Genomic DNA, 911079 nt, shown 5'->3' on the forward strand with positions numbered 1-911079 from the left:
TGAAGTCGATGGTTTCCACGGCACGCAGGGCCACGACCCAGGCGTAACGACGGCCATCGCCAACAACGCCTACGGATTTCACCGGCTGGAACACCACGAACGCCTGGCTGACTTTGTGGTACCAGTCGGCCTTGCGCAGTTCTTCGATGAAGATGTGGTCGGCGCGACGCAGCAGGTCGGCGTATTCCTTCTTCACTTCGCCGAGGATGCGCACACCCAGGCCCGGACCCGGGAACGGGTGACGGTAGACCATGTCGTACGGCAGGCCGAGTTCCAGGCCCAGACGACGGACTTCGTCCTTGAACAGTTCGCGCAGCGGTTCTACCAGCTTGAGGTTCATCTCTTCCGGCAGGCCACCCACGTTGTGGTGGGACTTGATCACGTGGGCCTTGCCGCTTTTGGCGCCAGCCGATTCGATCACGTCCGGGTAGATGGTGCCCTGGGCCAGGTACTTGATGTTGTCCAGTTTGTTGGACTGGGCATCGAATACGTCGATGAAGGTGCGGCCGATGATCTTGCGCTTCTTCTCCGGGTCGCTTTCGCCAGCCAGATTGTTCAGGAACTGCTCTTCAGCGTTGGCGCGGATCACTTTGACGCCCATGTTCTCGGCGAACATGGCCATCACTTGCTCGCCTTCGTGCAGGCGCAGCAGGCCGTTGTCGACGAAGACGCAGGTCAGCTGGTCGCCGATGGCCTTGTGCAGCAGCGCGGCAACCACCGAGGAGTCCACACCGCCGGACAGGCCGAGCAGGACGTTATCGGTGCCGACCTGGGCGCGAACCTGGGCGATGGCGTCTTCAGCGATTTTCGACGGGGTCCACAGCGCTTCGCAGCCACAGATGTCGAGGATGAAGCGCGAGAGGATGCGACCGCCCTGCTTGGTGTGGGTCACTTCCGGGTGGAACTGCACGCCGTAGTAGCCGCGAGCATCGTTGAACATGCCGGCGATCGGGCAGCTCGGGGTGCTGGCGAGGATGTGGAAATCCTCCGGCATCTTGGTGACCTTGTCACCGTGGCTCATCCACACGTCGAGGCCGAACAGGCCATCGGCGTCGACGTGGTCTTCGATGCCGTCGAGCAGGCGGCTCTTGCCGACCACATCAACCCGGGCGTAACCGAACTCACGCAACTCGGAACCTTCAACCTTGCCGCCCAACTGCTCGGCCATGGTCTGCATGCCGTAGCAGATACCGAAGACCGGGACGCCCAGGTCGAACACGGCTTGCGGGCAGCGAGGGCTGTTGGCTTCGTGCACGGACTCGGGACCGCCGGCGAGGATCACGCCTTTTGGAGCGAATTCGCGAATGGCATCCTCGTCCATGTCGAACGGATGCAGTTCGCAGTACACGCCGATCTCACGCACGCGGCGGGCAATCAGTTGGGTGTATTGCGAACCGAAGTCGAGGATCAGGATGCGGTGAGCGTGAATATCGAGGGCCATGATTCAGTCTCGTCTAAGTCAATCAGTAACAGTCGTGATTCAGAAACAACTCGGGGCTGAATAAAACAGCCCCGGTTGCTTAACGATTTGCTTGAAGCCTCAACCTACGCGGTAGTTTGGCGCTTCCTTGGTGATCTGCACGTCGTGCACGTGGGATTCGGCCATGCCGGCGCCGGTGATCCGCACGAATTCAGGCTTGGTGCGCATCTCTTCGATGTCGGCACTGCCGGTGTAGCCCATCGAGGAACGCAGGCCGCCCATCAGTTGATGGATGATCGCGCTCAGGGTGCCCTTGTACGGAACACGGCCTTCGATGCCCTCCGGAACCAGCTTCTCGGCACCCGCGGAGGAGTCCTGGAAGTAACGGTCGGAAGAACCTTGCGCCTGAGACATCGCACCCAGCGAACCCATGCCGCGGTAAGCCTTGTAGGAGCGACCCTGGAACAGTTCGATTTCGCCTGGTGCCTCTTCGGTACCGGCAAACATCGAGCCCATCATCACGCAGGAAGCGCCGGCAACGATGGCCTTGGACAGGTCACCGGAGAAGCGGATGCCACCGTCGGCGATCAACGGCACGCCGGTGCCTTCAAGAGCCGATGCCACATTGGCAATGGCGCTGATTTGCGGCACGCCGACACCGGCAACGATACGGGTGGTGCAGATCGAGCCTGGGCCGATGCCGACCTTGACTGCGTCGGCGCCCGCTTCAACCAGGGCCTTGGCCGCAGCGCCGGTGGCAATGTTGCCGCCGATCACTTGCACTTCAGGGAAATTCTCTTTGACCCAGCGCACGCGGTCGATCACACCCTTGGAATGACCGTGGGCGGTGTCGACCACCACCACGTCAACGCCGGCAGCCACCAGGGCCGAGACGCGCTCGCCGGTGTCCTTGCCGGTGCCGACCGCAGCGCCTACACGCAGACGACCTTGGTCGTCCTTGCTGGCCAGCGGGTAAGCCTTGGCTTTTTCGATGTCGTTGACGGTCATCATGCCTTTCAGGACAAATTTTTCGTCGACGATCAGCACGCGCTCGATGCGGTGCTTGTGCAACAACTCACGGACGTCGTTCTTGTCGGCGCCTTCGTTGACCGTGACCAGGCGCTCTTTAGGCGTCATCACTTCACGGACAGTGGCTTCCAGACGGTTCTCGAAACGCACGTCACGGGACGTGACGATGCCGACCAGGTCGCCATCGTGCAGTACCGGAACGCCGGAGATGTTGTGCATGCGGGTCAGTTCGAACAGCTCGCGAACAGTGGCTTCGGCCTCGATGGTGATCGGGTCCTTGACCACACCGGCCTCGTAACGCTTGACCTTGCGCACTTCGGCAGCTTGCTGCTCGATGGTCATGTTCTTGTGGATGATACCGATGCCGCCTTCCTGAGCCATGGCGATTGCCAGACGGGCTTCAGTGACGGTGTCCATGGCGGCGGAGACCAGTGGAATATTCAGCTCGATGCCACGGGTAAGACGGGTCTTTAGACTGACTTCGTTGGGAAGTACCTCGGAATAACCGGGGACTAGAAGAATGTCGTCAAAGGTGAGGGCTTCTTGGCTGATACGCAGCATCGCGGGGGCTCCCGGGCGGGAAATTGGAAGCGCGCCATTATACTCAGACAGCCCCGCCGGCTCAATGTAAAACTATGCCTAATATCGACGGGGTGATGGGTGGGGCAATTGTCGCGCTGCTACGTCTATATCAAGCGCAACGTCGTCCCCTCCCTCACCCCCTCCTCTAGCCCCGTTGCGCAGTTTGTCGGCGCTCGGTCAGCCCGGTATTACAACTCGACCTTCACCCAGCTCACCGGCACGTCCAGCCAATCGGCGAACTCATCGATAAAGTCCTGCTTGAACCCGGCCTCGGCCCAGTTGTTGAAGATAAAGCCCAGGTTGGAAAACCCGCATTCCTGAAGAAACAGGAAACCGTTGATGTCGTCTTCATGGCCGCACAGGGGGCAAGTGAAGTTATCGGTGCGCCCGGGCATCCAGTCCTCCAGGCTCTCGAACAGCGCCTCGCCGACTTCCTGGCGGCACTCGGCGCAACCGGCTTCTTCGAGAAAGCCTTTGGCCGGGGTATAGATGCAACGTGCGGTGATGATCTCCAGGCCGTTGATCGGCTCGCCAAACGGCAGCGCTTCCGGGTGCAGCGCCACCGCCCGCGCACCCGGGGCAATGGCATGGGCCATGCGATTGCCGGTACGGCCGCAGGTGCTCAGGGTCTCTTCGATAATGTTCTTGCGCACCAGCCAGCGCACGATCGCCCGCGCGCGCGGTTCGTGCACCGGCAAGGTGGAGATTTTCGGGACGATGATGCTTTGCGAATTCATGGGGTGAGGCCTGGAACGTCTGAAAGGAAAGAGCTGCGTCGTCAGCATGGGCATCATCAGCGGCGAACCGGTACCCGCATCGAGGCGGGTGGCGGTGGGCCAATGACAAGCCTGCGGGCCGGCAGCTTAATCCCTGGACCCCACAGGTCAAGTGCTCAGGTAGCGACCGATAAGGGCCAGCCCGCTGGCCAGCACCAGCCAGGTCACCAGTCGGACAAAGGCCTCCCGTGAAAGCTTCATGGTGACCCGCCGGCCGATCCACAGCCCCAGGGCCATCGCCGGCAACAGACACAGGGCCAACACCAACAAGGGTAGCTCGGCATAGACCCCGGCGAGCATAAACAGGCTCAAGCGGACCACGGTGCTGCAACTGATCAGCGCACTCTGGGTCGCCCGCGCCGGATCCTTGGGCAGGCGGCTGTTGAGGTAAATGGCGTAGAGGAACCCACCGCTGCCAAACAGCGCACCGAACAAGCCGCCGACGATCCCCATGGGGACCGCCCAACCGGCTGCCAGGCGAGTTGGCCGGGCCTTGATCCACAAGCTGTAAACCGCGTAGGCGCTGATAAACAGCCCCATCATCAACAGCAACAGGTCGGACTTGAGGTTGAGCAGGAAGATCACCCCCAGGGTGCACCCCACCGCCATGCAGGGTAATAAACGCAGCAATTCAGGCTTGGCCACGTCTTTGCGCGACGGCAACAGGTTGCCGAAGGCCGCGACGAAATCCAGCAGCACCAGCAGCGGTACGATCTTCGACAGCGGCATGAACAGAATCAGGATCGGCCCCGCCACCAGCGCCGTACCAAAGCCGGCAACGCCGAACACTATATAAGCCAGGACAATACCGACTCCGATCAACAACCAAGCCGAAGGGCTGAACGACCACTGACTCAACAACTCAAGCGCACTCATCAATTGACCCCTTATCCAGTTGCAGATGACTTTAGCCAGCGGCGAGCCTTGCGACTAATATCGTCCTGGGCACTTACTCATCTCAAAAAGGCATGACTCGTGATTTCGACCCGCCAGTTGCGTTATTTCGTGGAAATCGCCGAGTGCGGCAGCTTCAGCGCGGCGGCCGAGCGCCTGTTCGTGGCCCAGTCGGCGTTGAGCCGGCAGATCAAGGAACTGGAAAGCCACCTGCAAACCCCGCTGTTCGAACGCACCTCGCGCCTGCCCCGGCTGACTGCTGCGGGCGAAGCGTTTTTCCCCCGGGCACGCACGCTACTGACCGAACTGCACAAGGCCAGCGAACACGCGACCCAGGTCGGCCACGGGCAACTGGGCACCCTGCGCCTGAGCCACTCCAGCACCGTGCCCATGAGCGGGCGTCTGCTGGGCGCCATCAGCACCTACCTGGAACACTGCCCCGGGGCCAACATGGACATCGTCAAGCTGTCGTCGGAGGCGCAGCTGGAGGAGCTGGCGCAAGGTCGCCTGGATATCGGCCTGCTGCGTCTGCCCGTACTGCGCCAGCGCGAAGGGGTGCAGATCATCCCGCTGTTCAACGAGCCGCTGTTGCTCGCCGTGCCGCCGCAGCATCCCCTGGCGCTGGATCCTCCGCCCCGGGGCATCGACCTGGCGGATCTCAAGCAGCAAGCCTTTATCTCCATCCCCCACCCGCAACGGGGCGGCCTGAGTTACCTGTCGGCTGAACTCTGCATGCGCCAGGGCTTTTTCCCCAAGGCGGCGCGGGTGGTGTCGCGTAAGACCACCCAGTTGCAGCTGATCCAGGCCGGCTTCGGGATTGCCCTGCTGCCGCAGTCGATGCGCGATATCGCCCCGGCGAACATTCATTTCCTGCCCCTGGCCGACCCGGATTGCCAAAGCACTGTCGCCCTTGCCTGCCGCCAGCAACCGACGCCCCTGGTGGCGCAATTTATCGAGACCTTTCGCAGCGCCCTCTAGCCGCTGGCACAAGCCACTCAGGGTTTTGCCGATTTGCGTTGTTCCCTGGCGAGGCTCGCCTTTAAACTGCGCCCCATGATTAAAGATCCCTTTGCAAGACTCGGCCTGGACCGCGAGGTCCTGACCGTCAGCCAGCTCAACGGCCGCGCGCGGGTGTTGCTCGAAGATGTGTTCAGCAATATCTGGGTCGAGGGCGAAATCTCCAACCTCGCCCGCCCGGCCTCCGGCCACGTCTACTTCACCCTCAAGGACAGTGGCGCCCAGGTACGTTGCGCGCTGTTCCGGCAGAACGCCGCTCGCGTGCGCCAGGCCTTGAAGGATGGCCTGGCGGTCAAGGTACGGGGCAAGGTTTCGCTGTTCGAAGGGCGTGGCGACTATCAGTTGATCCTCGATACCGTGGAGCCGGCCGGTGATGGCGCCCTGCGCCTGGCCTTCGATGCGCTCAAGGAAAAACTCAGCGCCGAAGGCCTGTTCAGTGCCGAGCGCAAACGGCCACTGCCGGCCCATCCGCAGCGCATCGGCATTATCAGTTCGCCCACCGGCGCGGTGATTCGCGACATCATCAGCGTGTTTCGCCGCCGCGCACCGCAGGTTGCCCTGACGCTGATCCCTACCGCCGTGCAAGGCCGAGAAGCCACCGCGCAGATCGTCCGCGCTCTGCAAATGGCCGATGCCCGGGGTTTCGACGCGCTGATCCTGGCCCGCGGCGGCGGCTCGCTGGAAGACCTCTGGTGTTTCAACGAAGAAGCCGTGGCCCGTGCGGTCGATGCCTGCGTGACGCCGATTGTCAGCGCCGTCGGCCATGAAACCGATGTCTCGATCAGCGATTTTGTCGCCGACGTGCGGGCCCCTACTCCGTCAGCCGCCGCCGAATTGCTGGCCCCGGACTCCAGCGACCTGGTACGCCGCGTCGAAAGCCTGCATCGCCGACTAGTGATGCGCATGCGCGACCGTCTGGCCCGGGACCGCCTGCGCCTGGAGGGCATGGCTCGACGCCTGCGCCACCCCGGCGAACGCCTGCGTCAGCAGGCACAACGCCTGGACGACCTGGACATGCGCATGCGCCGGGCCTTCGAACGCAGCCTCAATACCCGCCGCGAACGCCTGATCCGCCTCGAAACCCGCCTCGCCGGCCAGCACCCCGGCCGCCAGTTGGCCATGCTGCGCCAGCGCCTGGAAAGCCTGGCCGAACGCTTGCCAAGGGCGATGCGCGAGGGGCTCAAATCCAGGCGCCTGCAGTTGCAGAGCCAGGTCCAGACCCTGCAGGTGGTCAGCCCCCTGGCCACCCTGGGTCGGGGCTACAGCATTCTGCTGGACGAGCGCGGCCAGGCGATTCGCAGCGCCGAACAGACCCAGCCCGGGCAACGCCTTAAAGCCAAGCTGGGCGAAGGCGAGCTGCATGTTCGCGTCGAAGATAACCACCTGACGCCCGTTACCCTTTCCCTACTGGACTGATCCATGCCGCGCTTTCTGAGCTTCGCGCTACTGCTGTGCCTGACCCTCAACGCCCATGCCGACAGTTACATCACCCGCCTGCTGAACAAGCCGGTGCCTGGCGGTGTGGCCGTGGTCGACCTGGGCAGTGCCGCCCAGGCGCCCAAAGCCACCTACGGAGGCAAACCGGTGCTGGTGGTCAAGGAACAGGACAACTGGCTGGCCATTGTCGGCGTGCCCCTGACCGTCAAACCAGGCACCCAGCAGATCACCGCGGGCGGGCGCAACCTGAGCTTCGTGGTCGGCAGCAAGAAATACCCGGAACAACACATCACTCTGAAGAACCAGCGCCAGGTCAACCCCAATCCGGCCGACCTCAAGCGCATCGACGGTGAACTGGCCGAGCAGATCCGCGCCTACCGCACCTTCAGTCCAAACACCCCGAGCAACCTGCTGCTGGACAAACCGGTCAACGGCCCGCTGTCGAGCAAGTTCGGGGTCCGCCGCTTCTTCAATGGCGAAGAGCGCAATCCTCACGCCGGGTTGGACTTTGCGGTTCCTGCGGGGACGCCGATCAAGACGCCGGCGGGCGGCAAGGTGATTCTGATCGGCAACTACTTCTTCAACGGCAATACGGTGTTCGTCGACCACGGCCAGGGTTTTATCAGTATGTTTTGCCACATGTCGAAAATCGACGTGAAGGTCGGCCAGCAACTGGCCCGTGGCGGCGTGGTGGGCAAGGTCGGTTCGACAGGTCGCGCGACCGGACCGCACATGCACTGGAACGTCAGCCTGAACGATGCCCGGGTCGACCCGGCGATCTTTATCGGCGCCTTCCAACCCTGATCGCCCCGGGGCCGGCTTGCCCAGTTGAATCGCTGGCAGGCTGGCCCGCATAAATTGCGCCACGGGAAACACTCACGCAATTAAAACCATTAATAATGGACAATACCGAAACAAAATCTCGCTATCTTTCGAGTTTCGAGTATTCCTCTCAATTTTTTGCGGTCGCTTGCCATCTTTCACCCCAGTGGTTAGGGTTGGCCTCATGAAAACCTCTCACACCCTCATCCAGCGTCGTCAACATCGAAGCCTCTGCCTCGTCAGCGCACGACTGCCAGGCTGAATCGCGGTGCCTCGTCCCCCCTGCTTCAAAAACCATTGACCCACCGGCAGGCCGCCTCTTTTCGGCCCGGACAATAAGGATTTCCCCATGAGCATGCTCAAAGACCCGTCCTCGAAGTACCGCGCGTTCCCGACCATCAACTTGCCGGATCGCACCTGGCCGTCGAAGACCATCACCAGCGCGCCGATCTGGTGCAGCTCCGACTTGCGTGATGGCAACCAGTCGCTGATCGAGCCGATGGATGCAGTCAAGAAGCTGCGCTTCTGGAAAACCCTGGTCGCCGTGGGCGTGAAAGAAATCGAAGCCTCGTTCCCAGCCGCCTCCCAGACTGACTTCGATTTCGTGCGCACTCTGATCGAAGACGGCCACATCCCGGACGACACCACCATCCAGGTGCTGACCCAAGGCCGTGAAGACTTGATCGAACGCACCTTCGAGTCCTTGCGTGGGGCGAAGAAAGCCATCGTTCACCTGTACAACGCGACCTCCCCTTCTTTCCGCCGCATCGTCTTCAACCAGGACAAGGACGGGATCAAGGCCATTGCGGTCAACGCCGCCAAGCTGTTCGTCAAGTACGCAGCCTTGCAGCCCGAAACCCAATGGCAGTTCGAGTACTCGCCAGAAACCTTCAGCGCCACCGAACTGGAATTCGCCAAGGAAGTCTGCGATGCGGTGATTGAAGTCTGGAACCCGACGCCGACCCACAAGGTGATCCTCAACCTGCCGGCCACCGTCGAATGCGCGACCCCGAACATCTATGCCGACCAGATCGAATGGTTCGGCCGCCATATCAACCGTCGTGACAGCGTGCTGATCAGCCTGCACACCCACAACGACCGTGGCACTGGCGTAGCTGCCACCGAATTGGGCCTGATGGCCGGGGCCGACCGTGTTGAAGGCTGCCTGTTCGGCAACGGCGAACGCACCGGCAACGTCGACCTGGTGACCGTGGCCCTGAACCTCTACACCCAGGGCGTCGACCCTGAGTTGGACTTCTCGGACATCGACGGCGTGCGCAAGGTGGTGGAAGAGTGCAACCAGATTCCGGTACATCCACGTCATCCATACGTCGGCGACCTGGTGCATACCGCGTTCTCCGGTTCGCACCAGGATGCCATCCGCAAAGGCTTCGCCCAGCAGAAGTCGGACGCCCTGTGGGAAGTGCCGTACTTGCCGATCGACCCGGCCGATATCGGCCGCAGCTATGAGGCGGTGATTCGCGTCAACAGCCAGTCGGGCAAGGGCGGTATCGCTTACCTGCTGGAGCAGGAATACGGCATCAACTTGCCACGCCGCATGCAGATCGAGTTCAGCCAGGTGGTACAGCGTGAAACCGACCGCCTCGGCCTGGAGATGACCGCGCAGCAGATCCACGCCCTGCTCCACAGCGAGTATCTGCAAGCCAACACCCCGTATGCGCTGGTCAGCCATCGCCTGCAGGAAGAGAACGGCCACAGCGCCGTTGAAGTCGAAGTGTCGAGCAAGGGCCAGGGCGAGACCAACCTGCACTGGCGCGGCAAAGGCAACGGTGCCCTGGAGGCACTGGTGGCCGGCTTGCCAATCCCGGTGGAGATCATGGACTACAACGAACATGCCATCGGCGCGGGCACCAACGCCAAGGCAGCAGCCTACATCGAGCTGCGGGTCGACGGTGAACGTGCGGTGCATGGCGTGGGTATCGATGAAAACATCACCACTGCCAGCTTCAAGGCTCTGTTCAGCGCCCTGAACCGCTCCCTGAGCCAGCAGGAAGCCAAAGCCGCATAAACCCCGGCCGCAACGCAAAAGGCCCCGAGGTGAACGCCTCGGGGCCTTTTTATTGGGCTTGATGACTCACAGCGAGGGCTCGCCCTCAAGCATGCACATCAACGCTGAACATGGCCTGCAACAGTGCCGCCTGCAAGGTTTGCAGGGTGCTGCTGGTGACTGCGATCTGCGCCTGGATGGTCATCACGCGCTGGGCTTTCTGCTGTTCAGTGGCCTGACTGCGTTGCGCGCTGGCCAGTTCCTGTTGCTGCTGCGCCAACATCTTCTGCGTTTGCTCGATCTGCTTTTTCAGCTCTTCGACCGGGTCACCACCGCCCTTCACCGAATCGATACTGGCGCCGGCAGAGTCGACACGCAGCTCTTTGCTGCCCTCATCCGCCTCGTCCTCGACCGGCGCAAGTACAGTACTGTTGGCGGTGCTCGGATCAGCACCGTTGATCAGGACCTTGGGCGCTGAGACCGGGAAAGGGTTAACCGCTGTGACACCGATACTGGTCATGAATTGAATCTCCCTGGTTGAACCTGCTATCGACCTTCAGCGCCGAATCTTGATAGGCCGCCCATGCAAAAAGCGGCCGTTGCTCTCAGGTGAACACAAAGGTATCGGCGTCCAGGTTGGCCGGGAACCGGGCGCGATAGGCCGCCAGCTCTGCCGCATCCAGGCATACCTGGAATACGCCATCGGCGTCGCCGGCGCTGAGCAGCGTCTCGCCCTGGAAGTCCAGCACCTGGCTGTCACCGGTATAGGCAAAGCCTTTACCGTCGGTGCCCACACGGTTCACAGCAGCCACATAGCACAGGTTTTCAATGGCCCGCGCCGGCAACAGGCGATTCCAGTGCTGGCGCCGCGCACCCGGCCAATTGGCGGTGTACAGCAGCAGGTCGGTGTCGTGGGCATCGCGGCTCCACACCGGGAAGCGCAGGTCGTAGCAAATCAGTGGACGCACTCGCCACCCCTTGAGCTCGAACTGCACCTGACGCTCGCCAGGGGTGTAGTGGTTGTGCTCGCCGGCCATGCGAAACAGGTGGCGCTTGTCGTAGTGCCAGACCTCACCATCGGGCCGCGCCCACAGCAGGCGGTTGCGATGGCTGCCGTCGGCAGCCTGGACAATCACGCTACCGGTGATCACCGCATCGAGTTTCGCGGCCTGGGCGCGCAACCATTTACTGGTGGGGCCATTCTCCGCCTCGGCCAGGGTTTCGGACTCCATGGAAAATCCGGTGGTGAACATCTCGGGCAGGATAATCAGGTCCGCGCCGCGGGCCTGTTCAAGTAACCGCTCGAAGTGCTCGAAGTTGGCCTGGCGATCATGCCAGGCCAGGGTGGTCTGGATCAGTGCCACATTCAGATTGGGTAACGCACTCAAATCACGCATAGCTTCTCTGCCGCTTGACGCAGCGTCTCCTCGCGCTTGGCAAAACACAGGCGTACCAGACGCTGTTCCTGCGGCGGGCTCTGGTAGAACACCGACACCGGAATGGTCGCCACGCCGTGTTCACGGGTCATCCAGATCGCCATCTCGACATCACTCAGGTCCGGACGAATCTGTGAATAGTCCACCAATTGGAAATAAGTACCGGCCACCCGAGTAAAACTGAACCGCGAAGGGGCCAGCAGATCGCAGAACAGATCACGCTTGGCCTGGTAGAACGCTGGCAGCTCTTCGACATGTTCCGGGTGCTCGGCCATGTAGTCGGCCAAAGCGTACTGCAAAGGGGTCACGCCGCAGAAGCTGACATATTGATGCACCTTGCGCAGCTCGGCGCTCAGCGCCGGGGGAGCCACCACATAACCGGTTTTCCAGCCGGTGACGTGGTAAGTCTTGCCGAACGAGCTGACCACGAACGCCCGCTGATACAACTCCTCATGGGCCAGCACGCTGACATGGGGTACACCGTCGAACACCAGGTGCTCGTATACCTCATCACTGACCAGGTAAATGTCGCGATCGCGAATCAGGGTCGCCAACTTATCCAGCTCGGCCCGTGAGATCAGCGCGCCGCTGGGGTTGTGCGGGCTGTTGAGAATGATCATGCGGGTGCGAGGGCTCAGCGCTTCACCGAGCTTCTGCCAATCGATGGCAAAGTCCTTCACGCCCAGTTGCACATGCACGCAACGGCCACCGGCCAGCTCGACCGAAGGTTCGTAGCTGTCGTAGCACGGGTCGAAGACGATTACCTCGTCACCGCGCTGGATCACCGCCTGAATGGCGCAGAAGATCGCCTGGGTCGCGCCAGGCGTGATGGTCACTTCAGTGTCGGGATCAACCTGCACGCCATAGCTGCGGGCGATCTTGGCCGCCACTTGCTGGCGTAGCGCCGGCAGCCCGGTCATGGGCGCGTATTGGTTATGACCGCTGGCGATATGCCGGCCAACGGCGTCGCGCAATGCCTGCGGCCCGTCGAAATCCGGAAAACCCTGAGACAGGTTGAGTGCGCCGGTTTCGGCAGCGAGCTGGGACATTTGGGTGAAGATGGTGGTGCCGACGTTCGGCAACTTACTGGTGATCATGGGGATTCCCTGCTGAACACCCGGCTCTACGGCGGCGCGGGAGAGGCCGAGGATAGCCCAAACGCCGGCCATTAAAAAAGGGTCCATATAGGACCCTTTTTGACAGCAGCTGCGCGCTTCAAGTTTTAAGCGGCACGCTTTGAAACTGGCAGCGTGTCACTCGCCGCTGCTTACTTCTTATCGCGGCGTTTCTTGTCGGCTTTCTTGTGGTGAGTCATCAAACGACGCTTCTTGTTCACCTGACGGTCAGTCAGCGTGTTCTTGTTGCCTTCGTATGGGTTCTCGCCACCCTTGAACTCGATACGGATCGGCGTACCGACCAGCTTCAGGACACGGCGGTAGGTGTTTTCCAGGTAACGCACATACGACTTGGGCACCTTCTCGATCTGGTTACCGTGGATCACGATAATCGGCGGGTTGGCACCACCCAAGTGGGCGTAACGCAGCTTGATCCGGCGGTTGTTGACCATCGGCGGTGCATGCTCGCCTACCGCGTCTTCCAGGATCTGGGTCAGACGGTTGGTCGGCCAGCGGGTCACTGCGGACTTGAACGAGTTCTGGACCGACGCGTAGAGGTTACCCACGCCGGTGCCGTGCAGCGCCGAGATAAAGTGGATATCGGCGAACTCGACGAAGAACAGCCGACGTTGCAGCTCGATCTTCACAAAATCGCGCTCGCTCGGCGTCATGCCGTCCCACTTGTTGATCGCGATCACCAGTGCTCGACCGGCCTCCAGGGCAAAGCCCAGCAGGTTGAGGTCGTGGTCCACCACGCCTTCGCGGGCGTCCATCACAAAGATCACCACGTTGGCGTCTTTGATCGCTTGCAGGGTTTTCACCACCGAGAATTTTTCAACTTCCTCGTGGATCTTGCCGCGCTTGCGCACACCGGCGGTGTCGATCAGCGTGTACTTTTCCTCGTTACGTTCGAACGGGATGTAGATGCTGTCGCGGGTTGTGCCGGGCTGGTCGTAGACGATGACCCGGTCTTCACCGAGCATGCGGTTGACCAGGGTCGACTTGCCGACGTTCGGCCGGCCGATGATGGCGATCTTGATCCCGTCCTTTTCGCTCGGGCCAGGAATGCGCTTGGCTTCCTCGCCTTCGGCAACGATCTCTTCCTCGCCTTCTTCCGGCTCTTCTTCATCTCTCGGGAAATCGCTCAGGGCGATTTCCAGCATCTGGGTGATGCCACGGCCATGAGCACCGGCGATTGGAATCGCGTGGCCCATGCCCAACGGGGCGAATTCGGCGCGGGCCATTTCCGGGTCGATGTTGTCGACCTTGTTGGCGACCACGTAGGAGCGCTTGTTACGCTTGCGCAAGTGCTCGGCGATCATCTGGTCAGCCGCGGTGAAACCGGCTTTGGCGTCTACCAGGAACAGAACGACGTCGGCTTCTTCAATGGCCAGCAGCGACTGCTCGGCCATCTTTTCATCCATGCCATGCTCGTCACCGGAAATACCACCGGTGTCGACCAGAATGTAGGAGCGCCCTTGCCACTTGGCCTCACCGTATTGGCGATCACGGGTCAGACCGGACAAGTCGCCGACGATGGCGTCGCGAGTCCGAGTCAGGCGGTTGAACAAGGTGGACTTGCCGACGTTCGGTCGACCCACCAGGGCGATTACGGGAACCATGCGGCTCTCCACTGCGTTATTTCAGAAAATACAAAAGCCGCTGCGAGGCAGCGGCTGGTGCTCGGGGCAGCACGTTCAAGTGCTACGAGCCTTGCCAAGGCAAGGCCGCCTGGAGACATTGCTGCCCCCAAGCATAGTCAAACCATTACTTGATGGTCAGGGCTTCCAGTTTGCCGCTGTTGCCATACACATAAATCATGTCACCCACCACCAGCGGACGCGCACGCAGGCCGTCGCTGTCGATGCGCTGACGGCCGACGAAACGACCGTCAACCTGGCTCAGCAGATGCAGGTAACCTTCCAGGTCACCGACCGCCACGTAGCTGGAGAACACTTCCGGAGCCGACAGTTGGCGGCGAGCCAGCGAGTCATTGCTCCACAGGGCAGTGGTGGAGCGCTCGTCAACACCTTCAACGGTGCCCGACGACAGGCTCACGTACACGCTGCCAAAACCCTGGGCGACGCCGGCATAGCTGGAAGCATCACGCTGCCAGAGCGGACGACCGCTTTCCAGGTCCAGGGCTGCAACGCGACCCTGGTAGCTGGCGACATACAGGGTGCCACCCGACAGCAGCAAGCCACCGTCGATGTCGACGACCCGATCCAGCTCGGAACGGCCCTGAGGAATAGCCACACGCTGCTCCCACACCGGCACGCCGTTGCGGATATCCAGGGCGACCACTTTACCGGTGGACAGGCCGGCCACTGCCAGGCGGTTGGTCACCACCGGAGCACTGGTACCGCGCAGGGTCAGTACTGCAGGAGTGCTGTCATAGAGCCAGAGTTGGTTGCCGGTGCTGGCGTCGAGGCCAATCACACGGTCGTCCTGGGTTTGCACCACCACCACATCGCCATTGCTGGCAGGTGGGGCGAGGACTTCACTGGTCACGCGAGCGCGCCATTTTTCTTCGCCGCTGGACGCATCCAGGGCAACCACTTCGCCCTTCAGAGTGCCGATCATGACCAGGCCGTAACCTACGCCAACGGCGCCGGAAACAGGCAGTTCAAGGTCTTTCTTCCATTTGACGTCGCCGTTCATGCGATCCAGGGACATCACCACGCCGGTAACGTCCGCGGCATAGATGGTGTCGCCGTCGATGGCCGGAACCAGCATGTTGTAGGTTTCGCCCTGGCCGTCACCGACCGAACGGCTCCACTGCTTCTGCAGGACCACTTCTTCTTTGAAGTCGACCAGCTCAGCCGGTGGCAGTTCTTTTTTGCTGTTGCTGCTGCAACCCGCGGCCAAAATGGCCAGAGCCAGCAATGCTGCATGTTTCCAACGAATCACGTCACGCATCCCCTTTGGCCAGGTCGTCCAGCTTGATTTGTAGGCCACCGACCGCCGCTTCATCAGACAGCGCAGCCTTGGCTTTTTGGTAAGCCGCGTGGGCTTCGTCGATCCGGCCCAGTTGGACCAGCAGGTCGCCCTTGAGCTCTTCACGAGTGGCCAGGAACGACTTGTCAGCATCGCCGTCGAGCAGCTTCAGTGCTTCATCGGCTTTGTTCTGTGCGGCCAGTACCTGCGCCAGGCGCTGGCGTGCAACTTCACCCAGGGTCGGGTTCACAGGCTTGTCTGCAATCGCCTTGAGCTCGCTGGCAGCATCGTCCAGCTTGCCGGTATCGACCGCGACCTTGGCCACGAACAGGCTGCCGTATTGCGCGTAGGCGGTGCCGCCGAACTCGCTGTTGAGCTTGCCGGCCAGGTCCGCAACGCGCGCCGCATCCGGCTTGCCGTCAGGGGTCAGCGTGGTTTCAAGCAATTGCTGATAGAGCATCGAGGCGCCTTGCGACTGGTTGCTCTGATACTTGTGCCAGGCCTGCCAGCCGAACACGATGACCAGCGCCAACAGGCCGCCAGTGACCAGGGGTTTGCCGTTGCGCTGCCACCAGTCTTTGAATTCCGTCAGCTGTTCATCTTCGGTACTCGACACCCCAATACTCCTTAATCGCTAAATTCGGCTGTTTGACAGCTTCAACCCTGCACGACGCAGGTGGCCAGGTGTGCAGCGAGCGCATCCCAGGCAATGCTTTGTTGTTCGCCCTGGCCACGCAGGGGTTTGAAACCTACCACTTGCTGGGCCAGTTCGTCGTCACCGAGGATCAGTGCGTACAGCGCACCGCTCTTGTCGGCCTTCTTGAATTGACTCTTGAAGCTGCCGGCGCCGGCGTTGATCTGCAGGCGCAGGTTTGGCAGTTGATCGCGAACCCGCTCGCTCAAGGCCAGGGCGGCCAGTTCGGCAGCCTCGCCAAAGGCGCAGAGGTAGACATCGACCTGACGGGAAATCTCGTCCGGGATCTGCTCCAGGGTTTCCAGCAGCAGCACCAGACGCTCGATGCCCATGGCAAAACCTACGCCCGGGGTCGGCTTGCCGCCCATCTGTTCCACCAGGCCGTCGTAACGACCACCCGCGCAGACAGTGCCCTGGGCGCCGAGCTTGTCGGTGACCCATTCGAAAACCGTCTTGCTGTAGTAATCCAGGCCACGGACCAACTTGGGGTTGATCACATACGGAATGCCGGCAGCGTCCAGGCGCGCCTTGAGGCCTTCGAAATGCACCCGCGACTCTTCGTCGAGGTAGTCGGCCAGTTTCGGCGCATCCACCAATACCGCCTGAGTCTCGGGATGCTTGGTATCGAGCACCCGCAGCGGGTTGGTTTTCAGGCGGCGCTGGCTGTCTTCATCCAGCAACTCGAGGCGGGCCGAGAGGAACTCCACCAGCGCGTCGCGATAACGAGCACGAGCCTCGGCGGTTCCCAGGCTGTTGAGTTCGAGCTTGACCGCGTCACGAATACCCAGCTCGCCCCACAGGCGCCAGGTCAGCACGATCAGTTCGGCGTCGATGTCCGGACCGTCGAGGTTGAACACTTCGCAACCGATCTGGTGAAACTGGCGATAACGGCCTTTCTGCGGGCGTTCATGGCGGAACATCGGGCCGATGTACCAAAGCTTCTGCACCTGGCCACCGCCGGTAATGCCGTGTTCGAGGACCGCGCGCACGCACGCGGCGGTGCCTTCCGGACGCAGGGTCAGGGAGTCGCCGTTACGGTCTTCGAAGGTGTACATCTCTTTTTCGACAATGTCGGTCACTTCGCCGATGGAGCGCTTGAACAGATCGGTGAACTCGACGATCGGCATGCGGATCTGCTTGTAACCGTAGTTATCCAGCAGGCGCGCCACAGTGCTCTCGAAATAGCGCCACAGGGGCGTCTGCTCGGGCAGGATGTCATTCATGCCACGAATGGCTTGCAGAGACTTGCTCACTAAAAATCCTTAAATTCTGTTGAATCAGCCGCGCGCGATCACCGCAGCGTCAGCTTCGACCTTTTCGGCCGCTTTCTGGCGGATCAGCTTTTCCAGCTCATCCACCAGATTCTCATTCGTCAATTTCTGCGACGGCTTGCCGTCGATGTAAATCAGGTTCGGTGTACCGCCAGTCAGGCCGATATGGGCCTCCTTGGCTTCACCTGGACCGTTGACCACACAGCCGATGACCGCAACATCCAGCGGCACCAACAGGTCTTCAAGGCGCCCTTCCAGCTCGTTCATGGTCTTGACCACATCGAAGTTCTGCCGCGAGCAGCTCGGGCAGGCGATGAAGTTGATACCACGGGAACGCAGATGCAGGGATTTGAGAATGTCGTAGCCGACTTTCACTTCCTCGACCGGGTCAGCCGCCAGCGAGATGCGAATAGTATCGCCAATCCCGTCGGCCAGCAGCATACCGAGGCCCACGGCGGATTTCACCGTGCCTGAGCGCAAACCACCGGCTTCGGTAATGCCCAAGTGCAGCGGCTGGACGATTTCCTTGGCCAGCAGGCGGTAGGCTTCGACAGCCATGAACACATCGGAGGCCTTTACGCTGACCTTGAAATCCTGGAAATTCAGGCGTTCAAGGTGCTCGACGTGACGCAGGGCCGACTCAACCAGGGCTGCCGGGGTCGGTTCGCCGTATTTCTTCTGCAGATCCTTTTCCAGGGAGCCGGCGTTGACGCCGATGCGGATCGGGATCCCGCGGTCACGGGCAGCATCGACCACAGCACGCACACGGTCTTCACGACCGATGTTGCCCGGGTTGATCCGCAGGCAATCGACGCCCAGCTCAGCCACGCGCAGGGCGATCCGGTAGTCGAAGTGAATGTCGGCCACCAGCGGTACCTTGACCAACTGCTTGATGCGACCGAATGCTTCGGCAGCGTCCATGTCCGGGACCGATACCCGCACGATATCCACGCCTGCGGCTTCCAGACGGTTGATCTGGGCCACGGTGGCGGCCACGTCATTGGTATCGCTGTTGGTCATGCTCTGCACCGCGATCGGGGCATCGCCCCCCACAGGCACCGAGCCGACCCAGATTTTGCGGGACTCGCGACGTTTGATTGGAGATTCGCCGTGCATGACTTATTGACCTAACTTCAGGCGAGCGGTCTCGCCACTGGTGAACGGAGCCACATCGACCGCTTGTCCGTTGTAGCTGATTTGCGCGCCACGGGCGTAGCCCAGGCGTACGGCAAATGGCGGCTTGCCCGTCACGTCGGCGGTTTCGCCTTTGCGCTTGAGGCCACTGAGCAGCACCTTGCCATTGCCATCAATAACTTGGGCCCAGCAATCAGCGATGAATTGAATCTGGACCTGACCCGAACCTGCCACCGGGGCTGCTGCGGGTGCCGATACGGCCGGGGCGGCAACCGTTGGGGCAGGCGTTACCGGCGCAGTCGGCGCGGCTGCTGCCGGGGCGCTGACCACCGGAGCGGGCGCGGTATGGGCCGGCGCTGCAACGGTTGGAGCAGAAGCAGCGGGGGCAGCGGGGCTGGCCGGGGCTTCAGCCGGGGTCTGAGCCTGTGGCAGGGCGAGGTTGGTAGCCCCCCTTCAGCCTGACCTTCGACCACGGCCTGGTCTTCCGGCTCGTCGATCGGGTGAATCTGTGTGGTGCCATCGGCGCCTTCGACTTCGACGTGCTCCTGGCCGAACGACGTCAGGTCCTTGCTGCGCAGCGAGGTCTGATCCTGCCACCAGATAAAGCCACCGCCGACCACAGCCACCAGCAGCAACAGGCTGACGATGCGCAAAATGGTATGGGAAACCCGGACCGGTTCTTCAATACGACCCAAGGCATGCACGCTGCTGCCTTGAGAGTCGGAGCCGGTGTAAAGGTCGAACTGCTGGACCAGGTTGGTCTGCTCCATCCCCAGCAACTTGGCGTAGGCACGGATATAACCACGGGAAAAGGTATGTCCCGGCAGCTTGTCGAAAGCACCGGTTTCCAGATTATTCAGCGAGCTCACGGTGAGATTGAGCTTCAGGGCCACTTCTGCCTGCGACCAACCATTGCTTTCGCGGGCCTGACGCAGGGTCTCACCGGGGTTTACGCGAGTCACTGCTAGAACTTCGGGATGCGCCGCTTTCATCATTGCTCCGACAGGTATTGCTGATATTCCGGCGTACCGGGATAGAGTCGTTTTAATTGCAGACCATAACTGGCGGCCTTGTCGCGATCTTCAAACACATCCGCCAGCCGAACGCCGAGCAATAGACTACGTGCATTTTGCTCGCTCAGCAGGCTAAAACGGTCGTAATAGTCGCGTGCGGGGACATAATGCCTGTCTTCGAAGGACAACTCAGCCATTTCCAGCAAGGCGTGCGGTTGTTGACGATTCAGACGCAGGGCTTTTTCCAGTTGCTGCTGGGCCAACTCACGCTGCCCCAATTTCTTTGCGGTTATGCCAAGGTTCTCGAACACGCGAGAACGCTCGGGGTACAGGGTATCAGCAGCAGCCTGTTCAAAGCGCTGATAAGCCTCTTTGTAACGTTTTTCTTCGAAGAGAAAGCTGCCGTAGTTATTGAGGATCCGAGCATCAGCAGGGCGCGAGGCCAAGGCCTTGCGAAAATGCTCGTCGGCCAGCTTCGGCTCCATCTCGGCCTGGAACACCAGCCCCAGGGCGGCATTGGCATCGGCGTCCGACTCATCCAGCTCCAGGGCTTTCTTCAGCGGCACCTTGGCACGTTCGGTCATGCCCTGTTGCAGATACCCCAAACCCAGTTGCACATAGGCCTGACGCGCTTCGTCGCGGCCCTTGCTGGTGTTCAGCGGGTTGAAATCACCCGACAGAACGCAGCCAGCCGAGAGGCTGACAACCAGCAACAGCAGCGCAACGCGAAAGGTCATGGAGAGCCTCTCTCAAGTACGATTCGCGGCGCTTTGCGGCATATCGGCATCAGCGCTCAACTCGCGCACCGCAATATAGCGTTCGCTGCGACGGGTGCGGTCCAGCACCTGCCCGACCAGTTGGCCACAGGCGGCATCGATATCCTCACCACGGGTGGTGCGCACGGTGACGTTGAAACCGGCGTGATGCAGCTGGTCCTGGAAACGACGGATGGCATTGTTGCTCGGCCGCTCGTAACCGGAGTGCGGGAACGGGTTGAACGGGATCAGGTTGATCTTGCACGGAATGTTCTTGAGCAACTCGATCATTTCAACCGCATGCTCGACCTTGTCGTTGATGTCCTTGAGCAAGGTGTACTCGATAGTCAGCACGCGCTTTTCGCCCAGGGACGACATGTAGCGCTGGCAGGACTCGAGCAGCATCTTCAGCGGGTACTTCTTGTTGATCGGCACCAGCTGGTTGCGCAACGCATCGTTGGGAGCGTGCAGGGACAACGCCAGCGAGACGTCGATGTGCTTGGACAGTTCATCGATCATCGGCACCACGCCGGAGGTCGACAGGGTCACTCGGCGCTTGGAGATGCCGTAACCCAGGTCGTCCATCATCAGGTGCATGGCCGCGACGACGTTGTCGAAGTTCAGCAGCGGCTCGCCCATGCCCATCATCACCACGTTGGTGATGGCACGGTCGGCGGTCGCCGGGATGCTGCCGAACGATTTATTGGCAATCCACACCTGACCGATGACTTCGGCGGCGGTGAGGTTGCTGTTGAAACCTTGCTTGCCGGTGGAGCAGAAACTGCAATCCAGGGCACAGCCTGCCTGGGACGAAACGCAAAGAGTGCCGCGTTTGCCCTGGGGAATGTACACGGTCTCGACGCAGCTGCCGGACGCCACGCGCACCACCCATTTACGGGTGCCATCGCTGGAGATGTCCTCGCTGACGACTTCAGGACCGCGAACCTCAGCAATCACCTTGAGCTTGTCGCGCAAGGCTTTGCTGACGTTCGTCATGGCGTCGAAATCATCGACGCCAAGGTGGTGAATCCATTTCATTACCTGACCGGCACGGAAACGCTTCTCCCCGATTGAGTCGAAGAATTTTTCCATTTCCTGTTGAGTCAGACCCAACAGGTTGGTTTTTACAGTCGATGTAGTCATGGATTCACCTTCACTCTTAAGCCAATGCTTAGCGAGTGGTTACTTCAGTAGCAGCGAAAAAGTAAGCGATTTCGCGAGCAGCAGCGGCTTCGGAGTCCGAACCGTGAACGGCGTTGGCGTCGATGGACTCGGCGAAGTCAGCACGGATGGTGCCGGCAGCAGCTTCTTTAGGGTTGGTAGCGCCCATCAGCTCACGGTTCAGAGCGATAGCGTTTTCGCCTTCCAGAACCTGAACAACAACCGGACCGGAAGTCATGAAGGCAACCAGCTCGCCGAAGAAACCACGAGCGCTGTGCTCAGCGTAGAAGCCTTCGGCTTCAGCTTTGGACAGTTGCTTCATTTTCGAAGCTACAACGCGCAGGCCGGCTTCTTCGAAACGGGAAACGATCTTGCCGATGACGTTTTTTGCAACAGCGTCAGGCTTGATGATGGAGAAAGTACGTTGAACAGCCATGGTGTAACTCCAGAAACGGTAATTTGCGAAAAATTAAACCCGCGAATTATACGCGGGTTTATAGGGATTGCCTAACTGCGTACAGCGCGGATTCAGTCCGCTTCTTCAATCCAGGCAGCCTGAATTGCTTCAAGAACTTTCTCGCCACCGCGAGCCGGATCGTCGCTGAACTCCGGCAGTGCCAGAACCCACTTGTGCAGATCGACAAAGTTTACATAGCGCGGATCCACTTCCGGCCGGGATTCGGCCAGTTGAATCGCGATTTCCAGCACATCAACCCACTTCAGACTCATGACTATTCCTTGAATCAGTGCGGCGCTTCGGCGGCATGGTTGAGCGAGTATTTCGGGATTTCGACGGTCAGGTCTTCTTCACCGACGATCGCCTGGCAGGACAGGCGCGACTGAGGCTCAAGCCCCCAGGCCTTGTCCAGCATGTCTTCTTCCAGCTCGTCCGCTTCATTCAGCGAATCGAACCCTTCACGAATCACGCAGTGGCAGGTGGTGCAGGCACAGACACCGCCGCAGGCGCTTTCGATCTCGATATGGTTATCGTGGGCCACTTCGAGAATCGAGGTACCGGGCGCAACCTCTACAACCAGACCTTCCGGGCACAGCACGGCATGTGGCAGAAAAATGATCTGCGGCATCAGTTATTCCTCGATTTCATTCAAGTTGCGCCCCGCCAGCGCGGCTTTCACCGTCGAATCCAGGCGTCGGGCAGCAAAAGCATCGGTCACTTGCGACAGACGCTTGGTCTGCTGCTCGATGGCGTAACCATCGGTACCCTTCATCAGTTCGGCCAGTTCCTGCATCTGCAACTCGATGACCATGCGCTCTTCGGCATCCAGCAGGCGCTCGCCATCAGTCTCCAGGGCGCCTTGCACCGCCTCGATCAGGCGCTGGGCATCGACCTGCTGCTCGCGCAGGACACGGGCGACCTTGTCGTCGCCGGCATATTGGAACGAATCCTTGAGCATCTTGGCGATTTCACCATCGGTCAGGCCGTAGGACGGCTTGACCTGGATGCTGGCTTCAACGCCCGACCCCAGCTCACGGGCCGCCACACTGAGCAGGCCATCGGCATCGACCTGGAAGGTCACGCGGATTTTCGCCGCACCCGCCACCATCGGCGGAATACCGCGCAATTCGAAGCGCGCCAGGGAGCGGCAATCGCTGATCAGCTCGCGCTCACCCTGCAGCACGTGAATCATCATGGCCGACTGGCCATCCTTGTAGGTGGTGAAGTCCTGGGCACGGGCGACGGGGATGGTGGTGTTGCGTGGAATCACCTTCTCCATCAACCCGCCCATGGTTTCCAGCCCCAGGGACAGCGGAATCACGTCCAGCAACAGCAGTTCGCCGCCGTCACGCTTGTTGCCGGCCAAGGTATCGGCCTGGATCGCGGCCCCGATGGCCACCACTTGATCCGGGTCGATTTCGGTCAACGGCTCACGCCCGAACATCTCGCCGACGGCCTGGCGCACGCGTGGCACACGGGTCGAACCGCCGACCATGACCACTGCCTGCACATCATCGAGCTCGACATTGGAATCACGCACCGCACGGCGGCACGCCTTGAGGCTACGCGCAACCATGGGTTCGATCAGAGCGTCGAACTGCTCACGAGTCAGCGCCGCGCGCCATTCGCCATAGACCACGTCCATCGAATCGGCGTGGGTCAGGGCTTCCTTGGCGGCGCAGGCGGTTTGCAGCAAACGACGCTGCGCGCCTGGATCGAGATCGGCCGACAAACCGGCACTGTCGATGATCCAGCCGGCAATCGCGTGATCGAAGTCATCGCCGCCCAGGGCGGTGTCGCCACCGGTGGCCAGCACTTCGAACACACCGCCGGTGAGGCGCAGAATGGAAATATCAAAGGTGCCGCCGCCCAGGTCATAGATCGCCACCACGCCTTCGGCGTGCTGATCCAGGCCATAGGCCACCGCCGCTGCGGTCGGCTCGTTGAGCAAACGCAGCACATTCAGACCCGCCAGTTTGGCCGCGTCCTTGGTCGCCTGACGCTGTGCGTCGTCAAAGTAGGCCGGAACGGTGATCACCGCCCCTACCAACTCGCCACCCAGGGTCGACTCGGCGCGCTGACGCAGCACCTTGAGGATCTCGGCGGAGACTTCGACCGGGCTTTTCGGGCCCTGCACCGTGTCGATGAACGGCATGTGCGACTCGCCATCGACAAAGCGATACGGCAACTGCTCGCCCAATTGCTTGACGTCGGACAGACCACGACCCATCAAGCGCTTGACCGACAGCACGGTATTCAAGGGATCGGCAGACGCTGCCAGCCGGGCAGACTCGCCGACCTCGACACGATCAGCGTGGTAGCGCACGGCGGAAGGCAGGATGACCCGCCCTTCAGCGTCCGCCAGCGGTTCGGAAAGACCACTGCGCAATGCAGCGACCAGCGAATTGGTGGTGCCCAAGTCGATCCCCACAGCCAGACGACGCTGGTGCGGTTGAGGACTTTGGCCGGGTTCGGCGATCTGCAGTAGGGCCATGGTAATCAGGTCTTATCTGTCTATCAGGCGTGCAACATGGGCAGCACTGGGTTAATCGTCGAGGCGCTCTTCTAACTGGCGCACTTCATACGTGAGCTTGTCGAGGAACTGCATGCGCCGCATCAGGCGTTCGGCCTGTTCGCGTTGCGCTGCATCATCCCAACAAGCTGCAAAGCTTTCGTTCAGCTCATCCTGCGCGACTTTCAGACGCCGTTTGAACACCGCGACACCCGCCAGGTCGGCGCTGTCCTGCAGGTCTTCGAGTTCTTCGCGCCACTGCATCTGCTGCAGAAGAAACTCCGGATCATGCACCGTGACCTCCAGCGGCAACTCGCGACCGCCCATGGCGAGCAGGTAGCGCGCACGCTTGGGAGGGCTTTTGAGCGTCTGGTAGGCCTCGTTGAGGCTCGCGGATTGCTCGAGCGCCAGCCGCTGCTCACGCTCGGAAGCGTCAGCAAAACGGTCGGGGTGGACGCCGCGCGCCAACTCACGGTAGCGCGTAGCCAACTGCTCGAGGTCCAGGCGAAAGCTGGGCTGCAGTTCAAATAAAGCGAAATGACAAGGAGTACCCACAAGAAGCCTCAGATGTTGAAGCTTTCGCCGCAGCCACATTCACCGCGTACGTTGGGGTTGTTGAACTTGAAGCCTTCGTTCAACCCTTCCTTGACGAAATCCAGTTCGGTGCCGTCCAGATAGGTCAGGCTTTTCGGGTCGATGATCACTTTCTCGCCGTGACTTTCGAACACCTGATCGTCTTCACCCACCTCGTCGACGAACTCCAGCACGTAGGCAAGGCCGGAACAGCCCGTGGTGCGAACACCCAGACGAATCCCATCACCCTTGCCGCGCCCGTTGAGGGAGCGTCGCACGTGTTGAGCAGCCGCTTCTGTCATGCTGATAGCCATCGTGACTCCTTACTTGTCGCTCAATCTGTGAAAGCTGAATCCGAATGAATCAGATCAGGCCTTTCTTCTGCTTGTAGTCGCGAACAGCGGCCTTGATGGCGTCTTCCGCGAGTACCGAGCAGTGGATTTTCACTGGCGGCAGGGCCAGTTCTTCGGCCAGCTGAGTGTTCTTGATGGTTTCAGCCTCGTCCAGGGTCTTGCCCTTCATCCACTCGGTGGCCAGGGAACTGGAGGCGATGGCCGAACCGCAGCCGTAAGTCTTGAACTTGGCATCTTCGATGATGCCTTGCTCGTTGACCTTGATCTGCAGGCGCATCACGTCGCCGCACGCCGGAGCGCCGACCATGCCAGTGCCGACATCAGGGTCTTCCGCGTTCATCTTGCCGACGTTGCGCGGGTTTTCGTAATGGTCGATGACCTTTTCGCTGTAAGCCATGATTCTTAATCCTCACTCATCAGAGAGTCGCTCTTGGGGTCCTGCAAATCGCCGTAATCGATACGTTCGGCAGAACCCGCTGGCGGCGACTTATATATCAGTGTGCCGCCCACTCGATTTTCGAGATGTCGACGCCGTCTTTGAACATGTCCCACAGCGGCGACAGAGCGCGCAGCTTGGTGACGGCCTCGCAGACTTTCTGCGCGGCGTAATCGATTTCTTCTTCGGTGGTGAAGCGACCGAAGGTGAAGCGGATCGAGCTATGGGCCAGTTCGTCGTTGCGGCCCAGGGCGCGCAGTACGTACGAAGGCTCAAGCGAAGCCGAGGTGCAGGCCGAACCGGAGGATACTGCCAGGTCCTTGAGGGCCATGATCAGCGACTCGCCTTCAACGTAGTTGAAGCTCAGGTTCAGGTTGTGCGGTACACGGGCGGTCATGCTGCCGTTGATGTACAGCTCTTCCAGATGCTCGACCTGCTTGTAGAAGCGATCGCTCAGAGCCTTGATGCGCAGGTTCTCGGCAGCCATGTCTTCCTTGGCCACACGGAACGCTTCGCCCATGCCGACGATCTGGTGGGTCGCCAGGGTGCCGGAGCGCATGCCGCGCTCATGACCGCCACCGTGCATGGTGGCTTCCAGACGCACGCGCGGCTTGCGGCTGACGTACAGCGCGCCAATGCCTTTCGGACCGTAGGTCTTGTGGGCCGAGAACGACATCAGGTCGACTTTCAGCTTCTGCAGGTCGATATCGACCTTGCCAGTGGACTGGGCGCCGTCGACGTGGAACAGAACGCCCTTGGAGCGAGTCAGTTCGCCGATGGCGGCGATGTCGTTGACGGTACCGATCTCGTTGTTCACGTGCATGATCGACACGAGGATGGTGTCGTCGCGCAGTGCGGCTTCGACCATGGCCGGAGTGATCAGGCCATCTTCGCCCGGCTCGATGTAGGTGACTTCAAAGCCTTCACGCTCCAGTTGGCGCATGGTGTCCAGGACAGCCTTGTGCTCGATCTTGGAGGTGATCAGGTGCTTGCCCTTGCTGCCGTAGAAGTGCGCGACACCCTTGATTGCCAGGTTGTCGGATTCGGTGGCACCGGAAGTCCAGACGATCTCACGCGGATCGGCATTCACCAGGTCAGCCACTTGGCGACGGGCGTTTTCGACCGATTCTTCGGCCTTCCAGCCAAACACGTGGGAACGGGACGCCGGGTTACCGAAGTTTCCGTCGACCAGCAGGCATTCACTCATCTTTTGCGCGACACGCGGGTCAACCGGGGTGGTCGCTGAGTAATCAAGGTAAATCGGCAATTTCATGGACTCTCTCCTAAATCAGGCTGGCTGGCGTTCCGCTGGCTCTTTGGCTGTCATTCGACGGCGGACGCTTCGATCTTATCCAGGCGTGGCGCCTTGCCATTACAGCGGCGCTGATCCTGACGCTGGGCTACTTCTTGCACCTCACGGCGAGTCACAAGGTCAGCCAAGCTGATACCGCTCAGAAATTCGTGAATCTGCAGGCTCAGATCACACCACAAGTGGTGAGTCAGGCAGGTGTCGCCGGAATGGCAGTCACCCTGGCCCTGGCATTTGGTGGCATCGACCGATTCGTTCACCGCATCGATCACCTGAGCTACCTGGATTCCCTGCATGTCGCGCGACAGCTGATAGCCGCCACCCGGGCCACGCACACTGGACACCAGGTTGCTGCGGCGCAGCTTGGCGAAGAGCTGTTCGAGATAGGACAGGGAGATGCCTTGGCGCTCAGAGATATCGGCCAGGGACACCGGGCCATGTTGCGCGTGCAACGCCAGGTCGAGCATGGCAGTTACCGCGTATCGGCCTTTAGTAGTGAGTCGCATGGACAATTACCACAGAGTGTTTCGGGATGAGGGCGAGTATGCAATACCCGAGTAATCGAGTCAACTATAAGACCAACTACTTTAGTCGGGTTTACCCGCAAAAGAGCGCGCGAATCATAGCAAAGTCTGCGGCGTAATGGCACATCCCGGCGCTGGCGGCCGACCTGCGGGAGATCAATGCACCATCAAAACGACATCATCCGCCCCGCCCAATCTAGCTCGCCGGCGATCCAGAGGCCGATGATCCGAGGCAGATCGCCATCAACGCACACGCATCGACTTGCGCCAGCAGCCTTAGCCGACCTGACTGTCGCCCTTGTCCTTGACCCCGGCAAAGTCCTCTTCGCGCAGTGCTGGCAGATCCTGGGCGCAATAGTTGCTGCCCAGGTCTTTCAATGCTCCGCACATGCCTTCAAGGCGACCATCGACCGCCTGCAGGTGATCCAACAACTGGCCAATGGCGCGAGCCACCGGGTCCGGCATGTCTTCGCTGACACCGTAGGCATCAAAGCCCAGCTTCTCGGCCATGGCCTTGCGCTTGGCTTCCTGCTCATCATCGGACTTGATAATGATGCGCCCAGGAATCCCCACCACCGTCGCGCCCGCGGGCACGGCCTTGGTCACCACCGCATTGGAACCGACCTTGGCCCCGGCACCAACAGTGAATGGGCCCAGGACCTTGGCGCCTGCCCCTACTACCACACCATCTTCCAGGGTCGGGTGGCGCTTGCCTTTATTCCAGCTGGTGCCACCCAGGGTAACGCCCTGGTACAGGGTCACGTCATCGCCGATCTCGGCGGTTTCACCGATGACGATGCCCATGCCGTGGTCAATAAAGAACCGACGCCCGACCTTGGCCCCCGGGTGAATCTCGATCCCGGTCAACCAGCGGCCGAAGTTCGACACCAGCCGCGCCAGCCACTTCCACCCCATGCCCCACAGCGCGCCCGACAGGCGATGAATCCAGATGGCGTGCATGCCCGGGTAGCAGGTCAGCACCTCAAAGGCATTGCGCGCCGCCGGATCACGGTGAAAAACACTCTGGATATCTTCACGCAAACGCTCAAACATCTTCATTCTTCCGCTTGATGAGCTCGCCACGGGCCGCTTTCTGGGTCTCCGTGAGGATGCCTCGCAAAATATTCATTTCCGCCCGGCTGACCGAGCTGCGACCGTACAACCGACGCAGGCGCGCCATCAAGTGCCGCGGCTTTTCCGGATCGAGGAAGTCGATGGCCACCAGCGTCTGCTGCAGATGCTCGTAGAACCGCTCCAACTCATCCATGGTCGCCAGCTCATCGCTGCGCGGCGACGCCACTTCATCCTTCTCGACCTTGCTCGGCCGGCCTTCGGCCGCCAGCCAGGACATGCGCACCTCATAGGTCAACACCTGCACCGCCGTCGCCAGGTTCAGCGAACTGAACTCAGGGTCCGACGGGATATGCACATGGAAGTGACATCGCTGCAGCTCGTCATTGGTCAGGCCGGAATCTTCACGGCCGAACACCAAGGCGATCTGTGCGCCCTGCCCCGCCTCTTCCACCACCTTCAACCCGGATTCACGGGGGTCGAGCAAGGGCCAGGGAATACGCCGATCACGGGCACTGGTACCAAATACCAGGGTGCAGCCCGCCAGCGCCTCTTCCAGGGTGGCGACGACCTGCGCATTTTCCAGGATGTCCGTGGCGCCAGAGGCACGGGCATCAGCCTCGTGGGACGGGAAAATCCGCGGCTCAACCAGCACCAGCCGCGACAGGCCCATGTTCTTCATGGCACGCGCAGCCCCACCGATATTCCCGGGATGACTGGTATTGACCAGGACGACACGAATGTTCTGCAGCAAGGGAGGCGCTCTCGGACACGGAAAGGGGAGCAAATCTTACAGAACAGCCAGCAGTCACGCCTCAAAAATAACCGAGAGCCCCGGATACACTAAGCGGCGCGCACCTTCTAGCGCCTTGCGCAAACGACCGCTGGTCAAAAAGTGCGCACATTTACTGGGTCAGCGCCCCGCTCAAAATGAGGAAAGCGAATGTCGACCTTCATCTGCAAAAGTTTTCTGCTAGAATGCTCGGCTTTCTTTAACAACCTTAGGTGACACATCCATGCAGCCAATGCTGAATATCGCGCTGCGCGCCGCCCGCAGCGCCAGTGAATTGATTTTCCGCTCCATCGAGCGCCTGGATACCATCAAGGTCGACGAAAAAGACGCCAAAGACTACGTATCCGAAGTTGATCGCGCTGCCGAGCAGAAGATCATCGATGCGTTGCGCAAAGCCTACCCAACCCACGGCATCCTCGGTGAAGAAACCGGCCTGCACGCGGGCAGCGGTGAAGGCGAAGAATACCTGTGGATCATCGACCCACTGGACGGCACCACCAACTTCCTGCGCGGCATTCCTCACTTTGCCGTCAGCATTGCCTGCAAATACCGTGGTCGCCTGGAACACGCCGTTGTTCTGGACCCGGTTCGCCAGGAAGAATTCACCGCCAGCCGCGGTCGTGGCGCCCAACTGAACGGTCGTCGCCTGCGCGTCAGCGGCCGCACCAGCCTGGACGGCGCCCTGCTGGGTACTGGCTTCCCGTTCCGTGACGACCAGATGGACAACCTCGACAACTACCTGGGCATGTTCCGCGCCCTGGTTGGCCAGACCGCCGGCATCCGCCGCGCCGGTGCCGCCAGCCTGGACCTGGCTTACGTGGCCGCCGGCCGTTTCGATGCTTTCTGGGAGTCGGGCCTGTCCGAGTGGGACATGGCTGCGGGCGCCCTGCTGATTCAGGAAGCGGGCGGCCTGGTGAGCGACTTCACCGGCGGTCACGACTTCCTGGAAAAAGGCCACGTGGTTGCCGGCAACACCAAGTGCTTCAAAGCGGTCCTGACCGCCATCCAGCCGCACCTGCCGGCTTCGCTGAAGCGCTAAGCGCCAGCGACAAAAAAGCACCCTACGGGGTGCTTTTTTATGCCAGAAAATACTCAGCCGATAAAAAAGCCGCCCCTGAGGACGGCTTTTTTATCGGCCCGAGCTTACTGCCCCGGCTGTTCCTGATTCTGACTCAGGATCAACTTGCCTTCTTTATTGACCGGAATCTGGTTACCCGGATCACGATCCATACGCACCTGGCCTTGCTTGCCATCCAGTTCGTACTTCACGTCATAACCCACGACCTTGTCGCTGATGTCATTGACGGTGTTACAGCGAGTCTGAGTGGTGGTGTAGGTATCACGCTCCTGCATGCCTTCCTGCACCTTGTTACCGGCATAACCACCACCCACTGCACCCGCCACGGTGGCGATCTTTTTGCCGTTACCGCCGCCGATCATACTGCCCAGCAAACCACCGCCAACCGCACCGGCCACCGTACCAAGGATCTGATGCTCATCCTTGACCGGGCGCTGACGGGTTACCGCGACGTCCTTGCAGACCTCGCGTGGAGTCTTGATCTGTTGTTTAACCGGCTGAACTGCCAGCACTTGCGCATACTCAGGGCCGCTTTTAACCAGGCTGTAGGTGGCAACAGCACCCCCGGCAGTCACACCGACAGCACCCAATACCGCACCAACCAGTAACGACTTGTTCACGTGAACCTCCTGACCATCACAAGCGGGACAAGCCCGCGCTTCTCCCAGCCTTGGAGTAATAAAAAAGGCGCGAGTTCAATACTCGCGCCTTTTTAGGTGACTGCTGGAAGGTGATGACCGTTATGGGCGGTCGTCCACTTCCTTCTCGGTATTGGCAGGAGGAATCAGATCCTCACTGCTCAGGTTCAGCCAGATCAGCACCACGTTGGCGATGTAGATCGACGAGTAGGTACCCGCCAACACACCGACAAACAGTGCGATGGAGAAGCCCCACAGGTTGTCGCCACCGAAAAACAGCAGCGCAGCAATCGCCAGCAAGGTGGAGATCGAGGTCGCCATGGTGCGCAACAGGGTCTGAGTGGTCGAGATGTTGATGTTCTCGATCAGACTGGCCTTGCGCAGCACGCGGAAGTTCTCACGCACCCGGTCGAAAACCACGATGGTGTCGTTGAGCGAGTAACCGATGATCGCCAGTACCGCCGCCAACACCGTGAGGTCGAAGGTGATCTGGAAGAACGACAGGATACCCACGGTCACGATCACGTCGTGGACCAGCGAGACAATGGCACCGACCGCGAACTTCCACTGAAAGCGGAACGCCAGGTAGATCAGGATGCCTCCCAGCGCCATCAGCATGCCGAGGCCGCCCTGGTCGCGCAGCTCTTCACCCACCTGCGGGCCAACGAACTCGACGCGCTTGACCTGTGCCGGGTTGTCACCGCCAACCTTCTGCAAGGCGGCTGCGACCTGATGGCCCAGTTGCGGGTCTTCACCCGGCATCCGCACCAGCAGGTCGGTGGTTGCACCGAAGCTCTGCACGATGGCGTCGTGATAACCCGATTCGCTCAGTTGCGCGCGAACCTTCATCACATCCGCCGGACGCTCGTAGGTCAGCTCGATGAGCGTACCGCCGGTGAAGTCCAGACCGTAGTTCAGGCCCTTATGGAACCAGCTGAACAACGCCAGAACGGTAAGGAGCAATGTGACGCCGAACGCAACGTTGCGCACGCCCATGAAGTTGATAGTACGTAACATGGCAGCCCCTTAAATCCACAACTTCTTGAAGTCACGACCGCCGAAGATCAGGTTGACCATCGCACGGGTCAGCCAGATGGCCGTGAACATCGAGGTAAAGATCCCGAGGGACATGGTCACCGCAAACCCTTTGACCGGGCCGGTGCCCATGGCAAACAGGATGCCACCGACCAGCAATGTGGTCAGGTTGGAGTCGAGAATCGCAGTGAATGCCCGGCCGAAGCCTTCGTTAATAGCCCGCTGCACGGTCATGCCGGCGGCGATCTCTTCACGTATCCGCGAGAAGATCAGCACGTTGGCGTCCACCGCCATACCCATGGTCAACACGATACCGGCGATGCCTGGCAGGGTCAGTGTTGCCCCCAGCAGCGACATCAGGGCCAGCAGCAGTACCATGTTCAGCGCCAGCGCCACGGTGGCGATGATGCCGAAGAAGCGGTAGATGGCGATGATGAACAGCGACACGAACAACATGCCCCACAGCGAGGCATCGATACCCTTCGTGATGTTGTCAGCACCCAGGCTCGGACCGATTGTGCGCTCTTCGGCAAAGTACATCGGCGCCGCCAGACCACCGGCACGCAGCAGCAGCGCCAGCTCGGAAGACTCGCCCTGGCCGTTGAGGCCGGTGATACGGAACTGACTGCCCAGCGGCGACTGGATGGTCGCCAGGCTGATGATCTTCTTCTCTTCCTTGAAGGTCTGGACCGGTACGTCTTTCTCGACGCCATCAACCACTTGCTTGGTGTAAGTGGTGGTCGGCTTCTGCTCGATGAAGATCACCGCCATGCTGCGGCCGACGTTGCTGCGAGTCGAACGACTCATCAGCTCGCCACCGTGACCGTCAAGCTTGATGTTCACCTGTGGACGACCGTGCTCATCGAAGCCCGCCTGGGCGTCGGTCACCTGGTCACCGGTGATGATCAGGCCACGCTCGATCAACGCTGGAGGACGATTGCCTTCACGGAATTCGAACGACTCGGAAGTCGCCTTGGAAGCACCCGGCTCAGCAGCCAGGCGGAACTCGAGGTTGGCGGTCTTGCCCAGGATCCGCTTGGCTTCAGCGGTGTCCTGCACGCCCGGCAGTTCAACCACGATGCGGTTGGCGCCCTGACGCTGTACCAGCGGCTCGGCCACACCCAGCTCGTTGACGCGGTTACGGACCGTGGTCAAGTTCTGCTTGATGGAGTATTCACGGATTTCCGCCAGCTTGGCCGGGGTCATCGCCAGACGCAGTACCGCCTGACCATTGAGGTCGGCCGGAACAATGTCGAAATCGTTGAAGTTCTTGCGGATCAGTGCACGGGCCTGTTCACGGGTCGCGTCGTCGCTGAAGCCCAGTTGAATGGCACCGTTGAGTTGCGGCAGGCTGCGATAGCGCAGGCGCTCTTTGCGCAACAGACTCTTGACGTCGCCTTCGTAGACTTTCAGGCGTGCATCGAGGGCTTTATCCATGTCCACTTCCAGCAGGAAGTGCACACCACCGGACAAGTCCAGACCCAGCTTCATCGGATGCGCGCCGAGGTTGCGCAACCATTGCGGGGTGGTTTGTGCCAGGTTCAGTGCAACGACGTAGTCGTCACCCAGGGCCTTGCGTACGACGTCCTTGGCTGGCAACTGATCTTCTTTATTGATCAGACGCAGCAAGCCGCCCTTGCCATTGGCCGCGATAGTGGCTGCCTTGACGTTGATCCCGGCGTCGGTGAGCGCTTTGCTCGCACGATCCAGATCAGCCTGAGTGACCTGCAACGCGGTGCTCGCACCGCTGACCTGAATGGCCGGATCATCAGGGTATAGATTGGGAGCGGAATAAATAAAACCGATCGCCAGCACCGCCAGGATCAGTACGTATTTCCACAGAGGGTATTTGTTCAGCATCACGCCGCCCGCTTATAACGCGGGGCGCCTTGCGCGCCCCGTCGATTGGTAAAAGATGAATCAGATCGCTTTCAGCGTGCCTTTTGGCAGCGTGGCGGCGATAGCGCCCTTCTGGAACTTCATTTCGATGGTGTCGGACACTTCCAGAACCACGAAGTCGTCGGTCACTTTGGTGATCTTGCCGGCGATGCCGCCGGTGGTCACAACTTCGTCACCTTTTTGCAGGCTGCCCAGCAGGTTCTTCTGCTCTTTGGCGCGCTTGGCCTGTGGACGCCAGATCATCAGATAGAAGATGACCAGGAAGCCGACCAGGAAAATCCACTCAAAGCCGCCGCCCATAGGGCCTGCAGCAGGTGCAGCAGCGTCAGCCATGGCGTTAGAGATAAAAAAGCTCATTTAGCACTCCAGTTGCAAATATTGAATCTTGGGGTCAGAAAACTCAGTCCAAAGGCGGAACAGGGAGCCCGCGTTTGGCGTAGAAGGCATCGACAAAGGCGGCCAATGTACCCTGTTGAATAGCCTCGCGCAAACCAGCCATAAGTACCTGGTAATGCCGCAAATTGTGGATGGTATTCAACATGCTACCCAGCATTTCGCCGCACTTGTCCAGATGATGCAGATAAGCGCGGGAGAAGTTCTGGCAGGTGTAGCAATCGCAGGTCGGATCGAGCGGCGAATCATCATGGCGATGGAACGCGTTACGGATCTTCAGCACGCCAGTATCAATAAACAGATGCCCATTGCGGGCATTGCGGGTTGGCATCACGCAATCGAACATGTCCACACCGCGGCGCACACCCTCTACGAGATCCTCCGGTTTGCCAACGCCCATAAGGTAACGAGGTTTGTCTGCTGGCATCTGGCCCGGCAGGTAGTCCAGCACCTTGATCATCTCGTGCTTGGGCTCGCCCACCGACAGGCCGCCAATGGCCAGGCCGTCGAAGCCGATCTTGTCCAGCCCCTCCAGGGAACGCATGCGCAGGTCCTGGTGCATACCGCCCTGGACGATGCCGAACAGCGCGGCGGTGTTGTCGCCATGGGCGTTCTTGGAGCGCTGGGCCCAGCGCAACGACAGCTCCATGGAGATCCGCGCGACGTCTTCGTCAGCCGGGTACGGGGTGCATTCGTCGAAAATCATCACGATGTCCGAACCCAGGTCGCGCTGCACTTGCATCGACTCTTCCGGGCCCATGAACACCTTGGCGCCGTCCACCGGCGAGGCGAAGGTCACGCCCTCTTCCTTGATCTTGCGCATGGCGCCCAGGCTGAACACCTGGAAACCGCCGGAGTCGGTGAGAATCGGGCCTTTCCACTGCATGAAGTCATGCAGGTCGCCGTGCTTCTTGATCACTTCGGTGCCGGGACGCAGCCACAGGTGGAAGGTGTTGCCCAGAATGATCTCGGCACCGGTGGCGACGATATCCCGTGGCAGCATGCCCTTGACCGTGCCATAGGTACCCACCGGCATGAACGCCGGGGTTTCCACCGTACCGCGGGGGAAGGTCAGGCGACCACGACGAGCCTTGCCATCGGTGGCCAGCAGCTCGAAAGACATACGACTTGTGCGACTCATTCTGTTTCCTCTGGGGCCGAATCCTTGGGAGCGGTTGGCGCAGGGTTACGGGTGATGAACATCGCATCACCGTAGCTGAAAAAGCGGTATCCATGCTCGACGGCGGCCTTATAGGCGGCCATGGCCTCGGGATAACCGGCGAACGCCGAAACCAGCATCAACAGCGTGGACTCGGGCAAATGAAAGTTGGTGACCAGGGCGTCGACCACATGAAACGGCCGGCCCGGGTAGATAAAGATGTCGGTGTCGCCACTGAACGACTTGAGCACGCCATCGCGCGCGGCACTTTCCAGGGAACGCACGCTGGTCGTGCCCACCGCCACCACCCGACCGCCGCGCGCACGGCAGGCCGCGACCGCATCCACCACGTCCTGGCCGACTTCCAGCCATTCGTTATGCATATGGTGGTCTTCGATACGCTCCACGCGCACCGGCTGGAACGTCCCGGCACCGACATGCAGGGTCACGAACGCAGTCTCGACGCCCTTGGCCGCAATCGCTTTCAACAACGGCTGGTCGAAATGCAGCCCGGCAGTCGGCGCCGCCACCGCGCCCAGGCGCTCGGCGTACACCGTCTGATAGCGCTCGCGGTCCGCGCCTTCATCCGGGCGGTCTATATAAGGAGGCAACGGCATATGGCCGACGCGATCGAGCAAGGGCAGCACTTCTTCTGCAAACCCCAGCTCGAACAGAGTGTCATGCCGAGCCAGCATCTGCGCCTGGCCGCCGCCCTCGATGAGGATCGTCGAACCCGGCTTGGGCGACTTGCTGGAACGCACATGGGCCAGCACGCGATGACTGTCGAGCACCCGCTCCACCAGAATTTCCAGCTTGCCGCCGGAAGCTTTCTGGCCAAACAGCCGTGCCGGAATCACCCGGGTATTGTTGAACACCATCAAGTCGCCCGGGCGCAAATGCTCAAGCAAATCAGTGAATTGACGGTGGGCCAGGGCACCCGTAGGCCCATCAAGGGTCAACAGGCGACTACCGCGACGCTCGGCCAGGGGATGGCGGGCGATCAGCGAATCGGGAAGCTCGAAGGTAAAGTCAGCAACGCGCATGATGGGGTTCGTCTAGCAGGGCCGGAAAGTTTAGCGGAAATAGCCAAAATTGACCATGAAAGCTGATTGACCAACGGTAATCACCTCTCTATACTTCGCCGCCATTGAGCCCTGATGGCGGAATTGGTAGACGCGGCGGATTCAAAATCCGTTTTCGAAAGGAGTGGGAGTTCGAGTCTCCCTCGGGGCACCAAATTAAAAAAGACCTTGTTGATCAAGGTCTTTTTTTTCGCCTGCAGAAAAGTGATGATCGCCGCCCGATCACAACGGCAGAGGACCCCGCCCCATGGAATCGACGCTGGAAACCGTTGCGCTGTTTGCCCTCAAGCTGGCCCATGAGACGGATGATGCAAGCCCGGTCTTGCGTGATGACCTGATCATGGCCGCGTATGAGCGGGAAGCCTTTGGCTTGCTGGTGCGCAATGGCGATATCGCGGCCATCCAACTCAAGCTGGGGCAATGCGTGGCTGTGGCGCTTACTGCGTTGGGCGGTGCGCAGAGTGTCATGGGCCGGGAATTGCAAAAGCTGGCGACCGAGGTCGACCAGGCGCAGACCCTGGAGACGCTGCACGCTCCCCTGCTTGCACTCAGGGATTACCTGAAAGACATTCAGTAACGGATTTCCACCACAAGGACTGGACCATGATCGACTTCAATAACAAAGGCTTCTTCAAGCTCAAGCAAAACGATGAATACGCCGAACGCGTGACCTCCCTGTTGCTGGAGGACGAGCAAGTCATCGATTCCTACAAGTCCATGCGCGACGGGGTGGTCTTCACCACCAAGCGGATCATTGCCGTGAACGTGCAAGGGATCACCGGCAGCAAAAAGGACTTTACCTCCCTGCCCTACAAAAACATCGTCGCCTACTCCGTGGAAACCTCGGGCACCTTTGATTTGGATTCGGAGCTGGAAATCTACTTTTCAGCCCTGGGGAAAGTGAAGTTCGAGTTCACCGGCAGGACCTCGATGGTTGAGATTTCCAAGCTTATTTCCAGGCACGTGCTCTGACCTGACCGCGCAGCATCAGCCCTGCGCCCATCAGCAACAGGCAAGCGGCGCCAACGATGTAGGCGCCGTAGATGTCGATGAACAACCGTTGCTGGCTGGCCAAGGCCTGCGCAAGGTTGAGGGTCTGGGACGCCATCAACGTGCCCAGCAAGGAGGCGATGGCCAGGACCGGGGTCAGGGTGGCCGAAACCCGGCCCATGAAACCTTCCGGCACTGCCTCCTGCAACATCGGCCCCTGGACGATGGCGAACACCGAAAAACACAGGCCGCAGCCTGCCATGATCAGCCACGCCAGATAAAACGGCGGGCTGAGGGCGTAGCCCAGATAACCCAGCCCCAGGCAGAACAGCGAGGCGCTGAAAGCCTGGCGGATACTCCATGAGCGCAGCAGCGGTCGCACCAGCAGCGCAGCAATCAGGCCCCCGATGGGGAATGCGGCGAGGATCAGGCCGTATTCCGAGGCGCTCAAGCCCAGGGTCTTGAAGGCGTACAGCGACAACACCACGTTGTTCACCCCCAGGGAAACCCCGTACAGCGCCATGCCGATCAGCAGGGTTCTGATAGCAGAGTGACCCCAGGCAAACCTCAGGCCCGCCGCGACCCCACCCCAGAATGAAGGACGCTCGGTTTGCGCCGCCAACCGCCGACCCAAGTCTCGGGTCAGAACGATGCACAGCGCGGAGCCGGCAAAGGCCAGCACATTGATCAACAGTGCCCAGAGTGGCCCGACCAGCACAAACAACGCCGGCCCCAGGGATGCGCAGATGACGGAGATGCCGGTCAGGGAAAACATCGCCTTGGCCGACGCCTCGACCCGGCGCTCGGCCGGGAGCACCGCTTGCATCACGGCCTGACGCGAGGGGTTGAAGAACTGCGCGGCCACGCTGTTCACAAACAGCAACAGCAGCACTCCACAGAGCACTTGCCCCTGGTCGAGTTGAAACAGCCAATAGGCACTTATAAAGAGTAGGAAGTGGATGACCCTGGCCACGTCCGCCGAGATCATCACGTACAGCGGAACCAGGCGGTCCACCCACGCCCCCGCCAGCGGTGCCACCAGCACCCGGGGAATCGCCGACGCTGCCACGGCCATGCCGACGGCGCTGGGCAGAAAGGCGCTGTCGCGATACAGGTCGGTCACCAGCCAGACGATGACCGTGCTTTCAAACACAAACTCGCCGAACGAAGACAGCGCCTGGCCCAACCACAGCAGGGAAAAGTTTCTGCTGATGAAAAAATCTGCGAAGCGCTGTTTCACAACCAGGACACCTTAGGCTCATCCGTGCATTCAGGTGCAGCCAGCGCGGGCTGATCCATGAAAAGAAGGGCCCGGCGAGTTGCCGGCCCCCTTTGTGCAGCAACACCCTGAGGGGAAAGTTGATCGAAAGCAATGCATTGACGCCAGTGACAGCAGCGGCCGGCCTTCGATCCGACCGCCCCCCCTCTTACATCTTCATCTTGTAAGGCTTGGACTTGGCCACCACCTGGAACTGCCGAGTCTTTTCGTCCCACACCACAACACCGTCGGACTGCACCATGTCGGTCCCGGCGTAGCCCAGGCTCGACATGAAGATCATATTGCTGGTGGGCCGGTACGCCTTGCCGCCGCTGACCTGGGGCAGGTCGCTGCCTTCGCTCGGGAACTGCATGGGTGACTTGTAGATCTTGCCGTCATTGACGTCGACAAAGGCCGTGCTCTGGCAGCCGGTGCCGCAACTGAACGAGGTCACGACAAAATGCCCGGCGAAGTCCGCATGGCGGCCCACCGCCCATTGCACGGCGTCCTTGGACTTGAGGTCCTTGGCGTAGGCCGGGTTCGACTTCCAGTCGACCTTGGCCAGCGGCTTGCTAGCCACGGCGGAGGCGGGATACGCCTCGAACGTGAAGCGCTCATCAGCACCCGCAGTCGCTGCACTGACCATGGCACCCGCCAGCAGCCAACCGCACAGAATCCTTTTCATTGTGTATCCCCGTAGCACGTTGAGAAACGCAGGAGCCGCTTCATTTCAGAAGCCGCGATAATACCAAAATGATATTGATCAACGTCAGCATCGCAAGGCAGGTGCCGCGGGGAATAGCAGGGCGCGGCCTGGGCCGCCAGATAGGATTGGGATCGGCTCAATGGCCGAAGTACAGCTTGACCTGCTCGCCGACCACGTTGAACCCAATGGCGCGAAGCCGTTTGTACAGTGGCCCGGAGGAACTGGTGAAGGTCAGGGGGATCTTGCCCCGAGCATGGACGGCGGTGCACAGATCACCCAGCAGGCGGTCCGCCACGCCACGGGCACGATGCCGCGACTCGACGTAAATAAAGCCCAGTTGCTCATGAAGCTCGTCACTGGTGATCAATGCCGCGCAACCACCCACTTCCCCGTCGACCTCGATCACGAACAGGCAGCCCCGCGCCAGCAGGCGGGTCACGCTGTGATGCGCCTGCTCTCGGCTGCACACCAGGGCCAGCTGCGCATCGCACTCCATCTGGATCTGGTAGTCGATCAGTACTTCAACATCGTTCAAGCGGGCCAGACGGGTTTTCAGAGTGTCGTCCTGCTCGACCCGGCACGGCTTGAGTTGCTTGAGCAGCACTTCGTTGCGCTGGCTGAGAAAGGGCTTCCAGGTCTCCGGCCACGCCCGGGTCAGCGCTTTGGTCGCCGCTTTCGGGCCCAGGGCCATATGCGGGCTCTGGGCCAGGATGCTGACCGTATCGAGCAATTCCGGGGAGACCTCGCCGGCCGGCAGAATCAGCGGCATGGCAAACGGCGGCAAGGCCGGCAGCAATGCAATCGCGCCGACCACCTCGCCGTTACGGCGCTGGACATGCACGTTCAAGCCATCGGGACGATTGCGCAGCACGCCCGAAAAGAACAGCAGGCCATCGCCGTCCGCCGCGGTGCTGATGAAGCCGAGCAGTTCCTGATAACGATGCTCTGCGAGGTACTCGATCATCACGGTGTTAATCACTCTGCATGATTGAATGGGCAACCGGGCCAGCGTGGGTCGCCGGCTCCTGCGGGGCTCGCCCGGGGTGCCGGACGGCAACTTCTCCACAGCCCCATAAATCCCCATCAAGTGGGTGCTGGCTAATAACAAATACGGCGCAGCCCCATAACCACTGCGGCTCGTTAGTCCATTAACGGGCTGGCGAGCCGGGTGGTTAAATCAGTTGGAAAACGCTCTGGGCGGACATTCGATATCCAGGGCCGAACGGGTCTGGTGATCAATTTCAATCCAGAAGGCAATCACGGGTTTGTCATCAATTAGTTGCGGCGCGGCAATACGGTGAACATTGACCCCCATGCGCTTCAACAAACGCTCATTGCCCACGGCCGATACAGCGATCAAACGTTCGGCGCCCAGGCTTAATGCCGTCACCAATACTTTGCGCACCAGGGCGACAGTATTGGCCCAGGCCTGGGTGGCGCTGGTAGTGCCTGTTTTTGAAGGGGTAATGGCGAAACGGGAGAGCTCCCAAGTCCGCGGATGGTTAGGGAGACTGGCGCCTCCCATCAGATGGACAAAGTGTTCCGATAACAAGTAAGGCTTGGTAGTGGGCAATAAGCGCGCACAACCACGAACACTGTTATCGGGATCCAGGACAATAGCGTAAACAGTATCGGGGCGATCAAACTCATCTTGTTCAAAACCTTCAGGGCAACTAAGTGGCCACCCCATTTTCTTCACAAAGATTTCGTAACGATACTCCGCGAGTCCATTCATCACACTTTGATTTATTTCACTACTCATTCCCGCAATCAAACGCAACATAACCCCCTCCAATTGGCCAACCCACCAATTAGAGATACAACCCCCCTATTTTCATAGCTGCCCATTCGGGCAGGTCAGGGCCTCAAATCAAGGACACTGCCGCTCCCAGGCCAGGCACGACAGCCAGCTGATCATCAGGTTGTGGGAGATGTTGCTGCCCATGTCATAGCCATTGGCACAGCGCAGCATCAGGTTGCTGCGCAGCCCTTCGGGCCCGAGCAAGGGACGCCGGCGACCGGCCAGGCGAAACCAGGTCCAGCCGATACTGATGCCGGGGGCGGCGTGGCTTTTCCACTCGCAGTAACCGGCCGCGGTTGCGTTGACCCCCAGACCCTGGAGTTCATCGCGCAGTTCGTCATCCTCCCAGGACATATGATGAACAAAGCGTGTCTCCATGAACTCTTTAACTGAAACTCTGATAAAGCCATCCACCATTAATGTCATAAGTCCCTCTGGCATTGTTTATCGCATGTTTAATAAGAACAATAGAAAACCCTATAAGCATAAAGTACAATTACGCCCTACACCTTATGCCGCGGCATTACAGCATATTGCCGGATCCACGGATGTGTGACAGGAAAAACAACCATGCTTTTGGCTGATTGGCGCGAAGAGTTTCTAGCAGTGTGTACAGAGTCGACATCCGAACTGGCATTGTTTTCCAGCTTGCAAAGTATCGCGGAGGATCTGGGTTTTAAGTCGTGCTCTTATGGTATTCGACTGCCTCTTCCCATCAGCGCCCCTTCGTTCCATTTGCGCTCCTCCTACCCCAAGGCCTGGGAGGAGAGCTACATCAGCAATAACTACTTCTTTCTCGACCCGACGGTGCGCCATGCGCTGAGCACTCACCTGCCCCTGGCCTGGGCGGCGCAGGACAGTGTCCAGGACGGGCCCTTCTGGGAGGAAGCACGGATGCACGGCCTGTCCCACGGCTGGTGCCAAAGCACGTCCGGGCGCTTTGGTGATATTGGCCAACTGTCCATGGTGCGCAGTCACGGCATCATTTCGGCCAAGGAACTGGCCCATCAGGAACATAAGCTGATGTGGCTCACCAGCCTGGTGCATTCGACCATGCGCAACTTCCTGCTGCCGGAGCACTTGCCCGAATCCCAGGCTGGGCTGACTGATCGCGAGAAGGAGGTCTTGCGGTGGACAGCGTCCGGCAAAACCTATTCCGAGATCGGCGACATTTTGACCATCGACGCCCGCACCGTGAAGTTTCACATCGTCAACACCCTGAAAAAGCTCAACGCAGCCAATAAAGCCGAAGCCGCCGTCAAGGCCACCATCCTCGGCATGCTCTGATCGCCCCTTCCCCCAGGCCCACCGGCCAGCTTGCGGCAGAGCGGCACGATCAGCCGATCGTGCCGCTCGAAGCGCTGCGCAGCACATTCCCACACGCCCTCCAGATAAATCCCTCGCCCGTTACAGATTCTTCCCCGGCAAACCTTGATCAGGGTCAAAAACCAGCGCCATCACGCTCCTAAACTGTGACCAAGACATCAGAACTAGAAAATAGGTCCTCCATGAGCGAAGAATCCACCGTACGCCCCTTGCCCGCGCCTTCTGCCAAAGCTGCCAAGCCGGCCACCACCGCCAGCACCAGTACGCCACGCAAACCGGCCACTGCCCGCCCACGCCGGCCGCGCACCACCAAGGCGGCACCAGTCAAAGTCGCCGAAGCCCAGATCAGCGCCATCAGCCAGAAGCCGATTGCCCTGCAAGTCGCCAGTGCGCCCCGTGGCTCCAATGAAGACAGCGTGTCGGCGGCACTGCCCGCCACCTACCCGTACCGCAGCCGGATGCGCCGCGCCGAGTATGAAAAAGCCAAGCACGAGTTGCAGATCGAACTGCTCAAGGTGCAAAGCTGGGTCAAGGAAACCGGGCAGCGGGTGGTCGTGCTGTTCGAAGGCCGTGACGCTGCGGGCAAGGGCGGCACCATCAAGCGCTTTATGGAGCACCTGAACCCACGGGGCGCACGGATCGTGGCCCTGGAAAAACCGTCCGACCAGGAAAAGGGCCAGTGGTACTTCCAGCGTTATATCCAGCACCTGCCCACCGCCGGGGAAATGGTGTTCTTCGACCGCTCCTGGTACAACCGCGCCGGCGTCGAGCGGGTCATGGAGTTCTGCTCGCCCCTGCAGTACCTGGAGTTCATGCGTCAGACCCCGGACTTGGAACGCATGCTGTGCAACAGCGGCATCCTGCTGTTCAAGTACTGGTTCTCGGTCAACCGCGAAGAACAACTGCGGCGCTTTATCTCCCGGCGTGACGACCCGCTCAAGCACTGGAAGCTGTCGCCGATCGACATCAAGTCCCTGGACAAGTGGGATGAATACACCGGCGCCAAGCAGGCGATGTTCTTCCACACCGACACCGCCGATGCGCCGTGGACGGTGATCAAGTCGGACGACAAGAAACGCGCGCGTATCAACTGCATTCGTCACTTCCTGCACTCCCTCGACTACCCGGGCAAAGACCTGCGCGTGGCTCATCATCCCGACCCGCTGCTGGTGGACCGAGCCTCGCGGGTCCTGGAAGAAGACGAGCGCGGCTCGAACAAAACCGCAGGCACCGCCGTCGAACACCTGGCGATGCCGGCCTGAGCCTGATGCGCCACCAACCGGTGGCGCACCGGGGCCTGTGCACCCGCCCTTGACTCTGTCCCTAGGGACAAGCCGCACCCTGCCTTATCTGTTTCAGCTTCCGCCGTGGCGGATAAGGCCAATAAATGAACACCCTCGCAATGGTCACCGGTGCCAACGGGCACCTGGGCAACACCCTGGTCCGGGCCCTGCTCGCCCGGGGACAAACAGTGCGCGCCGGGGTTCGCGACCCGGATCGCAGCCCGGCCCTGGACGGGCTCGACTGCCAGCGGGTATACGCCGAACTGCAAGACCCGGACTCCCTGCGCCAGGCCCTGCAAGGAGTTGATGTGCTGTATCAGGTGGCGGCGGTGTTCAAGCACTGGGCCAAAGACCCACAGGCGGAAATCGTCGAGGTCAACGTGCAAGGCACGCGCAACATCCTGCGTGCTGCCGCCGAGGCCGGGGTCAAGCGGGTGGTCTATGTCAGCTCGGTGGCGGCGGTCGGGCACAACGGCCAGCCCCTGGACGAAGGCACCTGGAACAGCGACCAGCGCAACCCCTATTACCGCTCGAAGATCCTCGCCGAACGCGCTGCCTGGGAATGTGCCCAGGCCCATGACCTGTCGCTGGTCACGGTGCTGCCCTCGGCCATCATTGGCCCCCATGCCACACGGCTCACCGACACCATGGGTTTTCTCGCCGCCGTACTGGTACGCAAACTGGTGCTCGACCCCCACTTCCACTTCAACTTTGTCGATGTGCGCGATGTCGCCGATGGGCTGATCCGCGCCGCAGAGTATGGCCGCCCCGGCGAGCGCTACATCCTGGCCAACCGGCACGCGTCCTCCCTGGCTGAGGTGATCGAGGCCCTCAATAGCCTGAGCCCAGGTTGGCGCCTGCCGCGCCGGGCGCCCAAAGCCTTGCTGCTGCTGATCGCCTGGCTGCAGGAACAGCGTGCCCGGTACAGCCAGCAGCCGGCCGAACTGCTGCGCAGCCAGGTGCAGATGTTTTACGGGGTGCGCCAGGAATACTGCATCGACAAGGCCAGCACCGAGCTGGGCTACCAGCCGCGCTCACCCCACGACGCCCTCAGGCAGGCATTTGCGCATTTACTGGCGCGCTGAAATCGGCCGCTGGCGCGAACTGCTGGTTGATCTGCCGTTGCAGTTCGCTCAGACGCTGCTCCTGAAGTTGCAAGGCGAGGATCTGCGCCTGCAACTCCAGGCGCTTGGCCTCGATGCCCTGGTTGGCCAGCCCCAGGGGAAATGGCGCCTGATGCTGCTTGGCCGCCAGCAACTGGCTCATTTCCCCGAGCTTGAACCCCACGGACTGGGCACTGCGGATCATCCGCACCAGGGTCAGGTGATGGGCCGTGTACAGCCGGTAACTGCCACGGCGCTGCGGGGCCAGCAGGCCCATCTGCTCATACAGGCGTATCGCCTTGGGGGTGCACCCCGCCAACTTCGCCAGCTCACCTATATACATCGCCGCCTCCACATTGCCCGACGCGCAGCTTACGGGCAGTGCCCTGGGCGTGTCTTGCCTGGCGCATTCACACCGGTTCGTTCAGCGCCGGCGCCTTGTGCGGCGGTTTGATCGAGCCGATGTACACCGCCACCACCGTCAGCAAGGCGCCACTGATTTGCAGCGCCGAGCTGGCCTTGCCGAGAAAGGCCACATCGATGAAGTAGGTGATCACCGGCTCCAGCAACAGAATCAAGCCGGCCAGCCCGAGGCTGATGGCGCCGATGGAGCGGTTGACCAGCAACCAGCCGACAAACTGCACCAGCACCCCATAAATGATCAGCATCAGCAGTGTCTGCCGATCAGCGATTACCAGGCTTTCGCCCATGGCCAGGGCATACGCCAGCAGCACCAGGGCTGACCACAGGCTGAGGTTGAGCATCTGCGCAATTTTGTCGCCGCCACCGTCCGGCAAGCCGGTGTTGACCTTGAGGAAATACACGCACACCGCATAGGCCAGGCCCGACAACACGCCGTAGACCACGCCCTGGATACCGACGCTGCTGCCCATTTCCGGCAGCAGCAACATATACAGGCCGACAAACGCCAGGCTGATGGACAGCACAAAGTACAGCGAGGGTTTTTCCTTGAGCAGTGAGAACCCGAGCAGGGTCATGAAGAACACCTGGCAGTTGGTCAGGATCGAACCGATGCCCGGGCCGACGATGTAGATGCTCTGGTGCCAGAGAATCAGGTCCACCGCCAGAAACACCCCGGCCAGCGCCGTGTACAACCGGGCCTTGCGGCTGGGCAGACGCACCGGGACCTTGCGCAGCTTGAGCAACAGGTAAAACAGCACGGACGCGAACAACATCCGATAGAAGCCGGCGCCGCCCGCCCCGATATGGGCGAAGGCCACGGCCAGGGCAGAAAGGCTGAGCATCAAGCCCCCCACCGTCAACTCAAGTACAGCCCTGTTGGTCGACATACGCGACTCCATGAAGGGTTAGGCAAAATGCTTCAGACCCGCAGCCGGCTGGCTGCACGGCGCTCAACGCTCGTCTGCGGCCAGGCGCAGCCATTGCTGCACGGGGGCGCTGGCCAGTACAGCGTCGACATAGTCCTGCAAGGCGTGCGGCACCTCGATGCCATAGCGCCGCAAACGCAAGACTACCGGTGCGTAGAAGGCGTCGACAATACCAAACCCGCCGCACAGGAACGGACCGCCACTCAGGCTGCGCAGTTGTTTCCAAAGGTCAAAGATACGCTGCAGATCGGCCTGGATTTCGGCCGCAAGCACGGGCGGCTGCTCCCCGGTATCGACCCCGAACGACAACTGGGTACGCAGCGCGACAAACCCCGCGTGCATCTCGGCGCAGGCCGCACGGGCCAACGCGCGCAGGGTTTTATCGGCGGGCCACAGCCCGGCGTCGGGGCAGGTTTCGGCCAGGTACTCGGCAATCGACAGGCTGTCGTTGATCGCCAACTCGCCCTGGAACAGCACCGGCACCTTGGCCGACGGCGAATACTCGAGAATCGCCTGGCGCGTATCCGCCTGGTCCAGGCGGACCTTGATCACCTCAAAGGACACACCGGCGCTGACCAGCACCAGCCAGGCACGCAGCGACCAGGAGGACTTGCGGTAATCGCCTATCAACAATTGCGTGGGGTTCATTGGATCTAGCTCGCATTACGGGATGGGTGCTAAATTTATCCGCCGTTTTATCCACCGTATTGCACAAAACTGGACAGGCTCATGGACCACCGCCCCACGCGCAAAGAGCCTGCAACCCCGGCTGGCGACTTCTCCCAGTTCTGGCGCATTGCCGAAGGCGACTGCGAGCTGCTTTCAGCGCGCTACAGCCAGCAGACCTTCGGCCGCCATTCCCACGAGCGCTACGCCATCGGTGTGATCAGCAGCGGCGTGGAAAAACTCTTCTACCGCGGCGCCCATCATCTGGGCGGCGCCGGCAGCGTGGTCACCATCAGCCCCGGCGAGATCCACGACGGCGTGCCCGGCAGTGCCGACGGCTGGATGTACCGCATGCTCTACATCGACCCGGCCTGGCTCAATCGGGTGATCTTCCAGGGACGCTTTGCAGCGGAGCACATCCACCTGTTCCGCGAGGTGATGCGCCAGGATCCGACCTTTGCCCAATGGTTCTTGCAGCAGCACCAGGTCCTGGAACGGGCAAACCCCACCCTTGAGCGCGAGACCATCCTCCTGGATCTGGTGGCACAGCTGTTCCAGCGCTGCGGCGTGGCCGTGAACCTGGTCGATGGCGCCGAGCGCGATGCGGTCCGACGCATCCGGAAAAAACTCGACGCGGATTTCGATAAAAACATCCCCCTCGAGGAACTCGCGCAACTGGTCGACCTCGAACCGCTGTACATGATCCGCGTGTTCAAGAACCAGCTCGGTATTTCGCCCCACAGCTACCAGATCCAGAACCGCGTGGCCCAGGTGCAGAAGCTGCTGCGTAGCGGCGCCAGCCTGGCGCAAGCGTCCCTGAGTTGCGGTTTCTTCGATCAAAGCCATATGGCCCGTGCCTTCAAGAAAGTGGTCGGGGTAACCCCCGGCAGCTTTCGCAACAGCCGCGCCTGAATTGCCCCCAGGGCCAACGCCCCCAGAAAGGACTCCCCATGAGCAGTACCCCGGACTTCAAGCAACTGCCGACCGGCGCCGTCGCCTTCCCCCAACCGAGTGCCGTGTTCGTCGCCGACCAACAGGGCCTGGCCCGCCACCTGCACCCGCTGTTAAGCATCGACGCGAGCATGGTCAACCCCGAGTGGTCCGGCCAGCTGCATCTGCTCAGCCCCCTGGAGCCCTACGAGGGCCTGGTGGGCGAGCTGACCGAGGATTGGGAACTGCACAGCGAGCTGCTGAAAACCAACTGGATCGGCTTCAAGCTGGAAGAAGGCCGCTACCGCCTGTGCGGCGATCCACGCTACTTCTTCCTCGATGAAGGCAACACCCAATTGCACGAAGGGCGACCGGACCTGCAGGAGGAACTGCTGGAACACTACGCCGAACAGCAGGCGGCCTTTGAAGCCAACCGCCAGTTCTATCGCGAACACGGTCACCTGGCCCGCACCGACTGGGGCAGCGACCCGGTGGAATTTATCGATACCCTGGGCGGCGAGCTCGACGGCCGCGCCAACTGGGTGGAAACCGTGGAATTCCCCATGGACGTGGTCGAAGTCGACGATGACAGCGGTGATTCCAGCGTCTGGCCCCTGAGCCCTGCTGGACGCCGCTTCCACCATGTCCTCAGCGTCCCCGGCTGGCATTACCGCAGCGCCGGTGCGGACCGTATCGTCATGTTCTACGAACCCGTCGGCGGCCTGGTCCTGTTCACCTTCGACTGGTCCTGACCTGTCGCCGCTGCCGAACACGCCCCGAGCCTTCGGCAGCGGCTACACCGGTAACGTCACCCGTGCTTCCAGGCCGCCGCCTTCGCGGTTGTGCAGGGTCAACTGGCCGCCGTGCTCGCGCACGATCGCCCGCGCCGACGACAGCCCCAACCCCACGCCGCCGGTGCTTTTATTGCGCGACTGTTCCAGACGAAAGAACGGCTCAAATACCTGCTCCAGGCAATCCGCGGCAATCCCCGGCCCCCGGTCCAGCACGCGGAGGGTCAACTGCTGCGCCCCCTGTTCCAACACAATCTCCGGCTCGCCGCCGTACTTGATCGCGTTGTCCAACAGATTGCTCATCACCCGCCGCAGCCCCAGGGGCCGGCCGCTGTACACCAGGCGTGGCGGACCGCTGAAAGCGATATCAATGGCCTGGTCCCGGTAATCGTCGATCAGGGTTTGCACCAGTTCCGCCAGATCCAGCGGGGTCGCCTGCTCCAGGCGTGCGTCGTCGCGAAAGAACTCCAGGGCCGAATTGATCATGGCCTGCATCTCGTCCACATCACGAAACAGCCGCTGCTGTTGTTCCGGGTCTTCGATAAATTCCCCGCGCAAGCGCATGCGCGTCAGCGGCGTCCGCAAATCATGGGAGATGGCCGCGAGCATCTGCGTGCGGTCTTTGATGAAGTGCTGCAATTGCGCCTGCATGGCATTGAACGCCAGGATCGCCTGGCGAATTTCATGGGGGCCCACCGGTTCGATCGGCGGCGCGCGAAAATCCACGCCAAACCGTCGCGCACCCTGGGCGAACTGTTGCAGCGGCCTGGCCAGGCGGCGGGTGGCCAACAGCGCCACCAGGCCAGCGGACATCAGCACCAACAGCATCACGATCAGGTTGCGCGGCCCCTCCTCCAGCCCCCAACTGCGCGAAGCCGAGGAGAACATCAGCCAGGAGCCATCGCTCAATTGCAGCAGCAACGCATAGCGTCCGCCAGGGCCGGGCCAGTCACTGGGTTGGTAGGCCTCGATTCGCGCCTCCGGCGCCTTGAGCAAACGACGCAGGCCTTCGGAATCCTGGTGGTACTCCGGGTCGTCGACCACTGGCACCTCGATCCCTTGGCGCGTGGCGTACCAGGCCACCGTCACGCCCCCATCGCTGACCGCCTGGGTCAGGTGTGAACGATTGGCCGGCTCCGAGGCGTCCAGCAGATTGACGATGGAGGCAATCCTGTCCACCAGGCCGGACTCGCTCAACGGCGGATACGCCCAGACCCCGGCCAGTTGCACGAACAGCGCGTTGAACGCCAGGGCCGTGAGCATGGCCATGATGATGGTCAGGGCGATCCAGCGCTCCACGGTGTCCCGCAGGCGGTAACCCAACGCCGCCTTGAACCCCTTCACTGGCGGGTCACGCTGGGGGTGAACAGGTAGCCACCGTTGCGCACCGTGCGAATCATCGCCGGGCGCTTGGTGTCGAACTCCAGCTTGCGGCGCAGGCGGCTGACCTGCACATCGATGCTGCGATCAAAGGCGTCGTGGGCGTGCCCGCGCGCCAGGTCCAGCAACTGCTCGCGGCTGAGGATGCGTTGCGGGTGCTCGACAAACACCAGCAGCAGGTCGAACTCGCCAGCCGAGAGCGGGATCATCACCTGATCCGGCGAACGCAGTTCGCGCCGGGTGACGTCCAACTGCCACTCGGCAAACTGGATCAAGGGCCGTGGCACCTCACCGAGCAGCGGTCGGTTCTCGCCGGCACGGCGCAGCACGGCACGTACCCGGGCCAGCAGTTCGCGGGCGTCGAAGGGCTTGCTCAGGTAATCGTCGGCGCCCATCTCCAGGCCCACCACCCGGTCGCTCAATTCCCCCATGGCAGTGAGCATGATCACCGGCGTCGCGTGCAGCAGCCGCAGGCGTTGGCACAGGGTCAGGCCGTTGTCGCCAGGCAGCATCAGGTCGAGGATGATCAGGTCCGGCACCTGCTGCGCCAGCGCCGCCCACAGCGAGGCGCCATCGGTGGCGACCGCCACCTGATAGCCGTGCTGGACAAAAAACTTCTTCAGCAGCGCGAGGACCTCAAGGTCGTCGTCCACGATCAACAGACTGCTCACCAGCGGGCATCACTTCAGGTCGGAAAGAGCCGCTATCTAAAACCATTCGGCCCGCTCCGTCATATATTTCAACCCGGTAACAAACCGTCAGCGGCGCAACAAAGCAGACATCTTTGCGCAAGGTGCGGCTGCCAGGATCGGCGCACTTTCCTGGAGACTGCGCGCTCATGCCCTCACTGACTCACTCCCTGGCTCCGGCCCGTCACGCCGCCCTGCTGTTGACCCTGGCTTACCTCACCGGCTGTAGCAGCCAGCCGCCAGCCGGCAGCGATCCCTGTGTCCAGAGCGCCACCTCGGTGTACGACCCGGCCGAGCCGCTCAACCGTGGCATCTTCGCCTTCAACCGCACGCTGGATAAATACGCCCTGGCCCCCGTTGCCCGTGGCTACCGGCAGTTGCCGGATGTGATGCAACAGGGTGTGCATAACTTTGCCAGCAACTTCGGCGAGCCCAAGGTCCTGATCAACGACCTGCTGCAGGGCAACCCGCAGCGCTCGATCAACACTCTGGGGCGCTTTGCGGTCAACAGCACCGTGGGCGTGCTGGGCCTGATCAACGTCTCCGACCCGATCGGCATCCCGCGACACACTGCCGACTTCGGCCAGACCTTCGGCGTGTGGGGCATCGGCAACGGCCCCATCGTCGAACTGCCGCTGCTGGGCAACGGCAACAGCCGCGACTCGGCGGGCAAAATCCTCAGCTTCTTCGTCGACCCCTTTGGCGATCACAGCGACACCGTGCAAACCCTGGGCACCGTGGCCACGGTCGGCGGCATCGTCGACGAACGCGCCGCCCTGCTGCCGCTGACCGACAGCCTGGAAAAACTGCCCGACTACTACAGCGCCCTGCGCAACGTGGTCGCCGAACACCGCACCGCCTTTATCGAAGAAGGCAAACAGGGGGCCACCGAGCCCGCCCAGCACCGCTGCCCCGGAGCCACTGCCGATGACTTCTGAACGCCCCTGCCTGATGCTCCTGCAACGGGTGGCCAAACACGCCGACGCCACCCTGCATTGTCGTGAAATCAGCCTGCAACTGGCGGCCGATTCGCAACACCTGATCCTCACCCGCTACAACGAACGCTACAGCCCCGAAGGCATGGAATGGGTCGAACGCCGCCACCGCGTCAGCATCACCGACCTGATGCGCTGGGTGATCGAACACGGCCAGGCGCTGGAACTGGAACAGAGCAGCGAACCGCGCCGAGTATCGGCCTAAGACGAATACGCCGCCCGACCTGGGCGGCGCATCAACAAAAAAGGTCAGGGGTGCCTGCGCGCCAGGCGCCCCCGACCTGCCATCACCGCCTCACCTCAATCTCGCCGTTGCCCTTCCCCGTTCAGCGGCCACTCGCGCAAACACACATCGTCGACAATCGCCTTGCCCATCTCACTGAAGTAATGCGCAGCCCAGGCATAACGATCATCGCCCTCCATGGCCGCATCCAAGGCCAGCATCTTGGCCTGGAACAACAACTGCGACACATGCTCCAGCGCCTCGCGCAGCGGTACATCGGGGTTGACCCGAAACAACGGGTATCGAGCCTCGCCGCTGGGGGCGAAGGTGACGCTGCCGAGGGTTTTGAGGGAGGTGGTCATAGGGCACCTCTGAGATTGGCCAAGAAGTGGAAGGTGTTGCGGGGGAGAAACAGAGTCAAAACGTCCATGCAACCAGCTTCTGTATATAGAGCCACCACAGGATTGTGGCGCCTATGCGCCTATTGTTTGCGGGTTCACAGCCCCGGTCGCTGAGTTAACAGCGATAAAATAATGTTAGCAAACAACTAACCCCCTCAACCCCCAGACTAAAACCAATTACTTCATGCGAAATATTTCGCAATACACACAATCTAGAAGTAAATTAAAAAAACCCACATAAACCTTTTAACCTTCACAAAGCTATTTTGAGCGGCGGAAACTTGAATTGAAATGAGCGACATACGCAAGAGGTGCACTATACGAAGAAATGTGTTTTTTCGACGCAGCATTTGTGACTACTTGATTCACACAAGCCGCGACTGTAAAGCACGCCCCGGCATAAGCTAAATCATCACTATTTTGAGAGGCATAAGCCGTAAAACCGGCCCCAATTATCGGAAACAGATCCACAAATGCAACCCTTCTCCAAAACGATCTCATCGCGACTTCAACCTCCTCTATTTGACCTGCCGCCTTAATACAAAAAGTTCTTACTGCATCAACTCTATCTATAGCATTAGGCATCATAGCTATAACCGAACACTCTTTTTCAACCTCACCCCGCAAACTACACAGAAGATGCCCATAGTCATTTTTAAACTTTAGCAAGTCATCCAGACGTATCATTCCGTCAGGCACTGGAAACAGGGAATTTAAAACAACATCTCGAGCTTTATTATGATGAACAACATTGGTTTTTCTCGGGTTTTCTCCGCCAACCCAATCAAACATCCTCATATACCTACCTTGATTAGTTACGGGCGCTGCGTCTATACGTTCAATCGACCCGAGACATGAAACGAGGTACGCCATATAAAAATCAGCCACTTTTCTATCAACTGACAGCCACCCACACCCAGCTAATTCAGCTACATTTTTCTCTACTAAAAACTCTGAAAGCTCTCCAGCTTTTTCGAGATGCATTAGAACTCTAGAATCCAAAGAACTAGAACCATCGAAAGCTCCAAAAACATTAAAATCCTTATATCCACCATAACTTATTAGCTTCTTAAAGCACTCTTCAAAACCAGGTAACTCCCCCAGATAATGAGCAGGAAAAACTTGTTCAACTAACCCTTCCCTAACAAGATTACGCATGAAGCACCCAAGCTTCTCGGGCGCCTCGATATATTCAACAGGAACTATAGATGACAACTTATCCCAATAAAGCAACGTTCTTATAGACCAAGAGTTATTGGGAACAGATATATACGGAAAATACATTGCATTTTTTCTCACACGACCTCCTTGCCTTACAAAAAAACACCCACCCGATAGAACTCAACCCGAAGCGAACTAAAAAATCCTTCTCGCGTCACAGCCGACATTACAACTCCACACACCAAAAACATTACACAATCAAAATAAGATGCCGAAAAACCGAAATACACTAAACTGTATTTTCCTCACCCCCCACACATGCAGTCTGACAGTGTCTAAAAAACTTAAATCAAAGCAACCGGGACAAATATCTTAAAGTCAAAATGACTGCCCGAAAACCAATCAGATCAGACACTAACAAACTTGAGTCACATGCTCAAAATTTTAAATACTAGATCTCACTAAAAGTCGTTACCACCCGCCCCGAGCAATTTCACTTAATTCCCAATTTACTTCCGTCGAACTTCCCGACACACCACCGCACTCACCGCCAAACACCCCGCCGCCACCGAATACACCCACACCGACGGCGCCACCGGCAATAACACGCCGGCCAACAATGGCCCGATCCCGGCGCCGATATCGCGCCACACGGCGTTGGCGGCCAGGGCGCGTACCCGCCCGGGGCCGGGGTGGCGTTCGGCGACGACGGTGACCACCAGCGGCAGTTGCAGGGCGCGCAGGATCAGGACCAGGGCGCCGCCGACGATCAGCCAGTGCCAGCCGAAGCCGATCAGGGCGATGGAGGTGAGCAGGGAGAAGACGATGAGCATGCGGGTGGCGCCCCAGCGTTGTGCGGCGACCCCGCCGAGGGGGCTGAGGAGCATTTCCGAGACGTAGCGCAGGGCCAGGAGTACGCCGGCGACCACCACGGCGTCGCCGGCCATCAGGTGTTCGGCTTGCAGGGAGAGGCCGATGATAAACAGGCCGTCGAGCACCAGGCCTTCGATAAAGGACCAGACGGCAACGCTGTCGGGGCGTTGAAAGCGTCGCGGCGAGCTGGCCAGGGGGTGGGGTTTGGCCGGCAGGCCGAAAGACAGCCACAGGCCGAGCAGCGAGGTGGCGGCCATGACCAGGAAGATCAGGCGCGGGCCGTACTCCACCGTCAGCAGCGCACCCAGGGGCAGGGCCAGCATCGGCCCGGTGGCGATCAGCGCTCGGGAGCGGCCGGTGCGGCGGGCTGCGCCGCTGGGTTCGGCGGTGGCCATGACTTGGGTCGATAGGTTGAGCGCGGCGTAGGACAAGCCCCAGCCCAGGCGCAACACCAATAGCCACCAGAACCCGGACAAACTGGCGTAGCCCAGGGCACAGAGCGCGGCGGTGCCGGCGGCCAGCAGGCAGATCGGGCGGTCGCCGTGGCGCGCATAGAAGCGCATCACGTAGCTGTAGCCAAAGATCCTGATCAAGCGGTTGGCCGCCAACAGCAGCCCGGCTTCGGCCAGGCTGACGCCAAAGGCTTCGTGCTGCATCGGCAGCAGCAGGTACAAAAGGGTGTCGCCGGGCAGGCAGAGGCCGAGGATCGACGCGGCGCGGGCTGAATCTCGATCAGTGCTGCGGGTGCTGCTGGGGATGGCATCGGGCATGGGCTGGGCAACCGGGCAAAGGCGGCCTTCAGGGTGGCGGCAAGCACCCGCGCTGACAAACGCTTTAATTGCGCCCTATATGTGACTAAATTAGACCCATGATTGCCGACCTCCCCCCGTTGAATGCCGTTCGCGCCTTTGCCGCCGCCGCTCGCCACGAGAGCTTCAGCCGCGCGGCCGAGGAGTTGCACGTGAGCCACAGCGCGGTCAGCCGCCATATCAAGTTGCTCGAAGAGCACCTGGGGGTGCTGCTGTTCGAGCGCCGTGTGCGGCAGTCGATACTGACTCCCGCCGGGCAGGCGTTTTATGAGCAGGTCAGCGTGGCCCTGACTCAGATCGCCAGCGCCGCCGCGTCGTTGCGCCAGGGTGCGGCACTGCGCAAGGTGACGCTCAATGTGCGGCCATCCTTTGCCGTGCGCTGGCTGATCCCGCGCTTGCCGAACTTTATGGCGCAACACCCGCAGATCCAGCCCGAAGTGGTGACCAGCACCCAATACCCCGACCCGGCGCGGGAAACCTTTGACCTGGTGATTCGGCGCGGTCGGGCCGGCTGGTCGGCGGCGCTGCAACCGCAGCGGCTGCTGGAGGATGAAATGCTGCTGGTGGCTGCCCCCGCACTGCTGCACAACACCCCGCTGGCCAGCGCCCGCGACCTGGGCCGACACACCCTGCTGACCAGCCGCACCCGTGCCACCGACTGGAGCAAATGGACCGCCCACTGCGGCCTTGCGCCCCTGGGCAGCCCGCCTACCTTGCAGTTCGACCATATGCATTTTGTCCTGCAGGCCTGCGTCGATGGCCTGGGCCTGGCCCTGTGCCCGGCCTCGCTGTTGGGCAAGGACCTGGCCAGCGGCCGCCTGGTGTGCCCGTTGCCGACCTTGCACCAGCCGCTGCCGCGCTATTACTACGCGCTGTCGCCGGAAGCCGGGGCTGACGCCGAGCTGTTTATCCAATGGATGCGCGCGCAGATCGAGCAGGACGCACTGGATAACGTGGCCCAGGTGCCGGTAGCGCCTTGATGCCGCGACCCGGCTGACAGCAATCAGCGACCTGCCCGGCACCACGCACAGCTTGATCTGACAATTCTTCGACATCCTCTACGGTAAGATTCACGCCTGTGTTTGCCCTGTGAGCCCCGATCGTCCATGCCCCTGACTGCACCTGTTACCACCGCCCTGCCCCCTGTGCTGGCCGGCCCGCTGCTGCGGCGCCTGCAACCCACGCGCCTGGTGCTGTGGCTGGTGGGGTCGCGGGCGCTGCCACTGACGCTGCGCTTGCAGGTCGCCGCGGGCGAGCCGGCGCAGGACATCGCCCTGGACGCCCGGCAGTGCCAGGTGATCGCCGTCGGCCAACAGGCGTTCATCCACCTGATCGACGTCACCCTGGAGGCAGCCCTGCCCCAGGACGTCGCCATCGGATACGACCTGCTGCTCGACCACGGCGATGGCTCCAGCTCCGGCATCGCCGACTGGGCGCCGCACCTGCTGTACGGCCAGGCGCGCTGCCCGGAGTTTGTGCTGCACAGCCGCCTCGGGCAGTTGCTCCACGGCTCGTGCCGCAAGCCACACCACCCGGCCAATGACGGTTTGCTCTGCGTCGACCGCCTGCTGGCCGAGCTCCCGGCGCCCGAGCAGCGCCCAGCCCTGCTGATGATGAGTGGCGACCAGGTGTACGCCGACGATGTGGCCGGGCCGATGCTGCGGGCGATCCATGCCCTGATTGCACGCCTCGGGCTGTTCGACGAACACCTGGAAGGCGCAGTGGTGGATGACAGTGCCGCGCTCTACGGCCACCGCGCCAGCTACTACCACCGCGCCGAATTGCTGCCGGCGCTGAAAAGCAACGAGACCCTGCGCGAACGCTTTTTTGGCGGGGTGAAAAAGCCGATTTTCACCAGCAGCAGCGCCGACAACCACCTGGTGACCTTCGCCGAAGTGCTGGCGATGTACCTGCTGGTGTGGTCGCCGCTGCCCTGGACCTTGATCGCCCCGTCACCACCGCAGTTGCTGCCCGCAGAACAGGCCCGCTACCGACGCGAGCAGCAGCATATCGACGGTTTCGTGGCCGGCCTGGGCGGCGTGGCGCGGGTCATGGCGCACCTGCCGTGCCTGATGATTTTCGACGACCACGACATCACCGATGACTGGAACCTCAGCGCGCAATGGGAAGAAACCGCCTACGGCCACCCGTTTTCCAGACGCATCATCGGCAACGCACTGCTGGCCTACATGTTGTGCCAGGGCTGGGGCAACAACCCGGACGCGTTTCCCGCGCTGCTCGAACAGACCCGGGCCCTGAGCAGCACCCCACAGCAAGGGCACCTGAACGCCGCCGCCCAGGACCAATTGATCGATGAGCTGCTGCGCTTCCAGCACTGGCATTACGTGCTGCCGACCACCCCGGCGCTGGTGGTGCTGGACACCCGCACCCGGCGCTGGCGCAGCGAGTTCAACCTCGGCCAACCCTCGGGCCTGCTGGATTGGGAGGCCTTGAGCGAGCTGCAACAAGAGCTGCTGGACCACCCTTCGGCGATCATCGTCTCGCCGGCGCCGATCTTTGGCGTGAAGTTGATCGAGACCGTGCAAAAGGTCTTCAGCTGGTGCGGCTACCCGCTGCTGGTGGATGCGGAAAACTGGATGGCCCATCGCGGCTCGGCCCAGGTGATCCTGAATATCTTCCGCCACTCGCGGACCCCGGGCAGCTACGTGGTGCTGTCGGGGGACGTGCATTATTCATTCGTGTACGAGGTGCTGATCCGTCACCGCAAGAGCGGACCGAGGATCTGGCAGATCACCAGCAGCGGCATCAAGAACGAATTCCCCCCGGCCCTGCTGGAATGGTTCGACCGCCTCAACCGCTGGCTGTATTCGCCGCGCTCGCCACTGAACTGGTTTACCAAGCGCCGACTGATGCGGGTCATCCCGCACATCCCCGAACGTGCCGAAGCCGGTGAGCGGCTGTGGAACTCGGCGGGAATCGGCCAGGTTTTTTTCAATGAACAGGGACAACCGCAGCAGATTTACCAGCACAATGCCGACGGCTCGGCGCCGACGCGGATGGTCGCGCCGGATGAGCCATCCAGCCGCTGAACCGGCCCGGTAAAACGCCTTCGCCCCTGACCCTTGCGAGCCCCGCTGCTGATGAAAATCCTCTTCACCACCCTGGCCCTGCTGTTGCTCGGGGTACTGTTCACCGGCACCTACCAGACCATGGAGGACGGCTACGCCGAAACCCGGTTCTTCATCAAGAAGTCGCCGACCCTGCGTATCCGCTTCGAGAATATTTTTGCCTACGAGGCAGACGACAAGTCCCTGGTCGAACTCGACCACGAGCAACGTCAGCAGGTGATCGATTACTGCCGTTATCGCCTGGGCATCGTCACTCAGTTGCAGAACCAGGAGCAGCTGGAGCGGTGCAAGGCGCGATAAGGCTCAATCACGCCTCGACTCTCCAGTCGCAACGCCGGACATCCGCTGCGGCGCGGATGTCGGAGTGAATCAGCCCGCGCGGTGCACTGGCTTTATCGCAGTCAAAAACTCATTGACCACTTTCAGAACCCACTCTTTGGCCTTTTGAGTATTGGCCAACTGCGCTTTGTCTGCGTCCTCGACAAAGCCTGGGATATGTTCGGGAGCAAGTTTGACGATAAAAGCGGCGGCATCATCGGCGGCAGATTTCTTATTGAACTCGTGCTCCAAACGCGCCATGGAAGCCGCGAATATTGAACTCTTCATCAGTTGCTGACTGCGCTCCGTCAGTTCAGCGATGTTGTTCGACTGATTGATGATCAGGAATATATCGAAGGCATCCCGCAAGCGCTTTCCAAAACCAACCGAGCGTCCCTTGGACGAAAGAAAGCCGGCTTCGGTGGCGAACGGCACCTTCAGAAAGGTTTCCGTTCCATCCATGGCCAGCCCCGATATCACCTGATACCTGGCTTCTTTTTCAGTGAAGATCACATCCGTGCCCGGGGTCGCGATGGACTCATAACGCCCCCACTGCATAATCAGGTCGGCTGAATCATCCGCATATTTCCTGTGCAGAAAATCCACATGAAAAATCATCGGTTCATTGTTGACCACCAGCTTTCTGTACACCTGGAACGCGTTCTTTGGCGCCCGCATATACCCCGAGTCCTTAACCATTGAGTCCAGAGCCCGAATAACATGCTCTTTGCTCAGCGCGGCATTCAGAATGATGTCGACGTCATACGTGCCCGTATGACGAATGGGCTTGGCGTTGAACAGGTAAGGGATCCAGCCGCCAATCACCGCATAGTCGATGGTTTCACGATTGAGCAACCCGGCCACTTCCAACAGCATGGCCTGCGCTGCTTCCTGTTCGCTTGCAAAGCTATACGTCATGTTCACTCCATCCTTATTGAATAGGGGTTGTTGCTGCGGGGGCTGGCACCAGGCGCGGATCTGCTCACTGCATCAAGGCCGGGCATCGGCGCTGCAATAGTCGGCTTTTTCCAGCTTCACTTCGTCCGGCAGGGCATTGCCCTGGCCGTCGATCTTGCGCAGCAGCGCCAGGCATTGCTGCTGGGTGTCATGGATAAACACCAACTGATAATTGACCCCGGCTTCGGGGGTGAAGCGCACCGACTGCGCGCAGCTGTAGATCAAGTCGCTGTTGCTGGGGCGCTCGGTGTTGCTGAACATCAGGGCGAACGGCCGGTTGGCGGGTATTTTCAGCTCGTTGGCGCCGAAGTCGTCGCTGCGCCGCAGGCGGTCGGCCTCGGCGCTCATGGGCATGCCCAGGGAGCGGAAGTTGGGGTTGGGGCGATTGCCGTGGGGACGGACCATCAACCCCGAGTCGGGCTTGCGCCAGTCGATGCAGTCGCTGCTGGGCACGCCGCGAACAATGCCTTTGGCGATGATGCGGATTTGCGCAGTGGGCCCGCTGCCTTCCGGCAAGCGATAGCTGACGGTGGTGGCCTTGAGAGTCGACAGGCGGGTACAGCCACCCAGGCCCAGGCCCAACGCCAGACAGAGCAACAACAGGGATGTGGGTTTCATCGTTCGTCCTTGAGCATGGCGGACGGCTGCCAGGGGGTGGCAGCCATTGAAAAAGATCGGCAATCCTACCTCAGGGCCACAGGCCGCTGAAGAGTTTTTACCAGGGCACCGATTGCCGGCGCCTGCTCTTTCTTTCGCCAAAGGCGCGGACGGCGCTGCCTGTCAGGCAGACGCCGGCACGGGGTGACACGCGGTGAGCGCAATCAGTAACGCGCATCCACCGGCTTTTTATCCTTGGGCCAATCCTTGACCTTGTCCGGGAAGTCGGGACGCGGCTGGTGGGAGAAGTATTCGGCCACGTCCAGCGCTTCCTGGTCGCTCAGGCCGCCCTGGCCCAGGGGGAATTTTTCATGGAAGCCGATGGGCATGTTGCGTTTGACAAAGGCCGCGGCGGTGTTGGTGCGAGCCATGCCGGCGCCGATATTGAACGACTGCTCGCCCCACAGCGGCGGGAAGATCAGGCTGCCGTCGGCGCGTTTCAGGCCTTCACCGTCGGCGCCATGGCACACCGCGCACTGTTTGGCGTAGACCTGCTGGCCGTGCTCCGGGTTGGGGGTCAGCGACGGGTCGATCTTGCCGACACCGCGCCCGGCCACTTTGTCTTCGGGCTTGGTGTTGTTTTTCATCCAGTCGAAGTAGGCCACCATCGCCTGCATGTCCGTGCCCTGCACCGGCAGCGGCTTGCCGTTCATCGAGCGACGGAAGCAACCGTTGATGCGCTCTTCCAGGGTGATGGTCTTGCCGGCCCGCGGCGCATAGCCAGGGAAGAACGCCGAAACTCCGACAAAGGGCGAGCCGTCGGCCACGGTGCCGGCGTTGAGGTGGCAGCTGGTGCAGTTCAGGGAGTTGCCGACGTTGTCCGGCAACAGCGCCTTGGTTTCCAGGTGCAGGCGCATGCCACGCACCACTTGCTCGGCGTTGGGTGCGGCCAGCAGATTGGCCAGGCGCGGGGTTTCGAACAAGGTGCTTTCAACCGTCGGGCTGAGCTGGGCACGCATGGCCTTGACCTGCGCGGGGCTGATGGCCGAGCCGGTGTTGCCCCAACTGCTGCGGACAAAACTGAGGATCTCGGCAATCTCTTCATCCGCCAGCTGGGCAAAGCCCGGCATGGTGTAGACCCGTGGGTGGGCCGCGGTTTGCGCGGTCTGCCAGCCGGTCAGGGTGATGTGCAGCAGCGAGGTCGGGTTGGCCGAGGCGATGCTCGGGTTACCCGCCAGCGCCGGGAACATCTGCGGCACGCCGCCACCGTCCTGGCGATGGCAGTCGGAGCAGAACTGCGCATAACCCAGGCCGCCACGCGAACTGAACAGGTTGCTCGGTGGCGCGGCCGGGGTCAGTGGCTGGGACGGCATCGGCAGGTCGTCTTTGCCAGCCGGCAGGGACTTGAGGTAGGCGGCGATCGCCGTCAGGTCTGCATCGGAAATATGCTGGGTGCTGTGGTTGATCACATCGGCCATGTTGCCGGCCACGGTGGCGAAGCGGTTCTGCCCGGTTTTCAACAGTTGCACCGTGTCTTCCACGGTCCACAGGTTCCGCAGGCTGAGGGCGCGCCACTCTTCCACGGTCTCGCCGGCCAGGTAATGCTCGCCGCCGGACTCGTTGTCGCTCATGGCCTTCTCCTGGAAGGCGATGCCGCGCGGCGTATGGCAGGAGCCGCAGTGGCCCAGGCCCTGGACCAGATAGGCGCCACGGTTGAGCTGGGCGTCTTTTTTCGGGTCAGCTTCGAACTCTTTGTTGTCGACAAACACCAGGTTCCAGAACCACAGGCCCCAGCGCTGGTTGAAGGGGAAGCCCATGTCGGCTTCGAGGTTGGCTTGCGCCACCGGCGCCACGCCGTCCATCAGGTAGGCGAAGAGCGCACGCATGTCCTCTTCGGTCATCTTGGCGTAGGACGGATATGGCATCGCCGGGTACAAATGGCTGCCGTTGGGGGTCACGCCTTCGCGCATGGCGCGGTCGAACTGCTCGAAGCTGTAGCGGCCGATGCCGGTGTCCGGGTCGGGGGTGATATTGCTCGAGTAGATGGTGCCCATGGGGGTTTTCAGTTCCAGGCCACCGGCCATGATCGCCCCGCCCTTGGCGGTGTGGCAGGCGATGCAGTCACCCAGTTGCGCCACATACAGGCCGCGCTCGACCAGGGTTGGTTCAGCAGGGGGGGTGGTCTGGACGGTAGCAGGTGCCGGTATCGGCTCATTGCCTTGGACGGAGTGAACGCAGAGCAACGCCGCGCCAAGAATGGCCAAGCGTGACAGAGAGAAAGCCATCAGGTTATTCCTTTAAGAACTGCCTGGAGTGGTCTCCTCGGCAGTTATCGGCATCTATTTTTATGGGTATCACCGGGCACGTGTCCACACGGACCGGGGCGCACAACCTCACGGAGTTGCGCATAAAAGTGTTTTACAGGCATTTCTCTGATGGCAGTTTGATATGGATCAGCTGCCGTGCACCTGGGGTGAAAAAAGCGCCGTTCGTGGCTCCAGCGCAGCACTTGCATTCCGCAACGGCGGCGCCCGCGTTACCCTGGCGCTCGCCGTCCGATCATCGTCGTGAACAGGGAGCCGTATGCCGACCAGTGCTGAAGCGTTTTGCCAACGGGCCATTGCCTACCTCAAGGTCCAGGCGCCCGCCTCGGACGTGATCGAACTGACGCTGTCTCCCGCCGACAGCCCAATCCTCCAGCCTTTTGCCCAGGACCTGCTGGTGGCGTACCTGGTGGATGAAGGCGAGTCATTTGCCTATGTGCAGCAACGGCACCTGGATCAGGCCGGCATCAGCCCACAGGCACTGCACCTGATCGGCCTGCGCAACCTCGCGGCCCTGGCCGAGGAACGGGCTGACGTCCGGGCCCACGGCGAGCTGTTTGCGGTGCTGCTGGACGGCCATTTTGAGGCCAGCCTGCTCCTGCTGGATGAATTCTGGTCGCAGTGGTACGCCCAACTGCTGCCCAACGGCGCCATCGCCGCCCTGCCGGCGCGGGATGTGCTGGCCTTTACCGACGCCGCCAACACCACCGGCATCGCGCAACTGCATCAACTGTGCGAACGCCTGCAGGGCGACATCAGCCACCCCCTGACCTCGACCCTGTATCGCCGAAACCACTTCACCTGGGAGGCGCTGCATGAAACCGCCGATCTGTGACCTGTGCCACAACGACTTTCGCTGCGAGTACGGTCATCGCGGCACAGGCGGCGGCGCGGTGTCATTCGCCGACTTTCGCGCGTTGCCCGAGGGCGCCGCGGGCCAGGCGCACGGCTTGGAGTGGTTTTGCGACGAACACCTGGCCAGCGCCCAGGCCCTGACCCATCTGCCCCATGCAGTGGCCATGGAGCAATTGCGGGCCGAGCATGGCCCCTTCCCCGAGTACCCGCCGTTGCCCGCCCTGGACCCTGCGCTGTGGGTCATCGATGTCGGGCTCCAGCCAGCGAAAGTGTTCAGCCTGCTGCGCCAGGCGACGCGGCTCAGCCCGCAGGAAGCCAAACAGCGATTGGCCGAAGGCGTGTTCCAGGTGCTGGACGCCTGGCCGGCAGCGCTCGAGGTTTGGCAGCAGGCATTGGTCGAAGCGGGGGCAACGGTCGAGATTCGTTACCCGTCGTCGCGTAATATCCAGCTGTTTTGCCGTTGAGTTGGGCACGCTGAGCCCGCGCGAAATCACCTCAACCTTCAGGAACAGGATGCGCCTTGGACATTGCCCGGTTGTTGAAAAAGCGCCAGTTGAACGTGCAGGAGCAAAACGCCCTCGCCGCCCATGCCCTGACGACGTGCGCCTTGCACTGGCGCCAACAGGGCCTGCCGCCGGCGCTGCGTGAGGCCGGCGCCGCCCGGGGCGTCGACTGGGCGCGCAGCATCCTGCTCCGTCTGGAACTGGACTTCCCCGGCATGCCCGGCCTGTGCGGCGAGCTGATCGACCAGAACGGGCGCTTTATCGAGTTCGAACTGGAAAGCCAGCCGCCGCATGAGCAATTGCTGAGCGTGGAACAGTGGCAAGACATCACCCAGCAGCAGGACTTCGCCCGCCATGCCAAAGGCATCGGCATGGGCCGAGGCGCCATTGCCCGGGAGGTCTGGCGCACGCTGGTTCCAGGTGCCCTGCGCAACCGTTACAAGGCGGCGTTTGTGCTGGCGCTGGGCAGCACAAAATCCCTGGGCGACAGTGGCTGGGAGTTTGCCCCACCGCTGCCCATCGATCCCCGTGTGGCGCAGCACTTGCTGCAGCGCCTGCACTTGCAGGCCAAGGAGAGCTACCTGGGGATTGACGCGTTCGAGGGCGAGGACATGCAAGCCTCGGTGATCCATGACGAGGCTTGGGGCATCGCCGAGATTGCCTTCAAGACCTACAGTGAAGCCGCCCTGGAAGCCGTGACCCACGCCTGGCACAGCGAGCCTACGGGCAGTACCGAACTGTTTGTGCCGTCGCGGGAAGCCGAGGCGGATTGAAACAGGTGGTCAGCGCCTGGCTAGTAGCCGACGCATCAGACCCAGTCTTCCACGCGCAACCCAGGAACCCGTTGGAACTCACGCAGATTATTGGTCACTAGAATCAGCCCCTGGGAGCGCGCATGACCTGCAATCAGTTGATCGTAAGGACCGATAGGCTGACCCAGCCTGGCCAGTTCTGCGCGAAGCTGACCGGTATGAATCGCCGCCTCGTCGTCATAGTCCAGCACATCAAGCCGCGCAGAAAATCCCTCGACCACATTCAGATTTTTCTCAGGGGCCGCTGACTTCTCGGCACCGTAAATCAGTTCCATCAAGGTCACTGAGCTGATGCACAGGCGACCATGCTGCCGGCTGAACGCCTCACGAACCTGCTGCGGTTTGTTTTTGATGGTGAAGATACAAATGTTGGTATCAAGCATGTACTTGAGCATCAGAAGGACTCACGTATCTGTTCGGCAGGCTGATCCCTGTCACTCATGAAATCATCGCTGACGCTATCTTCATCAAACCAACTGTCCCAAGACTCGCCGGCTGGGGTAATAATTCGACTGCGTCCAATGCTGACAATATCCACCCGAGTAACATCCTCCGGCAGAGCTGCCGCCTTGGGCATGCGTATCGCCTGACTGCGGTTACTTTTAAATACCGACCCTTGTTCCATAAACACTCCGAGGGATATATCTAAGGTATATCCAGTGTAGATATCGCAATGTATATGTCAAAGACATATCCCAAAATAAACGACCTCGGACTCTTCACTCCCACGTCGACCCTGGCCAAAAAACCGGGAACTTCCCCCACCGCCAACCACTCACTTTTCTGACCATCGCTGATTGACCACAAGGCCTGTCCCTCATGTTTGAACACCTCGACCTCAACGCCCTCCTCGCCACATACGGTTACTGGGTGGTGTTTATCGGTTGCCTGCTGGAGGGCGAAACGGTGTTGATTCTGGGCGGCATGGCGGCGCACCAGCAGGTGCTGAAACTGTGGCCGGTGATTGCCTGGGCCAGTGTCGGCGGGATGCTGGGGGACCAGATGCTGTTCTGGAGCGGGCGCTACTTCGGCGCGCGCCTGTTGCCCAAGCTCAAGCGGCACCAGGCGGCGATCGAGCGGGTCCAGGGCTTGATCGAGCGCTACCCCTCGACCTCGGTGTTTGCGGTGCGATTCCTGTACGGCATGCGTCTGGTCGGGCCGATGGTGATCGGCGCCAGCCGGCTGTCACCGTGGCGCTTCACCCTGTTGAACATGCTCGGCGCTGCGGTCTGGGCCACGCTGTTCGTCACGGCCGGGTACTGGGCCGGTGAGGCGCTGGAACATTTTCTGGGCAATCTCAAACCCTATCGTTTGCCCATCTTTATCGGGGTGGTGCTGCTGTTTGTCGCCGCGGCGCTGATTCGCCACCGGCGGGCCAAGGCCAAGGCTCGGCAGGCGGCCTGAGCCTGGCACCACGGCGCACCCGACCGCCTGGGCGGACGGGCACGCACCGGACCTCAGCGCACCGGCGGTGCGTACTGAATCCCGCCGTTGTTCCACAGCGCATTGAGCCCGCGCTTGATTTTCAGGCGGCTGCCCTGCCCCACGTTGCGCTCGAAGACTTCGCTGTAGTTACCCACCTGTTTGACGATCTGCACCACCCAGTCGCGGGGCAGTTTCAGGTCCTTGCCGTACTCGCCATCAGCCCCCAGCAAGCGGGCGACGTCCGGGTTCTGGGTGGACGTGGCCTGGGCTTCGACGTTGGCCGAGGTGATGCCCATTTCCTCGGCGTTGAGCATGGCGAACAGGGTCCACTTGACGATGCTGAACCACTCAGCGTCGCCGCGCCGGACCAGGGGGCCGAGGGGTTCCTTGGAGATGATTTCCGGGAGCACGATAAAGTCGTCCGGGGTGGCCATTTTCAGGCGCTGGGCATAGAGCCCGGACTGGTCGGTGGTCAGCACGTCGCAGCGCCCGGCCTCCAGGCCCTTGGCGCTTTCATCGGCGGTGTCGAAAGTGATGGGGGTGAATTTCAGGCCGTTGGCGCGAAAGTAATCGGCCACGTTGAGCTCGGTGGTGGTTCCGGCCTGCAGGCACACGGTGGCGCCATCCAGTTCCTTGGCGCTGGTGACCCCCAACTTGTTGTTGATCAGGAAACCGATGCCGTCGTAGTAGGTCACGCCAGTGAATACCAGGCCCATGCCGGCATCCCGCGAGCTGCTCCAGGTGGTGTTGCGCGAAAGAACGTCGATCTCGCCGGCCTGCAACGCGGTGAAACGCTCCTTGGCCGTGAGCTGGCTGAACTTCACTTTCGAGGCATCGCCAAACACGGCGGCAGCCACGGCGTGGCACACGTCGACGTCGAGACCGACCATCTTGCCCTGGGCATCCGGCACGCCGAACCCCGGCAGGCCGTCACTGACGCCGCACTGGATAAAACCTTTCTTGTGGATGCCGTCGAGGGTCGCCCCCGCCTGGGCGGTGGCCGTGGCGCCGAGCAAGGCGGCAGCGGCGAACAATGCGAGGGTGGATTTAACTGGGTTCATGCAACATCTCCATTTTTCTTCTTGTTCGGCACGTAAGTCCTGAGCCGGGTAGGTTCACCGGCCGCAACGGCGCTGTGGCTCGTCGCGTGCCCGCAAGCGCGCAAGGGTGGTGCGGTGCTCATCCTTCAAACCGGATAAGGCTTGAAATCTTCGAGGCCGGCCAGTATTAGTCGGTTGCCGCCGGTTGAACAAACGATGTTTCGGCAACAGCCCGTTCCGCCCCGGAATGAACTCCCGCCCCCCGCACCAGGACAGCCTGTGATTTCCAAACGCCTGACCCCCTCCATGACAGCCCTGCAATGCTTCGAAGCCGCCGCCCGCCACCTGAGTTTCACCCGCGCCGCCGAGGAGCTGCACCTGACTCAGAGCGCGGTGAGCAAGCAGGTGGCGCAACTCGAGGAGATGCTCTGCCAGAACCTGTTCGAGCGGGTACGCCAGCGTCTGTTCCTGACCCCGGCCGGTTCGCTGTACCTGGCCGAGGTGCACAAGATCCTGACCCAGGTCGACATTTCCAGCCGCTACATCCAGACCTATGGCGGCGAAACCGAAGTGCTGCGGATCGCCACCCAGCCGACCTTCGGCGACCGCTGGCTGGTGCCCAGGCTCAAGCATTTCGCCCTGCGCCACCCACGCATTCACCTGGAGATCCGCAACGAGCTGGAGCCCTTCGATGTGTTGCAGGCCAAGGCCGATATCGCCTTTTTCTACGGCCAGGGATCGTGGCCGGGAGCGACCTGCATCGAACTGTTTCGCGAAGCCGTGGTGCCGGTGTGCGCCCCGGACTTTGTCGCCGAGCACAGTTCGCCATCGGCGCAGCACACCCTGCTGCAATGCACCTCACGCCCCGAGGCCTGGCACCAATGGTTCCTGGCCCAGGGCCTGCATTCGCAGAACAGCTATCACGGGCCGCGCTTCGACACTTTTTACATGTGCATCCGCGCGGCCCAATGCGGTTATGGCGTAGCGCTGATCCCGCGGTACCTGGTGGCCGACGAACTGGCCCAGGGCACCCTGGTGATTCCCTGGGACTACCCCTTGCCCAGCAGCGGCGCGCACTTTGTCGCCCACGCCGAACACACCGCGCAGATCCCCAAGGTCAAGGCCTTCCTCGACTGGATAGTCGAAGACGTGGCGCGGGATGCGGCCACACATTCGGAAATTTCATACTGACCCGGCGACTTTATTTCGTTTGCGGCAAGCACCGGCTGTTGGCTTAGATAGCGCCACGTTCCAGGCAACCAGAGCCCCTCAGCATGAGCAGCGAGACCATCAGCCGTTCGATTTCCATCGTCCATCCGATCCTTCTCAGCCACGGCAAAAATGCCGAGGTCTGGGATGGCGACGGCAAGCGCTACATCGATTTTGTCGGCGGCATTGGCGTGCTCAACCTGGGGCACTGCAACCCGCGGGTAGTGGCGGCGATCCGGGAGCAGGCAGGCAAACTCACCCATTACGCGTTCAACGCCGCCCCCCACGGTCCCTACATCGACTTTATGCAGCGCCTGGCAGACTTTATCCCCGTGGGTTACCCGGTCAGCGGCATGCTCACCAACAGCGGTGCGGAAGCGGCGGAGAACGCCCTGAAAATCGTGCGCGGCGCCACTGGGCGCACGGCGATGATCGCTTTCGACGGCGGCTTCCACGGCCGCACCCTGGCCACCCTCAACCTCAACGGCAAGGTCGCGCCCTACAAGCAGAAGGTTGGGGTGCTGCCGGGCCCGGTGTATCACCTGCCCTTCCCCAGCAAGGACAACGGCGTCAGCTGCGCCGAGGCCCTCAAGGCCATGGAGCGGCTGTTCAGCGTGGAAATCGATGTGGCCGACGTCGCCTGTTTCATCGTCGAGCCGGTCCAGGGCGAAGGCGGCTTCCTGGCCCTGGATGCGGAATTCGCCCGGGCCTTGCGACGCTTCTGCGACCAGCATGGGATTGTGTTGATCGTCGATGAAATCCAGTCCGGATTCGGCCGCACCGGGCAGCGTTTCGCCTTCTCGCGCCTGGGCATCGAGCCGGACCTGATCCTCCTCGGCAAAAGCATTGGTGGTGGCATGCCCCTGGGGGCGGTGGTCGGGCGCCGCGAGCTGCTGGACAACCTGCCCAAGGGCGGCCTGGGCGGCACCTACTCCGGCAACCCACTGGCCTGCGCGGCGGCCCTGGCCACTCTGGACGAGATGAGCGATGAACGCCTGCAACTATGGGGTGAGCGCCAGGAGCAGGCGATTGTCGAGCGCTACCAGCGCTGGCAGGCGCAGAAAATTTCGCCTTACCTGGGACGCCTGACCGGGGTCGGCGCCATGCGCGGTATCGAGTTGGTCACCCCTCAGGGCGCACCGGCGCCCGAGCAACTGAGCGCGCTGCTGGCCAGCGCCCGCGAGGCCGGCCTGCTGTTGATGCCCAGCGGCAAGGCGCGGCACATCATTCGCTTGCTGGCGCCCTTGACCATCGAGCCCGAAGTGCTCGAAGAAGGGTTGGATATCCTTGAGGCCTGCCTCGCCGGCCTGGCGTAGGTCAGAGGCCCTTGAGCAGGCTGCCCCGTGTGACGCGCCGGGGCTTGCGCCTGATCAGCCCCGGCACGCCGCAGATCACAAACAGCAGGCCCAGGCCACCGATCACAACCGGCGTGGCCCACAGGGCCCAGGGGTCATCGATGATCGCGCTATTGGCCGGACGCTCGGGGGAATACAGGACCCGCACCGGCTGGCCGATCTGGTAACCGAAGATAAAACCGCCCTGGGGGCAGGAAATTTTCTCGCCAGCGATGCTGGTGAAGTCGATCTGCGGGTGCGCGCCGCCCGCGTTCAGTTCGCTGACCAGGCCCTGGGCCACTTTCGCCTCGGAGACAAAGTCATAACGGTCGCTGGCGACCTTGCCGGCGATCAACAGCAGGCCGGCGCCGATCAGGGTGATCAACAGGCTGGAGAACATCCCGCCGGAGCGCGAGTGAGGGGCGTAAGCCATAAGCGGTCTCGATACTCATCCGTTGAAGAGGCGGCCACCATAGCAGAACCCTACGGGGTGAAAAACCGCCCGGGCCACCCGCCACAAGCGGGTGCCATGCAGCAATTGGGCTGCGGGCCTGGCCGGAAGTTCCACCGTCTTCAGCCGCCGATAAAGCCGCAGTTCACAGAACAGGCCTCCCCCGCTAAGGTGGGCCGCTGACGTTAGGCAAGGCCGTGGCCAGGAGTAAACACATGCAAATCCACCCGATCCTCCCTGAGGAAATCGAAACCGTACGGCTGTTTCTCGGGGCCAATGGCTGGGGCCACCGCATCGGGTCGCCCTCGCACTTTGCGCAATTGATCGCCCACTCCCAGCACACTGCCGTGGCGTTCAAGGATGGACAGGTGGTCGGTTTTGCCCGTGGCATCAGCGACGGTCTGTCCAATGGTTACCTGTCGATGGTGGTGGTCGCCAGCGAACACCGGGGCCAAGGCATCGGCCGTGGGCTGGTGCAGCAGATCATGGGCGACGACCCGCAGATCACCTGGGTATTGCGCGCCGGCCGTCCCGGTGCCGAAGCGTTCTTCGAAAAACTGGGGTTTGCCCGCTCGAACATCGCCATGGAACGCCCGCGACATCCTGCATAATCCCTGCCCCACCCACCGCCACCGCGCAAGGAAGCCCCATGTCCGACCTCGATAACACCTCCGACACCTGGCCACCTGCCGATTGCCCGGCCTTGGCATGGCCGGCGCTGCTCGATCCGCAGGCGCGCCTGGCCTGGTATCAGGCCGTGATCAAGGCTTACGCCGCCCTGTGGGAGGGCCATGTCTCGGCCCCCACCCTGACACCGGTCGCTGAAGGCGCCATCCAGGCGCTGGAGCAGCAACTGGGCTGCGCCCTGCCCGCGCCCCTGCGTCAGTACCACCTGCAACTGGGGGCGCTGTCCCTGGCCGAAACCCTGTGCAGCGTGCAGCACGGCCCGGTGTGCATCCAGCCGCTGCTGGCGGCCTATCCCGGCATCACCGATATCTATGAAGACAACCTGGACCTGCCGCTGGTCGAGGCCCTGGTCGCGTTTGGGGATTACCTGGGCAACGGCAATATGTTCTGTTTCCACCGCCAGGACGGGGCGGTCTACTACTTTGACCATGACACCGAGCCGGCCCTGACGCGGTTTTTCGATTCAACCCAGGACTACCTCGACGCCCTGATGCTGCGCTGCCTGGCTGAGGTCCATGACGACGATGACACCGGCGAAGCGCTGCTCGGTGCCCGCTATGGCGAGAGCCTGGTGCGCAAGTGGCTCTACTGATCAAGGCTCAATCGGTGGCCTTGTCCACCGCCAGGCCGATCAGCACCAGGGGCAACAGGGCAATCACGAACACCGTGGTCCAGGCGCCGATGTAGGCATCGTCGAACTTGTCGCCCAGGCTGCGTTTCGCCTTGGGCGCCTCGGCGCGTTCCAGCTTGGCGTCCAGGCCATAGGTGTAACTCCCGGCCGGTTCACCGCGCGGGGCCTGGCAGGCATCACTGCTCAGGCTGGCATAGCGATCACCGACATTGCGCGCCCGCCCAGGGACGAAGCAATGATCGAAAGGCTGGTGGCGATACAGAGCGTGCGGTTCATGACTCGTTCCTTGAGTGCGGGTTGACCTGGAGCCGGGCTCGGGGAGAGTAAGGTACACCGGGTGGCAAACGCCATATGATGTGCGCCGTCACTGTTATCAGCCCTGCGAGCCTATGAACCCAATGTCCGAGCTTCCCTGCTACGACGGCAGCTGCCTGTGCGGCGCCGTGCGCTATCGCCTGCACCAGGCGATCAAGGCGGTCAGCCACTGCCACTGTGGCCAGTGCCGCAAATCCCACGGCGCCGCCTTTGCCTCCTACGGCAGCGTGCGGCGCGCGGCCCTTGAATGGCTCGGCGGCCAGGACCAGCTGCGCGCCTATCGCTCATCACCGACGGTGCTTCGCGAATTCTGCGGGGTGTGCGGTTCAAGCCTGTTCTGGTCGAACAGCGCCGGCGACTTCCCGGACTGGGTCTCGGTGGCCCTGGGGACCCTCGACAGCGAGTTAGTAGCAGGGCGCCAGCAGCATATCCACGTCGACTCCAAAGCCTGCTGGCTGGACATCACCGACACCTGGCCGCAAATACCCTAGCGGCCAGCGACGGGTCAGGAACCGCCTTTGACCAGCACTGGCTGCTCCTGGTAGCGCTGCGGGTACAGCTGTTTCAGGTGGGCAACCTTGGGCAGGTCGTTGACCACGATATAGGGGTACGCCGGATGCTCAGTGAGGAAGTCCTGATGGTAGTCCTCGGCTGGGTAGAAGCCTTTGTCGTGCTCCAGCCGGGTGACGATGGGCTTGCCGAACACATGGGCCGCGTCGAGCTGGGCGATATAGGCCTGGGCCACCCGTTGTTGCTCAGGGCTTTGCACAAACAGCGCCGATCGGTACTGCGTGCCGCTGTCCGGGCCCTGGCGGTCGAGTTCGGTGGGGTCGTGAGCCACTGAAAAGTAAATCTGCAACAGGCTGCCGTAGCTGACCTGGGTCGGGTCGAAGGTCACCTGCACCGATTCGGCATGCCCGGTATCACCGTCGCTGACCCGTTCGTACCGGGCGGTATCGGCCGCGCCCCCGGCATAACCCGAAACCGCGCGCTGCACCCCTTTCACATGCTGGAATACCCCCTGCACGCCCCAGAAACAGCCCCCGGCAAAGACTGCGGTTTCGCTGTGGGCCTGGGTGCTTTCATCCAGGGCCGGGGCCGCGATGACCACCGGTTCTTCACTGCGGCCAAAGGAAAAAGCCCAACACTGGCCGACTACCCCGACCATGGCCAGGCCCAGTAACAAGCGTTTGAAAGAGGTGTGCATGGCGCATGACTCCTGACAGAAAGGTACGGCGGCTCAACCGAAAGTGAAGGCGTAGGCCGAGACACCCGGGTCGAGAAATTCAATGCTGAAAGTGCGATCGCCCACCGCACCCGGCTGGCGCAGCAGTTGGTACAAACGCTGTTCGGTGACGCTGCCGCTGCCATCCGGGGCGACGTCGACACCGTGGGCCGCGCCCGGGGCCTGGCCATCGATCGTCACCTTGAAGCGCACCGGCTTGCCGTCGGCGCCCGGGCCGAGCACCAGGTGCAGGTCACGGGCATGGAAGCGATAGACAATCCCCGCCCCGGAGGCCGAAGCCACCGCGCGTTCGGCGCCCACTTGCCACTGGCCGTTCAGGCCCCAGTCGTTCAGGGTCAGGCTGGCGGGGGCCTGGTAGGCCGCCACCGTGTCGGGAGCCAGGCTCGCCTCGGGCACAAAATGCTCGGAGCGTTGATAGCCGACGTAGGTTTCCGGCGAAGCCACCGTGCTCATGTCGGGTGCCTGCTGCACGCCCCGGGCATCGGCCTGGATCAGGCCGCCGCTGACGTTGCCGTTGCCGGCTTCACGCAACAGCTGCTGGATCACCCGTTCCGACTCGGCATAGTCGCCCTCGCCGAAGTGGTGATAGCGGATCCGCCCCTGGGCGTCGGCAAAGTAGTGGGCCGGCCAGTATTCATTGTTGAACGCGCGCCAGATCCGGTAATCGTTGTCGATCGCCACCGGGTAGGTGATGCCGAGGTTTTTCATGGCTTTGGTGACGTTGCCGACATCGCGTTCGAAGGCGAACTCCGGCGCGTGCACGCCAATCACCACCAGCCCCTGGTCGCGGTATTTCTCGGCCCAGGCTTTGACATACGGCAGGGTCCGCAGGCAGTTGATGCAGGAGTAGGTCCAGAAATCCACCAGCACCACTTTGCCCTTCAAGGCTTGCGCATCCAGGGGCGGCGAGTTCAGCCATTGCACCGCACCGTCGAGCGCCGGCAACTGGCCCTCGATGGGCAGCGCGGGATCCTTGGCGGTCGCTTTCATCGCGCCACCGGCGGCCATCATGCTGCCGCCGCCAGCGTCCCTGGGTGGCAGGTTTTGCGCCATCATCGCCCCGCCGCCGTTCGCCGATTTGCCCGCCAGGCGCCCAACCAGTGCCTGCTCCAGGCTGCCGGTGGAGGCCGTGGAGACTTGCGCCAGAATCCCGGTGTCCAGGCCCAGGGCGATGGCCGCAACCCCGACCAGCATCGCGGCGCCCAGGCCGCGGCGCAGCCATTCACCGGCGCCGATCGTGCGCTTCATCGCGGCGTAGACCTTGCCGCCCAGCAACAGGGCCACGGCCAACGAGGTGGCGGCACCGGCCGCATAGGCCAGCAGTAACAGGCTGGTGCCCAGGTTCGCCCCCTGCAGGGCCGCGCCGGTCAGCAGCAAGCCGAGAATCGGCCCCGCACACGGCGCCCAGAGCAGGCCTGTGGCAACACCAATCAGCAACGACGCCCCAGGCCGTGGCCGGGCATCGTTGCCCGCGGCTTGCGACAGCCGGCTGCCGGCTGCCACCAGGGGCCGGGTCAAGCGTTCGGCCAAGTGCGGCAGCAGCAGCGTCAGCCCGAACAGCGCAACGCACAGCAATGCGAGCCAACGCCCGTACTGATTGACGTGCACCACCCAACTCCCGCCCACCGCCGCCAGGGTGGCGACCAGGGCGAATGTCAGGGCCATCCCCACCAGCAGCGGCAGGCCACTGCGCACAAACGGCTGCCCGGTGCGGGCGAAGACAAAGGGCAATACCGGCAGAATGCACGGGCTGACGATAGTCAGCACACCGCCGAGATAAGCGAGAAGTAGCAGCCACATGGCGACGACCTTTTTTCAGTGAGTAGAAGAATGTGTCCCGGGTTCACGCCGCGTGCGGCGCGAAATTCATTGCCACGCCGTTCATGCAGTAACGCAGGCCCGTGGGCCGCGGGCCGTCGTCGAAGACGTGCCCCAGGTGCCCGCCGCAGCGTCGGCAATGCACTTCGTTGCGCTGCATGCCGAAGCTTCGGTCGCTGCGGGTCGCCACGGCCTGCTCCAGGGGCGCCCAGAAGCTCGGCCAGCCGGTGCGGCTGTCGAACTTGGTGCGGGAAGAGAACAGCTCCAGGGCGCAGCCGGCACACCTGAAGGTGCCGTCACGGTGTTCGTCATTCAGCGGGCTGCTGTAGGCGCGCTCGGTGCCCTCCTCGCGCAGCACCTGGTACTGCTCGGCGCTGAGCAGGGTGCGCCATTCGCTGTCGCTGTGGCTGACCTCGAACACCTCATCCGCCCGGGCCTCGCTGATCAGCACCGGGCTGCCGACCAACCGGGGCAGGACCCCAATGGCCAGGGCCGCTGCACCGAGGCTGCCACCTACCCGCAGAAACTGTCGCCGTGAAAACATGAGCCTCTCCCGAAAAATCACCGTGGTTCGCGTTCAACACAGCCTAGGCTTGAGGTGGTCGCCAAATCCTCACGCACAGTTAAACAATTCGTGATAACTCGAGGCGCGCAAACCCCGCACAATAAGCGCCTTACGCAGCGAGGCCCGGAGTACCGATGGAACAGCCCAAACGCGTCCTGGTGGTCGAGGACGACACCCACATCGCCGACCTGATCGTCTTGCACCTGCGTGACGAGCAGTTCGAGGTGGTGCACAGCGCCGACGGCAATCAGGGCCTGCGCCTGCTGGAACAAGGCGGCTGGGATGCGTTGATCCTCGACCTGATGCTGCCCGGGGTCGACGGCCTGGAAATCTGCCGCCGCGCCCGCGCCATGACCCGCTACACCCCGATCATCATCACCAGCGCCCGCGCCAGCGAAATGCACCGCATCCTCGGCCTGGAGCTGGGGGCCGACGACTACCTGGCCAAGCCGTTTTCCATGCTCGAGCTGGTGGCGCGGGTCAAGGCCCTGCTGCGCCGGGTCGATGCCATGGCGCGCAACCTGAAGATGGACGCCGGCAGTCTGGCCCTGGACGGCTTGGCCATCGACCCGCTGACCCGCGACGTGGCGCTCGACGGCCGACGCCTGGACCTGACGCCGCGCGAGTTCGACCTGCTGTACTTTTTCGCGCGCCAGCCGGGCAAGGTGTTCTCGCGCATGGACCTGCTCAACGCAGTGTGGGGCTACAGCCATGATGGCTACGAGCACACGGTCAATACCCATATCAACCGGCTGCGGGCGAAGATCGAAAGCGACCCGGCGCAACCGACGCGCATCCTCACGGTGTGGGGGCGCGGCTATAAATTCGCCGCGAGCCAGGAGCCCGCATGAAACTGACCCTGACCCAGCGCCTGTCCCTGGTCTTCGCCCTGCTGTTGCTGGTGTGCTGCGGCACCTCGGCATGGCTCCAGGTGCGCGCCAACCAGATGCATGAGCTGGAGGTGGTGCAGGGCCTGTCCCGCGACCTGGCCCAGCACATCGCCCGCGACACACAGTTGATGGATGCCAACGGCCTGATGCCCGGTGCCCTGCGCGAGCTGTTCAGCCAGTTGATGCTGGTCAACCCCAGTGTCGAGGTGTACCTGCTCGACCCCACGGGACGGATCGTCGGCAATGCCGCCCCCGAGGGCCGCCTGCGCCGGGAACAGGTGGACCTGGCACCGGTACAGCGCCTGCTGGAGGGCGCGGCGCTGCCGATTCTGGGCGATGACCCGCGCAGCCTCGATGGGCGCAAGGTGTTCAGCGCCGCCCCGCTGAAGGTCAACGGCCAGCCGGCCGGCTACCTGTACGTGGTGCTGCTGAGCGAAGAGCACGACCGCTTCGCCGAACGCGGCGCCACCAGCGCAGCCTTGAACATCGCCTTATGGTCGATCGGCCTGGTGGCCCTGCTGTGCCTGATCGCCGGGCTGGCGGCCTTTGCCCTGATCACCCGACCGTTGCGCAAGCTGACTGACACCGTCAGCCAGTTCGACATCGATGGCGCCCCCAGCGCCCCGGCCACGGACACGCCCCCACCGCTGCCCGCCGAGGGCCGCGATGAAATCGCCGTGCTCGACGCCACCTTCCGCCACATGCAGAGCCGTCTCAGCGAGCAGTGGCGCTCCCTCACCCGCCAGGACCAGGAGCGGCGCGAGCTGGTGGCCAATATTTCCCATGACCTGCGCACGCCCCTGGCGTCGCTGCACGGCTACCTCGAAACCCTGCAACTGAAGGACGCCAGCCTGGCCCCCGAAGAACGCCGGCGCTACCTGGGCATCGCCCTCGACCAGAGCCGCAAGGTCGGTGGCCTGGCGCAGTCGCTGCTGGAGCTGGTGCGACTGGAGCACGGCTTTGTGCAGCCGGTGCTCGAACGCTTCCCCCTGACCGACCTGGTACAGGACATCTTCCAGAAGTTCGAACTCAGCGCCGAGGCGCGCCATGTGCAGCTCAAGGCCAGCTTCGCGCCCAACGTCGGCGCGGTCTGCGCCGACCTCGGCCTGATCGAGCGGGTGCTGACCAACCTCTTCGACAACGCCCTGCGCCATACGCCGGAAGGCGGCGAGATCGAGATCGGCCTGGTGCCCCAGGGGCCGATGGTGGAGGTGACCCTCAGCGACAGCGGCCCGGGCATCGCCGCCGACCTGCGCGAAGGGCTGTTTCTGCGCCCCTTTACCATCGGTGGGGCACGTCGCGATGGCGGCCTGGGCCTGCGCATCGTGCACCGCATCCTGCAATTGCACGGCCTGGAAATCCGCCTGATCGACCTGCCCGGGCGTGGCGCCAGCTTTCGCTTCAGCTTGCCGGTGGACCTCGCCACGGCGCAGCACAAGGCCACGCGGGCGCAAGGCTGAACCCGGCAACCACGAGGGCTTTTCGGCGGGCAAAAAAAAGCCGGCAGTCCCCCCAGCGAGGACTCCCGGCAAAAGCGCCTGACATCAGTCGGCGGTGTTACCCCATCATTGCAAGACTTGAGCGCAGTCCCACATCACGCTGGATTTGCGGCGCAGGTACTCGGCGAAGATTTCCTTCGCGGCTTCCGGGTCGATCTGAATCTGCATGGCGTCGACAAACTCGTTCACTGCCGCCACCGCATGGGCGAAGTGATTGCTCTCGGTGCCGCCGGTGTGCACCGTGACCCAGGCCACGGTGGCACGGGCCCTTTCCGCCGGCACGCCCATGTCGCGAACGAACCACTGCTTGTACAGCGGGTGGATGAATTCCACTTCGCCATGGGTGTAGACCTCATGGATCAGCGTGGTCAGCAGCCCTTGCAGCAGGTCGCGATCGCGCAGGCGGCGGGCGTCGGTCCAGTCCTTGAACGACTGCGCCGACGGCAGGCAGTTTTCCTTGAGCAGCCACTGGTCATCGCCACAGATCGGCGTGGCCATGTTGTAGAACAGGTCCGAGTGCAAGGTGTTGCCCAGGGCGCCCAGGTCCTCGTCGGTGATGCGTTGCAGGCTGCCGCAGGCCCGATAGAGCATTTCGGCGGCTTCGGAGCCCTGTTCCGAGCGCGCCAGCAAGGTGATGCGATTGGCCAGGCCGGAGACGCTGGTGGCCGAGTTGTTGGTCTTCGACCAACTGGCGAAAAAGGTCCTCAGCGCGGCCGGTGACTGATGGCGCGAGGTGAGTTTTTCAAAGGCATTTTCGATATCCACGAGTGCACTTTCTTCACTCCAGAACGCCTCGAACAGGGCATGTTTCAAGACACTGGCTGGCATATCGTTCAAGACCGGTTCAACGATCTTCAACAACTGACTTTGTTGGGTCAGTACGTTACTCATGGTCACCTCACATATTCCTTATTGGATGATGAATCGGGTTGGGGAATGGGCCCGGTCGAGCCACGTCCATTGGCATCGCGAGCGACCGGTGTTGCGGTTGTTCCGGGCTTCCAGCCACTGACCGCGATCATCAGCGACAGCAACTGGAAGCCGATGATCAGCGCCACGCAGCCGGGCCAGCCGAAGCGGCTCCAGATCATGGCCGGGACGACGGCGCCGAAGCTGCCGCCCAGGTAGTAACAGGTCAGGTACAGCCCCACCGCGCCGGCCTTGTTGTGGCGGGCGGTGGCGGTGGTAAAGGAGTTGGCGGCAGCCTGGGCCAGGAAGACCCCGGTGGAGCTCAAGGCCAGGCCGAGCACGATCAGCCACAACGACGGCAGCAGGGTCAGGGCCGAACCGCAGACACCCAGCAGCGCCGCGCCCACCAGCAGCTCAGATTGCGGTCGCGATTTGCTCAGGCGCCCGGCGATCGGGATCACCACCAGGGCCAGCAGGAACACCGCATAGATTGCGCCCAGGGCCGCGGTGCCCAGCTCAAACGGCGCCTGGCTGAGGTAGAGCCCGGCGTAGGTAAAGGTCGCCACTTGCGAAAACAGCACACAAAAGCCCACCCCGTAGGCGGCCAGCAGCGGCTTGCTGTACAGCTCGCGTACCGCCAGCAGGCGACTGGGCGCGACCTTGGTCAGCGGGCGCGGATTGGGCGGCAGCAGCACGCCGATCGCCAAGCCGATCAACAGGCTCGCGGCGGCCAGCAGCTCGAAGGCTTCCCGCCAGCCGGCGTACTCGGTGACGACCCCAGTGACAAAACGCCCGGCAAAGCCGCCGAGCACGGTGCCCGCCACATACAGGCTGGTCACTTCGGTGACGCTGCCGCCACTCCAGCGATCGCCGATGTAGGCCACGCTGGTGGCGAACACCACCGGAATCAGCATGCCTTCGGCAAAGCGCCAGACCAGCAGCTCGGTAAAGCTGCCGGCATAGGCCGCGAGTACGGCAGGCAGGGCCAGGAGCAAGGAGGCGCCGACAATCACCGAGCGCTGCTCGAAACGACCGGTAAAGCGACTGACAAAGGGGGCGGTGATGGCCACGCCGAGGGTGGTGACGGTGATGCTCCAGCCGGCCTCGCGGACACTCACCTGAAAACCCTGGGCAAATTCCTGGAGGATGCTTTGGGTGGCGTACAGGTTGAGGAAGGCCGCACAGCCACACAGAAACAGGGCGATGCGTGCACAATGCAGGCGCGAATTCATGAAACCGCTCGTTTTATGACGAAGGGCCTTTATAGAATGCGCGACAGGTTGCAAACCAATACCGATTTCGGACCGATCAATACCTAAGGATCAGGATGCTCGACCTACGCAGGTTGCGTTACTTTTTGACGGTCGCCGAAGAGCTGCACTTCGGCCGCGCGGCCCTGCGCCTGCACCTCGCCCAACCGCCCCTGACCCGGCAGATTTCCGCCCTGGAGACCGAGCTGGGCTTTCGCCTGTTCGACCGCACCAGCCGCACCGTGACCCTCACCGCCCAGGGCCGTTACTTCCTGCCGTATGCCCGTGCGGTGCTGGAGCAGGTCGACCTGGCCGAAGTCATCGCCCGCAAGCTGAGCGTGGGCTCGGCCGGGCAACTGTCCCTGGGCTACGCCAGTTCGGTCGCCCTGTCGGATATCTTCAGCCAGGCAATCCAGGCCTTCGCCCAGCGCTTTCCCGCGGTGCAACTGACCTTGGTGGAAGGCGCCTCGGGCAGCCAGTGGTCGCAGATTGTCGACGGCCGCATCGATATCGGCCTGAGCCGCCTGACCCCACCCCATGGACAGACCCAGGTGCAGGCCCTGTCCCTGGGCGACGAGCCGCTGGTGGCCGCCCTCAGCAGCGATGACCCGTTGGCCAGCCTGGAGCAGGTGAGCCTGGCGCAACTCAGCGCGCAGCCGTTGATTCTGTTTCCCGCCGACTACGGCTCCGGGCTCAACGAGGCCATCGAGCAGCTATACCAGCGCAATGGCTTGGCGCTGACACCGGGCCCGGCCGGGCGCCAGATCACCTCGATCATCGCCCTGGTGGCGGCCGGCCAGGGCGTGGCCCTGGTGCCCGAATGCACCCGGACCCTGGCCAAGAAAGGCGTGGTCTACCGCCCGCTGACCGACCCCGACGCCACCGCGCAACTGCTGATGCTGACTCGCAAGCAAGGCCGCAGCCAGTTGGTCGAGGCGTTTATGGCGGTCATCGATGAACTCCTGGGCCCATCTACGGGTTTTGGGGCCGACGGGGGTCGATGATGGCCCATTAAATTCGGGATCGGATCCATCATCCTTTGCCCCAAGGGGCCTGTTCAGCCGTGACAACACCGCCCGGGTCCAATAGATTAGGCGACCTGAAAATGCCCGCGGGCTTTTCACGCCTCAAACCTGGTTAAACGAAGTAGTGGATTTTCAATGCCTGACTCCAACACCGAAGAATCCGTGATCGCCTTGTCCAGCAAGGTTGAATACGAAAACGCGATCAATCTTTCCCAGCATGTGGCCCAGGCCAAGACCATCAGCGAGATGGTCCTCGACGCCTTTCACAGCTCGAAAGAGAGTGATCAGATTCGTGAGCTGCGCACCGCGATTCGCCAGGCCCACGACCGTTTTGACGACGACAAGGCCTACGAGCTGATGGGTGAGCTCAAGCAGCTCAAGGACGCCGAGGCCGCCGACGCCAGCGCCCTGGAAGACCTCAGCGCACGCTTCCCGATCAGCCGCATCCTGTCCAGCTATAAGGACGACCCGAGCTTCCAGGAGCTGGTCTACAGCCTGGCCCTCAAGGTGCTGAACCAGACCCACCAGGCCATCAGCAACCCGAGCGGCGGCAAGGGCAAGGCCGCACGGGCCAAGAAAGAAATGGAAGTGTTCGCCATCAGCAAGGACGGCATCAGCGTCACCCTGCCGATGCGCCCGCGCTCCAAGGCCAACGTCGACCGTGAAGCCTTTGAGTTCCTGGGTTTCAGCTTTGTCGGCGAAGGCGATGAAGCCGAGCTGGAAAGCGAGACCTTCCTCGACAAGGACGGCAACGAACAGCCGGCCACCCGTAAAGGCATCGTGACCGCGATCCAGCAGCAGACCGCCTTTGAAGGCTACAGCGCACAGCAGCAGTAACCGCGCCCGCTGCAATAGAAAAGCCCCTTCACGGGGCTTTTTTGTGGGCGATCGATGGGCAGCGCAGAGTCAGAACAGGTAACCGAGAAAAATCCCCGCCCCCGCCCCCGCTTGCACACCGGCATTCATCCCGACCATGACCACCGCGCCCTTGGCCGATTGCAGCAGCTGGCGGTTGACCAGCTGCGCGGCGATCAATGACGTCGCCGGGTTGCTGCTGAGGGCCAGGTACAGGGCCAGCAGCTTGGGGTCGAGGCCGAACAACAGCGCGGTGGCCGAACCGCCGACCACCAGGCCCGCCGCCACTTCGGTGTAGACGCAGGGGCCGGTGATGTCATCGCTGGTCAGGTCGCGGGTCTTCAGCGCATCGCTGACAAAGACCTTGCCGGTGCTGGGGAACGCTTCTGCCGCGCCCGCCGCGGCCACACCCGTGCCCTTGATCTTGATGTTGATCTTGCCGATACGCGGCAGCCGTGCACCGATGCCAACCCCCACGCCCACGCCGCCGTAGCGGAAGCTGACGTCCTGGCCCTGGGGCGAGCGCAAGATGATCGAGCCGCCACTGCCGGCGACCAGGGCCACCGTCAGGCCGCCTCCGCTCGCGGTCGAGTACTGCCACTGGCTTTCATTGACCGGTATCGGGATGGAGATGCTCATGGGTTCAAAGTCCTTTCAGAGAGCGTGCAGGGTCTTGGCCCTTGCGCTTGAAAATGCCCGTCAGGCCGGCACCGAGGAAAATCAGCCCGAGGCCGCCCAGCACCCCAGGCGTGGCCCAGAGCGCCATGCGGTCATCGACCACGGCGCTGTTGGCCGGGCGCTCGGCCAGGTAATGCACCTTGACCGGCTGGCCGGCCTGGTAACCGAAGATAAAGCCGCCCTGCGGGTAGGAAATAGCTTCGCCCTGGGCCGTGCTGAATGCGATTTCGGGGTGCGAGCCGCCGGCGTTCAAACCGCTGACCACGCCGTCGGCGGTCAAGGCGTTGTCGAGGAATTCGAGGCGATTGCTGAGGATGTAGCTGGCGATCACCAGCAACACGATACCGATCAGGCTGATGAGCAAGCTGCGCAGAATGTGCAGCCAATGGGACTGAGGGGGGTGAGCCATGGGCGGCCTCGTTCTTCTTCCGTGAAATAAGGGAGGCCACGTTAACAGCAACGTCACCGAGGAAAAAATCCCTGCCGCGACGCTGTGAGCCACTGCTCAGAAATACGACAGAAGCCGGCCTGGCGCGGGCAACACTGGCGAAGGTGAAGAAACCGCGCGCAGAGCAGGAAAAACTTTGTCTGCAATCGGCGCCGGAAGTTCCGGAGGCGGGGCACAACAGGCGCAACGCTTCTGGGCGCCAAGCCCTCTCCCCCGGTAATCCCCCCGCAGCCTGATCATCTCAAGCCACTGGATCAACACTCACCTGGCGGGGCGCTGCCTAAGTCCATTGGCTCGCCCTCGATCAACCCTTCACTGCAGATTGAGTTTGCCTTTCAGGGCCTCCATGACCGCGGCCTTGTTGCCCAGGTACTCATTCAAGCCCTTTGCGCGAAGGTTGCAGGCATCGCAATCGCCACAGCCACTGCCGAGCACGCCGTTGTAACACGTCAGCGTCTGCTGGCGAATCAGCTCCAGTTGATGGTGGTAGTCGGCCAGGGCCCAGGTCTGCGCCTTGTTCAGCCACATCAGCGGTGTCTCAAGGCGCAGTTTGTAGTCCATGCCCAACTCGAGGGCCTTGTTCAGCGCCTTTACAAACTCATCCCGGCAATCCGGGTAGCCGGAGAAGTCGGTCTCGCAGACCCCGGTAATCACGCATTCGGCCTGGACCTGATAGGCATAAATCGAGGCCAGGGTTAAAAACAGGATATTTCTTCCCGGCACGAAGGTGCTGGGCAAGCTTTCGCCCGAACTGTTCACGGTCGGAACCGGAATATTGTCCCGGGTGAGGCTGCTGATCGCCAATTCGTTGAGCAGCGAAGCGTCCAGCACTTTGTGGACGGTGGCCCCCAGCTGTTTTGACAGTTGCTGCGCGGCGTCGATTTCTGCGCGGTGACGCTGGCCGTAATCAAAGGTAATGCAGTGCACTTCATCGTAGAGCGGCAATGCGTGGATCAAACAGGTGGTTGAGTCCTGCCCGCCACTGAATACAACAACGGCTTTTTTCTTCATCATTCTGCTTCCTGCATAAGTGGAATCACGTCGGTAGTTTAAACGGCGCACTCTATAAAAAGCCCCGTGCTTCTGTCGAAGACGGGGCTTTTTTCCGGGGCTTGCGGATCAGCCCCTGGCGGCGCCGCCGGCCATGCGCCGCAGGATAGCCCTGTCACCTTTGACGCAGTGCAGGATCAGCGCCGCCACATGACCAACGATCAGCAGCAACAGGGTCCAGCCCAACAGGCTGTGGAAGTTGTTGCCCAACTCGGTCATCCACTGGATTTTCGGCCCCTCGAAACCACTCATCACCGGCACGCCAAACGCGGAAAAGGCGCGACCCGAGCCGTACTGGCGCAACAGCCCGAGAAACGGAATGGCGAACATGGCCGCATACAGCAAGCCATGCCCCACAGTCGCGGCGAGGTTGACGCTGGGCGGGCGACGATGACGATTCAACAGGCTCCAGAGCAGCCGCACCAGCAGCAGGCCCATCAGCAGCAGGCCCACTTGCTTGTGGGTCGGCCAGAGAAAGGTGTCCAGGGCCGAATCGGCCAGCAGGTAGTGGGCACCGGTGGTGCAGTAGATCCAGGCAAAGGCCACTGCCATGGCCCAGTGCAGTCCGCGACTGACAGCGCCATAACGCGCGCTCGAGTCGAGCATTTCGATACGGTTTTCCATTACATCCACTCAGGCTTCATCAACAAACGGGCAATTTTACCCAGCCAGGGAGTGGGACAGGTCCGAAAACCATTAAAGGATATGTAACGGGACATCTGCTGCATGAAAAAAGCCCCGCACTTCCTTCGAAGGCGGGGCTTTTTTTACAACGTCTGCAGCTTAGGGCGCGTACGTCAGCAGCAACGCAGCGGGCGCTTTGAAGTCCAGGGACATCATCACGCTCAAGGCGGTAATGGTGAAGATCGAGAACACGAACAGCTTGCGTGCCCAGACCGTGTCATCCACCGCCTTGTAGCCGGTCCAGGCCATGTACAACCAGTACATGCCCATGGCCGCGGCCACCGCCAGGTAACTCATGCCGGCATAACCACTGAATGTCAGCATCAGGGTCGCCACCAGGAACGCCAGGATGTAGAGCAGGATGTGCCGCTTGGCCACCAGGATCCCGCGCTTCACCGGCAACACCGGAATCGATGCCGCCAGGTAATCGTTGAAGCGGAAGATCGCGATGGCGTACGAGTGCGGCATCTGCCACAGGCTGAACATCACCAGCAGGGTCAAGGCGGCCATGTCGAAGCTGTTGCTGACGGCGACGTAACCGATCACCGGCGGCATGGCTCCCGACAGACTGCCGACCAGCGTGCCGTGAACCGAGCGACGCTTGAGGTACAGGCTGTACAAGCCGACATAGATGACAAAACCGATGACGGCAAACAACGCTGCCAGCGGATTGGCCACCTTGTACAACAACACCACGCCCGCCACACCCAGGACAGTCGCATAGACCAGCGCCAGCTTCAGGGAGATCAAGCCCTGGACCAGCGCGCGGTTCTTGGTGCGTTCCATCTTCAGGTCGATGTCACGGTCGATGCAGTTGTTGAACACGCAACCGGACGCTACCACCAGAGAAGTGCCGATCATGGCCGCCAGGAAGATGGCCAGATCGACATGCCCTTTCGAGGCCAGGAAGAACCCGCCTGCCACAGAAAGCACGTTACCGAAAATGATCCCCGGTTTGGTGATTTGGATAAAGTGCTTGAGCGACATCGGGTCTACCTCACTTCGCCATCATGACGGTGTGGATGCTGAACATGATCCACAAGGACAGACCCACCAGCAGCACGATCACCAGTGCGGCGAAGATAAACGCGACAACGTTGTTGCGCTGGGCTTGCGAACGGTCCAGGTGCAGGAAGTACACCAGGTGCACCAGCACCTGGATCACGGCGAACGCCAGGATGATCCACAGGGTCATGGCTTTTGGCAGCGATGGGTACATCACCAGGCCAAACGGAATGACAGTCAGGATCACCGACAGGATGAAGCCGATGGCGTACGACTTGACGCTGCCATGGCTGGCATCGTGGTTGTCATGGGCATTTGCATTAGCCATTACAGAGTCCCCATCAGGTAAACAACGGTGAACACACAGATCCAGACCACGTCCAGGAAGTGCCAGAACAGGCTCAGGCAGCTCAGACGGGTCTTGTTGGTCGCCGTCAGGCCATGCTTGTGGACCTGGTACATCATGATCGCCATCCAGATCAGGCCGCTGGTCACGTGCAGACCGTGGGTGCCGACCAGGGTGAAGAACCCGGACAGGAAGCCGGAACGGCTAGGGCCGTAGCCTTCGGAGATCAGCAGGTGGAACTCGTTGATCTCCATGCCGATGAAGCCCAGGCCGAACAGGAAGGTCATGGCCAACCAGCCCAGGACCTGCTTCTTGTTGCCCCGGAAGAACGCCAGCATGGCGAAGCCGTAGGTGATCGAACTGAACAGCAGCAGAGCGGTTTCGCCCAGTACGTATGGCAGTTCGAAGATGTCGTGGCCCGACGGGCCACCCGCTACGTTGTTTACCAGTACCGCGTACACCGCGAAGATCGACGCAAACAGAATGCAGTCGGTCATCAGGTAGAGCCAGAAACCGAATACGGTCATCTCGCCCGAGTCGTGGTGATGGTCATCGTGCCCATGTTCATCGACATGGGCGTGTCCAGCATTGGTCACTAAGTTCGACATGGTTTAAGCCTGTTCCAACGAGGTTTCAACACGGTTGGCCGGGATCTTCTTCTCGGCTACCAGGCGAGCGTGCTGCTCGGCTTCGATGCGTTCGATCACATCGACCGGCACCATGTAGCCTTGATCATCACGGGCAGCGTGGATCGCGAAATAGATCACGGTGCCGGCCAGGCTTGCGATCGCCAGCCACCAGATGTGCCAGATCATCGCGAAACCGAACACCGTCAACAGCGCCCCCATGACCACACCGGTAGCGGTGTTGTTAGGCATGTGGATCGGCTGGTAGCGGCTTGCCTGCTCGTAGGCGGTACCGTTTTCCTTGGCCTCGGTGAACGGGTCGATTCCGTCAGCCTTGGGCAGTACTGCGAAGTTGTAGAACGGAGGTGGCGACGAGGTCGACCATTCCAGGGTGTGAGCATTCCATGGGTCGCCGGAGACGCACATGTTCTCTTTGCGATCACGGATGCTGACGTAGAGCTGGATCAGCTGGCAGGCGATACCGATCGCGATCATCACCGCACCGACCATGGCGACGTACAGGTACGGCACCCACTCAGGGTTGGTGGTGGCGTTCAGACGACGAGTCATGCCCATGAAGCCCAGTGCATAGAGCGGCATGAAGGCAACGAAGAAGCCCGAGATCCAGAACCAGAATGCTGCCTTGCCCCAACCTTCGTGCAGCTTGAAGCCGAACGCTTTAGGGAAGTAGAAGCTGAAACCGGCGATGTAACCGAATACAGCACCACCGATGATCACGTTGTGGAAGTGAGCGATCACGAACAGGCTGTTATGCAGTACGAAGTCAGCACCCGGGATGGCCAGCAGTACGCCGGTCATGCCGCCGATGGCGAAGGTCACCATGAAGCCCAAGGTCCACAGAACCTGGCTGGTGATGCGCAGACGGCCGTGGTAGATGGTGAACAGCCAGTTGAATAGCTTCACCCCCGTCGGGATCGAAATCAGCATGGTCGCCAGGCCGAAGAAGGCGTTGACGCTGGCCCCCGAACCCATGGTGAAGAAGTGGTGCAGCCAGACCATGAAGCCCAGGATCGAGATCGCGCCGCTGGCGTAGATCATCGAGTGGTGGCCGAACAGGCGCTTGCCGGAGAACGTCGAGATCACTTCCGAGAACACGCCGAATGCCGGCAGGATCAGGATGTAAACCTCAGGGTGGCCCCAGGCCCAGAACAGGTTGACGTACATCATTGGATTGCCACCAAGTTCATTGGTGAAAATGTGGAAATCCATGTAACGGTCAAGGGTCAGCAGTGCCAGGGTAGCGGTCAGAATCGGGAACGAAGCCACGATCAACACGTTGGCCCAGGTGCAGGTCCAGGTGAAGATCGGCATGTCCATCATCTTCATGCCAGGGGTACGCATTTTCAGCACGGTGGCCAGGAAGTTGACCCCGGTTAGCGTCGTACCCAATCCGGATAGCTGTAGCGCCCAGATGTAGTAGTCCACACCCACGCCCGGGCTATACGCCAGGCCCGACAGTGGCGGATAGGCAACCCAACCGGTCTTGGCGAATTCGCCGACGCCCAGGGACAGGTTGATCAGCACAACACCGGAAACCAGCAGCCAGAAGCTCAGGGAGTTGAGGAACGGGTAGGCAACGTCACGGGCGCCGATCTGCAGCGGCACGACAAGGTTCATCAGGCCGGTGAAGAATGGCATCGCCATGAAGATGATCATGATCACACCGTGGGCGGTGAAGATCTGGTCATAGTGCTCAGGTGGCAGGTAGCCAGGCGAACCCTCGGTGGCCATGGCCAGCTGGGTCCGCATCATGATGGCGTCGGCAAAGCCGCGCAGCAGCATGACCATGGCGACGATGATGTACATCACGCCGATTTTCTTGTGGTCGACCGAGGTCAGCCACTCGGTCCACAGGTAGGTCCACTTCTTGAAGTAGGTGATTGCCGCGAAAAGCGCCAGACCACCGAGCGCGATCATGGCAATGGTCACCATGACAATCGGCTCGTGGAACGGTATCGCGTCCAGACTTAATTTACCAAACATCGTTTACTCCTCTGCCCCGGCAGCTGAATGCGAACTCGCGTCCATCCCTTGCGTACTGGCCACTTCCTTCTCTTTCTTCTCGTGCTTGACCGGCGCGCCTGGTTTCATGCCCTCATACTTGTCGATGATGAGCTGGAACAGGTTCGGGGTGTACGAGGAGTAGAGTTCAACAGGGTTGTTCTGGCTCGGCTTGGAAAGGGCTTCGTATTCAGCTTGTTCAAGCTGTTTAGGTGCCTTTTTGACTTCACTTACCCAGGCGTCGAATTCTTCCTGGGAAGTCGCGATCGCTTTGAATTTCATGCCGGTGAAACCAGCACCGCTGTAGTTGGCGGAGATACCGTCCATTTCAGCGTTCTGGTTGGCAATCAGGTGCAACTTGGTCTGCATGCCGGCCATCGCGTAGATCTGGCCACCCAGACCCGGGATGAAGAACGAGTTCATCACGGTGTCGGAAGTCACGCGGAAATTGACCGGGGTGTGTGCCGGGAACACGATCTTGTTGACGGTGGCGATCCCTTGCTCGGGATAGATGAACAGCCACTTCCAATCCATCGCAACCACTTCGATGGTGATCGGCTTGACGTCAGATTCCAGCGGACGATAAGGGTCCAGGGCGTGGGTCGACTTGTAGGTCACATAACCCAGGGCAATGATGATGAGCACCGGAACCAGCCAGACCGCGATTTCGATCTTGGTGGAGTGCGACCACTTCGGCGCGTAGACGGCGTCCTTGTTGGAGGCGCGGTATTTCCAGGCGAAGGCGAAGGTCATGATGATGACCGGCACAACCACCAGCAGCATCAGAATGGTTGCAGTGATGATCAGGTTTCGTTCATCCAGACCAACCTGACCCTTGGGATCGAGCAAGGTCCATTTGCAGCCTCCCAGCATCAACATGCCGAGTAGCGGCAATAAGCCTAGGAATCTGGGGTACCTTTTTTTACTCATCTCACGACCTCTAAAGCAGCTTGCGCAATGCAGTTGGGTTTTGATCGCCAACACTTCACCCTGCCAAGGGTTGGCATTTTTTCTTCAATTGAATAAGGGCCTGCCCATCGCGTTAGACGCTGAACGACAAATCCTGGGCCAGCAGTGAGTTCTTATTCGATTTCGTGGTCAAAGGCCTTGTTACAGACCAATTCCATTTGGTGCGGAAGTTTGGAAGGTGCCGGCACCTGGCGTCGCATGGAGCAATCAAACCGCCCCTCGACCGCACTCGTGTGCTCAGGGATGAGCAGCGCCGGAAATTCAGTGCGGGCGATTGTAGATATGTCAGGAGGCATAAACCATGTCTCATCTCGAAATAATTAATATCGACCGGTGCAACAATCGAAGCCGATTATTGCGAAAGCCCGCAATCATATCGATTTTCATTCTCAACAAAAAGCCTCAAAACAGACTCCCCGCAATCCCCGGGTCCCACCTCGCAGCCCCCCGCTACCCGGCGCTATCCCTTATGGAATGAGGGTCGGACGCAGTGCATCGATAGCAGGCTATGGTTGTCGTCACGGGTCCTGCCAATACGAATTGACAGATATTTCCCGCTCCCGGGACCGCAGTTCATGCTTCCCACCCCAAGGCTGAAACGCTCCTCGCCGCACAAGACTGTGACAACATGTCGCACTTTTGCCGCACCGCGGATTGCCTCAAGTCACAGCCCCTGCATCCTTTGCCAGAACCCATGAAAAAGCCCCGGCCCCCAAGCAGGGACCAGGGCTCTTTTACCGCGTCAGCTACGTGCTTTGCGATTGCGCGTGACACCCAGCGGCACCAGCACCACCGTCAGTACAAAAGCCACCAGCGCCCACTGCGCCAGGGACAGGCCCAATATCGGCGGGTACGGGGTGGAACAGAAACCGTCGACCTGAAAACCCAGGGGAAAGATCGCCGCCAGCGGCAGGCTGTCGACGATCGGCTGCAGCACGTCGATGCCGCAGCTGACCGCAGGGTAGAACTGGGTGTAGACGTGGTGCCCGGCGACCGCGACGCCGGCCAGGGCGCAGATCACCACCAGCACTTCAAACAGGGTGATGCTGCGCCGGGTACGCATGGCCGCGCCAATAAAGGCGAACAAGGCGATCAGCAGCAACGCATAACGCTGCAGGATACATAGCGGGCAAGGCGCCTCGCCCAGTACCACCTGCATGTACAGCGCGCCGCCGATCAGCGCCAGGCAGATAACCCCCAGCAACACCAGAAAGCGTCGTTCACGCCCCAGGCGCAATATGTCGTCACTCATCCCCAATTCCTTTCCTGTGTGTGGCTCGGCGGGCGTCAGCCGGTGTAGCAGCCGGGTCGAACCGAGTCGTATGTGATTGTCCATTGGCCGCAGTCCGGCCGCTGTGGAGCTGACAGGCACCGGTGGCCCGGAAGTCTACACGCTGATCATGACCTTTGAATGCATTGACGCGTTCGCACCAAAACCTGCGCCCCGGGAGCGATCACTCGCGCGCCGGGGTTGTCGCAACGTGTCCACAGGTGCAAAAAACCAGGTTTCAGGCCAGCAGCTTAGCCGTCAGATCGCCCCAGCCAATGGCCGGGGACCAACAACAGCAAGACGGCCCTGAAAGTGATGACGCGCGAGACCCATGATCAGCCTCGGCTAATTGACGCTCAATAGGTTAAGTACGAATTAACCCTTGAACAAAATTCAACGCCCAGAGGCGAGGGGCAGCAGCGCCAATGGTGCTGCCACGGCCTCGCCCCGGAGGTGTCATTCCAGCGCTGCGGCCGGGCCGAAGAACTCGTAGCGGCTCTGTTGCTCAGGCACGCCCAAGGCCTTGAGGTGGCGCTTGATCGCGGCCATGAAACCCTTGGGCCCAAGGAAATAGGCATCCAGGTCGCGTTGCTGCGGCAACCACTGGCCCAACTGCTCCTGGCTCAGCAGCCCCAGTTTGTCCGCCGCCGGGCTGACTCCGTCGTCTTCGGCATAGCAATAGAAGCGCTTGAGCTGCGGATGACGCGCGGCCAACTCATCGACCCACTCGCGAAAGGCATGCACCCCGCCATTGCGCGCGCAGTGGATAAAGTGCACCGGGCGTTCGGTGGCCAGCGCCGCTTCCAGCATCGGCAGGGTCGGGGTGATCCCCACGCCGCCACTGATCAGCACCAGAGGTTTGGCGCTGGCGGCCAGGGTGAATTCACCCGATGGCGGAAACAGCTGGATGCGAGCGCCGACCTGGAACTGGTCATGCAGGTAGTTCGAGGCCCGGCCGCCGGCTTCACGCTTGACGCTGATCCGGTAGTGCCCGGCGTCGGACAGAGCCGACAGCGAGTAGTTGCGACGAATTTCTTCGCCCTCCAGGAACAGCTGCACGCCAATGTATTGCCCCGGCTCGGCAGCCAGAATCGCCCCGCCGTCCGCCGGCTCGAAGTAGAACGAGGTGATTTCCGCGCTCTCCTCCACGCGCCTGGCCAGGATGAAATCCCGCGCCCCGCGCCAGCCACCCGGAGCGGCGGCTTTCTGGTCGTAGATTGCCGCCTCGGCCCCGATCAGGATGTCCGCCAACTGGGTATAGGCCGCGCCCCAGGCAGCGAGCACCTCTGGCGTGGCGATGTCACTGCCGAGCACTTCGTGAATGGCGCGCAACAGGCAGCTGCCGACAATCGGGTAGTGCTCCGGCAGAATCTGCAGCGCCACATGTTTGTTGATGATTTTGGCCACCAGGTCGCCCAACTGATCCAGTTGATCGATGTGGCGGGCATACATCAGCACGCCGTTGGCCAGGGCCCGGGGCTGGTCGCCGCTGGCCTGGTGCGCCTGGTTGAACAAGGCGCGAACTTGCGGGTATTCGGCGAGCATCATCCGGTAAAAGTGAGTGATCAAGGCTTCGCCACCGCTTTCCAGCAGGGGCACGGTGGCTTTGATAAGGGTACGATCTTGCACGCTGAGCATAAGGGCAACTCCTGAGCTTTTTTAATGACTAGCTGGTTACCCTATGCAGATCAGTTTTCATGCCAATAATAAAAGTCTTAAAAATCAATAAATTAAGATAATTATAGTCATATCGACACGCAACGATTTATAGTCATTAAGACCACACGGAGTCACTATGACTGCAAAATCCCTGCTCACTGCCCTGCTGCCCCTGGTGGCCGACCTGTCTCGCGAATTGCCCGAGGGCGAGCGCTACCGGCGCCTGCTCGAAGCCATGCGCGCCCTGCTGCCTTGCGACGCGGCCGCGCTGTTGCGCCTGGACGGCGATTGGCTGGTGCCCCTGGCGGTGGATGGCCTGAGCACCGACACCCTGGGCCGGCGCTTCAAAGTCAGCGAACACCCGCGCTTCGCTGCCCTGCTCAGCAGCCCGGGGCCGACCCGGTTTGCCAGCGACAGCGAGCTGCCGGACCCTTACGACGGCCTGGTCGAAGGCCTAGACGAACACCTGGAAGTGCACGACTGCATGGGCTGCCCGCTGTTTATCGACGAGCGCCCGTGGGGTCTGCTGACCCTGGACGCCCTCGACCCGCAACGCTTCCAGCCGGTCGAACTGGACGCCCTGCAAGCCTTCGCCAGCCTCGCTGCGGCCACGGTGAACGCCGCCGAACGCATCGAACGCCTGGCCCTGCGCCTGGAAGATGAACATCAGCGCGCGGAAGTCTATCGCCAGGCCAGCGGCCAGAACCGCGAGATGATCGGCCAGAGCAAGGCCCACAAGCGCCTGCTGGAAGAAATCAACCTGGTGGGCGGCAGTGACCTGACGGTGCTGATTACCGGCGAAACCGGCGTCGGCAAGGAACTGGTGGCCCAGGCGATCCACGCCGCCTCGCCCCGGGCCGACAAACCGATCATCAGCCTCAATTGCGCCGCCCTGCCCGAAACCCTGGTGGAAAGCGAGCTGTTTGGCCACGTGCGCGGCGCCTTCACCGGCGCCACCCAGGATCGGCGCGGCAAGTTTGAGCTGGCCAATGGCGGCACGTTGTTCCTCGATGAGGTCGGCGAGCTGTCGCTGACGGTCCAGGCCAAGCTGCTGCGGGTGCTGCAGAGCGGACAATTGCAACGCCTGGGCTCGGACCGGGAACATCAGGTAGACGTGCGCCTGATCGCCGCCACCAACCGCGACCTCGCCGAAGAAGTGCGCAGCGGCCGCTACCGCGCCGACTTCTACCATCGCCTGAGCGTGTACCCGTTGCAGGTCCCGGCCTTGCGCGATCGCGGGCGGGATGTATTGCTGCTCAGCGGCTACTTCCTGGAGCAGAACCGCTCGCGCATGGGCCTCGGCAGCTTGCGCCTGACCAGCGCCGCCCAGGCCGCGCTGTTGGCTTACCAATGGCCGGGCAACGTGCGCGAACTGGAGCACCTGATCGGTCGCAGCGCCCTGAAAGCCCTGGGCAGTCGGGGTGAGCGACCGAAGATTCTCAGCCTGGACGCCGTCGACCTCGACCTGCCCGACGTCTCCACCCCATCGGCATCGCCGCTGCCGACAGGCACCCTGGCGGCCGGGCCGGGCGCGACCGGCGACTTGCGCCTGGCGACCGAAAACTACCAGCGCCAGCTGATCACCGAGTGCCTTGAGCGTCACCGGCACAACTGGGCGAGCGCCGCTCGTGAGCTAGGCTTGGACAGGGCCAACCTGGGGCGCATGGCCAAGCGCCTGGGGCTGAAATAACCGGGTCTCGGCTACGGCGGTCGGTAAAGCCGTAATCGGGTTAAAGCCAGCCCTGAACGCGTCGATAACCCGTTACCGATAGCTGTTCGTGGCTCTAACCGCGACACCACCTTTTCTACAGAAGGTTTTTATGTCTTCCAACAAAGCCCGCGCAGACTCACTTTCGCTCCTGCTGTTTACCTTGCGCAGCGGCAAGCTGATGGCAATCAACCTGCTTAAAGTCAGTGAAATCATCCCCTGCCCGCCGCTGACCAAGCTGCCGGAGTCGCACCCCCACGTCAAAGGCATCGCCACCTTGCGCGGCGCTTCGTTGTCGGTGATCGACCTGAGCCGGGCCATCGGCGAGCGGCCGCTAGAAGACCCGGACGGCGGCTGCCTGATCGTCACCGACGTCAGCCGCTCGAAACAGGGCCTGCACGTGCAGGCAGTGAGCAAAATCGTGCACTGCCTGACCACTGATATCCGTCCGCCCCCTTATGGCTCGGGCGGTATCAAGTCCTACATCACCGGGGTGACCCAGGTCGACGGGACCCTGGTCCAGGTGCTGGATATCGAAAAGGTGATCCACGGCATCGCCCCGGCGCAGATCGAAATGGCCCCGACCGAGCTGAGCATGGAAGACGCCGAAGTGCTGGGTAACGCACGAATTCTGGTGGTCGACGATAGCCAGGTGGCCCTGCAGCAATCGGTGCACACCTTGCGCAACCTCGGCCTGCAATGCCACACCGCGCGCAGCGCCAAGGAAGCCATCGACTGCCTGCTGGACCTGCAAGGCACGGCGCAGCAGATCAACCTGATCGTCTCCGACATCGAGATGTCGGAGATGGACGGCTACGCCTTCACCCGCACCCTGCGCGAAACCCCGGACTTCTCCCACCTCTACGTGCTGCTGCACACCTCGCTGGACAGCGCGATGAACAGCGAAAAAGCCCGACTGGCCGGGGCCAATGCGGTATTGACCAAGTTTTCCTCGCCGGAGCTGACCCGCTGCCTGATCGAAGCGGCGAAGACGGTCGCCGCCCAGGGCGCCTGAGCCTTGGCGAGCGGACATTGCCTGTTGTTGCGGCGTGACCTGGGCACGCCGCTGCCCGCCGCGAGCTGGCCGGCCACCATTCACCTCGGCCCGTATCAGGCGTCCCTGGCGGCCGGGGTGTATCAACTGATGCAAGAGGGGTACGCCGACGGCGGCGATCTGCCCGAGCTCGACACCTGGCGCAGGCACTTTGAAACCGATGCCGAATATGACCCGGCGCTGTGCTTCATCGCCCACGACGCCGAAGGCCTGGTCGGCGTGGCCCAGTGCTGGACCAGCGCCTACATCAAGGACCTGGTGGTGCACCCCCGCGCCCGGGGCCAGGGCATTGGCCGTGCCTTGCTGTTGCATGCATTCGAGGTGTTTCGCCAGCGCCGCGAGGGTTTCGTCGACCTCAAGGTGCGCGAAGACAACCTGCCGGCCCGCGAGCTGTATGCCAGCGTCGGCATGACCCTGGTCCGCCGCGAACCGCTGCCCACTGCGCTACCCGCCCTGCCCTAGTCGCTGGCCGGCGCCGGGCAGGGGCCATCACTTGGCCGCGATTTTCATCGGCGCCGCCTCAGGCATACTCCGGGGAACCGCCAACCCAGGGAGCCCCCCGGCATGAAAACCATCACCTTGAGCGCTATCCTCCTGACCGCCCTCGCCGCCCAGGCCCACGCCTCCAGCAGCGAGGCCTGGGCCGCCCTGGACAAGGCCGTGGTCGCCAGCTGCACCCAGGCCAGCGGGCTGAAAAAACCGAAAGCGGTCGGCACTGCCGCGCAATTCGATGACCGGGTGGGCTATGTCGCCTTACTCCTTCAAGGCCAGTACCCGCAACCGCACATGAAGGGCCAAACCGGCACCGAGCTGTGCCTGTACGACAAGCAGCACAAAACTGCCTACGTCACCGAGTGGGACTCGATCCGCCCCGCCCTGCCGCGTAAATGAATGGCGCATAACTTGCTTCATGACTGGCTTTACGGTGTCCACCGCGCCCTTCCTGGCGGGCACCCGGGCCGATCAACCATGGCTTTTTTCGCACAATGAATACATCGTTTTCCTGCGTCGGCTGCGGCAAGTGCTGCACTGACCATCACGTGCCCCTGACCCTCGCCGAAGCCCGCCAATGGGCGGCTGACGGCGGTCAGGTGATTGTTCTGGTGGAGGGGTTTCTCGGCAACGGCCTGGGCCTTCCCGCCCCGCAACGCGAGCATGCGCAACGGCGTTCCTGCGTGGTCCGCAGCGGCACTGCCGAAGCCTATGTGGCCATCACCTTCGCCGCCTACAACGTCGGCCCGTGCCGGAATCTTGACGAAGACCAGCTGTGCCGCATCTACCAGCGCCGGCCGCTGGTGTGCCGTATTTACCCGATGGAGATCAACCCCCATATCCCGCTGCAGCCCCAAGCCAAGGAATGCCCGCCTGAATCCTGGGAACAAGGGCCGGCGCTGATCGTCGGTGGCGAACTGGTGGACCAGGAGCTGATTGAGCTGATCCGCCGCTCACGCCAGGCCGACCGTGACGATATCCGCAGCAAGGAAGCGATTTGCGCGCTGCTGGGAATTCGCACCACCGCGCTCAAGGGCGATGGTTTCACCGCCTACCTGCCGGAAATGGCGGCCCTGGCCCAAGCGATCGACCAGGTCCAGGCCCGGCCCCTGGCGGCGGCCGGCACAGCGTGGCTATTCCATGTCTCGGGCGACGACATCGCCGGCCAGGTGCAGGCCGCCGGGGCGCAGGTGGCGACCGAGGCGCCGCTCAACTACGCGTTTATTTCCCTGCGGGCGGCGTAACTGCCCACCCGGCAGACACCGGCTAGCTGCGCTTGTGCCAGAACTCATGGGCCAGCTGTTGCAGGTCCCCGGCCAGCGCCGCCACATCCCCGGAGTTGATATGGCTCTGCTGGCCGGCGCTGACTGTGGCATCACAGGCATTGCGGATGCCGCTGATATTACGGTTGATGTCTTCGCTGACCGCGCTTTGCTCTTCCACCGCCGCCGCGATCTGCAGGCTCATCTCGGTAATCTGATTGACCCGCTGGCTGATGCCGTCCAGGGCCACGGCGGCGCGCTGGGTCTGTTCGACACTGTTCTGTGCATGCTCGCTGCTCTGCAACATCACCTGCACCGCATCCCGGGCACCGTTTTGCAGGGTGCTGATCATGCGCTGGATTTCATTGGTCGAATCCTGGGTGCGCTGGGCAAGGCCGCGCACCTCATCGGCCACCACGGCAAAACCGCGCCCCTGTTCACCGGCCCGGGCCGCTTCGATGGCCGCATTCAGGGCCAGCAGGTTGGTTTGCTCGGCGATGCTGCGGATCACGTCCAGCACCCCGGATATGTCGCTGCTGTGGTTTTCCAACTGGTGAATCACCTCGGTGGCCCGCACCAGTTCGCTGGCCAGGAGCAGTACCGCGCTGCGGCTTTCGCCCACCAGATGATGGCCGGCACGGGTTTCGCCCTCTGCCTGATCCGCGGCCTGGGACGCCTGCTGGGCATGATTGGCGACCTCGGCGACGCTGGCGGCCATCTGATGGATCGCCGCCGCCACCTGGTCGGTTTCCGCCTGTTGTTCCAGGGTGCTGCTGTGGCTGCTGTGCAAATGCTCCACCAACTCGGCCGCATGCCCGGCCAGCCGCTGGGACGCATCGCCGATCCGCCCGACCACCGCACCGACCTGGGCTTCCAGCATGTGCAGGGCGAACCCGATCTGGCCGAAGGCATCACGGCGACCGGTGTAGATGCCTTGGCTCAAGGGGTTATCGGCAATCTGCCGGGCACGGGCGCTGAGTTGATCCAGGGGTTTGAGCAGCAGGCAGATACCCAGGGCACTCAGGCCGCAGCCCGTCGCCACGGCCAGGCCGTGAGACCATACGGAAGGCGGCATAAGAACGGTCGAGGCAAGGTAGCTGGCGATGGATGCGCCACTGACCAGGGCCCAGAGCTTGAGCTTGACCCCCAGCGCCGGCAGCCGTCGCCACAACGGTGAGCGCGGGCTGCGCAGTTGGGCATAGGCCGCTTCGGCGGCATCGATTTGCCGAACCGTGGGCTTGGTGCGGACCGACTGATATTCAACCGCCTGACCGTCGCGGGTCACCGGGGTGACGTAGGCGCTGACCCAATAGTGATCGCCGTTCTTGCAGCGGTTCTTCACCAGGCCCATCCATGAACGACCGGCCTTGAGGGTTTGCCACATATGGGCGAACGCCGCAGACGGCATGTCCGGGTGACGCATCAGGTTATGGGGCGAGCCCAACAATTCGTCTCGATCGTAGCCGCTGATTTCGATGAAATCAGGGTTGGCGTAAGTGATGGCGCTCGTCAGATCGGTGGTCGACAGGATGTTCACATCAGGGGCGAAGTCCACATTTCGCCCGGTAACTGGAAGGTTGATCTTCATGGGGAGCGCGCTCGGATTGTTGGGATAGAGTCGGCAGGGCTGCTGACTCTAAGCGCACTGATCCCACAAATACTGATCCAGCTCACGTTTGTATCATTTAGCCATCATTGCCGCTAAGAAGCGCAAATATGACCAACTCGGCAGGCATCGCGCGATCAGCGCTTGCCCATCGAGCGACGGGTGCCGGGAGGCGCTGCACCGGGAGTCTTGGTGTGGCCATTGGTAGCGCCGCCCTTGTACCAGGGCTGATTGGCATTTTTGGCCTGGGCAAACTCGGAAGGCTTGAACGGAAACTTGAACGCGGCGATCGCCGGTTTGTCTTCGGTGTCGACGGTGGTTGGCTCGACAACCTGGTCGTCGCTCACAGCGTCGGACACAGGCGGTTGTGTAGGGGAATTCATGGAAGCTCCGGAGAGGTGAAATGGCCGGGGACAGGCCACAGACGGCGGCAGTATACCTGTGCGTCTCAGATCTTTAACCTGACAAGGCACGAATGGTCAGCCATTACTGACAGCGCTGTCAGTTAGCCGTCACCTTGCTGACTGGGTTGGCCGGCTATAAGTGAGGCACTGATACTGGCCCCTCCTCCCGATCCCATTGCCCCGGCGCTCTATCCCATGCGGAAACCCAAAAGAACAGTCGTGATCCTAGGCGTCGTTGTCGTACTGGTTGCCGGTGGGCTGTGGCTGCTGAACAAGCCGGCCGCCCACAAACTGGCGGCCCCCACCGCGATCCCGGTGCGGGTCGTCGAAGTGGTGCAAAAGGACGTGCCGCGTCACACCAGCGGTATCGGCTCGGTGCTGTCGCTGCACAGCGTGGTGATCCGGCCCCAGGTCGACGGCATCCTGACCAGGCTCCTGGTCAAGGAAGGGCAACTGGTCAAGGCCGGCGACCTGCTGGCGACCATCGACGACCGCTCGATCCGCGCCAGCCTCGACCAGGCCCGGGCGCAACTGGCGGAAAACCAGGCGCAGTTGCAGGTGGCCCAGATCAACCTCAAGCGCTACAAATTGCTGACGGTGGATGACGGGATTTCGAAACAGACCTATGACCAGCAGCAAGCCCTGGTCAACCAGCTCAAAGCCACTGCCCAGGGCAATCAGGCCGCCATCGACGCCGCCCAGGTCCAGCTTTCCTACACCCAGATACGCTCCCCGGTCACCGGCCGCGTGGGTATTCGCACCGTGGATGAAGGTAACTTCCTGCGCATGAGCGATACCCAGGGCCTGTTCTCAGTGACCCAAATCGACCCGATTGCCGTGGAGTTTTCGCTGCCACAGCAAATGCTGCCGACCCTGCAGGGCCTGATCAAGGCCCAGGACCCGGCGGCGGTCAAAGTCTTTATCGGCGCCGACAGCACCAGCGGCGACCTGCTGGGCGAAGGCCACCTGACCCTGATCGACAACCAGATCAACGCCAACACCGGCACCCTGCGGGCCAAGGCCGAGTTCGCCAATGACCAGCAGAAGCTCTGGCCCGGGCAACTGGTGACGATCCAGATCCAGACCGCCCTCGACAAAAATGCCCTGACCGTACCGCCCACGGTGGTGCAGCGCGGCCTCGACCAGCACTTCGTGTACCGGGTACAGGGCGACAAGGTGGAAGTGGTGCCGGTGCAGATGCTCTATCAGGACAGTGGCCTGAACATCATCCAGGGCGTGCAGGCCGGGGATGTGCTGGTCAGCGACGGCCAATCCCGGCTCAAGCCGGGCTCCCAGGTGCAGGTGCTCGGCGATCCGCCCCAGGTGGTGCAAGCCGCTGACGCGGAGCTCAAGCCATGAAGGGCCACGGTTCGGTCTCAGCCTGGTGCGTCGACCATCCGGTCGCCACCGTCCTGCTGACCTTCGCCCTGGTGCTGGTGGGCTTGATCGCCTTTCCGCGCCTGCCCATCGCGCCGCTGCCGGAAGCCGAGTTCCCGACCATCCAGGTCTCGGCCACCCTGCCCGGCGCCAGCCCCGACACCATGGCCTCGTCGGTGGCCACGCCCCTGGAAGTGCAGTTCAGCGCCATCCCCGGCATGACCCAGATGACCTCGAGCAGCGCCCTGGGCTCATCCCTGCTGACCTTGCAGTTCACCCTGAATAAAAGTATCGACACCGCGGCCCAGGAAGTTCAGGCGGCGATCAACACCGCCGCCGGCAAACTGCCCAAGGACATGCCGACCCTGCCGACCTGGAAGAAGGTCAACCCCGCCGACAGCCCGGTGCTGATCCTCAGCATCAGTTCGACCCAGATGCCCGGCACCGAACTCAGCGATTACGCGGAAACCCTGCTGGCACGTCAGATCAGCCAGATCGACGGTGTCGGGCAAATCAACATCACCGGGCAGCAACGGCCGGCGATCCGGGTCCAGGCTTCAGCCGACAAGCTGGCAGCCATTGGCCTGACCCTGGCCGATATCCGCCTGGCGATCCAGCAAACCAGCCTCAACCTGGCCAAGGGTGCGCTGTACGGCGAATCGAGCATTTCCACGCTGTCGACCAACGACCAGTTGTTCCACCCTGAGGAGTACAGCCAGCTCATTGTTTCCTACAAGGATGGCGCGCCGGTGCACCTCAAGGATGTGGCGCGGGTGGTCAGTGGCCCCGAGGACGCCTATATCCAGGCCTGGTCCGGCGACCAGCCGGGGGTCAACCTGGTGATTTCGCGCCAGCCGGGGGCCAATATCGTCGAGACCGTGGACCGGATTCAGGCCGCCCTGCCGGGTCTTGAAGCCATGCTTCCGGCGTCGGTCCAGGTCAAGGTGCTGATCGACCGCACCCAGACCATTCGCGCCTCCCTGCACGAAGTGGAGATCACCCTGCTGATCGCGGTGCTGCTGGTGGTCGCGGTGATGGCGCTGTTCCTGCGCCAATGGTCGGCGACCCTGATTGTCTCGGCCGTGCTGGGGGTGTCGCTGATCGCCAGTTTTGCCCTGATGTACCTGCTGGGATTCAGCCTGAACAACCTGACCCTGGTGGCGATCGTGGTGGCCGTGGGCTTTGTGGTGGACGACGCCATCGTGGTGGTGGAGAACATCCACCGCCACCTGGAAGCCGGCGACGGCATGCGCGAAGCGGCGATCAAGGGCGCCGGCGAGATCGGCTTTACCGTGGTTTCCATCAGCTTCTCGCTGGTGGCGGCGTTTATTCCGCTGCTGTTCATGGGGGGCGTGGTCGGGCGCCTGTTCAAGGAATTCGCCCTGACGGCCACCAGCACCATCATGATTTCGGTGGTGGTGTCCCTGACCCTGGCCCCCACTCTCGCGGCCCTGTTCATGCGCGCCCCGGTGCATGAGGCACACGCCAAGCCGGGGTTCGGCGAACGCCTGCTGGCCCTTTATGAACGCGGCCTGCGCCGGGCCCTGGCCCACCAGAAGCTGATGCTGGGGATTTTCGCCCTGACCCTGGCCATGGCCGTGGTCGGCTACATCTTCATTCCCAAGGGCTTCTTCCCGGTGCAGGACACCGGTTTCGTCCTCGGCACCACCGAAGCCGCTGCGGATATCTCCTACCCCGACATGGTGAAAAAACATCAGGCACTGGCCGAGATCGTGGCGGCTGACCCGGCAGTAGCGGCCTTCTCCCATTCGGTCGGGGTCTCAGGCAGCAACCAGACCATCGCCAACGGCCGGTTCTGGATCGCCCTGAAAAAACGCAGCGAGCGCGACGTGTCCGCCAGCGCCTTTATCGACCGGATCCGTCCGCAGCTGATGAAAATCCCCGGGGTCGTGCTCTACCTGCGCGCCGGCCAGGACATCAACCTCAGCTCCGGCCCGAGCCGCGCCCAGTACCAATACGTACTCAAGAGCAACGACGGCCCGACATTGAGCACCTGGACCCAGCGCCTGACGGAAAAACTGCGCAGCAACCCGGCCTTCCGCGATATTTCCAACGACCTGCAGCTGGGCGGCAGCATTACCCATATCAATATCGACCGAGTCGCCGCCGCCCGCTTCGGCCTGACCGCCAGCGATGTCGACGAGGCCCTGTACGATGCCTTCGGCCAACGACAGATCAACGAGTTCCAGACCGAGATCAACCAGTACAACGTGATCCTCGAACTCGACACCCGCCAGCGCGGCAAAGCCGAAAGCCTCAACTACTTCTACCTGCGCTCGCCCCTGAGCGGGGAGATGGTGCCGCTCTCGGCCCTGGCACGCTTCGATGCGCCGACCATCGGCCCGCTGTCGATCGCCCATGACGGCATGTTCCCGGCCGCCAACCTGTCGTTTAACCTGGCCCCTGGCGTGGCCCTGGGCGATGCGGTGATCCTGCTCAACCAGGCCAAGACCGAAATCGGCATGCCGGCAGCCATCAGCGGCAACTTCCAGGGCGCGGCCCAGGCCTTCCAGAGTTCCCTGGCCAGCCAGCCCTGGCTGATCCTGGCGGCGCTGGTGGCGGTGTACATCATTCTCGGGGTGCTCTACGAGAGCTTCGTGCACCCGCTGACCATCATCTCGACCCTGCCCTCTGCCGGCCTGGGGGCGCTGATGATGCTCTGGCTGCTGGGCCAGGACTTTTCGATCATGGCCCTGATCGGACTGGTGCTGCTGATCGGCATCGTCAAGAAAAACGGCATCCTGATGATCGACTTCGCCCTGGACGCCCAACGCCGTGGCGGCCTGCCCCCTGAAGAGGCGATCTACCAGGCCTGTATCACCCGGTTCCGGCCGATCATCATGACGACCCTGGCCGCCCTGCTCGGCGCCCTGCCGCTGATGCTCGGCTACGGCACCGGCGCCGAGCTGCGCCAGCCACTGGGGATTGCCGTGGTCGGCGGGCTGCTGGTGAGCCAGGCGCTGACCCTGTTCACCACTCCGGTCATATACTTGTGGCTCGAGCGGCTCTTCCATCGGCCCAAACCAGCCCCGGTGCTGGCGACCACTACCTGAGGCGGGGTCATGCGCGTTCTGATTATCGAAGATGAAGAAAAAACCGCGGATTACCTGCACCGCGGCCTGACGGAACAGGGTTACACCGTGGACCTGGCACGCGATGGCGTCGAAGGCCTGCACCTGGCCCTGGAAAGCGATTACGCGGTGATCGTGCTCGACGTGATGCTGCCGGGCCTCGACGGCTTCGGCGTATTGCGCGCCCTGCGCGCGCGCAAGCAGACCCCGGTGATCATGCTCACCGCCCGCGAGCGGGTCGAAGACCGGATCAAGGGCCTGCGCGACGGCGCCGACGATTACCTCGGCAAGCCGTTTTCCTTCCTCGAACTGGTGGCCCGCCTGCAGGCGCTGACCCGTCGCAGCGGCGGCCATGAGCCGGTGCAGGTCAGCATCGCCGACCTGTGGATCGACCTGATCAGCCGCAAGGCCAGCCGTGCCGGAACCCGCCTCGACCTGACCGCCAAGGAGTTCTCGTTGCTCAGCGTACTGGCCCGGCGCCAGGGCGAGATCCTGTCGAAAACCGCGATTGCGGAAATGGTCTGGGACATCAATTTCGACAGCGATGCCAACGTGGTCGAAGTCGCGATCAAACGCCTGCGGGCCAAGCTCGACGGGCCTTTCGAGGAGAAACTGCTGCACACCATCCGCGGCATGGGTTACGTGCTGGAGAGCCGCGGTGTCCAGTAACAGCATCGCTCTGCGCCTGAGCGGCATGTTCACCTTGGTGGCGTTACTGGTGTTCGTGCTGATCGGCGGCGCGCTGTACCAGCAGGTGGACAAGGGCTTGGGCCTGTTGCCCGAGGCCGAACTGGATGCGCGCTACAGCGTGCTGGAGTCGGCGCTGACGCGCTATGGCACCCCCGAGCACTGGGCCAAGATCAACGCCAAGCTCAAGCTGCTCAGCGAAGAAGACAAGCGCATTCGATTCTGGGTGGTCAGCGGTGACGCCCACTACGAGTACGGCGACCCGGATGCACAGGTCCGCGAACTGGCCCTGGGGCCCCTGGGCATGCGCGACCTGAACCTGGCCGAGCACCCATACCCGCTGAAAGTGCTGGTCAGCCAGTTACCGGCCAAGGACCAGCGTCCGCCCCTGCGCTTTCTGATCGCCATCGACACCGAGACCTTTTACCAAACCCAGCACCAACTGCTGATGGCCCTGATCAGCCTGGCCATTGTCGGCGTGTTGCTGGCGTCGGCATTGGGTTACTGGGTGGCGCGGATCGGCCTCAAGCCCTTGATCAAACTGTCCCAGGAGGCCCAGCGCCTGGCCCCGCCACGGCTGACCGGACGCTTGCAACTGTCACCACTGCCGCCGGAGTTGAGCCAGTTCGTCAACTCCTTCAACTCGACCCTGGAACGGGTCGAGCAAGCCTATTCAAGGCTTGAGTCGTTCAATGCCGACGTGGCCCACGAACTGCGCTCGCCCCTGACCAACCTGATCGGCCAGACCCAGGTGGCCCTGACCCGGGGACGTTCGGCAGAGCATTATTTCGAGGTCCTGCAATCGAACCTGGAAGAGCTCGAGCGGTTGCGCTCGATCATCAACGACATGCTGTTCCTGGCCAGCGCCGACCAGGGCAGCAAGGCCACCAAACTCACCGCCACCTCCCTGGCCAGCGAAGTGGCGACCACCCTCGACTACCTGGATTTCATCCTCGAAGACGCCCAGGTCAAGGTCGAAGTCAGCGGCGACGCCCTGGTCTCGATCGAAATCGCCCACCTGCGTCGCGCCTTGATCAACCTGCTGAGCAACGCCGTACAGCACACCGCCCCCGGCCAGATGATCCAAGTGCGGATCGAGGTTCAGGAACACCAGGTGGCGATCGCCGTCAGCAACCCCGGCCAGGGCATTGCCAACGAACACCTGCCGCGCCTGTTCGAGCGGTTCTATCGGGTCGACGCCTCGCGCAGCAACAGCGGCGCCAACCATGGCCTGGGGCTGGCCATCGTCAAGGCCATCGCCCTGATGCATGGCGGCGATGTGTTCGTGCGCAGTAACGCGGGCATCAATACCTTTGGCATTTACCTGCCGGTCTAAGCCCCCCGCCCCAGGGGCCGACGCCGCTGCCTTTACAGAAAAACCACAGCCACTGTTGTTTTTTCGGTAACAGTCCTTATCCTGTTCAGCTCTTTTTCCGAGCGCCTCAGCCCTATATTTTTGTCGCACCGAATTTGACTTGCTCTGCAAGAAGGTCTTCAGAAATGTCCAACGTCATGGGTATTGCCAGCGCATTTGTTTTGTCTTCCCTGTTCGTCGCCCCACTGGCGATGGCCGAAGAGTCCCAGGCATTCGCCGCGCGCAACGCGGCACGTGCAGAGGCCTTCCAGGAAGCGCAAGTGGCCCTGGCCGCCCAGCAGAAAAACGCCGAACAAGCCCAGAAAGTAACGGCCGAGCACAGCCAGGCCGACTCGCAGAAAGACAGCTGATCCGCATTACCGACTCGTTTCCCTCGACAATTTCTCCGTTTGTAACCCCGGAGTGAGTTGTCTTAAAGCCGCTGCCTTCAGCGGCTTTTTTTTGCCATCAGAATGCGCCCATGGAGGGCGTATTCCACAGAACAAGCAGCACCGAATCCACAATAAAAAATGACCGTTATCCACCTCAAGGAGCTCCATCCCGATGCAGACACCCTTCATTTTCACCCCGTTATTCATTGCATTGGCTGCAACGATCTGCAGCCAGGCCCAAGCCGCCGAAGCGCCGCCGGCCGAAGGCTTTATCGAGGGCTCAAGCCTCAAGCTCAACGCTCGCAACTACTACATGAACCGCAATCGGCATCAGCAAAACGATGACAACATCGAATGGGGCCAAGGTTTCCTGGGGATTTTCGAATCCGGCTATACCCAGGGCACCGTCGGTTTCGGCATCGATGCCAATGCCATGCTCGGGTTGAAACTCGACGGCGGTGGCGGCACGGACGGCTCGAGCATCCTGCCCATCAGCGATGGCAACGGCAAGGCGCCGGGGTCGTTCTCGACGGCGGGGGCGACCTTGAAAATGCGCGCCTTCGACACCGAACTCAAAGCCGGTGACCTGTTCCTGAATAACCCGGTGATCGCCGGCGGCCAGAGCCGGATGCTGCCGCAGACCTTTCGTGGCGTGAGCCTGAGCAATCACAGTTTCGACGGTTGGCTGATCGAAGGGGGCCAGGCCAGCTTTACCAAGCCTTACAACCAGAGCGGGCACAAACGCATCGGCACGTCCTATGGTTCGCTGCGCGATGGTGATGAATCCTTGCACCTGAACTGGATCGGCACCGCCTGGAGCGGCGTTCCAGGCCTGACCAGCAGCCTCTACGCCTCCGAGCTCAAGGACATCTGGAACCAGTACTACTACGACCTGGACTACACCTACGCGGTGAATGAGCTGGTCAGCCTCAACCCGGGCCTGCACGTCTACCACACCCAGGACACCGGCCAGGCGCTGCTGGGCTCCATCGACAACAACACCTACAGCCTGCACTTCACCGTCGGCGTGGGTAACCACAGCGTTACGGCGGCCTACCAGCGGGTCAACGGCAACACGCCGTTCGACTACATCAGCCAGGGCGACAGCATCTACCTGGACAACTCGCAGCAGTATTCGGACTTCAACGGCCCCAACGAACGTTCGTGGAAGCTCAAGTACGCCTATGACTTTGTCGGCCTGGGCCTGCCGGGCCTGACGTCGGCGGTGTCCTATTCCCGGGGTGAGCTGGACCTGACCAAGGCTGATCCCGAGAGCCGCGGCTATGCCAGCTGGTACAGCGCCGATGGCAAGCACGCCAAACACTGGGAACGCGATATCGACCTCAAGTACGTGGTGCAAAGCGGCTCGGCCAAGGACCTGGCGCTGCGCCTGCAATGGGCGACCAACCGCGGCGGCAATGGGTATGGCGAGCTGGATAACGACACCGATGAGTACCGGGTGATCGTCGACTACCCACTAAATATCTTCTGAACACCTAAAAAACCGGAGGCCAGCGTCATTGCTGGCCTTTTTTTTGCGTGTGGCTGGGCAAACGCCAAGGCAATGACGACTCTCTGTCACTCTGCTAGCGGCCTCCTTCTCCGTCCGCCAGCAGAAGCCAGAAACATGCGTGCACACAGTGCGACTCCTTCACGCCCGCCCCCCAGCCAATCCGAGTGGATGCTGCTGGCCGGCAGTTCCCTGACGGTCATCGCCATCCTGTGCATCGTGACCTACCTGCTGATCCGCGAACACGGCAGCGCCAAGTTGGTCGCGGTGCGCTCGGCCACGAACATCGTGCAATTGATCGATGCCGACGTGGAGCACAACGTCGAGCTCTACGACATCTCCCTGCGTGGCCTGATCGAAGCCACCCGCCTTAAGGACCTGGCCGGGATTCCGGCCGATGTGCGCCACCGGGTATTGTTCGATCGCGCCACCACCATGCCGCACAAGGGCGACATCCTGCTGCTGGACAACAAAGGCGACGTGGTGGCCGACTCAGCCTCGGTCATACCGCGCACAGACAATTTCGCCGACCGCGAATACTTTCAAGCGCATGTCGACAACCCAGACCCGCAGATGATGATCAGCCGCCCGTTCCGCAGCCGCAGTGCCGAACAGGATTGGCGCATCAGTTTCAGCCGTCGCTTGTCGTCCGAGCAGGGGGAGTTTCTCGGGGTAGCCGAGGCGGCCATGCGCCTGGATTACTTCAATGCGCTGTTCAAGACCCTGAGTGTCGGCCGTAATAGCTCGGTGAACCTGATCAGCAGCGACGGTTTTCTGTTGGCTCAGCAACCGCCCCTGGGCGACGACCTGATCGGCCGCGACTTCAGCAATCGACCGAACTTCATGCGCATTCTCAAGGAAGGCAACGGCAGCTTCAGCAGTGTTTCCAGTGTCGACCACAAGGCCCGGCTGTACACCTTCTCCCAGGTCGGCCAGTTGCCGCTGATCGTGATTGTTGCCCTCTCCACCGACGAAGTGTTCGCCGCCTGGCGCCGTACTGCCCTGGTGGTCAGCCTGGCCACCGGTATTTTGTGTATCGGCTTGCTGTGGCTGACCTGGCTGCTGCGCCGCGAACTGCGCCTGCGCCAGCGCGCCGAACGAGAGCTGGAGCAACTGGCCGCCACTGACGGGCTGACCGGGCTGGCCAACCGCCGCGCCATGGACCAGACCCTGGCTCGCGAGTACTCAAGGGCCCAGCGTTCAGGCAACAACCTGTCGCTGCTGATGATTGATGTCGACCACTTCAAGGCCTTCAATGACCGCCACGGCCACCAGTTGGGCGATATCGCCCTGCGTGCGGTGGCCGATGTGATCGGCGGCGGCGTGCGCCGTCCTGCGGATCTGGCGGCACGCTATGGCGGCGAGGAGTTCGCGGTGATCCTGCCGGAAACCACCATGGCCGGCGCCTGCGCCCTGGCCGAGCAGATCCGCGCCGGCATCGAACAGTTGGCGCCGGTGGGCCAGAGCGCCACGCCGCTGACGGTGAGTATCGGGGTCGGCACCTGGTCGGCGGGCCAGGACATCAGCCCGGAAAATCTGCTGCGCAACGCCGACAAAGCCCTGTACCAGGCCAAATCCCATGGCCGTAACCGGGTGGTGGCCGACCTGGCCGCGAGCAGCCCGACGTCTGCGGCTGCCAGACTCTCGATGCCTGACTGACGGCCATAAAAAAAGGCCACCCGAGGGTGGCCTTTAAAAACAAAAGGAAAGAGAGTGTTACTTACACGGCCGCAACCGGACGCATGTAAGAGATCGGTGCAGTGCTGGCATCTTCGAAGGTCACGACTTCCCACGCATCTTTCTGTGCAATGAGTTTGCGCAGAAGCTGGTTGTTCAGTGCATGGCCCGACTTGAAGCCTTTGAACTCACCTATCAGGCTATTGCCCAGCAGGTAGAGGTCACCAATTGCGTCGAGGATCTTGTGCTTCACGAATTCGTCTTCATAGCGAAGGCCGTCTTCGTTCAGTACACCATCCGCGTCGACCACGATGGCGTTTTCCACGCTGCCGCCGAGTGCGAGGTTGTGCTTGCGCAGGTACTCGATATCACTCATGAAACCAAAGGTACGGGCGCGGCTGACTTCTTTTACAAACGAAGTGCTGGAAAAATCCACGCTTGCACTTTGGGTGCGGTCACGGAAAACCGGGTGATCGAAATCGATCTCGAAGCTCACCTTGAAACCGTCGAAAGGAACGAAAGTGGCGCGCTTGTCGCCGTCTTCCACTGTCACTTCGCGCAGGATACGAATGAACTTCTTGGCTGCGTCCTGTTCTTCCAGGCCGGCAGATTGAATCAGGAATACGAAGGGTCCAGCGCTACCATCCATGATTGGGACTTCGGACGCGGAGAGCTCGACGTAGGCGTTATCGATGCCCAGGCCGGCCATGGCCGAGAGCAAGTGCTCCACCGTGTCCACTTTGGTGTCACCGTTGACCAGCGTGGTCGACATAGTGGTTTCACCAACGTTTTCCGCGCGAGCAGGAATCTGCACCACAGGGTCCAGGTCGGCACGACAAAACACAATGCCGGTGTCTACAGGCGCAGGCTTGAGGGTCAGGTATACCTTCTCCCCGGAGTGCAGGCCTACACCTGTGGCACGGATAATATTCTTCAGGGTGCGTTGTTTAATCATGGCTTGGGCCGCTTCAGCGCAAATTGCGAACTGGTATCAACAAAGGCTGGCGATAATAGCAGACCAGACCTTTGCTGAACACCAATCACCCTAATACCCCTGATACATTCCATCAATCGGCCTGGCGACGCAGGAATGCCGGGATGTCCAGATAGTCCAGATCATCTTGCGGATTCAGCTTCGCCGCGGTCGCAGCGCTCGACTGAGCTTGATTGCGCATCACGGTTGGACGATCCAGGTCGCGGTAGTTCACCGACGGCAGCTCCTGACGCGAAGGCGCTGGTTGAGCCTGCGAAGCCATGGAGGTTTGCACGGTGTTGTCGATCACCTTCATCGGCTTCTCGATTTTCGCGCCCAGACCTGTGGCAACCACAGTCACGTGCAGCTCGTCGCGCATGTCCGGATCGATAACAGTACCGACCTTGACCATGGCGTGCTCGGAAGCGAAGGCTTCGATAATGCTACCCACGTCGGAGTACTCACCCAGGGACAGGTCAGGACCGGCGGTGATGTTCACCAGGATGCCGCGTGCACCTTGCAGGTTCACGTCTTCGAGCAACGGGTTGCGGATCGCCGCTTCGGTGGCTTCACGTGCACGGTTCGGACCGCTGGCGCAGCCAGTGCCCATCATCGCCATGCCCATTTCGCTCATCACGGTACGCACGTCGGCAAAGTCGACGTTGATCATGCCCGGACGTTTGATGATGTCGGAGATACCGCGAACGGCACCGGCCAGTACATCGTCAGCCTTGGCAAAAGCCGACAGCAGGCTGGCGTCCTTACCGAGGATGGTCAGCAGCTTCTCGTTGGGGATGGTGATCAGCGAGTCGACACTTTCCGACAGCAGGCGGATGCCTTCATCGGCGATCTGCATGCGCTTGCGACCTTCGAACGGGAACGGACGAGTCACGACAGCGACCGTCAGGATCCCCATTTCCTTGGCCACTTCGGCAATGATCGGCGCAGCACCGGTACCGGTACCGCCGCCCATGCCAGTGGTGATGAACACCATGTTGGTGCCCGCCAGAACCTCGGCAATGCGCTCGCGGTCTTCCAGAGCGGCCTGACGACCAACTTCCGGATTTGCGCCAGCACCCAGGCCCTTGGTCACGCCGGTGCCCAATTGCAGGATGGTCCGCGCGCCGATGCTTTTCAGCGCCTGGGCATCAGTGTTGGCGCAGATGAACTCGACGCCTTCAATGTTGCTCTTGACCATGTGATTGACCGCGTTGCCGCCGCCACCGCCAACACCAATAACCTTGATTACCGGGCTTTGCGGGATGTTGTCTACGAGTTCGAACATTTTCCCTCTCCTTTCATTTCTCTAGTTTTTTCGCCTACTGCCTACTGCTTTGTTGCGTGCCGCTTGAAACGTGTCGCTTGAAACCACTGCTTAGAAATTGCCTTGTACCCAGCTCTTGATGCGATCGAGCAAGGCGGCCTTGGGTTCTTCATTGCTGTAGCTGTCGCGGCTGCCGATGCCGGAGAACGAAATCCCGTCGGACTGTTTCTGCAGCCCGTACAGCAGCAAGCCGACGCCGGTGGAATAGATCGGGTTGCGCACCACGTCGGACAGGCCCTTGACGGTGTGCGGCACACCCAGGCGGACCGGCATGTGGAAAATCTCTTCGGCCAGCTCGACCGCGCCTTCCATCTTCGAGGTACCGCCGGTCAGCACGATGCCGGCCGGGATCAGGTCCTCGTAGCCGCTGCGACGCAGTTCAGCCTGGATCAGGGTGAACAGCTCGTCGTAGCGCGGTTCGACCACTTCGGCCAGGGCCTGACGCGACAACTCGCGCGGCGGACGGTCGCCGACACTTGGAACCTTGATGGTTTCACCGGCACCGGCCAGCTTGGCCAGGGCGCAGGCGTAGCGGATCTTGATTTCTTCGGCGTACTGGGTCGGGGTACGCAGCGCCATGGCGATGTCGTTGGTCACCTGATCGCCGGCAATCGGGATCACTGCGGTATGCCGGATCGCGCCTTCAGTGAAGATCGCGATGTCGGTGGTACCGCCACCGATGTCCACCAGGCACACGCCCAGCTCTTTCTCATCATCGGTCAGCACCGAGTAGGCTGAGGCCAACTGCTCGAGAATGATGTCGTCGATTTCCAGACCGCAGCGACGCACGCACTTTTCGATGTTCTGTGCCGCATTGACCGCGCAGGTCACCACGTGCACCTTGGCTTCCAGGCGAACGCCGGACATGCCCAGGGGCTCACGTACGCCTTCCTGGTTATCGATCACGTAATCCTGCGGCAGGGTGTGCAAAACCCGCTGGTCAGCCGGAATCGCCACGGCCTGGGCCGCATCGAGAACCCGCTCGAGGTCGGCCGAGCTGACTTCACGATCACGAATCGCCACGATGCCGTGGGAGTTCAGGCTGCGAATGTGATTGCCGGCCACACCGACAAACGCCGAGTGAATGCGGCATCCAGCCATCAGTTGCGCTTCTTCGACGGCGCGCTGGATGGACTGCACGGTGGACTCGATATTCACCACCACGCCCTTCTTCAGGCCGCGGGACGGATGGGTACCGATACCGACGATTTCCAGCGTGCCATCGGCCCCGACCTCACCCACCAGCGCCACCACTTTGGAGGTGCCGATATCGAGACCGACGATCATTTTGCCGCTTTGCACATTTGCCATGGTCCTGCCTCTTCTTAATTCTTCGCGACGGCGGGTTGGGCCGTCGTGGGCGCTACAGGTTCCCGCCAGCCGACGGCCAGGCCGTTGGCGTAGCGCAGATCGATGCGCGCAATGTTCGTAATCTGTTCTTTCAGCGTTTTTTCATAAATGGCAATAAAGCGGCGCATCTTCTCCACCAGATGATCGCGGCCCAGCAACAACTCGATACCCGGGCCCGCACTGCCGGCCCCGGTCGTCAGGAACCAGCTGCCGCGCTCACGCAGCTCCAGACGAGCGATCGAGAAGCCCATCGGTCGCAGCATCTGACTCAACACCTGATACTGCTGCATCACTTGCTGCTGGGCCCGCTGCGGGCCGAACAACTGCGGCAAGTGTTCGTAGTTGGCCAATTCACGCGGCGTAAACGCCTGGCCCTGGTTGTTCAACAACGCCTCGTCGCCCCAACGGGCCACGGGCAGTTGCTCCTCCAGGCGGATAACCACCTGGTCCGGCCAGACGCGACGTACCTCGGCATGTGCGATCCATGGCATCTGCTCCAGCTCGGTACGCATGCTGGCCAGGTCAATGGTGAAGAAGCTCGCCGCCACGTAAGGCGCGATCCGCTGCTGCACCGCTTGCTGGCTGATGTAACTCAGGTCACCCTGGACCGCGACCTTGGTGATCGGCCGGTCCGCATAAGGCAACAGGCGCTGCGCGCCTTCGTAAGTGCCAAAACCCAACGCCACCAGCAGCACCGGCCAGAACAGGGCCTTGAGAAAGCCGAAGTTGGCTTTGGGCAGGCGCACCGACATCGGCTCTTTAGCCACCATTCGGCTGGCACCCCGCGGCACCGGCTTGCGGCCGGGTGCGGGTGGCTGATGACGTAGCGATGCGCCTTGCATGGACTTAACCTCGCGCCTCTTCGTGACTGGCAACGCTCGCCGCCAGGATCGCCAATACCAATTGCTGGAAATCCAGGCCGGCCGCCCGAGCCGCCATCGGCACCAGGCTGTGATCGGTCATGCCAGGAGCCGTGTTGACCTCCAGGAACCAGAACTGCCCGTCGGCGTCCTGCATCACATCGGCACGCCCCCAACCGGCGATACCCAGCGCCTCGCAGGCTTTCGCCGTGAGGTCCATGAGCTCTTGTTCCTTGGCGCTATCGAGACCGCATGGGATCCGGTACTGGGTATCGGAAGCCACGTACTTGGCGTCGTAGTCGTAAAAAGTGTGGGGCGTGCCCAGGGCGATAGGAGGCAACACCTGGTCACGCAGCGTCGCGATGGTGAACTCCGGACCTTGAATCCATTGCTCAACCAAGACTTGCGAATCGTAGGTACTGGCCGCTTTCCATGCGTCGATCAACTCTGACGCGGAAGTCACCTTGGCCATACCGATACTGGAACCTTCATGAGCCGGTTTGACGATCAAAGGCAGGCCCAGTTCCGCCACCGCAGAAATACAGTCGGCTTCGCTGCTCAGCACGCTGTGGCGCGGAGTCGGAATACCCAGGCTGTGCCACACCTGCTTGGTGCGCAGTTTGTCCATGGCCAGGGCCGACGCGAGGATGCCGCTGCCGGTGTAAGGAATGCCCAGGCACTCCAGCAGGCCCTGCATGCTGCCGTCTTCACCGCCACGGCCGTGAAGAATGATAAAGGCGCGATCGATCTTCTCGTTCAGCAGGCGCTGCAGGAAGTCATCACCGACGTCGATGCCGAACGCATCGACACCGGCGCTTTGCAGGGCCTGGAGCACGGCATTGCCGGACTTGAGCGAGACTTCGCGCTCGGCGCTCTTGCCACCGAACAGCACGGCGACGCGACCGAAGGCTTGCGGCTCGATGGTCGAGAACAGGTTGGCGTAGGCGGCGGTCATTTCGACTTCCCCTGTACAGCAGCCACAGCACCGGCAAACAGCGGGCTGCTCAATAGTTTCGGCGCGAGGCCGCCGATATCACCGGCGCCCTGGCACAACAGAATGTCGCCGGCACGCAGCAACGGCTTGACCAGCGGCGCCAGGTCGACGCCACGCTCGATGTAGATCGGGTCCAATTGCCCACGCTGACGAATGCTGTGGCACAGCTGACGGCTGTCGGCCCCCGGGATCGGCTCTTCGCCGGCCGGATAGACTTCCATCAGCAGCAGTACGTTGGCGTCCGCCAGGACCTGCACAAAGTCGTCGTACAGATCACGGGTCCGGCTGTAGCGGTGCGGCTGGTAAACCATCACTAGACGACGCTCAGGCCAGCCACCACGCACGGCCTTGATCACGGCGGCCACTTCAGTCGGGTGGTGACCGTAATCGTCCACCAGCATCACGTTGCCGCCTTCTACCGGCAGCTCACCGTAGACCTGGAAGCGACGACCCACGCCCTGGAAGCCCGAAAGGCCCTGGACAATGGCTTCATCGCTGACGCCTTCATCGCTGGCGATGCAGATGGTCGCCAGGGAATTGAGCACGTTGTGATTACCGGGCATGTTCACCGACACATCCAGTGGCGCCCGGTCGGGACGCAGCACGGTGAAGAAGGTCTGCATGCCTTGCTGGCGAACATTGATCGCCCGCACGTCGGCGTCTTCGCTGAAGCCGTAGGTAACGGTCGGACGCTTGACCAACGGCAGGATCTCGCGAACCACCGGATCATCCAGGCAGACCACGGCCAAACCGTAGAACGGCAGGTTGTGCAGGAACTCGACGAAGGTTTTCTTCAGCTTGTTGAAGTCGCCGTCGTACGTTGCCATGTGATCGGCATCGATATTGGTGACCACGGCCACCAGCGGCTGCAGGTGCAGGAAGCTGGCGTCGCTTTCATCGGCCTCGGCGATCAGGTAACGGCTGGTCCCCAGTTGTGCATTGGTGCCTGCTGCATTCAGCCGGCCACCGATGACGAACGTCGGGTCCAGGCCGCCAGCGGCAAACACCGATGCGATCAGGCTGGTGGTGGTGGTCTTGCCATGCGTACCGGCCACGGCGATGCCGTGGCGATAACGCATCAGCTCGGCGAGCATTTCGGCCCGCGGCACCACCGGGATCCGGCGCTCCAGGGCGGTGGCGACTTCCGGGTTGGAGGTGTTCACGGCACTGGACACCACCAGCACATCGGCACTGGCGGCGTTCTCGGCACGGTGACCGATAAAGATCTGCGCACCGAAAGACTCCAGGCGCTCAGTGACCGGCGACGCCTTGAGGTCGGAGCCGGAGACTTGATAGCCCAGGTTCAGCAGCACTTCGGCGATCCCGCACATGCCCACGCCGCCGATACCGACGAAGTGAATACGACGGATGCGGCGCATTTCCGGCTGATGCATGGCTTTCTGGTTCTCAACCATGGGCCACCTCCAGACAGATATCGACCACATTGCGGGTAGCATCGGGTTTGGCCAGGCGACGCGCGGCGTCGGCCATGTTGTTCAGTCGTTCCGGTTGCATCAAGACCTCTGTCAGGCGTGCGGCTAGATCCGCAGCACCAGTCGTTCTTTGCGGCATCAGGAAAGCAGCGCCTTCACGAGCCAAATAATCGGCATTGCGAGTCTGGTGATCGTCGATCGCGTGGGGCAAAGGCACCAGCATCGAGGGCAGACCGGCGGCAGCCAGTTCACTGACAGTCAGCGCACCTGCGCGACAGACCACCAGGTCGGCCCAGCCATAGGCTTGGGCCATGTCTTTGATAAAGGGCTGCACTTGCGCCTCGACGCCAGCGACGCGATAGCGCTCGGCAGTCACTTCATCATGGTTTTTGCCGGCCTGATGAAACACCTCCGGACGCAGCTCGGCCGCGACCAGCGCCAGGGCTTCTGGCAGCAATTTATTCAACGGTTCCGCCCCCAGGCTTCCGCCCAGAATCAGCAACCGCGCCTTGCGTCCGGCCAGGTCCTGGCGCGGGGTATCGAGGAACAGCTCGCGGCGTACCGGATTGCCGGTGGTGCGCCGGCTGTCGGAGGCAGCAAAGGTGTCCGGGAAAGCTTCGCAGACTCGGGCAGCCAACGGCACCAGCAGCCGATTGGCGGTACCGGCGACGGCGTTCTGTTCGTGAACAATTACCGGCACGCCGGACAGTTTCGCCGCGACGCCGCCAGGGCCAGTCACATAACCACCAAAACCCAATACACAGACCGGCTTCAGTTGAGCAATGATTTTGCGGGCTTGGAGCACGGCCTTGATCAGCACGAACGGGGCCTTGAGCAGGGACAACTTGCCCTTGCCTCGCAGACCGGTGACGTTGATCAAGTGCAACGGCAAGCCAGCGCCGGGCACCAGTTCGTTTTCGATGCCACGGGGGGTCCCGAGCCAATGCACGGTGTAGCCACGGGCTTCGAACTCGCGGGCACAGGCCAGGGCCGGGAACACGTGGCCGCCGGTGCCGCCGGCCATGATCAGCACATTAGCGCCCATGGCTTGGCTCCTCGGCGAAGTCGCTCTCGCTGAACTCCATCTCCTCGCTGCCCAGGTGGGTTCGACTCTCCCACTCGATGCGCAGCAGCAAGCCCAGGCAGGCGCAGCAGATCACCAACGAACTGCCACCATAACTGAGGAACGGCAGCGTCAGGCCCTTGGTCGGCAGCAGGCCGACGTTTACCCCGATATTGATCAGGAACTGACCAATCCACAGGAAAGCCAGGCCATACGCCACATAAGCGGCGAAAAATTGCTTGGCCTTCTCCGCCCACAAACCGATGTACATGGCGCGCACGCAAACGAATACAAACAGCCCGACGGTAGCCAGCGAACCAACCACGCCCAGCTCTTCGGCAAGTACCGAGAACACGAAGTCGGTGTGGGCTTCAGGCAGGTAGAACTGCTTCTGCACACTGTTGCCCAGCCCGACACCCAGCCACTCACCACGACCGAAGGCGATCAGCGCCTGGGTCAACTGGTAACCGGAACCAAACTGGTCGGCCCAGGGGTCGGTGAAGGTAATCAGACGGGCCATCCGGTAGGGTTGGGCCTGGACCAGAATGGTCACCGCCGCCACTGCCAGCACCACCATCAAGGTGAAACGGAACAAGCCCACGCCGCCGAGGAAGAGCATGGCCGCGGCCGCCCCCATCATGACCACGGTGGCACCGAAGTCGGGCTCCATCAGCAACAGGCCGGCCATGGGCAGGAGGACGATGAACGGCTTGAAGAAGCCCATCCAGCTTTCGCGCACTTCCTTCTGCCGCCGCACCAGATAACCGGCGAGGTAGATCACCACAAATACCTTGGCGATTTCCGAAGGCTGCACGTTGAAGAAGCTGAAGCCGATCCAGCGCATCGAGCCGTTGACCTCACGGCCGATACCCGGCAACAGCACCATCACCAGCAAACCAAAGGCACCAATCAGCATCAGCCAGCCCAGGCGCTGCCAGGTGGCGATCGGAATCATCATGGTCACGATGCACGCGCCCAGGCCGATCACCAGGTAAATCAGGTGGCGAATCATGTGATACAGCGGATTGCCCGATTGCACCGCGGCTACTTCAGACGAGGCCGAGGTGATCATCACCAGGCCCAGGCCGAGCAAGGCCAGGCAGCCGGCGAGCATCGGGAAGTCGAGGTCGATACCGCGCCCGGTAATGATCGGCGACGGATAAGGCTTGATGATGTTCCCGAGGTTCATGCCAAGCCCTCCACAGCCTGGGCAAACAGCTGCCCACGCTCTTCGTAGTTCTTGAACATGTCGAAACTGGCGCACGCCGGCGACAGCAGCACCGCATCTCCAGGCTCGGCCAATGCGCGGCTGCGCTCGACCGCCTCGAGCAACGACTGCACCCGAACCAACGGCACCGCGTCGCCTATCGCTGCGGCAATCAATTCACTGTCACGGCCCATCAACACCACGGCCCGGCAGTTGGCGGCGACCGGATTGCGCAGGTCCTTGAAGTCGGCACCCTTGCCATCGCCACCGGCAATCAGCACCAGCTTGCCGCTGATGTCCGAGCCCAGGCCTTCGATGGCCGCCAGGGCGGCACCAACGTTGGTGGCTTTGGAATCGTTGTAGTAGGCCACACCGTCCAGGTCTCGTACCCACTGGCAGCGGTGCTCAAGACCGGCAAAGGTCCGCAGGCTGGCGAGCATGGCATCGAAGGGCAGGCCAACCGCGTGCCCGAGGGCCAGGGCTGCCAGGGCATTGGACTGGTTGTGCGCGCCACGGATTTTCAGCTCGCTCACCGGCATCAGGTTCTGCAAGCCGAAGGCCAGGTACTTCTCGCCCTGCTCTTCACGCAGGCCGAACGCCTTGAAATCGGGCACGCCCAGACCGAAGGTCCAGCACGGCAAACCTTCGCCGATCAATGGCCGGGTCAGCGCATCCTGGCGGTTGAACACCACTTGCCGCGCGCCACGGAAGATCCGGTGCTTGGCCAGGTGATAGGCCGGCAGGCCGCTGTAGCGGTCCATGTGGTCTTCGCTGATGTTGAGCACGGTGGCCACTTCGGCGTTGAGCTGGTCGGTGGTTTCCAGCTGGAAGCTGGAGAGTTCCATGACGTACAGCTCGACGTCGTCGCTGAGCAGGTCCAGCGCCGGAGTGCCGAGGTTGCCGCCCACGGCTACGCGTTTGCCCGCAGCAGCAGCCATTTCGCCGACCAGGGTGGTCACGGTGCTCTTGGCATTGGAACCGCTGATGGCGACGATCGGCGCCTTCGCGTTACGCGCGAACAGCTCGATATCACCGGACAGCTTCACACCGCGGGCAGCCGCCGCTTGCAGGGCTGGGGTCGCCAAGGCCAGGCCGGGGCTCACGTAGAGCTCATCGGCGCGGCACAGGAACTCCACATCCAGCTCGCCACAACGCACTTCCACCTGCGGGTAGTCACGGCGCAGCGTGGCCAGCTCCGGTGGATTTTCCCGCGTATCGGCCACGGCAAACGCCACGCCCCGGCTCGCCAGGAAGCGAACCAGGGACATGCCGCTCTTGCCGAGGCCGACAACGATGCGGAAGTGGTCAGAAGCGATCAGAGACACTCGTTCTACCTCAGCTTCAGGGTGGCAAGGCCGATCAACACGAGAATCACGGTGATGATCCAGAAACGGACGATCACGCGCGGCTCGGGCCAGCCCTTGAGTTCAAAGTGGTGGTGAATCGGCGCCATGCGAAATACGCGGCGACCGGTCAGTTTGAAAGAAGCAACCTGGATCACCACCGACAGGGTTTCCATCACGAACACGCCGCCCATGATGAACAGGACGATTTCCTGGCGGACGATCACGGCGATGGTGCCCAGGGCCGCGCCCAGCGCCAGTGCGCCGACGTCGCCCATGAAGACTTGTGCGGGGTAGGTGTTGAACCAGAGGAAGCCCAGGCCCGCACCGATCAACGCACCGCAGAACACAATCAACTCACCGGCGCCCGGCACGTAGGGAATCAGCAGGTATTCGGCGAATTTCACGTTACCCGACAGGTAGCAGAAAATACCCAACGCGCCGCCGACCATGACGGTCGGCATGATTGCCAGGCCATCGAGGCCATCGGTAAGGTTGACCGCGTTGCTCGAACCGACGATCACGAAATAGGTCAGGACCACAAAACCGGCGCCCAGCGGGATGCTGATGTCTTTGAGCATCGGCAGGATCAGCGTGGTTTCCACCGCGCTCGGTGCCGTGACATACAGGAAAATCGCCGCGCCCAGGCCGAACACCGATTGCCAGAAATACTTCCAGCGGCTTGGCAGCCCCTTGGAGTTCTTCTCGATCACCTTGCGGTAGTCGTCGACCCAGCCCACCGCGCCGAACAGCAGGGTCACGATCAGCACCACCCATACATAGCGGTTATGCAGGTCGGCCCACAGCAGGGTGCTGATACCGATGGCCGACAGGATCAGCGCGCCACCCATGGTCGGGGTGCCGGACTTGGACAAATGCGACTGCGGGCCGTCATTGCGCACCGACTGGCCGATCTGCAGGCTTTGCAGGGTCCGGATCATCCATGGCCCCAGGAACAGCGACAACGACAGCGCGGTCAGCACACCCAGGATCCCGCGCAGGGTCAGGTACTGAAAGACCGCGAAGCCTTTGTGGAACTGTTGCAGATACTCAGCCAGCAGCAGCAGCATTAATGTTTCTCCGTACTTGAACCGCACAAAGCCGCGACGATGTTTTCCATCACCGCGCTGCGCGATCCCTTGATCAAAATGGTGGTATTTGGGTCTTGCTCGACGTTCAGTGCCGCAATCAGATCGGCCTGGCTGGCGAAGTGGCGAGCGTGCTCACCGAAGGCGGAGACGGCATGCGCCATCAGCGGCCCGACCGCGTAGAGGGCCGACACTTTGCCGGCAGCGTATGCCCCTACATCGCGGTGCCCCTGCTCCGCCCACTCGCCCAACTCGCCGATGTCTCCGAGCACCAGGACGGTGCGGCCGGAAAAGCCGGCGAGTATATCAACGGCGGCGCACATCGAGGTGGGGTTTGCGTTGTAAGTGTCATCAATGACCCGCATACCGTTTTTCGCCAATTGCGCGACGGTACGGCCCTTGACCGGCTGCACCGCATTCAAGCCGGTGGCGATGCCAAACAGGGAAATATCCAGGGCATGCGCGGCGGCGGCGGCGGCCAGGGCATTGGCCACGTTGTGTGTGCCCAACAGATTCAATTGCACCCGCTCCTGCCCCTTGGGACTGTGCAGGGTAAAGGCCGGGCAACCGCGGGCATCCAGGGCTACATCACTGGCGTGCAGGTCGGCGGCGCTATTGTTCAGGGCGAAGCTCAGCACCTGGTGATTACCGGCGCGGGCCTTCCAGATCGGGAATGCCTTGTCGTCGAGGTTGAGCACGGCGATGCCGGAAGCATCGAGCCCTTGCAGAATCTCGCCCTTGGCTTCAACGATTTTTTCCGGGCCGCCGAATTCACCAACGTGGGCCGTCCCGGCGTTATTGATCACGGCCACCTGAGGCTGGGTCATGGCCACGGTGTAGGCAATCTCGCCAATCCGCGAAGCACCCAGTTCGATCACCGCCGCCGTGTGTTCCGGGGCCAGTTCCAGCAGGGTCAGCGGAGCGCCGAGGTCGTTATTCAAGTTGCCACGGGTCGCCAGCACGGGCCCGCGGGTGCGCAGGATACTGGCCAGCATTTCCTTGACCGTGGTCTTGCCGCTGGAGCCGGTAATGGCCACCACCGGTTTATCGAAGGCCGCACGGTTGAGTGCCCCCAACTGCCCCAGTGCGAGGCGGGTATCGCTGACCAGCAACTGCGGCAAGGTGCTGTCAGGCACCTCGCGCTCGACCAGGGCGCCGACTGCACCTTTGCTCGCAACATCGTTCAGGTAGTCATGGCCGTCGAACCGCGGACCGGTCAGAGCAATAAAGAGCTGCCCCGGCTTGATCGCCCGGCTGTCGATACTGACGCCATCAAAACTGCAATCCGCAGCAACCAGGCGCGCATTGAGTGCGGAGCTCAACTCACTGAGTTTCAGAGCCTTAAGCATGGGCCACCTCCCATGCAGTCAACGCCCTGTCAGCCTCGACCAGATCGGAGAAGTCATGGCGCTCGCCCTTGATTTCCTGATAGTCCTCATGGCCCTTGCCGGCCAGGACCACCACGTCGTCCGCCGAAGCACTGGCGATCAACTTGGCAATGGCCTGTCCACGTCCCGCGATGAAATCGACCTTATCCACCGCACTGAAGCCGGCCCGGATATCGTCGAAGATCAGCGCCGGGTCTTCGGTACGCGGATTGTCGTCGGTCACCAGTACACCATCGGCCAGGCGCTCGACCACTTGCGCCATCAGCGGACGCTTGCCGCGATCGCGATCGCCGCCGCAACCGAACAGGCACAGCAGACGTCCCTTGGCGTGCGGGCGCAGGGCCAGCAGGACTTTTTCCAGGGCATCCGGGGTATGGGCGTAATCGACCACGACCAGCGGCTGGGTGCCGCCACCCAGGCGCTGCATACGTCCGATCGGGCCCTCAAGCTTGGGCAGCACGCGCAGGATTTCGTCCAACGCATAATCCAGGCCGAGCAAGGCACCGACCGCAGCCAGTACGTTGCTCAAGTTGAAGCGCCCAAGCAGGGTGCTGCGCAAATGGTGCTCGCCTTGCGGGGTGACCAGGGTTGCGCGTACGCCGTCGTCGTCGAACTGCGCGTCTCGGCAGTACAGGTACGCCGAGCTGTCTTCAAGGCTGTAGGTGATCAATCGCGAGTCGTGTTTTTCAATCGCCAGTTGCCGACCGAACTCATCGTCAAGGTTGATCACCCGGCAACGCAGGTCGGACCAGCCGAAGAGCTTGGCCTTGGCCTCGCCATACGCCTGCATGGTGCCGTGATAATCCAGATGATCGCGGGACAGGTTGGTCAACACCGCCACGTCAAACGCCAGCGCGGTAACCCGCCCCTGGTCCAGGCCATGGGAAGAAACCTCCATGGCTACCGCCTTGGCACCGGCCTTTTTCAGGTCGGCCAATGTCGCCTGCACGGCAATAGGGTTGGGCGTGGTGTGCATGCCGCTTTGCAGCGCACCATAAAAGCCGCTGCCCAGGGTACCGACAATCCCGCAGTGCTGACCCAGCAGGTCCAGAGCCTGAGCCACCAACTGGGTAACGCTGGTCTTGCCGTTGGTCCCGGTGACCCCAATCAGGTTCAGGTGGCGGCTCGGATCGCCGTAAAAGCGCCCGGCAATATCCGACAACTGCGCCGCCAGGCCCTTGACCGGAATCAGCGGCACATCGGTGATCGGCAACACGGTGGCGCCTTCCACTTCATAGGCCACGGCAGCTGCACCACGCTTTAACGCGTCGGCAATGTGCTCGCGCCCGTCGAATTTCCCGCCCGGCACGGCGAGGAACAGATCCCCGGCACGTACGTTGCGGCTGTCCAGCGACAACTCACGGATCAACAGGTCGCGACCGGCGTGGGCAAAAATCTTGTTCAGGCTAAGAGACATCAGCCGCGCCCTCCTTTGGCAGGTGCTGCATCGGCTTGCTGTGTAGGGGGCAAGTTGTCCGGGGTGATGTTCATCAGGCGCAGGGTGCCGGACATCACTTTGCTGAACACCGGCGCCGAGACCAGACCACCGAAGTAGCCGGCCTTGCTCGGTTCATCAATCACCACCACGATCGCGTAGCGCGGGTCGCTCATCGGACCAAAGCCGGCAAACAGCGAGCGGTAGGAGTTTTCGGCATAGCCCTTGGTGCCAACCGATGTCTTACGTGCCGTACCACTCTTGCCCGCGACGTGATAAGCCGGGACCTGGGCACGGAACACGCCGCGCGGGGCCTCGATCACTTGCTGCAACATGCCTTGCATGGTTTTGGCGACATTTTCCGGAATCACCTGGGTGGTGTCCGGTGCCTTGTCAGTTTTGATCAGGGTCAGCGGTGCGATTCGACCGTTGTTGGCCAGCGCCGAGAACGCGTGAACCAGCTGGATCGCAGTCACCGACAGGCCGTAGCCGTAAGACAGCGTGGCCGTCTCGGCCTTGCGCCACTCGCGGTAGTTCGGCAGGTTGCCGACACGCTCACCCGGGAAGCCGAGGCCGGTGTCCTGGCCGAGACCGATCTTCTGCGCCAGGCGGAAAATGGTTTCGCCGCCGATATCGAAGGCGACCTTACTCATGCCCACGTTACTGGAATTGATCAGAATCCCGGTCAGATCGAGCACCGGGCCTTCAGTCTTGGAAACGTCGCGAATGGTGTATTTGCCCAACTGCAACGTACCGGGGTACACCTCGACGGTATCGCTGGGCTTCCAGCGACCGGTCTCCAGGGCCGCACTCATGGAGATCGCCTTCATGGTCGAGCCGGGCTCGAATACGTCGATCATGGCGCGGTTGCGCATCATCGCCGGCTGCAGGTTGCGACGGTTGTTCGGGTTGTACGTCGGCTGGTTGACCATGGCCAGGATCTCGCCGGTCTTGACGTCCATGATCACCAGGCTGCCAGCCTTGGCGCCGTTCTCGACGATGGCATTGCGCAGTTCGCGGTTGGCCAGGTATTGCAGGCGCAGATCAATCGACAACGCCAAGGGCTTGCCGGCCTTGGCGTTTTTGGTGACCTGGACATCCTTGATCAGCCTGCCACGCCGATCCTTGATGACCTGTCGTTTGCCGGCGACCCCGGCCAGCCATTCGTCATAGGCGAGTTCGACACCTTCACGACCGCGATCGTCGATGTCGGTAAACCCGACCATATGCGCAGTGACTTCACCGGCCGGATAAAACCGGCGGAATTCTTCGATGCCGTAGACCCCCGGCACTTTAAGGTCCAGCACGACTTGGCCCTGCTCAGGCGTCAAGCCACGCACCAGGTAAATGAACTCTTTATTGGCCTGCGCTTCAAGGCGCTCGGACAGGGCTTTTGGATCCTGGCCCAGGGCTGCTGCCAATGCCGGCCACTTGTCCTTGGCCGCCTGCATTTCCTTGGCGTTGGCCCAGAGGGTGGTGACTGGCGTACTGACAGCCAGAGGCTCACCGTTGCGGTCGGTGATCAAACCACGGTGGGCGGGAATCGGAATATGCCGGACGCTGCGCGCATCGCCCTGGCCCTTGAGGAAGTCACGGTCGACCACCTGCAGGTCGACAATGCGCCAGGCGATTGCCGACACCATCACCGCCAGCAGCCCCAGGACCACTCGGAAACGCCATGGGTAGAGCGCGCCCTCGAGTTTCATCATGGCGCCACCATCCGCACTTCAGCAGCACCGGGGATGTGCATCTTCAACTGTTCGGTGGCCAGCACTTCAATGCGGCTATGAGCCGTCCAGGTACTTTGCTCGAGAATCAACCGGCCCCATTCAGCCTGGGCCTTGTCGCGCACGCTCAGTTCACCGTACAGCGAGTTGAGCAACTGACGGTTCCAATGCGCGCTGTAAGAGACAGCGATAGCGGAGACCAGCACCCCGATAAATAGCAGGAGCATGAAAAAGCTCCCGCCCGGGAGCGGTTTGGCGAAGAGCTTGCTCAACGGAGCTTCTCCGCCACGCGCATGACCGCACTGCGGGCACGCGGATTGGCTTTGAGTTCAGCCTCGGAAGCGAATTGCGCCTTGCCATGGACCTTGATCTTGGGCACAAAGGCTTCGAAACGCACCGGCAGGTTACGCGGCAGGTTATCGGTTTCACCCTTCACCAGGCGGCGCATGAACAATTTGACGATACGGTCTTCCAGCGAGTGGAAACTGATCACTACCAGGCGACCGCCCACTTCAAGGGACTCCAGCGCCGCCTCGAGGCCGGCTTCCAGGTCGCCCAATTCGTTATTGACGTGAATACGCAAACCCTGGAAAGCGCGGGTGGCCGGGTTCTTGCCCTTTTCCCACGCCGGGTTGGCGACTTTCAAGACTTCTGCCAGGTCGGCAGTGCGCTCGAATGGCTGGATTTCACGACGTTCGACCACGGCGCGCGCCATACGACCGGAAAAGCGTTCTTCGCCGTATTCCTTGAATACACGGGCGATTTCTTCAACCGGCGCCGTGGCGATGAACTGCGCAGCGCTGACGCCACGAGTCGGGTCCATGCGCATGTCCAACGGGCCATCATTGAGGAAACTGAAGCCGCGCTCAGGGTCGTCCAACTGCGGCGAAGACACGCCAAGATCCAGCAGCACGCCGGTGACCTTGCCTGCCAGGCCGCGCTCGGCGACTTCCGAACCCAGCTCGGCAAAGCTGCGCTGCACAACGACAAAGCGGCCGTCTTCGGCCGCTAGCGCTTGCCCGGTGGCAATCGCTTGGGGATCCTTATCGAACCCGAGGAGCCGACCATCCGGCCCGAGCTTGCTGAGAATCAGCCGGCTATGTCCGCCACGTCCGAACGTGCCGTCCAGATAGCAGCCATCAGGACGTACGGCGAGAGCCTCGACGGCTTCGTCCAGCAGTACGGTGATGTGGTTAAAGCCGCTATCAATAGTCACAGGATCAAATCACGCAGTTCATCAGGCATAGAGCCCGGTTGTTGAATAGCAGCCAGGTCCGCTGCAGAAACAGCATTCCAGGCATCCTCGTCCCACAATTGGAACTTGTTCAGCTGGCCAACCAACATCGCGCGTTTATCCAACTTGGCATACTCACGCAGACGAGGCGGCACCAGGAAACGACCGCTGCCATCGAGCTCAAGGTCGACGGCATTACCAATCAGCAAACGTTGCAAACGACGGTTTTCTTCGCGAAGCGAAGGCAGTGCGCGCAGTTTGGTTTCAATCAGCTCCCACTCGTCGAGTGGGTAAACACATAAACAGGGATCAACGGCGTCGATCGTGACGATTAACTGCCCGGAACTTCGCGATTCAAGCTCGTCACGATACCGGCTCGGCATGGCGAGACGGCCTTTTGCATCGAGACTGATAGCGTTAGCTCCGCGAAACACGTCAGCGTTTCTCCAAATTTTAGCGTTTTACGCCCAAAAAACCCACTTCATGCCACTTTCCGCCACTTGCGCACACTATAGGAATGCGCCCACCACACCGTCAAGGCGCGGAGCGACGGAAAAGCCTTATAGAACGGAGATTTAGGAGACTAAAAGAAGGGGCAACGAGAATTTGGATGAGGTTTTGACCCATTAACTTGAAACAGCTCAATGCGCTGCACTCAGAAGTTAAAGTGATTTGTTAAGAGTAAGATTTTTTCGGTATTACAAAAGCGCTTCTGCCAGTGATTCCAGCAGGGAGGGAAAAAGTGGAGAGTCGATCTGTAAGCCGGGTTCTGTCGAGGACAGTCATTCCTCTACGATGGCCATCACTGGACATCTTTAGCAACCTACCCGGTTCCAGCGCGGGCCACGCCTTGGAACCCTATTTGGTCTTGCTCCGAGTGGGGTTTACCTAGCCACGAACTGTTGCCAGACGTGCGGTGCGCTCTTACCGCACCTTTTCACCCTTACCGGCACCGAAGTGCTTAGGCGGTTATTTTCTGTGGCACTTTCCGTAGGCTCACGCCCCCCAGGCATTACCTGGCACTCCGCCCTATGGAGCCCGGACTTTCCTCCCCCCCCTAATTTTCATAGAGGGCAGCGACTGTCCAATCGACTCTCCGCCGCGCAGGTTAACGGCAGAGAAGCCGAAGAACAAGCGCTAAAAGCCTTTTGCCACTCTGCACCGGTGTTTATTCGCCCTTCTGTTTATCAAGGGCAATTTGGTACAGCACATTCTTGCGCTCGCCGGTGATTTCCGCGGCCAGCGCGGCGGCTCGCTTGAGTGGCATCTCCTTGAGCAGCAGGTCGAGAACTCGCATGGCCTCTGCACTGATAGCCTCGGCACTTTCAGGTACCGTCCAACCCGCCACCAGCACAACGCACTCCCCGCGCTGCTGATTACTGTCAGCCTCGACAAAACCACGCAGCTCGGCCAGCGGCAACCCCTTGAGGGTTTCGAAGGTCTTGGTCAGTTCCCGCGCCAGCAATGCAGGCCGCTCGGCACCGAAGACCAGCTCCATATCCTGCAGGCATTCAAGAATCCGATGGGGCGCTTCATAAAAGATCAGAGTTCTTGGCTCTTCCTTTAACAGCTCCAACCGGGCGCGACGCCCCACGGCCTTGGCCGGCAGAAAACCCTCGAAGATAAACCTGTCGGAGGGAAGCCCGGCCGCGGAGAGCGCAGCAATCAGAGCACAGGCTCCCGGAACTGGCACCACGTTGATCCCCGCTGCTCGCGCCTGGCGTACCAGGTGATACCCCGGGTCGGAGATGAGCGGCGTGCCAGCATCGGAAATGAGCGCCACGTTATCGCCCGCCAGCAAACGGGTGATAAAGCGACTGCCCTCGTCACGCTCATTGTGTTCATGACACGCCGCCAACGGCGTGGAAATACCGAAGTGCTGCAGCAGTCGCAGCGAGTGCCGGGTGTCTTCGGCCGCAATCAGAGCAACCTCGCGCAGCAGCTTCAGCGCCCGGGCACTGATGTCGTCCAGGTTGCCGATGGGCGTCGCCACCACATAAAGCGAGCCAGCAGCGGAATTCAAAGGACCTGGAGCAGTCAAAGCGCACACCTCTTGTTCGGCAAAAGCGCCATTGTAGCGCGTAGATGCCTGTGTAATGCGCCTGACAATCCCGGCATTACCCAGTCCTTTTGCGTCGTTTCTGGAGCACTGCAACATTTGCACGACCTAAATAGCCGGTTTATCGCCAGTAACATCGCGCCCCGGCCAGCGCTTGGGTACAATTCCAGGCTAATTTGATCGAGTATCGGGAACACTTACATGATCGCTTGCTTGCGGCTGTTTACTGCCCTCTGCCTGGCTACCCTTCTGGTGGCTTGCGCCAGCTCGCCCTCGTCCAGCCTTGGCGAACTTCCACGGACTCCGGACGCCAGCATCGAGCAACTGCTCGAACAGGCCGCCAACAGCAAATCACCCGACAAGGCCGCCCTTCTGCGCCTGAGTGCTGCCGACCTGGCCTATCGCCAGGGCAACGCCGGCCGTTCGGCACAGATTCTTCAGCAAGTGCCTATCGAACAACTCAAACCGGGACAGCAGGTCTTTGCCAGCACCCTTGCAGCAGAACTCGCGATGACCCGCAACCAGCCCAAGGCCGCCCTGGCAGCCCTGAGCCACCCAAGCCTGCAACGCCTCGGCGAATTGCCAGTCGATCAGCAGGTTCGCACCGGCACCGTACATGCTCGCGCATTCGAAGCTGACGGCCAAACACTTGCCGCCGCCCGCGAGCGTGTCGTGATTGCGCCCCTGCTCACCGGAGAGGCGGCCAGCAAAAACCATGAAGCCATCTGGGCACTGATCGCCGCCCTGCCAACCGACCAGTTGCAATCCGCCGGCAATGACGACCTCGCCGGGTGGATGAGCCTGGCCCTGGCCGTAAAATCCGCCGGCACCCTGGAGCAACAGCAAGCCGCCATCGATACCTGGCGCGCGCAGAACCCGAAACACCCCGCCGCAATTCAATTGCCGCAACCCCTGATCAAGCTCAAGGAACTGGCCAGCCAACCGCTGTCGAAGATTGCCCTGCTGCTGCCGCTGGATGGCCCCTGGGCCGCCTCTGCCAAGGCGCTGCGCGAAGGCTTCATGGCTGCCCACTACCAGGCTCAACAAGCTGGGCAAAATCCGCCAAGCATCGAGTTCTATGACAGCTCGCGCCAGACCTCGCTGGATGACTTCTACCGCAAAGCCCAGGCGGCAGGCGTGCAGCTGGTGATCGGCCCGCTGGACAAACAGCAAGTCAAGCAACTGGCTGCCCGCCCGCAATTACCCATCACCACCCTGGCCCTGAACTACAACGATGGCGAGCAGGCCCCGGCTCAGATGTTCCAGTTTGGCCTGGCCCCCGAAGATGAAGCACGCGAAGCTTCGCGCCGCGCCCGTGCTGACGGCCTGCATAGCGCCGCCATCATGATTTCGAAAGGCGATCGCGGCGAGCGCATGCTCAAAGCCTTCCGCCAGGACTGGGAAGCCAACGGCGGCACAGTGGTCGGCGTCGAACGCGTCGACAAACCTGTCGCCCTGGCCCAGCAGATCGCTGACCTGTTTCACCTGCGCCAAAGTGAAGGCCGCGCCAAGAGCCTGCAAAATACCGTAGGCACTCAGGTGGCAGCACAGCCGTCGCGGCGCCAGGACATCGAGTTTATCTTCCTCGATGCCACCCCACTGCAGGCCCAACAGATCAAACCTACGCTGAACTTCCAATACGCAGGCGATGTGCCGGTGTATGCCACCTCGCAGGTTTTCAGCGCCAGCGGCGATCAGGATCAGTACAACGACATGAACGGCGTGCTGTTCTGTGAAACTCCGTGGCTGCTGGACGCCAACGATCCGCTGCGCAAACAAGTGACCGCACAATGGCCACAAGCAGGCGGCAGCCTGGGACGCCTGTTCGCCCTGGGCGTAGACGCCTATCGCCTGGCACCTCGCCTGGGTCAACTCAAGGCACTGCCAGACAGCAGAATCGAAGGTTACAGCGGCAGCCTGAGCATGAGCCCCAACCAGCGAGTCGAACGCCAACTTCCCTGGGCACAATTTGTAAAAGGCCAGGTTACCCGCCTGCCCGACACCCCACGCTAATGCTCCAACGATCACGCCAGCAAAGCGGACGAGATGCCGAGAGCTATGCGCTCAGGCATCTCCAGCAACAGGGGCTGCGCCTGCTGGCGCAGAACTGGTTGTGCAAACGCGGCGAGCTTGATCTGGTCATGCTTGACGGCGATACAGTAGTATTCGTCGAAGTCCGCTACAGACAACACACGCAATGGGGTGGCGCACTCGGCAGTATCGATGCGCGCAAGCGGCAAAAACTGATACTCGCCGCGCAGTTCTTTCTGCAGAGCGAGCCTCGCTGGTCCAACCACCCCTGCCGTTTTGATGTGGTCGCCATAGACAGCGCCCCAGGCGCCGAACCCGAATTGAACTGGCTACGCAATGCCTTTGACTGCTGACCCAAGCTCTCGGGCACAGCCCATTTTCACCCAACACTTTTGCTCTTTGCTTTGCGAGCTGCACATTCACGTGCCGGAAAGCCGCGCCACTTAAGGTCACACAGATGGACATGCAATCCCGAATTCGCCAGCTTTTTCAGGCCAGTATCGACACCAAGCAACAGGCGATGGACGTACTTGCACCGCACATCGAGCAAGCCAGCCAAGTGATGGTCAATGCCCTGCTCAACGAAGGCAAAATGCTTTCCTGCGGCAACGGCGGTTCTGCCGGCGATGCACAGCATTTCTCTTCGGAGCTGCTCAACCGTTTCGAACGCGAGCGCCCGAGCCTGCCGGCCATAGCACTGACGACCGACAGCTCGACGATCACCTCGATCGCCAACGACTACAGCTACAACGAAATCTTCTCCAAACAGATCCGCGCCCTGGGCCAGCCCGGTGACGTATTGCTGGCGATTTCCACCAGCGGAAACTCGGCGAACATAATTCAGGCAATCCAGGCCGCACATGATCGCGAAATGATTGTCGTAGCAATGACCGGACGTGACGGCGGCGGCATGGCCTCGCTGCTGCTGCCCGAAGACGTTGAAATCCGCGTCCCGGCCAATGTCACCGCACGTATCCAGGAAGTCCACCTGCTGGCGATCCACTGCCTCTGCGACTTGATCGACAGCCAACTGTTCGGGAGTGAAGAATGACCGTTAATCGCCTTAGCCTACTGGCTTTGACCTTGTGCCTCGGTATCAGCGGGTGCAGCTCGGTAATCACCGCGAGCCGTGACACCCCCATCGAGGACGACCGTGGCACCCGCACCTTCGGCAGCAAGATCGACGACTCGCTGATCAAGACCAAGGTTGAAGTCAACGTCGCCCAAGCCGCCCCAGACCTGAAAAACGGCGCATCGCGCATTGGCGTGACCAGCTTCAACGGCGTGGTGCTGCTGGTTGGGCAGACCCCGCGCGAAGACCTCAAGGCACTGGCCGAACAGGCCGCCAGCAGCGTACAGCGCGTGAAGAAAGTGCATAACGAGCTGCAGGTCATGCAACCCATCACCCTGCTGGCCATCAGCAACGATGCGCTGCTAACCACCAAGATCAAGGCGCAGATGATGACCGACAGCAATGTCCCGGACTCGCGCATCAAGATCATCACCGAGAACGGCATAGTCTACCTGATGGGCCTGCTGACCCAACAGGAAGCCTCGCGCGCCAGCGATGTCGTGCAGGGCGTTTCCGGGGTTCAGAAAGTGGTGAAAGTGTTCGAGTACATCGACTGACGCATAAGCGACAGGCACAAAAAAGGCGATCCATCTGGATCGCCTTTTTTATTACCGCTGTATTACTTCACCACTTTCAAGCTGGGCCGACCGCTGGGGCGCGGCGGCTCGCTGTCTGGTGGCGGCATATCATCGTCCGCTTCGATCTCGTCGTCGCCATCCTCATCCAGAGGCGACTCCAGGTCGAACACCATACCCTGGCCATTCTCCCGAGCGTAAATGCCCAGGATGGCTGCTATAGGCACGTACAGGGTGTGCGGCACGCCACCGAAGCGCCCTTCAAAGCTCACCGCGTCGTTATCCATGTGCAGATGACGTACGGCACTCGGCGAAATGTTCAGGACAATCTGTCCATCACTGGCAAAACCTTGTGGCACCTGCACCGCCGGGTAATCGGAATTGACCAGCATGTGCGGGGTGCAATCGTTATCCACAATCCACTCATAGAGCGCGCGGACCAGATAAGGTCGACTGGAGTTCATAGCGGCTCCTTAAGCCTTAGCGCATATCGCGTTCGACACCAGACAGACTCGCCTGGAAAGCCTCACGCGCAAACTGGCGCTCCATATAATCAAGCAGCGGCTTGGCTGGCCGCGGCAATTCAATACCCAGGATCGGCAGCCTCCAGAGTATTGGTAATAGGCAGCAATCCACCAGGCTTTGTTCCTCACTGAGGAAAAACGGCTTGTCCGCGAACAGCGGAGAAACCCCGGTCAGGCTCTCGCGCAGCTCTTTACGAGCCTGCACGCGAGCCGCTTCCTTGCTGCGTGAATCCAGAATCAGATCCACCAAACCACACCAATCGCGCTGAATGCGATGAATCAGCAGACGACTGTTGGCACGAGCCACCGGATAAACCGGCAGCAAAGGCGGATGCGGGTAACGCTCATCCAAATATTCCATCACGACGGTCGATTCCCACAACGCCAGGTCACGATCGACCAGGGTGGGCAAGCTCCCGTAAGGGTTCACTTCGATCAGCTTCGGCGGCTGACGGCCCGCCTCCACACTGATGATCTCGGCGCTGACACCCTTCTCTGCGAGCACAATGCGTACTCGGTGGGAATAGTGGTCGGCGGGGTCGGAGTAACAGGCCAACCGATTGGTCACGCCCATGGCGATCCTCCTCGCTTGTTGAAATTATCGGGAGCAGAAAAACGAGCGCGCCCAGAGGGCGTCTCCCGTAACCCCTGGATGACCCAGACCGTTACACCTTCAGAGACGCCCTTGGGCGCGCACGATTAACAGCAGTTGCTTACAGCTTTATCAATGAACGTCCTTCCAGTATTCGCGCTTGAGCAAGTAGGCGAATACGAAGAAGAAGGCCAGGTACAACAACACATAAGTGCCGATACGCTGATGCTGCAGTTTTACCGGGTTGGCCGAGTAAGCCAGGAAGGTTACTAGGTTTTTGACCTTCTCGTCGAACTGCTCTTCTGTCAGCGCACCTGTTTTCGGCACGATGGTCAGTTGATCACAGGCTTCGTGAGTCAGCGGGGTCCCGGTCAGCGGGTCATATTGCTTCTTGCCGTCTTCGACAATCTGCACCTGTTTGCAGCCGACGACCTGGCGACCTTGCAGGCCAACCAGCACGTTAGGCATGCCGACGTTCGGGAACACCTTGTTGTTCACACCCCAAGGACGCGCCGGATCTTCGTAGAACGATTTCAGGTAGCCATAGAGCCAGTCGGTACCGCGAACACGAGCCACCAGGGTCAGGTCCGGCGGCGCCGCACCAAACCATGCCTTGGCATCGGAAGGCTGCATGCCGATGCTCATGTGGTCACCGATTTTGGCACCGGTGAACACCAGGTTGCTCAGCATCAGATCATGGGGGATACCCAGGTCATCCGCGACGCGCTCATAGCGTTGGAACTTGGCGCTGTGGCAGCCCATGCAGTAGTTGGCGAACGTACGTGCGCCGTCTTGCATGGCCGCTTTGTCCGAGACGTCGATATCGACTTTTTCCAGCTCAGGACCATGCTCGGCCGCGAAGGACAACATAGGCAAAGCAGCAAGAATCAGTACAGCAAATAGCTTTTTCATCAGCCAGTCACCCTTTCCGGAACCGGTTTGGTCTTCTCGAGCCTGGTGTAGAACGGCATCAGAATGAAGTAGGCGAAGTACAGGAACGTACATACCTGCGACAGCAGCGTACGACCCGGAGTCGGCGCCAGAACACCCAGGACACCCAGGATCACGAACGAGATGCAGAACACCCACAGCCAGATCTTGCTCAGCATGCCCTTGTAGCGCATGGATTTGACCGGACTGCGGTCAAGCCAAGGCAGGACGAAGAGAACAGCGATCGCAGCGCCCATGGCGATGACACCCAGGAGCTTGTCCGGCACCGCACGCAGAATCGCGTAGAACGGCGTGAAGTACCAAACCGGGGCAATGTGCTCAGGGGTCTTGAAGGCGTTAGCCACTTCGAAGTTCGGCTTCTCGAGGAAATAGCCGCCCATTTCCGGGAAGAAGAACACGATGGTGCAGAAGATGAACAGGAACACCACCACGCCGACGATATCTTTCACGGTGTAGTACGGGTGGAAGGCAATGCCGTCCAACGGTACGCCGTTTTCGTCCTTGTGCTTCTTGATATCCACGCCATCCGGGTTGTTCGAGCCGACTTCATGCAACGCCAGCACGTGCAGCACCACCAGGCCGAGAATCACGATCGGCAAGGCCACCACGTGCAACGCGAAGAAGCGGTTCAGGGTAATACCGGAAATCAGGTAGTCACCACGGATCCACTGGGTCAGGTCGTTACCGATGACCGGGATCGCGCCGAACAGCGAGATGATCACCTGGGCGCCCCAGTAGGACATCTGGCCCCAAGGCAGCAGGTAGCCCATGAAGGCCTCTGCCATCAGCGCCAGGTAGATCAGCATGCCGAACAGCCATACCAGCTCCCGTGGCTTCTGGTACGAGCCGTAGAGCAGCCCACGGAACATGTGCAGGTAGACCACGATGAAAAACGCCGAGGCGCCGGTGGAGTGCAGCAGGCGCAGGATCGAGCCGTACTCCACGTCACGCATGATGTATTCAACGGAAGCGAACGCCTCCTCCGCCGAAGGTGTGTAGCTCATGGTCAACCACACACCGGTGACGATCTGGTTGACCAGAACCAACAGTGCGAGGGAGCCAAAGAAGTAGAAGAAGTTGAAGTTCTTCGGAGCGTAATACTTGCTGAGATGGTCTTCCCACATTTTGGTCGCGGGAAAGCGTGCATCAACCCAATCCATGAACTTGCTCATCACGCTTTCTCCGTGTCGACGCCGATGACAATGATGTCGTCCGACTCATAGGAATGCGGGGGAACTGGCAGGTTCAAAGGCGCAGGTTGCGACTTGTAGACGCGGCCAGCCAGATCGTAGTGGGAACCGTGGCATGGGCAGAAATAGCCACCCACCCAGTCCTTGCCCAGATCCGCAGGTGCCACCTCTGGACGGAAGGTTGGCGAACAGCCCAGGTGAGTGCAGATACCGATCAGCAGCAGAATCTCTGGCTTGATCGAACGCACCTCCGGGTCGACGTAGGTTGGCTGTTCCGAATTCTTGGAGTCCGGATCAGACAGCTGACCCTCAATCTTTTTCAGATTTCCCAGGATTTCCTGCGTACGGCGGACAATGAACACCGGCTGACCGCGCCACTCAGCAATCATCTGCTGACCTGGATCGATTTTGCTGACATTCACTTTCACCGGTGCACCTGCGGCTTTCGCCTTGGCACTGGGAAACCATGACCCCACGAACGGGACCGCAGCCCCCACCGCTCCTGCAGCACCCACCACGGATGTGGCTGCTACAAGGAAGCGACGCCGGCCTGTATTCACGCCGTCATTGCTCATTCAGTCCTCTCCCATCAGCTTTGTGGCCTGTTAAATCAGGCATCTACTAAGTAAAAATCTGAACTTATAAAAATTTTGCCGAATGGTAATGAAAAGCCCCTACTCTGACAAGGTAATTACTAGGCGGACCTAGCGCCAAGCCTTGTAGTATAGGGCCTCTACGGATGTGGCAAGTTGTCACACCAAAAATCTGCGCCCATAAAAAACGCCCAGCTCCGCGAGGAGACTGGGCGTTTTTGAACGCGAGAGCGAATTAACGCTTCGAGTACTGCGGACGCTTACGCGCTTTACGCAGACCAACTTTCTTACGTTCAACTTCACGGGCGTCGCGAGTTACGAAGCCAGCTTTGCGCAGTGCACCGCGCAGAGTTTCGTCGTAGTCCATCAGAGCGCGAGTGATGCCGTGGCGGATTGCGCCAGCTTGACCACTTACACCGCCACCGATAACGGTGACGTAGATGTCGAACTTTTCAACGGTCTCGGTCAATTCCAGCGGCTGACGAACTACCATGCGGGCAGTTTCGCGACCGAAGAAGTTGTCCAGGGAGCGGTTGTTGATCGAGATGTTACCAGTGCCCGGACGCAGGAAAACGCGTGCGGTTGCGGTTTTGCGACGGCCAGTGCCGTAATTTTGAGTCGCCGACATAATGAACTATTCCGTTAAAACTTCAGTTCTTGGGGCTGCTGAGCAGTATGAGGGTGAGCAGCGCCCGCATAGACTTTCAGCTTACGGTACATGTCGCGACCCAGCGGGTTCTTAGGCAGCATGCCTTTGACCGCAGTCTCGATCACGCGCTCAGGGGCTTTAGCGATCAGCTTATCGAAGCTGATGGACTTGATGCCGCCCGGGAAACCGGAGTGGGAGTAGTACATTTTATCGGTGGTTTTAGCACCTGTTACACGGATCTGCTCAGCATTGATAACGACGATGTAGTCGCCGGTGTCAACGTGAGGAGTGTACTCAGGCTTGTGCTTGCCACGCAGACGGCTCGCGATCTCGGTGGCCAGACGACCCAGGGTCTGACCAGCAGCGTCGACGACAAACCAGTCGCGCTTTACTGTTTCCGGTTTAGCAGTAAAAGTTTTCATTCTTTATAGCCTCAGGGGCCGCCCTGTAAATTAGACGGCGGATCTTACTGAATAGTGCGTACTTTGACAAGTCAAAGGCAGCCGGATACAGACGCTATCGGGGGCTCGGGTCAGCGCGTCCGTTCAACGGCAAGATTCTTCGGCAGGCGGCGCATCACTTCCACTGCAGAAAGAGGTGCGCAATTATGCAGATTGCGAAAAAAAATTCAACCTGCTTTTATGATTGTTTTCCCCAAAGGAGTACCCGATGGATTATCGACAGCTGGGCCGAACCGATCTGAATGTGAGCGCGATCTGTCTGGGAACCATGACCTGGGGCGAGCAGAACAGCGAAGCCGAGGCCTTTGCCCAGATCGAACGCGCAAAGAGCGCCGGCATCAATTTCATCGACACCGCCGAGATGTACCCAGTACCGCCCAAGGCCGAAACCTACGCCACCACCGAGCGTTATATCGGCAACTGGTTCAAGACCCGTGGCGATCGCGCCGACTGGATCCTGGCCAGCAAGATCGCCGGGCCGGGCAACACCATCGACTACATTCGCGACAAGCAACTCAAGCACAACCGCAAACACATCGTCGAAGCGGTGGACGCCAGCCTCAAGCGCCTGCAGACCGACTGGATCGACCTGTATCAATTGCACTGGCCGGAGCGCAGCACCAACTTTTTCGGCCAGCTCGGCTACAAGCACCAGGCCGATGAAGACTTCACCCCGTTGGAGGAAACCCTCGAAGCCCTGGATGAACAGGTCAAGGCCGGCAAGATCCGCCATATCGGCCTGTCCAACGAAACCCCATGGGGCACCATGAAATTTCTGGCCCTGGCCGAAAGCCGCGGCTGGCCGCGCGCAGTGTCGATCCAGAACCCGTACAACCTGCTCAACCGCAGCTTTGAAGTAGGCCTGGCGGAAATTGCCATTCGCGAACAGTGCGGCCTGTTGGCCTATTCGCCGCTGGCGTTCGGTTTCCTGTCGGGCAAGTACGAGAATGGCGCACGCCCTGCCAAAGGCCGCCTGAGCCTCTACAGCCGCTTCAGTCGCTACTTCAACGCCCAATCGGAAGCTGCTTGCAGCCGCTATGTGGCCCTGGCCCGCGAACACGGCCTGGACCCGGCGCAAATGGCCCTGGCCTTTGTCACGCAGCAGCCATTCGTGACCAGCAACATCATTGGCGCGACCACCCTTGAGCAACTCGACAGCAACATCGCCAGCTTTCAGCTGAAGCTGTCGGACGAGGTCCTGGCCGGGATCGAGGCGATCCACAAGGATCACCCAAACCCCGCCCCTTGAGCCTCACCTGCCTGCGACGGGGAGCGTCCGGCAGCCTGCCGGACCGCGCCACCCCAATCGCGGGCAGGCCACCCCTTAAAGGGAACGGGCGATGATCTCTTTCATGATCTCGTTGGTCCCGGCATAAATCCTCTGCACCCGGGCATCGGCCCAGGCTCGGGCCACCGGGTACTCCCACATGAACCCGTAGCCGCCGTGCAACTGCACGCACTCGTCGAGCACCTTGCACTGCAGGTCGGTCCCCCAGTACTTGGCCATGGCCGCCGTGGGCACATCCAGCTTGCCTTGCAGGTGCAGCTCCAGGCAGCGATCGACGAACACCCGGCCAATCTGAATTTCGGTCGCCATCTCCGCCAGCTTGAAGCGAGTGTTCTGGAAGTCGGCGATGGCCTTGCCGAAAGCCTTGCGTTCGCGGGTGTAGTCCAGGGTCCACTGCAGCGCCGCCTCGGCCGAGGCCAGGCCGCCGATGGCCACCGTCAGGCGCTCCTGGGGCAATTCCTGCATCAGGTAGGCAAACCCCATCCCGGCCTGGCCCAGCAGGTTTTCCTTGGGTACACGAACATCCTGGAAGAACAGCTCCGAGGTGTCCTGGGCTTTCATCCCGACCTTCTCCAGACGCTTGCCCTTGGAGAAACCCGGCGTGCTGGCCTCCACCAGGAACAGGCTGGTGCCCTTGGCGCCAGCCTTGGGATCGGTCTTGGCCACCACAATCACCAGATCGGCGAGAAAGCCGTTGGTGATAAAGGTCTTCGAGCCATTGATGACATATTCATCGCCCTCCAGCACAGCCGTGGTCTTCACCCCCTGCAAGTCGGAACCCGCACCTGGCTCAGTCATGGCAATCGCCGTGACCATCTCGCCCGAGACCAGCTTCGGCAGGTATTTGTGCTTCAGTGCCTCACTGCCGTAATGCAGGATGTAGGGCGCGACAATATCCGAGTGCAGGGAAAAACCGATGCCCGTCAGCCCCAGGCGCCCTACCTCTTCGATAACCACGGCGCTGTACAGAAAGTCGGCATCCAGGCCGCCGTACACCTCGGGAATATGCGAGCACAACATCCCCGCCTCGCCCGCCTTGTTCCACAGCTGGCGATCGATATAGCCCTGCTTTTCCCACTCGCCGTGAAACGGCACGGCTTCCTTTTCCAGGAAGGTGCGCACGCTGTCGCGAAAGAGTTCGTGGTCGGAATTGAACAAGGTTCTGGGGATCATGCAGCCACCTGTGATTATTGTTGATTGGATAAGGCTCAAAGAGCCTAAGCCGCGACCTCACGACAGGACACTGGACACATCCGACAAAAAATAAGACGATCCAGCCGTCTGGTGACCACTTTCCCCTATAAGAACAATTGAATTTATGTCTAACCAAACCTCTACGCCCTTGCGGCGCGTCAGCATCCTGGCTATCGACCGGGTTTTCGCCTCTACCCTCATGCAAGCCAAAGACTTCTTCCACTTGGCCAGCCTGCGCTATGGCAAACAGCTTGGCCAAGGCCTGACCCCGGCGTTCGAGACCCGCCTGGTCAGCCCCGATGGCAAGCCGGTATGCAGTTTCAGCGATGTGATCATGCCGGTGGACGGCGGCCTGGAAGATACCGATGTGATCATCCTCCCGGCCTTCTGGGATGATTTCGAATCCCTGTGCCAACGCTACCCACAAATCCTGCCCTGGCTGCGCCAGCAGCACGCCCGCGGCGCCGTACTCTGCGGCGAAGCCACCGGAGTGTTCTGGCTGGCCGAGGCCGGCCTGCTCGATGGCAAGGAGGCAACCACCTACTGGCGCTTCTTCAATGCCTTCAGCGAACGCTTCCCCAAGGTCCAGCTCAATCAGGACAAGCACCTGACCGACGCCGACAACCTGTACTGCGCCGGCGGCACCACCTCAGCCTGCGACTTGTACATCTACCTGATCGAGCGCTTCTGCGGCGCCAACGTGGCCCAGGCCGTGGCGCGCGACATTCTGTATGAGGTGCAGCGCAACTATGCCCCGGGGCGCATCGGCTTCGGCGGCCAGAAACTGCATCAGGACGTGATCATCCTGCAGATCCAGCACTGGCTCGAGGAACACTTCGCCGACAAATTCCGATTCGAAGATGTGGCACGGGAACACGGCATGAGCATCCGCAACTTCATGCGCCGCTTCCAGACCGCCACCGGCGACAAGCCCCTGCATTACCTGCAACGGCTGCGCATCGAAACCGCCAAGGGCTTGCTCTCTGGCACCCGCAAAAGCATCAAGACCATCAGTTACGAGGTGGGCTACGACGATGCGAGCTTCTTTGCCCGCCTGTTCCGCCAGCACACCGAACTGTCGCCCAACCAGTACCGACAGCAGTTCCAGCAACAAGCCGCATAAATGAAAAAGGGCCTGCAATGTGCAGGCCCTTCTTGTATGCGGCAGCAACCTAGGGTTTGTGCGCCCGCGAGAGGAACTCGTGGGATTGCATCTCCAGCAGCCGGCTAAGGGTGCGCTGGAACTCGAAGTTCAGGCGACCGCCGGTGTACAGGTCCTTGAGCTCGACCTCGGCCGAGATGATCAGCTTGACGTTGCGGTCGTAAAATTCGTCGACCATGTTGATAAAGCGCCGGGCAATATCGTCAGTGGTCACACTCATCTGCTCGACGCCGCTGAGCAGCACCGCGTGGAAAATCTTGCCCAGCTCGATGTAATCGTTCTGGCTACGCGGGCCGTCGCACAACTCGCGGAAATCAAACCAGGCCACGTCATCACAGGTGCGCAAGGCACGGATTTCGCGGTTCTCGATTATCAGCACGTCGTTTTCCACCGCCTGGGTACATTCCGGCGTGAGGGCGCGGAAGCTCTTGCGCAGGCTTTCCTGAGCCACTTCGTCCAGCGGGAAGTGGAACAGCTCGGCTTGTTCGAGGTGCCGCAGGCGATAGTCGACGCCACTGTCGACGTTGACGATCTCGGTGTTCTGCTTGATCAAGGCGATGGCTGGCAGGAAGCGCGCACGCTGCAGGCCGTCCTTGTACAAACCATCGGGCACGATGTTCGAGGTTGCAACCAGGGTCACGCCGTTGCGGAACAGCTCTTCCATCAGGGTGCCGAGGATCATGGCATCGGTGATGTCGGAGACGAAGAATTCATCGAAGCAGATCACCCGCGACTCATCGGAAAAACGCTTGGCGATGATGGTCAGCGGGTTCTTTTCGCCGCCCAGGGTCTTCATCTCTTCGTGCACACGCTTCATGAAACGGTGAAAGTGCGTGCGGGTTTTTTCCTTGAACGGCAAGGCTTCGAAAAAGGTGTCGACCAGATAGGTCTTGCCGCGGCCGACGCCGCCCCAGAAATACAGACCCTTGACAGGCGTCTGATCCTTCTTGCCAAACAGTTTGCCCAACAGCCCCGGCTTGTTTTGCGAAGCCGCGACCAGATCGTCGTACAGGCGCTGCAAATGGCGCACGGCAGTTTCCTGCGCCGCGTCGTGGAAGAAGTCAGGGCGTTTCAGATCAGCTTGATATCGTTCTAGGGGCGTCATAATTCGTTAGCAAGGCAACAAAAACGGGCCGTCACTGTAGCGACGGCCCTGGGGAATGGCAATCAGCCCTTGGTCGGGAAGATTCCGATTAGTCCTGCACGGGGGTCAGAGCAATCCGCAGTTCCGCGATGGCCGCATCACGCGCGCCCACATCGGCAAAAGCCGGGCTGTCGGCAACATGTTCGTCGCCTAGCCACAGGCTGAAGCTCAGCGCATCGCTGCGCACATCCAGTGCCTGGCCCGACTGCAACTGCTTGGTCGCAGCGCCTGCGGCCTTGCCATCGGCAAAGTTGCGCGACAGCAGCAACTGCTCACCGTCCGCCGCCAGCAGGCGGAAGCGGAAGCTACCGTCGTCTTCACGGAAGCTGACGAATCTCGCGGCCTTGGCGGCTTTTTTCTTACCGGTTGCAGCGACTTGTACCTGGTTTACAAAGGAACGCAGGCCGACGGCTTCACGCAACTCGTTCAGGAACGGCGTGGCCACGGCGCGGGCTTTCCTGGCGCCGACTTGCAGGATGTCTTCCAGGTCCGACGGGCGCTCGACCAACTGGTGATAGCGCTCGCGAGCCTCACCCAGCTCGCCGTCCAGCAATTGGAACAGACGGTTCTTGGCTTCACCCCAACCCAGGCCCTGCAGCAGCTCGCCACGGAATTCGTCCGCCTGTGCGGGCGTGGCGAAGGCCTGGAACAACGTGAACAGGTGCGAGTTGTCCGGATCCTTGGCTTCGCCCGGGGCGCGGGAGTCGGTGACGATGCGCGAGATGGCGTCCTTCATGTCCTTGGCGCTGGTGAACAACGGGATGGTGTTGTCATAGCTCTTGGACATCTTGCGACCGTCGAGGCCGGGCAAGGTGGCGACACTTTCTTCAATCAGCGCCTCGGGCATGGTGAAAAATTCTTTGCCCTGTCCGAACAGATGGTTGAAGCGCTGGCCGATGTCGCGGGCCATTTCCACGTGCTGAATCTGATCGCGACCCACCGGCACTTTGTGCGCATTGAACATCAGGATGTCCGCCGCCATCAGCACTGGGTAGCTGTAGAGGCCCATGGTGATACCGGCATCCGGGTCTTCACCGGACTCGACATTCTTGTCCACCGACGCCTTGTAGGCATGCGCACGGTTGAGCAGGCCCTTGGCCGCAACGCAGGTCAGCAGCCAGGTCAGCTCGGGGATTTCCGGGATGTCCGACTGGCGATAAAAGGTCACGCGCTCCACATCCAGGCCACCGGCCAGCCAGGTCGCGGCGATTTCCAGGCGCGAGCGCTGGATGCGCAGCGGGTCATCGCACTTGATCAGGGCGTGGTAGTCGGCCAGGAAGTAGAACGAATCGGCATTGCTGTCGCGGCTGGCAAGGATCGCCGGACGGATGGCACCTGCGTAGTTGCCCAGGTGCGGCGTGCCGGTGGTGGTGATGCCGGTAAGGATGCGCGTACGAGTAGTCATGGGTAATCGCTTATCAGACAGCTATCAATTCGAGAGACGCGGCAGCACCAGATCTTTCAGATCGGTGAGCTTGCCATGAAAAAAGTGTCCGCATTCTGCCACTTTCAGCAGCTCATGGGGGCGCTTGAGCGCGGCGGACCAGTCATAGACGGTTTGCGGGTCGATGACTTCGTCGGTTTCCGGCTGGATAAGGGTCAGTGGGCAGCCTTGGGGCAACTGGTCGGCATCGCTCAGGCGCATAACCGCAGCGGCCACCATGAACAGGTGCTTGAGCTGCTCACCACCGGCTTCCAGGCGGCCGCCGAGGCTGGCCGCGACAAAACCGCCGAAGGAGAAGCCGAGCAGCGTCATCGGCAGCTCGGGGTGCTTGGCCCGCAACCACTGGGCTGCGGCCTGGGCGTCGTCAACTTCACCAGTGCCCATGTCATGGGTGCCTGCGCTTGCACCCACTCCCCGATAGTTGAAACGCAAGGTAATCAACCCGGCATCGCGTGCGGTGCGCTGTAACGTCGACACCACCTTATTGAGCATGGTGCCGCCCTGTACCGGGTTGGGGTGACAGATCAGCGCCACGCCACGGGCATCGGGCACATCCAGATACAGGGCTTCCAGTTGGCCGACAGGGCCATCAATCACTACAGGGGTTTCACGCATTAGCAAGGAAGGAACTCCGTGACCTCGAAGGGGGTCGACTCGTCTAGCAAATTGTCTGTGCCAATCTATTGCGAGTGAATCGCGGTATACAGCGCAGGTTCGAGCCGTTAACGTAAAGCAAAGCCGTTTATAGAGGAAGGACTCGTGGAACACTCGCTCTTAGTTTGGTTGTTGCCGACTCTTGCCCTGGTTGCCGGTGTCGCCATTGGATTTCTGGTCGCTCGCCTGCTGCCGAATGCCGCGCCTAACCGCACGCAACGTCAGCTGGATGATATTCAGGAACGTTTTGACAATTATCAGAACGAAGTGGTCACCCACTTCAACAGCACCGCAACCCTGGTGAAAAAGCTCACTCAGAGCTATCAGGAAGTGCAAGACCATCTCGCCGAGGGTGCCAACCGCCTGGCCCTGGACGAACTGACTCGCCAACGCCTGCTGGCCGCTCTGCACTCCGACTCGGTACAGGCTCCACGGGAGCGCCTGACACCTCCGCGCGACCAGGAACCACCGCGCGACTACGCCCCAAAAACACCCAATGCCCCCGGCATGCTCGATGAGCATTACGGTCTGAGAAAGTAAGACTCGGACACTAAAAAGCCCGCCCGCTCCTCAATGGAACGGGCGGGCTTTTTTATGCCTCGCCGGTACTCAAGCGCGCACTCAGTACTGCTGGTATTGCTGCCCTTGCTGGCCCGGCTGCTGATACTGCTGGCCAGGAATCGCCTTGAGGTTGACCTCGACTCGACGGTTCTGCGCGCGACCGTTGACATCGGCGTTGCTGGCAATCGGGTTGTCGGGGCCGGCACCGCGCGCCGACAGGTTGGCACCGCTGACACCTTGCGAGGTCAGGTAGGTCGCTACGCTCTGTGCACGACGCTGAGACAGATCCATGTTGTGCTGACGGCTGCCGGTGCTGTCGGTGTAGCCGACAATCTCGATCTGATTCTGGTTGAACTCACGCAGCGAGTTGGCCAGGTTGTTCAGCGGCTGATAGAAGCTGGGGGCGATGTTCGCCGAATCGGTGGCGAAGGTAATGTTGCCCGGCATGATCAGCTTGATCTGATCACCCTGGCGCTGCACTTCAACCCCCGTATTGGCCATGCTGGCGCGCAGTTTCTTTTCCTGCTGGTCGGCGTAGTAGCCATAACCGGCGGCGGAAGCCCCCACTACAGCGGCACCAATCAGCGCGCCCTTGCCACGGTTATTGTGATCGATGGCGGCACCGGCCAAGGCGCCGGCCAAGGCACCGAGACCGCCGTATTTCGCAGTCTTGCTCATGCCCGTGGAACCGTCGGCCTGCCCCTGGTTGTCATACGGATTAGGCGAAGCACAGCCAGACAACAAGGCCACAGCGGTAGCGGCAATAATTAAACGACGCGAGGTGAACATGGAAAGCTCCTACTTTTTGCATTCTGTGGTGCAGCGGACGTTGGCAATGGACCTTTGCTGGCGTTGGAACGCGACAAATGGCAAAAATTCCATCAACACCCCTGCAAAACATCAGGCCCGAACAAAGGGATTTTCACGCATCTCATCGCCCAGGCGGGTGTCTGGACCATGCCCGGTCACCACCGTCGCCTCTTCATCGAGGGTGTACAGGCGCTGCTTGATCGAACGCACGATGGTGGCCTGATCGCCGCCCCATAAGTCCGTACGCCCGACCCCACGCTTGAACAGGGTGTCACCGGCAATCAACAGCTTAGCCTCAGAAAACCAAAAGCTCATGGAACCTGGCGTATGCCCCGGCGTGTGCAGCGCAACGCCACAGCCACAGGCCAGCTCCTCATCATCGGCCAGCCAGCGATCCGGCGCCGGCACGGGCGTGTAAGGCACGCCAAACATGCTGCATTGCATCTCCAGGTTGTCCCAGAGGAACTGGTCCTCCTTGTGGAGATGCAGGGTCGCGCCGGTCTTTTCCTTCAACTGCCCCGAGGCCAGGAAATGATCCAGGTGAGCATGGGTATGGATGATGCTCACCACCTTGAGACCCAAGGCATCGAGCCGCGCCAGAATCAGCTCATGATTGCCGCCCGGATCGACGACGATCGCTTTTTCGTGATCGGATCGCCAATGATCGTGCAGTTGCACTGCAACGGGCCGACGGGGAAGGTTTCGCGGATTAGGGTGGGGTGGGCAGGGGTCATAATTGATCCTGAGGGCGGGTTCTGGGCTTATTAATAAAGCGCAGACAATGATAGGGCGTCTCCTGACAGTTTTTCTCGACAGGAGCAGGCCAGAAAAATTCTAACGAGGGCATCACGGCTAACCTAGCGATTCCAAATACCGGAAGCCGCAAGCGAGGTCGACACACCCAAAACAAAGGCGGCCCTCGACACACATCTCCAATAACCAACATCAAGGAATGCCGCCAACCACAACATAATCGATCTGAATGTTCATCTTCAGGGGGCTTTCTAGGAGCTGGAAGCATGGAATCTGATGCTTCGTTAAGTTGTCCCTCATTCAATCACCAGGCTCACCACACTTCTCGACCCAGTGGATAAGAGCCGTACCGGCCAGACGCCGTTAGGGGCATCTCTCATACTCCCAGTAACCTTACCCCGCCCTCCCGCCCTCTGGGCGAAAAGCGCTACAAAATTGGGCCCAAGATGACTACCATGCCGGCCCTGTCACATCAGTTTCCAAGGGCCCAAGCTAGGCATACTAGCTAAAAGCTCACAGCCCAATAAGTGCGGATGACTTCCTCGCAGGTTACAATGCAGAGTCATAGAAATAGCACTGCTCAATCGACCTGTTGGACTCCAAGACGGACGCTTAGCGGTGAGCGGCAGCAAGCATTAAGAATGAAAGTGAACACGCAGATGGCAAAATGGCATCGCGCGCATGGAAATCACTAAGGTTATGGCCACGAATCTAAAAGACAGCGCCGTACCTTGGTATCTGGTGCAGTGCAAGTCACGACAGGACGCACGCGCTGAAGAAAACCTACGGCACCAAGGTTACCAATGCTACCGTCCGCAACACAGTGTCGAACGCGTCTCACAAGGGCGTAGGCAAACCGTCGTGGAGTCGTTGTTTCCGGGCTATTTGTTTATCGCACTCGAGGATGGTGCAAACTGGGCACCGCTGCGCTCGACACGTGGAGTGAGCAGGTTGGTAGCCTTCAACGGTCACCCGCTCGCGGTTGCAGGAAGCCTGATAGATGCGTTGAAACTACGAACATCGCCCATGAAGCCATCGTCGCTGCAAGCTGGAGAAAAAGTTCGAATCCGTGAAGGTTGCTTCGTCGATCTGGAAGCCATATTCGAGAGCAAGGTCGGTGAGGAACGAGTGATCCTGCTGCTCACCCTCCTCAATCAACAGCAACGTATTGAGCTGCCACTGAGCAGCATTAGCAAGATGTAAGCCCTTGGGGATGACATTTAGTTTCACCTAGGGTTATCGCTGCCCTCTCGAATCTGCGGTGTAAGGCGTCGCAGAGGATAAACGAGAATCGCTTTCAGGATAGGGCGGAAAATCCTGGGGCGGTAGCGTGTCTAAATTTTGATACTACACCTCAGAAGCTGTCAGTCTTTAGCGGGCTTGAGTTCTGCAGGATGAAGATGCGCCGATTCATGAGTATCGACATAAGACTCAAGTATCTTTCCAGATAGAGTTTTTCACAGGCCAGTTCTTCAAATTGAGAAAGACGCAAGTCTGGCACTGAGCATAACTCTCGGCGCATCAATCAGCATTCCACTTGGCCTACTGAATAAATACAGAGGCCAAAACGCTATACCTAAGAGCGATAAATAAAGCATGTCCATTGTGACTTTATCCAATCATAAGACTTTTACCGCAGAGCAGGATAAGAGCCTGCTCGATAGTGCAAAGTCTCAAAATATTGTACTGGAGTACAGCTGCCGAACAGGTCGCTGTGGCGTATGCAAGGCCAAGCTTTTAAAGGGTAAAACCGAAAAGCTTCAGGAGGAATTAGCACTCATCGCATCGGAGTCGGAAGCAGGCTATATATTGACCTGTTGTCAAGGTGCATTGACTGATGTCGAACTCGATATCGAAGACTTCGGGCTCTTGGCTGATATTCGTACCAAGACTATACCCTGTCGGCTGGACTCTATCGAGCGAGTTGCCGATGACGTCGTGCATGTAACATTGCGCACGCCACCGAATAGCGCGCTGGTTTATCTGGCTGGACAATACATAGATATAATTGGCAAGAACACTGTACGGCGCAGCTACTCGATAGCCAATACTCCTCGCGAGGACGGAAAGCTCGAGTTATTTATCAGGCAAGTGCCCGACGGAGTCTTAAGCCAGTACTGGTTCGGTGAAGCCAAGGCAAATGATCTCCTACGCCTGGAGGGGCCCTTGGGCACCTTCTGCCTACGTGACTCTTCCGCGTCACATATCGTTTTCCTGGCTACAGGAACAGGTATTGCCCCCGTCAAGGCGATTCTGGAAGCACTGTCTCGAGCACCAGAAAAAGCAGCTGGTAAACATATCCACGTCTACTGGGGGGGACGTACCGTATCGGACTTGTATTGGCATCCCAAAGTCACGGGAGTCGACCTGACGTTTACCCCCGTCCTGTCTCGTGCCGCTAGCCAATGGACCGGCAGAACAGGCTATGTGCATCATGCGCTGATTACCGATGCAATTGATTTAGCAGATACCGTGGTCTATGCCTGCGGCTCCGAGGCAATGATTAAATCGGCCCATGATTCATTAATATCTGCGGGTTTACCCGCAAAAAAATTCTATTCCGACGCCTTTGTAAGCTCGAATTAATCCGGAGAAACCATGAAAGCAGTTATTTTGGCCGGTGGCCTGGGTACTCGTTTAAGTGAAGAAACCAGTGTCCGTCCAAAGCCCATGGTGGAGATTGGTGGTAAACCGATTCTCTGGCACATCATGAAGATGTACTCAGCTCATGGAATAAATGACTTCATCATTTGCTGTGGTTACAAGGGCTATGTGATCAAAGAATACTTTGCCAACTACTTCCTGCATATGTCGGACATCACGTTCAATATGCGTGATAACGCTATGGAAGTACACGACAAGCGCGCCGAACCATGGAATGTAACACTGGTAGATACGGGCGATAACTCAATGACTGGAGGGCGCCTGCGTCGAGTGGCCGACTACGTAAAGCATGAAGAGGCGTTTTGCTTCACTTATGGCGATGGTGTGAGCGATATAGATATTGGCGCATCCATCGAGTTTCACAAAAAGCACGGCAAGGCTGCCACCTTAACTGCAACATTTCCACCTGGCCGTTTTGGGGCATTGGATATTCAGCAAGGTCAAGTTTTAAACTTTAAGGAAAAACCGAAAGGCGATGGAGCCATGATCAATGGTGGCTTTTTTGTTCTGACGCCCAAGGTATTGGACTATCTGGTAGACGACAGTACAACGTGGGAGCAAGAGCCCCTGATGAACCTTGCCGCTGAAGGCGAGTTGATGGCTTACGAGCATCCGGGCTTCTGGCAACCCATGGATACCCTTCGCGACAAACATCTGCTGGAAGAGTTATGGCAGTCGGGTAAAGCACCCTGGAAAAGTTGGGACTGAACATGAAGTCGACTGTTACCCCTGCCTTCTGGCAAGGCAAAAAAGTTTTCCTGACCGGCCATACCGGCTTCAAAGGCAGCTGGCTGGCCCTTTGGCTGCAGACCATGGGTGCACAGGTGCAGGGCTTTGCATTGACACCACCGACAACTCCAGCGCTATTTAATGAGGCTCGAGTCGGCGATGGCATGCATTCGGTGATCGGCGACATCCGCGATTTGCAAGTCATTACCCAAGCTATGACCCGCTTCAACCCTGATGTGCTGATACATATGGCAGCGCAACCGCTGGTTCGTTTGTCCTATCGCGAACCGGTGGAAACCTATGCCACCAATGTCATGGGTACCGTTCACGTCTTGGAAGCAGCGCGGGGCTGCCCAAACCTTCGTGCGATCGTCAATGTCACTACCGACAAGTGCTATGAAAACCGGGAGTGGGAATGGGGATATCGGGAGGACGAACCCATGGGCGGCCACGACCCATACAGCAATAGCAAAGGCTGTGTAGAGTTGGTGACATCTACTTACCGGAGCTCTTTTTTCAACACACCACAAACACCCGCTCTGGCATCTGGACGCGCTGGGAATGTCATTGGCGGCGGAGATTGGGCTGAAGATCGACTGATACCGGATATTCTACGAGCCTTCGAGAAAGGCCAACCGGTTATCGTGCGTAACCCACAAGCCACACGTCCATGGCAGCACGTACTGGAACCACTGAGTGGCTATCTGGTTCTGGCTGAGCGGCTATGGAACCAAGGACATGAGTGCGCCCAAGGGTGGAATTTTGGCCCTAAAGACGAAGATGCCCGGCCGGTCGAGTGGATTCTCAATCATATGGTCGAAACCTGGGGTTCGGGGGCCGACTGGCGGCTTGAGCAAGCCGAACAAGTACATGAAGCCAACTACCTCAAGTTGGATATCTCCAAGGCCCGGGCTCGCTTGCAGTGGAGCCCGACCTGGAATCTGGAAATTACTCTTTCCCGAATCATCAAATGGCATCGAGCCTGGTTGAGCGGCGCTGATATCCAGGCTCATTGCCTGGAAGAAATAAATGCATACATGGCCGCCATGTGTGAAACCAGTCACTAATCAAATTCTACAAGCAGGAACGTTCATGACCCCCGATATGCTCCGCCAGGAAATCAGCAAGCTCGTTGAGCAGTACGCCCAAGTTGCGTTGGCAAGCAAACCTTTTGTGCCCGGTGAAAGTGTAATCCCGCCCTCTGGCAAAGTTATCGGTGCGCGAGAGCTGCAGCTGATGGTTGAAGCGTCCCTGGATGGCTGGCTTACCACAGGCCGGTTCAACGCTGAATTTGAGAAGAAGCTGGCCGAGTTTCTTGGTGTCAAATATCTGCTTTCCGTAAACTCGGGCTCCTCCGCCAATTTGGTTGCCTTCAGCACTTTGACCTCGCCCAAACTGGGAGAGCGAGCGATCAAGAAAGGCGATGAAGTGATTGGGGTGGCGGCAGGTTTTCCAACCACCGTTAACCCCATCGTCCAGTTCGGGGCGATTCCGGTATTTGTCGACGTCGATATGAGCACTCATAATATCAACGCCGATCTGATCGAAGCAGCTATCACGCCTAAAACGAAAGCCATCATGCTCGCCCATACCTTGGGCAACCCTTTCAATTTGGGCAAGGTCAAGGCACTGTGCGAGAAGTACAACCTGTGGCTGGTAGAGGATTGCTGTGACGCGCTGGGTGCTACCTACGACGGAAAACTAGTGGGTACCTTTGGTGATATTGCCACGCTCAGTTTTTACCCGGCCCACCACATCACCATGGGCGAAGGCGGGGCTGTATTTACCAACAACCCTCAGTTGAAAGTGATTGCCGAATCGTTCCGCGACTGGGGACGTGATTGCTATTGTGCGCCAGGTTGTGACAATACCTGCGGTGATCGTTTCGGCCAGCAATATGGCAGCCTACCTCAAGGCTACGACCACAAGTACGTGTACGCCCATCTGGGCTACAACCTGAAAATCACGGATATGCAAGCCGCCTGTGGACTCGCACAACTGGAACGTGCCCAGGACTTCATTGATACTCGCAAGCGCAACTTCAGCTTGCTTAAAGAGCGTCTCGCCAGCCTGTCGGAGTTTCTGGAAATCGCGGAGGCTACGCCGAACAGTGATCCTTCCTGGTTCGGTTTTCCGGTAACACTCAAGGAAAGCAGTGGAGTCAATCGGGTCGATTTGCTCAAGTACCTGGATCAGAACAAGATTGGTACGCGTCTTTTGTTCGCCGGCAACCTGACACGCCAGCCGTATTTCAAGGATATCGAGTACCGCGTGGTCGGTGAACTCACCAACACCGATCGGACCATGAACCAGACTTTTTGGCTTGGCGTACAGCCGGCCCTGGGACAAGAGCATTTTGATTTTGTAGGCGAAAAACTTGAAGAGTTTTTTGGGATTGGCTTCTAAATATGAAAGCGTCCGATGCAGTTGCGAAAGTTCTTGCAGAAAACAACGTCCTATACGGGTTCGAGCTAATTGGAGGAATGATTACTCACCTAGTAGATAGCATTAATGTACTGGGCAAGACAAAGTTAGTCTCAATGCATCATGAACAAGGTGCAGCATTTGCTGCATCCGCTGTTTCGCGGGTTACTAACCACGCAACGCTGGGTATCGCGCTCGGAACTAGTGGACCTGGCGCAACAAACTTAATTACAGGTATTGCTGATTGCTGGCTAGACAGCCATCCATGTATTTTTATAACAGGACAAGTAAATACGCTTGAATTAAAAGGCGATAAGGCGATACGTCAGCAAGGCTTCCAAGAGTTAGACAGTGTAGCCTTGGTGAAAAGCATTACAAAATATGCATATCAAATAAGACATGTAGACGAACTGATTCCTTGCCTACAAAAAGCTATTAATATCGCAAAAGAAGGCCGCCCAGGGCCAGTGCTTCTGGATATCCCAATGGACATCCAGCGTGCGGAAATAAAAGAATCATGTTTGAATCATATACTTATACCTGATATCAGTTCAGAGCTGAAAAATGAACTATTGGATTACACCAACATAACGAGCAAACTCAAAAAATCTCAAGCTCCGCTAATACTTATAGGAGGTGGAGCTGTTAATGAAGGCGAGTTTCCTAAATTTATAAATACCATCCAAAAACTGGGTATTCCTCATGTAGCGAGCTTAAAGGGAGCCGAAAAAACTCCCTCTAGCAAATACTATATGGGAATGCTTGGAGCTTATGGAACACGCGCAGCTAACCGTGCAGTACAAAATTGCGACCTTCTTATCGTCCTCGGAAGCCGGATGGATGTCAGACAAACCGGAGCAAAAGTTGAAGACTTTGCGCGAAACGCCGAAATAATTCAAATTGATATCGACGGAGCCCAACTAAACAATCGAGTTAATAACCATCACTCTTACCACGGCCAGCTCAATTCTTTTTTTTCTTGGTTCAACAAAGAAAATTTCAAGCCTCAAATTGAATGGCAAGAATGGCAGCAACATCTTAACAAATTTCTCATTAGTACTTTTGTCGATGAGTACACCGAATGGAGCATAAGCCCATTTTCCATTTTTTGCTTTCTAAATGAGTTTACGCGACTCCACAAACTGGCCTACGCCGTAGATGTTGGCAATAATCAAATGTGGGCTGCACATACCTTAAGGTTAAGTGAAGGGCAGTCGATGCACCACTCTGGAGGGTTGGGGGCTATGGGTTTTGCAATACCCACAGCTATTGGCATCGCCAACGTAAAAAACGAGCCCGTTATTGTCATAACAGGAGACGGCGGAGCTCAATTAAATATTCAAGAGCTCGACATTATCGCTAGGGATCAGCTGCCAATTCTAACCATAGTTATGAATAATCACTCATTAGGTATGGTCAGAGGGTTTCAAGAAATGTACTTCAATGGCCGAAACTCATCGACATACTGGGACGGCTTCACTTCGAAGTTCAAAAATATCGGCGAGGCATATGGTATCAATTCATTATCTATAAAAAATATAGAAGAATTTTCGTCTGCCATACGATATTTTTTCTCTAGTCGCCTACCAATGGTACTGGAAATACAGATGTCCGACGCTAGAGAGTGCCGTCCTCGCCTAGAGTTTGGAAATGCTATTGATGACCAATCTCCAAAGTATGTGCCAAGTAAGAGGAAATAATATGACAATCCTGGGCGAAAGAGCCAAATATTTAATCTAAACTTCTTAAGATTCACCTCGAGTTAAAATTTAAGAATCAGTCTGATATTATTCAGAACTCACAACACCTCCGAATCAAACATTATCCTTATTAAATTGACACACCATAATTAAATTGACACACCATAAAGCACTTGAGCAGCCATGTTTTATATGTGAGATTTTCTGAAAACCAAAACACTATCAAAACCAAAATAAAGACTAATCCAACATCAATAAAATATTAATTCTGGCGCTATTCATCTGATACGCTGTTCCAACATCACACCTATAGCCATAAAGCAATTATTAAATTTGCAACTATAAATATATGACACCCAGATAGAATCTCTATTTAGGAAAAGGCGAGAAACATAATGAAACAAGCGTCATTTGTAGTAGAGAAACTTTATCAAAACAATAAAATCTTTGACCTAACAAACGACTCATTAAATAGAGACAACTACCTTCACTGCTTCTCCTCTCTAAAAAAAGAGCTTAGCCTTCACGGATATAATCTAGAAACCTCGGATATAAACACACCCGAAAATTCAGACATTGTGATTTATGCAGAGATGCCTGCTAAATTACCCAACAAAAGAAGAGACATATCTTACTTACTGCTTTTCGAAAGCGAGGTAATAAGAGCTGACAACTGGGACTCAAAAAAACATAATCACTTCAATAAAATATTTACATGGAATGACAGCTTCATAGATAACATACGATATTTTAAATTTAATTTTTCACATCTTTTTCCAAATACCATATCAAAAGACCTAACAAAAAAAAACAAACTTTGTACACTTATCGCCGGAAATAAAAAAGTCAATCATCCACTAGAGCTTTATAGCGAACGACTCAATGCAATTTCATGGTTTGAATCAAACAAACCGAATCAATTCGACTTTTACGGAATAGGGTGGGACCGTTACTATTTTTACGGCCCTAAACTTATCCGAGCTCTAAACCGCATTAAACCTTTGTCCCGCTGGCTTGCGCCAAACCATCTCTCATACAGAGGGGTCGTTAGTCAAAAAAAAGAAACTTTAGAAAAATACAAATTTGCAATATGTTATGAAAATGCTCGAGATATTCCTGGGTATATTACTGAAAAAATATTTGACTGCTTCTTCGCGGGATGCATACCGATATACTGGGGTGCAGACAACATCTCTGACCACATACCGGCCAATTGTTTCATCGATAAAAGACTTTACTCTTCCTACGAAGAATTATATGACGTCATCAATAATATGCCCGATGAAATATTCTTAGAATACTTGGAAAATATTGAAAACTTCTTAAATTCAAAAAAATCAAAAAAATTTCACAGCGATTATTTCGGAAAAGTTATATCAGAGATAATTATTAATGATCGGTAGATTGAATAAGGATTTTATTACTCTCACCCTGGGGAGAATAATTCAAGTCGCAATACTGCTAATTAGTATAAAGATATCAACCGCACTGCTAAGCCCCGATGAGGTAGGAAACCTTTATGTAATAGTCACTCTCACAGGATTTTTTACACTATTCTTCATAAATCCAATTGGTCAATATATTAATCGAAAGAGCCATGAGTGGCATCTATCAGGAGTTATTCTAAATAAATTATCTCTGTTTTTGGGGTACGTACTGCTATCGACCTTAATATCACTAAGCTTCATACTACTGCTCCCCCTCTTAGGCATTGCTCGCTCTATAAACCAAACAATGCTCGCTATATTTGTACCCCTGTTTGTTTTATTCAATACAATAAATCAAACTGTAATCCCACTATTTAATATACTAGGAAAGCAGCTTACCTTTACTGTGTTCACCGCACTCTCTTCAATACTAGCATTGCTTTGCTCATACCTTACTATAACAAGCATGAAAATGACGGGTATATTCTGGATCGCTGGACAAGTTTTAGGTATAGGGGTCATGGGGGTTATTGCAAGTATTTTTTTTATAATGCGAATCAGTAATAGATTCAACTACAAAGAGTCTATTCAAGATATTTCAATTAAGAATATCAAGGAAGTGGCTTACTTCTCAACGCCGCTTGCGTTAGGTGTATTTTTTCTTTGGCTACAAGGCCAGTCTTATAGACTTTTGATTGAGCAGTATATCAACATCGAGTTTTTGGGATTCTTCGGCATCGGCATGTCGATAGCCATGTCAATTTCAAGCTCATTCGAAAGCGTAATTATGCAATGGTTGTATCCAGTCTTATACAAAAGTATGACAGATCAAAAAATATTTTCAAAAACGTTTACAGAAACGATTAATACAATTTTACCTATATATTTATTTCTAGCTATTTGCGTAACTTTTTTATCAGCTTATTTAGTTGAAATAATTGTCGGTCCTCAATATAAACAATCCTCGATCTTTCTAATCTTTGGAATATGGGTTGAATTTTTTCGTATGAGCTCTAACCTATTATCTATAGCCGCACACTCAAAAATGAATACTAGAGTGCTTTTTACCCCCTACTTCATAGGAGGTATAGGAGTATTGATTGGCGTATATCTAGCGGCCCATTCTGACCAATATAGAGTTTTAATTCCATTAGTCCTCTTGATCGCGGGAGGTACTTCATCCGCCGTAATGCTACTAAAAATAAAAAAACTCATCCGGTTAAAATTCCGAATCAAAGGCTTTTCAACTCTAATATTATTCAGTCTATTTTTCCCAAGTGCTTTATTTTTTTCAACACACTCGGATAACATGCTTGCTTCTCTCTCGATAGTTTTCATATATGGATTATATTTTTTGAGTGCACTACTTGCATTCCTATTAAGAAAAGATAACAAAGAATTCCTTTTGATTACTCGCATGAAAACAAGCTTATGACAGCCTTACCTTCTGCTCATTGGACGTTATATGTCTAACCCAAAAGTGTGTATATGCATCCCATGCTACAACAACTCTAAAACTATCGCCGACACATTAGTTAGTATTTTCGCGCAAGACTACCCAAATATAGTTATCAAGATATTCGACAACGCGTCAACCGACGATACCGTTTCTATAATTCGATCTTTCACAGAAGCAAAATACCCAGTAGAGCTGCACGTCAGAAAAGAAAACTCTGGAGCAGAAGTAAACTTTAACAGCTGTATAGCCCATTCTGATGGCGAGTTCAGTGCTATCTTTCATGCTGATGACATCTACGCCTCTGATATAATCTCAAAACAAGTAGATTTTTTAAATCGTCACCCGCAATCCAACGCAGTCAGCACTCACGCTCGCTTTATCGATTCGACAGGAAGTATACTTAAAAAACGTAAAATGCTTCCGCGCCCTCTTAATAAACACCTCGAAATGGAGCTTTCAAAAAGCGAACTTATAGAGATACTTTATAAGTACGGAAACATCATCACTTGCCCTAGTGTGCTATTTAGAACTAACACTCTTAAATTCAAGATTGAAAAATTCAGGCACGGCCAGTTTCGATCTTCGTCAGACCTAGATGTTTGGTTTCGTCTTCTAGAGACTGGAAACTTCGGCTTCATCAATAAACCGTTAATTAATTATCGACTATCTAACTCCAGCTTTTCCTACAACCTATCAAAGATAAGAACAGAAGACTCAGATATGTTTCTAGTCTTAGATTACTATCTTAAAGTATATGCCACAGCCGCTCCCGATAAGCATTATCGCAAACTTCTAGGCTACAAGAATTTTTTACTCATGAGAGATCGTGCAGTAACTAATTTCAATAGACTAGTTACAGAAGTTACACCGTACAAAAAAATAAACCTGCATAAAAATATATACCTGGCCCTTGCTTCAACCTTTCACCTAAAGAGTTTTTTTCTATCCGCCACCATTAAACTATTAGTCATAATGCCATTCGGAAGAAATGCAGTGAAGCTTTTGAGACGAGCATAGCTCTTAAGTAAACCTTAAATCAGAAATACAAAATAGGGCACATAAGTTTTTTCGGCGATAGCTTTAAAACAAAACCACAAATACTTCAAAAAAAATCAACACTTGTTATTTACGACTATATGTGCCGGGTAATATATAATGGCTTATGATGCTATAACACCAGTTATACTTTGTGGCGGATCAGGCTCTAGATTATGGCCGTTGTCACGAAAGAGCTTCCCAAAACAGTTTGTACCATTAATCGCGGGAAAGAGCTTACTCCAACTTACATTAGAGCGAGTATCGAATATCACCTCAGAGGAAGCAATACTAGTTGCAGCTGAAGATCATCGTTTTCTGGTGTGTGAAAGCCTAGAGTTAGCAAATGTTTCTGGAAAAATCATATTAGAGCCCACGCAAAAAAACACGGCTGCGGCGATGGCTCTGGCTGCATTATGTAGTGACCGTGATGGCCACGATTTACTTTTATTTTGTCCCGCTGATCATCACATACCAGACGCTCAAGCATTCTCGAGAACGATCTTAAATGGTGTGACAGAGGCAAATTCTGGTGCCATTGTAACTTTTGGTGTTTTACCTAGTTTCCCATCAACTGCATACGGTTACATTCAGCAAGGTAAACTCCGAAAAAGTGGAGCCTGGGATGTTGATAGTTTTATAGAGAAGCCAGATTTTCCTGACGCACAACGATTATTGCTAAATGGCAGTGTACTTTGGAATGCTGGAATTTTTCTATGTAAGACAAGCACATTGATCGCCGCCCTAGAGGCATATGCTCCGAATATTCTCTCAACTTGTAAAGCTGCACTTGAAAAATCTACTACAGATTCTGCGTCTGAAGAGATAACCTTTATTAGGCCAGATGCAGAAATATTTAATGAATGCGAGTCAAAAAGTATTGACTACGCTGTAATGGAAAAGCACAAAAATATTGTCGTCGTACCATTTAATGGCCAATGGAGCGACGTCGGCAGTTGGAACGCACTATCGCAATTAACAGTTCCCGATGAAGACGGAAATAGAGTGCACGGACTAGGTGTTACAGTAGACTCTCAGAACACCTACATTCATGCCTCGCATCGCCCTGTTGTGGCTTTAGGAACACAAGACCTTCTAATCATTGATACTTTAGATGCTGTACTAGTAACGCATAAAGATAATGTCGAACAAGTAAAAGAAATTGTTGCTCAACTTGAGAAAGAAAAATGTACTCAGGCAGTTACTCATCGTAAAGTTTCACGGCCCTGGGGATGGTATGACAGTATTGATTCTGGAGAACGCTTTCAGGTCAAACGAATAGGTGTCAAACCTGGTGCATCATTATCTTTACAAAAACACCATCATCGCGCGGAGCACTGGATTGTTGTAAAAGGAACAGCAGAGGTTACTCGAGGTCACGAAACCTTTATCATGACGGAAAACCAGTCCACCTACATTCCCATAGGGGAAGTCCATCGTCTAAAAAACCCGGGAATTGTTGAGCTAGAGATAATAGAAGTTCAATCGGGGAGCTACTTGGGCGAAAACGATATAGTTAGGTATGAAGATAATTATGGGAGAGCAAATGATTAAAAAGGCGCTAATTACTGGGGTTACAGGACAAGATGGTGCTTATCTTGCAGAGTTACTTTTAAGTAAAGGGTATGAAGTTCACGGAGTTAAACGTCGTAGCTCACTTTTTAATACTGCACGTATAGACCATCTTTTTCATGATGTGCATGAGAACGGGTTACCTTTCTTTTTACATCATGGAGATATGACCGACTCATCTAGCCTAACGCGAATAATTCAAAAAGTTCAGCCGGATGAAATTTATAACCTGGCGGCACAAAGTCACGTCGCCGTATCATTTGAGGAGCCAGAATACACTGCAAACTCCGACGCACTAGGCGCGCTTCGTATTCTCGAGGCAATTCGTATATTAGGGCTAGAGAAAAAAACTCGCTTTTACCAAGCGTCAACCTCCGAGTTGTATGGCCTGGTTCAAGAAACCCCGCAAAAAGAGACAACTCCCTTTTATCCGCGAAGCCCATACGCAGTTGCAAAACTCTATGCCTATTGGATCACTGTGAACTATCGTGAAGCTTATGGTGTATATGCCTGTAACGGTATTCTATTTAACCATGAGAGTCCAATTCGCGGCGAAACATTCGTAACACGTAAAATTACGCGCGCACTTGCACGAATCAGCTTAGGTCTACAGGAGTGTCTTTACTTAGGCAATTTAGACTCCCTTCGCGATTGGGGCCACGCTAAAGACTACGTTGAAATGCAATGGCTAATGCTTCAACAGGAAAAACCAGAAGACTTTGTAATCGCAACGGGCGTTCAATATAGTGTACGAGATTTCGTAAATGCTGCAGCTGCAGAGCTTGGCATACAGATTACGTGGCAAGGCAGTGGTGAAAATGAAAAAGGATTTGACGCTGCTGGTAAGTGTATTGTTGCTGTCGACCCCCGCTACTTTAGACCTACTGAAGTTGAAACTCTCCTCGGCGATGCGACAAAAGCGAAAAATAAGTTGGGATGGACTCCAAAAATCACATTTTCAGAGTTGGTTAGTGAAATGGTCCGAGAAGACTTTAAAAGCGCGAAACGTGATGAGCTTATCAAAAACCATGGTTATACAACCTTTAGCTATAACGAATAGGCAGGCTGGCCCCTCGTATGAGTAACATGCGAATATTATTAACTGGTGGCGGTGGAATGGTCGGGCAAAATATTCTCGAACACACAGGCCTAAAAAAATATGAAGTCCTTGCACCCCGCAGTTGTGAATTAAACTTGCGAGATTTAAACGCTGTTCAAAATTACCTGAACAAGCACCAGCCTGACATGATTATCCACGCTGCAGGTAAAGTAGGTGGAATACAAGCTAATATAAGGGAACCAGTAAGTTTTTTATTGGAAAATCTGGATATAGGCCAAAACCTCATATCAGCAGCTCATCAAGCTGGAATAACTCGACTAATTAACTTAGGCAGTTCATGTATGTATCCGAGAGAAAACTCGGAGCCTTTGCGTGAGGAGCAAATACTTACAGGCGAGCTTGAGCCTACAAATGAAGGCTATGCCCTAGCAAAAATAGTAACGGCTCGCCTCTGTGAATATATAATGCGAGAGAATCAGTCCTACCAGTATAAGACGTTAGTACCATGTAACATTTATGGTCGTTTTGACAAATTTGATCCTCGAAACTCTCATTTACTGCCTGCTATCATTCATAAGCTCCATCAAGCAAAAGTCTCGGGAGAAGAAACCGTCAGTATTTGGGGGGACGGTTTAGCTAGGCGTGAGTTTATGTATGGTGGCGACTTAGCTGATGCAATAGTGCACGCGGTCAATACATTTGAAATGTTACCCGATTGTATGAATATTGGTTTGGGCTATGACTTCTCCATCAATGAATACTATCAAGCAGCTGCAGAGGTATTAGGATACGAAGGGCAGTTTGAACATGATCTTACTAAACCTGTAGGAATGAAGCGAAAAATAGTTGATATTAGTCGCCAGCAACATTGGGGGTGGAACCCTCAGCATAGCCTAAAGCAGGGAATTCAAAAAACATATAGTTATTATTTGGAGCGCGTGCAATGAGTGTCCAGTTTCCGTTAGCAACGGCCTCTTGGGAAAAGGAAGAACTTGACGCGTTGCAGCGCGTGATCTCATCTGGGATCTTTACCATGGGGGAAAATGTTAAGTTATTTGAACGCAGCTTTTCACAGTATGTAGGAAGTAAATATTGCGTGATGGTAAATTCGGGTTCTTCCGCAAACTTACTTATGGTTGCAGCTCTTTTTTACAGTAAGGACCCAACCTTGAAGCTGGAACGGGGTGATGAAATCATTGTCCCAGCAGTGTCATGGAGCACAACATATTATCCACTTTATCAATATGGCCTAAAAATAAAATTTGTCGATATTGATTTGCAAACTTTAAATTACGATTTAGACCAACTTGAGTTAGCCGTTACAGAAAAAACGCGTGCAATAATGGCGGTTAACCTTCTTGGTAACCCAAATGATTTTGGACGAATTAAGAAGATCGTTGGTGACCGTAATATTGTTTTGATTGAAGACAACTGCGAATCCATGGGAGCTACTTATAACGGCAAACAAACAGGTACGTTTGGAGTTATGGGCAGTTTTAGTTCTTTTTTTAGTCATCATATTTCAACAATGGAAGGAGGATTAATTGTCACCGACAACGAAGAGCTTTACCAAATTTTGCTCGCATTACGCGCACATGGTTGGACACGTGATCTACCAAAAAAGAATTTGGTATGTAGTGATAAAAGTGATGATCCATTTGAAGAGTCCTTTCGATTCGTTTTACCAGGCTACAACGTCCGCCCACTGGAAATGGAGGGAGCCCTAGGTATTGAACAAGTTAAACGCCTTCCATTTCTAATCTCTGAAAGAAGAAAGAACGGTGCGCTATTTCAAGAGGCGATGGCTAACCATCCAGACATTATTATCCAGCACGAGATAGGCGAGTCTAGTTGGTTTGGATTCAGTTTAGTCATAAGACCCGAAAGTACTATTTCACGTAATACTCTTGTCGCAAAATTAAAGAAACAAGGTTTTGAATGTCGCCCGATAGTAGCCGGTAATTTCGCAAAGAATGAGGTAGTAAAATACTTTAATTCAGAAATTTTTGGGTCTCTAAAAAATGCAGAACACATAGATAAGTTTGGTCTTTTCGTTGGAAACCATCATTACCCTATTCCAGATGCTTTCCTACGCTTAAAAGAAATATGATAATACACAAAGTCAACTTCCATTAATAATTCAGAACCCAAAGTTCACTAAATAGGCAGTCTGTGCTTAGCACAGACGCCCTCATTCTATCGCGTTAGCCACTAGTGCATTTTACGTTGACTTTAAAGAGGCCGTCTACCCTTGCCATTTTTGAGTGCAATTATGATATCCCTCTGTAAATTAAAACCAATAAAGCCTTCACTTTACGGCGGGCTTCTAACTTTAATATGTACAGCTCTTTTTTTTACAAGCGTGCAAAATTACAATGGAAGCATTTTATTATTTACCGTTTTCTCTTTTGTATATCTGATTCTTTTATTTTCAGGAATTAAAAAAAACACAACGTATGGTTACATGTTTTTCGCAATAGTGATGTGGCTAGGCTTTTGGCTGAAGACAGTAATCCACTTGATTTTAAACTATCCATTTGTCGAACCTATTGGCTTATTTAAAGGATCACCTAGGGAGTGGGATCAAACGCTATTTGTAGCCACTGTAGGAGCTATCGGAATTATAGCTGGACGAGTGTTTTATGGGCTTATGTTCAATAATCCAATCGAGACTAAACTGATAGATACAACGTACTCTGCCCCAGATTGGTACATGCCTAAAAAACATCTACTATGGGCCATACTAATTATTTGCATAATCTCCTTCGCCACTTTAAATATTATATTCTCATTCCAACAAATCGGCTTAGTTCCCAAAACAAAAATATGGCCACTTAATGCGATATTTTCTTGGCTTTTATCCACTGGCTTTGCAATGGCGACAGTTACATTGCTATGGTGGGAGATATTGATTAGCCCAAAAAGCAAAAATGCTTTGTATCTTGTTTTGTTCGAAGCAGCTGTATCTTCCGTATCACTATTGAGTAGAGGGCTTTATATATTTCATTCGGTTCCCTTGCTCACATTTGCTTTTGTAAATCGCAAACGGATCAATAACTTTAATTTAAAATGGATGTTATTTTTAATATTTTCTTTTACTGCAATTTTGTTAGTTTCCTACATACTGGTCAATGCCATTCGAGATTATTACTACTCTGCCGCACCCTTTTCAGACTTAACTGCTCTCCACCTAAATAGCTTCGAATTAGTAAAGCGTTTGAGCATTAAACTTGCGGCATTTTCTGTCGATCGATGGATTGGAATCGAGGGGCTAATGGCTACTGTTGCTCACCCTGAGAAAAGTATCTCTTTATTAATTTCGGCAATTACAGAAAAAGGTGAAATTGGCAAGATTTCTCTTTTCCAGAATATATCTTTATCTCATTATAGATACAGTGATCTAACAAAATTTATCTTTGCCAGCCTTCCAGGCCCAATGTCCTTCTTCTATTTCTCTGGGTTATCCATATTTGTATTTGCTGGAATGACTTTCGTCTCACTTATAGTCCTAGTTAGCGAACGCCTAGTATACAAATTTTTACACAACCCGTTGCTTACCGCGTTTTGGGGGGGCTTTGTAGCCTCCAACTTTTCTCAAATGGGAGTAGATATCCCAAGGTTCTTTTTTAATTTTTTACTCTGTATTCTTGGCATTATATTTCTTTACTTTATACAAAATCATTTAACCGCCATCGCAAACTTTTTAAAAAACCGGTAGTGGTTAAATCATTATATGTCTACCTTGATTAATGAACACACGAGAGCCTCCCTCATAAGCTAGGCAACCATATAAACTTAGCCAATGCATGAATATTTTTCAGTTTCGGGGTGTATGAAAACTATATGAGTGGAAATACGGGACGTAAGATTAGAGTTCTAACTTTTGTAGGATACTACTTACCTGGCTATAAAGCAGGCGGGCCTTTACGCACTCTGGCCAATATGGCTGAACATTTAGACGACTCCATAGAGTTTTGGATTATCACTAGCGATAGAGATCAAGGTGATGTCGAGCGCTATTCGTCAGTGAATATGGATACCTGGCAGAAAGTCGGCAACACTAATGTTTTTTACATGCGACCAGAACACCGTACTGTTTGCAAATTTGCGGATATCATTTCATCTACTCCACATGACGTCATTTACCTTAATAGCTATTTCGACCCTGTATTTACTTTTAAACCCTTACTAGGAAATTACTTTATAAAATCAAGTCGAAAACCTGTAATTTTGGCACCACGAGGTGAATTTTCTAAAGCGGCCCTGAGTATAAAGAAATTCCGAAAAGCTTTTTTTATAAAACTAATGTCTTTCCTTTACAAAGGTTTATATTTTCAGGCCTCTAGCATTTATGAGCAAGAAGACATTTTAAGGGCTTTACCATGGGTTCGAGAGAAAAACTCAATTATCGCAATTGACTTGCCGGCAAAATTAGAACCCATGAAGCATACTAACTCAGACATACCCAAAGACTCTGTCACTTTAAATATAATTTTTCTTTCTCGAATTTCACGAATGAAAAATCTCAATTATGCATTGGAAGTGCTAAAGGATGTAAAAAGCAAAATTTTATTTGATATATATGGACCACAGGAAGATTCAACGTACTGGGAAGAGTGCGAACATATAATTAAATCTCTACCAGGAAATATAAAAGCCTCTTATAAAGGCAACGTTTTTCCAGAGCATGTAAAGTCAACTTTTTCAAGGTATGATTTATTTTTCCTACCTTCTAAAGGGGAAAATTACGGGCATGTCATTGCCGAGTCAATCAGTGTTGGAACTCCAGTTTTACTTAGTGATAATACACCGTGGCGCGACCTCAGAAAGGAAGGAGTAGGATGGGACATTCCTCTAAATTCGCCGTCTACGTTTGTTTCCATAATAGAGGATTATGCTTCCCTTTCTAATAAAGAAAGGGAGATGAATCGCGCAAAGGTCTACGGTAAAGCAGTTCAAATGCTAACAGATGAATCGGCGATAAATTCCAATAGACAACTATTCCTTTCTGTTCTTGACACAGACACTATTTAAACATGCGGATATTAATTTTAAGTCAATATTTTTTTCCAGAAAGCTTTATCATTAATAACATCGTAGCCAAACTAATTGAACAAGGTCATCAGGTCACGGTTGCCACGGGCAAACCAAATTACCCTGACGGACAGATATTCAGAGGGTATACCGCCAATGGAACGCAGCGTGAAACCTATCTGGATACTGTTGAGGTGGTTCGAGTACCTTTATGGCCTCGAGGCCGTGGGGGAGCAAAGAACCTAATTCTCAATTACTTTTCCTTCGCTTTTGCAGGTTTGATGTTATTTCCTTGGCTGCTACGTAAACGCGCATTCGACGCTATTTTAGTATTTGCCCCCTCGCCTATCACTCAAGCAATCCCGGCTGTTTTGCTAAAGTGGTTAAAAGGAGCAAAGCTAGTACTTTGGATTCAAGACCTGTGGCCAGAAAGTTTAGCCGCCACCGGTTTTATCAAAAATAGGTACGTGCTGAAGGCGGTTGGTTGGATGGTCAGAGGAATCTACGGCTGTTGCGACCTGTTACTGGTCCAATCGCGCGGATTCATCAATCCAGTAACCCGCTATGCCGCACGGCAGAAAATTGTATACCACCCCAACTCGTTCGACTCACGTCCATTCCCGGCGGCATCTATTCCAGAGACTCTGAATGAACTATTCGCCAATTACTTCTGTGTAGTATTCGCGGGTAATCTTGGAACGGCACAAAGCCTGGATACGCTGGTGCAAGCCGCAGTTGAGTTGCGTAACGAACCGTCGATACGCTTAATTCTGATTGGGAGCGGTAGCCGACTGGAATGGCTTGAACAACAACGCCTTTTACATCAGTTGGAAAATTTGATCTTACCTGGACGCTTTCCAATGGATGCCATGTCGCCAATATTCGAGCGAGCTTCAGCTCTACTGGTCTCGCTCAATGACGAGGCTATTTTCGCGCAGACAGTCCCCAGTAAGATCCAGGCTTATCTCGCCGCCGGGCGCCCGATCATCGCCAGCATCAATGGGGAAGGCGCACGAGTCGTGCTTGAGGCGGGTGCAGGGCTAACATCGCCGGCCGAGCACGTTGAGTCTCTGGTGGCTAATATCCGTCGATTGAAAGAGATGACGACAACCGAACGTACTGCGATGGGCGAATCAGGGCGTGCATACTTCGAAGAGCATTTCGATATGAGTCGCCAAGTTGCCAATCTGGTGGAGTTACTCGGTCGTGATCCCAAAAAGAAGGCAGTTTGAAATGAAAGTATTGGTTCTGGGTATCACCGGCATGTTGGGTCATGCAGTTTTTAATGTCTTCAATGAAGATAGGCACCATGAGGTCTGGGGAACGTTACGCAGCGCATCGGCGCTGCGTCATTTCCCACAGGTCGCTCAAGCGCGAATGGTTGTAGGTATTGATGTACTTGATCAGGACGCATTGGCTGCAGTGCTGTCAAAAGTACGTCCACAAGTCGTCATCAACTGCGTTGGCCTGATCAAGCAATTGGCAGATGCCAAGGATCCTCTGACGGCCCTTCCGATCAATGCAATGTTGCCGCATCGTCTTGCTCGCCTGTGTGACTTGGTAGGAGCGCGGTTGGTCCAGATCAGCACAGACTGCGTATTTTCTGGCCGTGAGGGTGGGTATCTTGAATCCCAGACATCCGATGCAGAAGATCTTTATGGCAAGTCCAAGTACATCGGCGAACTGCATGATCTGGCCCATGCTATAACCCTGCGCACATCTATCATTGGTCACGAACTGAGTTCCAACCACTCCTTGGTAGACTGGTTTCTATCGCAACAAGGCAGCGTCAAAGGCTTTTCCAGAGCCATCTTTTCGGGCTTGCCAACGGTAGAGCTGGCGCAAGTGATCAAGGATTACGTTCTACCACACCCGCAACTCTGTGGGCTGTATCATGTGGCCGCAGCCCCAATCAACAAGTTGGAGCTGTTGCGACTGGTAGCTCAAGAGTATGGCAAGCAGATCGACATCAAACCCGATGATGCTCTGGTTATCGACCGCTCGCTCAATGGCGATCGTTTTCGCGAGGCTACTGGGTACATCGCAGCGCCATGGCCTGAGCTGATCGCGCGAATGCATGCCACCCATTAAGGGAAGCGACCTCTTATTTGCACTGGGCTTTTGCCGATATTTTTCCTGACCCATTGCTGGGTTGTATACGATTTGGAAGGTTCTATGTTCAACGACAAGGTATTGATGATCACCGGTGGCACCGGCTCATTTGGTCATACGGTGTTGCGGCGCTTTCTCAATTCCGATGTGCGTGAAATCCGTATTTTCTCTCGTGACGAAAAAAAACAGGAAGACATGCGCATCGCCTTGGCGAATGACAAGGTCAAGTTCTACATCGGTGATGTCCGTGACCCCGACAGCCTGAGGCAGGCCATGGTGGGCGTGGATTACATTTTCCATGCGGCCGCTCTCAAGCAAGTTCCTTCTTGCGAGTTCTACCCGATGGAAGCAGTACGTACCAATGTGCATGGCACTGAGAACGTTCTGAATGCGGCGATTGCCTGCGGCGTCAAACGGGTGGTGGTCCTCAGTACCGATAAGGCTGTTTACCCGATCAACGCCATGGGCATCTCAAAAGCCATGGCTGAAAAACTGATGGTCGCCAAGTCTCGCATGATCCCGGAAGGCGGCACGGTGGTTTGCGCCACTCGCTACGGCAACGTCATGGCATCCCGCGGTTCAGTTATCCCCCTGTTCGTCGATCAGCTACGCAAAGGCGAGCCGCTCACGGTGACGGACCCAGAGATGACGCGTTTCCTGATGTCGCTGGAGGACTCGGTCGATCTGGTACTTCATGCCTTCGAGCATGGCCAGCAGGGTGATCTGTTCGTACAGAAAGCACCGGCCTCAACTGTTGGCGAACTGGCTCAGGCGCTCAAGGAACTGTTTGCCAAGACCAGCCCGGTACGTGTAATAGGTACCCGCCATGGCGAGAAGCTCTATGAGTCGCTGGTATCGCGTGAGGAAATGGCCAAGGCCGAAGACATGGGACGCTACTATCGCATCCCCGCCGATAACCGCGACCTGAACTACAAGAAGTACTTCGTCGAAGGTGAGGAGAAGATCTCCGAACTCGACGACTACACATCACACAACACCGAGCGCCTGGACGTTCCGGGTATCAAACAGTTACTGCTTAAACTCGACTACATCAAGGAACAGCTAAATGCTTAAGGTCATGACCCTTGTCGGTACACGCCCAGAGCTGATCAAGATGAGCCGGGTTATTGCCGAGATGGATAAACAGGTCAATCACGTCCTGGTGCATTCCGGGCAGAACTACGACTACGAGCTCAACCAGGTGTTTTTTGACGACCTGGAAATTCGCAAGCCGGATCACTTCCTGGGCGCAGCGGGCGAAACGGCCGCGCAGACCATCGCAGAAGTTATCGCCAAGGCGGATCAAGTCTTCGAGCTGGAAAAGCCCGACGCCCTGCTGCTCTATGGCGATACCAATACTTGCCTTGCGGTAATTGCCGCCAAGCGTCGAAAAATCCCTGTCTTCCACATGGAAGCAGGCAACCGCTGTTTCGATCAGCGCGTTCCGGAAGAGCTCAACCGCAAGGTGCTGGATCACCTGTCCGATATCAACATGGTGTTGACCGAGCACGCCCGGCGCTATCTGATTGCCGAGGGTATCCGCCCGGAAACTATCATCAAGACCGGGTCGCACATGCAGGAGGTCCTGGACTACTACATGCCCAAGATCCTGCAATCCAATGTGCTCGAACGCAGTGGCCTTGAAGAAGGCAAGTTTTTTATTGTCAGTGCCCACCGTGAAGAGAACGTCGATACCCCGGAAAACCTGCGTGACTTGTTGGCGAGCCTGCGAGCGCTGGCCGACGAGTATGGCCACCCACTGATCGTGTCAACCCACCCACGTACCCGCAAACGTCTAGAGGCGCTGGGTGAATCCTTGGATCACCCGCTGATTCGCTTCGTAAAGCCTTTTGGACTGCTCGACTACATCAAGCTTCAAATGTCGGCCTTCTGCGTGTTGTCCGATAGCGGCACCATTACCGAGGAGGCCTCGTTGCTCAACCTGCCGGCCGTTACTTTGCGTAATGCCCATGAGCGCCCAGAAGGGATGGATGAAGGGACGCTGATTATGAGCGGTCTCGACAAAACATCTGTATTGGCAGCAGTTCGGGTGATTACCAGCCAGCATGATCGCGAGCAGCGTGTGATCCCTCTGGTTCCCGACTATCAGGGCGGCCCTGTATCGCAACAGGTGGTGCGAGTCGTGCTTAGCTATACGGACTACATCAACCGTACCGTTTGGCGCAAAGCCTGATAAGCCTCTAACGCTGACTGCCGTCTACTCCAACAGGCGACAGTCAGCGCCTCCTCCGTGCCCTCTCAAAAATCCAACTGCAACGTCCCCCTCCCCTCCAGCGTCAACAGGAGCTGCTTGGCCTCGAGCCCTCCAGCAAAGCCGGTCAGGCTGCCGGAGGCGCCTATCACTCGGTGGCAAGGGGCGACGATCGAGATCGGGTTCCTGCCATTGGCGGCGCCTACAGCGCGAACCGCCTTGGGGCTGCCGACTTGGGTGGCGATTTGGCTGTAACTGCGGGTTTCACCGAAAGGGATGGTCAGCAGGGCTTGCCAGACCTTGCATTGGAAGGGGGTGCCGGCAAAGTCCAGGTCCAGTTCGAACTGCTCACGATTGCCCGCGAAGTATTCGTTGAGTTGACGCTCCGTTTCCAATAACACCGGTTCGTCGCGGATTTCCTGCAACGGACCCAGGCGCACGCGGTTGAGTTTTTCGTTCTCCCACAGGATGGCGCAGAGCTTTGAGGCCCGGGCGATGAGGGTCAACTGGCCGACGGGCGAGCTCATTCTGGTGTAGACATACGACATGGGTGCCTCCTTGATCCATTCGGGCAGATCGGTGGGGGCCGATCTTCGCCTTTGTAACGGTACGCAGCCACTTTAATTACCGGTTCAATCGCAAGAACTACGTTTCTTGCGATTGAATTTCTGACTGACGCCGCGCACTTTCAGGGCGCCGGCAATCAGGCTCCCCCAGCGCTGGCGAGAGGTCGATTGCCGTTTCGGTTGCCGCTTCAGGTAACGAGAGGGCGTAGCAGGGGCAGCAATCAAGGCTTTATCCGAGCAGACCGATTTCCTGGGCCCTGGCCACTGCCTGGGTTCGGCGCTCTACCCCGAGTTTGCTGTTGATATGACTGGCGTGGGTTTTTACCGTGTGCAGGGAGATAAACAGCCGATCGCTGATTTCCTGGTTCGAGCAGCCCTGGGCAATCAATTGCAGGACCGCCAGTTCTCGAGAGCTCAAGGTCTCGGTGTGATGGGTCACAGGCTCGACCGGCTCGCGACTGACTGGCGCCGGTAACCGTTCAAGCAGGGCTTGCTGCAACGGCGACTGCCCCCCATGCAGCAGCTGTTCGCGCATCCATTGCGGATGCTCGCGAACCAGCCATTCAAAGGGTTGCAACGCTCCGCCCACGGCCGACTCCAGGGCCTGGGCAAAAGCCTGGCGGGCTTCAGGCTCACGACCCAGACTAAGTAACAGGCCGATCTTCTGGTTCAACGCCATCACGTTCAATAATTGCCGGCCGGTGTGCCGCCCATGTTCGATCAGGGCATCCAGACGCTTTTCGGCCTGCGCCGGCTGGCCCTGGATGGTGTCCAGCAACGCCTGCTGCAACTCGATATGCAGCGGTAGCTGGGGATGAAACTCCGGCGGTGCAGCGGCCTGCTCGCCGGTATAGGTCTGCCCCAGGCGTGCCAGCCAGGCCTGGGCCAGGTCGGTTCGGCCCTGGGCCAACCAGAGTTCGCACTTCACCAGGGTGATCATCGCCAGGTAATAGATGGGCGGCACATCCCAGATGTGCATCAAGCGTTCGGCCTCGGCCAGTTCCGCAAAAGCCTCGGCGAACCGGCCGTTATGCCCTTCCTGATTAGCGATCACGCAGTGGCCGATCAGTACGCTGATATCACGACAGGCCCGCGCTTCAATCAGACCGCCACGCAAACACGCCATGCCCGTCTGGTGCTCCCCGCGCAGAGTCAGCAAATACCCTTCATACAGCGTCAGGCGGGCACGCACCGCGTACAGCCGTCGTGCCGACAGCCCGAGCAGCCGCTGCTGCCCCTGGCGCACCTCATCCAGCGCGCGCAGCACCTCTCCCCGCGCCTGCAGTACCCGCGCCCGGTCGTAATGGGCCAAGGCCTCGAACAGCGGGTTACCGACCCGCTGTGCCAGCTCCAGGGACTCGCGGTTGAGCCCCCGGGCCCGCCACAAGTCCGCATCGGCAATCGCCAGGTTGGACAGGGTCGACAGGCACATCAAGCGTTGCCCGTAACGTTTGTGCGGCAGGCTTTCCAGAGCTTCGGTGCAATAGGCCAGGGTCAATTCGCGATCACCACGGCCACGGGCGATGATTCCGCTCAGCGCCAACCACTGTGCCAGCATCGACTTCTGAGCGGTGGCAGACGGCGCCGGCAGGAAGCGGCTCAAATTCTCCGCCAGCTCCTGCGCGGCATCCAACTGGCACGCCAGGCCCAGCGCCCAGCTGTAGAGCACGATCAGGCGCGGCGTACTGACCAGCAGGCTGTCCGGCAAGTCCATCTTCCACCGCAGCAACATGCCGACGTTCTGCTCGGCCAGCAGTTGTTCTTCAGAAAGGTTCTGCACCAGGTTCGCCGCCACATCCAGGTGTCCGGCGCGCAAGGCCTGCTCCACAGCCTCATCCAGCAGGCCCTGGGCGTTGAACCAGCGGCAGGCGCGCAAGTGCAGGCTGGCGGCCGGCAGCACCGCGTTGGTCCTGGGGCGGCTGCGCAGTAAGTCGGAAAACAAATGGTGGTAGCGATACCAGTGGCCGTGCTCATCCAGCGGCACCAGGAATACCTGATGCGCCTGCAGGTAACGCAGGATCTCCGCGCTGTCATGGGACTCACGCAGCGCATCACACAACTCGCTGCAGAAACGCTCCTGGGGCGCGGTGTCATACAGAAACGCCTGGACCTCGGCGGGTAGGCAGTCGATGACTTCTTCCAGCAAATAGTCGCGAATCAGCCCTTCCCCACCGTGCAGCCCCTTGGGCAGGGTACTGTCGCTGCCCGCTTCGGACGCTGCCAACAGCCAGAAACGCAACCCGGCGACCCAGCCCTCACTGCGCTGGATTAGGCGCTCCAGCGCCTCACCGCGCAGCGAGCTGCTGTGGCGATCCAGCAGCGCCAGGGATTCATCATGGGTCAGGCGCAGGTCTTGCTCATGCAACTCGAGCAGTTGTCGTGACAGGCGCAAGCGCGCCAGGTGCCAGTCCGGGCGCTGGCGGCTGGTGACCAGCACCAACAGACCATCGGGCAGGTGATTGAGGAAAAACTGCAGGCAACGATCCAGCACTGGGCCCTGGGCCAAGTGGTAATCGTCGAGGACCAACAACAGCGGCGCGCTGAGGGAAAGGTGAGCGGCCAATTCATCGAGCAAGCCGTCGAGCCATTCTTCAAAGGCGAAGGGTTGATGACGCTGACGCATTTTCAGCTGGCCCAGGGACTGGCTGCCCAACTGCGGAAAGTACAGCTGCAAGCCTTCGAGCAGACGCTCGAGGAATCGGCCCGGGTCGTTGTCGCGCCGGCTCAGCCCCAGCCACAAGCTTTGCCAATGCGGTGGCAGGCTCTGACAGAACTCCACCGCCAGCGAGCTTTTACCGAAACCCGCCGGTGCGCTGACCAACAGCAATCGCCCATTCAGGCCCGCACTCAGTCGCTCGCACAAACGCGGCCGCAGAATATGGCCGTCGGGCAAGGGTGGTCGATAAAAGCGCCCCTCCAGCGCGGGAATCATCGCGTCGGCAGGCCCTTGAATGCGGGACAGGTCAGTCATAGCCAACTCTTATTGAAGTGCTGTTGTCGGCATTGCAGATGTCCGCAGACTAGCGGTAAAAGGCCGCCTGTTGAAGATTATTGCTACAAATACATACAAAAAGACTACGAACTGAATGTCGGGATGTATCTGAAATCCATAATGACAACCACTGATTGTTCGAGAGAAATATCTTAAAAAACTGAGAATAACCCTTATTTACTTAGGGGTTCGCCTTCATGCAGAGCGCCGCCCCACGTCTTTTTTGAGCAAAAAAAACGCCCCGAACCAGTCGGGGCGTTTAACGAGGATGCGGCCTCTATTTACAGCAGATTAGCGAACACCGTCCTGACGCAATGCAGCTGGAGTGAAGTCGCTGGTGGTGGCAGTGAAACCGAAGTCATAAGCCTGTTTCTCTTCGTTCTTCATGCCCAGTGCCAGGTAGCGGCCGGACTGCAGGTCGTAGAGGGTTTCCACGGCGTACCACGGCACTTGCTTGTCGTAGTAGTTCTCGGCATGCGCCTCGGCCACACGCCACAGCTGGCCACGACCGTCGTAGTGGTCGATGACTGCGGCCTGCCAGGTGTCTTCGTCGATGTAGAAGTCACGCTTGGCATAGATGTGGCGCTGACCTTCCTTCAGGGTCGCGACCACATGCCAGACCCGGCGCAGCTCGTAACGAGTCAGGTCCTGGTTGATGTGGCCCGCCTTGATGATGTCGGTGTACTTGAGGGTCGGCGAGTCGAGCTTGTAGCTGTCGGAGGCAATGTAGAGCTCTTTCTTGCCTTCGAGCTTCCAGTCGTAGCGATCCGGTGCACCGTTGTACATGTCCAGGTTGTCGGAGGTACGCAGGCCGTCCGCCGCGGTACCCGGGCCGTCATAGGACACTTGCGGTGCGCGGCGTACCCGACGCTGACCAGCGTTGTAAACCCAGGCCGAACGCGGCTCTTTCACTTGGTCGAGGGTTTCGTGCACCAGCAGCACACCACCGGCCAGACGCGCCGGAGCGGTCACTTTCTGCTTGAAGTAGAACAGGATGTTGCCCGGGTTGGCTGGATCGAAGTCCTTCATCTTGTCGCGGAATACGAACTGGTCCTGGAAATACACCAGGCTGAACGAGCCGTTGGCCTGGGGCGTGGCCTGGGTGACCAGACGAGTTACGCTGCCACCACGATAGCGGGTGATGTGGTTCCAGATGACTTCCACGCCACTTTTCGGAATGGGGAACGGTATGGCGGTCTTGAAGTTTTCCAGGCCGTTGCCACCGCTGACCAGGTTGGTCTTGGTGGCGTTTTCCTTGATGGCGGCGAACACATCAGCCGGCACGGTTGCGCCGCGATGGGACGGGTACACCGGCATCTTGAAGGTTTCCGGGTAACGCTTGAACATCGCGTACTGCCCGGGCGCCAGCTTGTCCTTGTACTGCTCGACGTTCTGCGCGGTGATGGTGAATTGCGGCTGTTCGCTGGCATAGGGGTTGGACAGGAAACCTTTGCTGTCCACGGTACCGGCGTTGGTCGGCATCGGCTTCCAGGCCGGAATGGTACCGGCAGCGTTTCCGGCCATCTCCGCGCCCATCGGCGTCAGGGTAGTGCCCAGCTTGGCAGCTTCATCGGCCGAGACCGCGGCCATGACGCTGGTTGCCAGCAAAGACAGTCCAAGCACACCGACGTGCAACAGACTTTTGGTTATTTTCATAATTCGTTCGTCCTGAAAATACAGTGTGCTTAGAAGTTCGCGCCAACGCTGAAAGCGAGGAAGTCCCGGTCATCCACAGTGGTGTAGCGGCCACCGAAGAAGTTGGTGTAAGCCAGGCTCGCGGTGTAGGTGTTCTGGTACTCCGCATCCAGCCCCAGGCTGATCGCCTTGCGGCCTTCTTCGAAGTTGCCGCCAGGGCCTGGCGAGTAACCATCGACGTCATGGGACCAAGCGACGTTGGGCTTGAGGTTGATGCCGGCGAATACATCGGGGTATTCCCAGATGGCCCGACCGCGGTAGCCCCAGGAAGTGGCCGTGGTGAAACCTTCGTTGTTGCAATTGCGTGAGAGGTTGTCTCTCGACGTACCCGCACCAGCGCCCTGAATGGTTCCCGCGTTGAGCGTGGCGCACAAAGGACCTGCGCCAGGCCCATACACAGGGTCACGGCCATAACGCGCTTCATCGCTGCCTTCCAGGCCACCGACATGAGTCACCCCTATTTCACCCACCAGGGTGAGACGGCTGGCCCCCATCACTTGGTCAAAGAAATGGGTGAACGTGGTCTGGAATTGGGTCACTTCTTTGCGGCGATAACCATGCTGATCCTGCCCAGCGACACCTTTAAGCGGTGAGGCTCCAGACAGGCCTGGCAATGGGGTTACGCCCGAATAGAGAATATCGGTGGTGTTGAGTTGGACAGGTGCATTTGGACGGTAGCTGAGTTCGCCACTCCAGGCGGTGCCGGTTGGCAGAGTGGTAGAAAAGCTCAAGCCATACAGACGGATATCTTCCGGGTACTCGATAAAGTACTTAGAGTTGCCGGCAATGGCCAAAGGACGTAACGACGCTGCCGCCCCCGGCAGGAATGTCACTGCATCCGCATAGACTGAAGCGGGCGCCCCTGTCGCGCTGAAGATCGGCGCACGGCTGTGGTAGTTCATGAAGTAAGCGCCAAACTCGGTGTCCAGCGGCTCGAAGTTGTAGTGCATCGCGACCCCGAACTGGCCGCTATCGCGTGCGTCACGATCGGCGGATCGCTTGACCAACACCCCTTCATCATTGATATCGAGTCCAAACCGCGCCAAGCCTGGCAAAGCGCCGGGCTGAGTAGCGAGGAAGGAGCGCTTGCTCAGCAAACGCAGGTTATCGGTACAACCATCAGCAATCACATCCGGCTGGGAAAAGAACGTCCCGCAGTTGTCGGTGACCGTCTGATCCCATTCCAACTGATAGAAAGCTTCAGCCGACAGGTTTTCGGTCAGGGTCTGGGACACGTAGAACATGTTGACCGGGATCAGGCCTTCCTTGATCTCGGCACCAGGGCGGCGGAACGCCGAGACATCGATCGGGTTGATCGAGTTGATGCCACCACCGATAAAGGTACTTTCACCCCAGCTCACCACCTGCTTGCCGAAGCGCACCGAACCTGGCTGATCGGCAATTGAATAGTTGTGATAGACAAATGCATCAAGAATTTGCCCGCCGGAAGACTTGGCGCCTTCCTTGCGGTTGTGGTCACTGATGTTCTTGAAGTCCAGATCGTCATCTTTCAGCTTGAAGTCATACCAGTACTTGCCACGAACGAACACACCCGTGTCGCCGTACTTCAACTCAAGGTCATGGATGCCTTTGAAGATCTTTGAAAAGCTGTCGCCTTTATCAAAGTTCAAATGGCCATCATCCGACGTTTGGGATAAGCCTTTACCGCCGTTGTTAACGCCGATCAGGTCCTTGTTGCGCCCCGCCGTCGACCAACTGGCACCCAGCGAAAGGGACGAATCGAAGCTGCCTTCGATTTCACCAATATTGAAACTGACGCCGAATGCGGGTCCGGCGAGCGTAGAGGCGAGGCTGACGGCCAGAGGCAGTTTTGCCCGGCGCCAGAACTGGTTTACTGATGTCATCGACGCTACTCCATGTGCATTATTGTTATGGCAGTGAGCACTTCTAAAAACGCCCCGAACAAACAGAAGCTCGGCTCCCTAGATCGTTCAAGGTGGCAGCCCGGTATCTCGCGTGCTTGCTCCGTTCTTAAAAATCCGTGGACGGACTATATCCAGCAGGTAGTACTGCTAGATCCCTCTAAAGTGTGATTTGTACCCTCCAACCGCACTAGAACAGTCCTTTGCCATGCCAGTGGACACTGGCGGGGGCAAGGATGGCTGAAAATTCGGATTTCACAAGGCAAGCGCTTGCTTGGGGGCGTCTGGCGCGCCCTTTCGGGCGCCCAGAGGGGGATTAAAGGGTCGAGAGAAAGGTGCTGTTGCTGGCCTGCCATTCGCTGATGTCGATGCGAATACGCTTCTTGTCGAGCTTGCCTACGCTGGTCTTGGGAATTTCAGTAACAAGGGCAATCTGGCTCGGGATCGCCCACTTGCTCAGGTGCCCCAATTCCACGAATGGCTTGAGATGCTCCTTGAGCTCCTTGGCCCCGATCACGTGGCCCTCACGGATCACCAGCAAGGCAAACGGGCGTTCGCCCCATTGCGGATCGGCGATACCCACCACTGCTACTTCACGTACCGCCACGTGCCGGCTGATCAAGTCTTCAAGGTCGAGGGAGGAGATCCATTCGCCCCCAGTCTTGATCACGTCCTTGATCCGGTCGCGAATGTCGATCACGCCCATGCTGTCCAGGGTCGCGACATCGCCGGTATGCAACCAGCCGCCCTCCCAGAGCTCGGCGCCCTTCTGCGGCTCGTTGAAATAGCCTTCGGTCAGCCATGGCGCGCGCAGTACCAGTTCGCCCTGGGACTCGCCATCGGCCGGCAGGAAGTTGCCATCGCCGTCGACAATCGCCGCTTCCACCAAGGGCCCCGGCACCCCGGCCTTGATGCGGTAGGTGGTGCGTTCGTCCTCGCTGCCCGCCATCAACTCATCATTGAGGTGAGCGCAGGCCACCAACGGACCGGTTTCGGACATGCCGTAGGCGGCCGTCAGCTGGATGCCCTTGGCCTTGGCGGCTTCGTACAGGGCGCGATTCAGCGAGCTGCCGCCGATCACGATTTTCCAGCCGTCGAAATCCGTGCCCTGGGCCGCCTTGGCATTGAGCAGCATCTGCAGGATGGTTGGCACGCAATGGGAGAACGTGACCTTTTCCTTGCGCCACAGCTCCACCAGGTACTCGGGGTCATAACGCCCGGGGTAGACCTGTTTCAGCCCGAGCATGGTGGCCACATACGGCAGGCCCCAGGCGTGCACGTGGAACATCGGGGTGATGGGCATGTACACGTCATTGGTGCCCAGCAGCCGCACGCTGTCGATGCAGCCCATGGTGGTCGCGACCCCCATGGTGTGCAGCACCAGCTGGCGGTGGGTGAAGTACACACCCTTGGGGTTACCGGTGGTACCCGTGGTGTAGAAGGTGGTGGCGACCGAGTTTTCGTCGAAGTCTTCGAACTGATACTGCGGGCTGGCCGCGGCCAGCAACTGTTCGTACTCGCCCACCAGGTTCGGCAGCTCGGCGGTTTTCTCCGGGCCATCGGTCAGCAGCAGGGTTTTCTCCACCGTGGTCAGTTGCCCGGCAATGCCCTGGTACAGGCCGACGAACTCGCTGTTGACCAGCACCACGCGGTCCACGGCATGGTTCATGGTGTAGAGAATCTGTTCTGACGAGAGGCGCACGTTGATGGTGTGGATCACGGCGCCGATCATTGGAATGGCGAACATGCATTCCAGGTAGCGATGGCTGTCCCAATCCATCACCGCCACCGTGTCGCCGGCCTTGACCCCGGCCTCCGTCAGCACATTGGCCAGGCGCGCGACCCTCTCGGTAAGGGTCGGGTAGGTGTAGCGCAGTTGGTCGCGGTAGACGATCTCCCGGGTTTTCTCGTAGCGACTGCCGGACATCAGCAGCCGCTTGATCAGCAACGGGTATTGGTAAGCGCCTTCGGCTGGTGGAATCACGCGAGTCTGCAACATAAGAATCCCTTTTCTGACTGCCCGGTCGTAACTGAAGAATGCCCACTCTAGAGTGAGAGTGCAGCAACCAAATCAGCCAAAGGAATGATTTGCAGAGCCAAGCAAATACTAGCGTTACGCCAGTATTTGCGCGGTCAGAAGGGATATTTCGCGATCTGTTCTTTGAATCAGTGCATTTCGGTGAAGGCCAGTTTTACGCCGATGGCGATCAGCACCGCGCCCATGGTCCGGTCAAACCAGTGGCCCATGCGCGCAAAACCGGCGCGCACTCGTTGCTGGCTGAACAGCATGGCCACCAGGCAGAACCAGAACGCCGTCGCCGCCGCCAGGTACACGCCGTAACCGGCCTGGATCGCCAGGGGCGTGTGCGGGTTGATCACCACGGTGAACAAGGACAGGAAGAACAGCGTCGCCTTGGGGTTCAGGCCGTTGGTCACAAAGCCGGAAGTAAAGGCCCCGCGAGCCGTGCGCTCGCCGGCTTCATGGTGCAGGTTTTCCGTGGCCGGGGCAGCCGGCTTGGCGCGCAGGGCCTTGAAGCCGATGTACAACAGGTAAGCCGCCGCCAGCCATTTCAATGCGTTGAACAGCACGATCGACTGCGACACGATCAGGCCGATCCCCAGCAGCGAATAACCCACATGCAGGAAAATCGCGGTGCCCACCCCCAGTGCCGTCCAGGTCCCGGCGCGACGGCCGTGGGTCACGCTCTCGCGGACCACCACGGCAAAGTCCGGGCCTGGGCTGGCTACGGCAAGCAGGTGGATGAGGGCAACGGTCAAGAACTCTGTCAGGTACATGGGGCTCCCGTGTTTCTAATTATTTCATCTGGTAGGCTCGGCAGATTACGCCTTCAGACCTCTAGTGCAAAAGGTACAGTTGATGACTAACCAGCGCCGCGCCGTATTTCTTGACTCCACCTCCCTCGACCTCGGCGACCTTGATCTTGGCGAACTGCGCGACAGCTTCAGCGACCTGCAGCTGTGCTCCAGCAGCGCCCCCAACCAGGTCATAGAACACCTGCAGGGCGCCCAGGTGGCCATCAGCAACAAGGTCCTGCTTGACGCCAAGACCCTCGCCGCCTGCCCTGACCTGAAACTGATCCTGATTGCCGCCACGGGTACCAATAACGTCGACCTCGCCGCGGCCCGGGCCCAGGGCATTACCGTCAGCAACTGCCAGGGTTACGGCACGCCGTCGGTGGCCCAGCACACACTGATGCTGCTGCTCAACCTGGCCACACGCCTGGGCGATTATCAGAAAGCCGTGGGCGAAGGACGCTGGCAACAGGCCAAGCAGTTCTGCCTGCTCGATTACCCGATTGTCGAACTCGAAGGCAAAACCCTGGGCCTGCTCGGGCATGGCGAACTCGGCAGCGCCGTGGCGCGCCTGGCCGAGGCCTTTGGCATGCGCGTGCTGCTGGGCCAACTGCCCGGCCGCCAGCCCCGCGCCGACCGCCTGCCGCTGGATGAGTTGCTGCCGCAAATCGACGCCCTGACCCTGCACTGCCCGCTCAATGAGCACACCCGCCACTTCATCGGCGCCCGCGAGCTGGCCCTGCTCAAGCCCAACGCCTTTGTGGTCAACACCGCACGCGGTGGCCTGATCGACGAGCAGGCCCTGGCCGATGCCCTGCGCAGCGGCCACCTGGGCGGTGCCGCCACCGACGTGCTGAGTGTCGAGCCGCCAGTGTCTGGCAACCCGCTGCTGGCCGCCGACATTCCACGGCTGATCGTCACCCCGCATATCGCCTGGGGCAGCCGCGAGGCGCGCCAGCGCATCGTCGGCCAATTGACGGAAAATGCCCGGGGCTTTTTCAGCGGTACAGCGCTGCGGGTCGTCAGTTGATAGACTGCGCCACTTTTTTTCAAGGAGCAGGTTATGGATCCGCGCAGTGAAGTACTGCTTCGCCAGGCTGAATTGTTTCAAGGTTCGCTGCTGCTGGCGGGCCTGCCCGCCGACGACTTGCTGGGTCGGCTGCCCGATGCCCATGGCTGGTGCTGGCACGCCGGTGACCAGGCGGCGCTCGACGCTCGTTTTGCCGAACGCAGCCATTTCGGGGTGGATGCGCCGCAGCGAGGGTTCGAAAGCGCCGTGCTCTTCCTGCCCAAATCCAAGGACCTGACCGACTACCTGCTCAATGCCCTGGCCTCGCGCCTGGCTGGGCGCGAGCTGTACCTGGTGGGTGAAAAACGCAGCGGTATCGAAGGCGCGGCCAAGCAACTCAACCCCTTCGGCAAACCACGCAAGCTCGACAGCGCGCGGCATTGCCAGCTGTGGCAAGTCACCGTCGCCAATGCCCCCGAAGCGGTAACCCTGGAAAGCCTGGCCCAGGAATACGAATTGCCCCTGGCCGAAGGCCCGCTCAAGGTCATCAGCCTGCCCGGCGTATTCAGCCACGGCCGGCTGGATCGCGGCAGCGCACTGTTGCTGGAACATCTGGACAAACTGCCCAGCGGCCACCTGCTGGACTTCGGCTGTGGCGCCGGCGTCCTGGGGGCGGCGGTCAAGCGCCGCTACCCGCATAACAGCGTGACGCTGCTCGACGTCGATGCCTTCGCTGCCGCAAGCAGTCGTTTGACCCTGGCTGCCAATGGCCTGGAAGCCGAGGTCCTGACCGGCGACGGAATCGACGCCGCGCCCATGGGTTTGAACGCCATCCTGAGCAACCCGCCGTTCCATGTCGGGGTTCACACTGACTATCACGCCACCGAAAACTTGCTGAAAAAAGCAGCCAAACATCTGAAAAACGGCGGCGAACTTCGGCTGGTTGCCAATAGCTTCCTGCGTTACCAACCGCTGATCGAAGAGCATCTGGGGCCATGTTCGATCAAGGCCGAAGGCCAGGGTTTTCGCATTTACCGGGCCAAGCGCGGGTAAGCGGCTTTTGCAAAAGAAGGCTTGCCGAATGGATTTTGCCTAGGCAGAATCCGCTCCGTCCTAGGGGAGTAGTCTCCCACGAGCGCCATGCTCGTCCGGCATGCGTCAACATACTTGGTCAACAGACCATGGCGCATGCGACCCAAGAGTCCGCACAGACGGACCGCAGGGTTTGACAAGACCTATGACACGAACACCTTACCCGGGGCGGGGAGGCTGTACGTGTCATAGCCGTGTCGACCCGCCCCTTAGGAAAAACCTGATGCTGGATTCTCTACTCGTTCCTACCGCAATCGTTGCCTTGGCCGAAATCGGCGACAAGACGCAGCTGCTCGCTCTGATTCTCGCCGCGCGCTTTCGCAAACCCTGGCCGATCATCGCCGGTATCGTCGCCGCAACCCTGGCCAACCATGCGGCCGCCGGTGCGGTGGGTGCCTGGTTCGGCAGCTTCTTCTCCGACGTCACCCTGCACTGGATCCTTGCCGCCAGCTTTGCCGCCACGGCCTTGTGGACCCTGGTTCCCGACAAAATGGACGAAGACGAAGCCAGCACCGCACGCAAGTTCGGGCCGTTCCTGACCACCCTGATTGCGTTCTTCCTCGCGGAAATCGGTGACAAGACCCAGATCGCCACAGTCATGCTCGCGGCGCAGTACCCTGAACTGTGGTTGGTCATCATCGGCACCACCCTGGGCATGCTGATCGCCAACGTACCTGTGGTACTGGCCGGCAACTTCGCGGCAGACAAACTGCCCCTGACCCTGATCCGTCGCCTGGCGGCATCGGCGTTCTTCGTCCTGGCCCTGGTTGCGGTGTACAAGGCCATGCAAAGCAGCGGGTGGGTGTAAGCAAAACGGAGGGAGGCGCCTGGGGCGCCTTCATCGTCGGCGAGCCGGCCGCTGCACAATCATGCAGAGGCCGGTGTTGCCGGGGATGGCGTCACAGGACGTGACGCCAGGCTATCAGGACTTCTTGGCTTGCTGATACAACGGCATGACCTTGGGGATTGCCGCCTGCAACGAGCTGATCCGGCTAGTGGACGCCGGGTGAGTGCTGAGGAATTCCGGCGGCGCGCCTTCCGACGCCTTGCTCATCTTGTTCCACAGGCTGATCGCCGCGTTCGGGTTGTAGCCGGCACGGGCCGCCAACTCCAGGCCGATCAGGTCCGCTTCGTTTTCGTTGTCGCGGCTGTTGGGCAAGGTCATCAGCAGGTTCACGCCGTTATCACTCAGGTCCACAGCGCCTTTGGGGGCACCGGCGAGCAAGGCGATTTGCTTCAACGCCCCCACACCGTAGGCCTTGGACATGGCTTCACGGCCATGCTCGCGCAGGGCGTGGGCGATTTCATGGCCCATCACCGCGGCGATTTCATCGTCGGTCAGTTGCAGCTTGTCGATCAGGCCGGTGTAGAAAATGATCTTGCCGCCAGGACCACAGTTGGCGTTGAGCTCATCGCTCTTGATCAAGTTGACTTCCCACTTCCACGCCGCGCAATCCGGGCGGAAGGTAGGGGCCTGGGCGACCAGGCGGTCGGCAATTCTCTGCACGCGCTTGGCGGTGGCGCTGGTCTTGTCCAGCATGCCCTTGTTGCTCGCATCACCCAGCGTCTGCTGGTAGTCCTGGGCATAGGACTGGTTGACCTCATCGCTCGACAGCATGCTGAACATGTACTGCTTGCGATCGACACCCACGGCGCCGCCACTGGTGGTGTTCACGGCCTGACAACCACCGAGCAGCAGGCTGGTACCCAGTGCACATGCAAGCAATGACTTCTTCGACTTCATCATGAAAACGCTCCCTGAAAACATGGCGCGTATCGTAGGGGGTGACGGGTATCGACGCTAGATGCAAATGGCATCTAAATGCGCTGTTCAAGATACATCCCGACGACCGTAGGAAATAATTCATCAAGCCGCCGCCCCAGGCCCTGCACTGACCTGCCGTATTCATTTGCGACTCGCGCCGATCGGAAACGGTCATTTGCGCAATCAACGCTAATGGCCATTGCAGAGCCTGCCGATACAGCACGGCAGACGCCATTCCTGCGACCGGAGCCCCTATGAAATTCAAGTCGATCCAGTTTTCCGTGGCCGCCCTGGCCGGCGCCATCGTCCTCAGCGTGGTTGCGGCCCTGGTGCTCTACGCACTGTTCGCCGGCGCCCGGACCCAGGACATGGTGCAAGCCCGCACCCAGGCCCAGTTCGAGCAGGTTATCGAGCAGCGCCTGAGCACACTGGCCCAGAACCAGGCCAGCCAGATCCAGCGTGAACTGGAAGCGCCATTGCTGATTGCCAGCGGCCTGGTGCGGGTCAACGCCCTGATGGGAAACCCGGGCAGCCAAGGCACCCCCCAGTTGAGCCTGAGTCGAGAACAGCTGATCGGCCTGATCAAGGAAAACGTCGCACAGAACCCGAAAATTCTCGGCGCCTACGTCGGTTGGGAAAAAAACGCCATCGACCAGAACGACGCCGCCTACGTCGGCTCCCAGGTGGTGGGGATCGACGCCGCCAACGGCCGCTTCCTGCCCTGGTGGTTCCGCAATGAAGACGGCAGCCTGGGCCTGGACAAACTGGCAGACGTCGACGACCAGAAGCTGCTCTCCACCGGCGTGCGCGCCAGCGAGTACTACCTGTGCTCCAAGGAAAGCAAAAAGCCCTGCGTGATCGATCCGGCGCCCTATAAGGTCGGGGACAAGGTCGTGATGCTCGCCTCCTTCATTCAACCGATCATGCTCAATGGCACGTTCCAGGGCATCGTCGGCGCCGACCTCTCGGTGAACTTCATCCAGGACATGCTCCTGGCAGCGAACCACACACTCTATGACGGCGCCGGGGAAATGGCCCTGATCGGCGGCAACGGGCGGCTGGTGGCCTATACCCGGGACTCGGGCAAATTCGGCGAGCCGGTCAGCAGCATCCTGCAAGGCGACAAGCTGGCCAGGCTGAATCACCTCAAGCGCGGTGAAGTGGCCTACAGCGTCGACCAGGCCGGCAACGAAATCGAAGTCTACCTGCCCTTTGGCATTGGCCAGACCGATGCCCAATGGACCCTGATGCTGCACCTGCCCCTGGACGCGGTAATGGCCGACCTGCAAAAACTGCAGAACGATCTGGCTGCGCAACGCCAGGCCGACACGTTCGGCATGGCGATGGTTGGCCTGCTGGTGGCCGGCGTCGGCCTGCTGGTGATCTGGCTGGTCGGTCGCGGAATCGCTCGCCCGCTGAAGCAGATGGTGGCCATGCTCGACGATATCGCCCAGGGCGAAGGCGACCTGACTCGCCGCCTGAGCAGCGATCGGGTCGACGAACTGGGTTCGATCGCCAAGGGCTTCAACACCTTCCTGGCCAAGTTGCAGGCGATGATCACCCAGGTGGTGAGCTCGGTGCAGAGTGTCAGTGACTCCTCGGAGCACACCGCCGATATCGCCATCCGCACCAATCAGGGCGTGCATAAACAGATGGTCGAAATCGACCAGGTGGCCACCGCGGTGCACGAAATGACCGCCACCGCCCAGGACGTGGCGCGCAATGCGACCCAGGCCGCACAAGCCGCGACCCACGCCGACCAGGCCGCCAGCCAGGGCATGCAGATCGTGCGCGAGACCTCGACTTCGATCGGCGCCCTGGCCGTGGAAATCGGCAAGGCGGTCGGCGTGGTACAGACCCTGGCCAAGGACAGCGAAAACATCAATGCGATCCTGATCGCCATTCGCGGCATCGCCGAGCAGACCAACCTGCTGGCCCTCAACGCCGCCATCGAAGCGGCGCGCGCCGGCGAACAAGGGCGGGGGTTTGCGGTGGTGGCTGACGAAGTGCGCAACCTGGCCCAGAAGACCCAGCAGGCCACGGAAGAAATCCAGTCGATGATCCAGCAGTTGCAGCAAGGCACGCGCGACGTGGTGCGGGTCATGGAAGACAGCCAGACCAAGACCGACCAGAGCGTGCAACACGCGGCCAAGGCCGCCGAAGCGCTGGAGACCATCACTCAAGCGGTGTCGGTGATTAACGACATGAACACCCAGATCGCCAGCGCCGCCGAGGAACAGAGCGCCGTGGCCGAGGACATCAACCGCAACGTGATCAATATCGGCCAGGTGGCCAATGAAGTGGCCGGCGGTGCCGACGAATCAAGCGCAGCCAGTGCGGGCCTGACCAAACTGGCCGAACAGCAGCGGCGCCTGATCAACCAGTTCAAGGTTTGACAAGACCCTGCGCCAGCCTCCGCTACTGCGGCTTGCTCGCGCAGGAAAGGCCGGCGCTCCGGGGCGCCAGCCGGTTCAACCCGGCGTCAGGCACTCGGGGGCATTGAGTTTCGGGTCATTCACCAGATTGGCCAGTACCCGTTCGCGCAACGCCGCCGGAGGACTGGCGAGCAAGGCATGCAGGACCGGCACCGGTGTTTGCGGATCCAGCCAGGCAGCCTGGCCCTCGGCATCGAGAATCAGCGGTCGGCGCTGGTTCGACGCGGCCTGGGTCACCACCGCGGTACTCAGCCAGACCTGCTCCTGCACCGGGTAGGCTTCCCAGATCGCGGCAAAAAACAGCGCTGAGCCCTCCCCCGGGGTCAGCCAATACGGGCGCTTGCGCGTACCACCCCGCCATTCATAGAACCCATTGGCCGGCAGCAGGCAGCGCCGCTGACGAAATGCCTCGCGAAACATCGGTTGCTCGGCCAGGGTTTCAGCCCGGGCGTGGGCCGGGGTGCGTGACAGGTCGGTCAACCAGGGCGGGGTCAGGCCCCAGCGAGCCCGCGCCAGGGTGCGCTGCTCAGCTTCGGCGCGCATGATCAGCACCGAGTCGTTGGGCGAAATATTCCACTGCGCCTGCTGATCCGCCGGAAACCCGGGCAAGGCCGCAAACGCGGGGTTCCAGCGAAACAGGGCATAACGTCCACACATGGGGGCAATACAACTCTCGACAAATAGGCGGCCAGCCTAACAGACCAGCACGCCGGCAAAGTTTTCCGGCTCTTCAAAGGGCATCGGCAGGGCCGCATTGTACGCAGCGATCAGCTCCCGTGCGTATTGCGCCTGATCGTTTGGCACCGTCAGCCCAAGCAATCCGAACACCGGTAACTCGCCGGCGCCACCCAGCAGGTCGCGCCCCGCCAGATGCGCCTCGACCCCTTCGCTGGCCAGCATGCTCTGCAGCAACTCGCCCTCCATCAGGTTTTCCGGTTCGTAGATGCGCTGCATACGGCCACCCCATCATTCGTTTTCACTGTGAACATCGAGCATCCATTCCTGACCGTCGGTTTGTAGCCTGAATACAATGGGCCGGCAGCACACCGGGCAGTCTTCGATATAGGTTTGATCGCCGCCGGACAAATCCAGCACGGCCTCGGCTTCTTCGCCGCAATAGGGACAGGAGTAGTGCTCGGTTTCCAGCATCGCGGTCTCCAGAGTGACTTGTGCGTATAATCGCCGGTCTATTCGCAGGGCTATTTTTGTTTGAGCTTACTTTTCAGACCGTGCCCGGCCGTTTTTCGATCCAAACCTTTTCTTACCCTAGCCGTTTCCAACAAGAGAGCATGATGGGCGAATTCGATGCCATCCGACCTTACGACGACAGCGAAGTCCCAGCGGTGCTGGCTCGACTGCTCGGCGACAAGGCGTTTCTAGATATCCTCACCCACTTCCGCTTCCCGCGCTTTGCCGGCGCCTTCGGCTGGCTGCTCAAACCTCTTATAGCTCATCGACTGCGGCGCGAGTTCGCCAGCGTGACTTCGGTAGCCACCCTGCAGGACAAGGTCGAGTACTACGTCGACCACACCATCGAGCGCGCGACCGACGGCGTAACCTATACCGGCGTCGAACAATTCAAGTCCGGCAGCGCCTATCTGTTTATCGCCAACCACCGCGACATCGTGATGGACCCGGCCTTCGTCAACTACGCCGTGTATCACGCCGGCCTGCCGACCCCGCGCATCGCAATTGGCGACAACCTGCTGCAAAAGCCGTTTGTCAGCGACCTGATGCGCCTGAACAAGAGCTTTATCGTGCACCGCTCGATTACCGGGCGTCGGGAAAAAATGGCCGCCTACCAATTGCTGTCGGCCTACATCAACCACTCGATCCGCAATGATTGCGCTTCGATCTGGATCGCCCAGGCCGAAGGCCGCGCCAAGGACGGTGATGATCGCACCGAGTCGGCGATCCTCAAGATGTTCCACATGAGCCGCAAGGATGAGCCGTTCGGCGAAGTCATCCAGTCGCTGAACCTGACCCCGGTCTCGATCAGCTACGAATACGACCCCTGCGACCAGGCCAAGGCCCGTGAACTGTTTATCCGCGCCACCACGGGCACCTACACCAAGGTGCCGGGCGAGGACGATGTGAGCATCGCCAAGGGCATCACCGGCTACAAGGGCCGGGTCCACGTCAACTTCGCCGCGCCTATCAGCGAACTGTTCGAAGACACCAAGCAATTGGCGGTGGAGATGGATCGGCAGATTCTCGGCGGATATCGCCTGTTCCCGGTGCATTACCTGGCGTATGCCCAGTGGAGTGATGCCGACCCGCAGTTGCAGGTGCCCGCGGCCAAGGACGTGTTCCCTGCCCAGGAGCTGGCCAAGGCCGAGGAAGAATGGCAACGGCGCCTGGAAGCCTGCCCCGTGGACCATCGGCCGTACCTGGTGCTGCAATACGCGACCCCGGTACGCAACCAGTACCGGGTCAAGGCCGGGCTGGCGCTGTAACCCAAGCTCGCAAAACCACAACGGCGCCCCAAGGCGCCGTTGTTGTGTCTGTCACCCTCAGTGTTCGCGGGTCAAAACCGTGTGCTGATCCAGGACACCAGCAGTGCCAGGGCCAGGCAGGCAAAACCGAAACGGTAGAAGAAGCGGTTCATGCGCAAGGTGGCCACATCCAGCAACAGCAAGGGCTGATCGATGCTGCGGCTGGCGCTTTGTGCTTCCAGGCTGGCCAATGCGCGCTGTTCACGACGGCGCGTGGCGTGCAGGACCCAGCTGCCCGGGCAGGCAAACAGCAGCGCGAGCAGGTTGAGCAGTTTGGCGGGGTGAGCGTTGAACAACGACCAGATCACATGCAGCGACATCGGGAACCTCGAGTGAATCCGGCCTCAGCGCCGGGCGATGGTCTAGCGGCGCGAATTCTACCCAAAGCGCCGGTAATCGCCTGCTATTTCCGACAAAAAACGAAATTTGCGCCGATTAATTTACCCGGTCATCTGTTCGTCATCTAAACAGGCCAGTCTGTTGCACCTCGATACACCACGGAGAACATCATGCTGCACGCAGAAAACCAGGATCGTCTTTATCTGATCGCCCAGAGTGATGAGCAGCAGACGCTGGTCGGCAGCCTGGCGTTCAACGTGCAGGACCGGCACTGGCTGGTGTATTGCGCCCTGGGTGGGCATCAGCACGCCGACCTTCCGGAAACCGACTTGCTGACCGGGGTCAGCGTGCTGGATTTCTACGTCGAGGCGGCGTGATCTCGGGCCTGGATAAACCTCAGGCATAAAAAAGCCCGGCTTCATCACTGAAGACCGGGCTTTTTTGTGCCGCGCGGGCCTGAGCCAGCGATTGGGCGCAGGTTACTCGCCGAGGATCTGACCCACGGTCGGGTCCTTGAACAGGCGGGTCAGGGCATCGCTCAACACGTCGCTGACCAGCTTGGTGTTGGTTTCCTGGTTCGGCGCCATGCCGAAACGCTGGTCCAGGGAAGCGCCGTAGCGGCCGCTGTAGCGACGGTTGGCATTTTGCACATCAGAGCGGAAGGTCGCGCCGATGGTGGCTTCCGTGACATACAGGCCTTCCTTGGGCGACTGATACTTCAGTTCGGCCAGGGTAACGGTCAACTGCGGCGCGTTGTAGGCATTGCTGGTCGGGGTGAACCCCAGGAGACGCACGGCCGCTTCGGCCTGGGCCTGCAGCTTGGGCAAGATCTGCGCGCCCTGCACAGTGATCGCGCTGGTTTCCGGATACAGACCACCACGGGTGCCCAGGGTTGGCGAAGGCCGACCGTCGACCACCCGCACCACCACCGGCTGGCCATGCCCTACGGGCGCCAGTTGAGTCGTGAGTTTCGGTTCCGGGCTGAGTTGTTGCGGGCTGTGGGCGCAGCCAGCCAGGGTCAAGCTGGTCACAGTGATCAAACCGAACAACAAACGTTGCAACATGCTCATCTCTCCAGAAATCAGGCACAAACAGGGGCGCAGTATAGCGGTGCTCGGCAACGGCTAACCAGCTTCAGAACAGGTTTAGTCAAGGCTCAGACAGGTCCGGTACATGTCGGTTCACGTAATATTTCCGACATAAGCGTCACATCGAGCTGTAACGCTTGACCGGCATCCTAACTCGCAATTACCCAACAGGTATTTCGCCATGCACTTTCTCTGGTCCTTGTTCGCACCGCGCCAGAAACACCGCAGCTTTGCCCTGCTCGATCAACAGGGTCGCTGCCAGGCCTTCAAGCATTGCAGCCTGCCGCCGACCGGCGATGGCTGGGTGGAAATCGACGAAATCCGCCTCAACTGGCTGCATCAGCCCCTGCCTGCCAGCGCCCGTGTCAGCCCGCGCATTGCCCGGCCACGGGGGCAACAGGTACTGGCCACCTGACCAAAAGGCTAATAAAAGTCATTTAACAGGATCATTTCTGCGCGTTTCTTCGTTACAATCTCCCCCCGATTATAAGGACGTCTCCTGATCGGGCCTCGCAGCACCGCTGATGCGCTTGTATTGGCACCCCGCACCGCCCACAGAGAGCCGCCCACACAGATCGAGTGAAGCTGGCGCTTGCTGTTCCTCCTGCAAACCCCACTTTTCGCGAATCTGCCAGAGCTATCCTTGCTCGGACACTGAGTTGTATGCCCGTTGTGCCTGTCATGCATCCATGCTGGCACCAGCGTTCGGGCCCGGTGCCAGGCTGAGGTAGCCCTTTTTTGAGGTTCACGTCTTCAAAAGAGCGTGAAAAAAACGGGTTTTCACAACTTCACAAGAGTGTGGCGAGCAAATGAATAGTTTTGCGTCAGTACAAGCACCATTAGCGTCTACAACACCCCGACTACACAGGACCGAGCCTTCCTCATATAGCTGCGCTTGAAGCCTGTCCGCTACGGATTTGGTTGCACGAACGGACGTCTTGACCATAAGTCGAATTGCCTGGGATACCCGAAGATGCGTTCATACGCAGCTTGAGGCCCGAATGGCAGCGTCCGCAGAAGTTGCAAAAAATTGCGAAGATTCGGACATGGCGATCCTGGCCATGGGTACCTGGGGCAGAACTGAACGCCCCGTCACTCCTGGCAGCTATGCCGTCAATTTGGTGCTGCAGATTTTGGAGACGCGTTAATGGCGCATAACGAAGCAGTAGACGTCGTATTGGTTGGGGCCGGCATCATGAGTGCCACCCTCGCAGTACTGCTCAAAGAACTCGACCCCGCGATCAAGCTGGAAGTCGTCGAGTTGATGGATTCGGGGGCCGCGGAGAGTTCCAACCCGTGGAACAACGCCGGTACCGGCCACGCCGGCCTCTGTGAGCTGAACTACACGCCTCAGGCCGCCGATGGCTCTGTCGACATCAAGAAAGCGGTGCACATCAACACCCAGTTCGAGGTGTCGAAGCAGTTCTGGTCCTACCTGACCAAGAAAGGCACCTTCGGCTCGTCCAAGTCCTTTATCAGCCCGGTGCCGCACCTGAGCTTCGTGCAGGGCGACAAAGGCGTTTCCTTCCTCAAGAAGCGTTTTGAAGTGCTGAGCCAGCACCACGCCTTCGCGGACATGGAATACACCGAAGACAAGGCCAAGATGGCCGAGTGGATGCCGCTGATGATGCCCGGCCGCCCGGCGGACGAAACCATTGCCGCGACCCGCGTGCTGAACGGTACCGACGTCAACTTCGGCGCCCTCACCAATCAGTTGCTCAAGCACCTGACCAGCGCACCCGATGCCCAGGTCAAGTACTGCAAGCGTGTCACCGGTCTCAAGCGCAACGGCGCCGGCTGGACCGTCAGCATCAAGGACGTGAACAACGGCAACAGCCGTGAAGTCGATGCCAAATTCGTCTTCCTCGGCGCAGGTGGCGCGGCACTGCCGTTGCTGCAGGCTTCGGGCATCGAGGAAAGCAAAGGCTTCGGCGGCTTCCCGGTCAGCGGCCAGTGGCTGCGTTGCGACAACCCGGAAGTGGTCAAGCAGCACCAGGCCAAGGTCTACAGCCAGGCTGCCGTGGGTTCGCCACCGATGTCCGTGCCGCACCTGGACACCCGTGTGGTCGATGGCAAGAAGTCCCTGCTGTTCGGGCCTTATGCCGGTTTCACCACCAAGTTCCTCAAGCACGGTTCGTTCCTCGACCTGCCGCTATCGGTTCGCGCCGGCAATATCGGCCCGATGCTGGCCGTGGCCCGCGACAACATGGACCTGACCAAGTACCTGGTCAGCGAAGTCATGCAGTCCATGGAGCAGCGCCTGGAATCCCTGCGCCGCTTCTACCCTGAAGCCAAGGCCGAAGACTGGCGCCTGGAAGTGGCCGGTCAACGGGTGCAGATCATCAAGAAAGATCCGAAGAAAGGCGGCGTCCTGCAGTTCGGTACCGAACTGGTCGCGGCCAAGGACGGTTCTCTGGCCGCTCTGCTGGGGGCTTCCCCGGGCGCTTCGGTGACGGTGTCGATCATGCTCGACCTGATCGAGCGCTGCTTCCCGAGCAAGGCCAGCGGCGAGTGGGCCGAAAAGCTCAAGGAAATCTTCCCGGCGCGGGAAAAGACCCTGGAAACCGACGCTGCGCTGTATCGCAAGATCAACAGCGAAAACAACGTCAGCCTCGAGTTAGTCGAGCAAAGCAACCAGGCCGAAAGCTACGCTTGATGCCTGCTGCATAAAAAACGCCCCGTTCTCGTTGAGAGCGGGGCGTTTTTTTTGGCCTTGGATCAGGGTCGGTAGAAGCCAATGCCTCTACCCTCTCCTTCAGCCGCGAGCTTTTTCGATCAGCTCAATGTAATCGGCGCCATTGCGCTGGTCGGCGATCAGGCTCACGAAGTCCTGGCCGTGCTCGTCCTTGCCGTCCAGGTCGTAACCGGCTTCGAGGAAGAACGTCAGGAAACGTTCGAAATCATCGATGCGCAGGCCGCGGTAGGCCTTGATCAGCTTGTGCAGGGAGGGTGAAGTGGCGTCGACCGGCTCGAAATCGAGGAACAGTTTGATCTGCTCATCGCCGATCTCGTCACCAATCAATTGCTTCTTATCTTTACGCATTGCCGACTCCAGCTCGCAGACATTTCACGGGGCGGGCAGTTTACCCCCAGGCGGCGTCGGGTCTCAACGCGGGCGTGTGGCTCCGGTGTGCAAGTCCGCCCAGATATGGCCGTTGGCATAGCTCAGGAATTGGCAATACACCGTGTCGTTGCGCAACAGATCCATCACCACCCGGTATTGGGCCAGGGGGTAATACAGGGTCAGGGTCTTGCTCTGGGGGTCGTAGATCGGCTTTTTCAGGCTTTTGCTTTCGCCGTCGAAATTCACCAGCACCTGGCTGATGGTCGCGCCCTTGTTCAGCGGCTTGCCCTTGAGGCGCACCAGCAAGGGCGAAGTCACGGGGATCGGCTGCTGATTGGATTGGCGCTGACTGCCGACCACCACCGAATATTCGGTGACCTGCAACAGCTGCTGTTGCTCAGGGACGGAATCGCGCAGGGTCAGGTCATCGGGTGGCAGAAACTGCGCATGCATCGGCGCCGGGGCTGCCGCCAGAGGCAGGCTCAGGGTCAAAAGAAGGGCCGCGCTACTGCGAATCAACAGGCTCATGACAGGCTCCAGGCAAGGGCCGACCACTCTAGCACGCCTTTTCACCCCCACGCTGGAGTCGCTGCCGCAGGCTGCGCTGGCCGCAACTGACGCCGTGAGTCATCAGGAAAACAAGGGGCGCCTGACAGGCCCAGCGCAGCCTCGCCAAGCTCGGCAGCGGCCACAGATGTGGGCGGGAATCAATCGAACTGGGCGCGCATCCAGGCATGGTATTGGGCCACTGCGGGCTCGCCTTCGCGGGGTGCCCAACTGGCCATCTCGCCCTCGCCCACCGGACGGTAGGGACCGGATTTGCATTCGAACATCAGGCTGTCAGCCTCCAGCACCACCAGGCCATGGAACACCCCGGCGGGCAGGTCGACACCGACACACTCACCACCGGCCTGCAGCACGCGCTTGGCCAGGACCTGGCCCGCCTCGTCGAACACCAGCAGCCCCAGACGCCCCTTTAGCACCAGCAGGGTTTCTGCCTTGTCGGCGCTCAGATGACGATGGGGCGCAATGTAGGTCGCCGGTTGCAGGCCGACCGCCATGCGGTGACACGGCTCTTGCATCTGATGGAAGTTATGGTGCTGCCGCCCCCGGGGGCTGGCCGCGGCCTTCTCGGCCAATTCGGCGAACAGCGATTGGTCGAGAAAGCTCGGCTGGTTCATGGCTTACATGCCTTTGACGGCGAAGATGCCTGCGGCGTTGCGCCAGTAGCCTTTGTAATCCATGCCGTAACCGAAGATGTAACGGTCGATGCATGGCAAGCCGACGTAATCGGCCTTGAGGTCCGGGCGTGCCTTGCGGTCGTGGTCCTTGTCGATCAGCACGGCGGTGTGCACAGCGCGGGCGCCGGCATGCTTGCAGAAGTCGATGATGGCGCCCAGGGTGTGACCTTCGTCGAGGATGTCGTCGATGATCAGCACGTCACGGTCGATAAAGGACACTTCCGGCTTGGATTTCCAGAACAGCTCGCCACCGCTGGTTTCATTGCGATAGCGGGTGGCGTGCAGGTAGGAAGCTTCCAGCGGGAACTTCAGGTGAGTCAGCAGCTTGCCGGAGAAAATCAGGCCGCCGTTCATCACGCAGAACACCACAGGATTGCGCTCAGCCAACTCTTCATTGATGCGTGCACCGACCCGGGCGATGGCCGCCTCGACTTCAGCTTCGGTGTACAGGCAGTCGGCCTCTCGCATGATTTGACGGATATGCTCGAGATCAGCGGACATGGCGCTCTCCAAGGGGGTGGCGGTTTCGGAAAAGCGGGCAAAGGTACGCATCCCGCCGGGCCAGATCAAGCCTTTCTGGACTAACGTACTGTATGTCTATAGGACAACACCCTCGGATAGATTAATCTAGGCCGGTTTTTTTGCCCGCCGCCGGAGCCTTTCCCTATGCCCATCCGTGAGATCCGCCATCCGCTGATCCGACACAAACTTGGCCTTATGCGCCGCGCAGACATTAGCACCAAAAACTTTCGCGAGCTTGCTCAGGAAGTCGGTGCCCTGCTGACGTACGAAGCCACCAAAGACCTGCCCCTGGAAACCTACGATATCGAAGGCTGGTGCGGCACTGTCCAGGTCGAAAAAATTGCCGGCAAGAAGATCACCGTGGTGCCGATCCTGCGCGCCGGCATCGGTATGCTCGAAGGCGTGCTGAGCCTGATCCCGGGAGCCAAGGTCAGCGCCGTCGGCGTGGCCCGCAATGAAGAAACCCTGCAGGCCCACACCTACCTGGAAAAGCTGGTTCCGGAGATCAACGAACGCCTGGCCATGATCATCGACCCGATGCTCGCCACCGGCAGCTCGATGGTCGCCACCATCGAACTGCTGAAAAAGGCCGGCTGCCGGGATATCCGCGCCATGGTCCTGGTCGCCGCTCCCGAAGGCATTGCCGCCGTGGAAAAAGCACACCCGGACGTGACCATCTACACCGCCTCGATCGACGAGAAACTCAATGAACACGGCTACATCATCCCTGGCCTGGGTGATGCCGGCGACAAGATCTTCGGTACCAAGCAGAAGGATTCCTGATCATGCAGGATGAGTTCAACGATCCGCTCTGGCGCCAGGTGCTGTCGGGCGCGCAGATGCTCTTCGTGGCCTTTGGCGCGTTGGTGTTGATGCCGCTGATTACCGGTCTCGACCCCAACGTGGCGCTGTTCACGGCGGGTCTCGGGACTCTGTTGTTTCAGGTCGTGACCCGGCGCCAGGTGCCGGTGTTCCTAGCGTCGAGCTTTGCCTTCATCACCCCGATCATTCTCGCCAAGCAGCAGTTCGGCCTGGCCGCGACCATGGGCGGCGTGATGGCCGCGGGCTTCGTCTACACCTTTCTGGGGCTGGCGGTGAAGGTCAAGGGCACCGGTTTCATTGACCGCCTGCTGCCGCCGGTGGTGATCGGGCCGGTGATCATTTCCATCGGCCTGGCCATGGCACCGATCGCCGCCAACATGGCGATGGGCAAGGGTGGCGATGGCGCCGAGCTGATCCACTACCAGACCGCGATGCTGATCTCGATGCCGGCGCTGCTGACCACCCTGATCGTCGCCGTATTCGGCAAAGGGATTTTCCGCCTGGTGCCGATCATCTCCGGGGTGCTGGTGGGTTTTGCCATGTCGTTCTACTTCGGCGTGGTCGACACCGCGAAAATCGCCGCCGCGCCCTGGCTGGCCCTGCCCCACTTCACCGCGCCAGAGTTCAACTGGCAGGCGATCCTGTTTATCGTCCCTGTAGCGCTGGCCCCGGCCATCGAGCACATCGGCGGGGTGATTGCCGTCGGCAGCGTGACCGGTCGCGACTACCTGAAAAAACCCGGCCTGCACCGCACCCTGTTCGGTGACGGCATTGCCACCACCGCCGCCGGCCTGTTTGGCGGCCCGCCCAACACCACCTACGCCGAAGTCACTGGCGCGGTGATGCTGACCAAGAACTACAACCCGAAGATCATGACCTGGGCGGCGATTTTCGCCATCAGCCTGGCGTTTATCGGCAAGTTCGGCGCGTTGCTGCAAAGCATTCCGGTCCCAGTGATGGGCGGGATCCTGTGCCTGCTGTTCGGTTCGATTGCCGCGGTCGGCATGAACACCCTGATCCGCCACAAGATCGACCTGGGGGAAGCGCGCAATCTGGTGATTGTCTCGGTGACCCTGGTGTTCGGGATTGGCGGCGTACTGGTGGGAACCGGCACCGAGCCGGATGACTTCGGACTCAAGGGGATTGCGCTGTGCGCCGTAGTGGCGATTGCGCTGAACCTGATCCTGCCGGGCAATGACAGCTGGAAGCACAAGAAAGGCGATGAACCGCTGATCTGATGGCTGCGGCCATTGACGCGTACTTATAGCGGCTGCTGGCTGTGCTGGGCCTTTTATCCCGGAGTGGATTTGAGGGCCAGCGCAGCTCGGCAGCGGCTACAGGTCGACTTAGAGCGCCAGAGGGGCGCGCTCGCAGAGCGTGTTCAGGGCCTTGGCCCATTGCGGGTTGTCATTGAGGCACGGCACCAGCACCAATTCCTCGCCCCCCGCTTCGCGGAACTGTTCCAGGCCGCGATCGCCGATTTCTTCCAGGGTCTCGATGCAGTCGGCAACGAATGCCGGGCACATCACCAGGATTTTCTTTGCCCCCTGCTTGGCCAACTCATCGAGGCGCGCCTCGGTGTAGGGTTCTATCCATTTGGCGCGCCCCAGGCGCGACTGGAACGACACCGACCAGGTGCCCGGCACCAGGCCCAGGCGCTCGGCGAACAGCTCGGCGGTCCGCAGGCATTGCGCGCGATAACAGGTGGCCAGGACTTGCGGCGAGGCATTCTTGCAGCAGTCGGCATTCTTGAAACAATGCTGGCCGGTGGGGTCGAGCTTGGTCAGGTGACGTTCGGGCAAACCGTGGAAGCTGAGCAGCAGGTGATCGTGTTCCTGCTCCAGGTACGGCTTGGCACTGGTCACCAGAGCGTCGAGGTATTCGGGCTGATCGTAGAACGGCTGCAGTATCGAGAGCTGCACATCCAGCTTCCTGTCGCGGATCACCCGCCGCGCCTCTTCGATCACCGTGGTCACGGTGCTGTCGGCGAACTGTGGATACAGCGGCGCCAGGGTGATCTTTTTCTGCCCCTGGGCCACCAGGCGCACCAAGGTCGACTCAATCGACGGCTCGCCGTAGCGCATGGCCAACTCAACCGGGCCCTGGGTCCATTGCGCCGTCATCGCCTGCTGCAGGCGGCGGCTGAGCACCACCAGCGGCGAGCCGTCTTCCCACCAGATCGAAGCGTAGGCATGGGCCGACTGCTCCGGGCGCTTGATCAGGATCAGCGACACCAGCAAGCGTCGCACCGGCCACGGCAGGTCGATCACGTACGGGTCCATCAGGAATTGATTGAGGTAGCTGCGCACATCCGCCACCGAGGTGGAAGCCGGCGAACCCAGGTTGACCAGGAGCAACGCGTGATCGGTCATGCAACGTCCTATTTCAAAGGCGGCTGGATAAATCGTCCAGGGCCGCAGGCAAATCAGGGAACTGAAAAGTAAATCCGGCCGCCAGCAAACGCTCGGGCGTCGCGCGCTGGCCACCTAGCAACAGCAACGACAACTCGCCCAGCCCCACGCGCAGTGCAAAGGCCGGCAGCGGCACTATCGCGGGCCGGTGCAGGACGCGGCCCAGGCTCTTGGCGAACTCGCGATTACGCACCGGCTGCGGCGCGCACGCATTATAAGGACCCCGGGCATCGCTGCGATGCAGGAGAAAATCAATCAGGGCGATTTGATCCTTGATATGAATCCACGGCATCCATTGCCGACCATTGCCGATAGGCCCGCCCAGCGCCAACTTGAACGGCAGCAGCAGGCGCGACAAAAAGCCGCCCTCGGCCGACAACACCAACCCGGTCCGCACCAGCACCACACGGATGCCCAAGGCTTCGGCGCGTTGCGCGGTTTCTTCCCAGGCGATACACAACTGGCTGGCGAAGTCTTCGCTGACGGGAGGGGAGTCCTCATGCAACTCACGCTCACCGCCATCGCCATACCAACCCACTGCCGAACCCGAAATCAATACACCTGGCTTTTGCTCGCGGGTTTCGAGCCAGGCCAGCAGTGTCTCAGTCAGGCCGATGCGACTGCTCCAGAGCAGCGCCTTGCGTTTATGGGTCCAGTGCCGGTCGCCAATCGGCGCCCCGGCCAGGTTGACCACCGCGTCCAGCGGCTGCTGATCCAGCTCCTGCAACTGCGCGACACCCCGCACCTGGGCGCCACACAGCTGCGCGACTTTTTCCGGCTGGCGACTCCAGACCGTCAGTTGATGGCCCTGGCTTAGCCAGAACTGACACAACTGACGGCCAATCAAACCAGTACCGCCGGTCAGCAATATGTGCATGAGATCCTCCTTGCGTGGCGTTTAAGCCCGATCACTAGTCTATTTTTATAGGCAGGGATCTTTTCAATCGGGCAGGCTGTGTTTTAACAATAGACAACCTGCACATCCGATCACGCCAAAAGCTATACCACAAAACAATATTGTACAGGTTTTAGCGACGGCGTAGTCTGTACAGAACGGTAAACGAGGCCCCTATGACTGTACCCATCGCAATTATCGGTACCGGCATTGCCGGACTCTCAGCTGCCCAGGCGTTGCACGATGCCGGGCACGTCGTTCAACTTTTCGATAAAAGCCGCGGCAGTGGCGGTCGCATGTCGAGCAAACGCAGCGATGCGGGTGCTCTGGACATGGGCGCGCAATACTTCACTGCCCGCGACCGGCGCTTTGTCACCGAGGTCCAGCGCTGGCAGGCCAATGGCTGGGTCGCCGAATGGACCCCGCAACTGTACAACTCCCATGGTGGCCAACTGAGCCCCTCCCCCGACGAGCAGACCCGCTGGGTCGGCACCCCCCGCATGAGCGCCATCACCCGCGCCCTGCTCGGCGACATGGAAGTGCACTTCGCCTGCCGCATTACCGAGGTCTTTCGCGGTGAACAGCATTGGCACCTGCAAGATGCCGAAGGCGTGACCCATGGCCCATTCAGCCATGTGGTCATCGCCACGCCCGCGCCCCAGGCCACCGCTCTGCTCGCCGCCGCACCGAAACTCGCCGGCGCCGCTGCGGGGGTGAAAATGGACCCGACCTGGGCCATCGCCCTGGCGTTCGACACCCCGCTGGAAACCCCGATGCAAGGCTGCTTCGTGCAGGACAGCCCGCTTGACTGGCTGGCCCGCAACCGCAGCAAACCCGGGCGCGACAGCACGCTCGACACCTGGGTCCTGCATGCCACCAGCGCCTGGAGCCGACAGAATATCGACCTGTCCAAAGAGGCCGTCATCGAGCAATTGCACGGCGCCTTCGCCGAGCTGCTGCACAGCGCCATGCCAGCGCCGACCTTCAGCCTCGCCCACCGCTGGCTCTATGCGCGGCCTGCCACCAGCCATGAATGGGGCGCCCTGGCCGATGCCGACCTGGGGCTGTATGTCTGCGGCGACTGGTGCTTGTCCGGTCGTGTCGAAGGCGCCTGGTTGAGCGGCCAGGAGGCAGCGCGCCGGCTGCATGAAAACCTGCAGTGAATCGCCTTAACCCACGCAAGTTGCTGCTGTCGAAATGGACGGCAGCCCTCCCGCAAAACCGCGAGAAACACTTTCTGGTCAGCGAACTGTTCTGCGACGAAGAAGGCACCGTGCTGCAAGTCGAATTGCAGGCGGTCCTCACCCGCCGCTGCCACCGCTTGAACTGGCAGGACCTGCAAAACGACAGCCAGTGGCAGATGGGCTGGAAATAACGCCCTAGGCCCTCACGCAAATACCTATACAGATTATTTGACTTGTACAGCTTTGAATCTATGATAGAGCAAAGTTGTACAGGGTATTAATTCTGTACAGGTATTGGCCGGAGGTGCCTTGATGCCCGATATCACCGTTCTCCAGAGCAAACCGAAAATCGCCATCAGCGCCTGCCTGATGGGCGCCGAGGTGCGCTACAACGGCGGGCACAAGGAATCTCGCCTGTGCAGCCGAGTCCTGAGCGAGTACTTCGACTTCGTTGCGGTATGCCCCGAAGTCGCGATCGGCCTGGGCACCCCCCGCGAGCCAATCCGCCTGGTCGGCGATCCACAGCAGCCGCAAGCCGTCGGCACCGTTGACCGCACGCTCGACGTGACTCAGCCGCTGGCTGATTACGGCACCCGGATGGCGGCCGAACTGGGCGACATCTGCGGCTATATCCTGATGCAGAAATCCCCCTCCTGCGGCATGGAGCGGGTCAAGGTCTATCAGGACAAAGGGCGGCCCGCCGAGCACAGCGGACGCGGCATCTACGCCCAGGCGTTCTGCGCCAAACACCCCAATCTGCCGGTGGAAGAAGACGGCCGCCTCAACGACCCGGTGCTGCGGGAAAACTTCCTGACCCGGGTATTCGCCTACAGCGCCTGGCAAGAGTTACTCAAGCAAGGCCTGACCCGCCGTGGCCTGATGGAATTCCACTCGCGCTACAAATACCTACTGATGGCCCACAGTCCCTTGCACTACAAAAGCCTGGGCCACCTGCTGGGCAGCATGGGCAAGGGCGACCCAGCACTGATCGGCCCGCAGTATTTCAGCGAGCTGATGAGCGCGCTGAAAAAATGCGCCACCCGCGGCACCCACACCAATGTCCTGCAGCACCTGAGCGGCTATTTCAAGCAGACCATCAGTGCCGACGACCGCCAGGAAATGCAGCAACTGATCGGCCAGTACCGCCACGGCATCATCCCCTTGGTGGTGCCGCTGACCCTGCTCAAGCACCACCTGCGCCAGCATCCGGACCCGTACGTGGCGCAGCAGGTCTACCTGCAGCCACACCCGGAAAATCTCAGCCTGCGCAATGCGATCTGAGCCATGAGCGAACCTGCATCCGATGACCCACAAACCGCCACCGACTACGGCCAGGCGCTGGAACAGGGCTGGCTGCCGATCCGGGAAGTGGCGCGCCGCACCGGCGTCAACGCGGTCACCCTGCGCGCCTGGGAACGGCGCTACGGCCTGATCGTGCCGCAGCGCACCCCCAAGGGCCACCGGCTGTTTTCCGAAGAGCATGTGCAACAGATCCTGACCATTCTCACCTGGCTCAATCGCGGTGTTGCCGTGAGTCAGGTCAAGCACCTGCTGGGCTCCACCCCGGCCTTCAGCGTGCCGGCGGCAAACGACTGGCATAGCCTGCGCCAGAGCCTGACCCTGGCCATCAGCCAGTTGGCCGAGCGCAAGGTCGACGACACCTTCAACCAGGCCATGGCCCTGTACCCACCCCGAACCCTGTGCGAACAGCTTTTGATCCCGCTGCTGGCCGAGCTCGAACAACGCTGGCAAGGCCAGTTCGGCGCGCAGATGGAGCGGGTGTTTTTCTACTCCTGGCTGCGCAGCAAGCTGGGCGCGCGGATCTATCACAACAACCGCCAGTTGCAAGGCGCGCCGCTGCTGCTGATCAACCACTCGGACCTGCCGCTGGAGCCGCACCTGTGGCTCAGCGCCTGGCTGATCAGCAGCGCCGACTGCCCGGTGGAAGTCTTCGACTGGCCGCTGCCCGTCGGCGAACTGGCCCTGGCCGCCGAGCACCTGCAGGCCCGGTGCGTGCTGCTGTATTCGAGCAAGTCCATCCACCTCGGGCAGCTACCACGGCTGCTAAGCGGGCTGAACTGCCCGACATTGATTGCCGGACCAACGGTATGCATCCACTGCGCCGAACTGACCGTATGTACCACTGAAATCGCTGATCTGTTCCTGGCCGAAGACCCGATCTCGGCACACCAGGCCCTGACCCAGCGAGGACTTCTCTGATCCAGGAATCACCATGCAACTGATCTGGCTACGCAGTGACCTGCGCCTACATGACAACACCGCCCTCAGCGCCGCTGCCGCACGCGGCCCGACCGTGGCCGTGTACCTGCTGAGCCCGGAACAGTGGCTGGCCCACGATGACGCGCCGTGCAAAGTCGACTTCTGGCTGCGCAACCTGCACCGGCTGAGCGAAGCCCTGGGCGAACGCAACATCCCGCTGCTGATCCGCCACGCCGCCACCTGGGATCAGGCACCCAACGTGTTGTTGAACCTGTGCCAGGAGCTGCAGATCCAGGGCCTGCACTGCAACGACGAATACGGCATTCACGAAAGCCGGCGCGATGCGGCGGTGGCCGAGAAGTTGGAAAACAACGGCATCGGCTTCCACAACTACCTCGATCAATTGCTGTTTCAGCCGGGCAGCGTACTGACCAAGAGCGGCACCTATTTCCAAGTCTTCAGCCAGTTTCGCAAAGTCTGCTACAGCCGTTTGCACGGCAGCTTGCCGGGCCTGGTCAGCGTCCCTCGGGTGCAAGCCCCGATGGCCTTGAAAGCCGACCCGGTGCCGCAGCAGGTCGAAGGTTTCGCCCGTCCCAGCCAAAGCCTGCGCGATCTCTGGCCCGCCGGTGAAGATCAGGCGCGCAAACGCCTGGAGCATTTCGCCGATGCCCAGATCGACTACTACCAGGGCGAGCGGGATTTCCCCGCCAAACCCGGCACCAGCCAGCTGTCGCCTTACCTGGCTGCAGGAGTGGTGTCGCCACGCCAATGCCTGCATGCAGCGCTGCAAGCCAATCAGGGCGAGTTCGAAAGTGGCAGCGTCGGCGCCGTCACCTGGATCAACGAACTGCTGTGGCGCGAATTCTACAAACACATCCTGGTGGGCTACCCACGGGTCTCGCGGCACCGCGCCTTTCGCCCGGAAACCGAAGCCGTGGCCTGGCGCCACGCTCCCGAGGAACTGGCGGCCTGGCAGGAGGCGCGCACCGGCCTGCCGATCATCGACGCCGCCATGCGCCAATTGCTGGAAACCGGCTGGATGCACAATCGCCTGCGGATGGTGGTGGCGATGTTCCTCACCAAAAACCTGTTGCTCGACTGGCGTGAAGGCGAACGCTTTTTCATGCGTCACCTGATCGACGGCGACCTGGCGGCGAACAATGGCGGCTGGCAATGGAGTTCCTCCACTGGGACCGATTCGGCGCCCTACTTCCGTATCTTCAACCCCCTGAGTCAATCGCAGAAGTTCGACAGCGAAGGGCGCTTTATCAAGCATTGGCTGCCGCAACTGGCGGCGCTGAACAAAAAGGACGTGCACAACCCGGCGGCCATGGGTGGCCTGTTCGGCGTGGCCGATTACCCGGCGCCGATCGTCAACCTGTCGCAGTCTCGCGAACGCGCCCTGGCGGCCTTCAAGAGCCTGCCGCCACGGATGGATGTCGGAGCCGGCCATGAGTGAATTCCTGCGCGACTTCGCCCGCGTCTTTGCCAGCCTCGACAAACATAACCTCGAGCGCCTGTACTCGCTGTACAGCCCGGACATCCAGTTCACCGACCCGCTGCACGAGGTGCAGGGGTTGCCGCGCCTGCGTGAATACTTCAGCGAGCTGTACGCCAACGTCAGCCATTTGCAGTTCGTCTTTTCCGGCATGGACCAGGTGGACGACGGCCAGGGTTACCTGCGCTGGACCATGAGCTACACCCACCCTCGACTCAATGCCGGCCAGACCATCCACGTCGATGGCTGCTCCCACCTGCAGTGGCGCAACGGTCGGGTCTATCGCCACCACGACTATTTCGACGCCGGCGCGCTGCTGTATCAGCACCTGCCCATCATCGGCCGGGTGATCGCCTGGCTGAAAAGGAGAATCGGATGAAGGCGGCCATGCCCCGGCGTATCTGGCTGACCGGCGCCAGCAGCGGTATCGGCGCGGCACTCGCTGAAGAACTGTTGCTGGGCGGCGCGCACCTGGCCCTCAGCGCGCGCACCCGTGCCCCGCTCGATGCCCTGGCGCTGCGCTTTCCCGGACAAGTGCTGGTGGTGCCGGGCGACCTCACCGACCCCGAGCAGGTGCGCCAGATCGGCGAACAGATCGCCCTGGCGTGGGGCGCGCTGGACACGGCGATTCTCAATGCGGGCACCTGTGAATACATTGACGTGCAGCAGTTCAAGGCCGAACTGGTCGAGCACGTGATGCGCAGCAACCTGACGGCCAGCTGCCATTGCATCGAAGCCGCCCTGCCCTTGCTGCGCGCCGGCAATCGGCCGCACCTGGTGGGTGTCGCCAGCTCGGTGACCTACCTGCCGCTGCCCCGGGCCGGAGCCTACGGCGCCTCCAAGGCCGCCTTGCGCTACCTGCTGCAATCGCTGCGTATCGACCTCGCGGCCGAGGGCATCGATGTGACCGTGGTCAGCCCAGGCTTTGTCGAAACCCCGCTCACCGCCCGCAACGACTTCCCCATGCCCATGAGCTGGCCGGCCGCCAAGGCGGCACGCCATATCAACCAGCACCTGTCACAGCGGCCTTTGGAGATCGCCTTTCCGGCCGGCTTTATCGCCGGTCTCAAACTGCTGTCCTGGCTGCCGGGGCGCTGGCAACTGGCGATCGGCAAACGTATGGCACGCAACGCCTCGCCGACCGGGAGCGCCTCATGAAAATCGCCATCATCGGCAGCGGCATCTCCGGGCTGACCAGCGCCTACCTGCTCAATCGCCGCCACGACATCACGGTGTTCGAGGCCGGCAGTTGGGTTGGCGGCCATACCCACACGGTGGATGTCAGCGTGGCGGGCGAAACCCACGCGGTGGACACTGGCTTTATCGTGTTCAACGACTGGACCTACCCCAACTTCATTCGCCTGCTGGGGCAGATCGGCGTGCCGTTCAAACCCACCGAGATGAGTTTCTCGGTGTGCGATGCGCAATCGGGTCTGGAGTACAACGGCAATAACCTCAACAGCCTGTTCGCCCAGCGCCGCAACCTGCTGTCGCCGGGGTTCTGGGGCATGCTGCGGGACATTCTGCGCTTCAATAAAGAGGCCCTGCGGGACTTGCAGCAGCAGCGGATCGCGCCCGACACCACCCTCGGCGACTACCTGCGAGACCAGGGCTACGGCGAGCGTTTTATCCAGCACTACATCGTGCCCATGGGCGCGGCGATCTGGTCGATGTCTCTGGTGGAGATGCGCGGCTTTCCGTTGCAGTTCTTTGTGCGCTTCTTCAAGAACCACGGCCTGCTGTCGGTGAGCAATCGCCCGCAGTGGTGCGTGATCGAAGGCGGCTCCAGCCGCTATATCGAACCGCTGAGTGCCACGTTTCGCGAGCGCATTCGCCTGAACTGCCCGGTCAGCCGGGTCGAGCGCGACCTGTCCGGCGTGCTGATCCACAGTGCCGCCGGCAGCGAACGCTTCGACAAAGTGGTGTTCGCCTGCCACAGCGACCAGGCCCTGAGCCTGCTGGCCGCGCCCAGCGATGCCGAGCGGGAGATCCTCGGCGCCCTGCCCTATGCCGACAACGACGTGGTGCTGCACACCGACACCCGGTTGTTGCCGCAACGCAAGCTGGCCTGGGCCAGCTGGAACTATCGCCTGGACGGCAGCAGCGACACCCAGGCGGCTGTCACCTATGACATGAACATCCTCCAGGGCCTGCAAAGCTCGACCACCTTTTGCGTCAGCCTCAACCAGAGCGCCGCCATCGACCCCTCCAAGGTCCTGGCGCGCTACACCTACGCTCACCCGCAATACAGCCTCGACGCAGTGGCCGCCCAGGGTCGCTGGCAAGAGTTGCAAGGCGCGCAACACAGCTTCTACTGCGGTGCCTATTGGGCCAACGGCTTCCATGAAGACGGCGTGGTCAGCGCCCTGCGCGTGGCCCAGGCGTTCGGGGAGCAATTGTGAACAGCGCCCTGTACAGCGGCTGGATCGGCCATCGACGCTTTGCGCCCAAGTGCCACGCGTTTCGCTATCGCATCGGCCTGCTGTACCTGGATCTGGATGAACAAAAGCAGGTGTTCAGCCTCTCGCCCCTGGCTGGCAGCAGCCGTTTTGCGCCGTTTTCCCTGCGCGAAAGCGATTACCTGAAGGCCTTCACCAGCCAGGGCATGCCCCTGATCGATGCTGTGCGCCAGCAGGTGGCGGCCGCCATCGGCCATGTACCCGGCGGCGCGGTGTGCCTGTTGACCCAGGTCCGCAGTTGGGGCCTGGCGTTCAACCCGGTGAGCTTTTTCTACTGTTTCGAAAGCGACGGGCAACTGGCGGCGATTCTCTGTGAAGTCACCAACACCCCGTGGCGCGAGCGCTATCACTACGTGCTGCCGGCCCAGGCTGCGACGACCGCCGAGCACCAGCACTTCGCTGTGGCCAAGGCCTTTCATGTCTCGCCGTTCATGCCCCGGGACCTGGAATACCGCATGAGTTTCAGCCCCCCGGGCGAGCGCCTGGGGGTGCACATGGCCGACTGGCAGGGCGAGTTCAAGCTGTTTGACGCCACCCTCAACCTGCAACGCCAGGCCCTCGACCGCTCCAGTTTGCACGCCTACCTGCGGCGCTTTCCGTGGATGACCGCCAAGACCTGCCTGGCCATCTACTGGCAAGCCCTGCGCCTGCTGCTCAAACGCATTCCCCTTGTTTCCCATCAGGCTGCCGATGGCACCTATAAAACCGCCGCTGTACAACCCAAGGATCGCCGCCATGAAATCCTCTAGCGTATCGGCCAAGGCCAGCCTGTTGAGCACCAATGGCCTGACCGGCAATCTCCTGCGCCGTGGCGTGCTGCGTCAGCTGGCACAGCTCAAGCACGGACAACTGGTGCTGATCGAGGACGGCGAACGCCATGTGTTCGGCAGTGCCGGAGCCAAGCTGCTGGGGGAGATTCATATTCTCGATGCGGCAGTCTGGGGTCTGGTCGCCAGCAACGGTTCGATCGGCGCCGGCGAAGCCTTTATCCACGGCTACTGGAGCACCCCGGACCTGACCGCCGTGGTACGGGTGTTTGTCAGCAACCTGGAGGTACTTGATGGCCTGGAGGGCGGCCTGGCCAAATTGGGCCGGCCGTTGATCCAGGGCCTGCACTGGCTCAACCGCAATACGCGCAAGGGCTCGCAGAAAAACATCGCCGCCCACTACGACCTGGGCAATGAGCTGTTCGAACAGTTTCTCGACCCGACCATGATGTATTCGGCGGCGCAGTTTCGCAGCAGCGAAGACACACTGGAGCAGGCGCAATTGAACAAGCTGGAGCGCATCTGCCAGAAGCTTGCCCTGCAACCGTCCGACCACCTGCTGGAAATCGGCACCGGCTGGGGCAGCATGGCGCTGTACGCCGCGCAGAACTATGGCTGCAAGGTCACCACCACGACCCTGTCCAGGGAGCAGTTCGCCTTTACCCGCCAGCGCATCGACCAACTGGGCCTGCAAGACCAGGTGACCCTGCTGCTGGAGGATTACCGCGACCTCACCGGGCAGTACGACAAGCTGGTGTCGATCGAGATGATCGAAGCCGTCGGCCACCACTTCCTGCCGACCTACTTCAAGCAGTGCGCGCACCTGCTCAAGAGTAACGGCCTGATGCTGCTGCAAGCCATCACCATCCGCGACCAGCGTTATGAGCAGGCGAAAAACAACGTCGACTTCATCCAGCGCTACATCTTCCCCGGCGGCGCCCTGCCCTGCGTGCAGAAGATGCTGGAGATCGTCAGCCGCGACACCGACATGAATCTGCTGCACATGGAGGACTTCGGCCTGCATTACGCGCGCACCCTGCGCCTGTGGCACGAGAACTTCCGCCGCGCCCATGGGCGTCTGGTCGAACTGGGTTACGACCAGTACTTCCTGCGGCTGTGGGAGTTCTACCTGTGCTACTGCGAAGGTGGCTTCCTGGAACGCACCATCGGCACCGCACAGTTGCTGCTGGCCAAGCCTGCGGCGGCCCCCGAGCCGTTGCTGGGACGCTTCAATGCGTAAACGCCTGGCCAATGCGGGGCTGTTCCAGCTGGGCTGGTTCGCCTGCGTGATGGGCGGTGACGGCCCCTGGCTGCTGCTGGGCCTGGGCGTGCTGGTGATTCATTTGCTGTGGATAAACCAGTGGGCCGAAGAAGGTCGGCTGATCTTCAGCGTGATGCTGTTCGGGATCTCGATCGACAGCTTCCTGCATTGGCTGGGGGTGTTTCAGTTCAAGGAAGTCACGTTGCTGATCCCGCTGTGGCTGATGCTGCTCTGGGCCCTGCTGGGCACCACCTTGCGCCATTGCCTGGCCTGGTGCGCCAGGCCCTGGTGGCTGGCGAGCCTGTTGGGCGCGTTCAGCGGGCCCCTGTCGTACTACGCCGGTGGGCGCCTGGCGGGGGTGCAATTTCCGTATGGGTTGTGGCCGACGCTGATTGGCCTGGGGTTGCTCTGGGCCGTGGTCTTTCCCTTGCTGCAACTGATGGCCAGGCATCTGCCCAATGGGCAACTGCGCACATCCGCAGGCTAAGCGTCCGTCAGTGCATTCACACAGCCCGGCCCCACTGCCTTACACTGCGCGCCTATGAACACCATCCCCCACACCCAGATTGCTGAACCTGCGGTCACCTGCTCCACCTGCGCGGCGTGCTGCTGCCAGCTGGAAGTCATGCTGATCACCGACACCGGCGTGCCTGAACGGTTTATCGATACCGATGACTGGGGGGGCGAAGTCATGCTGCGCCTGGATGACGGCTGGTGCGCCGCGCTGGATCGCAACAGCATGATGTGCACCATCTACGAGAAGCGCCCGCTGATCTGCCGGGAGTTCGAGATGGGCGAAGCCGACTGCCTCACCGAACGCCGTGGCATCGCCACGGCGTATCGCTGACCGCAGCCGTTAATACGGCTGCGGCGTGCGGCTTACAACGGCATGGTGTAGTGCAGCGCGTAACTCTCTACGCCGTCGTTGTTGCTGCTGATACCGGCGTTGGAGTAGTGAGTGGCACGAATGCCCACTTCGTGCCCGCCGGCGAAGCGCAGGCCGAAACCAATCCGGTCTTCAAACTGGAAGGCTGACCCCAGTTTGTTGCTCTCGACTTCGGTGTGGTTGAACAGCGCGACCCCGATCCCCGCTTCAACGTACGGTTTGACGTTTTCACCGGAGAACTCATACACCAGCACCGGCGAGAACGACAGGCTGTGGTTGCTCGACTTCTTGTCGCCATCCCAATAGGTGTAGGCCCCACTCCAGTAGCCGGTCAGGCGACCGACATCGCTTTGCAACCAGCTCTCGTCCCAGTCGAACTGCATGCCCAGGCGGTAAGTCTGGGTCGAGTCGCCGGTCTGGCCTACGGCGAATTCGACGCCAGCGGCCTGTGCACTAAAACTTTGCCCCAAGAGTGCGGCCGCAAGCGCGGCCAAACAGAACAGACGCTTCATCACGAACATCCTTTTTAAACGTTTTTGTATGTTGTTGTACGATCGTACAGACAAGCTATAGAAATCCGCGCGGAATCAGAAGTTCAGCGCTATTCCGCTTTTTTTCACGTTTTTTTTACAAATCGAAAGGGTGTACAACGCCGCTACTGTGCCACAACAGCGGAAGAATATGCTTGAAGTGCGGCACATTGCCACTGGTCCAGAACTGCGCTTCGCGCGCCGGGCCCTGAGCACGCAATTGCTGCTCGTCGAGCAGGCGCTCCAATTGCCGGGCCACGGCGGCGCCGGTGTCGATCAGGCTGATGTGGGCGGGCAGCATCGGCTTGAGCAGCGGCTTGAGAAAGGGGTAATGGGTGCAGCCCAGAATGATGGTGTCGCATCCTGCGGCCAGCAGTGGGTCGACATAACTCTGCAACAGCTCACGCAACGCCGGGCTGTGCAGGTCACCGGCCTCGATCAGTTCCACCAGGCCCGGGCAAGGCCGGGTGATGACCTTGATATCGGTGGCAAAACGGTCGAGCAAGGCCGCGAACTTGGCGCTCTTCAAGGTGCCGGTGGTCGCCAGCACCCCGACCACGCCACTGCGGGTCGCGGCGGCAGCGGGCTTGACCGCGGGCTCCATGCCCACGATCGGCCACTGCGGGTAATCGCGGCGCAACTCGGCCACCGCCGCCACCGTCGCGGTGTTGCAGGCCAGCACCAGGGCCTTGGCCCCCTGCTCACGAAAGAAGCGCGCCATCACGCCACAGCGCTGACGGATAAATTCCGGGGTTTTCTCGCCGTAAGGAATGTGCCCACAGTCGGCGAAGTACAACAGTGACTCGCCAGGCAGGCGCTGCTGGATTTCCGCCAGCACCGACAAGCCGCCGATACCGGAGTCGAATACCGCGATGGGCGCTTCACCCATGTGTGGGCCCACAGACACTGCATCCTGGGTCACGCTTGACCCGCAACTCACGAAAACGTGAACCCAGCGCATCGATCAACAGCAGGCGTCCTACCAGGGGCTCACCGAAGCCGGCGAGCAACTTCAACGCTTCGAGCGCTTGCAGGCTGCCGACCATGCCGACCAGGGGCCCGAGCACTCCGGCTTCGCTGCAGGTCAGCTCGGCTTCGCTGCCGTGCCCATATAAACAGTGGTAGCACGGGCTTTCGGCGCGCCGTGGATCGAACACCGACAATTGGCCTTCAAGGCGAATCGCCGCGCCGCTGACCAGGGGTTTGCCGGCCGCGACACAGGCCGCGTTGACCGCCTCCCGGGTGGCGAAGTTGTCGCTGCAATCGAGCACCAGGTCGACGGCGGACACCGCCGCCGCCAGGGAATCCTCGTCCAGCGCAGTGCGGTGCGGCACCAGGTGCACCTGCGGGTTGAGCGCGGTGAGGCGGCGGATCGCCGAGTCCACCTTGCACATGCCGACGCTGTCGGTGTCATGGATGATCTGACGTTGCAGGTTGGTCAGGTCGACGCTGTCGAAGTCGGCCAAATGCAACTCACCGACCCCGGCCGCCGCCAGGTACAAGGCCACCGGCGCTCCGAGGCCGCCGAGGCCGACGATCAGGGCGCGGCTGTGTTTGAGGCGCAATTGGCCGTCGATATCGACATGCTGCAACAGAATCTGTCGGCTATAGCGCAACAGCTCCTGGTCATTCAGCACGGCAGGCGCCCCAGGCTGATGCGTTCATGGCCACCCAGATCGACTCGGCTGTGTACCTCATCAAACCCCTGGCCAAGCAGCAAATCGCGCACGGCCGCCGCCTGATCGTAGCCATGTTCGAGCATCAACCAGCCGCCGGCCTCAAGGTGCTGCGGGGCCTGGGCGATGATCAAGCGTAGGTCATCCAGGCCATCCGGCCCTGCGACCAGCGCACTTTCCGGCTCGAAACGCACGTCGCCGGCCGCCAGGTGTGGGTCGGCCGCTGCGATGTAGGGCGGGTTGCTGATAATCAGGTCAAAGCGTTGCGCGTGCAGGGCGCTGAACCAGTGGCTGCTGAGCACCGTGACGGTGTTCAACTGCAAGCGCTGGCGGTTGCGCTCGGCCAGGGCCACGGCTTCCAGCACTCGGTCGACCGCCGTGACCTTCCACGCCGGGCGCTCGCTGGCCAGGGCCAGGGCAATCGCGCCACTGCCGGTGCCCAGGTCGAGCACCTTGGCCGGTGTGGCGGGCAGCAGTTCCAGGGCGGCTTCCACCAACAGCTCGGTGTCAGGCCGTGGGATCAGAGTGTGCGGCGCGACTTCCAGGTCGAGCTTCCAGAAACCCTGCTGGCCGAGGATATAGGCCACCGGCTCGCCGGAACGACGGCGCTGCAAATAGTCGGCGAAGGTCAACGCGGCCTCGCTGGGCACTATGCGCTCCGGCCAGGTGTGCAGGAAGCTGCGCGGCTTGCCCAGGGCGGCGGCGAGCAGCAACTCGGCATCCAGACGCGCCGTCGGCGAATCAGGCAATTGAGCTGCGCGCAGCAGGCTGGCGATGATGGTCATTTACTCACCCAATGCTGCAAGTTGATCCGCCTGGTACTCGGCCAGCAACGGCTCGATAACCGCGTCGACGCCACCGGCAAGAATGTCGTCGAGGCAATACAGGGTCAGGTTGACACGGTGATCGGTCACCCGGCCCTGGGGGAAGTTGTAGGTACGGATGCGCTCGGAACGATCCCCCGAACCCACCAGCAGCTTGCGCTCGCTGGCAATGGCATTGGCGGCGGCGCTGGTCTGCTGGTCATTGAGCTTGGCCGACAGCCAGGACATGGCCCGCGCCCGGTTCTTGTGCTGCGAGCGCTCTTCCTGACACTCGACCACGATCCCGGAGGGCAAGTGCGTGATGCGGATCGCCGAGTCGGTCTTGTTCACGTGCTGGCCACCGGCACCGGAAGAGCGGTAGGTATCGACCCGCAGATCCGCCGGGTTGATCTCGATCGCTTCCTGCTCGTCTGGCTCCGGCAATACCGCCACGGTGCAGGCCGAGGTGTGGATACGGCCCTGGGACTCGGTGGCCGGCACGCGTTGCACACGGTGCGCGCCGGATTCGAATTTGAGCTTGCCGTAGACGTTGTCGCCCTCGACCCGGGCAATGACTTCTTTATAGCCGCCGTGCTCACCCTCGTTTTCCGAGAGGATCTCCAACCGCCAGCCACGCCGTTCGGCGTAGCGCGAATACATGCGGAACAGGTCGCCGGAGAAAATCGCCGCTTCGTCGCCACCGGTGCCGGCGCGGATCTCCAGGAACACGTTGCGCCCGTCGTTGGGGTCCTTGGGCAGCAGCATGCGTTGCAGGGTGCTTTCCAGCTCCAGCAGTTGCTCCTTGGCTTCGCGGACTTCTTCCACGGCCATTTCGCGCATGTCCGGATCATTGTCCTTGAGCAGCGCCTGGGCACCTTCAAGGTCGGCCTGGACCTTGAGCACCTGCTTATAGGCGCAGACGATCGGCTCGACTTCGGCGTACTCCTTGGAATACGCGCGGAACTTGGTCTGATCGGCAATGACTTCGCCGTCGCCGAGCAAGGCGGTCAATTCCTCGAAACGGTCCTGGAGGATGTCCAGTTTATTGAGCAGTGACGCTTTCATTGCGGTTTTTTATCCGAAGAGCTATCCGACGAGCCCTCACCGAGGGCAAAAAGTTCTTGGGCCATGGCCAACGCATCGAGGCGGCCTTCAGCGGTCAGTTTCTTCAACTGAACGCTGGGCGCATGCAGCAATTTGTTGGTCAGGCCACGGGCCAGTTGCGCCAGCACATCTTCGGCACTGCCGCCGTTGGCCAGCAGGCGCAGGGCCTTTTGCAATTCTTCGTCACGCAGGCGCTCGCTTTGTTGACGATAGGCCTTGAGCACATCCACCGCCGCCAGCTCGCGCAGGCGCACCATGAAGTCCTCGGCGCCGATATTCACCAGCTCCTCCGCTGCCTGGGCCGCGCCTTGACGGCTCTTGAGGTTTTCCGCGACCACTTCGTGAAGATCGTCGACGGTGTACAGGTAAACGTCGTCCAACTCGCCGACTTCCGACTCGATATCCCGAGGGACGGCGATATCCACCATGAAAATCGGCTTGTGCTTGCGCAGCTTCAGCGCACTTTCCACCGCGCCCTTGCCGAGAATCGGCAACTGGCTGGCGGTCGAACTGATGACGATGTCGCTGTGCACCAACTCCTGGGGAATATCCGAGAGCAACACCGCATGGGCGCCGAACTGCTCGGCAAGAATGCTCGCCCGCTCCAGAGTGCGGTTGGCGACCACGATGCGCTTGACTCCCAGGTCATGCAGATGGCGGGCGACCAGGGTAATGGTCTCGCCAGCGCCGATCAGCAGGGCCTGGCTGCGTTGCAGGTCGCTGAAAATCTGTTTGGCCAGGCTGACCGCGGCAAACGCCACGGAAACCGGGTTTTCGCCGATGGCGGTGTCGGTGCGCACTTGCTTGGCAGCGCTGAACGTGGCCTGGAACAGGCGGCCCAACAGCGGGCCGATCGTCCCGGCTTCACGCGCCACGGCGTAGGCCGACTTCATCTGCCCGAGAATCTGCGGTTCGCCCAACACCAGGGAATCGAGCCCGGATGCCACACGCATCATGTGACGAACTGCCGCATCATCTTCGTGCACATAAGCACTGGCGCGCAGGTCATCGACGTTCAAATGATGGTATTGCGCCAGCCAGCGCAGCACGATATCCGCCGAAAGCTGATCCTGTTCTATATAAAGCTCACTGCGATTGCAGGTGGAGAGGATCGCAGCTTCGCGGCTGTCGGTGAGGCGGCAGAGCTGCTGCAAGGCCTCAACCAACTGCTCAGGGGTAAAGGCCACGCGCTCGCGGACGTCTACTGAAGCAGTCTTGTGGTTAATACCGAGTGCAAGGAAGGCCATTCAAGGTCGCTGATGATGTCGAGAAGCCGGCAATTGTCCTACTTCGAAAGATTCAGAACAACCACTGCCGACTATTGTCCTAGTTTTGAGCAAAAACTCGTCGAGCGAAGATCAGGCACGGCGAAAGCAGACGAGGAAGCGGAATTTAGTGGCCTAAATGAGCATTCCGAGCCTGTTTGCGCGTAGCGCCAAGGGCGCCCAGCGTGCCCCATGGTCTCAGCGCAGGCCGTTTTTGCGCATACACTAATAGACGGCCTCTGTTCTGGCGTCCCATTGAGTCTCGGTTATGTTTGACCGAAGGCTTGTGTCATGATGATCCGACCGCAGGTTAGTCGTCCTCTTCCTATATGAATAGATCTTCCGCGTTGCTCCTCGCTTTTGTCTTCCTCAGCGGCTGCCAGGCCTTGGCACCCGTTTCGTCGGACGGTACGCCGCCGGTTGAAGACAATGCCCCCGCCCCTGAAAAGCCCACGGTTTACGCCTCGTTCAGTGAAGACACGGTCTTCAGCCTGTTGAGTGCGGAACTGGCTGGCCAGCGCAATCGTTTTGACATTGCCCTGGACAACTACGTGACCCAGGCCATCAACACTCAGGACCCGGGCATCTCCGAAAGAGCCTTTCGCATTGCCGAATACCTGGGCGCCGACCAGGCAGCACTCGATACCTCGCTGATCTGGGCCAAAAACGCTCCCGACGACCTCGAAGCACAGCGCGCCGCCGCCATACAGTTGGCGCGCAGCGGTCGCTATGACGACTCCATGGTCTATATGGAGAAGGTCCTGCAGGGCAAGGGCGACACCCATTTCGATTTTCTTGCGCTGTCGGCTGCCGATACCGACCAGGACACGCGCAACGGCCTGATGAAGAGTTTCGACCGCTTGCTGCAGAAGCACCCGAACAACGGCCAGCTGATTTTCGGCAAAGCCTTGCTGCTGCAACAGGACGGCGATGGTCAGGGCGCCCTGACCTTGCTCGAGCAGAACCCGCCGGAAGACGGTGAAGTCGCGCCGCTGCTGCTGCGTGCGCGTCTGCTGCAAAGCCTCAACCGTGGCAAGGAAGCGCTGCCGCTGCTGGAAAAAAGCATTCGCCAATACCCGGACGACAAGCGCCTGCGCCTGACCTATGCACGCATGCTGGTCGAACAGGACCGCATGGACGACGCCAAAGTGCAGTTCTCCAGCCTGGTGCAGCAATATCCGGAAGACGACGAGCTGCGTTATTCCCTCGCCCTGGTGTGCCTGGAAGCCAAGGCCTGGCAGGAAGCCAAGGGTTACCTGGAAGACCTGATCGCCCGCGAAAGCCATGTCGACTCTGCGCACCTGAACCTGGGCCGCATCGCCGAAGAGCTCAATGACCCGCAAGGCGCACTGGCCGAGTACGAGCAAGTGGGCCCCGGCAACGATTACCTGCCGGCTCAACTGCGCCAGGCCGATATCCTGATGAACAACGGCCGCACCGATGAGGCCGAGAAACGCCTGGGCGCCGCGCGCGATGCCCAGCCTGACTACGCAATCCAGCTGTACCTGATCGAAGCCGAGACCCTGTCGGCGAACAATCAGGGCGACCGCGCCTGGAAAGTCCTCCAGCAGGCGTTGTTGCAGTACCCCGACGACCTGAACCTGCTGTACACCCGGGCCATGCAGGCGGAAAAACGCAATGATCTGGCGCAGATGGAAAAAGACCTGCGCCTGATCCTCAAGCGCGAGCCGGACAACGCCATGGCACTCAATGCCCTGGGCTACACCCTGTCGGACCGCACCACGCGCTATGCCGAAGCCAAGGATCTGATCGAACGGGCTCATCAATTGAACCCTGAAGACCCCGCCGTACTCGATAGCCTGGGCTGGGTGAACTTCCGCCTGGGTAACCTGGATGAAGCAGAGCGCCTGCTGCGCCAGGCTCTGGAACGCTTCCCCGATCAGGAAGTTGCTGCCCACCTGGGCGAAGTGCTGTGGGCCAATGGCAAGCAGCGCGAAGCCCGGCAGATCTGGAGCAAGTTCCTCAAGGACCAACCCGACAGCCCTCTCCTGCGCAGCACCATCAAGCGCCTGACCGGATCAGAGACTCTTTAAGACTATGTTTTTGCGCCACGTTATTGCTTTCAGTTTTATCGCCTTGCTCGCCGGCTGCTCCAGCTTCGGCTCCCGTGAATCGGTAGAGGGCCATGGCAACCCCGCGCAATGGCGCGAGCACAAACAGCAACTGACCGGCCTCGACGGCTGGCAGATCAACGGCAAGATCGGCATTCGCGCGCCAAAGGACTCAGGCAGCGGCACGTTGTTCTGGCTGCAACGCCAGGATTACTACGACATCCGTCTGTCCGGCCCACTGGGTCGTGGGGCCGCACGCCTGACCGGGCGCCCGGGCAAAGTGTCGCTGGAAGTCGCCAACCAGGGCCGCTATGACGCTGCCACCCCGGAAACCCTGCTTGAAGAACAACTGGGCTGGAAGCTGCCGGTGTCCCACCTGTCATGGTGGGTCCGCGGATTGCCCGCGCCTGACAGCAAAAGTCGCCTGAGCCTTGACGCCGACAGCCGCCTGGCGACCCTTGAGCAGGATGGCTGGCAGGTGGAATACCTGAGCTACGCGCAACAGAACGGCTATTGGCTGCCCGAGCGGATAAAACTGCACGGTAGCGACCTTGATGTCACGCTGGTGATCAAGGAATGGCAACCGCGCAAGCTGGGGCAGTGAGATGACCGCACAGCGACTGACCCTGCCCTCCCCGGCCAAACTCAACCTGATGCTGCACATTCTGGGTCGCCGGGAAGACGGCTACCACGAACTGCAGACCATTTTTCAGTTCCTCGACTACGGCGATGAAATCACTTTCGCCGTGCGCGATGACGGCGTGATCCGCCTGCACACCGAGTTCGCCGATGTGCCCCACGACAGCAACCTGATCGTGAAAGCCGCAAAAAAACTCCAGGAACAATCGGCATGCCCGCTGGGGATCGACATCTGGATCGAAAAGGTCCTGCCGATGGGCGGCGGTATCGGCGGCGGCAGCTCGAATGCGGCGACCACTTTGCTCGGACTGAATCACTTGTGGCAGCTGGGTTGGGATGAAGATCGCCTGGCCAGCCTGGGCCTGACACTGGGCGCCGACGTCCCGGTATTCGTGCGCGGCCATGCGGCTTTTGCCGAAGGCGTCGGCGAAAAACTGACCCCTGTAGAACCCGAAGAACCGTGGTATCTGGTGCTTGTACCGCAAGTCTCTGTAAGTACAGCAGAAATTTTTTCAGATCCGCTGTTGACACGTAACTCCGCGCCCATTAAAGTGCGCCCCGTTCCCAAGGGAAACAGTCGAAATGACTGCTTGCCGGTGGTAGCAATGCGTTATCCAGAAGTACGTAACGCATTGAATTTGCTAGGTAATTTTACCGAAGCAAAACTCACCGGAACTGGAAGTTGTGTGTTTGGGGGCTTCCCAAGCAAAGCTGAAGCTGATAAAGTCTCGGCCCTTCTTACAGAGACCCTTACAGGGTTTGTAGCAAAAGGAAGCAACGTTTCGATGTTGCATCGCAAGCTGCAAAATCTGCTCTAAAGGAACCGGGTGCCAGGCACTCGATGCAACAGATACAGGGGCGTCGCCAAGCGGTAAGGCAGCAGGTTTTGATCCTGCCATGCGTTGGTTCGAATCCAGCCGCCCCTGCCATTTTCCTATACTCATCCAGGTTACCCTCAGCCTTCAGGTACTGCGCGTGTCCAAGATGATGGTCTTTACGGGGAACGCTAACCCCGATCTGGCTCGGCGTGTTGTACGTCAGCTGCATATCCCTCTCGGTGACATATCTGTCGGCAAGTTTTCCGACGGCGAAATTACTGCAGAGATCAATGAAAACGTCCGCGGTAAAGATGTCTTCATTATTCAGCCGACTTGCGCTCCGACCAACGATAACCTGATGGAACTGGTAGTGATGGCTGATGCCTTCCGCCGCTCCTCGGCTACTCGTATCACTGCTGTTATTCCTTACTTTGGTTATGCCCGTCAGGATCGCCGTCCGCGTTCCGCACGTGTGGCTATCAGCGCGAAAGTCGTGGCTGACATGCTTACCGTAGTCGGCATCGATCGTGTTCTCACGGTTGATCTGCATGCTGACCAAATCCAGGGTTTCTTCGATATTCCGGTAGATAACATCTACGGCTCCCCCGTCTTGGTGGATGACATCGAAGATCAGCGCTTCGAAAACCTGATGATCGTGTCCCCGGACATTGGTGGCGTCGTGCGTGCACGGGCTGTTGCCAAATCCCTGGGCGTGGATCTCGGGATCATCGACAAACGCCGTGAGAAAGCCAATCACTCTGAAGTGATGCATATCATCGGTGATGTCGAAGGGCGTACCTGTATTCTGGTCGATGACATGGTCGATACCGCCGGCACTCTGTGCCACGCGGCCAAGGCCTTGAAAGAGCATGGCGCAGCCAAGGTTTTCGCTTATTGCACGCACCCGGTACTGTCGGGTCGGGCGATCGAAAACATCGAAAATTCCATGCTGGACGAACTGGTGGTGACTAACACCATCCCGTTGTCCGCAGCTGCTCAAGCCTGCTCGCGTATCCGTCAACTGGATATCGCGCCGGTAGTTGCCGAGGCGGTTCGCCGCATCAGCAATGAAGAATCGATCAGCGCGATGTTCCGCTAAGGGCCCTGCCCTTCTCGAACATTGTTCTGACGAAAAGCGCCCCGCCCCGGCATTCCTGTCGGGGCGGGGCTTTTTTGCCCATATCGCCTTTAGCGCTGGTCGCAAACGCTGGGGCGAATGTGGTTATTTTGGAGATACAACATGAACGATTTTACTCTGAATGCTGAAGTGCGTTCCGACCTGGGGAAAGGTGCGAGCCGCCGCCTGCGTCGTCTCGCAAGCCTGGTTCCAGCTGTAGTTTACGGTGGCGAAAAAGCCCCTGAATCCATCAGCATGCTGGCTAAAGAAGTTGCCAAACTTCTCGAAAACGAAGCGGCTTACAGCCACATCATCGAGCTGAACGTTGGCGGCACCAAGCAAAACGTAATCATCAAAGCTCTGCAGCGTCACCCGGCCAAAGGCCACGTGATGCACGCTGACTTCGTACGCGTTGTAGCTGGCCAGAAACTGACCGCTATCGTGCCTGTACACTTTGTTGGCGAAGAAGCTCCGATCAAGAAAGGCGGCGAAGTTTCGCACGTTGTTTCTGAAATCGAAGTGACCTGCCTGCCAAAAGACCTGCCTGAATTCATCGAAGTCGATCTGGCTAACGCCGAAATCGGCGCGATCATTCACCTGTCTGACCTCAAAGCCCCTAAAGGCGTTGAGTTTGTTGCTCTGGCACACGGCGATGACAAGGCTGTTGCCAACGTTCACGCTCCACGTGTTGCTCCAGAAGCTGAAGAAGGCGCTGCAGAGTAATTACTCTGCAATGCCGGAGTGACCAGGAAACATCGCGGACTGGAACGTAGCGAGAAAGCGGGCGGTAACGCGGAGTTTACATAATGGTAAATGAGCACTTGTCGTCCACTTTCGCCGCAACACCCGGTTGCTGCGATGTTATCCACCACTCCAAGGAAGGGCCCCTATCGTGACTGCCATCAAACTGATCGTTGGCCTGGGTAATCCAGGCGCTGAATACGAACAGACCCGGCATAACGCAGGGGCCCTTTTTGTTGAGCGCATCGCCGAAAAGCAAGGGGTCAACCTTGTGGCCGATCGCAAATATTTCGGCCTGACCGGGCGTTATTCGCATCAGGGTCAGGATGTTCGCCTGTTGATTCCCACCACCTACATGAACCGCAGCGGCCAGTCCGTGGCGGCACTTGCCGGTTTCTTCCGCATCACGCCTGAAGAAATCCTGGTGGCCCACGACGAACTCGACCTGCCGCCCGGCGTCGCCAAGCTCAAGCAGGGCGGCGGCCATGGCGGTCACAACGGGTTGCGCGACATCATCGCGCAGCTGGGCAATCAGAATACCTTTCACCGCCTGCGGCTTGGCATTGGCCACCCGGGCGTTGCCAGTATGGTTTCAAATTTCGTCCTGGGTCGTGCGCCACGCGCCGAACAGGAAAAACTCGATGCCAGCATCGACTTTGCCCTCGGCGTGCTGCCGGATATCCTCGCCGGTGAATGGAACCGCGCGATGAAAAACCTGCACAGCCAGAAGGCCTGACTCTTATCCAAGGGGAAACACCATGGGATTCAATTGCGGCATCGTCGGCCTACCTAACGTCGGCAAGTCCACCCTGTTCAACGCCCTGACCAAATCCGGGATCGCGGCCGAGAACTTCCCCTTCTGCACCATCGAGCCGAACACCGGTATCGTGCCGATGCCGGACAAGCGCCTGGAAGCCCTGGCAGCCATTGTCAATCCAAAGCGCATCCTGCCGACCACCATGGAATTCGTCGACATCGCAGGCCTGGTGGCCGGCGCCTCGAAAGGTGAAGGCCTGGGCAACAAGTTCCTGGCCAACATCCGTGAAACCGATGCCATCGCCCACGTGGTCCGCTGCTTCGAAGACGAGAACGTGATTCACGTCTCCAACAGCGTCGACCCCAAGCGCGACATCGAAATCATCGACCTGGAACTGATCTTCGCCGACCTCGACAGCTGCGAGAAGCAACTGCAGAAAGTCACCCGCAACGCCAAGGGTGGTGACAAGGACGCCGTGGTCCAGAAGGCCCTGCTGGAACAGCTGATCGCACACTTCACCGAAGGCAAGCCTGCGCGCAGCCTGATGAAGAACATGAGCACCGATGAGAAAGCGGTGATTCGTGGCTTCCACCTGCTGACCACCAAGCCGGTCATGTACATCGCCAACGTCGCTGAAGACGGTTTCGAGAACAACCCGCTGCTCGACGTCGTCCTGGCCATTGCCGAAGAAGAAGGCGCCATGGTGGTGCCGGTCTGCAACAAGATCGAAGCCGAGATCGCCGAGCTCGAAGACGGCGAAGAGAAAGACATGTTCCTCGAAGCCCTGGGCCTGGAAGAACCTGGCCTGAACCGCGTGATCCGCGCCGGCTACGAAATGCTGCACCTGCAGACCTACTTCACCGCCGGTGTCGAAGAAGTCCGCGCCTGGACCGTCAAGGTCGGCGCCACCGCGCCACAAGCCGCTGGCGTGATCCACACCGACTTCGAAAAAGGCTTCATCCGCGCCGAAGTCATCGCCTACAACGACTTCATCCAGTTCAAGGGTGAAGCCGGTGCCAAGGAAGCCGGTAAATGGCGCCTGGAAGGCAAGGAATACGTGGTCAAGGACGGCGACGTGATGCACTTCCGCTTTAACGTCTAAGCACCTGCGGGCTATTGCGGCAAAGCACTTGCCGCAATAGCCCGGTGTTGCACGGCCCGTGTCATGCCATCGCGGCACGCACTGCGGCCTCAGAAGTAAGTTGTAGCCCCCGCAAAAAACGCCCGTCCGGGCACATAGAAATTCGTCGCCCCATCCCGTGGATCTTCATCCAGCAGGTTTTGCACCCCGGCATTCAGGCTCAACCACTTGGTCAGCGCCAGGTTCGCCGTCAGGTCGTAGGTGGTGTACGACTGGGTGAAATCATCACCAATCCCCCGCTGCTTGCCGACATGCTGCGCCGACAGTTCGGTGTTGAGCTGATCATTGACCTGCCAGTTGATGGCGCTGAACAGCGACAGCTTGGGTGAGCTGATCAAGTCTTCACCGGTGGACAGGTTTCGGCTCTCCAGCATGTAGGTGGCGTTGGTGCGCCAGTCCACGGAGTCACCCAATGGCACCCGCGTCGTGCCTTCCCAGCCACGGGTACGCGCCTTGTCGACGTTTTCCAGCATGGTCCACCAGCGTCCCTGGTACTCGCCCAGTGCGGCGTATTCGATCTTGTCGGTGAAGTCGGTGTGGAAGTAGGTCAAGCCGGCTTCCCAGCCACCGTGATCGAAGGACACACCGACTTCCTTGTTGGTGCTGGTCTCCGGCGTCAGGTTCGGGTTGCCGGCCATCCAGCAACTGCCGGAGCCGTACCCCAGGACCACCAGGGAGCCACAGCCACGGCCCCCGGACTCCGTCGCCGCGCCCGCACTGCCCTCTTTCAGGCTGGGCGCGCGAAAGCCCTTGGAGATACCGCCCCGCACGGTCCAGTCGGGGTGCGGGTGATAGACCAGATAGGCCCGTGGGCTGTTGTGGTTACCGTATTCGTCGCTGTGGTCGAAGCGGTTGCCCAAGGTCAGGGACAGGTTGTCGAGCAGGAACAGTTCATCCTCGATAAACGCCGCCGAGTAGTCAGCCTTCAAGCTGGAGCCGTTGACTGGATTGCCCTGGTAGTCAACCGGTACGGTGCCGAGGGTGTTGCTGTTGGTCAGTTCTTCGCGCTTCCATTGACCGCCCAGGGTCAGGCTCTGATTGACCAGCCACTCAAACGGCAGATTGAGGCTGCCTTCAACGATTTTTTCTTCGGAGTTGGCTTTACCCCACTCGATGTCGTTCTTGAATTTGTTCAAGTAGGCATCCAGTTTCGTGCTGCCGAAACTCCAGTCACCGGTGTGGGACAGCACATAACTGTCGCGGATCAGGCGCCCGGCACCGAAGCCTTCGCCGATGGTTTCGCCGTAATCGCCGAAGGTCTTTTTCGATGACCATGAGCGCTCGACACCGTGCACCGCTTCCAGGGACAGGCTCTGCTCGTCGTTGATTTTCCAGTCGAGCAAGGCGTTCACGCTGTGGTCCTTGGAACCCCCGGCACCGTCGCCATACATGTAGTCGCCGGCGGCATCGCGCCGAGGCTCGACCTCGTCGGCAGCGCGGCGAGTCACGTTGGCCCCCAGGCGCAGGCCCAGAGAGTCGGTCAACGGGCCGGCCAGGTTGAGGCTGTTCTGGGTGGTCTGGCCGCGATCCGAATCCTTGGGCACGGTGATGTTGGTGCTGGCCGAGCCGCTCCAGGTCTTGGATACCTTGCGCGTGATGATATTGATCACCCCGCCCATGGCGTCGGAACCGTACAGCGAAGACATCGGCCCACGCACGATCTCGATGCGCTCGATCATGCTCGGCGCGATCCAGTTCAGGTCCTGGCGCGCCAGGTCGCGGCGGTAACTGGTGTCGGCCGAACTGCCGACGCGTTTGCCGTCCACCAGGATCAAGGTGTACTTGTCATCCAGGCCGCGCAGTTTGATCTTCGATTGCTCGCCCACCGGGCCGAAGCCGCCGGTCACGCCGGGGACGCGGCGCAGCAGGGTGTTGAGGTCGTACACCGGTTGGCGCTCGATCTCTTCGCGAGAAATCACACTGACACTGGCAGGGGCGTCCCGGATATCGGTCGCCGCGCCGGTGGCGGTCACAAATGAGGTGTCGAGTTCGGTAACCGCCGGGGAGCTGTTCTCGACAACCTCCTCGGCATGCAGCGTCGGAGCGGCCAGCATGACGCCGGCGGTGAGGAAAAGTGAGTTGAAAAGGCAGGGGGTAGGTCGCATTAAAAACGGTCCTTGTCGATTCAATGCACTGTTACGGTGCACTGAGGAAGGCGCGAGTGTAATGCAAATGAATATCATTTAGAAACAGAAAGAACCTGAAACCTTTCTCGTAGAGCGCTCGGCAACGCTTGCGGCCCGCACTGGCGGGCCGATTGCTGGATAGAGGGGGGAGTTGAGTTACCCGCGATCGATCAGCAACGCAACTGACGGATCGCGGGCAAGCCCGAGGTCGATCAGGCTTTTTTGCTACGCGGCAGGAAGATCGCCAAGATGCCGAACAGCGGCAGATACGCGCACAACCGGTACACATATTCGATGCCGTGCGCGTCTGCCACATAGCCCAGCAGCGCAGCGCCGATGCCACCGAAACCGAACATCAGGCCGAAGAACACCCCGGCGATCATGCCGACGTTGCCCGGCACCAGTTCCTGGGCGTAGACCACGATGGCCGAAAATGCCGAGGCCAGGATAAAGCCGATCACCACGCTGAGGACGCTGGTCCAGAACAGGTCGACGTGGGGCAGGATCAAGGTGAACGGCGCCACCCCGAGGATCGAGAACCAGATCACCGCCTTGCGCCCGATCCTGTCGCCGATCGGCCCGCCGAAGAAGGTCCCCGCCGCTACTGCGCCGAGGAACAGGAACAGATGCAGCTGCGAACTGGCCACCGACAGGTCGAACTTCTCGATCAGGTAGAAGGTGAAATAACTGGTGAAGCTGGACATGTAGAAATACTTGGAGAACACCAGCAGCCCCAGCACCACCAGCGCGCTCAGCACCCGGGCTTTGGACAAGCCGTGGGTAGCCGCCTGGCCTTGCTTGAGTTTGAACAGCCGCAGGTGGTTGGCGTACCAGCGGCTGATGGCATACAGCACCACCAGGGCAAACACCGCAAACAGGCCGAACCAGGCCACATTGCCCTGGCCATAGGGAATGATGATGGCCGCCGCCAGTAATGGGCCGAAGGCGGTGCCGGCATTGCCACCGACCTGGAAGGTCGACTGTGCCAGGCCAAAGCGCCCGCCCGAAGCCAGCCGCGCCACTCGCGATGCTTCCGGGTGAAAGGTCGAAGAGCCAATGCCGATCAGCGCCGACGCCAGCAGAATCAAAGGGAAGCTGCCGACCTGGGACATCATCAGGATGCCGATCAGGGTGCAGATCATGCCCATCGGCAGCAAGTAGGGTTTGGGATGACGGTCGGTGTAGTAACCGACCCAGGGTTGCAGCAACGACGCCGTCAACTGGAAGGCCAAGGTGATCAGGCCAACCTGGGTAAAGGTCAGGCCGTAGCTTTGCTTGAGCATCGGGTAGATCGACGGCAGCACGGCCTGAATCAGGTCGTTGATCAGGTGCGCCAGCGCTACCGCGCCGATGATGCGCATGACCAGGGGACTGCTTTGCGCCGACGCGGGGGCCGAAGTCGCGGCGGACTGAACGTTGCTGATAGCCATGAGAGTTTCCGTACAGCGAATGGATGCACATTTGCAGGTGCGCCAATGTGCCATTTTTAGGTGCAGCAACGCCATCCCCTTAGCTTGCTAAGTACCTATCCTGACCATCTGCCACTGATAGCGTAACGCCATGGTCTGAATCTTGCTCCAGGATTGCTTCCAACCCGCCGCCCTTACAAAGGGGACGGAAAATGGGAAGTATCGCCACAGCGCCGGCCTGATAACGGCTGCACTGGCGAGCTTTTCGAGGCCTTTTACGAGGGCACGGGTCACGGGCCACACCGCCCTGACCGCACGCCAATGGTGCGTAGTGCCCGGGGGAGTTGTCGGGATGCATCTTTTTCTTTCACCAGGCATTCGGCTGCTCGGGCGTTTCGGTTTCGCCCGCAAATTCCAGCTGCTGTTTCTGCTGTTTATCCTGCCGCTGCTGGTCAGCCTGTGGATGATTGGCCAGGACTACCGCGACAAGCTCAGCCTGATCGCCGGCGAGCGCACCGGAGTGCATCAGCTGCTGGCCCTCAACAACCTGGACAACCTGCTGGCCGCGCAACGCGACCGCGCCGCCCGCTGGCGCGCCACCGAAACCAATCGTCAACCGACCCCGGCAACCCTGGCCGCCATGGCCGCCTTTGATGGCGTGCAACCGGCGCTGGACCAGGCCATGGTCGAACTCGGCGCCGCCCTGCAGAGCGCCGGTGCCGCGGGCGACACCCTGGCCCGTTTCCAGGCCTTGCAAGCTGCGCTCAATGGCCTGGACTCCAAGAGTCTGAGCAGCGTTGGCTGGTGGCCGGACGGCTACGATCGCTTCACCGCTGCCTTGAGTGCGCTGCAGGCGCTACGCGAGCAGATCGTCATGGACAATCGCCTGACCCTCGCCCCCTGGCTGGAAACCTACCTGCTGACGCAGATCTCCACCCAGCATGCGCCGGACCTGATCGAACGGGTCGGGCGCCTGGCCAGCGTCGGCCAGGCGTCGGTGGTTTCCGGGCAGTTCACCCTGCAAAGCCGCCTGCAATTGCGCGACCTGCGCAGCCGTATCGGCGATGCCCGCGACCAGTTGGTGAAGACCGCCGGCCTGCTCGAAGCGCGCCTGCCCAGCGAACTGCAGGCCTGGGCCGAGCACTATCACGACAGCCTCAAGCAGCTCGACGCCGGGCTCAAGGTGCTGGACGACGGGGTGTTCGGCGGCAGCATCAACCTCAAGCCGGAAGATTTCGAACGCAGCCTGGACGGCCTGCTGGGCAATCTGGCGAGCCTGCGTCAGGACTCGCTGAATTCCCTGGACCAACGCCTGGAACACTATCAGGGCGCAGCGGTGCGCCAGTTCATTCTGGTGGCGACGGTGCTCGGTGCGCTGCTGCTGGCGGCGCTGTATCTGTTTATCTGCCTACAGGCCTCGATCCGCCGCAGCGCCAGCGGCATCACCCAACTGGCCGAGGCCCTGCGTGACGGCAACCTGTGCCTGCAAGTGCCGGTGCATGGGCGCGACGAACTGGCCGCCATCAGTACCGCGCTGAACGTGGCGGTGGTGCAGTTACGCAGCAGCCTGCAGGGCGTGGACCATGAAACCCTGCAACTGAGCAATGCCGTGCGCAGCCTTAACGATCACTCAAGCGGGGCCCTGGGCGAGGTCGAAGCGCAACAGCAGCAGATCAGCCAGATCGCCACCGCCGCGACCCAGTTGGCCGCCACGTCCCAGGGTGTGGCCATGAGTTGCGAGCAGGCCTCCGGCAGCGCCCAGCACACCCAGCGCATTGCCGCCGACAGCAGTCGTGACAGCCAGCGCACCACCGCGAGCATCCAGCAGCTCAATCAACGGCTCAATGAAACCGCCGCGGCCCTGGGCCGGGTCAGCGAGCAAGGGCAACAGATCCAGCTGGTGGTGGACACCATTCGCGGCGTCGCCGAACAGACCAATCTGCTGGCCCTGAATGCCGCCATCGAAGCCGCCCGGGCCGGGGAGCAGGGCCGTGGGTTTGCGGTGGTCGCCGATGAAGTACGCAGCCTGTCGCAACGCACCCAGTCGTCGACCGCGCAGATTGCCGGCACCGTCGACAGCCTGCGCAGCACCGTCAATGAAGCGGTGAGCCTGATGCAAGCCGCCTGCGGCCAGGCCCAGAGCGATGCGCACGCGGTCACCGGCCTGGGCGAACGACTGGAGGAAATTGCCCAGGCCGTGCAAAGCGTCACCGACACCCTGGCGCACATCGCCACCGCCGTGGAGGAACAGGCCTGCACCGCCGATGAAGTCAGCGGCAATATCCAGCAGGTGGATCAGGCCGCCGTACGCCTGCTGGAAGGCGCCCGCGCCGTCAACCTCGCCGCCGACACCCTGAGCCAGGGCAGCCGCGCGTTGAGTGCCAATACCGGGCGCTTTCAACTGACATAAGCCCGTAGCCGCTGCCGAGCCGCGAGGCTGCGCTGGCCCGATAGGACACCGTGGAATGTCAGGTAAATTACGGCGCTCTGAGGGCCTGAAGCAGCGGCTACGCCTGCGTTATCCGCGCCTCGGGAAAATCCGCCTCCAGCTCGGTTTTCAACCACTGGGTGAACCACGCCACGTCCGCCGACCATTGCCCATTGGGCGTCAGCACGCGGTAGCTCTCCAACTGCACCTGGTCTTCCAGCGCCCGCACCAGGGTCCCGGCCTTGAGCTCTTCGCGCACCAGCACTTCATTGGCCAGGGCGATGCCCTGCCCGCTTTCCGCCACGGACAAGGCATGGTCGTTATTGACGTAGAGCACGTCGGAGCCGATGTGGATGTCCAGGCCATTGGCGGCGAACCACATGTTCCACCACTCACCGTCATCGAAGTGAATCAGGTTGTGCTTGAGCAAATCGGTGGGGCTGCTGATCGGCTCGATGCTGGCCAGGTAACCCGGGGTGCAGATCGGGAACACTCGAGGGCGAATCAGGCTCGCCCGTGATTGGGGGTACTGCCCGTCCAGGCCGTAGGCGATCCCCAGGTCACAGTGCTTGGCATCGACCTCGGTAAAGGTCGAATTAGGCTCGATGGCGAACTTTAATCCCGGTCGCACATGGCGCAACGCTTCCAGCCTCGGAGTCAGCCAGCGCTTGGCGAACCCCGGCACCACCATGATCCGCAGCCAGCGCTCGCGATCCCCTGGCTGCAACTCCTGGCCGGCTTCGATGATCAGTTGCAGCGCCTGGGCAACCTTGCGGTGATAGGTCTCCCCGGCGGCGGTCAGGATCACCCCGCGCGAGGTACGTTCAAACAGCTGCACCCCCAGCCATTCCTCCAGCAGCTTCACATGGCGGCCGATGGCAGGCTGGGTCACGTGCAGGGCTTTGGACGCCTCGACATAGCTGCCAAGGCGCGCTGCCGCATCGAAGGCACGCACCGCATTCATCGGTGGCAAACGCTGTTCAACCATGGCCGGGCACGCCCTCTGCTATTAAATTATTTAACAGCTGCTATGTTAAAATTGAAGTTTCGCCCCCGCAACCCCTCACTGATAATCGGCGCAACAGCAGAATAAAAAAAACACCTAAAGAGCCCGAAAAGCGGCTCGCAAAAGACCTGAAACACATCTCGATCCTGCCCAGAAAAATAAAATCCATGGCCTGACGCCACCGCCCTCTTCCGGGCGTTCGCAGGCGATGGGGGAATCGGAGGTTACGCATGAATGCCGTGCATTCGCTGCAAACGCTGGCTGTGTCTATCCGCTCGGTGCGCAAAGTCTACGGTGATCCGCACAGCGGCCCGGTGGCCTTGAAAAACATCGACCTGGACATTCGCGACAACGAATTCTTCACCCTCCTCGGCCCTTCCGGCTGCGGTAAAACCACCCTCCTGCGGATGATTGCCGGGTTCGAGTTTCCGACCCAGGGCGAGATCCTGCTCTATGGCGAAAACATCGCCGACCGCCCGCCGTTCAAGCGCCCGGTCAACACTGTGTTCCAGCACTACGCCCTATTCCCGCACATGAGCATCGCCGAGAACCTGGCCTTCGGCCTTGAGTCGCAGCCCATGGGCAAGGTCTTGAGCAAGGCGCAGATCGCCGAGCGGGTTCGCGAAATGCTGGCCCTGGTGCAGATGGAACGCTTCGCCGGGCGCCGTCCCAACCAGCTCTCCGGCGGCCAGCAGCAACGAGTGGCCCTGGCCCGGGCGCTGGCGCCGCATCCCAAGGTCCTGCTGCTGGACGAACCCCTGTCGGCACTCGACCTCAAGCTACGCCAGGCCATGCGTGAAGAGCTCAAGGCGATCCAGGCCAAGACCGGCATCACCTTTATCTTCGTCACCCATGATCAGGAAGAAGCCCTGACCATGTCCGACCGCATTGCCGTGCTGTCGGAAGGCGAAGTGCAGCAAGTGGGCCGTCCGCAAGACATCTACGAACAACCGCGCAACCGGTTTGTCGCCGACTTTATTGGCGAAACCAACTTTATCCAGGGCACCGTGACCCGGGTCGAGGCCGGCCTGGCCTGGTTCGCCGGCCCCGCCGGGCATCCGCTGCCGGCCCAGTCCTGCAGCGAGGTCCAGGTCGGCGCCACGGTCGCCCTGTCGGTACGCCCGGAACGCCTGCACCTGGTGCCGGCCGGCAGCCAGGGCACACTGCCGTGCCGCATCGAGGCGCAGATCTACCTCGGCACCGACCTGCAATACCAGGTCAGCCTCAGCGACGGGTCGCGCCTCACCGTGCGCACCCCCAACAGCGTCGACCACAGCCAGCGTTTTGCCGTAGGCAGTGACGCCGGCCTGCACTTCGACCGCGGCAGCGCCAGCGTCCTGCTGGATTGAGCACGAGGGTTCGCCATGCACGCTTCACCGATCACCCACAACCTGGAACGTCGCCGGGCCTTGCACAGTTTTCTCGGGGTCAGCCCGGCGCTGCTCGCCATCGGTCTGTTTCTGCTGGTGCCGATCCTGATCGTCATCGGTTACTCGCTGATGGAGGCCAACCCCTACGGTGGGGTCAACAAGGTCCTGAGCAGCGATGCCTACACTTCGCTGCTGTTCGAGCGGCAACTGGACGACAGCCTGGCCTTCACCGATTCCTACCTGGTCATCGCCCTGCGCTCGATCGGCATTGCCGGGCTGACGACCCTGATCACCCTGCTGATCGGCTTCCCAGTGGCCGTATGGCTGGCCATGCAGCCGGTGCAGCGGCGCGGGCTGCTGATCTTCCTGATCACGGTGCCGTTCTGGGCCAACCTGCTGATCCGCACCTACGCCTGGATCCTGCTGCTGCGTAACACCGGGGTCATCAACAACAGCCTGCTCGGCCTGGGCCTGATCGACCAGCCGCTGCAACTGCTCTACACCGACGGCGCGGTGCTGCTGGGCCTGGTCTACACCTACGCCCCGTTCGTGGTGCTGCCGATCTACGCCACCCTGGAAAAAATGGACACGCGCCTGCTGGAGGCTGCCCAGGACCTGTATGCCGGGCGCTTGCGCACCTTGCGCAAGGTGGTGCTGCCGATTGCCAGGCCGGGAATTATCGCCGGTGCAATCCTGACCTTCGTGCCCTGCCTTGGAGCGATGATTGCTCCGGAGCTGTTGGGCGGCGGTACGCGGATGATGCTTGGCAACCTGATCTTCCGTCAGTTCAGCGACGCCCGTAACTGGCCGTTCGGTGCCGCGTTGTCGCTGGTGCTGATGGCGGCGGTGATGCTGGTCCTGACCCTGTATGCCCTGCGCGCTCAGCGCCAGCGCGTTGCCCGGGAGGGTGCATGATGCTGCGTCTATTCAAGCGAAACGGCCTGGGCGTGCAGGACTTCCCCGGCTTTGGCGGCTTCAGTTTCCTGTTCTACCTGTACCTCTACGCGCCGATCGTGGTGCTGGTGGTGTTCTCCTTCAACGCCAACCAGTCGGCCACGGTATGGAGCGGTTTCAGCCTCGACTGGTACCGCGCCGCCTTCGCCAACCAGGCCTTGCGCCAGGCAGCGGGCAACAGCCTGTTGATCGCCGTCTGCGCCAGCAGCATCGCAACCGCGATTGCCACCCTCGCGGCGCTGGGTACCTCGCGCGGCGCCAGGTTCAAGGGCCTGCAACTGTCCATGGGCGCCATCATGCTGCCGTTGGTGCTGCCGGAAATCGTGGTCGGCGTCGCCACCCTGGCGCTGTTTTCCACCATCGGCCTGTCCCTGGGCTACGGCAACCTGATCATCGCCCATACGGTGTTCTGCATCCCGTTCGCCTACCTGCCGATCCGCGCCCGGCTCAATGACATGGACCTGTCTCTGGAGCAGGCCGCTGCCGACCTCTATGCCGGCCCCTGGCGCACCTTTCGCAAGGTCACCCTGCCGCTGCTGATGCCGGGGATTTTCTCCGGGCTGATGCTGGCCTTCATCGTCTCGCTGGATAACTTCGTGATCTCGATGATGGTCTCCCAGGCCGGCACCACCACCCTGCCGATCTTTATCTTCGGCCTGTTACGCATGGGGGTGACCCCCGACGTCAACGCCGTTTCGACCCTGATCCTCGGCGTCTCGGTGCTGTTCGTCAGCCTCTCTTATCTGCTGGGCAAAAAGAAAACCTGAACCTTCCAAGCACTGTGGGGAAATAGCATGAGCAAGTTGATTACAGGCCTCGGCGCCTCGTTGTTACTGACACTGCCACTGACCATGGTCGGCAGCGTTCAGGCTGCGGAGAAACTCAACGTGGTGAGTTGGAGCGGCTACTTTTCGCCGGAGATCCTCGCCAAGTTTCAGAAACAGAGCGGCATTGAAGTCACGGTCGATTCCTACGATTCCAACGAGACGCTGCTGGCCAAGCTCAAGCAAGGCGGCACCGGCTACGACGTGGCGATTCCCTCGCACCAGTTCGTGCCGATCCTGATCAAGGAGCAGTTGCTGGAGCGCTTCGACCCGATCAAGCAGCCCTACTACGCCAGCGTGGTCGACAACCTGCAACGGCCGACCTGGGACCCGGACGGCGCCTACTCGATGCCGTTTATCTGGGGCACCACCAGCGTGGTGCTCGACAGCACGCGCTACGCGGGCCCAGCCGACAGCTACAAGGTGCTGTATGAGCCGCCGGCCGAGTTGCAGGGGCGGATCAACATGTTCGATTCGGTCAGCGATGTGATCGACATGGCCAGCCTGTACCTGAACATCCCGCTGTGCAGCGAAGACCCTAAGCAGTTGCAACAGGTGCTGGCCCTGCTCAAGGCGCAGAAGCCCTTCGTCAAGACTTACAGCTCCAAGGCCGGCTCCATCCGCGAGAACCTGGCCGCCGGCGAAATCGACATGTCGATGTTCTGGGGCGGCTCGTCGATGCGCGCCCGGGAGATGAAACCGAGCCTTAAGTACCTGTACCCGAAAGAAGGCGTGCTGGCCTGGGTCGACAACATGGTCATCCCCAAGGGCAGCAAGAACCCGGCGAACGCCAGGGCCTTTATCGCCTTCCTCAGCCAGCCTGAGAACGCGGCCATGACCCAGAACTTCCTCAAGCATCAGAGCCCGATCAAGGGCGTCGAACCCTTCCTCGACGCGGGCCTGAAGGATGCCCCCGAGCTGCATATTCCCGAGGGCACCAAGGTGGTGTTCAGCCAGACCTGCGGCGAAGGCGCCATTCGCCTGGCCGACCGCCTGTGGACCAACCTGATGCGTTGACCCCCGACCGCCCCGCTGCGGCGGGGCGCTTTCTTCAAGTCGTCTACAAGGCAGCATCACCATGACTTCAAACCCCATCAGCGAACTGGTCCTGCTGCAGGCCCACGAACTCGCCGAACGCATCCGCCTGCGCCAGGTTTCCTGTCGCGAAGTGATGCAGACCTACCTGGCCCATATCGAGCGCTTCAACCCGTCGGTGAATGCGCTGATCAGCCTCCAGCCATCCCAGGCGCTGCTGGCCCAGGCCGACCTGCGCGACGCAGAGCTGGCGCGCGGCGAATACCACGGCTGGATGCACGGCCTGCCCCACGCGATCAAGGACCTGTCGCTGACCCACGGTATTCGCACCACCCTGGGCTCACCGCTGTATGAAGATTTTGTGCCGCAGCGCGACGGCATCATGGTCGAGCGGATCAAGGCAGCCGGGGCGATCATCATCGGCAAGAGCAACACCCCGGAGTTCGGCCTCGGCTCACAAAGCTACAACCCGCTGTTCGGCGCCACCGGTTGCGCCTACGACCCGAGCAAGACGGCCGGCGGCAGCAGCGGTGGTGCCGCCGCCGCACTGGCCATGCACCTGGTGCCGGTGGCCGACGGCAGCGACATGATGGGCTCGCTGCGCAACCCGGCGGCGTTCAACAATATTTTCGGCTTTCGCCCGTCCCAAGGCCGGGTGCCGTTCGATGACAGCAGCGATCTGTTTTTCGACCAGCTCGGCTATGAAGGCCCCATGGCCCGCAGCGTGCGTGACGCCGCCCTGCTGCTGTCGGTACAGGCCGGCTTTGATGCCCGGGCACCGCTGTCCATCGCCGAATCCGGAGCCGCGTTTGCCGAGCCCCTGGAGCGCGACCTGCGGGGCACGCGCCTGGGCTGGCTGGGTGACTTCAACGGCTACCTGCCGATGGAACCAGGCATCCTCGAACTGTGCCAAGCCACCTTCGCCGACTTCGAGGCCGTGGGCTGCAGCGTCGAGGCGGCCCAGGTCAACTTCGCCCCGGAGCAGCTGTGGGACAGCTGGCGCACCCTGCGCCACTGGCTGGTGGCCGGCTCCCTGGGCGCGGCCTACGCCGATCCGCTGAAACGCGCCCAGCTCAAACCCGAAGCCTGCTGGGAGGTGGAAAACGGCCTCAGCCTCAGCGCCAGTCAGGTGTACGCCGCTTCGGTCAGCCGCAGCCACTGGTACCGCGCCATCAGCCAACTGTTCGAGCGCTTCGACTTTCTGCTGCTGCCCAGCGCCCAGGTGTTCCCGTTCGACAAAACCATCCCCTGGCCACGCAGCATCCAGGGCGTGGCCATGGACACCTATCATCGCTGGATGGAAGTGGTCATCCCCGGCACCCTGAGCGGCTGCCCGGTAGCCAATGTGCAGGCCGGCTTCAATACCGACGGGCTGCCCATGGGCCTGCAAATCATCGGCCGGCACCAGGCCGACTTCGCCGTGCTGCAACTGGCACACGCCTACGAACAGGCCAGCCGCTGGTTCCAGCGCTGCCCTTCGCCACTGCTGAGTCGGGGGTAATTGGATAAACGGTTGATAGCGTAGATAAATTTCTTACAAAAAGGCTTGACGCAATGTCGTTCTCCGCGAATAATGCGCGCCACTTGGCTACATAGCTCAGTTGGTTAGAGCATAGCATTCATAATGCTGGGGTCCGGGGTTCAAGTCCCTGTGTAGCCACCAAGTACTAAAAACGGCTTACCGCAAGGTAGGCCGTTTTTTTATGCCTGGAGAAAAGCCCCTGGCTGCTGAAGACGGTCCTGTTGTTTCCGGACGCCTCTGTCTGCGCCACCGCATGCCGCAGTTCGAACGACGCCTGCCCTTGAAGGCGCCAGTCTCAACTGAGGGTGTGCCCCTCTTGCTTCGGCATGAAAAAACGCGCGAAGAGTTCGGACTGCGACTTGATGTTGAACTTGGCGTAAATATTACGCCGGTGAACCTTTATGGTTTCCGTGGACAGGGAAAGCTTGCCGGCTATCTCCTTGCTGGAGAAGCCACTCAGCAACAACTTGAGTACATCCTTTTCCCGCGCCGTTATTTGCGCACCCAACTGAGCAATGGTGTCCGACCACAGAGGGGGCTCGGTGATGTTTTTTTCCAGGCTGTTTTCAAACGACATGCGCTGATACATCAATGCAATTACCCAGGGCTTGATGATTTCAAGTGTCGCGATTTGCTCCTGGGTGAATCGAACGGTACTGCCAAATGAAACACACAATGTTCTATCCGCATCGAGTTGAACATTGTACTGCGCTTCATCGACGGAAATGTATTGCGCAAAGTACTGATGATAATACTCGGTCTCCAGAAAATGCTCCGGCGCAATATCGAGCATATGAAAGAAGCCACTCTGCGGATCTTCACGATTGGCAATATAAAAGGGGTCCAGCAAATAAAGACCTTTTACATAGCGATGGGTAAAGGCATCCACCTCTTCGGCATCGGCCACTTCAGGCAGGCTAATGACCTGAACTTGCTGATCGCTGAAAATCAATACCACCCAATTATCTATCTTCACATACTCATTCAATACGCGAATAAGCGAGCTCCAGAACTCCGGACGGTCCAGTTGCATGATCAACTTTCCAATCGACCGGTGCCAAACCAGGTCATGAAGGTCGAGTGACATTGTCTACCCCTTTAGGGTTAGGAATTCATGGGTCAGAGGTAAGTATTTGTAGGTATTTACTATTCGACGATGCCGAGTATATTCAGCCCCTAGCTTACGATGGCCATGAGGGCCTATCGAGTTGACAGGGATAGTCATATGAGTAAGTCGCATTTGCGAGCTATTTTTTTAGCCTCGCTTTTCAGTGCCGGAATAAGCACATCCGTCAGTGCGGTAGAGCCCGCCGTACATCTGTACAACTGGTTCGGGTTGCTGGCGCCGGAAACCCCCAAGGAGTTCGAGCGGGAGACCGGCACAAGAATCAATATGGATGCCTTTGACAGCGCCGAGATGATGCAGAGCAAGGTTATGGCGGGGCGCACCGGCTATGACGTGGTCGTGGCCACTTCCAATGTCTTGCCGGGCCTGATCGAGGCGGGCGTGCTTCAACCACTGGATCGCAGCCAACTGAGCAATTTGTCCCATATCGATCCAGATATCCTGGCCCTGCTCGCGGCCAATGATCCCGGTAATCGCTACGCGGTGCCCTACTTGTGGGGCACCACCGGTATTGGTTATGACGAACATAAGGTCAAGGCTGCACTGGGCGACAATGCCCCAGTAAATAGCTGGGACTTGATCTTCAAAGAAGAAAACATCAGCAAACTCAAGTCCTGTGGCGTGGCCATGCTCGACTCTCCCAGCGAGATCATTTCGATTGCCTTGAATTACCTTGGGCTCCCGAGCAACAGCAGAAACCCCGAGGATTATCAGAAAGCCCAGGCGTTGCTATTAAAAATCCGTCCTTACATTCTCTATTTCGACTCTTCGAGAATCGATGCCGACCTGGCGGATGGCAATATCTGCGCAGTCGTGGGCTGGGCCAATGGTGCCCTTGCGGCGCAGGCCATCAATGAGAAGTCCAACACGGGGCGCAAGATTGCCTACAGCCTTCCTCGCGAAGGCGCACTGGTCTGGTCGGAAAACCTGGTGCTGCTCAAAGACGCTCCTCATCCCAAGGAAGGCATGGCGTTTATCAATTACATGCTGCGCCCCAATGTTATTGCCAAGACGTCAAATCACACGCTGTACCCTAATGCCAATAAAGACGCCTCTGAGTTTGTTGAGCAGAAGTTGCGAGACAACCCCTGGATCTATCCAGACAAGAACACTATCGCCACACTTATTCCACTTGAGCCGCTGCCATTGAAGTTGGAGCGAATTCGCACTCGCGTATGGACCAAGGTCAAGAGCGGCACTTGATCTGGCCTGGTTATTACTGATTGCGCCTCTGCTCCCTCACACGGCGTGAGGGACCAGGGGCTATATAAAGAATCAAAAGACTGCGCGGTGCAGCTAGTCATTGGCAGGCCGAGTACCACACTCGGCACAACTAAGTGACTATCCGCCGCTGTCGCGCGGTGGCCGGCGTTTATAGGCAGCACACGTAATCAGGCAGGGAGCAGACGAATGACAACGGCGTTGTCACCGAGGTCCCAGGGAAGGAGAAAATCATGTGCCGAGGCGATTGCCAGCGCAACGTGGAGTCGGACGATTACAAAGCGTACAAGGAGATCGAAGAGCAAATCGGTCACTGCTCGCCCGAACAAGCCTGGGCCATGTATTACGTCTCGGCCGGGCTGGTGCGTGAGCACATCGCGCTGGCGGTGATGGAACACATCACCCGGGGCAACAAGGCGCTGCTGCTTGAATTCCCTGAACTGGCCCAGGCTGAAAAAGAGCGAACACGCGTCGAGCTCACCCGAATCAAAAACGTCTTCAGCGCCAAAGAGTCACCCATGGCTGATGAGAAACGCTTTCTGCAAACGGTCCAATCGCTGCATCGACGCCGTTATCAAGGCTGAGCAAGAGCACGTCGACTGCGACCCTGGCCGCCTCCCCGCAGTCAGCACGATGGCAAATGCCCTGAGTCGCCCCGGCCCCCCTCAGCCTGCGCTCAAGCCTTGCGCTGTCACCGCCCCCTGTTCAAGATCGCTGGCGTTCCTGGGCAGGCACTGCTGCCAGGACGGTTCGACATCAATGGGCGCTCAAGGAGAGTTGGCAATGCTTCAAGTATGGGGACGCCGCAGCGCGTTCAATGTGCAGAAAGTCATGTGGCTGATCGGTGAACTGGGCCTGGCCCATGAACACATTCGCGCCGGCGGCAGCTTCGGGATCAAGGAAACACCGGAATTCCTGGCCATGAACCCCCACGGCCGGGTGCCGCTGATCAAGGACGGCGAGACCGTGGTCTGGGAGTCGCACGCGATCCTCAGGTACCTGGCGGCCACTTACGGCGCAACGGCACTCTGGAGCGACAACCCGGGGCAGCGCTCAGTGGCCGATCGCTGGATGGACTGGGCCCAGTGCAGCCTGCAAACAACCTTTATCAACGGGGTGTTCTGGGGCGGGTTTCGGACCCCGCAGGAGCAGCAGGACAGCGTGGCGCTCAAGGCCAGTGTCCAGCGCTGCGCCGAGCATTTTCAGTTGCTCGACCAGGTGTTGAGTCAGCAACCGTTCCTAGGCGGCAACGAGTTCTCCCTGGCGGATATCCCGGCAGGCACAAACCTGTATCGCTACTTCGAGCTGGAGATCGAACGCCCTGTCATCCCCAACGTCGAGGCCTGGTACGCCCGCCTCCAGGAGCGCCCTGCCTACCGCGAACACGTGATGATTCCCTTCGCCGAGATGCGCGGAAAGCTCGACTTCTAACCCCCATAATCGGCACGACTGGCCCCTGGGGCGCGCTGCGACCAGCGCGCAATAACCAGGGCCATGAGCAGTAACCCCGTGGCCACGGCAAAGCTGACCCGCAGGCCGTGGCTCATGGCATCGGGCGCACTCGTACTCAGCTCGGAGGCAGATGACGCCAACGCAAACACTGCGCCGATGACGGACGCACCGCTGATCAGCCCGAGGTTGCGCGACAGGCTGAGCAAGCCGGACATCGCGCCGCGCTGATCGGCCTGGACGTCCTGCATCACCGCGGTGTTGTTGGCCGCCTGGAACAGTTGATAACCCGGGGTCAGGATCACCAGCCCGGCCACATACCCGACGACGCCGAACAGCGGTGCCAGCACGCTCAGCGCAACCGCCCCGGCGAGCATGCCGAACAACCCCAACACCACGCCCCGGGGCGCCCCTAGCTGGTCGACGACGCGCCCCGCCGGCACCCCGCTCAGTGCTGAAACCACCGGCCCCATTGCCATCACCGCACCGACCACGGCCAGGTCGAGCCCCAGCCCACGGCTGAGATAAAACGGCCCGACCACCAGCGTCGCCATCATCACCGTCGACACCAGGCCATTCATGAGCAGGCTAGCGCCGAGCAATGGCTCGCGAAACAACGCCAGACGAATCAACGGTGACGCCACCCGGCCCTGCCCCCAGAGAAACAGTCCGCCGGCGACCGCCGCCGTCAGCAGCAACGCGGCATTGCGCCAATCGAAACGGCCGTGCCCGAGGGTCGTCGCCAGGGCATAAGCCGCGAGTGCCAGGGCCAGCAGCAAGGTACCGCTGTAGTCAAAACCGACCGGCCCAGCCTCGGCGCGTGGGCGATCGGCCGGCAGGTAACGGTAGGCCAGGGCCAAGGCCAACAGGCCCAGGGGCAGATTGAGCACAAAGATCGCGCGCCATCCCAACCAGGCAATCAGCACGCCGCCCAGGGCCGGGCCCAGAGCTGTGCCGATCGCCGACATGCTCCCCAGCAGGCCCATGGCGCTGCCGGTTTGCGCCTTGGGCACGCTGTCGCCCACAAAGGCCATGGCCAGCGCCATCATGATCGCCGCCCCCAGGCCCTGGATCGCCCGCGCGCCGAGCAACCACCCCAGGTTCGGCGCCAGGGCGCACCCGAGGGAGGCCAGCGTGAACAGGGCAATGCCCGCCAGCAGCAGGCGCCGGCGTCCCATCAGGTCACCAAGGCGGCCGACGCTGATGATCAAGGTGGTGATGGCCAGCAGGTACGCCAGGACGACCCACTGCACCTGCTGGAAAGACGCCTCGAACGCCTGGGCCAGGGCCGGCAGGCCGACATTGGCAATGCTGGTGCCGAGGGAGGACAACAGCATCGACAGTGACAGGCTGGCGAGCACCCCGCGCAGCGCAGGCTCCGGGTGGGCAATGATCGGCTTCACGCTGTGCTCCCTTTTTGAGCGCCGCACAATGCAGCTGGCAACAGGGTATGGCCCGCGCTGACAAGGCGGAAGACGCAGCATTTGCACTTCAAGTGTGCACCAGACGCCATACCTCGATCCCGCCTGTGCTAACGTCGCTGCATGTCAAAACCCGACCTCAACCTGCTGTTTACCCTCGATGCCCTGCTCGCCGAAGGCAATGTCACGCGCGCTGCCCAACGCCTGCACCTGAGCCCGTCGGCCATGAGCCGGGCCCTGGCGCGCCTGCGTGAAACCACCGGCGATCCGCTGCTGGTCCGGGCTGGGCGCGGGCTGGTGGCCACACCGAGGGCCCTGGAATTGCGCGAGCAGGTCAGCCGCCTGCTGCAAGAAGCACAAGCCGTGTTGCGCCCCGTCGAACAGCTGGACCTCAAGCGCCTGGTGCGCAGCTTCACCCTGCGCACCAGTGACGGCTTTGTCGAAACCTTCGGCCCAACCTTGATCGCCCGCATCAGCCAGGAGGCACCCGGGGTGCAACTGCGCTTTGTGCACAAGCCCGACAAGGACAGCACGCCCCTGCGCGACGGCACGGTCGACCTGGAGACCGGCGTGGTGGGTCAAACCACTGCGCCCGAACTGCTGACCCAGGCCTTGTTCCGCGACCGTTTTATTGGCGTTGTGCGCCAGGACCATCCCTTGACCCGGGGGGCGATCACCCCGGCGCTGTATGCGGCTGGGCGGCATATCGGCGTCTCGCGGCGTGGTCAGGACAAAGGGCCGCAACAGATCGAGCACGCCCTGCACACCCTTGGCTTGCAGCGCCAGCAGGTGGCCATCGTCGGCGGCTTTGCCAGTGCCCTGGCGCTGACCCGTGGCGACGACCTGATCGCCACCGTGCCTGAACGGCATACCGCCACCCTGCGCACGGGCCTGCACAGTTTTGCCCTGCCGCTGGTTTTGGCGCCGATCACCGTGTCCATGCTCTGGCACCCACGGCTGGACGCCGACCCGGCCCATCGCTGGCTGCGCGCCTGCCTCCGGGAGATCTGCGCAGAGCCCGCCGCAACCGACATCCCCGCCTGAACAGCCGGCCGCCCACTGCTGTACATTGCCGCCACGGACGACACATCATTTTCCCAGTGAACGGAGTTCAACGCGTGTTTTCGATCTTCCATCCGCGTCATCGCCGGCTTACCACCCTCTCGCTGATAGCCGCCGCTCTCACCCTCAGTGCCTGCAACAACCCGCCTCCCAGCACCGCCCTGCCCGCGGCCCCGGAAATCGCCTCGGGCTACCGCAGCGACCTGCACACCCGGTATGCCGACCAGCACATGGCCGCCGCCGCCAACCCGCTGGCAGCACAAGCCGGGCGCGAGATCTTGCGCCAGGGCGGCTCGGCCATCGACGCGGCAATTGCCATGCAAGCCGTGCTGACCCTGGTGGAACCGCAGTCTTCGGGCATCGGCGGCGGCGCGATGATCGTGCTCTGGGACGGCAAGGCGGTGCGCACCTACGACGGCCGGGAAACCGCACCGGCCGGCGCCAGCGAAAAACTGTTCCTGCAAGCCGACGGTCGCCCCATGCCCTTTCCCAAGGCGCAGATTGGCGGACGTTCGGTGGGCACCCCGGGCGTCTTGCGAGCCCTGGAACTGGCCCATCAACAACACGGCCGTCTGCCCTGGGCCCAATTGTTTGAGCCGGCTATCCGCCTTTCTGAACAGGGCTTCCCGATCTCCCCGCGTCTGCACGGCATGATCGTGGCCGACCCTTATCTGGCGCAGTCGCCGGACATGGCCGGGTACTTCCTCAACAGCGACGGCAGCCCTAAGGCCGTGGGCACTCTGTTGCACAATCCAAGGCTGGCGGCGGTGCTGAAACGCATCGCTCATGAAGGTCCGAATGCCCTGTACCAGGGCCCGATCGCCGAGGAAATCGTGGCCAAGGTCCAGGGCCACGCCAACCCCGGCAGCCTGTCGCTCAACGACCTGCAAGGCTACCGGGCCAAGGAGCGCGCGCCACTGTGCAGCGACTACAAGCGCTGGCAGGTGTGTGGCATGCCGCCGCCGTCGTCCGGTGGCATCGCCGTAGCGCAGATCCTCGGCACCTTGCAGGCGCTGGAGGCACGTGACCCGCGCTACGCCCTGGCGCCGCTCAAACCGGTGAAAACCAGCCTGCCGGCCGGCCTCGAACCGGCGCCGCAAGCGGTGCATCTGATTGCCGAAGCCGAACGCCTGGCCTACGCCGACCGTGGCCTGTACGTGGCGGACAGCGACTTCGTGCCGGTGCCGGTGGCCGGCCTGGTCGCACCCGGTTATCTGGCCCAGCGCGCGGCGCTGATCGGCGAGCGCAGCATGGGCCTGGCCCAGCCAGGCAAGCCGCAGGGGATTGAAGTGGTGTACGCCCCGGACCGTTCGCCGATGCGTATTTCCACCTCGCAAGTGGTGGCGGTGGATGACCAGGGCGGCGCGGTGTCGATGACCACCACCGTGGAAGCCGCCTTCGGTTCGCACCTGATGGTCCAGGGCTTCATGCTCAACAACCAGATGACCGACTTTTCCTTTATCCCCGAAGAAAACGGCCAGCCGGTGGCCAACCGCGTGCAGCCGGGCAAACGTCCGCGCTCGTCCATGGCCCCGACCCTGGTCTTCGATCGCGCCAGCGGTGAACTGCTGGCCACCGTCGGCTCCCCCGGTGGCTCGCAGATCATCGAGTACGTGGCCAAGTCGGTGATTGGCATGCTCGACTGGAACCTCGACCCGCAAGCCGCCATCAACCTGCCCAACTTCGGCAGCCGCAACGGCCCCACCGAACTGGAGCAAGGCCAATTCACACCGGCCCTGAAACAGGCGTTGCAGGCCAGGGGGCACGCAGTGAACGAGATCGACATGACCAGCGGCACCCAGGCCATCGTCCGCGTGCGCGACGCCCAGGGCAAAGCTTCATGGGCCGGCGGAGCCGACCCACGGCGTGAGGGTGAAGCGTTGGGGGATTGAGCCGAAACTGAAAGGGGCCTACTGCGCAGTAGGCCCTTTCATCGCCGAAGCATCACGCACGGCCAGATCGAACACCGCAAGCACCACGGCAATCGATACCCAGGCCGTCGCCCAGCACTTGATGAAGATCCAGGCAAAAGTCAGCGCCGACAGGCCATAGGGCGAGCCCATGACACCGGCGAACATCAGGGTCAGGTACAGTTTTGCGCAGTACAGCAAGGCGAACAGCGTGGCGCCCCAGGAAGCGCAAAACACCAGCGACCCCATTCGCCCCCGCGATTCATTCGACGTCTTGTGCCGACGGACAATAAAAGCCGCCGCCAGGGCTCCAAGCCCGGTGTACAACGCCAGTTCGAACAGGCTGCTGATCCCCACCATCAGAATGGCCAACGCCTCAAGTGCACCAAAGGTGCCCACCAGTTTCATATCCAGACGCATCGTGCGGGCTACTCCATTGCCGTGCGGGAGCGCCGCGCCACCGCGCAAACGCCCCCAAAATACCGGGACCTGTGGGTGTACAGATCACAGCACTCCCATGAATGAGCGGCCAGGGTGAACCTGTGCTCGCGGGTTATCAACCGTTCCAAGGCATTTAAATCAGAGCGGTTTGAAGGGATTGGGGCGTACTGCAAAAAGCGAGTCGGCCACGAATTGTTGGGGGCGAGCATTGATCTCAACGCCGGGCGCACGGGAGGAACGCAAAGCGTTTCATCATCAATAGCGCCGAAACACACCTGGCCCTCAGCGCGCCCCCAAAACCCTGACGCGCAACACCCGCGCATCCAGCAAACCCAACAGGGTCGCCACGGTGATAAAAACCACGCCCATGGCCTCGGCCAATTCCGGCAACAGCGAGCGCTGTATCACCTCGACAAAGGTCCAGGGGAAGTCGGAGAAAGCCAGCACCAGGGTCCGGCACGCCATCACCAGTGCGGCAAACAGGCAGGCCGCCGCCAGGGCGCAGAACAACACCGAGGGCCACAGGGGCTGATCGGCGCAGCGCGGTGCAGAAACCCGCCGAGTGAGGCGCACCGCGCCCAGGGTGGCGATACAGGTGGTGAGTACAAGGCCCGTGCGCTCCAGGCCCCACAGCACATTGCCCAGCACCATCAGCGCGGCCAGCACAAAGAACAGTGCGACAAAGTGTTTATCGCGCCTGGACACCCGTCCCAAGCCGGGAAGCCAGGCGCTGCGGCGACCGCCGATGGACGCCAGCGAACTGCCGTCGCCGGCGAAATGCAGCGGCACCCGGGGTTTGCTTTCAGGCTCGGCCACCGGGGCGCGCATGACCTGCGGATCGAACCAGGCCAGCGCGCCGCCCACCGTCAGCAGGCTGATGCTCCAGCCCTTGATGAAGGTCCAGCCCAGGTCCAACTGCGGTGCCGGGAAGCGCGCGCCACTGCGGGCGTTGACCACCAGGTCCAGGTAGAGCTTGGCGCTGTACAGGGCCGCGAACAGCGTGGCTGCGACCAGGGCGCACCCCACCACACTCGGCCAGACCCCAGGCGCCCGCAGGCGGCGGCTTTTGTGGCGAGCAGTGATCAGCGCCGCCAGCAAGGCCCCAAGGCCACTGAACAAGGCAATATCGAACGGGCTATAGACCGGCAACAGCAGCAACGTCAGGGTTTCAATCAGGAAAAAAACCAGCAGCAGCTGGATATCGTGACGCATCGTACAAGCAACTCCTTTTGCCTGGAGGGGCGGTGCAGCGCCCTTGGGATTAGCCGATATCGCGCAGCGCAAAGGCGAGATGCGCAACAGGGCGCGCATCCTAGCCTTGAGTGGGCGGCGCAGGCAAAAAGAAATATGTCATGAACCACCAGTGTGGCGAGGGAGCTGGGTCGCGCAGCGGCCCCAAAAATGGGACTGCTTCGCACCGGCCCACCGGCGGCCCCATCGGGAGCACGCTCCCTCGCCACAGGGTACTTTTCGCTTGTTCGATCACTGAAGTGTCAGAGCCTTCTCAAACCATTTCCTGCCAAAAACAACATTTCCAACTGCACCGTCACAGAATGTCGCAGCTACGCCGCTGCAGCGCGGCCCTGGGCCATTATTCTCCGTCCGTCGCTGCCCAATCAGCGACCGGGCTTGGCGGCCCGCCCACGAAAGGCGCAACAGCGCCAATAACACGATTGCAGGCGCTTTTTTTGTGCCCGCTTTTCTGTGTCATGGCGGATTGCGCAGGGACCCCTTCGGGGGTGCCGGTTCCTTTCGTGCCGGTCCGCCAACCTTGTGCAATCCGCCACCCTAACCTGCTTGGCGGCAGGCGGTGGAGGTTCCCAACACGAAAGGAGTCGTCACCATGAACCACACCCCAGCTCCGTCCCCTCCCCTCACCACCCTCGGCGATATCGCCTTTGCCGACTGCGGCGAACACCCCCACCCGCTGTTTCGGGTCAATGCCGATGTGCCCGCAGCCGATGCCCTGGCGCATGCCTCGGCGCTGCTACATCTGGCAAAACAGTTCTCTCTGGAAGCCGCCTAGGAACCCCAGGTCGACCGCTATGCTTGGGCAGCACATTACTTGGGAGAGATGGCCAGGGTAGCGATGGATGATGTGCACGCTGCGCTAGCGGCGGCGTCTGAACGGCGCTGACCCAAGACGGGCAGAACCCTCTGCCCGTCCATCGCCTACTCTCCCCATTGACTTGTTTAGGTCCCGGGATGGGACTAGGATCCCGCCATGAGAATTATCGCCATCAGTCATTTGAAGGCCTTCTGGGAGAAGCACCCCGATTCGGAACAAGCCTTCCTGGCCTGGATTGACGAGGCAAAAACCGCCCACTGGTCCACCCCTGCGCAAATCAAGGACCAGTACCGCAGCGCCAGCATTCTCAAAAGCCGCAGGGTCGTGTTCAACATCAAAGGTAATGACTACCGGCTGGTGGTCGCCGTGGCCTACCGCTTCGGCGCCCTCTACATAAAGTTCGTCGGCACCCATGCGCAGTACGACGCCATCGACGCCGACCGCATTGATATGGAGCAAGCATGAATATTCGCCCTATTCACACTGACCCGGACTACCGCGCGGCGCTGAAAAATGTGTCGCCTTTTTTTGATAACGAGCCCACCCCCGGTACCCCTGAAGGCGATTACTTCGACGTGATGGTGACCCTGATCGAGGCCTATGAGGGCAAGCACTTTCCGGTCGACCTGCCGAACCCGATCGAGGCCATCAAGTTCCGCATGGAACAGTCGGGATTGTCGGTGGCCGACCTGGTGCCCGCCATCGGCCGTACCAACCGGGTGTACGAAGTGCTCAATGGCAAGCGCGCGCTGACCCTGCCGATGATCTGGAAACTGCACCAGCTGTTCGGTATCCCCGCGCAAAGCCTGATCAAGCCGGTCAAACCGGTGTAATCCCCCCGCGTTCACATGGCCTGTGCAGCCCCCATCCGCTCACGGTTATGCATCAACTCATCCAGCGCATCGGCATTCTCGTCAGCCCACGAATACAGGGCCCTCAAGGGCTCGACAAAGCGCCAGCCCAGGGGCGTGAGGGCGTACTCCACCCGCGGTGGCATGTCCTGCAATACGGTACGGGCCACTGCGCCATCGCGCTCCAGCTCGCGCAAGGTCTGGGTCAGCATTTTCTGGGAGATGCCCGGCATGCTGCGTTGCAACTGGCTGCTGCGCGAGGCTCCGAAGCTCAGGCAGTACAGGACCATCGAGGTCCACTTGGTCGACAGCAGCGTATGAATGCGCCGTGGTGGGCAGGTTTCTTCGACGATCAGGGGACCGGCTACAGGAACGTAAGTGAGATCGCTCATGGTGACTTCCGCAGGTCTTGGGCACTAAAAAGTGCCTGATTTACAGTCAGGCACCGGCGACCAATAATTCTACCCATCCACGGCGGCGATCACCGCCCCGTCATTGATTCGAGGTTTGACCATGTCCCTGCCCACCACCATGCGCGCCTTGGTGCTGCACGATTACGCCAGCGGCCGCTTCAGCGAAAGCCAGGTGCCGCTGCCCCAGGCCGGTCCCGGCGAAGTCCTGGTGCGGGTAGTCGCCAGCGGGGTCAACCCGATCGACTACAAGATCCGCACCGGCAACGCGCCGTACGCCATGCCGGAACTGCCGGCGATCATCGGCACCGACCTGGCGGGCGTGGTCGAAGCCGTGGGGACCGGCGTCAGCCAATTCGTTGTCGGCGATGAAGTCTATGGCCTCACCGGCGGTGTTCGTGGCCTGCAAGGCTCGTTGGCCGAATACGCCGCAGTGGACGCCCGCTTGCTGGCCCATAAGCCAAGCACCCTCAGCCTGCGAGAAGCGGCGGCCATGCCCCTGGTGTTCCTCACGGCCTGGGAAGGGCTGGTGGACCGGGCCAAGGTCGGCGCCGGGCACAAGGTGCTGGTGCATGGCGGTGCCGGTGGCGTAGGCCATGCAGCGGTGCAGATTGCCCGCTCCCTGGGGGCCGAGGTGTTCGCCACCGTGTCGGCCGGTAAAAAGCACATTGTCGAAGGCTACGGCGCGACCGCCATCGACTACCGCACCCAGGGCGTCGCCGATTACGTGAAGGCCCACACCGCAGGGGCCGGGTTCGATGTGATCTACGACACCGTCGGTGGTGCCAGCCTGGACGACTCGTTTGCCGCCATTGCCCACTACGGCCATATCGCCAGTTGCGCCGCCTTTGGCCAGCATGGGCTGGCAGTGGGTTCGCTGCGCTGCATGACCCTGTCCGGGGTGTTTGTCCTGCTGCCCATGCTCAGCGGCAACGGCCGCGCCCATCACGGTGACATCCTCAAGGCGGCGGCGCAGATGGTCGAACAAGGCCATTTCAAACCGCTGCTGGATGCCCGGCGCTATACCCTGGCCGAGGCCCACGCCGCCCACGATGCCGTCGAGCAAGGCACGGCCGTGGGCAAGGTGGTGATCGATATCGCCTGACAGCTCCCGCCACGACAGGCTGGATCCCGCTATGCTCTGCCTCCTCTTTGTATGGAACAGAGCAACCGGCCATGAGTTTTCCCGCAGCCATCCTGAGCCAACTGCCGGGCATCGAACATGACTTCGCCGCAGTCGATGCCCCGCGACCCGCGTCGTTGTTCTTCTGCGCCCAGGCTCACACCGCCACGGTGATTGAAATCGACGAGAGACAGCCCGCCGGAGTGATCGAGGCCGACGCGGTCTTCACTCGTAGCCGGCGCCCCATTGCGGTGATTACCGCCGACTGCCTGCCGCTCCTGGTCGCCTCCGCCGACGGCGCACTGGTGTCGGCCATTCATGGCGGCTGGCAGGGTTTGCAGCGCGGCATCATCGGCCATACGTTACAGCGCCTTGAGGCAGAGGGCGTTTCACGCCAGCAGTTGAGGATTGCCATCGGCCCCGCGATCAAGCCGTGCTGCTATGAAGTGAGCCCCGGATTTATCGCTACTCTGGAAGCGACCCAGGGGCATCTTTGGCAAGGCACACAACCGCCCTGGTTCGACGCTCAACCCCAGCCGCAACGGGCTCCAGCCATAGCACCGCCGCCACCGACGCAGGCGGGCAGCCTGTGGTTTGACCTCAACCACTACGCCCTCCTGCAACTGCACGCCGAAGGCGTCGCGTCGGAGCAAGTCGCCGTCAGCCCATCGTGCACTTATTGCTCCACCCAAGCCCTGGCCAGCTACCGCCGTCGAAACCATCGCGGGGAAGCCAAGGCCTTTCAGTATTCATGGATCCAGCGAGCCTGATACCCAAGGTTCAACTTCGCACCACCGAACAGAGGGTGATCCGTCGCAATAGCGCCTGGGCTTCGCGCGACGGCTGCGCTAACGTTGCACATTTTCCAGATCACCACAGGGAGTGAACGTGTCCGATAACCTTTATTCACCGCCACAGGCGCCGCTGCTGCACACCCCAGTGCAGGAGCAACAAGCTTTTTACGTGGTGTCGCGGGGCAAGTTCCTGACCCTGTTCGTACTGACGTTTGGCCTGTACCAGTTGTTTTGGGCCTATCAGAACTGGCGCCAGTTCAAACAGGCCACCCAGCAGCCGATGTGGCCCATGGCGCGGGCGTTTTTTGCGATTTTCTGGACCCACGCCCTGTACCGCGAGGCCGATGCCTGGATCAAGCAAAACGGCCGCAGCCACCCTTGGCGGCATGCAGAACTGGCGACCTGGTTTGTATTGCTGGCGATTGCGAGCAAGGTGCTCGATGCCATGGTCAGAAAGAACATCGGCGCGCCGTTGCTCGACATCATCAACCTGGCGCTGATTCCGCTGCAGGCCGTGGTGACCTTCGAAGGCCAGCGCGGGCTGAATGTCGCCGGCGGCGACCCGCAAGGCCAGAGCAACGCACGCTTTACGCCCATCAACTACGTTTTTATCGTGATCGGCGTGGTGCTCTGGCTATTGGTGGCGGTGGGCCTGCTGGTCACCTAGCAGACCCACTGCCAGGCCTTACGCGCTGACGTAGACCCAGGCCTGAATCCCGGACTGCAACGCCACGCTGACGCGTTTGTAGTCCGCCACTTCGTAGCTGTCCGCGGCGGCCAGCTCCTGCGGGGTGATTTGAAACACGGTGCCCGGGATCGGCGCACTGGCCGCGCTGCCCGGACGCAGGATCGGGTGATGGGTCTTGCCGCTGGCAGCCAGCACTTGCGGGTCGGTGATTTCCACCCAGGCCTGGTCATAGCCCAGCATGGCGTCGGCGCTGCCGTTCAACTCGCGGCCGAAGTTGGCGATCTGTACGGCTTTGTCTTGCAGGGTGCCATAGGAAAACAAGTGAACCGTTGTTTCTGTTGCCACGCTCATCGGTACCTCCTGAATAGATAACACTGTGCCTCAAGGGCGTTTTTCCAACCCGGGCGCGGGGCGCTGCTGACCCGCGCCCGTTACCGGATTCAAGCCGGGGCGTAACGCAGGTGGATCAAGGCCACGCGCTCGTCCAGCTTGTTTTTGCGGGCTTCAATGGCGAACGGCATAAAGCCCAGTTTCGGGTACAGCAGCAGTCCGGCGACGTTGCTGTTGAAGCACGACAGAGTGACCTCGGCGGCCTGGTGTCGACTGCGGGCGATCTCGATCATGTGCAGGATCAGCGCTGCACCGACACCGGTTCCGCGGGCCTCGGGGTCGACGATGACGTTGCCGATGGTGCAGGTACCCTGGGCTTCCCAGAGGTAGAAGTTGGCGAAACCCACGACCTGGCCATCGCGCTCGATCACCGTTGAATCACTGCGCTTGGCGATGGACTCGCGCAGTTGCTCGTGGGTCAGCGGCCAATGGGCGGCCGGGAAGAAAAAGAACAGGTCCTGCTCGGTTTGGGCAAAGCTGCAAACCCGTGGAATATCCCGTTCTTCTGCCGCGCGGAAGGTGAAGCTCATGCTCTGTCTCCTGACATCAAGGTCCTGCCATTACGCCAACTCGCTGCCTCAGCGGCTGGCCACCAAATGGGCACCGAACAGCATGTAGCAACTGCCGGCAAAACGTTCCAGCCACTTGCGTGAGCGGCCATACGCCCCGGCCACGCGGCTGCTGGCAAAAAACAGCGCCACGCTGCAATACCAGCAGAACGACAGCGACGCCATGGTCAGCACCGCCAGGGCCAGCAGCTGCGGTGGCAGTGTCGCCGGCATCGAGGTGGCAAAAATAGTGGCGACAAACAGCGCCGACTTGGGGTTGGTCATGTTGCCCAAAAAGCCCAGGCGGTAGGCCGAGAACAGGCTGCGCGTCGGCTCGTGCGGCAGGCCATTGGCGTCGACCGCGACGGCCGGCTTACGGCGAAACTGCTTGAGCCCCAGGTAGATCAGGTAGCAGCCGCCAGCGATCTTGAACGCCAGGTACAGAGCCGGCGCCGCGGTGAACAGCGACTTGATCCCCAAACCGCCCGCCAGGCCCCAGAGCACCGTGCCGCTGGCCACGCCCAGGGCGGCGAACAGGCCGTGGCGCCTGGAGCAACTGGCCGCAAGCTGCGCCGTGGTGAAGAAGTTTGGCCCCGGGGTGATGACCGCAACGGTCCAGAGCAACGCCAGCGACAGCAAGGGAGCCGCGTAGATCAGGTGTGGGAGCTGCATGAGCCAACCGCCATGACAGGAGAAGGGAGAGCACGTTCTACTCCACTCCGGGGCTGTGGATCAACCGGTATGCCGGCTGACAGCGCTTGCGCCTTGGGTTAACGTGCGTTCCTTGCCCCTGCTACCAAGACCGCTCCAATGGCCAAGCCAACGCCCCCGACCGACTGGGTTCACCGCGCTCCCCCTGCCCAGGGGCTGGAGCGCATCGAGGCGTTTTTTTCGGGCCATGGCTACGACCCTCATCGGCATGACACCTACGCCATCGGCCGGACCCTGGCCGGTGTCCAGAGTTTTCAGTATCGCGGCGGCTGGCGGCACAGCCTGCCCGGCGCCACCATGGTCCTGCACCCCGACGAGCTGCATGACGGCGAAGCCGGGACCCAGGAAGGTTTTCAGTACCGGATGCTGTATGTCGAGCCCGCGCTGATCCAGCAGATCCTCGGCGGCCAGCCGCTGCCCTTCATCAAGGACGGCCTGTCCAGCGACCCGCGGCTGGCCGCCGCCACCGACACCTTGCTGCGCAGCATGCACAGCCCCCTCGACCCGCTGGAACAGCAAGACGCGCTGTACGACCTGGCCCAGGCGCTGAATGCGGTGTCCGGCGTGCCGCTGCAACGTCAGCGCTTCGATTACCTGGCGGCGGAACGTGCCCGCGAACTGATCCACGGTGCCCTCGAGCGCAGTGTCACCCTCGACGAGTTGGCCGAGCACAGCGGCCGCGATCGCTGGAGCCTGTCGCGGGACTTTCGCCTGTTGTTCGGCACCAGCCCCTACCGCTACCTGACCATGCGCCGCCTGGACCTGGTGCGCGCCCTGTTGATGCAGGGCCAGTCGCTGGTCAGCGCGGCGCTGATGGCCGGCTTTACCGACCAGAGCCACATGACCCGCCAGTTCAGCAAGACCTACGGCCTGCCCCCGGCCCGCTGGCTGAAAATGCACGGCCGCTGAGCCACGCACAATCGTACAAGAAGCGCAAAAGACCGCTGGCTACTCTGGGCACTCAAGAATCAATTGCCCGGAACCCCGCCATGACCACGACCACCAATCAAATCTCGACCCTGCCCTACCAAAGCCTGAACTTCGCGCAGAAGCACAGCCTGTTCAGCGAACACTGGCAAGCCAAGGTCATCGCCGAAATGAACGACTACCAGTTCAAGCTGGTAAAGCTGCTGGGGGATTTCATCTGGCACGACCACCTCGACACCGACGAGACCTTCATCGTCCTCGAAGGCCAGTTGCGGATCGACTTTCCCGATGGCCAGGTGTTCGTCAACCCGGGGGAGATGTTTGTCGTGCCCAAGGGCCTCAAGCACAAGCCGTTTGCCGAGCACGAAGTGAAACTGCTGCTGATCGAACCCAAGGGCGTGCGCAATACCGGCCATGAAGGCGGCGAACGCACCGCCGCCAATGACGTGTGGATCTAAGCCCCGCGCTCAGTTGCCTTGCGCTGCACCCACGGGCGCAGGCGCTGGCTGCGGACTCAATGCCAGCAGCGCGCCCAACAATGCCAGCAGCGCACTGACCCCGACCGCCAGTTGCAGGCCGTAGGCCAGGCCGCCGTCGACGCTGACGGTATTGGCCAGGGACACCAGCAACGCCAGGCCCAGGGCGCCGCCGATCTGCTGGCTGGTGGAGGCCATGCCCGCCGCCACGCCCTGTTCGCCGGCGGCAATCCCCTGCCCGGCCGAGACCCACATTGCGGTCCAGGTCATGCCCTGGCCGATGCTCAGCACGATCACCCCGGGCAACAGGCTCCAGTAACCAGCCCCCGTGGGCAGCGCCAGGTACACCAGGCCGATGCCCAGGGCGCCAGCCAGTAACCCGCTGACCAACGTACTGCGCAGGCCGAACCGCAGCAGCGAGCGCTCGGCCAGCCAGATGCCGAAGGTGCAGACCAGGGTCGAGGGCAAGAACGCCAGGCCGCTGTTCAATACGCTGTAGCCATAGACCTGCTGGAAGTACAGGGTCAGGAAGTAGTACTGCACGCCAAAACTGCTCATGAACAACGCGGTCTGGACCATGGCCATGCACAGCGAGCGGTGCCTCAGCAGGCGCAACGGCATCAGCGGATCGCGGCCCCGGTGCTCGATCCAGGCGAACAGCCCGAGCAAGGCCAGGGCCAGCCCGAGACAGCCCAGGGTGGCCGGCGCCGTCCAGCCCCACTCCGGCCCCTGGACGATGGCGAACACCAGCAGGGTGCCACCCAGGGTCACGCTCAGCGCGCCGGGCAAATCGAACTGCCGCCCACGGGCGCGTCGCCCATCGGCCGGGATCCAGCGCCGGGCCAGCAAGGCGCAGGCGCCCGCCAGGGGCACGTTGACCAGGAATACCGCTTCCCAGCCCCACCACTGCGTGAGTACACCGCCGAGCAGCGCCCCCAGGGCCAGCCCCGCAGCCGACGCCGCGCTCCACACGGCAAAGGCCCGGTTGCGCGCCGGGCCTTCGGCGTAGTGGCTGTTGATCAGCGCCAGGGTCGCCGGGAACAGCATCGCCCCGCCCACGCCCTGCACTGCCCGCGCCAGCACCAGCAGCAGCGCGCTGCCGCCCAGGCCGCCCGCCAGGGACGCCAGGGCATACAGCACCTGGCCGATGATGTAGAAGCGGCGCTTGCCCAAGAGGTCCGATGCACGCCCACCCAGCAGCAGGAAGCCGCCAAACGCCACGCTGTAGGCACTGACCACCCACTGCAACTGCTGCGCGGAAAACCCCAGCTCCTGGCCAATCTCCGGCAAGGCGATAAATACGATGGTGGCGTCCAGGGCGATGATCAGTTGCGCCGTGGCCAGCAGCAACAGCATCCAGCCCGAAGGCTTGGCCGCAGGAGAAGCGGGCATGGGGGAAATCCTTGTGTGGAAAAAGCGGCGGCCAGTGTCATTGATGCGCGTTAAATGATAAATACGCTGCTCACGCTTTCAGTAATGACTTAAATCATGGATCTCAATGCCGTTCGCCTGCTGGTGCGGGTCGCCGAAACCCGCAGTTTCACCCGTGCCGCCGGCGACCTGGGGCTGACCCAGTCCGGGCTGTCCCGGGCTATTTCGCGCCTTGAGCAGCAACTGGGGGTGCGCCTGTTGCAGCGCAATACCCGCAGCGTAAGCCTGACCCCCGATGGCCAGGTGCTGGTGGAGCGCGCCGCGCCGCTGCTGGCGGAACTGGCCCACACCGAACACCTGCTGCTGGACCGCCGCGACTCGCCCACCGGGCTGCTGAAAATCAGCACCCCATCGCTGTTCGGGCGCAAAGTGGTGATGCCGCTGATCGGCCAACTCACCGCGCGTCACCCCGAGCTGTGCATCGAGGCGGTGATGACCGACCGCCTGGTGGACATCATCGACGAGGGGTTCGATGCGGTATTGCGCACCGGCGAGATCCAGGACCAACGCCTGATCGCCCGCCCGTTGCCGGCCCTGCACTGGGTCACCGTGGCCGCGCCGGACTACCTCGCGCGCCACGGCACCCCGCAGACCCTGGAACAATTGCAGCAGCACAACTGCCTGAGCGTGCGTAACCTGCGCAGCGGGCGGCTGGTGGATTGGCAGTTCATGCAAGGCGGCAAGCTGCGTGAGGTCAGCGTGCCCAGTCGCTTGATCTTCGACATCGGCGATGCCCTGGTGGAAGGCGTGCTGGGCGGCTTCGGCATTGCCCAGGTCATGAGCTTTGCGGTCGACGACGCCTTGGCCGACGGCCGCCTGGTGCCGATCCTCGAAGGGTTTTCCGGGTGCAGCCGCAGCCTGTCGCTGGTCTATCCACCCTCGCGCCAGTGCGCGCCCAAGCTGCAGGCCTTTGCCCGGGCCCTGGGCCTCGCGGCCTGCTGAAACCTCGCTGCACCGTTATTCAACCAAGGAGAGTTCAATGGTCCGCGCCACCCTGATTGCCACCGATGGCCCCTACCTGGAAGCGTGCCTGGAGGTGCAAGGTCAGCGCTTTATCGTCATGGATGAGTTCAGCGTCAGCGCCGAGACCATGCCCCAGGTCGGCGACCGCTTTGACTTCGAGTTCTCGGCCGAGCTGGACGAAAACCAGTCATGGGCGCAGATATTTTCCCCCGAGCACCCGCAGCGCCAGGGCCTGGAGCACCTCGATGGCTGGCGTTACCAGGCCTACGGCCGGATCGTCAGCGTCGCCCCGGTGGTGGTCGACTGCGCGGTGCTGCAGGTCGAAGATGTAGTGCGCTCCAGCGACCCGGCACTGATCGGCGAATACGTGGCGTTCACCATCACCCGGCTGGGCGGCTATCTCGCGTGAATCCCCCTCGACAAGGACCTTGCGTGAACAACTTTCCCACCCGCGAAACCCCGCGCCTGCTGCTGCGCGAACTGACGCCGCAAGACGCGCCAAGGCTGCTGCAAATGTATGGCGACGCCCAGGCGATGCAATGGCTGGGCAGCGACCCGCTTACCGAGTTGGCCCAGGCCCAGGCGCTGATCGAGACCTTCGCCACCTGGCGTCAGCAAGCCACGCCCGGCACCCGCTGGGGCATCGAATGCCGGCAGGACGGTCAGTTGCTCGGCGACTGCGGTTTGTTCAAATGGAGCCGCGAGTACCGCAGCTGCTTTGTGGCCTTCGCCCTGGCCCCCGACGCCAGGGGCCGGGGGGTCATGGGCGAAACCTTGCGGACGGTCCTGGCCTGGGGCTTTGCACAGATGCAGTTGAACCGCGTGCAAGCCCTGGTGCACCCGCAGAACCAGGCGAGCCTGCAACTGCTGGAGCGCCTGGGGTTCGAGCAGGAAGGCCGGTTGCGCGAGGCGGGGTACTGGGCGGGCCGGCATCATGACCTGCTGCAACTGTCGCTGCTGCGCCGCGAGTTCAGGCCCTGATCACGGCCTGGAGCGGGCTCACGGCTTCAGCAACTGACCGTCGAGCGGCGCGCCAATGGTCAGGAAATGGCCACCGGCCACGTGGTGCAAGGTGCGCAGCGCATCATGCCCTTCGAAGTGCCAGCGGCCGTCGCTGAACACCCGCGAGTCAGCCTGGGCGGCAATCACCTCGGCCAGGAACAGGTCGTATTGCTGATGGTTGTGCGGCTCGGGCAACAGCCGGCATTCGAGCCAGGCCACGCACCCTTCCAGCAGCGGCGCCTCGACCTGTTCACCGGCAAAGGTCTGTAGCCCGTAGGCCTGGAATTTATCGCCACCGCCCTGTTGCAGCTCCAGGCCCGAGGTGGAGCCGACGGTCTGCACGATATCGGCCTGGGCCGCGCAGGGCACGTTGAGCACGAAGGTGCCTGCGGCTTCCAGCAGTTGGCGGGTCCAGGTGGACTTGTCGAGCACCACCGCGACTTTCGGCGGCTCGAAATCCAGGGGCATGGCCCAGGCGGCGGCCATGATGTTGCGCTGCCCGTCGTGGGCGGCACTGACCAGTACGGTGGGGCCATGGTTGAGCAGGCGATAGGCCTTGGACAACGGCACCGGACGACGCTGGGATGGGCTCATGCTGGCTCCTTGGGCAAAAGCGCGATTGTAGCGGGATCTGTAATCGGCCTGGGCCAGCCCCCGGGCCCAGGCGATAAAAAACCCGCGTCGGTGCAGGGCCGTACGCGGGTTGGATGGGGCCTGGGCCCGGGCTTAGGTGGAGAGTTGGTTGGCGAACTGCCCGACCGCGCTCACGACTTTTTGCGCGCCGTCCTGAATCTCGACAATCACCGTACCGGCTTCGGCGGCCAGGGCCAGCCCTTGTTCGGCCTGGCTTTGACCTTCGGCCATCAAGGCTACTGCATCGCGGGCCATGTCCTGGTTCTGACGCACCACGGCAACGATTTCTTCGGTGGCCTTGCTGGTGCGCGACGCCAGTTGCCGGACTTCGTCCGCCACCACCGCAAAGCCACGCCCCTGCTCACCGGCCCGCGCCGCTTCGATGGCGGCGTTGAGCGCCAGCAGGTTGGTCTGCTCGGCAATCCCGCTGATGGTCTTGACGATGGTGCCGATCACCAGCGACTGCTCATTCAGTGCCTCGATCCCGTCGCCGGCCTGCTGCATGTGCTTGGCCAGGTCGCGCATCACGTTCACTGCCTCGGTCACCACCGTGGTGCCACGCTGGGCACTATTGTCGGTTTGCAGCGAGGTGCTGTAGGCGATGTTGGCGGCTTCGGCGACGGCTATTTCCTGATTGACCTGATCGGTGATCACGGTGGCGAACTTCACCACCTTGTACAGCTTGTTGTTGGCGTCGAGCACCGGGTTGTAGGAGGCCTCGAGCCACACCACGCGACCATGGCTGTCGATCCGCTTGAAGCGCTCGGCAACGAACTCGCCATTGTTCAAGCGCTTCCAGAACGCCTGGTACGCGGCGCTGTTGTACTCCTCCGGCTCACAGAACATGCGGTGATGCTTGCCCTGGATCTGCGCCAGGGTGTAGCCCATGCCCTTGAGGAAGCGCTCGTTGGCCGTCAGCACGTGGCCATTGAGGTCGAACTCGATCACCGCGGTGGAGCGCACCAGGGCGCCGATCAGGTTTTCGTGCTCGCGCGAGGCTTCGATGGTGCGGGTCAGGTCGCTGCAGTAAATCGCGAAATACTTGATCCGCCCGGCCGAGTCACGAATCGGCTGCGAGATCGAGCGCAGCCAGGCTTCCTGGCCATTGCCGCGCAACAGGCGCACCGCGCCGGCGAAGTGTTCGCCACGGGTCAGCGACACCTTGAAGCGTTTGTGAAACTCATCGCTTCGAACATGCTCCGGCACCAGGTCTTCCAGGGCTCGGCCGAGCAGATCGCCACTCTTGTAAAGCATCTCCTGAGCGAAGTTGTGGTTGACCGAGTGAATCCGTCCATCGGCATCCAGGGTGAGAACCATCATCTCGCTTTCGAGGCTTTCCTTGACTTGCTGCAGGCTCGAGAGTTCTTCGCGAAGAGCCGACAGCTCTTGCTTCAAGCGTTTGTTGAACATGGGATGCACCGATGGACTGAAATAAGTGGCAGTTCTGAGCCTAACCATCGGCGCTGAAAGTTTTTTCTGAAGAGCTATAGAGATTTGTCTGACAAAAATACTTTCAAGCGGCGAACCGGCCACACTCTGGAGCCCGGACAGGCCTCTTGCCTGGCATCAGGCAGAGGTTATAGTCGTGCCCGGCACAATCCACGCTGATCGACGGAGTTGAGTAATGGATGATTCACGCAAGGCGCTTTTCGACCAGGCTGCAGCCCAGGTCGGCCACAGTTTCGCAGGGGAGATGCGGATTGGCGGCAACTATGTCTCCACCGTGCAACATGGCGACGAGGTGTACGTCAGTGGCCAGATTCCGCGCATCGACAACACGGTGATGGTGGTCGGCCGGGTTGGTGCCGAGGTATCCCTGGAGCAGGGACGGCACGCGGCACGGATCTGCACCCTGCGCGCGCTGGCCATTCTCCAGCAAACCGTGGGTGACCTGCAGCGCATCAAGAAGGTATTGCGCATCAACGTCTATGTGCAGAGCGCCGCCGACTTCACCCAACAGAGCGAAGTCGCCGACGCGGCGTCCGACCTGCTGTATTCAGTGTTCGCCGAGGCTGGGGTCCACACCCGCACCTCCCTGGGGGTGTACCAGCTGCCGAAAAATGCATCGGTGGAAGTGGACATGATCGTCGCCCTCGAACCGGCCCCGGCGCCCCACGAAACCACCGAAGATTGAGGCCCGCGCGCGGGGTTAGCTGCCGTTGTTGCGGCACTGGCCCTGCACTTGATATTCGATGGTCCGCAGTTGCCCGGCGGAATCCTCGTAGGTCATGCGCGAGGGCACCAGGCCACAGGACTTGAGCGGCGGGGTCATGCTGACCACCCGGGAAATATCCAGGCTCATGCCATATCGATAGGGCTCGACCTTCGGCACCGACTTGCCCTGCTGTGTGGCGTAGCGCTCCATGGCTTGCTGGTTTGCGTCCATCGCTCGCTGGAACGTGCGCTCACCGCCGCCCTCGGCCCACGCCACGGATGACAGGCCCAATACCCACGCGGCGATCACTGACTGGATTGCTTTCACGATTGTTTCCTCGTCTGGATGACGCTGGCGAGGATATCCAGCCGATCCTGTCAGGGTGATCTCGGCCTCCTTACATTTCTGTCATCCAGCTCCGCCCTCCAGCACCGGCCCCGAAAACAGCGCGGTTCTGCCAAGCGCACGGGCCGTGCTGCCTGCCGTTCTTGCAAAATTGTAATCCGCCCGTCACTCCGGGGTTATCTGCCGTTTGCAACTATCCGCGCTGGCTCCCCGTGCGGCTTTTGGCGCGGCCGCGAGCAGACCAATAAGAACGTCTCTGACGATAAGAAAGTTGATAGCTGCCACCCTTCAGGAGCGAAATTCATGCGTACTCAAACCCGCTTGTCGTTGTCCGTTTTCTGCGCGGCACTGGGGCTTGGCCCGGTGTCGGTCAATGCGGCCGACGACAAGCCCGAAGGCTTTATCGAAGGCAGCAGCCTCAACGTGCTGGCCCGTAACTTCTACTTCAATCGCGATGACCGCAAAGGCCAGTCCAGCCCCACCGGCAATGGTTACTCCGAGGCCTGGGCCCAGGGGCTGATCGGCCGTTTCGAATCCGGCTTTACCCAGGGCACGGTAGGTCTTGGCCTGGATGCATTTGCCATGTACGGCTTCAAGCTCGATTCGGGAGCCGGACGCAGCGGCGGGGGCGGCTCGTTCGGTGTGCTGCCGGTCGACAGCGACAATCGCCCGGCTGACGATTACGCCAAGGTCGGTGGCGCGGCAAAAATGCGCCTGCTGGACACGGTGGTCAGGGTGGGCGACGTGTTCCCGAAAACCCCGGTGGTGCACTACGGAGATTCGCGGCTGCTGCCCGAGAGCTTTCGCGGCGCCACCTTTGAAAACACCAGCCTCGAGGGCCTGACCCTGCAAGGCGGACGACTGCACGCCATGAGCCAGCCCGACAGCAGCGGCATGCGCGATGGCTTCGCGACCTTCTACGCAGGCAAGGTCGATTCGCCGTGGGTCGGCTACTTCGGCGGCGATTACCAGCTCAACCCCAACCTCAGTTTCAGCCTCTACAGCAGCCGCCTGAAAGACGCCTGGGACCAGCACTACTTCGGTACCGCGGCGAACTATCCCCTCACCGAGAACCTGGCGCTGTTCGCCGGCTTCAACTACTACAAGGCGGTCGATGAGGGCAAAAAACGGCTCGGCGAATTCGACAACAACATCTGGAGCGCCAAGGTCGGCGCAACCTATGGCGCCCATACCCTGGCCCTGTCCCACCAGCGCAACAATGGCGATGACGACTTCGACTACCTGCGCCAGTCGGACTCGATTTTCCTCGACAACTCGATCCAGTACAGCGACTTCAACTCGCCCAAGGAACGTTCGTGGATGGTGCGCTACGACCTCGACATGCAGACCTTCGGCATTCCCGGCCTGTCGTTCATGACCCGCTACGGCAAAGGCACCGGCGCCGACTACAGCAACGCCAATTCGGTGTACATGCGTCGCGATGCGGCGGGCGACCCGCTGACCGACCAGCGCCGCTGGGAGCGCGATATCGAAGCCAAGTACGTGGTGCAGGAAGGCAGCCTCAAGGACCTGTCGCTGCGCATCCGCCAGGCGACGATTCGCTCCAGCCGCTTTGAGTCCGACCTCGAGGAATTTCGCCTGATCGTCGAGTACCCGCTGGCGATTCTCTAAGCCTTGCGCCGGGCAGGTTCGGTGCCTGCCCGACGTTAAAACTTCTTCACAGACTCACACCTTTCAGAACTGTAATATCGGCCTCACCTTCTCGTTAGGTTGTGCTCCATATACTCCAGAACAGGTTCAAGCCCGCAGCCTTCCCGCTGCCGGCAGGGCCCTTTACAGGAGTCATAGCATGCAGCCTGCCCAACTGTTTTTGATCGGCCTTCTGGCCACGATCACCACCGCCGCACTGGCCGCTGATGGCAGCGAACGCTCCCAGCTGGCACGGGACAGTTTCCTGCTCGGACAGGAACAGATCCACGGCGACAACAACCAGCAAGTCGCCGCCAGTGGCAGCGAAGACAGACCCGAACCCAGCGCCCCGAAGCCCTCCGCGGCTGACGAAAAAATCTGACGCAGGTTCCCCAGAGCACATTCATCTCTGAAGCGTTTTTGGATGCTCCTTTGGAAAGAGATGAATTTTTAACGCCCCATCAGGGGCGTTTTTTTTTGCCCTCATCTTCCCCGGTTCCTGTAGTCGCTACCGCCAGGCTCGACGACAGGACATATCTGCTTATCGGTTACTTCTGTTAACCGGAGGTCTCGGAACTAGGGTGAAGGTTCATGCACCCGTTCTGGAGGGCAAGGGAGTGTTTTTCCAAACCAAGGGGCATCACCTGCTCAAGGGGCGCCACGCACAAATCGGCCAGGTCTATTCCGTAACGGCCATGACAGAGCAGCGAAACCCCATATTCCGCGACGTCCACCTGGGGCACCTGGTGGTCGACCAACTGCGCAGCCAGGACCAAGTCGGGCCTACACATTCCCTGGCCTGGGTGATCATGCCCGACCCCATTCATGGGTTGTTCGAGTTGCAGGCGCGCTCGCTTGGTGTGGTGATGTGCCAGCTCACATCCAGAAGCAGCTTGAGCCTTAATCCAACACCCCACAGCCACGGCCGCGTCTGGCAAAAGGGTTACCACGAACGCGCCGTACGCCAGGACGAAGACCTTAAAACCATCGTCCGCTACATCACCTTCAACCCCGTGCGTGCGGGGCTGGCACGACGGGTCGGCGAATCCCCCCTATGGGATGCCGCCTGGCTCTAACACCATCGCTGTTAACGCTGCCCCGGATAAGCGCCGTGGAGTGCCAGGTGTAACCACGGCGTTTTTGAGGGCCAGCGTCCGAACGCGGCCCGAGCCTTCGGCAGCGGCTACAGCGGCTGCGGTCATGTGGTTGGCTGTTCTTCCTTGCGGTGCGCCCAGTAGTAGAGGGCGGGCAGAACCAGGAGGGTGAGGATGGTCGAGGAGAGGATGCCGCCAATGACCACGGTGGCCAGGGGGCGCTGGACTTCGGCGCCGGTGCCGGTGGCCAGGGCCATGGGGATGAAACCCAGGGACGCCACCAGCGCGGTCATCAGGACCGGGCGCAGGCGGGTCAGTGCGCCTTCGTTGATCGCCAGCGCCAGGGGCCTTCCCTGCTCACGCAGGTTGCGGATAAACGCAATCATCACCAGGCCGTTGAGCACCGCCACGCCGGACAAGGCAATAAAGCCCACCCCGGCCGAGATTGACAGCGGAATGTCCCGCAACCACAGCGCCATGATCCCGCCCGTAAGGGCAAAGGGAATGCCGGTGAACACCAGCAGGCCGTCCTTGAGGTTGTTGAACATCATGAACAGCAAGCCGAACACCAGCAGCAGCGCCACCGGCACCACCACTTGCAGGCGCTGGGTGGCTTCCTGCAGTTGTTCGAACTGCCCACCCCAACTGGTCCAGTAGCCGGCGGGGACTTTCACTTCTGCGGCAATCCGCAGCGTGGCCTCGTCGACAAAGGAGCCGATATCACGCCCACGCACGTTGGCGCTGACGATCACCAGACGCTTGCCATTTTCGCGGCTGACCTGGTTCGGGCCCAGCACCAGGTCCAGGCTGGCCACCTCCGACAGCGCGACGAAGCCGATCTGCCCGGAATCACTGCCCGCCCGGGCCGGGGTCGGGATCAGCAGCCGCGACAGCCCGTCGATGTCGGTGCGCAAGGCATCCGAGAGGCGCACGACCATGTCGAAGCGCCGATCGCCCTCGTACAGCGTGCCGGCCTGGCGCCCGCCCACGGCCACGGCAATGGTGTCCTGCACGTCGCCGACATTGAGGCCGAAACGCGCAGCCTTGTCACGATCGATATTGATGGTCAGCACCGGCAGGCCGGTGGTCTGCTCGACCTTGACCTCCGAGGCGCCATCGAGCTTCTGCAAGGTCTCGGCGATCTCGGCGGCAGTGCTGTTGAGCACCGCCATGTCATCGCCAAAGACCTTGACCGCGACGTCGCTGCGCACCCCGGAAATCAGCTCGTTGAAACGCAGCTGAATCGGTTGCGACAGCTCATAGGCACTGCCCGGCACAATTGCGCTGGCACGCTGGATATCCGCGATCAGGGTTTCCCGCGACTTGCCCGGGTCCGGCCATTGCGCCTTGGGCTTGAGCATCAGGTAACTGTCGGAGATGTTCGGTGGCATCGGGTCGGAGGCGATTTCCGCCGTGCCGGTACGGGCGAACACCCGCTCGATTTCCGGCACCTGGGCCATCAGGGTCTGCTCCAGGCGCTGCTGCATCTCCACCGATTGCGTGAGGCTGGTGCCCGGTACGCGCAAGGCTTGCTGAGCGAAGTCGCCTTCGCTGAGGCTGGGGATAAACTCACTGCCCATGCGGCTCGCCACCAGCCCGGACCCGACCAGGGTCAGCAAGGCCAGGGCAAACGCCAGGGAGCGGTGGCCCATGACCCAATCGAGCACCGGTGCGTAAGCCCGGCGCGCGCTGCGCATGACCAGGTTTTCTTCTTCCTTGACCTTGCCGGTGACAAACAGGGCAATGGCCGCCGGAACGAAGGTCACCGAGAGAATCATCGCCCCCAGCAGCGCAATCACCACGGTGAAAGCCATGGGGTGGAACATTTTTCCGGCGACCCCGGTCAGGGCGAAAATCGGCAGGTACACCACCATGATGATCAACTGGCCGAAAATCAGCGCCCGCCGCGCCTCCTTGGCCGCGGCGAACACTTCATGCAGGCGTTCGGAGCGGGTGAGCATACGGCCGTGATGGCGCTGGGCATGGGCCAGACGGCGAATGGCGTTCTCGACGATGACCACCGCTCCGTCGACGATAATCCCGAAATCCAGGGCCCCCAGGCTCATCAGGTTGGCACTGACCCGGTTGCTGAACATCCCGGTAAAGGTGAACAGCATCGCCAGCGGGATCACCATCGCGGTAATCAATGCCGCGCGAATATTGCCCAGGAACAGGAACAGAATCACGATCACCAGCAACGCGCCTTCGAAGAGGTTTTTCTTCACCGTGGCGATGGCTTTTTCCACCAGGTTGGTGCGGTCGTACACGGTGACCGCCACCACCCCTGCGGGCAACGAACGATTGATCTCTTCAAGTTTTTTCGCCACGGCCAGGGACACGCTGCGGCTGTTTTCGCCGATCAGCATAAACACCGTGCCCAGCACCACCTCGCGCCCATTCTCGGTGGCGGCACCGGTGCGCAACTCGCGCCCGATCTGGACCTGAGCCACATTGCTCACGCGGATCGGCGTGCCGTCGCTGCTGCTGATCACGATGTTGGCAATGTCGTCGATCGAGGCCAGTTGGCCCGGGGCGCGAATCAGCAACTGTTCGCCGCTGCGCTCGATGTAACCGGCGCCGACGTTGGCGTTATTGCGCTCCAGTGCCGTCACCAGATCGTTCAGGGTCAGGCGGTAGGCGGCCAGGCGCTTGGGGTCGGGGGCGATCTGGTATTCCTTGGCAAAGCCGCCGATGGTGTTGATCTCGGCCACCCCCGGCACGTTGCGCAATTGCGGTTTGATGATCCAGTCCTGGATCACCCGCAGGTCGGTCGGCGTGTACGCTGTCCCGTCGTCCTTGAGCGCGCCCTCCTTGGCCTCCACGGTCCACAGGAAGATTTCCCCAAGCCCGGTGGAGATCGGCCCCATCAGCGCCTCGACGCCCGCCGGCAATTGCTCGCGCGCCACCTGCAGGCGCTCGTTGACCAGTTGCCGAGCGAAGAACAGGTCGGTGCCGTCCTTGAAGATCACCGTCACCTGGGACAACCCCGAGCGCGACAGCGAGCGGGTCTGTTGCAACCCGGGCAGGCCGGCCATGGCGGTCTCGATGGGAAAGGTGATGCGCTGCTCGGTTTCCAGCGGTGAGAACCCGGCCGCCGCCGAGTTGATCTGCACCTGCACGTTGGTGATGTCCGGCACCGCGTCGATCGGCAGTTTCTGATAACTGGCGATGCCCACCCCGGCCATCAGCAGCACCGCCAGCAACACGATGATGCGCTGCTCGATGGCGAATTGAATGATGCGTTCAAACATGTGAAATCACTCTATGAGGGGCCATTCAATGGCTGTGTTCGGCCGAGCCTTTGCCCAGTTCGGACTTGAGGGTGAAGCTGCCGTTGCTGGCCACCTGGGCGCCGGCCGCCAGGCCCTGCTTGATTTCAACCACACCGTCCTGGCTGGCTCCGGTCACGACCGCCTGGGCCATGAAGCCGTGGTCGACCCGCACGAACACCGAGGGTTGCCCTTCCACGGTCTGAATCGCCGCCTGGGGCACCGTGACCGCCGCCTCATAGCTGTCGGTGGCCACCTGCACCGCGACAAACAGGCCCGGGCGCCAAGTGTCCTGAGGGTTGGCGACGCTGACCCGGACCGTGGCGGTACGGCTCTGCTCGCCGAGCAGGCTGCCGACATAGGCCACCTGGCCCTGCACCTGGGTCCCCAATTCACTGGAACTGACGGTCACCGCCTGGCCGACCCGAACCTTGTCCAGGTCCTTGGGAAACACGCCAAACGTGACCCAGACCCGGGACAGGTCGGACAGGGTAAAAGCGGCGCTGGACTCATTGACCACCTCCCCCAGGCTCAGGTGTTTTTCCACCACCACGGCGTCGAACGGCGCGCGCATTTCATAGCGGTTGCCGCCCACCAACTGGGCGCTGCCGCTCAGGGCGTTCATCTTCTGCCGCGCATTGGCCTGGGCAATCTCGGCCTCTTGCAGCGCCTGGCGGGCCAACAGGTAATCCTGCTCGGCGGCAATCTGCTCGACCCACAATTGGCGCTCGCGCTGGAAGGTGGTGCGGGCCAGTTGCACCCGGCGCTCGGCGGCGGCCAGCTCACTGCGCTGATCGGAGATCTGCTGGCTGGCGATCACCGCCAACAGCTCGCCGCGCTTGACCGCCTGGCCCAGGTTGACCTGCACCGACTCCACCACGCCGGCAGCTCGCGGCACCATGTGCGAGGTGCGGTCCTCGTCGAAGCGCACCTCGCCCGGCAGCGCCAGCAAGGTACTGAGGCGGCGCGGCTGGGCCTCGGCCAGCTCGATGCCGGCGGCTTGAATCTGCTGCGCGCTGAGTTCGAGCAGCCCCTCTTCCTCGGCATGCTCTTCAGGCGCGGGTTCGACATTGGCCGCTGGGGCCTGGCCCTCGGCCCGTTGCTGCAACAGCAGCCCGGCCAGGCCCAGCGCTGCGACCAGGCCGAAGGCGATGGCAATGCTTCGTTTGTTGTTCATGGGTGCTCCTGAAAAAACGCTGTGCCGCCGGCGAACAACGCTGCGGCGCCTAAGGTTTGCAGTGATGGAAAACGGCTGGCGGCGCTGCTCCAGGAATTGCGCCAGGGATTGCGCACGCTCAGCGGCAATGGGTTGTCAGCGGCTGCGGTCAAGCAGCGTCAGGTCGCCGTAGATGCGCTCGATGCGCACCCAGGCCTCGGTGGTTTGCGCCAGCGCCATCAGGTATTGGCTGCGGGCCTCGATCAGGGTGCGCTGGGCGTCGAGGACTTCGAGGAAGTTGAACTTGCCCATCTGAAAGCCACGGGTGGCGCTGTCCACGGCGTTTTGCGCGGCGGGCAGAATCACCCGGTTGAACGACTGCACCTCGTTCTCGGCCGTGGCCCACTGGTCCAGGGCTTCGCGGGTTTCACCGCGCAGGCGCAGCTCGGCGGCGTTGCGCAGATCCCGGGCCTGGTCGGCACGGCGCGCGGCCGACAGCACATTGCCCTGGTTGCGGTTGAACAACGGAATCGGCATCGACAGCCCCACCAGGTTGACCCGCTCGCGAGCGCTGGCGTCGTACTGGCTGCCCAGGCTGATATCCAGGTCGGGAATGCGCTGGGACTTTTCCAGGCCCAGGGCCGCTTCCCCCTGCACGATCGCCATCTCGGCCAGGCGCAATTCGACCGTCTGCTCCAGCCGAGCCAGCAACGCGGTGGCGGCCGGCACGCTCGGCAGCAACTGGGATGGGGCCTGAACCGCGCTGAACCCCACAGTGGATGCACCACTGACCGTGGCCAGGCGCCGATAGGCGTTGCCCTGATCCATGTGCGCGCGGTTGGACTCCAGGCGCATCTGCGACAGCTGCACCTGCGCCCGTGCTGCTTCCACCGGCGAAGCCTTGCCCGCGGTCACCCGGCCCTGGGCCACGTTCAGGCCGCGCTCGGCCAGGGCCAGGGAACGTTCGGCCAACTGGCTGCGCTCCTGGGCACGCAAGGCTGCATAAAAAGCCTCGATCACCTCAGCGCGCAGCAGATTGCGCCGCCGTTCCAGCTCCAGGTCCACCGCGTCCTGGCCACGGCTGGCGACTTCGACCCGTGCCCCGCGCTTGCCTCCCAGTTCCAGGGTCTGGCTGAGCTTGATGGCCGTGGTGCGCGAATCGCGGCGAGTGTCTTCGGCATCCAGCGCCAGCACCGGGTTGGGGATAAGTCCGGCCTGTTGTCGAGCGCCCTGGGCAATCTCGACGTCCCAGCGCGCCGCGGCCAGCTCCGGGTTGTTGGCGACGGCGGTCTGCAGGGCCTGGTCCAGGCTCAATGCCTCGGCGGCCCGGGCCTGTTCAAGCGCCACGCTGGCCAATAACAGGGCGCCAGACAGGGCCACCAGGCGCCGCAGGGAAATTCTCATGGTGATGGGCATAACCGATTCAGGCCTGTGCACAAGCAGTGTTGCCGCAACGGTTGAAACAGCAGAGATCGGCCAATCATCCAAGGCATTCGCACCGGCCTGCTGAGTCAACACCGCGCCCCGCTCAATCATTAAAAGGGAGGGTATTGAATGCCGGCCAAATGTAGCGTCGGGTACTTATCAACAGGGTGGCGCAAAGATTACAAATCCGTTAGCCAAGGCTCTGGCTCAAGGTTCTGTATTAGTATCCGGTCCCTCAAACAGCGCCGGATCGACGCCTTCCCTGCGGTGTATTTCGCATCCGGAAATACCTCGGCGGCCGATGCTTGATCCCCCACCAAAACCACAACGACCAGGGGTAGGCCGGCATCACGTGTTCGAGTCGCAACTGCCTTTCAACTCCGAGATCTCACTCCGCATGCGCATCCTGGTTATCGAAGACGAACCCAAAACTGCCGATTACCTGCATCAAGGGCTGTCCGAAAGCGGCTATGTCGTGGACTGCGCCAGCAATGGCGCGGACGGTCTGCACCTGACCCTGCAGCACGCCTATGACCTGGTGATTCTCGACGTCAACCTGCCGCTGCTGGATGGCTGGGGCGTGCTGCAACGCATACGCGAAAGCAGCCCCACGCGGATCATGATGCTCACCGCCTTGGGGCGCCTGGCCGACAAGATCAAAGGCCTGGACCTCGGCGCCGATGATTACCTGGTCAAGCCGTTCGAGTTCCCCGAACTGCTGGCCCGGGTCCGCACCTTGATGCGCCGCAGTGAACAGCCACCGGTCCCGGATGTGTTGCGGGTGGCCGACCTGGAGCTGGACCAGGGCCGGCACCGGGCCTTTCGCGGCAAGCAGCGCATCGACCTGACCACCAAGGAGTTCGCCCTGCTGCACCTGCTGATGCGCCAGAGCGGCGTCGTGCTGTCGCGCACGCAGATCATCTCGTTTGTCTGGGACATGAATTTCGATTGCGACACCAACGTGGTCGAGGTGTCGATCCGCCGCCTGCGGGCGAAGATCGACGACCCGTTCGACAGCAAGCTGATCCACACCCTGCGCGGTGTCGGGTACGTGCTTGAGGAACGTGAGTGAGCGACTGTCGGGCGCCTACTCGGGGCTATGGTCGTGCTGATGAAAGCCGCTCTGCTCGACCTGGATGGTCACGTGGGAAATGGCAAAGCGCTCCTGCACCCACTCCGTGACTTCGGCCAGCACCTGTTGTTCGGTGCGCTGCGAGAGATCCACCACCAGGTGCGCACTGAGCACGTTCTTGCCGCTGGTGAGGGCCCAGATGTGCAGATCATGCACGTCACTGACCCCGTCCACGGCGCGAATGCCCTGCTCCACCTGATCGATATCGATGCCGTCGGGCACGCCCTGCAGCAGCACGTTCATGCTCTCCCTGAGCAGGGTCCAGGTGCGCGGCAAGACCCAGAAACCGATGCCAGCCGCTACCAGTGAGTCGACCCAGCCCCAGCCGGTGTAGAGGATCACCAAGGCCGCGACAATCACCCCGAGGGAGCCGAGCATGTCGCTCCAGACCTCCAGGTACGCCCCTTTGACGTTCAGGCTCTGCTCGCTGGAAGACGCCAGCAGGCGCATCGAAATCAGGTTCACCACCAGCCCCAGTACCGCGATCAGCAGCATGCCGATGGACTGGATCTCGGCCGGCGACCGCAACCGCTGCCAGGCCTCGAACAGGATGTAGAACGCCACCACGAACAGCAGGATGGCGTTGAAGGCCGCCGCCAGAATCTCGAAGCGTGCATAACCGAAGGTGCGCTTGCGGTCGGCAGCGCGCTTGGCAACCTGGATCGCCACCAGGGAAATCGCCAGCGCCAGGGTGTCGGTCAACATGTGCGCGGCATCCGACAGCAGCGCCAGGCTGCCAGTGACAAAAGCCCCAATGACCTCGGCCAGCATGAAGCTGGCGGTCAGCCCCAGGGCCATCCACAACGAGCGCTCGTGCCCTGCGCGTACTGGTCCGTGACTGTGCCCGGCCCCCATGGCGTTACCTCGTATTCCGCGAAATCGACGGCCTGATGATAGTTCGATTCGCGGCGCCTACCTGCCTGTCTGACGCAATCCTCATCCTGGCGTCATCCTGCGGTTATCCGGCTTGCTGCCGGGAGATGGCCGGAATCGTTAGCTGGCTAACAAATGCACCAAAACTGGGCAAAACCCATCGGGCCGGGGCGCGTCCGGTATGCTTCAAATCCACGAAACAAAACGTAACAATTAAACCTGATCCGATAAGGAGCCCTCGCCTTGGATGTATCGACTGCTGCCTGGATGGTCCATGACACCCGCCTGATTCTCTGCTGCCTGCTGGCCATCGCCACCATCATCGTGTTGATCAGCGCGACCAAGCTGCCGCCTTTTCTGTCGATCCTGATCGGCACCTTCATCGCCGGGGTTGGCGCCGGCCTGCCGCCGGAAGAGGTGGCCAAGGCCTTCAGCAAGGGGGCCGGGGCCATTCTGGGCGAAGCCGGGATCATCATTGCCCTGGGCTCGATGCTCGGCGCCCTGATGGCCGAGTCCGGCGCCGCCGACCGGATCGCCTCCACCTTGCTCGGGCTGGGCAAGGGCCGCTCGCTGCCGTGGGTAATGGCCCTGGTGGCGATGGTCATCGGCCTGCCGCTGTTCTTTGAAGTGGGCCTGGTGATGATGGTGCCGATCATCTTCGTCATGGCGCGCCGCTCGGGGCAGCCGCTGTTGAAAATCGCCATCCCGGCCCTCGCCGGCATGACCACCCTGCACGCGCTGATGCCGCCCCACCCCGGCCCGCTGATTGCCGTCAGTGCCTTGCACGCCGACCTGGGCCTGACCATGTTGCTGGGGTTTTGCATCGCCATTCCTGCGGTGATCCTGGCCGGGCCGATCTATGGCAACTGGCTGTCCCGGCGCATGCACGTGGAGGAGCCGGCTGAGCTTGGCGCCCTGTTCAGCGCCCCGCCCAAGGCCCCGCGCCAGCCTAGCTTCGGCGTGTCGCTGCTGATTATCCTGCTGCCGGTGCTGCTGATGCTCGGCAGTACCCTGGCCAAGGTGGCAATGCCCCCTGAAAGCTCGGTTGCCCTGAGCCTGAAGTTTCTCGGTGAGCCCCTGGTGGCCCTGGGCATTGCGGTCATGGCAGCGGTGATCTGCCTGGGCTGGGCCAACGGCATGCCCCGGGAGGAAGTCGGCGGCACCCTGCGCAAAAGCCTGGCGCCGATTGCCGTGCTGCTGCTGACCATCGGCGCCGGCGGCGGCCTCAAGCAGACCCTGCTGGACGCCGGCGTCAGCCAGACCATCAGCAAGGTCGCCGAAGGCGCCCATATGCCGTACCTGCTCCTGGCCTGGCTGATTGCCGTTGCACTGCGCCAGGCCACCGGCTCGGCTACCGTGGCCACCACCACGACCGCCGGGATTCTTGCGCCGATGATGGCTGGCCTGGCCGCCACCCAAAGCTCGCTGGTGGCCCTGGCGATTGGCGCCGGCTCGGTGTTCTTCTGCCACGTTAACGATGCCGGGTTCTGGATGGTGCGCGAGTATTTCGGCCTGCAACTCAAGCAGACGCTGTGGGTCTGGTCGGTGTTGCAGAGCATTGTTTCGCTGGTCGGCCTGATCGGCACCCTGCTGTTCTGGTACGGCTTGCAGTAGCAGAGGCAAACCGCGGCATGCTGTGGCGCGCCAGGCGCCTGCCTGGTGGTGGCAGGCGCTGTAGAATGCCGGCTCTTTTATCCGCGCAAGGGCATGCCATGCTGCACCCGCTCCGGCTTTCACGGCTCTCCATCGCTCTGTTTTCCCTACTGCTCGGCGTGGCATCGGCGGCCCTGGCAGATGACCTCGATTGTTCGCGGATCACCCTCGGCGCTCAGGTCGAGCGCTGTGCGCAGCTCGACAAGGATCGCGCCGATGCAGCCCTCAACACCAGCTATCAGGCGCTGCTCGGGCGCCTGCAACACCAGTATCAGAGCCACCCGCTGCTGGAGCAGGATTACCTCGGCAAACTGAAAAATGCCCAACGGGCCTGGATCAAATACCGGGACACCAGTTGCGTGGTCGAGGCGTTTGAAGTGCAACCGGGAACGCCGGCCCACACCACCCTGATCAATACCTGCGTCAGCCGTCTGAGCCGTGAACGGGCGCGGGACCTGGACCGCTGGTTACCGGAGTGCTGCAGCTGAGGTCGCGACCCGTCCCGGTCATTCGCCCTCGACCCGCAAGGGCCTGCGGCCGCGCCGTCCCCAGGCATACGCACCCAGGCTGGCCAAGGTGACGGCCCATGCGCCGTACAGCATGCTCAACGACGATTCATATTCGCGGCGACTGTCCCGGCAACTGCTGGCCGAGGTACAGCGAGCGCGACACAGGGCCTCACCCTCGCGACTGCAACTGAGCAGGTAGTGGCGCAGATGGCTGACGGTCAGCGTCTGGCCCTTGAACCGCGCCGGGTCCGCGTTCAATTGGCTGATACCGCGCGCAATCGTCAGTGCCAGCACCTCACCGCCTTCAGCTTCCTCAAGCAGGATCCGTCCAGGGCCCACTTCCAGCACCCTAGCGCTGAAGGTCTCGACGCTTGCGCCCTCCAGGTCGTAGTCCGGTGCGCTCTGGGTCCACAGTTCGATACCGGCAAACACCAGGCCCAGCACGAACGACACCAGAGCCATCTGCAACAGCGGCTCCAGCGTGGAAAAGTCTCTCAAGGAACACAGCGTCGATCGAATCAAGACAGCCCCCGAAAAGCCCGTGCAGGCCACGGGTTCCGGGGAGATTAGCGGGTAAATCGCCCAGGGCTGAAGGCAATTTTGCAGCGCTGTGGCAGGTAAAAACAGCAAGTCCTCGGCGAGGGCTCTAGCACGGGCCAGTCTCGAAATACGTCGATTCCGGGATGGCCCGCTTCGCCAGGATCAGCAGCCGGATGGCAGGGCTGAGCGTGTCTCACTGGGCAGGCGCGAACCGAAATACCCGGCGCTGACCACGCCCACCGCGCCCATCACCACGCAATAGATCACACACACCCATGGGCTCCAGGGCATCAGCGCGATCAACAGCAACGGCGTGGTGCTGGCCCAAAGGGCGTAGGCGATGTTGTAGGTAAAGGAGATGCCCGACACGCGGATCCGCGCCGGAAACAGGCTGACCATCACCGATGGCACCGCGCCGACCACGCCGCACCCGAGCCCGGCCACCGCGTAGGCCAGGCCAACCCACTGGCTGCCGCCGATCAGGCTCGCATACAGCAGGCCAATGCCCAGGGGCAGCAGCAGGCTGTAGAGCATCACCGTGCGCCAGGCACCGATGCGGTCGACGATCAGCCCGGCCAGCACGCAGCCGATATTCAGGAACACGATGCCCAGGCTGCTCAGGGCGAAGGTATGGCTGGCGGTCATGCCGAAGGTTTTCTGCATCATGGTCGGCGTGATGACCACAAACACCACCACCGCCGAAGTCAGGACACAGGTCAGGATCAAGGCCGGCAACATCGCCAGGCGATGCTCGCGCAACACGGTGCGCAGCGGCAGCTCGGCGTCGGTTTCGCGGCGTGCCTGCATGGCCATGAACACCGGGGTTTCACTCAGCCAGCGGCGCAACCAGACGCCGATCACCCCGAAGAGCCCGCCCAGGAGGAACGGATAGCGCCAGGCCTGATCGAGAATCTCGGCCGGGGTGAACAGTTGGGCGAGCAGGGTCGCGGTCAGCGCGCCGATCAGGTAACCGAAGGTCAACCCGGCCTGCAAGAAGCCCAGGGCATAACCGCGATGGCCAGGCGGCGCGTGCTCGGCGACAAACACCCAGGCACTGGGCACTTCGCCGCCCACCGCGGCGCCTTGCAGCACCCGCAGCACCAACAACAGCAGCGGCGCGAAATAACCGATCTGTGCGTAGGTCGGCATGATGCCGATCAGCAGGCATGGCAGGGCCATCATCAGGATGCTCAGGCTGAAGACCTTCTTGCGCCCCAGCCGATCGGCGAAGTGCGCCATCAGGATCCCGCCCAGCGGCCGCGCCAGGTAGCCGGTGACAAAGATCCCGAAGCTTTGCAGCAGACGCAGCCACTCAGGCATTTCCGGCGGGAAGAACAGCTGGCTCAGGGTCAGGGCGAAGAACACGAAAATAATGAAATCGTAGATTTCCAGCGCGCCACCCAGGGCCGCGAGGCCCAGGGTTTTATAGTCGGACCGGGAAAACGGCGCCGGTCGCGTCTCTGGAGGCAAAGGCATAGCAGTCACTCTGTAGGGGGGACAGAAACCAAGGCGCCAATGGTCTACGCAAAAACAGCCCGGAACAACCCGAACCCGTAACTGGGTCTATTTTTAGCCAGTTTCTGTGCATTGAATCCCCTTGAGCAGCAGCAATAATCGGCAACTTTCCAAACCGCAGCAGAACAGGAAAGCCGCCATGAGCATCCATACCCGCACCCGCCGCCTGACCGTACCGCAACTGGTGGCGATGAAAGGCCGGCAGAAAATCGTCTCCCTGACCGCCTACACCAGCCACATGGCCCGGTTGATGGACCCGTTCGTCGACTTCGTGCTGATCGGCGACTCCACGGCCATGGTCGGCTACGGTCGCACTTCGACCCTGGACATGAGCCTTGAGGAAATCATCGCCCACAGCCGCGCCGTGGTCGCCAGCACCCGCCTGGCCTGTGTGATCGCCGACATGCCATTTGGCAGTTATCAAGAGTCGCCGCAACAGGCCTACCGCAACTGCGCCCAGGTGCTGGCGCGCACCGGCTGCGACGCGATCAAGCTCGAAGGCGGCAAGGCCCTCGCGCCGACCGTGGAGTTTCTGGTGCAACGGGGCATTCCGGTGATGGCCCACATCGGCCTGATGCCGCAGTACGTCAACGCCATGGGCGGGTTCAAGGCCCAGGGCATGAGTGAAGCCACGGCCCGGGCGATTGAAGAAGACGCCCGTGCCCACCTCGCCGCGGGCGCTTTCAGCCTGCTGCTGGAGGGGGTGGCGGAACCGGTAGCCCGGCGCATCAGCGAGTTCTCGGCCATGCCAACCATCGGCATCGGCGCCTCCCCCGCCTGCGACGGCCAGGTGCTGGTCACCGAGGACCTGCTGGGCCTGGGCGGCGAGCAGGTGCCGCGCTTCGTCAAGCAATACGCCGACGCCGCCGCGCTGATCAGCCAGGCCTGCGAGCGCTTTGCCGCCGAAGTGCGCGATGGGCAGTTTCCCGAAGCGCGGCACTGCTATGGGGTCGAACAGGGTTCCTGATCGATGGCCTGGGCCAGGGCCTGAATGGCGCCGGGGATATCCTGGCGCCAGTCGAGGGTGTAGCTCAGGCGCAGGTGATGCCGCCACAGGCCTTGTTGGCTGAACATTGGCCCGGGGGAAATGACCAGGCCCTGGGCCAACAGGCGCTGGTACACCTGCAACATCTCCACCGGGCGCAGGGCCTCGACCCATAACGTCGCGCCACCGGCCGCCGGCTGTACCCGCAATTGCTGGGCGGCGTGTTCCTGAAGCAGACCCTGCATCTGGCCCATGCGCTCGCGCAACAGCACCCGCAGTTTCAGCAAATGCTGGTCGACCCGCCCGGAGCTGAACAGCCGGGCCAGGGCCTGCTGACGCAGCGGCGACAGGCGAAAGGCACGCTCTAGAAACTGCCGATGCAGGCGCTGGCCATGGCCCCGGGTCAGGACGTAGCTGAACGGAGCCTCGGCGCCGATCTGCTTGTCGCACGTGGCAAACACCAACAGCCGCTCGGGGTTGGCGTAGTCACGAAAGCGCGCAGGGGCCGGGCTGAAACAAAACTCGCCATAGCTGTCGTTCTCGAACAGCCAGATGCCCCGTTCGTCCAGCCAGCGGCACAGCCGCTGTTTGTCGGCCGCCGGCATCAGGCTGCCGTGGGGCACGCTGAAGGTCGATGACAGCACCACCAGGCGCACCGGCTCACGTTGCAGGAGGTCTTGCAGCTGCTGTTGATCGAAACGCCCGGTACGGTCCAGAGGCAGTTCGATGACCCGGATATTGGCGGCGCGCAGTTGGCGCAACATCGCCCAGGAACAGGGCGACTCCACCAGCGCCACGCTGCCCGTCAGCTCCAGGGCATGCAGCGCCAGCTCCAGCAGGCTGCGCAGGTCCGGTCCCAGGTACACCTGTTCGGCCTGCCAATAGTCAGTGGTAGAGCGGGTATAGCGCTCGGCCAGGACGCTGCGCAGTTCGGGTTCGCCAAAGGGCTGGAACGGTGGCGCCTGGGAGCGCGGGTATTGCCGGGTCAGCTCGCGCTCGGTCATCAGTAGCGGATTTTCCAGGGACAGCAATATGGCCGGCGCATCGCTGCACAGCGCCAACATGCCGGGCTGGCGCGCCTGGGCATAGACACTGTCGATCAAGCTCGGCCCATCCACCGGCAGTTGCGACGGCGCCAGCGGCACCCGGAAATAGCCCTGTTTGGGCCGGGACTGGATGCGCCCCTGGTCTTCAAGCAAGGCGTAGGCATGCTTGATGGTCGAGATCGAGACCTTCAATCGCAGCGCCAGGGCCCGCAGCGAGGGCAGGCGCTGCTCGGCCTCGCTGGCATTGTCGATCCACTCAACCAGGTAGCGGTACACCGCCTGATAGGCGAAGGGGGTTTCGCGGCTCACCGGCTCAGGCGTCCCTGGCCATGGCGATGGCGGCCTGGATCGCCGCGCGGGCCTGGGGGCTGTTTTTCCAGCAACTGGAGCCCACCAGCGACGCGGCCTGGGTGACGATCTCCAGGGCATCGGCCGCCGCCAACTGCGCCAGGGAGGTGAAGCCCAATTGTTCCAGGCGCGAAACCACGGTGGCTCCGACACCCTTGACCTTGAGCAGGGCCTGACGTTCTTCAGCGGGAAATGACATGTCCTTCAATCCTTTGCAGTGGTTCCCAATTGCCGCATTCTTGCACAGTTATCGGACGCCTCCTGCCCTGGCGCCCGACCTCCTGATAAACATAAAAACACTTGAGGTATTTCCGTGTCCGCAGACATCGAAGACAGCCGCTCCGCCCGCTTTGCCCTGCGCTGTTCAAGCTGGGCCGAACGCTGGTTCCCCGACTCCTGGGTGTTCGCCGCGCTGGCGGTGATCATCGTCGCCCTCGCCACCCTGGCCATGGGCGCCAAGCCTACCGACGCCGCCATGGCGTTTGGCGACGGGTTCTGGAGCCTGATCCCGTTCACCATGCAGATGGCCTTTGTGGTGATCGGCGGCTATGTGGTCGCCAGTTCGCCACCGGCGGTGAAACTGATCGACAAACTGGCGCGCATCCCGAAAAACGGCCGTTCGGCCGTGGCCTGGGTAGCGCTGATCTCAATGGTCGCCTCCTTGCTCAACTGGGGCCTGTCCCTGGTATTCGGCGGCTTGCTGGTACGAGCCCTGGCCCGGCGCACCGACCTGCGCATGGATTACCGCGCCGCCGGTGCCGCCGCCTACCTGGGGCTGGGTGCCGTCTGGGCCCTGGGGCTGTCGTCGTCGGCCGCGCAGTTGCAGGCCAACCCGGGCAGCCTGCCGCCGTCGATCCTGTCGATCACCGGGGTGATTCCCTTCACCCAGACCATCTTTCTCTGGCAGTCCGGCGTGTTGCTGCTGGCATTGATCGTGGTTTCGCTGGTCATCGCCTACGCCACCGCTCCCGGCCCGAATTCGGCCCGTGATGCCCAGGCTTGCGGCGTCGACCCCAGCTTCAGCATGCCGGCACCGCAACCGCGCACCCGCCCCGGGGAATGGCTGGAATACAGCCCGCTGCTGACCATTGCCCTGGTGGTCCTGGCGGGTGGCTGGCTGTTCCATGAGTTCTCGACCAAACCGGCGATCACCGCGATTTCCGGGCTCAATACCTACAACTTTCTGTTCCTGATGCTCGGCGCCCTGCTGCATTGGCGCCCGCGCAGCTTCCTCGATGCCGTGGCGCGCGCGGTGCCGACCACCACCGGGGTGCTGATCCAGTTCCCGCTGTACGGTTCGATTGCGGCCTTGATGACGGTGGTCAAGGGTGTCGACGGCCAGACGCTGGCCCACCATATCTCGACCTTTTTCGTGCAGATCGCCTCCCACGATACGTACGCGCTGCTGATGGGCGTGTACTCGGCGGTGCTGGGGTTCTTTATTCCCTCGGGCGGTGGCAAGTGGATCATCGAGGCGCCTTATGTGATGCAGGTGGCCAATGACCTGCAATACCACCTGGGCTGGGCGGTGCAGATCTACAACGCCGCCGAAGCGCTGCCGAACCTGATCAACCCCTTCTATATGCTGCCGCTATTGGGCGTGCTCGGGCTCAAGGCCCGGGACCTGATCGGCTTTTCCTTTGTGCAATTGCTGGTGCACGCGCCGTTGGTCCTGGTGCTGCTCTGGGCCTTGGGCACCACCCTGGCCTATACGCCACCGGTATTGCCCTGACCGTTTGGCGAGCGGGCTGCGACGACGGCAGAGGCGCCGTCGCAGCCCGCTCGCCGAACATCCACCCCAGGACGGGCCCCGCTTACCGTCCTGTGCTTGGCTGGGCGACCGCAGCATTTGGCTTACAGTTATTTCGGACTTTTCCCCGCCAACTCCAGCTTCATCCTAGATCCGCCTTGTAGTCTTTCCGTCATATTGGGTTGCTACCGTTCGACCAAAATATTTTGTAACCAATTGACTAAAAGACCTGCAGGGAACTGGCATGAGTGACGCAAAAGACCATGACGACGCGCAACCCGCGGCGCCCGAACAGTTGACTGACACCAGCCGCCGCCGCTTTCTTGGCGGCGTTGCCGTTCTGGGGGTAGGCGCCACCTTGAGCGCCTGCGGCGGGCCCGGTGAACCGGGTAAACCCCAGGAGCACCCACTCTCGCCGGCCGAGCTGGACCAGGCCCTGCGCGAGCAGGTGAAGAACGTGGTGGTGATCTACGCCGAAAACCGCAGCTTCAATAACCTGTTCGCCGACTTCCCCGGGCTGGAGCAGCCGTTGTCCTCCCTGAAGCCGGGCGATTACCAGCAGCGCGACCGCGACGGCAGCCTGCTGCAGACCTTGCCGCCGATCTGGGGCGGCATCCTGCAGGTCGGCCCGCAACACCTCGATGGGGTGACCTACCCGATCGAAACCCAGTTCCAGCAGAACCTGCCCAACGCTCCGTTCGCCCTCAAGGGCCCGAGTGGCGAGGACCTGCCCCTGGGCCTGGTGACCCGCGACCTGTGGCATGTGTTCTATCAGAACCAGATGCAGATCAACGATGGCAAAAATGACGGCTTTGTCGCCTGGGCCGACTCCGGCGCCCTGACCATGGGCCATTACCCGCAAAGCCGCTATTCCCTGCGGCTGTGGGATGTGGCGCGGGAATTCGTGCTGTGTGACAACTTCTTCCAGGGGGCTTTCGGTGGCTCGTTCCTCAACCACCAGTACCTGATCAGCGCCGCCGTGCCCGTCTACCCGGACGCGGCCAATTCGGTGGCCAAGTCACAGATCGCCACCCTGCAAAGCGACAACCCGCAAGACACCCGGCTCAAGCCCCTGGAAAAATCCCCGGCCAGTGCCATGACCGGCCCGCCGCAGTTCGGCCCCAGCGCCCTGACCCCGGATGGCTACGCGGTCAACACCATGGCCCCGCCCTACTGGCCGACCTGGATCCGCGACCCCGAGCGCCCGGACTACGCCAAGGCCGACCTGCCCAGCGTGCTGGTGCCCCAGACCCACGAACACATCGGCGACAAGCTGTCGAAAAAGAACGTCGACTGGGCCTGGTACGGCGGTGCCTGGCAAGCAACCCTGGACCAGTTCAAAGACTCGACCGGCCTGCCGAAGATCCCCAACTTCCAGTACCACCATCAACCCTTCAACTACTTCAAGCGCCAGGGGCCGGAAAACCCCGAAGAGCGCAGCAAGCGCCTGCGCGACGGCGGCCTGGGCGACGAATCGGGGAGCAACAGGTTCCTGGCCGACGCCGAAGCCGGAAAGCTGCCGGCCGTGAGCTTCTACAAGCCCCAGGGCAACCTCAATATGCACGCCGGTTACGCCGACGTGGCCTCCGGCGACCGGCATATCGACCGGGTGCTCAAGGTGCTGCGCGAAAGCCCGCAGTGGTCAAACATGGTGGTGGTGGTCACGGTCGACGAAAACGGCGGCTGGTGGGACCACGTGGCGCCGCCCAAGGGCGACCGTTGGGGCCCGGGAACGCGGATCCCGGCCCTGGTGGTGTCGCCCTTTGCCCGCAAAGGCACGGTGGACCACACCATTTACGACACCGCCTCGATCCTGCGCCTGATCACCCGGGTGTTCCAGTTGGAGCCCCTGGACGGCATCAAGCAACGTGACGCCGCCATGGTCGCGCGCGGGCAAAAGCCCCTGGGCGACTTGAGCAACGCCCTGCAATTCAAGCGCTGACCCTCACCGGCGCCGCGCAATCGGCGCCGCTGATGAAGTTATTCCTACCCGGCTCCCGTTCACCCGCTAGTGTTCCCCTGTGGATATTCACCCCGCACAAGCGGGGTTCTCGCCGACAAGGAGCCAAGCATGAATAAACTCACCGGACTGTCCCTGGGCCTCGCCGCCCTGATCCATGGCGCACCGGCCCTGGCCGCTGATGTGGAGGTGCCCCTGGGCAGCCCCCAGCGCGTGACCCAACTCTTCGCCTATCCCAATAATTGCAACGTGATCTGCTTCCGCAACTGGACCCTGGAACAGACCGTCGAGCATTACCTGACCCAAAGCGTGCAACGCGACGGCTACAGCACCGCCCGGGTCAAGGTCAGTGGCGATCAACAGCAGTTGCACGCGACCATCAGCGGCGTGCCCCAAGGCTACGGCAAACCGTTGACGGCCCTGCTGGATGCCGGCGACCTGGCCTACAAGGGCGCCAGCCAGCTCAATGCCGACGGTAAGTGGGCCTACAGCTGGTACCTGTTCCTGCCCCTGGGCATGGCCCTGGAACAGCGCAAAAGCGTCGAGTTGCTGCACTTCCCGCCGGACTATTCCCTGACCCGTGCTCAGGATTACCTGGAATCAGCCACCACCGACCGCTGGGCGAACCTGCTGACCGCCAATGGCATCGCCGCCGAGCAGACACCGGGCTATCAGACCATTGTCGACATCGCGCCCATCGCTGCGCCCTCCAGCGCCGGCAAGGACCTGGAAGGCGTCTATGACTACTTCAAGGGCTACCAGACCAGCATGGTCAAGCAGGTCAGCCAGAGCGCCGACGGCAAGGCCTTGCCCATGGTGGCCTTCGGCGCACCGGTGCGGAACTGGATCAAGCAGCAATACGGCGCCAGCGTCGGGGTACTGGGCCTGGGGCAGATCAGCCCCAACCCGGGGGTGAACGTGCCGGTGCTGGGCTCCAACCACCCCAGCTACATCTGGTACGCGGCGGACCCGGCCAACTACGACAACGATCAGGCCAAGGCCGATGCCGCAGGCTTGAAGGTGATGGGGCAGGATTTGAGCGCCGCGTGCTGGCAGGCGGGCATGGGCAGCACGCCGGGCAGCGATCCGAGCGCGCAATTGCAGCGCTGCACCCAGACCTGGCAGGTGACCGACAAGGCCAAGACCTGCGAGCTGTTCTACACCTCGGTCCGCGACCTGACCCCGCCACAGGCCCAGGCCAAATGCGCAACCGCGCCCATCAAGACCCAGCTGCAACAGCTCAAAGCCCCCGCGCCCGCGCCGAGCACCGAAGTGCCACACCTGTAACCCAAAACCTGTAGCCACTGCCGCAGGCTGCGCTGGCCATCCCAGACACCGCATTTCTTCAGATGAGAATGCGGCGTGTGCAAGGGCCAGCGCAGCCTTCGGCAGCGGCTACGCGGTTTCGGGTCAGATGGCGCCGACCGGACGCAGGCGGTATTGCGGCGGCAGTTGCTCGAAGCCGCTGATGGTTGCGTTCAGGCTCTTCCAGCGACCGTCCTTGATGCCGTAGATGCAACCGTGAATCGACAGGCTCTGCCCACGATGCCAGGCGTTCTGCACGATGCTGGTATGGCCGACATTGGCCACCTGCTGGATCACGTTCAGTTCGCACAGGCGGTCAACCTGCTCTTCCTCGGTCGGCAACTGCCCCAGGGCTTCGCGGTGCTCGTAATACAGGTCGCGGATCGAACGCAGCCAGCCGTCGATCAGGCCCAACTGACGATCCTGCATCGAGGCACGCACGCCGCCGCAGCCGTAATGGCCGGTGACCAGGATGTGTTTGACCTTGAGTACATCCACCGCGTACTGGATCACCGACAGGCAATTGAGGTCGGTGTGCAGCACCACGTTCGCCACGTTGCGGTGCACGAACAGGTCGCCAGGCAACATGCCGACGATCTCGTTGGCCGGCACCCGGGCGTCGGAACAACCGATCCACAGGTACTCCGGGGTCTGCTGGCGCGCCAGCTTGGAGAAGAAGTCCGGGTCTTCCTGCTTGATCGCCTCGGCCCAACGCTCGTTGTTATCAATCAGATCTTGTAGTTCGTTCATGCTGTGAAGCCTCAAGAATGATGCGCTGGTATGACAGACGACCGCCTGTCGAGGTCACGTGTGTTGCGTAGATACCGGCTATCCCTCGCAGTGGAATCTTGAGCGGCGGCGCAGGTCCACCCCTTAAGCCCCAACAGTATGAGGATATAGCCATGACCGAATCACGACGTCCTTACGGTGCGCCGCAGCCCGAGCCCATCGATGACAACGAAGACCGCATGGGCTCGATGGAGGAGCTGCATTTCGACGACGAAGAGCCCAGTGCCAAGATCGGCGACACCATCCCCGAGACGGAACTGGAGCACCGCCTGCCCGCCGAGCGTGTCCGCGAAGCCGGCCTGACCGGGGCCTCGACCGCCGACCACGAGCCCACCGACGACGACCTCAGCCCTGAGACCCTGATCCACGAAGATGGTGCCCGTTCGGCCAATGAAACCGGCGACGGCGAACAGGCCGACTGGGACCTGAGTATTGTCGATGAAGACGATATCGGTGGCGGCAATGGCCTGGATGAAGCCGAACTGGCGCGCCGCGAACCGCTGGACGGTAACCGCTGACCCGAAAGGGCCTGCGACCGGCAGTAAAATCGGCGGCGGTGGATCAGCTCCACCGCCGTCTACAGCGAAACCGGGCCGGTCAGTCGACCAACGTGCAGGCCATCACCAGCGCATCTTCGCGCCCGCCCACCGCCGGGTAGTAATCCCGACGCCGTCCCACTTCGTTGAAACCATAACGCTCGTACAACCGATAAGCGGTCTGATTGCTGGAGCGCACTTCCAGGAAGCACTCGCGCGCCTCCTTCTCGTAGGCCCGTTTCATCAATTCTTCGAGCAGGCGCAAGCCCAGGCCGCGGCCCTGGCTTTCCGGCTTGACGGTGATGTTGAGCAGATGCGCCTCGTCGATGATCACCTGGATCACCCCGTGCCCGACCTGCTGGCTGCCTTCGAACATCAGCCACACTTCATAGGACTTGAACGCATCCATGAAAATGCCGCGGGTCCAGGGGTGGCTGAACGCCGCGTACTCGATCTTCAGGATGGCATCCAGGTCCGCCTCGGTGGCGAGGCGGAAGTTCACGGCATCACTCATCTGTGTTCTTACTCATCAGTACTCTTCCAGCGCGCCATCAGCCGACGCATGGCTTGCCAGACGTCAGCCTTACGCTGTGGCTCTTCCATTAATAGTTCCAGCCCAGGCAAGGCCCAGGCCGAACCCAGGCCTTCGACCTGGAGTTCGCGGTTGTAGGATTCGGCGTTGGCCTCTCCGGCAAAACGCACCGCCGGCAAGCCGATCAGCCACAGGCAGACGCAGGGTTCTTCCTCGACCCGCACCGAAACAAAGGCCTGGACGAAATCCCGGGCCGCATCGGGGCCCTGGTCGAGGTTGCCGCGCGTGAGCATCGGCCAGCGCACCGGCTCGGCGACGATCTGCGGGCTGTCGGGCAAACCGGCGGCACGCAGCATGTCTTTGAGCAGCAGGTAGGCCGGATCGCGGCTCTGGAACGCTTCGCCGGTCGGCAGTTCGACCAGCAGCAGGCAACGCCCGGCACGCAGCAATTGCAGGGCAAAACGCGGCGGTGGCACCGGCGCAGCCTTGGGCACGACCGGTGTCGGTGCCGCCTCTTCCACCGGCTTGCTGGCCGGGCGCGCACTGCTGCCAGGGCGCGGCACTTCGATTTTTGCCCGTTCCGCAGGCTTGGCGACCGGCTGCTCTGTCGGCGCCTTGGCCACGACGGCAGGCGCAGGCACCTCGACCGGCGGTTCTGGCAGCTCCAGCAACTCGGGACGCGAAGGCGCGGCAAAGGGCAATTCGGTGCGCGGCAGCCAGTTGACCACCTGCATGGCGGTCAAATAAGCGCGACGACGGGACTCGATAAGCAAAGGTCGGCCACTTGTGGATAACTGAGGTGGGGGATTCTACCGCCCTTCGACGAAGATCGCCCGCTGTTGATCGGTTTGAAAACCGACAGTCCGTCTCATCAAAAGACCGGGGGTGAATCGTCGACCGCCTGATGCAGTACAATCGCTGCTTTTCATTGCCAACCAGCCGGCCATTCCGATGATCGAACCCAAGCGCGTCTTGCGCGCCCTCGCCGAACACTGGGCACTTCTGGAGCCACTGTGCGAGCACTTCGACCAAGGCACCCTGAGCCTCGCCGAACTGCGCAGCCAACTGGCCGCCCAGCAACTGGACAGCACGCCCCAGGACATCACCAGCCTGCTGGACGTGTGGATCCGCCTCGACATCCTGGTTCCGGTGGCCAAAAGCCCCAACCGTTTCGAGCTCAACGCGCAGATCCACGACTTCCTGGCCTACCTGCGGCGCGAACACCGCCTGGGCCTGTGCCTGGAGATCGAAGCCTACCTGCGCCACCTGGAGCGTCTGGCGGGTTATATCCAGGACGCGTTTGATATCCGCGACAGCAATGACCTGGCGCGTCAATTGCGCCTGCTGGACATGCGCGTACGCGATGTATTGAAAAAACTCGCCAACGACGAACAGGCCCTGGTGGCCGTCGCCGAGCGGGCCAAGACCAGCGACCGGCAGATCCCCCTGCGCCAGCGCTATGCCGAGGTACTGGCGACCTGGGACGAATATGTCGAACCGATGATCCAGCTGGTGAACGCCGACGGTGCCTTCGAACAAGGGGTGCGCAAGGTCGAGAACGTCCTGCTGCGCATGCTCACCGAACAGCAGCGCCTGGGCCACCTGGTGGACGACGACATGCTGCTGCGCACCCACGCGCGGATCCTCGAAATGCAGACCAGCGCCCAGCTGACCCTGCGCCACGCCCGCGAGCTGCTGCTGCCATTGCGTGAAGAAGCGCGCCGGCACAACGCCGTAACCCGTGGCGCGGCCCTGGCCCTGTCGGCGATCCGGCGCAAAGGCATCGACGCCGTGCCGCAAGCCGCCATGCCCATGTTCACCCGGCCGCAAAGCACCTTCCTCGGCAGTTCCGGCCAGGTCGAGGCCTATGTGTATGCCCTGGCCCGCTTCGAACCCAAGCCTGCGCGCTTCCCCAAGGCCCACAAGAGCCACAAGGGCGAAGCGCCGCGAGCACCACGCACGGTCAAGGAAATGCTCGAACGCTGCGAAGATGCCCTGCCCATGCCGGACCTGATGCACTGGCTGCTGGAACAGGAGCCGGACGGCGCGACCGACGAGTTGCTGTACTGGTTCTCCCGTTTATCCCGGGAAAAACGCTTCAAGCGCGAGCGTCTCGAACGCCGCGACTACCACACCCATGAGCACCAGGTCAGCCTGCGCTCCTTCGCCCTGCTCTCGGCACGCGATGACCAGCCTGAGAATTCTGCGAGCACTCCTCATGCATCTTGATCTTTCCGAACTGTCCCAGCTGGCGCCGATTTTTCGCGAGCTGTTCAAGGGCTATCACGTCAGCCGCCGCGACCCGGAGCTGTACGCCCAACTGTCGAACTTCCAGGACCAGTACCGCACGCTGTTCAAGGCCCTGGGCTTTGAGCTGGTGTGCGACACCCGCGGCTTCTATTACTTCGTCCCGGACCTGGCCGCCGCCCAGGTGAACAAGACCGCCCAGCGCCTGGCGCTGTTCACCTTCATCCTCGTGGAACACCTGGCCGACCAGGGCCGCGACCCGATCGCCGTGCTCGACGGCGGCAGCCTGGGCCGCGATGAACTGCCTTCGTTGCTGGAAAAGTACCGCGACCTGTTTATCCAGGCCGAAGTCCAGACCCAGGACGAACTCGAAGAAAAAATCATGCGCCGCATGACCCAACTGGGCTTTGCCAGCGAGGAGCCGGGCATCTACCGCTTCCTGCCGCCGATGCACCGCTTCCTCGATGTCTGCCTCTCGGTTCAGCAGGACCGCGACCTGGCCGCCAGCCTGCACAGCGTGCTGCCGTTGCCGACGCCGGTGCTGATCGACCACGACAGCGACGAAAAACTGCTGGAGACCGACGATCCGCTGGACCTCAGCGAATTTGTCGAAGGTGAAGACAGTGAAGAGGACGCACTGGCCCGGGCCATTGCCGAAGAACAGGAGCTCGACGCATGAGCAAGGAACGCTACGGCATCCGCCGCTTTGCCCTATTGAACACCGCCGGCTACAGCCTGGGCCTGTTCCCGCTGGAAGAGCCGCTGTCGGTCTACGGGGCGAACAACCTGGGTAAATCCGCCTCGATCAACGCCCTGCAGTTCCCGATTCTGGCGCGCATGTCGGACATGAGTTTCGGCAAGTACAGCCTGGAACAATCGCGGCGCTTCTACTTTGCCTCGGACACCAGCTACATCCTGGTGGAAGTGTCCCTGCCCCATGGCCCCCATGTGATCGGCGTGGTCGGGCGTGGCCCGGGCGGTGGTTTCGGTCACCAGTTCTTCGCCTATGCCGGGCAGCTGGATCTGGCCCATTACCAGAAAGACGACACCTGCCTGCGCCAGAAAGAACTGTTCACCAATCTTGAGCGCCAGGGCCTCAAGGCCTATGAGCTCAAGCCTGATGAACTGCGGCGCCTGCTGGTCGGCGGTCACACCTCGATCCCGCTGGACCTGACCCTGATTCCGCTGCGCTCCACCAGCGAGCAGAGCCTGAAGACCTTCCGCGCGCTCTTTATCAACCTGCTGCACATGCGCGAAATCACCGCGGCCAAGCTCAAGCAGCTGTTCCTCGATGCCTTCGAGCACAGCCTGCGTTCCGGCAGCGTCGACTATATCGCCGCCTGCGAAGAAGCCTTCCGCGACGTGCGCCGCATGGAGCAGGACTACAACTGCCTGGTGTCTGCCGGCCCGCTGGTGGAAGCCCTGGCCAACGGCGTGAAGCAGCGCGACCTGCTGCGCGGCAAGCTGCACCGTATTTCGCCGCTGCTGGATTCGCTGCTCGGCACCTGGTCCGACTACGCCAGTGCCCGCAAGGAAGAACTGACGGTCCAGGCCGAGCACTACCGCAACGAACAGGACGCCCTGCAAAACGATCAGCGCGGCGGCACCCAGGAACTGATGCGCCTGGAGCGGGAAATCAGCGGCATCCAACGCTGGCTCGGCGAGTTGTCGGTGCTCAAGCATCGCTTTGCCCTGGTCGATGACGTGAAAGTCCTGGAGCAGCAACTGCTGGCGGCCAAGGATGCCCACGATGAACTGGCCGGCGCCCTGGCCCAATCCCGGCAGTTCTCTGCCGAGGACCTGGAAGAGCGCCTGCGGGACCTGGAAAAACGCCTGAAGTCGGTCAAGCAGCAACTCGATCACGCCGACAACAACAGCTATGCCCGACTGCGCGAAGAGTTTTCGCAGCAGGACGTCGAACGCCTGATGCGCCTGTTCAACAGCGCCCTGTTCAGCCTGCCCCTGGGCGAGCACGGCATTGCGCTGGACGAGAACGGCGAGTGGGTCAAATCCATGGAGCTGATCCTCGACGCCTTCAAGGGCGAGCGTTTCGAAGTGCCGGGGCTGAGCATCGACCTGTCGCACATCGAACCGCCTGCGCTGCAGGCCCTGGCCGACCGCGCCGCCCTGCGCGACCAGAAGGAGCGCCTGGAAAAAGAACTCAAGCAACTCAAGACCCAGCAAGCCGTGGCCGCTGACCGCGCCGCGAGCAAGACCCAGACCGAAGCGCTGTACCAGCAGGTGCTGGACGCGCAAAAAGCCCTGGAAGACTTCCGCCGCGCACAAACCCTGAGTGCCGAGGAAGGCGAGAAACTCGAACAGCTGGCGCAGATGGAAGCCGCCCAGGATGAACTCAAGCGCTCCAGCGACGCCTTCACCGAGCGCGTCCAGCAACTGTCGGCCAAGCTGCAATTGGTTGGACGGCAAATTGCCGATATGGAAGCCAAGCAACGCACCCTTGACGACGCTCTGCGCCGCCGCCAGCTGTTGCCTGCCGATCTGCCGTTTGGCACGCCGTGCATGGACCCGATCGATGACTCGATGGACAACCTGCTGCCCCTGCTCAACGACTATCAGGACAGCTGGCAGGGCTTGCAGCGGGTCGACGGACAGATCGAGGCGCTGTACGCCCAGGTCCGCCTCAAGGGCGTGGCCAAGTTCGACAGCGAAGACGATGTCGAGCGCCGCCTGCAACTGTTGATCAACGCCTATGCCCACCGCACCGACGAAGCCCTGACCCTGGGCAAGGCACGTCGCGCGGCGGTCACCGACATCGCCCGGACCCTGCGCAATATTCGCAGCGACTACGACAGCCTCGAACACCAGTTGGCGCTGTTCAACCGCGAGATCAACAAACGTCAGGTATCCAACCTGCAGAGCTTCCGCATCGTCCTTGCGCCGAACAAGGAAGCGCTGAAGCACATCGATCAGATCATCCACAGTGCCGGTCAGTATGAAGAAGGCGAAACCCTGTCGGTGTTCGACCTGAGCCAGAGTGCCGAGCAGGACAACAAGAACGAAGAGGCCAAGGAGTACCTGGCGCGCCTGGTGGCGGCCAACCATAACCAGTTGGGCCTCAAGGACCTGTTCGAACTGGCGTTCGAGATCACCAAGGTCAATGGCCAACCGGTGATCCACACCGACATCGACGGCGCGGCGTCCAACGGCACCACCATGACCATCAAGGCGCTGACCAACATGTACTTGTTGCTGCACTTGATGGATCGCGACCAGGCCGGACGCGTGCGCTTGCCGTACTACCTCGATGAGGCCGCCGACATCGACGAGAAGAACCAGGCCGCACTGCTGGAAACCAGCCTGCAACTGGGCTTCGTACCGATCCTGGCCAGCGTCAAACCCCAGGTATCGGCCCATGTCGCCATCGACCTCGAAGGCGGCAGCGGCCCGAACGGTATCTACATCGACGAGGCGGACTGGAAGTTCATCCGCCGTCACGATCAGGTCAAGGCGACCTTGAACGTCGCAGCAGAACCGGAAGCGGAGCTGGACCCGATTTAAATCAGGCCCGCCGCAACAAAAAGGCCGCGATCTTCACAGATCGCGGCCTTTTTTATGGGCACCCGCTGAGCTTATTTACCGAGAGGGATCTTCGGCGCCCAGGTCAGCCATTCGTCTTCGAATTTATCGAACAACGGGAAGGTCTGCTCAGGCCGGGCCGGATTGCCCATGCGCTCGCCGTCTGGCGTGGCGAAGGCGATACCGCCCTGGATCAGGGTTTCCAGGGATTCGGTACGCACCGTCGCGCCCTTGAACAAGCCGAAGTCCAGGCCAAAGCCGCTGGTGTTCCAGAAGCGCGTGCCGCCACGAATCAACGGTGCGTACTTGGGTTCGATCAGCACCCGAATCAGCACTCGATCGGCGGTTTTGCCCAACTCGTAACCGGTGACCTTGCCCACCGCCACTTCGCGATAAGTCACCGGCACCCCGACCTTCAATGAACCGCGGCGCGCAGCGCTGAGCACCAGGCTCAGGCCGGCCTCGGGCGCAGCGGTTTCCGGTGGCTGGGCCAGGGCGATAAAGCTGGTCTGCGCCCCAAGGCTCTTCGCGGCAGGTTGGACTTCGATGTATTGACCGGTAACCAGGGTTTCCAGGTTGGCGGTCTTGATCAGGCCCAACTCGGGCTTGACCACCCAGAACTGGCTGCCAACCCGGGCGATGCGCTCCGGCACCTCGGTGATACGTGCCTTGAGCACCACCGACTGCAAGTCGGCACTCAGGTCGACCTCTTCGATCTTGCCCACATCCAGGCCTTTGAAACGAATCGGCGTTCCGGAGCGCAGGCCATCGGCGCGGTCAACCTTGATGCTGATCAGGGTGCCCTTTTGCGCCGCCTCTTCCTGATTGGCAAACAGGCGGAAGCGCGGGATACGTTTCTTCAGGGCCACGTTAGGCCGTGGCGTATCAAAGGCGATGCCGCCCGCCATCAGGCTCTGCAGGGATTCGCTCTTGACCTGGATGCCGCCGGTCAAGCCACCGGTCAGGGTGATGCCACTGACGTTCCAGAAGCGGGTCGAACCGTTGACCAGGTTTTCGTATTCCTTCTCGATGTGCACCCCGATCACCAACTGCTTGCGGGTGCGCGAGAACTGGTAACTCTGTACCGAACCGACCTTGACCTGTTTGTAGAGAATCGGACTGCCGACATCCAGCGAGCCCAGGTTATCGGTGAACAGCACCATGTGCAGGCCGGGGGAGCGCAGGTCCAGCGGCGGCGCCTTGGCTCGGGCCTCGAACTCCCGTTGCGGCGCGGCGCCCTTGTCCCCAGGTCGGATGGCGATGTAGTTGCCTTTCACCAGCGCCTCGAGCCCGGTGATGCCAGCCAGGGAAATCGACGGTTTGACGATCCAGAACTGCGTGCCCTGGACCAGGTAGTCCTCTGCCAGAGGGTCCAGGGTCAACTCGGCGGTGGCGCTGGACAGGTCAGGGTCGACCTTCAAGGTTTTCAAGCTGCCGACCTGGATGCCTTTGTACATCACCGGCGTGCGACCGGCTTGCAGGCCTTCGAAGTCGGACAGTTTGACCTTGACCCGAATCCCGGCCTGGGCCGCGTCGAAATCCTCATACAGACGGAACGGCAGGCTTGGGTCGGTGGGCGGGCTGTCCTTGCGGTTCTCCGGCGTGGCAAACGCAATACCGCCGGCGACGATGCTGGCCAGGGATTCGCTGCGCAGTTTCACCCCGGACAGGTTGGCGTCGATGCTGATGCCGCTGGCATTCCAGAAACGCGTGTGTTTGCGCACCAGGTTGGCGTAGGTCGGCTCGATAAAGACTTTGATCTCGACCGTGTTCTGGTCTTCCGACAGCAGGTAGCTTTTGACCTGGCCGACCTGGATCTGTTTGTAGAACACCGGGCTGCCACGGTTCAGCGAGCCCAGCCGCTCGGCCTTGATGGTCAGGTGCAGCCCGGGCTTGAGGTCCGATAGCGGAGGCTCCTGGGCCAGCGCCTTGAACTTGCGCGAAGGCTCGCCTTCACCGGGGCTGACCGCGATGTAGTTACCGGAGACCAGGGTTTCCAGGCCGGTGATCCCGGCCAGGGTCACGCTGGGTTTGACCAGCCAGAAGCGGGTGCCGGTCTTGAGGTACTGCTCGACATCCTTGTTCATCTCGACGGTGGCGATTACCCCTTTGGAGTTGCCCTCGTCGTCCAGGGCCAGGGTCTTGACCTTGCCCACCGGCATGCCTTTGTAGACCACTTCGGTCTTGTTCGCCTGGATGCCCTCGCCGCTTTCAAAGCGGACCTGAACCTCGATGCCGGTCTGGCTGTAGGCACGCCAGCCCAACCAGCCACCGATGATCAACGCGATCAGGGGCAAGACCCAGATGGCCGACCAGTTTGAGGCAGGACGGGTTTTAGCTTTAGGCAAATCACTCATGGTCGTCGTCCGACTCCGTGTTATCCCAGATCAGGCGGGGATCAAAAGTTACTGCGGCGAGCATTGTCAAAATCACCACACTGGCAAATGCGACCGCACCGAGATTGGCCTCGATGCTGGCCAGCCGACCAAAATTCACCACCGCTACCAGGATGGCGATCACAAAAATATCCAACATCGACCAGCGGCCAATGAACTCGATAAAACGGTACATGATGATGCGCTGGCGTGCCGACAACGGCTGATGGCGCTGCACCGAAAACAGCAACAGGGCTATCCCCACCAACTTGAAGGTGGGCACCAGAATACTGGCGATAAATACCACGGCAGCGATAGGGAACATCCCGTGCTGAACCAGGGTGATGACACCCGACATGATGGTGTCCCCTTCGCCCTGCCCCAGGGTGCTGACCGTCATGATCGGCAGCAGGTTGGCCGGGATATAGAGGATCGCTGCGGTGATCAGCAACGCCCAGGTCCGCATGATGCTATTCGGGCGACGCGGATGAACCAGCGCCCCGCAACGGGTACAGACCTGCTCGTCGGCATCGGGTTCTTGCTTGTTCAATTCATGACATTCGGTACAGATCAGAATGCCCGCCTCAATCGCCCGCATGAAGATCCTCTCCTGACAAGGCCTCCCAGATCTGATGCGGCGACATGACCACTTCCAACCAGACCTGGACCAATAACAAACTGACAAAACACACCAGGCCCAGGCCCACCGAGATGGCGGCCAAGTCGGCCAATTTGACGATCGCGACCAGCACGCCCATCAAATAGACCTCCAACATGCCCCAGTCGCGCAGATGGTGATAAATGCGGTAAAGCAACAAACCGTAACTGCGGCCGATATTCCAGCGGATGCTCAGCAATACCAGCAGTTGGCACAGCAGCTTGAGCAGCGGAATCCCCATGCTGCACAGGAACACCACGACGGCCACACCCCGCATGCCGGTATTGAACAAGCCCAGCACACCACTCCAGACCGTATCTTCGGATGTCTGTCCGAGTAGATTGAGCTGCATGATGGGTAAAAAGTTCGCAGGGACGTACAACAACAAGGCGGCAATCACCAACGCCAGGCTGCGCTCTACGACATTATGACGATGGGCATAAAGCTCGTAGCCACAGCGCGGGCACAGGGCTTTTTCACCGTGAGCGAGCTCAGGCTTGCGCATCAAGAGATCACACTCGTGGCAGGCCACCAGGTCGTCCAGCGGTAAATCTGACAACCCGGAGGCGTCAACCGGATCTGGCATAAGGGACTCTGGCTCTAAAAGGGGTAGCCGCTATTCTAGTGTCCTGGCCTGAAAATAACTGTGCAAATTTGTGGCGGGTACGGCGGCAAGCTTCAAGTGGATAGCGGCAAGCGGGAGCCGAACGAGGTGCCTGCAAGGTTGTCCCCGCACAGCCAGCACTTTCCTGCGCGCAAAAACAAAACCCCTGATTGCGTTAGCAATCAGGGGTTTCGGAATTTAATCTTGACGATGACCTACTCTCACATGGGGAAACCCCACACTACCATCGGCGATGCATCGTTTCACTGCTGAGTTCGGGATGGGATCAGGTGGTTCCAATGCTCTATGGTCGTCAAGAAATTCGGGTACTGAGTCGTGACCAGATGGCCTCGCTTCAGCAAATTGGGTATGTAATAGATTTGTGTGTTTCTCTCGAACTTTCGGTTCGTTTCGTCTTCACACACCGCAATCAGGTTCTTCTTACGAAGTTACGAGATTGCTTGGGTGTTATATGGTCAAGCCTCACGGGCAATTAGTATTGGTTAGCTCAACGCCTCACAGCGCTTACACACCCAACCTATCAACGTCGTAGTCTTCGACGGCCCTTCAGGGAACTCAAGGTTCCAGTGAGATCTCATCTTGAGGCAAGTTTCCCGCTTAGATGCTTTCAGCGGTTATCTTTTCCGAACATAGCTACCCGGCAATGCCACTGGCGTGACAACCGGAACACCAGAGGTTCGTCCACTCCGGTCCTCTCGTACTAGGAGCAGCCCCTCTCAAATCTCAAACGTCCACGGCAGATAGGGACCGAACTGTCTCACGACGTTCTAAACCCAGCTCGCGTACCACTTTAAATGGCGAACAGCCATACCCTTGGGACCGGCTTCAGCCCCAGGATGTGATGAGCCGACATCGAGGTGCCAAACACCGCCGTCGATATGAACTCTTGGGCGGTATCAGCCTGTTATCCCCGGAGTACCTTTTATCCGTTGAGCGATGGCCCTTCCATACAGAACCACCGGATCACTAAGACCTACTTTCGTACCTGCTCGACGTGTCTGTCTCGCAGTCAAGCGCGCTTTTGCCTTTATACTCTACGACCGATTTCCGACCGGTCTGAGCGCACCTTCGTACTCCTCCGTTACTCTTTAGGAGGAGACCGCCCCAGTCAAACTACCCACCATACACTGTCCTCGATCCGGATAACGGACCTGAGTTAGAACCTCAAAGTTGCCAGGGTGGTATTTCAAGGTTGGCTCCACGCAGACTGGCGTCCACGCTTCAAAGCCTCCCACCTATCCTACACAAGCAAATTCAAAGTCCAGTGCAAAGCTATAGTAAAGGTTCACGGGGTCTTTCCGTCTAGCCGCGGATACACTGCATCTTCACAGCGATTTCAATTTCACTGAGTCTCGGGTGGAGACAGCGCCGCCATCGTTACGCCATTCGTGCAGGTCGGAACTTACCCGACAAGGAATTTCGCTACCTTAGGACCGTTATAGTTACGGCCGCCGTTTACCGGGGCTTCGATCAAGAGCTTCGCGTTAGCTAACCCCATCAATTAACCTTCCGGCACCGGGCAGGCGTCACACCCTATACGTCCACTTTCGTGTTTGCAGAGTGCTGTGTTTTTAATAAACAGTCGCAGCGGCCTGGTATCTTCGACCGGCATGAGCTTACGGAGCAAGTCCTTCACCCTCACCGGCGCACCTTCTCCCGAAGTTACGGTGCCATTTTGCCTAGTTCCTTCACCCGAGTTCTCTCAAGCGCCTTGGTATTCTCTACCCAACCACCTGTGTCGGTTTGGGGTACGGTTCCTAGTTATCTGAAGCTTAGAAGCTTTTCTTGGAAGCATGGCATCAACCACTTCGTCACCTAAAAGGTAACTCGTCATCAGCTCTCGGCCTTAGAATCCCGGATTTACCTAAGATTCCAGCCTACCACCTTAAACTTGGACAACCAACGCCAAGCTGGCCTAGCCTTCTCCGTCCCTCCATCGCAATAACTAGAAGTACAGGAATATTAACCTGTTTTCCATCGACTACGCTTTTCAGCCTCGCCTTAGGGACCGACTAACCCTGCGTCGATTAACGTTGCGCAGGAAACCTTGGTCTTTCGGCGTGGGTGTTTTTCACACCCATTGTCGTTACTCATGTCAGCATTCGCACTTCTGATACCTCCAGCAAGCTTCTCAACTCACCTTCACAGGCTTACAGAACGCTCCTCTACCGCATCACTTACGTGATACCCGTAGCTTCGGTGTATGGTTTGAGCCCCGTTACATCTTCCGCGCAGGCCGACTCGACTAGTGAGCTATTACGCTTTCTTTAAAGGGTGGCTGCTTCTAAGCCAACCTCCTAGCTGTCTAAGCCTTCCCACATCGTTTCCCACTTAACCATAACTTTGGGACCTTAGCTGACGGTCTGGGTTGTTTCCCTTTTCACGACGGACGTTAGCACCCGCCGTGTGTCTCCCATGCTCGGCACTTGTAGGTATTCGGAGTTTGCATCGGTTTGGTAAGTCGGGATGACCCCCTAGCCGAAACAGTGCTCTACCCCCTACAGTGATACATGAGGCGCTACCTAAATAGCTTTCGAGGAGAACCAGCTATCTCCGAGCTTGATTAGCCTTTCACTCCGATCCACAGGTCATCCGCTAACTTTTCAACGGTAGTCGGTTCGGTCCTCCAGTTAGTGTTACCCAACCTTCAACCTGCCCATGGATAGATCGCCCGGTTTCGGGTCTATTCCCAGCGACTAGACGCCCTATTAAGACTCGCTTTCGCTACGCCTCCCCTATTCGGTTAAGCTCGCCACTGAAAATAAGTCGCTGACCCATTATACAAAAGGTACGCAGTCACAGAACAAAGTCTGCTCCCACTGCTTGTACGCATACGGTTTCAGGATCTATTTCACTCCCCTCTCCGGGGTTCTTTTCGCCTTTCCCTCACGGTACTAGTTCACTATCGGTCAGTCAGTAGTATTTAGCCTTGGAGGATGGTCCCCCCATATTCAGACAAAGTTTCTCGTGCTCCGTCCTACTCGATTTCATGACTAAGAGATTTTCGCGTACAGGGCTATCACCCACTATGGCCGCACTTTCCAGAGCGTTCCGCTAATCTCAAAGCCACTTAAGGGCTAGTCCCCGTTCGCTCGCCACTACTAAGGGAATCTCGGTTGATTTCTTTTCCTCAGGGTACTTAGATGTTTCAGTTCCCCTGGTTCGCTTCTTGCACCTATGTATTCAGTACAAGATACCTAACTTATGTTAGGTGGGTTCCCCCATTCAGACATCTCCGGATCAAAGTCTGTTTGCCGACTCCCCGAAGCTTTTCGCAGGCTACCACGTCTTTCATCGCCTCTGACTGCCAAGGCATCCACCGTATGCGCTTCTTCACTTGACCATATAACCCCAAGCAATCTGGTTATACTGTGAAGACGACATTCGCCGAAAATTCGCGATTAAACTCACAAATTTTACCTTAGCCTGATCCGTTACCAGTGAAAGTAACGCTCAGTCTATCTTTCTATCACATACCCAAATTTTTAAAGAACGATCTAGTCAAAGACTAGAAATCAACATTCACCATCAACTCGATGGAATGCTCATTTCTAAGCTTTATCACAGAAACAGCGTTAAGCAGTAAGTGGTGGAGCCAAACGGGATCGAACCGTTGACCTCCTGCGTGCAAGGCAGGCGCTCTCCCAGCTGAGCTATGGCCCCGTATCGCTACAGGCTTTTCCCACACAAAATTGGTGGGTCTGGGCAGATTCGAACTGCCGACCTCACCCTTATCAGGGGTGCGCTCTAACCAACTGAGCTACAGACCCAATTTCGGGCTGTTTCTATCGTCTTCTTCAATGAATCAAGCAATTCGTGTGGGTGCTTATGGAGCAGCTGATGTCGTCGATTAAGGAGGTGATCCAGCCGCAGGTTCCCCTACGGCTACCTTGTTACGACTTCACCCCAGTCATGAATCACACCGTGGTAACCGTCCTCCCGAAGGTTAGACTAGCTACTTCTGGTGCAACCCACTCCCATGGTGTGACGGGCGGTGTGTACAAGGCCCGGGAACGTATTCACCGCGACATTCTGATTCGCGATTACTAGCGATTCCGACTTCACGCAGTCGAGTTGCAGACTGCGATCCGGACTACGATCGGTTTTGTGGGATTAGCTCCACCTCGCGGCTTGGCAACCCTCTGTACCGACCATTGTAGCACGTGTGTAGCCCAGGCCGTAAGGGCCATGATGACTTGACGTCATCCCCACCTTCCTCCGGTTTGTCACCGGCAGTCTCCTTAGAGTGCCCACCATTACGTGCTGGTAACTAAGGACAAGGGTTGCGCTCGTTACGGGACTTAACCCAACATCTCACGACACGAGCTGACGACAGCCATGCAGCACCTGTCTCAATGTTCCCGAAGGCACCAATCTATCTCTAGAAAGTTCATTGGATGTCAAGGCCTGGTAAGGTTCTTCGCGTTGCTTCGAATTAAACCACATGCTCCACCGCTTGTGCGGGCCCCCGTCAATTCATTTGAGTTTTAACCTTGCGGCCGTACTCCCCAGGCGGTCAACTTAATGCGTTAGCTGCGCCACTAAGAGCTCAAGGCTCCCAACGGCTAGTTGACATCGTTTACGGCGTGGACTACCAGGGTATCTAATCCTGTTTGCTCCCCACGCTTTCGCACCTCAGTGTCAGTATCAGTCCAGGTGGTCGCCTTCGCCACTGGTGTTCCTTCCTATATCTACGCATTTCACCGCTACACAGGAAATTCCACCACCCTCTACCATACTCTAGCTTGCCAGTTTTGGATGCAGTTCCCAGGTTGAGCCCGGGGATTTCACATTCAACTTAACAAACCACCTACGCGCGCTTTACGCCCAGTAATTCCGATTAACGCTTGCACCCTCTGTATTACCGCGGCTGCTGGCACAGAGTTAGCCGGTGCTTATTCTGTCGGTAACGTCAAAACAATCACGTATTAGGTAACTGCCCTTCCTCCCAACTTAAAGTGCTTTACAATCCGAAGACCTTCTTCACACACGCGGCATGGCTGGATCAGGCTTTCGCCCATTGTCCAATATTCCCCACTGCTGCCTCCCGTAGGAGTCTGGACCGTGTCTCAGTTCCAGTGTGACTGATCATCCTCTCAGACCAGTTACGGATCGTAGCCTTGGTGAGCCATTACCTCACCAACTAGCTAATCCGACCTAGGCTCATCTGATAGCGCAAGGCCCGAAGGTCCCCTGCTTTCTCCCGTAGGACGTATGCGGTATTAGCGTCCGTTTCCGAACGTTATCCCCCACTACCAGGCAGATTCCTAGGCATTACTCACCCGTCCGCCGCTCGCCACCAGGTACAAGTACCCGTGCTGCCGCTCGACTTGCATGTGTTAGGCCTGCCGCCAGCGTTCAATCTGAGCCATGATCAAACTCTTCAGTTCAAACATCTTTGGGTTTTTAAGAAACCCTAAACTTGGCTCAGCAATCGTTGGTTACATCTTTGATTTCTCGCGGAGTAACTTGTGATGCTGATAATCTTTTTGACTATCAGTCTGACTCCACAAGCACCCACACGAATTGCTTGATTCAGTTGTTAAAGAGCGGTTGGTTAAGATCTTTCGTCTCAACCGAGGCGCGCATTCTACAGCAGCCTCATTTGCTGTCAAGTGATTATTTTCAGAAGTTTTCGAAGATTTCTTCAACAACTTCAACCACTTGCGCTTCCGATCTCTCGTTAGCGGGAGGCGAATTCTACAGCGTTACTCGCTGTTGTCAACACCTTCTTTTCACCGCTTTCGACCGAGAAGATCGAACCGTTAATAGAGCCAAACAACACCGCTCTATCAACTCCTTCTGGGCTTCGATGATCTGAAGCAACTCGCTGTCGAAAACCGCGTAACTCTTTGTTTACCAAGGAGTTTTCCGTTTCGACTGCGCCGGAAGTGGGGCGAATTATAGACTTCCAGAATCTGCCGTCAAGGGTTAATTACGCTTTTGTTGCAGAAGATGACTTTTTAGCTATTAAGCGGGGTATCCGGCGCGTTACAGGGGGTATGCGCAGCACCAATAACAGCCCCCCTATAAAGGCATAGATCGCCCACTCCTTGAGATCGGCGCGAACGATCCACAGCATATGCAACAGACCCAACCCCAAAATGACGTAGACCAAACGGTGCAACTTCTTCCATCCACTACCGAGCCGACGCTGACTGTAGCGATTTGATGTCACCGCCAACACCAGCAATCCTGCAAAACCCAGGGTGCCGACAATAATGTAAGGCCGCTTGCGCAACTCCACACCCAACTGCGACCAGTCCAGCGCCAGTATAAACAGGGCGTAGGCACTCAAGTGCAGCACCACATAGGCAAAACACCACAAACCCAGTTGCCGTCGCACCGCAATCCAGCCAGCCCACCCCGTCAGCTTTTGCAAAGGGGTCATGCCCAGGGTGATCAACAGCAGAATCAAAGTACCCAGCCCCAGGCGATCAACCAGCACCTTGCCAGGATCCGGCCCCAGCGCCGAGTCTCCCGCCTGGAATAGCCAATACAGCGGCCATACCGCCGCTGCGATAAATACCGCCACGCGCCAGAGCGGATAACGCATCAGTAGTTCGTCCGCAAATCGAGGCCACTATATAAGGAGGCGACCTCATCCGAGTAACCGTTGAACATCTGGGTCTCACGCACATTGGGCTTGAACAGGCCGCTGGGCAGACGCCGTTCCCGCGCCTGGGTCCAGCGCGGGTGGTCGACGGTGGGATTCACGTTCGCATAAAAGCCATACTCATCGGCCGCAATGCTCTGCCAGGTGGTTTTCGGCTGCTCGCTCACCAGACTGATACGCACTATGGATTTGATGCTCTTGAAACCATATTTCCACGGCACCACCAGCCGCAGTGGAGCCCCGTTCTGATTGGGCAGCTCACGCCCGTACATGCCGACGGCGAGGATCGCCAACGGATTCATCGCTTCATCCAGACGCAGGCCCTCTACATAAGGCCAGTCGATCAAGGCGAAACCTGAACGCTGACCGGGCATGCTTTTAGGATCCTGCAGGGTTTCGAAACGAATGAACTTGGCGCTGGCGGTTGGTTCGACCTGCTTGAGCAACGCCGAGATGGGAAAACCGATCCAGGGGATCACCATCGACCAAGCCTCGACACAGCGCAGACGGTAGATGCGCTCCTCCAATGCGTAGGGCTTCATGAAGTCCTCCAGCGCATAGCGACCTGGCTTGGCCACTTCACCGTCGATCACCACACTCCAGGGCTCGGTCTTCAGCGATCCCGCATTAGCCGCCGGATCCCCCTTGTCAGTGCCGAATTCATAGAAGTTGTTGTAGTGGGTCGCATCCTTGAAGGGTGTGATCGCCTCGTCCTTGACCGTCACCGCCTGCCAGTGAGTGGCTGGCAACTTTTCGGCGAACCACGAGGGCACCCTGCCCGCCTCGACATCCGCATAACGCGATGCCTCAGCGGCGCTAGCCCAACGCGGCAGGCCACTGACCGCCAGGCCGGCCATCGCTCCGCCCAGCAGGGTGCGTCGAGAGAAATAGAGGGATTCCGGGGTGACATCCGACTCTTTGCAGTCAGACGCCTTTGGCACTTTGATCAACATGGCAACTCCGCAGGATTGGAGAACTGATGCACCAATAGACTGCGGAGTATGGGGGAAATTACATCACTCGCCGCTTTTATGCCGACGAAGGCGCAACAAGTACTGAACCGGGCCGGAGGCCGCATAGGCGAGGAAAACCAGCAGCAGAATACGCGGCGGGTCGCTGAACACCACCGCAAACACCAGGACCACCGCCAGGATCGCCACAAAAGGCACCCGCCCCCTGAGGTCCAGTTCCTTGAAGCTGTTGTACTTGATGTTGCTGACCATCAGCATGCCGGCCGCCGCAACCAGCAGCGCCACCAGGAACGACATCTTCGAGCCCTGGATCCCGTAGTCGCTGAACGCCCAGACAATCCCCGCCACGACACCCGCCGCTGCCGGACTGGCCAGACCGATGAAGTAACGCTTGTCGGCAGTCCCGACCTGGGTATTGAACCGCGCCAGACGCAACGCCGCCCCAGCCACATAGATGAAGGCAACCATCCACCCGACCTTGCCCATATCGCCCAAGGCCCAGCCAAATGCCAGCAAGGCCGGGGCGACACCGAACGCGACCATGTCAGACAAAGAATCGTATTCGGCGCCAAAGGCGCTCTGGGTATTGGTCATCCGGGCAACGCGACCGTCCAGACCGTCGAGCACCATGGCGACGAAAATCGCAATGGCGGCGAAGGCAAAGTACTTGCTCGCGGCAACGGAGTCGCCCGCACTCATTGCACTTTGCGCACTCATGGAACTGATGATGGAGTAGAACCCCGCGAACAGGTTCGCAGTGGTGAACAGATTCGGCAGCAGATAGATACCACGATGCCGGACTTTACGGCCTTCAGCATCATGCCCTTCTTCGACATGCTCATCGATCGGTAGCAGGCTTTCGGCGTCAGAGGCCTGGTTTGGCTCTTCGGGACGTTCGCTCATGGACATTACCTTGCAACGGTGTGGAAAGTTTCGACAGGTGTCTGCAACAACGGTTCGCATCGCAAACGATGCAGCTTTATACCAGAACCAGCCCCCCAAACGAAAAAACGCGGCCTAGGCCGCGTTTTCCGTGCAAGTTCGCGACTTAGTTTTTGGCTTTGTCGACGATCTTGTTGGCACCGATCCACGGCATCATCGAGCGCAGTTGCTCACCGATGATTTCGATGCCGTGTGCAGCATTGTTGCGACGCTTGGCAGTCATCGAAGGGTAGCCGGTTGCACCTTCGCTGATGAACATCTTCGCGTACTCACCGTCCTGAATGCGTTTCAGGGCGTTGCGCATGGCCTGACGGGATTCGGCGTTGATCACTTCCGGACCGGTCACGTACTCGCCGTACTCGGCGTTGTTGGAGATCGAGTAGTTCATGTTGGCGATACCGCCTTCGTACATGAGGTCGACGATCAGTTTCAGTTCGTGCAGGCACTCGAAGTAGGCCATTTCTGGCGCGTAGCCAGCTTCAACCAGGGTTTCGAAACCGGCCTTGACCAGCTCAACGGTACCGCCGCACAGAACGGCTTGTTCGCCGAACAGGTCGGTTTCAGTCTCATCCTTGAAGGTGGTTTCGATGATGCCGGTACGGCCGCCGCCCACGCCTGCGGCGTAAGACAGTGCAACGTTCTTGGCGTTGCCCGAAGCGTCCTGGTAGATAGCGATCAGGTCAGGAATACCGCCGCCCTTCACGAACTCGGAACGTACGGTGTGGCCCGGAGCTTTCGGCGCGATCATGATCACGTCGAGGTCAGCGCGCGGCACAACCTGGTTGTAGTGGATCGCGAAGCCGTGGGAGAAGGCCAGGGTGGCGCCTTTCTTGATGTTCGGCTCGATTTCGTTCTTGTACAGCGAGGACTGGAACTCGTCCGGGGTCAGGATCATGACCAGGTCGGCAGCAGCAACAGCGGAAGCAACGTCAGTCACTTTCAAACCGTGAGCTTCAGCCTTGGCAACGGTAGCCGAGCCTTTACGCAGGCCGACAGTAACGTCAACGCCAGAGTCTTTCAGGTTGCACGCTTGAGCGTGGCCCTGGGAACCGTAACCAATGATGGCAACTTTCTTGCCCTGGATGATCGACAGGTCGCAGTCTTTATCGTAGAAAACTTTCATGAATTTCCCCTATATATCCAGGCCGTTCAGGCCATTCGCTAATTTGGTTTAGATGCTGAGTACTTTGTCGCCGCGAGCAATGCCGGTTACGCCGCTACGGACGGTTTCCAGAATCGAGGCGGTGCCGATGGACTGAATGAAGCTGTCGAGCTTGTCGCTGGTACCGGTCAATTGAACGGTATACACGCTGGCGCTGACATCTACGATCTGCCCACGGTAAATATCGGTGGTGCGCTTGATCTCGGCGCGCTGGGCGCCGGTGGCCTTGACCTTGACCAGCATCAGTTCACGCTCGATATGAGCGCTCTCCGACAGGTCGACCAACTTGACCACTTCGATCAGTTTGTTCAGGTTCTTGGTGATCTGCTCGATCACCTCATCGTGGCCGACAGTGGTCAGCGTCAGACGCGACAGGGTCGGGTCTTCGGTCGGGGCCACGGTCAGGCTTTCGATGTTGTAGTTACGTTGCGAAAACAGGCCGACTACACGAGACAAAGCACCCGGTTCGTTTTCCAGAAGCAAGGAGATAATGTGCCGCATGATTAAGTACGCTCCGTCTTGCTCAGCCACATATCGCGCATCGAGCCGTCTTTGATCTGCATCGGGTAGACGTGCTCGCTGGTGTCGACCGAAATATCGAGCACCACCAGGCGATCCTTCATGGCAAACGCCTCTTGCATCTTCGACTTCAATTCTTTCGAGTCGCTGATACGCATGCCAACGTGGCCATAGGCCTCAGCCAGCTTGACGAAGTCAGGCAGCGATTCCATGTAGGAATGGGAGTGACGGCTGCCATAGCTCATGTCTTGCCACTGGCGAACCATGCCCAGAACACCGTTGTTCAGGATGACGATTTTGACCGGCAAACCATATTGCAGGCAGGTGGACAGTTCCTGAATGTTCATCTGGATACTGCCCTCGCCTGTCACGCAGACGACGTCGGCATCCGGGAAGCTCAACTTGATGCCCATGGCCGCCGGGAAACCGAAGCCCATGGTGCCCAGGCCGCCGGAGTTGATCCAGCGGTTAGGCTTGTCGAACTTGTAGTACTGCGCCGCGAACATTTGGTGCTGGCCCACGTCGGAAGCAACATAGGCATCGCCCTTGGTCACTTCGCACAGGGTTTCGATCACGGTCTGCGGCTTGATGATGCTGCCGTCACCCTTGTCATAAGGGAACAGGCCACGATCACCGCGCCACTCTTCGATCTGCTTCCACCAACTGGCAACCGTGTCCTTGTTCGGGGTCTCGCCGATTTCCTTGAGTGCCGCGACCATCTCGGTCAAGACGCTCTCTACCGGACCCACGATAGGCACATCGGCCTTGATGGTCTTGGAGATGGAAGCCGGGTCGATATCGACATGGATGATCTTGGCATTCGGGCAGAACTTCGGCGCACCGTTGATAACACGGTCATCGAAGCGCGCACCCACTGCCAGAATCACGTCGGCATGGTGCATGGTCAGGTTGGCGGTGTAGCTGCCGTGCATGCCGAGCATGCCGACGAACTGCCGATCAGTACCCGGATAGGCGCCCAGGCCCATCAAGGTATTGGTCACGGGCAGATTGAGCATCTTGGCCAGCTCGGTCAGCGGTGCGGAACCACCACCGAGGATCACCCCACCGCCTGCGTACAGCACGGGACGCTTGGCCGCCAGGAGCATTTCTGCCGCCTTGCGGATTTGCCCGGAGTGACCGCGGACCGCCGGGCTGTAGGAGCGCAGCTTGGCTTTCTTGGGAAAAACGTATTCGAACTTTTCAGCCGGGTTGGTCATATCTTTAGGGATATCGACCACCACCGGGCCCGGACGACCGGATTGCGCCAGGTAGAAGGCTTTCTTCATGACTTCCGGGATTTCCGAAGCGTGCTTGATCATGAAGCTGTGCTTCACGATCGGCCGGGAGATACCGATCATGTCGGTTTCCTGGAACGCGTCGGTGCCGACCATGGTGCTGGGCACCTGACCGGAGATGATCACCATTGGAATCGAGTCCATATAGGCAGTGGCGATACCGGTGATGGCATTGGTCGCGCCAGGGCCGGAAGTCACCAGTACCACGCCGGCTTTACCGGTGGCACGGGCATAGCCGTCAGCCATATGGGTAGCAGCCTGTTCGTGACGAACCAGGATATGGGTCACTTCCGGTTCTTTGAACAGGGCATCGTAGACATGAAGGAGAGCACCACCTGGGTACCCATAGATATATTTGACGCCTTCGTCACGCAAAAAGCGGACGAGCATCTCACCGCCAGATAAAAGCTCCACGTTGTTCACCTCTAAAACGCCAGAATACCGCCCTCAAAAGGAGGCGGGTCTTAATAGGTTTACTTCTCAGCAGAGCATGAGCGACGGTGGTCGCCGACTACGTCAGCACTGACTGAGCAAGTATTGGGAGCGCCCCAAAGTGTTGCGGGGGCTTCCCACCCAGCGCGAGGTAACGCGTTGCGGGTGTAGCAGGTCGGCGCGGATATGCGCCTCATGATCTGCTGAGTGGGCCTGCTTCTGGCAGTCCCTCTACAGCGGACTTGAGATTCTTCTGTTTCGCCCTCTCCAAGTCAAGACGTCAATGTACTTAATTCGAACTAAGCGCATGAGAACGCAAGAAAAAACCTCAAAACGGCAACTGCGTAAGTCTCAATTGCGCAATCTCTTGCAGGTCTGGGACATCTGCGAACCCGCAAGCCTTGACGAACACCCTTCGCGAGCTGCACGCCATTGAAATCTGACCGGGGAAAATGTGCGCGACTTGAAAGACCAGGAGCCTGAGTCAGGCGTCCGACGCCCAAAGAAAAACCGCCAGTGAAAACTGGCGGTTGAGGTTCAGCGCGTGGCGACGATCAGTTGATCGAACTCTTTGAGCAAGACCTGCAACTGCCGATCCCGGCCTTGCATGTCCCGACTGGCGAAGACCATCTCGGCCATTTCCTGAATGCCCGAGGCATTGGGCAACGGCAGGTCCTGCTCCAGAATCAGTTTCATGCGTGGCAGGAAAATCCACTGCAGCCACTGCTCGAAATCCAGCGTGTCGACGCTGAACGGTTCTTGGCTGGACAAGGCTTCGGCACTGGGCGAAACCTCATCCCACAACCCCAGCAGCCGCAGTTCACGCTCGATCAGCAGCAACTGTTCGGCGATCTCGGGAAAGCGCCCATCCATCAGAGTGCGACCTTGGCTTTTTGACGAGCCAGCGCGGCGCCGGCGGCATCGCCCTGCTTCTCGCGCGCCTGGGCGATCAGCCCCCACAGGCTAGCCTGCAGGGCCGGACGACCGGAAGCCAGGGTCAGTCCACGGCGAGCGAACTGTTCGGCCTGAGGCGCGTCGCCCTGTTCCATGCGCACCTGCGCCAGGCGGTAGAGCACCTGTGGCTCACGTGGGGCTACCCGTTGCGCTCGCTCAAGGCTCGACGAGGCGCCATTCAGGTCACCGCTGGCCTGCTGTTGCTGGGCGGTACTGAGCAAGGCCAGCACCGGACCATCCAACTGCTCGTCCGCCGACAAACCGCCGGCGCTGGCCGACGGGATCGAACTCGACGGCATGTTGTAGGTGCCCTGGTTGATCGGCGCCGAATCAACCGGCCCTGGAATAATCGGACCCGGGGTAATAGGCGATGAGCTGATAGGGGCCGATGTCGTCGCACCGCCTCCTGGCACCATCACCACCACGCCGGAATCCTGCGGGATATTTTGCGACTGCGCCTGAGCCGGACGCTTGATAGTCGTCTGCCGGAAGCCGCCGTTAGCCGAAATCCGCTCACTGTTGGAGACCGCAGTACCGGCATCGACCACCGGGATCGAACCGCGCTGCACACTGGAGCAGCCGTTGAGCAAAGCCAGAGCTGTAATAGCTGGAACCCACCACTTGTTCACGTCAAACCCTCTTCGCTTAGTTCATCCAGCCCTTGATCCAATCCGTCACCGAGTCGCCGGATGCAGGGCTTTCGCCACCGCACGCAGCGCCGGGAGGCGGTTCGCTGCCGCGAATATACGGCATCTGCACCGCTCCCGGACAGTTGGCATCGGAGCCCTGTCCGGTCCGGGAATCGACCCATGCCTGAACCACGTTATCCGGTTGTGGTATATCCAGCGGCAATGGGTCGGCCTTGCGCATAAAACTGGTCCAGACCTGCAGTGCACCGGTAGCACCGGTGAACGGCGTCTTGCCGTTATCGTCACGCCCCAGCCAGACCACGGCCAGCAGATCCTGGCTGAACCCGGCAAACCAACTGTCGCGCGAGTCGTTACTGGTACCGGTCTTGCCCGCCAACGCCAGGGATTTGGGCAGCACGTTATAGACCGAGCTGCCAGTACCTTCACGCATCACCCGCTGCATGGCGCTCTGGATCAGGTAAATCGAACCCGGATCAAAACGCTGCTGGATCTGGAACGGGTAGCGTTTGAGCGGCTCGCCCTCGGCCGTCAGCACGCTGCGGATCCCGCGCATCGGCGTGTTGAAACCGCCGTTGGCCAGGGTCTGGTACATGGTCGCCACTTCCATCGGACTCAACCCGCCCGCCCCCAGCAGCATCGAAGGGAATGCCGGGAATTCGCGGGAAACGCCCAGCCGTGCCAGGGTCTTGAGCACGTTCGGCACGCCGACTTCCAGACCAAGACGGGCGGTCGACAGGTTGTAGGAATGAGCCAGGCCCTGATAGAGGAATACCGTACCGTGGGAGCGGCGATCGTAGTTCTGCGGCTTCCATACCTGGCCGTCCGCGCCCTTGACCGAGAACGCCTCATCGGACAACCAACTGGTCAGGGTGTACTGGCTGGGCTTTTCCAGCGCTGTCAGGTAGACCGCCGGCTTGATCAGCGAGCCGATCGGGCGAACTGCGTCCAGCGCCCGGTTGAAACCGGCAAAGCTGGCCTGGCGGCTGCCAATCATGGCCTGAACCTCTCCGGTTTCCGGGTTGGTCACGACCATCGCGGCTTCGACATCCTCGGACCCCTTGCGCCCTGCCAGGCGCTTGAAGGTGTCGTTGACCGAGGCTTCGGCCTTCATCTGCAGGATCGGGTCGAAGCTGGTGAAAATACGCAGCCCTTCCTCGGTCAAGTCTTCGTCGCGGTAGTCTTCACGCAATTGACGCTTGACCAGGTCGAGGAAGCCCGGGAATGAGCTGTCGGCAAGGCTGCCGCGTTTGGTCACGCCCAGCGGCATCTTCTTCGCTGCTTCAACTTGCTCGGGCGTGGCGACGCCTTGTTGCGCCAGCAGGTCGAGCACCAGGTTGCGCCGTTCAAGCGCGCGCTCCGGATACCGCCGAGGGTTGTAGGCCGAAGGCCCCTTGACCATGCCCACCAGCAAAGCCACCTGGTGCAACTTGAGTTCGGACAGCGGCTGACTGAAGAAGAACTGACTGGCCAGACCGAAACCATGCACCGCGCGCTGACCGTCCTGCCCGACGAAAACCTCGTTGAGGTAGGCCTCGAGAATCTCGCGCTTGTCGTAATGCATCTCAAGCAGCAGGGCCATCATGGCCTCGGTGAGTTTGCGTGACAGGCTGCGCTCGTTGGTCAGGTAAAAGTTCTTTACCAACTGCTGGGTCAAGGTACTACCGCCCTGACGCATCTTTCCGGACGAGGTGTTGACCCAGACCGCCCGGGCAATCGACTTCGGCGAGACGCCAAAGTGATGGTAGAAATCCCGGTCTTCCACGGTCACCAGTGTTTCCAGCAGGTACGGCGGGACCTGATCGATCTTGATCAGGATCCGGTCTTCGAGGTTCTTCGGATACAACCCGCCAATCAGCAAGGGCTCCAGGCGCACCACCGCCAGTTTCGACCCCTTGGCTCCCGCCAGCTCGGCTACATAGTCACCGGAAAATCTCACCCGTACCGGCTGCGCCTGCTCCAGGCCCTCATAGAACTGAAAGCCGCGGGTATTCAAATCCACGACATTGCCATTCACGGCCGCCGCCCCCGGGCCGTTGGCCACGCTTTCGCGGCGATAGCCCAGAGCGTCAAGTTCGGTGAGGAAGTCTTCCTTGCTCAGCTTCTGGCCGACGAACAGTTCCAGCGGCCGGGCGTAGACCTTGGCCGGAATAGTCCAGCGCTTGCCGGAGAATTTCTCCTGGACGATAGCGTCGAGATAAACCGCAAAGCCGGCGAGCACCACCAAGCCGACCAGACTGAGCTTAAGAGCCCAGCCCAGCCAGGGGCGCAGGCCACCAGAGGGACGTTTTTTAGCGGAGCGAGGGGATCGAGTACGAGTCATGGCGGCGGATTATACGCACTTTATTCATACTCAACAGGAGCGTCCTGAGGTTTGCGTCAGCCCCCCGAGCGGCCATAATGACGGCCTTGAATTTTCTCCGTCTCTGAAGGATCGCCTGTGAGCCAGTCCCTGATCGCCGCCCTGCAAAACCCGGCCCTTTATCCACACCCCGTCGACGGGTTCCAGGTCATCGAGACCCACATTTCCTGGGTGCTGCTCACTGGCCCCTTTGCTTATAAAGTGAAGAAACCGGTCAATTTCGGCTTCCTCGACTTCACCGGCCTCGAGGCTCGCGAGCATTTCTGTGGCGAAGAGCTGCGTTTGAATCAGCGCCTGACCGAAGATTTGTACCTTGAAGTGCTGCCGATCACCGGCAGCGCCGAGGCCCCAGAGTTTGGTGGCAGCGGGCCGGTTGTCGACTACGCCCTGAAAATGCGCCAGTTCCCGCAAAGCCAACTGCTCAGCACACTGCAAGCCAACGGCGAACTGACCGCCGCGCATATCGACCAGATGGCCAAGCAGATTGCCCAGTTCCACCTCAACGCACCGCGTGTTCCTGCCGATCACGAAGCTGGCACGCCGGACAGCGTGATGGCACCGGTGCGGCAGAACTTCGAGCAGATCCGCCCTTTCCTCAGCGACAAGGCTGACCTGCAGCAACTGGATGCGTTGCAGGCCTGGGCCGAAAGCAGCTTCGAACGCCTCAAGCCACTGTTCGCCCAGCGCAAGGCTGACGGTTTCATTCGCGAATGCCACGGTGATATCCACCTGGGCAACGCCACCGTGATCGACGGCCAGGTAGTGATCTTCGACTGCATCGAATTCAACGAACCGTTCCGCTTCACCGACGTCTATGCCGATACCGGCTTCCTGGCGATGGACCTTGAAGACCGTGGTCTGAAAAGCCTCGCTCGCCGCTTTATCAGCCAGTACCTGGAGCTGACCGGCGACTATCAAGGCCTGGAGTTGCTGAACTTCTATAAAGCCTACCGTGCCCTGGTCCGGGCCAAGGTCAGCCTGTTCAGCATGCCGGCCGACGCCACTCCGGTGCAGCGTGCCACGACCCTGCGCCAATACCGCAACTACGCCAACCTGGCGGAAAGCTACAGCACCATCCCTTCGCGGTTCATGGCGATCACCTGCGGTGTGTCTGCTGTCGGTAAAAGCCACGTCGCGATGCGCCTGGTCGAGGCCCTGGGCGCAGTGCGCCTGCGTTCCGATGTCGAGCGCAAGCGTCTGTTCGGTGAGCAGCAGGTGCAAAACGACCCGAACGCCGGCATTTACAGCAGCGACGCCAGTGCTGCGACTTACACACGCCTGCACGAAATCGCCGACATCATCCTGCGGGCCGGTTTTCCGGTGGTCATTGATGCCACTTACCTCAAACGTGCGCAACGCGATGCGGCTGCCCAGGTGGCCGAAGCCACTGGCGCGCCCTGCCTGATCATCGACTGCAATGCTCCACCCGCGGTCATCGCCAGCTGGTTGGCGCAGCGTCAGGCGGATCAAAACGACCCATCGGATGCCAACCTGGCCGTCATCGAAGCTCAGCAGGCCAATCGCGAACCGCTGAGCGCCGAAGAGGTACTGCGCAGCAAGCGCGTGGAAACCAATGAAAGCGGAAGCCTCGACGCGCTGGTGGCTAATATTCGCCAGCGTCTGCCAGGCCTGTAAGCAACTATTTCAGCCGCGAAGAGGGAAAGACTTCGCGGCTGAAAAACAGTGGCACTATAATGGCGTCATAAATCCAACAGGTGACGTTGCCATGAGCCAACCAAAGCTTCTCGACACCCCGCTGTACGCCCTGCTGCACAAAGATGACATCACCGGATTCAACCGCGAACGCCCAACGGACCAGCCGATCGACATGCGTGGCGGCGATTTTCGTGGCCTCGACCTGCGCGATCTGAACGCCGAGGGTATCGACTTCACCGACGCCTATTTCCGCTCCGCCGATTTGCGCGGCCTGGATTTGCGCAGTTCGGCCATGGAAGGCGCGAGCCTGTCCCATGCGCAGATCTCCGGGACCTACTTTCCTCCGGAACTGACGGCAGATGAAATTCTCATGTCGGTCAATTTCGGCACCCGTCTGCGTTATCGCACCAAGTAACAACCTGCTGCTACAGGTCCGGCGCCCCAGGATTTGCGCTGGACTCCTCGCGTTGCCTCTTCTTTTGCTCCCTCCAAATGCCCCACCGAGCGCCCCGCAGCGTCCGGCTTAGAAGCATTTGCGTTGAAACCGACCAAAGAACAGCGCTTTTCCTACTGAGCGCTACACTCCTCTGAGACTTGCCCACGCACCATTCGGCCGTCGCAAGGAGGCTTGATGAATGATGAACTGCAACATCTGAAAAACCTTGGCAAGACGTCCGCACAATGGCTGCATGCAGTGGGTATCCATAGTGCGTCGGACTTGCGTCGCCTGGGCGCGGTGGATGCTTACAGGGCTGTACGCACCCGCGGCTTTCGTGCCTCGAAAGTTCTGCTGTATGCCATTGAAGGTGCATTGATGGATGTGCATTGGAACGACATTCCGGCCGAGCGCAAAGAAGCGCTGAACCGGCAGCTGGAAGCGATTTCCGCGCGCCATCAGAACTGACCTCGCGAGGGGGCTGCATGTACTTACTGGGGGAACAACCGGCGTATGCCGACAGCCTGATCAATCGACTGCAAAGTATCCCGACACAGCTGCTGGAAGGCCTGGCTCCGGCAGGCGATCACGTGCTGATCGACGCCGTCCAGGACCTCTCCAGTGTGCTTGCGGGACATCAGTTGTTCCTGCTCGAAAGTGGCCAGGTGCAGGTCAGCATCGACCAGCGCCCGCTGTTCTATCTGCATGAGGGTGACCTGCTTGGGCTACGGCGCGGCAGTGAGCAGCCGGCCTGGCATTTGCGCTGCGAGACCGAGTTGAGCCTGATTCCGTACCTGCGTTCGGCGGTGTTCCAGCATATCTACGCCGACGAGCAGCGCGCCGAACTGTTCCTGCAATACCTGCTTGGCCAGACTGCCCTGCTCGCGGACGCGGTGGCGCGGCTGAAACCACCGGAGTTTCGCAGCAGCAACGGCTTCAGGCGGGTGGACGCTGGCGAGGTGCTGATCCATCAGGGCGATGAGGCCGACCATGTGTTCGTGATCATCGAAGGCCATGCGCAGGCCTATGTCGACGGTCACAACGTCGGTGAAGTACCCAAAGATGAAATCTTCGGTGCGATGGCGGTATTCACCGGCGAAAAACGCAGCGCCAGCGTGATTGCCAGCGAGCCCAGCACCGTGATGCTGATTCCCAAGGAGCAGTTTCTCAGCCTGACCATGAGCAATCCGCGCATCGCCCACAGCCTTATCGAGAGCATGGCGCGGCGCATCGACCTGCTGAACAAGGAAGTCACCCGGCTGCACGCCCTGAGCAACCGAGCCTGAGACCACTGTTTACGGGCATCCAAACGAGCGTTTGGCAGAAATCAAAGAAACTTGAAAAACCTTTGTTGACATAGAAATGAGAATCGTTATGATTATCACAACTGGTCGCGAGATCAGTCGATAACCTGGAAGACCAGTGGTTCGGACTCTCAGATTATCTCCTCATCAGGCTAATCACGGTTATTTGACCCGGCTCTTGCCGGGTCTTTTTTTGCCTGTGGAAAAGTGCCTGGTAACAACGCCTGAGTTTTATTTGCGCAAGGGCGCGCAGTCATCCTGATCCGGCATCCGTGCGGTGTACCAGACGTAATCGGCGCTGTCGGCAGCCACCGATGCCCCCTGCTGGGCAAGAATCAGCACCGCCGTGCCCTGGGCCGCGCCGAGATCGGCCAGGTGCACCGGCACTCCCACATCCTTGCGGGCGTGGTAAGCCCCCGTGAAAAACAGTGCTGGAACCGGCGCCGCCAATAAACGTTCGGCCATGCGCCGGTCGCGCTGCTGCTGGACCGCCAACATGGCTGGCACCTGGCTCTCGGGCAACAAACCGCAATGCGCATCGCGAATTTGGGTCTGCAAAAGGTTCTTGACCGCCTGGGAGTTGGCATGGACGCCACTCAGAACCGGAGGCTGCGCATAAATACGGCGAATTTCGCTGGCGTCCAGGTTGGCCGCCAGCAGTGGATAAGGCTGCGCCAGGGCGAAGCGCACAATCGGCCCATACAAGGCCCAATCCCAGCCCGGCTGCCAGGCCAGCGCCGCCGGCAAATCCTCGGGCCAACCCTGGGACTTCAATTGCTGACGCACTGTATCGACCCGCGATTGCTGCTGCGCAACCAACATCTCCAGCAACAGGCTGCCTTGCGGGCGTTGGCTGGCCAGTGCCCGCATCAGCCACAGCTGCAGGACATGGTGATCGGCATTGTCGTGCTGCTCGCCGACAATCACCCGGGGCGCCTGGGCCAGTCGCTCGACCAGCTCTGCAGTCGACAGTGACCGTCCGCTGCGCAACTCAATAATCTCGCTGGCCCGTTGCGCCTTAGGTAACGGCGGCAGCGCCACGCCTTGGCACCCCGCAACCAGCAGTACCGCGAGTAACCCTATCAGCCCGCGCATGGATCGCTCTCCGCAAATGGCTCAACGAGCAATGATCAGGGGATGACCGCGCTCCGGATGCGCCTGCACCAGCACCTCCAGGCCAAACACCGCCTTGAGCGGCTCGGGGCGCAGGACCTGCTCCGGAGTGTCCAGCGCATGGGGACTGCCCCCCTGAAGCAGCAGCACCCGGTCACAATAGCGCGCGGCCAGGTTCAGATCATGCAGGATCACCAGCACCGCGACCCCACGATCGGCAAATGCCCGAATTGCCTGCAAGGTGATGTGCTGGTGCAAGGGATCAAGGGCCGAGGTGGGCTCATCGAGCAATAACGTCTGCCCCACCTCCCCTGGCCATAGCTGAGCCAACACCCGCGCCAGGTGAACACGCTGGCGCTCACCGCCAGACAGCGCGAGGTAGCTGCGCCCTTGCAAATGGGCGGCGTCTGCCGCTTGCAGGGCCTCAAGGACGATTTCGTCATCCCGGACCCGCCCGCTCTGGTGCGGCAAGCGCCCCATCCCTACGACCTCTTCCACACGAAAGGCAAAATCCAGCGTTGAGTGTTGAGGCAAAACCGCCAGCCGCTGGGCCCGTTGTGCGCCTCCCCATTGCGCCAGTTCGCGCTGATCGAGGAGGACCTGGCCCTGATCGGGCTGCAACTCACCACACAACGCCCCCAGCAAGGTGCTCTTGCCCGCGCCATTGGGGCCCAGTACGCCAAGCACTTCACCCGGCTTGAGCTCAAGGTCGATGGCCGTCAGCACCGCTTTTTTGCCGCGCAGGACATGCAGGTTGTGTACGCACAACATCAGGCACGCCCTCGCAATAGCAAATACAAAAAGAACGGTGCGCCAATGAAGGCGGTGACAATACCGATGGGCAACTCGGCCGGCGCCAGGGCCAGGCGCGCCACCAGGTCCGCCAGCAGCAACAGGCTGGCGCCCGCCAGGATCGAAGCAGGCAACAAAGTCCGATGATCTGGGCCCGCCAGCAGACGTATCAGGTGCGGCACCACCAGCCCGACGAAGCCGATCATCCCGGCGGCGGCAACTGCCGCGCCGACCCCCAGCGCAGTACAGAACACCAGTTCACGCTTGAGCCGCTCGACATCGATGCCCAGGTGACTGGCTTCCGACTCCCCCAGCAACAGGGCATTCAGCGCCCGAGCGCGGCGCGGCAACCACAACGCCACGCCCGCGCTCACCAGCACCAAGGGCCACAAGCGCGAGTAACTGGCGCCATTGAGGCTGCCCAGGTTCCAGAACGTCAGGGTGCGCAAGGTGGCGTCGTCCGCCAGATAAGTGAACAGCCCCACCGCGGAGCTCGCCAGGGCAGTCAGCGCGATGCCCGCAAGGAGCATGGTCGCTACGTTGGTCTGGCCATTACGCCGCCCCAGGCGATATACCAGTGCGGTCACTCCCAAGCCGCCAAGAAACGCGCACAACGACAGCAAATAAGGTCCAACGGCCTCCGGCAATCCACCAAACAGGGAGCCGCCGACAATCGCCAGCGCCGCGCCCAAGGCTGCGCCGCTGGAGACCCCCACCAGCCCGGGATCGGCCAGCGGGTTGCGAAACAGGCCTTGCATCGCCACCCCGGACAACGCCAGCACCCCGCCCACGGCCAGGCCTAGCAAGGTACGCGGCAGGCGGATCTGCCCAAGGATCAGTTCGGCCTGCTCCAGGCCCTGGCCGTCGATCGGCAGCCCGAGCATGCGCAAGGCCGCCCGCAGAGTATCCAGCAGAGGCAGGCTGACCGGCCCCAGGGCCAGGGACAGCCAGATCGCCAGCAGGCAGAGACAACTCAGGCCGATAAATAAACTACGAGGTTTGACCAGAGGCTTCATGGAGCGGAGTTCGCCGCACTCGCTGCATCAGGGTAGAAGGTCGCCGACAGCACCTTGAGGCTTTGCGGCAGGCGCGGCCCCAATCCACCCACGAGGAGCGTTGGATCCAGCTCAACCACGCGTCCAGACTTGGCTGCCGCGGTGGAGGCCAGAATCGGGTTTTCCTTGAACAAGGCCGCGCGCGCCGCATCACCGGTCAAGCTGCGGTCGGCAAACACCAGTACATCCGGGCTGAGACTGGCCAGCGATTCCACCGAAAAGGGTTTGTAACCGCTGTGGGTCGCTAAGTTACGGCCGCCCGCCTGGCGTAATACCCAATCAGCCGCCGTGTCCTTGCCCGCGATCAGCGGCTTGCCACCGGCATGCCCGAGCAACAACAGCACACCCGGGGCCGCATGCTTGGCCTGGGCCTGGCTGACGCTGGCCTGCTGTTGCTCAAGCTGCCGCTGATAACCCTGGAACAATTGCGCGGCCTGGGCCTCGTTACCCAGCAGTTGGCCCAGATGCTCTAGCGTGTGCTGCAGCGTCGGCAGATCAGCCTGGGCCGAGAACAATTCGACCTGCACCCCAGCGCTGCGAACCTGCGACAGCACGGGTGGCGGCCCCATTTCCTCGGTGCCGACCAAAATCTGCGGACGCAGGCTCAAGATGCCCTCGGCGGACAACTGACGCTGATAACCAATACTCGGCAGCGTCTTGAGCGACTCCGGATGCTGGCTGGTGGTGTCGACACCGACCAGCTTCGATTCGGCTCCCAGCGCACTGACCCACTCGGACAATGCACCGCCGGCACTCACCCAACGTTGTGGCAAATCGGCCGCGTTGGCATGGCCGGCCAGCATTGCGATACAGAGCGCGATTGCGCTGGCACTCATGCGCATAAAAGCATTTCCTATAGAAGATTGAGCCGATGACACCGCCGTCCATGTGACATGCCCTGCAACCCGGGCATCGAAATGAGCAAGCGCCGCAAACGGGCGAAGCAGCTATTTGATAATTGTTTGCATTTAGCAGTCAAGCACAGACGTGTTTCAGCAAATCACCCGAAAACGCACCGACAGCCTGAGCTTAGAGCCTCCGGCGCCCGAGGATTGAAATGAAGTTTCTTTGCGCCAATGACGACCTGCCCGACGCTTGCAGCCGGGGCTTCGAGCTTGACGGGGTCAAGCTGTTCGCCGTGCGCCGCAACCAGCAGGTGTACGTCTACGCCAACCGCTGCCCGCACCGGGGCGTGGCCCTGGAGTGGCAGCCCGACCAATTCCTTGATCAGAGCGCCAGCCTCATTCAATGCGCGACCCACGGCGCCCTGTTTCTGATCGAGGACGGTGAATGCGTCGCCGGCCCCTGCGCCGGCCAGTCCCTGACTGCCATCCCCTGCCGCGAAGATCAGCAGGGGGTCTGGGTCCAGCTTTAACCGTTGAGCAAGACCTCCAGACGCCGCTCGACACAGACTTCTTCAGCCGTCAGGCGCACGCCATAGGCCAGCACTTCAACTCCTGCCGCCACCGCCTCGCGCAATGCGGCAGCGTAGGCCGGGTCGATTTCCTGGGCCGGGCGCACGGCCTCGATCCCGCTCAGGTTGACGCAATACAACTGCACTGCCCGCACGCCTTCGCGCGCCAGGCATGCCAATTCGCGCAAATGCTTGGCCCCACGCTGGGTCACCGCATCCGGAAAAGCTGCCACCGGCGTGCCGTCGAACCCCAGGGTCACGCTTTTGACTTCGACAAAGGCCGGGCCGTCGGCATAGTCGAGACGAAAATCAATGCGGCTGTTTTCCTGGCCGTACGGCACCTCGCGCTTGAGCGCTGTAAACCCATTGAGTTCACTGATCAGCCCGGCCCTCAGCGCCTCTTCAATCAGCGGGTTGGCCCGCGCGGTGTTGACACAGGCCAGGCGCCCTTGTGGGGTTTCGCTGATTTCCCAGGTACCGGGCAACTTGCGCTTGGGGTCGTTGGACCGACTGAACCAGACCTGCCCGCCCTCGACCATGCAGTTGAACATCGAGCCGGTGTTGGGGCAGTGGATTGTCAGAAGCTCGCCGCTGGCGGTCTCGATATCCGCCAGGAACCGTTTGTAGCGCCGTATCAGACGGCCTTCTTCGAGAGGAGGATGAAAGCGCATCAGCCTTGCCAGCTCCGCAAGCCACGAGCAATGCGCTCCACCGCTTCCTGCAGGCGCGGCAGGCTTTGGGTGTAGGCAAAGCGCACATGGTGCCCGGCCTGATGCCGACCGAAATCCAGGCCCGGGGTGAACGCCACGGACTCGGTTTCGAGAAAGTGTCGACAGAAGGCAAAGGCATCACCGCCAAACGCGCTGATGTCTGCATACAGGTAAAACGCACCTTCGGGCTCGACGGCAATGCCAAAGCCCAGCTCGCGTAACGCCGGCAGGAGAAAGTCCCGCCGCCGGCCGAACTCTGCGCGGCGCTCTTCAAGGATGCTGATGGTCGCGGGCTCAAAACAGGCCAACGCCGCATACTGGGCCATGCTTGGGGCACTGATGTAGAGGTTCTGCGCCAACTTTTCGAGCTCACCGACGGCCGCTGGCGGGGCCACCAGCCATCCCAGGCGCCAGCCGGTCATGCCGAAGTACTTGGAAAAACTGTTCAGCACAAAGGCGCTGTCATCCACCTCCAGCACACTGGCGGCATCTGTGCCGTAGGTCAGGCCGTGGTAGATCTCGTCCACCACCAGGTGACCATTTCGCGCCTTGATCGCGGCCGACAGGCCGGCCAGCTCATCGCGAGTCAGGATGGTCCCGGTCGGGTTGGCCGGCGACGCCACCAGTGCGCCGACACTGTCCTGATCCCAGTAGCGCTCCACCAGATCCGGAGTCAGCTGGTAACGCACATCCGGGCCAACCGGCACCAACTGCGCCGCCCCCTCCACCAGCCGCAGGAAATGCCGGTTGCACGGATAGCCCGGGTCCGCCAGCAGCCAGTGCTTGCCGGGATCGACCAGCAGGCTGCTGGCCAACAACAAGGCCCCGGAGCCGCCCGGGGTGATCAGGATGCGCTGCGGGTCGATATCCAGGCCGTAGCGCTGTTGATAGAAGCCGGAAATGGCCGCGCGCAGCTCGGGAATGCCGCGAGCAGCGGTGTAACGGGTCTTACCGGCGGTCAGCGCGGCCTGGCCGGCCTGGATGATCGGCTCGGCCGTGGTGAAGTCCGGCTCGCCGATCTCCAGGTGAATGACATCCCGACCGGCGGCCTGCAATTCATTGGCACGAGCCAAAAGGGCCATCACATGGAAAGGTTCGATAGCGCGGCTGCGCGCACTGTAGGGCTGAGCCATTAGCCTTCCTTCATATAATAAGAGAGGGAACAAAAGCTCGATTCTACCCAACCGGGGAGCGAGGAGAGAGTCTAAAGCGCTTGGCTCCGCCCGATGGCCGGGAGCCATGAGCACCAACGTGGGGCAAAAAACTGACTAAAATTACATTTTGGCCAGGCCCTCGGACTGGCCGGAGCAACCCTCTCCAGGATCTGCAAGCGCCGTGGGCTGGGGGCTCGACAACCGGGAGTAGCGCGGTCCGACTTGTTCTGGTAAGTTCGCCCGCTTGCAGGCGCAGGGCCGGCAACCGTCGGAGATGGAGCAATCCTGCGCAATGGATTACAAGAGTAGAGGCGGTCCATTCATGCCCACCCAAGCAAAGCAACAGAGCAGCCAATCGATCAGTGGCTTCGAACCCTACGTTGAAACGAAGGGCGAAGAGTACATGGGCAAGCCCATGCGCGAGCACTTCACCAAGATCCTGAACAAGTGGAAACAGGACTTGATGCAGGAGGTCGACCGCACGGTTGACCACATGAAAGACGAAGCCGCCAACTTCCCTGACCCGGCCGACCGTGCCAGCCAGGAAGAAGAGTTCAGCCTTGAACTGCGTGCCCGCGACCGTGAGCGCAAGTTGATCAAGAAGATCGACAAGACCCTGCAACTGATCGAAGACGAAGAATACGGCTGGTGTGAATCCTGCGGCGTCGAGATCGGTATTCGCCGTCTGGAAGCCCGTCCTACAGCCGACATGTGCGTCGACTGCAAGACCTTGGCCGAAATCAAGGAAAAACAGGTCGGCAAATAACAGCCGGCCCGAGTAAAAAACGGAGCGTGCGAACGCTCCGTTTTTGTTTCTGGCATTTCAACCGATGGTGCTCCCTGAGCCCGCAGCACGCGCCAAACTCGTGTCGACCGAACCAGAGCATGTAATCGCCCTCCCATGACTGCCTCGAACTCCTCATACATCGGGCGTTTCGCCCCGACTCCCAGCGGCTACCTGCATTTCGGCTCGCTGGTGGCAGCCCTCGCCTCGTACCTGGACGCACGCGCCTCCGGTGGGCGCTGGCTGTTGCGCATGGAAGACCTTGACCCACCACGGGAAGAGCCCGGCGCCCAGGCGGCGATTCTCAAGGCCCTGGAAAGCTACGGCTTTGAATGGGACGGCGAAATGGTCCGCCAGAGCGAGCGCCATGACGCCTACGCCGAGGTCCTGAATCGCCTGTTCAACCATGGCCTGGCCTACGCCTGCACCTGCTCGCGCAAACAACTGGAGCCCTACCACGGGATCTACCCAGGGCTGTGCCGCAACGCTGGCCATGGCCAGGATAATGCCGCGATCCGTCTGCGCGTGCCGGAGCTGGAATACCATTTCAACGATCGAGTACAGGGCGAGTTTCGCCAGCATCTGGGGCGTGAGGTCGGCGATTTCGTGATTCGACGGCGTGACGGCCTGTACGCCTATCAACTGGCGGTGGTGCTGGACGATGCCTGGCAGGGCGTGACCGATATTGTGCGCGGCGCCGACCTCCTGGACTCCACCCCACGCCAGCTATACCTGCAGGAGTTGCTTGGGCTGCCGCAGCCACGCTACCTGCACGTGCCCTTGATAACCCAGCCGGACGGCAACAAGCTGGGCAAGTCCTACCGCTCACCGCCGCTGGCCGAAGATCAGGCCACCGCCCTGTTACTGCGCGCATTGCGGGCGCTGGGGCAGATACCCGGCAGTGAACTGGACGACGCCACCCCGCGAGAAGTGCTGAACTGGGGTATCACTCACTGGGACGCCGGGTTGATCCCGCGCACTCTTAGCGTGCCGGAAGCGCAATTACGCTGACGCCACTTGCAGCTTGGCGCCCATCCGTTACCATCGCCGCACGTTTTCGGGCACGCACACAATAAAGAGAGGCCGGGATGTACATCTATCGCTTGGTCCTGCTCCTGGTAGTGGGGATCTATCTGTTTTCCCCCGCCATCATGGATTGGTGGATCGATGCTACTGGCGCCTGGTATCGCCCGTATCTGCTCTGGCTGATTCTGATCGTCGTGACCTTCATCCTGCAGAGCCAAAAAGATGCCGATGAGCTTTAGCCTGACCCAGATGATCCTGATCAGCGCCGCCTACCTGGCCGTGCTGTTCGGCGTCGCCTGGATCAGTGAACGCGGAATGATTCCGCGCTCGATCATTCGCCACCCGCTGACCTACACCCTGTCCCTCGGGGTCTACGCCAGTGCCTGGGCGTTCTACGGTACGGTCGGCCTGGCGTATCAGTACGGTTACGGCTTCCTGTCCAGCTATCTGGGGGTGTCCGGGGCCTTTTTGCTGGCGCCGGTGCTGCTCTACCCGATTCTGAAAATCACCCGCACCTACCAGTTGTCATCCCTGGCCGATCTGTTCGCCTTCCGTTTTCGCAGCACCTGGGCCGGCGCACTGACCACGATTTTCATGCTGATCGGTGTGCTGCCGCTGCTGGCGCTGCAAATCCAGGCGGTCGCCGACTCCATTGGCATTCTCACCCGCGAGCCGGTGCAGCATCGGGTTGCCTTGAGCTTCTGCGCACTGATCACCCTGTTCACCATCTTCTTTGGGTCCCGGCATATCGCCACCCGGGAAAAACACGAAGGCCTGGTGTTTGCCATTGCCTTCGAGTCGGTGATCAAGCTGATCGCCATCGGCGGCGTCGGCCTCTACGCCTTGTATGGCGTGTTCGATGGTCCGCAGCAGCTGGAAATCTGGCTCCTGCAGAACCAGACCGCCCTCGCCGCCCTGCACACCCCGCTGCAGGAAGGTCCGTGGCGCACGCTGCTGCTGGTGTTCTTCGCCTCGGCGATTGTGATGCCGCACATGTACCACATGACCTTCACCGAGAACCTCAACCCGCGCTCACTGGTCAGCGCCAGCTGGGGCCTGCCGTTGTTCCTGCTGCTGATGAGCCTGGCGGTGCCGCTGATCCTCTGGGCCGGCCTGAAACTGGGCGCCACCACCAACCCGGAATACTTCACCCTTGGCATCGGCATCGCCGCCAACAGCAAGGCCTTGGCGCTGCTGGCTTATGTCGGCGGGCTGTCGGCGGCCAGCGGCTTGATCATCGTCACGACCCTGGCACTGTCGGGCATGGCCCTGAACCACCTGGTGCTGCCGCTGTATCAGCCACCGGCCGAGGGCAATATCTACCGCTGGCTGAAATGGACCCGTCGCGCGCTGATCGTCGCCATTATCATGGCCGGCTACGCCTTCTACCTGCTGCTGGGCGCCGAGCAGGACCTGGCGAACCTGGGCATCGTCGCCTTTGTCGCCACCCTGCAATTCTTGCCCGGCGTGCTGTCCGTACTCTATTGGCCGACCGCCAACCGCCGGGGCTTTATCGCCGGCTTGCTGGCGGGGATCCTGGTATGGCTGGTGACCATGCTGCTGCCGTTGATCGGCAACTTGCAGGGTTTCTATATTCCGCTGTTGAACATGATCTACGTGCTGGATGACACCAGTTGGCATATGGCGGCGATCGCCTCCCTGGCCGCCAACGTGTTGATGTTCACCCTGATCTCGCTGTTCACCAACGCCAGCGCCGAAGAGGCCAGCGCCGCCGAAGCCTGTGCGGTGGACAACGTGCGCCGCCCGCAGCGCCGTGAACTGCATGCGGCTTCACCCCAGGAATTCGCCACACAGCTGGCCAAGCCCCTGGGCGCCAAGGCTGCGCAGAAGGAAGTCGAACAGGCCTTGCGCGACCTTTATCTGCCCTTCGACGAGCGCCGTCCGTACGCCCTGCGCCGCCTGCGCGACCGCATCGAGGCCAACCTGTCCGGGCTGATGGGGCCCAGCGTGGCCCAGGACATGGTCGAGACCTTCTTGCCCTATAAGGCCAGCGGCGAAAACTACGTCACTGAAGACATCCACTTTATTGAGAGCCGGCTGGAGGATTACCACTCGCGCCTGACAGGCCTTGCCGCCGAGCTCGACGCCTTGCGCCGCTACCACCGGCAAACCCTGCAGGAACTGCCGATGGGGGTCTGCTCCCTGGCCAAGGATCAGGAGATCCTGATGTGGAACAAGGCCATGGAGGAGCTGACCAATATCCCGGCGCAACACGTGGTCGGCTCGCGCCTGAGCACCATTGCCGATCCCTGGAAAGAACTGCTGCAGGGTTTCATCAACCTGCCTGACGAACATTTGCACAAACAGCACCTGGCCCTCGACGGCCAGACCCGCTGGCTCAACCTGCACAAGGCTGCCATCGATGAGCCCCTGGCCCCGGGCAATAGCGGCCTGGTGCTGCTGGTGGAGGACCTGACCGAAACCCAGATGCTCGAAGACAAGCTGGTGCACTCCGAGCGACTGGCCAGCATCGGCCGCCTGGCTGCGGGCGTGGCCCACGAAATTGGCAACCCGATCACCGGTATCGCCTGCCTGGCGCAAAACCTGCGCGAAGAACGGGAAGATGACAGCGAGCTGACCGAAATCAGCGGCCAGATCCTTGAGCAGACCAAGCGGGTGTCGCGCATCGTGCAATCGCTGATGAGCTTCGCCCATGCCGGCAGCCATCAGCACAACGACGAGCCGGTCTGCCTGGCCGAAGTCGCCCAGGACGCCATCGGTCTGCTGGCGCTGAACCGGCGCAATTTCGAAGTGCAATTTTTCAACCTGTGCGACCCCGATCACTGGGTCGACGGCGACCCGCAACGGCTCGCCCAGGTTCTGATCAATCTGCTGTCCAACGCCCGCGACGCCTCACCGGCGGGCAGTGCAGTACGAGTGAAAAGCGAGGCCTCGGAACATACGATCGATCTGATCGTAGAAGACGAAGGCAGCGGCATTCCGAAGAACATCATGGACCGATTGTTCGAACCTTTCTTCACCACCAAGGATCCTGGCGAAGGCACCGGACTGGGCCTTGCACTGGTCTATTCCATCGTTGAAGAGCATTATGGACAAATCACCATCGACAGCCCGGCTGACACCGAAAGCCAACGCGGCACCCGTATCCGGGTGACTCTACCGCGTCATGTCGAAGCGACGTCCGCTGTGAACTGAGACCGTCGAGAGAATTGAATCAATGCCGCACATTCTGATCGTCGAAGACGAAACCATCATCCGCTCCGCCTTGCGTCGTCTGCTGGAGCGCAACCAGTACCAGGTCAGCGAAGCCGGCTCGGTGCAGGAAGCGCAGGAGCGTTTCAGCATCCCCACGTTCGACCTGATCGTCAGTGATTTGCGCTTGCCGGGCGCCCCCGGTACCGAGCTGATCAAGCTCGGCCAGGGCACGCCGGTGCTGATCATGACCAGCTACGCCAGCCTGCGTTCGGCCGTTGACTCAATGAAGATGGGCGCGGTGGATTACATCGCCAAACCTTTCGACCACGACGAAATGCTCCAGGCCGTGGCGCGCATCCTGCGCGATCGGCAAAGCGCCCAGGCCAACCCGGCTGAGCGTCCGGCGGGCAAGGCAGCCAACGCTGGCGAGAAAGCCGGCGCCGGCAACAGTAATGGCGAGATCGGCATCATCGGCTCATGCCCGCCGATGCAGGACATGTACAGCAAGATCCGCAAGGTCGCCCCGACCGACTCCAATGTACTGATCCAGGGCGAATCCGGGACCGGCAAGGAACTGGTGGCCCGCGCCCTGCACAATCTGTCGAAACGTGCCAAGGCGCCGATGATTTCGGTCAACTGCGCAGCCATTCCGGAAACCCTGATCGAGTCCGAACTGTTCGGCCACGAAAAAGGTGCATTCACCGGGGCCAGCGCCGGGCGCGCGGGCTTGGTGGAAGCAGCGGACGGCGGCACGCTGTTCCTCGACGAAATCGGCGAGCTGCCCCTGGAAGCCCAGGCGCGCCTGTTGCGGGTACTGCAGGAAGGCGAAATCCGTCGTGTCGGCTCGGTGCAGTCGCAGAAGGTGGATGTGCGCCTGATCGCTGCTACCCACAGGGACCTCAAGAGCCTGGCCAAGATCGGCCAGTTCCGTGAAGACCTTTATTACCGACTGCACGTGATTGCCCTCAAGCTGCCCGCACTGCGTGAGCGTGGCGCCGACGTCAACGAGATCGCCACCGCCTTTCTGGCACGCCAGAGCGCACGTGTGGGCCGTACCGACCTGAGGTTTGCCCCGGACGCCGAACAGGCCATTCGTCATTATTCCTGGCCAGGAAACGTGCGGGAGCTGGAAAACGCCGTCGAGCGTGCGGTGATCCTGTGTGAAAGCCCGGAGATTTCTGCCGAGCTGCTGGGCATAGATATCGAACTGAGCGACCTGGACGATGACGACTTCATCGGCCTGGCTCCGCAACAGGGCGGCGCCAATACCACCAGCCACGAGCCCACCGAAGATCTGTCTCTGGAAGACTACTTCCAGCATTTCGTGCTCGAGCATCAGGACCATATGACCGAGACCGAACTGGCACGCAAACTGGGCGTCAGCCGCAAGTGCCTGTGGGAACGGCGCCAGCGCCTGGGCATTCCACGGCGCAAGACCGGGGTTGCCAGCGAAAGCTGAACCTTGGCTGTAGGGAGTGCGGGTAACACTCGACTTTGTGAAAAAACTGTTACCTCTGCAATTTCACGTAACAAAAGCCGGGGCTAAAGGTAACGAAGCCCCGGCTTTTTTTTGCCCGTAAAAAACCAAAAACACCGGTCAACCCCCAGTTTCATTGGGGTTCGCAAAAGTTGGCACGGCATCTGCTATATGTCTGGTACAAGAACAATAACAAGCAATGCATAAGACAATAAAAATAAGACGAATCGACTCACGCATAATAAAAACAACACGGCGGAGGCGCAGCTAACTGATTCTTTTGGAGAGGCGTTGTATTTGGGGCTTGCCCCACAACCAGGCCGAGAACAACAAAAACTGCCCTAAGGCAGAGCCTGAACTGGTTGGATCATCAGATCATTGCAACACAGCGATCAAAGCAATCCGTTTGCTCTTGGCTCCCGATTGGGAGGGTCACTCTGGATAAACCAGGTGACACGGGCGTTAAACAAAAACAAGAAGCCCAAAACCAATAATAAAAATAGAGCACGCAACTACTTCTGGGGGAGCTTCGGCTCCCCTTGTAGTTTCCGCGATTCAGCTTTACCCGCCCAACCCATGCCGCTCACGGCTTTCAGCTCAAAACTCCGCCGTCCTACACCATCCCCCGACTAAATGCTAGAATCCCGGCCCATCATGCGGTCATTCTTCGTTATGGCCGAACATTCCTTCAAACAGTGCATCCCATGCTGAAGAAGTTGTTCCAGTCATTCCGTTCGCCCAAGCGTCATACGCAACACATCCGTAGCACGCCTGAAGTGCTCAACAGCAGCCAACATTCGCTGCAACGCGCCCAGTTCAGCCGCTATGCGGTGAACATCGTCGAACGCCTGCAGAACGCGGGCTATCAGGCGTACCTGGTAGGTGGTTGCGTGCGCGACATGCTGCTCAATATCACGCCCAAGGATTTCGACGTCGCCACCAGCGCCACACCGGAACAGGTGCGGGCAGAGTTTCGTAACGCGCGCATCATCGGTCGCCGTTTCAAACTGGTGCATATCCATTTTGGTCGCGAAATCATCGAGGTCGCGACCTTCCGCGCCAACCACCCGCAGAACGACGAAGAGGAAGACAGCAATCAGTCCTCGCGTAATGAAAGCGGGCGGATCCTGCGCGACAACGTCTACGGCACCCTCGAAGAAGATGCTCAACGCCGCGACTTCACCATCAACGCCCTGTATTACGATCCGGTCAGTGAGCGCATTCTTGATTACGCCAATGGCGTGCACGACATCCGCAATCATCTGATCCGCCTGATCGGCGACCCTCAGCAACGCTACCAGGAAGACCCGGTGCGGATGCTGCGGGCCGTGCGCTTCGCAGCCAAGCTGGATTTCGGCATCGAGAAGCACACCGCCGCGCCGATTCGCGACCTGGCCCCGATGCTGCGGGAGATCCCGTCGGCACGCCTGTTCGAGGAAGTGCTCAAGCTGTTCCTCTCGGGCCACGCAGCAGACACCTTTGAGATGCTGGTGGACCTGCAACTGTTCGATCCGTTGTTCCCGGCCAGCGCCGAGGCCTTGGAGTACAACCCGACTTATACCCATACCCTGATCAGCGAAGCCCTGGCCAATACTGATCTGCGCATCAAGCAGAACAAACCGGTGACCCCGGCCTTCCTCTTCGCCGCCCTGCTCTGGCCGGCCCTTCCGGCCCGTGTGTTGCGCCTGCAGGAACGCGGCATGCCGCCAATTCCGGCGATGCAGGAAGCGGCCCATGAGCTGATCGCCGAACAGTGCCAGCGCATAGCAATTCCGAAACGCTTCACCATGCCGATCCGCGAGATCTGGGACATGCAGGAGCGCCTGCCACGTCGTAGCGGCAAGCGCGCCGACCAGTTACTGGACAACCCGCGTTTTCGTGCCGGCTATGACTTCCTGCTGCTGCGTGAGAGCGCAGGTGAGCAGACCGATGGCCTGGGCGAGTGGTGGACTGATTATCAGGATGCCAACGATGCCGAACGCCGCGACATGATCCGCGACCTCAGCGGCAAGGATGACAGTGCCAGCGGCGCTCCACGTAAACGCCGCCGCAGCAGCGGCGCCAAGCGCAAACGCAGCGCGGGCCCATCCGGCGAGTAAGTTGATGGAGCGCATCTACATCGGCATGGGCAGCAATCTGGCTGCCCCAACGCAACAACTGCGCAGCGCAACTGATGCCCTGGCGCAGCTGCCAGAGACCGAGTGGGTGGGCGTGTCGTCGTTCTATCAGAGCGACTCCCTGCTGCCCGGCCAACCGCGCTACACCAACGCAGTCGCGGCGCTTGATAGCCGCCTGTCCCCTCTGGCCTTGCTGGATGCGCTGCAAGCCATCGAAAACAGCCAGGGCCGGGAGCGCAACGAGCGCTGGGGCCCGCGCACCCTTGATCTGGATATCCTGCTGTTCGGTGACCGCCTGATCGACGAGCCGCGGCTCAAGGTCCCGCATTACCACATGCACGCCCGGGCCTTTGTCCTCTACCCCCTGGCGGAACTGGCTCCGGAAAACCTGCAACTGGCCGACGGCCGTACCCTGCGCGAACTCCTCGCGGCCTGCCCTTTTGTCGGGCTGGAACGGCTGGCCTGACAGCTGAAACGCATCAGTAACCGCGGTAACACCCGCGGCGTAACAATGCGGTAACACATCCAATTGACTTCCCGAGTTCTCCTCACGACTATAGGCGTCCCGTTGCCGCCAACCTGGCGTTAAAGGGCGCAATCCAGGCCTTATAAGCACGACAAAAGACCGTGCGCCTGAATAAACGAAGAATCACGCGCGTTACTCGCAGTAGTTTCCAAAGCGCCTGAATGAGGACCTTTTGATGCCGGATATCACCCTGACCACCCTGCAAAACCTCAAGCAGAAAGGCGAGAAGATCGCCATGTTGACCTGCTATGACGCCACCTTCGCCCACACCTGCTGCGAAGCGGGCGTCGACGTTCTGCTGGTGGGCGACTCCCTCGGCATGGTCTTGCAAGGGCACGACAGCACCCTCCCCGTTACCACCGCCGAAATGGCCTACCACGTGGCTTCGGTCAAACGCGGTAACAGTGGCGCGCTGATCCTCGCCGACCTGCCCTTCATGGCCTATGCCACCACCGAGCAGGCCCTCAACAACAGCGCCCAGCTGATGCAGGCCGGTGCGCACATGGTCAAGGTCGAAGGTGCACTGTGGCTGGCGGATTCGATTCGCCTGCTGGCCGAGCGCGGCATTCCGGTGTGCGCGCACATGGGCCTGACCCCACAGTCGGTGAATATCCTTGGTGGGTACAAGGTCCAGGGCCGCAACGAGAACCAGGCCCGGCAGATGCGCGCGGATGCCATCGCCCTGGAGCAGGCGGGGGCAGCGATGCTGCTGCTCGAATGCGTGCCCAGCGAGCTGGCCACTGAAATCACCCAGGCGGTGAAAATCCCGGTGATCGGCATCGGCGCCGGCAGCGCCACCGACGGCCAGGTTCTGGTGATCCACGACATGCTCGGGCTGTCACTGAGCGGCCGTGCGCCCAAGTTCGTGAAGAACTTCATGGCCGGCCAGGACAGCATCCAGTCCGCCCTGGCCGCCTACGTCAATGAAGTCAAAGCCGGGACTTTCCCGGGCGCTGAACACGGATTCTCTGCATGAATACTGTTAAAACTGTGCGCGAGCTGCGCGCGGCGGTGGCTCGCGCCCGTAGCGAAGGCAAACGTATCGGTCTGGTCCCGACCATGGGCAACCTGCACAGCGGCCATGCCGCACTGGTGACCAAGGCGGCGCAGCGAGTGGATTTCGTGGTGGCGAGCATTTTCGTCAACCCGCTGCAATTCGGCGCGGGCGAAGACCTCGACAAGTACCCTCGGACCCTGGCCGCCGACCAGGAAAAACTGCTGCAAGCCGGCTGCCACCTGCTCTTCGCCCCCAGCGTTGAAGAGGTGTACCCGGAGGGCATGAGCGGCCAGACCCGAGTCAGCGTCCCCCAGCTTTCCGAAGGCCTGTGCGGCGCCAGCCGTCCCGGGCATTTCGAGGGCGTGGCGACCGTGGTCTGCAAGCTGTTCAACATGGTGCAGCCGGACCTCGCGGTGTTTGGCCAGAAGGACTTTCAGCAACTGGCGGTCATTCGTGCCCTGGTCCAGGACCTGAACATGCCGATCCAGATTATCGGCGAGCCGACCGTACGGGCCGCCGACGGCCTGGCATTGTCTTCGCGCAATGGCTACCTGGACGAGCAACAACGCGCCATCGCGCCGGCGCTGTACCGCAGCCTGAGCCAGATCGCCCAGGCTATCGAGCAGGGCGAACGGGATTATCCCAAGCTGCTGGGCGAACAACGCCAGCAACTGGAAGCGGCCGGTCTACGTCCCGATTACCTGGAGATCCGCCACGCCACGAACCTGCGCCTGGCCACGACAGATGACCGCGACCTGGTGATTCTGGCGGCCGCGTATCTGGGCGCCACACGCCTGATCGATAACCTTCATCTGAACCTCGACGCCACGGCATAAAAGCCTGATTGCCCGAAGCAGGACCTTCGGGCAAACTGCCGCCGCCAGGGGCCCGCAGCCACTATTGCCGCGCCCCGCCCGAGGATCTGACAAGGGATACACCCATGCACGCCATCATGCTCAAGGCCAAGCTGCATCGCGCCGAAGTCACCCACGCTGTGCTCGATTACGAAGGCTCTTGCGCCATCGATGGCGAATGGCTGGACCTGTCTGGCATCCGTGAGTACGAACAGATCCAGATCTACAACGTCGACAATGGCGAACGTTTCACCACCTACGCCATTCGTGGCGAGCCCGGTTCGCGCATGATCTCGGTCAACGGCGCCGCAGCGCACAAAGCCAAGGTCGGCGATCGGGTGATCATCTGCGCCTATGCCCACTACAGCGAAGCCGAGCTGCTCAACTTCCAGCCGCGCATGCTGTACATGGCCCCCGGCAACGAGCTGAGCCACACCAGCAATGCCATCCCGGTTCAGGTCGCCTGAAACCACTCTTTTCTAACAATCCATACCCCTTTGTTGCACCCGCCGTGCGCGCCGGTATAAAAAAGTACCGGCCACAGGTCAGACAAAGCCAAGACAGATCAACACGCGAGGGTTACTGTAATTGCCCCGCGCCATTTATCGTGTTGACGCAGGGTCGACCGAACGAGGCCTGTCATCCAACAGGACGTTCCGGGCTTTTCAGTGTCCAAAAGGCAGTTCAAGCAAAAGGAAAACCGCAGCGATGGCGTATTACCGCACCCCTCATGACGTTACCGCTCTGCCCGCCTGGCAGGCGTTGAATGACCACCGCCAAGCCATGCAGGATTTCAGCATGCGCGAAGCCTTCAATGCCGACCCGCAGCGCTTTCATCATTTCAGCCTGAGCAGCTGTGGGCTTTTTCTCGATTATTCGAAAAACCTGATCAACAGTGAAACCCGCGACCTGCTGGTAGGCCTGGCTGACGAAGTCGGCCTGCAGGACGCGATCAAGGCGCTGTTCAATGGCGAGTTGGTCAACTCTTCCGAAGGGCGCCCGGCCCTGCATACCGCCCTGCGCCGCCCGGTAGGCGACAAACTGTCGGTCAATGGCGTCAACGTGATGCCTGACGTGCACAAGGTGCTGAATCAGATCACCGACCTGGTGGGTCGCATTCACGATGGCCTGTGGCGTGGCTACACCGAAAAACCGATCACCGACGTGGTGAACATCGGTATCGGTGGCTCGTTCCTGGGCCCGGAACTGGTTTCCGAAGCCCTGCTGTCCTATGCCCAAAAAGGCGTGCGCTGCCATTACCTGGCGAACATCGACGGCAGTGAGTTCCATGAGCTGACCCTCAAGCTGCGCGCCGAGACCACGCTGTTCATCGTCTCGTCGAAATCCTTCAATACCCTGGAAACCCTGAAAAACGCCCAGGCCGCACGCGCCTGGTACCTGGCCCAGGGTGGTTCGGAAGCCGAGCTGTATCGGCACTTCATTGCGGTTTCCAGCAACAACGCCGCTGCCGTGGCGTTCGGTATCCGCGAAGAAAACATCTTCCCGATGTGGGATTGGGTCGGCGGCCGCTATTCGCTGTGGTCGGCCATCGGGTTGCCGATCGCCCTGGCCATCGGCATGTCGAACTTCAAGGAACTGCTGTCCGGTGCCTACACCATGGACCAGCATTTCCAGAGCGCGCCATTCGAACAGAACATGCCGGTACTGCTGGCGTTGCTGGGCGTCTGGTACGGCAACTTCTGGGGCGCGCAGAGCCACGCGATCCTGCCGTACGACCACTACCTGCGTAACATCACCAAGCACTTGCAGCAGTTGGACATGGAGTCCAACGGCAAGAGCGTGCGCCAGGACGGCACCCCGGTGTCCACTGATACCGGCCCGGTCATTTGGGGCGGCGTCGGCTGCAACGGTCAGCACGCTTACCACCAGTTGCTGCACCAAGGCACCCAACTGATTCCGGCCGACTTCATCGTGCCGATCGTCAGCTTCAACCCGGTCTCCGACCACCACCAGTGGCTGTACGCCAACTGCCTGTCGCAAAGCCAGGCGCTGATGCTGGGCAAGACCCGCGCCGAAGCCGAAACCGAACTGCGCGACAAAGGCCTGAGCGAAGACGAAGTGCAGAAGCTTGCGCCGCACAAGGTGATTCCGGGCAACCGCCCGAGCAACACCCTGGTGGTCGAGCGCATCAGCCCGCGTCGCTTGGGCGCACTGGTGGCGCTGTATGAACACAAGGTGTTCGTGCAGAGCGTGGTGTGGGGCATCAACGCCTTCGACCAATGGGGCGTGGAGCTGGGCAAGGAGCTGGGCAAAGGCGTCTACAACCGCCTGGTTGGCAGCGAGGAAACACCGGCTGACGATGCCTCCACTCAGGGTTTGATCAACTACTTCCGCGGTCGCCACCGCGGCTGACGGGTTGTTCAGCGTGGCCTGTTCAACGGGCCACGCTTTCACCTCCTGTAACAAAGGCAACGGCCAACCGGCGATGCACCCGCAAGCCGCGCACGGCCTAACCTGCTGCGACCCAGGCCAACCCCGCCTCGACCTCGACGGCGGGCCTGCCTCTTGAACCCTCCCCCCGCTCGGCGCATCTTTATTACTTGTCGCAAAAACAAGAATAAGGAACCGTCATGTTCGATATCAGCACGTTCCCCAAAGCCGATGCCGTCCGCCGGGCAGCACAACTGAGCCAGGACGATTACCAGCGCCTGTACCGACAATCCATCGAACACCCCAGCGTCTTCTGGGCCGACCAGGCCACACGTTTTCTCGACTGGAGCAAACCGTGGCAGACCGTCCAGCGCTATGACCTGAAAACCGGTTCCGCCAGCTGGTTTGCCGGTGCCGAGCTGAACGTCAGCTACAACTGCATCGACCGTCACCTGGAACAACGTGGCGACCAGGTGGCCATTCTCTGGGAAGGCGACGATCCGGCCGAGTCGCTGCAGATCACCTATAAAAAGCTCCACCACTACGTGTGTCGCCTGGCCAACGTGCTGAAAAGCCGTGGCGTGAAGAAGGGCGACCGGGTGTGCATCTACATGCCGATGATCCCCGAAGCCGCTTACGCCATGCTCGCCTGCACGCGAATCGGCGCCGTGCACTCGGTGGTCTTTGGTGGCTTCTCCCCGGATGCCTTGCGCGACCGGATTCTGGATGCGGATTGCCGCACCGTCATCACCGCCGATGAAGGCGTGCGCGGCGGCAAGTTCGTACCGCTCAAAAACAACGTCGACCAAGCCCTGCTCAACTGCCCCGGAGTCAGTACCGTCGTGGTGGTCGAGCGCACGCAAAACCCGGTGAACTGGGTCGAAGGCCGCGACCTCTGGTATCACCAGGCCCTGCGCAGCGTCGACGATGACTGCCCGCCAGAGCCCATGGACGCCGAAGACCCGCTGTTTATCCTCTATACCTCGGGCAGCACTGGCAAACCCAAGGGCGTGCTGCATACCACCGGCGGTTACCTGCTGCAGGCGGCCATGACCTTCAAGTACGTGCTCGACTACCGCGACGGCGAAGTCTTCTGGTGCACTGCGGATGTCGGCTGGGTCACCGGCCACAGCTACATCGTCTACGGCCCGCTGGCCAATGGCGCCACGACCCTGATCTTCGAGGGCGTGCCCAGCTACCCGAGCAGCTCGCGGTTCTGGGAGGTCATCGACAAACACCAGGTGAATATTTTCTACACCGCGCCAACCGCTCTGCGGGCCTTGATGCGCGAAGGCCCCGAACCCTTGCAGCAAACCTCGCGCAGCAGCCTGCGCCTGCTTGGCAGCGTCGGCGAACCGATCAACCCGGAAGCCTGGGAGTGGTATTTCAATGTGGTAGGCGAGCAACGCTGCCCGATCGTCGATACCTGGTGGCAGACCGAGACCGGCGGGATCATGCTCAGCCCCCTGGTCAGCGCAACCCGGATCAAACCCGGCTGCGCCACCCAGCCCATGTTTGGCGTACAACCCGTGCTGCTGGACGAACAGGGCAAGGAAATCACCGGCGCCGGCAGCGGCGTGCTGGCCTTCAAAGCCAGCTGGCCTGGGCAGATCCGCAGCGTCTATGGCGATCCGCAGCGCATGGTCGACACCTATTTCAAACCTTACCCCGGCTACTACTTCACCGGTGACGGCGCACGCCGCGACGAGGACGGCGATTACTGGATCACCGGGCGCATCGATGACGTGATCAATGTCTCCGGCCATCGCATCGGCACCGCCGAGGTCGAGAGCGCGCTGGTGCTGCATGACAGCGTTGCCGAAGCCGCCGTGGTCGGTTACCCCCATGACCTCAAGGGCCAGGGCATCTATGCCTTCGTCACCCCAATGAACGGGGTCGAAGCCAACGATGACCTGAAGAAACAACTGCTGGCCCTGGTCAGCAAGGAAATCGGCAGCTTCGCCAAGCCGGAACTGCTGCAATGGGCGCCGGCCTTGCCGAAAACCCGGTCGGGCAAGATCATGCGGCGTATCCTGCGCAAGATCGCCTGCAACGAGCTGGACAGCCTGGGCGACACCTCGACCCTGGCCGACCCCAGCGTGGTCGAGGGGCTGATCGACAAACGCCTGAACCTCTGAATCGGCGCGGCCCAGGCCGCGCTTCTCTCATGAAGACATCACCGAGCTGTCATGGAATTCATTCGTAGCCGCATCGAAAACCAAGTCATGAGCCTGTCCGGCCTGTCGCTGGGCAAACTCGACCTGGAAAACCCCAAGGGCGACCCGGGCCTGTTCGGCCCGGACTCGGTCAGTTGGCAAGTGCATGGCGATTTCAGCAGCATGCTGATCGGCGGCATCAGTGCCCTGTTGATGCAGGCTCTGCACCCACTGGCCCTGGCCGGGGTCTGGGACCATTCAAACTTTCGCCAGGACATGCTCGGCCGCCTGCGCCGCACCGGCCAGTTCATTTCCGGCACCACCTTCGGTTCGCGCCAGGATGCTGAATGGCTGATCGACAAGGTGCGCACCATTCACCTGCAGGTGGTTGGCACCGCGCCCGACGGCCGCCCCTACGCCGCCAGCGACCCTGACCTGCTGACCTGGGTGCATGTGGCTGAAGTCAGCAGCTTCCTCGCGGCCCACTTGCGCTACCGCAACCCGAACTTGTCGCCCGCCGATCAAGACCGGTATTACGCCGAGATCGCGCTGGTTGCCGAACGCCTCGGCGCCCGCGATATCCCGCGCTCGCGCCGGGAGGTCGGCGATTACCTGGCCCGCATGCAACCGCAGTTGTTGTGTGACGAACGCAGTCGAGAAGTGCTGCGCCTTTTACTGGCGGCCCCCGCTCCCAGCCGTCTGGCCAAGCCTTTTGGCGCACTGATGATGAAGGCCGGAATCGATCTGCTGCCGGACTGGGCCAGTGCGATGCTCGACGTCAGCCAGAACCCGCTGCAACGCCAGTTGATCCGCGCCAGCGTCAACCGCAGTGCGCCCATGCTGCGCTGGGCGGTGCGTAATGGCTCGGTACAACGGGCGAAACGGCGCATGGGGCTGTAAGACCGAAGCAGTAAAGAACGCAGAAACTGATGAGTTGCCCGGGGGCGGTTGAATGGATTGCGCTCCCAGGGCGCAGGCCAGCAGGAACAAGCCCTCTGGCGACATAGCTGGTAAACTGCCGCGCCCAATCATTCGCAAGGCGCCCGCATGTCTTCCTTGAATCAGGCGCTGCGCGCCGCCCTCGATCATCGCCAGGAACTGCTCGCCGAGTTGCATCAGCAAGGCACCGATTGCTATCGCCTGTTCCACGGCAGCCAGGAAGGGGCCGGCGGCCTGACCGTCGACCGCTATGGCCCGCAACTGCTGGTGCAGAGCTTTCACCAGAGCCTGGAACGCGACACGCTGCTGGAACTGCACCAGGCCATCAACCAACACCTGGGCCTGGACACCCTGCTGGTCTACAACGACCGCTCTCGGGGCAACTCGCGGATCGACCGCGAAGACACGGTGTATCGCGCCGATGAGGCCGCGCTGCAAGACCTGGTGGGCCATGAATGGGGCTTGAACTACCGGGTCCGCGGCCGACATGCGGGGCAGGATCCCCTGCTGTTTCTCGACCTGCGCAACGCCCGCGGCTGGGTCAAGGCACACAGCGCCGGCAAAAGCGTGCTCAACCTGTTTGCCTATACCTGTGGCGTCGGCCTGAGTGCCGCAGCCGGCGGCGCCCGCGAGGTCTGCAACCTGGACTTCGCCGAGGGCAACCTGGCGGTGGGCCGGGAGAACGGTGCGCTGAACCCGCAGTTGCCGACCATGGAGTTCGTGCAGTCCGATTACTTCCCGGCCATTCGCCAATTGGCCGGACTGCCCATCAGCCAGCGTCGCGGGCAGAAACTGCCCAGTTATCCGCGCCTGGGACAGCGTCAATACGACCTGGTATTGCTCGACCCGCCCGCCTGGGCCAAGAGCGCCTTCGGCACCGTCGATCTGTTGCGCGATTACCAGAGCCTGCTGAAGCCGGCGTTGCTGGCCACCGCAGAGGATGGGGTGCTGATTTGCTGCAACAACCTGGCAAAGGTATCGATGGACGATTGGCGTGGACAGGTCCTGCGTTGCGCCGAAAAGGCCGGGCGCCCGGTGCGTGACTGCCAGGTACTGACCCCCGGCGCGGACTTCCCGTCGCAGGACCAACAGCCACCGCTCAAGACCCTGGTCCTGCAACTCTGACCCGGTAGCGGCAAATCTGAACAATCCTGTATCCACCGATTGTTTCGGAACCGGAAACGCGTGCCATACTCCAAGGCACTTCCGATATCAGATAGATGAAGCCCTCGCATGACCAAAGGATTGATTCGCGCTATCGGCGCCCTGTTGACTGCTCTTGCCCTTTACAGTCTGTTGGGCTTTCTGATCTTGCCGGGCATTGCCTTGCGGGTGGCCAATCAGCAACTCGCCAACTACGCCACCACCCCGGCCCATATCCAACGTATCGAATTCAATCCGTACAGCCTGGAGCTCACGCTCTGGGGGCTGAATATCGGTGCGCCAGGTAAAGAGCAGGTAGGCTTCGAACGCCTCTATCTGAACCTGCAACTGGACAGCCTGTGGACCCGGGCGCTGCATCTGGCGGATATCGAACTGGATAAACCCAAGACCGAGATCCTGTTTGACAAGGAAGGCAAACTCAATCTGCTGGGGCTATTCAAGATCCCCGCCAGCGAACCGACCCCTGCCGATCCCGACGCCAAGCCGTTCCCACTGCGTATCGAGCGCATCAAGCTGGCGAGCGGTTATGTGCACTTCCAGGACCTGCGCCCGAGCGAGCCGATCGAGTTCCTGTACGACAAACTCGACTTCGAGTTGAAGAACCTCAGCACCCTGCCCGATGACAACGCCGACATGACCCTGGTCGCGGCCGGGCCCGAAGGCGGACAGATCGACTGGTCCGGTAACTTCAGCCTGATCCCGCTGACTTCCGAGGGCAACCTGAAGGTCACTGACGGCAAGATGAAAGTCTGGTGGCCCTACGTTCGCGACGCCGTGCCGCTGGTTCTCGAGGACGGCATCCTCAACCTCAGCACGCATTACAGGCTCAACCTGTCCAAGGAAACCGAGTTGCTGCTCAGCGATACTTCGCTGAGCGTCGCGCCCTTCGCCATCAAGGCCCCGGACGGCCGTCCCCTGGCCCGCCTGGAGCGCCTGGATGTCAGCGAAACCACGATAGACCTGGCCAAGCAGCAGGTGGTGGTCGGCAAGATTCGCAGCCAGAAGCTGGAAACCTGGGCCGCCCTCGAAGCCGATGGCCAGCTGGATTGGCAAAAACTGTTCGCCAGCCAACCGGCCAAACCGGCACCGGCCCCAGCGCCCGCGACTGCCGACACCCCCAAGGCGCAGCCGGCAGCACCGAGCAAACCCTGGCAGGTGTTGCTCAAGGATGTGCAACTGCGCAACTACCAGGTGCACCTCGCAGACCGTAAAGCCAAACCTGCGGTGGCCCTGGAAGTCGGTCCGCTGAACCTGGACCTGCAGAATTTCGACAGCCTCAACCAGTCGCCCTTTACCCTCAAGCTCGACAGCGGGCTGGGCAAACAGGGCAAGCTCCAAGCGAACGGCGAGGTCAACCTGAACCCGGTCACGGCCAAGCTCCAGGTGCAGACCCGGGATATCGACCTGCGGGTCGCGCAGTCCTATATCAGCCCGTTCATTCGCCTGGAACTGCGCAGCGGCATGCTCGACAGCGACCTGGCGGTCAACCTGAAAAAAGTCGACCCGCTGACACTCGCCATCACCGGCCGCGCCGAAGTGAACCAGTTGCACACCCTCGACACCCTGAAAACCCGCGACTTCGTGAAATGGCAAAAGGTCGTGGTCGAAGGTCTCAACTATCAACACGGCGACAGCCTGTCGATCGACAAGGTCAGCCTGTACCAGCCTTATGCGCGGTTCATGATCAACGATGACCGCACCACCAACGTCGACGACTTGCTGATTCCGCAACCGGCCAACAGCGGCGCCAAGCCTGCTGCCAAACCCGCGCCAGGCAAGGACAAGCCGCTGGGGATTCACATTGGTGCGATTGCCATCAATGACGGCTCGGCCAACTTCGCCGACTTCAGCCTGACGCCCAACTTCGCCACCGCGGTGCAACAACTCAACGGGCAGATCGGCACCATCGACAGTCGCCAGGCGAAACCGGCCAGTGTCGACGTCAAGGGCAAGGTCGATCGTTATGCGCCGGTCACCATCAAGGGCAGCGTCAACCCGTTCGACCCCATGGCCGCGCTGGATATCGCCACCAGCTTCAAACGCGTGGAGTTGACCACCCTCACCCCCTACTCGGGCAAGTTCGCCGGCTACCGCATCCGCAAGGGCCGACTCAACCTCGACCTGCACTACCTGATCACCAACGGCCAACTCAAGGCCGAGAACAAGGTGGTGGTCGAACAGCTGCAACTGGGTGAAAAAGTCGACAGCCCGGACGCGGTGAGCCTGCCGCTGAAACTGGCGATTGCCTTGCTCAAGGACGTCGATGGCAAGATTTCCATCGAGCTGCCCGTGACCGGCGACCTCAACAACCCACAGTTCAGTGTCATGCCGATTGTCTGGCAGACCCTGCGTAACCTGATCGTCAAGGCTGCCGCTGCGCCCTTCAAACTTATTGGCGGACTGATCGCGGGTGGAGGTTCGGAAGACCTGGGCAGCGTGTCGTTCGCCCCTGGCTCAAGCGATCTGGGCAAGGACTCGGAAGCCGCGCTGGTAAAACTTGCCAACGCACTCAAGGAGCGTCCGGCCCTGCGCCTGGAGATCGAAGGCACTGCGGCGCAAAGCAGCGATGGTCCACTGCTGGCCCAGCAACGACTGGAACGGGAATACCAGTACAACTACTACAAGATGCTCCAGCGTCGTGGGGACAAGGTGCCCGCCCAAGCGTCGCTGCTGCAAGTACCCGACGGCGAGAAAAGCCCGCTCCTCGAAGGCATTTATCGCACTCGCCTCAAGACCCAGCCGCCGGCCGAGTGGAAGGACCTGGGCAAGGAAGAACGCAGCGCAAAAATGCGTGAAGCGGTGATCAAGTTCTGGAGTGGCAGCGATGTACTGTTGCGCCAACTGGGCCAGGAGCGCGCCAGCAGCATCAAGGACTTCCTGGTGGACAAGGGCCAACTGGCCGATGGCCGCGTCTACTTCATCGACGCCAATCTCGGTGAAGCCGAAAGCGATGGCCGAGTCATCACCCCGATGCACCTGGATGCGGAATAACCCCTGACTGCGCCGAAGCCTGAAGGCCGCGGTCTTTTCCCGCCGCAATAGAACAGGCCCCGACACAAAATGCCGGGGCCTGTAATGACCACATCCTTGTGGTCTTCCGCATGAACCTTCAGGAAGCGCCAGGCGTGTTACTCAGCTCGCCCTACACCTCATCTCCCAGTCCAGGCAAGAACTCTTACTGGGCTTTCAGGCCGTCAGCGGAAACCGCTTTAACGCCTTTGATTTTCTTGGTGATGGCAACAGCGGTGGCTTTCTGCGCATCGGTCACCGCGACGGTGGACGACAGCGACACTACACCTTTGTTGGTTTCGACTTTGATGTCGGTGCCTGGGATGCCTTTTTCGGTAACCAGGTCGCTTTTAACTTTGGTGGTGATCCAGGTATCGGAGGTAGCTTCTTTAGCCTTGGTCACTTCACCGGCAGCCACAACCATCGGTGCCTGGGTGTTTTGAGTGGTCTGCGCAAATGCTGCGTTGGCCATGGTCAGGGTCAGAGCGGTAGCAGTTGCGGCAGCGATAGCGAACTTCTTCATACGAGTAACTCCTGTTTTTCTGGAAAGCCTGCGCCGTGTCCTGGCAACAGGGTTACCAGAGATATTGCAGGCGCTGTGCCAACTTTTGACAACAGATAAACCCCTTATAAAACAACAAGTTATAAAAACAGTAACAATCCGGAATCATGCAATTTGCATGACACCCTGCAGATCTGCGTGCAAGTTGCGGTTTCTCGCTCAACCTTAACCGTCTGAAATCGCGAAACTTTCCCTGCGCCCTGGATTCCGGCCGTATCTGAACCGGAAGACCGGCTTGGCGCGCCCCATGCCCCAGCGGGCGCGACATCCGCAGTTCGTTCCCGGCGTTACATCATGCGCCGCCGGCCGTGCAGCCCTTGGGCGCGTAGTCCGCCCCTACCGTAGTGTTGCACAGCCACCCGGACGTGTTGGTACGACTCAGGGTCAGGGTCTGGTTCAGCACCGGGCCCGGCGCGTTAAGGATCGTGCAGGCAATCACGCCCTCGCCACTGGCCGCCGTGCCGCTGGCGGTCATGCGGCAATTGGTAGTGAGGGCCGTACCGCCGACCAGTTCAAGGGTCGGGTCACTGCCCTGGTTGAGCTGATCTTCGAAATTGACCTTCAGCGCCGAGGCTTCGGCCAATGCCGCCACCACCTTGGCCCGAGCCTGGTATTTGGAATACAGCGGCAGGGCAAAGGTGGCGAGGATGCCGATGATGGCGACCACCACCAGCAATTCAATCAGGGTAAAGCCCTTCTGACTCTTCATGGACAAGCTCCAAGCATGAACGGGAATGTCATGACCTGAAGTGCTTGAAGCATGGCCTGTGCCAGCCCCTGAAAGCCCGTAGATCAAGGCTTGCAGCAGAGGTGGCCGATGGCTTTCATCACAAGGAGTCGCACAAACTGACAATTTTCGTCAGCCGCCAGCCTGGGGCCGAGGGTATTTGCTGGCTAGGCTTGCACAGGAAAACGGCCCAGGGAGGCGCCGTTCCCCAGCGCTCAGGAACATCTCGGGGCAATCACGATCTATCAGGCGGTCGGCGCGACCTTAAAGGCGTCACACCCATTGCCTGCGGCCCGGAATAGTCCAAAGGCGCCAGCAAGGACCGAACCATGGCGGTAAAAGCAGCAAGAGTCAGTGTCTACGCCTGGGAAGGCAGCGACCGAAACGGACGCAAGCTGAGCGGCGAATTGACCGGACACAACCCGGCACTGATCAAGGCGCAATTGCGTCAGCAAGGAATCAACCCGGGGCGGGTGCGGAAAAAGCCAGTGGCGCTGCTCAGCAGCGGCAAAGCCATCGTTGCGCGGGATATCGTACTGTTCACCCGGCAGATGGCGACCATGATGAAAGCCGGGGTACCGCTGCTACAGTCGTTCGATATCATCGCCGAGGGCTTCGACAAGCCGCGCATGCGCAATCTGATCCACGCGCTCAAGCGTGAAATCGAAGCCGGCAACAGCTTTGCCGGGGCCCTGCGCAAACATCCCCGGCAGTTCGACGAGCTGTATTGCAACCTGGTGGATGCCGGCGAGCAAGCCGGCGCCCTGGACACCCTGCTGGAACGGGTAGCCACCTACAAGGAAAAAAGCGAAAGCCTCAAGGCCAGGATCAAAAAGGCCATGACCTATCCCTTGGCGGTCATCTGCGTCGCCTTGATCGTCAGCGGCATTTTGCTGGTCAAGGTGGTGCCGCAATTTCAGTCGATGTTCGCCGGGCTGAATACCCAACTGCCGGCTTTTACCCAGGCCGTCATCGGGCTCTCGCAGTTTATGCAGGAGCGCTGGTGGCAAATGCTGCTGGCTGGCGCCCTTGCGTTGCTCGCGGCGCGCTACGGCTATCGGCGTTTCCAGGGGCTGCGCGACTGGCTGGATGTCAGCCTGATGAAGCTGCCACTGGCCGGGCCGCTGTTGTACAAGTCGGCGGTGGCGCGTTACGCCCGGACACTGGCCACCACCTTTGCTGCCGGCGTGCCCCTGGTGCAGGCCCTGGATTCGGTAGCCGGCGCCACCGGCAACAGCCAGTTCAAAAAAGCGGTGCAGCAGGTCAAGGAGGATGTGGCCAGCGGCATGCAACTGAACTTCGCCATGCGCACCTGTGGAATGTTCCCTACTATGGCGATCCAGATGACGGCGATCGGCGAAGAATCCGGCGCCCTGGACTCCATGCTGGAAAAAGTGGCGACCTACTATGAAGCCGAGGTCGACAACTTGGTCGACACCCTCACCAGCCTCATGGAGCCCTTTATCATGGTGATTTTGGGCAGCATCGTCGGCGGCCTGGTGGTGGCCATGTACCTGCCCATCTTTCAACTCGGCACAGCGATCTGAGCATGTCTTTGACTGAAGTTCTGGCCATCTACCCATTGGCCTTCGTGTTATCCGCGCTGATTCTCGGGCTGCTGATCGGCAGCTTCCTCAATGTGCTGGTCTGGCGCCTGCCCAAAATGCTCCAGCGCGACTGGCAGGCCCAGGCCCATGAAGTGCTGGGTCTGCCCGAGCAGTCGCCAGCGCCGACCTATAACCTGCTGTTGCCGCACTCCCACTGCCCGCACTGCGCCCACCAGATCCGCGCCTGGGAGAACATCCCGCTGCTCAGCTACCTGCTGCTGCGCGGGCGTTGCTCACAGTGCGCAGCCAGGATCAGCCCACGCTATCCGCTTACCGAGCTGGCTTGCGGCCTGCTGTCGGCCTTTATTGCCTGGCATTTCGGGTTTGGCTGGCAGGCCGGTGTGGTGCTGCTGCTCACGTGGGGGCTGCTGACACTGAGCCTGATCGACGCCGAGCATCAACTGCTGCCTGACGTGCTGGTATTGCCCCTGTTGTGGCTGGGGCTGATCGTCAACAGTTTCGGGCTGTTCGTCAGCCTGGACGATGCGCTGTGGGGCGCCGTGCTTGGTTATATGTGCCTGTGGTCGGTGTACTGGCTGTTCAAACTGCTGACCGGCAAGGACGGCATTGGCCATGGCGACTTCAAGCTGCTGGCCATGATTGGTGCATGGGGCGGCTGGCAGAGCCTGCCACTGACCATCATGCTGGCGTCGCTGGTGGGAGCCTTGGTGGGGGCGCTGATGCTGCGCTGGCGCAATGCGCAAACCTCGACCCCGATCCCCTTCGGGCCCTTTCTGGCAATTGCCGGCTGGATTGCCTTGCTCTGGGGTGGTCAAATAACCGACCTCTATTTGCAGTTTGTCGGGCTCCAATGACTAACCCTGTAACCAAACCCTGGATTCTTGGCCTCACCGGCGGCATCGGCAGTGGCAAAAGCGCTGCGGCGCAACATTTTATCGACCTGGGCATCCATGTCGTGGACGCCGATTACGCCGCTCGATGGGTGGTGGAGCCCGGACGCCCGGCCCTGGCGCGCATCGCTGAACATTTCGGCGCAGGCGTGCTGCAGGCTGACGGCCAGTTGGACCGAGCCGCCCTGCGCAAGCTGATTTTTGAAGTCCCGGAGCAGCGACGCTGGCTCGAAGCCCTGCTGCACCCGTTGATCGCCGAGGAAATCGTCGCCCACTTGGCGCGTGCACAATCGCCCTATGCAATCCTGGTGTCGCCGCTGCTGATCGAGTCCGGTCAGGCGGCAATGACTCAGCGGGTGCTGGTGATCGATGTCCCGCAACAGCTGCAAATCGAGCGCACCCTGCAGCGCGACCAGATCAGCGAACAGCAGATCCAGGCGATTCTCAAGGCCCAGGCCAGCCGCGAAGAGCGTCTGCGCCATGCCGACGATGTGCTGGCCAACGACCGCGACCTTGCCTGGTTGCACAGTGAGGTCGAGCGCCTGCACCACTTTTATCTAACTTTGCGTGGAGGCCAGTCATGAGCCAACCCCTGACCGTAGAATGCCCAACCTGTGGCGCCCCCGTTGAATGGACCGCCGAGAACAGCAACCGGCCGTTCTGCTCGGACCGTTGCAAACTGATCGACCTGGGTGCCTGGGCGTCCGAAGAACACAAGATCCCGGTCAGCCCGGACGCCGAAGACGAATTGTTCTCCGAAGACCTGCCGCCCCGCGCCCACTGAACCCCGGCTGCATCGTCCTAAGGACGCATAAACCCGTAATCCTGCTGGTCGTCGAGGTTCTCCGCGAGAAACTGCAATTCGTCGGCCAGATCCTCAATACTGCGTACGCTCTTGCTCTGCTGCACCACCGCGCTGAGCAGGGCGCGCAGGCTCAGTCCCGGCTCAAAGCCTTGTTCCTGGGCCTGTTCCAGATTCTTGCGCATTTCCTGCCTTGCCCATTCGTAGACACTCATGACCGTACTCCAGAAATTTTCCAGAGCATGAGACGGCGCCTGGCCGACGTAATTGATATGGATCAAGAACGTGGATCGTCGTCCTTCCACGGTGCCGAGAGGTAGCGGGTACGGTTGAAGGTTTCCAGCCACTCGGGGCAGAACACCACCAGCGCGCTGATCACCATGCCGTTGATAAAGGCCTCGGGGAAAATGATCAGCCAAAGGTAGCCGACGAAATCCTCCAGCCACTCAGGCATGGCAAAACGCTCGTCGAACCACAGCAGGCCCAGCCCGACCAACAGGCACAGCAAGGCCGAGAGTGCCGCAGCAAAAAAGCCGGAGCAAAAGATGTACACAAAGGGGTTACGCGGTTGCGCCCGCTCAACGAGGATCGCGCAGCATTCGGTGACCAGCACCGGCAACAGAATCAGCAACGCCCCGTTGACCCCCATGGCGGCCAGGTCCTGACGCCCGAGCAGCACCAGCCCCAACTGGGCCACCAACCCGCCGACCACTGCCAGCGGCCAGTCCAGGAGCAAGGTCACGGCGGTCATGCCGATAAAGTGATAAGACACGCCGGTGTCGAAGTCCCGGCGCACCAGCCACAACATAAACAGCGCGAACACCGTGCCAAACAGCAAATGCTGACGTCGACGGTCGGAGAACAACTCGACCCAGGGCGACCGCGCTATCGCCCAGATCAACACCGGCACATACAGCAGCCAGCCGACCACCAGGGTCGGCGCCGACAGCACGGCCGCACTGATCATGGCTGCAGTTGCTCCAGCGCCTCGCGCAGTTCGGCAGCGGTGGCGTACTCACGTTGCGCAACCAGCCGCCCTTCATTGAGCTGCAACCACAAGACCTTATTCTCGGCGCCGAGATAACGCGGTGCGACTCGTCCTTCGCGGTCGAGCAGAACCCGGTAGGAATAATCGCGCATGGCCGGGACCGCGAACATTTTCGCGATCAGCATCGGCATGCGCTGGATATCCGCGACGAATACCGCGTGTCGCGCCTCCAGATAGCCCTTGGGGCGATCTTCCAGCGCGGCCTTGACCAGCTTGGCCGCGTCCATGTCGCGCGCCACCAGCAACGTATGGGTCTGCTGATCCAGGCTGTAGGGTTGGTCGAACTGGTCGAGCAGGGTCCAGGGCGCCAGGCGCTCCCCGATTTCAGTCGCCTGTGCCCCCAGGCACAGCACACTCAGCAACAGCATCACGCCATACTTCACCGCATTCTCTCCTCTGGGCATCGCACATTGTTCAGGCCAGCAGTCTACACCGCCCTTCGCAGCCCTCCAGTCAAACGAACCTTTCAGCAATCGGCGTTTGGACGCTAAGCTTGGCCTATGGATGACTCAGATTACTTGCGCCTGCTCACCATTCAGGCCGAACAAGCCAATGCGTTCCTGTCCAATGCCCGCAAATGGGAGCGTGAGCGTTGGGTCTGCCAACGCCTGCTGCAAGGCTTGAACATCAGTTACCGCGCCGACGAGTTCACCCCAGCCGGGCAGGAACCGCCGGACGTATTGTTTCGCGAGGCCAGCTTCGAGGTATTTTTCGTCCTCGATGAAGGTCGGCGCCTCAACGACGAATGGCGGGACGAACTGCAACGGCGCCGCAGCGCATTCTCCCTGAGCCAACTGGTGCGTCGCGAAGCCAAGCCCAAGCGCATTCCGGCCAGCGAACTGCTGCTGCGCCTGGCGCCCACCCTGCGCAAGAAAGCCCACAACTATAAAGAGCGCGGCATGGACCTGGGCGAGCTGGACATCATTGCCTTCGCCAGCCTCAAGCGTGAAGTGCTGGACCTCAACAGCCACTTCCCGCCGCCCACCGAGTATCTGCGCCAAGGCTGGCGCTCGCTGTCGCTGGTCGGCCCGACCTTCGCCCGGGTCCTGTTCGCCCACCCGGACGCACCGGACTTTTTACGCAGCAACCTGGGACGCAGCATCCTGTTCGACGTCGGGATCAGCCTGTGAGAACCTGGCGCCCTGCGGCACGCACCTGTTCCCGGGGGCCCTGCAAACCTTCGGCTGGAGCTGTAGCTTCCCCACATTTCGCAACGTCTACCTGACGAGGCCTTTATGAGCAGCCGCCTGAACCCCGACGACCAAAAACATGTCGAAGAGTATCTGCAACTGACCCAACACCGTGTCGAGCGCCGGCCCTTTCGGCCGTGGATGCTCCTGGTGGTGGTGCTGGCAGTGACCATCGGCCTGGGCCTGCTGAGCCGTTTTATCAGTTACCTGACGCTATGAGCTGCCTTGCGCTCGCTCGGGTAACTGCACCGATTTCTTTTAGCCTTGCGAGATATCCCCATGACCCATCGTATTGTTATCGTCGGCGGCGGCGCCGGCGGCCTGGAGTTGGCTACCCGCCTGGGTAAGACTCTGGGCAAGCGCGGCACCGCCAGCGTAATGCTGGTCGACGCCAACCTCACCCACATCTGGAAACCGTTGCTGCATGAAGTGGCCGCCGGCTCCCTGAATTCCTCCGAAGATGAACTCAACTATGTTGCCCAAGCCAAATGGAACCACTTCGAGTTCCAGCTGGGCCGCATGAGCGGGCTCGACCGCGAGCGCAAGCGAATCCAGCTGGCCGCCACCTACGATGAAAGTGGCGTAGAGCTGCTGCCTGCCCGGGAACTGGGCTACGACACCCTGGTGATCGCCGTTGGCAGCACCACCAATGACTTCGGCACCCAGGGCGCGGCCCAGCATTGCCTGTTCCTCGACACCCGCAAACAGGCAGAGCGCTTCCACCAGCAATTGCTCAACCACTACCTGCGCGCCCACGCAGGGCAAACAGATGCGATTGAACAGATCAGCGTGGCGATCGTAGGTGCCGGTGCCACCGGGGTCGAACTGGCCGCCGAACTGCACAACGCCGCCCACGAGCTGGCCGCCTATGGCCTGGACAAGATCAAGCCGGAAAACATGCACATCACCCTGATCGAAGCCGGCCCACGGGTGCTGCCTGCCCTGCCGGAGCGCATCGGCGGGCCTGTGCATAAAACCCTGGAGAAACTCGGGGTCAGGGTCATGACCAACGCTGCCGTGAGCGAGGTCACCGCCGAAAGCCTGATTACCACCGACGGCCAGGTGATCCCCGCCAGCCTGAAAGTCTGGGCTGCCGGGATCCGCGCACCGGGGTTCCTCAAGGACATCGACGGCCTGGAAACCAACCGCATCAACCAGCTGCAAGTCCTGCCGACCCTGCAAACCAGCCGCGATGAAAACATCTTCGCCTTCGGCGACTGCGCGGCCTGCCCGCAACCCGGTAGCGATCGCAATGTGCCACCGCGGGCCCAGGCGGCTCACCAGCAGGCCTCACTGCTGGCCAAATCGCTCAAGCTGCGCATCGAAGGTAAGGCCCTGCCTGAATACAAGTACACCGACTACGGATCACTGATCTCGCTGTCGCGCTTTTCGGCTGTGGGTAACTTGATGGGCAACCTGACAGGTAGCGTCATGCTCGAAGGCTGGTTGGCGCGGATGTTCTACATCTCGCTCTACCGCATGCACCAGATGGCGCTCTACGGCGCATTCCGCACCGCCATGCTGATGCTCGGCAGCCGGATTGGACGCGGGACGGATCCGCGGTTGAAGTTGCACTGATCCATATAAAAAATGCCCCGAACTGATCGGGGCATTTTTTTGCCTGCCGGTAGATGGCGAGCAAATTCGAGGCAAAAAAAATCCCCGTATCTTGCGATACGAGGACTTTAAATATGGTCGGGGTAAGGGGATTCGAACTCCTGACATCCTGCTCCCAAAGCAGGCGCGCTACCGGACTGCGCTATACCCCGGTAAAAAAAAGGCGACCTATCAAGTCGCCTTCTTCGATCAGGGCTTTTGGCCTCTGATCTTAAGATTCGATTCCAGTGTTAGCTGGTCTCAAAAATGGTGGGTCGTGTGGGATTCGAACCTACGACCAATTGGTTAAAAGCCAACTGCTCTACCAACTGAGCTAACGACCCAAAAATGGTCGGGGTAAGGGGATTCGAACTCCTGACATCCTGCTCCCAAAGCAGGCGCGCTACCGGACTGCGCTATACCCCGGTTTGAAATTGGCTCCGTGACCAGGACTCGAACCTGGGACCCAATGATTAACAGTCATTTGCTCTACCGACTGAGCTATCACGGAACTACATATTTCAATTTGCAACATTTACTGCGTATTTCACTCTCTTTGACCCTGTCAGCATCGCTGCGTTCATGTCTCTGAGGCGCGCTATTCTACAATCTTAAAAACCCCTGTCAACCCTTTAAATTGCTTTTAAGACAATGATTTGCGACTTGTTTCAGATTTCTTCTTGGGGAGAAGGAACCGTTGGGCTGACATACTGCGGGGCGCACTTTACAAGCCTTTGCCTTTCAGTTCAACGCCCTATCGAAAAAAAAGGCCTCGCAATGCGAGGCCTTTTTCACAGCAACGTCCGTGTCGGTCAGGCAAAGACGATTTCGTCGTTTTCCACCGTTCCCTTGACCGTTGCTCCCGGCAAGAAGCTGCCAGAGAGAATCAACTGCGCCAGCGGGTTCTCGATCCAGCGCTGGATCGCCCGTTTCAACGGCCGTGCACCATAGACCGGGTCGTAACCCACGGCGATCAGCTTGTCCAACGCCTCGTCGCTCAGTTCCAAGGTCAGCTCGCGCTCGGCCAGGCGGCTGCGCAGACGGCCCATCTGGATCTGGGTGATGCCAGCGATCTGATCCCGGGCCAATGGCTCGAAGATCACCACTTCGTCGATCCGGTTGATGAACTCCGGACGGAAGTGGGTCGACACCGCGTCCATCACCGCTGCACGCTGCGCTTCACGATCACCGACCAGTTCCTGGATCTGCGCCGAGCCCAGGTTGGAGGTCATGACGATCACCGTATTGCGGAAGTCCACGGTACGGCCATGGCTGTCGGTCAAGCGACCGTCTTCAAGCACCTGCAGCAACACGTTGAACACATCCGGGTGGGCCTTCTCGACCTCGTCCAGGAGGATCACCGAGTAAGGCTTACGCCGTACCGCCTCGGTCAGGTAACCGCCTTCTTCATAGCCCACATAGCCTGGTGGCGCACCGATCAGGCGAGCAACCGAGTGTTTCTCCATGAATTCGGACATATCGATCCGCACCATGGCCTCTTCGGTATCGAAGAGGAACTCGGCCAAGGCCTTGCACAGCTCGGTTTTACCCACGCCGGTCGGGCCGAGGAACATGAACGAGCCGCTTGGCCGGTTAGGGTCGGACAACCCGGCACGGGAACGCCGCACTGCGTTGGCCACTGCCACCACCGCTTCGTTCTGGCCGATCACACGTTGGTGCAACAGGCTTTCCATTTTCAACAACTTGTCACGCTCGCCTTCGAGCATTTTCGAGACCGGAATCCCGGTCCACTTGGAAACCACTTCGGCAATTTCTTCCTCAGTGACCTTGCTGCGCAGCAACTGATTTTCGCTGTGACCGTGCTGGTCGACCATCTGCAGGCTGCGCTCCAGGTCCGGGATGACCCCGTACTGCAACTCGGCCATGCGATTCAGGTCACCCTTACGGCGTGCGGCTTCCAACTCCTGACGCGACTGCTCGATCTTCTGCTGGATCTGCGCCGAGCCCTGCACTTCGGCTTTCTCCGAGGTCCAGATCTCCTCCAGGTCCGCGTATTCGCGCTCCAGCCGGACGATTTCTTCCTGGAGTTTCTCCAGGCGCTTGATCGCGGCTTCGTCGTCTTCTTTCTTCAGCGCCTGGGACTCAACCTTGAGTTGAATCAAGCGCCGCTCCAGACGGTCCAGCACTTCCGGCTTGGAGTCGATCTCCATGCGGATGCGGCTGGCGGCCTCGTCGATCAGGTCGATGGCCTTGTCCGGCAATTGCCGATCAGTGATGTAGCGGTGGCTGAGCTTGGCCGCGGCAATGATCGCACCATCGGTAATCGCCACTTTATGGTGGACCTCATACCGCTCCTTGAGGCCACGCAGAATGGCGATCGTGTCTTCTTCGCTCGGTTCTTCCACCAGTACTTTCTGGAAGCGCCGCTCAAGGGCTGCATCCTTCTCTATATATTGGCGGTACTCGTTGAGCGTGGTGGCGCCGACGCAATGCAGCTCGCCACGGGCCAGGGCCGGCTTGAGCATGTTGCCCGCATCCATGGAGCCCTCGCCCTTACCGGCGCCCACCATGGTGTGCAGCTCGTCGATAAACAGAATGATCTGCCCTTCCTGTTTCGACAGCTCATTGAGCAGGCCTTTGAGGCGCTCCTCGAACTCGCCGCGATACTTGGCACCGGCAATCAGCGCGCCCATATCCAGCGAGAGCAGACGCTTGCCTTTGAGGCCGTCCGGCACTTCACCATTGATGATGCGCTGGGCCAGGCCCTCGGCGATGGCCGTCTTACCCACGCCTGGCTCACCGATCAGCACCGGGTTGTTCTTGGTCCGCCGCTGCAGGACCTGGATGGTCCGGCGAATTTCGTCATCACGGCCGATTACCGGGTCGAGCTTGCCTTCTTCGGCACGCTTGGTCAGATCGACGGTGTATTTATCCAGGGCCTGGCGCGACTCCTCGACATTGGCGTCATTGACTGCCTCGCCGCCGCGAAGATTGTTGATGGCGTTTTCCAGGGCCTTTTTGCTCACGCCCTGGCCAAGCAACAACTTGCCAAGCTTGCTGTTCTCGTCCATGGCTGCGAGCAGCACCATCTCGCTGGAGATGAACTGGTCGCCTTTCTGCTGCGCCAGGCGATCGGCCTGATTGAGCAGACGCGCCAGATCCTGGGACATATTGACGTCGCCAGTAGGATTTTGGATTTTCGGCAGTTGGTCGAGCTCTTTGCTCAACTCCTTGCGCAGGCTGTTGATGTCGAAGCCCACTTGCATCAGCAGGGGTTTGATCGAACCACCCTGCTGCTCAAGCAATGCTTGCATCAAGTGCGCCGGCTCGATCGCGGGATGATCGAGACCGACCGCCAAAGATTGAGAATCGGACAGCGCCAACTGCAATTTGCTGGTTAAACGGTCTATACGCATTAGTCACCTTCCTTTTGAGCAGGCCGGAGCGATGGACACACCTAAATAAAGAAACCTGCCAGATACCCCTATAGATGCGGTCGATTCTGGGAGTTTCAAGCGCCTGACAATTGACGCAGGTCAGAAGAGTCTAGCGCTCGAGCCAGATAAGGGAGGCAAACCGTCCTGTACGAGGACTGCGACGGTAAGAATAGAAACGCGCGTCACTGACTGTGCAGTAATCGCCACCGTACACCGCCGTGACGCCGCGAGCCGCCAGGCGCAAGCGGGCCAGACTATAGATGTCGGCCATGAACTTGCCGGGATTGTGGCTTGGGACAAATGCCTGCTCGGCTTGCGCCAGTTGGCTGACGAAGGTTTCCCGCACCTCGGGGCCGACCTCGAAAGCGCGCGGACCGATAGCCGGTCCAAGCCAGACCAGCACCTCGGCCGGCGCAACGTCCAGCGTGTCGAGGGTGGCTTCTAGCACGCCGGCAGCCAGCCCGCGCCAACCGGCATGGGCCGCCGCGACACGGGTCCCGGCGCGATCGCAGAACAGCGCCGGCAGGCAGTCAGCGGTCATCGAGGCGCAGGCGATACCTGGCGTGGCCGTCCAGCTGGCATCGGCGGTGGCGATGACGGACGGATCCGCCTCGACCACGTCAATACCGTGGACCTGTCGCAGCCAGGCAGGCCTTATAGAAAAGTGATCCGTCAGGCGACGACGATTCTCGGCAACGGCTTCGGGGCTGTCATCGACGTGGTCGCCCAGGTTGAGGCTGTCGAACGGCGCCAGGCTGACGCCGCCCGCACGGGTGGTGACACAGGCTTTCACCCCGGCCGGCGCAGGCCAGTCAGGAATCAGCCATTCACTCATCCGATGAACGCCTCGCGGTCTTGCTTGAGTAGGGTCAGCAACCAGACGAAGTCGTCCGGCAGTGGCGACTCCCAGCTCATACGCACGCCGGTGGTCGGATGATCCAGCTCCAGGAACCGCGCATGCAGCGCCTGACGCGGGAACGCCTTCAACGACTCGACCATGGTCACACTGGCCGCAGGCGGAATGCGGAAACGACCGCCGTAGGCCGGATCCCCGACCAACGGGAAGTTGATGTGAGCCATGTGCACCCGAATCTGGTGGGTACGACCGGTTTCCAGCTTGACCCGCACGTGGGTGTGGGAGCGGAAACGCTCAAGCACGCGGTAATGACTGACCGCCTGCTTGCCGCCTTCCATCACTGCCATGCGCTGGCGCTGCTGGCCGTGGCGACCGATGGGCGCGTTGATCTTGCCACCCGCCGTCACTACGCCAATCACGATGCACTCGTAGATCCGGCTGACGCTGCGGCTTTGCAGCTGGGTCACCAATTGGGTCTGGGCCTGAATGGTCTTGGCCACCACCATCAAACCGGTGGTGTCCTTGTCCAGGCGGTGGACGATGCCGGCGCGCGGCACATTGATGATGTCCGGGACATGGTGCAGCAAGGCATTGAGCAAGGTGCCATCAGCGTGCCCGGCAGCAGGGTGTACCACCAGGCCCGCGGGTTTGTTGATGACCAGGATATCGTCGTCTTCATAGACAATATCCAGCTCGATGTCCTGAGCGACCCATTCTCCCTGAGCTTCCTGCTCGGCGGTCAGCTCAAGAATCGCACCGCCATGCACAATGTCACGCGGCCGAATAACGGCTCCGTCCACAGTCAGGCGGCCGTCTTTGATCCAGGCGGAAAGGCGCGAGCGTGAATGCTCAGCGAATAATTGGGCGGCGACTTGATCGAGGCGTTGGCCGCCCAGTTCGGACGGCACCTCTGCGCGAAGTTCAATTTTATCGGACATGCTCAGACTAGGCGTCGGCACAGCCTTTGGTTTCGGCTGCGCGCTTGTGGTTAAATACGGCGTCTTTTGCCCCGAGGCTTTCAACGGGGCGCTCATCATAACAGGACGGCCCCGCCCAAGACAGCGGCCGTCATAGGGACGCAAGCCGCCATGCAAGTGAAACACCTGCTGCTGATCGCCATCCTCGCACTGACCGCTGCTTGCTCATCGAAGGAAGTCGTTGACGAAAACTTGAGCGAAGTCGAGCTGTACCAGCAGGCACAGGCCGACCTGGACAACCACAGCTATACCAGCGCTACCGCCAAGTTGAAGGCCCTGGAGTCGCGTTATCCGTTTGGTCGCTATGCCGACCAGGCACAGCTCGAGCTGATCTACGCCAACTACAAGAACGCCGAGCCGGAAGCCGCCAAGTCCGCCGCCGAGCGTTTCATTCGCCTGCATCCACAGCATCCGAACGTGGATTACGCCTATTACCTCAAGGGTCTGACCTCCTTTGACCAGGACGTCGGCCTGCTGGCTCGCTTCCTGCCCCTGGACATGACCAAGCGTGACCCGGGTGCTGCCCGCGACTCCTACAACGAGTTCGCCCAGCTCACCAGCCGCTTCCCGAACAGCCGTTACGCTCCAGACGCCAAGCAGCGCATGATTTATCTGCGCAACCTGCTGGCCGCCTACGAGATCCACGTGGCTGACTACTACCTGACCCGTCAGGCCTATGTAGCGGCTGCCAACCGTGGCCGCTATGTGGTGGAGAACTTCCAGGAAACCCCTTCGGTCGGTGACGGCCTGGCGGTGATGACTGAGGCTTACCAGCGTCTGCACCTGGACGAACTGGCCGCCACCAGCCTGGAAACCCTGAAGCTCAACTACCCGAACCACCCGAGCCTGGTTGATGGCCAGTTCGTGCCGCAAGTGGCCGAAGCCGACAACCGTTCGTGGCTGAGCAAGGCCACCCTGGGCCTGATCGAGTCGCGTCCGCCGCTGCCGCCGGGCGAAACTCGCGCCAACCAGGACGTGGTCAAGCAGTTCCAGGACGCCAAGGACGCGATCCCTTCCGACCTCAAGCCTAAAGATGCCAACGGCGACGTGATCGAAGAAGAGCAGCATGAAGCCGAAGGCAACAACGACGATCGTTCGTGGTTCAGCTACATGACCTTCGGTGTGTTCGACTGATAGCACCGAGGCCGTCAAGAAAAGGGAGACTTTCGAGTCTCCCTTTTTCATGCCCGTGTTTTATTGTTCTGTGCGCCCGCAAGGTCCTTGGCTAAACTGCGCCATCTTTCCTCATAAAGCTGGTTGCCATGGTTCGTCTACTGTTCTGGATCGCCCTGATTGCCGCTGCGGTATGGTTCTGGCGCAAATTCAAGCGCCAGGCATCCGCTGGCAGCCCTCCCCCTGAGCAAAGCGCCACCCCCATGGTCCGCTGCGCCCAGTGCGGCCTGCATCTGCCCCGTGACCGAGCGCTGAGCCAACAGCAACAGTGGTACTGCAGCCAGACTCATCTGGAACAAGGGCCAGGCCCCGGCCACCGCTGAGGCCTCTGCGCCAGGGACAGTGCCGGTTCGCTGGCACAATGCCTGCCCAGCCACTGGTCCCACCCCGCCCTATTTGAGGAACAAAGCACCCGAATGGGCGTCTGACGCTGATTATTCAAGACCTTAATCAGCGCATGAATCGGGTGATCGATAACTTTCCCACGCCTTCTTACCCATTACCTGACGAGCCCCAGAGCATTGGCCTGACGAGTCAGCGGCAACGCGCTGTCAGCCCCCTCTGGCCATCGAACAATTGGCTACACAAAAGCCGCCTCTGCCCCCGCCTCCCGAGCGTTTACAGGGCCTCGCCCCCGGCGAACCCCGCAAGCAGCTCCTAGACTTCAACTCTCGCCAGGATGGCGAGCGCCCATGCCCTACCTGCGTTCACGGATGAAGTTTCAAGCAAACATGAGCCCACGGCACAAAGTACTGGTGGTCGATGATCAAGCGGAGGTTCGCGCGCTCCTGGAAATCAATCTGGGCCGCATGAACCTTCACACCCAGAGCGCCCGCAGCCTCGGCGAAGCTCGCCGGTGGCTGGCCGCCGGCCCTTTCGACCTGTGCCTGAGCGCCAGCCAGCTGCCGGACGGTACCGGCCTGGAGTTGTTGCAACACATTCAACAGCATCACCCCCAAGTCCAGACCGCGATGATCAGCGCCTGCGGCACCCCGGCCACTGTCATCGAGGGGGTCAAAGGCTCCAACAGCGATGGCTTGCCTACCCCGCTGGACCTCACACACCTGCGCGCCCTGATCAATCGCACCCTGCACCGACCCGGTGACAGTGGCGACAGCCCATTGCTTGGCGATTCGGAACCCATGCGCACGCTGCGCCGACACATCGGCAAACTGGCCCAGAGCCAGGCTCCGGTCTATATCAGCGGCGAATCCGGCAGTGGCAAAGAGCTGGTGGCCCGGCTGATCCACGCCCAGGGTCCGCGGGCCGACCAGCCGTGGGTGCCGGTGAACTGTGGCGCGATCCCGACGGAGCTGATGGAGAGCGAGTTTTTCGGCCACCGCAAGGGCAGCTTCAGCGGCGCTGTCAGCGACCAGCCCGGATTGTTCCAGGCGGCCCATGGCGGCACGCTGCTGCTGGATGAGGTGGCCGACCTGCCGCTGTCCATGCAGGTCAAGCTGCTCCGGGCACTTCAGGAAAAGGCCGTGCGTCGGGTCGGCAGCCAACAGGAGGTGGCGGTCGATGTGCGGATCCTCTGCGCCACCCACAAGAACCTGCAGGCCGAGGTCAGCGCTGGGCGCTTTCGCCAGGACCTCTATTACCGATTGAATGTGATCGAATTGCGGGTCCCGCCCCTGCGGGAACGCAAAGACGACATCGAGCCCCTGGCCAGGCGTGTTCTGCAAAGACTGGCCGCCGAGCACGGCGCGCTACCGACGCAGCTGCACGCCAATGCGCTGGCAGCGCTCAAGGACTATCACTTCCCCGGCAACGTGCGAGAACTGGAAAACCTGCTGGAGCGCGCCTACACCCTGTGCGACAACCGGCTGATCGAGCCACGGGACCTGGGGCTGGATGACCACCGGCCAGCCGGCGCCAGAACCGACCTGGCCCAGGTGACCCACCTTGACCAGCACCTGCAACAGGTTGAGCGCGAGCTGATCCTCCTGGCCCTGGAAGACACTCGCTGGAACCGCACGGCAGCGGCCCAGCGCCTGGGCCTGTCGTTTCGTTCGATGCGCTACCGGATGCAGAAACTCGGTCTGGATTAAAGCCGTCCGCTTGGCGCGTACGGCGCAGGATCGATGATCGGCTCGCGACCCAGCATCAGGTCGGTGAACAGCTGGCAGGAAGCCGGTGCCAGTACCAGGCCATTGCGGTAATGCCCGCAATTGAGCCACAAGCCACTGAACCCCGGCACCGGCCCGATGTAGGGAATACCTTCCGGCGACCCTGGCCGCAGGCCCGCCCAATGCCCCACCACCTCAGCCCCGGCCAGGGCGGGAATCAGCTCGACGGCAGACGCCTTGAGGCTCTCCAGCGCTGACTCGGTCGGGGTCTTGTCGAAGCCTTCATGCTCCAGGGTGCTGCCGATCAGGATATGCCCGTCCCGCCGCGGGATCGCATAACGACCCTTGGCCAAGACCATGCACGACAGGAAGTCCTCAGCGCATTTATAGAGGATCATCTGCCCCTTGACCGGCTCCACCGGCAGCGTCAGGCCCAGGCTGCCCAGCAACTCGCCGCTCCAGGCACCGGCGGCCAGCACCACCTGGTCGCCATGAACATCGCCGTTGGCGGTATGCACGCCGACAATCCGCTGCCCATCACGAATAAAACCACTGACCGCGCACTGTTCATGCACGGTGACGTCGGGCAGCGCCAGCAACGCCGCCCGGAGCGACTTCAGCAGGCGCGGGTTGCGCACATTGGCCACGTTGGCCATATAGATCGCCCGCGAAAAACCGGGGCCCAACACCGGCACCGCAGTATGGGTCGCGTCGATGTCCACCACGCTCAACGGCCGATTTTCACGCCGCGCCCACTCCAGCGCAGCGCTTTCATCATCCAGGTCCAGCCAGTAGAGCCCGGTGGTGTGAACTTGCGGATCAACGCCAGTACTGGCGAACAGACGCTCGGCCAGCTGTGGATAAAAATCCTGGGACCAGTGGGCCAGCGCGGTGACGGCAGGGCTGTAGCGCCAGGGGTAAAGCGGCGAGACGATGCCGCCACCCGCCCATGACGACTCCTGCCCCAGGTTCGAACGGTCCAACAGCACCACTCGCTGCCCGGCCGAAGCCAGATTGAATGCTGTCAGCAGGCCGATCACCCCGCCCCCAACCACCACCACTTGCTGTTGCTTAGCCATAGCCGATCCAGTCATTAAAAAGACGCCGGGCGCAGCACGCCCACCCAAAGGCTCAACGACCCCAGCAATCCTTGGCCGTTACACCCTCGGCCTGATTGCTGATGGTGGTGGCGCCAGTTTCGCTGATGCTGAAGCTGCCGCATTTATCCCCGGCCATTTTGCTCTCGGCCTTGGGCGTCGCGGTCAGCAGGAAGGTTTTGTCGGCCAGGGTCGCGGTGATGCTGTAGTCATCGTTACCGCTACTCAGGTCAGCGGCACCGGTATAGACGCCGTTTTTCGAATAGAAACGCTCAAGCAACTGCGCCTGGTCGGAGAGCAGGCCGGCGATCTCAGTGCGGTGCGGCTTCTTGGTGTATTCGGTAATGGCCGGAAGGCTCAAGGTGAGGACCAGCCCGATGATCGCAATCACGATCATGATTTCGATCAGGGTAAAACCTTGGTTGGATCTGCGCATGGGTGAATCTCGCTTACTGTATTTGTCGCCACATGATGCGGCGGCCGGCACTTCCCGGCGGTTGCGGCTGCGAGGCCAAAGGGTCATCGGCGCGGTTCAGGGGCTCGCCAGACGTGCCCGGGGCACTGCCATCCGGGCCTGGAACCTCACCCACAAACACCACCTCATCAGAGAGCAGGTCCGGGTCGCGACCTGCGTGGTCGAGCATCTTACCGCCGAACGGGCCGAGCTCCAGCAGTTTCCCGCGATCATTAGTCGAACAGGGGTCAACGGGATCAGGCAGACGGCGATGCTGCCCGCGCTCATAGGGCATCGGTACCGACCAGCCACTCGGCACCGGGTCCAGAGGCTGCACGCAAGGCGCAGCAGCGCCGCGCGCCTGAACAGGCAGCGCAAGCACCAGGCAGCAACCTGCCACGGCCCGCCAGCGCGCCTTTCGCCAGCTCCGCCCATGAGGCTCAATATTTGGCATAAATACTCTCCAGCACCGTGCGCGAATGCCCGGCCACACCCACCGCCGTGACCCGATACAGGGTGGCTGCGGTATGGGGCGGCAGGTTGACTGCATCAAGGGTTGCCCCCAGGTTCTGCACCCCGTAGAACCCCTGGTCGGCGGCAACCCAAGTCACGCCGGAATGGCTGTTGGCACCAGCGGCGGTCACGCCGGAAGACTCCGCAGGGGGTGGGCAACGTGCACAGGCAGGCAGCGTGTAATGCCCTTGCTGGACCGCCCCCTCACCCGCCCGCAGGGCCGACTCCGCGGCCTGAAACGACTGGTTGCGCAAACTCAGGCTGGCGGCCATTTTTTCCTGCAGCGTCGCGTTACGCAGGGACGACACCCCGATCAAGGTGAGCAATAACAGGAACACCAGGCTGACCAGCAATGCCATGCCCTGCTGACAGCCACGCCCAAGCCGTGGTGGCTCTCTGCGCATCGCCATCACCGCAGCCGGTTGCGCAAGGCAGCCACCACGGTGAACGTCTGGCTAGCAACCCGCTGCAAAGGATCAGCCAGGGTCAGGCTCAGGCGCACACTGCGAATCAACTGCGGGTCTTCAGGGTTGGGACTGTAGCGGGAAGCGCCTGTGTCCGACGCCGAACGGGCCATGCCAAAGCTGACCTCGAACGCTTCGACATCGCTCACCAGTACCGCCTGATCGTTGCCGGTACCGGTGCCCATCACCAGTTGGCGGTTGTCCAGGCGGTAGGACAGTCGACGGAGCGCAAACGCCTGCTGCCCCACTCCCGCGACCCGGGCCCCGCTGTACGCGGTGGAGGTGTCACGGCAGTCGGACAGCACCGTCCAGGTCGGCACCCCGCCATCCAGGCCGACGTCTGCGGTGACTAAAGTCAGGCGCCGACTGGCATTGTCCCAGCGCACCGGAGTCGCCGCATTGGCGGTAAAGTCCCCAGCCGCACTGGCATCAACCACCGTTGCCAGGCATCCGAACATCCCGACCATACGCACCTCCTGCATCAGCTTGCTCAGGACAAAACGCCCATCCTCCTGCAGGGTCGCCGCGGCGTTCTGGCTGAGGTAGGTGTTCTTGGCCGAAATGAAAATCCGTGTCACACCCAGCACCACCACCAGGCTCAAGGCCAGGGCCAGCATCATTTCGATCAGGCCGAAGCCGCGCATCGGCCCCTTCATGGCTGACCAGGCTCGTCGGCCGCGACTCGGCTGCTCAGGACGAAGCTGCGTTGCGCCTCGTCAGCACCGCCCGCGCGGGTGTCATCCCAGGTCACGGTGATGGTGTACAGCCGCTGGTTTACGCTGATGCTGCCAGTGGCCGTCGGCCCGCCAAAACTGGCGATATTGCTCGCGAAGTCATAGAGATCCTGATCCCGGGCCTGCTCCAGGTTACCCGCGGCCGGCGTCGGCACGCTGTAGTCGGCGCCGGCATTGGCGCGAATCCGGTCCAGCATGTCGTAAGCCACAAAGCTGGCCTGGCTGGCCATCCGTGCACTGTCGGTGTACTTCAGCGCCTTGAGTTGGACCGCTGCCGCTCCCAGCAGCCCCACGCCCAGAATCAACAGCGCAACCAGCACTTCGATCAGGCTCATGCCGCGTTGCGCACGCCTGTCAATCATTGGCAGCTCCCTGCAAAAATAATCCGTCCATTGAGGCAGACGCTGATCGAGCGCTGCAGCGCCCCGCGTTCATAGCGGATCAGCAACGGTCGATCCGCCCCAGCAAGCCCCCCAAGCGGACTGAAAGCCACAGCGTCGATGCCTGAGGGTAGCGCCAGAATCGCACCCCGAGAGAGCGCGGGAACAACCCGCAATACATTCGCCTGGGGCGCTGCGCCGTCATACACGCCGAGGGCAGCCGCCCATTGCCGCGAATCATCCATGGGCCGGAGGTGGGTGGTAATACCGCGCTCAATGGCCTCGAAACGCGCGTAATTGAGGGCTCGCAGTAATTCATTGAGCTCGCTGTCGGCTTGGCTGCGCTGCAACGATTGGCTGAATGCCGGAAGGATCAAGGTCAACAACAGCCCACCAATGGCCAGGGTCACCAACATCTCGATCAGGGTGAAACCCTTTGTACGCAAATTCATTGCCTGTCCTGCAAACGCCTTCGGCTATAACGGGCTACAACCTCGAACACTCATAGACCGGCTGTTTGCCGTTTTGCTCAATGGCCGCGCACGGATAGCGTTGGCATTCACCTTTCCAAGGAGGGAAAACCCATGGATCAAAGAGGTTTCAGTTTGATGGAACTGCTGGCGGCGCTGGCCCTGCTCGGCATGCTGCTGCAGTTTGGCGCCGCGTCATTGGGCCAGTTGTTGATCTCGAACCGCCAACAGGAGATGGCTCAAGGGCTCGCCAGCGGCCTGCGCCAAGCCCGCAGTGAGGCCATCCTGCGTCATACCACGACGGTGATTCAGGCACAGGACGACGACTGGGGGCAGGGCTGGCGGATCATCCTGGATGTCAGTGGCCGAGGGCCGCAGGACAGCGACAACCCGGTGCTGGTGGAGCACCTGGCGGGAGGAAAGGTCGTGGTGGTGGGCAATCGCCCGGTGAAGAGTTTCGTGCGTTTCAGCAGCCTGGGCCAGCCACTGTTACCCAGCGGAGCCTTCCAGGCCGGCACTCTGCATATCTGTGCCAGCGAGCAATCGGCCAGCCAATATCAGGTGGTGCTGGCCCGAACCGGGCGAGTCAGCCTGCGCAGCGAACAAGCCGGACAGGCCGTGTGCGCAGGCAGCGACTGATCAGAGCAGCGAGCGAACCCGCAGTTCCTTGGGCATGGAGAACGTGATGTTCTCCTCGCGGCCGGCCAATTCATCGGCACCGGTGGCGCCCCAGGCCTGCAACTGCTGGATCACGCCCCGTACCAGCACTTCCGGGGCCGATGCACCGGCGGTGATGCCGATCCGCTCGACACCGTCGAACCAGCTGCGCTGCATGTCTTCGGCACCGTCGATCAGGTAGGCCGGGGTGGCCATGCGCTCAGCCAGCTCACGCAGGCGGTTGGAGTTGGAACTGTTGGGGCTGCCCACCACCAACACCACATCGCACTCGTTCGCCAGTTGCTTGACCGCATCCTGGCGGTTTTGCGTGGCGTAGCAGATGTCGTCCTTGCGCGGGCCACCAATGGCCGGGAAACGCGTACGCAGCGCGTCGATCACCCGGCTGGTGTCGTCCATGGACAGGGTGGTCTGGGTCACGAAGGCCAGTTTCTCGGGGTTGCGCACCTGCAGGGCGGCGACGTCCTTCTCGTCTTCGACCAGGTAGATCGCGCCGCCATTGCTGGCATCGTACTGGCCCATGGTGCCCTCGACTTCCGGGTGCCCGGCGTGGCCGATCAGGATGCACTCACGGCCGTCGCGGCTGTAGCGCGCGACCTCGATATGCACCTTGGTCACCAACGGACACGTGGCATCGAACACCTTGAGGCCACGGCCGGCAGCTTCGGTGCGCACGGCCTGGGAAACACCGTGGGCACTGAAGATCACAATGACGTCGTCCGGAACCTGTTCCAGCTCTTCGACAAAGATCGCGCCGCGAGCACGCAGATCTTCGACGACAAATTTGTTGTGCACCACTTCATGACGAACGTAGATCGGCGGTCCGAAGACCTCCAGGGCACGATTGACGATTTCGATCGCGCGGTCCACGCCGGCGCAGAAGCCACGGGGGTTGGCGAGTTTGATTTGCATGCTGTGCCTCGTGTCTTGCGCGCAAGAAGTTAGATCGTTGCCACTGTAGCGATGAATCCCCGGCAAGCGGGCGCCTAAAGCATAGGCGCCCGCTTGCCGGGGATTACGTTTAAAGCGCCTTGACGTCGATGATCTCGACATCAAAGGTCAAGGTCTTGCCCGCCAGCGGGTGGTTGAAGTCGATGGTCACCTCAGTGTCATCGAAAGCTTTGACCACGCCGGGCAGCTCGGTATTCGCCGCATCGTTGAAAATCACCAGCAGCCCTTCAGACAGCTCCATATCCTGGAACTGCGAGCGCGGGATAATCTGCACATTCTGCGGGTTCGGCTGGCCGAAGGCGTTTTCCGGCTCGATCGCCAGAGTCCGCTTGTCGCCCGCCTTGAAACCGAACAACGCCGCTTCGAAACCTGGCAGCAGGTTGCCATCGCCGACCTTGAAGGTCGCCGGGGCCTTGTCGAAGGTGCTGTCTACCGTATCGCCATTCTCCAGGCGCAATGCGAAATGCAAAGTGACTTCCGTGTTCTGGCCAATGCGTTGTTCAGCCAATACCTGCTCAGTCATGAACGGCTTCTCCGGTCTTCTTGCCTTTGAACATATCCAGCGCAAGCATCACTGCACCGACGCTGATGGCGCTGTCGGCAAAGTTGAACGCTGGGAAATACCAGCGGTTTTGCCAATGCACCAGGATGAAATCGATCACATGGCCCAGGGCAATGCGGTCGTAGAGGTTACCCAGGGCGCCGCCGAGTACCAGCGCCAGGGCCACGGCCAGCCAGGTTTCATTACGCCCCAGACGCTTGAGCCAGACCACCAGCACCGCACTGACCACTACCGCGATCAGGGCGAACAGCCAGCGCTGCCAGCCGGAGCTGTCAGCCAGGAAGCTGAAGGCCGCACCGGTGTTGTAGGCCAGGGTCCAGCTGAAGTAATCCGGGATCACCACGATCTGCTGGTACATCGACAACGAGCTTTCGAAGTGGAACTTGCTGGCCTGGTCAATGACCAGGACCAGCAGGCTCAACCACAGCCAGCCCAGACGGCCGAAACGGCCCGCGGCGTTAGGCATAGTGACGAACCTCGCCAGCACCGCTGATGTTGTCGACGCAGCGACCGCAGATTTCCGGGTGCTCAGGGTTCACGCCGACGTCTTCACGGCAGTGCCAGCAACGGGCGCACTTGGCGAAGGCCGACTTGACCACCTTGAGTTTCAGGCCAGGTACTTCGGTGGCCACCGCATCAGCCGGAGCCTGGGCGAAAGGTGCCAGGCTGGCGGTCGAGGTGATCAACACGAAGCGCAGTTCGTTGCTCAGTTTGCCCAGGTCAGCGGTCAGGCCGTCCTCGGCATACAGGGTGACTTCGGCCTGCAGGTTGCCACCGACGGCCTTGGCTGCACGCTGGTTCTCCAGTTCCTTGTTCACGGCGACCTTGACGGCCATCACGCCTTCCCAGTACTCGCGGCCCAGTTCGAAGTCGGCTGGCAATTCGCTCAGGCCTTCGTACCAGGTGTTGAGCATGACCGATTCGTTGCGCTCGCCCGGCAGGTACTCCCACAGTTCGTCGGCGGTGAAGGCCAGGATCGGTGCGATCCAGCGCACCAGCGCTTCGGAGATGTGATACAGCGCGGTCTGCGCCGAGCGGCGCGCCTTGCTGTTGGCGCCGGTGGTGTACTGGCGGTCCTTGATGATGTCGAGGTAGAAACCGCCCAGCTCCTGCACGCAGAAGTTGTGGATCTTCGAGTACACGTTCCAGAAGCGGTATTCGCCGTAATGCAGCTCCAGCTCGCGCTGCAGCAACAGGGTGCGGTCCACGGCCCAACGGTCCAGGGCAAGCATGTCCTCGGCCGGCAGGATGTCGGTGGCCGGGTTGAAGCCGGTCAGGTTCGACAGCATGAAGCGCGCGGTGTTGCGGATCCGCCGGTAGGCGTCGGCACTACGCTGCAGGATCTGCTCGGAAACCGCGATCTCGCCGGAGTAGTCGGTGGAGGCCACCCACAGGCGCATGATGTCGGCGCCCAGGGTGTCGTTGACTTTCTGCGGCGCGATCACGTTGCCCAGGGACTTGGACATCTTGCGACCGCTTTCATCCACGGTGAAACCGTGGGTCAGCAGCTCGCGATACGGCGCGTGGCCGTCGATGGCGCAACCGGTCAGCAACGACGAGTGGAACCAGCCACGGTGTTGGTCCGAGCCTTCCAGGTACAGGTCGGCACGCGGGCCGGTGTCGTGGCCCATCGGGTGCGAGCCGCGCAGTACGTGCCAATGGGTGGTGCCCGAGTCGAACCAGACGTCGAGGGTGTCGCTGATCTTGTCGTACAGCGGCGCTTCGTCGCCCAGCAGCTCGGCGGCGTCCAGCTTGAACCAGGCTTCGATGCCCTCTTCTTCAACGCGCTGGGCCACGACTTCCATCAGCTCGACGGTACGTGGGTGCAGCTCACCGCTTTCCTTGTTCAGGAAGAACGGGATCGGCACGCCCCAGTTGCGCTGGCGGGAGATGCACCAGTCCGGACGGTTGGCGATCATCGAGTGCAGGCGCGCCTGGCCCCAGGCCGGCACGAACTGCGTCTCTTCGATGGCCTCAAGGGCACGCTTGCGCAGGGTTTCGCCGCTGGTCGGCTCCTTGTCCATGCCGATAAACCATTGCGCGGTGGCGCGGTAGATCAGCGGGGTCTTGTGGCGCCAGCAGTGCATGTAGCTGTGGACGATGGTTTCGGTGTGCATCAGCGCGCCGACTTCCGAGAGTTTCTCGACGATCGCCGGGTTGGCTTTCCAGATGAACTGGCCACCGAAGAACTCCAGGGACGGCACGTAGACGCCGTTGCTCTGCACCGGGTTGAGGATGTCGTCGTTGACCATGCCGTAGGCTTTGCAGGTCACGAAGTCGTCCACGCCGTAGGCAGGCGCGGAGTGAACCACGCCGGTGCCGGCGCCCAGTTCGACGTACTCGGCCAGGTACACCGGCGACAGGCGGTCGTAGAACGGGTGGCGGAAGTTGATCAGTTCCAGTGCCGAGCCAGTAGTGGTGGCAATCACCGAGCCTTGCAGGTTGTAACGTGCCAGACACGACTCGACCAACTCTTCAGCCAGCACCAGCAGCTTGTCACCGACGTCCACCAGGGCGTAGGTGAATTCCGGGTGCACGTTGAGCGCCTGGTTGGCCGGGATGGTCCAGGGGGTCGTGGTCCAGATCACGATCGAGGCCGGTTTGGCCAGGCTCGCCAGGCCAAAGGCTTCGGCCAGCTTGTCGGCGTCGGCGATCGGGAAGGCGACGTCGATGGTCGAGGACTTCTTGTCTTCGTACTCGACTTCCGCTTCAGCCAGGGCCGAACCGCAGTCGAAGCACCAGTTCACGGGCTTGAGGCCCTTGAACACGAAACCGCCCTTGACGATTTCGGCCAAGGCACGGATTTCACCGGCCTCGTTCTTGAAGTTCATGGTCTTGTAGGGGTTGGCGAAATCGCCCAGCACGCCCAGACGGATGAATTCGGACTTCTGGCCTTCGATCTGCTCGGTGGCGTAGGCACGGCACAGTTCGCGGGTTTTATCCGCGCCCAGGTTCTTGCCATGAGTCACTTCGACCTTGTGTTCGATCGGCAGGCCATGGCAGTCCCAACCCGGAACATAGGGTGCGTCGAAACCCGCCAGGGTCTTCGAGCGGATGATCATGTCTTTCAGAATCTTGTTCAGCGCATGACCGATGTGAATCGTGCCGTTGGCATACGGAGGACCGTCGTGCAGAACGAACTTCGGACGATCCTTGCCAATCTCGCGCAACTTACCGTACAGGCCAATGCTGTCCCAGCGCTGCAGAATCTGCGGTTCGCGCTGAGGCAGGCCGGCCTTCATTGGGAAGGCGGTGTCCGGAAGGTTTAGCGTGGCTTTATAGTCGGTCATTTAAGGCTCTTCATTAGCGATTGGCGCTATGGATACGTGCAACTTGGGCACGGGCGGCGGCAACATCCGCATTGATCGCCGTCTTCAACGCCTCCAGAGAGGCGAAACGCTGCTCTTCACGCAGCTTGTGGTGGAAAACCACCGTCAAACGCCGGTCATACAAATCGCCGGCAAAATCTAAAAGATGGACTTCCAGGTGGGCCTTGCCATCACCTGCAACCGTAGGCCGAACGCCGATATTGGCGACGCCGGGCCAAGGCTGGCCGTCGATTTCGACACTCACCAGGTACACCCCGGAAAGCGGCACGCGACGGCGCTTGAGCTGCACATTGGCGGTAGGCGTACCCAATTGGCGCGCCAGCTTCTGACCGTGCAGAACCCGTCCGGCAATACGGAACGGGCGACCCAGCAAACGCTCGGCCAACTCAAAATCAGCCGCGGCCAGGGCGTTACGAACCTGGGTGCTGCTGACACGTAAACCGTCCAGTTCCACGGTCTGCGCCGCTTCGACGGTAAACCCCCGGGCGCTCCCGGCCTGTTGCAGGAAATCGAAATCCCCTACCCGGTCGCAGCCAAAACGGAAGTCGTCGCCGACTTCCAGATGCTGCACTCCCAAGCCATCCACCAGAATGGTATCGACGAATTCACTGGCACTGAGCTTGCTGAGGCGCTGGTTGAATGCCAGGCACAACACGCGGTCGACGCCCTCGTCAGCCAGCAGCTGCAACTTGTCACGCAGGCGTGCCAGGCGCGCTGGAGCGGTGTCCGGCGCAAAGAACTCGCGGGGCTGCGGCTCGAAAATCACCACGCAGCTGGGCACGCCCAACTCAAGCGCGCGCTCACGCAGCCGGCCCAGGATAGCCTGGTGGCCACGGTGAACACCGTCAAAGTTGCCAATAGTGGCGACACAGCCCCGATGCTGGGGGCGCAGGTTGTGGAGACCTCGAACCAGCTGCATAACGCGCTTCTTGCTCATAAAGTGGTCGATTATAACCACACCCGGCGGTCGGCGACAGGCAACACCACCACCCAAAGTGATCGAACCGATAAAACCAGGGTCCGATCACGGCTCAACGCCAGGCAGGCGTCAGTTCAAGCCCTTGCGATTGAAGTCCCGCAAGCGAAAGCCCAGCAGCGCCAGCATGCCGAAATACGTCACCACCCCGGCCAGCACCAACGCCCCAAGGCGCAGAAAGCGTTGCAGCATATGCCCCTGGTCCCAGGCCGGCATCACGTACATCAACCCCAGCAGTACCGCCGACATCACCAGCACCGCGATCACCAGCTTGAGGGCGAACAGCCCCCAGCCCGGCTGCGGCTGGAACATCTTCTGCTTGCGCAACTGATAGAACAGCAAGCCGGCGTTGATGCAGGCACCACCGCTGATCGCCAGGGCCAGCCCGGCATGCTTCAAGGGACCGATAAATACCAGGTTGAGCAACTGCGTGACGATCAGGGTAAAAATCGCGATTTTGACCGGCGTCCGAATGTTTTGCTGGGCATAGAAGCCCGGCGCCAGGACCTTGATCACAATAATCCCGAGCAGGCCAATAGAGTAGGCAACCAGCGCCCGCTGAGTCATGGCGGCATCCAGCGCGCTGAATTCACCGTACTGGAACAGCGAAACCGTCAGCGGCTCGGCAAGAATCCCCAGGGCCAGGGCACAAGGCAGCACCAGCACAAAACACAGGCGCAAGCCCCAATCGAGAATTCGCGAATACTCGTGGCGATCCTGGCTGGCGTAGGTCTTGGCCAGGGTCGGCAACAGAATAGTGCCCAATGCCACCCCCAGCACACCGGACGGCAACTCCATCAGGCGGTCGGCGTAGTACATCCAGGACACGGAGCCTGCGACCAGGAACGAGGCAAAAATAGTGTTGATGATCAGTGAAATCTGACTCACCGAGACCCCGAGAATCGCCGGCAGCATCTGCTTCATCACCCGCCAGACCCCAGTGTCATGCAGGTTCAGCCGTGGCAGCACCAGCATGCCGATCTTGCGCAGGTGCGGCAGCTGGTACAGCAACTGCGCCAGGCCACCGGCCAATACGGCCCAGCCCAGGGCCATCACCGGCGGGTCGAAGTAAGGCGTCAGAAACAGGGCAAAGATGATCATGCTCACATTGAGCAGGGTCGGCACAAAGGCCGGCACCGAGAAACGGTTCCAGGTATTGAGGATCGCCCCCGCCAGCGAGGACAGGGAAATCAGCAATATATAAGGGAAGGTCACCCGCAGCAGGTCAGAGGTCAGGGCGAATTTTTCCGGCGTATCGGCAAAACCCGGCGCCGTCGCCCAGATCACCCAAGGCGCGAAAATCATCCCCAGGGCCGTGACCAGCGCCAGCACCAGGGTCAACAGACCCGACACATAAGCGATGAAGGTCCGAGTCGCCTCCTCGCCCTGCTGGCTTTTATATTCCGCCAGGATCGGCACGAACGCTTGGGAGAAAGCCCCCTCGGCAAAGATCCGGCGCAGCAGATTGGGCAACTTGAAGGCAATGAAGAAGGCATCGGTAGCCATGCCGGCACCGAAGGCACGCGCGATGATGGTGTCACGAACAAACCCCAACACCCGGGAAATCATGGTGATAGAGCTGACAGCGGCCAACGATTTGAGCAGGTTCATTGAAAGGTTTTTTGCCTGTAGATAAACAGCAGGCGAACAATGCGCCCACTTATGCGATACTCCGCGCCGCAACAGCACAGAGCCAAAGCTCGCGAGTTTACAGGTCAAGCGCCGGAAATAAATATCCCGCCTCTTCAGATCGACCACTCAGCGGAACGCATCACCCGCCCTTGACAAGACTTCAACTCATCGGCATGATTCGCGGCCTATTTTGTTTGCTATTTCCCAAAAAGTCTTTCGAGGAGCTCGACGGTGGCCAACACACCTTCCGCCAAAAAACGTGCAAAACAGGCTGAGAAGCGTCGCAGCCACAACGCCAGCCTGCGTTCCATGGTTCGTACCTACATCAAGAATGTAGTTAAAGCCATCGACGCAAAAGACGCTGAAAAAGCGCAAGCTGCTTATGTTCTGGCCGTGCCAGTTATCGACCGTATGGCCGATAAAGGCATCATCCACAAGAACAAAGCTGCTCGCCATAAAGGTCGTCTGAATGGCCACATCAAGGCGTTGAACCTTGCTGCTGCAGCCTAAGCGACACGCTTGTTAAAAAACCGACCCTAGGGTCGGTTTTTTATTGCCTGCGATTCAGCAGTAGCACCACCAACCCGCCCACCCCTTGCAGAGGGCGAGCCGGTCGACAAAAGCAGTTACTGTGGCTGGACCCACGGCAGGATCGGAATCGCCGTCACCGCATTCTGCGGGCTGCCCTCGATCAAGCGATCGCTGTAGACCAGGTACACCAGCGTATTGCGCTTCTTGTCGAGGAAGCGCACCACCTGCATGGTCTTGAACACCAGCGAAGTACGCTCCTTGAATACCTCCTCCCCATCCTTGAGCTCGCCCTTGAAGCTGATAGGCCCGACCTGACGGCAGGCAATCGACGCCTCGGCACGATCCTCGGCCAGACCCAGGCCACCCTTCACCCCACCCGTCTTGGCTCGCGACAGGTAGCAAGTCACACCCTCGACCCGAGGATCATCGAACGCCTCGACCACAATGCGATCGTTCGGCCCGACAAATTTGAACACCGTGGACACCTGGCCAATTTCCTCAGCGGACGCCAGGAGCGGCATCGCCAACAGCACACCCAACAACCCTTTTGCTACGCGCATTGGTTTTTTCCCTAAATGACTCGAATCACTGCTTAAACCAGGATCAGGTTATCGCGATGCACCAGCTCCGGCTCAGCCATGTAGCCCAGCAGACCGACAATTGCATCAGACGACTGACCAATGATCTTCTGCGCCTCAAGCGCACTGTAGTTGGCCAGGCCGCGAGCGATCTCCCGCCCGTCCGGCGCCACGCAGACCACCATCTCGCCCCGACGGAAACCGCCCTGGACCTGCTTCACACCCACCGGCAACAAACTCTTGTTGCCCTGGGACAGCGCCGAGACCGCTCCCGCATCCAGCACCAGAGTGCCGCGGGTCTGCAAGTGCCCAGCCAGCCACTGCTTGCGCGCCGCCAGCATGCCGCGTTCCGGCGAGAGCAAGGTACCGATGCGCTCACCCGCCTTCAGACGGTCCAGGACTCGCTCCAGACGCCCGCCAACAATAATGGTGTGCGCCCCGGAGCGCGCCGCCAGACGCGCCGCGCGCAGCTTGGTCTGCATGCCGCCACGCCCCAGCGCACCGCCGGTGCCGCCGGCCACCGCATCCAGCGCCGGATCATCGGCCCGCGCTTCGTAAATCAGCTGGGCGTCCGGGTTATTGCGCGGATCAGCATCGAACATGCCATCACGGTCGGTGAGGATCACCAACAGATCAGCCTCGACCAGGTTCGCCACCAGCGCCGCCAGGGTGTCGTTGTCGCCAAAACGGATTTCGTCGGTCACCACGGTGTCATTCTCGTTGATCACCGGGATCACCTTGAGCTCGACCAGGGCACGCAAGGTACTGCGAGCGTTGAGGTAGCGCTTGCGATCGGAGAGGTCGTCATGGGTCAGGAGGATCTGCGCAGTGTGCCGGCCATGCTCGGCAAAACTCGACTCCCAGGCCTGCACCAGGCCCATCTGGCCAATGGCAGCGGCCGCCTGCAACTCGTGCATCGCACTGGGTCGCGAGGTCCAGCCCAGACGGCTCATGCCAGCCGCTACCGCCCCCGAAGAAACCAGCACCAACTCGACGCCAGCCTCGTGCAAGGCCACCATCTGCTCGACCCACACACCCATTGCCGCACGATCCAGCCCCTTGCCATCCGCCGTCAGCAGTGCACTGCCGATCTTCACGACCCAGCGCTGCGCACCCGTCACCTTGCTCCGCATCTTCTTCAACCTTAGCTTGAGGACAGTACGACCCAGCACTGCCCGTAACGTTATTCGTGACTATCGATTTCCGGATACTAAAACGCCGCTCGATTGAGCGGCGCTTAAGTTTACTGCAAGGAATCAGTCACGCACGTAAATGATTTCCGGACCATCTTCGTCATCCACATCTTCTTCGTCCCAGTCATCGTCACCGATGTCATGGACCGACTTCACGCCGCTACGGCGCAGGGCACGCTGGTCATCCAGGGCCTGCAACTGAGCACGGGCTTCGTCTTCGATGCGCTGATCGAGCTCGGCCAGCTCTTCCTTGTAGGCCGGGTCATTGGCCAGGCGATCGGCACGATCTTCCATGTAACGCATGATGTCGTGGCACAGACGCTCGGTACCCAGCTTGGAGATGGCCGAGATCACGTAGACCGGACCGGTCCACTCCAGACGATCAACGATTTCTTTGACCCGAGCATCGCGCTCTTCTTCAAGGATCTGGTCGCACTTGTTCAGCACCAGCCAGCGATCACGCTCAGCCAGCGACGGGCTGAACTTGGTCAACTCGCTGACAATCACCTCTGCAGCATCCGGCGCACTGGAGTCATCCAGCGGCGCCATATCCACGAGGTGCAGCAGCAGGCGTGTACGGGACAAATGCTTGAGGAAACGAATCCCCAGGCCAGCGCCATCGGAAGCCCCCTCGATCAGGCCCGGAATGTCCGCAACCACGAAGCTTTTCCAGCGATCGACACTGACCACACCCAGGTTCGGCACCAGGGTGGTGAACGGGTAGTCGGCCACTTTCGGCTTAGCGGCCGAAACCGAACGGATAAAGGTACTTTTACCGGCGTTCGGCAAACCCAGCAGACCCACGTCCGCCAAGACCTTCATTTCCAGCTTGAGGTCACGCGCCTCACCCGGCTTACCCGGAGTGGTCTGGCGCGGCGCACGGTTGGTGCTGGATTTGAATCGGGTGTTGCCCAGACCGTGCCAGCCGCCGTGGGCCACCAGCAGTTTCTGACCGGCCTTGGTCAGGTCGCCAATCACTTCCTGGGTAGCGGAATCGATGACCGTGGTGCCAACCGGCACGCGCAGCACCAGCTCTTCACCCTTTTTACCGGTGCAATCGGTGCTGCCGCCGTTGGAGCCACGCTCGGCATCGAAGTGCCGGGTGTAACGGTAGTCCACCAGGGTGTTGAGGTTTTCGTCGGCAACCATATAGACCGAGCCGCCATCACCACCGTCGCCGCCGTTCGGGCCGCCGTTTTCAATGAATTTTTCGCGACGGAAGCTCATGCAACCATTGCCGCCGTCGCCGGCCTTTACTCGAATCGATACTTCATCAACAAACTTCATAACAGAACGCCTCTCGCCATACGGACGAGCCGAAAAATCAAGACATAAGACTCTTGCAAAAATGAGCGCAGCGACCTCAAGCAACGACCGCAAATCCAGCTGCTTTCGCCCATCACAAACAGCTTTGCAAGAGACTCACCCCACAAACGAAAAAGCCCCGTCGCGAGACAGGGCTTTTCCAGCAACTACGCAATTATGCCGCGACGACTTCAGTCTTCGGGACAATGCTCACGTAACGGCGGTTGAAAGCGCCTTTTACTTCGAACTTGATCACGCCGTCGATTTTAGCGAACAGAGTGTGATCTTTGCCCATGCCAACGCCGTAGCCAGCGTGGAATTGGGTGCCGCGCTGACGCACGATGATGTTGCCCGGAATGATGACCTGGCCGCCATACATCTTCACGCCAAGGCGTTTGGCTTCTGAGTCGCGACCGTTACGGGTACTACCACCAGCTTTTTTGTGTGCCATGAGTTCAATTCTCCTAGTGAGGAATTAGGCTGAAATTAAGCCTGAATACCGGTGATTTTGATCTCGGTGTACCACTGGCGGTGGCCCATACGCTTCATGTGGTGCTTACGACGACGGAACTTGATGATGCGGATTTTATCGTGACGACCTTGGGAGATCACTTCAGCCACAACGGTAGCGCCAGCAACAACTGGAGCACCGATATTCACGTCATCGCCATTGGCGACCAACAGAACGCGATCAAAAGTTACGGATTCGCCGGTAGCGATTTCCAGTTTTTCAATCTTCAGGTATTCACCTGGGGCGACTTTGTATTGCTTGCCACCAGTAACGATTACTGCGTACGACATGGTATTTCTCCGATAATCCTGCTCACCCAGCTCTTTATAAGAAGAGGTATTGGCTGGCATGGCTGCATGGGGCTGGAACGGCCCAAGTGCAATTGCGTAAGGCAGGTGCTGCCCAGGAAGTTCAGGGTGCGCGATTGTACGCAAGGAGCAAAGCCGATGCAAGTGCCTGTCCATAGCGCCTTGACAGGCCCGGACGCGGGTCCTAGCATGCCGCGCAACCCTTCTGGAGCGACTCTCGCTGATGCAACCCCAAGCTTTCTACCGCGCGGTGGCGGACGATTTTAGCGCCGTCGACGGCATCATCAAGAAGCAGCTGACTTCCCGGGTGCCGCTGGTATCGAAAATCGGCGACTACATCACCTCGGCCGGGGGCAAGCGCCTGCGTCCTTTATTGGTGCTGTTGTGTGGCAAGGCCCTGGGTCGCGAAGGCGACGACATGCGCCTGCTGGCCGCTACCATCGAATTCCTGCACACCGCCACCCTGCTGCATGACGACGTGGTCGACATGTCCGGCATGCGCCGTGGCCGCTCCACGGCCAACGCCATGTGGGGCAATGCGCCGAGCGTACTGGTGGGCGACTTCCTGTACTCGCGCTCGTTCGAAATGATGGTCGAACTGGGCTCGATGCCGGTCATGAAGATTCTTTCCCAAGCCACTCGCATCATCGCCGAAGGCGAAGTGCTGCAGCTGTCGAAAGTCCGTGACGCCAGCACCACCGAAGAAACCTATATGGAAGTCATCCGCGGCAAGACCGCGATGCTCTTCGAAGCGTCGACCCACAGTGCCGCAGCCCTGGCTGGCGCCACGCATGAGCAAAGCGAAGCGCTGCGCACCTTTGGCGATCACCTGGGGGTGGCCTTCCAACTGGTCGACGACCTGCTGGACTACCGCGGCGACGCCGAGACCCTGGGCAAGAACGTCGGTGACGATCTGGCCGAGGGCAAGCCGACCCTGCCGCTGATCTACACCATGCGCGAAGGCACCGCCGAACAGGCCGCGCTGGTTCGCCAGGCGATCCAGAAAGGCGGCATCGAAGACCTGGAAAGCATCCGCGCTGCCGTGGAAGCCTCGGGTTCCCTGGATTACACCGCACAACTGGCCCGCGACTACGTAGCCCGCGCCATCAGCTGCCTCGAAGCCCTGCCGCCAAGCGAATACCGCGATGCGCTGGTGGAGCTGAGCGAGTTCGCGGTCGCCCGCACGCACTGATCCCCCGCATGCACTGGAGCCGGCCAGCCGGCTCCAACGGGCATCCCGCCCCTCTCCCGGCTAAAACCCTATACAATGTGCGCTTTTTAGCCATCCTGAAACTCAAGGAGCTTTAGTGAGCACGTTGCCACCCTGCCCAAAATGCAATTCCGAATACACCTATGAAGACGGCGCACAGCTGATCTGCCCGGAATGCGCCCACGAGTGGTCCGCCAGCGGCGAAGCCGAAGTAGCGTCCGATGAAAGCGTGAAAAAAGACTCGGTGGGTAACGTCCTGCAAGATGGCGACACCATCACCGTGATCAAGGACCTCAAGGTCAAGGGCACGTCCCTGGTGGTCAAGGTCGGCACCAAGGTCAAGAATATTCGCCTGTGCGATGGCGACCATGACATCGACTGCAAAATCGACGGCATCGGCCCGATGAAACTCAAGTCAGAGTTCGTGCGCAAGGTCTGATCCCCCTGCCCATCCCGCGTACTACGCGGGATGGCGCCATCTCCCCGCCTCATCCCCCACTAATCCCCTCCCAATAGCAAAAGGCCAGTCGAGTTGATCGACAGCAATTTCTGCCTAGAAAAAAGCAGAAACCGCCAATAGGTACTTGCTATTCATTGAATAAGAATTATTCTCATTGAACCCATCAAGGAGATGAGAACCATGACTTATTTGATCGACGCGTGGCTGGATCGCCCACACCCTTACCTGAGAATCCTTCATCGGGAAACCGGGGAAGTCTGTGCGGTGCTGGAAGAAGAGGCTCTGAACGAGCTGCAGGACCAGGGTGACCTGGATTTCAACGGCTTGAGTTCCAGCGAGCCGATGGTGCTCAAGGAACTGGTGCGCAACCTGTTTTTGTTCTGTTACGCCAGAGCCTTGCGCCCGGCGTCAGAACTCAGCAGCAAGTTTCAGGTATGAGCGTCACTGCAAAACCTGCGGGGGCTGGTTTGCCAGCGATGGCATGCGCACGGGTTCAAGGCTGAAACGCGCCGCCTGCATCGCCGGCGAACCGGCTCCCGCATTCGCTACGACTTAGAGTACGTCGAGCAGCTCGACGTCAAACACCAGGACGCTGTGCGGCGGGATGCTGCCTACGCCTTGCGCGCCGTAAGCCAGTTCGCTCGGCACGTACAGACGCCATTTGCTACCGGCGTTCATCAGTTGCAGGGCTTCGGTCCAGCCGGCGATCACGCCACCCACCGGAAACTCTGCAGGCTGGCCGCGCTCGTAGGAGCTGTCGAACACAGTGCCGTCGATCAGGGTGCCGTGGTAGTGAGTACGCACGCTGTCTTCACGGGATGGCTTGGCGCCCTCGCCCGCAGTCAGCACTTCGAATTGCAGGCCGGAAGCCAGGGTAGTGATGCCATCGCGCTTGGCGTTTTCAGCCAGGAAAGCCAGGCCTTCGCCTGCAGCTGCTTCAGCCTTGGCGGCCGCTTCGGCCTGCATGATTTCACGAATGACCTTGAAGCTGGCGGACAGCTCGTCCTGGCCTACACGGCTTGGCTTGCCGGCGAAAGCGTCGGTCAGGCCGGCCAGGATCGCGTCCAGGCTCACGCCCGGCGGCGGGTTGTCGCGCAGCTGGTCGCCCAACTGACGGCCGATGCCGTAGCTGACGCGGGTTTCGTCGGTGGACAGATTTACTTCGGACATGGAACTGCTCCGCTGTGCGGACGGCTCGGGAACTGGCCGTGCGTGCACAGCGCATCCCGGGGCGCCCGGAACCAAAAGGGCGAGCAGACTAGCACAGAAGCCCGGGCGAAGATCAGGGGGGCGTATGGCGCTATCAGGCCGAGCGCAACGCCAGTGGCACCTTCAGGCTTTCCTCGGCGCTGGCAGATAGGCCGCACATTTCGTCATGCACCGAGGTGTGCACAAGGTTGAACGGCAATGTCGGAAACGCCTGCAACACCTGACGCGCATGTTCCACCGAACGCAGGTGGAACATCTGCCCATGGCCGTCGCTGAGGGGGTAGGCCGCCCCATGCATGCGCGCCTCCAGCAGATAGATGCCGCCTTCCAGAGAAATCAGGTTCAACTCATCGACCTTGCCGGCGATGGCGTAGGCATTCATTTCTTGCAGGTTCATAAACCCACCTCGTGCAATTCAGGCCCGTGACGCTACAGGCATATGCCTGGCGCGATAAAAGCACAAGAGCCGGTCTCTCGATCTGGACCAACGGCGCAGCACTTGGAGCAGGCATCGGCAAAAGGAAAAGGCCCGGGTTTTCTGTTAGTGTCGCCGCCGCTTTCCAGCCCTTTCTACGCCAATGGATCTCTGCAAATGGATGTTGACCTGACACGCGCCCTGAAAAAGTGCGCCCGCCCATGAAACTCATGACCTGCGTCGCCACCGGCATCGGCCTCCTCGCAGCAGGCGTCCTGGCGCTGTACCTGAGCGTCGAGCTCAGCCCCGAAAAACGCCTGGAACAAACCTTCGATCAACGCATCGCCCAGGCCAGGGAGTTGCCCAACTCGACACTCGAAAACCTGGCCATCACTCAGTTGCAGGCCTGGTACGACGAGCGGCGCGGTTTGCTGAGGATGAACTCAGCCTGGAAGGTCGAACACAGCCTCGACGCCAATGACCTCATCGAGCAATACCCGGTTCCCGCCGATGCGGCCGGGCACTGGCTGGCCAGCCTGTTCTTCAAGAGTTATGACGCTATCGTCTTCCGCAGAATCGACATGGATCTCAGTTCGCCGTTCAACAAAGACCCACTCGAACCGTTGTTCCCGACCGAGTTCGACTGGCAGTCGGCCAGTTTGAAGGACGGATCGGTGATCGCCCTGCAAGCCGACAAGGAGCCCGCAGGCGGCCCTCAGTCCCGGCGCCTGGAACAGCACAAGCCCGGACACTATCAACTCATCTACCCGGATAAAGAGCGGACCGAGAACACCCCCGAAGTCGTGGCCTTGAACGGTACTGCGCAAACGGTGGTTCCCGGCCAGGTCAAGGTGTTCAGCTTCACCCGTGGTGACGTCGGCAGTACCCAGAGCCAGGGCAATCTGAGTGTGAAGCTGCTCAAGGCCGAGCCAAACTTTGCCGAGTTCGAGCTGGTCAACAGTGCCCCGCTGAGTGCCGAGTTCGCAGACATGCAGCTGGACCCGCTGCTGATCCAGGCTCAAGACCGGGACGGCAACTACTTGAAAGCCTCCCACGCGACCACCAAGCCCCAGGCACAGTTGGACTTCGAGGACGAGCAACTGCTGGCACTGTTGCAACAGAAAAAATACGACCCGGCCTTTATCAACCAACAACAGCAGCAATTGGACGCCTGGCGCCAGGCCCGGGGCAGTCACTACAAGAAGGTGTCCTTCTACGGAGAACTGGAAAACCTCAAGGTCACCGCCCTGGACTTCTCCACCGTACGGGTGCAACGCCAGGCATTGAAAACCCCGGTCTATTCGTTCAAGGAATGGATCACTGGCAACGCCTTGCTGCCCATGCTGGGTCACGCTGTGGTGCATGACGACAGCATCGCCGAGCAGACCCGTCGCTATGCCATAAGCCAGGAACAGATGCGCCAGAGCGTTCGTGTCAGCTCAGAAGCGGTCAGCGCCCAATACGCCCGAATCCTCTTTCACTCCGACGCGCCCTTCGCCTGGTCGGCGGCTGGGTACGACTTCCATCGCTCATTGGAGTTCTATACCCAGGGCGCACTCAACACCCGTGGCGAACTGCTGGATATGGGCTTGCGCACCTTCGATTTCGACCCTTTCCGCGGCAGCATTACTTACAGCCCCTCTGAGCTGCCTCGGCAACCAGCCTATGCCACCGGCACCATGACCCTGCTTCACCCCAAGGTTGAAAAAAGCCTATTCGAAGCCAGCGCCCTGCCCCAGGGTCTGAGCGTGCGGGACAACGCCCTGATCATCCAGAGCACGCCGTTCCCGCAGGTTGCCTGGCGCTTCTTCGCCAAGGACAGCAGTGGCCGCTACCTGAAGAAATTCCACCAGGTCCAGCATCAAGGCAAGCAGAGCGAGGAGCTGTTCCAGGTGCAGTACTACTACGGGCAACCCACCACCGTCGAAGCCTATCAACTGGTAGACGTCACGCCCTTTGAGTATGACTTCGAGGTCAAGCTGCACGCTCCGGAAGTCCCCTGATCCCCACTGCCTGAAACTCGCCAGCCCCATAAACAAAACCGCCCGGACGTTTGCAACATCCGGGCGGTTCGGTTACTGCGGCGCTTGAGCGATCAGTGCTTGGTCAGCTTGTCCAGGTAACCCATGGCGAACGCCGAGATCACGAAGGTCATGTGGATGATCACGTACCACTTCAGATGCTCGGGATCGACGTTCTTGGCGTCCATGAAGATGCGCAGCAGGTGAATCGAGGAAATCGCCACGATCGACGCCGCCACTTTCATCTTCAGCGACGACGAGTCCATGGTGCCCAGCCAGTTGAGCTTTTCCTTGCTCTCATCGATGTCCAGTTGGGAAACGAAGTTCTCGTAACCGGAAATCATCACCATCACCAGCAGGCCGCCCACCAGTGCCATGTCGATCAACGACAGCAGCACCAGGATCAGGTCCGACTCGGCCATGGAGAACACGTTAGGGATAACGTGGAAGACTTCCTGGAAGAACTTCAATGCCAGCGCCAACAAGCCCAGCGACAGCCCGAAGTAGATCGGCGCCAGCAGCCAGCGTGAGGCATACATTGCATTTTCGATAAAACGTTCCATTGGATCTCACACGAAGTTTGAAAACGGCGGCGAGTATATCAGCCGTCCCCGAGCCCATAAACCACCGACAAATCCGCAACCTGCGGGTCTGTCGCGGTGTTTTTTCTGCTAGTGTCGAAACCATTCACGCCGCTCACTGACATCGGACAGGAAGACTGGAAAATGGATTTGCGATTGCCTCTGGCGAGTATCGGAATGTGCATGGCGCTGTTGCTCGGCAGCGGCTGCTCACCCAGTGAAGAGAAGCGCCAGGTCAGCCTCGAAGAGAAAACCGCGCAATTCGAGAAGTCCCTGGACGCTATCCAGGACCCGAAACTCAAAGGCGCCATTGCCGACCTGGGCGGCTCTCTGCTGCTGTTGGAGCGCGCCCAGCTACGACTGCAAAGCAAACCCATCGATACCGAGTACGCCGACGACGCCCTGGCGCTGCTCAAGCACTATCCCAGCCCGCAAGCCCTGGTCGACACCTACATCAATGGCCTGTTCGTGCTGCGCAAACCCACCAGTTCCGACTACCTGACCGACCTGCAACCGGTGTTCCCCTTCAGCTTCACCATGCCCGCCGAGTTCCCCTTTCCCCATGGCCTGGAATGGCAGTCCGTAACCTTGAGCAACAAAAAAGTCATCCCTTTCCAGCCTGAATGGTCGGAAACCGACCCCGGTATTCAGCTCAGCCCATCCAGTTCCAACCTGACCAACCCCGACGACCTGACGGTGACCTACCCGTTCATCGAGGGCCTGGAAGTCGCCAACAAAAATCAGCCTCAACCGGTCAGCCTGCAGGGCAAGGTCGAAGTCATAGCGCCGCGCCGGATACAGACTTTCGAGCTGAGCAAGGCCGACCTGGGCAAGACCCGCACCGAGGACAATATTCAGGTCACCCTGCTCAAACTGGACAAGAACTGGGCCGAGATCGACATGCGCAACAGCACCGCGCTGCCCGAGCAGATCAGCGATACCTCGCCGAATCCGTTGCTGGTCCAGGCCCGAGACACCAGCGGGCAGTTCCTGGCGCGCGCCGGCTCACTCAACGAAAGCGCCCAGCAAGTGGCCTTTTATGAGCAACAACTGGCGCAAATGAAGAAACAGAAAGCCTGGAGCGACGATTTCGAACGGCAGCTCGAAACCGAGCAAAAAGCGTTCGACGAACAGCAGACCAGCCATTACGCCAAGGTCTATTTCAACGGAGTGATCGACAAGCTGGAGGTCAGCGTTTTCGACTTTTCCCAGGCCAGCATTACCCGCAAGGATCTCGACCTGCCGGTTCAGCGCTTCGACCACATGAGCACCGACAAGAACATCCGGCCGCTGCCGATGCCGGTCGTGGTCTATGACGATCAGGCCGCGACCTACCTGAAAGCCGCGGACCTCGACGAAGACACCCTGAAGAAAAGTGTCAGCATCAGCCAGTCGGTGGAGGATGCCAGTGCCGCGCGCATCGAATTCGATCACCCGCGCACGTTCAATGACGAACTGCTGGGTTCGTCCTTCAATACCGGCGATACCCCAGTGACATTTTTCACCCAGGGCGCCCAGGGCAAGCGCGGCGAACCCATCGAACTGCCCACCGAAGCCCTCGAGATCGACCCGTTGCGCGGCACCATCACCTACGACCTCAACCTGTTCCCGGAGACCCCGGCCTACGCCGTCGGTTCTATACCGCTGTTCCTGGCCAGCATCGAGAAAAACACCCTCAAGACCCAGCAATTGCCCAAGGGCCTGGAGCTCAAAGGCAATGCGCTGATCGTCGACCAGGCGCAGTTTCCCGCCGACGCCTGGCGCTTTTACGCCAAAGACGACACGGGACAATACCTGAAGGAGATTTTTGCCGTCAGCCACGGTGCATCGGCCACCGGCCCGGCGCTGTTCGACGTGCACTATTTCTATGGCCAGCCCACAGAACTGGAGACCTACCAACGCACCGAGCTCAACCCCGTCGAGTATGGCTTTGAGGTCAAGCTCGACAAAGTCGAACCGCCTCGGGCCGATCAGTAGGGTTCAGTGCTCGGGGTGGAACTGGAAGTCGCCGGAGTTGCGCCCGCGATCACCGTTGATCTGGCGCAGTTGGGCTTGCAGGTGCAGGCACCAGATCTGCGGGTCATCGGCCAGTTGGTAACCGTGGGTGGTGAGGCTCTCGACAATCGAGTCGAGTATGGATTCAGCCACCACCGGACCGCAGAAAGGCCCCTGGGATTTGATGGCAGAAGGTTGTTCACCGGCCATTCCGGCGGCGAACAGCAAGGTCCACATTCCGGTATCGCCGGCCAGCGGACGAACGCTGCATTCGATACGGGTGACCAGGCCCAGGCATTGGCGGGTAAGGCAGAGGTTGCGCGACATGGCGGCGACCCTCGTTAGATCCGGTGTTCAGCCTTCGTCGGAAGACTGTTGCGATCCAGTGACGACTGTCGTTCTCCTTGCCCTGAGAATAGAGGAAAAGCCCGATAAGCAAAGTTGACCGGATAAACAGGCGCCGAATGGTCTGTTGGCGAAAGTTGACGCCAGCCGACTGACGCTGCGACGCGGGACAAAGCCCGCGCCGCAGGTCGGGGTCAGACCGGTTTGGCTTCAGCCAGCGCCTGTTGCGCCAGCTCTTTTTCGGCTTCCTTGAGGTCTTCTTCGCTGATCATTTCCGCGATCACCCGCAAGCGCTCCACCACCCGCGCGTTGACGCTGCCTTCCGGGAACTGCCCATCTGCATCCGGCTCGCCGGCAGGCTCGCCGACCAACAGGCTCAACGCCTCGTCGGCCTGGCGCACCGCATACACATGAAACTGCCCGGCACGCACCGCCTGCAGCACTTTCTCATCCAGCATCAGGGTCGCGACGTTGGCCTGAGGAATAATGGCGCCCTGCTCCCCGGTCAAGCCGCGCGCCTCGCAGAGACGGAAGAAGCCTTCGATCTTCTCGTTGACCCCGCCCACCGCCTGCACTTCGCCAAACTGGTTGATCGAGCCGGTAATGGCGAAGCATTGCTTGAGCGGCGTCTTGGACAGCGCCGAGATCAGCGTGCAAGCCTCGCCCAGGGACGCGCTGTCGCCATCGACGTAACCGTAGGACTGCTCCAGGGCAATACTGGCGGAGATCGCCAGGGGGAATTCCTGGGCATAACGACTGCCCAGGTAACCGGTGAGGATCATCACCCCCTTGGAGTGGATCGGCTGCCCGAGGTTGACCTCGCGCTCGATGTCGACGATACCGCTGCCGCCCGGATAGACCGTCGCCGAAATCCGCGCGGGGACCCCAAACGCCGAATCGCCCACTTCCAGCACCGTCAGCCCGTTGCACTTGCCGACAGCGGCACCGTCGGTATCGATCAGGATGATCCCGGCCAGCATGTCATCGAGAATCCGTGCCGACACTCGGCCGGTGCGAGTGGCCTTGGCCTTGAGGGCGCGTTCGATATGCCCGGCATCGGTCATTTCATCGGCGGCGAGGTGGCGAATGAAGTCGGCCTCGCTGACCAGCTGGAACAGATCGCCAATGCGCGCCGACAAACGCCCCTGGTGCTCGGCCAGGCGGGCGCTGTAGGTCGCCAGGCGCGCCACCGCGTCGGCAGTCAGCGGCGCCATGCCTTCTTCCGAAGTACGGGTCTTGAGCAACTGGGCGAACTGCTCAAGGCTCTCGTCGACCATCGGGATGTCTTCGTCGAAGTCCACCAGCACCCGGAACATCTCCTGGAAGTCCGGATCCAGGTCCTGCAGCGTGTAGTACAGCTGCCGCGCACCGATGATGATGACCTTGACCTGCAGCGGGATCACTTGTGGTGTCAGGGTCACCGTGGCCAGGCGCCCGAGCTCGCCCAATGGCGACTCCATCTTCAGCTTGCGCGATTGCAGGGCACGCTTGAGGGCATCCCAGACGAAGGGCTCACTGAGCATCTTCTCGGCTTCAAGAATCAGGAAACCACCATTGGCCCGGTGCAAGGCGCCCGGCCGCAGTTGACGGTAGGTGGTGTAAAGCGCGCCCTGGTCGGTGCTGTACTCGATCCGGCCAAACAGGTTGTCATAGGTCGGATGCGGCTCGAACACCACCGGTGCGCCACCGCTGGCCGGGTGACCGACCACCAGGCTCGGGCAGTACTGTTCTTCCAGGAGCTTGCGGGCCACGGCGTCGGTCTTGCTGTCGTCGACCAGTTGTTCGACCACGGTTTTCAGCAGGTAAACCTGCATGGCTTGCAGGTAGCCACAGACAGCGGCGTTTTCCGCGTACTTTTCCGACAGTGGCGCCAGCAAAGGTTGCAGGGCCAGGGTGATGGTTTCTTCGTTGAGCTGGCGCAACTGGTTGCTCGACTCGCGCTTCCATTGCGGCAGGCTCGCCAACTCTTCGTTGAGGCGTTCTTCCAGCGCTGAAATGTCCTCGTGGAAACGCTCGCGCTCAGCCTCGGGCAACTGGGCGAATTCCGCTTCGTCCAACGCCTTGCCCTCGCTCATCGGGGTAAAGGCGATGTTGCTGCTGTCGCGGTACAGCGCGACTTCCTTTTCCAGGGCCAGGCGTTCGATCACATCCAGAGCGCGGTCGTAGCGTTGGTTGAACGCACGGTCGATGGCGCTTTTCTTCTGTTGGTAGGACGGGTGTTCGAACACTGCCGGAAAGGTCGACAGCAGGTTGTCGATCAAACCGTTGATGTCGCCGATGAACGCACCGGCAGTGCCCGACGGCAATTCCAGGGCGCGGGGCTCGCGCGGCTCATCGAAATTATTGACGTAGACCCAGTCCGCCGGGGTCTGCAGGCGCTTGCCCTCAGCCTTCAGGTAGCGTTTGACGAAAGAAAACCGGCCAGTGCCGGGCTCACCCATGACAAACACGTTGTAACCGGGGCGTGGCATGGCCACACCAAATTGCAGCGCTTCAACAGCACGTTCCTGGCCAAGCACACCGCGAAAGGGCTCCAGATCATTGGTGGTCGAGAAGCTGAACTGTTCAGCGGAAAACGGACGGGTCAGCGCTTCGGGCGCTAGACGCAAGCTGGCAGCAACAGGATCAGGCATCGGGCTTCCTTACATCAGGCGGGGCAGATGGCGGCATTCTGGCGCCGGGTATACCCGGCTGGCAAGGCGCGCCTCAGGCGAAAGCATAGACAAACGTAAAAGCCTGGGTGAACGGGAAAAAAACCTTCATATGCATGAATGTTTTGTAAAAAGTAACGGAACCCTTGGAACCTGCCTAAACTCCAAACTGCGCGGCTGGACTAATAACCGGCCCACTGGCGCAGAAATGGGCCAGACCCCCTTGTCCATTGGTTTGCACACAAAGAGAACAAAGCTATGAAACGGATTCTTCTCGGTACTCTCTTCACCGCTGTTTCCATCAATGCCATGGCTCAGGCGCCAGGCGGTCCGGATTGCGGCTGGGGCAACATGCTGTTCGAAGGTCAGCGTGGGACCCCAGCACACTTCCTGGCATCCACCACCAACGGCACTTCCGGTAACGCCACGTTCGGTATGACGTCCGGTACCAACGGTTGCTCGACCAACGCCGCGCTGACCTATGGCGGTAAATCCTGGATTGCCATGAATGGCATGATGAACGAACTGTCCGAAGACATGGCAAAAGGCCAAGGCGAAGCCCTGACCACTTACGCTGTGGTACTGGGTGTCGCTCCGGAAGATCGCGCGCACTTCGCCGCAGTCACCCACGAGCACTTCCAGCAGATCTTCAGCAAAGCTGACGTGACGGCGGACGATGTGCACACCAATACCCTGGCCGTGCTGAAAAGCGACACGCGCCTGGCTAAATACGCTACCCCGGCTTAAGCTCGCAACGCCCGCTCCCCCTGGGGGCGGGCTTTTTATTTTTTCGACCTAACCCCCTTTGGGTCTTTGTTTTTTTCGACTTAAGTTGCCCACCATGCTCAAACGCCTTGCCTATCTGGCGCTGTGTGCCTGCGCCCCGCTGTATGCCGCGCCTCATATCGACAATCAACGTTTGCAGCAACTGGCCAATGATCCGTTCTGGATCTCCCTGGGGCACTACGAGAGTGGCAAGCTCGGCGGCTGGCGCAGCTATGTCAGCGACCAGAAGTTCTTTCTCGCCGCCGATGGCGCGCACCATCCCGATGCAGAACTCAAGGCCACCCTCGAGGCGATCTACGCCCCGGCGAGCGCCGGCGAGAAACACGCCCAATGCGTTTATCCGGCCCGCACCCGCTGGCTCAAGGCGCAGCTCAAGCTGGACGATCTGCCGGCGGTGGACTGCAGCGAGTTCAAGCAGTGGTTCAAGGATGTCGCGCCCCACAGCGCGGTGATGATCTTCCCGGCGGCCTACCTCAATAGCCCATCCTCGATGTTCGGCCACACCCTGCTGCGCATCGACCAGGCCGACGTGCAAAGCAACAACACGGCCCTGCTCAGCTACGCGATCAACTTCGGGGCCTATATCGAAGGCTCGGACAACAGCATCCTCTACGCCTGGAAAGGCCTGATGGGCGGCTATCCGGGCCTGTTCGCCCTGGTCCCCTACCAGGAGAAACTCTCGGAATACCGCAGCCTGGAAAACCGCGACCTATGGGAATACCGGCTGAACCTGACCCAGGTCGAGACCGAGCGCATGGTCGAGCATGTCTGGGAGCTGAAGCAGATCCAGTTCGATTACTTTTTCTTCGACGAAAACTGCTCCTATCGCCTGCTGGAATTGCTGCAGGTGGCGCGCCCCGGCCTGAAACTGACCGAGCAGTTCCCCCTGACCGCGATCCCTACCGATACGGTCAAGGCGGTGAAAGAAGCCGGGCTGGTGGAGAAGATCGACTATCGCCCGTCCCGCGAGCGTGAGTTGCTGAGCCGCGCGCAACCGCTGTCGGGTGCCGAGCAGGATTGGGTGCTCAAGGTCAGTGCCGATCAGAAGCAACTGCAGGACCCAGCCTTCAAGGCCCAACCACGGGACCGCCAGGCCCTGATCATCGACGCGGCCTACCGCCTGGAGCGCTACCGCGCCAACGGCCAGGAGCGCGACCCACAGCGTTCACAGCGCAGCTTCGAGCTGTTGCGGGCGATCAATCAGAACCCGGCGCCGGAGCTTGAGATCGAGCGGCCGGGGCTGCCGGAAGATGGCCACGAGTCGCGCACCTGGCAGGCCGGCATCGGCACCCGGGGCGACCAGGCGTTTGGCGAGTATGGCCTGCGCATGGCCTACCACGATCTGAATGACAACGCCGAAGGCTTCCCCCTGGGCGCACAGATCGAAATCCTGCAGATGAAGCTGCGCCAGTACGAAGGCAATCACTGGCAACTGCAGCAACTGGATCTTGCGACCATCCGGTCCCTGACCCCGCGCAACGAGTTGCTGCAACCCTGGTCGTGGCAGGTCACCGGCGGCCTGGAGCGAGTGCCCGGCAAGCATGACGATGAAACCCTGGTCAGCCACGTCAATGGCGGTGCCGGCGGCACCTGGCAACTGGGCGAAAACACCCTGGGCTTTGCCCTGGGCACCGTGCGCATCGAACACAACAACGACTTCGCTGGCTTTATCGCCCCCGCGGCCGGGTTCAACTCCGGGCTCCTGTGGAAAAACCCGCTGGGCAACTTCAGCGTCGAGGCCAAGGGCGACTACTTCACCAACGGCGAAGTGCGCCGCAGCTTGAGCCTCAACCAGCAATGGGAACTGTCACGCAACCTCGGCCTGCGCCTGAGTGCCCAGCGCGAATTCAGCCAGCTGGCCACACCGGTCAACGAAGTGATGCTGGAACTCAAGTGGTATCACTACTAAGAAGCTCCCAATCCGCCGGCACCAACACGGCGCCTGGAAGACCCAGCGCAGCCTGGCGGCAGCGGCTACAACTCCTCCTGTAACCGCTGCCGCCAAGCTGCGCTGGCATCAATCACGCCGATAACCTCCCTGACACTCCACAGCACCTACCCACGGCAACCCCAAACAAACCGCTCACCTGTTTTTCACAAGGCCGCGACGAAAGCGCTTCTAAACTTCACTCATCAAGCGTCCAGGAGTCGCAGATGAAGCGTTTTGGTTGGGCAGCCGTCTTGTTGTTGCTGATCAGTGGGTGCGAGTCGACCCACGAGCATTTGCTGGCCCAGGGTTACCCGCCGGCCTTCGCCGACGGTTTCGATGACGGGTGCATCAGCGGTCGCCAGGCCGCCGGGTCGATCAGTGGCGAGTTCCGCAAAAACGTCCCGCGCTATCTCAAGGACCCGCAATACGCCGAAGGCTGGAGCGATGGCTTCCGCCAATGCCAGGCCACGCTCGAAAACCAGGACCGCACCGATTACCGGGATCGCCATTGGGATGAGCGCGAGCGCGCCTGGCAGCAAGAGAAGGATCAAGGCGCGGCGCGGGCCTATCGTTCGCAATAGGTCGCTTTCGGACATTGCCCGAAACTAAAAGGCTGCGACCATGGCCCAACCTCCATCAAGGGAGAAATGCCATGAGCCGTGCCTTCGTCAATGAAGATCAGGCCGCCGCACAGGCCGACCAGCCGGTCGAACGCCTCGTCAGCGCCCAACCCAACTACGTCACCCCGACCGGCCTGGCCCAGTTGCAGGCCAAAGTCGCGCAGCTGCACAGCCAGCACAGCGAACAAGCGAGCCTGGGCGACCAGGCGGACCCACAGCGTCAAGCCGATATCGAACGTGACCTGCGGTATTTCCAGCAACGCCTGCAAAGCGCCCAGGTGGTGACCCAGGCCACTTCCACTACCAAGGTGCAGATCGGCAGCCGCGTGACCTTCGCCGATGAACAGGGCAGCGAGCAGCAGGTGCAACTGGTGGGGGAAGACCAGGCCGATGCCGCCCATGGCCTGGTCAACTGGGGCTCGCCCCTGGGTCGCGCGCTACTGGGCGCGCAACCGGGGGATGAGGTGCTGTGGCATCGGCCGGCAGGCGATCAGACGATCGAGATCATCCGCATCGAACCGGCCTGAAGCGCCTCAGACCACGCCCTGGGCCAACATGGCATCGGCAACCTTGACGAAGCCGGCGATGTTCGCGCCCTTGACGTAGTTGATCCGACCGTTCTCTTCGCCGTAATGCACGCAGGCATGGTGGATCGATTGCATGATGTTGTGCAGCTTGCTGTCCACTTCGCCAGCAGTCCACAGCAGGCGCATGGCGTTCTGCGACATCTCCAGCCCGCTCACCGCCACGCCGCCGGCGTTCGACGCCTTGCCCGGGGCGAACAGGATATTGGCGTCGATAAAGATATCCACAGCCTCCAGGGTGGTCGGCATGTTCGCGCCTTCGGCCACGCAGATGCAGCCCTGACGCAGCAGGGTGCGAGCAGCGTCGGCGTCCAGTTCGTTCTGGGTCGCGCAGGGCAATGCGATATCGCACGCCAGGGACCAAGGGCTCTGGCCAGCGCGGAACTCCAGGCCAAACTGCTCGGCCAACTCGCTGATGCGCCCGCGCTTGACGTTTTTCAGCTCCAGCACCGCCAGCCATTGCTCTTCGCTGAGGCCGGACTCGCAATACAGCGTGCCCTCGGAGTCGGAAAGGGAAATCACCTTGCCCCCCAGGTCCATGACTTTGCGCGCCGCGTACTGCGCCACGTTGCCCGAACCGGATATCGCCACGCGCTTGCCTTCGACCCGGTCGCCACGGCGCTTGAGCATCTCTTCGGCAAAGTACACGCAGCCGAAACCAGTGGCCTCGGGACGAATCAGGCTGCCGCCGTAGCTCATGCCCTTGCCGGTCAGGACCGAGGTGAACTGGTTGCTCAGGCGCTTGTACTGCCCGAACAGGAAACCGATTTCCCGGGCGCCGACGCCGATATCGCCCGCGGGCACGTCCACATCTGCACCGATATGACGATACAGCTCGCTCATGAACGCCTGGCAGAAGCGCATGACTTCAGCGTCGCTCTTGCCCTTGGGGTTGAAGTCCGAACCGCCTTTGCCGCCGCCCATGGGCAGCGAGGTCAGGGAGTTCTTGAAGGTCTGTTCGAAGGCGAGGAATTTAAGCACCCCCAGATTGACCGAAGGGTGGAAGCGCAAACCGCCCTTGTAGGGACCGATGGCGCTGTTCATCTGAATGCGGAAACCGCGGTTGACCCGGACCTTGCCCTGATCGTCGACCCACGACACACGGAACACCACCGCACGCTCCGGCTCGCAGATGCGCTCGAGAATACCCGAGGTCAGGTAATGGGGATTGGCTTCCAGAAAAGGCCACAGGCTGCGTAGTACCTCTTCCACCGCCTGGTGGAATTCAGGCTGGTCTGGATCGCGTTTTTTCAGGCGGGCAAGGAAGTCTTCGACGGATTCGATCATGGAAAAGTCTCGGCAAATTTATTGTCGTTAACGGAGATTTGCCCGGGACTTTAGCAATTCGATTCGCACCGCGACAGCGCAAAATGTCGCAGTTATGAATTTAAATGGTGCATTAGATATAAATCAGCCCCTGAAAAGCCGATTTTTGTGCACCGAAACAAGGATCAACATTAACCCGCTCGCCCGATTCCGGTCACCTCTGAAACCGCTCGCCGATTGAGCAGTTCCCCTTGTTCAACTTCCCCTCTGGCAACAATCGCCAGGCAAAAAAACGGAGCCCGAAGGCTCCGCTTTTGTTCCAACCGACCTGATCAGGCCAGTTTTTTGTGCCGTACGCGATGCGGCTGGGCAGCCGCTTCGCCAAGGCGCTTCTTGCGATCGGCTTCGTACTCGGTGTAGTTGCCTTCGAAGAACACCGCTTGCGAGTCGTCTTCGTACGCCAGGATGTGGGTCGCGACGCGGTCAAGGAACCACCGATCGTGAGAGATCACAATGGCGGCGCCCGGGAAGTCCAGCAGGGCTTCTTCCAGGGAACGCAGGGTTTCAACGTCGAGGTCGTTGGACGGTTCGTCGAGCAGCAGGACGTTGCCGCCCTCTTTCAGGGTCAGGGCCAGGTGCAAGCGACCGCGCTCACCACCGGACAGGTCCTTGACGAACTTTTGCTGATCGCCGCCCTTGAAGTTGAAACGACCGACGTAGGTACGGGACGGAATCTCGTAGTTGCCGATGCGGATCTGGTCGGAACCGTCGGAGATCTGCTGGAACACAGTCTTGCTGCCATCCAGGTCGTCGCGGCTCTGATCCACGCAAGCCAGCTGCACGGTTTCGCCGACTTCGATGCTGCCCGAATCCGGTTGTTCCTTGCCCATCAGCATGCGGAACAGGGTGGATTTACCCGCACCGTTACCGCCGATCACGCCGACGATGGCGCCTTTAGGCATGCTGAACGACAGGTTGTCGATCAGGACGCGATCGCCATAGCCCTTGGTGACGTTCTTGAATTCGATGACCTTGTCACCCAGGCGCGGACCGGCCGGGATGTAGATCTCGTTGGTCTCGCTGCGCTTCTGGAATTCCTGGGACTGCATTTCCTCGAAGCGTTGCAGACGAGCCTTGGATTTGGACTGGCGGGCCTTGGCGCCTTTGCGCACCCACTCCAGTTCTTCCTTCATGGCTTTTTCGTGAGCCGACTGCTGCTTGGATTCGGCAGCCAGACGGTCGGACTTGGCTTCGAGCCAACCCGAGTAGTTGCCTTCATAAGGAATGCCGGCGCCACGGTCGAGCTCCAGAATCCAGCCGGCAACGTTGTCCAGGAAGTAACGGTCGTGCGTAATCGCGACCACAGTGCCCGGGAAGTCGTGGAGGAAGTGTTCCAGCCAGGCGACGGAATCGGCGTCCAAGTGGTTGGTCGGTTCGTCGAGCAGCAGCATGTCGGGGGCCGACAGCAGCAGGCGGCACAGGGCCACACGACGCTTCTCGCCACCTGACAGGTGTTCGACCTTGGCGTCCCAGGCCGGCAGGCGCAGCGCATCGGCGGCGACTTCCAGCTGGCGCTCCAGGTTATGACCATCGCTGGCTTGGAGGATGGCTTCGAGCTTGGCCTGTTCGGCGGCCAGCTTGTCGAAATCGGCATCCGGGTCGGCGTAGGCGGCATACACCTCGTCAAGGCGCGCCTGGGCGTCCTTGATCACGCTGACCGCTTCCTCGACCACTTCACGCACGGTCTTGGTCGGGTCCAGCTGTGGCTCTTGCGGCAGGTAGCCGATGTTCAGGTCTGGCATCGGGCGTGCTTCACCGTCGAACTCGGTGTCAACGCCGGCCATGATTTTCAACAGGGTGGATTTACCCGAACCGTTGAGGCCCAGTACGCCGATCTTGGCGCCGGGGAAGAATGACAGCGAAATGTTTTTGAGGATTTCCCGCTTCGGCGGAACAACTTTTCCCAGCCGATGCATGGTGAAGACGTATTGAGCCATGGTGAACCTAGCGTCAGTGACTGATGAATAGATCGGGCAGAGCCCGGGCCAGGCCATGCGCGGCACGGGCGTTGATCGTGATCAATACCTGCGCGCGGTAAATGCCTGATTGTCTGGAGCTGGAACGCTCCCGCGTAACCGGCAAAGCTACCTCAACGGATGACTAAGGTCCAGCCAGGCGGGGCTGGCACTTTGCCACAACTCAAGGCATGCTAGCCGCCCTTCGGGCGTCCGGCTTATAGTGCACGTCGCGCCAGTCCAGCCAAACCGCAGGATCACAGCTTGTCCAATGTCATTCCGCCATCTTCCGTGCGCGCAATCACCTCTGCGCCCGGCTCTCCCCTGCGCGGCACCCTGAAGGGGGGATTGGCAACGCTGGTACTGCTGCTGCTCGCCCTGCTGTTTTGGCAGTTGCTCGACCAACTGCAGCAAACCCGTAAAGACCAGCACCAACATGCCATCGACTACAGCGCCGATCTGGCTGATCACCTCAGCCTGAACCTGGCGCTGAACGCGCAGATTGCCCTCAACCTGCTACCGATCGTCGAACAGCCCCACGACACCGAGCAACAGCAGCAACTGCTGAAAAGACTCCAGTTGTCCCTGCCGGATGTTCGCAGCGTCGCCCTGCTCAATGCCCAGGGCCAAGTGCTGAGTGACAGCGCCACCGACAGCCAGGATGCGGCCTGGCTAGCGAAACTGGTCGAGCGCAGCCACGTCCAGCGCTACTTCTTCGGCAACGGCCCGGAGGGTTCGGTGGTGTATCTGTTACTGCACCAGCCCAGCGGCGCGGTAAAGGGTTACTGGGTACTGCGAGTGGCCCCGAGTTTCTTCCAGACCCTGACCCGGCACAGCGACGAAAGCTTCCGCCCGGTGTGGGTGGTGCAAAACCGCCTGACCCAGCAAGTCATCAGCCGCGATGAAAGCAGCAGCGCCACACCCGGTCAGCTTTCGCCCGATGAAATGGCCAACACCGTGCTGGTCACGCCCCTGGGCAATAGCGATTGGCAATTGCGCGGCCTGTTCGATGAGCGCGCGGTCATCGAGCAACTGTTGCCAGCCTTTATCGGCAAATGCCTGCTGGGCCTGGCTTTCTCGTTGATTCCGGTGATCGCCCTGCTGAACATGCGCCGGCGCCAGCGCCAATTGCACGAAGGTCGGCGCCGCTACCAGGATATTTTCGAAGGCACCGGCGTGGCCTTGTGCGTGCTGGATATCTCCGGCCTCCCGATTCTGCTCGACAAGCTGCAACTGCGCACCAGCGAGCAGCTCAGGCACTGGCTGCAACAGAGCTCCGAGCAGCGCCTGCAACTGTTGCAGGAACTGCGCATTACCGAAGTCAACCAGGTCGCCCTGCGCCTGCTGAATGTCGACGCCTGCGAAAGCGCCTGGAAACTGCTGATCGACGGCTGCCCGCTCAACGGCAACGCCATCGGCATTCAACTGCTGGATGCCGTGCTCACCCGCCAAAAGCAGCTGGAGCTGGAAATCAAGCTCAGCGATGCCCAGGGCAAGGACCAGCATCTGTGGCTGGTGCTGCGCCTGCCGGAAGACCCGAGCGATTACCGCGCGGTGATCCTCAGCATCAGTGACATCACCAGCCGCAAGCTGATCGAACTGTCGTTGCTGGAGCGTGAAGGTTTCTGGTCGGACGTGGTGCGCACCGTGCCCGATCACCTGTATGTGCAGGACGTGATCAGCCAGCGCATGATTTTCAGCAACCATCACCTGGGGCAGACCCTGGGCTACAACAAGACCGAACTGCACCAGATGGGCGAGTACTTCTGGGAGATCCTGCTGCACCCGGAAGACGCCGACCTCTACCACCGCCTGCGCCAGGAGCAGCGGCATTCGGGTTATGCCCAGCTGTTGCAATGCCAACTGCGCTTTCGCCACCGCAGCGACCAATGGCGGCGTTTCGAGATCCGCGAACAGGCACTGGCCCGGGATCGGCACGACCAGGTCACGCGGATCATCGGCGTCGCCAAGGACATCACCGACCAGATCGAGGCCAGCGAATCCCTGCGCGACAGCGAGCAACGCTACCGGATGCTCGCCGAAAGCATCAGCGACGTGATTTTCTCCACCGACAGCAAGCTATCGTTGAACTACGTGAGCCCGTCGGTGCTGGCGGTGCTGGGTTATGGAGTGGACTGGATCTTCCAGAACGGCTGGCAATCGACCATCGCCAACCCGCAGCAACTGACCGGCATCTATGCCCTGATGGACCGGGTCAGCAAGGCCCTGGACAAACCCGAGCAACTGGCGCAGTTGCGCAGCCAGGTGCAGACCCAGTTGTTCCTGTTCGATTGCCTGCGCGCCGACGGCCGCAAGATTCCCATCGAGCTGCGCCTGGTGCTGGTGTGGGACGAGCACGGGGCGTTCGAAGGCGTGCTCGGCGTCGGCCGCGACATCAGCCAGCAACGCCGTGCGGAAAAAGACCTGCGCATGGCTGCCACGGTTTTCGAACACTCGACCTCGGCGATCCTGATCACCGACCCGGCCGGCTATATCGTGCAGGCCAACGAGGCCTTCAGCCGGGTCAGCGGTTACGCGGTGTCCCAGGTACTCGACCAGCTGCCGAACATGCTGACCGTCGACGAACAGCAGGAAGCCCACCTGCGCTATGTGCTCAAGCAACTGCACCAGCACAGCACCTGGGAAGGCGAAGTCTGGCTCAAGCGGCGCAATGGCGAGCATTATCCGGCCTGGGTCGGGATTACCGCGGTGCTGGATGACGAAGGCGACCTGGCCAGCTACGTGTGCTTCTTCAGTGACATCAGCGAGCGCAAGGCCAGCGAGCAGCGGATCCACCGCCTGGCCTACTACGACGCCCTGACCCACTTGCCCAACCGCACCTTGTTCCAGGATCGCCTGCACACCGCTCTGCAATCGGCGGAACGGCAGAAGTCCTGGGTGGTGCTGATGTTCCTCGACCTCGACCGCTTCAAGCCGATCAACGACTCCCTGGGCCATGCCGCAGGCGATCGCATGCTCAAGGAAATGGCCACGCGCCTGCTGGGCTGCGTCGACGATGACGACACCGTGGCGCGCATGGGCGGCGATGAGTTCACCCTGCTCCTGCAGCCTCGCGCCAGCCGTGAAATGGCGCTGAACCGGGCGATCCACGTCGCCGAGCAGATTCTCGCCAGCCTGGTAAAACCCTTTGTGCTCGAGGGCCGCGAGTTCTTTGTCACCGCCAGTATCGGCATCGCCCTGAGCCCGCAGGACGGTAATGAACTGAGCCAGTTGATGAAGAACGCCGACACCGCGATGTACCACGCCAAGGAACGCGGCAAGAACAACTTCCAGTTCTACCAGGCGGACATGAACGCCAGCGCCCTGGAGCGCCTGGAGCTGGAAAGCGACCTGCGCCACGCCCTGGAGCAGGAAGAATTCGTCCTTTACTACCAGCCGCAATTCAGCGGCGACGGCAAGCGCCTGACCGGGGCCGAGGCCCTGCTGCGCTGGCGGCATCCGCGGCGCGGGCTGGTGCCACCGGGGGACTTCATCCCGGTACTCGAAGAACTCGGATTGGTGGTGGATGTCGGTGACTGGGTGATCAGCGAGGCCTGTCGCCAGCTCAAGTCCTGGCACCAGGCCAAGGTCCGGGTGCCGAAAGTCTCGGTGAACATCTCGGCGCGGCAGTTCTCCGACGGCCAGCTGGGCACGCGGATCGCCACCATCCTCAAGGAAACCGGCCTGCCGCCGGCGTGCCTGGAGCTGGAACTGACCGAAAGTATCCTGATGCGCGAAGTCAGCGAGGCCATGCAGATTCTCGCCGGCCTGAAAAACCTGGGGCTGAGCATCGCCGTCGATGACTTCGGCACCGGCTACTCATCGCTGAACTACCTCAAGCAGTTCCCGATCGACGTGCTGAAAATCGACCGAACCTTCGTCGATGGCCTGCCGTCCGGCGAGCAGGACGCGCAAATCGCCCGCGCCATCATTGCCATGGCCCACAGCCTGAACCTGGCGGTGATCGCCGAGGGTGTGGAAACCCACGAACAGCTGGATTTCCTGCGTGAACACGGTTGCGACGAGGTCCAGGGCTATCTGTTCGGCCGCCCGATGCCGGCCAATCGCTTCGAAGCCCAGTTCAGCAACGACGCACTCTTCATGTTCGACTAGAACCCGCGACAAGCTTCAAGCGACAAGCTGCAAGAGAAAAACGACCCGCTTGCCGCTTGCAGCTCGTCACTTGAACGCTGCTTCTGTGCGACATGATGTCCTTTCATATGCCATCTAAAACCCATTGGGTTAGAATGCCTCCCTTTTCTGCCCCCGATCCTTGAGGACCGCCATGTTCAGCCGTGATTTGACTATTGCCAAGTACGACGCCGATCTCTTTGCCGCCATGGAGCAAGAAGCTCAGCGCCAGGAAGAGCACATTGAGCTGATCGCTTCGGAAAACTACACCAGCCCAGCGGTGATGGAAGCTCAAGGCTCGGTATTGACCAACAAATACGCCGAAGGCTACCCAGGCAAGCGTTACTACGGCGGCTGCGAATACGTCGACGTGGTTGAGCAACTGGCCATCGACCGCGCCAAAGAGCTGTTCGGCGCCGATTACGCCAACGTCCAGCCCCACGCCGGCTCCCAAGCCAACAGCGCGGTGTACCTGGCCCTGCTGTCGGCTGGCGATACCATCCTGGGCATGAGCCTGGCTCACGGCGGTCACCTGACCCACGGCGCCAGCGTTTCCTCCTCCGGCAAGCTGTACAACGCCATTCAATACGGCATCGACGCCAACGGCCTGATTGACTACGACGAAGTCGAGCGCCTGGCGGTCGAGCACAAGCCGAAAATGATCGTGGCCGGTTTCTCTGCCTACTCGCAGATCCTGGACTTCCCGCGCTTCCGCGAAATCGCCGACAAGGTCGGTGCGTACCTGTTCGTGGACATGGCTCACGTAGCCGGTCTGGTCGCCGCTGGCGTCTACCCGAACCCAGTGCCATTCGCCGATGTGGTCACCACCACGACCCACAAGACCCTGCGCGGTCCACGTGGCGGTCTGATCCTGGCTCGCGCCAACGCCGACATCGAGAAGAAGCTGAACTCCGCCGTATTCCCGGGCGCCCAGGGCGGCCCGCTGGAACACGTGATCGCCGCCAAGGCCATCTGCTTCAAGGAAGCCCTGCAGCCTGAGTTCAAGACCTACCAGGAACAAGTGATCAAGAACGCCAAGGCCATGGCCGGCGTGTTCATCGAGCGCGGTTTCGACGTGGTTTCCGGCGGTACTGAAAACCACCTGTTCCTGCTGTCGCTGATCAAGCAGGAAATCTCCGGTAAGGACGCTGACGCCGCTCTGGGCAAAGCCTTCATCACCGTGAACAAGAACTCGGTACCGAACGACCCACGTTCCCCGTTCGTCACTTCCGGCCTGCGCTTCGGCACTCCAGCCGTGACCACTCGCGGCTTCAAGGAAGCCGAGTGCAAGGAACTGGCTGGCTGGATCTGCGACATCCTGGCTGACCTGAATAACGAAGCGGTGATCGACGCCGTTCGCGAGAAGGTCAAGGCTATCTGCAAGAAGCTGCCGGTATACGGCGCTTAATAGCCCGCATAACGCAGTAGAAAAGCCTGGCCCTGGTGCCGGGCTTTTTTGTGCGTGGGGGTTTTGTGTGCCAGATAAAACCAGCGCAGGCCCTCCTCCCCACAACCACCCCAGGCACACCGTCCCCCTTAAAACCCCCGACTGTCTGAGTAACACCACTGGTCAGACCGGTCATGCCAATTTCCGACATCCCCCTTGTAAACCCATAAAATCCGAGCGTAGACTGCGCCTGCACTGGACATACCGGTAAGACCACAATAATTAAGTCCTGGATCCGCAAGCGCTCACGCGCACGGCAGACAGGACACCGATCAGGATCCTCCTCATGCTCAGATGGTGCTCGCGTTCAATTTTCCTCCAGGTTGTTCTCGGACTGATGCTCGGCGTCGTTTGCGGACTCACCCTTCCCGAATTCTCCTCACAACTCAAACCGCTGGGCGATGGCTTTATCAAGCTGATCAAGATGCTGATCGGCCTGATCGTGTTCTGCGTAGTGGTCAGCGGCATTTCCGGTGCCGGCGACCTGAAAAAGGTCGGGCGCATCGGCCTCAAATCAGTCATCTACTTCGAAATCCTCACCACCATTGCCCTGGTGATCGGCCTGATCATGGCCTTCAGCACCGGCATTGGCAGCGGCGCCAACATCCATCTGGATCAGCTGTCCAGCGCCGACATGGGTGACATCGCCCAACGCGGCCAGCACATGCAGGGCACCGCGCAGTTCCTGATGAACCTGATCCCGACCTCGGTGATCGGGGCCTTCGCTGACAACAACATCCTCCAGGTCCTGCTGTTTTCCGTGCTCTTCGGCAGCGCCCTGAACCTGGTAGGTGAAGCCGCCTCCGGCATCTCGCGGCTGATCAACGAACTCAGCCATGTGATCTTCCGCATCATGGGCATGATCGTGCGCCTGGCGCCGATCGGCGTGTTTGGCGCCATCGCCTTCACCACCAGCAAGTACGGCGTGGATTCGCTGCAGCACCTGGGCAGCCTGGTGGGGCTGTTCTACCTGACCTGTTTCGCGTTCGTCGCGGTGATCCTGGGCCTGGTGATGCGCCTGTCGGGCCTGCGCATGCTGCCGTTCCTCAAGTACCTGCGTGAAGAACTGCTGATCGTGCTCGGCACCGCCTCATCCGACGCCGTGCTGCCGCAGATCATGCGCAAGCTCGAACACCTGGGGATCGGCAGCTCCACGGTGGGCCTGGTGATCCCCACCGGCTACTCGTTCAACCTCGATGGGTTTTCCATCTACCTGACCCTGGCCATCGTGTTTATCGCCAACGCCACGGGTACGCCGCTGTCGATGTCGGACTTGCTGACCATTCTCCTGGTGTCCCTGATCACCTCCAAAGGTGCCCACGGCATACCCGGCTCGGCGCTGGTGATTCTGGCCGCGACCCTGACTGCGATCCCGGCGATTCCGGTGGTCGGCCTGGTCCTGGTGTTGGCGGTGGACTGGTTCATGGGCATCGGTCGCGCCCTGACCAACCTGATCGGCAACTGCGTGGCCACCGTGGCGATCGCGCGCTGGGAAAAAGACATCGACCTGCAGCGCGCCAACAAGGTCTTGAGCGGCCAGCAGGGTTACGGCTTCCAGCCGCGTAAACCGGCAGCGTCCGCCCATCAGCAGGAGTTCTAGGCAACACTTGTGCCTGCCGACGGCAGGCACAACAATCAGCGCCCGCCGATGGCGGCGTTACCGATACCCATGGAGTGCACAGTGATCAGCTCGTCGACGGTGGTAAATTCAGTGGTGGAAAAACTGCGGGCAGCCTTGGCCCGTGGCCAATGGCGCTGCGGCGACATGCTGCCCGGGCAACGCGAGTTGGCCGAACAACTGGGCATCAGTCGTCCAAGCCTGCGCGAAGCGGTGATCGTCCTGGAAACCCTGGGGCTGGTGCGCTCCCTGCCCGGCAAGGGCGTGCTGGTGCTCGAAGCCACCCTCGGCGAATCATCGATCAGCACCAGCAGCGTCGCCGGCGCCAGCCTGGAAGACGTGCTGCAACTGCGCTACACCCTTGAGCCCTTTATCGTCGGCCTGGTGGCCCAGTCCATCAGCAGCAAGGAAGTCGGGCAATTGCGCCTGACCCTGATGGACATGCGCGAAGCCCTCGACGCCAATGACAGCGAAGCCGGGATGAACGCCTACATCGCCTTCCATGAAGAGCTGTTCGCCCTGACCTCCAACCCGATCTTCCAGAACGTGGTGCAACAGACCAGCAACGCGCTGAAACAGAGCGCGGACATCCTGCGCAACTCGCCGGAACACCTGGCCGAGCGCCTGCAGGAAAACGAAGCGGTGGTGCGGGCCGTCCGCAACAAGAACAGCGCGCTGGCCAGCGCCGAGATGCGCAAGCATATCCTCCAGGAAGGCCAGCGCATGGGCATCGAACTGAACATCCCGGATGACAACCTGGGTCACTGACCCGATGTAGAACACTTCATATCGGCAACCGGACTGGAGACAGGCCATGGCCAGCTGCGCCTTGAACAATCATGCATTCATCCCCAGCGGCGCCCTGCCCCGCCTGGGCCGGGGCCAGAGAAAGCTGCTGGTCGACGATGTCTATCCACAGATTTTCGAAGCCATTCTCGAACAGCGCATCACCCCCGGCAGCCGCGTCACCGAAGAAAGCCTCGGTCTGGCCTTTGGGGTGAGCCGCAGCATCATTCGCCAGGTATTGGCCCGCCTGTCCCATCAGCAGGTGATCATCCTGCGCCCCAACCACCGGCCACAGGTGGCGGCGCCGGACATCGAGCAGACCCGGCAGATCCTGCATGCCCGACGCCTGACCGAAATCACCCTGGTGCGCCTGGCCTGCCAGCAACCACGCCCCCGGCACTTGCTGCCCCTGCGCCAACTGATTGCCCGCGAACGCGAGGCCATCGAACGGGATCAGCGCGGCCCGGCCATTCGCCTGTCCGGCGAGTTCCACCTGCAATTGGCCGAGGTGGCGGGCAACGGGCCGCTGGCACATTTTCTGGCCAGCCTGGTGCCGCTGACGTCCCTGGCCATCGCCCACCATGAATCCCGGGCCTGCAACTACTGCGCCTGGCAGGAACACTCGGCGATTGTCGATGCCTTGGAAACCGGGGATGCCCAGGCAGCGGAAGCTTTGATGAACCAGCACCTGGACCATCTGGAAACCAGGCTGCTGGGCGCACGTTAAGCCCGACTCGGGCCGGTCGGCTGCCGCACGCCTGTGCGGTGGCCGGGCCTGTCCACAGAGGGGTGGGCCTTAGCTCGCAGCCACTCGTGCAAATCCTGCACGAATCTTTTCTTCCGGCAGGTCGTCGGCGATAAACACAATCACGCTTTCCCGGGCTTCGCCTTCGGCCCATTCGGTGTCCCAATCGAAGCCGTAGAGTTTGAGCACGCCCTGGAACACCATGCGCCGCGGTTCGCCGGCGATATTGAGCACGCCTTTGTAGCGCAGCAATTGCTTGCCGTGATCTTCCAGCAGCTCGTTCATGAACTCGCTGAGTTTTTCGATATCCAGCGGCTGGTCGGTGCGCAGCACCAGGCTGGAGATACGATCGATGGAAGGCGCCTTGCTCACCGGACGCAAGCTGACGCCGCCGCCCAGGTCGGCATTGAGGTTGAACCCGCGCACATCCAGCAGTTCGGCCAGGTCGATCTGACCGTGCTCCACCACGCGAATCGGCGCCCGGCGGTTGATCCGGGTCAGGCGTTCGCTGAGGGCGTTGAATGTTGCTTCATCCACCAGATCGCGCTTGCTCACCAGCAGCCGGTCGGCAAAGCCGATCTGGGCCTGGGCGATGGTCTGGGTCAGGTGGTGCTCGGCATGCGCGGCGTCCACCAGGGTGATGATGCCGTCGAGGATGTAGCGCTCGCGCAGCTCTTCATCGATAAAAAAGGTCTGGGCCACGGGCGCCGGATCGGCCAGCCCGGTGCACTCGATCACCAGGCGGTCGAAGGCAATTTCACCGCTGTCCAGTCGCTCCAGCAGCAGGTACAGCGCCTTCGTCAGGTCGGTGTGGATGGTGCAGCAGACGCAGCCGTTGGACAGGGTCATGACTTGCACCGGCTCGGCCCCCAACAGTTGGGTGTCGATACCGGCATCGCTGAATTCGTTCTCGATCACGGCGATTTTCAGGCCGTGCTCGGCTTTGAGCAGGTGCCGCAGCAGCGTGGTCTTGCCCGCGCCAAGAAAGCCGCTGAGGACGGTGACGGGGATGGGTGCTGACAAAACGAAGATCTCCCTTGGGCTGAAAAAACTGTAGGAGCCCAGCCCGCCGGCGAGGTCAATTCAGACCTCGCCGACCGACCGGCTCCTACAGTGGGATGTTGCCTAGTCTCTGTGCTTCAACAGCACTTCGGACCGCCCTTGCCGCCGTAACGTGCTTCCTGACGTTCGCGAAAGAACATCTCGTAGCTCATCACCGGCTTGTCCGGGTGCTTGGTTTGCATATGCTCGACGTAGTTGTCGTAGTCGGGCATGCCGACCATCAGGCGCGCGGCCTGACCGAGGTATTTACCGAGGCGACTCAGGTCATTGAACATGTTTGCAATCCTTGGGTTACGCGTCCGGCAGGGCCTGGAAGGGCGATTCTTTATCCGTACGTTCCTTGGTGCCCCAGGCGGCGATGCCGACCTTGAGCGCATAGAACAGGATGCTGAACACCACCAGCAGGAACAGCGCGGTCAGCGTTGCGTTGGTGTAGGCGTTGAAGATCACGTGCTGCATCTGCTCGATGCTCTTGGCCGGAGCCAGGATCTGACCGCCTGCCAGGGCATCGCTGTACTTCTTGGCCAGGGACAGGAAGCCGATCGCCGGGTTGGCGTCGAACAGCTTGATGAAGCCCGCCGTGGTGGTGCAGATCAGCAGCCAGACAGCCGGCAGCATGGTCACCCAGATGTAGCGTTGGCGTTTCATTTTGATCAGGACCACGGTCGCCAGCATCAGCGCGATACCCGCCAGCATCTGGTTGGAGATACCGAACAGTGGCCACAAGGTGTTGATGCCACCCAACGGATCGATCACCCCCTGGTACAGCAGGTAACCCCACATCGCCACGCAGCCGGCAGTGGCGATCAGGTTGGCGGTCCAGGACTCGGTGCGCTTGAGCGCCGGCACGAAGGATCCGAGCAGGTCCTGCAGCATGAAGCGTCCGGCACGGGTACCGGCATCGACTGCGGTCAGGATGAACAGGGCTTCGAACAGGATCGCGAAGTGGTACCAGAACGCCATGGTGTTTTCACCCGGCAGGACACTGTGCAGGATCTGCGCAATACCGACCGCCAGGGTCGGCGCACCACCGGCGCGAGCCAGGATGGTGGTCTCGCCGATGTCATGGGCCACCGCTTGCAGGGCTTCCGGGGTAATTGCAAAACCCCAACTGCTGACGGTTTGCGCCACGGCCACCACATCGCCGCCGACCACGGCCGCCGGGCTGTTCATGGCGAAGTACACGCCAGGCTCGATCACCGATGCGGCAACCATCGCCATGATGGCCACGAAGGACTCCATCAACATGCCGCCGTAACCGATGTAGCGGGCGTTGGTTTCGTTATCCAGCAGCTTGGGCGTAGTGCCCGAGGAGATCAGCGCATGGAAGCCCGATACCGCGCCACAGGCGATGGTGATGAACAGGAACGGGAACAGGCCGCCTTTCCACACCGGTCCGGTGCCGTCGATAAACTGGGTCAGGGCCGGCATTTTCAGCTCGGGCATGGTGACCAGGATGCCGATCGCCAGGGCGATGATGGTGCCGATCTTGAGGAAGGTGGACAGGTAGTCCCGGGGAGCCAGAATCAGCCAGACCGGCAGCACCGCCGCGACGAAGCCGTAGCCGATGAGCATCCAGGTGATCTGGATCCCGGTGAAACTGAAGGCTTTGGCCCAAACCGGATCAGCGGCAATCTGCCCGCCCAGCCAGATCGAGCCCAGCAACAGCAATACGCCAATGACCGAGATTTCACCGATGCGACCCGGGCGGATGTAGCGCATGTAAATGCCCATGAACATCGCGATCGGGATGGTCGCCATCACCGTGAAAATGCCCCACGGGCTTTCGGCCAGGGCCTTGACCACGATCAGCGCCAGCACCGCGAGGATGATGATCATGATCAGGAAGCAGCCAAACAGCGCGATGGTCCCGGGGATCCGGCCCATTTCCTCGCGCACCATATCGCCCAGGGAACGGCCGTTACGGCGAGTCGACAGGAACAGCACCATGAAGTCCTGGACCGCACCCGCCAGTACCACACCGGCAATCAGCCAGAGTGTGCCGGGCAGATAGCCCATTTGCGCTGCCAGCACCGGACCGACCAGAGGGCCTGCACCGGCAATAGCCGCGAAGTGGTGACCGAAGAGAATGTGTTTGTTGGTGGGGACGTAGTCCAGACCGTCGTTGTTGAGCACAGCGGGGGTTGCCCGGCGTGCATCGAGTTGCATCACGTTGTTGGCGATGAACAGGCTGTAGTAACGGTACGCAACCAGATAAATGGCCACTGCCGCGACCACAATCCACAAGGCGTTGATTGCCTCGCCGCGACGCAATGCCACTACGCCGAGGGCGCACGCTCCTACGATTGCCAGCAGCAGCCAGGGTACATGGCGTAGCAGGCTATTATTATTTTTCATTTTTTTATTCCAGCCAGGGTGGACAGAAAGACAGCCAAACCGAGTTTAGCGCTACTGGCTTCAAAGACCACCCCCCACGTTGGTCTAGAGCCTTCTTTTAAGAAAATCCAGCCCTGTGGGGACGGCCGCTCGCCGCTTCTGCCCGCCCGCTCGAAAACACACTGAACCACCGTGGCGAAAAAACAGTCGCAACTACAAGCCCCCCGTCAGGAGACCCCATGGCCAGGCCCGCTGAACCACCACTGCTACCGCCGCCGTTGTTGTATCTGCTGTTCATCACGTTGGCGCTGTTTCTTGCCGACTGGCTGCCCCTGCCCGTCCCGGCCAATGGCTGGACCCAGGCCCTGGCCGTGCTGCTGATCGTGGTTGGCCAGGGCCTGTCGTTCTGGGCAATGTGGCGTTTCCGCAAGCAGCACACCACCAACAGCAACTTCAACCAGCCCCGGCAACTGCTGCGCGACGGCCCGTTCGCCGTGTCCCGCAACCCGATCAACCTCGTCGACACCTGCGGCTATTGCGCCATCGCCCTGCTGCTCGGCAGTCTCTGGCCGTGGCTGTTGCTGGCGCCCTTGCTGTATCTGATGAACCGCAATGTCATCCACCCGGACGAAGTGCAGCTGCAAAGCCTGTTCGGCGACACCTACCGTGACTATTGCCGCAAGGTCCGCCGCTGGCTGTAGCGCAGAACAGGGGTCTATAGTCAGTGCACCACGCAGAGGGCCAGGCCATGAGCGAGCAACATTCCGATCGCCGACGTTTCAAGCGCATTGCTTTTGATGCCAGGACCGAACTCAGCCAGGGATCCCGACGCTGGCCCGTCCAACTGCTCGACCTGTCGCTCAAGGGCATGCTGATCCAGCGCCCCGAGCCCTGGCTGGGCGATGCCAGCCAGCCCTTTGAAGCCGACATTCATTTGAGTGCCGATGCCGAGGTGAAGATGGACGTGCAACTGGCCCACGATGACCATGGCCAGCTCGGGTTCGTCTGCCTGCATATCGGCCTGGAGTCGATCGAGCATCTACGGCGGCTGGTGGAGTTGAACCTGGGCGACCCCGAGGAGCTGGAGCGTGAGCTTGGGGCATTGATCGAAATCTGATCAGCGCCCCAAACCCGAACCTCAGGGAAACGCCGACGGCTGGGGAAACTCGCTCTCGTTTTCCCAGTAACCCGGCTGCTGGCGGGATGCCACTTGCCACTGCCCATCGACATAACGATAGGTCCGGTAGGTGGTCACAAAGTCCTCACCCTGGGGCGCGGGCGCTGATGACACCTGCTGGATGGACTCGGTGGCGCTATCGTTCGCCGGCACCACTTTCCAGGCCGCCTTGCCGGTCTCGGCCAGCACCAACGGATGTTTTTCACCGGTTTCCGCCAGGTAACGCAACGGGTCGAGCTGATTTTGTGCCGGCACCAGGACCTCGGTGGCCGGACCGCTGTAGCTGCCCATGGGCGCCGTCATGTCGATGGTCAGGAAGAACGCCGGCGCTGGCAGGCCGTTGATCGGGGCCTTCTCCACTGTCGCCAGCGGGTAGCCAAGGTCCTTTTGCGCCAGCACCTCTCCGGAATCGGCAATCAACCGGGCCTGCGCCTCCAGCAAGGGATGGTTTTCGAGATCCGCCGACGCATCGAACGAGTCCGCATCCAGCGCGCTGCCCCAACTGTCGGCGTGCATCTGCGGAGTGATGCGCAGGTCCTCCAGCACCTCCAGCACCGAGCCGTCGCCGACCAGCACCTGCTGCGCCACCCGATAGCCTTCCGGCACTTCGCCCTGATCGGCATGGGCACTGGCGGCGCTGAACATCAGCGCCAAACCGAGGGCCCGGGTCCATCCGCTTTTATTGACCATCATCTGCTTCCTTTCATAAGGCCCACGTGGCGGTTATTCGAAAAGTGCGTCCAATGCCTGTTCCAGGCGGGTGACAGCAATGATCTTGAGCCCCGGTGGCGACTCTTTCGGTGCGTTGCCCTTGGGCACAATGGCCCGCTTGAAGCCGTGCTTGGCGGCCTCTTTCAGGCGCTCCTGGCCGCTGGGCACTGGACGCACTTCGCCGGACAGCCCCACTTCGCCGAACACCAGCAAATCGTGGGGCAACGGGCGATTGCGCAGGCTGGACATGACCGCCGCCATCAGCGCCAGGTCGGAAGCGGTTTCCAGTACCTTGACCCCGCCCACCACGTTGAGGAACACATCCTGGTCGTGGGTCGGAATGCCGCCGTGGCGGTGCAACACCGCCAGCAGCATGGCCAGGCGGTTCTGATCCAGGCCCAGGGTGACCCGGCGCGGGTTGGCCAGGTGGCTGTCATCCACCAGCGCCTGGACTTCCACCAGCATTGGCCGCGTGCCTTCCCAGGTGGCCATCACCACGCTGCCCGGTACTTCTTCCTGGGCACGGGTGAGGAAAATCGCCGAAGGGTTGGAGACTTCTTTCAGCCCCTTGTCCGTCATGCCGAACACGCCGAGTTCATTGACCGCGCCGAAACGGTTTTTCACCGCTCGCAGCAAGCGCAGGCGCCCGTCGGATTCGCCTTCGAAATAGAGCACGGTGTCGACCATGTGCTCCAGCACCCGCGGCCCGGCCAGGGCACCTTCCTTGGTCACGTGGCCGACCAGGAAGATCGCCGTGCCGCTCTGCTTGGCATAGCGCACCAGCAAGGCCGCGCTCTCGCGCACCTGGGACACGCCGCCCGGCGCCGATTGCAGCTGCTCGGTGAAGATGGTCTGGATCGAGTCGATCACCATGACCTTGGGTTTTTCCTGACGGGCGGTGGCGATGATGGTTTCGATGCAGGTTTCGGTCATGACCCGCAGCTTGTCCTGGGGCAGGCCCAGGCGGCGGGCACGCATGGCCACCTGTTGCTGCGACTCTTCGCCGGTCACATAGAGGGCTGGCATGCGCGTGGCGAGGTTGCACAAGGTTTGCAACAGAATGGTCGACTTGCCGATACCCGGGTCGCCGCCGATCAGCACCACCGAGCCGTCCACCAGGCCGCCACCGAGCACGCGGTCGAGTTCGCCGGAAGCGGTGGAGAAACGCGGGATTTCCTCGACGCTGACTTCAGCCAGGGTCTTGATCTGCGCCTGTTGCCCGGCCCAGCCGGTGCGCCCGCTGGGGGCCGCCGCGCCGCCGCTCTCGACCATGGTTTCGGTCAGGGTGTTCCAGGCCCCGCACTCACCGCACTGCCCGGCCCACTTGGGAAAGGTTGAGCCGCACTCGGTGCAGCCGTACATGCGTTTGGCCTTGGCCATCTGAACCCCCGGCAAAAACCGCGATGATAGCTCAGCTGGAGGGTGATCAGTGCGGCGCGGCGGTACGGATTTCACCGCTGGCCAGACGTGCGGCGCTATTGCCCAGCGGATCCTCGGCATTCAGGTCGGCGCCCTTGGCCGCCAGCGCATCCAGCAACTCCACGCGCTTGAACAGGCCGGCGTACATGGCAGCGGTCTGACCGGCGGCATTGCGCTGGTCCGGGCTGCAATCGGCGGCCAGCAGGCGCCGGGCAATCCCCAGTTCGCCCTTGAAGATCGCGCCCATCAACGCGGTATTGCCCCGCTTATCTTGCACGCAGGCGTCGGCACCCGCGGCCAGCAGGCGTTCAACCGCCGGAGCCTGGCCGTGATAGGCGGCGAGGATCAGCGCGCTGTAGCCCTTTTCGTCCTGGGTATCGAGGGCATAGCCGGCCTCGATAAAGGTATCGAGCATCTCGACATCACCGCGCCGAGCGGCATCGAAATAGTAGTCCTGCAACTGGGCCTTGATCGCTGCCGGCTCCGTGGCGGGCGGTTGCCCGGGAGCGGCGAGCGCGGTGAATGAACAACAGATTAAAAGTGCCGCGATATAGATAGGCATGGAGCACCTCCCTCAGGTCTACACAAAGCAGGAGCACGCGACACCCTGAGCGGGCGTCGCGCGCACGCCGTCAATCCGTCAGCTTGGCGGCCAGGGCCTTGACCCGCGCCAGGTCGCCCTTGGCCACCTGGGTCACGCCGCTGCCGTACTCGGGATCGGCCTTGTAGAGAAACGACAGCATGATGTGCTTGCTCTCGTCATCCGTGGTGGCCAGGGAGCCGCCGAAGTTGTTGATCAGGTCCTGGCGCTCCTGCTTGCTCAGCGAACGGTACAGCTCGCCGGCCTGCTTGAAGTTCTGCTCGCGCTGGATCTTTGCCTGCTGGGTGCTGCCGCTCAGCGGCTGTTGGCTGTAGCGGGCAGCTTGCGGTTCTTCGCGGGGCAACAGGCGACTCGGTTGGTAGTTGACCCCGGTGGAGCTGCTGGCGCTGTTCATCGCGCCGTCCTGGTTACCGTTGTTGACCGCGACTTTCGGCGCATTGATCGGCAACTGCAGGGCATTGGCCCCCAGGCGATACATCTGGGTATCGGCGTAGGAGAACACTCGGCCTTGCAGCAGGCGGTCCTCCGACGGCTCGATGCCCGGAACCAGGTTGGCCGGGGCCATGGCCACCTGCTCGGTTTCCTGGAACACATTGCCCGGGTTGCGGTTGAGCACCATCTGCCCGACCTTGCGCTCCGGCACTCCGGGCCAGATCTTGGTCGCATCCAGCGGATCAAAATCGAAGCCGGCCAGGTCCTGGGGCTTGAGCACCTGGACATACAGGTCCCATTTCGGGAAGTCACCCTGGTTGATATGGCTCACCAGGTCATGGGTCATGTGGCTGTAGTCACGGCCCTGCACCTGGACCACCTGTTGCGGGTCCAGATTGTTGATGCCCTGCAGGCTCTTCCAGTGGAACTTCACGTAGTGCACTTCGCCCTTGGCGTTGACCAACTTGTAGGCGTGCACGCCATTGCCGTCCATTTCCCGGTAACTGGCCGGAGTACCGGAGTTGGAATACAACTCGGTCAAGGTGCGGGTGGCTTCCGGAACATGGGAGAAGAAATCGAAACGCCGCGAATCATCATCCAGGTTGGTGCGCGGGTCGGGTTTGAATGCATGCACCATGTCCGGGAACTTGATGGCATCACGAATAAAAAAGGTCGGGAAGTTATTGCCTACCAGGTCCCAGTTACCGTCGGCGGTATAGAACTTGGTGGCAAAACCCCGGGGGTCACGCAGGGTTTCAGGCGAGTGATTGCCATGGACCACCGCCGAAAAACGCACGAACACCGGCGTCACTTCGCCTGCGGCAAAGACCTTGGCTTTGCTCAGGTCGCTGAGGCTGTCGGTCACCGTGAACGTGCCGTGGGCACCGGTGCCACGGGCATGCACCACCCGCTCCGGAATGCGCTCGCGGTCGAAACGCTGGAGCTTCTGGATCAGTTGCACATCCTGCAACAGCACGGGGCCGGTCGCGCCGGCGGTTTGCGAATTCTGGTTGTCGCCCACTGCGGCGCCGTTATCGCGGGTCAAGGTGGCAGCCTGTACGGAAAGGGACAGCAGGCTGGCGGTCATGACGCCCAGCAGGCGCCGCTGGGAAAGAGTCCCAAGGCCAAGGGTGGTACTCATTGTTTTATTCCTCTGGTTAATCCAGCGCAGTCGAGTGCGCCTGTTAGAGGCTAGTGAGCAACGAGTTGAAAACTAAATTGAAAGGTCGCAAGCGACTGATTGAAAGAATGTTCTGGGCGATAGGCTCAAGTGCGGGTATTACGCGCGCGATTGCTGGCACTTTGTAAACTATTTGCCGCCAAGTCGGTCGATAACAGCGAACACTGTAAGCAGTTGTATCAAGCAGGAGCGCAATGGCTGATTTACACTGCGTTCACCAACCTCATCTGTAACAAGGAATAACCTATGGGCGTGCTAAGTGAGTTCAAGGCCTTCGCGGTCAAAGGTAATGTGGTCGATATGGCCGTCGGTATCATCATCGGTGCGGCGTTCGGCAAGATCGTCTCGTCCTTTGTCGGTGATGTGGTCATGCCACCTATCGGCCTGCTGATCGGCGGCGTCGACTTCAGTGACCTGGCCATTACCCTCAAGGCCGCTGTGGGCGATGCACCGGCCGTGGTGCTGGCCTACGGTAAATTCATCCAGAGCATGATCGACTTCGTCATCGTCGCCTTTGCCATCTTCATGGGCGTGAAAGCCATCAACCGCCTGAAGCGCGAAGAAGCCGTGGCCCCTACCCTGCCACCGGTACCGACCAAGGAAGAAGAACTGCTGGGCGAGATCCGCGATCTGCTCAAAGCGCAGAACAACAAACCCTGAAGTCGCCACACCCCTGGAAAACCGGCGCCCCTGAGGCGCCGTTTTTTTTACCAGTAGGTTTCTACCGCCACCTGGCCGGGGCGTCGGCTCAGGCTCAGTTGCATATCGCGTTGCTTGAGCAGGGCCCGGGTGTCATCGACCATCTGCGGGTTGCCGCACAGCATCACCCGCGAATGCTCCGGGGTCAGTGGCACGCCGACGGCGCGCTCCAGCTCGCCGTTTTCGATCAGGTGGGTAATGCGCCCGTTGAGGCTGCCCGGATGCTGTTCGCGGGTCACGGTGCTGATGAACTGCAACTTGTGGGCGACTTCCGCCAGGTAGTCGCGCTGCACCAGCTCGCGGATCAACTGCTGATAGGCCAGTTCCTTGGCTTCACGCACGCTGTAGACCAGGATGATGCGCTCGAATTTTTCCCAGACTTCAAAGTCCTGGAGGATCGACAGGAACGGCGCGATCCCGGTGCCGGTGGCCAGCAGCCACAGGTCACGGCCATCGACGAAGCGGTCCAGGGTCAGGTAGCCAAAGGCCTGGCGTTCCACCAGCAGGCTGTCGCCCACTTCGAGGCGACTCAGTTCACTGGTGAACTCGCCGCCGGGGACCACGATGGAGAAAAACTCGAGAAATTCGTCAAACGGCGACGACACCATGGAGTACGCCCGCCACACCGTGCTGCCATCGGCCCGGGTCACGCCCAGGCGGGCAAACTGCCCGGCGCGAAAGCGAAAACCGACATCGCGGGTGGTGCGCAGGGTGAACAGGCTCGGGGTCAGGGGATGGACCTCAAGCAAGGTCTGGCGCGTGTACTTTTCTGCACTGGCAGTCATGGCAGGCTCCATTGGGCGAATGCCGCTAGTGTCCCGCAAAGCACGGGGCAGAAACACCGGTGGTTTGTAATGGCATAGATCGCGGGCAATCAGCGGCAAAAAAACGTACCATTTGCCCCCTCTTCGAGCAGACGCCACGCGGCCTGCGTGCCACCTGCCCGAACGTTCCTGCCCGCAGACGCCCCGTCCATCGGCAGGACATTCGTCGATTATCCAGAGTCCGCCCCATGCCCCTGCTCGAAAGCCCCTTCGCCCAGCTCGACCTGATCCGCCAGCCCGAACAACCGAACGAGCCGTTGCAGGCCTTCGACGCGGCGGACGAGTACTTGCTCAACCACCTGGCCGAGCAGCAGCCGGATGCGCAGACCCGGGTGCTGATCCTCAACGACAGCTTCGGCGCCCTGGCCGCGAGCCTGGCGGGTCGGGTGCAGTTGACCAGCAGTGGCGACTCGTTTCTAGGCGCCCAGGCCCTGGAAAAGAACCTGGTGCGTAACGGTCGCGCCTTTGACGCGGTGTCAGTGGTGCCGGCCAGCGAGCCGTTGCACGGCCCGTTCGACCGGGTGCTGATTCGCGTGCCCAAGACCCTGGCCCTGCTGGAAGAACAGTTGATCCGCCTGCAGGGCCAACTGGCTCCAGGCGCCCAGGTGGTGGCGGCGGCCATGGTCAAACACTTGCCGCGGGCGGCCGGGGACTTGCTGGAGCGCTACATCGGCCCGGTGCAGGCGTCCCTGGCGGTGAAAAAGGCGCGGTTGCTGATGGCCACGCCTGAAGCCAGGACCCCGGCCGTGTCGCCCTACCCCAGCCGCTATCAACTGGATGAGCCGGCCATCGAGCTGCTCAACCATGCCAACGTGTTCTGCCGCGAAGGGCTGGACATCGGCACCCGTGCCTTCCTCCCGCACCTGCCCCACAACCTGGGCCAGGCCCGGGTCGCCGATCTGGGCTGCGGCAACGGAGTACTGGCCATCGCCAGCGCCCTGCGCAATCCGGACGCCCACTACACCCTGGTGGATGAATCCTTCATGGCCGTGCAATCGGCCCGGGAGAACTGGCATGCGGCCCTCGGCGAACGCGAAGTGACCGTGCGCGCCGACGATGGCCTGGCCGGGCAGGAGCCGCAGTCGCTGGACGTGGTGCTGTGCAACCCGCCGTTCCACCAGCAACAGGTGGTTGGCGACTTTCTGGCCTGGCGCATGTTCCAGCAGGCCCGCGAAGCGCTGGTGGTGGGCGGCGCGCTGTACATCGTCGGCAACCGCCACCTGGGTTATCACAGCAAGCTGGCGCGCCTGTTCCGGGGCGTCGAGCAGGTGGCGGCGACACCGAAGTTCGTGATCCTCAAGGCCCGCAAATAATCCAGCACTAGCAGGTTGCAGACCAAAAAAAGCCCTCCATGAGAGGGCTGTAAAACCGTGCCGCAAGGCAACGGGATGGGATGATCAGTGGGTCGTCAGGCCCGCGGCATTCATGAACATGCGCATCAGGCTGGCGACGATAAACAGGGCCAGCACGCTGCCGACCCAGATTCCGGCCAGCCAGCCGAGGCGTTGCCACAGGGGCTTTTTCTCGGCGGCTTCGATTTCCTGCAAAGAGTGTTTGTTGCTCATCGCTTGAACTCCTGATAACCCGCAGGCTGCGGTGTGCCCGGCACACCGCGCGCCCGGCGGCGCCCTAGTGGTAACCGTCTTCGTGGGTGACCTTGCCGCGGAACACGTAGTAGCTCCAGAAGGTGTACCCGAGGATGAACGGGATGATGAACAGCGTGCCCACCAGCATGAAGCCCTGGCTTTGCGGCGGCGCGGCGGCGTCCCAGATCGAGATCGACGGCGGCACGATGTTCGGCCACAGGCTGATGCCCAGGCCGCTGTAGCCGAGGAAGATCAGCACCAGGGTCAGCAAGAACGGCGTGTAGTGGGCGTTGCGCGCCACGGCGCGAACCAGGCCATACATGGTCACCAACACCAGGATCGGCACCGGCAGGAACCAGAACAGGTTCGGCAAGGTGAACCAGCGCGTGGCGATTTCCGGGTGCGCCAGCGGGGTCCAGATACTGACGATGCCGATCACCGCCAGCACCACAAAGGCCAGGGGCCGCGCCAGGTTGTGCATTTGCTCCTGGAGCTTGCCTTCGGTCTTCATGATCAGCCAGGTGCAGCCCAGCAGGGCATAAGCCACCACCAGTGCCGCGCCGCAGAACAGGGTGAAGGGGGTCAGCCAGTCCAGCGAACCGCCGGCGAACTGGCGATTGACCACCGGCAAGCCATCGATAAAGGCCCCCAGCGCCACGCCCTGGAAGAAGGTGGCGGTGATCGAACCGCCGATAAACGCCTTGTCCCATAGATGACGCTTGTCATCCTTGGCCTTGAAGCGGAACTCGAACGCCACGCCGCGAAAGATCAGGCCGATCAACATCAGGATCAGCGGCAGGTACAACGCCGAGAGCACCACCGAGTAAGCCAGCGGGAAGGCGCCGAACAGCGCCGCGCCCCCCAGCACCAGCCAGGTTTCATTGCCGTCCCAGACCGGGGCGACGGTGTTCATCATTACGTCACGGTCGGTCTTGCCCGGGATGAACGGGAAGAGAATCCCGATCCCCAGGTCGAAGCCGTCCATGACCACGTACATCATGATGCCGAAGATGATGATCACGGCCCAGATCAGCGGAAGATCGATACCCATGAGTCAATTCCCCTTGTTCAGGCGGTCGCTGTGGTCAGCTTCGGCGTCATCGTCGGCAGCGGAAAGCGGCCGGGCCGGCGTGCGTTTCTGCCCAGGTCCCCCGTGGCTGACTTCGGCCCCTTCATTGATCACAGGGCCTTTGCGCACCAGGCGCATCATGTAGCCCAGGCCGGCACCGAACAGCGCGAAATAGACCACGACAAACAACACCAAGGTGATGCTCATCTGCATAAAGCTGTGGTTGGACGATGCATCTGCCGTGCGCATCAGCCCGTAGACCACCCACGGCTGACGGCCGATTTCGGTGGTAAACCAGCCGGCGAGAATCGCGATCAGACCCGACGGCCCCATCCACAGCGCCAGGTGCAGGAACAGCCGGTTGTGGTAGATCCGCTCGCGGCGACGCAGCCACAGGCTCCACAGACCGGTGAAGATCATCAGGAAGCCGAGGCCGACCATGACCCGGAACGACCAGAAGACGATGGTCGAATTCGGCCGGTCCTCAGGTGGAAAGTCCTTGAGCGCCGGCACTTGCTTGTCCAGCGAGTGGGTGAGAATCAGGCTGCCCAGGTAAGGGATTTCTACGGCGTACTTGGTTTTTTCAGCCTTCATGTCCGGCCAGCCGAAGAGGATCAGCGGGGTCGGCTCGTTGCCGATGTTTTCCCAGTGGCCTTCGATGGCGGCAATTTTCGCCGGCTGGTGCTTGAGGGTGTTGAGGCCATGGAAGTCACCGATCACCGCCTGTACTGGCGCCACGATCAGGGCCATCCACATCGCCATCGACAGCATGCGCCGGATCGCCGGGTTATCCCGCCCGCGCAGCAGGTGCCAGGCAGCCGAGGAGCCGACGAAGAACGCCGTGGCGACAAACGCGGCCGTGGCCATGTGCGCCAGGCGATAGGGGAACGAGGGGTTGAAGACCACGGCGAACCAGTCCACCGGAATCACCCGGCCGTCGATGATTTCAAAGCCCTGAGGGGTCTGCATCCAGCTGTTGGACGAGAGGATCCAGAAGGTCGAGATCAGCGTGCCGATGGCCACCATCACCGTGGAGAAGAAGTGCAGGTTGCGCCCGACCTTGTTCCAGCCGAACAGCATGACCCCAAGGAAACCGGCCTCAAGGAAGAACGCCGTGAGTACTTCATAGGTCAGCAACGGGCCGGTGACAGCGCCGGCAAAATCCGAGAAGCGGCTCCAGTTGGTGCCGAACTGGTAGGCCATGACCAGGCCGGAGACCACACCCATGCCGAAGTTGACGGCAAAGATCTTGGACCAGAAGTGGTACAGGTCGCGGTAGGTGTCGTCGCGGGTCTTGAGCCACAAGCCTTCGAGTACCGCCAGGTAACTCGCCAGGCCGATGGTGATGGCCGGGAACAGAATGTGGAACGAGATGGTGAACGCGAATTGGATTCGGGCGAGATCAAGTGCCTCCAAACCGAACATAAGCTTTCCTCTGTCAGGTAATACCGGCTGAAGGCTTGCGGCCTGCACCCACTGCCCCCACGGATATGGAGTGTGGCGAATTCGGATTCGTTCTTTTTAAACCATCGCAACGTAGGGATTTCTGGCCATCTGGCCGCCAGATCGACCTTTGGAAAAGGTTTTGATCTGGATCAATCAACGTTGAAAGAGTAGTCCTAAATCCGCCATCGGTTTGTGTGGTCTTTTGTCGCGTGACAGCTTGCCTCACCAGCCTGAGTAGCCACGCGAGGCTGCGCTGGCCCTCCAGAACACCGGGATCAGCCAGGGATATCTTCGGCGCCCATCAGGGACAGCGCAGGCAGCGACGACGAGATAGATGCGGGGCTAACGATTTTTCGGGTCGCGGCAACTATTGGTTACATGTTGGTGATAACCTCGCCCTACCCCCCCGCTCAGATATGCCCTCAGATGCCCAGCCCAGACCCGCTTCTGCTCCGTCATCACCGCCCTTTCATCGCGTTTTGGCTGGCCCGGATCTTCACCGCCAGCGGCTTTCAGATGCTCACCGTGGCCATTGGCTGGAACCTCTACCAACTGACCGGCAACGTGCTGGACCTGGGCCTGGTGGGCCTGGTCGAATTCGCGCCGCGGGTCCTGTTCATGCTGCACACCGGGCATGTGGCCGACCGCTATGACCGACGCCGGGTCGCGGCGATCTGCCAGTCGTTGCAGGCGTTGATCGCCCTGTCGCTGGCCATTGGCAGCGCCACCGACAGCGTCACCCGGGAGATGATCTTTATCCTCGCCTTCCTCCTCGGCGCCGCCCGTTCATTCGAAATGCCGACCACCCAGGCCCTGCTGCCGAGTATCGTCCCCAGCGCGCTGTTCCCCCGCGCCGTGGCTGCCGCACAGTCGGCGCAACAATCGGCAACCATCGTCGCCCCGGCCCTGGGCGGCCTGCTCTATGCGTTTGGCAGCGTCTGGGTGTATGGCCCGACGGTGATCCTGTACGTCATCGCCTGCCTGCTGATGCTCAACCTGCCGGCACGGCAGACCCCGCTCAACAAAGGCAAGGCCACCCTGGATTCGCTGCTGGCCGGGATTCGCTTTATCCGCAGCCGGCCGGACATCCTCGGCGCCATTTCCCTGGACCTGTTCGCCGTACTGCTGGGCGGCGCCACCGCACTGCTGCCGGTGTTCGCCAAAGACATCCTGCTCACCGGCCCCTGGGGCCTGGGCCTGTTGCGCTCGGCACCGGCGGTCGGCGCCCTGGGCATGTCCCTGTGGCTGGCGCGCTTCAGCGTCGACCGCAAGGTCGGTCGGGTGATGTTCACCGCCGTCGGTGTGTTCGGCGTGGCCACCATCGCCTTCGGCCTCTCGACCTCGTTCTGGTTTTCCCTGGCGGTGCTGGTGGTGCTGGGCGCGGCGGACATGATCAGCATGGTGATCCGCGCCTCCTTCGTGCAGTTGGAAACCCCGGACGAAATGCGCGGCCGGGTCAGCGCGGTCAATGGCCTGTTTATCGGCGCCTCGAACCAGCTCGGCGAGTTCGAATCCGGGCTCACCGCCCACTGGTTCGGCACCGTGCCGGCAGTGGTCATGGGCGGAGTCGGCACGCTGGTCGTGACCGGGGTCTGGATCAAACTGTTCCCGACCCTGGCCAACCGCGACCGGATGCATGTCCCGGTGGAAGAAGCCAAGGTCTAAAGCAGCTTGTCCAGGGTGATCGGGAAGTCCCGCACCCGCTTGCCGGTGGCGTGGTAAATCGCATTGGCCACCGCCGCCGCCACGCCGACGATGCCGATTTCTCCCACACCCTTGGAGCCCAGGGCGTTGACGATCTCGTCGTGTTCCTCGACGAACAGCACATCGATCTGACCGATATCGGCATTCACCGGGATGTGGTACTCGGCCAGGCTGTGGTTCATGTGGCGTCCCAGGTTGTGGTCGGTCTGGGTTTCCTCGTGCAGGGCCATGCCGATGCCCCAGACCACGCCACCCAGAATCTGGCTGCGGGCCATTTTCGGATTGACCACGCGTCCGGCGGCAATCGCACTGACCACCCGGCTGACCTTGACCACCCCCAGGTCCTCGTCCACCCGCACCTCGACAAATACCGCCGAATGGGTGGCCGTGGCGTAGGCATCGCGCTTTTTATCCGGCTCGGCATCCACTTGAACCTCCAGCGCCTGCTCCTCGGTATCGCGCAGCAGCTCGGCCAGGGCCAGGCCGTGTTCGCAGTACCACATCTGCCCATCGGCAAAGTGCACCTGGGCAGGCGTTGCACCCTGGAAGGCCGGCGCTTGAGCGGCGGCGCGCTCCAGCAGTTTTTCGCGCAGGGCCGAGCAGGCCTGCTGCACCGCCGTACCCACTGAAGACACGGTGAACGAACCACCCTGCAAGGGCGCAGCGGGCAAGGAGGAATCCCCCAGTACAAAAACCACATCCTCAAGGGCCACACCGCAGGCTTGGGCGGCGATCTGCGTCATTACGGTGTAGGTGCCGGTGCCGATATCGGTGGTGGCGCTACTGACGGTCAGGCGCCCCTCGTGGTCAAGACGGGCCTTGGCGCTGGCCTTCTGCTGCAAGGCTTCCCAGACCCCACCGGCCATGCCCCAGCCAATCAGTTCACGGCCTTCGCGCATGCTGCGGGGCTCGGGGTTGCGTCGCGCCCAGCCAAAGCGCTCGGCGCCCTGGGCATAACAGGCACGCAGTTCCTTGCTCGAATAGGCCTTGTCCTGGTTCTGGTTGCGCTCGGAATAATTGATCAGCCGCAACTGCACCGGATCGATGGCCAGGGCGCAGGCCAACTCGTCCATGGCGCACTCCAGCCCGATCAGGCCCAGGGCGGCACCGGGAGCGCGCATGTCCAGGGGCGTGAACACATCCAGCGGCACCAACTGGTAGTCCAGTTGCACGTTGTCACAGTGATAAAGCATGCCGCTCCACTCCACCACGTGCTCGGTGAAGTCTTCGAAACGCGAAGTCTGGCCGATCGCCGCGTGCCCCAGCGCCAGCAGCCGGCCATTGGCCGCGGCGCCCAGTTGCAGGCGCTGCAAGGTCCGAGGCCGATAACCAAAGGTGAACATCTGCTGGCGGGTCAGGCTGACCCGCACCGAGCGTTTGAGGGCCAGCGCCGCCATCACCGCCAACGGAAGCTGATATTGCGGACGCAGGCCGGAACCGAACGCACCACCGACATAGCCGGCGAAGATCCGCACCTGCTCGCGCCCCAAGCCGAAAACCTTTTGCACATACCGCTGGCAGTTTTGCGGCCCCTGGGTCTTGTCGTGAATGTGCAGGCTGCCGTCGGCCTGATACAGCACCGTGCTGGCGTGGGGCTCCATCGGGTTGTGGTGCTCGATCGGGGTGCTGTAGTGCAGGTCCAGTTGCAAGGCCGCGCCCGCCAACTCCGCCTGGAAATTGCCACGGGGCCCGGGCACCTCGGCGGGCGCCGGATGGCCCTCGAATTGCGCACTCAGCAGGTCAGTGGCGTGGGGCTCGGCCTGATACTCGATCACCAGCAATGAACCGGCATAGCGCGCCAGCTCCAGGCTTTCGGCGACCACCAGGGCCACCGGCTGCCCGCTGTAGAGAATCCGCTCGTTAAACAACGGACGAAAAGGCGACCCCTTGGCCGCGTCATCGTCCGCGTAGCTTTCGTCGTAACTGGCCAGGCGCGGGCGATTCAAGTGCTCAAGCACCATTACCACCCCAGGCAGGCTGAGGGCCGCCGAAGCGTCGATGCTGACAATCCGGCCACGGGCAATGCTGCTGGACACCACGCTGCCGTGAAGCAAGCCCGCCTCGGGAAACTCGCCGGCATAGCGCGCCTGGCCAGTGACCTTGAGCATGCCGTCGACCCGGTCCACCGGTTGCCCCATGGGTTTGGCAAAGGAATTCATCGGGCAGCCCCCTCCAGTGCGGCATCGCCCAGGGCACGAATCATCGCGCGGCGTGCCAGCTTGAGTTTGAAAGCGTTGTGCGCCAACGGTTCGGCGTCTTCGAGCAGCGTGTCGGCGGCCAGTGCAAACAGCTCGCGGCTCACCGGTTTGCCCACCAGCAACCGCTCCACTGCCTTGTCGCGCCAGGGTTTGTGGGCCACACCGCCCAGCGCCAGGCGCGCCTCGCGAATCACCGGCCCGACCATTTCCAGCCCCACCGCCACCGAGACCAGGGCAAAGGCATAGGACGCGCGGTCACGGATCTTGAGGTAGTGGCTGTGCCGGGCAAAACCCGCCGCCGGCAGCTCAATGGCGGTGATCAGTTCGTCATCGGCCAGCAGGTTGTCCCGCTCCGGATGTTCGCCCGGCAAGCGATGAAAGTCGGCGAACTCGATAAGGCGCTTGCCGCCACCGCCCTGCACATGGACCACCGCCTCCAGGGCCGCCAGGGCCACGCACATGTCGGAGGGGTGCGTGGCCACGCATTCTTGACTGGCACCGAGGATCGCGTGGATCCGGTTCAAGCCTTCGCGGGCCGGGCAACCGCTGCCTGGCTGGCGTTTGTTGCAGGGCACGCTGGCGTCGTAGAAGTAATAACAACGGGTGCGTTGCAGCAGGTTGCCTCCGGTACTGGCCATGTTGCGCAACTGTGGCGAGGCACCGGCCAGGATCGCCTGGGACAGCAACGGGTAGCGCGCTTCCACCAGGGGGTGCCAGGCCAGGTCGGCATTGCTGACCAGGGCGCCGATCATCAGGCCGCCAGCGGCTGTTTCCCGAACGTCCCGCAGGGGCAAGCCGGTGATATCGATCAAGCGTTCGGGGCGAGTGATGTTCTCTTTCATCAAGTCCAGCAGGTTGGTGCCGCCGGCGATGAAGCGCGTGTTCGGCCCCGCGAGGTGCACGGCCTCCTGCACATCGAGCGGCTTGCTGTAATGGAACGGGTTCATGGGTTTTCCCCCTGCCGGCGGCAAGCGGGCAACGCCTCTTCGATGGCATCGCGGATATTGCTGTAGGCACCGCAGCGGCACAGATTGCCGCTCATCAGTTCCTGGATCTGCTCGCGGGTCTGGGCCCGTCCCTCGTTGACCAGGCCCTGGGCCGAGCAGATCTGCCCCGGCGTGCAGTAGCCGCATTGAAAGGCGTCGTGCTTGATAAAGGCCTGCTGCAGAGGATGCAATTGATCGCCACTGGCCAACCCTTCAATGGTGGTCAGTTCGGCGCCGTCGCACATCACTGCCAGGGTCAGGCAGGCGTTCACCCGCTTGCCATTGAGCAACACCGTGCAGGCACCGCACTGGCCGTGGTCGCAGCCTTTTTTACTGCCGGTCAGGTCCAGTTGCTCGCGCAGCAGGTCCAGCAGGGTGGTCCAGGGCAGCACGTCGAGTTGCCGAGGTTGCTGGTTCAAGGTCAGGCGTATCGGGTGGCGGGCAAAGATCTGCGCCGCAGCGCCGGTAGTGGTCGCGCTCATAAACACCTCACGGTTGTCGTGCATGCGCGGCGTTTTGATAAACCGCCGTCTTAGGGGTACGACTTCGCTGCGGGATGAGCGTTCAGGGCAATTGATGGGCGTACCGGGGCCGTTGATCGGCTTTAAACCAGCAACTGCGCCGCCACCGCAGCCCGCCGCGCCTTGCCGCACATCTGCTCCACCAGGGTCAGTGCAAACAGCAGGGCCGCGCCCGAGCCCTGGGCAGTGATGCAGTTGCCGTCGACCACCACCGGCTGGTCAATAAAGTTACACCCCGAAAGTTGCTGGCTGACGCTGGGCAGGCAGGTCATGCGCCGCTGGCGCAGCACGCCAAAGGCTTGCAGGGCCAGGGCCGGAGCCTCGGCGATAGCGGCAAACAGGCGCCCGGCGGCCGCCTGGTCCTTGACCCGTTGCAGCAACGGTTGATGGGCGCCGAGGTGTTGCGCGCCGACTGCGCCACCCGGCAGGACGATAAGGTCGAAGTCTTGTGCCAGCACATCCACCAGCATGCCGTCGGCAGTCAGGCGGGTGCCGCGGGCGCAGGTCAGCATGCGCCGCGACTCGATGCTGGCCACCAGCACTTCGACCTCGGCGCGGCGCAGGACATCGATCAGGGTCACGCTTTGCAGGTCGTCGATGCCTTCGGCGACGGTGATCAGGGCTCTAAAGGTCATGGCGCACGTCCACAGATGGGTCTTTAGAGCGTAGTCGGCCTTGATCGCCTACTTGATGTAGATCTGCGTGCTCATGGTGTTGCCGGGGGCATTGAGCGAGGAATTGCTGAAACTGAAGGTGCCTTCCTGCTTGCCGGCCAGGTCGAAGATGTAGATATAGCCGACGGTGATCCCGGAATTGCCGCAGGGCACCAGGCTCGAGCCGTTTTCGCAGACCGCCGAGCGGGTGCCGTTCACTTCAAAGCCGTCGAGGGTCACATGGGGTTGGCGGCCGTAGCCGATTTCCAGGACATAGACCTTGATGTTGGGGCCACTGTGATCACAACGGGTCTGGCTGCGACCATCGGACACATCCTCGAAACCACAGGCCGGCGACTCGACCTTGAGGATCTCCAACTGGCTCAACGGCGGCGCGGAACGGGCCATGGCCGCTGTGGCCCCCAGACCAAAGGCCGCTGCCACCAGGCCCAGGGCCATCGCTTTTATCGTGCTGTGCATAAATCCCCCCCGAAACGTCGGCGCAGTATGCCCCACTCGCCCGGCAGGCAAAACATCGCCGACGATCGCAGCCATTAGCCCACGCTGCTGGTATGATGCGCGGCTTTTTCCGACCCACTGAAATTCCTCAGGCGCCTCCGGCGGTCTGTGCTTTGCTGTTTAGGTCGATACATTCACGGCGCCCGGCGCGCCACGGGGAGCAGACATGCTGGAAAGGCTGTTTCAACTCAAGGCACACAACACCAACGTACGCACCGAGATCCTGGCAGGCATCACCACCTTCCTGGCCATGGCCTACATCCTGTTCGTCAACCCGAGCATTCTCGGCGAGACCGGCATGGACAAGGGTGCGATCTTCGTTGCCACCTGCCTGGCGGCAGCCATCGGCTCCACCATCATGGGCCTGATCGCCAACTACCCGATCGCCCTGGCACCGGGCATGGGCCTGAACGCCTTCTTTACCTACACCGTGGTCCTGCACATGGGCCACACCTGGCAAGTGGCGCTGGGGGCGGTGTTCATCTCGGCGGTGCTGTTCTTCATCCTGTCGATCTTTCGTATCCGCGAATGGATCATCAACAGCATCCCGCTGCCGCTGCGTTCGGCAATTGCGGCCGGTATCGGCCTGTTCCTGGCGTTGATCGCCCTGCATAACGCCGAGATCGTGGTCGGCAACTCGTCGACCCTGGTGGGCCTGGGCGACCTGACAAAACCGGCGCCGATCCTCGCGTCCCTGGGCTTCGCCCTGATCGTGGCCCTGGAGGCCCTGAAAGTGCGCGGTGCGGTGCTGATCGGCATTTTGGTGGTGACCATCGTTTCGATTCTGCTGGGCGTCACCGCGTTCGGTGGCGTGACGTCCATGCCGCCATCCCTGGCCCCGACCTTCCTGCAGCTGGACATCAAGGGCGCGCTGGACATCGGCCTGATCAGCGTGATTTTCGCCTTCCTGTTCGTCGACCTGTTCGACAACTCCGGGACCCTGATCGGCGTCGCCAAGCGCGCCGGGCTGATGGGCAAGGACGGCCACATGCCGAAAATGGGCCGTGCGCTGATTGCCGACAGCACGGCGGCCATGGCCGGCTCGCTGCTGGGCACCTCGACCACCACCAGCTACATCGAGTCCGCTGCCGGCGTCAGTGCCGGCGGCCGCACCGGCTTGACCGCCATCGTGGTGGCGATCCTGTTCCTGCTGGCGCTGTTTTTCTCGCCACTGGCCGCCAGCGTGCCGCCTTTCGCCACCGCTCCGGCGCTGCTGTTCGTGGCGGTGCTGATGACGTCGGGCCTGGCCGAAATCGACTGGGACGACATCACCGTCGCCGCGCCAGTGGTGGTCACCGCCCTGGCGATGCCGTTCACCTACTCCATCGCCAACGGCATCGCCTTCGGCTTTATTTCCTGGACCGTGATCAAGCTGCTGTCGGGCCGCGCCCGTGAGCTGAACCCGGCCCTGGTGATCCTGTCGATTCTGTTTGTGATCAAGCTGGGCTACCCCGCATGACTTTTGACGCCGCCTCTTACGCCGTACAACTGCAAGACAAGGTCACGCGCCTGCGTGACCTGCTGGCCCCCTTCGATGCGCCCGAGCCGCAGGTTTTCGACTCGCCGCTGCAGAACTTCCGCCTGCGCGCCGAGTTCCGCCTGTGGCGCGAAGCCGGTGAGCGGCACTACGCGATGTTTTCCCAGGAAGACAAGCGCACGCCGATCCTGATCGAAGAGTTCCCCATCGCCAGCCTGCGCATCAATCAGTTGATGCCGCAGCTCAAGGCGGCCTGGAAGGCCAGCGCCGCCCTGAGCCACAAGCTGTTCCAGGTGGAGTTCCTCACTACCCTCGCTGGCGACGCGATGATTACCCTGTGCTATCACCGTCCGCTGGACGAGCACTGGCACGCGGCGGCGAGCAGGCTCGCGGCCGAGTTGCAGGTCAGCGTGATCGGCCGCTCCAAGGGCAAGCGTGAAGTGATCGGCCGCGATTACGTGGTGGAGCAACTCGACGTCGGCGGCCGCACCTTCAGCTACCGCCAACCCGAAGGCGCCTTCACCCAGCCCAACGGCACCGTGAACCAGAAGATGCTCAACTGGGCCTACGATGCCCTGGGCGAGCGCCCGGACGACCTGCTGGAGCTGTACTGCGGCAACGGCAACTTCACCCTGCCCCTGGCCACCCGGGTGCGCAAAGTGCTGGCCACGGAAATCAGCAAGACCTCGGTGAATGCGGCATTGAGCAACCTCAGCGAAAACGCGGTGGATAACGTCACCCTGGTGCGTCTGTCTGCCGAAGAGTTGACCGAAGCGCTGAACGAAGTGCGGCCGTTCCGCCGCTTGCAGGGCGTGGACCTGAAAAGCTACGAATTCGGCAGCGTGTTCGTCGACCCGCCGCGTGCGGGCATGGACCCGGACACCTGCGAACTGACCCGACGCTTCGACAACATCCTGTACATCTCGTGCAACCCGCAAACCCTGGCGGACAACATCGCCCAGTTGCACGACACCCACCGCATCACCCGCTGCGCGCTGTTCGACCAATTCCCGTGGACCCACCATATGGAATCCGGGGTGTTGCTGACCCGGCGCTGATCCGCCCCGCTCGCGCCAACGGCCGTCCTCGAGACGGCCGTTTTCATTCTGCATCCCCTGTAAGAGCCGGCTTGCCGGCGAGGCGGTCTTGGATCTTTCGCTGGGTTCGAAATCGCCATCGCTGGCAAGCCAGCGCCTACAGGGGTGGGTGGTGCGGGGGGCGGTGTCAGCCCAGGGGGTGGAAGTAGCCGGCCAACTGCTGCAAATCCTGTTCGTTGAGCAGCCCGGCGTAGTACTTGAGCTGGATCCGCGCCAGCAGGTAGGCGTGGCGGGCATCGGCCAGGTCGCGGCGGGCGCTGAACAGTTGTTGTTCGGCGTCCAGCACATCGAGGTTGACCCGTTCCCCGCCATGCACGCTTTTCTGCGTGGCCAGCACCAGGGCTTCGGCCGAGCTGACGGCCATTTCATAGGCCCGGACCTTGGCCGCGCCACTGCTGTTGAGGTTGAACTGCTTGCGCAGCTCGATCAGGGTGCTGGCAGTTTGCGCGTCCAGCTCGTACTGGGCCTGGGACAGCTGGCTGGCAGCCTGACGGGTCGACGCCGAGACCGAGCCACCGGCAAACAACGGCACGCTGACCTGGATACCAACGGTGTTGGTGTCGTACTTCTGGTTGTAACTGCTTTCCGAATCGGAGCTGGTCTGGCGGCTGCTGGCGTACAGGCTGACCTTCGGCAAGTGCCCCGCGCGCTTGCGCTCCACCTCATATTCCGCGGCACGCAGGGCGTGATGCTGGGAGGCCAGTTCCGGGTTATTGGCCAGGGCCAGGTCGCGCCAGGTGTCGAAGCGGTTGGGTTGCAGCGGCTGGATTTCAAAGCGCCGGACCAGGGGTTCCAGCTCATCGATCTGCAACGGCTGGCCGACGATCGCCTCCAACTCCCGCAGGGCGGTGTCCTGCAGGTCCCGGGATTCGATCTCGTCGGCCAGGGCCAGGGAGAGCCGGGCCTGGGTTTCCAGGACATCGGTGCGGGTGCCCTCGCCGCCTTGCAGCAGGCTCTGGTTGAGTTGCAAGCGCTCGGCGTAGGTGCGCCGTTGCGCCTGACTCAACTCAATGCGCTCCTGGGCCAGCAAGGCCTGGCTGTAGGCCCCCAGCAAGCGCACCGCCAACTCCTGGCTCTTGCTGCGAAAGCGCTCATCGGCAAACAGCGCCTGGGCAGCCCCCTGGCGATAACGCGCATAGGCTTCGTAATCGAGCAGGGGTTGTTGCAGGGTCAGGGTCGCGGCGTAGCTGCGGTAATCGCGGTCGGTGGTGACATTACCCTGGGGCAGGGTCTGGGTCACCTCGGATTCATTGCGCGAGTTGTTGTAGCTCCAGGACAGATTGGGCAGCAGCGCGGAGCGGCCGATGACGCGGTTTTCTTCACCGGCGTCGCGTTCCTTGAGTGCCGCATGGAAGGTCGGGTCGTTGAGCACCGCCAGGTCGTAGGCCTGGAGCAAACCCAGGGCCTGGGCCGCCGGAGCACACAAAAACGCCAGCCCTAGCAGGGCCAGTTGCAGGGGACGCGGCTTCATTCTTCCACCAAGGCCATGTGGGTGCGGTCCAGCAGGGGCTTGAACAGGTAATTGAGCATCGAACGCTCACCGGTACGGACAAACGCCTCCACCGGCATTCCCGGACGGATCTGCAAACCTTGAAGTTGCTGCATGCCCTCGGCGCTGACCTGGGCACGCAAGGTGTAATAAGGTTCGTCGGTGCGCTCGTCGACCTGGCGATCGGCAGACACCAGGGTCACCTCCCCCGCCACCCGGGGCGTGGTGCTCTGGCTGAAGGCCGAGAACATCAGTTCCACCGGCAGCCCGGGGTGCACCTTGTCGACCATCTGCACCGGCACCCGCGCCTCCACCAGCAAAGGCTCGCCCTGGGGCACGATTTCCATCAGCGCTTCGCCGGGCTTGATCACCCCACCCTCGGTAAACACCTGCAGCCCCACGACCACCCCGGCGGCCGGTGCCCGGACCTGACTGTTGGCCAGTTCGAACTCGGCCGAAGCCAGGCGATTGCGCAGGTCTTCGCTGCGCGGGCGGGTGTCGGCCAGTTGGCTGCGCACTTCCTTCTGGAACTCTTCGGACAGTTGCCGAATACGCAGGCGCAATTCGAGGATCTGGCGCTGCAACTGGCCGATGCGCCCGAAGTCTTCGGCGATCGAACCGTCGATCTGCGCGTACAGCCGCTCACTGTCGAGCAACCGGTTACGCGGGATGTAGCCGTCCCGCGCCAGCTCGCGCAGGCCCTGCAATTGCTCGCTCAAGGCCTTGCGCTGCTGCTGTTTGCTGGCCTGGGAGTCACGGGTGCCCGAGAGTTGCGCCTGGGTGCCGGCGATGGTTTCGCCAATGCCCTGCTGCTCCATGGCCAGGGCCTCGCGCCGGCTGCTGAACAGCTGGCGTTGCAGGGCCATGGTCGCGGCCACCTCGGGCTCGGCGGCCAGGGCCAGCAGTTCGGGGCTGAATTCAATGCGGGTGGCGCCTTCACGCTCGGCATTCAGCCGCGCCTCGCTGGCCAGGGAACCGAGATACTGCGCACGCAAGGACTGCATCTGGGTGCGCAACGGGGTTTCCTTGAGGCGCAGCAGCACCTGCCCGGCACTCACCAACTGGCCGTCGCGCACCTCGATATGCTCGACAATCCCACCACTGGGGTGCTGCACCGCCTTGCGGTGGCCCGAAACCATGACCTTGCCGGACACCGCCACGCCCTTGTCCAGGGGCGCCCACGCCGCCCAGCCCAGAAAGGCGGCAAAGCCGCCGAGCACCAGCAGCCAACCCAGGCGTGAATGGTGTTTGTGGTCCAGGGGCAGCACATTGCTCGGGGCCTCGGCGGTAGGCAGCGGCGGCGCCGCGCTGGCGTGGGACTGGCTCATGCTTTTTTCCCTTCAGGGCTGGGCGCTACGCCCAGCCGGTAATTCATGTTCAACGCGGTCACCGGGTTGCTCACCGGGGGCGCTGGCGGGGCCTTGGCTTTCTGGCTGGCCTCCAGCACCCGCGCCGTCGGGCCGAAGGCCTGCAGCTGACCGTCGCGCAGGATCATCAACTGGTCGGTGAGGGTCAGGACGTTGGGCTTGTGGGTAATCAGGACCAGCGTGCGCTGCTGTTGCTTGAGCTGGGTGATGGCCTGGAGCAGGGCCTGCTCGCCGGCTTCATCGAGGTTGGAGTTGGGCTCATCGAGCACGATCAGCGCCGGCAGGTCATACAGGGCACGGGCCAGGCCGATGCGCTGCTTCTGCCCGCCGGACAACCCGGCGCCACCCTCCCCCAACTGCGTGTCATAGCCTTGGGGCAATTGCAGGATCAACGAGTGCACCCCGGCCATCTGCGCCGCCGCCAGCACCTTGGCCGAGTCCACCGGCCCCAGGCGGGCAATGTTCTCGGCAATGCTGCCGGCAAACAGTTGCACGTCCTGGGGCAGGTAGCCGATATGCGGGCCCAGTTGCTGGCGATCCCATTGCCCAAGGTCGGCGCCGTCAAGGCGGACCTTGCCGGTCAGCGGCGTCCAGGCCCCGACCAGCAGCCGAGCCAGGGTCGACTTGCCGCAACCGGACGGGCCGATCACCCCCAACACGTTGCCCGCCGGCAGGCTGAACCCGAGGTTGCTCAAGGCCGGCCGCCGGCTGCCCGGGGCGCAGGCACTCAGGGCTTGTACCTGCAACTCGCCACGCGGCGCAGGCAGGCTCATGCGTTGCGGGCGCGCCGGGTGGGCCTGGAGCAAAGCCGACAGGCGCTCATAGGCCAGTCGCGCCGAACTCCATTGTTTCCACACCGCAATCAGCTGGTCGATCGGGCTCAGCACCCGGCCCATGAGGATCGAACCGGCAATCATCATCCCCGGGGTGATTTCACCCTGCACCGCCAGCAAGGCGCCGAGGCCCAGCACCAACGATTGCAGGGCCAGACGCACGCCCTTGGACCAGGCGCTGACGGTGGCAGTCTTTTCGCTGGCCAGGTTCTGCTGGGCCAGAAACGCCTGATGCCCGGCAAACCAGCGCCCGCGCAGGGCACCCAGCATGCCCATGGCTTCGATCACATCGGCATTGCGCAAGTTGGCCGTGGCCTGCTGGCTGGTGCTGATGGACAGTTGGCTGGCCGCGCTCAACGGCGCCTGGCAGATGTGCTGGTTGACCCAGGCCAGCACCACCAGCAATACCGCGCCGCCCAGGGCCAGCAGGCCGAGCCAGGGGTGAAACAGAAAGATCACCAGCAGGTACACCGGGAACCACGGCGCATCAAAAAACGCGAACAGCGCATTGCCGGTGGCGAACTGGCGCAGCGCGGTCAGGTCGTTCAGGGCCTGGCCGGCGGCCTGGGGGCTGCCCTTGAGCTGGGCTTCGAACGCGGCGTCGTATACCCGCTGGTTCAACCGCATGTCCATCTGCGTGCCAAGGCGGATCACCACCTGGCTGCGCACCCACTCCAACGCGCCCATCAGGCCGAACAGGCCGAGGATCATCAGCGTCAGCATCAACAGGGTCATCTGATTGCCCGAGGCCAGCACCCGGTCATACACCTGCAACATGTACAGGGCCGGAGCCAGCATCAGCAGGTTGATCACCGCCGAAAACAGGCCGATGTTGAAGAAGCCGCTTTTATAGGCCGCCAGGGCCGCCAGCGTCTCGGAACCGGCAAGTGAATTCGGCCTGCTCATCAAGGTGTCCTGTTGGATGTCGAGGGATAGAGCGCCATCCGTTCTTGCAGAACGGATCGGCAAGAGGCGCGCCACGTGCATTGACAGGCACCACGGCGCTCCCCAGAATTTGCCACCGCCGCCGCCCTGGCCTTCGAAAACTCGGGCGACGGAGGTGATTCAAGCGAGCGAATGCGGGAGCGATCCGGCATTCGCTTTTTTATGCCTCAAACCGGCACTCAGGCCGCCAGGGCCCAGTCCTGAGGCACGTCCTGCACACCCACCAGGCCGACGTCGGCAGCAGCCGGGTTGGCGTGGGCGATACCGGCAGCCGCCAGGTCGTCGAACGTCGAGTTCACCGACAGGCTTGGGTCGATGGCTTTGAGCAGAGCGTCGATTTCGCCAGCCAGGGCCGAGCTGTCGCCGCTCATCAGGCCGTAGATGACTTTGTGCACGTCGCCTTCACGGCCTTCGGTTTTCAGGCTCTCGAGGCCCAGGTTGGTGAAGCTGACTTCCTGGCTGACCAGGTTGTACGGGTTGGCGGTGGTGCCGCCGGCCAGGGTGTCACCCAGGGAGATGGTGTCCAGCGAACCCCAGACGGTGTGGCTCGGCGCGCTGAACAGGGTGTAGTGCAATTCACCATCGGCCACGAACGCGGCGTCGCTGTTGGTGCTCTTCAGCGCGTATTGGGTGCCGTCGAACGGGCCCGGGTTGAAGCCGCCGGTGTTGGTGCCGTCGACCACCTGGCCCGGACGATGGTTGACGTCGCCAAAGTAGGCCGACCAGTCAGTCAGGTAGTTCGCAACGCTGACGCCGCCGTAGGTAGCGCTGTAAGAAATTGAAATGCTCATGCAAAACTCCAATACATAGGTTGGTCACTCCGAAGCCGACTCCTGCCGGCTCCGGTTTTGCCCGTCATTGGGCAAAAGGGGTCAGAACTGATATTCCACGGTGCCCTGCAAGGTGCGGCCACGGCCGAGAGTGAAGGCCAGCACGTCGCCCAGGGGCACCAGGTAGGCGCGGTCGGTGACGTTTTCCATGGCCAGGCGCAGGGTCAGTTCATCGGTGGCGCGGTAGCTGCCATAGAGGTCGTAGACGGTGTAGGGCTTCCAGTCCGCCGGGTAGACGCCGCTCTGGGACACGGTGGTGGTGGCGGTGCCTTCTACCGCATACCCGGCGCTGTAACGGGCGCGGGCACCGATATCCAGCTTGCGTTCGAAAAAGCGTGCGCCCAGGGTCAGCGCGCCACGGTCCATCGGCATGTGCTCGGCCGAGCCGAGGATCGCGCTGCATTGGGTGGCGGCGTTGGCCGCATCATCGGGGCGCATGCCGACCACGATGGCTCCACGCCCCGAGCCTTGCTTGACGGCTTGGGTCACCCCACCCAGCCACGCGGTCTTGGCGCAGAAGTCGTTGCTGCCGATCATGTGGGTGTAGGACAGCTGGCCGTAGGCGCTTCCGGCGTCATAGTCCAACTGGTACTCGACGCCACGGAAGTGGGTTTCTTCCAGGTTGTTGACGTAGGCGCTGTTGCCGATGCCGGCCATGCCATAACCCGGCGGCTGCACGCCCATGTTCATGTAGATGAAGTCGTCGACCCGGGTGTCGAAGTAGGCAACCTTGATCCCCAGCCGGTCTTCGCTGAAAAACAGGTTCTCCTTGAGCACATTGACCCCCACCTCCCAGGCCGTGGAACGCTCCGGCTTGAGGAACGGGTTGGGGTACATGCTCTCGGCCCCGCCACCGTGGGGGCGCCCGGAAATCATGGTTTCGGTGACGGCCGGCGGACGCCAGCCCTTGCCGTAGGTGGCGAACAGTTGCAGCCAGTCCACCCCCGGCTTGACCGACAGGCCGAATGTCGGCGACAGGCGGCCCTCCTGATTGTCCACGTCGTAGGTCACCGGCACGGTGATCTGCCGGGGTGTGGCGCCAATCACGAAGGTCCGGGTATTGAGCCCGGTCTCGCCGCGCAGGCGGTAACGGTCATAGCGCAGCCCGGCGTTCATGTTCAGCCAGCCGTCATAGTCGTAATCCAGGCGTGCGAACAGACTGCCCAGGGCCCGGTCGCCCTCGGGGGTCATGGCCTCCGCCGCCGAAGCATTCACCGCCGACCCGCTGGCCACCGCCTGGCTGGAGTCCGGCCGGACCTTGTCATAGAAGAACTCCAGGCCGTAGTTGGCCTTGAGCGTGGACAGCTCGCCCAGGGCGAAGGTCGAAGTGTTCTGCGCCTGGGCGCCGTAGGTATCGGTCTGGTATGTGATGGAGTAACCCGGGCTCGAACGGACGCGGACCGTGCTCTGATCGTTGCGGTTGTCGACGTAGTAGAGCTTGGCCTTGAAGTCGATCAGCGGGTTGTCCGGGGTGTAGCTGTAATCGAGTGCGAAGTTCTGTGCCCGGACCTTGCTGCTGCCGAGCTTTTCCCACAGTTGCCCGTTCTCGACGTTCATCATGTTCGCGTCGTCGTAGGACACTTCAGTCGTCAGGTAGCTCAGTTGCAGGCGCTGGTCCGCCGGCAGGTTGACCCCGAGCTTGAGCAGGCGCGACCGCATCACCGAGGCGGTGTAGTCCACGGTGGAGTTTTTCACCCGGTCGGTGGCGGTGGGGTCCATCGCCGCGCCGGTGCGCAGCTCGCCGATACTGCCCCGGGTGCCCGGGTTGTAATCCCCCAGGTGCCGCTCGCTGGCGGCCAGCAGCATGTCCCAGGCCTCGGTGCCGATGGCGAAGGCGGAACTGCCGATAAAATGCGTACCGTTACTGCGCCCGCCCAGCCCGGTGGTCAGGCGGATGCGCCCGCCGATTTCCTTGCCCGGCTTGAGCAGGTCGCTGGCTTCGACGGTGCGAAAGTTGGCGATCCCGCCAATCACTCCCGCACCGCCCATGCCAGAGGTCGCGCCCTTTTCGATGACCACCTCGGAGAGCAATTCCGGATCGACATACAGGGTGCCGTTGCGTTGCTGGTGGCCGCTCTGCTGGTAGTTCTGGCGCATGCCGTCGATCGACATGTTGACCCGGCCGTAGTCCTGGATCCCGCGGATATTCACGGAAAGGCCCGGGTCCTGCTGGTTGACCGCCGAGTACACGCCCGAGGTTTCTTCAAGCATGTCCGCCGCATGCCGCGGCGGGTTGCGGTCCAGTTGCTCGCGACCGATCACGCTCACCGAACGCGGATCACCATAGACCCAGTCGCCTTTCTTGCCTTCGCGGTTGCCGGTGACAGTCGTGGTGGCCAGCGCCAGGGCGCCATCATGGCCGCCGGCGACCCGGCTCAGGGTCACCTGGCGCTCACCGGTGAAGCGGTACTCCACTGGGGCATTGCCCAGCAGCCGCGCCAGGCCTTCCTGCACGCTGTAGCGACCATTGAGCGCCGAGCTTTGCAGCCCTTGCAGGCGCTGGCTGTCGAACAACACTTGCAGCCCGGCCTGTTCGGCAAAGGCCAGGACCGCCGCCCCCAGGGGTTGTGCGGGGATTTCGAAGTTCAACAGGTACTGCTGATCGGCACTCGGCTGGCTGACGCCAACCGGCTCGGCGGCGTGCAACAGGCCAACGCCCGCCAACCAGCCTGCGACTCCCAGGTGAACAGCAAGGGCCAACCGGCGACCGGTACTGGCTTCCTTGCGACTGCTTCCCCTCATTGTTGTTATCCCCACGCTGGCCATCTTGTGTGTATGCGAATGCATCTCACTAGCAAGACGTGCCAGGGGCGAAAACTCAGTAAGTTTTTTTCAGGTTTTTTTATCGCAATCGAAAAAGCCCCGGGACAGGGCTCAATAAATCAGGCTGACACCGGCCAGGTCAAAGCGCTGCACCTGCAATTCCCGAGTCAGGGTGGACAGGGCCGTGTCCAGCATATCCAGGCGGAACACGCCACTGACCTGGCGCTCGGCCAACTCGCTGCTGGTCAGCACCACGCGCCCCGGGCGATAGCGGTTGAGCTGCTCGACCACATTGGCCAGGGGCAGGCGATCAAACACCAGCACCCCACGGCGCCAACTGGTGGCGCGCTGCAGGTCGAAGTCCTGCAGCGCGACCACGCCGGTCTGCGGGTTGTAGCGCGCGCTTTGCCCTTCTTCCAGGACCCGTTTGCCCGGCCCCTGCTGCGCCGGGGATTGCAGGCTGACAGCGACACTGTGCTGCAGCACGCCGACCCAGGCCTGCTGGCTGCTTTCACGCCCGACCACAAACCGGGTGCCCAGTGCACGGGTCTGGCCGCCCGCGCTTTTCACCACAAAAGGGCGTGCTTCTCCGGGGCCCATGGGCGCCACATCGAACACCGCCGAACCTGCCAGCAGCCGTACCTGGCGCTGCTGATCGGTGAAATCGAGGCTGATGGCGCTGCCTGAATCAAGCTCCACCTGACTGCCGTCGGCCAGTTGCACCGTACGCACCTCACCCTTGGCGGTCAGGTAATCGGACTGCATGCGCAACAGGGCTTGCGGCCCCTGCCACCAGCCGACACAGACCGCCAGGGTCAGCGCCGCCACACTGGCTGCCAGGCGCCCAGTGCGCCGCCGGCGTGCTGCAGGTCGTGCGGGCTCGGCGGCAGGCGCCGAGGCCCGGCGTGCCGGCGTCAGCCGGGCACTGTCCGGTTCCAGGTGCAGTTCGCCCAGGGCCGCCCAGGTCTGCTCGGCAAAACGCAAGGCCGGGCCATGCCGGCTATCGCGGGCCTGCCATTGCTCAAGCTCGACCTGCTCGGCCGCACTCAAGTGACCGGCGTGCAAACGCACCGCCCAGTCGGCGGCCGCCTCAGTGATACTGCGCTCTTGCGGACCCTGGCTATTCACGTGTGAATCTCGATTTCTCGTTATATATAAGCAGTGACGTCTAACCCCGACATTTACCGTAATTCATTCGTCGGCGGGCCGCTCATCGGTGCCTTGCAGGCGTTGCATGACATAGGCCAACGCCCGGGAAAGATGCTTTTGCACCGAACTGTCGGAAATGTTCAAGTGCCGGGCCACCTCGGCATGGGTCATGCCCTCGATCCGGTTCAGGCGAAAAATCTCCTGGGTCCGTTGTGGCAGTTCCGCCATCGCCTGCTTCAATGCCATCCGCTGTTGCTGCGCCATCGCCTGCGCCTCCAACCCGGCCAGTTCATCTTCGATTTCAGCCAGCGCTTCATGGGACACGGTGTCAGTCTTGCGCCGCGCCTCCTGACGAACATGGTCGATCAGCAGATTCCTGGCCGTTCGGTAGAGATACCCCTGTGAATTGTCGATGCGTTCGCCACGGGTCTGCTCGGCCAGGCGCAGGAAACTCTCCTGCACCAGGTCGGCAGCCAACTGCGGGTCCCGTACCTTGCGCGCCAGATACCCACGCAAGGTAGCGGCATGCTTGAGAAACAGGCCCTTGAGATCCACGTCCGACAAACCGACTCCCTGGAACTTGAAGGAAATTGGCGGGCATCTTACGGCTTGTCGAGAATCATTTTCAATTGATATCAGCACCCATCTACCACCGCACGGGTGCAACAACCTCGGTAAGGCATCAGGGCGCGCCGCAGCCCACCCTGCACGAACGGCCGCCTGTTTTTCCGTTGAAACGGGTTGCCCGGGCCTTGCCCTCGCCGCCCTGACGTCCAGCACGCGCCGCTACCAGCACTACGGCCAGCAAGTGCTCAGCCATTCCGGCGACTCGGGTTTGTAGCTCAGGACACGGGAAGTTGTTCGATAAACGAACACTTAATGCCGGGCGGCCTCCTCCTTCGACACCCTGCAATTGACCTAATTAACCAGTTAGTACAATTTATCCGCACAAGCGGGCCTCGCACGCCACGCCAACAATAACAACGGAGATTCACCCCCTATGCCCCCTATCGTCCTGGTGCTCAACGGCCCCAACCTGAACCTGCTCGGCACCCGCGAACCCGCGACCTACGGCCATGAAACCCTGGCAGATATTTCTGCCCTGTGCGGCCGCGCCGCCGAAGAGTTCGGGCTGGCGGTGGAGTTTCGCCAGACCAACCACGAAGGTGAACTGCTGGACTGGATTCATGCCGCCCGTGGCCGCTGCGCCGGCATCGTGATCAACCCCGCCGCCTGGACCCACACCTCGGTGGCCATCCGCGATGCGCTGGTGGCCAGTGAATTGCCGGTGATCGAAGTGCACCTGTCCAACGTCCATGCCCGCGAGCCGTTCCGTCACCATTCGTTCGTGTCCTCGATCGCCCAGGCGGTGATGTGCGGTTTCGGCAGCAATGGTTATCGTCTGGCACTGGAACATTTCAGCCAGCGTTTGAAGGGGTGAATCGCATGAGCAAAACCAACGCCATTCTCGCCGGCCTGATCGGCGCCGGCATCCAGGCCTCGCGCACCCCGGCCCTGCACGAACATGAGGGCGATGCCCAGGGCCTGCGGTACCTGTACCGTCTGATCGACCTCGACCCGTTGCAACTCGACAGCAGCGCGCTGGCCGACCTGCTGCTGGCCGCCGAACGCATGAGTTTCACCGGCCTCAACGTGACCTTCCCCTGCAAGCAAAGCATCATCCCGCTGCTCGATGAGCTGTCCCCCGAAGCCCGTGGCATCGGCGCGGTGAATACCGTGGTGCTCAAGGACGGCAAGCGCATCGGCCACAACACCGACTGCCTGGGTTTTGCCGAAGGCTTCCGTCGCGGCCTGCAGGGTGTGGCCCTGGACCAGGTGGTGCAGATGGGGGCTGGCGGGGCCGGTGCGGCGGTGGCCCATGCCCTGCTTAGCGAGGGTGTGCAGCAGCTGAGTATCTTCGATGTGGAGGCGAGCCGTGCCCAGGCCCTGGCCGACAACCTGAACCAGCACTTCGGTGCCGGTCGCGCCAAGGCCGGTGTCGACCTGAGCAGCACCCTCGCAAGCGCCTCGGGCCTGGTCAACACCACGCCGATGGGCATGGCCAAGCTGCCGGGCATGCCGGTGCCGGCCGCCTTGTTGCGGCCTGCGCTGTGGGTCGCGGAAATCGTCTACTTCCCGCTGGAAACCGAACTGCTGCGCAACGCCCGGGCCCTGGGCTGCCGGACCCTGGACGGCGGCAACATGGCGGTGTTCCAGGCGGTGAAGGCCTTTGAACTGTTCAGCGGCGTGACCCCGGACGCCCAGCGCATGCTGGCGCATTTCCAGAGCATGAACGGCTGAGTCCATAGCCGCGCCCTGAACAGAGGCCGCGGCGCCCCTGGAGAAGCGCAGTGCTGCAAATGGCCAGCGCAGCCTGGCGGCAGCGGCTACAGAGGGCCCATGGAGCGCCGGCTTATTCGGGCTTGAGTTGCAAGCGCGAGAGCAAGGCCACCAGCAGGATGTTGAACAGGATCATCAACACGCTGCTGAAGATGCCGATCACGCTGATCAGGGCGCTGGGCATCCAGTCGAACAGGCTGGTGCTCAGCAGGCCGAGCAAGCGTTCGGCGAGCCAGAACGAGTCGACCACAATCATCAGGATCAGGATGACTTTCAGGGTTGGGACGGGATTGCCCATGATGCATTCCTTGGCGTTGAGGGAGGGAAGCGCGGAGCTTAGCTGAACCGCCAGAGGTTGTATGCGACCCGCCCGCCCCATGACGTAAAAAGCCCGCCGCCTGCGGTCACACGCAGGGGCGGGCTTTTTTGTCGACGCTCGTGGGACCGCTTCAGGCCTGCAGGTAGCGCAGCACCGATTCGCAGATCATTTCCCGGTGGCGCTGCTTGATGCTTTCGTCCGGCAGGTCGATCTGGAAGATCTCGCCAAAGGTATGGCGGTTGGATACCCGGTAGAAACAGAACGAACTGATCAGCAAATGCACGTCCAGCGGGTCCAGCCCACTGCGGAATACCCCCGCCTCGAGGCCGCGTGTGAGGATCTCGCCCAGGGCATGAAGGATGGTGTTGTTCATCGCCTTGATCGCGCTGGACTGCTTGACGTACTCGGCGTTGTGGATGTTTTCGATGCTGACGATACGCACGAAATCGACATTGCGATCATGGTGATCGAAGGTGAATTCCACCAGGCGCCGGATCGCTTCCCGCGGTTCCAGCTCCGCCAGGTGCAGGCGGCTCTCGGTACTGCGGATGTCACCGTAGAGCTTTTCCAGGACCTCGACGTAGAGCTGTTCCTTACTGCCGAAGTAGTAATAGATCATGCGCTTGGAGGTATGGATGCGCTCGGCGATGGCATCCACGCGGGCGCCGGAAAGGCCCTGCTGCACGAACTCGACAATGGCTTCTTGAAGGATGTTCTCGCGGGTCTTTTCCGGGTTGTTCTTGCGACTCTTGCGCGGCTCCACCAGCGGTTGCTCGGGGGCTACGGAGAGTTCTGGGGTCATTGTCATTCTGGGCTCACGGCCAACGCTGCACACGCGGGCGATTATGGGCCGCGTGTGCCAGCGAAAGAAAGCACCGGGGCGACCTGGACCGCCCCGCGTTACCAAACTCCTACAACTTGGCCTGGCGCACCGCACCGCTGCGCGACTTGGCCATGGCCGCCAGGCGTACCGCGACGTTCGCCGCGCCGTATCCGACGTAGCCATTCTTGCGCTGGATGACCTCGAAGAAGAACCGCCCTTCGAACGGCTCGGTGTACACGTGGAACAGCTCGCCGCCCTGAGCATCGCGGTCGTAGAGCACGTTGTAATAGGCCAGTTCGCTGAGGAACTCATCGTCGAAATCGAAGCGCGCCGCCAGGTCGTCGTAGTAGTTGAGGGGGATGTCCAGCAACGGCACCCCAGCCTCTTTGGCGCGGCTGACTTCGGCGAAGATATCCGCACAATCGAAGGCGATGTGGTGCACACCGGACCCCCGATAGCTCGACAGCGCGTGGGAGATGGCAGTGTTGCGGTTTTCCGAGATATTGAGCGGCAGGCGGATCGAGCTGCAGCGGCTGCGCAAGGCGCGGCTTTTCACCAGGCCGTAAGGGTCGGGCAACACCACCTCGTCGTCGGCGGCAAAATCCAGCAGGCTCTTGTAGAACAGCACCCAGCTGTCGAGGGTGTCGGCCGGCAGCGCCATGGCCATGTGGTCGATGCGCTGCAGGCCGCCCTTGGCGACCACGCCGGGCAGCATGTTGAAGTCGGTGTCGTACAGGTGCTGGCCGCCGTTTTCCTGGTCCACCAGGTAGATCAGGCTGCCATCGGGCTCGCGCACGGCGGCCAGTTCCAGCTCGTTCGGCCCGACCAGCCCACGATAAGGCTGGCCTTTATAGGCCACCGCCCGCTCCAGCGCCTTGGCGCTGTCCTTGACCCGGATCGCCGTGGCACAGACCGAAGGCCCATGGGCCTCGAAGAAACTGTGGGCGAAAGAGTAAGGCTCGGAATTGAGGATCAGGTTGATATCGCCCTGGCGCAGCAGGCTGACGCTTTTCGAGCGATGCTGGCCGGCCTTGGCAAAACCCAGGCGTTCCAGCCAGCCACTGAGCTTGGCGCCCAGGGCTTCGTCCACGGCGAATTCGAGAAACTCGGTGCCACCGTACTCGCTGGCCGGCGGCGGTGCGAACAACTGGTCGAGGTTGGCCACCGGCTGCCCTTCCTGCAGCAGGCGGTCGCGGGTTTTCTCTTCCAGGTACAGCAGCGAGCGCAGGCCGTCGGCGGCGTTGGCCCGTGGCGGTGCAGCACGAAAGCCGTCGTTGAAGATTTCCAGAGACAAGGGGCCGGTGTAGCCGCTCTTGATGATCGGCGCGAGAAAGCCCGGCAGATCGAATTCGCCCTGCCCCGGGAAGCAGCGGAAATGCCGGCTCCACTCCAGCACGTCCATGGCCAGGATCGGCGCATCGGCCATTTGCACGAAGAAGATCTTGTCCCCGGGGATCTGCGCAATCGCCGCCGGGTCGCCCTTGAGCGACAGGGTGTGGAAGCTGTCCAGCAACACCCCGAGGCTTGGGTGGTCGGCCTGGCGCACGATGTCCCAGACCTGTTGATACGTATTGACGTGACGGCCCCAGGCCAGCGCCTCGTAACCGATACGCAAGCCCCGGGCTCCGGCGCGCTCGGCCAGCAGGTGCAGGTCGTCGATCAGGATCTGTTGCTCGCCGACGCTGTCGGCCGAGGCGTTGCTGCAGACCAGCACCAGGTCGGTGCCCAACTCCTGCATCAGGTCGAATTTGCGTTCTGCGCGCTCCAGGTTGCGCGCCAGCCGGTCGCGGCGGCAGCCTTCAAAGTCACGGAAGGGTTGAAACAGGGTGATGGCAATGCCCAGGTCGGCGCACATCTGTTTGATTTCGCGCGGGCTGCCGTCGTAGTACAAAAGATCGTTTTCGAAGATCTCCACCCCGTCAAAACCGGCGGCGGCAATGGCTTCGAGTTTTTCCGGCAGGGTACCGCTCAAGGATACGGTGGCAATGGAACGCTGCATGTTTCAACTCCCGGTGATGACTGCTCTGTAGCCGCACAGGCGGCGATCGGTACCGGCCGCAGCGGGCCTGGCGGGCGCGATGCAGGCCATCTGCTCGGCCGCATCGCTCATCAGGCAGCCCTTGTGCGCTACGCGTACGATCACGACGTACGGCGGCTCCACGAGGCCCGCGTCTTTTATTAGGTGAGCGAATTATTCAGCGAGCCCATCTATACAGCAATTCAAAGTGTACGAACCAGTTAGTTTTTAGGGCGATTATCGAACACAATGGCCATTGGTGAATTGACGATTTTTCGTCCACTGCGCACCATCCACCCCACATTGAGTCGGCAGCAAACCCCCGGCCTCAATCACCCTAGACCCAGAACACACCATAAAAATTTCAAAAATCGGGTAGACCCTCATGCTTGCACTCAACGCCCCGCTTTCCTGCTTTCCCCTCCGGTTCTCGCCTGGCCCAGACGCTATTGGCACTCTGCATACGGACGCTCTACGCCCCCTGGGCTGAATCGTACCCAGCGGATCAGACCGCTTTCGCCCCCTTCCCCCCGGGAGCCGACGAAAGCCTTCAGCCGATCAATCTTCGAGTTCACCTGCGGCCGGCCCGCACTCCTGAATTGATCAAGCGACCTTGAGTCCCGACGAGTCGACGCTCGTCAGTCATTGAACGGATGGCCAACATGATTCCTTCGCAAAGCTCTTCCATAGCCTCGCGCCTCGGGGCCGCCAACGGCGGTATAGGCGACAAGATCCGCGGCGCCATGGCGGTCGGCAAGACCCGCTGGGGCATGCTCGCACTGGTGTTTTTCGCCACCACCCTGAACTACATCGACCGCGCCGCACTGGGCGTGATGCAGCCGATCCTGGCCAAGGAGATGAGCTGGACGGCGATGGACTACGCCAACATCAACTTCTGGTTCCAGGTCGGTTACGCCATCGGCTTCGTGCTGCAGGGACGCCTGATCGACCGTATCGGCGTCAAGCGCGTGTTCTTCTGCGCCGTGCTGCTGTGGAGCCTGGCCACCGGCGCCCACGGCCTGGCCACCTCGGCCCTGGGCTTTATGGTCTGCCGCTTTATCCTCGGGCTGACCGAGGCCGCCAACTACCCGGCCTGCGTGAAAACCACGCGCCTGTGGTTCCCGGCCGGCGAACGCGCCGTGGCCACCGGCATCTTCAACGCCGGGACCAACGTCGGCGCCATGTTCACCCCGATGTTGCTGCCGTTGATCCTGCACGTCTGGGGCTGGCAGGCAGCGTTCCTGTGCATGGCTGCACTGGGCGGGATCTGGCTGCTGTTCTGGGGCCTGAAGTACTACAACCCGGAAGATCACCCGACGGTGAAACAGGCTGAACTGGAGTACATCCAGAAAGAAGTCGAACCCGAGCAAACCCGCGTGCCCTTCTCGCGAATCCTGCGCATGCGTGGCACCTGGGCCTTCGCCCTGGCCTACTCGATCACCGCGCCGGTGTTCTGGTTCTACCTGTACTGGCTGCCGCCGTTCCTCAACCAGCAATACAACCTGGGCATCAGCGTGACCCAGATGGGTATCCCGCTGATCATCATCTACCTGACCGCCGACTTCGGCAGTGTCGGCGGCGGCATTCTCTCGTCGTTCCTGATCGGCCGCGGGATCAACCCGATCAAGGCTCGGCTGATGTCGATGTTCCTGTTCGCCTGCTGCATCATCGGCGTGATCATGGCGGCCGGCACGGCCAACCTGTGGCTGGCGGTCTTCGCCATCTCCCTGGGCATCGGTGCCCACCAGGCCTGGACCGCCAACATCTGGAGCCTGGTGATGGACTACACGCCCAAGCACATGATGAGTACGGTGTTCGGTTTCGGCGGCATGTGCGCCGCGGTCGGCGGCATGTTCATGACCCAGCTGGTGGGCCATATCCTGACCGTGACCAACAACAACTACACCGTGCTGTTCACCCTGATCCCGGCGATGTACTTCATTGCCCTGATCTGGCTGTACTTCATGGCCCCGCGCAAAATTCCGAAAATCGAAGACTGACGCTCCCTTCGCGCAGGCCCGGTTCCACGGGCCTGCGCTTTTTTTCTCGACGCCCTCTTATTTTTTTCTTCCCGCTACGCAGGCCCTCCCATGCCCCTGGTTAACCTGAGCATCGCCCAACGTGCCGTGATCAGCTTTGGCGTCATCGCCTTGCTGGTTTTGCTCCAGGGCCTGTTCGCCCTGAAACAGATGGCCGAAGTCCGCGCCACCGGCCAGCACACGGAAACCGTGTCCCTGCCCAGCACCCGCTACCTGGGAGAAATCCGCGACTACGTCCTGAGCATCCGCGTGCTCAGCCTGCGCATGGCCCTCAACCGCGACCCCAAGGTGCTGGAGCCCACCATCGCCCGCCTGCATCAGGTTGAAGGTTGGCTGGACCAGGCCCTGGAAAAATTCGCACCGCTGGTGGGTGACTACAACCGGCAGCAGTACCAACAGTTCGTGGCCACCGTGAGCACTTACCGCCAGGCCCTGGACCAGTACGAGGCGCTGTCCCAGGCCAACCGCAGCGTGGAAATGAACGCGCTGCTCAACGGCCAGATCCAGGATTACTCGACCCGCACCGGCGACCAGTTCGCCGAGTTGATGAACCTGACCGCCGCCGAAGTCAGCCAGTCGGCGCAGCATGCCGACACCTTGTACAACCAGGTCAAATTCACCGTGATCGGCGCCCTGCTCGCTGTCGCCCTGCTGACCCTGGCCCTGGCCTGGCTATTGACCCGCAGTATCGTCGGGCCGATCCGCCAGGCGGTGGGCGTGGCTGAGCAAGTGGCGGCCGGCGACCTGAGCCAGACCATCGAGAGCCGCGGCAAAGACGAAACCGCGCGCCTGTTGCGAGCCCTGGCCAGCATGCAGGGCAGCCTGCGCGACACCTTGCAATCCATCAGCGGCACCTCGACCCAACTGACCGCCGCCGCGCAGCAGATGAGCCACAGCACCCTTGAGGACTCCAGCCGCCTGCAACGCCAGCACAATGAAATCGAACAGGCGGCGACGGCGGTCAACGAGATGACCAGCGCCGTTGAAGAGGTGGCGCGCAACGCCGTGTCGACATCCGACACCACGCGCCTGTCCAGTGATGAGGCCACTCAGGGCCGGGCACGGCTGAACCAGACCCTGGACTCGATCCAGGCCATGAGCGGCGACGTCGGCAATGCCCTGCAACAGGTGCAGACCCTGGCCGAGCAATCCCGGGAGATCGGCAAGGTGCTGGACGTGATCCGCGCGATTGCCGAGCAGACCAACCTGCTGGCCTTGAATGCCGCTATCGAAGCGGCGCGGGCCGGGGAAGCCGGACGCGGGTTTGCCGTGGTCGCCGATGAAGTGCGAGCCCTGGCCCACCGCACCCAGCAATCGACGCAGGAGATCGAGCAGATGATTGCCCGGGTCCAGGGCGATACCGACGGCGTGCTGCATTCGATGCAGGGCAACAGTCAGCGCGTGGCCCAGACCTTGTCCTTGGCCGAACAGGCTGGGCTGGCGCTGGCGCAGATCACCCGGGCCATGGAGCAGATCCACGAGCGCAATCTGGTGATCGCCAGCGCCTCGGAAGAACAGGCCCAGGTCGCCCGCGAGGTGGATCGCAACCTGCTGAACATTCGCGACCTGTCACTGGAAAGCGCCGACGCCTCGACCCGCACCAACGCCACCAGCCAGGAGCTTGCGCAACTGGCCACCGGGTTGCAGAACCTGGTGCTGCGCTTTCGCTTCTAGGCCGGCTCAGCGACGCCGTTGTTGCCAGGCCGCGGCCAGGCCGCTGAGGCAAATCACCGCGATGCCGACCTGGGTGATCAGGTCCGGCGTGTGGCTGAACAGCAGCCAGCCCAGCAGCCCGGCAAACACGATCTGGCAGTAACCGAACGGCGCCAGCAAGGCCGGCGCCGCCAGACGAAAGGCCTGGGTCAGGAACAAGTGGGCGGTCATGCCGCAGGTCCCGAGCGCCAGCATCAAGATGCCGTGGGTCAGGGTCGGCACTTGCCAGAAAAACGGCACCAGCGCGCTCATCACCAGGGTGTTGCACAGCCCGGCAAAAAAATTACTGGTGGTCGGGCTGTCGTACTCCGCGAGTTTGCGGGTCAGCAGTTGGTAAAAGCAGAAACACAGGGCCGAGCAAAACGGCAGCAGCACCGCCGGGGTAAACAGCTCGCCACCGGGGTGGATGATGATAATGACCCCGATAAAACCGCAGATCACCGCCAGCCACTGCCCCCGGGAAACATGCTCGCCCAGCAGCGGCACCGACAAGGCCGTGACCAGCACCGGAGCCAGGAAGTTGACCGCCGTGGCTTCCGCCAGGGGAATGAACAATAACGCCGAGGTGAACAGCAGGCTGGTGCCCAGCAGGCACAGGGCCCGCGCCAGTTGCCACAGCGGGCGCTTGGTGCGCAGTACCCGCAGTCCCGATTGCGGCAGGAAGATCCCGGCCATCAGCAGCGTGTGCACCAGGTACCGGGCCCAGACCACCATGATGATCGGGTAGAAACCGGAGAGGTATTTGGACAACGCGTCGTGACTGGAAAACAGGAAGGTCGCGAGGACAACCAGCAGGATGCCTTTCAAAGGCTGGTTGACACCGGAAAGGGGTGTGCTGATGGTCATTGGAGGTCCTTGTTTTAATCCTGGTTCAGGCCGTATCGCCGCCAATCCGGCTCCTGCAAGGTCACGACATCTTGTAGGAACCCGCTGTCCGGCGATAGGTTCATCTGCCGCTCTAGATCCTCGCCAACAGCGCCCGGGTCTTGTCCAGGGCCATTTGCGCCCGTTGCAAGGCACTCACGCCCTGCTCCATCAAGCGCACAGCCGGGATCTCCAGGCTCAGTGGCAAGCCGGCCGGGAGACAATGCAAGAGCCCCGCCAAGTCGCAGTCGCCATCACCGGGGAAACGCCGCTCATTGCGCGCCTGGCGCAGGATCTCTTGCATATCGTCCGGCCGCGGGCCCGCCACATCGCACAGCTGGGCATAGCGCAGCCGTGCCGGCGCGACCTTGGCCAGGTCATCGAGGGACGATGCCGAGCGATCAAAATGAAAGGCATCCACCAGCACGCAGCCGTTGGCGCGCCCGGCATTCTCCACCACCCGCACCGCCTGTTCGAGGTTGCGTGCATCGGTCCAGGGCATGAACTCCAGATGGGGGTGCAAGCCGTAGGGCCCGGCCAGGTCGCAGAGCGCGGCGAAGTTGTCGGTCAGGCGCGCCTCATCGGGATCGTTGCCGGCCAGCAGCAATTCGCTGGCACCGAACTCGGCACCCACCGCGAGGATCGCTTCGAAGTCGGCGACCCGGGTCTCGGGCTTGAGCCGCAGGATTTCCACATCCAGCACGCCGATCCCGGTATCGCGCAGGCGCGCCAGGGTCTGGCGGCGCAAGTCGGCGTCGGCCACCAGCGGGAAATGATGTTCTTCCGGGGTGGCCGGCACCAGGCGCAGGCCGACGTGACTGTAGCCGGCGCGGGCCGCGACCTCGACCATTTGCGGCGGCGACAGCTCGAGCACGGTGAGGCTGGCCAGGGAAAAGATTCGTGGGGTCATGGGCTTCACTCAATCAGCGCCGGGGCACAGGCCCGGCCGGTTTCGGCGGCTTCGCGGATCGCCTCGATCAGGGCCAGGGTGCGCGCGGCATCGGCGACGCTGACCAGGGGCTCGACTTCACGCCGTGCGACTTTGACGAAATGCTGCAATTGCAGGCGCAAGGCCTCATCTTCACTGAAGCTTTCCTGCACCACCTGCAACGCTTGATGCCAGCCGCCGCTGCTCTCGGCGTATTGCCAGCGCTTGAGCTGCGGGATGCTCAGGGCGCCGCCGGTGCCGGCCAGCAGGTAGCAGGGCTGATCGGCCTGGCGCGGGTACACCGGGTTCTCGCCGGAATCCAGTTCCCAGCTCCAGGGCGCCGCCACCGCGTCGGAACCGGTCAGGCTGCCCAGGGCACCATTGTCGAATTGCAGCAGCACGGCCGCGCAATCCTCATTGGCAAAACCGCGTACGGCGTTGCTGGTCATCGCCTGAACCTGGCGCACTTCGCCACACAGGTGACGCAGCAGGTCCAGGTCGTGGATCAGGTTGGTCAGCAACATCCCGGCCCCGGCTTCACGACGCCAGGGGATCTCGAAATAGCTGTCGGGTTTACGCAATTGCCACAGCGCGGTGACCGTGGTCAGCCGCCCGAGGGCGCCGCCGTGCACCAATTCATGGGCCCGCACGATCAGTGGATTGTGCCGGCGATGATGCCCCACCAGCACCGGCACTCCGCTGGTAGTGGAGGCCGCCACCAACTGGCGCACTTCATCCATCTGCACACCCACCGGTTTCTCCAGCAACACCGGCACGCCGGCAGCCAGGCAATCGAGGGCGGTGCTGACATGCAGATTGTTGGGGTTGGCGACAATCACCCCGTCGGGCCGGGACTCGGCCAGCATCTGCCGGTGGTCGGCGTAATGCGGCACCTGCCACTGCGCAGCGACTTCGGCCGCCTGGGGACCAGGGTCGGCCACTGCGCAAAGCCGGGCTTCGGCAAGCGTCTTGAGGTGGTGGTAATGCTGCTGGCCCATGTTGCCGGCGCCGATCAGGGCGATACGCAGTGGCGAACTCAATGCGCGATCCTCTTGTGATTGTTATCGGGAAGCTCAATTCAAATTATTTAGAACTCAGTTCCACTTTCACACAAGCGCAAAACAAAATACTGTCCGATCAGCGCACAACTTTCCAAACCCATTACAAGCAAGCCGTGCTGCAAACCCGTAGCCGCTGCCGAGGTACGAGGCTGCACTGGCCGGTGCGCACGCCGTGGTGGCGTCAGATGTATGAGTGTCGAGGCGCAGGGCCAGCGCAGCCTGGCGGCAGCGGCTACAGGGCGAGGCTGTTGTCAGTTGAAGAGTTCGGAGGCTTGGCTTGCGGCGCTGAGTTCGGCAGCGAAGCTCAACAGCAGCGGCGCCAGTTCATGCAGGCGGGCCAGGGGCAGGCGGGCGCTGGGGCCGGCGATGCTGAGGACCCCCACCACTCGTTGGTCCATCGGATGACGCACCACCGCGGCGATGGCCGAAGTGCCCACCGCCGAGCTTTCCTCGACCCAGGCATAGCCCTGCTCCCGCGCCAGGCGCAGGCGTTCGAGCAATTCAATGTTCGAGCGCGGCGCATTCGGCCCCAGCTCATCCGGCACCCCGGCGCCCTGACGCTCCACCAGGGCCAGGGCCTCGGCGTCGCTCAGGCAGGCCAGCCAGGCATGCCCGGAAGCGGTATAGAACAGCGGCGCCTCGCGCCCCATGTCCGGGTCGTAACGCAGGCCGGAACGAGCGCCCTGAGACTTGGCGATCCAGGTCTGGCGCTCGCCCTCGATCACCCCCAGGCGCACCAGTTCACCACTTTCCTGGGCCAGCCGGTCGAGCACCGGCTGCACGATATCGGCGCCGCTGCTGGCCAGGTAGCGAAAGCCCATGGCCACCAGCTTGGTCGACAATTGATAGCGCAGGTTGTCCGGATTCTGCCGCACGTACCCCAGGCGAATCAGCTCCGCCAGCAGACGATGGGTGGCGCTTTTCGGGATCTCGAGTTGCTCGGCCAGGGCCTGCATCGGCACGCCCCGGGGGTCACTGGTAAGACTTTCCAGAACGCTGAACACGCGTTCGATTTGACTGCCGGCCATGGTGGGGGTCCAGACGAAATTTGGCCGATTCTAGAGACAACCGGCGCAATGGGAAATACACCGCGGCATCGTTCGATAACCGCACAAAAAAAGCATCGGCACGGCTCCACCCGCTCAGCGTGCCTTGCTGTGCGCTATTCGACTCCGTATATTTTTTGGAATCAAGTTCCAAAAAATAATAAATCCCCTGCTCCGGAGTTTTTTCGCCCATGTCTGCCGCACCCAGCCTGCATCACCCCGATATCGACTGCGATGTGCTGATTGTCGGCTCCGGCGCGGCCGGGCTTTCAACCGCCGTCACCGCCGCCTGGCACGGCTTGAAGGTGATAGTGGTGGAAAAGGACCCAGTGTTCGGCGGCGCCACGGCCTGGTCCGGCGGCTGGGCCTGGGTACCCTGCAACCCGTTGGCCCAGCGCGCGGGCATTATCGAAGACGTCGAGCTGCCGCGCACCTACCTCAAGCATGAACTGGGCGCGCGTTACCAACCGGCGCTGATCGATGCCTTTCTTGAAGCCGGGCCGCGCATGGTGGCGTTTTTCGAGCGCCACACCGCCCTGCAATTTGCCGACGGCAATGGGATTGCCGATATCCACGGTGACAGCCCCGGGGCCGGCACCGGTGGTCGCTCGGTAATCGCCGCGCCCTACGACGCACGCCAGGTCGGCAAGCTGCTCAAGCGCTTGCGCAGAACCCTGCGCGAAACCTCGTTCATGGGCATGCCGATCATGGCCGGCGCCGACCTCTCGGCCTTCCTCAACCTGACCCGTTCGCTGCCCGCCGCCTGGCACGTGATCCGGCGCTTCAGCCGCCACCTGCTGGACCTCGCCGTCCATGGCCGGGCCATGCAACTGGTAAACGGCGTAGCCCTGGTGGCGCGCCTGGCCAAGTCCGCCGAAGACCTGGGCGTGCTGCTCTGGGAGTCGGCGCCGGTGACCGAGTTGCTGCAGGACAACGGCGCCGTAATCGGCGCAGTGGTCAGCACCGCGCGCGGACAGATCCGCATCAATGCGGCCAAGGCGGTAGTACTCGCCGCCGGAGGCTTCCCCAACGATATCGAACGCCGCAAGGCGCTGTTCCCGCGTACCCCCAGTGGCCACGAACACCTGGCCTTGCCACCCCTCGGCGCCAGCGGCGATGGCCTGCGTCTGGGGGAAAGCGTGGGCGCCCAGGTCGACAGCGACATGGAGTCGCCGGTGGCCTGGGCCCCGGTGTCCGCCGTGCCGTACAAGGACGGCAGCGTCGGCCACTTCCCGCACATCATCGAGCGCGGCAAACCGGGGATCATCGGCGTGCTGAGCAATGGCCGGCGCTTCGTCAACGAAGCCGACGGTTATTACGATTACGTCCGGGCCATGGTCGCGGCGGCGCCGGAAGGCGAGGAAGTGGTGTCCTGGCTGATCTGCAGCCATGGCTTCCAGCGCCGCTACGGCCTGGGCATCTCCCGCCCCTTCCCGCTGCCGGTAGCGCCCTTTATCCACAGCGGCTACCTGAAAAGCGCCCCCACCATCGAAGCCCTGGCCCAGGCCTGCGGTATCGATGTGAACGGTTTGCGCGAGACCCTGTCGCACTACAACCGGCACGCGCATCAGGGCCAGGACCCGGAGTTCGGCCGCGGCTCGACCCCCTACAACCGCAAACAGGGCGACCCGCTGCACCAGCCCAACCCTTGCGTGGCGCCCATCGAGCACGGCCCGTTCTACGCGGTGAAGGTACAACCGGGCTGCTTCGGCACCTTTGCCGGGCTCAAGGTCAACCAGCACGCCCAGGTGCTCGACGGCCAAGGCCAGGCGATTGCCGGGCTGTACGCAGCGGGCACCGACATGGCCAGCATCATGGGCGGCCACTACCCCGCCGGCGGCATCAATCTCGGCCCGGCCCTGACGTTCGGCTACATTGCCGGACGCCACATCGCCGGGGCCATCGCTTACGAATAGGAGATCGACCATGCAGCACTCAGCCAACAGCCCCATCCTGACCCAACATGGCCTGCACATGCCCAAGCTGGGCCTGGGCACCTGGCCGATGCTGGGCGAGGAATGCACCCGCGCCGTGGAACAGGCGTTGGGCCTCGGTTACCGGCACATCGACACGGCCCAGGCCTACAACAACGAAGAGGCGGTCGGCCAGGCGCTGAGCAACACCGACGTGCCCCGGGAGCAGATCCACGTCACCACCAAGGTCTGGTGGGACCAACTGCAACCCGATGCCATGCGCCACTCCATGGAGCGCAGCCTCAAGGCGCTGCAGACCGATTACGTCGACCTGTTCCACATCCACTGGCCAACCTCCGACATGGACCTGAAACGCACCCTGGAAACCCTGGCGTCGTTCAAGGAACAAGGCCTGGCCCGCCATATAGGCGTGGCCAACTTCCCGCTGGCGCTGCTGCGCCGGGCGGTCGAAGAACTGGGTACGCCGTTGTCGGCCATCCAGGTGGAGTACCACGTGCTGCTGGGCCAGAGCGGCTTGCTGGACTATGCACGCCAGCACGACATGGTGCTGACCGCCTATACGCCGCTGGCCCGCAACAAGGTTTCGCAGATCCCGCAGATCCAGCAGATCGCCGCCAAGCACGGGGTGCTGCCGACCCAGGTGGCATTGAAGTGGTTGCTGGATCAGGACAACGTCGCGGCCATTCCCAAAGCCAGCAGCCAGGCCAACCAGTTGGCCAATCTTGAGGCCTTGCAGGTGCAGTTGGACGATGAGGATCGGGCGTTGATTGCGGACTTGCCGAAGGACCAGCGCCAGGTCAGCCCGGATTTCGCGCCACAGTGGGACGTGTTTGATCGTTGAGCTGAGGGGGGCATCAGGCGCCATTGGCAGTCCAATGGCGCCGGGCTGTAGCTAGAAGTCGAAGAACACGGTTTCGCCTTCACCCTGGATGCGGATATCGAAGCGATAGGCGCGTTGGCCGTCGACTTCGCAAGGATGGGCCAGCAGGGTTTCGCGACGTTGCGGCTGTTCGATCAGGTTCAGCACCGGGCAGCGCGCGTTGGCCTCCGACTCGTCGGCAAAGTACAGCCGGGTGTGCAGGTGGATATTGATGCCCCGGGCAAACAGCGACAGGTTGATGTGCGGCGCCATGGCCACCCCCGCCGCGTTCTGCACCACACCGGGCTTGATGGTGTTCAGCGTCCACTCGCCGGCGTCGAAGGTGGTGGCGGTACGCCCGAAGCTGTTGAAGGTTTTTTCCGAATCGAAGACCGGGTCATAGACCCCCTCGTGGTTGGCTTGCCAGAACTCCAGGAACGAGTCGCGCACCAGATGGCCATTGCCGTCGTAGACGTGGCCGATCAGCAGGATCTGTTCGCCGGCCGCGTCAGGCTTGGCCATCTGGTTCCAGATTTCATCGCTGCGGGTCGGGTTGCCGGCAGCGGCCAGGGCCAGGCCGATGTGCACATAAGGGCCGGCCGTTTGCGAAGGGGTTTCGGGCAGCAGTTCGATGGGCATGGGCAAGCTCCTCAGCAGTTCTCGAAATGGGTCTTGCGCTGGCCGCGCAACACGATGTCGAAGCGATAGGCCAGGCAGTCCATGGGGTTGGCGTTGCCCATGTCGAGGCGCGCGATCAGGCTCTGCACCGCATCCGGGTTGGCAATCGACTTGACGATCGGGCACAGCGGGATCAACGGATCGCCTTCGAAATACAACTGGGTGATCAGGCGCGTGGCGATGGACGGACCGCTGATGGAGAAGTGGATGTGCGCCGGGCGCCAGTCGTTGGGGCTGTTGCGCCAGGGGTACGGCCCGGGCTTGATGGTGCGAAAGCTGTAGTAGCCGTCACGGTCGGTCAGGGCCCGGCCGACGCCGCCGAAGTTTGGGTCCAGGGGCGCCAGGTAGCGGTCGTTCTTGTGCCGGTAGCGGCCGCCGGCATTGGCCTGCCACATCTCCACCAGGGTATGGGGGATCGGCTTGCCGTACTGATCGCAGACCCGCCCGGAAACGATGATGCGCTCGCCCACCGGCAAGCCGCCATTGTTGAAGTTGAGCAGCAGGTCGTTGTCGAAACGGCCGGTCTTGAGGTGGGAGAAATCCGGGCCGCTGGTTTCACTCACCGATTGCGGGATGCTGACCAGAGCCTGGCGCGGGGAGCGGGCGACGGACGTCTTGTAGTCGGGGGTCAAGGCCTTGGGGTGCCAATTACGATCGCGAATCACGAAGCGACTGCTGTCTGCATCAGACATGTCGATCTCCTGTTGTTGGATTTATGGAGCTGCCTTCGCAGTCTCACCCAACAACAGGAAGCGGAAAATTGAAAAGCCGCCCGCCAACCATAACCAAATGGTTATGGATAAAGCCCTTCGCGGTAGGCGCTGCCCACTTCCCGCAGAACGTCGACGCACCATTGCCCGGCCAGCGACAGCGGCAGGCTGGCGTTGCTCGAAATCCCCACCGAGCCGCCGGGCTCGCGCAACCCCAGGTCGATCTCGCACAACTCGCCGTTGGCCAGGTCCAGGCGCACCGCGTCCAGCGGGGCGATCCACAGCGCATCAGTGGATAACGCATAGCGCCGGCTCAAAGTCACCGACAGGGTTTCCAGGCGCTGCCGGGATTGGCCGATGCCGCACTGCACAAACAGGCTGTCGGCGAACTTGCGGATGGTAGTGCCCGCCAGCGGCAGCACCAGGGGAAAGCGCTCCACGGCGTCACGATCGAGAGGGCCGGCGAGCAAGGGATGCTCCGGGCGCGCCACCAGGGTCATCGACTCGCTGTACAGGTGCTCGAAGCTCAGGCCCTGGATCTCCGGGCTCTCGGTCATGCGCCCCACCACCAGGTCGACATCGCCGACCCGCAGCTGCGACAACAGGTAGGCGCTGGGGCCGGTGACCACACTCACCGCCAGTGCCGAGTGGCGCTGGTGCAGGCGCCGCACCACTTCCGGCAGCAGCAGGCTTTCAGCGGTCGACAGCACCCCGAGGCGCACCACGCCGGCGGCATATTCACCGCCGCGCAGGGTATCCACACCCTCGCGCAGGGCCTGCACCGAAGGCCCGGCATAACGCAGGAAGGCCCGGCCGGCCTCGGTCAGGCTGAGCCCGGCCTTGCTGCGCAGGAACAGGCTGGCATCGAGCAGTTGCTCCAGTTCCTTGAGGGTTTTCGACATCGCCGGCTGGCTCACGGCAAGCACATCGGCGGCACGCGCGAGGCTGCCCTGGCGAGCCATTTCAAGAAAACACACCAGGTGACGGAATTTGATGCGGGTATCGATGTTCAATAGTGAGCCCCGAATAGGTCTGGACAGCAGCGATGCGGCCGCGGGCAATGGTAACGTGCGCGCAAATGCCTGACGACCGGACTGGCGTCGGCACCACTCACCAGCAACACTCACAGCCAACGATAACGAGGATTCACCCCATGCTTTGGAAAAAAGGGCGGCGCAGCGACAACGTGGTGGATGCTCGTGATGACAGCGGTGGCGGTGGCGGCGGCATGCGTTTCGGCGGCGGCAAGGGCCTGAGCCTGACGGCCATCCTGCTGATCGTCGGCATCGGCTGGATCACCGGCCAGGACCCGATGCAGATCCTCGGGCAACTGGCCGGGCAGATGGAGCAATCGGCACCGGCCACGACCCAGACGCGCCAGGCACCACCGGCCAATGATCAACAGGCCGAGTTCGTGCGCGCCATCCTCGGCGACACCGAAGACACCTGGGGCCAGATCTTCCAGGAGGCCGGGCGCCAGTACCAGCAACCCAAACTGATTCTGTTCCGCGGTCGGGTGAACTCCGCCTGCGGCGCCGCCACCTCGGCCACCGGCCCCTTCTACTGCCCTGCCGACCAGCAGGTGTACCTGGACATGGACTTCTTCCGCGAAATGTCCCAGCGCTTTTCCGCCGCCGGCGACTTCGCCCAGGCCTATGTGATCGCCCACGAAGTCGGGCACCACGTGCAGACCCTGCTCGGGGTCTCGGCCAAGATCCAGGCTGCACGCCAGCAAGGCCGGCAGATGCAGGGCGATGGCGGGCTGCTGGTGCGCCAGGAACTGCAAGCCGACTGCCTGGCCGGGGTCTGGGCCAACCATGCGCAAAAACGCCTGAACTGGCTGGAGCCCGGGGATATCGAAGAAGCCCTGAACGCCGCCAATGCCATCGGCGATGACCGTTTGCAGCAACAAGGTCAGGGGCGTGTGGTGCCGGACTCCTTCACCCACGGCACCTCGGCGCAGCGCGTGCGCTGGTTCAAGACCGGCTTCAGCCAGGGCCAGATCGGCCAGTGCGACACCTTCGCCGCGAAGAGCCTTTAAAAAATGCGCGTACTGACGCTGGTTGCGCTGTGGATCGCCTGTGCCAGCGCACAGGCGGCGGAACATGGAGTCAAGGACATCAGCCCCGAGCGCCTGGCGCTGGACGGCGGTGAGCTGGCCGTGGGCCTGAGCCAGGATTGGCGACAGCCGCTGCCGCAGATCCAGCGCGCACTGATCATCGTCCATGGCCGCCTGCGCAATGCCCAGACCTACCTGCACAGCGCCGAACAGGCCGCCAGCCAGGCCGGGCAAGGCGCGAACACCCTGGTGATCGCGCCGCAGTTTCTCAATGAGTCCGACGTGCAGCGCAACCACCTGGACCGCCAGGTACTGCGCTGGAAGGGCAACGACTGGATGGCAGGCGAGGCATCCATCGGCCCGGGCCAGGTCAGCTCCTATGGCGCCCTCGACCAGATCATCAAACACCTGGGCAACCGCACGCTGTTTCCGGCGCTGAAGGAAATCGTGGTCGCCGGCCATTCCGGCGGTGGCCAGGTGGTGCAGCGTTTCGCCCTGATCGGCCACGATCACCCGACCCTGCAACGCGAAGGCATCAGCCTGCGCTTTGTGGTGGCCAACCCATCGTCCTATGCGTACTTCAGCCCGCAGCGGCCGGTGCGGTTCGATGCAGCCGATTGCCCGGGCTTCGACAACTGGAAATACGGCCTGCACCAGCTGCCGGACTACGCCCGGGGTCAAAGTGCGGAGCAGCTGGAGCAGGCGTACGTGTCACGTACTATCACCTACCTGCTGGGCCAGCAGGACACCGATCCGAACCATCCGGCACTGGATAAAAGTTGTGAAGCCGAGGCCCAGGGCGCCTATCGCCTGATTCGCGGGCGCAACTATTTCGACTACCTCAAGCAGCGCCACCCGCAGTTGAGCCATCGGTTGGTGGAGGTGCCGGGGGTGGGGCACAACGGGGATGGGATGTTGACCTCGCCTGAGGGGCAGAAGGCATTGTTCGCCCGCTGAGGGGGCGGACTTTATTGGGGGGCGCTACGCGCCCCAGCGGGAGCAAGCTCCCTCGCCACTAGAAGCCATCTGTAGCCGCTGCCGCCAGGCTCGGGCCGCAGCGGCTCCAAGGGAACAAACGCCCTCGCTAGATCATTTTCTGCAACGCGCCGCAGTCTGCCGCGTGCCAATCCGCCAGCTCCGGCCATGGGTTCTCCGGCAGGTTGACCAACACCGTGCGCGTGCCTGCGGCGCGGCCGCAGTCGAGGTCGAAGCGGTAGTCGCCCACCATCACCATGGCGCCAGGCGTCACCTCCCAGGCCTCGGCCAACTTGAGCAAGCCACCCGGGTGCGGTTTGGGCGGCGCATCATCGCGGCCCAGCACGTCGTCGATGGCAAAGCAATCCGCCAGACCGATGGCCTCCAGGGTGATATGGGCCAGCTCCCGCGCGTTGCGGGTCAGGATGCCCAGGCGATAGCCGCGCTGCGCCAGGTCGCGCACCAGCTCCACCGCCCCCGGCGCCGGGCGTGAGCCCAGGGCCAGTTCGCGCTCATGCTCCAGCAGCCAGGCATGTTTGGCCGCGGCTTCTGCGGCGGGCAAGGCCGCGAGATGGGTCAGAATGTCGTCTTCCGGGGGGATATCCAGGGCCTGGCGAATGGCGGCGAAATCATGCACTGCAATCGTCAGGGTGCCGTCCATATCAAACACCCAATGGCGTATGTCCGAAAGGCTCATGCCCAGTCCTTGCGATGACGGATCAGACCTTCCTGGGTAACCGACGCCACCAGTTGCCCGGCGCGGTTGAACACGCTGCCACGGGAGAAACCACGGGAATTGCCGGCCCATGGGCTGTCCATGGCGTACAGCAACCAGTCATCGGCGCGCAGGTCGGCATGGAACCACAGCGCGTGGTCGAGGCTGGCGACCTGCATGTCCTTCTGCCACACCGATTTGCCGTGGGGCAGCATCGAAGTGGTCAGCAGGCCGAAGTCGGAGGCATAGGCCAGCAGGTACTTGTGCAAGGCCGGGATATCGGCCAAGGCGCCGTCGGCGCGGAACCACACGTACTTCACCGGGTCCATCGGCTGCGGGTTGTACGGGTCTTTTTCGGTGACCGGGCGCACTTCGATGGGTTTCGGGCACAGCAGTTTTTCACGCATGTGCTCAGGGATCAGGTGCGCGCGCTGCTGGGTGATTTCCAGCTCCGAGGGCAGGTTTTCCGGGCCCACCACTTGCGGCATCTGGTTCTGGTGTTCGAAGCCCTGCTCGTCGTACTGGAAGGAGGCGCTGCAGGTGAAGATCGGGTTGCCCTTCTGGATCGCGGTCACCCGGCGCGTACTGAAGCTACCGCCATCACGCACCCGATCCACCTGGTAGACCACCGGCAAACCGGCATCGCCCGGACGCAGGAAGTAACCGTGCATGGAGTGCACATGGCGTGCTTCTTCCACGGTCTGACTGGCTGCGGACAAGGACTGGCCCAGCACCTGGCCGCCGAACAGCTGGCGGAAGCCCAGGTCCTGGCTGCGACCGCGAAACAGGTTTTCTTCGATCGGTTCCAGGGTCAACAGGTCGACCAGATCTTCCAACACGTGGCTCATTCAGGATCTCCTCACACAGAGCAATACCGCGCAGTCTTGGCTGCGGCGGGCAATTCAATCAGGGGGCATCCTGATAATCGGCACATTCTAAACGCCCTGCAGCCCTATCCATGCAAGGTTTCCAACCATTGTTCGCGGTTGATGCGATACAGCACATGGGCGCGCAACGGGTGATCGCCGGCCAGCGCGGGGTGCTCGAAGTCGTCGCTTGGAGCATGGTGCATGCCGATGGCTTGCATGACTTTCTGCGACGGCTGATTGCTGGCTGTGGTGAACGCCACCACCTCTTTCAGCGACAAGCGGTCAAAACCGCAGCGCAGAGCGGTCCAGGCCGCTTCGCTGGCATAGCCCAGGCCCCAGTGTTCACGGGCCAGGCGCCAGCCGATTTCCACCGCCGGGGTAAAGGGCGCTTCGAAACCCACCACGCCCAAGCCGGTAAAGCCGATAAAGGCGCCGCTGTCCTTGCGCTCCAGCGCCCACAAACCAAAGCCATGTTCGGCAAAATGACCGCGTATTCGCCCGATCAATGCCGCACTTTCCAGTCGGCTCAAGGGCGCGGGGAAGTACCGCATGACCTGTGGGTCGGCGCACATTGCCGCAAACGCCGGCAAATCTTCATCGCTCCACTGGCGCATCAACAGCCGCGCGCTTTCCAGTTGCAATATCGGCTCCATCGGGGCCCTCCATAATCCATGGGAGCAAGTCTACATCGCTGGTAGGATCCTTCACGGGTTCCTATCAGAAATTGCCATGCCATTGCCGTTGATTTATCACGATGACTACAGCCCCGAGTTTCCTGCGGAACACCGCTTTCCCATGGACAAATTTCGCCTGCTGCGCGACCACCTGGTGGACAGCGGCCTGACCCGGGATGCCGACCTGCTGCGCCCGCAGCTCTGCCCGCCAGAGATCCTGGCCCTGGCCCATGACCCTGGGTATATCGAACGCTATATGAGCGGCGAGTTGTCCCGGGAAGACCAGCGGCGCCTGGGCCTGCCCTGGAACGAAGCCCTGGCGCGACGGACCGTGCGCGCGGTCGGCGGCTCGCTGCTGGCGGCCGAGCTGGCCCTGGAACATGGCCTGGCCTGTCACCTGGCCGGGGGCACCCATCATGCCCATTACGACTACCCGGCCGGTTTCTGCATCTTCAACGACCTGGCGATCATCAGTCATTACCTGCTGGCGGCCGGTCGGGTCAGCCGGGTGCTGATCTTTGATTGCGACGTGCACCAGGGCGATGGCACCGCTCGGATTCTCGAACATACCCCGGACGCGGTGACCGTCTCGTTGCACTGCGAAAAGAACTTCCCGGCGCGCAAGGCCACCAGCGACTGGGACATTCCCCTGGCCATGGGCATGGGCGACAGCGAGTACCTGCAGGTGGTCGATGACGCCCTCAACTACCTGCTGCCGCTCTACCAACCGGACCTGGTGCTGTACGACGCCGGGGTCGATGTGCACAAGGACGACGCCCTGGGCTACCTGAAACTGACCGACGCCGGGGTCGCCGAGCGCGATGAGCGTGTCATGCGCCATTGCCTGGGCCGCGACATCCCGGTGGTCGGGGTGATTGGCGGCGGCTACAGCAAAGACCGCCAGGCCCTGGCCCGACGCCACGGCATCCTGCACCACAGTGCGCAGCGCGTCTGGACGTCATCAGGTTGTCACTGAGTTGTGGGCGCATTACCCACAGTCTCTGTGCAACTGCCTGTGGATAACCTGAGCAAAACCCGCTGCAGCCCAGGTTCTGCAACGCCTGCGGGAAGCCGCCTATTTTTTGATCAACTGCCCGTTCAGGCCAGCCCGCCAGGATCGCGGGCCTTGGCTTGAGCAACAGCAGATCGCGCCAAACACGCCCCGGAGTGGCAACAGGTCCGTCATCAAGGCGTCACACAAACCTGAAGCATTACCCACATTCTCTGTGCAACCGCTTGTGGATAACCTGGGCAAAACCCGCTACAGGGCAGACTGATCAAGGCCTGCAGGGCACCGCCTATTATTTGATCAGCTGCATTGGGCAGCCACTGAGGGGCGCGGCGAAGCGCTGTGGTTTTCGGCAGCGACGGTAAAAGTCCGTAGAATGGCCGGCTTCTTTCGCCAACATCGCCCCTCGCCATGACCCAACCCCATACCGCCCTGCCCCACCACGTCGCCATCATCGGCGGCGGCCCTGCCGGCCTGATGGCGGCCGAAGTGCTGAGCCAGGGGGGTATCCGTGTCGACCTGTACGACGGCATGCCCTCGGTCGGTCGCAAGTTTCTGCTGGCCGGGGTCGGCGGCATGAACATCACTCATTCCGAGGCCTACCCGGCGTTTGTGTCGCGTTATGCCGAGCGCGCGCCGCACATTGCGCCGCTGCTGCGCGAGTTCGGCGCCGAGGCGCTGTGTGAATGGATTCATGGCCTGGGCATCGAGACCTTTGTCGGCAGTTCCGGCCGGGTCTTCCCCACCGACATGAAAGCCGCGCCGCTGTTGCGTGCCTGGCTCAAGCGCCTGCGCGATGCCGGTGTAGTTATCCACACCCGCCACCGCTGGCTGGGCTGGAATGCCGATAACAGCCTGCGAATCCATAACCCGGAAGGCGAAATTGCAGTACAGGCCGACGCCGTGCTGCTGGCCCTGGGCGGCGGCAGTTGGGCCCGGCTGGGATCGGACGGTGCCTGGCTGCCGTTGCTGGAACAGCGCGGCATCCCGCTGGCCCCGCTGGAGCCCAGCAACTGCGGGTTTGACGTGGCGGGCTGGAGCCCGTTGCTGCGTGAGAAATTCGCCGGCGCGCCGCTGAAAAACGTGGCCATCGGCCTCAACGACGATAAACCGCGACTGGGTGAATGCGTGGTCACCGCCAGTGGCATCGAAGGCAGCCTGATCTATGCCTTGTCGGCACCGATTCGCCGGGCCATCCAGCAGCAAGGCGTGGCCACCGTGCATATCGACTTGCTACCGGGCAAGGCTGCGGACAAAGTCCTGGCAGCGCTGAGCAAGCCACGGGGTTCGCGCTCCATGGCCAAGCACCTGCACAGCCAGTTGGGCATCGATGGACTCAAGGCCGCCCTGCTGCGCGAACTGACCGACGCCCAATGCTTCGCCGATCCAGCCTCGCTGGCCCAGGCCATCAAGGCCTTGCCCCTGAAGCTGGTAAAAACCCGCCCGCTGGACGAAGCCATCAGCAGTGCTGGCGGCGTGCCCTTTGAAGCGCTGGATGAACGACTGATGCTCAAGGCCCTGCCGGGGGTGTTCTGCGCCGGCGAAATGCTCGACTGGGAAGCCCCCACCGGCGGCTACCTGCTCACCGCCTGCTTCGCCGGCGGGAGAGCCGCAGGAATGGGCATCAAGGGCTGGCTAAACGACAAGACCTAAGCCGCAAGCTTCAAAACTTGCAGCTTGCCCCTAGAAGCTTGCCGCTGCCCCTCAAGGCTTCCTTTTGCGCGGCCCCGTGTTGAAGACCGGCACTTTGCGCACCGGTTTTACTGCAGGGGCTTCGGCCACTTCACCGCTTTCCACCCACTTGCCGAGGTTGCGCTTGCCACCGGAGGTCTTGGGTTTTTTCGGCTTTTTCGGTTTTTTCACCACTTGGCCGCTGGCGTCGGTTTCCGGCACCCGGTGCTCGGGCACAAAATCCGGCTCGTCATGGCGCTTGAGGGTCTGGCGAGTCAGGGTCTCGATCGCCGACAGCAGGTTCACCTCATCGGCGCACACCAGGGAGATCGCCTCGCCGGTGGCACCGGCACGCCCGGTACGGCCAATGCGGTGGATATAGTCTTCGGCGACGATCGGCAAATCGAAGTTGACCACCAGCGGCAGGTCTTCGATGTCGAGGCCGCGGGCGGCGACGTCGGTGGCCACCAGGATCTGCGTCTCGCTGGCCTTGAACCGATCCAGCGCACGCTGGCGGGTGGCCTGGGGTTTGTCGCCGTGAATACCATCGGCGTTGACGCCCATGCCCTGAAGTTTTTCCACCAGGGCATCGACCCCGTTACGGGTCTTGGCGAACACCAGCACCTGCTTCCACTTGCCTTTGCGCATCAGGTGCACAAACAGTTCCGGTTTGCGCTTCTTGTCCACCGTCACCACCCATTGCTTGACCGTGTTGGCAGCAACGTTGCGCGGGCTGACTTCGATGCTCAGCGGGTCGTTGAGCATCTGCCCGGCCAGCAGGCGGATTTCGTCGGAGAAGGTGGCGGAAAACAGCAGTGTCTGACGCTTTTTCGGCAGCACGCGGTAGATATTCGACAGCTCTTCCGAGAAGCCCAGGTCGAGCATCCGGTCGGCTTCGTCCAGCACCAGGGTTTGCAGTTGGTTGAACTTCAGCGCGTTCTGGCGGAACAGATCAAGCAACCGACCCGGGGTGGCGACCAGCAGGTCGACGCCCTTGCGCAGCTTCATCATCTGCGGGTTGATGCTGACGCCGCCGTACACCGCGTAGGTGCTCAGGGGCAGGTTTTCGGCGTATTGGCGCACGCTTTCGTGCACTTGTTCGGCCAGCTCGCGGGTGGGCACCAGGATCAGCGCGCGGACTGAGTTGGCGGTGACTTTCGGCCCTTCCATGGCCAACAGTTGCAACAGCGGCACGGCAAAACCGGCGGTCTTGCCAGTGCCGGTCTGGGCGGCTGCCATCAGGTCGCGACCGGCCAGTACGGCTGGAATAGCTTGCGCCTGCACCGGGGTCGGGGTCTGGTAGCCAAGCGTTTCGAGAGCACGCAGCAAGGGTTCGATCAGGCCAAGAGTGGCGAATGTCATGGGGGTACCGTAGGAAAAATGTCAGCACAGGGTGCAATGCGCGGCAGTTTACCCTAATTCAGGGGCGTTCTCCTGAGTCGAAACCCAGGCACGGCGGACAATCGCCGAGGTGGACGCTCGGCCGCCAGCCGAGCAGAATTGCCCTGCGCGGGCGGATCGATGCGCCCTGGTGCCCGTCCTATCGCGCCCCCAATGCCTTGCACCTCAGGAGCCACTGCCCCCATGGACAACGAAAACCCCTTCCAGGCCCCCGCGGCCGAACTGCTCGCCGACAAGACCCCCGCCCACAATCAGCGCCTCTACAGTGTGGCCGCCGTCGGCCTGGGCACCTTCTTCGGCACCTCGGTGGCGGGCGCCTACTTTATCGTCCAGAACCTCAAGGCACTGGGCCGTGAGTCCGAGGCCAACACCGTCTGGGCAATCGGCATCGGACTTTTTGTCGCCATGACCCTGGCCGGGTTTTTCCTGCCGGATAACATCCCCGCCGTGGTCTTCGTCCTGCCGCCTCTGTTTGCGATGAACGCTTATGCGCGTCAACTGTTCGGGCCGCTGTTGCTGGGGCACAAGGCGAGCAACGGTCCGTTCTACTCGCTATGGCGCGTCGCGGGTATCGGCCTGCTGTTTTCAGCGGCGGTGGTGGGCCTGATGGTCGCCGTGCTGATGCTGACGGGCTATGCCTGACCCCTGCGCGCTGAAAACCACAACGCCGGGCAATGCCCGGCGTTTTTTATGGGGCCCGGCATCAGCACGGGCACCGGCCAAGTCCAGCTGTCGCCAACCCTCACAAACGGCGGCCTGCTTCAGGCCGCGGTCTGCTCTTCCACCACCGGCTTGGACCGGCGCCACTGCGGCAGGCCGATCAGCACCACGGCGCTGATGATCACCACCATTGCCAGGGCCTCTTCGGTGCCGATGGTCTCGCCGACAAACACGATCCCCAACAGCACGGCCACGGCCGGGTTGACGTAGGCGTAGCTGGTGGCCGCGGCCGGGCGCACGTGCTTGAGCAGGTACATATAGGCGTTGAAAGCGATTATCGAGCCAAAACCCACCAGGTAGGCCAGGGCGAGCCAGCCTTCCAGTGGCGGCACGCTCTCCAGCTGTTCGCCGCTCAGGGCACTGCCGATCAGCAACACCACGCCACCCACCAGCATCTCTGCGGCACTGGCCATGGCGCCCTGGGGCAGCGGCAAGTGCTTGCTCCATACCGAACCAAAGGCCCAGGCCGCTGCGGCGAACACCAACAGGCCCGCACCCAGTGGGCTGGCTTGCAGGTTGGAACCGAGGTTGAGCATGCCGATGCCGATCAGGCCAAGGACGATGCCGGCCCATTCCAGCCGCGTATTACGCGCGCCCCAGAAATAACCGCAGAGCAAGGTGAACAGCGGCACGGTGGCCACCGCCAGCGCCGCCACACCCGAGGCCACGCCGGTGTGTTCGGCCACGCTGACCGCGCCGTTGCCGCAGCTGAGCAGCAGAATGCCGATCATCCCCGCCGCCTTCCACTGCGCCCAGGTAGGTGCCGGCACGCCGCGCCAGCGCAGGAAGCCATACATCAGGCTGCCGGCCAGCACAAACCGAATCCCGGCCAACAACAGCGGCGGCCAGTATTCGATGCCGATGCGAATCACCAGGTAGGTCGAACCCCAGATCACATACAAGGCAAAAAAGGCGGCAATCAACGGCAAGGGAAAACGGCGAAGGCCAGGCATAAGCAGCTCGGTAGGCAGGCAATGGGAACGCTATTTTAGAAAGCCGGAGCAGGGAAATTAAGTTACAAAACCTGTTTATAAGGCCCGTACACTTTCCAAAATAGGGAGATTACGGCTATAAGCCATGCTTTCGAAAGCCAGGGCGTTTGGGAGCCTTATCATGGACAAATATGACCGCATGCTCCTCGCTGCACTGATCGAAAACGGCCGGGCGACCTATGCCGAGTTGGCGCGCAAGGTGAATCTGTCAGCCCCCGCCGTGGCCGAGCGCGTGGCCAAGCTTGAGTCCAGCGGGGTGATCACCGGTTACCAGGCCAACGTCGACATGGCCAAGCTCGGGCTGCCGATCCAGTGCGTGATCGAACTGCGCCTGGCCCAGCACGGCAACCAGAAGGCCTATGACGAACTGGCCCGGATCCCGCAGTTGACCGAGTGCTACCGGGTCACCGGCGACCCTTGCATGATCATGCGCGCCGCCGTGGCGTCGATGCCGGAGCTGGAAGACCTGATCAACCGGGTGGCGCAGTTCGGCTCCAGCAAGACTTCGATCGTGCTCTCCAGCGCCATCGAACGGCGGGTGCCCCTGGGCCAGTTGGAACACAACGGCAAGTAAGCGAGTTTCACTGACGGCGCCGAACGAACAGCCCTAGAACCCGCGATGGCGCTTGAGGTGGTCGGGAATTTTTGCCGCCGGGACTTTCTGCAATGTGCACAGGAAGTCATGGGACAGCTCGCGCAGGCCGTGGGTGCGGCGCAGTTCCTCGGCCAGGTGCGTGGTGAGGTTGGCCGCCATCTCGGCATCGGCCATGGCCCGGTGAGCCTGGCCGGTATGGGGCAGGCCGGCAAACTGGGTCAGGGTCCCGAGCTTGTGGTTGGGCGCCGCCGGCATCAGGCGCCGCGCCAGCAACAGGGAACAGGCGAAGTTCTGCAAGCGGGTGCGCTTGATCCGTCCCAGCTCGAAATCCCAGAACTTCTGGTCAAAGGCGGCGTTGTGCGCCAGCAACGGCGTGGTGCCGACGAACTCGTTGACCTCGTTCATCACCTGCTCCGCCGAAGGCGCGGTGCGCAGCATGGCGTTGCTGATGCCGGTCAGTTGCTCGATAAAGCCCGGCACCCGCACGCCGGCATTCATCAGGCTCTGGTAACGCTCGACGATGCGCCCCTGCTGCAGGATCACCACGGCAATTTCCGTGGCCCGGCAACTGCTGCTCGGGGAGATCCCGGTGGTTTCAAAGTCGATGACTGCAATGCGTTCCAAACCTGTCCAGCTCCGTACAAAAAATAATCAGTTCTTCAGCAGCAACGCGCCTTCGATCGGCACGTAGCGCGAGGCGGCGCGAATCAGCGAATTGGCGGTGAGCCCCGGCACGCCATAGGCGACGGCCTGGACCCCATGCTTGTGGATGATGCGTTCGAGCAGCATGTCGAAGTCACCATCGCCGGAGGCCAGCACCACCTCATCGACGTGAGCCGCGGCGTCCATGATGTCGATGGTGATGCCCACGTCCCAGTCGCCCTTGGCCGAGCCGTCGCTGCGCTGGATATAGGGTTTGAGTTTTACCGTGAAGCCCAGGTTGCGCAGGATCTGCTGGAACTGCTGCTGCTTGCTGTCACCGCGATCGATGGCATAGGCATAGGCTTCGACGATCTGCCCCTGTTTGCTGATATCAGCCCACAGGGCGGCGTAGTTGAAGTGGCAACCATAGGCCTGGCGCACGGTGTAATAGAGGTTCTGGACGTCGGCGAACACAGCGATTTTTTTCACCGCTAATCCTCATGGCGCTGGAGCGCGCAGGCTGGATCGGGACTCAAACCCCGAAAAGTCGCCCAGTATGCCAGCCATGGGGAATGTTCCGCGAATAATCGGTCCGGGGGGCCATGGGCTCCCGGACCGAACGCAGATCAGGCGAAGGGATCAGACGAAGGAATCGTCGTCAGAGAACGAACTGTCGTCGCTGCCGTAATCGGCATCGTCCAGGCCGCCCTGGTCATTGCTGCCCCAGGAGTCGTTATTGGCCAGGCGCTGGTCGTCATTGCCCCAGCCAATGCCGCTATCGCTGACCGGAGCCGGCTCTTCCTTGATCACTTCCACCACTTCCTGGGGTTGCTGGTTGCTGTGGAACAGGCTGCTGATGCCTTGCGCCAGCATCACACCGCCCGCCACCCCGGCTGCGGTTTTCAACGCCCCACCGAGAAACCCGCTGCCCGCCGGTGCGGCTGGCTGCCCGTAGTTTTGCGGCGGCGCCGCATAATTTTGCGGTGCCGCACCAAAATTCTGCTGCGGCTGGGCATTGAAGGACGGCCGAGCCGGTTCACGCCAGCCACCGCTGGACGCCGGCGCAGCACTTTGTGTCGGGGCTGGCTGCGCGTCGCGGGAGCCGCCAAAGATGCTCGACAGGAATCCCCCGCCGGTGCTCGGCGCCGGGGCGGCGGCCTGGGCCCTGGCTTGCTGCAGTTCGCTTTGCAATTGCTGGATTTGCTGGGTCAGCTGCTTGTTCTGCTCATCAAGGCTCTTGAGTGCGGCCTCCTGCACCAGAATCGCCTGGGTCATGAAATAGCCCGCGGCGGGCTGGCGGGTCAGATGCTCCTTGATCCGCGCCTCGGCCTGGGCGTCGCGTGGGGCTGAATCCGTTTCGGCTTGCTGCAACCGTGAAAACAGTCCATCGATCAGGGCTTGCTCTTCGCTGTTCATGGCGACCTCTTTAGATTGCCGGTAGAAAACTGGCCCTTGTCCGTTGTGGATAAAGGGTTTGACCAGGAAACGGGCTGATGCCCGGATCAGTAATGGGGCTGTTGCCCGGGCTTTCAATAGGCTTTACCGAACGTTTACGTTTGCTTGCCCGGGGCCCGCATCGGTTAAAGTGGCAAACCGCTCTGTCACTGCGATACCAACCGATGAATCCGTTAGACGTGCTCCGCGACTCCTTGTTCTTCTTCCGGCGCAACCTGGGACAGATCGTGCCCTTGTGCCTGCCGTTGGTGGTACTCGAAGCGCTGTTGCAGCAAGTCGTCGATAACGCCCTGGGCCCCGATGCCTTCCCCGGCTACAGCGTGCTGGTGGGGCTGCTGGTCTACCCGCTGTACACCGGCGCCCTGATTCTGTTTCTCGATGCCCGCAGCCGTGGCGAATCACCTCGCACCCGTGACCTGCTGGCCATGTCCCTGACGCTGTGGCCGCGCTTTGCCCTGCTGACCGCCACCAGCACCCTGCTGATTCTGCTCGGGCTGTCGATGTACTTCCTGCCCGGGCTGTGCGTGATGGTGATGCTGGCATTCGCCGAGTACCTGCTGGTGCTCAAGGGCCTGCAACCGCTGGCGGCGATCAAGGAAAGCCTGCGCCTGACCCGTGGTCATTTCCTGCGCATCCTGGTGTGCATCCTCTGTGTGATGACCCCGTTGTGGCTGCTCAAGGGCGCCAGCAGTGCGGCCTACCCGGACCCGCAGAACGCCTTCCTGGGGTTGGTGATCGATAGCGCCTACAGCTTCCTGCAGTTGTTCACCAGCGTGGTGCTGTTCCGCCTGTTCATGCTGATCAGCGATCTGCCCGACAAACGCTGAAACCGACACCGGCCGCTCTGCCCCTTGGGCCGCGGCCCTGCTCTCGGTTATGCTCGCGCTCAATCCTGCAACGCCATAAGCCGAGCCGATGACCCGTCTACTTCGCTTCACCCTGCTGGGCCTGCTCCTGCTGGCCGGACTGTTTGCAAGCCTGGTCTACAGCCTGACGTGGCGCCCGGATGCCAAGGAGTCGCTGCCCGTCAGTTGCGCGGCCAAGGCCCCGATCCTGATGCCCGGCCAGGCGCTGAAGGTGATGACCTGGAACGTCCAGTACCTGGCCGGCAAGCGCTATGTGTTCTGGAATGACCAGGCCCAGGGCCCGGATGAAAGCCCCACCACCGAGGACATGGCCTTCAGCCTCGACGAGGTGGCACGGGTTATCCGCGACGAGCAACCCGACATCGTCTTGCTGCAGGAACTGGACAACGGCGCCAAGGCCAGCGCTTACCAGGACCAGCTCAAGCTGTTGCAGGAACGGGTCACCGACCTCTACCCCTGCAGCACCCAGGCCTACGACTGGAAGGCCGAGTTCATTCCCTCACCGCATATCTTCGGCAGCGTCGGCCGGCAACTGGCCACTCTGAGCCGCTACCAGATCGAGCACGCCGAACGCCTGCAACTGCCGATCGCCTCCGCCAACCTGCTGAGCCGTCAGTACCAGCCCAGGAACGCCCTGCTGGTGAGCTACCTGCCCCTGACCGACGGCGGGCAGATGGCCATTCTCAACACCCACCTGGAACGGGCGAAACAGGCCGACGAGACCTTGCCCAACCAGGTCACGGCCATCGCCAAGGTGCTCGACACGTTCGAAGGACGCGGCACGCCCTGGCTGATCGGTGGCGACTTCAACCTGCTGCCCCTGGGCCAGTACCAGCGCCTGGCGCCGGAACAGCGCGCGCCCTACGCCGCCGACAGCGCGCTGCACCTGCTGTGGGATAAATATCCGATGGTGCCGACCAATACCCAGGCCGGCGGCATTGACCGCGAAAACTGGCTGACCCACTACCCCAACGACCCGAGCCTCAGCGGCCCCGACCGCACGGTCGACTACCTGTTCTACAGCCCGCGCATCAAGCGGGTCGAGGCCCGGGTCAGGCAGGACGACACCTTGCGCATCTCCGACCATTTACCGGTGATCGCCCGCTTCCTGCTGCCTGCCGCGCAATAACCCGCGTTTATTGACCGGGCTACTTGCGCGGTTTGGCCCGCGCGGTCGCTTCGGCCACCAGCGGGTCGTCCGGCCAATAGTGTTTCGGGTAGCGGCCCTTCAAGTCTTTTTTCACTTCGGCGTAGGTGCTGCGCCAGAAGTTGGCCAGGTCCTGGGTTACCTGTACCGGACGCCGGGCCGGCGATAACAGGTGCAGCTTGACCACCTGTCGGCCACCGGCGATGCGCGGGGTCTCGGCCAAGCCGAACAGCTCTTGCAGGCGCACCGCGAGAATCGGCGGCTGCTCGCTGTAGTCCAGGCGAATCGACGAACCCGAGGGCACGCTCAAATGCTGCGGCGCCAGCTCGTCGAGGCGTTGCGGCAGCGGCCAGGGCAACTGATTGCGGACGATGCTCGACAGGTCCAGTTGGGCGAAATGACTGAGCCGCGAGACCTTGCCCAGGTAAGGCAGCAACCAGTGCTCGAGGCCCTTGAGCAAAGCGCCGTCACTGACATCGGGCCACTCGCTGTCTGACTTGGCGGCAAGGTCCAGTTGCCGCAGCAAGGCCACTCGTGCCTGCCACTGGCGCAACTCCGGGGTCCAGGGCAACAGCTCCAGCCCCTTGCGCCGCACCAGGTTGACCAGCGCCTGGCTGCGCGCCGCCTCGTCCAGCCCGGGCAGGGGTTCGCGACTGAGCACCAGTTCACCCACCTTGCGCTGGCGCTCGGCTCGCAGCACACCTTCGCGCTCGTCCCAGTCCAGCTGATCGACGGTGCGAACCTGCTCGGCCAAGACCGAATCGAACAGTGCCGGATCGAAATCGGTCGCCAGGTAAATCCGTTCCTCGCGCTGCCCCTGGCGGCTGCCCAGATCGGCAATCACCAGCCAGGCTTGCTTCATCAGGCTGTCGGCCTCGCTGAACAGCGCCGCACGCCCGTTGGCCAGGCGATACTCAGCACCCCCGGGACGCCGCTGCTGAGCCACGCGATCCGGATAGGCCAGGGCCAGCAAAGCCCCCAGCCAGCGCGGATGCTCGGGGTCCGGCACCGCGGCGCTGGCGTTGCCTCGCAGGTAGCCGCGGTACTGTCGCGCCAATTGCCGTGCCCGCTGCACCCCACCCTGGGCACCGCGCGCCGCACGGGCTTCGCCCGACAACAACACCAGGCGGCTGTGCAAATCGGCACCGGCACCGCGCAGGATGTCCCGTTCGCCAAGCAGCGCGGCCACATCGCAGGCCATGTCCGCCAGCCCCAGGGCCTGGCCGCGCAGCAGCAAATGGGCGATGCGTGGATGGGCCGGCAATTGCGCCATGGCCTGGCCGTGGCGCGATAACGTAGCCTCTTCACCGGCCTTGGCTTCCAGGGCTCCGAGGCGCTCCAGCAAGTCCCGGGCCTGGGTGTAAGCCGCAGTGGGCGGCCCATCCAGCCACACCAATTGCCCCGGAGCGACGCCCCAGCGGGCCAGTTGCAGAGCCAGCCCGGCCAGATCCGCCTGGAGGATTTCCGCACTGGCATAGGCTGCCAGTTGCTCATGCTGATCCTCGGACCACAGGCGATAACACACCCCGGGCTCCAGGCGCCCCGCACGGCCGGCACGTTGTGTGGCGCTGGCGCGAGAGATGCGCTGGGTATCGAGACGGGTCATGCCGCTGCCCGGGTCGAAGCGCGGCACCCGCGCCAGCCCGGCATCGATCACCACGCGCACGCCGTCGATGGTCAGGCTGGTTTCCGCGATGTTGGTGGCCAGCACCACTTTGCGCTGGCCGGCCGGCGCCGGGTCGATGGCCGCACGCTGGGCTGCAAGATCCAGCTCGCCGTGCAGTGGGCACAGCAGGATCTCGCGACGGTCCCCCAGGGCCTCGGCCAGTTGCTGATGTACCCGGCGGATCTCTGCCTGCCCCGGCAGGAACACCAGCAGGCTGCCGGGCTCATCGTTGAGGGCCTCAAGAACGGTCTGCACCACCCGTGGCTCGATAAACTCGCCAGGCTGATAAGGCCGCCCCCAACGCTGGGTCACCGGGAACATGCGCCCTTCGCTGCGCAGGATCGGCGCATCGTCGAGCAGCTGCGACAGGCGCTCGCCTTCCAGGGTGGCCGACATCAGCAGGATCTTCAGCGGTTGCTCATCACGAAACAGCTCGCGGCCATTCAGGCTCAGGGCCAGGGCCAGGTCGGCGTCGAGGCTGCGCTCGTGGTACTCATCGAAAATCAGCAAACCCACGCCATCCAGCGCCGGGTCGTCCTGCAGGCGGCGGGTCAGGATGCCTTCGGTGACTACTTCGATACGGGTGTTGGGGCCGACCTTGCTGTCCAGGCGGATGCGGTAGCCCACGGTTTCACCGACTTTCTCCCCCAGCTCGCTGGCCAGGCGCTCGGCCGCCGCGCGGGCTGCCAGGCGCCGTGGTTCGAGCATCAGGATGGTCTGTCCGGCCAGCCACGCTTCATTCAACAGGGCTAAAGGCACGCGGGTGGTCTTGCCGGCACCCGGCGGTGCTTCGAGCACCGCCTCATTGCGTGTCGCCAGGGCGGCGCGCAGTGCAGGCAAAACTTCATCAATTGGCAAAGAATTCATGCTGGCTCCAAAACAGAGGCGCGAGTATAACGGCGAACTGCCTGGCGTTAATCACGGTCTGAACTCAAACCGACAACGCTTCACCCCCTTTGGCTTCACGCTTTGCTCAGGAGATTTTCATGCGTATTCCCTTCCGTTTGATTGGCGGTGTGCTGGTCGCCACCCTGCTGACCCAGGTCACCGCCTGCGGCTCGATTTTCTTCCCGGATCGACGCGGCCAGATCGAAGGCAAGATCGACCCCCTGGTGGCCGTGCTCGATGCCGTGGGGCTGCTGTTTTACGTGATCCCCGGGTTGATCGCCTTCGGCGTCGACTTCGCCACCGGCGCCATCTACCTGGAGCCCGGAAAAACCGCGCAGATCGCCCCGGAAAAACTCCAGCAAGCCATAGGCGCCGACGGCAAAGTCGATAACCGCAAACTGCAGGCGATTCTCGAAAGCGAACTGGGCGGCAGCTTTCCGCTGGATGATCCACGCCTGATCCAGCACAAAGGCAGCGTGCAACAGCTGGCGCTGTACGGCCTGCAGCCTGCGGCCTGAAGCGGCCTCTGAAGGAATTCGCCTCGTATGAGCACTAGTCCGGAACACGCGCGCCTGCTGCGCCTGGCCACCCGCGCATCATTGGCGGTGGCCAGCATCCTGATCGTGGCCAAGGCCGTCGCCTGGTGGCTCAGCGGCTCGGTGAGCCTGCTGGCGGGCCTGACCGATTCGTTGCTCGATGGTGCGGCGTCCTTCCTCAATCTGCTGGCGGTGCATTACGCCCTGCGCCCGGCCGATGACGACCACCGGTATGGCCACGGCAAGGCCGAGTCGCTGTCAGGCATGGCCCAGGCGGTGTTCGTCGCCGCCAGTGCGGTGCTGATCGCGATCCAGGCCATCGAACGCCTGAAAAACCCCGAGCCGCTGGGCGCGCCCTGGGTCGGTATCGGCGTGATGCTGCTGTCCCTGGCCCTGACCGTGGCCTTGCTGATGGTGCAGAGCCGGGTAATCCGCGAAACCGGTTCCACGGCGGTACGGGCCGACTCCCTGCATTACCGTTCGGACTTGCTGCTCAACGCCAGCATCCTGGTGGCCCTGGTGCTCGCCAGTTTCGGCTGGCACCAGTTGGACGCCTGGTTTGGCCTGGCGATCGCCGTCTACATCCTGTGGAGTGCGCTGCAGATAGCCCGCGAGAGCGTGGCCGTGCTGATGGACGAAGAATTGCCGCCGGATGTCAGCCAGCACATGCTCGAACTGGCCTGCGCCGTTCCAGGGGTGCTGGGTGCCCATGACTTGCGCACGCGGATCTCCGGCAGTCACTGGTTCGTGCAATTGCACCTGGAACTGCCGGGGGACTTGAGCCTGTCAGTGGCCCATGGCATCAGCGACCAGGCCGCCGATGCGATCCATGCCGCCTACCCGAGGGCCGAAGTGCTGGTGCACGCCGACCCACAGGAAGTGGTGCTGGCTGCCAGGGGTCAGTAAGTCACCTGATAACCGCGCGAGCTCAGGCAACTGCCCTGGGCCTGGCGGTAGGTCTGCACCACTTCGGGCGCAGGCGGATAGGTGGCCACTGCCGGATCGAAGCCACTTTGCTGCACGGCCCAGCGATAGCAGTCGTAACGGTCCTGATCGATCTGCTGCGGCGATTGCCCGCTGACCGGGTAAGCCACCACGTCATAACCATTGCCCGCCTGTTGCGGCGGCGGGCTGGCCACCGGCGGCTGCACCACCACGTAGTCCTGGGTGTTGGCTTCGTAGGTGTAGTAGGCGCCCGCCGCGAGAAAGAACAGCGCGCTGCCGATCCAGACTTCCCGGGCGTAATCCGGCAGATAACCCACGCGAATGCCATAGGGCGGCGTCACCACGACGTAGCGCGGGCCTTGCGGACGATACCAATAGCCACCGGAGAAGAAGTAGTCCTGGCCCCGATAAGGCACGCGGTAATTGCGATCCGGAAAACGGTCGATCACATACCCCGGGCGATACTGCGGGCCTGGCCCCCAGCCGTTGCCATGCCCATCCGGGCGCCCCGGCCAGCGATGATCGTCGGCATGTCCGCCGCCCGGACGCGAGCCCGGCCCGCCCGCCTGCCAGTGCTGGTTGTAATCATTGCGTCGCGGCGTGTCCTGGTAGTAGCCGCGCTGCGGCTCCTGGGTCTGGCGCACGGTGTCGGGACGCCCCTGGATCGGCAGATTGTTCTGCGGGCGGGTTGCCGGCTGCACGGCAGGCTGCTGCACCGGACGGCCCTGGCCGTTTAGATCGTGCTGGGGACGGTTCTGCCATTGTCCGCCCGGGTTCTGGCTTCCCGGGTTCTGGCCGTTATGTTCGAACTGGCGGCTGTTATCGCCGCGAATGATCTCATTCTGTGGCCGGGGCTGATTATTCTGAGGACGGTTCTGGTTGTTTTCCGGACGCGGCTGGGCAGGTGCCGGACGCGCCTCTGGCGCATGTTCGCGCTGGCCGCCGCCATTGCCACCACCGGCGCCATGCTGAGGACGTTGTTGTGCCTCATCCCGCTCGTCGGCCAGCGCCTGCGCGCTGACACTGATACACAGCAAACCAACACCTGCCAAACGCCAGATGCGCGACTTCATGCTATTCCTCACTGCGGATTAGGGCCTATAGATAAGACTGGAAAAGCACAGGCCGGTTCTGCGACAGGTTATCAGTCACGAGACTTATTTAGGGGCAATAAAAAAGGGGGACCCGTCGGTCCCCCCTTGAGATTTTCGTCCGTGCTCGGCGCTTGTGGCCCCGGCTCACCTCACTCCGTCTTCTGGACAGTGTGTAGCCCGGGGGCCGACTCAACCCTGTGGGGGTGGCGACCGCGGCTGGCCTGATTCGGCGGGCCGCACTGGACTCTATGTCCGGGCAGTGATTCTGGTGTTAAGAATAGGCCTGGAGCGTCGACACAGGATTGCGAAGATTGCTCAAATAAACATAGCTTGCGCAATTTTTAACTCAGGATAGATAATATGGCGCAATAGTTATGACAAAGGCCTGTTCCATGAGCAAACTCGACCGTTACGACCTGAGCATTTTGGCTGAATTGCAACGCGACGCCCGCATCTCCAACCAGGAGCTGGCCGAGCGCATTGGCCTGTCACCCTCGCCCTGCTCGCGCCGGGTCAAGCAATTGGAGGACGACGGCTACATCTCGCGCCAGGTCGCCCTGCTCGATCGCAAGATGCTCGGCCTGAGCCTGACCGCCTACGTGCTGATCGGCATGGACCGGCACACCCCCGAGCGCTTCGAGAACTTTGAAGCGGCAATCCGCAACCTGCCTCAGGTCCTGGAATGCAGCCTGGTGACCGGCATGGACGCCGACTACCAGCTCAAGGTCGTGGTGCCCGACATGGACCACTATCAGAAACTGCTGCTGGGCCACCTGACCCGCATCGAAGGCGTCACCAGCGTGCGTTCGAGCTTCGTCCTCAACCAGGTACTCAACAGCACCGAACTGCCACTGACCCACCTGCGCGGCTGATTACGCCGCGCCAGCGAGCCTGCCTGTGGCGACGTAACGCACGCAGATCAATGCCCTGCCCATACCCCTTGGCGTATACTCGGCCGGCCTTTTTTGCCCTGCCTGCGCTGGAGATGTTCGATGGATCCTGCAGTTTTCGAAGAATGGATGATGACGGTCCTGGTCAGCATCCTGATCATTTTCATGGCGTTTATCGTCTGGGATCTGGCGAAGAAGTCCAAGGCCGGGCGCTTCGGCTCGTTCATCCTGTTCTTCGTCCTGGGCCTGGGCGTGGCCGCCTTCATTATCAAGAGCGTGGTCATCGGCCTCATCGAGTCCGGGGTTCTATAAACGCGCCGGGACTTCCTTCCACTGCCCCTGATCCAGCCCGTCCAACGTCCAGTCGCCAATCCTGACCCGCACCAGGCGCAGGGTCGGCAGGCCAACCGCAGCGGTCATGCGCCGGACCTGACGGTTGCGCCCCTCGCGAATCACCAACTCCAGCCAACTGGTGGGCACGCTCTTGCGAAAGCGCACCGGCGGATTGCGCGGCCACAGCTCGGGCTCATCAAGGGCTCGGGCCTCGGCGGGCAGGGTTGGGCCGTCATTTAGCTGCACCCCATCGCGCAGTTGCTGCAATTGCTCGGCGCTGGGCACGCCCTCGACTTGCACCCAATAGGTCTTGGCCAACTTGTGCCTGGGGTCGGCGATGCGCGCCTGAAGCTGGCCATCGTTGGTCAGCAGCAACAGGCCCTCGCTGTCACGGTCCAGGCGACCGGCCGGGTAGACGCCCGGTACGGCGATGAAATCCTTGAGGGTCGCTCGCCCTTGTTCATCATTGAACTGGGTCAGCACATCGAAGGGTTTGTTGAACAGAATCAGTTTTGGCTCGGTCGGCGGCGCCTTGGCGATACGGCGCGGCGCCTGGCCGGAAGACGGGCTGTTGCTGCCAGGACGGCGGGAAACGGGACGAGGGGGACGGGGCATGGTGAAAAGGACATTCAGCGATCAGGACCGACAATGCTAGTGGCCTGATCGCCAAATGACCATTCAATAAACACTCAGCGGAATGGCGGCTCGTCGAAGCTGCGCAGCTTGCGCGAGTGCAGCGAGTTGAGGTCGGTGCGCAGCAGGTCCACCGCTGCGATGCCGATCTTCAGGTGCTGGCTGACCGCTCGCTCATAAAAAGCGTTGGCCGAACCCGGCAGTTTGATTTCGCTGTGCAGCGGTTTGTCCGAGACACAGAGCAAGGTGCCGTACGGCACTCGCAGGCGATAGCCCTGGGCGGCGATGGTGCCGCTTTCCATGTCCACGGCCACGGCCCGGGACAGGTTGATCAGCGGTCGTTCCTGAGCCCAGCGCAACTCCCAGTTGCGGTCGTCGTAGGTCAGCACGGTGCCGGTGCGCAGTCGCTTTTTCAGGTCGTCGCCCTTCTCCCCGGTGACATTGGCCGCGGCTTGCTGCAAGGCCATCTGCACTTCGGCCAGGGCCGGAATCGGAATATTGGGCGGCACCACCCGGTCCAGAATCCCATCGCGGCGCATATAGGCGTGAGCCAGCACATAGTCACCAATGGTCTGCGACTGCCGCAGGCCACCGCAGTGGCCGATCATCAGCCAGCAATGCGGACGCAGTACCGCCAGGTGATCGGTGATGTTCTTGGCGTTGGACGGGCCGACGCCGATATTCACCAGGGTCACGCCATGGCCATCGGAGGCCTGCAGGTGATAGGCCGGCATCTGGTAGCGGTGCCAGACCACCCCGGCGGCAATCGCCGAGGCTTCGCCGTGGTCCATGGTTTTTTCGATGACCACGTTGCCCGGCAACACCATGCGTACAAAACGCGGATCGCTGCGCAGTTGCTCCAGGCCGTGGGTAATGAACTGGTCGACGTAACGGTGGTAGTTGGTCAGCAGGATCCAGGGCTGCACGTGGCGCCAGTCGCTGCCGGTGTAATGCACCAGGCGCCGCAGGGAAAAGTCCACCCGTGCGGCGTCGAACAGCGCCAGGGGCAAGGGGTCGGTGTTTTCCCAGTCATACAGGCCGTCGGCAATGCCGTCGGTGGCGGCGGACAGGTCGGTGCTGGGGAAAACCCGCGCCAGTACGGCGGCGGTCACGCCGGAACCGGCCAGTTCATCGCCCTGTTCGACCACATAGGGATACGGAATATTCTGCTCGCTGACGCCCACTTCCACGGTCACGGTGAAGTCGTGCATCAACGGCACCAGTTGCTCCAGCAGGTACTTACGGAACGCCGCCGGATGGGTGACCGTGACACTGTAGGTGCCCGGCAGCTGGACCTTGGCATAGGCCCGGGTGGTTTGCGGGACTTCGCCCTGGCAGAGGTAGGTCAAACGTAATTCGGGGTAGCGAAACTGCGCCCGTTGCTCGGCGGTGGGTTCGACGCGATCTTTGAGATAGCGCTTGAGCGCCTGGCTCAAGGCGGTGGTGGCCCGCTCATGCAGTTGAGCAAGCCGATCCACGGCTTGCTCGGCGGTTTGAACGACAATAAAAGCTTCGGTCACGATAAGCATCCTGTGTTCTGATCTTGCAGGCGTTCATCTTGCCTGCATCGCCGCCTCACGGGAACCGCCCAATCGCTACCAGCGCCCAAGGTTGATCAAAAGGCCTGGGGCGTGCAGCGTGCCACTATCGCCGCGACATCCAGGCCCCGCGGCAAAGTGCCGTAGGCGCGCCCGGCATTGCCCAGGCGACTGGCGATAAAGGCATCACTGACGGCCGCATTGCCCGCCTCCAGCAACAGCTTGGCCTGCAACCCGAGCGCAATGTCTTCAGTGAGCTGCCGCGCGCGGTACTGGATATCGTCGGTGTCCTTGAACGCCTGTTGCAGCGTGGTGATATGAGCGGCCAGGCGTTTATCGCCATGACCATCGCCAAGCTCGGCGAACAACACATCCAGCACCCCAGGCTCTTTCGACAGGGCACGCAGCACATCGAGGCACTGCACATTGCCCGAGCCTTCCCAGGTCGAGTTGACCGGCGCCTCACGGTACAGCCGCGGCAGGATGCTTTCTTCCACGTACCCGGCGCCGCCCATGCACTCGGCGGCTTCGTTGATCATGGCCGGCGCCCGCTTGCAGATCCAATACTTGCCCACTGCCGTCACCAGCCGCGAGAACTTGGCCTCCTGGCCATCATCCAGGTGATCCAGGGCCCGTCCCATGCGCAGGCTCAAGGCCAGGGCCGCTTCGCTTTCCAGGGCTAGATCGGCGAGGACGTTCTGCATCAGCGGCTGCTCGGCGAGCACTCGGCCACCCACCAGCCGATGGGCGCAATGATGGCTGGCCTGGGTCAGCGCCTGGCGCATCAGCGAGCTGGAGCCGACCATGCAATCGAAACGGGTCATGGCCACCATCTCGATGATGGTCGGCACCCCGCGACCTTCCTCGCCCACCATCCATGCCAGGGCGCCGCGGAACTCCACTTCGCTGGAAGCATTGGAGCAGTTGCCGAGCTTGTTTTTCAGGCGCTGGATATAGAACTGATTGCGGCTGTCATCAGGGCGATGCCGGGGCAGCAGGAAACAGGTCAGGCCCTTTTCGGTCTGGGCCAGGGTCAGGAAGGCATCGCACATCGGCGCCGAACAGAACCACTTGTGCCCTACCAGCTCATAGGCCTGCCCGGGACCACCCGCTCCCACCGGATAAGCTTTGGTGGTGTTGGCCCGTACATCGGTGCCGCCCTGTTTCTCGGTCATCGCCATGCCGATGGTCACACCGGCTTTGTGCGCGATGCCGACGTTGCGCGGGTCGTACTCGGTGGCCAGCACCTTGGGCAGCCATTGCTCGGCCAGGTCGGGCTGCAACTTCAGCGCCGGGACGCAGGCAAAGGTCATGGTCAGGGGGCAACCGCTGCCGGCCTCGGCCTGGCTGTGCAGGTAAGTCATCGCGGCGCGAGCCACGTGGGCGCCGGGCTGGGCGTCGGTCCAGGGCAGCGACGGCAAGCCATGTTCGACGGCAGTACGCATCAACTGGTGATAGGCCGGATGAAACTCCACCAAGTCCAGGCGATGCCCAAAACGATCATGGCTGACAAACACCGGCTTGTTCTGATTGGCCAGGAAACCCGCTTCCATCAGCGGGCCACCGGCCAGCGCCCCATAGGCATCGATCCGCGGCTCGGCCCAGGCGCCGCCAAAACGCCGGGTCCACTCTTGCAGGGGCAGGTCGATGCGATACAGGTTGATGCCATCCAGAGACGGCGGCTGGTTGGTGACTTCGTGGGTTTCAGCGAACTGGTGCAGGTTCATGACGGGGCTCCTGAAGGCGTGACTGGCCTCAGTTAAGCACCCCACTCCCGGGGTTCAAAGTGTCATATACGCCTAAATATCGGCACTTTCACCCTGCTAAGGACAGAGCACACGCTTGAACAGCATCACCTGCAACTCCTCGAATTTCACCGGCCGGGCCAAGTGTTCGATCCAGCCATAAGCCGTGCAATGTTCGCGCTCGGCTGCATGGGTGCACGCCAGCGCCACCAGCACCGGCAACCTGGCGCAACCGGGCAAGGCCTGCACCTGGGCGCTGAACGCTGTGGCGTCCTGGGCGCTGATCTGGCAATCAAGCAGCACCCCATCCACCTTCTCCACCCGCAGCTGCTCCAGGGCCTGGGTGGTGCTGACGACGCTGAGCACCCGATAACCGAGCTTGAGCAACATGCCACGCACCACCAACTGATTGATGCTGTTGTCATCCACCAGCAGCATCGTGCAATCCTCCGGCACCCGCCGGCACACCGAGCGCGCCTGGAACACCGAAGGGGTGTGCAGAGCGGGACTGACGTCCACCTCGAACTCGACCTCCAGGCGGAAGCAACTGCCGCGCCCCGGCTCGGACTCATGGGTCAGGTGGCCCCCCATCAGCTCAATCAACTGCCGGCAAATGGCCAGACCCACACCCAACCCGCCATATTCCCGGGTCATTGAGCTGTCGAGCTGGAAAAACCGCTGGTACAGGGTCGCCTCGTCCAGATTGACGAAGCCGATCCCGGTGTCGATCACGGCTAAGGTCAGCGCCTGGCGCCCATCAACCTCCGGCTTGGCGGTGATACGCAAGACCACACCACCGACACGGGTAAATTTGATGGCATTGTCCAGCAGGCACTCCAGGCATTGATTGAGCTTGCCGCGATCGCCCAGCAGGCGGTCCGGCACCCCGGCTGCCAAGTCGACATCGAACCCCAGGGCCTTGCCCGAGGCATTGGCCGCAAACTGCAGGCGCAGGCCGTCAACCATCGAACGCAGGCTGAACGACTCGCGTTGCGCGCTGAGCTTGCCAGCCTGCAATTCGGTCAGGGTGAGGATGCCGTTGACCATGCGCATCATGTCCCGCGCCGAGCCGGCGGCGGTTTGTTGATATTGCTCAAGCTCCGGATCCAGATCGAGGGTCTGCATCAGTTCCAGGGAGCCGATCACCCCATTCATCGGGGTGCGCAATTCGTGGGTCAGGGTGGCCAGGAACTCGTCCTTGAGCCGATTGCTGTGGGCCAGTTGCTGGTTCAGCACTTCAAGCTTCTGCCCGGCATCGAACAGGGTTTGCGCCTGCTGCTCGCGCATCGAGTTGATCCGGTCGGCCAGGGCCAGGGACAGCAGCGCCACCTCGATCGCCGAACCGATCTGGCTGGCGTACATGGTCAGGAACACGTTAGGCAGGTAACCGAGCACCATCAGGGTGTTGATCACCCCGCCGAACAGAAACGCCGACCAGGCGATGATGAAATAGCGCGCCACGCGCAAGCCTCGGTACCAGACCACAATCCCGGAAACGAAGATCACCACGGTAAAGATCAGGGCCAGGCCGGTCGCCAGGCGCAAGGCCAGGGCGTAGCTGGTCATCAGCGACAGGCCCAGCACCACGGCGCTGCAGGCGATCAGCACTAACAGCAGGCGATCAACCCACCGGCTGTGGCTTGAGGTCTGCAGAAAGCTGCGGGCGAACTGGCTGCCGAACAGCGCGGCCGAGGCGATGAAGAATGGCGTGGCGGCGTTGGCCCACCACGGGTTGTTCGGCCAGAAATACTCGACCGCCGCGCCGTTGACCGAGAGCTGGTACAGGCCGAACGAGGCGATATAGAAGATGTAGTAGAGGTAGCTGGTGTCGCGCACGCTGAGGTAGATAAACAGGTTGTAGATCAGCATCCCCAGCAGCACGCCGTAAATCAGGCCCAGTACGTACAGGCGCATCGGCTGCGCCTCAAGGTAGGCGGTGCTCGACCAGAGGGTCAGCGGGGCCTGGATCGAACCCTCGCTTTGCAGGCGCAGGAACACCGTCTTGTGCTCGTTGGGCGCAAAACTCAGGTCGAACAGGTAGTTGTTCTGGCGGATCTGCCGGCTATCGAAGGGCAAGGCGTCGCCCGTTCGGCCAGCCAGGCGGTAGCCGGAGCCTTCATCGGGCAGATAGAGATCGAGATGATCCAGCGGTGGGTAAGCCAGTTCCAGCAACCAGGTGCGCTGTGCAGTGGGGTTGCCGGGCCGGTAATCCAGGTCGACTTTCAACCAGAACACCGAGTGCGAGTAACCGGCATTGAGGGTGGGCTTTTCGTGGGTTTTGAAATTGCCAGCCAAAGCCTGTGAACTGACTTCGGCGATGGTCGCCTCGCCACTCACATCTTCGAACACCTGCATGACCTGGCCCAAGGGCAGGCGCTGAGTGAACTCGTCGAACTCGACCGCGCCAGCCAACATTGGCACACACAACAGCAACATCAACAAATAGCGCATAAAGCCCCAGCGTGGCCTGTCCGGTTGTGTCAAAAAGCCCCCATTCCTTTTGAGCAGACGTAAAACCGGCATTACCTGTTATTGGTTTGGATCCACTCTAGCATAGCCGCTGATGGCCATTGAGCACCATTGAAAATTTTAGTCTAAAGGCTCTAGAACGGGCATTTCAGCGCTATCCATTGAGCTAGAGCTGTTCGTTCAGTCAAGTCGATTCATGGGAAGCTGCGACTCGGCGCAAAGGCGCGCCGAGAGCCGCGAAAAAAAACGTTTGGTGGTAAGCTCGCGCACCATGAATATCTACAGCTCTCGCCCCGTTGTCCTCTGTCTCTCCGGCCACGACCCAAGTGGTGGCGCCGGCTTGCAGGCAGATATCGAAGCCCTGCTCGCCCAGGGTTGTCATGCAGCTCCGGCTGTGACCGCGCTGACCGTGCAAGACACGGTCAACGTCAGCGACTTCCGGATCCTGGATCGTGAGTGGGTACTGGCCCAGGCCAACGCCGTGCTCAATGATTCGACCGTGGCCGCGGTCAAGCTCGGCATGCTCGGTTCCCTGGAGATGGTCGACACCGTAGTCGAACTGCTCCAGGCGCATCCGCATTTGCCGATGGTCTGCGATCCGGTGCTCAGGGCCGGCGGCGGCGGACGGCTGGGCAAGGATGAAGTCGGCTATGCCATGCGCGAGCGCCTGTTGCCGATGGCCACCATTGCCACTCCCAACCTCCCTGAAGCACGAATCCTGGCCGAATTGCCCGAAGGCACCGCCGATCAGTGCGCTGAAAAACTCCTGCCGTTCGTCAAACACCTGCTGATCACCGGCGGTCATGGCGACGAGCACCAGGTGCATAATCGTCTATATAGTCGCGACGGCCTGCGTGAAACCTACACCTGCCAGCGCCTGCCCGGCAGCTATCACGGCTCCGGCTGCACACTGGCCAGCGCCCTGGCAGGCCGCCTGGCCCAAGGGGAACACTTGGCCAGCGCAGTGAAAACCGCTCTGGAATACACCTGGCGCACCCTGCGCGACGCCGAACAACTGGGCAAAGGCCAGTTCGTACCGCGCCGCCTGCCCCTGGATTTCTGCTCGTAACGCCTTGAGGCTTTCAATGAAACTACGTGGCCTGTACGCCATCACCGACAGCCAATTGTTGGCCGGCAAGTTTCTGCAGTACGTGGAGGCCGCGCTGGATGGCGGCGTGACGCTGCTGCAATACCGCGACAAGAGCAACGACGAGGCCCGTCGCCTGCGCGAGGCCGAGACCCTGCAGCGACTGTGCGAGCGCTACACGACCCAACTGATCATCAACGACGACGCCGAACTGGCGGCGCGCATTGGTGTCGGCGTACACCTGGGCCAGACCGATGGTCCGTTGACGCCCGCCCGGGCCCTGCTCGGGCGCAAGGCAATCATCGGCTCGACCTGCCACAGCCAACTCGCACTCGCCGAGCAGGCCGCCAAGGAAGGCGCAAGCTATGTCGCCTTTGGCCGCTTTTTCAACTCCAGCACCAAGCCCGGCGCACCGAGCGCCGACCTTGAACTGCTGGACCAGGCCCGCGCCAGCCTGCACCTGCCGATCTGCGTGATCGGCGGCATCACCCTCGACAACGCCGCGCCACTGGTGGCCCATGGCGCCGACCTGCTGGCGGTGGTCCACGGCCTGTTTGGTGCATCGAGCACCCAGGAAGTAACGCGCCGCGCCCGCGCCTTCAACGACTTATTCAATTGCTGATTGCTGAGAGCCCGATCATGTCCCGTTCCGAAACTCTGTTTGCCAATGCCCAGAAACACATCCCCGGCGGCGTGAACTCGCCCGTTCGTGCGTTCAAGAGCGTTGGCGGTACCCCGTTGTTCTTCAAGCACGCCGAAGGCGCCTACGTCACTGACGAAGATGACAAGCGTTATGTCGATTACGTTGGCTCGTGGGGCCCGATGATCCTCGGCCACAGCCACCCGGACGTGCTGGACGCGGTACGCAAGCAGCTGGAGCATGGCCTGTCCTACGGCGCGCCGACGGCCATGGAAACCGAGATGGCGGACCTGGTCTGCTCCATCGTGCCGTCGATGGAGATGGTGCGCATGGTCAGCTCCGGCACCGAAGCCACCATGAGCGCCATCCGCCTGGCCCGGGGTTTCACCGGCCGCGACAGCATCATCAAGTTCGAAGGCTGCTACCACGGTCACTCCGACAGCCTGCTGGTAAAAGCCGGTTCCGGCGCGCTGACCCAGGGCGTTCCAAGCTCGGCCGGTGTTCCTGCAGCGTTTGCCAAACACACCCTGACGCTGCCGTTCAACGATATCGCTGCGGTCGAGAAGATGCTGGGCGAAGTCGGCCAGGAAGTGGCCTGCATTATCGTCGAGCCAGTGGCTGGCAACATGAACTGCGTGCCGCCGGCGCCGGGCTTTCTCGAAGGCCTGCGCAGCCTGTGCGACCAGCACGGCGTGGTGCTGATTTTCGATGAAGTGATGACCGGCTTCCGGGTCGCCCTCGGCGGCGCCCAGGCCCATTACGGCGTGACTCCGGACCTGAGCACCTTCGGCAAGATCATTGGCGGCGGCATGCCGGTCGGCTGCTTCGGCGGCAAGCGCGAGATCATGCACCACATCGCCCCGCTGGGCCCGGTCTACCAGGCCGGCACCCTGTCGGGCAACCCGCTGGCCATGGCTGCCGGCCTGACCACCTTGCGCCTGATCAGCCGCCCGGGCTTCCACGCCGAACTCAGCGACTACACCAGCCGCCTGCTCGACGGCCTGCAACAGCGTGCCGATGCCGCAGGTATACCGTTCGTCACCACTCAGGCAGGCGGCATGTTCGGCCTGTACTTCAGTGGCGCCGACGACATCGTCACCTTTGACGATGTCATGGCCAGCGACGCCAACCTGTTCAAGCGCTTCTTCCACCTGATGCTCGAAGGTGGCGTGTACCTGGCGCCGAGCGCCTTCGAGGCCGGTTTCACCTCGATCGCCCACGGCGATGCCGAGTTGAAACTGACCCTGGACGCTGCAGAACGCGCATTTTCCGCATTGAAGTAAAGCCTGCCTCAACCGCCGCCAGCATTTGCGGGCGGCGGTTGTACCTCGTCACGCGCTGTTTGCGCCCCGCAAAGCAATAAATCCGCCGAAAGCTGCGGATATAGCGCCCGCGCAGCAGAAAAACGAGTAAAGACTTTGTAAGGTTGGCCCTGCTTATTTCATAATGCGCGCTTATTGGATCCCTCGATGGGTCCGCGTGCCCTCCAGAGGTAAGTCGATTCCCATGAACCGCACCGGCCGCGCCCTTGCATTGGGCTGCCTGTTGCTCCTTCAGCCCCTGCTCGCGCACGCACAAGCGGGCGGCAACTCGTTGTTGATCCCAGCGATGGGTCGCTGCACCCTGAATACTCAGCCGCAAGACCTGGCCGAGGCGCTCGCCGCCTGCCAGAAAGCGTCCGATGAAGGCGATGCACAAGCACAGTACGAGTTGGGCGAGTTCTATTACGAGGGCAAGGGCGCACCGCGCGACCTCAACCTGGCCCTCAGCTACTTCGAGAAAGCCTCACTGCAAGGCCACGCCCAGGCACAGTTCAAGCTTGGAACCATGTTTTTCCACGGTGAAGGCGTACCCGCCAATAACGTCCAGGCGTATATCGTGCTGAAAATGGCGGCGGTCAACGGTGCCGAAGATGCGCTGGATACGGCCGACGAAGTCGCCGAGCACATGCAGCGTGATGAACTGGAAGTAGCGACCCAGGTGCTGGGGCAGATCTTCCGCAAATACCTGATGGAGCTGCAGAGCGCCGACGGGCGTTCGCCCTTCTCCCCTCTGCCCTGAGCTGTATTCAGGGAGTGCAGCACTCCCCTCGAGCCGATCACGGCACTTACCTTAATGAATCGCAGGGGTAGATTTGCGCCTGCCTTGCTGTCGAGCGAGGGTACACGCCCTCGCTCAGCAACTGTGCCGATACTACTTTTCGGGCATCGGCATCGGGAACGGCATGACGTTGCTCATGCCGCGGGCTTCGCTGATCTTCGGTGTGCCCAGACGCTCCACTTCGTCGATGCGCACGATGGAATGCATTGGCACAAAACTGCGGACCACGCCTTCGAACTGCGCCTTGAGCTTCTCTTCGCTCGGATCGACGACCACCTGGGTGCGCTCGCCAAAGACGAACTCTTCCACCTCCAGGAAACCCCACAGATCACTTTGATAGATCTGCTTGGCGTACATTTCGAACACCTGGCCCTGGTTGAGGAAAATCACCTTATAGATTGGAGCTTCACGTTTGGTCATGGTGGGCGGGTAACACATCGGGGGATATAAAAGAGGGCGCGAACTATAGCATGGCACCCGATGCACAGTGCTAGGAACCTATCGGCATGCCCCCTATAATGCGCGGTTCTTTACCACCAGTTGACGATCCCCCCATGGCCAAGAAGCTTTACATCGAAACCCACGGTTGCCAGATGAACGAGTACGACAGCTCGCGCATGGTCGATCTGCTGGGTGAACATCAGGCCCTGGAAGTCACTGCCCGCGCTGAAGATGCCGACGTCATCCTGCTCAATACCTGCTCGATCCGCGAACGCGCCCAGGACCGGGTGTACTCCCAGCTCGGCCGCTGGCGCGAACTGAAACTGGCCAACCCGGACATGGTGATCGCCGTCGGCGGTTGCGTGGCCAGCCAGGAAGGCGCGGCGATCCGCGATCGCGCACCCTACGTCGACGTGGTCTTTGGCCCGCAAACCTTGCACCGCCTGCCGGAAATGATCGACGCGGCGCGCATCACCAAACTGCCGCAAGTCGACGTCTCGTTCCCGGAAATCGAAAAGTTCGACCACCTGCCGGAGCCGCGCATCGATGGTCCAAGCGCCTATGTGTCGGTCATGGAAGGCTGCAGCAAGTACTGCACGTTCTGCGTCGTGCCCTACACCCGCGGCGAAGAAGTCAGCCGGCCCTTTGACGATGTGATCGCCGAGATCATCCACCTCGCGGAAAACGGTGTGCGCGAAGTCACCCTGCTGGGGCAGAACGTCAACGGCTATCGCGGCCTGACCCATGACGGGCGCCTGGCTGACCTGGCCGAGCTGATTCGAGTGGTGGCCGCGGTCGACGGCATCGAGCGTATTCGCTACACCACCTCGCACCCTCTGGAATTCTCCGACAGCCTGATCCAGGCCCACGCCGAAGTCCCGGAGCTGGTGAAACACCTGCATCTGCCGGTGCAATCGGGTTCCGACCGGATCCTCGCGGCCATGAAGCGCAACCACACGGCCCTGGAGTACAAATCCAAGCTGCGCAAACTGCGCGCGGCGGTACCCGGCATCTGCATCAGCTCCGACTTTATCGTCGGCTTCCCGGGCGAGACTGAAAAAGACTTCGAACAGACCATGAAGCTGATCGAAGACGTCGGCTTCGACTTTTCCTACTCGTTTGTCTACAGCCAGCGTCCGGGCACCCCGGCTGCCGACCTGGTGGACAACACCCCGGAAGAGCTGAAAAAAGAACGTCTAAATGCTCTGCAGCACCGATTGAATCAGCAAGGCTTCGAGATCAGCCGACAAATGGTCGGGTCGATCCAGCGGATCCTGGTCACCGACTATTCGAAGAAAGACCCTGGCGAACTGCAGGGCCGGACCGAGAACAACCGCATCGTCAACTTCCGCTGCGACAACCCGACCTTGATCGGCCAGTTCGCCGACGTGCACATCGATGCCGCCCAGCCGCACTCGCTGCGCGGATCATTGCTGCCTGCAACCGAGCAAAGCGGCACCGCGAGAGAAGTCGGTGCGCCTGCCACCGTGGCCTGAAGGATTGCCGCTCGCGTGAGCTGAACAACCTCACAACAGCCTGACCAGCGCTCACACTGGTCAGGCTGGGTTGCCGAGGACCTGCTCCACTATTTAAGTGCTTTCGCACCCGCGCCACTGGCGTTATCCTTGATTTCATCTTAATTGCCCCAGGGCGGCTTAAAACGACCTTGAACGCACCCATAGAACCACATCGCTTCCTCCTCGAGCCTTTTGAGGCTCGCCGCTTCGCCAACCTGTGCGGACAATTCGACGAGCACCTGCGCTTGATCGAACAACGCCTGAGCATCGAGATCCGCAATCGCGGAAACCAGTTCGAACTCATTGGTGAATCCAGACTCACCGCCTCCGCGGAAAACCTCATTCGCCGCCTGTACCGGGAAACCAAGGGGACCGAGCTGTCGCCGGAAACCGTGCACCTGTACCTGCAGGAATCCGCCGTAGAGGATCTCGCCAACAACCCGGTGGCCGAAGCCAGCGTTGCGTTGCGCACCAAGAAAGGCATGATTCGCCCACGCGGCCTGAATCAGCAGCGCTACGTCAAAGAGATCCTCAATAACGACATCAACTTCGGCATCGGCCCCGCCGGTACCGGCAAGACCTACCTGGCCGTGGCCTGTGCCGTCGACGCACTGGAACGCGAGCAAGTGCGACGCATCCTGCTGGTACGCCCTGCAGTCGAAGCCGGTGAAAAACTCGGTTTCCTGCCCGGCGACCTGGCGCAGAAGATCGACCCCTACCTGCGCCCGCTGTACGACGCGCTCTACGAGATGCTCGGCTTCGAATACGTGGCCAAACTGATCGAACGCCAAATCATCGAGATCGCCCCGCTGGCCTACATGCGCGGCCGCACCCTGAACAACAGCTTCATCATCCTCGACGAAAGCCAGAACACCACCGTCGAACAGATGAAGATGTTCCTGACCCGTATCGGCTTCGGCTCGACCGCGGTGATTACCGGCGACATCACCCAGGTCGACCTGCCCAAAGGCACCAAGTCCGGACTGTCCCAGGTCATCACCGTGCTCAAGGACGTCCCGGGCATCAGCTTCACTCACTTCCTGGCCAAGGACGTGGTGCGCCACCCGCTGGTCCAGCGCATTGTCGAAGCCTACGACCGCTTCGAAAACCCTGCGCCCGAAGAGCCAACTGCAGAAAAAGGCCATCGCCACGATGCTTGAGCTTGATCTGCAACTGGCCAGTGACAAGCCTGCCCCCAGCGAGTCCCAGTTCCGCCAATGGTGCGAACTGGCCTTGCGCCAGCGCAGCGCCGACTCCGAGCTGACCATTCGCCTGGTGGACGAGCCTGAAGGGCGCGAGCTGAACCACACCTGGCGCCACAAGGATTACGCCACCAATGTGCTGTCGTTCCCGGCCGATGTGCCGGACGAGCTGCTGGATATTCCGCTGCTCGGCGACCTGGTGATCTGCATTGAAGTGGTCGAACGCGAAGCGGCGGAGCAAGGCAAGGAACTTGAGGCCCATTGGGCACATCTAGTCATTCACGGCTGCTTGCATCTACTGGGTTACGACCATATAGATGACGACGAAGCCGAAGAAATGGAAGCACTGGAACGAACGTTGCTTGCAGAACTGGGTCATCGCGACCCTTATGCCGACGACGAGTCTTAATTACATCCACCTGTAACAACCAAGGATTTAGAGTAATCGCTATGAGCGAAGATCGATCGAGCAACGGGCAGAAGTCATGGCTGGGTAAGCTCACCCAGGCTTTTGCCCATGAGCCGAAAAACCGCCAGGAGCTGCTGGAGCTGCTGCGCGAAGCCCATCAGAACAAGCTGCTGGACAGCGAAGCGCTGGCCATCGTCGAAGGCGCCATTCAGGTTGCGGACCTGCAAGTACGGGACATCATGGTCCCGCGCTCGCAGATGATCAGCATCAAGGCGACCCAGACCCCGCGCGAGTTCCTGCCCGCAGTTATCGATTCCGCGCACTCGCGCTACCCGGTGATCGGCGAAAGCCATGACGACGTGATGGGCGTCCTCCTGGCCAAGGACCTGCTGCCGCTGATCCTCAAGGAGAACGGCGACAGCTTCAACATCAAGGATCTGCTGCGCCCGGCGACGTTCGTGCCGGAGTCCAAGCGCCTCAATGTGCTGCTGCGCGAGTTCCGCGCCAACCACAACCACATGGCGATCGTCATCGACGAATACGGCGGCGTCGCCGGCCTGGTGACCATCGAGGACGTGCTGGAACAGATCGTCGGCGACATCGAGGACGAACATGACGTCGAGGAAGACAGCTACATCAAGCCGTTGCCCAGCGGCGACTTCCTGATCAAGGCACTGACGCCGATCGAGAACTTCAACGAGTTTTTCGACAGCGAGTTCTCCGACGATGAATTCGACACAGTGGGTGGCCTGGTGATGAGCGCGTTCGGGCACTTGCCCAAGCGTAATGAAATCACCGAAATCGGCGCCTATCGCTTCCGCATTCTGAATGCCGACAGCCGCCGGATCCACCTGCTGCGCCTGACCCCTATCTCCCGCTAAGGACTGACATGCGTTGGATCACCCGCCCCGGCTGGCCCGGTAACCTGCTGGCCGTGGCGGCTGGCGCAATCACCACCCTGGCCCTGGCACCGTACGACATCTGGCCGCTGGCCCTGCTGGCGGTCGGCTTTTTCTACGCCGGCCTGCGTGAGCTGACACCCCGTCAAGCCCTGGGCCGTGGCTGGTGCTTCGGCTTTGGCCTGTTCGGCGCCGGCACCAGCTGGATCTACGTCAGCATCCATACCTACGGCGGCGCCTCAGCGCTGTTGGCCGGCTTGCTGATGCTGGCGTTCATTGCTGCAATCGCCTGGTTCTTCGCCCTGCCCGCCTGGCTCTGGGCACGGTGGCTGCGGCGCAATGAAGCGCCCCTGGCCGACGCCCTGGCGTTCGCTGCCCTGTGGCTGGCCCAGGAGGCCTTTCGCGGCTGGTTCCTGACCGGCTTCCCATGGCTCTACTCCGGCTACAGCCAGCTCGATGGCCCCCTGGCCGGGCTCGCGCCATTGGGCGGCATGTGGCTGATTTCCTTCTCTCTCGCCCTGACCGCTGCGCTGCTCTACAACCTGCCGCGATTGATCCGGGCCGGACGCAAAGGCTTTATCGTCGCCGGCCTGCTGCTACTGGCTGCACCCTGGGTAATCGGCCTCAGCCTCAAGGACCACGCCTGGACCAGCCCATCGGGCAAGCCGCTGTCCGTTGCCGCCATTCAGGGCAACATCGAACAGAGCATGAAATGGGACCCGGCCCAGCTCAACGCGCAACTGGCGCTGTACCGCGACATGAGCTTCAGTTCCAAGCCTGTGGACCTGCTGATCTGGCCGGAAACCGCAGTCCCCGTGCTCAAGGAGTCTGCTGAAGGCTACTTGGCGATGATGGGCAACTTTGCGGCTGACAGGCATTCCGCGCTGATCACCGGGGTTCCGATTCGCCAGGAACTGCGCCACGAAAAACGCTTCTTCAATGGCATCACCGTGGTTGGCGAAGGCGATGGCACTTACCTGAAACAGAAGCTGGTGCCCTTTGGCGAGTACGTGCCCCTGCAGGACCTGCTGCGCGGCCTGATCGACTTCTTCAACCTGCCGATGTCGGACTTCGCCCGTGGCCCCGCCGACCAGCCGCTGCTGCAGGCCAAGGGTTATCAGATCGCACCGTTTATTTGTTACGAGGTGGTTTACCCGGAATTCGCCGCCGGCCTCTCGGCTCGCAGCGACTTGTTGCTGACTATCAGCAACGACACCTGGTTCGGCACCTCGATCGGCCCCCTACAGCATTTGCAGATGGCTCAGATGCGCGCCCTGGAAGCCGGGCGCTGGATGATCCGTGCCACCAACAACGGGGTGACCGGGCTGATCAACCCGTTTGGCAAGATCACCGTGCAGATTCCGCAGTTTGAGCGCGGGATTCTCTACGGCGAAGTGGTGCCCATGCATAACCTCACGCCCTATCTGCAATGGCGCTCATGGCCATTGATCATCCTGTGCGGGCTGTTGTTTGGCTGGGCGTTGCTGGCCAGCCGTATTGCCAAGACCGTTTGACCCGACGCCGGCAAGCCGTTCCCGCCCGTGGCTGCGGGCCCTGGCTTGTCGGCCCTCAGCGCCTCAGCGATAGAACAGCTTGTAGCCCACCTGCCCCACGGCTTCGTTCAACAACTGGCCGCTCTGCCAGATCGACTTGAACTCCGGCATCCAGCCGCCCAACGGCCGCGCATTATCCACCCCCAGAAAACCCACCGGCGCCGGCACCACGGTAAAACCTGCCTGCTCGAAGCTCCAGGCCGCACGCGGCATGTGCCAGGCCTGGGTCACGACCACCACTCGCTTGATGCCCTGGGGCAACAGCACTTCGGCGCTGAACTGAGCATTCTCCCAAGTGGTGCGGCTGCGCCCTTCCTGCCAGCGCACCGCCACCCCGAAGTCCCCCATCAACGACTCGGCCATCAGCGCAGCCTCGGTCGGCGGCGTGCCATAGTGCAAGCCGCCACTGGTCAATATCGGCAGGCCAGAGGCCTTGGCCAGTCGCGCGGCATAGCGCTCACGCTCGAGGCCCACACCGGTGGGCTGGTCATACCCCCATGCCGGATCGCCCCGTTCGCGCCCGGAACCCAACACCACAATCGCATCCGCCCGCTCGGCCAGCGCCGCCCACTGATCTGTCGCCAGCGCCGGCTCGCGCTCCAGGGCGCTGGCACCCCACTCCACCATCACCGGCAGACTCATCAGCCAGAAACCGCCCAGGCCAAGGGCAAAACACAGCCCGGCCAAGCGTGGGCGCGTTTTACGAAACCACCAGGCAAGGGCCAGCAACAGCAATAGGACACCGGGCGGCAACAGCAATTGTTTGATGAAATAACGAAAGGGCATCGGGCATCTCCAAAGATGCCCGAAGCCTATGTGGATAGACGCCCTGCAACAACAGGCGCGAGATGAATTTCAAACCTCAAGGCCCGCGCCAGCAGCCGGAGGCAGACCAAAACGAGCAGCTCAGGGCTACTTGCACCTCAGGGAACGGGCCTTTACCTGCTCCCTCAATGGCAGCCTGTCTTTCAACCAGATGACTTTGGCTGAACGTGGCGCTGCGCACTGCCTCAAACTCTCCAGCACGCCTGCCTGCGTCATACGCTCACTGCGATCCAGATACGCCTTGACCAACTCGAACTCGGCGCGACTCAGACCTCGCAACTCCAGCTCCAGGGGACGCTCATCGCGCAAGCGACCCGCCGTTTTTGCTGCATCCAGCGCCAATGCCAAACGATCTATAAGCTTTTCGTACAACTCGGGTTTTGTAGCTTTTTGCTGCGACTCAGCCATCCGCTCACCTCATTGAAGATCAGTCTTGCTCCCCAATTTCAGCTTAGCCGGGCGGATGAAAGCGGCCTGGCGCCGCGACCAACGGCCCAGGGCGCGCAATCAGGGTTTCCCTCGGCAGAGCGCGGTCATGTATGCTACGGCGCTTCCTGTAACTCCACTTCCAGCTCGACTGGGCCTCGAAAACGCCGTATCTGGCGCCATCACCGCCCAACGTTGCAATGAAGAGGATTAGGCCACCCCTATTCAGTTCAAAAGTAGCCATGCACGAACAATATCAGCCCCGTGAAATTGAAGCCGCCGCCCAGTCATTCTGGGATGAGCAAAAGTCCTTTGAAGTCAGTGAACAGCCAGGCAAGGAGACTTTCTATTGCCTATCAATGTTCCCTTACCCCAGCGGCAAGCTACACATGGGGCATGTGCGCAACTACACCATCGGCGACGTCATCTCCCGCTACCAGCGCATGCTGGGCAAGAACGTCCTGCAACCCATGGGTTGGGACGCCTTCGGCATGCCGGCGGAAAACGCCGCGATGAAGAACAACGTGGCTCCCGCCAAGTGGACCTACGAAAACATCGCCTACATGAAGACCCAGCTGCGCAGCCTGGGCCTGGCCGTGGACTGGTCCCGTGAAGTGACCACCTGCAAGCCGGATTACTATCGCTGGGAACAATGGCTGTTCACTCGCCTGTTCGAAAAAGGCGTGATCTACCGCAAAAACGGCACCGTGAACTGGGACCCTATCGACCAGACCGTGCTGGCCAACGAGCAGGTGATCGACGGGCGCGGCTGGCGTTCCGGCGCGCTGATTGAAAAGCGCGAAATCCCGATGTACTACTTCAAGATCACCGCCTACGCGGATGAACTCTTGTCGAGCCTCGACGATCTGCCGGGCTGGCCTGAGCAGGTCAAGACCATGCAGCGCAACTGGATCGGCAAGTCCCGCGGCATGGAAGTGCAGTTCCCGTACAACGTCGACTCCATCGGCGAAGCGGGCGTACTGAAAGTCTTCACCACCCGCCCGGACACCCTGATGGGCGCGACTTACGTTGCCGTGGCTGCCGAGCATCCACTGGCGGCCCTGGCGGCCCAGAACAACCCTGAGCTGCAGGCCTTTATCGCCGAATGCAAAGGCGGCAGCGTCGCGGAAGCCGATGTCGCTACCCAGGAGAAGAAAGGCCTGCCGACCTCGCTGTTCGTCGAGCACCCGTTGACCGGTGAAAAACTTCCGGTGTGGGTCGCCAACTATGTGCTGATGCATTACGGCGATGGCGCGGTGATGGCTGTTCCAGCACACGACGAGCGCGATTTCGAATTCGCCACCAAGTACAACCTGCCGATCAAGTCGGTGGTGCGCACCAGCTCCGGTGATACCAACCCGGCACCCTGGCAAGATGCCTATGGCGAGCACGGCACGCTGATCAACTCCGGCGAGTTCGACGGCCTCGACTTCGCAGGCGCCTTCGACGCCATGGAAGTGGCGCTGATCAAGAAAAACCTGGGTGCCTCGCGTACCCAGTTCCGCCTGCGCGACTGGGGCATCAGCCGCCAGCGCTACTGGGGCTGCCCGATCCCGATCATCCACTGCGACAGCTGCGGTGATGTGCCGGTCCCGGAAGAGCAACTGCCCGTCGTGCTGCCCGAAGACGTGGTGCCGGACGGCGCCGGTTCGCCATTGGCGCGCATGCCAGAGTTCTACGAATGCGCCTGCCCGAAATGCGGTGCTCCGGCCAAGCGTGAAACCGACACCATGGACACCTTCGTCGAGTCCTCGTGGTACTACGCCCGCTACGCCTCGCCACACTATGAAGGCGGCCTGGTGGAAAAAGCTGCGGCTGACCACTGGTTGCCGGTGGATCAGTACATCGGCGGCATCGAACACGCGATCCTGCACCTGCTTTACGCGCGCTTCTTCCACAAGCTGATGCGCGACGAAGGCCTGGTGACCTCTGATGAACCGTTCAAGAACCTGCTGACCCAAGGCATGGTGGTTGCCGAGACTTACTATCGCCGCGAAGCCAATGGCGCCTACACCTGGTTCAACCCGGCCGACGTCGAGCTGGAGCGTGATGGCAAAGCCAAGGTGATCAGTGCCAAGCTGATCAGCGACGGTCTGCCGGTAGAGATCGGTGGCACCGAGAAGATGGCCAAGTCCAAGAACAACGGCGTCGACCCTCAGTCGATGATCGACCAGTTCGGCGCCGATACCTGCCGCCTGTTCATGATGTTCGCCTCGCCGCCTGACATGAGCGCGGAATGGTCCGACTCCGGCGTTGAAGGTTCGCACCGCTTCCTCAAGCGCGTCTGGCGCCTGGCGCACGCCCATATCAGCCAGGGCCTCCCAGGCAAACTGGACGTGGCCAACTTGAACGATGAGCAAAAAGTCATTCGTCGCAGCACCCACCTGGCTATCCGCCAGGCCAGCCAGGACGTGGGCCAGAATCACAAATTCAACACGGCCATCGCCCAGGTGATGACGCTGATGAACGTGCTGGAAAAAGCACCGCAAATCACCGAACAGGACCGCGCACTGGTTCAGGAAGGCCTGGAAACTGTCGTCCTGTTGCTGGCGCCAATCACGCCGCACATCAGCCACGATCTGTGGAACCGCTTGGGCCACAGTGGCGCGGTGATCGACGCCGGCTGGCCAGTACAGGATGACAGCGCCCTGGTACAGGACACGCTGCAACTGGTCATCCAAGTGAATGGCAAGCTGCGCGGGCAGATCGAAATGCCGGCCAGCGCCAGCCGCGAAGAGGTCGAAGCCGCTGCTCGCAGCAACGAGAACGTGCTGCGCTTCACCGAAGGCCTGACGATTCGCAAAGTGATCGTCGTGCCCGGCAAACTGGTCAATATCGTCGCTAGCTAATTGGATCAGGTGCCAGGTCATTGACCTGGCGCCGCATAAAACCTCCAGGGCCGCAGAGTCGGCCCACATGGTTTCAAGGGGAGCAACAAGATGATCAAACGCAATCTGCTGGTGATGGGCCTGGCTGTACTGCTAAGCGCCTGCGGCTTCCAGCTGCGCGGCACCGGCAACTACGACATGGCGTTCAAGGAACTCGACCTGAGTGCACGCAACGCCTATGGCGAAACCGTCACCCTCCTGCGTCAGATACTGCAGAACAGTGGCATCGAGATCCACACTGGCGCGCCGTACAAGCTGGTACTGACCAATGAACAGGAAAGCCAGCGCAGCCTCAGCTACGCCGGCGCCGGTCGTTCCACCGAGTATGAGATCACTAACGTACTGAACTACCAGATCCTCAGCAGCGATAACCTCGTGTTGCTCGATGACAAAATGCAAGTACAGAAGGTCTATATCCACGACGGCAGCAACCTGGTAGGTACCGACCAGGAGGCGATCGAAGTGCGCAAGGAAATGCGCCGTGACCTGGTGCAGCGCATGGTATTACGCCTGCAACTGCTGCACCCGGAGCAACTGCAGCAGCTTGAGCAGACGGCGAGGAACAAGGCCAAGGCCGACGCCGACGCCCTGGAAGCGGCACAGAAGGCTGAAGCGGAAACTCCGCAACAGTCGCCAATGCAGTTGCCGAACCAGTAAGCCTTGCGGGACGCCCAGGCGCCCCGCTTGCCCTTCTTTATGAAACTCGCCCCCGCCCAACTCGGTAAACACCTGCAAGGCAGCCTCGCACCGGTCTATGTGATCAGTGGCGATGACCCGTTGCTGTGCCAGGAAGCTGCCGATGCGATCCGCACCGCGGCCCGCCAGCAAGGCTATGACGAACGCCAGGTGTTCAGCGCCGATGCCAGTTTCGACTGGGGCACGCTGCTGCAAGCCGGCGCAAGCATGTCGCTGTTCGCCGAAAAGCGCTTGCTGGAGCTGCGCCTGCCGTCGGGCAAGCCCGGCGACAAGGGCGCAGCAGCGCTGATCGAGTACTGTTCACGCCCTGCCGAAGACACCTTGCTGCTTATCAGCCTGCCCAAGCTCGATGGCAGCGCGCAGAAGACCAAGTGGGGCAAGGCCCTGGTCGAAGGCGAGCAGACTCAGTTCGTGCAGATCTGGCCAGTGGACGCCAACCAGCTGCCACAGTGGATTCGCCAGCGCCTGTCCCAGGCTGGGCTTTCTGCCAGCCAGGACGCGGTTGAACTGATTGCCGCACGGGTCGAAGGCAACCTGCTGGCCGCCGCCCAGGAAATCGAAAAACTCAAGCTGATGGCCGAAGGCGGACAACTGACCGTCGAGACCGTGCAGGCTGCGGTTGCCGACAGCGCTCGGTTCGATGTGTTCGGGCTGGTGGACGCCATTCTCAATGGCGAAGCCGCGCACGCCTTGCGCATGCTCGAAGGCCTGCGCGGTGAAGGCGTTGAGCCTCCGGTGATTCTCTGGGCGCTGTCCCGGGAACTGCGGTTGCTGGGTAATCTGTCGCTGCAATTCAGCCAGGGCGTGCCCCTGGATAAAGTCTTCAGCCAAGCCCGCCCCCCAGTCTGGGACAAACGCAAGCCGCTGATGAGCAAAGCCCTGCAACGCTATTCGGCGCAACGCTGGGGACAACTGCTATTGGATGCCCAGCGTATCGATGCCCAGATCAAGGGCCAGGCCGCTGGCTCGCCCTGGAGCAGCTTGAGCCGCCTGTCGCTGCTGATGTCGGGGCAACGCCTGGCACTGCCGGCGGAGTAACTGACAGTGCCTGCCCGCTCTCGATAAGCGATCACTGGCGAAATCACCTACACATCACAGGGGCTGGACAACAGCCGAACTCTGGCCGATCATCTGCGCCGTACAACTCACCAGCACAGCGAGAGATCCCCATGAGCAAGCCATCCAAGCATGGCCCCAACAAGGCCAAATCCATCATTGCCCAGCCACTGTTCCGCAGCCGTCAGGAACAACCCGCCAAGGGCAAAGGCAGCTACCGCCGCGAAGCCTTCCAGTCTAAAAGCTGGGAGGCTTCTTACTTTCTGGCCGCCTGAAGGCAAGCTCCCCTTTGGCATGGTAAGGTCTGCACCTGATTCGTATTCCCTGGACCTGTGCATGCCCTTCCGTAATTCCCGTCATTGGCGCCTTCGCCAACTGGCCGCCGCCTCCAGTCTTATTCTGCTTGTCGCCTGCGCGGAAAAACCTACAGCCGCCGACGCCCAGCCACTGCCCAACCTTCAAGCCGCCCCACTGGCAGCTCCTGCGACTATCGCTCCGCTGACCGTCGACAATCTGGATATCCAACCCACCCAGACCTTCGCTGAATGGCAGGCCGGGTTCCGCGTCGAAGCCTTGAATGCTGGCATCCGTGCCGAACTGTTCGATCGCGCTTTCGCCGGTATTACTCCAGACATGAGCGTGATCAAGGCCGACCGTAGCCAGCCGGAATTCAGCCGGCCGGTATGGGAATACCTGGACGGTGCGGTATCACCGCTGCGAGTGCGCAAAGGCCAGGCCCTGCTCAACCAATACGCTGACACTCTGCAAAAGATCGAACAGCGCTACGGCGTCGACCGCCAGGCACTGGTGGCCGTCTGGGGCATGGAAAGCAATTTCGGCGACTTCCAGGGCAACAAGTCGGTCATTCGCTCCCTGGCAACCCTGGCCTATGAGGGACGGCGTCCAGCCTTCGCCAACAGCCAACTGATTGCCGCCCTGCAGATCCTCCAGCAGGGCGACATCCAGCCGGAAAAGATGCTCGGCTCCTGGGCTGGCGCCATGGGCCAGACCCAGTTCATTCCGACCACCTATAACACCCACGCCGTGGACTTCGACGGCGACGGCCGTCGCGACATCTGGAATAGCCCGGCTGACGCCCTGGCCTCGACCGCCCATTACCTGCAAAGCTCGGGCTGGCAAAAAGGCCAACCCTGGGGCTTCGAGGTGCGATTGGCCGATAACTTCGATTACTCACTGGCCGACGGCGCCATCCGTAAAAGTGTCGCCGAATGGGCAAAGCTGGGCCTGAAGCTGCCCAACGGCAGCAATCTGCCGGCGGGTACGGAACACCTCTCAGCAGCCCTGCTATTGCCAGCGGGTTACCGGGGACCGGCGTTCCTGATCCTCGATAACTTCCGTGCAGTGCTCAAGTACAACAACTCGTCGTCCTACGCGCTGGCAGTCAATCTGCTTTCCGAACGCTTCACCGGTGCCGGCCTGATCAGCGGCGCCTGGCCCAAGGATGACCTGCCACTGAGCCGCTCCGAGCGTATCGAGTTACAAAACCTGCTGAGCGCCCGCAACTACGACGCAGGCACTGCAGACGGCATCATCGGCGCCAATACCCGCAAGGCGATCCGCAGCGCGCAGCAATCATTCGGCTGGCCGGCAGATGGCTACCCGACCCATAAGTTGCTGGAAAACCTGCGCAATCAATGACCAGAGACGGCCAGGGAGCACGTCCCTGGCCCATCGCGCTACCTCAGCACCACGTCCTGCTCCAGGACCAGTTGCTGCTCACCCGCATCCAGCCTGACCAAAGCCCCGAGCGGCAAGGTCAGGTTGGGATCGCAATGGCCACTGCGCCACCCGGCAAGTACCGGAATGCGCAGGGGGGCAAAGGTCTGCTTGAGCAGGCGTGCAAGAGCCTCGGGGTCCACTCCCGCCACATCCCCGACCAACACCCCCCGCAACTGCTGCAGCTTGCCCGCGAGGCGCAGGTGAGTCAGCAGACGGTCGATGCGGTAGAGCGGCTCATTGATGTCTTCGATGAAGAGAATAACGTCCTGGGTACTGATCTCGTAGGGCGTGCCCATGGTCGCCGCAATCATCGACAGGTTGCCCCCCAGCAACTGACCACAGGCAATTCCCGGCTCGATGGTGTTCAAGGGATAGGCCACCGGATGCGCCAGCACGCTGCCGGCCTTGAACTGGCCGCGCAGCATGCCGAACAACGAAGCCTCGGTCGGTGCCTGCTTGCCGCCCAACAGGTCGGCGTTGAGCATCGGCCCGTGAAAGGTCACGAATCCCGCATAACGGTGTATCGCCAGGTGCAAGGCGGTGATATCGCTGTAGCCGATAAACGGCTTGGGATTGCGCCGCAGCAGGTCGTAGTCGATCCGGTCCAGTAACCGCGGGCTGCCGTAGCCCCCACGCAGGCAGAGAATGGCGCCGATCGCCTTGTCGGCAAAGGCCGCGTGCAGGTCCTGCAACCGCACCTCGTCGCTGCCCGCCAGGTAGCCGTCAGCCTCACCCACGCCCGGGAAGATCCGCAATGCATAGCCCCGCGCGCGCATCCATTGCACGGCTTTATCCACATCCAGGGCTGCGGGTCCGGCAGGTGCGATCAGGCCGATCTGCCCTTCAGGCAGCAGGGCCGGCACCGGCAGATGGGCGAGCAATGTTTCAATCGGCTGGGTGGTCATCCATGGTTCTCCCGACGTGGATTGTGTGGCTCACAGTAGACAGGATTGCTGAGCAAAAAAAGCCCCGGAATGCCTGGAAAGACCTGGGATTTATCTGCAAAGAAAGGTGATGTCGATACCGCAGAAACGAAAACGCCCACAAGGCAAGCCTTGCGGGCGCTTTTACCGGTCGCGAATCAGGAGACCAGGCTGGCCTTGACCAGTTTCGCCTGCTCGTCGGCGTGGTACGACGAACGCACCAGCGGGCCCGAGGCGACGTTCTTGAAGCCCATCTTGTAACCTTCCTCGGCGAACCAGGCGAAGGTGTCCGGGTGCACGAAGCGCTGGACCGGCAAGTGGCTGCGCGACGGCTGCAGGTACTGGCCCAGGGTCAGCATGTCGATGTCGTGTTCGCGCATGCGCTTCATGACTTCGATCACTTCATCGTCGGTCTCGCCCAGGCCCAGCATCAAGCCGGACTTGGTCGGGATCAGCGGCATCATCTGCTTGAATTTCTGCAGCAGGGTCAATGACCACTGATAGTCCGAACCCGGACGCGCAGCCTTGTACAGGCGCGGTACGGTTTCCAGGTTGTGGTTGAACACATCCGGTGGCTCGGCAGCGGTGATTGCCAGTGCCACGTCCATCCGGCCGCGGTAATCCGGAACCAGAGTTTCGAGCAGTACATTCGGCGACAATTTACGGATTTCGCGGATGCAGTCGGCAAAGTGCTGAGCACCGCCGTCACGCAGGTCATCACGGTCGACCGAGGTGATCACCACGTACTTCAGACGCAGGTCGGCAATGGCGATGGCCAGGCTTTCCGGCTCGTTGACATCCAGTGGTTTCGGACGGCCGTGGCCGACGTCACAGAACGGGCAACGACGGGTGCAGATGTCACCCATGATCATGAAGGTCGCGGTGCCGCCGGAGAAGCATTCGCCCAGGTTCGGGCAGGAGGCCTCTTCGCAAACGCTGTGCAGCTTGTGCTTGCGCAGCAAGGCCTTGATGCGATCGACTTCCGGGGACACCGGAATCCGTACGCGAATCCAGTCCGGCTTCTTCGGCAGCTCGGTGGTCGGAATGATCTTCACCGGGATGCGTGCAACCTTCTCGGCGCCGCGCAGCTTGACGCCGGCTTCAACCTTGGCACGCGGGGCCGGGCGCTCGGTGATATCGAGCGTCGGGATCATGGTTTGCACAGCGTCTTGCGCAGTAGTCATATCAGTCGATTCCGCCCGTTAGGGTCGTCTGCTCAGCATAGTCGAGGTGTTTGACGAGCTGCGCGCGCAGCCGGGCACTTACCTCGGCAAATTCAATCGTCCCTGTGTGCTCGCGCAGCTGGGTCATCGCCAGCCCGGCATAGCCGCAGGGGTTAATCCGTCGAAACGGCTCAAGATCCATATCCACATTCAGGGCCAGGCCATGAAAGGAGCAACCATGGCGAATCCGCAGGCCCAGGGAGGCGATTTTCGCCCCGTTAACGTACACGCCAGGCGCATCCGGCTTGGCTGCCGCTGTCACGCCATAACTGGCCAGCAACTCGATCAGGCAGCATTCCATCCGGCTGACCAGCTCGCGCACACCGAACCCGAGTCGGCGCACATCCAGCAGCAGGTAAGCCACCAGCTGGCCGGGACCGTGATAGGTCACCTGCCCGCCTCGATCCGCCTGGACCACCGGGATATCCCCGGGAATCAGCAGGTGTTCCGCCTTGCCGGCCTGGCCTTGAGTAAACACCGGTGAATGCTCGACCAGCCAGATTTCATCGGCGGCATCACTGCCGCGCTCATTGGTAAAACGCTGCATGGCGTGCCAGACCGGCTCGTAATCCATCCGGCCAAGCTCGCGAAAGCCGAGCGGTTGCTGCATCACAGCACCATGTGTACGAAACCGGTAGCCCGCAACTCGCTGTTGATGTCGTACAGCTGTTCTTGACCGGTGGCGATGATATGCAGCTGGATAGTCGTGTACTTGCCGTTGGTACTCTGGCGTTCGGCCAGGGTCTTGTGGTCAACGGTGGCGTGCTTCTCAAGGATCGCGATGATCTTGTCCTTGAAACCCACACCGGTGTCGCCAATCACCTTGATCGGGTAATCCGCGCAAGGGAATTCGATCTTTGGCGCCTTTACTTCAGTGTCTGTCATGGCAAAACGGCCTCGTAAGCCGTGGCGACGGACATGGGCCCTGGTCTGTTTCAGAGCAGGGCCCATGTCCGTCGACAACAGTAATCAGTTGAACAAGCCGTAGAAGAATAGACGGATGCTATCCCACATGCGGCGGAAGATACCACCTTCCTCGACCGCTTCCAGAGCGATCAGGTCGGCGCTGTGTACGACCTTGTCGTCCAGTTTGACCTCAACCTTGCCGATCACGTCGCCCTTGGCGATAGGCGCGACCAGTTGCGGGTTCATGGTCATGCTGGCGGCGAGCTTCTTCAGCTGGCCCTTGGGCATGGTCATGGTCAGGTCTTCAGCCAGGCCGGCCTTGACTTGGTGGGTGGTGCCTTTCCAGACCGGTGCCTGGGCCAGCTCGGTGCCTTTCTGATAGAAGGTCTGGGTTTCGAAGAAGCGGAAACCGTAGGTCAGCAGCTTCTGGGTCTCGGCGGCGCGAGCCTGTTCGCTGTTGGTGCCGAAGACCACCGCGATCAGACGCATGCCATCACGCACGGCCGAGGACACCATGCAGTAGCCGGCCTCGTCGGTATGGCCGGTTTTCAGACCGTCGACAGTCTTGTCGCGCCACAGCAGCAGGTTGCGGTTAGGTTGCTTGATGCCGTTCCAGAAGAACTCTTTCTGCGAGTAGATCGCATAGTGAGCCGGGTCTTCGTGGATGATCGCGCGAGCCAGCACCGCCATGTCGTGGGCCGACGAGTAGTGCTCGGGGTTCGGCAGGCCGGTCGGGTTCATGAAGTGGCTGTTGCTCATGCCCAGGTCACCGGCCGTCTTGTTCATCATGTCGGCGAATGCGTCTTCGCTGCCGGCGATGTGCTCGGAAACCGCAACGCTGGCGTCGTTACCCGACTGGATGATGATGCCGTGCAGCAGGTCGCTGACGGTCACCTGCGAACCGACCTTGATGAACATCCGCGAACCACCGGTGCGCCAGGCGTTCTCGCTGACGGTCACCGGGTCGTTCTCGCCGATCTGGCCGCGACGGATTTCCAGGGTCGCGATGTAGGCTGTCATTAGCTTGGTCAGGCTGGCTGGCGGCAGACGCTGGTCACCATTGTTCTCCACCAGCACGTTACCGCTGCTGGCATCCATGAGCACATAGGACTTGGCGGCCAGTTGCGGTGGCGACGGCATCGCCTCTACCGCCCAGGCAGCGGGCGTGATGATCAGCGGGACAAGCAGGCACAGGCGTTTGGCAAAGGTGGTGATGTTCATCCGTCTCTCGAAGTAGCTAATGGAAACTTGCCCTCTCGGGCAAAACTAATCAGACAGCCTTCTGAGGGGCTGTCGCGTGTTCAGTTGTTCACTCACTGACCCTTGCCGGGTTTTTGTTGTTCACAGAGCCAACAACCTAGGCCACCCGCACGCGGGCAGACCCTGAATCAAAAAATCACTCGGCAGTCACGACGCTCGGCTGACCCAGATTGGCCAGGCGCACGCTGTTCTGCACTTGCTGAATCTCACCCGGCGAGCCGATCGGCCCCAGGCGCACCCGGTGCAGGGTCTGCTGATTACGCACGATCGAACTGATGAACACCGGGGCGCTCACCATTCCGCTCAACTTCGACCTCAGCAATTCGGCAGCATCCGGGTTGGCGAAGGCGCCCACCTGCAGATACTGGCCAGAGGCTGGGGAAGCAGCCGCTTTCTTGGCCTCCAGCTGCACCGGCACCACGGCGGCGGCGTGCTGCTGGGGCGGCGGCGTCCATTGTTCTACCGTGCCAGTCGATGCCGTGACCGTCGGCGCGGCATTCTGCGCCACCTGCGGTTCATTGAGCATCAACGGCGCCGGGCGACCACGCTGGGCCCACCACTCCTGGGGATCGATGCCTTCAACCTTGACCCGCGCCGTGCCGGTCTCGGCATACCCGAGCTTTTTCGCTGCGGCGTAGGACAGGTCGATGATGCGATCGGAGTAGAACGGCCCACGGTCGTTGACCCGCAGAATCACGGTCTTGTTGTTGTCCAGGTTGGTCACCCGCACGTAACTGGGCAGCGGCAGTGTCTTGTGCGCCGCGCTCATGCCATACAGGTCATACACCTCGCCATTGGCGGTGTTCTGCCCATGAAACTTGGTGCCATACCAGGACGCCGTACCTGACGCGACATAGCGCTTGGATTCGGCCATCGGGAAATAGGTCTTGCCCAGCACCGTATAAGGGTTGGCCTTGTAGGGCCCGGTGTGCAGGGTCGGGGTGGCATCGGGAATGCGTGAAACGTCGACATCCCACCAGGGCGCGCCGTCCTTGTGGGCACGGTTGATATCCAGGCCCGGGGCGGAACGCACCGCGGTCGAGGATTTCTGTTGCGGCGCTCGACTCGTCGAGCAACTGACCACCAGCAAGGACAACGCGGCGAAAGCCACCAGCTTCAGGGGTTTGCGAATTGGCGATGCCAGCATTACTTGACGCCCCGTGCTTGGACCAGCTGTTCAGACAACTGATGTACGGCCATGGCGTACATCACGCTGCGGTTATAACGCGTGATCGCGTAAAAATTCTTCAGGCCCATCCAGTATTCCGGGCCATTGTCGCCTTCCAGGCGGAAGGCGGTGACGGGCAAATCATCGCGCAGCGCATCATGACTCGACCAGCCCAGGGCCCGCAACTCCCCGACGGTTTTCGTCGGCTCGATGCCGGTAGTCAGGCCTTCATCGACCTGATCGCCGCGCACATCGGCGCGGCTGACCACCGGCTCGCCGGCCACCCAGCCGTGGCGCTTGAAGTAGCTGGCGACGCTGCCAATGGCATCGTCCGGATTGGTCCAGATATTAATGTGGCCGTCACCGTCGAAATCCACGGCGTACGCGCGAAAGCTGCTCGGCATGAACTGCGGCAGCCCCATGGCCCCGGCGTAGGAGCCCTTGAGCGTCAAGGGGTCAACCTGCTCTTCACGGGCCAGCAGCAAAAACTCGCGCAGCTCCTTGCGGAAGAATTCGGCGCGCGGCGGATAATCAAAACTCAGGGTGGATAAAGCATCGATCACCCGGTAATTACCGGTATTTCGACCAAAAAAGGTCTCAACGCCGATAATCGACACTATCACCTGGGCCGGCACGCCATATTCCTGCTCGGCGCGGGCCAATGCGGCTTCGTGCTGACGCCAGAAGTCCACCCCGCGGGCAATGCGCGCGTCGGTGATGAACATGGGCCGGTATTCTTTCCATTGCTTGACGCGCTCGGCAGGCCTTGAAATGGCGTCCAGAATCGATTGCTTGCGTTCAGCCTCGCGGAACACACCCATCAGCTGCTCGCCTGCAAAGCCATAATCGCGGGTCATTTCACCCACGAACTCGGCCACTTGCGGCGAACCCTCGTAATCGCCGGCCAACGCTTCCTGCGTTGCACCAAGGATGCCTACCAGACCGACCCACGGTGCATACCGAGCGGCCCAGCCACGCATTACTTGCATTGAATTCTTCACCTTTTTCAAACCTGCGCGATCCACTTACGATGGGTATGGATCGACATCAAAACCCCAAACGCTGACAGCAGTGTCACCAGCGAAGTTCCTCCGTAGCTAATGAACGGCAACGGCACCCCCACAACCGGCAACAGGCCACTGACCATACCGATGTTGACGAAAACGTAAACAAAAAACGTCATGGTCAGGCTGCCGGCGAGCAATTTACCGAACAGCGTCTGCGCCTGGGCGGTAATCACCAGCCCGCGACCGATCAACAACAGATAGATCAGCAGCAGCGCGCAGATGCCCACCAGACCGAATTCCTCGCCCATCACCGCAATGATGAAGTCGGTGTGGCTTTCCGGGAGAAAGTCCAGGTGCGACTGAGTGCCCAACAACCAGCCTTTGCCAAATACGCCGCCGGAACCGATGGCCGCCTTGGACTGGATAATGTTCCAGCCGGTGCCGAGCGGATCGCTCTCCGGATCGAGGAAGGTCAGGATCCGCTGCTTCTGGTAGTCGTGCATGATAAAGAACCACATCGCCACCGCCACCGGCACCGCCGCCGCCAGCACGCTGAGGATCCAGCGCCAGCGCAGCCCACCCATGAACAGCACGAAGGCGCCGCCGGCGAGAATCAGCAGCGAGGTGCCGAGGTCGGGCTGGCGCACGATCAGAATGAACGGAATACCGATCAGCACCAGGCTGATCCCCACGTGCTTGAGTTGCGGCGGCAGGGTGCGCTTGGCCAGGTACCAGGCAATGGTCGCGGGCATGATGATCTTCATGAATTCCGACGGCTGGAAGCGAATCACCCCCGGGATGTTGATCCAGCGGGTGGCGCCCATGGCGTTGTGCCCCATGACATCCACCACCACCAGCAGCACCACGCCGAACACATAGGCCAGCGGTACCCAGCGCGCCATGAAGCGCGGCTCGAACTGGGCGATCACGATCATCGACACCAGGCCGATGCCAAACGAGGTCGCCTGCTTGGCCAGCAGGTCCCAGCTCTTGCCGCTGGCCGAGTACAGGACAAACAGGCTGCCGGCCGCCAGGGTCAGCAGCAGGATCAATAACGGTCCATCGATGTGCATGCGCTGCAACAGAGTCGCGCGACGCCGCATCACATCCTCGCTGGAGAGGATGCGATCAAAATTACTCTTCACGGGCCGTAGCCTCCGCGCTGATAGGGCTGGCGAACTCGGGCTTGAGCTGACCGTCCTGGCCTAGCAGCCAGGCATCCATGATCTGACGCACTACCGGGGCCGCGACGCCGGAACCCGACTCACCGTTCTCGACCATGACCGAGACCACGATTCTGGGGTTGTCCGCCGGGGCAAACCCGACAAACAGGGCGTGGTCGCGGTGGCGTTCCTGGACTTTGGAGCGGTCGTACTTCTCGCCCTGCTTGATGGCGACCACCTGGGCGGTACCACTCTTGCCGGCGATCCGATACTGCGCGCCGACTGCCGCCTTGCGCGCGGTACCGCGAGCGCCGTGCATCACCTGCTGCATGCCGTGATTGACCTTGGTCCAGTCCGACGGGTCACGCAGGACGATGTCCGGCATTGGATTTTCATCCACCGGCTTTTCGCCCTCGATAGTCTTGGCCAGGTGCGGGCGGTTCCACTTGCCCTTGCTGGCCACCAGCGCAGTGGCCTGGGCCAGTTGCAAAGGGGTCGACTGCATATAGCCCTGGCCGATCCCGAGAATCAGGGTTTCCCCCGGGAACCAGGCCTGGCGCCGGGTGGCGCGCTTCCATTCACGGGACGGCATCAGCCCTGGTGATTCCTCGAACATGTCCAGGGACACCTTCTGCCCGATACCGAACTTGTTCATGTAGGCCGACAACCGATCGATCCCCAGCTTGTGGGCCAGGTCATAGAAGTAGGTGTCGTTGGAACGCATGATCGCCGTGTCCAGGTCGACATAGCCGTCACCGGTGCGGTTCCAGTTGCGGTACTTGTGATCGTAATTGGGCAATTGGTAATAACCCGGATCGAAGACCCGGGTCGAGGCCGTGACCACGCCCGAATCGAGACCGGCAATCGCCACCGCTGGTTTGATGGTCGAGCCCGGCGGATAAAGGCCGCGCAGCACCCGGTTGAACAGCGGACGATCGATCGAATCGCGCAACTCGGCATAGGCCTTGAAGCTGATGCCGGTCACGAACAGGTTCGGGTCGAAGCTTGGCTGGCTGACCATCGCCAGTACTTCACCGGTGGTGGGATCCAGCGCCACCACCGCGCCACGACGCCCACCCAGGGCCAGTTCGGCGGCTTCCTGCAGCTTGATGTCGAGGCTCAGGACAATGTCTTTGCCAGGAATCGGATCGGTGCGCTTGAGCACCCGCAGCACGCGGCCTCGGGCGTTGGTCTCGACTTCTTCGTAGCCCACCTGGCCGTGCAATTCCGGCTCGTAGAAGCGCTCGATACCGGTCTTGCCGATATGGTGAGTGCCGCTGTAGTTGACCGGATCCAGGGACTTCAGCTCTTTCTCGTTGATCCGCCCCATGTAGCCCACCGAGTGCGCAAAGTGCGCGCCCTGGGGGTAATGGCGCACCAACTGGGCCACCACTTCCACGCCCGGCAGGCGGAACTGGTTGACCGCGATCCGGGCGATCTGCTCTTCGTTGAGCTCAAACAGAATCGGCACCGGTTCGAATGGCCGCCGCCCCTGGCTCATGCGCTTTTCGAAGAGCACGCGGTCCTCCGGCGTCAGCTCCAGCACCTCGACAATCACATCGAGGACCTGGCGCCAGTCGCCGGAGCGCTCGCGGGTCATGCTCAGGCTGAAGCTCGGCCGGTTATCCGCCACCACGACGCCGTTGCGGTCAAAAATCAGGCCGCGGGTCGGTGGAATCGGCTGTACGTGGACGCGGTTGTTTTCCGACAGGGTCGAGTGGTACTCGTACTGGATGACCTGCAGAAAATACAACCGCGCGATCAGCACCCCGATCAGGCACACCACTGCAATTGCACCGAACACGACCCGGCCACGCACCAGACGGGCGTCTTTCTCGTGGTCCTTGATGCGGATCGGCTGGGACATTAGGGCGCAGGGCTACTTGTGATAAGGGTGCCCGGACAGGACTGTCCAGGCGCGATACAGCTGTTCACCGATGAGGATGCGTACCAGCGGGTGGGGCAAGGTCAGCGGCGACAGCGACCAGCGCTGATCCGCCCGCGCACAGACTTCCGGCGCCAGCCCTTCCGGGCCGCCAACCATGAAATTGACCGTGCGCGAATCGAGCCGCCAGCGGTCCAGTTCGACCGCCAGTTGCTCGGTGCTCCAGGGCTTGCCGTGCACCTCGAGGGTGACAATCCGCTCGTTGGGGCCGACCTTGGCCAACATGGCTTCGCCTTCCTGACGGATAAAGCGTGCCACGTCGGCGTTCTTGCCCCGGGTATTGAGCGGTATTTCCACCAGTTCCAGCGCCAGCTCGGACGGCAAGCGCTTGGCATATTCATGCCAGCCCTCTTCCACCCACTTGGGCATGCGTGAACCGACAGCGATCAGACGCAGGCGCACAGCCGTTCCTTATTCCTGGTCTTTGTTGAGCTTGTTGAAATGCTCGTGACCCACTTCCGGACTGTGGTGCTTGCCATCGGCGGCACGGCTCTGCTCGGCGCCTTTCCACAGGCGCTCCAGGTCGTAGAACTGACGGGCGTTGGAGGTCATCATGTGAACGATCACGTCGTCCATATCCAACAACACCCAGTCGCTGTCGCCCTTGCCTTCTTCACCCAGCGGCTTGACGCCCAGGGCCTTCACGGCTTCGCGAACCTTGTCCAGCATCGCGCCGATCTGACGGTTGGAGGTACCGGTGGCAATGATCATGTAGTCAGTGATGCTTTGCTTGTCACGCACATCGATGACCAGCACGTCCTGGGCCTTGACGTCTTCCAGGGCCGCTACGGCAACCTTGACCAGCTCTTCGCCCTTGAGGGGCTCGCCGATGATGACTTTTTCAGGCAGCGGGGCACTCTTGAACGTGCCTTTGCGCTTAACTTTGTTTACGTCGTTGTTCGTCATATAAAACTCGTTTTGCTCGTATGTTCGGGCGCTTCAATACACGACTATTCGTGCCTTCAAGCGCGCCTTTTCAGTTCGACGCACGGTAAAGCCCGTGCGCATCGATGTAGGCCAGGACCGCGTCAGGCACCAGGAAACGTACCGACTTACCGCTGGCCAGCAGTTGACGGATCTGGGTGGCAGACACCGCAAGCGGGGTCTGCCAGACGAATGCAATATTCCCGCTTGGCCCGGTCAGGGCCAAGGGGTCACTTACCGACCGCGCTGCCAGCAGGTTGCGCAAGGCATCCGGCGGTTCGCTGTCGGCATCCGGGCGTTGCAGCACCAGGATGTGGCAATGCTGGAGTAACTCCTCCCAGCGATGCCAGGTGGGCAGGCCGCAAAAAGCGTCCCAGCCCAGTAGCAGAAACAACTGGTCATCCGCGGCCAACTCGGCCCGCATCAGTTCCAGGGTGTCGATGGTGTAGGACGGTTTGTCCCGTTTCAGCTCACGGTCGTCCACCACCAACGGTGATACCCCCGTGACCGCGCACTCGACCATCGCCAGACGGTCCAACGCCGATACCTGCGGCGTGTTGCGATGAGGCGGCCTGGCACTGGGTGTCAGGCGCAATTCATCAAGAGTCAGCGATTCGGCCACTTCCAGCGCACCGCGCAAATGGCCGATATGCACCGGGTCGAACGTCCCGCCGAGTACGCCAATGCGTCTGGGCCGGGGTTCGCTGACGGGCAGAACGGCTGGCTGGCCAAGGTCGCCCAAGTCAGACCGACTCCTGTCCACGCAACTGGCCATCACCGACCACGATGTATTTCTCGCAGGTCAAGCCTTCGAGACCTACCGGGCCGCGGGCGTGCAGCTTATCAGTAGAAATGCCAATCTCCGCACCCAATCCGTATTCAAAGCCATCGGCAAAGCAGGTCGGGGTGTTGATCATCACCGAACTGGAGTCGACCTCAGCCACAAAACGCCGGGCCTCACCCTGGTGTTCAGTGACGATCGAGTCCGTGTGGTGCGAGCCGTAATGGTTGATGTGCTCAATGGCCTGACCCAGGTCGTCCACCACGCGGATCGACAGAATCGGTGCCAGGTACTCGGTATTCCAGTCTTCTTCGGTTGCGGCAATCACGTCGATGATGGCCTGAGTACGCTCGCAACCCCGCAACTCGACACCCTTCTCGCGGAACTGCGCAGCCATCGCCGGCAAGAACTCGGCAGCCACCGCTTGATCCACCAGCAGGGTTTCCATCGCGCCGCAGATGCCATAACGGTAGGTCTTGGCGTTGAAGGCAATGCGCTGGGCCTTGGCCAGGTCCGCGTGAGCACCGACATAAACGTGGCAGATGCCGTCCAGATGCTTGATCACCGGCACGCGGGCGTCACGGCTGACGCGTTCGATCAGGCCCTTGCCACCGCGCGGCACGATCACGTCGACGTATTCCGGCATGGTGATCAAGGCACCGACAGCCGCCCGGTCGGTCACTTCGACCACCTGGACCACGGCCGCCGGCAAGCCGGCTTCGGCCAGGCCGCGCTGGATGCACAGGGCGATGGCGCGATTGGAGTGGATGGCCTCGGAGCCGCCACGCAGGATGGTCGCGTTACCCGACTTCAGGCACAGGCTCGCGGCATCGATGGTCACATTCGGCCGTGATTCGTAAATGATGCCAACCACACCCAGCGGCACGCGCATTTTGCCGACCTGGATACCCGAAGGCCGGTAGCTCATATCGCGAATCGCGCCCACCGGGTCCGGCAGGCTCGCCACCTGGCGTAGACCAACGATCATGCCGTCGATACGGGCCGGGGTCAGTGCCAGGCGTTCAAGCATGGCCGGTTCCAGACCATTGGCGCGACCGGCAGCCAGGTCCTGCTCGTTGGCAGCGGTCAGTTCTGGACGAGCGGCGTCCAAAGCAGCGGCAGCAGCATTCAGCGCACGGTTTTTCTGCGCAGTGCTGGCACGGCCGATGACACGCGAAGCTTCGCGGGCAGCGCGACCCAAACGGGTCATGTAGTCAAGAACGGACTCAGTCATGGTCTGGTGTGGTCTTGGCAAAGAGGAAAGCGGCAGATTATAGCTGTCGCATCGGCCCACGGACAGCGGTCACGGGCGGATGGTCAAAATGGAGGGCAAATAGCGTGCGTTAAGCATGGGTTAAGGCTGATGTTGATATCATTGCGTCACATTTCTCGTCGCCCACCGTTGCCACCATGTCCATTCTGACCAACGCAGACCTGCCCAACGCCCTGCCTGACAGCTTCTTCGACCGTGATGCGCAACTGCTGGCCCGCGAACTGCTGGGCAAAATCATCCGGCATAAAGTCGACGGCCTGTGGTTATCGGCGCGCATTATTGAGACCGAAGCCTATTACTGCGAGGAAAAAGGCAGCCACGCCTCCCTCGGCTACACAGAAAAGCGTAAGGCTTTGTTTCTGGATGGCGGCCACATCTACATGTATTACGCCCGCGGCGGCGATTCGCTGAATTTCAGCGCTCAGGGTCCGGGCAATGCGGTGCTGATAAAATCGGCCTACCCCTGGGTCGACGCGGTCTCTGGCCCGGCCAGCCTGGCGCAAATGCTGCTCAACAACCCCGATGCCAGTGGCCGCCCCCGCCCCTCGCAAAAGCTGTGCGCCGGCCAGACCCTGCTGTGCAAGGCCTTGGGCTTGAAAGTCCCAATCTGGGATGCCAAGCGCTTTGATCAGGAGCTGCTGTTTGTCGAAGATGTCGGCACCCCGGTTGGACAGATTATCCAGACCACTCGCCTGGGCATTCCCCACGGCCGCGACGAGCATTTGATGTACCGCTTCGTCGATGCGTCCTACGCGCCTTATTGCACGCGGAACCCCTTGCGTCGCGGCCAAGTCGAAGGACGCGATTACTTTCTGCTCGACTGAAATCCCGCAGCAACGAACCTGCCCGCGATAGCGCTATCGCGATCTGGCGCGCTTCTGCGTTCAATGTGCACATGACGGAGTTGACTCTATGGGCCCATGGCTCGATGGCATGACCACCTGGTTGACGGCCAACCCGCAGTGGCTGGCCGCCGCGGTATTTATTGTGGCCTGTGTCGAGTGCCTGGCGATTGCCGGCCTGATCGTGCCCGGCACGGTGCTGCTATTCGCGATTGCCGTGCTGGCCGGCAACGGCGCGTTATCCCTGGGCGAAACCCTGCTGCTGGGGTTCCTCGGGGGGCTGCTGGGCGACGTCGTTTCCTACCTGCTCGGCAGACATTTTCATCAGAGCATTCGTCGACTGCCCGGGCTGCGCCAACACCCGCAATGGATCAGCGGCGCCGAAGCGTATTTTCAGCGTTATGGCATCGCCAGCCTGCTGGTGGGTCGTTTTATCGGGCCGTTGCGGCCGATGCTGCCGATGGTCGCCGGCATGTTCGACATGCCCTTCCCCCGTTTTATTGCCGTCAGCCTGCTCGCCGCTGCCGGCTGGACCGTTGCCTACCTGCTGCCCGGCTGGGCCACCGGCGCCGCGATACGCCTGCCGCTGCCCGAGGGTTTCTGGCCCGAGGCGGGAGTCGTGGTCGGCAGCATTGCCGTGCTGGTGGGCCTGAGCATTACCAGCAGCCTGCGTCGACACCGCAATGCCACCTTGATCATGAGTGTGATGAGCCTGGTGATCCTGGCCGGGCTGTTTATCGGCTACCCCTACCTGATCCAGTTCGATCAGGGCCTGATTGCCTTGGTGCAGGAGCATCGCAGCGCCTCCCTAGACCGGATCATGGTGATGGTCACGCAGATCGGCGAGTTCCGAGCCATGTTCATCATCAGCGGCGTGCTCACCCTGCTGTTGTTGATTGCCCGCCAATGGCGGCAGGCGATCTTCGCCGGCGCCACACTGATGTGCACCGCCCTGGCCAACACCGGCAGCAAGTGGTTCTTCGCCCGGGTCCGCCCCGAGGTGCTGACCGATCCACTGACCAGCTACAGCATGCCCAGCGGGCATTCTTCCGGCGCCTTTGCCTTGTTCCTGACCCTGGCGGTGCTTGCCGGGCGCGGCCAGCCACCCAGGATGCGCCTGACCTGGCTGCTGCTGGGCTGCCTGCCGGCCGCTTCGATCGCCTTGTCGCGGGTCTACCTCGGGGCGCATTGGCCTACCGATATTCTGGCCGGCGCGATGCTCGCTACCTGCGTCTGTGCCGCCAGCCTAGCCCTGAGCCAGCGTCAGACGCCTTTGCCGGCAATGCCAGCCAGGGTCTGGTGGCTGGTGCTGCCGAGCATGATTGCGCTGTGCGCATTCATGGCCATGCGGCACCTGCCCCACGCCCTGCTGCGCTACGCCTATTGAGGAAATCCGCTAGAGAGTGGTGGCAAGGGCCGTCAGGCTGAACTTGCAGCCCAACATTCAGAGATCAGGCGAAAAGCTCGCCCTGCAACTCATCCAGCAGCGCCTGGATCGCATCCAGGCGTTGCTGCGGATCATCCAGTTGCAGCAGGTCCAGCTTGTCCAGCTCTGAAAATGGCAGCAGATAGGCCAACTGGTTCGCCAGCGACTGCTGGCCGGTGGCTTCCGTGCCCATGTTCAAGGCCTCGACCATCGGATGCTCGGCCAGCGCCTTGAGCAAGGCGATCAGGTCGGCGTCCTCATCCTGCAACGGTTGCTCCGGAGCCTCGTCGAGCCACTCGACCTGGGCGACCACCAGTTGGTCCTTCTGCACCTCGCTGCTGAGCACCCGAAAACGCCGCCCACCCTTGACCCGAATGCCCAGCAGGCCATTGTCCTGTTGATGAAAATCGGTGATCAACGCTTCGCAGCCGATCAGCGCATAACCTTCCGGCACGTTGCCGACCTCCTCGCCTTCGAGGATGCAGACCACGCCAAAACCACTGCCCTGTTTCATGCAGCGGCCGATCATGTCCAGGTAGCGCGCCTCGAAAACCTGCAGATCGAGGATGCACTGCGGAAACAGCACGGTATTCAGCGGAAAAAGCGCCAGGCTCATAAAAAATCCTTAAACCACCAACGACACCGCCAGCGGCAGGAATACCGCCGTGGCCACGCCCATCAGACTCATCGCCAGCGCCGCAAAGGCACCGCACTCTTCGTTTTCCTGCAAGGCCACCGAGGTGCCCACGGCATGCGCCGTCATGCCCAGGGCCATGCCGCGCGCCTCGGGACTATGGACACCCAGGCGATTCAAGATGCTCGGGCCGAAAATAGCCCCGATGACCCCGGTGATCAGCACGAACACCGCCGCCAGGGCCGCCACACCACCGATCTGCTCGGCCACCAGCATGGCAATCGGCGAAGTCACCGACTTGGGCGCCATGGTCATCAAGATCATGTGCTCGGCGCCAAACCACCAGCCCAGCAATACGCCAAGGCCGGTAGCGACCACGCCACCCACCACCAGCGTAGTAAATATCGGCCAGAACAATTGCCGGATCCGCCGCAGATTCAGATAAAGCGGCACAGCCAGCGCCACCGTGGCCGGGCCCAGCAGAACACTCAGGATCTCGGTGCTCTTACGGTACTCGGCGTACGTCAGGCCACAGCCCAGCAGCACGCCGATGACCAGCAGCATCGACACCAGCACCGGCTGCAGAAAGATCCAGCGGGTTTTCTCGAACGCCGCCAGCACCAGTTGATAAGCCCCCAGGGTAATGCCGATGCCAAACAACGGGTGGTGGATCACGGCCGCCCAGGCACCTTGCCAGTCGAACGTCATTGCCCTTCCTCCCGCCGCGCCTGGCGCTTGACCAGCTTCTGCATCAGCACGCCGACAAAGGCCATGGAAATCACCAGGGACAACACCAGTGCACCGACAATCGCCCAGAAATCGGCGGCAATGTCTTTGGCGTAGACCATCACGCCCACGGCCGGCGGCACCAGCAACAACGGCAGGTAACGCAGCAGGCTGCTGGCCGCGAGGCTCAGGGGCTCCCCGACTTCGCCCCGTGCAATCAGGAAGATCAGCATCAGCAGCAGGCCGACGATAGGCCCCGGCAGTATCGGCAGAAACAGATGATTGATCGCCGTGCCGAGCAATTGGAACAGCACCAGCCATGTCAGACCGCGTAACAACATCCCCACTCTCCAGCAAAAACGCGTCGCGCATTATAAGCACGCAAGGGCTATGGACCGGCATTCGCCAAAAGCATGGATGGTTGACCCAAGCAATTGGCCATGATGATCTAAAGTGGTTGTCAGGGCACCGCCCCCACCCCGTGAAAAACTATAAAACCGATAAACCAAGGAGAGTCTCAATGCCCTACGTTCCTGTTGCAGAGCTCAAAGATTATGTCGGGAAGGAACTCGGACGTTCCGAATGGCTCACCATCGACCAAGAGCGCATCAACCTGTTTGCCGAGGCGACTGGCGATTTCCAGTTTATCCACGTCGATCCGGTCAAGGCTGCGCAAACCCCCTTTGGCGGCACCATCGCCCATGGTTTCCTCTCGCTGTCACTGATTCCCAAGCTGATGGAAGACATCCTGGTGTTGCCTGAAGGCCTGAAGATGGTGGTCAACTACGGCCTGGACAGCGTGCGTTTCATCCAGCCGGTCAAGGTCAACTCCAAGGTGCGACTCAAGGTCGACCTCACCGAGGTCACCGAAAAGAAACCCGGCCAGTGGTTGCTCAAGGCCACCGCCACCCTGGAAATCGAAGGCCAGGAAAAACCCGCCTATATCGCCGAGCCACTGTCGCTCTGCTTCGTCTGAAACACCGTTGATGCGAAACAGCTCACGCTGTTTCGCACGGCCTCTCTATATATAAGCCACATGGCTACGGCATACTCGGTCCCCTAATTACCCGGATCCCGCTATGCGCCCACTTGTACCCCTGGTTTTGACCCTGTTGCTCGCCGCCTGCGGAGACGGCGAATCGCTGCTGCCGCCCGACGCCCGGCTGCCCGACGGCGGACGCTATCGGGGCGACGTGGTCAACGGCCTGCTGCAGGGCCAGGGGCGCATCGACTATCCCAACGGCAGCTGGTACGCAGGACAATTCGAAAATGGCCAATGGCATGGCAACGGCGAATGGCATGGCAGCAACGGCGAGGTCTATCGCGGCCAGTTCCAGCAAGGCCTGTTCCACGGCCAGGGCAGCCTGACCACCCAGGACAGCAGTTACACCGGCGGTTTCAAGTTTGGCCGCCGCGATGGTGAAGGCACCCTCAAAGAGGGTGGCATGACCTACCGTGGCGAGTTCAAGGCCGACCTTTATTCCGGCTTGGGGCGCTTGGAGCTGGAGGACGGCAGCCAATACCAGGGCCAGTTCGCCCACGGCAAGCCCAATGGCGAAGGCCAGCGCAGCGACGCCAGCGGCAATCAGTTCAGCGGCCACTTCGTCAATGGCCAGCTCGAAGGCAACGGCACTTTCAACAGTGCCGAGGGCGACATCTACGTCGGCGGCTTCAAGCAGAACCAGTTGCACGGCAAGGGGCGTTACGAAAACGCGGATGGCGACGTGTGGATCGGCCAGTTCAAAGAAGGCGCCCTGAGCGGCAAAGGTGAACTGATAGGCGTCGACGGCAGCCACTATGTCGGGCAATTCAGCGATTGGCGCTTCAGCGGCCAGGGTCGTCTCAACCTCAGCGACGGCAGCTTTTATATCGGCGGTTTCGACAGCGACAGCTACCAGGGCCATGGGGTGCTGGTATTGCGTGACGGCACCGTGCAAAGCGGCGATTGGATCAACGGCCTGCGCGTGCGCGATGCCAGCGGCAAATTGCTGCCGGACCCACTGGAGCTCGGCTTGCTGGCCCAGGGGCGCCTGCTCGAACAGGCGTTGACCAACGTTCCCGCCTCGACACCGGCGATTGAGCTGTACAGCCTGACACTGGCCGGTGACGGCAAGCAAAGCGTGTTCCTGCGCGAAGCCGACTACGTCAGCAACATGCTCGCCAGCCGTTTCGGTGCCTACGGCCAGATCCGCCTGGTCAACCACCGCGACCACCTGGCCGACCGGCCCATGGCCACCCGGGAAAGCCTGCACCGCTCGGCCCAGACCCTGGCCGAACGCAGCGGCCCGGAAGACCTTGTTTTCATCTACCTGACCAGCCACGGCACCAGCGCCCACGAACTGGTGCTCGATCAGCCGCGTCTGGAGCTGGCCGACCTGCCGGCCGATGAGCTGGCGACGGCCCTGGCCCCGCTGAAGAACCGCGACAAAATCATCGTGATCTCGGCCTGTTACTCCGGCGGCTTTATCCCGGCGCTCAAGGACGAACGCACGCTGATCATGACCGCCTCGCAGGCCGACCGAGTGTCCTTCGGCTGCTCGGAGGAAGCGGATTTCACCTACTTTGGCGATGCGCTGTTCGCCCAGGCGCTGAACCAGACCGATGATCTGGAGCAAGCCTTCAAACTGGCCCGGGCCAACGTCGCCGAACGTGAGCAGGCCGATAATTTCGAAGCCTCGGAACCGCAGATCTGGGCGCCCAAGGGGGTCTTGGCGCACTGGCAACAATTGCGAAAACAGCAGGCACGAAAAGCGCTGCAAAGTGTCTCAATCAACAGCAAGGAAGCAAAGAGCAACTAAGCTGAAACAGTATCAAGGGGGAAACACTATGTACTTGACGCCTCAGCATATCCTGCTCGCTGGAGCCACCGGCCTGACTGGCGAACACCTGCTTGATCGCCTGCTCAACGAACCCACCGTGACCCGCGTTCTGGCACCCAGCCGCCGCCCGTTGAGCGAGCATCCGCACCTGGAAAACCCGGTGGGCGACCCGGCTGTATTTTTGCCGCAACTCACAGGCCAGGTCGACATCGCCTTCTGCTGCCTGGGCACCACCATCAAGCAGGCGGGCTCGGAACAGGCGTTTCGTGCCGTGGACCTGGATATGGTGGTGGCCTTTGCCAAGCGCGCGCGGGAAATGGGCGCGCGGCACCTGATCGTGATCAGCGCCGTGGGGGCCGACGCCCAGTCTTCGATCTTCTACAACCGGGTCAAGGGCGAAATGGAGCAGGCGCTCCAAGCCCAGGATTGGCCGCAACTGACCATCTGCCGCCCTTCGCTGCTGCTGGGCGAGCGCCTTGAGCCACGCCTGGCGGAACAACTGGCCGGCCCCTTGTCCAAACTGATTCCCGGCAAGTACCGCGGTATCGAAGCCTGCCAGCTGGCTCGTGCCATGTGGCGCCTGGCCCTGGAAGAACAGGACGGGGTTCGGGTGGTTGAGTCCGACGAGTTACGCAAGCTGGGCAAATAGAACCGGGCTGGCGCGGCACTCCAGCAAGCGCCGCTACAGCCCGCCGGTAGCCTGGAACCCCACACCCAACACCGTCAGGACCGACAACGGCAACAGCAGCGTGTCGAGCACAGCGCTGGCGGGCAGGTCGACACCGGGATAGCTCGGCGCCTCGGCCCCAAAACGGTCCATGGCGCAACAGCCACCCTGCATCGCATACAAATCCAGGCGGGTTCCCGAGTACACCACCGGCGCTCCCGGCTGGGCGGCATTGAGGGTGCGCGCGGTGGCGCAACCACCCAGTTGCAGGGCGATCAACGCCACCAGCAACGCCCTACTCATCACTGCTCAAATGGTGCTCGCCCCAGCGCGGCAGCATGTCCTGGGGAATGTTCAGCAGGTTGAGAATCCGCGCCACCACAAAATCCACCAGGTCATCGATGGTCTGCGGCTGGTGATAAAAGCCCGGCGACGCCGGCAGAATGGTCACGCCCATGTTCGACAGTTTGAGCATGTTCTCCAGATGAATACTCGAGTACGGCGCCTCGCGCGGCACCAGAATCAACTGGCGACGCTCCTTGAGCGTGACATCGGCCGCACGCTCGATCAGGTTGTTGCAGGCACCCGTGGCAATGGCCGACAGGGTTCCGGTCGAGCACGGCACCACCACCATCGCCGCCGGCGAGCCGGAGCCCGAGGCCACGGGCGACATCCAGTCTTCCTTCCCATAGACCCGGATCTGCCCCGCCGCCGCACCGGTGTACTCGGTGAGGAAGGCTTGCATCATCTGCGTCTTGGGCGGCAGGGAGACGTCGGTTTCGGTGGCCATGACCAATTGCGCGGCCTTGGAGATCAGAAAGTGCACTTCCCGATCCTCACGGACCAGGCAATCGAGCAGGCGCAAGCCGTACTGGGCGCCCGAGGCGCCCGTCATGGCCAGGGTGATGCGTTCCGGACCGTTGTTCATTGCAGGGCCTCAGCCAGTTTGCCGTGCAGGCCGCCAAAACCGCCGTTGCTCATGATCACCACGTGAGTACCGGGTTTGGCCTGGCTCTTCACGCGCTCGATGATGCCTTCCAGCGAGTCACTGACAATGGCCGGCACCGAGCACAGCGCGGCGGTCGCGCCCAGGTCCCAGCCGAGATTGGCGGGGGCATACCAGATCACCTGGTCGGCCTGATTGACGCTTTCCGGCAGGCCATCACGGTGGGCCCCCAACTTCATCGAATTGGAGCGCGGTTCGATGATGGCGATCAGCGGAGCATCACCAATGCGTTTGCGCAGGCCGTCCAAGGTGGTGGCGATGGCCGTCGGATGGTGGGCGAAGTCGTCGTAAATGGTCACGCCCTGTACTTCGGCGACCTTTTCCATGCGCCGCTTGACGCTTTTGAACGCACTCAACCCGTCGATGCCCATGGACGGCACCACGCCCACATGACGCGCCGCTGCCAGGGTGGCCAAGGCATTGGCGACGTTGTGTTGGCCAGTCATGTCCCACTCGACCACGCCTTGAACCACACCTTCAAACAGCACTTCGAAGCGCGAGCCGTCTTCGCTGAGAAGCCTGGCTTGCCATTGGCCACCCGCGCCGGTGGTCTGCACCGGGGTCCAGCAGCCCATGTCGATCACTCGCTGCAAGGCCGGCTCGGTGGTCGGATGGATCACCAGACCTTCGCTGGGAATGGTGCGCACCAGGTGATGGAACTGCCGCTCGATGGCCGGCAGATCGGGGAAGATGTCCGCATGATCGAACTCAAGGTTATTGAGGATCGCGGTGCGCGGGCCGTAGTGGACGAACTTGGAGCGTTTGTCGAAGAAGGCGCTGTCGTACTCATCGGCCTCGATCACGAAAAAGGGTGTGTCACCCAAACGGGCCGAGACTGCGAAATTCTGCGGCACACCGCCAATCAGAAAACCCGGGCTCATGCCCGCGTGCTCCAGCACCCAGGCCAGCATGCTGCTGGTGGTGGTTTTGCCATGGGTGCCGGCGACCGCCAGTACCCAGCGACCTCGCAGGACATGCTCGGCCAGCCATTGCGGGCCGGAGACGTAGGGCAGGCCTTTGTTCAGCACATATTCCACTGCCGGGTTACCGCGGGACATGGCATTGCCGATGACCACCAGGTCTGGCGCCGGGTCGAGCTGCGCCGGGTCGTAACCCTGGGTCAACTCGATGCCCTGGGCCTCGAGCTGGGTGCTCATGGGTGGATAGACGTTGGCATCGGAACCGGTCACACGATGGCCCAACTCCTTGGCCAGAACCGCCATTGAACCCATGAAAGTGCCGCAAATACCGAGAATATGAATGTGCATAGTCGACCTCGTAAACATCGCGGCAGGTTAGCGTAGAGGGCTGCAATTCGCACTCTTTAGCTGCCGAGCAGATCGAACGCCGCAGCTTATGGCCTTCGCTGTAGCCGCTTGTCCTCCCCGAGGTATCCCCTACGGGGTGCTAGCGGGCGATGCCATGTTTGCGCAGCTTTCTATACAGGGTGTTGCGGCTGACGCCCAATTGCTCGGCAGTGTGGGTCATGTGCCAGCGCTGTTGCTCCAGGACGTTGAGCAGCGCTAGGCGCTCGGCATCATCCAGCGGGTGCTGCGAAATATCCTCGACCGTGGCCACCACGGGGGCCGGACGGCTGTGACGGATAACTGCCGGCAGATCTTCGAGGACGATCCGCCCATCCTCGCAAAGCGCCGCCAGTGTCCGCAGCACATTGCGCAACTGGCGCACGTTGCCCGGCCAATGAAAGTCCAGCAACGACTGGCGCGCCGCCGCATCCAGCAGCACCGCCTGTTCACCGGCCTCTTCAGCCAGGAGAAAGTCCAGCAACTGGGATTTGTCACTGCGCTGGCGCAACGCCGGCAAGCCGATTTCCAGGCCATTGAGGCGGTAGTACAAGTCCTCGCGAAAACTGCCGTTGTGCACCCGCTCCAGCAGGTCGCGGTGGGTGGCACTGATGATCCGCACGTTCACCGCCTGGGGCTCGCCGCCAATGGGCACCACCATCCGGTCTTCCAGCACTCTTAACAGGCGAGTCTGCATGGCCAGGGGCATGTCGCCGATCTCATCGAGAAACAGCGTGCCGCCATCGGCCTGTTGCAACTTGCCGCGCATGCCTTCCTTGCGGGCGCCGGTAAAGCTGCCACCGCGATAGCCGAACAGCTCGCTCTCGATCAGGCTTTCCGGAATCGCCGCGCAATTGAGCGCGACAAAGGCTTTTTCCGCACGCTGGCTGGCGTGGTGCACGGCCTTGGCGAAGGCCTCTTTGCCGGAGCCGGTTTCGCCGTTGATCAGCAAGGGCACATCGCGCTCGAAAACCCTCAGGGCCTTGCGAAAATCGTTCTGCAGCGCCGCATCGCCCAGGCATATGCCCGGCAGCCGCGGGCGTTCGAGCACAGGGGCCGGCTTCACCACCGGCTGCGGCACCGTGCGCGGCTGGCCACGCAGCAGGGCGAACAGGTTGCGCCCATCACGGCTGCGCAATGGCCAACTGGCGCTGGCATTGACGCTGGCCCGGCTCAGCAACTCATCGAGCGAACAATCGAAGAACGACTCCACCGGTTTCCCCAGCAAACCGCCACGAACATGCCCCAACAGGTTCAACGCGCTCTGATTCACCGCACTGATCCGCCCATCACCGTCGAACGCTAGCAACCCTTCGCTGAACAGTCCCACGGACTCGGCCTGCAAATGAAAACGCAGCAACCACTGGTTGTCGAAATAACGCAGGAAATAGCAGCTCTCGATCATCTTCGCCGAAAGGTTGACCAGGGCCATGGTGTGGAATTGGCTTTGCCGCGAGACATCCTGGCGTGCCGACGATACATCGAGCACTGCCAGCAGCTCGCCATGAGGGTCGAACACCGGGCTGGCGGAACAGGTCAGGCCCGTGTGCCGCCCGCGAAAGTGCTCATCCTGATGGATGGTCAGCGCCTGACGCTCCACCAGGCAGGTGCCGATACCGTTGGTGCCTTCGCAGGCTTCGCTCCAGTCGGCGCCCAGCCACAGGCCGGCGCGCTCGAAGATTTTGCGCTCGGTGGGCGCGGTAATGCAGTTGAGGATCACCCCGCGCGCATCGGTCAACAGCACCGCATGGCCGGCACCGGACAATTGCTGATGCAGGCTGGCCATCTCGCTGCCGGCGATCTGCAGCACTTGCTGCAGGCGCTCGCGACTTTCCAGGACCCGCCCCTGCTCGAGCACGGTCGGCGCCATGGCCTGGGCCGGGTCGAGGTGGTAATCCTCAAGGCAACGCAGCCACGAGCGGGCGATCGACGGGTCGCTGCCCGGGCCCTGCAAGCGGGCCTTGCCCTGGGTAACGGTCAGCACTTGCTGGGCGTGCCGGGTCAGATGATTACTGCTATGCATTTCTTATTATTCTCCTGCTGCGCTGTCACGCTCAGACGGAACCACCTCTAGCCGCTGCCGCAAGATGGCTGAAAGCCCCTGGACCCGTTCGCAACCAGGCAGCAGCGACAGACGGGACGGGTGAATTTCACAAGCAAACCAGCATCCTCCTGCGACGGATTCATTGCAATGCCGACTCGACTGATGAGTCACAGGTTGTGCCATACAGGTGACAAACTGTCACTCACCGCTGTGCCATATCTGTCACAGCCCGCCGCCAAGTGCCTGTCGAAACACTACAAAACCCTTGATTCTGCGGGCCTGCAACACGCTGGCCCGACCTTTGCTCTAGGCTTAACAAGCGCAACAGCGCGTCCTCCCCTATAAGCACAAAAGCCAGGAGATACCCACCATGCGTTACGCACACCCCGGTACTGAAGGCGCTATCGTTTCGTTCAAGGCCAAGTACGGCAACTACATCGGCGGTGAGTTTGTCGCTCCGGTCGATGGCAACTACTTCACCAATACTTCGCCAGTCAACGGCAAGGCCATCGCCGAATTCCCGCGCTCCACCGCCAAAGACATCGACAAGGCCCTGGACGCTGCCCACGCTGCCGCCGACGCCTGGGGCAAGACCTCGGCCCAGGACCGCTCCCTGGTCCTGCTGAAAATCGCCGACCGCATCGAACAGAACCTCGAACTGCTGGCCATCACCGAAACCTGGGACAACGGCAAGGCCGTGCGTGAAACCCTCAACGCCGACATTCCATTGGCCGCCGACCACTTCCGCTACTTCGCGGGCTGCATTCGCGCCCAGGAAGGCACCAGCGCCGAAATCAACGAGCACACCGCCGCCTACCACTTCCATGAACCCCTGGGCGTGGTCGGGCAGATCATCCCGTGGAACTTCCCGCTGCTGATGGCCGCCTGGAAACTCGCCCCAGCCCTAGCCGCCGGCAACTGCGTGGTGCTCAAGCCCGCCGAGCAAACCCCGCTGGGCATCAGCGTGCTGATGGAGCTGATCGGCGACCTGCTGCCGCCAGGCGTGCTCAACGTGGTACACGGTTTCGGCAAGGAAGCGGGCGAAGCCCTGGCCACCAGCAAGCGCATCGCCAAGATCGCCTTCACCGGTTCCACTCCGGTGGGCTCGCACATCATGAAATGCGCCGCCGAGAACATCATCCCGTCCACCGTGGAACTGGGCGGCAAATCGCCGAACATCTTCTTCGCCGACATCATGAAGGCCGAGCCGCAGTTCATTGAAAAGGCCGCTGAAGGCCTGGTGCTGGCGTTCTTCAACCAGGGCGAAGTCTGCACCTGCCCATCCCGGGCCCTGGTGGAAGAGTCGATCTACGACGACTTCATGAAAGTGGTGATGAAGAAGGTCGAGCAGATCAAGCGCGGCGACCCGCTGGACACCGACACCATGGTCGGCGCCCAGGCCTCCGAGCAACAATTCGACAAAATCCTGTCCTACCTGGAAATCGCCAAGCAGGAAGGCGCGCAACTGCTCACCGGCGGCAAGGTAGAAAAACTCACCGGCGACCTGGCAACCGGCTATTACATCCAGCCGACCCTGCTCAAGGGCACCAACGATATGCGCGTGTTCCAGGAAGAAATCTTCGGCCCGGTGGTGAGCATCACCACCTTCAAGGACGAAGCAGAAGCCCTGGCGATTGCCAACGACACCGAGTTCGGCCTCGGCGCCGGCCTCTGGACCCGCGACATCAACCGCGCCTACCGCATGGGCCGGGCGATCAAGGCCGGTCGCGTCTGGACCAACTGCTACCACCTGTACCCGGCGCACGCCGCGTTTGGCGGTTACAAGAAATCCGGTGTCGGTCGTGAAACCCACAAGATGATGCTCGATCACTACCAGCAGACCAAAAACCTGCTGGTGAGCTACGACATCAACCCGCTGGGCTTCTTCTGATCCACGCCCCCGGCGACCCAGGTCGCCGGGGGTTCCGGCCCGCGCGGGCCTGAAGCGCCCCTCCATCCTCCATCCGTTTCGGCGTCCACGACTGGCCGAGAGGGATGCTGCTGTCAAAAATTCCCGATTGGCCTCGCATCGGGCTGTCGTGCTGAAAGTCCACGCGGCTTTTAAAGAACAATAAGAACAAGGAACAACCTAATGGATCAGATCGGCAACTACGTGCTCTACCTCATCATGCTCTGCGCCGTGCTCGGGGCATTCGCCGCGATTTACGACAGCGACCGAGGACTGGGCAAAGAATTCATGGAGGGCATCCACGCCACCGGGTACATCTTCGTACCGGCCGCCGGGATCATGGCCTCCATCCCCTACCTCACGGTGGTGATCGAAAGCGTTTTCGGTCCATTCTTCAACTCCCTGGGCGCCGACCCGGCGCTGGCGGCAACCATGATCATCGCCTCGGACATGGGCGGCTATCAGTTGGCTTCGGCCCTGGCGGCCAGCAAGGAAGCGCTGGTGATGGCCCTGATCACCGGTTTCATGGGCGGCGCCACCATCGTCTTCTCGATTCCCATGGGCCTGGCGATGCTCGACAAGCGCGACCATAAATACATGGCGCTGGGAATCATGTCCGGGATCCTGACCATCCCCATCGGCGTACTGATCGCCAGCGTGATCCTGGCGTTCAGCAACCCACTGGTGCGCGACCTGGTGACCACCAATGGCGAAGCCGGTTACCAACTGGCCCTGGGCATGGGCAGTATTTTTGCCAACCTGCTGCCGATCCTGATCTTCGTCGTGGCCCTGGCCGTCGGCCTGCGCTTTCTGCCGGACATGATGATCAAGGGCTTCATCATTTTCGGCCGGGCCATGGACGCGGCGATCAAGCTGGTGCTGGTGTTTTCCATCGTCGAATACTTCACCGGGGTGTTCTCGCTGGTATTCGGCGGCTGGGGCTTCCATCCGATCATCGCCGACGCCGAGGACCAGACCCGCGCCCTGGAAACCGCCGGCTACATCGGCATCATGCTGGCCGGGGCCTTCCCCATGGTCTACCTGTTGCGCAAATACCTGGGCAAGCCCCTGGAAAACCTCGGCAGCAAGGTTGGCCTGAGCGCCGTCGGCAGTGCCGGCATGCTGGCGACCATCGCCAATATCCTGGCCATGTTCCGCCTGGTGCGCTTCATGCCGCCCAAAGACAAAGTGATCAACATCGCCTTTGGTGTGTGCGCGGCCTTTCTGCTGGGCGACCACCTGTCGTTCACCGCCAACTTCCAACCGACCATCATCCTCCCGGTGCTGATCGGCAAAATCAGCGCCGGATTCATCGCCGTGGGCCTGGCTTACTGGTTATCGGTGCCCAAGGCCCTGGAGTTGGAAGCCCAGGATCGCGCTGCCGGGATCATCGCCGAAGGCGAATACCTGGGCGACGCCGAGCCCGAGGCCCCGCTGCCCGCCGGACACAAGGCCACGGCCTGAGGACGGCGCGCAACACCGGCGTGTACGTACACGGGCAAGCGCCTGGAACAGCGGTCGAAAAAGGTGGCATTCTGACAACTGCCACCCCCACGACAACGCACATTCATCGTTGAAACGGAGACAGAGATGGCCAGTTTTTCCCATACCGTCGGCCCCCAGACCTATCGCTTCGATAGCCTCAAGGAGGTCATGGCCAAGGCCAGCCCGGCGCGTTCCGGAGACTTCCTGGCCGGGGTCGCGGCCCTGAACGACGGCGAACGGGTCGCCGCGCAGATGACCCTGGCGGACATCCCCTTGAAACACTTCCTGCAGGAAGTGCTGATCCCCTACGAGTCCGATGAAGTCACCCGGCTGATCATCGACACCCACGACCAACAGGCCTTCGCCACGGTCAGCCACCTGACCGTGGGTGGTTTTCGCGACTGGCTGCTCAGCGATGCCGCCGACGAAACCAGCCTGCGCGCCCTGGCCCCTGGCCTGACCCCGGAAATGGCTGCCGCGGTGTCGAAGATCATGCGCGTGCAGGACCTGGTGCTGGTGGCGCAGAAGATCCGTGTGGTCACGCGCTTTCGCAACACCGTAGGGCTGCGCGGGCGGATGTCGACCCGCCTGCAGCCCAACCACCCCACCGACGAACCGGCAGGCATCGCCGCCAGCGTGCTCGACGGCCTGCTGTACGGCAACGGCGACGCCATGATCGGCATCAACCCGGCCACCGACAGCATCGCCTCGATCTGCGCCATGCTGGAAATGCTCGACGCCATCATCCAGCGTTATGAAATTCCGACCCAGGCTTGCGTCCTGACCCACGTCACCACCTCCATCGAGGCGATCAACCGGGGCGTGCCGCTGGACCTGGTGTTCCAGTCGATTGCCGGCACCGAGGCGGCCAACGCCAGTTTCGGCATCAACCTCAATGTGTTGCAGGAAGGCTACGACGCCGGCTTGAGCCTGAACCGCGGCACCCTGGGACAAAACCTGATGTATTTCGAAACCGGCCAGGGCAGCGCCCTGTCGGCCAACGCCCACTTCGGCATCGACCAGCAGACCTGCGAAACCCGCGCCTATGCCGTGGCCCGGCATTTCAAGCCGTTCCTGGTCAACACCGTGGTCGGTTTTATCGGGCCGGAATACCTGTACAACGGCAAGCAGATCATCCGCGCCGGCCTGGAGGATCACTTCTGCGGCAAGCTGCTGGGCGTGCCCATGGGCTGCGACATCTGCTACACCAACCACGCCGAAGCCGACCAGGACGACATGGACACCCTGCTGACCCTGCTGGGCGTGGCCGGAATCAACTTCATCATGGGCATCCCCGGCTCCGACGACATCATGCTCAACTACCAGACCACCTCCTTTCACGACGCGCTCTACGCCCGGCAGACCCTGGGCCTGAAGCCGGCCCCGGAGTTCGAGCAATGGCTGGCGCGCACCGGAATCTTCACCCAAGCCGATGGCAAGGTGCATTTCGGCAATAACCTGCCACCGGCCTTCCGCCAGGCGCTGGCGCAATTGGGATAAGCGAGACACTTATGGACAAGCACCCCACCGACAGCCAGAACCCCTGGCTGGAACTGCGCCGCCTGACCCCGGCCCGCATCGCCCTGGGCCGCACCGGCACCAGCATGCCAACCGGCGCCCAACTGGACTTCCAGTACGCCCACGCCCAGGCTCGCGATGCCGTGCACCTGCCCTTCGACCATACCGGGCTCAGCAGCCAGTTGGCCGAGCGCGGGCGTGACAGCCTGTTGCTGCACAGCGCAGCCGTCGATCGCCACAGCTACCTGCAACGCCCCGACCTGGGGCGGCGCCTGAGTGATGAGTCGGCACAAACCCTGCGCGATTACGCCCGCGCCAACCCCGGCGGAGTCGACCTGGCAGTGGTGGTGGCCGATGGGCTTTCGGCGCTGGCGGTGCATCGCCATACCTTGCCGTTCCTGGCGCGAATGGAAGAGCAGACCAGCGCCGAAGGCTGGTCGCTGTCGCCGGTGATTCTGGTGGAACAGGGCCGGGTCGCGGTAGCCGATGAAATCGGCCAACTGCTGGGCGCGAAAATGGTGGTGATCCTGATCGGCGAGCGCCCGGGCCTGAGTTCACCGGACAGCCTGGGCCTGTACTTCACCTACCAGCCCAAGGTCGGGCTGACCGACGCCTACCGCAACTGCATCTCCAACGTGCGCCTGGAGGGCCTGAGCTACGGCATGGCCGCCCACCGCCTGCTGTACCTGATGCGCGAGGCATGCCGGCGGCAGTTGTCGGGGGTCAACCTCAAGGATGAAGCCCAGGTGCAAACCCTGGAGTCGGATACACCGGAGAACATGAAGGGCAACTTCCTGTTGAGCCCACCCGAAGCGTGATTTTCAAGACGATTGCGCTTTTTTCCAGCTTTAGGCAGCATCCGAACACGGCTGCCCCGAGTAATGAACCGTTTGCCGTCATATCCACTTGCTGTTGAGGCCTACCATGCGGATTACTCAAGCAACCCTGGAACACCTGGATCTGTTGACGCCGTTGTTCGTCAAATACCGCGAATTCTACGGCGCGCTGCCTTACCCGGACTCGTCCCGGGCCTTTCTGGAAAAACGCCTGCGCCGCAAGGAATCGGTGATTTACCTGGCGCTGTCCGATGACGACAACAAACTGCTCGGTTTCTGTCAGCTGTACCCCAGCTTCTCGTCCCTGTCCCTCAAGCGTGTATGGATCCTCAACGACATCTACGTCGCTGAAGACGCTCGGCGCCAACTGGTGGCCGACAACCTGATCCGCACCGCGAAGAAAATGGCCAAGGAAACCCACGCCGTGCGCATGCGCGTTTCCACCAGCAGCGATAATGAAGTGGCGCAGAAAACCTACGAGTCCATCGGCTTTCGCGAAGACACCGAGTTCAAGAACTACGTATTGCCCATCAGCGATGATTGATCCGCTCGACAGCGGCCTTCGGGCCGCTGTGGCATTTACCGAATTTCCCGCCTCTGCCCGCCGCCAAACGATGCCTGGCCCTCGAAACGCCCCGCTACAATCTCAACGCGCATTTCACAGTTCACACTTTATAATGCTGACCTTTTCGGCAAGTAAGAAACGTCTGCCCTCGCTGTAAGACCTTACCCCGAGTCATTGCACAGGTCCGCCGAGCCGGGCCGTTACCACAGGTGCCTCCATGGATTTCAACCCGATCGACCTCATCCTGCACCTCGACGTCTACCTCGACTTGCTGGTGACCAATTACGGCCCATGGATCTACGCCATTCTGTTCCTGGTGATCTTCTGCGAAACCGGCCTGGTGGTGATGCCCTTCCTGCCGGGTGATTCCCTGCTGTTCATTGCCGGCGCCGTGGCCGCGGGTGGCGGCATGGACCCGGTGCTGCTGGGCGGCCTGCTGATGCTGGCGGCGATCCTCGGCGACAGCACCAACTATGTCATCGGCCGAACAGCGGGCGAACGCCTGTTCAACAACCCGAACTCGAAGATCTTCCGCCGCGATTACCTGCAAAAGACCCACGATTTCTACGACAAGCATGGCGGCAAGACCGTGACTCTGGCGCGCTTCCTGCCAATCATCCGCACCTTTGCGCCGTTCGTCGCCGGCGTGGCGCGGATGCCTTACCCGCGCTTCTTCGGCTTCAGCGTGGCCGGCACCATCCTCTGGGTAGGCGGCCTGGTCACCCTGGGGTATTTCTTCGGTAACGTGCCCTTCATCAAGAAAAACCTGTCGTTGCTGGTGGTGGGCATCATTCTCCTGTCCCTGGTCCCGATGATCATCGGCGTGGCCCGCAGCCGCTTTGGCCGCTCGACGTCAAACGCCGAGCCGCGCTGACCGGCATGTGGTCCCTCAGTGCCTGGCGCCGCAAGCGCATCCTGGCCAAGCACCCGATTGCCGATGACACCTGGCAGCGGGTGCGCCAGCACTTGCCCTTCCTCGATGGCATCACCCCGGCCGAAGACCAATGGCTGCGTGAAGCCAGCGTGCTGTTTCTCGACGAAAAACACCTGACCGCCCTCCCCGGCGTCGAACTGCATCAGGAACAGCGCCTGCTGCTGGCGGCCCAGGCCCAACTGCCATTGCTGCACCTGGGCGACCTCAACTGGTACCAGGGCTTCCATGAAATCGTCCTCTACCCGGACGACTTCCTCAGCCCCCAGCGCCATCGCGATGCTAGTGGTGTCGAACACGAGTGGGACGGCGAACACAGCGGCGAAGCCTGGCAACAAGGGCCGATCATCCTGGCTTGGCCCGGAGTCCTGGCCAGCGGCGGCTGGGAAGCCTACAACCTGGTGATCCACGAACTGGCGCACAAGCTGGACATGCTCAACGGCGACGCCAACGGCCTGCCGCCGCTGCACAGCGATATGCGGGTCAGCGACTGGGCGCAGGTGATGCAAGAAGCCTACGACGACCTCGACCGCCAACTCGAGCAGAACCCGGACGCCGAAACCGCCATCGACCCCTACGCCGCGGAAAACCCAGCCGAGTTTTTTGCCGTCACCAGCGAATACTTCTTCAGCGCCCCGGATTTGCTCAACGAGGCCTATCCGAAAGTCTATGAACAGTTGCAGCTGTTTTACCGGCAGAATCCGCTCGCCAGGCTGCGGCAACTTCAGGCCGAAGATCCGGTCTATCAGCCACACGACTAAGCGTTGTACGACCCTTGGTACGTGGCATCGATAGCGGAGTGTGTCTATAATCGCCGCCACTTTTTGGTCAATCCGGCCAAGTCATTTGGTCATCTAACGGGGGCACCGCCCAATGAGCTACAGCAAGATTCCGGCTGGTAAAGACCTGCCGAACGACATCTACGTCGCGATCGAGATCCCGGCCAACCACGCGCCGATCAAGTACGAAATCGACAAAGACAGCGACTGCCTGTTCGTTGACCGTTTCATGGCAACCCCGATGTTCTACCCAGCCAACTACGGCTTTATCCCCAACACCCTGGCCGACGACGGTGACCCCCTCGACGTGCTGGTCGTAACCCCGTACCCAGTGACCCCAGGCTCGGTCATCCGCGCCCGTCCGGTGGGCATCCTGAACATGACCGACGACGGTGGTGGCGACGCCAAAGTCATCGCGGTACCACACGACAAGCTGTCCCAGCTGTATGTCGATGTGAAGGAATACACCGACCTGCCGCCACTGCTGCTGGAACAGATCAAGCACTTCTTCGAGAACTACAAAGACCTCGAAAAAGGCAAATGGGTGAAGATCGACGGTTGGGGCAACGCAGACGCAGCCCGTGCCGAGATCATGAAGTCGGTTGCAGCCTATAAAGGCTGAGAAGCAGCGCTAAGCTTCCAGTCGTAAGCTGCAAGGAAAAGCCCCGGTGATTCGGGGCTTTTTTGTGCATGCCAGAAACCCGGTGCCTGGGGCAGGTAAAATTCCGTTGCACTATTTTGGCTCTCGAGGCCTCTGGCCGGCCCTTCGCGCTGGGAATTTGCGGCAAATATGCGTATGCTGCGCCCCACATTTGCGCATCGGCCCTTCCGCGGTCAGATCGCACGACGAAGCGGATGATTTTCTCGCCAAGTCCCACAGCCAGCCGCAAGAGCTGGGTGTACGTTTTGAAGGCTGGTGCGGTTTACCAAAAATGAACCAAGCCAGTCCCCGAGAAGCCGGCCACAAGCCGGCTTTTTAATACCTGAAAGTCACGTAGAATGCGGGCTCAGTGCGATACACCATCTTTGACCCACACTTTGACCCACACCCAGCACCAAGTTAGCCACTATTCCATCGACCTGATTCTGCAACGCAACGATCTAAGACTTTCAATTCTCAAGGCCAAACTGCACCTTGACCACCAATACCTTCGTGTCGACGACCCCTACTACTCAATTACCTCAAGTTAACGGGAACTGCCCGCCATTACAGGCATCCTGCTAAACTCGCGCGATTTTAAGACGATCGCAGGGCTTTTAGCCTTGATGCATGCACCCCGAGCCATTTGCCACCGCCGTTAAAGTCGCTCCGCATCTGAGTGACGTAAAAAAACTCGCCTATCGGATGGGTGCTAGAACATATTCGTGTACAAAATCGGGCGCCTCAGGGAACGCAGCTATCGGAAGAAGATTGGTGATTACGCGCGAGCCGTGCCTGAGGGTAGGGGGGAATGAGGTATGACCAACGAAAGGGCGCGTGAGTGTGCCCCCCCTAAACTAATGTCATTGAGGGGCCTTAGCAGCGGAACAATGGAAAACTCGCTAAAAGGCTGCACTGCCTTTGCCAACGCAACGGACTGTCAGCAGAGCGAGCCACAAGCATCCTTAGCCGACAGGGAGAACGGTAACTCATGACCAAATCTGAGGCACAGACACGAACGGAGCTCATCGACCAGCAACTCGCCTTGTCTGGTTGGAATGTCAAAGATCCTACCCAGGTCGTCGAAGAGTTCGACATTTTGACCGCCTTACCCGTAGGTATGACCGAACCAAGCGCCCCGTACATGGGCCATCAGTTCAGTGACTATGTCCTCCTAGGCAAGGACGGCAAACCTCTGGCCGTAATAGAAGCCAAGAAAACTAGCCGAGACGCGGCAATAGGCCGTGAGCAGGCAAAACAGTATTGCTACAACATCCTAAAGCAGTTGGGCGGCGAATTACCGTTTTGCTTCTACACCAATGGCCACTCGATTTACTTCTGGGATCTTGAAAATGCCCCGCCGCGAAAGGTCGTCGGTTTCCCAACGCGCGACGATTTGGAACGCTTCGCCTATATCCGCCGCAACCGAAAACCGCTGACGCAAGAGTTCATAAACACTTCGATTGCCGGACGGGATTACCAAATTCGGGCGATTCGCTCCGTGCTCGAAGGCATCGAGCTGAAGAAACGCGACTTCCTACTGGTAATGGCCACAGGCACAGGCAAAACCCGCACCTGCATTGCGATGGTCGATGCTTTGATGCGATCAGGCCATGTAGAAAAAGTGTTGTTCTTAGTCGACCGAATTGCTCTGCGTGAACAAGCTCTGGCCGCCTTCAAGGAGCACATGCCCAACGAGCCTCGCTGGCCCAACGTAGGCGAAAAGCTCATTGCTAAAGATCGTCGTGTGTATATCTCCACCTATCCTACGATGCTCAATATCATTCGGGACGAAGCGCAGCAACTGTCACCACACTTCTTCGACTTCATTGTTATCGATGAGAGCCATCGTTCCATCTACAACACCTTTGGAGAAGTACTCGAATACTTCAAAAGCATCACCTTGGGTTTGACCGCGACGCCAACCGATATCATCGACCACAATACATTCCAGCTTTTCCATTGCGAAGACGGCCTGCCGAGCTTCGCTTACACCTTCGAAGAGGCCATAAACAACTTGCCTCCTTATCTCTGTAACTTCCAGGTTATGAAAATTCAGACCAAGTTTCAGATGGATGGCATTAGCAAGCGTACCATCTCGCTGGAGGATCAGAAAAAATTGATCCTGCAAGGTAAAGAGATTGAAGAAATAAACTTCGAAGGCTCGCAACTTGAGAAACAGGTGATTAACAAGGGCACCAACACGTTAATAGTCCGTGAGTTTATGGAAGAAGCCATCAAGGACAGCAACGGCGTACTTCCCGGCAAAACCATTTTCTTCTGCGCCACCAAGGCGCACGCCCGGCGTATAGAGGAAATTTTCGATAAGCTATATCCGCAACACAACGGCGAGCTGGCCAAGATGCTGGTATCGGACGACCCGCGCGTGTATGGCAAGGGAGGCCTGCTAGATCAGTTCACCAACAACGACATGCCACGTATCGCCATCAGCGTCGACATGCTGGATACGGGCATCGATGTGCGCGAAATCGTCAACCTAGTGTTCGCCAAACCGGTGTACTCCTATACCAAATTCTGGCAAATGGTCGGACGCGGTACACGACTGCTCGAAACCAGCAAACCCAAGCCCTGGTGTCTTGAAAAAGAGACGTTCCTGATTATCGATTGCTGGGACAACTTCGAATATTTCAAGCTCAACCCCAAGGGCAAAGAACTCAAACCGCAGCTGTCGCTTCCCGTTCGGTTGGTCGGCCTACGACTCGACAAGATCGAGAAGTCCAATGACATCGGTCTTACCGATACTGCCGAGCGTGAAATAACCAAACTGCGATCTCAAATCGCTGCGCTCCCCCCAGCATCTGTCGTCATCAAAGAAGCCGCTGCCTCGCTAGCAATTCTGGATGAAGAAAATTTCTGGGTCAGCCTTACTCACCAGAAAATCGAATTCCTGCGAACTGAAATCAAGCCATTGTTCCGCACCGTCTCCGAATCCGATTTCAAAGCCATGCGTTTCGAGCGAGACCTACTCGAATACTCGCTGGGAGTGCTGAACGAAGACAAGGCACAGGCGGAAACTATCAAGGAGGGCATCGTAGAGCAAATCAACGAACTCCCCCTTTCTATCAGCTTTGTGAAACAAGAAGAACCCTTGATACGCGCCGCGCAAACCGGGCACTACTGGGTCAACGTCAACGAGGATGCTTTAGATGAACTGGTGACCAAGCTCGGCCCACTGATGAAATTCCGAGAGCAAAACACAGTTCAAGAGCAAACCTATCTTGATCTGGCCGATGAGCTACACAAAAAGGAGTGGGTGGAATTTGGCCCGCAGCACGAGGCGGTCAGCACCACCCGCTACCGCGAAATGGTCGAAACACTGATTACCGAACTCACCGAGAACAACCCGGTGCTTCAGAGAATCAAGAACGGCCAGGGGATTAGCCCGCTCGAAGCTGATCAACTTGCAGAGTTGCTGCACGAAGAACACCCCCACATAACCGAGAAGCTATTACGCCAGGTCTACAAAAACCGCAAGGCACGCTTTATCCAGTTCATCCGCCACATCGTTGGCATCGAAGTGCTTCAGAGTTTTCCGGACGAAGTCAGCGCCGCATTTGGTCAGTTCATTCGTGCTCACACCACCCTAAGCGGCCGTCAACTAGAATTTCTGAATCTATTGAAGAACTTCATTATTGACCGTGAAAAGGTAGAGAAGAAAGACCTCATCAGCGCCCCTTTCACGGTCATCCACCCGCAAGGCATCCGTGGCGTTTTCAGCCCTAGCGAAATTACCGAAATCCTGCAGCTAACCGAACAGTTTGCTGCCTAAAAATAGACAGAGCATCCTATGCTTCAGAACAACACCGACCTCAAAAGCAAGATTGATCAGCTCTGGAACAAATTTTGGAGTGGTGGAATCAGCAATCCACTCACCGCCATTGAGCAGATAACTTATCTACTCTTTATGAAGCGGCTGGACGAGTTGGATCTTAAACGTCAGGCAGATGCAGAATTTATTGGTGAAGCTTACATATCAAAATTTTCCGGTATGTGGGTTCCTCCTGAATATCGAACCAAGCGCACCGGACTCGAAAGTGCTCAAGAACTGGTCGAGATTCACATCAACGATAACCGACAATATGGTATCAATAAACAAATCTTGCGCTGGAGCGAGTTCAAGCGCATGCCTGCCGAAGAGATGCTGCAGCATGTGCAGAGTAAGGTATTTCCATTTCTCAAAGACTTGAATGGTGAAGAATCCAATTTCACCCATCACATGAAGAATGCCGTTTTCATTATTCCCAAGCCTGCCCTGCTAGTAGAAGCGGTGAAGACCATCGACGAAATTTTTGCGGTAATGGAAAAGGACTCGCAAGAAAAAGGCCAAGCGTTCCAGGACATTCAGGGTGATGTGTACGAATTCCTGCTCTCAGAAATCGCCACCGCCGGGAAGAACGGCCAGTTCCGTACTCCTCGACATATCATCAAGCTGATGGCTGATTTAGTGCAACCGCAACTTGGGCAAAAAATCGTCGACCCAGCCTGCGGAACCGGCGGTTTTCTACTTGGCGCGTATCAATATATCGTCACCCAGCTGGCTATCAACGCTGGCGCTACCGATCTCACGCCCGATGAAGACGGCTTTGTACGTACTTCAATTGCGGCCGCCCTCACCGAAAAAGCCCAAGCCATTCTGTCCAGTTCGCTGTGGGGTTACGACATCGACGCAACCATGGTACGCCTGGGGCTAATGAACCTGATGATGCACGGAATCGATGAGCCACAAATCGATTACAAGGACACCCTAAGCAAGAGCTACAACCAAGAAGCCGAATACGACATTGTGCTGGCCAATCCGCCCTTCACCGGTAGCATCGACAAAGGCGATATCAATGAATCCTTGCAACTAGCCACCACCAAGACCGAACTGCTGTTTGTGGAGAACATCTATCGCCTACTAAGAAAAGGAGGTACCGCCTGCGTGATCGTGCCACAGGGCGTGCTGTTCGGTTCTGGGAAAGCCTTTAAGGATTTGCGCCAGACTTTGGTTGATCGGTGCGACCTCAAGGCCGTCATTGCCCTGCCCAGCGGAGTGTTTAAGCCCTATGCGGGTGTAAGCACCGCCATCCTGCTATTCACTAAGGTATGGGGACCGAAAGACAAGGTGACTCATCCAGCGACCGAACATGTATGGTTCTACGAAATGACCGCCGATGGCTACAGTCTGGATGACAAACGCAGCAAACAGGAAGGAAACGGAGATCTACAAGATATTTGCGCCAAATACCAAACCCGCAGTACTGACACCGATAACGACCGCGCTGCGAAATACTTCATGGTTCCACGCTACGAGATTGCGGATGATAAAAATAATTATGACCTTTCTCTCTCACGCTACAAAATGGACGTATCCGAAGAGGTTCACTACGATGCACCTGGTGTGATTTTGGATCGATTAATTCAGGCCGAGGTGGGCAACGTTAATGAGGCGGAACTAGATAAAATTCAAAGTGGCATAGTGCGCGAGCTGCTGGCGCTGAAGGGAATGGTGGGATGAAGCTGGTATCGATAAAAGACGTTATTACAGACAAAATCTCTGGCGAATGGGGAGAGGAATCCCTTGACGGGCAGGGTGCTGTGGTCATTCGGGCTGCAAACTTCCTAAACTCCGGGGCGATAAATTTCTCCAACTTGGTTCGTCGCAAAATAGATCAAAAAAAAATCGAGAAAAAGAGACTTTTATCAGGGGACATCATAATTGAGAAGTCCGGTGGCAGCCCTACTCAACCGGTTGGGCGAGTAGTTCTCTTTCAAAGCCCTAACGACGACATCTACCTGTGTAACAACTTTACGTCCATTCTTCGCCCCAATAAAAAAGAAATATACCCGGAATACCTTTTTTATATCCTTCACAACAATCATAAAAAAGGAAAAACACTTAGGTATCAAAACAAAACCACGGGCATAATAAATCTAAAACTCGACAATTATCTTGACTCAGAAATCCCTCTTCTTTCTCTCGACCATCAAATGCGCGTCGCGCATTTACTCGGCAAGATTGAAGGCTTGATCAACCAACGAAAACTACAACTACAACTACTTGACAATTTACTCAAGAGTACGTTTTTGGAAATATTCGGCGACCCCGTGTCTAACCCTCACGAATTTCCTATAAAACCACTTTCGGAATTTTATATTAATCCGAAAGATGGCACCAAATGCGGTCCTTTTGGAAGTGCGTTAAAAAAAGATGAAATGGTCGACTCCGGAGTGCCTGTTTGGAACATGGACAACATCGCTTCAGACGGCCAAATGACACTACCCTTTCGTATGTGGATCACTAACGACAAGTACGAAAGCCTCAAGGCATATTCGGTACAGGAAGGCGATGTAATAATTTCTCGTGCAGGTACCGTTGGTAAGATGTGTGTAGCTCGCATGAATGGCCAGCCTGCCATCATAAGCACCAATCTTATTCGCCTTCGCCTTGGTGCTAATCTACGCCCATTGCACTTTGTCTCGCTAATGCTGTATTGCAAAGGCCGAGTAGGCCGTTTGAAAACCGGTGCCGATGGATCATTTACACACATGAATACTGGGGTATTGGATTCACTTGAGTTTCCATATCCGCCCATCGAGCTCCAAGACCGATTCGCCGCAATAGCAAGCAAAGTTGAAAGCATCAAAGCCCTATATAAGGAGAGCGTAGTTAACTTGGAAGCTCTCTTTAATTCTCTTACTCAACAAGCCTTCAAAGGCGAACTAGACTTGTCGCGTGTGCCGCTACCGTCCACTATCGTTGAAGGAGAAGACGCTATGGCTCGCGCCCATTTTCCAGCGCAGTCCGCAGCGCTGGCGATCAACCTTCCAGACACTGATCTGTTGTTACCAGCACTGGAAAACCGAGAGAACCTCAAGCCACTGTTGCAATTATGGCTGGAAGCCTATCGCGCCCAATTGGGCGGGGCAGCATTCTCTGTGGAAAGCTTCATGGCCGCCGCGCAAACCCGATTGGCGGAATTGCACCCGGACAACGATTTCGAGTTGGGCGCCGACTTCTACGAACATATCAAAAATTGGGTATTTTCGGCTCTTGCAGCCGGTACCTTGACACAGATTGCCCATGACGAGCGCAACCTCATCCAGCTTAAGGCTGCGCTGACATGAAATTGTTGCGTCTAAAGATAACCGACCCGTCAGGCTTCCGCAGCCTGCCCTGTGATTTTGAACATCACTTCCGCCCGGAATGGGCCGTGCGGGACGAATTAGCCCAGCCCGAAGGATTTGCCCCGTTCGTCTGCGCCGGGCCGAATGGCAGTGGCAAGTCCAATCTGCTGGAAGCGCTAGCGGCGATCTTTTTTCAGTTGGAAATGTTGCGCGTGCGCCGCACATTTTTGCCAGAGGTTTTGCAGAACGAAGCACTAGATTTTTCCCCCGTGGCGTTTGAACTGGACTATTTGATTCCAATTCCGCCGGAGTATCGTCGCCCTGATGGGCAGGTGTGGGCGAAGGTGAGCGTTTGGAAAGAGGCCGGTGAAACCGTGCACTTTCTGTGGGAGAACCAGGGTGATTTCGACACTGATACCTATGAAACCTTCAAGGGTGGGCATGCTGACATTCTCTTGCCCCAATACGTATTGGGTTACTCCTCGGGAGAGAACGAAATCCTCAGCCTACCCTTCTTCAAGCTTCGTTTTGTGCAGTTCGACGAATACTGGAATGCGCTGACTCGTCAGCTTACCTATCCAGGACACCCGGAGGCACGTCTTGCGTATCTCGACAATGGCTTTAGCCAGGCCATCTTGTTGTGCAATCTGCTGTTCCAGGATGAGGAAACGTTGCAACCCTTCCGAGAAGACGTGGGTATTGAGGCCCTCAAGGAATTCCGCATTATCCTGCGACGCAGTATCCCCCTGGAGACGGGGCAACTCACTGCCTTTGCCAACGAAGATCAAAACCAGCACCAGTCTCTCGACGACATCGTGCGAAGCAATCCGGCCTTGCGCGTCGAAACGGACGACATGGGAGCAAGTCGTTACCGCGTGAACCTTTTGCAGTTGTTGGAGGGAGACGAGAAGTCGTCGCTGATGCTGAGTGCCCTGAAGCGTTGCGCAACCTTGAGCTACGTGGATGAAGTCACTGATACTCTGATCCTCGATTTTTGGGTGAATGAGGGCACAAAAGAGGCCTTCCGCGAAAACTTCGAGGGCAGCCCTTTAGCGCTCTTCCAGGCTTTCCAGGTCTTGCTAACTTTGAATCTTTACCCCGTGAGCGATGCGCTCAAGGCTGACTTGTACCAGTCGACCAGCCGCTATGTGAGCGAAACCGTGCCCACGCTGGCTTCCGACCAGCGCGCCATGCGCTTCAAGTTTGTGCGCTTTAGCAAGCTGGACGTGCCCGAGCCCCTAATGCTGAAGGAGCTGTCAGACGGAGAGCATCAGCTGCTGCACAGTCTTGGCCTGTGCCTGCTGTTTCGCAACACTAATAGTCTGTTCCTACTTGATGAGCCAGAAACTCATTTCAACCCCGACTGGCGTGCCAATTTTATTAGCCGCCTACGGCAGTGTTTACCGAGGAATGAAGATTCTGCGCAAGAAATGCTGATTACCACACACACACCATTTTTGATCTCGGACAGTAAGCCGGATAAGGTGCTCGTATTCGAGAAAGACAAGGTAACCGGCACTGTTAGCATCAGCCAGCCAGACTACAACACACTGGGCGCATCCATTAATAAAATCACTATGAATACCTTCGGAAAACGAGAGACTATTGGAGGCTATGCCGAAGGCTTGTTGAATGCATTGCGGACACGTTTTGAAAGAGGAAACGAAGACAGAGAGGCATTAATTACCGAGGTTCACCAGCAGCTTGGTGACTCAGTGGAAAAAGTATTGCTGATTAAGGCCATCCTCGACAGTGCGCCGCAAGATGACGGGGAGGCACAGCGCTGATGCTGTTTCCTTACACTCATGTGCCACATCAGATGGATAGAATGCAGGAGTTCATTGATTTCATCTTTTTCGATGTGTGGTGCAAAGCGCCAATCGGCCTAGTCTTTCACCCAGATCTGTTCGAGAAAAATCCCGACCTAAAGGCTGTCATGTCAGAGTTCGGTTTTTCCGCTAAAGCGGCGGAACGCGGAAAGTCGTTTTACAAAGACGTGAAAGCGATCTATGAGCTTTTCGCACTGCTATCAGCTGCGCAAATTGATCAATTCAAAGATTGGTATCGGGGAAATAACGAGCTAGAGAAAATTTGTGCAAACGACCCGAAAGTGCAACTCGCCCGTTATGCCGATATCGCCGCGACCTACGAGGACCTTGCCAACCAACTCGGTGCGTTTTTCAAGGAACTATACTCGAAATCGCTCTTAGACCTGGCTGCGTTTCGAGCCAAGATCGGTGATATTGATAGTCACTATCAATCCTTCATGACCATAAACAAAGTAGGGAAATGTCCTTTCTGCGGAATCAACGATCTGCTCGGCGAGTACCACAGCAAGCGTGAGGCATATGATCATTATCTGCCCAAGGCGCTTTACCCCTTCAACTCTATCAACTTCAAAAACCTCGTACCGGCCTGCCATCACTGCAACAGCAGCTACAAAACCAGCAAAGACCTTGCCTACATGCCGAAAGATCCGACCCGGACAGTTCAGCGCCGCGCCGCTTTTTACCCATACACGACTACTCCTTACACCATTGATCTGCAAGTAACCTTGCAGCATTCAGATATAGCAAACTTAAAGTCGGCAGAAATCGAACTGCAATTTGGCCCCCCTGCTCTTAACGCCGAGATCGATACTTGGAAAGACGTGTATGGTATTGAAGAGCGCTACAAAGCAAAGCTGTGTGGGGAAAATGACGGAAAGTACTGGTTGACCCAAATTCTAGATGAATGGCAGGAAGATGGGCGGCATCCAGCTGATTTCCTGAAGACGCTAGCGCGGCAAACACAGAGTCGGCCATATGCCGAATGCAACTTCCTAAAGAAACCATTTCTTGATGCCTGCAAGCAGATTGGGATCATATAAGAATGATACGCGCGCGTACTAGTTAAGAAACTATCAATCTTCTCGCCGGATAGGATCTTCAGAAATCATCCATCTCTTTTTGGCGATTGCTGAAACAGTTAAATAATTCTTAATTCGAGCCACGTAATGCTTCAGCTTTCCCTCAACTAGAGCTTCATCAAAATTCCTAGATGTGATTAGCACGGCGGAGTTCAGGCACTCTGCAGAAACTTTTGCTCAGTCCAAGATCTCGTGACGAATCTTATCCTGCGCTCGCAACTCTTCGGCCAGCTCTCGCAGCAGCGACCTCATCCCGCCTGTCCAGGCATTGCGCGATGCAGCGGCCTTACCCTCAGCGCTTCGCGGCCCGGTGCTTTGCTCCCATGGGCGCCATTGCCGGATCAGCTCCGCCTGCCGTGCTCGTCGCTCGGGTGTCCAACCGTTCGCCATGCTCAACCTCCAATAGTTCGTTCTGCACTTTTTTGGTTTTCCGCGTGCGCGTAAGACACGCTTGAGTGCCGTTGTTCACCTGGACCTGATTGCCGATATTGGCCTGCTTCACAAAGGCAATCTGCTTCGGCGCTTTGAGTTCGGCCAGGGTCTGCAAGGTGGCGCGGCTTTGGCTCTGTGCCTTGAGCGCCAGCCGCAAAAGCTTATCCACTCGGTCCAAATGATTTGCCACCATTGCTTTACCCGCCAGATTGGCAAACAGCCCATCAAGGGTATGTGCCTGAGCCAAAAGCATGTTCTCCGCACGGGTCATGTCGCCGCTGTTCATTGCGGCGGTTTGGCGCTTGAGCTCCTCCACGACCTCAGTAACCGGCTCATCAAAGTGCTTGCACGTGACCAGCACGGCGGCGCTCAGGCACTCCGGAGTGAGCGCTATACGGGCCTGAAATTGAGACTGCGTTTCATCGTCGAGCTTAGGAATACTGAGTGATTCACTCATGAGGTCGACTCCATCGAGGTGTGGTCATAACGCTGGCGCAGCGCTGCCCCTGTTGCACAGTAGCGAACTGTCGGTGCGTGACAGGCACGGCAGCTCATCAGATGGCCGATGTACAGGTTTCGGGACTGGTGCCATTCAGATGAGGCCGTGGCAGCAGTGCGGATGACATATTGCGCCTGCTTCTGCTGCGGTATTGACGCGATCTGCGGATCGTTGGCGACTTCCAATTCGGCCAGAAGCGCAACGCGGTGATTGTTCAGATACTGGCGGTGCTCGTCGGTGATGCGCGACGCTGGGGTCACGCGCAGTCGCTTGCCCTCCAGCTCGACGACCAGGCCAGCCTGGCGCAAATAGTCCAGGGCGGCCACGGTTAGAAGTACTCCGCAGTGTTATCTTCGAGTTGTACCACCTTTTCATCCGCTACAACGCTACAAGCCTCGGAACTGCTGGCTTTCAGGGTGTTTTGCTTCGCTACAGACGTGACCTGTGTAGCGTTCGAAAAGTTGCTCAAAGCCATATGATTGCTGGGCTGTAGCGTTGTAGCGGTAGCCGCGGGAGTGGTGGCGGGAAGGTAGCGCTTCCATACGTCTTCGAAGTCGCTAAGCTCGAAGCCTTTTTTAACAACTGCACCGATACGCACGTCTTTCGACTTAACGCCAAAACCCTCCACGCGACCGGTGAGCTGACGGCGAGTCATAGGACGGCCACGGTTCCAGGTTGCCCAAGGCGCTTCCTCATCAGCCAACAATGCAGCGAGAAGGTCTTCTCCGAACATTTTGAGCGCATGCTTTTCCGTGAAAGCGGTACGAATGTCGTTCAGCAGTTCGGCATCTACGCTCGGAGCTTCCTCCTCCAGGCCGTGAAGCGTGATCGCAGACTGACGAGCAAGGCGCAACCAGTCACCACCAGCGACTTCCGCAATCTTCAGAAGCGGTTCCCAGCAATCATTGGCCCGGTCATTCAAACCTTCGATCTCTGCCGGCCTGGCGAGGCGCACTGCATCCCGGTTGTCGATAGCGAAGCGAGCCAGCTTGCCCGCCAAGGTTGCGAAGTGATGCGCATCGGCGTGGCGAATCTTCACCGTACGCTCCCCCGGCAGTTTGCGACGCAGGCGAAGCGGAATGCTGCGATCAGCGAGAGTGTCGGCAATTTTACCGATGCCGCACAGCGCCTTCGCGCCCCACACGTTAAAGCGGGTTGGCATGTGATCATCGCCCACACACCGAATCACGTAAGCCGTGTCACGGGTGAAGCCGGCATTCAGGATTCCTCGCGCTTCTTCATGTGCGGCAAGGAAGGCATCCACCTCGTCAAGCATCAAGGACGGCGTCCACAGCTCCAAGGCACGGAACAGTGCAGCCGGGGCGATGTTGGAAACTGCCAACGGACGATAGACCAGCCGTGCCAACACACCCAGCATCACTGTCTTCCCGCAACGCTTTTCCGGGGCGGTGATATTAGCGATGGGCGCTACGTCCACCACGTCGATAAACCAAGTGAAGGTAACCCACAGCGCAGCGGCATGGATTGTCGTCGGATCGGCAATGACGTGGTCACGGATGGCAATTGCCACTTCGTGCAAGAGTGCGGCGCCGTCCACCGAGTCGGGCCAAAACATCACCTCGGGGAAGAGCTCGGCGTTGCCGGTTTCTTTGGGACTGCTGGTGCTAGTCAACTTATCCAGGTCGGCCATGCTCACGACACCACATTCCTTGATGGCCTGCCGGTAACGCGCCCAACGCGCCGGGGCGGTATCCCGTACTTGGCGAAGAAGCGCCAGCACCTCAGCTTCAAACACGGCACCGGGGTCTTGCTTAAGCTTCGAAATGGCGATTGCGATAGGGTCGGGCGCAGGCAGTGCCTCGGGCACGAGCGGGCTTATGTTGGATGCGCTCATGCGTTGGCCTTCCGCCATTGGTGCAGATCGTTGAAGTCGGAAAGCTCCAGTGGCTCGTCACCAGACCAGGGCGGGAAGATCAGCCCACAGCCCAGCGCTGCAGCGGCCATGGTGGCGGCAGTCCTGCCTGGGTTGCCTTCGGTCTGGCGGTCGTCGTCGCCGGCGACGATAAGCACGGCGTCTGAGTGTTGGCGCTGTAGTCGCTGGCCAACGCCCAAGAGGTTGCCAGCATTCATTGCACAAGCCACGGCGGCCCCAGTTTCGGCATGAATGGTGGCGCCAGTGGCCCAGCCCTCGCAGTAGTACAGCGGCTGGCCAGCGATGATGATGCCCAATGGCGAATAGCACCCCTTAAACATGCCGCCACGCAGAAAACTTTTACCTCCGTTCGGATAAATCCGTTGCAGGCTAACCAACTGGCGATTCAGGCACAGCGGAACCAACAACACGTCGCCGCGCTGGCGCAGGGTGTATGGCTTAGTACCCTTGCGGGTCAGATAGGGGTGATCGGGATCAGCCGGTGCGCCAGCATTCCACAAGCGCACAGCTTCGACGGTGGCCGCCTGTTGACGCTTACGCAGCTCGGCCTCCCGCAGCTGCCGGGCCTGCTTGAAGCGCTGGGCGATCATCTGTGCCTCCAGATCATTGAAGGGCTTACGGCTGCGCCATTTGTAAACGCCACCGGCCTTCCAGCTACCGAAACAGCCCGCAGCGATGCGGTCGGCAAACAGCACATACCAGCCGTTCGTACTGCCCGTCTTATCACCAGGGACATGGAAGCGATGGATATTGCCATCTGGCATCGGCAGACAATCAATCGGGCCATAAATGGCTTGGAGAGCATCATGAAACAACAGGGAGTGGCCGCTTTTCATTATTGGCACTCCAACTGCTCGGAAATCCAGGCCTCTACCTCCAACGAGTCCCAGCCAACAACATGCGCGCCAGCGATACGGCGGGCTTTCGGAAATCGGCCCTCTTTCATCAAATTATAGATTTTGGAACGCCCCAAACCCGTTGCAAACTTCACAGTAGGGAGTCGCCAAATCATGCGCTGCTGGGGCTGAACGGCGGTCTGGTTGGCATTTGCTCTGTTAGTGGCAGCCATTGTCGTCTTCCTCTCGACGCCACAGCGATGTGCTGCAGCTGGCTACACATTGAATAGACCAAAGTGGGTGAATTCGATCTGAGATTCGACAGTCGAGCGTTTGCACAAAGACTCAATCCTTGAGTCTCTGTGCAAAAATTCAGTCATCGAAAACTTCTGGATTGGCCCGCGCCTCGAAAGCAACCAGCGCTTGAAACGCCGACAGACTACTCATCAGTTCGGCAGCCAACGGGGCTAGGGTAGTGCGGAGATTACCCTCACCAGCGTCATAGCCGCTTATCGCTGCAGACATTACCCGGTCGATAATATTGGTATCGGTTTCCATCGACCAGATCAGTAGGTCGAGATACGGCAACAACCCGTAACGCGCCCAATTTTTATAAGATGGTTTTTCACGCTTGGCTTTGGCCTGCTGGTTGGCTCGGACCTCTTTGAGACACGCATCAAATGCTCGTTTAATCTCGCCATCGGTTGCACCGAGATTAACCATTACTGCCGCTCTGGTTACTGACTCAAGTGCAAAGGGCCGATGGTATACAGCCTTACGGCTGACCTCCTCGAGCTGAAAAGTATCTATGTAATCTTGTAACAGGGACGAGCTCCCAGCCCTGCTTTCCGCCATGGCCCCCTGTACCAGTACGCCGCGTAGATCACCTATGGTCATGATCGTTACAGGATGCGCCTTCTTGATGTATTCATGATCCAATTGTTCAACAGCAAATGGGGCAGCGCGCAAAGCGGCGGCAGCCTTCCCAACCCCTTTTCTCCATTCAGCCATGGCTTCGGCGTGATCGATAGCGACCTCTCCGGAGAACAATAATGCTCCGTCCGGTACCATTTCACCGCTCTCATCTTTGTAGGTGATTTCCTTGACGATGGCGCGCGCTATAGTCTGACGAACAGGGTATTCCGGATTGTTCATCAGCAACCACTTTCTATAAGCCAGTTGCTCAAACCACTCTTTCTCCCCGAACGTTTCAGCCTGGCGGTACTTCTCCAGATCGAACCAAAGCGGCAAGTCTTTTACTCGGTCAATTTTTTCCACTGCTGCGCCTCCACAGGCGACCTACATGAGTAGTGACCAGTCAGCAGGATAGGCAATCCCGCTTTTCGCCCAAGCGGACTAGAGTGGTCGTGATTTGATCAGGCGCGCTTGAAGTCGCCTTGAATGACGTTTGCCGATGGCGGAGTGGTAATGAATTTCGCCCAATCAGCCATCAATGCGCGGCGCTTCTCGATGAAGTCGGATCGGGAGTAGGCGGCCTCGGTCTGGTCACGTTCGTCGTGGGCTAAGGCCAGTTCGCAGATTTCACGAGGATACTGAGTGTATTCGCTTGCCCAGTCACGGAAGCTCGACCGGAAGCCGTGACGGGTCACGTCGTCATGCCCTAAGCCGTGCAACAGGTTGCGGATGGCGTTGGCATGCATAACGCCAGTCTTGCCCTGACCAGGGAAAAGGTAGGAGCTATCCTCGTCGGACCGCAGAGCTTTTAGCAGTTCGACTACCTCAGGAGCCAGGGGAATATTGAAGGCTTGGCGCATTTTCATCCGTTCAGCAGGCAGCGACCAAATACCGGCCTTTAAGTCGAACTCTGACCATTTTGCAAAGCGGACCATGAGTGCGCGCGCGCCAGTGAGGATTAGCAGGCGGGCTGCCACAGAGGCGCGAGAATCGTCCATCGTCAGCCTGACCATAAGCGTCGGTACATCCTTCCACTTCATTGCTGGGAAGTGCTGGCGCTGGCGGGCTTTTTTCTTTTCCACTTTGCTCAGCAAGCTGTCCAAATGCCCGCGCCAGCGTGCCGGATTGTCACCATCGCGCAGCTTGTGAGCCTTGGCGGCATCTAGGACCTGCTCGATTTGTCCGCGCACCTCGTCGGCGGTACGGGTCTTGGTTGCCCAGATGGGGCGAAGCACTTTCAGGACCTGCTCGGTCTGAATCTCGGCAGCAGGCAACTTGCCGATGATGGGGAAAACATACAGCTCCAGTTTTCGTAGCCAGCCTTTACGCCATTTTTCCGACCATGCAGAACCATGAGCATTCCGGTATTCGGTCGCCAGCGACTCAAAGGTCACACGACGCGTTTGCGCTTGTCGCTCGGTTTCGCGCCTTGCTTCTCGCTCTTCATTGCGGGCCGACAGAGGGTCAGAACCAGCAGCCAAAACCTTGCGTTGATCTGCAGCCAGTTCGCGGGCGTTCGCGAGAGTTATGGTTGGATAAGGGCCCAGGCCCATTTCCCGACCTTTACCTTCAAGCTTGTAGCGGAAAATCCAACTGGACACGCCCGCTTTGCTGATCTGGAAATACAAACCATCGCCGTCGTTGGTTTTACCTGTGTATCCAGATCGGACAAGTGATTCGATTGCCTTGATTGTCAGCTTGCCCATAAAGCCCTCCCGTTCCGACCCACACCTTGACCCACACCTAAATCGCGGATTCTAGCAATTTGCTGTGGACATCTGAGGACTGATAGTAGGCGTAAAACCCCGTAATATCTAGGCCTTGTGGATTTATGGAGAAAGCTGTGGATCTATAGAATGCCGGCCACAAGCCGGCTTTTTAATGCCTTTTTGAAAGCCATCCTTATCCGCCTGAATGCCACGCCTCTGCTCGAACAGGGGCCCGGCACCGCGCCCGCCTGCCCGATAAGCTCCTCGACATCATGCCAACGGCTTAAAAAGGCGCTGCCTCACCAAAAGCGCAGCTCACCACCGGTCATGAGAAACACCAGGGCCATCCCGAACGACCCAAAAAACAGCGGGGCCACGGTGATCACGATTTGCAGGATAACCGCAGCCTTGCAAGCGCCAGACAGGCCGTAGCGCATCCAGTACAGGACGTGAAAGATCATCGTCAGGCCGTTGGCAACCCAGGCCGCGCCGATGGCCAGCATGTAGTTTTGCTGGGCGATGCGCAGCAACATGATCAGCACACCGAAAATGGCGACCAGTGACGAGGCCACAATCAGGCGTGACGGGCCCGAAGACACAGGTTGTGGGGCAGGTGTGGGCATTGGGGTTCCATCCGTGTAAATGTGAGCAGATTCCTTCCCCACGCAGCTCGCTACAGCAGGAGCATGCCGACTGGACACTGGCCACGGGGTATTTCCGGGCGCGTATTTAACACCACATCCGGCTGTGGCGCCCAAGCTATTGCGCTTGCCCGGCCACAGAGGCGCCAACCTGCAGCCATTGCACGGCTGACTATCAAGAAGATGCGAAGTCGCTCGAAAAACACCACGGGCCCCGTATGATTGCCCACCGCTTCAGCGCAACGCACGACCGCGGGCTGATGCTCCTTCCTCTTCCAGGCTTGTCATGAAAAAAATTCCTGTTTCAGTATTCCTTGCCTTGAGCCTGACGGGCTGTGTGGGTGCCTGGGTCGACACCACCAGTAAAACCACGAGCAAATCCAGCGCCCACGATCAGCTCACGTCTTACAACGAAAAACCGCTGATTACCCGTTCGGAAAAATCGCCCTCGACCCGCGAATGGTGCGGCACCACCTTGTTGGTCGTGATTATTCCGATCCCGCTCAAGTTGCCGGTCTGTGAGTCCTACAGCGAAATTGCCTATGGCAAGAACGTCTATGGCGTAGAAAAACCGCTGCTTTACACCAGCCAGAGCATGACCTCGACGTTCTACGCCTGCGGCCCCTTCATGTTTATGGCGCCGCTGATGCACAGATACCAGGGCAATGCCTTGTGTGGGACATTTCCTTGAAGAGCTGCACCGCCGCTTGTTAAAAAGCCGGCGCAGGGCCCCAATGCACACCCGCTGCCAGACTCCCCAGGGCATGGGATGTCGCTACACTTCTGGCGGTCGATACCGGCGCGCGGTCCGGCTGGTGCCCCTCCCCACTGCCGGCAAACCTCAGCACGATGCTGAAAGAGATCCAAGGACATGGCGCTGCACATCCAAACCCTGCTCGTGGTCGCGGTCTTCATTTTTTGCCTGATGGGGTTGCTGACCTTTCATGCCTGGTGTCGGGAAACCCGCGAGCGTCCGCTGGCCTACCTGTGCGGCATGATGTTGCTCGCCGCCGTGGGCGTGGTGCTGGTGAGCGCGCGAGGCATGGGCATCGATCCGCTGCCGGTGGTGCTGGGCAATATGATCCTGCTACTGAGCGCCGCGCTGAACTGGACTGCCATGCGCGTGTTCAATGGGCGCCAAGCCTCGGTCCCGGGAATTCTCGCCGGCGCAGGCACCTGGTTTCTGCTGTGCCTGACCCCGGTCTTCTACTACTCGCTGGAGCTTCGGGTTTCCCTCTACTCGCTTATGACCGCGACGTACGGCGTGCTGACCGCGCTGGAGTTCTGGCGCAACCGCCGGCAACTGGAAGTGGCTTACCTCCCCGCGCTGACCCTGACCTTGCTGCACACCGCCTTCTATTGCGTACGCAGCGTTGTCGATCAGGCATTCCCACTGGACCAAGCGCTTACCGGCGATGGCGAAGGGGTGCCGTTTTTCTCGTTCATGCTGTTCGAGTCGATGCTGTATGTGATCGGCATTGCCTACGTGACCCTGGCCATGGTCAAGGAGCGGATCGAACTCAAGTTCAAGGCCGCCGCCCTGTGTGATGCCCTGACCGGCATCGGCAACCGCCGCGCGTTTATGCTCGGTGCCGAGCGCGCCCTGCTCGACTGTCAGCAGCGTCAGGTGCCGGTCGCGTTGTTGCTGTGCGACCTGGACCACTTCAAGCGCCTGAACGACAACTTTGGCCACCAGACAGGCGACCTGGCCTTGATCGCCTTCAGCCAAGTGCTGGCGCAGCAACTGCGTACCCATGATGTGTTTGCCCGTATTGGCGGCGAAGAATTCGCCTGTCTGCTGGCAGATACCGATCAAGCCAGCGCACTTTCGGTGGCCGAGGGCATTCGCAACGGCTTCGCACAGCTGACCATGCTCGAACCTGGCTTGCTCAGCGTCAGCATCGGCGTGGTGACCAGTGAGGAGGCCGGGTACGAGCTGCCACGCCTGCTCTCGCAGGCGGATCAGGCGTTGTATGGTGCCAAGGGGCAGGGTCGCAATCGGGTGCAGGCGGTGCCGCGGGGGGTAGCGGAGGCCCAATCAGGCTGAGTCAGGTGAACGTTGCGCCCATCCCACTGAGGGCGCGACCAGCCTGATCTTGCTGATTGCGCTTGAATGAACTGTGACCCATCCCCCAAAGCCCTATAAAAAGGCACTTGGCCAGTATTTCCGGCAGTGCCATCGCCCGCATAAACTCCCCGCTCTCAAGGACTCTCGGATGACAAGGAATGTGGAATAAACAAGCCGCTATCAATCACTTGAACTCGCATGCTCACGCCGGCAGTACGGGGCGCTGTGCGGCCTATACCCGCCAGGCGATCGAAGCCGGCGGCGGTGGCGTGATTTTGCACAGGAAGCACTCGGCCAAGGACTTTGGCTCATCCCTGACCTCCGCCGGTTTTGTCGAGCAGCCGGCCGGCCAGGCCCCTGAAGCAGGCGACGTGGTGATCATCCAGCCCATTCCCGGCCATCCCCATGGGCATATGGCGATGTTCAACGGCAAACTCTGGGTGTCAGACTTCAAGCAGTTGCATGGTTTCTACCCGGGGCATTCCTATCGGGTGCAGAAACCCGACTACAAAATCTATCGCCATCCATAAGGGGTCATCCATGAGAATGCTTTTCTGCTCGCTGCTGGCTGCCGTCGCCTTGCATCAGCCACTGGCCCTGGCGGACTGCGCCAGTTCGCCCAAGCCGGTCACCGAGGCGTTTTACAACTGGTATCTGCAAACCTACAGCCAGGACAAGGATCCGCTGACCGACAGCGTCCCGGAGATGAAGAAGTATGTCTCGGACGCGCTGATCACCAAGATCAAGAAGCAGATGGCCAGCCCCGATGGCCTGGAAGAGGACTACTTCCTCAAGGCCCAGGACTACATGGATGAATGGCTGACCCAGATCAAGGTCAGCGAGCCGCAGATCCAGGGCTCCAGCGCCAAGGAACAGGTCACCCTGGGCAGCACCCCGGACACCACCCAGATCCTTGATGTGCAGATGATCAAGGATAAGGGCTGCTGGAAGATCGACGACGTGCTGTCCACCGCCGACCAGAGCGACTGACCGGCCGCCGCCGTCAAAAGAAGCACCGATTGCGGCTGAGCGCAGGTCGTCGAAGCGACCGACCTGCGCTGCCGATGTGCGCTGGCAGCAGCCGCGCAGACTCCACTCAACCTACGGTTTGACCGGTGCTATCGGCCCCGGGGCTTTTACCTGGGTCATCAGGTCATCGTCCCACTGCCCCTCGACCTTGACCTGGGCCAGGGCGCCCAGCTCCATAGCTTCGATCAGGTTGTGGTTGAGGTACACGTAAGTGCCCGGTTGCTTGAAGGTGTAGAGCGCGGCCAGGGCCGAACCGCCGGGAAGGAACCAGGTCTCCAGGTTGCGCTGCGGGGCATTGGCGAATTTGCCGGTGGTCCAGACCCAGTCACCATGGCCGCCGATCAGGTGTGGACGGCTGTCGCGATTGGCCTGGGAATGGATAAACAGCACGCTTTCGCCGACTTTGGCGGTCAGCGCGTTGGCGCCGGTCAGCGCGCCGACCCGACCGTTGAACACGATATGGCTCGGGGTCAGGGTGCGCATCACTTCGCGGGTGTCCTGGTAGCTTGAGGCCAGGTCCGGATAGTCCTTGTAGTGCCCGTCCTTATCCTTGGGGATATACAGGTCGAACTCACCGATGGTGTAGGCGCGGTCATAGTGCAGGGGCTTGCCGCCTGGGTCTTTCAAGCCGTCACGGGGCAGCACCATCAGGGTCCCGCTCATGCCCGAGACCACATGCCAGGGGACCATCCCCGCCGGTGCGCAGTGGTAGACAAAGGTGCCGCTGCGGTCGGCCTTGAAGCGCAGGACCACTTCCTGGCCCGGCAGCACCTGGGTCAGCGCAGCGCCGCCCAGGGCCCCGGTGGCGGCATGAAAGTCGATGTTGTGCGGCATGGTGTTGGTGGCCGGGTTGCTCAGGGTCAGCTCGACGTAGTCGCCCTCATGCACCACCAGGGTCGGACCGGGCATGGACCCGTTGAAGGTCATGGCTTGCAGCGTGGTGCCCTGGTCGTCGATGACCATCTTTTTCTCTTCGACACGCATGTGAAACTGCATGACTTTCGGCGGCCCGCTGACCACCTGGTCATGGGGATGCACCTGGGGCGGTGTCACCAACTCCACCTTGACCCGTTGCAACCCGTCGGCGCCGCCGGCCAGTACCGAGGTGACGGCACAACCGCAGGCCACCACACACACCTTCAACCACGACTGAAAAGCCCCCATGTGCATCTCCTTGCCAATGAACGGTGATTCATTGCAAAGCAAGCCCGGGCGAGTCGTATTGTCTTGCGGCAATAAATCACGCTGGCGCCCTGCCAGCGCACGCACTGATTCAGGGAAAGGTGATCGAGGACACGATAGCGGTGATCTCGGCCAAGGTCCGCGGGCTCAGTTCCAGAGGCTGTGGATCGTTTTCCGCGGCGCCCAGCAGCACGTTATCGCCGTGCACCAGGCAAAAGCTGACACGGCCGAAGCTGTCCCGGCCCGGGTTGCGAAAACCGAAGATAAAGCCACTCCAGTTGGCCCCTTGCAGGGGCTTGAACACATAGCTGTTGGCCGGGCCGGCCTGGGGGCTCGGGACCCAGCCGTGTCCGGTGAGGGTGGCCGGACATTTGTGTTCGCTGTCCTGGCGCAGGGACTCGATAGCCGGGTTGTATTCTTGCGCCGGGTCCGGCGTGTACGGCCCCTGGAAGCTGAAATACTCCGGGCTGTCGCACATCAGGCCGAACCATTTGTCCTGGCGTGCACCGGGTTTCCTGAAGCTCCAGGCATAGCCGGAATTGGTTTGTGCCTGCCACAGATAGGGTCGGTTGCGCGCCCGATCGCCGCGCTTTGCCTCAATAAATAAGGCATGGGGAGTGACGAATGTCAGGGACTGCTGCTCAGCCAGTGGCAGGCTGAATTGGCAGCCGTCCAGGTGCATCACGGCCACCGCAGGCCCTGAAGCCGAGGCGGACCACCCGTTCTGATTGCCCACTTCCACCGTCGCCGCCATGGCCGGCACACAGATCAGGGCCAGGACCGCGCACCAGCCGCGTGCCTTGCACGGCGCCGTCACGGGTAGCTGAAGCGCTTGACCAGCGTCAGCTCACCCGGAGCGCGCATGGGCACGATAAACGACTCAGTCTTTTCATTCGGCGTGCCTTCCTCGGTGATCAGCGTGACCTGGGCGGTGGTCAGCGGCTGCAACGCGTCAGACTGGCTTTCGTCGTCATCGTCGGTGCTGCGATAACCGCCGCCGTAGTAGTTCACGTACACCAGGTACTGGCCTTTGAGCGGCGCCGGCATGGCGAAGATTTCCGGACCGTAGCCGGTGGTCACGTCCACATCCAGGGCCGCACCGTTGGGCGCCACGCGGTCGCCGTACCAGACGTGAGCGCCGTCTGGGGTGATCAGGTGCAGGTCGAGGTCGGTGTTGTCGCTGTCCCAGGACAGCAGCACCCGCAACTTCGGTGGCGTGGCGCCGCCGCCACTGTTGAGAAACTGCACGCGCTTGCGTTGCTGGCCATCGGCGCTGCGCACTTCCACGCTGTTGCTGCCGTTGGTAAAGGAAAACGGCCGATCGAAGCGCCCTTCGCCATCCAGTTTGAGGGGCATGGCAACGCCGTTGACGATCAGTTTGCCCGGCTCGCCGCTGGCCTTGGGCGCGCCTTTGATCTGGCCGCTGATGCGCGCGGTGTCGGACTGGCCGGCCGGGGTGTTGACCGATGAGGCCGGGTAATTGACGGTCTGCTCGAACAGTTCGCCATCGGCCGCGCCGGTGCGCCAGCCGCCGCGTGGGGTGTCGAGGTGAATGCTGCTGTCGGCCAGGGCCGGCGCCAGGGTGAACAGCCCACAGAGCAGCAGAATGACCGGGGGATAAGGAAGTTTCATGGCCTATTCCAGTAAAAGGTGGCGGGCAAGCCCTTCGATGTAGGTTTCATCCTGGCCATTGGGATGAGCTTCAAAGGCCAGGTGCAGGTATTCATGGGTCAGGTCCAGGCGGTCCTGGAGCGACAGCACGCCGCGCACGTAAATGCGCTGGCGCTCGCGATCGACATACGGCCGGCCAAAGGCCAGGCGACACACCGCAAAATGGTTGACTTCGTTGTAGCCAATCTCCTGATCCAGGGGCTGGCGCCAACGGCGGCGCTGGTTTTGCAGCCAGTCCTGGGCCGCCGGCAAGGGTTCGCAGGAGGCCACCGGGTTGTCCCAGCGGCTCAAGCTGGCCCTGGGGTAGGCGTGCAGCAGGATGGCGTCGTAGCGCTGGCCGGACCGGGCTTGCTGCACCGCCTGTTGCCAGGACAGTTTGTCTTCGCCGGTCTGATCCGAATGGTAGGTAACCTGGGTCCCGGCCAGGATCAGGTCGCTGGTCCAGGCCGCAACGGCCCGCGCCTCGCGAGTGGCCGGACGCGGCGCCACGCGCTGGCGGTCGCTGCTGTCGTCGATGCTCAGGCACTCGCCGCTGCGTCCGGCGTTTTGCAGCAGGTAGGTGCGGATCGCCACCGCCAGGGCCTTGGCCGCCTCGACCGGTTGCGCACTGGCTTCGCGCTGCAACACCCGCGCGACGTATTCCTCACGGTCCAGGCGGGCCACCAGGCGCGGTTGGCCGGCGTCCTGCTGCAAGAACAATTCGCCGCCGCTGTGGATGTCCAATTGATTGCCGTTGACGAACTCGACCCGGTAATCGCCCTGCAAGGCTCCGGTCTTGATTGCCTGGCCGCTCTGGCTGAGCCGTTGTATCGGGTAGCGGGAAAACAGATTGACCGCCACGCAGCGACCTTTATCCAGCGGCTCGTTGACCGGCAGCACGGTGGCCAGGGCCTCGGCATAGTCCTTCAGCACCCGCTGGCTGGTGCCACGGCCCCCGACCCAAAGCGGCGTGCCATCCGCCAGCCAACCGGCAAAACCACCCTGGCGCGATTGCACGTCCTGCTCGCCGAGCCAACTCCAGGTCTTGACCCGCAAGCGCCCGCCGAGGGCACCGACCACCAGGCCGTCACCTGCGTGCAGCACCACATCGAGCAGTACCCGCCGCGCCTGGTCCTGGGCCGGCAGCACGGCCAGCATCTGCAACAGTTCGGCCACCGGCACCCGGGTCTGCGGCTGCAACTGGTTCAGGTCCAGCAACCACGGCGGCGCCTGGCGCGCCTGCCAGTAGCTGCGCCAGGTATCGGCCTGCACCTGCAAACGCTGGGGCTCGAAATACAAGCCGCAGGAACGCACCAGCGCCTGGTCGCGACCAATGCTGCCGCCGGCGGTGCAGCAATAGACTTCCTCCTTGGACTGGCCCTGGCAGGCATAAGCCGGCTCCTGGGCACCGGTGTCCGCCAGCCAGGCGTAGACGAACAGCTTCCACAGGCTGCCCAACGGTGCCTGCAGGCTGGCCGGCAAAGGCTCGCGCGCCAGCACCTGAGCCTGACTCAGGTGCAGCAGCTCATCGCCCTGGGCGGTTTTCCAGGCCAGGCGCAGCGGCTCGTCCTGGGCTGTTGCCAGCACCGGGATCAAGCACAACCACAGCCAGGCCAAACGCCGTGTCATGTTATTTGACCGTGACCTGACCCAGCGCCGGCTTCTGCTCCGCCGCCTGATGCTCGGGCGCATAAACCTGGAAGTAACGCGCCGCCGGCAGATTGAATTGGCCCTTTTGCGAGAAGCGGATCAGGTGCCGCAGGCGCACTTCGCTTTTTTCGCCCAGCACTTCCAGCGGCACGGCATAGGCCATCTGCCCCGGTTCGAAACGAGCCTTCTCCAGGGACGACGCCTCGGCACCGGCCAGCCCCGCCAGCTTGATGCCCCAGGTGGTGCGCTCGACATCGGCGCCCGGTGGCAGCGGCACTTCGAGCATGCCGTAAGGCAGCGGCTTGCCACCCTGGTTGGCGATGATCACCTCGTCCAGGTACAGGCCATCACTGGCAATCGGCTTGTTGCCCACCGCTTCCAGCTTGAAGGTGAAGCTCTCCTCTCCCGGCACCAGACGCAGCAGGCGGCGGCTAATGGTCACCGGCAGCGCGGCGACAGCCGGCTGCTTGCTCAGGTAGCTCAGGGAGGCCCGCAGCGGACGCTCCTCGGCCCCGGTCAGCGACAGCACGCCAGGCACTTGCGGGCCTTGCCACTGCCAGAAGGTTTCACCGCTGGCGCCCTGCTGCTGTTGCCAGCCCGGTCCAGGTTTCAGCGCCACTGCCGGGGCGGCCTGCTCGACGCTGCGTTGCAGCCAGGTCAGGGCCAGGGCGCGCTCCAGGGTCGATTGCGGCAAGCGCAGGCGTTGCAGCAAGGCCTGGGCGCGAGCGGCATCGAAGGGTTGCAGCGACAGGTTCAAGGCTTCGGTGAACGGCGCCGAGCTGACTTCAAGACGTTGCCGCGCATCTTCAAGCTGCGCGGCGAAAGCCGGCGGTGGCGTGACCTTGAGGTCACGGGCCAGACCGGCGGCCAGCACCCGGGCGCTGGCCAGGCCAAGGGCCGAGTCCGGATCATTCATCACCAGGCTGTCGTCGCCGTCGCGCTCTTCGTCGGCATAACCGGCACCGGCCTTGGCCAGGTCATCCATCAGGCCGCTGACCAGGGTGTTGACCGGCAACTGCATCTGCCGGGCGAACGACAGGATCAGCGCCCGTTGCAGCAGCGGGGTGTTGCCGGCCTCTTTGGAGTAGACCTCCAGCACCCGCTGCCAATGCTCCGGCGGCAGGTTCAGTTGCAGCACCTTGCTTGCGTGCCAGTCGGCGTAATAGGCGTAGGCGGTGAGGAAGGCGTCGGCATCGGCGTCGCCACCCCACCAGGTGAAGGTGGCTTCGGGACCGGCCATCTGCACCAGGCGCAAGCGGCTGTTTTGCAGCATCAGGCGCAAGCGATCGCGGACCTGCGGGTTGGCGGACAACGCCGGGTACGCCACGCTCAGGGGCAGCAGTTGGCTGGCGGTCTGCTCGACACCGCCGTAGGGGTAACCCAGCAGGTCGTCCAGCACTGAGCGGAACAAGGCTTGCGGGCTGTCGTCCAGGTGCAGGCGCAGGTTGCTGGCGTCAGCCGGCAGGTTCAGCGGCGTATCGCCGTTGGTCACGTCCAAGCTCTGGGTCTGCGCCACTTGCCAGCCGGCAGCGTCGCTGCTCAGGCGCACCGCCAGTGTGTCCACGGCTTTGCCGCCCTGCACCAGCTCAGCGGTCCAATCGCCATTACCCACGGCGATGGCCGGCAGGGCCACGTAGTTGATGCCCTTGTTCAGGGTCAGGGGCAGGCGCTGTGTTTCTCCGGCGTAATGGATCACCAGTTCGGCCTTGACCGGTTGCTCGGCCTGGCTGAAGGCAAAGACCCCAAGCTCCGGATGATCACCGCTGCGGAAACGGGTCGGCCCGCTCCACTTCAGGTACAGCGCCTTGTCGGAACGCACGAACTGCTTCTTCTGCCCGACCTGGCCGTCATCGGCAATGGCGCGCGCGGTGATGCGCCAGCGGGTCAGGGAATCCGGCATGCGGAAGGTGAAACGGACCTTGCCGCTGGCATCGGTCAGCAGCTCCGGCTGCCAGGCGGCGGTGTCGACATCTTCGCGCCGCGGCCGCTCCAGGACCTTGACCCCACGCTCGCTGCGGTTGGCCTTGCCCGGTGCCGCCGGGGTGCCCGGCAACGCCACGTCATAACTGATAAACGACAGGCTGGCGCTGGTGCGCACGTTGTTGCGGCGCGGGTGGTAGAAGAACTGGTCGATGGTCGGGGCCACTTCCGGTTGCAGCGCGTAGACCATTTCGTCGACCACGCTCACCGTCAGGTGCGCCGGGATCGGCTTGCCGGCGAACTGGGTGCTGAGGTCCACGGTTACGGTTTCGCCGGGCTGGTAGCTGTCTTTGTCCGTCGCCACCGCCACGTCGATCTGCGGCGTGATGACCTTGATCCCGGCGTTCTGGAAGCTGTATTCGCCACCCTTGGTGTAGAGCACGGAAAAGGTCAGGTTCGGCGCAAAGTTGCCTTTGACCGGGACCCGCGCGCGGTACTGGGTTGGGCTGAGTTTTTCCACCTTGAGCCAGTCGCCGCCCTTGGACAGCAGCGCGGTGGACTCGACCTTGTCCCGCTCCAGCGACAGCAGTGCGTCGTTGACCGGCTCGGGGAAAGTGATCAGCGCCAGCGCTTCATCGCCGGCCTTGTACTCCGGCTTGTCGAGGACGATTTCCACGGTGCCCGGCACCGATTTGACGCCGTCGCCGGTGACCGCATGGCCGGTGCCGCCCAGGACGCGATCGTGCTCGTCTTTCAGGGTCAGGTTGTAGGTGCCCGGACGCTCGAAGCTCAGGGCAAAGCCCTTGTCCGCCGCGGCCAGCTTGCCTTCGCCGGTGCTCTGGTCTTCCAGGCGCACCCAGCTGTAGCGGTTGGGCTTGAGGTTCTTGCCTTGTTCGGTGCTGCTTTCGCTGGCGTAGCTGAACTGCACCTTCTCGCCCACCGCGCTGAAACGCTGGGGCGCACTCAGGCTGAAGCTGGCCGCGCCACGCTCGATGAGGATTTCCTTGGTGGTCTTGACCCGGTACGCCGCACCATCGCTGGCAAACACCGTGAGCATGTAGCGGCTCGGCTTGGTGGCGGCCGGCAGGTCGAGGGTCGCGGTGCCTTTGGCGTCAGTGGTCAGTTCGGTGCTGGTCAGCTCGATCGGGAACTGGCCCATGTACTGCAATTCGTTGTCCACCATCGACAGCTGCTGGGAGCGCAGGCCCAGTTCCACCTTGGCATTGGCCACCGGCTTGCCGTCCGGGTACAGCAGCACCAGGCTGCCCTTGATCGGCTCGTTGGTCTTGAAGTCCTGCTTGGCCAGGGCCAGGGAGATTTCAAAGTGCGGCTTGATGTATTCGGCCACGCGGAAGGCGCTGCTGTAGACCTGATCCTTGTAGCTGAAACGCAGTTCATAACCGCCGGCCACGGCATTGTCCGGCAGCTGGAAGCGGCCTTGGGTGCCGGCCTTGGAGTCCAGGTTCAAACTCAGGGACTGCAGGGCGGTGCCCATGGCATCGAGCACCGTGACATTGACCGGCGAGGCACCGGGCTGCACCGAATCACGGGCGTTCTTGAATTCACGGCCGACGATTTTCAGCGATACCCAATCCCCCGGCCGGTACAGCGGCCGATCGGTAAAGGCATAGAGCTTGGTGTCGTAGATTTCGCTGTCGTAGTAGAAGTTTTCCGAGACAAACACCCCGCCCTCTTCGTCCTCGCCAATCACGTAGGAGCGTTCCGGGCTGACGTGCTTCAGGCGCAGCAGGCCATCGGCATCGGTGGCACCGCTGCTCATCACGCCCAGGCCGTCGGTCCACAGCACATTGACCTTGGGCACCGAGCTGCCTTCATGCTTGCGCGCGGCCCAGACCAGCAGCTCGTCACCGGCGATCTTGCTCACGGCCACGGTGTTGGAAACAAAGACCATGGTGGTCGCCCGGTACTTGCCCACCAGCGCTTCCACCAGGTACAGGCCCGGCTTGAGGTTGCCCAGCGGGATATAGACGTTACCCGGCGCGACGCTGACGAACTCGCTGGAGGAACCCGCCAGGTTGACCCCGGCCGGTGGCTGGATCGGCTTGGCTTCCCACAGCGGGTAGCGGAACTGAGTCACCAGCGGCAGGCCCTTGATCAAGGCGAATTGCGGCGGCGCATCAAACTTGGTCGGCACCAGCATCGAGTTGCCCATGCGCAATTCCGGCACTTCGTCGATCACCTGCTTGCGCGACTCGTAGGAGAACGCGCGCTGCATCACCCGACGTGACTTGCGGTACCAGTTGTCCCACAGGTAGGCGGTGGTGTTGGACAGGCCTTCGCCCTTGAACTGGCCATCACTGACCACCCGGTGCAGGTTTTTCTGGCGCTTGAGAAAGTCCAGCGGCTGATTGATCCGGTACACCCGGATGTCCGCGCCGCCGTACGGCTCCATGCGGTAGCGCCGGTAATCGCGGCCCGGTGCTTCGAGGCGCACCATGGCCTGCTCGTCGCTGGCAAAGCTGCTGTCGGCCAGCAGGAAGAAGCTCTCGCCGGACACCGGCGCGTAGTTGCTGGACAACACCGTGTCTTCAGCATTGGCCAGGGACACCGGCACGCAAAGGGCCAGCAACAGGCTCAGGCGAAACAGGAAACGGGGCATACGCGATTCGCTCATTGGGTGAGGAAGTTCAGTCGATAGACGCCGATGAAGTTGGGGTTGGCTGAGTCGGGTATCCATCGGGTGTCCTTCCATGTCATCAGTTGCTGCACGCTAGCCGAGCGCATGCCGTTGTCGGTGGGGGTGGTGGTGCCGGTGTGATAGGCGATGTTGCGGCCCATCCAGATCATCAGGTGCTGGTCGTCGCCCTGATCGAAAAACATCAGGTCGCCGGGACGCGCCTGGGCCAGGTCGCGGCCAACCAAATGGCTGTTGAACTGGATCAGCTTGATCGCATTGACGTAAGGGCCGACCTTGCCGCCGCCCTGCTGCCATTGCTGGGCCAGGCTGCGTTGCGCCGCGCTCAATTCCAGCTCGGGCGGCAGGTAGCGGTTGGAGATGCCATTGCTGCGCAGCCATTTGCCGTCATGCACCTTGAGCGCTTCGTTTGCGGCAAAACGCACCAGCCCGGCACAGTCCTGCTGATACCAGCGCGGGCTCGGGCCCTGGGTCAGCTGTTCCTGGGCAATGCGCACGAACCAGGCGCGAAACACCTGGGACTGCTGGGCGTCCAAGGCCGGCGCCGGTGCCGGTGCCGCCTGGGCCGCACTGCCCAGCAGCCACAGCGCCAGCCAGCCAAAACCGCCCAGGCTCCTGCGCAACGCGATCACAGCGCACGCCATTGCAGGGGCAGCCATTGCCAATGGCCATCCGGCTCGCTGCCCTCGGGCAGGGTCAGGGCGTACTTGCCGTAGCTGCCGAGCTTGCGCAGCTTAGGCACCAGGTAGGTTTGCGCGGCGTTGTTGAACACCGGCTCCATGTCTTGCGGCAGGCTGTCGAAGGTTTCCTGCTGCATCAGTTGCGCCAGGGAATCCGGGCCGAGGTAGACCGGCACCAGCGCGTCCTTGGGCACAATGTCAGCCAGGGGCGGGAAGCGTTTGTCGAGGGTGCCCAGGGCCTTGTCCACCAGCTTGTCGTCAAGGGAGAACAGCAGGGTCGAACCGTGCCGCGCCAGGCTGACCTGGAGGAAGGCCCTGCCGGAAATGGCCTGGGGGTCCTTGGCGTCCCGGGCCGAGTACTGCCCGAAGTTGGAACTGACCTGGCGCTGCCACTGGTGGCTGTCGCCCTTCTGCTGCTCGGTCACCGGGAAAATCCGCTCCGGCACGTTGGGTTCGTTGGCGCCGACCATCGAGCCGAACAACGTACCCAGTTCAGCGTCAAGCTTGGCACTGTCCTGGTCCTTGAGACTGGCCACCAGCAGCGGCGTGTACAACCGCGAATCGGCATACCAGCACAACCCGGCCGCACCGGCCATGTGCTCGGTCAGGGCCTTGGCCACCGAGGCCTCGGCGCCCAGCTTCACCAGCAATGGTTGCTGCTGCTCGGCCGCGAGCGGCAAGGCCACGCAGGCACTGGCGCCCATGGGCATGGCTTGCCAGATCGGCTTGAAGTCGAAGTCCGGCTGGTTTTCCTGCTCTTCCATGGCCAGGAAGCTGTGCCAGCCCTGCTCGTCCATATCAAAGCGCAGGCCGGCGAAGTTCGGAATGAACCGCTGGTACCCCATGGCCAGCACGCTGGCATTGACCGTCAGCCGCTGCTTGATCTCGGGCGTGCGCGCTTGCAGGCCGAAGGCTTCGGGGAACAGCTTGTCACCCTTGAGCAGGGCCTCCAGGGATGTGGTCGAAACATGCCCCGGCTCGTCGCTCGGGCCGCTGCCCGGGTCGTAGAGTTTGCTGGGGTTGGACAGCACCACCAGCTTGTCGCCATGGGAGGCGAACACCAGGGACCTGCCGGCATTGAACGTCAGTTGATAGAGCGCCACGTCGTCGCCGGCCACTTTCAGGTCGCCGATCTTGCTCAGTTGAGTGTCATCCAGCGCCACCTTGGCCAGGGGTTCCAGCAGTTTGGCCAGGCCACCACGGTCCATCACCAGCAGGAAGTCCTTGAGCCGGCCATCGGGGGTGCGCCACAGGGCCACATCCGCCGGCTGGTCGAAGAGTTCCTCGATCAGGCTGTCCTGCAGCTTCAAGTCATGTTCGTAGACGATCCGCCGCAGGCTGCCGATCAGGCCGAGCCGGTCGGCATGGGACTCGTAATAGAAGACGAAATCCTCGGTCAGGGTTTCGCGCAGGAACGGCACCGCCAGCAAGTCCTTGGGCAGTTGGCTCAGGGAGTGGGTTTCGAGCAGGCCATCGGGTCGGCTGAGGCCGAGTTTTTCCCCGGCCAGTTCCGCCACCGGGGCTTTGGATTTATGGAAAAACCAGCCCATGCCACCGGCTGCGGCGGCCACCAGGCACAGGCCAAGCGCCAGGGCCGGCCAGCGCCGTTTGCTGGAGGGTTGTTGCGTGCCTGGCACGCCAGCAGCCGGGGAAGCAGTGTTTTCGCTCATGATTCGCAAAGCCCAATTCATCCGTGGAGCGGGATGTTCAGTAGTTGAAAGTCTTGACCAGCAACAGGTCGCCAATCGCGCGCATGGGCACGATAAAGGTTTCGCGTTTCTCGTTGACGGTGTTTTCGTTGAGCACCAGGTTGATCTGCGAGGTGATCACTTCGTTCTGATTGCTGCCCGCGTCGAAGTTATAGCCGCCACTGCCGAAGTTGCCCCAGTAGTTGACGTAAATCAGATAAGTGCCACGCAGCGGCGCGGTCATGGTGAACATTTCCGGGCCGGGGCCGTCGACGCCATCCGGGTCGAGGCCGCCGCCATTGGTCAGGCCCGGGTGGCCGAAGAACGCATGCTGGCCGTCGGGGGTGACGATGTGCATGTCCAGCTCGGCCTTGGGGTCGTCCCACCCCAGCACCACGCGGATCCGCGCCGGCGTCTTGCTGGTGTTGGCCTCGTAGAACTGCACGCGCTTGAGGGATTTGCCCTCGGAGCTGCGCACCTCGACGCTGTTGGAGCCCGCGCCAAAGGCATAGGGCCGGCCGAAACGGCCCTGCTCGTCGGTGTACAGGTTCAATGGGTTGCCGTTGACCGACAGGCTGTGGGGTTGCCGCAGGTGCCCCATGGCCTTGATCTGGCCCTCGATCATCGTCCGATTGCGCTGGATGCCGCGATCGATGGGGGGCGTGGGGTAAGCAACCTGAGGGTTTTCGCTGCGGTCGAGCAAGCCGGAATAACGCCAGCCGGCAAGCGGTTCCTGGAGTTCGGCGGAGGGTTCGGACCACGCGCATGACGCCCAGAGCAGGACGCTCAGCAGTGACCAGAACCGGCGCATGTTGTGCTTCCTGCCATGCATGGGAAAACCCTGGCGCCAGATCCGCGGCGCAGCAAAGAATCGTCAGAGAGGGCCCTTTAAAAAGGGCGCCGGAAAGGCCCGCAGATTATCGACTCACAGGCTGTTACACAATTGGGGAAAAGGGTTTTTGCGAGGTAATCGTCAATGAGCGGGAGCAATGATTTCAAGGTGATATCACCGATTCCGCCGGCAGTCGCAATACCTCACGCTTATTCGGCCATTTGCCCGCTTGCGCATGGGTTGTCATGCCATGCCGCTAACGCGTAGCATTGAGAACAATTCCCATTCCCTTCTTTTGCCTGCCCAGCACCTGCCGACGGAGCGCGCCCCATGCCCCTGCCCCCTTCTCAGCTCGATGTCGGCTGGCTTTATCAGGAGCACCACGGCTGGATTCGCGCCTGGCTGAATAAAAAGCTCGGCAACAGCAGCGATGCCGCCGAGTTGGCCCACGATGTATTTCTGCGCTTGCTGAGCAAACCCAGGGAGTTCTCCAGCGACAGCCATGCCCGGGCCTACCTGAGCGCCATGTCGCGGCACGTATGCGTGGATTACTGGCGGCGGCAGAAAGTCGAACGCGCCTGGATGGAGGTGCTGGCCAGCCGCCCGGAAGCCTGCGCGCCCTCAGAAGAGCACCGGGCCATGGTGCTTGAAGCCCTGCACCAGGTGCAGGCCATGCTCGAACGCTTGCCGGCCAAGGTCGCCGAGGCCTTCCTGCTGGCGCAATTGCACGGCCTGGGCTATCGGGCCATTGCCGCCCGGCTGGGGGTCAGCGAGCGCACGGTCACCAGTTACATGTCCCAGGCCATGTTCCAGTGCCTGTTGCTGGAAGTGGAACTCAACGGGGCGCTGGACTGAGGGATGGACAACCGACCTGACCACGCCACCTTGCAACAGGCCGCCGACTGGTTTGCGCGCCTGGCCAGCCAGCCCGATGACCCGGCACTGCAGGAAGCCTGGCGCCATTGGCACGAGCAACAGGAAAGCCATCGCCAGGCCTGGGTGTTTGTCGAGCGGGTCAGCCAGCGCTTCAACCCGCTGCAACAGGACGCCGACAGGGCCGGGCGCACCCTGGACAGCCTGCGCCACGGCCAGCAGTCACGGCGGCAGATGCTGCGTAACCTGACGATCTTCGGCGGTGCCAGCCTGCTCGGCTGGAGCGGCTGGCGCCAGGCCGACCTGGGCACCCAGCTCATGGCCTGGCAAGCCGATTACCGTACCGCCGGCGGCGAAGTGCGCGAACAACTGCTGGCCGACGGCACGCGCCTGTGGCTCAACAGCGCCACGGCAGTGGATGTGGACTTCAGCCGCAACCAGCGCCGCCTGCGCCTGTACCGCGGCGAAATCCTCATCAGCACCGCCAGCGACCCGCGCCCACTGCGGGTGGAAACGGCCCAGGGCAGCCTGCGACCACTGGGCACGCGCTTCAGCGTGCGCCAGGAAGCGCAACGCACCCGCCTCAACGTCTACCAGGGCGCCGTCCAGGTGCAGTGCCAGGCCAGCGGCGCCGAGCGGATCGTCGACAGCGGCCTGGGCCTGACCTTCGACAGCCGTGACATCGCGCCCGACAGCCCCGTGCAGCAGGAGCGCCAGGCCTGGAGCCAGGGCCTGCTACTGGCCAACGACATCAGCCTCGGGCAGTTCATCGAGGAACTCGCGGTCTACCGCAGCGGCCACCTGGGTGTCGACCCGCGCATTGCCGGCCTGCGGGTGATGGGGGCCTACCCCTTGCATGACACCGAGCAGGTCCTGGCCATGCTCGAAGGCACGCTGCCGATCCGCATCCAGCGCACGCTGCCGTGGTGGGTGACGCTGGAGCCGCGTTGAAACTTTTTTTGAATTATTCGCATTTGCAGCTTCCGGTTTTGCCGTCTCATTCGATTTAGCTGGTGACAACGGCTTTGCGCCCCTATCAGCAAGGAACACAACATGTCACCACGCACCCCTTATTCCCTGCGCTTCAGCGCGCGGCCACTGACGCTGGCCATCTCCCTGGCCCTGGGCGCAACCGCCACGCTGTCCTTCGCCGCCCCCGAGCAGAGCGCCGAGCGCACGCAGGGCCAGGCGTTCGATATCCCCGCCGGTCCACTGACACCGCAATTGAACCTGCTGGCATCCCAGGCCGGGATCTACCTGGCCGGCGATGCCAGCCTGAGTGCCGGCAAGTCCGGGCCGGCCCTGAAGGGCCACTACCCGGTGGACCAGGCGCTGCAGATCCTGCTCGCCAGCAGCGGCCTGGAAGCGGTGCCTACCGGCGGCCAGCGCTATCAGCTGCAAGCCCGGCCGGCTGCCGCAGGCGCCCTGGAACTGGGGGCCACCAGCATTTCCGGCAAGGCCCCGGGCTCGACCACCGAAGGCACCGGGCTCTACACCACCTATTCCTCCAGCAGCTCGACCCGGCTCAACCTGACGCAGAAAGAAACCCCGCAATCGCTGACCGTCATCACCCGTCAGCGCCTGGATGACCAGCGCCTGAACAACCTCACCGAGGTCATGGAGGCCACGCCGGGGATTGCCGTGTCCCGGGTCGGGGTCGGCGCGGAAAACGACACGTACTGGTCCCGCGGGTTTCAGATCAACAACTTCGAGATCGACGGCATCCCCACGTCGCCGCGCCTGGCCAACTTCTCCCAGGGCATGGCCATGTACGACCGGGTGGAAGTGGTACGCGGCGCCACGGGGCTGATCAGCGGCTCAGGCACGCCGTCGGCCACCATCAACATGATTCGCAAGCGCCCGACCGCCGAGGCGCAGGCCAGCGTCACCGTCGAAGCCGGAAGCTGGGACCGTTATGGCACCGGCATGGATGTATCGGGCCCGCTAACCGACAGCGGCAATGTGCGCGGTCGGCTGGTGCTCGACTACAAGACCCAGAACTCCTGGGTTGATCGCTACAAGCAGCAGAACCAGTTGTTCTACGGCATCACCGAGTTCGACCTGAGCGAGGCCACGCTGCTGTCGGTGGGCTTCAGCTACCTCAAGAGCAACGCCGATTCGCCGCTGCGCACCGGCTTGCAGTCGTATTTCAGCAACGGCGTGAAGACCGACTTCAAGCGTTCGGCCAGCAGTTCGCCGGACTGGTCCTACTACGACCAGGCGCGCAGCAACTTCTTCACCTCGCTGGAACACCGGTTCGACAACGGCTGGAGTGCCAAGATCGAGCTGGGACACAGCGAGTACAGGTTCGACGAACTGATCAACTACATGAATGGCGAGATCGACCAGGCGACCGGCACTGGCGCCTACATGTTCCCCAATCGCTGGGCGGGGACGCCCCGGGAAAACAACCTCGATGCCTATGTCAGCGGGCCGTTCAGCCTGTTCGGCCGCGAACATGAGCTGATCACCGGGGTCACCCTCTCGCGCTACCGGGAAAGTGTTCCGGAGTACGGCGGCTGGATCGGTCCATGGACCGGCTACGACGGCAACATCGGCAGCATCTACGGCTGGAACGGCAAAGGTAACCGTCCGGACACCACGCAGATGGGCAAGTCGGTGATCGAAGAAAACCAGTACGCGGCCTACATGACCACCCGCCTGCACGTCACCGACCAGACTGCACTGATCCTCGGCGGCCGGGTGACTGACTGGAAACGCAGCAGCGAAAACAACGGCAATGACGGCAGCAGCACGCGCAATCAGGAAACCCGCAACGGCATCTTTCTGCCGTATGCCGGCCTGGTCTACGACCTGAACGACACCTGGTCGCTGTATGGCAGCTACACCAAAATCTTCAATCCCCAGGCCTACGGCGTGAAAGACAGCAGCGGCAAGCCCCTGGAGCCGCAGCAAGGCACGGGTTACGAAGTCGGGGTCAAGGGCAGTTTCTACGACGACAAGCTCAACGCCAGCCTGGCCCTGTTCAAGCTGGAGCAGGACAACCTCGCGGTGTTTACCGGGGTATTCGATACCTATACCGCCGAACAGGGCACCACCACCAAGGGCCTGGAAATGGAGCTCAACGGGGAACTGGGCGAAGGCTGGCAAGCCTCGGCCGGCTACGCCTACAGCATCAGCACCGACCAGAATGACGAACGCATCGTCACCAACATTCCGCGCCACAGCCTCAAGACCTTTACCTCCTATCGCCTGCCGGGGGCCTGGGACAAGCTGACGGTGGGCGGCGGCGTCAATTGGCAGAGCAAGATCGGCCAGGACCTGCATCAGTTCCAGCAAGGCAGCTACGCCCTGACCAACCTCATGGCCCGCTACCAGATCGACCAACACCTGAGTGCTTCGCTTAACGTCAACAACCTGTTCGACCGCACCTATTACACCTACGCCGACAACTGGAGCGTGTACGGTGCACCGCGCAATGTCATGACCAGCCTCAAATACGACTTCTGACCCCCGCCCCCTTCAGCCGGCTCCCAACAACCGAGCCGGCACTACACCGCCCGGCGGCGGCCTGGAACCTGTCGCTGCGGGGCCTGTCGATTTGCCCGAAACCCCTCTGTCTGCTAGTGTCGCGCCGGTTTAACGTCAACCGAGATAGCCGCCATGGCCCGCAAAAAAGCTGCCCTAGATTTCGAACAATCCCTCGCTGACCTGCAAACGCTGGTCGAGCGGCTGGAGAACGGCGAGCTGTCGCTGGAAGACTCGTTGACCGCCTTTGAACAAGGCATCGGCCTGACCCGTGACTGCCAGGCCGCCCTGGCCCAGGCCGAACAAAAAGTCCAGATCCTGCTGGAGCGCGATGGCGAACTGGCGGAACAACCTTTCGATGCGGAACAACCCGAATGATTGCCGCCTATCAGGCCAGCAGTCAGGCCCGGGTCAATGAAGCCCTGCAAACCCTGTTCGTCGCACCGAGCCCGGAGTTGTCGCGGCTCTACGAAGCCATGCGCTACAGCGTGATGAATGGCGGCAAACGCGTGCGCCCGCTGCTGGCCTACGCGGCCTGTGAAGCCCTGGGCGGCCAGCCAGGGCAAGCCAACGGCGCGGCCTGCGCGGTGGAACTGATTCACGCCTATTCCCTGGTGCACGACGATTTGCCGGCGATGGACGACGACGACCTGCGTCGCGGCCAGCCCACCACGCACAAGGCCTTCGACGAAGCCTGCGCGATTCTTGCTGGCGACGGCTTGCAGAGCCTGGCCTTCAGCGCCCTGCTCGACCCGCGCCTGAGCGATTCGAGCGCCGAGATCCGCTTGCAGATGGTCAGCGCCCTGGCCCTGGCGGCAGGCCCGGCGGGCATGGTCGGCGGTCAGGCGATCGACCTCGGTTCGGTCGGCCTCAAGCTGGACCAGAAAGCCCTGGAATACATGCACCGGCACAAGACCGGCGCGCTGATCGAGGCCAGCGTCAAGCTCGGCGCCCTGGCCAGCGGCAAGGCTGAGAAAGACGAACTCAAGTCCCTGCAGAACTACGCCCAGGCCATCGGCCTGGCGTTCCAGGTGCAGGACGACATCCTCGACGTCGAAAGCGATACCGCCACCCTGGGCAAACGCCAGGGCGCCGATATTGCCCGCGACAAGCCGACTTACCCGTCGCTGCTGGGTCTGGAGGCGGCCAAGGAGTACGCCCTGGAACTGCGCGACCAGGCGCTGCACGCGCTGCGACCCTTTGACGCGGCAGCCGAGCCCCTGCGGGAGTTGGCCCGGTATATCGTCGAACGGCGCAGCTGATCGACCTCAGACAGTTCCGAGTGCATATCAGCCAAGTTCCGCGCTCTGCGTGGGCAGCATGCGATGCATCAGGTAAACTGCCGCCTCTTCTATACCTATAACGATTCGCCTGATGCCCACGACGTTTCATGAGATTCCCCGCAAACGCCCGACCACGCCTTTGCTCGACCGTGCCGACACGCCGGCGGGCCTTCGTCGGTTAGGCGAAGCCGAGCTGGAAACCCTGGCCGATGAGTTGCGCCTGGAATTGCTCTACACGGTCGGCCAGACCGGTGGGCACTTCGGCGCCGGCCTGGGCGTGATCGAACTGACCATCGCGCTGCATTACGTGTTCGACACCCCGGACGACCGGCTGGTGTGGGACGTGGGTCACCAGGCTTATCCGCACAAAATCCTGACCGGTCGTCGCGAGCGCATGGCCAGCCTGCGCCAGAAAGACGGCCTGGCCGCCTTCCCGCGGCGCTCCGAGAGCGAGTACGACACCTTTGGCGTAGGTCACTCCAGCACCTCGATCAGCGCCGCGCTGGGCATGGCCATCGCCGCCCGCCTGCAGAACAGCGAGCGCAAGGCCATCGCAGTAATCGGCGACGGTGCCCTGACCGCCGGCATGGCTTTCGAGGCGCTGAACCACGCGCCGGAAGTCGACGCCAACATGCTGGTGATCCTCAACGACAACGACATGTCGATCTCGCGCAATGTCGGCGGCCTGTCCAATTACCTGGCCAAGATCCTCTCCAGCCGCACCTACGCCAGCATGCGCGAGGGCAGCAAGAAGGTCCTATCGCGCCTGCCCGGGGCCTGGGAAATCGCCCGCCGCACCGAAGAATATGCCAAGGGCATGCTGGTTCCCGGGACCCTGTTCGAAGAACTGGGCTGGAACTACATCGGCCCCATCGACGGCCATGACCTGCCGACCCTGATTGCCACCCTGCGTAACATGCGCGACCTCAAGGGTCCGCAGTTCCTGCACGTGGTGACCAAGAAGGGCAAGGGCTTCGCCCCGGCGGAAGTCGACCCGATCGGCTACCACGCCATCACCAAGCTCGAACCCCTGGATGCCCCGGCCGCTACGCCGAAGAAATCCAGCGGCCCGAAATACTCCGGCGTATTCGGCGAATGGCTGTGCGACATGGCGGCCGCCGATCCGCGCCTGGTGGGCATTACCCCGGCGATGAAGGAAGGCTCCGACCTGGTGGCTTTCAGCGAGCGTTTCCCGCTGCGCTACTTCGACGTGGCGATTGCCGAGCAACACGCGGTGACCCTGGCAGCGGGCATGGCCTGCGAAGGCGCCAAGCCGGTGGTGGCGATTTATTCGACCTTCCTCCAGCGCGGCTATGACCAGTTGATCCACGACGTGGCGGTGCAGAACCTCGATGTACTGTTCGCCATCGACCGTGCCGGCCTGGTAGGCGAAGACGGCCCGACCCACGCCGGCAGCTTCGACCTGTCGTTCCTGCGCTGCATCCCCGGCATGCTGGTGATGACCCCGAGTGACGAAAACGAGCTGCGCAAGATGCTCAGCACCGGCCACCTGTACAACGGCCCGGCAGCCGTGCGCTACCCGCGTGGCAACGGCCCGAACACACCGATCGACAAAGACCTGGAACCGATCGAGATCGGCAAGGGCGTGATTCGCCGCCAAGGCAGCAAGGTGGCCTTGCTGGTGTTCGGCGTGCAATTGGCCGAAGCCTTGCAAGTCGCCGAAACCCTGGACGCCACCGTGGTCGACATGCGTTTCGTCAAACCCCTGGATGAAGCCCTGGTCCGCGAGATCGCCGGCAGCCACGAGCTGCTGGTGACCATCGAGGAGAACGCCATCATGGGCGGCGCCGGTGGTGCGGTCAGCGAATTCCTGGCCCGGGAAAACATCCTCAAATCGATGCTGCACCTGGGCCTGCCCGACGCCTATGTCGAACACGCCAAACCGGCGCAGATGCTGGCCGAATGTGGCCTGGACCAAGCCGGCATCGAAGCCTCGGTGCGCCAGCGCCTGCAGTTGATGGGGCTGTGACTCGGCACTGATGAGTGCTCCGCTCCCGTGGCGGGGAGCTTGCTCCCTCGCCACAAGAGCAGACTGCTCCACCCTCTGTTCAAGGAGCCATCGGCGCAACGCCATGAAACTCTCGCCCCTCGCCCTGCCCCTGCTGCTACTGCCCGGCGCCGACATACTGGCCGCCACCCCCGATCGTGACCAGGCCCTGAAACTGCCGGACATGCTGATCAGCGCCAACCGTCAGGTCCAGGCGCGCAACGACAGCAGCGCCGCCAATACAGTGTTTACCCGCGACGACATCGAACGCCTGCAACCCACCAGCCTGACCGACTTGCTGCAACGGGTGCCTGGGGTCCAGGTGGCGCCCGGCGGCGGTCGGGCCAGCCTGCCCAATATCCTGATTCGCGGCACCAATTCCGCGCAGAGCCTGGTGCTGGTCGACGGCCAGCGCATCAGCAGCTCCAGCTCCGGCGACAGCAACCTGCAATTTCTCAACGTCGAGCAGATCGAACGGGTGGAAGTGCTGCGCGGCTCACGCTCGGTGATCTATGGCAGCGACGCGATTGGCGGGGTGATCCAGATTTTTACCCGGCGCGGCACCGAGGCGGGGCTGCAACCGCGTCTGCGCCTGGGGTTTGGCAGCAATCAAAGCTGGGAGCGCAGCCTGGGCCTGTCCGGCGGCGACCAGCAGACGCGCTTCAGTCTCGGTGCCAGCCTGGATGAGACCGCCGGCATCGACTCGACCGGCCCCTCGTTCCCGGCCGACGCCGACCACGATGCCTACCGCAACAAATCCCTGAGCCTGACCCTCAGCCACGCCTTGAGCGATGAGACTGAAGTGGGCCTGAACCTCCTGGATAGCCGCGGCAAAAGCGAGTACGACAACCCCTTCGGCCCGCAACAGCAGCCCTACACCGACTTCAACCTGAGCAGTATCGGCAGCTACCTCGACAGCGACGTCACTGAAAACTGGCACTCGCGAGTCGAGTTTGGGCATGTCGAAAACCGTGATTTCAAAGGCGACAAGCTGAGTGACGAACGCAGCACGTTCAACACCTACCGCAACTCGCTCAACTGGCAGAACGACCTGAGCCTGGACCAGCAGAACAGCCTGATCCTAGGCGCGGACTGGTACGAGGATCATCTCAACACCAGCACCGCCTTCGCCGAAGACATGCGCTGGAACCGCGCGGCCTTTATCCAGCACCGTTTCCAGGGCGAGGGCTTCTCGACGGAGCTGGGCCTGCGCCGGGACCAGAATCAGCAGTACGGCAGCCAGAACACCTGGAGCGCCACTTTTACCCTGCCGCTGAACCCGGACAACGAGCTGCTGCTGTCCTACAGCGAAGGCTTTCGCGCGCCGAACTTCAGCGACCTCTATTACCCGGGCTACGACAACCCCGAGCTCAAGCCCGAACATTCGAAAACTTATGAGCTGCAATGGCGCAGCCAACTGAGCGACAGCAGCAGCCTGGAAGCCTCGCTGTACCGCACCGATATCCGGGACGCGATCACCCCTGACAGCCAATATCGCCCGCAGAATATCGGCGCCGCGCGGATCAACGGGTTCGAGGCCGCCTTCAAGCAGGAGCTGTTCGGCTGGCAGGGCAACCTTGGGCTGGCGGTGATCGATCCTCGGGACCGTGACAGCGGCCACACCCTGAACCGCCGCGCCCGGCGCACCTTGAGCCTGGACCTGGATCGACAATTCGACCGCCTGGGGCTCGGCGCCAGCTGGCAAGCCGTCAGTGGCAGTTACAACGACATGGCGAACAAGGATCCGATCCCAGGCTACGGCCTGCTCGGCCTGCGCAGCAGTTGGGCCCTGAGCCGCGAGATCAAGCTCGACCTGAAACTCGACAACCTGCTGGACAAGACCTACAGCCGCTCGCTCTACAGCTATTCAGGCAGCCAATACGGCTACCGCGAAGAAGGCCGGACCTGGATGTTTGGCGTGACCTGGACGCCCGAACTCTAGAACGGCTCAAGCGGCCTCCTGCACGGCAGACGTGGCGAGTGAGCTTGCTCCCGCTGGAGTGCGCGCACTCCCAAGCCGGACACATCACAGTGCCAGGTTTGGGGCCGCTTCGCGCCGGAACGCCAGCCCGGCCCAGCGGCAGCAAACTCCCTCGCCACAACAAAAAGCCCTCAACGTTCCGGAGCGATCAGCTCGCATAGCCTGCCGGTCGCCGCCAGCATCTGCCCACTTGGCCGCTCCAGGCCCTTGTCCAGCACCAACAACAGACGGCCCTGGGCCACGGCGGCGATCTGTGGCCAGGCCTTCCAGCTGTCCAGCTGGCTCTGCGTGGTGGCCAGGATCGCCTGCGGATTGCGCTGCAACACTGATTCGATGCTGACTTGCGGTGCCGGCAGCGGCAGGTCGGCAAACACATTGCGCGCCCCGCACACGCTCAGGGCATCGCTGATGATCTGCTGGCCGCCCACGGTGTACAGCGGCTGGTCCCAGACCTGATAGAACACCGGCAGCGGCTGCTCCCGGTGATAACGCCGGCGCAACCCGGCCAGTTGCGCACTCAACTGCGCCGCCCGCTCGCGCCCGGCCTGGGGCCGGCCGAGGCGCTCGCCGATCTCGGCGATCTGCGCAATCAACTGTTGGAAATCATGGGGTTCGGCGACAAAGGTGGGAATGCCCAGGCGCGCCAGCTGGTCGCGCTGCGCCGGGCCGACACTGCCGGGCCAGAGCAGCAGCAAGTCCGGCTTGAGGCTGAGCAGGCGCTCCATGTCGAGCTGGCCATAACGGCCCACCGACGGCAGATGCTGCAACGCCGGTGGACGCTCGCCGGCATCCAGCACCCCCACCAGCAAATCGGCGGCGCCCAGCTCGACGACAATTTCCGAGAGCGATGGCGCCAGGCTGACGACCCGCTCCACCGCCAGCGTCGAGCCGCTGGCCAGCAGCCACAGGACAGCCAGCCAGCAGCGCATCAGCCGAGCTGGCGAGGAATACGGTAGAGGTAGAACAGCACCGCCGTGGACAGGGCCAGCAGCATCAGCGGCACGGCCTCCAGGCCTACAAAGACCGCCAGGGCACCGATCCAGGCCGGCAACGCCGCCACCAGGAAGGCCACGCGGCGGCGGGCTGCAAGGGTGAGCCAGGCAGCCGGTTCTTCAGGGGTATCGAGGGCTTTCTGGGTGGCGATCAAGGCGTGCTTGTAGCCATTGAAAAAGCGCAGGCTGACAAACATCGAGGCCACGCCGGCGATAAAGAACGGCATCGCCAGCACCGGCAAAATCGCCTCGCTCTGGCCAAACACCGCGTTGATCACAAACAACGGCAGCAGGGCCAGGGCCAGGTATTGCCACCAACTGACCGCCAGGCGCCGCCGAACTTGGCCCCGGGTCACGCCGGATCCGCCTCGCTCTGGTGCTCGTTGCCCATCATGTGGTCGAGCTTGCTGGCCTTGGTCGCCAGGTACAGTTTGTTGTGCGGGTTGTGCCCGGTGTGCAGCGGCACGCGCTCGGCCACCTGGATGCCCATCTCGGTCAAGGCTTTGACCTTGCGTGGGTTGTTGGTCATCAGGCGCAGGGACTTGACCCCCAGGTGCTCGAGCATCGGCAGGCAAATGGCGTAGTCACGCTGATCAGCGGCAAAACCCAGGCGCTCGTTGGCTTCAACGGTGTCGGCGCCGCCGTCTTGCAGCTCGTAGGCGCGGATCTTGTTCAGCAAGCCAATGCCACGGCCTTCCTGACGCAGGTACAACAGGACGCCACGGCCTTCGCGAGCGATCGCCTGCAACGCGGCTTCCAATTGCGAGCCGCAGTCACAGCGCTGGCTGAACAGGGCATCACCGGTCAGGCATTCGGAGTGCAGGCGTCCGAGGACCGGGGCGCCATCGGCAATGTCGCCCAGGCTGAGCACGACGTGCTCGCGACCGGTGGCTTCATCGAGAAAACCGTGCATGGTGAATTGCGCAAACGGGGTTGGCAGCTTGGAAGCGGCGACAAAAACGACGGGCACCGTTGTGCTCCTGATCTGGATGGGGACTGGAGATTCGCAGAGGCGGCATTGTAACAGCAGCTTTCGGCAGACGCTTAGGCTGAATTATCGGTGATAAAGATCAAGAAGTTTGATCAGCGGGCAATCGCATCGAGGTTCGCGTCGAACGGATACGGTTGCTTCCAGCGCTCGAAAATCGCGCGCAGGCGGCCGTTCTTGACCAATTCTTCCATACGCCGATCGAACATCTCACTCAAGGCACGGCCCCGCTCGCTGTTGGCGAACCCCAGGTACAACGGCAGTTCGGCCAGGTGCGAACGTTTGAACAACGACGGGTCCTTGGCCTGGCTGAGGACATAATCGACCTCGGTCAGGGCATCGATGTAGTAGTCGGCGCGGCTGTAGCTGAGCATGGGCAGGATGCCAATACGGCGGCGAATCTCGTTGAAACGCTGCACATTCGGCAAGTACTCCTGGTACTTGTAGCCACGGACCCAGACCAGCCGATAGCTGCCCAGGGTCGCCAGGGTCGGTTCCGGATTGGAGGCCAGCCCCAAGGCATAGATGTGATCGGTGTCGTAATGCCAGCGGGGGTAGATCACCCCCGGCGCCTCGCCTTTGTAGGAGCCGACCTGGGCGTCCACCTCGGCCCGCTGCACCAGCCCCACCGAGCGCATGTACGGCACGCTGTGGATCTCGAGCTTGACCCCTTCGGCCTGGAACACCTCCCGCAGGATATCCCAGGCCATGCCCCGGCCATCGGCTTCGGTGTAATCGTTCCACTCTTCGCTGGCCAGATGGATCTCGGTGAGAACCGGCGACGGCTCCACGGCCCGAACCCCGCAGGTCCAGAGACAGAGTAAAACCACCAGCCAGCGGCTAGAAGCCATGCCTTAATCCCTCAAGTGAAGCACCATACCAGTCCTTGCATCGCCAGCCAGGCGAAGACCCCAGCCAACACGTCATCAAGCATGATGCCGACGCCGCCGTGCACATGCCGGTCGATCCAGCGAATCGGCCAGGGCTTGAGGATGTCAAAGAAGCGGAACATCAGGAACCCCGCCAGCAGCCAGTACCAGCCTTCGGGTACCAGCCACAGGGTGATCCACATGCCGACCATTTCGTCCCAGACGATGCCTTCGTGGTCGTGTACCCGCAGATCGTCGGCCACTTTGCCACACAGCCAGAAGCCGAACAGCATGGTGATGCCGAGCATCAGCCAGTAGCCCCAGTCCGGCAGCATCTGCCACAACGGGATAAACGGTAGCGCAACCAGCGAGCCCCAGGTGCCGGGAGCCTTGGGCAAGGTTCCCGAACCAAAGCCGAAAGCCAGGAAGTGCCAAGGATTGCGCCATACCGATGGCGGCACGAACTCGGCCGGAACCTGCTTGGGATGATCTGTCACGGTGTCTCCCGAAAATGTTGATAACCCCGGACGCCCGGGGTGATGTCTTGGCCGGCGGCATCCAGCAGGGTCACGCCCTGCCCGGCCACGACCCGGCCGACCACGTGCACCGGCCAGCCGTCAGCCAGCAACGGCGGCAGCTCGGCAGGGGGCAGAGTGAACGCCAGCACATAATCGTCACCGCCACTGAGGGCGGCAACCCGGGCGGCATTCTCACCGAGAAAGCCCAGCAATGCCCGGGACATCGGCAGCTTTTCACTTTCGATCAGCAAGCCGACAGCTGAAGCCAGGGCGATGTGCCCGCAATCGGCCAACAGCCCATCGGAAATATCCAACGCCGCGCTGGCCTTGCCCCGCAATGCCTGGCCCAGGGCCAGCTGCGGTTGCGGCGACCAGTAGTGAGCCAGCAGCGGCTCGGCGATGGCCGGTTCGGCGCTGCGCTGGCCCAGCACCAGGGGCAAAGCCCCGGCGGCATTCCCCAACTCGCCGCCGACGCACAGCAGGTCGCCGGGTTGCGCTCCACTGCGGGTCAGGGCCTGGCCGACCGGCACCCGGCCGAAGACGGTCAGGGTCAGCGCCAGCGGTCCGCGGGTGGTGTCGCCGCCCACCAACTGCACCCCACAGCTCTGCGCCATGGCATTCAAGCCGCGGGCATAGCGTTGCAGCCAATCGGCTTCGACCGTCGGCAGTGTCAGGGCAAGGGTAAATGCGAGGGGACTGGCGCCCATGGCTGCCAGGTCGCTGACTGCCACCGCCAGCGAACGCTGGCCGAGCAGAAAGGGATCACAGGGGTCGGCAAAATGCACGCCGGCCACCAGGGTATCGGTGGACACTGCCAACTGCTCGCCAAACGGTACGGCCAGCAAGGCGCAGTCGTCGCCGATCCCCAGTGCAACGCCCTCGCCGCCCTGCGCACAAGGCGCGGCAGCGAAGAAGTTACGGATCAGCTCAAACTCGCCCATGGCAGCTGCAAGCGCGAATCAGCGCTTGAACGCCTTCACTTCAGCTTCACGCAAGCGTGGGGCCAGTTTGTCGAGTACGCCGTTGACGAACTTGTGGCCGTCGGTGGAACCGAAAACCTTGGCCAGCTCGATACCTTCGTTGATCACAACGCGGTATGGCACGTCGACGCGCTTGAGCAGTTCCCAGGTGGAGAGGCGCAGGACCGCCAGCTCGACCGGGTCCAACTCGTCGATGGTGATGTCCAGGCAAGGCACGAGAGCGCTGTCGATCTCACCCTTGTGGGCTGGAACTCCGTGAAGGATCTCGCGGAAGTAGGCACCGTCGATGTCGGTGAAATCGTTGTCGACCCGAAACTGCGCTTCGATCTCGTTCAGCGAGTGCTTGGCCATGTGCCATTGGTACAGCGCCTGAGTCGCGAGCTGACGGGCTTCGCGGCGCTTGGCGCTCTTGGATGGCTTGCCAGCGTCCGCAGGCTTGGGATCGCGCGGGTTGAAACGATCGCTTTCGTCGCTAATCACTTGGCCTCCAACTGCGCCAGCAGGCTGACCATTTCCAGGGCGGACAGGGCAGCTTCAGCACCTTTGTTGCCGGCCTTGGTGCCGGAACGCTCGATGGCTTGTTCGATGGAGTCAACGGTCAGCACGCCGAACGCAACCGGTACGCCGAACTCCATGGACACCTGGGCCAGGCCCTTGGTGCATTCGCCAGCCACGTATTCGAAGTGCGGAGTGCCGCCACGAATGACCGCGCCCAGGGCGATGATTGCCGCGTATTCGCTTTGCTGCGCGACTTTCTGCGCAACCAGCGGAATCTCGAAGGCGCCAGGTGCGCGGATGATGGTGATGTCGCTTTCGCTCACACCGTGGCGAACCAGGGCGTCAACGGCACCGCTGACCAGGCTTTCAACGACGAAGCTGTTGAAGCGGCCGACCACCAGGGCGTAGCGGCCTTTAGGGGCGATGAAGGTACCTTCGATGGTCTTCAGGGTCATTCGACAAATCTCTTAAAGAGCCAGAGCGCGCTCGGTGCGCGCCCTTCAGTGATATTTGAACCGCGAATTTCAAGCCGGAAACGACCAGCCTTTATTCGGAGGGCACGTATTCTACAACTTCCAGGTCGAAACCGGATATCGCATTAAACTTCATGGGTGCACTCATCAGGCGCATTTTGCGTACGCCCAGGTCCCGCAGGATCTGCGAACCGGCACCAACGATGCTGTAGGTGGTCGGTTTTTTCGCCGGAATGTGCTCGGCGGTTTCGCGGATGTGCGCCAGCAGCACGTCGCCATCCAGCGGGTGACCCAGCAGCAGCACGACGCCGCTGCCGGCCTCGGCCACCGTGGCCATGGCCGCGCGCAGGCTCCAGCGGCCGGGCTGCTTGACCATCAGCAGGTCGCGCAGCGGGTCCATGTTGTGCACCCGGACCAGGGTCGGTTGTTCGGCGCAGATCTCGCCCAGGGTCAGTGCCATGTGCACGTCGCCTTCCACTGAATCACGATAGGTCACCAGGTTGAACTGGCCCAGTTCGCTGTCCAGCGGCTGCTCGGCAATCCGCTGAACGGTACGTTCGTGGATCATCCGGTAGTGAATCAGGTCGGCGATGGTGCCGATCTTGATGTTGTGCTCGGCGGCGAAGGCTTCCAGTTCGGTGCGACGGGACATGGTGCCGTCGTCATTCATCACTTCGCAGATCACCCCGCTTGGCTCGAAACCAGCCATGCGCGCCAGGTCGCAGGCAGCTTCGGTATGGCCGGCGCGAGCCAGGGTGCCGCCCGGCTGGGCCATCAGCGGGAAGATGTGGCCGGGGCTGACGATGTCTTCAGCCTTGGCATCCTTGGCGGCAGCGGCCTGCACGGTACGCGCGCGGTCAGCGGCGGAGATGCCGGTGGTCACGCCTTCGGTGGCCTCGATGGAAACGGTGAACTTGGTGCCGAACCCGGAGCCGTTGCGCGGCGCCATCAACGGCAGCTTGAGCAGCTCGCAGCGCTCGCGGCTCATGGGCATGCAGATCAGGCCACGGGCGTGCTTGGCCATGAAGTTGATGTGTTCGGCCTTGCAGCACTCGGCAGCCATGATCAGGTCGCCTTCGTTCTCGCGGTCTTCGTCATCCATGAGGATGACCATCTTGCCTTGGCGGATGTCTTCAACCAGTTCTTCGATGCTGTTGAGCGCCACGCGGCACCCCCTTGGGTCAGGATTTGAGGTAGCCGTTGGCGGCCAGAAAGCTTTCGGTAATGTTGCCCTGGCCTTGAGCAAGGCTCGACTCCGCGGCCTTGTCGCCCAGCAGCAGACGCTCCAGGTAACGGGCCAGCAGGTCGACTTCCAGGTTCACCCGACGCCCAGGCTGGTATGAAGCCATGATGGTCTCGCTCAGGGTGTGGGGGATGATCGTCAGCAGGAACTCGGCGCCGTCCACGGCGTTCACGGTCAGGCTGGTGCCGTCGACGGTGATCGAGCCCTTGTGCGCGATGTACTTGGCCAGCTCCTTGGGAGCGCGGATGCGAAACTCCACGGCCCGGGCGTTTTCAGTGCGGGCAACCACTTCGCCGACACCGTCGACGTGGCCGCTGACCAAGTGTCCGCCGAGACGGGTGGTCGGAGTCAGGGCTTTTTCCAGGTTGACCGGGCTGCCGGTCTTGAGGTCGTTCATGGCGGTGCAGTCGAGGGTTTCGCGACTGACATCGGCCAGGAACCCATTGCCGGGCAATTCCACGGCGGTCAGGCAGACGCCGTTCACCGCGATGCTGTCGCCCAGTTTGACGTCGGCCAGGTCAAGCTTGCCGGTTTCTACGTAGACCCGCACATCTCCGCCTTTTGGGGTCAATGCACGGATGCTGCCGATGGATTCGATGATGCCTGTAAACATGGAGTCCTCCTCGAGAACGGGTCCGCCGCTCGGCGAAAGCCGGCGATTATACGCTCGTCGCCGGCCGAGGAATGGCAGTGACTCGCCAGTCATCGCCGACAGCGCGCATGTCAATGATCTGCAGCAAAGGCGCCTCGCTCATCTGCGCCAGGGGCCAGTCGAGCAGCGGCCGGGCCGTGGAGCCGAGAAACTTGCCGGCGACGAAGATCTGGTACTCATCCACCAGGCCCTGCTGGGCAAAGGCGCCGGCCAGGCTCGGGCCGGCTTCCACCAGCACCTCGTTGACGCCGCGGGCGGCCAGCTGGCGCAGCAACTGGTACAGGTCGACCTGGCCGTCAACGCCGGGCACGATCAGGCATTCCGGACCGTTGGCGTACTGTTCTTCCACGGCGACACAGGTAGCGACCAGCGCCGGGCCGGCCTTGAAGAACGGCGCATCCAGCGGCACCCGCAGGCGGCCATCGATCAATACCCGCAGCGGTGGGCGGCTCATGGCCAGGGCCGTCTGCTCCGGGTCCAGCCCCAGTTCGGCGGCGCGCACGGTCAGCCGCGCGCCGTCGGCCAGTACCGTGTCGGCGCCGGTCAGGACCACGCTGGCCTGGGCCCGCAAACGCTGGACCGCGGAACGCGCCGCCGGGCCGGTGATCCACTGGCTCTCGCCACTGGCCATGGCGGTACGCCCGTCCAGGCTCATGGCCAGCTTGACCCGCACAAACGGCAAACCCTGTTCCATGCGTTTCAGAAAGCCCTGGTTGAGGGCCCGCGCCTCGCCTTCCAGCACGCCGCTGGCAATGGCGATGCCGGCCTGGGCCAGGCGCTGCATGCCGCGCCCGGCCACTTCCGGGTTGGGGTCCTGCATCGCCGCGACCACCCGCGCCACGCCGGCACCGACCAGGGCATCGGCGCACGGCGGGGTACGGCCGTAATGGCTGCAGGGTTCGAGGGTGACGTAGGCCGTGGCCCCCCGGGCGCTGGCGCCGGCGGCGCGCAAGGCATGCACTTCGGCATGGGGCTCGCCGGCCCGCTCGTGCCAGCCTTCACCGACGATCTGCCCGTCACGCACGATGACGCAACCGACACGGGGGTTGGGGTGGGTGCTGTAGTGGCCTTTGCGGGCCAGTTCCAGGGCGCGCGCCATGTAATGGGCGTCGAGTACGGCCTGCTCGGAGGAGGTGTTCATTCCTTGACCGGCTCGCGGGCCAGGCGGTCGATTTCTTCGCGGAACTCGTTGAGGTCCTGGAAGCGTCGGTAGACCGAAGCGAAACGGATATAGGCGACTTCATCGAGCTTCTGCAACTCGGCCATCACCAGTTCACCCACCACCAGCGACTTGACCTCGCGCTCGCCCGTGGCCCGCAGCTTGTGCTTGATGTGCACCAGCGCGGCTTCGAGGCGTTCGACACTGACCGGGCGTTTTTCCAGGGCGCGCTGCATTCCGGCGCGCAGTTTTTCTTCGTCGAACGGCTGGCGGCTGCCATCGGTCTTGATCAGGCGCGGCAACACCAGTTCGGCGGTTTCGAAGGTGGTGAAACGCTCACCACAGGCCAGGCATTCACGCCGGCGGCGGACCTGCTCGCCTTCGGCGACCAGTCGCGAGTCGATGACCTTGGTGTCGTTGGCACCGCAGAAGGGACAGTGCATGGTGGCAGGCAACAAAAAATGGGAGGGCCATGGTAGCGCATCCCACTGGCAAGACAAGCCATAGCCTTTACGGTATACAGACCGACTATTATGTTTCGCACATGGAATTTCGCCCTGTTGGAGCTTCACATGCCGCTACGACCGCTCGTTTTGCTCAGCCTTTTCAGCCTGCTGGTCGCCTGCAGCAGCGATACCCCAAAGCCCGCGGCCCCCGCCCCCAGCTCGCAGCAAACGGTAAAAAAAGCCCAGGAAGCCACCGACCTCGGCCCTTTGCCGGCCTATCAGCGTGAACTGAGCGGCACCCTGGATGGGGTGCCGGCCGGCGCGGAAGTCGAACTGGCGCTGCTGGTGATCGACGAGCGCGGGCGGCCGCAGCGCCTGCTGGCCAACAGCAACCTGATCGGCACCGGCAAGAGCCTGCCATTTCGCCTGCGTTTCAACCCGGAAGCCTTCCCCGCCGGTGCGCGGGTCGAGTTGCGTGGCCGCGCCAGCCAATCCGGGCAACTGATCCTGCACCTGCCGGCGCAACGGGTCGAGCAGGCCACCACCCAGGCCCTGGGCCAGCTGCAGTTCGTCAAAGCACCATGACCCCACCGCTCGACCTGCAACAGGCCCTGAGCGAGCTGCTCGGCGATGCGCAACTGGTGGCCTGCGGGCTGCCGCAGACCGAGCTGCGACTCTGGCTGATCGACGCCGACAACATGGACCGCGCCTTCACCCCGGAAGAAACCCGCCGCATTCTCCACGAGCCGCCGTACTGGAGCTTCTGCTGGGCCAGCGGCCTGGCCCTGGCGCGCTACCTGGCCGAGCACCCGCAGTGGGTGCGAGGCAAGCGGGTCCTGGACTTTGGCGCCGGCTCGGGAGTCGCGGGGATTGCCGCCGCCAAGGCTGGCGCGCTGGAAGTGGTGGCCTGCGACCTCGACCCGCTGGCCATCGCCGCCTGCCAGGCCAATGCCGAGCTCAATGACGTGCAACTGAGCTACTCCACGGATTTTTTTGCCGAGGCCGATCGTTTCGACCTGATCCTGGTGGCCGACGTGCTCTATGACCGGGCCAACCTGCCGCTGCTGGACCAGTTCCTCAGCCGTGGCCGCCAGGCGCTGGTGGCCGACTCGCGGGTCAAGGATTTCCAGCATCCGCTCTATCAGCGCCTGGGCATGCTGCATGCCCTGACCCTGCCGGACCTGGCCGAACCCTGGGAGTTTCGCGATGTGAGCCTGTATCACGCACAGCGCCCCGGCGAGCCGTAGCGGCTGACGCTTCCGGCTACCCCCCGGCACCCTTTATAGTTGCCCCATTCCCGCTTTTCGAGATTCCCCATGAGCCAGGACACGCCGTACATCTTCGACGCCAGCACTGCCGACTTCGACCAGTCGGTGATCGAGAACTCGTTCCACAAGCCGGTGCTGGTGGATTTCTGGGCCGAATGGTGCGCGCCCTGCAAGGCGCTGATGCCCATGCTGCAGCAAATTGCCGAGAGCTATCAGGGCGAACTGCTGCTGGCCAAGGTCAACTGCGATATCGAGCCGGACATCGTCGCCCGCTTCGGCATTCGCAGCCTGCCGACCGTGGTGCTGTTCAAGGACGGCCAGCCGGTCGACGGCTTTGCCGGCGCACAACCTGAGTCCGCGGTCCGCGCCATGCTCGAACCCCATGTGCAGATGCCGCCACCGGCCGCCGCCGACCCGCTGGAGCAGGCCGAGGCGCTGTTTGCCGAAGGCCGGATCGCCGATGCCGAAGCCGTCCTCACGGCCCTGCTCGGTGAAGACAACAGCAACGCCAAGGCGCTGATTCTCTATGCCCGCTGCCTGGCCGAGCGCGGCGAACTGGACGAAGCCCAGACCGTGCTCGACGCGGTCAAAAGCGATGAGCACAAAGCCGCGCTGGCCGGGGCCAAGGCCCAGATCACCTTCCTCAAGCAAGCCGCTGATCTGCCGGACGCCGCCGACCTCAAGGCGCGCCTGGCGCAAAACCCGCAGGACGATGAGGCCATCTACCAACTGGCGATCCAGCAACTGGCACGCCAGCAGTACGACGCCGCGCTGGACGCCCTGCTCAAGCTGTTTATCCGTAACCGCAGCTACAACGAAGGTCTGCCGCACAAGACCTTGCTGCAAGTGTTCGAACTGCTGGGCAACGATCACCCGCTGGTGACCACCTACCGCCGCAAGCTGTTCGCCGCCCTCTACTGAGCCTGCTGCACCCAGCTGTAGAGCGGCGTATCGGCGCCGCTCACCACCTTGACCTCGGCGCAATGGCGCAGGCGCACCAACAGGCGCTTGCCCGCCGCGGCGCTGCCGGTCAGGCCTTCGAGTTGTTCCAGCAGGTCCGGGCCACTGAGCTGCCCGGCCTTGCGCAGCAGATCCTTGGCGATCAGCCACAGCGCGTCATCCTGATTCACTGGCTTGGCCGGCGTGGCTGCGGTTTCAGGCTTGCTCGCCTGCAACTGCGCGCCCAGCTGCGCCCAGTCGCCGGCGTCCAGCTCCAGGGTCAAATCCACCGGCCAGTCGCCGATGCTTCCACGAATTCGCAACATTGCTCTGCTCCGGAATATTTCTGACGAGCATGCTCCCACGCGTCTTGCGCAACGCCAAGCGGGCGGGCAAACTCTGCGGCCAATCGTTATAAGATTACATAACATTTATTTCATCTTCGCCCGGAGTCTTGCCATGCGCCGTCTGCTTCTCGCCTTGCCGTTCGCCCTGTTGCCGCTGGCCATCGCCCAGGCCGCCGAGGTCCATGACCACGACCATGAACACGAGCACGGCAGCCTCGGAGCCCATGAACATGGGGTCGGGCGCCTGAACGCCGCCCTTGACGGCAAGACCCTGGAGCTGGAGCTGGAAAGCCCGGCGATGAATCTGGTGGGCTTCGAACATGTGGCCAGCAGCGACGCCGACAAGGCCAAGGTCGCCGCCGCCCGCGCCCAGCTGGAACAGCCGCTGGTGCTGTTCAGCCTGCCCAAGGCCGCCGGCTGCGTCGTGGCCAAGCAGGAGCTGGAAAGCCCGCTGTTCGGCGACAAGCCGGATGCCGATGACCACGACGAAGATGAAGACCACGACGAAGACGCCAAGGACGCCGATGGTCACGAGCACCACCACGAGCACAGCGAGATCCACGCCCATTACCAGTTCACCTGTGCCAAGCCCGAAGCCTTGAAAAATCTTGATTTGACTCAGGTGTTCAAGACCTTCCCCGCCACCCTGAAAATTCAGGTACAACTCATCTCGCCCGCTGGCCAGCAAGGTGTCGAAGCCACTGCCAAGGCCGCCAGCCTGAAGTTCTGACGGTTGCCGCCGCTGCCGCGCAGGCCGTCACCTGCGGCGGCGGCCATGCACCATTACTCATTTTCTTGACCGGCCCACCATGACCCAAGCACTTATCGAACTGTCCGACCTGAGCTTCAGTTGGCCCGGGCATCCGCAGTTGCTGGACATCCCGGCGTTTCGCCTGGAAGTCGGCGCAACCCTGTTCCTCAAGGGCCCCAGCGGCAGCGGCAAGACCACTCTGCTGGGCCTGCTGGGCGGCGTGCAGAAACCCGACCACGGCAGCATCCGTCTGCTGGGCCAGGAACTGACCGAACTCTCGGCCGGCGCCCGCGACCGTTTTCGGGTCGATCACACCGGCTACATCTTCCAGCAATTCAACCTGCTGCCGTTCCTCTCGGTACGGGAAAACGTCGAGCTGCCCTGCCACTTTTCCAAACTGCGCGCCAGCCGCGCCGCACAGCGCCATGGCAGCGTCGACCAGGCTGCCGCCACCCTGCTGGCGCACCTGGGCCTGAAGGACCCGGAGTTGCTCAATCGCCGCGCCGACTCGCTGTCCATCGGCCAGCAGCAACGGGTGGCCGCGGCGCGCGCGCTGATCGGCCAGCCGGAGCTGGTGATCGCCGATGAGCCGACTTCGGCCCTCGACTACGATGCCCGCGAAGCCTTTATCCGCCTGCTGTTCGCCGAATGCCGCGAAGCCGGGGCCAGCCTGCTGTTTGTCAGCCATGACCAGAGCCTGGCGCCCCTGTTCGATCGCAACCTGTCGCTGGCCGAACTCAATCGCGCCGCCACGCCCGCAGAGGTCTGAGATGTATTTGTTCCGTCTAGCCATGGCCAGCCTGGCTAACCGCCGCTTTACCGCGATCCTCACCGCCTTCGCCATCGCCCTCTCGGTGTGCCTGCTGCTGGCGGTGGAACGGGTGCGCACCGAAGCCCGTAGCAGTTTTGCCAGCACCATCAGCGGCACCGACCTGATCGTCGGCGCCCGCTCCGGTTCGGTGAACCTGTTGCTGTATTCGGTGTTCCGCATCGGCAACGCCACCAACAATATCCGCTGGGACAGCTTCGAGCACTTCGCCAACAGCCCGAAAGTGAAGTGGGCAATCCCGATTTCCCTGGGCGACTCCCACCGCGGCTATCGGGTGATGGGCACCACCGAGGCCTACTTCGAGCATTACCAGTACGGTCATCAGCAGCGGTTGCAACTGGCCAGCGGCCGCGCCTTCGCCAGCGACCCATTCGAAGTGGTGCTGGGGGCTGAAGTCGCCGACGCCCTGCATTACAAACTGGGGGACAAACTGGTGCTGGCCCACGGTGTGGCGGCCATCAGCCTGGTCAAGCACGACGACAAGCCGTTCAGCGTGGTCGGCATCCTCAAGCGCACCGGCACCCCGGTGGACCGCACGCTGCACATCAGCCTGGGTGGCATGGAAGCGATTCACATCGACTGGCACAACGGCGTGCCGGCCCAGGGCGCCGGGCGCATCAGCGCCGACCAGGCCCGCAACATGGACCTCACGCCGCAAGCCATCACCGCCTTTATGCTCGGGCTCAACAGCAAGATCGCGACCTTTGCCGTGCAGCGCGAGATCAATGAATTTCGCGGCGAGCCGATGCTGGCGATCCTCCCCGGCGTGGCGCTGCAAGAGTTGTGGAGCCTGATGGGCACCGCCGAAAAAGCACTGTTCGTGGTCTCGCTGTTTGTGGTCCTGACCGGCTTGATCGGCATGCTTACCGCGATTCTCACCAGCCTCAACGAGCGCCGGCGGGAGATGGCGATCCTGCGTTCGGTGGGCGCCCGCCCTTGGCATATCGCCACCTTGCTGGTGCTGGAGGCCTTCGCCCTGGCGCTGTTCGGGGTGCTCGCCGGGCTCGGCCTGCTGTACCTGTGCATTGCCGTCGCCCAGGGCTACGTGCAGTCGACCTACGGCCTGTACCTGCCGCTGGCCTGGCCCAGCGAGTATGAGTGGACGCTGCTCGGGGGTATCCTGATCGCCGCGCTGCTGATGGGCAGCGTGCCGGCCTGGCGTGCCTACCGGCAGTCCCTGGCCGATGGCCTGTCCATTCGTTTATGAGGAATCGATTCATGCCCCGCGCCTTGCTTGCGCTGTTGCTGCTGGTGGCCATGCCCCTGTGGGCAGCGGCGCCCAGAGAACTGACCTGGTCGGAGATGATCCCGCCGGACGCGCCAGCGGAAGTACCGAACATGCAGCCGCTGCATGACCTGTCGCAAATGAGCGATGCCCTGGCTGCCGAGTCCGCTCCGGCAGCCAAACAGGACATGCCCAACGCGCCGGTGGTCAACAGCCTCGACGGCCAGTCGATCCGCCTGCCGGGTTATATCGTGCCGCTGGAAGTCAGCGAGGAAGGGCGCACCACCGAGTTTTTGCTGGTGCCCTACTTCGGCGCCTGCATCCACGTGCCGCCGCCACCGTCGAACCAGATCGTGCATGTCAAAAGCGAGGTCGGGGTCAAGCTCGAAGAGCTGTATCAGCCTTACTGGATCGAAGGTGCCATGCAGGTCAAGGCCTCCACCAGCGAGCTGGCAGACGCCGGGTATCAGATGGATGCACAGAAGATCTACGTCTACGAATTGCCCGAGTGAGGCATCCGCACGAACAACCGGACACAGAGTAAGGGCAAACAGAATAGTTCATGGCTTTGGCCAGCCATGACGATTTCATTGAGCTGAGTCAACGCCTGGGCGCGGACGATCTTTACCATTGGACACAGCCAACTTGAACCGTCCTTTGGAGCCCTCCATGCACAAGTCCTTGCTCAGCGCCTCCCTGATTGCGCTCGCACTCGCCGCCCCCGCTGCCCACGCCCACGAAGCGGGCGAAATTCTGGTCCGCGCCGGTGCCATCACCGTCAACCCGAAAGCCGACAGCGGCAACGTCAGGGTCGATCGCGGCTCGCTGGCAGGTACCAACCTGAACGGCAAGGCGACCATGAGCAGCGACACCCAGCTGGGCTTGAACTTTGCCTACATGATCACCAACAACATTGGTATCGAGCTGCTGGCCGCCACGCCGTTCGAACACGATGTGAAACTCAAGAACACCGACCTGGGCCCAGCCAATGGCAAGCTCGGTACCCTCAAGCACCTGCCGCCGACCCTGAGCGTGGTCTACTACCCGCTGGACTCCAAGTCGGTGTTCCAGCCCTATGTCGGCGCCGGTATCAACTACACCTGGATCTACGACGAGCACGTCGGCAGCCGCGCCAGCGAAGCCGGTTTCGACAACTTCCGCGCCAAGAACTCCTGGGGCCTGGCCTGGCAGGTGGGTGCGGACTACATGCTGACCGACAAGCTGATGGTCAACGCCCAAGTGCGTTACATCGACATCAACACCACCGCTTATGTCGACAACGTCGCTGTGGGTTCGGGCACTCGGGCCAAGGTCAATGTCGACGTGGACCCGATGGTCTACATGGTCGGCCTGGGCTACAAGTTCTAAGCCCGACAGACAAAAAAGGCGCCTCTCGGGGCGCCTTTTTCATGCCTGGAATAAACCTCAACGCCCCAGAAGACGCGCCAGGCCAACGCTCATCGGCGTCTGCTCGGCCAGGGTGAAGCGCTCCAGCAGACGCTGGTTGTTGGCCCGGGAATGGCGGATATCGCCCGAGCGCGGCGGGCCATAGCTGATCGGCGGCAACTGACCCAGCACCTGCTCCAGGGCTTCAAGCATCTGCTTGAGGGTCATCGACTGATTCAGGCCGACGTTGACCGCCCCGACTTCCAGCTGCGGCGCTTCGATGGCTTGCACCAGCAGGCTCACCAGGTCTTCGACATACATGAAATCGCGGGTCTGCTCGCCGTCGCCGAACACGGTAATCGGCAGGCCCTGCTGCGCGCGCGCGCAGAAAATGCTGATCACCCCGGAGTAAGGCGAAGACGGATCCTGGCGTGGGCCGAAGATGTTGAAGAAGCGGAAGATCGCCGGCTCCAGCCCATGTTGGCGCCGGTAGAAATCCAGGTAGTACTCGCTGGCCAGCTTGTCCGAAGCGTAGGGCGTCAACGGTGCCTTGGGCGTGTCTTCGTCGATCGAATGGCCTTCGCCATTGTTGCCGTAGATGGCCGCGCTGGAGGCGAACAGCACGCGCTTGACTCCGGCCTCGCGCATCGCTTCGCAGACGTTCAAGGTGCCGATGAAGTTGCTCTGGTGGGTGCGCACCGGGTCGTCCACCGAAGCTTGTACCGAGGCCACGGCCGCCAGATGGGCCACGGCCTGGCAACCGACCATGGCCCGGTTCACCAGGGCCGCATCGGCGACATCGCCTTCGAGCAATTCCAGGCGCGGGTTATCCAGTGCCAGGTTGCTGCGCTTGCCGGTCGACAGATTATCGAGGATACGCACCGCGTACCCCTTGGCGAGCAGCGCATCGCTCAGGTGCGAGCCGATAAAACCGGCGCCGCCGGTGATCAGTACAGGGCGATCATCAGCCATGTCGGTAATACCTATCCAGTAATGCCGGGAGCCCGGCGCGCCAGGCGCGGGGCTTGATCCCGAAGGTGTGCAGAATTTTCTTGCAGGCCAGCACCGCGTGCTGCGGCTCGTCGGCGGCGTCCGGCCGCGCGGCGTGGGCCTGGGCGGTGGGCGACTCGATGGCCAGGGGGTGTTGCTGGCGGGCTTCGGTGAGCACCGCCTGGCCCAGGGCCAATGTGGTGGTCGCCTCGTGGCCGGCGTAGTGATAAGTGCCCCACAGCGGCGCGGCGCAATCGAGCTGCTTGAGCACCGAGATGATCACCCGTGCCGCATCGTCCACCGGCGTCGGATTGCCGCGCCGGTCATCGGCCATAAACAGTTCTTCAGCGGTTTCGGCGCAGGCCAGGAAGCGCCCGAGGGTGCCATCGGCGCTGTCGTCGAGCAGCCAGCCAAAACGCAGCAGCACATGCTGCGGGCAGGTGGCGCGTACGCTTTGCTCGATCCGCCACAAAGCCTGGCCGCGCAGCCCCAGAGGGACGGGTTCGTCTTTTTCGCTGTAGGCGGTGGCCCGCGAACCGTCGAAGACCCGGTAGCTGGAAGGCTGCACAAGAATGATGTTGTGATGCTGGCACAGCTCGGACAGCCGCTCGACAGCACGCTCCTGGCCGGCCAGGCGTGCCTCGGGCACGGCCTCCGCCTGAAACCAGTCGAAGTAGTACGCAAGGTTGATCAAGGCATCCGGGCGGGTGTCGTCGAGCAGTTGCGTGAGGCTCGCGGCATCCCAGCCGTCTTGCGGCGGACGGGGGGCGAGGAAGCCGATGTCTTCCTCCGCACCCAGGCGAATCAGCGCCTGCCCAAGGGCATTTCCGCCGCCCAGTAACATAAGGCGCATTCGCATAGAGTCAGCAGGCCCAGTCTGTTCGGAACGATGGTTTGAGTCGGCCAAACCCGCGGGTTCAGCCATCGAGAATTGCCGGAATCGTTGCATTTTGCGGGTTTGTGGCGCAACCGTCACGGATAAAGTAAACACGCGCCAAGCCGTTGGCACCTTACCCGAAAAAATCACCCTTGTAGCCGCAGCCATGCCCGGTGTGACGCCCAGGCCGCCCGGCGGGCCTTGCAAGTGACTTGAGACGACCGCATAACTCAGTCCATGAATCTTCCCCACTCCGCGGACAACGCCCTGGCCGGCTTCCACCCCGCCGTCAGCGCCTGGTTCAACGCCACCTTCCCCGCGGTCACCGCCGCGCAGGCTAAAGCCTGGCCGTTGATTCGCCAGCGCCAGTCGACCCTGATCGCCGCGCCCACCGGCTCCGGCAAGACCCTGACCGCGTTTCTCGCGGTGCTCGACGACCTGGTCTGGCGTGGCCTGGAACAAGGCGGCGAGCTGCCGGACGCGACCCTGGTGGTGTACGTCTCGCCGCTCAAGGCGCTGAGTAACGATATCCAGATCAACCTGCAGAACCCCCTGGCCGGCATCACCGAGCAATTGCGCGCCATGGGCCTGCCCGAGCTGCGCATCAGCACCGCCGTGCGCACCGGCGACACCCCGCAGAAAGAACGCAGCGCCATGCGCAAGCATGCGCCGCACATCCTGGTCACCACCCCGGAGTCGCTGTACGTGCTGCTGGGTTCCGACTCCGGGCGGCGAATGCTCGCCAGCACGCGCACGGTGATCGTCGATGAAATCCATGCCATCGCCGCAGGCAAGCGCGGCAGCCACCTGGCCCTGAGCCTGGAGCGCCTGCAAGCGTTGTGCGCCGAACCGCTGATGCGCATCGGCCTGTCGGCCACGCAAAAGCCGATCGACGCCGTATCGCGCTTCCTGGTCGGCACCCAGCGGCCCTGCGCCATTGTCGATATCGGCCATGCGCGCCCCCGGGACCTGGGCATCGAGGTGCCGCCGGTGCCGCTGTCGGCGGTGATGGCCAACGATGTCTGGGAGCTGGTGTATGAGCGCCTGGCCCAACTGGCGCGGGAACACCGCACCACGCTGATTTTCGTCAATACCCGGCGCCTCGCCGAACGCCTGGCGCGGCATTTGAGCGAGCGCCTGGGCAAGCAGGCAGTAGCCGCGCACCACGGCAGCCTGGCCAAGGAGCAACGCCTGGATGCCGAACAGCGGCTCAAGCGCGGCGAATTGCAGGTACTGATCGCCACCGCCTCCCTGGAACTGGGGATCGATATCGGCGAGGTCGACCTGGTGTGCCAGATCGGCTCGCCGCGCTCCATCTCCGCGTTCCTGCAACGGGTCGGGCGCTCCGGGCACCAGGTCGGCGGCACTCCCAAAGGCCGGCTGTTCGCCCTGTCCCGCGACGACTTGATCGAATGCACGGCCCTGCTCGACTGTGTGCGCCGCGGCGAACTGGACACCCTGCACATCCCCGTGGCGCCGCTGGATGTGCTGGCGCAGCAGATCATTGCCGAAGTCAGTTGCCAGGAATGGCAGGAGCAGGCGCTGTTGCAGATGATTCGCCGGGCCACGCCCTATGCCGCCCTCGACGAGGCGCATTACCAGGCCCTGCTGAAAATGCTCGCCGAAGGCTACAACGGGCGCCAGGGCATCCGCAGCGCCTACCTGCATCGCGACGCCGTGGGCGGCGCCTTGCGCGGGCGCCGGGGCAGCAGGCTGACGGCGGTGACCAGCGGCGGGACCATCCCCGACAACGCCGACTACAGCGTGCTGCTCGAACCCCAGGCGCTGAACATCGGCAGCGTCAACGAAGACTTCGCGGTCGAGAGCATCGCCGGCGATGTGTTCCAGCTGGGCAATACCTCGTACCGCATCCTGCGGGTCGAACCGGGCCGGGTGCGGGTCGAGGATGCCCAGGGCCAGCCGCCGACCATCCCTTTCTGGCTGGGCGAGGCGCCCGGGCGCAGTGCCGAGCTGTCCCAGGCTGTGGCGCGCCTGCTGGGGCAACTCGACGCATTGCTGGCCGCCAGCCCGGGCAATGTGCAACCGAGCCTCGACTGGCTGACCGAACACCTGGGCCTGAACCTCGCCAGCGCCGAGCAACTGGTGGAATACCTGGCCCGGGCGCGGCTGGCCCTCGGCGCGTTGCCGTCCCAGGACACCCTGGTCATGGAGCGCTTTTTCGATGAGTCCGGCGGCACCCAACTGATTATCCATACGCCCTACGGCAGTCGGATCAACCGCGCCTGGGGCCTGGCCCTGCGCAAGCGCTTCTGCCGCACCTTCAACTTCGAATTGCAGGCGGCGGCCAGCGAGGACGCGATCGTGCTGTCGCTGTCCACCAGCCACAGCTTCGAGCTGGACGAGGTGTGGCGTTACCTGCACAGCAACAGCGCCGAGCACATCCTGATCCAGGCGGTGCTCGATGCGCCGCTGTTCGGAGTGCGCTGGCGCTGGAACGCCGGGGTGGCCATGGCGTTGCCGCGTTTTACCGGCGGACGCAAAGTGGCGCCGCAGATCCAGCGCATGAAAAGCGAAGACCTGATCGCCAGCGTCTTTCCCGACCAGATCGCCTGCCTGGAGAACCTCGCCGGCGAACGGGAAATCCCCGACCACCCGCTGGTGGAGCAGACCCTCGACGATTGCCTGCACGAAGCCATGGACAGCGAAGGCTGGCTGGCGCTGCTGCGGCGCATCGAGCAGGGTCAGGTGCGCCTGATCAGCCGCGACCTGCCGGCGCCCTCGCCCCTGGCCGCAGAAATTCTCAACGCCAAGCCCTACACCTTTCTCGACGATGCGCCGCTTGAAGAGCGCCGGACCCAGGCCGTGCTCAACCGGCGCTGGAGCGACCCGCAAGCCAGCGACGACCTAGGCGCCCTGGACCCCGAAGCGATCCAGAGCGTGCGCGACGAGGCCTGGCCGCTGCCGGCCAATGCCGATGAAATGCACGAAGCGCTGATGAGCCTGGGCACGATCAGCGCCGGCGAAGCCCAGGCCCAACCGCAGTGGCCGCTGTGGTTGCAGGAGCTGGCCGAGCATGGCCGCGCCAGTTGCCTGCCGATCGGCCAGGGCCACGCCCTGTGGGTCGCCCGGGAACGCCTGGTGTGTCTGCAAGCGCTGTACCCCGAGGCCCGCGCGCAGCCGGCGCTGGCCCCGCTGCCGGGTTTTGACCAGCCCTGGGACGCCGACGCGGCACGGGTGGAAATCCTCCGCGCGCGCCTGGGTGGCTTTGGCCCGCTGACCCTGGAGCAGATCGTCGCGCCCCTGCAATTGCCGCCCTCGACCATCGCCCAGGCCCTGGCCCAACTGGAAAGCGAGGGCTATGTGTTGCGCGGGCATTTCAGCCCCGGCACCAAGGAGGCGCAATGGTGCGAACGGCACCTGCTGGCGCGTATCCATCGCTACACGGTCAAGCGCCTGCGCCGGGAAATCGAGCCGGTGGCGTTGCAGGATTTCATGCGTTTTCTATTCGACTGGCAGCACCTGTCTGCCGGCACCCGGGGCCAGGGCAGCGCCATGCTGGCGCAAGTGGTCGGCCAGCTGGAAGGCTACCCGGCAGCGGCTTCGGCCTGGGACAGCGACCTGTTGCCGGCGCGGCTCAAGGATTATTCCGCCACCTGGCTCGATGAGCTGTGCCGCAGCGGCAAGCTGGTGTGGAGCCGCCTCAGTGCCCAGCACAGCCTCAGCGGCAGCGCGCTGCGCAGCACGCCGGTGGTCCTGCTGCCACGGGCCCAGGTGCCGCTCTGGAGTTCGCTCACAGCACCGCCCGAAAGCCATGAATTGTCACCCAAGGCGCAAAAGGTGCACGCCGCCCTGAGCCAGCACGGGGCACTGTTTTTCGACGAACTGGTGCACGAGGCCCATCTGCTGCGCAGCGAACTGGAGATTGCCCTGCAGGAGCTGGTGGGAGCCGGCCTGGTCAATGCCGACAGCTTTGCCGGGCTGCGGGCGCTGATCACCCCGGCCAGCAAACGCCAGGCCCGCAGCAGCCGACGTGGCCGTGGCGCGTTTGTCGGCGGCATGGACGATGCCGGGCGCTGGGCGCTGCTGCGACGAGCGCCCGCCGACCCGGCGCCCCTGTCCAACCGTCCCGCCGCCACTGCACCGGCCACCCTGGAGCACGTAGCCATGACCCTGCTGCGCCGCTACGGCGTGGTGTTCTGGCGCTTGCTGGAGCGTGAAGCCGACTGGTTGCCAAGCTGGCGCGAACTGCTGCGCACCTTTCATCGCCTGGAAGCCCGGGGCGAGATTCGCGGCGGCCGTTTTGTCAGCGGCCTTGCCGGTGAGCAATTCGCCCTGCCCGAAGCCATCCCGCTGCTGCGCGAAGTGCGGCGCCGGCCCCACGACGGCAGCCTGGTCGCAGTGTGCGGGGTCGATCCGCTGAACCTCGTCGGCACCTTGTTGCCCGGCAGCAAGGTGCCGGCGCTGGCCGGCAACCGCCTGGTGTACCGCGACGGTGTGCCGGCGGCGGCGCACATTGCCGGCAAACCTCACTTCTGGCTGGAGCTGGACGAACACGCCACCCTGTTGCTGCGCACCGCCCTCACCCGCCACTGAGCACCACGCCGGCTACTGCGGGCGTGGCTGGTCAGGCAAGAGCACGCCCGGGGTGTCGTGGTGCTCCGGCTCATCCTCCTGGGCGTTGCGCTTGGGCAGCAGCACCTGCTGTGGATAAGTCTGGGCGAAGTGCACCCAGGGGCTGTTATCCACAAGCTTTTTCAGGCGCTGGTTGAAGGCACGGTTGACCGCGTACTGGCCGCCGGAGACGGTGCGGAACTGCGCGGTCAGGACCACGCCGTTGAGGTCCATCTTGTCCACCCCGAACACATCCAGCGAACCTTGCAGGTTGTATTTGAGGAACGGGTCTTCGCTGATGGAGCGGCCGGCTTCGCGGATCAATTCCACCGCCTTGTCGACGTCGGTGTCGTAGGTGAACTGCACCGAGAAAAACGCATAGGCGAACTGCCGGGACTGGTTGGTGACCGCCTTGATCTGGCCGAACGGCACCGAGTGCACGAAGCCCTTGCCGTCGCGCAGGCGCAAGGTGCGAATGGTCAGGCCCTCGACGGTGCCGGCGTGGCCGGAGTCGAGCACCACCCAGTCGCCCACCGACAGCGTGTCTTCGATGATGATGAACAGCCCGGTGATCACGTCCTGCACCAGTTGCTGCGAACCGAAACCAATCGCCAGGCCGACCACCCCGGCACCCGCCAGCAGCGGGCCGACGTTGATCCCCAGGTTGGCCATGGTGGTGATCGCGCAGATCACCACCAGCACGATTTTGATCGCATTGCGCAGCAGCGGCAGGATGGTCTTGACCCGGGTACTGGGCTGGCGTGCGCCGCGTTTGCTGACCGGCGGTTTCAAAGCCTCCTGGATGGCCGTGTCCAGCACCACCCACAGCAGCCAGGTGACGAGGAAGATCAGGCCGATGCTGCTCAGGGAATCGCTGATGGCCCGGCCCACGGTATTGCGCTGAGCGAATTCGAACAGTGACAGGCCCCAGATCCGCCCGAGGATTTCAATGAAGGCGATGGCCATGACAATGCGCAGCAAGGCGTGCAGCAAGCTCAAAAAGCGTTCCTTGTAGGCGCTGCTGCGTTGCAGGGCCTGGGCACTGCGGGACTTGAACAGGTGCTGGAACACGGTGCTGAGAAACACCGTGGCGATCAGCAATACCGTGGTCAGCAAGGCGCAACGCAGGGCTTTCTGGTTGTCTTCGCCGACACCGATCAGGTTGATCGCCGAGACCAGCACCATCAGCAGGATCGGCCAGTACCAGAGCCCGGAGAAAATCCGCAGCGACTCTTGCAGCGCCGGTTGCTTGAGGCGCTGGGCCAGGGGGCGGTTGCGAATCAGGTGCGCCACCGGCCGGCGCAGGCGGATCACCAGCAGGCCGAAAATCACCGAAGCGAACAGACCGGTGAACACCGCAATGCTGCTGGTGATATTGCCGCCCAACTGCCGGGCGATCTGCGGGCTGGTCAGGGCATCACTGAGGGCCGCGAGAAAACCGATCAGGAACAACGGCCGGGGGCAATGACGGCGAATGATCTGCACCGCCGGGCGTTTGTGGCCGACATTGAACATCACCACCAGGCACAGCAGCACCGAGGTGGAGACAATGCCGCTGCTGGTGGCGTAGGCAAAACACAGGGCCAGGGCCCGGCCCACCGACGCCTGCAGAAAGTGGCTGGCGTACAGGGTCAGCGGCAGGCAGATCAGCGCCGGCAAGGTGTAGGGCAGCAAATATCCGAGCAGGGACTGGCTGCGTTGGCGGGTCACCAACAGGCGGTGCCGGTTCAGGCGCTTGGCGAACAGGCCGGCGGCCAGGGTGAGCACAATGAAGGCGCCGATCCACACCCCCGACAGCATCAGGAAGTCGCCGACGACGCTCCAGGTCGAGCGATCCGAGGGCTGGTTGACCAGGCGGCCCACCTCGTCCGCCGCCCGGTCGGCGCGCAGGCGCCAGGCGTCCACCAGGTTTTCATTCAGGTCGAGTTTTTGCTGGACGTCATCGATGCTCGAACTGATGGCCCCGAGCAGGCCGCCTTGCACCAGCAATTCGGGTTTGGCCGGCGCCTCGGCGGCGTCGGTGCTGGTGCTGGTGCTGGCCGCAGGTGCCGGTGCTGCGGCGGCTTGCAGCTCGCTGCTGCCGAATACCAGTACGATCCCCAGCAATAGCGCGATCTTGAAATTGAACAAAACGCGGAGCTCCTTGAGAAGGGTCTGTAAGGAACTGATCGGCAAATGCCCGGCAAGTTCGGTTTGCCGCGCAATCAGTCCGGCGGCGCTGTCCCATCTGCAGTGCCATCCGCAGTGCCATCGGTAGCCCCGTCGAAACTTTCCCGCACTCGCCACAGTCAGCAAAACATCGGGGCAATGCACGGCGGCGCACGGGAGGACACATGGCGGCGATTCATATCGGTATCTCGGGCTGGCGCTACACGCCCTGGCGCGGGGGCTTCTACCCCAAGGGTCTGACCCAGAAGCGCGAGCTGCAATTTGCCTCGCGGGCGGTCAACAGCATCGAGATCAACGGTTCGTTCTACGCCCTGCAAACGCCCGAGCGTTATGCCCAGTGGTACGCCGAAACGCCCGAGCACTTCGTGTTCAGCGTCAAGGCCCCGCGCTTCATCACCCATATCCGGCGCTTGCGGGACATTCACGGGCCCCTGGCCAACTTTTTCGCCTCCGGGGTCCTGGAGCTCAAGGACAAACTCGGGGCGATCCTCTGGCAGTTTCCGCCGAGTTTCAAATTCGACCCTGAACTGTTCGAGCACTTTCTCGCCCAACTGCCGGCCAACACCCAGCAGGCCGCCGCCCTGGCCCGCCAGCACGAGCCGCGCATGGACGGCAAGGCCAGCTCCAAGGCCTACCGCAAGCGACCGTTGCGCCATGCCGTGGAGATTCGTCACCCAAGCTTTGCCGTGCCCGCCTTCACCGATCTGCTGCGGCGTTATGGCGTGGCCCTGGTGATCGCCGATGCGGCGGGCAAGTGGCCTTACTGCGAAGACCTGACCTGCGGCTTCGTCTACCTGCGCCTGCATGGCCAGGAGCAGTTGTATGCCAGCGGCTACACCGCCGCCGCCCTGAAACACTGGGGCGACCGCATCGATACCTGGAGCCACGGCCGGCAACCTTCGGACGCGCATCTGATCGACCCCCGTCGCCGGCCACGGGCGCGCAAGAGCCGCGAAGTGTTCTGCTACTTCGACAACGACCTCAAAGTGCGCGCGCCCTTCGATGCGCGCCAGTTGCTGCAACGCTTCGGCCTGGACCGCGACCTGGCCACCGAACCCGGCCAGCCAGCCGCACCGGGAGCCCTGCCATGAGCAGCCAGCAGACAGCGGTGCTCAGTGATCCTGCGACGCCCGTCGAAGCCCGGGTGCAGCGCTTCAGTATCCTCACGGTCAATACCCACAAGGGCTTCACGGCGCTGAACCGGCGTTTCATTCTTCCCGAATTGCGCGAAGCGGTGCGCAGCGTCGGCGCCGACCTGGTGTTCCTGCAAGAGGTGCACGGCACCCACGAGCAGCACCCGCAGCGCTACAGCAACTGGCCGAGCATGCCGCAATACGAGTTTCTCGCCGACAGCATCTGGCCGCAGTTCGCCTACGGGCGCAACGCGGTGTACCCAGAGGGCGACCATGGCAATGCGGTGCTGTCGAAATTCCCGATCATCCGCCACGACAACCTCGACATCTCCCTCAACGGCCATGAAAACCGCGGCCTGCTGCACTGTGTCATGCAACTGCCCGGTCAGGAGCAGGAGCTGCACGGGATCTGCGTGCACCTCGGGCTGCGGGAGGATCACCGCGTGCAGCAGTTGAACCTGTTGCTGCAACGCCTGGAGCAGATCCCGCCCGGGGCCCCGGTGATCGTCGCCGGCGACTTCAATGACTGGCGCCAGCGGGCCGATCAGGTGCTGGCCGGCAGCGGCTTGCGCGAAGCCTTTGTCGATGCCCATGGCAAGCCGGCCCGCAGCTTTCCGGCGCGCTGGCCGCTGCTGCGGCTGGACCGCATTTACCTGCGCAATCTGCGCATCCATCGGCCCCAGGTACTGGCGGCTCACCCCTGGTCCCATCTTTCCGACCACGCGCCGCTGTCGGTGGAGGTCGAATTATGAGCAGCACGCCCCTGGAAAAAACCACCCTGGAGCCCCTCGCCAACCCCGTGGCACCTAGTGAAACGCCGGCCTCGGACCTGGAATACGGCTGGCACAGCAACAACCGGGTCGAACTGCTGGAGAACGGCGAGGCCTACTTCCCACGGGTGTTCGCCGCACTGCGCCAGGCCCGGAGCGAGATCCTCCTGGAAACCTTCATCCTCTTCGAAGACAAGGTGGGCAATGAGCTGCATGCCATCCTGATCGAAGCTGCGCAACGCGGGGTACGGGTCACGGTGAGCCTCGACGGTTTTGGCTGCGGCGAGCTGAGCCGGGATTTCCTCGGTGCCCTGAGCGAGGCCGGGGTGCACCTGCAACTGTTCGACCCGGCACGGCCGCTGCTGGGGGTGCGCACCAACTGGTTTCGTCGGCTGCACCGCAAGATCGTAGTGGTCGACGGGCGCCTGGCGTTTATCGGCGGGATCAATTTCTCCGCCGATCACCTGGCGGATTTCGGCCCCGAAGCCAAGCAGGATTACGCGGTCGAGATCGAAGGCCCGGCGGTGGTGGATATTCACCATTTCGCCCTGGTGCAAAGCGGTCGCCCGGCCCGGGCCAAATACTGGTGGCAACGGCGCCGTCGACGCCGCTCCGAACTGGCGCTGAGCGACCATGACGGTCAGGTGCGGCTGGTGTATCGGGACAACCGCGAGCATCGCTCGGACATCGAAGAGGTGTACCTGCATGTGCTGCGCGGCGCCCGGCAACGGGTGGTGATCGCCAATGCCTACTTCTTCCCCGGTTACCGCCTGCTGCGGGAAATCCGCAACGCGGCCCGGCGTGGGGTGGATGTGCGCCTGATCCTGCAGGGCGAGCCGGACATGCCCATCGTCAAATTCGCCGCGCGCATGCTCTACGACTACCTGCTCAAGGACGGCGTGACCATCTACGAATACTGCCAGCGCCCGCTGCACGGCAAGGTGGCCCTGGTGGATGAAGACTGGAGCACGGTCGGTTCGAGCAACCTCGACCCCCTGAGCCTGTCGCTGAACCTGGAAGCCAACGTGCTGATCCGCGACCGGGCGTTCAACCGCCTGCTGTTCGAGCGGCTGGAGCGGCTGAGCCAGGACCACTGCCAGGCCATGCCGGAAAACCGCCAGCCCCGGGGCCGCCTGTGGCGCCTGACCGTCGGCTTCATGGTGTTTCACTTCCTGCGCCATTTTCCGGCCTGGGCCGGCTGGTTGCCGGCGCACAAACCGCAGCTCAAGCCTTTTGTGCAGCACAAGGCGCCACCGGAGCAGCCGTCATGAGCCAGCCCAGCGCCCACGCAGCGCCCTCCGACAGCAAGGGTTCCAAGACCCTTTGGCAGCGCCTGAAAAAGCCGCTGACGGTGCTGTTTTTCCTGCTGTTGATCGTGCTGTTCACCCTGCTCGCGCGGCGCATCGACTGGAGCGAAGTGTTCAGCACCCTGGCGGATTTCAAGGTGCGCACCCTGATCATCGCCGCCGGCCTGACCCTGGCCAGTTTCCTGGTGTACGCCTGCTTCGACCTGATCGGCCGCACCTACATCCGCCAGGACCTGGGCTGGCGGCAGATTTTGCCGGTGGGCATCATCAGCTACGCCTTCAATCTCAACCTCAGCGCCTGGGTCGGCGGGATCGCCATGCGCTACCGCCTGTATTCCCGGCTGGGGGTAAGCACCGGCAATATCGCCAAGATCCTCGGCCTGAGCCTGGCCACCAACTGGTTCGGCTACATGGTCCTGGCCGGGGGGGTGTTTGCCAGTGGCGTGGTGCAGATGCCTCCCGGCTGGAAACTCAGCAGCAGCGCGTTGCAGGCCGTGGGCGTGCTGTTGCTGCTGTTGAGCATCGGCTACCTGGCCGCATGCCAGTTCTCCCGACGTCGGGAGTGGGCGATCCGTGGCGTGGAAATCAACCTGCCATCACTGCGCATGGCGCTGCTGCAACTGGCGCTGGGGGCACTCAACTGGTCGTTGATGGCGGCGGTGATTTTCACCCTGCTGCCGGGCAAGCTGGATTACCCGGTGGTGCTCGGGGTGCTGCTGATCAGCAGCATCGCCGGGGTCATCACCCATATCCCGGCCGGGCTCGGGGTGCTGGAGGCGGTCTTTATCGCCCTGCTGCAACACGAGGTGTCCCGGGGCAGCCTGCTGGCCGGGTTGATCGCCTACCGGGCGATCTACTTCATCCTGCCGCTGCTGGTGGCCCTGCTGATGTACCTGGTGGTGGAGGCCAAGGCCAAGGCACTTCGGATAGCGAAGAAACCGGCCTGATGCAGCGCCGGGGTCCTGGCGACGGAGCCGTCGATCAGCGTTCCTGAATGATGCTCAGGCGCTCGCCGACCACCATCTCGGTGATCCAGCTGACGAGGATCGAGGTGTAGGCCTGCTGCGACACCGGATCGCTCAGGGAATGGTCGGCGCCGTCGATGATGCGGTGGGTCAGGGAATGGGTCTGCTGGCACGCCGCGCGGTAACTCATGATGGTGGCGTGGGGGACGTGGTCATCGGTCTCGGACTCCACCAACAGCACATCCCCGGTAAAGGCGGCGCAGGCATGCAGCGCCCGATTGCTGTCGGCGCGCACCAGGCTGCTGCGGTAGTGCATCAGGTCGGCCTTGTCCAGGTCACGCTTGGGCGTATGCCATTGCTCGTCGCGGTACAGCGCGGGCACCCGCAGCGCCAGCCAGCGCACCGGGCGCAGGGAGGTGAGGATGCTCGCCAGGTAGCCGCCGTAGCTGGTGCCGACCACGGCAATCGCCGAGGTGTCCAGGGCCGGGTGCGAGAGCAGCCGGTCATAGGCGGCCAGCAGGTCGCGCAGGTTGTCTTCGCGGGTGACCCGCGACAATGGAATGCCGGTGCCGGCATGCCCCCGCAGATCGAAGGTCAGGCACACGCAGCCCAGGCCGGCGATGCCCTTGGCGCGCTCCAGGTCGCGCTCCTGGCTACCGCCCCAGCCGTGGACGAATAACACCCCCGGTACTTTCGATTTGGGACTGAGAAAATTCCCGCTCATCTGTTCATCATCGATGTCGATTTGAATGCTCTCGCTTCTAGCCGTCATAGGATTGGACCGTTACGTATTTGAGAAGAAAATCGCTGTTGTCCGCCGGCCCGCGATACACCTCGATGGCGTCCGCAGGCAGTGCCTGATCACTGTAGGTTTCCACCGAGGCGACGTTGATCGCGCGCATCCCGGGGTTATTGATAAAGGCCTGCAAGGCCGCCACCTCGGCACTGCTGGCGCCCCCCATGCGCCAGGACTGTTCGAGCACGCCGCTGCGCACCTGGCCGTCGGCGGCCCGGCCCTGGGCGATGTCGTAATTGCGCCGCGAGGCAAAGAAGCCTGGGTAAACCTCATCCGCGGCGCTGTCGAACACCTGGGCCTGCTGCACCGCCAGGCGCACGTCCTGGGGCAGGTCCAGGGCCAGCAGCGTTTCGTAGCCGCCCTGCACCACCAGCAAGCGCGAGCCACCATAGACCTGTTCGCCATGGGCGTCCTCGGTCAGGAATTGCTCGCCGCAATAGCTGATGACGTGGCCGGCGATAAACGACTGGCCAACACTGTGGGTAATCACCCCTTGCAGGTCCTGTTCAAGCACCACGCCCTCCTCGAACAGGGCGGCGGTCTGCGGCTGGGCCAGGGCCTGGTCGAAATGCTCGAGGCTGTCGATCACCTGTTGCCCGCGGCCGGCACAGGCGTGAATCGGCTTGATGCGGATCGGCCCGCACTCCAGCAAACGGCTGGCGGCGGACCGTGCATCCTGTTCGGAAAACACACTGAAGCCGTCCAGCACCGAATCCCCGACCCGCTGCGCAAACAGCGGCGACCAGCCCGGCGGCGCTACGGCCTCGGCGCTGAACAAACCGTGGGCGATGGCTTTGGTGGCGATAAAGTCGTGCTCGACATAACCGCCCCATAAATCGTCCGCATTGGTCACCCCCAACGCACGCGCCGCTTCGGCCCCGACCAGGGTCTGGGTCGGCAACCAGTACAAGTCACGCCCGGCATGCTGCGCCGGGTCGTAGCTGCCGCCGTATTTAAGGCCGAGAATCTGCGCCAGCCAGCGGGCCAGCGCGCGGTTGGTTTCGACTTCATGCAGGGGTGCCTGGGGACGGGTGGAATGCGCGACCACCAGCTTCTTGCGGTTTGTCGAGGTCATGGGGCCACCTTGGCCAACCGGCCGATGAGTGTGCCCATTGGGCTGCACGGATCAGGCCAGCTCCCCGCCCGGGCAAAACCCCTTGCAAATCAGTCAGCTGGAAAAACGTAGCGGCACTGTGCCCGTTGCAAACTGCACGATCGTTGCCAACGCCTGCGGATATTGCACGACGGGCCTAGCGCCCCTGATCGCCCCGCGCCGCAGTTGGAGGCGTTACGCCGAAGCGACTGCGATAGTCGCTGGGGGTCAGGCCGGTGATTTTCCTGAAGATCGCGCGAAAGGCGCTCGGGTCCTGATAACCCACGGTCCAGGCGATACGGTCGATGGTGCCGTTGCTGAACTCGAGCATCTCCCGGGCCTTGCCGACTCGCAGGTGCTGGCAGTATTCGGTCGGCTTGAGGCCGGTGGCGGCACGAAAACGTCGAAGCAAGGTGCGCTCCTCCAGCCCCGCCTGCAGCGCCATGGCCCCCAGGGACACCTCCACCGCGCCATTGCCCTGCAACCAGTGCTGGACCTTGAGGATCGCCGGGTCGCCGTGGTTGAGGATCGGCGCGAAATTGCTCCCGCACTGGCTGGCGCTGTCGCTGTGCTCGACCACCAGAAAGCGCGCAGTGCCGGTGGCGATGCTCGGCCCCAGCAGGCGGTCCACCAGGCGCAGACCCAGCTCGGACCAGGCCATCAGCCCGGCCGTGGTGATCAGGTCGCCATCGTCGACGATGGGCTTTTCGGCACTCAGGCGGATCTGCGGGTAACGCAGGGCAAAACTCTTGGCCGAGGTCCAGTGGGTGGTGGCGCTGCGCCCGTCCAGCAGACCGCTTTCGGCCATCAGGATCGAGCCCACGCAGACGCCGCCAAGGGTGGCACCGGCGGCATGCTGCTCGCGCAGCCAGTGAGTCAGCGCGGTCGTGGCCTGGCCTTCGGAAAATCCCGCCAGGGAGGGCGGAATCAACACCGCCACCAGCGCTGAATCGGGGCCCGGGTGACTGTCATAGACCCGCACCGGCGCCTCATCGAACGAGGCCTGCCAATGGCTGATACGCAGCAACGGCAACTGTTCGCTCTGGTGTTCGGCAGCAATCCGATTGGCCACCCCGAACAGGTCGGTCAAGCCGTGGACCGCGGCCATCTGCGCACCGGGATAGATCAGCACGCCCAGTTCGGCGACCGCACGTTGCATGGCCATTGTCAGTTTTCCCCCTGCTATTGTCGGTGCGGCCAATCCTCGAAAGACCCGCCGGCGCCAATACTGGACGCCATACCCACCTCTGTTCAAGGAAACCCTTATGGCCAAGCAAGCACTGATCCTGATCGACATCCAGAACGACTACTTTCCCCAGGGCAAATGGCCGTTGGCCGAAGTCGAGGCCGCTGCCGACAATGCCGCCAGGCTGCTGGGCGCCTTTCGCGCAAGCGGCAAACCGGTGATCCATGTGCGCCATGAGTTCACCTCGAGCGACGCGCCGTTCTTTGCCCCGGGCTCCGAAGGCGCGCGCCTGCATGCCAAGGTCGCCAGCCAGGGCGACGAACCGGTGGTGCTCAAGCATTTCGTCAACGCGTTCCGCGACACCGAGCTGGAGTCGATTCTCAAACAACAGGCCATCGAGGAACTGGTGATAGTCGGCAGCATGAGCCACATGTGCATCGATGGCGTCACCCGGGCTGCCGCCGACCTGGGGTATGGCGTCACCGTGATTCACGACGCCTGCGCCACCCGTGACCTGGAGTTCAACGGCCAGGTGATCCCGGCCGCCCAGGTGCATGGGGCGTACATGGCATCCCTGGCGTTCGCCTATGCCAGCGTGGTCGCGACCGATGAATACCTGGACGCCAGCCGCTGAAACCCGGCGCCGCTCTGCACTGAGCCCACTTGCCCACAAAAAGCCCCGTGGCGTTATGACGCTGCGGGGTTTGGTGGTCCATAAAAAACAATAAGTTTGTAGCGGACCAACAAGAGTATTGATTATTATTCTCAACAAACTAACGAAGCAACTTCCGTGTAACTTCCCCATCCCGCAGACAAAACCGTTAAGCGTAGACCTCAGCGGCTTGAATATCCTTCACCGCGCCAACTTCCACCCCTCTCGCGCTGATAACCCCACACGCACTTAACTCTATATAGCCAAGCATAATAAAGCCTATAACAAACGATAATGACAAATAGCCATTATTGGTTGTTTACCTTGCTATTAATTCATTGACCGATCTTTTTTCAAATGGGTTCAATCATGTTCAACTTCATTTAAAAGCCGGGATAACCGGGCCGCAGCCCAATAAATACACGGCAAACGCGCGAGACACTCGCCCATCCCCAGCGTCTCGAAGTCGCTGTTGGAAACCATCGAAAAACTCTTGTTCCGGCCTTGCTTGCAAAAGTGCAAGTCGCGACTAAGTTCATAACTATTATTCAGCCGCATCGCCGATCGATGAAGCAACACCCCATCCGACGAGGACACTCGGTTATTTAAAACACTCTTCAGATACTGCGTTAACTGCTGACACGGAATTCAGTCATAACAATCAAGAGGGACGATTGATGAAGCGCAGCCAATGGTATCGTGCGTGCTCGCAAAGAGGGTCGGCCGGACTTTTCTGGTTGTCTCTGCTTTGCTTCTCCGGTCTGGTCATCGCCAGCTTCCTGTTGTTCGAACAGCAGATCCAGGATGCCCTGGCCCATCTGAACCTGTACCTGCCCTCTACCCCCGCGCAGAAATTCAACCTGGCCCTGCTGCTGATCGCCCTGTTGGCGTTCGACGTTGTGTTGCCGGTGCCTTCAAGCATGGTGGCGCTGCTGGCGATTGCCATGCTCGGCAGCCTGGGTGGCTACCTGGTGATTTTCATCGGCCTGTGCCTGGGCGCCGGGCTCGGCTACGCCCTGGGGGCCGGCTATTTTCGGCTGTTGTCCGGCCGCCTGGGCCTGCACCAGCGCCAGCCGGGGCAACTGGGCTACCGCCTGGGCACGTTGTCGCTGATCTGCCTGCGCGGCGTGCCGGTACTGGCCGAAACCTCGGTGGTGGCCGCCGGCATGCAAGGTTACCCGCTGCGCTCGTTCCTGCTGGTCACCACCCTGGCCAACGCCGGCCTGGCATTGGCCTACAGCGCCATCGGCAGTTTTCTGGTGGAACAAAATGCGCTGCTGCTGACCCTGCTCGCCGGCATGCTGCTGCCCGCTCTGTTTATCGCTGCGCGCAGCCTGCTCAAGCCGCGCCACGCCGTGGACGCCAACCAGCCACTGCGCGGGCGCTTCGAGGTCAGCTACGACTACCCGGTGGTGTTCACCGACCACCTGTTTGACCCGGCCAACCCCTGCCTGCACCAGCAGCTTTGCGCCCAGCATCGCGGGCCGGTGACCGCACTGGTGTTCGCCGATGAGCAACTGCTGCAAAGCGCCCCCCACTTGCTGCAACAGATCGACCAGTACTTTGCCGCCCACGCGGACCTGCGCCTGCTGGCCGCGCCGATCGCGGTGCCGGCCGGCGAACTGAGCAAGGACCCACAGGTGCTGCAACAGTTGTACAGCGACATGCTGCAACAGGGCCTGGACCGCCACTGCTACGTGCTGGCCCTGGGCGGTGGCGCGGTGCTGGATGCGGTGGGCTACGCCAGCGCCACCTTTCACCGGGGGATTCGCCTGATCCGCATCCCGACGACGGTGCTGGCGCAGAACGACGCCGGCATCGGGGTCAAGAACGGCATCAATGCCTTCGGCCAGAAAAACCTGCTGGGGGCCTTCTACCCCGCCACGGCGGTGATCAACGACTTCCAGCTGCTCACCAGCCTGACCCGCCGCGACCAGATCGCCGGCCTGGCCGAAGCGGTCAAGGTGGCGCTGATCAAGGACCAGGCGTTTTTCCACTGGATGGAGCAACACGCCGAAGCCCTGGCCACCTTCGAACACAGCGCCAGCCGCTACGCCATCCGCCGCTGCGCCGAGCTGCACCTGGGGCACATCACCGGCGCCGGCGACCCGTTCGAGCGCGGCAATGGCCGACCGCTGGATTACGGGCACTGGGCCGCGCACAAACTGGAAAACCTCAGCCACCACCGGCTGCGCCATGGCGAGGCCGTGGCGGTGGGCATGGCCCTCGACGGTCTGTACGCCAATGCCCTGGGCCTGTTGAGCGATGCCGACAGCGAACGGGTGCTGCGGCTGCTGGTCCAGCTCGGCTTCAACCTGTGCCCGGCGGAGCTGCTGCTCAAGGATGCCCAAGGCCGCGCCCAGGTGCTGATCGGCCTGGAAGAATTCCGCCAGCACCTGGGCGGGCAACTGTCGATCCCCATGCTCAACCGCATCGGGGGGTCGGTGGACCTGCATGAAATCGACGCGCCGCTGATGGAACAGGCGCTGCTGCGGCTGGCCACCGGCAGCGGCCCATTGTTGAGCTTGAGCGAGGGCTGCGCGCAATGAACCTGGCGCCGCACAACCTCAAGACCTGGATGACCCTGGGCCGGGTGTCCAACCTGCCGACGGTGTGGACCAACACCTTGGCCGCCGCCCTGCTGGCCAGCAGCACCAGCGCCCTCGCCCCGCCCTCGTCGCTGGTGTGGATTCTGCTGTTGGCGGCCCTGTCCCTGCTGTACCTGGCCGGCATGCTGCTCAACGACCTGCTGGACGCCAACTGGGACCAGCAGCACCACAACCCGCGCCCGATCACCCTGGGGCTGGTCAGCCGCCAGCAAGTGGGCCTGGCCACTGCGTTGCTGCTGGCCCTGGCCGCGGCATCGGTGCTGGGCCTGAGCCAGTTGATCGACGAGCCGCACTGGCTGCTGGGCAGCGCCACCCTGCTGGTGGGCTGCATCCTGGGCTACAACCTGCTGCACAAAAAATACGCCCACAGCGTGTGGCTGATGGGCGCATGCCGCTCGGCCCTGTACCTCACCGCTGCGGCCAGCCTCGCGGTGCCGCCGGAGCCGATCTGGCTGTGTGCGGTGTTGCTTGGCGTGTACATCAGCGGCCTGACCTACCTGGCCCGCCAGGAGCATCGCAACCAACTGATCAGCCGCCTGCCGCTGCTGTTGATGCTGAGCCCCCTGGCACTGGCGATATACGCGGTCAACGCCTGGTTCTGGGCGGTGCTGCTGCTCTGGCTCGGCTGGTTGGGCTGGCATTACTGGCGCCACCTGGCCAACCCGCGGCAACGCCAGGTCCGGGCCTTTATCGGGGCTGGCCTCGCGGCCCTGCCCCTGTTCGATGCGCTGGTGCTGGCGGTGGCCAACCAGCCCATGGGCAGCCTGTTATGCGTCCTGGTGTTTTTCCTGCTCCCACACTTCCAGCGCTGGATCAAACCCACATGAACACCGACCTGAAACCACAGCCATCGGCGGCCCTGGACATGCGCCAGGACTGCCTCGACGCCCAGCGCCAACTACTCACCCAGCAGCTTGATGACAATGAGCGGCACTGGTGGCGCCAGGCCCTGGAGCAACTGGCGCAAGGTGCCGATGCCAGCACGGCGGCGCTGTTGAGCAGCCAGTGCAAGCGCCACCTCAACGAGCGCGCCCTGCCCGGCAGCGGCTGGAGCCTGGTCCAGCTGGCGCGCGCGCTGCTGCTGGCCCAGGCCCTGGAACAGCAGCCGGCCAGCGAGCAACTGTCCGTTCTGCGCCAGCTGTTTCTGTGGGGGGACGATCAGGAAAAAATCGCCACCCTCAAAGCCCTGGACTGGCTCGACCGCCAGGGGCTCGGCCTGGAGCTGGCGTTGCAGGCCGGGCGCACCAGCAACAGCCAGGTCTTCGCCGCCCTGGCCCTGGACACCCCCTACCCGGCCCGCCACTACAGCGAACGGGCCTTCCACCAATTGCTCTTGAAGGCCCTGGGCATGGGGCTCGACGTGCGCCGCCTGCAAGGCCTCGCGCAACGCCACAGCGTCAGCCTCAACCAGTTGGCCCTGGACCTGCTGGACGAGCAGCTCGCCGCCGGGCGCCCGGTGTCGCCCGGGCTGCCCCTGGCGATCGCCTTCGAGCTGCTGAGCCCGGCGCAACGCCAACGCCTGCTGGGCCTGAGCCAGCAGCAACGCTTGCCGGACGAATGGCGCGAGCACCTGCCGCCGCCGGTTTCCTGATCGAACCCACGCCTACCGACTCCCCCTCGACGAGGATTCACCATGCTCAAGTACTTCGACCCGCACATCCATATGGTCAGCCGCACCACCGACGACTATCAGAACATGGCCGCCGCCGGCATCACCGGGGTCATCGAGCCGGCCTTCTGGCAGGGCCAGGCCCGGACCAGCGTCGGCAGCTTCATCGATTATTTCGACACCCTGCTGGGTTGGGAGCGCTTTCGCGCCAGCATGTTCGGCATCCATCACTTCTGCACCATCGGCCTCAACCCCAAGGAGGCCAATGACCTCTCAGTGGCCAACGAGGTGCTGGAGATCCTGCCGCGCTACCTGCTCAAGGACGGCGTGGTGGCCGTCGGCGAGATCGGCTACGACGACATCACCCCCGAGGAAGACCGCTTTCTCGCCGCCCAGCTGCAACTGGCCAAGGAGTTCAACCTGCCAGTACTGGTGCACACCCCGCACCGCGACAAGATCGGCGGCACCAAGCGCACCCTGGCGGTGATCCGCGAGGTGGGCATCGCCGAGAACCTGGTGATTATCGACCACCTCAATGAACTGACCCTGCCCCTGGTGCTCGACAGCGATTGCTGGCGCGGCCATTCGATCTACCCCAACACCAAGATGTCGGAGCAGCGCATGGTCGCCCTGCTGCAGGAGTACGGCACCGAGAAAATGGTGGTCAACAGCGCCGCCGACTGGGGCATCAGCGACCCGCTGAAAGTGCCGAAAACCGGCCAGGCCATGCTCGCCGCCGGCTTCAGCGAAGCCCAGGTGGAACAGGTGCTGTTTCACAACCCGGTGGATTTCTTCGCCCAGAGCGGGCAGCTGGACAAGGCACTGGTCAGCACCCCGCTGCCCATCGACCAGCGCAAGCAGTGGCAGGAAAACTCGGCCCTGCGCGGCCAGGAGCCGGTGATCAAATGAGCCAGCCCAGGGAATGGACGCCCACCCAGATCGGCTATTGCGGCAACGTGCACCCCACCCCGGAACTGGCCGGGCTGCGGGCCTCGATCGAGTCCGACTTCCAGGGAGTGCGCCGCCTGCGCGGGCTGAGCCAGCAGGACAGCGGTCTCTGGATCAGCGCGCGGGCGGTCGCCGAGCTGCAACAGCCGACGGCACGCCGGCAATTTTTCGAACTGTTGCAACGCAGCGGCCTGCGCCTGACCTCGCTCAATGGCTTCCCCTATGGCCGGTTCCATGAGGGGGCGGTAAAGGCCGAGGTCTACCGCCCGCACTGGGCCGATCCGCAGCGCCTCGACTACAGCCTGCAACTGGCACGGCTGCTGGCCGATGCCCTGCCCCCAGATTGCACCCAGGGGGTGATTTCCAGCGTACCCCTGGGGTATGCCGCGCACTGGAATCAGGCCTTGCAGCACAGTGCCGAACAGCAACTGCGCCAGCTCACGGCGGGCCTGGCCAGGCTGTATCAGGAGAGCGGCAAGAAGATCCGGCTGTGCCTGGAAATGGAGCCCGATTGCGTGCTGGAAAACACCGGCCAGGCCATTGCCTTTTTCCAGCATTGGCAAGCCACCGATCCGCACCAGGAGTACCTGGCGCTGTGTTTCGACGTCTGCCATCAGGCGGTGCTGTTCGAGGATTGCTACCAGTCCCTGCACCGCCTGCAACAGGCCGGCGTACCGGTGGGCAAGATCCAGCTGTCCAGCGCCATGGTCTGCCAGCTGCCGGCAGCGGAGCATCCACGTCGGGCGGCGGTGGTCCAGGCCCTCGGCGACTTTGCCGAGGTGGTGTACCTGCATCAGGTCAAGGCTCGCGACGTCCAGGGCCGGCTGCTGTCCTGGCCCGACCTGCCCGCGGTGTTGCAGGACATCGCCCAGGGCCGGGTCCTGGAAGCGGAGCTGCGTATCCACTTCCACGTGCCGCTGTTCAGTGAGCAATTGCTGTTGCCGGAGCTCAGCGGCAGCCAGGGCGCGCTGGCCCAGACCTTCGATTACCTGGCCGAGCATCCGGCGCTGCGTCCGGTGCTAGAGGTCGAGACCTACAGCTGGGGCGTGCTGCCGGAGCCGCTGCGCCCGAACAGCGCCGCGGCGCAGTTGCAGGGCATCGCCCGCGAGCTGCAATGGGTCGAGGAGCAACTGCGGGCCAGGCAACTGCTGCAAGCCCACCCACGCCCGCGGGAGGTGGCCCATGGCCGCTGAAGCACCGCGCCCACCGCTGCTGCTGATCAACGTGGTCGGGCTGACCCCGGGTTTGCTCGGGGCCGCCACGCCACGCATCAATCAACTGTTGCACGGCGGGCAGATGACCCGCTTGCAGCCGGTGTTCCCGGCCGTAACCTCGACGGTGCAAGCCTCGATCCTCACCGGGAGCGCGCCATCGGAGCACGGGATTGTCGGCAACGGCTGGTACTTTCGCGACCAGGCCGAGGTGCGTTTCTGGCTGCAGCCCAACGGGCTGATCCAGGGGGAAAAAGTCTGGCAGGTGCTGCAACGGGAGATCCCCGGGTTTCGCTGCAGCCAGCTGTTCTGGTGGTTCAACATGTACGCCGAGGTCTCGGCCGCCATCACCCCGCGCCCGCACTACCCGGCCGACGGGCGCAAAGTGTTCGGCCTGTACTCCGACCCACCCGGGCTGCACGAGGCCATCGAGCAGCAGATCGGCGAGTTCCCGTTCCATGGCTTCTGGGGGCCGGCGGCGGGCATTGCCTCCAGCAGCTGGATCGTCGACTGCGCCATGGCCGAGTTCCAGATCAACCGCCCGGACCTGCAACTGGTCTACCTGCCCCACCTGGATTACGGCCTGCAACGCCTGGGGCCGGAGCACCCGGCCATGGCCGATGAATTGCGCGCCATCGATCATGAAGTCGGGCGCCTGCTGGACTTTGCCGAGCAACAGGGCGCGTCGGTGATGCTGTTGTCCGAGTACGGCATTGAGCCGGTGCAGCAATCGGTCTCGCTGAACCGGCTGCTGCGCTCGGAAGGCTTGCTCCAGGTCCGCCAGTCGCTGTCCTGGGAACTGCTCGACCCCGGCGCCAGTGCGGCCTTTGCCGTGGCCGACCATCAGGTCGCGCATATCTACATCCGCCGTGCCCAGGACGTGGCCCGGGTCAAGGCCCTGTTGCAGCGCCAGCCCGGTGTCGAGCAGGTGCTGGACAAAACCGAACAGCGGGCCTGGCACCTGGACCACCCGCGCAGCGGCGAGCTGGTGGTGGTGGCCGCTGCCGGCTACTGGTTCGATTACTACTACTGGCTGGACGACCGCAAGGCCCCGGACTTCGCCCGTACCGTGGACATCCACCGCAAGCCCGGCTACGACCCGCTGGAGATGTTCATCGACCCGGCCATCCGCTGGCCCAAGCTGAAAATCGCCCGCCGCCTGCTGCAGAAAAAACTCGGCTTTCGCTACTACATGGACCTGATCCCACTGGACACGCGGATGGTCCGCGGCAGCCATGGCCGCCTGCCCGACAGCCCACAGAGCAGCCCGCTGCTCATCACCAATTGCGACCTGGCGCTACCGGAGCAACTTCCGGTCACGGCAGTCAAGCAACTGCTCCTGCAGTACTTCCTGGGGCGCCCATACCACGACAAGGCCAATGCCAAGGAGCTTCCATGCGGCGAGCCATCTCCATAACCGTTCTCAGTGCACTCGCCGGGTTGGCGCAGGCACAGAACGCCACTCCCTATGACTGCGGTAATTTCCTCACGTACGGAGCCAACCCCAGCCAGACCAAGGCCAACTTTTTGCAAAGCCCGGAAACCCAGGCCTGGAACTGGTTCGTCTGCCTCAACCAGCCTTCGGCCCAGGGCAGCCCGAACCGGGTCTGGGAAGGGTTCAAGCCGTCGGACCAGGTGTACCTGGCCAACGGCGCCCAGCCCAAGCCCTATCTGCCGCAGCAGCCCACGCCTATGGCGATCCAGGCCCAGGCACAAAAACTGGGGATGAACCCCAACCGGGTGTTCCAGAACCTGGACAGCACGCAACAGGTGGACGGCCTGATCCTGCAAATGGGCAACCAGGTGCCGGCAGCGCAACGCGGCCAGCCGGTGCGCTTTCACATACTCATGGGCCAGGACACGTTCAACTACATCCTCAATAACAAGATCTACAACGTGAACGGCCAGGCCGCCCTAACCGGCAACCTGAATTTCCCGAGCACCGCCTGGGAGCTGAAAACCTCGTGGATCTGGATCGGCACCGATGCCGCCTTCAAGCAGAAGCTGGAGAACGATGGCTACTACATCATCCAGGCCTACTACCCGGACAAGAACCAGTACCAGGTCGGGTACGCCGCCCTCAGCGGCATGCACGTCATCAACAAGCTGAGCGCCAACTGGGTGTGGACCACCTTCGAAAACGTCAACAACAGCAAGTACACCGTGACCAATGCCGTACCGGCCACGCCGATGACCAACACCACAGGCCCGACCCCGGCGGCCAAGCCGGTGAACCTGAGTTTCCAGGCCACCTACCCCGGGCTGTCGAAGTACGAACTGATCGGCGTCGAGTTCCAGCCCGTGACCCAGGTGCTGGCCAACTCGCAGCTGGAGTCGGCGTTCCAGAGCACCTCGTCGTGCCTGGCCTGCCACAGCACCGCCGCCTACTCGAACCAGAAGGGTTACTTCAATTTCGCCCTGAAAGAACAGGGCGGCATCGTCTACCCGACCACTCCGCTGCCGGACTCGGCGTATGCCGGTTACAAAAAACTGGATTTTGTCTGGTCGCTCAAACGCGCCCAGTGGCAACGCTAAGGAGCATGACATGAGCGTATTGAACTTCCCCCGCATCTACCTCAACGGCCACATGTTCTGGAACCCGCCAACGGCCAACAACAACGACGTGTTCCCGCTGTACGACGCGGTGAAGATGGACATGAACTGGCCGTTCCTGAAGTACTACGACGTCACCCCGCAAAACGCCCCGACCGCGCTGATGCCGTGGTCAATCCGGCCACTGGCGTACAACCAGGTCCCGGATTACGTGCTGCAGGTGCCGACCAACGCCAACCCGAAAACCTACCCCTTCATGCCCGCCGAATGGGACCTGTTCGGCGACAACGCCTGCGGCACGGTGACCCACAAGGACACGCGCTCGGTGGTGGTGGGTGGCGAGTTGCAGGCCAACAATTACATCCTCCAGGACGCCCTGGTCAGCAAGAACTACCAGTTGCAGGGCAACCCCTTTGGCGGCAACGCGCCCAGTGCCGCGCGTTTTGTCGATGTCAGCCCCTGGCAAAACACCTTCACCGCGCTGTATTTCGACAAGCTGGTGCTGGGCGACGACCAATGCGGCCTGACGCTCAACCGCCAGTACCGGATGCTCGATCGCTTCCTCAACTTCAACTGGGGCGCGTTCGGCGGCTTGAGTACCGTGACCACCACCTGGCAGACCTGCTTTCCCAAGGAAAACCTGCAATGGGTCATCGGCAACTCGGTGCTGCTGAAAAACCTCCAGCAGCAAATGACCCAGCAGGGCGCCAAGGGCCTGATGTTCCGGTTCTCGACCTACCTGACCTTCTACGACAAAAACGGCGTCTTCAACGACTTCCCGCCGATCAACACCCACTCCCATGCCCCTGCGGACATGGAAAAGGTGCGGGTGATGTATGAGAAAGGGCTGAACAACGTCGCCGATATTTTCTTCAACCCGGCCTACAGCCGCACCGCCGGCACCCTTGGGCTGTGGTTTGCCGACGAGTTCCCCACGGCCCCCGGCGGCCGGCGCCTGATGCCCGCCAGCGCGGTGCCGGTGTACAAGAAAACCCCAGGTGACACCCAGCCGTCGAGCACCCAGCTGGGGGTGATTTCAGCCCAGATCAACCCGGGGGTGTTGTCCCTGGACCTGTCCAACGGCTTCCCGTTCTACCCGGTCGATCCCAGCGCCCCGATCGCCAAGGCGGAACGCTTCAACGCCGGCAACTACACAGTGGGGGTGCAGTTGAACGGCAAGTACCAACCCCTGGCCCAGTTCGGCTTCGAGCAGTACAACCAGGCGGCCTTCGATAAACGCTCGGGCCTGCTTGACCTGCCAATCAACAGCGGGCAACAGAGCGCCCTGGAGAACGGCTCGCTGCTGTTGCAACAGCAAGGCGCCACGCCCGTGGTCGCCGCCGCTCAGCGCAAGTGGACCGCCGAGGTCATCGAGAGCGGCAGTTTCATTGATGTGGGCGATCACAAAACGCTGCAGATCATGGTGCAGCAGGACGGCGTCCCAGCCCCGGCCGGCACCGTGTTGTGGGTCGCCGAGTACGGCAACGCCTACATGATCACCACCAGCAACTACTACCTGGCATTCAGCAACCCGGCCAACTTCACCCTGTTCTATGACAACCCGGACGATCGCAACGCGAACGAGCCCTGGCTGCCGCAGTTCACCGACGCGCCACCGATTGCCAATCAGTTGGCCACCGGCAGCGGGCGACGCCTGACCGCACTGCACAAGACGGACGCCCGCAATGATGCGGCGGTGCCACCCGGCATCCCCATCAGCTATCAGCAGTACCTGAGCAAGCCGACCGCGATCAATCTGCGTCCGTGCCTGGCCTTCGATGAGCCGTTTGCCAGGAGTGGCAACCTGCGCGACACCCCCGGTGGCGGGCTGATCAACTACTCCATCACTAAAATCCGCACTGACGCCAGAGGCATCGCGCAACTGGGAATGCGCGCCGTGGCCCCGGGATTTCCGACCCTGCGTTTCTTCCTGCAAGAAGGCGCGAGCGCGCCACAGGTGCCCTTCAGCTTCGACTACACCGGGGGCTACGCCGACTTCCTCGCGCCCTTGCGCGTGCTGCCGATGGAGCCGCAGTTGCAGCAAGACTTCATCAACTACTGGAACTCCATCTACAAGAGCGAGAACGCCAGCCAGCTGCTGTGGAACAACTTCATCTACGCGCGGATCCTGCAGCCCTTCTATTACCTGTACCCGATCATGAACAAGTTCATGCCGCTCAACTCCCAGACCCGGGTCGAAGGCGCCATCGACCAATTGATCGTGCTGATCAGCAAGCCGTATCAGGAAGAAAGCACGCTCTCGATGCCCATCACCCGCGACATGTCGCAAAGCCGGCGGGCGATTCTCGAGCTGTGGGCCCAGGCCCTGGTCAAGCGCAACTACCCGCCCATCCCCCTGAGCATGAGTGACTTCAACACCCTCAACTGACCGCCAACGCATCACGCAGGAACGCCGGGTGACACCCTCACCCGGCACTTCAAGGGAGTGTCTTATGAACGCCAGCTTCTTTACCCGGCTGCTGTTGCCGACCCTGCTTATCAGCTCGCCGCTGTTCGCCCAGGACGACAGCCCCGCCGTGTACTTCACCAACGGGGTGCATAACACCCTGGGGTGCAATGCCAAAAACGGCAACTGCATCGCCCCCCGTGCGCCCACCGATCCCAGCGATCCGTTCTTCCCGGCCTATTGGATCAGCGACTGGACCATGTACCGGGTGATGACCAACTACCAGAACAACCCGCCGCCCTACAGCTCGCCGCCCAGCACCCTGAAACCTTCGGACTACACCGTGTCCAAGGGCACCAGCTACTACGACACCAGCTACCTGCCGCCCGATGGCGACGGTTACGGCGCGATGTTCGAGCACTACGAGAAGTACTGCCTGCCGATCTTCCCGATCAAGAACAACAACTACAGCTGCACCTTCGTCTCCCTGGGCAACAAGGCGTATTTCCTGACCTACGACGATCGCCCCAAGGACATGCCGGCCTGTTGCAGTTTTTCGCCGATGAACCACCCGCCGCGCCAGGACTTCGTGCAGCACCTGCCCTACAGCCCCAGCCGCAGCCAGAACCTCAAGGGCAGCGTGCAGGCCTACGCCCTGGACCTGGACTCGCCCCAGGGGCCGATCCTGTTCGGCTATGCCTTCAACAAGGCGCAGACCGGCACCCCGCCCTACCGCAAACCGCAGTCGTTCTTTTTCTCCGGGGACGCCAGCGTCGCCAACGCCCCCATCGTCAGCCAGAACTACGTCAACTTCCGCATCGAGAAACCCGACCCGGCCAAGACCTGGGACCAGGTCGCAGCCATGTGCCCGAGCAACCCGCCACCCTGCCAATTGTTCGAGCCGCCTACCGGCCAGAGCAACGGCAAATCGGCGCAGTGGAACAAGTTGATGCAACGCCAACCCTGACAATGACGAAGGATCGCCATGAACACTTTTCCGCGCTTTAGCCTGATCTTGCTCGGCCTGCTCAGCCTGCCCGCCTATGCCCGGGAGCAGCCGGCCCAGACCACCTCGGGCATCGACCTCTCATGCCAGCCACCCAGCGTCGTGCCCATCGCCGACGCCAGCCAGGATGCGTTCGATCGCTACAGCTGGCAGATGTTTGTCGCCCTGAGCTGGCCCGCCAAGGCCGGAGCCCGGGGCCAGCCCGATTGCTCGGCGGCCCTGGGCGCCCCTGGCCCGACCGTGTGGCAAACCTACAAAAACGTCGATGAAATCTTCCTCCCCGGCGCCAAGCCGCCCGGACCGTGGAACTCGGCGTTGCAGGCCAAGCGCCTGCGGCTGATCAACATTGCCGCGCTGAAGAACAACACCGTCGTGCACTCTGACAATCAGGCGGTCGGCGGCTGGCTGATCGACCAGAACGGCAAACCCACCTATTACGAACTGGCCGCCAACGAGGCCTCCTACAACTACATCGTCGCCAACAACTTCTACAACGCCGACATCGTGTCCAAGGCCAGCAACATCAAGTTTCCCAGTGCGACCAGCGAGATCAAATCCAGCTGGCGCATCCTGACCGCCCAGGACGATGCCAGCCGCTACCTGCAAATGCCCGCCACGGTCACCCAGTTCAACGACCAGGGCGTCCCGGACGGTACCACCCAGGTCAACCTGGGCCTGGTCGGCCTGCACATCATCACCAAGGCGCCGGGTTATCCGCAGTGGATCTGGTCGACCTTCGAGCAGGTCGACAACGTTCCGCCCAAGGTCCTGGTCGACGGCAAATGGGTCAATCAGCCAGCGCCGGGGGTCAAGTACTCCTATTTCAACGCCGGCGCCCCCGCCGACAGCCTCAACCAGTCGCCTTGCAACTGGACCCTGCAGGATGGCCACCAGGTGTGCCAGCCCAAACCCGGAACCAGCTTCACCACGCCCAATCCGCTGGACCGGTTCACGCCCCTGACCCCGGCTACCGTAACCCTCAACAGTCAGTTCCAGGCCGCTGCGCAAGTGCAATCGACGGTGTTCAAGTATTACCAACTGGTGACCACCCAATGGCCCAGCGACCCGAGCAACCCCAGTAATCCCCAGGGTTCGCCGACGCCGGCCCTGGCCGCCAACGTGACCATGGAAAGCTATATCCAGCCCAACAGCAGCTGCACCGATTGCCACTCCAAGGCCACCCCGATCAACAGCCGCTTCAAGGCGGACTTCTCCTACCTGTTCAAATTCGCCAAGGCACCCGCAGGCACTTCCATCAAGGATGAGGAATAGACCATGAGTATTCTGAATGGCCCACGGCTGAATTTCTGGGGCGGCATCCGCACCAACGTCAGCGTGCCGAACAACGCCGCGACCCTCCCCATCGACAACGGCCAGACCCTAGCCCTGTTCGACCTGACCACCTCGACCGTGTCGCCCCCGGCCCAGGCCTACAGCGATGATCAACTGAACCAATTCATCAACGCCCCCACCGGGGTCAAGTACACCGCCGGCGGCTGGAACCACTATGGCCAGCACTCCGTCGACATGCAGAACGTGCTGATCAGCTCCCAGGGCCAGCCGGGAGACATCAGCACCCATGGCGACCTGATCGGCCAGCCGTTGTACCTGATGGGTTCAGTGGACCCGGTCACCCAGAACCCGCCGGTCACCGGGCCGATGATGGTCGACCTCGACCCGACAGGGACCATCAGCACGCAGATTTTCGTCGGTGGCCTGCAGATCGGCAGCAGTGACAGCCCTCAATTGCTGATCCGCGGCAATACGGTGTGCAGCAGCTTCGACGTGGCCCTGCGGATCCTCGAAGGTGAGCCCGATGCGCCCGGGTCGAACCGAATCAGCGGCACCTTCCAGCTGACCTTCCCGCTCAAGGACATCGTCAGTTACAACCAGGACAGCGCGATTCTGAAGTCCATCATCGAAGCACCGGGTGCCAGCGGGATTGTGGTGCGCTTCGTCATGTTCGAAATGTGTCCGAGCATGACCACCGCCGAGCTCGACGCCGACTACGCCGCCAAGCTCTTCACCGCCAACCCGAGCATCGGGCGCATGGTCGGCACCCTGGCCCCGGCGTTCCCCGGGGAGCCGCTGATCTTTCCGGCTGGCCGCCAGTTGATCAACCAGACCAGCGGCGGTACCGGTTACGCCACCTTGACCAGCGATGAACTGCTGAGCATCGACATGCTCAACATCATTCCCAAGCAGGCCTTTCGCAGTGTGCGCACCGATATCACCAGCCCCATCGGGCCCAATGCGGATTACGGTCCGGTGTCCATCACCGCCGGATCGACCAAGCTGACTACCCTCAACCCCTTCGGCAAAGACCTGCAGTACTACTACCTCTACGGCGGCATCGTTGATTTGCCCCTGAGCGCCGAGCAGCAACAGTTGGTCGCCAGCCAGCCACTGGGCATCAAGGCCCCACTGACCCTCGCCAAGACCACGGTGAACGCCCCCGAGCAGGCTTATCGCCTGAGCGCCGACCAGCGCAATATCTACCTGGACGACCACCCGGACGGGGTCCAGATCACCCTGAACGTGACCCAACTGGGCGGGCCCGTGACGCAAGACACGGTGATCAAGATCACCCCCGGCCCTTCCAACGACGACGAGCACGCCCCGTACCTGGACCCTGAATATTGGGACTTCCTGGTGTTCGAGCCGCAACTGACCGTGAGCAAAGGCAGTGCCAGCGTCAGCTTCAAGGTGACCCTCAAGCCAGGCTCAGAACCCCAGGCCGGGTTTGCCACCTTGAATTTCAGCGTCGTCGGCAGCGACGACGGGGCGTATTTCATCAACTTTCGCAAGTTCGCCCAGACCAGTTTCGGCATCGCCCCGGGCACCAGCGTTACCTGGGATCAGGTCTACGAACACGTGCTGCGTTTTCACTACCTGGCGTTCCCGGCCATGTCGCGCTACATCCCGCTCAACCAGCAGGATGCGGTGTGGAACGCGCGGCAGATGATCCTGGCGCGCACCTCCGAGGTCTATAACGGCACCACGCTGTACATGCCAGTGGTGCACTCGATGTCACCGAGCCAGCGGGCGCTGCTCAAGGCCTGGCTCACCAGCGAGCCCTGGCAGCCCCAGTTGTGATGACGCCCTGCCCCCTTTGCACTGGAGAGCCGCCATGCCGATGCCGATCCTGATTCCCGCTCACCCGGCGCCAAACCTGCGCCCCAGCAGCATCGTCGCCCAAGGGCTGCTGAACCCGCGGGGCCTGTGCCTGCAAAGCGACGGCAGCCTGCTGATGGCCGAAGCCGGTTCAGGCCTGCCCGACCAAAGCTTCAGCGGGCGCATCAGCCGCCTGCTCCCCGACCCCGATATGCCGGGGGCGTATCTGCCACCGGAAATCGTGGCCGACGGCTTTCGCTCCATGAACCTACAGGCGCGCATGTTGCGCGATGAAATCATGGGGCTGTCGGATATCGCCTGTGGTGACGGACGCTGCCTGGTCAGCCAGACCAACTATGTCGAAGGCTCGAAAATCCTCGACCTGCAATACCGGCCGCCCGAGCCGGTATTCAACAGCCGAGGCAACCTGAACTCGCTGTGCTATCACCCGGTGCGCCGCAGCTGGCTGGCGGTCAAGCCCGATACCAATCAACTGGTCGAGTTCAAGGGCGACAAGGAAGAGCGCGTGCTGTTCGACTTGCCGGACCTGGGCCTGGGCCAGGAAGCGGTGCCGGTGACCCTGGTCTATGAACCGGCGACCGCCGCAGTGTTGATCAGCCTGTTCTCGGGTGAGCTGCACAGCGATCCGGCGCGGCGCGGCATTGATTTCGCCGAGCGTGCCGGCCAGGTGATCCGGGTCTGGCTGCACAGTGGGCGCATCGAGGTGCTGATTGATGGCCTGCAACTGCCCACCGGCCTGGCCCTGAGCCAGGATGGCCAGGTGTTGGTCCTGGAGCTGTGCGACCGTCTGCTGCAACCCCTGCTTCCAAGTTGGGCCGGCGAGTGCCTGCATGGCGGTTTTGCCCGCTTCAGTGGCCGGCTGCTCAGTTGCAGCCTGAACACCGGGCAGGTCACGCTGCTGGCCCAGCATCTGGATACCCCCTCCAACCTGTGCCTGGTGCCGGGGGCGGTATTGATCAGCGAAGGCATGGGTCTCACCGGTCGCCCCCTGCCTACACCGGACAACGGCGTCGCCGCGCTGTCCGGCCAGGTTCGCCGGGTGCAACTGCCCTAGCGAACTGATCGCCAGGCAAAGAAAAAGGCCCTTGGCGATTATCGCCAAGGGCCTTTGCTCAGTGCTTTTGACGGCGCTGGATCAGAACGGAATATCGTCATCGAAGCTGTCGAAATCCGGAGCCGGCTGCGGTGCCGCCTGCTGAGGCGCTGGACGCGACTCACGCTGTGGCTGCTGGCTTGGCTGCGGACGGGACTGCTGAGGACGTGGCGCCGAGTTGGACATGCCACCGCCTTGCTGGTCGCCCTGTGGACGGCCGCCCAACAGTTGCATGGTGCCTTGCATGTCGACCACGATTTCAGTGGTGTAGCGCTTGATGCCGTCTTTTTCCCACTCGCGGGTTTGCAGTTTGCCTTCGATGTAGACCTGCGAACCTTTACGCAGGTACTCGCCAGCGATCTCCGCGACTTTGCCGAACATCGAGACGCGGTGCCATTCAGTCTTCTCGACTTTCTGGCCGGTCTGTTTGTCGGTCCACTGTTCGCTGGTTGCCAGACTCAGGTTGGTCACGGCGTTACCGTTAGGCAGGTAGCGAACTTCGGGATCCTGGCCGCAAGTGCCGACCAATATGACTTTGTTAACCCCACGGGCCATAACGTTCTCCTAGGCTTCGCTCGCCGCCGGCGCTGGATTGACCAGCTGCTCGAGGGTCGCGCGATCCAATAATTCGGTGTCCAATTTGATGTAAATGGCGGCCTCCTCGGCCACCACCACTGCATCTGTTACCCCAACAACGGCCTTCAGGCGCTCGACCAGACCGGCTTCGCGGATCGCTTCGGGCGATAACGGCAAGCGCAGGCTCGTCACATATGGGGGCTCGCGCATGGTAACAGCAAAGACCAGCCAGAGTGCAGCCAGACCTGCGCATCCCAGGAACACAACCGACAAACCGCCATGTTGGAACAACCAGCCGCCAAGGATACCGCCCAAGGCCGAACCGAGAAACTGACTGGTGGAGTAAACCCCCATGGCCGTGCCTTTGCCGCCGGCCGGTGAAACCTTGCTGATCAGCGATGGCAAGGAGGCTTCCAGCAGATTGAACGCGGTGAAGAACACCACCGTACCTATCACCAGCGCCCGCAAGCTGTCGCCGAACTGCCAGAAGAATAGCTCAGTGAGCATCAGGGTACTGACGGCACCGAGCAGAACTCGTTTCATTTTGCGTTTCTTCTCGCCGTAGATGATGAACGGGATCATGGCGAAGAACGAGATCAACAACGCGGTGAGGTAGACCCACCAGTGCTGTTCCTTGGGTAGGCCGGCTTTTTCCACCAGCGCCAGAGGCAGGGCAACGAAGCTCGACATCAGCATCGCATGCAACACGAAGATACCAAGATCCAGGCGCAGCAGGTCCGGATGCTTGAGGGTCGGCAACAGTGCCTGGCGGGCCACGCCGGATTCACGATGCTGCAACGGCCCGGTGGAGCGCGGCACCATAAAGGCAATGATCAGAATCCCCACCAGGGCCATGCCGCCGGTCGCCAGGAACAACCCCGACAGGCCAAAGCTGCGAGTCAGCAACGGACCGACCACCATGGCCACGGCAAACGACAGACCGATGGTCATACCGATCATCGCCATGGCTTTGGTCCGGTGTTGCTCGCGGGTCAGGTCTGACAGCAGCGCCATGACCGCCGCGGAAATCGCCCCCGCCCCCTGCAGGACCCGTCCGGCAATCACCCCCCAGATCGAATCGGCGTTGGCCGCCAGCACACTGCCCAGGGCAAAGACGATCAACCCGAGGTAGATCACCGGGCGCCGGCCAATGCGGTCGGAGATGATGCCGAACGGGATCTGGAACAATGCCTGGGTCAAGCCGTAGGCGCCAATCGCCAGGCCGATCAGGGCCGGGGTTGCGCCAGCCAGGTCCATGCCATAGGTCGCCAGGACCGGCAACACCATAAACATGCCAAGCATACGGAAGGCGAACACCAGGGCCAGACCGCTCGCTGCGCGGGTCTCGCTGCCACTCATGCGTTCGCTGTGGGGATCGTGCATGGATAAACCTCATGTGAACCGGCGGCGATTCTACCAGTCCCATCGATAGACGGGGTACATGGCGACTCTTTGTCACGTACCCGTGCCGCGACCTGGAGTCACACCCCCTGGCCCGCTGCTGAAATCTGCTAGCCGATAGTGTGCATCCATCCAGTATTTGGCTTTATACTCCTTCGTTTTCGATGCCCGCCAAGCGAGGCCGCTTTTGGACAAGATCCTGATTCGTGGGGCCCGAACCCACAACCTGAAGAACATCGACCTGACCCTGCCGCGGGACAAGCTGATCGTCATCACCGGCCTGTCCGGATCCGGCAAGTCGTCCCTGGCCTTCGACACGCTGTACGCCGAAGGCCAGCGCCGTTATGTCGAGTCGCTGTCAGCCTACGCCCGACAGTTCCTGTCGATGATGGAAAAGCCTGACGTCGACACCATCGAAGGTCTGTCGCCAGCAATCTCCATCGAACAGAAATCGACCTCGCACAACCCGCGCTCCACCGTGGGCACCATCACTGAAATCTACGATTACCTGCGCCTGCTGTATGCCCGCGTCGGTATTCCGCGCTGCCCCGATCACGATATCCCGCTGGAAGCCCAGACCGTCAGCCAGATGGTCGACCTGGTACTGGCACAACCGGAAGGCAGCAAGCTGATGCTGCTGGCCCCGGTGATTCGCGAGCGCAAGGGCGAGCACCTCTCGGTCTTCGAAGAGCTGCGGGCCCAGGGTTTTGTCCGGGCACGGGTCAACGGCAGGCTGTGCGAGCTCGACGAACTGCCGAAGCTGGATAAACAGAAGAAGCATTCGATCGACGTGGTGGTGGACCGTTTCAAGGTCCGGGCCGACCTGCAGCAGCGCCTGGCCGAATCCTTCGAGACCGCCCTGAAACTGGCGGACGGCATCGCCCTGGTGGCGCTGATGGATGATGAGCCCGGTGAAGAAATCATCTTCTCCGCACGCTTTGCCTGCCCGATCTGCGGACACGCCATCAGCGAGCTGGAACCCAAGCTGTTTTCCTTCAACAACCCGGCTGGCGCCTGCCCGACCTGTGATGGGTTGGGGGTCAAGCAGTTCTTCGATATCAAGCGCCTGGTCAACGGCGACCTGACCCTGGCCGAAGGTGCGATTCGCGGCTGGGACCGGCGCAACGTCTACTACTTCCAGATGCTCGGCTCCCTGGCGTCGCACTACGGTTTCAGCCTCGAAGTTCCGTTCAACCAGCTGCCAGCCGACCAGCAAAAGGTCATCCTCAACGGCAGCGGTTCGCAAAACGTCGACTTCAAGTACCTCAACGACCGTGGCGATATCGTCAAGCGCTCGCACCCGTTCGAAGGCATCGTGCCGAACCTGGAGCGTCGCTACCGCGAAACCGAGTCGGCCACCGTGCGCGAAGAGCTGGCGAAGTTCCTCAGCACCCAGCCCTGCCCGGATTGTCGTGGCACCCGCCTGCGTCGCGAAGCGCGGCATGTGTGGGTCGGCGAGAAAACCCTGCCGGCGGTAACCAACCTGCCGATCGGCGACGCCTGTGAATACTTCGGCGTGCTCAAGCTGACCGGACGTCGTGGCGAAATTGCCGACAAGATCCTCAAGGAGATCCGCGAGCGCCTGCAGTTCCTGGTCAACGTCGGTCTCGATTACCTGTCGCTGGACCGCAGCGCGGACACCTTGTCCGGTGGCGAGGCGCAGCGGATTCGCCTGGCCAGCCAGATCGGCGCCGGCCTGGTCGGGGTGCTGTACATCCTCGACGAACCTTCAATCGGTCTGCACCAGCGGGACAACGATCGCCTGCTGGGAACCCTCAAGCACCTTCGCGACATCGGCAACACGGTGATCGTGGTCGAACATGACGAAGACGCCATTCGCCTGGCCGACTACGTGGTGGATATCGGCCCCGGCGCCGGGGTGCACGGTGGACACATCGTTGCCGAAGGCACGCCAGCCGAAGTCATGGCCCATCCTGATTCGCTGACCGGCAAGTACCTGTCGGGGCGGGTAAAGATCGCGGTGCCCGCCAAGCGCACGCCGCGTAATAAAAAGCTCAGCCTGTCGCTCAAGGGCGCCCGTGGCAACAACTTGCGCAACGTCGACCTGGAGATCCCAATCGGCCTGCTGACCTGTGTGACCGGGGTCTCCGGCTCGGGCAAGTCGACCCTGATCAACAACACCCTGTTCCCCCTCAGCGCCACCGCACTGAACGGTGCGACCACTCTGGAAGCCGCTGCCCACGACAGCATCAACGGCCTGCAGCATCTGGATAAAGTGGTCGATATCGACCAGAGCCCGATTGGACGGACACCGCGTTCCAACCCGGCGACCTACACCGGTCTGTTCACACCGATTCGCGAGCTGTTCGCCGGCGTACCCGAGTCGCGCTCGCGCGGTTACGGGCCGGGGCGCTTCTCGTTCAACGTCAAGGGTGGACGCTGCGAGGCTTGCCAGGGTGATGGCCTGATCAAGGTCGAGATGCACTTCCTGCCGGACATCTACGTGCCCTGCGACGTGTGCAAGAGCAAGCGCTACAACCGCGAAACCCTTGAGGTCAAATACAAGGGCAAGAGCATCCACGAAGTGCTGGAGATGACGATCGAGGAAGCACGGGTATTCTTCGATGCGGTACCGGCGCTGGCGCGCAAGCTGCAGACCCTGATGGATGTCGGGCTGTCCTACATCAAGCTCGGGCAGTCGGCGACTACGCTTTCCGGTGGCGAGGCCCAACGGGTCAAGCTGTCGCGTGAGTTGTCCAAGCGCGATACCGGCAAGACCTTGTACATCCTCGACGAGCCGACTACCGGCCTGCATTTCGCCGATATTCAGCAACTGCTCGACGTTCTGCATCGCCTGCGCGACCACGGCAACACCGTGGTGGTGATCGAGCACAACCTGGACGTGATCAAGACCGCTGACTGGCTGGTGGACCTGGGTCCTGAAGGCGGCTCCAAGGGCGGGCAGATCATCGCGGTCGGCACACCGGAGCAAGTGGCCGAGATGGCGCAGTCCCACACCGGGTACTACCTCAAGCCACTGCTGGCTCGCGACAGGGATTGAACCCCCACGAAAAAGCCCCTGGCATTGTGAGATGCCAGGGGCTTTTTTATGTCACTGAAATCGCCTTGCAAACAATTCAGTATGGCGCTGACGGAAAATCAGAACTGCGATTGTAGGTAGTTTTCCAGTCCGATGACCTTGATCAGGCCCAACTGCTTCTCCAGCCAGTAGGTGTGATCTTCTTCGGTATCGGCCAATTGAATGCGCAGGATGTCACGGCTGACATAGTCCTTGTGCAACTCGCAAAGCTCGATGCCTTTGCACAGCGCGGCGCGCACTTTGTATTCCAGGCGCAGATCGCTGGCAAGCATCTCAGGCACCGTGGTGCCGGTGTCCAGATCATCTGGACGCATGCGCGGCGTGCCTTCGAGCATCAAGATGCGACGCATCAGGGCGTCAGCATGTTGTGCCTCTTCTTCCATCTCGTGATTGATACGTTCGAAGAGCTTGCTGAAGCCCCAGTCTTCGTACATCCGCGAATGGATGAAATATTGGTCACGTGCTGCCAGCTCGCCCGTCAGCAACGTGTTGAGGTAATCGATTACGTCCGGGTGACCTTGCATCGCCCTACATCTCCCTGCTTGAAAGTGGATAGTTTGAACCAAGCTGACTTGCAGGTCACTGGAAAAACGCTAACAAAGTGAAGATATTCTGAGAAAAGTAGCTTAAATAACGCAAAAACCGCCCAAATGAGGGCGGTTCTGCTTCTCGTTTAGACTTAGTTAAGCTGTACGCCCAACGCCTTTGCGACTCCTTCTCCATAAGCCGGGTCGGCCTTGAAGAAATGCTGCAGTTGACGCTGGACCACGTCCGCCGAAACACCGGCCATGGCACCGGCAATGTTGCTGATCAACAACGCCTTCTGATCTTCGTTCATCAGGCGGAAAAGCGCGCCAGCATGACTGTAGTAGTCGGTGTCTTCACGGTGATCATAACGATCTGCCGCGCCGCTGAGCGCCAATGCGGGCTCGGCATACCGAGGCGCCTGTTTGGGCGCATCCGCGTAGCTGTTCGGCTCATAGTTAGGCGCCGCGCCACCGTTGCTGCCGAAGGCCATGGAGCCGTCGCGCTGGTAGCTGTTCACCGGGCTGCGCGGGGCGTTGACGGGCAGTTGCTGGTGGTTGGTACCCACGCGATAGCGATGAGCGTCGGCATACGCAAAGACTCGACCTTGCAGCATGCGGTCCGGCGACAGGCCTACCCCCGGCACCATATTGCTTGGACCAAACGCCGCCTGTTCGACTTCAGCGAAGTAGTTCTGCGGGTTGCGGTTAAGCTCCAGCTCGCCCACTTCAATCAGCGGGAACTCCTTCTGCGACCAGGTCTTGGTCACGTCAAACGGGTTCTCGTAATGAGCTGCGGCCTGGGCCTCGCTCATGATCTGAATGCACACGCGCCATTTTGGGAAGTCACCACGCTCAATCGCGCCAAACAGGTCGCGCTGGGCGTAATCCGGATCAGTACCCGCCAGTCTTGCCGCTTCCGCCGGAGCGAGGTTCTTGATCCCTTGCAGGGTCTTGTAGTGCCACTTCACCCAGTGCCGCTCGCTTGTGGCGCTGATCAGGCTGTAAGTGTGACTGCCGAACCCGTGCATGTGACGGTAGCCATCAGGAATACCCCGATCCGAGAACAGGATGGTGACCTGGTGCAGCGCCTCGGGCGAATGCGACCAGAAGTCCCACATCATCTGGCCGCTCTTCAGATTGCTCTGCGGCAGACGCTTTTGGGTGTGGATAAAATCGGGAAACTTCAGCGGGTCACGGATGAAAAACACCGGCGTGTTGTTGCCAACGATGTCCCAATTACCGTCCTCGGTATAGAACTTCAAGGCGAAACCACGGGGATCTCGTTCGGTATCAGCCGAGCCACGCTCACCGCCTACCGTGGAGAAGCGCAAAAAGGTCGGTGTTTGCTTGCCCACGGACTCGAACAGCTTGGCGCTGGTGTACTGAGTGATGTCGCGGGTGACAGTGAACGTCCCGTAGGCACCTGAACCCTTGGCATGCACGCGACGCTCAGGGATGTTTTCACGGTTGAAGTGGGCAAGCTTCTCGATCAAATGAAAGTCGTCGAGCAGCAATGGGCCACGAGGACCGGCGGAACGGGAATTCTGGTTATCGGCGACCGGAGCGCCACTGGCGGTGGTAAGCGTTTTGTTCTGGCTCATGCTCAATCTTCCTCTGTCAGTCTTGAAACTGCCGGCTAATCGGCTGACATCGAGTATTGACCATCCCGATGACACCATCAAATTCATTAATTCATGATGTTCGATAGATAATTACTAATTAGCCAGGAAGACAAATAGCCAAATCGAGCTCTGCTGAAAGGTTTGATTGGTTGCCGGCTTTTACTGCAGACACAAAAAACCGGGCACTAGGCCCGGTTCTTCGTTTCAGACTGACGTCTTACTCAGCGGATACAGCTTCGCCGCTGACAGCACGATCAACCAACTCGACGTACGCCATAGGAGCGTTGTCGCCAGCGCGGAAACCGCACTTGAGGATGCGCAGGTAGCCACCCTCACGGGTAGCGTAACGCTTGCCCAGGTCGTTGAAGAGCTTACCAACGATAGCTTTCGAACGAGTACGGTCGAAAGCCAGACGGCGGTTAGCCAGGCTGTCTGTCTTGGCCAAAGTGATCAGCGGCTCAGCAACGCGACGCAGTTCTTTAGCTTTCGGCAGTGTAGTTTTGATCAGCTCGTGCTCGAACAGCGACACCGCCATGTTTTGAAACATGGCCTTGCGGTGCGAGCTGGTGCGGCTCAGGTGACGACCACTTTTACGATGACGCATGGTTCATTCCTTACCAAACACAACGTTCGGTGATTACGACGATCAGGCAGTCGCCTTGTCGTCCTTCTTAAGACTTGCAGGCGGCCAGTTGTCGAGGCGCATGCCGAGGGACAGACCGCGGGAGGCCAGAACGTCCTTGATTTCGGTCAAGGATTTCTTGCCAAGGTTCGGAGTCTTCAACAGTTCTACTTCGGTACGCTGAATCAGGTCGCCGATGTAGTAAATGTTTTCCGCCTTAAGGCAGTTAGCCGAACGTACAGTCAGTTCCAGATCGTCAACCGGGCGAAGCAGGATCGGATCGATCTCGTCTTCTTGCTCGATTACCACTGGCTCACTGTCACCTTTGAGGTCGACGAACGCAGCCAACTGCTGTTGCAGAATGGTTGCAGCACGACGGATAGCCTCTTCAGGATCCAGGGTACCGTTGGTTTCCAGATCAATAACCAGCTTGTCCAGGTTAGTACGCTGCTCGACACGGGCGTTTTCCACCACGTATGCGATACGGCGAACCGGGCTGAACGAAGAGTCAAGCTGCAAGCGACCGATGCTGCGGCTTTCGTCTTCATCGCTCTGACGCGAGTCTGCCGGTTCATAACCACGACCACGAGCTACGGTGAGCTTCATGTTCAGGGCGCCGTTAGACGCCAGGTTAGCGATTACGTGATCGGGGTTAACGATCTCGACATCATGATCCAGCTGAATATCGGCAGCGGTAACCACCCCCGAACCCTTCTTCGACAAGGTCAGCGTAACTTCGTCACGGCCGTGCAGCTTGATAGCCAGACCTTTAAGGTTCAACAGGATTTCAATTACGTCTTCCTGTACACCTTCGATGGCGCTGTACTCGTGGAGCACACCGTCAATCTCGGCCTCGACTACTGCACAGCCGGGCATTGAGGACAACAGGATGCGGCGCAGCGCGTTGCCCAGGGTGTGGCCAAAACCACGCTCGAGAGGCTCGAGAGTGATCTTGGCGCGGGTTGGACTGACAACCTGCACATCAATATGGCGGGGTGTCAGGAACTCATTTACCGAAATCTGCATGGATGCACCTATTTTCTAGCCCTTACTTGGAGTAGAGCTCGACAATCAGGCTTTCGTTGATGTCGGCGGACAGATCACTGCGAGCTGGAACGTTCTTGAAAACGCCCGACTTCTTCTCAGTGTCTACTTCTACCCATTCTACGCGGCCACGTTGGGCACACAGATCGAGAGCTTGGACAATGCGAAGTTGGTTCTTTGCTTTCTCGCGAATCGCGACCACGTCACCAGCACGAACCTGGTACGACGGGACGTTAACGGTCTGGCCGTTTACGCTAACGGATTTGTGCGATACCAGCTGACGGGATTCGGCACGAGTAGAGCCAAAACCCATACGGTATACAACGTTGTCCAGACGGCATTCGAGCAGTTGCAGCAGGTTTTCACCGGTTGCACCTTTCTTGCCAGCAGCTTCTTTGTAGTAGCCGCTGAACTGACGCTCGAGAACGCCGTAGATACGACGGACCTTCTGCTTTTCACGCAGTTGGGTGCCGTAGTCGGACTGGCGACCGCGGCGTTGGCCGTGGATACCAGGTGCTGCTTCGATGTTGCACTTAGATTCGATAGCGCGCACGCCGCTCTTCAGGAAGAGATCGGTGCCTTCGCGACGAGCCAGTTTGCATTTTGGACCAATGTAACGAGCCATTCTTTACAATCTCCTGGATTACACGCGGCGCTTCTTCGGCGGACGGCACCCGTTGTGCGGGATTGGCGTCACGTCGGTGATGCTGGCGATCTTGTAGCCACAGCCGTTCAAAGCGCGGACTGCAGATTCACGACCTGGACCTGGACCCTTGACGTTAACGTCGAGGTTTTTCAGGCCGTATTCCAGCGCAGCTTGACCAGCACGTTCAGCAGCTACTTGAGCAGCGAACGGGGTGGACTTGCGAGAACCGCGGAAACCCGAACCACCGGAGGTTGCCCAGGAAAGAGCGTTACCTTGACGGTCGGTGATGGTCACGATGGTGTTGTTGAAAGACGCGTGGATGTGGGCGATGCCATCAACCACTGTCTTTTTAATCTTTTTACGAGGACGAGCAGCAGGTTTTGCCATGACTAAATTCCTGTCGATTCGCTGGTGCGATTACTTGCGGATCGGCTTACGCGGACCTTTGCGAGTACGCGCGTTGGTCTTGGTACGCTGACCGCGCACTGGAAGACCACGACGATGGCGCAGACCGCGGTAGCAGCCCAGATCCATCAAGCGTTTGATTTTCATGTTGATTTCGCGACGCAGGTCACCTTCAGTGGTGAACTTCGACACTTCGCCACGCAGCTGTTCAATTTGCTCGTCGCTCAGATCTTTGATCTTTGCCGCTGGGTTTACCCCAGTCACTGCACAGATTTTCTGCGCAGTAGTGCGACCAACACCATAGATGTAGGTCAGCGAGATAACAGTATGCTTGTTATCTGGAATGTTAACGCCTGCAATACGGGCCATTCAGTGGGACTCCAATTGACAGCTACCTACGCCCCGGAAGCCAAGAAATAGGGCGCGAGATAATATCGCTGTAATAACAAATAATCAACCCAGCAGCGCACTAGCTGCTGGGCTTGAAGCACAATCACACTCAGCCTTGGCGCTGTTTGTGACGCGGTTCCGCGCTGCAAATTACTCGAACAACACCTTCGCGGCGAATAATCTTGCAGTTACGGCACAGCTTTTTCACCGATGCACGAACTTTCATCACCAACTCCTCGAACCTTATGGGTCAGCGCAGCATGCCGCTGCCGTAACCCTTCAGGTTGGCTTTCTTCATCAGGGATTCGTACTGGTGCGAAACGAGGTGCGATTGTACTTGGGACATGAAGTCCATAACAACCACGACCACGATCAGCAACGAGGTCCCGCCAAGGTAGAACGGAACGTTTGCTGCAACCACCAGGAACTGGGGCAACAGGCAGACGGCCGTCATATATAGAGCACCGAACATGGTCAAGCGAGTCAAAACGCCATCAATATAGCGCGCAGACTGCTCACCTGGACGGATACCCGGAATAAAGGCACCGGACTTCTTCAGGTTTTCCGCTACGTCTTTCGGATTGAACATCAACGCCGTATAGAAGAAGCAGAAGAAAATAATCCCTGCACTAAACAGCAGAATATTCAACGGCTGACCAGGAGCGATCGACTGCGAGATGTCCTGCAACCAGCCCATACCTTCAGACTGACCGAACCAGGCACCCAACGAAGCCGGGAACAGCAAAATGCTGCTCGCGAAGATAGCAGGAATAACACCGGCCATATTCACTTTCAGCGGCAAGTGGCTAGTCTGCGCAGCAAAAACCTTGCGGCCCTGCTGACGCTTGGCGTAGTGAACAGCAATACGACGCTGACCACGCTCAATGAACACCACAAAACCGATAATCGCTACTGCCAGCAAACCGATAGCAACCAGGGCGAAGATGTTGATATCACCCTGACGTGCAGACTCGAAAGACTGCCCAATTGCCCTCGGAAGACCGGCAACGATACCTGCGAAAATCAACATCGAGATACCGTTACCAACACCACGCTCAGTAATCTGCTCACCCAGCCACATCATGAACATCGCACCAGCCACAAAAGTGGATACCGCGACGAAATGGAAGCCAAAGTCACCAGTGAACGCAACGCCCTGCCCAGCCAGACCAACGGACATGCCGATAGCCTGAACCAGAGCGAGGACAACGGTGCCGTAGCGGGTGTACTGGCTAATCTTGCGACGGCCAGCTTCACCTTCCTTCTTCAACTGCTCCAGCTGCGGACTGACGGCGGTCATCAGCTGCATGATGATCGATGCCGAAATGTACGGCATGATCCCCAGTGCAAAGATGCTCATCCGCTCCAGCGCGCCGCCGGAAAACATGTTGAACAAGCTAAGAATGGTCCCCTCATTCTGTCGAAACAGGTCCGCGAGTCGGTCCGGGTTGATACCTGGAACCGGGATGTGTGCGCCTATTCGGTAGACGATAATCGCCAGGAACAGAAAACGCAGACGAGCCCAGAGTTCAGACATACCGCCTTTGCCGAGCGCAGAGAGAGCACCTTGCTTAGCCATTTATTCCTCGAACTTGCCGCCAGCTGCTTCGATAGCCGCACGCGCACCTTTGGTGGCGCCGATTCCCTTTCCGATGGTGACAGCGCGAGTAACTTCGCCGGACAGCATGATTTTCACACGCTGAACGTTGACGTTGATCACGTTGGCATCTTTCAGGGACTGCACGGTGACGATGTCGCCATCCACTTTAGCCAGTTCGGACAAACGCACTTCTGCGCGATCCATGGCTTTCAGGGAAACGAAACCGAATTTCGGCAGGCGACGATGCAGCGGCTGTTGGCCGCCTTCAAAGCCTGGAGCGATAGTGCCACCGGAGCGGGAGCTTTGACCTTTGTGGCCACGGCCACCGGTCTTACCCAAACCACTACCGATACCACGGCCCGGACGATGCTTTTCGCGACGGGAACCCGGCGCTGGACTCAGATCATTGAGTTTCATCGATTAACCCTCTACACGCAGCATGTAGTAAGCCTTGTTGATCATCCCGCGATTCTCGGGAGTATCCTGGACTTCTACAGTGTGACCGATGCGACGCAGACCCAAACCCTTAACGCACAGTTTGTGGTTAGGGATGCGGCCGGTCATGCTTTTGATCAGCGTTACTTTTACGGTAGCCATGATCAGAAGATCTCCTTGACACTTTTGCCGCGCTTGGCAGCAATGGATTCAGGAGACTGCATTGCTTTCAAACCTTTGAAAGTGGCGTGAACCACGTTTACCGGGTTAGTCGAGCCGTAGCACTTGGCCAGAACGTTCTGAACGCCAGCAACTTCGAGGACAGCACGCATAGCGCCGCCAGCGATGATACCGGTACCTTCAGAAGCAGGCTGCATGTACACCTTCGAAGCGCCGTGAGCGGACTTCATTGCGTACTGCAAAGTGGTGCCGTTCAGATCAACTTGGATCATGTTGCGGCGAGCAGCTTCCATTGCCTTCTGGATCGCAGCAGGCACTTCACGCGACTTGCCACGGCCGAAGCCAACACGGCCCTTACCATCACCAACCACGGTCAACGCGGTGAAAGTGAAGATACGGCCGCCTTTAACGGTTTTGGCTACGCGGTTAACTTGAACCAGCTTCTCAATGTAGCCTTCGTCGCGCTTTTGGTCGTTATTTGACATAACTTAGAACTCCAGCCCAGCTTCACGAGCAGCATCAGCCAGCGCCTTGACGCGGCCGTGGTACTTGAAGCCAGAGCGGTCGAAAGCCACCTGCGAGACGCCAGCGGCTTTTGCACGCGTAGCGACCAGCTGGCCAACCTTAGTGGCCGCGTCGATGTTGCCAGTGGCCCCATCACGCAGTTCTTTATCCAAAGTCGAGGCGCTTGCCAGGACTTTGTTGCCGTCGGCCGAGATGACCTGGGCGTAGATGTGCTGCGACGAGCGGAACACGCAGAGACGCACGACTTCGAGTTCGTGCATTTTCAGGCGTGCTTTGCGAGCGCGACGCAGTCGAGTAACTTTTTTGTCGGTCATTTGCTATGCCCTACTTCTTCTTGGCTTCTTTACGACGGACGACTTCGTCCGCGTAGCGCACACCTTTGCCCTTGTACGGCTCTGGTGGACGGAAGTCGCGGATCTCAGCGGCCACTTGACCTACCAGCTGCTTATCGATGCCCCGGATCAGGATATCGGTCTGGCTAGGAGTCTCAGCGGTGATGCCTTCCGGCAGCTCGTAATCCACTGGGTGCGAGAAGCCAAGGGCCAGGTTCAGCACCGTGCCTTTTGCTTGCGCTTTGTAACCAACACCGACCAGCTGGAGCTTACGCTCGAAGCCTTGGCTTACGCCTTGGACCATGTTGTTTACCAACGCACGAGTGGTACCGGCCATTGCGCGAGTTTGTTGATCGCCATTGCGAGCAGCGAAACGCAGCTCACCAGCTTCTTCAACAATCTCAACGGACGAATGGATGTTCAGTTCGAGAGTACCCTTGGCACCCTTCACCGAAAGCTGTTGGCCTGCGAATTTGACTTCGACACCGGCTGGCAGCTTAACGGGGTTCTTAGCGACGCGTGACATGCTTATCCCCCCTTAGAACACAGTGCAAAGAACTTCGCCGCCGACACCGGCAGCGCGCGCAGCACGATCCGTCATCACACCTTTGTTGGTGGAGACGATAGACACGCCGAGACCGCCACGAACTTTCGGCAGATCTTCAACGGACTTGTACTGACGCAGGCCTGGACGGCTAACGCGCTTCACTTCCTCGATGACCGGACGGCCTTCGAAGTACTTCAGCTCGATGGACAGCAGTGGTTTGATTTCGCTGCTGATCTGATAACCCGCAATGTAGCCTTCGTCTTTCAGGACTTTGGCAACAGCTACCTTCAACGTGGAAGATGGCATGCTTACGACGGACTTTTCAGCCATCTGGGCATTACGGATTCGAGTTAGCATGTCCGCTAACGGGTCCTGCATACTCATGGGCTAGACGCTCCTAATACAAAAAAATTAGCCTTGCGGCTACTACGTGTCGCCGAGAATCTCCGGGCATAAAAAACACGGGCTCAGGCGAGCCGCGTATCTTAGACATATTCCAGAAATGAAACAAGCCCCAATAGGGGCTTGATCCAGATTCAAGGCCACCGGTGGTCAGGATCTTGCGAGCCTGAGCACCGAGACTTTGACAGTACTTACCAGCTGGCTTTAACCAGACCTGGTACGTCACCACGCATTGCCGCTTCACGCAGTTTGTTACGGCCGAGGCCGAACTTGCGGTAAACGCCGTGTGGACGACCGGTCAGGCGGCAGCGGTTACGCATGCGCGCAGCGCTTGCGTCACGTGGCTGCTTCTGCAGGGCAACTGTAGCTTCCCAACGTGCTTCTGGACTTGCGTTCAGATCAACGATGATAGCTTTCAGTGCTGCACGCTTTTTGGCGTACTTGGCAACCGTGAGCTGACGCTTCAGCTCGCGGTTTTTCATGCTCTTCTTGGCCATTTTCCTACTCCAATCAGTTGCGGAACGGGAATTTGAATGCACGCAGCAGAGCGCGGCCTTCATCATCGTTCTTGGCAGTGGTGGTCAGGGTGATGTCCAGACCGCGGAGAGCATCGATCTTGTCGTAGTCGATTTCCGGGAAAATGATCTGCTCTTTAACGCCCATGCTGTAGTTGCCACGACCATCGAAGGACTTGGCATTCAGGCCGCGGAAGTCGCGAACCCGAGGCAGGGAGATCGACAGCAGACGATCCAGGAACTCGTACATACGCTCACGGCGCAGGGTCACTTTGACGCCGATCGGCCAACCTTCACGGACTTTAAAGCCAGCGATGGATTTCCGAGCGTAGGTCACAACGACTTTCTGGCCGGTGATCTTTTCCAGGTCAGCAACAGCGTGCTCGATGACTTTTTTGTCGCCGATCGCTTCGCCCAGACCCATGTTCAGGGTGATTTTGGTAACGCGCGGAACTTCCATCACGTTCGAAAGCTTAAGTTCTTCCTTAAGTTTCGGTGCGATTTCCTTCCGGTAAATCTCTTTTAGTCGTGCCATGGTCTTCTACCTAGCAGTGTTCAAGCATCAACCGCTTTTTGGGTCGACTTGAAGACACGAATTTTCTTACCGTCTTCTACTTTGAAACCAACGCGGTCAGCCTTGTTGGTTTCGCCGTTGAAGATGGCGACGTTAGAAGCGTGCAGTGGCGCTTCTTTCTCGACGATACCGCCTTGTACGCCCGACATCGGGTTAGGCTTGGTATGACGCTTGACCAGGTTCAGACCACCAACGACCAGACGGTCATCAGCAAGAACCTTCAGCACCTTACCGCGCTTACCTTTGTCTTTGCCGGCGATCACGATGATCTCGTCGTCACGACGAATCTTTTGCATGTCGGATCTCCTTACAGCACTTCTGGGGCGAGCGAGACGATCTTCATGAACTTCTCAGTACGAAGTTCACGGGTCACTGGCCCAAAGATACGGGTGCCGATCGGCTCTTGCTTGTTGTTCAGAAGAACAGCAGCGTTGCCATCAAAGCGGATAATGGAGCCATCTGCACGGCGAACACCGTGACGAGTGCGGACTACAACAGCAGTCATCACCTGGCCTTTTTTCACTTTACCGCGAGGAATTGCTTCCTTCACGGTAACTTTGATGATGTCACCGATACCAGCGTAACGACGATGGGAGCCACCCAGCACCTTGATGCACATAACGCGGCGAGCGCCGCTGTTATCGGCCACATCGAGCATGGATTGAGTCTGAATCATATAATTTCTCCGACCCCTAGTCCTTAGACTTCCACAGCGCGTTCGAGAACATCAACCAGTGCCCAAGACTTGGTCTTGGCCAGCGGACGAGTTTCACGAATAGTGACTTTGTCGCCGATGTGGCACTGATTGGTTTCGTCGTGCGCGTGCAGCTTAGTCGAACGCTTAACGTATTTACCGTAGATCGGGTGCTTAACGCGACGCTCGATCAAAACGGTGATGGTTTTGTCCATCTTGTCGCTGACAACACGGCCAGTCAGCGTACGGACAGTCTTTTCGGCTTCAGCCATGATCACTTACCTGCCTGCTGGTTGAGCACAGTCTTCACGCGAGCGATGTCACGCTTAACTTGCGAGAGCAGATGAGACTGCCCCAACTGGCCAGTTGCTTTCTGCATACGCAGATTGAACTGGTCGCGCAGCAGGCCGAGCAGTTGCTCGTTCAGCTGCTGTGCGGATTTTTCACGAAGTTCATTCGCTTTCATCACATCACCGTCCGTTTAACAAAGGAGGTGGCGAGCGGCAGCTTTGCAGCAGCCAGGGCGAAAGCCTCACGCGCCAGCTCTTCAGAAACACCCTCGATTTCATACAGGACTTTGCCTGGCTGAATCTGGGCAACCCAGTATTCGACGTTACCCTTACCTTTACCCATCCGAACTTCGAGTGGTTTCTTGGAAATAGGCTTGTCCGGGAATACACGGATCCAGATCTTGCCGCCACGTTTAACGTGACGGGTCAGTGCACGACGCGCTGACTCGATCTGACGAGCGGTGAGACGACCACGAGCTACAGACTTCAGCGCATATTCGCCGAAGCTGACTTTGCTACCGCGCAATGCCAAGCCACGGTTGTGGCCGGTCATCTGCTTGCGGAACTTCGTACGCTTAGGTTGCAACATTTGGCGTACCCCTTACTTAGCAGCTTTTTTACGAGGCGCTGGTGCTTGTGGCTTCAGCTCTTCTTGGCGACCACCAATTACTTCGCCTTTGAAGATCCAAACCTTTACACCGATCACACCATAAGTGGTGTGAGCTTCGTAGTTGGCATAGTCGATGTCGGCACGCAGGGTGTGCAGTGGCACACGACCTTCGCGATACCATTCAGTACGTGCGATTTCAGCACCGCCGAGACGACCGCTCACTTGGATTTTGATGCCTTTGGCACCAATGCGCATGGCGTTCTGTACAGCGCGCTTCATAGCGCGACGGAACATTACACGGCGCTCCAGCTGCTGAGCTACGCTCTGCGCAACCAGCATACCGTCGAGTTCCGGCTTACGGATCTCTTCGATATTGATGTGCACAGGCACACCCATTTGCTTGGTCAGGTCCTGACGCAGTTTCTCAACATCTTCACCTTTCTTCCCGATAACGATACCTGGACGAGCGGTGTGGATGGTGATACGTGCAGTTTGAGCCGGACGATGGATATCGATACGGCTTACGGACGCGCTTTTTAGTTTGTCTTGGAGATACTCACGCACCTTCAGATCAGCGAACAAATAGTCCGCATAAGTCCGACCGTCTGCGTACCAGACGGAGGTGTGCTCCTTGACGATTCCCAGGCGAATGCCAATGGGATGTACTTTCTGACCCATCTCTTCGACTCCGTTACTTGTCAGCAACCTTGACAGTGATATGGCAAGACCGCTTGACGATGCGATCAGCACGGCCTTTGGCACGTGGCATGATGCGCTTCAGCGAACGCCCTTCGTTGACGAAAACGGTGCTGACTTTCAGGTCATCAACGTCTGCGCCTTCGTTATGCTCGGCGTTGGCTACGGCCGACTCCAGCACTTTCTTCATGATCTCGGCGGCTTTCTTACTGCTGAAAGCCAACAGGTTGAGCGCTTCGCCCACCTTCTTCCCGCGGATCTGGTCGGCGACCAAGCGGGCTTTCTGGGCGGAGATTCGAGCGCCCGACAACTTAGCGGCTACTTCCATCGTTCCTTACCCCTTAACGCTTGGCTTTCTTGTCTGCCACGTGCCCACGATAAGTGCGGGTACCGGCAAACTCGCCCAGTTTGTGGCCGACCATGTCTTCGTTCACGAGAACTGGAACATGTTGACGACCGTTGTGTACTGCGATGGTCAGACCGACCATTTGTGGCAGGATCATGGAACGGCGCGACCAGGTCTTAACTGGTTTGCGATCGTTCTTTTCCGCCGCCACTTCGATCTTCTTCAGTAGGTGAAGATCAATAAAAGGACCTTTTTTCAGAGAACGTGGCACTGTCGTATCCCTCTATTTACTTGCGACGACGGACGATCATTTTGTCGGTACGCTTATTACCACGAGTCTTCGCGCCCTTAGTCGGGAAGCCCCATGGCGATACCGGATGACGACCACCAGAGGTACGACCTTCACCACCACCGTGTGGGTGGTCAACCGGGTTCATGGCAACACCACGAACGGTTGGGCGAACGCCACGCCAGCGTTTGGCACCAGCTTTACCCAGCGAACGCAGGCTGTGCTCGGAGTTCGAGACTTCACCCAGGGTCGCACGGCATTCAGCCAGGACTTTACGCATTTCACCAGAGCGCAGACGCAGGGTCACGTAGACACCTTCACGAGCGATCAGCTGGGCCGAAGCACCTGCCGAACGAGCGATTTGCGCGCCTTTACCTGGCTTCAGTTCGATGCCGTGTACGGTGCTACCAACTGGAATGTTACGCAGTTGCAGAGCGTTGCCCGGCTTGATCGGCGCCAAGGCACCTGCGATCAGCTGGTCGCCAGCACTCACGCCTTTAGGGGCGATGATGTAGCGGCGCTCGCCGTCTGCGTACAGCAGCAAAGCGATGTGAGCAGTACGGTTTGGATCGTATTCGATACGCTCGACAGTGGCAGCGATGCCATCTTTGTCGTTGCGACGGAAATCGACCAGACGATAATGCTGCTTATGGCCACCACCGATGTGACGAGTGGTAATACGACCATTGTTGTTACGACCACCAGTCTTCGATTTTTTCTCGAGCAGCGGTGCGTGAGGAGCGCCTTTATGCAGCTCCTGGTTGACCACCTTGACCACAAAACGGCGGCCAGGGGAAGTCGGTTTGCATTTAACGATTGCCATGATGCACCCCTTCCTTACTCAGCACTGCTGCTGAAATCGAGATCTTGGCCTGGCTGAAGGGAGATAACTGCCTTCTTCCAGTCATTACGCTTGCCCAGACCGCGAGCAGTGCGCTTGCTCTTACCCAGAACATTCAGGGTAGTAACACGCTCTACTTTCACGCTGAACAGGCTTTCGACGGCCTTCTTGATTTCCAGCTTGGTTGCGTCAGTTGCAACCTTGAAAACGAACTGGCCTTTCTTGTCAGCCAGAACCGTAGCCTTCTCGGAAACGTGCGGGCCAAGCAGAACTTTAAATACGCGTTCCTGGTTCATCCCAGCAGCTCCTCGAATTTCTTCACGGCCGACACGGTGATCAACACCTTGTCGTATGCGATCAGACTAACTGGATCGGAACCTTGCACGTCACGTACATCAACGTGTGGCAGGTTACGAGCAGCCAGGTACAGGTTCTGATCAACTACTTCAGACACGATCAAGACGTCAGTCAGGCCCATGCCGGTCAGTTTGTTCAGCAGATCTTTGGTCTTCGGTGCATCAACAGCGAAGTCCTGAACCACAACCAGACGATCAGTACGCACGAGTTCAGCAAGGATGGAGCGCAGTGCTGCGCGATACATCTTCTTGTTGAGCTTCTGAGTGTGATCCTGTGGACGAGCTGCGAAAGTGGTACCGCCGCCACGCCAGATTGGGCTACGGATAGTACCGGCACGAGCACGGCCAGTACCTTTCTGACGCCATGGGCGCTTACCGCCACCACGAACGTCGGAACGGGTCTTTTGCTGCTTGCTACCTTGACGGCCGCCGGCCATGTAGGCCACGACTGCTTGGTGAACCAGCGTCTCGTTGAATTCGCCGCCAAATGTCAGTTCGGAAACTTCGATCGCTTGAGCGTCATTTACATTTAATTGCATGTCAGCTTCCCCTTAACCGCGAGCCTTGGCTGCTGGACGTACAACCAAGTTGCCGCCAGTAGCGCCAGGAACAGCGCCCTTGACCAACAACAGATTGCGTTCAGCGTCCACGCGCACTACTTCAAGGGACTGCACGGTCACGCGCTCAGCGCCCATATGACCGGACATTTTCTTGCCCTTGAATACACGACCAGGAGTCTGGCACTGGCCGATAGAGCCTGGAACGCGGTGGGACACGGAGTTACCGTGGGTATTATCTTGCCCGCGGAAGTTCCAACGCTTGATCGTACCCTGGAAGCCTTTACCTTTGGACTGACCGGTTACATCAACCAGTTGACCAGCAGCGAAGATTTCAGCGTTGATCAGATCGCCGGCCTGGTAGTCGCCTTCTTCAAGACGGAATTCCATTACGGTACGACCAGCGGCAACGTTCGCCTTGGCGAAGTGGCCAGCTTGAGCAGCTGTAACACGCGAAGCACGACGCTCGCCTACAGTGACTTGCACTGCACGATAGCCATCGGTCTCTTCAGTTTTGAACTGGGTGACGCGATTCGGCTCGATCTCAATGACCGTGACCGGAATGGAGACACCTTCTTCGGTGAAAATACGGGTCATACCGCATTTACGACCGACTACACCAATAGTCATGTTGTAAACCTCATGAGTGTACGGGGCTTTCACCCGCTATGGCCGCCCATTTCAGAGCGTTACACGACTAAGACCGAGTCTTAGCCGAGGCTGATCTGCACTTCCACACCGGCCGCAAGATCAAGCTTCATAAGAGCATCAACGGTTTTATCCGTTGGCTGGACGATGTCCAGAACGCGCTTATGAGTACGGATCTCGTACTGGTCACGCGCGTCTTTGTTGACGTGCGGGGAGACCAGAACGGTGAACCGCTCTTTACGGGTAGGCAGTGGAATTGGACCACGCACTTGAGCACCAGTACGTTTCGCGGTTTCCACGATTTCCTGGGTGGATTGGTCGATCAGGCGATGGTCAAAAGCCTTCAACCTGATACGGATTTGCTGATTTTGCATTGGATTTCAGACTCCGGCTGCTATTCCCACCGAGCGCAATACGCCCGTTAAAAGGAGGCGCAATTCTATAGACGGGCCAACAGAGTGTCAACCCAATAAAAAACCCCCGCCAGCGGAGACCGCTAGCGGGGGCTTTTTAATCAATCAACGCTTAGGCGATGATTTTGGCTACGACGCCAGCGCCGACGGTACGACCGCCTTCACGAATAGCGAAACGCAGACCATCTTCCATTGCGATGGTTTTGATCAGGGTGACAACCATTTTGATGTTGTCGCCTGGCATTACCATTTCAACGCCTTCCGGCAGTTCGCAGTTACCGGTCACGTCAGTGGTCCGGAAGTAGAACTGTGGACGGTAGCCTTTGAAGAACGGAGTGTGACGACCGCCTTCTTCTTTGCTCAGCACGTACACTTCAGCTTCGAAGGTAGTGTGCGGCTTAACCGAACCTGGCTTGACCAGAACCTGGCCACGCTCTACGTCGTCACGCTTGGTGCCGCGCAGCAGCACGCCGCAGTTCTCGCCAGCACGACCTTCGTCGAGCAGCTTACGGAACATTTCAACACCGGTGCAGGTGGTGACAGTAGTGTCACGCAGACCAACGATTTCCAGTGGATCCTGAACCTTGACGATACCGCGCTCGATACGGCCAGTTACAACAGTACCGCGACCGGAGATCGAGAATACGTCTTCGATTGGCATCAGGAACGGCTTGTCGATAACACGAACTGGATCTGGAATGTAGCTGTCCAGAGTCTCAACCAGTTTACGAACGGCAGTGGTGCCCATTTCGTTGTCGTCTTGGCCGTTCAGAGCCATCAGAGCGGAACCGATGATGATCGGGGTGTCGTCACCTGGGAAGTCGTAAGTGCTCAGCAGATCGCGCACTTCCATCTCAACCAGTTCCAGCAGCTCAGCGTCGTCAACCATGTCAGCCTTGTTCAGGAAGACAACGATGTACGGAACGCCAACCTGACGGGACAGCAGGATGTGCTCACGGGTTTGTGGCATCGGACCATCAGCGGCCGAACAAACCAGAATAGCGCCGTCCATCTGAGCAGCACCGGTGATCATGTTCTTCACATAGTCAGCGTGACCCGGGCAGTCAACGTGAGCGTAGTGACGGATCAGCGAGTTGTATTCAACGTGCGCAGTGTTGATGGTGATACCACGAGCCTTCTCTTCTGGAGCGCTGTCGATCTTGTCGAAAGCAACAACAGCCGAGCCGAAAACTTCGGAGCAGACGCGAGTCAGAGCAGCGGTCAGCGTGGTTTTACCGTGGTCAACGTGACCAATGGTGCCAACGTTGACGTGCGGGAGGGTACGGTCAAATTTTTCTTTAGCCACGACAATTAACTCCTTGCCTAAAGGACTGAATCAGCCTTGTTTTTTGGTGACAGTTTCGACGATGTGCGCCGGAGCTGTATCGTATTTTTTGAATTCCATAGAGTAGCTTGCGCGACCCTGGGACATGGAACGGACGTCGGTCGCATAACCGAACATCTCACCCAGCGGAACCTCGGCGCGAATAACCTTGCCGGATACCGTGTCTTCCATACCCTGGATCATGCCACGACGACGGTTAAGGTCGCCCATCACATCACCCATATAGTCTTCAGGCGTAACAACCTCTACCGCCATGATCGGCTCAAGCAGCTCACCACCACCTTTGGTAGCCAATTGCTTGGTAGCCATGGAAGCAGCAACCTTAAACGCCATCTCGTTGGAGTCGACGTCATGGTAAGAACCATCGAACACGGTAGCCTTCAGGCCGATCAGCGGATAGCCGGCAACAACGCCGTTCTTCATCTGCTCTTCGATACCCTTCTGGATTGCCGGGATGTATTCCTTAGGAACCACACCACCAACAACTTCGTTCAGGAATTGCAGACCTTCCTGACCTTCGTCAGCAGGAGCAAAACGAATCCAGCAATGGCCGAACTGGCCACGACCGCCGGACTGACGAACGAACTTACCTTCGATCTCACAGCTCTTCGTGATGCGCTCACGATAGGAAACCTGAGGCTTACCGATGTTGGCTTCGACGTTGAACTCACGGCGCATCCGGTCAACCAGGATGTCCAGGTGCAACTCGCCCATGCCGGAGATGATCGTCTGACCAGTCTCTTCATCAGTTTTGACGCGGAAAGATGGATCTTCCTGAGCAAGCTTGCCCAGAGCGATACCCATTTTTTCCTGGTCATCCTTGGTCTTAGGCTCAACGGCAACCGAAATAACCGGCTCCGGGAAGTCCATGCGAACCAGGATGATTGGCTTGTCAGCGGTGCACAAGGTTTCACCAGTGGTGACGTCCTTCATGCCGATCAAGGCCGCGATGTCACCAGCGCGTACTTCCTTGATTTCTTCACGGGCGTTTGCGTGCATTTGCACCATACGACCCACGCGCTCTTTCTTGCCTTTAACCGAGTTGATAACGCCGTCGCCGGAGCTCAACACGCCCGAGTAAACTCGAACGAAGGTCAAAGTACCCACGAATGGGTCAGTAGCGATCTTGAACGCCAGAGCCGAGAACGGCTCGCTGTCGTCTGCATGACGCTCCAGCTCGATAGTCTCGTCATCCGGGTCAGTACCCTTGATGGCAGGAATGTCGACCGGTGCAGGCAGGTAGTCGATAACGGCGTCGAGAACCAGGGGAACACCCTTGTTCTTGAAGGAAGAACCACAAACAGCCAAGACGATTTCACCAGCGATAGTACGCTGACGCAGAGCAGCCTTGATTTCTTCGACGGTAAGTTCTTCACCCTCGAGGTACTTGTTCATCAGATCTTCGTTGGCTTCGGCAGCAGCCTCAACCATGTTGCTGCGCCACTCTTCAGCCAGTTCCAGCATATCTGCAGGAATAGCTTCGCGACGTGGCACCATGCCTTTATCAGCATCGTCCCAGTAAACCGCTTCCATGCTCATCAGATCGATCTGACCACGGAAGTTGTCTTCGGAACCGATAGCCAACTGGATAGGCACCGGAGTGTGACCCAGACGCTGCTTGATCTGAGCAACTACACGCAGGAAGTTAGCACCCGCGCGGTCCATCTTGTTTACGTAAACAAGACGTGGAACGCCGTACTTGTTGGCTTGACGCCATACGGTTTCCGACTGAGGCTCAACACCCGAGGTACCGCAGAACACAACTACCGCGCCGTCGAGTACGCGCAGGGAACGCTCAACTTCAATAGTGAAGTCTACGTGGCCCGGGGTATCGATTACGTTGAAACGGTATTTGTCGAACTGCTTGGCAGAACCCTGCCAGAAGGTGGTGATTGCAGCAGAAGTAATGGTAATACCACGCTCCTGCTCCTGCACCATCCAGTCGGTGGTCGCGGCGCCGTCATGCACCTCGCCCATCTTGTGGTTTACGCCGGTGTAAAAAAGGACGCGCTCGGTAGTGGTGGTTTTACCAGCATCCACGTGAGCAACGATACCAATGTTACGGTAGCGGTTAATCGGAGTAGTACGAGCCATAAAGCCCTCGCAAAATTAGTGACGCTGAAATTAGAAGCGGTAGTGCGAGAAAGCTTTGTTAGCTTCGGCCATACGGTGCACGTCTTCACGCTTCTTAACAGCAGCACCTTTACCTTCAGCAGCATCCAACAGTTCGCCAGCCAAACGCAGAGCCATAGACTTCTCGCCGCGCTTACGGGCGAAGTCTACCAACCAGCGCATTGCCAGGGCGTTACGACGGGACGGACGAACTTCGACCGGAACCTGGTAAGTAGCACCGCCTACACGGCGCGACTTCACTTCGACCAGCGGAGCGATGGCGTCGAGAGCTTTCTCGAAGATTTCCAGGGGGTCGCTGTTCTTGCGTTCTTTAACCTTTTCCAGCGCGCCATAAACGATACGCTCGGCAACGGCTTTCTTGCCGCTTTCCATTACGTGGTTCATGAACTTGGCCAGAATTTGGCTTCCGTATTTTGGATCGTCAAGCACTTCGCGCTTGGCTGCTACGCGTCTTCTTGGCATGGATAAGCCCTCAAACGGTCTTCAGGTTCGCTCGGAATCATTGCCCTTTCGGGACGCCTCCGACCTTACTCTTATCGACTCAGAAAATAAGATGATTCAGTTTTTACAAAAAGCCGCTACTACTTAGGCTTCTTGGTACCGTACTTCGAACGACCTTGGTTACGACCTTTAACGCCGGAGGTATCCAGGGAGCCGCGAACGGTGTGGTAACGAACACCTGGCAAGTCTTTTACACGACCGCCGCGGATCAGTACCACGCTGTGCTCTTGCAGGTTGTGGCCTTCACCGCCGATGTACGAGGAAACCTCGAAACCGTTGGTCAGACGCACACGGCATACTTTACGCAGTGCCGAGTTAGGTTTTTTCGGCGTAGTGGTATACACGCGAGTGCACACGCCACGACGTTGCGGGCAGTTCTGCAGCGCAGGCACGTCGGATTTCTCGACGATACGCTTACGCGGCTGACGTACCAGCTGGTTGATAGTTGCCATCTACTAGCTCCACTGTTGTCTTTCGACATAAACAAAATGGCAGAGCACAAGCTCCACCAAATTTAGGGGTACAAGAGTCTAAAGAGGATCTTGTCCCCAGTCAAGGCAAGGCCCCGACCTCATCGATCAACTCGCCAGGGTAAAAACACCTTGGCGGGTTGCTCGATGAAGGCCAGGGCCCCATCTCAATCTACTGCAGACCTCAGTTGCCGCTGGAGTTCAGCGCTTCGGTCAGTGCAGCTTCAACTTCACTTGCGCTTACGCGCAGCGGCTTGTCTGCTTCACGACGACGCTTACGCTCGCTGTGATACGCCAGGCCGGTACCGGCTGGGATCAGACGACCCACAACCACGTTCTCTTTCAGGCCGCGCAGGTAATCGCGCTTGCCGGTTACCGCCGCTTCGGTCAGTACGCGAGTGGTCTCTTGGAAAGAGGCCGCCGAGATGAACGATTCGGTGGACAACGACGCCTTTGTGATACCCAGCAGCACACGAGTAAATTTGGAAACAAATTTGTCGTCGCCAGCCAGACGCTCGTTTTCTACCAGTACGTGAGTCAACTCCATCTGGTCGCCCTTGATGAAGGTGGAATCGCCAGATTCAGCGATCTCAACCTTACGCAGCATCTGACGCAGAATGGTCTCGATGTGCTTATCGTTGATCTTCACGCCTTGCAGACGGTAAACGTCCTGGATCTCGTTAACGATGTACTTGGCCAGCGCACTCACACCCAGCAGACGCAAGATGTCGTGTGGATCGCTTGGACCGTCGGAGATAACTTCGCCGCGGTTCACTTGCTCGCCTTCGAAGACGTTCAGGTGACGCCACTTTGGAATCAGCTCTTCGTACGGATCGGTACCGTCGTTCGGGGTGATAACCAGACGGCGCTTGCCTTTGGTCTCTTTACCGAACGCGATGGTGCCGCTGACTTCAGCCAGAATCGACGCTTCTTTCGGACGACGAGCTTCGAACAAGTCGGCAACACGCGGCAGACCACCGGTGATGTCACGGGTCTTCGAAGTTTCTTGCGGGATACGAGCGATAACATCACCGATCGCGATCTTCGCACCATCCGCTACACCGACCAGGGCGTTGGCTGGCAGGAAGTACTGAGCGATAACGTCAGTACCTGGCAGCAACAGATCCTTGCCGTTGTCATCGACCATCTTCACAGCAGGACGAATGTCCTTGCCGGCAGCTGGACGATCTTTCGCGTCGAGCACTTCAATGTTGGTCATACCGGTCAATTCGTCAGTCTGACGCTTGATCGTGATGCCTTCTTCCATGCCCACGTAGGTCACGGTACCTTTCATTTCGGTAACGATTGGGTGAGTGTGCGGATCCCACTTGGCCACGATTGCGCCAGCGTCGACCTTGTCACCTTCTTTAACCGAAATCACAGCACCGTACGGCAGCTTGTAACGCTCGCGCTCACGACCGAAGTCATCAGCGATTGCCAGCTCACCGGAACGGGACACAGCAACCAGGTGACCATCCACTCGCTCAACGTGCTTCAGGTTATGCAGACGGACGGTACCGCCATTCTTCACCTGAACGCTGTCAGCTGCGGAGGTCCGGCTTGCCGCACCACCGATGTGGAATGTACGCATTGTCAGCTGGGTACCTGGCTCACCGATCGACTGAGCAGCGATAACGCCGACAGCTTCACCGATGTTCACCTGGTGACCACGAGCCAAGTCACGGCCGTAGCACTTGGCGCAAATGCCGTAGCGGGTTTCGCAGCTGATCGGCGAACGCACGATCACTTCGTCGATGCTGTTCAGCTCGATGAACTCGACCCACTTCTCATCTACCAGGGTGCCGGCAGGAACGATAACTTCCTCGGTACCCGGCTTGAATACGTCACGGGCAATAACACGACCCAATACGCGCTCACCCAGCGGCTCTACAACGTCACCGCCTTCAATGTGCGGAGTCATCAACAGGCCGTGCTCGGTGCCGCAATCGATCTCGGTTACAACCAGATCCTGCGCCACGTCTACCAGACGACGAGTCAGGTAACCGGAGTTCGCAGTTTTCAACGCGGTATCCGCCAAACCTTTACGAGCACCGTGAGTCGAGATGAAGTACTGAAGTACGCTCAAACCTTCACGGAAGTTCGCAGTAATCGGCGTTTCAATGATGGAGCCGTCCGGCTTGGCCATCAGGCCACGCATACCGGCGAGCTGACGGATCTGCGCCGCAGAACCCCGTGCGCCCGAGTCGGCCATCATGTACATCGAGTTGAACGATTCTTGCTCGACTTCGACACCATTGCGGTCGATGACTTTCTCTTTCGAGAGGTTGGCCATCATCGCCTTGGAAACTTCGTCGTTCGCTTTCGACCAAAGGTCGATCACTTTGTTGTACTTCTCGCCCTGGGTTACCAGGCCGGAGGCGTACTGGCTTTCGATCTCTTTCACTTCGTCGGTAGCAGCACCGATGATGCGGGCTTTTTCATCCGGGATAACGAAGTCGTTAACACCGATGGAAACGCCGGAAATGGTCGAATAAGCAAAACCGGTGTACATCAACTGGTCAGCGAAGATCACGGTCTCTTTCAGACCAACCACGCGGTAGCACTGGTTGATCAGCTTTGAGATCGCCTTTTTCTTCATCGGCAGGTTGACGACGTCGAAGGACAGACCTTTAGGCACAACCTGGAACAGCAGCGCACGGCCGACAGTGGTGTCGACAATACGGGTGCCGCTCACGCTGCCGCCATCACGATCGTTAACGGTTTCGTTGATACGAACCTTGATCTTGGCGTGCAGCGCAGCTTCGCCGGCGCGGAATACGCGGTCGACTTCCTGCAGGTCAGCGAAGATACGACCTTCGCCCTTGGCATTGATCGCTTCACGGGTCATGTAATACAGACCCAATACAACGTCCTGCGACGGAACGATGATTGGCTCACCGTTGGCTGGCGACAGAATGTTGTTGGTCGACATCATCAACGCACGCGCTTCCAACTGGGCTTCCAGCGTCAGCGGTACGTGCACGGCCATTTGGTCGCCGTCGAAGTCGGCGTTGTACGCAGCACAGACCAACGGGTGCAGCTGGATAGCCTTACCTTCGATCAGTACCGGTTCAAACGCCTGGATACCCAGACGGTGAAGGGTCGGTGCACGGTTGAGAAGCACTGGGTGTTCGCGGATTACTTCAGCGAGTACGTCCCAAACCTCTGGCAGCTCACGCTCGACCATCTTCTTGGCAGCTTTGATGGTGGTAGCGAGACCACGCATTTCCAGCTTGCCGAAAATGAACGGCTTGAACAGCTCGAGAGCCATCTTCTTCGGCAGACCGCACTGGTGCAGACGCAGGGTCGGACCCACGGTAATTACCGAACGACCGGAGTAGTCAACACGCTTACCGAGCAAGTTCTGACGGAAACGACCTTGCTTACCCTTGATCATGTCAGCCAGGGATTTCAGAGGACGCTTGTTGGAACCGGTGATAGCGCGGCCACGACGACCGTTGTCGAGCAATGCGTCGACGGCTTCCTGCAACATACGTTTTTCGTTGCGCACGATGATGTCCGGAGCGGACAGATCAAGCAGGCGCTTCAAACGGTTGTTACGGTTGATCACTCGACGATACAGATCGTTGAGGTCGGAAGTCGCGAAGCGACCGCCATCCAGCGGGACCAGTGGACGCAGATCTGGCGGCAGAACCGGCAGAACGGTCAGCACCATCCACTCTGGCAGGTTGCCGGAACCCTGGAAGGCTTCCATCAACTTCAGACGCTTGGACAGCTTCTTGATTTTGGTTTCGGAGTTGGTTTGCGGAATCTCTTCACGCAGACGACCAATCTCGTGCTCCAGATCGATAGCGTGCAACAGCTCACGAACAGCTTCGGCACCCATGCGGGCATCGAAATCGTCACCGAACTCTTCCAGCGCTTCGAAGTACTGCTCGTCGTTCAGCAGCTGACCCTTTTCAAGGGTGGTCATGCCTGGATCGATAACGACATAGCTCTCAAAGTAGAGAACGCGTTCGATATCACGCAGGGTCATGTCCATCAGCAAGCCGATACGGGACGGCAGCGATTTCAGGAACCAGATGTGGGCAACCGGAGAAGCCAGTTCGATGTGCGCCATGCGCTCACGACGAACCTTGGCCAGTGCAACTTCAACGCCGCACTTCTCGCAGATCACACCGCGGTGTTTCAGGCGCTTGTACTTACCGCACAGGCACTCGTAATCCTTAACCGGGCCAAAGATCTTGGCGCAGAACAGGCCGTCACGCTCGGGTTTGAACGTACGGTAGTTGATGGTTTCCGGCTTTTTAACTTCACCGAACGACCACGAACGGATCATCTCAGGCGATGCCAATCCGATACGGATGGCGTCGAACTCTTCGACTTGACCCTGGTTTTTCAGCAAATTCAGTAGGTCTTTCAAGGCCTTTCCTCCTGGCGGAGCAGAGAGCGGGCAATCCAGCCCCGCTCTCGATTCGCGTCACGTGTTATTCGGTTTCCAGATCGATATCGATGCCGAGGGAACGAATTTCTTTGATCAACACGTTGAAGGACTCGGGCATGCCCGGCTCCATACGGTGATCGCCGTCCACGATGTTTTTGTACATCTTGGTCCGACCGTTCACATCGTCCGACTTCACTGTGAGCATTTCTTGCAGAGTGTATGCAGCACCGTATGCTTCCAGTGCCCAGACCTCCATCTCCCCGAAACGCTGACCACCGAACTGCGCCTTACCACCCAGCGGCTGCTGGGTAACCAGGCTGTACGAACCGGTAGAACGAGCGTGCATCTTGTCGTCTACCAAGTGGTTCAGCTTCAGCATGTACATGTAGCCAACAGTAACCGGGCGCTCGAACTTGTTGCCGGTACGGCCGTCGGTCAACTGCATCTGGCCGCTTTCTGGCAGGTCAGCCAGTTTCAGCATGGCCTTGATTTCGATTTCCTTGGCACCGTCGAACACCGGAGTGGCCATCGGTACGCCGCCGCGCAGGTTTTTCGCCAGATCCAGGATTTCCTGATCGGAGAAGCTATCCAGATCTTCGTTACGGCCGCCGATCTGGTTGTAGATCTCGTCCAGGAACTTGCGCAGTTCAGCAACTTTACGCTGCTCTTCGATCATGCGATTGATCTTCTCGCCCAAGCCTTTAGCCGCGAGGCCCAGGTGGGTTTCGAGAATCTGACCAACGTTCATACGCGAAGGTACGCCCAACGGGTTGAGAACGACGTCGACCGGGGTGCCATTGGCATCGTGCGGCATGTCTTCAACCGGCATGATCACGGAGACCACACCTTTGTTACCGTGACGACCGGCCATCTTGTCGCCCGGTTGGATGCGACGACGGATTGCCAGGTAAACCTTGACGATTTTCAGCACGCCTGGAGCCAGGTCATCGCCCTGCTGCAGTTTGCGCTTCTTGTCTTCGAACTTGTCGTCCAGCAGACGGCGACGATCAACGATATAGGCCTGAGCCTTCTCGAGCTGCTCGTTAAGAGCGTCTTCAACCATGCGCAGTTTGAACCACTGACCATGCTCAAGACCGTCGAGTACTTCGTCGGTGATGTCCTGACCTTTCTTCAGACCGGCGCCGCCTTCGGCTTTATGGCCGACCAGGGCGGAACGCAGACGTTCGAAAGTAGCGCCTTCAACGATGCGGAACTCTTCGTTCAGATCCTTGCGGATCTCGTCGAGCTGGCTCTTCTCGATCGACAGTGCACGAGCATCACGCTCAACGCCGTCACGAGTGAAGACCTGTACGTCGATGACAGTACCTTTGGTACCGGTAGGTACGCGCAGGGAGGTGTCTTTAACGTCGCTGGCTTTTTCACCGAAGATTGCACGCAGCAGTTTCTCTTCCGGAGTCAGCTGGGTCTCGCCTTTCGGAGTGACCTTGCCCACCAGGATGTCGCCCGCGCCAACTTCAGCACCTACGTAAACGATACCGGCTTCGTCCAGCTTGTTCAGTGCAGCTTCACCCACGTTAGGGATGTCTGCAGTGATTTCCTCTGGCCCAAGCTTGGTGTCACGTGCCACACAGGTCAGTTCCTGAATGTGGATCGTGGTAAAGCGGTCTTCCTGAACAACTCGTTCCGACAAGCAGATGGAGTCTTCGAAGTTGTAACCGTTCCAGGCCATGAACGCGATGCGCATGTTCTGACCCAACGCCAGCTCACCCATATCGGTGGACGGGCCATCAGCCATGATGTCGCTACGCTGAACACGATCACCTTTACGCACCAGCGGACGCTGGTTGATGCAGGTGTTCTGGTTGGAGCGGGTGTATTTGGTCAGGTTGTAGATGTCGACACCGGCTTCACCGGTTTCAACTTCGTCATCAGCAACACGAACCACGATACGGCTTGCATCAACGGAATCGATAACACCGCCACGACGAGCCACGACGCAAACGCCGGAGTCACGAGCTACGTTACGCTCCATGCCGGTACCGACCAGCGGCTTGTCAGCACGCAGGGTGGGTACAGCTTGACGCTGCATGTTGGAACCCATCAACGCACGGTTGGCGTCATCGTGCTCGAGGAACGGGATCAGCGACGCTGCAACCGAAACTACCTGCTTCGGCGATACGTCCATCAAGGTGACGTCTTCTGGCGCCTTGACGGTGAACTCGTTCAAGTGACGAACAGCTACCAGCTCGTCGATCAGCATCTTCTTGTCGTTCATCGTGGCCGAAGCCTGAGCGATCACGTGATCAGCTTCTTCGATGGCGGACAGGAACACGATCTCGTCGGTAACCAGAGCGTCTTTCACCACACGGTACGGGCTCTCGAGGAAGCCGTACTGGTTGGTGCGCGCATAGGCCGCCAAGGAGTTGATCAGACCGATGTTCGGACCTTCCGGCGTTTCGATCGGGCATACACGACCGTAGTGAGTCGGGTGTACGTCACGAACTTCAAAGCCAGCACGCTCACGCGTCAGACCGCCCGGGCCCAGTGCAGAAACACGGCGCTTGTGGGTGATCTCGGACAGCGGGTTGTTCTGGTCCATGAACTGGGAAAGCTGGCTGGAACCGAAGAACTCTTTCACCGCCGCAGCCACTGGCTTGGCGTTGATCAAGTCTTGCGGCATCAGGCCTTCGCTTTCAGCCATCGACAGACGCTCTTTGACCGCACGCTCAACACGTACCAGGCCAACGCGGAACTGGTTCTCGGCCATTTCGCCTACGCAGCGAACACGACGGTTACCCAGGTGGTCGATGTCATCGACGATGCCCTTGCCGTTACGGATGTCGACCAGAGTCTTCAGGACCGCAACGATGTCTTCCTTGCACAGCACGCCCGAACCTTCGATCTCGGTACGACCGATACGACGGTTGAACTTCATCCGGCCGACCGCAGACAGGTCATAACGCTCAGGGCTGAAGAACAGGTTGTTGAACAGGGTTTCGGCAGCGTCTTTGGTTGGCGGCTCGCCAGGACGCATCATGCGATAGATCTCGACCAGCGCTTCCAGTTGGTTGCTGGTGGAGTCGATCTTCAACGTGTCGGAGACGAACGGACCGCAGTCGATATCGTTGGTGTACAGAGTTTCGATACGAACGACCTGAGACTTGGCGATTTTTGCCAGGATCTCGGTATTCAGCTCGGTATTGCACTCTGCCAGGATTTCGCCGGTGGCCGGATGCACGATGACCTTGGCGGTAGTGCGACCCAGGACATAGTCCAGAGGCACTTCCAGCTCTTTGATCCCGGCTTTTTCCAGCTGGTTGATGTGACGAGCGGTGATACGACGACCTTGCTCGACAATAACCTTGCCTTTGTCATCCAGAATATCGAGAACGGCAATTTCACCACGCAGGCGCTGAGGCACCAGCTCCAGGCTCAGGTTTTCACCCTTCACATGGAATACGTTAGTGGTATAGAAAGCGTCCAGCACTTCTTCTGTGGTGTAGCCCAGCGCGCGCAGCAGTACCGATGCAGGTAGCTTGCGACGACGGTCGATACGTACGAATACGCAATCTTTCGGGTCGAACTCGAAGTCCAACCACGAACCACGGTAAGGAATGATCCGCGCCGAGTACAGCAGCTTACCGGAGCTGTGCGTCTTGCCACGGTCGTGGTCGAAGAAAACGCCAGGGGAACGGTGCAGCTGGGAAACGATTACACGCTCGGTACCGTTAATTACGAAGGTACCGTTCTCAGTCATCAGGGGGATTTCACCCATGTAGACTTCTTGCTCTTTGATGTCCTTGATCGCTTTGTTCGACGATTCTTTGTCGAAAATGATCAGGCGCACTTTTACCCGCAAAGGTACGGCGTAAGTTACACCGCGCAACACGCATTCTTTGACATCAAACGCCGGTTCGCCCAGACGATAACCGACATACTCCAACGCAGCATTGCCGGAGTAGCTGATGATCGGGAAAACGGATTTGAAGGCCGCATGCAGGCCCACGTCGCGGAACTGATCTTTAGTCGCTCCCGCTTGCAAGAATTCACGATACGAATCCAGCTGGATGGCCAGGAGGTACGGCACATCCATGACGTCCGGCAACTTGCTAAAGTCCTTGCGGATACGTTTTTTCTCAGTATATGAGTAAGCCATCAGCGTTCCCCAGCTTGGTCACCTGCTTGTTTGGCCCCTCCCGACGGGAGCAGCCAGAAAATCGTGCAAACCCCATGGTTTGCGCCACCGCACAGGGTGGTTACAGCTCGTTAGAGACACCGACCCAGTCGGCTGCCAATAACGGAAAAAGGCCGGTGGCAAGAGCCACCAGCCATCAGCCTGTCGCTTAACGCTCGGGCTGGAAACGCAAAGTCGATGCTTACTTCAGCTCGACTTTAGCGCCTGCTTCTTCCAGAGTTGCTTTGGCTTTGTCAGCTGCTTCTTTAGCTACAGCTTCCAGAACCAGAGCAGGAGCGCCGTCAACTACAGCTTTGGCTTCTTTCAGGCCCAGACCGGTCAGTTCACGTACAGCCTTGATCACGTTAACTTTCTTCTCGCCAGCTTCGAGCAGCATGACGTTGAATTCAGTTTGTTCTTCAACAACGGCAGCAACAGCAGCTGGACCAGCGGAAGCAGCGGCAGCGGAAACGCCGAACTTCTCTTCCATGGCCTTGATCAGCTCAACGATTTCCAGAACGGATTTTTCGCCGATTGCTTCGATGATTTGGTCGTTAGTCAGAGACATGACTATAAATTCCTGTATTGGGGTGACGGCCTAAGCGGCCATCGAAATAAACAATAAACGCAAAAGGAGATGCTCAGCCTTAGGCTGCGGCAGCTTCTTTCTGGTCGCGAAGAGCCGCCAGAGTACGAGCCAATTTGCTGGTTGCGCCTTGAATCACGCTCATCAGCTGAGAAATTGCTTCGTCACGGGTCGGCAGGCTTGCCAGTACGTCGATCTGATTAGCTGCGAGGAACTTGCCCTCGAACGCAGCTGCCTTGATCTCGAACTTGTCCTGACCTTTGGCAAACTCTTTGAAGATACGAGCAGCAGCGCCCGGATGTTCTTTGGAGAATGCGATCAAGGTCGGGCCAGTGAACACGTCGTTGAGCACGTCATATTGAGTGCCAGCAACAGCGCGCTTGAGCAGGGTGTTACGTACAACGCGTACGTAAACGCCAGCTTCACGGGCCTCTTTACGGAGTCCGGTCATAGCGCCTACTGTCACACCACGGGCATCAGCCACGACAGCGGACAGAGCAGCTTTGGCAGCCTCGTTGACTTCAGCGACGATGGCCTTCTTGTCTTCGAGTTTAATTGCCACGGGTTTAACTCCTGCTTGTTACCGTTTCATCCAACCGAGGCCGGATGTCGTTTTGGTGTCTGATTCGGTAAGGAACCGGGAGCACCATCTGCGTAGGCTTGAGGTTTAAGACTTGCGTCGCCTACGGTCTTGGATAGCCCCCGCCAGGCAGGGACCCCAATCTTTCAGTTGGCGCAATCGCTTGCACCAACTTGTGTTCTTATACGTCCAGCGAGCCTTGGTCGATGACCAGACCTGGGCCCATAGTGGTGCTCAGGGTAACGCGCTTGACGTAGATACCTTTCGAAGAAGCTGGCTTGATACGCTTCAGATCAGCGATCAGCGCTTCAACGTTTTCCTTCAGCTTGACGGCGTCGAAACCGACCTTGCCAACGGAAGTGTGGATGATGCCGTTTTTGTCGGTGCGATAACGAACCTGACCAGCCTTGGCGTTTTTAACCGCGGTAGCTACGTCTGGAGTTACGGTGCCGACTTTAGGGTTAGGCATCAGGCCACGTGGACCGAGGATCTGACCCAACTGACCTACAACGCGCATTGCATCCGGGGAAGCAATTACGACGTCATAGTTCAGGTCGCCGCCTTTCATTTCGGCAGCCAGGTCGTCCATGCCAACGCGATCTGCGCCGGCAGCCAGAGCTGCTTCAGCAGCTGGGCCTTGGGTGAACACAGCAACGCGAACGGTCTTGCCAGTGCCGTGTGGCAGCACAGTAGCGCTACGAACGACCTGGTCGGATTTACGCGGGTCAACACCCAGGTTTACAGCAACGTCAACGGACTCGCTGAACTTGACAGTCGACAGCTCAGTCAGCAGAGCAGCAGCGTCTACAAAGTTGTAGGACTTGCCCGCTTCGATTTTGCCGGCGATAGCCTTTTGGCGCTTGGTCAGCTTAGCCATTACACACCCTCCACGTTAAGGCCCATGCTACGAGCAGAACCGGCGATGGTACGCACGGCTGCATCCATATCAGCTGCAGTCAGATCCGCGTTTTTGGTTTTCGCGATTTCTTCCAGCTGAGCACGGGTCACGGTGCCAACCTTAACGGTGTTAGGACGAGCGGAACCGCTAGTCAGACCAGCAGCTTTCTTCAACAGAACCGAAGCCGGGGTCGACTTGGTTTCGAAGGTGAAGCTACGGTCGCTGTATACAGTGATGATCACTGGAGTCGGCAGACCTGGCTCAATACCCTGAGTACGGGCATTGAAAGCCTTGCAGAACTCCATGATGTTCACGCCGTGCTGACCCAGAGCTGGACCGACGGGTGGGCTTGGGTTGGCCTGAGCGGCCTTCACTTGCAGCTTGATGTAAGCGGTAATCTTCTTGGCCATGAGGCACTCCAATTACGGGTTCAGACGCCTGAAAAGGCTCCCCGGTTACTTGCGCGTTTATCCCAGTGACGAAAAAACCCCACAGCCTGGGGCTGCGGGGTATGGGATTCTCGTTCAGTTATGCCTTTTCGACCTGACTGAACTCTAGCTCTACCGGGGTAGAGCGACCGAAAATGAGCACAGCCACTTGGATGCGACTCTTTTCGTAGTTAACTTCTTCGACCGTGCCATTAAAATCAGCGAACGGACCATCAGTGACGCGAACAACTTCACCTGGCTCGAACAGCGTCTTAGGCTTGGGCTTGTCGCTACCATCAGCGACGCGACGCAGGATAGCTTCCGCTTCCTTGTCGGTGATAGGCGCAGGCTTGTCGGCAGTACCGCCAATAAAGCCCATCACGCGAGGAGTATCCTTGACCAAGTGCCAAGTACCCTCGTTCATGTCCATCTGTACCAGCACGTAACCTGGGAAGAATTTACGCTCGCTTTTGCGCTTCTGGCCATTACGCATTTCAACCACTTCTTCAGTGGGAACCAGAATTTCGCCGAAGCCATCTTCCATGCCAGCCAGCTTTACGCGCTCTACCAACGAGCGCATTACATGCTTCTCGTAACCCGAGTAAGCATGCACAACGTACCAACGCTTAGCCACGGGACACCCTTAGCCAACAATCAAGGAAACAAGCCAACCGAGCAGGGAATCAAGCCCCCACAACAGCAACGCCATAACCAGAACAACAGCCACAACAATCAATGTGGTCTGCGTGGTTTCTTGGCGGGTTGGCCACACGACTTTACGAATCTCGGTGCGAGCTTCCTTAACCAGTACAAAGAAAGACTTGCCCTTGGCAGTCTGCAGGCCTACAAAGGCAGCTACAGCAGCAATAGCAAGCAAAGCAAGTACACGGTACAGGATCGGCGAAGCAGAGTAGTACTGATTGCCAACAACGCCAACGATCACAAGAGCGACTACTACAAGCCACTTGAGCAGATCGAAGCGAGAGCCTTGAGCTTCAGCCTTAGGAGTCATCTATGAAGATCCTGTGAAAAGAAAGCCAGACACACTGAGTGAATCTGGCAGGTCAGGAGGGAATCGAACCCCCAACCTACGGTTTTGGAGACCGTCGCTCTGCCAATTGAGCTACTGACCTAAAAACAAAATCAGGCCGACCATTATGCCGGCCCGATGAAGATATATCAACAACTTACTCGATGACTTTAGCCACAACACCCGCACCGACGGTACGACCGCCCTCACGAATGGCGAACCGCAAACCATCTTCCATTGCGATGGTTTTGATCAAAGTGACAGTCATCTGAATGTTGTCACCCGGCATCACCATCTCAACACCCTCCGGCAGCTCGCAATTACCGGTCACATCAGTGGTCCGGAAATAGAACTGTGGACGGTAGCCCTTGAAGAACGGAGTGTGACGACCACCCTCCTCCTTGCTCAGGACATAAACCTCTGCAGTGAACTTAGTGTGCGGCTTGACAGTACCCGGCTTAACTAGGACCTGACCACGCTCAACATCATCACGCTTGGTACCACGCAGCAGAACGCCGCAGTTCTCACCAGCACGACCCTCATCGAGCAGCTTGCGGAACATTTCAACACCAGTGCAGGTTGTTTTGACCGTGTCACGAAGACCAACAATCTCAACCTCTTCCTGGATGCGAACAATGCCACGCTCAACACGACCAGTTACAACAGTACCGCGACCAGAGATCGAGAAGACGTCCTCGATCGGCATCAGGAACGGCTTATCAATAGCGCGCTCAGGCTGCGGAATGTAAGTATCCAGCGTCTCGACCAACTTCTTGACGGCAGTGGTGCCCATCTCGTTGTCGTCCTGGCCATTCAAAGCCATGAGAGCCGAACCAATGATGATAGGAGTATCATCACCCGGGAAATCATAAGTGCTCAGCAAGTCGCGCACTTCCATCTCAACCAGCTCGAGCAGCTCAGCATCATCGACCATGTCAGCCTTATTCAGGAAGACAACGATGTACGGAACGCCAACCTGGCGAGACAACAAGATGTGCTCACGAGTTTGCGGCATCGGACCATCAGCAGCCGAGCAGACCAGGATAGCTCCATCCATCTGCGCAGCACCGGTGATCATGTTTTTTACGTAGTCAGCGTGACCCGGACAATCAACATGCGCGTAATGGCGCACAGCCGAATCATACTCAACGTGAGCAGTATTAATGGTGATGCCACGAGCTTTTTCTTCTGGGGCGCTATCGATTTTGTCGAAGTCAACCTTTGCCGAACCGAAAACCTCGGAGCAGACGCGAGTTAGAGCAGCAGTCAGGGTAGTCTTACCATGGTCTACGTGACCGATAGTACCTACGTTGACGTGCGGCTTATTACGTTCGAACTTTTCCTTAGCCATCGAAATCACCCTCAGGAGAAGAATTAAACAAGTCACACCAGCCATTAAAACAAAGGCAGATATTTTCATATCTGCCTTGTTATTATGGAGCTCTTGAGCGGATTTGAACCGCTGACCTCACCCTTACCAAGGGTGTGCTCTACCAACTGAGCTACAAGAGCAAAACACTTTGCACAACCTGAAAACTTGGAGCGGGTAGCGGGAATCGAACCCGCATCATCAGCTTGGAAGGCTGAGGTTCTACCACTAAACTATACCCGCGTAAGCTTGCAGCTCACGCTAAAAATGGTGGAGGGGGAAGGATTCGAACCTTCGAAGTCGTAGACGTCAGATTTACAGTCTGATCCCTTTGGCCGCTCGGGAACCCCTCCTAAGCGAGGCAGCATTTTATACTAAGCTGCCCTTCTGTCAAGCATTTTCTCATTAAAAACCTGAGGTTAGCTGCGTTGACCTCGCTTCGCGATTCCAACCCCAAGAGGTCTTCACTGCGAAGCGGGCGCCATTCTATGCAAACTATTCGACAGTTGCAATGCCTTCGCACGGCATTATTTTATGTTTTAACTCATTGAATTCCTTGGCAAGGTTCGTCAACTGCAATTCGTCCAGCAAATGCCTGCTTTCGGGCACAACACGCAGCCAATAACCGTTAGCGTTCGGCAGAGTCACAAATTGCAATTGAGCCTCAACTTTTAAGCCAATCAAGCTCCGCTCAAGCTGCTGAGCCTGGTCTCGACGAGCAAAGCCACCGACATAGAGACAACCAGCCTCCACCTCTCCAACCTTGCTCTTCTCGCGTCGCGCAACAACGTCGGCCGACTCGCTCAGCAAGCGGATATCCTGCTGCGAGCCCTTATACAAACTGAGCGATGTCACTTCTTTTGCGCGTAACGGTACTTCCTGCTGATGCCAGACGTAATAAAACACATTGAGAACCAAGAGCAGCAGGAACAACCAACGCATAGAAACCTCAGGTTAATGGGCAGGCCATGGCCAACCCGACAAAAACAAGATCCGGCACAAGCCGACCTTGCGGCACCATCCCCGAGACCAGGTCGGCGTCACCCCCAGTGAGAAAGACGACGAAGTCATCCCCCCAATAACTGCGCGCCAGCTCTAACTGGGTCAGCACAACCCCCCTCAGCATCAACAAGCAGCCTCGCTCTACAGCCTCGACTGTGGTGCGCCCCGGAAGCAGATTGACCAGCGCACGCTCGGCGGACAGGTCATCGTAACGAATTCGCCGGGTATGAGTTCGCAACTGGTTGCGCATCAAGGGCATCCCCGGACAAATAAAGCCCCCCAGGTGCTCACCGTCAGCGGCAATAAAATCCGCCGTTACAGCCGTTCCGAAATCGAGCACCAGACAAGCCCCTTTAGCCAGGCGAAAACCGCCCAACATGGCCAGCCAGCGATCCAGACCGAGTTTTTCGAAATCCTCATACCCATTGCGCACGCCGGCCATCTCCCGAGCCGAACTGGCACAGGATACCGATACAGAAAATGCGTCGACCAATAGCGCGACCAGCTTGGCGGTTTCTTCTGCACTACGCACACTAACCAATCGGCAATGCGTCAGCGCAAGACCGGGCAGCCCATGCAGACTCTCTGAAAGCACATGATCAGAATCGACCACGCCTTCGGCAAAAACCAAGATCGCATCTGCATGCAGCACACGCCATTTGATGAAGCTATTTCCACAGTCGAGCTCAAGAATCATCGCGTAACCTCAGGCTGAGCTCACCACCGCTGTAAACCCTCTCGACACCATCCACCATCAAGCGCAAAGCACCTTGGCGATCAATACCTACAACAACTCCGTCGATCTTGTTGACACCCGCAATGAGCGAGACAGGTCTTCCCTGCCATAAGTGGTTTTGTTCCCACTCTTCCTGGATAGCCGAAAATCCAGACAGCTGATGCCGATCCAGGTAGGACTTGAGCACGAGACTCAGTCGGGCCGCCAGCTCATTACGGTCAACGGTCTTGCCGGTCTCAAGCCTCACCGAGGTCCATTCCTGATCAACCTCGTCAGCACTGCGCATATTCGCATTTATTCCAACCCCCAGGACCACATGACAGACATCCGCGGGATCTCCGACCAGCTCCAATAGAATTCCAGCTATTTTTTTCTGCCCGACCAAGACGTCGTTTGGCCACTTCAAGCCAGCGGAGCTGACTCCCAGCTCACGTAAGGCCTGCATCACCGCCAGGCCAACGACCAAACTGAGCCCTTCCAGCTGACGCATCCCACCTTCAATACGCAGGACAAGGCTGTAATAGAGGTTCTCGGCAAAGGGGCTGACCCACTTACGCCCTCTCCGCCCACGCCCGGCGGTCTGGCGTTCGGCCAGCACCAGGAACGGCGAAGGCTGCCCACGCTCAATCAAGCGTAGAGCTTGCGCATTAGTCGAGTCTATCGAGTCGTAGACCAGCACACTCCAGGGGCAAACAGCTGCCTGCCGGCCAATCTCAGCGGAACTGAGGGGCGTTATAGGCGCCGCCAACTGATAGCCGCGCCCCCTGACCTTATGGATAGAGAGGCCCAGCTCGGCTTCCATCTGCTGCAGCTGCTTCCATACGGCACTACGACTGATACCCAGCGCATCGCCCAGGGCCTGCCCCGAGTGAAATCGCCCATCCTTAAGAAGCTCTAACAACATCAACATGCAAGTCTCGCCTCACAAAGAGGCAGGCATGATAGCTATGCACACGGGAGTTGCATAGAAAACAGCGGCAAGCAAAGTCGCTTGAAGCAAGTAACTGAAGACAAGCCCCACTTATGAAGCCTTGGCTTTCCTGCGCGCAAAAACAAAACCCCTGATTGCGTTAGCAATCAGGGGTTCTGGAATTTAATCTTGACGATGACCTACTCTCACATGGGGAAACCCCACACTACCATCGGCGATGCATCGTTTCACTGCTGAGTTCGGGATGGGATCAGGTGGTTCCAATGCTCTATGGTCGTCAAGAAATTCGGGTACTGAGTCGTGACCAGTTGGCCTCGCTTCAGCAAATTGGGTATGTAATAGATTTGTGTGTTTCTCTCGAACTTTCGGTTCGTTTCGTCTTCACACACCGCAATCAGGTTCTTCTTTCGAAGTTACAAGATTGCTTGGGTGTTATATGGTCAAGCCTCACGGGCAATTAGTATTGGTTAGCTCAACGCCTCACAGCGCTTACACACCCAACCTATCAACGTCGTAGTCTTCGACGGCCCTTCAGGGAACTCAAGGTTCCAGTGAGATCTCATCTTGAGGCAAGTTTCCCGCTTAGATGCTTTCAGCGGTTATCTTTTCCGAACATAGCTACCCGGCAATGCCACTGGCGTGACAACCGGAACACCAGAGGTTCGTCCACTCCGGTCCTCTCGTACTAGGAGCAGCCCCTCTCAAATCTCAAACGTCCACGGCAGATAGGGACCGAACTGTCTCACGACGTTCTAAACCCAGCTCGCGTACCACTTTAAATGGCGAACAGCCATACCCTTGGGACCGGCTTCAGCCCCAGGATGTGATGAGCCGACATCGAGGTGCCAAACACCGCCGTCGATATGAACTCTTGGGCGGTATCAGCCTGTTATCCCCGGAGTACCTTTTATCCGTTGAGCGATGGCCCTTCCATACAGAACCACCGGATCACTAAGACCTACTTTCGTACCTGCTCGACGTGTCTGTCTCGCAGTCAAGCGCGCTTTTGCCTTTATACTCTACGACCGATTTCCGACCGGTCTGAGCGCACCTTCGTACTCCTCCGTTACTCTTTAGGAGGAGACCGCCCCAGTCAAACTACCCACCATACACTGTCCTCGATCCGGATAACGGACCTGAGTTAGAACCTCAAAGTTGCCAGGGTGGTATTTCAAGGTTGGCTCCACGCAGACTGGCGTCCACGCTTCAAAGCCTCCCACCTATCCTACACAAGCAAATTCAAAGTCCAGTGCAAAGCTATAGTAAAGGTTCACGGGGTCTTTCCGTCTAGCCGCGGATACACTGCATCTTCACAGCGATTTCAATTTCACTGAGTCTCGGGTGGAGACAGCGCCGCCATCGTTACGCCATTCGTGCAGGTCGGAACTTACCCGACAAGGAATTTCGCTACCTTAGGACCGTTATAGTTACGGCCGCCGTTTACCGGGGCTTCGATCAAGAGCTTCGCGTTAGCTAACCCCATCAATTAACCTTCCGGCACCGGGCAGGCGTCACACCCTATACGTCCACTTTCGTGTTTGCAGAGTGCTGTGTTTTTAATAAACAGTCGCAGCGGCCTGGTATCTTCGACCGGCATGAGCTTACGGAGCAAGTCCTTCACCCTCACCGGCGCACCTTCTCCCGAAGTTACGGTGCCATTTTGCCTAGTTCCTTCACCCGAGTTCTCTCAAGCGCCTTGGTATTCTCTACCCAACCACCTGTGTCGGTTTGGGGTACGGTTCCTAGTTATCTGAAGCTTAGAAGCTTTTCTTGGAAGCATGGCATCAACCACTTCGTCACCTAAAAGGTAACTCGTCATCAGCTCTCGGCCTTAGAATCCCGGATTTACCTAAGATTCCAGCCTACCACCTTAAACTTGGACAACCAACGCCAAGCTGGCCTAGCCTTCTCCGTCCCTCCATCGCAATAACTAGAAGTACAGGAATATTAACCTGTTTTCCATCGACTACGCTTTTCAGCCTCGCCTTAGGGACCGACTAACCCTGCGTCGATTAACGTTGCGCAGGAAACCTTGGTCTTTCGGCGTGGGTGTTTTTCACACCCATTGTCGTTACTCATGTCAGCATTCGCACTTCTGATACCTCCAGCAAGCTTCTCAACTCACCTTCACAGGCTTACAGAACGCTCCTCTACCGCATCACTTACGTGATACCCGTAGCTTCGGTGTATGGTTTGAGCCCCGTTACATCTTCCGCGCAGGCCGACTCGACTAGTGAGCTATTACGCTTTCTTTAAAGGGTGGCTGCTTCTAAGCCAACCTCCTAGCTGTCTAAGCCTTCCCACATCGTTTCCCACTTAACCATAACTTTGGGACCTTAGCTGACGGTCTGGGTTGTTTCCCTTTTCACGACGGACGTTAGCACCCGCCGTGTGTCTCCCATGCTCGGCACTTGTAGGTATTCGGAGTTTGCATCGGTTTGGTAAGTCGGGATGACCCCCTAGCCGAAACAGTGCTCTACCCCCTACAGTGATACATGAGGCGCTACCTAAATAGCTTTCGAGGAGAACCAGCTATCTCCGAGCTTGATTAGCCTTTCACTCCGATCCACAGGTCATCCGCTAACTTTTCAACGGTAGTCGGTTCGGTCCTCCAGTTAGTGTTACCCAACCTTCAACCTGCCCATGGATAGATCGCCCGGTTTCGGGTCTATTCCCAGCGACTAGACGCCCTATTAAGACTCGCTTTCGCTACGCCTCCCCTATTCGGTTAAGCTCGCCACTGAAAATAAGTCGCTGACCCATTATACAAAAGGTACGCAGTCACAGAACAAAGTCTGCTCCCACTGCTTGTACGCATACGGTTTCAGGATCTATTTCACTCCCCTCTCCGGGGTTCTTTTCGCCTTTCCCTCACGGTACTAGTTCACTATCGGTCAGTCAGTAGTATTTAGCCTTGGAGGATGGTCCCCCCATATTCAGACAAAGTTTCTCGTGCTCCGTCCTACTCGATTTCATGACTAAGAGATTTTCGCGTACAGGGCTATCACCCACTATGGCCGCACTTTCCAGAGCGTTCCGCTAATCTCAAAGCCACTTAAGGGCTAGTCCCCGTTCGCTCGCCACTACTAAGGGAATCTCGGTTGATTTCTTTTCCTCAGGGTACTTAGATGTTTCAGTTCCCCTGGTTCGCTTCTTGCACCTATGTATTCAGTACAAGATACCTAACTTATGTTAGGTGGGTTCCCCCATTCAGACATCTCCGGATCAAAGTCTGTTTGCCGACTCCCCGAAGCTTTTCGCAGGCTACCACGTCTTTCATCGCCTCTGACTGCCAAGGCATCCACCGTATGCGCTTCTTCACTTGACCATATAACCCCAAGCAATCTGGTTATACTGTGAAGACGACATTCGCCGAAAATTCGCGATTAAACTCACAAATTTTACCTTAGCCTGATCCGTTACCAGTGAAAGTAACGCTCAGTCTATCTTTCTATCACATACCCAAATTTTTAAAGAACGATCTAGTCAAAGACTAGAAATCAACATTCACCATCAACTCGATGGAATGCTCATTTCTAAGCTTTATCACAGAAACAGCGTTAAGCAGTAAGTGGTGGAGCCAAACGGGATCGAACCGTTGACCTCCTGCGTGCAAGGCAGGCGCTCTCCCAGCTGAGCTATGGCCCCGTATCGCTACAGGCTTTTCCCACACAAAATTGGTGGGTCTGGGCAGATTCGAACTGCCGACCTCACCCTTATCAGGGGTGCGCTCTAACCAACTGAGCTACAGACCCAATTTCGGGCTGTTTCTATCGTCTTCTTCAATGAATCAAGCAATTCGTGTGGGTGCTTATGGAGCAGCTGATGTCGTCGATTAAGGAGGTGATCCAGCCGCAGGTTCCCCTACGGCTACCTTGTTACGACTTCACCCCAGTCATGAATCACACCGTGGTAACCGTCCTCCCGAAGGTTAGACTAGCTACTTCTGGTGCAACCCACTCCCATGGTGTGACGGGCGGTGTGTACAAGGCCCGGGAACGTATTCACCGCGACATTCTGATTCGCGATTACTAGCGATTCCGACTTCACGCAGTCGAGTTGCAGACTGCGATCCGGACTACGATCGGTTTTGTGGGATTAGCTCCACCTCGCGGCTTGGCAACCCTCTGTACCGACCATTGTAGCACGTGTGTAGCCCAGGCCGTAAGGGCCATGATGACTTGACGTCATCCCCACCTTCCTCCGGTTTGTCACCGGCAGTCTCCTTAGAGTGCCCACCATTACGTGCTGGTAACTAAGGACAAGGGTTGCGCTCGTTACGGGACTTAACCCAACATCTCACGACACGAGCTGACGACAGCCATGCAGCACCTGTCTCAATGTTCCCGAAGGCACCAATCTATCTCTAGAAAGTTCATTGGATGTCAAGGCCTGGTAAGGTTCTTCGCGTTGCTTCGAATTAAACCACATGCTCCACCGCTTGTGCGGGCCCCCGTCAATTCATTTGAGTTTTAACCTTGCGGCCGTACTCCCCAGGCGGTCAACTTAATGCGTTAGCTGCGCCACTAAGAGCTCAAGGCTCCCAACGGCTAGTTGACATCGTTTACGGCGTGGACTACCAGGGTATCTAATCCTGTTTGCTCCCCACGCTTTCGCACCTCAGTGTCAGTATCAGTCCAGGTGGTCGCCTTCGCCACTGGTGTTCCTTCCTATATCTACGCATTTCACCGCTACACAGGAAATTCCACCACCCTCTACCATACTCTAGCTTGCCAGTTTTGGATGCAGTTCCCAGGTTGAGCCCGGGGATTTCACATTCAACTTAACAAACCACCTACGCGCGCTTTACGCCCAGTAATTCCGATTAACGCTTGCACCCTCTGTATTACCGCGGCTGCTGGCACAGAGTTAGCCGGTGCTTATTCTGTCGGTAACGTCAAAACAATCACGTATTAGGTAACTGCCCTTCCTCCCAACTTAAAGTGCTTTACAATCCGAAGACCTTCTTCACACACGCGGCATGGCTGGATCAGGCTTTCGCCCATTGTCCAATATTCCCCACTGCTGCCTCCCGTAGGAGTCTGGACCGTGTCTCAGTTCCAGTGTGACTGATCATCCTCTCAGACCAGTTACGGATCGTAGCCTTGGTGAGCCATTACCTCACCAACTAGCTAATCCGACCTAGGCTCATCTGATAGCGCAAGGCCCGAAGGTCCCCTGCTTTCTCCCGTAGGACGTATGCGGTATTAGCGTCCGTTTCCGAACGTTATCCCCCACTACCAGGCAGATTCCTAGGCATTACTCACCCGTCCGCCGCTCGCCACCAGGTACAAGTACCCGTGCTGCCGCTCGACTTGCATGTGTTAGGCCTGCCGCCAGCGTTCAATCTGAGCCATGATCAAACTCTTCAGTTCAAACATCTTTGGGTTTTTAAGAAACCCTAAACTTGGCTCAGCAATCGTTGGTTACATCTTTGATTTCTCGCGGAGTAACTTGTGATGCTGATAATCTTTTTGACTATCAGTCTGACTCCACAAGCACCCACACGAATTGCTTGATTCAGTTGTTAAAGAGCGGTTGGTTAAGATCTTTCGTCTCAACCGAGGCGCGCATTCTACAGCAGCCTCATTTGCTGTCAAGTGATTATTTTCAGAAGTTTTCGAAGATTTCTTCAACAACTTCAACCACTTGCGCTTCCGATCTCTCGTTAGCGGGAGGCGAATTCTACAGCGTTACTCGCTGTTGTCAACACCTTCTTTTCACCGCTTTCGACCGAGAAGATCGAACCGTTAATAGAGCCAAACAACACCGCCCTATCAACTCCTTCTGGGCTTCGATGATCTGAAGCAGCTCGCTGTCGAAAACCGCGTAACTCTTTGTTTACCAAGGAGTTTTCCGTTTCGACTGCGCCGGAAGTGGGGCGAATTATAGACTTCCAGAATCTGCCGTCAACCCCTATTTTCAGCTTTATTCAGATTTGAGGGTAATTCGTGCAAATGCCTTCTTGCCGGCCTGGCAAACATGAGTCGCGCCCAACTTATATATAAAGGTGCGATCAACCACCTCACCATCTATACGCACACCACCCGAGCCGAGAAGATCCCGCGCCACAGCAGAGTTCTTCACCAGGCCCGCCTTATTAAGGACAGCCGCGATCGGCATATCCTCGGCTGCAACCAGTTCGACCTCTGGCAGATCATCCGGCAGCTCGCCATCCTTCATGCGATTGCCCGCGCCGCGATGAGCGCTCGCCGCAGCCTCTTCGCCATGGAAGCGCGCAACGATCTCTTCCGCCAGTTTGATCTTGATATCCCGTGGATTGGCACCCGCTTCAACATCCGCCTTAAAGGAAAGGATCTCTTCCATCGTGCGGAAGCTGAGCAGCTCAAAGTAACGCCACATCAGCGCATCCGGAATGGAGACCAGCTTGCTGTACATGACGCCCGGCGCTTCCTGGATACCGACGTAGTTACCCAGCGACTTGGACATCTTCTTGACGCCATCCAGCCCTTCGAGCAACGGCATGGTCAGGATGCACTGAGCCTCCTGACCATAACCACGCTGCAGCTCACGCCCCATCAGCAGATTGAACTTCTGATCGGTACCGCCCAGTTCGACGTCGGCACGCAATGCCACCGAGTCATACCCCTGAACCAGCGGGTAGAGAAACTCGTGAATCGCAATGGGTTGATTGGTCGAGTAGCGCTTGTCGAAGTCATCGCGCTCAAGCATGCGAGCTACGGTGTACTGAGAAGTCAGGCGAATGAAATCCGCCGGCCCCATCTTGTCCATCCATGTGGAGTTGAAAGCCACTTCGGTTTTGGCCGGATCTAGAATCTTGAAGACCTGACTTTTATAAGTCTCGGCGTTATCGAGAACCTGCTCACGGGTCAAAGGAGGACGCGTTGCGCTCTTGCCACTCGGATCGCCGATCATGCCGGTGAAGTCGCCAATCAGGAAGATCACCTGGTGACCCAGATCCTGGAACTGACGCAGCTTATTAATAAGCACGGTATGACCCAAGTGCAAATCCGGCGCAGTCGGATCGAAGCCAGCTTTAATACGCAGCGGCTGACCGCGCTTGAGCTTCTCGATCAGCTCGGACTCGACCAATACTTCTTCCGCACCACGTTTGATCAGCGCTAGCTGCTCTTCAACCGACTTCATAACAGACCCGTAAGGCTCAGATTCAAAGGGAACCAACCATACAAGATCACGGACTAATTACAAGTTTTGCCCCGCGCGCGGAGGCCATTGCACGAGCAGAGTGTCCGCGAGCTTGCGTCACAGATGATTTGGTTATATTTTATACAGTTATTTCATCTTCATCATGTCATTCATCTTTTCCAATTCATCTTTTCAAAGTCAAATTACCTATGACCACAGAACCGTCTAAAGCGCCGCCGCTTTATCCGAAGACCCACCTGCTCGCAGCAAGTGGTATCGCCGCCCTCCTCAGCCTGGCTCTCCTGGTATTCCCTTCCAGTGATGTAGAAGCCAAACGAACAACCCTGAGTCTTGACCTGGAAAGTCCAGCAGAACAACTGACACAAGATCAAGACGCTGCCGACGCCGTCCAAGCCACAAATGAAGCCGTCGCTTCGCCTTTTGCACAGATTGAAAACACCGCTGAAGACACCGCGCAAACCGCTGAGGCCGAGCCCGCTCCAGTCGCGGCAGAAGAGCCGAAGGCGCCGGGCCATAGAGAAGTCATCGTTAGCAAAGGCGATACGCTTTCCACGCTGTTCGAAAAAGTAGGCCTGCCCACCTCATCGGTGCATGAACTGCTGGCCAGCGACAAACAGGCCAAGCAATTCACCCAACTCAAGCACGGCCAGAAACTGGAGTTCGAACTGAGCCCAGACGGCCAGCTGAACAACCTGCACAGCAAAGTCAGTGACCTCGAAAGCATCACCCTGACCAAAGGCCCCAAGGGTTATGCCTTCAATCGCGTCATCACCAAACCGGTTGTGCGTTCGGCTTATGTACATGGCGTGATCAACAGCTCGCTGTCCCAGTCGGCGGCCCGCGCAGGCCTGTCCCACAACATGACCATGGACATGGCCAACGTGTTTGGCTACGACATCGACTTTGCCCAGGACATTCGCCAGGGCGACGAATTCGACGTGATCTATGAGCAGAAAGTGATCAACGGCAAGACGGTCGGTACCGGCAACATTCTTTCTGCTCGTTTCACCAACCGCGGCAAGACCTACACCGCAGTGCGCTACACCAACAAGCAAGGCACCAGCAGCTACTACACCGCTGATGGCAATAGCATGCGCAAAGCGTTCATCCGCACCCCAGTGGACTTCGCACGCATCAGCTCGCGCTTTTCCATGGGGCGCAAGCATCCGATCCTGAACAAGATCCGCGCTCACAAGGGCGTTGATTACGCGGCACCACGCGGTACACCAATCAAGGCCGCAGGTGATGGCAAGGTATTGCTGGCCGGTCGCCGCGGCGGCTACGGTAATACGGTGATCATCCAGCACGGCAATACCTACCGCACGCTGTACGGCCACATGCAAGGTTTCGCCAAGGGCGTGCAGACCGGCGGAAACGTCAAGCAGGGTCAAATCATTGGCTATATCGGTACTACCGGTCTATCCACTGGCCCGCACCTGCACTATGAGTTCCAGGTCAACGGTGTCCACGTCGACCCGCTGGGCCAGAAGCTGCCAATGGCCGACCCAATTGCAAAAGCAGAACGCGCGCGCTTCCTGCAACAGAGCCAGCCGCTGATGGCGCGCATGGATCAGGAACGGGCCACCATGCTGGCCTCGAGCAAACGCTAAGCCATGGTGCTCTATATAGGTGTGATGTCCGGAACCAGCCTTGATGGCCTGGACATCGCACTGATTGAACAGAGCCCGGCGATCAAACTGCTCGCCACCCATTACATCCCCATGCCTGAATCCCTGCGCGCCGAGCTCTTGGCTTTGTGCGCCAGCGGCCCCGATGAGATTGCCCGTTCAGCCATCGCCCAACAACACTGGGTCCGGCTGGCCGCACAGGGCATTCACAGTCTTCTCGAAAAGCAGCAATTGAAACCCGACAGCATTCGAGCGATTGGCAGCCATGGGCAAACCATTCGCCACGAACCCGCTCGGGGGTTTACGGTGCAGATCGGTAACCCGGCGCTGCTGACAGAGCTGACCGGGATCACCGTAGTCAGCGACTTTCGTAGCCGCGACGTGGCAGCAGGCGGGCAAGGCGCCCCGCTAGTCCCGGCCTTTCACGAAGCACTGTTCGAGCAGCGCGCCGGCCAGCGTGCGGTGCTGAATGTGGGCGGCTTCAGCAACCTGAGCCTGATAGAACGCGACAAGCCGGTGGCCGGATTCGACTGCGGCCCAGGCAACGTGCTGCTGGATGCGTGGATCCACTCCCAGCGTGGGGATAACTTTGACCGGGACGGCAGATGGGCTGCCAGCGGTAACGTCGAAGCCAGCTTGCTGAAGACGCTATTGAGCGATCCTTTCTTTGCCACCCAGGGCCCAAAAAGCACCGGCCGCGAAGTGTTCAATCTGCCATGGTTGCAACAGCATCTCGCCACATTGCCAGCCTTTGCGCCGGAAAACGTGCAAGCAACCCTGCTCGAACTCACCGCGCTGACCATCGCCGAGTCACTGCAAGCCGCCCAGCCGGCCACTCAGGAGCTGCTGGTCTGCGGCGGCGGTGCTCATAACTCCGCCCTGATGAACCGCCTGGCCCAGCTGCTCCCTCACAGCAAGGTGGCCAGTACCGCGACCCATGGCGTGGACCCGGATTGGGTCGAGGCCATGGCTTTCGCCTGGCTGGCTCATTGCTGTCTTGAGGGTATTGCCGCCAACCGACCGAGCGTCACTGGCGCCCATGGCCTGCGAGTACTGGGCGCGATCTACCCGGCCTGATCGCCAGACAGCAAAACGCCGCAAGGCCTTGAAGCTATGCGGCGTTGAGTGAAACCTTGAATCGGATCAGATCGAGAACGATGAACCGCAACCACAGGTGGTGCTGGCATTCGGGTTCTTGATCACGAAACGCGAGCCCTCCAGACCTTCCTGGTAATCCACCTCGGCACCCGCCAGGTATTGGAAACTCATCGGATCAACCACCAGACTCACACCTTCGCGCTCGACGATGGTGTCGTCATCGGCCACTTCCTCATCGAAAGTGAAACCGTATTGAAACCCTGAACAACCGCCGCCCGTAACGAATACGCGCAGCTTCAAGCGATCATTACCCTCTTCATCGACCAGGCTCTTCACCTTGTGCGCAGCACCGTGGGTGAATTGCAAAGCCGTGGGGGTGAAGGATTCGACGCTCATGCTGACTATCTCCCGGCGTTACGCCGCCATAATGCGTGATGACGGGCATTATCCGCTTCTCCTAGAAAAGCGGTCAACTATTAGCGGAGCAGCGGCAAGCCTGAAGCTATAAGCCGACCGCCTGGATGCCCTGTGCAGTTACGGCAACATGCCGGCGTGGGACAGGCCCAAACGCTCATCCAGACCGAACATGATGTTGAGGTTCTGCACTGCCTGACCGGATGCGCCCTTGACCAGGTTATCGATCACCGACAACACCACCACCAGGTCGCCGTCCTGCGGCCGATGCACGGCAATCCGGCAGACGTTGGCGCCGCGCACACTGCGCGTTTCCGGGTGGCTGCCCGCGGGCATCACATCCACGAAAGGCTCGTTGGCATAGCGCTTTTCGAACAATGCCTGCAAATCGACCGACCTGTCGACCACGGTTGCATAAAGCGTGGAGTGAATGCCGCGAATCATCGGCGTCAGGTGCGGGACAAACGTCAGGCCCACATCCTGGCCTGCTGCCCGGCGCAGGCCCTGGCGAATTTCCGGCAGGTGGCGATGGCCTTTGACGGCGTAGGCTTTCATGCTTTCCGAGGTTTCTGAATACAGGGAACCAACGCTGGCGCCGCGACCGGCACCGCTGACCCCGGATTTGCAGTCGGCAATCAGGCGGGAGCTATCGGCAAGGCCGGATTCCAGCAACGGCAGGAAACCCAGCTGGGTCGCCGTCGGATAACAACCTGGTACAGCAATCAGGCGGGCGTTCCTGATCTGCTCGCGATTGACTTCCGGCAGGCCGTAGACCGCTTCGCCCAGCAACTCGGGCGCACCGTGGGGCTGGCCGTACCACTTGGCCCACTCCTCGGCATCCTGCAGACGGAAATCGGCCGACAGATCGATGACCTTGGTCCCGGCCGCCAGCAACTCACCGGCCAGCGCGTGGGCTACGCCATGGGGCGTCGCGAAAAACACTACGTCGCAGGCGCCCAGGGTGTTGATATCCGGCACGCTGAATTCCAGGCCGTCATAGTGACCTCGCAGGTTGGGGTACAGATCGGCTACAGCCAGCCCGGCCTCGGATCGCGAAGTAATGACTTCCACTTGCGCCTGCGGGTGCTGTGCCAATAGACGCAGCAATTCGACACCGGTGTAACCCGTGCCGCCGACGATACCGACCTTGACCATATACCTGCCCTCAACGAACCCACTGGAAAGCCGTCGATGATAGGGCGCGCCCTGCCCTGCGACAACCGTCAAGGTGACGTGCGGACGCTCTACCCTCTACTATCTCGCCTACCGTGAACCTGGGAATAACTAAAAATGCTTTATCTATGGCTCAAAGCTTTTCATATCGTCAGTGTGGTCTGCTGGTTTGCCGGCCTGTTTTATCTGCCACGACTGTTTGTCTACCACGCCCAAAGCGAGGACACCGTGAGCAAGGAGCGCTTCAGCCTCATGGAGCGCAAGCTGTATCGCGGGATCATGGGCCCGGCGATGGTCGCGACCCTGGTGTTCGGCATCTGGCTGCTGAGCCTCAACCCCAGCGCCTACTTCGGCCAGGGTGGCTGGATGCACGCCAAGTTGACCCTGGTGGTGATCCTGATCGGCTACCACCACATGTGCGGCGCGCAAGTGAAACGTTTTGCCCGTGGCGAAAACACCCGCAGCCATGTCTTTTATCGCTGGTTCAATGAAGTACCCGTTCTGATATTGCTGGCTATTGTAATTTTGGTTGTTGTACGACCGTTCTAACCTCTACAGACGTCATTAACCGGGGTACTTCCAATGTCGCTGCCTGCTCTGCTCGAACAACGCCTGCGTCTGCCAGTGGTCGTGGCGCCCATGTTCCTGATTTCCAACCCGCAATTGGTCCTGGCTTGCTGCCGTAATGGCGTGGTCGGCAGCTTTCCGGCACTGAACCAGCGTGAAAGCAGCGGGTTCAAGGCCTGGCTCGAGGAAATCGAAGCGGGGCTGGCGACACTGGAAAATCCCGCGCCCTATGCCGTCAACCTGATCGTGCATAACAGCAACCCGAGATTGCAGGCCGACCTGGAGATTTGCATCGAGCACAAAGTGCCGATCGTCATTACCAGCCTGGGCGCCGTGAAGGAATTGGTCGACGCGGTGCACAGCTATGGTGGCCTGGTGTTCCATGACGTCACCACGCGTCGCCATGCGGAGAAGGCAGCCGAGGCCGGGGTCGACGGACTGATTGCCGTGGCCGCCGGCGCGGGCGGCCACGCCGGCACCTGGAGTCCCTTCTCGCTGATCGCGGAGATCCGCCAGTTCTTCGACAAGACCCTGTTGCTCGCCGGCTGCTTGAACCACGGCCACGAGGTGCTCGCCGCACAGATGCTAGGCGCGGACCTGGCTTACTTCGGCACCCGTTTCATCGGCACCACGGAAAGCCACGCCCCGGATGCCTATAAAGAGATGCTGCTAAGCTCCCGAGCCGCCGATATCGTGCACACCGCCGCGGTGTCCGGGGTTCCCGCCAGTTTTATGCGCCAGAGCCTGGAGAATGCAGGTTTCGACCTCGCCGCCCTGCAAGGCAAGGGCGAGGTCAACTTCGGCTCCAAGCTCAAACCCGTCAGCGACGAGGCCAAAGCCTGGAAAACCGTGTGGTCTGCGGGTCAAGGGGTAGGCGAGATCCACGATCTGCCCAGTGTCGACCAATTGATTGCACGCCTGGATGCCGAGTACCGCCAGGCGCTTGAGCAGGCGAGCCAACTGCCGAAACGTTGGCCACGCTGAAATGTCTGAGGTTTGTTAGCCAGCCACGGGTAGCTGGCCTTAAACTGCTGACCTTTATGTAAGCCTTCATTTCAGATGACAAGGATGCCCCTATGAGCGAACCCCGCTTCAAGATTGTTTTCGATGGCGCCCTGTTACCCGGTGTCGAAAAAAACAGCGCTCAGCAAAAGCTCGCCGAGCTGTTCAAGAGCGACATTGGCGCAATCGAACCCCTGTTCGGCGGCCAGCCGGTGGTACTCAAGCGCGAACTGTCCCAAGCCGATGCCGACCGCTACCTCGAAGCCCTGCACAACACCGGGATCGCCGCGCGCATCGAGGCTGAACAAGCCCTGGACCTGAACCTCGCGCACGTCGAACACACGCCCCCCGTCGCGGCCCCGATCGCGGCCAGCAATCCTGAATCGCCCTACGCTCCACCCCGGGCCACCGTGGGTGAAGTGCTGCCAGAGTTTTCCGAGCTCAAGGTCTTCAGCATCCAGGGCCGTATCGGCCGCCTGCGCTACCTGGCCTGGACCCTGGTACTGACCGTGGCGATGATGGTGGTGGTCGGGATCGGCGCCCTGATCGGCTTTGCCAGCCTGATGTCCGCGGAGTCTTCAGGGTTGGCCATGGGGTTTGGTGCCCTGGTCGCGATTGTGCTGTTCGTGGCCTTCGTGGTGGTCAGCATCCAGATCAGTGTCCAGCGTCTGCATGACCTGGGCTGGTCCGGCTGGCTCTGGCTGATCAACTTTGTGCCCATCGTGGGCAGCTTCTTCCCACTGGTCCTGGTCGTCAGCCCCGGCAGCAACATCGCCAACCGTTACGGCCCGCCGCCACCGCCAAACACCACAGCCGTAAAAGCATTGGCGTGGATGTGGGTGGCGTTGATTGCCCTGATCATCGTCGCCGGCGTGGCAGGCGGCCTGAGTTCGCTCAGTGAGTACAGCGAAAGCAGCTCCAGCTACAGCGAAAGCCAGAACGCAACCGGCGATGAAGACGCGGCCGAAGCGGCCTCACCCGCTGTAGACTATGAAGAAGAATAAACGTACCTGAGCCTGCGACCTCTCTGTCGCGGGCCATTGGCCGTTGCGATGGAGAACTGCATGACCCGTTACGCTCTGATCACTGGCGCTTCCAGCGGCATAGGCCTGGCCTTGGCGGAAGCACTGGCCCGGCGCGGGCGCAACCTGATTCTGGTGGCCCGTCAGCGTGATCAGTTGGAAAGTATCGCCCTTGAACTGACCCAGCGCTTTGGCGTCGAGGTGCTGTTTCGCGCGTGCGACCTGGGCGAGCCACTGCGTCTCTCGGGCTTTCTGCTGGAGCTCGAAGAAGGCGATCGGCAGATCGATCTGCTGGTCAATTGCGCCGGCATGGGTACCAGCGGCCCATTCCTGGCACAGGACTGGATGACCGAACAGGACCTGATTGAAGTCAACATCCTGGCCCTGACCCGCCTGTGCCATGCCCTGGGCAACAGCATGGCCTTGCTGGGCGGCGGGCAGATTCTTAATGTCGCTTCAGTCGCCGCCTTTTATCCCGGCCCCTGGATGAGCACCTACTACGCGAGCAAGGCTTACGTCCTGCACTTTTCCGAAGGCTTGCGCGAAGAGTTGAAAAACTGCGCGGTCAAGGTTTCGGTGCTCTGCCCCGGCCCGACACGCACCGCGTTCTTTCGCACCGCCCAACTGAACGCTGAAAAACTGCAAGTCAGCAAATTGCTGATGAGCCCCGAGGAAGTTGCACTCTATGCCGTGCGCGCCATGAAAAAGAATCGCGCGATCATCATTCCCGGCCGCCTGAACCGCTGGATGGCATTCAGCAGCCGCCTGGGCTCACGCTGGCTGACGCGCAAGCTGGTCGGCTACGCCAACAGGGCCTATTGCCCGCGCTAGGCATCACGTAAATGGCTGGGCGCACGCAGGTCGCCTGAGTACACTCAGCCCGGACCCACCCAATGGAGAAACAGCTGTGGATACTCTGTTCACCAAGATCATCAACAGAGAAATACCCGCGAAGATCATTTACGAGGACGACCAGGTCCTGGCCTTCCACGACATTGCTCCGCAAGCGCCAGTGCACTTTCTGGTGATCCCGAAGAAACCGGTGCGCACCCTCAACGACCTCACCGAGGACGACAAGGCCCTGGCCGGCCACATTCTGTTCACCGCTCAACGCCTGGCCAAGGAGCTGGGCTGTGAAGATGGTTTCCGCGTGGTCATGAACTGCAATGAGCTGGGCGGGCAAACCGTCTATCACATTCACATGCACGTACTTGGCCAGCGCCAGATGAACTGGCCTCCGGGCTGATCGCTCTATCTGGCCGTTTTGCGGCGCACTCTCAGCCTGTTTCAGGCGAGGGTGCGCTGATCCAGCGCAGGTTTCGTCCCATCGATTGGGGTAAACTGGCCGCCGTGATTTTTCCCGGAGGTAAGCATGACTACCCAACGTCACTACTCGCCGATTGACCGTCTGCTGCTGCAAGCCGATACGGCCATGCGCACCCTGCTGCCCTTCAGTGGCCAGCCTTATCGCCCTTCGCCAGCCATTGTGCAGCCCGATGCGCAGATGACTGAAGAAGACACCCGCCACGTCGCGGGCCTGATGCGGATCAACCATACCGGCGAGGTCTGCGCCCAGGCGCTGTATCAGGGCCAGGCCCTGACCGCCAAGTTGCCCCAGGTGCGCGAGGCCATGGAGCACGCCGCCGAAGAGGAAATCGACCACCTGGCCTGGTGTGAACAACGCATTCGCCAGTTGGGCAGCCACCCCAGTGTGCTCAACCCGCTGTTCTACGGCCTTTCGTTCGGTATCGGCGCGGTCGCCGGCTTGATCAGCGACAAGGTCAGCCTGGGTTTCGTGGCTGCCACCGAAGACCAGGTGTGCAAGCACTTGAATGAACACCTGGAGCAATTGCCGGCCGAGGACGAAAAGTCCCGGGCGATCCTGCAACAAATGCGCACCGACGAAGAACACCATGCCCAAAGCGCACTGGAGGCCGGTGGTTTCCGCTTCCCGGCACCGGTAAAGTTCGGCATGAGCCTCTTGGCCAAGGTCATGACCAAGAGCACCTACCGCATCTGATGCGGTAAATCGCAGGCACAAAAAAGGGCGCTATCTCAGCGCCCTTTCTTTTGCCTGAAAATCAGCTCGGCATGTTGCGCGCGTAGAAGATTTCCAGCATTTCGTGCTTCACACGTTCTGTCACCTGGGCACGCTGCTCAGTGGACAGGTTGCTGGTGGCGTCGCCGAACAGGTAGTTATCCAGTTCGAAGTTCTTCAGCAGCATTTTGGTGTGGAACATATTCTCCTGGTACACATTCACATCGGTCATCTGGTAACCGTCGCGGGTGTCTTCGGACAAGTAGTTCTGGATCGAGTTGATCTCGTGGTCGATGAAGTGCTTCTTGCCTTCGACGTCACGGGTGAAACCCCGCACGCGGTAATCCACGGTCACGATGTCCGACTCGAACTGGTGAATGAGGAAGTTGAGGGCTTTAAGCGGTGAAATGACCCCGCAAGTCGACACATCGATATCCACACGGAAAGTTGCAATACCGTCCACCGGATGGATCTCCGGGTAGGTGTGCACCGTGATGTGGCTCTTGTCGAGGTGGGCCAGGATAATTTCAGGCAACGGGCCTGGGGACTCTTCGATCTGGCTCTCGGTAGGCGTTACCGGCTCTTCCGAGATCAGAATGGTCACGCTGGCACCTTGGGGATCGTAATCCTGACGGGCGATGTTCAGGATATTGGCACCAATGATATCGACAACTTCCGTGAGGATCTGCGTCAGGCGTTCCGCGTCGTACATCTGGTTGATGTATTCGACATAGGCCTGCTGGTCCTGCGGGGTTTCCGCATAGCAGATGTCATAGATGTTGAAGCTCAAGGTCTTTGTCAGGTTATTGAACCCATGGAGCTTGAGTTTGCTTTTCACCGTTTGAAAACTCTCTGTGTATTGCGGCACGGCCGCGTGATCAAGCATGCCCGTCAGATGCGAACGACGCAGCTGCGTAGGACGGTTAACACCTCTTCGCGATGGCGATTTTGGTTGTCTGTTCGGGCGCGTGACCTGTTGATTAACCGATCACTGCCCTGAAAAAAGTGGCGCATTATGCAGACCTCAGCCAGTGATCGCCAGAGTCTGCGCCGCTTTTATGATAGTTGAATGTCGATTCAACCCAGCTCGACGATTTCGTAATCGTGAGTAATGGCTACGCCGGCAGCGCCAAGCATGATCGATGCCGAGCAATACTTTTCGGCCGACAGCTCGATGGCGCGCTTGACCTGGGCTTCCTTGAGCCCGCGGCCCTTGACCACAAAGTGCATGTGGATCTTGGTAAACACCTTGGGGTCTTCGGTGGCGCGCTCGGCTTCGAGGAAGGCTTCGCAGCTTTCAACGGCCTGCCGAGACTTCTTGAGAATGCTGACCACATCGAAGTTGCTGCAACCGCCCACGCCGAGCAGGAGCATTTCCATAGGGCGAACGCCCAGGTTGCGGCCACCGGCTTCCGGCGGGCCATCCATTACCACCACATGCCCGCTGCCCGATTCACCGAGGAACATGGCTTCGCCTGCCCATTGGATGCGTGCCTTCATGGCCAAGACTCCACTGCTAAAAAAGGGTCGCCAGCTTAGCACAGGGGCCTGAAACGGCAGCGTGCTGACGATTCATCGGCACCCGCGGCTGTCACTCGGAAATATCTTAATTTGAGCGAGATCCGTCTGTTAAGCTGGCGCCAAATCAATGGCGCATCGCCAGCTTGAAATGGCCCGGCAACAGGCCTCATAAGAAAACCAAAACACCACCGTGTAGTCTTTTCGGGATACAACCATGGTTGCTATTGCCCCCACCCCCAAGATCAAGAACCTCGACAAGCTGCTGATGCACTGTCAGCGCCGTCGCTATCAGGCCAAGAGCAATATCATTTGCGCGGGCGATGCGTCGGACACGCTGTTCTTCATCATCAAGGGCTCGGTCACCATCCTCATCGAAGACGATGACGGACGGGAAATGATCATCGCCTACCTCAACTCCGGGGATTTTTTCGGTGAGCTGGGGCTGTTCGAGCAGGCCGGACACGAGCAACAACGCAGCGCATGGGTCCGGGCCAAGGTCGAGTGCGAGGTGGCGGAAATCAGCTACGCCAAGTTCCGTGAGCTGTCCCAGGTCGACCCGGACATTCTGTACGTGCTCAGCGGGCAAATCGCCCAGCGCTTGCGCAACACCACCCGCAAGGTCGGCGACCTGGCCTTCTTCGATGTCACGGGGCGGGTTGCCCGCTGCCTGCTGGAGTTGTGCAAGCAGCCGGACGCCATGACTCACCCCGATGGCATGCAGATCAAGGTCACCCGGCAAGAGATCGGGCGCATCGTCGGCTGTTCGCGGGAGATGGTCGGTCGGGTGCTCAAGGACCTCGAAGAGCGCAACCTGGTGAGCGTCAAAGGCAAGACCATGGTGGTGTTCGGCACCCGTTAAGCGGCGAATACCTGCGCCAGCATCTGCCGATACAGGGTCTCCAGGCGCTCCATGGCCTGAGGAGCGGCAAAGGCCTCATGCAGCGCGATATGACTCTGGGCGCGACAGCGCTGCTCCAGGCCACAAGCCTGATTGAAGCAATTGACCGCGGCGACCATCGACTCACGCTCGTTATCCAGCAGCAGCGCACCATGCACCAACCCCACCGGGCGCTGCCCGCCCCGGCTCTGGCGCCAGCGTTGCGCCGTGCCCACCAGCTTGCGGCCATCCAGATTGACGTTGAAACGCCCATCGCAGAAGGCGCCGTCCACCTCCCCCAGCGAAGGCGTACCGCCCAGCTCGCTCAGCAGGTCGCAGATCGGCTGGCACAGCCGGCGGTAGGCGGTTTCGATCCGACTCTGATCCCCTTCGCTGCGCGGCGGCGCATAGACCAGGGCGATATTCACCGTCGCGGCCGATTGGGGCACCGGTTCGCCGCCGGTCTCACGCAGCAGCACCGGCCAGCCGGTGGCCGCCACCGCCGTGCAAGCCTGTTCGAAATCTGCCAGTCGACTCAGACGACGGGGCATGACCAGGGCTTTATCGCTCGGCCGCCAGAACAGCAGGCCAAAATCTTCATCGCCGGCACAGATGCGCGCCAGCAGGTCCTGTTCGGCTTGCAGGCCGGCTTCGACAGTCAAGGCAACGGGCTGAGTCATGGCAGTAGAACTTCCTTGGCGATGGCTATAAAAAAGCCGGCATCGCCGGCTTCTTCATGGGGTCAGGTTCAATCCAGCGTGGAGCCGGTCACCGGCAGGCCACGCTCCGGGAAGAACAGACGCTGCAACTCCGCGCCCGGGCTTTCGGCGCGCATGAACGCTTCGCCAACCAGGAACGAATAGACGTCGCTGATTTCCATCAGCTCCACATCGGCGCGGTTGAGAATGCCGCTCTCGGTGATCACCAGGCGATCGCGGGGAATACGCGGCAGCAGGTCGAGGGTGGTTTCCAGGCTGACGTCAAAGGTGTGCAGGTTGCGGTTGTTGACGCCGACCAAGGGCGTGTCGAGGGTCTTCAGCGCGCGCTCCAGTTCGTCACCGTCGTGCACTTCGACCAGTACATCCAGGCCCACGCTTTTGGCGACGGCGGCCAGTTCGGCCATTTTCCCGTCGTCCAGGGCCGCCACGATCAGCAACACGCAATCGGCGCCCAGGGCGCGGGCCTCAATGATCTGATACGGATCGATCATGAAGTCCTTGCGGATTACCGGCAGCTTGCAGGCCGCACGGGCCTGCTGCAGGTAGGCATCGGCGCCCTGGAAGTAGTCGATGTCGGTCAGCACCGACAAACAGGTCGCCCCGCCCTTCTCGTAGCTCTTGGCGATATCCGCCGGCACGAAGTTTTCGCGGATCACGCCCTTGCTCGGCGAGGCTTTCTTGATCTCGGCAATCACCGCTGGCTGCTTGAGCTTGGCCTGCGCCAGCAGAGCCTTGGCGAAACCACGGGGTGCATCAGCAGCCCGAGCCAGGCCTTCGAGTTCAGCCAGGCTGACCCGCGCGCTACGCTCGGCAACTTCCTGCACCTTGCGGGCAAGAATCGCTTCCAGAACCGTCGGCACACTCATCCCTCATTCTCCTGCTTGAATACCGCGGTAAAGGCACCCAGTTCCTCGAGCTTCTCCCGGGCCAGGCCGGTGTGCAACGCATCGTGGGCCAGGGCAACGCCCTCTTTGAGGCTGCTGGCATGGTCGGCGGCATACAGCGCGGCGCCGGCATTGAGCACGATCATCTCCGCTGCTTTCTGCCCATGTTCGGTCTTGCGCCGGCCGAGCGCGTCGCGGATCAACTCAAGCGACGCCGCAGGGCTTTCGACCACCAGGCCGAACAGGCTCTGGCTCTTCATGCCCAAGTCTTCGGGCTGGACCCAATACTCGGTGATGGCATCGTTTTTCAGCTCCGCGACAAAGGTCGGCGCGGCCAGGCTGAACTCATCCAGGCCATCCTGGGAATGCACCACCAGCACATGCTTGCTGCCCAGACGCTGCAAGACTTCGGCCAACGGACGGCACAAGGCCTGGCTGAACACCCCGACCACCTGGTGCTTGACCCCGGCCGGATTCGTAAGCGGGCCGAGCATATTGAACAGGGTACGCAGCCCCAGGTCGCGGCGCGGCCCGGCGGCGTGCTTCATCGCACCGTGGTGCGACTGGGCGAACATAAAGCCGATACCGACGTTATCGATGCAGCGCGCCACCTGGACCGGGGTCAGGTTCAGGTAGATCCCGGCCGCTTCCAGCAGGTCGGCACTGCCGCTCTTGCCGGAAACTGCACGATTACCGTGCTTGGCTACGGTGCAACCGGCGGCGGCGACCACAAACGAAGACGCGGTGGAGACGTTGAAGATATTCGCCCCATCGCCGCCGGTGCCGACCACGTCGACCACGCCGTCGAGGGTTTTCAGTTCGACCTTGTCTGCCAGCTCACGCATGACCGAGACCGCGCCGACAATTTCGTCGATGCTCTCGCTTTTCATGCGCATGGCCATCATGAAGGCGCCAATCTGCGCATCGGTGCATTGACCGGTCATGATTTCGCGCATGACATCGCGCATTTCGTCCGTGCTCAGGTCCAGATGGCCGACGATACGGCTCAGGGCAGTCTTGATATCCATGGAAAGTCCTTAGCGCGTGCCGCCGCTCTGTTTAAGAAAATTGGCGAACAGCTCGTGGCCCTGCTCGGTGAGAATAGACTCGGGGTGAAATTGCACACCCTCTATATTCAACGTCTTGTGGCGCAACCCCATGATCTCGTCGACGGAGCCGTCTTCCAGCTGCGTCCAGGCAGTCAGTTCCAGGCAGTCGGGCAAGGTTTCGCGCTTGACCACCAGCGAGTGATAGCGGGTCACGGTCAGCGGATTGTTCAGGCCGCGGAAGACACCCAGATCCTTGTGGAACACCGGGCTGGTCTTACCGTGCATCACTTGCCGGGCCCGTACCACGTCGCCACCAAAGGCCTGTCCGATGGACTGGTGGCCCAGGCACACGCCGAGAATCGGCAGTTTGCCGGCGAAATACTTGATGGCCTCGATGGACACACCGGCCTCGGTCGGCGTGCACGGGCCTGGCGATACCACAATCCGCTCAGGCTTGAGCGCTTCAATCTGCGCCACGGTCAGCTCGTCGTTGCGCACCACTTTGACTTGCGCACCCAACTCGCCGAGGTACTGCACGACGTTATAGGTGAAGGAGTCGTAATTATCGATCATCAGCAACATAGTAAAAGCTCCTCAGGCATCGGACGCGGGGGATTGTGCAGCGAGCGCAACGGCGCGAAACATCGCGCGGCGCTTGTTCAGCGTCTCTTCCCACTCCAATGCCGGCACCGAGTCGGCGACAATGCCGCCCCCGGCTTGAACATGCAGTTCGCCGTCCTTGATCACCGCCGTGCGAATCGCAATCGCGGTGTCCATGTTGCCGTTCCAGGCGAAATAACCCACTGCGCCACCATAGACGCCACGCTTGACCGGCTCCAGTTCGTCGATGATTTCCATCGCGCGAATCTTCGGCGCCCCGGACAAGGTGCCCGCCGGCAGAATCGCCCGCAGCGCATCCATGGCGGTTAGCCCGGCTTTCAACTGGCCGGTGACGTTGGAAACAATGTGCATCACGTTGGAATAGCGCTCGATCACCATCTTCTCGGTGAGTTTCACCGAACCGATCTCGGATACCCGACCGGTGTCGTTGCGGCCTAGGTCGATCAGCATCAGGTGCTCGGCGATTTCCTTGTCGTCAGACAGCAGGTCCTTTTCCAGCGCCAGGTCCGCCTCTTCAGTGGCGCCACGCGGGCGGGTGCCGGCAATCGGTCGCACGGTGATCAGGTTGTCTTCGACCCGCACCAGCACTTCCGGCGAACTGCCCACCACGTGGAAATCGCCGAAATTGAAGAAGTACATATAAGGCGTCGGGTTGAAGCAGCGCAGCGCACGGTACAGATCGATCGGCGCCGACGTGAAGTCGATGGACATGCGTTGCGACGGCACCACCTGCATGCAGTCACCGGCCAGGATGTATTCCTTGATGGTGTCGACCGCACGCTCGTAGTCGCCCTGGGTAAAACTGGAGCGGAACACCGGATCAGCCGCCTGTTGCTGGCTGAAGTCCAGGCCACGACGCGGCGTGATCGGCTGACGCAATTGCGCCAGCAATTCCTGCAGGCGCGCCTGGCCCTTCTCGTAGGCATCGTCCTGGGCCGGGTCGGCCAGCACGATCGCGTGCATCTTGCCTGCCAGGTTGTCGAACACCACCACGGCATCGGAGACCATCAGCAGAATGTCCGGCACCCCCAGCGGATCCGGGTTCGGGCACTTGCCCAGACGCCGCTCCACATAGCGCACACAGTCATAACCGAAATACCCCACCAGGCCGCCGTTGAAACGCGGCAGGCCGGCGATGGTCGGCACGTTGTAGCGTGCCTTGAATTCTTCGACAAAGGCCAGCGGGTCGGCCACTTCGAGGCTTTCGATCTCGACGCCGTCGTGGGTCACGCTGACCTGGTGGTCATGTACCCGCAACACGGTGCGGCACGGCAGGCCAATGATCGAGTAACGCCCCCACTTCTCGCCGCCCTGCACCGACTCCAGCAGATAGGAGTTGGGCTGGTCGGCCAGTTTCAGGTAGATCGACAGTGGTGTATCGAAGTCGGCCAGGGTTTCGCAGGCAAGCGGAATGCGGTTGTAGCCGGCAGCGGCCAAACGCAAGAATTCTTCACGGATCATGAGGTGCCTCGTGGCTTGAGGGTCTAACAGTCAGGTATGCAAACGTGCCGGCGAAGCCGGCCAGAAAAAGTCAGGCGCGCCAACGCCAGCGGGCCAGGGCCTTGATGACTTTCATCCAGAGTTTGCGAGTGACCACCACGATGGAGTTTCCAGGAGGGGATGGAACAGCGTCGGGCAACGTTATCTCAGCGGCAGGATCCAGGCAACCGGGAATTAGCTGGCGCAGGTCGTCGATCACCAGCGCTGGCGACTCTTCGGCAATCGGCCGGCCATGGTTGTAGCCGTAACTCAGGGCCACGCACTTCACCCCGGCGGCCTTGGCAGCCAGCACATCACTGCGCGAGTCCCCGACAAACAGCGATTGCGACGCCGGGACGCTGGCCATTTTCATCACGAAAAACAGCGCCGCCGGGTCAGGCTTCTTCTGCGGCAGGGTATCGCCGCCGATGATCCAGCGGAAATACCGGCCGATCTTCATCTGATCCAGCAGCGGCGCGACAAAACGCTCCGGCTTGTTGGTGATGAGCGCCATCTCCACGCCCTGCTTGTGCAGCCACTTGAGGGTTTCCCGCGCGCCGGGATAGACCACGGTCAGCGCATGCCCATCCTCATAGGCCACATTGAACAGCTCCAGAGCGTGTTCGGCTTCGACGTCATCGACGCCTTCGGGATCCAGGCTGTTGGCCAGGGCCCGGCGTACCAGCATCTGCACGCCGTTGCCGACCCACTCGCGCACCGACTCGATGCCGGCGGGCGGGCGCCCCAGTTTGAGCAGCATGTCGTCCACGGCCGCCGCCAGGTCTGGCACCGAATCGACCAGAGTGCCATCGAGGTCGAACATCACCAGCCGTGGCAGGCGCCCGGGGAACAACTGCTCAAATCCGCTCATGGACGAGCCAACGCCAGTTCGGAGCGCATCTTGTCGATCACTTCCTGATAGTTCGGCGTGTTGAAGATCGCCGAGCCGGCCACAAAGGTGTCAGCGCCAGCGGCGGCGATTTCACGGATGTTATTGACGTTGACCCCGCCGTCGATTTCCAGGCGGATGTCGCGTCCGGACGCATCGATCAAGGCCCGCGCTTCGCGCAGCTTGTCGAGGGTGCCGGGGATGAACTTCTGCCCGCCGAAGCCCGGGTTGACGCTCATCAGCAGGACCATGTCGACCTTGTCCATCACGTACTTGAGCGCATCCAGCGAGGTGGCCGGGTTGAACACCAGGCCCGCCTTGCAACCGCCTTCGCGGATCATTTGCAGGGAGCGGTCGATGTGCAGCGTGGCTTCCGGGTGGAAGGTGATGTAGGTCGCACCGGCCTCGATGAAGTCGCCGATGATGCGATCCACCGGGCTGACCATCAGGTGCGCATCGATCGGCGCGGTAACGCCGTACTTGCGCAGGGCGGCGCACACCATCGGACCGATCGTCAGGTTCGGCACGTAGTGGTTGTCCATGACATCGAAGTGCACGAAGTCGGCGCCGGCGGCGAGAACGTTGTCCACTTCCTCACCCAGGCGGGCGAAATCGGCGGAGAGAATCGACGGAGCAATTACGAAGGGCTGCATGACGCACCTTTTTTGAGCAGAATCACGGTGGCGCGCATTGTATACCTCATGCTTTGGGGCGCACACCGTGGCTGCGATGATCAGTAGGCTGCGCGATAGATCTTCTCGATATCGGCAGGGCTCAGTTGGCGAGGATTATTGCGCATCAGACGCTCGATGCCCGCCGCTTCCTGGGCCATGGCCGGGATCGCCTCTTGCGGCACGCCGAAACTGCGCAACCCCAGGGGAATCTCCACCGCCGCGCACAATTGGGTCATCGCTGCCACCGCGCTCTCGGCAGCCTCCAGGGCGCTGAGGTGGGCGGTCTTCACCCCCATGGCTTCGGCGATATCCTGCATACGCTCGACACAGGCCATTTTGTTCCAGGTCATGACATAGGGCAGTAGCAAGGCGTTGCTCACGCCGTGGGGGATATTGAAGCGCCCGCCCAGTGGATAAGCCAACGCATGCACCGCACCGACCCCGGCATTGCCGAACGCCATGCCGGCCATCAGGCTGGCAGTGGCCATGTCTTCCCGGGCCTGCTGGTTGGCGGGGTTGGCGTAGGCCTTGGGCAGCGCCCTGGCGATCAGTTTGATAGCCCCCATGGCCAGGGCGTCGGTGATCGGCGACGCATTCAGCGACAGATAGGACTCGACCGCATGCACCAGCGCATCCACCCCGCTGGCGGCGGTCACGCTGCGCGGGCAGGTCAGGGTCATCTGCGGGCTGACCAGCGCGACGTCCGGCAGCAGGTAGTCGCTGACGATGCCCTTCTTCAATTGCGCCGCCTTGTCGGAAAGAATCGCCACATTGGTCACTTCGGAACCGGTGCCGGCCGTGGTCGGGATCGCAATCAGCGGTGGCCCCTTGCGCGGTACCTGGTCCACGCCAAACAGGTCCGCCAGGGCGCCGTGATAACCGGCGTACGCCGCGACGCTTTTGGCGATATCAATCGCACTGCCACCGCCCAGGCCGATCAGGCCGTCGTGCCCACCCTCGCGGTAGACCCGCATGCAGTCTTCGACGATGGTGATTTCCGGGTCCGGTTGCACCCGATCGAAGATTTCGTAGCTGCGCTCACCCAATTGCGCCAGCGCCAGCTGCACCGTGCCGGACTTGACCAGTGCGGCATCGGTGACGATCAGCGGGTTATCCACATCCAGGCGGGTCAGTTCAGCGGACAACTGCTCGATGGCGCCAGCGCCGGTGAGCAGTTTGTGAGCGATTTTGAACGAGGAAAGACTCATGGGCGCAGCCTCTTATAACGATGGGAGCTGGCACAAAGAGTAGCTGGGGATCGGAGTTTGTCAGTTCGGCTCGCCCTGCTGCCGGCCCATGTCGGTAACGGGGCGAACCGCACCATCACCTAGACCGGTTCGCGGATCGCCTGGCGTTGCACCGTGGCTGCAGTGGCTGCAGGCTCGGCGGGCGCTGGCGGCGCGTCGGGGCTGTTCAGGTCCTTGCTGAAGGTCTTGTCGTTTTCGCCCTTGAAGAAGTTCTTGCCGTAGATCAGCAGGCACAGCACCACGCCAATCGCAAACCCCCAGCTGGCGCCCTTGATCGCCAGGACCGCGCCGATCACCCCGGCAATGCCCAGGTCACGCTGGCTGCGCGCCTCGAGAATCCCCAGGCGCACGCTGACATAACCCTGGATCAGCAAGGTCAAGGCCAGGGCCACGCCAAGAATCGGCTGCACCAGGGTCACCACCGGCAGCAACAGCAAGCCGGTATTGGTGCCCCAGCGGAACGAACCCATGCCGCCATAGATCGACTTCATGGCCTTGGGCCCGCCCTTGAAGCGTTCGATGACCACTACCAGCATCGCCGCCCACTTCGGGCCGCACATGGCGATGTCCGGGCCAAAAATACTCATGAAGGCGTTACGCCCACCGAAGATCAGGTGCGAGCGGTCCGGGTCATAGTCGATCTTCTCGTCCTTGCGGATCTGCTCGGCCTCGTCCAGCAGCACCTTGGCACTGAGCACGTCGCCGAACACGATGATGTACACCGCCAGCATGGTCGGCAACGCGGTAATGAACATCGACAGCGGCGGCATGCCCAGGCCGAACACCGTGTAGTTGCTCCACAGGCCCACGAAGTCCGGCTTGCTGAAGCCCCATTGGATAGTTGGCCACGGCGCCTCGCCAAACAGCGGCGCAATCACCACCGCCAACAGAATGATCGGCAGGATGCCGAGCTTGGCGAAGTTCCACCAGAAGCGGTTGCGCAGCTTGAGCTGGGCAAAGTGCTGGGAAAAGATCAGGTAGAAGGCAATGCCGATGGCGATGGAAATGGTCCAGGGCAGGCTGTCGAACTTGCCGCCCACCTGGAACACCGCCGTGACCGCGCTGATGCCGGCGCCGACGATGATCCCCGACTTGATCGCCGAGGGCACGAACCCCACCACCTTGCGCGCCATGCCGGTAGCCCCCAGGGCAATGGAAAACACCCCGAGCATCAACTGAAAGGCAATCAAGGCATGGACACGCTCCGGGCCCATGGGGAACTGCGAGCAGTAGGCCATCAACAACGGCACCGCCGGCGTGATCCAGCCCGGCACCACGGGGTCGCCCAGCAGGTGGTGGGCCAGGTACAGCAAGCCATTGAGCATCACCACGGCCAGGGCGATTTCGAACGGCATGCCGAGAAATTCGGTCATCAACGGAATGGCCGCCAGGTCGACGGCGCACATCAACAGGCCCTGCAGGTAATCCGGCAGTTCGAACTTGTAGTGGATAAAGGGCAAACGCACCTTGAACGGGCCAAGGGGTATGTACGGCGACTCGTGCCGCGTATCGGAAGGGGTTGGCATCAACTGCACCTGTCTTATTGGTATTGGTTGCGGTGTAAAACCGCCCGCAGCGGCACGGACCGCCACGGGCGTGGGTCGATCAGTACGCGGCGCGGTAGATCTGCTCGATATCGGCGGCGCTGAGCTTGCGCGGGTTGTTGCGCATCAGGCGCTCAATGCCGGCAGCTTCCTGGGCCATGGCCGGGATCGCCTCTTCGGGCACGCCGAAGCTGCGCATACCGGTGGGGATATCGACGGCGGCGCACAACTCGGCCATCGCCTCCACTGCCAGGCTGGCCGCCTGCTGCTCGCTCAGGCCCGCCAGGGGCACGCCCATGGCGTCGGCGATATCGCGAAAGCGCTCGACGCAGGCCATTTTGTTCCAGGCCATGACATAGGGCAGCAGCAAGGCATTGCTCACGCCGTGGGCGATATTGAAACGCCCGCCCAGCGGGTAGGCCAGGGCATGCACCGCGCCGACCCCGGCATTGCCAAAGGCCATGCCGGCCATCAGGCTGGCGGTGGCCATGTCTTCCCGGGCGTGCAGGTTGGCCGGGTTGGCGTAGGCCTTGGGCAGCGCCTTGACGATCAGGCGAATCGCCCCCAGGGCCAGGGAATCGGTGATCGGCGAGGCATTCACCGACAGGTAGGACTCGATGGCATGCACCAGGGCATCCACCCCGCTGGCGGCGGTTACGCTGCGCGGGCAGCTCAAGGTCATCTGCGGGCTGACCAGGGCCACGTCCGGCAACAGATAGTCGCTGACGATGCCTTTCTTCAGTTGTGCCGCCTTGTCGGAGAGGATCGCCACATTGGTGACCTCGGAACCGGTGCCGGCCGTGGTTGGAATGGCAATCAGCGGCGGCCCCTTGCGCGGCACCTGGTCGACGCCAAACAGCGCCTCCAGCGGGCCGTCATGAGCGACAAAGGCCGCCACCGCCTTGGCGATATCGATGGCGCTGCCGCCGCCCACGCCGATCAGGCCATCGTGGGCTCCAGCCCGATAGGCCCGGGCACAGTCTTCGACGATGGCGATCTCGGGCTCGGGTTTGACCTCATCGAAAATCCCGTATTGGCGCCCGCCCAACTGGGCCAGGGCCAGGTCGACGGTGCCGGACTTGACCAGGATCGCGTCGGTGACGATCAACGGATGGTTGATCTTGAGGCGCGTGAGTTCGCCGGCCAGTTGCTCGATGGCGCCTTGGCCGGTAATCAGTTTGTTGGCAATTTTGAACGCGGAAATACTCATCAGCTCGGCCTTGATTAATTGTTGTGGCAAGAGCCGCGCAGGGGCGGCTCTCCGAAGGGCTCGAACGCTATAGAGCGAAAGCTGTGCCAAGATGTCGCAGGCCTTGTAGATCAAGGCCTGCCGTGGTGCGAGGGGCAAATGACCGGGCACTTGCGATTGGTTTTCTAATCAACCGAGCGGCCCTTGATCAGCAATCTAATCAGAGCGCTCCCAGCGCTTCATCTTCTGCACCACCGTGGCCTGGCTCACCCCCAGCGCCTTGGCCGCCAGGCGGGTGGTCTTGTGCAGCTGCAAGGCTGAACGTATGGCCTGGCGCTCGGCGTTCTCCAACACCTTGCGCAGCGGTAGGCGGCTGTCATCGGTGTTGCGCGCCTGCACATCGATGATTTCCTCGGGCAGGTCCAGGGCTTCGATCACGGGGTTGCTGCAGGTCACCACCAGACGCTCGACCACGTTGATCAGCTCGCGGATATTGCCCGGCCAGGCGTACTCCCCCAGCAAGTCGAGGGCTTCCAGGCTCCATTGCGCCTGGCGCTGATAGCGCTGGTTGAAGTGCTGCAGGTAGTACTCGAGCAAGGGCCCGACCTCCTCGCTGCGCTCGCGCAATGCCGGAATCATGATCGGCACCACATTCAGCCGGTAGTACAGGTCGGCGCGGAACTTGCCCTCGGCCACCCGTTGCTTGAGGTCGTGGTGGGTGGCGCTGATGATGCGCACATCGACTTCCTTGAGCTCCAGGCCGCCCACCGGGATAAAGCGGTTTTCCTCGATCACCTTGAGCAGCTTGACCTGCACCGCCAGCGGCAGGTCGCCGATTTCATCGAGAAACAGCGTGCCGTTGTGCGCCAACTCCAGCAGCCCGCGCTTGCCCTTGCTGCCGGCACCGGTAAAGGCCCCCGGGGCGTAGCCGAACAGCTCGGCCTCGATCAGGTTTTCCGGCAAGGCCCCACAATTGAGCGCGAGGAAGGGTTCGCGGGCGCGCCCGCTGGCATTGTGAATGTACTGCGCCACCAAGGTCTTGCCGACACCGGTCTCGCCCTGGAGCAAAACCTTCACATCGCAGTCGGCCACCTGCCGCGCCAGGGCGAACACCCGCCCGGAGACTTCCTGGTCGGCCATCAGGGGTGATTGCAGCAGGTTGTCGCGCTGGCCGGCGTGCAACCGGGCGGTGCTGTTGCGCAATTGCTTGAGCTGCTGCAACTCGTCGCGCTCGCGCTTCATGCGCAGCAGTTCGGTCATGTCCCGCACGGTGCTGACCACGTAGCGGATGCTCTGGTCGGCCGCCAGGATCGGCGTAGCACTGACCAACAGTTTTTTGCCCTGGCTCAGGCTCTGCATCACCGACGTCGGTTTGCCGTCCTGCAGCACGCGTAACGAGGCGGACTGGGAAATCAGCCCGGACTTGACCAGTTCCTGCATCTGCCGCCCGAGCAAATCGGCGCCGCTCAAGCCGGTCAGCCGTTCGTAGGCCTGGTTGACCTTGAGGGTCTTGCCCTGGCCGTCGGTGATGTAGACACCGTCATGCAGGGCATTGAGCAGCTCTTCGAAACTGGCATCGTTGAAGTTCACCCGGGACTCCGCGGTCGGCTTGTGGGACGCGAAGTTTACGGCTGATCGGCAGGCAGGTGTTGCGCGGCGGCCCCGACCTTGGTCCAAGGCCGCCGAGAGGATTCAGACTTGTGCGGTACGCAGTTTCTCACTGCGCCCGCGCAGCCATTCCAGGGTCAGCAACAGCACCACCGAGAAGGCGATCAGCAGTGTTGCCGCTGCGGCGATGGTCGGGCTGAGGTTTTCGCGGATGCCGCTGAACATCTGCCGTGGCAGGGTTGCCTGTTCCGGGCCGGCGAGAAACAGGGTCACCACCACTTCATCGAACGAGGTGGCAAAAGCGAACAGGGCTCCGCTGATCACCCCCGGCGCGATCAGTGGCAAGGTCACCCGGCGAAACGCCGTCAGCGGCGACGCGCCCAGGCTGGCCGCCGCCCGCACCAGGTTGTGGTTGAACCCCTGCAAGGTGGCCGAGACGGTGATGATCACAAAGGGCACCCCCAGCACCGCATGCACCACGATCAGCGAGAAGAAGCTATTGCCCATGCCCAGCGGAGCGAAGAACAGGTAGCTGGCAACACCGATGATCACCACCGGCACCACCATCGGCGAGATCACCAGCGCCATCACCAGTGCCTTGCCCGGGAAGTCGCCGCGGGTCAGGCCGATGGCCGCCAGGGTGCCGAAGATCATCGCCAGCACCGTGGCCGCCGGGGCGACGATGATGCTGTTCTTCAGGGCGCGCATCCATTCGGCGGAGGCGAAGAAGTCCTGGTACCAGTGCAGCGAGAAGCCCTGCAACGGGTACACCAGAAAACTCCCCGAGTTGAACGACAGCGGGATGATCACCAGCACCGGCAGAATCAGGAACAGCAGGATCAGCCCGCAGAGAATGCGCAAGCTGTAGAACCAGACCCGCTCGACGGGCGACATGTAAGGGCTCAGCATTTCGATTCTCTCCTTAGCTCAGGCGCAGGCGACTGGCGCCTACCAGCCAGCTGTAAATCAGATAGAGCACGATGGTCGCCAACAGCAGCAGCCCACCCAGTGCGGTCGCCATGCCCCAGTTGATACTGGTGTTGGTGTAGAAGGCGACGAAGTAGCTGACCATTTGATCGTTCGGGCTGCCCAGCAGCGCCGGGGTGATGTAGTAGCCGATGGCCAGAATGAACACCAACAGGCAACCGGCGCCGACACCGGCATAGGTCTGCGGGAAATACACCCGCCAGAAGCTGGCGAACGGATGGCAGCCCAGGGAGATCGCCGCCCGCATGTAGGTCGGCGAGATGCCTTTCATCACGCTGTAGATCGGCAGAATCATGAACGGCAGCAGGATGTGCACCATGGAGATGTAGACCCCGGTGCGATTGAACACCAGCTCCAGCGGTTTATCGATCACGCCCATGGCCAGCAGGGCGCCATTGATCAGCCCGCCCGATTGCAGCAGCACGATCCAGGCTGCCACCCGGACCAGGATCGAGGTCCAGAACGGCAGCAGCACCAGGATCATCAACAGGTTGCTCTTGCGCGCCGGCAGGTTGGCCAGCAGGTACGCCAGGGGATAAGCCAGCACCAGGCAGATGGCGGTGATCACCAGGCCCATCCAGAAGGTGCGGGCAAAAATATCGAGGTAGATCGACTGGTCCGGGGTGGCCGGAGCCACTTCGCCGAGGTCGTCGATCCGATGGTCGACGGCCGCCAGCAGGTAATACGGCGTCAGGCTACTGGTGTTGCGGCGGATCGCCTGCCAGTAGGCCGGGTCGCCCCAACGCTCGTCCAGGGCTTCCATGGCTTCCTTGTAAGAAGCCGGCTGCTCCTTGAACGGCAAGGCGCGGGCGGTTTTGGTCAGCAGGCTGCGATAGCCGGCCAACTCCATGTTCAGGCGCTTGGACAGATCGCCCAGGGTTTGATTCTTGCGGGCCTCGGCCAGGTCTTCGCTCAAGGCTTGGTACACCGGCTCGGCCGGCAGGCCGCGACCATCCCAACTGGTCACCGCGGCCACGGTACGCGGCATGCCACCGACCACTTCCGGGTTACCGACGCTTTTGTACAGCAGCGCCACAATCGGCACCAGGAACACCAGCAACAGAAACAGCACCAGGGGCGCGATCAGGGCCTGCGCCTTCCAGCGGTTGACCCGCTCGGCACGTGCCAGGCGCTGCTTCAAGGTGGGGCTGGTGACCTCGTTCAGGGGAACGGTGATGGCCATGACAAACTCCGCAAAACTTTAAACGATGGCGGCGTCACCCAGGGGTGACGCCGCGTTTGCACGGCGCCTTACTTGGCCGCCCAGGCGTTGAAGCGCTGTTCCAGTTGCTCGCCGTTATCAGCCCAGAAGCTGACGTCGATCTGCACCTGGTTGGCGATGTTTTCCGGGGTGGTCGGCATGTCTTTCAGCACGTCCTTGGGCAACAACGGCACGGCTTGGGTGTTGGCCGGGCCGTAGGCGATGTTTTCCGAGTAGGTCTTCTGCTGCTGCGGCATGACCGAGAACGCGATGAATTTCTTCGCCGCTTCTGCACGGGCCTTGTCCAGGCCACGTGGAATGGCCCAGGCATCGAAGTCGTAGATGCCGCCGTTCCACACCACCTTGAGGTTGCTTTCTTTCTGTACCGCGGCGATCCGACCGTTGTAGGCCGAGCTCATGACCACGTCACCCGAGGCCAGGTACTGCGGTGGCTGGGCACCGGCTTCCCACCATTGGATGCTCGGCTTGAGTTCGTCGAGCTTCTTGAAGGCACGGTCCTGGCCATCTTTGCCGGCCAGCACTTTGTACACGTCCTTGGGCGCCACGCCGTCGGCCATCAAGGCGAATTCCAGGGTGTACTTGGCGCCTTTACGCAGGCCACGCTTGCCCGGGAACTGCTTGGTGTCCCAGAAATCCGCCCAGCTGGTGGGCGCGGTCTTCAGCTTGTCGGCGTTGTAGGCCAGCACGGTGGACCAAACGAAGAAACCCACGCCGCACGGCTGAATCGCGCCCTTGACGTAGTCTTCAGACTTGCCGAACAGCGCCGGGTCCAGTTGCTCGAACATGTCCTCGTCGCACCCACGGGACAGTTCAGGCGACTCAACCTCGACCAGGTCCCAGGACACGCTTTTGGTGTCGACCATGGCTTTGACCTTGGCCATCTCGCCGTTGTATTCGCCCGCCACGATCTTGCCGTGACCTGCCGCTTCCCACGGGGCATAGAAGGCTTTGACCTGGGCCGCCTTGTTCGCGCCGCCAAAGGACACCACCGTCAGGTCCGGGCCTGCCGCCATCGCGTTTGCCGCACCCATCAAGCCCAGGGTCAGGGCGGTGAATTTCAGGGATCTCAACATTTATTGTGTTCTCCACGTGCAGGGTTGGTGAAGCAAGGGGGCGATCAATGCGCCTCTAGAAGTGGGTCGAGCGCACGAACGTGCTCGACTTGCCAGCCAAGCGGAACCACATCGCCCACCGCCAGCGCAGGATCGAGCTCGGCAATCGGCTGTTTCACAAAGAAGTCGGTCTTGCCACAGACTTCCAGGCGAACCCGGACGTGGTCGCCCAGATAGATGAATTCCGCCACCCTTCCCGAGAAGCGGTTAACGCAACTTTCGCTGGAACCGTTGAGGCTCACGCGCTCCGGGCGGATGGACAGGGTGACCGGACCGCCGATCTGGCCGACGTTGACCGCCAGCGCCTCGACCTTCTCGCCACGGCCCAGCTCAACCACGCAGCGATCACCGGTGTGGCTGTGCAGGCGCCCATTGAGGCGGTTGTTTTCGCCGATGAAGTTGGCGACGAAGGTGTTCTTCGGCTCTTCATAAAGCGTGCGCGGCGGGGCGATCTGCTGGATCTCGCCTTGATGGAACACCGCCACCCGGTCGGACATGGTCAAGGCTTCGCCCTGGTCATGGGTCACGTAGACCACAGTCACGCCGAGGCGCTGGTGCAGGTGCTTGATCTCCATCTGCATATGCTCACGCAGCTGTTTGTCCAGCGCCCCCAGGGGTTCGTCCATCAGCACCAGTTGCGGCTCGAACACCAATGCCCGGGCCAGGGCCACCCGCTGTTGCTGGCCACCGGAGAGTTGCGCCGGGTAACGCTGGGCGAAGGCATCGAGCTGGACCATGCTCAGCACGCGCTTGACCCGCTCACTGACGTCGGTCTTGCTGAGACCGCGCACCGACAACGGGAACGCCAGGTTCTCGGCCACGGTCATGTGCGGGAACAGCGCGTAGTTCTGGAACACCATGCCGATGTCGCGCTTGTGCGGCGGCACGTTGTTGATGGAGCGACCGGCCAGCTGGATCTCGCCGGCAGTCGGGGTCTCGAAACCGGCCAGCATCATCAGGCTGGTGGTCTTGCCGGAGCCGGAAGGCCCGAGCAAGGTGAGGAATTCGCCTTTGCGAATCTCCAGGTTGAGGTCTTTGACGATCAGGTTCTCGCCGTCGTAGCTCTTTTGCACTCCACGAAAGCTGACCAGAACATCACTCGCCCCAGCGCTTGAATCGACCTCGCTCATACCCGCACCTTTGTGTTCTTCATATATAGGACTGCTGTGGACTAAGCCTAGTGGAGGCCACAGGCCCCGCAAATCGGGGGGTAGGAGAGATTTGCCTCAGGTGCTTGGAAGGTTCCTTGTAGGGATTGCCCTACAAGGATGGCGGGGATAGATAAGAGCAGCAGCTAGCGACACGCTGTAAGCGGCAAGAACAGGCAAAAGCCCTGGAGTGGGGATGTCGCAAATGGGTATGTCGCCCTTTTTGGCGGTGAGGGGCTGGTCAGAGCAGTTTGTGCTCCATGGCGTATTTCACCAGCTCGGCGAGAGAGGTGATGTTGAGTTTCTGCATCAGCCGCGCCTTGTGGGTGCTGATGGTCTTGCTGCTCAGGGCCAGTTGCTGGGCGATGTCATTGACGTTGGCGCCCTGGGCCAGGCGTTCGAACACTGAAAACTCGCGCTCCGAGAGCAGCGAATGCAAGGGTCGGGAATCGGTCAGGCCAACCTCGAACACCATGCGGTCGGCCAGGTCGGGGTCGATATAACGACCGCCCGCCGCGACTTTGCGAATGGCGGTCAGCAGTAGCGCGGGATCGCTGTCCTTGGTGGCATAGCCGGCGGCGCCGACTTTGAGGGCGCGGGCCGCCATTTGCGCTTCGTCATGCATCGACAACACCAGGATCGCCGGCGGATTGTGCAACGCACGAATCCGTGGAATCGCCTCCAGGCCGTTGACCCCGGGCATGGAGATATCCAGCAGCACCACCTCGCAGGGAACGTGGCGCAGGGTTTCGAGCAATTGCTCGCCGTTGCTTGCCTCCCCCACCACCGTCAGGTCCTTGGCCAGGCCGATCAGTTGCTTGATGCCCTCACGCACGATGGTGTGGTCTTCGGCTACCAGTACACGGATCACTCGTTTCTCCTCTTTATTAGGGCGATCGTTGCAGGCTTCACGGTCTATGGATCCAGCGGCACCCGAACGGTGAGGGACGTGCCCTCACCCTGCTCGCTGTGCAAGTCCAGGCTGCCGCCCATGATCAACACCCGTTCACGCATACCCACCAACCCGAAGGATGTGGGGCGGCCGGAGTCGACCACGAAACCCTGGCCGTCATCACTGATGCTCATGCACAACTCGTTGCCCTCAAGCACCAGGCTCAGTTCGACAGTATGCGCCTGGGCATGGCGCATGACATTGGTCAGGGCCTCTTGCAGGATCCGAAACAAACCAATGGCCTTGGCATCGCTGAGCAAGGGCAGGTTGTCCGGCACCTGCACCAGGCACGGGATCTGGGTGCGCGCCTCGAAACGCCGGGCCTGCCATTCGATAGCCGAGGCAATCCCGGCGTCGAGGATCGGCGGGCGCAGGGCCGTGGCCACATCGCGGACCAGTTGGAACAACTGGGCGATCAGGCGCTTCATGCTGTTGAGACGCTCCTGCAGACCAGGATCGAGCTGGGCATAGGCCAGCTCGCACATCGAGGTTTCCAGCTTGAGCACCGTCAGCATCTGCCCCAGTTCGTCATGCACCTCACGGGCGATACGGGCCTTTTCCTCTTCGCGCACGCTTTCCAGGTGCGCCGACAGCTCCCGCAGTTGCTCGCGAGAGGCGGCCAGCTCCAGTTCGATGCGCTTGCTTTCGCTGATGTCCCAGACGATGCCGTCCCAGACAAAGGCGCCATCGTCGAGGCGGCGGGTGACGGCCTTGATCTCGGCCCAGCGCTGCTCGCCCTGGCGCGTAAGAATCCGCCCCTGCCAGGACCAGTCGCTGTCGGTGTCCAGGGCCAGGTCCTGGGTCCGGTGGTAGCTGGCCTTGTCATCCGGATGGACCAGGCTGCGCAATCCGGTATCGCGCTGGCTGAGCACCGCTGGGGCGTAACCCACCAGGCTCTCGCTGCCTTCGCTGATGTAGGCGAAATCGATCTGCCCGGTGACCGGCGCCCGCTCCAGGCGGAACACCAGCCCCGGCACATTGGCGGCGATGCCTTGCAGCCGCGCCTCGCTTTCCTGCAACGCGGCCAAGGCCCGACGGCGTTCGGTGACGTCGTTGAGGTAAACCACCAGGTACTCGCTGTCGCGAAAGCGCAGGAAGCTCAGGGACACATCGGCCGGCAGGATGCTGCCATCGGCCCGCACGCAACGGGTTTCAAAACTTTGCGCGGAGCCTTCGCTGGCCCGGGCGCGCTTCCACAAGCCGAGCCAGCGGTCCATGTGCAGGGTGGGCTCGAAGTCGATCAGCGGGCGGTCGATGACCCCGCCGGCGGGGTAACCGAGCATGTCTTCGGCGGCCCGGTTGGCGTAGCGAACGTGGCTGTCCCAATTGACCCAGAGAATGCCCACGGTGCTCTGATCGATGGAAAACTGGGTCAGGCGCAGCGCCTCCTCGGCCGTTTCACGCAGGGCGATATCGGCCCGGGCCGCCAGCAGGCGCTGCTCCAGCCCACGCTGTTGGCGCCGCTGCCAGAACAGGATCCCCAGGCAGGCGAAAAACAGCACCGCGAACAACAGGCTGAGGTTCTGCCAGAACCCCGGGGACTCCGCCAGCCGTGGGTATTGCGGCTGCAGCCAGCGATTGTGCAACTGCTCGATGTCCCGGGCGGGAATGGCATGCAGCGCTCGCTCAATGATGCCGGCCAGCTCCGGCCAGTCACGGCGCGTGGCGACCCGCAGCAATTGCGGCAGGCCGATATCACCGACCACCGCCAGGCCGGCGAACTCCGGTTCGCTGGACAAGCGGCTGAGTTGGGCCTCATCGATCACCGCATAGCGCGCCTGCTGACTCAACAGCAGTTGCAAGGCCTGGCGCTCCAGCGGCACCCCTTGCAGATTCAGATTGGGATAAGTGGCCCGCAGGTAGTCAGCCACGGCACCGGGCATGCGTACGGCTACCCGAGATTGGGCGTCGAGTTTCTCCAGTTCCACCGCGCCGGCGCCCTGGCGTTCGCCGACCACCAATTGCGGGACCCGCATATAAGGGTCGCTGAATTGCCACAGGCGCAGGCCAGCGGGGGTTTGGGTCAGGCCTGGCGCGAGGTCTACCTCACCTTCGCGCAATGCTCTCTCCAACTGCGCCTGATCCGGAAAGTTACGCCAGCTCAGTTCGACCTGCAGCGCCCGGCCCACCCACTGCATCAACTCGACATTGACCCCGGACAACCGCTGCAAGCGCCGGTCGTATTGGGCGAAGGGCGCCTGCAACACCACGCCAACCCGCAGTTCAGGGTGCTGGACCAGCCATTCGCGCTGTCCGGCACTCAGGTTGGCCGCAGGCACATGGGGCCCGGGAGCCGCCCAGGCCATCAAGGGAAAACTCAGCCAGCCGATAACCAACAGACAGCGAAAAAGCATCATCCGAACTCTCGCACACTGACAAATACTGACCAACCCATTAGGCTGCCGGAATTACTTCTGGCCTGGAATCTCCGATGCCCTTCGTTTACCGCTCGGCACTGAACGCATTGTGCCTGTCGCTGCTGTTGCCTTGTGCCCTTTCCGTCCAGGCTGCCGATCCGGCGCCTGCTGCCGGCGACAAGGCGGCCCAGGAAAAACCCGCCGAACGCCAACCCTTGCTGGAGCGTAGCCAGGAAGATGCGCTCGCCCTTGAGCGCCGTATCCCGCAACAGGAACAACAGCAATTGCAGGCTGGCGGCGACACCTTCCTCGCCCTGTGGAAACCGGCCAACACCAGCGAGCCCCAGGGCGCGGTGATTATCGTCCCGGGCGCCGGCGAAACGGCTGACTGGCCGCAAGCAATCGCTCCGCTGCGCAACAAACTGCCGGATGTCGAATGGTCCAGCCTGAGCCTGACCCTGCCAGACCTGTCGAGCGAGGCCAGCACGCCACGCATCGTCGAAGCCGCCCCGGCGCCGCCGACCAAGGACACCAGCAGCAAGGACGCCAGCACCGAAGCCAAGCCGATCGAACAGGCTGCTGGCGGTGAAGCCGATATCGCCGATCGCGCGGTGGCCGAGAGCACCGAAGAACAAAGCAAGGCCGATGCCGAGCGGATCTTCGCCCGGATCGACGCCGCCCTGGCCTTTGCCGAGCAGCAGAATGCCCGCAGCATCGTCCTCCTTGGACACGGCACGGGCGCCTACTGGGCCGCGCGCTACCTGAGTGAAAAGCAGCCCTCCCAGGTGCAGAAATTCGTCATGGTCGCCGCCCAGGTGCCGACCAATGCCAAGCCGCCGTTGGCCGAGCTGACCCCGACCCTGAAGCTGGCGACCGCGGACTTCTTCTATAAAGACACGCCCCTGGCGCAAAAAGCCGCACTCGAGCGACTCCAGGCCAGCAAACGGCAAAAGACGTCGACCTTTACCCAGATCGCCCTCAAGGCCTTGCCCGGCAACAGCGCGGCGCAGCAGGAGCAACTCTTTCGCCGTGTGCGCGGCTGGCTGAGCCCGCAGCCCGTCGCCGACTGAGCCTTGCGCCATCGCGGCCCCGGCCACGATGGCGGCTGTTTCAGCGGAAGTCCCGACGTTCACGGATCAGCGTATAGGCACTGTGCAATTCACGGGTTTTCTCCGTGGCTTCACGTACCTGAGCCGGTCCGGCGCCGCTGCCGGCAATCTTGTCCGGATGGTGGCGACTGAGGAGGCGCCGGTAAGCGCGCTTGATCTGGGCCGGCTCACTGGTGCTCGATACGCCGAGTAGCCGCAGCGCTTCCTGATACGCCCCGGCACTGCTGAGCGCAGGCTTTCTAGCCGGCTCGTAATCCGCCGCCAGTGCCTGCACCTGCTGCGGCGTCCATCCCAGCCACTTGCCCCAGAGTTGAATCAACTCGCGCTCGGCGCTGCTGGCCCGCGCGTCAGCCCAGACCATGCGCCAACAAGCTCGCAACACGCCCTCGGTGGCATGGGGCTGCGCGCTCAGGCGACGCAGGTAGCCGCGCAGGGAGTCGTTGCCCGACTTGCCCCGGTTGAACGCGGCAATGGCCCGGCGCTGCGCCGACTCGTTCATGTCCAGCGCGCGCATTTCCTGGCGCGCCTGCTGGATATGGCCATCCACCACCTGGCCATCGCTCTTGGCCAGACGCCCGAGCAAGACAAACAACAGTTCATCGTTGCGCAGCGCCGGGCGCCCGCCCAGGCGCTCGCGCAGTTGCGCCCAGCTGTGCAGTTGCAGGCGCCGGTCCAGCGCCTGGCCCAACAGCGCACCCAATATGGCCCCCGGAATACTGGCTATGGCATAGCCCGCTCCGGCTCCGATCAGAGTCCCTGGCCACCACATATCAGCGACTCGCTTCTAGCAATTGTTCCACCTGTGCCAGGCGCTCGACGGTGCCGACATCGACCCAGCGGCCCTGCATGTGCTCGCCACTGACCTGACCACGAGCCATGGCCTGGCGCAGCAACGGCGCCAGCTTGAACGGACCGGGCACGCAGTCGGCGAACAGCTCGGGGTGCATCACCGAAATACCACTGAAGGTCAGGGCCTCGGCGCCGGGCGTTGCGTCATGCAGCAGGCCGTTTTCCAGGCAGAAATCACCGCCGCCCGGGTGATGGGGCGGGTTGTCCACCATCACCAGGTGAGCCAGGCCGGGACGCGGCTGGCGCAGGGTAGCGAAGTCGTAGTCCGTCCAGATGTCGCCATTGACCACCAGGAACGGCTCAGTCCCCAGCAACGGCAGGGCGCGGAAGATCCCGCCGCCGGTTTCCAGGGCCTCGGCCTCTGGCGAATAGGCAATGCTCAGCCCGAACGCCGAGCCATCGCCCAGGTGATCTTCGATCTGTTGCCCCAGCCAGGCATGGTTGATCACGACCTGGGTAAAACCTGCCGCAGCCAACGCCCGCAGGTGATATTCGATCAGCGGGACACCGGCCACACGAATCAGGGGTTTGGGGGTGGTCAGCGTCAACGGGCGCATGCGCTCGCCTTTGCCGGCCGCAAGAATCATTGCCTTCATTGCGCGGCTCCAGGCGAACGACCCAGGCTGGCCAACAACTGGCCCAGTTCCGCCAGTTCAGGCCGACGCGCCACCACCGCTTCTATATAAGCGAAGAAGCGCGGCACATCGGCCAGGTAGCGCGGCTTGCCATCGCGATGGCAGATCCGCGCGAAAATACCGATCACCTTGAGGTGACGCTGTACGCCCATCAGATCGCTGGCGCGCAGGAAATCTTCAACATCGGCGTGCACCGGGATGCCAGCACGACCGGCTTGCTGCCAATAGTCCTCGAGCCAGCCGCGTACCCGGGCCTCAGGCCAACTGAGGAAGGCGTCCTTGAACAGGCACGTGACGTCGTAGGTCACGGGGCCGTAGACCGCGTCCTGGAAGTCCAGCACGCCTGGATTTGGCTGGCCGAGCATCAGGTTGCGCGGCATATAGTCGCGATGCACCAGGACCTTGGGCTGGGCCAGGGCACTGTCGATCAGCACCTGGCTGACCCGCTGCCACTGTGCTTGCTGCTGCGGATTCAGCTCTGCCGCCAGCTCGCGCCCCACGTACCATTCGGGGAACAATTGCAGCTCGCGGCGCAACAGGGCGTCATCGTAGCTGGGCAATGGCGCCTCCATCGGCAGCTGCTGAAAAGCCAGCAATGCCGCCAGCGCATCCTTGAACAAGGTGTCGGCATTCTCTTCGTTGATCACGTCCAGGTAGGTCTGATTACCCAGGTCGTTGAGCAAAAGAAAACCGCGCGGTAAATCCTCGGCATAAATTTTCGGCACATTTATGCCGGATGTGGCCAGCAAATGAGCAATATCCACGAAGGGTTTGCAGTTTTCCTGGGGCGGCGGAGCATCCATTACCACAAAGCTGCGCCCCTCCCCCTGCCAGCGGAAATACCGGCGGAAACTCGCGTCGCTGCTGGCTGCAGTCAATGTGGCCGGGGGTACGGCACCCCAGCCATGGGTGGCATAAACGATTGCCAACTGCTCATCGAGCCAAACTTTCAGGTGTTGCAAGCGTACATCTTGGTCAGGCATTGCAAGGGTCTCCGACGGCGCTAGCCGTCAAGCGGGTCATGCTTTATTATCCAGCATCTTTTTCAGACCATCGAGAGGCGTGCGGCCCACACCGCGGGCAGATGGCACGCAGGAAGCCCGGACTAATAAGATGGCATTGAAATCCCCCGCGTTTCGTAAAAAATTTCCGTTGTTGGTTACCGGCAGTTTGCTGGCCCTGCAACCTCTAGCCACTTCATTCGTGGTCGCCGCGGAACAGTATGACTGCTCAGTCTCTGCTTCCGGTGCCTGGGACTGTGCGCCGAAAACCAACTCGGCCCAATTGCCGCCGCGGCCGGTGCATGACGCCAGCTCGGTCAGCTCCAGCAGCCCGACCCCGACAGACAGCGGCTCCACCGCAGAAGCCGGTGACAAGCCGGTGCTGGTTACCGAAGCCAAAGGCCGTGGCCTCAAGGCTCGCAGCGCCGACTACAGTCACCTCGACTGGGTACCGCGGGATAAGCTGACCCCTGCCCAATTGGCTGAGACCGGTCCTTACTGCTCTGGTAGCTATATCGAACCAATTCGTCCTGGCATGAATGACAAGACGAATAAAAGTGACGCCCCGACCTTTATCGGCGCCAAGGCATCGCGTTATCAGCAGGATGAGCAGGTTGCCACCCTCGCCGGTGACGTGGTCATGCGCCAGGGCAGCATGCAGGCCGAGGCTGACGAAGCCAGCCTGTATCAGGCCGAGAACCGTGGCGAACTGAACGGCAACGTTCGGGTGCGCGACAACGGCGCCCTGCTGGTCGGCGATCACGCTGAAGTCCAGCTCGACACCGGTGAAGCCAAGGTCGACAACGCCGAGTACGTGCTGCACAAATCGCGGATTCGCGGTAACGCGCTGTACGCCAAGCGTGCGGAAAACGCCATCATCCGCCTCAAGGATGGTACGTACACGACGTGCGAGCCGAACAGCAACGCCTGGCAGCTCAAGGGCAACAACATCACCTTGAACCCGGCCACCGGCTTCGGCACCGCGACCAACGTGACCCTGCGCGTCAGAGACATCCCGGTCCTGTACACGCCGTATATCTACTTCCCGATCGATGACCGTCGCCAGTCCGGCTTCCTGCCGCCAAGCTTCAGCAGCGGTGGCGAAAGCGGATTTACCCTGGTCACGCCGTACTACTTCAACCTGGCACCCAACTACGATGCCACGTTGTACCCGCGCTACATGAGCAAGCGCGGCATGTTGATGGAAGGCGAGTTCCGCTACCTGACCAAGTCCAGCGAAGGACAGTTCGGTGGTGCCTACCTCAACGACGACAACAACGAGCGTAGCCAGCAGTCCGATTACGAGAAGACGCGCTACATGCTCAACTGGCAGCACAAGGGTGGCCTGGACTCTCGCGTCCTGACCGAGGTCGATTACACCAAGATCAGCGATCCGTATTACTTCCAGGATCTGCAGACCGACCAGATCGGCGTCGAAAGCAAAAGTTTCGTGAACCAGCAGGGCGCAGTGACCTACCGCGGCGATAACTACACCGCGCGCGTCAATGCACAGGCTTATGAAATGGCCACCGTTTCCGAGATCACTCCCTACAATCGCCTGCCGCAAATCACCTTCAATGGTGCGCTGCCTTACCATCCAGGCGGGGTGAACTTCGCTTATGAAACTGAAGCGGTCCGGTTTGAACGGGATCTGCAAAATGGCATGTTCACCGACGAGGGCGGCCTCTCCACTCGCCGCCTGGATACCTACGTCACGGGCCTGACTCGCGCCAACGGTACTCGTTTGAATGCCGCTCCTAGCGTCGAACTGCCGCTGAACTGGACCTACGGCTATGTCACGCCGAAGCTCAAGTACGAGTACACCAAGTACGATCTTGACCTCGATGGCACCGGCAAGTCGCAAATGGCATTAGCGGGCCAGAAATTCAAAAGCTCCCAAGACCGTGCGATTCCGATCGCCAGTGTCGACAGCGGCCTTTATTTCGACCGCAACACCCAGCTGTTCGGCAAGACCTACAACCAGACCCTGGAGCCACGCCTGTTCTATCTCTATGTTCCCGAGAAGGATCAGGACGATATTCCGGTGTTCGACACCAGCGAATACAGCTTCAACTACGCCTCGCTGTTTCGTGACAATCGCTTCTCCGGCTCCGACCGTATCGGCGACGAGAACAAACTGTCGCTGGGCGTGACCAGTCGCTGGATCGAAGAAAACGGCTTCCAACGTCAACGGGTATCCGTCGGACAGGCGCTGTACTTCAAGGACCGCGAAGTTCAATTGCCGGGTGTGGTCGCCAAGGATCGCGCCGACGCGCAATCCAATGTGTCGCCTATCGCCATGGACTACGAGTTCCGCTTCAACCGCGACTGGCGCGCAACCGCCGACTACAACTGGGATCCGGACAGCCACAGCCCACGCTCGGGCAGCGCAATGTTCCACTACCAGCCTGAAGACAACCCGAACAAGGTCATCAATGCCGGCTATCGCTATCGCAACGACCAGGTGGTCTACAACCAGTTGACCGGTAAATGGCAATTCGGTGGCGACTACGGTACCCCGGGCCAAGAGAACTTCGTGAAGGACTACTACAAGATCCAGCAACATGACTTCTCCGTCATGTGGCCGATCGTTCCGCAGTGGAACCTCATCAGCCGCTGGCAGTACGACTATGCCCGCAACCGTACCCTGGAAGCCTTCGGTGGTTTCGAGTACGACAACTGCTGCTGGAAACTGCGCCTGATCAATCGCTACTGGGTTTCCAACGACGAATACACGCAGATCGCTCCTCTCAATGAAAAAGGCGACCACGGCCTCTTCCTGCAAATTGTCCTCAAAGGGCTGGGCGGGCTGACTGGTACCAAGGTAGAGAGCTTCCTCGACAAAGGCATCCAAGGTTATCGTGAACGTGAAGACCAAGCTTTCTGATTGTCTGCGCCCGCTGATGCTGGGCGCGCTGTTCCTGGGTACCGCGGCCAACGCCGCGGTGCAATCCATCGACAAGGTCGTGGCCATCGTTGATAACGACGTGGTCATGCAAAGCCAGCTGGACCAGCGGGTTCATGAAGTGCAGCAGACCATCGCCAAGCGTGGCGCCGGCCTGCCGCCGACCAGCGTATTGGAACAGCAGGTACTGGAACGCCTGATCGTCGAAAACCTGCAACTGCAGATCGGCGAACGTTCCGGCATCCGCATTACCGATGAAGAGCTGAACCAGGCCATCGGCACCATCGCCCAACGCAACAACATGACGATCGATCAGTTCCGCGCCGCACTGGCTCACGATGGTTTGTCTTATGAAGACGCCCGTGACCAGGTCCGTCGCGAAATGATCATCAGCCGTGTTCGTCAGCGCCGGGTAGCCGAGCGCATCCAGGTTTCCGAACAGGAAGTGAAAAACTTCCTGGCATCGGACTTGGGCAAGATGCAACTCTCCGAAGAGCTGCACTTGGCCAATATCCTGATTGCGACCCCGGAAAGCGCCAACTCTGAAGCCATTCAGAATGCTGCGCGCCAGGCGATGGACGTTTATCAGCAACTCAAGCAAGGTGCGGACTTCGCCCAATTGGCAATTGCCAAATCCGGCAGCGACAACGCTCTGGAAGGCGGCGACATGGGCTGGCGCAAGGCGGCGCAACTGCCGCCTCCGTTCGACCGTGAGCTGAGCAGCATGGCTGTTGGCGACATCACCCAACCAGCGCGCACACCTGGCGGCTTCATTATCCTTAAGCTCCTGGAGAAACGCGGTGGCGGCAATCAGGTGCGCGATGAAGTGCACGTGCGTCACATCCTGATCAAGCCAAGTGAAATTCGTAGCGAAGAAGAGACCAAGCGCCTGGCGCAGAAGCTCTACGAGCGGATCGAAGCCGGTGAAGACTTCGCCGAACTGGCAAAAAGCTATTCGGAAGACCCGGGATCGGCACTCAACGGCGGCGATCTGAACTGGATCGACCCGAACGCCCTGGTTCCAGAGTTCCGCGAAGTGATGGCCAAGACCCCACAAGGTCAGCTGTCGAAGCCGTTCAAGAGCCCATATGGCTGGCACGTACTGGAAGTCCTTGGCCGTCGCGCCACCGACAGCACCAGCCAAGCCCGTGAGCAGCAAGCGATGACCGTACTGCGTAACCGCAAATACGACGAAGAGCTGCAGACCTGGTTGCGTCAGATCCGTGACGAAGCCTACGTCGAGATCAAACTCCCTGGCGCCGACCAGGCTGCACAGTGAAACCCCAGCGTTTCGCTGTGACACCCGGCGAGCCGGCCGGCATTGGTCCTGACCTGTGCCTGCTGCTCGCCTCGCAACCCCAGCCGCACCCCCTGATCGCCATTACCAGCCGCGACCTGCTCCTTGAGCGGGCCGCGCAGCTGGGTGTGGCTGTCGACCTGTTGCCGGTCACCCTGGCGAACCTGCCGGATGCTCCTGCGCCGGCCAACAGCCTGTATGTCTGGGACACGCCACTGCAAAACAAGGTCGTTGCCGGTCAACTGGATCAGGCCAATGCCGCGTTCGTCCTGGAGACCCTGACCCGCGCCGGCCAAGGCTGCCTGGATGGGCATTTTGCCGGGATGATCACCGCCCCCGTACACAAAGGCGTGATCAACGACTCCGGCATTGCGTTTTCCGGGCATACCGAGTTCCTGGCCGACCTGACCCACACCGAGCAAGTGGTGATGATGCTTGCGACCCACGGCCTGCGCGTAGCCTTGGTGACCACCCATCTGCCGCTGCGCGAGATTGCCGACGCCATCACCAGCGAACGCCTGGAACGTGTCACCCGAATTCTGCATGCCGACTTGCGTAACAAGTTTGGCATCGCCCAGCCACGCATCCTTGTCTGCGGGCTCAACCCTCATGCCGGCGAAGGCGGGCATCTGGGCCATGAAGAAATAGACATTATCGAACCCACCTTAGAGCGCTTGCGCACCGAAGGCATGGACCTGCGTGGTCCGTTGCCCGCCGACACTCTGTTTACCCCCAAATATCTGGAGCATTGCGACGCAGTGCTGGCGATGTACCACGACCAGGGCCTGCCCGTACTGAAGTACAAAGGCTTCGGCGCGGCGGTCAATGTGACCCTCGGCTTGCCGATCATCCGCACCTCGGTCGACCACGGCACCGCCCTGGACCTGGCCGGCAGCGGCAGGATCGACACCGGCAGCCTGCAGGTCGCCCTGGAAACCGCCTACCAGATGGCCGAGACCCGTATATGACCGAGCATTACCAACACCGGGCGCGCAAGCGTTTCGGCCAGAACTTCCTGCACGACGCCGGCGTCATCGATCGCATTCTGCGTTCGATTCATGCCAAGCCCGATGACCGCCTGCTGGAAATCGGCCCGGGCCAAGGGGCACTGACCGAAGGCCTGCTCAACAGCGGCGCGCAACTGGACGTGGTTGAACTGGACAAGGACCTGATCCCGATCCTCAACCAGCAATTCGCCGGCAAGAGCAATTTCAGCCTGCATCAGGGCGATGCCCTGAAGTTCGACTTCAAGTCCCTGGGCGCCGAGCCGAACAGCCTGCGGGTGGTCGGCAACCTGCCCTACAACATCTCCACCCCGCTGATCTTCCACCTGCTGCAGAACGCCAGCCTGATTCGCGACATGCACTTCATGCTGCAAAAAGAAGTGGTGGAGCGCCTCGCTGCCGGTCCGGGTGGCGGTGATTGGGGGCGGCTGTCGATCATGGTGCAGTACCACTGCCGCGTGGAGCACCTGTTCAACGTCGGTCCGGGCGCGTTCAACCCGCCACCGAAAGTCGACTCGGCCATTGTGCGCCTGGTACCTCACGCCGTGCTGCCGCACCCGGCCAAGGATCACCGCCTGCTGGAGCGCATCGTCCGCGAAGCCTTCAACCAGCGCCGCAAAACCTTGCGCAACACCCTCAAGGCCCTGCTGACCAGCGCCGAAATCGAAGCCGCCGGCGTCGACGGCAGCCTGCGTCCGGAGCAGCTCGACCTGGCCGCGTTCGTACGCCTGGCCGACAAGCTCAGCGAGCAGCCTGTGGATAACCCAAGCGCCAGCTGACACGCCCTGAGCGTTATCGGGTAGGACGCCAGGCGCGATGTCTGGTTTACTACCCGATACTTGGCCTAGACTGAGTCTCATCCGTCTTGTCCCGCGCCCCGCTTGCTTTTAAGGCCTCTTGCATGTCCGATCCTCGCTATCAGGTCGACGTCAGCGTCGTCACCCGCTTTCTGGCAGAACAATCCCAACCCGAGCAAAATCGCTTTGCCTTCGCCTATACCATTACCGTCGAGAACCATGGGCTGCTGGCAGCCAAGCTGCTCTCGCGGCACTGGGTCATCACTGATGGCGACGGTCATGTCGAGGAAGTTCGCGGCGCCGGCGTCGTCGGCCAGCAGCCGCTGATCGCCCCGGGCCAAAGCCACACCTACAGCAGTGGCACAGTGATGACCACCCGAGTCGGCGCCATGCAGGGCACCTATCAAATGCTCGCCGACGACGGGCAGCACTTTGATGCCGTCATCGCCCCCTTTCGCCTGGCGGTGCCCGGAGCCTTGCACTGATGGCGACTTACGCCGTCGGCGACCTGCAAGGCTGCCTCGAACCGCTGAAATGCCTGCTTGAACAGGTGGCCTTCGACCCAACCCGGGATCGCCTGTGGCTGGTGGGAGACCTGGTCAACCGTGGTCCGCAGTCCCTGGAAACCCTGCGCTTTCTGTATGGCATACGTGAGTCGCTGGTCTGTGTACTGGGCAATCACGACCTGCATTTACTGGCGGCGTGGCGCAATATCGAGCGCCTGAAAAAATCCGACACCCTGCGTCCGATCCTCGAAGCCCCCGATTGTCCGGAGCTGATGCAGTGGCTACGCCAGCAAAAACTGATGCACTACGACGAACAGCGCAACATCGCCCTGGTCCACGCGGGCATTGCGCCGCAGTGGTCAATCAAGAAAGCCCTCAAGTGCGCCGCAGAAGTCGAAGAAGCACTGCGTGACGACAATCTGTTCCAGCCTTATCTGGATGGCATGTACGGCAACGAGCCGGCGAAATGGGACAGTGACCTGCAAGGCGTGACCCGGCTGCGGGTGATCACCAACTACTTCACCCGCATGCGTTTCTGCACCAGCGAGGGCAAGCTCGACCTCAAAGGCAAGGAAGGCGTGGACACCGCGCCTCCCGGCTACGCCCCCTGGTTCAGCTATAAAGAGCGCAAAAGCAAAGACGCGAAGATTATTTTCGGACACTGGGCAGCCCTGGAGGGCAAATGCGACGAGCCCGGCATATTTGCTCTCGACACCGGTTGCGTCTGGGGCGGCGCCATGACGCTGCTCAATGTCGACACCGGTGTCCGCCTGCAATGCGCCTGCGATGCCCAGGGCCATGCCAGCCAGCAGCCCTCACCCCCCAACCCGATAGCGCCACAGCCGGTCACGGCCAAGCACTAGACCGCGCCTTTATTCAGGCCCCAGGAGCCCGCCATGAGTGAATTCAAACGCATCCCCCCCGATCAGGCCCAGTCGCTGCGCGAACAGGGCGCGGTCGTGGTCGATATCCGCGATCCGCAGACCTACGCCCTGAGCCACATCAGTGGCTCACAGCACCTGGATAACCACTCCATCAGTGACTTTATCCGTGGCGCCGATCTCGACGCCCCGCTGGTCGTGGTCTGCTATCACGGCAACTCCAGCCAAAGCGCGGCAGCCTACCTGGTCAGCCAGGGTTTCTCCGACGTCTACAGCCTGGACGGCGGCTTCGAACTGTGGCGCACCACCTACCCGGCCGAAACCGCCCAAGGCCAAGCCGAATAAATTTTTTCCAGGCTCTAGCCCGCGTGCTACGCGGGCTGGGCAGCGGCAGACGAACGGTCAGTCGCAACTAATTACTCATCTCGCCTTTACCTCTCGGATTCCGAACTATCCTTAGCCTCAGGCCATCCAAATCAGGGGAGAGCCGGTACACCGGCGCACGGGTCATCGGTACTAGCTTTCAAGGTAGATAGCTTTGAAAGTGTTCTGGGGGGTAAACAGCAACTGGACTTTCAGTTGCATGCCAGCACTTGACTGACTGATCCGGCGACGGCTCCACGTATCGAGCGAGGTGACGTCATGAGTATTTTTAGCCACTTCCAACAACGCTTCGAATCCACACGCCAGGAAGAGTTCTCGCTGCAGGAATATCTGGAGCTATGCAAAAAGGACCGAAGCGCCTATGCCTCCGCCGCCGAGCGCCTGCTATTGGCCATTGGCGAGCCCGAACTGCTCGACACATCGACCAATTCGAGGTTATCGAGGATCTTTTCCAACAAGGTGATCCGCCGCTATCCGGCCTTTGAAGACTTCCATGGAATGGAAGAATGCATCGATCAGATCGTCTCCTACTTCCGCCATGCCGCTCAGGGCCTGGAAGAGAAGAAACAGATCCTCTACCTCCTCGGCCCTGTGGGCGGCGGCAAGTCGTCTCTGGCGGAAAAACTCAAACAACTGATCGAGAAGGTGCCCTTCTACGCGATCAAGGGCTCACCGGTCTTCGAGTCGCCCCTGGGGCTGTTCAACGCCACTGAAGACGGCGCCATCCTCGAAGAAGACTTCGGCATTCCTCGGCGCTACCTCAATACCATCATGTCGCCCTGGGCCACCAAGCGGCTCTCCGAGTTCGGTGGTGATATCAGCCAGTTTCGGGTGGTCAAGCTCTATCCGTCGATCCTCAACCAAATCGCCGTGGCCAAGACCGAGCCGGGTGATGAAAACAACCAGGACATCTCCGCGCTGGTGGGCAAGGTCGATATCCGCAAGCTGGAAGAGTTTCCCCAGAACGACGCCGACGCCTACAGCTACTCTGGCGCCCTGTGCCGGGCCAACCAGGGCCTGATGGAGTTCGTGGAGATGTTCAAGGCACCGATCAAGGTGCTGCACCCACTGCTGACCGCCACCCAGGAAGGTAACTACAACAGTACCGAAGGCCTGGGAGCAATCCCGTTCACCGGGATCCTGCTGGCCCACTCCAACGAATCGGAGTGGCACACCTTCCGCAACAACAAGAACAACGAAGCCTTCATCGACCGTATCTACATCGTCAAGGTGCCGTACTGCCTGCGGGTCAGCGATGAAATCAAGATCTACGACAAACTGCTGTTCAACAGCTCCCTGGCCAAGGCCCATTGCGCGCCCGACACCTTGAAGATGCTGGCGCAGTTCACCGTGCTTTCGCGGCTCAAGGAGCCGGAAAACTCCAACATCTACTCCAAAATGCGGGTCTACGACGGGGAAAACCTCAAGGACACCGATCCCAAGGCCAAGTCGATCCAGGAATACCGGGATAACGCCGGGGTGGATGAAGGGATGAATGGGCTCTCGACCCGCTTCGCCTTCAAGATCCTGTCCAAGGTGTTCAACTTCGACCCCCATGAAATCGCCGCCAACCCGGTGCACCTGCTGTACGTGCTGGAACAGCAGATCGAACAGGAGCAATTCCAGGCCGAAACCCGGGAACGCTACCTGCGCTTCCTCAAGGAATACCTGGCGCCGCGCTACATCGAATTCATCGGCAAGGAAATCCAGACCGCCTACCTCGAGTCCTACAGCGAGTACGGACAGAACATCTTCGACCGCTATGTGCTCTACGCCGATTTCTGGATCCAGGACCAGGAATACCGCGACCCGGAAACCGGCGAGATCCTCAATCGCGTGGCACTGAACGAAGAACTGGAAAAAATCGAAAAACCGGCCGGCATCAGCAATCCGAAGGATTTCCGCAACGAGATCGTCAATTTCGTGCTGCGCGCCCGTGCCAACAACAATGGCAAAAACCCGACCTGGCTCAGCTACGAAAAACTGCGGGTGGTTATCGAGAAGAAAATGTTCTCCAACACCGAAGACCTGCTCCCAGTCATCAGTTTCAACGCCAAGGCCAGCAAAGAGGACCAGCAAAAACACAACGACTTCGTCACACGCATGGTCGAACGCGGCTACACCGACAAACAGGTACGGCTTCTTTCCGAATGGTACCTACGGGTCCGGAAGTCGCAGTGACGCAGCTGCAAGCTTCTAGCTACAAGCTGTAAGAAAGAAGTGTGTGAACCGGACATCCGGGTAGTCGCTTCTGCTTGCAGCTTGCAGCTCACAACTTGAAGCTGCCCGGAGGGCCACCATGAGCTATGTGATCGACCGACGTCTCAATGGCAAGAACAAGAGCACGGTAAACCGCCAGCGTTTCCTGCGGCGCTACCGTGATCACATCAAAAAGGCCGTCGAAGAGGCCGTCAGCCGCCGCTCCATTACCGACATGGAGCATGGCGAACAAATCAGCATCCCCGGCCGCGATATCGACGAGCCGGTGCTTCACCATGGCCGCGGCGGCAAACAGACCGTGGTGCATCCCGGCAACAAGGAGTTCACCAGCGGCGAGCATATCGCCCGCCCGCAAGGGGGCGGCGGCGGCAAAGGTCCGGGCAAGGCCGGCAACTCCGGCGAGGGCATGGACGAGTTCGTGTTCCAGATCACCCAGGAGGAGTTCCTCGAATTCATGTTCGAGGACCTTGAACTGCCCAACCTGGTCAAACGCAACCTGACCGGCACTGATACCTTCAAGACCGTACGCGCCGGCATCAGCAACGAAGGCAACCCGTCGCGCATCAACATCATCCGCACCCTGCGCTCGGCCCACGCACGGCGCATCGCCCTGTCCGGCAGCAGCCGCGCCAAACTACGGGAAGCAAAAGAGGAGTTGGCCCGATTAAAACGGGAAGAACCGGACAACTTCGGCGATATCCAGGAACTGGAAGCAGAAATCGAGAAACTCAGCGCGCGCATCCATCGCGTGCCCTTCCTCGATACTTTCGACTTGAAGTACAACCTGCTGGTCAAGCAACCCAACCCCAGTTCCAAGGCCGTCATGTTCTGCCTGATGGACGTCTCAGGCTCCATGACCCAGGCGACCAAGGACATCGCCAAGCGCTTTTTCATCCTGCTGTACCTGTTCCTCAAGCGCAATTACGACAAGATCGATGTCGTCTTCATTCGTCACCACACCAGCGCCAGGGAAGTCGACGAGGAGGAGTTCTTCTACTCCCGGGAAACCGGCGGCACTATCGTCTCCAGCGCCCTGAAGCTGATGCAGGAGATCATGGCCGAGCGCTATCCGAGCAACGAATGGAACATCTACGCAGCCCAGGCGTCGGACGGTGATAACTGGAACGACGACTCACCGATCTGCCGGGACATCCTGATCAATCAGATCATGCCCTTCGTGCAGTACTACACCTACGTGGAAATAACCCCACGTGAACACCAGGCGTTGTGGTTCGAATACGAGCGAATCGCCGACGCCTTTTCTGACACCTTCGCCCAGCAGCAATTGGTCTCGGCCGGAGATATCTATCCGGTCTTCCGTGAACTCTTCCAGCGCAGGTTAGTGACATGACCGCCAGAGAGCAGAAACGCCAGCCCATCTCTACCGGCTCGGAATGGACATTCGAGCTGATCCAGGCCTACGACCGCGAAATCAGCCGTATCGCGGACCGCTACGCCCTGGATACCTATCCCAACCAGATCGAGGTCATTACCGCCGAGCAGATGATGGACGCCTACGCGTCAGTCGGCATGCCCCTGGGTTATCACCATTGGTCCTACGGCAAACACTTCCTCAGCACCGAAAAATCCTACAGCCGCGGACAGATGGGACTGGCCTACGAGATCGTGATCAACTCGGACCCATGCATTGCCTACCTGATGGAAGAAAACACCATCTGCATGCAAGCCCTGGTGGTGGCTCACGCCTGCTATGGCCACAACAGCTTTTTCAAGGGTAACTACCTGTTCCGCACCTGGACCGACGCCAGTTCGATCATCGATTACCTGGTGTTCGCCAAGCAGTACATCATGCAGTGCGAGGAGCGGCACGGCATCGACGCGGTGGAAGACCTGCTGGACTCCTGCCACGCCCTGATGAATTACGGCGTCGACCGCTACAAACGCCCATACCCGATTTCGGCCGAAGAAGAACGGCGGCGGCAGAAGGACCGCGAAGAACACCTGCAGAAGCAGATCAACGACCTGTGGCGCACCATTCCCAAAGGCGCGGACAAATACAGCGACAAGGACAATGCGCGCTTCCCCGCCGAACCTCAGGAAAACATCCTCTATTTCATCGAAAAACATGCGCCGCTGCTGGAGCCTTGGCAGCGGGAAATCGTGCGGATCGTGCGCAAGATCGCCCAATATTTCTACCCACAACGCCAGACCCAGGTGATGAACGAAGGCTGGGCGACCTTCTGGCACTACACCTTGATGAACGACCTGTATGACGAAGGCCTGGTGACCGACGGTTTCATGATGGAGTTTCTGACCTCGCACACCAGTGTGGTCATGCAGCCCGGCTTCGACAGCCCCTACTACAGCGGCATCAACCCCTACGCCCTGGGCTTCGCCATGTATCGCGATATTCGCCGTATGTGCGAAGAACCCACCGACGAGGACCGCCACTGGTTCCCGGACCTGGCCGGGACCGATTGGCTGTCGAGCATCAAGTTCGCCATGAGCAGCTTCAAGGACGAAAGCTTTATCCTGCAGTACCTGTCACCGAAGGTGATCCGTGACCTGAAACTGTTCAGCATCCTCGATGATGACCAGAAGGATGACCTGCTGGTGCCAGCCATTCACGATGAAGGGGGTTATCGGACCATCCGCGAAACCCTGGCTGCGCAATACAACCTGGGGAATCGCGAACCCAACGTGCAGATCTGGAGCATCGACCGCCGCGGCGACCGCTCGCTGACCCTGCGTCACCAGCAACATGACCGCAAGCCTTTGGGTGACTCCACGGATGAGGTGCTCAAGCATCTGCATCGCCTCTGGGGATTCGACATTCACCTGGAAACCCTGCAGGGCGACCAGATCATGAAAACCCACCACGTGCCGCCCAGGGGCGAGCACAGCGAAGGTGACTACGGCCGCCTGGACTTGGCCGTCATCCATCTTTAAGCCGAGATCAGACCTCCGGAAGTTCGACGCAAGGGTTATCCTGTCGGGCTAACGGAGGTTTTTTATGCAGATTTACAAGGTCGGCGGCGCAGTGCGCGATCGCCTGCTCGGCAAGCCGGTCACTGATATCGACTGGGTGGTGGTAGGCGCAACAACCGAAGAAATGCTGGCCCAGGGCTTTCGCCCGGTCGGGGCCGACTTCCCGGTATTCCTGCACCCTAAAAGCGGCGAAGAGTATGCCCTCGCGCGCACCGAGCGCAAAAGCGGCCGCGGCTACGGCGGCTTTTCCTTTCATGCCAGCCCCGAGGTCACTCTCGAAGAAGACCTGATCCGGCGCGACCTGACAATCAATGCCATGGCAGAGGATGCTCAGGGCGTGCTGACCGACCCCTATCATGGCCAACAGGATCTTGAAGCCCGCCTGCTCCGTCATGTTTCCTCCGCGTTCGCCGAAGATCCCCTCAGGGTTTTGCGAGTTGCCCGCTTCGCTGCGCGCTATGCCGATCTGGGTTTCACCGTCGCGCCAGAGACTCTGGAACTGATGCGCCAACTGAGCGCCTCAGGCGAGCTGGAAGCCCTGACCGCCGAACGCAGCTGGAAGGAAATCTCCCGCGCCCTGATGGAAAACCAGCCTCAGGTATTTATCCAGGTGCTGCGCGATTGCAACGCCCTCAAGGTACTGATGCCCGAGGTCGATGCCCTGTTCGGCGTTCCTCAGCCTGAAGCGCATCACCCGGAAATCGACACCGGCGTGCATACCTTGAGCGTGCTGCAACAGGCCGCGCAACATCAGCAGCCGCTGACGGTGCGCTGGGCCTGCCTGCTGCACGACCTGGGCAAAGGACTGACGGCGCAGGATGAGTGGCCGCAGCACATCGCCCATGAGCAAAAGGGGCTGGCGCCGATCAAGGCCATCAATGAACGCTTCAAGGTGCCGCGGGACTGCCAGGAACTGGCGCTATTGGTCGGCCAATATCACACCCATGGTCATCGCGCCCTTGAACTGCGGGCCTCGAGTCTGCTGGAACTGCTGCAAAGCTTCGACATCTACCGCCGCCCGCAGCGCTTCGAGGAGTTTATCGCCGCCTGCGAGATGGACGCCCGAGGGCGCCTTGGCCTGGAATCACGCACCTACCCGCAGGCCGACTACCTGCGAGGCGCCGCCAATGCTGCACGCGCGGTCGCGGTACAACCGCTGCTGGAACAAGGGTTCAAGGGGCCAAAGCTGGGGGAAGCCCTGAGGCTGGAACGCCTCAAAGCACTGAAAGCCTACAAGGAACAACACGCCCCCTGAGCACAGGTCCGGCAGGCCTGCCCGTCAGCAGGTCCGCCACCGCCAAGCCAGGCGCGATCAGAGCCCCGGCGGAGTCAGCTGCACACCGCGCCACTCAAAGGCCACGGGCACCAGTACCTGATTGATCTGCGACTCTCGCCAAAGCGTGCCCAGGCTCTGCCCGGCAACCGGGTGCAGGCGCTCGGGCGCCATCAGCGACAACGGCCAGAGCACGAAGGCATTTTTCAGGATTTCTGCACGGGGCAGGATCAGGCCATCGAAATTGCCGACCAGATCGCCATACAGCAGCACGTCTATATCCAGCGGCAGGCCTATGCGATCGGGGGCATAACGGCCGTTATCCGCCTCGATGAACTTCAAACGACGATCCAGTTCGTTCAACGGCAAATCCGTGAAGGCGGACACCACCAGGTTGAAAAACGGGCCACTCTTGATCCCCACCGGCTGGCTCTCGAACACCGCCGAGCAGCGCATGTCCTGCAGAAACGCGACCAAGGCTTCGAGCCCGGCCTGCAAATGGGTTTCGCGCTCGATATTGCTGCCGAGCCCCAGAAAAACCTGAGTTAGCGACATCCGCGCTCGATCTCCACGCCAACACCGGTGGCGGCGGGAACTGCGCCGGGCTTGGTCAGCTTGAGGCGCAGCCAAGGAATATGAAACTCGCTCATCAACACCTCGGCCAGACGCTCGGCAAAGGTTTCGACCAGTTGGAACTGCGCCTGCTCGGCGAAGGCTTGAATGCGCGACGAGACGCTTGCGTAATCGAGCGCGAGGGTCAGGTCATCACCTGCAGCTGCCGGGCGGTTATCCCAGGCAAAGCTCAGGTCCAGACGCAGGCACTGACGGATGCCGCGCTCCCAGTCATAGGCACCGATCACGGTGTCGACTTCCAGGCCTTCGATAAACACTCTGTCCAAGCACTCTTCTCCGCAGCACGACAAGGGCGCAATGCGCCGTTAGAATCAGGGCGTCCTCGCCCGGAATAGTTAGCATGTTTTGGTTACTGGCGATCCTCGCCTACCTGCTCGGCTCTCTGTCCTTCGCCATTTTGCTCAGCCGCCTGACGGGTAATCCCGATCCGCGAATGAGTGGCTCGGGCAATGCCGGTGCCACCAACATGCTGCGTCTGGCCGGCAAGAAACTCGCCGTCCTGACCTTGCTCGGCGACCTGTGCAAAGGGCTCTTGCCCGTCCTGATCGCCGCCGTGGCAGGCCTTTCACTGCAACAACAAGCCTGGATTGGCCTGTGCGCCGTTCTCGGCCACTTGTTCCCGTTGTACTTTCGCTTCCGCGGCGGCAAAGGTGTCGCCACCGCCGCCGGCATGCTGCTCGGGCTTTACCCGCCAGCCGCCCTGCTGGCCATGGCCGCGTGGGTCCTGGCGTTCTACCTGACCCGCACCAGCTCGCTGGCCGCACTGATCGCCACGCCCCTGACCTTGCCGCTACTGGCCTGGCAGGAACCGGAAGCGCTACTGCCGATGAGCGTGCTCACGCTGCTGATCGTCTGGCGCCACCGGGGCAATTTACGCGACCTGTTTGCCGGGCGCGAACGGCATTTCTGAATCGTCCGGTGAAAACCGTTCAAGTTCGCTGACCGGCAACACCCCTAACGCCCTACAAGGGCGTCAGTTGCTCCATGGGCCAGCGCGCCTGCACGCTGATCGCCAAGCTTTCCTGCTGCCCGGCTTGCAAGCGCTGACAGCCGGCAAAAGCGATCATCGCGCCGTTATCGGTGCAAAACTCGGGGCGGGCGTAATACACATGGCCCTTCATATCCCCGAGCATTTTTTCCAGCGACACACGCAGGGCTTTGTTGGCACTCACGCCGCCGGCGATCACCAGACGCTTGAAACCGGTCTGCTTCAACGCACGCTTGCACTTGATGGTCAAAGTTTCCACCACCGCCTGCTGGAACGCGAGCGCGATGTCGCAACGGGTTTGCTCGCCGTCGTCCCCAGCACTGACGCGTTGCTGCCAGGTATTGAGTGCCGAGGTTTTCAAGCCACTGAAGCTGAACTCCAGGCCCGGACGGTCGGTCATCGGCCGCGGAAAGACAAAGCGCCCGGCCACGCCCTGATTCGCCAGGCGAGCAATCTCCGGACCACCCGGATAATTGAGCCCCATCATCTTTGCCGTCTTGTCGAAAGCTTCGCCTGCGGCATCGTCCAGGGTCTCGCCCAGTAGTTCGTATTGGCCGATCCCATCGACCCGAACCAGCTGCGTATGCCCACCGGAAACCAACAAAGCGACGAACGGAAACTCCGGCGGTTGTTCTTCCAGCATCGGCGCCAGCAAATGGCCTTCCATGTGATGCACACCCAGGGCCGGAATGCCCCAGGCGAACGCCAGCGCCTGAGCACAGGAAGCCCCGACCAGCAAGGCTCCGACCAGTCCCGGGCCGGCGGTGTAGGCAATGGCGTCGATCTCGGTCGGCACGCAGTCGGCTTCCGCCAACACCTGGCGAATCAACGGCAACATGCGTTTGACGTGATCACGCGAAGCCAGCTCCGGCACCACGCCGCCGTAGGCGCGATGCAGGTCGATCTGACTGAACAGTGCATCGGCCAAAAGCCCGCGTTCACTGTCGTAGAGCGCGACGCCGGTCTCGTCGCAGGAGGTTTCTAATCCCAGTACTAGCATGGGTTTGCGCCTTGTAGAGGCTAAATTCGAAGGCGCGCATAATAGTCGCCACTCCCGCGCCCGACCAGCGGTTTTCGATCAGAGGCTTTGCATTCCGAGCGATGAGGGGTTAACATCCGCAACCCTTAAAAACCGACGACCTCAGCCGTGATTTTTGCGACGAGAACGTTGACCCCGGTAATGAATGAAGGTAGCTCTGGATGCCAGCCGTCAAAGTTAAAGAGAACGAACCCTTCGACGTAGCTCTGCGTCGTTTCAAGCGCTCCTGCGAAAAAGCCGGTGTTCTGGCTGAAGTTCGTAGCCGCGAATTTTACGAGAAGCCGACTTCTGAGCGTAAGCGTAAAGCAGCAGCCGCTGTTAAGCGTCACGCCAAGAAAGTTCAGCGCGAACAGCGCCGCGCCGTTCGTCTGTACTAATACACAGACGTTCGCTGCAAGCTTCTGCCAAGCCCGGCCCTCAGCCGGGCTAATGGCATTTGCGGATATCGCTTGATGCTTCACTGTCAAAGCCGCCCATGCGACCGAGACAACCTGCTTCACCACGTCAGACCTGGCTTATCGCCAGCGGTGCACGTCTCTTCTGACGAGCCTTCCAAGGCTACTGACGAGCACACTTTTTCTGATTTCCTACAGACGATCAGCCCAAGGCGCCCTTCTCCAGCGCCCGCTTATGAGCTATCCGAGGCCTCCCACGGGCCGCAGTCGGACTCAGAGCAACATCTTCGAATAGTCGATTACTGATTGGAACTAACGTCAGTGAACCTTCGGCAGATACACTTCCCGACAGCGATCAAGCCGACGACAGATGGTCGAGCCGCACTGCGTTTGCGCCTCATGACGCCCCTGTTTCGACGCCTTCGCGCCGGTTCAATTCACGCTTGCGCGCAGTGATGACGAGAACGCCATGGCCGGGCTAATTCCCCAGAGCTTTATTGACGACCTTCTGAACCGCACCGACATCGTCGATGTTGTCAGCTCGCGCGTGCAAATGAAAAAAGCAGGCAAGAATTACACGGCCTGCTGCCCGTTCCACAAAGAAAAAACCCCGTCCTTCAGCGTCAGCCCCGACAAGCAGTTCTACTACTGCTTCGGCTGCGGCGCCGGCGGCAATGCCCTCGGCTTCATCATGGACCACGACAACCTGGACTTTCCCCAGGCTGTCGAAGAACTGGCCAAAGCCGCCGGCATGGAAATCCCCCGCGAGGAAAGCGGTCGGCCGCACAAACCGCGGCAACCGACTGACTCGCCGCTGTACCCGCTGCTCACCGCAGCCGCTGATTTTTATCGCCAGGCACTCAAGAGCCACCCCGCGCGCAAGGCAGCTGTCGACTACCTGAAAGGCCGCGGCCTGACCGGCGAGATCGCCCGCGATTTTGGCCTTGGTTTCGCCCCGCCTGGCTGGGACAACCTGTTCAAGCACCTGAGCAGCGACACCTTGCAGCAGAAGGCCATGATCGATGCCGGGCTGCTGATCGAAAACGCTGAAACCGGCAAGCGCTATGACCGCTTCCGCGACCGGGTAATGTTTCCGATCCGTGACAGCCGTGGCCGGATCATCGCCTTCGGCGGCCGAGTGCTGGGCGATGACAAACCGAAGTACCTGAACTCGCCGGAAACCCCGGTCTTCCACAAGGGCCAGGAACTCTACGGTCTGTTCGAAGCCCGCAAGAACAACCGCAACCTCGACGAAATCATTGTCGTCGAGGGCTATATGGACGTGATTGCACTGGCCCAGCAGGGGTTGCGCAATGCCGTTGCCACCCTGGGCACCGCCACCAGCGAAGAACACCTCAAGCGTCTGTTTCGCGTGGTGCCGAGTGTTCTGTTCTGCTTCGACGGCGACCAGGCCGGGCGCAAGGCCGCCTGGCGCGCACTCGAAGCGGCGCTGCCGTGCCTGCAGGATGGGCGTCGCGCACGCTTCCTGTTCCTGCCCGAAGGCGAAGATCCGGACACCCTGGTGCGCTCCGAGGGTACTGATGCCTTCCGCGCCCGCATCAATCAGCACGCCCAGCCGCTGGCCGATTATTTCTTCCAGCAGCTGATCGATGAAGCCGATCCGCGCTCGCTTGAAGGCAAGGCCCATATGGCCACCCTGGCGTCACCGTTGATCGACAAGGTTCCCGGGGCCAACCTGCGCACCCTGATGCGCCAGCGCCTCAGCGAAATCACCGGCCTCAACAACGAAGCCATGAGCCAATTGGTACATAGCGCGCCGCAAGAAGCGCCGCCTGCCTATGACGCCGGCATCAATTACGACGCCATGCCCGATTACGCCGATTACCACGAACCGCAGGAGGCCTATGCGCCCCAGCAGGAGTGGACGCCAAAGAAGAGTGGTGGCGGCAAGAAGTGGGAAAACAAGCCCTGGGACAAGAATGCCAAGGGCAAACGCCAGGGCGATCGCGACCAGCCTCGCGGCCCACGCATCCCGGCCGCAGTCGAGCCGCCGACCCTTTCCGCCCTGCGTACGCTGCTGCATCACCCGCAACTGGCGGAAAAAGTTGAAGATGCCGGACATTTTGCCGATGACAACAACACCAACACTCAGTTGCTGGTGGCGTTGATCGAAGCCGTACAGAAAAATCCTAAGCTACGCTCTATACATCAACTCATGGCGCGCTGGCACGGCACCGAACAGGGTCGCCTGCTCAAGGCGCTGGCAGAAAAGGAGTGGTTGATTGACGGCGATAACCTTGAACAACAGTTTTTCGACACCATTAACAGTTTATCGGTGCGTCAACGCGAACGTGTTTTAGAGCAACTTCTAAGGAAATCGCGTCAAAGTGACTTGAGTGGCGAGGAGAAAGTCCAACTACTTGAGCTTTTAAGACGCAATGTTCCCGCATCAAGCCCGACCTCAACTGGCGCGTGAGGTCATAGCTCAGGTATAATCCTCGGCTTGTTTTTTGCCCGCCAAGACCTTCAGTGGATAGGGTGTTATGTCCGGAAAAGCGCAACAGCAGTCTCGTATCAAAGAGTTGATCACCCTGGGTCGTGAGCAGAAGTATCTGACTTACGCAGAGGTCAACGACCACCTGCCTGAGGATATTTCAGATCCAGAGCAGGTGGAAGACATCATCCGCATGATCAATGACATGGGGATCCCCGTACACGAGAGTGCTCCGGATGCGGACGCCCTTATGTTGGCCGACGCCGATACCGACGAAGCCGCAGCTGAAGAAGCTGCTGCCGCGTTGGCAGCGGTTGAGACCGACATTGGTCGCACTACTGACCCTGTGCGCATGTATATGCGTGAAATGGGTACGGTAGAGCTGCTCACACGTGAAGGCGAAATTGAAATCGCCAAGCGTATCGAAGAGGGTATCCGTGAAGTGATGGGCGCGATTGCGCACTTCCCTGGCACGGTTGATCACATTCTCTCCGAGTACACTCGCGTCACCACCGAAGGTGGCCGCCTGTCCGACGTCCTCAGTGGTTATATCGACCCGGACGACGGCATCGCGCCGCCTGCTGCAGAAGTGCCACCGCCTGTCGATGCCAAGGCCGCGAAAGCGGACGATGACACCGAAGAAGAGGACGCCGAAGCCAGTGACGACGAAGAAGAAACCGAAAGCGGTCCTGATCCGGTCATCGCTGCACAGCGCTTTGGCGCCGTGGCTGACCAGATGGAAATCACCCGCAAGGCGCTGAAAAAGCACGGCCGCGCAAACAAGCAGGCAATTGCCGAGATGTTGGCCCTGGCTGAGCTGTTCATGCCGATCAAACTGGTTCCGAAGCAATTCGAAGGCCTGGTCGAGCGTGTTCGCAGTGCCCTGGATCGTCTGCGTCAACAAGAGCGCGCGATCATGCAACTGTGCGTTCGTGATGCACGCATGCCGCGTGCCGACTTCCTGCGCCAGTTCCCGGGCAACGAAGTTGATGAAAGCTGGACCGACGCGCTGGCCAAAGGCAAAAGCAAATACGCCGAAGCCATTGGTCGCCTGCAGCCCGATATCATTCGCTGCCAGCAGAAGCTGACTGCGCTTGAGACCGAAACCGGTCTGACGATTGCCGAGATCAAGGACATCAACCGTCGCATGTCGATCGGTGAGGCCAAGGCCCGCCGCGCGAAGAAAGAGATGGTTGAAGCGAACTTGCGTCTGGTGATCTCCATCGCCAAGAAGTACACCAACCGTGGCCTGCAATTCCTCGATCTGATCCAGGAAGGCAACATCGGCTTGATGAAGGCTGTGGACAAGTTCGAATACCGTCGCGGCTACAAGTTCTCGACTTATGCCACCTGGTGGATCCGTCAGGCGATCACTCGCTCGATCGCCGACCAGGCCCGCACCATCCGTATTCCGGTGCACATGATCGAGACCATCAACAAGCTCAACCGTATTTCCCGGCAGATGCTGCAGGAAATGGGTCGTGAACCGACCCCGGAAGAGCTGGGCGAACGCATGGAAATGCCTGAGGACAAGATCCGCAAGGTATTGAAGATCGCTAAAGAGCCGATCTCCATGGAAACCCCGATCGGTGATGACGAAGACTCCCATCTGGGTGACTTCATCGAAGACTCGACCATGCAGTCGCCAATCGATGTCGCCACTGTTGAGAGCCTGAAAGAAGCGACTCGCGAAGTACTCTCCGGCCTCACTGCCCGTGAAGCCAAGGTCCTGCGCATGCGCTTCGGCATCGACATGAATACCGACCACACCCTCGAGGAAGTTGGTAAACAGTTCGACGTTACCCGTGAGCGGATTCGTCAGATCGAAGCCAAGGCGCTGCGCAAGCTGCGCCACCCGACGAGAAGCGAGCACCTGCGCTCCTTCCTCGACGAGTGATACCAAAACCCCCAGCCCTGCTGGGGGTTTTGCTTTACGCAGATTAAATTTCCCTCCCCCTCCCCGCCTCGCGTTGCCGTCTACACTCGACACATTCCCCGTGCCATAACGAGACGGTTATGCCCAGACTGCCGGCCGTGCTTCTGCTGTCGCTGCTCGCCTGGACCGCTACGGCTGGCGCGTTGACTCTCACCGATGAAGAGCGTGACTGGCTGGCGGCCCACCCCACATTGCGCCTGGGCGTCGATGCCTCCTGGCCGCCGTTCGAGTATCGCGACGAGGACGGGCGTTACCAGGGCCTGGCCGCTGACTACATCAGCCTGATCCAGAGCCGCCTGGAGATAAAACTCAACCCGATCGAACCGGTCAGCTGGACCGCCGTTCTCGAACAGGCGAAACAGGGCAAGCTGGACCTGCTGCCGGGGATCATGTCGACCCCGGAACGCCAGACTTACCTGGCCTTTACCCGGCCTTACCTCGACTTTCCCATCGTGATCCTCGCCCATGAGGGTGGCGCCCAGCCCCACAACCTCAGGGAGCTCTACGGCCTGAAGATCGCGGTGGTAGAAAACTATGCCCCTCATGAACTGCTGCGCACCCACCATCCGGACCTAAACCTGGTGGCCTTGCCCAATGTCAGCTCGGCCCTGCAGGCGCTCGCGACCGACCAGGTCGACGCGGTAGTCAGCGACCTCGCCTCGAGCATCTGGAGCCTGCGACAACTCAAGCTGGATGGGCTGTATGTCAGCGGAGAAACCCCCTACCGCTATCAACTGGCGATGGGCGCGCCACGGGATGAAAAGATCCTGATCGGCATCCTCGACAAGGTCCTGGCCGACCTCACCCCTGCGGAAATCAGCGTGATCCAGGAACACTGGGTGGGCAATGTGCTGGATCACCGTTCGTTCTGGTCAGACCTGCTGGTCTACGGCCTGCCCACTGTGCTGTTGTTGTTTGCGGTACTGGCGGTGGTGATCCGCATCAACCGCCGCCTGAGTTCGGAAATCTCCCGGCGCGTGGCCCTCGAGCAGCAGCTGCGCAGCAGCGAGTACCATTACCGCGGCCTGGTGGAGAGCCTGTCGGCCATTGCCTGGGAAGCGCGGATCAGCGACTACACCTACAGCTACGTTTCACCCCACGCCGAGGCGCTGTTGGGATACCCGCTGTCCCATTGGCTGATTCCGGGGTTCTGGCGCAACATCATCCACCCCGCCGACCTGACCCGCGCCCAGACCTTCTGCGACCACGAAGTACTCGCCGGGCGTGATCACAGCCTCGACTACCGGGTCATCACCGCCGATGGCCGATGCCTGTGGGTAAGGGATATTGTCAGCCTGATCGAGCATGGCCACGAACCGGTGATGCGCGGACTGATGATCGATATCAGCGAAGCCAAGCACACCGAGGAAGCCTTGCGCCTGTCCGAGCAGAAGTTCGCCTCGGTGTTCCAGCAATGCCCGGACATCCTGGTGATCGCGCGACTGTCGGACGGCTGCCTGCTGGAGGTCAACAAGGCCTTTGAGGAACAGATCGGCTTGCGGGCCGAACAGGTGCTCGGCCAGACCGCCTCCAACCTCAATATCTGGGGGATCCAGGGCGTCGGGCCGGGCCTGCTGCTGCGCCTGCAAGCCGGGAGTATCCGCAACCTGGAGATGCCCTTTCGCCGACACAACGGCCAGTTGTTCACCGGCCTGATTTCCGCCGAACCCTTCGACCTCGACACCACCCCGGCGCTGGTGGTGGTGGTGCGCGATATCAGTCGGCTCAAGGAGACCCAGCAGTTGCTGCAGACCTCCGAGGAGAAGTTCGCCAAGGCCTTCCACGCCTCGCCTGACGGCTTGCTGTTGAGCCGCCAGCGCGATGGGCTGCTGATCGAGGTCAACGAAGGCTTCAGCCGCATTACCGGATTCAATAGCGCCATGTCCCTGGATCGCTCGACCCTGGACCTGGGCATCTGGGTCAACCTCAACGAGCGCAAACACATGCTCGACCTGCTGAACCGCGATGGCTACGTGCGGGATTTCAGCTGCCATATCCGGCGCAACGACGGTCAGATCCGTTTGTGCGAGCTGTCCAGCCGCCCCCTGCCCATCGGCAACGAAGACTGCATGCTGACCATCGCCCGCGATATCACCGAACGCCACGTGATGCAGGAAAAGCTCCAGCAAGCCGCCACCGTCTTCGAGAGCACCGCTGAAGGGGTGCTGATCACCGACACCCAGCAACACATCAGCGCGGTCAATCGGGCATTCACCGAGATCACCGGTTACAGCGAAGCCGAAGCCCTCGGCCACACGCCGCGCCTGCTGGCGTCCGGCCTGCACGACAGCGCCTTCTACGCCGCCATGTGGTACCAGTTGACGGCAGAAGGACACTGGCAGGGCGAGATCTCCAACCGGCGTAAGAACGGTGAGCTGTACCCAAGCTGGCTGACCATCAGTGCCGTGCGCAACAAGGAGCAATCGATCACCCATTTCGTCGCGGTGTTCGCCGACATCTCAAGCCTCAAGCACGCCCAGGCACGGCTCGATTACCAGGCCCACCACGACCCGCTGACCGGCCTGCCGAACCGCACCCTGTTCGAGAGCCGCTTGCTGACCGCGCTCAACGGCCAGCAGGAAAACGGCAGCCAGGGCGCGGTGCTGTTTCTCGACCTCGACCGTTTCAAGCACATCAACGACAGCCTCGGCCATCCGGTCGGCGATCTTTTGCTCAAGGGCATTGCCGTACGCCTCAAGGAGCAGTTGCGCGACATCGATACCGTGGCGCGCCTGGGGGGCGACGAGTTCATCATTCTGCTGCCCGGGCTGCAGCAAGCCAGCGATGCCGACCACATTGCCGGTAAACTCCTGAACTGCTTCAGCGCGCCCTTCCAGGCCGGGGAACATGAGTTCTTCATCAGCGCCAGCATCGGCACCAGCCTCTACCCCAAAGATGGCACCGACGTTGCCACATTGATCAAGAACGCCGACGCGGCGATGTATCGCTCCAAGGCCAAAGGCCGGAACCGGGTGGAAAGGTACACCCGCGACCTGACCGCCCAGGCCAGCGAGCGGGTCGCCCTGGAACACGAATTGCGCCGCGCCATCGAGCGCAACGAACTGTCTCTCTACTACCAGCCCAAGATCAGCCTTATCGATCAGGAACTGGTCGGCGCCGAGGCGTTGATCCGCTGGCGGCACCCGACGTTTGGCGATGTGCCTCCGGAGCACTTCATCCCGCTGGCCGAAGAAAACGGCATGATCCTGCAGATCGGCGATTGGGTGCTGGAGCAGGCCTGCCAGCAGATGTCGGCCTGGAACGAACGCTATGCGCCCTTCGGCCCGCTCTCGGTGAACCTGGCCGGCGCCCAGCTGCGCCAGCCCAACCTGCTGGGGCGCATCGAGCAACTGCTCAAAGACAACCACCTGCGGCCAGGCTTCCTGCAGCTGGAGATCACCGAGAACTTCATCATGAGCCAGACCGAAGAAGCGCTGGAGGTGCTGCACCAACTCAAGCACCTGGGGGTCCAGTTGGCGATCGACGACTTCGGCACTGGTTATTCCTCACTCAGCTACCTCAAGCGCCTGCCCCTGGACTTCCTGAAAATCGACCAGTCGTTTGTCCGCGGCTTGCCGGACGACCCTCATGACGTAGCGATCGTGCGCGCCATCATCGCCCTGGGCCGCAGCATGCAATTCACGGTGATCGCCGAAGGCGTCGAAAGCCACGAGCAACAGGCATTTCTCGGCGCCGAAGGCTGCGAGCAGATCCAGGGCTACATCGTCAGCCTGCCGCTGTGCGCCGATGAGTTCGCCGCGACTTTTCTGCAGATGGGCGTTTCCGATTTTTCGGATAGCACAGCCGAGAATCCGTCGTTATAATCCGCCGCCTACTGAGGGCCTATAGCTCAGTTGGTTAGAGCAGAGGACTCATAATCCTTTGGTCCACGGTTCAAGTCCGTGTGGGCCCACCAAATAAAAAGCCGCGCATTGCGCGGCTTTCGTGTATCTGGACGTTACGTTTCAGCATTCAAACGTGCTTCCAGCGAAGTTCGCGGAACACTCGGCACCCCGCTCCCCTGCCCACCTCAAAGGATGCCAACGCATTTACCGCGAAGGCCGGACCAGGGTCTTTCGCTCGTTGTAAAAGGTGCAATTGGCGGGGACGTCTTTGTTTACCAGGGACATCGCGCCGATCGTGGCGTTATCCCCCACCACCAGTTCGTCACCGATGATGCAGCTGTTAGCCCCGACGCTGACGTTGTCACCGATCCTCAGGTTGTAGTGATCGAGGCCGAGGGTCTTGATCCCGACCGTCGTATTTTGCCGGATAAAGAAATTCCGACCGATTTTTGCATGGCCGGAAATCACCACTCCGGGCAGATGCGCAATGCGCAGCCCCGGGCCGATGTCTGCGCCCAGATCAATATCGACCCCGTATTTGAGGTTGAGCTTTTGTTGCATCCGACGTGCACGCGCGGCCCAGAATCCGCCCCGTCGATGCAGGTACTGGGCAAGCCGGAAAGAGAACAGGAAGCGCAGTTTATTGTCTCTCCTGGCCCGCCGGAGAATGTTGGAGATCAGGCCGGTCCGGCTGCCCACTTTCTTCTTGTTGGATACTTCAACCCGCCAATACTCAAACAACTGGTCAAGAGTCACGCGTTCGGTCCTATGTGTTTCCGGGATTGATCATTTGAACACCATCAGCGCAGCACTTTGCACCCTTTGCAGGTCAGCTGGATCTGTCGGTAGTTGGCTGGCGCCAGCTGTGGCAGTTGCTCGAGGCAGGAAGCCGGGTCGTTGAGGGGCAGGTCCTTGAGTTGCGACATGTCCCGCTCCCACCACTTTGAAGCCAGCAGGCGCTCAATCATTTCCGCTGAATAGCGGTAGCGGATCAGCTTGGCCGGCACCCCGGCCACCACGGCGTAAGGGGGCACATCCTGAGTGACCAGGGCGCGCGTGGCAATGATCGCCCCGGTGCCGACGTTGACACCCTCCAGAACCATGGCGTCGCGCCCGATCCAGACGTCATTGCCGACGGTGCCGAAGTCGATGTGCGCGTCGTATTGCCAGGCGGTATCGGTGTACTGGAAGGGGTGGGTGCTCAGCCAATCCGCAGGGTGGTTGTTTTTCTCCTGGCCAAGGATCACACCGGCACCGATCGAGCAGAAACGCCCGATCGAGGTCACCATTTGCAGGCAACTGTCACTCCTGATGTAGGTATGGGCACCGATCGACAGCTCGCCTCGAACGTCGATGTCCACCTGGCCCATGCGTACGCCTTCCTCCAGCTTGAGCGTGGCTCGCTTGCCGATGGTCGAAATAGCGGTGCCAAACTTGAAACCATGCCGCCGGACCTGGCGATTCCAGTACCAATCCCTTATGCCCAACACAACCTCCGACCATCGAAATATGCCTGCCCTGCACCCACCTGAGCAACGCTCACGGTGCAGCACATTACATCAGCAAGAGGAGTTTTTGTTGGCACTTGGCGCTTTGTTCAGGAAACAAAATGGACGCGCGGCGCCTGGATTTCGGCGCCGTCCGATTGGCGCCTGAATCGATCAAAACCGGGGGCTCCGGGCAAGGCCACAACGGGCGCGCGAACACCCTTGCAGCCGCTGCCGTTGTCACTCAAGCCGCAATCAAACACGCCTCCAGGCTGCGGCCCAGGCTTTCGCGCAGTTCACTGCCGCGACGGGCGATGAACACCAGTTGCACCGCCTGCTGTGCATCGCTGTTTTGCGCGGCGCTGAACTGGCTGCGCTGGCCGACATGTTGCAACCACTGGGGAGCCTGGATGCCTTGCAGGTGCACCAGGCCCTTGACCCGGAAGACCTGGGGCGGGATCTGCGCCAGCCACTGGCGAAAGCGCTCCGGGTCCAGGGCTTGCGGGCTCTGCCAGAGCCAGGATTCGAACAGTTGGTCATGGCGGGTGGCGGCCGGGAGCATTTTCAGCGAGCTAGCCTCGCCCCGGTCGCTGAGCAGCAGGCTGTCGGGCAGTTCGGCGTACACCGTCTCGATCACCGGCACCCTCGCCCCCAACTTGCTGCGTATCACGGCCAGTTCCTGCGGGGCGAGCAGATCGGTCTTGTTCAGCAGCACCAGGTCGGCACAGGCGACCTGGGCCCGGGACAGGCGGGCAAACTCCCCTTCCAGGCTGCTGTAGCCGACCCCGTCGACCACGGTGATCACCGCATCGAGCTGCAATTGGGCGCGCAGTTGCGGGTAGGCCAGGGTTTGCAGGATGCGCTGCGGATCGGAAACCCCGCTGCATTCGATGACGATGCGCTCCAGGCGCGGGCTCAGTTGGCTGAGGCTGACCAACTGGGCCAGCAGGTCTTCCTGGACGGTGCAGCAGATACAGCCGTTTTGCAGGCTGTACACGGCATCGGTCACCTCGGCGATGATCGCCGCGTCGATGTTGAGCTCGCCAAAATCATTCACGATCACCGCCAGGCGCCCAGCGTCGTCGCGCTGGACCATGCGGTTGAGCAAGGTGGTCTTGCCGGCGCCGAGAAAGCCGCAGATCACCGTCACGGCAATACGGTTCATGACCCCTCTCCTTCCAGCACCGGCGGTTTCCCACGCCAGGTGGCCTGCAGCGGGGTGTCATCGAACAGCCCCTGCAAGTCGTACACCGGCTGGCCTTCAACCAGGGTCAGTTGCACCTGGGTGCGGTGGATATAGTTGCGCGCCGGCTGGGCGAACAGGTCGCGGTCGAGCACGATCAGGTCCGCCGACTTGCCCACCTCCAGGCTGCCGGTGAGGTGCTCCAGGCCCATGGCGTAGGAGCCATTGCTGGTCACCACTTGCAGTGCCTGCTCCAGGGAGATCGGTTCACCGAAGCAGTCAGGCTCCTGGTTCCACGGGTTCTGCCGGGTGACCATGGTCTCCAGTGCCAGCCAGGGGTCGATCGAGGCCACCGGCCAGTCGGTGCCCATGACCGCGATACCGCCCGCCGCCAACACGCCCTTGAAGTCATAGATACGCTTGAGGCGCTCCTGGCCGTAGCCGGAGCGGGCGCCGGTGGCGAACGGCGTCGGGTACCAGGCCGCCGGGGAAAATTCGGCAATCACTTCCAGCTCGCGAAAGCGCTTGAGGTTGCCCGGGTGCAGCAAGGTGCTGTGGGCGCACTGATGGCGAATCCCGCTGAAGCCATTGCGCCGGCGCGCCTCGGCCACCGCATCGAGGAACACGTCGGAGGCGCCATCGCCGGTGCAGTGGGCGATCACCCGCAGGCCACGACGGTCCATGTCGACCACCATGTCGGTGATGTGCTCAGGCGTCAGGTTGAGCTTGCCGCGCCAGCTCGCTTCCTGCGGCCAGGGGGTCAGCAGGTAGGACGAGCGCGGCTCCACGGTGCCATCAAAGTGGAACTTGACCGCGTTGGCACTGAGCCGCGCGCTGCGGTAATAGTGCCGCTCGCCACTGAGCAGCTCCCAGCGCCGGCGCACCGGGAAGATATCGTCCTGCCAACTGATGGCCGCTTCGATACGGACCGTCAGCTGGCCCTGGTCGTCGAGTTCCTTGAGGGCTTGCAGGCGCTGCTCACAGACATGCACGTACTTGCTGGCCGTCACGCCCCGGGCGCTCTGGAAGTGCACGCCATCGCGGTAGGCCTGGCGCAGCACCTCCACCGGGGTCGGCGGCATGGCGGCGTGGATCATGGCGTAGGCGCCGTCGATCATCAGCCCGGTGGGTTCGCCCGTCAGTTCGTCGCGTTCCAGGTAGCCGTTGCGCGGGTCGCTGGTATGGCGGTCGATGCCCGCCAGCTCCAGGGCCCGAGAGTTGACCATCATGGTGCCCCACATGCGATCGAGCAGCGCGATCGGGCGATCCGGCAGGATGCTGTCGAGCCAGGCCCGCCCCGGGGTCAGTCCCGCCTCGCGAAAGGTGTAGCGCACCCAGTACTGGCCATGAATCCAGCCATCGCCCGGGTGACTCTCGGCGTAGGCCAGGATCGCCTGCTTGAGCTGCTCCGGGGTCGGGTCTTCGATGCCCACGTCCAGGTCGTCGCTGTAGCGTGGGGCCAGCGCCAGGTCCGGGTGGGTGTGCATATCGTGCAGGCCAGGCATGCAGAACGCCCCTTGCAGATCATGCACCCGGGTCAGCGGGCCCTTGAACGGCAACACGTCGCCGCGCAGGCCCACCGCAATCAGGCGGCCGCCACGAATCGCCACGCTTTCAGCCCAGGGCTGGGCCGGGTTCATGGTACGGATCCTTCCGTTATCGAGGATCAGATCGGCAAACAGCCCACTGCTGGAGTGGGTCGATGTGAAGTTGTCGACGGCTGTCATGTGCGGCACCTGCTTTTTTCTAGGCAAAGGGAGGCCCTGCGGCGCGTTTTCGCGCCGTTGGACGAAGTCAGTCAGCGGGGTTGGGGCAGGCTCTAGCGGCCGGCCTCCAGGCTTTCGACGAAGCGGGCGATGCGCCGGCAGGCTTCGCTGAGGGCCGTGTCGGAAACCGTGAAGGAGACCCGGACAAAGCCTGCGGTGCTGGCGCCGAACGCACTGGCATCAAGCACCGAGACACCGGTGGCACGGAACAGCTGCCAGGCGAATTCGGTGCTCGACAGCCCCGTGCCGCGCACGTCCACCAACATGAACATGCCCGCCTCCGGGACCTTGCACTTGAGCAGCGGCAACTGGCCCAGGCCGGCCACCACCAGGTCGCGGCGCCGGCGATACAGCTCACGGGCCTGGCCGACGATCTGCTCGTCCAGCTCCAGCGCCTTCAGCGCCGCCGCCTGGATAAACCCCGGCAAGCCGTACAGCATGCACAGCAGCAGGTTATCCAGATGCCCGACCAGCTCGGTGGGCGCCACCACCCAACCAACGCGCCAGCCGGTCATGGCATGGGACTTCGACAGGCTGTTGAGCACCACGGTGCGTTCCAGCATGCCGGGCAAGGTGGCCACGCTCTGGTGGGGCCGGTCGTAGGTGAGCTGGCCATAGACTTCGTCGCTGATCACCCATAAGTCATGGCGCCGGGCGACCAGGGCCACCGCTTCCAGTTCTTCGAGGGTGTAGACGTTGCCGGTGGGATTGTTCGGCGTGGCCAGGGCGATGCCCCGGGTGCGCTCGGTGATCTGCGCCTCGAGGGCCGCCACGCTGAGCCGGAAATCCTCCGCCGCCGGCTGCGCGATCGACACCAGCCGCGCGCCGCTGGCCTGGATGCTGGCGGCGTAGGTCAGGTACATCGGCTCCGGCACCAGGACTTCGTCGCCCTGCTCGAACAGGCACATGGCGGTGGCATACAAGCCATTCTGCGCACCGGCGACCACTGCGATGTTTTCCGCAGTTACCGGCAAGTCGAGCAGGGCTGCCTGCTTGGCGGCGATCGCCGCGCGCAGGGCCGGGCGCCCGACCACGTGGGTGTAATGGGTGTCGCCTTCCTTCAAAGCCTGGACGGCTGCGGCGCAGATGGCCTCGTCGGTGGCGAAGTCCGGATCGCCGATGCTCAGCACAATCGCATCCTCGCCGCGCTCCTGGGCGTCGCAGGCGGCGTAGTGGATGTCCCAGGCACTGACGGTCTCGCCGCTGATGCGTTTGACCACGGATGAATACTGCATTAGCCACTCCTCGCCGGCCCTCGGCCAACGCTTAAATGAATTCAGATCTCAGGCCTGGCGCTGTGGCGTCTTGCCAATGCGGTTGAAGGCCTGCTCGATCACGATCGCCAGAATGATGTAGATCACCGCCACCACCAGCAGCGGCTCGTAGACCCGCAGGGTCTGGGCACGCACCAGGTTGGCCGCACCCAGCAGGTCGGTGACCGCCACAGTGGACGCCAGGGCCGTGGCCTTGAGCAGCATCACGCTTTCCCCGGCCAGGGTCGGGCGCAGCATCTGCAAGGCTCGGGGCATCCACACCCGGCGCAGCACCAGCCAGGGCCGCATGCCATAGGCCCGAGCCGCTTCCAGCTCACCCCGCGGCACCGCGCGCAGGCCGCCGCGCAGTACTTCGCCGACATAGGCTGACACGCTCAAGGTCAGGGCCAGGGCCACGTACCAGAAGCCTTCACGCAGGTACGGCCAGAGCAGGCTGCCGCGAATCAGCGGGAAGCTGGCAAACACGCTGCCGACACCGTAGTAGAGGATGTAGATCTGCACCAGCAGCGGCGTGCCGCGCAGCACGCTGGTGTAGAAACGCAGCCCGTTGGCCAGCAGCGGGTTGCGCGACAAGCGACCCAACGCCACGCCGACCGCCATCAGAAACCCCAGGGCGCCGGAAATCAGCAGCAACTGGAAGGTGATCCAGGCGCCACGGATCAGTTCGCTGGAAAAGTTGTTCAGCCAGTTGAAGTCCATGCCCGCCTCCTAGACGTGTCGTGGCATCCAGCGTTCGAAGCGCACTTCGAGTTGCCGGAACACCGAGCTGGAGACCAGCGTGATCAGGTAATAGAACGCCGCCACCGCGAGGTAGAACAGCAGGTAGTGTTTGGTCGATGCCGCCGCCTGGCGCCCCGCCGACAACAGCTCGGTGTAGCCGACGACGCTGATCAGCGCGCTTTCCTTGACCAGCACCAGCCACAGGTTCGACAGCCCGGCGATGGCGAACGGCATCATGCTCGGCAGCACGATGCGCCGCAGCAGCAACAGGCGATTGATGCCATAGGCCCGCGCCGCCTCGATCTGGCCATGGGGAATGGCCTGGATCGCGCCGCGGATGATCTCTCCGGAGTAGGCGCCCTGGACGATCCCCAGCACCACGATGGCCGCCATGAAACCGTTGACCTCCACCCCCGGCCGCCCCAGCTGGGCCATCAGCAGGTTGATCAGGTCGGTGCCGGCGTAATACAGCAGCAGGATCAGCAGCAGTTCCGGCACCGCGCGGTACAGGGTGGTGTAGCAGTTGGCGCACAGCACCAGCCAGCGTGGGCCACGCAGCTTGACCATGGCCACCAGCAAGCCGATGGCCAGCCCGAGGATAAAGGCGCCCAGGGAGATACCCAGGGTTTTCACCATCCCCTGGGCCAGGGCCTGGAGCCAGCCCTCGGCAAAAAACAGCCGGTAGATTTCCGATACAGTCATAAGCGCACCTGCCGGGGATGGACCTGTAAAGCGTGATTATTCAAGGGACGAGATATCGGTCTTGAAGTACTTGGCGCGAATCTTCTCGTAGGTGCCATTGTCCCGCAGGGCCTGCAAGGCCACGTTCAGGCGCTCGCGCAGGGCATCGTTGCCTTTGCGCACGCCGGCGCCGACGCCTTCGCCGAACAGTGGGTCCAGGGGCGCCACGCCTTTGCTGGCGAGCATCGCGTTGTCCGGGCTGTCCAGCAGCGGCTCCACCGCCAATTGATCGGCCAGGAAGATGTCGATACGGCCACTGCGCAGGTCGGCGAGGATGTCGTCCTGGTCGTTGTAGTAGCGCACGGTGGAGTTGGCGCCGAAGTACTTCTTGATGTACGCCGAGTGAGTGGTGGAACCCTGCACGCCGATGATCTTGCCTTTCAGGCCCTCGGGCGTGGGATCGACCTTGAGGCTGGCGTCGGCCACCCACAGCGCACGGGTGAAGAAGTAAGGCTGGGTGAAATCAATCACCTCCTTGCGCTCCGGGGTGATCGACAGCGAGTTGAGCACCACATCCACCTGCTGCGACTTGAGCGCCGGAATCAGCCCGTCCCAGGCCATTTCATTGAGCTTGCAGTCGGCCTGCATCTGCGCGCACACCGCGCTGATCATGTCCGGCTCGAAACCGCTCCAGGCGCCACTGCCATTTTTGTAGGAGAACGGCGGATAGGGTTCCAGGGCGATGCCGAACACCACCTTGTCTGCGGCGAAAGCCGGTGCGCCGGCACACGTCAGGACGCACGCCTGGAGCAGGAGCAACAGTGTCTTTTTCATGATGAAACCCTCGTTTTATCGATTGTTATTGTTGGGTCAGGCCGTTTGAGCCAGGTCAGCGGTTGTCCTGCGCCATCACAAATTGTCGGCAGCGTTCGCTGCGCGGGTCCAGTAATACCTGGGCCGGCGGCCCTTCCTCTTCCACCTGGCCCTGATGCAAATACACCACCTTGCTCGAAACATCCCGGGCAAACGCCATTTCGTGGGTGACCAGGATCATGGTCCGCCCCTCTTCGGCAATGCCCTGGATCACCCGCAGCACCTCGCCCACCAGCTCCGGATCGAGGGCCGAGGTCGGCTCGTCGAAGAGCATCACCTGGGGCCGCATGGCCAGGGCCCGGGCAATGGCCACCCGTTGCTGCTGGCCGCCGGAAAGAAAGGCCGGGAACACGTCACGCTTGTCGATCAGGCCGACCTTCTCCAGCAGGTGCTCGCCGTGGGCGATGGCCTCCTTGCGGTCTTCGCCCAAGACAAATACCGGGGCTTCGATGACGTTTTCCAGCACCGTGCGGTGCGGCCACAGGTTGAAGCTCTGAAACACCATGCTCAGCCGGGTACGCAAGCGCTCCACCTGGCGCGCGTCGGCAATCTGCGCCACGCCCCGGGCGTTGGTCTTCAACTTCACCTGTTCGCCATTGATGCGCAAGCTGCCGCTGCACGGCACTTCCAGCAGGTTGATGCAGCGCAGCAAGGTGCTTTTTCCCGAGCCGCTGGAGCCGATCAGCGAGACCACTTCGCCCTCGTTGGCGCGCAGCGAAATCCCCTTCAGGACATGGTGATCGGCATAACTCTTGTGCAAGTCGTCAATCGCGACTACCGGGGTATCCGGACTGTTTTTATTCACTGCTGCAGGCACGTCTGTGTCTCCCCTGGTTGCTCTGGTTGCGCGGCGTAAGTCAGCCGTCATTCGTCATCGCGGGCGGGAATCCACCACTCTTCGCCCCGCGCGGTGCGGATGTACTCCGGCCAGCGGAAGCGGTGCGGGGCCTTGAAGTCCGCCGGCAGCAGCGGCGCCTGCCAGCGACTGCCGCCAATCCCGCCGCCGGTGCGCTGCTCGAACTCGGCCTTGGCCGCGCCCAGCAGGTCGGCATCGCCGAACAGGTCGAGCAAGGTGCAGGCAATGGTCTTGGCCGCAACATCGATCATTGGGTCGATGGTCTGGGCAATCCCGCCCAGGGCGTTGGAAACCCAGTCCGGGTAGACCGTGCCCGGCGGCGCGGCAAGCATCGGCCGGGCCACCAGCAGGCGCACGGTGGGGCAGTGCCAGGTGTATTCAGGGTAGTCGTCGGAGGTCAGGTAGTTCTGCCAGGCCGGCATTTGCAGGCGCAGCTGGCGCTCGCATTCCTGGGGGTCGATCAACTCCTCGATGGCCGGCAGGAAGGGCTTGTCCATCGGCGCAAGGCCCAGGTTGACCTGGATCTCGCGGGCAATGGCACAGGCCTCTTCATCCCAGCGTGGTGCGCCGATGGCGGCCAGGTTGTCGTAGGTGGACTGGGCCAGCACATGGTTGGGCAGGCCGCCGCGCGACTTGCAGACCCAGGTTTTTTTCCATTGGCAACCGGTGGCCATGGCGGCCGCAGCGGCGTTGTTGTCCATCACCTGGGAGATGGTTTCGGCCTGCTCGATGGAGTCGCAGCGCAGCAGGTACTGGATTTGCGACAGGTGTGGCGGCAAGTTGTCGGCGGTGGCCTGGCCGGCGGTGAGAATCGCCTCGTTGTAGCTCCACAGGCCGGTGAACGGCAGGGTCGAGCGACGCAGGCTTTCGTTCAGGGTGTAGAAGTGCACCAGGGCATCGTTGGCCCCCGGCGCCCGGGCAGCCAGGTGGTTTTGCGGGATCGGGCTGTAGCGATCGGCGGCGATCCAGTTTTGCGGGTCGTCGCAGGTGAAGCTGTAGATATAGGCGTAGGCAATACCGCAATGGGTATTCCAGGTGGTGGTGTTGTTCAGCGGCAGCATGTAGGTCGGGTGAAAGCTGATGGCCGCGTCCAGGTCATCGTAGTACCCCTTGGCCGCGTGCACCGGCTTGGAGGCGCGGAGTTTTTCCGCCGGCTCGCCGAAGAACTTGATGGTGCCCTGCAGGCCGAATTCGAGCATCGCCGCTTTTGCCGCCAAGGCCCCGCCCAGGGCGCTGATGCCCAGGGCCGAATGCGGGTCGGTATGCCCCGGGGCAAAGCGCGACAGGCCGTCACGGGGCATTTTGCGGGTGGTCGCCGCCTGGCAGTTGCCGGGCACTGCGTCGTACTCGGCGTAGGTCGCCAGCACCGGGCCCGTGCCCTGGGTGAAGGTGGCGCAGAAGGCAGTAGGCATGCCGCCGCTGTTGTGCTCCACGGTGAAGCCTTCGGCTTCCAGCAACTGCACGTACCAGGCACAGGACTTGTATTCGCGAAACGCCGGCTCGGCGTAATGCCAGATGATCTGATGCCAGTCCGACAGCTGCTGGCGATGGCGTTCGACCCAATCGAGGGCAAATTGCTTGTAGGGAGACATGCACACAACTCCAGGTGGTTTCGCGGCTGTTGGGTCAGGCCGAGAGAAAGGCTTGGGCGTCCACTTCGATCAGCACCGGCTGCCGCGTATCGGCCAGGTCGGCCAGCAACTCGCCCAGCGCTGCGCGTGCGCTCACGCGGTGGTACTGCACGTGGCTGGCCTGGGCCAGGGCGGCGAAGTCCGGGGTCAGGATGTCCACCCCCAGCGGCGCGATATCCCGTGCGGTCATGTAGTCGCGAATCTCGCCGTAGCAGTGGTTGTTCCACAGCACCAGAATCACTCCCAACCCGGCCTCCTGGGCCGCGATCAGTTCCGCGCTGGAGAACTGCGCCCCGCCATCCCCCACCAGCGCCAGCACCGGACGGCCCGGCATCGCCAGCTTGGCGCCAATGGCAGCCGGCAAGGCGTAGCCCAGGGTGCCGAACCCGGTGCCGGCGTTGAACCAGCTATTGGCCTGCGGCGCCCGGTAGCCCAGGGCGCCCTGGTACACCGGTTGGGTCGAATCACCGACCACTATCGGTGCCGGCAGGCTGTCGCGCAGGGTGTCGAGCAGCGCCTGCATCCGCCCTTGCTTGTGGTTCCAGCCCGCGCGCTCAGCCGCATTCACGGCGGCCACCCGCGCCTCGGCCCAGGTACCCGCAGGCCGCTCCGGCAGAGCGTCGTGCAGCGCCTGCAAGCCCTGCCCGGCATCCCCCAGCAGGCCGATGTCGGCCCGCAGGGCGCCGAGAATCTGCAGCGGATCGATGTCCAGCCGAATCAAGGGTGCGTTCAGGCGCAAGGGCCCGAGGCCGAAGAAGTCGTAGTCGGTTTCCCCAAGTTCAGTGCCCACCGCCAGCACCACGTCAGCCTCGGCGATCAGCTCGCGACCATGGCTCGACGACTGCACGCCATCGAGCAGCAACGGGTGTTCCGGGGGCAGCAGGCCTCGGGCGTTGGTGGTCAGCGCCACCGGTGCCTGCAAGCGTTCGGCCAGGGCGCGCAATGCACCCGCGGCGCGACGTGCGCCGCCTCCGGCAAGGATCAACGGCTTGCGCGCCTGACTCAGCAACTGCACCGCACTGGCAATGGCTTCGGCCGCCGGTGCGGGCGCCTGGGGCAAGGCGCGGGGGCGCAGGTCGAGGTCGTCGGCCGGCATTTCCAGTACATCCAGCGGGATCTCGATATGCACCGGGCGCGGACGCGAGCAGCCGAACAGGGCAAAGGCCCGGCCGAGCAGTTCCGGCAGTTCCTGCGGGCGTTGCAGGGTGTGGCTGAAGGCGCAGACCCCGGCGACCATGGCACGCTGGTCAGGCATCTCATGCAGGTAACCGTGGCCCAGGCGCAGATGCTCGCGGCGGCTGGTGGTGGAAATCACCAGCATCGGCACCGAGTCGGCGTAGGCCTGGCCCATGGCCGTGAGGATGTTGGTCATGCCGGGGCCGGTAATGATGAAACACACCCCCGGCTTGCCGCTGGCACGGGCGTAACCGTCGGCCATGAAGCCGGCACCCTGTTCATGGCGCGGGCTGACATGACGCAGGGAACTGCCGTGCAACCCACGATAAAGCTCGACCGTATGCACGCCTGGAATGCCGAATACCGACTCCACGCCATAGCCTTCAAGCAACCGGACCAACGCCTGGGCACAACTGACCATGGGAGCTCCTCACATTATTTTTATTAGTGGCCAGGCTCACCCGGAGCTGGCGCAGGCCCCTAGTATTGGTGAATGAATAATTACATCAATCGAATTTATTTTGCGTTAATGTCAAATTAAATTACCCAAACATCAGCCGCCTTGTTGCCTGTCTGCCCGGGCTGGAAGGCACCCCATCGCTGCCAGGAGGTTGCATGCGTTACCCCTCGATGACCGCCCTGCGCGCCCTGGATGCGGTCGCCCGCCTGGGCAGCGTGACCGACGCCGCGCGCCAGTTGAACCTGACCCGCAGCGCCATCAGCCATCAGATCAACAGCCTCGAACAGAGCCTGGGCTTTGCCCTCACCGAACGCATCGGCCGTGGCATTGGTCTGACCTATCGCGGTGAATGTTATGCCCGCGAAGTGCACCAGATCCTCGCCGACATCCAGGAAGCCGGCCGCCGCTTCGAGGACCAGCAGATCTCGGGCAAATTGCGTATCAGCTGCAACCCGGGGTTCGCCAGCTTCTGGCTGTGCTACCACATCAACGATTTCCTGCGGCAGTACCCGCAGGTGCAATTGCAGGTGGTCACCCCTCGCGCACCGGACGATACCAGCGACCCGAATGCCGACCTGTTCATCGCCTATGGCATTGGCGACTGGCCGGACCTGCTGGTGGAGCAGATCGTCGCCCTGCACTTTTTCCCGGTGTGCAGCCCACGCCTGATCAACGCCCTGGGCGGCCTGAAAACACCTCAGGAGCTGGCCGGTTTTCCGCTGATCCACATGAGCGACCAGACCGACTGGCGGGTCTGGCTGGCGGCGGCCGGGGCCTCCAGCATCGACGCCAGCAGCGGGATCATTTTTTCCGACGCCCATTGCGCCCAATCGGCCTGCATCGCGGCCCAGGGCGTGGCCATCGGCGACAACCTGCTCAGCGGCGATGCCCTGGCGCGAGGCCTGCTGGTCAGGCCGTTCGAGATTGCCATCAACCCGCTGCGCGGCTACTTCCTGGTGGTCGACCCGACCAAGGCCGAACGCTCGGTGGTGCAGGCCTTCAGTACCTGGCTGAAAAACCAGTTGCTGGCCACCACCCAGGGCATCAGCGACAAGCCGCCGATCAGCAGTTGAGGCGCGGCAATGGGCAATTGCGCTCACCAGTGAGGCGCAAATTCTTCGATTGATGGGCTGTTTTGCTTTACCGAGAATGGCCCGCCATCACTGCCGAGGAAGCCCCCATGCGTGTCCAACACCAGCCCTTGCTGGCCCGCAGCCCCTGCACCCGACGGGACCTGACGAGTTTGCATTACGGCGAACCCGGGCGGGGCAAAAAGGTCTACCTGCAGGCCAGCCTGCATGCCGATGAACTGCCCGGCATGCTGGTGCTGCATCACCTGCGCCAGCGCCTGGACCAGGCCCAGGCAGAGGGTGCGATCCTCGGGGAAATCGTCCTGGTGCCGATCGCCAACCCGGTGGGCCTGGAACAGACCCTGATGCACGATGCCATGGGCCGCTTCGACTTCAACAGCGGGGAAAACTTCAACCGCCGCTACCCCGACCTGGCGGCGTTGATCAGCGACGGCCTCGAGGCACGCCTGGGCCAGGACGCCTCGGACAATCGGCGCCTGATCCGTCAGGCCATGGGCCAGGCCCTGCAACAATGGCCGGTCACCAGCGAGCTCGACTCATTGCGGCGGGCCCAACTGCTGCTGGCCCATGACGCCGATGTGGTGCTGGACCTGCACTGCGACGCCCAGGCCATCCTTCACCTGTACGCCGAAACCCCTTACTGGCCGCAGATCGAACCCCTGGCGCGCTACCTGGGCGTGCACGCCAGCCTGCTGGCCAGCGGCACCGGCGCCGGCTCGTTCGACGAGGCTTGCGGCCAACCCTGGTGGCGCCTGGCCGAGCGGTTCGGCGAACACTTCCCGATCCCCCTGGGCTGTGCCAGCGTGACCCTGGAGCTGCGGGGCGAAGCCGATGTCGAACACGGCCTGGCACAGAGCGATGCCGGGCAGCTCTTCGCCTACCTGCAGCACCTGGGGGTCGTGGGCGGCGAAGCTCCGGCAATGCCGGCGCTGCAAAACCCGGCGACGCCTTTTGCCGGCTCGCTGACCTTGCGTGCGCCCTGCGCCGGGCTGGTGGTGTTCCTGCATAAACCCGGGGCCTGGATCAACCACGGGGACCCGGTGGTGGAACTGATCGACCCACTGTCCGGCGTGACCCAGGTGGTGCGCAGCTCAACCTGCGGTGTGATGTACATGCGCTCTGCCATCCGCTTCGCCGCCCCGGGCGTGGAACTGTGCAAGATCGCCGGTGCCGCCCCCCTGCCGGAAGGGGTGCAGGTATCGGCCTGACGCTGGGCCCCTCAGTGAACCAGACGTCACTCTGCAGGGACGGCGCAGCCCCAAGCCGACGCAAAACCCTGGCCCATGAAAAAGCCGCGCAATGCGCGGCTTTTCACTGTGCGGTGTCAGCCCTTACTTGGGCAGCGCATAGGCGATCACGTAATCGCCCCGGTCCGTCGACTGACGGGCGCCACCGGCGGTGAGCAGGATGTACTGCTGGCCGGTTTTCGGTGACACGTAGGTCATCGGCCCCGACTGGCTACCCACCGGCAGGCGGGATTTCCAGATTTCATTGCCGTTGCCGGTGTCGAAGGCGCGCAGGTAGAAGTCCTGGGTGCCGGCGAAGAACAGCAGGCCGGATTGGGTGGCCAGGGAGGCGCCCAGGGTCGGCATGCCGATCGGGATCTGCATGTGCATGCGGATGCCCATCGGGCCGGTGTCCTGCACGGTGCCCACCGGCACCTGCCACATCAGCTTGCGGGTCTTCAGGTCGATGGCCGACATGGTGCCGAACGGTGGTTTCTGGCACGGAATGCCAGCCGCCGACAGGAAGCGTTCACGCATGGCGCCAAATGGCGTACCGGCCTGGGGCACCACACCCATTTCGATGCCGCTGGCACCGGCGGCGATCTTGTCCCGCGGGATCATGTAGTTGGCCAGGCCCAGGCGCATGTCGTTGACGAACATGTAGTTCGTGTTCGGGTCCACCGACACGCTGCCCCAGTTCATGCCCCCCAGGGAACCCGGGAATTGCAGGGCACGGTCCAGGCCCGGCGGGGTATAGACGCCCTGATGGCGCATGCCCTTGAACTGGATCCGGCACATCAACTGATCGAACGGCGTGGCACCCCACATATCGGCTTCGGTGAGGGTCTGGTTACCGATCGACGGCATTTCCACGGAGAACGGCTGGGTCGGCGAATAACGCTCGCCCGGCACATTGCCCTGGGGCACCGGCCGCTCTTCGACCCGGGCAATCGGCTTGCCGGTCTCACGGTTGAGCAGGAAGATCTCGCCCTGCTTGGTGACCTGGGCCAGCGCCGGTTGCACGCCACCCTTGTCGTCCGGCACGTCGTACAGCAGCGGCTGCGCCGGCAGGTCGAAATCCCAGAGGTCGTGGTGGGTGGTCTGGAAGTGCCAGCGCACCTGGCCGGTTGCAACGTCGAGGGCGACGATGGAGGAGCTCCACTTGTCATCGAACTCGGTCCGTTCACCCGCAAAAAAGTCCGGGGTCGCGTTGCCGGTAGGCAGGTAGACCAGGCCAAGCTTGGGGTCATAAGACATCGCCGACCACACGTTAGGCGTACCGCGGGTGTAAGTCTCGCCCGCCGGTGGCCGCTTGGTGGTGTTCGGGTTGCCCGGATCCCAGGCCCAGACCAGCTCGCCGCTGCGCACGTCGAACGCACGCACCACGCCCGGTGGTTCGCCGGTGGAGAAGTTATCGGCGACGCGGCCGCCGACAATCACCACATTGCCCGCCACCAGGGGGGTCGAGGTCTGCTGGTAATAACCGGGTTTGACCTCGCCCATGTCGGTTTTCAGATCGACCGTGCCCTGGTCGCCAAAGTCGGCGCAGGGCTTGCCGGTTTCGGCGTCGATGGCGATCAGGCGGGCATCGATGGTCGGCAGGAACAGCCGTTTGACACAGGCGCTCGCCGCCACGGGCTGCGCGGTCCCGGTCGCTGCGCTGCTGCTATCGAAGTAACCCAGGCCACGGCAACGCTGCCAGTTCGGTGCGCTGCCCTTGGGGTCGAACTTCCAGCGCTCGGCACCGGTGTCGGCGTCCAGGGAGAAGACTTTGCCGTAGGCGGTGCAGACGTAAATATTGTCGCCGACCTGCAATGGGGTGTTCTGGTCTTCGGCGCCAGAGCCATTGCTCTCGGGAATGTCGCCGGTGCGGAAGGTCCAGGCCACTTGCAGCTTGTCGATATTGCCTTTGTTGATCTGGTCCAGCGCGGCAAAGCGGTTGCCCGCCGTGGTGTTGCCCCAGTGCGCCCAGTCTTTCTGCTCGGTGCCCGGCACCACCGGGGTCACCGCCGGCTCAACGCTGGCCTTGACCACATGGGTCGGCACAAACATGTAGGCCAGGGTCGCCACCACGCCAAGGCCGAGCACACCGGCCAAGCCATAGGCGCCACGGCCGGCGGTCGCGCCGGAAGCCCGCACCAGGGTCGGGTAAACCAGAGCCACCACCAGGCCGATCACGGCGAAGGTCAGGACCCGCGACACCAGCGGCCAGTATTCCAGGCCGGTGTCCCACACCGCCCAGATCGCGGTCAGCACCAGGGCCACGCCATAGAGCCAGGCACCGCGAGGGTTGCTGCGGGCGATCAACAGGCCGGAAACCAGCATCGCCAGGCCCATCAGCAGGAAGTACCCACTGCCACCCAGACTCACCAGATAGCCACCGCCACCTGCCAGGCCAAGCCCGATCAGTGCGATCAGGACACCCAGGCCCACCAGCAGCCATTTGCTGCCGGCGGCAGCTCCAGAGTTGTTCATGTCGGAAATTTCTCCCATCTTTAACGTGGGCGAGAGAATGTACTACCTAGTTACTTATGACAACTTGTCGCAGCCAATTTGTGGCAAAAAATGTCATGAGCGGTTTCAGATTAGCCATAAAGCCGTACCGCGCAGGAAATAATAAATTCCAAACAGTATTGTTATGGAATATTTATTCCAATAATGTATTTACAGAATCTGCCGTTCCTCGTCTCCCACAATAAAAAAGGATCAGATGCCATGAGACGTTTCCTGGGCTGCCTGTGCGTGTTTCTGCTCTCTGTTTCCGCCCACGCCGAACTGCGCATCGGCGTTACGGTGGGGCAGTACGACAACTACATTTCCTACCTGGTGAAAGCCATGCAAGACCGCGCCAGGCAGGTGCCGGGCGGCGTCACCCTGCAGGTCGAGGACTCCGCCAGCGACGTGGTGCGCCAGTTGAGCCAGGTCGAGAGTTTTATCAGCCAGAAGGTCGACGCCATCATCGTCAACCCGGCCGACACCGCCGCCACCCGCAAGATCAGCGAAAAGGTCCTGGCGGCTGGCATCCCCCTGGTCTACATGAACAGCCGTCCCGAAGTCGAAACCCTGCCGACCGGCGTGGTGTTTGTCGGCACCGACGAGCGCGCCATCGGCCGCCTGCAGATGCAGTACCTGGCCGAGAAGATGGGCGGCAAAGGCAACCTTGCAGTGATTCTCGGGCGCCTGGCCCACAGCGACACCGGCAAGCGCACCCACGGGGTCAAGGACGTACTGGCCAACTACCCGGGCATCAAGCTCGTCGAAGAGCAGTCCGGCGACTGGCAGCGGGAAAAAGGCATGGACCTGATGAACGAATGGCTGACCAAGGGCCAGGCCATTGATGCGGTCGCCGCCAACAATGACGAAATGGGCATCGGCGCCGCCATGGCCCTGCGCCAGGCCGGGCGCGACGACATCCTGGTGGGCGGCATCGACGGCACCCCGGACGGCTTGCTGGCACTGAAAAAAGGCCAGTTGGCGGTCAGTGTTTTCCGCGATCCGGTGGCCATCGGTGCCGGCTCCCTGGACGCCGCCGTGCAACTGATCAACCACGAAGCCTTGCAAGGCGATATCTGGATTCCCACGCAGTTGGTCACCCCGCAGAACTACGCGCAGTTCCAGCGTCAGTAGCGCGGCGAGCGTCGGTGCGGGCGAGGCTGTAACATGCTCGCCCACCGATTCCCGCGCCGGAGCCCACTGTGTCTGAAAGCCGCCCTCCCGTCCTCGACGAAATCGATCGTCAACTGATTGCCGCCTTGCAGATCAACGCCCGCGAAAGCGTGGCCATGCTGGCCCGGCAACTGGGCATCGCGCGGACCACCGTGACCTCGCGCCTGGCCCGCCTGGAAAAAGCACGGGTCATCACCGGCTATGGCGTGCGCCTGGGGCAACGGGTGATCGATGGCGGCCTGCAAGCGTATGTGGGCATCAAGGTCCAGCCGCGCTCGGGCAAGGAAGTGCTGCGCCGCCTCAGCGCCATGGCCCAGGTCCAGCAACTGTGTGCGGTCAGCGGCGAATTCGATTATGTGGCCTGGCTGCGCACCGACTCGCCGGAACAGCTCGACCAATTGCTCGACCAGATCGGCAGCGTCGACGGCGTCGAAAAAACCACCACCTCCATCATCCTCAGCAGCAAAATCGACCGCGGCCACCCCCTCTGACCCTGTAACCGCTGCCGAGCAGCGCGAGGCTGCGCTGGCCCAAATCGCGCCCGAAAAGTGTCAGGTGTAAACCCATCGTCTGACAGCGCCCGATACTTCACCAGCAGCCACACTTCGTCGTTAATTCATATCAGTTCGTCATATCGCCTGATATGAATCCAAAACGACGACACTTTGCGTCTTATTTACGGGCGTTACGCTCCCTAGAATGGCTGCCAGCTTTTTCTATACTCAACGCTCTGCGTGAGCCGCCAGCAAGGTCCCGCCATGAACAAGAACAATCGCCATCCTGCAGACGGTAAAAAACCGATCACCATTTTCGGCCCGGACTTCCCTTTTGCCTTTGACGACTGGATCGAGCACCCCGCCGGCCTGGGCAGCATTCCCCAGGCCAACCACGGCGCCGAGGTGGCCATTGTCGGTGCCGGTATCGCCGGCCTGGTGGCTGCGTACGAACTGATGAAACTGGGCCTCAAGCCCGTGGTGTATGAAGCCTCGAAGATGGGCGGACGCCTGCGCTCCCAGGCCTTTGAAGGCGCCGAGGGCATCATCGCCGAGTTGGGCGGCATGCGGTTTCCGGTGTCATCCACCGCCTTCTATCACTACGTCGACAAGCTCGGTCTGCAAACCAAGCCCTTCCCCAACCCGCTGACCCCGGCCTCGGGCAGCACCGTGATCGACCTCGAAGGCCAGACCCACTACGCGCAGAAACTCGCCGACCTGCCGGCGCTGTTCCAGGAAGTGGCCGACGCCTGGGCCGATGCCCTGGAGGACGGTTCGCGCTTCGGCGAGATCCAGCAAGCCATTCGCGAACGCGATGTGCCGCGCCTCAAGCAACTGTGGAACACCCTGGTACCGCTGTGGGACGACCGCACCTTCTACGACTTCGTCGCCACCTCCAAAGCCTTCGCCAAGCTGTCCTTCCACCACCGTGAAGTGTTCGGCCAGGTCGGCTTCGGCACCGGCGGCTGGGACTCGGACTTCCCCAACTCGATGCTGGAAATCTTCCGCGTGGTCATGACCAACTGCGACGATCACCAGCACCTGGTGGTCGGCGGCGTCGAGCAAGTGCCCCTGGGCATCTGGCGCCATGTGCCCGAGCGTTGCGCGCACTGGCCCGAAGGCACCAGCCTCAGCTCGCTGCATAACGGCGCACCGCGCACGGGCGTGAAACGCATCGCCCACGCCGCGGACGGGCGCTTTGCGGTGACCGACAACTGGGGCGATACCCGGGAATACGCAGCGGTGCTGACCACTTGCCAGAGCTGGCTGCTGACCACCCAGATCGAATGCGACGAAACCCTGTTCTCGCAAAAGATGTGGATGGCTCTGGACCGCACGCGCTACATGCAGTCGTCGAAAACCTTCGTCATGGTCGACCGGCCATTCTGGAAGGACAAAGACCCGGAAACCGGGCGCGACCTGATGAGCATGACCCTCACCGACCGCCTGACCCGTGGCACTTATCTGTTCGATAACGGCGACGACAAGCCAGGGGTGATCTGCCTGTCCTACTCATGGATGAGCGACGCCCTGAAAATGCTCCCGCACCCGGTGGAAAAGCGCGTGAAGCTGGCCCTCGACGCCTTGAAAAAGATCTACCCGAAAGTCGACATCGCCGCGCGCATCATCGGCGATCCGATCACCGTGTCCTGGGAAGCCGACCCGCATTTCCTCGGTGCCTTCAAAGGCGCGCTGCCGGGCCACTACCGCTACAACCAACGGATGTACGCGCACTTCATGCAGGACGATATGCCCGCCGAACAACGCGGAATCTTTATCGCCGGCGACGATGTGTCCTGGACCCCGGCCTGGGTCGAAGGCGCGGTACAGACCTCCTTGAATGCGGTTTGGGGCATCATGAAGCACTTCGGCGGGCAGACCCACGCCGAAAACCCGGGCCCAGGCGATGTGTTCCACGAAATCGGCCCCATCGCCCTGGCCGAATAGTCGACACCCGCCCTCGCGGGCCGGCTTGCCAGCAGCACCGCTGCCAAGCCGGCCCCGCGGTTGATCAGGAGTAATCCCCATGCGCGTAGCGCTTTATCAGTGCCCGCCACTGCCCCTGGATGTAGCCGGCAACCTGCAACGCCTGCAAAACATCGCCATGGAAGCCAGCGACGCCGACCTGCTGGTGCTGCCCGAGATGTACCTCAGCGGCTACAACATCGGCCCCGAGGCGGCTGGCGCCCTGGCCGAAGCCCAGGACGGCCCCTCGGCCGAACATATCGCGGCCATCGCCCGGGCTGCGGGCACCGCGATTGTCTATGGCTATGCCGAGCGCGCCGAGGACGGGCAGATCTACAACGCCATCCAACTGATCGATGCCCAGGGCCAGCGCCTGTGCAACTACCGCAAGACCCACCTGTTCGGCGACCTCGACCGCTCGATGTTCAGCGCCGGGGCCGACCAGTTCCCGCTGGTGGAATTGAACGGCTGGAAACTCGGGTTCCTGATCTGCTACGACATTGAGTTCCCGGAAAACGCCCGGTGTCTGGCACTGGCCGGCGCCGAGCTGATCCTGGTGCCGACAGCGAACATGCGTCCCTATGAGTTCGTTGCCGAGGTGACCGTGCGTTCCCGGGCCTTTGAAAACCAGTGCTACGTGGCCTACGCCAACTACTGCGGCAGCGAGGACGAAATCCACTACTGCGGCCTGAGCAGCATCGCCGCTCCCGATGGCACCCTCTGCGCCAGGGCCGGGCTCGACGAAGCGTTGATCAGCGGCGTGCTGGACCGGCAATTGATGCTCGACTCCCGGGCGATCAATCGCTATTTCGTCGACCGCCGCCCCGAGCTTTACGACGACCTGAACAAGCGCTGATCCCGGGTTATCCGCTAGCATGAGCGCTTCTCTGTTCTGGAAGTGCTCATGCCCGCGCTGAACCACCCCCACCTGCCCCACACTGAAACCCTGGCCAACGGCCTGCGGGTTTCATTGCGCCATGCCCCCATTTGAAACGCTGCGCGGCGAGCGTGCGGGTCAATGCCGGCAGCCACGATGTGCCTCCGGCCTGGCCTGGCCTGGCGCACTTTCTGGAACACCTGATGTTTCTCGGCACTGAGCGCTTTGCCGCGCAGCAGGGCCTGATGGCCTATGTCCAAGGTCATGGCGGGCAGGTCAACGCCCAGACCCGCGAGCGCAGCACCGAGTACTTTTTCGAGTTGCCACCCGCCGCCTTTGCCGGTGGGTTGGAGCGTCTGTGCGACATGCTGGCCCACCCGCGCCTGGCCGAAGACGATCAACTGCGCGAGCGCGAAGTGCTGCACGCGGAATTTATCGCCTGGTCCCGGGATGCCACGGCACAACGGCAGTTTTCGCTGTTCGACCGCCTGTCCCCGACCCACCCCTTACGCGCCTTCCATGCCGGCAATCGCTACAGCCTGCCGGTGCCACGCCCGGCCTTTCGCCAGGCCCTGGGCGAGTTCTACCAGACCTTCTACCAGGCCGGGCAAATGACCCTGAGCCTGGCCGGCCCGCAACCGCTGCAAGAGCTGCGGGCTCTGGCCGAACGTTGCGGCGGCGAGTTCGCCAAAGGCGCGCCCGTGCCCCAGGAGCTGCCGCCCGATTTGCAGGCCGACGGCCCAGGGATTTATCCCCGGCAAGACGGCCGTCACCTGGACCTGCTGCTGTGCGCTGAGCAATTGCCCGAGGGTGCCGCAGAGGCCCTGGAGGTGCTCTGTATCTGGCTGGCGTCGAGCAAGCCCGGGGGCCTGGTCGCCGAGTTGACAACACGCGGCCTGATCGATGGCCTCAAAGCCGCGCCGCTGTATCAATTTGCCGGGCAGGCCGTGGTGCATGTCGACATCGGCTTGACTCCCCAGGGCCTGGAACACGTGACGCTGATCCGCCAACAGGTGCAGGACTGGCTGGGCTTTTTTGCGACGCAGACCGACTGGCCGCCACTGAGCGCGGAATACGCGCGCCTGCAACAACGCCGGCAACAGGTCGCGGGCGCGCTCGAACTGGCACGGTTCGACAGCGAGCAGCGCCAGGGCGCATTGACCGGGCCAGGGCTGGCGGCTCTCCAAACACTGCTCCAGCAACTGCAACCCAAGGCGGGCGAGCCCCTGGCGATTGCCTGGCAACTGCCGCCTGCCAATCCGTTCCTGGCCACCGAAGTCGAGCCGCCACGCGCCGGCCTGATTCGCGGACAAACCAGCAAGCACCGCGGGCTGCGCACCTTTGCCCAGGACCGCAGTCGTGGCCGGCTCGAGCTGCCGGCGCTGAACTTCAGCCAGGCCCTGGCCGAAGATACCGGCGAGGCCGCTCTGTACCTGCGCTGGCGTCTGCACCAGGCGGCCCCGGCCGGGCTGCTGCCGACGCTGGTGCGCAGCCTGCACGAGCTGCAAGTGGATGCGCGCCAGGCCGGGGTGGAGGTGACGCTGAACGCCAATGGCCAAGACTGGCTGCTGAAAATGACCGGCCACCCGCAACCGCTGCCGGCGATTCTGGCCCAGGTGCTCAAACAGCTGAGCCAGCCCGCTGCCGCCACGTGGCTGAGCAGCGAACCCGCCGCCGCGCCCCTGATCCCGATCCGTCAGTTGCTCAAGGCCCTGGCCGAGCCGCAGTGGGAATCCGCCGCGACCAATGATGCCGCGGCCCTGCAGTTACTGTGGGACGGCGCCCGCTGGGACGGGCTGGGCCTGGGCCTGCCCGAAGCGACGCAACACGCGTTGAAAAGAGCCCTGGGCAATACGCCCGGTAGCCCCGACAGCGCCCTGGCAGACGTCCCCCCCAGCGCGGCCGGCTACCTCTGGCAAACCGTCGACTGCGACTCCAGCGAACACGCGCTGCTGCTGTTTTGCCCAGCGCCGTCGACCCGCGTGGAAGACGAGGCCGCCTGGCGCCTGCTCGGCCAACTGTCCCAAGCGCCCTTCTATCAACGCCTGCGGGTCGAGCTGCAACTGGGTTATGCGGTGTTCAGCGGCGTACGCCAGATCAACGGACACACCGGGTTGCTGTTTGGCGTGCAGTCGCCCGGAGCTCCGGTGCCTGAGATCCTCGAACACATTCTGCAGTTTCTGCAGCAACTGCCAACGCTGCTGGCTCAGCTTGACCCCGTGGAACTGGCCTCCCAACGCCAGAGTCTGGCGGCGCAATTCGACCCCGCCAGCCTGGGGCTGGCCCAAGCCGCCGAGCTGCTATGGCACAGCGCCCAGGCCGGCCATCCGTCGGATTATCTGCAGCAATTGCCGCCAGCCATCGAGGGGCTGTCGGCGGCCACTCTGCAGGACGCGGCCCTGCGTCTGAATCACGCCGAAGGCGGCTGGAGGTGCCTGGCCACCGGGGTTTGCCCGGGCGCACCGTGGCAGGTGCAGCGCTGATCATTACCGTGGCGGTAAAGGGCTTTCTTGCACAGGGGCAGGTCAGGACCGGGGACCATTGAGTAAGATAGCTCCCTAAGCATCTGAACATCTCCGGCCGGAGGTGGACTATATGTAATGCAGTCACCCGTCCCATCCACTTGAAGGAGCGCCTCCATGTCCTGGTCCAAACCTGCCTACACCGACCTGCGTATCGGCTTCGAAGTCACCATGTACTTCGCCAACCGCTGATTTCTGGCCCCGGGCAACTGCCTCGCAGGAACCCCGGAAACAGAACCCGCAGTGCAACGCCTCGGCTCGCCGGGGCGTTTTTTTGTTGTGTCTTGCCCTGATGGAGCCACCATGTTTGTCCAGATTCTAGGTTCGGCCGCCGGTGGCGGTTTCCCGCAGTGGAACTGCAACTGCGTGAACTGCGCAGGCTTTCGCGATGGCAGCCTGCGGGCACAGGCGCGTACCCAATCGTCGATCGCGATTTCCGATGACGGCGTGAACTGGGTGCTGTGCAACGCCTCGCCGGATATCCGCGCCCAGCTCCAGGGCTTTGCCGCGATGCAGCCGGGCCGGGCCCTGCGCGATACCGGGGTCAGCGCGATCATCCTGATGGACAGCCAGATCGACCACACCACCGGCCTGCTCAGCCTGCGCGAAGGATGCCCGCACTCGGTCTGGTGCACCGACATGGTCCACGAAGACCTGAGCACCGGTTTCCCGCTGTTCACCATGCTCAAGCACTGGAACGGTGGGCTGGACTGGCACCCCATCGAACTCGGCCAGAGCTTCGGCATCCCGGCCTGCCCCCACCTGCGCTTCAGCCCGCTGCCGCTGCGCAGCGCCGCCCCGCCCTACTCGCCGCACCGCTTCGACCCGCACCCCGGCGACAACATCGGCCTGCTGGTCGAAGACCTGCGCACCGGCGGCACCTTGTTTTACGCACCGGGGCTGGGCCAGGTCGATGGCTCCCTGCTCAAGATCATGGCCAGCAGCGATTGCCTGCTGGTGGACGGCACCCTGTGGGACGACGATGAAATGCAGCGCCGTGGCGTCGGTACTCGCACCGGGCGGGAAATGGGCCACCTGGCGCAAAACGGCCCGGGCGGCATGCTCGAGGTGCTGGAGCAGTTGCCGAACCAGCGCAAGGTGCTGATCCACATTAACAACACCAACCCGATCCTCGACGAAGACTCCGCCGAACGTGCCGAATTGGTACGCCGAAAGGTGGAAGTGGCTTACGACGGAATGAGTATTGAGCTGTAGGGCGAATCGCGAGCAAGCTCGCTGTACGGGCTCTGCATCCACTGTGCAGGAGCGGGCCTGCGCGACCTTGCACTCGCAGCCCCCGGAGAACCGCAATGACTGACACCGCACTGTCCCCCGCCGAGTTCGAACAGGCCCTGCGGGCCAAGGGCGCCTATTACCACATCCACCACCCCTATCACGTGGCGATGTATGAAGGCCGGGCCACCCGCGAACAGATCCAGGGCTGGGTCGCCAACCGTTTCTATTACCAGGTCAATATCCCGCTCAAGGATGCCGCGATCCTGGCCAACTGCCCGGACCGGGAAATCCGCCGCGAGTGGATCCAGCGCCTGCTGGATCACGACGGTGCCCCCGGTGAAGACGGCGGCATCGAGGCCTGGCTGCGCCTGGGCCAGGCCGTGGGCCTGGACCCGGATCAACTGCGCTCCCAGGAACTGGTACTGCCCGGCGTGCGCTTCGCGGTGGATGCCTACGTCAACTTCGCCCGGCGCGCCAGTTGGCAGGAGGCGGCCAGCAGCTCGCTCACCGAACTGTTCGCGCCGCAGATCCACCAGTCGCGCCTGGACAGCTGGCCACAGCATTACCCGTGGATCGACCCGGCCGGCTACCAGTACTTCCGCACCCGCCTGGGCCAGGCCCGGCGTGATGTCGAGCACGGCCTGGCCATCACCCTGCAGCACTACACCACCCTGCAGGGCCAGCAGCGCATGCTGGAAATTCTCCAGTTCAAACTGGACATCCTTTGGAGCATGCTCGACGCCATGAGCATGGCGTACGAGCTGCACCGCCCGCCTTATCACAGCGTCACCGAACAACGGGTCTGGCATAAGGGGATCACCCTATGAGTTTTGATCGCAGCAAGGTTCCGCACTGGCGACCCGGCTACCGCTTCCAGTACGAACCGGCGCAGAAAGGCCATGTGTTGCTGTACCCGGAAGGCATGATCAAGCTCAACGACAGTGCCGCGCTGATCGGTGGCCTGATCGACGCTGAGCGTGATGTGGCGGCGATCATTGCCGAACTCGACGCGCAGTTCCCCGGCGTGCCTGAGCTGGCGGACGATATCGAGCAATTCATGGAGGTCGCCCGTGCTCAGCACTGGATCGAACTTGCCTGATACCGCGCGCCTGCCGCCCAAACCCGAGGTCGGCCTGCCCTTGTGGCTGCTGGCCGAACTGACCTATCGCTGCCCGCTGCAATGCCCCTATTGCTCCAACCCGCTGGATTTCGCCGAGCAGGGCAAGGAGCTGAGCACCGAGCAATGGCTCAAGGTCTTTCGTGAAGCCCGGGAAATGGGCGCCGCGCAGCTGGGGTTTTCCGGGGGCGAACCCCTGGTGCGCCAGGACCTGGCCGAGCTGATTGCCGAAGCGCGCAAACTGGGGTTTTACACCAACCTGATCACCTCCGGCATCGGCCTCACCGAGCAAAAGATCAGCGACTTCAAACAGGCCGGGCTCGACCACATCCAGATCAGCTTCCAGGCCAGCGACGAACAGGTGAACAACCTGCTGGCCGGCTCGAAAAAGGCCTTCGCGCAAAAGCTGGAAATGGCCCGCGCGGTCAAGGCCCACGGCTACCCGATGGTGCTGAACTTCGTGACCCACCGGCACAACATCGACAAGATCGACCGCATCATCGAGCTGTGCATCGCCCTCGAAGCCGACTTCGTCGAGCTCGCGACCTGCCAGTTCTACGGTTGGGCGCAGTTGAACCGCGTCGGCCTGCTGCCCACCAAGGAGCAGCTGGTGCGCGCCGAACGGGTGACCAACGAGTACCGCGCCAGGCTCGAAGCCGAGGGGCATCCGTGCAAGCTGATTTTCGTCACCCCGGATTACTACGAAGAGCGCCCCAAGGCCTGCATGAACGGCTGGGGCAATATTTTCCTGACCGTCACCCCGGATGGCACCGCCCTGCCCTGCCATGGCGCGCGGCAGATGCCGGTGCAATTCCCCAATGTGCGCGAGCACAGCATGCAGCACATCTGGTACGACTCGTTCGGCTTCAACCGTTTTCGCGGCTACGAGTGGATGCCCGAGCCTTGCCGCTCCTGCGACGAGAAGGAAAAAGACTTCGGTGGCTGCCGCTGCCAGGCGTTCATGCTCACCGGTGATGCCAGCAATGCAGATCCGGTGTGCAGTAAGTCGGCGCATCATGGGATGATCCTCCAGGCTCGCGAAGACGCCGAGCACGCCACCCAAACCATTGAACAACTGGCCTTCCGTAATGAACGAAACTCACGCCTCATCGCCAAGGGCTGAGCCCTTCAGCGCCGCCCAGGCAGTTGCCGCCGGGGTCGACTTCAGCGAATTGCGCCTCGGTGCCCAGGGCCTGTTCTGGAACGAATATCGCCCGGCCGACGCGGCCTGCCGAATCTGGCACTGGCAACACAACCAGGCCCGGTGCCTGACGCCCAAGGGTTTCAGCGTCAGCAGCCGGGTCTATGAATATGGCGGCGGCGCCTTCTGCCTGAGCGACGACGGGCTGGTGTTCGTCAATGACGCAGACCAGCAGCTGTACCGCCAGTCCGTTCAGGGGGAAACGCCCACTGCGCTGACCGCCGGGGAATGCCGCTACGGCGACCTGCAATTCGCCGCGGGCCAGGTCCTGGCGGTCGAGGAGCATCAGGACCGGCACCGGTTGGTGGCCATTGCCCTGGCAGATGGCAGTCGCCAGCTGCTGGCCGAAGGCGCGGATTTCTACGCCGCGCCCACCTTGAGCACCGACGGCCAGCGCCTGGCCTGGATCGAGTGGGATCGCCCCCATCAACCCTGGACCGCGACCCGGCTGATGGTCACCGAGCGCCTGGCCAATGGCCTCTGGAACGCGCCGCGTTGCCTGGCGGGTAACGACACGCAAGAGGCCCTGCAACAACCACGCTTCGATGCCAGCGGTCGCCTGTATGCCCTGACCGATCGCGGCGGCTTCTGGCAACCCTGGGGCGAATCGGCGGATGGCTTGCAGCCGCTGCCCAGCGCCGCTGCCGATCATGCCCCGGCGCCTTGGCAACTGGGCGGTTGCAGCTGGCTGCCGCTGGGTGGCGAGGCGTGGCTGGCGAGCTGGACCGAGGCCGGTTTCGGCCGCCTCGGCCTGCGCCGGCAGGACGGCACGCAACAGGACTTGAGCGGCAACTACAGCCGCTTCCGCAGCCTGGCGATGGACCAGCAGTTCATCTATTGCATCGCCGCCTCGCCGGTCAGCCCGTCGGCGGTGATCGCCATCGATCGTCACAGCCAGCAGGTGCAGGTGCTGGCCGGTGGCGTGTCGCCGCTGCCCGCAGAGCAGATCAGCCTGCCGCAGACCCTGAACTACCCGAGCGGCCAGGACCAGGCCCACGGGTTCTTCTACCCGGCCATGGACAACGCAGCCTCACCGCCGTTGGTGGTGTTCATTCACGGCGGCCCGACCTCGGCCTGCTACCCGATACTCGATCCACGCATCCAGTACTGGACCCAACGCGGGTTCGCCGTGGCCGACCTCAACTACCGAGGCAGCACCGGTTACGGCCGGGCCTATCGCCAGGCCCTGCACCTGCGTTGGGGTGAGGTGGATGTGCAGGATGCCTGCGCCGTGGTCGAGCATCTGGCCGAGCAAGGGCTGATCGACCGCAGCCGCGCCTTTATTCGCGGCGGCAGCGCGGGGGGCTATACCACCTTGTGCGCGCTGGCGTTCGCCGATGTGTTTCGCGCCGGCGCCAGCCTGTATGGCGTCAGCGATCCTCTGGGCCTGACCCGCACCACGCACAAGTTCGAGGGCGACTACCTTGACTGGCTGATTGGCGACCCGGAGCAGGACGCCGAGCGTTATCGCGCCCGCACACCGCTGCTGCACGCGGGCAATATCCGGGTACCGGTGATTTTCTTCCAAGGCGAACTGGACGCAGTCGTGGTGCCCGAACAAACCCGCGACATGCTCAAGGCCCTGACGGACAACGGCATTGCGGCCCAGGCCCACTACTACCCGGACGAGCGCCACGGCTTTCGCAAGGCGAGCAACCAGGCTCATGCATTGGAACAGGAGTGGTTGTTTTATCGGAAGGTCATGCAAGGGTTGGACTGAATCAAGCGCTCAGCCCGGCCGCCGCAACGCGGCAAGCCCGCCCCTGACATCAGGGGCGGGCCGCGGCTTCAGCGCTTGGCGATGATGTACACCGCATGCACGATGCCCGGGATATAACCGCACAGGGTCAGCAGAATATTCAGCCAGAACGCGCCGCCGAAACCCACTTGCAGAAACACCCCCAGTGGCGGCAACAGAATGGCGATGATGATGCGGATAAAGTCCATGGGCAGCTCCATAAAGGCAATTGGCTCACACGAGCCTTACAGCTAATCGACCCGCGCCGCTCGACAGGGTTCAGTCGATTTGCCCTGGCCGCTCAGGCTGACGATCAGCCCTAAGCCCTGCGCTACCGGCCTGCGGGTCGATTCACGCCAGTATTTCCAGGCCATGCTTGTGCACGATGCTCAGCAGCTTGAGCGCCATGCCGCTGGGACGTTTGTCACCGGCCTCCCACTGCTTGACCGTGGACGCGCTGGTGTTCAGGTACCGTGCGAACACCGGCTGGCTGACGTGATTGCGCTCGCGGATCGCCTTGATCTCCTGTGCCGACATCGCGGCCGGAACCGCCGCGATGCAGGATTCATCGAAGCGGCGCAGGGTGGTCTTGCTGATCGCGCCGATGGCGTGCAGCGCACTGGCCGATTCGTGGATCGACTCCAGGGCCTCGCTGTTGAATTTCCTAGTCATGCTTGATCTCCACAAAAGCGTTCATTTCCAGCATCTGCTGCACTTGCCAATCGTCCAGGCGGTCATAGACCCTGGCCAATTCGCGGAAGGCCATCAGCTCCTTGAGGCTGATGTTGCCCTGGTCCTGCTTGGCGAAGAGAAACTGATACACCCAATAACGCCGCCCCCTGGCCAACACGATCGAACGATGGCGGTTGGCGTTCAGGCGTTTTTTCCAGATTCCGCCGTCGAGGTCGTCAGCTTGTCCGAGCAGCATCTCGCTGAAGGCTTGCCGGAGCGAGCTGTCGCTGATCAAGGCCTTGTTGGCGGCGGCCGTGAATCCTCTGGTTTTGAATAATCGGACTTTCATGGTGTCCCTTCCGCAGAAAACCTACCACCAAGTGGTATATATTTTCAAATCAGGCCGCCCGACGGCGCCCCGCCCCGACCTCGGCGAATCCGTGCCGAGTGCTTCAGGCAACCCGAAGCAGAACGCCGCTTCAAGTACCACAAAGGGTTTTGCAAAAGCCCGAGACAAAAAAACGCCCCGTGCGAAAAATCGGACACGGGGCGACGCGTTATTACCGCGAGACGGTTCAGGAATTCTGTCAACGCAAGGTCGGGTGCGGCCCTGAGAGGTAGTCCAGCAAACGGAACAGGGTCGGCGCCAAGCCACTGCAATGGGGAATGCCGGCGCGGATCGCCTGGTCATCCTCGACGGTATCCGGCCGAGCCTGGTGCTCGGCATTCAGCCAGGCCTTGGGCCGGGCCTGGAGCAGCGCCTCGATACTGTGCCAATCGCTCTGCATCAGGCACTGCAGGGCAATAGCCCGCTCCTGCCAGATAAACCCCTGGTTGGCGCAGGCCGCCGAGCGATACAGCGGCAACGCGCCCTTGGGCAGCTCGAAGCTCTCACCGTGCCAATGAAAGGCCATCAGCCGTTCCGGCAATGCCAGGCCCAGGGGCGAACCCTGGGCATGGGGGTATTTTTCCACCGGCCACCAGCCGATCTCCCGCGATGCGCTGATGCGCACTTCAGCACCCAGCGCCTGGGCCAGCAGCTGGCCGCCCAGGCCAATCCCTAACACCCGCTTGCCCGCGGACAGCGCCTTTCTGATCAAGCGCTTTTCGGCGCCCAGCCAGGGAATCTGTGGATCATCGTGAACGCTCATCGGCCCGCCCAGGGCGATCAGCAAATCGAAACTGTCGAGCCGCGGGATTCGCGCCTGGGCATAGAGATGGCAGATGTGCACGGCACTGGCACGTTCCAGCAGCCACTGGCTGATACGGCCCGGGCCGGCGGCCGGGGAATGTTGCAGAATGAGTACCCGCATCAGACAGCCACTCCCTTGCGGCACTGCAATTGCGCCGTGCGCACCCGAGAAAACGCACGCGCGAGGCGCAGCAGCATTTCATCGATGTTGGCTTTGCTCACCGTCAGCGCCGGGGTGAAGCGCAGGCAGTCAGGCTGGGGCGCGCTGAGCAGCAAGCCTTCGTGACACGCGGCCTTGACCAGTGCCTGGGCCGAGTCGTCGGACAGGCTCAAGCCCCAGAACAACCCGTGGCCATGCAGCGCGCCCTGGCCGTGACGATGGGCCAGGCGCGCCAGGCCTTCGCGCAGGTATTGACCGGTGTCGCGAACCTGTTCGAGAAAACCGTGCTCCAGCACCGTGTCGAGGACCGCCAGCCCGGCAGCACTCATCAACGCGTTACCGTGATGGGTGCCGTCGAGTTCGCCCACCTCGAAACAGCAGGCCTTGCCACGCGCCAGCAACGCCGCCAACGGCACGCCACCCCCCAAGCCCTTGCCGAGCACAGTGATGTCGGCGCGGACGCCGTAGACCTGCTCCGCCAGCAGGGCTCCGCAACGCCCGATGCCGGTCTGCACTTCATCGAGAATCAGCAGGATGCCCAGCTCGCGACACAGCCGCTCGACGCCCTTGAGGTAATGCTCGGTGGCGGGAATCACCCCGGCCTCGCCCTGAATCGGTTCCAGCATGATCGCCACGGTGTGTGCGTCCACCGCGGCATGCAGCGCCGGCAGATCATTGAACGGCACATGGCTGAAGCCTGGCAGCCGGGGTTCGAAGCGATTGCCCTGGTTCGGGCTGGCCGAGGCCGACATCGCCGCAAACCCGCGACCGTGACAACTGTTGCTGGCGGTGATGATCTGCGCCGCGCCACCCCGATGCAGTTGGCCCCACTTGCGCGCCAGCTTGATCGCCGCCTCGCAGGCCTCGCTGCCACTGCCCAAGAGGTACGCCTGGTCGCTACCGGTGCTCAGGCACAGTCGTTCGGCGAGCTTGAGCATGCTGCGGTTGTAAAACCCCGAGCCGGGGTTGATCAGCGATTGCGCCTGGGCGGCCAGCGCCGTGACCAGGGCCGATGGGCTGTGGCCCAGGCTGTTGGCGGCCGCGCCCTGGGTGAAGTCCAGGTAGGCGCGGTCTTCGTTGTCCCAGAGCCAGGAACCCTGCCCCCGTACAAACACCGGTTGAGGCCGCTGCACGCTGGGCATCAGGCGCTCGCTACTGCGCTCGTCAGCGCTGGCCGCCAGGCAGAAATCATTGGCCAGGTCGTCGAGGCTGGCGGGCTTGCGCCGCAGATTGAACAGATTCATGCACGCAGCCCTTCCAGCGGCAGGCCGAGCAACCGTGAAGACCAGTCTTCGACGCGGCCGGTGCGCATGCGCTTGATTGCGATATCGCGCCAGCGCGAAGCGAGCGCCGGGCAGTCCACCAGTTTTTTCAAGCCGGCATGCTCCAGAGGCTCCTGATAAAAACAACGCAGGGCCCAGGCCACGGTCAGGCCGGGATAGCTGCGCTGGATCAGCTCGAACGGCTGGTCGGCGCTGACGAACCCCGGCTTGAGCACCCGGTAGAACCAGCCGCAGCGACCATTGTCCTGGGCCTGTTGCGGCAGGCTCGGGATGCCCCAGCGGTGGCTCAGGCGATAGCAGGGGGAACGGGGCTGGCTGATCTGCAGCAAGGCGCCGCCCCAGCGAAACATGTCGCCCAGGCACACCTGCTCTTCCGTCAGGCCGTGGGTGGAGAGGTTTTCGCCAAAGGCCGGGGCGCACCAGTCGATCTGTGGATAGCGCTTGCGCCAATAGGCGTAGTGCTCGGCCGGGTAGTGATGCAGGGCACGCTCGGGGCCGGTATGAAAGCGCGGATCACCGTGCTCATCGCTGCCCAGGCCTTGCGGCCACAACCAGAGTCGATTTGCAACCGGGTGTTTATCCGTGTCGCTGATCAAACCCTGGCCGAGGTTTTTTGCCTTGCCTATGTAAACGCCCTCCACATAAACCGTATTCATCGCGCTCTCTGGCCCTGTAAGCCTTGTGAATAGGGGTTAGACTAGGCTTCTTGGCGGCACTCGGCCATTTCGATTTTCCAGCATTTTTGATAAGTAAAACTTATGGATTTCAAGCAACTGCGTTATTTCGTCGCGGTCTATGAAGAAGGCCATGTGGGCCGGGCCGCAGAGCGCCTTTCCATCTCCCAGCCGGCGCTCTCGCAGCAGATCCGGCAGCTGGAACAGAACCTCGATGTCAGCCTGTTCGAGCGCAGCAGCAAGCGCCTGTTGCCGACCCTCGCTGCGCACACGTTGTATAACCATGCCCTGCCGCTGCTCGATGGCATGCAACGGGCACGCGAGGCCCTGGGCAACTTCCGCGGCCAGGCCCTGCGGACCCTGGCCATCGGCGTGTTGCAGACCGTGCACACCAGCCTGGTGCCGCAAATGCTTGAGCGGGTGCGCAAGGCACAGCCCCATCTGGTGGTGCAGATCTATGAATTGACCGGCCTGGAAATCGAACGCCGGCTGCTCAATGGTGCGCTGGACATCGGCATCAGCTACCTGCCGCCGCGCCAGGCCGGATTGCACGGCGTGTCACTGTACGAAGATGAGCTGACCCTGGTCATCCCCGCCGACCACCCGCTGCGCGAATTCAAGAAAGTGTCCATCAGCCAGGCGGCCGAGTTGCCGATGCTGTTGCTCGGCGAGGAATTTCAGGTGCGGCAGATCTGGCAGGCGCAACTGGCCAGCCTCGGGCGCCGCCCGCAAGTGCAGGCCGAGTTGAACAATATGGCGGGGATTCTCGATAGCCTGCCCCATACCCGCCTGGCGACGGTGTTGCCGGGGCGCTCACGCCAGGAACATGGCAATAAGGATTTGCTCTGGAAACCGCTGAGTGAACCCAGGGTGCCGTTGAAAGTGGGGCTGGTCTGTCGCGACGTGCAGCGTCAGCAAGGCACATTGGAGCTGCTGCGCAGCCTGCTGGAAGACGTGATGAATGGCCCGCAAGGACGATTGCCCGGGACCGCCCCCCTGGATGGGCTGGGCTGAAGAGCCCGGAACAAAAACCCGGGCAAAAGAAAACCCCGCCGAAGCGGGGTTTTGCAGACTGTTTCCCTGACATCCTTTTCACTCCGCCATCCTGGCAGAATCCTACGTGTCCATGTTTTGCTTTTGCGCTTCCTGCGCGACGTCCATGTGAAGTAGATTAGCTCTGGATCCAATCTGTCGGTAGACGTAATCAGCAGCACGCAATGTAAGAGAATGCTTACATTGCGTGCTCAGCCTCAGAACTGCGCAGCGTCCAGCAGGAACAGCGATTCACTGCCCGCTTTGACCGACGCGCTCAACGAGTGAATCCGCGGCAACAGGCGAGCGAAGTAGAAGCGCGCGGTGCCCAGTTTGCTGGCGTAGAAGTCTTCCTGCCCTTCCTTGCCCAGTGCGGCCTTGGCCATCAACGCCCACATGTAGGCATAAGCTGTGTAACCAAACGCTTGCAAATACTCGACCGAGGCCGCGCCGATTTCGTTGGGGTTGCTCTTCGCCCGATCCAGCAGCCAGGCCGTCAGGTCGTCGAGCACAGCCACGGCGTCATTCAATGGCTTAGTGAATTCCCCCAGGTCGCTGCTGGCGGTCGCAGTGAAATGGCGGATCTCGTCGGCAAACAACTGATAGAACGCACCGCCGTTGCCGACAATCTTGCGCCCTACCAAGTCCAGCGCCTGAATGCCGTTGGTGCCTTCGTAAATCTGGGTGATGCGCACATCACGCACCAGCTGCTCCTGGCCCCACTCGCGAATGTAGCCGTGACCACCGAAAATCTGCTGCCCGTGCACCGTGGTTTCCAAGCCCAGATCGGTCAGAAACGCCTTGGCCACCGGGGTCAGCAAGGCCACCAGGTCTTCGGCGCGTTTGCGCGTGGCGGGTTCCTCGCTGAACTTGGCGGTGTCGAGTTGCATCGCCACATAGGTCGAGAACGCCCGGCCGCCTTCGTTCGAGGCTTTCATGGTCAACAGCATGCGGCGCACGTCCGGGTGGACGATGATCGGGTCGGCCACTTTGTCCTTGGCTTGCGGGCCGGTTGGCGAGCGGCTTTGCAGGCGATCGCGGGCGTACTCGACGGCGTTCTGGTAGGAGCGCTCACCCGAGGCCAGACCCTGGATACCAACCCCCAGGCGCTCGTAGTTCATCATGGTGAACATCGCCGCCAGGCCTTTGTTCGGCTCGCCCACGATGTAGCCGACCGCCTCGTCGAAGTTCATCACGCAGGTGGCCGAGGCCTGGATGCCCATCTTGTGTTCGATAGAACCGCAAGTCACCGGGTTGCGCGCACCCAGGCTGCCGTCGGCATTGACCATGAACTTGGGCACCAGGAACAACGAGATCCCCTTGGGCCCGGCCGGTGCGTCCGGCAGCTTGGCCAGCACCAGGTGGATGATGTTTTCGGTCAGGTCGTGCTCACCGCCGGTGATAAAGATCTTGGTCCCGCTGACCCTGTAGGAACCGTCCGCCTGAGGCTCAGCCTTGGTGCGGATAATGCCCAGGTCGGTGCCGGCATGGGGTTCGGTCAGGCACATGGACCCGGCCCAGACTCCGGCGTACATGTTTGGCAGGTAGGTCTCTTTCAGTTCTTCGCTGGCGTGGGCGTTGATCGACAGGCAAGCCCCGGCGGTCAGCATCGGGTACAGGCCAAACGACAGGCTGGCGGAGTTGACCATTTCCTCGACCTGGGCCGACACCGCCTTGGGCATGCCCATGCCGCCATAGGCCGGGTCGCCGCCGACGCCAACCCAGCCGCCCTCGGCATAGGTCTGGTAGGCCTGGGTGAACCCCTGGGGCGTGGTCACCGCGCCATTGCTCCAGTGGCAACCTTCTTCGTCAGCGCTGCGGCTCAGCGGGGCGATGCTCTTGCCAGTGACTTTGCCGGCTTCCTCAAGAATGGCCTCGACGGTTTGCGCATCGACCGTTTCGGCCAGCGCAGGCAGCTCGGCCCAGAGTTTGGCGACCTCGAAAACTTCATTGAGGACGAAGCGCATATCGCGCAGGGGCGCTTTGTAGTCAGCCATGGCAAACCTCGCAAGATCTAAACAAGAGGGCCGAAACAGGCCCCAATAACGAAAACCGAAGTGTAACCTAACAACTTTTGTGACACATAGGGTCAACTAGTGACCTTTTTGTTAATTTTAGTCACGCAGGATTCCAGACATGATAAAGCCCGCACCAGGCGGGCTTTCAACGGCTTGATCGAACAGGTTAAAGCGCGAACAACTCCGCTGGCAGCTGCATCAGGCAGTCGCTGCCGGCTTCCACCGCCGCCCGATGAGTTGCAGTACGCGGCAGCAGACGCTTGAAGTAAAACTCACAGGTCGCGAGCTTGGCCGTGCAGTAATCCCGGTCACCCTCGTCGGCATCGAGCTGCGCCTGAGCCACCAGTGTCATGCGCAACCAGAGGTAGCCGAGAATGATATAGCCGCTGTACATCAGGTAATCCAGGGCAGCGGCCCCCACTTCATCGGGATTCTTCAGCGCCGCCATGCCGACCTGGGTGGTCAGTGTGCCCCACTCCTGATTCAGGCCATTGAGCTGGGCGACATAGGCCTTGAGCTGCGGGTGCTCACCCTGGGCCTGGCAGAACTTGTGGACGATCCGGGTGAACCCCTGCAGCAGCTTGCCCTGGCTGCCAAGGACCTTGCGCCCCAGCAGGTCCAGGGCCTGGATGCCGTTGGTGCCTTCATAAATAGGGGCGATGCGGCAATCGCGCACCAGTTGCTCCATGCCCCATTCGCGGATAAACCCGTGGCCGCCAAACACCTGCATGCCGTGGTTGGTCACTTCCAGCCCGGTCTCGGTCATGAACGCCTTGCAGATCGGGGTGAGGAAGGCCAGCAGGTTTTCGGCATCCTGGCGCTGCTCCGGGTCCGCGCCGAGGTGGGCCACGTCCAGCAATTGCGCGGTGAAATAGGTCAGCGCCCGGTTGCCTTCGTTGAAGGCCTTCATGGTCAGCAACATGCGCCGCACGTCCGGGTGGACGATGATCGGGTCCGCCGCCTTGTCCGGGGCCTTGGGCCCGGTCAGCGAGCGCATCTGCAGGCGGTCGTTGGCGTACTTGATCGCGCCCTGGAAGCTCGCCTCGCCCAGACACAAGCCCTGCATCCCGGTGCCCAGGCGCGCATGGTTCATCATGGTGAACATGCAGTTCAGGCCCTTGTTGGCCTCGCCGATCAGATAACCCCTGGCCCCATCGAAGTTGAGCACACAGGTGGCCGATGCCTTGATGCCCATCTTGTGCTCGATGGAGCCACAGCTGACCCCATTGCGCTCGCCCGCCTCGCCTTGGGCGTCAGGCACGAACTTGGGCACGATGAACAGCGAAATGCCCTTGGTCCCCGCCGGCGCATCCGGCAGCTTGGCGAGCACCAGGTGGATGATGTTGTCACTCAGGTCATGTTCGCCGGCGGAGATGAAAATCTTGCTCCCGGAGACCGCATAGCTGCCATCGGCCTGAGGCACGGCGCGGGTCTTGATGATGCCCAGGTCGGTGCCGCAATGGGCTTCGGTCAGGCACATGGTGCCGGTCCACTGGCCGCTGGTGAGTTTGCTCAGGTAGGTGGCTTTCTGCTCGCTGGAGCCGTGGGCGTGGATCGCCGACATCGCACCGTGGGTCAGCCCCGGGTACATGCCCCAGGACGTATTGCTGGAACCGACCATCTCGCTGATGACCAGCCCCAGGGACTGCGGCAAGCCCTGGCCGCCGTAAGTCGGGTCCGCCGCCAGGCCGTGCCAGCCGCCTTCGACGTACTGCGCGAAGGCCTGCTTGAAGCCCTTGGGGGTGGTGACCACGCCATTTTCGAAGTGACAGCCTTCCTCGTCCCCGGAGCGGTTCAGCGGCGCGAGTACGTTCTCGCAGAACCTTGCCCCCTCTTCGAGGATCGCGTCGACCATGTCCGGGCTGGCGTCGGTCGCACCCAGGGCCGCGTAGTTGGCGTGGAAGTCGAACACATGGTCGATCAGAAAGCGCATGTCGCGCAGCGGGGCTTTGTACTCAGGCATGGTCGTGTCTCCGGCAGCAGATAGCCCACGCTACTGCTGCCCACCAGGCCTGCCAATCACAGTCCAGACGCTGAATGCGCCATCATCACTCAACCCGCAGCGCTGTCCATGCGCACCGCGCCACGGCGGTTCTGGCCGAAGGCGATAACGCAGTTACGACCGGCGCCCTTGGCGTTGTACAGGGCCTGGTCGGCGGACTTGAGCACCTCTTCCGGGGAGCGATGCTCCACCAGGCGTTCGGCCACACCAATGCTGACCGTCACCGACACACTGGAGGCTCCGGCGCCCGCTCGGCGCTGGCGGCCTTGGTGATCGTCCTGGGGCCGGCTGTCCTGGTTGCGCAACTGGATGTTGTAGCTGGCAATCGACTCACGGATCACCTCCAGGTGCGGCATGCATTCTTCCAGGGTCTTGCCGGCGAACACCAGGGCGAACTCCTCGCCGCCATAGCGGTAGGCGCGCCCGCCGCCACTGATTTTCGACAGCTTGCTGGCCACCAGGCGCAGCACCTGGTCGCCGACATCGTGGCCGTGGGTGTCGTTGAATTTCTTGAAGTGGTCGACGTCACTCATCGCCAGCACATAGTTGCGACCCAGACGCTGCATGCGCTCGTTCAAGGCACGGCGCCCCGGCAGGCCAGTCAGCTCATCGCGGAACGCCATCTGGTACGCCTCATGGGCCACCGCGGCGGCGATCATCAACATCACCTGGCTGCACATGATGTTCAGGGTGAACGGCAGGATGAAAGTCTTGGGCAGCATCCAGAACAGCCCGAGCAAGCCCACCAGTTGCGCCGCGTGCAGGGGCCGTGGATTGCGCCAGTACTGCACCGCCAGCAACAGGAACGCTGCCAGGAACACGGGGTAGGACAGCTGGATCAGGCTCATCCAGGCGCCATGCAGCGCCGGCCAGCGGATTTCCGCCAGCCAGTTCAACAGCGCCTGTGGGTAACTTTGCTCAAAGCCCAGGGCCACGCTGCCAAACGCCAGCAGCACGGCAAACCGCGCCACCATGTCCTGGAACAGGTGGGTACGTTCCTGCCAGGCGGCAAACAGCCCGAACAGCAGCGGCAGCAACAGACACACCAAGTGAAAGACCACCGCCGCGTCCTCACGGACCTTGCCGTTGTCGCGGTAGTAATCGGTCTGGGTATCGAGCAGAAAGTAGGCGATGTACACCGTGACCATCAGGAACAGCTCGCGCTGGCGCCGATAGACCGCGCAATAGGCGCCGCCGAGCAGCAGCACCAAGGTCGGCAGGACGTTGAACAGCGAGGTGAAGAAGACGTTGAGATCCTTGACGTAGGCAGCCGCGAGCCCCGCAAGCAACAGCAGCAAAGACGGTAAAAAGTGACTGAAACGTACAGCAGAAGAACGCGGCAAGGGTAAAGCTCCGACGCGGCTAATCAGTAGATGGCATTGTGCCTGCATTGCATGCAGTTAAGCACAATCAATGTGACAGACATCACATTGCCATCTCTTTAACGGCAGGCAAGACATTCTTCTTAGCGTTTTAGTCAGGAATTTTATTGGCAGATCGCCAGGCATAAAAAAGCCGCTTTCCCCGAAGGAAAAGCGGCCTTTGCATCGACGCCGGTAAGGCTTAGTAGCCCAGGCCGAAGTCTTCTTCTTTCATGTCCATCAGGTTGTTGGCGCCCGATAGCATGGTGGCCACGTGAGTGCGAGTACGCGGCAGGATGCGCTGGAAGTAGAAGCGCGCAGTCTGCAGCTTGGCGGTGTAGAACGCCTCTTCGCTGGTGCCGGCAGCCAGTTTCTCGGCAGCCAGGCGCGCCATGTCGGCCCAGAAGTAAGCCAGGCAGGCGTAACCGGAGTACATCAGGTAGTCCACCGAGGCGGCGCCCACTTCTTCACGGTCTTTCATCGCTGCCATACCGACCTTCATGGTCAGCTCGCCCCACTCTTTGTTCAGCGCAGCCAATGGTGCGACGAACTCTTTGACAGCCTCGTTGCCTTCGTTGGTCTGGCAGAACTTGTGGACGATCTTGGTGAAGCCCTTCAGCGCTTCGCCTTGAGTCATCAGCACTTTACGGCCCAGCAGGTCGAGGGCCTGGATGCCGGTGGTGCCTTCGTACAGCATGGAAATGCGGCTGTCGCGAACGTTCTGCTCCATGCCCCACTCGGCGATGAAGCCGTGACCACCATAGATCTGTACGCCGTGGTTGGCGGACTCGAAGCCGACTTCAGTCATGAAGGCTTTGGCGATGGGCGTCATGAACGCCAGCAGCGCGTCGGCTTTCTTCTTCTCTTCTTCGTCCACACCGTATTTGACGATATCGACCTGTTTGGCGGTGAAGTAGACCATCGCCCGGTTGCCTTCGGCGAACGCCTTCATGGTCAACAGCATACGGCGTACGTCAGGGTGCACGATGATCGGGTCGGCAGCCTTGTCCGGCGCTTTCGGGCCCGTCAGGGAGCGCATTTGCAGGCGATCGCGAGCGTATTTCAGGCCGCCCTGGAAACCGATCTCGGCATGGGCCAAGCCTTGCAGGGCGGTGCCCAGGCGCGCGGTGTTCATAAAGGTGAACATGCAGTTCAGGCCTTTGTTCGCCGGGCCGATCAGGAAACCGGTGGCCGCGTCGAAGTTCATCACGCAGGTGGCGTTACCGTGGATGCCCATCTTGTGTTCCAGGGAACCACAGCTCACGGCGTTGCGCGCACCAATCGAACCGTCGGCGTTCGGCAGGAACTTGGGAACGATAAACAGCGAGATGCCTTTGGTGCCCGCAGGGGCATCCGGCAGGCGGGCCAGGACGATATGGACGATGTTGTCGGCCATGTCGTGTTCACCGGCCGAGATGAAAATCTTGGTGCCGGAGACTTTGTAGGAACCGTCGGCCTGAGGTTCGGCCTTGGTGCGCAGCATGCCCAGGTCGGTGCCGCAGTGCGGTTCGGTCAGGCACATGGTGCCGGTCCATTCGCCGGAGACCAGCTTGGTCAGGTAAGCGTCTTGCTGCTCGGGCGTACCGTGCTCGGAGATGGTGTTCATCGCACCATGGGACAGGCCTGGGTACATGCCCCACGACCAGTTGGACTCGCCAACCATTTCACTCACGGCCAGACCCAGGGACTCCGGCAGGCCTTGGCCACCGTGCTCTACGTCATGCGCCAGACTTGGCCAGCCGCCTTCGACAAATTGTTTGTAGGCTTCTTTGAAGCCAGTCGGGGTTTTAACGCCGGACTCGCTCCAGGTGCAGCCTTCGATGTCACCCACGCGGTTCAGCGGAGCCAGCACCTGCTCACAAAACTTGGCGCCTTCTTCGAGAATGGCGTCAACCATGTCCGGAGTTGCGTCTGCGCACGCCGGAAGGCTCTGATAGTGCGCTTCGTAGCCGAGCAGTTCGTCACGAACGAAGCGAATATCACGCAAGGGGGCCTTGTAGTCAGGCATAGCGATAAACCTCTGCTGATGTAACCGGGAATGAACAACCGCGTGGATTTATTATGGCGGTCAAACAGTTGTTTGAAACATACGTTTACGCCTAATTCTTGTCAAGCACCGCGCAACCGCCATTCGTCATCACGCCGCTGAACGCCGCGCAGGCAAAGGCCCGCGGCGAATGCCACGAAAAATGTCAGGCCACGAATGAAGTAGCGACGCTGGCAGGCAGCGCTTGAAAGACAGGAAGGGAGAAGCGGCGCGGTCTGGCCCGCCCCTTCTGAAGGAGCAGGCCGGCGCGGGGATCAGGCGTAGGTATCGATCAACGTACCGAGCATTTCATCGCTGGCCTTGGCGATTTTCACACCCAGTTCGGCCTGGACCTTGCCCATGGACATCTCGACCATGCTCGATTCCAGATCCGACTGCTGGCTGCGGTCCACTGAACGCAAGCGATCGACCTGGACGTCGGAAGACTGGCTGGTGACGGAGCGCTCGATGGTGGTATTGGCGATCTGGCTGGCGGCCTGATCGACACGGTTCTGCCCGGTCTGAATGCTGCTCAGACCCGCGTAGAAAGCGGTATTCCCTGAAATTTCCATGGGAGGACTCGACCTGATTAAGGATGAACGACGCTCATTGAAGCAGACCCGTCAAAAAAACACCCGTCAAAAACACTAATGGCAATCTGCCCTGTCATAGGCAAAATCTAGTCCAGCAAGTCCAGTTGCAAGTGTTCGGCCACCGCCTGGGCGCTGAGAGGCTTGAGCTTGGGCACTCGACCCAGGCACGGGGCCGGCAGGCGTTCAGCCAGGGTGGCGAGGTTTTCCTCCAGGCGGGAGGTCTTGGGATCGATGATATTGGCCACCCAGCCGGCCAGCTGCAGCCCGTCCCGGGCGATGGCTTCGGCGGTCAGCAGCGCATGACTGATGCAACCCAGCCGCACCCCCACCACCAGGATCACCGGCAGGTCCAGGGCCATGGCCAGGTCCGACAGATTGTCCTGGTCAGCCAGGGGCACACGCCAGCCGCCCGCGCCTTCGATCAGGGTGAAATCGGCGCCCCGGGCCAGGATCTGGCGCATGGGCAGCAGCAACGATTGCACCGTCAAGGCCACCCCCGCCTCGCGCGCCGCCAGATGGGGGGCGATGGCCGGTTCGAACGCCACCGGGTTGACCTCGGCATAGTCCAGGGCCAGGGAGCACTCCGCCATCAGCGCCAGGGCGTCCGAATTGCGCAGGCCCTTGGCCGTCACTTCACAGCCGGACGCCACCGGCTTGCCGGCCGCCGTACTCAACCCCGCCAGACGCGCCGCATGCAGCAGCCCGGCGGCGATGGTGGTCTTGCCGACATCGGTATCGGTTCCGGTGATGAAATAGGCAGGGCTCATTGCGGCTTCTCCAACACGGCGTACACCGCCTGATAGGTCGCGGGCAGACCCTGAGGCTGGCGAAAGCCCTCATAAGCGTCGATCAGGCCCATGATCCGGGCGCGTCCGGTCAAGCCGCCGGGGCGTCCGGGGTTCAGATTATGCGCGCCCAGGGCTTTCAACTCATGGGTCAGGCTGCGCACATCCGGATAATGCAGCACATGGGGCCGGGATTGCAGGCTCAAAATCCGCAGGCCACTGGCCGCGCACAGCTGTTGATAAGTGCCGAGCTCGCGGAACCGATTGACGTGCACCATGCCATCGACCTGCCGCCAGCTGTCACGCAGCTCCTGCAAGGTCCCGACACACAGACTGGCAAACGCCAGCACACCACCGGGGCGCAGTACCCGGTGCGCCTCTCGCAGTACCGAGGCGAAATCCGCACACCACTGCACCGCCAGGCTGGAGAACAGCAGATCGCAGCTGTCTGAACGCAACGGCAGGCGTTCGGCATCCCCGGCAATAAAATACTGCGCGCCGCCCAGGGGCCGTGCGTGATCGAGCATGCCTTCGGCGATATCCAGCGCCAGCCCCTGGGCCCCAGGGAAACGCTCGGCCAGGGCGCGGGTGAAATACCCGGTACCGCAGCCTATATCCAGCCAGCGGGCGAACGACCGCTCGGGCGGCAGGCGCCGCAGCAGCTCATGGCCCACCGCCCGCTGCAGATCGGCGACGCTGTCGTAACTGGCTGCGGCACGGGAAAAGGACGCCGCGACCTGGCGCTTGTCCGGCAAGCCGCCGAGTAATGGGGGAAGGGACAAATCAGTCATCACCGGACTCATGCAAAAAGGCCTGGATCGCCCCCGCCACACCGTGGGGGTCTTCCAGAAGAAACGCGTGGCTGGCCTGTTCAATCAGGCCAATTTCGACATCGGGCAATAACGCCAGCAACTCGCTCGCAGCTTCTGCCGGCACCAGCGCGTCAAGCCCGGCAAACAGATGCAACTGCGGGCCACGAAACGCCTGTAACGAGTCCCGTGTATCCAGCTGCGCCAGCAACTCCAGCCCGGCCACCAACACCGCTGGCGGGGTATTCGGCGCGCCCCCCAGCAGCAGGCGTGACAGGCCGCGCGGGTCCTCGGCGCCCTGGGCACAGAGCAGGCCGAAACGCTTGAGGGTCAGGCGCGAGTCGGCGTTGCAGCCGGCCAGAAAGGCGTCGAAGGTTTCCCCGGCCATGGCGCTCGTCCACTCGCCATGGGCCACAAAGCTCGGGTTGCTGGCCAAGGTCAGCAAGCCGCAACAGCGATCGCCACGGCGCGCCGCCAGCTCACTGGCCAGCATCCCGCCCAGCGACCAGCCGCCGAGCCAGGCGTTGTCCGGCAAATCCGCGTCGAGTTCATCGAGCCAGTCCCCCAGGTCGCTGGACTCCAGCTCCGGCAAAGGCTCGATCTCGACCTTCAGGTGCTGGTCCAGGCCCTGCAACGCCGCCGCCAGCGGCTCCAGCGGGGAAATGCCCAGGCCCCAACCCGGCAGCAGAATCAGTCGATCACGCATGGCTTGGCTCCGGTCCCAGTTCGCTAAAACAATCCGCCAGTGCGTTTAACAATAGCTGGACCTGGGCTTCGCTGTGGGCTGCGGACAAGGTCACACGCAAGCGCGCACTGCCCGCAGGCACGGTTGGCGGGCGGATGGCCGTGACCATCAGGCCGCGTTCGCGGAGCATCTGCGACAAGCGAATGGCCCGCCCGCTGTCGCCAATCATGATCGGCTGGATCGGGGTAAAACTGTCCATCAACGCCAGGCCGATCTGCTCGGCGCCACGGCGGAACTGGCGGATCAGGCCATTGAGGTGCTCGCGCCGCCAATGCTCGCTGCGCAGCAGTTCCAGGCTTTTCAAGGTCGCGCAGGCCAGCGCCGGGGGTTGGCTGGTGGTGTAGATGTAGGGCCGGGCAAACTGGATCAGGCTTTCGATCAACTCTTCGCTGCCGGCGACAAAGGCCCCGGCCGTACCGAACGCCTTGCCCAGGGTGCCGACCAGCACCGGCACGTCGTCCTGGCTCAGGCCGAAGTGCTCGACAATCCCGCCGCCATTGGCCCCCAGCGGGCCGAAACCATGGGCGTCATCGACCATCAGCCAGGCGCCCTTGGCCCGGGTTTCACGGGCCAGGGCCGGCAGGTCGGCCAGGTCGCCGTCCATGCTGAACACGCCGTCGGTGACCACCAGGGTATTGCCGGTGGCTTTTTCCAGGCGTTTGGCCAGGCTGACCGCATCGTTGTGCAGATACCGATTGAAACGCGCCCCGGACAACAGGCCGGCATCCAGCAGGGACGCGTGGTTGAGACGGTCTTCCAGCACCGTGTCGCCCTGCCCCACCAGGGCCGTGACCGCCCCCAGGTTGGCCATGTAGCCGGTGGTGAACAACAGCGCTCGCGGGCGTCCGGTCAGGTCGGCCAGGGCTTCTTCCAGTGCGTGGTGCGGGCCGCTGTGGCCGATCACCAGGTGCGAGGCGCCACCGCCCACGCCCCAACGTAAAGCGCCGGCGCGCCAGGCTTCGATGACTTGCGGGTGGTTGGCCAGGCCCAGGTAGTCGTTGTTGCAGAACGCCAGCAACGGCTGGCCATCGACCACCACTTCAGGCCCCTGGGGGCTTTCCAGCAGGGGGCGTTGGCGATAGAGGTTTTCGGCACGGCGGGCAGCGAGGCGCGCGGCGAGATCAAAAGACATGCAGGCCTCGGTGATCAAAAGATGATCTGTAGCCGCGGCCCCAGGCTGCGACAGGCGCGCAAGACCTCGACGGATCCAAGGTCCTCACGCTCCCGGCCCAGGGCGCGGCTACAGGTTGTGGGCCGTCAGACGGCCGCGTTGTAGAACTGCTCGCTGCTCTTTTGCTCCACCAGCGCCTGCTCGATCGCCGCCTGGTGCACTTCATCGGCGTGCTCTTCACGGGCTTCGGGCAGGATCCCCAGGCGCGAGAACAGTTGCATGTCCTTGTCGGCCTGCGGGTTGGCGGTGGTCAGCAACTTGTCGCCATAGAAAATCGAGTTGGCGCCGGCGAAAAACGCCAGGGCCTGCATCTGCTCGTTCATCGCTTCACGTCCAGCAGACAAGCGCACGTGGGATTGCGGCATCAGGATGCGGGCCACGGCGAGCATGCGGATAAAGTCGAACGGGTCGATGTCCTCGGCGTTTTCCAGCGGCGTGCCGGCGACTTTCACCAGCATGTTGATCGGCACCGACTCCGGGTGCTCGGGCAGGTTGGCCAGTTGGATCAGCAGGTTGGCGCGGTCATCGAGGGACTCGCCCATGCCGAGGATGCCACCGGAGCAGATCTTCATCCCCGAATCACGCACGTAGGCCAGGGTTTGCAGGCGCTCGCTGTAGGTGCGGGTGGTGATGATGCTGCCGTAGAACTCCGGCGAGGTGTCGAGGTTGTGGTTGTAGTAGTCCAGGCCAGCATTGGCCAGGGCTTCGGTCTGCTCCTGATCGAGGCGCCCCAGGGTCATGCAGGTCTCCAGCCCCATGGCCTTGACGCCCTGCACCATCTGCAGCACGTAGGGCATGTCTTTGGCCGAGGGGTGCTTCCAGGCCGCGCCCATGCAGAATCGGGTCGAACCAATGGCCTTGGCGCGAGCGGCCTCTTCAAGGACCTTCTGCACTTCCATCAGCTTTTCTTTTTCCAGCCCGGTGTTGTAGTGGCCGGACTGCGGACAATATTTGCAATCTTCCGGGCAGGCCCCGGTTTTGATCGACAGCAAGGTCGACACCTGGACCCGGTTGGCATCGAAATGCGCGCGGTGCACGGTCTGCGCCTGGAACAACAAGTCGTTGAACGGCTGAACGAACAGGGCTTTGACTTCAGCCAAAGACCAGTCATGACGCAAGGTGGCGGTGGTGCTGGCGCTCATGGGCGATTCCTTGATTATGCTTGGGGCAGACGACGGGGTAATCGGATACCCACAGCCGCGACACGGATGTTCGGCATATTTAAGGAAGCGCCATGCACTGTCAACCAGAATACGAAGGACCGGTTTACATCTGGTTAAATAACAACCAAGCCTGTTTGCTCTGCGATGAACCCTGCGATAACCCGCAGCCCATTTGCGTCGAGTGCGAAGCCGAGCTGCCCTGGCTAGGCCCGCAATGCCGGATCTGCGCCCTGCCCTTGCCCCAGGCGGGCCTTACCTGCGGCGAGTGTCTGAGGCGGGTGCCGGCGTTTTCCCAGGTGGTAGCGCCCTGGAGCTACGGCTTCCCGGTCGACAGTTTGATCACCCGCTTCAAGCACGGGGCAAAGTGGCCGTTTGGCCGCCTGCTCGGCGAACTTCTCAGCCAATCCCTGCATCATCGTTTCAATGACGGCCTCCCGCGTCCGGAGCTGCTGTTACCGGTGCCCCTGGCCAGCCGGCGCCTGCGCGAACGCGGTTTCAACCAGGCGGCGCTGCTTGCCCAATGGCTGGGCCAGGGCCTGGGGATTGCAGTGGATGAAGGCATGCTGCTGCGGACGCAGGACACCCCGGCGCAGCAAGGCCTGGACGCCCCTGCCCGGCGGCGCAACTTGCGTCGGGCCTTCAGCCTGGCGGACAAGGCCCGGGTTGGCGGCCGTCACCTGGCCCTGGTGGATGATGTGCTCACCACCGGCGCCACTGCCGAAACCCTGGCCAGACTGCTGCTGGATGCCGGTGCGCACCGGGTCGACGTGTATTGCCTGGCCCGCACACCCAAACCCGGGGAGCCGGCCTGACTTGACTCTCGCCCCTCAAGCCGCACACTCAGCCTCCACCTCCAGCGTTCACAGTGCCCTGCCATGTCCTTGCCCACGTTGTTGACCCAGCACATCGTCCGCCGCCCGCAACGCATCGCCCTCTTGCAGCACATCGCCGAGCAAGGCTCGATCACCCGCGCGGCCAAAAGCGCCGGGCTCAGCTACAAGGCCGCCTGGGACGCCATCGATGAGTTGAATAACCTGGCACAAAAGCCCCTGGTGGAACGCAGCGTCGGCGGCAAGGGCGGGGGTGGCGCCAAGCTCTCGGCTGAAGGTGAACGGGTGTTGCGCCTGTACCTGCGCCTGCAAGCCTTGCAGGCCCAGGTGCTGGAAGCCGCCGAGGACGCCAGCGACCTCGACCTGCTGGGTCGCCTGATGCTGCGCACCAGCGCGCGCAACCAACTGCACGGCAAGGTGGTGGCGATCGAGGGGCTCGGTCGCAATGACCTGATCAGCCTGGAACTGGCCCCAGGCCTGGTGATCCAGGCGCAGATCACCCACGACAGCACCCAGCGCCTGGAACTGCTGCCCGACACCGAAGTGGTGGCGCTGATCAAGGCCGGCTGGCTGGAGCTGCAAGCACTCGGCCAGCCCATTACCGCCGGGCACAACGGCCTGACCGGCAGCATCGAGCAGATCCTCGACGCCGAAGACGGCCCCTGGGAGGTTCGGATCAGCCTGCCCAACGGCCCGACCCTGTGCGCCCTGGTCGAGTCCTCGCAACTCAAGGCCCAAGGCCTCGCGGTGAACCAACCGGTCCAGGTTCAGTTTTCCCCCTCCAACGTCCTCCTCGGCACCCCGCTGTAGCCACTGCCGCCAGGCTGCGCTGGCCCTTGAAAACAACGCATTTCAACCGCAATGCCCCGGTGCCCCGCCCGGCCAGCGCAGCCTTCGGCAGCGGCTACGGTCGGGACATATGGCTGCAACATTTTTGTCATCAGGGCTGATTAAGGTGTCTGCAAAAATCGCAGGAAGCCTGACATGAGCCTATTAGAAGAAGACCAACCCACGGACCTGGAGCAAATCGTCGGCCTCAGCCGCCGTGGTTTCATCGGTGCCGGTGCGCTGTGCGGCGCGGCAATGTTTCTGGGGGGCAGCCTGCTGAGCCGCAGTGCGCTGGCCGCCAGCATCAGCGCCGGCTCCAGCCCGCTGCTGGGTTTTACCGGCATCGCCGCGGCCACCGCTGACAGCCTCAGCCTGCCACCGGGCTACACGGCGTCGGTGCTGATCAGTTGGGGTCAGCCGCTGCACAACAACGGCCCAGCCTTCGACCCCACGGGCAACGGCAGCGCCCAGGCCCAGGAGCTGCAATTCGGCGACAACAACGACGGCATGAGCCTGTTCGCCTTCCCCGGCGACGACCAGCGCGCGCTGATGGCGATCAACAACGAATACACCAACTACCGCTACCTCTATGCCCACGGCGGCATGCCGCAATCGGCCGAAGAAGTGCGCAAGGCCCAGGCCAGCGAAGGCGTGTCGGTGATCGAAGTGCAACGCAAGAACGGCCAATGGCAGTTCGTCCAGGGCTCGCGCTACAACCGACGCATCCACGGCAACACGCCGATCCGCCTGAGCGGTCCCGCCGCCGGTCATGCGCTGTTGAAGACCGCCGCCGATGTCCAGGGCAAGCACGTGCTCGGCACTTTCCAGAACTGTGCCAACGGCAAAACCCCGTGGGGCACCTACCTGACCTGTGAAGAGAACTTCACCGACTGCTTTGGCAGCAGCAACGCCGAACAGACGTTCGATGCCGCACAAAAACGCTACGGCGCGGTGGCCGCCAGCAAAGAGATCAACTGGCATCCCCACGATCCGCGCTTCGACCTGGCGCACAACCCCAATGAACTCAACCGCCATGGCTGGGTCGTGGAAATCGACCCGTTCGATCCGCAGTCGACCCCGGTCAAACGCACCGCCCTGGGCCGTTTCAAGCACGAGAACGCGGCCCTGGCCGAAACCGCTGATGGCCGCGCCGTGGTCTACATGGGCGACGACGAACGCGGCGAGTTCATCTACAAATTCATCAGCCGCGACAAGATCGACCACCGCAACCCCAAGGCCAACCGCGACCTGCTGGACCACGGCACGCTGTACGTGGCGCGCTTCGATGGCGGCGACAGCAACCCCGACCATCCCAAGGGCCAGGGCCAATGGATCGAGCTGAGCCACGGCAAGAACGGGCTCAATGCCGCCAGCGGCTTTGCCGACCAGGGCCAGGTGCTGATCCATGCCCGCCTGGCCGCCAGCGTGGTCAAAGCCACGCGCATGGACCGGCCGGAATGGATAGTGATCAGCCCCAAGGATGGCCAGGTCTATTGCACCCTGACCAACAACGTCAAACGCGGCGAAGACGGCCAGCCGGTGGGCGGCCCCAACCCGCGGGAGAAAAACGTCTATGGGCAGATCCTGCGCTGGCGCACCGACCGCGATGACCATGGCGCCATGAGCTTTGCCTGGGACTTGTTCGTGGTCGCCGGCAACCCTTCGGTGCACGCGGGGCAAGCCAAGGGCGGCTCATCGAACATCACTCCACAGAACATGTTCAACAGCCCCGACGGCCTGGGGTTCGACCAGGCCGGGCGCCTGTGGATCCTGACCGATGGCGATGTCAGCAACAGCGGCGACTTCGCCGGCATGGGCAACAATCAGATGCTCTGCGCGGACCCGGCCAGCGGCGAGATCCGCCGGTTCATGGTCGGCCCGGTAGGCTGCGAAGTCACCGGCATCAGCTTCTCACCCGACCAAAAAACCCTGTTTGTCGGGATCCAGCACCCGGGCGAAAACGGCGGCTCGACGTTCCCCGAGCACCTGCCCAACGGCAAGCCGCGTTCTTCGGTCATGGCCATCCGCCGTGAAGACGGCGGGATCGTCGGCACCTGACCCGCCCAGGCCGGGATGTCATCCACCGAGACATCCCGACCAAGCCTAAAGCCACCACCTATCCGGGCCGGTGTGCGCTACCATGCGTGGCCTTACGCGGCAGCCTGCTGCGCGCAGGAGTGAGCATGTCGCACCCGTTTGAAACACTGACCCCGGATCTGGTCCTCGACGCCGTAGAAAGCATCGGTTTTCTCAGCGACGCCCGCGTTTTGGCGCTCAACAGCTATGAAAATCGCGTGTACCAGGTCGGCATCGAAGATGGCGAACCGCTGATCGCCAAGTTCTACCGTCCCCAGCGCTGGACCAACGAAGCCATCCTCGAAGAACACCGCTTCACCTTCGAACTCGCCGAGTGCGACGTACCGGTAGTGGCGCCGATGATCCACAACGGCGCCAGCCTGTTCGAGCACGCGGGCTTTCGCTTTACCCTGTTCCCGCGCCGTGGCGGCCGGGCACCGGAGCCGGGCAACCTCGACCAGCTCTATCGACTGGGCCAGTTGCTCGGCCGTTTGCACGCGGTCGGCGCCACCAAGCCGTTCGAGCACCGTGAGGCGCTGGGGGTAAAAAACTTCGGCCATGACTCCCTGGCCACCCTGCTTGAAGGCAATTTCATACCCAAGGGCCTGCTGCCCGCCTACGAGTCAGTGGCGCGGGATCTGCTCAAGCGCGTGGAAGAGGTGTACAAGACCACGCCGCACACCAACATCCGCATGCACGGCGATTGCCACCCCGGCAACATGATGTGCCGTGACGAGATGTTCCATATCGTCGACCTCGACGACTGCCGCATGGGGCCGGCCGTGCAAGACCTGTGGATGATGCTCGCGGGTGATCGTCAGGAATGTCTCGGGCAATTGTCGGAATTGATGGATGGCTACAGCGAATTCCACGATTTCGACCCACGGGAACTGGCCCTGATCGAAGCCCTGCGCGCCCTGCGTCTGATGCACTACAGCGCCTGGCTCGCACGGCGCTGGGACGATCCGGCATTCCCCCACAGCTTTCCGTGGTTCGGCACCGAACGCTATTGGGGCGACCAGGTCCTGGCCCTGCGCGAGCAGCTGTCGGCACTCAATGAAGAGCCGCTGAAACTGTTCTGAGCCGCCGTTGCACGCCCGGCCCTGGGCCCAGGGTCGGGACTGCTCGTCGCCGCTGCCGCAGGCTCGGGCCGCGTTCGGACGCAGTCCTTCACGAACACCGCCCATGCACCTGGCCCCCCAGCGCACGACTGTTAACAAAGTCTCACGACAGTTTCAGACAAATCTCCTTACAATCGTCGCTTTGTTAGCTGCCTAAGCAAGGATTCTGCATGCAAGCCGCCAACCCGCGTCACGGGTACATTCTGGGCCTGAGTGCCTACATCATCTGGGGCCTGTTCCCCCTCTACTTCAAAGCCATTGCCAGCGTGCCCGCGGTTGAAATCATCATTCACCGGGTCCTGTGGTCGGCGTTGTTCGGCGCTTTGTTGCTGATGGTCTGGAAACACCCCGGCTGGTGGCGCGAGCTGCGGGAGAATCCTAAACGCCTGGCGATCCTGGCCTTGAGCGGCACCTTGATCGCCGCCAACTGGCTGACGTACGTCTGGTCGGTGAACAACGGCCGGATGCTGGAGGCCAGCCTGGGCTACTACATCAACCCCCTGGTGAATGTGCTGCTGGGCATGTTGATTCTTGGCGAGCGTCTGCGACGTCTGCAGTGGCTGGCCGTGGTGCTGGCGGCGGTGGGTGTGGCGCAACAGGTGTGGCAGGTGGGCAGCCTGCCCTGGGTGTCGCTGGTGCTGGCGCTGACCTTCGGTTTCTACGGGCTGATCCGCAAGCAGGCACCGGTCAAGGCATTGCCCGGGCTAGTGGTGGAAACCTGGATGCTGGTGCCGATTGCGGTGGCCTGGCTGTTGTTCAACCCGACGGCGAGCAGCGCCCAGCTCGAGTTCTGGGGCAGCTCCGAAGCCTGGTGGCTGGTGGCCGCAGGCCCGGTCACCCTGGTGCCGCTGGTGTGTTTCAACGCGGCTGCGCGGCATTTGCCTTACACCACCCTGGGCTTCTTGCAGTACCTGGCACCGACCCTGGTGCTGTTGCAGGCGGTGCTGCTGTTTGATGAACACCTGTCCTCCAGCACGCTGGTGGCGTTCATGTTCATCTGGGCCGGCCTGGCGGTGTACAGCGTGGATGCCTGGTTGAGTTTGCGGCGCCGCAGCTGATCAAAAAACGAACAACAGCTTGCAGGCCACGGCTCACGTGGCCTGCAAGCATCCTTCCCAAGGTTATCCACAGCGTGATCCCCGGCGTTTGTGCACAAGCCCTTGAAAACTGATGATTTTTTGATCAAACCCTGGAGAGCCCCGGCCCCTTTGGGCTGGAGACCTGTCTCTACAGGTTATCCACAGGCGCATGCACCTTAAACTTGGATAACCGGCAGTGCCGGGCTCAGGTCTCGCTGCGCAGCACCAATTCGACCATCAGGTCATCGGCCAGGGTTTCCAGGCGAGCCTGCAGCACATCCAGGGACAAGGTCAGGGGCACCGCAAGGACTGCCTCGGCATGAAACAACGGCTCGCTGCTCATAGGCGCGGGGCGCACTTCAGTCACCAACCGTTCCAGGTTGACCCCCTGCTCGCTGAGCAGCCGGGTGATGTCGCGCACGATACCCGGCCGGTCGTTGCCCACCAACTCCATGGCGATCGGCTTCCAGGTGCAGGACTGTTCAATACCGCTTTCAGCGATCAGCACGCGAATCCCGTGGCTCGACAAGCCCTGGAGCGCGTCCACCAGTTCGTCATAGGCTTCGGCCGGCACCCCGACGCGCAGGATCCCGGCAAACTGCCCCGCCATGCGCGACATGCGGCTCTCCAGCCAGTTACCCCCGTGCTCGGCAATGCACTGGGCAATGCGCTCGACCTGTCCGGGCTTGTCCGGGGCGAATACGGTGAGTACGAGATGGTCCATGGCGCAGTCCTCTGATCATGACTTTTGTTATAGAAGCGCAAGTATAGGCAAGCCTCACCGGCCCACCTGCGGCCAGTGAATCCCGCTACAGACCGCTCGGAAGGGGCACTGGCAGCCGGGGGCCAGGCGCAAAGACACAAATCGTGTACAACTATTTGAATTTATATGGAACAATCCGTGCGCTTTTTGAGAACATGACCGCCACTTGCGTGACCAAAGGAGCAACTTTAGTCGCGGAACGACGTATTTAGTCTAATTTTCACAAGCGCAATTGATCATGTAGTATGCCGCAGCGCGCACTACATAACGTTGGACCGATGTCTGCCAAGGCCCAGTCGCAACCCTCAAAAGCCCCGTCAGCAAGGCTCCGCCGTTGATTGGAAGCAGCCAGCCGCCCGCGATGGCATGTACTGGTAGAGGGGTTTGTGGTTTAAATGCCAGGGCTTCATTGTCAATTTGAAGAGCTGAAAAGCGAAATAGCTGAGCAGAGTGAGGCAAGCAATGACTGAACACGTTCAAGTGGGTGGCCTGCAGGTCGCCAAAGTCCTGTTCGACTTCGTGAACAACGAAGCCATTCCCGGTACCGGCCTCACCGCCGATTCGTTCTGGGCCGGCGCCGACAAGGTCATCCATGACCTGGCCCCGAAAAACCAAGCCCTACTCGCCAAACGCGACGATTTCCAAGCGCGTATCGATGCCTGGCACCAATCCCGTGCCGGTCAATCCCACGACGCTGTGGCCTACAAGGCCTTCCTGCAAGACATCGGTTACCTGCTGCCAGAAGCAGCGGACTTCCAGGCCACGACGCAAAACGTCGATGACGAGATCGCCCGCATGGCCGGTCCGCAGCTGGTGGTTCCGGTCATGAACGCCCGCTTCGCCCTCAACGCTTCCAACGCCCGCTGGGGCTCGTTGTACGACGCGCTGTACGGCACCGACGCCATCAGCGAAGCCGACGGCGCGGAAAAGGGCAAAGGCTACAACAAGGTTCGTGGCGACAAGGTCATCGCCTTCGCCCGCGCCTTCCTCGATGAATCCGCACCGCTGAGCGCGGGTTCCCATGTCGACGCCACGAGCTACAAGATCGTTGGCGGCAAGCTGGTGGTCGGCCTCAAGGGCGGCAGCAACAGTGGCCTGCGCGATGATGCCCAGTTGATCGGCTACCACGGCGACGCTGCGGCACCGACCGCGATCCTGCTCAAACACAACGGCCTGCACTTCGAAATCCAGATCGACGCCACCAGCCCCGTCGGCCAGACCGACGCCGCCGGCGTCAAAGACGTGCTGATGGAAGCCGCACTGACCACCATCATGGACTGCGAAGACTCGGTAGCTGCCGTCGACGCCGACGATAAGGTGGTGATCTACCGCAACTGGCTCGGCCTGATGAAAGGCGACCTGGCGGAAGAAGTGGCCAAGGGCGGCAAGTCCTTCACCCGCACCATGAACGCCGACCGCGAGTACACCGCCGTCGACGGCTCGACCCTGAAGCTGCACGGTCGCTCCCTGCTGTTCGTACGCAACGTGGGTCACTTGATGACCATCGACGCGATCCTCGACAAGCACGGCAACGAAGTGCCGGAAGGCATCCTCGACGGCCTGCTCACCAGCCTGGCGGCGGTGCACAACCTGAACGGCAACACCTCGCGCAGCAACAGCCGCACCGGCTCGGTCTACATCGTCAAACCGAAGATGCACGGTCCGGAAGAAGCGGCGTTCACCAACGAGCTGTTCGGCCGCATCGAAGACGTGCTGGCGTTGCCACGCAACACCCTGAAAGTCGGGATCATGGACGAGGAGCGCCGCACCACGGTCAACCTCAAGGCCTGCATCCAGGCGGCCAGCGAGCGCGTGGTGTTCATCAACACCGGCTTCCTCGACCGTACCGGCGACGAAATCCACACCTCCATGGAAGCCGGCGCCGTTGTGCGCAAGGCTGAGATGAAGGCCGCAAAATGGATCGGCGCCTACGAAAACTGGAACGTCGATATCGGCCTGAGCACCGGCCTGCAAGGTCGCGCGCAGATCGGCAAAGGCATGTGGGCCATGCCCGACCTGATGGCCGCGATGCTCGAACAGAAAATCGCCCACCCGCTGGCCGGCGCCAACACCGCCTGGGTGCCATCGCCCACCGCGGCGGCGCTGCATGCCCTGCACTACCACAAGGTCGACGTATTCGCCCGCCAGGCCGAGCTGGCCAAGCGCCCTCGCGCTTCGGTGGACGACATCCTGACCATCCCCCTGGCCAGCAACACCAACTGGTCGGAGCAGGAAATCCGCAACGAACTGGACAACAACGCCCAGGGCATCCTCGGTTACGTGGTGCGCTGGATCGACCAGGGCGTGGGCTGCTCCAAAGTGCCGGATATCAACGACGTAGGCCTGATGGAAGACCGCGCGACCCTGCGCATTTCCAGCCAGCACATCGCCAACTGGCTGCGCCACGGCGTTGTCACCGAGGCCCAGGTGCTGGAAAGCCTCAAGCGCATGGCTCCGGTGGTTGACCGGCAGAACGCCGGCGACGCGCTGTACCGTCCTCTGGCGCCAGACTTCGACAGCAACATCGCCTTCCAGGCGGCGGTCGAACTGGTGATCGAAGGCACCAAGCAGCCAAACGGCTACACCGAGCCGGTGCTGCACCGTCGTCGTCGCGAGTTCAAGGCCAAGAACGGCCTGTAACAAAGCGGCGCTAGCCCAATGAAAAAGCCCCGATCACTGATCGGGGCTTTTTTTGCAACATGGGTGGTGGCGTCTAGGGTCTGAACGAAAACTCGCCGAGCAAAGATCAGGCAAGACAAAAACAGACAAGGAACGGCCGGGGTCGCGTTCGACTGTAGGGACCTACATGAGCATTCCGATCGGACTCGCGCCCGAGCCTGTTTTTAACGCAGCATGATCGAAGCGCAGGTAGTTTTCGTACAGAGCCTAGGGGACCACGCCCAGTTCGTGCTTGACCAGGCTCAGCAGCTTGTCGGTGTCGATGGGTTTGAGCAGGAAGTCGACCACGCTCAAATGCATGGCCGCAATGGCGTCGCGCACGTCGGCGTCGCCGGAAATGATGATGATCGGCAACGCCGCCCGTTCCGATTCGCGCACCTGGCGGATCAGCTCCAGGCCATTGCAAGGCGCCATGCGCAGGTCGGTGATCAGCAGTCCGATGGATTTATTCGAGTTCAACAGCTCCAGTGCCGCTTTGCCGCTGGCAGCGGTTACGCAACGGATGCCATCCAGTCCGAGGATTTCCGAAAGCAACTCGCGCGCATCTTTGTCGTCATCGGCAATCAATACACGCTGTGGCGGCAGGTCGGGCTCCAGCATGACTGCGCTTAGCGCCTCGCGCTCGGCGTCACTCAAAATATCGTGGTCGGACATAGGTTTCCTACATGTTCAAGTCAATCCCCTAGCACAGTGGTCAGACATCGCTAAGCAGGCCTTCAATGTGCACTTCGTCGGAAATTTTTCCAAGAGGTCTGTTGAGCACTTTTTTTGCGCCAACGACCCCGGGCTTAGACGAAATCCCCACGATTGAAGCCCTACCTAGACTTACGTCCAATGGGCACCCCGGGCACAGGGGCCGACCATGGCTGTTGATCCGACCACAACAAATCCAAAAAGACTGCGGTAATAGTTATGAGTAAAGCGGATGCCTTCACCCAGGCAGGGAAAACCGCGGTGTTGCAGAACATCCACGGCACCATGCAGTTCCTGCAACGGTTCCCGCCGTTCAACCAGATGGAAAACGCCCACCTGGCCTACCTGGTAGAACAATGCCAACTGCGCTTCTACGGGCCTGACGAGAGCATCATCAAGCCCGCCGACGGGCCGGTGGAACACTTCTACATCGTCAAACAGGGCCGAGTGGTCGGCGAACGTCCGCACACGGCCAAGGGCGGCACCGAGACCACCTTCGAGATCACCACCGGCGAATGCTTCCCGCTGGCCGCCCTGCTGGGCGAACGGGCCACGCGTACCGAACACCTGGCGGCCGAGGACACTTTCTGCCTGCAACTGAACAAGCCGGCCTTTATCAAGTTGTTTGCCCTGTCCTCGGTGTTTCGCGACTTCGCCTTGCGCGGGGTCAGCAGCCTGCTGGACCAGGTCAACCAGCAGGTCCAGCAAAAAGCCGTGGAAACCCTCGGCACCCAATACTCGCTCAACACCCGCCTTGGCGAGCTGGCCATGCGTCATCCCGTGACCTGCAGCACCGTCACCCCCCTGCGCGAAGCCGTGACCCTGATGCACGAGCAACAGGTCGGCAGCATCGTGGTGGTGGATGAGCACAAGGCGCCGATCGGTATTTTCACCCTGCGCGACCTGCGCCAGGTGGTAGCCGACGGCACCGATGATTTCACTCAGCCGATCGAACGGCACATGACCCACGGCCCGTTCTACCTGACGCCGGACCACAGCGCGTTCGACGCGGCCATCGCCATGACCGAGCGCCATATCGCCCACGTCTGCCTGGTCAAGGACCAGCGCCTGTGCGGCGTGGTCTCAGAGCGTGACCTGTTTTCCCTGCAACGGGTCGACCTGGTGCACCTGGCGCGTACCATCCGCAATGCCCCACGGGTCGAGAACCTGGTGGCGCTGCGCGGCGAGATCGGGCAACTGGTGGAACGCATGCTGGCCCACGGCGCGTCCTCGACCCAGATCACCCACATCATCACCCTGCTCAACGACCACACCGTGTGCCGGGTGATCGAACTGACCCTGGCCGACCGCGGCGATCCCGGCGTGCCCTTCAGTTGGCTGTGTTTCGGCAGCGAAGGCCGCCGTGAGCAGACCCTGCACACCGACCAGGACAACGGCATTCTGTTCGACGCCCGCGACGCGGCCCACGCTGCCGAGATCCGCGGCAAGCTGCTGCCCCTGGCCCAGCAGATCAATCAAAGCCTGGCGCAGTGCGGCTTTACCCTGTGCAAGGGCAATATCATGGCCGGCAACCCCGAGCTGTGCCTGTCCCGCGCCGAATGGGCCCGGCGTTTTTCCGCCTTTATCCGCGAAGCCACCCCGGAAAACCTGCTGGCCTCCAGCATCTACTTCGACCTGCGGGTGGTCTGGGGCGATGAACAAGGCTGCGAGCAACTGCGACGCGGCATCCTCGACCAGGTGGCCGACAACCGGCTGTTCCAGCGCATGCTGGCGGAGAACGCCTTGCGTCAGCGGCCGCCGGTGGGGCGCTTCCGCGAATTTGTGCTGGCGAAAAAGAACGGCGAAAAGGCCACCCTCGACCTCAAGGTCCAGGGCCTGACCCCCTTCGTCGACGGCGCCCGCCTCCTGGCGCTGGCCAACGGCATCAGCGCCAACAACACCCTGGAGCGCCTGCGCCAACTGGTGGCCAGGGAAGTGATCGAGCCCCTGGACGGCGCAGCCTATGAAGAGGCCTACCACTTTATCCAGCAGACCCGCATGCAACAGCACCAGCTGCAAACCCGCGAGAACCTGCCCTACTCCAACCGCGTCGATCCGGACCGCCTCAACCACCTGGACCGGCGCATCCTGCGTGAATCCCTGCGCCAGGCCCAGCGCCTGCAAAGCAGCCTGGCCCTGCGGTATCAGCTATGAGCCTGTTCGCCTGGCTGCGCCCCGCCAGTGCCAGCCTCACCCCCGAACAACAGCAGCGCCGCGACCGCCTGCAGGCCCCGGCGCCATTGGGCGAATGCAGCCTGCGGCAACAGCGCTGGGTGGTGCTGGACCTGGAAACCAGCGGCCTGAACCTCAATCGCGACCAGGTGCTGTCGATCGGTGCGGTGGTGATCGAGGACGGCGCTATCGACTTCAGCCAGCAGTTCGAGCGCACCTTGCTGCGGGTCGACCACAAGCTCAGCCCCAGCGTGCTGATCCATGGCCTGGGGCCGAGCGCGATTGCCGCCGGTTGTGACCCGGCCCAGGCGTTGCTGGACTTTATGGAGTTTGTCGGCGACAGCCCGGTGCTGGCCTTCCACGCACCCTTCGACCAGCACATGCTCGGTCGGGCGCTGAAAGACAGCCTGGGTTATCGCCTGCAGCACAGCTTTATGGATATCGCCGATCTGGCACCGCTGCTGTGCCCTCAAGCCAATATCCGCGAAGCCGGGCTGGATGACTGGATCGACTGGTTCAAGCTGCAAGTGGGCGAACGCCACCATGCCGCCGCCGACGCCCTGGCCACCGCAGAACTGGCGCTGATCCTGTTCAGCCGTGCCCGCCAGCAGCAGATCCACAGCCCGCTGAACCTGCAACAGCGCCTCAACCAGTGGAAGCGCCGTCAGCAGGCGCCTTCTTTCTAACCGGCAGATCGTCGGTGCCGGTCAGGGCCAGCGCAGCCTCGCAGGCTCGGCAGCGGCTCCACACCTGGCGGCACCAACCAACGCCCGCACTCGGCTAAACCCGGCGTCCCCGATGGCCATAACCACAGGTTTCACCCGACAGGCGCCCATTGCGCGGCCGTTGCGCCCCTGCGACAATCGCGAATAATTCTCGTTAGTTTAAACTTCTCGATTGGTGATGCCCGTTGTCGTCAGCCCAAAGCCCCCACAATGAGCTCGTTGGCGCGTTATATCGCGACCATCGCGGCTGGCTGCTGGCTTGGCTGCGACGCAACGTGGCCTGTCCGCAACGGGCCGAAGACCTGAGCCAGGACACCTTCGTCCGCCTGCTGGGCCGCGACGAACTGAACACGCCGCGCGAGCCACGGGCCTTTCTCGTCGCCATCGCCAAGGGCCTGTTGTTCGACTATTTTCGCCGTGCCGCCCTGGAGCAGGCGTACCTCACCGAACTGATGCTGATCCCGGAAGCCGAGCACCCCTCGCCGGAAGAACAGCAGATGATCCTCGAAGACCTCAAGGCCATCGACCGCCTGCTTGGCAAGCTGTCGAGCAAGGCCCGCGCCGCGTTCCTCTATAACCGCCTGGATGGCCTGAGCCACGCCCAGATTGCCGAGCGCCTCGGAGTCTCGGTGCCGCGCGTGCGCCAGTACCTGGCCCAGGGCATCCGCCAGTGCTACATCGCGCTGTACGGTGAGCCGGTATGAACCCCATCAGCTCCAAGCCGGTTTCGTCCCAGGTGCTGGACGCGGCGATTGCCTGGCAGTTGTCGCTCGATTCCGGCAACGCCGTGGAGCGCGAGGAGTTCGCCAAATGGCACGCCGCCCATGAAGAACATGCCCGGGCCTGGCGCCAACTGGGCATGCTCGACCAGCGCTTCAGCGTGGCCTCGGGCCCGGCCCGGGTGGCCCTGCTGCAATCGCGCGAAGGGATCCGCCGGCGGGTGCGCAAGCTCGGCAGCGGCCTGGCCAGCGTTGCGCTGATGATCGGCCTGGCGCTGTTCGCCGGGGAACGCTACCTGCCGCTCAACTATTGGCTGGCCGACCAGCGCACGGCCACCGGCGAGCAGCGCACCCTGCACCTGAGCGACGGCACCGTGATCAACCTCAATACCCACAGTGCGCTGGATGTGCGCTTTGACGACAAGCAACGGCGCATCGTGTTGCAGGAAGGCGAGATCCTGATCGAAACCGGCCACGGCGACGCCCGCCCGTTCATTGTCGAAACCGATGACGGACACATGCGCGCCCTCGGCACGCGGTTCCTGGTCAAGCGCGAGGACCAGGGCACCCGCCTGAGCGTGCTGCAGTCCGCCGTCGCCGCTCGTCCGGAGGCGAGCCGCGACGAACAGATCCTCAAGGAAGGCCAGCAGGTACTGATGCGCCGTGACGGGCTCGGCCCGCTCCAGGCCTTGAACGCCGGCGCCGACGCCTGGACCCGCGGCATGCTGGTGGTGGACAACGCACGGCTCGAAGACCTGATCGGCGAACTCGGTCGCTACCGCCTCGGCCACCTGGGCGTGGCCCCGGAAGTCGCCGACCTGCGTATTACCGGCAGCTTCCCGCTGCACAACACCGACCTGGCGCTGACCGCGCTACTGCCGACCCTGCCGGTGCAGATCGAACGGCATACGGCGTGGTGGGTAACGGTGGCTGCCAAGGCCGACGCCAAGCCCTGAAACCCAGCGGTCGGCATTGCCGTCGTGGCCGGCAGGCCTGCGCTGCCCCTCTGCCACCCAGGCGCTCGCCTGGTGCAATGGGCGCGATCGAAGCTCGCCTTGATCTAAATCAAAATTATTTTCAATCAGCCCTATCACTTTTTGCATCTCGTCCGGCACATAGGCAATTGCGAACTATTTCCATTCAGGAGCCGCCGTATGTACCGCTCGCTAGACACCTTGTTGCGCCCCAGCCTGTTGGCTGTGGCCATTGCCCTCTGCACCCCGCTGGCCAGCACTGCGTTGTTGGCCGCCGAGCAGGCGTCCAGCGTGCGTACCTACAACCTTCCGGCCGCGCCCCTGGCCAGCACCCTGAACCAGATCGCCAGCCAGGCCGGCCTGGCCCTGAGCCTGAACCCATCCCTGGCCGCCGGTAAAACCTCGGCCCCGGTCAAGGGCCCGTTCGACGCCCCCGGCGCCCTGCGCGAAGCCCTGCGCGGCACCGGCCTGCAACTGGAGCAAAGCGGCGCCGGCACCTACAGCCTGGCGCCGATCCCGGAGGGCGTGGTGGCGTTGCCGGAAACCAGTATTACCGGTCAGGAGTTCGCTGAAACGGCTTGGGGACCGGTGGATGGCTACGCCGCCAAACGCACCGCCGCCGGCACCAAAACCGATACCGAGCTGCGTGAAGTGCCCCGTTCGATCTCTGTCGCCACCCGCGATCAGATGCAGGATCGGGCCGTACAGAACCTCGACGATGCCGTGCGCTACATGCCGGGCGTCACCGCCAGCAGCTATGGCAGCGACAGCCGCGCCGAATGGTTGAAGGTCCGTGGCTTCGAGCCCACCCAGTTCCTCGATGGCTTGCCGCTGCCCAAGGGCACCTACACCATGCCCAAGCTGGAAACCTGGGATCTGGAGCGTGTGGCGCTGCTGCGCGGTCCGGCATCCTCGGTGTATGGCCAAACCCCACCCGGTGGCCTGCTGGATATGGTCAGCCGGCGCCCGCAGGACACGGCCGGCCATGAAGTCCAGCTGCAAATCGGCAGCTACCAGCGCAAGCAGATCAGCTTTGACAGCACCGGTCCGATCGATGATGAAGGCCGCTTCCTGTACCGCGTCAGCGGCGTGGTACGCGACAGCAACACCGCCATCGAACATAACGAGGACAAGCGCTACAACATTGCCCCCAGCCTGACCTGGAACATCGACGACGACACCAAACTGACATTCCTGAGCCAGTTCAACCGCGACGATACCGGGATCACCAGCCAGTTCCTGCCCCTGCAAGGCACCAAGCTGTACAGTCCGGCAGGCGAGGTGAAGTACCACAAGAACCTGGGCGACCCGAGCTGGGAGTACTACGACAAGACCTACTACGCCCTGGGCTACGCCTTTGAACATCGCCTGAATGATGTCTGGCAGTTCCGGCAGAACCTGCGCTACACCAAAAGCGACCTGTCCTTCCAGGGCATTACTGCTGGTGGCTTCTATTGGCCGAACAAACCGGATCTGGCGGTCAGCGCCGACGGTACGGTTCGGCGCGGTGCCAACATCGTCAACGAAGACATCAGCCAGTTCGCGGTGGATAACAACTTCCAGGCCGACTTCAGTACCGGTGTACTCAAACACACGCTGTTGCTAGGCCTGGATCACGAACGCGTCAACACCAACTACAAATGGCTGTACGGCGAAGCCCCTACCAGCAACATCATCAACCCGATCTACGGGCAGGACTTCAGCAAGGTCGCCTATTCCGCCTACAACGATTACAACCAGAAACGTCAAGGCACCGGCCTGTACCTCCAGGACCAGATGGCGCTCGACAACTGGCGCCTGACCCTGGGCGGACGCCAGGACTGGCTGCACACCGATACCAAGTTCTACAACATTGCCAGCGAACCCCGTGATCAGCGCGACGACCACGCGTTCACCGGCAATGCTGCGCTGAGTTACGTCTTCGACTCGGGCTTCACGCCCTATGTTTCCTATGCCGAGTCGTTCCAGGCCGAAGCCGGCGGTAACTCCAAGGGGCAGGCCTTCGAGCCTAGCACCGGCAAGCAATACGAACTGGGGGTCAAATACCAGCCGCCAGGCAGCGACATACTGCTGACCGCTGCGGTCTACGACCTGACGCGGCAGAACATCGTGCTCTCCGACAGCCTGGGCGTAAGCCGGCCATTGGGCGAAGCCAAGGTCCGCGGCTTCGAGTTGGAAGCCGTAGGCAACGTCAACGAGAACCTCAAGCTCACGGCGGCCTACACCTACGCCAACAGCAAAATGACCAAGGTCGGCGACCCTCAGGACAAAAACCGTCCGTTGCCCCTGACCCCGGAAAACCAGGCCTCGATCTGGGCCGACTACACCTGGCATAACGGCTTGCTGGACGGCTTCGGCGTGGGCTTTGGCGCGCGCTACATCGGCGAAACCAATAACATCCCCGCAGGTAACCTGCCCTATGTCGGCAGTAAGTCCGACGGCGACACCGATGCCTATACGGTCTACGACGCCGCCGTGCACTACGACCTGGGCCGCCTGCAGAACTCGCTGAAAGGCGCCAGCATCGCCCTCAATGCCAACAACGTATTCGACAAGGAATACATGTCGACCTGCGACGGTACTTACTGCTACTACGGCGATCGCCGCAACGTCATGGCCAGCGTCAACTACAAGTGGTAAACCGCTAGCTTTCCGGTATCACAACAAGGGTCACGGCCACGCCGTGGCCCTTTTGCATCTGGATGATTCATGAAAAGCCAAACCATCCGCCGCTGGTCCTTTATCCACACCTGGACCAGCCTGATCTGCACTGTATTTCTGCTGATGCTGGCCCTGACCGGCCTGCCGCTGATTTTCCACCACGAGATCGATCATCTGCTGGGTGACTCGCCGCAGCTGCGGGAAATGCCCGCCGAGACCCCGCACCTGGACCTGCAGCAACTGGTGCGCGCCGCCGAGGCCCATCGGCCAGGCGAGGTGATGCAGTACTTCGGCTGGGATGAAGACGATCCCAACGGCGTGGTGACGATCATGGCCAAGACCGCCGGCACCGAGCCGAACTCGTCCCACACCTTCATGCTCGACGCCCGCACCGGCGAGGCCGTGGCAATGCCCTCGGCCAATGGCGGGCTGATGATGGTCATGCTGCGCCTGCACGTGGACCTGTTCGCCGGCCTGCCGGGCAAGCTGCTGCTGGCGTTCATGGGCCTGCTGTTCGTGCTGGCGATCATTTCCGGCACCGTGCTGTACCTGCCCTTCATGCGCCGGCTGAAGTTCGCCAGCGTACGCCACGACAAATCCACCCGCCTGCGCTGGCTCGACCTGCATAACCTGATCGGCGTGGTGACCCTGACCTGGGCCCTGGTGGTGGGCGTGACCGGAGTGATCAGCGCCTGCGCCGACCTGATTATCGCCGCCTGGCGCAATGACAGCCTGAGCGCGATGATCGCCCCTTACCGCGACGCGCCACCGCTGACGCAACTGGCCCCGGCCAGCCGTCTGCTGGATATTGCCGCGCAGGCCGCGCCGGGCATGCGGCCGGACTTTATCGCCTTCCCCGGCACGCGCTTTTCCAGCGAGCACCATTACGCGGTGTTCATGAAGGGCAGCAGCCACCTGACCTCGCACCTGCTGACCCCGGTGCTGATCGACGCCGCGACCCTGCAGGTCACTGCCGTGGCCGAACGGCCGTGGTACATGGACGCCATGGGCATGTCCCAGCCGCTGCACTTTGGCGACTATGGCGGCATGCCGATGAAGGTCCTGTGGGCGGTGCTGGATGGGCTGACCATTATCGTCCTGGGCAGCGGCGTGTACCTGTGGCTCGTGCGCCGGCGCAACAGCCGCGTCTTGAACAGCACGCAAAAGGTGGCGCCATGAAGCCCCGGCAGAGCAATTTCTGGAAGGTCTTCAGTGCCCCGCTGCTGATCGGCCTGCTCAGTGCCGTCGGACTCTTCGCCGCCCTGCTGGGCGATGGCGCCTGGGACAGCCTGAGCTGGCTCGGCCTTGGGCTGCCGGCCCTGATCGCCCTGCGCGGATTGCTCGTACGCCGCTAAATCCCCCTCCACGATCCCGCTCTGCGTCCAGGCGCCCTGCAGTGGCGCCGGGCCAATTGCGGCCTTCGTTGTACGACGACAGTCCCGCCACAACCCACTGCATCTCGTCAGCCCAGAATAAAAACCCCATTGACAGCCCGTTAAAGGACTCTTATAACGGAATCCAGTTGTACGACGACACACAACGTAACAATTTGTCGACCCATAAAAATAATTCAAAGAGTGTCCAGCCAATCATGACCCGACTCCGTCTTTCGCCCGCACCGCCCGCCTGTTTCCTGCTGCACGCCGCCCATTCGCCACCGTGATGCCCCCGCGCGCGCCCTTTGGCGCCGCCAACCGGCAACACCCATAAATCCAAGAAAATGATGGTGAAGCGATGAAAATCAAAGGCATCCGCTGGTGGATGGTCGGCCTGGTCACGGCTGGCCTGATGGTCAATTACCTGGCCCGCAATACCCTGTCGGTGGCCGCGCCGACCCTGATGAGCGAGATGAACATCTCCACCGAGCAGTACTCGCACATCGTCGTTGCCTGGCAGGTCTGCTACGCCCTGATGCAACCGGTGGCCGGCTACATCATCGATGCCATCGGCACCAAACTGGGCTTCGCGATATTTGCCGTGGCCTGGTCCGTGGCCTGCGCGGCGGCGGCGCTGGCCTCGGGCTGGCAAGGCCTGGCGGTGGTTCGTGGCCTGCTCGGCCTGACAGAAGCGGCCGGGCTGCCGGCAGCAGTCAAGGCTTCCACCGAATGGTTTCCAGCCAAGGAGCGCTCGGTGGCCATCGGCTGGTTCAATATCGGCTCGTCGATCGGCGCGCTGCTGGCCCCGCCTATGGTGGTCTGGGCGATTCTCAACAGTGGCTGGGAGCTGGCGTTCCTGATCGTCGGCGCCATGGGCATCATCTGGAGCTTCCTGTGGCTGGTGCTGTACAAACACCCGCGGGACCAGAAGCTGCTGAGCGAGCGTGAGCGCGACTACATCCTCAGTGGCCAGGAAGAGCACTTCAAGGATCCAAATCCGAAAAAAGGCAGCTGGAAAAAGATCATCGGCAACCGCAACTTCTACGCCATCGCCGGCGCGCGCATGTTGTCGGAACCGGCCTGGCAGACCTTCAACGCCTGGATCCCGCTGTACCTGATGACCGAGCGCCACATGAACATCAAGGAAATCGCGATGTTCGCCTGGCTGCCGTTCCTCGCCGCAGACCTGGGTTGCGTGCTGGGGGGATACCTGAGCCCGTTCTTCCACCGCTACTGCAAGGTCTCGCTGTTCACCTCGCGCAAGATGGTGCTGTTCTTTGGCGCCTCGTGCATGATCGGCCCGGCCTGCATCGGCCTCGTGGCAAGCCCCTACACCGCGATTGCCCTGCTGTGCGTCGGCGGCTTCGCCCACCAGACCCTGTCCGGGGCGCTGTATGCCATTACCTCGGATTCGTTCGGCAAGAATGAAGTGGCCACCGCCACCGGCATGGGCGGGATGTTCGGTTACCTGGGCGCTGCGGCATTCACCCTGGTGTTTGGCGTGATGGTGACCAAGATCGGCTACAGCCCGCTGTTCGTGGTGCTGGCGATTTTCGACATCATCGCCGCCCTGGTCGTGTGGAACGTCGCTCGCGAACTCAAGCCCACCCCGGCCTCACCTGCCAGCAGCAACACCCCGGGCGCCCAATTGAAACCCGCGCTCTGAGTGACCCCCTATAGCCGCTGCCGAGCCTCGCGAGGCTGGGCAGCGGCTATAGGGTCGGGCTGGTGGCGGTGGTGGAGGTGGAGGTGGAGGTGGAGGTGACGGGATGGTATTTGGGGAAGCGGCGCAGGACATAGGCGATGCGGGCCAGGTCGATCAGGATCACCGGCACAAACCACAGGTTCTCCGACACCGCGCCAGAGGCCACCAGCAACGTGAAACCGCTCAGCAACAACAACGGCAGGTGACACAGGGCCAACGCCCGATGCAGCCTGGCACTCACGCCCTTGCGTGCCCTGAGGCAAAACACGCCAAAGCCTGCCACCAGCCATAAGGCCGCCGGAAGCACCAGCATCCAGCCAATGTAGGCAAACATCACCTCGAACTCCGGTTCCCCCTCACCCTTGCGCCGAAACTCGCTGTCGAGTGCGATAACCACCGCCAGCCCGTACAGCGCCAGCAAGGCCAACGTCAGCACCGTGTGCTTGAAATACAACCTGCGCATCCTGCATTCCCTTGGTTTGAAAGAGTGTCCGGCCGGCACGATACAGATCAATCGCCCGGCCCTGTAGCGCTGTTTACCGATGGCGGCCGGCGCCTTCGCTCAAGCCTTCGGCCCCGGTGCCGATTGCCCCGGCGGTGCAGGCCACGCCGCAGCGACCGGAGCGTCCAGCAACACCCACTGGCGGCGGCTACCCGCCGGCCGTCGCAGAGGTGGTAATTGCTCCAAAGGGAACAACCCGGCAATGCGCTGTGCCAACGCCTCGCCCTCTGCCTGATCCTCACGCAACCCCAATGATCTACACATGAACCGTCTCCAGATCGAACTCCAGTGGCTTGGCTGCACGGGTCTGGGCAATGCCATACCAGTCCAGCTTGCGGGTCAGCACCATGAACACACCCAGCAGCCCGAACAGCAGCAGCGAGCCCATCAACAGTGCGTAGTCTTCAGCGCTCAGCAAGCCAAAGAGCAGGCCGTACAGGGCCGCCAGACCGACCGCGAAAGCTGAACCGTGACGCCAACTGTGCAAAACGTGGCTGACGTAAAAGCCGATCAGCAACACGCAGGCGCCGGCCGACAGCAGGTACGCCAGGGTGAACCCGAGGTGCTCCGACAGCGACAGCAGCAACAGGTAGAAGAAGGCCAGCGCCACCCCCACCAGGGCGTACTGGATCGGGTGCACCGCCAGGCTCTTGAGCACTTCGAACAGGAAGAACCCGGCAAAAGTCAGGCCGATGAACAGCAACGCGTATTTGATCGCCCGATCGCTCTTGAGGTACTGGTCCACCGGATCGATAAAGCTCACGCCGAAGTTGCGGCTGTTGAAATCACCGCACTGCTCGCTCATGGCCACGCAGCGATCCATGGCCTGCTGCAGGTTGGTGGAGAAGAACGAGGTCTGCCAGGTGGCGGAAAAACCCTGCTCGGTGATTTCACGCTGGGCCGGCAGGTAGTTGCCGATAAAGCTCGGATGCGGCCAGTTGGCCATCAACTGCACCTTGCTGGTCTTGCCCACCGGCACCACCGACAACTGCCCGGTGCCTTGCAGGCGCAGTTCGAAACCGAAATCCAGCTGGGTGGGTTTCTTCACGTCCAGCGGCGGCAACATCACGTGCACGCCCTCGTCCAGCCAGCTGACATAGGTGCCTGGGGCAAAGTCCAGGGTCTGGCCGTTGAGCTCCAGTTTCAGGGCATTTTCAATACCGCGGATGTCGCTGATGCCCACCGCCAGGAAGGCCCGGTCGAACTGATAGTCGGCAAAGTCTTCGCTGATGCCGTACTGCGCGGGAATGGCAAATTGGCCGCTGAGGTGGGTGTTGGCGTGAAACAGCCGGGCCTCGTAGATCCCCCGGGCGCGCAGTTCGGTCTGCGCCTGGCCATTGAGCTCGAAGTGCTCGGGCAGGAAAAACAACCGGCCCTGTTTCTCGACAATGTATTCAGAGCGCTTTTTTGTTTTTTCGTCGACCCGCCAGGTACGGACCTTCTTGCGGTAGTCGACCACCATCACCGGGCCGGTCACCCGTTGGCTGCCACTGGAGCTGCGGGCGATCTCGTCGAGCACGCCGTCGCGCAATTGCTGACGGTCGTCGATCAGGCCGTTGATCATCAGCAAGGGGATCAGCAGTAGCAGGATCAACAGGGCAATCGCCCCCAGTTTTACGGTCAAGCTGCGGTTCATGGATTCTCTCCCGATTCGTATGAGAGAGAGTCTGGGCCGCCCATATGGGGGCTTTATGAGGGCAATGTGGAGACTGTGTGGAGATTTTCGTACCCCTGTAGCCGCTGCCGAGCCCGCGAGGCTGCGCTGGCCCTCAACGACCAACGCATTTATCCCGCCAGATCTTCAGCGCCCTTGCGGGCCAGCGGCTACAGGGTAGTTATCGAGGGAGGTGGAGGGTGACTTGCACGCCGCCGGGAACGTTGCCGATGGTCATGCGGCCACCGTGCAGTTGCACCACTTCTTCGACGAAGTTCAGCCCCAGGCCAGTGCTTTTGCGCCCACTGTCCGGGCGTGGCAGGGAGTAGAAACGCTCGCAGAGGCGGGCCAGGGCATACTCCGGAATCGCCTCGGCCTGGTTGAACAGGCTGAACTCGACCTGCGCCCCCAATTGCTTGGCAAAGAACCGCAGCACGCCCTGGGCCGGGGTGAAGTCCAGGGCGTTTTCCAGCAGATTGCCAATGGCCTGGCGCAACAGGAACGGCTCACCGATCAGGGTCAGATTCGGGTCGATGCGCTGTTCGATCTGCAATTGCTTGCGCTCGATCCGCGCGCTCTGGCTTTGCAGCAACTCATCGATCAGGGTCGCCAACGGCACCTCGACCCGCTCTTCCAGCCCCTGGCGCTGCTCGACCTGGGCCAGGTCCAGCAGGCGCTCGATCAACTGCTGCATGCGTGCGCTTTCACTGCCGATGTTGCCGACAAAGCGCTGCTGCTGCTCCACCGGCATCTCGCCCTGCAGCAACTCCGCGGCGCCACGAATCGCCGCCAGCGGGCTTTTCAATTCGTGGGTCAGGGTGTGCACATAACGTTCGACGTAGGCCTTGCCCTCAAGCTGGGTGCGCATGTGCTCCACCGCCGTGGCCAGTTGCTCCAACTCACCACCACGGTAATGCGGCAACGCGGCGCGCCGGCCTTCGCTGACCGCCTGGGCATAGGCGGTCAGGCGGCGCAACGCCGCGCTGAGCCACCAGGACAGCAACGCGCCGAACAGCAGGCCCAGGGCAATCAGGCCGATGCCGTACCACACCAGACGGCGTTCGGTGCGGTCGACATAAGGCTGCAACGAGCTGTTGGGTTTGGCCACGGTGACCACGCCGATGATCTTGCCCTTGTCACGGATCGGCGCGCCCACGTGCATGACCGAAGAATTCGGATCATCGGCCACCGCCCGCGACGAACGCGCACCGTACTGGCCGCGCAAGGTCAGGTACACGTCGTTCCAGCGCGAATAATCCTGGCCCACCGCGACTCCGCTGGAGTCCAGCACCACCTTGCCCTGGTCGTCGGTGACATAGATGCGGTGGTTGACCTGGTTCTTCGGCAGGCCCCAGATACTGGCCGCCGGCTGCCGCTCGCCGTAGGCCTCGAGCAGTTGCGGCCAGCGGTTTTCATTGAGGGTGCCGGCCTTGAAGTCATCGCGCAGGATTTCGGCCATCAGGTTGGCGGTGTCCACCAGGGTTTCTTCGGTGGATTGGCGCACCCCGGGACGGATTTCCTCCATCACGGTGCTGAGCACAAAGTAGCTGGTCAGGCCGATAAACAGCGCATAGACCAGGAAGATCCGGATGCCGAGGGACATCAGCTATGACTCGGGCTGTAGCTGTAACCCAGGCCGCGGTGGGTCTGGATCGGCTCGGCGGTGGCGGCCACCAGGCGCAATTTGGCGCGCACGCTCTTGATATGGCTGTCGATGCTGCGCTCGTAACCGGCGTCCGCCGCCACCCCCAGGGCATCGAGCAACTGTTCGCGACTGAACACCCGCTCCGGCTGCTCCAGCAGGCACTGCAACAGGCGAAACTCGTGACGGGTCAGGCTCAGGGGCTGGTTGCGGTAGCTGATCTGCACCCGCTCGGCGTCCACTACAAACAGCGCCGAAACCGGTTCAGCAATGGCCCGCGGCCCCATGCGCTTGAGAATTGCCTTGACCCGCGCCGCCACCTCGCGCGGGCTGAACGGCTTGACCACGTAATCGTCAGCGCCGATTTCCAGGCCCACCACCCGGTCGATTTCACCGTCGCGGGCGCTGAGAAACATCACCGGCACCTCGCTGAAGCGCCGCAGTTGCTTGCAGGTTTCAAAGCCGCTGATATCGGGCAGGCCGATGTCGAGAATGATCAGGTCCGCCGGCGTCGCCCGCTGATGCTCCAGCGCCGCCTGCCCCAGGCTCAGCCAGGTGGTGCTGAAACCTTCGCCTTGCAGGGCGAAAATCAGCGTATCGGCTATCGCCGCTTCGTCTTCGACAATCAGGATATGGGGCATGGCGTCCGGGCACAGGAGTTGAATGCCCGAACGGTGCCGGATGCCTCAGGCCGCGTCAATCAGATGCAGCAGCCATCAGCAGTCAGGTTTGTCTGCGGTGTAGCGCCGGGCCGGGTTCACCGCCGCGCCAAATTCACGCAGGGCCTTGGCGCCGATCAGCAACGGGTAGTTGAAGCTGCTGCGGTCGGTCAGGTTGACCTCCACCGTGCGCTTGACGTTGCCCAGGCACATTTCCAGGTCGACCACCGGACGCTTGGCGGACTGCGGCTCGTCCTTCTCGTCATCTTCGTCGGAGCGACTCTTGATCTTGCTGATCCGCGCCACCTTGTGTTCGTAGACCTTGTTATCGGCGTCCTTGGTGGCCAGGCGAAAGCGCACCCAGTCCTCGCCGTCACGGGTGAAGGTCTCGATGTCCTTGGCCGACAGCGAAGCGGTCAGGGCCCCGGTGTCCATCTTGGCCTTGAGGGTTTCACCGATTTCCGGCAAGCGAATGTTTTCGTAGCGCCCGTAGAGGGTCGGCTCGGCGGCCATGACCGGCAGGGCCAGGAGGGACAAAAGAGCAAGGACGGCTTTCACGTGGTGGGGTTCCTTGAAGAGTGGGCAGCGGGATTTTAGACCCTTGCCGCTGAATTCGTTCGCCAGCGCCACCGTGTTAGCGGCGCAGCGAATGAAAAGCATACCCGGTCATGGGTGAAACATTCGTCAGCACACTGGGATTTGGCCTGTTCGCCGAAGCTGCTTATCATGGCGCGCCAAAATGATTTCAAGAGTGCCTTATGCGCCGCCTGCTCACCGGCTGTTTCGTCACCCTGCTGCTGTTGCTCAACACCCTGGTCCTGTTCGGCCCGCTGATGGTGTTTGCCCTGCTCAAGCTGGTCCTGCCGGGGCGCCTGCGCGATTACGCATCCTGGGCGGTGATGTGGATCGCCGAAACCTGGGCCGAGATCGACAAGCTGATCTTTGCCCTGTGCATCCCCACCCAGTGGGATATTCGCGGCGGCGAGGGGCTGCGGGTCGACACCTCCTACCTGGTGATCAGCAATCACCAGTCCTGGGTCGATATTCCGGCGCTGATCCAGACCCTCAACCGGCGTACGCCGTTCTTCAAGTTCTTCCTCAAGAAGGAACTGATCTGGGTGCCATTCCTGGGCCTGGCCTGGTGGGCGCTGGACTACCCCTTCATGAAGCGCTACAGCAAGGCCTTCCTGGCCAAACACCCGCAGTTGCAAGGCAAGGACCTGGACATCACCCGCGCCGCCTGCGAGCTGTTCAAGCGCCAGCCGGTGACCGTGGTCAACTACTTGGAAGGCACCCGTTTCACCCCGGCCAAGCGCGCGCAGCAACAGTCACCTTTCACCCATTTGCTCAAGCCCAAGGCCGGCGGCGTGGCCTTTGTGCTGGCGGCGATGGGTGAACAGCTGGATGCGATTCTGGATGTGACCGTGGTCTATCCACAGCCGACGATTCCGGGCTTCTGGGACCTGATCAGCGGCGCGGTGCCCAAGGTCATCATCGACATCCGCACCCGCGAGCTGGACCCGGCGTTGTGGCAGGGCGACTACGAAAACGATCCGGCCTTCCGCCAGCAGATCCAGAACTGGGTCAACCAGCTCTGGACCGAGAAGGATCAGCGCATCGCCCAATTGCGCGCCGAGGGCAACTGATCAGCTGCCAGTGCCCCAGATGCCGCTCAGGCTTTGCAGCAACGAACCACCGACGCCCTGCTGCCCCAGGTATTGCAGGATCAACGGCGCAAACTGGCCGATCATGCCGCTGTCCATGCCCAGGGCGCCGAAGGTGTTGTTCAGGTCGTTGGTGTTTTTCACATTGCCCAGCAGCCCGTCCAGGGCCGGGGATTTGGCCGAATCACCGAGCAATCCACCCAAACCGCCAAGCCCGCCGAGGGCATTGTTGCCAGTCAGTTGATCAAGGCCGGGCACGCTTTTCGCCAATTGCGCGTAATCGGTGGAGCTGAGCCGGTTTTTTGCCAGGCCGAGCATGGCTCCGGCGCCGCCCACTGCCTGCTCCGGCGACACGTTCAATTGCGAACCCAGGGTATCGAGCAAGCCGGCCGCTTGCGGGGTGGTGGCCGCCTCGCCGGCCTTGTTGCCCTGGGCGCCGGCAATGGCTCCGGCCACATCACCCAGGTTGAACCCCGCAAACACCGGGCTCGCAGCCAGGGTCATCAGCGAAGCCAATAGCAAACCGCGTGAAATCTTCATCGAGCCAACCTCAGTGAACGCTGCGCCATCCTCAAGAGTGGGATGGAAAACAGTTTTTTGACTGAATTCCCGAAGTAATGTTCCGAACGCTGGTCGGCGCGAGACGGGAACAGCGCTCCTGAAAAAAAACCAACGGGGTGCATCCGCCAGCTGCTTGCCCACGTATATCCAAGGGCCTGGAGGACACCCTGATGAATGGAACAACCGCCCACCCTGGACTAACCTCAAGCCACCTTCGCGGCCCGTCGCCTTGGGCTCACCCCTGGACTGCCTGGAGAACGGTTATTTCCACTGTCGATACCGATCAGCTCAGACAGCTGCTGGCCCAGTGTTCACTGGGTGACCGGCACGCCTTCGAAACCTTGTACCGCAGCGTCGCGCCGCGACTGCACGGGGTAGCCCTGCGCTTCATGGGCCGCCGCGACCTGGCGGAAGAGGTGTTGCAGGAAAGCTTCGTGCGCATCTGGAACAACGCCTCGCGCTACCAGGCGCACCTGTCCGCGCCGCTGACCTGGATGATCAACATCACTCGCAATCAGGCCATCGACCAGTTGCGCAAACACCGCGAACGCCCCCTAGGCGCACTGGAAGAACAACAGTTGGAGGATCAAAGCCTGTCGGCCCACGAGCAACTGGACCGCGCCCGCGATGCCAGCGCCTTGAACCGCTGCCTGGCGACCCTGGAAAGCATGCAGCGCCAGTCCATCAGCGTGGCCTACTTCCAGGGCCTGTCGTGCTCGGAATTGGCCGAACACCTGGCCGCGCCCCTGGGCTCGGTCAAGTCGTGGATTCGTCGCGGCATGGAGCGCCTGCGCAGGTGCCTTGAATCATGAATTACCAAACCCCCGCCCTGCGCCGCGCCCTCGCCGCCGACTACAGCATCGGCCTGATGCAGGGAGCGGCCCGACGCCGCTTCGAGCAATGGCTGCTGGATGACGCGGCCTTGCGCGCCGAAGTGGCGCAATGGCAAGAACACCTCGCCAGCCTGACCCACACACTCCCGGAGCAGGACGTGCCGGAGCGAGTGTGGCAGGCGATCCAGGCCCGCATCGAACCGCAACGCCTGCACGTGCCGCCCAAGCAACCCCTGTGGATGCGTTTGCGTCTGGTGGTCGCCGCCTGTGCGGTGCTGGCCTCGCTGTACATCGGTTTCATCTACCAGAGCGACAGCGTGCGCTACAGCGCCACCCTGCTCAGCGCCAGCCAGCAACCGGCGTTGCAGATCCAGGCCCATGGCCAATACCTGCAGGTCGACCCCCTGGCCCTGGCCACCGTCGGCCTGGATCGCAGCCTGGAGCTGTGGGCCATACCGGCCGACGGCAAACCCATCTCCCTGGGCGTGGTGCCGGTGGGCGGCAAGGGCCGGATCAACCTGAGCCAGGCCCAACGCGACCTGCTGGGCACCCCCATCGCCCTGGCCGTCAGCCTCGAACCCCATGGCGGCTCGCCCACCGGGCAACCGACCGGGCCGGTGTTGTATCAGGGGCCATTGGTGGCGTTGTGAACCTCAGTGGCGGGCATGAAAAATCAGTCCCGAGATGGCGTTCGAACCCAAGCTGATTGAAAATGCCGCGCAAACCCCTTGGCCTCAGACCGGCCAGGGGCTGCTGGTGTGAAGGACTCACCCTTTTTCGGCGTTATAAGCGAAGCACAATGAAACGTTTTCTGTATGTTTGCGGCCTGCTGGGCCTGGCAACACTGGTTGGCATCTGGAGAATCGGCACTCCGGTCGATGAGGCGGTATGCAGCGCCGAATCAACCACCTCCGGCCCCTTGGGCACGGTTATCAGCCAATACGCCGACGCCACGGGTGGGGCCGATTGGAGAGACAACGGCAGCCCCTTCACCGTTCTCGAACTACCCGCCGCCCACGCCCTCGCACGCGAACCCCGGCAGCACTACTGCGAAGCCCTGAGCCTTCTGCAAAACCCCCAGCGCACGCCCACCGAAAAGGTGCACACCGTGATGGTGATGCTTAGCCTGCCTATCGATTATTACCTCGGCTTTATGGATCGCAGTCATGAGCTGTATCAGCGTGGGCTTATCGATGCCTCGGTGCTGGGCTTCGTCATGACCCCGAGGGGTACCGCACTCAACTACTGGTGGCTGCCGCAATGGCGATCGCGCTATCAACGCGATGCCCCCGGGCTGTATAGCCAGGCGCAGATTGAAGACGTGCTATCCGGCGCGCATTGGTTTGACTACCCGGGGCGGGGGTTTTGAGCGGTTCAGATTGAAGCTGTTTTTCCACCCATCAGCCGCTCGACAGGCGCTGGGGCTGCAAAATGACATCCACACACCTGACACGCCACGGCGCCCGATGGGTGCCAGCGCAGGCTACCGGTCGGCTGGGGGGCGGAGAAAAAAAAGGGCGACCCGTGGGTCGCCCTGTTTGTTGCGGCTGGAATTAAGCAGCGCTGAAGAGTTTGTGCGGGTCGATGACGAATTTCTTCGGTACGCCGGCATCGAATTCGCCGTAGCCGCGAGGGGCGTCGTCGAGGCTGATGACTTCGACCCCGACGATGTCGGCGATTTTGATCCGGTCCCACATGATGGCTTGCATCAATTGGCGGTTGTACTTCATCACCGGGGTCTGACCGGTGTGGAAGCTGTGGGATTTGGCCCAGCCCAGGCCGAAGCGAATGCTCAGGCTGCCCATTTTGGCTGCGGCGTCCACCGCACCCGGGTCTTCGGTCACGTACAGGCCGGGAATCCCGATTTTGCCCGCCACCCGCACCACGCCCATCAACGAGTTGAGCACGGTGGCCGGGGCCTCGTGCTTGACCCCGTCATGCCCATGACCACGGGCTTCGAAGCCCACGGCGTCCACCGCGCAATCGACTTCCGGCTCGCCGAGCAAGGCCGCGATCTGTTCGTGCAGCGGGGTGTCCTTGGACAGGTCGGCGATTTCAAAACCCTGGGCCTTGGCGTGGGCCAGGCGGATCGGGTTCACATCACCAATGATCACCACCGCCGCCCCCAGCAAGCGGGCAGACGCCGCAGCCGCCAGGCCGACCGGGCCGGCACCGGCCACATACACCGTACTGCCAGGCCCTACGCCCGCCGTCACGGCACCGTGGTAACCGGTGGGCAGAATGTCGGAGAGGCAGGTCAGGTCGCGGATTTTCTCCATGGCCTTGTCGCGGTCCGGCAGCTTCAGCAGGTTGAAGTCGGCGTAAGGCACCAGCACATATTCAGCCTGGCCGCCGGTCCAGTCGCCCATGTCGACATAGCCATAGGCGCCGCCAGGGCGGGCCGGGTTGACGCTCAGGCAAACCCCAGTGTGCTGTTCCTTGCAGGAACGGCAGCGCCCGCATGCCACGTTGAATGGCACCGACACCAGGTCGCCGAGTTTCAGGTTCTCGACGTCGCTGCCCTTCTCGATCACTTCGCCGGTAATTTCATGCCCCAGAACCAGGCCGGTCTGGGCGGTGGTACGGCCGCGCACCATGTGTTGGTCGGAGCCGCAGATGTTGGTGGAAACCACGCGCAGGATGACGCCGTGCTCAATCTTCCTGCCACGGGGGTCCTGCATTTTGGGATAGTCGATTTTCTGTACTTCGACCTTGCCGTTGCCGAGATACACGACGCCACGATTACCAGACATGCAAGTCACCTCTGTAGTTGTTGTTGTGAAGAGATTTGAAGCAGCTTCAAGCGGCAAGCTACAAGCCGCAAGAAGTGTGCATACCGCTGTTACTTGTCGCTTGAAACTTGCAGCTGCCCTTAAAGCACCACCGTGCGGTTGGCGTTCAGGAACACCCGTCTTTCGATGTGATAGCCCACTGCGCGGGCCAGGGTCAGGCCTTCGATGTCGCGCCCCTTGGCGATCAGGTCCTCGGGATAATGGCTGTGATCCACCACTTCCACGCCCTGGGCGATGATCGGGCCTTCGTCCAGGTCGTTATTGATGTAATGCGCCGTGGCGCCCACCAGCTTCACGCCTTTGTTGTAGGCCTGGTGGTACGGCTTGGCGCCCTTGAAACCGGGCAGCAACGAGTGGTGGATATTGATCGCCTTGCCGTCGAGTTTGCGGCACAGCTCCGGCGACAGCACTTGCATGTAGCGCGCAAGGATCACCAGCTCGGCGCCCGACTCTTCTATCACCTGCCACACCTGGCGCTCCTGGGACGGTTTGTCGTTAGGGTCGAGGGGGAAATGGTAGTAGGGAATCTGGTGCCAGTCGGCCAAAGGTTTCAAATCGGGGTGATTGGACACCACCGCCACCACGTCCATCGACAGTTGGCCGATGCGCTGGCGGTAGAGCAGGTCGTTGAGGCAGTGATCGGCCTTGGAGACCATGATCACCACTTTGGGCCGGTAATTGGGCGCGGTCAGTTCGAAGACCATGCCGAAGGCCTCGCCCCTGGCGGCCAGGCCGGCGCGAAACCCCTGCTCGTCAAAGGACTCGGGCTGGCGAAATTCAACTCGAATAAAAAAACGGCCCGAAAGCCGGTCATCGAAGGAGTGGTGCTCGGTGACGTAGCAACCCTGCTCGAACAGAAAGCGGGTCACCGCGTCCACCGTGCCGAGCACACTGGGGCAATCGGCGGTCAAAATCCATGTGTCTGGGACGCGGCTCATCGTTGACGACTCCTGAGTAAAGAAAAAACTGGTCGTGGACCGGGCGCCCCCTGCGGCGGGGGCGCCTGCCACCACGGCGCAGCATTCAGGCCTGGACGCTCAAGCCGTACTCGGCGGCGGCATCCTGCAGCCACAACCACCAGTAATCGGAGAAGCTGCGGCGGATCAGCAGTTCCCAGGTGTCTTCAGCGGTATGGCGGATCACCAACTGCGACTTGGCGAACACCGTGCCGACCGCCTTGCCCACCGGGAAGCTGTCCGGGTGCACGTCGTAGCTGGTGGACTTCATCAGTACCTGGCGCACATTGGGCCCCGACAACTCGAGGATCTGCTGGCCGCCGCTGACGTTGACGATCTGGATATGCAACTCGCCCAGGGCTTCGCGCAGGCTCTTTTCCGCGGCGAACTCTTCACCGCCAGGCACGATCAGCAGCCACTCATCCGGGCCGAGCCATTGCAGGCTGGTTTCACCCTTGACGATCACCGCCAGGGCGCCGGGCAATTCGATGCCCAGGGCCTTGTGCACGCCGGCAGCAAAGGCCGGGTCATGGCCGTCGCCACGAATCGTCAGGTGGCCCAGGAGTTTCTTTTCGCGCACGGTCACGCCGGCATTCTTGCGGCCCTTGCCCACAAGGCTGGCGAGGTCGGCGTGATGCAGCGACGACTCGGCCTTGGCCCCGTTGGTCGGGCGTTGCTGGTAAACATTGGCAGCGGTCATATGGAGCACCTGTGTTGAATTCTGTTGGAGCCTTGCCCGGCGAACCGGGCAAGGCTCACGGCTACACGTTCTGGCGATCGCCCTTGGGGTCGAAGAACACCGAAGACACGATTTCCGCCTCGATCACGCGACCATCGGCCAGGGGCGCGAAGACCCGCTCGCCCAGGCGCTTGAGGCCGCCCTTGACCACGCCCAGGGCAAACGAATACCCCAGGGAGTTGTGGGCGTAGCTGGAGGTGACGTGGCCGACCATGCTCATCGGGATCGCCTGCTTGGTGTTGAACACCAGTTGCGCGCCCTCCGGCAGCCATTGGGTCGGATCGATCGGCTTGAGGCCCACCAGTTGCTTGCGCTGATCGCGCACGCAGTCTTCACGGTTCATCCCGCGCCAGCCGATCCACGAGAACGGCTTGGTCCGCCCCACGCACCAGCCCATGTTCAGGTCGTCCGGGGTCATGGAGCCGTCGGTGTCCTGGCCGACAATGATGAAGCCCTTCTCGGCCCGCAGCACGTGCATGGTCTCGGTGCCGTAGGGGGTCAGGTTGTAGGCCTTGCCGGCCTCGACGATTTTCTCCAGCACGCCCATGGCGTAGTCGGCCTGGACGTTGACTTCGTACGACAGCTCGCCGGTGAATGAGATACGGAACACCCGCGCCGGCACACCGCCGACCAGGCCTTCCTTCCAGGTCATGAACGGGAAGGCTTCGTTGCCCAGGTCAATGTCGGTGACCTGGCTCAGCAGCTTGCGGCTGTTGGGCCCGGACAGGGTCATGGTCGCCCAGTGGTCGGTGACCGAGGTGAAGTACACCTTGAGCTCCGGCCATTCGGTCTGCTGGTAGATCTCCAGCCACTGCAGCACGCGCGCCGCGCCGCCGGTGGTGGTGGTCATCAGGAAGTGGTTGTCGGCCAGGCAGGCGGTCACGCCGTCGTCGAAGACCATGCCGTCTTCCTTGCACATCAGGCCGTAGCGCGCCTTGCCCACATCGAGCTTGGTCCAGGCGTTGGTATAGATGCGGTTGAGAAACTCGCGGGCGTCCGGGCCCTGGATGTCGATCTTGCCCAGGGTCGAGGCGTCCAGCAGGCCGACGCTGTCGCGCACGGCCAGGCATTCGCGCTTGACGGCGGCGTGCAGGTCTTCGCCGTTTTTCGGGAAGTACCAGGGGCGCTTCCACTGCCCGACGTCTTCGAACTCGGCGCCGTTTTTCAGGTGCCAGTGATGCAGCGCGGTAAAGCGTACCGGCTCGAAAATGTGCCCGCAGTGCCGACCCGCCACAGCACCGAAGGTCACCGGCGTGTAGTTGGGACGGAACATGGTGGTGCCCATCTGCGGAATGCTGACGTTCAGCGAGCGCGCGGCAATCGCCAGGCCGTTGACGTTGCCGAGCTTGCCCTGGTCGGTGCCAAAACCGAGAGCGGTGTAGCGCTTGACGTGCTCCACCGACTCGAAGCCTTCGCGGGTGGCCAGTTCAATGGCGGCGGCGGTGACGTCGTTTTGCAGGTCGACAAATTGCTTGGGCGCCCGCGAGGTGCCTTTTTCATGGGGCACCTGGAACAGCGCCAGGGTCGCTTCTTCGAGACGGGTCAGGGTTTTGGGCAACACCCCTTCCACGGTCTTGAACCCGGCTTCGCTGGCGGCGCGCACGCCCCCTTCAAAACCGTCGGCCAGGGAATCGCCCAGGCCGTAGACGCCATTGATGCCACCGACGCACACGCGCTTTTGCGGTGCTTCGCCGGGTACGAAACCCAGGATGTCTTCACGCCAGGTCGGCTTGCCGCCCAGGTGCGAGGCCAGGTGCACCACCGGGCTGTAGCCACCGGAGCTGGCGATCAGGTCGCAATCGAGCCACTCGCCGGGGCTGGTCACGGTGTGCGCCTTGACATCAATTGCCGCCACTCGCGCGGCCGTCACGTGCTTGCTGCCACGGGCTTCGATCACCGCACTGCCGGTGAGGATGCGAATGCCCTTGGCCCGGGCCTCTTCCACCAGCGCGCCGCGCGGGTTGCTGCGGGCGTCGGCGATGGCCACCACCTGCAGGCTGGCGTCGAGCCAGTCCAGGGCCACGCGGTAGGCGTGATCGTTGTTGGTGCTCAGCACCAGTTTCTTGCCCGGGGCCACGCCGTAACGGCGAACGTAGGTCGACACCGCGCCGGCCAGCATATTGCCCGGCACGTCATTATTGCCGTAGACCAGCGGCCGCTCGCACGCGCCAGTGGCCAGCACCACGCGCTTGGCGCGCACACGGTGGATACGCTGGCGCACCTGGCCGATGGGCGCGCGATCACCGAGGTGGTCGGTAAGGCGCTCATGAATGGTCAGGAAATTATGGTCGTGGTAGCCATTGACCGTGGCCCGTGGCAACAGCAGCACATCCGGCAGCGCCTTGAGTTCGGCGATCACCGTGGCCACCCAATCCGCTGCGGGCTTGCCGTCCAGGCTTTCGCGGCTGTCGAGCAGGCTGCCGCCGAATTCTTCCTGTTCGTCCGCCAGGATCACCCGCGCCCCGCTGCGCGCCGCGGCCAGGGCTGCGGCCAGGCCGGCAGGGCCGGCGCCGACGATCAGCACGTCGCAGTGCTGGTTCATGTAGTCGTAGCTGTCCGGGTCGTTCTCGGTCGGCGAGCGGCCCAGGCCGGCAGCCTTGCGGATGTACTTCTCGTAGGTCATCCAGAACGATTGCGGGTACATGAAGGTTTTGTAGTAGAAGCCCGGCGGCATCAGCTTGCCGCCGACCTTGCCGAGAATCCCCATCATGTCGTTGTTGACGCTGGGCCAGCCGTTGGTGCTGGTGGCGACCAGGCCCTGGTACAGCGCCTGTTGCGTGGCGCGCACGTTAGGGATTTGCGTAGCTTCGGTGGCGCCGATCTGCAGCACCGCGTTCGGCTCTTCGGCACCGGCGGCGAAGATGCCCCGTGGCCGCGAATACTTGAAGCTGCGACCGATGATGTCCACGCCATTGGCCAGCAGCGCGGCGGCCAGGGTATCGCCTTCAAAGCCTTTGTAGGTCTGGCCGTTGAAGGTGAAGCTGAGGACTTTGTTGCGGTCGATGCGGCCACCGTTGGACAGCCGATTGGTCTGGCTCATACCTTCTCTCCAGCAGCCTTGGCGGTGAATTGCGGCTTGGTGCCGATCTTGTAGGTTTCAAGAATTTCGTAGGTCAGGGTGTCGCGGGTGGCGTTGAAATACTGGCGACAACCGGCGGCGTGAATCCACAGTTCGTGGTGCAGGCCACGGGGGTTGTCGCGAAAGAACATGTAGTCGCCCCACTCGGCGTCGGTGCAGGCGTTGGGGTCCAGCGGACGCGGGATGTGGGCCTGGCCCGATGAGTGGAATTCCTCTTCGGAGCGCAGCTCGCCGCAATGAGGACAGAAGATATGCAACATAGGGATTTCTCCTGTTAGTGGGCGACGGCCGCGGCGCCGTGTTCATCGATCAGCGCACCGTTGTGGAAACGGTCGATGGAGAAAGGCGCAGCCAGCGGGTGCATTTCACCCTTGGCCAGGCTCGCGGCAAACACGTTGCCGGAGCCCGGGGTGGCCTTGAAGCCACCGGTGCCCCAACCGCAGTTGAAGAACATGTTCGGCACCGGGGTCTTGGAGATGATCGGGCAAGCATCCGGCGTGGTGTCGACGATGCCGCCCCATTGGCGGTTCATGCGCACCCGGGACAAGACCGGGAACATCTCGACGATGGCCTGGATGGTGTGCTCGATCACCGGGTACGAGCCGCGCTGGCCGTAGCCGACCCAGCCGTCGATGCCGGCGCCGATCACCAGGTCGCCCTTGTCGGACTGGCTGATGTAACCGTGCACGGCGTTGGACATGATCACGCTGTCGATGATTGGCTTGATCGGTTCCGACACCAGGGCTTGCAGCGGGTGGGACTCGATCGGCAGGCGAAAGCCCGCGAGCTTGGCCATGTGCCCGGAGTTACCGGCGGTGACCACGCCGACACGCTTGGCGCCGATAAAACCCTTGTTGGTTTCGACGCCGATGCACACACCGTTTTCCTTGCGAAAACCGATGACCTCGGTCTGCTGGATCAAGTCCACGCCCAGGGCATCCGCTGCCCGGGCAAAACCCCAGGCCACGGCGTCGTGCCGAGCCACACCGCCACGGCGCTGGACGGTGGCGCCGAGTACCGGGTAGCGCGTGTTTTTCGAGCAATCGAGGTACGGAATCTCGTCTGCCACCTGCTGGGTGTTGAGCAGTTCGCCGTCCACGCCGTTGAGGCGGTTGGCGCTGACCCGGCGCTCGGAATCACGGATGTCCTGCAGGGTGTGGCACAGGTTGTAGACGCCGCGCTGGGAGAACATGACGTTGTAGTTGAGGTCCTGGGACAGGCCTTCCCAGAGCTTCATCGCGTGCTCGTAGAGGTGCGCCGACTCATCCCACAGGTAGTTGGAGCGCACGATGGTGGTGTTGCGCGCCGTGTTGCCGCCGCCCAGCCAGCCCTTTTCAACCACCGCGACGTTGGTGATGCCGTGCTCCTTGGCCAGGTAGTAGGCAGTGGCGAGGCCATGCCCGCCGCCGCCGACGATGACCACGTCATAGACCTTTTTCGGGGTCGGCGTGCGCCACATGCGCTGCCAGTTTTCATGGTGGCTGAGGGAGTGTTTGAAGAGGCCGAAGCCCGAGTAGCGTTGCATAGTCATTACTCCAAAACGGCGCTCAGCGATAAACCGGGAAATCAGCGCACAAGGCCGCGACCTGGCGGGCAACATTGGCCTCGACATCGGCATCGCCGAGGTGGTCGAGGATGTCGCAGATCCAGCCGGCCAGCTCAGTGCATTGACTGACCTTGAAGCCGCGGGTGGTGACCGCCGGGGTGCCGATACGCAGGCCGGAGGTGACAAACGGCGACTGCGGGTCGTTGGGCACGGCGTTCTTGTTCACGGTGATATGGGCCCGGCCCAGGGCGGCATCGGCTTCCTTGCCGGTCAGGCCCTGGCGAATCAGGCTGACCAAGAACAGGTGGTTATCGGTACCGCCGGACACTACATCGTAGCCACGTTTGATAAACACGCCGGCCATGGCCTGGGCGTTGTCGATCACTTGTTGCTGATAGGTCTTGAAGCCGGGCTCCAGGGCTTCCTTGAAGCACACCGCCTTGCCGGCGATCACGTGCATCAACGGGCCGCCCTGGCCGCCGGGGAATACCGCAGCGTTGAATTTCTTTTCCAGCTCTTCGTTGGCCTTGGCCAGGATCAGGCCGCCACGGGGACCGCGCAGGGTCTTGTGGGTGGTGGTGGTGACCACATCGGCGTACGGCAGCGGGTTCGGGTACAGGCCGGCGGCAACCAGACCGGCAACGTGGGCCATGTCGACGAACAGGTAGGCCCCGACCTTGTCGGCGATCTGCCGGAAGCGTGGGAAATCCAGGGTCTTGGAGTAGGCGGAGAAGCCGGCAATGATCATTTTCGGCTGGTGCTCGACCGCCAGGCGCTCCACTTCGTCGTAGTCGATCAGGCCGGTGTCGGTGTCGATGCCGTACTGCACGGCGTTGTAGAGCTTGCCGGAAAAACTGACCTTGGCGCCGTGGGTCAAGTGTCCGCCGTGGGCCAGGCTCATGCCGAGCACGGTGTCACCGGCCTGCAACAGGGCGAGGAACACCGCGGCGTTGGCCTGGCTCCCGGAGTGCGGCTGGACGTTGGCGTAATCGGCGCCGAACAGCTGCTTGGCGCGCTCGATGGCCAGGGCCTCGACCTTGTCCACGTGCTCGCAGCCGCCGTAGTAGCGCTTGCCCGGGTAGCCTTCGGCGTATTTGTTGGTCAGGCCGCTGCCCTGGGCCTGCATGACGCGCTTGCTGGTGTAGTTTTCCGACGCGATCAGTTCGATATGGTCTTCCTGACGCTGCTCCTCGGCATTCATCGCCGCCAGCAGCGCATCGTCATAACCCTGGATCTGGTCTTGCTTGCTGAACATCGCGTCTCTCCCAGCGGCGGCGGTGCGCCTTTCGTCTCGGTGAGGCCTGCCTCACGACAGTGCCCTTTGGATGCGATGGTAGGGCCGGCGCCGCCCGGCCAAATGCCTATGGACGCCACGCAAAGGTGCGTTTACGACATGGGCCCACCCGCCCCTGTAGCCGCTGTCGCCAGGCTCGGTCTGCGGTCGGATGTTGGCAGGAACTGACGCCGAGGATCTGCCGGAAGAATCGCGGTGCAGCATAGGGCCAGCGCAGCCTGACGGCAGCGGCTACAGCGCTTGGCGCAACGCCAGCAACAGCAGGAAGTGCCCGGGATACAGCAGGTAGGCCCAACGCCGCATCGGCGGCACGGAATGCGGGTGCACACCGCGCAACAGGCCGATGCCCAGCAACGGCGCCAGCAGGCAGCTGACAATGCCTAGGCTCGCCGCCTGATTGCCCAGCAGCGCCGCCGGGAACAGGGTCTGCCATTGATTGGCTGCCAGGCACACCAGCCCGGGCAACAGGCTCCAGTACCAGGGCCGGCCAATCACCAGCAGCAACGCCAGGGGCAACAGCACGCCAAACACGCCGAACATCAGTCGCTCGGAGAACAGTCCCGCCAGCGCCAAAGCCGCCACCCCCAAGTACAACGCCGTCCCCCGTCGTTGTTGCCAGCCGCGGGCCACCAACAGCCCCAAGGCCAGGGTCGGCAATACGTTCAAGGTGTCGGGGTCGGGGATAAACAAGCGGTAAGGAATCTCGCTGACCAGGCTGAACACCAGCAACCATCCCAGATACCGCCACTGCCCGGTCACCTCGCCCCGGACCACGCCAACCCGCGCCAGATTGGCCGCCATCGCCAGGCAAAACCAGGGGAACGCAAGGCGCCCGGGCACATAGAGAACATCCACCTGCCAGCCCACATAGCGCAGGTGGTCGAGCACCATGCTCAGCAGCGCCAGCCACTTGAGCAGGTCCAGGGCACCGTCACGTCGGCCGGCAGGTGTGATCAGCGTGGGCCCAGGCATAAATCTCCATGCAATGTGCATTTTTCATGCATAAACAGAACGTGTGCACCCTCGCCAATCTTGGGTAAAGTGCCCACCACCAGGCGCTCGATAGTGCGGCGCCCTCTACGCAATGTGTGTTTCAACCGATCTTCAGTGCAGCACTCCTTACCCAGGAACGCCTTACCCGAGGCCCTTTACCCAAGGCGCCTCATTACGGACACCTATCACGGAAGCAGGCCATGACCGACAAGAGCCAACAATTCGCCAGCGACAACTATTCCGGTATCTGCCCTGAAGCCTGGGCCGCCATGGAACAGGCCAATCACGGCCATGAACGTGCTTACGGCGATGACCAATGGACCGCACGGGCCTCGGATCATTTCCGCAAACTGTTTGAAACCGACTGCGAGGTGTTCTTCGCCTTCAACGGCACCGCCGCCAACTCCCTGGCCCTGTCGTCGCTGTGCCAGAGTTACCACAGCGTGATCTGCTCGGAAACCGCCCACGTCGAAACCGACGAATGCGGCGCTCCGGAATTTTTCTCCAACGGTTCCAAGCTGCTGATTGCCGGCACTGAAAACGGCAAGCTGAGCCCGGAATCGATCCGCGAAATCGCCCTCAAGCGCCAGGACATTCACTACCCGAAACCACGGGTGGTCACCCTGACCCAGGCCACTGAAGTCGGCAGCGTCTACACCCCGGAAGAAATCCGCGCCATCAGCGCCACCTGCAAGGAACTGGGGCTGAACCTGCACATGGACGGCGCGCGCTTCTCCAACGCCTGCGCCTTCCTCGGCTGCTCGCCGGCCGACCTGACCTGGAAAGCCGGGGTCGACGTGCTGTGCTTTGGTGGCACCAAGAACGGCATGGCGGTGGGCGAGGCGATCCTGTTCTTCAACCACAAGCTGGCCGAAGACTTCGACTATCGCTGCAAACAGGCAGGCCAACTGGCCTCGAAAATGCGCTTCCTCTCGGCGCCCTGGGTCGGCCTGCTGGAAAACGACGCCTGGCTCAAATACGCCCGCCACGCCAACCACTGCGCGCAACTGCTGGCCAACCTGGTGGCCGACATCCCGGGGGTGGAACTGATGTTCCCGGTGCAGGCCAACGGCGTGTTCCTGCAACTCTCGGAACCGGCCATCGCCGCGCTGACGGCCAAGGGCTGGCGCTTCTACACCTTCATCGGCAAGGGCGGCGCACGCTTCATGTGCTCCTGGGACACCGAAGAGGAGCGCGTGCGCGAACTGGCGGCAGATATCCGCACGGTGATGAGCGCCTGATACAACGCCGGACGTGGCGAGGGAGCTTGCTCCCTCGCCACAGGGGGCAAGCTCCCTCGCTCTGCAATCAGTTCACAGATTCGTGAACTGATTATTTGCCGCCGCTGATTCAACATCCCCGGCAGATCCCGGACACTTCAAGGTCGACCTATAAAAACAAGGCAGCGACCCCATGACGAGCCTGGCCTCGGCTTCCGACAAAGCCCCTGCGTCAACCCTCAAGATCGAAACCCGCTCCATCGACTACGTCCCCCGCAACGAGCGGCACGGCAAAGTCTGGCACCAGGGCCCCTTCTGGTTCACGGGCAATTTCGTCCTCACCACCATGGTCACCGGCTTCACCGGTGCCGCCCTCGGCTTGAGCCTGCACTACGCGATCCTGGCGATTGTCATCGGCGTGTGCCTGGGCACCTTCTGCATGGCCTTTCACGCCAACCAGGGGCCGCGCATGGGTTTGCCGCAGATGATCCAGTCCCGGGCGCAATTTGGCCTGCGCGGCGCCATCGTGCCGTTTATCGCGGTGGTGTTTGTCTACATCGGCTTCAACGTGTTCAACGTGATTCTCGCCACCGACGCCATCAACACCGTGCTGCCCGGCGCCCGCGCGCCCTGGTACACGCTGATGATCATCCTCGCGGTGATCATTGCGGTGATCGGCCACGACCTGCTGCACACCGTGCAGCGCTGGCTGACCTACGTGATGATCAGCGTGTTCGCGGTGCTGACCATCAGCGCCCTGATGACCCTGCAGGCCGACGCCGCCGTGGCCAACGCGCACTTTTCCTGGTCGGCGTTCCTGATCCAGCTGTCGGCCGCCGCCGGTTACCAGATCAGCTACTCGGTATACGTCTCCGACTACTCGCGCTACCTGCCGCACAAGACGCCGTCGCGCCAGGTGATTTTCTGGACATACCTCGGCGCTGCCGGTTCGGCGTTGTGGCTGATGTCCCTGGGGGCATTCCTGGCCTCCGCCCTGCCCTCGCCGGACGCCATCGGCAGCGTGCGTGAAGTCGGCAACCAGGTGATTCCGGGCTTCGGCACCTTTACCGTGTTGATCGCGGTGCCGGCGCTGATCGGCATCATGGCGGTCAACTGCTACGGCGCCATGCTCACCGGCATCAGTGCCATCGACGGCTTCCTGCAGATCAAACCCAACCTCAAGAGCCGGGTGGTGGGGATCTCGCTGGTGGCGGTGGTGATCTTCCTGATCGCCCTGAATATCCCCGAGAGCTACCTGGGCAGCTTCAACACCTTCGTGCTGCTGATGCTGTATTTCCTGGTGCCCTGGACCGCGGTCAACCTCGCCGATTTTTATGTGGTGCGCAAAGGGCGCTACGCCATCGGCGATATCTTCAACCCGGCCGGGATCTACGGCCAATGGTCCAGTGCCGGCCTGGTGGCGTACTTCCTCGGTCTGCTGGCGATGGTGCCGTTCATGTCCCTGAGTTTTTACCAGGGGCCGGTTTCCCGGGCCCTTGAAGGTGCCGACATTGCCTTTGTGATCGGTTTGGCCGTGGCCGGGGTGGCCTATTGGGCGATGACCCGGCGACTTGATCTGGCTGCCGAGCAGCGGGCCATTGCCGCCAGCGAGCACCTGCTGGAGGGCCCGAGCGCATGAACCCGGTACACACCCTGAAAGTCGCCTGCCAGCAACTGGCGCCGCGTGTCGGCGAGCTGGCCCATAACCGCGAGCTCAGCGCCGCCGCCATCCGCCAGGCCGCGGCCCAGGGCGCCCAGGTGGTGGTGCTGCCGGAGCTGATGCAAAGCGGCTACGTGTTCCACGACCTGGCGGAAGCCCTGGCACTGGCGGAAACCCTCGACGGCCCGGCCCTGAGCCTGTGGAAAAGCCTGGCCGAAGAACTGCATGTGGTGATTGTCGCCGGCTTCTGCGAGCGCCTGACAGAAGACCAGGTGGCCAACAGTGCGGTGCTGATCGAGCCCGAAGGCAACCTGACGGTGTACCGCAAGGCCCACCTGTGGGATCGGGAAAACCTGATCTTCACCCCTGGCAATGAACCGCCGCCGGTGGTGGCGACACGCTTCGGGCCGATTGCGCTGATGATCTGCTACGACCTGGAGTTTCCCGAATGGGTGCGCCTGCCGGCCCTGGCCGGGGCCGCCCTGCTCTGCGCCCCGGTGAACTGGCCGGACGGCCCGCGCCCGGTGGGCGAGCGGCCGGGGGAAATGGTTCGGGTACAGGCCAATGCGGCGGTCAACCGGATGTTTATTGCCGCCTGCGATCGCAGCGGCGAGGAGCGCGGGGTGAATTGGGTCGGCGGTTCGACCATCGTCGATGCCGACGGCTACCCCCTGGCGGGCAAAAACCGCCACACCGGGGAGCAACTGCTGCTGGCGGACCTGCCCCTGGCCGAGGCCTGGCACAAGTCCATCAGTGAACATAACCATGTGCACCTGGATCGGCGCCCGAGCTTGTATTAAACCCCTGCGTGGCGAGCGAGCTTGCTCGCGCTGGGTCGGCCGGCGCTCCGGGGCGTAGCCGCCCTAATGGCTGCCCCCCATTTACTCAGATAAATCGTGCACTCTGGGTTTGCGACCGCTGCGCGGCCGAGCGGGAGCAAGCGCCCTCGCCACGGGGGGAGTGCCTGATCCGGTCCTTGGGATCAGAACTCGATGCGTACGTCGCCTTTTGGCACGCTGCAGCAGGAGAGGATGTAGCCTTCGGCTTCGTCCTCTTCGGTGATGCCACCGTTGTGTTCCATTTCCACTTCGCCGCCGAGCTTGAGCACTTTGCAGGTGCCGCAGATGCCCATGCCGCAGGCCTTGGGGATCATCAGGCCGAGCTTGGCCGCAGCCGCGTGCACGGTTTCACCCGGGGCCACGCGGATGCTCTTGCCCGAGGCGGTGAATTCCACCTGGTGCAGGTCGGCAACGTCGATTTCCGGCGCGTCGGCCGCTTGTTCGGCTTGTTCCACCGCGTCGGCACGGGCTTCGGGCGGGGTCGCGCCGAATGATTCCTCGTGGTAGCGGGTCATGTCGAAGCCCGAGGCCTCCAGCAGGCGCTTGACCGCGGTCATATAGGGCGTCGGCCCGCAGCAGAACACTTCGCGCTCAAGGAAGTCGGGCGCCATCAATTCCAGCATCTTGTGGTTCAGGTAGCCGCGATAACCGGCCCAGGGTTCGCCCAGGCCGTGTTTCTCGCAGATCAGGTGCAGGCTGAAGTTGTCGATGCGCGACGCCATGTGTTCCAGCTCGCGATGGTAAATGATGTCCTTGGGCGAGCGGGCGCTGTGGATAAACACCATGTCGACATTGGCGTTGGTGTCGTAGAACCAGCGCGCCATGGACATCACCGGGGTAATACCGACCCCGCCGCTGAGGTAAAGCACCTTGGGACTGGGGAAGTCGATGGCGTTGAACAGCCCCACCGGCCCGTGCACCGCCAGTTCCTGGCCTTCGTGCAGGGTGTCGTGCAACCAGTTGGAGACCTTGCCCCCCGGCACGCGCTTGATGGTCACCGAAAAGCTGTAGGGCACCGAAGGCGAGCTGGAAATGGTGTAGGAGCGCATGATCGGCTGGCCGTCGATTTCCAGCTCCAGGGTCACAAACTGCCCCGGCTTGAAGAAGAACAGGATCGGCTGGTCGGCCATGAAGCAGAAGGTGCGCACGTCCCAGGTTTCCTGGATGACTTTGACGCAACGGACGATATGCCGACCATTGGCCCAGGTCTGGGTCGTTACCGGATTCAGGAAGCTGTTGGACATGCTGTTCTCCATAGCCGTGTGCTCGGCTTCATGGTGGCGATTCTGCGTAACGCACGAAGCACCCATTTACCTATCTGCGACATTCACATGCTTATCGCGACCAGCCCCCAATCACCGGGGGTTGCGCGTCGGGAACAGGTTGGGCCATGTCGCCCATGGATAAGGTTCGGGGCGCTGGCGACCGCACACTCGGCGCAACGACAACAGCCGTATTTCGTGCCTTGCGTAGCACCAACCGTAGCCACTTTTCGCCGGCCGCACAGAACGGCCATGAGGACTTTAACGATGGACGTCACCGCAACCCTGAGCTTGGGCGATCCGCTGGAACCTGCACGCAAGGCCACTGCACAGATGCTGCAGGAGCGCGAGCGGACCTTTTCCCTGCCGCAGCCGTTTTACTCTGACGAGCGACTGTTCGATATCGACATGCAGGAGATCTTCCAGAAGGAGTGGTTGATCGCCGGCATGACTTGCGAGATCCCGACCAAAGGCAACTACCTCACGCTGCAGGTCGGCAAAAACCCGATCATCGTGATTCGCGGCGCCGAGGGCGTGGTGCACGCCTTCCACAACGTCTGCCGTCACCGTGGCTCGCGCTTGTGCACCAGCGAAAAGGGCAAGGTGGCCAAACTGGTGTGCCACTACCACCAGTGGACCTACGAGCTGGACGGCCGCCTGCTGTTCGCCGGCACCGAGATGGGCGCCGACTTCGACATGAAGCAGTACGGCCTCAAGCCGGTGAACGTGAAGACGGCCGGCGGCTACATCTTTATCTCGTTGTCGCAGAACCCGCCGGCGATCGATGACTTCCTGTCGACCCTGAGCCACTACATGGAGCCCTACGACATGGAGAACACCAAGGTGGCGGTGCAAACCACCTTGATGGAAAAGGCCAACTGGAAACTGGTGCTGGAAAACAACCGCGAGTGCTACCACTGCAACGCCTCGCACCCGGAGCTGCTGAAAACCCTGCTGGAATGGGACGACGTCACCGACCCTCGGGCCGATCAGGCGTTCAAGGACCACGTGGCCGCTTCGGCCGCCGCCTGGGATGCCGAGAAGATCCCCTACGCCCACGCCAGCTTCGGCCTGCGCAACCGTATCGTGCGCATGCCCCTGCTCAAGGGCACCGTGTCCATGACCATGGACGGCAAACAGGGCTGCGCCAAACTCATGGGCCGGATCAAGAACCCGGACCTGGGCTCGATGCGCATCCTGCACCTGCCGCACTCATGGAACCACTGCATGGGCGATCACATCATCGTGTTCACGGTCTGGCCGATCAGCGCCCAGGAAACCCTGGTCAGCACCAAGTGGATCGTGCACAAGGACGCGGTCGAAGGCGTGGACTATGACGTCGAGCGCATGCGCAAGGTGTGGGACGCCACCAACGACCAGGACCGGCGCCTGGCGGAAGAAAACCAGCGCGGCATCAACTCCACCGCCTACCAGCCCGGCCCGTACTCCAAGACCTACGAGTTTGGCGTGGTCAACTTCGTCGACTGGTACAGCGAGCGCATGTTGAGCAACCTGGGCGCAGAGCCTGCGCCTTACCTCAAGGGCGTGCCGGTCCAGGGCTGAACGTTGCCGCGAGCCACCCGCCGCAAGCCGCAATACAAGAGCCCGGGGGCGAGGTAAGCCGGCCCCCGGGCCCTTGTATTGCCGCGAGTCCCATCAAGCAAGCGGCCAACTGACGGCGCCGTTTTCGCCCACAAACGCTTCGGTGATCGTTGCGCCCTGCAACGTCACCCTCACATAGCCATTGCGCACCCGCTGCGGGTAGTCAGGGTCGTCCGCGGACAGGGTTTCCGACCATTGCACGCGGGGGTTGCCTTTGACCTCGCGGGTGAGGCCATAGGGGATCGCCCCGTGGCCGATGCAGCGTCCGTACATGCCGCCCTGGGGCGCATAGCAGATGCCATTGTGCAGGTGCCCCCAATACCAGTAGTCCGGTGCACGGCCCAAGGCCGCAACCACTTGCTGATAGAGCGCGGTCTGGGTCTGGCCGGTGATGTCCAGCCCCTGGTGATGGCTGAGCAGCATGATCTTGCGTCCCTGCCCCTTGCTGGCGACCAGGTCCTGGAGCCATTGCTGCTGCGCCGGGGCCAGGTTGCCGTCCATATAGAGGCTCATCTCGTCGGCGGCATAGGCCGAGTCCAGGCCGACGATCAGCCAATGGGTATTGAACAGGGCGAAATAGCTGGTGCTCTGCTGCTTGGGAAACAGCGCGTCGATCTCGGCAAAATAGCCATGGGCGCCGCTGTACATCTCATGGTTGGAGTTGAGGCTGAACGAGGCCTGGGTGCCCTGGGGCCAGTTCTTGAGGTCAGCGCCCTCCTCGCTGCCGGTCCCGGCGTAATACACATCCCCCAGGTGGATGGTGTAGTCCGGCTTGTCCTGGAGCATCAGCTCCGCCACCCGCTGCGCCGCCGACGCACTGTCGAAATACCCGGTGCCCCAATCCCCGGCCATGTCCAGCAGCACGTCATCGGCCATTTCGATCAACGCCGGGGTCGTGCCGAAGGGTGCATGATTACGCAGGTTTTCGATCCAGTTGAGCAGGGCCTCGCTCCAGCGCAGGTCCAGCAACTCCCATTGGCGACAGCCCAGCAGGGTGCCGTCCTTCATCACCTGGGTCTGCAGCTCGGCCTCCGTTTGCGGCAGGCGCGCGGCGTTACCAAGGTGCAGCAACGACAGACCATGGGCCAGCTCCCACGGCACCGGCGCCTGGCCCGGCGGCAGCTCGCCGTGAATGATTGCGTACTGAGCCTGGTCGTGGGCGCGCTGCAACAGGTTGACCAGCGCCTGCAGTTGTTCGGCATCGAGCTGGTTGCTGAGTTTTTTCCAGGCCAGGTCGAGCCTGGCGAGCAGGCCGTCGACCCGGGTTTTCACGCGGTCGTACTCATGTTCCAGATGACTGACGAATGACATTCCGTTATCCCTCTTGATCGTCCATTGGGGCAGGCGCCTCACCGGGATCGGCCGCTGAGGCGCAAGTCGAATAGCCCGTGACGCGATTCGATGTGGCCTTGTGGTCAGGCAGTCGCAACTCTTCGGTGGTGCTGACCAGGGGGTTGGGGCGGTCGCCGGGGGAGAGAAACGCGGATCGGGGAACCCTGGGATAAACGACAATCCATTGTCTGCACTCCTGAAAGCAGGTGTGGATAAGTAATCATGTTGTCCTGGTGGCATCAGTGAAGACAGGCCCCTGATCCCTGTCAAGCAGGCCATTAGAACTGTACGAAGTTTGATCTATTGCCTTGCATGCTATGTATTACAAGGCGCCCAGGGTTCGGCCAACATCTTATCCACAGCTTGGCCCACAGCAATTGTGGGCAAGTGCACGGGGTACCGGGACAGCTCAGCGGAAAAAGGCGAGAAAAACCGTGACTTATGGAGAAACAGCGGTTTCAGCGGCAACTGATCAATTTTTGAACAAAACCCTGCAGCCCTTTAATTAAAAGGGCTGCAGGGTAAGGCAAACACCTTATCCACAGAACCGCCAACAGACTTTGGGGGCAACTTGCACACAGCCCGTGGCCGGTGTGGAAAACCCGCTCCACGCCGCGAAAATCGAGGCTTTGCGCGGGCACGTACGGATAAAATCTCGAAATTGATCAATAATTGAACAACTCTCTGCAAGCAGCTAACGACGTGGCCTACAGCCGACAGCAAACATCTTATCCACAGAAGCGCCAACAGAGATTGGGGGCAACTTCAGGGGATGAAGGAGCTCAAGGCCTGGGAAAAAGCTCGAAAAAACAACAGCTAACGCTGGTCATTTTTCATACAGGGGGCTGCAGGGCCTGCTGCACGTGGGCTGTAGCGAGGGGCGAACACGTTATCCACAGAAACGCTAACAGGGATTGTGGGTAACCTTATGCGGCAGCAACCCGGACCGGTCGCTGCCGCATGAAAGTCTGTCAGCGAACGACGCCTTCCTCGATCAACAGCTTGAGGATGGCGTCGGCGCCGGCCTCGGCCGTCACGCCCTTGAGCACCTGGCCGGTGCCACCGCTGGCCTTGGCCGTGGCGGCTTTCATGCGGTCGGCACCGCTCTTGGCCTTGATCACTTTCAGGCGCTTGGGCCGGGGCTTGGCCGGTTGCAGGGTCGAGGCTGTGAGTAACTCGTCGTCCACCACCGTGACCTGGTCTGCCTGCAACACGCCGCGCTGGGCCGGACCGTAGGCGCTTTGTCGGGGTTTGGGCGCAGCGTTATCCACAGTGGCGAGAAATGGCAGGCGCACTTTCAGGCGCCGCCGCTGGCCACGGGGCAAGGCTTGCAGCACCAGGGCTACCCCGGCGTCGATGGACTCGACCTGGGCCAGCCCCACCACCAGCGGCCATCCCAGGTTCTCGGCCAGCAGAAACGGGAGCATGCCCGAGCCTTCGCCGGTTTCCGCCTGACTCCCGGTCAGCACCACCTGGGCCCCGGCGTCGCGCAGGTAGTCGGTCAGCGCCGGCAAGGCATCGGCACCGGACGGCTGTTCCAAGACATGCAACTGCTCCAGGCCCATGCCCAGGTAGGCCCGCAGCGCCGGTTCGTGGATGTCGCCGGCGTGCAGCACCTGTAGTTTGTCCCCCGCCAGTTGCAGGCCCAGCTCCACTGCGCGCGCGTCCTGATCAGCGCGTCGTGGGCGGCCGGAAGTGGGGTGGGCGCCGATGGATACCAGGCTGATTACGTTACTGTTCATGGTCGTCCCCTTAAGCCGCGTCGCGCTTGGCGCCGTTGCGGTAAGCCGCTACCGCCGCGATCAAGGCTTGAAGAATCTCGGCGCTCTCGCCAATCACCGACAGGTCGGCACGCTTGATCATGTCGCAACCGGGGTCGAGGTTGATCGCCACCACCTTGTCGCAGGCACCGATGCCCTGCAGGTGCTGGATCGCCCCGGAAATCCCCACCGCGACATACACCCGCGCCGTGACCCAGGTGCCGGACGCCCCGACCTGCCGGTCGCGGGCCATGAAACCATCGTCCACCGCCACCCGCGACGCGCCTTCAGTGGCACCCAGGGCAGCAGCGGTTTGGTGAAACAGTACCCAGTCCTTGACCCCGTTGCCGCCGGAGAAGATGAACTCGGCTTCAGCCATGGGAATGGCGGCCGGGTCCACCGCCACCGCGCCCAGGTCTTCGATCCGCGCCAGGCTGCGGGCAACGCTTGTGGATAACTCCACGGGCAGCGCTTCATGCCGGGTTTCGCTGACCGGCTCGGCGCATTCGACGGCGCCCAGGATCAGCCGTGCCAGAGGCCGGGCCAGATCCTGCAAGCCGGCACCGGCACGTCCAATACACTGCTCGTCCTTGACCTGCCAGACCCGGGTCGCCGGGCGCTCGCCCAGGGCCGCGGCAAAGCGCCGGCCCAATTCGGCGCCGCCACTGCGGCTGTCAGGCAGCAGCCAATGGCGCGGGCTGAACTGGTTATCCACAGCCCGCAGGCCCTGGACCCGTTGCTCCGGTGCATAACCTTCGAACTCATGGCCTTGCAGCACCAGCAGACGATCGACGCCAGCCTGGGCGAAGGCGGTTTCCTTGTGCTCGCCAAACACCACCGCCAGCACCGCGCCGTCCTGGCCGGCCAACTGGCGGGCCAGGCCCAGCAGGTCGCGGTCGTGGCTGCCGAGACGGCCACCGACCATATCCGGCACCACGCCGATGTAAAACGCCGGTTGCGGCACCTGATGCAGCGGCAGTTGCACCTCGACCGCGGCGCTGCGCTTGCTCATGCCGCCCTGCTGGGCACCGCTGCGGTCGATGCGCTTGATCCCGTTGGGGCCGATAAAACCCTGGCCATGGGGATTCTTGCGCAGCAGGCCATTGGGCCCCATCCAGCTGTGGGTCAGCGGTTGCATGGCGGCATGCAGCGGGTGCAGGCGGTTACGGGCGATCCACTCGGCCCGTGGGTCGCGGCGAATAATGTCGCTCATCAGTGCACCTCCGCAGGTTCGCGCTTGGCCGGAGCCTTGCCTGGCGCCGGTTCTTCGAGCAGGGCATCGGCCACCAGCTCGGCAATGTCCTTGATCTGCGGCCGGGGCTCGACCACCCCTTCGAGCATCGCCGTGCACTGTGGACAACCCACCGCCACCAGCTCGGCGCCGGTTTCGCGGATGTCCTCCATGCGCATATCGGGGATACGCTGCTTGCCGGGGATGTCGGTAATCGGCGCACCGCCGCCACCACCGCAGCAGCGGGAGCGGAAACCCGAGCGCTGCATCTCTTTGACCTCGATCCCCAGGGCACGCAGCACCTGGCGCGGAGCCTCGTATTCGCCGTTGTAACGGCCCAGGTAGCACGGGTCGTGATAGGTCACGCTGCTGCCCTTGTGCTGGCCGAGGTTCAAGGCCCCCTCGCCAATGATCTGAGCCAGATAAGTGCTGTGGTGCTGCACCTGATAGTTCCCGCCAAATGCGCCGTATTCGTTCTTCAGCACATGGAAGCTGTGGGGGTCGCAGGTGACGATGCGCTTGAAGCTGTACTGGGCCAGGGTCTGGATATTGCGCCTGGCCAGTAGCTGGAAGGTCGCCTCATCCCCCAGGCGCCGGGCCACGTCGCCGCTGTCCCGTTCTTCGAGGCCGAGCACGGCAAAGTCGACGCCGGCCGCCTTCAGCACTTTGACGAACGCACGCAGGGTGCGCTGGTTGCGCATGTCGAAGGCGCCGTCGCCGACCCAGAACAGCACGTCGGTGGTTTTCTTCTCGCCGAGCAGGGTCAGGTTCAGGTCCGCTGCCCAGTTCATCCGCCCACCGGGGTTGAAGCCGCCGGGGTTGTCGGTGGCGATCAGGTTTTCCAGGACTTCGGCGCCCTTGTTCGGGGTCGCGCCTTTTTCCAGGGTCAGGTGCCGCCGCATGTCGACGATGGCATCGACGTGCTCGATCATCATCGGACATTCCTCGACACAGGCGCGGCAGGTGGTGCAGGACCACAGGGTCTCGGCGTCCACCAGGCCGTTGACGATCGGTTGATGGGGATTACCGCCATGCTCGCCAATCGGTTTGCCAGGGTAAGGGCTGCCGGCGAACTGGGCGTCGGTGCCTCCGGCGAGGCCGACCACCATGTCCTGAATCAGCTTTTTCGGGTTCAGCGGCTGGCCGGCGGCGAACGCCGGGCAGGCCGCTTCGCATTTGCCGCACTGCACGCAGGCGTCAAAACCCAGCAGTTGGTTCCAGGTGAAATCCTTGGGTTTTTCCACCCCCAACGGCGCCGAGCGGTCGCTCAGGTCCAGGGGCTTGAGCCCGGTGGAGCGACCGCCGCCAAAACGCTCGGCGCGGCGATGCCAGGCCAGGTGCAGGGCACCGGCGAAGGCGTGCTTCATCGGCCCGCCCCAGGTCATGCCGAAGAACAGCTCGGACACGCCCCACAGCACACCGACCGCGAGGATCAGCGCCAGCACCCAGCCACCGAAATCTTCCGGCAGGATGCCCGCCACCGGCAGGGTCAGGACAAAGAACGAGGCCGAGAACGCCAGCAGGCTTTTCGGCAGGCGCATCCACGGGCCTTTGGACAAGCGCGCGGGCGGGTTGCGCCGGCGCAGGAAGACAAAGACCGCGCCGACGAACATCACCGCCGTCATCAACAGCAAGGCGTAGCCGAGGATGCGGTTGTGCAGGCCGAAACCGTGCACCAGCAGCGCCAGCACAATCGACGCCACCGCGCCGCCGGCCGTGGCCACGTGGGTATTGGCGATGTATTTGTCCCGCGCCACCACGTGGTGCAGGTCGACCATATAGCGCCTGGGCATCGCCAGCAGGCCGCCGAGCAGGTCAACCTTGGAGGCTCGCCCCCGGCGCCACAGGGATGCACGCCGCAGCGCGCCGAGGACGGCAAGGCCCAGGGCGGAGAAGAGCAGGATGGGAATAATGATGTTGAGCATGGTGAAGCTCCCGCAAGGATCTTGTCGGAGCTGGCGGGTGTGGCGAGGGAGCTGGCTCCCTCGCCACAACAAGCCGGCTCCTATCAGCAACTGTTGTTAAAAATCCTTGCACAAGCGCAGGGCGTCATAGATGGCGGCATGGGTGTTGCGCTGGGCCACGCAGTCGCCGATCCGGAACAGCAGGAAACCCTCGCCCGGCTCGCCCAGGCACGGTTGCGGCTTGATCGCGAACAGCGCCTCGACATCGATCTGGCCCTTGTTGCGCGAGTCTTGCTTGAGCCCGTAATACAGCTCTTCATCCGGGCGCACGCCGTTCTCCACCACCACCTGGTCCACCACCCGCTCTTCCTTGGCCCCGGTGTATTCGTTTTCCAGCACGGCAATCAGCTTGTCACCCTCGCGGTAGACCTTCTCCAGCATCATGTCGCCGGTCATGATCACTTCCTTGGGGTACATGCTGCGGTAGTAGGTCGGGAACGACGTCCCGCCAATCGCCACCCCAGGCTTGATGTCATCGGTGACGATTTCGACCTGGCTGCCTTTGTCGGCCAGGAAATCGGCCACCGACATACCGGTGAATTCGCAGATGGTGTCGTAGACCAGCACATTCTTGCCCGGCGCCACCTTGCCATCGAGCACGTCCCAGCTGCTGACCACCAGGCCTTCGGCAGCGCCCCAGTGTTCGTTCTGCTCCAGGTTCGGGTGCCCGCCCACCGCCAGTACCACGATGTCCGGACGCAGGTCGAGGATGGTGGCGATATCGGCAGCGGTGCCCAGGCGCAGGTCGACTTTCAGGCGCGCCAGCTCCAGCTGATACCAGCGGGTGATACCGGCGATCTGGTCTCGTTGCGGCGCCTTGGAGGCCGTAGTGATCTGCCCGCCGATGGCGTCCTTTTTCTCGATCAGGGTCACGTCGTGCCCGCGCTCGGCGGCCACTCGCGCGGCTTCCATCCCCGCCGGGCCGGCTCCGACCACCACCACCTTGCGCTTGACCCCGGTGCTCTTCTCGATGATGTGCGGCACGCCCATGTATTCACGGGAGGTCGCGGCGTTCTGGATGCACAGCACATCCAGCCCCTGGTACTGGCGGTCGATGCAGTAGTTGGCGCCGACGCACTGCTTGATCTGGTCGATCTGGCCCATCTTGATCTTGGCGATCAGGTGCGGGTCAGCGATGTGCGCACGGGTCATGCCGACCATGTCGACGTAACCGCCTTCGAGAATGCGCGTGGCCTGGTTCGGGTCCTTGATGTTCTGCGCGTGCAGCACCGGGACCTTGACCACTTCCTTGATCCCGGCCGCCAGGTGCAGGAACGGCTCCGGTGGGTAACTCATGTTGGGAATGACGTTGGCCAGGGTGTTGTGGGTGTCGCACCCCGAGCCCACCACACCGATAAAGTCGAGCATGCCGGTGTCGTCGTAGTACTTGGCGATCTGCTTCATGTCCTCGTGGGACAGGCCGTCCGGGTGGAATTCATCACCGCACAGGCGTATGCCGACGCAGAAATCGTCACCGACTTCGGCACGCACCGCCTTGAGCACTTCCAGGCCGAACTTCATCCGGCCCTCAAAACTGCCGCCCCATTCGTCGGTGCGCTTGTTGACGCGCGGGCTCCAGAACTGGTCGATCATGTGCTGGTGCACCGCCGACAGCTCGACGCCATCCAGGCCACCGGCCTTGGCCCGGCGCGCAGCCTGGGCGTAGTTGCCGATCACGCGCCAGATTTCTTCCGGTTCAATGGTCTTGCAGGTGGCGCGGTGCACCGGCTCGCGCACACCGGACGGCGACATCAGGGTCGGCCAGTTGAAGCCATCCCAGCGTGAGCGACGACCCATGTGGGTAATCTGGATCATGATCTTGGCGCCATGCTTGTGCATGGCGTCGGCCAGGTTCTGGAAGTGCGGAATGATGCGGTCGGTGGCCAGGTTGACCGAGGCCCACCACTCCTGCGGGCTGTCGATGGCCACCACCGAGGAGCCGCCGCAGATCGCCAGGCCGATGCCGCCCTTGGCTTTCTCTTCGTAGTACTTCACATAACGGTCGGTGGTCATGCCGCCATCGGTGGCATAGACCTCGGCGTGCGCGGTGCTCAGCACACGGTTGCGGATGGTCAGTTTGCCGATCTGGATCGGCTGGAACATCGCTTCGAAAGCCATTTTCTAAACTCCGCCTACAACGGTTTGACGATGAACAGGCCGTCGTCGTGGCCTTCTTCGGAGCCACCGTAGACCTGCTCAGCCACGGTCCGGATCGAACTGCCCCGGGCCTGGAGGATCTGGTCCATGGCGCCGGCGAACCAGCCGGTGAACATGTAGTCGACCTTGCGCCCGACCTTGCCGTAGACGTAGACGAACGCCGAGTGCTCGAGCTTGACGCTGGCGGTGCCTTGATCCAGGTCGATGTCCTGGATCTTGAACAGGCCCCAGCCGCGCTGCGACAGGCGCTTCATGTAGTGCTCGAACACCGCCACGCCCTCCAGGCCGTGGCATTCGGCTTCTTTCTCGCACCAGTGCCAGGCGGATTTGTAGCCGGCCTTGTACAGGATCTCGGCGTAGGCCTCGGCCCCCAGCACGTCTTCGATGCCCATGTGGTTGTTGACGAAGAAGTGCCGTGGCACGTAGAGCATCGGCAGGGCATCGGAGGTCCAGACACCGGTCTCGCTGTCGACTTCGATGGGCAATTGCGGGGCGATTTTGGCCATGGAAACTTAACTCCAGAAAATTCGTTTTCAGTGCTTAGCAAAGCTTTTGCCTTGCTCTAATAAACAAGCCGTGTGAATGACTTTGGAGCCGTAGCGAACACGTCGAGGACGTGACGCAGCTATCGGCGAGCGGAGTAGGCTCCGCAGGCATTCATTCGCCCCAGACGTCCTTCAGGACATTGACCCAGTTCTCGCCCATGATCTTGCGCACCACATGCTCGGGGTGGCCGCGCTTGAGCAGGGTCTCGGTGAGGTTGGGAAACTCGCCCACGGTGCGGATCCCCAGAGGGTTGATGATCTTGCCGAAGCTGGTCAGGCGGCGGGCGTAGCCCTTGTCATGGGTCAGGTACTCGAAGAAGTCCTGGCCATGGCCCTGGGTGAAGTCGGTGCCGATGCCGATGGCGTCTTCGCCCACCAGGTTCATGGTGTATTCGATGGCTTCGGCGTAGTCGTCGATGGTCGAGTCGATGCCCTTGGCCAGGAACGGTGCAAACATGGTCACGCCGACGAAACCACCGTGATCGGCGATGAACTTCAGCTCCGCATCGGACTTGTTGCGCGGGTGTTCCTTGAGGCCCGACGGCAGGCAGTGGGAGTAGCAGACGGGTTTCTTCGATTCGAGGATGACTTCCTCGGACGTCTTGGAACCGACGTGGGACAGGTCGCACATGACCCCGACGCGATTCATCTCGGCCACGATTTCGCGACCGAAACCCGAGAGCCCGCCATCACGCTCATAACAGCCGGTGCCCACCAGGTTCTGGGTGTTGTAGCACATCTGCACAATGCCCACGCCCAGCTGCTTGAACACCTCGACATAGCCGATCTGGTCTTCATAGGCATGGGCATTCTGGAAACCGAAGAGGATGCCGGTCTTGCCCTGCTCCTTGGCCTTGCGGATATCGGCGGTGCTGCGGACCGGCATCACCAGGTCGCTGTTTTCGCGCATCAGCTTCTGGCTTTTGCAGATGCTGTCGATGGTGGCCTGGAACCCTTCCCACACCGACACAGTGCAGTTGGCTGCGGTCAGGCCGCCCTTGCGCATGTCCTCAAACAGCTCGCGGTTCCACTTGGCAATGATCAGCCCGTCGATAACGATGCTGTCGGCGTGCAGTTCGGCTGGGCTCATCAGGCTGTCCCCTTATTGGCGATTCATGCGCCGAATCGTCTGCCGGCGCTTTGGGGCCAGCATATGCCGCGTGGGCAAGGGAGCCGGATGCAAAAGCGACAGGGGAATTGCCGAAAGCGTCAAGGCGCGACAAAGGGTCGGCAGCCGGGCATCGGCGTCATCTGTTCTTTGCCCGGCGCTTGCGCCAGAATCCGCCGCTTTACTGGATGCTTCACTGGATTTAGGGGCGGCGACGCAATGAAATCGATCTTCCTCGCTTTGGCACTGATGACGACCGGCGTACAGGCGGCTGAAGAAGCCGACAACTCGCCCTGCGATGCCGTCGAAAACGACGTGCAGACCCTGGAATGCGCGACCTACAACCGCACCACCGCCGAACAGCTGCTCAAGGACAACGTCCAGGGCCTGCTGGAACGCTTCGCCAACCTGTACGGCAGCGACAAGGCCAAGCTCGCCGACATCACCGGCAAGCTCAACAACGCCCAGCAACTGTGGCAAAAACAGCGCGAAGCCGATTGCGCCGTGGAAAGCTTCCCCGCCAAGCCGGGCAGCAAGGCCTACACCATTGCCCAGAACGACTGCATGGCCCGCATGAGCGATGAACGGTCGGAGTTCCTCGAGTCCATCGGCCAGGAGTAACTACGCGGGCATAAGGTTGAGCCTCAAGCGCCGCCGCGAAAGCACGACAGGCCCCACGCAGTCAGCTTGAACGGCAGGTGGTAATGCTGAGCGCTGTCGTCCAGGCCAAAGCGATACACCAGCACGTCGAGAAACGGCACCTGGGGCAGCGCCTGGCCTTGCTCGCGGTAAAACGCCGCGACCTCCAGTTGCACTTCATAGACCCCCGGCACAAAACTCGGCGCCTGCTGCGCGAGTTCGACCAGCAAGCCATTGGCGGCGATGCGCCCGCTGCATATCAGCTCACCGTCCAGCCGACGGATGCTGACTGCCATGCCCTGGGCCACCTTGCCACTGGCCACATCCACTGCGTGGATCGACACCCCGCCGTTCATTTCCAGAACCCTGCATGGGCCTTGGCCGCTTCATCTTCGAGCATCGGGCCGAACACCGGGATCTTGCGCTGGCCACGGGCGAACACTTCGCGACACGGCAGGGAGAAGGTCGGGTTTTCCGGGTGGTTGCCGGTCAGCCCCAGCAACGCGTGTTCAGACAAGGCATAAACCACACGCCCGATTCCGGTCCAATAAATTGCCCCGGCGCACATGCAGCAAGGCTCGGCGCTGGTGTACAGGGTGCATTCGGCGAGGGCCTGGGGGCTGAGGGTTTTGGCGGCCATGGCCGCCGCCGACAGTTCGGCGTGCTGGGTCGGGTCGCCCTCGGGCGGCATCGAGTTGTTACCGGCGCTGGCGATGACCTTGCCAGTGCGGTCGGCCACGAGCGCGGCAAACGGGTGCCGTCCGCGCGAGCGGGAGGCCTCTGACAGGGCGATGGCCTGACGCAGCAGGTGCAGGTCCAGTTCAGTGATACCGGCAGGCGTAAGGGACGTGAATCTGGTCATGGAGACCTCCTGGTTGTGGGCAGTACCCCAAAGGGGGATGGGAAAGGCGCTCACTCGGAACATTTGCCCGAGACGGCACCAGGCTCGGTGGCCTGGGGGCCGGGGTTGAGGCGGCGTGGGTTAAGCAAAATATTGAGCACCACCGCAGTCACGCCGCCGAGGAAGATGCCGCTTTCAAGCACCAGCTTGAGGGCACCGCCGGTGTGCTCGAACAGCGCAGGGAGGGACATCGGCAGCACCCCCACACTGACCGAGACCGCCACGATGATGCCGTTGCGGGTGCCCTCGAACTGCACGCGGGACAGCTCCTGAATGCCGGCCACCGTGGTCATGCCGAACATCACGATGGCGCAGCCGCCCAGTACCGGCGCAGGCACTGCGGCAATCAGCGCGCCGAGCTTGGGAAACAAGCCCATCAGCACCATGAGTGCCCCCGCCGAGGCCACCACGAAGCGGCTTTTGACATTGGAGAGCGCGATCAGCCCGGTGTTCTGGGTAAAGGCGTTGTAGGGAAAACTGTTGAACCCCCCCCCCAATAGGGTTGAAAGACCATCCGCACGGAACGCGTTGCCCAGGGTCCGCTGGTCGACGGGGCGCCCAGTGAGCCTGCCGATGGCCAGGCAGTTGCCGGTGGTCTCGGCCATGATCACCAGCATGGCCAAGGTCATCACCAGGATCGGCGTCAGGGAAAACTGCGGCATGCCAAAGGCCATCGGCGGGCTCAGTTCGAACCAGGCGGCGTTGCTCACCTGGGCGAAATCGGTCATGCCGAAGGCTGCGGCGATCAGGCTGCCGGCGAACAGGCCGATGAGCACGCTGAGGTTGCCGATAAACCCGGAAAACCTGGCGTAGACCACCAGGGTTACGGCCACCGTCGCCAGCCCCAGCAGAAGGTTGGCCGGCGCGCCGAACTGCGCGGAGCCCGGGTGACCGCCGCCCAGCCAGACCGCCGCGGCGGGCATCAAGGAAATACCGATGATGGTAATCAGGCTGCCGATCACCACCGGCGGAAAGAAGCGCAGCAAACGACTGAATACCGGGGCGATGGCGAGGGTGATCGCCCCGGCGGCTATCACCGCACCAAAGACTTCGGTCAGGCCGAACGCCTTGCCGATCATGATCATCGGCGCCAGAGCAATGAACGAGCAGCCTTGAATCAAGGGCAGGCGCGCGCCGAACTTCCAGAAGCCCAGGGTCTGGATCAGCGTGGCGATACCGGAGGTCAGCAGGTTGGCATTGATCAGGGTGACCACCTGGCTCGGGGTCAGCCCCAGGGCGCTGCCGAGGATCAGCGGCACCGCCACCGCGCCGGCATACATCACCAGCACGTGTTGCAGGCCAAAGGTGAACAACTGGCGGGCGGGCAGGATTTCGTCTACCGGATGAACCTGTGAAGTGCTCATGTCCCATGTCTCCTGAAGGTGCAACCTAATGGTTTTGGGCGAGCATCCTCAGGGATACGGGCCCGACAGGAAGTGCTGATGCGGGCCGATCTTCTGTGGTTTTATACGATGATAAAAATCAGCAACCATCGTTTTTAACGATGGATCAAACCGCTGCTCGGGAGACGCAATGCGCTTTTCACTGGATCAGTTGCAGATGTTCATACAGGCCGTGCACAGCGGCTCGTTCTCGGCCGCCGCGCGCAAGCTGGGCAAAACCCAATCGACGGTGAGTGCGGCGATTGCCAACCTGGAAACCGACCTCGGCGTGGAGCTGTTCGACCGCTCCAGCCGCACCCCGGTGTTGACCGCCGCCGGGCAGCGCATGCGGCTCCAGGCCGAAGCCGTGCTGGAGCGCTGCCTGACGTTGCAGGCCCACGCCGATTGCCTGTCGGAGGTGGTCGAGCCGAGCGTGGCCATCGCCATTGAAACGCCCTACACCGCCGTGATGCCGGTGCTGCGCGAGTTTGCCCAGGCGTTCCCGTTCGTCGACCTGATCATCCGCCACCCGATCGACGGCGACGTCAGCGAACTGGTGGCCAAGGGTGATGTGGGGCTGGGCATCGCCTTCTCCCAGCCGGGGTATCCCCAGGCCCTGCAATTTCAGCAACTGGGCAAGCTGATCATGCTGCACGTCTGCCACCCGCAACACGCCTTGGCACAACTGGACAGCGTGACCTTCGACGACTTGCACGTGCACCGGCGCCTGGCCTTCAGCGCCCACGCCGACAAGCTGCCCAGCAGCGAGTACCTGCGCGCCACGGGGCTGTGGCAGGCAGAAAACTACCTGGCGCTGCTGGAAATGGTCCGCGCCGGGCTCGGCTGGGCCACCCTGCCCCGCCAGTTGATCCAGCGCGAACTGGCCAGCGGTGAGTTGGTGGAACTGCAATTGGGCGCCTACCCCCACACCGATTGGCTGGTGGGGGTCGACCTGCTCTGGGCCCGGCAGCGACGCATGGGCAAGGCCGAGCACTGGCTGAAGGAACGCCTGCTGAAGAACAAAGTGTCCGAGGTCGATCGCCAGGGCCAGTCGACCACCTGGTAGGCAACATGTGGACAAGGTTGAAGCGTTGCCAACCGGCATGGCATAAGCAAATATTGCAAAACCTTATAAAAAGCTTATATTTCCCATGAGCACTATCCAGTTGGACCCGCAAGGCTGTGAAACAACTGCTCAGATTGCACCGCGAACATCAGGTTCAAGTACGCGACGCCGTCAGCGCCCTGGCCGCTATGCCCGATGTGGGCCAGCTCACGGCATTAACCGATCACCGCTACACCTATCGCCTGCGCGTTGGACACTATCGCGTGCTGTTCGATTGGGACGACGCGATTCACGTGATCAGTATCCAAGAGGTCAAAAGACGTGACGAACGCACCTACTGATATTCAGATCATCAACGACACGGACGGCAAGCCGGCGTTCGTGGTCATTCCCTATGCCCAGTACCTGGCCCGGTACAACAGCGCCGAGCTGATTCCCCATGATGTGGTCAGCCGTATCGTCGACGGCGCCACGCCGATCCGGGCCTGGCGCGAACAGCTGCACCTGACCCAGGATGAAGTCGCCCAGCGCCTGGGCATTTCCCAGCCGGCCTTCGCCCAGCAGGAAAGCGTCGCCAAGCCGCGCCGCGCCACCCGCGAGAAAATTGCCCGGGCGTTTGGCATTCGCGCCGACCAGCTGGAGCTGTAAGCTGCACGCCATTACCGGATCAAAGGAACGCTCATGAGCATCTGTGGCATCGAAATCAAAGGCAGCGAAGCCATCTTCGCCATCGCCTCCCTGCAGGGCGACGCCCTGCAGCACGTGGCCATCGCCACCAAGAAAATCGCCCTCGAAGACGACGATGAAGCGGCCAACGTCAAAGCCTTTGCTGCCCAGGTGGCGGCCTTTGTCCGTGACAACGGCATCAGCCGCATCGCCATCAAGAAGCGCAGCAAAAAAGGCGAATTCGCCGGCGGCCCGACCACCTTCAAGATCGAAGGCGTATTTCAGCTGCTGGAAAACTGCGACGTGACCCTGCTCTCGCCGCAGACCATCAACGCGCAGAACAAGAAGCACAGCTTCGAGCTGCCAGGCACCCTCAACAAATACCAGCACGAAGCCTACAAAGCCGCCTGCTCGGCCCTCCTGAAAAAATAAAGGTTTGGCGTATTGGCGTTATGCGCTCTGGTGTTGTCGCCGATCCTCGCGCGGGCACTTGGCAAACCTGGCGCGGTAACTGCGGGTGAAGTAGGACGGGGATTCAAAACCGCAGGCGATGCTGACTTCCAGCACGCTGAGGTCGGTCTGGCGCAGCAGTTGCCGCGCCTTATCCAGGCGCAGGCCGAGGTAGAAGTTGCTCGGTGTGTCGTTGAGGTGCAGGCGAAACAGGCGCTCCAGTTGCCTGCGGGTGACGTTGATTGATTCAGCCAGGGCCAGGGTGCTCAGCGGCGGTTCGCTGTGTTGCTCCATCTCGCCAATCACCTGCACCAGCTTCCGATTGCTGATGCCGTAGCGGCTGGCGACCTCCATGCGCTGGTGATCCTGGCGCGGGCGGATGCGGCCAAGCACGAACTGCTCACTGACCTGGACCGCCAGCGGCGCGCCATGGGCCTGGCCAATCAGGTCGAGCATCATGTCGATGGACGCGGTGCCGCCCGCCGAGGTGATGCGCCGTCGGTCGATTTCGAACAGCTCCTGGGTCACCCATAGCTGTGGATAAGACTCCTTGAACGCCTCGATGGCTTCCCAATGCAGGGTCAGGCGATGGCCTTCCAGCAGGCCGGCTTCGGCCAGGACCACGCTGCCGGTATCGATCCCGCCCAACGTCACGCCTTCCAGGTCGAGACGGCGCAACCAGTGCACCAGAGGCGCGGTCAGCGACTTCAACGGCTCGAAACCGGCCACCACCCACAGCGTTGCGCCCTTTTTCAAGGGTTCCAGCGCCGCATCGGCATTGACCGACATGCCATTGCTGGCCAGCACCGCCCCGCCGTCTGCGCTCAGCACGTGCCAGCGATACAGCTCGCCGCGAAAGCGGTTGGCCACCCGCAGCGGCTCGATGGCGGAAATAAAGCCAATGGCGGAGAAGCCCGGCATCAGCAGAAAGTAAAACTCCTGGGACATGAAACGCACTCGCAAGACGGGTGGCGTGGGGGCCTGTGATACGCCAATTGCCGGCCCCCGACAAGGGTCCAGGTCGCTGCAGTGCAAGAGCGGGTCGCCGCTGTGCGCTTTCCCTGGACAGCAGCTGCGTACCTTGGCATTACCGGCGCACAAAGACCCCGGAACCCACAATAACGACCTGCCGAGGGAACCTCCATGAAACGACTGATCAGCAGCTGTGTTCTTGCACTCAGCGGTACCGCTTTCCTGAGTTCCGGCGCCATTGCCGCGGACGCCGCCAGTTGCCAGAACGTGCGCCTGGGCGTGGTCAACTGGACCGACGTCATCGCCACCAGCGCCATGACCCAAGTGCTGCTCGACGGCCTCGGCTACAAGACCAAACAGACCAGCGCCTCCCAGCAAATCATCTTCGCCGGCATCCGCGACCAGCGCCTGGATCTGTTCCTCGGCTACTGGAACCCGCTGATGACCCAGACCATCGCCCCCTTCGTCGAGGCCAAGCAGGTCAAGGTCCTGGCCGAACCCAGCCTCAAGGACGCCCGCGCGACCCTGGCGGTGCCCACTTACCTGGCGGACAAGGGGCTGAAAACCTTCGCCGACATCGCCCGTTTCGAAAAAGAGCTGGGCGGCAAGATCTACGGCATCGAGCCCGGCTCGGGGGCCAATACCCAGATCAAGGACATGATTGCCAAGAATCAGTTCGGCCTCGGCAAGTTCCAACTGGTGGAGTCCAGTGAAGCCGGGATGCTGTCGGCGGTGACCCGCGCAGTGAAACGCAACGAAGCCATCGTCTTCTTCGGCTGGGCGCCGCACCCGATGAACGTCAACCAGAAGATGACCTACCTCACCGGCAGCGACGATGCCCTGGGCCCGAACGAAGGCATGGCCACGGTCTGGACCGTGACCGCGCCGAACTACGCCGAACAATGCCCGAACGTCAGTCGGCTGCTGAGCAACCTGACCTTCAGCGCCGAAGACGAGAGCCGCATGATGCAACCGCTGCTCGACCACAAGGACGCCCTGGAGTCGGCCAAGCAATGGCTCAAGGACCATCCGCAGGACCAGCAACGCTGGCTTGAAGGCGTCACCACCTTCGATGGCAAGCCCGCCGACCAGCACCTGCAACTGACCAGCCAATAACCCCGATGCCCCGCCACCTCGCAGCCGCTTCCCGGCTGCGAACGGCAGCGTCACGCCCAAACATCACGCCTGCAAGGAACCCGCACCATGAACCACGACGTCATCATCACCTGCGCACTCACCGGTGCTGGCGACACGACCGCCAGGAGCCCCCACGTCCCGGTCACCCCCAAGCAGATCGCCGCCGCGGCGGTGGAAGCGGCCAAGGCCGGCGCCACCGTGGTCCATTGCCACGTGCGCGACCCACAGAGCGGCAAGTTCAGCCGTGACGTGGCGCTGTACCGCGAAGTCATGGAGCGCATTCGCGAGGCGGACATCGACATCATCGTCAACCTCACCGCCGGCATGGGCGGCGACCTGGAGATCGGCGCCGGGGAAAACCCCATGGAGTTCGGCCCTAACACCGACCTGGTGGGCCCACTGACGCGCCTGGCCCACGTCGAGGCGCTGCTGCCGGAAATCTGCACCCTGGACTGCGGCACCCTGAACTTCGGCGACGGCGACACCATTTACGTTTCCACCCCGGCGCAGCTGCGGGCCGGCGCCAGGCGCATCCAGGAACTGGGGGTGAAGGCCGAACTGGAAATCTTCGACACCGGGCACCTGTGGTTCGCCAAGCAGATGATCAAGGAAGGCCTGCTGGACAACCCGCTGTTCCAGCTGTGCCTGGGCATCCCCTGGGGCGCCCCGGCCGACACCACCACCATGAAGGCCATGGTCGACAACCTGCCGGCCGATGCGGTGTGGGCCGGTTTCGGCATCGGCCGCATGCAAATGCCAATGGCCGCGCAGGCGGTGTTGCTGGGCGGCAATGTGCGGGTCGGGCTGGAGGACAACCTCTGGCTGGACAAAGGCGTGCTGGCGACCAACGGCCAACTGGTGGAGCGCGCCACGCAAATCCTCAGCCGCCTCGGCGCGCGGGTCCTGACCCCGGCCGAAGGGCGGGCCAAGATGGGCCTGACCCAGCGCCGCTGACCCGCCTCCCGACAAAACCGGCTTGCACAGCCCCTCGCACCCTTTTTTCAGGAATTTGCCATGCGTTTTATCACCGACATCAAAACCTTCGCCGCCCTGGGCAGCGGTGTCATCGGCAGCGGCTGGGTGGCTCGCGCCCTGGCCCACGGCCTGGACGTGGTGGCCTGGGACCCGGCCCCCGGCGCCGAAGCAGCCCTGCGGCAACGGGTGGCCAATGCCTGGGGCGCCCTGGAGCAACAAGGCCTGGCACCGGGCGCCGCGCAACAGCGCCTGCGTTTTGTCGCCACCATTGAGGAGTGCGTGAAGGACGCCGACTTCATCCAGGAAAGCGCCCCGGAACGCCTGGAGCTGAAGTTGCAGTTGCATAGCCAGATCAGCGCCGCAGCCAAGCCCGATGCACTGATCGGCTCCAGCACCTCGGGGCTGCTGCCCAGCGAATTCTACGAAGGCGCGACCCACCCGGAACGCTGCGTGGTCGGCCACCCCTTCAACCCGGTGTACCTGCTGCCGCTGGTGGAAGTGGTGGGCGGCAAACACACTGCGCCCGAGGCGGTGCAGGCGGCAATGCGGGTCTATGAATCCCTGGGCATGCGCCCGCTGCATGTGCGCAAGGAGGTCCCGGGATTTATCGCCGACCGCCTGTTGGAAGCCCTGTGGCGCGAGGCGCTGCACCTGGTCAATGACGGCGTGGCCACCACAGGTGAAATCGACGACGCGATCCGCTTCGGCGCCGGCCTGCGCTGGTCGTTCATGGGCACCTTCCTCACCTATACCCTGGCGGGTGGCGATGCCGGCATGCGCCACTTCATGGCCCAGTTCGGGCCGGCGCTGCAACTGCCCTGGACCTACCTGCCCGCCCCGCCACTGACCGACAAGTTGATTGACGACGTGGTGCAAGGCACCAGTGAGCAGTTGGGCGAACGCAGCATTTCGGCCCTGGAGCGCTATCGTGATGATTGCCTGCTGGCGGTGCTCGATGCGGTCAAGACCACCAAGGCCAAGCACGGCATGAACTTCAGCGACTGACCCGACGTGGCGAGGCCGCTGCGCCTCGCCCGATTTTCTTCGCCCCCGGAACCTAGCCCATGCCCGCACTGCTCACCTACAGCACCCCCGTCCTGCCTGAGTGGGTCGACTACAACGGCCATCTGCGCGACGCCTTTTACCTGCTGATTTTCAGCTACGCCACCGACGCCCTGATGGACCGACTGGGCCTGGACAGCGAGAACCGCGAAGCCAGCGGCCACTCGCTGTTCACCCTGGAGCTGCATCTGAATTACCTGCATGAAGTGAAACTCGGCACCCAGGTCGAGGTGCACACCCAACTGATCGCTCACGATCGCAAACGCCTGCACCTCTACCACAGCCTGCATCAGGTCGGTGACCCGCAGATGCTGGCCGGCAACGAGCAGATGCTGCTGCATGTCGACCTGGCCGGCCCACGCTCGGCACCGTTCAGCGAGGCGGTACTGGAACGCCTGCAAGCCATTGCTGCCGAGCAGTTGGAACTGCCGGCCCCGGCGTATCAGGGGCGGGTCATGGCCTTGCCGGCGGAAAAATGAACCCGGGCGAAGGATCGCCCGCCGCTCAAGCCACGCCTTTTCGCGCAGACAAAAAAAGCCCCGATCAAGCCGTGACAGGATCGAGGCAGGGAGTGCTTTGCCAAGGAGCTGTAGTAAGAGGGTGACCAAACCGTCGTGACATCAGCTGGGGTTCAGTCTGCCTGCTCGGCCCTAGCGCTGGTTAGCTGAATGCGACCTGTTCATAGGTAAATGGGCCACTGGGCGACCTTCAGACGTCCTCGGTATACAGCACCACCGTCACATAGAAATAGCCGATCTTGTGCCACCGCTCCCGGCGGTTATGGGGCGTCTCTTCGGACCCCATGCTGAGTTGATAGGTGCGGCCGGCTCTTCGATCCAGGTAGTAGGTCATACGCGTTGTTTCCCAGCCACAGCAGACAAACTTCAAGTAATTTGTCTCCCCCGAGATGAGCCGCAAATAGCTCTCCACCTCTTGGGCATGCCGGCCTTCGACGCGATAGGTCGCGGTCAGCGGCGCGCCTTGCTGCTGCGGCGTGTATTTACACTCGACAAACTCGAGGACCTGGGGTGGATCGGCGCTGGCCCGAAGAAAGTCGGCACACTCCGGAGCAGCCCAGGCTCCGCTGGAAAACAGCCACAACACACCGGCCAGGGTCCCTCTGAACAGCACTTTCATCGACTACAGCTCCTTGGTTTCCAAGTGGGCGGCCGTCCCTGTCGAACACCGACCGCCGGCGCAGAATACCTTGAGCGCCAGGACCGGTGATGCGTTATCTGCGACGCAGGCGGCGCCCTGGAAAGCAGGCCGGGGACTGCACTTAGTCGAAAACGACCTGTTCATAGGTAAACGGGCCATGGCGACGATTTGCCCTTGCCGACTCCCGGGCGGCCTACCAGAATCGATCCACCACCCCGCTCCCTGAATAAGGATAAGAGTCATGATGCACGCGGATCTGATTGATCAGGATGACCTGCTCGGCCAACTCCGGGCCCTGGGTTTCGAGATGCCGGCTGGCGCCACCGCCGACCAGGCGTGTGAGTACGCGGTGCGCGGCTTGAGCGATGCGCGGGTCCGGGCGCTCAAGGGCATGGTCGAGCAGATGCTGACCGGCAACGCGACCATTCTTCCGGCCGTGCGCCAGGCCATCGACCAACAGTTGCTGCCGGCCCTGGCCCAGTACCGCAACAGCCACGCCTGAGCCGTCGCCGGCAAAGGATCCCAGGGTGTAGAGTGCGGGTCCTTTCAGCCCTCTGGAACCCGCCCCATGCCGCGAATCGAACCCTGTCAGTCAGCCCGACAACCGGGCTGGCTGGAGTTGCGCCAGGCGCTCTGGCCGGACAGTTCGCGCCAGGAGCACCTGGACGAAATCACTGATTTGCTGAGTGACCCGCGGCGCTATATCAACCTGCTCGCCTACACCGCCGATGGCCAACCCGCGGGCCTGGCCGAAGCCTCGCTGCGCCGCGATTACGTGAATGGCACCGAACATTCGCCGGTGGTGTTTCTGGAAGGCTTGTATGTGGTCGCCGAACAGCGGCGCCAGGGGATTGCCGAGCAATTGATCGACGCCGTCGCCCAATGGGGACGGGATCAGGGCTGCGGGGAAATGGCGTCGGATACCGGCCTGGAAAACCTGTTGAGCCAGACCGTGCACAAGGCGCTCGGTTTCGAGGAAACCGAGCGCGTCGTGTACTTCAAGAAAACGCTGTGACTACAGGCGCACGCTGGCGAATGTCGACTCGTTGCGCGCCTGGCTCAGGGCTGACAGCGGGCCCGAGAGTGGCGCCAGCACCAGCGCCTGGGGGATCGGCATCATCGCTACCTGCTGGGTGGTGTTGGAACCGACGCGTTCGTCACGGGGCGGAATGCCGAAGTATTCGCGGTAGCACTTGGAGAAATGCGGCGTGGAGACAAAACCGCAGACCGACGCCACTTCGATGATCGACATCGGCGTCTGCTTGAGCAGTTGCCGGGCGCGGATCAGCCGCAGCTTGAGGTAATAGCGCGACGGCGAACAGTGCAGGTACTTCTGGAACAGCCGCTCCAGCTGACGCCGCGAAACAGCGACGTACACTGCCAGCTCGTCGAGATCGATCGGCTCTTCGAGGTTGGCTTCCATCAACGCAACGATTTCCTGGAGCTTCGGCTGGTTGGTGCCGAGCATGTGCTTGAGCGGCACGCGCTGGTGATCCTGCTCGTTGCGGATGCGTTCGTAGACGAACATTTCCGAGATCGCGGCGGACAGTTCACGGCCATGATCGCGGCTGATCAAGTGCAGCATCATGTCCAGCGGCGCGGTGCCACCGGAGCTGGTGAAGCGGTTGCGGTCGAGGGTAAACAGGCGGGTGCTCATGGCGACCCGGGGAAAGGCTTCCTGCATCGACGCCAGGCATTCCCAGTGCACGCTGCAATCGAAACCGTCGAGCAGGCCGGCGCACGCCAGGGCCCAGCTGCCGGTGCACACCGCACCCAGGCGTCGTGACTGGCGGGCCTGGCTTTGCAGCCAGGACACGTGTTCACGGGTTACGGTGCGCTGGATACCAATGCCGCCGCAGACAATCACGGTGTCGAGGACGGGCGCTTTGTGCATGGAGGCGTCGGGGGTGATCTGCAGGCCATCGCTGGCCCAGACTTGCCCGCCATCGACGCTGAGGGTGGTCCAGCGATACAGCTCGCGACCGGACAGCTGGTTGGCCATGCGCAGCGGTTCGACTGCGGAGGCCAGGGAAATCAGCGTGAAATTGTCCAGCAGCAAAAAGCCGATGGATTGAGGCGCACGGTTCTGGGGTTGAGCCCCGGAGTTGAACGACGTCATCGCGGTATCTCCTCACACAAAGCGGGTGATGGCCTCAGGCGGAGGCTCTTGTTATTGCCATCATTCTCTTGCAGAGAAGGGCTTTGTCATGACAGAGCAATTGCCATGCCTAAAGTTGAATGGCCATTCAATAACTCCTGAAAACGACATGGCGGGGTGTCTATATAAGCCACGCGCGCAGTGGGGGTTATAAGCACCGGCAATTGCCCCCGGCGCCCTCGCCCGGGGCCTGTGAGCAGTTCGGTAGCACTTGTGGGAACTGCGTCGCGGGGCCCTGGCGGGGAGTGTCACCACAAGCACGGGTGACAGGCGGTCAGGGCCGGATTGGATTCCGGCCCCGGGAAAGGGGCTTATCTGTTTGCGACGCGCTAAAAGGTGGCGCGGTGTGGGTGGCGTGTTCCTTTAGCGCGCAGCGGCGAGCGGCGGAAAAATGAGCATGTGCCTGACTCAGCACTCCACCGCACTCACCGCCAGGCCACCGCGCGAGGTCTCCTTGTATTTGTCGTGCATGTCGGCGCCGGTATCGCGCATGGTGCGGATCACCCGGTCCAGGGAGATAAAGTGCTGGCCGTCGCCGCGCAGGGCCATTTGCGCGGCATTGATCGCCTTGACCGCGGCAATCGCGTTGCGCTCGATGCACGGCACCTGCACCAGGCCGCCGACCGGGTCGCAGGTCAGGCCGAGGTTGTGCTCCAGGCCAATTTCAGCGGCGTTGCACAATTGCTCCGGGGTCGCGCCGAGGATCTCCGCCAACCCGGCCGCCGCCATGGCGCAGGCCGAACCGACTTCGCCCTGGCAACCGACTTCGGCCCCCGAGATCGACGCATTCTTTTTACAGAGGATGCCCACCGCCGCCGCGCCGAGGAAATAGTCGACCACGTTGGCCTCGGTCACCACCTCGCTGAACTTCATAAAGTAGTGCAGCACCGCCGGGATGATCCCGGCCGCGCCGTTGGTGGGTGCGGTGACCATGCGCCCGCCGGCAGCGTTCTCTTCGTTGACCGCCAGGGCGAACAGGTTGACCCACTCCATGGCCGACAGGGTCGAGCCAATGACGTTGGGCTTGTTCAGTTCCTGCAAGCTGCGGTGCAGGCGCGCCGCACGCCGCCGCACATTCAGCCCGCCGGGCAGGATGCCTTCGTGCTTCAGGCCCTGCTCGACGCAGTCCTGCATGGCCCGCCAGAGGGTCAGCAGGCCACTGCGAATTTCCTCCTCGGAGCGCCAGACTTTTTCATTGGCCATCATCAGTTCCGCGACCCGCAGGTTGTGGGTCTGGCACAGGCTCAGCAGCTCCACCGCGCTGGAGAAGTCGTAGGGCAATTCGGTGCGATCGAGGTCGACCACACCGCTGCTGGCCTGGGCCTGGTCGACGACAAACCCGCCGCCGACCGAATAGTAGGTGTCGCGATGCACCTCGGCGTTTGCGCCGATCGCGACCAGGGTCATGGCATTGGGGTGGAACGGCAGGTTTTCGTCGATCAGCTGCATGTCCCGGGCCCAGATAAAGGGGATCGGCAGGCGCCCGTCCAGCAGCAGGGTCTGGGTTTCACGCAGCCGGTCGATGCGCGGACCGATCTGCGACGGGTCGATCGCGTCCGGCCACTCGCCCATCAGGCCCATGATCACCGCGTTGTCGCTGCCGTGGCCGATACCGGTGGCCGACAGCGAACCAAAGAGTTGCACCTCGACCCGCTGCACCTGCTCCAGTAGCTGCTTTTCCCTGAGCGATTGCACGAACAAGGCGGCGGCGCGCATGGGGCCGACGGTGTGGGAACTGGAAGGACCGATGCCGATTTTGAACAGGTCGAAAACACTGATAGCCATGACAGCAAAACTCCTCGAATGAGCACACTCCGGGCGGCGCGGCGCCCGCTGACGGAGCTGCTACGCTCAAGCTGCAATCCGCCGAGATGGGCGCATCATCAGGCTTTTTCCACGGTGCTCGACGTCTGACACCGACTCACCCATGCCCAGCAACGCCGCAACCCGAGAACCAAGGGTTTTGGCCGCTTTTTGCGGTGCAGAGCGGCAAAAAGTCCTGAAAAAAGCTGTAAACGACCTCACTGACACTGGATGCGACCCTCCCTGTACTGGATACGACGCACCCTGTAGGCGTCAGATTTTCACTGGTACATGATCAGTCTCGACTCGATTGCAAGGCACCGTGGCACAGCTGTCCCACGCGCCCCAACCGCCACGCTTATAAGTGCGGTAAGAACGCCGCCAAAAAGAAGACACCCAGGAGTCCCCCCCGATGAAAGGTTCCCCCTCGTTGTTGTTGGCCGCCATGCTGAGTCTGCCGCTTCTGGCACAAGCCGCAGAACCGGCGCAATGCAGTACCGTTAACTTCTCCGATGTTGGCTGGACCGACATCACCGTGACCACCGCCACCACCAGCGTGGTTCTCGATGCACTGGGCTACAAAACCAAGACCACGATGATTTCCGTACCGGTGACCTACAAGTCCCTGGCCGACGGCAAGAACATGGACGTGTTCCTCGGCAACTGGATGCCGACCATGGAAAACGACATCAAGGCCTACCGTGATGCCGGCACCGTCGACACCCTGCGCGCCAACCTGGAGAACGCCAAGTACACCCTGGCGGTCCCGGAAGAGCTGTACAACAAGGGGCTCAAGGATTTCGCCGACATCGCCAAATTCAAGAAGGAGCTGGACGGCAAGATCTACGGGATCGAGCCCGGCAACGACGGCAATCGCCTGATCCAGAGCATGATCGACAAGAACGCCTTCGGCCTCAAGGACGCCGGGTTCAAGGTGGTCGAGTCCAGCGAAGCCGGCATGCTGTCCCAGGTCGATCGTGCCCAGCGGCGCAACACCGCCGTGGTATTCCTGGGCTGGGAACCGCACCCGATGAACACCCGTTTCAAGATGAAGTACCTCACCGGGGGTGACGAGTTCTTCGGCCCCAACTTCGGCCAGGCCACCATCTACACCAACACGCGCAAGGGTTACGCCCAGGAATGCAGCAACGTCGGCCAGTTGCTGAAGAATCTGTCGTTCACCCTGAACATGGAAAGCACCCTGATGGGCAACGTGCTGGACGACAAAATGAAGCCGGATGTGGCCGCCAAGGCCTGGCTGAAAAACAACCCGCAAGTGCTGGATACCTGGCTCGCCGGGGTCACCACCATTGATGGCAAACCCGGCCTTGAGGCGGTCAAGGCCAAGCTTGCACAGGCTGCTAACTAAGTCACTCGCTTACGCCGGGCGGGCCAGTTCCGCCCGGGCTGTTTTTTCCTTGCATGCGGACGTTCACTACCATGCTGACTGATCATAAAATCCCTCTAGGCCAGTACATCGCTGCCTTCGTTGAATGGTTGACGCAACACGGCGCCAGCACATTCGATGCGATCGCCACGACCCTGGAAACGATGATCCACGGCGTGACGTTTGCGCTGACCTGGTTCAACCCGCTGGCATTGATCGGGCTGATCGCCTTGCTCGCGCACGTCATTCAACGCAAATGGGGCCTGACCGCCTTTGTAGTGCTGTCGTTTCTGCTGATCCTGAACCTGGGCTATTGGCAGGAAACCATGGAAACCCTGGCCCAGGTGCTGTTCGCCACCCTGGTCTGCGTGGTCATCGGCGTGCCGTTGGGCATCGTCGCCGCGCACAAGCCGATGTTCTACACCATGATGCGTCCGGTACTCGATCTGATGCAGACCGTACCGACCTTCGTCTACCTCATTCCTACCCTGACCCTGTTCGGTCTGGGGGTGGTGCCCGGGCTGATTTCCACGGTGGTGTTCGCGATTGCCGCGCCGATCCGCCTGACCTACCTGGGTATCCGCGATGTCCCGCAAGAGCTGATGGACGCCGGCAAGGCCTTTGGCTGCTCGCGTCGCCAGTTGCTGTCGCGTATCGAATTGCCCCACGCCATGCCGAGCATCGCCGCCGGGATCACCCAGTGCATCATGCTCTCGCTGTCGATGGTGGTGATCGCCGCCCTGGTCGGCGCCGATGGCCTGGGCAAGCCGGTGGTCAACGCACTCAACACCGCCGATATCGCCCTGGGCTTCGAAGCCGGGCTGGCCATTGTGCTGCTGGCGATCATGCTCGACCGGATCTGCAAACAACCCGACGCCAAAGTAGGGAGCGACGCATGAGCATTATTCGCTTCGATAACGTAGACGTTATCTTCTCCAAAGATCCCCGCGAGGCCCTGAAACTGCTGGACCAGGGCATGACCCGCAACGAGATCCTGAAAAAGACCGGCCAGATCGTCGGCGTGGAAAAAGCCAGCCTCGATGTGGAAAAAGGCGAGATCTGCGTGCTGATGGGCCTCTCCGGCTCCGGCAAATCCAGCTTGCTGCGCTGCATCAACGGCTTGAACACCGTCAGCCGTGGGCACCTGTTCGTCGAGCACGAAGGCAAACAGATCGACATCGCCGCCTGCACCGCCGCCGAACTGAAGATGATGCGCACCAAGCGCATCGCCATGGTGTTCCAGAAGTTCGCCCTGATGCCCTGGCTGACGGTGCGCGAGAACATCAGCTTCGGCCTGGAAATGCAGGGCCGCCCGGAAAAGGAACGGCGCAAGCTGGTGGAGGAAAAGCTCGAGCTGGTGGGCCTGACCCAATGGCGCAACAAGAAGCCCGATGAGCTCTCCGGTGGCATGCAACAGCGTGTGGGCCTGGCCCGCGCCCTGGCGATGGACGCCGATATCCTACTGATGGACGAACCCTTCTCGGCCCTCGACCCGCTGATTCGCCAGGGCCTGCAGGACGAGTTGCTGGAACTGCAACGCAAGCTGAGCAAGACCATCGTCTTCGTCAGCCACGACCTCGACGAAGCGCTGAAGCTGGGCAGCCGCATCGCCATCATGAAAGACGGGCGGATCATCCAGTACAGCAAGCCGGAGCAGATCGTGCTCAACCCGGCCGACGACTATGTGCGTACGTTCGTTGCCCACACCAACCCGCTGAACGTGCTCTGCGGGCGCAGCCTGATGCGCACCCTGGACAACTGCAAACGCATCAACGGCTCGGTATGCCTCGACCCGGGCGGCGACTCCTGGCTCGACCTGGCCGAAGGCAACACCATCAAAGGCGCACGCCAGAACGGTGCCAGCCTCGACCTGCAGAACTGGGCACCCGGCCAGGCGGTGGAAGGCCTGGAGCGCCGGCCGACCCTGGTGGATTCCAATATCGGCATGCGCGACGCCTTGCAGATCCGCTACCAGACCGGCAATAAACTGGTGCTGCACGACAACAACAAAGTGGTGGGGATCCTCGGCGACAGCGAGCTCTACCATGCGTTGCTGGGCAAGAACCTGGGGTAATCCCCCGGACATGAAAACGCCGCGAGGATCGCGGCGTTTTCATTGATGCTGCACTGAGTGTGTGTGGCGAGGGAGCTTGCTCCCGTTCAGGCGTCCGGCGTCCCGGGGCGAAGCAGCCGTAAAGACCGGCTCCGCGATCCGACTGTTGGAGCCCGATTGCAGTCATCGGGGTGGCGGTGCCACCCAGCGGGAGCAAGCGCCCTCGCCACAGGGTCGCACCGCCCTTTTCAACCCTCAGCTATAGACACGGCCAAGGAGCTGCCGATGGCTTTCAAACTGATCGAGCACGTCCCGGGTGATCTGCTCCGGGGTGAAGCCCATCAGGTCGTACTCCTGGCTGCCGTTGTGCAGGTAAACCTCGGCGCGGTAGTAGCGCGTGCGCTCTTCCTCGGCCTCGGTGGACTCGCTCGGCGTGGCCAGGTAGCCATCCAGGCTCACCTCGTAGACAAACGGGTTGCCCTCTTCCATCTCGATCCGCACGCCCATGCAGCGCTTGGATTTGCCCAGCAGGGTCTGCACGTCCAGCCCCTGAGCACGCAGCAATTGCGCGGCTTCTTCCAGGGCCGGGGTGACTTTCTTGTCCATGAACCGCTGAACCACCGACTGGGTCGGTTGCAGGTCCAGGGCGGTCAGGCGCTCGCTGAAGCCACGACGCCCACGTTCCGCCAGTTGCGCCTGCTCCTGTTCGATCTGCACATCCTGGCGCATGGCCTTGTGCAAGCCGAACATGAAGAAGATCAGCACCACCGAGAACGGCAGCCCCGCCAGCACCACCATGGTTTGCATGGCTTCGAAGTTGCCGGCGAACAGCAGGCCGATGGTCACCAGGGTGATCACCGCCGACCAGAAGATCCGCAGCCAGTGCGGCGCGTCTTCGTCAACATTGCCGCCTTTGCAGGACAGGTTGGCCATCATCACCGCGCCGGAGTCGGCCGGGGTCAGGAACAGCACGAAGCCGACGAAAATCGATACACCGATCACCACCTTCGACGCCGGGTAATGCTCCAGCAATTGGTAGATGGCCATGGACGGCTGTTCCAGCGCCGTCTTTCCAAGCTCCACCGCCCCATGGTTCATCACCAGGTCCAGGGCCGAGTTACCGAAGATCGACAGCCACGCCAGGGTAAAGCCCAGGGGAATCAGCAATACGCCCGCCACCAGTTCACGCACCGTACGGCCACGGGAAATACGCGCGATGAACATGCCGACAAAAGGTGCCCAGGAAATCCACCAGGCCCAGTAGAACAGGGTCCACAGGCCCAGCCAGCGATCGGATTTGGCGCTGTCGCCCTCATACACATAGAGGTCGAAGGTTTTCAGCACCACGCCGTTGAGGTAGTCGCCGATGTTCTGCACAAAGCCGTTGAGCAGGTGCAGGGTCGGGCCGAACAACAGCACGAAAATCAGCAGGCCGCTGAACAGCACGATGTTCAGGTTGGACAGGCGGCGGATGCCGTTTTCCACACCCGATACCGCGGCGATGGTGGCCACGGTGCTCATGACGATGATCACGATCAGCAGGTTGGTGTTGCTGTGCTCCATGCCGAACAGGTTTTCCAACCCCGAGGACACCTGCATCGAGCCGATACCCAGGTTGGTCACCAGGCCCAGCAGGGTCACGAACATGCCGAAGCCATCCACCGCGTGGCCCGCCGCGCCCTTGACCCAACGCTCGCCCACCAGCGGATACAGCGCCGAACGCAAGGCCAGCGGCTGGTTGTGCCGGTACGCAAAATAGGCCACGGCCAGCCCGACCAGGGCATAGATCGCCCAGCCATGCAGGCCCCAGTGGAGGAATGTCAGCTGCACCGCCTGGCGCGCGGCCAGGTTGCTGCCGGCGACACCCTCGGGCGGGTTGAAGTAGTGATCCAGCGGCTCGGACGCACCGAAGTACAACAGCGAGATGCCGATACCGGAGGAAAACAGCATGCCGGCCCAAGCGCCGTAGCTGAAATCCGGGGTGTCGTCCTTGCTGCCCAGCTTGAGCTTGCCGTAGGACGAAAATGCCAGGCCCACCACGAACACCAGGTAGGCGGCGATCACCACCATGTAGTACCAGCCGAAGCTGCGGGACAGCCAGGCCTGGGCAATGCCCAGCATGCTGCCGGCCTCTTTCGGGGCGATGATCAGAATGGCGGTCAACAGCAGAATCAGCGCGGTAGAGGTGTAAAACACCCAACCGTTGACCCGCACCTTCTCTGGTGGGGTCTTTATAAGGGAGGCAGAACTCATGGCACAGATGCTCCAGGCAGTGCGAGAGAAGAACGCAAGGCAACGCGATACCCGACCAATCGGTTAGTTGGCAGCCGACCGGCGGGTGATATAAAGACACCCCGAAAAAAAACCGAAACCGCAGAAGTCACATTGAGCACCGGTATCCAAGGCTTGCCACGAGCTGTTCGTTCGTCACTGGCCCCAAGAGCGTCCCGCCCCGTCAACACGTCCTTTCCAGCCGGTTCTTGCCATGCCACCTGTCAGTTTTGGAGCTATTTCGGAGGTCGTTTTTCCGCCCTCTACACGCAGGAAAAACCTGTAGGCAGCGACGATTTGTCGCAGATCTTATTCTTTGTTGATTGAACGTTCAATCAAAACAAAATAGACTGGCCCCTACGCCGGTAGCCGTTCTACGTCTGCCGGCAGGCCTAAGGAGAGGTGCAAGATGCCCAAGGTCGGTATGCAACCCATACGCCGCCAGCAATTGATCGAAGCCACGTTACAGGCCGTCGATCAGGTCGGAATGGGGGACGCCAGCATTGCGCTGATCGCCCGTTTGGCCGGTGTCTCGAACGGCATCATCAGTCACTACTTTCAGGACAAGAACGGCCTGATTGCCGCCACCATGCGGTACCTGATGAACGCCCTGATAGAGAACGTCACCGAGCGTCGTCAGGCGCTGACAGATGACAGCCCGCGGGCCCATCTGCAGGTGATTATCGAAGGCAACTTCGACGCCAGCCAGGTCAATGGCCCGGCAATGAAAACCTGGCTGGCCTTCTGGGCCACCAGCATGCACCACCCGTCTTTGCACAGGTTGCAGCGGATCAACGATCACCGTCTGTATTCCAACCTGTGTTGCCAGTTCCGCCGTGTCCTGCCGCTGGATGAAGCACGCAGCGCAGCACGAGGCCTGGCAGCCCTGATCGACGGTTTGTGGTTGCGCGGCGCGCTGTCCGGAGACGCCTTCGACACCGCGCAGGCGCAACAGATCGCTTACGAATACATGGATTTCCAATTGGCTAAGCAGGAGCGCTAGAGCACACAGAGACGCTCGGCCCCCTGAACTGCCGCTGACCCGCGATGCCCAAGCTACAAGGCCCGCCCAGCGGTTAACGCCAACCACTTATGCACTTGCGAGGACTATATGGCCCGTTTCGAACTGCAAAAACTCTACATCGACGGCGGTTATACCGACGCCAGCAGCGACGCCACCTTCGAAGCCATCAACCCGGCTAACGGTGAAGTCCTCGCACAAGTGCAGCGTGCGACCAAGGACGACGTCGAGCGCGCCGTGGTCAGCGCCGAAAAGGGCCAGAAAATCTGGGCCGCCATGACCGCCATGGAGCGTTCGCGCATCCTGCGTCGCGCCGTCGAGATCCTGCGTGAGCGCAACGACGAACTGGCCGCCCTGGAAACCCTGGACACCGGCAAATCGTTCTCCGAAACCAAATACGTCGACATCGTCACCGGCGCCGACGTGCTGGAATACTACGCCGGCCTGGTGCCCGCCATCGAAGGCGAGCAGATCCCGCTGCGTACCACCTCTTTCGTCTACACCCGTCGCGAGCCCCTGGGCGTTGTGGCCGGTATCGGCGCCTGGAACTACCCGATCCAGATCGCCCTGTGGAAATCCGCTCCAGCCCTGGCGGCCGGCAACGCGATGATCTTCAAGCCAAGTGAAGTCACCTCGCTGACCACCCTGAAACTGGCCGAAATCTACACCGAAGCCGGCCTGCCGGCCGGTGTGTTCAACGTCCTGACCGGCAGCGGCCGTGAAGTCGGCACCTGGCTGACCGAGCACCCGCGCATCGAGAAAATCTCCTTCACCGGCGGCACCGACACCGGCAAGAAAGTCATGGCCAGCGCCTCCAGCTCCTCGCTGAAAGACGTGACCATGGAACTGGGTGGCAAGTCGCCGCTGATCATTTTCGACGACGCCGACCTCGATCGCGCCGCCGACACCGCGATGATGGCCAACTTCTACAGCTCCGGTCAGGTCTGCACCAACGGCACTCGGGTGTTCGTACCGAGCCACCTGAAAGCCGCTTTCGAAGCCAAGATCGTCGAGCGCGTTGCACGCATCCGCATCGGCAACCCGGAAGATGAAAACACCAACTTCGGCCCGCTGGTCAGCTTCGCCCACATGGAAAGCGTGCTCGGCTACATCGCCAAGGGCAAGGAAGAAGGGGCTCGCGTCCTGTGCGGCGGCGAGCGTCTGACCCAGGGTGACCTGGCCAAGGGCGCATTCGTGGCGCCAACCGTCTTCACTGACTGCACCGACGAGATGACCATCGTCCGCGAAGAAATCTTCGGCCCGGTGATGAGCATCCTGACCTACGAAACTGAAGAAGAAGTCATCCGTCGTGCCAACGACACCGACTTCGGCCTCGCTGCCGGCCTGGTCACCAAAGACCTGAACCGCGCCCACCGCGTGATTCATCAGCTCGAAGCCGGTATCTGCTGGATCAACGCCTGGGGCGAATCCGACGCGAAGATGCCGGTTGGCGGCTACAAGCAATCCGGTGTGGGCCGTGAGAACGGCATCAGCTCGCTGAATAACTTCACCCGCATCAAATCGGTACAGGTTGAGCTGGGCGATTACGCCTCGGTGTTCTAAGACCCGATTGAGCCTGGCATGGCCCCCGTGGCGAGGGAGCTTGCTCCCATCGGGCTGCGAAGCAGCCCCATTCCAGGCACCGCCGTTCTTTCAGACCGAACTCGAGCGCTGACTTTCCGACTGCTGCGCAGTCGAACGGGAGCAAGCTCCCTCGCCACAAAAGCAGCCTGAACCAACTTTTACGAGGGTGCATTTATGTCCCAAGAATATGACTACATCATTGTGGGTGCCGGCTCCGCCGGTAATACCCTGGCGACCCGTCTGACTGAAGACGAAGGCGTCACCGTGCTGCTGCTCGAAGCAGGCGGCCCGGACTACCGTTTCGATTTCCGTACGCAAATGCCGGCCGCCCTGGCGTTCCCGCTGCAAGGCCGACGCTACAACTGGGCCTATGAGACCGACCCGGAGCCGCACATGGACGGCCGCCGGATGGAATGCGGTCGCGGCAAGGGCCTGGGTGGCTCGTCGCTGATCAACGGCATGTGCTACATCCGCGGCAACGCGATGGACTATGACAACTGGGCGAAACTGCCAGGTCTGGAAGATTGGGATTACCTCAACTGCCTGCCGTACTTCCGCAAGGCCGAAACCCGCGACATCGGGCCTAACGACTACCACGGTGGCGATGGCCCGGTCAGCGTGACCACGCCCAAGGCCGGCAATAACCCGCTATTCCACGCCATGGTCGAAGCCGGCGTGCAGGCAGGTTACCCGCGTACCGAAGACTTGAACGGCTACCAGCAGGAAGGCTTCGGTCCGATGGACCGCACCGTCACGCCTAAAGGCCGTCGTGCCAGCACCGCTCGCGGTTACCTGGACACCGCCAAAAAGCGCTCGACCCTGACCATCGTCACCCACGCCCTGACCGACAAAGTGCTGTTTGACGGCAAGCGCGCGGTGGGCGTGCGTTACCTGATCGGCGCCGCCGAAGAGCGCGTTGAAGCCCGCGCCCGCAAGGAAGTGCTGGTGTGCAGCGGCGCCATCGCCTCGCCGCAAATCCTCCAGCGCTCCGGCGTCGGCCCGGCCAAGCTCCTGGAAAGCCTCGACATCCCGGTGGTGCACGACCTGCCGGGCGTCGGCGAAAACCTGCAGGACCACCTCGAGCTGTACCTGCAGTACGCCTGCACCCAACCGGTGTCGCTGTACCCTTCGCTGCTCTGGTACAACCAGCCGGCCATCGGTGCCGAGTGGCTGTTCAACGGTACCGGCATCGGCGCCAGCAACCAGTTCGAAGCGGGCGGTTTTATCCGTACCCGTGAAGAATTCGATTGGCCGAACATCCAGTACCACTTCCTGCCGGTAGCGATTAACTACAACGGCAGCAACGGTGTGAAAGAGCACGGTTTCCAGGCGCACATGGGCTCCATGCGTTCGCCAAGCCGTGGCCGGATCCAGCTCAAGTCGAAGAACCCGCGCGAGTACCCGAGCATCCTCTTCAACTACATGGCCACCGAGCAGGACTGGCAGGAATTCCGCGACGGCATCCGCCTGACCCGGGAAATCATGCAACAGCCTGCACTGGATGCGTTCCGTGGCCGGGAAATCAGCCCGGGCATCGACGTCCAGACCGACGAGCAACTGGATAAATTCATCCGCGAGCACGCCGAAACCGCGTTCCACCCGTCCTGCTCGTGCAAGATGGGCACCGACGACATGGCCGTGGTCGATGGCGAAGGTCGCGTGCATGGCATGCAGGGCCTGCGCGTGGTCGATGCGTCGATCATGCCGATCATCACCACCGGCAACCTCAACGCGCCGACGATCATGATCGCCGAGAAAATCGCCGACAAGATCCGTGGCCGCCAGCCTCTGCCACGCAGCACCGCCGACTACTTCGTGGCCGGCGACGCCCCGGTACGTGGCAAGCCGCTGCGTGACGTGAGCCGCACCGCGCAGTAAAACAGCCTGGCGCCGACCGCAACGGTCGGCGCCATCGCGGTCTCCCCGCTTCCCTCGCCACACCCCATCCAGCCCATTGCACCGACTGCGTCCTTGATCGCAGCCTTGGGCAGCGGCTACAGTTCTGCACCTGTCTCGCCCATCCCCATCGCACCGCGGACATTATCCCGAGCCCACCGCCGCCTGTTACCTATCGCGGCCGGTTTGCTGGCGATAGGGCCCGCAGCGCGCCGCGCTTCACCAGGAGGTCACCCATGTTCGACTTTCACCCCCAGCTCAAGCAGCGCTTCGCTGCCTTGCGCACGGGCGGCGAATTTTTCTCGCTGCGGTATGTACGTGAATCCGGCCAGCACCTGTCGGTGCGCAAGACCGTGGCCGAACCACCCAGCCTGAGCCGTGATGAAGGCGCCATGCTCACCGTGCGGGTCAACGGCGTCGAAGCCTATGCCGCGACCAACGACCTGTCCCAGGCCGGCCTGCAAGCCGCACTGCAACGGGCCGAACAGCAAGCGCGACTGATCGCCGGGCATGCCCTGCTCGACTTGCGCGAGCAGGCGGTGTCCAGTGACCGCGGCGACTACTTTTCGCCGAACCTCGACCAGCCCTTCCCTTCCCTGAGCGATTGCTACCAGATGCTCGGCGACGAGTCCGCGGCCGTGCCCAAAGACGAGCGCCTGGTCAACTGGCAGGTGAGCATCGGCATCACCCAGGTCGAGCAGATCTACCTCAACAGCGCCGGCGCCGAGTTGCGCCAGGCCCAGCGCTTCGTCTACCCGGGCCTGGATGTGACCGCCTATGACGGCAGCGACAGCCAGACCCGGACCCTGGGCCGCGACAACTTCGGCCAGCAGGGCGGCGCCGATGTCATCAGCCGCTGCGGCCTGCTGGGCGCCGGCGCCCAAGTCGCCGACCAGGCGCTGCAATTGCTGCTGGCGCCCAATACCCCCCAGGGCCCGCGCGACCTGCTGCTGATGCCGGACCAGATGATGCTGCAGATCCACGAGTCCATCGGCCACCCGCTGGAGCTGGACCGGATCCTCGGCGACGAACGCAACTACGCCGGCACCAGCTTCGTCAAAGCCCAGGACTTCGGCAGCCTGCAATACGGTTCGTCGCTGCTCAACGTGACCTTCGACCCGGAGATCCCCGAAGAGCTCGCCAGCTACAGCCACGACGATGACGGCAGCGCCGCCAGCAAGCAGTTTCTGATCCGCGAAGGCTTGCTGCTGCGGCCCCTGGGCGGTGCGCTGTCGCAATTTCGCGCCGGCCTGAAGGGTGTCGCCAACAGCCGTGCCTGTGGCTGGAACCGGGCACCGATCGACCGCATGGCCAACCTCAATATCGAGCCGGGCGAGCAATCCCTGGAACAACTGATCGGTGGGATCGAGCACGGCATCCTGATGTCCACCAACCGCTCCTGGTCGATTGACGATGCGCGCAACAAATTCCAGTTCGGCTGCGAATGGGCGCAGTTGATCGAGAACGGCCAGCTCAAGGGCGTGGTGAAGAACCCCAACTACCGGGGGATCTCCGCGCAGTTCTGGCGCAACCTGAGCGCCGTTGGCGACCGCAGTACCTTCAAGGTGCTGGGCACGCCCAATTGCGGCAAGGGCGAGCCGAACCAGGTGATCCGCGTCGGCCATGCTTCGCCGGCCTGTGTCTTTAGCAACATTGATGTGTTTGGGGGAGATGCCTGATGAGCACCGATATGAGTCAGGCCGAACAGTTCAAGGCCCTGGTCGACTGGCTGCGCGACGCCCTGCGCGAGCCGGAGCAGTTCAGCCTGAGCTACGCCGCCGAGTCCTCGGCGTTCATTCGTTTCAACCACGCCCGGGTACGCCAGGCCGGGCACGTGCAGCAGGCCAGTCTGGAGTTCAAGTTGATCGACCAGGGCCGCCACGCCGACCTCAGCATCACCCTGGCCGGCGACCCGCAAGTGGATTTGCAACGCCTGGCCGAAGGCCTGCAACAACTGCGGGAAACCCTGCCGTTATTGCCCGCAGACCCGTACCTGCTGCTCAACCACAACGGCTGGCACAGTCAGAACGTGCAGGAGCGCCCACTGCCCGACACCGAGCAGGTGGTGGCGGAAATCGGCCGCGCCGCAACGGGCCTGGACCTAGTGGGGTTCTACGCCGCAGGTCCCGTCAGTCGCGGTTTTGCCAGTTCGGCCGGGGCCTTTGGCTGGCACCAGGCCAATAGCTTCAACTTCGACTTCAGCCTGTTCCACGACAACGGCCAGGCGGTAAAGGCCAGCTACGCCGGCGATCTGTGGAACAGCGCCGACTTCGCCAGGCGCTTCGAGCAGGCACGGGAGCAACTGGCGTTTCTCGGGCGGCCGCTGCGCACCCTGGCCCCCGGGCAATACCGCGCGTATCTGGCGCCAGCGGCCCTGGAAGAAATCGTCGGCATGCTCAGTTGGGGCGGTTTCTCGGCCCAGGCCATCGCCAGCAAGCACAGCCCGCTGCAGAAGCTCTACGCCAATGAGGCCAGCCTGAGCCCGCTGGTGTGGCTCGACGAACAGGTCAGCGGCTCCTTGAGCCCGGCCTTCTCAGACGAGGGCTACCCGAGCCAGGACGTGACGCTGATCGCCGCGGGCGCCGCCAGCGGCCAACTGACCAGCTCGCGCAGCGCCGCCGAATACGGCCTGACCACCAACGGCGCCAGCGGCGGCGAATACCCCGGCGCATTGAGCATGCGCGGCGGGCAATTGCCGCAGCAGGAGATTCTCAAGCAACTCGGCACCGGCCTGTACATCAGTAACCTGTGGTACCTGAACTACTCGGACCAGCCCGCCGCGCGCCTGACGGGCATGACCCGCTTCGCCACCTTCTGGGTGGAAAACGGCGAGATCCAGGCCCCGGTCAGCACCATGCGTTTCGATGACAGTGTCTACAGTCTGCTGGGCACGCAGCTCGAAGCCCTGACCCAGGAGCGCGAGCTGCTGCTGTCGCCCAGTACCTACGGCCAGCGCCAGACCGCCTCGACGCACCTGCCCGGAGCGCTGATCAATCGCCTGACCCTTACTCTTTGAAAACAGCTGCAAGCGCTAAGCTTCAAGCGTGTAGCTCAAAGCTTGGCGCTGCTCCTTTAGAGGTCCTATGCCCGAACGCCCGGTTCTAGATGCCACCACCGCCCGCTGGCTGCCTTGGGTGGTGGCCATCGCGTTTTTCATGCAGTCCCTCGACGGGACCATCCTCAATACCGCCCTGCCGGCCATGGCCCGGGACCTGGCGGAAAACCCGTTGCGCATGCAGGGCGTGGTCATTGCCTACATGCTCACGGTGGCGCTGCTGATTCCGGCTTCCGGCTGGATCGCCGACCGCTTCGGCACCAAGAAGATTTTCTTCGGCGCCATCCTGCTGTTCAGCATCGGCTCCCTGCTCTGCGCCATGTCCAACACCCTGAGCCAACTGATCGGCGCCCGGGTGATCCAGGGCCTGGGCGGCGCCCTGATGCTGCCGGTGGGCAGGCTGGTGGTGCTGCGCGCCTACCCGCGTTCGGAGCTGGTGCGGATCATGGGATTTATCACCATCCCCGGCCTGCTCGGCCCGCTGATCGGCCCGACCATGGGCGGCTGGATGGTGCAGTACATGACGTGGCACTGGATCTTCCTGATCAACCTGCCGGTGGGTGCCATCGGCTGCTACGCGGTGTGGCGGTTTATCCCCGACCTGCGCGGCAGCGAACGCACGCGCTTCGACGGCCTGGGCTTCCTGCTGTTTGGCGCGGCGATGGTGCTGATCACCATTGCCATGGAAGGCCTGGGCGAACTGCACCTGCCGCACCTGCGGGTGATGTTGCTGCTGTTTGCCGGCCTGGCCTGCCTGGCCGCGTACTGGCTGCGCGCCGGGCATATCGATAACCCGCTGTTTGCGCCTTCGCTGTTCAAGGTGCGGACTTTTGCCGTGGGCATTCTCGGTAACCTGTTCGCGCGCCTGGGCAGCGGCGCCCTGCCGTTCCTGGTGCCGTTGCTGTTGCAGGTGGCCCTGGGTTACTCGCCGTCCCAGGCCGGGATGAGCATGTTGCCCCTGGCCGCCGCGGCCATGCTCGCCAAGTCCGTGGCCCGTCCGTTGATCGAGCGCCTGGGCTACCGCGTGGTCCTCACCGGCAATACCCTGGCCCTGGGGCTGATGCTGGCAAGCATGGGCCTGGTCACCGAGCACACGCCTTATCCGCTGCTGCTGGGGATGCTGGCGGTGCTGGGGGCGATCAACTCGCTGCAATTCACCGCGATGAACACCGTGACCCTGATCGACCTCGACGACGCCTCGGCCAGCAGCGGCAACAGCCTGCTGTCGGTGGTCGCGCAGTTGTCCCTGAGCCTGGGCGTGGCCTGTGCCGGTGCCCTGCTCGGCGGCTTTACCGCCGAAGTCGGCAACGACGGGGTGGATACCGTGCTCGGCGCCTTCCAGCTGACGTTCCTCACCGTGGGCATCATGGCGATGCTGGCCGCGGCCATCTTCCTGCAGCTATCGCCCAAGGACGGCAAGCGCAGCAAACCGGTGGAAGAACATATCGAGCATTGATCGGCGAACAGGCGACCCGCTGCACTCGACGCGATATGCCCGACGTACACCGGCGCCCATACCGGCCAGCGCAGCCTTCGGCAGCGGCTACAGCCCGTAGCCGCTGCCGAGTAGCGCGAGGCTGCGCTGGCCCTCGCTGACAACGCGATACTTCCTGATGTACACCGGCACGCAGCCTGGCGACAGCGGCAACGTCAATGGCTGCTCGTCCAGAATTTGCAGGTTCAGCGGGCGAGGCTGCTACACTGCGCGACATTTTGTTTTGCAGGCCAGTCCCGTGACCACCATCGCCACCGCTTTTAATACTTTGCCGCTGTCCGCCGCCATGCTGGCTAACCTCGACTCCCTCGGTTATGCCCAGATGACGCCGATCCAGGCGCAAAGCTTGCCGGTGATCCTCAAGGGGATGGATCTGATCGCCCAGGCCAAGACCGGCAGCGGTAAAACCGCAGCCTTCGGTATCGGCCTGTTGAACCCGATCAACCCGCGTTACTTCGGTTGCCAGGCCCTGGTGCTGTGCCCGACCCGTGAACTGGCCGACCAGGTGGCCAAGGAGATCCGCCGCCTGGCCCGCTCCGAAGACAACATCAAGGTCCTGACCCTGTGCGGCGGCGTGTCCCTCGGCCCGCAGATTGCTTCCCTGGAGCACGGCGCGCACATCATCGTCGGCACCCCGGGTCGCATCTCCCAGCACTTGCGCAAGGGCTCGCTGAAACTCGACGGCCTCAACACCCTGATCCTCGACGAAGCCGACCGCATGCTGGACATGGGCTTCTACGACCCGATCGAAGAAATCATCGCCCACACCCCCGAGCGCCGGCAGACCCTGCTGTTCTCCGCCACCTACCCGGTGGGCATCAAGCAACTGGCCTCCAAGTTCATGCGCGACCCGCAGCAAGTGAAGGCCGAAGCCTTCCATGCCGACAGCCAGATCGAACAGCGCTTCTTCGAGATTTCCCCGGAAGAACGCATGGACGCTGTGGTCAAGGTGCTCAACCACTTCCGCCCGCAGTCCTGCGTGGCCTTCTGCTTCACCAAGCAGCAAGTACAGGAAACCGTCGACCACCTGACGTCCAAGGGCATGTCCGCCGTGGGCCTGCATGGCGACCTGGAACAGCGCGACCGTGACCAGGTACTGGCGATGTTCGCCAACCGCAGTACTTCGGTACTGGTGGCCACCGACGTCGCCGCGCGCGGCCTGGACATCGATGCCCTGGACATGGTGATCAACGTCGAACTGGCGCGGGATTCGGAAATCCATATCCACCGCGTCGGCCGTACCGGTCGGGCTGGCGAGAAAGGCATTGCCATCAGCCTGGTCGCACCGTCCGAGGCCCATCGCGCCCAGGCCATCGAACAGTTGCAGAAGTCCCCGTTGAACTGGGACCAGCTGGACAACCTGCCTTCCCAGGGCGGCGGTCCGCTGCTGCCAGCCATGAGCACCCTGTGCATCGGCGCCGGGCGCAAGGACAAAGTGCGCCCGGGCGACATCCTCGGTGCCCTGACCGGCGATGCCGGGATCCCCGGTGCCCAGGTCGGCAAGATCGCGATCTTCGACTTCCAGGCGTATGTGGCGGTCGACCGCACCATCGCCAAACAGGCCCTGCAACGCCTGAACGACGGCAAGATCAAGGGCCGTTCGCTGCGGGTACGGATTCTCTGATCCCGGCCCTCCTGTAAAGGGGGCCTCAAGATGGGAGCTTGCTGTGGCGAGGGAGCTTGCTCCCGCTCGAGCGCGCAGCGCTCGCAAAACCCGCGGCCACAGTTTGACTGACCCGCCGCGCTGCCCAGGCAAGCTCCCGCGCCACACACACGCTGTACTGCTCGAACCCAGAATTTCAGAGGACACCGTTTTGCGCTCTACCGAAGTCGTGATCATTGGCGCTGGCGCCGCAGGCCTGATGTGCGCCCTGACCGCTGCCGGTCGTGGACGCCAGGTGATGTTGCTCGACCACGCCAACAAGGCGGGCAAGAAAATCCTGATGTCCGGCGGTGGCCGCTGCAATTTCACCAACATGTACACCGAACCGGGCAATTTTCTCTCGCAGAACGCGCACTTCTGCAAATCCGCCCTGGCCCGCTACACCCAGTGGGATTTCATCGCCATGGTGGCCAAGCACGGCGTGCCGTATCACGAGAAAAAACTCGGCCAGTTGTTCTGCGACAACAAGTCCAGCGACATCCTCGGCATGCTGCTCGACGAGTGCGACCAGGCCGGGGTCACGCTGCACCTGGACACCTCCATCGAGCAGATCGAAAAGCTCGAACACGGCTACCTGCTGCAAACCACCCTCGGCCCGTTGCAGTGCACGTCCCTGGTGATCGCCACCGGCGGCCTGTCGATCCCGACCCTGGGTGCCACCGGCTTTGGTTACCAGGTGGCCCGGCAGTTCGGCCACGAGCTGCTGCCGACCCGCGCCGGGCTGGTGCCGTTCACCATCACCGACCAGCTCAAGGAGCTGTGCGGCGAGCTGTCCGGGACCTCGGTGGATTGCCTGGTGAGCTGCAACGAACAGAGCTTTCGCGAGAACATCCTGTTCACCCACCGTGGCCTCAGCGGCCCGGCGATCCTGCAGATCTCGTCCTTCTGGGAACCGGGCGACACCGTGGAAATCAACCTGCTGCCGGACCACGATGCTCTCGACTGGCTGAATCAACAGCAGGCCGAACGCCCCAACAGCGAATTGAAAACCCTGCTCGGCGAAATCTTCACCAAGAAGATGGCCAACCTGCTGGCGGACAACTGGTTCGTCTCCAAGCCGATGAAGCAATACACCCACGCCGAAATCGCCGAGATCGCCGAGAAACTGGCGAGCTGGAAACTGGTGCCGGCGGGCACCGAAGGCTACCGCACCGCCGAAGTGACCCTGGGCGGCGTCGACACCCGCGAAGTGTCGTCCAAGACCATGGAATCGCTGAAAAGCCCGGGGCTGTACTTTATCGGCGAAGTACTGGACGTGACCGGCCACCTCGGCGGCTTCAATTTCCAGTGGGCCTGGGCTTCGGGTTACGCGGCCGCGCAGTACGTCTGAGGCGGCGACGCTTGCCTCGGGAGGTGTGAGCGGTACAAGGAAGGAACAGATTTTGCTCCAGGATGTGACGACGCCATTGCGCCGTCGTCAATACTGGCTCAATTTACCCAGATCGCCCCGGAAGGCCCTCCCCACTTCATGTCCTCGACCTCTTTTCGCCACTCCCTGCGCCGTCTTTGGGCACTGGATAAATTCAGCTACAGCGTGCGGGTGTTCATCGCCCTGACCGGCAGCATGGCGCTGTGCTGGTACCAGGACGAGATGGGCTTGCTGATCCCGCTGTTCCTGGGGATTATCGCCAGCGCCCTGGCCGAGACCGACGACAGCTGGCAGGGTCGCCTCAACGCCCTGGCCGTGACCTTGGTGTGCTTCAGTGTCGCGGCCTTCTCGGTCGAATTGCTGTTCCCCTACCCCTGGATATTCGTCATCGCCCTGGCGTTGGCCAGCTTCGGTCTGACCATGCTCGGTGCCCTCGGCGAACGTTACGGCGCGATTGCCTCGGCGACCCTGATTCTGTCGGTCTATACCATGATCGGCGTGGATCAGCGCGGCGGCGCGGTCACCGACTTCTGGCACGAACCGGTGCTGCTGGTGGCCGGCGCCGCCTGGTACGGCCTGCTCTCGGTGCTGTGGCAGGCGCTGTTCTCCAACCAGCCGGTGCAACAGAGCCTGGCCCGGCTGTTTCGCGAGCTGGGGTATTACCTGAAGCTCAAATCGTCGCTGTTCGAGCCGATCCGCCAGCTGGACGTCGAAGCCCGGCGCCTGGAACTGGCGCAACAGAACGGCAAGGTGGTGGCGGCACTCAACGCGGCCAAGGAAATAATCCTGCACCGGGTCGGCAATGGCCGGCCGGGGTCCAAGGTCAGTCGCTACCTGAAGCTGTACTTCCTGGCCCAGGACATCCACGAGCGGGCCAGCTCCTCGCACTACCCGTACAACGCCCTGGCCGATGCGTTCTTCCACAGCGACGTATTGTTCCGCTGCCAGCGCCTGCTGCGCCAGCAAGGCAAGGCCTGCCGGGCCCTGGCCGAGTCCATCCAGCTGCGCCAGCCGTTCGTCTACGACGCCAGCTTTGCCGAAGCCCTGAACGACCTGCACGCCTCCCTGGAGCATCTGCGGATCCAGAGCAACCCGGCCTGGCGCGGGTTGCTGCGCTCGCTGCGGGCGCTGGCGGCGAACCTCGGGACCCTGGACCGCTTGCTCAGCGATGCCAGCAACCCCGACGCCCTGGCCGACGCCACCGACAGCAGCCTGCTGGACCGTTCACCGCGCAACCTGAAGGATGTCTGGCTGCGCCTGCGCACTCAGCTGACGCCGACGTCGCTGCTGTTTCGCCATGCCCTGCGCCTGCCGCTGGCGCTGACCATCGGCTACGGCATGGTGCATTTGATTCACCCCTCCCAGGGCTACTGGATCATCCTCACCACGCTTTTCGTGTGCCAGCCGAACTACGGCGCCACGCGGCGCAAGCTCGGCCAGCGGATCATCGGCACCGCCATCGGCCTGACCGTGGCCTGGGCCCTGTTCGATCTGTTCCCGAGCCCGCTGGTGCAGTCGTTGTTCGCGATCGCCGCCGGCGTGGTGTTCTTTATCAACCGCACCACGCGCTACACCCTGGCGACGGCGGCCATCACCCTGATGGTGCTGTTCTGCTTCAACCAGGTCGGCGACGGTTATGGGCTATTCCTGCCGCGCCTGTTCGATACCCTGCTGGGCAGCCTGATCGCCGGCCTCGCGGTATTTCTATTCCTGCCCGACTGGCAGGGCCGACGCCTGAACAAAGTGCTGGCCAACACCCTGACCTGCAACAGCATCTACTTGCGCCAGATCATGCAGCAGTACGCCGCCGGCAAAAGCGACGACCTGGCCTACCGCCTGGCCCGACGCAACGCCCACAACGCCGATGCGGCGCTGTCCACTACCCTGGCCAATATGCTGATGGAGCCCGGGCACTTCCGTAAGGAAGCGGACGTGGGCTTCCGCTTCCTGGTGCTGTCCCACACCTTGCTCAGCTACCTCTCGGGCCTCGGTGCCCACCGCGAGACCCAGCTGCCGGCCGAAGTCCGGGAACACCTGATCGAAGGCGCTGGGGTCAGCCTGGCAGCCAGCATCGACGAAATCGCCCAGGGCCTGGCCAGCAAAACCCCGATCGCCATCCAGAGCGATGCCGAAGAAGCCCTGGCCAATGAGCTGGAACAGATGCCGGATGAAATCGACGAAGGCCAGCGCCTGGTGCAAAGCCAACTGGCGCTCATATGCCGGCAGCTGGGGCCCCTGCGAACCCTGGCAGTCCACCTCATAAGAGCAGAGTGACGCAGCGGCAAGCTGCGAGCTGCAAGTGGTCCGCGGACTGCTTCCCGCTTGCCGCTGTCCCTCTCCTACATACCGTGTTCGCGCAAGAGCCGGTCATAACTGCCATCGGCTTTCATCTTGGCGATTTCGCGGTCGAAGCCGGCGACGATCTTGGCGTGGTCCGGGTTTTTCAGGCTGACCAGGATATGCAGGCTGTTTTCGCTCAGGGGCTTGGGCACGAACTCCACGGCATTGCGCACTCGGGGTGATTCCCGGGCCAGGTAATAGCGGGCGACGTACTCGTCTTCCAGGGTCAGTTGAACCCGGTCGGCCGCCAGCATACGCACCGCCATGGCGAAGTTGTGCACCGGGACTTTCTGCAACAGCGGGTCGTTGTCGAATTCGGGGGCGTAGGCGTAACCGCGGACCACGGCAATCGGGTATTCGTGCAACTGCTTGAGGTCCTGGTATTCCAGCGGAGCGTCCTTGCGCTTGATAAAGCGCACCCGGTTCAGCAGGTACTCGGCGGAAAACTGCCCCAGCTGGGTTCGCGCATCGTTGTACCAGGCATTGACCAGCACGTCGTAGCGGCCCTCGCCCACCCCCATCAGCGCCCGGGCCCAGGGCACCTGTTCGAACTCGCTGGGGTACCCGGCACGGGCCAGGGCGGTGCTGACGATATCCGTGGCCAGCCCGCCATTGACCAGCGTGGCATCGGTAAAAGGCGGCCAGACGTCGGCCACCAGGCGCAATTTTTCCGCGGACGCGCTCTGGCCCAGCAACAGCAATCCAATCAAAGCAAACGCTCGATGCAATCGCGGCATGCTCAAAGATCCTTAGCGGGCGCGGAGCCCTGCGTGATTTCGGCGGAACCCGAGGTCCTGCTGGCCACTGCGTGACCACAACCCGGACCTAACATTAGCTCATGGGAGCCAGTGCAAAGCGCTCGATTGCAGATTACACAAAGAAGACAGACCCCATCCAAGACAATGATGGCATTTTGATCCACCTCACATAAATCCTCGCCCCCACCGCCCCGCGCAAGACATCCTGGAGAGGGACGCTTAGTATCGCTGCACAGTTTTTGACAGGACGTGAACATGACAATCGATTGGGTCTGCAAACACCACACTGACCTGGGCAAGGAACAGTTGTACGCCATTCTGCAGCTGCGCACCGAGGTGTTCGTGGTCGAGCAGAAATGCGCCTATCAGGAAGTCGATGGCCAGGATCTGGACGGCGACACCTGCCACCTGATGGCCTGGCACAACGACCGCCTGGTGGCCTACCTGCGCCTGCTCGACCCGACGTCCCAGGGCGGCGATGTGGTGATCGGCCGCGTGGTCATCGCGCCCGAGGCACGCAGCCAGGGCCTGGGCCACACGCTGATGGAGCACGCCCTGGTGCAGGCCGAGAAGTACTGGCCCGACACGCCGATCTACCTCTCGGCCCAGGCACATTTGCAGGGCTACTACGGCCGCTACGGCTTCAGCGTGGCGGGCGAGGAGTACGTCGAGGACGGCATCCCCCACATCGGCATGCGCAAGGCTTGAGCCGACGCGGCTTCGGCGGTGTTCAGGGGTAGCCCAGCACCGCCTTGATCTGCGGCAGGTGGCTGGCGATCCAGCCCTTGTCGATCGCGCCCCAGTCCTGGACCTGGTAGCGCCCGGCGTGGTTGCGCGCGCCATCCTGCTGCTCGAACTCGCAGACGATGTCCAGGTCCGCCAGGGCGGCGATGGTGTCCTGGGCGGTGCGCCGGGGCATGCCCGTGGCCTCGGTCAGCGCCGGTACACTGCTGGCCAGCCCGCTGTCGATCAGGTACGCCACGTACAAGCGCCGGTAAAAGCTGCTTTTGGTCTTGCTCACATCCATCGCCTACTCCTTGTTGCTTGGGTTATCCCACCACGTCCGCCTTGCCCTGCAGATCACGCCAGGTGAGGTAGACCCGCAGGTCGAATTCCAGCTGGTGATAGCCCGGCAGCATGTGCTCGCAGAGCTTGTAGAACGCTTTGTTATGGTCCGATTCCTTGAAGTGCGCCAGTTCGTGGACCACGATCATGCGCAGAAACTCCGGGGCGGCCTCCTTGAACAGCGAAGCAATGCGGATTTCCTTCTTGGCCTTGAGCTTGCCGCCCTGCACCCGGGAGATCGCCGTGTGCAGGCCCAGGGCGCGGTGGGTCAGGTCCAGGCGATTATCGAACAGCACCTTGTCCACGGCCGGCGCGTTGCGCAGGTATTCCTGCTTGAGTTCCAGCACATAGCCGTACAGCGCCTTGTCGCTCTGCACCCCATGCTTTTGCGGATAACGCTGGCTCAGGTAGTCGCCCAAGCGCCCCTGGGCGATCAATTGGCGGATTTGTTCTTGAAGAGCGGCCGGGTAGGCCTGGAGGTATTTCAAGGCGGTCATGGGGCGGCAACAGAGTCACGAAAGGTCGCCAGTGTAGCGAATTCAGCCCGGTAACGCGCTCCAGTCGAAGGGCTGGGCAAAGCGCCGGGCGTCGCTGGCCATCAGTGGCCGTGCCACCAGGAAGCCCTGCACGTACTGGCAGCCATTGGCTTGCAGCCATTGATATTGCTCGAGAGTTTCCACGCCCTCGGCAATCACCAGCAGCCCGAATTGCTTGCACAAATCGATGGTGCTGCGGGCTATCGCCGCGTCGCGCGGCGAATCCGGCAAGCGCGCGATCAGGTGCCGGTCGAGCTTGAGGGTATCGAGTTCCAAGTCGCGCAGATGGGCCAGGGAACAGACGCCCGAGCCAAAGTCATCCAGCGCCACCCGCACCCCAAGGTGACGCAGCAGGCGCAACTGTTTGCGCGTCTCGTCAGGGTTTTGGAGCAGGGCCTCCTCGGTGACTTCGACCTCCAGCTGCCGGGGCTGCAGGCCGTGACGCTCAAGGACCCGGCGCAATTCGGTGACCAGGTTGGGCAAGCCGAACTGCGTGTTGCTCAAGCTGATGGCCAGCACCATGTCCTCGCTGAACAGGCCCTGCCAGCGCCGGCGCTGAGCGGCGCCGCGGTGGTATATCCAGCTGCCCAGGCGGCTGATCAGCCGCGCCTCTTCCAGCAACGGCAGAAACAGCCCCGGCGGGACGTCGCCGACACTCGGGTGCTGCCAGCGCAACAACGCCTCGAAGCCACGCAGGCGGCCATCGGCAATCGCCACCTGGGGTTGATACACCAGGTTGAATTCCTTGTGCTTGATGGCGTTGCGCACGCTGTCCTCAAGCATCAGCCGCGAGCGCGCCCGGCCGTTCATTTCATGATCGTAGTAGCGATACTGCTGGCGTCCGGCGCGCTTGGCCTCGTACATGGCGATGTCGGAGGCACGCAGCAGGCCATCGAGATCGGCACCGCAATCGGGGTACGTGGCAATGCCGATGCTGACGCCGAGGACGATATCCAGGCCATCGATCTGCTGACAGATCGACACCCGTTCGATGAGTTTTTCCGCGATCTTTGCTGCCTGCTCTGGCTGCTCCAGGTCCAGCAACGCGGTGAATTCATCCCCCCCCATGCGCGCCAGGATATCGAACGAGCGCAAGCAGGCTCGCAACTGCTCAGAGACCCAGCGCAGGACCCGGTCACCGGCATCGTGCCCCAGGGAATCGTTGACTCGCTTGAAGCCGTCCAGGTCCAGGTACAGCAGCACCAGGGACTTTTCCGGGCGCTCCTGGCGCAGCAGCAGGTTCTCCACCGTCTGGTAAAACCCCCGGCGGTTGAGCAGGCCGGTCAAGGGATCGGTCACGGCCTGGTATTCCAGTTGCTGGTGCAGATGGCGCACCTCGGACATGTCCAGCACCGTGACCACCATGGCCTTCTGCTCAGTGGACAGCGGCGCGCAGGACAGGGCCACCGAGACCTGCTGCCCCGTGCGAGTACAGAGCGTGGCGTCATGCAGGCGATAGGTTTCGCCCCGGGCATAGCTGGCGTAGAACTCGGAGTCGCGCCAGACCGGCATCTGCGGCTTTTGCACAAAACTGAGCAGCGCATTGCCTTCCAGGCTGTTGTCCTGGAACTCGAGCAAACGCGAAATCGCCGGGTTGGCAAACTCGATAAGCCCGCCCTCGCCCACCACCAGGATGCCTTCGGCGGCATTGGCCAACACCGAGGCGTTGAACGCCCGGGCGGCTTCCAGCTCGTGGCTCAGGCGCTGCAAGGCACGGCGATTGCGCTGCTGTTCCAGCAGGGTCTGCACCTTGGGCTTGAGGATTTGCGGATCGAAAGGCTTGAACAGGTAATCCACGGCGCCGCTGGCGTAGCCCTTGATCACCGCGTCCTGGGATTGTTCGTTGGCGGTCAGGAAGATGATCGGGGTCAGACGTGTCCGCTGGCTGCCACGCATCAGTCGCGCAACTTCGAAGCCGTCCATCCCGGGCATCTGCACATCCAGCAGCACCAGGTCGACTTCGTGTTCAAGCAGCAGGTTGAGGGCCTCGATACCGGATGCGGCCGTCATGACCTGCCAGTCCTGGCGCTGCAGCAGCGCCCGCATGCTGATCAGATTCTCGGGGTAGTCATCAACGATCAAAAGGACTGAGCTGCCGTCACCTGGCTTGGGTTGCGCGCATTCCATGCTGCTTCTCTTGTGTGCGTAAGGCCGGAAACCGAAGAAAACCGGACAAAAACTGAGTCTTCACTCTAGACCCGGATCCGGCAAAGCAGAAGCTGTCAAAAGGACATCACCGTGCCAAAGCAGCGGGCACCCGACTAACGGTCACCCGCGAAAGCCCCGTATCAAGGGAAAAAACGCCGCAGGACAAAGGCTTGACGTCAAGCATCCGCCAGACGGGCGTTAACCGCGATGCCTTCTACGCTATAAAGACCACCCCTGAAAAACCGCAGGCTAAAGCCTTGCGTGCCTGCCCCTGCCTCAACCGTGGAAACCCCCGACCATGATCGACCTGGCAACCTGGAACCTCAGCGTTCCCGTCGGCAACCCGCCGGCCACCATCGACACACCACGACTGGTGAGTGGTTTCAAGGATCAGTACTTCCACTCCAACACCGGCACCTTGTTCTTCTGGTCCCCCGTGACCGGCTCCAAGACCGAGAACGCCATCTACCCGCGCACCGAACTGCGCGAGACCTATTCCAACGGCACCCTGCGCAACTGGACCTACCCCGACGCCGACAACCTGCTGTACGCGACCCTGGCGGTGAACCAGGTGCCGTCCTCGGGCAAGATCGTCATCGGCCAGATCCATGCCTACAACAGCACCAAGCCGCTGGTGAAGGTCGAGTACCAGTACAAGACCAGCAAGCTGAGCGGCAATATCGTGGCCAAGGTGCGCATGCGTCCGGACGACAAGGAAGGCCGGGTCATCACCATCGCCGAGAACGTCAAGCTGGACCGCGAGTTCTCCTACCTGATCCACCTCAGTCGCAGCGGCACGCTGAGCATCAGCGCCGCCGGCTACCAGTGGGACAACAAGATCAGCGCCACCTGGCGCGACAAGCCGCTGTACTTCAAGGCCGGGGTCTATGTGCAGGACAACACCGGCTACACCAGCGAAGGCGGCAAGGTAACCTTCTACAAGCTGGACATCGACCACAACAAAGGCTGAAACCGACCCACAAAAAAGCCCGCATCGCTGCGGGCTTTTTCAGTACAACGCCGGGGCTTAGTTGACCTTGGCGTTCAGCTCACCCTTGAGGTAACGCTGGAACATGGCTTCCAGGGAAACCGGCTTGATCTTCGAAGCATTGCCGGCGGTGCCGAAGGCTTCGTAACGGGCGATGCACACGTCGCGCATGGCGGTCACGGTAGCGCCGAAGAATTTGCGCGGGTCGAACTCGCTCGGGTTGGTGGCCATCAGGCGACGCATCGCACCGGTGGACGCCAGGCGCAGGTCGGTGTCGATGTTGACCTTGCGCACGCCGTGCTTGATGCCTTCAACGATTTCTTCAACCGGCACGCCGTAGGTTTCTTTGATGTCGCCGCCGTACTGGTTGATGATTGCCAGCCACTCTTGCGGTACCGAAGAAGAACCGTGCATCACCAGGTGAGTGTTGGGAATGCGCTTGTGGATCTCTTTGATGCGGTCGATGGCCAGCACGTCGCCGGTAGGCGGCTTGGTGAACTTGTAGGCGCCGTGGCTGGTGCCGATGGCGATGGCCAGGGCATCGACCTGGGTGCGCTTGACGAAGTCGGCGGCTTCTTCCGGGTCGGTCAGCATCTGGCTGTGATCCAGCACGCCTTCAGCGCCGATACCGTCTTCTTCACCGGCCATGCCGGTTTCCAGGGAACCCAGGCAGCCCAGCTCGCCTTCTACCGACACGCCGCAGGCGTGAGCCATGGCCACGGTTTGCTGGGTCACGCGCACGTTGTAGTCGTAGTCGGTCGGGGTCTTGCCGTCTTCGCCCAGGGAGCCGTCCATCATGACCGAGCTGAAGCCCAGCTGGATGGAGCGCTGGCAGACGTCAGGGCTGGTGCCGTGGTCCTGGTGCATGCACACCGGGATGTGCGGGAATTCTTCGATCGCGGCGAGGATCAGGTGGCGCAGGAAAGGCGCACCGGCGTATTTGCGGGCACCGGCCGAAGCCTGGACGATCACCGGGGAGTCAGTCTTGTCAGCGGCTTCCATGATGGCGCGCATCTGCTCAAGGTTGTTGACGTTGAAAGCTGGAACGCCGTAGCCGAATTCGGCTGCGTGGTCCAGCATCTGGCGCATGCTGATGAGTGCCATTGTGTGTGTCTCTCCCGATCGAGGGTCGTTAATCGTGCAAGCCTGCCGTAGCGGCGGCTGCTATTCAAGTTATTGCAGATCGGGGGTCAGCCCGCCCTGCCTGATTCAAGTAAAACGCTGTTTCGTGTCTTGCCAACCCCTGTAGCGAGCGAGCCTGTCGGCTCGGCCGTCGCCACCGGGGCCGGATTTATTGAGCCTTGCAGCCGCGGCCGATCAGATCGTTGGTGGCGACCCAGTAAACCAGGCCTTCCTCACCTTTTTCGTGAAACGCCAGCATCTCATTGCTGTACAGCGCGCCCGAGGCGCCCGGCTCCAGCTTCAGACGGTAGACCTGATCAGCCCCGCCCAGGCGCACATCGACTTCCTTGCGGCTGCTGTCGGTATAGCGCCAGACCACGTGTGCCTGGCTGTCGCAGACCCAGGTGGTCCAGGTGTCGGCGGGTGGCGACTTGAACAGATCCAGGTTGGCGCAACCTGCCAGCAATGCCAGCGCCGCCACGGCGATAAAGCCTTTCATCGGTGTTCCTCGGCAGGCGGCAGCAGGCCGCCAGCACAGCGCGTAATCAATGAGACCCGTCAAGGACAACCATGTTCCTTGGTCCGGGACGGGGTTTCGTATTTGTCCAGGCCATCAGGGCCCAGACGCTTGTTAATCACCGGCGCCGTCTCGGCCTGCCAATCGGCCTGGTAGCAGCCGTTGTCCGGCGCCCCTGGCTCGACCGCAGGTTTGGCCTCGGGGGTGCTGGAACACCCCACCAGCAACCCGACGCCGATCAACAGCATTAACGTCTTGACCATGTGAACACTCCTTTGCCTGGCCAATGGGGCTTCAGCCCTTGGCCCGTGCTTCCAGGACTTCCACGGCTGGCAGCACCTTGCCTTCGACGAACTCGAGGAACGCGCCGCCGCCGGTAGAAATGTAGGAGATTTGTTCGGCCACACCATATTTATCGATGGCCGCCAGGGTGTCGCCACCACCGGCAATGGAGAATGCCGAGCTGTCGGCGATGGCCTGGGCCAGCACCTTGGTGCCGTTACCGAACTGGTCGAACTCGAACACGCCGACCGGACCGTTCCAGAGGATGGTCTTGGACGACTTCAGCAGCTCGGCGAAATGCGCGGCGGTTTGCGGGCCAATGTCGAGGATCATGTCGTCGGCCGCCACATCGGCGATCAGCTTGACCGTGGCTTCGGCGCTTTCGGCGAATTCCTTGGCCACCACCACGTCGACCGGCAGCGGGACGCTGACCTTGGCCGCGATGTCACGGGCGGTGTCCAACAGGTCCGGCTCGTACAGCGACTTGCCGACTGGGTGACCGGCAGCGGCGAGGAAAGTGTTGGCAATACCGCCGCCGACGATCAGTTGATTGCAGATCTGGCTCAGGCTGTTGAGCACGTCGAGCTTGGTCGACACCTTGGAACCGGCAACGATGGCCGCCATCGGTTGTGCCGGGGCGCCCAGGGCCTTGCCCAGTGCATCCAGCTCAGCGGCCAGCAACGGACCGGCCGCCGCGACCTTGGCGAACTTGGCCACGCCATGGGTCGAGCCCTCGGCACGGTGGGCAGTGCCGAAAGCGTCCATCACGAACACGTCGCACAGCGCAGCGTATTGCTGGGCCAGTTCGTCGGCGTTCTTTTTCTCGCCCTTGTTGAAGCGCACGTTTTCGAACAACACGATGTCACCGGCCTTGACCTCGACACCGTTCAGGTAATCGGCCACCAGCGGCACCTCACGGCCCAGGGCCTTGCTAAGGTAGTCGGCGACGGGCTTGAGGCTGTTCTCGGCCGAGAACTCGCCTTCGGTCGGACGGCCCAGGTGCGAGCAGACCATCACTGCCGCGCCTTTTTCCAGGGCCAGCTTGATGGTCGGCAGCGAGGCCAGGATTCGCGCATCGCTGGTGACAACACCGTCCTTGACTGGGACGTTGAGGTCTTCACGGATCAGTACGCGCTTACCTTGCAGATCGAGGTCGGTCATCTTCAACACGGTCATGGGTCGCAATTCCTGGGTTACTGCTGTTGAGAAGCAGGGAGTAGAGGGGCAGAAAGTGGAGCAGCTGTTTGCAGATAATGTCCTGCAACGTCCAGCATTCGGTTGGCAAACCCCCATTCGTTGTCGAACCAGGCCAGGATGTTCACCAGCCGGGGGCCGGAAACACGGGTCTGACTGGCGTCGACGATCGCCGAATGCGGGTCGTGGTTGAAATCACAGCTGGCGTGCGGCAGCTCGGTGTAGGCCAGCAAACCCTTGAGCGGGCCGCTGGTGGCGGCCTCGCGCAGGATCCGGTTGACCTCGCCGGCATCGGTATCACTCACGGTTTGCAGGGTGATATCGAGGCACGACACGTTCACCGTCGGCACGCGCACTGCTTTGGCCTGAATTCGCCCGGCAAGTTCCGGCAGCAGCCGTTCGATGCCTCGGGCCAGACCGGTGGACACCGGGATCACCGACTGGAACGCCGAACGGGTACGGCGCAGGTCTTCGTGGTGATAGGCGTCGATCACCGGCTGATCGTTCATCGCCGAGTGAATGGTGGTGATCGATACGTACTCCAGGCCGATCGCCTGATCCAGCAGGCGCAACAGCGGAACGCCGCAGTTGGTGGTGCAGGAGGCGTTGGATACCAGCAGCTCGCGGCCGGTCAGGCAATCCTGGTTGACGCCGTAGACGATGGTGGCGTCGACATCCGACTCACTGGCCATCGGCTGGGAAAACAGCACCCGAGGCGCACCGGCATCGAGGAAGCGCTGGCCATCGGCCCGGGTGTGGTAAGCGCCGGAGCACTCCAGCACCAGATCGACGCCCAGGGACGCCCAATCGATGCCTTCGGGGGTAGCACTGCGCAAAACCTTCACGCAGTTGCCATTAATATGCAGACAATCGCCATCGATCTTCACCTCGCCGGGGAACCGGCCATGGGTGGAGTCGAAGCGTGTCAGGTATTCGATGCTGGCCATGTCGGCCAGGTCGTTGATTGCAACAATTTCGAACCCGGCCGCGGCCCCTCGCTCGAACAGAGCACGCAAGACGCAACGACCAATCCGGCCGTAGCCGTTGAGTGCAACTTTGTAGGGACGCGGTTGAGGCATGGGGTTCTCAATCAGGTACAGGTAGACACACGGGTTATGCGCAAACCCTTGTAGGAGCACGCTTGCGTGGCGAGGGAGCTTGCTCCCGCTGGAGCGCGCAGCGCTCCCAGACCAGTTGCCGAGGTGTATCTGATACCTCTCGACAGGTCGGTTTGGGGCCGCTTCGCAGCTCAGCGGGAGCAAGCTCCCTCGCCACTACAAGCTCGCTCCTACACAGAGGAGCGGTGCGTTTTAGTCTTCCAGCAGTTCTTCAGCCTGACCCAGGATGTTTTCCAGGGTGAAGCCGAACTCTTCGAACAAGGCTGGCGCAGGCGCCGACTCGCCGTAGGTGGTCATGCCGATCACGCGGCCTTCCAGGCCCACGTACTTGTACCAGTAGTCCGCGTGAGCGGCCTCGATGGCGATACGGGCACTGACCTGCAACGGCAGGACCGATTGCTTGTAGCCGGCGTCCTGGGCATCGAACACGCTGGTGCATGGCATGGAAACCACACGCACCTTGCGGCCCTGCTCGGTCAGTTTGTCGAACGCCTGAACCGCCAGGCCCACTTCCGAACCGGTGGAGATCAGGATCAGCTCAGGCTCGCCTGCGCAGTCCTTCAACACGTAGCCGCCACGGGCGATATCAGCGATCTGGCCGGCATCGCGGGTTTGGTGCTGCAGGTTCTGACGGGAGAAGATCAGCGCCGAAGGGCCGTCCTTGCGCTCGATGGCCAGCTTCCAGCAGACGGCCGATTCCACGGCATCGGCTGGACGCCAGGTGTCGAGGTTCGGGGTGCTGCGCAGGCTGGTCAGTTGCTCGACCGGCTGGTGAGTCGGGCCGTCTTCGCCCAGGCCGATGGAGTCGTGGGTGTAGACGAACACCACGCGCTTCTTCATCAAGGACGCCATGCGCACCGCGTTGCGGGCGTATTCCATGAACATCAGGAAGGTCGCGCCGTAAGGCACCAGGCCGCCGTGCAGGGACACGCCGTTCATGATCGCGCTCATGCCGAACTCGCGAACGCCGTAGTACATGTAGTTGCCGCTGGCATCTTCCGCCGACACGCCTTTGCAGCCTTTCCACAGGGTCAGGTTGGAACCGGCCAGGTCAGCGGAGCCGCCCAGCAGTTCAGGCAGCAGTGGGCCGTAGGCATTCAGGGCGTTCTGGCTGGCCTTGCGGCTGGCGATGGTTTCGCCCTTCGCCGCGACTTCAGCGATATAGGCCGAGGCCTTTTCGGCGAAATCGGCAGGCAATTCACCGGCCAGGCGACGGACCAGCTCGTTGGCCAGCTCAGGGAAGGCGGCGGAGTAGGCCGCGAAGCGCTGATCCCACTCGGCTTCCACCGCGCGGCCGGCTTCCTTGGCGTCCCACTCGGCGTAGATATCGGCCGGGATTTCGAACGGAGCGTAGTTCCAGTTCAGCGCCTTGCGGGTCAGGGCGATTTCCGCGTCACCCAATGGGGCGCCGTGGCAGTCTTCCTTGCCTTGCTTGTTCGGCGAGCCGAAACCGATGGTGGTCTTGCAGCAGATCAGGGTCGGCTGCTCGCTTTTGCGCGCGGTCTCGATGGCGATCTTCAGTTCTTCAGGATCATGACCGTCGACGTTGCGGATCACCTGCCAGTTGTAGGCTTCGAAACGCTTCGGGGTGTCATCGGTAAACCAGCCTTCGACTTCGCCGTCGATGGAGATGCCGTTGTCATCGTAGAAGGCAATCAGCTTGCCCAGGCCCAGGGTACCGGCCAGGGAGCCCACTTCGTGGGAAATGCCTTCCATCATGCAGCCATCACCCAGGAACACGTAGGTGTGGTGATCGACAACGTTGTGCCCCGGGCGGTTGAACTGCGCCGCCAGGACTTTCTCTGCGAGGGCGAAACCCACGGCGTTGGCCAGGCCCTGGCCCAACGGACCGGTGGTGGTTTCAACACCCGGGGTGTAGCCGAATTCCGGGTGACCCGGGGTGCGGCTGTGCAGTTGGCGGAAGTTTTTCAGGTCTTCGATCGACAGGTCATAGCCGGTCAGGTGCAGCAGCGAGTAGATCAACATCGAGCCGTGGCCGTTGGACAGCACGAAGCGGTCACGGTCGGCGAAAGCCGGATTACTCGGGTTGTGCTTCAGGTAGTCACGCCAAAGTACCTCGGCGATATCCGCCATACCCATCGGGGCACCGGGATGGCCGCTGTTGGCTTTTTGCACGGCATCCATGCTGAGGGCACGAATGGCGTTGGCACGCTCACGACGGCTGGGCATCGCTGATCTCCTAGGGTTTGAATAAAACGAAACGGAAAAAAGACGCGCATTTTCCCTCAGCCCGTAGGCGGGGGCAATGACAGATAGTCGTTCTGGCACGTTTTTCCTGTGGATAAGGCGCTTATCGCCTGATGAAACCTTTCTGCATTTCGTCTTTAGAGAGCAAAGGCTGCTTCAAGTGCCATTTATCTACCAATATCAAAACTTTTTGATATTGGTCTTGCGGGGTTTTATGGGCGTCACTAGACTGCGCCACTATGAATTTACGTGTGCCTTCCATTCGCCATGACGACTGCGATGAACTGGCGGCCTTGTGCAAGGCCGGCGGCGATCCGCTGCGATTGAATGTATTGCGCGCGCTGACCAACGACTCATTCGGTGTACTGGAGCTGGCGCAGATCTTTGCCATCGGCCAGTCCGGCATGAGCCACCACCTCAAGGTTCTGGCCCAGGCCGACCTGGTGGCGACCCGCCGCGAGGGCAATGCGATTTTCTATCGCCGTGCCCTGCCCAACACCGAGCAACTGGGTGGCAGGTTGCATGCAGCCCTGCTCGATGAAGTCGACCAACTGGCCCTGCCCTTTGACGTACAGGCGCGGATCGGCCTGGTGCATCGACAACGGGCGACGGCCAGCCAGGACTTTTTTTCCCGGGTCGCGGAGAAGTTTCGCGCCCAGCAGGACCTGATCGCAGGACTGCCCCAGTACCGCGAGAGCTTGCTTTCGTTGCTGGATCAGCTGAATTTCGGCAGCACCGCCACGGCCATAGAAGTCGGCCCGGGCGACGGTGGCTTTCTGCCGGATCTGGCCCGCCGCTTTCATCAGGTCACCGCGCTGGACAACAGCCCGGCGATGCTGGATCTGGCGCGTCAGCTATGTGAACGCGAAGCGCTGGCTAACGTCAGCCTGCAGTTGGCCGATGCACTGAATGGCGTAGGCCTGAGCGCCAACTGCGTCGTGTTGAACATGGTCTTGCACCATTTCGCAGCGCCCGCCGAAGCCATGAAACACATGGCCGGCCTGCTGCAACCAGGCGGTAGCCTGTTAGTGACAGAGTTGTGCAGCCACAACCAGAGTTGGGCCAGGGAGGCCTGCGGTGATCTCTGGCTGGGCTTTGAACAGGAAGATCTGGCCCGTTGGGCCACCGCTGCGGGACTGGTTCCCGGGGAAAGCCTGTATGTAGGCTTACGTAATGGTTTCCAGATTCAGGTCCGCCATTTTCAGCGACCGGCTGGCGACACTCACCATCGGTAAATTTAGGAAACCGTCGAGATGAGCGAATACTCCCTTTTCACCTCCGAGTCCGTGTCTGAAGGGCATCCGGACAAAATCGCCGACCAGATTTCTGACGCGGTGCTGGACGCCATCATTACCCAAGACAAGTTCGCCCGCGTGGCTTGCGAGACTCTGGTGAAAACCGGCGTGGCGATCATCGCCGGCGAAGTCACCACATCGGCCTGGGTCGATCTGGAAGAAATCGTCCGTAACGTTATCCTGGACATCGGCTACAACAGCTCCGACGTCGGTTTCGACGGCGCGACCTGCGGCGTGATGAACATCATCGGCAAGCAGTCCCCCGACATCAACCAGGGTGTAGACCGTGCCAAGCCTGAAGATCAGGGCGCCGGCGACCAGGGCCTGATGTTCGGCTACGCCAGCAACGAAACCGACGTGCTGATGCCGGCACCGATCACCTTCTCGCACCAACTGGTGCAGCGCCAGGCCGAGGCCCGCAAATCCGGCCTGCTGCCTTGGTTGCGTCCCGACGCCAAGTCGCAAGTGACCTGCCGTTACGAAGGCGGCAAGGTGGTGGCGATCGACGCCGTCGTATTGTCGACCCAGCACAACCCTGACGTGTCGTACAAAGACCTGCGCGAAGGCGTGATGGAGCTGATCGTCAAGCACGTGCTGCCGGCCGACCTGCTGACCAAGGACACCCAGTTCCACATCAACCCGACTGGCCAGTTCATCATTGGCGGCCCGGTGGGCGACTGCGGCCTGACCGGTCGCAAGATCATCGTCGACAGCTACGGCGGCATGGCCCGTCACGGCGGCGGCGCGTTCTCCGGCAAGGATCCATCCAAGGTTGACCGTTCGGCCGCCTACGCCGGTCGCTATGTGGCCAAGAACATCGTCGCTGCCGGCCTGGCCGAGCGCTGCGAGATTCAGGTTTCCTACGCTATCGGCGTCGCTCAACCGACTTCGATCTCGTTGAACACCTTCGGCACCGGCAAGATCAGCGACGACAAGATCGTCAAGCTGGTACGTGACGTGTTCGACCTGCGTCCATACGCCATCACCACCATGCTCGACCTGCTGCACCCGATGTACCAGGAAACCGCTGCTTACGGCCACTTCGGTCGTACCCCGCAAACCAAGACCGTGGGCGAAGACACCTTCACCACCTTCACCTGGGAAAAAACCGACCGCGCCGAGGCCCTGCGCGCCGCTGCCGGTCTGTAAGCTTCACCTGGCAACATCCAAAGCCCCGCACGGTTCGCCCTGCGGGGCTTTTTTGTAGCCGAAGGTTTCCCTGCCGGCCTCTGGCCCGGGGCTTACCGGCTGCCTCCCGTGCCCCGAAACAACCGGCAACCAGCCGAGTGCCCCGCGCCTCGCGGAGCGGCCTAACCTTGGTCGACATCACGCCCGAGCAAGGACGCTCCCCATGTTGCCCAGACTGCAATGGTTGATCAGTTTCGCCCTGGCACTTCTCGTCCTGCCGGCCATGGCCGCCTGCCCGGATTGGCCCACCGCCCGCGCCACTGAAGAAATCAGCGCCCTGCATCGACAACTGCAGGCCTGGGGCGAGGGCTATCACCGACAGGGCCAGTCCGCAGTGGCCGACGAGCTGTATGACCAGGCACGGCAACGCCTGAATACCTGGCGCCAGTGCTTCGGCGTCGCGTCCACTGCTGACCAGCCGCTGCGCAGCGCTGCCGGCGACGTGGCCCACCCGATCCCCCATACCGGCCTCGAGAAACTCGCCGACGACCAGGCCGTGCAGTCCTGGCTGCAAGGCCGCCGCCAGGTCTGGGTGCAGCCGAAGGTCGACGGCGTGGCGGTGACCCTGATCTACCGCCGCGGCCTGTTCCAGCAGGCCATCAGCCGTGGCGACGGCCTGCGTGGCCAGGACTGGAGCGCCGCTGCGCAGTTGATCGAGGCCATTCCCAAGCGATTGCCCCAGCCGGTGGACCTGCTGCTGCAAGGCGAGCTGTACTGGCGCCTGGAAGCCCACGTTCAGGCGGAGGCCGGCAGCCGCAATGCCCGCAGCCAGATCGCCGGGCTGATGGCACGCAAACAGCTGCGGGCGCAAGAGGCAAGGCAGATCGGCCTGTTTGTCTGGGACTGGCCACAGGGCCCGAACACCCTGCCCGAGCGCCTGGCGCAGTTGAGCAGCCTGGGGTTCGCCGAAAGCCGCGAGTACAGCCACCCCGTCACCGACCTTGACGGCGCACGGCGCTGGCGCGACCACTGGTATCGCGCGCCCCTGCCCTTTGCCAGCGACGGCATTGTGTTGCGCCAAAGCCTGCGCCCGCCCGCGCAGCGCTGGCAGGTCAAGGCGCCGTACTGGCTGGTGGCCTGGAAGTACCCCTACCGGCAGGCCCTGGCCACGGTACGCAAGGTGCAATTCAAGATCGGCCGCACCGGGCGCATCACCCCACTGCTGGAACTGGAGCCGGTGCGCCTGGATGACCGACAGATCCGCCGGGTCAGCAGTGGCTCGCTACAGCGCTGGCAAGCGCTGGATATTCGCCCCGGCGACCAGGTGGCCATCAGCCTGGCCGGGCTGACGGTGCCACGCCTGGACAGCGTGGTGCTGCGTGCGGCGCAACGAGCACCAATCACGGTGCCCGACCCCGGGGCCTTTGATTACCTGAGCTGCTGGCAGCCGCTGCCCGGTTGCGAAAGCCAGTTCCTGGCACGCCTGACCTGGCTCAGCGGCAAGCAGGGGCTGGACCTGCCCCATGTCGCTAGCGGCACCTGGGAGAAACTGATTGAAACAGGTCGCATCAAAGGCTTGGTCGATTGGTTGACCCTCGACCACGCAGAGCTTGCTAACATTGCCGGCTTTGGCGAACGCAGCAGCGCACGCCTGCTCGACAGCCTGCAAGGCGCCCGGCAACGACCTTTCGCACGCTGGCTGAAGGCCCTGGGCTTGCCGCCCAGTGGCACGGCCAGCCTGCAAGGCCCGTGGCAGGTCCTGGCGAGCAAAAGTACCGAACAATGGCAGGCCGAGGGCAACATCGGCCCCAAGCGCGCCGCACAGTTGAGCGCGTTTTTGCAAAGCCCGCAGATGCGGGCTGTCACAGAAGAATTGAGAGCCGCCGGGGTCGAAGGGTTTTGAAGACTGATCGATCCGTGGTGTTGAACCCCAAGGGCACGACTACGCTCCAAGAGCCCAACCGTCTGCCCACCTGATAGCGACCTTACGGAGCCTTTATGAAACTGTTTTCACCGCTCGCGCTTTTGACCCTTTGCAGCCTGGTGGCCGCCCCGGTGCTGGCCACAGAGCAGGCCCCGGAACTCACCGGCTGCGCCGCCAAGCGCCAGGCCATCAGCGTCCAGATCGAGCAAGCCAAGGCTCACGGCAACAGCGAACAGCAGGCTGGCCTGGAAAAAGCCCTGAGCGAAGTCACTGCCAACTGCACCGACGCCTCGCTGAAGAAGGAACGGGAAAACAAGGTGCTGGATGCCAAGCACGAAGTCAGCCGCCGTCAGGCCGACCTGGATAAAGCCATGAAAAAAGGCGATTCGGAGAAGATCAACAAGCGCAAGGACAAGCTCGCCGAATCCCGCAAGGAACTGCAGCAAGCCCTGGACGAGCTGGATAAATAAGCCGCTGACGGGCTTTCACGCCAAACCTTGACTCAGGACTGTCTGTGGCGAGGGAGCTTGCTCGCGCTTGCCTACGCAGCAGGCACCGCCTCAAGCCCCAGGGGTGGCAGCTGCCGTCGCGACAGATGCCCCGGTCCTGCCCAGGTCGCCCGATTTAAAGCAGGATCAGTGATCACGAAACTCTTTATGGCAAGCACTGCACGCATCTTCGACCTTCTGCACCGCCGGGCCGAGATTGGCGGCCTTGTAGGGCTGGACCTGGCTCGCGATCACCAATTCACCGGTGGCCGCCTCAAGGTTGCGCGCCAGCTCCTGGAAGCGCGCCTGTTTGCGCCAGACATCGTCGGTGGCGCTGGTATGTTCCTCTTCCTTGACCTGGGGAAAGTGCTTCCACGGCTCATGGGACAGGCTGTCGAGTTTGACCGCACCCTCGGCGAAACGCGCACCGTCGAAGGCGATCCGCCCGCGAAGCATGCCGCCCAGGTCTTCACCGGTCTTGAGCATCTGTTTGAAGATCGCCTTGCGCTGCCCCAGGGGCGAGTTCGGATCGACTCCACCGCAGGCAGAAAGCGTCAGGCAGGCCAGCAATACAACAGCAAGTCTTTTAAGAATCATGGTGGCTCAAGGTTCGGGAAAACGGCGGCCAGTATCCTCGCCTGCCCGGCAAAGACCAATAGCCCTATTAAAAACAAGGGTTGCCCGAGCGCCTGCACGGCTCGCGCAATCGTCAAAGGAAGTACCGCATGAATCTCAGTTTCAGCGCCTGGCGCCGTCACCTGGCCTGGACCCTGCCGACCCTGGCCCTGCTGGCCGGGTGCAATGGCAGCGACACCGAAACGCCCCAGACCCACGCCCTCGCCACCTACGTCAGCGCACCCTGGGAAGCCCTGCCGCAGGTCGCCGACAATGACCTGCTGGCCGGCTTCGGTTCCTGGCGCAGTGCCTGCACCCGACTCAAGGCCGATACGATCTGGGGACCAACCTGCGCCGCAGCGGCCACTGTGCCGCAGACGCCCGCCGCCATTCGCGGCTTTCTTGAAGAACACCTTCAGGTCTTCGGCCTGCGCTCGGCCAATGGCAGCAGCAATGGCCTGATCACCGGTTACTACGAACCGGTCTACCCCGGCAGCCTGACCGCGACCAAGACCGCCAATGTGCCGGTGTACGGCGTGCCGGATGACATGATCATCGTCGCCCTGGACAGCCTCTACCCCGAACTCAAGGGCAAGCGCCTGCGCGGCCGGCTTGAAGGCCGGGTGCTCAAGCCCTACGACGACGCTGCCAGCATCGAGACCAAGGGCGTCAAGGCGCCGGTGATTGCCTGGCTGACCGACCCGATGGACCTGCAATTCCTGCAGATCCAGGGCTCGGGACGGATCCAGCTGGCCGATGGTCGCCAACTGCGCATCGGTTATGCCGACCAGAACGGCCATCCTTATCGGCCGATCGGGCGCTGGCTGGTGGATCAGGGCGAGCTGAAAAAAGAAGAAGTCACCATGGGTGCCATCGCGGCATGGGCCAAGGCCCACCCGGCACGTATTCCCGAGCTGCTGGGGAGCAACCCCAGTTATGTGTTCTTCAACCGCAACCCGGACAGTAACGAAGGTCCGCGTGGGTCGCTGAATGTGCCCCTGACCTCAGGCTACAGCGTGGCGGTGGATCGCAAAGTGATTCCCCTGGGCAGCCTGTTGTGGCTGTCCACCACCCGCCCGGATGGCAGCAGTCTGGTGCGCCCGGTGGCCGCCCAGGACACCGGCGGCGCCATCACCGGCGAGGTCCGTGCGGATCTGTTCTGGGGTACGGGGGATGCAGCCGGGCAACTGGCCGGCGACATGAAACAGCAAGGACAGATCTGGATGCTCTGGCCCAAGGGCGCGGCGCTGCCGGCCGTTCCGGAAGTGGCCGACAGCAAATAACCTCGCCACTCAACTCCACGCCGCCCGCAACTTCGCAGGCGGCGACCCTCGGCGAAAGCAGCCCAGGGTCGCGGAACAGCGATCAGATCGAAACGAAAAAGAAGCTGGCAATCAGTGCCATGCCCACGAACCACACCACCGAGCGCAGCATGGCCCAGTCCGCCAGGTAGCAGATGATGTACAGCAGACGACTGGTGATAAACAGCACCGCCAGCACGTCGATGGTCACCAGCTGCGCCACATTGGCGACATGGGCAATGATCACCGCCGCCGCAAAGGCCGGGGTCACTTCGAAGCTGTTGAGCTGGGCGGAATGGGCACGCTTGGCGAAGCCTTCAAGGGTCGCCAGGAACGCACGCGGGTCGTGGTTCTGCCGTGGCCCGAACTTGCCACCACTGAACTTGGCGATACCGGTGCACAGGTACGGCAGGAGGATGGCGATAAATACACACCAGAAGGCAACGGTCATGGCAGGGTCCTTTTTTAAAGTTAGGGGGGACGGATCAGAACTTCATCACCAGCATGCCGATCAGGACCAGCCCACAGGCTAAGAGCCGTGGCCGACCGAAAGGTTCTTTCAAGTAGCGCATGCCGAACAACACCACCAGGATCACGCTGATCTCGCGCAACGCCGCGGCTTCGGCAATCGAGCCAAGCTGCATGGCCCAAAGCACCAAAGCGTAGCTGAACAAAACGCAAAATCCGACGCACAGCCCCAACCGCCACTGTTCACGCCAGAACAGGGCGAATGCCGGGCGCCTGCGGACCAGCGCCAGCAAGGGAAAGGGCCAGGCACTGAGCAGCGTGACCCAGACCAGGTAATCCAGAGGGTGCGACCAGCGCCGCAGGGCCTGGCCGTCGATAAAGGTGTAGCAGCCGATGCACAAGCCAATCAGCGCCACCACCGGCAGCATCGACCACGGCAGGCGCTCGCCGCCACCGCCCTGCCACAACAGGCAAAGCATGCCGAAGGGGATCAGCAGAATGCCGAGGATCTGCTGGGTGCTCAGCACTTCTCCGGCAAACACCAGGGTCAGGGCCAGCACCACCAGGGGCGACAGCCCCCGCATCAAGGGGTAAACCAGCCCCAGGTCGCCCACCCGGTAGGCCTGGATCAACAGGTAGCGATACAGCAGTTCAAAGGCGGCGGAGGCCAGGATCCATGGCCAGATCGCGGCAGGCGGCAGCTCGACGAAGCCCAGCATCAAGGCCACGAACAGCAGCGCCACACTGTCCATGCACGCCACCACCAGCAACCGCTCGGCACTGAATTTGATCAGGGTGTTCCAGGCCGCGTGCAGCAGTGCCGCCACCAGAACCAGACTTGTCGCCAGCACTTCAGACTCCCTGTTTGATAGAGGAGAAACGTTTCACCTAGCCCTTTCGGCTGTTTATACTGGCGCCGACCACGCCGCACTCAGTTGCGCAGAGACCTATTCCAATAATTCCTGCCACCGCTCGACCCTCTGGGGACGGCAACCGGCATGCGCATGCCTGATCAGCGCGTCAAGACTACAGACTAATAGCAGCTGCAAGTGGCAAGCAGTGAGCCTCAAGCTTGAAACTTGCAGCTTGAGGCCCGAAGCTTGCTGCCGCCCCCTGTCACCCTCGCCGTTCATCCAAAGGAGTCCGGATGCTTGAACTTGTCGCTGCATTTATTTGCCTGACCACCCTGCTCACCTACGTTAATTTCCGCTTTATCGGCCTGCCACCGACCATCGGCGTGATGGTGACCGCACTGCTGTTTTCCCTGCTGCTGCAAGGACTGAGCTTTCTTGGCTACCCCGGGCTCGAAGAGCACGTGCAGCAACTGATCGGCCAGATCGACTTCGGCGACCTGCTGATGAACTGGATGCTGTCGTTCCTGCTGTTCGCCGGCGCCCTGCACGTCAACCTCGGCGACCTGCGCAGTTACCGCTGGCCCATCGGCCTGCTGGCCACGGTCGGCGTTCTGGTCGCCACAGTGGTGATCGGCAGCCTGGCCTACTGGATCTTCGGCCTGTTCGGCTGGCATGTGAGCTTCCTCTACTGCCTGCTGTTCGGCGCGCTGATTTCACCCACCGACCCGATTGCGGTGCTCGGCGTGCTGCGTACCGCCAACGCGTCCAAACCGCTTAAGACCACCATCGTCGGCGAGTCGCTGTTCAACGACGGCACCGCCGTGGTGGTGTTTACCGTACTGCTCGGCATCGCCCAGCTGGGTGAAACCCCGACGATTGGCGCGACGGCCATGCTGTTCGCCCACGAGGCCATTGGCGGCGTGGTGTTCGGCGGGCTGATCGGCTACCTGGTGTACCTGATGATCAAGAGCATCGAGCAGCACCAGATCGAAGTCATGCTGACCCTGGCCCTGGTCATCGGCGGCTCGGCGATGGCCGCCGAACTGCACGTATCGGCACCGATCGCGATGGTGGTGGCGGGGCTGATCATCGGCAACCTGGGGCGCAATCTGGCGATGAACGACATGACCCGGCGCTACCTCGACGGTTTCTGGGAATTGCTCGATGACATGCTCAACGCCCTGCTGTTCGCCCTGATCGGCATGGAGCTGCTGCTGTTGCCGTTCTCCTGGCTGCACCTGCTAGCGGCGAGCCTGCTGGCGCTGGCGATCCTGCTCTCGCGCCTGCTTACCGTGGCCCCGGCCATCCTCCTGCTGCGCCGCTGGCGCACAGTGCCGCGCGGCACCATCCGGGTCCTGACCTGGGGTGGCCTGCGCGGCGGGGTTTCGGTGGCACTGGCGCTGGCCCTGCCCCTGGGCCCGGAACGCGACCTGTTGCTGAGCATCACCTACATCGTGGTGCTGTCGTCGATCCTGTTGCAGGGCCTGAGCATCGGCAAACTGGTACGCCACGTGACCAACGATGCACCGGCGCCCGCCAGCAAGGCAGACGCTCACTGATCATTTTTTGATCTCTCGCGGATCGGGCGCTGGCGTCTGGTCCGCGGTTTTATTGGGTTTGCCACTCTCGCTGCGCACCTGGGCATGGCTGATCAGGGCAAAGATGCAGCTGCCGCCAATGATATTGCCCGCCAGGGTCGGTCCGGCGAACACCAGCCAGAAATCCTTCCACGGCAACTCGCCGGCAAACACCAGGTACGAGACCTCGGCCGAACCGACCACGATATGGGTAAAGTCACCCAGGGCCATCAGGTAGGTGATCAGGACGATGATCCAGATCTTGGCGCTCTCCATGGACGGGATCATCCAGACCATGGTGGCAATCATCCAGCCGGAAATAATGCCTTTGGCGAACATCTGGCTGCTGTCGTTTTCCATGACCTTGCGCCCGATATCGAGGAAGGCCATATCGGTCTTGCTGTCAAAAATCGGCAGGTGCAGCATCACGTAGGCCACCAGCAGGGTGCCGCACAGGTTACCCACCAGCACCACACTCCACAGCCGCAGCAGGCGCCCGAAGTTGTTCAGGGTCGGCTTGCTCATCACCGGCAGCACCGCGGTCAGGGTGTTTTCGGTAAACAGTTGCTGGCGCGCCAGGATCACCGCAAGAAAGCCCGCGCAGTAACCGAAGCTGGCGATCACCTTGAAGCCCTCGGTGTCGGGCAGGCGCGAATTGAGCAGGCCCATGCCCATCAATGACAGGCCCATGGTCAAGCCGGCAGCCAGGGCCGACCACCACAGCGCGGCGACGCTGCGCTCCAGTTCCTGGTCGCCCTGGGTGCGGATGATTTCATGCAGGACCGCCGCGCGAGGCGGTTGGTTGCGGTCGACGTCGTGCTGCTCTTCGGCCGACAGGCCGGGGGTCTTGCCGTCTTTTTGGGTGTCCATAAGGCTCCTGAACCAGGCGGGTCATTTAGCTACGACCTGCGCGGTTCAGGGCTGTTCAGTGGCACCAGGTGTTTTGTCGCAAAGGCTTCACTCGACGGCGGCGTCGTCCTGGAACTGGTCTTTCACGTACTTGATTTCGGTGCGCCCGTGGGGCGCCGGCAAGCCGTCTTCGCCGAGGTTGACGAACACCATCTTCTCGACCGTGAGAATGCTCTTGCGGGTGATCTTGTTGCGCACTTCGCAGGTCAGGGTAATCGAGGTGCGACCGAACTCGGTGGCGGTAATCCCCAGCTCGATGATGTCGCCCTGGCGCGAGGCGCTGACAAAGTTGATTTCCGAGATGTACTTGGTGACCACGCGCTGATTGCCCAGCTGGACGATGGCGTAGATGGCCGCCTCTTCGTCGATCCAGCGCAACAGGCTGCCGCCGAACAGCGTGCCGTTGGGGTTGAGGTCTTCGGGCTTTACCCATTTGCGGGTGTGGAAGTTCATGGGGGGGCTCCGGGGTTGGGAGGGGGGTTAGTGATGACTGTGGATGGGCCCCAGCTTCTAGCTTCAAGCTCAAAGCTGCAAGTTAAAAGCCGGTCCGCGCTGACTTGCAGCTTGCCACTTGGCGCTCAAACCCAGCTATAATCGCCACCGTTTCAAAACGGTCATCTGTATCGGATACCGTTTTCCCGCCACCTGTCCGAGGGGCGCTGCAGCAGGTTTACCTGTCAGGCTCGGATGGGGCGTTGCTGGCCACAGTCGGCCAGATACCAAACGCACAACGGCGCCCATTCGCATAACTACGAATGGAGGCTCTTCATGAGCGCTGTTATCACGCCTGCAGATTTTAACGATTACAAAGTCGCCGACATGTCCCTGGCTGCCTGGGGCCGTCGCGAAACCATCATCGCCGAATCGGAAATGCCGGCCCTGATGGGTCTGCGCCGCAAGTACTCCGCCGAGCAGCCGCTCAAGGGCGCGAAGATTCTTGGCTGCATCCACATGACCATTCAGACCGCCGTGCTGATCGAAACCCTGGTTGCCCTGGGTGCCGAAGTGCGTTGGTCGTCCTGCAACATTTTCTCGACTCAGGACCAGGCCGCTGCTGCCATCGCCGCTGCCGGCATCCCGGTTTTCGCCTGGAAAGGCGAGACTGAAGAAGAGTACGAGTGGTGCCTGGAGCAGACCATCCTCAAGGATGGCGCGCCGTGGGATGCCAACATGATCCTCGACGACGGCGGCGACCTGACCGAGCTGCTGCACAAGAAATACCCGGCGATCCTGGACCGCGTCCATGGCGTTACCGAAGAAACCACCACCGGCGTGCACCGCCTGCTGGACATGCTGGCCAAGGGCGAGCTGAAAATCCCGGCCATCAACGTCAACGACTCGGTGACCAAGAGCAAGAACGACAACAAGTACGGCTGCCGTCACAGCCTGAACGATGCGATCAAGCGCGGTACCGACCACCTGCTGTCCGGCAAGCAAGCGCTGGTCATCGGCTACGGTGACGTGGGCAAGGGCTCGGCCCAGTCCCTGCGTCAGGAAGGCATGATCGTCAAGGTTTCCGAAGTTGACCCGATCTGCGCTATGCAAGCCTGCATGGACGGTTTCGAACTGGTTTCGCCGTTCATCGACGGTATCAACACCGGCACCTCCGCCTGCATCGACGCAGCACTGCTGGGCAAGATCGACCTGATCGTGACCACCACCGGCAACGTCAATGTTTGCGACTCGAACATGCTCAAAGCCCTGAAGAAGCGCGCTGTTGTCTGCAACATCGGCCACTTCGACAACGAAATCGACACCGCTTTCATGCGCAAGAACTGGGCATGGGAAGAAGTGAAGCCTCAGGTACACAAGATCCACCGTACCGGCCCTGGCGCGTTCGACGCCCAGAACGACGACTACCTGATCCTGCTGGCCGAAGGCCGCCTGGTGAACCTGGGTAACGCTACCGGTCACCCAAGCCGCATCATGGATGGCTCGTTCGCCAACCAGGTTCTGGCGCAGATCTTCCTGTTCGGCCAGAAGTACGCCGACCTGTCGCCAGCCCAGAAAGCCGAGCGCCTGACCGTTGAAGTACTGCCGAAGAAACTCGACGAAGAAGTGGCCCTGGAAATGGTCCGCGGCTTCGGCGGCGTCGTGACTCAACTGACCAAGACCCAGGCCGACTACATCGGCGTGACCGTCGAAGGTCCGTTCAAGCCGCACGCTTACCGGTACTAAGCAGCGCCGAGCTTCGAGCTGCAAGCAGCAAGTTAGAGCGGTTGGCTGACTTGCGGCTTGTGGTGAGGGGCTTGCTCCTTCATTGCTCTCTTTAAGCAGTTGTGAGCTTCAAGCTGCAAGCTACAAGAACAGGCACACCGCCTGCTTGCAGTTTGCAGCTTGAAGCTTGCGGCTGGAGGCCCCCTCCATGTCCCAAGACCGTCGCTACAGCTTCGAATTCTTCCCGACCAAGACCGATGCTGGGCATGAAAAACTGCTCGCCACTGCCCGTCAGCTGGCCACGTACAACCCCGATTTCTTCTCCTGCACCTACGGTGCCGGTGGCTCGACTCGCGATCGCACGATCAACACCGTGCTGCAGCTTGAGAGCGAAGTTAAAGTCCCCGCTGCGCCGCACCTGTCCTGCGTCGGCGACAGCAAGGACGATCTGCGCGGCCTGCTCAACCAGTACCAGGCTGCCGGGATCAAGCGCATCGTCGCCCTGCGCGGCGACCTGCCTTCCGGCATGGGCATGGCCAGCGGTGAGCTGCGCCACGCCAACGACCTGGTGGAGTTCATTCGCCAGGAAACCGGTGACCACTTCCATATCGAAGTCGCTGCCTACCCGGAAATGCACCCGCAAGCGCGCAATTTCGAAGACGATCTCAACAACTTCGTGCGCAAGGCCAACGCCGGTGCCGACAGTGCGATCACCCAGTACTTCTTCAACGCCGACAGCTACTTCTACTTCGTTGAGCGCGTGCGCAAGCTGGGTGTGAACATTCCGATCGTGCCGGGCATCATGCCGATCACCAACTACAGCAAGCTGGCGCGCTTCTCCGACGCCTGCGGCGCCGAGATCCCACGCTGGATCCGCAAGCAGCTGGAAGCCTACGGCGACGACACCCAGAGCATTCAGGGTTTCGGCGAGCAGGTGATCAGCGAAATGTGCGAACGCCTGCTGCAAGGCGACGCGCCAGGGTTGCACTTCTATACCCTGAACCAGGCCGAGCCGAGCCTGGCAGTGTGGAACAACCTGAAGCTGCCACGCTGATCGCAGGTTGAACACCCAAGGGCCCTGGCGAAACCAGGGCCCTTTTTCATGCCGGGTCCTTGAGCTAGAGCGGTCTGCACTGCCTCTAGCTATTTCAGCGGGTCACGGCGTAATCTCGCGCCATGTTTGTCATCTTCCGGTTGCTGACCGCCCTTCTCTGTACTTGCCTGAGCCTTGCGGCCCATGGCGAGAAGCTGCGCATTGTCACTGATCCCTGGCCGCCCTACGCCTACGAGGAAAACGGCAAGGCCATGGGCCTGGACTACGAGGCCACGGCCATTGTCTTCCAGCGCCTGGGGATCGAAGTGCAATGGCAGTTCCTGCCGTGGAAACGCTGCCTGGCCATGCTGGAGCAGGGCCAGGCCGACGCGGTGCTGGATATCTTTCATCGCGAAGAACGGGAAAAAAGCCTGCTCTACCCCAGCGAACCGCTGTCGGAAGTGGAGTTCGTGATGTTCTACGCCAACCAGCGCCCGCACCCGTTCAGCCGCCTGGAGACCTTGAGCGGCCTGACCATCGGCACCTCCCCCGGGTACCTGTACACCGACGAATTCAACGACTCGCCGCTGTTCACGCGCGAGCCCGCGCCCACCCAGGAAGCCAACTTCGGCAAGCTGCTGCTGGGACGGATCGACCTGGTGATCACCGATCGCCGGGTCGGCCAGTACCTGCTCGACACCTTGAAGGTGCGCGACCAGATCACCGAAAACCCCTTGGTGCTGGTGCGCCAGGGGCAGTTCCTGGCCGTGCGCCGCAACGCCGGCATGGACTTGCTGGTGCAGCGCTTCGCCGCCGAACTCAAACGCTTCAAGCAGGAACCGGCCTACGCCGAGCTCAATGCCCGCTACGGCGGCGCTCGCGCCCCGGGACCTTCGAAGGCGACCCTGCACTCCACCTCCGATAAAACCGTTGAGCAGCAGGAAAGCAGCGCACAGTGATTGCTCTGTTATACTCCGGCCTTTCCGCCAGGCTCACGCCCGGACGCTCGTTCCTGTTCAAGGCATCTCGATACCGCTACAGCGCAGCCAATACGGCCCGCGCGGGCTTTTTCGGGCACGTCTTCAGGACTGAAGCTGGACCGGACGGGATTGCGTCCTCTTAAACGCCATTCGCGCCAGGCAAGACTATCCCTCTGGGCCAAGCCCTAACTAAAACAGGATTACTCATGTCCTTTGCTTCCCTCGGTCTCTCCGAGGCTTTAGTCGGCGCGATCGAAGCCGCCGGCTATACCCAGCCTACTCCGGTGCAACAGCGGGCCATTCCCGCCGTGTTGCAAGGTCGCGACTTGATGGTTGCGGCGCAGACAGGTACTGGTAAAACCGGCGGTTTCGCCCTTCCGATCCTAGAGCGGTTGTTTCCCAACGGTCACCCGGACAAATCCCAGCGTCACGGCCCGCGCCAACCGCGCGTCCTGGTCCTGACCCCAACCCGCGAACTGGCCGCCCAGGTGCATGAGAGCTTCAAGCTCTACGCCCGCGACCTGAAGTTCGTCAGCGCCTGCATCTTCGGCGGCGTCGGCATGAATCCACAGGTGCAAGCCATGGCCCGTGGGGTTGATGTGCTGGTTGCCTGCCCGGGCCGCCTGCTCGACCTGTGCGGTCAAGGCAGCGTCGACTTGTCCCACGTGGAAATCCTCGTGCTGGACGAAGCCGACCGCATGCTCGACATGGGCTTTGTGCACGACGTGAAGAAAGTCCTCGCGCGCCTGCCAGCCAAACGCCAGAACCTGCTGTTCTCCGCGACCTTCTCCAAGGACATCACGGACCTCGCCGGCAAGCTGCTGCACAACCCCGAGCGCATCGAAGTCACGCCGCCGAACACCACGGTCGAGCGCATCGAGCAACGGGTATTCCGCCTCGCCGCCAGCCACAAGCGCGCCCTGCTGGCGCACCTGATTACCGCCGGCGCCTGGGAACAGGTCCTGGTCTTCACCCGTACCAAGCATGGCGCCAACCGCCTGGCCGAGTACCTGGACAAACACGGCCTTAGCGCTGTCGCGATCCACGGTAACAAGAGCCAGAACGCCCGCACCAAAGCCCTGGCCGACTTCAAGGCCGGCGAAGTGCGGATCCTGGTTGCCACCGACATCGCCGCGCGCGGCCTGGATATCGACCAACTGCCACACGTGGTCAACTTCGAGCTGCCGAACGTCGACGAAGACTACGTGCACCGCATCGGCCGTACTGGCCGTGCCGGTCGTTCGGGCGAAGCGATTTCCCTGGTCGCCCCGGACGAAGAGAAACTGCTGAAAAGCATCGAGCGCATGACCAAGCAGAAAATCGCCGACGGCGACCTGATGGGTTTTGACGCCAGTGCCGTTGAAGCCGAAAAGCCTGAAGTGCGTGAACGTCCGGACGTGCGCAACCCGCGCAATGCCCGTGGCCCGCGTGGCGATGGCCCGAACGGCGGTGGCGGCGGCGGTGGCCGTAAAGACAAGGGCAAGGACAAGGGCGGCAAGGACAAACCTGCCGCTCGTGGCGACCGCCCGGCTCGCGAGCAGAAACCTCGCGAAGGCACCCCGGCCCGCGAACAGCGCCAGCCAACCCCACGTGCAGCCGCTGACCGCGCACCGGACGAGTTCCTGGACGACGATATCGATAACTTCGGTAACCGCGTCGACTACGTCCCGCAGCAGAAGCCGGCTCAAGGTCGCGGCCGCCGTCCAGGCGCCCCGGCACAAGGTGCAGGTGCAGGCGCCGGTGCAGCACCGCGCGGCGGCCAGCCGCAAGGTCGCCAGAACGGTCCGCGCAGCAGCAACGGCGCGACCACCGGCACCCCACCGGCCAAGCGCAACGGCCCACGCAACGGCGCTCCTCGTGATGGCCAGGCCCGTCGCGAAGAGTCGTCGCGCAATCGCCGCCCGGCTCGCTCCGATGACCAGCCGCGTCAGGAACCGGCCGTGCAGAACCCACGTGGCACTCAGCCGAAGATCATGCACAAGGAGTCGAAAAGCGATCGCTTCCCGACACCTGAGCAGCTCGATCAACTGCCGAGCCGCCCACGGGGTGAAAAACCGGCCCTGCTGACGCGTAATCGCTAAGCCGAGCCTGTAAAAAAAACGCCCCCGATCGCAAGATCGGGGGCGTTTTGCATGGGGCGCCGGTTACCGGCCAGGACCGCTAGGGGCACGGCCGACAATCGAAGATCGCCACACAGCAAAACGCCGACTCAAGGTCGGCGTTTTGTGACACGCGGCGAAAATTACTTCGCTTTCACACCTTCAAAAGTGATGTACAGCTCGACGTTGTTCGACGCCGGGCCCAGGTCCATCATCTTGCCGAAGTCCTGGCGGTTGAAGCTGGTGGTGCCTTCAAAGCCAGCACGGTAGCCGCCCCATGGATCCTTGCCTTCGCCCAGGAAAGTGGCCTTGACCACGACTGGCTTGGTCACGCCGTGCAGGGTCAGGTCGCCCGCGACGTCTGCGGTCAGCTTGCCGTCGGCGTTCTTGCCGGTTGGCTTGACGCTGGTGGAGACGAACTTGGCGTCGGCAAACTTGCCCACGTCCAGGAAGTCTTTGCTGGCGATGTGCTTGTCGCGCTCGGCGTGGTTGGTAAACACGCTGGCGGTACGCACATTGACTTCAATCTTGGCGTCTTCCGGCTTGGCGGCATCGAAGCTGAACTTGCCGTCCAGGTCCTTGAAGGTACCGGTGATGTAGCTGTAGCCCAGGTGGCTGATCTTGAAGTCGATGAAAGCGTGCTGGCCTTCCTTGTCGATCACGTAGTCAGCAGCCATCACCTGACCGGCCGACAGCAGGGCGGAACCGATGGCCAGAGCGGCGAGAGTCTTTTTCAACATGCTTCTATTCCTTTTGAGTCGAGGTTGAACATCAGGCTTTGCGCCCCAGCATACGAACCAGGGTCGCATCACGATCGATAAAGTGGTGTTTCAGAGCGGCCAGGCCATGCAGCCCGGCGAAAATCACGACCATCCAGGCCAGGTACAGATGCACCTCGCCTGCCACATCTGCCTGGTCCGGTAGCCCGGAAAGCAGTGCGGGTACTTCAAACAGGCCGAACACCGGGATCCCGACACCGTCTGCGGTGGAAATCAGGTAACCGGCAATCATCACAGCGAACAGACTGAGATAAAGGAATGCATGACCGAACTTGGCCCCCAGGCGAGTCAGGCGCCCGTGGTTGGCCGGCGCCGGCGGCGGTGGGCTGATAAAGCGCCAGAGCACCCGCAGCAGCATGATGGCGAAGAGGCTCAGGCCAATGCTTTTGTGCAGGTCCGGTGCGTCTTTGCGCCAGGTGCTGTAGTAGTCGAGGCCGACCATCCACAGGCCCAGGGCGAACAAGCCGAACACCACCAGGGCCACGCCCCAGTGCAGAACAATGCTTACCCAACCGTAGCGCGAAGAGGAATTACGTAGCTGCATGACTTGAATCCTGTAAGAACTGCTGCCCAAGACTATCGATTTACCTATCGAATTAAAGCGGAAAATTTCGCTTTGAAATATCGAGAAATATGATCTGAAGGGTATGCACAGTACGTTAACGATGGATTAAGGACTATCCCCAAAAAACGTGACAGACCGTCCTGCGTTTACTGCCAATTTGCCCTTCAGAACTTCAATGGGTTGTGACACAGCCCGGCATTGCATAGGCTTGCGCGACTGTTTTGCCTGCGCCCGCCGCAGGACCGCTTCGAGGAGATAAACGATGGGCCTGAACAACCAGTGGATGCAACGCGACCTCGCGGTCCTGTGGCACCCCTGCACCCAGATGAAAGACCACGAGCAGCTGCCGTTGATTCCCATCAAGCGCGGCGAAGGCGTCTGGCTCGAAGACTTCGAAGGCAAGCGTTACCTGGACGCGGTCAGTTCCTGGTGGGTCAACGTGTTCGGCCACGCCAACCCGCGCATCAACCAGCGCATCAAGGATCAGGTCGATCAACTGGAACACGTGATTCTCGCCGGGTTCAGCCATCAGCCGGTGATTGAGCTGTCCGAGCGCCTGATCAAGCTCACCCCCGAAGGCCTGACCCGCTGTTTCTATGCCGACAACGGTTCGTCGTGCATCGAAGTGGCGCTGAAGATGAGCTTTCACTACTGGCTCAACCGCGGCGCACCGGCCAAGAAGCGCTTCGTCACCCTGACCAACAGCTACCACGGCGAAACCATGGCCGCGATGTCGGTGGGCGATGTGCCGCTGTTCACCGAAACCTACAAGGCCCTGCTGCTGGACACCCTCAAGGTGCCGAGCCCCGATTGCTACCTGCGCCCCGAAGGCGTGAGCTGGGAGGAGCACTCGCGCACGATGTTCGCCGCCATGGAGCAAACCCTGGCCGAGCATCACGCCAGCGTTGCCGCGGTGATCGTCGAGCCGCTGATCCAGGGCGCCGGCGGCATGCGCATGTACCACCCGGTGTACCTGACCCTGTTGCGCGAGGCCTGCGACCGCTACGGGGTGCACCTGATCCTCGATGAAATCGCCGTCGGCTTCGGCCGCACCGGGACCATGTTCGCCTGCGAACAAGCCGGGATCCGCCCGGACTTCCTGTGCCTGTCCAAGGCCCTGACTGGCGGCTACCTGCCACTGGCGGCCTGCGTGACCACCGACGAGGTCTACAGCGCCTTCTACGACGACTACCCGACCCTGCGCGCCTTCCTGCATTCCCACAGTTACACCGGCAACCCGCTGGCGTGCGCGGCGGCCCTGGCGACCCTGGATATCTTCGAAGAAGACAACGTCATCGAAAACAACCAGGCCCTGGCCCAGCGCATGGCCAGTGCCACCGCGCACCTGGTGGATCACCCCCATGTGGCGGAGGTGCGCCAGACCGGCATGGTGCTGGCTATCGAGATGGTCCAGGACAAGGCCAGCAAGACCGCCTACCCGTGGCAGGAACGCCGTGGCCTGAAGGTGTTCCAGCACGCCCTGGAGCGCGGCGCGCTGCTGCGGCCCCTGGGCAGCGTGGTGTATTTCCTGCCGCCCTATGTGATCACCCCCGAGCAGATCGACTTCCTCGCCGAAGTGGCCAGCGAAGGCATCGATATCGCCACCCGCGACACCTTGAGCGTCGCGGTGCCGGAAAACTTCCATCCGGGCTTTCGCGATCCGGGCTAGCAGGTCACTCAGCGAAACGCCGTTCACCGATTCATCTTCAACAGAGACCCCCCATGAGATTGTCCCGCTTCTTTATCGACGCCCCCCTGAGCCTCGGCGAACACCCACTGCCCGAGGCCCAGGCCCACTACATCGGGCGCGTGCTGCGCATGGCCGAGGGCGATGCGCTGCAAGTGTTCGACGGTTCGGGGATGGAGTTTCGTGGCACCTTGCTGGAAGTCGGCAAGAAGCGCGTGACGGTGCGTCTCGATGAAAGCTTCGCCGGGCAGGTTGAATCACCGTTGCAGATCCACCTCGGCCAGGGCCTGTCCCGGGGCGAGCGCATGGACTGGGCGATCCAGAAAGCCACCGAGCTTGGGGTCAGTGAAATCACCCCGATCTTCAGTGAGCGCTGCGAAGTGCGGCTCAAGGACGAACGCGCCGATAAACGCCTGATGCATTGGCGCCAGGTGGCAATCAGCGCCTGCGAGCAATGCGGCCGTTCTCGGGTGCCGGTGATTCACCCGCCGCTGCTGCTGGCGGACTGGATCAAGCAGACCCAGGCCGAGCTGAAGCTGGTGTTGCACCCGGTGGCAGAGCCGCTGGTAAGCCATGCCAAGCCGGCCAGCCTGGCATTCCTGATCGGCCCTGAAGGCGGCCTGTCCGACGCCGAGGTCGAGCAGGCCCACGGCGCAGGCTTTCTGCCGGCACGCCTGGGGCCAAGGGTCCTGCGCACCGAAACCGCACCGGTGGTGGCCCTGGCCGTGGCCCAGCAGCTGTGGGGCGACTTCTAGAACCCTGGCCGGCCAGCCCTGGCGCTATTCCACCGGGTCGCTGACCGGTTTGGCGATGATCGCCTTGAGTTCGCTGGTCATGGGGAACTCCAGGTTCAGGCCCTTGGGCGGAATCGGCTGCTGGAACCAGCGCTGGTAGATGCCGTTGATTTCCCCCGAGCGGTACAGGTCGCCCAAGGCGGCATTGACCAGGGCCAGGAACTGCGGATCGTCCTTGCGCACCATGCAGCTGTAGATCTCCCGCGACTGCTCTTCGCCCACCACCACCCATTTGTGCGGGTCGTGGGCCTTGGCCCGTTCCCCGTAGAGCAAGGCGTCATCCATGTAGAAAGCGGCGGCGCGGCCGGTCTGCAACATCTGGAAGGCCTCGCCGTGGTCCTTGGCACTGATCACGAACATGTCGATCTTGTGCTCGACGTTATAGCTCTTGAGAAAGCGCTCATTGGTGGTACCCGCGGTGGTCACCACATTCTTGCCCCGCAGGTCGGCGAAGCGCTGGATGCCGCTGTCCCGGGCCGTCAGCAACTGGCCTTTGACGTAGATGAACCCATAGGAAAACGCCACCTGCTTCTGCCGCTCGGCGGTGACCCCGGTGGAACCGCACTCCAGGTCCACAGTGCCGTTCTGCACCAGGGGGATGCGCGTCTGCGACGTCACCAGGTTGTACTTGACCGCCAGTTTCGGCAGGGCCAATTGCTGCTGAATGCGCTCGACGATCTTGCTCGCCAGGTCCACCGAATAGCCCATCGGCTTGCCGCTGTTATCCCCCACATAGGAGAACGGCACTGACGCATCGCGATAGCCCAGGGTGATGCTGGCGCTGTTGGCGATCTTGCCCAGGGTCCCGCCGGGCGGCGCTTCGCCGGCCTGGAGCTGGGTGCTGAGGAGCAGGCCCAGGGTGCAGCCAAGCAACGTGATTTTTTGCATTGTTATTCTCCGTTGTGGGTCATGGGGTCAGCGCCGGGCGGCGATGACGGTGATTTCCACCCGCACCTGGGGCCGTGCCAGTTCGGCCTGGACGGTGGTGCGGGTCGGCGCCTGGCCCGGCGTCAGCCAGGCCGACCAGGCCTCGTTCATGGCGGCAAAATCCTCGCCGATGTCCTTGAGGTAGATGGTCGCGCTGAGCAGGTGATCCTTGTCGCTGCCCGCCTCGGCCAGCAAGACGTCGATCTTCTCCAGCACTTCGCGGGTCTGAGCGCCGACCTCGGTCGCCGCGCCCGGCACCTGGCCGGACAGAAACACCAGGTCGGCGAAGGTCACGGCGCCGCTGAGGCGCGGGTTGCTGCTGATGCGGTTGATGCTCATGGGCCATTCCTTGTGCGGGGTCTTCGGTCAGGGGTCAAGCGGCGCGGGGCGCAAGGCCCTGCATATCGATAGCGGTAGGTCGCTGGCCCAGCAGCTCGCCCAACAGGCGCCCGCTGCCACAGGCCAGGGTAAAACCAAGCGCGCCATGGCCGAGGTTGAGCCACAGGTTGCGGTAGGCCGTGGCCCCAATCAGCGGCACCCCGCTGGGGGTGGCCGGGCGCATGCCCGCCCATTCAATGGCCGCGGCGTAATCGCCGGCGTCGGCAAAGGTTTCCCCTGCCTGGCGGCGCATCAGGGCCAGGCGCTTGGGGTCGAGCGTCGGGTCGAAACCGACAATGTCGACCATCGCCGCCACCCGCAACTGCTGGCCGATCCGTGCATAGACGATCTTGCGGTTGTAATCGGTGATGCTGATCTGCGGCGCCTGGTGCTGCTCGCCAATCGGCACGCTGAGGCTGTAGCCCTTGAGCGGGTACAGCGGCAGTTTCAGGCCCGGCAGCGCCAGCTCGGCACTGCGGTGGCCGGCGGCGAGCACCAGTTGCTCGACCGCCAGGGTCTCGTGCCCCAGCTCGATGGCCTGCACCGTGCCGGCACTGTGACGGATCCCGGTCACGCTGCGCCCCAGCAGGAACTCGCAGCGCCCCGAGGCCTGGAGCCGCGCCACCAGTTGCTGGCAGAAGGCGTGGCAGTCAGCCACTTCTTCATCCGGGGTGAAGATACCGCCGACAAAGGGTGCGTCCTGCAGCGTCGGCTCAAGCTGTGCGCACTCGGCGTGGGACAACACCTGCTGTTGGCGGCTGTCCGCCAGATGGCGCCGGGCGTGCTCGAAGCTGCCCGGCTGGCGAAAGGTCACCAACTTGCCATTGCGCCGCCAGTCGAAGCTGTCCAGCCCATCCTCGTCGCGCCAGGCCTGCAAGGTGGCCTGGCTGAGCAATGCCAGGCGCAGCAAGTGGCCGGCGTTGCGCTGGTTGACCGAGCTGCGGCAAGCGCCGAGGAACCCCAGCAACCAGCGCCATTGCGCCGGGTCCAGGCGTGGACGCAGCTTCAATGGCGAGTCGCCGCGCAGCATCCAGCCCAGGGCTTGCCAGGGCACCCCGGCATCGGCCAGCGGCGCCACATAGCGGTAGGACAACTGGCCGCCATTAGCGAAGCTGGTCTGACTGGCGAACGACTGCTGCGCCTCCACCAGGGTCACTTCAAAGCCCTCGCGGACCAGGGCATAGGCACTGGCCAGGCCGATCACGCCACCGCCGACGATGCAAACCCGCTGCGTCATATCAGTCCTTAACCTGTTTATTGAACGGCCTTCAGGTTAGGAGCAGGTGACAGGCGCCGAACAATGAATAAAGATCGACCACCCATAAACAAAGGTTATGGACTTGCCATGCGACTGCGACACATCGAAATCTTCCAGGCCATCCGCCAGACCGGCTCGGTCAGCGGCGCCGCGCAACTGCTCCACGTCTCGCAACCGGCGGTGACCAAGGTCCTGCAACACGCCGAGTTGCAACTGGGTTTCCCACTGTTTCTGCGGGTACGCGGCAAGCTCCAGGCCACGCCGGAGGCCCTGGAACTGGAGCGTGAAGTGGACAAGGTCAGCGAGAGCCTGCAAGGCGTGCGGCGCCTGGCGCAGAGCCTGCGCCGCAAGCCGGGCCATAGCCTGCGGATCGGCGCGACCCCGGCCCTGGCCCTGTCGTTGCTGCCGCCGGCGATCAGCGAGTGGACCCGGCGCTACCCGGAGTTGGTCTGCGAGCTGTCCAGCGCCCACAGCCGCGAGTTGGTGCAGAACCTGTTGATGCGCGAGATCGACGTCGCCCTGACCCTGCAACGCCCGGATCACCCGGGGCTGGCGGCCCAGGCCCTGGCCCAGGGGGTGCTGGTGGCTCTGGCGCCACGGGACTATTGGCCGGCTGCCGCCAGGGGTACGCCATTGGCGCTGATGGAACTGGCGGGGGCGCCGTTGATCGGCCTGTCCAGCGCCGACCCGTTGTCGGCCCGGCTCGACAGCTACCTGGAGGCGGTGCAGCCGGCGCCACGGGTGAGCATTGCGGTGCAGACCTATTCCCTGGCCCGGGCCATGGTCGAATCCGGCGCCGGGCTGGCGGTGATCGACCCCTTCACCGCCCTCGGCGCCTCGACCGCCAGCACCGAGATCCGTCCCCTGACGCCCCCGCTGCCGATCACCCTGTATGCCGTGACCCGCACCAGCGAACCGCAACCCCATACCCTGGGCAGCCTGCTGGACATTTTCAGCCACCGCGCCCAGGAGCAATTGAACCGGCTGTTGCAGCACGCCTAGGCGCGTTAACGGCCAATGAAGCCCTAGAGCACGTAGAACAGAATCGCCACGAAATGCAGCAGGCTGCCGCCGATCACGAACAGGTGCCAGATGCCATGGGCGTGGCGCAGGCGGCTGTCGAGGGCGAAGAAGATGATGCCCACGGTGTACAGCACCCCGCCCGAGGCCAGCCAGGCGAAGCCGGTCGAGCCCAGGGCCGCCAGCAACGGCTTCACCGCCACCAGCACGATCCAGCCCATCACGGCGTAGATCACGATCGACAGGATCCGCGCCTCGGAGCGCGGCTTGATCTCTTGCAGGATGCCGATCAGCGCCAGCCCCCAGACAATCCCGAACAGGGTCCAGCCCCAGGGTCCTCGCAGGGTCACCAGGCAGAACGGCGTGTAGCTGCCGGCGATCAGCAGGTAGATCGAAAAGTGATCGAGCTTCTGCATGATGCTTTTCTTCGGCCCGCGCACGCTGTGGTACACGGTGGAGACGCTGTACAGCACCAGCAAGGTGAACCCGTAGATCGCCACGCTGACGATCTTCCAGGGGTTACCGTCAAGGCTGGCCAGGACCACCAGCCACACGCCCCCGATACACGCCGCGACCGCACCCAGCAAATGGGTCCAGGCGTTGAATTTTTCCCCGTGATACATGTGTCACTTTCCCTCAAGCGGTTACAACAGGACGCAAGGCTCAGGCCTGGAGCCTGAAAGCGCAACATTACCCACACTAGATGGGGCAAAAAAAGCTCCAGCCAAGGCCCTGTTCGTCGGGCACAATCTTGCCCATCGAACAAGAGTGGCCGCCATGCTGATCGACGAAGAGTTGACCCTGAAAAAGCTCGAAGTGTTTCTCGCCTTCATGCGCACCGGCAACCTGACCCGGGCTGCGGCCGAGTTGCACACCAGCAATGTCAGCGTGCATCGGGCCATCCATTCCCTGGAAAGTGCCCTGCGCTGCCCGCTGTTCAAGCACGAGGGGCGTAACCTGACGCCGCTGGAAAGCGCCTATGTCCTCGAGGAACGGGCGCAAAAGCTGATTGGCGACGTGGTCGAAAGCGTGCGCCTGACCCGTGAAGCCGCCGGGTTCTCCGCCGAACGCTTCAAGCTCGGCTCCCTGTATTCGCTGACGGTGAAGACCGTACCGCAGTTGATCATGGGCCTGAAGATCCGCCGCAGCGAACTCAATATCGACCTGATCCTGGGGTCCAATATCGACCTGCTGTACAAGCTCAAGAACATGGAAGTCGACGCGATCCTGGTGTCCCTGGATGACAGCATCAGCGACCCGGACTGCGAGCAGATCCCGCTGTTTTCCGACGATATCTTTCTCGCCACCCCCGCCGATTCGCCCTTCGCCCAGCAGGCGGAAGTCGACCTCAGCGATGTGCGCGACGCTACCTTCATTACCCTGACCCAGGGTTTCGCCACGCACCAGGACGGGGTCCGGGTGTTCAAGCAGGCGGGGTTCGAACCGAAGGTGGCGATGCAGGTCAACGACATCTTCACCCTGCTGAGCATGGTCAGTTCAGGGGTGGGTTATGCCTTGCTGCCGGGAAGAATTGCCGCGGTGTATGAGAACCGGGTCAAGCTGATCCCGCTGCAAGCGCGTTATCGCCTGCAACAGCATATCGGCGTGGTGTTTCTCAAGGCCAAGGAGCGTGATCCGAACCTGCTGGCGCTGCTGGCCGAGTGCCGGATGTACGCCAATCGCCAGGCCGCGTCCTGACGCCCGTGGCCGGCCGCCCCTCGCGGGAGTCGGCCGGCCATAGCCGCAAGCGTCAGTCGGGAGTTACCCCACCAGGCCGCGCACGATGAAGTACAGCAGCGACGGCCCCAGCAGGCAGCCGAGCCCGGTGTGGAAGGTCGCGGTCAGGGCACCGTAGGGCACCAGCCGCCGATCGGTCGCCGCCAGCCCGGCCGTCACGCCGCTGACGGTGCCGGCCAGGCCACCGAAAACCATTGCCGAGCGCGGGTTGTCCAGGCCCATCCAACGTGCGGCCATCGGCGTGCCGACCATCACCAGGATGGCCTTAATCAGGCCGGTGGCAATCGACAGCGCCATCACATCGGAGGTTGCGCCGATCGCCGCCCCGGTCACCGGGCCGACAATGTAGGTCACCGCCCCGGCACCGATGGTGGTCATGCTCACCGCATCGCGATAACCGAAGACCCAGGCCATGCCCGCGCCGACGATAAACGGCAGGACCGTGCCCAGCAGCAGGGCGATGACCCCGATCAAGCCGGCTTTGCGCGCCTCGGTGGCCTGGACCTCGAAGGCCGTGGCGACAATGGCGAAATCCCGCAGCATGGCGCCGCCCATCAGGCCGATGCCGGAGAACAGCGCCAGGTCCGCCAGGCCCTTCTGCCCACCGGTGATAGTGCCGCCGACCCAGGCCAGTACCAGGCCGATGACAATCGCAATCGCCGAACCGTGGATGCGGCCGAACGTCAGACGCTTGGACAGCAGCACCGACAGCCACATGATCACGCCGACAAAGGCGAAGGCTGTGATCAGCCCGTTGTGTTCCAGGCCCTTTTCAATGAGATCCCACATATCAGCGCCCCCCTGCCGCAGCGGCACCGGGCGCCAGCTCGACCGGTTCATCCGGCAGCGGCTCGCCCTTGTTGGTGCGACTGATCAAGGCAATGGTGCACCCGCAGAGCACCACCGAACCGATGGCCGCCAGCACTGCCACCGGACCGCCGTGCAAGGCGGTCACCACGTTTTGCTGGGCCGCCATGGCCACCACCACCGGAATGTACATGGCGCCCCAGAAGCCGACGCCCATCTCGCAGTCCTTGGTCATGCCGCCGCGCTTGTGCATCCACAAACGCGCGCAGATCAGCAGGATCATGGCAATCCCGACCCCGCCCACATTGGACTTCACACCCAACAGCACACCGAGCATGTCACCGATAATCACCCCGGCCAGGGTACAGATCGCCAACAGCGCCACACCGTAAATAATCATTGTTGTAGTCCTCAAAGTGCATCGTCGAAGTTGTTGTTTTTGTGCTTCGCCAGCTTGAGTCGGGGCTCTATCGGTCGCGGCGTACCTCCTCATGCAACAGCGCCTGCAGGGTGTCCAGGCGCGCACCGTCGTAGGCGATCACGCTGCCCTGTTCGAACACCCGGCGCGCCAGCCCGGTCAACACCGCACCAGGCGGCAGTTCGATCTGTAGCCGCACGCCGCGCTCATACGCGCCTTGCACGGTGCCGCGCCAATCCACCACCCGGCACATGTTGAACGCCAGGTCGTCGCGCAGTTGTTCCACCTGGCGCAGCGGCCGCGCCCGGCTGCTGCTCAGGTAACCCAGGCGTGGCGCCTGCATCGGCACCTGGGCAAAGGCCTCGGCCAGCGCCTGGGCCGGTTGCGCCAGCAACGGGCAGTGGGACGGCACGCTGACCGCCAGGCGCTTGGCCACGCCCACCCCGCAACCGCGGGCCAGCTCGGCCACCCGCAGCATCGCGGCGTCGCTGCCGGCGATCACCAGTTGGCTGTCGGCGTTGATATTGGCCAGGTACACCGGTGCCTGCTCGCAGTGGACCTGGGCCAGCAAGGCCTCCACCGTGGCCAGTTGCAGACCGATGATCGCCGTCATCCCATAACCCTCGGGGTAGGCACGCTGCATCAGCTCGCCCCGCAGGCTCACCAGGCGCAACGCATCGGCAAATTCCAGGGCCCCGGCCACCACCGCCGCCGGATAGGCGCCGATGGACAGCCCGGCCACGTACTCCGGCGCCGGTGCCTGCTCCAGCAGCAGTCGGGCACTGGCAACGCCGGCGATCAGCAAACACAGTTGCACGGCCCGGGTATTGGCCAGGGCGGCGGGGGAGTCCAGGGTCAGCGGATCCTCGCCCAGCACCTGCGCCGCCTCTTGCAGGCAGGCCTGCACCAGCGGGTTGGGCGGCAGGCGCTGCAACATGCCCGGCTGCTGCGCGCCCTGGCCCGGAAACACCAGCAGGCTGCTCACGCCACCTGCTCCAGGGCCTGCCACGGGTTCTCGACCAGCCGTGCACCCGCCGCGCATTTGAGCAATACACGCCGGGCGCCGGCAGCCCATTCGCGCAGGGCCAGTGCGCCGTTGGGGGTCTGTAATTGCAGATCCACCGGGCATGGCGCGCTGTCCAGCAACGCCAGCAGGTGCCGGGCCTGGGCCCGGGGCAGAGGTTCGGCGCTGCGCGCAATCAGGTCCAGGTCACTGCCCTGGTGCAGCGCTGCCACACCGCTGGCCAGTTCAAACCCGGCGCTGCCGCTGACGCCCCACACCAGGCCGCACGCGTCCAACTGCGGGCGCAACAGGGCCAGGGCCCGCAACGCCGGCCAGGGCTGATCCGACTCCACTGCGCACAGGGCTTCGGGCGTGACGCAACGGCTGATGGAGGCCAGCGCCATCAGGGTCGGATAACGCTGCTCGCGCAGGCGCCCGCGCACGCCCACCGCCACCTGCCCCGGCGCGGTCAACGCCCGGCGCACCACCACCGGCTGGCCGTCGGCCATGGCCGCCACCACCCAGGCTGGCGCATCGCCCGGCAATTGCGCAGGCGTCAGGCCCCAGAGCAGGTCATGGGGCTGGGGTGGCAAGCGGCTCACCACTGTTCTCGCAACAGCTGGCGCACCCGGCTCGACGCTACCCGATTGCTCGCGCCCAACCGCCCGCTCAGGTCATGCCCGGTGGCGCGCACATCGGCTATCGCCTGCACCAGGCACTCGTTGACCCGCGCCAGGTCATGGGCCGTGGGTTGTTCGATCTGAGTCACCGACAGGGTTTCCCAGAGCAGGCCCAGGCTGGCAAAGCTGTCGATGTCATAGGCCATCGGCGGCACGCTGGCGGCCAGGGCTTCCAGTTCCTCGACGCTGCGCAGGGTCACCCGCGCCGCCGAAGCCTTGCCCATGGCATGCACCATCACCCCCGGGTCACGCAGGGCGATCAGGCGGTTGGCCTGGTAGCCGTGGGCCAGAAAAGCCCCGGACATGGCCTTGCCCACCAGCAGGGCAATCACCGGGTGCCCGGCCAGCCGCGCCCGGGCATAACTGTCGGCCGCCCCGGCCAGCGCCTGGTGAATGCCCAGTGCTTCTTCACGGCGACCGTAGGCTTGGCTCGGCACATCGACGATGGCGATCAGGGGACGTTTTTCGGTGTGCGCGGCATCGGCCGCGATCACGTCATCCACCACCCGAGCCAGGCCCCAACCTTCCAGCAACCCGACTTCGCCGTTGCGGGCCCGGGGGAAGCGGTTGTCCGGGTCGGCCACCACGGCGATAAAACGCACCGCTTGCCCGGCCAGGTGGCCGTCCGCGACATTCAACGATGCCGGCACATCAGTGACGGGCGTGGCGCCGGCACTCAGGGCCTGAAACCAGTGCCAGCCGCGCAGGGAATAAGCACTCATGAGCGGTCTCCTTGATACAGGTCGCGAACCGTCGCCGGTTCGATTTGCGGCGCGGTATCCAGCCGCGCCAGGCAGCCCAGGTAATGTTCGGCCTGGCGGCTGCGCTGCTGCGCCGGCAACCCCAGGGCCAACAGTTCACCGACCTGCTGCTGGATCTGCGCCACATCGTCGGCCACATACCGATCCACCAGGCCACTGGCAAAGCGCTGTTCGCCGCCGGTCAGGCTCCAGATAAACGGCCGGTCGCGGGAGTCGTACTCCTCAAGGCCGGCTTCCTGCTCGATCACTTGCGGGCCGTTGAGCCCGAGCCGCGCTTCCTGGGTCACCAGCAGGTAACTGCACAGGCCGGCGGCAATCGACATCCCGCCAAAACAGCCAACGCTGCCGGCCACCACGCCGATCACCGGCTGGTACTGGCGCAGGTCGACAATCGCCGCGTGGATATCGGCAATCGCCGCCAGCCCCAGGTTGGCTTCCTGCAGGCGCACGCCGCCGGTTTCCAGGAGCAAGACGGCGCGAGTGGCAATGCCGTTGCGGTTGTCCTCGGCGGCCAGTTCCAGGGCGCCGGCGATCTTCGCCCCGCCCACTTCACCCAGGCTGCCGCCCTGGAACGCGCCTTCGATGGCGGCAATCACCACCGGCAGGCCGTTGATGCTGCCCTTGGCGATCACCACCCCGTCGTCGGCCTGGGGCACCACGCCCTGGCGGACGAGCCAGGGCGACATGACCCGCTGGAAAGGGTCGAGCAACTCGCGAAAGCTGCCGGCATCGAGCAAGGCCCTGGCCCGCTGGCGAGCGCCGAGTTCGACGAAGCTGTGCTTGTGCAACAGGCGGTCGCTGTCAGTCATGGCCGATCTCCTCGAAGCCCTGTTCCAGGCGCAGGCGCACCACGCCCGGCGTGGCGCCGAAATCATGAATATCGATGGCCAGCGCCGGCGGCACCTGGCCGTCGAAGAGGCGCTCGAACAGATGCTGCCAGCGCGCCCCGCTGCCATTCACCGAGGTCTGCACCTGGATCGTCAGCTTGCCGGCCGGGCCGGGTTCGAGCAGCACTTCCAGGTCGCCCGAGCCGACACAGCCCACCAGCGCCCGACCGCGAGCCGGTGGCCCTGCGGGAAATTCAAAAGACAAGGTTTCCATCACACTGCTCCCTGGATAAAGGCGTCGCCGGACTCGATCCGGTCGAGCAACAGGCAGGCTGCGAGGAGGTCCGCAGCGCCGCCGGGCGAGGCATTCAAGGCCAATAACTGTTGGTCCAGCTCATGCAGGCGGCGACGCCCGGCCAGGCTCGCACTGCCACCGGCCTCGAGCACCGCCCGCGCGCCCCGCTGCATGGCCTGCAAGCCCTGCTCGCCGGCGCGGTACAGCACGCAGGTGTCGACCAGGGTGGTCATGATGGCGAGCAAGGCATCGAGCCGGGCGTTCTGCTCGCCATGGCCCTGGGCGCGACTGCGCTGAAGCTGCGGCAAGCCGTGTTGCAGCACCGCCGGGAACCCCAACTGCGCCTGTTCGCGGGCACCGAGTGCGCCGTAGCGCTGAGCCACCTGGGCGCCATGGCTGAGGGCACGCGGGGCATGGCGATCATCGAGCAACGCCAGGCGTGCGGCGCGAACGGCCAGGCTGCCGGCGCGGTTGGCCTGAGGCTCCAGCGCCGCAGCCGCCACCAGCAGGCCCAGGGCCCAGATCGCCCCACGATGGGTATTGACCCCGCCGGTGGTGACCAGCATCGCCGCTTCGCCTTCACGGCCGATGCGGCCCAGGGCTTCGCGCAATGGCAAACCGATCGCGCCGAGTTCAATGGCGGCGTCGGCCATGGCCTTGAACGCCGGCCACAGGGACAGGGCCGAGGCGTGCATCAGCCCCAGGTGCAGGTCGCTGTGGGCACCGTTGCCACGACGATCCACCAACGCCGGCTTGGGCGACAGGTCGGCCTCGTCGATCAGTGCGTCGACCGCCAGGTCCGCCAGGCGCTCGGCCAGGCTCAGGGGTTTCGCGTGCAGATTGAATGCGTGCATTACCAGCTCCTGAACTTGGCGGGCGGGTGGTACAGGCCACCCGACCACTCCACCAGATCGGCGACGCTTTTCGCCGCGAGCAACTCGCGACTGGCATCGGTACGGCGAATGCCGAGGTCTTCGGGCAAGGCGATCAAGCCTTCACGGCGCATGCGCGCGGTGTCTTTGGGGTTGTGTCGCAGGCCGATGACGGTGACCCCGGCCACGGCGGCGATCATGGCCTGGCGCTCTTCCAGGGAGCGGGCCTTGTACAGGTAGGCGATGCCTTCCTCGGTCAGCAGGTGGGTGACGTCGTCGCCGTAGATCATGATCGGCGCCAGGGGCATGCCGCTCTTGCGCGCCACTTCCACCGCGTCCAGGGTCTCGACGAAGGTCGGTTTGCCGCCTTCCTGGAAGGTCTCGACCATCTGCACCACCAGCTTCTTGCCGCGTTCGAGCATGGCCTGGGGCGCGTCGCTCTGATCGACGCGCATATCCAGCCAGGCCGGGGTGCCGTGGCGTCGGCCGCGGGGGTCGTGGCCCATGTTCGGGGCCCCGCCGAAACCGGCCAGGCGCCCGCGGGTCACGGTGGAAGAATGGCCGTCGCCGTCCACCTGCAAGGTGGCGCCGATAAACAGGTCCACCGCGTACTGCCCGGCCAGTTGGCAGAACATCCGGTTGGAGCGCAGGGAACCGTCGCGGCCGGTGAAGAACACGTCCGGGCGCGCGGCGATGTAGTGCTCCATGCCCAACTCGGTGCCGAAGCAGTGCACGCTTTCCACCCAGCCACTTTCAATGGCCGGGATCAGGGTCGGATGGGGGTTGAGGGTCCAGTTGCGGCAGATCTTGCCCTTGAGCCCCAGGGATTCACCGTAGGTGGGCAGGATCAGCTCGATGGCCGCGGTGTTGAAACCGATGCCGTGGTTCAGCGACTGCACATTGTGTTTTTCGTAGATGCCGCGGATCGCCATCATCGCCATCAGCACGTGCACCGGCTTGATATGCCGTGGGTCGCGGGTAAACAGCGGCTCGATGTAGAACGGCTTGTCGGCCACCACCACGAAATCCACCCAGGACGCCGGGATGTCCACTCGCGGCAACTCGCTGACGTCATCCACCAACTGGTTGACCTGGACGATCACGATGCCGTCGCTGAAGGCTGCCGGCTCGATCAGCGCCGGGGTGTCCTCGGTGCTCGGGCCGGTGTAGATATTGCCGGCGCGGTCGGCCATGAAGCCGGCCGAGAGCACCACGTTGGGAATCAGGTCCACCACCAGCCGTGCATAAAGCTCGATGTAGGTATGGATCGCGCCGACTTCCAGCAGCCCGTCTTCGAGCAACTGGCTGATGCGCAGGCTCTGGGTACCGGCAAAGGAAAAGTCCAGCTTGCGCGCGATGCCGCGCTCGAACAGGTCCAGGTGCTCGGAACGGCCGACGCTGGGCATGATCATGTGCAAGTCGTGGAGCTTGGCCGGGTCGGCCTTGGCCAGTGAGCGCGACAGGAAGTCCGCCTGCTTCTGGTTGTTGCCCTCCAGCACCACCCGGTCCCCGGGCAGGATCAACGCCTCCAGGGCCGCCACGATCTTGTCGGTGGGCAACACCACACCATCGGCCAGGGCCCGCACCTGCTCGAGGCGCCGCTGCTTTTCGCTGCGCCGCCGCGTCCAGCGCGAGTCGGGGGATATTATTGTTGTCATGCTCACTCCACGGGTTCGCTGTCGTGGAGCCACCTTAGGAGGCAATGCCCGGGGCATCAATCAAGCCCAGCGGCGGATCGTTACGCTCAGGGTAATGATTCAAGCCGCAGCCATGGAGGCAGTGCCTGCACCGCCGATGTTGGAGTACCCTGCCACCCCACCACAGCTGCATCCCGAATCACCCGGCCGATGAATGGCCGGCATCGACGTGACGAGAACTCTCATGGCAAAAACCGCATTCCCTCCTGTGCGCTCGGTCGAGCAGTTGCTGGGGCAACTCCAGCAGGGCTTCAAGCCCGAGTACCTGATGTTCTGGGGCCACCAGCCGGCGCGGGATGGCCGTGTCACCCAGAGCTGCTTCAGCCAGTGGTTCCCCACGCCGTTCGAGGTCGACGGGGTGAGTTACGCCAGCGCCGAGCATTACATGATGGCGGGCAAAGCCCGTCTGTTCGATGACGCCCAGACCCTGGAGCGGATCCTCGTCGCGGCAACCCCGGCCGATGCCAAGCAATTGGGGCGTCAGGTGCAGGGGTTTGACGGGGCGCAGTGGGACGCGGCGTGCTTCGATATCGTGGTGCGCGGCAACCTGGCCAAGTTCAGCCAGCACCCGGCACTGGCTGAGTTCCTGCTGGCCACTGGCGAGCAGGTGCTGGTGGAAGCCAGCCCGGTGGACCGCATCTGGGGCATCGGCCTGGCCGCCGAGGACAAGAAAGCCTCGCAGCCGGAGAAATGGCGCGGGCTCAATCTGCTGGGGTTTGCCCTGATGGAAGTGCGCAGCGCCCTGCTTGCCGGCTA

General features: G+C 61.4%; 847 protein-coding genes, 16 tRNA genes, 6 rRNA genes, 1 other RNA gene, 6 pseudogenes and 2 riboswitches (2 of these 878 cut by a window edge). Of the genes and pseudogenes, 381 read left to right on the forward strand and 495 right to left on the reverse strand.

The annotated features are described in order from the left end of the window. From guaA to JFU57_RS01085, 4 genes are all read right to left on the reverse strand, one after another. On the reverse strand, positions 1-1441 hold the 5' portion of the coding sequence (gene guaA, locus JFU57_RS01070) for a glutamine-hydrolyzing GMP synthase (protein WP_078472012.1). 137 nt of this gene lie to the left of the window's left edge; the window shows 1441 of its 1578 coding nt (coding positions 1-1441); it begins with the start codon at positions 1439-1441; its stop codon lies beyond the left edge, outside the window. A gap of 99 nt (positions 1442-1540) precedes the next feature. Then, positions 1541-3010 carry an IMP dehydrogenase gene (guaB, locus tag JFU57_RS01075; RefSeq protein ID WP_078472013.1) on the reverse strand — a complete coding sequence of 490 codons (1470 nt, stop codon included), beginning with the start codon at positions 3008-3010 and terminating at the stop codon, positions 1541-1543. Positions 3011-3219: 209 nt separating this feature from the next. After that, positions 3220-3768, reverse strand: coding sequence for a sugar ABC transporter ATPase (locus tag JFU57_RS01080; RefSeq protein ID WP_201127721.1), 549 nt, complete (start codon positions 3766-3768; stop codon positions 3220-3222). Between the two features lie 147 nt (positions 3769-3915). Continuing rightward, positions 3916-4683 carry a sulfite exporter TauE/SafE family protein gene (locus JFU57_RS01085; RefSeq protein WP_201127723.1) on the reverse strand — a complete coding sequence of 256 codons (768 nt, stop codon included), beginning with the start codon at positions 4681-4683 and terminating at the stop codon, positions 3916-3918. A 99-nt stretch (positions 4684-4782) separates the two neighbouring features. Between JFU57_RS01085 and JFU57_RS01090 the strand changes: the two genes are divergently transcribed. The 4 genes from JFU57_RS01090 to leuA all read left to right on the forward strand — a co-directional run bounded on the left by JFU57_RS01090 (position 4783) and on the right by leuA (position 10006). After that, positions 4783-5679, forward strand: coding sequence for a LysR substrate-binding domain-containing protein (locus JFU57_RS01090; RefSeq protein ID WP_201127725.1), 897 nt, complete (start codon positions 4783-4785; stop codon positions 5677-5679). A 75-nt stretch (positions 5680-5754) separates the two neighbouring features. Continuing rightward, positions 5755-7134 carry an exodeoxyribonuclease VII large subunit gene (xseA, locus tag JFU57_RS01095; protein ID WP_201127727.1) on the forward strand — a complete coding sequence of 460 codons (1380 nt, stop codon included), beginning with the start codon at positions 5755-5757 and terminating at the stop codon, positions 7132-7134. Between the two features lie 3 nt (positions 7135-7137). Further along, a complete protein-coding gene (locus tag JFU57_RS01100; protein ID WP_201127729.1) occupies positions 7138-7959 on the forward strand; it encodes a peptidoglycan DD-metalloendopeptidase family protein in 822 nt (273 codons plus the stop codon). Between the two features lie 367 nt (positions 7960-8326). Continuing rightward, the gene (leuA, locus tag JFU57_RS01105) at positions 8327-10006 is read left to right on the forward strand and encodes a 2-isopropylmalate synthase (RefSeq protein ID WP_201127730.1); all 1680 of its coding nucleotides are present in this window, start codon (positions 8327-8329) and stop codon (positions 10004-10006) included. An 85-nt stretch (positions 10007-10091) separates the two neighbouring features. Here leuA and JFU57_RS01110 read toward each other — a convergent pair whose 3' ends face one another. The 22 genes and pseudogenes from JFU57_RS01110 to trmJ form a co-directional block, all read right to left on the reverse strand. Beyond that, positions 10092-10505 (reverse strand): hypothetical protein, encoded by a 414-nt coding sequence (locus tag JFU57_RS01110; RefSeq protein ID WP_201127732.1) that lies wholly within the window; start codon positions 10503-10505, stop codon positions 10092-10094. A gap of 85 nt (positions 10506-10590) precedes the next feature. Then, positions 10591-11382 (reverse strand): amidohydrolase, encoded by a 792-nt coding sequence (locus JFU57_RS01115; protein ID WP_201127734.1) that lies wholly within the window; start codon positions 11380-11382, stop codon positions 10591-10593. Beyond that, positions 11370-12518: a pyridoxal phosphate-dependent aminotransferase gene (locus JFU57_RS01120; RefSeq protein WP_078472021.1), complete on the reverse strand. Its 1149-nt coding sequence runs from the start codon at positions 12516-12518 to the stop codon at positions 11370-11372. The genes JFU57_RS01115 and JFU57_RS01120 overlap by 13 nt, the downstream gene beginning before the upstream one ends. Before the next feature lie 170 nt (positions 12519-12688). Continuing rightward, positions 12689-14158: a ribosome biogenesis GTPase Der gene (gene der, locus JFU57_RS01125; protein ID WP_020298482.1), complete on the reverse strand. Its 1470-nt coding sequence runs from the start codon at positions 14156-14158 to the stop codon at positions 12689-12691. Positions 14159-14303: 145 nt separating this feature from the next. Next, a complete protein-coding gene (bamB, locus tag JFU57_RS01130; protein ID WP_078472022.1) occupies positions 14304-15455 on the reverse strand; it encodes an outer membrane protein assembly factor BamB in 1152 nt (383 codons plus the stop codon). Beyond that, positions 15448-16089, reverse strand: coding sequence for a tetratricopeptide repeat protein (locus JFU57_RS01135; RefSeq protein ID WP_020298480.1), 642 nt, complete (start codon positions 16087-16089; stop codon positions 15448-15450). The genes bamB and JFU57_RS01135 overlap by 8 nt, the downstream gene beginning before the upstream one ends. Positions 16090-16130: 41 nt before the next feature. After that, on the reverse strand, positions 16131-17420 hold the full coding sequence (gene hisS, locus JFU57_RS01140) for a histidine--tRNA ligase (protein WP_201127737.1): 1290 nt from the start codon (positions 17418-17420) through the stop codon (positions 16131-16133). Between the two features lie 24 nt (positions 17421-17444). Next, complete coding sequence (ispG, locus tag JFU57_RS01145) at positions 17445-18554, reverse strand: flavodoxin-dependent (E)-4-hydroxy-3-methylbut-2-enyl-diphosphate synthase (RefSeq protein WP_020298478.1); 1110 nt, start codon at positions 18552-18554, stop codon at positions 17445-17447. A gap of 3 nt (positions 18555-18557) precedes the next feature. Next, a pseudogene (locus JFU57_RS01150) lies at positions 18558-19564 on the reverse strand (helix-turn-helix domain-containing protein). Beyond that, positions 19564-20322, reverse strand: a complete 759-nt coding sequence (gene pilW, locus JFU57_RS01155; RefSeq protein WP_201127739.1) for a type IV pilus biogenesis/stability protein PilW — start codon at positions 20320-20322, stop codon at positions 19564-19566. Before pilW ends, JFU57_RS01150 begins: the two are co-directional and overlap by 1 nt. A 12-nt stretch (positions 20323-20334) precedes the next feature. Beyond that, positions 20335-21483, reverse strand: coding sequence for a 23S rRNA (adenine(2503)-C(2))-methyltransferase RlmN (gene rlmN / locus JFU57_RS01160; protein WP_020298475.1), 1149 nt, complete (start codon positions 21481-21483; stop codon positions 20335-20337). A gap of 28 nt (positions 21484-21511) precedes the next feature. Next, a complete protein-coding gene (ndk, locus tag JFU57_RS01165; RefSeq protein WP_020298474.1) occupies positions 21512-21937 on the reverse strand; it encodes a nucleoside-diphosphate kinase in 426 nt (141 codons plus the stop codon). Between the two features lie 92 nt (positions 21938-22029). Next, positions 22030-22230 carry a Fe-S cluster assembly protein IscX gene (gene iscX / locus JFU57_RS01170; protein ID WP_020298473.1) on the reverse strand — a complete coding sequence of 67 codons (201 nt, stop codon included), beginning with the start codon at positions 22228-22230 and terminating at the stop codon, positions 22030-22032. A 14-nt stretch (positions 22231-22244) separates the two neighbouring features. Next, a complete protein-coding gene (gene fdx / locus JFU57_RS01175) occupies positions 22245-22586 on the reverse strand; it encodes an ISC system 2Fe-2S type ferredoxin (protein WP_020298472.1) in 342 nt (113 codons plus the stop codon). A 3-nt stretch (positions 22587-22589) separates the two neighbouring features. Continuing rightward, positions 22590-24452 (reverse strand): Fe-S protein assembly chaperone HscA, encoded by a 1863-nt coding sequence (gene hscA, locus JFU57_RS01180; protein WP_201127741.1) that lies wholly within the window; start codon positions 24450-24452, stop codon positions 22590-22592. 51 nt (positions 24453-24503) lie between these two features. Then, a complete protein-coding gene (gene hscB, locus JFU57_RS01185; RefSeq protein ID WP_020298470.1) occupies positions 24504-25025 on the reverse strand; it encodes a co-chaperone HscB in 522 nt (173 codons plus the stop codon). An 8-nt stretch (positions 25026-25033) separates the two neighbouring features. Next, positions 25034-25357, reverse strand: coding sequence for an iron-sulfur cluster assembly protein IscA (gene iscA / locus JFU57_RS01190; protein ID WP_020298469.1), 324 nt, complete (start codon positions 25355-25357; stop codon positions 25034-25036). Positions 25358-25406: 49 nt separating this feature from the next. Beyond that, entirely contained in the window at positions 25407-25793 is a 387-nt protein-coding gene (gene iscU, locus JFU57_RS01195) for a Fe-S cluster assembly scaffold IscU (RefSeq protein WP_007929523.1), read from the reverse strand. 97 nt (positions 25794-25890) lie between these two features. Further along, complete coding sequence (locus JFU57_RS01200; RefSeq protein WP_078472029.1) at positions 25891-27105, reverse strand: IscS subfamily cysteine desulfurase; 1215 nt, start codon at positions 27103-27105, stop codon at positions 25891-25893. Positions 27106-27155: 50 nt separating this feature from the next. After that, entirely contained in the window at positions 27156-27647 is a 492-nt protein-coding gene (gene iscR, locus JFU57_RS01205) for a Fe-S cluster assembly transcriptional regulator IscR (protein WP_007956690.1), read from the reverse strand. A gap of 294 nt (positions 27648-27941) precedes the next feature. Beyond that, complete coding sequence (gene cysE, locus JFU57_RS01210) at positions 27942-28718, reverse strand: serine O-acetyltransferase (protein WP_078472030.1); 777 nt, start codon at positions 28716-28718, stop codon at positions 27942-27944. Then, a complete protein-coding gene (trmJ, locus tag JFU57_RS01215; protein ID WP_020298466.1) occupies positions 28711-29490 on the reverse strand; it encodes a tRNA (cytosine(32)/uridine(32)-2'-O)-methyltransferase TrmJ in 780 nt (259 codons plus the stop codon). Before trmJ ends, cysE begins: the two co-directional genes overlap by 8 nt. A 262-nt stretch (positions 29491-29752) precedes the next feature. Here trmJ and suhB point away from each other — a divergent pair, with 262 nt between their 5' ends. Further along, a complete protein-coding gene (gene suhB, locus JFU57_RS01220; RefSeq protein WP_020298465.1) occupies positions 29753-30568 on the forward strand; it encodes a type III secretion system regulator SuhB in 816 nt (271 codons plus the stop codon). A 104-nt stretch (positions 30569-30672) separates the two neighbouring features. Here suhB and JFU57_RS01225 read toward each other — a convergent pair whose 3' ends face one another. The 6 genes from JFU57_RS01225 to queA all read right to left on the reverse strand — a co-directional run bounded on the left by JFU57_RS01225 (position 30673) and on the right by queA (position 36774). After that, positions 30673-31227, reverse strand: a complete 555-nt coding sequence (locus JFU57_RS01225) for a glycine zipper 2TM domain-containing protein (RefSeq protein WP_078472031.1) — start codon at positions 31225-31227, stop codon at positions 30673-30675. A 120-nt stretch (positions 31228-31347) separates the two neighbouring features. Further along, positions 31348-32262 (reverse strand): protein translocase subunit SecF, encoded by a 915-nt coding sequence (gene secF / locus JFU57_RS01230; RefSeq protein ID WP_020298463.1) that lies wholly within the window; start codon positions 32260-32262, stop codon positions 31348-31350. Positions 32263-32271: 9 nt separating this feature from the next. After that, positions 32272-34140 carry a protein translocase subunit SecD gene (secD, locus tag JFU57_RS01235; protein WP_201127743.1) on the reverse strand — a complete coding sequence of 623 codons (1869 nt, stop codon included), beginning with the start codon at positions 34138-34140 and terminating at the stop codon, positions 32272-32274. A gap of 60 nt (positions 34141-34200) precedes the next feature. Beyond that, positions 34201-34536 carry a preprotein translocase subunit YajC gene (gene yajC / locus JFU57_RS01240; RefSeq protein WP_043229921.1) on the reverse strand — a complete coding sequence of 112 codons (336 nt, stop codon included), beginning with the start codon at positions 34534-34536 and terminating at the stop codon, positions 34201-34203. A gap of 43 nt (positions 34537-34579) precedes the next feature. Further along, a complete protein-coding gene (gene tgt / locus JFU57_RS01245; protein WP_020298460.1) occupies positions 34580-35695 on the reverse strand; it encodes a tRNA guanosine(34) transglycosylase Tgt in 1116 nt (371 codons plus the stop codon). 14 nt (positions 35696-35709) lie between these two features. After that, positions 35710-36774 (reverse strand): tRNA preQ1(34) S-adenosylmethionine ribosyltransferase-isomerase QueA, encoded by a 1065-nt coding sequence (queA, locus tag JFU57_RS01250; RefSeq protein WP_201127745.1) that lies wholly within the window; start codon positions 36772-36774, stop codon positions 35710-35712. A gap of 108 nt (positions 36775-36882) precedes the next feature. Between queA and JFU57_RS01255 the strand changes: the two genes are divergently transcribed. From JFU57_RS01255 to JFU57_RS01265, 3 genes are all read left to right on the forward strand, one after another. Continuing rightward, positions 36883-36967: transfer RNA gene (locus JFU57_RS01255), tRNA-Leu, on the forward strand. 93 nt (positions 36968-37060) lie between these two features. Continuing rightward, a complete protein-coding gene (locus tag JFU57_RS01260) occupies positions 37061-37390 on the forward strand; it encodes a hypothetical protein (RefSeq protein WP_201127746.1) in 330 nt (109 codons plus the stop codon). 26 nt (positions 37391-37416) lie between these two features. After that, on the forward strand, positions 37417-37785 hold the full coding sequence (locus JFU57_RS01265) for a PH domain-containing protein (protein ID WP_020298448.1): 369 nt from the start codon (positions 37417-37419) through the stop codon (positions 37783-37785). Here the strand turns inward: JFU57_RS01265 and JFU57_RS01270 are convergent. The 5 genes from JFU57_RS01270 to JFU57_RS01290 all read right to left on the reverse strand — a co-directional run bounded on the left by JFU57_RS01270 (position 37763) and on the right by JFU57_RS01290 (position 42009). Further along, a complete protein-coding gene (locus tag JFU57_RS01270) occupies positions 37763-39043 on the reverse strand; it encodes an MFS transporter (RefSeq protein WP_201127747.1) in 1281 nt (426 codons plus the stop codon). The genes JFU57_RS01265 and JFU57_RS01270 overlap by 23 nt on opposite strands. 187 nt (positions 39044-39230) lie before the next feature. Then, the gene (locus JFU57_RS01275) at positions 39231-39746 is read right to left on the reverse strand and encodes a hypothetical protein (RefSeq protein ID WP_201127750.1); all 516 of its coding nucleotides are present in this window, start codon (positions 39744-39746) and stop codon (positions 39231-39233) included. A 157-nt stretch (positions 39747-39903) separates the two neighbouring features. Then, entirely contained in the window at positions 39904-40731 is an 828-nt protein-coding gene (locus JFU57_RS01280) for a GNAT family N-acetyltransferase (protein WP_242487570.1), read from the reverse strand. 213 nt (positions 40732-40944) lie between these two features. Continuing rightward, positions 40945-41550, reverse strand: a complete 606-nt coding sequence (locus JFU57_RS01285) for an acyl-homoserine-lactone synthase (RefSeq protein WP_078472337.1) — start codon at positions 41548-41550, stop codon at positions 40945-40947. Between the two features lie 87 nt (positions 41551-41637). Then, a complete protein-coding gene (locus tag JFU57_RS01290) occupies positions 41638-42009 on the reverse strand; it encodes a DUF4902 domain-containing protein (RefSeq protein WP_342032562.1) in 372 nt (123 codons plus the stop codon). A 129-nt stretch (positions 42010-42138) separates the two neighbouring features. Between JFU57_RS01290 and JFU57_RS01295 the strand changes: the two genes are divergently transcribed. The 3 genes from JFU57_RS01295 (at position 42139) to JFU57_RS01305 (ending at position 45262) form a co-directional block, all read left to right on the forward strand. Next, positions 42139-42855, forward strand: coding sequence for an autoinducer binding domain-containing protein (locus JFU57_RS01295; RefSeq protein WP_201127752.1), 717 nt, complete (start codon positions 42139-42141; stop codon positions 42853-42855). 407 nt (positions 42856-43262) lie between these two features. Then, positions 43263-44156: a polyphosphate kinase 2 gene (ppk2, locus tag JFU57_RS01300; RefSeq protein WP_201132063.1), complete on the forward strand. Its 894-nt coding sequence runs from the start codon at positions 43263-43265 to the stop codon at positions 44154-44156. Positions 44157-44281: 125 nt separating this feature from the next. Then, positions 44282-45262, forward strand: coding sequence for an NAD-dependent epimerase/dehydratase family protein (locus tag JFU57_RS01305; protein WP_242487572.1), 981 nt, complete (start codon positions 44282-44284; stop codon positions 45260-45262). On the opposite strand, the gene JFU57_RS01310 is transcribed toward JFU57_RS01305, so the two are convergent. The 3 genes from JFU57_RS01310 to JFU57_RS01320 form a co-directional block, all read right to left on the reverse strand. After that, positions 45228-45623 (reverse strand): MerR family transcriptional regulator, encoded by a 396-nt coding sequence (locus JFU57_RS01310; RefSeq protein ID WP_078472341.1) that lies wholly within the window; start codon positions 45621-45623, stop codon positions 45228-45230. The genes JFU57_RS01305 and JFU57_RS01310 overlap by 35 nt on opposite strands. 67 nt (positions 45624-45690) lie before the next feature. Beyond that, a complete protein-coding gene (locus tag JFU57_RS01315) occupies positions 45691-46590 on the reverse strand; it encodes a DMT family transporter (protein ID WP_078472342.1) in 900 nt (299 codons plus the stop codon). A 63-nt stretch (positions 46591-46653) separates the two neighbouring features. Continuing rightward, positions 46654-47277 (reverse strand): glutathione S-transferase family protein, encoded by a 624-nt coding sequence (locus JFU57_RS01320; protein ID WP_201127753.1) that lies wholly within the window; start codon positions 47275-47277, stop codon positions 46654-46656. A gap of 81 nt (positions 47278-47358) precedes the next feature. Between JFU57_RS01320 and JFU57_RS01325 the strand changes: the two genes are divergently transcribed. Together JFU57_RS01325 and JFU57_RS01330 are read left to right on the forward strand one after the other, a co-directional pair. Further along, a complete protein-coding gene (locus JFU57_RS01325) occupies positions 47359-48207 on the forward strand; it encodes an AraC family transcriptional regulator (protein WP_201127754.1) in 849 nt (282 codons plus the stop codon). 38 nt (positions 48208-48245) lie between these two features. Then, entirely contained in the window at positions 48246-48977 is a 732-nt protein-coding gene (locus JFU57_RS01330) for a hypothetical protein (protein ID WP_201127755.1), read from the forward strand. 42 nt (positions 48978-49019) lie between these two features. Here JFU57_RS01330 and JFU57_RS01335 read toward each other — a convergent pair whose 3' ends face one another. Both JFU57_RS01335 and JFU57_RS01340 read right to left on the reverse strand, forming a co-directional pair. After that, entirely contained in the window at positions 49020-50285 is a 1266-nt protein-coding gene (locus JFU57_RS01335; RefSeq protein ID WP_242487575.1) for a sensor histidine kinase, read from the reverse strand. A 71-nt stretch (positions 50286-50356) separates the two neighbouring features. Beyond that, positions 50357-51067 (reverse strand): response regulator, encoded by a 711-nt coding sequence (locus tag JFU57_RS01340; protein WP_201127763.1) that lies wholly within the window; start codon positions 51065-51067, stop codon positions 50357-50359. Positions 51068-51234: 167 nt separating this feature from the next. Here JFU57_RS01340 and JFU57_RS01345 point away from each other — a divergent pair, with 167 nt between their 5' ends. Both JFU57_RS01345 and JFU57_RS01350 read left to right on the forward strand, forming a co-directional pair. Next, positions 51235-52023, forward strand: a complete 789-nt coding sequence (locus JFU57_RS01345) for an MlaA family lipoprotein (protein WP_201127765.1) — start codon at positions 51235-51237, stop codon at positions 52021-52023. Further along, positions 52013-52285: a hypothetical protein gene (locus JFU57_RS01350; protein WP_201127767.1), complete on the forward strand. Its 273-nt coding sequence runs from the start codon at positions 52013-52015 to the stop codon at positions 52283-52285. The genes JFU57_RS01345 and JFU57_RS01350 overlap by 11 nt, the downstream gene beginning before the upstream one ends. Before the next feature lie 95 nt (positions 52286-52380). Here the strand turns inward: JFU57_RS01350 and JFU57_RS01355 are convergent, their stop codons facing one another. The 3 genes from JFU57_RS01355 to JFU57_RS01365 form a co-directional block, all read right to left on the reverse strand. Next, positions 52381-52665 (reverse strand): DUF3077 domain-containing protein, encoded by a 285-nt coding sequence (locus JFU57_RS01355; RefSeq protein WP_201127768.1) that lies wholly within the window; start codon positions 52663-52665, stop codon positions 52381-52383. Positions 52666-52965: 300 nt separating this feature from the next. Next, on the reverse strand, positions 52966-54003 hold the full coding sequence (locus JFU57_RS01360; protein WP_201127770.1) for a hypothetical protein: 1038 nt from the start codon (positions 54001-54003) through the stop codon (positions 52966-52968). Positions 54004-54374: 371 nt separating this feature from the next. Next, positions 54375-55508: an MFS transporter gene (locus JFU57_RS01365; RefSeq protein WP_201127772.1), complete on the reverse strand. Its 1134-nt coding sequence runs from the start codon at positions 55506-55508 to the stop codon at positions 54375-54377. A 98-nt stretch (positions 55509-55606) separates the two neighbouring features. On the opposite strand from JFU57_RS01365, the gene JFU57_RS01370 reads away from it, so the two are divergent. The 3 genes from JFU57_RS01370 (at position 55607) to JFU57_RS01380 (ending at position 58936) form a co-directional block, all read left to right on the forward strand. Next, positions 55607-56527 (forward strand): LysR substrate-binding domain-containing protein, encoded by a 921-nt coding sequence (locus JFU57_RS01370; protein WP_201127774.1) that lies wholly within the window; start codon positions 55607-55609, stop codon positions 56525-56527. A 126-nt stretch (positions 56528-56653) separates the two neighbouring features. Further along, on the forward strand, positions 56654-58597 hold the full coding sequence (locus tag JFU57_RS01375) for an alkaline phosphatase D family protein (protein WP_201127776.1): 1944 nt from the start codon (positions 56654-56656) through the stop codon (positions 58595-58597). Between the two features lie 51 nt (positions 58598-58648). Further along, positions 58649-58936 (forward strand): hypothetical protein, encoded by a 288-nt coding sequence (locus JFU57_RS01380; protein ID WP_201127778.1) that lies wholly within the window; start codon positions 58649-58651, stop codon positions 58934-58936. Between the two features lie 69 nt (positions 58937-59005). Here the strand turns inward: JFU57_RS01380 and JFU57_RS01385 are convergent, their stop codons facing one another. The 3 genes from JFU57_RS01385 to JFU57_RS01395 form a co-directional block, all read right to left on the reverse strand. Then, the gene (locus JFU57_RS01385; RefSeq protein WP_201127780.1) at positions 59006-59872 is read right to left on the reverse strand and encodes a hypothetical protein; all 867 of its coding nucleotides are present in this window, start codon (positions 59870-59872) and stop codon (positions 59006-59008) included. A gap of 72 nt (positions 59873-59944) precedes the next feature. Further along, positions 59945-60529: a hypothetical protein gene (locus JFU57_RS01390; protein ID WP_020298425.1), complete on the reverse strand. Its 585-nt coding sequence runs from the start codon at positions 60527-60529 to the stop codon at positions 59945-59947. A 203-nt stretch (positions 60530-60732) separates the two neighbouring features. After that, positions 60733-62793 (reverse strand): c-type cytochrome, encoded by a 2061-nt coding sequence (locus tag JFU57_RS01395; protein ID WP_078472356.1) that lies wholly within the window; start codon positions 62791-62793, stop codon positions 60733-60735. Positions 62794-63091: 298 nt separating this feature from the next. On the opposite strand from JFU57_RS01395, the gene JFU57_RS01400 reads away from it, so the two are divergent. From JFU57_RS01400 to JFU57_RS01410, 3 genes are read left to right on the forward strand one after another with little or no spacing between them, the layout of a single operon-like run. Beyond that, a complete protein-coding gene (locus tag JFU57_RS01400; RefSeq protein ID WP_078472357.1) occupies positions 63092-63667 on the forward strand; it encodes a DUF1444 family protein in 576 nt (191 codons plus the stop codon). Continuing rightward, a complete protein-coding gene (locus JFU57_RS01405; protein WP_201127782.1) occupies positions 63648-64151 on the forward strand; it encodes a hypothetical protein in 504 nt (167 codons plus the stop codon). Before JFU57_RS01400 ends, JFU57_RS01405 begins: the two co-directional genes overlap by 20 nt. Positions 64152-64207: 56 nt before the next feature. Further along, positions 64208-64963: a hypothetical protein gene (locus JFU57_RS01410; RefSeq protein ID WP_201127785.1), complete on the forward strand. Its 756-nt coding sequence runs from the start codon at positions 64208-64210 to the stop codon at positions 64961-64963. A gap of 35 nt (positions 64964-64998) precedes the next feature. On the opposite strand, the gene vapC is transcribed toward JFU57_RS01410, so the two are convergent. Then, positions 64999-65397: a type II toxin-antitoxin system tRNA(fMet)-specific endonuclease VapC gene (gene vapC / locus JFU57_RS01415; protein WP_020298420.1), complete on the reverse strand. Its 399-nt coding sequence runs from the start codon at positions 65395-65397 to the stop codon at positions 64999-65001. Then, on the reverse strand, positions 65397-65627 hold the full coding sequence (vapB, locus tag JFU57_RS01420) for a type II toxin-antitoxin system VapB family antitoxin (RefSeq protein WP_043229907.1): 231 nt from the start codon (positions 65625-65627) through the stop codon (positions 65397-65399). The genes vapC and vapB overlap by 1 nt, the downstream gene beginning before the upstream one ends. 194 nt (positions 65628-65821) lie before the next feature. Here vapB and JFU57_RS01425 point away from each other — a divergent pair, with 194 nt between their 5' ends. Then, the gene (locus JFU57_RS01425; RefSeq protein ID WP_201127787.1) at positions 65822-66406 is read left to right on the forward strand and encodes a DedA family protein; all 585 of its coding nucleotides are present in this window, start codon (positions 65822-65824) and stop codon (positions 66404-66406) included. Positions 66407-66459: 53 nt separating this feature from the next. On the opposite strand, the gene JFU57_RS01430 is transcribed toward JFU57_RS01425, so the two are convergent. Next, positions 66460-67488: an amino acid ABC transporter substrate-binding protein gene (locus tag JFU57_RS01430; protein WP_201127789.1), complete on the reverse strand. Its 1029-nt coding sequence runs from the start codon at positions 67486-67488 to the stop codon at positions 66460-66462. Positions 67489-67749: 261 nt separating this feature from the next. On the opposite strand from JFU57_RS01430, the gene JFU57_RS01435 reads away from it, so the two are divergent. After that, positions 67750-68658 (forward strand): LysR substrate-binding domain-containing protein, encoded by a 909-nt coding sequence (locus tag JFU57_RS01435; protein ID WP_201132065.1) that lies wholly within the window; start codon positions 67750-67752, stop codon positions 68656-68658. 83 nt (positions 68659-68741) lie between these two features. Further along, positions 68742-69992, forward strand: a complete 1251-nt coding sequence (locus tag JFU57_RS01440; RefSeq protein WP_201127791.1) for a 2-aminoadipate transaminase — start codon at positions 68742-68744, stop codon at positions 69990-69992. A gap of 1 nt (position 69993) precedes the next feature. Here JFU57_RS01440 and JFU57_RS01445 read toward each other — a convergent pair whose 3' ends face one another. After that, on the reverse strand, positions 69994-70443 hold the full coding sequence (locus JFU57_RS01445) for a DUF3592 domain-containing protein (protein ID WP_201127792.1): 450 nt from the start codon (positions 70441-70443) through the stop codon (positions 69994-69996). A gap of 233 nt (positions 70444-70676) precedes the next feature. Between JFU57_RS01445 and JFU57_RS01450 the strand changes: the two genes are divergently transcribed. Both JFU57_RS01450 and JFU57_RS01455 read left to right on the forward strand, forming a co-directional pair. Next, positions 70677-71072 (forward strand): GNAT family N-acetyltransferase, encoded by a 396-nt coding sequence (locus JFU57_RS01450; RefSeq protein ID WP_201127793.1) that lies wholly within the window; start codon positions 70677-70679, stop codon positions 71070-71072. Positions 71073-71110: 38 nt separating this feature from the next. Further along, entirely contained in the window at positions 71111-71740 is a 630-nt protein-coding gene (locus tag JFU57_RS01455; RefSeq protein WP_201127794.1) for an SMI1/KNR4 family protein, read from the forward strand. A gap of 7 nt (positions 71741-71747) precedes the next feature. Here the strand turns inward: JFU57_RS01455 and JFU57_RS01460 are convergent, their stop codons facing one another. Then, complete coding sequence (locus tag JFU57_RS01460; protein WP_201127795.1) at positions 71748-72113, reverse strand: hypothetical protein; 366 nt, start codon at positions 72111-72113, stop codon at positions 71748-71750. A gap of 64 nt (positions 72114-72177) precedes the next feature. Here JFU57_RS01460 and JFU57_RS01465 point away from each other — a divergent pair, with 64 nt between their 5' ends. Further along, positions 72178-72585, forward strand: a complete 408-nt coding sequence (locus JFU57_RS01465; RefSeq protein ID WP_201127796.1) for a GFA family protein — start codon at positions 72178-72180, stop codon at positions 72583-72585. 14 nt (positions 72586-72599) lie between these two features. On the opposite strand, the gene msrA is transcribed toward JFU57_RS01465, so the two are convergent. From msrA to msrB, 3 genes are read right to left on the reverse strand one after another with little or no spacing between them, the layout of a single operon-like run. Next, entirely contained in the window at positions 72600-73301 is a 702-nt protein-coding gene (msrA, locus tag JFU57_RS01470; protein ID WP_201127798.1) for a peptide-methionine (S)-S-oxide reductase MsrA, read from the reverse strand. A gap of 33 nt (positions 73302-73334) precedes the next feature. Then, positions 73335-75140 (reverse strand): cytochrome c biogenesis protein DipZ, encoded by a 1806-nt coding sequence (locus JFU57_RS01475; protein ID WP_201127800.1) that lies wholly within the window; start codon positions 75138-75140, stop codon positions 73335-73337. A 43-nt stretch (positions 75141-75183) separates the two neighbouring features. Next, a complete protein-coding gene (gene msrB / locus JFU57_RS01480; protein ID WP_078472370.1) occupies positions 75184-75702 on the reverse strand; it encodes a peptide-methionine (R)-S-oxide reductase MsrB in 519 nt (172 codons plus the stop codon). Positions 75703-75857: 155 nt separating this feature from the next. Between msrB and JFU57_RS01485 the strand changes: the two genes are divergently transcribed. Both JFU57_RS01485 and JFU57_RS01490 read left to right on the forward strand, forming a co-directional pair. Next, positions 75858-76574, forward strand: a complete 717-nt coding sequence (locus JFU57_RS01485; protein WP_078472371.1) for a response regulator transcription factor — start codon at positions 75858-75860, stop codon at positions 76572-76574. After that, on the forward strand, positions 76571-78073 hold the full coding sequence (locus JFU57_RS01490; protein WP_201127802.1) for a sensor histidine kinase: 1503 nt from the start codon (positions 76571-76573) through the stop codon (positions 78071-78073). Before JFU57_RS01485 ends, JFU57_RS01490 begins: the two co-directional genes overlap by 4 nt. A gap of 105 nt (positions 78074-78178) precedes the next feature. Here the strand turns inward: JFU57_RS01490 and JFU57_RS01495 are convergent, their stop codons facing one another. Then, positions 78179-79003 carry a hypothetical protein gene (locus tag JFU57_RS01495; protein WP_078472373.1) on the reverse strand — a complete coding sequence of 275 codons (825 nt, stop codon included), beginning with the start codon at positions 79001-79003 and terminating at the stop codon, positions 78179-78181. A 2-nt stretch (positions 79004-79005) separates the two neighbouring features. Continuing rightward, complete coding sequence (locus JFU57_RS01500; protein WP_201127804.1) at positions 79006-80253, reverse strand: MFS transporter; 1248 nt, start codon at positions 80251-80253, stop codon at positions 79006-79008. Between the two features lie 95 nt (positions 80254-80348). Here JFU57_RS01500 and JFU57_RS01505 point away from each other — a divergent pair, with 95 nt between their 5' ends. Both JFU57_RS01505 and JFU57_RS01510 read left to right on the forward strand, forming a co-directional pair. After that, positions 80349-81275: a LysR family transcriptional regulator gene (locus tag JFU57_RS01505; protein ID WP_078472375.1), complete on the forward strand. Its 927-nt coding sequence runs from the start codon at positions 80349-80351 to the stop codon at positions 81273-81275. Between the two features lie 156 nt (positions 81276-81431). After that, positions 81432-82133, forward strand: coding sequence for a hypothetical protein (locus JFU57_RS01510; RefSeq protein ID WP_020297513.1), 702 nt, complete (start codon positions 81432-81434; stop codon positions 82131-82133). A gap of 69 nt (positions 82134-82202) precedes the next feature. Here JFU57_RS01510 and JFU57_RS01515 read toward each other — a convergent pair whose 3' ends face one another. The 11 genes from JFU57_RS01515 to hmpA all read right to left on the reverse strand — a co-directional run bounded on the left by JFU57_RS01515 (position 82203) and on the right by hmpA (position 92887). Continuing rightward, positions 82203-82790 carry a hypothetical protein gene (locus JFU57_RS01515; protein ID WP_078472376.1) on the reverse strand — a complete coding sequence of 196 codons (588 nt, stop codon included), beginning with the start codon at positions 82788-82790 and terminating at the stop codon, positions 82203-82205. A gap of 4 nt (positions 82791-82794) precedes the next feature. Next, a complete protein-coding gene (locus JFU57_RS01520) occupies positions 82795-83238 on the reverse strand; it encodes a DUF3592 domain-containing protein (RefSeq protein ID WP_201127805.1) in 444 nt (147 codons plus the stop codon). Positions 83239-83589: 351 nt separating this feature from the next. After that, the gene (queC, locus tag JFU57_RS01525; RefSeq protein WP_078472378.1) at positions 83590-84288 is read right to left on the reverse strand and encodes a 7-cyano-7-deazaguanine synthase QueC; all 699 of its coding nucleotides are present in this window, start codon (positions 84286-84288) and stop codon (positions 83590-83592) included. Between the two features lie 108 nt (positions 84289-84396). After that, positions 84397-84951, reverse strand: a complete 555-nt coding sequence (locus JFU57_RS01530) for a cytochrome b (RefSeq protein WP_078472379.1) — start codon at positions 84949-84951, stop codon at positions 84397-84399. A gap of 159 nt (positions 84952-85110) precedes the next feature. Then, complete coding sequence (gene cyoE / locus JFU57_RS01535; RefSeq protein ID WP_020297518.1) at positions 85111-85998, reverse strand: heme o synthase; 888 nt, start codon at positions 85996-85998, stop codon at positions 85111-85113. A 10-nt stretch (positions 85999-86008) separates the two neighbouring features. Further along, positions 86009-86344 carry a cytochrome o ubiquinol oxidase subunit IV gene (gene cyoD, locus JFU57_RS01540; RefSeq protein ID WP_020297519.1) on the reverse strand — a complete coding sequence of 112 codons (336 nt, stop codon included), beginning with the start codon at positions 86342-86344 and terminating at the stop codon, positions 86009-86011. Beyond that, positions 86344-86970, reverse strand: a complete 627-nt coding sequence (locus tag JFU57_RS01545; RefSeq protein ID WP_020297520.1) for a cytochrome o ubiquinol oxidase subunit III — start codon at positions 86968-86970, stop codon at positions 86344-86346. The genes cyoD and JFU57_RS01545 overlap by 1 nt, the downstream gene beginning before the upstream one ends. A 3-nt stretch (positions 86971-86973) precedes the next feature. Beyond that, a complete protein-coding gene (cyoB, locus tag JFU57_RS01550) occupies positions 86974-88992 on the reverse strand; it encodes a cytochrome o ubiquinol oxidase subunit I (protein ID WP_078472380.1) in 2019 nt (672 codons plus the stop codon). Between the two features lie 3 nt (positions 88993-88995). Continuing rightward, positions 88996-89940, reverse strand: coding sequence for a ubiquinol oxidase subunit II (gene cyoA, locus JFU57_RS01555; RefSeq protein WP_020297522.1), 945 nt, complete (start codon positions 89938-89940; stop codon positions 88996-88998). A 781-nt stretch (positions 89941-90721) separates the two neighbouring features. Then, positions 90722-91231 carry a disulfide bond formation protein B gene (locus JFU57_RS01560; protein WP_201127807.1) on the reverse strand — a complete coding sequence of 170 codons (510 nt, stop codon included), beginning with the start codon at positions 91229-91231 and terminating at the stop codon, positions 90722-90724. A gap of 474 nt (positions 91232-91705) precedes the next feature. Further along, positions 91706-92887 (reverse strand): NO-inducible flavohemoprotein, encoded by a 1182-nt coding sequence (gene hmpA, locus JFU57_RS01565; RefSeq protein ID WP_078472382.1) that lies wholly within the window; start codon positions 92885-92887, stop codon positions 91706-91708. Positions 92888-93044: 157 nt separating this feature from the next. Here hmpA and norR point away from each other — a divergent pair, with 157 nt between their 5' ends. The 5 genes from norR (at position 93045) to JFU57_RS01590 (ending at position 97406) form a co-directional block, all read left to right on the forward strand. After that, positions 93045-94598: a nitric oxide reductase transcriptional regulator NorR gene (norR, locus tag JFU57_RS01570; protein WP_078472383.1), complete on the forward strand. Its 1554-nt coding sequence runs from the start codon at positions 93045-93047 to the stop codon at positions 94596-94598. Positions 94599-94728: 130 nt separating this feature from the next. Next, the gene (locus JFU57_RS01575; RefSeq protein WP_020297526.1) at positions 94729-95631 is read left to right on the forward strand and encodes a chemotaxis protein CheV; all 903 of its coding nucleotides are present in this window, start codon (positions 94729-94731) and stop codon (positions 95629-95631) included. A 3-nt stretch (positions 95632-95634) separates the two neighbouring features. Further along, on the forward strand, positions 95635-96132 hold the full coding sequence (locus tag JFU57_RS01580) for a GNAT family N-acetyltransferase (protein ID WP_201127808.1): 498 nt from the start codon (positions 95635-95637) through the stop codon (positions 96130-96132). Positions 96133-96234: 102 nt separating this feature from the next. Further along, positions 96235-96561 (forward strand): hypothetical protein, encoded by a 327-nt coding sequence (locus JFU57_RS01585; protein WP_078472385.1) that lies wholly within the window; start codon positions 96235-96237, stop codon positions 96559-96561. A 95-nt stretch (positions 96562-96656) separates the two neighbouring features. After that, positions 96657-97406 carry a YkgJ family cysteine cluster protein gene (locus JFU57_RS01590; protein ID WP_078472386.1) on the forward strand — a complete coding sequence of 250 codons (750 nt, stop codon included), beginning with the start codon at positions 96657-96659 and terminating at the stop codon, positions 97404-97406. Between the two features lie 22 nt (positions 97407-97428). On the opposite strand, the gene JFU57_RS01595 is transcribed toward JFU57_RS01590, so the two are convergent. The 3 genes and pseudogenes from JFU57_RS01595 to JFU57_RS01600 form a co-directional block, all read right to left on the reverse strand. After that, complete coding sequence (locus JFU57_RS01595) at positions 97429-98499, reverse strand: methyl-accepting chemotaxis protein (RefSeq protein ID WP_446739669.1); 1071 nt, start codon at positions 98497-98499, stop codon at positions 97429-97431. Positions 98500-98730: 231 nt separating this feature from the next. Then, positions 98731-99012 (reverse strand): annotated as a pseudogene (locus JFU57_RS33550) (PAS domain-containing protein); the annotation flags it as partial. 155 nt (positions 99013-99167) lie between these two features. Then, positions 99168-99413 (reverse strand): hypothetical protein, encoded by a 246-nt coding sequence (locus JFU57_RS01600; protein WP_078472388.1) that lies wholly within the window; start codon positions 99411-99413, stop codon positions 99168-99170. A gap of 216 nt (positions 99414-99629) precedes the next feature. Here JFU57_RS01600 and JFU57_RS01605 point away from each other — a divergent pair, with 216 nt between their 5' ends. The 7 genes from JFU57_RS01605 (at position 99630) to JFU57_RS01635 (ending at position 109505) form a co-directional block, all read left to right on the forward strand. Then, positions 99630-100793, forward strand: coding sequence for an efflux RND transporter periplasmic adaptor subunit (locus JFU57_RS01605; RefSeq protein ID WP_078472389.1), 1164 nt, complete (start codon positions 99630-99632; stop codon positions 100791-100793). Further along, positions 100790-103885, forward strand: a complete 3096-nt coding sequence (locus tag JFU57_RS01610; RefSeq protein WP_201127810.1) for a multidrug efflux RND transporter permease subunit — start codon at positions 100790-100792, stop codon at positions 103883-103885. The genes JFU57_RS01605 and JFU57_RS01610 overlap by 4 nt, the downstream gene beginning before the upstream one ends. Positions 103886-103894: 9 nt before the next feature. Then, a complete protein-coding gene (locus tag JFU57_RS01615; protein WP_020297534.1) occupies positions 103895-104572 on the forward strand; it encodes a heavy metal response regulator transcription factor in 678 nt (225 codons plus the stop codon). After that, on the forward strand, positions 104562-105926 hold the full coding sequence (locus tag JFU57_RS01620; RefSeq protein WP_020297535.1) for a heavy metal sensor histidine kinase: 1365 nt from the start codon (positions 104562-104564) through the stop codon (positions 105924-105926). The genes JFU57_RS01615 and JFU57_RS01620 overlap by 11 nt, the downstream gene beginning before the upstream one ends. A 164-nt stretch (positions 105927-106090) precedes the next feature. Next, a complete protein-coding gene (locus JFU57_RS01625) occupies positions 106091-106315 on the forward strand; it encodes a hypothetical protein (RefSeq protein WP_078472391.1) in 225 nt (74 codons plus the stop codon). Between the two features lie 193 nt (positions 106316-106508). Beyond that, positions 106509-107828, forward strand: coding sequence for an OprD family porin (locus JFU57_RS01630; RefSeq protein WP_201127811.1), 1320 nt, complete (start codon positions 106509-106511; stop codon positions 107826-107828). A gap of 135 nt (positions 107829-107963) precedes the next feature. Then, the gene (locus JFU57_RS01635; protein ID WP_201127812.1) at positions 107964-109505 is read left to right on the forward strand and encodes a GGDEF domain-containing protein; all 1542 of its coding nucleotides are present in this window, start codon (positions 107964-107966) and stop codon (positions 109503-109505) included. Positions 109506-109566: 61 nt separating this feature from the next. Here the strand turns inward: JFU57_RS01635 and lpxC are convergent, their stop codons facing one another. The 18 genes from lpxC to rsmI all read right to left on the reverse strand — a co-directional run bounded on the left by lpxC (position 109567) and on the right by rsmI (position 128983). Beyond that, positions 109567-110478: a UDP-3-O-acyl-N-acetylglucosamine deacetylase gene (gene lpxC / locus JFU57_RS01640; RefSeq protein ID WP_020297539.1), complete on the reverse strand. Its 912-nt coding sequence runs from the start codon at positions 110476-110478 to the stop codon at positions 109567-109569. Positions 110479-110590: 112 nt separating this feature from the next. Beyond that, positions 110591-111781, reverse strand: coding sequence for a cell division protein FtsZ (ftsZ, locus tag JFU57_RS01645; protein WP_020297540.1), 1191 nt, complete (start codon positions 111779-111781; stop codon positions 110591-110593). A 90-nt stretch (positions 111782-111871) separates the two neighbouring features. Further along, positions 111872-113131, reverse strand: coding sequence for a cell division protein FtsA (gene ftsA, locus JFU57_RS01650; protein WP_020297541.1), 1260 nt, complete (start codon positions 113129-113131; stop codon positions 111872-111874). Between the two features lie 14 nt (positions 113132-113145). Continuing rightward, the gene (locus JFU57_RS01655) at positions 113146-114012 is read right to left on the reverse strand and encodes a cell division protein FtsQ/DivIB (RefSeq protein WP_043229552.1); all 867 of its coding nucleotides are present in this window, start codon (positions 114010-114012) and stop codon (positions 113146-113148) included. Between the two features lie 4 nt (positions 114013-114016). Then, positions 114017-114985: a D-alanine--D-alanine ligase gene (locus JFU57_RS01660; RefSeq protein WP_201127813.1), complete on the reverse strand. Its 969-nt coding sequence runs from the start codon at positions 114983-114985 to the stop codon at positions 114017-114019. After that, a complete protein-coding gene (gene murC / locus JFU57_RS01665; RefSeq protein ID WP_020297544.1) occupies positions 114982-116439 on the reverse strand; it encodes a UDP-N-acetylmuramate--L-alanine ligase in 1458 nt (485 codons plus the stop codon). The genes JFU57_RS01660 and murC overlap by 4 nt, the downstream gene beginning before the upstream one ends. After that, positions 116432-117502, reverse strand: coding sequence for an undecaprenyldiphospho-muramoylpentapeptide beta-N-acetylglucosaminyltransferase (gene murG, locus JFU57_RS01670; RefSeq protein WP_201127815.1), 1071 nt, complete (start codon positions 117500-117502; stop codon positions 116432-116434). The genes murC and murG overlap by 8 nt, the downstream gene beginning before the upstream one ends. After that, the gene (ftsW, locus tag JFU57_RS01675; protein WP_078472396.1) at positions 117492-118709 is read right to left on the reverse strand and encodes a putative lipid II flippase FtsW; all 1218 of its coding nucleotides are present in this window, start codon (positions 118707-118709) and stop codon (positions 117492-117494) included. The genes murG and ftsW overlap by 11 nt, the downstream gene beginning before the upstream one ends. After that, positions 118706-120052: a UDP-N-acetylmuramoyl-L-alanine--D-glutamate ligase gene (murD, locus tag JFU57_RS01680; RefSeq protein ID WP_201127817.1), complete on the reverse strand. Its 1347-nt coding sequence runs from the start codon at positions 120050-120052 to the stop codon at positions 118706-118708. The genes ftsW and murD overlap by 4 nt, the downstream gene beginning before the upstream one ends. Positions 120053-120057: 5 nt before the next feature. Further along, positions 120058-121140, reverse strand: coding sequence for a phospho-N-acetylmuramoyl-pentapeptide-transferase (gene mraY, locus JFU57_RS01685; protein ID WP_020297548.1), 1083 nt, complete (start codon positions 121138-121140; stop codon positions 120058-120060). Then, the gene (locus tag JFU57_RS01690) at positions 121140-122507 is read right to left on the reverse strand and encodes a UDP-N-acetylmuramoyl-tripeptide--D-alanyl-D-alanine ligase (RefSeq protein WP_201127819.1); all 1368 of its coding nucleotides are present in this window, start codon (positions 122505-122507) and stop codon (positions 121140-121142) included. Before JFU57_RS01690 ends, mraY begins: the two co-directional genes overlap by 1 nt. Next, on the reverse strand, positions 122500-123963 hold the full coding sequence (locus tag JFU57_RS01695; protein ID WP_201127821.1) for a UDP-N-acetylmuramoyl-L-alanyl-D-glutamate--2,6-diaminopimelate ligase: 1464 nt from the start codon (positions 123961-123963) through the stop codon (positions 122500-122502). The genes JFU57_RS01690 and JFU57_RS01695 overlap by 8 nt, the downstream gene beginning before the upstream one ends. Beyond that, complete coding sequence (locus JFU57_RS01700) at positions 123963-125687, reverse strand: peptidoglycan D,D-transpeptidase FtsI family protein (protein WP_178102983.1); 1725 nt, start codon at positions 125685-125687, stop codon at positions 123963-123965. The genes JFU57_RS01695 and JFU57_RS01700 overlap by 1 nt, the downstream gene beginning before the upstream one ends. Continuing rightward, on the reverse strand, positions 125687-125980 hold the full coding sequence (ftsL, locus tag JFU57_RS01705; protein WP_078472401.1) for a cell division protein FtsL: 294 nt from the start codon (positions 125978-125980) through the stop codon (positions 125687-125689). The genes JFU57_RS01700 and ftsL overlap by 1 nt, the downstream gene beginning before the upstream one ends. Further along, complete coding sequence (gene rsmH, locus JFU57_RS01710; protein WP_446739657.1) at positions 125977-126924, reverse strand: 16S rRNA (cytosine(1402)-N(4))-methyltransferase RsmH; 948 nt, start codon at positions 126922-126924, stop codon at positions 125977-125979. Before rsmH ends, ftsL begins: the two co-directional genes overlap by 4 nt. Then, positions 126921-127376, reverse strand: coding sequence for a division/cell wall cluster transcriptional repressor MraZ (gene mraZ / locus JFU57_RS01715; RefSeq protein WP_020297554.1), 456 nt, complete (start codon positions 127374-127376; stop codon positions 126921-126923). The genes rsmH and mraZ overlap by 4 nt, the downstream gene beginning before the upstream one ends. 308 nt (positions 127377-127684) lie before the next feature. Then, positions 127685-128038, reverse strand: an RNA gene (rnpB, locus tag JFU57_RS01720) — RNase P RNA component class A. A 72-nt stretch (positions 128039-128110) separates the two neighbouring features. Continuing rightward, positions 128111-128983: a 16S rRNA (cytidine(1402)-2'-O)-methyltransferase gene (gene rsmI / locus JFU57_RS01725; RefSeq protein WP_078472402.1), complete on the reverse strand. Its 873-nt coding sequence runs from the start codon at positions 128981-128983 to the stop codon at positions 128111-128113. Between the two features lie 219 nt (positions 128984-129202). Here rsmI and JFU57_RS01730 point away from each other — a divergent pair, with 219 nt between their 5' ends. From JFU57_RS01730 to JFU57_RS01745, 4 genes are all read left to right on the forward strand, one after another. Then, positions 129203-131014, forward strand: coding sequence for a penicillin-binding protein activator (locus JFU57_RS01730; protein ID WP_201127823.1), 1812 nt, complete (start codon positions 129203-129205; stop codon positions 131012-131014). Continuing rightward, complete coding sequence (locus JFU57_RS01735; protein ID WP_201127826.1) at positions 131014-131385, forward strand: YraN family protein; 372 nt, start codon at positions 131014-131016, stop codon at positions 131383-131385. Before JFU57_RS01730 ends, JFU57_RS01735 begins: the two co-directional genes overlap by 1 nt. Positions 131386-131489: 104 nt before the next feature. Further along, on the forward strand, positions 131490-132083 hold the full coding sequence (locus tag JFU57_RS01740) for a phosphoheptose isomerase (RefSeq protein WP_020297558.1): 594 nt from the start codon (positions 131490-131492) through the stop codon (positions 132081-132083). Then, a complete protein-coding gene (locus JFU57_RS01745; RefSeq protein WP_078472404.1) occupies positions 132080-132661 on the forward strand; it encodes a BON domain-containing protein in 582 nt (193 codons plus the stop codon). The genes JFU57_RS01740 and JFU57_RS01745 overlap by 4 nt, the downstream gene beginning before the upstream one ends. A 62-nt stretch (positions 132662-132723) precedes the next feature. Here the strand turns inward: JFU57_RS01745 and JFU57_RS01750 are convergent, their stop codons facing one another. The 7 genes from JFU57_RS01750 to rplM form a co-directional block, all read right to left on the reverse strand. Further along, positions 132724-133143 (reverse strand): ClpXP protease specificity-enhancing factor, encoded by a 420-nt coding sequence (locus tag JFU57_RS01750; protein WP_020297560.1) that lies wholly within the window; start codon positions 133141-133143, stop codon positions 132724-132726. 16 nt (positions 133144-133159) lie between these two features. Further along, the gene (locus JFU57_RS01755) at positions 133160-133777 is read right to left on the reverse strand and encodes a glutathione S-transferase N-terminal domain-containing protein (protein ID WP_020297561.1); all 618 of its coding nucleotides are present in this window, start codon (positions 133775-133777) and stop codon (positions 133160-133162) included. A 150-nt stretch (positions 133778-133927) separates the two neighbouring features. After that, positions 133928-134707 carry a cytochrome c1 gene (locus tag JFU57_RS01760; RefSeq protein WP_020297562.1) on the reverse strand — a complete coding sequence of 260 codons (780 nt, stop codon included), beginning with the start codon at positions 134705-134707 and terminating at the stop codon, positions 133928-133930. Continuing rightward, entirely contained in the window at positions 134707-135918 is a 1212-nt protein-coding gene (locus tag JFU57_RS01765) for a cytochrome b (RefSeq protein ID WP_020297563.1), read from the reverse strand. The genes JFU57_RS01760 and JFU57_RS01765 overlap by 1 nt, the downstream gene beginning before the upstream one ends. Then, a complete protein-coding gene (gene petA, locus JFU57_RS01770; protein ID WP_020297564.1) occupies positions 135918-136511 on the reverse strand; it encodes a ubiquinol-cytochrome c reductase iron-sulfur subunit in 594 nt (197 codons plus the stop codon). The genes JFU57_RS01765 and petA overlap by 1 nt, the downstream gene beginning before the upstream one ends. 253 nt (positions 136512-136764) lie before the next feature. After that, positions 136765-137157: a 30S ribosomal protein S9 gene (gene rpsI, locus JFU57_RS01775; RefSeq protein WP_003205364.1), complete on the reverse strand. Its 393-nt coding sequence runs from the start codon at positions 137155-137157 to the stop codon at positions 136765-136767. A 14-nt stretch (positions 137158-137171) separates the two neighbouring features. Beyond that, on the reverse strand, positions 137172-137600 hold the full coding sequence (rplM, locus tag JFU57_RS01780; protein WP_020297565.1) for a 50S ribosomal protein L13: 429 nt from the start codon (positions 137598-137600) through the stop codon (positions 137172-137174). Between the two features lie 247 nt (positions 137601-137847). Between rplM and JFU57_RS01785 the strand changes: the two genes are divergently transcribed. After that, complete coding sequence (locus tag JFU57_RS01785; RefSeq protein ID WP_020297566.1) at positions 137848-138888, forward strand: NADP(H)-dependent aldo-keto reductase; 1041 nt, start codon at positions 137848-137850, stop codon at positions 138886-138888. A 75-nt stretch (positions 138889-138963) separates the two neighbouring features. Here JFU57_RS01785 and JFU57_RS01790 read toward each other — a convergent pair whose 3' ends face one another. After that, entirely contained in the window at positions 138964-140100 is a 1137-nt protein-coding gene (locus JFU57_RS01790; RefSeq protein WP_078472406.1) for an acyl-CoA dehydrogenase family protein, read from the reverse strand. A gap of 244 nt (positions 140101-140344) precedes the next feature. Between JFU57_RS01790 and JFU57_RS01795 the strand changes: the two genes are divergently transcribed. Beyond that, positions 140345-141244, forward strand: coding sequence for a GlxA family transcriptional regulator (locus tag JFU57_RS01795; RefSeq protein WP_177326784.1), 900 nt, complete (start codon positions 140345-140347; stop codon positions 141242-141244). A 49-nt stretch (positions 141245-141293) separates the two neighbouring features. Here JFU57_RS01795 and zapE read toward each other — a convergent pair whose 3' ends face one another. From zapE to JFU57_RS01810, 3 genes are all read right to left on the reverse strand, one after another. Further along, positions 141294-142388, reverse strand: a complete 1095-nt coding sequence (gene zapE, locus JFU57_RS01800) for a cell division protein ZapE (RefSeq protein WP_020297569.1) — start codon at positions 142386-142388, stop codon at positions 141294-141296. An 88-nt stretch (positions 142389-142476) separates the two neighbouring features. Then, entirely contained in the window at positions 142477-143832 is a 1356-nt protein-coding gene (locus tag JFU57_RS01805; RefSeq protein WP_201127828.1) for a tryptophan--tRNA ligase, read from the reverse strand. 24 nt (positions 143833-143856) lie between these two features. Continuing rightward, positions 143857-144486: an alpha/beta hydrolase gene (locus tag JFU57_RS01810; protein WP_201132067.1), complete on the reverse strand. Its 630-nt coding sequence runs from the start codon at positions 144484-144486 to the stop codon at positions 143857-143859. Between the two features lie 144 nt (positions 144487-144630). On the opposite strand from JFU57_RS01810, the gene JFU57_RS01815 reads away from it, so the two are divergent. Beyond that, positions 144631-145065, forward strand: a complete 435-nt coding sequence (locus tag JFU57_RS01815) for a YhcB family protein (RefSeq protein ID WP_020297572.1) — start codon at positions 144631-144633, stop codon at positions 145063-145065. Positions 145066-145146: 81 nt separating this feature from the next. Here JFU57_RS01815 and JFU57_RS01820 read toward each other — a convergent pair whose 3' ends face one another. Continuing rightward, on the reverse strand, positions 145147-145875 hold the full coding sequence (locus tag JFU57_RS01820) for an OmpA family protein (protein WP_078472409.1): 729 nt from the start codon (positions 145873-145875) through the stop codon (positions 145147-145149). 111 nt (positions 145876-145986) lie between these two features. Continuing rightward, positions 145987-146630: pseudogene (locus JFU57_RS01825) on the reverse strand (MBL fold metallo-hydrolase). Between the two features lie 700 nt (positions 146631-147330). Between JFU57_RS01825 and rfaH the strand changes: the two are divergent. The 19 genes from rfaH to wecB all read left to right on the forward strand — a co-directional run bounded on the left by rfaH (position 147331) and on the right by wecB (position 170059). After that, positions 147331-147852: a transcription/translation regulatory transformer protein RfaH gene (gene rfaH / locus JFU57_RS01830; protein WP_242487573.1), complete on the forward strand. Its 522-nt coding sequence runs from the start codon at positions 147331-147333 to the stop codon at positions 147850-147852. Between the two features lie 393 nt (positions 147853-148245). Continuing rightward, positions 148246-149235 (forward strand): FAD-binding oxidoreductase, encoded by a 990-nt coding sequence (locus tag JFU57_RS01835; RefSeq protein WP_201127830.1) that lies wholly within the window; start codon positions 148246-148248, stop codon positions 149233-149235. A gap of 12 nt (positions 149236-149247) precedes the next feature. Then, positions 149248-150021 carry a glucose-1-phosphate cytidylyltransferase gene (gene rfbF, locus JFU57_RS01840; protein WP_201127838.1) on the forward strand — a complete coding sequence of 258 codons (774 nt, stop codon included), beginning with the start codon at positions 149248-149250 and terminating at the stop codon, positions 150019-150021. A gap of 2 nt (positions 150022-150023) precedes the next feature. Continuing rightward, positions 150024-151109: a CDP-glucose 4,6-dehydratase gene (rfbG, locus tag JFU57_RS01845; protein WP_201127840.1), complete on the forward strand. Its 1086-nt coding sequence runs from the start codon at positions 150024-150026 to the stop codon at positions 151107-151109. A gap of 25 nt (positions 151110-151134) precedes the next feature. Beyond that, on the forward strand, positions 151135-152448 hold the full coding sequence (gene rfbH, locus JFU57_RS01850) for a lipopolysaccharide biosynthesis protein RfbH (RefSeq protein ID WP_201127842.1): 1314 nt from the start codon (positions 151135-151137) through the stop codon (positions 152446-152448). A 2-nt stretch (positions 152449-152450) separates the two neighbouring features. After that, the gene (locus JFU57_RS01855; RefSeq protein ID WP_201127844.1) at positions 152451-154166 is read left to right on the forward strand and encodes a thiamine pyrophosphate-binding protein; all 1716 of its coding nucleotides are present in this window, start codon (positions 152451-152453) and stop codon (positions 154164-154166) included. A 395-nt stretch (positions 154167-154561) separates the two neighbouring features. After that, complete coding sequence (locus JFU57_RS01860) at positions 154562-155569, forward strand: glycosyltransferase family 10 domain-containing protein (RefSeq protein ID WP_201127846.1); 1008 nt, start codon at positions 154562-154564, stop codon at positions 155567-155569. Position 155570: 1 nt separating this feature from the next. Continuing rightward, positions 155571-157028 (forward strand): lipopolysaccharide biosynthesis protein, encoded by a 1458-nt coding sequence (locus tag JFU57_RS01865; RefSeq protein WP_201127848.1) that lies wholly within the window; start codon positions 155571-155573, stop codon positions 157026-157028. Positions 157029-157058: 30 nt separating this feature from the next. Continuing rightward, positions 157059-158069 carry a glycosyltransferase family 2 protein gene (locus tag JFU57_RS01870; RefSeq protein ID WP_201127852.1) on the forward strand — a complete coding sequence of 337 codons (1011 nt, stop codon included), beginning with the start codon at positions 157059-157061 and terminating at the stop codon, positions 158067-158069. A 138-nt stretch (positions 158070-158207) separates the two neighbouring features. After that, positions 158208-159641, forward strand: a complete 1434-nt coding sequence (locus JFU57_RS01875; RefSeq protein WP_201127854.1) for a mannose-1-phosphate guanylyltransferase/mannose-6-phosphate isomerase — start codon at positions 158208-158210, stop codon at positions 159639-159641. Then, a complete protein-coding gene (gene gmd / locus JFU57_RS01880; RefSeq protein ID WP_201132069.1) occupies positions 159634-160719 on the forward strand; it encodes a GDP-mannose 4,6-dehydratase in 1086 nt (361 codons plus the stop codon). Before JFU57_RS01875 ends, gmd begins: the two co-directional genes overlap by 8 nt. A gap of 17 nt (positions 160720-160736) precedes the next feature. Next, positions 160737-161666, forward strand: a complete 930-nt coding sequence (locus JFU57_RS01885) for a GDP-L-fucose synthase family protein (protein WP_201127856.1) — start codon at positions 160737-160739, stop codon at positions 161664-161666. After that, entirely contained in the window at positions 161663-162829 is a 1167-nt protein-coding gene (locus tag JFU57_RS01890; protein WP_201127858.1) for a DegT/DnrJ/EryC1/StrS family aminotransferase, read from the forward strand. Before JFU57_RS01885 ends, JFU57_RS01890 begins: the two co-directional genes overlap by 4 nt. Positions 162830-162970: 141 nt before the next feature. Then, positions 162971-164437, forward strand: a complete 1467-nt coding sequence (locus JFU57_RS01895; RefSeq protein WP_201127860.1) for a hypothetical protein — start codon at positions 162971-162973, stop codon at positions 164435-164437. A 125-nt stretch (positions 164438-164562) separates the two neighbouring features. Next, entirely contained in the window at positions 164563-165753 is a 1191-nt protein-coding gene (locus JFU57_RS01900) for a glycosyltransferase (RefSeq protein WP_201127862.1), read from the forward strand. A 2-nt stretch (positions 165754-165755) separates the two neighbouring features. Further along, on the forward strand, positions 165756-166985 hold the full coding sequence (locus JFU57_RS01905) for a glycosyltransferase family 4 protein (RefSeq protein WP_201127864.1): 1230 nt from the start codon (positions 165756-165758) through the stop codon (positions 166983-166985). A gap of 1 nt (position 166986) precedes the next feature. Further along, on the forward strand, positions 166987-167844 hold the full coding sequence (locus tag JFU57_RS01910) for a dTDP-4-dehydrorhamnose reductase family protein (RefSeq protein ID WP_201127866.1): 858 nt from the start codon (positions 166987-166989) through the stop codon (positions 167842-167844). A gap of 84 nt (positions 167845-167928) precedes the next feature. Further along, positions 167929-168939, forward strand: coding sequence for a nucleoside-diphosphate sugar epimerase/dehydratase (locus JFU57_RS01915; protein WP_020297592.1), 1011 nt, complete (start codon positions 167929-167931; stop codon positions 168937-168939). Beyond that, positions 168932-170059, forward strand: a complete 1128-nt coding sequence (gene wecB / locus JFU57_RS01920) for a non-hydrolyzing UDP-N-acetylglucosamine 2-epimerase (RefSeq protein WP_201127867.1) — start codon at positions 168932-168934, stop codon at positions 170057-170059. Before JFU57_RS01915 ends, wecB begins: the two co-directional genes overlap by 8 nt. Positions 170060-170124: 65 nt before the next feature. On the opposite strand, the gene JFU57_RS01925 is transcribed toward wecB, so the two are convergent. The 6 genes from JFU57_RS01925 to JFU57_RS01950 all read right to left on the reverse strand — a co-directional run bounded on the left by JFU57_RS01925 (position 170125) and on the right by JFU57_RS01950 (position 180009). Then, positions 170125-170625, reverse strand: a complete 501-nt coding sequence (locus JFU57_RS01925) for a methylated-DNA--[protein]-cysteine S-methyltransferase (protein WP_078472411.1) — start codon at positions 170623-170625, stop codon at positions 170125-170127. Between the two features lie 247 nt (positions 170626-170872). Then, the gene (locus JFU57_RS01930) at positions 170873-173614 is read right to left on the reverse strand and encodes a LuxR C-terminal-related transcriptional regulator (protein ID WP_201127868.1); all 2742 of its coding nucleotides are present in this window, start codon (positions 173612-173614) and stop codon (positions 170873-170875) included. Between the two features lie 312 nt (positions 173615-173926). Next, positions 173927-175291: a DUF1329 domain-containing protein gene (locus JFU57_RS01935; protein ID WP_078472413.1), complete on the reverse strand. Its 1365-nt coding sequence runs from the start codon at positions 175289-175291 to the stop codon at positions 173927-173929. Between the two features lie 29 nt (positions 175292-175320). Then, positions 175321-177195 carry a DUF1302 domain-containing protein gene (locus JFU57_RS01940; protein ID WP_201127869.1) on the reverse strand — a complete coding sequence of 625 codons (1875 nt, stop codon included), beginning with the start codon at positions 177193-177195 and terminating at the stop codon, positions 175321-175323. A 334-nt stretch (positions 177196-177529) separates the two neighbouring features. Next, positions 177530-179212, reverse strand: a complete 1683-nt coding sequence (locus tag JFU57_RS01945) for a fatty acid--CoA ligase (protein ID WP_201127870.1) — start codon at positions 179210-179212, stop codon at positions 177530-177532. 167 nt (positions 179213-179379) lie between these two features. Then, positions 179380-180009 (reverse strand): LysE family translocator, encoded by a 630-nt coding sequence (locus JFU57_RS01950; protein ID WP_020297599.1) that lies wholly within the window; start codon positions 180007-180009, stop codon positions 179380-179382. An 82-nt stretch (positions 180010-180091) separates the two neighbouring features. Between JFU57_RS01950 and JFU57_RS01955 the strand changes: the two genes are divergently transcribed. The 3 genes from JFU57_RS01955 to JFU57_RS01965 all read left to right on the forward strand — a co-directional run bounded on the left by JFU57_RS01955 (position 180092) and on the right by JFU57_RS01965 (position 182936). Further along, on the forward strand, positions 180092-181057 hold the full coding sequence (locus tag JFU57_RS01955; protein ID WP_201127871.1) for a 2-hydroxyacid dehydrogenase: 966 nt from the start codon (positions 180092-180094) through the stop codon (positions 181055-181057). Positions 181058-181090: 33 nt separating this feature from the next. Then, complete coding sequence (locus tag JFU57_RS01960) at positions 181091-182089, forward strand: class I SAM-dependent methyltransferase (protein WP_201127872.1); 999 nt, start codon at positions 181091-181093, stop codon at positions 182087-182089. A gap of 50 nt (positions 182090-182139) precedes the next feature. Continuing rightward, positions 182140-182263: riboswitch (yybP-ykoY riboswitch) on the forward strand. A gap of 88 nt (positions 182264-182351) precedes the next feature. After that, positions 182352-182936, forward strand: coding sequence for a TMEM165/GDT1 family protein (locus JFU57_RS01965; protein ID WP_201127873.1), 585 nt, complete (start codon positions 182352-182354; stop codon positions 182934-182936). 114 nt (positions 182937-183050) lie between these two features. On the opposite strand, the gene JFU57_RS01970 is transcribed toward JFU57_RS01965, so the two are convergent. Then, positions 183051-183875, reverse strand: a complete 825-nt coding sequence (locus JFU57_RS01970) for a M48 family metallopeptidase (RefSeq protein ID WP_078472419.1) — start codon at positions 183873-183875, stop codon at positions 183051-183053. Positions 183876-184147: 272 nt separating this feature from the next. On the opposite strand from JFU57_RS01970, the gene JFU57_RS01975 reads away from it, so the two are divergent. Further along, positions 184148-186289, forward strand: coding sequence for a methyl-accepting chemotaxis protein (locus tag JFU57_RS01975; protein ID WP_201127874.1), 2142 nt, complete (start codon positions 184148-184150; stop codon positions 186287-186289). Between the two features lie 75 nt (positions 186290-186364). Here JFU57_RS01975 and JFU57_RS01980 read toward each other — a convergent pair whose 3' ends face one another. The 3 genes from JFU57_RS01980 to JFU57_RS01990 are packed head-to-tail and all read right to left on the reverse strand — an operon-like array spanning position 186365 to position 187477. Further along, complete coding sequence (locus tag JFU57_RS01980; RefSeq protein ID WP_201127876.1) at positions 186365-186985, reverse strand: SOS response-associated peptidase; 621 nt, start codon at positions 186983-186985, stop codon at positions 186365-186367. A 36-nt stretch (positions 186986-187021) separates the two neighbouring features. Beyond that, entirely contained in the window at positions 187022-187282 is a 261-nt protein-coding gene (locus tag JFU57_RS01985) for a putative signal transducing protein (protein WP_020297606.1), read from the reverse strand. A gap of 12 nt (positions 187283-187294) precedes the next feature. Beyond that, positions 187295-187477 carry a CPXCG motif-containing cysteine-rich protein gene (locus JFU57_RS01990; RefSeq protein ID WP_020297607.1) on the reverse strand — a complete coding sequence of 61 codons (183 nt, stop codon included), beginning with the start codon at positions 187475-187477 and terminating at the stop codon, positions 187295-187297. Between the two features lie 143 nt (positions 187478-187620). On the opposite strand from JFU57_RS01990, the gene JFU57_RS01995 reads away from it, so the two are divergent. Then, on the forward strand, positions 187621-188784 hold the full coding sequence (locus tag JFU57_RS01995) for a 1-acyl-sn-glycerol-3-phosphate acyltransferase (protein WP_201127877.1): 1164 nt from the start codon (positions 187621-187623) through the stop codon (positions 188782-188784). Between the two features lie 71 nt (positions 188785-188855). Here the strand turns inward: JFU57_RS01995 and JFU57_RS02000 are convergent, their stop codons facing one another. Further along, complete coding sequence (locus JFU57_RS02000) at positions 188856-189143, reverse strand: hypothetical protein (protein ID WP_078472423.1); 288 nt, start codon at positions 189141-189143, stop codon at positions 188856-188858. Positions 189144-189332: 189 nt separating this feature from the next. Between JFU57_RS02000 and JFU57_RS02005 the strand changes: the two genes are divergently transcribed. Continuing rightward, complete coding sequence (locus JFU57_RS02005) at positions 189333-189539, forward strand: hypothetical protein (protein WP_020297610.1); 207 nt, start codon at positions 189333-189335, stop codon at positions 189537-189539. Between the two features lie 102 nt (positions 189540-189641). On the opposite strand, the gene JFU57_RS02010 is transcribed toward JFU57_RS02005, so the two are convergent. Continuing rightward, on the reverse strand, positions 189642-190226 hold the full coding sequence (locus JFU57_RS02010) for a YajG family lipoprotein (RefSeq protein WP_020297611.1): 585 nt from the start codon (positions 190224-190226) through the stop codon (positions 189642-189644). A gap of 205 nt (positions 190227-190431) precedes the next feature. Between JFU57_RS02010 and JFU57_RS02015 the strand changes: the two genes are divergently transcribed. Then, on the forward strand, positions 190432-190665 hold the full coding sequence (locus JFU57_RS02015; RefSeq protein WP_020297612.1) for a hypothetical protein: 234 nt from the start codon (positions 190432-190434) through the stop codon (positions 190663-190665). Between the two features lie 732 nt (positions 190666-191397). Further along, positions 191398-192906, forward strand: coding sequence for a malate dehydrogenase (quinone) (mqo, locus tag JFU57_RS02020; RefSeq protein ID WP_020297614.1), 1509 nt, complete (start codon positions 191398-191400; stop codon positions 192904-192906). A gap of 99 nt (positions 192907-193005) precedes the next feature. On the opposite strand, the gene JFU57_RS02025 is transcribed toward mqo, so the two are convergent. From JFU57_RS02025 to JFU57_RS02040, 4 genes are all read right to left on the reverse strand, one after another. Beyond that, on the reverse strand, positions 193006-193293 hold the full coding sequence (locus tag JFU57_RS02025; protein ID WP_020297615.1) for a PA4642 family protein: 288 nt from the start codon (positions 193291-193293) through the stop codon (positions 193006-193008). Positions 193294-193356: 63 nt separating this feature from the next. Next, the gene (locus JFU57_RS02030) at positions 193357-193842 is read right to left on the reverse strand and encodes a hypothetical protein (RefSeq protein WP_078472425.1); all 486 of its coding nucleotides are present in this window, start codon (positions 193840-193842) and stop codon (positions 193357-193359) included. Between the two features lie 179 nt (positions 193843-194021). Continuing rightward, entirely contained in the window at positions 194022-194495 is a 474-nt protein-coding gene (locus JFU57_RS02035) for a WbuC family cupin fold metalloprotein (protein WP_201127878.1), read from the reverse strand. A 3-nt stretch (positions 194496-194498) separates the two neighbouring features. After that, positions 194499-195056 carry a hypoxanthine-guanine phosphoribosyltransferase gene (locus tag JFU57_RS02040; RefSeq protein ID WP_020297618.1) on the reverse strand — a complete coding sequence of 186 codons (558 nt, stop codon included), beginning with the start codon at positions 195054-195056 and terminating at the stop codon, positions 194499-194501. A 165-nt stretch (positions 195057-195221) separates the two neighbouring features. Between JFU57_RS02040 and upp the strand changes: the two genes are divergently transcribed. Beyond that, on the forward strand, positions 195222-195860 hold the full coding sequence (gene upp, locus JFU57_RS02045) for a uracil phosphoribosyltransferase (RefSeq protein WP_020297619.1): 639 nt from the start codon (positions 195222-195224) through the stop codon (positions 195858-195860). Positions 195861-195862: 2 nt separating this feature from the next. Further along, positions 195863-197137: a uracil-xanthine permease family protein gene (locus JFU57_RS02050; protein ID WP_201127880.1), complete on the forward strand. Its 1275-nt coding sequence runs from the start codon at positions 195863-195865 to the stop codon at positions 197135-197137. Between the two features lie 108 nt (positions 197138-197245). On the opposite strand, the gene hemH is transcribed toward JFU57_RS02050, so the two are convergent. Next, complete coding sequence (hemH, locus tag JFU57_RS02055) at positions 197246-198271, reverse strand: ferrochelatase (RefSeq protein WP_201127881.1); 1026 nt, start codon at positions 198269-198271, stop codon at positions 197246-197248. Between the two features lie 13 nt (positions 198272-198284). After that, the gene (locus JFU57_RS02060; protein ID WP_078472429.1) at positions 198285-199187 is read right to left on the reverse strand and encodes a TIGR01777 family oxidoreductase; all 903 of its coding nucleotides are present in this window, start codon (positions 199185-199187) and stop codon (positions 198285-198287) included. A 194-nt stretch (positions 199188-199381) separates the two neighbouring features. Between JFU57_RS02060 and JFU57_RS02065 the strand changes: the two genes are divergently transcribed. The 12 genes from JFU57_RS02065 to JFU57_RS02120 all read left to right on the forward strand — a co-directional run bounded on the left by JFU57_RS02065 (position 199382) and on the right by JFU57_RS02120 (position 209441). After that, positions 199382-200368, forward strand: a complete 987-nt coding sequence (locus JFU57_RS02065; protein WP_201127890.1) for an NAD(P)/FAD-dependent oxidoreductase — start codon at positions 199382-199384, stop codon at positions 200366-200368. Then, on the forward strand, positions 200365-200580 hold the full coding sequence (locus JFU57_RS02070) for a TIGR02450 family Trp-rich protein (RefSeq protein WP_201127891.1): 216 nt from the start codon (positions 200365-200367) through the stop codon (positions 200578-200580). Before JFU57_RS02065 ends, JFU57_RS02070 begins: the two co-directional genes overlap by 4 nt. 121 nt (positions 200581-200701) lie before the next feature. Continuing rightward, positions 200702-201670 (forward strand): YbgA family protein, encoded by a 969-nt coding sequence (locus JFU57_RS02075; RefSeq protein WP_201127892.1) that lies wholly within the window; start codon positions 200702-200704, stop codon positions 201668-201670. Between the two features lie 3 nt (positions 201671-201673). Further along, a complete protein-coding gene (locus JFU57_RS02080) occupies positions 201674-202609 on the forward strand; it encodes a MerR family transcriptional regulator (RefSeq protein WP_201127893.1) in 936 nt (311 codons plus the stop codon). A gap of 13 nt (positions 202610-202622) precedes the next feature. After that, entirely contained in the window at positions 202623-204068 is a 1446-nt protein-coding gene (phrB, locus tag JFU57_RS02085; protein WP_201127894.1) for a deoxyribodipyrimidine photo-lyase, read from the forward strand. Beyond that, positions 204061-204486: a nuclear transport factor 2 family protein gene (locus JFU57_RS02090; RefSeq protein ID WP_078472435.1), complete on the forward strand. Its 426-nt coding sequence runs from the start codon at positions 204061-204063 to the stop codon at positions 204484-204486. The genes phrB and JFU57_RS02090 overlap by 8 nt, the downstream gene beginning before the upstream one ends. Then, a complete protein-coding gene (locus JFU57_RS02095; protein WP_201127897.1) occupies positions 204483-205265 on the forward strand; it encodes an SDR family NAD(P)-dependent oxidoreductase in 783 nt (260 codons plus the stop codon). Before JFU57_RS02090 ends, JFU57_RS02095 begins: the two co-directional genes overlap by 4 nt. Beyond that, positions 205262-206509, forward strand: a complete 1248-nt coding sequence (locus tag JFU57_RS02100; protein ID WP_078472437.1) for an NAD(P)/FAD-dependent oxidoreductase — start codon at positions 205262-205264, stop codon at positions 206507-206509. The genes JFU57_RS02095 and JFU57_RS02100 overlap by 4 nt, the downstream gene beginning before the upstream one ends. After that, complete coding sequence (locus JFU57_RS02105) at positions 206506-207315, forward strand: DUF1365 family protein (protein WP_201127898.1); 810 nt, start codon at positions 206506-206508, stop codon at positions 207313-207315. Before JFU57_RS02100 ends, JFU57_RS02105 begins: the two co-directional genes overlap by 4 nt. Next, complete coding sequence (locus JFU57_RS02110) at positions 207302-208573, forward strand: SAM-dependent methyltransferase (protein WP_078472439.1); 1272 nt, start codon at positions 207302-207304, stop codon at positions 208571-208573. The genes JFU57_RS02105 and JFU57_RS02110 overlap by 14 nt, the downstream gene beginning before the upstream one ends. After that, positions 208566-209081: a DUF2878 domain-containing protein gene (locus tag JFU57_RS02115; RefSeq protein ID WP_078472440.1), complete on the forward strand. Its 516-nt coding sequence runs from the start codon at positions 208566-208568 to the stop codon at positions 209079-209081. Before JFU57_RS02110 ends, JFU57_RS02115 begins: the two co-directional genes overlap by 8 nt. 54 nt (positions 209082-209135) lie before the next feature. Beyond that, positions 209136-209441, forward strand: coding sequence for a YkgJ family cysteine cluster protein (locus JFU57_RS02120; RefSeq protein WP_020297635.1), 306 nt, complete (start codon positions 209136-209138; stop codon positions 209439-209441). 32 nt (positions 209442-209473) lie between these two features. On the opposite strand, the gene JFU57_RS02125 is transcribed toward JFU57_RS02120, so the two are convergent. The 6 genes from JFU57_RS02125 to hemA all read right to left on the reverse strand — a co-directional run bounded on the left by JFU57_RS02125 (position 209474) and on the right by hemA (position 214840). Continuing rightward, the gene (locus JFU57_RS02125) at positions 209474-209992 is read right to left on the reverse strand and encodes an acyloxyacyl hydrolase (RefSeq protein WP_201127899.1); all 519 of its coding nucleotides are present in this window, start codon (positions 209990-209992) and stop codon (positions 209474-209476) included. Between the two features lie 115 nt (positions 209993-210107). Continuing rightward, entirely contained in the window at positions 210108-210899 is a 792-nt protein-coding gene (gene murI / locus JFU57_RS02130; RefSeq protein WP_078472442.1) for a glutamate racemase, read from the reverse strand. Further along, positions 210892-211647, reverse strand: a complete 756-nt coding sequence (locus JFU57_RS02135; protein WP_201127900.1) for a molybdopterin-synthase adenylyltransferase MoeB — start codon at positions 211645-211647, stop codon at positions 210892-210894. Before JFU57_RS02135 ends, murI begins: the two co-directional genes overlap by 8 nt. Continuing rightward, on the reverse strand, positions 211641-212471 hold the full coding sequence (gene prmC, locus JFU57_RS02140; RefSeq protein ID WP_201127902.1) for a peptide chain release factor N(5)-glutamine methyltransferase: 831 nt from the start codon (positions 212469-212471) through the stop codon (positions 211641-211643). The genes JFU57_RS02135 and prmC overlap by 7 nt, the downstream gene beginning before the upstream one ends. Continuing rightward, positions 212472-213554: a peptide chain release factor 1 gene (gene prfA, locus JFU57_RS02145; protein ID WP_201127904.1), complete on the reverse strand. Its 1083-nt coding sequence runs from the start codon at positions 213552-213554 to the stop codon at positions 212472-212474. It abuts the gene before it with no gap. Next, complete coding sequence (hemA, locus tag JFU57_RS02150) at positions 213551-214840, reverse strand: glutamyl-tRNA reductase (protein WP_201127906.1); 1290 nt, start codon at positions 214838-214840, stop codon at positions 213551-213553. Before hemA ends, prfA begins: the two co-directional genes overlap by 4 nt. A 347-nt stretch (positions 214841-215187) precedes the next feature. Between hemA and JFU57_RS02155 the strand changes: the two genes are divergently transcribed. The 8 genes from JFU57_RS02155 to ychF all read left to right on the forward strand — a co-directional run bounded on the left by JFU57_RS02155 (position 215188) and on the right by ychF (position 222104). Then, positions 215188-216912 carry a tetratricopeptide repeat protein gene (locus JFU57_RS02155; protein WP_078472446.1) on the forward strand — a complete coding sequence of 575 codons (1725 nt, stop codon included), beginning with the start codon at positions 215188-215190 and terminating at the stop codon, positions 216910-216912. A gap of 4 nt (positions 216913-216916) precedes the next feature. Continuing rightward, complete coding sequence (gene lolB, locus JFU57_RS02160) at positions 216917-217534, forward strand: lipoprotein insertase outer membrane protein LolB (protein WP_201127908.1); 618 nt, start codon at positions 216917-216919, stop codon at positions 217532-217534. A 1-nt stretch (position 217535) separates the two neighbouring features. Next, a complete protein-coding gene (ispE, locus tag JFU57_RS02165; protein ID WP_201127910.1) occupies positions 217536-218387 on the forward strand; it encodes a 4-(cytidine 5'-diphospho)-2-C-methyl-D-erythritol kinase in 852 nt (283 codons plus the stop codon). Positions 218388-218423: 36 nt separating this feature from the next. Beyond that, a tRNA-Gln gene (locus JFU57_RS02170) sits at positions 218424-218498 on the forward strand. Between the two features lie 46 nt (positions 218499-218544). After that, positions 218545-219486 (forward strand): ribose-phosphate pyrophosphokinase, encoded by a 942-nt coding sequence (locus JFU57_RS02175; protein WP_003208392.1) that lies wholly within the window; start codon positions 218545-218547, stop codon positions 219484-219486. Between the two features lie 141 nt (positions 219487-219627). Next, a complete protein-coding gene (locus tag JFU57_RS02180; protein ID WP_020297646.1) occupies positions 219628-220227 on the forward strand; it encodes a 50S ribosomal protein L25/general stress protein Ctc in 600 nt (199 codons plus the stop codon). Positions 220228-220396: 169 nt separating this feature from the next. Beyond that, positions 220397-220981 carry an aminoacyl-tRNA hydrolase gene (gene pth, locus JFU57_RS02185; RefSeq protein WP_201127912.1) on the forward strand — a complete coding sequence of 195 codons (585 nt, stop codon included), beginning with the start codon at positions 220397-220399 and terminating at the stop codon, positions 220979-220981. Between the two features lie 22 nt (positions 220982-221003). After that, on the forward strand, positions 221004-222104 hold the full coding sequence (ychF, locus tag JFU57_RS02190) for a redox-regulated ATPase YchF (protein ID WP_020297648.1): 1101 nt from the start codon (positions 221004-221006) through the stop codon (positions 222102-222104). A gap of 89 nt (positions 222105-222193) precedes the next feature. On the opposite strand, the gene JFU57_RS02195 is transcribed toward ychF, so the two are convergent. Continuing rightward, on the reverse strand, positions 222194-224248 hold the full coding sequence (locus JFU57_RS02195; RefSeq protein WP_201127920.1) for a TonB-dependent receptor domain-containing protein: 2055 nt from the start codon (positions 224246-224248) through the stop codon (positions 222194-222196). A gap of 233 nt (positions 224249-224481) precedes the next feature. Then, complete coding sequence (locus JFU57_RS02200) at positions 224482-225699, reverse strand: MFS transporter (protein WP_078472450.1); 1218 nt, start codon at positions 225697-225699, stop codon at positions 224482-224484. A 1708-nt stretch (positions 225700-227407) separates the two neighbouring features. On the opposite strand from JFU57_RS02200, the gene JFU57_RS33555 reads away from it, so the two are divergent. After that, on the forward strand, positions 227408-228088 hold the full coding sequence (locus JFU57_RS33555; RefSeq protein ID WP_446739670.1) for a methyl-accepting chemotaxis protein: 681 nt from the start codon (positions 227408-227410) through the stop codon (positions 228086-228088). Between the two features lie 97 nt (positions 228089-228185). On the opposite strand, the gene JFU57_RS02210 is transcribed toward JFU57_RS33555, so the two are convergent. After that, on the reverse strand, positions 228186-229094 hold the full coding sequence (locus JFU57_RS02210; protein WP_078472452.1) for a LysR substrate-binding domain-containing protein: 909 nt from the start codon (positions 229092-229094) through the stop codon (positions 228186-228188). Positions 229095-229342: 248 nt separating this feature from the next. Between JFU57_RS02210 and JFU57_RS02215 the strand changes: the two genes are divergently transcribed. From JFU57_RS02215 to JFU57_RS02240, 6 genes are all read left to right on the forward strand, one after another. Further along, positions 229343-230461 carry an ABC transporter ATP-binding protein gene (locus JFU57_RS02215; RefSeq protein WP_201127924.1) on the forward strand — a complete coding sequence of 373 codons (1119 nt, stop codon included), beginning with the start codon at positions 229343-229345 and terminating at the stop codon, positions 230459-230461. Between the two features lie 15 nt (positions 230462-230476). Next, positions 230477-231397, forward strand: coding sequence for an ABC transporter permease (locus JFU57_RS02220; protein WP_078472454.1), 921 nt, complete (start codon positions 230477-230479; stop codon positions 231395-231397). Beyond that, the gene (locus JFU57_RS02225) at positions 231394-232203 is read left to right on the forward strand and encodes an ABC transporter permease (protein ID WP_078472455.1); all 810 of its coding nucleotides are present in this window, start codon (positions 231394-231396) and stop codon (positions 232201-232203) included. Before JFU57_RS02220 ends, JFU57_RS02225 begins: the two co-directional genes overlap by 4 nt. Before the next feature lie 27 nt (positions 232204-232230). Next, the gene (locus JFU57_RS02230; protein ID WP_078472456.1) at positions 232231-233277 is read left to right on the forward strand and encodes an ABC transporter substrate-binding protein; all 1047 of its coding nucleotides are present in this window, start codon (positions 232231-232233) and stop codon (positions 233275-233277) included. A 61-nt stretch (positions 233278-233338) separates the two neighbouring features. Then, entirely contained in the window at positions 233339-234796 is a 1458-nt protein-coding gene (locus JFU57_RS02235) for an amidase (RefSeq protein ID WP_201127926.1), read from the forward strand. An 85-nt stretch (positions 234797-234881) separates the two neighbouring features. Then, positions 234882-234958, forward strand: a tRNA-Met gene (locus JFU57_RS02240). Between the two features lie 154 nt (positions 234959-235112). Here the strand turns inward: JFU57_RS02240 and JFU57_RS02245 are convergent. After that, positions 235113-235904 (reverse strand): response regulator transcription factor, encoded by a 792-nt coding sequence (locus tag JFU57_RS02245; protein WP_201127928.1) that lies wholly within the window; start codon positions 235902-235904, stop codon positions 235113-235115. A 138-nt stretch (positions 235905-236042) separates the two neighbouring features. On the opposite strand from JFU57_RS02245, the gene JFU57_RS02250 reads away from it, so the two are divergent. The 3 genes from JFU57_RS02250 (at position 236043) to JFU57_RS02260 (ending at position 238595) form a co-directional block, all read left to right on the forward strand. Continuing rightward, on the forward strand, positions 236043-237146 hold the full coding sequence (locus JFU57_RS02250) for a polyamine ABC transporter substrate-binding protein (protein ID WP_078472459.1): 1104 nt from the start codon (positions 236043-236045) through the stop codon (positions 237144-237146). A gap of 251 nt (positions 237147-237397) precedes the next feature. Continuing rightward, positions 237398-237748 (forward strand): hypothetical protein, encoded by a 351-nt coding sequence (locus tag JFU57_RS33210; RefSeq protein ID WP_238596188.1) that lies wholly within the window; start codon positions 237398-237400, stop codon positions 237746-237748. 199 nt (positions 237749-237947) lie between these two features. Further along, positions 237948-238595, forward strand: a complete 648-nt coding sequence (locus JFU57_RS02260; protein WP_201127933.1) for a glutathione S-transferase family protein — start codon at positions 237948-237950, stop codon at positions 238593-238595. Here JFU57_RS02260 and JFU57_RS02265 read toward each other — a convergent pair. Further along, positions 238592-240016 carry an MFS transporter gene (locus tag JFU57_RS02265; RefSeq protein ID WP_201127934.1) on the reverse strand — a complete coding sequence of 475 codons (1425 nt, stop codon included), beginning with the start codon at positions 240014-240016 and terminating at the stop codon, positions 238592-238594. The genes JFU57_RS02260 and JFU57_RS02265 overlap by 4 nt on opposite strands. A 141-nt stretch (positions 240017-240157) precedes the next feature. On the opposite strand from JFU57_RS02265, the gene JFU57_RS02270 reads away from it, so the two are divergent. Both JFU57_RS02270 and ggt read left to right on the forward strand, forming a co-directional pair. After that, on the forward strand, positions 240158-241078 hold the full coding sequence (locus tag JFU57_RS02270) for a LysR family transcriptional regulator (protein WP_201127935.1): 921 nt from the start codon (positions 240158-240160) through the stop codon (positions 241076-241078). Between the two features lie 74 nt (positions 241079-241152). Next, the gene (ggt, locus tag JFU57_RS02275; protein ID WP_201127936.1) at positions 241153-242988 is read left to right on the forward strand and encodes a gamma-glutamyltransferase; all 1836 of its coding nucleotides are present in this window, start codon (positions 241153-241155) and stop codon (positions 242986-242988) included. 18 nt (positions 242989-243006) lie between these two features. Here the strand turns inward: ggt and JFU57_RS02280 are convergent, their stop codons facing one another. Next, complete coding sequence (locus tag JFU57_RS02280; RefSeq protein ID WP_201127938.1) at positions 243007-243426, reverse strand: hypothetical protein; 420 nt, start codon at positions 243424-243426, stop codon at positions 243007-243009. Between the two features lie 303 nt (positions 243427-243729). Further along, the gene (locus tag JFU57_RS02285; protein WP_201127939.1) at positions 243730-244659 is read right to left on the reverse strand and encodes a hypothetical protein; all 930 of its coding nucleotides are present in this window, start codon (positions 244657-244659) and stop codon (positions 243730-243732) included. A 631-nt stretch (positions 244660-245290) separates the two neighbouring features. Between JFU57_RS02285 and JFU57_RS02290 the strand changes: the two are divergent. The 3 genes and pseudogenes from JFU57_RS02290 to JFU57_RS02300 all read left to right on the forward strand — a co-directional run bounded on the left by JFU57_RS02290 (position 245291) and on the right by JFU57_RS02300 (position 246348). Continuing rightward, positions 245291-245584, forward strand: a pseudogene (locus JFU57_RS02290) (DUF3077 domain-containing protein). 87 nt (positions 245585-245671) lie between these two features. Beyond that, entirely contained in the window at positions 245672-245980 is a 309-nt protein-coding gene (locus tag JFU57_RS02295) for a type II toxin-antitoxin system HigB family toxin (RefSeq protein WP_201127940.1), read from the forward strand. Beyond that, entirely contained in the window at positions 245977-246348 is a 372-nt protein-coding gene (locus JFU57_RS02300) for a helix-turn-helix domain-containing protein (RefSeq protein WP_201127941.1), read from the forward strand. The genes JFU57_RS02295 and JFU57_RS02300 overlap by 4 nt, the downstream gene beginning before the upstream one ends. Positions 246349-246359: 11 nt before the next feature. Here the strand turns inward: JFU57_RS02300 and JFU57_RS02305 are convergent, their stop codons facing one another. Continuing rightward, positions 246360-246758, reverse strand: coding sequence for a winged helix-turn-helix transcriptional regulator (locus JFU57_RS02305; RefSeq protein ID WP_020297680.1), 399 nt, complete (start codon positions 246756-246758; stop codon positions 246360-246362). A gap of 121 nt (positions 246759-246879) precedes the next feature. On the opposite strand from JFU57_RS02305, the gene JFU57_RS02310 reads away from it, so the two are divergent. The 3 genes from JFU57_RS02310 (at position 246880) to JFU57_RS02320 (ending at position 249360) form a co-directional block, all read left to right on the forward strand. Further along, positions 246880-247881: a zinc-dependent alcohol dehydrogenase family protein gene (locus tag JFU57_RS02310; RefSeq protein WP_201127942.1), complete on the forward strand. Its 1002-nt coding sequence runs from the start codon at positions 246880-246882 to the stop codon at positions 247879-247881. A gap of 71 nt (positions 247882-247952) precedes the next feature. After that, the gene (locus JFU57_RS02315) at positions 247953-248669 is read left to right on the forward strand and encodes a polyphenol oxidase family protein (protein WP_201127943.1); all 717 of its coding nucleotides are present in this window, start codon (positions 247953-247955) and stop codon (positions 248667-248669) included. A 118-nt stretch (positions 248670-248787) separates the two neighbouring features. Next, positions 248788-249360 carry a hypothetical protein gene (locus tag JFU57_RS02320; RefSeq protein ID WP_201127944.1) on the forward strand — a complete coding sequence of 191 codons (573 nt, stop codon included), beginning with the start codon at positions 248788-248790 and terminating at the stop codon, positions 249358-249360. Between the two features lie 18 nt (positions 249361-249378). On the opposite strand, the gene JFU57_RS02325 is transcribed toward JFU57_RS02320, so the two are convergent. The 3 genes from JFU57_RS02325 to JFU57_RS02335 form a co-directional block, all read right to left on the reverse strand. Continuing rightward, positions 249379-249732, reverse strand: coding sequence for a gamma-glutamylcyclotransferase family protein (locus JFU57_RS02325; protein WP_078472473.1), 354 nt, complete (start codon positions 249730-249732; stop codon positions 249379-249381). Between the two features lie 89 nt (positions 249733-249821). Beyond that, positions 249822-250301 carry a GNAT family N-acetyltransferase gene (locus JFU57_RS02330; RefSeq protein ID WP_201127946.1) on the reverse strand — a complete coding sequence of 160 codons (480 nt, stop codon included), beginning with the start codon at positions 250299-250301 and terminating at the stop codon, positions 249822-249824. A gap of 48 nt (positions 250302-250349) precedes the next feature. Next, positions 250350-250991: a LysE family transporter gene (locus tag JFU57_RS02335; protein ID WP_201127949.1), complete on the reverse strand. Its 642-nt coding sequence runs from the start codon at positions 250989-250991 to the stop codon at positions 250350-250352. 138 nt (positions 250992-251129) lie between these two features. On the opposite strand from JFU57_RS02335, the gene JFU57_RS02340 reads away from it, so the two are divergent. Both JFU57_RS02340 and JFU57_RS02345 read left to right on the forward strand, forming a co-directional pair. Beyond that, entirely contained in the window at positions 251130-251939 is an 810-nt protein-coding gene (locus JFU57_RS02340) for an AraC family transcriptional regulator (protein WP_078472476.1), read from the forward strand. Positions 251940-252019: 80 nt separating this feature from the next. Continuing rightward, on the forward strand, positions 252020-252415 hold the full coding sequence (locus JFU57_RS02345) for a cupin domain-containing protein (RefSeq protein WP_201127950.1): 396 nt from the start codon (positions 252020-252022) through the stop codon (positions 252413-252415). Positions 252416-252424: 9 nt separating this feature from the next. Here the strand turns inward: JFU57_RS02345 and JFU57_RS02350 are convergent, their stop codons facing one another. Then, positions 252425-253825: an MFS transporter gene (locus JFU57_RS02350; RefSeq protein WP_201127951.1), complete on the reverse strand. Its 1401-nt coding sequence runs from the start codon at positions 253823-253825 to the stop codon at positions 252425-252427. A gap of 96 nt (positions 253826-253921) precedes the next feature. Between JFU57_RS02350 and JFU57_RS02355 the strand changes: the two genes are divergently transcribed. The 3 genes from JFU57_RS02355 to JFU57_RS02365 are packed head-to-tail and all read left to right on the forward strand — an operon-like array spanning position 253922 to position 255808. Further along, positions 253922-254806 (forward strand): LysR family transcriptional regulator, encoded by an 885-nt coding sequence (locus tag JFU57_RS02355; protein ID WP_078472479.1) that lies wholly within the window; start codon positions 253922-253924, stop codon positions 254804-254806. A gap of 37 nt (positions 254807-254843) precedes the next feature. Further along, positions 254844-255236 (forward strand): hypothetical protein, encoded by a 393-nt coding sequence (locus JFU57_RS02360; protein WP_201127952.1) that lies wholly within the window; start codon positions 254844-254846, stop codon positions 255234-255236. 23 nt (positions 255237-255259) lie between these two features. Further along, positions 255260-255808: a GNAT family N-acetyltransferase gene (locus JFU57_RS02365; RefSeq protein ID WP_201127953.1), complete on the forward strand. Its 549-nt coding sequence runs from the start codon at positions 255260-255262 to the stop codon at positions 255806-255808. A gap of 18 nt (positions 255809-255826) precedes the next feature. On the opposite strand, the gene JFU57_RS02370 is transcribed toward JFU57_RS02365, so the two are convergent. The 3 genes and pseudogenes from JFU57_RS02370 to JFU57_RS33565 all read right to left on the reverse strand — a co-directional run. After that, positions 255827-256423, reverse strand: a complete 597-nt coding sequence (locus JFU57_RS02370; protein ID WP_078472482.1) for a flavin reductase family protein — start codon at positions 256421-256423, stop codon at positions 255827-255829. A 132-nt stretch (positions 256424-256555) separates the two neighbouring features. Then, a complete protein-coding gene (locus JFU57_RS33560; RefSeq protein ID WP_371106533.1) occupies positions 256556-256987 on the reverse strand; it encodes a methyl-accepting chemotaxis protein in 432 nt (143 codons plus the stop codon). Between the two features lie 114 nt (positions 256988-257101). Further along, a pseudogene (locus JFU57_RS33565) lies at positions 257102-257920 on the reverse strand (PAS domain-containing protein); the annotation flags it as partial. A gap of 166 nt (positions 257921-258086) precedes the next feature. Between JFU57_RS33565 and JFU57_RS02380 the strand changes: the two are divergent. Continuing rightward, positions 258087-258596, forward strand: a complete 510-nt coding sequence (locus JFU57_RS02380) for a RidA family protein (protein WP_201127958.1) — start codon at positions 258087-258089, stop codon at positions 258594-258596. Between the two features lie 15 nt (positions 258597-258611). On the opposite strand, the gene JFU57_RS02385 is transcribed toward JFU57_RS02380, so the two are convergent. Further along, positions 258612-258944: a DUF2790 domain-containing protein gene (locus JFU57_RS02385; protein ID WP_201127960.1), complete on the reverse strand. Its 333-nt coding sequence runs from the start codon at positions 258942-258944 to the stop codon at positions 258612-258614. A 321-nt stretch (positions 258945-259265) separates the two neighbouring features. Here JFU57_RS02385 and JFU57_RS02390 point away from each other — a divergent pair, with 321 nt between their 5' ends. The 3 genes from JFU57_RS02390 to JFU57_RS02400 all read left to right on the forward strand — a co-directional run bounded on the left by JFU57_RS02390 (position 259266) and on the right by JFU57_RS02400 (position 261688). Beyond that, the gene (locus tag JFU57_RS02390) at positions 259266-260594 is read left to right on the forward strand and encodes an OprD family porin (RefSeq protein WP_201127962.1); all 1329 of its coding nucleotides are present in this window, start codon (positions 259266-259268) and stop codon (positions 260592-260594) included. Positions 260595-260772: 178 nt separating this feature from the next. Continuing rightward, positions 260773-260994: a hypothetical protein gene (locus JFU57_RS02395; RefSeq protein ID WP_078472487.1), complete on the forward strand. Its 222-nt coding sequence runs from the start codon at positions 260773-260775 to the stop codon at positions 260992-260994. A 235-nt stretch (positions 260995-261229) separates the two neighbouring features. Continuing rightward, positions 261230-261688 carry an REP-associated tyrosine transposase gene (locus tag JFU57_RS02400; protein ID WP_201127972.1) on the forward strand — a complete coding sequence of 153 codons (459 nt, stop codon included), beginning with the start codon at positions 261230-261232 and terminating at the stop codon, positions 261686-261688. Positions 261689-261810: 122 nt separating this feature from the next. On the opposite strand, the gene JFU57_RS02405 is transcribed toward JFU57_RS02400, so the two are convergent. The 3 genes from JFU57_RS02405 to JFU57_RS02415 form a co-directional block, all read right to left on the reverse strand. Further along, positions 261811-264957, reverse strand: coding sequence for a CusA/CzcA family heavy metal efflux RND transporter (locus tag JFU57_RS02405; protein WP_201127974.1), 3147 nt, complete (start codon positions 264955-264957; stop codon positions 261811-261813). A gap of 25 nt (positions 264958-264982) precedes the next feature. Next, positions 264983-266152 carry an efflux RND transporter periplasmic adaptor subunit gene (locus tag JFU57_RS02410; protein WP_201127976.1) on the reverse strand — a complete coding sequence of 390 codons (1170 nt, stop codon included), beginning with the start codon at positions 266150-266152 and terminating at the stop codon, positions 264983-264985. Between the two features lie 135 nt (positions 266153-266287). Beyond that, positions 266288-267547, reverse strand: coding sequence for a TolC family protein (locus JFU57_RS02415; protein ID WP_201127978.1), 1260 nt, complete (start codon positions 267545-267547; stop codon positions 266288-266290). A gap of 406 nt (positions 267548-267953) precedes the next feature. Between JFU57_RS02415 and JFU57_RS02420 the strand changes: the two genes are divergently transcribed. After that, entirely contained in the window at positions 267954-268628 is a 675-nt protein-coding gene (locus tag JFU57_RS02420; protein ID WP_078472515.1) for a heavy metal response regulator transcription factor, read from the forward strand. A gap of 15 nt (positions 268629-268643) precedes the next feature. Here JFU57_RS02420 and JFU57_RS02425 read toward each other — a convergent pair whose 3' ends face one another. Further along, positions 268644-269543 (reverse strand): cation diffusion facilitator family transporter, encoded by a 900-nt coding sequence (locus JFU57_RS02425; protein WP_201127980.1) that lies wholly within the window; start codon positions 269541-269543, stop codon positions 268644-268646. Between the two features lie 261 nt (positions 269544-269804). Here JFU57_RS02425 and JFU57_RS02430 point away from each other — a divergent pair, with 261 nt between their 5' ends. Next, positions 269805-271175, forward strand: coding sequence for a GntT/GntP/DsdX family permease (locus JFU57_RS02430; protein ID WP_078472493.1), 1371 nt, complete (start codon positions 269805-269807; stop codon positions 271173-271175). Positions 271176-271273: 98 nt separating this feature from the next. Beyond that, positions 271274-271702, forward strand: a complete 429-nt coding sequence (locus JFU57_RS02435) for a lysozyme inhibitor LprI family protein (protein ID WP_078472494.1) — start codon at positions 271274-271276, stop codon at positions 271700-271702. Positions 271703-271720: 18 nt separating this feature from the next. Here the strand turns inward: JFU57_RS02435 and JFU57_RS02440 are convergent, their stop codons facing one another. Beyond that, complete coding sequence (locus JFU57_RS02440; protein ID WP_207202145.1) at positions 271721-272245, reverse strand: hypothetical protein; 525 nt, start codon at positions 272243-272245, stop codon at positions 271721-271723. 180 nt (positions 272246-272425) lie between these two features. After that, positions 272426-273739: an MFS transporter gene (locus JFU57_RS02445; protein WP_078472495.1), complete on the reverse strand. Its 1314-nt coding sequence runs from the start codon at positions 273737-273739 to the stop codon at positions 272426-272428. Positions 273740-273917: 178 nt separating this feature from the next. Between JFU57_RS02445 and panB (JFU57_RS02450) the strand changes: the two genes are divergently transcribed. Continuing rightward, complete coding sequence (gene panB, locus JFU57_RS02450; RefSeq protein ID WP_020297707.1) at positions 273918-274745, forward strand: 3-methyl-2-oxobutanoate hydroxymethyltransferase; 828 nt, start codon at positions 273918-273920, stop codon at positions 274743-274745. On the opposite strand, the gene JFU57_RS02455 is transcribed toward panB (JFU57_RS02450), so the two are convergent. Together JFU57_RS02455 and JFU57_RS02460 are read right to left on the reverse strand one after the other, a co-directional pair. Next, positions 274721-276118 carry an aminotransferase class I/II-fold pyridoxal phosphate-dependent enzyme gene (locus JFU57_RS02455; RefSeq protein WP_201127982.1) on the reverse strand — a complete coding sequence of 466 codons (1398 nt, stop codon included), beginning with the start codon at positions 276116-276118 and terminating at the stop codon, positions 274721-274723. The genes panB (JFU57_RS02450) and JFU57_RS02455 overlap by 25 nt on opposite strands. Before the next feature lie 4 nt (positions 276119-276122). After that, entirely contained in the window at positions 276123-276356 is a 234-nt protein-coding gene (locus JFU57_RS02460) for a Pathogenicity locus (protein WP_078472498.1), read from the reverse strand. Between the two features lie 114 nt (positions 276357-276470). Here JFU57_RS02460 and JFU57_RS02465 point away from each other — a divergent pair, with 114 nt between their 5' ends. From JFU57_RS02465 to JFU57_RS02475, 3 genes are all read left to right on the forward strand, one after another. Beyond that, a complete protein-coding gene (locus JFU57_RS02465; RefSeq protein ID WP_201127984.1) occupies positions 276471-277889 on the forward strand; it encodes a TIGR00366 family protein in 1419 nt (472 codons plus the stop codon). A gap of 262 nt (positions 277890-278151) precedes the next feature. Next, entirely contained in the window at positions 278152-279849 is a 1698-nt protein-coding gene (locus tag JFU57_RS02470) for an acid phosphatase (RefSeq protein WP_201127986.1), read from the forward strand. Positions 279850-279978: 129 nt separating this feature from the next. Further along, the gene (locus JFU57_RS02475; protein WP_201127988.1) at positions 279979-281154 is read left to right on the forward strand and encodes a hypothetical protein; all 1176 of its coding nucleotides are present in this window, start codon (positions 279979-279981) and stop codon (positions 281152-281154) included. Positions 281155-281277: 123 nt separating this feature from the next. On the opposite strand, the gene can is transcribed toward JFU57_RS02475, so the two are convergent. Further along, entirely contained in the window at positions 281278-281922 is a 645-nt protein-coding gene (gene can, locus JFU57_RS02480) for a carbonate dehydratase (RefSeq protein WP_020297713.1), read from the reverse strand. A 152-nt stretch (positions 281923-282074) separates the two neighbouring features. On the opposite strand from can, the gene JFU57_RS02485 reads away from it, so the two are divergent. Further along, positions 282075-282479, forward strand: a complete 405-nt coding sequence (locus tag JFU57_RS02485) for a serine kinase/phosphatase (RefSeq protein WP_201127990.1) — start codon at positions 282075-282077, stop codon at positions 282477-282479. A 79-nt stretch (positions 282480-282558) separates the two neighbouring features. Here JFU57_RS02485 and rimI read toward each other — a convergent pair whose 3' ends face one another. Next, positions 282559-283011 (reverse strand): ribosomal protein S18-alanine N-acetyltransferase, encoded by a 453-nt coding sequence (gene rimI, locus JFU57_RS02490; protein WP_078472503.1) that lies wholly within the window; start codon positions 283009-283011, stop codon positions 282559-282561. 8 nt (positions 283012-283019) lie between these two features. Then, positions 283020-283802, reverse strand: a complete 783-nt coding sequence (locus tag JFU57_RS02495; RefSeq protein ID WP_242487539.1) for an energy transducer TonB — start codon at positions 283800-283802, stop codon at positions 283020-283022. A gap of 178 nt (positions 283803-283980) precedes the next feature. Between JFU57_RS02495 and mksB the strand changes: the two genes are divergently transcribed. The 3 genes from mksB to mksF are packed head-to-tail and all read left to right on the forward strand — an operon-like array spanning position 283981 to position 288795. Next, on the forward strand, positions 283981-285258 hold the full coding sequence (gene mksB, locus JFU57_RS02500) for an Mks condensin complex protein MksB (protein WP_020297717.1): 1278 nt from the start codon (positions 283981-283983) through the stop codon (positions 285256-285258). Continuing rightward, positions 285248-285955, forward strand: coding sequence for an Mks condensin complex protein MksE (mksE, locus tag JFU57_RS02505; protein WP_020297718.1), 708 nt, complete (start codon positions 285248-285250; stop codon positions 285953-285955). The genes mksB and mksE overlap by 11 nt, the downstream gene beginning before the upstream one ends. Then, positions 285952-288795, forward strand: a complete 2844-nt coding sequence (gene mksF / locus JFU57_RS02510) for an Mks condensin complex protein MksF (protein WP_201127991.1) — start codon at positions 285952-285954, stop codon at positions 288793-288795. The genes mksE and mksF overlap by 4 nt, the downstream gene beginning before the upstream one ends. Before the next feature lie 71 nt (positions 288796-288866). On the opposite strand, the gene JFU57_RS02515 is transcribed toward mksF, so the two are convergent. The 17 genes from JFU57_RS02515 to mrcB all read right to left on the reverse strand — a co-directional run bounded on the left by JFU57_RS02515 (position 288867) and on the right by mrcB (position 308332). Further along, a complete protein-coding gene (locus JFU57_RS02515) occupies positions 288867-291170 on the reverse strand; it encodes a PqiB family protein (RefSeq protein ID WP_078472507.1) in 2304 nt (767 codons plus the stop codon). Continuing rightward, positions 291163-291786: a paraquat-inducible protein A gene (locus JFU57_RS02520; protein ID WP_078472508.1), complete on the reverse strand. Its 624-nt coding sequence runs from the start codon at positions 291784-291786 to the stop codon at positions 291163-291165. Before JFU57_RS02520 ends, JFU57_RS02515 begins: the two co-directional genes overlap by 8 nt. Continuing rightward, positions 291773-292432 (reverse strand): paraquat-inducible protein A, encoded by a 660-nt coding sequence (locus JFU57_RS02525; RefSeq protein WP_201127993.1) that lies wholly within the window; start codon positions 292430-292432, stop codon positions 291773-291775. Before JFU57_RS02525 ends, JFU57_RS02520 begins: the two co-directional genes overlap by 14 nt. Before the next feature lie 220 nt (positions 292433-292652). Next, positions 292653-292768 (reverse strand): 5S ribosomal RNA (rrf, locus tag JFU57_RS02530). A gap of 154 nt (positions 292769-292922) precedes the next feature. Next, positions 292923-295814: ribosomal RNA gene (locus JFU57_RS02535) — 23S ribosomal RNA — on the reverse strand. A 244-nt stretch (positions 295815-296058) separates the two neighbouring features. Next, a tRNA-Ala gene (locus JFU57_RS02540) sits at positions 296059-296134 on the reverse strand. A 30-nt stretch (positions 296135-296164) separates the two neighbouring features. Further along, a tRNA-Ile gene (locus tag JFU57_RS02545) sits at positions 296165-296241 on the reverse strand. Positions 296242-296322: 81 nt separating this feature from the next. Beyond that, positions 296323-297861, reverse strand: a 16S ribosomal RNA gene (locus JFU57_RS02550). Together the 16S, 23S and 5S rRNA genes with 2 tRNA genes alongside form the textbook arrangement of a ribosomal RNA operon. 545 nt (positions 297862-298406) lie before the next feature. Next, the gene (gene msrQ, locus JFU57_RS02555; protein ID WP_201127994.1) at positions 298407-299027 is read right to left on the reverse strand and encodes a protein-methionine-sulfoxide reductase heme-binding subunit MsrQ; all 621 of its coding nucleotides are present in this window, start codon (positions 299025-299027) and stop codon (positions 298407-298409) included. Further along, positions 299027-300040 carry a protein-methionine-sulfoxide reductase catalytic subunit MsrP gene (gene msrP, locus JFU57_RS02560; protein ID WP_201127997.1) on the reverse strand — a complete coding sequence of 338 codons (1014 nt, stop codon included), beginning with the start codon at positions 300038-300040 and terminating at the stop codon, positions 299027-299029. The genes msrQ and msrP overlap by 1 nt, the downstream gene beginning before the upstream one ends. Before the next feature lie 63 nt (positions 300041-300103). After that, complete coding sequence (pssA, locus tag JFU57_RS02565) at positions 300104-300961, reverse strand: CDP-diacylglycerol--serine O-phosphatidyltransferase (protein WP_020296511.1); 858 nt, start codon at positions 300959-300961, stop codon at positions 300104-300106. A 145-nt stretch (positions 300962-301106) separates the two neighbouring features. Further along, positions 301107-302123, reverse strand: a complete 1017-nt coding sequence (ilvC, locus tag JFU57_RS02570; RefSeq protein WP_003228216.1) for a ketol-acid reductoisomerase — start codon at positions 302121-302123, stop codon at positions 301107-301109. Positions 302124-302171: 48 nt separating this feature from the next. Further along, positions 302172-302663, reverse strand: coding sequence for an acetolactate synthase small subunit (gene ilvN / locus JFU57_RS02575; RefSeq protein WP_003176102.1), 492 nt, complete (start codon positions 302661-302663; stop codon positions 302172-302174). Between the two features lie 2 nt (positions 302664-302665). Beyond that, positions 302666-304390, reverse strand: a complete 1725-nt coding sequence (locus tag JFU57_RS02580) for an acetolactate synthase 3 large subunit (RefSeq protein WP_201127999.1) — start codon at positions 304388-304390, stop codon at positions 302666-302668. A gap of 555 nt (positions 304391-304945) precedes the next feature. Further along, the gene (locus JFU57_RS02585; protein ID WP_020296509.1) at positions 304946-305281 is read right to left on the reverse strand and encodes a YqcC family protein; all 336 of its coding nucleotides are present in this window, start codon (positions 305279-305281) and stop codon (positions 304946-304948) included. Further along, positions 305281-305991, reverse strand: a complete 711-nt coding sequence (locus JFU57_RS02590) for a tetratricopeptide repeat protein (protein WP_078471811.1) — start codon at positions 305989-305991, stop codon at positions 305281-305283. The genes JFU57_RS02585 and JFU57_RS02590 overlap by 1 nt, the downstream gene beginning before the upstream one ends. A gap of 16 nt (positions 305992-306007) precedes the next feature. Continuing rightward, positions 306008-308332, reverse strand: a complete 2325-nt coding sequence (mrcB, locus tag JFU57_RS02595) for a penicillin-binding protein 1B (protein WP_201128005.1) — start codon at positions 308330-308332, stop codon at positions 306008-306010. Positions 308333-308449: 117 nt separating this feature from the next. Between mrcB and JFU57_RS02600 the strand changes: the two genes are divergently transcribed. From JFU57_RS02600 to JFU57_RS02615, 4 genes are all read left to right on the forward strand, one after another. After that, positions 308450-310006 (forward strand): AAA family ATPase, encoded by a 1557-nt coding sequence (locus tag JFU57_RS02600; protein ID WP_201128006.1) that lies wholly within the window; start codon positions 308450-308452, stop codon positions 310004-310006. Between the two features lie 91 nt (positions 310007-310097). Further along, positions 310098-310442 (forward strand): pentapeptide repeat-containing protein, encoded by a 345-nt coding sequence (locus JFU57_RS02605; RefSeq protein ID WP_078471807.1) that lies wholly within the window; start codon positions 310098-310100, stop codon positions 310440-310442. A 216-nt stretch (positions 310443-310658) separates the two neighbouring features. Beyond that, a complete protein-coding gene (locus tag JFU57_RS02610; protein ID WP_020296504.1) occupies positions 310659-310931 on the forward strand; it encodes a TfoX/Sxy family protein in 273 nt (90 codons plus the stop codon). Positions 310932-310948: 17 nt separating this feature from the next. Then, the gene (locus JFU57_RS02615; protein ID WP_201128007.1) at positions 310949-311749 is read left to right on the forward strand and encodes a Crp/Fnr family transcriptional regulator; all 801 of its coding nucleotides are present in this window, start codon (positions 310949-310951) and stop codon (positions 311747-311749) included. A gap of 249 nt (positions 311750-311998) precedes the next feature. Here JFU57_RS02615 and JFU57_RS02620 read toward each other — a convergent pair whose 3' ends face one another. Genes JFU57_RS02620 through JFU57_RS02635 form a run of 4 tightly spaced genes read right to left on the reverse strand, consistent with a single transcriptional unit; the run spans position 311999 to position 315569 of the window. After that, entirely contained in the window at positions 311999-312862 is an 864-nt protein-coding gene (locus tag JFU57_RS02620) for a ChaN family lipoprotein (protein WP_201128012.1), read from the reverse strand. Between the two features lie 21 nt (positions 312863-312883). Further along, positions 312884-313651, reverse strand: a complete 768-nt coding sequence (locus JFU57_RS02625; protein WP_201128014.1) for a heme ABC transporter ATP-binding protein — start codon at positions 313649-313651, stop codon at positions 312884-312886. Further along, positions 313651-314634, reverse strand: coding sequence for a FecCD family ABC transporter permease (locus tag JFU57_RS02630; RefSeq protein WP_178102972.1), 984 nt, complete (start codon positions 314632-314634; stop codon positions 313651-313653). Before JFU57_RS02630 ends, JFU57_RS02625 begins: the two co-directional genes overlap by 1 nt. Positions 314635-314684: 50 nt before the next feature. Then, positions 314685-315569, reverse strand: a complete 885-nt coding sequence (locus tag JFU57_RS02635; RefSeq protein WP_201128016.1) for a heme/hemin ABC transporter substrate-binding protein — start codon at positions 315567-315569, stop codon at positions 314685-314687. 215 nt (positions 315570-315784) lie between these two features. On the opposite strand from JFU57_RS02635, the gene JFU57_RS02640 reads away from it, so the two are divergent. Continuing rightward, a complete protein-coding gene (locus tag JFU57_RS02640) occupies positions 315785-316102 on the forward strand; it encodes a Rieske (2Fe-2S) protein (protein ID WP_078471799.1) in 318 nt (105 codons plus the stop codon). Here the strand turns inward: JFU57_RS02640 and sfsA are convergent. Both sfsA and JFU57_RS02650 read right to left on the reverse strand, forming a co-directional pair. Further along, the gene (sfsA, locus tag JFU57_RS02645) at positions 316099-316812 is read right to left on the reverse strand and encodes a DNA/RNA nuclease SfsA (RefSeq protein WP_201128017.1); all 714 of its coding nucleotides are present in this window, start codon (positions 316810-316812) and stop codon (positions 316099-316101) included. The genes JFU57_RS02640 and sfsA overlap by 4 nt on opposite strands. Continuing rightward, positions 316812-317984 carry a pyridoxal phosphate-dependent aminotransferase gene (locus JFU57_RS02650; protein ID WP_078471797.1) on the reverse strand — a complete coding sequence of 391 codons (1173 nt, stop codon included), beginning with the start codon at positions 317982-317984 and terminating at the stop codon, positions 316812-316814. The genes sfsA and JFU57_RS02650 overlap by 1 nt, the downstream gene beginning before the upstream one ends. A 343-nt stretch (positions 317985-318327) precedes the next feature. Between JFU57_RS02650 and dksA the strand changes: the two genes are divergently transcribed. From dksA to JFU57_RS02725, 15 genes are all read left to right on the forward strand, one after another. After that, positions 318328-318771, forward strand: a complete 444-nt coding sequence (dksA, locus tag JFU57_RS02655; protein ID WP_020296495.1) for an RNA polymerase-binding protein DksA — start codon at positions 318328-318330, stop codon at positions 318769-318771. Positions 318772-318906: 135 nt separating this feature from the next. Then, complete coding sequence (gene gluQRS / locus JFU57_RS02660) at positions 318907-319800, forward strand: tRNA glutamyl-Q(34) synthetase GluQRS (RefSeq protein WP_201128019.1); 894 nt, start codon at positions 318907-318909, stop codon at positions 319798-319800. 77 nt (positions 319801-319877) lie between these two features. Further along, positions 319878-320054 carry a hypothetical protein gene (locus tag JFU57_RS02665; protein ID WP_003176118.1) on the forward strand — a complete coding sequence of 59 codons (177 nt, stop codon included), beginning with the start codon at positions 319878-319880 and terminating at the stop codon, positions 320052-320054. After that, entirely contained in the window at positions 320038-322992 is a 2955-nt protein-coding gene (locus JFU57_RS02670) for a sensor histidine kinase (protein ID WP_161955754.1), read from the forward strand. The genes JFU57_RS02665 and JFU57_RS02670 overlap by 17 nt, the downstream gene beginning before the upstream one ends. Before the next feature lie 22 nt (positions 322993-323014). Further along, positions 323015-324451, forward strand: coding sequence for a sigma-54-dependent transcriptional regulator (locus JFU57_RS02675; RefSeq protein WP_078471793.1), 1437 nt, complete (start codon positions 323015-323017; stop codon positions 324449-324451). A 722-nt stretch (positions 324452-325173) separates the two neighbouring features. Continuing rightward, entirely contained in the window at positions 325174-326568 is a 1395-nt protein-coding gene (locus JFU57_RS02680) for a polynucleotide adenylyltransferase PcnB (RefSeq protein WP_078471790.1), read from the forward strand. A 4-nt stretch (positions 326569-326572) separates the two neighbouring features. Further along, the gene (folK, locus tag JFU57_RS02685) at positions 326573-327052 is read left to right on the forward strand and encodes a 2-amino-4-hydroxy-6-hydroxymethyldihydropteridine diphosphokinase (RefSeq protein ID WP_201128021.1); all 480 of its coding nucleotides are present in this window, start codon (positions 326573-326575) and stop codon (positions 327050-327052) included. A gap of 235 nt (positions 327053-327287) precedes the next feature. Further along, on the forward strand, positions 327288-328088 hold the full coding sequence (gene panB, locus JFU57_RS02690; RefSeq protein WP_078471788.1) for a 3-methyl-2-oxobutanoate hydroxymethyltransferase: 801 nt from the start codon (positions 327288-327290) through the stop codon (positions 328086-328088). Then, complete coding sequence (panC, locus tag JFU57_RS02695; protein ID WP_201128023.1) at positions 328085-328945, forward strand: pantoate--beta-alanine ligase; 861 nt, start codon at positions 328085-328087, stop codon at positions 328943-328945. Before panB (JFU57_RS02690) ends, panC begins: the two co-directional genes overlap by 4 nt. A 104-nt stretch (positions 328946-329049) precedes the next feature. Beyond that, on the forward strand, positions 329050-329430 hold the full coding sequence (gene panD / locus JFU57_RS02700) for an aspartate 1-decarboxylase (RefSeq protein ID WP_020296487.1): 381 nt from the start codon (positions 329050-329052) through the stop codon (positions 329428-329430). A 241-nt stretch (positions 329431-329671) separates the two neighbouring features. Then, complete coding sequence (gene pgi, locus JFU57_RS02705) at positions 329672-331336, forward strand: glucose-6-phosphate isomerase (protein ID WP_201128025.1); 1665 nt, start codon at positions 329672-329674, stop codon at positions 331334-331336. 218 nt (positions 331337-331554) lie between these two features. Continuing rightward, positions 331555-333492, forward strand: a complete 1938-nt coding sequence (acs, locus tag JFU57_RS02710) for an acetate--CoA ligase (RefSeq protein WP_201128027.1) — start codon at positions 331555-331557, stop codon at positions 333490-333492. Positions 333493-333543: 51 nt separating this feature from the next. Further along, positions 333544-334410, forward strand: coding sequence for an oxygenase MpaB family protein (locus tag JFU57_RS02715; protein ID WP_020296484.1), 867 nt, complete (start codon positions 333544-333546; stop codon positions 334408-334410). A 147-nt stretch (positions 334411-334557) separates the two neighbouring features. Next, positions 334558-335574 carry a class I SAM-dependent rRNA methyltransferase gene (locus tag JFU57_RS02720; protein ID WP_201128029.1) on the forward strand — a complete coding sequence of 339 codons (1017 nt, stop codon included), beginning with the start codon at positions 334558-334560 and terminating at the stop codon, positions 335572-335574. Between the two features lie 108 nt (positions 335575-335682). Further along, entirely contained in the window at positions 335683-338604 is a 2922-nt protein-coding gene (locus JFU57_RS02725; protein WP_201128031.1) for a DUF748 domain-containing protein, read from the forward strand. 184 nt (positions 338605-338788) lie between these two features. Here JFU57_RS02725 and JFU57_RS02730 read toward each other — a convergent pair whose 3' ends face one another. Together JFU57_RS02730 and JFU57_RS02735 are read right to left on the reverse strand one after the other, a co-directional pair. Beyond that, entirely contained in the window at positions 338789-339145 is a 357-nt protein-coding gene (locus JFU57_RS02730; RefSeq protein WP_078471780.1) for a BON domain-containing protein, read from the reverse strand. Between the two features lie 331 nt (positions 339146-339476). Beyond that, positions 339477-339893 carry a pilin gene (locus JFU57_RS02735; protein ID WP_020296480.1) on the reverse strand — a complete coding sequence of 139 codons (417 nt, stop codon included), beginning with the start codon at positions 339891-339893 and terminating at the stop codon, positions 339477-339479. A 347-nt stretch (positions 339894-340240) separates the two neighbouring features. Between JFU57_RS02735 and JFU57_RS02740 the strand changes: the two genes are divergently transcribed. The 4 genes from JFU57_RS02740 to yacG are packed head-to-tail and all read left to right on the forward strand — an operon-like array spanning position 340241 to position 343153. Then, positions 340241-341458, forward strand: a complete 1218-nt coding sequence (locus JFU57_RS02740) for a type II secretion system F family protein (protein WP_201128032.1) — start codon at positions 340241-340243, stop codon at positions 341456-341458. Between the two features lie 2 nt (positions 341459-341460). Further along, positions 341461-342333 (forward strand): prepilin peptidase, encoded by an 873-nt coding sequence (locus tag JFU57_RS02745; protein ID WP_201128034.1) that lies wholly within the window; start codon positions 341461-341463, stop codon positions 342331-342333. Next, positions 342330-342953: a dephospho-CoA kinase gene (gene coaE / locus JFU57_RS02750; RefSeq protein WP_201128036.1), complete on the forward strand. Its 624-nt coding sequence runs from the start codon at positions 342330-342332 to the stop codon at positions 342951-342953. Before JFU57_RS02745 ends, coaE begins: the two co-directional genes overlap by 4 nt. Continuing rightward, positions 342950-343153 (forward strand): DNA gyrase inhibitor YacG, encoded by a 204-nt coding sequence (yacG, locus tag JFU57_RS02755; protein ID WP_020296476.1) that lies wholly within the window; start codon positions 342950-342952, stop codon positions 343151-343153. The genes coaE and yacG overlap by 4 nt, the downstream gene beginning before the upstream one ends. Before the next feature lie 17 nt (positions 343154-343170). Here yacG and JFU57_RS02760 read toward each other — a convergent pair whose 3' ends face one another. From JFU57_RS02760 to JFU57_RS02770, 3 genes are all read right to left on the reverse strand, one after another. Beyond that, positions 343171-343386 (reverse strand): hypothetical protein, encoded by a 216-nt coding sequence (locus JFU57_RS02760; protein WP_020296475.1) that lies wholly within the window; start codon positions 343384-343386, stop codon positions 343171-343173. 62 nt (positions 343387-343448) lie between these two features. Continuing rightward, complete coding sequence (locus JFU57_RS02765; RefSeq protein ID WP_078471776.1) at positions 343449-344138, reverse strand: energy-coupling factor ABC transporter permease; 690 nt, start codon at positions 344136-344138, stop codon at positions 343449-343451. Next, positions 344135-344602 (reverse strand): FAD/FMN-containing dehydrogenase, encoded by a 468-nt coding sequence (locus tag JFU57_RS02770; protein ID WP_078471775.1) that lies wholly within the window; start codon positions 344600-344602, stop codon positions 344135-344137. The genes JFU57_RS02765 and JFU57_RS02770 overlap by 4 nt, the downstream gene beginning before the upstream one ends. Positions 344603-344719: 117 nt before the next feature. On the opposite strand from JFU57_RS02770, the gene JFU57_RS02775 reads away from it, so the two are divergent. The 3 genes from JFU57_RS02775 (at position 344720) to JFU57_RS02785 (ending at position 346987) form a co-directional block, all read left to right on the forward strand. Further along, the gene (locus tag JFU57_RS02775) at positions 344720-345349 is read left to right on the forward strand and encodes a DUF1780 domain-containing protein (protein ID WP_020296472.1); all 630 of its coding nucleotides are present in this window, start codon (positions 344720-344722) and stop codon (positions 345347-345349) included. 105 nt (positions 345350-345454) lie between these two features. Further along, positions 345455-345628: a DUF3094 domain-containing protein gene (locus JFU57_RS02780; RefSeq protein WP_020296471.1), complete on the forward strand. Its 174-nt coding sequence runs from the start codon at positions 345455-345457 to the stop codon at positions 345626-345628. Positions 345629-345688: 60 nt separating this feature from the next. After that, positions 345689-346987 (forward strand): NAD(P)/FAD-dependent oxidoreductase, encoded by a 1299-nt coding sequence (locus JFU57_RS02785; RefSeq protein WP_201128038.1) that lies wholly within the window; start codon positions 345689-345691, stop codon positions 346985-346987. Between the two features lie 114 nt (positions 346988-347101). Here the strand turns inward: JFU57_RS02785 and JFU57_RS02790 are convergent. From JFU57_RS02790 to rluD, 7 genes are all read right to left on the reverse strand, one after another. Beyond that, positions 347102-347178 (reverse strand) — tRNA-Pro (locus tag JFU57_RS02790). Positions 347179-347273: 95 nt separating this feature from the next. Next, a tRNA-Lys gene (locus tag JFU57_RS02795) sits at positions 347274-347349 on the reverse strand. A gap of 5 nt (positions 347350-347354) precedes the next feature. Then, positions 347355-347431 (reverse strand) — tRNA-Pro (locus JFU57_RS02800). Between the two features lie 9 nt (positions 347432-347440). Continuing rightward, positions 347441-347516: transfer RNA gene (locus tag JFU57_RS02805), tRNA-Asn, on the reverse strand. 301 nt (positions 347517-347817) lie between these two features. After that, positions 347818-350382, reverse strand: a complete 2565-nt coding sequence (gene clpB, locus JFU57_RS02810) for an ATP-dependent chaperone ClpB (protein WP_020296469.1) — start codon at positions 350380-350382, stop codon at positions 347818-347820. Between the two features lie 130 nt (positions 350383-350512). After that, positions 350513-351238, reverse strand: a complete 726-nt coding sequence (gene pgeF / locus JFU57_RS02815) for a peptidoglycan editing factor PgeF (RefSeq protein WP_201128043.1) — start codon at positions 351236-351238, stop codon at positions 350513-350515. After that, positions 351235-352197 (reverse strand): 23S rRNA pseudouridine(1911/1915/1917) synthase RluD, encoded by a 963-nt coding sequence (gene rluD / locus JFU57_RS02820; RefSeq protein ID WP_020296467.1) that lies wholly within the window; start codon positions 352195-352197, stop codon positions 351235-351237. The genes pgeF and rluD overlap by 4 nt, the downstream gene beginning before the upstream one ends. Positions 352198-352347: 150 nt before the next feature. On the opposite strand from rluD, the gene JFU57_RS02825 reads away from it, so the two are divergent. The 3 genes from JFU57_RS02825 to JFU57_RS02835 all read left to right on the forward strand — a co-directional run bounded on the left by JFU57_RS02825 (position 352348) and on the right by JFU57_RS02835 (position 355460). Next, on the forward strand, positions 352348-353370 hold the full coding sequence (locus tag JFU57_RS02825) for an outer membrane protein assembly factor BamD (protein WP_078471771.1): 1023 nt from the start codon (positions 352348-352350) through the stop codon (positions 353368-353370). 128 nt (positions 353371-353498) lie between these two features. Beyond that, positions 353499-353732 (forward strand): PP0621 family protein, encoded by a 234-nt coding sequence (locus tag JFU57_RS02830; protein ID WP_020296465.1) that lies wholly within the window; start codon positions 353499-353501, stop codon positions 353730-353732. Between the two features lie 408 nt (positions 353733-354140). Continuing rightward, entirely contained in the window at positions 354141-355460 is a 1320-nt protein-coding gene (locus JFU57_RS02835) for a sigma-54-dependent transcriptional regulator (RefSeq protein WP_201132071.1), read from the forward strand. Here JFU57_RS02835 and thiO read toward each other — a convergent pair. Genes thiO through JFU57_RS02870 form a run of 7 tightly spaced genes read right to left on the reverse strand, consistent with a single transcriptional unit; the run spans position 355457 to position 359572 of the window. Continuing rightward, positions 355457-356557 (reverse strand): glycine oxidase ThiO, encoded by a 1101-nt coding sequence (thiO, locus tag JFU57_RS02840; RefSeq protein WP_201128050.1) that lies wholly within the window; start codon positions 356555-356557, stop codon positions 355457-355459. The two genes, JFU57_RS02835 and thiO, sit on opposite strands and share 4 nt — an antisense overlap. A gap of 52 nt (positions 356558-356609) precedes the next feature. Further along, positions 356610-357011, reverse strand: a complete 402-nt coding sequence (locus JFU57_RS02845; RefSeq protein WP_201128052.1) for a type IV pilin protein — start codon at positions 357009-357011, stop codon at positions 356610-356612. 13 nt (positions 357012-357024) lie between these two features. Next, entirely contained in the window at positions 357025-357411 is a 387-nt protein-coding gene (locus JFU57_RS02850) for a hypothetical protein (protein ID WP_153050250.1), read from the reverse strand. Between the two features lie 58 nt (positions 357412-357469). Beyond that, positions 357470-357946, reverse strand: coding sequence for a pilus assembly PilX family protein (locus tag JFU57_RS02855; protein WP_242487415.1), 477 nt, complete (start codon positions 357944-357946; stop codon positions 357470-357472). 5 nt (positions 357947-357951) lie between these two features. After that, positions 357952-358662, reverse strand: coding sequence for a PilW family protein (locus tag JFU57_RS02860; RefSeq protein ID WP_242489763.1), 711 nt, complete (start codon positions 358660-358662; stop codon positions 357952-357954). After that, positions 358659-359102: a type IV pilus modification protein PilV gene (gene pilV / locus JFU57_RS02865; protein WP_201128059.1), complete on the reverse strand. Its 444-nt coding sequence runs from the start codon at positions 359100-359102 to the stop codon at positions 358659-358661. The genes JFU57_RS02860 and pilV overlap by 4 nt, the downstream gene beginning before the upstream one ends. Beyond that, positions 359099-359572, reverse strand: coding sequence for a GspH/FimT family pseudopilin (locus JFU57_RS02870; RefSeq protein WP_078471764.1), 474 nt, complete (start codon positions 359570-359572; stop codon positions 359099-359101). The genes pilV and JFU57_RS02870 overlap by 4 nt, the downstream gene beginning before the upstream one ends. Before the next feature lie 132 nt (positions 359573-359704). On the opposite strand from JFU57_RS02870, the gene JFU57_RS02875 reads away from it, so the two are divergent. Then, positions 359705-360229, forward strand: a complete 525-nt coding sequence (locus JFU57_RS02875) for a GspH/FimT family protein (protein ID WP_201128061.1) — start codon at positions 359705-359707, stop codon at positions 360227-360229. Here the strand turns inward: JFU57_RS02875 and ispH are convergent, their stop codons facing one another. The 6 genes from ispH to murJ form a co-directional block, all read right to left on the reverse strand. After that, the gene (gene ispH, locus JFU57_RS02880; RefSeq protein WP_020296455.1) at positions 360230-361177 is read right to left on the reverse strand and encodes a 4-hydroxy-3-methylbut-2-enyl diphosphate reductase; all 948 of its coding nucleotides are present in this window, start codon (positions 361175-361177) and stop codon (positions 360230-360232) included. 109 nt (positions 361178-361286) lie between these two features. Beyond that, the gene (gene fkpB, locus JFU57_RS02885; RefSeq protein ID WP_178102971.1) at positions 361287-361724 is read right to left on the reverse strand and encodes an FKBP-type peptidyl-prolyl cis-trans isomerase; all 438 of its coding nucleotides are present in this window, start codon (positions 361722-361724) and stop codon (positions 361287-361289) included. A gap of 7 nt (positions 361725-361731) precedes the next feature. Continuing rightward, complete coding sequence (lspA, locus tag JFU57_RS02890) at positions 361732-362244, reverse strand: signal peptidase II (RefSeq protein ID WP_020296453.1); 513 nt, start codon at positions 362242-362244, stop codon at positions 361732-361734. Continuing rightward, positions 362237-365068, reverse strand: coding sequence for an isoleucine--tRNA ligase (gene ileS, locus JFU57_RS02895; RefSeq protein WP_020296452.1), 2832 nt, complete (start codon positions 365066-365068; stop codon positions 362237-362239). Before ileS ends, lspA begins: the two co-directional genes overlap by 8 nt. A 13-nt stretch (positions 365069-365081) precedes the next feature. Continuing rightward, on the reverse strand, positions 365082-366026 hold the full coding sequence (gene ribF / locus JFU57_RS02900; protein ID WP_020296451.1) for a bifunctional riboflavin kinase/FAD synthetase: 945 nt from the start codon (positions 366024-366026) through the stop codon (positions 365082-365084). Positions 366027-366155: 129 nt separating this feature from the next. After that, a complete protein-coding gene (gene murJ / locus JFU57_RS02905; protein ID WP_078471759.1) occupies positions 366156-367694 on the reverse strand; it encodes a murein biosynthesis integral membrane protein MurJ in 1539 nt (512 codons plus the stop codon). 252 nt (positions 367695-367946) lie between these two features. On the opposite strand from murJ, the gene rpsT reads away from it, so the two are divergent. Beyond that, complete coding sequence (rpsT, locus tag JFU57_RS02910) at positions 367947-368225, forward strand: 30S ribosomal protein S20 (RefSeq protein WP_003215870.1); 279 nt, start codon at positions 367947-367949, stop codon at positions 368223-368225. Positions 368226-368341: 116 nt separating this feature from the next. Here the strand turns inward: rpsT and JFU57_RS02915 are convergent, their stop codons facing one another. The 5 genes from JFU57_RS02915 to rplU form a co-directional block, all read right to left on the reverse strand. Continuing rightward, the gene (locus JFU57_RS02915) at positions 368342-368806 is read right to left on the reverse strand and encodes a CreA family protein (RefSeq protein ID WP_078471758.1); all 465 of its coding nucleotides are present in this window, start codon (positions 368804-368806) and stop codon (positions 368342-368344) included. 32 nt (positions 368807-368838) lie between these two features. Further along, a complete protein-coding gene (proB, locus tag JFU57_RS02920) occupies positions 368839-369957 on the reverse strand; it encodes a glutamate 5-kinase (protein WP_078471757.1) in 1119 nt (372 codons plus the stop codon). A gap of 123 nt (positions 369958-370080) precedes the next feature. Next, entirely contained in the window at positions 370081-371304 is a 1224-nt protein-coding gene (gene cgtA / locus JFU57_RS02925; protein WP_201128063.1) for an Obg family GTPase CgtA, read from the reverse strand. 193 nt (positions 371305-371497) lie between these two features. Beyond that, complete coding sequence (rpmA, locus tag JFU57_RS02930) at positions 371498-371773, reverse strand: 50S ribosomal protein L27 (RefSeq protein ID WP_003215862.1); 276 nt, start codon at positions 371771-371773, stop codon at positions 371498-371500. A gap of 35 nt (positions 371774-371808) precedes the next feature. Continuing rightward, on the reverse strand, positions 371809-372123 hold the full coding sequence (rplU, locus tag JFU57_RS02935; protein ID WP_003230856.1) for a 50S ribosomal protein L21: 315 nt from the start codon (positions 372121-372123) through the stop codon (positions 371809-371811). Between the two features lie 241 nt (positions 372124-372364). On the opposite strand from rplU, the gene JFU57_RS02940 reads away from it, so the two are divergent. From JFU57_RS02940 to JFU57_RS02950, 3 genes are all read left to right on the forward strand, one after another. Further along, positions 372365-373333: a polyprenyl synthetase family protein gene (locus JFU57_RS02940; RefSeq protein WP_201128065.1), complete on the forward strand. Its 969-nt coding sequence runs from the start codon at positions 372365-372367 to the stop codon at positions 373331-373333. A gap of 115 nt (positions 373334-373448) precedes the next feature. Continuing rightward, on the forward strand, positions 373449-373790 hold the full coding sequence (locus tag JFU57_RS02945) for a zinc ribbon domain-containing protein YjdM (protein WP_020296444.1): 342 nt from the start codon (positions 373449-373451) through the stop codon (positions 373788-373790). Between the two features lie 201 nt (positions 373791-373991). Continuing rightward, on the forward strand, positions 373992-374249 hold the full coding sequence (locus JFU57_RS02950; RefSeq protein WP_020296443.1) for a PA4570 family protein: 258 nt from the start codon (positions 373992-373994) through the stop codon (positions 374247-374249). Between the two features lie 114 nt (positions 374250-374363). Here JFU57_RS02950 and JFU57_RS02955 read toward each other — a convergent pair whose 3' ends face one another. Together JFU57_RS02955 and JFU57_RS02960 are read right to left on the reverse strand one after the other, a co-directional pair. Then, a complete protein-coding gene (locus tag JFU57_RS02955) occupies positions 374364-374981 on the reverse strand; it encodes an FKBP-type peptidyl-prolyl cis-trans isomerase (protein ID WP_020296442.1) in 618 nt (205 codons plus the stop codon). Between the two features lie 133 nt (positions 374982-375114). Beyond that, on the reverse strand, positions 375115-375417 hold the full coding sequence (locus JFU57_RS02960) for a DUF6482 family protein (RefSeq protein ID WP_020296441.1): 303 nt from the start codon (positions 375415-375417) through the stop codon (positions 375115-375117). Positions 375418-375656: 239 nt separating this feature from the next. On the opposite strand from JFU57_RS02960, the gene JFU57_RS02965 reads away from it, so the two are divergent. Next, complete coding sequence (locus tag JFU57_RS02965) at positions 375657-377438, forward strand: hypothetical protein (protein ID WP_201128067.1); 1782 nt, start codon at positions 375657-375659, stop codon at positions 377436-377438. A gap of 92 nt (positions 377439-377530) precedes the next feature. On the opposite strand, the gene JFU57_RS02970 is transcribed toward JFU57_RS02965, so the two are convergent. After that, on the reverse strand, positions 377531-378019 hold the full coding sequence (locus tag JFU57_RS02970; protein WP_020296439.1) for a TIGR00645 family protein: 489 nt from the start codon (positions 378017-378019) through the stop codon (positions 377531-377533). 162 nt (positions 378020-378181) lie between these two features. Here JFU57_RS02970 and JFU57_RS02975 point away from each other — a divergent pair, with 162 nt between their 5' ends. Continuing rightward, a complete protein-coding gene (locus tag JFU57_RS02975) occupies positions 378182-380014 on the forward strand; it encodes a hypothetical protein (protein WP_201128069.1) in 1833 nt (610 codons plus the stop codon). A gap of 3 nt (positions 380015-380017) precedes the next feature. Here JFU57_RS02975 and JFU57_RS02980 read toward each other — a convergent pair whose 3' ends face one another. Continuing rightward, complete coding sequence (locus tag JFU57_RS02980; protein ID WP_020296437.1) at positions 380018-380359, reverse strand: PA4575 family protein; 342 nt, start codon at positions 380357-380359, stop codon at positions 380018-380020. Between the two features lie 212 nt (positions 380360-380571). After that, positions 380572-383010 (reverse strand): Lon protease family protein, encoded by a 2439-nt coding sequence (locus JFU57_RS02985; RefSeq protein ID WP_078471753.1) that lies wholly within the window; start codon positions 383008-383010, stop codon positions 380572-380574. 276 nt (positions 383011-383286) lie between these two features. Between JFU57_RS02985 and JFU57_RS02990 the strand changes: the two genes are divergently transcribed. The 4 genes from JFU57_RS02990 to JFU57_RS03005 all read left to right on the forward strand — a co-directional run bounded on the left by JFU57_RS02990 (position 383287) and on the right by JFU57_RS03005 (position 386891). Then, positions 383287-383775 carry a DUF3015 domain-containing protein gene (locus tag JFU57_RS02990; RefSeq protein ID WP_078471752.1) on the forward strand — a complete coding sequence of 163 codons (489 nt, stop codon included), beginning with the start codon at positions 383287-383289 and terminating at the stop codon, positions 383773-383775. Between the two features lie 94 nt (positions 383776-383869). Next, positions 383870-385723 carry an Lnb N-terminal periplasmic domain-containing protein gene (locus JFU57_RS02995; RefSeq protein ID WP_020296434.1) on the forward strand — a complete coding sequence of 618 codons (1854 nt, stop codon included), beginning with the start codon at positions 383870-383872 and terminating at the stop codon, positions 385721-385723. A gap of 245 nt (positions 385724-385968) precedes the next feature. Then, positions 385969-386325 carry a hypothetical protein gene (locus tag JFU57_RS03000; protein WP_201128071.1) on the forward strand — a complete coding sequence of 119 codons (357 nt, stop codon included), beginning with the start codon at positions 385969-385971 and terminating at the stop codon, positions 386323-386325. A 71-nt stretch (positions 386326-386396) separates the two neighbouring features. Continuing rightward, entirely contained in the window at positions 386397-386891 is a 495-nt protein-coding gene (locus tag JFU57_RS03005; RefSeq protein WP_078471749.1) for a GreA/GreB family elongation factor, read from the forward strand. A 6-nt stretch (positions 386892-386897) separates the two neighbouring features. On the opposite strand, the gene gdhA is transcribed toward JFU57_RS03005, so the two are convergent. After that, positions 386898-388235: an NADP-specific glutamate dehydrogenase gene (gene gdhA, locus JFU57_RS03010; protein WP_078471748.1), complete on the reverse strand. Its 1338-nt coding sequence runs from the start codon at positions 388233-388235 to the stop codon at positions 386898-386900. Between the two features lie 311 nt (positions 388236-388546). Next, complete coding sequence (ettA, locus tag JFU57_RS03015; protein ID WP_020296430.1) at positions 388547-390211, reverse strand: energy-dependent translational throttle protein EttA; 1665 nt, start codon at positions 390209-390211, stop codon at positions 388547-388549. Between the two features lie 282 nt (positions 390212-390493). Between ettA and JFU57_RS03020 the strand changes: the two genes are divergently transcribed. The 5 genes from JFU57_RS03020 (at position 390494) to JFU57_RS03040 (ending at position 398938) form a co-directional block, all read left to right on the forward strand. Beyond that, positions 390494-394342, forward strand: a complete 3849-nt coding sequence (locus JFU57_RS03020) for a bifunctional diguanylate cyclase/phosphodiesterase (RefSeq protein WP_201128073.1) — start codon at positions 390494-390496, stop codon at positions 394340-394342. Between the two features lie 172 nt (positions 394343-394514). After that, complete coding sequence (glyA, locus tag JFU57_RS03025; RefSeq protein ID WP_201128075.1) at positions 394515-395768, forward strand: serine hydroxymethyltransferase; 1254 nt, start codon at positions 394515-394517, stop codon at positions 395766-395768. A 325-nt stretch (positions 395769-396093) separates the two neighbouring features. Continuing rightward, a complete protein-coding gene (locus JFU57_RS03030; RefSeq protein ID WP_078471745.1) occupies positions 396094-397407 on the forward strand; it encodes a C4-dicarboxylate transporter DctA in 1314 nt (437 codons plus the stop codon). 81 nt (positions 397408-397488) lie between these two features. Then, positions 397489-398193 (forward strand): FCD domain-containing protein, encoded by a 705-nt coding sequence (locus tag JFU57_RS03035; protein WP_201128077.1) that lies wholly within the window; start codon positions 397489-397491, stop codon positions 398191-398193. 46 nt (positions 398194-398239) lie between these two features. Continuing rightward, the gene (locus JFU57_RS03040; RefSeq protein ID WP_201128080.1) at positions 398240-398938 is read left to right on the forward strand and encodes a GntR family transcriptional regulator; all 699 of its coding nucleotides are present in this window, start codon (positions 398240-398242) and stop codon (positions 398936-398938) included. Positions 398939-399007: 69 nt separating this feature from the next. Here JFU57_RS03040 and yjiA read toward each other — a convergent pair whose 3' ends face one another. The 3 genes from yjiA to JFU57_RS03055 form a co-directional block, all read right to left on the reverse strand. Next, positions 399008-399979 carry a GTPase gene (gene yjiA, locus JFU57_RS03045; protein ID WP_201128082.1) on the reverse strand — a complete coding sequence of 324 codons (972 nt, stop codon included), beginning with the start codon at positions 399977-399979 and terminating at the stop codon, positions 399008-399010. Positions 399980-400095: 116 nt separating this feature from the next. After that, positions 400096-400293 (reverse strand): YbdD/YjiX family protein, encoded by a 198-nt coding sequence (locus JFU57_RS03050; RefSeq protein ID WP_007895266.1) that lies wholly within the window; start codon positions 400291-400293, stop codon positions 400096-400098. A 16-nt stretch (positions 400294-400309) separates the two neighbouring features. After that, the gene (locus JFU57_RS03055; protein ID WP_020296423.1) at positions 400310-402376 is read right to left on the reverse strand and encodes a carbon starvation CstA family protein; all 2067 of its coding nucleotides are present in this window, start codon (positions 402374-402376) and stop codon (positions 400310-400312) included. Between the two features lie 218 nt (positions 402377-402594). On the opposite strand from JFU57_RS03055, the gene JFU57_RS03060 reads away from it, so the two are divergent. Both JFU57_RS03060 and JFU57_RS03065 read left to right on the forward strand, forming a co-directional pair. Next, on the forward strand, positions 402595-403056 hold the full coding sequence (locus tag JFU57_RS03060; protein WP_201128084.1) for a methyltransferase family protein: 462 nt from the start codon (positions 402595-402597) through the stop codon (positions 403054-403056). Between the two features lie 47 nt (positions 403057-403103). Further along, positions 403104-403472 (forward strand): PilZ domain-containing protein, encoded by a 369-nt coding sequence (locus tag JFU57_RS03065; RefSeq protein WP_078471740.1) that lies wholly within the window; start codon positions 403104-403106, stop codon positions 403470-403472. A 21-nt stretch (positions 403473-403493) separates the two neighbouring features. On the opposite strand, the gene JFU57_RS03070 is transcribed toward JFU57_RS03065, so the two are convergent. From JFU57_RS03070 to katB, 4 genes are all read right to left on the reverse strand, one after another. Next, positions 403494-404225 (reverse strand): hypothetical protein, encoded by a 732-nt coding sequence (locus JFU57_RS03070; protein ID WP_201128086.1) that lies wholly within the window; start codon positions 404223-404225, stop codon positions 403494-403496. Positions 404226-404255: 30 nt separating this feature from the next. Next, complete coding sequence (radA, locus tag JFU57_RS03075; protein WP_078471738.1) at positions 404256-405623, reverse strand: DNA repair protein RadA; 1368 nt, start codon at positions 405621-405623, stop codon at positions 404256-404258. A gap of 46 nt (positions 405624-405669) precedes the next feature. Further along, positions 405670-406224, reverse strand: coding sequence for an ankyrin repeat domain-containing protein (locus tag JFU57_RS03080; RefSeq protein ID WP_201128088.1), 555 nt, complete (start codon positions 406222-406224; stop codon positions 405670-405672). A 70-nt stretch (positions 406225-406294) separates the two neighbouring features. Then, positions 406295-407782, reverse strand: a complete 1488-nt coding sequence (gene katB, locus JFU57_RS03085) for a catalase KatB (protein WP_201132074.1) — start codon at positions 407780-407782, stop codon at positions 406295-406297. 339 nt (positions 407783-408121) lie between these two features. Here katB and mscL point away from each other — a divergent pair, with 339 nt between their 5' ends. Further along, positions 408122-408535 carry a large-conductance mechanosensitive channel protein MscL gene (gene mscL, locus JFU57_RS03090; protein ID WP_078471735.1) on the forward strand — a complete coding sequence of 138 codons (414 nt, stop codon included), beginning with the start codon at positions 408122-408124 and terminating at the stop codon, positions 408533-408535. A gap of 47 nt (positions 408536-408582) precedes the next feature. Here the strand turns inward: mscL and JFU57_RS03095 are convergent, their stop codons facing one another. Beyond that, positions 408583-409359 carry a ferredoxin--NADP reductase gene (locus tag JFU57_RS03095; RefSeq protein ID WP_201128090.1) on the reverse strand — a complete coding sequence of 259 codons (777 nt, stop codon included), beginning with the start codon at positions 409357-409359 and terminating at the stop codon, positions 408583-408585. Between the two features lie 227 nt (positions 409360-409586). Here JFU57_RS03095 and JFU57_RS03100 point away from each other — a divergent pair, with 227 nt between their 5' ends. Then, a complete protein-coding gene (locus tag JFU57_RS03100; RefSeq protein ID WP_201128092.1) occupies positions 409587-410711 on the forward strand; it encodes a methyltransferase in 1125 nt (374 codons plus the stop codon). Between the two features lie 84 nt (positions 410712-410795). On the opposite strand, the gene JFU57_RS03105 is transcribed toward JFU57_RS03100, so the two are convergent. From JFU57_RS03105 to JFU57_RS03115, 3 genes are all read right to left on the reverse strand, one after another. Then, entirely contained in the window at positions 410796-410963 is a 168-nt protein-coding gene (locus JFU57_RS03105; protein ID WP_020296413.1) for a DUF2474 domain-containing protein, read from the reverse strand. A 64-nt stretch (positions 410964-411027) separates the two neighbouring features. Further along, positions 411028-412035, reverse strand: coding sequence for a cytochrome d ubiquinol oxidase subunit II (cydB, locus tag JFU57_RS03110; protein ID WP_078471732.1), 1008 nt, complete (start codon positions 412033-412035; stop codon positions 411028-411030). A gap of 3 nt (positions 412036-412038) precedes the next feature. After that, positions 412039-413478, reverse strand: coding sequence for a cytochrome ubiquinol oxidase subunit I (locus tag JFU57_RS03115; RefSeq protein WP_078471731.1), 1440 nt, complete (start codon positions 413476-413478; stop codon positions 412039-412041). 447 nt (positions 413479-413925) lie between these two features. Here JFU57_RS03115 and JFU57_RS03120 point away from each other — a divergent pair, with 447 nt between their 5' ends. Further along, on the forward strand, positions 413926-415164 hold the full coding sequence (locus tag JFU57_RS03120) for an MFS transporter (RefSeq protein ID WP_078471730.1): 1239 nt from the start codon (positions 413926-413928) through the stop codon (positions 415162-415164). Here the strand turns inward: JFU57_RS03120 and JFU57_RS03125 are convergent. From JFU57_RS03125 to JFU57_RS03145, 5 genes are all read right to left on the reverse strand, one after another. Then, positions 415161-417362, reverse strand: a complete 2202-nt coding sequence (locus JFU57_RS03125; protein WP_201128094.1) for a xanthine dehydrogenase family protein molybdopterin-binding subunit — start codon at positions 417360-417362, stop codon at positions 415161-415163. The two genes, JFU57_RS03120 and JFU57_RS03125, sit on opposite strands and share 4 nt — an antisense overlap. Further along, on the reverse strand, positions 417359-418348 hold the full coding sequence (locus JFU57_RS03130; RefSeq protein WP_078471728.1) for an FAD binding domain-containing protein: 990 nt from the start codon (positions 418346-418348) through the stop codon (positions 417359-417361). The genes JFU57_RS03125 and JFU57_RS03130 overlap by 4 nt, the downstream gene beginning before the upstream one ends. Next, positions 418345-418869, reverse strand: a complete 525-nt coding sequence (locus tag JFU57_RS03135; RefSeq protein WP_201128095.1) for a (2Fe-2S)-binding protein — start codon at positions 418867-418869, stop codon at positions 418345-418347. The genes JFU57_RS03130 and JFU57_RS03135 overlap by 4 nt, the downstream gene beginning before the upstream one ends. Positions 418870-418991: 122 nt before the next feature. After that, positions 418992-419543 (reverse strand): DJ-1 family glyoxalase III, encoded by a 552-nt coding sequence (locus JFU57_RS03140; protein ID WP_078471727.1) that lies wholly within the window; start codon positions 419541-419543, stop codon positions 418992-418994. Positions 419544-419591: 48 nt separating this feature from the next. After that, positions 419592-420041: a DUF4879 domain-containing protein gene (locus JFU57_RS03145; RefSeq protein WP_078471726.1), complete on the reverse strand. Its 450-nt coding sequence runs from the start codon at positions 420039-420041 to the stop codon at positions 419592-419594. Between the two features lie 205 nt (positions 420042-420246). Between JFU57_RS03145 and JFU57_RS03150 the strand changes: the two genes are divergently transcribed. Further along, the gene (locus tag JFU57_RS03150; RefSeq protein ID WP_201128096.1) at positions 420247-421539 is read left to right on the forward strand and encodes an NCS2 family permease; all 1293 of its coding nucleotides are present in this window, start codon (positions 420247-420249) and stop codon (positions 421537-421539) included. After that, complete coding sequence (trmA, locus tag JFU57_RS03155; RefSeq protein ID WP_078471724.1) at positions 421536-422615, forward strand: tRNA (uridine(54)-C5)-methyltransferase TrmA; 1080 nt, start codon at positions 421536-421538, stop codon at positions 422613-422615. Before JFU57_RS03150 ends, trmA begins: the two co-directional genes overlap by 4 nt. A 166-nt stretch (positions 422616-422781) precedes the next feature. Here trmA and JFU57_RS03160 read toward each other — a convergent pair whose 3' ends face one another. The 7 genes from JFU57_RS03160 to JFU57_RS03190 form a co-directional block, all read right to left on the reverse strand. Further along, positions 422782-424125, reverse strand: coding sequence for a TolC family outer membrane protein (locus JFU57_RS03160; RefSeq protein ID WP_201128097.1), 1344 nt, complete (start codon positions 424123-424125; stop codon positions 422782-422784). After that, positions 424122-425471: an HlyD family type I secretion periplasmic adaptor subunit gene (locus JFU57_RS03165; RefSeq protein WP_078471722.1), complete on the reverse strand. Its 1350-nt coding sequence runs from the start codon at positions 425469-425471 to the stop codon at positions 424122-424124. Before JFU57_RS03165 ends, JFU57_RS03160 begins: the two co-directional genes overlap by 4 nt. Beyond that, on the reverse strand, positions 425468-427249 hold the full coding sequence (locus JFU57_RS03170) for a type I secretion system permease/ATPase (RefSeq protein ID WP_201128098.1): 1782 nt from the start codon (positions 427247-427249) through the stop codon (positions 425468-425470). Before JFU57_RS03170 ends, JFU57_RS03165 begins: the two co-directional genes overlap by 4 nt. A gap of 218 nt (positions 427250-427467) precedes the next feature. Continuing rightward, positions 427468-428079: a heme acquisition protein HasA gene (locus tag JFU57_RS03175; RefSeq protein WP_078471720.1), complete on the reverse strand. Its 612-nt coding sequence runs from the start codon at positions 428077-428079 to the stop codon at positions 427468-427470. Between the two features lie 81 nt (positions 428080-428160). Beyond that, positions 428161-430860, reverse strand: a complete 2700-nt coding sequence (locus tag JFU57_RS03180; RefSeq protein ID WP_201128099.1) for a TonB-dependent receptor — start codon at positions 430858-430860, stop codon at positions 428161-428163. 132 nt (positions 430861-430992) lie between these two features. Continuing rightward, positions 430993-432009, reverse strand: a complete 1017-nt coding sequence (locus tag JFU57_RS03185; RefSeq protein WP_201128100.1) for a FecR domain-containing protein — start codon at positions 432007-432009, stop codon at positions 430993-430995. A 63-nt stretch (positions 432010-432072) separates the two neighbouring features. After that, positions 432073-432594, reverse strand: a complete 522-nt coding sequence (locus tag JFU57_RS03190) for an RNA polymerase sigma factor (RefSeq protein ID WP_020296957.1) — start codon at positions 432592-432594, stop codon at positions 432073-432075. A gap of 436 nt (positions 432595-433030) precedes the next feature. Here JFU57_RS03190 and aroQ point away from each other — a divergent pair, with 436 nt between their 5' ends. After that, positions 433031-433471: a type II 3-dehydroquinate dehydratase gene (gene aroQ, locus JFU57_RS03195; protein WP_078471717.1), complete on the forward strand. Its 441-nt coding sequence runs from the start codon at positions 433031-433033 to the stop codon at positions 433469-433471. A 5-nt stretch (positions 433472-433476) separates the two neighbouring features. Continuing rightward, positions 433477-434331 carry a shikimate dehydrogenase gene (locus tag JFU57_RS03200; RefSeq protein WP_201128101.1) on the forward strand — a complete coding sequence of 285 codons (855 nt, stop codon included), beginning with the start codon at positions 433477-433479 and terminating at the stop codon, positions 434329-434331. A 112-nt stretch (positions 434332-434443) separates the two neighbouring features. On the opposite strand, the gene JFU57_RS03205 is transcribed toward JFU57_RS03200, so the two are convergent. The 4 genes from JFU57_RS03205 to JFU57_RS03220 form a co-directional block, all read right to left on the reverse strand. After that, positions 434444-434668: a hypothetical protein gene (locus JFU57_RS03205; RefSeq protein WP_078471715.1), complete on the reverse strand. Its 225-nt coding sequence runs from the start codon at positions 434666-434668 to the stop codon at positions 434444-434446. 151 nt (positions 434669-434819) lie between these two features. Then, entirely contained in the window at positions 434820-435497 is a 678-nt protein-coding gene (locus JFU57_RS03210; RefSeq protein WP_078471714.1) for a TetR/AcrR family transcriptional regulator, read from the reverse strand. A gap of 103 nt (positions 435498-435600) precedes the next feature. Further along, complete coding sequence (gene quiC, locus JFU57_RS03215; RefSeq protein WP_078471713.1) at positions 435601-437511, reverse strand: 3-dehydroshikimate dehydratase QuiC; 1911 nt, start codon at positions 437509-437511, stop codon at positions 435601-435603. Positions 437512-437514: 3 nt separating this feature from the next. Then, positions 437515-437655, reverse strand: a complete 141-nt coding sequence (locus JFU57_RS03220) for a hypothetical protein (RefSeq protein ID WP_201128103.1) — start codon at positions 437653-437655, stop codon at positions 437515-437517. 536 nt (positions 437656-438191) lie between these two features. On the opposite strand from JFU57_RS03220, the gene JFU57_RS03225 reads away from it, so the two are divergent. Both JFU57_RS03225 and JFU57_RS03230 read left to right on the forward strand, forming a co-directional pair. Then, a complete protein-coding gene (locus JFU57_RS03225) occupies positions 438192-439529 on the forward strand; it encodes an MFS transporter (protein WP_201128105.1) in 1338 nt (445 codons plus the stop codon). A gap of 90 nt (positions 439530-439619) precedes the next feature. After that, on the forward strand, positions 439620-441242 hold the full coding sequence (locus JFU57_RS03230; protein ID WP_201128107.1) for a methyl-accepting chemotaxis protein: 1623 nt from the start codon (positions 439620-439622) through the stop codon (positions 441240-441242). A gap of 6 nt (positions 441243-441248) precedes the next feature. Here the strand turns inward: JFU57_RS03230 and JFU57_RS03235 are convergent, their stop codons facing one another. The 4 genes from JFU57_RS03235 to JFU57_RS03250 all read right to left on the reverse strand — a co-directional run bounded on the left by JFU57_RS03235 (position 441249) and on the right by JFU57_RS03250 (position 445162). Further along, complete coding sequence (locus JFU57_RS03235; RefSeq protein ID WP_078471711.1) at positions 441249-442127, reverse strand: DMT family transporter; 879 nt, start codon at positions 442125-442127, stop codon at positions 441249-441251. Between the two features lie 112 nt (positions 442128-442239). Next, positions 442240-443055, reverse strand: a complete 816-nt coding sequence (locus JFU57_RS03240; RefSeq protein ID WP_201128109.1) for a sugar phosphate isomerase/epimerase family protein — start codon at positions 443053-443055, stop codon at positions 442240-442242. Positions 443056-443060: 5 nt separating this feature from the next. Then, positions 443061-444113: a Gfo/Idh/MocA family protein gene (locus JFU57_RS03245; RefSeq protein ID WP_201128110.1), complete on the reverse strand. Its 1053-nt coding sequence runs from the start codon at positions 444111-444113 to the stop codon at positions 443061-443063. 272 nt (positions 444114-444385) lie between these two features. Next, positions 444386-445162, reverse strand: a complete 777-nt coding sequence (locus JFU57_RS03250; protein ID WP_078471708.1) for an IclR family transcriptional regulator — start codon at positions 445160-445162, stop codon at positions 444386-444388. A 209-nt stretch (positions 445163-445371) separates the two neighbouring features. On the opposite strand from JFU57_RS03250, the gene JFU57_RS03255 reads away from it, so the two are divergent. Continuing rightward, the gene (locus JFU57_RS03255; RefSeq protein WP_201128111.1) at positions 445372-447096 is read left to right on the forward strand and encodes an FAD-dependent oxidoreductase; all 1725 of its coding nucleotides are present in this window, start codon (positions 445372-445374) and stop codon (positions 447094-447096) included. Between the two features lie 10 nt (positions 447097-447106). Next, positions 447107-447955, forward strand: coding sequence for an aldo/keto reductase (locus JFU57_RS03260; RefSeq protein ID WP_201128112.1), 849 nt, complete (start codon positions 447107-447109; stop codon positions 447953-447955). 51 nt (positions 447956-448006) lie between these two features. Here JFU57_RS03260 and pcaG read toward each other — a convergent pair whose 3' ends face one another. The 3 genes from pcaG to pcaQ form a co-directional block, all read right to left on the reverse strand. Beyond that, the gene (pcaG, locus tag JFU57_RS03265) at positions 448007-448612 is read right to left on the reverse strand and encodes a protocatechuate 3,4-dioxygenase subunit alpha (protein WP_078471705.1); all 606 of its coding nucleotides are present in this window, start codon (positions 448610-448612) and stop codon (positions 448007-448009) included. A gap of 11 nt (positions 448613-448623) precedes the next feature. Beyond that, complete coding sequence (gene pcaH / locus JFU57_RS03270) at positions 448624-449343, reverse strand: protocatechuate 3,4-dioxygenase subunit beta (protein WP_201128114.1); 720 nt, start codon at positions 449341-449343, stop codon at positions 448624-448626. A gap of 101 nt (positions 449344-449444) precedes the next feature. Then, positions 449445-450374, reverse strand: a complete 930-nt coding sequence (pcaQ, locus tag JFU57_RS03275) for a pca operon transcription factor PcaQ (protein ID WP_201128116.1) — start codon at positions 450372-450374, stop codon at positions 449445-449447. 140 nt (positions 450375-450514) lie between these two features. Here pcaQ and ypfJ point away from each other — a divergent pair, with 140 nt between their 5' ends. Together ypfJ and JFU57_RS03285 are read left to right on the forward strand one after the other, a co-directional pair. Further along, the gene (gene ypfJ, locus JFU57_RS03280) at positions 450515-451402 is read left to right on the forward strand and encodes a KPN_02809 family neutral zinc metallopeptidase (protein ID WP_020296940.1); all 888 of its coding nucleotides are present in this window, start codon (positions 450515-450517) and stop codon (positions 451400-451402) included. 3 nt (positions 451403-451405) lie between these two features. Continuing rightward, positions 451406-452377: an alpha/beta hydrolase gene (locus JFU57_RS03285; protein WP_201128118.1), complete on the forward strand. Its 972-nt coding sequence runs from the start codon at positions 451406-451408 to the stop codon at positions 452375-452377. Positions 452378-452504: 127 nt separating this feature from the next. On the opposite strand, the gene JFU57_RS03290 is transcribed toward JFU57_RS03285, so the two are convergent. The 3 genes from JFU57_RS03290 to JFU57_RS03300 all read right to left on the reverse strand — a co-directional run bounded on the left by JFU57_RS03290 (position 452505) and on the right by JFU57_RS03300 (position 454632). Continuing rightward, on the reverse strand, positions 452505-453092 hold the full coding sequence (locus tag JFU57_RS03290; protein ID WP_201128120.1) for an HAD family hydrolase: 588 nt from the start codon (positions 453090-453092) through the stop codon (positions 452505-452507). After that, a complete protein-coding gene (gene tesB, locus JFU57_RS03295; RefSeq protein WP_078471700.1) occupies positions 453089-453958 on the reverse strand; it encodes an acyl-CoA thioesterase II in 870 nt (289 codons plus the stop codon). Before tesB ends, JFU57_RS03290 begins: the two co-directional genes overlap by 4 nt. A gap of 104 nt (positions 453959-454062) precedes the next feature. Then, a complete protein-coding gene (locus tag JFU57_RS03300; RefSeq protein ID WP_078471699.1) occupies positions 454063-454632 on the reverse strand; it encodes a GNAT family N-acetyltransferase in 570 nt (189 codons plus the stop codon). A 76-nt stretch (positions 454633-454708) separates the two neighbouring features. On the opposite strand from JFU57_RS03300, the gene JFU57_RS03305 reads away from it, so the two are divergent. Continuing rightward, positions 454709-455629 carry a histone deacetylase family protein gene (locus JFU57_RS03305; protein ID WP_201128122.1) on the forward strand — a complete coding sequence of 307 codons (921 nt, stop codon included), beginning with the start codon at positions 454709-454711 and terminating at the stop codon, positions 455627-455629. A 444-nt stretch (positions 455630-456073) separates the two neighbouring features. Further along, positions 456074-457315, forward strand: a complete 1242-nt coding sequence (locus JFU57_RS03310) for a TIGR03862 family flavoprotein (protein WP_201128124.1) — start codon at positions 456074-456076, stop codon at positions 457313-457315. Between the two features lie 51 nt (positions 457316-457366). On the opposite strand, the gene JFU57_RS03315 is transcribed toward JFU57_RS03310, so the two are convergent. Further along, on the reverse strand, positions 457367-458695 hold the full coding sequence (locus JFU57_RS03315; RefSeq protein WP_078471675.1) for a DEAD/DEAH box helicase: 1329 nt from the start codon (positions 458693-458695) through the stop codon (positions 457367-457369). 222 nt (positions 458696-458917) lie between these two features. Between JFU57_RS03315 and JFU57_RS03320 the strand changes: the two genes are divergently transcribed. Further along, positions 458918-459376, forward strand: coding sequence for a hypothetical protein (locus JFU57_RS03320; RefSeq protein ID WP_078471674.1), 459 nt, complete (start codon positions 458918-458920; stop codon positions 459374-459376). A gap of 119 nt (positions 459377-459495) precedes the next feature. Here the strand turns inward: JFU57_RS03320 and yedA are convergent, their stop codons facing one another. Next, positions 459496-460407, reverse strand: a complete 912-nt coding sequence (gene yedA / locus JFU57_RS03325) for a drug/metabolite exporter YedA (protein WP_201128126.1) — start codon at positions 460405-460407, stop codon at positions 459496-459498. A gap of 160 nt (positions 460408-460567) precedes the next feature. On the opposite strand from yedA, the gene JFU57_RS03330 reads away from it, so the two are divergent. Beyond that, the gene (locus tag JFU57_RS03330) at positions 460568-461020 is read left to right on the forward strand and encodes an Lrp/AsnC family transcriptional regulator (RefSeq protein ID WP_020296929.1); all 453 of its coding nucleotides are present in this window, start codon (positions 460568-460570) and stop codon (positions 461018-461020) included. Between the two features lie 33 nt (positions 461021-461053). Here JFU57_RS03330 and JFU57_RS03335 read toward each other — a convergent pair whose 3' ends face one another. The 3 genes from JFU57_RS03335 to JFU57_RS03345 form a co-directional block, all read right to left on the reverse strand. Next, positions 461054-461665 (reverse strand): 3'-5' exonuclease, encoded by a 612-nt coding sequence (locus JFU57_RS03335; RefSeq protein ID WP_078471672.1) that lies wholly within the window; start codon positions 461663-461665, stop codon positions 461054-461056. A gap of 27 nt (positions 461666-461692) precedes the next feature. Beyond that, positions 461693-462172 (reverse strand): NYN domain-containing protein, encoded by a 480-nt coding sequence (locus JFU57_RS03340; RefSeq protein ID WP_020296927.1) that lies wholly within the window; start codon positions 462170-462172, stop codon positions 461693-461695. Between the two features lie 150 nt (positions 462173-462322). Continuing rightward, on the reverse strand, positions 462323-463099 hold the full coding sequence (locus JFU57_RS03345) for a DUF2076 domain-containing protein (protein ID WP_201128128.1): 777 nt from the start codon (positions 463097-463099) through the stop codon (positions 462323-462325). Positions 463100-463302: 203 nt separating this feature from the next. Here JFU57_RS03345 and JFU57_RS03350 point away from each other — a divergent pair, with 203 nt between their 5' ends. After that, on the forward strand, positions 463303-463965 hold the full coding sequence (locus tag JFU57_RS03350; protein ID WP_078471670.1) for a YciC family protein: 663 nt from the start codon (positions 463303-463305) through the stop codon (positions 463963-463965). A gap of 88 nt (positions 463966-464053) precedes the next feature. After that, positions 464054-465133: an endonuclease/exonuclease/phosphatase family protein gene (locus JFU57_RS03355; RefSeq protein WP_201128136.1), complete on the forward strand. Its 1080-nt coding sequence runs from the start codon at positions 464054-464056 to the stop codon at positions 465131-465133. Between the two features lie 19 nt (positions 465134-465152). Here JFU57_RS03355 and hrpB read toward each other — a convergent pair whose 3' ends face one another. Further along, positions 465153-467684, reverse strand: coding sequence for an ATP-dependent helicase HrpB (gene hrpB / locus JFU57_RS03360; RefSeq protein WP_201128138.1), 2532 nt, complete (start codon positions 467682-467684; stop codon positions 465153-465155). A 119-nt stretch (positions 467685-467803) separates the two neighbouring features. Between hrpB and JFU57_RS03365 the strand changes: the two genes are divergently transcribed. Next, complete coding sequence (locus JFU57_RS03365) at positions 467804-468223, forward strand: hypothetical protein (RefSeq protein WP_020295310.1); 420 nt, start codon at positions 467804-467806, stop codon at positions 468221-468223. Between the two features lie 27 nt (positions 468224-468250). Next, positions 468251-469147 carry a cation diffusion facilitator family transporter gene (locus JFU57_RS03370; protein WP_201128141.1) on the forward strand — a complete coding sequence of 299 codons (897 nt, stop codon included), beginning with the start codon at positions 468251-468253 and terminating at the stop codon, positions 469145-469147. On the opposite strand, the gene JFU57_RS03375 is transcribed toward JFU57_RS03370, so the two are convergent. Continuing rightward, positions 469141-470259 (reverse strand): DUF6515 family protein, encoded by a 1119-nt coding sequence (locus JFU57_RS03375; RefSeq protein ID WP_201128142.1) that lies wholly within the window; start codon positions 470257-470259, stop codon positions 469141-469143. The genes JFU57_RS03370 and JFU57_RS03375 overlap by 7 nt on opposite strands. Before the next feature lie 413 nt (positions 470260-470672). Here JFU57_RS03375 and JFU57_RS03380 point away from each other — a divergent pair, with 413 nt between their 5' ends. Both JFU57_RS03380 and JFU57_RS03385 read left to right on the forward strand, forming a co-directional pair. Beyond that, positions 470673-471152, forward strand: a complete 480-nt coding sequence (locus JFU57_RS03380; protein WP_020295307.1) for an Lrp/AsnC family transcriptional regulator — start codon at positions 470673-470675, stop codon at positions 471150-471152. Between the two features lie 120 nt (positions 471153-471272). Beyond that, positions 471273-471482 (forward strand): DUF2788 domain-containing protein, encoded by a 210-nt coding sequence (locus JFU57_RS03385; RefSeq protein WP_020295306.1) that lies wholly within the window; start codon positions 471273-471275, stop codon positions 471480-471482. Here the strand turns inward: JFU57_RS03385 and JFU57_RS03390 are convergent. The 4 genes from JFU57_RS03390 to JFU57_RS03405 form a co-directional block, all read right to left on the reverse strand. Beyond that, positions 471477-472043 carry a pseudouridine synthase gene (locus JFU57_RS03390; protein ID WP_201132075.1) on the reverse strand — a complete coding sequence of 189 codons (567 nt, stop codon included), beginning with the start codon at positions 472041-472043 and terminating at the stop codon, positions 471477-471479. The two genes, JFU57_RS03385 and JFU57_RS03390, sit on opposite strands and share 6 nt — an antisense overlap. A gap of 149 nt (positions 472044-472192) precedes the next feature. After that, positions 472193-473665 (reverse strand): AMP nucleosidase, encoded by a 1473-nt coding sequence (gene amn / locus JFU57_RS03395; RefSeq protein ID WP_201128143.1) that lies wholly within the window; start codon positions 473663-473665, stop codon positions 472193-472195. Positions 473666-473751: 86 nt separating this feature from the next. Further along, positions 473752-475401, reverse strand: a complete 1650-nt coding sequence (locus tag JFU57_RS03400) for an acyl-CoA dehydrogenase family protein (protein WP_201128145.1) — start codon at positions 475399-475401, stop codon at positions 473752-473754. A 96-nt stretch (positions 475402-475497) separates the two neighbouring features. Further along, positions 475498-477870 carry a hybrid sensor histidine kinase/response regulator gene (locus JFU57_RS03405; RefSeq protein ID WP_201128147.1) on the reverse strand — a complete coding sequence of 791 codons (2373 nt, stop codon included), beginning with the start codon at positions 477868-477870 and terminating at the stop codon, positions 475498-475500. Between the two features lie 289 nt (positions 477871-478159). Here JFU57_RS03405 and JFU57_RS03410 point away from each other — a divergent pair, with 289 nt between their 5' ends. The 4 genes from JFU57_RS03410 (at position 478160) to JFU57_RS03425 (ending at position 481676) form a co-directional block, all read left to right on the forward strand. After that, positions 478160-478957, forward strand: a complete 798-nt coding sequence (locus tag JFU57_RS03410; protein WP_201128150.1) for a hydroxymethylpyrimidine/phosphomethylpyrimidine kinase — start codon at positions 478160-478162, stop codon at positions 478955-478957. Positions 478958-478973: 16 nt separating this feature from the next. Then, positions 478974-479597: a thiamine phosphate synthase gene (thiE, locus tag JFU57_RS03415; RefSeq protein ID WP_201128151.1), complete on the forward strand. Its 624-nt coding sequence runs from the start codon at positions 478974-478976 to the stop codon at positions 479595-479597. 17 nt (positions 479598-479614) lie between these two features. Further along, positions 479615-480898 carry a glutamate-1-semialdehyde 2,1-aminomutase gene (gene hemL, locus JFU57_RS03420; RefSeq protein ID WP_201128152.1) on the forward strand — a complete coding sequence of 428 codons (1284 nt, stop codon included), beginning with the start codon at positions 479615-479617 and terminating at the stop codon, positions 480896-480898. Positions 480899-481121: 223 nt separating this feature from the next. Next, complete coding sequence (locus JFU57_RS03425) at positions 481122-481676, forward strand: tetratricopeptide repeat protein (RefSeq protein ID WP_020295298.1); 555 nt, start codon at positions 481122-481124, stop codon at positions 481674-481676. 132 nt (positions 481677-481808) lie between these two features. On the opposite strand, the gene JFU57_RS03430 is transcribed toward JFU57_RS03425, so the two are convergent. Further along, positions 481809-482135: a DUF1820 family protein gene (locus JFU57_RS03430; protein WP_020295297.1), complete on the reverse strand. Its 327-nt coding sequence runs from the start codon at positions 482133-482135 to the stop codon at positions 481809-481811. A gap of 134 nt (positions 482136-482269) precedes the next feature. Here JFU57_RS03430 and miaB point away from each other — a divergent pair, with 134 nt between their 5' ends. The 5 genes from miaB (at position 482270) to lnt (ending at position 487697) form a co-directional block, all read left to right on the forward strand. Then, positions 482270-483652, forward strand: coding sequence for a tRNA (N6-isopentenyl adenosine(37)-C2)-methylthiotransferase MiaB (miaB, locus tag JFU57_RS03435; RefSeq protein ID WP_078471660.1), 1383 nt, complete (start codon positions 482270-482272; stop codon positions 483650-483652). Between the two features lie 170 nt (positions 483653-483822). After that, positions 483823-484833: a PhoH family protein gene (locus tag JFU57_RS03440; protein WP_020295295.1), complete on the forward strand. Its 1011-nt coding sequence runs from the start codon at positions 483823-483825 to the stop codon at positions 484831-484833. Continuing rightward, complete coding sequence (gene ybeY, locus JFU57_RS03445; RefSeq protein ID WP_020295294.1) at positions 484826-485284, forward strand: rRNA maturation RNase YbeY; 459 nt, start codon at positions 484826-484828, stop codon at positions 485282-485284. The genes JFU57_RS03440 and ybeY overlap by 8 nt, the downstream gene beginning before the upstream one ends. Before the next feature lie 41 nt (positions 485285-485325). Then, positions 485326-486165, forward strand: a complete 840-nt coding sequence (locus tag JFU57_RS03450) for an HlyC/CorC family transporter (protein ID WP_020295293.1) — start codon at positions 485326-485328, stop codon at positions 486163-486165. Between the two features lie 8 nt (positions 486166-486173). Beyond that, positions 486174-487697, forward strand: coding sequence for an apolipoprotein N-acyltransferase (gene lnt / locus JFU57_RS03455; RefSeq protein WP_078471659.1), 1524 nt, complete (start codon positions 486174-486176; stop codon positions 487695-487697). A gap of 63 nt (positions 487698-487760) precedes the next feature. Here lnt and JFU57_RS03460 read toward each other — a convergent pair whose 3' ends face one another. Both JFU57_RS03460 and JFU57_RS03465 read right to left on the reverse strand, forming a co-directional pair. Then, positions 487761-488522: a YdcF family protein gene (locus JFU57_RS03460; RefSeq protein WP_201128153.1), complete on the reverse strand. Its 762-nt coding sequence runs from the start codon at positions 488520-488522 to the stop codon at positions 487761-487763. A gap of 126 nt (positions 488523-488648) precedes the next feature. Then, a complete protein-coding gene (locus JFU57_RS03465) occupies positions 488649-488969 on the reverse strand; it encodes a hypothetical protein (protein WP_201128154.1) in 321 nt (106 codons plus the stop codon). 260 nt (positions 488970-489229) lie between these two features. On the opposite strand from JFU57_RS03465, the gene leuS reads away from it, so the two are divergent. From leuS to JFU57_RS03490, 5 genes are all read left to right on the forward strand, one after another. Further along, positions 489230-491836: a leucine--tRNA ligase gene (gene leuS, locus JFU57_RS03470; protein WP_078471656.1), complete on the forward strand. Its 2607-nt coding sequence runs from the start codon at positions 489230-489232 to the stop codon at positions 491834-491836. Positions 491837-491926: 90 nt separating this feature from the next. Beyond that, complete coding sequence (locus JFU57_RS03475; RefSeq protein ID WP_078471655.1) at positions 491927-492532, forward strand: LPS-assembly lipoprotein LptE; 606 nt, start codon at positions 491927-491929, stop codon at positions 492530-492532. A gap of 39 nt (positions 492533-492571) precedes the next feature. After that, the gene (gene holA, locus JFU57_RS03480; protein ID WP_201128156.1) at positions 492572-493609 is read left to right on the forward strand and encodes a DNA polymerase III subunit delta; all 1038 of its coding nucleotides are present in this window, start codon (positions 492572-492574) and stop codon (positions 493607-493609) included. A 131-nt stretch (positions 493610-493740) separates the two neighbouring features. Next, positions 493741-493902 carry an alternative ribosome rescue factor ArfA gene (gene arfA, locus JFU57_RS03485; RefSeq protein WP_020295286.1) on the forward strand — a complete coding sequence of 54 codons (162 nt, stop codon included), beginning with the start codon at positions 493741-493743 and terminating at the stop codon, positions 493900-493902. Between the two features lie 61 nt (positions 493903-493963). Continuing rightward, entirely contained in the window at positions 493964-495286 is a 1323-nt protein-coding gene (locus JFU57_RS03490; protein WP_201128157.1) for a lytic murein transglycosylase, read from the forward strand. Positions 495287-495324: 38 nt separating this feature from the next. Here JFU57_RS03490 and JFU57_RS03495 read toward each other — a convergent pair whose 3' ends face one another. The 13 genes from JFU57_RS03495 to JFU57_RS03555 form a co-directional block, all read right to left on the reverse strand. Then, on the reverse strand, positions 495325-496272 hold the full coding sequence (locus JFU57_RS03495; RefSeq protein ID WP_201128158.1) for a S66 peptidase family protein: 948 nt from the start codon (positions 496270-496272) through the stop codon (positions 495325-495327). A gap of 176 nt (positions 496273-496448) precedes the next feature. After that, on the reverse strand, positions 496449-497444 hold the full coding sequence (lipA, locus tag JFU57_RS03500; RefSeq protein ID WP_161955756.1) for a lipoyl synthase: 996 nt from the start codon (positions 497442-497444) through the stop codon (positions 496449-496451). A gap of 31 nt (positions 497445-497475) precedes the next feature. Further along, complete coding sequence (gene lipB, locus JFU57_RS03505; RefSeq protein ID WP_078471651.1) at positions 497476-498123, reverse strand: lipoyl(octanoyl) transferase LipB; 648 nt, start codon at positions 498121-498123, stop codon at positions 497476-497478. Further along, the gene (locus JFU57_RS03510) at positions 498123-498398 is read right to left on the reverse strand and encodes a DUF493 domain-containing protein (protein ID WP_008152827.1); all 276 of its coding nucleotides are present in this window, start codon (positions 498396-498398) and stop codon (positions 498123-498125) included. The genes lipB and JFU57_RS03510 overlap by 1 nt, the downstream gene beginning before the upstream one ends. Before the next feature lie 84 nt (positions 498399-498482). After that, positions 498483-499640 (reverse strand): D-alanyl-D-alanine carboxypeptidase family protein, encoded by a 1158-nt coding sequence (locus tag JFU57_RS03515; RefSeq protein ID WP_078471650.1) that lies wholly within the window; start codon positions 499638-499640, stop codon positions 498483-498485. Between the two features lie 175 nt (positions 499641-499815). Next, complete coding sequence (locus JFU57_RS03520; RefSeq protein WP_020295280.1) at positions 499816-500826, reverse strand: septal ring lytic transglycosylase RlpA family protein; 1011 nt, start codon at positions 500824-500826, stop codon at positions 499816-499818. Then, the gene (gene mltB / locus JFU57_RS03525; RefSeq protein WP_078471648.1) at positions 500826-501836 is read right to left on the reverse strand and encodes a lytic murein transglycosylase B; all 1011 of its coding nucleotides are present in this window, start codon (positions 501834-501836) and stop codon (positions 500826-500828) included. Before mltB ends, JFU57_RS03520 begins: the two co-directional genes overlap by 1 nt. Positions 501837-501853: 17 nt before the next feature. Then, positions 501854-502957 (reverse strand): rod shape-determining protein RodA, encoded by a 1104-nt coding sequence (gene rodA, locus JFU57_RS03530; RefSeq protein ID WP_078471647.1) that lies wholly within the window; start codon positions 502955-502957, stop codon positions 501854-501856. A gap of 31 nt (positions 502958-502988) precedes the next feature. Then, on the reverse strand, positions 502989-504884 hold the full coding sequence (mrdA, locus tag JFU57_RS03535) for a penicillin-binding protein 2 (protein ID WP_078471646.1): 1896 nt from the start codon (positions 504882-504884) through the stop codon (positions 502989-502991). A gap of 12 nt (positions 504885-504896) precedes the next feature. Next, complete coding sequence (gene rlmH, locus JFU57_RS03540) at positions 504897-505364, reverse strand: 23S rRNA (pseudouridine(1915)-N(3))-methyltransferase RlmH (RefSeq protein WP_003185785.1); 468 nt, start codon at positions 505362-505364, stop codon at positions 504897-504899. A 9-nt stretch (positions 505365-505373) separates the two neighbouring features. Continuing rightward, the gene (gene rsfS / locus JFU57_RS03545; RefSeq protein WP_078471645.1) at positions 505374-505868 is read right to left on the reverse strand and encodes a ribosome silencing factor; all 495 of its coding nucleotides are present in this window, start codon (positions 505866-505868) and stop codon (positions 505374-505376) included. Positions 505869-505938: 70 nt separating this feature from the next. Next, positions 505939-506661: a nicotinate-nucleotide adenylyltransferase gene (gene nadD, locus JFU57_RS03550; protein WP_242487417.1), complete on the reverse strand. Its 723-nt coding sequence runs from the start codon at positions 506659-506661 to the stop codon at positions 505939-505941. After that, complete coding sequence (locus tag JFU57_RS03555; RefSeq protein WP_201128159.1) at positions 506630-507901, reverse strand: glutamate-5-semialdehyde dehydrogenase; 1272 nt, start codon at positions 507899-507901, stop codon at positions 506630-506632. Before JFU57_RS03555 ends, nadD begins: the two co-directional genes overlap by 32 nt. A gap of 176 nt (positions 507902-508077) precedes the next feature. On the opposite strand from JFU57_RS03555, the gene JFU57_RS03560 reads away from it, so the two are divergent. Then, positions 508078-508764 carry a DNA-3-methyladenine glycosylase gene (locus tag JFU57_RS03560; RefSeq protein ID WP_201128160.1) on the forward strand — a complete coding sequence of 229 codons (687 nt, stop codon included), beginning with the start codon at positions 508078-508080 and terminating at the stop codon, positions 508762-508764. Between the two features lie 88 nt (positions 508765-508852). Then, positions 508853-510169, forward strand: a complete 1317-nt coding sequence (locus JFU57_RS03565; RefSeq protein WP_201128161.1) for a bifunctional DedA family/phosphatase PAP2 family protein — start codon at positions 508853-508855, stop codon at positions 510167-510169. A 64-nt stretch (positions 510170-510233) separates the two neighbouring features. Here JFU57_RS03565 and JFU57_RS03570 read toward each other — a convergent pair whose 3' ends face one another. Genes JFU57_RS03570 through JFU57_RS03580 form a run of 3 tightly spaced genes read right to left on the reverse strand, consistent with a single transcriptional unit; the run spans position 510234 to position 511909 of the window. Further along, positions 510234-510824, reverse strand: a complete 591-nt coding sequence (locus JFU57_RS03570; RefSeq protein ID WP_201128168.1) for an LON peptidase substrate-binding domain-containing protein — start codon at positions 510822-510824, stop codon at positions 510234-510236. 9 nt (positions 510825-510833) lie between these two features. Further along, a complete protein-coding gene (locus tag JFU57_RS03575; RefSeq protein WP_201128170.1) occupies positions 510834-511550 on the reverse strand; it encodes an LrgB family protein in 717 nt (238 codons plus the stop codon). Then, positions 511547-511909 carry a CidA/LrgA family protein gene (locus JFU57_RS03580; protein WP_078471640.1) on the reverse strand — a complete coding sequence of 121 codons (363 nt, stop codon included), beginning with the start codon at positions 511907-511909 and terminating at the stop codon, positions 511547-511549. Before JFU57_RS03580 ends, JFU57_RS03575 begins: the two co-directional genes overlap by 4 nt. A gap of 179 nt (positions 511910-512088) precedes the next feature. On the opposite strand from JFU57_RS03580, the gene JFU57_RS03585 reads away from it, so the two are divergent. From JFU57_RS03585 to JFU57_RS03595, 3 genes are all read left to right on the forward strand, one after another. After that, the gene (locus tag JFU57_RS03585; RefSeq protein WP_020295268.1) at positions 512089-512544 is read left to right on the forward strand and encodes a MaoC family dehydratase; all 456 of its coding nucleotides are present in this window, start codon (positions 512089-512091) and stop codon (positions 512542-512544) included. Between the two features lie 103 nt (positions 512545-512647). Continuing rightward, the gene (locus JFU57_RS03590) at positions 512648-514366 is read left to right on the forward strand and encodes a C13 family peptidase (RefSeq protein ID WP_201128172.1); all 1719 of its coding nucleotides are present in this window, start codon (positions 512648-512650) and stop codon (positions 514364-514366) included. Between the two features lie 28 nt (positions 514367-514394). Then, a complete protein-coding gene (locus tag JFU57_RS03595; RefSeq protein ID WP_078471637.1) occupies positions 514395-515036 on the forward strand; it encodes an oxidoreductase in 642 nt (213 codons plus the stop codon). A gap of 33 nt (positions 515037-515069) precedes the next feature. On the opposite strand, the gene JFU57_RS03600 is transcribed toward JFU57_RS03595, so the two are convergent. The 4 genes from JFU57_RS03600 to JFU57_RS03615 all read right to left on the reverse strand — a co-directional run bounded on the left by JFU57_RS03600 (position 515070) and on the right by JFU57_RS03615 (position 519387). Beyond that, positions 515070-515357 carry a YceK/YidQ family lipoprotein gene (locus JFU57_RS03600; protein WP_078471636.1) on the reverse strand — a complete coding sequence of 96 codons (288 nt, stop codon included), beginning with the start codon at positions 515355-515357 and terminating at the stop codon, positions 515070-515072. Continuing rightward, complete coding sequence (gene ubiX / locus JFU57_RS03605; protein WP_020295264.1) at positions 515350-515982, reverse strand: flavin prenyltransferase UbiX; 633 nt, start codon at positions 515980-515982, stop codon at positions 515350-515352. Before ubiX ends, JFU57_RS03600 begins: the two co-directional genes overlap by 8 nt. Further along, a complete protein-coding gene (gene mpl / locus JFU57_RS03610) occupies positions 515979-517328 on the reverse strand; it encodes a UDP-N-acetylmuramate:L-alanyl-gamma-D-glutamyl-meso-diaminopimelate ligase (RefSeq protein WP_078471635.1) in 1350 nt (449 codons plus the stop codon). The genes ubiX and mpl overlap by 4 nt, the downstream gene beginning before the upstream one ends. Positions 517329-517467: 139 nt before the next feature. Next, positions 517468-519387, reverse strand: a complete 1920-nt coding sequence (locus JFU57_RS03615; RefSeq protein WP_201128174.1) for a sigma-54-dependent Fis family transcriptional regulator — start codon at positions 519385-519387, stop codon at positions 517468-517470. Positions 519388-519778: 391 nt separating this feature from the next. On the opposite strand from JFU57_RS03615, the gene exaC reads away from it, so the two are divergent. From exaC to JFU57_RS03680, 13 genes are all read left to right on the forward strand, one after another. Continuing rightward, the gene (exaC, locus tag JFU57_RS03620) at positions 519779-521299 is read left to right on the forward strand and encodes an acetaldehyde dehydrogenase ExaC (RefSeq protein ID WP_020295261.1); all 1521 of its coding nucleotides are present in this window, start codon (positions 519779-519781) and stop codon (positions 521297-521299) included. A 201-nt stretch (positions 521300-521500) separates the two neighbouring features. Further along, positions 521501-522781, forward strand: coding sequence for an ethanolamine utilization protein EutH (eutH, locus tag JFU57_RS03625; protein ID WP_078471633.1), 1281 nt, complete (start codon positions 521501-521503; stop codon positions 522779-522781). 126 nt (positions 522782-522907) lie between these two features. After that, the gene (locus tag JFU57_RS03630) at positions 522908-524302 is read left to right on the forward strand and encodes an ethanolamine ammonia-lyase subunit EutB (RefSeq protein WP_020295259.1); all 1395 of its coding nucleotides are present in this window, start codon (positions 522908-522910) and stop codon (positions 524300-524302) included. Between the two features lie 11 nt (positions 524303-524313). Then, on the forward strand, positions 524314-525138 hold the full coding sequence (gene eutC / locus JFU57_RS03635; RefSeq protein WP_201128176.1) for an ethanolamine ammonia-lyase subunit EutC: 825 nt from the start codon (positions 524314-524316) through the stop codon (positions 525136-525138). A 106-nt stretch (positions 525139-525244) separates the two neighbouring features. Next, complete coding sequence (locus JFU57_RS03640; RefSeq protein ID WP_020295257.1) at positions 525245-525700, forward strand: GNAT family N-acetyltransferase; 456 nt, start codon at positions 525245-525247, stop codon at positions 525698-525700. Positions 525701-525938: 238 nt separating this feature from the next. After that, a complete protein-coding gene (locus JFU57_RS03645) occupies positions 525939-526595 on the forward strand; it encodes a DedA family protein (protein WP_020295256.1) in 657 nt (218 codons plus the stop codon). Between the two features lie 5 nt (positions 526596-526600). Next, complete coding sequence (locus JFU57_RS03650; RefSeq protein WP_020295255.1) at positions 526601-527413, forward strand: M90 family metallopeptidase; 813 nt, start codon at positions 526601-526603, stop codon at positions 527411-527413. 112 nt (positions 527414-527525) lie between these two features. Then, positions 527526-528053 carry an inorganic diphosphatase gene (ppa, locus tag JFU57_RS03655; protein ID WP_003176323.1) on the forward strand — a complete coding sequence of 176 codons (528 nt, stop codon included), beginning with the start codon at positions 527526-527528 and terminating at the stop codon, positions 528051-528053. A gap of 1009 nt (positions 528054-529062) precedes the next feature. Continuing rightward, on the forward strand, positions 529063-531861 hold the full coding sequence (locus JFU57_RS03660; RefSeq protein WP_201128178.1) for a type I restriction endonuclease subunit R: 2799 nt from the start codon (positions 529063-529065) through the stop codon (positions 531859-531861). 18 nt (positions 531862-531879) lie between these two features. Further along, positions 531880-533589: a type I restriction-modification system subunit M gene (locus JFU57_RS03665; RefSeq protein WP_201128180.1), complete on the forward strand. Its 1710-nt coding sequence runs from the start codon at positions 531880-531882 to the stop codon at positions 533587-533589. Further along, the gene (locus JFU57_RS03670) at positions 533586-535199 is read left to right on the forward strand and encodes a restriction endonuclease subunit S (protein WP_201128182.1); all 1614 of its coding nucleotides are present in this window, start codon (positions 533586-533588) and stop codon (positions 535197-535199) included. Before JFU57_RS03665 ends, JFU57_RS03670 begins: the two co-directional genes overlap by 4 nt. After that, a complete protein-coding gene (locus JFU57_RS03675; RefSeq protein ID WP_201128184.1) occupies positions 535196-536986 on the forward strand; it encodes a restriction system-associated AAA family ATPase in 1791 nt (596 codons plus the stop codon). The genes JFU57_RS03670 and JFU57_RS03675 overlap by 4 nt, the downstream gene beginning before the upstream one ends. Continuing rightward, positions 536986-538068 (forward strand): HNH endonuclease, encoded by a 1083-nt coding sequence (locus tag JFU57_RS03680; RefSeq protein WP_242487426.1) that lies wholly within the window; start codon positions 536986-536988, stop codon positions 538066-538068. The genes JFU57_RS03675 and JFU57_RS03680 overlap by 1 nt, the downstream gene beginning before the upstream one ends. A gap of 331 nt (positions 538069-538399) precedes the next feature. Here the strand turns inward: JFU57_RS03680 and JFU57_RS33225 are convergent, their stop codons facing one another. From JFU57_RS33225 to JFU57_RS03720, 8 genes are all read right to left on the reverse strand, one after another. Next, positions 538400-538996, reverse strand: coding sequence for a hypothetical protein (locus JFU57_RS33225; protein WP_242487425.1), 597 nt, complete (start codon positions 538994-538996; stop codon positions 538400-538402). Next, complete coding sequence (locus JFU57_RS33185; RefSeq protein WP_207202149.1) at positions 538993-539364, reverse strand: hypothetical protein; 372 nt, start codon at positions 539362-539364, stop codon at positions 538993-538995. The genes JFU57_RS33225 and JFU57_RS33185 overlap by 4 nt, the downstream gene beginning before the upstream one ends. A gap of 2 nt (positions 539365-539366) precedes the next feature. Continuing rightward, entirely contained in the window at positions 539367-540893 is a 1527-nt protein-coding gene (locus tag JFU57_RS03695) for a DUF3631 domain-containing protein (protein WP_201128186.1), read from the reverse strand. After that, the gene (locus tag JFU57_RS03700; RefSeq protein ID WP_201128188.1) at positions 540890-541768 is read right to left on the reverse strand and encodes a toprim domain-containing protein; all 879 of its coding nucleotides are present in this window, start codon (positions 541766-541768) and stop codon (positions 540890-540892) included. Before JFU57_RS03700 ends, JFU57_RS03695 begins: the two co-directional genes overlap by 4 nt. Further along, positions 541768-542001 (reverse strand): helix-turn-helix transcriptional regulator, encoded by a 234-nt coding sequence (locus JFU57_RS03705; protein WP_201128190.1) that lies wholly within the window; start codon positions 541999-542001, stop codon positions 541768-541770. Before JFU57_RS03705 ends, JFU57_RS03700 begins: the two co-directional genes overlap by 1 nt. A 139-nt stretch (positions 542002-542140) precedes the next feature. Then, complete coding sequence (locus tag JFU57_RS03710; protein ID WP_201128191.1) at positions 542141-543046, reverse strand: DUF6387 family protein; 906 nt, start codon at positions 543044-543046, stop codon at positions 542141-542143. A gap of 98 nt (positions 543047-543144) precedes the next feature. Further along, positions 543145-544389, reverse strand: a complete 1245-nt coding sequence (locus JFU57_RS03715; protein WP_201128192.1) for a tyrosine-type recombinase/integrase — start codon at positions 544387-544389, stop codon at positions 543145-543147. A gap of 302 nt (positions 544390-544691) precedes the next feature. Further along, a complete protein-coding gene (locus JFU57_RS03720) occupies positions 544692-545015 on the reverse strand; it encodes a hypothetical protein (RefSeq protein ID WP_201128193.1) in 324 nt (107 codons plus the stop codon). 304 nt (positions 545016-545319) lie between these two features. Here JFU57_RS03720 and JFU57_RS03725 point away from each other — a divergent pair, with 304 nt between their 5' ends. From JFU57_RS03725 to JFU57_RS03740, 4 genes are all read left to right on the forward strand, one after another. Then, positions 545320-545724: a hypothetical protein gene (locus tag JFU57_RS03725; RefSeq protein ID WP_242487424.1), complete on the forward strand. Its 405-nt coding sequence runs from the start codon at positions 545320-545322 to the stop codon at positions 545722-545724. A 180-nt stretch (positions 545725-545904) separates the two neighbouring features. Then, positions 545905-547080: a GGDEF domain-containing protein gene (locus JFU57_RS03730; protein ID WP_201128194.1), complete on the forward strand. Its 1176-nt coding sequence runs from the start codon at positions 545905-545907 to the stop codon at positions 547078-547080. A gap of 179 nt (positions 547081-547259) precedes the next feature. Further along, on the forward strand, positions 547260-547631 hold the full coding sequence (locus JFU57_RS03735) for a cytoplasmic protein (RefSeq protein ID WP_078471619.1): 372 nt from the start codon (positions 547260-547262) through the stop codon (positions 547629-547631). Positions 547632-547641: 10 nt separating this feature from the next. Next, positions 547642-548091: a DUF3828 domain-containing protein gene (locus JFU57_RS03740; RefSeq protein ID WP_078471618.1), complete on the forward strand. Its 450-nt coding sequence runs from the start codon at positions 547642-547644 to the stop codon at positions 548089-548091. A gap of 111 nt (positions 548092-548202) precedes the next feature. On the opposite strand, the gene nirK is transcribed toward JFU57_RS03740, so the two are convergent. The 8 genes from nirK to JFU57_RS03780 all read right to left on the reverse strand — a co-directional run bounded on the left by nirK (position 548203) and on the right by JFU57_RS03780 (position 560367). Next, positions 548203-549294 (reverse strand): copper-containing nitrite reductase, encoded by a 1092-nt coding sequence (gene nirK / locus JFU57_RS03745; RefSeq protein WP_201128195.1) that lies wholly within the window; start codon positions 549292-549294, stop codon positions 548203-548205. Positions 549295-549403: 109 nt separating this feature from the next. Beyond that, positions 549404-550129 (reverse strand): hypothetical protein, encoded by a 726-nt coding sequence (locus tag JFU57_RS03750; RefSeq protein ID WP_201128196.1) that lies wholly within the window; start codon positions 550127-550129, stop codon positions 549404-549406. After that, complete coding sequence (locus JFU57_RS03755) at positions 550126-550944, reverse strand: YfaP family protein (RefSeq protein ID WP_201128198.1); 819 nt, start codon at positions 550942-550944, stop codon at positions 550126-550128. The genes JFU57_RS03750 and JFU57_RS03755 overlap by 4 nt, the downstream gene beginning before the upstream one ends. Positions 550945-550947: 3 nt before the next feature. Beyond that, positions 550948-552591, reverse strand: coding sequence for a DUF2300 domain-containing protein (locus JFU57_RS03760; RefSeq protein ID WP_201128200.1), 1644 nt, complete (start codon positions 552589-552591; stop codon positions 550948-550950). 1 nt (position 552592) lies between these two features. Further along, positions 552593-557167: an alpha-2-macroglobulin family protein gene (locus tag JFU57_RS03765; RefSeq protein ID WP_201128201.1), complete on the reverse strand. Its 4575-nt coding sequence runs from the start codon at positions 557165-557167 to the stop codon at positions 552593-552595. Beyond that, entirely contained in the window at positions 557164-557832 is a 669-nt protein-coding gene (locus JFU57_RS03770; protein ID WP_201132080.1) for a DUF1175 domain-containing protein, read from the reverse strand. The genes JFU57_RS03765 and JFU57_RS03770 overlap by 4 nt, the downstream gene beginning before the upstream one ends. Further along, positions 557817-559538: a DUF2138 domain-containing protein gene (locus tag JFU57_RS03775; protein WP_078471611.1), complete on the reverse strand. Its 1722-nt coding sequence runs from the start codon at positions 559536-559538 to the stop codon at positions 557817-557819. Before JFU57_RS03775 ends, JFU57_RS03770 begins: the two co-directional genes overlap by 16 nt. A 37-nt stretch (positions 559539-559575) precedes the next feature. Further along, positions 559576-560367 (reverse strand): YfaP family protein, encoded by a 792-nt coding sequence (locus tag JFU57_RS03780; protein ID WP_201128202.1) that lies wholly within the window; start codon positions 560365-560367, stop codon positions 559576-559578. A gap of 351 nt (positions 560368-560718) precedes the next feature. On the opposite strand from JFU57_RS03780, the gene JFU57_RS03785 reads away from it, so the two are divergent. The 7 genes from JFU57_RS03785 (at position 560719) to JFU57_RS03815 (ending at position 569983) form a co-directional block, all read left to right on the forward strand. Further along, positions 560719-561243: a sigma-70 family RNA polymerase sigma factor gene (locus JFU57_RS03785; protein ID WP_078471609.1), complete on the forward strand. Its 525-nt coding sequence runs from the start codon at positions 560719-560721 to the stop codon at positions 561241-561243. Positions 561244-561246: 3 nt separating this feature from the next. Then, the gene (locus JFU57_RS03790) at positions 561247-562212 is read left to right on the forward strand and encodes a FecR domain-containing protein (RefSeq protein ID WP_201128203.1); all 966 of its coding nucleotides are present in this window, start codon (positions 561247-561249) and stop codon (positions 562210-562212) included. A gap of 102 nt (positions 562213-562314) precedes the next feature. Next, positions 562315-564732, forward strand: a complete 2418-nt coding sequence (locus JFU57_RS03795; protein ID WP_201128205.1) for a TonB-dependent siderophore receptor — start codon at positions 562315-562317, stop codon at positions 564730-564732. 153 nt (positions 564733-564885) lie between these two features. Then, the gene (locus tag JFU57_RS03800; RefSeq protein ID WP_011063724.1) at positions 564886-565128 is read left to right on the forward strand and encodes an exodeoxyribonuclease VII small subunit; all 243 of its coding nucleotides are present in this window, start codon (positions 564886-564888) and stop codon (positions 565126-565128) included. After that, the gene (gene ispA, locus JFU57_RS03805) at positions 565125-566012 is read left to right on the forward strand and encodes a (2E,6E)-farnesyl diphosphate synthase (RefSeq protein ID WP_020295225.1); all 888 of its coding nucleotides are present in this window, start codon (positions 565125-565127) and stop codon (positions 566010-566012) included. Before JFU57_RS03800 ends, ispA begins: the two co-directional genes overlap by 4 nt. A gap of 112 nt (positions 566013-566124) precedes the next feature. Further along, entirely contained in the window at positions 566125-568023 is a 1899-nt protein-coding gene (gene dxs / locus JFU57_RS03810) for a 1-deoxy-D-xylulose-5-phosphate synthase (RefSeq protein ID WP_078471607.1), read from the forward strand. 103 nt (positions 568024-568126) lie between these two features. Beyond that, positions 568127-569983 (forward strand): TonB-dependent receptor plug domain-containing protein, encoded by a 1857-nt coding sequence (locus JFU57_RS03815; RefSeq protein WP_201128207.1) that lies wholly within the window; start codon positions 568127-568129, stop codon positions 569981-569983. Positions 569984-570153: 170 nt separating this feature from the next. Here JFU57_RS03815 and JFU57_RS03820 read toward each other — a convergent pair whose 3' ends face one another. The 12 genes from JFU57_RS03820 to nrdR form a co-directional block, all read right to left on the reverse strand. Continuing rightward, a complete protein-coding gene (locus JFU57_RS03820) occupies positions 570154-570951 on the reverse strand; it encodes a cobalamin-binding protein (RefSeq protein ID WP_201128209.1) in 798 nt (265 codons plus the stop codon). Then, complete coding sequence (locus JFU57_RS03825; protein WP_201128211.1) at positions 570951-571370, reverse strand: MFS transporter; 420 nt, start codon at positions 571368-571370, stop codon at positions 570951-570953. The genes JFU57_RS03820 and JFU57_RS03825 overlap by 1 nt, the downstream gene beginning before the upstream one ends. Further along, entirely contained in the window at positions 571367-571984 is a 618-nt protein-coding gene (ribA, locus tag JFU57_RS03830) for a GTP cyclohydrolase II (protein WP_020295220.1), read from the reverse strand. The genes JFU57_RS03825 and ribA overlap by 4 nt, the downstream gene beginning before the upstream one ends. Before the next feature lie 113 nt (positions 571985-572097). Further along, positions 572098-572853 (reverse strand): substrate-binding periplasmic protein, encoded by a 756-nt coding sequence (locus JFU57_RS03835; protein WP_201128213.1) that lies wholly within the window; start codon positions 572851-572853, stop codon positions 572098-572100. Positions 572854-572864: 11 nt separating this feature from the next. Beyond that, entirely contained in the window at positions 572865-573368 is a 504-nt protein-coding gene (locus tag JFU57_RS03840) for a phosphatidylglycerophosphatase A family protein (protein WP_078471602.1), read from the reverse strand. Then, positions 573365-574330 carry a thiamine-phosphate kinase gene (gene thiL, locus JFU57_RS03845; protein ID WP_078471601.1) on the reverse strand — a complete coding sequence of 322 codons (966 nt, stop codon included), beginning with the start codon at positions 574328-574330 and terminating at the stop codon, positions 573365-573367. Before thiL ends, JFU57_RS03840 begins: the two co-directional genes overlap by 4 nt. 18 nt (positions 574331-574348) lie before the next feature. Continuing rightward, positions 574349-574849 carry a transcription antitermination factor NusB gene (nusB, locus tag JFU57_RS03850; protein ID WP_020295216.1) on the reverse strand — a complete coding sequence of 167 codons (501 nt, stop codon included), beginning with the start codon at positions 574847-574849 and terminating at the stop codon, positions 574349-574351. Then, positions 574846-575322, reverse strand: coding sequence for a 6,7-dimethyl-8-ribityllumazine synthase (gene ribH / locus JFU57_RS03855; RefSeq protein ID WP_028944446.1), 477 nt, complete (start codon positions 575320-575322; stop codon positions 574846-574848). Before ribH ends, nusB begins: the two co-directional genes overlap by 4 nt. 91 nt (positions 575323-575413) lie before the next feature. Then, positions 575414-576505, reverse strand: coding sequence for a bifunctional 3,4-dihydroxy-2-butanone-4-phosphate synthase/GTP cyclohydrolase II (ribBA, locus tag JFU57_RS03860; RefSeq protein ID WP_020295214.1), 1092 nt, complete (start codon positions 576503-576505; stop codon positions 575414-575416). A gap of 16 nt (positions 576506-576521) precedes the next feature. Next, a complete protein-coding gene (locus JFU57_RS03865) occupies positions 576522-577196 on the reverse strand; it encodes a riboflavin synthase (RefSeq protein ID WP_020295213.1) in 675 nt (224 codons plus the stop codon). Positions 577197-577242: 46 nt separating this feature from the next. Continuing rightward, a complete protein-coding gene (gene ribD / locus JFU57_RS03870; protein ID WP_201128214.1) occupies positions 577243-578376 on the reverse strand; it encodes a bifunctional diaminohydroxyphosphoribosylaminopyrimidine deaminase/5-amino-6-(5-phosphoribosylamino)uracil reductase RibD in 1134 nt (377 codons plus the stop codon). Next, a complete protein-coding gene (nrdR, locus tag JFU57_RS03875; protein ID WP_013694316.1) occupies positions 578373-578837 on the reverse strand; it encodes a transcriptional regulator NrdR in 465 nt (154 codons plus the stop codon). The genes ribD and nrdR overlap by 4 nt, the downstream gene beginning before the upstream one ends. 129 nt (positions 578838-578966) lie before the next feature. Between nrdR and JFU57_RS03880 the strand changes: the two genes are divergently transcribed. The 3 genes from JFU57_RS03880 to trxA all read left to right on the forward strand — a co-directional run bounded on the left by JFU57_RS03880 (position 578967) and on the right by trxA (position 581029). After that, positions 578967-579425: a YbaY family lipoprotein gene (locus JFU57_RS03880; protein ID WP_201128215.1), complete on the forward strand. Its 459-nt coding sequence runs from the start codon at positions 578967-578969 to the stop codon at positions 579423-579425. Continuing rightward, complete coding sequence (locus tag JFU57_RS03885) at positions 579422-580087, forward strand: class I SAM-dependent methyltransferase (protein WP_078471598.1); 666 nt, start codon at positions 579422-579424, stop codon at positions 580085-580087. The genes JFU57_RS03880 and JFU57_RS03885 overlap by 4 nt, the downstream gene beginning before the upstream one ends. Before the next feature lie 69 nt (positions 580088-580156). Next, a complete protein-coding gene (trxA, locus tag JFU57_RS03890) occupies positions 580157-581029 on the forward strand; it encodes a thioredoxin (protein WP_078471597.1) in 873 nt (290 codons plus the stop codon). Here trxA and JFU57_RS03895 read toward each other — a convergent pair. After that, positions 581023-581373 (reverse strand): hypothetical protein, encoded by a 351-nt coding sequence (locus JFU57_RS03895; RefSeq protein WP_078471596.1) that lies wholly within the window; start codon positions 581371-581373, stop codon positions 581023-581025. The genes trxA and JFU57_RS03895 overlap by 7 nt on opposite strands. A 133-nt stretch (positions 581374-581506) precedes the next feature. On the opposite strand from JFU57_RS03895, the gene JFU57_RS03900 reads away from it, so the two are divergent. From JFU57_RS03900 to JFU57_RS03920, 5 genes are all read left to right on the forward strand, one after another. After that, entirely contained in the window at positions 581507-582124 is a 618-nt protein-coding gene (locus tag JFU57_RS03900) for a DUF2796 domain-containing protein (protein WP_201128216.1), read from the forward strand. Positions 582125-582203: 79 nt separating this feature from the next. Further along, positions 582204-582914, forward strand: coding sequence for an ABC transporter ATP-binding protein (locus JFU57_RS03905; protein WP_201128217.1), 711 nt, complete (start codon positions 582204-582206; stop codon positions 582912-582914). A gap of 1 nt (position 582915) precedes the next feature. Beyond that, positions 582916-584181, forward strand: a complete 1266-nt coding sequence (locus JFU57_RS03910) for an ABC transporter permease (protein ID WP_201128218.1) — start codon at positions 582916-582918, stop codon at positions 584179-584181. Between the two features lie 11 nt (positions 584182-584192). Continuing rightward, positions 584193-584711 carry a DUF3299 domain-containing protein gene (locus JFU57_RS03915; protein ID WP_078471592.1) on the forward strand — a complete coding sequence of 173 codons (519 nt, stop codon included), beginning with the start codon at positions 584193-584195 and terminating at the stop codon, positions 584709-584711. Positions 584712-584868: 157 nt separating this feature from the next. Continuing rightward, entirely contained in the window at positions 584869-585567 is a 699-nt protein-coding gene (locus JFU57_RS03920; protein ID WP_078471591.1) for an OmpW/AlkL family protein, read from the forward strand. A gap of 57 nt (positions 585568-585624) precedes the next feature. Here the strand turns inward: JFU57_RS03920 and JFU57_RS03925 are convergent, their stop codons facing one another. Together JFU57_RS03925 and JFU57_RS03930 are read right to left on the reverse strand one after the other, a co-directional pair. Then, positions 585625-586557, reverse strand: a complete 933-nt coding sequence (locus JFU57_RS03925) for an NAD-dependent epimerase/dehydratase family protein (RefSeq protein WP_201128219.1) — start codon at positions 586555-586557, stop codon at positions 585625-585627. Next, on the reverse strand, positions 586550-587434 hold the full coding sequence (locus tag JFU57_RS03930) for a sugar nucleotide-binding protein (RefSeq protein WP_078471589.1): 885 nt from the start codon (positions 587432-587434) through the stop codon (positions 586550-586552). Before JFU57_RS03930 ends, JFU57_RS03925 begins: the two co-directional genes overlap by 8 nt. Positions 587435-587689: 255 nt before the next feature. Between JFU57_RS03930 and JFU57_RS03935 the strand changes: the two genes are divergently transcribed. Then, entirely contained in the window at positions 587690-592006 is a 4317-nt protein-coding gene (locus JFU57_RS03935) for a DEAD/DEAH box helicase (protein ID WP_201128220.1), read from the forward strand. Positions 592007-592018: 12 nt separating this feature from the next. On the opposite strand, the gene JFU57_RS03940 is transcribed toward JFU57_RS03935, so the two are convergent. Beyond that, complete coding sequence (locus JFU57_RS03940) at positions 592019-594154, reverse strand: mechanosensitive ion channel family protein (protein ID WP_201128222.1); 2136 nt, start codon at positions 594152-594154, stop codon at positions 592019-592021. 203 nt (positions 594155-594357) lie between these two features. Here JFU57_RS03940 and JFU57_RS03945 point away from each other — a divergent pair, with 203 nt between their 5' ends. From JFU57_RS03945 to JFU57_RS03960, 4 genes are read left to right on the forward strand one after another with little or no spacing between them, the layout of a single operon-like run. After that, positions 594358-595284, forward strand: coding sequence for a DUF72 domain-containing protein (locus JFU57_RS03945; RefSeq protein WP_201128223.1), 927 nt, complete (start codon positions 594358-594360; stop codon positions 595282-595284). Beyond that, positions 595281-596078 carry an endonuclease/exonuclease/phosphatase family protein gene (locus JFU57_RS03950; protein ID WP_078471585.1) on the forward strand — a complete coding sequence of 266 codons (798 nt, stop codon included), beginning with the start codon at positions 595281-595283 and terminating at the stop codon, positions 596076-596078. The genes JFU57_RS03945 and JFU57_RS03950 overlap by 4 nt, the downstream gene beginning before the upstream one ends. Then, a complete protein-coding gene (gene clsB, locus JFU57_RS03955) occupies positions 596075-597367 on the forward strand; it encodes a cardiolipin synthase ClsB (RefSeq protein WP_201128224.1) in 1293 nt (430 codons plus the stop codon). Before JFU57_RS03950 ends, clsB begins: the two co-directional genes overlap by 4 nt. Continuing rightward, complete coding sequence (locus JFU57_RS03960; RefSeq protein WP_201128225.1) at positions 597364-598350, forward strand: lysylphosphatidylglycerol synthase domain-containing protein; 987 nt, start codon at positions 597364-597366, stop codon at positions 598348-598350. The genes clsB and JFU57_RS03960 overlap by 4 nt, the downstream gene beginning before the upstream one ends. A 34-nt stretch (positions 598351-598384) precedes the next feature. Here JFU57_RS03960 and JFU57_RS03965 read toward each other — a convergent pair whose 3' ends face one another. The 3 genes from JFU57_RS03965 to JFU57_RS03975 form a co-directional block, all read right to left on the reverse strand. After that, positions 598385-599140 (reverse strand): alpha/beta hydrolase family protein, encoded by a 756-nt coding sequence (locus JFU57_RS03965; RefSeq protein WP_020297876.1) that lies wholly within the window; start codon positions 599138-599140, stop codon positions 598385-598387. Continuing rightward, entirely contained in the window at positions 599130-600239 is a 1110-nt protein-coding gene (locus JFU57_RS03970) for a DUF3182 family protein (RefSeq protein WP_201128226.1), read from the reverse strand. Before JFU57_RS03970 ends, JFU57_RS03965 begins: the two co-directional genes overlap by 11 nt. A 175-nt stretch (positions 600240-600414) precedes the next feature. Beyond that, positions 600415-601422 carry a GlxA family transcriptional regulator gene (locus JFU57_RS03975; protein ID WP_201128227.1) on the reverse strand — a complete coding sequence of 336 codons (1008 nt, stop codon included), beginning with the start codon at positions 601420-601422 and terminating at the stop codon, positions 600415-600417. A 100-nt stretch (positions 601423-601522) separates the two neighbouring features. Between JFU57_RS03975 and JFU57_RS03980 the strand changes: the two genes are divergently transcribed. The 13 genes from JFU57_RS03980 to JFU57_RS04040 all read left to right on the forward strand — a co-directional run bounded on the left by JFU57_RS03980 (position 601523) and on the right by JFU57_RS04040 (position 618627). After that, positions 601523-602077: a cysteine hydrolase family protein gene (locus tag JFU57_RS03980; RefSeq protein ID WP_201128228.1), complete on the forward strand. Its 555-nt coding sequence runs from the start codon at positions 601523-601525 to the stop codon at positions 602075-602077. Between the two features lie 695 nt (positions 602078-602772). Next, a complete protein-coding gene (locus JFU57_RS03985) occupies positions 602773-604644 on the forward strand; it encodes a 3-dehydroquinate synthase (RefSeq protein WP_078471579.1) in 1872 nt (623 codons plus the stop codon). After that, a complete protein-coding gene (locus JFU57_RS03990) occupies positions 604641-605531 on the forward strand; it encodes a UbiA family prenyltransferase (protein ID WP_078471578.1) in 891 nt (296 codons plus the stop codon). Before JFU57_RS03985 ends, JFU57_RS03990 begins: the two co-directional genes overlap by 4 nt. Beyond that, positions 605528-606295 carry an EboA domain-containing protein gene (locus JFU57_RS03995; RefSeq protein WP_201128233.1) on the forward strand — a complete coding sequence of 256 codons (768 nt, stop codon included), beginning with the start codon at positions 605528-605530 and terminating at the stop codon, positions 606293-606295. Before JFU57_RS03990 ends, JFU57_RS03995 begins: the two co-directional genes overlap by 4 nt. Before the next feature lie 42 nt (positions 606296-606337). Continuing rightward, a complete protein-coding gene (locus tag JFU57_RS04000) occupies positions 606338-607222 on the forward strand; it encodes a TatD family hydrolase (RefSeq protein WP_020297869.1) in 885 nt (294 codons plus the stop codon). Continuing rightward, on the forward strand, positions 607219-608454 hold the full coding sequence (eboE, locus tag JFU57_RS04005; protein WP_201128235.1) for a metabolite traffic protein EboE: 1236 nt from the start codon (positions 607219-607221) through the stop codon (positions 608452-608454). The genes JFU57_RS04000 and eboE overlap by 4 nt, the downstream gene beginning before the upstream one ends. Further along, positions 608444-609889, forward strand: a complete 1446-nt coding sequence (locus JFU57_RS04010) for an alkaline phosphatase family protein (RefSeq protein WP_201128236.1) — start codon at positions 608444-608446, stop codon at positions 609887-609889. The genes eboE and JFU57_RS04010 overlap by 11 nt, the downstream gene beginning before the upstream one ends. Then, entirely contained in the window at positions 609868-611007 is a 1140-nt protein-coding gene (locus tag JFU57_RS04015; protein ID WP_078471574.1) for a hypothetical protein, read from the forward strand. The genes JFU57_RS04010 and JFU57_RS04015 overlap by 22 nt, the downstream gene beginning before the upstream one ends. A 10-nt stretch (positions 611008-611017) precedes the next feature. After that, positions 611018-613414 carry a hypothetical protein gene (locus JFU57_RS04020; protein WP_201128237.1) on the forward strand — a complete coding sequence of 799 codons (2397 nt, stop codon included), beginning with the start codon at positions 611018-611020 and terminating at the stop codon, positions 613412-613414. Positions 613415-613478: 64 nt separating this feature from the next. Continuing rightward, complete coding sequence (locus JFU57_RS04025; protein WP_201128239.1) at positions 613479-614399, forward strand: hypothetical protein; 921 nt, start codon at positions 613479-613481, stop codon at positions 614397-614399. An 18-nt stretch (positions 614400-614417) separates the two neighbouring features. Further along, positions 614418-615710, forward strand: a complete 1293-nt coding sequence (locus tag JFU57_RS04030; protein ID WP_201128240.1) for a hypothetical protein — start codon at positions 614418-614420, stop codon at positions 615708-615710. Positions 615711-615713: 3 nt separating this feature from the next. After that, a complete protein-coding gene (locus JFU57_RS04035; RefSeq protein ID WP_201128241.1) occupies positions 615714-617534 on the forward strand; it encodes a hypothetical protein in 1821 nt (606 codons plus the stop codon). A 34-nt stretch (positions 617535-617568) separates the two neighbouring features. Beyond that, positions 617569-618627 (forward strand): hypothetical protein, encoded by a 1059-nt coding sequence (locus tag JFU57_RS04040; protein WP_201128242.1) that lies wholly within the window; start codon positions 617569-617571, stop codon positions 618625-618627. Between the two features lie 81 nt (positions 618628-618708). Here the strand turns inward: JFU57_RS04040 and JFU57_RS04045 are convergent, their stop codons facing one another. Both JFU57_RS04045 and JFU57_RS04050 read right to left on the reverse strand, forming a co-directional pair. Continuing rightward, complete coding sequence (locus tag JFU57_RS04045; protein WP_020297860.1) at positions 618709-619221, reverse strand: single-stranded DNA-binding protein; 513 nt, start codon at positions 619219-619221, stop codon at positions 618709-618711. A gap of 9 nt (positions 619222-619230) precedes the next feature. Next, positions 619231-620625, reverse strand: coding sequence for an MFS transporter (locus JFU57_RS04050; protein WP_078471568.1), 1395 nt, complete (start codon positions 620623-620625; stop codon positions 619231-619233). 205 nt (positions 620626-620830) lie between these two features. Between JFU57_RS04050 and uvrA the strand changes: the two genes are divergently transcribed. Then, the gene (gene uvrA, locus JFU57_RS04055) at positions 620831-623665 is read left to right on the forward strand and encodes an excinuclease ABC subunit UvrA (RefSeq protein ID WP_201128247.1); all 2835 of its coding nucleotides are present in this window, start codon (positions 620831-620833) and stop codon (positions 623663-623665) included. A gap of 98 nt (positions 623666-623763) precedes the next feature. Here uvrA and bfr read toward each other — a convergent pair whose 3' ends face one another. The 56 genes from bfr to tyrS all read right to left on the reverse strand — a co-directional run bounded on the left by bfr (position 623764) and on the right by tyrS (position 667487). Beyond that, positions 623764-624228: a bacterioferritin gene (gene bfr / locus JFU57_RS04060; protein WP_020297857.1), complete on the reverse strand. Its 465-nt coding sequence runs from the start codon at positions 624226-624228 to the stop codon at positions 623764-623766. Positions 624229-624383: 155 nt separating this feature from the next. Next, positions 624384-625832 carry a catalase gene (locus JFU57_RS04065; RefSeq protein ID WP_201128249.1) on the reverse strand — a complete coding sequence of 483 codons (1449 nt, stop codon included), beginning with the start codon at positions 625830-625832 and terminating at the stop codon, positions 624384-624386. 238 nt (positions 625833-626070) lie between these two features. Next, positions 626071-626457 (reverse strand): 50S ribosomal protein L17, encoded by a 387-nt coding sequence (rplQ, locus tag JFU57_RS04070; RefSeq protein ID WP_020297855.1) that lies wholly within the window; start codon positions 626455-626457, stop codon positions 626071-626073. Between the two features lie 42 nt (positions 626458-626499). Next, positions 626500-627501, reverse strand: a complete 1002-nt coding sequence (locus tag JFU57_RS04075; RefSeq protein WP_003176403.1) for a DNA-directed RNA polymerase subunit alpha — start codon at positions 627499-627501, stop codon at positions 626500-626502. Positions 627502-627523: 22 nt separating this feature from the next. Continuing rightward, a complete protein-coding gene (rpsD, locus tag JFU57_RS04080) occupies positions 627524-628144 on the reverse strand; it encodes a 30S ribosomal protein S4 (RefSeq protein ID WP_003210056.1) in 621 nt (206 codons plus the stop codon). A gap of 18 nt (positions 628145-628162) precedes the next feature. Further along, positions 628163-628552 (reverse strand): 30S ribosomal protein S11, encoded by a 390-nt coding sequence (gene rpsK / locus JFU57_RS04085; RefSeq protein ID WP_007924177.1) that lies wholly within the window; start codon positions 628550-628552, stop codon positions 628163-628165. 30 nt (positions 628553-628582) lie between these two features. Next, positions 628583-628939 carry a 30S ribosomal protein S13 gene (gene rpsM / locus JFU57_RS04090; RefSeq protein WP_020297854.1) on the reverse strand — a complete coding sequence of 119 codons (357 nt, stop codon included), beginning with the start codon at positions 628937-628939 and terminating at the stop codon, positions 628583-628585. Positions 628940-629069: 130 nt separating this feature from the next. Then, positions 629070-629186 (reverse strand): 50S ribosomal protein L36, encoded by a 117-nt coding sequence (gene rpmJ, locus JFU57_RS04095; RefSeq protein WP_002555468.1) that lies wholly within the window; start codon positions 629184-629186, stop codon positions 629070-629072. A gap of 24 nt (positions 629187-629210) precedes the next feature. Beyond that, positions 629211-630539 carry a preprotein translocase subunit SecY gene (gene secY / locus JFU57_RS04100; RefSeq protein WP_007924182.1) on the reverse strand — a complete coding sequence of 443 codons (1329 nt, stop codon included), beginning with the start codon at positions 630537-630539 and terminating at the stop codon, positions 629211-629213. After that, positions 630540-630977, reverse strand: a complete 438-nt coding sequence (rplO, locus tag JFU57_RS04105) for a 50S ribosomal protein L15 (RefSeq protein ID WP_020297853.1) — start codon at positions 630975-630977, stop codon at positions 630540-630542. It lies immediately after the preceding gene. Between the two features lie 3 nt (positions 630978-630980). Next, positions 630981-631157: a 50S ribosomal protein L30 gene (gene rpmD / locus JFU57_RS04110; protein WP_003176408.1), complete on the reverse strand. Its 177-nt coding sequence runs from the start codon at positions 631155-631157 to the stop codon at positions 630981-630983. Positions 631158-631159: 2 nt separating this feature from the next. Further along, entirely contained in the window at positions 631160-631660 is a 501-nt protein-coding gene (gene rpsE / locus JFU57_RS04115; protein ID WP_003186035.1) for a 30S ribosomal protein S5, read from the reverse strand. Positions 631661-631663: 3 nt separating this feature from the next. Then, the gene (gene rplR / locus JFU57_RS04120) at positions 631664-632014 is read right to left on the reverse strand and encodes a 50S ribosomal protein L18 (RefSeq protein ID WP_003186037.1); all 351 of its coding nucleotides are present in this window, start codon (positions 632012-632014) and stop codon (positions 631664-631666) included. A 10-nt stretch (positions 632015-632024) separates the two neighbouring features. Continuing rightward, positions 632025-632558 (reverse strand): 50S ribosomal protein L6, encoded by a 534-nt coding sequence (rplF, locus tag JFU57_RS04125; protein ID WP_007896774.1) that lies wholly within the window; start codon positions 632556-632558, stop codon positions 632025-632027. A gap of 12 nt (positions 632559-632570) precedes the next feature. Then, positions 632571-632963, reverse strand: coding sequence for a 30S ribosomal protein S8 (gene rpsH / locus JFU57_RS04130; RefSeq protein WP_017848802.1), 393 nt, complete (start codon positions 632961-632963; stop codon positions 632571-632573). A 209-nt stretch (positions 632964-633172) separates the two neighbouring features. Beyond that, positions 633173-633478 carry a 30S ribosomal protein S14 gene (gene rpsN / locus JFU57_RS04135; protein WP_020297852.1) on the reverse strand — a complete coding sequence of 102 codons (306 nt, stop codon included), beginning with the start codon at positions 633476-633478 and terminating at the stop codon, positions 633173-633175. Positions 633479-633491: 13 nt separating this feature from the next. After that, positions 633492-634031 carry a 50S ribosomal protein L5 gene (gene rplE / locus JFU57_RS04140; protein ID WP_003210069.1) on the reverse strand — a complete coding sequence of 180 codons (540 nt, stop codon included), beginning with the start codon at positions 634029-634031 and terminating at the stop codon, positions 633492-633494. A 20-nt stretch (positions 634032-634051) separates the two neighbouring features. Continuing rightward, entirely contained in the window at positions 634052-634366 is a 315-nt protein-coding gene (gene rplX, locus JFU57_RS04145) for a 50S ribosomal protein L24 (protein ID WP_007896770.1), read from the reverse strand. 11 nt (positions 634367-634377) lie between these two features. Next, the gene (gene rplN, locus JFU57_RS04150) at positions 634378-634746 is read right to left on the reverse strand and encodes a 50S ribosomal protein L14 (RefSeq protein ID WP_002555479.1); all 369 of its coding nucleotides are present in this window, start codon (positions 634744-634746) and stop codon (positions 634378-634380) included. A gap of 23 nt (positions 634747-634769) precedes the next feature. Further along, the gene (rpsQ, locus tag JFU57_RS04155; protein ID WP_003176419.1) at positions 634770-635036 is read right to left on the reverse strand and encodes a 30S ribosomal protein S17; all 267 of its coding nucleotides are present in this window, start codon (positions 635034-635036) and stop codon (positions 634770-634772) included. Positions 635037-635038: 2 nt separating this feature from the next. Beyond that, the gene (gene rpmC / locus JFU57_RS04160) at positions 635039-635230 is read right to left on the reverse strand and encodes a 50S ribosomal protein L29 (protein ID WP_002555481.1); all 192 of its coding nucleotides are present in this window, start codon (positions 635228-635230) and stop codon (positions 635039-635041) included. Then, the gene (gene rplP, locus JFU57_RS04165) at positions 635230-635643 is read right to left on the reverse strand and encodes a 50S ribosomal protein L16 (protein WP_019409905.1); all 414 of its coding nucleotides are present in this window, start codon (positions 635641-635643) and stop codon (positions 635230-635232) included. Before rplP ends, rpmC begins: the two co-directional genes overlap by 1 nt. 12 nt (positions 635644-635655) lie before the next feature. Further along, the gene (rpsC, locus tag JFU57_RS04170) at positions 635656-636342 is read right to left on the reverse strand and encodes a 30S ribosomal protein S3 (protein ID WP_003176422.1); all 687 of its coding nucleotides are present in this window, start codon (positions 636340-636342) and stop codon (positions 635656-635658) included. Positions 636343-636355: 13 nt separating this feature from the next. Then, the gene (rplV, locus tag JFU57_RS04175; RefSeq protein ID WP_003103908.1) at positions 636356-636688 is read right to left on the reverse strand and encodes a 50S ribosomal protein L22; all 333 of its coding nucleotides are present in this window, start codon (positions 636686-636688) and stop codon (positions 636356-636358) included. Positions 636689-636701: 13 nt separating this feature from the next. Next, positions 636702-636977 (reverse strand): 30S ribosomal protein S19, encoded by a 276-nt coding sequence (gene rpsS, locus JFU57_RS04180; RefSeq protein ID WP_002555486.1) that lies wholly within the window; start codon positions 636975-636977, stop codon positions 636702-636704. A 16-nt stretch (positions 636978-636993) separates the two neighbouring features. Then, complete coding sequence (gene rplB / locus JFU57_RS04185) at positions 636994-637818, reverse strand: 50S ribosomal protein L2 (protein ID WP_003210080.1); 825 nt, start codon at positions 637816-637818, stop codon at positions 636994-636996. A gap of 14 nt (positions 637819-637832) precedes the next feature. Beyond that, on the reverse strand, positions 637833-638132 hold the full coding sequence (gene rplW / locus JFU57_RS04190; protein WP_002555488.1) for a 50S ribosomal protein L23: 300 nt from the start codon (positions 638130-638132) through the stop codon (positions 637833-637835). Further along, a complete protein-coding gene (gene rplD, locus JFU57_RS04195; protein ID WP_020297850.1) occupies positions 638129-638731 on the reverse strand; it encodes a 50S ribosomal protein L4 in 603 nt (200 codons plus the stop codon). Before rplD ends, rplW begins: the two co-directional genes overlap by 4 nt. Before the next feature lie 12 nt (positions 638732-638743). Continuing rightward, positions 638744-639379: a 50S ribosomal protein L3 gene (rplC, locus tag JFU57_RS04200; protein ID WP_007253310.1), complete on the reverse strand. Its 636-nt coding sequence runs from the start codon at positions 639377-639379 to the stop codon at positions 638744-638746. An 80-nt stretch (positions 639380-639459) separates the two neighbouring features. Further along, positions 639460-639771 carry a 30S ribosomal protein S10 gene (gene rpsJ, locus JFU57_RS04205; protein WP_003186070.1) on the reverse strand — a complete coding sequence of 104 codons (312 nt, stop codon included), beginning with the start codon at positions 639769-639771 and terminating at the stop codon, positions 639460-639462. A 151-nt stretch (positions 639772-639922) separates the two neighbouring features. Beyond that, positions 639923-641116, reverse strand: coding sequence for an elongation factor Tu (tuf, locus tag JFU57_RS04210; RefSeq protein WP_008145495.1), 1194 nt, complete (start codon positions 641114-641116; stop codon positions 639923-639925). A gap of 30 nt (positions 641117-641146) precedes the next feature. Next, a complete protein-coding gene (gene fusA / locus JFU57_RS04215; protein ID WP_020297849.1) occupies positions 641147-643249 on the reverse strand; it encodes an elongation factor G in 2103 nt (700 codons plus the stop codon). 30 nt (positions 643250-643279) lie between these two features. Beyond that, positions 643280-643750, reverse strand: a complete 471-nt coding sequence (gene rpsG, locus JFU57_RS04220; protein WP_002555493.1) for a 30S ribosomal protein S7 — start codon at positions 643748-643750, stop codon at positions 643280-643282. A 119-nt stretch (positions 643751-643869) separates the two neighbouring features. Next, positions 643870-644241, reverse strand: a complete 372-nt coding sequence (gene rpsL, locus JFU57_RS04225; RefSeq protein WP_002555494.1) for a 30S ribosomal protein S12 — start codon at positions 644239-644241, stop codon at positions 643870-643872. 202 nt (positions 644242-644443) lie between these two features. Further along, positions 644444-648643 carry a DNA-directed RNA polymerase subunit beta' gene (gene rpoC, locus JFU57_RS04230; RefSeq protein ID WP_020297848.1) on the reverse strand — a complete coding sequence of 1400 codons (4200 nt, stop codon included), beginning with the start codon at positions 648641-648643 and terminating at the stop codon, positions 644444-644446. Between the two features lie 64 nt (positions 648644-648707). Further along, complete coding sequence (rpoB, locus tag JFU57_RS04235; RefSeq protein ID WP_020297847.1) at positions 648708-652781, reverse strand: DNA-directed RNA polymerase subunit beta; 4074 nt, start codon at positions 652779-652781, stop codon at positions 648708-648710. Positions 652782-653001: 220 nt separating this feature from the next. After that, the gene (gene rplL, locus JFU57_RS04240) at positions 653002-653367 is read right to left on the reverse strand and encodes a 50S ribosomal protein L7/L12 (protein ID WP_020297846.1); all 366 of its coding nucleotides are present in this window, start codon (positions 653365-653367) and stop codon (positions 653002-653004) included. 79 nt (positions 653368-653446) lie between these two features. Further along, complete coding sequence (rplJ, locus tag JFU57_RS04245) at positions 653447-653947, reverse strand: 50S ribosomal protein L10 (protein ID WP_020297845.1); 501 nt, start codon at positions 653945-653947, stop codon at positions 653447-653449. Positions 653948-654146: 199 nt separating this feature from the next. Beyond that, entirely contained in the window at positions 654147-654842 is a 696-nt protein-coding gene (rplA, locus tag JFU57_RS04250; RefSeq protein ID WP_003176434.1) for a 50S ribosomal protein L1, read from the reverse strand. Then, positions 654842-655273, reverse strand: a complete 432-nt coding sequence (gene rplK / locus JFU57_RS04255) for a 50S ribosomal protein L11 (protein WP_003210097.1) — start codon at positions 655271-655273, stop codon at positions 654842-654844. The genes rplA and rplK overlap by 1 nt, the downstream gene beginning before the upstream one ends. A 118-nt stretch (positions 655274-655391) precedes the next feature. Continuing rightward, a complete protein-coding gene (nusG, locus tag JFU57_RS04260) occupies positions 655392-655925 on the reverse strand; it encodes a transcription termination/antitermination protein NusG (RefSeq protein ID WP_003317113.1) in 534 nt (177 codons plus the stop codon). Between the two features lie 9 nt (positions 655926-655934). Next, positions 655935-656303: a preprotein translocase subunit SecE gene (gene secE, locus JFU57_RS04265; RefSeq protein ID WP_016968680.1), complete on the reverse strand. Its 369-nt coding sequence runs from the start codon at positions 656301-656303 to the stop codon at positions 655935-655937. 45 nt (positions 656304-656348) lie between these two features. Continuing rightward, positions 656349-656424, reverse strand: a tRNA-Trp gene (locus tag JFU57_RS04270). Positions 656425-656478: 54 nt separating this feature from the next. After that, positions 656479-657672 (reverse strand): elongation factor Tu, encoded by a 1194-nt coding sequence (gene tuf, locus JFU57_RS04275; RefSeq protein ID WP_010467251.1) that lies wholly within the window; start codon positions 657670-657672, stop codon positions 656479-656481. Positions 657673-657757: 85 nt separating this feature from the next. After that, positions 657758-657833: transfer RNA gene (locus tag JFU57_RS04280), tRNA-Thr, on the reverse strand. Positions 657834-657859: 26 nt separating this feature from the next. Continuing rightward, a tRNA-Gly gene (locus JFU57_RS04285) sits at positions 657860-657933 on the reverse strand. Positions 657934-657958: 25 nt separating this feature from the next. Then, a tRNA-Tyr gene (locus JFU57_RS04290) sits at positions 657959-658043 on the reverse strand. Between the two features lie 142 nt (positions 658044-658185). Next, on the reverse strand, positions 658186-658632 hold the full coding sequence (locus JFU57_RS04295; protein ID WP_201128251.1) for a hypothetical protein: 447 nt from the start codon (positions 658630-658632) through the stop codon (positions 658186-658188). A gap of 7 nt (positions 658633-658639) precedes the next feature. Beyond that, the gene (locus JFU57_RS04300) at positions 658640-659389 is read right to left on the reverse strand and encodes a pantothenate kinase (protein WP_201128253.1); all 750 of its coding nucleotides are present in this window, start codon (positions 659387-659389) and stop codon (positions 658640-658642) included. Next, positions 659379-660338: a bifunctional biotin--[acetyl-CoA-carboxylase] ligase/biotin operon repressor BirA gene (birA, locus tag JFU57_RS04305; RefSeq protein ID WP_201128255.1), complete on the reverse strand. Its 960-nt coding sequence runs from the start codon at positions 660336-660338 to the stop codon at positions 659379-659381. The genes JFU57_RS04300 and birA overlap by 11 nt, the downstream gene beginning before the upstream one ends. 187 nt (positions 660339-660525) lie before the next feature. Beyond that, a 5S ribosomal RNA gene (rrf, locus tag JFU57_RS04310) occupies positions 660526-660641 on the reverse strand. A 154-nt stretch (positions 660642-660795) separates the two neighbouring features. After that, positions 660796-663687, reverse strand: a 23S ribosomal RNA gene (locus JFU57_RS04315). A 244-nt stretch (positions 663688-663931) separates the two neighbouring features. After that, positions 663932-664007: transfer RNA gene (locus tag JFU57_RS04320), tRNA-Ala, on the reverse strand. 30 nt (positions 664008-664037) lie between these two features. Continuing rightward, positions 664038-664114: transfer RNA gene (locus JFU57_RS04325), tRNA-Ile, on the reverse strand. Positions 664115-664195: 81 nt separating this feature from the next. Continuing rightward, positions 664196-665734: ribosomal RNA gene (locus JFU57_RS04330) — 16S ribosomal RNA — on the reverse strand. Between the two features lie 553 nt (positions 665735-666287). After that, positions 666288-667487, reverse strand: a complete 1200-nt coding sequence (gene tyrS, locus JFU57_RS04335; protein ID WP_201128256.1) for a tyrosine--tRNA ligase — start codon at positions 667485-667487, stop codon at positions 666288-666290. Between the two features lie 209 nt (positions 667488-667696). Here tyrS and JFU57_RS04340 point away from each other — a divergent pair, with 209 nt between their 5' ends. Both JFU57_RS04340 and JFU57_RS04345 read left to right on the forward strand, forming a co-directional pair. Next, on the forward strand, positions 667697-669118 hold the full coding sequence (locus tag JFU57_RS04340) for a peptidoglycan DD-metalloendopeptidase family protein (protein ID WP_078472901.1): 1422 nt from the start codon (positions 667697-667699) through the stop codon (positions 669116-669118). A gap of 3 nt (positions 669119-669121) precedes the next feature. Next, entirely contained in the window at positions 669122-670213 is a 1092-nt protein-coding gene (locus JFU57_RS04345; RefSeq protein ID WP_078472900.1) for an anhydro-N-acetylmuramic acid kinase, read from the forward strand. A 66-nt stretch (positions 670214-670279) separates the two neighbouring features. Here the strand turns inward: JFU57_RS04345 and erpA are convergent, their stop codons facing one another. After that, entirely contained in the window at positions 670280-670630 is a 351-nt protein-coding gene (gene erpA, locus JFU57_RS04350) for an iron-sulfur cluster insertion protein ErpA (protein WP_007947969.1), read from the reverse strand. Between the two features lie 138 nt (positions 670631-670768). Next, positions 670769-671803 carry an N-acetyl-gamma-glutamyl-phosphate reductase gene (gene argC, locus JFU57_RS04355; RefSeq protein ID WP_201128257.1) on the reverse strand — a complete coding sequence of 345 codons (1035 nt, stop codon included), beginning with the start codon at positions 671801-671803 and terminating at the stop codon, positions 670769-670771. A gap of 135 nt (positions 671804-671938) precedes the next feature. Between argC and hemJ the strand changes: the two genes are divergently transcribed. The 6 genes from hemJ to coq7 all read left to right on the forward strand — a co-directional run bounded on the left by hemJ (position 671939) and on the right by coq7 (position 676432). Further along, positions 671939-672370: a protoporphyrinogen oxidase HemJ gene (hemJ, locus tag JFU57_RS04360; RefSeq protein WP_078472898.1), complete on the forward strand. Its 432-nt coding sequence runs from the start codon at positions 671939-671941 to the stop codon at positions 672368-672370. Between the two features lie 33 nt (positions 672371-672403). Further along, on the forward strand, positions 672404-673372 hold the full coding sequence (locus JFU57_RS04365) for an NAD(P)H-dependent flavin oxidoreductase (RefSeq protein ID WP_201128258.1): 969 nt from the start codon (positions 672404-672406) through the stop codon (positions 673370-673372). Between the two features lie 92 nt (positions 673373-673464). Then, the gene (locus JFU57_RS04370; protein WP_201128259.1) at positions 673465-674394 is read left to right on the forward strand and encodes a DUF805 domain-containing protein; all 930 of its coding nucleotides are present in this window, start codon (positions 673465-673467) and stop codon (positions 674392-674394) included. A 60-nt stretch (positions 674395-674454) separates the two neighbouring features. Next, positions 674455-675243: an SDR family NAD(P)-dependent oxidoreductase gene (locus JFU57_RS04375; RefSeq protein WP_201128260.1), complete on the forward strand. Its 789-nt coding sequence runs from the start codon at positions 674455-674457 to the stop codon at positions 675241-675243. Positions 675244-675319: 76 nt separating this feature from the next. Continuing rightward, on the forward strand, positions 675320-675658 hold the full coding sequence (locus tag JFU57_RS04380; protein ID WP_020295495.1) for a histidine triad nucleotide-binding protein: 339 nt from the start codon (positions 675320-675322) through the stop codon (positions 675656-675658). A 126-nt stretch (positions 675659-675784) separates the two neighbouring features. After that, complete coding sequence (coq7, locus tag JFU57_RS04385; RefSeq protein ID WP_078472895.1) at positions 675785-676432, forward strand: 2-polyprenyl-3-methyl-6-methoxy-1,4-benzoquinone monooxygenase; 648 nt, start codon at positions 675785-675787, stop codon at positions 676430-676432. 61 nt (positions 676433-676493) lie between these two features. On the opposite strand, the gene speD is transcribed toward coq7, so the two are convergent. Continuing rightward, positions 676494-677288 carry an adenosylmethionine decarboxylase gene (gene speD / locus JFU57_RS04390; RefSeq protein ID WP_020295493.1) on the reverse strand — a complete coding sequence of 265 codons (795 nt, stop codon included), beginning with the start codon at positions 677286-677288 and terminating at the stop codon, positions 676494-676496. Between the two features lie 239 nt (positions 677289-677527). Further along, entirely contained in the window at positions 677528-677950 is a 423-nt protein-coding gene (locus JFU57_RS04395) for an OsmC family protein (protein ID WP_020295492.1), read from the reverse strand. Positions 677951-678185: 235 nt separating this feature from the next. Here JFU57_RS04395 and crp point away from each other — a divergent pair, with 235 nt between their 5' ends. Beyond that, positions 678186-678830, forward strand: a complete 645-nt coding sequence (crp, locus tag JFU57_RS04400) for a cAMP-activated global transcriptional regulator CRP (protein ID WP_020295491.1) — start codon at positions 678186-678188, stop codon at positions 678828-678830. Here crp and JFU57_RS04405 read toward each other — a convergent pair. The 17 genes from JFU57_RS04405 to JFU57_RS04485 all read right to left on the reverse strand — a co-directional run bounded on the left by JFU57_RS04405 (position 678827) and on the right by JFU57_RS04485 (position 698529). Further along, on the reverse strand, positions 678827-679528 hold the full coding sequence (locus tag JFU57_RS04405; protein WP_078472894.1) for a lipoate--protein ligase family protein: 702 nt from the start codon (positions 679526-679528) through the stop codon (positions 678827-678829). The genes crp and JFU57_RS04405 overlap by 4 nt on opposite strands. Before the next feature lie 68 nt (positions 679529-679596). Beyond that, positions 679597-680433 carry an indole-3-glycerol phosphate synthase TrpC gene (gene trpC, locus JFU57_RS04410; RefSeq protein WP_078472893.1) on the reverse strand — a complete coding sequence of 279 codons (837 nt, stop codon included), beginning with the start codon at positions 680431-680433 and terminating at the stop codon, positions 679597-679599. Beyond that, entirely contained in the window at positions 680430-681479 is a 1050-nt protein-coding gene (trpD, locus tag JFU57_RS04415; RefSeq protein ID WP_020295488.1) for an anthranilate phosphoribosyltransferase, read from the reverse strand. The genes trpC and trpD overlap by 4 nt, the downstream gene beginning before the upstream one ends. A gap of 9 nt (positions 681480-681488) precedes the next feature. Next, positions 681489-682082 carry an aminodeoxychorismate/anthranilate synthase component II gene (locus JFU57_RS04420; protein WP_201128261.1) on the reverse strand — a complete coding sequence of 198 codons (594 nt, stop codon included), beginning with the start codon at positions 682080-682082 and terminating at the stop codon, positions 681489-681491. 12 nt (positions 682083-682094) lie between these two features. Next, entirely contained in the window at positions 682095-683582 is a 1488-nt protein-coding gene (gene trpE / locus JFU57_RS04425) for an anthranilate synthase component I (protein ID WP_201128263.1), read from the reverse strand. 70 nt (positions 683583-683652) lie between these two features. After that, positions 683653-684471, reverse strand: coding sequence for a phosphoglycolate phosphatase (locus tag JFU57_RS04430; RefSeq protein WP_078472891.1), 819 nt, complete (start codon positions 684469-684471; stop codon positions 683653-683655). Next, the gene (gene rpe, locus JFU57_RS04435) at positions 684468-685142 is read right to left on the reverse strand and encodes a ribulose-phosphate 3-epimerase (RefSeq protein ID WP_078472890.1); all 675 of its coding nucleotides are present in this window, start codon (positions 685140-685142) and stop codon (positions 684468-684470) included. Before rpe ends, JFU57_RS04430 begins: the two co-directional genes overlap by 4 nt. Positions 685143-685222: 80 nt before the next feature. Beyond that, positions 685223-686371 carry an iron-containing alcohol dehydrogenase gene (locus tag JFU57_RS04440; protein WP_201128264.1) on the reverse strand — a complete coding sequence of 383 codons (1149 nt, stop codon included), beginning with the start codon at positions 686369-686371 and terminating at the stop codon, positions 685223-685225. A 119-nt stretch (positions 686372-686490) separates the two neighbouring features. After that, positions 686491-687936 (reverse strand): hypothetical protein, encoded by a 1446-nt coding sequence (locus JFU57_RS04445; RefSeq protein ID WP_201128265.1) that lies wholly within the window; start codon positions 687934-687936, stop codon positions 686491-686493. 79 nt (positions 687937-688015) lie between these two features. Next, positions 688016-689164 (reverse strand): iron-containing alcohol dehydrogenase, encoded by a 1149-nt coding sequence (locus JFU57_RS04450; RefSeq protein WP_201128266.1) that lies wholly within the window; start codon positions 689162-689164, stop codon positions 688016-688018. A gap of 195 nt (positions 689165-689359) precedes the next feature. Then, entirely contained in the window at positions 689360-690733 is a 1374-nt protein-coding gene (locus tag JFU57_RS04455; RefSeq protein WP_078472886.1) for a sigma-54 interaction domain-containing protein, read from the reverse strand. Between the two features lie 102 nt (positions 690734-690835). After that, on the reverse strand, positions 690836-691660 hold the full coding sequence (locus tag JFU57_RS04460) for an ABC transporter permease (protein ID WP_020295479.1): 825 nt from the start codon (positions 691658-691660) through the stop codon (positions 690836-690838). A 13-nt stretch (positions 691661-691673) separates the two neighbouring features. Continuing rightward, positions 691674-692921, reverse strand: a complete 1248-nt coding sequence (locus JFU57_RS04465) for an ABC transporter permease (RefSeq protein ID WP_078472885.1) — start codon at positions 692919-692921, stop codon at positions 691674-691676. Between the two features lie 68 nt (positions 692922-692989). Next, a complete protein-coding gene (locus JFU57_RS04470) occupies positions 692990-694033 on the reverse strand; it encodes an ABC transporter substrate-binding protein (protein ID WP_020295477.1) in 1044 nt (347 codons plus the stop codon). A 44-nt stretch (positions 694034-694077) separates the two neighbouring features. Continuing rightward, positions 694078-695202, reverse strand: a complete 1125-nt coding sequence (locus tag JFU57_RS04475; protein WP_020295476.1) for an ABC transporter ATP-binding protein — start codon at positions 695200-695202, stop codon at positions 694078-694080. Positions 695203-695461: 259 nt separating this feature from the next. Then, positions 695462-696091 (reverse strand): response regulator, encoded by a 630-nt coding sequence (locus tag JFU57_RS04480; RefSeq protein ID WP_020295475.1) that lies wholly within the window; start codon positions 696089-696091, stop codon positions 695462-695464. 44 nt (positions 696092-696135) lie between these two features. Beyond that, positions 696136-698529, reverse strand: coding sequence for a PAS domain-containing sensor histidine kinase (locus tag JFU57_RS04485; RefSeq protein ID WP_201128267.1), 2394 nt, complete (start codon positions 698527-698529; stop codon positions 696136-696138). A gap of 74 nt (positions 698530-698603) precedes the next feature. Here JFU57_RS04485 and JFU57_RS04490 point away from each other — a divergent pair, with 74 nt between their 5' ends. After that, positions 698604-699599, forward strand: a complete 996-nt coding sequence (locus tag JFU57_RS04490; RefSeq protein ID WP_201128268.1) for an alpha/beta hydrolase family protein — start codon at positions 698604-698606, stop codon at positions 699597-699599. A gap of 40 nt (positions 699600-699639) precedes the next feature. Here JFU57_RS04490 and JFU57_RS04495 read toward each other — a convergent pair whose 3' ends face one another. Genes JFU57_RS04495 through JFU57_RS04505 form a run of 3 tightly spaced genes read right to left on the reverse strand, consistent with a single transcriptional unit; the run spans position 699640 to position 702105 of the window. Further along, positions 699640-700407: a TerB family tellurite resistance protein gene (locus JFU57_RS04495; RefSeq protein WP_078472881.1), complete on the reverse strand. Its 768-nt coding sequence runs from the start codon at positions 700405-700407 to the stop codon at positions 699640-699642. A 1-nt stretch (position 700408) separates the two neighbouring features. Continuing rightward, positions 700409-701083: an N-acetylmuramate alpha-1-phosphate uridylyltransferase MurU gene (gene murU, locus JFU57_RS04500; RefSeq protein WP_078472880.1), complete on the reverse strand. Its 675-nt coding sequence runs from the start codon at positions 701081-701083 to the stop codon at positions 700409-700411. After that, positions 701080-702105 carry an aminoglycoside phosphotransferase family protein gene (locus tag JFU57_RS04505; protein ID WP_201128273.1) on the reverse strand — a complete coding sequence of 342 codons (1026 nt, stop codon included), beginning with the start codon at positions 702103-702105 and terminating at the stop codon, positions 701080-701082. Before JFU57_RS04505 ends, murU begins: the two co-directional genes overlap by 4 nt. A gap of 130 nt (positions 702106-702235) precedes the next feature. Between JFU57_RS04505 and JFU57_RS04510 the strand changes: the two genes are divergently transcribed. The 11 genes from JFU57_RS04510 to JFU57_RS04560 all read left to right on the forward strand — a co-directional run bounded on the left by JFU57_RS04510 (position 702236) and on the right by JFU57_RS04560 (position 716321). Beyond that, positions 702236-705010, forward strand: coding sequence for an LPS-assembly protein LptD (locus JFU57_RS04510; RefSeq protein ID WP_201128274.1), 2775 nt, complete (start codon positions 702236-702238; stop codon positions 705008-705010). Continuing rightward, a complete protein-coding gene (gene surA / locus JFU57_RS04515) occupies positions 704991-706307 on the forward strand; it encodes a peptidylprolyl isomerase SurA (RefSeq protein WP_020295468.1) in 1317 nt (438 codons plus the stop codon). The genes JFU57_RS04510 and surA overlap by 20 nt, the downstream gene beginning before the upstream one ends. Beyond that, positions 706304-707293 (forward strand): 4-hydroxythreonine-4-phosphate dehydrogenase PdxA, encoded by a 990-nt coding sequence (gene pdxA, locus JFU57_RS04520; protein WP_078472877.1) that lies wholly within the window; start codon positions 706304-706306, stop codon positions 707291-707293. The genes surA and pdxA overlap by 4 nt, the downstream gene beginning before the upstream one ends. Then, the gene (rsmA, locus tag JFU57_RS04525; RefSeq protein ID WP_020295466.1) at positions 707290-708108 is read left to right on the forward strand and encodes a 16S rRNA (adenine(1518)-N(6)/adenine(1519)-N(6))-dimethyltransferase RsmA; all 819 of its coding nucleotides are present in this window, start codon (positions 707290-707292) and stop codon (positions 708106-708108) included. The genes pdxA and rsmA overlap by 4 nt, the downstream gene beginning before the upstream one ends. 122 nt (positions 708109-708230) lie before the next feature. After that, a complete protein-coding gene (gene apaG / locus JFU57_RS04530) occupies positions 708231-708611 on the forward strand; it encodes a Co2+/Mg2+ efflux protein ApaG (protein ID WP_020295465.1) in 381 nt (126 codons plus the stop codon). Next, complete coding sequence (locus tag JFU57_RS04535; protein ID WP_201128275.1) at positions 708611-709495, forward strand: symmetrical bis(5'-nucleosyl)-tetraphosphatase; 885 nt, start codon at positions 708611-708613, stop codon at positions 709493-709495. Before apaG ends, JFU57_RS04535 begins: the two co-directional genes overlap by 1 nt. A 33-nt stretch (positions 709496-709528) precedes the next feature. After that, a complete protein-coding gene (glpE, locus tag JFU57_RS04540) occupies positions 709529-709858 on the forward strand; it encodes a thiosulfate sulfurtransferase GlpE (RefSeq protein ID WP_078472874.1) in 330 nt (109 codons plus the stop codon). A gap of 297 nt (positions 709859-710155) precedes the next feature. Further along, entirely contained in the window at positions 710156-712078 is a 1923-nt protein-coding gene (locus tag JFU57_RS04545; RefSeq protein WP_078472873.1) for a PrkA family serine protein kinase, read from the forward strand. Between the two features lie 118 nt (positions 712079-712196). Further along, positions 712197-713468, forward strand: a complete 1272-nt coding sequence (locus JFU57_RS04550) for a YeaH/YhbH family protein (RefSeq protein WP_020295461.1) — start codon at positions 712197-712199, stop codon at positions 713466-713468. After that, positions 713465-715027: a SpoVR family protein gene (locus JFU57_RS04555; protein ID WP_078472872.1), complete on the forward strand. Its 1563-nt coding sequence runs from the start codon at positions 713465-713467 to the stop codon at positions 715025-715027. Before JFU57_RS04550 ends, JFU57_RS04555 begins: the two co-directional genes overlap by 4 nt. A 64-nt stretch (positions 715028-715091) precedes the next feature. Then, entirely contained in the window at positions 715092-716321 is a 1230-nt protein-coding gene (locus JFU57_RS04560) for a multifunctional CCA addition/repair protein (RefSeq protein ID WP_201128278.1), read from the forward strand. A 57-nt stretch (positions 716322-716378) separates the two neighbouring features. Here the strand turns inward: JFU57_RS04560 and folK (JFU57_RS04565) are convergent, their stop codons facing one another. Beyond that, entirely contained in the window at positions 716379-716894 is a 516-nt protein-coding gene (gene folK, locus JFU57_RS04565) for a 2-amino-4-hydroxy-6-hydroxymethyldihydropteridine diphosphokinase (RefSeq protein WP_201128279.1), read from the reverse strand. Next, positions 716885-717238, reverse strand: coding sequence for a dihydroneopterin aldolase (gene folB / locus JFU57_RS04570; protein WP_020295457.1), 354 nt, complete (start codon positions 717236-717238; stop codon positions 716885-716887). The genes folK (JFU57_RS04565) and folB overlap by 10 nt, the downstream gene beginning before the upstream one ends. 74 nt (positions 717239-717312) lie before the next feature. Between folB and plsY the strand changes: the two genes are divergently transcribed. Further along, complete coding sequence (gene plsY, locus JFU57_RS04575; protein ID WP_078472868.1) at positions 717313-717882, forward strand: glycerol-3-phosphate 1-O-acyltransferase PlsY; 570 nt, start codon at positions 717313-717315, stop codon at positions 717880-717882. Positions 717883-717934: 52 nt separating this feature from the next. Here plsY and tsaD read toward each other — a convergent pair whose 3' ends face one another. Beyond that, complete coding sequence (tsaD, locus tag JFU57_RS04580; protein ID WP_078472867.1) at positions 717935-718960, reverse strand: tRNA (adenosine(37)-N6)-threonylcarbamoyltransferase complex transferase subunit TsaD; 1026 nt, start codon at positions 718958-718960, stop codon at positions 717935-717937. A 200-nt stretch (positions 718961-719160) separates the two neighbouring features. Here tsaD and rpsU point away from each other — a divergent pair, with 200 nt between their 5' ends. The 5 genes from rpsU to JFU57_RS04605 all read left to right on the forward strand — a co-directional run bounded on the left by rpsU (position 719161) and on the right by JFU57_RS04605 (position 727701). Beyond that, the gene (gene rpsU, locus JFU57_RS04585; RefSeq protein WP_002551877.1) at positions 719161-719376 is read left to right on the forward strand and encodes a 30S ribosomal protein S21; all 216 of its coding nucleotides are present in this window, start codon (positions 719161-719163) and stop codon (positions 719374-719376) included. A gap of 487 nt (positions 719377-719863) precedes the next feature. Next, complete coding sequence (gene dnaG / locus JFU57_RS04590; protein ID WP_201128280.1) at positions 719864-721831, forward strand: DNA primase; 1968 nt, start codon at positions 719864-719866, stop codon at positions 721829-721831. 67 nt (positions 721832-721898) lie between these two features. After that, a complete protein-coding gene (rpoD, locus tag JFU57_RS04595; RefSeq protein ID WP_078472865.1) occupies positions 721899-723746 on the forward strand; it encodes an RNA polymerase sigma factor RpoD in 1848 nt (615 codons plus the stop codon). A 119-nt stretch (positions 723747-723865) separates the two neighbouring features. Next, entirely contained in the window at positions 723866-727609 is a 3744-nt protein-coding gene (locus JFU57_RS04600; protein WP_201128281.1) for an EAL domain-containing protein, read from the forward strand. A gap of 15 nt (positions 727610-727624) precedes the next feature. Next, positions 727625-727701, forward strand: a tRNA-Ile gene (locus JFU57_RS04605). 133 nt (positions 727702-727834) lie between these two features. Here the strand turns inward: JFU57_RS04605 and JFU57_RS04610 are convergent. The 11 genes from JFU57_RS04610 to JFU57_RS04660 form a co-directional block, all read right to left on the reverse strand. Continuing rightward, positions 727835-728386, reverse strand: a complete 552-nt coding sequence (locus JFU57_RS04610) for a serine acetyltransferase (RefSeq protein WP_201128282.1) — start codon at positions 728384-728386, stop codon at positions 727835-727837. Positions 728387-728430: 44 nt separating this feature from the next. Beyond that, complete coding sequence (locus tag JFU57_RS04615; RefSeq protein WP_153050272.1) at positions 728431-729117, reverse strand: CatB-related O-acetyltransferase; 687 nt, start codon at positions 729115-729117, stop codon at positions 728431-728433. 244 nt (positions 729118-729361) lie between these two features. Then, positions 729362-730282, reverse strand: coding sequence for a CobW family GTP-binding protein (locus tag JFU57_RS04620; RefSeq protein WP_201128283.1), 921 nt, complete (start codon positions 730280-730282; stop codon positions 729362-729364). Then, complete coding sequence (locus JFU57_RS04625) at positions 730279-732027, reverse strand: amidohydrolase (RefSeq protein ID WP_201128284.1); 1749 nt, start codon at positions 732025-732027, stop codon at positions 730279-730281. The genes JFU57_RS04620 and JFU57_RS04625 overlap by 4 nt, the downstream gene beginning before the upstream one ends. Positions 732028-732119: 92 nt before the next feature. Next, complete coding sequence (locus JFU57_RS04630) at positions 732120-733301, reverse strand: pyridoxal phosphate-dependent aminotransferase (RefSeq protein WP_078472859.1); 1182 nt, start codon at positions 733299-733301, stop codon at positions 732120-732122. A gap of 48 nt (positions 733302-733349) precedes the next feature. Continuing rightward, positions 733350-734039 carry an ABC transporter permease gene (locus tag JFU57_RS04635; RefSeq protein WP_078472858.1) on the reverse strand — a complete coding sequence of 230 codons (690 nt, stop codon included), beginning with the start codon at positions 734037-734039 and terminating at the stop codon, positions 733350-733352. A gap of 9 nt (positions 734040-734048) precedes the next feature. After that, complete coding sequence (locus tag JFU57_RS04640) at positions 734049-734762, reverse strand: ABC transporter permease (RefSeq protein WP_078472857.1); 714 nt, start codon at positions 734760-734762, stop codon at positions 734049-734051. A 36-nt stretch (positions 734763-734798) separates the two neighbouring features. Next, positions 734799-735575 (reverse strand): transporter substrate-binding domain-containing protein, encoded by a 777-nt coding sequence (locus JFU57_RS04645; RefSeq protein WP_078472856.1) that lies wholly within the window; start codon positions 735573-735575, stop codon positions 734799-734801. Between the two features lie 55 nt (positions 735576-735630). Further along, entirely contained in the window at positions 735631-736419 is a 789-nt protein-coding gene (locus JFU57_RS04650; protein WP_020295443.1) for an ABC transporter ATP-binding protein, read from the reverse strand. A 59-nt stretch (positions 736420-736478) separates the two neighbouring features. Further along, positions 736479-738062: a hypothetical protein gene (locus tag JFU57_RS04655; RefSeq protein ID WP_020295442.1), complete on the reverse strand. Its 1584-nt coding sequence runs from the start codon at positions 738060-738062 to the stop codon at positions 736479-736481. 34 nt (positions 738063-738096) lie between these two features. Further along, positions 738097-739698 carry a 5-guanidino-2-oxopentanoate decarboxylase gene (locus JFU57_RS04660; protein WP_201128288.1) on the reverse strand — a complete coding sequence of 534 codons (1602 nt, stop codon included), beginning with the start codon at positions 739696-739698 and terminating at the stop codon, positions 738097-738099. Between the two features lie 194 nt (positions 739699-739892). On the opposite strand from JFU57_RS04660, the gene JFU57_RS04665 reads away from it, so the two are divergent. Further along, positions 739893-740810 carry a LysR substrate-binding domain-containing protein gene (locus JFU57_RS04665; RefSeq protein ID WP_078472852.1) on the forward strand — a complete coding sequence of 306 codons (918 nt, stop codon included), beginning with the start codon at positions 739893-739895 and terminating at the stop codon, positions 740808-740810. Positions 740811-740917: 107 nt separating this feature from the next. Beyond that, positions 740918-742036, forward strand: coding sequence for a succinylglutamate desuccinylase/aspartoacylase family protein (locus tag JFU57_RS04670; RefSeq protein WP_201128290.1), 1119 nt, complete (start codon positions 740918-740920; stop codon positions 742034-742036). Positions 742037-742159: 123 nt separating this feature from the next. Here JFU57_RS04670 and JFU57_RS04675 read toward each other — a convergent pair whose 3' ends face one another. Beyond that, positions 742160-744529 carry a glucose/quinate/shikimate family membrane-bound PQQ-dependent dehydrogenase gene (locus tag JFU57_RS04675; RefSeq protein ID WP_201128292.1) on the reverse strand — a complete coding sequence of 790 codons (2370 nt, stop codon included), beginning with the start codon at positions 744527-744529 and terminating at the stop codon, positions 742160-742162. Positions 744530-744769: 240 nt separating this feature from the next. Between JFU57_RS04675 and JFU57_RS04680 the strand changes: the two genes are divergently transcribed. From JFU57_RS04680 to JFU57_RS04730, 11 genes and pseudogenes are all read left to right on the forward strand, one after another. Beyond that, positions 744770-745681 carry a sugar ABC transporter substrate-binding protein gene (locus tag JFU57_RS04680; RefSeq protein ID WP_201128294.1) on the forward strand — a complete coding sequence of 304 codons (912 nt, stop codon included), beginning with the start codon at positions 744770-744772 and terminating at the stop codon, positions 745679-745681. 68 nt (positions 745682-745749) lie between these two features. Next, positions 745750-746211 carry an Lrp/AsnC family transcriptional regulator gene (locus JFU57_RS04685; protein ID WP_078472848.1) on the forward strand — a complete coding sequence of 154 codons (462 nt, stop codon included), beginning with the start codon at positions 745750-745752 and terminating at the stop codon, positions 746209-746211. A 267-nt stretch (positions 746212-746478) separates the two neighbouring features. Beyond that, positions 746479-748161 (forward strand): flavin monoamine oxidase family protein, encoded by a 1683-nt coding sequence (locus JFU57_RS04690; protein ID WP_201128296.1) that lies wholly within the window; start codon positions 746479-746481, stop codon positions 748159-748161. 79 nt (positions 748162-748240) lie between these two features. Next, positions 748241-749035 (forward strand): carbon-nitrogen hydrolase family protein, encoded by a 795-nt coding sequence (locus JFU57_RS04695; RefSeq protein WP_201128298.1) that lies wholly within the window; start codon positions 748241-748243, stop codon positions 749033-749035. Positions 749036-749083: 48 nt separating this feature from the next. Further along, positions 749084-751539, forward strand: a pseudogene (pqqF, locus tag JFU57_RS04700) (pyrroloquinoline quinone biosynthesis protein PqqF). A gap of 156 nt (positions 751540-751695) precedes the next feature. Then, positions 751696-751770, forward strand: coding sequence for a pyrroloquinoline quinone precursor peptide PqqA (pqqA, locus tag JFU57_RS04705; RefSeq protein WP_020295432.1), 75 nt, complete (start codon positions 751696-751698; stop codon positions 751768-751770). Between the two features lie 111 nt (positions 751771-751881). Continuing rightward, positions 751882-752793 carry a pyrroloquinoline quinone biosynthesis protein PqqB gene (gene pqqB / locus JFU57_RS04710; RefSeq protein WP_078472844.1) on the forward strand — a complete coding sequence of 304 codons (912 nt, stop codon included), beginning with the start codon at positions 751882-751884 and terminating at the stop codon, positions 752791-752793. A 95-nt stretch (positions 752794-752888) separates the two neighbouring features. Further along, a complete protein-coding gene (gene pqqC, locus JFU57_RS04715) occupies positions 752889-753641 on the forward strand; it encodes a pyrroloquinoline-quinone synthase PqqC (RefSeq protein ID WP_020295430.1) in 753 nt (250 codons plus the stop codon). Continuing rightward, positions 753638-753913 carry a pyrroloquinoline quinone biosynthesis peptide chaperone PqqD gene (pqqD, locus tag JFU57_RS04720; protein ID WP_020295429.1) on the forward strand — a complete coding sequence of 92 codons (276 nt, stop codon included), beginning with the start codon at positions 753638-753640 and terminating at the stop codon, positions 753911-753913. The genes pqqC and pqqD overlap by 4 nt, the downstream gene beginning before the upstream one ends. Further along, positions 753885-755054, forward strand: a complete 1170-nt coding sequence (gene pqqE, locus JFU57_RS04725; RefSeq protein ID WP_078472843.1) for a pyrroloquinoline quinone biosynthesis protein PqqE — start codon at positions 753885-753887, stop codon at positions 755052-755054. Before pqqD ends, pqqE begins: the two co-directional genes overlap by 29 nt. Then, positions 755020-756852 (forward strand): dipeptidyl-peptidase 5, encoded by a 1833-nt coding sequence (locus JFU57_RS04730; RefSeq protein ID WP_201128299.1) that lies wholly within the window; start codon positions 755020-755022, stop codon positions 756850-756852. Before pqqE ends, JFU57_RS04730 begins: the two co-directional genes overlap by 35 nt. 68 nt (positions 756853-756920) lie before the next feature. Here the strand turns inward: JFU57_RS04730 and JFU57_RS04735 are convergent, their stop codons facing one another. The 6 genes from JFU57_RS04735 to JFU57_RS04760 all read right to left on the reverse strand — a co-directional run bounded on the left by JFU57_RS04735 (position 756921) and on the right by JFU57_RS04760 (position 760833). Continuing rightward, entirely contained in the window at positions 756921-757079 is a 159-nt protein-coding gene (locus JFU57_RS04735; RefSeq protein ID WP_003228885.1) for a YqaE/Pmp3 family membrane protein, read from the reverse strand. Positions 757080-757221: 142 nt separating this feature from the next. After that, the gene (locus JFU57_RS04740; protein WP_201128301.1) at positions 757222-757542 is read right to left on the reverse strand and encodes a helix-turn-helix domain-containing protein; all 321 of its coding nucleotides are present in this window, start codon (positions 757540-757542) and stop codon (positions 757222-757224) included. Next, a complete protein-coding gene (locus JFU57_RS04745) occupies positions 757535-757891 on the reverse strand; it encodes a type II toxin-antitoxin system RelE/ParE family toxin (RefSeq protein ID WP_201128303.1) in 357 nt (118 codons plus the stop codon). Before JFU57_RS04745 ends, JFU57_RS04740 begins: the two co-directional genes overlap by 8 nt. 238 nt (positions 757892-758129) lie before the next feature. Next, positions 758130-758855 (reverse strand): type 1 glutamine amidotransferase, encoded by a 726-nt coding sequence (locus JFU57_RS04750; RefSeq protein ID WP_201128305.1) that lies wholly within the window; start codon positions 758853-758855, stop codon positions 758130-758132. Next, positions 758855-760138 (reverse strand): aspartate aminotransferase family protein, encoded by a 1284-nt coding sequence (locus JFU57_RS04755; protein ID WP_201128306.1) that lies wholly within the window; start codon positions 760136-760138, stop codon positions 758855-758857. Before JFU57_RS04755 ends, JFU57_RS04750 begins: the two co-directional genes overlap by 1 nt. Beyond that, positions 760135-760833, reverse strand: coding sequence for an MOSC domain-containing protein (locus JFU57_RS04760; protein WP_020295422.1), 699 nt, complete (start codon positions 760831-760833; stop codon positions 760135-760137). The genes JFU57_RS04755 and JFU57_RS04760 overlap by 4 nt, the downstream gene beginning before the upstream one ends. Before the next feature lie 102 nt (positions 760834-760935). On the opposite strand from JFU57_RS04760, the gene JFU57_RS04765 reads away from it, so the two are divergent. Continuing rightward, positions 760936-761865 (forward strand): LysR family transcriptional regulator, encoded by a 930-nt coding sequence (locus JFU57_RS04765; RefSeq protein ID WP_078472836.1) that lies wholly within the window; start codon positions 760936-760938, stop codon positions 761863-761865. 236 nt (positions 761866-762101) lie between these two features. Here the strand turns inward: JFU57_RS04765 and JFU57_RS04770 are convergent, their stop codons facing one another. The 10 genes from JFU57_RS04770 to bioB all read right to left on the reverse strand — a co-directional run bounded on the left by JFU57_RS04770 (position 762102) and on the right by bioB (position 774535). After that, positions 762102-763880, reverse strand: coding sequence for an acyl-CoA dehydrogenase C-terminal domain-containing protein (locus tag JFU57_RS04770; RefSeq protein ID WP_201128307.1), 1779 nt, complete (start codon positions 763878-763880; stop codon positions 762102-762104). 187 nt (positions 763881-764067) lie between these two features. Then, a complete protein-coding gene (locus JFU57_RS04775) occupies positions 764068-765864 on the reverse strand; it encodes an acyl-CoA dehydrogenase C-terminal domain-containing protein (RefSeq protein ID WP_201128308.1) in 1797 nt (598 codons plus the stop codon). A gap of 89 nt (positions 765865-765953) precedes the next feature. Further along, entirely contained in the window at positions 765954-767246 is a 1293-nt protein-coding gene (locus tag JFU57_RS04780) for a GGDEF domain-containing protein (protein ID WP_043228644.1), read from the reverse strand. 220 nt (positions 767247-767466) lie between these two features. Further along, on the reverse strand, positions 767467-769272 hold the full coding sequence (locus JFU57_RS04785; protein WP_020295417.1) for a phenylacyl-CoA dehydrogenase: 1806 nt from the start codon (positions 769270-769272) through the stop codon (positions 767467-767469). 293 nt (positions 769273-769565) lie between these two features. Further along, positions 769566-769862, reverse strand: a complete 297-nt coding sequence (locus JFU57_RS04790; protein WP_020295416.1) for a hypothetical protein — start codon at positions 769860-769862, stop codon at positions 769566-769568. A 107-nt stretch (positions 769863-769969) separates the two neighbouring features. Beyond that, positions 769970-770650, reverse strand: coding sequence for a dethiobiotin synthase (gene bioD, locus JFU57_RS04795; RefSeq protein ID WP_078472831.1), 681 nt, complete (start codon positions 770648-770650; stop codon positions 769970-769972). Next, positions 770647-771459, reverse strand: coding sequence for a malonyl-ACP O-methyltransferase BioC (gene bioC / locus JFU57_RS04800; RefSeq protein WP_201128309.1), 813 nt, complete (start codon positions 771457-771459; stop codon positions 770647-770649). The genes bioD and bioC overlap by 4 nt, the downstream gene beginning before the upstream one ends. Next, positions 771452-772183, reverse strand: coding sequence for an alpha/beta fold hydrolase (locus JFU57_RS04805; RefSeq protein WP_201128310.1), 732 nt, complete (start codon positions 772181-772183; stop codon positions 771452-771454). Before JFU57_RS04805 ends, bioC begins: the two co-directional genes overlap by 8 nt. Continuing rightward, a complete protein-coding gene (gene bioF / locus JFU57_RS04810; RefSeq protein WP_201128311.1) occupies positions 772176-773354 on the reverse strand; it encodes an 8-amino-7-oxononanoate synthase in 1179 nt (392 codons plus the stop codon). The genes JFU57_RS04805 and bioF overlap by 8 nt, the downstream gene beginning before the upstream one ends. Before the next feature lie 125 nt (positions 773355-773479). Further along, the gene (gene bioB, locus JFU57_RS04815; RefSeq protein WP_201128313.1) at positions 773480-774535 is read right to left on the reverse strand and encodes a biotin synthase BioB; all 1056 of its coding nucleotides are present in this window, start codon (positions 774533-774535) and stop codon (positions 773480-773482) included. A gap of 92 nt (positions 774536-774627) precedes the next feature. Here bioB and JFU57_RS04820 point away from each other — a divergent pair, with 92 nt between their 5' ends. The 5 genes from JFU57_RS04820 to rarD all read left to right on the forward strand — a co-directional run bounded on the left by JFU57_RS04820 (position 774628) and on the right by rarD (position 780469). Continuing rightward, a complete protein-coding gene (locus JFU57_RS04820; RefSeq protein WP_201128314.1) occupies positions 774628-775368 on the forward strand; it encodes a ComF family protein in 741 nt (246 codons plus the stop codon). Between the two features lie 63 nt (positions 775369-775431). Then, complete coding sequence (locus tag JFU57_RS04825; protein ID WP_078472825.1) at positions 775432-776196, forward strand: TOBE domain-containing protein; 765 nt, start codon at positions 775432-775434, stop codon at positions 776194-776196. 174 nt (positions 776197-776370) lie between these two features. Beyond that, positions 776371-778272 carry a PhoX family protein gene (locus JFU57_RS04830; RefSeq protein WP_201128315.1) on the forward strand — a complete coding sequence of 634 codons (1902 nt, stop codon included), beginning with the start codon at positions 776371-776373 and terminating at the stop codon, positions 778270-778272. Between the two features lie 125 nt (positions 778273-778397). Then, entirely contained in the window at positions 778398-779372 is a 975-nt protein-coding gene (locus JFU57_RS04835; protein ID WP_078472823.1) for a serine/threonine protein kinase, read from the forward strand. 209 nt (positions 779373-779581) lie between these two features. Further along, the gene (gene rarD / locus JFU57_RS04840; protein ID WP_201128316.1) at positions 779582-780469 is read left to right on the forward strand and encodes an EamA family transporter RarD; all 888 of its coding nucleotides are present in this window, start codon (positions 779582-779584) and stop codon (positions 780467-780469) included. 226 nt (positions 780470-780695) lie between these two features. Here the strand turns inward: rarD and JFU57_RS04845 are convergent, their stop codons facing one another. Continuing rightward, the gene (locus tag JFU57_RS04845) at positions 780696-781214 is read right to left on the reverse strand and encodes a glycine cleavage system protein R (protein WP_078472821.1); all 519 of its coding nucleotides are present in this window, start codon (positions 781212-781214) and stop codon (positions 780696-780698) included. A 501-nt stretch (positions 781215-781715) separates the two neighbouring features. Between JFU57_RS04845 and JFU57_RS04850 the strand changes: the two genes are divergently transcribed. Beyond that, on the forward strand, positions 781716-783893 hold the full coding sequence (locus tag JFU57_RS04850; RefSeq protein WP_201128317.1) for a malate synthase G: 2178 nt from the start codon (positions 781716-781718) through the stop codon (positions 783891-783893). Between the two features lie 246 nt (positions 783894-784139). Here JFU57_RS04850 and JFU57_RS04855 read toward each other — a convergent pair whose 3' ends face one another. After that, entirely contained in the window at positions 784140-784586 is a 447-nt protein-coding gene (locus JFU57_RS04855) for a response regulator (RefSeq protein WP_201128318.1), read from the reverse strand. 258 nt (positions 784587-784844) lie between these two features. Here JFU57_RS04855 and JFU57_RS04860 point away from each other — a divergent pair, with 258 nt between their 5' ends. From JFU57_RS04860 to JFU57_RS04895, 8 genes are all read left to right on the forward strand, one after another. Next, positions 784845-786779 carry a DUF294 nucleotidyltransferase-like domain-containing protein gene (locus JFU57_RS04860; protein WP_207202151.1) on the forward strand — a complete coding sequence of 645 codons (1935 nt, stop codon included), beginning with the start codon at positions 784845-784847 and terminating at the stop codon, positions 786777-786779. Further along, positions 786776-787483: a 3'-5' exonuclease gene (locus JFU57_RS04865; protein ID WP_201128319.1), complete on the forward strand. Its 708-nt coding sequence runs from the start codon at positions 786776-786778 to the stop codon at positions 787481-787483. The genes JFU57_RS04860 and JFU57_RS04865 overlap by 4 nt, the downstream gene beginning before the upstream one ends. 224 nt (positions 787484-787707) lie before the next feature. Next, positions 787708-788226, forward strand: a complete 519-nt coding sequence (locus JFU57_RS04870) for an RNA polymerase sigma factor (RefSeq protein ID WP_078472816.1) — start codon at positions 787708-787710, stop codon at positions 788224-788226. Then, positions 788223-789197 carry a FecR domain-containing protein gene (locus JFU57_RS04875; RefSeq protein WP_201128321.1) on the forward strand — a complete coding sequence of 325 codons (975 nt, stop codon included), beginning with the start codon at positions 788223-788225 and terminating at the stop codon, positions 789195-789197. The genes JFU57_RS04870 and JFU57_RS04875 overlap by 4 nt, the downstream gene beginning before the upstream one ends. Before the next feature lie 198 nt (positions 789198-789395). After that, entirely contained in the window at positions 789396-791855 is a 2460-nt protein-coding gene (locus tag JFU57_RS04880; protein WP_201128323.1) for a TonB-dependent siderophore receptor, read from the forward strand. A 69-nt stretch (positions 791856-791924) separates the two neighbouring features. Continuing rightward, positions 791925-793055, forward strand: coding sequence for a PepSY-associated TM helix domain-containing protein (locus JFU57_RS04885; protein ID WP_201128325.1), 1131 nt, complete (start codon positions 791925-791927; stop codon positions 793053-793055). Then, positions 793052-793231 carry a hypothetical protein gene (locus JFU57_RS04890; protein ID WP_020295396.1) on the forward strand — a complete coding sequence of 60 codons (180 nt, stop codon included), beginning with the start codon at positions 793052-793054 and terminating at the stop codon, positions 793229-793231. Before JFU57_RS04885 ends, JFU57_RS04890 begins: the two co-directional genes overlap by 4 nt. A gap of 379 nt (positions 793232-793610) precedes the next feature. Further along, entirely contained in the window at positions 793611-794918 is a 1308-nt protein-coding gene (locus JFU57_RS04895) for an MFS transporter (RefSeq protein WP_201128326.1), read from the forward strand. Between the two features lie 46 nt (positions 794919-794964). On the opposite strand, the gene JFU57_RS04900 is transcribed toward JFU57_RS04895, so the two are convergent. The 5 genes from JFU57_RS04900 to rloA2 form a co-directional block, all read right to left on the reverse strand. Continuing rightward, positions 794965-795420 (reverse strand): hypothetical protein, encoded by a 456-nt coding sequence (locus tag JFU57_RS04900; protein WP_201128327.1) that lies wholly within the window; start codon positions 795418-795420, stop codon positions 794965-794967. A 295-nt stretch (positions 795421-795715) separates the two neighbouring features. After that, positions 795716-797095, reverse strand: a complete 1380-nt coding sequence (creD, locus tag JFU57_RS04905) for a cell envelope integrity protein CreD (RefSeq protein WP_078472809.1) — start codon at positions 797093-797095, stop codon at positions 795716-795718. Positions 797096-797294: 199 nt separating this feature from the next. After that, positions 797295-798716 (reverse strand): two-component system sensor histidine kinase CreC, encoded by a 1422-nt coding sequence (creC, locus tag JFU57_RS04910; protein WP_078472808.1) that lies wholly within the window; start codon positions 798714-798716, stop codon positions 797295-797297. Beyond that, positions 798716-799396: a two-component system response regulator CreB gene (creB, locus tag JFU57_RS04915; RefSeq protein WP_201128328.1), complete on the reverse strand. Its 681-nt coding sequence runs from the start codon at positions 799394-799396 to the stop codon at positions 798716-798718. Before creB ends, creC begins: the two co-directional genes overlap by 1 nt. A gap of 75 nt (positions 799397-799471) precedes the next feature. Then, the gene (gene rloA2 / locus JFU57_RS04920; protein ID WP_020295390.1) at positions 799472-799972 is read right to left on the reverse strand and encodes a retropepsin-like aspartic peptidase RloA2; all 501 of its coding nucleotides are present in this window, start codon (positions 799970-799972) and stop codon (positions 799472-799474) included. 200 nt (positions 799973-800172) lie between these two features. Here rloA2 and JFU57_RS04925 point away from each other — a divergent pair, with 200 nt between their 5' ends. Further along, a complete protein-coding gene (locus JFU57_RS04925) occupies positions 800173-801060 on the forward strand; it encodes an acyltransferase (protein ID WP_201128329.1) in 888 nt (295 codons plus the stop codon). On the opposite strand, the gene JFU57_RS04930 is transcribed toward JFU57_RS04925, so the two are convergent. Beyond that, positions 801061-801618 carry a DUF2780 domain-containing protein gene (locus tag JFU57_RS04930; protein ID WP_201128330.1) on the reverse strand — a complete coding sequence of 186 codons (558 nt, stop codon included), beginning with the start codon at positions 801616-801618 and terminating at the stop codon, positions 801061-801063. A gap of 191 nt (positions 801619-801809) precedes the next feature. On the opposite strand from JFU57_RS04930, the gene JFU57_RS04935 reads away from it, so the two are divergent. From JFU57_RS04935 to JFU57_RS04945, 3 genes are all read left to right on the forward strand, one after another. Continuing rightward, positions 801810-802451, forward strand: a complete 642-nt coding sequence (locus JFU57_RS04935) for a sigma-70 family RNA polymerase sigma factor (RefSeq protein WP_201128331.1) — start codon at positions 801810-801812, stop codon at positions 802449-802451. Continuing rightward, complete coding sequence (locus JFU57_RS04940) at positions 802448-803122, forward strand: anti-sigma factor (RefSeq protein ID WP_078472803.1); 675 nt, start codon at positions 802448-802450, stop codon at positions 803120-803122. The genes JFU57_RS04935 and JFU57_RS04940 overlap by 4 nt, the downstream gene beginning before the upstream one ends. Positions 803123-803271: 149 nt before the next feature. Continuing rightward, positions 803272-803841: a hypothetical protein gene (locus JFU57_RS04945; protein WP_078472802.1), complete on the forward strand. Its 570-nt coding sequence runs from the start codon at positions 803272-803274 to the stop codon at positions 803839-803841. A gap of 184 nt (positions 803842-804025) precedes the next feature. On the opposite strand, the gene fdhA is transcribed toward JFU57_RS04945, so the two are convergent. From fdhA to JFU57_RS04985, 8 genes are all read right to left on the reverse strand, one after another. After that, a complete protein-coding gene (gene fdhA / locus JFU57_RS04950) occupies positions 804026-805225 on the reverse strand; it encodes a formaldehyde dehydrogenase, glutathione-independent (protein ID WP_020295384.1) in 1200 nt (399 codons plus the stop codon). A 119-nt stretch (positions 805226-805344) separates the two neighbouring features. After that, positions 805345-806202 carry a formyltetrahydrofolate deformylase gene (gene purU / locus JFU57_RS04955; protein WP_020295383.1) on the reverse strand — a complete coding sequence of 286 codons (858 nt, stop codon included), beginning with the start codon at positions 806200-806202 and terminating at the stop codon, positions 805345-805347. Between the two features lie 85 nt (positions 806203-806287). Continuing rightward, entirely contained in the window at positions 806288-806920 is a 633-nt protein-coding gene (locus tag JFU57_RS04960) for a sarcosine oxidase subunit gamma (RefSeq protein WP_201128333.1), read from the reverse strand. Positions 806921-806981: 61 nt separating this feature from the next. Beyond that, the gene (locus JFU57_RS04965) at positions 806982-809999 is read right to left on the reverse strand and encodes a sarcosine oxidase subunit alpha (protein ID WP_078472800.1); all 3018 of its coding nucleotides are present in this window, start codon (positions 809997-809999) and stop codon (positions 806982-806984) included. After that, a complete protein-coding gene (locus JFU57_RS04970; protein WP_020295380.1) occupies positions 809996-810298 on the reverse strand; it encodes a sarcosine oxidase subunit delta in 303 nt (100 codons plus the stop codon). The genes JFU57_RS04965 and JFU57_RS04970 overlap by 4 nt, the downstream gene beginning before the upstream one ends. A 14-nt stretch (positions 810299-810312) precedes the next feature. Beyond that, complete coding sequence (locus tag JFU57_RS04975; protein ID WP_078472799.1) at positions 810313-811563, reverse strand: sarcosine oxidase subunit beta family protein; 1251 nt, start codon at positions 811561-811563, stop codon at positions 810313-810315. A 22-nt stretch (positions 811564-811585) separates the two neighbouring features. Then, positions 811586-812839: a serine hydroxymethyltransferase gene (glyA, locus tag JFU57_RS04980; RefSeq protein ID WP_020295378.1), complete on the reverse strand. Its 1254-nt coding sequence runs from the start codon at positions 812837-812839 to the stop codon at positions 811586-811588. Between the two features lie 270 nt (positions 812840-813109). After that, positions 813110-813850: a TraX family protein gene (locus tag JFU57_RS04985; RefSeq protein ID WP_201128335.1), complete on the reverse strand. Its 741-nt coding sequence runs from the start codon at positions 813848-813850 to the stop codon at positions 813110-813112. 221 nt (positions 813851-814071) lie between these two features. On the opposite strand from JFU57_RS04985, the gene JFU57_RS04990 reads away from it, so the two are divergent. From JFU57_RS04990 to JFU57_RS05000, 3 genes are all read left to right on the forward strand, one after another. Then, a complete protein-coding gene (locus JFU57_RS04990; RefSeq protein ID WP_078472797.1) occupies positions 814072-815112 on the forward strand; it encodes a threonine aldolase family protein in 1041 nt (346 codons plus the stop codon). Between the two features lie 172 nt (positions 815113-815284). After that, a complete protein-coding gene (locus tag JFU57_RS04995; RefSeq protein ID WP_201128337.1) occupies positions 815285-816730 on the forward strand; it encodes a purine-cytosine permease family protein in 1446 nt (481 codons plus the stop codon). Next, positions 816727-817551 carry a nitrilase-related carbon-nitrogen hydrolase gene (locus tag JFU57_RS05000; protein WP_201128338.1) on the forward strand — a complete coding sequence of 275 codons (825 nt, stop codon included), beginning with the start codon at positions 816727-816729 and terminating at the stop codon, positions 817549-817551. Before JFU57_RS04995 ends, JFU57_RS05000 begins: the two co-directional genes overlap by 4 nt. 182 nt (positions 817552-817733) lie before the next feature. Here the strand turns inward: JFU57_RS05000 and gbcB are convergent, their stop codons facing one another. Further along, positions 817734-818834, reverse strand: coding sequence for a glycine-betaine demethylase subunit GbcB (gbcB, locus tag JFU57_RS05005; RefSeq protein ID WP_078472794.1), 1101 nt, complete (start codon positions 818832-818834; stop codon positions 817734-817736). Between the two features lie 285 nt (positions 818835-819119). Here gbcB and gbcA point away from each other — a divergent pair, with 285 nt between their 5' ends. Continuing rightward, positions 819120-820415 (forward strand): glycine-betaine demethylase subunit GbcA, encoded by a 1296-nt coding sequence (gene gbcA, locus JFU57_RS05010; RefSeq protein WP_201128340.1) that lies wholly within the window; start codon positions 819120-819122, stop codon positions 820413-820415. A gap of 93 nt (positions 820416-820508) precedes the next feature. Here the strand turns inward: gbcA and JFU57_RS05015 are convergent, their stop codons facing one another. The 7 genes from JFU57_RS05015 to JFU57_RS05045 form a co-directional block, all read right to left on the reverse strand. Next, complete coding sequence (locus JFU57_RS05015; RefSeq protein WP_201128341.1) at positions 820509-821765, reverse strand: metallophosphoesterase family protein; 1257 nt, start codon at positions 821763-821765, stop codon at positions 820509-820511. A gap of 992 nt (positions 821766-822757) precedes the next feature. Then, positions 822758-823528 (reverse strand): electron transfer flavoprotein subunit beta, encoded by a 771-nt coding sequence (etfB, locus tag JFU57_RS05020; RefSeq protein WP_078472791.1) that lies wholly within the window; start codon positions 823526-823528, stop codon positions 822758-822760. Between the two features lie 10 nt (positions 823529-823538). After that, positions 823539-824759, reverse strand: coding sequence for an electron transfer flavoprotein subunit alpha (etfA, locus tag JFU57_RS05025; RefSeq protein ID WP_201128342.1), 1221 nt, complete (start codon positions 824757-824759; stop codon positions 823539-823541). Further along, on the reverse strand, positions 824759-826702 hold the full coding sequence (gene dgcB, locus JFU57_RS05030) for a dimethylglycine demethylation protein DgcB (RefSeq protein ID WP_201128344.1): 1944 nt from the start codon (positions 826700-826702) through the stop codon (positions 824759-824761). Before dgcB ends, etfA begins: the two co-directional genes overlap by 1 nt. 96 nt (positions 826703-826798) lie before the next feature. Continuing rightward, on the reverse strand, positions 826799-828859 hold the full coding sequence (gene dgcA, locus JFU57_RS05035; RefSeq protein WP_078472788.1) for a dimethylglycine demethylation protein DgcA: 2061 nt from the start codon (positions 828857-828859) through the stop codon (positions 826799-826801). A 14-nt stretch (positions 828860-828873) separates the two neighbouring features. Further along, a complete protein-coding gene (locus JFU57_RS05040) occupies positions 828874-829404 on the reverse strand; it encodes a 4-vinyl reductase (protein WP_078472787.1) in 531 nt (176 codons plus the stop codon). A gap of 151 nt (positions 829405-829555) precedes the next feature. Then, entirely contained in the window at positions 829556-830533 is a 978-nt protein-coding gene (locus tag JFU57_RS05045; protein ID WP_201128346.1) for a dipeptidase, read from the reverse strand. Positions 830534-830770: 237 nt separating this feature from the next. Between JFU57_RS05045 and JFU57_RS05050 the strand changes: the two genes are divergently transcribed. Beyond that, entirely contained in the window at positions 830771-831172 is a 402-nt protein-coding gene (locus JFU57_RS05050; RefSeq protein WP_201128348.1) for a lysozyme inhibitor LprI family protein, read from the forward strand. Positions 831173-831195: 23 nt separating this feature from the next. Here JFU57_RS05050 and JFU57_RS05055 read toward each other — a convergent pair whose 3' ends face one another. From JFU57_RS05055 to JFU57_RS05065, 3 genes are read right to left on the reverse strand one after another with little or no spacing between them, the layout of a single operon-like run. After that, positions 831196-831534 carry a hydroxyisourate hydrolase gene (locus JFU57_RS05055; RefSeq protein ID WP_201128352.1) on the reverse strand — a complete coding sequence of 113 codons (339 nt, stop codon included), beginning with the start codon at positions 831532-831534 and terminating at the stop codon, positions 831196-831198. A gap of 8 nt (positions 831535-831542) precedes the next feature. Further along, positions 831543-832052, reverse strand: coding sequence for a nucleoside deaminase (locus JFU57_RS05060; RefSeq protein WP_201128353.1), 510 nt, complete (start codon positions 832050-832052; stop codon positions 831543-831545). Positions 832053-832102: 50 nt separating this feature from the next. Then, complete coding sequence (locus JFU57_RS05065) at positions 832103-833455, reverse strand: nucleobase:cation symporter-2 family protein (RefSeq protein ID WP_201128354.1); 1353 nt, start codon at positions 833453-833455, stop codon at positions 832103-832105. A gap of 169 nt (positions 833456-833624) precedes the next feature. Between JFU57_RS05065 and JFU57_RS05070 the strand changes: the two genes are divergently transcribed. From JFU57_RS05070 to JFU57_RS05085, 4 genes are all read left to right on the forward strand, one after another. Next, positions 833625-834539, forward strand: coding sequence for a LysR family transcriptional regulator (locus tag JFU57_RS05070; protein ID WP_201128356.1), 915 nt, complete (start codon positions 833625-833627; stop codon positions 834537-834539). 116 nt (positions 834540-834655) lie between these two features. After that, positions 834656-834880 carry a type II toxin-antitoxin system RelE/ParE family toxin gene (locus JFU57_RS05075; RefSeq protein ID WP_201128357.1) on the forward strand — a complete coding sequence of 75 codons (225 nt, stop codon included), beginning with the start codon at positions 834656-834658 and terminating at the stop codon, positions 834878-834880. After that, positions 834861-835187: a helix-turn-helix domain-containing protein gene (locus tag JFU57_RS05080; protein ID WP_201128358.1), complete on the forward strand. Its 327-nt coding sequence runs from the start codon at positions 834861-834863 to the stop codon at positions 835185-835187. The genes JFU57_RS05075 and JFU57_RS05080 overlap by 20 nt, the downstream gene beginning before the upstream one ends. Positions 835188-835220: 33 nt before the next feature. Next, the gene (locus tag JFU57_RS05085) at positions 835221-835637 is read left to right on the forward strand and encodes a DUF3010 family protein (RefSeq protein ID WP_078472782.1); all 417 of its coding nucleotides are present in this window, start codon (positions 835221-835223) and stop codon (positions 835635-835637) included. An 18-nt stretch (positions 835638-835655) separates the two neighbouring features. On the opposite strand, the gene JFU57_RS05090 is transcribed toward JFU57_RS05085, so the two are convergent. After that, positions 835656-836603 (reverse strand): GlxA family transcriptional regulator, encoded by a 948-nt coding sequence (locus tag JFU57_RS05090; RefSeq protein ID WP_201128359.1) that lies wholly within the window; start codon positions 836601-836603, stop codon positions 835656-835658. A 195-nt stretch (positions 836604-836798) separates the two neighbouring features. On the opposite strand from JFU57_RS05090, the gene JFU57_RS05095 reads away from it, so the two are divergent. The 4 genes from JFU57_RS05095 to JFU57_RS05110 all read left to right on the forward strand — a co-directional run bounded on the left by JFU57_RS05095 (position 836799) and on the right by JFU57_RS05110 (position 840280). After that, positions 836799-837743 (forward strand): choline ABC transporter substrate-binding protein, encoded by a 945-nt coding sequence (locus tag JFU57_RS05095; protein WP_078472780.1) that lies wholly within the window; start codon positions 836799-836801, stop codon positions 837741-837743. An 87-nt stretch (positions 837744-837830) separates the two neighbouring features. After that, positions 837831-838718, forward strand: a complete 888-nt coding sequence (locus JFU57_RS05100; protein ID WP_201128360.1) for a 3-keto-5-aminohexanoate cleavage protein — start codon at positions 837831-837833, stop codon at positions 838716-838718. Positions 838719-838778: 60 nt separating this feature from the next. After that, entirely contained in the window at positions 838779-839744 is a 966-nt protein-coding gene (locus tag JFU57_RS05105) for an L-carnitine dehydrogenase (protein WP_078472778.1), read from the forward strand. Positions 839745-839803: 59 nt separating this feature from the next. Next, positions 839804-840280: a thioesterase family protein gene (locus tag JFU57_RS05110; protein ID WP_201128364.1), complete on the forward strand. Its 477-nt coding sequence runs from the start codon at positions 839804-839806 to the stop codon at positions 840278-840280. A 229-nt stretch (positions 840281-840509) separates the two neighbouring features. On the opposite strand, the gene JFU57_RS05115 is transcribed toward JFU57_RS05110, so the two are convergent. Continuing rightward, the gene (locus JFU57_RS05115; protein WP_201128366.1) at positions 840510-840938 is read right to left on the reverse strand and encodes a DUF4952 domain-containing protein; all 429 of its coding nucleotides are present in this window, start codon (positions 840936-840938) and stop codon (positions 840510-840512) included. 262 nt (positions 840939-841200) lie between these two features. Here JFU57_RS05115 and JFU57_RS05120 point away from each other — a divergent pair, with 262 nt between their 5' ends. Both JFU57_RS05120 and aac(6') read left to right on the forward strand, forming a co-directional pair. Continuing rightward, positions 841201-841461, forward strand: coding sequence for a hypothetical protein (locus JFU57_RS05120; RefSeq protein WP_078472775.1), 261 nt, complete (start codon positions 841201-841203; stop codon positions 841459-841461). 66 nt (positions 841462-841527) lie between these two features. Then, complete coding sequence (gene aac(6'), locus JFU57_RS05125) at positions 841528-841974, forward strand: aminoglycoside 6'-N-acetyltransferase (protein ID WP_078472774.1); 447 nt, start codon at positions 841528-841530, stop codon at positions 841972-841974. On the opposite strand, the gene gbdR is transcribed toward aac(6'), so the two are convergent. Together gbdR and JFU57_RS05135 are read right to left on the reverse strand one after the other, a co-directional pair. Continuing rightward, positions 841975-843078: a choline metabolism transcriptional regulator GbdR gene (gbdR, locus tag JFU57_RS05130; protein ID WP_020295353.1), complete on the reverse strand. Its 1104-nt coding sequence runs from the start codon at positions 843076-843078 to the stop codon at positions 841975-841977. It abuts the gene before it with no gap. Positions 843079-843525: 447 nt separating this feature from the next. Beyond that, complete coding sequence (locus JFU57_RS05135; RefSeq protein WP_078472773.1) at positions 843526-844902, reverse strand: L-serine ammonia-lyase; 1377 nt, start codon at positions 844900-844902, stop codon at positions 843526-843528. Positions 844903-845332: 430 nt separating this feature from the next. Here JFU57_RS05135 and JFU57_RS05140 point away from each other — a divergent pair, with 430 nt between their 5' ends. From JFU57_RS05140 to choV, 3 genes are all read left to right on the forward strand, one after another. After that, entirely contained in the window at positions 845333-846289 is a 957-nt protein-coding gene (locus JFU57_RS05140; RefSeq protein WP_078472772.1) for a choline ABC transporter substrate-binding protein, read from the forward strand. A 71-nt stretch (positions 846290-846360) separates the two neighbouring features. After that, positions 846361-847206, forward strand: coding sequence for a choline ABC transporter permease subunit (choW, locus tag JFU57_RS05145; protein ID WP_020295350.1), 846 nt, complete (start codon positions 846361-846363; stop codon positions 847204-847206). After that, a complete protein-coding gene (choV, locus tag JFU57_RS05150; RefSeq protein WP_078472771.1) occupies positions 847203-848381 on the forward strand; it encodes a choline ABC transporter ATP-binding protein in 1179 nt (392 codons plus the stop codon). The genes choW and choV overlap by 4 nt, the downstream gene beginning before the upstream one ends. A gap of 234 nt (positions 848382-848615) precedes the next feature. On the opposite strand, the gene JFU57_RS05155 is transcribed toward choV, so the two are convergent. Then, positions 848616-850556: a BCCT family transporter gene (locus JFU57_RS05155; RefSeq protein ID WP_342032588.1), complete on the reverse strand. Its 1941-nt coding sequence runs from the start codon at positions 850554-850556 to the stop codon at positions 848616-848618. A gap of 484 nt (positions 850557-851040) precedes the next feature. On the opposite strand from JFU57_RS05155, the gene betI reads away from it, so the two are divergent. From betI to yccS, 9 genes are all read left to right on the forward strand, one after another. Then, positions 851041-851634, forward strand: a complete 594-nt coding sequence (gene betI / locus JFU57_RS05160) for a transcriptional regulator BetI (RefSeq protein WP_078472769.1) — start codon at positions 851041-851043, stop codon at positions 851632-851634. 108 nt (positions 851635-851742) lie between these two features. Continuing rightward, positions 851743-853215 (forward strand): betaine-aldehyde dehydrogenase, encoded by a 1473-nt coding sequence (gene betB, locus JFU57_RS05165; protein WP_201128370.1) that lies wholly within the window; start codon positions 851743-851745, stop codon positions 853213-853215. A 195-nt stretch (positions 853216-853410) separates the two neighbouring features. Continuing rightward, positions 853411-855114, forward strand: a complete 1704-nt coding sequence (gene betA / locus JFU57_RS05170; RefSeq protein ID WP_078472767.1) for a choline dehydrogenase — start codon at positions 853411-853413, stop codon at positions 855112-855114. 254 nt (positions 855115-855368) lie between these two features. Continuing rightward, entirely contained in the window at positions 855369-856811 is a 1443-nt protein-coding gene (locus JFU57_RS05175; RefSeq protein WP_201128372.1) for a TldD/PmbA family protein, read from the forward strand. Further along, complete coding sequence (locus JFU57_RS05180) at positions 856811-858148, forward strand: TldD/PmbA family protein (RefSeq protein WP_201128374.1); 1338 nt, start codon at positions 856811-856813, stop codon at positions 858146-858148. The genes JFU57_RS05175 and JFU57_RS05180 overlap by 1 nt, the downstream gene beginning before the upstream one ends. A 67-nt stretch (positions 858149-858215) precedes the next feature. Continuing rightward, positions 858216-859643, forward strand: a complete 1428-nt coding sequence (mdtD, locus tag JFU57_RS05185) for a multidrug transporter subunit MdtD (protein WP_078472764.1) — start codon at positions 858216-858218, stop codon at positions 859641-859643. Positions 859644-859968: 325 nt separating this feature from the next. Continuing rightward, positions 859969-861306 carry an ATP-dependent RNA helicase DbpA gene (dbpA, locus tag JFU57_RS05190; protein WP_238596211.1) on the forward strand — a complete coding sequence of 446 codons (1338 nt, stop codon included), beginning with the start codon at positions 859969-859971 and terminating at the stop codon, positions 861304-861306. 190 nt (positions 861307-861496) lie between these two features. After that, positions 861497-862675, forward strand: a complete 1179-nt coding sequence (locus JFU57_RS05195) for an NAD(P)/FAD-dependent oxidoreductase (RefSeq protein ID WP_201128376.1) — start codon at positions 861497-861499, stop codon at positions 862673-862675. A 138-nt stretch (positions 862676-862813) separates the two neighbouring features. Continuing rightward, the gene (gene yccS / locus JFU57_RS05200; protein ID WP_078472761.1) at positions 862814-864988 is read left to right on the forward strand and encodes a YccS family putative transporter; all 2175 of its coding nucleotides are present in this window, start codon (positions 862814-862816) and stop codon (positions 864986-864988) included. 65 nt (positions 864989-865053) lie between these two features. On the opposite strand, the gene JFU57_RS05205 is transcribed toward yccS, so the two are convergent. Beyond that, a complete protein-coding gene (locus JFU57_RS05205; protein WP_078472760.1) occupies positions 865054-865791 on the reverse strand; it encodes a substrate-binding periplasmic protein in 738 nt (245 codons plus the stop codon). Between the two features lie 276 nt (positions 865792-866067). On the opposite strand from JFU57_RS05205, the gene JFU57_RS05210 reads away from it, so the two are divergent. Further along, positions 866068-866520, forward strand: a complete 453-nt coding sequence (locus JFU57_RS05210; RefSeq protein ID WP_078472759.1) for a GNAT family N-acetyltransferase — start codon at positions 866068-866070, stop codon at positions 866518-866520. 22 nt (positions 866521-866542) lie between these two features. On the opposite strand, the gene JFU57_RS05215 is transcribed toward JFU57_RS05210, so the two are convergent. The 3 genes from JFU57_RS05215 to JFU57_RS05225 are packed head-to-tail and all read right to left on the reverse strand — an operon-like array spanning position 866543 to position 869540. Next, a complete protein-coding gene (locus tag JFU57_RS05215; RefSeq protein WP_020295336.1) occupies positions 866543-866839 on the reverse strand; it encodes a winged helix-turn-helix domain-containing protein in 297 nt (98 codons plus the stop codon). 22 nt (positions 866840-866861) lie between these two features. Then, positions 866862-867374 (reverse strand): M48 metallopeptidase family protein, encoded by a 513-nt coding sequence (locus JFU57_RS05220; RefSeq protein ID WP_020295335.1) that lies wholly within the window; start codon positions 867372-867374, stop codon positions 866862-866864. A gap of 42 nt (positions 867375-867416) precedes the next feature. Further along, positions 867417-869540, reverse strand: coding sequence for a putative bifunctional diguanylate cyclase/phosphodiesterase (locus JFU57_RS05225; RefSeq protein ID WP_078472758.1), 2124 nt, complete (start codon positions 869538-869540; stop codon positions 867417-867419). Positions 869541-869859: 319 nt separating this feature from the next. On the opposite strand from JFU57_RS05225, the gene JFU57_RS05230 reads away from it, so the two are divergent. Continuing rightward, positions 869860-870531: a polysaccharide lyase family 7 protein gene (locus tag JFU57_RS05230; protein WP_020295333.1), complete on the forward strand. Its 672-nt coding sequence runs from the start codon at positions 869860-869862 to the stop codon at positions 870529-870531. Between the two features lie 57 nt (positions 870532-870588). Here JFU57_RS05230 and fba read toward each other — a convergent pair whose 3' ends face one another. From fba to tkt, 6 genes are all read right to left on the reverse strand, one after another. After that, positions 870589-871653, reverse strand: a complete 1065-nt coding sequence (gene fba, locus JFU57_RS05235) for a class II fructose-bisphosphate aldolase (RefSeq protein ID WP_020295332.1) — start codon at positions 871651-871653, stop codon at positions 870589-870591. Between the two features lie 187 nt (positions 871654-871840). Further along, positions 871841-872170: an MliC family protein gene (locus tag JFU57_RS05240; RefSeq protein WP_078472757.1), complete on the reverse strand. Its 330-nt coding sequence runs from the start codon at positions 872168-872170 to the stop codon at positions 871841-871843. A 59-nt stretch (positions 872171-872229) separates the two neighbouring features. Beyond that, positions 872230-872451, reverse strand: a complete 222-nt coding sequence (locus JFU57_RS05245; protein WP_078472756.1) for a hypothetical protein — start codon at positions 872449-872451, stop codon at positions 872230-872232. Between the two features lie 31 nt (positions 872452-872482). Next, positions 872483-873646 (reverse strand): phosphoglycerate kinase, encoded by a 1164-nt coding sequence (locus JFU57_RS05250; protein WP_078472755.1) that lies wholly within the window; start codon positions 873644-873646, stop codon positions 872483-872485. A 17-nt stretch (positions 873647-873663) separates the two neighbouring features. Next, positions 873664-874743, reverse strand: coding sequence for an erythrose-4-phosphate dehydrogenase (epd, locus tag JFU57_RS05255; RefSeq protein WP_201128380.1), 1080 nt, complete (start codon positions 874741-874743; stop codon positions 873664-873666). Between the two features lie 231 nt (positions 874744-874974). Next, entirely contained in the window at positions 874975-876972 is a 1998-nt protein-coding gene (gene tkt, locus JFU57_RS05260; protein ID WP_078472753.1) for a transketolase, read from the reverse strand. A 257-nt stretch (positions 876973-877229) separates the two neighbouring features. Here tkt and JFU57_RS05265 point away from each other — a divergent pair, with 257 nt between their 5' ends. From JFU57_RS05265 to JFU57_RS05280, 4 genes are all read left to right on the forward strand, one after another. Then, the gene (locus tag JFU57_RS05265) at positions 877230-878225 is read left to right on the forward strand and encodes an ArsR/SmtB family transcription factor (RefSeq protein WP_020295326.1); all 996 of its coding nucleotides are present in this window, start codon (positions 877230-877232) and stop codon (positions 878223-878225) included. Between the two features lie 18 nt (positions 878226-878243). Beyond that, positions 878244-879434, forward strand: coding sequence for a methionine adenosyltransferase (metK, locus tag JFU57_RS05270; RefSeq protein WP_078472752.1), 1191 nt, complete (start codon positions 878244-878246; stop codon positions 879432-879434). A 202-nt stretch (positions 879435-879636) separates the two neighbouring features. Further along, entirely contained in the window at positions 879637-881316 is a 1680-nt protein-coding gene (gene ligB, locus JFU57_RS05275; RefSeq protein WP_201128382.1) for an NAD-dependent DNA ligase LigB, read from the forward strand. 95 nt (positions 881317-881411) lie between these two features. After that, positions 881412-881807 (forward strand): DUF1090 domain-containing protein, encoded by a 396-nt coding sequence (locus tag JFU57_RS05280; RefSeq protein ID WP_078472750.1) that lies wholly within the window; start codon positions 881412-881414, stop codon positions 881805-881807. Positions 881808-881972: 165 nt separating this feature from the next. Here JFU57_RS05280 and JFU57_RS05285 read toward each other — a convergent pair whose 3' ends face one another. Next, positions 881973-882422 (reverse strand): c-type cytochrome, encoded by a 450-nt coding sequence (locus JFU57_RS05285; RefSeq protein WP_201128383.1) that lies wholly within the window; start codon positions 882420-882422, stop codon positions 881973-881975. 128 nt (positions 882423-882550) lie between these two features. Here JFU57_RS05285 and mltA point away from each other — a divergent pair, with 128 nt between their 5' ends. Continuing rightward, positions 882551-883723, forward strand: coding sequence for a murein transglycosylase A (gene mltA / locus JFU57_RS05290; protein WP_201128384.1), 1173 nt, complete (start codon positions 882551-882553; stop codon positions 883721-883723). A gap of 82 nt (positions 883724-883805) precedes the next feature. Here mltA and JFU57_RS05295 read toward each other — a convergent pair whose 3' ends face one another. Continuing rightward, complete coding sequence (locus JFU57_RS05295; protein ID WP_078472747.1) at positions 883806-884192, reverse strand: MAPEG family protein; 387 nt, start codon at positions 884190-884192, stop codon at positions 883806-883808. A gap of 34 nt (positions 884193-884226) precedes the next feature. After that, positions 884227-885060 carry an EamA family transporter gene (locus JFU57_RS05300; RefSeq protein ID WP_078472746.1) on the reverse strand — a complete coding sequence of 278 codons (834 nt, stop codon included), beginning with the start codon at positions 885058-885060 and terminating at the stop codon, positions 884227-884229. A gap of 296 nt (positions 885061-885356) precedes the next feature. Here JFU57_RS05300 and JFU57_RS05305 point away from each other — a divergent pair, with 296 nt between their 5' ends. After that, complete coding sequence (locus JFU57_RS05305) at positions 885357-886622, forward strand: cation:proton antiporter (RefSeq protein WP_078472745.1); 1266 nt, start codon at positions 885357-885359, stop codon at positions 886620-886622. Here JFU57_RS05305 and JFU57_RS05310 read toward each other — a convergent pair whose 3' ends face one another. Beyond that, complete coding sequence (locus JFU57_RS05310) at positions 886623-887510, reverse strand: formate/nitrite transporter family protein (protein WP_201128385.1); 888 nt, start codon at positions 887508-887510, stop codon at positions 886623-886625. It abuts the gene before it with no gap. Between the two features lie 87 nt (positions 887511-887597). Continuing rightward, the gene (locus tag JFU57_RS05315) at positions 887598-888002 is read right to left on the reverse strand and encodes an acyl-CoA thioesterase (RefSeq protein ID WP_020295316.1); all 405 of its coding nucleotides are present in this window, start codon (positions 888000-888002) and stop codon (positions 887598-887600) included. Positions 888003-888194: 192 nt separating this feature from the next. Beyond that, positions 888195-888295, forward strand: a riboswitch (S-adenosyl-L-homocysteine riboswitch). Positions 888296-888317: 22 nt separating this feature from the next. Between JFU57_RS05315 and ahcY the strand changes: the two genes are divergently transcribed. The 4 genes from ahcY (at position 888318) to JFU57_RS05335 (ending at position 893800) form a co-directional block, all read left to right on the forward strand. Next, entirely contained in the window at positions 888318-889727 is a 1410-nt protein-coding gene (gene ahcY, locus JFU57_RS05320; protein WP_078473564.1) for an adenosylhomocysteinase, read from the forward strand. A gap of 187 nt (positions 889728-889914) precedes the next feature. After that, positions 889915-890760, forward strand: coding sequence for a methylenetetrahydrofolate reductase [NAD(P)H] (gene metF / locus JFU57_RS05325; RefSeq protein WP_020295314.1), 846 nt, complete (start codon positions 889915-889917; stop codon positions 890758-890760). 122 nt (positions 890761-890882) lie between these two features. Further along, the gene (locus JFU57_RS05330) at positions 890883-891698 is read left to right on the forward strand and encodes a substrate-binding periplasmic protein (RefSeq protein WP_078473563.1); all 816 of its coding nucleotides are present in this window, start codon (positions 890883-890885) and stop codon (positions 891696-891698) included. 227 nt (positions 891699-891925) lie between these two features. Beyond that, complete coding sequence (locus JFU57_RS05335; protein ID WP_078473562.1) at positions 891926-893800, forward strand: DEAD/DEAH box helicase; 1875 nt, start codon at positions 891926-891928, stop codon at positions 893798-893800. 161 nt (positions 893801-893961) lie between these two features. Here JFU57_RS05335 and JFU57_RS05340 read toward each other — a convergent pair whose 3' ends face one another. Next, the gene (locus JFU57_RS05340; protein ID WP_020296208.1) at positions 893962-894558 is read right to left on the reverse strand and encodes a YceI family protein; all 597 of its coding nucleotides are present in this window, start codon (positions 894556-894558) and stop codon (positions 893962-893964) included. A 31-nt stretch (positions 894559-894589) separates the two neighbouring features. Next, complete coding sequence (locus tag JFU57_RS05345) at positions 894590-895141, reverse strand: cytochrome b (RefSeq protein ID WP_078473561.1); 552 nt, start codon at positions 895139-895141, stop codon at positions 894590-894592. 283 nt (positions 895142-895424) lie between these two features. On the opposite strand from JFU57_RS05345, the gene JFU57_RS05350 reads away from it, so the two are divergent. Both JFU57_RS05350 and JFU57_RS05355 read left to right on the forward strand, forming a co-directional pair. After that, positions 895425-896831 carry an adenosylmethionine--8-amino-7-oxononanoate transaminase gene (locus JFU57_RS05350; RefSeq protein ID WP_078473560.1) on the forward strand — a complete coding sequence of 469 codons (1407 nt, stop codon included), beginning with the start codon at positions 895425-895427 and terminating at the stop codon, positions 896829-896831. A 53-nt stretch (positions 896832-896884) separates the two neighbouring features. Continuing rightward, positions 896885-897604 (forward strand): 16S rRNA (uracil(1498)-N(3))-methyltransferase, encoded by a 720-nt coding sequence (locus JFU57_RS05355; RefSeq protein ID WP_078473559.1) that lies wholly within the window; start codon positions 896885-896887, stop codon positions 897602-897604. Between the two features lie 24 nt (positions 897605-897628). Here the strand turns inward: JFU57_RS05355 and JFU57_RS05360 are convergent, their stop codons facing one another. From JFU57_RS05360 to JFU57_RS05370, 3 genes are read right to left on the reverse strand one after another with little or no spacing between them, the layout of a single operon-like run. Further along, a complete protein-coding gene (locus tag JFU57_RS05360; protein ID WP_201128386.1) occupies positions 897629-898531 on the reverse strand; it encodes a transporter substrate-binding domain-containing protein in 903 nt (300 codons plus the stop codon). 27 nt (positions 898532-898558) lie between these two features. Further along, positions 898559-898909, reverse strand: a complete 351-nt coding sequence (locus JFU57_RS05365; RefSeq protein WP_201128387.1) for a RidA family protein — start codon at positions 898907-898909, stop codon at positions 898559-898561. Between the two features lie 34 nt (positions 898910-898943). After that, positions 898944-900185 (reverse strand): D-amino acid dehydrogenase, encoded by a 1242-nt coding sequence (locus JFU57_RS05370; protein ID WP_201128388.1) that lies wholly within the window; start codon positions 900183-900185, stop codon positions 898944-898946. A 108-nt stretch (positions 900186-900293) separates the two neighbouring features. Between JFU57_RS05370 and JFU57_RS05375 the strand changes: the two genes are divergently transcribed. Continuing rightward, the gene (locus JFU57_RS05375; protein ID WP_078473555.1) at positions 900294-901208 is read left to right on the forward strand and encodes a LysR family transcriptional regulator; all 915 of its coding nucleotides are present in this window, start codon (positions 900294-900296) and stop codon (positions 901206-901208) included. Positions 901209-901231: 23 nt separating this feature from the next. Here the strand turns inward: JFU57_RS05375 and trhA are convergent, their stop codons facing one another. Then, positions 901232-901849 (reverse strand): PAQR family membrane homeostasis protein TrhA, encoded by a 618-nt coding sequence (gene trhA, locus JFU57_RS05380; RefSeq protein ID WP_020296200.1) that lies wholly within the window; start codon positions 901847-901849, stop codon positions 901232-901234. Positions 901850-902003: 154 nt separating this feature from the next. Between trhA and JFU57_RS05385 the strand changes: the two genes are divergently transcribed. Continuing rightward, positions 902004-902924 (forward strand): LysR family transcriptional regulator, encoded by a 921-nt coding sequence (locus tag JFU57_RS05385; RefSeq protein ID WP_078473554.1) that lies wholly within the window; start codon positions 902004-902006, stop codon positions 902922-902924. A 63-nt stretch (positions 902925-902987) separates the two neighbouring features. Here JFU57_RS05385 and madM read toward each other — a convergent pair whose 3' ends face one another. From madM to mdcA, 9 genes are all read right to left on the reverse strand, one after another. Then, complete coding sequence (gene madM / locus JFU57_RS05390; RefSeq protein ID WP_201128390.1) at positions 902988-903752, reverse strand: malonate transporter subunit MadM; 765 nt, start codon at positions 903750-903752, stop codon at positions 902988-902990. Position 903753: 1 nt separating this feature from the next. Beyond that, positions 903754-904170, reverse strand: coding sequence for a malonate transporter subunit MadL (gene madL, locus JFU57_RS05395; RefSeq protein ID WP_020296197.1), 417 nt, complete (start codon positions 904168-904170; stop codon positions 903754-903756). A 67-nt stretch (positions 904171-904237) separates the two neighbouring features. Continuing rightward, positions 904238-905173: a malonate decarboxylase subunit epsilon gene (mdcH, locus tag JFU57_RS05400; protein ID WP_078473552.1), complete on the reverse strand. Its 936-nt coding sequence runs from the start codon at positions 905171-905173 to the stop codon at positions 904238-904240. Further along, positions 905170-905793 (reverse strand): malonate decarboxylase holo-ACP synthase, encoded by a 624-nt coding sequence (locus JFU57_RS05405; RefSeq protein WP_342032563.1) that lies wholly within the window; start codon positions 905791-905793, stop codon positions 905170-905172. The genes mdcH and JFU57_RS05405 overlap by 4 nt, the downstream gene beginning before the upstream one ends. Beyond that, a complete protein-coding gene (gene mdcE, locus JFU57_RS05410; RefSeq protein WP_201128394.1) occupies positions 905790-906593 on the reverse strand; it encodes a biotin-independent malonate decarboxylase subunit gamma in 804 nt (267 codons plus the stop codon). The genes JFU57_RS05405 and mdcE overlap by 4 nt, the downstream gene beginning before the upstream one ends. After that, positions 906590-907441 carry a biotin-independent malonate decarboxylase subunit beta gene (locus JFU57_RS05415; protein WP_201128397.1) on the reverse strand — a complete coding sequence of 284 codons (852 nt, stop codon included), beginning with the start codon at positions 907439-907441 and terminating at the stop codon, positions 906590-906592. Before JFU57_RS05415 ends, mdcE begins: the two co-directional genes overlap by 4 nt. Next, positions 907434-907733, reverse strand: coding sequence for a malonate decarboxylase subunit delta (locus tag JFU57_RS05420; RefSeq protein ID WP_078473548.1), 300 nt, complete (start codon positions 907731-907733; stop codon positions 907434-907436). Before JFU57_RS05420 ends, JFU57_RS05415 begins: the two co-directional genes overlap by 8 nt. Then, positions 907733-908608 carry a triphosphoribosyl-dephospho-CoA synthase gene (locus JFU57_RS05425; RefSeq protein WP_078473547.1) on the reverse strand — a complete coding sequence of 292 codons (876 nt, stop codon included), beginning with the start codon at positions 908606-908608 and terminating at the stop codon, positions 907733-907735. The genes JFU57_RS05420 and JFU57_RS05425 overlap by 1 nt, the downstream gene beginning before the upstream one ends. Then, positions 908608-910284 (reverse strand): malonate decarboxylase subunit alpha, encoded by a 1677-nt coding sequence (gene mdcA / locus JFU57_RS05430; protein WP_078473546.1) that lies wholly within the window; start codon positions 910282-910284, stop codon positions 908608-908610. The genes JFU57_RS05425 and mdcA overlap by 1 nt, the downstream gene beginning before the upstream one ends. A gap of 223 nt (positions 910285-910507) precedes the next feature. Between mdcA and JFU57_RS05435 the strand changes: the two genes are divergently transcribed. Further along, positions 910508-911079, forward strand: the 5' portion of a protein-coding gene (locus tag JFU57_RS05435) for an NADAR family protein (RefSeq protein ID WP_201128399.1). Its footprint extends 1 nt past the window's final position; only the first 572 of its 573 coding nucleotides appear in the window; the start codon lies at positions 910508-910510; the stop codon is cut by the window's right edge — 2 of its three bases fall inside, at positions 911078-911079.

Origin of the sequence: Pseudomonas sp. TH07, assembly GCF_016651285.1 — a bacterium.
In the GTDB taxonomy this organism is placed as follows: domain Bacteria; phylum Pseudomonadota; class Gammaproteobacteria; order Pseudomonadales; family Pseudomonadaceae; genus Aquipseudomonas.

What these genes read in the sequence shown, in the direction of transcription:
- JFU57_RS05375 (WP_078473555.1), top strand. Translation starts at nt 900,294, where the DNA reads ATGCGACTGCGACACATCGAAATCTTCCAGGCCATCCGCCAGACCGGC.
- lolB (WP_201127908.1), top strand. Translation starts at nt 216,917, where the DNA reads ATGTTTTTGCGCCACGTTATTGCTTTCAGTTTTATCGCCTTGCTCGCC.
- JFU57_RS02515 (WP_078472507.1), bottom strand. Translation starts at nt 291,170, where the DNA reads ATGAGTGATTTGCCTAAAGCTAAAACCCGTCCTGCCTCAAACTGGTCG.
- JFU57_RS04535 (WP_201128275.1), top strand. Translation starts at nt 708,611, where the DNA reads ATGGCGACTTACGCCGTCGGCGACCTGCAAGGCTGCCTCGAACCGCTG.
- secF (WP_020298463.1), bottom strand. Translation starts at nt 32,262, where the DNA reads ATGTTACGTACTATCAACTTCATGGGCGTGCGCAACGTTGCGTTCGGC.
- JFU57_RS01885 (WP_201127856.1), top strand. Translation starts at nt 160,737, where the DNA reads ATGAGTAACATGCGAATATTATTAACTGGTGGCGGTGGAATGGTCGGG.
- JFU57_RS03095 (WP_201128090.1), bottom strand. Translation starts at nt 409,359, where the DNA reads ATGACTGCCAGTGCAGAAAAGTACACGCGCCAGACCTTGCTTGAGGTC.
- JFU57_RS04990 (WP_078472797.1), top strand. Translation starts at nt 814,072, where the DNA reads ATGACCGACAAGAGCCAACAATTCGCCAGCGACAACTATTCCGGTATC.
- JFU57_RS03920 (WP_078471591.1), top strand. Translation starts at nt 584,869, where the DNA reads ATGCACAAGTCCTTGCTCAGCGCCTCCCTGATTGCGCTCGCACTCGCC.
- JFU57_RS03600 (WP_078471636.1), bottom strand. Translation starts at nt 515,357, where the DNA reads ATGAGTAGGGCGTTGCTGGTGGCGTTGATCGCCCTGCAACTGGGTGGT.
- msrQ (WP_201127994.1), bottom strand. Translation starts at nt 299,027, where the DNA reads ATGCGTTATCCGCTCTGGCGCGTGGCGGTATTTATCGCAGCGGCGGTA.
- JFU57_RS02360 (WP_201127952.1), top strand. Translation starts at nt 254,844, where the DNA reads ATGGTCCGCGCCACCCTGATTGCCACCGATGGCCCCTACCTGGAAGCG.
- JFU57_RS04835 (WP_078472823.1), top strand. Translation starts at nt 778,398, where the DNA reads ATGTCGCACCCGTTTGAAACACTGACCCCGGATCTGGTCCTCGACGCC.
- rpsD (WP_003210056.1), bottom strand. Translation starts at nt 628,144, where the DNA reads ATGGCTCGTTACATTGGTCCAAAATGCAAACTGGCTCGTCGCGAAGGC.
- JFU57_RS03990 (WP_078471578.1), top strand. Translation starts at nt 604,641, where the DNA reads ATGAACCTGGCGCCGCACAACCTCAAGACCTGGATGACCCTGGGCCGG.
- JFU57_RS02620 (WP_201128012.1), bottom strand. Translation starts at nt 312,862, where the DNA reads ATGCGCGGGCTGATAGGGTTACTCGCGGTACTGCTGGTTGCGGGGTGC.
- pgi (WP_201128025.1), top strand. Translation starts at nt 329,672, where the DNA reads ATGGCGTATTACCGCACCCCTCATGACGTTACCGCTCTGCCCGCCTGG.
- JFU57_RS01440 (WP_201127791.1), top strand. Translation starts at nt 68,742, where the DNA reads ATGAGCAGCGAGACCATCAGCCGTTCGATTTCCATCGTCCATCCGATC.
- rarD (WP_201128316.1), top strand. Translation starts at nt 779,582, where the DNA reads ATGCAAGCCGCCAACCCGCGTCACGGGTACATTCTGGGCCTGAGTGCC.
- JFU57_RS02415 (WP_201127978.1), bottom strand. Translation starts at nt 267,547, where the DNA reads ATGCCCATCACCATGAGAATTTCCCTGCGGCGCCTGGTGGCCCTGTCT.
- JFU57_RS04770 (WP_201128307.1), bottom strand. Translation starts at nt 763,880, where the DNA reads ATGGCTGACTACAAAGCGCCCCTGCGCGATATGCGCTTCGTCCTCAAT.
- JFU57_RS02605 (WP_078471807.1), top strand. Translation starts at nt 310,098, where the DNA reads ATGAGCCAACCAAAGCTTCTCGACACCCCGCTGTACGCCCTGCTGCAC.
- rplE (WP_003210069.1), bottom strand. Translation starts at nt 634,031, where the DNA reads ATGGCACGACTAAAAGAGATTTACCGGAAGGAAATCGCACCGAAACTT.
- JFU57_RS03285 (WP_201128118.1), top strand. Translation starts at nt 451,406, where the DNA reads ATGCGCGTACTGACGCTGGTTGCGCTGTGGATCGCCTGTGCCAGCGCA.
- JFU57_RS03310 (WP_201128124.1), top strand. Translation starts at nt 456,074, where the DNA reads ATGACCCAACCCCATACCGCCCTGCCCCACCACGTCGCCATCATCGGC.
- JFU57_RS04020 (WP_201128237.1), top strand. Translation starts at nt 611,018, where the DNA reads ATGAGCGTATTGAACTTCCCCCGCATCTACCTCAACGGCCACATGTTC.
- upp (WP_020297619.1), top strand. Translation starts at nt 195,222, where the DNA reads ATGCCCATCCGTGAGATCCGCCATCCGCTGATCCGACACAAACTTGGC.
- JFU57_RS03935 (WP_201128220.1), top strand. Translation starts at nt 587,690, where the DNA reads ATGAATCTTCCCCACTCCGCGGACAACGCCCTGGCCGGCTTCCACCCC.
- JFU57_RS01305 (WP_242487572.1), top strand. Translation starts at nt 44,282, where the DNA reads ATGAACACCCTCGCAATGGTCACCGGTGCCAACGGGCACCTGGGCAAC.
- JFU57_RS01430 (WP_201127789.1), bottom strand. Translation starts at nt 67,488, where the DNA reads ATGAACCCAGTTAAATCCACCCTCGCATTGTTCGCCGCTGCCGCCTTG.
- JFU57_RS01915 (WP_020297592.1), top strand. Translation starts at nt 167,929, where the DNA reads ATGTTCAACGACAAGGTATTGATGATCACCGGTGGCACCGGCTCATTT.
- JFU57_RS03040 (WP_201128080.1), top strand. Translation starts at nt 398,240, where the DNA reads ATGGCCAGCTGCGCCTTGAACAATCATGCATTCATCCCCAGCGGCGCC.
- JFU57_RS03100 (WP_201128092.1), top strand. Translation starts at nt 409,587, where the DNA reads ATGCCCCTGCTCGAAAGCCCCTTCGCCCAGCTCGACCTGATCCGCCAG.
- hscA (WP_201127741.1), bottom strand. Translation starts at nt 24,452, where the DNA reads ATGGCCCTACTGCAGATCGCCGAACCCGGCCAAAGTCCTCAACCGCAC.
- JFU57_RS01395 (WP_078472356.1), bottom strand. Translation starts at nt 62,793, where the DNA reads ATGGCTTTCTCTCTGTCACGCTTGGCCATTCTTGGCGCGGCGTTGCTC.
- rplR (WP_003186037.1), bottom strand. Translation starts at nt 632,014, where the DNA reads ATGACCGACAAAAAAGTTACTCGACTGCGTCGCGCTCGCAAAGCACGC.
- JFU57_RS05415 (WP_201128397.1), bottom strand. Translation starts at nt 907,441, where the DNA reads ATGACTGACAGCGACCGCCTGTTGCACAAGCACAGCTTCGTCGAACTC.
- tyrS (WP_201128256.1), bottom strand. Translation starts at nt 667,487, where the DNA reads ATGAAGTCGGTTGAAGAGCAGCTAGCGCTGATCAAACGTGGTGCGGAA.
- JFU57_RS05425 (WP_078473547.1), bottom strand. Translation starts at nt 908,608, where the DNA reads ATGCACGCATTCAATCTGCACGCGAAACCCCTGAGCCTGGCCGAGCGC.
- gbcB (WP_078472794.1), bottom strand. Translation starts at nt 818,834, where the DNA reads ATGTCCAACAGCTTCCTGAATCCGGTAACGACCCAGACCTGGGCCAAT.
- JFU57_RS03700 (WP_201128188.1), bottom strand. Translation starts at nt 541,768, where the DNA reads ATGAAAAGCGGCCACTCCCTGTTGTTTCATGATGCTCTCCAAGCCATT.
- JFU57_RS05095 (WP_078472780.1), top strand. Translation starts at nt 836,799, where the DNA reads ATGAAACGACTGATCAGCAGCTGTGTTCTTGCACTCAGCGGTACCGCT.
- JFU57_RS01960 (WP_201127872.1), top strand. Translation starts at nt 181,091, where the DNA reads ATGGATCCGCGCAGTGAAGTACTGCTTCGCCAGGCTGAATTGTTTCAA.
- JFU57_RS01375 (WP_201127776.1), top strand. Translation starts at nt 56,654, where the DNA reads ATGCCCCTGACTGCACCTGTTACCACCGCCCTGCCCCCTGTGCTGGCC.
- rpsC (WP_003176422.1), bottom strand. Translation starts at nt 636,342, where the DNA reads ATGGGTCAGAAAGTACATCCCATTGGCATTCGCCTGGGAATCGTCAAG.
- JFU57_RS04785 (WP_020295417.1), bottom strand. Translation starts at nt 769,272, where the DNA reads ATGCCTGACTACAAGGCCCCCTTGCGTGATATTCGCTTCGTTCGTGAC.
- JFU57_RS01080 (WP_201127721.1), bottom strand. Translation starts at nt 3,768, where the DNA reads ATGAATTCGCAAAGCATCATCGTCCCGAAAATCTCCACCTTGCCGGTG.
- ppa (WP_003176323.1), top strand. Translation starts at nt 527,526, where the DNA reads ATGAGCTACAGCAAGATTCCGGCTGGTAAAGACCTGCCGAACGACATC.
- JFU57_RS03170 (WP_201128098.1), bottom strand. Translation starts at nt 427,249, where the DNA reads ATGAGCAGGCCGAATTCACTTGCCGGTTCCGAGACGCTGGCGGCCCTG.
- JFU57_RS03660 (WP_201128178.1), top strand. Translation starts at nt 529,063, where the DNA reads ATGACCAAATCTGAGGCACAGACACGAACGGAGCTCATCGACCAGCAA.
- JFU57_RS04470 (WP_020295477.1), bottom strand. Translation starts at nt 694,033, where the DNA reads ATGTTGAGATCCCTGAAATTCACCGCCCTGACCCTGGGCTTGATGGGT.
- msrP (WP_201127997.1), bottom strand. Translation starts at nt 300,040, where the DNA reads ATGTTGATCAAAGTGCCAAAGGCGTCTGACTGCAAAGAGTCGGATGTC.
- JFU57_RS02295 (WP_201127940.1), top strand. Translation starts at nt 245,672, where the DNA reads ATGAGAATTATCGCCATCAGTCATTTGAAGGCCTTCTGGGAGAAGCAC.
- rfbG (WP_201127840.1), top strand. Translation starts at nt 150,024, where the DNA reads ATGAAGTCGACTGTTACCCCTGCCTTCTGGCAAGGCAAAAAAGTTTTC.
- JFU57_RS01635 (WP_201127812.1), top strand. Translation starts at nt 107,964, where the DNA reads ATGCGTGCACACAGTGCGACTCCTTCACGCCCGCCCCCCAGCCAATCC.
- gbcA (WP_201128340.1), top strand. Translation starts at nt 819,120, where the DNA reads ATGGACGTCACCGCAACCCTGAGCTTGGGCGATCCGCTGGAACCTGCA.
- glyA (WP_201128075.1), top strand. Translation starts at nt 394,515, where the DNA reads ATGTTCAGCCGTGATTTGACTATTGCCAAGTACGACGCCGATCTCTTT.
- JFU57_RS03665 (WP_201128180.1), top strand. Translation starts at nt 531,880, where the DNA reads ATGCTTCAGAACAACACCGACCTCAAAAGCAAGATTGATCAGCTCTGG.
- JFU57_RS01790 (WP_078472406.1), bottom strand. Translation starts at nt 140,100, where the DNA reads ATGATCCCCAGAACCTTGTTCAATTCCGACCACGAACTCTTTCGCGAC.
- rpmA (WP_003215862.1), bottom strand. Translation starts at nt 371,773, where the DNA reads ATGGCACACAAAAAAGCTGGTGGTAGTACCCGTAACGGTCGCGACTCA.
- JFU57_RS02195 (WP_201127920.1), bottom strand. Translation starts at nt 224,248, where the DNA reads ATGCGACCTACCCCCTGCCTTTTCAACTCACTTTTCCTCACCGCCGGC.
- JFU57_RS02230 (WP_078472456.1), top strand. Translation starts at nt 232,231, where the DNA reads ATGAGCAAGTTGATTACAGGCCTCGGCGCCTCGTTGTTACTGACACTG.
- JFU57_RS01120 (WP_078472021.1), bottom strand. Translation starts at nt 12,518, where the DNA reads ATGATCACCAGTAAGTTGCCGAACGTCGGCACCACCATCTTCACCCAA.
- rsfS (WP_078471645.1), bottom strand. Translation starts at nt 505,868, where the DNA reads ATGACGAACAACGACGTAAACAAAGTTAAGCGCAAAGGCACGTTCAAG.
- trxA (WP_078471597.1), top strand. Translation starts at nt 580,157, where the DNA reads ATGAGCCAGGACACGCCGTACATCTTCGACGCCAGCACTGCCGACTTC.
- mltB (WP_078471648.1), bottom strand. Translation starts at nt 501,836, where the DNA reads ATGCAAGTAATGCGTGGCTGGGCCGCTCGGTATGCACCGTGGGTCGGT.
- JFU57_RS04625 (WP_201128284.1), bottom strand. Translation starts at nt 732,027, where the DNA reads ATGACAGCCGTCGACAACTTCACATCGACCCACTCCAGCAGTGGGCTG.
- JFU57_RS05110 (WP_201128364.1), top strand. Translation starts at nt 839,804, where the DNA reads ATGCCCGCACTGCTCACCTACAGCACCCCCGTCCTGCCTGAGTGGGTC.
- JFU57_RS01450 (WP_201127793.1), top strand. Translation starts at nt 70,677, where the DNA reads ATGCAAATCCACCCGATCCTCCCTGAGGAAATCGAAACCGTACGGCTG.
- murC (WP_020297544.1), bottom strand. Translation starts at nt 116,439, where the DNA reads ATGGTTGAGAACCAGAAAGCCATGCATCAGCCGGAAATGCGCCGCATC.
- JFU57_RS03450 (WP_020295293.1), top strand. Translation starts at nt 485,326, where the DNA reads ATGAGCGAAGATCGATCGAGCAACGGGCAGAAGTCATGGCTGGGTAAG.
- JFU57_RS02965 (WP_201128067.1), top strand. Translation starts at nt 375,657, where the DNA reads ATGAAACTCATGACCTGCGTCGCCACCGGCATCGGCCTCCTCGCAGCA.
- JFU57_RS33555 (WP_446739670.1), top strand. Translation starts at nt 227,408, where the DNA reads ATGAGTTGCGAGCAGGCCTCCGGCAGCGCCCAGCACACCCAGCGCATT.
- JFU57_RS02425 (WP_201127980.1), bottom strand. Translation starts at nt 269,543, where the DNA reads ATGGGGGCCGGGCACAGTCACGGACCAGTACGCGCAGGGCACGAGCGC.
- JFU57_RS01530 (WP_078472379.1), bottom strand. Translation starts at nt 84,951, where the DNA reads ATGGAAAACCGTATCGAAATGCTCGACTCGAGCGCGCGTTATGGCGCT.
- JFU57_RS01335 (WP_242487575.1), bottom strand. Translation starts at nt 50,285, where the DNA reads ATGGCCATGCTCACGGCCCTGGCGTTCAACGCGCTGTTCGTGCAACTG.
- rodA (WP_078471647.1), bottom strand. Translation starts at nt 502,957, where the DNA reads ATGCGGCGTCGCGCGACTCTGTTGCAGCGCATGCACATCGATGGACCG.
- ilvN (WP_003176102.1), bottom strand. Translation starts at nt 302,663, where the DNA reads ATGCGGCACATTATCTCCTTGCTTCTGGAAAACGAACCGGGTGCTTTG.
- radA (WP_078471738.1), bottom strand. Translation starts at nt 405,623, where the DNA reads ATGGCCAAGGCCAAACGCATGTACGGCTGCACCGAGTGCGGCTCAACC.
- rplM (WP_020297565.1), bottom strand. Translation starts at nt 137,600, where the DNA reads ATGAAAACTTTTACTGCTAAACCGGAAACAGTAAAGCGCGACTGGTTT.
- rplC (WP_007253310.1), bottom strand. Translation starts at nt 639,379, where the DNA reads ATGACTATTGGTGTAGTCGGTCGTAAATGCGGTATGACCCGTATTTTC.
- JFU57_RS02005 (WP_020297610.1), top strand. Translation starts at nt 189,333, where the DNA reads ATGCTGCACGCAGAAAACCAGGATCGTCTTTATCTGATCGCCCAGAGT.
- JFU57_RS04510 (WP_201128274.1), top strand. Translation starts at nt 702,236, where the DNA reads ATGGCATTGAAATCCCCCGCGTTTCGTAAAAAATTTCCGTTGTTGGTT.
- rimI (WP_078472503.1), bottom strand. Translation starts at nt 283,011, where the DNA reads ATGAGTGATGCCGTGAACTTCCGCCTCGCCACCGAGGCGGACCTGGAT.
- ftsW (WP_078472396.1), bottom strand. Translation starts at nt 118,709, where the DNA reads ATGAACCTCGGGAACATCATCAAGCCTTATCCGTCGCCGATCATTACC.
- JFU57_RS01265 (WP_020298448.1), top strand. Translation starts at nt 37,417, where the DNA reads ATGATCGACTTCAATAACAAAGGCTTCTTCAAGCTCAAGCAAAACGAT.
- JFU57_RS02050 (WP_201127880.1), top strand. Translation starts at nt 195,863, where the DNA reads ATGCAGGATGAGTTCAACGATCCGCTCTGGCGCCAGGTGCTGTCGGGC.
- JFU57_RS02250 (WP_078472459.1), top strand. Translation starts at nt 236,043, where the DNA reads ATGAGTAAGTCGCATTTGCGAGCTATTTTTTTAGCCTCGCTTTTCAGT.
- JFU57_RS01085 (WP_201127723.1), bottom strand. Translation starts at nt 4,683, where the DNA reads ATGAGTGCGCTTGAGTTGTTGAGTCAGTGGTCGTTCAGCCCTTCGGCT.
- JFU57_RS02985 (WP_078471753.1), bottom strand. Translation starts at nt 383,010, where the DNA reads ATGCCTGATCCTGTTGCTGCCAGCTTGCGTCTAGCGCCCGAAGCGCTG.
- panB (WP_078471788.1), top strand. Translation starts at nt 327,288, where the DNA reads ATGCCGGATATCACCCTGACCACCCTGCAAAACCTCAAGCAGAAAGGC.
- JFU57_RS01750 (WP_020297560.1), bottom strand. Translation starts at nt 133,143, where the DNA reads ATGAACTCCAGTCGACCTTATCTGGTCCGCGCGCTCTATGAGTGGATT.
- JFU57_RS05350 (WP_078473560.1), top strand. Translation starts at nt 895,425, where the DNA reads ATGGGCCTGAACAACCAGTGGATGCAACGCGACCTCGCGGTCCTGTGG.
- JFU57_RS03250 (WP_078471708.1), bottom strand. Translation starts at nt 445,162, where the DNA reads ATGGCCGGCAGTCAAATCGAACGCGTGTTCAGCGTTCTGGAAAGTCTT.
- madM (WP_201128390.1), bottom strand. Translation starts at nt 903,752, where the DNA reads ATGTGGGATCTCATTGAAAAGGGCCTGGAACACAACGGGCTGATCACA.
- trmA (WP_078471724.1), top strand. Translation starts at nt 421,536, where the DNA reads ATGACTTTTGACGCCGCCTCTTACGCCGTACAACTGCAAGACAAGGTC.
- queA (WP_201127745.1), bottom strand. Translation starts at nt 36,774, where the DNA reads ATGCGCGTTGCTGACTTTACCTTCGAGCTTCCCGATTCGCTGATCGCC.
- JFU57_RS03405 (WP_201128147.1), bottom strand. Translation starts at nt 477,870, where the DNA reads ATGCGCTATTTGTTGATGTTGCTGTTGTGTGTGCCAATGTTGGCTGGC.
- JFU57_RS03560 (WP_201128160.1), top strand. Translation starts at nt 508,078, where the DNA reads ATGTCCATTCTGACCAACGCAGACCTGCCCAACGCCCTGCCTGACAGC.
- JFU57_RS01615 (WP_020297534.1), top strand. Translation starts at nt 103,895, where the DNA reads ATGCGCGTTCTGATTATCGAAGATGAAGAAAAAACCGCGGATTACCTG.
- JFU57_RS04760 (WP_020295422.1), bottom strand. Translation starts at nt 760,833, where the DNA reads ATGAATACGGTTTATGTGGAGGGCGTTTACATAGGCAAGGCAAAAAAC.
- dbpA (WP_238596211.1), top strand. Translation starts at nt 859,969, where the DNA reads ATGCTGGCTAACCTCGACTCCCTCGGTTATGCCCAGATGACGCCGATC.
- JFU57_RS03355 (WP_201128136.1), top strand. Translation starts at nt 464,054, where the DNA reads ATGACCCGTCTACTTCGCTTCACCCTGCTGGGCCTGCTCCTGCTGGCC.
- JFU57_RS02010 (WP_020297611.1), bottom strand. Translation starts at nt 190,226, where the DNA reads ATGTTGCAACGTTTGTTGTTCGGTTTGATCACTGTGACCAGCTTGACC.
- JFU57_RS03385 (WP_020295306.1), top strand. Translation starts at nt 471,273, where the DNA reads ATGGATCCTGCAGTTTTCGAAGAATGGATGATGACGGTCCTGGTCAGC.
- JFU57_RS04895 (WP_201128326.1), top strand. Translation starts at nt 793,611, where the DNA reads ATGAAAATCAAAGGCATCCGCTGGTGGATGGTCGGCCTGGTCACGGCT.
- JFU57_RS05285 (WP_201128383.1), bottom strand. Translation starts at nt 882,422, where the DNA reads ATGATTCTTAAAAGACTTGCTGTTGTATTGCTGGCCTGCCTGACGCTT.
- JFU57_RS04805 (WP_201128310.1), bottom strand. Translation starts at nt 772,183, where the DNA reads ATGCGTGATCGACTGATTCTGCTGCCGGGTTGGGGCCTGGGCATTTCC.
- yacG (WP_020296476.1), top strand. Translation starts at nt 342,950, where the DNA reads ATGAGCCAACCCCTGACCGTAGAATGCCCAACCTGTGGCGCCCCCGTT.
- JFU57_RS03135 (WP_201128095.1), bottom strand. Translation starts at nt 418,869, where the DNA reads ATGAGCGCGACCACTACCGGCGCTGCGGCGCAGATCTTTGCCCGCCAC.
- JFU57_RS02520 (WP_078472508.1), bottom strand. Translation starts at nt 291,786, where the DNA reads ATGCGGGCGATTGAGGCGGGCATTCTGATCTGTACCGAATGTCATGAA.
- JFU57_RS02525 (WP_201127993.1), bottom strand. Translation starts at nt 292,432, where the DNA reads ATGCCAGATCCGGTTGACGCCTCCGGGTTGTCAGATTTACCGCTGGAC.
- lnt (WP_078471659.1), top strand. Translation starts at nt 486,174, where the DNA reads ATGCGTTGGATCACCCGCCCCGGCTGGCCCGGTAACCTGCTGGCCGTG.
- JFU57_RS01545 (WP_020297520.1), bottom strand. Translation starts at nt 86,970, where the DNA reads ATGTCGAACTTAGTGACCAATGCTGGACACGCCCATGTCGATGAACAT.
- ettA (WP_020296430.1), bottom strand. Translation starts at nt 390,211, where the DNA reads ATGGCTCAATACGTCTTCACCATGCATCGGCTGGGAAAAGTTGTTCCG.
- JFU57_RS01520 (WP_201127805.1), bottom strand. Translation starts at nt 83,238, where the DNA reads ATGGCTCACCCCCCTCAGTCCCATTGGCTGCACATTCTGCGCAGCTTG.
- JFU57_RS02335 (WP_201127949.1), bottom strand. Translation starts at nt 250,991, where the DNA reads ATGCAGCTCCCACACCTGATCTACGCGGCTCCCTTGCTGTCGCTGGCG.
- JFU57_RS01820 (WP_078472409.1), bottom strand. Translation starts at nt 145,875, where the DNA reads ATGTTCACCTCGCGTCGTTTAATTATTGCCGCTACCGCTGTGGCCTTG.
- JFU57_RS02305 (WP_020297680.1), bottom strand. Translation starts at nt 246,758, where the DNA reads ATGAGCGATCTCACTTACGTTCCTGTAGCCGGTCCCCTGATCGTCGAA.
- JFU57_RS04300 (WP_201128253.1), bottom strand. Translation starts at nt 659,389, where the DNA reads ATGATTCTTGAGCTCGACTGTGGAAATAGCTTCATCAAATGGCGTGTG.
- JFU57_RS04665 (WP_078472852.1), top strand. Translation starts at nt 739,893, where the DNA reads ATGCGTTACCCCTCGATGACCGCCCTGCGCGCCCTGGATGCGGTCGCC.
- JFU57_RS03475 (WP_078471655.1), top strand. Translation starts at nt 491,927, where the DNA reads ATGATCAAACGCAATCTGCTGGTGATGGGCCTGGCTGTACTGCTAAGC.
- rpsL (WP_002555494.1), bottom strand. Translation starts at nt 644,241, where the DNA reads ATGGCAACTATCAACCAGCTGGTACGTCAGCCGCGTAAGCGTATCGTC.
- JFU57_RS03205 (WP_078471715.1), bottom strand. Translation starts at nt 434,668, where the DNA reads ATGGGCAATCCCGTCCCAACCCTGAAAGTCATCCTGATCCTGATGATT.
- JFU57_RS04995 (WP_201128337.1), top strand. Translation starts at nt 815,285, where the DNA reads ATGACGAGCCTGGCCTCGGCTTCCGACAAAGCCCCTGCGTCAACCCTC.
- JFU57_RS03880 (WP_201128215.1), top strand. Translation starts at nt 578,967, where the DNA reads ATGCCGCTACGACCGCTCGTTTTGCTCAGCCTTTTCAGCCTGCTGGTC.
- JFU57_RS02080 (WP_201127893.1), top strand. Translation starts at nt 201,674, where the DNA reads ATGAGCGAACCTGCATCCGATGACCCACAAACCGCCACCGACTACGGC.
- mdcE (WP_201128394.1), bottom strand. Translation starts at nt 906,593, where the DNA reads ATGAGTGCTTATTCCCTGCGCGGCTGGCACTGGTTTCAGGCCCTGAGT.
- yajC (WP_043229921.1), bottom strand. Translation starts at nt 34,536, where the DNA reads ATGAGCTTTTTTATCTCTAACGCCATGGCTGACGCTGCTGCACCTGCT.
- JFU57_RS03105 (WP_020296413.1), bottom strand. Translation starts at nt 410,963, where the DNA reads ATGAGCAACAAACACTCTTTGCAGGAAATCGAAGCCGCCGAGAAAAAG.
- hemJ (WP_078472898.1), top strand. Translation starts at nt 671,939, where the DNA reads ATGCTTTATCTATGGCTCAAAGCTTTTCATATCGTCAGTGTGGTCTGC.
- JFU57_RS04370 (WP_201128259.1), top strand. Translation starts at nt 673,465, where the DNA reads ATGAGCGAACCCCGCTTCAAGATTGTTTTCGATGGCGCCCTGTTACCC.
- JFU57_RS03695 (WP_201128186.1), bottom strand. Translation starts at nt 540,893, where the DNA reads ATGAGCGCATCCAACATAAGCCCGCTCGTGCCCGAGGCACTGCCTGCG.
- choW (WP_020295350.1), top strand. Translation starts at nt 846,361, where the DNA reads ATGCTGACTGATCATAAAATCCCTCTAGGCCAGTACATCGCTGCCTTC.
- JFU57_RS01495 (WP_078472373.1), bottom strand. Translation starts at nt 79,003, where the DNA reads ATGAGTAACGTACTGACCCAACAAAGTCAGTTGTTGAAGATCGTTGAA.
- murG (WP_201127815.1), bottom strand. Translation starts at nt 117,502, where the DNA reads ATGGGCGCTAATGTGCTGATCATGGCCGGCGGCACCGGCGGCCACGTG.
- JFU57_RS02915 (WP_078471758.1), bottom strand. Translation starts at nt 368,806, where the DNA reads ATGCGCGTAGCAAAAGGGTTGTTGGGTGTGCTGTTGGCGATGCCGCTC.
- rplA (WP_003176434.1), bottom strand. Translation starts at nt 654,842, where the DNA reads ATGGCTAAGCTGACCAAGCGCCAAAAGGCTATCGCCGGCAAAATCGAA.
- JFU57_RS01760 (WP_020297562.1), bottom strand. Translation starts at nt 134,707, where the DNA reads ATGAAAAAGCTATTTGCTGTACTGATTCTTGCTGCTTTGCCTATGTTG.
- folK (WP_201128279.1), bottom strand. Translation starts at nt 716,894, where the DNA reads ATGTCGCTAACTCAGGTTTTTCTGGGGCTCGGCAGCAATATCGAGCGC.
- JFU57_RS03070 (WP_201128086.1), bottom strand. Translation starts at nt 404,225, where the DNA reads ATGATGGTCAATAAAAGCGGATGGACCCGGGCCCTCGGTTTGGCGCTG.
- JFU57_RS02950 (WP_020296443.1), top strand. Translation starts at nt 373,992, where the DNA reads ATGACTTATTTGATCGACGCGTGGCTGGATCGCCCACACCCTTACCTG.
- nirK (WP_201128195.1), bottom strand. Translation starts at nt 549,294, where the DNA reads ATGGGGGCTTTTCAGTCGTGGTTGAAGGTGTGTGTGGTGGCCTGCGGT.
- JFU57_RS05215 (WP_020295336.1), bottom strand. Translation starts at nt 866,839, where the DNA reads ATGGATGTGAGCAAGACCAAAAGCAGCTTTTACCGGCGCTTGTACGTG.
- norR (WP_078472383.1), top strand. Translation starts at nt 93,045, where the DNA reads ATGACTGCAAAATCCCTGCTCACTGCCCTGCTGCCCCTGGTGGCCGAC.
- JFU57_RS03930 (WP_078471589.1), bottom strand. Translation starts at nt 587,434, where the DNA reads ATGCGAATGCGCCTTATGTTACTGGGCGGCGGAAATGCCCTTGGGCAG.
- JFU57_RS05210 (WP_078472759.1), top strand. Translation starts at nt 866,068, where the DNA reads ATGACAATCGATTGGGTCTGCAAACACCACACTGACCTGGGCAAGGAA.
- queC (WP_078472378.1), bottom strand. Translation starts at nt 84,288, where the DNA reads ATGAAGAAAAAAGCCGTTGTTGTATTCAGTGGCGGGCAGGACTCAACC.
- JFU57_RS01575 (WP_020297526.1), top strand. Translation starts at nt 94,729, where the DNA reads ATGTCTTCCAACAAAGCCCGCGCAGACTCACTTTCGCTCCTGCTGTTT.
- clsB (WP_201128224.1), top strand. Translation starts at nt 596,075, where the DNA reads ATGAGCAGCACGCCCCTGGAAAAAACCACCCTGGAGCCCCTCGCCAAC.
- JFU57_RS04750 (WP_201128305.1), bottom strand. Translation starts at nt 758,855, where the DNA reads ATGCGGGTACTCATTCTGCAACATTCCCCGGCCGCCGGCCCGGGCCGT.
- JFU57_RS02075 (WP_201127892.1), top strand. Translation starts at nt 200,702, where the DNA reads ATGCCCGATATCACCGTTCTCCAGAGCAAACCGAAAATCGCCATCAGC.
- coaE (WP_201128036.1), top strand. Translation starts at nt 342,330, where the DNA reads ATGACTAACCCTGTAACCAAACCCTGGATTCTTGGCCTCACCGGCGGC.
- ndk (WP_020298474.1), bottom strand. Translation starts at nt 21,937, where the DNA reads ATGGCTGTTCAACGTACTTTCTCCATCATCAAGCCTGACGCTGTTGCA.
- JFU57_RS04730 (WP_201128299.1), top strand. Translation starts at nt 755,020, where the DNA reads ATGAACGAAACTCACGCCTCATCGCCAAGGGCTGAGCCCTTCAGCGCC.
- JFU57_RS03865 (WP_020295213.1), bottom strand. Translation starts at nt 577,196, where the DNA reads ATGTTTACAGGCATCATCGAATCCATCGGCAGCATCCGTGCATTGACC.
- JFU57_RS05050 (WP_201128348.1), top strand. Translation starts at nt 830,771, where the DNA reads ATGAAATCGATCTTCCTCGCTTTGGCACTGATGACGACCGGCGTACAG.
- dgcB (WP_201128344.1), bottom strand. Translation starts at nt 826,702, where the DNA reads ATGCTCAACATCATTATTCCCATCCTGCTCTTCTCCGCCCTGGGCCTT.
- JFU57_RS02100 (WP_078472437.1), top strand. Translation starts at nt 205,262, where the DNA reads ATGAAAATCGCCATCATCGGCAGCGGCATCTCCGGGCTGACCAGCGCC.
- JFU57_RS04405 (WP_078472894.1), bottom strand. Translation starts at nt 679,528, where the DNA reads ATGACTCAGCCCGTTGCCTTGACTGTCGAAGCCGGCCTGCAAGCCGAA.
- JFU57_RS05360 (WP_201128386.1), bottom strand. Translation starts at nt 898,531, where the DNA reads ATGCAAAAAATCACGTTGCTTGGCTGCACCCTGGGCCTGCTCCTCAGC.
- JFU57_RS03720 (WP_201128193.1), bottom strand. Translation starts at nt 545,015, where the DNA reads ATGCCCACACCTGCCCCACAACCTGTGTCTTCGGGCCCGTCACGCCTG.
- betA (WP_078472767.1), top strand. Translation starts at nt 853,411, where the DNA reads ATGTCCCAAGAATATGACTACATCATTGTGGGTGCCGGCTCCGCCGGT.
- JFU57_RS03820 (WP_201128209.1), bottom strand. Translation starts at nt 570,951, where the DNA reads ATGCGCTGCTGGCTGGCTGTCCTGTGGCTGCTGGCCAGCGGCTCGACG.
- JFU57_RS02410 (WP_201127976.1), bottom strand. Translation starts at nt 266,152, where the DNA reads ATGAACAACAAACGAAGCATTGCCATCGCCTTCGGCCTGGTCGCAGCG.
- JFU57_RS02225 (WP_078472455.1), top strand. Translation starts at nt 231,394, where the DNA reads ATGATGCTGCGTCTATTCAAGCGAAACGGCCTGGGCGTGCAGGACTTC.
- JFU57_RS02125 (WP_201127899.1), bottom strand. Translation starts at nt 209,992, where the DNA reads ATGAAGCGTCTGTTCTGTTTGGCCGCGCTTGCGGCCGCACTCTTGGGG.
- ybeY (WP_020295294.1), top strand. Translation starts at nt 484,826, where the DNA reads ATGCTTGAGCTTGATCTGCAACTGGCCAGTGACAAGCCTGCCCCCAGC.
- tkt (WP_078472753.1), bottom strand. Translation starts at nt 876,972, where the DNA reads ATGCCCAGCCGTCGTGAGCGTGCCAACGCCATTCGTGCCCTCAGCATG.
- murJ (WP_078471759.1), bottom strand. Translation starts at nt 367,694, where the DNA reads ATGAACCTGCTCAAATCGTTGGCCGCTGTCAGCTCTATCACCATGATT.
- JFU57_RS01630 (WP_201127811.1), top strand. Translation starts at nt 106,509, where the DNA reads ATGCAGACACCCTTCATTTTCACCCCGTTATTCATTGCATTGGCTGCA.
- JFU57_RS04075 (WP_003176403.1), bottom strand. Translation starts at nt 627,501, where the DNA reads ATGCAGATTTCGGTAAATGAGTTCCTGACACCCCGCCATATTGATGTG.
- thiO (WP_201128050.1), bottom strand. Translation starts at nt 356,557, where the DNA reads ATGGCTAAGCAACAGCAAGTGGTGGTGGTTGGGGGCGGGGTGATCGGC.
- JFU57_RS02775 (WP_020296472.1), top strand. Translation starts at nt 344,720, where the DNA reads ATGGATGACTCAGATTACTTGCGCCTGCTCACCATTCAGGCCGAACAA.
- JFU57_RS03305 (WP_201128122.1), top strand. Translation starts at nt 454,709, where the DNA reads ATGCCATTGCCGTTGATTTATCACGATGACTACAGCCCCGAGTTTCCT.
- JFU57_RS02470 (WP_201127986.1), top strand. Translation starts at nt 278,152, where the DNA reads ATGAGTGACGCAAAAGACCATGACGACGCGCAACCCGCGGCGCCCGAA.
- crp (WP_020295491.1), top strand. Translation starts at nt 678,186, where the DNA reads ATGGTTGCTATTGCCCCCACCCCCAAGATCAAGAACCTCGACAAGCTG.
- JFU57_RS02640 (WP_078471799.1), top strand. Translation starts at nt 315,785, where the DNA reads ATGAAGTTTCTTTGCGCCAATGACGACCTGCCCGACGCTTGCAGCCGG.
- JFU57_RS04010 (WP_201128236.1), top strand. Translation starts at nt 608,444, where the DNA reads ATGGCCGCTGAAGCACCGCGCCCACCGCTGCTGCTGATCAACGTGGTC.
- creB (WP_201128328.1), bottom strand. Translation starts at nt 799,396, where the DNA reads ATGCCCCATATCCTGATTGTCGAAGACGAAGCGGCGATAGCCGATACG.
- JFU57_RS01890 (WP_201127858.1), top strand. Translation starts at nt 161,663, where the DNA reads ATGAGTGTCCAGTTTCCGTTAGCAACGGCCTCTTGGGAAAAGGAAGAA.
- mksB (WP_020297717.1), top strand. Translation starts at nt 283,981, where the DNA reads ATGATCGAACCCAAGCGCGTCTTGCGCGCCCTCGCCGAACACTGGGCA.
- JFU57_RS03680 (WP_242487426.1), top strand. Translation starts at nt 536,986, where the DNA reads ATGCTGTTTCCTTACACTCATGTGCCACATCAGATGGATAGAATGCAG.
- JFU57_RS04635 (WP_078472858.1), bottom strand. Translation starts at nt 734,039, where the DNA reads ATGGACTTCAACTGGCTGAACAACTTTTCCAGCGAACTGATCCGTGGC.
- acs (WP_201128027.1), top strand. Translation starts at nt 331,555, where the DNA reads ATGTTCGATATCAGCACGTTCCCCAAAGCCGATGCCGTCCGCCGGGCA.
- JFU57_RS04445 (WP_201128265.1), bottom strand. Translation starts at nt 687,936, where the DNA reads ATGCCAACCCCTTCCGATACGCGGCACGAGTCGCCGTACATACCCCTT.
- pilW (WP_201127739.1), bottom strand. Translation starts at nt 20,322, where the DNA reads ATGACCTTTCGCGTTGCGCTGCTGTTGCTGGTTGTCAGCCTCTCGGCT.
- JFU57_RS02040 (WP_020297618.1), bottom strand. Translation starts at nt 195,056, where the DNA reads ATGTCCGCTGATCTCGAGCATATCCGTCAAATCATGCGAGAGGCCGAC.
- JFU57_RS04890 (WP_020295396.1), top strand. Translation starts at nt 793,052, where the DNA reads ATGAAGCCCCGGCAGAGCAATTTCTGGAAGGTCTTCAGTGCCCCGCTG.
- pssA (WP_020296511.1), bottom strand. Translation starts at nt 300,961, where the DNA reads ATGAGCGAACGTCCCGAAGAGCCAAACCAGGCCTCTGACGCCGAAAGC.
- JFU57_RS04740 (WP_201128301.1), bottom strand. Translation starts at nt 757,542, where the DNA reads ATGACTAGGAAATTCAACAGCGAGGCCCTGGAGTCGATCCACGAATCG.
- JFU57_RS01500 (WP_201127804.1), bottom strand. Translation starts at nt 80,253, where the DNA reads ATGAATTCGCGCCTGCATTGTGCACGCATCGCCCTGTTTCTGTGTGGC.
- cgtA (WP_201128063.1), bottom strand. Translation starts at nt 371,304, where the DNA reads ATGAAGTTTGTTGATGAAGTATCGATTCGAGTAAAGGCCGGCGACGGC.
- JFU57_RS04545 (WP_078472873.1), top strand. Translation starts at nt 710,156, where the DNA reads ATGAGTATTTTTAGCCACTTCCAACAACGCTTCGAATCCACACGCCAG.
- JFU57_RS02380 (WP_201127958.1), top strand. Translation starts at nt 258,087, where the DNA reads ATGGATGATTCACGCAAGGCGCTTTTCGACCAGGCTGCAGCCCAGGTC.
- JFU57_RS02960 (WP_020296441.1), bottom strand. Translation starts at nt 375,417, where the DNA reads ATGAACCTGCAAGAAATGAATGCCTACGCCATCGCCGGCAAGGTCGAT.
- lipB (WP_078471651.1), bottom strand. Translation starts at nt 498,123, where the DNA reads ATGCAGCAACCGCTCGGCTTTCGCGAGCTTGGCCGGATGGATTACGAG.
- JFU57_RS05220 (WP_020295335.1), bottom strand. Translation starts at nt 867,374, where the DNA reads ATGACCGCCTTGAAATACCTCCAGGCCTACCCGGCCGCTCTTCAAGAA.
- leuS (WP_078471656.1), top strand. Translation starts at nt 489,230, where the DNA reads ATGCACGAACAATATCAGCCCCGTGAAATTGAAGCCGCCGCCCAGTCA.
- JFU57_RS04790 (WP_020295416.1), bottom strand. Translation starts at nt 769,862, where the DNA reads ATGGAAATTTCAGGGAATACCGCTTTCTACGCGGGTCTGAGCAGCATT.
- JFU57_RS03595 (WP_078471637.1), top strand. Translation starts at nt 514,395, where the DNA reads ATGTACTTGACGCCTCAGCATATCCTGCTCGCTGGAGCCACCGGCCTG.
- JFU57_RS02970 (WP_020296439.1), bottom strand. Translation starts at nt 378,019, where the DNA reads ATGGAACGTTTTATCGAAAATGCAATGTATGCCTCACGCTGGCTGCTG.
- hmpA (WP_078472382.1), bottom strand. Translation starts at nt 92,887, where the DNA reads ATGCTCAGCGTGCAAGATCGTACCCTTATCAAAGCCACCGTGCCCCTG.
- folK (WP_201128021.1), top strand. Translation starts at nt 326,573, where the DNA reads ATGGAGCGCATCTACATCGGCATGGGCAGCAATCTGGCTGCCCCAACG.
- JFU57_RS03065 (WP_078471740.1), top strand. Translation starts at nt 403,104, where the DNA reads ATGAGCGAGCAACATTCCGATCGCCGACGTTTCAAGCGCATTGCTTTT.
- JFU57_RS02585 (WP_020296509.1), bottom strand. Translation starts at nt 305,281, where the DNA reads ATGGATGGGCGCTTTCCCGAGATCGCCGAACAGTTGCTGCTGATCGAG.
- JFU57_RS03120 (WP_078471730.1), top strand. Translation starts at nt 413,926, where the DNA reads ATGCCCAGCCCAGACCCGCTTCTGCTCCGTCATCACCGCCCTTTCATC.
- JFU57_RS04775 (WP_201128308.1), bottom strand. Translation starts at nt 765,864, where the DNA reads ATGCCTGAGTACAAAGCCCCGCTGCGCGACATGCGCTTTCTGATCGAC.
- JFU57_RS04555 (WP_078472872.1), top strand. Translation starts at nt 713,465, where the DNA reads ATGACCGCCAGAGAGCAGAAACGCCAGCCCATCTCTACCGGCTCGGAA.
- bioB (WP_201128313.1), bottom strand. Translation starts at nt 774,535, where the DNA reads ATGAGCGCCAGCACCACCGCCACCTTGCGTCATGACTGGTCTTTGGCT.
- JFU57_RS04670 (WP_201128290.1), top strand. Translation starts at nt 740,918, where the DNA reads ATGCGTGTCCAACACCAGCCCTTGCTGGCCCGCAGCCCCTGCACCCGA.
- gmd (WP_201132069.1), top strand. Translation starts at nt 159,634, where the DNA reads ATGATTAAAAAGGCGCTAATTACTGGGGTTACAGGACAAGATGGTGCT.
- JFU57_RS03795 (WP_201128205.1), top strand. Translation starts at nt 562,315, where the DNA reads ATGTCACCACGCACCCCTTATTCCCTGCGCTTCAGCGCGCGGCCACTG.
- JFU57_RS02740 (WP_201128032.1), top strand. Translation starts at nt 340,241, where the DNA reads ATGGCGGTAAAAGCAGCAAGAGTCAGTGTCTACGCCTGGGAAGGCAGC.
- JFU57_RS01980 (WP_201127876.1), bottom strand. Translation starts at nt 186,985, where the DNA reads ATGTGTGGACGTTATGCCCTGTTTCGCTGGAACCCCGCGTTTGCGGCC.
- JFU57_RS01740 (WP_020297558.1), top strand. Translation starts at nt 131,490, where the DNA reads ATGGACATGCAATCCCGAATTCGCCAGCTTTTTCAGGCCAGTATCGAC.
- JFU57_RS01975 (WP_201127874.1), top strand. Translation starts at nt 184,148, where the DNA reads ATGAAATTCAAGTCGATCCAGTTTTCCGTGGCCGCCCTGGCCGGCGCC.
- eutC (WP_201128176.1), top strand. Translation starts at nt 524,314, where the DNA reads ATGGACAAGCACCCCACCGACAGCCAGAACCCCTGGCTGGAACTGCGC.
- JFU57_RS02955 (WP_020296442.1), bottom strand. Translation starts at nt 374,981, where the DNA reads ATGTCCGAAGTAAATCTGTCCACCGACGAAACCCGCGTCAGCTACGGC.
- JFU57_RS01260 (WP_201127746.1), top strand. Translation starts at nt 37,061, where the DNA reads ATGGAATCGACGCTGGAAACCGTTGCGCTGTTTGCCCTCAAGCTGGCC.
- JFU57_RS01315 (WP_078472342.1), bottom strand. Translation starts at nt 46,590, where the DNA reads ATGTCGACCAACAGGGCTGTACTTGAGTTGACGGTGGGGGGCTTGATG.
- JFU57_RS01955 (WP_201127871.1), top strand. Translation starts at nt 180,092, where the DNA reads ATGACTAACCAGCGCCGCGCCGTATTTCTTGACTCCACCTCCCTCGAC.
- JFU57_RS05230 (WP_020295333.1), top strand. Translation starts at nt 869,860, where the DNA reads ATGATCGACCTGGCAACCTGGAACCTCAGCGTTCCCGTCGGCAACCCG.
- JFU57_RS01610 (WP_201127810.1), top strand. Translation starts at nt 100,790, where the DNA reads ATGAAGGGCCACGGTTCGGTCTCAGCCTGGTGCGTCGACCATCCGGTC.
- JFU57_RS01935 (WP_078472413.1), bottom strand. Translation starts at nt 175,291, where the DNA reads ATGAAAATAACCAAAAGTCTGTTGCACGTCGGTGTGCTTGGACTGTCT.
- mksF (WP_201127991.1), top strand. Translation starts at nt 285,952, where the DNA reads ATGAGCAAGGAACGCTACGGCATCCGCCGCTTTGCCCTATTGAACACC.
- ispG (WP_020298478.1), bottom strand. Translation starts at nt 18,554, where the DNA reads ATGCACGGCGAATCTCCAATCAAACGTCGCGAGTCCCGCAAAATCTGG.
- JFU57_RS04765 (WP_078472836.1), top strand. Translation starts at nt 760,936, where the DNA reads ATGGATTTCAAGCAACTGCGTTATTTCGTCGCGGTCTATGAAGAAGGC.
- JFU57_RS01280 (WP_242487570.1), bottom strand. Translation starts at nt 40,731, where the DNA reads ATGATCGAGTACCTCGCAGAGCATCGTTATCAGGAACTGCTCGGCTTC.
- JFU57_RS02980 (WP_020296437.1), bottom strand. Translation starts at nt 380,359, where the DNA reads ATGTCGCGCAACCTCTGCCTTACCCGCCAATGCCTGGGCCTGGTCACC.
- JFU57_RS01965 (WP_201127873.1), top strand. Translation starts at nt 182,352, where the DNA reads ATGCTGGATTCTCTACTCGTTCCTACCGCAATCGTTGCCTTGGCCGAA.
- JFU57_RS02855 (WP_242487415.1), bottom strand. Translation starts at nt 357,946, where the DNA reads ATGCGCAGAGAGCCACCACGGCTTGGGCGTGGCTGTCAGCAGGGCATG.
- glyA (WP_020295378.1), bottom strand. Translation starts at nt 812,839, where the DNA reads ATGTTCAGCAAGCAAGACCAGATCCAGGGTTATGACGATGCGCTGCTG.
- JFU57_RS03705 (WP_201128190.1), bottom strand. Translation starts at nt 542,001, where the DNA reads ATGGCTGCCACTAACAGAGCAAATGCCAACCAGACCGCCGTTCAGCCC.
- rplL (WP_020297846.1), bottom strand. Translation starts at nt 653,367, where the DNA reads ATGTCTCTGACTAACGACCAAATCATCGAAGCAATCGGCGAAAAATCC.
- JFU57_RS01400 (WP_078472357.1), top strand. Translation starts at nt 63,092, where the DNA reads ATGCCGACCAGTGCTGAAGCGTTTTGCCAACGGGCCATTGCCTACCTC.
- murI (WP_078472442.1), bottom strand. Translation starts at nt 210,899, where the DNA reads ATGGGTGAAGCGCCCATCGCGGTATTCGACTCCGGTATCGGCGGCTTG.
- JFU57_RS01585 (WP_078472385.1), top strand. Translation starts at nt 96,235, where the DNA reads ATGAAAACCATCACCTTGAGCGCTATCCTCCTGACCGCCCTCGCCGCC.
- JFU57_RS04860 (WP_207202151.1), top strand. Translation starts at nt 784,845, where the DNA reads ATGAGTAAAGCGGATGCCTTCACCCAGGCAGGGAAAACCGCGGTGTTG.
- JFU57_RS05355 (WP_078473559.1), top strand. Translation starts at nt 896,885, where the DNA reads ATGAGATTGTCCCGCTTCTTTATCGACGCCCCCCTGAGCCTCGGCGAA.
- JFU57_RS02405 (WP_201127974.1), bottom strand. Translation starts at nt 264,957, where the DNA reads ATGTTTGAACGCATCATTCAATTCGCCATCGAGCAGCGCATCATCGTG.
- JFU57_RS03735 (WP_078471619.1), top strand. Translation starts at nt 547,260, where the DNA reads ATGTGGAATAAACAAGCCGCTATCAATCACTTGAACTCGCATGCTCAC.
- dgcA (WP_078472788.1), bottom strand. Translation starts at nt 828,859, where the DNA reads ATGGCTTTCGAAGCGATGTTCCAGCCGATCCAGATCGGCAAACTGACC.
- betI (WP_078472769.1), top strand. Translation starts at nt 851,041, where the DNA reads ATGCCCAAGGTCGGTATGCAACCCATACGCCGCCAGCAATTGATCGAA.
- fdhA (WP_020295384.1), bottom strand. Translation starts at nt 805,225, where the DNA reads ATGTCTGGTAATCGTGGCGTCGTGTATCTCGGCAACGGCAAGGTCGAA.
- cyoD (WP_020297519.1), bottom strand. Translation starts at nt 86,344, where the DNA reads ATGGCTAATGCAAATGCCCATGACAACCACGATGCCAGCCATGGCAGC.
- creD (WP_078472809.1), bottom strand. Translation starts at nt 797,095, where the DNA reads ATGAACCGCAGCTTGACCGTAAAACTGGGGGCGATTGCCCTGTTGATC.
- JFU57_RS05345 (WP_078473561.1), bottom strand. Translation starts at nt 895,141, where the DNA reads ATGCAGCTACGTAATTCCTCTTCGCGCTACGGTTGGGTAAGCATTGTT.
- rplU (WP_003230856.1), bottom strand. Translation starts at nt 372,123, where the DNA reads ATGTCGTACGCAGTAATCGTTACTGGTGGCAAGCAATACAAAGTCGCC.
- JFU57_RS03740 (WP_078471618.1), top strand. Translation starts at nt 547,642, where the DNA reads ATGAGAATGCTTTTCTGCTCGCTGCTGGCTGCCGTCGCCTTGCATCAG.
- JFU57_RS03975 (WP_201128227.1), bottom strand. Translation starts at nt 601,422, where the DNA reads ATGGCCATGCAACGTGCGGTCGCCGAACTGGGCGTGCTGATCTATCCC.
- JFU57_RS03965 (WP_020297876.1), bottom strand. Translation starts at nt 599,140, where the DNA reads ATGACGGCTAGAAGCGAGAGCATTCAAATCGACATCGATGATGAACAG.
- JFU57_RS01990 (WP_020297607.1), bottom strand. Translation starts at nt 187,477, where the DNA reads ATGCTGGAAACCGAGCACTACTCCTGTCCCTATTGCGGCGAAGAAGCC.
- JFU57_RS03970 (WP_201128226.1), bottom strand. Translation starts at nt 600,239, where the DNA reads ATGACCTCGACAAACCGCAAGAAGCTGGTGGTCGCGCATTCCACCCGT.
- rplK (WP_003210097.1), bottom strand. Translation starts at nt 655,273, where the DNA reads ATGGCCAAGAAGATTACCGCTTACATCAAGCTGCAAGTGAAGGCCGCT.
- JFU57_RS02180 (WP_020297646.1), top strand. Translation starts at nt 219,628, where the DNA reads ATGAACGATTTTACTCTGAATGCTGAAGTGCGTTCCGACCTGGGGAAA.
- JFU57_RS04645 (WP_078472856.1), bottom strand. Translation starts at nt 735,575, where the DNA reads ATGAAAAAGACACTGTTGCTCCTGCTCCAGGCGTGCGTCCTGACGTGT.
- JFU57_RS04295 (WP_201128251.1), bottom strand. Translation starts at nt 658,632, where the DNA reads ATGCGTTGGTTGTTCCTGCTGCTCTTGGTTCTCAATGTGTTTTATTAC.
- JFU57_RS02330 (WP_201127946.1), bottom strand. Translation starts at nt 250,301, where the DNA reads ATGAGCTTCACCTTCCGCGCGGCAGAAGAACGGGATATTCCACGGGTT.
- JFU57_RS02835 (WP_201132071.1), top strand. Translation starts at nt 354,141, where the DNA reads ATGAGCCCACGGCACAAAGTACTGGTGGTCGATGATCAAGCGGAGGTT.
- JFU57_RS04640 (WP_078472857.1), bottom strand. Translation starts at nt 734,762, where the DNA reads ATGACTGTATCGGAAATCTACCGGCTGTTTTTTGCCGAGGGCTGGCTC.
- JFU57_RS03160 (WP_201128097.1), bottom strand. Translation starts at nt 424,125, where the DNA reads ATGAAGCCGCGTCCCCTGCAACTGGCCCTGCTAGGGCTGGCGTTTTTG.
- JFU57_RS04825 (WP_078472825.1), top strand. Translation starts at nt 775,432, where the DNA reads ATGTCCTTGCCCACGTTGTTGACCCAGCACATCGTCCGCCGCCCGCAA.
- iscU (WP_007929523.1), bottom strand. Translation starts at nt 25,793, where the DNA reads ATGGCTTACAGCGAAAAGGTCATCGACCATTACGAAAACCCGCGCAAC.
- JFU57_RS03055 (WP_020296423.1), bottom strand. Translation starts at nt 402,376, where the DNA reads ATGAAAAATAATAATAGCCTGCTACGCCATGTACCCTGGCTGCTGCTG.
- JFU57_RS04050 (WP_078471568.1), bottom strand. Translation starts at nt 620,625, where the DNA reads ATGCACGATCCCCACAGCGAACGCATGAGTGGCAGCGAGACCCGCGCA.
- rpmD (WP_003176408.1), bottom strand. Translation starts at nt 631,157, where the DNA reads ATGGCTACCGTAAAAGTAACGCTGATCAAAAGCATGACCGGCCGCATC.
- JFU57_RS03380 (WP_020295307.1), top strand. Translation starts at nt 470,673, where the DNA reads ATGAGCAAACTCGACCGTTACGACCTGAGCATTTTGGCTGAATTGCAA.
- JFU57_RS03755 (WP_201128198.1), bottom strand. Translation starts at nt 550,944, where the DNA reads ATGAAACTTCCTTATCCCCCGGTCATTCTGCTGCTCTGTGGGCTGTTC.
- JFU57_RS02260 (WP_201127933.1), top strand. Translation starts at nt 237,948, where the DNA reads ATGCTTCAAGTATGGGGACGCCGCAGCGCGTTCAATGTGCAGAAAGTC.
- JFU57_RS03585 (WP_020295268.1), top strand. Translation starts at nt 512,089, where the DNA reads ATGCCCTACGTTCCTGTTGCAGAGCTCAAAGATTATGTCGGGAAGGAA.
- JFU57_RS05420 (WP_078473548.1), bottom strand. Translation starts at nt 907,733, where the DNA reads ATGGAAACCTTGTCTTTTGAATTTCCCGCAGGGCCACCGGCTCGCGGT.
- proB (WP_078471757.1), bottom strand. Translation starts at nt 369,957, where the DNA reads ATGCGGAGCAAGGTGACGGGTGCGCAGCGCTGGGTCGTGAAGATCGGC.
- JFU57_RS03240 (WP_201128109.1), bottom strand. Translation starts at nt 443,055, where the DNA reads ATGACCCCACGAATCTTTTCCCTGGCCAGCCTCACCGTGCTCGAGCTG.
- JFU57_RS03330 (WP_020296929.1), top strand. Translation starts at nt 460,568, where the DNA reads ATGGACAAATATGACCGCATGCTCCTCGCTGCACTGATCGAAAACGGC.
- JFU57_RS01950 (WP_020297599.1), bottom strand. Translation starts at nt 180,009, where the DNA reads ATGTACCTGACAGAGTTCTTGACCGTTGCCCTCATCCACCTGCTTGCC.
- ahcY (WP_078473564.1), top strand. Translation starts at nt 888,318, where the DNA reads ATGAGCGCTGTTATCACGCCTGCAGATTTTAACGATTACAAAGTCGCC.
- rpmJ (WP_002555468.1), bottom strand. Translation starts at nt 629,186, where the DNA reads ATGAAAGTTCGTGCATCGGTGAAAAAGCTGTGCCGTAACTGCAAGATT.
- JFU57_RS04900 (WP_201128327.1), bottom strand. Translation starts at nt 795,420, where the DNA reads ATGCGCAGGTTGTATTTCAAGCACACGGTGCTGACGTTGGCCTTGCTG.
- rplP (WP_019409905.1), bottom strand. Translation starts at nt 635,643, where the DNA reads ATGTTGCAACCTAAGCGTACGAAGTTCCGCAAGCAGATGACCGGCCAC.
- guaB (WP_078472013.1), bottom strand. Translation starts at nt 3,010, where the DNA reads ATGCTGCGTATCAGCCAAGAAGCCCTCACCTTTGACGACATTCTTCTA.
- JFU57_RS02845 (WP_201128052.1), bottom strand. Translation starts at nt 357,011, where the DNA reads ATGCGCAGATCCAACCAAGGTTTTACCCTGATCGAAATCATGATCGTG.
- JFU57_RS03375 (WP_201128142.1), bottom strand. Translation starts at nt 470,259, where the DNA reads ATGAAGTCGCGCATCTGGCGTTTGGCAGGTGTTGGTTTGCTGTGTATC.
- JFU57_RS02745 (WP_201128034.1), top strand. Translation starts at nt 341,461, where the DNA reads ATGTCTTTGACTGAAGTTCTGGCCATCTACCCATTGGCCTTCGTGTTA.
- JFU57_RS03650 (WP_020295255.1), top strand. Translation starts at nt 526,601, where the DNA reads ATGTGGTCCCTCAGTGCCTGGCGCCGCAAGCGCATCCTGGCCAAGCAC.
- JFU57_RS03815 (WP_201128207.1), top strand. Translation starts at nt 568,127, where the DNA reads ATGAAACTCTCGCCCCTCGCCCTGCCCCTGCTGCTACTGCCCGGCGCC.
- JFU57_RS02035 (WP_201127878.1), bottom strand. Translation starts at nt 194,495, where the DNA reads ATGAACCAGCCGAGCTTTCTCGACCAATCGCTGTTCGCCGAATTGGCC.
- JFU57_RS05105 (WP_078472778.1), top strand. Translation starts at nt 838,779, where the DNA reads ATGCGTTTTATCACCGACATCAAAACCTTCGCCGCCCTGGGCAGCGGT.
- JFU57_RS01330 (WP_201127755.1), top strand. Translation starts at nt 48,246, where the DNA reads ATGAGCAGTACCCCGGACTTCAAGCAACTGCCGACCGGCGCCGTCGCC.
- JFU57_RS01860 (WP_201127846.1), top strand. Translation starts at nt 154,562, where the DNA reads ATGAAACAAGCGTCATTTGTAGTAGAGAAACTTTATCAAAACAATAAA.
- JFU57_RS01510 (WP_020297513.1), top strand. Translation starts at nt 81,432, where the DNA reads ATGCCTGACTCCAACACCGAAGAATCCGTGATCGCCTTGTCCAGCAAG.
- JFU57_RS04965 (WP_078472800.1), bottom strand. Translation starts at nt 809,999, where the DNA reads ATGAGCCAGACCAATCGGCTGTCCAACGGTGGCCGCATCGACCGCAAC.
- cyoE (WP_020297518.1), bottom strand. Translation starts at nt 85,998, where the DNA reads ATGTCGCTCAAGCACTTTATCCAAATCACCAAACCGGGGATCATTTTC.
- etfA (WP_201128342.1), bottom strand. Translation starts at nt 824,759, where the DNA reads ATGAGCGACATTATTCGCCGCGACCCACGGGCCGAGTGGATCGCCCGT.
- JFU57_RS04465 (WP_078472885.1), bottom strand. Translation starts at nt 692,921, where the DNA reads ATGGCCATCACCGTTCCCCTGAACGAGGTCACCAGCCCCACCTTGAAG.
- JFU57_RS04505 (WP_201128273.1), bottom strand. Translation starts at nt 702,105, where the DNA reads ATGCCTGACCAAGATGTACGCTTGCAACACCTGAAAGTTTGGCTCGAT.
- JFU57_RS03180 (WP_201128099.1), bottom strand. Translation starts at nt 430,860, where the DNA reads ATGAGGGGAAGCAGTCGCAAGGAAGCCAGTACCGGTCGCCGGTTGGCC.
- rplB (WP_003210080.1), bottom strand. Translation starts at nt 637,818, where the DNA reads ATGGCAATCGTTAAATGCAAACCGACTTCCCCTGGCCGCCGTTTTGTG.
- JFU57_RS33225 (WP_242487425.1), bottom strand. Translation starts at nt 538,996, where the DNA reads ATGAGTGAATCACTCAGTATTCCTAAGCTCGACGATGAAACGCAGTCT.
- hemH (WP_201127881.1), bottom strand. Translation starts at nt 198,271, where the DNA reads ATGACCGATCACGCGTTGCTCCTGGTCAACCTGGGTTCGCCGGCTTCC.
- JFU57_RS04865 (WP_201128319.1), top strand. Translation starts at nt 786,776, where the DNA reads ATGAGCCTGTTCGCCTGGCTGCGCCCCGCCAGTGCCAGCCTCACCCCC.
- mltA (WP_201128384.1), top strand. Translation starts at nt 882,551, where the DNA reads ATGAATCTCAGTTTCAGCGCCTGGCGCCGTCACCTGGCCTGGACCCTG.
- JFU57_RS04035 (WP_201128241.1), top strand. Translation starts at nt 615,714, where the DNA reads ATGAGTATTCTGAATGGCCCACGGCTGAATTTCTGGGGCGGCATCCGC.
- JFU57_RS05330 (WP_078473563.1), top strand. Translation starts at nt 890,883, where the DNA reads ATGTTTGTCATCTTCCGGTTGCTGACCGCCCTTCTCTGTACTTGCCTG.
- JFU57_RS01390 (WP_020298425.1), bottom strand. Translation starts at nt 60,529, where the DNA reads ATGAAACCCACATCCCTGTTGTTGCTCTGTCTGGCGTTGGGCCTGGGC.
- quiC (WP_078471713.1), bottom strand. Translation starts at nt 437,511, where the DNA reads ATGCAGCGTTCCATTGCCACCGTATCCTTGAGCGGTACCCTGCCGGAA.
- birA (WP_201128255.1), bottom strand. Translation starts at nt 660,338, where the DNA reads ATGTTGATGTTGTTAGAGCTTCTTAAGGATGGGCGATTTCACTCGGGG.
- JFU57_RS05140 (WP_078472772.1), top strand. Translation starts at nt 845,333, where the DNA reads ATGAAAGGTTCCCCCTCGTTGTTGTTGGCCGCCATGCTGAGTCTGCCG.
- JFU57_RS01900 (WP_201127862.1), top strand. Translation starts at nt 164,563, where the DNA reads ATGAGTGGAAATACGGGACGTAAGATTAGAGTTCTAACTTTTGTAGGA.
- phrB (WP_201127894.1), top strand. Translation starts at nt 202,623, where the DNA reads ATGCAACTGATCTGGCTACGCAGTGACCTGCGCCTACATGACAACACC.
- JFU57_RS04680 (WP_201128294.1), top strand. Translation starts at nt 744,770, where the DNA reads ATGAGACGTTTCCTGGGCTGCCTGTGCGTGTTTCTGCTCTCTGTTTCC.
- JFU57_RS03060 (WP_201128084.1), top strand. Translation starts at nt 402,595, where the DNA reads ATGGCCAGGCCCGCTGAACCACCACTGCTACCGCCGCCGTTGTTGTAT.
- JFU57_RS01485 (WP_078472371.1), top strand. Translation starts at nt 75,858, where the DNA reads ATGGAACAGCCCAAACGCGTCCTGGTGGTCGAGGACGACACCCACATC.
- JFU57_RS01730 (WP_201127823.1), top strand. Translation starts at nt 129,203, where the DNA reads ATGATCGCTTGCTTGCGGCTGTTTACTGCCCTCTGCCTGGCTACCCTT.
- prfA (WP_201127904.1), bottom strand. Translation starts at nt 213,554, where the DNA reads ATGAAAGCGTCACTGCTCAATAAACTGGACATCCTCCAGGACCGTTTC.
- mpl (WP_078471635.1), bottom strand. Translation starts at nt 517,328, where the DNA reads ATGCACATTCATATTCTCGGTATTTGCGGCACTTTCATGGGTTCAATG.
- JFU57_RS05070 (WP_201128356.1), top strand. Translation starts at nt 833,625, where the DNA reads ATGCGCTTTTCACTGGATCAGTTGCAGATGTTCATACAGGCCGTGCAC.
- gluQRS (WP_201128019.1), top strand. Translation starts at nt 318,907, where the DNA reads ATGACTGCCTCGAACTCCTCATACATCGGGCGTTTCGCCCCGACTCCC.
- mdtD (WP_078472764.1), top strand. Translation starts at nt 858,216, where the DNA reads ATGCCCGAACGCCCGGTTCTAGATGCCACCACCGCCCGCTGGCTGCCT.
- JFU57_RS02870 (WP_078471764.1), bottom strand. Translation starts at nt 359,572, where the DNA reads ATGAATTTGCGTACAAAGGGTTTCACCCTGATCGAGATGTTGGTGACC.
- JFU57_RS04940 (WP_078472803.1), top strand. Translation starts at nt 802,448, where the DNA reads ATGAATTACCAAACCCCCGCCCTGCGCCGCGCCCTCGCCGCCGACTAC.
- JFU57_RS03555 (WP_201128159.1), bottom strand. Translation starts at nt 507,901, where the DNA reads ATGACTGAGTCCGTTCTTGACTACATGACCCGTTTGGGTCGCGCTGCC.
- rpsJ (WP_003186070.1), bottom strand. Translation starts at nt 639,771, where the DNA reads ATGCAAAATCAGCAAATCCGTATCAGGTTGAAGGCTTTTGACCATCGC.
- panC (WP_201128023.1), top strand. Translation starts at nt 328,085, where the DNA reads ATGAATACTGTTAAAACTGTGCGCGAGCTGCGCGCGGCGGTGGCTCGC.
- JFU57_RS01100 (WP_201127729.1), top strand. Translation starts at nt 7,138, where the DNA reads ATGCCGCGCTTTCTGAGCTTCGCGCTACTGCTGTGCCTGACCCTCAAC.
- JFU57_RS33210 (WP_238596188.1), top strand. Translation starts at nt 237,398, where the DNA reads ATGTGCCGAGGCGATTGCCAGCGCAACGTGGAGTCGGACGATTACAAA.
- bioD (WP_078472831.1), bottom strand. Translation starts at nt 770,650, where the DNA reads ATGAGCCCTGCCTATTTCATCACCGGAACCGATACCGATGTCGGCAAG.
- mksE (WP_020297718.1), top strand. Translation starts at nt 285,248, where the DNA reads ATGCATCTTGATCTTTCCGAACTGTCCCAGCTGGCGCCGATTTTTCGC.
- JFU57_RS02355 (WP_078472479.1), top strand. Translation starts at nt 253,922, where the DNA reads ATGGATCTCAATGCCGTTCGCCTGCTGGTGCGGGTCGCCGAAACCCGC.
- JFU57_RS01350 (WP_201127767.1), top strand. Translation starts at nt 52,013, where the DNA reads ATGACTTCTGAACGCCCCTGCCTGATGCTCCTGCAACGGGTGGCCAAA.
- mqo (WP_020297614.1), top strand. Translation starts at nt 191,398, where the DNA reads ATGGCGCATAACGAAGCAGTAGACGTCGTATTGGTTGGGGCCGGCATC.
- JFU57_RS01345 (WP_201127765.1), top strand. Translation starts at nt 51,235, where the DNA reads ATGCCCTCACTGACTCACTCCCTGGCTCCGGCCCGTCACGCCGCCCTG.
- nadD (WP_242487417.1), bottom strand. Translation starts at nt 506,661, where the DNA reads ATGGCCAGTTGCGTGGACAGGAGTCGGTCTGACTTGGGCGACCTTGGC.
- JFU57_RS02110 (WP_078472439.1), top strand. Translation starts at nt 207,302, where the DNA reads ATGAAATCCTCTAGCGTATCGGCCAAGGCCAGCCTGTTGAGCACCAAT.
- JFU57_RS05225 (WP_078472758.1), bottom strand. Translation starts at nt 869,540, where the DNA reads ATGGAATGCGCGCAACCCAAGCCAGGTGACGGCAGCTCAGTCCTTTTG.
- JFU57_RS04420 (WP_201128261.1), bottom strand. Translation starts at nt 682,082, where the DNA reads ATGTTGCTGATGATCGATAATTACGACTCCTTCACCTATAACGTCGTG.
- JFU57_RS01490 (WP_201127802.1), top strand. Translation starts at nt 76,571, where the DNA reads ATGAAACTGACCCTGACCCAGCGCCTGTCCCTGGTCTTCGCCCTGCTG.
- JFU57_RS01505 (WP_078472375.1), top strand. Translation starts at nt 80,349, where the DNA reads ATGCTCGACCTACGCAGGTTGCGTTACTTTTTGACGGTCGCCGAAGAG.
- JFU57_RS03225 (WP_201128105.1), top strand. Translation starts at nt 438,192, where the DNA reads ATGATTCCTTCGCAAAGCTCTTCCATAGCCTCGCGCCTCGGGGCCGCC.
- JFU57_RS05015 (WP_201128341.1), bottom strand. Translation starts at nt 821,765, where the DNA reads ATGTCATTCGTCAGTCATCTGGAACATGAGTACGACCGCGTGAAAACC.
- JFU57_RS04395 (WP_020295492.1), bottom strand. Translation starts at nt 677,950, where the DNA reads ATGAAGGCACGCATCCAATGGGCAGGCGAAGCCATGTTCCTCGGTGAA.
- JFU57_RS01595 (WP_446739669.1), bottom strand. Translation starts at nt 98,499, where the DNA reads ATGCCGCCTTCCGTATGGTCTCACGGCCTGGCCGTGGCGACGGGCTGC.
- lpxC (WP_020297539.1), bottom strand. Translation starts at nt 110,478, where the DNA reads ATGATTAAACAACGCACCCTGAAGAATATTATCCGTGCCACAGGTGTA.
- JFU57_RS03125 (WP_201128094.1), bottom strand. Translation starts at nt 417,362, where the DNA reads ATGAATTCCTTTGCCAAACCCATGGGGCAACCGGTGGACCGGGTCGAC.
- JFU57_RS03800 (WP_011063724.1), top strand. Translation starts at nt 564,886, where the DNA reads ATGGCCCGCAAAAAAGCTGCCCTAGATTTCGAACAATCCCTCGCTGAC.
- gbdR (WP_020295353.1), bottom strand. Translation starts at nt 843,078, where the DNA reads ATGACGTCGTTCAACTCCGGGGCTCAACCCCAGAACCGTGCGCCTCAA.
- JFU57_RS03765 (WP_201128201.1), bottom strand. Translation starts at nt 557,167, where the DNA reads ATGAGCGAATCGCGTATGCCCCGTTTCCTGTTTCGCCTGAGCCTGTTG.
- leuA (WP_201127730.1), top strand. Translation starts at nt 8,327, where the DNA reads ATGAGCATGCTCAAAGACCCGTCCTCGAAGTACCGCGCGTTCCCGACC.
- ftsZ (WP_020297540.1), bottom strand. Translation starts at nt 111,781, where the DNA reads ATGTTCGAACTCGTAGACAACATCCCGCAAAGCCCGGTAATCAAGGTT.
- epd (WP_201128380.1), bottom strand. Translation starts at nt 874,743, where the DNA reads ATGCCTCAACCGCGTCCCTACAAAGTTGCACTCAACGGCTACGGCCGG.
- JFU57_RS01380 (WP_201127778.1), top strand. Translation starts at nt 58,649, where the DNA reads ATGAAAATCCTCTTCACCACCCTGGCCCTGCTGTTGCTCGGGGTACTG.
- JFU57_RS04755 (WP_201128306.1), bottom strand. Translation starts at nt 760,138, where the DNA reads ATGAATCTGTTCAATCTGCGGCGCAAGCCCGCCAGCCTCGACGACCTG.
- JFU57_RS02345 (WP_201127950.1), top strand. Translation starts at nt 252,020, where the DNA reads ATGACCACGACCACCAATCAAATCTCGACCCTGCCCTACCAAAGCCTG.
- betB (WP_201128370.1), top strand. Translation starts at nt 851,743, where the DNA reads ATGGCCCGTTTCGAACTGCAAAAACTCTACATCGACGGCGGTTATACC.
- aroQ (WP_078471717.1), top strand. Translation starts at nt 433,031, where the DNA reads ATGCCCCCTATCGTCCTGGTGCTCAACGGCCCCAACCTGAACCTGCTC.
- JFU57_RS03140 (WP_078471727.1), bottom strand. Translation starts at nt 419,543, where the DNA reads ATGACCTTTAGAGCCCTGATCACCGTCGCCGAAGGCATCGACGACCTG.
- JFU57_RS02065 (WP_201127890.1), top strand. Translation starts at nt 199,382, where the DNA reads ATGACTGTACCCATCGCAATTATCGGTACCGGCATTGCCGGACTCTCA.
- JFU57_RS01625 (WP_078472391.1), top strand. Translation starts at nt 106,091, where the DNA reads ATGTCCAACGTCATGGGTATTGCCAGCGCATTTGTTTTGTCTTCCCTG.
- JFU57_RS02235 (WP_201127926.1), top strand. Translation starts at nt 233,339, where the DNA reads ATGACTTCAAACCCCATCAGCGAACTGGTCCTGCTGCAGGCCCACGAA.
- iscA (WP_020298469.1), bottom strand. Translation starts at nt 25,357, where the DNA reads ATGGCTATCAGCATGACAGAAGCGGCTGCTCAACACGTGCGACGCTCC.
- JFU57_RS05315 (WP_020295316.1), bottom strand. Translation starts at nt 888,002, where the DNA reads ATGAACTTCCACACCCGCAAATGGGTAAAGCCCGAAGACCTCAACCCC.
- vapB (WP_043229907.1), bottom strand. Translation starts at nt 65,627, where the DNA reads ATGGAACAAGGGTCGGTATTTAAAAGTAACCGCAGTCAGGCGATACGC.
- JFU57_RS02270 (WP_201127935.1), top strand. Translation starts at nt 240,158, where the DNA reads ATGTCAAAACCCGACCTCAACCTGCTGTTTACCCTCGATGCCCTGCTC.
- msrB (WP_078472370.1), bottom strand. Translation starts at nt 75,702, where the DNA reads ATGTTTTCACGGCGACAGTTTCTGCGGGTAGGTGGCAGCCTCGGTGCA.
- pqqD (WP_020295429.1), top strand. Translation starts at nt 753,638, where the DNA reads ATGAGTTTTGATCGCAGCAAGGTTCCGCACTGGCGACCCGGCTACCGC.
- JFU57_RS04975 (WP_078472799.1), bottom strand. Translation starts at nt 811,563, where the DNA reads ATGCAACGCTACTCGGGCTTCGGCCTCTTCAAACACTCCCTCAGCCAC.
- JFU57_RS04440 (WP_201128264.1), bottom strand. Translation starts at nt 686,371, where the DNA reads ATGAGTCTTTCCTCGTTCAAAATCGCTCACAAACTGCTCACCGGCGCT.
- JFU57_RS01295 (WP_201127752.1), top strand. Translation starts at nt 42,139, where the DNA reads ATGCTTTTGGCTGATTGGCGCGAAGAGTTTCTAGCAGTGTGTACAGAG.
- amn (WP_201128143.1), bottom strand. Translation starts at nt 473,665, where the DNA reads ATGCTTATCGTGACCGAAGCTTTTATTGTCGTTCAAACCGCCGAGCAA.
- prmC (WP_201127902.1), bottom strand. Translation starts at nt 212,471, where the DNA reads ATGACCATCATCGCCAGCCTGCTGCGCGCAGCTCAATTGCCTGATTCG.
- JFU57_RS01655 (WP_043229552.1), bottom strand. Translation starts at nt 114,012, where the DNA reads ATGCAAGGCGCATCGCTACGTCATCAGCCACCCGCACCCGGCCGCAAG.
- JFU57_RS02615 (WP_201128007.1), top strand. Translation starts at nt 310,949, where the DNA reads ATGTACTTACTGGGGGAACAACCGGCGTATGCCGACAGCCTGATCAAT.
- JFU57_RS04450 (WP_201128266.1), bottom strand. Translation starts at nt 689,164, where the DNA reads ATGAGTATTTCCGCGTTCAAAATTGCCAACAAACTGATTACCGGCCAA.
- JFU57_RS01930 (WP_201127868.1), bottom strand. Translation starts at nt 173,614, where the DNA reads ATGACTGACCTGTCCCGCATTCAAGGGCCTGCCGACGCGATGATTCCC.
- JFU57_RS04850 (WP_201128317.1), top strand. Translation starts at nt 781,716, where the DNA reads ATGACTGAACACGTTCAAGTGGGTGGCCTGCAGGTCGCCAAAGTCCTG.
- JFU57_RS03370 (WP_201128141.1), top strand. Translation starts at nt 468,251, where the DNA reads ATGAGCACTAGTCCGGAACACGCGCGCCTGCTGCGCCTGGCCACCCGC.
- rpoB (WP_020297847.1), bottom strand. Translation starts at nt 652,781, where the DNA reads ATGGCTTACTCATATACTGAGAAAAAACGTATCCGCAAGGACTTTAGC.
- JFU57_RS03260 (WP_201128112.1), top strand. Translation starts at nt 447,107, where the DNA reads ATGCAGCACTCAGCCAACAGCCCCATCCTGACCCAACATGGCCTGCAC.
- JFU57_RS02475 (WP_201127988.1), top strand. Translation starts at nt 279,979, where the DNA reads ATGAATAAACTCACCGGACTGTCCCTGGGCCTCGCCGCCCTGATCCAT.
- lipA (WP_161955756.1), bottom strand. Translation starts at nt 497,444, where the DNA reads ATGATCCCGACGCTCGATATCACCGAGCGCCCGGCCCCGCGTGCCAAG.
- JFU57_RS01855 (WP_201127844.1), top strand. Translation starts at nt 152,451, where the DNA reads ATGAAAGCGTCCGATGCAGTTGCGAAAGTTCTTGCAGAAAACAACGTC.
- JFU57_RS01690 (WP_201127819.1), bottom strand. Translation starts at nt 122,507, where the DNA reads ATGCTTAAGGCTCTGAAACTCAGTGAGTTGAGCTCCGCACTCAATGCG.
- JFU57_RS05180 (WP_201128374.1), top strand. Translation starts at nt 856,811, where the DNA reads ATGAGCACCGATATGAGTCAGGCCGAACAGTTCAAGGCCCTGGTCGAC.
- JFU57_RS02215 (WP_201127924.1), top strand. Translation starts at nt 229,343, where the DNA reads ATGAATGCCGTGCATTCGCTGCAAACGCTGGCTGTGTCTATCCGCTCG.
- tsaD (WP_078472867.1), bottom strand. Translation starts at nt 718,960, where the DNA reads ATGCTAGTACTGGGATTAGAAACCTCCTGCGACGAGACCGGCGTCGCG.
- rpmC (WP_002555481.1), bottom strand. Translation starts at nt 635,230, where the DNA reads ATGAAAGCGAATGAACTTCGTGAAAAATCCGCACAGCAGCTGAACGAG.
- JFU57_RS03575 (WP_201128170.1), bottom strand. Translation starts at nt 511,550, where the DNA reads ATGACGTTCGACTGGCAAGGTGCCTGGGCGGCCGTGATCCACCACCCG.
- JFU57_RS04375 (WP_201128260.1), top strand. Translation starts at nt 674,455, where the DNA reads ATGACCCGTTACGCTCTGATCACTGGCGCTTCCAGCGGCATAGGCCTG.
- JFU57_RS05040 (WP_078472787.1), bottom strand. Translation starts at nt 829,404, where the DNA reads ATGGCCAAAATCGCCCCGCAATTGCCCATCGAAGTCGACAGCGAGACC.
- pilV (WP_201128059.1), bottom strand. Translation starts at nt 359,102, where the DNA reads ATGATTGACAGGCGTGCGCAACGCGGCATGAGCCTGATCGAAGTGCTG.
- rsmA (WP_020295466.1), top strand. Translation starts at nt 707,290, where the DNA reads ATGACCGAGCATTACCAACACCGGGCGCGCAAGCGTTTCGGCCAGAAC.
- JFU57_RS03465 (WP_201128154.1), bottom strand. Translation starts at nt 488,969, where the DNA reads ATGGCTGAGTCGCAGCAAAAAGCTACAAAACCCGAGTTGTACGAAAAG.
- JFU57_RS02625 (WP_201128014.1), bottom strand. Translation starts at nt 313,651, where the DNA reads ATGTTGTGCGTACACAACCTGCATGTCCTGCGCGGCAAAAAAGCGGTG.
- JFU57_RS01290 (WP_342032562.1), bottom strand. Translation starts at nt 42,009, where the DNA reads ATGCCAGAGGGACTTATGACATTAATGGTGGATGGCTTTATCAGAGTT.
- thiE (WP_201128151.1), top strand. Translation starts at nt 478,974, where the DNA reads ATGAAACTACGTGGCCTGTACGCCATCACCGACAGCCAATTGTTGGCC.
- JFU57_RS03715 (WP_201128192.1), bottom strand. Translation starts at nt 544,389, where the DNA reads ATGGGCAAGCTGACAATCAAGGCAATCGAATCACTTGTCCGATCTGGA.
- JFU57_RS03645 (WP_020295256.1), top strand. Translation starts at nt 525,939, where the DNA reads ATGGATTTCAACCCGATCGACCTCATCCTGCACCTCGACGTCTACCTC.
- pqqB (WP_078472844.1), top strand. Translation starts at nt 751,882, where the DNA reads ATGTTTGTCCAGATTCTAGGTTCGGCCGCCGGTGGCGGTTTCCCGCAG.
- JFU57_RS03760 (WP_201128200.1), bottom strand. Translation starts at nt 552,591, where the DNA reads ATGACACGGCGTTTGGCCTGGCTGTGGTTGTGCTTGATCCCGGTGCTG.
- wecB (WP_201127867.1), top strand. Translation starts at nt 168,932, where the DNA reads ATGCTTAAGGTCATGACCCTTGTCGGTACACGCCCAGAGCTGATCAAG.
- JFU57_RS04985 (WP_201128335.1), bottom strand. Translation starts at nt 813,850, where the DNA reads ATGCCTGGGCCCACGCTGATCACACCTGCCGGCCGACGTGACGGTGCC.
- JFU57_RS05175 (WP_201128372.1), top strand. Translation starts at nt 855,369, where the DNA reads ATGTTCGACTTTCACCCCCAGCTCAAGCAGCGCTTCGCTGCCTTGCGC.
- exaC (WP_020295261.1), top strand. Translation starts at nt 519,779, where the DNA reads ATGCGTTACGCACACCCCGGTACTGAAGGCGCTATCGTTTCGTTCAAG.
- JFU57_RS04365 (WP_201128258.1), top strand. Translation starts at nt 672,404, where the DNA reads ATGTCGCTGCCTGCTCTGCTCGAACAACGCCTGCGTCTGCCAGTGGTC.
- JFU57_RS02000 (WP_078472423.1), bottom strand. Translation starts at nt 189,143, where the DNA reads ATGTCGCTGCATGTGATCTGGTCGTTGTTCAACGCTCACCCCGCCAAA.
- JFU57_RS03235 (WP_078471711.1), bottom strand. Translation starts at nt 442,127, where the DNA reads ATGACCATCAGCACACCCCTTTCCGGTGTCAACCAGCCTTTGAAAGGC.
- JFU57_RS04030 (WP_201128240.1), top strand. Translation starts at nt 614,418, where the DNA reads ATGAACACTTTTCCGCGCTTTAGCCTGATCTTGCTCGGCCTGCTCAGC.
- holA (WP_201128156.1), top strand. Translation starts at nt 492,572, where the DNA reads ATGAAACTCGCCCCCGCCCAACTCGGTAAACACCTGCAAGGCAGCCTC.
- JFU57_RS03350 (WP_078471670.1), top strand. Translation starts at nt 463,303, where the DNA reads ATGAATCCGTTAGACGTGCTCCGCGACTCCTTGTTCTTCTTCCGGCGC.
- xseA (WP_201127727.1), top strand. Translation starts at nt 5,755, where the DNA reads ATGATTAAAGATCCCTTTGCAAGACTCGGCCTGGACCGCGAGGTCCTG.
- JFU57_RS02830 (WP_020296465.1), top strand. Translation starts at nt 353,499, where the DNA reads ATGGTTCGTCTACTGTTCTGGATCGCCCTGATTGCCGCTGCGGTATGG.
- JFU57_RS02200 (WP_078472450.1), bottom strand. Translation starts at nt 225,699, where the DNA reads ATGGCTATCAGCAACGTTCAGTCCGCCGCGACTTCGGCCCCCGCGTCG.
- JFU57_RS03515 (WP_078471650.1), bottom strand. Translation starts at nt 499,640, where the DNA reads ATGAACATCACCACCTTTGCCAAACGCCTGTGCCTGCTTGTCCCGCTG.
- ribH (WP_028944446.1), bottom strand. Translation starts at nt 575,322, where the DNA reads ATGACCCTGAAGACCATCGAAGGTACCTTCATCGCCCCTAAAGGCCGC.
- JFU57_RS03005 (WP_078471749.1), top strand. Translation starts at nt 386,397, where the DNA reads ATGAGCCGTGCCTTCGTCAATGAAGATCAGGCCGCCGCACAGGCCGAC.
- JFU57_RS03030 (WP_078471745.1), top strand. Translation starts at nt 396,094, where the DNA reads ATGCTCAGATGGTGCTCGCGTTCAATTTTCCTCCAGGTTGTTCTCGGA.
- JFU57_RS04600 (WP_201128281.1), top strand. Translation starts at nt 723,866, where the DNA reads ATGCCCAGACTGCCGGCCGTGCTTCTGCTGTCGCTGCTCGCCTGGACC.
- JFU57_RS03945 (WP_201128223.1), top strand. Translation starts at nt 594,358, where the DNA reads ATGGCGGCGATTCATATCGGTATCTCGGGCTGGCGCTACACGCCCTGG.
- ribD (WP_201128214.1), bottom strand. Translation starts at nt 578,376, where the DNA reads ATGAACACCTCCTCCGAGCAGGCCGTACTCGACGCCCATTACATGGCG.
- JFU57_RS03725 (WP_242487424.1), top strand. Translation starts at nt 545,320, where the DNA reads ATGAAAAAAATTCCTGTTTCAGTATTCCTTGCCTTGAGCCTGACGGGC.
- JFU57_RS02115 (WP_078472440.1), top strand. Translation starts at nt 208,566, where the DNA reads ATGCGTAAACGCCTGGCCAATGCGGGGCTGTTCCAGCTGGGCTGGTTC.
- rpsQ (WP_003176419.1), bottom strand. Translation starts at nt 635,036, where the DNA reads ATGGCTGAAGCCGAAAAGACTGTCCGTACGCTGACTGGCCGTGTTGTC.
- JFU57_RS05100 (WP_201128360.1), top strand. Translation starts at nt 837,831, where the DNA reads ATGAACCACGACGTCATCATCACCTGCGCACTCACCGGTGCTGGCGAC.
- clpB (WP_020296469.1), bottom strand. Translation starts at nt 350,382, where the DNA reads ATGCGTATAGACCGTTTAACCAGCAAATTGCAGTTGGCGCTGTCCGAT.
- JFU57_RS03885 (WP_078471598.1), top strand. Translation starts at nt 579,422, where the DNA reads ATGACCCCACCGCTCGACCTGCAACAGGCCCTGAGCGAGCTGCTCGGC.
- rpsM (WP_020297854.1), bottom strand. Translation starts at nt 628,939, where the DNA reads ATGGCCCGTATTGCAGGCGTTAACATTCCAGATAACAAGCATACTGTT.
- JFU57_RS01700 (WP_178102983.1), bottom strand. Translation starts at nt 125,687, where the DNA reads ATGAAACTCGAGGGCGCGCTCTACCCATGGCGTTTCCGAGTGGTCCTG.
- JFU57_RS03165 (WP_078471722.1), bottom strand. Translation starts at nt 425,471, where the DNA reads ATGAGCCAGTCCCACGCCAGCGCGGCGCCGCCGCTGCCTACCGCCGAG.
- panB (WP_020297707.1), top strand. Translation starts at nt 273,918, where the DNA reads ATGAGCATCCATACCCGCACCCGCCGCCTGACCGTACCGCAACTGGTG.
- JFU57_RS03315 (WP_078471675.1), bottom strand. Translation starts at nt 458,695, where the DNA reads ATGACATTCGCCACTCTTGGCCTGATCGAACCCTTGCTGCGTGCTCTC.
- JFU57_RS03590 (WP_201128172.1), top strand. Translation starts at nt 512,648, where the DNA reads ATGCGCCCACTTGTACCCCTGGTTTTGACCCTGTTGCTCGCCGCCTGC.
- JFU57_RS04025 (WP_201128239.1), top strand. Translation starts at nt 613,479, where the DNA reads ATGAACGCCAGCTTCTTTACCCGGCTGCTGTTGCCGACCCTGCTTATC.
- JFU57_RS02875 (WP_201128061.1), top strand. Translation starts at nt 359,705, where the DNA reads ATGGATCAAAGAGGTTTCAGTTTGATGGAACTGCTGGCGGCGCTGGCC.
- JFU57_RS01325 (WP_201127754.1), top strand. Translation starts at nt 47,359, where the DNA reads ATGGACCACCGCCCCACGCGCAAAGAGCCTGCAACCCCGGCTGGCGAC.
- fdx (WP_020298472.1), bottom strand. Translation starts at nt 22,586, where the DNA reads ATGCCGCAGATCATTTTTCTGCCACATGCCGTGCTGTGCCCGGAAGGT.
- eboE (WP_201128235.1), top strand. Translation starts at nt 607,219, where the DNA reads ATGAGCCAGCCCAGGGAATGGACGCCCACCCAGATCGGCTATTGCGGC.
- rplW (WP_002555488.1), bottom strand. Translation starts at nt 638,132, where the DNA reads ATGAACCAGGAACGCGTATTTAAAGTTCTGCTTGGCCCGCACGTTTCC.
- JFU57_RS01735 (WP_201127826.1), top strand. Translation starts at nt 131,014, where the DNA reads ATGCTCCAACGATCACGCCAGCAAAGCGGACGAGATGCCGAGAGCTAT.
- JFU57_RS02860 (WP_242489763.1), bottom strand. Translation starts at nt 358,662, where the DNA reads ATGAAGGGGCCGATGCGCGGCTTCGGCCTGATCGAAATGATGCTGGCC.
- JFU57_RS01465 (WP_201127796.1), top strand. Translation starts at nt 72,178, where the DNA reads ATGTCCGAGCTTCCCTGCTACGACGGCAGCTGCCTGTGCGGCGCCGTG.
- JFU57_RS04675 (WP_201128292.1), bottom strand. Translation starts at nt 744,529, where the DNA reads ATGAACAACTCTGGAGCTGCCGCCGGCAGCAAATGGCTGCTGGTGGGC.
- JFU57_RS04655 (WP_020295442.1), bottom strand. Translation starts at nt 738,062, where the DNA reads ATGTCTCCCTACAAGCAATTTGCCCTCGATTGGGTCGAACGCCATCGC.
- JFU57_RS33560 (WP_371106533.1), bottom strand. Translation starts at nt 256,987, where the DNA reads ATGCGCGACCTGGCCAAGCACATGCAGCAGGCCGGCGACGGGATCGAG.
- JFU57_RS01475 (WP_201127800.1), bottom strand. Translation starts at nt 75,140, where the DNA reads ATGTGGCTGCTACTTCTCGCTTATCTCGGCGGTGTGCTGACTATCGTC.
- JFU57_RS04430 (WP_078472891.1), bottom strand. Translation starts at nt 684,471, where the DNA reads ATGAGCGGATTTGAGCAGTTGTTCCCCGGGCGCCTGCCACGGCTGGTG.
- cyoA (WP_020297522.1), bottom strand. Translation starts at nt 89,940, where the DNA reads ATGAGTAAAAAAAGGTACCCCAGATTCCTAGGCTTATTGCCGCTACTC.
- JFU57_RS01355 (WP_201127768.1), bottom strand. Translation starts at nt 52,665, where the DNA reads ATGACCACCTCCCTCAAAACCCTCGGCAGCGTCACCTTCGCCCCCAGC.
- JFU57_RS03905 (WP_201128217.1), top strand. Translation starts at nt 582,204, where the DNA reads ATGACCCAAGCACTTATCGAACTGTCCGACCTGAGCTTCAGTTGGCCC.
- JFU57_RS02350 (WP_201127951.1), bottom strand. Translation starts at nt 253,825, where the DNA reads ATGCCCGCTTCTCCTGCGGCCAAGCCTTCGGGCTGGATGCTGTTGCTG.
- rfbF (WP_201127838.1), top strand. Translation starts at nt 149,248, where the DNA reads ATGAAAGCAGTTATTTTGGCCGGTGGCCTGGGTACTCGTTTAAGTGAA.
- JFU57_RS02340 (WP_078472476.1), top strand. Translation starts at nt 251,130, where the DNA reads ATGGCCAAGCCAACGCCCCCGACCGACTGGGTTCACCGCGCTCCCCCT.
- cyoB (WP_078472380.1), bottom strand. Translation starts at nt 88,992, where the DNA reads ATGTTTGGTAAATTAAGTCTGGACGCGATACCGTTCCACGAGCCGATT.
- JFU57_RS04040 (WP_201128242.1), top strand. Translation starts at nt 617,569, where the DNA reads ATGCCGATGCCGATCCTGATTCCCGCTCACCCGGCGCCAAACCTGCGC.
- JFU57_RS04620 (WP_201128283.1), bottom strand. Translation starts at nt 730,282, where the DNA reads ATGAACCGTATTGCCGTGACGGTGATCTGCGGCTTTCTCGGCGCCGGC.
- JFU57_RS01115 (WP_201127734.1), bottom strand. Translation starts at nt 11,382, where the DNA reads ATGCGTGATTTGAGTGCGTTACCCAATCTGAATGTGGCACTGATCCAG.
- mraY (WP_020297548.1), bottom strand. Translation starts at nt 121,140, where the DNA reads ATGCTGCTGCTGCTGGCTGAGTATCTGCAACAGTTCCACAAAGGCTTC.
- argC (WP_201128257.1), bottom strand. Translation starts at nt 671,803, where the DNA reads ATGGTCAAGGTCGGTATCGTCGGCGGCACGGGTTACACCGGTGTCGAA.
- cysE (WP_078472030.1), bottom strand. Translation starts at nt 28,718, where the DNA reads ATGTTTGAGCGTTTGCGTGAAGATATCCAGAGTGTTTTTCACCGTGAT.
- JFU57_RS02030 (WP_078472425.1), bottom strand. Translation starts at nt 193,842, where the DNA reads ATGAGCCTGTTGATTCGCAGTAGCGCGGCCCTTCTTTTGACCCTGAGC.
- trpC (WP_078472893.1), bottom strand. Translation starts at nt 680,433, where the DNA reads ATGAGTGTGCCGACGGTTCTGGAAGCGATTCTTGCCCGCAAGGTGCAG.
- JFU57_RS03000 (WP_201128071.1), top strand. Translation starts at nt 385,969, where the DNA reads ATGAAGCGTTTTGGTTGGGCAGCCGTCTTGTTGTTGCTGATCAGTGGG.
- JFU57_RS01445 (WP_201127792.1), bottom strand. Translation starts at nt 70,443, where the DNA reads ATGGCTTACGCCCCTCACTCGCGCTCCGGCGGGATGTTCTCCAGCCTG.
- JFU57_RS03895 (WP_078471596.1), bottom strand. Translation starts at nt 581,373, where the DNA reads ATGTTGCGAATTCGTGGAAGCATCGGCGACTGGCCGGTGGATTTGACC.
- JFU57_RS03570 (WP_201128168.1), bottom strand. Translation starts at nt 510,824, where the DNA reads ATGAGCCTGGCGCTTTTTCCGCTGAATACCGTGCTGTTTCCGCAGTGC.
- trpE (WP_201128263.1), bottom strand. Translation starts at nt 683,582, where the DNA reads ATGATCCGTGAAGAATTCTTGCGTTTGGCCGCTGCCGGCTACAACCGC.
- JFU57_RS01870 (WP_201127852.1), top strand. Translation starts at nt 157,059, where the DNA reads ATGTCTAACCCAAAAGTGTGTATATGCATCCCATGCTACAACAACTCT.
- JFU57_RS03210 (WP_078471714.1), bottom strand. Translation starts at nt 435,497, where the DNA reads ATGACAATGACCCCAGAACTCTCCGTAGCCCCCGAGCAACCGCTGGTG.
- JFU57_RS05045 (WP_201128346.1), bottom strand. Translation starts at nt 830,533, where the DNA reads ATGAGCCCAGCCGAACTGCACGCCGACAGCATCGTTATCGACGGGCTG.
- JFU57_RS03785 (WP_078471609.1), top strand. Translation starts at nt 560,719, where the DNA reads ATGCCCCTGCCCCCTTCTCAGCTCGATGTCGGCTGGCTTTATCAGGAG.
- JFU57_RS05205 (WP_078472760.1), bottom strand. Translation starts at nt 865,791, where the DNA reads ATGCCGCGATTGCATCGAGCGTTTGCTTTGATTGGATTGCTGTTGCTG.
- JFU57_RS04475 (WP_020295476.1), bottom strand. Translation starts at nt 695,202, where the DNA reads ATGAGCGAGGTCGATTCAAGCGCTGGGGCGAGTGATGTTCTGGTCAGC.
- JFU57_RS03510 (WP_008152827.1), bottom strand. Translation starts at nt 498,398, where the DNA reads ATGACAGACACTGAAGTAAAGGCGCCAAAGATCGAATTCCCTTGCGCG.
- JFU57_RS02665 (WP_003176118.1), top strand. Translation starts at nt 319,878, where the DNA reads ATGTACATCTATCGCTTGGTCCTGCTCCTGGTAGTGGGGATCTATCTG.
- JFU57_RS01275 (WP_201127750.1), bottom strand. Translation starts at nt 39,746, where the DNA reads ATGAAAAGGATTCTGTGCGGTTGGCTGCTGGCGGGTGCCATGGTCAGT.
- JFU57_RS04945 (WP_078472802.1), top strand. Translation starts at nt 803,272, where the DNA reads ATGAAACGTTTTCTGTATGTTTGCGGCCTGCTGGGCCTGGCAACACTG.
- can (WP_020297713.1), bottom strand. Translation starts at nt 281,922, where the DNA reads ATGAACGAACTACAAGATCTGATTGATAACAACGAGCGTTGGGCCGAG.
- JFU57_RS02670 (WP_161955754.1), top strand. Translation starts at nt 320,038, where the DNA reads ATGCCGATGAGCTTTAGCCTGACCCAGATGATCCTGATCAGCGCCGCC.
- JFU57_RS02390 (WP_201127962.1), top strand. Translation starts at nt 259,266, where the DNA reads ATGCGTACTCAAACCCGCTTGTCGTTGTCCGTTTTCTGCGCGGCACTG.
- zapE (WP_020297569.1), bottom strand. Translation starts at nt 142,388, where the DNA reads ATGACGCCCCTAGAACGATATCAAGCTGATCTGAAACGCCCTGACTTC.
- rplQ (WP_020297855.1), bottom strand. Translation starts at nt 626,457, where the DNA reads ATGCGTCATCGTAAAAGTGGTCGTCACCTGAGCCGCACCAGCTCGCAC.
- JFU57_RS03175 (WP_078471720.1), bottom strand. Translation starts at nt 428,079, where the DNA reads ATGAGCATTTCAATTTCTTACAGCGCTACCTACGGCGGCGTCAGCGTT.
- JFU57_RS03460 (WP_201128153.1), bottom strand. Translation starts at nt 488,522, where the DNA reads ATGCCCTTTCGTTATTTCATCAAACAATTGCTGTTGCCGCCCGGTGTC.
- JFU57_RS04345 (WP_078472900.1), top strand. Translation starts at nt 669,122, where the DNA reads ATGGTGCTCTATATAGGTGTGATGTCCGGAACCAGCCTTGATGGCCTG.
- rlmN (WP_020298475.1), bottom strand. Translation starts at nt 21,483, where the DNA reads ATGACTACATCGACTGTAAAAACCAACCTGTTGGGTCTGACTCAACAG.
- JFU57_RS04045 (WP_020297860.1), bottom strand. Translation starts at nt 619,221, where the DNA reads ATGGCCCGTGGGGTTAACAAAGTCATATTGGTCGGCACTTGCGGCCAG.
- secD (WP_201127743.1), bottom strand. Translation starts at nt 34,140, where the DNA reads ATGCTGAACAAATACCCTCTGTGGAAATACGTACTGATCCTGGCGGTG.
- hemL (WP_201128152.1), top strand. Translation starts at nt 479,615, where the DNA reads ATGTCCCGTTCCGAAACTCTGTTTGCCAATGCCCAGAAACACATCCCC.
- JFU57_RS04845 (WP_078472821.1), bottom strand. Translation starts at nt 781,214, where the DNA reads ATGGACCATCTCGTACTCACCGTATTCGCCCCGGACAAGCCCGGACAG.
- JFU57_RS01910 (WP_201127866.1), top strand. Translation starts at nt 166,987, where the DNA reads ATGAAAGTATTGGTTCTGGGTATCACCGGCATGTTGGGTCATGCAGTT.
- sfsA (WP_201128017.1), bottom strand. Translation starts at nt 316,812, where the DNA reads ATGCGCTTTCATCCTCCTCTCGAAGAAGGCCGTCTGATACGGCGCTAC.
- mdcA (WP_078473546.1), bottom strand. Translation starts at nt 910,284, where the DNA reads ATGACAACAATAATATCCCCCGACTCGCGCTGGACGCGGCGGCGCAGC.
- ychF (WP_020297648.1), top strand. Translation starts at nt 221,004, where the DNA reads ATGGGATTCAATTGCGGCATCGTCGGCCTACCTAACGTCGGCAAGTCC.
- JFU57_RS03115 (WP_078471731.1), bottom strand. Translation starts at nt 413,478, where the DNA reads ATGTTCGGTTTGGAGGCACTTGATCTCGCCCGAATCCAATTCGCGTTC.
- dxs (WP_078471607.1), top strand. Translation starts at nt 566,125, where the DNA reads ATGCCCACGACGTTTCATGAGATTCCCCGCAAACGCCCGACCACGCCT.
- JFU57_RS03130 (WP_078471728.1), bottom strand. Translation starts at nt 418,348, where the DNA reads ATGAACCCGTTCCATTACAGCAAGCCGCTCGATGTGCAGGAGGCCGTG.
- JFU57_RS03900 (WP_201128216.1), top strand. Translation starts at nt 581,507, where the DNA reads ATGCGCCGTCTGCTTCTCGCCTTGCCGTTCGCCCTGTTGCCGCTGGCC.
- JFU57_RS05310 (WP_201128385.1), bottom strand. Translation starts at nt 887,510, where the DNA reads ATGGACACCCAAAAAGACGGCAAGACCCCCGGCCTGTCGGCCGAAGAG.
- JFU57_RS01455 (WP_201127794.1), top strand. Translation starts at nt 71,111, where the DNA reads ATGTCCGACCTCGATAACACCTCCGACACCTGGCCACCTGCCGATTGC.
- JFU57_RS02680 (WP_078471790.1), top strand. Translation starts at nt 325,174, where the DNA reads ATGCTGAAGAAGTTGTTCCAGTCATTCCGTTCGCCCAAGCGTCATACG.
- JFU57_RS03730 (WP_201128194.1), top strand. Translation starts at nt 545,905, where the DNA reads ATGGCGCTGCACATCCAAACCCTGCTCGTGGTCGCGGTCTTCATTTTT.
- JFU57_RS05240 (WP_078472757.1), bottom strand. Translation starts at nt 872,170, where the DNA reads ATGAAAGGCTTTATCGCCGTGGCGGCGCTGGCATTGCTGGCAGGTTGC.
- JFU57_RS03960 (WP_201128225.1), top strand. Translation starts at nt 597,364, where the DNA reads ATGAGCCAGCCCAGCGCCCACGCAGCGCCCTCCGACAGCAAGGGTTCC.
- JFU57_RS03640 (WP_020295257.1), top strand. Translation starts at nt 525,245, where the DNA reads ATGCGGATTACTCAAGCAACCCTGGAACACCTGGATCTGTTGACGCCG.
- JFU57_RS01425 (WP_201127787.1), top strand. Translation starts at nt 65,822, where the DNA reads ATGTTTGAACACCTCGACCTCAACGCCCTCCTCGCCACATACGGTTAC.
- JFU57_RS03200 (WP_201128101.1), top strand. Translation starts at nt 433,477, where the DNA reads ATGAGCAAAACCAACGCCATTCTCGCCGGCCTGATCGGCGCCGGCATC.
- JFU57_RS04925 (WP_201128329.1), top strand. Translation starts at nt 800,173, where the DNA reads ATGCGCCGCCTGCTCACCGGCTGTTTCGTCACCCTGCTGCTGTTGCTC.
- JFU57_RS04485 (WP_201128267.1), bottom strand. Translation starts at nt 698,529, where the DNA reads ATGATGCTTTTTCGCTGTCTGTTGGTTATCGGCTGGCTGAGTTTTCCC.
- trpD (WP_020295488.1), bottom strand. Translation starts at nt 681,479, where the DNA reads ATGGATATCAAGACTGCCCTGAGCCGTATCGTCGGCCATCTGGACCTG.
- purU (WP_020295383.1), bottom strand. Translation starts at nt 806,202, where the DNA reads ATGAGCCGCGTCCCAGACACATGGATTTTGACCGCCGATTGCCCCAGT.
- JFU57_RS04885 (WP_201128325.1), top strand. Translation starts at nt 791,925, where the DNA reads ATGAAAAGCCAAACCATCCGCCGCTGGTCCTTTATCCACACCTGGACC.
- JFU57_RS04550 (WP_020295461.1), top strand. Translation starts at nt 712,197, where the DNA reads ATGAGCTATGTGATCGACCGACGTCTCAATGGCAAGAACAAGAGCACG.
- rpoD (WP_078472865.1), top strand. Translation starts at nt 721,899, where the DNA reads ATGTCCGGAAAAGCGCAACAGCAGTCTCGTATCAAAGAGTTGATCACC.
- JFU57_RS01905 (WP_201127864.1), top strand. Translation starts at nt 165,756, where the DNA reads ATGCGGATATTAATTTTAAGTCAATATTTTTTTCCAGAAAGCTTTATC.
- tesB (WP_078471700.1), bottom strand. Translation starts at nt 453,958, where the DNA reads ATGAGCCACGTGTTGGAAGATCTGGTCGACCTGTTGACCCTGGAACCG.
- JFU57_RS03630 (WP_020295259.1), top strand. Translation starts at nt 522,908, where the DNA reads ATGGCCAGTTTTTCCCATACCGTCGGCCCCCAGACCTATCGCTTCGAT.
- etfB (WP_078472791.1), bottom strand. Translation starts at nt 823,528, where the DNA reads ATGAACAGTAACGTAATCAGCCTGGTATCCATCGGCGCCCACCCCACT.
- rplO (WP_020297853.1), bottom strand. Translation starts at nt 630,977, where the DNA reads ATGAAACTCAATGATCTGAGTCCAGCGCCGGGTTCCCGTCGCGAAAAG.
- JFU57_RS01925 (WP_078472411.1), bottom strand. Translation starts at nt 170,625, where the DNA reads ATGTCGTATGTCTACACCAGAATGAGCTCGCCCGTCGGCCAGTTGACC.
- JFU57_RS02015 (WP_020297612.1), top strand. Translation starts at nt 190,432, where the DNA reads ATGCACTTTCTCTGGTCCTTGTTCGCACCGCGCCAGAAACACCGCAGC.
- ubiX (WP_020295264.1), bottom strand. Translation starts at nt 515,982, where the DNA reads ATGAACAACGGTCCGGAACGCATCACCCTGGCCATGACGGGCGCCTCG.
- rfbH (WP_201127842.1), top strand. Translation starts at nt 151,135, where the DNA reads ATGACCCCCGATATGCTCCGCCAGGAAATCAGCAAGCTCGTTGAGCAG.
- ribF (WP_020296451.1), bottom strand. Translation starts at nt 366,026, where the DNA reads ATGCAGCTGGTTCGAGGTCTCCACAACCTGCGCCCCCAGCATCGGGGC.
- JFU57_RS03320 (WP_078471674.1), top strand. Translation starts at nt 458,918, where the DNA reads ATGGACAACGAAAACCCCTTCCAGGCCCCCGCGGCCGAACTGCTCGCC.
- JFU57_RS01370 (WP_201127774.1), top strand. Translation starts at nt 55,607, where the DNA reads ATGATTGCCGACCTCCCCCCGTTGAATGCCGTTCGCGCCTTTGCCGCC.
- miaB (WP_078471660.1), top strand. Translation starts at nt 482,270, where the DNA reads ATGGCCAAGAAGCTTTACATCGAAACCCACGGTTGCCAGATGAACGAG.
- JFU57_RS04745 (WP_201128303.1), bottom strand. Translation starts at nt 757,891, where the DNA reads ATGAAAGTCCGATTATTCAAAACCAGAGGATTCACGGCCGCCGCCAAC.
- JFU57_RS02095 (WP_201127897.1), top strand. Translation starts at nt 204,483, where the DNA reads ATGAAGGCGGCCATGCCCCGGCGTATCTGGCTGACCGGCGCCAGCAGC.
- JFU57_RS02445 (WP_078472495.1), bottom strand. Translation starts at nt 273,739, where the DNA reads ATGCCTTTGCCTCCAGAGACGCGACCGGCGCCGTTTTCCCGGTCCGAC.
- JFU57_RS02485 (WP_201127990.1), top strand. Translation starts at nt 282,075, where the DNA reads ATGACCGAATCACGACGTCCTTACGGTGCGCCGCAGCCCGAGCCCATC.
- JFU57_RS01660 (WP_201127813.1), bottom strand. Translation starts at nt 114,985, where the DNA reads ATGACCGCCGCCTACGCCAACCTGTTCTCGACCATCGAGCCGCAAGCC.
- rplD (WP_020297850.1), bottom strand. Translation starts at nt 638,731, where the DNA reads ATGCAATTAAATGTAAATGACGCTCAAGCGATCGAAGTTTCCGAACTG.
- JFU57_RS02785 (WP_201128038.1), top strand. Translation starts at nt 345,689, where the DNA reads ATGACCCATCGTATTGTTATCGTCGGCGGCGGCGCCGGCGGCCTGGAG.
- JFU57_RS05385 (WP_078473554.1), top strand. Translation starts at nt 902,004, where the DNA reads ATGCTGATCGACGAAGAGTTGACCCTGAAAAAGCTCGAAGTGTTTCTC.
- JFU57_RS02090 (WP_078472435.1), top strand. Translation starts at nt 204,061, where the DNA reads ATGAGTGAATTCCTGCGCGACTTCGCCCGCGTCTTTGCCAGCCTCGAC.
- glpE (WP_078472874.1), top strand. Translation starts at nt 709,529, where the DNA reads ATGAGTGAATTCAAACGCATCCCCCCCGATCAGGCCCAGTCGCTGCGC.
- bioC (WP_201128309.1), bottom strand. Translation starts at nt 771,459, where the DNA reads ATGACTGATTTGTCCCTTCCCCCATTACTCGGCGGCTTGCCGGACAAG.
- JFU57_RS02370 (WP_078472482.1), bottom strand. Translation starts at nt 256,423, where the DNA reads ATGAGCCCATCCCAGCGTCGTCCGGTGCCGTTGTCCAAGGCCTATCGC.
- JFU57_RS02310 (WP_201127942.1), top strand. Translation starts at nt 246,880, where the DNA reads ATGTCCCTGCCCACCACCATGCGCGCCTTGGTGCTGCACGATTACGCC.
- rpsG (WP_002555493.1), bottom strand. Translation starts at nt 643,750, where the DNA reads ATGCCAAGAAGACGCGTAGCAGCCAAGCGCGAAGTGCTTGACGATCCA.
- JFU57_RS02155 (WP_078472446.1), top strand. Translation starts at nt 215,188, where the DNA reads ATGAATAGATCTTCCGCGTTGCTCCTCGCTTTTGTCTTCCTCAGCGGC.
- pqqC (WP_020295430.1), top strand. Translation starts at nt 752,889, where the DNA reads ATGACTGACACCGCACTGTCCCCCGCCGAGTTCGAACAGGCCCTGCGG.
- JFU57_RS02060 (WP_078472429.1), bottom strand. Translation starts at nt 199,187, where the DNA reads ATGCACATATTGCTGACCGGCGGTACTGGTTTGATTGGCCGTCAGTTG.
- JFU57_RS02825 (WP_078471771.1), top strand. Translation starts at nt 352,348, where the DNA reads ATGCAAGTGAAACACCTGCTGCTGATCGCCATCCTCGCACTGACCGCT.
- JFU57_RS04875 (WP_201128321.1), top strand. Translation starts at nt 788,223, where the DNA reads ATGAACCCCATCAGCTCCAAGCCGGTTTCGTCCCAGGTGCTGGACGCG.
- JFU57_RS02725 (WP_201128031.1), top strand. Translation starts at nt 335,683, where the DNA reads ATGACCAAAGGATTGATTCGCGCTATCGGCGCCCTGTTGACTGCTCTT.
- madL (WP_020296197.1), bottom strand. Translation starts at nt 904,170, where the DNA reads ATGATTATTTACGGTGTGGCGCTGTTGGCGATCTGTACCCTGGCCGGG.
- lspA (WP_020296453.1), bottom strand. Translation starts at nt 362,244, where the DNA reads ATGCCTAACGCCGCGGGCCGTTTCGGCCGTCTGGGCTGGCTGTGGTTG.
- JFU57_RS02650 (WP_078471797.1), bottom strand. Translation starts at nt 317,984, where the DNA reads ATGGCTCAGCCCTACAGTGCGCGCAGCCGCGCTATCGAACCTTTCCAT.
- JFU57_RS02675 (WP_078471793.1), top strand. Translation starts at nt 323,015, where the DNA reads ATGCCGCACATTCTGATCGTCGAAGACGAAACCATCATCCGCTCCGCC.
- yedA (WP_201128126.1), bottom strand. Translation starts at nt 460,407, where the DNA reads ATGCCTGGCCTTCGCCGTTTTCCCTTGCCGTTGATTGCCGCCTTTTTT.
- JFU57_RS02730 (WP_078471780.1), bottom strand. Translation starts at nt 339,145, where the DNA reads ATGAAGAAGTTCGCTATCGCTGCCGCAACTGCTACCGCTCTGACCCTG.
- JFU57_RS02285 (WP_201127939.1), bottom strand. Translation starts at nt 244,659, where the DNA reads ATGCGTCACGATATCCAGCTGCTGCTGGTTTTTTTCCTGATTGAAACC.
- JFU57_RS03150 (WP_201128096.1), top strand. Translation starts at nt 420,247, where the DNA reads ATGCTGGAAAGGCTGTTTCAACTCAAGGCACACAACACCAACGTACGC.
- rplV (WP_003103908.1), bottom strand. Translation starts at nt 636,688, where the DNA reads ATGGAAGTAGCCGCTAAGTTGTCGGGCGCTCGAATCTCCGCCCAGAAA.
- JFU57_RS04460 (WP_020295479.1), bottom strand. Translation starts at nt 691,660, where the DNA reads ATGCTGAGCCCTTACATGTCGCCCGTCGAGCGGGTCTGGTTCTACAGC.
- JFU57_RS04495 (WP_078472881.1), bottom strand. Translation starts at nt 700,407, where the DNA reads ATGTGGTGGCCAGGGACTCTGATCGGAGCCGGAGCGGGCTATGCCATA.
- JFU57_RS01320 (WP_201127753.1), bottom strand. Translation starts at nt 47,277, where the DNA reads ATGAACCCCACGCAATTGTTGATAGGCGATTACCGCAAGTCCTCCTGG.
- trhA (WP_020296200.1), bottom strand. Translation starts at nt 901,849, where the DNA reads ATGTATCACGGGGAAAAATTCAACGCCTGGACCCATTTGCTGGGTGCG.
- tuf (WP_010467251.1), bottom strand. Translation starts at nt 657,672, where the DNA reads ATGGCTAAGGAAAAGTTCGAACGTAATAAGCCGCACGTCAACGTAGGT.
- JFU57_RS02280 (WP_201127938.1), bottom strand. Translation starts at nt 243,426, where the DNA reads ATGCGTCTGGATATGAAACTGGTGGGCACCTTTGGTGCACTTGAGGCG.
- rplX (WP_007896770.1), bottom strand. Translation starts at nt 634,366, where the DNA reads ATGCAAAAGATTCGTCGTGACGACGAGATCATCGTGATCGCCGGCAAA.
- JFU57_RS03985 (WP_078471579.1), top strand. Translation starts at nt 602,773, where the DNA reads ATGAAGCGCAGCCAATGGTATCGTGCGTGCTCGCAAAGAGGGTCGGCC.
- JFU57_RS04830 (WP_201128315.1), top strand. Translation starts at nt 776,371, where the DNA reads ATGAGCCTATTAGAAGAAGACCAACCCACGGACCTGGAGCAAATCGTC.
- JFU57_RS03430 (WP_020295297.1), bottom strand. Translation starts at nt 482,135, where the DNA reads ATGACCAAACGTGAAGCTCCAATCTATAAGGTGATTTTCCTCAACCAG.
- JFU57_RS03770 (WP_201132080.1), bottom strand. Translation starts at nt 557,832, where the DNA reads ATGGCGTGCGCTGTGATCGCGTTGCGCAGGAGCCTGGGCGGTTTTGGC.
- rfaH (WP_242487573.1), top strand. Translation starts at nt 147,331, where the DNA reads ATGGAAATCACTAAGGTTATGGCCACGAATCTAAAAGACAGCGCCGTA.
- rpe (WP_078472890.1), bottom strand. Translation starts at nt 685,142, where the DNA reads ATGCAGCCCTTCGTAATTGCTCCGTCGATTCTCTCCGCCGATTTCGCC.
- petA (WP_020297564.1), bottom strand. Translation starts at nt 136,511, where the DNA reads ATGAGCAATGACGGCGTGAATACAGGCCGGCGTCGCTTCCTTGTAGCA.
- mrcB (WP_201128005.1), bottom strand. Translation starts at nt 308,332, where the DNA reads ATGACTCGTACTCGATCCCCTCGCTCCGCTAAAAAACGTCCCTCTGGT.
- ilvC (WP_003228216.1), bottom strand. Translation starts at nt 302,123, where the DNA reads ATGAAAGTTTTCTACGATAAAGACTGCGACCTGTCGATCATCCAGGGC.
- rplN (WP_002555479.1), bottom strand. Translation starts at nt 634,746, where the DNA reads ATGATTCAGACTCAATCCATGCTCGATGTGGCCGATAACAGCGGCGCT.
- secY (WP_007924182.1), bottom strand. Translation starts at nt 630,539, where the DNA reads ATGGCTAAGCAAGGTGCTCTCTCTGCGCTCGGCAAAGGCGGTATGTCT.
- der (WP_020298482.1), bottom strand. Translation starts at nt 14,158, where the DNA reads ATGGTTCCCGTAATCGCCCTGGTGGGTCGACCGAACGTCGGCAAGTCC.
- JFU57_RS01940 (WP_201127869.1), bottom strand. Translation starts at nt 177,195, where the DNA reads ATGACATCAGTAAACCAGTTCTGGCGCCGGGCAAAACTGCCTCTGGCC.
- pcaG (WP_078471705.1), bottom strand. Translation starts at nt 448,612, where the DNA reads ATGCCCATCGAACTGCTGCCCGAAACCCCTTCGCAAACGGCCGGCCCT.
- rpsK (WP_007924177.1), bottom strand. Translation starts at nt 628,552, where the DNA reads ATGGCAAAACCTGCTGCTCGTCCTCGTAAAAAGATTAAAAAGACAGTG.
- JFU57_RS01805 (WP_201127828.1), bottom strand. Translation starts at nt 143,832, where the DNA reads ATGACTACTCGTACGCGCATCCTTACCGGCATCACCACCACCGGCACG.
- JFU57_RS05370 (WP_201128388.1), bottom strand. Translation starts at nt 900,185, where the DNA reads ATGACGCAGCGGGTTTGCATCGTCGGCGGTGGCGTGATCGGCCTGGCC.
- hemA (WP_201127906.1), bottom strand. Translation starts at nt 214,840, where the DNA reads ATGGCCTTCCTTGCACTCGGTATTAACCACAAGACTGCTTCAGTAGAC.
- JFU57_RS02780 (WP_020296471.1), top strand. Translation starts at nt 345,455, where the DNA reads ATGAGCAGCCGCCTGAACCCCGACGACCAAAAACATGTCGAAGAGTAT.
- JFU57_RS04855 (WP_201128318.1), bottom strand. Translation starts at nt 784,586, where the DNA reads ATGTCCGACCACGATATTTTGAGTGACGCCGAGCGCGAGGCGCTAAGC.
- JFU57_RS01365 (WP_201127772.1), bottom strand. Translation starts at nt 55,508, where the DNA reads ATGCCCGATGCCATCCCCAGCAGCACCCGCAGCACTGATCGAGATTCA.
- JFU57_RS01835 (WP_201127830.1), top strand. Translation starts at nt 148,246, where the DNA reads ATGTCCATTGTGACTTTATCCAATCATAAGACTTTTACCGCAGAGCAG.
- JFU57_RS01985 (WP_020297606.1), bottom strand. Translation starts at nt 187,282, where the DNA reads ATGCAGCGCATCTACGAACCGGAAAACCTGATGGAGGGCGAGTTGCTG.
- bfr (WP_020297857.1), bottom strand. Translation starts at nt 624,228, where the DNA reads ATGCAAGGTCACCCGGACGTAATCGATTACCTCAACACGTTGCTGACG.
- JFU57_RS05000 (WP_201128338.1), top strand. Translation starts at nt 816,727, where the DNA reads ATGAACCCGGTACACACCCTGAAAGTCGCCTGCCAGCAACTGGCGCCG.
- JFU57_RS04340 (WP_078472901.1), top strand. Translation starts at nt 667,697, where the DNA reads ATGACCACAGAACCGTCTAAAGCGCCGCCGCTTTATCCGAAGACCCAC.
- fusA (WP_020297849.1), bottom strand. Translation starts at nt 643,249, where the DNA reads ATGGCTCGTACTACTCCGATTAACCGCTACCGTAACATTGGTATCGTT.
- erpA (WP_007947969.1), bottom strand. Translation starts at nt 670,630, where the DNA reads ATGAGCGTCGAATCCTTCACCCCCACGGCTTTGCAATTCACCCACGGT.
- JFU57_RS04880 (WP_201128323.1), top strand. Translation starts at nt 789,396, where the DNA reads ATGTACCGCTCGCTAGACACCTTGTTGCGCCCCAGCCTGTTGGCTGTG.
- JFU57_RS02990 (WP_078471752.1), top strand. Translation starts at nt 383,287, where the DNA reads ATGAAACGGATTCTTCTCGGTACTCTCTTCACCGCTGTTTCCATCAAT.
- JFU57_RS02300 (WP_201127941.1), top strand. Translation starts at nt 245,977, where the DNA reads ATGAATATTCGCCCTATTCACACTGACCCGGACTACCGCGCGGCGCTG.
- ligB (WP_201128382.1), top strand. Translation starts at nt 879,637, where the DNA reads ATGTTGCCCAGACTGCAATGGTTGATCAGTTTCGCCCTGGCACTTCTC.
- JFU57_RS05335 (WP_078473562.1), top strand. Translation starts at nt 891,926, where the DNA reads ATGTCCTTTGCTTCCCTCGGTCTCTCCGAGGCTTTAGTCGGCGCGATC.
- JFU57_RS01605 (WP_078472389.1), top strand. Translation starts at nt 99,630, where the DNA reads ATGCGGAAACCCAAAAGAACAGTCGTGATCCTAGGCGTCGTTGTCGTA.
- JFU57_RS04560 (WP_201128278.1), top strand. Translation starts at nt 715,092, where the DNA reads ATGCAGATTTACAAGGTCGGCGGCGCAGTGCGCGATCGCCTGCTCGGC.
- JFU57_RS04065 (WP_201128249.1), bottom strand. Translation starts at nt 625,832, where the DNA reads ATGAGCCAGAACAAAACGCTTACCACCGCCAGTGGCGCTCCGGTCGCC.
- JFU57_RS02995 (WP_020296434.1), top strand. Translation starts at nt 383,870, where the DNA reads ATGCTCAAACGCCTTGCCTATCTGGCGCTGTGTGCCTGCGCCCCGCTG.
- JFU57_RS01745 (WP_078472404.1), top strand. Translation starts at nt 132,080, where the DNA reads ATGACCGTTAATCGCCTTAGCCTACTGGCTTTGACCTTGTGCCTCGGT.
- JFU57_RS05250 (WP_078472755.1), bottom strand. Translation starts at nt 873,646, where the DNA reads ATGACCGTGTTGAAGATGACCGACCTCGATCTGCAAGGTAAGCGCGTA.
- vapC (WP_020298420.1), bottom strand. Translation starts at nt 65,397, where the DNA reads ATGCTCAAGTACATGCTTGATACCAACATTTGTATCTTCACCATCAAA.
- mscL (WP_078471735.1), top strand. Translation starts at nt 408,122, where the DNA reads ATGGGCGTGCTAAGTGAGTTCAAGGCCTTCGCGGTCAAAGGTAATGTG.
- rpsI (WP_003205364.1), bottom strand. Translation starts at nt 137,157, where the DNA reads ATGTCGGCGACTCAAAATTACGGCACTGGCCGTCGCAAAACCGCAACC.
- JFU57_RS03565 (WP_201128161.1), top strand. Translation starts at nt 508,853, where the DNA reads ATGGGCCCATGGCTCGATGGCATGACCACCTGGTTGACGGCCAACCCG.
- JFU57_RS05280 (WP_078472750.1), top strand. Translation starts at nt 881,412, where the DNA reads ATGAAACTGTTTTCACCGCTCGCGCTTTTGACCCTTTGCAGCCTGGTG.
- JFU57_RS05295 (WP_078472747.1), bottom strand. Translation starts at nt 884,192, where the DNA reads ATGACCGTTGCCTTCTGGTGTGTATTTATCGCCATCCTCCTGCCGTAC.
- JFU57_RS02210 (WP_078472452.1), bottom strand. Translation starts at nt 229,094, where the DNA reads ATGGTTGAACAGCGTTTGCCACCGATGAATGCGGTGCGTGCCTTCGAT.
- JFU57_RS04015 (WP_078471574.1), top strand. Translation starts at nt 609,868, where the DNA reads ATGCGGCGAGCCATCTCCATAACCGTTCTCAGTGCACTCGCCGGGTTG.
- ileS (WP_020296452.1), bottom strand. Translation starts at nt 365,068, where the DNA reads ATGACCGACTATAAAGCCACGCTAAACCTTCCGGACACCGCCTTCCCA.
- JFU57_RS05115 (WP_201128366.1), bottom strand. Translation starts at nt 840,938, where the DNA reads ATGAAAGTGCTGTTCAGAGGGACCCTGGCCGGTGTGTTGTGGCTGTTT.
- cydB (WP_078471732.1), bottom strand. Translation starts at nt 412,035, where the DNA reads ATGGGTATCGATCTTCCGCTGATCTGGGCCGTGATCATCATCTTCGGC.
- JFU57_RS03675 (WP_201128184.1), top strand. Translation starts at nt 535,196, where the DNA reads ATGAAATTGTTGCGTCTAAAGATAACCGACCCGTCAGGCTTCCGCAGC.
- secE (WP_016968680.1), bottom strand. Translation starts at nt 656,303, where the DNA reads ATGACTCCTAAGGCTGAAGCTCAAGGCTCTCGCTTCGATCTGCTCAAG.
- arfA (WP_020295286.1), top strand. Translation starts at nt 493,741, where the DNA reads ATGAGCAAGCCATCCAAGCATGGCCCCAACAAGGCCAAATCCATCATT.
- JFU57_RS05340 (WP_020296208.1), bottom strand. Translation starts at nt 894,558, where the DNA reads ATGTTGAAAAAGACTCTCGCCGCTCTGGCCATCGGTTCCGCCCTGCTG.
- JFU57_RS04000 (WP_020297869.1), top strand. Translation starts at nt 606,338, where the DNA reads ATGCTCAAGTACTTCGACCCGCACATCCATATGGTCAGCCGCACCACC.
- pgeF (WP_201128043.1), bottom strand. Translation starts at nt 351,238, where the DNA reads ATGAGTGAATGGCTGATTCCTGACTGGCCTGCGCCGGCCGGGGTGAAA.
- JFU57_RS01875 (WP_201127854.1), top strand. Translation starts at nt 158,208, where the DNA reads ATGGCTTATGATGCTATAACACCAGTTATACTTTGTGGCGGATCAGGC.
- JFU57_RS04490 (WP_201128268.1), top strand. Translation starts at nt 698,604, where the DNA reads ATGCCCTTCGTTTACCGCTCGGCACTGAACGCATTGTGCCTGTCGCTG.
- JFU57_RS01810 (WP_201132067.1), bottom strand. Translation starts at nt 144,486, where the DNA reads ATGCGTGAAACCCCTGTAGTGATTGATGGCCCTGTCGGCCAACTGGAA.
- choV (WP_078472771.1), top strand. Translation starts at nt 847,203, where the DNA reads ATGAGCATTATTCGCTTCGATAACGTAGACGTTATCTTCTCCAAAGAT.
- JFU57_RS01560 (WP_201127807.1), bottom strand. Translation starts at nt 91,231, where the DNA reads ATGAGTGACGACATATTGCGCCTGGGGCGTGAACGACGCTTTCTGGTG.
- JFU57_RS02120 (WP_020297635.1), top strand. Translation starts at nt 209,136, where the DNA reads ATGAACACCATCCCCCACACCCAGATTGCTGAACCTGCGGTCACCTGC.
- hrpB (WP_201128138.1), bottom strand. Translation starts at nt 467,684, where the DNA reads ATGAATTCTTTGCCAATTGATGAAGTTTTGCCTGCACTGCGCGCCGCC.
- JFU57_RS03995 (WP_201128233.1), top strand. Translation starts at nt 605,528, where the DNA reads ATGAACACCGACCTGAAACCACAGCCATCGGCGGCCCTGGACATGCGC.
- pcaH (WP_201128114.1), bottom strand. Translation starts at nt 449,343, where the DNA reads ATGTCTGATGCAGACAGCAGTCGCTTCGTGATTCGCGATCGTAATTGG.
- JFU57_RS03365 (WP_020295310.1), top strand. Translation starts at nt 467,804, where the DNA reads ATGCGTATTCCCTTCCGTTTGATTGGCGGTGTGCTGGTCGCCACCCTG.
- metF (WP_020295314.1), top strand. Translation starts at nt 889,915, where the DNA reads ATGTCCCAAGACCGTCGCTACAGCTTCGAATTCTTCCCGACCAAGACC.
- rluD (WP_020296467.1), bottom strand. Translation starts at nt 352,197, where the DNA reads ATGTCCGATAAAATTGAACTTCGCGCAGAGGTGCCGTCCGAACTGGGC.
- JFU57_RS03950 (WP_078471585.1), top strand. Translation starts at nt 595,281, where the DNA reads ATGAGCAGCCAGCAGACAGCGGTGCTCAGTGATCCTGCGACGCCCGTC.
- dnaG (WP_201128280.1), top strand. Translation starts at nt 719,864, where the DNA reads ATGGCCGGGCTAATTCCCCAGAGCTTTATTGACGACCTTCTGAACCGC.
- metK (WP_078472752.1), top strand. Translation starts at nt 878,244, where the DNA reads ATGAGCGAATACTCCCTTTTCACCTCCGAGTCCGTGTCTGAAGGGCAT.
- mrdA (WP_078471646.1), bottom strand. Translation starts at nt 504,884, where the DNA reads ATGTCCCAGCCGATCCGCATCAAGGACCACGAGAAAGACGCCCGTCTG.
- thiL (WP_078471601.1), bottom strand. Translation starts at nt 574,330, where the DNA reads ATGGGCGAGTTTGAGCTGATCCGTAACTTCTTCGCTGCCGCGCCTTGT.
- iscX (WP_020298473.1), bottom strand. Translation starts at nt 22,230, where the DNA reads ATGAGTCTGAAGTGGGTTGATGTGCTGGAAATCGCGATTCAACTGGCC.
- ispE (WP_201127910.1), top strand. Translation starts at nt 217,536, where the DNA reads ATGACCGCACAGCGACTGACCCTGCCCTCCCCGGCCAAACTCAACCTG.
- bioF (WP_201128311.1), bottom strand. Translation starts at nt 773,354, where the DNA reads ATGTCTTTTGATCTCGCCGCGCGCCTCGCTGCCCGCCGTGCCGAAAAC.
- ftsA (WP_020297541.1), bottom strand. Translation starts at nt 113,131, where the DNA reads ATGGCAAATGTGCAAAGCGGCAAAATGATCGTCGGTCTCGATATCGGC.
- JFU57_RS05085 (WP_078472782.1), top strand. Translation starts at nt 835,221, where the DNA reads ATGAGCATCTGTGGCATCGAAATCAAAGGCAGCGAAGCCATCTTCGCC.
- JFU57_RS04930 (WP_201128330.1), bottom strand. Translation starts at nt 801,618, where the DNA reads ATGAAGATTTCACGCGGTTTGCTATTGGCTTCGCTGATGACCCTGGCT.
- eutH (WP_078471633.1), top strand. Translation starts at nt 521,501, where the DNA reads ATGGATCAGATCGGCAACTACGTGCTCTACCTCATCATGCTCTGCGCC.
- apaG (WP_020295465.1), top strand. Translation starts at nt 708,231, where the DNA reads ATGTCCGATCCTCGCTATCAGGTCGACGTCAGCGTCGTCACCCGCTTT.
- JFU57_RS02975 (WP_201128069.1), top strand. Translation starts at nt 378,182, where the DNA reads ATGGATTTGCGATTGCCTCTGGCGAGTATCGGAATGTGCATGGCGCTG.
- JFU57_RS02435 (WP_078472494.1), top strand. Translation starts at nt 271,274, where the DNA reads ATGCTGCACCCGCTCCGGCTTTCACGGCTCTCCATCGCTCTGTTTTCC.
- JFU57_RS04695 (WP_201128298.1), top strand. Translation starts at nt 748,241, where the DNA reads ATGCGCGTAGCGCTTTATCAGTGCCCGCCACTGCCCCTGGATGTAGCC.
- JFU57_RS03790 (WP_201128203.1), top strand. Translation starts at nt 561,247, where the DNA reads ATGGACAACCGACCTGACCACGCCACCTTGCAACAGGCCGCCGACTGG.
- JFU57_RS02420 (WP_078472515.1), top strand. Translation starts at nt 267,954, where the DNA reads ATGCGCATCCTGGTTATCGAAGACGAACCCAAAACTGCCGATTACCTG.
- JFU57_RS04960 (WP_201128333.1), bottom strand. Translation starts at nt 806,920, where the DNA reads ATGACCGCTGCCAATGTTTACCAGCAACGCCCGACCAACGGGGCCAAG.
- JFU57_RS05060 (WP_201128353.1), bottom strand. Translation starts at nt 832,052, where the DNA reads ATGACCAGATTCACGTCCCTTACGCCTGCCGGTATCACTGAACTGGAC.
- JFU57_RS04820 (WP_201128314.1), top strand. Translation starts at nt 774,628, where the DNA reads ATGCACTGTCAACCAGAATACGAAGGACCGGTTTACATCTGGTTAAAT.
- JFU57_RS04935 (WP_201128331.1), top strand. Translation starts at nt 801,810, where the DNA reads ATGAATGGAACAACCGCCCACCCTGGACTAACCTCAAGCCACCTTCGC.
- JFU57_RS01515 (WP_078472376.1), bottom strand. Translation starts at nt 82,790, where the DNA reads ATGAGCATCTCCATCCCGATACCGGTCAATGAAAGCCAGTGGCAGTAC.
- JFU57_RS03050 (WP_007895266.1), bottom strand. Translation starts at nt 400,293, where the DNA reads ATGTTCAATGACCTGAGTCGCCTCGGTAAATACCTCGGTCAGGCCGCG.
- JFU57_RS03345 (WP_201128128.1), bottom strand. Translation starts at nt 463,099, where the DNA reads ATGAACAGCGAAGAGCAAGCCCTGATCGATGGACTGTTTTCACGGTTG.
- JFU57_RS05090 (WP_201128359.1), bottom strand. Translation starts at nt 836,603, where the DNA reads ATGTCCCAGGAGTTTTACTTTCTGCTGATGCCGGGCTTCTCCGCCATT.
- JFU57_RS03520 (WP_020295280.1), bottom strand. Translation starts at nt 500,826, where the DNA reads ATGCTGGCATCGCCAATTCGCAAACCCCTGAAGCTGGTGGCTTTCGCC.
- rpsU (WP_002551877.1), top strand. Translation starts at nt 719,161, where the DNA reads ATGCCAGCCGTCAAAGTTAAAGAGAACGAACCCTTCGACGTAGCTCTG.
- JFU57_RS01600 (WP_078472388.1), bottom strand. Translation starts at nt 99,413, where the DNA reads ATGAATTCCCCTACACAACCGCCTGTGTCCGACGCTGTGAGCGACGAC.
- JFU57_RS03910 (WP_201128218.1), top strand. Translation starts at nt 582,916, where the DNA reads ATGTATTTGTTCCGTCTAGCCATGGCCAGCCTGGCTAACCGCCGCTTT.
- JFU57_RS02460 (WP_078472498.1), bottom strand. Translation starts at nt 276,356, where the DNA reads ATGTCATTTCCCGCTGAAGAACGTCAGGCCCTGCTCAAGGTCAAGGGT.
- JFU57_RS03980 (WP_201128228.1), top strand. Translation starts at nt 601,523, where the DNA reads ATGGCCAAGCAAGCACTGATCCTGATCGACATCCAGAACGACTACTTT.
- coq7 (WP_078472895.1), top strand. Translation starts at nt 675,785, where the DNA reads ATGACTACCCAACGTCACTACTCGCCGATTGACCGTCTGCTGCTGCAA.
- JFU57_RS03255 (WP_201128111.1), top strand. Translation starts at nt 445,372, where the DNA reads ATGTCTGCCGCACCCAGCCTGCATCACCCCGATATCGACTGCGATGTG.
- JFU57_RS01110 (WP_201127732.1), bottom strand. Translation starts at nt 10,505, where the DNA reads ATGACCAGTATCGGTGTCACAGCGGTTAACCCTTTCCCGGTCTCAGCG.
- JFU57_RS05305 (WP_078472745.1), top strand. Translation starts at nt 885,357, where the DNA reads ATGCTTGAACTTGTCGCTGCATTTATTTGCCTGACCACCCTGCTCACC.
- JFU57_RS03490 (WP_201128157.1), top strand. Translation starts at nt 493,964, where the DNA reads ATGCCCTTCCGTAATTCCCGTCATTGGCGCCTTCGCCAACTGGCCGCC.
- JFU57_RS04735 (WP_003228885.1), bottom strand. Translation starts at nt 757,079, where the DNA reads ATGGACTTTATCCGCATCATCATCGCCATTCTGTTGCCGCCACTGGGG.
- JFU57_RS02610 (WP_020296504.1), top strand. Translation starts at nt 310,659, where the DNA reads ATGAATGATGAACTGCAACATCTGAAAAACCTTGGCAAGACGTCCGCA.
- bamB (WP_078472022.1), bottom strand. Translation starts at nt 15,455, where the DNA reads ATGCGTGACGTGATTCGTTGGAAACATGCAGCATTGCTGGCTCTGGCC.
- JFU57_RS03495 (WP_201128158.1), bottom strand. Translation starts at nt 496,272, where the DNA reads ATGACCACCCAGCCGATTGAAACATTGCTCGCCCATCTGCCGGTGCCG.
- JFU57_RS05120 (WP_078472775.1), top strand. Translation starts at nt 841,201, where the DNA reads ATGATGCACGCGGATCTGATTGATCAGGATGACCTGCTCGGCCAACTC.
- yccS (WP_078472761.1), top strand. Translation starts at nt 862,814, where the DNA reads ATGTCCTCGACCTCTTTTCGCCACTCCCTGCGCCGTCTTTGGGCACTG.
- msrA (WP_201127798.1), bottom strand. Translation starts at nt 73,301, where the DNA reads ATGCACACCTCTTTCAAACGCTTGTTACTGGGCCTGGCCATGGTCGGG.
- rplF (WP_007896774.1), bottom strand. Translation starts at nt 632,558, where the DNA reads ATGTCACGCGTCGCTAAGAACCCCGTTAAGCTGCCAGCCGGTGTCGAA.
- dksA (WP_020296495.1), top strand. Translation starts at nt 318,328, where the DNA reads ATGCCCACCCAAGCAAAGCAACAGAGCAGCCAATCGATCAGTGGCTTC.
- creC (WP_078472808.1), bottom strand. Translation starts at nt 798,716, where the DNA reads ATGTCCCTCGGCATCCGGATCTTCCTGGTCTATGCGCTGTTTATCGGC.
- JFU57_RS02720 (WP_201128029.1), top strand. Translation starts at nt 334,558, where the DNA reads ATGTCTTCCTTGAATCAGGCGCTGCGCGCCGCCCTCGATCATCGCCAG.
- JFU57_RS03835 (WP_201128213.1), bottom strand. Translation starts at nt 572,853, where the DNA reads ATGGCTTCTAGCCGCTGGCTGGTGGTTTTACTCTGTCTCTGGACCTGC.
- JFU57_RS01310 (WP_078472341.1), bottom strand. Translation starts at nt 45,623, where the DNA reads ATGTATATAGGTGAGCTGGCGAAGTTGGCGGGGTGCACCCCCAAGGCG.
- JFU57_RS01200 (WP_078472029.1), bottom strand. Translation starts at nt 27,105, where the DNA reads ATGAAATTGCCGATTTACCTTGATTACTCAGCGACCACCCCGGTTGAC.
- JFU57_RS01970 (WP_078472419.1), bottom strand. Translation starts at nt 183,875, where the DNA reads ATGATGAAGTCGAAGAAGTCATTGCTTGCATGTGCACTGGGTACCAGC.
- JFU57_RS03925 (WP_201128219.1), bottom strand. Translation starts at nt 586,557, where the DNA reads ATGGCTGATGATCGCCCTGTACTGATCACCGGCGGCGCCGGTTTTATC.
- JFU57_RS04660 (WP_201128288.1), bottom strand. Translation starts at nt 739,698, where the DNA reads ATGGTCAGTTGTGCCCAGGCGTTGGTCCGGTTGCTTGAAGGCTATGGC.
- JFU57_RS03080 (WP_201128088.1), bottom strand. Translation starts at nt 406,224, where the DNA reads ATGCCTATCTATATCGCGGCACTTTTAATCTGTTGTTCATTCACCGCG.
- JFU57_RS03580 (WP_078471640.1), bottom strand. Translation starts at nt 511,909, where the DNA reads ATGTTGTTACGCGGTCTGACATGGCTGGTGCTGTTCCAATTGCTCGGC.
- JFU57_RS05365 (WP_201128387.1), bottom strand. Translation starts at nt 898,909, where the DNA reads ATGAGCATCAACCGCATCAGCAGCAACCCGCGCCTCAGCGGCGCCGTG.
- tgt (WP_020298460.1), bottom strand. Translation starts at nt 35,695, where the DNA reads ATGTCTTTCGAGCTGCTGGCCACCGATGGCAAGGCTCGTCGTGGTCGC.
- JFU57_RS04630 (WP_078472859.1), bottom strand. Translation starts at nt 733,301, where the DNA reads ATGCAGTATTCATCCGTGGTCAAACGCATCAGCGGCGAGACCGTCAGT.
- JFU57_RS05265 (WP_020295326.1), top strand. Translation starts at nt 877,230, where the DNA reads ATGAATTTACGTGTGCCTTCCATTCGCCATGACGACTGCGATGAACTG.
- JFU57_RS02765 (WP_078471776.1), bottom strand. Translation starts at nt 344,138, where the DNA reads ATGATCAGTGCGGCCGTGCTGTCGGCGCCGACCCTGGTGGTCGGCTGG.
- fba (WP_020295332.1), bottom strand. Translation starts at nt 871,653, where the DNA reads ATGGCACTCATCAGCATGCGCCAGATGCTGGACCACGCAGCCGAATTC.
- JFU57_RS01945 (WP_201127870.1), bottom strand. Translation starts at nt 179,212, where the DNA reads ATGTTGCAGACTCGCGTGATTCCACCAGCCGAAGGCGCTTACCAATAC.
- JFU57_RS03300 (WP_078471699.1), bottom strand. Translation starts at nt 454,632, where the DNA reads ATGGAGCCGATATTGCAACTGGAAAGCGCGCGGCTGTTGATGCGCCAG.
- JFU57_RS02245 (WP_201127928.1), bottom strand. Translation starts at nt 235,904, where the DNA reads ATGTCACTCGACCTTCATGACCTGGTTTGGCACCGGTCGATTGGAAAG.
- suhB (WP_020298465.1), top strand. Translation starts at nt 29,753, where the DNA reads ATGCAGCCAATGCTGAATATCGCGCTGCGCGCCGCCCGCAGCGCCAGT.
- JFU57_RS02760 (WP_020296475.1), bottom strand. Translation starts at nt 343,386, where the DNA reads ATGAGTGTCTACGAATGGGCAAGGCAGGAAATGCGCAAGAATCTGGAA.
- JFU57_RS03400 (WP_201128145.1), bottom strand. Translation starts at nt 475,401, where the DNA reads ATGAACCTGCACCAGTTCGCTGAAACCCACGAAGTCACCAACCAGCCG.
- JFU57_RS01765 (WP_020297563.1), bottom strand. Translation starts at nt 135,918, where the DNA reads ATGAGCAAGTTCATGGATTGGGTTGATGCACGCTTTCCCGCGACCAAA.
- rpsE (WP_003186035.1), bottom strand. Translation starts at nt 631,660, where the DNA reads ATGTCAAATAACGACCAAAAGCGCGACGAAGGCTACATTGAGAAGCTG.
- JFU57_RS05245 (WP_078472756.1), bottom strand. Translation starts at nt 872,451, where the DNA reads ATGGTCAAGACGTTAATGCTGTTGATCGGCGTCGGGTTGCTGGTGGGG.
- JFU57_RS02315 (WP_201127943.1), top strand. Translation starts at nt 247,953, where the DNA reads ATGAGTTTTCCCGCAGCCATCCTGAGCCAACTGCCGGGCATCGAACAT.
- rpsN (WP_020297852.1), bottom strand. Translation starts at nt 633,478, where the DNA reads ATGGCCAAGAAGAGCATGAAAAACCGCGAGCTGAAGCGTCAGCTCACG.
- JFU57_RS01785 (WP_020297566.1), top strand. Translation starts at nt 137,848, where the DNA reads ATGGATTATCGACAGCTGGGCCGAACCGATCTGAATGTGAGCGCGATC.
- JFU57_RS02025 (WP_020297615.1), bottom strand. Translation starts at nt 193,293, where the DNA reads ATGCGTAAAGATAAGAAGCAATTGATTGGTGACGAGATCGGCGATGAG.
- JFU57_RS03780 (WP_201128202.1), bottom strand. Translation starts at nt 560,367, where the DNA reads ATGCGCCGGTTCTGGTCACTGCTGAGCGTCCTGCTCTGGGCGTCATGC.
- JFU57_RS03425 (WP_020295298.1), top strand. Translation starts at nt 481,122, where the DNA reads ATGAACCGCACCGGCCGCGCCCTTGCATTGGGCTGCCTGTTGCTCCTT.
- murU (WP_078472880.1), bottom strand. Translation starts at nt 701,083, where the DNA reads ATGAAGGCAATGATTCTTGCGGCCGGCAAAGGCGAGCGCATGCGCCCG.
- JFU57_RS02325 (WP_078472473.1), bottom strand. Translation starts at nt 249,732, where the DNA reads ATGAGCGTGGCAACAGAAACAACGGTTCACTTGTTTTCCTATGGCACC.
- JFU57_RS01385 (WP_201127780.1), bottom strand. Translation starts at nt 59,872, where the DNA reads ATGACGTATAGCTTTGCAAGCGAACAGGAAGCAGCGCAGGCCATGCTG.
- JFU57_RS05135 (WP_078472773.1), bottom strand. Translation starts at nt 844,902, where the DNA reads ATGGCTATCAGTGTTTTCGACCTGTTCAAAATCGGCATCGGTCCTTCC.
- panD (WP_020296487.1), top strand. Translation starts at nt 329,050, where the DNA reads ATGCACGCCATCATGCTCAAGGCCAAGCTGCATCGCGCCGAAGTCACC.
- JFU57_RS02735 (WP_020296480.1), bottom strand. Translation starts at nt 339,893, where the DNA reads ATGAAGAGTCAGAAGGGCTTTACCCTGATTGAATTGCTGGTGGTGGTC.
- JFU57_RS03410 (WP_201128150.1), top strand. Translation starts at nt 478,160, where the DNA reads ATGAATATCTACAGCTCTCGCCCCGTTGTCCTCTGTCTCTCCGGCCAC.
- JFU57_RS01590 (WP_078472386.1), top strand. Translation starts at nt 96,657, where the DNA reads ATGAATACATCGTTTTCCTGCGTCGGCTGCGGCAAGTGCTGCACTGAC.
- JFU57_RS03230 (WP_201128107.1), top strand. Translation starts at nt 439,620, where the DNA reads ATGCCCCTGGTTAACCTGAGCATCGCCCAACGTGCCGTGATCAGCTTT.
- JFU57_RS03615 (WP_201128174.1), bottom strand. Translation starts at nt 519,387, where the DNA reads ATGCATAGCAGTAATCATCTGACCCGGCACGCCCAGCAAGTGCTGACC.
- JFU57_RS01995 (WP_201127877.1), top strand. Translation starts at nt 187,621, where the DNA reads ATGGGCGAATTCGATGCCATCCGACCTTACGACGACAGCGAAGTCCCA.
- JFU57_RS05065 (WP_201128354.1), bottom strand. Translation starts at nt 833,455, where the DNA reads ATGAGCACTTCACAGGTTCATCCGGTAGACGAAATCCTGCCCGCCCGC.
- JFU57_RS03145 (WP_078471726.1), bottom strand. Translation starts at nt 420,041, where the DNA reads ATGCACAGCACGATAAAAGCGATGGCCCTGGGCCTGGTGGCAGCGGCC.
- katB (WP_201132074.1), bottom strand. Translation starts at nt 407,782, where the DNA reads ATGACCGCCAGCCTGCTGTCCCTTTCCGTACAGGCTGCCACCTTGACC.
- rpsH (WP_017848802.1), bottom strand. Translation starts at nt 632,963, where the DNA reads ATGAGTATGCAGGACCCGTTAGCGGACATGCTAACTCGAATCCGTAAT.
- JFU57_RS04690 (WP_201128296.1), top strand. Translation starts at nt 746,479, where the DNA reads ATGAACAAGAACAATCGCCATCCTGCAGACGGTAAAAAACCGATCACC.
- gdhA (WP_078471748.1), bottom strand. Translation starts at nt 388,235, where the DNA reads ATGATCGAATCCGTCGAAGACTTCCTTGCCCGCCTGAAAAAACGCGAT.
- JFU57_RS01695 (WP_201127821.1), bottom strand. Translation starts at nt 123,963, where the DNA reads ATGTCTCTTAGCCTGAACAAGATTTTTGCCCACGCCGGTCGCGACCTG.
- JFU57_RS02635 (WP_201128016.1), bottom strand. Translation starts at nt 315,569, where the DNA reads ATGCGCATGAGTGCCAGCGCAATCGCGCTCTGTATCGCAATGCTGGCC.
- ispA (WP_020295225.1), top strand. Translation starts at nt 565,125, where the DNA reads ATGATTGCCGCCTATCAGGCCAGCAGTCAGGCCCGGGTCAATGAAGCC.
- JFU57_RS01285 (WP_078472337.1), bottom strand. Translation starts at nt 41,550, where the DNA reads ATGTTGCGTTTGATTGCGGGAATGAGTAGTGAAATAAATCAAAGTGTG.
- JFU57_RS04970 (WP_020295380.1), bottom strand. Translation starts at nt 810,298, where the DNA reads ATGTTGCATATCTTCTGTCCTCATTGCGGCGAGCTGCGCTCCGAAGAG.
- JFU57_RS02395 (WP_078472487.1), top strand. Translation starts at nt 260,773, where the DNA reads ATGCAGCCTGCCCAACTGTTTTTGATCGGCCTTCTGGCCACGATCACC.
- plsY (WP_078472868.1), top strand. Translation starts at nt 717,313, where the DNA reads ATGTTTTGGTTACTGGCGATCCTCGCCTACCTGCTCGGCTCTCTGTCC.
- JFU57_RS01755 (WP_020297561.1), bottom strand. Translation starts at nt 133,777, where the DNA reads ATGGGCGTGACCAATCGGTTGGCCTGTTACTCCGACCCCGCCGACCAC.
- iscR (WP_007956690.1), bottom strand. Translation starts at nt 27,647, where the DNA reads ATGCGACTCACTACTAAAGGCCGATACGCGGTAACTGCCATGCTCGAC.
- ispH (WP_020296455.1), bottom strand. Translation starts at nt 361,177, where the DNA reads ATGCAAATCAAACTCGCCAACCCCCGTGGCTTCTGCGCCGGCGTGGAC.
- JFU57_RS03915 (WP_078471592.1), top strand. Translation starts at nt 584,193, where the DNA reads ATGCCCCGCGCCTTGCTTGCGCTGTTGCTGCTGGTGGCCATGCCCCTG.
- JFU57_RS03290 (WP_201128120.1), bottom strand. Translation starts at nt 453,092, where the DNA reads ATGAGCCTTTCGGACATACGCCATTGGGTGTTTGATATGGACGGCACC.
- ypfJ (WP_020296940.1), top strand. Translation starts at nt 450,515, where the DNA reads ATGCTTTGGAAAAAAGGGCGGCGCAGCGACAACGTGGTGGATGCTCGT.
- JFU57_RS03775 (WP_078471611.1), bottom strand. Translation starts at nt 559,538, where the DNA reads ATGAGCGAAAACACTGCTTCCCCGGCTGCTGGCGTGCCAGGCACGCAA.
- JFU57_RS02940 (WP_201128065.1), top strand. Translation starts at nt 372,365, where the DNA reads ATGCAACCCCAAGCTTTCTACCGCGCGGTGGCGGACGATTTTAGCGCC.
- JFU57_RS03670 (WP_201128182.1), top strand. Translation starts at nt 533,586, where the DNA reads ATGAAGCTGGTATCGATAAAAGACGTTATTACAGACAAAATCTCTGGC.
- nrdR (WP_013694316.1), bottom strand. Translation starts at nt 578,837, where the DNA reads ATGCACTGTCCCTTCTGCGGTGCCAACGACACCAAGGTCATCGACTCG.
- JFU57_RS02715 (WP_020296484.1), top strand. Translation starts at nt 333,544, where the DNA reads ATGGAATTCATTCGTAGCCGCATCGAAAACCAAGTCATGAGCCTGTCC.
- JFU57_RS01405 (WP_201127782.1), top strand. Translation starts at nt 63,648, where the DNA reads ATGAAACCGCCGATCTGTGACCTGTGCCACAACGACTTTCGCTGCGAG.
- JFU57_RS02220 (WP_078472454.1), top strand. Translation starts at nt 230,477, where the DNA reads ATGCACGCTTCACCGATCACCCACAACCTGGAACGTCGCCGGGCCTTG.